Source organism: Streptomyces sp. NBC_00433 (assembly GCA_036015235.1).
Classification (GTDB): domain Bacteria; phylum Actinomycetota; class Actinomycetes; order Streptomycetales; family Streptomycetaceae; genus Actinacidiphila.
In genome coordinates, this window is record CP107926.1 from 1,956,984 (window position 1) to 2,667,500 (window position 710,517).

Annotated in this window: 561 protein-coding genes, 1 tRNA gene, 2 rRNA genes and 41 pseudogenes (1 of these 605 cut by a window edge); 303 read left to right on the plus strand and 302 right to left on the minus strand. The window is 71.1% G+C overall.

The window, feature by feature from the left end:
- The 4 genes in view from OG900_07970 to OG900_07985 are tightly spaced (at most 20 nt apart) and all read left to right on the plus strand, a layout consistent with a single transcriptional unit that may run on beyond the window.
- Positions 1 to 692: the 3' portion of a sugar ABC transporter substrate-binding protein gene (locus OG900_07970; GenBank protein ID WUH90054.1), read on the plus strand. Its footprint begins 673 nt before the window's first position; only the last 692 of its 1,365 coding nucleotides appear in the window; its start codon lies off the left edge, out of view; the stop codon is at positions 690 to 692.
- A 16-nt stretch (positions 693 to 708) separates the two neighbouring features.
- Positions 709 to 1,713, plus strand: coding sequence for a sugar ABC transporter permease (locus OG900_07975; protein ID WUH90055.1), 1,005 nt, complete (start codon positions 709 to 711; stop codon positions 1,711 to 1,713).
- On the plus strand, positions 1,706 to 2,575 hold the full coding sequence (locus tag OG900_07980; GenBank protein WUH90056.1) for a carbohydrate ABC transporter permease: 870 nt from the start codon (positions 1,706 to 1,708) through the stop codon (positions 2,573 to 2,575). The genes OG900_07975 and OG900_07980 overlap by 8 nt, the downstream gene beginning before the upstream one ends.
- A 20-nt stretch (positions 2,576 to 2,595) precedes the next feature.
- Entirely contained in the window at positions 2,596 to 3,951 is a 1,356-nt protein-coding gene (locus tag OG900_07985; GenBank protein ID WUH90057.1) for a GH1 family beta-glucosidase, read from the plus strand.
- A 233-nt stretch (positions 3,952 to 4,184) separates the two neighbouring features.
- Here the strand turns inward: OG900_07985 and allB are convergent, their stop codons facing one another.
- A complete protein-coding gene (gene allB / locus OG900_07990; GenBank protein WUH90058.1) occupies positions 4,185 to 5,531 on the minus strand; it encodes an allantoinase AllB in 1,347 nt (448 codons plus the stop codon).
- A 140-nt stretch (positions 5,532 to 5,671) separates the two neighbouring features.
- On the opposite strand from allB, the gene OG900_07995 reads away from it, so the two are divergent.
- Positions 5,672 to 6,436 (plus strand): IclR family transcriptional regulator, encoded by a 765-nt coding sequence (locus OG900_07995; GenBank protein ID WUH90059.1) that lies wholly within the window; start codon positions 5,672 to 5,674, stop codon positions 6,434 to 6,436.
- A 19-nt stretch (positions 6,437 to 6,455) separates the two neighbouring features.
- On the opposite strand, the gene OG900_08000 is transcribed toward OG900_07995, so the two are convergent.
- Both OG900_08000 and OG900_08005 read right to left on the minus strand, forming a co-directional pair.
- Positions 6,456 to 6,722 (minus strand): DUF5955 family protein, encoded by a 267-nt coding sequence (locus OG900_08000; protein WUH95662.1) that lies wholly within the window; start codon positions 6,720 to 6,722, stop codon positions 6,456 to 6,458.
- Between the two features lie 172 nt (positions 6,723 to 6,894).
- On the minus strand, positions 6,895 to 9,117 hold the full coding sequence (locus OG900_08005; protein WUH90060.1) for a hypothetical protein: 2,223 nt from the start codon (positions 9,115 to 9,117) through the stop codon (positions 6,895 to 6,897).
- A gap of 117 nt (positions 9,118 to 9,234) precedes the next feature.
- On the opposite strand from OG900_08005, the gene OG900_08010 reads away from it, so the two are divergent.
- The 3 genes from OG900_08010 to OG900_08020 all read left to right on the plus strand — a co-directional run bounded on the left by OG900_08010 (position 9,235) and on the right by OG900_08020 (position 12,341).
- Positions 9,235 to 9,855 carry an NTP transferase domain-containing protein gene (locus OG900_08010; GenBank protein ID WUH90061.1) on the plus strand — a complete coding sequence of 207 codons (621 nt, stop codon included), beginning with the start codon at positions 9,235 to 9,237 and terminating at the stop codon, positions 9,853 to 9,855.
- Positions 9,856 to 10,119: 264 nt separating this feature from the next.
- Positions 10,120 to 11,748, plus strand: coding sequence for a malate synthase A (aceB, locus tag OG900_08015; protein ID WUH90062.1), 1,629 nt, complete (start codon positions 10,120 to 10,122; stop codon positions 11,746 to 11,748).
- A gap of 59 nt (positions 11,749 to 11,807) precedes the next feature.
- Positions 11,808 to 12,341, plus strand: a complete 534-nt coding sequence (locus OG900_08020; GenBank protein ID WUH90063.1) for a GNAT family N-acetyltransferase — start codon at positions 11,808 to 11,810, stop codon at positions 12,339 to 12,341.
- 10 nt (positions 12,342 to 12,351) lie between these two features.
- Here the strand turns inward: OG900_08020 and OG900_08025 are convergent, their stop codons facing one another.
- The 10 genes from OG900_08025 to OG900_08070 form a co-directional block, all read right to left on the minus strand.
- The gene (locus tag OG900_08025; GenBank protein WUH90064.1) at positions 12,352 to 12,987 is read right to left on the minus strand and encodes a TMEM175 family protein; all 636 of its coding nucleotides are present in this window, start codon (positions 12,985 to 12,987) and stop codon (positions 12,352 to 12,354) included.
- A gap of 131 nt (positions 12,988 to 13,118) precedes the next feature.
- On the minus strand, positions 13,119 to 13,457 hold the full coding sequence (locus OG900_08030) for a YciI family protein (protein ID WUH90065.1): 339 nt from the start codon (positions 13,455 to 13,457) through the stop codon (positions 13,119 to 13,121).
- A gap of 148 nt (positions 13,458 to 13,605) precedes the next feature.
- Positions 13,606 to 14,139 (minus strand): hypothetical protein, encoded by a 534-nt coding sequence (locus OG900_08035; GenBank protein WUH90066.1) that lies wholly within the window; start codon positions 14,137 to 14,139, stop codon positions 13,606 to 13,608.
- A 219-nt stretch (positions 14,140 to 14,358) separates the two neighbouring features.
- The gene (locus OG900_08040; GenBank protein WUH90067.1) at positions 14,359 to 15,768 is read right to left on the minus strand and encodes an 8-oxoguanine deaminase; all 1,410 of its coding nucleotides are present in this window, start codon (positions 15,766 to 15,768) and stop codon (positions 14,359 to 14,361) included.
- Positions 15,769 to 15,781: 13 nt separating this feature from the next.
- Positions 15,782 to 16,687 carry a urate oxidase gene (pucL, locus tag OG900_08045; protein WUH90068.1) on the minus strand — a complete coding sequence of 302 codons (906 nt, stop codon included), beginning with the start codon at positions 16,685 to 16,687 and terminating at the stop codon, positions 15,782 to 15,784.
- 4 nt (positions 16,688 to 16,691) lie between these two features.
- Positions 16,692 to 17,090: a hydroxyisourate hydrolase gene (gene uraH, locus OG900_08050; GenBank protein ID WUH90069.1), complete on the minus strand. Its 399-nt coding sequence runs from the start codon at positions 17,088 to 17,090 to the stop codon at positions 16,692 to 16,694.
- Positions 17,087 to 17,632 carry a 2-oxo-4-hydroxy-4-carboxy-5-ureidoimidazoline decarboxylase gene (gene uraD / locus OG900_08055; protein WUH90070.1) on the minus strand — a complete coding sequence of 182 codons (546 nt, stop codon included), beginning with the start codon at positions 17,630 to 17,632 and terminating at the stop codon, positions 17,087 to 17,089. The genes uraH and uraD overlap by 4 nt, the downstream gene beginning before the upstream one ends.
- Positions 17,633 to 17,739: 107 nt before the next feature.
- A complete protein-coding gene (locus OG900_08060) occupies positions 17,740 to 18,060 on the minus strand; it encodes a helix-turn-helix domain-containing protein (GenBank protein WUH95663.1) in 321 nt (106 codons plus the stop codon).
- An 80-nt stretch (positions 18,061 to 18,140) separates the two neighbouring features.
- Positions 18,141 to 18,392 carry a hypothetical protein gene (locus tag OG900_08065; GenBank protein WUH90071.1) on the minus strand — a complete coding sequence of 84 codons (252 nt, stop codon included), beginning with the start codon at positions 18,390 to 18,392 and terminating at the stop codon, positions 18,141 to 18,143.
- A gap of 99 nt (positions 18,393 to 18,491) precedes the next feature.
- Positions 18,492 to 19,823 (minus strand): amidohydrolase, encoded by a 1,332-nt coding sequence (locus OG900_08070; protein ID WUH90072.1) that lies wholly within the window; start codon positions 19,821 to 19,823, stop codon positions 18,492 to 18,494.
- Between the two features lie 128 nt (positions 19,824 to 19,951).
- Between OG900_08070 and OG900_08075 the strand changes: the two genes are divergently transcribed.
- On the plus strand, positions 19,952 to 20,137 hold the full coding sequence (locus tag OG900_08075) for a thiazolylpeptide-type bacteriocin (GenBank protein ID WUH90073.1): 186 nt from the start codon (positions 19,952 to 19,954) through the stop codon (positions 20,135 to 20,137).
- A gap of 89 nt (positions 20,138 to 20,226) precedes the next feature.
- Here the strand turns inward: OG900_08075 and OG900_08080 are convergent, their stop codons facing one another.
- The 9 genes and pseudogenes from OG900_08080 to OG900_08120 all read right to left on the minus strand — a co-directional run bounded on the left by OG900_08080 (position 20,227) and on the right by OG900_08120 (position 36,327).
- Positions 20,227 to 22,353, minus strand: coding sequence for a YcaO-like family protein (locus tag OG900_08080; protein ID WUH90074.1), 2,127 nt, complete (start codon positions 22,351 to 22,353; stop codon positions 20,227 to 20,229).
- Positions 22,350 to 23,144 (minus strand): ABC transporter permease, encoded by a 795-nt coding sequence (locus tag OG900_08085; protein WUH90075.1) that lies wholly within the window; start codon positions 23,142 to 23,144, stop codon positions 22,350 to 22,352. The genes OG900_08080 and OG900_08085 overlap by 4 nt, the downstream gene beginning before the upstream one ends.
- Positions 23,141 to 24,121 carry an ABC transporter ATP-binding protein gene (locus OG900_08090; GenBank protein ID WUH95664.1) on the minus strand — a complete coding sequence of 327 codons (981 nt, stop codon included), beginning with the start codon at positions 24,119 to 24,121 and terminating at the stop codon, positions 23,141 to 23,143. Before OG900_08090 ends, OG900_08085 begins: the two co-directional genes overlap by 4 nt.
- A 1,343-nt stretch (positions 24,122 to 25,464) precedes the next feature.
- Positions 25,465 to 26,562, minus strand: coding sequence for a lantibiotic biosynthesis protein (locus OG900_08095; GenBank protein WUH90076.1), 1,098 nt, complete (start codon positions 26,560 to 26,562; stop codon positions 25,465 to 25,467).
- Positions 26,559 to 29,339: a lantibiotic dehydratase family protein gene (locus OG900_08100; GenBank protein ID WUH90077.1), complete on the minus strand. Its 2,781-nt coding sequence runs from the start codon at positions 29,337 to 29,339 to the stop codon at positions 26,559 to 26,561. The genes OG900_08095 and OG900_08100 overlap by 4 nt, the downstream gene beginning before the upstream one ends.
- Before the next feature lie 62 nt (positions 29,340 to 29,401).
- Positions 29,402 to 30,988 carry a nitroreductase family protein gene (locus OG900_08105; GenBank protein WUH90078.1) on the minus strand — a complete coding sequence of 529 codons (1,587 nt, stop codon included), beginning with the start codon at positions 30,986 to 30,988 and terminating at the stop codon, positions 29,402 to 29,404.
- 46 nt (positions 30,989 to 31,034) lie between these two features.
- Positions 31,035 to 33,035 carry a TOMM precursor leader peptide-binding protein gene (locus OG900_08110; protein WUH90079.1) on the minus strand — a complete coding sequence of 667 codons (2,001 nt, stop codon included), beginning with the start codon at positions 33,033 to 33,035 and terminating at the stop codon, positions 31,035 to 31,037.
- On the minus strand, positions 33,035 to 35,305 hold the full coding sequence (locus OG900_08115; GenBank protein WUH95665.1) for a TOMM precursor leader peptide-binding protein: 2,271 nt from the start codon (positions 35,303 to 35,305) through the stop codon (positions 33,035 to 33,037). The genes OG900_08110 and OG900_08115 overlap by 1 nt, the downstream gene beginning before the upstream one ends.
- 308 nt (positions 35,306 to 35,613) lie before the next feature.
- Positions 35,614 to 36,327, minus strand: a pseudogene (locus OG900_08120) (AfsR/SARP family transcriptional regulator).
- Between the two features lie 1,089 nt (positions 36,328 to 37,416).
- On the opposite strand from OG900_08120, the gene OG900_08125 reads away from it, so the two are divergent.
- Entirely contained in the window at positions 37,417 to 38,160 is a 744-nt protein-coding gene (locus OG900_08125; GenBank protein WUH90080.1) for a hypothetical protein, read from the plus strand.
- A gap of 106 nt (positions 38,161 to 38,266) precedes the next feature.
- Here OG900_08125 and OG900_08130 read toward each other — a convergent pair whose 3' ends face one another.
- Together OG900_08130 and OG900_08135 are read right to left on the minus strand one after the other, a co-directional pair.
- Complete coding sequence (locus OG900_08130) at positions 38,267 to 39,943, minus strand: AMP-binding protein (protein WUH90081.1); 1,677 nt, start codon at positions 39,941 to 39,943, stop codon at positions 38,267 to 38,269.
- The gene (locus tag OG900_08135; GenBank protein ID WUH90082.1) at positions 39,940 to 41,616 is read right to left on the minus strand and encodes an AMP-binding protein; all 1,677 of its coding nucleotides are present in this window, start codon (positions 41,614 to 41,616) and stop codon (positions 39,940 to 39,942) included. The genes OG900_08130 and OG900_08135 overlap by 4 nt, the downstream gene beginning before the upstream one ends.
- A 119-nt stretch (positions 41,617 to 41,735) precedes the next feature.
- Here OG900_08135 and OG900_08140 point away from each other — a divergent pair, with 119 nt between their 5' ends.
- From OG900_08140 to OG900_08155, 4 genes and pseudogenes are all read left to right on the plus strand, one after another.
- Positions 41,736 to 42,554, plus strand: coding sequence for a LuxR C-terminal-related transcriptional regulator (locus OG900_08140; GenBank protein WUH95666.1), 819 nt, complete (start codon positions 41,736 to 41,738; stop codon positions 42,552 to 42,554).
- Positions 42,555 to 42,645: 91 nt separating this feature from the next.
- A complete protein-coding gene (locus OG900_08145) occupies positions 42,646 to 43,302 on the plus strand; it encodes a LysE family translocator (GenBank protein ID WUH90083.1) in 657 nt (218 codons plus the stop codon).
- 157 nt (positions 43,303 to 43,459) lie between these two features.
- Positions 43,460 to 44,983, plus strand: coding sequence for an MFS transporter (locus tag OG900_08150; protein ID WUH90084.1), 1,524 nt, complete (start codon positions 43,460 to 43,462; stop codon positions 44,981 to 44,983).
- Positions 44,984 to 45,248: 265 nt separating this feature from the next.
- Positions 45,249 to 45,473: pseudogene (locus OG900_08155) on the plus strand (hypothetical protein).
- Positions 45,474 to 45,543: 70 nt separating this feature from the next.
- On the opposite strand, the gene OG900_08160 reads toward OG900_08155, so the two are convergent.
- Positions 45,544 to 45,936, minus strand: coding sequence for an ATP-binding protein (locus OG900_08160; protein WUH90085.1), 393 nt, complete (start codon positions 45,934 to 45,936; stop codon positions 45,544 to 45,546).
- A 198-nt stretch (positions 45,937 to 46,134) separates the two neighbouring features.
- Between OG900_08160 and OG900_08165 the strand changes: the two genes are divergently transcribed.
- Positions 46,135 to 48,123 carry a sigma-70 family RNA polymerase sigma factor gene (locus OG900_08165; protein ID WUH90086.1) on the plus strand — a complete coding sequence of 663 codons (1,989 nt, stop codon included), beginning with the start codon at positions 46,135 to 46,137 and terminating at the stop codon, positions 48,121 to 48,123.
- A gap of 1 nt (position 48,124) precedes the next feature.
- Here the strand turns inward: OG900_08165 and OG900_08170 are convergent, their stop codons facing one another.
- From OG900_08170 to OG900_08195, 6 genes and pseudogenes are all read right to left on the minus strand, one after another.
- Positions 48,125 to 49,219 carry a winged helix DNA-binding domain-containing protein gene (locus OG900_08170; protein WUH90087.1) on the minus strand — a complete coding sequence of 365 codons (1,095 nt, stop codon included), beginning with the start codon at positions 49,217 to 49,219 and terminating at the stop codon, positions 48,125 to 48,127.
- Between the two features lie 279 nt (positions 49,220 to 49,498).
- On the minus strand, positions 49,499 to 50,659 hold the full coding sequence (locus tag OG900_08175) for an XdhC family protein (protein ID WUH90088.1): 1,161 nt from the start codon (positions 50,657 to 50,659) through the stop codon (positions 49,499 to 49,501).
- Between the two features lie 34 nt (positions 50,660 to 50,693).
- Positions 50,694 to 50,966, minus strand: a pseudogene (locus tag OG900_08180) (NCS2 family permease).
- A gap of 301 nt (positions 50,967 to 51,267) precedes the next feature.
- Positions 51,268 to 53,649 carry a molybdopterin-dependent oxidoreductase gene (locus OG900_08185; GenBank protein ID WUH95667.1) on the minus strand — a complete coding sequence of 794 codons (2,382 nt, stop codon included), beginning with the start codon at positions 53,647 to 53,649 and terminating at the stop codon, positions 51,268 to 51,270.
- 5 nt (positions 53,650 to 53,654) lie between these two features.
- The gene (locus OG900_08190) at positions 53,655 to 54,131 is read right to left on the minus strand and encodes a (2Fe-2S)-binding protein (protein ID WUH90089.1); all 477 of its coding nucleotides are present in this window, start codon (positions 54,129 to 54,131) and stop codon (positions 53,655 to 53,657) included.
- Positions 54,132 to 54,226: 95 nt separating this feature from the next.
- Positions 54,227 to 55,108 carry a xanthine dehydrogenase family protein subunit M gene (locus OG900_08195; protein WUH90090.1) on the minus strand — a complete coding sequence of 294 codons (882 nt, stop codon included), beginning with the start codon at positions 55,106 to 55,108 and terminating at the stop codon, positions 54,227 to 54,229.
- Between the two features lie 269 nt (positions 55,109 to 55,377).
- Here OG900_08195 and OG900_08200 point away from each other — a divergent pair, with 269 nt between their 5' ends.
- Positions 55,378 to 57,045, plus strand: coding sequence for a PucR family transcriptional regulator ligand-binding domain-containing protein (locus tag OG900_08200; protein WUH95668.1), 1,668 nt, complete (start codon positions 55,378 to 55,380; stop codon positions 57,043 to 57,045).
- Between the two features lie 192 nt (positions 57,046 to 57,237).
- Positions 57,238 to 57,987, plus strand: coding sequence for a hypothetical protein (locus tag OG900_08205; protein WUH90091.1), 750 nt, complete (start codon positions 57,238 to 57,240; stop codon positions 57,985 to 57,987).
- Positions 57,988 to 58,604: 617 nt separating this feature from the next.
- Here OG900_08205 and OG900_08210 read toward each other — a convergent pair.
- A complete protein-coding gene (locus tag OG900_08210; protein ID WUH90092.1) occupies positions 58,605 to 59,276 on the minus strand; it encodes a GntR family transcriptional regulator in 672 nt (223 codons plus the stop codon).
- A 162-nt stretch (positions 59,277 to 59,438) separates the two neighbouring features.
- On the opposite strand from OG900_08210, the gene OG900_08215 reads away from it, so the two are divergent.
- Together OG900_08215 and OG900_08220 are read left to right on the plus strand one after the other, a co-directional pair.
- Positions 59,439 to 60,257 carry a (2Fe-2S)-binding protein gene (locus tag OG900_08215; GenBank protein WUH90093.1) on the plus strand — a complete coding sequence of 273 codons (819 nt, stop codon included), beginning with the start codon at positions 59,439 to 59,441 and terminating at the stop codon, positions 60,255 to 60,257.
- Between the two features lie 177 nt (positions 60,258 to 60,434).
- A complete protein-coding gene (locus OG900_08220) occupies positions 60,435 to 61,505 on the plus strand; it encodes a DUF2637 domain-containing protein (protein WUH90094.1) in 1,071 nt (356 codons plus the stop codon).
- A 168-nt stretch (positions 61,506 to 61,673) separates the two neighbouring features.
- Here the strand turns inward: OG900_08220 and OG900_08225 are convergent.
- A pseudogene (locus OG900_08225) lies at positions 61,674 to 62,069 on the minus strand (ATP-binding protein).
- A 338-nt stretch (positions 62,070 to 62,407) separates the two neighbouring features.
- On the opposite strand from OG900_08225, the gene OG900_08230 reads away from it, so the two are divergent.
- On the plus strand, positions 62,408 to 62,980 hold the full coding sequence (locus OG900_08230; protein WUH90095.1) for an RICIN domain-containing protein: 573 nt from the start codon (positions 62,408 to 62,410) through the stop codon (positions 62,978 to 62,980).
- Between the two features lie 37 nt (positions 62,981 to 63,017).
- Here OG900_08230 and OG900_08235 read toward each other — a convergent pair whose 3' ends face one another.
- Positions 63,018 to 64,760 (minus strand): pyruvate dehydrogenase, encoded by a 1,743-nt coding sequence (locus OG900_08235; protein WUH90096.1) that lies wholly within the window; start codon positions 64,758 to 64,760, stop codon positions 63,018 to 63,020.
- Positions 64,761 to 64,801: 41 nt separating this feature from the next.
- Positions 64,802 to 67,543: a protein phosphatase 2C domain-containing protein gene (locus OG900_08240; protein ID WUH90097.1), complete on the minus strand. Its 2,742-nt coding sequence runs from the start codon at positions 67,541 to 67,543 to the stop codon at positions 64,802 to 64,804.
- 132 nt (positions 67,544 to 67,675) lie between these two features.
- Between OG900_08240 and OG900_08245 the strand changes: the two genes are divergently transcribed.
- The 5 genes from OG900_08245 (at position 67,676) to OG900_08265 (ending at position 71,934) form a co-directional block, all read left to right on the plus strand.
- Positions 67,676 to 68,161 (plus strand): DUF456 domain-containing protein, encoded by a 486-nt coding sequence (locus OG900_08245; protein ID WUH90098.1) that lies wholly within the window; start codon positions 67,676 to 67,678, stop codon positions 68,159 to 68,161.
- A gap of 832 nt (positions 68,162 to 68,993) precedes the next feature.
- Positions 68,994 to 69,839, plus strand: a complete 846-nt coding sequence (locus OG900_08250; GenBank protein WUH95669.1) for a GH25 family lysozyme — start codon at positions 68,994 to 68,996, stop codon at positions 69,837 to 69,839.
- A 204-nt stretch (positions 69,840 to 70,043) separates the two neighbouring features.
- Complete coding sequence (locus OG900_08255; GenBank protein WUH90099.1) at positions 70,044 to 70,430, plus strand: PPOX class F420-dependent oxidoreductase; 387 nt, start codon at positions 70,044 to 70,046, stop codon at positions 70,428 to 70,430.
- 154 nt (positions 70,431 to 70,584) lie between these two features.
- A complete protein-coding gene (locus OG900_08260; GenBank protein ID WUH90100.1) occupies positions 70,585 to 71,628 on the plus strand; it encodes a LacI family transcriptional regulator in 1,044 nt (347 codons plus the stop codon).
- Between the two features lie 174 nt (positions 71,629 to 71,802).
- Complete coding sequence (locus tag OG900_08265) at positions 71,803 to 71,934, plus strand: hypothetical protein (protein ID WUH90101.1); 132 nt, start codon at positions 71,803 to 71,805, stop codon at positions 71,932 to 71,934.
- Between the two features lie 43 nt (positions 71,935 to 71,977).
- On the opposite strand, the gene rsgA is transcribed toward OG900_08265, so the two are convergent.
- The 3 genes from rsgA to OG900_08280 all read right to left on the minus strand — a co-directional run bounded on the left by rsgA (position 71,978) and on the right by OG900_08280 (position 74,569).
- Positions 71,978 to 73,087, minus strand: coding sequence for a ribosome small subunit-dependent GTPase A (rsgA, locus tag OG900_08270; GenBank protein WUH90102.1), 1,110 nt, complete (start codon positions 73,085 to 73,087; stop codon positions 71,978 to 71,980).
- A 331-nt stretch (positions 73,088 to 73,418) separates the two neighbouring features.
- Entirely contained in the window at positions 73,419 to 73,901 is a 483-nt protein-coding gene (locus OG900_08275) for a hypothetical protein (protein WUH90103.1), read from the minus strand.
- 152 nt (positions 73,902 to 74,053) lie between these two features.
- Positions 74,054 to 74,569 (minus strand): hypothetical protein, encoded by a 516-nt coding sequence (locus OG900_08280; protein WUH90104.1) that lies wholly within the window; start codon positions 74,567 to 74,569, stop codon positions 74,054 to 74,056.
- A gap of 242 nt (positions 74,570 to 74,811) precedes the next feature.
- On the opposite strand from OG900_08280, the pseudogene OG900_08285 reads away from it, so the two are divergent.
- The 5 genes and pseudogenes from OG900_08285 to OG900_08305 all read left to right on the plus strand — a co-directional run bounded on the left by OG900_08285 (position 74,812) and on the right by OG900_08305 (position 81,387).
- Positions 74,812 to 76,182: pseudogene (locus OG900_08285) on the plus strand (discoidin domain-containing protein).
- Between the two features lie 537 nt (positions 76,183 to 76,719).
- The gene (locus OG900_08290; GenBank protein ID WUH95670.1) at positions 76,720 to 78,363 is read left to right on the plus strand and encodes a glycoside hydrolase family 3 C-terminal domain-containing protein; all 1,644 of its coding nucleotides are present in this window, start codon (positions 76,720 to 76,722) and stop codon (positions 78,361 to 78,363) included.
- Between the two features lie 308 nt (positions 78,364 to 78,671).
- Positions 78,672 to 79,460: a molybdate ABC transporter substrate-binding protein gene (gene modA, locus OG900_08295; GenBank protein ID WUH95671.1), complete on the plus strand. Its 789-nt coding sequence runs from the start codon at positions 78,672 to 78,674 to the stop codon at positions 79,458 to 79,460.
- A gap of 38 nt (positions 79,461 to 79,498) precedes the next feature.
- A complete protein-coding gene (locus OG900_08300; GenBank protein ID WUH95672.1) occupies positions 79,499 to 80,314 on the plus strand; it encodes an ABC transporter permease in 816 nt (271 codons plus the stop codon).
- Entirely contained in the window at positions 80,296 to 81,387 is a 1,092-nt protein-coding gene (locus OG900_08305; GenBank protein WUH95673.1) for an ABC transporter ATP-binding protein, read from the plus strand. Before OG900_08300 ends, OG900_08305 begins: the two co-directional genes overlap by 19 nt.
- A 286-nt stretch (positions 81,388 to 81,673) precedes the next feature.
- On the opposite strand, the gene OG900_08310 is transcribed toward OG900_08305, so the two are convergent.
- Positions 81,674 to 82,921 (minus strand): ThuA domain-containing protein, encoded by a 1,248-nt coding sequence (locus tag OG900_08310; GenBank protein ID WUH90105.1) that lies wholly within the window; start codon positions 82,919 to 82,921, stop codon positions 81,674 to 81,676.
- Between the two features lie 385 nt (positions 82,922 to 83,306).
- Between OG900_08310 and OG900_08315 the strand changes: the two are divergent.
- Together OG900_08315 and OG900_08320 are read left to right on the plus strand one after the other, a co-directional pair.
- Positions 83,307 to 83,570 (plus strand): annotated as a pseudogene (locus OG900_08315) (ricin-type beta-trefoil lectin domain protein).
- A gap of 381 nt (positions 83,571 to 83,951) precedes the next feature.
- A complete protein-coding gene (locus OG900_08320) occupies positions 83,952 to 84,356 on the plus strand; it encodes a VOC family protein (protein WUH90106.1) in 405 nt (134 codons plus the stop codon).
- Here OG900_08320 and OG900_08325 read toward each other — a convergent pair.
- Positions 84,353 to 85,036: a helix-turn-helix transcriptional regulator gene (locus OG900_08325; GenBank protein WUH90107.1), complete on the minus strand. Its 684-nt coding sequence runs from the start codon at positions 85,034 to 85,036 to the stop codon at positions 84,353 to 84,355. The genes OG900_08320 and OG900_08325 overlap by 4 nt on opposite strands.
- A gap of 20 nt (positions 85,037 to 85,056) precedes the next feature.
- Positions 85,057 to 86,232: a YihY/virulence factor BrkB family protein gene (locus tag OG900_08330; GenBank protein WUH95674.1), complete on the minus strand. Its 1,176-nt coding sequence runs from the start codon at positions 86,230 to 86,232 to the stop codon at positions 85,057 to 85,059.
- Positions 86,233 to 86,307: 75 nt separating this feature from the next.
- On the opposite strand from OG900_08330, the gene OG900_08335 reads away from it, so the two are divergent.
- The 17 genes and pseudogenes from OG900_08335 (at position 86,308) to OG900_08415 (ending at position 106,400) form a co-directional block, all read left to right on the plus strand.
- Positions 86,308 to 87,945, plus strand: a complete 1,638-nt coding sequence (locus OG900_08335) for an acyl-CoA dehydrogenase family protein (protein ID WUH90108.1) — start codon at positions 86,308 to 86,310, stop codon at positions 87,943 to 87,945.
- A 250-nt stretch (positions 87,946 to 88,195) separates the two neighbouring features.
- Positions 88,196 to 89,418, plus strand: a pseudogene (locus tag OG900_08340) (GAF domain-containing protein).
- Positions 89,419 to 89,486: 68 nt separating this feature from the next.
- Positions 89,487 to 90,059 (plus strand): GNAT family N-acetyltransferase, encoded by a 573-nt coding sequence (locus OG900_08345; protein ID WUH90109.1) that lies wholly within the window; start codon positions 89,487 to 89,489, stop codon positions 90,057 to 90,059.
- Between the two features lie 331 nt (positions 90,060 to 90,390).
- The gene (locus OG900_08350; GenBank protein WUH90110.1) at positions 90,391 to 92,112 is read left to right on the plus strand and encodes a nitrite/sulfite reductase; all 1,722 of its coding nucleotides are present in this window, start codon (positions 90,391 to 90,393) and stop codon (positions 92,110 to 92,112) included.
- Complete coding sequence (locus tag OG900_08355; GenBank protein WUH90111.1) at positions 92,109 to 92,288, plus strand: hypothetical protein; 180 nt, start codon at positions 92,109 to 92,111, stop codon at positions 92,286 to 92,288. Before OG900_08350 ends, OG900_08355 begins: the two co-directional genes overlap by 4 nt.
- Complete coding sequence (locus OG900_08360) at positions 92,285 to 92,989, plus strand: phosphoadenylyl-sulfate reductase (protein WUH90112.1); 705 nt, start codon at positions 92,285 to 92,287, stop codon at positions 92,987 to 92,989. Before OG900_08355 ends, OG900_08360 begins: the two co-directional genes overlap by 4 nt.
- Positions 92,990 to 93,015: 26 nt before the next feature.
- Positions 93,016 to 93,555, plus strand: coding sequence for an adenylyl-sulfate kinase (gene cysC / locus OG900_08365; GenBank protein ID WUH90113.1), 540 nt, complete (start codon positions 93,016 to 93,018; stop codon positions 93,553 to 93,555).
- Entirely contained in the window at positions 93,552 to 94,487 is a 936-nt protein-coding gene (cysD, locus tag OG900_08370) for a sulfate adenylyltransferase subunit CysD (GenBank protein ID WUH90114.1), read from the plus strand. The genes cysC and cysD overlap by 4 nt, the downstream gene beginning before the upstream one ends.
- A 2-nt stretch (positions 94,488 to 94,489) precedes the next feature.
- Complete coding sequence (locus OG900_08375) at positions 94,490 to 95,839, plus strand: GTP-binding protein (GenBank protein ID WUH90115.1); 1,350 nt, start codon at positions 94,490 to 94,492, stop codon at positions 95,837 to 95,839.
- Positions 95,840 to 96,095: 256 nt separating this feature from the next.
- Positions 96,096 to 97,253, plus strand: coding sequence for an aliphatic sulfonate ABC transporter substrate-binding protein (locus OG900_08380; GenBank protein WUH90116.1), 1,158 nt, complete (start codon positions 96,096 to 96,098; stop codon positions 97,251 to 97,253).
- A gap of 71 nt (positions 97,254 to 97,324) precedes the next feature.
- Positions 97,325 to 98,119, plus strand: a complete 795-nt coding sequence (locus tag OG900_08385) for an ABC transporter ATP-binding protein (GenBank protein ID WUH90117.1) — start codon at positions 97,325 to 97,327, stop codon at positions 98,117 to 98,119.
- Positions 98,106 to 99,053: an ABC transporter permease gene (locus OG900_08390; protein ID WUH90118.1), complete on the plus strand. Its 948-nt coding sequence runs from the start codon at positions 98,106 to 98,108 to the stop codon at positions 99,051 to 99,053. Before OG900_08385 ends, OG900_08390 begins: the two co-directional genes overlap by 14 nt.
- Before the next feature lie 14 nt (positions 99,054 to 99,067).
- Entirely contained in the window at positions 99,068 to 99,823 is a 756-nt protein-coding gene (locus OG900_08395; protein ID WUH95675.1) for a sirohydrochlorin chelatase, read from the plus strand.
- Between the two features lie 256 nt (positions 99,824 to 100,079).
- Positions 100,080 to 102,329: an MMPL family transporter gene (locus OG900_08400; GenBank protein WUH95676.1), complete on the plus strand. Its 2,250-nt coding sequence runs from the start codon at positions 100,080 to 100,082 to the stop codon at positions 102,327 to 102,329.
- 80 nt (positions 102,330 to 102,409) lie between these two features.
- Positions 102,410 to 103,456: a sigma-70 family RNA polymerase sigma factor gene (locus tag OG900_08405; protein ID WUH90119.1), complete on the plus strand. Its 1,047-nt coding sequence runs from the start codon at positions 102,410 to 102,412 to the stop codon at positions 103,454 to 103,456.
- A 415-nt stretch (positions 103,457 to 103,871) separates the two neighbouring features.
- The gene (locus OG900_08410; GenBank protein ID WUH90120.1) at positions 103,872 to 104,735 is read left to right on the plus strand and encodes an aminoglycoside phosphotransferase family protein; all 864 of its coding nucleotides are present in this window, start codon (positions 103,872 to 103,874) and stop codon (positions 104,733 to 104,735) included.
- Positions 104,736 to 104,933: 198 nt separating this feature from the next.
- The gene (locus OG900_08415) at positions 104,934 to 106,400 is read left to right on the plus strand and encodes an MFS transporter (GenBank protein WUH90121.1); all 1,467 of its coding nucleotides are present in this window, start codon (positions 104,934 to 104,936) and stop codon (positions 106,398 to 106,400) included.
- Positions 106,401 to 106,505: 105 nt separating this feature from the next.
- On the opposite strand, the gene OG900_08420 is transcribed toward OG900_08415, so the two are convergent.
- Positions 106,506 to 107,210: an exonuclease domain-containing protein gene (locus tag OG900_08420; GenBank protein ID WUH90122.1), complete on the minus strand. Its 705-nt coding sequence runs from the start codon at positions 107,208 to 107,210 to the stop codon at positions 106,506 to 106,508.
- Between the two features lie 100 nt (positions 107,211 to 107,310).
- Positions 107,311 to 108,549, minus strand: a complete 1,239-nt coding sequence (locus OG900_08425) for an SAV2148 family HEPN domain-containing protein (protein WUH90123.1) — start codon at positions 108,547 to 108,549, stop codon at positions 107,311 to 107,313.
- Between the two features lie 258 nt (positions 108,550 to 108,807).
- Between OG900_08425 and glgX the strand changes: the two genes are divergently transcribed.
- On the plus strand, positions 108,808 to 110,946 hold the full coding sequence (gene glgX, locus OG900_08430) for a glycogen debranching protein GlgX (GenBank protein WUH90124.1): 2,139 nt from the start codon (positions 108,808 to 108,810) through the stop codon (positions 110,944 to 110,946).
- A gap of 419 nt (positions 110,947 to 111,365) precedes the next feature.
- On the opposite strand, the gene OG900_08435 is transcribed toward glgX, so the two are convergent.
- Both OG900_08435 and OG900_08440 read right to left on the minus strand, forming a co-directional pair.
- Positions 111,366 to 112,292, minus strand: a complete 927-nt coding sequence (locus OG900_08435) for a zinc-binding dehydrogenase (protein WUH90125.1) — start codon at positions 112,290 to 112,292, stop codon at positions 111,366 to 111,368.
- 113 nt (positions 112,293 to 112,405) lie between these two features.
- Positions 112,406 to 113,251 carry a helix-turn-helix transcriptional regulator gene (locus tag OG900_08440; GenBank protein WUH90126.1) on the minus strand — a complete coding sequence of 282 codons (846 nt, stop codon included), beginning with the start codon at positions 113,249 to 113,251 and terminating at the stop codon, positions 112,406 to 112,408.
- Positions 113,252 to 113,403: 152 nt separating this feature from the next.
- Between OG900_08440 and OG900_08445 the strand changes: the two genes are divergently transcribed.
- Positions 113,404 to 114,177: an SDR family oxidoreductase gene (locus OG900_08445; protein ID WUH90127.1), complete on the plus strand. Its 774-nt coding sequence runs from the start codon at positions 113,404 to 113,406 to the stop codon at positions 114,175 to 114,177.
- Between the two features lie 18 nt (positions 114,178 to 114,195).
- The gene (locus OG900_08450; protein WUH90128.1) at positions 114,196 to 115,149 is read left to right on the plus strand and encodes a LysR family transcriptional regulator; all 954 of its coding nucleotides are present in this window, start codon (positions 114,196 to 114,198) and stop codon (positions 115,147 to 115,149) included.
- Positions 115,150 to 115,156: 7 nt separating this feature from the next.
- Here the strand turns inward: OG900_08450 and treY are convergent, their stop codons facing one another.
- The 5 genes from treY to OG900_08475 all read right to left on the minus strand — a co-directional run bounded on the left by treY (position 115,157) and on the right by OG900_08475 (position 122,915).
- Positions 115,157 to 117,583 carry a malto-oligosyltrehalose synthase gene (treY, locus tag OG900_08455; GenBank protein WUH90129.1) on the minus strand — a complete coding sequence of 809 codons (2,427 nt, stop codon included), beginning with the start codon at positions 117,581 to 117,583 and terminating at the stop codon, positions 115,157 to 115,159.
- A 410-nt stretch (positions 117,584 to 117,993) separates the two neighbouring features.
- Positions 117,994 to 118,953: an HTTM domain-containing protein gene (locus OG900_08460; protein WUH90130.1), complete on the minus strand. Its 960-nt coding sequence runs from the start codon at positions 118,951 to 118,953 to the stop codon at positions 117,994 to 117,996.
- 118 nt (positions 118,954 to 119,071) lie between these two features.
- On the minus strand, positions 119,072 to 119,755 hold the full coding sequence (locus tag OG900_08465) for a DUF5819 family protein (protein WUH90131.1): 684 nt from the start codon (positions 119,753 to 119,755) through the stop codon (positions 119,072 to 119,074).
- Positions 119,756 to 119,920: 165 nt separating this feature from the next.
- Complete coding sequence (locus OG900_08470) at positions 119,921 to 121,090, minus strand: ice-binding family protein (GenBank protein ID WUH90132.1); 1,170 nt, start codon at positions 121,088 to 121,090, stop codon at positions 119,921 to 119,923.
- Positions 121,091 to 122,060: 970 nt separating this feature from the next.
- The gene (locus OG900_08475; protein ID WUH95677.1) at positions 122,061 to 122,915 is read right to left on the minus strand and encodes a LysR family transcriptional regulator; all 855 of its coding nucleotides are present in this window, start codon (positions 122,913 to 122,915) and stop codon (positions 122,061 to 122,063) included.
- A gap of 104 nt (positions 122,916 to 123,019) precedes the next feature.
- Here OG900_08475 and OG900_08480 point away from each other — a divergent pair, with 104 nt between their 5' ends.
- From OG900_08480 to OG900_08490, 3 genes are all read left to right on the plus strand, one after another.
- On the plus strand, positions 123,020 to 124,447 hold the full coding sequence (locus OG900_08480; GenBank protein WUH90133.1) for an FAD-dependent oxidoreductase: 1,428 nt from the start codon (positions 123,020 to 123,022) through the stop codon (positions 124,445 to 124,447).
- 102 nt (positions 124,448 to 124,549) lie between these two features.
- Positions 124,550 to 126,289, plus strand: coding sequence for a malto-oligosyltrehalose trehalohydrolase (gene treZ / locus OG900_08485; GenBank protein WUH90134.1), 1,740 nt, complete (start codon positions 124,550 to 124,552; stop codon positions 126,287 to 126,289).
- Positions 126,286 to 126,438 carry a hypothetical protein gene (locus tag OG900_08490; GenBank protein ID WUH90135.1) on the plus strand — a complete coding sequence of 51 codons (153 nt, stop codon included), beginning with the start codon at positions 126,286 to 126,288 and terminating at the stop codon, positions 126,436 to 126,438. The genes treZ and OG900_08490 overlap by 4 nt, the downstream gene beginning before the upstream one ends.
- On the opposite strand, the gene OG900_08495 is transcribed toward OG900_08490, so the two are convergent.
- Positions 126,435 to 127,301, minus strand: a complete 867-nt coding sequence (locus OG900_08495; protein WUH90136.1) for a polyphosphate kinase 2 family protein — start codon at positions 127,299 to 127,301, stop codon at positions 126,435 to 126,437. The genes OG900_08490 and OG900_08495 overlap by 4 nt on opposite strands.
- Before the next feature lie 19 nt (positions 127,302 to 127,320).
- Positions 127,321 to 128,376: a cell division protein ZapE gene (gene zapE, locus OG900_08500; protein ID WUH90137.1), complete on the minus strand. Its 1,056-nt coding sequence runs from the start codon at positions 128,374 to 128,376 to the stop codon at positions 127,321 to 127,323.
- A gap of 217 nt (positions 128,377 to 128,593) precedes the next feature.
- Between zapE and OG900_08505 the strand changes: the two genes are divergently transcribed.
- The 5 genes from OG900_08505 (at position 128,594) to OG900_08525 (ending at position 132,699) form a co-directional block, all read left to right on the plus strand.
- Positions 128,594 to 129,352 carry a pyrimidine reductase family protein gene (locus OG900_08505; GenBank protein ID WUH90138.1) on the plus strand — a complete coding sequence of 253 codons (759 nt, stop codon included), beginning with the start codon at positions 128,594 to 128,596 and terminating at the stop codon, positions 129,350 to 129,352.
- Between the two features lie 181 nt (positions 129,353 to 129,533).
- Positions 129,534 to 130,037 carry an indole-3-glycerol phosphate synthase gene (locus tag OG900_08510; protein WUH90139.1) on the plus strand — a complete coding sequence of 168 codons (504 nt, stop codon included), beginning with the start codon at positions 129,534 to 129,536 and terminating at the stop codon, positions 130,035 to 130,037.
- Positions 130,038 to 130,107: 70 nt separating this feature from the next.
- Positions 130,108 to 131,502, plus strand: a complete 1,395-nt coding sequence (gene murC, locus OG900_08515; protein WUH90140.1) for a UDP-N-acetylmuramate--L-alanine ligase — start codon at positions 130,108 to 130,110, stop codon at positions 131,500 to 131,502.
- A 10-nt stretch (positions 131,503 to 131,512) separates the two neighbouring features.
- The gene (gene msrB / locus OG900_08520) at positions 131,513 to 131,917 is read left to right on the plus strand and encodes a peptide-methionine (R)-S-oxide reductase MsrB (GenBank protein ID WUH90141.1); all 405 of its coding nucleotides are present in this window, start codon (positions 131,513 to 131,515) and stop codon (positions 131,915 to 131,917) included.
- Between the two features lie 44 nt (positions 131,918 to 131,961).
- Positions 131,962 to 132,699 (plus strand): peptidyl-tRNA hydrolase, encoded by a 738-nt coding sequence (locus tag OG900_08525; GenBank protein WUH90142.1) that lies wholly within the window; start codon positions 131,962 to 131,964, stop codon positions 132,697 to 132,699.
- Positions 132,700 to 132,724: 25 nt separating this feature from the next.
- On the opposite strand, the gene OG900_08530 is transcribed toward OG900_08525, so the two are convergent.
- Both OG900_08530 and hemG read right to left on the minus strand, forming a co-directional pair.
- Complete coding sequence (locus OG900_08530) at positions 132,725 to 133,435, minus strand: chlorite dismutase family protein (protein WUH95678.1); 711 nt, start codon at positions 133,433 to 133,435, stop codon at positions 132,725 to 132,727.
- A 55-nt stretch (positions 133,436 to 133,490) separates the two neighbouring features.
- Positions 133,491 to 134,978, minus strand: coding sequence for a protoporphyrinogen oxidase (hemG, locus tag OG900_08535; protein ID WUH90143.1), 1,488 nt, complete (start codon positions 134,976 to 134,978; stop codon positions 133,491 to 133,493).
- A 243-nt stretch (positions 134,979 to 135,221) separates the two neighbouring features.
- On the opposite strand from hemG, the gene OG900_08540 reads away from it, so the two are divergent.
- Positions 135,222 to 136,355 carry a DUF4349 domain-containing protein gene (locus OG900_08540; GenBank protein WUH90144.1) on the plus strand — a complete coding sequence of 378 codons (1,134 nt, stop codon included), beginning with the start codon at positions 135,222 to 135,224 and terminating at the stop codon, positions 136,353 to 136,355.
- Positions 136,356 to 136,370: 15 nt separating this feature from the next.
- Here the strand turns inward: OG900_08540 and hemE are convergent, their stop codons facing one another.
- Complete coding sequence (hemE, locus tag OG900_08545; GenBank protein WUH90145.1) at positions 136,371 to 137,429, minus strand: uroporphyrinogen decarboxylase; 1,059 nt, start codon at positions 137,427 to 137,429, stop codon at positions 136,371 to 136,373.
- 86 nt (positions 137,430 to 137,515) lie between these two features.
- On the opposite strand from hemE, the gene OG900_08550 reads away from it, so the two are divergent.
- The 5 genes from OG900_08550 (at position 137,516) to OG900_08570 (ending at position 144,285) form a co-directional block, all read left to right on the plus strand.
- On the plus strand, positions 137,516 to 138,145 hold the full coding sequence (locus tag OG900_08550) for a DUF3000 domain-containing protein (protein WUH90146.1): 630 nt from the start codon (positions 137,516 to 137,518) through the stop codon (positions 138,143 to 138,145).
- A gap of 196 nt (positions 138,146 to 138,341) precedes the next feature.
- Positions 138,342 to 139,010 (plus strand): response regulator transcription factor, encoded by a 669-nt coding sequence (locus OG900_08555; protein WUH90147.1) that lies wholly within the window; start codon positions 138,342 to 138,344, stop codon positions 139,008 to 139,010.
- Between the two features lie 384 nt (positions 139,011 to 139,394).
- Complete coding sequence (locus tag OG900_08560) at positions 139,395 to 140,645, plus strand: ribonuclease D (protein WUH90148.1); 1,251 nt, start codon at positions 139,395 to 139,397, stop codon at positions 140,643 to 140,645.
- A gap of 272 nt (positions 140,646 to 140,917) precedes the next feature.
- The gene (locus OG900_08565) at positions 140,918 to 142,162 is read left to right on the plus strand and encodes an acetyl-CoA C-acyltransferase (GenBank protein ID WUH90149.1); all 1,245 of its coding nucleotides are present in this window, start codon (positions 140,918 to 140,920) and stop codon (positions 142,160 to 142,162) included.
- Positions 142,159 to 144,285: a 3-hydroxyacyl-CoA dehydrogenase NAD-binding domain-containing protein gene (locus OG900_08570; GenBank protein WUH90150.1), complete on the plus strand. Its 2,127-nt coding sequence runs from the start codon at positions 142,159 to 142,161 to the stop codon at positions 144,283 to 144,285. The genes OG900_08565 and OG900_08570 overlap by 4 nt, the downstream gene beginning before the upstream one ends.
- A gap of 60 nt (positions 144,286 to 144,345) precedes the next feature.
- Here OG900_08570 and OG900_08575 read toward each other — a convergent pair whose 3' ends face one another.
- From OG900_08575 to acnA, 12 genes are all read right to left on the minus strand, one after another.
- On the minus strand, positions 144,346 to 145,431 hold the full coding sequence (locus OG900_08575; protein WUH90151.1) for an SPFH domain-containing protein: 1,086 nt from the start codon (positions 145,429 to 145,431) through the stop codon (positions 144,346 to 144,348).
- Positions 145,428 to 146,639, minus strand: a complete 1,212-nt coding sequence (locus OG900_08580) for a peptidoglycan-binding protein (protein WUH90152.1) — start codon at positions 146,637 to 146,639, stop codon at positions 145,428 to 145,430. The genes OG900_08575 and OG900_08580 overlap by 4 nt, the downstream gene beginning before the upstream one ends.
- Before the next feature lie 137 nt (positions 146,640 to 146,776).
- Positions 146,777 to 147,640, minus strand: a complete 864-nt coding sequence (locus OG900_08585; protein WUH90153.1) for a thioredoxin domain-containing protein — start codon at positions 147,638 to 147,640, stop codon at positions 146,777 to 146,779.
- A gap of 114 nt (positions 147,641 to 147,754) precedes the next feature.
- Entirely contained in the window at positions 147,755 to 149,695 is a 1,941-nt protein-coding gene (gene dxs / locus OG900_08590; GenBank protein WUH90154.1) for a 1-deoxy-D-xylulose-5-phosphate synthase, read from the minus strand.
- Between the two features lie 193 nt (positions 149,696 to 149,888).
- Positions 149,889 to 151,154: a sugar ABC transporter permease gene (locus tag OG900_08595; protein ID WUH95679.1), complete on the minus strand. Its 1,266-nt coding sequence runs from the start codon at positions 151,152 to 151,154 to the stop codon at positions 149,889 to 149,891.
- A gap of 14 nt (positions 151,155 to 151,168) precedes the next feature.
- Entirely contained in the window at positions 151,169 to 151,957 is a 789-nt protein-coding gene (locus OG900_08600; GenBank protein ID WUH90155.1) for an ATP-binding cassette domain-containing protein, read from the minus strand.
- Positions 151,958 to 152,197: 240 nt separating this feature from the next.
- Positions 152,198 to 153,292: a substrate-binding domain-containing protein gene (locus OG900_08605; GenBank protein WUH90156.1), complete on the minus strand. Its 1,095-nt coding sequence runs from the start codon at positions 153,290 to 153,292 to the stop codon at positions 152,198 to 152,200.
- A gap of 139 nt (positions 153,293 to 153,431) precedes the next feature.
- Positions 153,432 to 154,634: an ROK family transcriptional regulator gene (locus OG900_08610; protein WUH90157.1), complete on the minus strand. Its 1,203-nt coding sequence runs from the start codon at positions 154,632 to 154,634 to the stop codon at positions 153,432 to 153,434.
- Between the two features lie 293 nt (positions 154,635 to 154,927).
- Positions 154,928 to 155,851, minus strand: coding sequence for a carbohydrate ABC transporter permease (locus OG900_08615; GenBank protein ID WUH90158.1), 924 nt, complete (start codon positions 155,849 to 155,851; stop codon positions 154,928 to 154,930).
- A gap of 10 nt (positions 155,852 to 155,861) precedes the next feature.
- Positions 155,862 to 156,788 (minus strand): sugar ABC transporter permease, encoded by a 927-nt coding sequence (locus OG900_08620; protein WUH90159.1) that lies wholly within the window; start codon positions 156,786 to 156,788, stop codon positions 155,862 to 155,864.
- 42 nt (positions 156,789 to 156,830) lie between these two features.
- Positions 156,831 to 158,252 carry an N-acetylglucosamine/diacetylchitobiose ABC transporter substrate-binding protein gene (ngcE, locus tag OG900_08625; GenBank protein WUH90160.1) on the minus strand — a complete coding sequence of 474 codons (1,422 nt, stop codon included), beginning with the start codon at positions 158,250 to 158,252 and terminating at the stop codon, positions 156,831 to 156,833.
- A gap of 413 nt (positions 158,253 to 158,665) precedes the next feature.
- Positions 158,666 to 161,425 (minus strand): aconitate hydratase AcnA, encoded by a 2,760-nt coding sequence (gene acnA, locus OG900_08630; protein ID WUH90161.1) that lies wholly within the window; start codon positions 161,423 to 161,425, stop codon positions 158,666 to 158,668.
- Positions 161,426 to 161,740: 315 nt separating this feature from the next.
- Here acnA and OG900_08635 point away from each other — a divergent pair, with 315 nt between their 5' ends.
- The 3 genes from OG900_08635 to OG900_08645 all read left to right on the plus strand — a co-directional run bounded on the left by OG900_08635 (position 161,741) and on the right by OG900_08645 (position 165,608).
- Entirely contained in the window at positions 161,741 to 163,270 is a 1,530-nt protein-coding gene (locus OG900_08635) for a UDP-N-acetylglucosamine 1-carboxyvinyltransferase (GenBank protein WUH90162.1), read from the plus strand.
- Positions 163,271 to 163,590: 320 nt separating this feature from the next.
- Complete coding sequence (locus OG900_08640; GenBank protein WUH90163.1) at positions 163,591 to 164,640, plus strand: family 2 encapsulin nanocompartment cargo protein terpene cyclase; 1,050 nt, start codon at positions 163,591 to 163,593, stop codon at positions 164,638 to 164,640.
- Positions 164,641 to 164,735: 95 nt separating this feature from the next.
- Positions 164,736 to 165,608, plus strand: coding sequence for a class I SAM-dependent methyltransferase (locus OG900_08645; protein ID WUH90164.1), 873 nt, complete (start codon positions 164,736 to 164,738; stop codon positions 165,606 to 165,608).
- A gap of 63 nt (positions 165,609 to 165,671) precedes the next feature.
- Here the strand turns inward: OG900_08645 and argF are convergent, their stop codons facing one another.
- The 9 genes from argF to OG900_08690 all read right to left on the minus strand — a co-directional run bounded on the left by argF (position 165,672) and on the right by OG900_08690 (position 176,650).
- Positions 165,672 to 166,685 (minus strand): ornithine carbamoyltransferase, encoded by a 1,014-nt coding sequence (argF, locus tag OG900_08650; protein ID WUH90165.1) that lies wholly within the window; start codon positions 166,683 to 166,685, stop codon positions 165,672 to 165,674.
- 139 nt (positions 166,686 to 166,824) lie between these two features.
- Positions 166,825 to 168,048, minus strand: coding sequence for an arginine deiminase (locus tag OG900_08655; protein ID WUH90166.1), 1,224 nt, complete (start codon positions 168,046 to 168,048; stop codon positions 166,825 to 166,827).
- Positions 168,049 to 168,136: 88 nt separating this feature from the next.
- Positions 168,137 to 170,710 carry a polynucleotide kinase-phosphatase gene (locus OG900_08660; GenBank protein ID WUH90167.1) on the minus strand — a complete coding sequence of 858 codons (2,574 nt, stop codon included), beginning with the start codon at positions 170,708 to 170,710 and terminating at the stop codon, positions 168,137 to 168,139.
- Positions 170,707 to 172,182, minus strand: a complete 1,476-nt coding sequence (locus tag OG900_08665; GenBank protein WUH90168.1) for a 3' terminal RNA ribose 2'-O-methyltransferase Hen1 — start codon at positions 172,180 to 172,182, stop codon at positions 170,707 to 170,709. The genes OG900_08660 and OG900_08665 overlap by 4 nt, the downstream gene beginning before the upstream one ends.
- 221 nt (positions 172,183 to 172,403) lie before the next feature.
- Positions 172,404 to 173,327, minus strand: a complete 924-nt coding sequence (gene mmuM, locus OG900_08670) for a homocysteine S-methyltransferase (GenBank protein ID WUH90169.1) — start codon at positions 173,325 to 173,327, stop codon at positions 172,404 to 172,406.
- Positions 173,328 to 173,336: 9 nt separating this feature from the next.
- Positions 173,337 to 174,257 carry an LLM class F420-dependent oxidoreductase gene (locus tag OG900_08675; protein ID WUH90170.1) on the minus strand — a complete coding sequence of 307 codons (921 nt, stop codon included), beginning with the start codon at positions 174,255 to 174,257 and terminating at the stop codon, positions 173,337 to 173,339.
- A 33-nt stretch (positions 174,258 to 174,290) separates the two neighbouring features.
- Entirely contained in the window at positions 174,291 to 174,791 is a 501-nt protein-coding gene (locus OG900_08680) for a DUF6099 family protein (protein ID WUH90171.1), read from the minus strand.
- Between the two features lie 144 nt (positions 174,792 to 174,935).
- Positions 174,936 to 175,292: a nucleotide pyrophosphohydrolase gene (locus tag OG900_08685; GenBank protein ID WUH90172.1), complete on the minus strand. Its 357-nt coding sequence runs from the start codon at positions 175,290 to 175,292 to the stop codon at positions 174,936 to 174,938.
- On the minus strand, positions 175,289 to 176,650 hold the full coding sequence (locus OG900_08690; GenBank protein WUH90173.1) for an ATP-binding protein: 1,362 nt from the start codon (positions 176,648 to 176,650) through the stop codon (positions 175,289 to 175,291). The genes OG900_08685 and OG900_08690 overlap by 4 nt, the downstream gene beginning before the upstream one ends.
- A gap of 221 nt (positions 176,651 to 176,871) precedes the next feature.
- Between OG900_08690 and OG900_08695 the strand changes: the two genes are divergently transcribed.
- A complete protein-coding gene (locus tag OG900_08695; protein WUH90174.1) occupies positions 176,872 to 177,423 on the plus strand; it encodes a DUF1697 domain-containing protein in 552 nt (183 codons plus the stop codon).
- 45 nt (positions 177,424 to 177,468) lie between these two features.
- On the opposite strand, the gene OG900_08700 is transcribed toward OG900_08695, so the two are convergent.
- Entirely contained in the window at positions 177,469 to 178,848 is a 1,380-nt protein-coding gene (locus OG900_08700; protein WUH90175.1) for a hypothetical protein, read from the minus strand.
- The gene (locus OG900_08705) at positions 178,845 to 183,254 is read right to left on the minus strand and encodes a hypothetical protein (GenBank protein ID WUH90176.1); all 4,410 of its coding nucleotides are present in this window, start codon (positions 183,252 to 183,254) and stop codon (positions 178,845 to 178,847) included. Before OG900_08705 ends, OG900_08700 begins: the two co-directional genes overlap by 4 nt.
- A gap of 157 nt (positions 183,255 to 183,411) precedes the next feature.
- On the opposite strand from OG900_08705, the gene OG900_08710 reads away from it, so the two are divergent.
- On the plus strand, positions 183,412 to 184,434 hold the full coding sequence (locus tag OG900_08710; protein ID WUH90177.1) for a translation initiation factor 2: 1,023 nt from the start codon (positions 183,412 to 183,414) through the stop codon (positions 184,432 to 184,434).
- Positions 184,435 to 184,450: 16 nt separating this feature from the next.
- Here OG900_08710 and OG900_08715 read toward each other — a convergent pair whose 3' ends face one another.
- The 5 genes from OG900_08715 to OG900_08735 all read right to left on the minus strand — a co-directional run bounded on the left by OG900_08715 (position 184,451) and on the right by OG900_08735 (position 187,859).
- The gene (locus OG900_08715; GenBank protein WUH90178.1) at positions 184,451 to 184,888 is read right to left on the minus strand and encodes a DUF4231 domain-containing protein; all 438 of its coding nucleotides are present in this window, start codon (positions 184,886 to 184,888) and stop codon (positions 184,451 to 184,453) included.
- Positions 184,889 to 185,005: 117 nt separating this feature from the next.
- Positions 185,006 to 185,626, minus strand: a complete 621-nt coding sequence (locus tag OG900_08720) for an L-threonylcarbamoyladenylate synthase (protein ID WUH90179.1) — start codon at positions 185,624 to 185,626, stop codon at positions 185,006 to 185,008.
- A gap of 144 nt (positions 185,627 to 185,770) precedes the next feature.
- Positions 185,771 to 186,286 (minus strand): DUF5990 family protein, encoded by a 516-nt coding sequence (locus tag OG900_08725; protein ID WUH90180.1) that lies wholly within the window; start codon positions 186,284 to 186,286, stop codon positions 185,771 to 185,773.
- A 398-nt stretch (positions 186,287 to 186,684) separates the two neighbouring features.
- A complete protein-coding gene (locus OG900_08730) occupies positions 186,685 to 187,140 on the minus strand; it encodes a hypothetical protein (GenBank protein ID WUH90181.1) in 456 nt (151 codons plus the stop codon).
- A 53-nt stretch (positions 187,141 to 187,193) separates the two neighbouring features.
- Positions 187,194 to 187,859, minus strand: coding sequence for a TetR/AcrR family transcriptional regulator (locus OG900_08735; protein WUH90182.1), 666 nt, complete (start codon positions 187,857 to 187,859; stop codon positions 187,194 to 187,196).
- Between the two features lie 286 nt (positions 187,860 to 188,145).
- Here OG900_08735 and OG900_08740 point away from each other — a divergent pair, with 286 nt between their 5' ends.
- The 5 genes and pseudogenes from OG900_08740 to OG900_08760 all read left to right on the plus strand — a co-directional run bounded on the left by OG900_08740 (position 188,146) and on the right by OG900_08760 (position 196,209).
- A complete protein-coding gene (locus tag OG900_08740) occupies positions 188,146 to 188,910 on the plus strand; it encodes an SDR family oxidoreductase (protein ID WUH90183.1) in 765 nt (254 codons plus the stop codon).
- 457 nt (positions 188,911 to 189,367) lie between these two features.
- Positions 189,368 to 189,490, plus strand: a pseudogene (locus tag OG900_08745) (IS3 family transposase).
- Between the two features lie 193 nt (positions 189,491 to 189,683).
- Entirely contained in the window at positions 189,684 to 191,138 is a 1,455-nt protein-coding gene (locus OG900_08750) for an RICIN domain-containing protein (GenBank protein WUH90184.1), read from the plus strand.
- Positions 191,139 to 192,044: 906 nt separating this feature from the next.
- Positions 192,045 to 193,484, plus strand: a complete 1,440-nt coding sequence (locus tag OG900_08755) for a non-reducing end alpha-L-arabinofuranosidase family hydrolase (GenBank protein WUH90185.1) — start codon at positions 192,045 to 192,047, stop codon at positions 193,482 to 193,484.
- Between the two features lie 976 nt (positions 193,485 to 194,460).
- Positions 194,461 to 196,209 (plus strand): cellulose binding domain-containing protein, encoded by a 1,749-nt coding sequence (locus OG900_08760; GenBank protein ID WUH90186.1) that lies wholly within the window; start codon positions 194,461 to 194,463, stop codon positions 196,207 to 196,209.
- A gap of 280 nt (positions 196,210 to 196,489) precedes the next feature.
- Here the strand turns inward: OG900_08760 and OG900_08765 are convergent, their stop codons facing one another.
- A complete protein-coding gene (locus OG900_08765) occupies positions 196,490 to 197,005 on the minus strand; it encodes a sigma-70 family RNA polymerase sigma factor (protein ID WUH95680.1) in 516 nt (171 codons plus the stop codon).
- A 301-nt stretch (positions 197,006 to 197,306) separates the two neighbouring features.
- On the opposite strand from OG900_08765, the gene OG900_08770 reads away from it, so the two are divergent.
- From OG900_08770 to OG900_08790, 5 genes are all read left to right on the plus strand, one after another.
- Complete coding sequence (locus OG900_08770) at positions 197,307 to 198,353, plus strand: cobalamin B12-binding domain-containing protein (protein WUH90187.1); 1,047 nt, start codon at positions 197,307 to 197,309, stop codon at positions 198,351 to 198,353.
- A gap of 207 nt (positions 198,354 to 198,560) precedes the next feature.
- A complete protein-coding gene (locus OG900_08775; protein WUH90188.1) occupies positions 198,561 to 199,856 on the plus strand; it encodes a polyprenyl synthetase family protein in 1,296 nt (431 codons plus the stop codon).
- Positions 199,853 to 201,391, plus strand: coding sequence for a phytoene desaturase (locus tag OG900_08780; GenBank protein WUH90189.1), 1,539 nt, complete (start codon positions 199,853 to 199,855; stop codon positions 201,389 to 201,391). The genes OG900_08775 and OG900_08780 overlap by 4 nt, the downstream gene beginning before the upstream one ends.
- Positions 201,388 to 202,446: a phytoene/squalene synthase family protein gene (locus OG900_08785; protein ID WUH90190.1), complete on the plus strand. Its 1,059-nt coding sequence runs from the start codon at positions 201,388 to 201,390 to the stop codon at positions 202,444 to 202,446. Before OG900_08780 ends, OG900_08785 begins: the two co-directional genes overlap by 4 nt.
- Positions 202,443 to 203,450, plus strand: a complete 1,008-nt coding sequence (locus tag OG900_08790) for a Rieske (2Fe-2S) protein (GenBank protein ID WUH90191.1) — start codon at positions 202,443 to 202,445, stop codon at positions 203,448 to 203,450. Before OG900_08785 ends, OG900_08790 begins: the two co-directional genes overlap by 4 nt.
- A 10-nt stretch (positions 203,451 to 203,460) precedes the next feature.
- On the opposite strand, the gene OG900_08795 is transcribed toward OG900_08790, so the two are convergent.
- From OG900_08795 to OG900_08805, 3 genes are all read right to left on the minus strand, one after another.
- Positions 203,461 to 205,005: an FAD-dependent oxidoreductase gene (locus OG900_08795; protein ID WUH90192.1), complete on the minus strand. Its 1,545-nt coding sequence runs from the start codon at positions 205,003 to 205,005 to the stop codon at positions 203,461 to 203,463.
- 262 nt (positions 205,006 to 205,267) lie between these two features.
- Positions 205,268 to 206,479, minus strand: coding sequence for a lycopene cyclase family protein (locus OG900_08800; GenBank protein ID WUH90193.1), 1,212 nt, complete (start codon positions 206,477 to 206,479; stop codon positions 205,268 to 205,270).
- Positions 206,480 to 206,751: 272 nt separating this feature from the next.
- Positions 206,752 to 208,485, minus strand: coding sequence for a cellulose-binding domain-containing protein (locus tag OG900_08805; GenBank protein ID WUH90194.1), 1,734 nt, complete (start codon positions 208,483 to 208,485; stop codon positions 206,752 to 206,754).
- 817 nt (positions 208,486 to 209,302) lie between these two features.
- Here OG900_08805 and OG900_08810 point away from each other — a divergent pair.
- Complete coding sequence (locus OG900_08810) at positions 209,303 to 210,700, plus strand: RICIN domain-containing protein (protein WUH90195.1); 1,398 nt, start codon at positions 209,303 to 209,305, stop codon at positions 210,698 to 210,700.
- 85 nt (positions 210,701 to 210,785) lie between these two features.
- On the opposite strand, the gene OG900_08815 is transcribed toward OG900_08810, so the two are convergent.
- The 5 genes from OG900_08815 to OG900_08835 are packed head-to-tail and all read right to left on the minus strand — an operon-like array spanning position 210,786 to position 215,697.
- Positions 210,786 to 211,532: a hypothetical protein gene (locus OG900_08815; GenBank protein WUH90196.1), complete on the minus strand. Its 747-nt coding sequence runs from the start codon at positions 211,530 to 211,532 to the stop codon at positions 210,786 to 210,788.
- A gap of 6 nt (positions 211,533 to 211,538) precedes the next feature.
- Positions 211,539 to 212,447: a carbohydrate ABC transporter permease gene (locus tag OG900_08820; GenBank protein ID WUH90197.1), complete on the minus strand. Its 909-nt coding sequence runs from the start codon at positions 212,445 to 212,447 to the stop codon at positions 211,539 to 211,541.
- Positions 212,444 to 213,364 carry a sugar ABC transporter permease gene (locus tag OG900_08825; protein ID WUH90198.1) on the minus strand — a complete coding sequence of 307 codons (921 nt, stop codon included), beginning with the start codon at positions 213,362 to 213,364 and terminating at the stop codon, positions 212,444 to 212,446. Before OG900_08825 ends, OG900_08820 begins: the two co-directional genes overlap by 4 nt.
- Positions 213,361 to 214,626 (minus strand): extracellular solute-binding protein, encoded by a 1,266-nt coding sequence (locus tag OG900_08830; protein ID WUH90199.1) that lies wholly within the window; start codon positions 214,624 to 214,626, stop codon positions 213,361 to 213,363. The genes OG900_08825 and OG900_08830 overlap by 4 nt, the downstream gene beginning before the upstream one ends.
- Positions 214,627 to 214,677: 51 nt before the next feature.
- Positions 214,678 to 215,697 (minus strand): hydroxyacid dehydrogenase, encoded by a 1,020-nt coding sequence (locus OG900_08835; protein ID WUH90200.1) that lies wholly within the window; start codon positions 215,695 to 215,697, stop codon positions 214,678 to 214,680.
- A 171-nt stretch (positions 215,698 to 215,868) separates the two neighbouring features.
- On the opposite strand from OG900_08835, the gene OG900_08840 reads away from it, so the two are divergent.
- Positions 215,869 to 217,020 (plus strand): substrate-binding domain-containing protein, encoded by a 1,152-nt coding sequence (locus OG900_08840; protein ID WUH90201.1) that lies wholly within the window; start codon positions 215,869 to 215,871, stop codon positions 217,018 to 217,020.
- Between the two features lie 156 nt (positions 217,021 to 217,176).
- Positions 217,177 to 219,156: a DUF2264 domain-containing protein gene (locus OG900_08845; protein WUH90202.1), complete on the plus strand. Its 1,980-nt coding sequence runs from the start codon at positions 217,177 to 217,179 to the stop codon at positions 219,154 to 219,156.
- A gap of 78 nt (positions 219,157 to 219,234) precedes the next feature.
- On the opposite strand, the gene OG900_08850 is transcribed toward OG900_08845, so the two are convergent.
- Positions 219,235 to 220,284, minus strand: coding sequence for a HoxN/HupN/NixA family nickel/cobalt transporter (locus OG900_08850; protein WUH95681.1), 1,050 nt, complete (start codon positions 220,282 to 220,284; stop codon positions 219,235 to 219,237).
- A 413-nt stretch (positions 220,285 to 220,697) separates the two neighbouring features.
- Between OG900_08850 and OG900_08855 the strand changes: the two genes are divergently transcribed.
- From OG900_08855 to OG900_08880, 6 genes are all read left to right on the plus strand, one after another.
- Complete coding sequence (locus OG900_08855) at positions 220,698 to 222,143, plus strand: DUF4331 domain-containing protein (protein WUH90203.1); 1,446 nt, start codon at positions 220,698 to 220,700, stop codon at positions 222,141 to 222,143.
- A gap of 103 nt (positions 222,144 to 222,246) precedes the next feature.
- On the plus strand, positions 222,247 to 223,566 hold the full coding sequence (locus OG900_08860; protein ID WUH90204.1) for a hypothetical protein: 1,320 nt from the start codon (positions 222,247 to 222,249) through the stop codon (positions 223,564 to 223,566).
- Positions 223,563 to 225,245 (plus strand): nickel transporter, encoded by a 1,683-nt coding sequence (locus tag OG900_08865; protein WUH90205.1) that lies wholly within the window; start codon positions 223,563 to 223,565, stop codon positions 225,243 to 225,245. Before OG900_08860 ends, OG900_08865 begins: the two co-directional genes overlap by 4 nt.
- Before the next feature lie 41 nt (positions 225,246 to 225,286).
- Positions 225,287 to 225,604 carry a hypothetical protein gene (locus tag OG900_08870; protein WUH90206.1) on the plus strand — a complete coding sequence of 106 codons (318 nt, stop codon included), beginning with the start codon at positions 225,287 to 225,289 and terminating at the stop codon, positions 225,602 to 225,604.
- Between the two features lie 664 nt (positions 225,605 to 226,268).
- A complete protein-coding gene (locus OG900_08875) occupies positions 226,269 to 226,631 on the plus strand; it encodes a DUF6233 domain-containing protein (protein WUH90207.1) in 363 nt (120 codons plus the stop codon).
- Between the two features lie 353 nt (positions 226,632 to 226,984).
- Positions 226,985 to 227,122, plus strand: coding sequence for a hypothetical protein (locus OG900_08880; GenBank protein WUH90208.1), 138 nt, complete (start codon positions 226,985 to 226,987; stop codon positions 227,120 to 227,122).
- 238 nt (positions 227,123 to 227,360) lie between these two features.
- Here OG900_08880 and OG900_08885 read toward each other — a convergent pair whose 3' ends face one another.
- Entirely contained in the window at positions 227,361 to 230,663 is a 3,303-nt protein-coding gene (locus OG900_08885; protein ID WUH90209.1) for a tetratricopeptide repeat protein, read from the minus strand.
- Between the two features lie 5 nt (positions 230,664 to 230,668).
- Positions 230,669 to 231,175, minus strand: a complete 507-nt coding sequence (locus tag OG900_08890; GenBank protein WUH90210.1) for a hypothetical protein — start codon at positions 231,173 to 231,175, stop codon at positions 230,669 to 230,671.
- Between the two features lie 371 nt (positions 231,176 to 231,546).
- Here OG900_08890 and OG900_08895 point away from each other — a divergent pair, with 371 nt between their 5' ends.
- The 3 genes and pseudogenes from OG900_08895 to OG900_08905 all read left to right on the plus strand — a co-directional run bounded on the left by OG900_08895 (position 231,547) and on the right by OG900_08905 (position 236,862).
- Positions 231,547 to 235,038 (plus strand): tetratricopeptide repeat protein, encoded by a 3,492-nt coding sequence (locus OG900_08895; protein WUH90211.1) that lies wholly within the window; start codon positions 231,547 to 231,549, stop codon positions 235,036 to 235,038.
- Between the two features lie 57 nt (positions 235,039 to 235,095).
- Positions 235,096 to 235,332 (plus strand): annotated as a pseudogene (locus OG900_08900) (IS256 family transposase).
- Between the two features lie 235 nt (positions 235,333 to 235,567).
- Positions 235,568 to 236,862: pseudogene (locus tag OG900_08905) on the plus strand (ISAs1 family transposase).
- A gap of 555 nt (positions 236,863 to 237,417) precedes the next feature.
- Here OG900_08905 and OG900_08910 read toward each other — a convergent pair.
- The 3 genes and pseudogenes from OG900_08910 to OG900_08920 form a co-directional block, all read right to left on the minus strand.
- The gene (locus tag OG900_08910) at positions 237,418 to 237,573 is read right to left on the minus strand and encodes a hypothetical protein (protein ID WUH96087.1); all 156 of its coding nucleotides are present in this window, start codon (positions 237,571 to 237,573) and stop codon (positions 237,418 to 237,420) included.
- A gap of 80 nt (positions 237,574 to 237,653) precedes the next feature.
- Positions 237,654 to 237,974 (minus strand): annotated as a pseudogene (locus OG900_08915) (MMPL family transporter).
- A 404-nt stretch (positions 237,975 to 238,378) separates the two neighbouring features.
- Positions 238,379 to 238,546, minus strand: a complete 168-nt coding sequence (locus tag OG900_08920; protein WUH90212.1) for a hypothetical protein — start codon at positions 238,544 to 238,546, stop codon at positions 238,379 to 238,381.
- Positions 238,547 to 238,623: 77 nt separating this feature from the next.
- Here OG900_08920 and OG900_08925 point away from each other — a divergent pair, with 77 nt between their 5' ends.
- Positions 238,624 to 238,779: a hypothetical protein gene (locus OG900_08925; protein ID WUH90213.1), complete on the plus strand. Its 156-nt coding sequence runs from the start codon at positions 238,624 to 238,626 to the stop codon at positions 238,777 to 238,779.
- A gap of 617 nt (positions 238,780 to 239,396) precedes the next feature.
- On the opposite strand, the gene OG900_08930 is transcribed toward OG900_08925, so the two are convergent.
- The 3 genes from OG900_08930 to OG900_08940 all read right to left on the minus strand — a co-directional run bounded on the left by OG900_08930 (position 239,397) and on the right by OG900_08940 (position 243,423).
- Positions 239,397 to 240,434, minus strand: a complete 1,038-nt coding sequence (locus tag OG900_08930) for a site-specific integrase (GenBank protein WUH90214.1) — start codon at positions 240,432 to 240,434, stop codon at positions 239,397 to 239,399.
- Between the two features lie 115 nt (positions 240,435 to 240,549).
- The gene (locus tag OG900_08935) at positions 240,550 to 240,756 is read right to left on the minus strand and encodes a helix-turn-helix domain-containing protein (protein WUH90215.1); all 207 of its coding nucleotides are present in this window, start codon (positions 240,754 to 240,756) and stop codon (positions 240,550 to 240,552) included.
- A 1,239-nt stretch (positions 240,757 to 241,995) separates the two neighbouring features.
- Entirely contained in the window at positions 241,996 to 243,423 is a 1,428-nt protein-coding gene (locus tag OG900_08940; GenBank protein WUH90216.1) for an ISAs1 family transposase, read from the minus strand.
- 234 nt (positions 243,424 to 243,657) lie between these two features.
- On the opposite strand from OG900_08940, the gene OG900_08945 reads away from it, so the two are divergent.
- Positions 243,658 to 244,506, plus strand: coding sequence for an IS5 family transposase (locus OG900_08945; GenBank protein WUH90217.1), 849 nt, complete (start codon positions 243,658 to 243,660; stop codon positions 244,504 to 244,506).
- Positions 244,503 to 244,901: a hypothetical protein gene (locus OG900_08950; protein WUH90218.1), complete on the plus strand. Its 399-nt coding sequence runs from the start codon at positions 244,503 to 244,505 to the stop codon at positions 244,899 to 244,901. Before OG900_08945 ends, OG900_08950 begins: the two co-directional genes overlap by 4 nt.
- A gap of 17 nt (positions 244,902 to 244,918) precedes the next feature.
- On the opposite strand, the gene OG900_08955 is transcribed toward OG900_08950, so the two are convergent.
- Positions 244,919 to 245,545 carry a hypothetical protein gene (locus OG900_08955; GenBank protein ID WUH90219.1) on the minus strand — a complete coding sequence of 209 codons (627 nt, stop codon included), beginning with the start codon at positions 245,543 to 245,545 and terminating at the stop codon, positions 244,919 to 244,921.
- A gap of 199 nt (positions 245,546 to 245,744) precedes the next feature.
- On the opposite strand from OG900_08955, the gene OG900_08960 reads away from it, so the two are divergent.
- Together OG900_08960 and OG900_08965 are read left to right on the plus strand one after the other, a co-directional pair.
- On the plus strand, positions 245,745 to 248,486 hold the full coding sequence (locus tag OG900_08960; GenBank protein WUH90220.1) for an ATP-binding protein: 2,742 nt from the start codon (positions 245,745 to 245,747) through the stop codon (positions 248,484 to 248,486).
- Positions 248,487 to 248,519: 33 nt separating this feature from the next.
- A pseudogene (locus tag OG900_08965) lies at positions 248,520 to 248,921 on the plus strand (integrase).
- Positions 248,922 to 248,952: 31 nt separating this feature from the next.
- On the opposite strand, the gene OG900_08970 reads toward OG900_08965, so the two are convergent.
- The 5 genes and pseudogenes from OG900_08970 to OG900_08990 all read right to left on the minus strand — a co-directional run bounded on the left by OG900_08970 (position 248,953) and on the right by OG900_08990 (position 252,686).
- Positions 248,953 to 249,834 (minus strand): IS3 family transposase, encoded by an 882-nt coding sequence (locus tag OG900_08970; GenBank protein ID WUH90221.1) that lies wholly within the window; start codon positions 249,832 to 249,834, stop codon positions 248,953 to 248,955.
- 36 nt (positions 249,835 to 249,870) lie between these two features.
- A pseudogene (locus tag OG900_08975) lies at positions 249,871 to 250,026 on the minus strand (IS30 family transposase).
- A 38-nt stretch (positions 250,027 to 250,064) separates the two neighbouring features.
- Positions 250,065 to 251,302 (minus strand): IS3 family transposase gene (locus tag OG900_08980; protein ID WUH90222.1). Its coding sequence is split into 2 segments (ribosomal slippage): positions 250,065 to 250,976 and positions 250,979 to 251,302, totalling 1,236 coding nucleotides; the frame shifts between segments, so codons are not numbered across the junction.
- 41 nt (positions 251,303 to 251,343) lie between these two features.
- A complete protein-coding gene (locus tag OG900_08985) occupies positions 251,344 to 252,345 on the minus strand; it encodes an IS30 family transposase (protein ID WUH90223.1) in 1,002 nt (333 codons plus the stop codon).
- 35 nt (positions 252,346 to 252,380) lie between these two features.
- Entirely contained in the window at positions 252,381 to 252,686 is a 306-nt protein-coding gene (locus OG900_08990; GenBank protein WUH90224.1) for a transposase, read from the minus strand.
- Positions 252,687 to 252,755: 69 nt separating this feature from the next.
- On the opposite strand from OG900_08990, the pseudogene OG900_08995 reads away from it, so the two are divergent.
- From OG900_08995 to OG900_09010, 4 genes and pseudogenes are all read left to right on the plus strand, one after another.
- Positions 252,756 to 253,442 (plus strand): annotated as a pseudogene (locus OG900_08995) (integrase core domain-containing protein).
- A gap of 287 nt (positions 253,443 to 253,729) precedes the next feature.
- Positions 253,730 to 254,203: a peptidase inhibitor family I36 protein gene (locus OG900_09000; GenBank protein WUH90225.1), complete on the plus strand. Its 474-nt coding sequence runs from the start codon at positions 253,730 to 253,732 to the stop codon at positions 254,201 to 254,203.
- 166 nt (positions 254,204 to 254,369) lie between these two features.
- Entirely contained in the window at positions 254,370 to 255,272 is a 903-nt protein-coding gene (locus OG900_09005) for a hypothetical protein (protein WUH90226.1), read from the plus strand.
- Between the two features lie 248 nt (positions 255,273 to 255,520).
- Positions 255,521 to 256,303, plus strand: a complete 783-nt coding sequence (locus OG900_09010; protein ID WUH90227.1) for a helix-turn-helix domain-containing protein — start codon at positions 255,521 to 255,523, stop codon at positions 256,301 to 256,303.
- Between the two features lie 32 nt (positions 256,304 to 256,335).
- Here OG900_09010 and OG900_09015 read toward each other — a convergent pair whose 3' ends face one another.
- Positions 256,336 to 260,109, minus strand: a complete 3,774-nt coding sequence (locus OG900_09015; GenBank protein WUH90228.1) for a hypothetical protein — start codon at positions 260,107 to 260,109, stop codon at positions 256,336 to 256,338.
- A 218-nt stretch (positions 260,110 to 260,327) separates the two neighbouring features.
- On the opposite strand from OG900_09015, the gene OG900_09020 reads away from it, so the two are divergent.
- Both OG900_09020 and OG900_09025 read left to right on the plus strand, forming a co-directional pair.
- Positions 260,328 to 261,236 carry a peptidoglycan-binding protein gene (locus tag OG900_09020; protein WUH90229.1) on the plus strand — a complete coding sequence of 303 codons (909 nt, stop codon included), beginning with the start codon at positions 260,328 to 260,330 and terminating at the stop codon, positions 261,234 to 261,236.
- A gap of 123 nt (positions 261,237 to 261,359) precedes the next feature.
- Complete coding sequence (locus OG900_09025) at positions 261,360 to 262,628, plus strand: GH25 family lysozyme (protein ID WUH90230.1); 1,269 nt, start codon at positions 261,360 to 261,362, stop codon at positions 262,626 to 262,628.
- A gap of 455 nt (positions 262,629 to 263,083) precedes the next feature.
- On the opposite strand, the gene OG900_09030 is transcribed toward OG900_09025, so the two are convergent.
- A complete protein-coding gene (locus OG900_09030; protein WUH90231.1) occupies positions 263,084 to 267,163 on the minus strand; it encodes a CHAT domain-containing protein in 4,080 nt (1,359 codons plus the stop codon).
- A gap of 56 nt (positions 267,164 to 267,219) precedes the next feature.
- Between OG900_09030 and OG900_09035 the strand changes: the two genes are divergently transcribed.
- Together OG900_09035 and OG900_09040 are read left to right on the plus strand one after the other, a co-directional pair.
- On the plus strand, positions 267,220 to 267,591 hold the full coding sequence (locus OG900_09035; GenBank protein WUH90232.1) for a hypothetical protein: 372 nt from the start codon (positions 267,220 to 267,222) through the stop codon (positions 267,589 to 267,591).
- Positions 267,588 to 268,481: a hypothetical protein gene (locus tag OG900_09040; protein WUH90233.1), complete on the plus strand. Its 894-nt coding sequence runs from the start codon at positions 267,588 to 267,590 to the stop codon at positions 268,479 to 268,481. Before OG900_09035 ends, OG900_09040 begins: the two co-directional genes overlap by 4 nt.
- Positions 268,482 to 268,548: 67 nt before the next feature.
- On the opposite strand, the gene OG900_09045 is transcribed toward OG900_09040, so the two are convergent.
- The gene (locus tag OG900_09045) at positions 268,549 to 269,082 is read right to left on the minus strand and encodes a hypothetical protein (GenBank protein ID WUH90234.1); all 534 of its coding nucleotides are present in this window, start codon (positions 269,080 to 269,082) and stop codon (positions 268,549 to 268,551) included.
- The gene (locus OG900_09050; protein ID WUH90235.1) at positions 269,079 to 269,615 is read right to left on the minus strand and encodes a hypothetical protein; all 537 of its coding nucleotides are present in this window, start codon (positions 269,613 to 269,615) and stop codon (positions 269,079 to 269,081) included. Before OG900_09050 ends, OG900_09045 begins: the two co-directional genes overlap by 4 nt.
- A 173-nt stretch (positions 269,616 to 269,788) precedes the next feature.
- Between OG900_09050 and OG900_09055 the strand changes: the two genes are divergently transcribed.
- Together OG900_09055 and OG900_09060 are read left to right on the plus strand one after the other, a co-directional pair.
- The gene (locus OG900_09055; protein WUH90236.1) at positions 269,789 to 270,661 is read left to right on the plus strand and encodes a hypothetical protein; all 873 of its coding nucleotides are present in this window, start codon (positions 269,789 to 269,791) and stop codon (positions 270,659 to 270,661) included.
- 113 nt (positions 270,662 to 270,774) lie between these two features.
- A complete protein-coding gene (locus OG900_09060; protein WUH95682.1) occupies positions 270,775 to 274,977 on the plus strand; it encodes a caspase family protein in 4,203 nt (1,400 codons plus the stop codon).
- A 25-nt stretch (positions 274,978 to 275,002) separates the two neighbouring features.
- Here the strand turns inward: OG900_09060 and OG900_09065 are convergent, their stop codons facing one another.
- A complete protein-coding gene (locus tag OG900_09065) occupies positions 275,003 to 276,550 on the minus strand; it encodes a hypothetical protein (protein WUH90237.1) in 1,548 nt (515 codons plus the stop codon).
- Between the two features lie 433 nt (positions 276,551 to 276,983).
- Between OG900_09065 and OG900_09070 the strand changes: the two genes are divergently transcribed.
- Complete coding sequence (locus tag OG900_09070) at positions 276,984 to 277,814, plus strand: IS5 family transposase (GenBank protein ID WUH90238.1); 831 nt, start codon at positions 276,984 to 276,986, stop codon at positions 277,812 to 277,814.
- Positions 277,811 to 278,239 carry a hypothetical protein gene (locus tag OG900_09075; protein WUH90239.1) on the plus strand — a complete coding sequence of 143 codons (429 nt, stop codon included), beginning with the start codon at positions 277,811 to 277,813 and terminating at the stop codon, positions 278,237 to 278,239. The genes OG900_09070 and OG900_09075 overlap by 4 nt, the downstream gene beginning before the upstream one ends.
- Before the next feature lie 30 nt (positions 278,240 to 278,269).
- Here OG900_09075 and OG900_09080 read toward each other — a convergent pair whose 3' ends face one another.
- Positions 278,270 to 278,536, minus strand: coding sequence for a helix-turn-helix domain-containing protein (locus OG900_09080; GenBank protein ID WUH90240.1), 267 nt, complete (start codon positions 278,534 to 278,536; stop codon positions 278,270 to 278,272).
- 400 nt (positions 278,537 to 278,936) lie between these two features.
- Entirely contained in the window at positions 278,937 to 279,434 is a 498-nt protein-coding gene (locus OG900_09085) for a hypothetical protein (protein WUH90241.1), read from the minus strand.
- Positions 279,435 to 280,104: 670 nt separating this feature from the next.
- Between OG900_09085 and OG900_09090 the strand changes: the two genes are divergently transcribed.
- Positions 280,105 to 284,172 (plus strand): hypothetical protein, encoded by a 4,068-nt coding sequence (locus OG900_09090; GenBank protein WUH90242.1) that lies wholly within the window; start codon positions 280,105 to 280,107, stop codon positions 284,170 to 284,172.
- Positions 284,169 to 285,410, plus strand: coding sequence for an exonuclease domain-containing protein (locus OG900_09095; GenBank protein ID WUH90243.1), 1,242 nt, complete (start codon positions 284,169 to 284,171; stop codon positions 285,408 to 285,410). The genes OG900_09090 and OG900_09095 overlap by 4 nt, the downstream gene beginning before the upstream one ends.
- Positions 285,411 to 285,552: 142 nt before the next feature.
- Here OG900_09095 and OG900_09100 read toward each other — a convergent pair.
- A pseudogene (locus OG900_09100) lies at positions 285,553 to 286,272 on the minus strand (IS3 family transposase).
- 114 nt (positions 286,273 to 286,386) lie between these two features.
- Between OG900_09100 and OG900_09105 the strand changes: the two are divergent.
- Positions 286,387 to 286,659 (plus strand): annotated as a pseudogene (locus OG900_09105) (integrase).
- Here OG900_09105 and OG900_09110 read toward each other — a convergent pair.
- Both OG900_09110 and OG900_09115 read right to left on the minus strand, forming a co-directional pair.
- Positions 286,655 to 287,158, minus strand: coding sequence for a hypothetical protein (locus OG900_09110; GenBank protein WUH90244.1), 504 nt, complete (start codon positions 287,156 to 287,158; stop codon positions 286,655 to 286,657). The pseudogene OG900_09105 and the gene OG900_09110 sit on opposite strands and share 5 nt — an antisense overlap.
- Complete coding sequence (locus tag OG900_09115; protein WUH90245.1) at positions 287,155 to 287,985, minus strand: IS5 family transposase; 831 nt, start codon at positions 287,983 to 287,985, stop codon at positions 287,155 to 287,157. The genes OG900_09110 and OG900_09115 overlap by 4 nt, the downstream gene beginning before the upstream one ends.
- Before the next feature lie 41 nt (positions 287,986 to 288,026).
- Here OG900_09115 and OG900_09120 point away from each other — a divergent pair, with 41 nt between their 5' ends.
- Positions 288,027 to 288,911, plus strand: a complete 885-nt coding sequence (locus OG900_09120; GenBank protein ID WUH90246.1) for an integrase core domain-containing protein — start codon at positions 288,027 to 288,029, stop codon at positions 288,909 to 288,911.
- Between the two features lie 37 nt (positions 288,912 to 288,948).
- Here the strand turns inward: OG900_09120 and OG900_09125 are convergent, their stop codons facing one another.
- Together OG900_09125 and OG900_09130 are read right to left on the minus strand one after the other, a co-directional pair.
- Positions 288,949 to 289,542 carry a hypothetical protein gene (locus OG900_09125; GenBank protein ID WUH90247.1) on the minus strand — a complete coding sequence of 198 codons (594 nt, stop codon included), beginning with the start codon at positions 289,540 to 289,542 and terminating at the stop codon, positions 288,949 to 288,951.
- A 176-nt stretch (positions 289,543 to 289,718) separates the two neighbouring features.
- A complete protein-coding gene (locus tag OG900_09130; protein WUH90248.1) occupies positions 289,719 to 290,897 on the minus strand; it encodes an ISAs1 family transposase in 1,179 nt (392 codons plus the stop codon).
- A gap of 139 nt (positions 290,898 to 291,036) precedes the next feature.
- Between OG900_09130 and OG900_09135 the strand changes: the two are divergent.
- A pseudogene (locus tag OG900_09135) lies at positions 291,037 to 291,168 on the plus strand (IS5/IS1182 family transposase).
- Positions 291,169 to 291,618: 450 nt separating this feature from the next.
- Here the strand turns inward: OG900_09135 and OG900_09140 are convergent.
- Positions 291,619 to 292,104 (minus strand): hypothetical protein, encoded by a 486-nt coding sequence (locus OG900_09140; protein WUH90249.1) that lies wholly within the window; start codon positions 292,102 to 292,104, stop codon positions 291,619 to 291,621.
- Between the two features lie 378 nt (positions 292,105 to 292,482).
- Here OG900_09140 and OG900_09145 point away from each other — a divergent pair.
- Positions 292,483 to 293,720 (plus strand): IS3 family transposase gene (locus OG900_09145; protein WUH90250.1). Its coding sequence is split into 2 segments (ribosomal slippage): positions 292,483 to 292,806 and positions 292,809 to 293,720, totalling 1,236 coding nucleotides; the frame shifts between segments, so codons are not numbered across the junction.
- Positions 293,721 to 294,201: 481 nt separating this feature from the next.
- Here the strand turns inward: OG900_09145 and OG900_09150 are convergent.
- Entirely contained in the window at positions 294,202 to 295,161 is a 960-nt protein-coding gene (locus OG900_09150) for an AraC family transcriptional regulator (GenBank protein ID WUH90251.1), read from the minus strand.
- A 1,085-nt stretch (positions 295,162 to 296,246) separates the two neighbouring features.
- Between OG900_09150 and OG900_09155 the strand changes: the two genes are divergently transcribed.
- Complete coding sequence (locus OG900_09155; GenBank protein ID WUH90252.1) at positions 296,247 to 297,233, plus strand: AraC family transcriptional regulator; 987 nt, start codon at positions 296,247 to 296,249, stop codon at positions 297,231 to 297,233.
- A 692-nt stretch (positions 297,234 to 297,925) separates the two neighbouring features.
- On the opposite strand, the gene OG900_09160 is transcribed toward OG900_09155, so the two are convergent.
- A complete protein-coding gene (locus OG900_09160) occupies positions 297,926 to 300,823 on the minus strand; it encodes a tetratricopeptide repeat protein (GenBank protein WUH90253.1) in 2,898 nt (965 codons plus the stop codon).
- 199 nt (positions 300,824 to 301,022) lie between these two features.
- Here OG900_09160 and OG900_09165 point away from each other — a divergent pair, with 199 nt between their 5' ends.
- Positions 301,023 to 301,496: a hypothetical protein gene (locus tag OG900_09165; protein ID WUH90254.1), complete on the plus strand. Its 474-nt coding sequence runs from the start codon at positions 301,023 to 301,025 to the stop codon at positions 301,494 to 301,496.
- 140 nt (positions 301,497 to 301,636) lie between these two features.
- On the opposite strand, the pseudogene OG900_09170 reads toward OG900_09165, so the two are convergent.
- The 3 genes and pseudogenes from OG900_09170 to OG900_09180 form a co-directional block, all read right to left on the minus strand.
- Positions 301,637 to 302,293: pseudogene (locus tag OG900_09170) on the minus strand (IS5 family transposase).
- 54 nt (positions 302,294 to 302,347) lie between these two features.
- Positions 302,348 to 303,057: pseudogene (locus OG900_09175) on the minus strand (IS256 family transposase).
- A 37-nt stretch (positions 303,058 to 303,094) separates the two neighbouring features.
- Positions 303,095 to 304,579 (minus strand): ISL3 family transposase, encoded by a 1,485-nt coding sequence (locus OG900_09180; protein WUH90255.1) that lies wholly within the window; start codon positions 304,577 to 304,579, stop codon positions 303,095 to 303,097.
- A gap of 170 nt (positions 304,580 to 304,749) precedes the next feature.
- Between OG900_09180 and OG900_09185 the strand changes: the two are divergent.
- Positions 304,750 to 305,460, plus strand: a pseudogene (locus OG900_09185) (IS256 family transposase).
- 111 nt (positions 305,461 to 305,571) lie between these two features.
- On the opposite strand, the gene OG900_09190 reads toward OG900_09185, so the two are convergent.
- Genes OG900_09190 through OG900_09200 form a run of 3 tightly spaced genes read right to left on the minus strand, consistent with a single transcriptional unit; the run spans position 305,572 to position 307,858 of the window.
- Complete coding sequence (locus OG900_09190) at positions 305,572 to 306,747, minus strand: glycosyltransferase (GenBank protein ID WUH90256.1); 1,176 nt, start codon at positions 306,745 to 306,747, stop codon at positions 305,572 to 305,574.
- A 47-nt stretch (positions 306,748 to 306,794) separates the two neighbouring features.
- Positions 306,795 to 307,409 (minus strand): transposase, encoded by a 615-nt coding sequence (locus OG900_09195; GenBank protein ID WUH90257.1) that lies wholly within the window; start codon positions 307,407 to 307,409, stop codon positions 306,795 to 306,797.
- Positions 307,364 to 307,858 carry a winged helix-turn-helix domain-containing protein gene (locus tag OG900_09200; protein WUH90258.1) on the minus strand — a complete coding sequence of 165 codons (495 nt, stop codon included), beginning with the start codon at positions 307,856 to 307,858 and terminating at the stop codon, positions 307,364 to 307,366. The genes OG900_09195 and OG900_09200 overlap by 46 nt, the downstream gene beginning before the upstream one ends.
- A gap of 244 nt (positions 307,859 to 308,102) precedes the next feature.
- Here OG900_09200 and OG900_09205 point away from each other — a divergent pair, with 244 nt between their 5' ends.
- A complete protein-coding gene (locus OG900_09205) occupies positions 308,103 to 308,675 on the plus strand; it encodes a hypothetical protein (GenBank protein ID WUH90259.1) in 573 nt (190 codons plus the stop codon).
- A 348-nt stretch (positions 308,676 to 309,023) separates the two neighbouring features.
- On the opposite strand, the gene OG900_09210 is transcribed toward OG900_09205, so the two are convergent.
- Positions 309,024 to 309,833: a hypothetical protein gene (locus tag OG900_09210; GenBank protein ID WUH90260.1), complete on the minus strand. Its 810-nt coding sequence runs from the start codon at positions 309,831 to 309,833 to the stop codon at positions 309,024 to 309,026.
- Positions 309,834 to 309,839: 6 nt separating this feature from the next.
- Positions 309,840 to 310,217 (minus strand): hypothetical protein, encoded by a 378-nt coding sequence (locus OG900_09215; GenBank protein WUH90261.1) that lies wholly within the window; start codon positions 310,215 to 310,217, stop codon positions 309,840 to 309,842.
- Between the two features lie 137 nt (positions 310,218 to 310,354).
- On the opposite strand from OG900_09215, the gene OG900_09220 reads away from it, so the two are divergent.
- Positions 310,355 to 314,932, plus strand: a complete 4,578-nt coding sequence (locus OG900_09220) for a CHAT domain-containing protein (GenBank protein ID WUH90262.1) — start codon at positions 310,355 to 310,357, stop codon at positions 314,930 to 314,932.
- A 268-nt stretch (positions 314,933 to 315,200) separates the two neighbouring features.
- Here OG900_09220 and OG900_09225 read toward each other — a convergent pair whose 3' ends face one another.
- Entirely contained in the window at positions 315,201 to 316,292 is a 1,092-nt protein-coding gene (locus OG900_09225) for an integrase core domain-containing protein (GenBank protein WUH90263.1), read from the minus strand.
- Positions 316,293 to 316,413: 121 nt separating this feature from the next.
- On the opposite strand from OG900_09225, the pseudogene OG900_09230 reads away from it, so the two are divergent.
- Positions 316,414 to 316,785: pseudogene (locus OG900_09230) on the plus strand (integrase core domain-containing protein).
- Between the two features lie 571 nt (positions 316,786 to 317,356).
- Entirely contained in the window at positions 317,357 to 317,860 is a 504-nt protein-coding gene (locus OG900_09235) for a hypothetical protein (protein WUH90264.1), read from the plus strand.
- 358 nt (positions 317,861 to 318,218) lie between these two features.
- Here OG900_09235 and OG900_09240 read toward each other — a convergent pair whose 3' ends face one another.
- A complete protein-coding gene (locus OG900_09240) occupies positions 318,219 to 318,911 on the minus strand; it encodes a hypothetical protein (GenBank protein WUH90265.1) in 693 nt (230 codons plus the stop codon).
- Between the two features lie 209 nt (positions 318,912 to 319,120).
- On the opposite strand from OG900_09240, the pseudogene OG900_09245 reads away from it, so the two are divergent.
- The 5 genes and pseudogenes from OG900_09245 to OG900_09265 all read left to right on the plus strand — a co-directional run bounded on the left by OG900_09245 (position 319,121) and on the right by OG900_09265 (position 323,116).
- A pseudogene (locus OG900_09245) lies at positions 319,121 to 320,217 on the plus strand (transposase).
- A 504-nt stretch (positions 320,218 to 320,721) separates the two neighbouring features.
- Positions 320,722 to 321,330, plus strand: coding sequence for a sigma-70 family RNA polymerase sigma factor (locus OG900_09250; GenBank protein ID WUH90266.1), 609 nt, complete (start codon positions 320,722 to 320,724; stop codon positions 321,328 to 321,330).
- The gene (locus OG900_09255; GenBank protein ID WUH90267.1) at positions 321,327 to 322,049 is read left to right on the plus strand and encodes a hypothetical protein; all 723 of its coding nucleotides are present in this window, start codon (positions 321,327 to 321,329) and stop codon (positions 322,047 to 322,049) included. The genes OG900_09250 and OG900_09255 overlap by 4 nt, the downstream gene beginning before the upstream one ends.
- A 123-nt stretch (positions 322,050 to 322,172) precedes the next feature.
- Positions 322,173 to 322,352, plus strand: a complete 180-nt coding sequence (locus OG900_09260; protein ID WUH90268.1) for a hypothetical protein — start codon at positions 322,173 to 322,175, stop codon at positions 322,350 to 322,352.
- 170 nt (positions 322,353 to 322,522) lie between these two features.
- Positions 322,523 to 323,116: pseudogene (locus OG900_09265) on the plus strand (transposase).
- 36 nt (positions 323,117 to 323,152) lie between these two features.
- Here the strand turns inward: OG900_09265 and OG900_09270 are convergent.
- Entirely contained in the window at positions 323,153 to 324,637 is a 1,485-nt protein-coding gene (locus OG900_09270) for an ISL3 family transposase (protein WUH90269.1), read from the minus strand.
- Between the two features lie 170 nt (positions 324,638 to 324,807).
- Between OG900_09270 and OG900_09275 the strand changes: the two are divergent.
- Positions 324,808 to 325,518 (plus strand): annotated as a pseudogene (locus tag OG900_09275) (IS256 family transposase).
- Between the two features lie 15 nt (positions 325,519 to 325,533).
- On the opposite strand, the pseudogene OG900_09280 reads toward OG900_09275, so the two are convergent.
- From OG900_09280 to OG900_09295, 4 genes and pseudogenes are all read right to left on the minus strand, one after another.
- Positions 325,534 to 325,881, minus strand: a pseudogene (locus tag OG900_09280) (IS701 family transposase).
- Between the two features lie 480 nt (positions 325,882 to 326,361).
- Positions 326,362 to 327,084 carry a hypothetical protein gene (locus tag OG900_09285; GenBank protein WUH96088.1) on the minus strand — a complete coding sequence of 241 codons (723 nt, stop codon included), beginning with the start codon at positions 327,082 to 327,084 and terminating at the stop codon, positions 326,362 to 326,364.
- Positions 327,085 to 327,452: 368 nt separating this feature from the next.
- The gene (locus OG900_09290) at positions 327,453 to 327,923 is read right to left on the minus strand and encodes a hypothetical protein (GenBank protein WUH90270.1); all 471 of its coding nucleotides are present in this window, start codon (positions 327,921 to 327,923) and stop codon (positions 327,453 to 327,455) included.
- 337 nt (positions 327,924 to 328,260) lie between these two features.
- Entirely contained in the window at positions 328,261 to 328,713 is a 453-nt protein-coding gene (locus OG900_09295; protein ID WUH90271.1) for a lamin tail domain-containing protein, read from the minus strand.
- A 349-nt stretch (positions 328,714 to 329,062) separates the two neighbouring features.
- Here OG900_09295 and OG900_09300 point away from each other — a divergent pair, with 349 nt between their 5' ends.
- From OG900_09300 to OG900_09310, 3 genes are all read left to right on the plus strand, one after another.
- Complete coding sequence (locus tag OG900_09300; GenBank protein WUH90272.1) at positions 329,063 to 329,221, plus strand: hypothetical protein; 159 nt, start codon at positions 329,063 to 329,065, stop codon at positions 329,219 to 329,221.
- A 219-nt stretch (positions 329,222 to 329,440) separates the two neighbouring features.
- Entirely contained in the window at positions 329,441 to 330,340 is a 900-nt protein-coding gene (locus tag OG900_09305) for a transposase (GenBank protein ID WUH90273.1), read from the plus strand.
- Positions 330,341 to 330,605: 265 nt separating this feature from the next.
- Entirely contained in the window at positions 330,606 to 331,076 is a 471-nt protein-coding gene (locus OG900_09310) for a hypothetical protein (GenBank protein ID WUH90274.1), read from the plus strand.
- Positions 331,077 to 331,275: 199 nt separating this feature from the next.
- On the opposite strand, the gene OG900_09315 is transcribed toward OG900_09310, so the two are convergent.
- Both OG900_09315 and OG900_09320 read right to left on the minus strand, forming a co-directional pair.
- Positions 331,276 to 331,536 carry a DUF397 domain-containing protein gene (locus tag OG900_09315; protein ID WUH90275.1) on the minus strand — a complete coding sequence of 87 codons (261 nt, stop codon included), beginning with the start codon at positions 331,534 to 331,536 and terminating at the stop codon, positions 331,276 to 331,278.
- Positions 331,533 to 332,411, minus strand: coding sequence for a helix-turn-helix transcriptional regulator (locus OG900_09320; protein WUH90276.1), 879 nt, complete (start codon positions 332,409 to 332,411; stop codon positions 331,533 to 331,535). The genes OG900_09315 and OG900_09320 overlap by 4 nt, the downstream gene beginning before the upstream one ends.
- A 301-nt stretch (positions 332,412 to 332,712) precedes the next feature.
- On the opposite strand from OG900_09320, the gene OG900_09325 reads away from it, so the two are divergent.
- The 5 genes from OG900_09325 to OG900_09345 all read left to right on the plus strand — a co-directional run bounded on the left by OG900_09325 (position 332,713) and on the right by OG900_09345 (position 338,100).
- Entirely contained in the window at positions 332,713 to 333,108 is a 396-nt protein-coding gene (locus tag OG900_09325; protein WUH95683.1) for an ATP-binding protein, read from the plus strand.
- Positions 333,105 to 334,679: a helix-turn-helix domain-containing protein gene (locus OG900_09330; GenBank protein ID WUH90277.1), complete on the plus strand. Its 1,575-nt coding sequence runs from the start codon at positions 333,105 to 333,107 to the stop codon at positions 334,677 to 334,679. The genes OG900_09325 and OG900_09330 overlap by 4 nt, the downstream gene beginning before the upstream one ends.
- A gap of 4 nt (positions 334,680 to 334,683) precedes the next feature.
- On the plus strand, positions 334,684 to 335,406 hold the full coding sequence (locus tag OG900_09335; protein ID WUH90278.1) for an SDR family NAD(P)-dependent oxidoreductase: 723 nt from the start codon (positions 334,684 to 334,686) through the stop codon (positions 335,404 to 335,406).
- A 247-nt stretch (positions 335,407 to 335,653) separates the two neighbouring features.
- Complete coding sequence (locus OG900_09340; protein ID WUH90279.1) at positions 335,654 to 336,772, plus strand: hypothetical protein; 1,119 nt, start codon at positions 335,654 to 335,656, stop codon at positions 336,770 to 336,772.
- A 140-nt stretch (positions 336,773 to 336,912) separates the two neighbouring features.
- Entirely contained in the window at positions 336,913 to 338,100 is a 1,188-nt protein-coding gene (locus OG900_09345; protein WUH90280.1) for a hypothetical protein, read from the plus strand.
- Between the two features lie 188 nt (positions 338,101 to 338,288).
- Here the strand turns inward: OG900_09345 and OG900_09350 are convergent, their stop codons facing one another.
- Both OG900_09350 and OG900_09355 read right to left on the minus strand, forming a co-directional pair.
- Entirely contained in the window at positions 338,289 to 338,732 is a 444-nt protein-coding gene (locus tag OG900_09350; GenBank protein ID WUH90281.1) for a GNAT family N-acetyltransferase, read from the minus strand.
- A 9-nt stretch (positions 338,733 to 338,741) separates the two neighbouring features.
- Positions 338,742 to 339,905 carry a helix-turn-helix domain-containing protein gene (locus OG900_09355; protein ID WUH90282.1) on the minus strand — a complete coding sequence of 388 codons (1,164 nt, stop codon included), beginning with the start codon at positions 339,903 to 339,905 and terminating at the stop codon, positions 338,742 to 338,744.
- A gap of 164 nt (positions 339,906 to 340,069) precedes the next feature.
- Here OG900_09355 and OG900_09360 point away from each other — a divergent pair, with 164 nt between their 5' ends.
- The 25 genes from OG900_09360 to OG900_09480 all read left to right on the plus strand — a co-directional run bounded on the left by OG900_09360 (position 340,070) and on the right by OG900_09480 (position 362,600).
- Entirely contained in the window at positions 340,070 to 341,827 is a 1,758-nt protein-coding gene (locus tag OG900_09360; protein WUH90283.1) for an ATP-binding protein, read from the plus strand.
- A gap of 62 nt (positions 341,828 to 341,889) precedes the next feature.
- Complete coding sequence (locus tag OG900_09365; GenBank protein ID WUH90284.1) at positions 341,890 to 342,342, plus strand: roadblock/LC7 domain-containing protein; 453 nt, start codon at positions 341,890 to 341,892, stop codon at positions 342,340 to 342,342.
- Between the two features lies 1 nt (position 342,343).
- Positions 342,344 to 342,715 (plus strand): DUF742 domain-containing protein, encoded by a 372-nt coding sequence (locus OG900_09370; protein WUH90285.1) that lies wholly within the window; start codon positions 342,344 to 342,346, stop codon positions 342,713 to 342,715.
- The gene (locus tag OG900_09375) at positions 342,712 to 343,347 is read left to right on the plus strand and encodes an ATP/GTP-binding protein (GenBank protein WUH90286.1); all 636 of its coding nucleotides are present in this window, start codon (positions 342,712 to 342,714) and stop codon (positions 343,345 to 343,347) included. The genes OG900_09370 and OG900_09375 overlap by 4 nt, the downstream gene beginning before the upstream one ends.
- A complete protein-coding gene (locus OG900_09380; protein WUH90287.1) occupies positions 343,344 to 343,889 on the plus strand; it encodes a GAF domain-containing protein in 546 nt (181 codons plus the stop codon). Before OG900_09375 ends, OG900_09380 begins: the two co-directional genes overlap by 4 nt.
- Positions 343,890 to 343,967: 78 nt before the next feature.
- Positions 343,968 to 345,188, plus strand: coding sequence for an acyl-CoA dehydrogenase family protein (locus OG900_09385; protein ID WUH90288.1), 1,221 nt, complete (start codon positions 343,968 to 343,970; stop codon positions 345,186 to 345,188).
- 50 nt (positions 345,189 to 345,238) lie between these two features.
- A complete protein-coding gene (locus OG900_09390) occupies positions 345,239 to 345,670 on the plus strand; it encodes a hypothetical protein (GenBank protein ID WUH90289.1) in 432 nt (143 codons plus the stop codon).
- 125 nt (positions 345,671 to 345,795) lie between these two features.
- Positions 345,796 to 346,107, plus strand: coding sequence for a hypothetical protein (locus OG900_09395; GenBank protein WUH90290.1), 312 nt, complete (start codon positions 345,796 to 345,798; stop codon positions 346,105 to 346,107).
- Between the two features lie 197 nt (positions 346,108 to 346,304).
- Positions 346,305 to 347,102, plus strand: a complete 798-nt coding sequence (locus tag OG900_09400) for a hypothetical protein (protein ID WUH90291.1) — start codon at positions 346,305 to 346,307, stop codon at positions 347,100 to 347,102.
- Entirely contained in the window at positions 347,099 to 347,545 is a 447-nt protein-coding gene (locus tag OG900_09405; protein ID WUH90292.1) for a hypothetical protein, read from the plus strand. Before OG900_09400 ends, OG900_09405 begins: the two co-directional genes overlap by 4 nt.
- A 14-nt stretch (positions 347,546 to 347,559) precedes the next feature.
- A complete protein-coding gene (locus OG900_09410; protein ID WUH90293.1) occupies positions 347,560 to 348,258 on the plus strand; it encodes a hypothetical protein in 699 nt (232 codons plus the stop codon).
- A gap of 30 nt (positions 348,259 to 348,288) precedes the next feature.
- Entirely contained in the window at positions 348,289 to 348,867 is a 579-nt protein-coding gene (locus tag OG900_09415) for an endonuclease/exonuclease/phosphatase family protein (protein WUH90294.1), read from the plus strand.
- On the plus strand, positions 348,864 to 349,211 hold the full coding sequence (locus OG900_09420; GenBank protein ID WUH90295.1) for a hypothetical protein: 348 nt from the start codon (positions 348,864 to 348,866) through the stop codon (positions 349,209 to 349,211). The genes OG900_09415 and OG900_09420 overlap by 4 nt, the downstream gene beginning before the upstream one ends.
- Before the next feature lie 124 nt (positions 349,212 to 349,335).
- Positions 349,336 to 349,770 (plus strand): NUDIX domain-containing protein, encoded by a 435-nt coding sequence (locus tag OG900_09425; GenBank protein WUH90296.1) that lies wholly within the window; start codon positions 349,336 to 349,338, stop codon positions 349,768 to 349,770.
- Positions 349,758 to 350,666, plus strand: a complete 909-nt coding sequence (locus tag OG900_09430) for an endonuclease/exonuclease/phosphatase family protein (GenBank protein WUH90297.1) — start codon at positions 349,758 to 349,760, stop codon at positions 350,664 to 350,666. The genes OG900_09425 and OG900_09430 overlap by 13 nt, the downstream gene beginning before the upstream one ends.
- 68 nt (positions 350,667 to 350,734) lie before the next feature.
- On the plus strand, positions 350,735 to 351,253 hold the full coding sequence (locus OG900_09435) for an NUDIX hydrolase (protein WUH90298.1): 519 nt from the start codon (positions 350,735 to 350,737) through the stop codon (positions 351,251 to 351,253).
- Positions 351,254 to 351,296: 43 nt separating this feature from the next.
- Positions 351,297 to 352,265 carry an ATP-grasp domain-containing protein gene (locus OG900_09440; GenBank protein WUH90299.1) on the plus strand — a complete coding sequence of 323 codons (969 nt, stop codon included), beginning with the start codon at positions 351,297 to 351,299 and terminating at the stop codon, positions 352,263 to 352,265.
- 12 nt (positions 352,266 to 352,277) lie between these two features.
- The gene (locus OG900_09445) at positions 352,278 to 352,919 is read left to right on the plus strand and encodes a C39 family peptidase (protein ID WUH90300.1); all 642 of its coding nucleotides are present in this window, start codon (positions 352,278 to 352,280) and stop codon (positions 352,917 to 352,919) included.
- Positions 352,916 to 354,298 (plus strand): UDP-N-acetylmuramoyl-tripeptide--D-alanyl-D-alanine ligase, encoded by a 1,383-nt coding sequence (locus OG900_09450; protein ID WUH90301.1) that lies wholly within the window; start codon positions 352,916 to 352,918, stop codon positions 354,296 to 354,298. Before OG900_09445 ends, OG900_09450 begins: the two co-directional genes overlap by 4 nt.
- A 604-nt stretch (positions 354,299 to 354,902) precedes the next feature.
- On the plus strand, positions 354,903 to 356,426 hold the full coding sequence (locus tag OG900_09455; protein ID WUH90302.1) for a helicase: 1,524 nt from the start codon (positions 354,903 to 354,905) through the stop codon (positions 356,424 to 356,426).
- Positions 356,423 to 358,642, plus strand: a complete 2,220-nt coding sequence (locus tag OG900_09460; GenBank protein ID WUH90303.1) for a type I-E CRISPR-associated protein Cse1/CasA — start codon at positions 356,423 to 356,425, stop codon at positions 358,640 to 358,642. The genes OG900_09455 and OG900_09460 overlap by 4 nt, the downstream gene beginning before the upstream one ends.
- A complete protein-coding gene (locus tag OG900_09465) occupies positions 358,639 to 359,865 on the plus strand; it encodes a type I-E CRISPR-associated protein Cas7/Cse4/CasC (protein ID WUH90304.1) in 1,227 nt (408 codons plus the stop codon). Before OG900_09460 ends, OG900_09465 begins: the two co-directional genes overlap by 4 nt.
- A 3-nt stretch (positions 359,866 to 359,868) precedes the next feature.
- Complete coding sequence (gene cas5e, locus OG900_09470; protein WUH90305.1) at positions 359,869 to 360,618, plus strand: type I-E CRISPR-associated protein Cas5/CasD; 750 nt, start codon at positions 359,869 to 359,871, stop codon at positions 360,616 to 360,618.
- Positions 360,615 to 361,331, plus strand: a complete 717-nt coding sequence (locus tag OG900_09475) for a type I-E CRISPR-associated protein Cas6/Cse3/CasE (protein WUH90306.1) — start codon at positions 360,615 to 360,617, stop codon at positions 361,329 to 361,331. Before cas5e ends, OG900_09475 begins: the two co-directional genes overlap by 4 nt.
- 918 nt (positions 361,332 to 362,249) lie before the next feature.
- Positions 362,250 to 362,600, plus strand: a complete 351-nt coding sequence (locus OG900_09480; protein ID WUH90307.1) for a hypothetical protein — start codon at positions 362,250 to 362,252, stop codon at positions 362,598 to 362,600.
- A gap of 225 nt (positions 362,601 to 362,825) precedes the next feature.
- Here OG900_09480 and OG900_09485 read toward each other — a convergent pair whose 3' ends face one another.
- From OG900_09485 to murC (OG900_09495), 3 genes are all read right to left on the minus strand, one after another.
- On the minus strand, positions 362,826 to 363,815 hold the full coding sequence (locus tag OG900_09485; protein ID WUH90308.1) for a hypothetical protein: 990 nt from the start codon (positions 363,813 to 363,815) through the stop codon (positions 362,826 to 362,828).
- Positions 363,816 to 364,306: 491 nt separating this feature from the next.
- Positions 364,307 to 364,558 (minus strand): hypothetical protein, encoded by a 252-nt coding sequence (locus OG900_09490; protein WUH90309.1) that lies wholly within the window; start codon positions 364,556 to 364,558, stop codon positions 364,307 to 364,309.
- Positions 364,559 to 364,595: 37 nt separating this feature from the next.
- The gene (gene murC, locus OG900_09495; protein ID WUH90310.1) at positions 364,596 to 365,930 is read right to left on the minus strand and encodes a UDP-N-acetylmuramate--L-alanine ligase; all 1,335 of its coding nucleotides are present in this window, start codon (positions 365,928 to 365,930) and stop codon (positions 364,596 to 364,598) included.
- A gap of 354 nt (positions 365,931 to 366,284) precedes the next feature.
- On the opposite strand from murC (OG900_09495), the gene OG900_09500 reads away from it, so the two are divergent.
- Positions 366,285 to 366,884, plus strand: coding sequence for an HAD-IA family hydrolase (locus tag OG900_09500; protein WUH90311.1), 600 nt, complete (start codon positions 366,285 to 366,287; stop codon positions 366,882 to 366,884).
- Here OG900_09500 and OG900_09505 read toward each other — a convergent pair.
- Complete coding sequence (locus OG900_09505) at positions 366,870 to 368,138, minus strand: helix-turn-helix transcriptional regulator (protein WUH90312.1); 1,269 nt, start codon at positions 368,136 to 368,138, stop codon at positions 366,870 to 366,872. The two genes, OG900_09500 and OG900_09505, sit on opposite strands and share 15 nt — an antisense overlap.
- Before the next feature lie 283 nt (positions 368,139 to 368,421).
- Between OG900_09505 and OG900_09510 the strand changes: the two genes are divergently transcribed.
- The 7 genes from OG900_09510 to OG900_09540 are packed head-to-tail and all read left to right on the plus strand — an operon-like array spanning position 368,422 to position 377,236.
- Entirely contained in the window at positions 368,422 to 368,604 is a 183-nt protein-coding gene (locus OG900_09510; GenBank protein ID WUH90313.1) for an FxLD family lanthipeptide, read from the plus strand.
- 11 nt (positions 368,605 to 368,615) lie between these two features.
- Complete coding sequence (locus OG900_09515) at positions 368,616 to 370,712, plus strand: lantibiotic dehydratase family protein (GenBank protein WUH90314.1); 2,097 nt, start codon at positions 368,616 to 368,618, stop codon at positions 370,710 to 370,712.
- Positions 370,709 to 371,788 (plus strand): lanthionine synthetase C family protein, encoded by a 1,080-nt coding sequence (locus OG900_09520; protein ID WUH90315.1) that lies wholly within the window; start codon positions 370,709 to 370,711, stop codon positions 371,786 to 371,788. Before OG900_09515 ends, OG900_09520 begins: the two co-directional genes overlap by 4 nt.
- Positions 371,789 to 371,837: 49 nt before the next feature.
- Positions 371,838 to 373,892, plus strand: a complete 2,055-nt coding sequence (gene fxlM, locus OG900_09525; GenBank protein WUH90316.1) for a methyltransferase, FxLD system — start codon at positions 371,838 to 371,840, stop codon at positions 373,890 to 373,892.
- Positions 373,893 to 373,896: 4 nt separating this feature from the next.
- A complete protein-coding gene (locus tag OG900_09530) occupies positions 373,897 to 375,246 on the plus strand; it encodes a hypothetical protein (GenBank protein WUH90317.1) in 1,350 nt (449 codons plus the stop codon).
- Positions 375,234 to 375,470, plus strand: coding sequence for a hypothetical protein (locus OG900_09535; GenBank protein ID WUH90318.1), 237 nt, complete (start codon positions 375,234 to 375,236; stop codon positions 375,468 to 375,470). The genes OG900_09530 and OG900_09535 overlap by 13 nt, the downstream gene beginning before the upstream one ends.
- A 2-nt stretch (positions 375,471 to 375,472) precedes the next feature.
- Entirely contained in the window at positions 375,473 to 377,236 is a 1,764-nt protein-coding gene (locus tag OG900_09540; GenBank protein WUH90319.1) for an ABC transporter ATP-binding protein/permease, read from the plus strand.
- A gap of 215 nt (positions 377,237 to 377,451) precedes the next feature.
- Here the strand turns inward: OG900_09540 and OG900_09545 are convergent, their stop codons facing one another.
- On the minus strand, positions 377,452 to 380,235 hold the full coding sequence (locus tag OG900_09545; protein ID WUH90320.1) for a WD40 repeat domain-containing protein: 2,784 nt from the start codon (positions 380,233 to 380,235) through the stop codon (positions 377,452 to 377,454).
- Between the two features lie 844 nt (positions 380,236 to 381,079).
- Here OG900_09545 and OG900_09550 point away from each other — a divergent pair.
- Positions 381,080 to 381,502 (plus strand): hypothetical protein, encoded by a 423-nt coding sequence (locus OG900_09550; protein WUH90321.1) that lies wholly within the window; start codon positions 381,080 to 381,082, stop codon positions 381,500 to 381,502.
- Here OG900_09550 and OG900_09555 read toward each other — a convergent pair.
- On the minus strand, positions 381,441 to 382,445 hold the full coding sequence (locus OG900_09555) for a pentapeptide repeat-containing protein (protein WUH90322.1): 1,005 nt from the start codon (positions 382,443 to 382,445) through the stop codon (positions 381,441 to 381,443). The genes OG900_09550 and OG900_09555 overlap by 62 nt on opposite strands.
- A gap of 284 nt (positions 382,446 to 382,729) precedes the next feature.
- Between OG900_09555 and OG900_09560 the strand changes: the two are divergent.
- The 13 genes and pseudogenes from OG900_09560 (at position 382,730) to OG900_09620 (ending at position 395,323) form a co-directional block, all read left to right on the plus strand.
- Positions 382,730 to 383,304: pseudogene (locus tag OG900_09560) on the plus strand (methyltransferase, FxLD system).
- Between the two features lie 326 nt (positions 383,305 to 383,630).
- Complete coding sequence (locus OG900_09565; GenBank protein ID WUH90323.1) at positions 383,631 to 384,284, plus strand: hypothetical protein; 654 nt, start codon at positions 383,631 to 383,633, stop codon at positions 384,282 to 384,284.
- Between the two features lie 114 nt (positions 384,285 to 384,398).
- Positions 384,399 to 385,478: a helix-turn-helix transcriptional regulator gene (locus OG900_09570; GenBank protein WUH90324.1), complete on the plus strand. Its 1,080-nt coding sequence runs from the start codon at positions 384,399 to 384,401 to the stop codon at positions 385,476 to 385,478.
- A gap of 181 nt (positions 385,479 to 385,659) precedes the next feature.
- Complete coding sequence (locus OG900_09575) at positions 385,660 to 386,436, plus strand: hypothetical protein (protein ID WUH90325.1); 777 nt, start codon at positions 385,660 to 385,662, stop codon at positions 386,434 to 386,436.
- A gap of 1,147 nt (positions 386,437 to 387,583) precedes the next feature.
- A complete protein-coding gene (locus OG900_09580) occupies positions 387,584 to 388,681 on the plus strand; it encodes a hypothetical protein (GenBank protein WUH90326.1) in 1,098 nt (365 codons plus the stop codon).
- Positions 388,678 to 389,418, plus strand: a complete 741-nt coding sequence (locus OG900_09585; GenBank protein WUH90327.1) for an ATP-binding protein — start codon at positions 388,678 to 388,680, stop codon at positions 389,416 to 389,418. The genes OG900_09580 and OG900_09585 overlap by 4 nt, the downstream gene beginning before the upstream one ends.
- A 130-nt stretch (positions 389,419 to 389,548) precedes the next feature.
- A complete protein-coding gene (locus tag OG900_09590) occupies positions 389,549 to 390,196 on the plus strand; it encodes a WhiB family transcriptional regulator (GenBank protein ID WUH90328.1) in 648 nt (215 codons plus the stop codon).
- An 11-nt stretch (positions 390,197 to 390,207) separates the two neighbouring features.
- Positions 390,208 to 390,648, plus strand: a pseudogene (locus tag OG900_09595) (DUF2637 domain-containing protein).
- A gap of 1,221 nt (positions 390,649 to 391,869) precedes the next feature.
- Positions 391,870 to 392,061, plus strand: coding sequence for a hypothetical protein (locus OG900_09600; GenBank protein WUH90329.1), 192 nt, complete (start codon positions 391,870 to 391,872; stop codon positions 392,059 to 392,061).
- An 82-nt stretch (positions 392,062 to 392,143) separates the two neighbouring features.
- On the plus strand, positions 392,144 to 392,374 hold the full coding sequence (locus OG900_09605; protein WUH90330.1) for a hypothetical protein: 231 nt from the start codon (positions 392,144 to 392,146) through the stop codon (positions 392,372 to 392,374).
- Between the two features lie 314 nt (positions 392,375 to 392,688).
- Positions 392,689 to 393,012, plus strand: coding sequence for a plasmid mobilization relaxosome protein MobC (gene mobC, locus OG900_09610; protein ID WUH90331.1), 324 nt, complete (start codon positions 392,689 to 392,691; stop codon positions 393,010 to 393,012).
- Positions 393,013 to 393,034: 22 nt separating this feature from the next.
- Positions 393,035 to 394,753, plus strand: coding sequence for a mobilization protein (locus OG900_09615; protein ID WUH90332.1), 1,719 nt, complete (start codon positions 393,035 to 393,037; stop codon positions 394,751 to 394,753).
- Between the two features lie 78 nt (positions 394,754 to 394,831).
- Positions 394,832 to 395,323, plus strand: a complete 492-nt coding sequence (locus tag OG900_09620; protein WUH90333.1) for a hypothetical protein — start codon at positions 394,832 to 394,834, stop codon at positions 395,321 to 395,323.
- 461 nt (positions 395,324 to 395,784) lie between these two features.
- On the opposite strand, the gene OG900_09625 is transcribed toward OG900_09620, so the two are convergent.
- The 16 genes from OG900_09625 to OG900_09700 form a co-directional block, all read right to left on the minus strand.
- Positions 395,785 to 396,330 carry a DUF317 domain-containing protein gene (locus OG900_09625; protein ID WUH95684.1) on the minus strand — a complete coding sequence of 182 codons (546 nt, stop codon included), beginning with the start codon at positions 396,328 to 396,330 and terminating at the stop codon, positions 395,785 to 395,787.
- Between the two features lie 203 nt (positions 396,331 to 396,533).
- Positions 396,534 to 396,809, minus strand: coding sequence for a hypothetical protein (locus tag OG900_09630; protein WUH90334.1), 276 nt, complete (start codon positions 396,807 to 396,809; stop codon positions 396,534 to 396,536).
- A gap of 517 nt (positions 396,810 to 397,326) precedes the next feature.
- Entirely contained in the window at positions 397,327 to 398,319 is a 993-nt protein-coding gene (locus OG900_09635) for a carboxypeptidase-like regulatory domain-containing protein (GenBank protein WUH90335.1), read from the minus strand.
- A gap of 121 nt (positions 398,320 to 398,440) precedes the next feature.
- Complete coding sequence (locus OG900_09640) at positions 398,441 to 398,899, minus strand: hypothetical protein (GenBank protein ID WUH90336.1); 459 nt, start codon at positions 398,897 to 398,899, stop codon at positions 398,441 to 398,443.
- A 67-nt stretch (positions 398,900 to 398,966) separates the two neighbouring features.
- Entirely contained in the window at positions 398,967 to 399,761 is a 795-nt protein-coding gene (locus tag OG900_09645) for a DUF317 domain-containing protein (GenBank protein WUH90337.1), read from the minus strand.
- 22 nt (positions 399,762 to 399,783) lie between these two features.
- Positions 399,784 to 400,764, minus strand: coding sequence for a DUF317 domain-containing protein (locus tag OG900_09650; GenBank protein ID WUH90338.1), 981 nt, complete (start codon positions 400,762 to 400,764; stop codon positions 399,784 to 399,786).
- A complete protein-coding gene (locus OG900_09655; GenBank protein WUH90339.1) occupies positions 400,761 to 401,984 on the minus strand; it encodes an ATP-grasp domain-containing protein in 1,224 nt (407 codons plus the stop codon). Before OG900_09655 ends, OG900_09650 begins: the two co-directional genes overlap by 4 nt.
- 72 nt (positions 401,985 to 402,056) lie before the next feature.
- Positions 402,057 to 403,220 (minus strand): MFS transporter, encoded by a 1,164-nt coding sequence (locus OG900_09660; GenBank protein ID WUH90340.1) that lies wholly within the window; start codon positions 403,218 to 403,220, stop codon positions 402,057 to 402,059.
- Positions 403,221 to 403,288: 68 nt separating this feature from the next.
- Positions 403,289 to 403,837, minus strand: coding sequence for a hypothetical protein (locus OG900_09665; GenBank protein ID WUH90341.1), 549 nt, complete (start codon positions 403,835 to 403,837; stop codon positions 403,289 to 403,291).
- Positions 403,834 to 404,733, minus strand: coding sequence for a winged helix-turn-helix transcriptional regulator (locus tag OG900_09670; GenBank protein ID WUH90342.1), 900 nt, complete (start codon positions 404,731 to 404,733; stop codon positions 403,834 to 403,836). The genes OG900_09665 and OG900_09670 overlap by 4 nt, the downstream gene beginning before the upstream one ends.
- Positions 404,734 to 404,796: 63 nt before the next feature.
- Positions 404,797 to 405,204 (minus strand): hypothetical protein, encoded by a 408-nt coding sequence (locus tag OG900_09675; GenBank protein WUH90343.1) that lies wholly within the window; start codon positions 405,202 to 405,204, stop codon positions 404,797 to 404,799.
- On the minus strand, positions 405,182 to 405,655 hold the full coding sequence (locus tag OG900_09680; GenBank protein WUH90344.1) for a hypothetical protein: 474 nt from the start codon (positions 405,653 to 405,655) through the stop codon (positions 405,182 to 405,184). Before OG900_09680 ends, OG900_09675 begins: the two co-directional genes overlap by 23 nt.
- Positions 405,652 to 406,188 carry a hypothetical protein gene (locus OG900_09685; protein ID WUH90345.1) on the minus strand — a complete coding sequence of 179 codons (537 nt, stop codon included), beginning with the start codon at positions 406,186 to 406,188 and terminating at the stop codon, positions 405,652 to 405,654. The genes OG900_09680 and OG900_09685 overlap by 4 nt, the downstream gene beginning before the upstream one ends.
- A gap of 139 nt (positions 406,189 to 406,327) precedes the next feature.
- The gene (locus tag OG900_09690) at positions 406,328 to 407,149 is read right to left on the minus strand and encodes a hypothetical protein (protein ID WUH90346.1); all 822 of its coding nucleotides are present in this window, start codon (positions 407,147 to 407,149) and stop codon (positions 406,328 to 406,330) included.
- Between the two features lie 15 nt (positions 407,150 to 407,164).
- On the minus strand, positions 407,165 to 407,437 hold the full coding sequence (locus OG900_09695) for a hypothetical protein (GenBank protein WUH90347.1): 273 nt from the start codon (positions 407,435 to 407,437) through the stop codon (positions 407,165 to 407,167).
- A 137-nt stretch (positions 407,438 to 407,574) separates the two neighbouring features.
- On the minus strand, positions 407,575 to 407,988 hold the full coding sequence (locus tag OG900_09700; protein WUH90348.1) for a hypothetical protein: 414 nt from the start codon (positions 407,986 to 407,988) through the stop codon (positions 407,575 to 407,577).
- On the opposite strand from OG900_09700, the gene OG900_09705 reads away from it, so the two are divergent.
- On the plus strand, positions 407,980 to 408,228 hold the full coding sequence (locus OG900_09705; GenBank protein ID WUH90349.1) for a hypothetical protein: 249 nt from the start codon (positions 407,980 to 407,982) through the stop codon (positions 408,226 to 408,228). The two genes, OG900_09700 and OG900_09705, sit on opposite strands and share 9 nt — an antisense overlap.
- Before the next feature lie 23 nt (positions 408,229 to 408,251).
- Here OG900_09705 and OG900_09710 read toward each other — a convergent pair whose 3' ends face one another.
- The 4 genes from OG900_09710 to OG900_09725 form a co-directional block, all read right to left on the minus strand.
- Positions 408,252 to 408,746: a DUF3631 domain-containing protein gene (locus tag OG900_09710; GenBank protein WUH90350.1), complete on the minus strand. Its 495-nt coding sequence runs from the start codon at positions 408,744 to 408,746 to the stop codon at positions 408,252 to 408,254.
- On the minus strand, positions 408,743 to 409,186 hold the full coding sequence (locus OG900_09715) for a hypothetical protein (protein WUH90351.1): 444 nt from the start codon (positions 409,184 to 409,186) through the stop codon (positions 408,743 to 408,745). The genes OG900_09710 and OG900_09715 overlap by 4 nt, the downstream gene beginning before the upstream one ends.
- Entirely contained in the window at positions 409,183 to 409,779 is a 597-nt protein-coding gene (locus tag OG900_09720; GenBank protein WUH90352.1) for a DUF4913 domain-containing protein, read from the minus strand. Before OG900_09720 ends, OG900_09715 begins: the two co-directional genes overlap by 4 nt.
- Before the next feature lie 159 nt (positions 409,780 to 409,938).
- A complete protein-coding gene (locus OG900_09725) occupies positions 409,939 to 410,691 on the minus strand; it encodes a DNA methyltransferase (protein ID WUH90353.1) in 753 nt (250 codons plus the stop codon).
- Positions 410,692 to 411,041: 350 nt separating this feature from the next.
- On the opposite strand from OG900_09725, the gene OG900_09730 reads away from it, so the two are divergent.
- The 18 genes from OG900_09730 (at position 411,042) to OG900_09815 (ending at position 427,783) form a co-directional block, all read left to right on the plus strand.
- Entirely contained in the window at positions 411,042 to 412,202 is a 1,161-nt protein-coding gene (locus OG900_09730; GenBank protein ID WUH90354.1) for an NlpC/P60 family protein, read from the plus strand.
- Between the two features lie 101 nt (positions 412,203 to 412,303).
- Positions 412,304 to 412,588: a hypothetical protein gene (locus OG900_09735; GenBank protein ID WUH90355.1), complete on the plus strand. Its 285-nt coding sequence runs from the start codon at positions 412,304 to 412,306 to the stop codon at positions 412,586 to 412,588.
- Entirely contained in the window at positions 412,585 to 413,283 is a 699-nt protein-coding gene (locus OG900_09740; protein ID WUH90356.1) for a hypothetical protein, read from the plus strand. Before OG900_09735 ends, OG900_09740 begins: the two co-directional genes overlap by 4 nt.
- A gap of 45 nt (positions 413,284 to 413,328) precedes the next feature.
- Positions 413,329 to 414,642 (plus strand): ATP-binding protein, encoded by a 1,314-nt coding sequence (locus OG900_09745; GenBank protein ID WUH90357.1) that lies wholly within the window; start codon positions 413,329 to 413,331, stop codon positions 414,640 to 414,642.
- Between the two features lie 57 nt (positions 414,643 to 414,699).
- Positions 414,700 to 416,163 (plus strand): hypothetical protein, encoded by a 1,464-nt coding sequence (locus OG900_09750; protein ID WUH90358.1) that lies wholly within the window; start codon positions 414,700 to 414,702, stop codon positions 416,161 to 416,163.
- Positions 416,160 to 416,774, plus strand: a complete 615-nt coding sequence (locus OG900_09755; GenBank protein WUH90359.1) for a hypothetical protein — start codon at positions 416,160 to 416,162, stop codon at positions 416,772 to 416,774. Before OG900_09750 ends, OG900_09755 begins: the two co-directional genes overlap by 4 nt.
- 29 nt (positions 416,775 to 416,803) lie before the next feature.
- Complete coding sequence (locus OG900_09760) at positions 416,804 to 417,268, plus strand: DUF6238 family protein (GenBank protein WUH90360.1); 465 nt, start codon at positions 416,804 to 416,806, stop codon at positions 417,266 to 417,268.
- A 219-nt stretch (positions 417,269 to 417,487) separates the two neighbouring features.
- A complete protein-coding gene (locus tag OG900_09765; protein ID WUH95685.1) occupies positions 417,488 to 418,825 on the plus strand; it encodes an ATP-binding protein in 1,338 nt (445 codons plus the stop codon).
- Between the two features lie 352 nt (positions 418,826 to 419,177).
- Entirely contained in the window at positions 419,178 to 419,723 is a 546-nt protein-coding gene (locus tag OG900_09770) for a hypothetical protein (GenBank protein ID WUH90361.1), read from the plus strand.
- Positions 419,720 to 420,232 carry a hypothetical protein gene (locus OG900_09775; protein WUH90362.1) on the plus strand — a complete coding sequence of 171 codons (513 nt, stop codon included), beginning with the start codon at positions 419,720 to 419,722 and terminating at the stop codon, positions 420,230 to 420,232. The genes OG900_09770 and OG900_09775 overlap by 4 nt, the downstream gene beginning before the upstream one ends.
- A 232-nt stretch (positions 420,233 to 420,464) precedes the next feature.
- The gene (locus tag OG900_09780; protein ID WUH90363.1) at positions 420,465 to 420,986 is read left to right on the plus strand and encodes a hypothetical protein; all 522 of its coding nucleotides are present in this window, start codon (positions 420,465 to 420,467) and stop codon (positions 420,984 to 420,986) included.
- A 207-nt stretch (positions 420,987 to 421,193) separates the two neighbouring features.
- Complete coding sequence (locus tag OG900_09785) at positions 421,194 to 422,255, plus strand: hypothetical protein (GenBank protein WUH90364.1); 1,062 nt, start codon at positions 421,194 to 421,196, stop codon at positions 422,253 to 422,255.
- Positions 422,256 to 422,290: 35 nt separating this feature from the next.
- The gene (locus OG900_09790; GenBank protein ID WUH90365.1) at positions 422,291 to 422,839 is read left to right on the plus strand and encodes a hypothetical protein; all 549 of its coding nucleotides are present in this window, start codon (positions 422,291 to 422,293) and stop codon (positions 422,837 to 422,839) included.
- A gap of 102 nt (positions 422,840 to 422,941) precedes the next feature.
- Complete coding sequence (locus OG900_09795; GenBank protein ID WUH90366.1) at positions 422,942 to 423,445, plus strand: hypothetical protein; 504 nt, start codon at positions 422,942 to 422,944, stop codon at positions 423,443 to 423,445.
- Positions 423,442 to 424,233 carry a DUF317 domain-containing protein gene (locus OG900_09800; GenBank protein WUH90367.1) on the plus strand — a complete coding sequence of 264 codons (792 nt, stop codon included), beginning with the start codon at positions 423,442 to 423,444 and terminating at the stop codon, positions 424,231 to 424,233. The genes OG900_09795 and OG900_09800 overlap by 4 nt, the downstream gene beginning before the upstream one ends.
- Positions 424,230 to 425,423, plus strand: coding sequence for a hypothetical protein (locus OG900_09805; GenBank protein ID WUH90368.1), 1,194 nt, complete (start codon positions 424,230 to 424,232; stop codon positions 425,421 to 425,423). The genes OG900_09800 and OG900_09805 overlap by 4 nt, the downstream gene beginning before the upstream one ends.
- 87 nt (positions 425,424 to 425,510) lie before the next feature.
- Positions 425,511 to 426,635: a hypothetical protein gene (locus tag OG900_09810; GenBank protein ID WUH90369.1), complete on the plus strand. Its 1,125-nt coding sequence runs from the start codon at positions 425,511 to 425,513 to the stop codon at positions 426,633 to 426,635.
- A 77-nt stretch (positions 426,636 to 426,712) separates the two neighbouring features.
- Positions 426,713 to 427,783, plus strand: coding sequence for a hypothetical protein (locus OG900_09815; GenBank protein WUH90370.1), 1,071 nt, complete (start codon positions 426,713 to 426,715; stop codon positions 427,781 to 427,783).
- Between the two features lie 410 nt (positions 427,784 to 428,193).
- Here the strand turns inward: OG900_09815 and OG900_09820 are convergent, their stop codons facing one another.
- From OG900_09820 to OG900_09850, 7 genes and pseudogenes are all read right to left on the minus strand, one after another.
- Complete coding sequence (locus tag OG900_09820) at positions 428,194 to 428,364, minus strand: hypothetical protein (GenBank protein WUH90371.1); 171 nt, start codon at positions 428,362 to 428,364, stop codon at positions 428,194 to 428,196.
- 13 nt (positions 428,365 to 428,377) lie between these two features.
- The gene (locus OG900_09825; GenBank protein ID WUH90372.1) at positions 428,378 to 429,337 is read right to left on the minus strand and encodes a hypothetical protein; all 960 of its coding nucleotides are present in this window, start codon (positions 429,335 to 429,337) and stop codon (positions 428,378 to 428,380) included.
- A gap of 231 nt (positions 429,338 to 429,568) precedes the next feature.
- A pseudogene (locus OG900_09830) lies at positions 429,569 to 430,730 on the minus strand (IS3 family transposase).
- Positions 430,658 to 431,866: an NACHT domain-containing protein gene (locus tag OG900_09835; protein WUH90373.1), complete on the minus strand. Its 1,209-nt coding sequence runs from the start codon at positions 431,864 to 431,866 to the stop codon at positions 430,658 to 430,660. Before OG900_09835 ends, OG900_09830 begins: the two are co-directional and overlap by 73 nt.
- A 483-nt stretch (positions 431,867 to 432,349) precedes the next feature.
- Positions 432,350 to 434,821 (minus strand): hypothetical protein, encoded by a 2,472-nt coding sequence (locus OG900_09840; protein WUH90374.1) that lies wholly within the window; start codon positions 434,819 to 434,821, stop codon positions 432,350 to 432,352.
- 54 nt (positions 434,822 to 434,875) lie between these two features.
- Positions 434,876 to 435,220 (minus strand): helix-turn-helix transcriptional regulator, encoded by a 345-nt coding sequence (locus OG900_09845; GenBank protein ID WUH90375.1) that lies wholly within the window; start codon positions 435,218 to 435,220, stop codon positions 434,876 to 434,878.
- 9 nt (positions 435,221 to 435,229) lie between these two features.
- Positions 435,230 to 436,336 (minus strand): tyrosine-type recombinase/integrase, encoded by a 1,107-nt coding sequence (locus OG900_09850; GenBank protein WUH90376.1) that lies wholly within the window; start codon positions 436,334 to 436,336, stop codon positions 435,230 to 435,232.
- 101 nt (positions 436,337 to 436,437) lie between these two features.
- On the opposite strand from OG900_09850, the gene OG900_09855 reads away from it, so the two are divergent.
- The 4 genes from OG900_09855 (at position 436,438) to OG900_09870 (ending at position 439,668) form a co-directional block, all read left to right on the plus strand.
- Positions 436,438 to 436,992 (plus strand): hypothetical protein, encoded by a 555-nt coding sequence (locus OG900_09855; GenBank protein ID WUH90377.1) that lies wholly within the window; start codon positions 436,438 to 436,440, stop codon positions 436,990 to 436,992.
- 31 nt (positions 436,993 to 437,023) lie between these two features.
- Positions 437,024 to 437,443: a hypothetical protein gene (locus OG900_09860; GenBank protein WUH95686.1), complete on the plus strand. Its 420-nt coding sequence runs from the start codon at positions 437,024 to 437,026 to the stop codon at positions 437,441 to 437,443.
- Between the two features lie 8 nt (positions 437,444 to 437,451).
- Entirely contained in the window at positions 437,452 to 438,231 is a 780-nt protein-coding gene (locus OG900_09865) for a hypothetical protein (GenBank protein WUH90378.1), read from the plus strand.
- Positions 438,232 to 438,429: 198 nt separating this feature from the next.
- Positions 438,430 to 439,668 (plus strand): hypothetical protein, encoded by a 1,239-nt coding sequence (locus tag OG900_09870; GenBank protein ID WUH90379.1) that lies wholly within the window; start codon positions 438,430 to 438,432, stop codon positions 439,666 to 439,668.
- Between the two features lie 143 nt (positions 439,669 to 439,811).
- On the opposite strand, the gene OG900_09875 is transcribed toward OG900_09870, so the two are convergent.
- Positions 439,812 to 440,048, minus strand: coding sequence for a hypothetical protein (locus tag OG900_09875; GenBank protein ID WUH90380.1), 237 nt, complete (start codon positions 440,046 to 440,048; stop codon positions 439,812 to 439,814).
- A gap of 101 nt (positions 440,049 to 440,149) precedes the next feature.
- On the opposite strand from OG900_09875, the gene OG900_09880 reads away from it, so the two are divergent.
- From OG900_09880 to OG900_09905, 6 genes are all read left to right on the plus strand, one after another.
- On the plus strand, positions 440,150 to 441,034 hold the full coding sequence (locus tag OG900_09880; protein WUH90381.1) for a DUF317 domain-containing protein: 885 nt from the start codon (positions 440,150 to 440,152) through the stop codon (positions 441,032 to 441,034).
- A gap of 169 nt (positions 441,035 to 441,203) precedes the next feature.
- On the plus strand, positions 441,204 to 441,641 hold the full coding sequence (locus OG900_09885; GenBank protein WUH90382.1) for a hypothetical protein: 438 nt from the start codon (positions 441,204 to 441,206) through the stop codon (positions 441,639 to 441,641).
- Between the two features lie 131 nt (positions 441,642 to 441,772).
- Positions 441,773 to 442,393, plus strand: coding sequence for a hypothetical protein (locus tag OG900_09890; protein WUH90383.1), 621 nt, complete (start codon positions 441,773 to 441,775; stop codon positions 442,391 to 442,393).
- On the plus strand, positions 442,393 to 443,223 hold the full coding sequence (locus OG900_09895) for a DUF317 domain-containing protein (GenBank protein WUH90384.1): 831 nt from the start codon (positions 442,393 to 442,395) through the stop codon (positions 443,221 to 443,223). The genes OG900_09890 and OG900_09895 overlap by 1 nt, the downstream gene beginning before the upstream one ends.
- A gap of 416 nt (positions 443,224 to 443,639) precedes the next feature.
- Complete coding sequence (locus OG900_09900) at positions 443,640 to 443,867, plus strand: hypothetical protein (GenBank protein WUH90385.1); 228 nt, start codon at positions 443,640 to 443,642, stop codon at positions 443,865 to 443,867.
- Positions 443,864 to 444,457, plus strand: coding sequence for a hypothetical protein (locus OG900_09905; protein WUH90386.1), 594 nt, complete (start codon positions 443,864 to 443,866; stop codon positions 444,455 to 444,457). Before OG900_09900 ends, OG900_09905 begins: the two co-directional genes overlap by 4 nt.
- 40 nt (positions 444,458 to 444,497) lie before the next feature.
- Here OG900_09905 and OG900_09910 read toward each other — a convergent pair whose 3' ends face one another.
- Positions 444,498 to 444,788, minus strand: a complete 291-nt coding sequence (locus OG900_09910) for a hypothetical protein (GenBank protein ID WUH90387.1) — start codon at positions 444,786 to 444,788, stop codon at positions 444,498 to 444,500.
- Positions 444,789 to 444,950: 162 nt separating this feature from the next.
- Here OG900_09910 and OG900_09915 point away from each other — a divergent pair, with 162 nt between their 5' ends.
- Both OG900_09915 and OG900_09920 read left to right on the plus strand, forming a co-directional pair.
- On the plus strand, positions 444,951 to 446,750 hold the full coding sequence (locus tag OG900_09915) for a TraM recognition domain-containing protein (GenBank protein ID WUH95687.1): 1,800 nt from the start codon (positions 444,951 to 444,953) through the stop codon (positions 446,748 to 446,750).
- Positions 446,747 to 447,550, plus strand: a complete 804-nt coding sequence (locus tag OG900_09920; protein ID WUH90388.1) for a site-specific DNA-methyltransferase — start codon at positions 446,747 to 446,749, stop codon at positions 447,548 to 447,550. Before OG900_09915 ends, OG900_09920 begins: the two co-directional genes overlap by 4 nt.
- A gap of 161 nt (positions 447,551 to 447,711) precedes the next feature.
- On the opposite strand, the gene OG900_09925 is transcribed toward OG900_09920, so the two are convergent.
- Positions 447,712 to 448,080, minus strand: a complete 369-nt coding sequence (locus OG900_09925; GenBank protein ID WUH90389.1) for a hypothetical protein — start codon at positions 448,078 to 448,080, stop codon at positions 447,712 to 447,714.
- 186 nt (positions 448,081 to 448,266) lie between these two features.
- On the opposite strand from OG900_09925, the gene OG900_09930 reads away from it, so the two are divergent.
- The 3 genes from OG900_09930 (at position 448,267) to OG900_09940 (ending at position 450,222) form a co-directional block, all read left to right on the plus strand.
- Positions 448,267 to 448,545 carry a site-specific DNA-methyltransferase gene (locus tag OG900_09930; protein ID WUH90390.1) on the plus strand — a complete coding sequence of 93 codons (279 nt, stop codon included), beginning with the start codon at positions 448,267 to 448,269 and terminating at the stop codon, positions 448,543 to 448,545.
- Positions 448,526 to 449,278: an HAD hydrolase-like protein gene (locus OG900_09935; protein ID WUH90391.1), complete on the plus strand. Its 753-nt coding sequence runs from the start codon at positions 448,526 to 448,528 to the stop codon at positions 449,276 to 449,278. Before OG900_09930 ends, OG900_09935 begins: the two co-directional genes overlap by 20 nt.
- Before the next feature lie 77 nt (positions 449,279 to 449,355).
- Positions 449,356 to 450,222, plus strand: a complete 867-nt coding sequence (locus OG900_09940) for a hypothetical protein (GenBank protein ID WUH90392.1) — start codon at positions 449,356 to 449,358, stop codon at positions 450,220 to 450,222.
- Positions 450,223 to 450,369: 147 nt separating this feature from the next.
- Here OG900_09940 and OG900_09945 read toward each other — a convergent pair whose 3' ends face one another.
- Positions 450,370 to 450,777, minus strand: a complete 408-nt coding sequence (locus OG900_09945; GenBank protein ID WUH90393.1) for a hypothetical protein — start codon at positions 450,775 to 450,777, stop codon at positions 450,370 to 450,372.
- Positions 450,778 to 451,762: 985 nt separating this feature from the next.
- Between OG900_09945 and OG900_09950 the strand changes: the two genes are divergently transcribed.
- From OG900_09950 to OG900_10010, 13 genes are all read left to right on the plus strand, one after another.
- Positions 451,763 to 452,203 carry a hypothetical protein gene (locus OG900_09950; protein WUH90394.1) on the plus strand — a complete coding sequence of 147 codons (441 nt, stop codon included), beginning with the start codon at positions 451,763 to 451,765 and terminating at the stop codon, positions 452,201 to 452,203.
- Between the two features lie 75 nt (positions 452,204 to 452,278).
- Entirely contained in the window at positions 452,279 to 452,998 is a 720-nt protein-coding gene (locus tag OG900_09955) for a DUF317 domain-containing protein (protein WUH90395.1), read from the plus strand.
- 183 nt (positions 452,999 to 453,181) lie between these two features.
- On the plus strand, positions 453,182 to 454,588 hold the full coding sequence (locus OG900_09960) for a DUF317 domain-containing protein (protein ID WUH90396.1): 1,407 nt from the start codon (positions 453,182 to 453,184) through the stop codon (positions 454,586 to 454,588).
- Between the two features lie 289 nt (positions 454,589 to 454,877).
- Positions 454,878 to 455,462 (plus strand): hypothetical protein, encoded by a 585-nt coding sequence (locus OG900_09965; protein WUH90397.1) that lies wholly within the window; start codon positions 454,878 to 454,880, stop codon positions 455,460 to 455,462.
- A 45-nt stretch (positions 455,463 to 455,507) separates the two neighbouring features.
- Positions 455,508 to 456,428 carry a hypothetical protein gene (locus OG900_09970; protein WUH95688.1) on the plus strand — a complete coding sequence of 307 codons (921 nt, stop codon included), beginning with the start codon at positions 455,508 to 455,510 and terminating at the stop codon, positions 456,426 to 456,428.
- 8 nt (positions 456,429 to 456,436) lie between these two features.
- The gene (locus OG900_09975; protein ID WUH95689.1) at positions 456,437 to 457,717 is read left to right on the plus strand and encodes a DNA cytosine methyltransferase; all 1,281 of its coding nucleotides are present in this window, start codon (positions 456,437 to 456,439) and stop codon (positions 457,715 to 457,717) included.
- Entirely contained in the window at positions 457,717 to 458,805 is a 1,089-nt protein-coding gene (locus tag OG900_09980) for a replicative DNA helicase (protein ID WUH90398.1), read from the plus strand. The genes OG900_09975 and OG900_09980 overlap by 1 nt, the downstream gene beginning before the upstream one ends.
- A gap of 63 nt (positions 458,806 to 458,868) precedes the next feature.
- On the plus strand, positions 458,869 to 459,528 hold the full coding sequence (locus OG900_09985; protein ID WUH96089.1) for a hypothetical protein: 660 nt from the start codon (positions 458,869 to 458,871) through the stop codon (positions 459,526 to 459,528).
- Positions 459,529 to 459,733: 205 nt separating this feature from the next.
- Positions 459,734 to 460,882: an AAA family ATPase gene (locus OG900_09990; protein ID WUH95690.1), complete on the plus strand. Its 1,149-nt coding sequence runs from the start codon at positions 459,734 to 459,736 to the stop codon at positions 460,880 to 460,882.
- Positions 460,879 to 462,666 carry a VWA domain-containing protein gene (locus OG900_09995; protein ID WUH90399.1) on the plus strand — a complete coding sequence of 596 codons (1,788 nt, stop codon included), beginning with the start codon at positions 460,879 to 460,881 and terminating at the stop codon, positions 462,664 to 462,666. Before OG900_09990 ends, OG900_09995 begins: the two co-directional genes overlap by 4 nt.
- 511 nt (positions 462,667 to 463,177) lie before the next feature.
- Entirely contained in the window at positions 463,178 to 464,053 is an 876-nt protein-coding gene (locus tag OG900_10000) for a hypothetical protein (protein WUH90400.1), read from the plus strand.
- Positions 464,054 to 464,409: 356 nt separating this feature from the next.
- Positions 464,410 to 464,613: a cold-shock protein gene (locus tag OG900_10005; GenBank protein WUH90401.1), complete on the plus strand. Its 204-nt coding sequence runs from the start codon at positions 464,410 to 464,412 to the stop codon at positions 464,611 to 464,613.
- Positions 464,614 to 465,096: 483 nt separating this feature from the next.
- Positions 465,097 to 465,438 (plus strand): hypothetical protein, encoded by a 342-nt coding sequence (locus OG900_10010; GenBank protein WUH90402.1) that lies wholly within the window; start codon positions 465,097 to 465,099, stop codon positions 465,436 to 465,438.
- Positions 465,439 to 465,760: 322 nt separating this feature from the next.
- Here the strand turns inward: OG900_10010 and OG900_10015 are convergent, their stop codons facing one another.
- Positions 465,761 to 466,804, minus strand: a complete 1,044-nt coding sequence (locus OG900_10015; protein ID WUH90403.1) for a hypothetical protein — start codon at positions 466,802 to 466,804, stop codon at positions 465,761 to 465,763.
- A gap of 545 nt (positions 466,805 to 467,349) precedes the next feature.
- On the opposite strand from OG900_10015, the gene OG900_10020 reads away from it, so the two are divergent.
- From OG900_10020 to OG900_10040, 5 genes and pseudogenes are all read left to right on the plus strand, one after another.
- On the plus strand, positions 467,350 to 468,465 hold the full coding sequence (locus OG900_10020; GenBank protein WUH90404.1) for a hypothetical protein: 1,116 nt from the start codon (positions 467,350 to 467,352) through the stop codon (positions 468,463 to 468,465).
- Positions 468,465 to 469,112 carry a hypothetical protein gene (locus OG900_10025; protein ID WUH90405.1) on the plus strand — a complete coding sequence of 216 codons (648 nt, stop codon included), beginning with the start codon at positions 468,465 to 468,467 and terminating at the stop codon, positions 469,110 to 469,112. Before OG900_10020 ends, OG900_10025 begins: the two co-directional genes overlap by 1 nt.
- 15 nt (positions 469,113 to 469,127) lie before the next feature.
- Positions 469,128 to 469,721: pseudogene (locus OG900_10030) on the plus strand (transposase).
- Between the two features lie 169 nt (positions 469,722 to 469,890).
- Positions 469,891 to 471,375 carry an ISL3 family transposase gene (locus tag OG900_10035; GenBank protein WUH90406.1) on the plus strand — a complete coding sequence of 495 codons (1,485 nt, stop codon included), beginning with the start codon at positions 469,891 to 469,893 and terminating at the stop codon, positions 471,373 to 471,375.
- Between the two features lie 37 nt (positions 471,376 to 471,412).
- Positions 471,413 to 472,123: pseudogene (locus tag OG900_10040) on the plus strand (IS256 family transposase).
- A gap of 228 nt (positions 472,124 to 472,351) precedes the next feature.
- Here OG900_10040 and OG900_10045 read toward each other — a convergent pair.
- Positions 472,352 to 472,819 (minus strand): GNAT family N-acetyltransferase, encoded by a 468-nt coding sequence (locus OG900_10045; GenBank protein WUH90407.1) that lies wholly within the window; start codon positions 472,817 to 472,819, stop codon positions 472,352 to 472,354.
- 238 nt (positions 472,820 to 473,057) lie between these two features.
- Positions 473,058 to 474,446 carry a hypothetical protein gene (locus tag OG900_10050; protein ID WUH90408.1) on the minus strand — a complete coding sequence of 463 codons (1,389 nt, stop codon included), beginning with the start codon at positions 474,444 to 474,446 and terminating at the stop codon, positions 473,058 to 473,060.
- 636 nt (positions 474,447 to 475,082) lie between these two features.
- Between OG900_10050 and OG900_10055 the strand changes: the two genes are divergently transcribed.
- From OG900_10055 to OG900_10065, 3 genes and pseudogenes are all read left to right on the plus strand, one after another.
- Positions 475,083 to 476,900, plus strand: coding sequence for an SIR2 family protein (locus OG900_10055; protein ID WUH90409.1), 1,818 nt, complete (start codon positions 475,083 to 475,085; stop codon positions 476,898 to 476,900).
- Between the two features lie 68 nt (positions 476,901 to 476,968).
- Positions 476,969 to 477,910 carry a hypothetical protein gene (locus OG900_10060; protein ID WUH90410.1) on the plus strand — a complete coding sequence of 314 codons (942 nt, stop codon included), beginning with the start codon at positions 476,969 to 476,971 and terminating at the stop codon, positions 477,908 to 477,910.
- 113 nt (positions 477,911 to 478,023) lie between these two features.
- Positions 478,024 to 478,786, plus strand: a pseudogene (locus OG900_10065) (transposase family protein).
- A gap of 300 nt (positions 478,787 to 479,086) precedes the next feature.
- On the opposite strand, the gene OG900_10070 reads toward OG900_10065, so the two are convergent.
- A complete protein-coding gene (locus OG900_10070; GenBank protein WUH90411.1) occupies positions 479,087 to 479,233 on the minus strand; it encodes a hypothetical protein in 147 nt (48 codons plus the stop codon).
- Between the two features lie 698 nt (positions 479,234 to 479,931).
- Positions 479,932 to 480,192 (minus strand): hypothetical protein, encoded by a 261-nt coding sequence (locus OG900_10075; protein WUH90412.1) that lies wholly within the window; start codon positions 480,190 to 480,192, stop codon positions 479,932 to 479,934.
- A gap of 116 nt (positions 480,193 to 480,308) precedes the next feature.
- Between OG900_10075 and OG900_10080 the strand changes: the two genes are divergently transcribed.
- Positions 480,309 to 481,397 (plus strand): integrase core domain-containing protein, encoded by a 1,089-nt coding sequence (locus OG900_10080; protein ID WUH90413.1) that lies wholly within the window; start codon positions 480,309 to 480,311, stop codon positions 481,395 to 481,397.
- 124 nt (positions 481,398 to 481,521) lie between these two features.
- Here the strand turns inward: OG900_10080 and OG900_10085 are convergent, their stop codons facing one another.
- Positions 481,522 to 484,833: a CHAT domain-containing protein gene (locus tag OG900_10085; protein WUH90414.1), complete on the minus strand. Its 3,312-nt coding sequence runs from the start codon at positions 484,831 to 484,833 to the stop codon at positions 481,522 to 481,524.
- A 242-nt stretch (positions 484,834 to 485,075) separates the two neighbouring features.
- Here OG900_10085 and OG900_10090 point away from each other — a divergent pair, with 242 nt between their 5' ends.
- From OG900_10090 to OG900_10120, 7 genes are all read left to right on the plus strand, one after another.
- Entirely contained in the window at positions 485,076 to 486,428 is a 1,353-nt protein-coding gene (locus tag OG900_10090; GenBank protein WUH90415.1) for a DUF6430 domain-containing protein, read from the plus strand.
- Positions 486,429 to 486,584: 156 nt separating this feature from the next.
- Positions 486,585 to 486,935, plus strand: a complete 351-nt coding sequence (locus OG900_10095; protein ID WUH90416.1) for a hypothetical protein — start codon at positions 486,585 to 486,587, stop codon at positions 486,933 to 486,935.
- Complete coding sequence (locus tag OG900_10100) at positions 486,928 to 488,481, plus strand: nucleotide-binding protein (protein ID WUH90417.1); 1,554 nt, start codon at positions 486,928 to 486,930, stop codon at positions 488,479 to 488,481. The genes OG900_10095 and OG900_10100 overlap by 8 nt, the downstream gene beginning before the upstream one ends.
- A 431-nt stretch (positions 488,482 to 488,912) precedes the next feature.
- Positions 488,913 to 491,165: a hypothetical protein gene (locus OG900_10105; protein WUH90418.1), complete on the plus strand. Its 2,253-nt coding sequence runs from the start codon at positions 488,913 to 488,915 to the stop codon at positions 491,163 to 491,165.
- Positions 491,165 to 492,325, plus strand: coding sequence for a hypothetical protein (locus OG900_10110; protein WUH90419.1), 1,161 nt, complete (start codon positions 491,165 to 491,167; stop codon positions 492,323 to 492,325). Before OG900_10105 ends, OG900_10110 begins: the two co-directional genes overlap by 1 nt.
- 11 nt (positions 492,326 to 492,336) lie before the next feature.
- A complete protein-coding gene (locus OG900_10115; protein WUH90420.1) occupies positions 492,337 to 493,104 on the plus strand; it encodes a hypothetical protein in 768 nt (255 codons plus the stop codon).
- The gene (locus OG900_10120) at positions 493,101 to 493,589 is read left to right on the plus strand and encodes a hypothetical protein (GenBank protein ID WUH90421.1); all 489 of its coding nucleotides are present in this window, start codon (positions 493,101 to 493,103) and stop codon (positions 493,587 to 493,589) included. The genes OG900_10115 and OG900_10120 overlap by 4 nt, the downstream gene beginning before the upstream one ends.
- A 134-nt stretch (positions 493,590 to 493,723) precedes the next feature.
- On the opposite strand, the gene OG900_10125 is transcribed toward OG900_10120, so the two are convergent.
- The 3 genes from OG900_10125 to OG900_10135 form a co-directional block, all read right to left on the minus strand.
- Positions 493,724 to 495,361, minus strand: coding sequence for an IS1182 family transposase (locus OG900_10125; GenBank protein WUH90422.1), 1,638 nt, complete (start codon positions 495,359 to 495,361; stop codon positions 493,724 to 493,726).
- 129 nt (positions 495,362 to 495,490) lie between these two features.
- Complete coding sequence (locus OG900_10130) at positions 495,491 to 496,303, minus strand: IS3 family transposase (GenBank protein WUH90423.1); 813 nt, start codon at positions 496,301 to 496,303, stop codon at positions 495,491 to 495,493.
- Positions 496,300 to 496,599, minus strand: coding sequence for a transposase (locus OG900_10135; GenBank protein WUH90424.1), 300 nt, complete (start codon positions 496,597 to 496,599; stop codon positions 496,300 to 496,302). The genes OG900_10130 and OG900_10135 overlap by 4 nt, the downstream gene beginning before the upstream one ends.
- A 565-nt stretch (positions 496,600 to 497,164) precedes the next feature.
- Between OG900_10135 and OG900_10140 the strand changes: the two genes are divergently transcribed.
- The 3 genes and pseudogenes from OG900_10140 to OG900_10150 all read left to right on the plus strand — a co-directional run bounded on the left by OG900_10140 (position 497,165) and on the right by OG900_10150 (position 499,764).
- On the plus strand, positions 497,165 to 497,530 hold the full coding sequence (locus OG900_10140) for a DUF805 domain-containing protein (GenBank protein WUH90425.1): 366 nt from the start codon (positions 497,165 to 497,167) through the stop codon (positions 497,528 to 497,530).
- A 142-nt stretch (positions 497,531 to 497,672) separates the two neighbouring features.
- On the plus strand, positions 497,673 to 499,397 hold the full coding sequence (locus OG900_10145) for a VCBS repeat-containing protein (GenBank protein ID WUH90426.1): 1,725 nt from the start codon (positions 497,673 to 497,675) through the stop codon (positions 499,395 to 499,397).
- Between the two features lie 119 nt (positions 499,398 to 499,516).
- Positions 499,517 to 499,764, plus strand: a pseudogene (locus OG900_10150) (IS5/IS1182 family transposase).
- On the opposite strand, the gene OG900_10155 reads toward OG900_10150, so the two are convergent.
- Both OG900_10155 and OG900_10160 read right to left on the minus strand, forming a co-directional pair.
- On the minus strand, positions 499,700 to 500,266 hold the full coding sequence (locus tag OG900_10155) for a DUF5959 family protein (GenBank protein ID WUH90427.1): 567 nt from the start codon (positions 500,264 to 500,266) through the stop codon (positions 499,700 to 499,702). The pseudogene OG900_10150 and the gene OG900_10155 sit on opposite strands and share 65 nt — an antisense overlap.
- An 18-nt stretch (positions 500,267 to 500,284) precedes the next feature.
- Positions 500,285 to 500,599: pseudogene (locus OG900_10160) on the minus strand (tryptophan 2-C-methyltransferase).
- Between the two features lie 1,259 nt (positions 500,600 to 501,858).
- Here OG900_10160 and OG900_10165 point away from each other — a divergent pair.
- Positions 501,859 to 502,725, plus strand: a pseudogene (locus OG900_10165) (IS630 family transposase).
- Here OG900_10165 and OG900_10170 read toward each other — a convergent pair.
- Positions 502,627 to 502,905 carry a hypothetical protein gene (locus OG900_10170; protein WUH90428.1) on the minus strand — a complete coding sequence of 93 codons (279 nt, stop codon included), beginning with the start codon at positions 502,903 to 502,905 and terminating at the stop codon, positions 502,627 to 502,629. The pseudogene OG900_10165 and the gene OG900_10170 overlap by 99 nt on opposite strands.
- A gap of 428 nt (positions 502,906 to 503,333) precedes the next feature.
- Between OG900_10170 and OG900_10175 the strand changes: the two genes are divergently transcribed.
- The 3 genes from OG900_10175 (at position 503,334) to OG900_10185 (ending at position 506,891) form a co-directional block, all read left to right on the plus strand.
- Positions 503,334 to 505,004, plus strand: coding sequence for a VCBS repeat-containing protein (locus OG900_10175; protein ID WUH90429.1), 1,671 nt, complete (start codon positions 503,334 to 503,336; stop codon positions 505,002 to 505,004).
- A gap of 148 nt (positions 505,005 to 505,152) precedes the next feature.
- Positions 505,153 to 506,238 (plus strand): integrase core domain-containing protein, encoded by a 1,086-nt coding sequence (locus tag OG900_10180; GenBank protein ID WUH90430.1) that lies wholly within the window; start codon positions 505,153 to 505,155, stop codon positions 506,236 to 506,238.
- Entirely contained in the window at positions 506,235 to 506,891 is a 657-nt protein-coding gene (locus OG900_10185) for an integrase core domain-containing protein (protein WUH90431.1), read from the plus strand. Before OG900_10180 ends, OG900_10185 begins: the two co-directional genes overlap by 4 nt.
- A 264-nt stretch (positions 506,892 to 507,155) precedes the next feature.
- Here the strand turns inward: OG900_10185 and OG900_10190 are convergent, their stop codons facing one another.
- Positions 507,156 to 507,353 carry a helix-turn-helix transcriptional regulator gene (locus OG900_10190; protein WUH90432.1) on the minus strand — a complete coding sequence of 66 codons (198 nt, stop codon included), beginning with the start codon at positions 507,351 to 507,353 and terminating at the stop codon, positions 507,156 to 507,158.
- Positions 507,350 to 507,928 (minus strand): Uma2 family endonuclease, encoded by a 579-nt coding sequence (locus OG900_10195; GenBank protein WUH90433.1) that lies wholly within the window; start codon positions 507,926 to 507,928, stop codon positions 507,350 to 507,352. Before OG900_10195 ends, OG900_10190 begins: the two co-directional genes overlap by 4 nt.
- Before the next feature lie 675 nt (positions 507,929 to 508,603).
- Between OG900_10195 and OG900_10200 the strand changes: the two are divergent.
- Positions 508,604 to 508,885 (plus strand): annotated as a pseudogene (locus OG900_10200) (hypothetical protein).
- 1,458 nt (positions 508,886 to 510,343) lie between these two features.
- Positions 510,344 to 510,547, plus strand: a complete 204-nt coding sequence (locus OG900_10205) for a hypothetical protein (GenBank protein WUH90434.1) — start codon at positions 510,344 to 510,346, stop codon at positions 510,545 to 510,547.
- A gap of 302 nt (positions 510,548 to 510,849) precedes the next feature.
- On the opposite strand, the gene OG900_10210 is transcribed toward OG900_10205, so the two are convergent.
- The 5 genes from OG900_10210 to OG900_10230 all read right to left on the minus strand — a co-directional run bounded on the left by OG900_10210 (position 510,850) and on the right by OG900_10230 (position 515,451).
- On the minus strand, positions 510,850 to 512,169 hold the full coding sequence (locus OG900_10210; protein WUH90435.1) for a hypothetical protein: 1,320 nt from the start codon (positions 512,167 to 512,169) through the stop codon (positions 510,850 to 510,852).
- 51 nt (positions 512,170 to 512,220) lie between these two features.
- Positions 512,221 to 513,372, minus strand: a complete 1,152-nt coding sequence (locus OG900_10215; GenBank protein ID WUH90436.1) for an XRE family transcriptional regulator — start codon at positions 513,370 to 513,372, stop codon at positions 512,221 to 512,223.
- Between the two features lie 27 nt (positions 513,373 to 513,399).
- Positions 513,400 to 514,047: a hypothetical protein gene (locus OG900_10220; protein WUH90437.1), complete on the minus strand. Its 648-nt coding sequence runs from the start codon at positions 514,045 to 514,047 to the stop codon at positions 513,400 to 513,402.
- Between the two features lie 314 nt (positions 514,048 to 514,361).
- A complete protein-coding gene (locus OG900_10225; GenBank protein WUH90438.1) occupies positions 514,362 to 514,703 on the minus strand; it encodes a DUF4238 domain-containing protein in 342 nt (113 codons plus the stop codon).
- Positions 514,704 to 514,869: 166 nt separating this feature from the next.
- A complete protein-coding gene (locus OG900_10230; GenBank protein WUH90439.1) occupies positions 514,870 to 515,451 on the minus strand; it encodes a DUF4238 domain-containing protein in 582 nt (193 codons plus the stop codon).
- 481 nt (positions 515,452 to 515,932) lie between these two features.
- Between OG900_10230 and OG900_10235 the strand changes: the two genes are divergently transcribed.
- On the plus strand, positions 515,933 to 517,420 hold the full coding sequence (locus OG900_10235) for a hypothetical protein (protein WUH90440.1): 1,488 nt from the start codon (positions 515,933 to 515,935) through the stop codon (positions 517,418 to 517,420).
- Between the two features lie 278 nt (positions 517,421 to 517,698).
- Positions 517,699 to 519,090: an ATP-binding protein gene (locus tag OG900_10240; protein WUH90441.1), complete on the plus strand. Its 1,392-nt coding sequence runs from the start codon at positions 517,699 to 517,701 to the stop codon at positions 519,088 to 519,090.
- A 286-nt stretch (positions 519,091 to 519,376) separates the two neighbouring features.
- Here the strand turns inward: OG900_10240 and OG900_10245 are convergent, their stop codons facing one another.
- On the minus strand, positions 519,377 to 520,579 hold the full coding sequence (locus tag OG900_10245) for a hypothetical protein (protein ID WUH90442.1): 1,203 nt from the start codon (positions 520,577 to 520,579) through the stop codon (positions 519,377 to 519,379).
- A gap of 41 nt (positions 520,580 to 520,620) precedes the next feature.
- On the opposite strand from OG900_10245, the gene OG900_10250 reads away from it, so the two are divergent.
- Positions 520,621 to 524,616: a hypothetical protein gene (locus OG900_10250; GenBank protein WUH90443.1), complete on the plus strand. Its 3,996-nt coding sequence runs from the start codon at positions 520,621 to 520,623 to the stop codon at positions 524,614 to 524,616.
- A gap of 308 nt (positions 524,617 to 524,924) precedes the next feature.
- Here the strand turns inward: OG900_10250 and OG900_10255 are convergent, their stop codons facing one another.
- Positions 524,925 to 526,025 (minus strand): site-specific integrase, encoded by a 1,101-nt coding sequence (locus OG900_10255; protein ID WUH90444.1) that lies wholly within the window; start codon positions 526,023 to 526,025, stop codon positions 524,925 to 524,927.
- A 1,647-nt stretch (positions 526,026 to 527,672) separates the two neighbouring features.
- On the opposite strand from OG900_10255, the gene OG900_10260 reads away from it, so the two are divergent.
- Positions 527,673 to 528,023, plus strand: coding sequence for an HNH endonuclease (locus OG900_10260; protein ID WUH95691.1), 351 nt, complete (start codon positions 527,673 to 527,675; stop codon positions 528,021 to 528,023).
- Positions 528,024 to 528,270: 247 nt separating this feature from the next.
- On the opposite strand, the gene OG900_10265 is transcribed toward OG900_10260, so the two are convergent.
- From OG900_10265 to OG900_10280, 4 genes and pseudogenes are all read right to left on the minus strand, one after another.
- Positions 528,271 to 528,852, minus strand: coding sequence for a hypothetical protein (locus tag OG900_10265; GenBank protein ID WUH96090.1), 582 nt, complete (start codon positions 528,850 to 528,852; stop codon positions 528,271 to 528,273).
- Positions 528,853 to 529,195: 343 nt separating this feature from the next.
- A pseudogene (locus OG900_10270) lies at positions 529,196 to 529,588 on the minus strand (alkaline phosphatase family protein).
- 722 nt (positions 529,589 to 530,310) lie between these two features.
- Positions 530,311 to 531,639: a class I SAM-dependent RNA methyltransferase gene (locus OG900_10275; protein ID WUH90445.1), complete on the minus strand. Its 1,329-nt coding sequence runs from the start codon at positions 531,637 to 531,639 to the stop codon at positions 530,311 to 530,313.
- 100 nt (positions 531,640 to 531,739) lie between these two features.
- A complete protein-coding gene (locus OG900_10280; protein WUH90446.1) occupies positions 531,740 to 533,794 on the minus strand; it encodes an APC family permease in 2,055 nt (684 codons plus the stop codon).
- 202 nt (positions 533,795 to 533,996) lie between these two features.
- Here OG900_10280 and OG900_10285 point away from each other — a divergent pair, with 202 nt between their 5' ends.
- Both OG900_10285 and OG900_10290 read left to right on the plus strand, forming a co-directional pair.
- Positions 533,997 to 534,665 (plus strand): TrkA family potassium uptake protein, encoded by a 669-nt coding sequence (locus tag OG900_10285; GenBank protein ID WUH90447.1) that lies wholly within the window; start codon positions 533,997 to 533,999, stop codon positions 534,663 to 534,665.
- On the plus strand, positions 534,662 to 535,336 hold the full coding sequence (locus tag OG900_10290; GenBank protein ID WUH90448.1) for a TrkA family potassium uptake protein: 675 nt from the start codon (positions 534,662 to 534,664) through the stop codon (positions 535,334 to 535,336). Before OG900_10285 ends, OG900_10290 begins: the two co-directional genes overlap by 4 nt.
- A 27-nt stretch (positions 535,337 to 535,363) precedes the next feature.
- Here OG900_10290 and OG900_10295 read toward each other — a convergent pair whose 3' ends face one another.
- From OG900_10295 to OG900_10335, 9 genes and pseudogenes are all read right to left on the minus strand, one after another.
- Entirely contained in the window at positions 535,364 to 536,113 is a 750-nt protein-coding gene (locus OG900_10295) for a DUF3159 domain-containing protein (protein ID WUH95692.1), read from the minus strand.
- Between the two features lie 12 nt (positions 536,114 to 536,125).
- Positions 536,126 to 536,524 carry an OB-fold nucleic acid binding domain-containing protein gene (locus OG900_10300; GenBank protein WUH90449.1) on the minus strand — a complete coding sequence of 133 codons (399 nt, stop codon included), beginning with the start codon at positions 536,522 to 536,524 and terminating at the stop codon, positions 536,126 to 536,128.
- 24 nt (positions 536,525 to 536,548) lie between these two features.
- Complete coding sequence (locus tag OG900_10305) at positions 536,549 to 537,232, minus strand: response regulator (GenBank protein WUH95693.1); 684 nt, start codon at positions 537,230 to 537,232, stop codon at positions 536,549 to 536,551.
- Between the two features lie 62 nt (positions 537,233 to 537,294).
- Positions 537,295 to 539,835, minus strand: a complete 2,541-nt coding sequence (locus OG900_10310) for a sensor histidine kinase KdpD (protein ID WUH90450.1) — start codon at positions 539,833 to 539,835, stop codon at positions 537,295 to 537,297.
- 205 nt (positions 539,836 to 540,040) lie between these two features.
- On the minus strand, positions 540,041 to 540,763 hold the full coding sequence (locus OG900_10315; protein WUH90451.1) for an ABC transporter ATP-binding protein: 723 nt from the start codon (positions 540,761 to 540,763) through the stop codon (positions 540,041 to 540,043).
- 23 nt (positions 540,764 to 540,786) lie between these two features.
- Positions 540,787 to 541,455, minus strand: a pseudogene (locus OG900_10320) (ATP-binding cassette domain-containing protein).
- A gap of 82 nt (positions 541,456 to 541,537) precedes the next feature.
- Positions 541,538 to 542,317, minus strand: coding sequence for a DUF3710 domain-containing protein (locus OG900_10325; protein ID WUH90452.1), 780 nt, complete (start codon positions 542,315 to 542,317; stop codon positions 541,538 to 541,540).
- Positions 542,318 to 542,319: 2 nt separating this feature from the next.
- The gene (gene dut / locus OG900_10330) at positions 542,320 to 542,844 is read right to left on the minus strand and encodes a dUTP diphosphatase (protein ID WUH90453.1); all 525 of its coding nucleotides are present in this window, start codon (positions 542,842 to 542,844) and stop codon (positions 542,320 to 542,322) included.
- Positions 542,841 to 543,446: a PaaI family thioesterase gene (locus OG900_10335; protein WUH90454.1), complete on the minus strand. Its 606-nt coding sequence runs from the start codon at positions 543,444 to 543,446 to the stop codon at positions 542,841 to 542,843. Before OG900_10335 ends, dut begins: the two co-directional genes overlap by 4 nt.
- Before the next feature lie 79 nt (positions 543,447 to 543,525).
- Here OG900_10335 and OG900_10340 point away from each other — a divergent pair, with 79 nt between their 5' ends.
- Positions 543,526 to 543,981, plus strand: a complete 456-nt coding sequence (locus tag OG900_10340) for a DUF3093 domain-containing protein (GenBank protein ID WUH90455.1) — start codon at positions 543,526 to 543,528, stop codon at positions 543,979 to 543,981.
- Between the two features lie 64 nt (positions 543,982 to 544,045).
- Here OG900_10340 and OG900_10345 read toward each other — a convergent pair whose 3' ends face one another.
- The 4 genes from OG900_10345 to OG900_10360 all read right to left on the minus strand — a co-directional run bounded on the left by OG900_10345 (position 544,046) and on the right by OG900_10360 (position 547,607).
- Positions 544,046 to 544,945: a hypothetical protein gene (locus tag OG900_10345; protein ID WUH95694.1), complete on the minus strand. Its 900-nt coding sequence runs from the start codon at positions 544,943 to 544,945 to the stop codon at positions 544,046 to 544,048.
- Positions 544,942 to 545,241, minus strand: a complete 300-nt coding sequence (locus OG900_10350; protein ID WUH90456.1) for a DUF4193 domain-containing protein — start codon at positions 545,239 to 545,241, stop codon at positions 544,942 to 544,944. Before OG900_10350 ends, OG900_10345 begins: the two co-directional genes overlap by 4 nt.
- Positions 545,242 to 545,689: 448 nt before the next feature.
- The gene (locus OG900_10355; protein ID WUH90457.1) at positions 545,690 to 546,949 is read right to left on the minus strand and encodes a HAMP domain-containing histidine kinase; all 1,260 of its coding nucleotides are present in this window, start codon (positions 546,947 to 546,949) and stop codon (positions 545,690 to 545,692) included.
- Between the two features lie 4 nt (positions 546,950 to 546,953).
- On the minus strand, positions 546,954 to 547,607 hold the full coding sequence (locus OG900_10360) for a response regulator transcription factor (GenBank protein WUH90458.1): 654 nt from the start codon (positions 547,605 to 547,607) through the stop codon (positions 546,954 to 546,956).
- A gap of 233 nt (positions 547,608 to 547,840) precedes the next feature.
- Here OG900_10360 and OG900_10365 point away from each other — a divergent pair, with 233 nt between their 5' ends.
- Positions 547,841 to 548,014, plus strand: coding sequence for a hypothetical protein (locus OG900_10365; GenBank protein ID WUH90459.1), 174 nt, complete (start codon positions 547,841 to 547,843; stop codon positions 548,012 to 548,014).
- A gap of 100 nt (positions 548,015 to 548,114) precedes the next feature.
- On the opposite strand, the gene OG900_10370 is transcribed toward OG900_10365, so the two are convergent.
- Positions 548,115 to 548,939 (minus strand): inositol monophosphatase, encoded by an 825-nt coding sequence (locus tag OG900_10370; protein WUH90460.1) that lies wholly within the window; start codon positions 548,937 to 548,939, stop codon positions 548,115 to 548,117.
- Positions 548,940 to 548,947: 8 nt separating this feature from the next.
- On the minus strand, positions 548,948 to 550,108 hold the full coding sequence (locus OG900_10375) for a ferrochelatase (protein ID WUH90461.1): 1,161 nt from the start codon (positions 550,106 to 550,108) through the stop codon (positions 548,948 to 548,950).
- Between the two features lie 149 nt (positions 550,109 to 550,257).
- On the opposite strand from OG900_10375, the gene OG900_10380 reads away from it, so the two are divergent.
- From OG900_10380 to sepH, 3 genes are all read left to right on the plus strand, one after another.
- Positions 550,258 to 551,532: an MFS transporter gene (locus OG900_10380; protein ID WUH90462.1), complete on the plus strand. Its 1,275-nt coding sequence runs from the start codon at positions 550,258 to 550,260 to the stop codon at positions 551,530 to 551,532.
- On the plus strand, positions 551,459 to 552,811 hold the full coding sequence (locus OG900_10385; protein ID WUH90463.1) for an FAD-binding protein: 1,353 nt from the start codon (positions 551,459 to 551,461) through the stop codon (positions 552,809 to 552,811). Before OG900_10380 ends, OG900_10385 begins: the two co-directional genes overlap by 74 nt.
- Positions 552,812 to 553,163: 352 nt before the next feature.
- Positions 553,164 to 554,267, plus strand: a complete 1,104-nt coding sequence (gene sepH, locus OG900_10390; protein WUH95695.1) for a septation protein SepH — start codon at positions 553,164 to 553,166, stop codon at positions 554,265 to 554,267.
- A gap of 683 nt (positions 554,268 to 554,950) precedes the next feature.
- Here the strand turns inward: sepH and OG900_10395 are convergent.
- Positions 554,951 to 555,775: a sulfurtransferase gene (locus OG900_10395; protein WUH90464.1), complete on the minus strand. Its 825-nt coding sequence runs from the start codon at positions 555,773 to 555,775 to the stop codon at positions 554,951 to 554,953.
- Between the two features lie 135 nt (positions 555,776 to 555,910).
- Between OG900_10395 and OG900_10400 the strand changes: the two genes are divergently transcribed.
- Positions 555,911 to 556,684: a VOC family protein gene (locus OG900_10400; protein ID WUH90465.1), complete on the plus strand. Its 774-nt coding sequence runs from the start codon at positions 555,911 to 555,913 to the stop codon at positions 556,682 to 556,684.
- Between the two features lie 12 nt (positions 556,685 to 556,696).
- On the opposite strand, the gene OG900_10405 is transcribed toward OG900_10400, so the two are convergent.
- Positions 556,697 to 557,917, minus strand: a complete 1,221-nt coding sequence (locus tag OG900_10405) for an ROK family transcriptional regulator (protein WUH90466.1) — start codon at positions 557,915 to 557,917, stop codon at positions 556,697 to 556,699.
- A 216-nt stretch (positions 557,918 to 558,133) separates the two neighbouring features.
- Here OG900_10405 and OG900_10410 point away from each other — a divergent pair, with 216 nt between their 5' ends.
- Together OG900_10410 and OG900_10415 are read left to right on the plus strand one after the other, a co-directional pair.
- Positions 558,134 to 559,294 carry a Gfo/Idh/MocA family oxidoreductase gene (locus tag OG900_10410; GenBank protein WUH95696.1) on the plus strand — a complete coding sequence of 387 codons (1,161 nt, stop codon included), beginning with the start codon at positions 558,134 to 558,136 and terminating at the stop codon, positions 559,292 to 559,294.
- Between the two features lie 69 nt (positions 559,295 to 559,363).
- Complete coding sequence (locus OG900_10415; protein WUH90467.1) at positions 559,364 to 560,371, plus strand: sugar phosphate isomerase/epimerase; 1,008 nt, start codon at positions 559,364 to 559,366, stop codon at positions 560,369 to 560,371.
- A gap of 938 nt (positions 560,372 to 561,309) precedes the next feature.
- On the opposite strand, the gene OG900_10420 is transcribed toward OG900_10415, so the two are convergent.
- Genes OG900_10420 through OG900_10430 form a run of 3 tightly spaced genes read right to left on the minus strand, consistent with a single transcriptional unit; the run spans position 561,310 to position 564,280 of the window.
- A complete protein-coding gene (locus tag OG900_10420) occupies positions 561,310 to 562,389 on the minus strand; it encodes a Gfo/Idh/MocA family oxidoreductase (GenBank protein ID WUH90468.1) in 1,080 nt (359 codons plus the stop codon).
- The gene (locus OG900_10425; GenBank protein WUH90469.1) at positions 562,374 to 563,027 is read right to left on the minus strand and encodes a ThuA domain-containing protein; all 654 of its coding nucleotides are present in this window, start codon (positions 563,025 to 563,027) and stop codon (positions 562,374 to 562,376) included. The genes OG900_10420 and OG900_10425 overlap by 16 nt, the downstream gene beginning before the upstream one ends.
- A complete protein-coding gene (locus OG900_10430; protein WUH90470.1) occupies positions 563,024 to 564,280 on the minus strand; it encodes a mandelate racemase in 1,257 nt (418 codons plus the stop codon). The genes OG900_10425 and OG900_10430 overlap by 4 nt, the downstream gene beginning before the upstream one ends.
- On the opposite strand from OG900_10430, the gene OG900_10435 reads away from it, so the two are divergent.
- Positions 564,244 to 564,381, plus strand: a complete 138-nt coding sequence (locus OG900_10435; protein WUH90471.1) for a hypothetical protein — start codon at positions 564,244 to 564,246, stop codon at positions 564,379 to 564,381. The genes OG900_10430 and OG900_10435 overlap by 37 nt on opposite strands.
- Before the next feature lie 46 nt (positions 564,382 to 564,427).
- Here the strand turns inward: OG900_10435 and OG900_10440 are convergent, their stop codons facing one another.
- From OG900_10440 to OG900_10455, 4 genes are all read right to left on the minus strand, one after another.
- On the minus strand, positions 564,428 to 565,078 hold the full coding sequence (locus tag OG900_10440; protein WUH90472.1) for a thymidine kinase: 651 nt from the start codon (positions 565,076 to 565,078) through the stop codon (positions 564,428 to 564,430).
- A 46-nt stretch (positions 565,079 to 565,124) separates the two neighbouring features.
- Positions 565,125 to 566,318, minus strand: coding sequence for an alkaline phosphatase family protein (locus OG900_10445; GenBank protein ID WUH90473.1), 1,194 nt, complete (start codon positions 566,316 to 566,318; stop codon positions 565,125 to 565,127).
- The gene (locus OG900_10450) at positions 566,318 to 566,902 is read right to left on the minus strand and encodes a DUF5998 family protein (GenBank protein ID WUH90474.1); all 585 of its coding nucleotides are present in this window, start codon (positions 566,900 to 566,902) and stop codon (positions 566,318 to 566,320) included. The genes OG900_10445 and OG900_10450 overlap by 1 nt, the downstream gene beginning before the upstream one ends.
- A gap of 84 nt (positions 566,903 to 566,986) precedes the next feature.
- Positions 566,987 to 569,797 carry a GNAT family N-acetyltransferase gene (locus tag OG900_10455; GenBank protein ID WUH90475.1) on the minus strand — a complete coding sequence of 937 codons (2,811 nt, stop codon included), beginning with the start codon at positions 569,795 to 569,797 and terminating at the stop codon, positions 566,987 to 566,989.
- A gap of 150 nt (positions 569,798 to 569,947) precedes the next feature.
- Here OG900_10455 and OG900_10460 point away from each other — a divergent pair, with 150 nt between their 5' ends.
- Complete coding sequence (locus tag OG900_10460; protein WUH90476.1) at positions 569,948 to 570,238, plus strand: HPr family phosphocarrier protein; 291 nt, start codon at positions 569,948 to 569,950, stop codon at positions 570,236 to 570,238.
- 172 nt (positions 570,239 to 570,410) lie between these two features.
- Here OG900_10460 and OG900_10465 read toward each other — a convergent pair whose 3' ends face one another.
- The 3 genes from OG900_10465 to OG900_10475 form a co-directional block, all read right to left on the minus strand.
- Positions 570,411 to 571,085 carry a GntR family transcriptional regulator gene (locus OG900_10465; GenBank protein WUH90477.1) on the minus strand — a complete coding sequence of 225 codons (675 nt, stop codon included), beginning with the start codon at positions 571,083 to 571,085 and terminating at the stop codon, positions 570,411 to 570,413.
- A gap of 169 nt (positions 571,086 to 571,254) precedes the next feature.
- The gene (locus tag OG900_10470; GenBank protein WUH95697.1) at positions 571,255 to 572,619 is read right to left on the minus strand and encodes an insulinase family protein; all 1,365 of its coding nucleotides are present in this window, start codon (positions 572,617 to 572,619) and stop codon (positions 571,255 to 571,257) included.
- Positions 572,620 to 572,636: 17 nt separating this feature from the next.
- Complete coding sequence (locus OG900_10475; protein WUH90478.1) at positions 572,637 to 573,989, minus strand: insulinase family protein; 1,353 nt, start codon at positions 573,987 to 573,989, stop codon at positions 572,637 to 572,639.
- A gap of 211 nt (positions 573,990 to 574,200) precedes the next feature.
- Between OG900_10475 and OG900_10480 the strand changes: the two genes are divergently transcribed.
- Both OG900_10480 and OG900_10485 read left to right on the plus strand, forming a co-directional pair.
- Positions 574,201 to 576,645 carry a DNA topoisomerase IV subunit A gene (locus tag OG900_10480; GenBank protein WUH90479.1) on the plus strand — a complete coding sequence of 815 codons (2,445 nt, stop codon included), beginning with the start codon at positions 574,201 to 574,203 and terminating at the stop codon, positions 576,643 to 576,645.
- 88 nt (positions 576,646 to 576,733) lie between these two features.
- Positions 576,734 to 577,654: a sucrase ferredoxin gene (locus OG900_10485; protein ID WUH90480.1), complete on the plus strand. Its 921-nt coding sequence runs from the start codon at positions 576,734 to 576,736 to the stop codon at positions 577,652 to 577,654.
- A gap of 1 nt (position 577,655) precedes the next feature.
- Here OG900_10485 and OG900_10490 read toward each other — a convergent pair.
- From OG900_10490 to OG900_10530, 9 genes and pseudogenes are all read right to left on the minus strand, one after another.
- Positions 577,656 to 577,781 (minus strand): annotated as a pseudogene (locus OG900_10490) (ABC transporter substrate-binding protein).
- 66 nt (positions 577,782 to 577,847) lie between these two features.
- The gene (locus OG900_10495; protein ID WUH95698.1) at positions 577,848 to 579,497 is read right to left on the minus strand and encodes a cation acetate symporter; all 1,650 of its coding nucleotides are present in this window, start codon (positions 579,495 to 579,497) and stop codon (positions 577,848 to 577,850) included.
- A gap of 11 nt (positions 579,498 to 579,508) precedes the next feature.
- Positions 579,509 to 579,979 carry a DUF485 domain-containing protein gene (locus tag OG900_10500; protein ID WUH90481.1) on the minus strand — a complete coding sequence of 157 codons (471 nt, stop codon included), beginning with the start codon at positions 579,977 to 579,979 and terminating at the stop codon, positions 579,509 to 579,511.
- Between the two features lie 156 nt (positions 579,980 to 580,135).
- Positions 580,136 to 580,294, minus strand: a pseudogene (locus OG900_10505) (response regulator transcription factor).
- A gap of 288 nt (positions 580,295 to 580,582) precedes the next feature.
- Complete coding sequence (ggt, locus tag OG900_10510; GenBank protein ID WUH95699.1) at positions 580,583 to 582,358, minus strand: gamma-glutamyltransferase; 1,776 nt, start codon at positions 582,356 to 582,358, stop codon at positions 580,583 to 580,585.
- Positions 582,359 to 582,623: 265 nt separating this feature from the next.
- Positions 582,624 to 584,243: a glycosyl hydrolase family 18 protein gene (locus OG900_10515; protein ID WUH90482.1), complete on the minus strand. Its 1,620-nt coding sequence runs from the start codon at positions 584,241 to 584,243 to the stop codon at positions 582,624 to 582,626.
- Positions 584,244 to 584,569: 326 nt separating this feature from the next.
- On the minus strand, positions 584,570 to 587,161 hold the full coding sequence (locus OG900_10520) for a glycosyl hydrolase (protein WUH90483.1): 2,592 nt from the start codon (positions 587,159 to 587,161) through the stop codon (positions 584,570 to 584,572).
- A gap of 150 nt (positions 587,162 to 587,311) precedes the next feature.
- Positions 587,312 to 587,779 (minus strand): hypothetical protein, encoded by a 468-nt coding sequence (locus tag OG900_10525; protein ID WUH95700.1) that lies wholly within the window; start codon positions 587,777 to 587,779, stop codon positions 587,312 to 587,314.
- A gap of 277 nt (positions 587,780 to 588,056) precedes the next feature.
- Positions 588,057 to 590,273 carry an Ig-like domain repeat protein gene (locus OG900_10530; GenBank protein ID WUH90484.1) on the minus strand — a complete coding sequence of 739 codons (2,217 nt, stop codon included), beginning with the start codon at positions 590,271 to 590,273 and terminating at the stop codon, positions 588,057 to 588,059.
- Between the two features lie 294 nt (positions 590,274 to 590,567).
- Here OG900_10530 and OG900_10535 point away from each other — a divergent pair, with 294 nt between their 5' ends.
- The 4 genes from OG900_10535 to OG900_10550 are packed head-to-tail and all read left to right on the plus strand — an operon-like array spanning position 590,568 to position 596,733.
- Positions 590,568 to 591,674, plus strand: a complete 1,107-nt coding sequence (locus OG900_10535; protein WUH90485.1) for a hypothetical protein — start codon at positions 590,568 to 590,570, stop codon at positions 591,672 to 591,674.
- The gene (locus tag OG900_10540; protein WUH90486.1) at positions 591,655 to 592,299 is read left to right on the plus strand and encodes a hypothetical protein; all 645 of its coding nucleotides are present in this window, start codon (positions 591,655 to 591,657) and stop codon (positions 592,297 to 592,299) included. Before OG900_10535 ends, OG900_10540 begins: the two co-directional genes overlap by 20 nt.
- 4 nt (positions 592,300 to 592,303) lie before the next feature.
- Positions 592,304 to 592,957, plus strand: coding sequence for an RES family NAD+ phosphorylase (locus OG900_10545; GenBank protein ID WUH90487.1), 654 nt, complete (start codon positions 592,304 to 592,306; stop codon positions 592,955 to 592,957).
- A gap of 11 nt (positions 592,958 to 592,968) precedes the next feature.
- The gene (locus tag OG900_10550) at positions 592,969 to 596,733 is read left to right on the plus strand and encodes a CHAT domain-containing protein (GenBank protein ID WUH90488.1); all 3,765 of its coding nucleotides are present in this window, start codon (positions 592,969 to 592,971) and stop codon (positions 596,731 to 596,733) included.
- On the opposite strand, the gene OG900_10555 is transcribed toward OG900_10550, so the two are convergent.
- Positions 596,714 to 598,804 (minus strand): caspase family protein, encoded by a 2,091-nt coding sequence (locus OG900_10555; GenBank protein WUH90489.1) that lies wholly within the window; start codon positions 598,802 to 598,804, stop codon positions 596,714 to 596,716. The genes OG900_10550 and OG900_10555 overlap by 20 nt on opposite strands.
- Positions 598,805 to 599,003: 199 nt before the next feature.
- Between OG900_10555 and OG900_10560 the strand changes: the two genes are divergently transcribed.
- The 6 genes from OG900_10560 to OG900_10585 all read left to right on the plus strand — a co-directional run bounded on the left by OG900_10560 (position 599,004) and on the right by OG900_10585 (position 605,605).
- A complete protein-coding gene (locus OG900_10560; protein WUH90490.1) occupies positions 599,004 to 599,483 on the plus strand; it encodes a hypothetical protein in 480 nt (159 codons plus the stop codon).
- 99 nt (positions 599,484 to 599,582) lie between these two features.
- Positions 599,583 to 601,358, plus strand: coding sequence for a hypothetical protein (locus OG900_10565; protein WUH90491.1), 1,776 nt, complete (start codon positions 599,583 to 599,585; stop codon positions 601,356 to 601,358).
- A complete protein-coding gene (locus OG900_10570; GenBank protein ID WUH90492.1) occupies positions 601,355 to 601,552 on the plus strand; it encodes a hypothetical protein in 198 nt (65 codons plus the stop codon). The genes OG900_10565 and OG900_10570 overlap by 4 nt, the downstream gene beginning before the upstream one ends.
- A complete protein-coding gene (locus tag OG900_10575; protein WUH90493.1) occupies positions 601,549 to 602,112 on the plus strand; it encodes a hypothetical protein in 564 nt (187 codons plus the stop codon). Before OG900_10570 ends, OG900_10575 begins: the two co-directional genes overlap by 4 nt.
- 107 nt (positions 602,113 to 602,219) lie before the next feature.
- Positions 602,220 to 603,785 carry an AAA family ATPase gene (locus OG900_10580; GenBank protein ID WUH90494.1) on the plus strand — a complete coding sequence of 522 codons (1,566 nt, stop codon included), beginning with the start codon at positions 602,220 to 602,222 and terminating at the stop codon, positions 603,783 to 603,785.
- 1,304 nt (positions 603,786 to 605,089) lie between these two features.
- Positions 605,090 to 605,605: a helix-turn-helix domain-containing protein gene (locus OG900_10585; GenBank protein ID WUH90495.1), complete on the plus strand. Its 516-nt coding sequence runs from the start codon at positions 605,090 to 605,092 to the stop codon at positions 605,603 to 605,605.
- 163 nt (positions 605,606 to 605,768) lie between these two features.
- On the opposite strand, the gene OG900_10590 is transcribed toward OG900_10585, so the two are convergent.
- From OG900_10590 to OG900_10610, 5 genes and pseudogenes are all read right to left on the minus strand, one after another.
- Positions 605,769 to 607,931: a tetratricopeptide repeat protein gene (locus OG900_10590; GenBank protein WUH90496.1), complete on the minus strand. Its 2,163-nt coding sequence runs from the start codon at positions 607,929 to 607,931 to the stop codon at positions 605,769 to 605,771.
- Between the two features lie 17 nt (positions 607,932 to 607,948).
- Positions 607,949 to 609,214, minus strand: coding sequence for a hypothetical protein (locus tag OG900_10595; protein ID WUH90497.1), 1,266 nt, complete (start codon positions 609,212 to 609,214; stop codon positions 607,949 to 607,951).
- Positions 609,215 to 610,692: 1,478 nt separating this feature from the next.
- Complete coding sequence (locus OG900_10600; GenBank protein ID WUH90498.1) at positions 610,693 to 611,313, minus strand: aldo/keto reductase; 621 nt, start codon at positions 611,311 to 611,313, stop codon at positions 610,693 to 610,695.
- Positions 611,314 to 611,342: 29 nt separating this feature from the next.
- Positions 611,343 to 611,459, minus strand: a pseudogene (locus tag OG900_10605) (aldo/keto reductase).
- 146 nt (positions 611,460 to 611,605) lie between these two features.
- The gene (locus tag OG900_10610; protein WUH90499.1) at positions 611,606 to 612,082 is read right to left on the minus strand and encodes a MarR family transcriptional regulator; all 477 of its coding nucleotides are present in this window, start codon (positions 612,080 to 612,082) and stop codon (positions 611,606 to 611,608) included.
- Positions 612,083 to 612,149: 67 nt separating this feature from the next.
- On the opposite strand from OG900_10610, the gene OG900_10615 reads away from it, so the two are divergent.
- On the plus strand, positions 612,150 to 613,073 hold the full coding sequence (locus tag OG900_10615; GenBank protein ID WUH90500.1) for an alpha/beta hydrolase: 924 nt from the start codon (positions 612,150 to 612,152) through the stop codon (positions 613,071 to 613,073).
- A gap of 161 nt (positions 613,074 to 613,234) precedes the next feature.
- Positions 613,235 to 613,762: pseudogene (locus OG900_10620) on the plus strand (IS5 family transposase).
- 19 nt (positions 613,763 to 613,781) lie between these two features.
- On the opposite strand, the gene OG900_10625 reads toward OG900_10620, so the two are convergent.
- Entirely contained in the window at positions 613,782 to 614,735 is a 954-nt protein-coding gene (locus OG900_10625; protein WUH90501.1) for an IS481 family transposase, read from the minus strand.
- 422 nt (positions 614,736 to 615,157) lie between these two features.
- Between OG900_10625 and OG900_10630 the strand changes: the two genes are divergently transcribed.
- Entirely contained in the window at positions 615,158 to 615,370 is a 213-nt protein-coding gene (locus OG900_10630; protein ID WUH90502.1) for a hypothetical protein, read from the plus strand.
- Between the two features lie 114 nt (positions 615,371 to 615,484).
- Here OG900_10630 and OG900_10635 read toward each other — a convergent pair whose 3' ends face one another.
- From OG900_10635 to OG900_10645, 3 genes are all read right to left on the minus strand, one after another.
- Positions 615,485 to 615,874: a hypothetical protein gene (locus OG900_10635; protein WUH90503.1), complete on the minus strand. Its 390-nt coding sequence runs from the start codon at positions 615,872 to 615,874 to the stop codon at positions 615,485 to 615,487.
- Positions 615,875 to 616,055: 181 nt separating this feature from the next.
- Positions 616,056 to 616,181, minus strand: coding sequence for a hypothetical protein (locus OG900_10640; protein WUH90504.1), 126 nt, complete (start codon positions 616,179 to 616,181; stop codon positions 616,056 to 616,058).
- 704 nt (positions 616,182 to 616,885) lie between these two features.
- Positions 616,886 to 619,006, minus strand: a complete 2,121-nt coding sequence (locus OG900_10645) for a type IIA DNA topoisomerase subunit B (protein WUH90505.1) — start codon at positions 619,004 to 619,006, stop codon at positions 616,886 to 616,888.
- A gap of 425 nt (positions 619,007 to 619,431) precedes the next feature.
- Between OG900_10645 and OG900_10650 the strand changes: the two genes are divergently transcribed.
- Complete coding sequence (locus OG900_10650; GenBank protein WUH90506.1) at positions 619,432 to 619,662, plus strand: hypothetical protein; 231 nt, start codon at positions 619,432 to 619,434, stop codon at positions 619,660 to 619,662.
- Positions 619,663 to 619,758: 96 nt separating this feature from the next.
- On the opposite strand, the gene OG900_10655 is transcribed toward OG900_10650, so the two are convergent.
- From OG900_10655 to OG900_10675, 5 genes are all read right to left on the minus strand, one after another.
- Entirely contained in the window at positions 619,759 to 620,562 is an 804-nt protein-coding gene (locus OG900_10655) for a serine protease (protein WUH90507.1), read from the minus strand.
- A 237-nt stretch (positions 620,563 to 620,799) separates the two neighbouring features.
- Positions 620,800 to 622,371: an RNA polymerase sigma factor gene (locus tag OG900_10660; protein WUH90508.1), complete on the minus strand. Its 1,572-nt coding sequence runs from the start codon at positions 622,369 to 622,371 to the stop codon at positions 620,800 to 620,802.
- A gap of 254 nt (positions 622,372 to 622,625) precedes the next feature.
- Entirely contained in the window at positions 622,626 to 623,528 is a 903-nt protein-coding gene (locus OG900_10665) for a FadR family transcriptional regulator (GenBank protein ID WUH90509.1), read from the minus strand.
- A 105-nt stretch (positions 623,529 to 623,633) separates the two neighbouring features.
- Positions 623,634 to 625,397: an ATP-binding cassette domain-containing protein gene (locus OG900_10670; protein ID WUH90510.1), complete on the minus strand. Its 1,764-nt coding sequence runs from the start codon at positions 625,395 to 625,397 to the stop codon at positions 623,634 to 623,636.
- Between the two features lie 43 nt (positions 625,398 to 625,440).
- A complete protein-coding gene (locus OG900_10675; GenBank protein WUH90511.1) occupies positions 625,441 to 626,175 on the minus strand; it encodes an NUDIX hydrolase in 735 nt (244 codons plus the stop codon).
- 304 nt (positions 626,176 to 626,479) lie between these two features.
- Here OG900_10675 and OG900_10680 point away from each other — a divergent pair, with 304 nt between their 5' ends.
- The gene (locus tag OG900_10680) at positions 626,480 to 627,790 is read left to right on the plus strand and encodes an alpha/beta hydrolase (GenBank protein ID WUH90512.1); all 1,311 of its coding nucleotides are present in this window, start codon (positions 626,480 to 626,482) and stop codon (positions 627,788 to 627,790) included.
- Here OG900_10680 and OG900_10685 read toward each other — a convergent pair.
- Positions 627,702 to 628,961 (minus strand): DUF4192 domain-containing protein, encoded by a 1,260-nt coding sequence (locus OG900_10685; GenBank protein WUH90513.1) that lies wholly within the window; start codon positions 628,959 to 628,961, stop codon positions 627,702 to 627,704. The genes OG900_10680 and OG900_10685 overlap by 89 nt on opposite strands.
- A 588-nt stretch (positions 628,962 to 629,549) precedes the next feature.
- On the opposite strand from OG900_10685, the gene OG900_10690 reads away from it, so the two are divergent.
- Both OG900_10690 and OG900_10695 read left to right on the plus strand, forming a co-directional pair.
- The gene (locus OG900_10690) at positions 629,550 to 633,407 is read left to right on the plus strand and encodes an amino acid adenylation domain-containing protein (GenBank protein WUH95701.1); all 3,858 of its coding nucleotides are present in this window, start codon (positions 629,550 to 629,552) and stop codon (positions 633,405 to 633,407) included.
- Between the two features lie 143 nt (positions 633,408 to 633,550).
- A complete protein-coding gene (locus tag OG900_10695; GenBank protein ID WUH90514.1) occupies positions 633,551 to 634,885 on the plus strand; it encodes a M1 family metallopeptidase in 1,335 nt (444 codons plus the stop codon).
- Positions 634,886 to 634,920: 35 nt separating this feature from the next.
- Here OG900_10695 and OG900_10700 read toward each other — a convergent pair whose 3' ends face one another.
- On the minus strand, positions 634,921 to 637,080 hold the full coding sequence (locus OG900_10700) for a RecQ family ATP-dependent DNA helicase (protein ID WUH90515.1): 2,160 nt from the start codon (positions 637,078 to 637,080) through the stop codon (positions 634,921 to 634,923).
- Positions 637,081 to 637,546: 466 nt separating this feature from the next.
- Between OG900_10700 and OG900_10705 the strand changes: the two genes are divergently transcribed.
- A complete protein-coding gene (locus tag OG900_10705) occupies positions 637,547 to 638,140 on the plus strand; it encodes a hypothetical protein (protein WUH90516.1) in 594 nt (197 codons plus the stop codon).
- Positions 638,141 to 638,176: 36 nt separating this feature from the next.
- On the opposite strand, the gene OG900_10710 is transcribed toward OG900_10705, so the two are convergent.
- The 6 genes from OG900_10710 to OG900_10735 form a co-directional block, all read right to left on the minus strand.
- The gene (locus OG900_10710; protein ID WUH90517.1) at positions 638,177 to 638,845 is read right to left on the minus strand and encodes a hypothetical protein; all 669 of its coding nucleotides are present in this window, start codon (positions 638,843 to 638,845) and stop codon (positions 638,177 to 638,179) included.
- A 54-nt stretch (positions 638,846 to 638,899) separates the two neighbouring features.
- On the minus strand, positions 638,900 to 639,592 hold the full coding sequence (locus OG900_10715; GenBank protein WUH90518.1) for a ribonuclease HII: 693 nt from the start codon (positions 639,590 to 639,592) through the stop codon (positions 638,900 to 638,902).
- Positions 639,593 to 639,640: 48 nt separating this feature from the next.
- Positions 639,641 to 640,546: an ADP-ribosylglycohydrolase family protein gene (locus tag OG900_10720; protein WUH90519.1), complete on the minus strand. Its 906-nt coding sequence runs from the start codon at positions 640,544 to 640,546 to the stop codon at positions 639,641 to 639,643.
- Between the two features lie 56 nt (positions 640,547 to 640,602).
- A complete protein-coding gene (locus tag OG900_10725; GenBank protein WUH90520.1) occupies positions 640,603 to 641,265 on the minus strand; it encodes a histidine phosphatase family protein in 663 nt (220 codons plus the stop codon).
- A 103-nt stretch (positions 641,266 to 641,368) separates the two neighbouring features.
- Complete coding sequence (locus OG900_10730) at positions 641,369 to 642,205, minus strand: SDR family NAD(P)-dependent oxidoreductase (GenBank protein ID WUH90521.1); 837 nt, start codon at positions 642,203 to 642,205, stop codon at positions 641,369 to 641,371.
- Positions 642,202 to 642,933 carry an SDR family oxidoreductase gene (locus OG900_10735; GenBank protein ID WUH90522.1) on the minus strand — a complete coding sequence of 244 codons (732 nt, stop codon included), beginning with the start codon at positions 642,931 to 642,933 and terminating at the stop codon, positions 642,202 to 642,204. Before OG900_10735 ends, OG900_10730 begins: the two co-directional genes overlap by 4 nt.
- A gap of 72 nt (positions 642,934 to 643,005) precedes the next feature.
- Between OG900_10735 and OG900_10740 the strand changes: the two genes are divergently transcribed.
- Positions 643,006 to 643,605, plus strand: a complete 600-nt coding sequence (locus OG900_10740; GenBank protein WUH90523.1) for a TetR/AcrR family transcriptional regulator — start codon at positions 643,006 to 643,008, stop codon at positions 643,603 to 643,605.
- A 14-nt stretch (positions 643,606 to 643,619) separates the two neighbouring features.
- Here OG900_10740 and OG900_10745 read toward each other — a convergent pair whose 3' ends face one another.
- The 3 genes from OG900_10745 to nrdR all read right to left on the minus strand — a co-directional run bounded on the left by OG900_10745 (position 643,620) and on the right by nrdR (position 647,878).
- Positions 643,620 to 644,225 carry a YdbC family protein gene (locus OG900_10745; GenBank protein ID WUH90524.1) on the minus strand — a complete coding sequence of 202 codons (606 nt, stop codon included), beginning with the start codon at positions 644,223 to 644,225 and terminating at the stop codon, positions 643,620 to 643,622.
- Between the two features lie 143 nt (positions 644,226 to 644,368).
- A complete protein-coding gene (locus OG900_10750) occupies positions 644,369 to 647,248 on the minus strand; it encodes a vitamin B12-dependent ribonucleotide reductase (protein WUH90525.1) in 2,880 nt (959 codons plus the stop codon).
- 117 nt (positions 647,249 to 647,365) lie between these two features.
- Complete coding sequence (gene nrdR / locus OG900_10755; GenBank protein WUH90526.1) at positions 647,366 to 647,878, minus strand: transcriptional regulator NrdR; 513 nt, start codon at positions 647,876 to 647,878, stop codon at positions 647,366 to 647,368.
- A 538-nt stretch (positions 647,879 to 648,416) separates the two neighbouring features.
- On the opposite strand from nrdR, the gene lexA reads away from it, so the two are divergent.
- Positions 648,417 to 649,196 carry a transcriptional repressor LexA gene (gene lexA, locus OG900_10760; GenBank protein ID WUH90527.1) on the plus strand — a complete coding sequence of 260 codons (780 nt, stop codon included), beginning with the start codon at positions 648,417 to 648,419 and terminating at the stop codon, positions 649,194 to 649,196.
- 101 nt (positions 649,197 to 649,297) lie between these two features.
- On the opposite strand, the gene OG900_10765 is transcribed toward lexA, so the two are convergent.
- Positions 649,298 to 651,268, minus strand: coding sequence for an ATP-dependent DNA helicase (locus OG900_10765; GenBank protein ID WUH90528.1), 1,971 nt, complete (start codon positions 651,266 to 651,268; stop codon positions 649,298 to 649,300).
- Between the two features lie 121 nt (positions 651,269 to 651,389).
- Between OG900_10765 and OG900_10770 the strand changes: the two genes are divergently transcribed.
- Both OG900_10770 and OG900_10775 read left to right on the plus strand, forming a co-directional pair.
- Positions 651,390 to 652,535: an FHA domain-containing protein gene (locus OG900_10770; GenBank protein ID WUH90529.1), complete on the plus strand. Its 1,146-nt coding sequence runs from the start codon at positions 651,390 to 651,392 to the stop codon at positions 652,533 to 652,535.
- 11 nt (positions 652,536 to 652,546) lie between these two features.
- On the plus strand, positions 652,547 to 653,743 hold the full coding sequence (locus OG900_10775; protein WUH90530.1) for a protein kinase: 1,197 nt from the start codon (positions 652,547 to 652,549) through the stop codon (positions 653,741 to 653,743).
- Here the strand turns inward: OG900_10775 and OG900_10780 are convergent.
- The 5 genes from OG900_10780 to OG900_10800 all read right to left on the minus strand — a co-directional run bounded on the left by OG900_10780 (position 653,727) and on the right by OG900_10800 (position 660,256).
- Entirely contained in the window at positions 653,727 to 654,353 is a 627-nt protein-coding gene (locus OG900_10780) for an FHA domain-containing protein (GenBank protein WUH90531.1), read from the minus strand. The two genes, OG900_10775 and OG900_10780, sit on opposite strands and share 17 nt — an antisense overlap.
- 74 nt (positions 654,354 to 654,427) lie before the next feature.
- Positions 654,428 to 656,191, minus strand: coding sequence for an IucA/IucC family siderophore biosynthesis protein (locus tag OG900_10785; protein ID WUH90532.1), 1,764 nt, complete (start codon positions 656,189 to 656,191; stop codon positions 654,428 to 654,430).
- Between the two features lie 60 nt (positions 656,192 to 656,251).
- Positions 656,252 to 657,004 (minus strand): acetyltransferase, encoded by a 753-nt coding sequence (locus tag OG900_10790; GenBank protein WUH95702.1) that lies wholly within the window; start codon positions 657,002 to 657,004, stop codon positions 656,252 to 656,254.
- Positions 657,001 to 658,854, minus strand: coding sequence for an iron transporter (locus OG900_10795; protein ID WUH90533.1), 1,854 nt, complete (start codon positions 658,852 to 658,854; stop codon positions 657,001 to 657,003). The genes OG900_10790 and OG900_10795 overlap by 4 nt, the downstream gene beginning before the upstream one ends.
- A 55-nt stretch (positions 658,855 to 658,909) precedes the next feature.
- Positions 658,910 to 660,256 carry a diaminobutyrate--2-oxoglutarate transaminase gene (locus OG900_10800; GenBank protein WUH95703.1) on the minus strand — a complete coding sequence of 449 codons (1,347 nt, stop codon included), beginning with the start codon at positions 660,254 to 660,256 and terminating at the stop codon, positions 658,910 to 658,912.
- A 302-nt stretch (positions 660,257 to 660,558) separates the two neighbouring features.
- Between OG900_10800 and OG900_10805 the strand changes: the two genes are divergently transcribed.
- Entirely contained in the window at positions 660,559 to 661,725 is a 1,167-nt protein-coding gene (locus OG900_10805) for a hypothetical protein (protein ID WUH90534.1), read from the plus strand.
- 92 nt (positions 661,726 to 661,817) lie between these two features.
- Here the strand turns inward: OG900_10805 and hflX are convergent, their stop codons facing one another.
- From hflX to miaA, 5 genes are all read right to left on the minus strand, one after another.
- Positions 661,818 to 663,314 carry a GTPase HflX gene (hflX, locus tag OG900_10810; protein WUH90535.1) on the minus strand — a complete coding sequence of 499 codons (1,497 nt, stop codon included), beginning with the start codon at positions 663,312 to 663,314 and terminating at the stop codon, positions 661,818 to 661,820.
- A gap of 260 nt (positions 663,315 to 663,574) precedes the next feature.
- A complete protein-coding gene (locus OG900_10815) occupies positions 663,575 to 665,785 on the minus strand; it encodes an HD domain-containing protein (GenBank protein WUH90536.1) in 2,211 nt (736 codons plus the stop codon).
- A 195-nt stretch (positions 665,786 to 665,980) separates the two neighbouring features.
- Complete coding sequence (gene dapF, locus OG900_10820) at positions 665,981 to 666,889, minus strand: diaminopimelate epimerase (protein ID WUH90537.1); 909 nt, start codon at positions 666,887 to 666,889, stop codon at positions 665,981 to 665,983.
- A 44-nt stretch (positions 666,890 to 666,933) separates the two neighbouring features.
- Positions 666,934 to 667,500 (minus strand): hypothetical protein, encoded by a 567-nt coding sequence (locus OG900_10825; GenBank protein WUH90538.1) that lies wholly within the window; start codon positions 667,498 to 667,500, stop codon positions 666,934 to 666,936.
- A 99-nt stretch (positions 667,501 to 667,599) separates the two neighbouring features.
- Positions 667,600 to 668,523, minus strand: a complete 924-nt coding sequence (miaA, locus tag OG900_10830) for a tRNA (adenosine(37)-N6)-dimethylallyltransferase MiaA (protein WUH90539.1) — start codon at positions 668,521 to 668,523, stop codon at positions 667,600 to 667,602.
- A 212-nt stretch (positions 668,524 to 668,735) separates the two neighbouring features.
- Between miaA and OG900_10835 the strand changes: the two genes are divergently transcribed.
- Positions 668,736 to 668,975, plus strand: coding sequence for an antitoxin (locus tag OG900_10835; protein ID WUH90540.1), 240 nt, complete (start codon positions 668,736 to 668,738; stop codon positions 668,973 to 668,975).
- Positions 668,976 to 669,103: 128 nt separating this feature from the next.
- Here OG900_10835 and OG900_10840 read toward each other — a convergent pair whose 3' ends face one another.
- Complete coding sequence (locus tag OG900_10840; GenBank protein WUH90541.1) at positions 669,104 to 669,832, minus strand: class III extradiol dioxygenase subunit B-like domain-containing protein; 729 nt, start codon at positions 669,830 to 669,832, stop codon at positions 669,104 to 669,106.
- 111 nt (positions 669,833 to 669,943) lie between these two features.
- Positions 669,944 to 671,428, minus strand: a complete 1,485-nt coding sequence (gene miaB, locus OG900_10845; GenBank protein WUH90542.1) for a tRNA (N6-isopentenyl adenosine(37)-C2)-methylthiotransferase MiaB — start codon at positions 671,426 to 671,428, stop codon at positions 669,944 to 669,946.
- Between the two features lie 129 nt (positions 671,429 to 671,557).
- On the opposite strand from miaB, the gene OG900_10850 reads away from it, so the two are divergent.
- A complete protein-coding gene (locus tag OG900_10850) occupies positions 671,558 to 672,574 on the plus strand; it encodes a TAXI family TRAP transporter solute-binding subunit (GenBank protein ID WUH90543.1) in 1,017 nt (338 codons plus the stop codon).
- Between the two features lie 33 nt (positions 672,575 to 672,607).
- Here OG900_10850 and OG900_10855 read toward each other — a convergent pair whose 3' ends face one another.
- Positions 672,608 to 674,038, minus strand: a complete 1,431-nt coding sequence (locus OG900_10855) for a HAMP domain-containing histidine kinase (protein WUH90544.1) — start codon at positions 674,036 to 674,038, stop codon at positions 672,608 to 672,610.
- Positions 674,039 to 674,062: 24 nt separating this feature from the next.
- The gene (locus tag OG900_10860) at positions 674,063 to 674,815 is read right to left on the minus strand and encodes a response regulator transcription factor (GenBank protein WUH90545.1); all 753 of its coding nucleotides are present in this window, start codon (positions 674,813 to 674,815) and stop codon (positions 674,063 to 674,065) included.
- A gap of 291 nt (positions 674,816 to 675,106) precedes the next feature.
- Here OG900_10860 and OG900_10865 point away from each other — a divergent pair, with 291 nt between their 5' ends.
- Positions 675,107 to 676,822 carry an FAD-dependent monooxygenase gene (locus tag OG900_10865; protein WUH90546.1) on the plus strand — a complete coding sequence of 572 codons (1,716 nt, stop codon included), beginning with the start codon at positions 675,107 to 675,109 and terminating at the stop codon, positions 676,820 to 676,822.
- A 46-nt stretch (positions 676,823 to 676,868) separates the two neighbouring features.
- Here the strand turns inward: OG900_10865 and recX are convergent, their stop codons facing one another.
- The 7 genes from recX to OG900_10900 all read right to left on the minus strand — a co-directional run bounded on the left by recX (position 676,869) and on the right by OG900_10900 (position 682,242).
- Positions 676,869 to 677,453 carry a recombination regulator RecX gene (gene recX, locus OG900_10870; protein ID WUH90547.1) on the minus strand — a complete coding sequence of 195 codons (585 nt, stop codon included), beginning with the start codon at positions 677,451 to 677,453 and terminating at the stop codon, positions 676,869 to 676,871.
- Between the two features lie 4 nt (positions 677,454 to 677,457).
- The gene (recA, locus tag OG900_10875; GenBank protein ID WUH90548.1) at positions 677,458 to 678,582 is read right to left on the minus strand and encodes a recombinase RecA; all 1,125 of its coding nucleotides are present in this window, start codon (positions 678,580 to 678,582) and stop codon (positions 677,458 to 677,460) included.
- Between the two features lie 218 nt (positions 678,583 to 678,800).
- The gene (locus tag OG900_10880; GenBank protein ID WUH90549.1) at positions 678,801 to 679,988 is read right to left on the minus strand and encodes an AI-2E family transporter; all 1,188 of its coding nucleotides are present in this window, start codon (positions 679,986 to 679,988) and stop codon (positions 678,801 to 678,803) included.
- 66 nt (positions 679,989 to 680,054) lie between these two features.
- A complete protein-coding gene (locus OG900_10885) occupies positions 680,055 to 680,249 on the minus strand; it encodes a DUF3046 domain-containing protein (GenBank protein WUH90550.1) in 195 nt (64 codons plus the stop codon).
- Between the two features lie 47 nt (positions 680,250 to 680,296).
- Positions 680,297 to 680,623: an AzlD domain-containing protein gene (locus OG900_10890; GenBank protein WUH90551.1), complete on the minus strand. Its 327-nt coding sequence runs from the start codon at positions 680,621 to 680,623 to the stop codon at positions 680,297 to 680,299.
- Complete coding sequence (locus OG900_10895) at positions 680,620 to 681,381, minus strand: AzlC family ABC transporter permease (GenBank protein WUH90552.1); 762 nt, start codon at positions 681,379 to 681,381, stop codon at positions 680,620 to 680,622. Before OG900_10895 ends, OG900_10890 begins: the two co-directional genes overlap by 4 nt.
- A gap of 9 nt (positions 681,382 to 681,390) precedes the next feature.
- Positions 681,391 to 682,242: an AraC family transcriptional regulator gene (locus tag OG900_10900; protein ID WUH90553.1), complete on the minus strand. Its 852-nt coding sequence runs from the start codon at positions 682,240 to 682,242 to the stop codon at positions 681,391 to 681,393.
- Between the two features lie 91 nt (positions 682,243 to 682,333).
- Between OG900_10900 and OG900_10905 the strand changes: the two genes are divergently transcribed.
- Positions 682,334 to 686,986: an ATP-dependent helicase gene (locus OG900_10905; GenBank protein WUH90554.1), complete on the plus strand. Its 4,653-nt coding sequence runs from the start codon at positions 682,334 to 682,336 to the stop codon at positions 686,984 to 686,986.
- 228 nt (positions 686,987 to 687,214) lie between these two features.
- Here the strand turns inward: OG900_10905 and OG900_10910 are convergent, their stop codons facing one another.
- On the minus strand, positions 687,215 to 687,358 hold the full coding sequence (locus tag OG900_10910) for a hypothetical protein (protein WUH90555.1): 144 nt from the start codon (positions 687,356 to 687,358) through the stop codon (positions 687,215 to 687,217).
- Positions 687,359 to 687,527: 169 nt separating this feature from the next.
- Between OG900_10910 and OG900_10915 the strand changes: the two genes are divergently transcribed.
- On the plus strand, positions 687,528 to 688,328 hold the full coding sequence (locus tag OG900_10915) for a DNA glycosylase (GenBank protein WUH90556.1): 801 nt from the start codon (positions 687,528 to 687,530) through the stop codon (positions 688,326 to 688,328).
- Positions 688,329 to 688,343: 15 nt separating this feature from the next.
- Here OG900_10915 and OG900_10920 read toward each other — a convergent pair whose 3' ends face one another.
- The 10 genes from OG900_10920 to OG900_10965 form a co-directional block, all read right to left on the minus strand.
- Positions 688,344 to 688,532, minus strand: coding sequence for a hypothetical protein (locus OG900_10920; GenBank protein WUH90557.1), 189 nt, complete (start codon positions 688,530 to 688,532; stop codon positions 688,344 to 688,346).
- 218 nt (positions 688,533 to 688,750) lie between these two features.
- Complete coding sequence (locus tag OG900_10925) at positions 688,751 to 689,221, minus strand: DNA starvation/stationary phase protection protein (GenBank protein ID WUH90558.1); 471 nt, start codon at positions 689,219 to 689,221, stop codon at positions 688,751 to 688,753.
- A 139-nt stretch (positions 689,222 to 689,360) separates the two neighbouring features.
- Positions 689,361 to 689,753, minus strand: coding sequence for a helix-turn-helix transcriptional regulator (locus OG900_10930; protein ID WUH90559.1), 393 nt, complete (start codon positions 689,751 to 689,753; stop codon positions 689,361 to 689,363).
- Between the two features lie 164 nt (positions 689,754 to 689,917).
- A complete protein-coding gene (locus OG900_10935; protein WUH90560.1) occupies positions 689,918 to 690,403 on the minus strand; it encodes a nicotinamide-nucleotide amidohydrolase family protein in 486 nt (161 codons plus the stop codon).
- Entirely contained in the window at positions 690,400 to 691,242 is an 843-nt protein-coding gene (pgsA, locus tag OG900_10940) for a CDP-diacylglycerol--glycerol-3-phosphate 3-phosphatidyltransferase (protein WUH90561.1), read from the minus strand. Before pgsA ends, OG900_10935 begins: the two co-directional genes overlap by 4 nt.
- Positions 691,239 to 692,849: a 30S ribosomal protein S12 methylthiotransferase RimO gene (gene rimO, locus OG900_10945; GenBank protein ID WUH90562.1), complete on the minus strand. Its 1,611-nt coding sequence runs from the start codon at positions 692,847 to 692,849 to the stop codon at positions 691,239 to 691,241. The genes pgsA and rimO overlap by 4 nt, the downstream gene beginning before the upstream one ends.
- 74 nt (positions 692,850 to 692,923) lie before the next feature.
- Positions 692,924 to 693,727, minus strand: a complete 804-nt coding sequence (locus OG900_10950; protein ID WUH90563.1) for a DUF4115 domain-containing protein — start codon at positions 693,725 to 693,727, stop codon at positions 692,924 to 692,926.
- A 193-nt stretch (positions 693,728 to 693,920) separates the two neighbouring features.
- A complete protein-coding gene (locus OG900_10955; GenBank protein WUH90564.1) occupies positions 693,921 to 696,632 on the minus strand; it encodes a DNA translocase FtsK in 2,712 nt (903 codons plus the stop codon).
- A gap of 158 nt (positions 696,633 to 696,790) precedes the next feature.
- A complete protein-coding gene (locus OG900_10960) occupies positions 696,791 to 697,477 on the minus strand; it encodes a response regulator (GenBank protein WUH90565.1) in 687 nt (228 codons plus the stop codon).
- A 235-nt stretch (positions 697,478 to 697,712) separates the two neighbouring features.
- Positions 697,713 to 703,091, minus strand: a complete 5,379-nt coding sequence (locus OG900_10965) for a HAMP domain-containing protein (protein ID WUH90566.1) — start codon at positions 703,089 to 703,091, stop codon at positions 697,713 to 697,715.
- Between the two features lie 320 nt (positions 703,092 to 703,411).
- Here OG900_10965 and OG900_10970 point away from each other — a divergent pair, with 320 nt between their 5' ends.
- The gene (locus OG900_10970) at positions 703,412 to 706,051 is read left to right on the plus strand and encodes a SpoIIE family protein phosphatase (protein WUH95704.1); all 2,640 of its coding nucleotides are present in this window, start codon (positions 703,412 to 703,414) and stop codon (positions 706,049 to 706,051) included.
- A 66-nt stretch (positions 706,052 to 706,117) separates the two neighbouring features.
- Here OG900_10970 and OG900_10975 read toward each other — a convergent pair.
- The 4 genes from OG900_10975 to OG900_10990 all read right to left on the minus strand — a co-directional run bounded on the left by OG900_10975 (position 706,118) and on the right by OG900_10990 (position 710,494).
- A tRNA-Thr gene (locus OG900_10975) sits at positions 706,118 to 706,190 on the minus strand.
- 94 nt (positions 706,191 to 706,284) lie between these two features.
- Positions 706,285 to 707,013 (minus strand): DegT/DnrJ/EryC1/StrS family aminotransferase, encoded by a 729-nt coding sequence (locus OG900_10980; GenBank protein WUH90567.1) that lies wholly within the window; start codon positions 707,011 to 707,013, stop codon positions 706,285 to 706,287.
- Between the two features lie 135 nt (positions 707,014 to 707,148).
- Positions 707,149 to 707,265: ribosomal RNA gene (rrf, locus tag OG900_10985) — 5S ribosomal RNA — on the minus strand.
- A gap of 103 nt (positions 707,266 to 707,368) precedes the next feature.
- Positions 707,369 to 710,494 (minus strand): 23S ribosomal RNA (locus tag OG900_10990).
- Positions 710,495 to 710,517: the final 23 nt, after the last annotated feature.

A 710,517-nucleotide genomic window follows, 5' to 3' on the forward strand; every position in this document is an offset into this window, starting at 1 on the left:
ACCACATCTTCGTGCTCGCCAAGCAGCGCGGCGCCAGCTGGTTCGACGACAAGGGCGGCCCGACCTTCACCGGCCCGCAGCAGGTCGCGGCCGTCAAGCAGTACGTCGACTTCATCGCCAGCGACAAGATCGCGGCCAAGGGCAACGCCGAGTACGTGCAGAACCAGACCATCACCGACTTCGCCACCGGCAAGGCCGCGATGATGATGTGGCAGTCGGCCGCCCCGGCGATCGCCTCGCACGGCATGAAGCCCGACGACTACGGCGTGGTCCCGGTCCCGACGCAGACCGCGGGCGCCACCGGTGACGCGGCCGTGACCTCGATGGTCGCCGGTATCAACATCGCGATCTTCAAGGACACCAAGCACAAGGACGCCGCCGAGGCGTTCGTGAAGTTCATGACCAGCACCGACGAGCAGAAGGCGCTCAACGGCAAGTACGGCTCGATCCCGCCGGTCACCGAGGCGCAGAGCGACCCGGCCTTCCAGACCCCGGACCTGAAGGTGCTGGCGGGCGTGCTGGCCAAGTCGGCCGCCCCGCTGCCCCAGGTGGCCAACGAGAGCCAGTTCGAGAACCTGGTCGGCCCCGCCGTCAAGAGCCTGTTCGCCGACGCCGCCGCGGGCAAGCCGGTCACCGACGACTCCGTCAAGGCCGCGCTGACCAAGGCGCAGCAGCAGATGCCCGCCTCGTAAGGATCGGCTCTCCTCCATGACTGCCACCGCCCCCCCGAGGCGCGCGCCCGAAGCCGGCCCTGGTAGCGGCAAGTCCGCTGCCGGGCGCCGGCTCCGGCCGCGTGTCATCGAACGCATCCGCCAAGGCGGGCTGCCGTACCTGCTCCTGCTGCCCGCCGTCCTCGCCGAACTGCTGATCCACATCGTGCCGATGTTCTTCGGCATCCTGATCAGCTTCAAGAACCTGACGCTGTTCTACATCCACCACTGGAACACCGCCCCCTGGGCGGGGTTCGACAACTACAAAGCCGCGGTAAAGATCCACCAGCCGATCGGCGAGGCACTGCTGCACTCGTTCTGGGTGACGCTGTCCTACACCCTGCTGTCCGTGGCCTTCTCCTGGCTGCTGGGCTGCGCCGCGGCGATCCTGCTGCAGGACAAGTTCCGCGGCCGCGGCCTGATCCGCACCCTCTTCCTGGTGCCCTACGCGCTGCCCGCGTACGCGGCGCTGATCACCTGGACGTTCATGTTCCAGCAGGACACCGGTCTGGTGAACCACGTCCTGCACGACCAGTTGCACGTGACGTCGAGCAAGTCCTTCTGGCTGATCGGCGACAACAGCTTCTGGGCGATGGTCATCGTGTCGGTCTGGAAGTCCTGGCCGTTCGCCTTCCTGGCGCTGATGGCCGGCCTGCAGAACATCCCGCGCGAGCTGTACGAGGCCGCCGCGATGGACGGCGCCGGCGTCTGGCAGCAGATCAGGAAGATCACCATGCCGTCGCTGCGGCCGGTGAACCAGGTGATCGTCCTGGTGCTCTTCCTGTGGACGTTCAACGACTTCAACACGCCGTTCGTGATGTTCGGGCAGAACCCGCCGCACCAGGCGGACCTGATCTCGATCCACATCTACCAGTCCTCGTTCATCAACTGGAACTTCGGCTCCGGCTCGGCCATGTCGGTCCTGCTGCTGCTCTTCCTGCTCGTGGTGACGGCGATCTACCTGCTGGTCACGTCCAGGGGAAGGAGCGAGAACGATGTCTAGGTTCACCGACCAGCCGTCCCCGATGGCGCAGCCCAAGTCCTTCCTGTGGACCCGGCGGGTCGTCCTGACGCTGCTGCTGGTCTTCGTGCTGGTCCCCGTGTACGTGATGCTCAGCTCGTCCCTGAAGACCCTTCAGGACGTGCAGGGCTCCTTCAAGTGGATACCGCACAGCCTGACGTTCAAGCCGTACGTCGACATCTGGAAGACGATCCCGCTCGCGCACTACTTCGTGAACTCGGTGATCGTCTGCGTCAGCGCCACGGTCTTCTCCGTGGTCCTGGCGATCTTCGCCGCCTACGCCGTGAGCCGCTACCGGTTCATGGGCCGCAAGGTCTTCACCGTGACGGTGCTGTCCACCCAGATGTTCCCCGGCATCCTGTTCCTGCTGCCGCTGTACCTGATCTTCGTCAACATCGGCAACAGCACGGGCGTCACGCTCAACGGCAGCCGGCTCGGCCTGATCATCACCTACCTCACCTTCTCGCTGCCCTTCTCCATCTGGATGCTGGCGGGCTACTTCGACTCGATCCCGCGGGATCTCGACGAGGCCGCGAAGGTGGACGGCTGCGGCCCGCTCGGCGCGCTGTTCCGGGTCGTGGTCCCGGCCGCGGTCCCGGGCATCGTCGCCGTGAGCGTCTACGCGTTCATGACGGCCTGGGGCGAGGTGCTGTTCGCCTCGGTCATGACCAACGAGTCCACCAGGACGCTGGCGGTCGGCCTTCGTGAGTACGCCACCCAGAACGACGTGTACTGGAACCAGGTCATGGCGGCCTCCATCGTCGTGAGCCTGCCCGTGGTCGCCGGATTCCTGCTCCTGCAGCGTTACCTCGTCGCCGGGCTCACCGCCGGCGCCGTCAAGTAACCCCTCCCGAAAGGCAGCTTGTGAACGACCTCAGCGCTCTTCCCGCCGATTTCGTCTGGGGAGCGGCCACCGCCGCGTACCAGATCGAGGGCGCGGTGGACGAGGACGGCCGGGCCCCGTCCATCTGGGACACCTTCTCCCATACCCCCGGCAAGATCGACGGCGACGACACCGGCGACGTCGCCTGTGACCATTACCACCGCACGGCCGAGGACCTGGGCCTGATGAAGGCCCTCGACCTCGACTCGTACCGCTTCTCCATCGCCTGGCCGCGGGTCATGCCGCAGGGCGGCGGGGCGGTCAACCCGGCCGGTCTGGCCTTCTACGACCGGCTGGTCGACTCGCTGCTCGAAGCGGGCATCACGCCCAACGCCACCCTCTACCACTGGGACCTCCCGCAGGCCCAGCAGGACCGGGGCGGCTGGCCCGAGCGTGAGACGGCGGAACGTTTCGGCGACTACGCGGCCGTGGTCGCGGAGGCGCTCGGCGACCGCGTCAAGGACTGGGCGACGCTCAACGAGCCGCTGTGCTCGGCCTGGATCGGCCACCTGGAGGGCACCATGGCCCCCGGGTGGACGGACCTGACCGCCGCGGTACGCGCGTCGTACCACCTGCACGTCGGACACGGCCTGGCCGTGCAGGCGCTGCGGGCCGCGCACTCCGACGTGCGGGTCGGCATCGTGAACAACCTCAGCCCGTGCGAGCCGGCCACCGACCGCGACGCCGACATAGCGGCCGCGCGCCGCGCCGACGGCCACACCAACCGCTGGTGGCTCGACCCGATCCACGGCCGCGGCTACCCGCAGGACATGGTCGACCTCTACGGTGTGGAGCTGCCGGTCAAGGACGGCGACCTGGAGTCGATCGCCGCCCCGCTGGACTGGCTGGGCCTGAACTACTACTTCCGCAACGTCATCACCGACGACCCGACCGGGCCTGCCCCGCACGCCAAGTCGGTCTACCTGCCGGGAGTCCGGCGGACGGCGATGGACTGGGAGGTCAACGCGGACGGTCTTGAGCAGCTGCTCGTCCGGCTGTCCGAGGAATACGGCGTGCGCAAGGTCTTCGTCACGGAGAACGGCTCCGCCTACCGCGACACCGTCGGCGCCGACGGCCAGATCGACGACCCCGAGCGGATCGCGTACCTGGACGAGCACCTGGCGGCCTGCGCCCGCGCGGTCCGCCGCGGGGTGCCGCTGGCCGGCTACTACGCCTGGTCGCTGCTGGACAACTTCGAGTGGGCGTACGGCTACGACAAGCGCTTCGGCCTTGTCCACGTCGACTACACCACCCAGAAGCGCACCATCAAGGGCAGCGGCCGGCGCTACGCCGAGATCATCGCGGCCCACCGCCGCAAGGCGCGGCGCGCGGCCTGACGGTCCCGCCCGCCCGGACTGACCCGGCTTTCGTCCGGGCGCGGTCCGGGCGCCGCTCCGGGCCCGCCTCGGGCGCGGTCCGGGAGTGCTCCGGGCCCGCCTCGGGCGCACGAGGGGTGACGCCACCGGTTCTCCGGTGCGTCACCCCTCGTCCGTGCGCGGGGTGTCGGGCCTACGCGCGGGGTGTTTTCTCTACGTCCGCGGTACGGCCGCCCTACGCGCCCGCTGCGGCTCTACGCGCCCGGTGCGGTCAGCAGCCGGCCGGTCGGCGGTTCTGCCACGGCGCCGTCGGCGGCGATCCGCCGGCCGCGCAGCCAGCTGGCGCGGACCACGCCGTGCAGGGTGCGGCCCGCGTAGGCGGTGATCGGGTTGCGGTGGCGCAGGCGGGCCGGGTCGACGGTGAAGACCGCGTCCGGGTCGAGCACCGCGAAGTCGGCGTCGCGGCCGACGGCGATGGCGCCCTTGGCGGTGAGGCCGGCCAGCGCCGCCGGGCCCGCGGACATCCAGCGGGCCACGTCGGGGAGGGTGTGGCCGCGGCGGCGGGCCTCCGTCCACACCGCGGACAGGCCCAGTTGCAGTGACGAGATGCCGCCCCAGGCGGCGGCGAAGTCCCCGGTGTCCTTCGCCTTGAGGCCGATCGTGGAGGGCGAGTGGTCGGAGACGACGCAGTCGATGACGCCGTCGGCGAGCGCCTGCCACAGCGCGTCCTGGTTGGCGGCCTCCCTGATCGGCGGGCAGCACTTGAACTCCGTGGCCCCGTCCGGGACTTCCTCCGCCGTCAGCGTCAGGAAGTGCGGGCAGGTCTCCACGGTGAGCCGGACGCCGTCCTTCTTCGCCGCCGCGATCAGCGGCAGCGCGGACGCCGACGACAGGTGCAGGATGTGGACACGGGCGTCGAGCCGCTTCGCCAGCGCGATCAGACCCGCGATCGCCCGGTCCTCGGCGGCGGGCGGCCGGGAGGCGAGGAAGTCGGCGTAGCGGGGCCCGGCTTGCTGCGGGGCGCCGTCGATGGTGCCGGGGTCCTCGGCGTGCACGATCAACAGCCCGCCGAAGGAGGTCAGTTCGGTGAGGGCCGCCTCCACCTCCGGCGGGCTCAGCTGCGGGAATTCGTCCACGCCGGAGGGCAGCAGGAAGCACTTGAAGCCGAAGACGCCCGCGTCGTGCAGCGGGCGCAGGTCGGCGGCATTGCCCGGCACCGCGCCGCCCCAGAAGCCGACGTCGGTGTGCACCCGGCCGCGGGCGGCGGCGCGTTTGACCTCCAGGTGGGCGGTGGTCGTGGTCGGCGGGATGCTGTTCAGCGGCATGTCGACGACGGTGGTGACCCCGCCGGCCGCCGCGGCCGCGGTCGCGGTCGCGAAGCCCTCCCACTCCGTGCGGCCGGGGTCGTTGATGTGGACGTGGCTGTCCACCAGCCCCGGCAGCAGGACGTCGTCGCCGAAGTCCACGACCGGGACGCCGTACGGGACCGGCGCGTCGTGCGCGCGGACCGCGGTGATGGTGCCGGCCCTGACCTCGACGACGGCCGGGCGCTCGCCTTCAGGGGTCACGACCCGGGTGGAGCGCAGCACCAGTTCGTCCACGGCGTGACCTCCGGCCGGTCGGCGAATTCAACGTTCTGTTGACGGACATGGTGGATAGCCTTCGCTCGGGCGTCAAGAGCGGTAGGATTCCGCACAGCGAAAGTCACCTTCCGCGAGGATCGGATCAGAGGGGATCGCACGTGTCTGCTGACCGCGCCGGGGGCGTCCAGTCCCTCGAACGGGCCTTCGACCTGCTGGAGCGGATGGCCGACGCGGGCGGCGAGGTGGGCCTGAGCGAACTGTCGGCCAGCAGCGGCCTGCCGCTGCCGACCATCCACCGGCTGATGCGGACCCTGCTGGCCAGCGGATACGTACGCCAGCAGCCCAACCGGCGCTATGCGCTGGGCCCCCGGCTCATCCGGCTCGGCGAGACCGCCTCCCGACTGCTCGGCACCTGGGCCCGGCCCTACCTGGCGGAGCTGGTCGAGGCGACCGGCGAGACCGCGAACATGGCGCTGCTCGACGGCGACGAGGTCGTCTACGTGGCTCAAGTGCCCTCGCGGCACTCGATGCGGATGTTCACCGAGGTCGGACGGCGGGTGCTGCCGCACTCCACCGGCGTCGGCAAGGCGCTGCTCGCCCAGGTGCCGCCGGGCGAGGTGCGGGCGCTGCTGGCCCGCACCGGCATGCCGGCGGCGACCGACCGCACCATCACCGAACCTGACGCCTTCCTCGCCGAGCTGGACCGTATCCGCGAGGCGGGCTACGCCGTGGACGACGGCGAGCAGGAAGCGGGCGTGCGGTGCCTGGCCGTGACGGTGCCCGGGTCCCCGACGGCCGCGGCGATCTCCATCTCGGGACCCGCGGGACGGGTCACGGAGGCGGCCACCGACAAGATCGTGCCCGTCCTGCACGGAGTGGCAAGGGAGTTGGCGCTGGCGCTGAGCAGTGCGGCACCTGCCTAGGGCGGTGCCGCCGCCCCCCTCAGGCCCGGCGGGCGAGATGCTGCTCGACGGCCTCCCTCAGTACGGCCAGCGGGGCCGTCAGCACGCTGACCGAGCCGAGGACCGCCGCGACCAGCAGCAAGGAGTGCCGCAGCTGCTCGGGCGGCGGGTTGTTCCCCGCGAGCCTGGCCAGCTCGGCGAGTTCCGCCTCCGCGACGGCGCGGTCCGGTAAGGCGGTGCGGTGCGCCGCCAGGTCCCGCTCCAGGCGGGCCACCGCGGCGCGTAACGCCGCCCCGCCGCCACTCATCGTTCCTACGACCGTTCCGCCGCGGTCCACGTCGACCACATGCGTTTCCCCCACCACCATGTGCCCCTGCCTCACACGCGCTCAGACCCCGGCGCCTCCTGGGCATGGGGGCCGGGGTCGATCAGTAAACGCGACAGGGCGCTTTCGCGCCACACGGTCGGCGAAATCTGCGTCAAAGTTGCCGCGGGGGCCACACGGTGAGGTCGAGGGTGGCGTGAGCGGCGGGGCCGCCGGGGTCGGTGAGTTGACGGAGCGTCACGACCGCGATGGTGCCGTCAGCCCCGACGACGCACAGCCGCGAGCCCTGGGCCAGCTCCGTCCACGCGACGGACCCGACGAGTTCGGCCTCGCCCCGGCACCCGTCGAGGGTGCCGGGCGCGTCCGCCGCGAGCACGGCGAGCCCGCCGCCGACGGCGTCCGACACGAACGACGCGCCGTCGGCGGCGTACCCGAACGTCCCGCTCCCGGCGTCGGGCGTGGCTTGCGGCGGATCGGCCCCCAACACCAGCCCATTGCCCGCGGCAAGCCCGACCCCGTGATACTCCCTGGCCGCCGCGACGGTCGCCCGCGGCGTCCCCGCCACCGGCCGCGCGTCCACGGCATGCCCCCGCCCAAGCCCGCGCCCAAACGCCACGGCCCCCACCACGACGAGCGCGGCGACCACGAGCGCCAGCCCCTTCCCCCGCCGCCGGGGATCCTTGTACGGCCCTTGGCCGAGCCCCGGCACGGGAGGACCCGGGTTGACCGTCGCCACCCCGCCGGGCGCCGGCGCGCGGCCTGCGGGAGCGATACCGAGCGCCGGCGGCGCGGGCGGGACGACGGGAGGCAGGTGTACGCCCCCGGGCGGGGTCGCGCCAACCGCCGGAGGCGGCTGCATGCCCAGCGCCGGCGGCGCGGGCGGGGCGGCCGGGCTCGGGGTCGCCACCGCGCCCACTACCGAAGGCAGGTGCACGCCACCGGGCGGGGTCGCGCCCTGCGGCAGCGCGCCAGTCGCAGGGGGCACGCCCACTGCCGCAGGCGCGGCGGGGGCTGTCGGCGGCACCGCCACGCCACCCGGCGGGAACGCGCCGAGCGCCGAAGGCGGCGTCGCCCCCACCGCCGGGGGCGACGCCGGGGCTACCGGCGGCACCGCCACACCACCCGGCGAGCCAGGCGCCGAAGACGGCTGCACGCCGACCGTAGGCGCCGCGGGCGGGGCGGCCGGGCTCGGCGACGACATCCCACCCACCGCCGAAGGCAGGTGCACACCACCCGGCGGGGTCGCCCCAGGCGCCAACATGCCGCCCGCAGAGGGCATACCGACCCCCGGCGCCGCGGGCGGGGCGGCCGGGCCCGCAGGCGGCTGCGCACCGGCCGCAGAAGACGACTGCACGCCGACCGTAGGCGCCGCGGGCGGGGCGGCCGGGCTCGGTGTCGGCACCGCGCCCGCAGGGGGCATGCCCACCGCCGCAGGCGGCTGCGTGCCGACCGCCGGCGGGGCGGAGGGCGGGGGCTGGGGCCATGTGCCCGGGGGTGGGAGAGGGGGGAGGGGCGGGGGGAGGGTCAGGAGGGTTTGGAGGGGGGTGGGGAGCCAGGGGGTGGGGGGGCGGTGGTGGGTGGCCTGGGCGCACATGGCTATGACCTGGGAAGGGGACGGGCGCAGGGCCGGGTCCTTGATCAGGCAGCGGGTGACGATCTCGCGCAGCTCGCCGGGGAGTTCGGAGAGGTCGGGCTCCTCGTGGAGGGCGCGCGTACCGAAGGGCGGGGCACCGATGGCCGCATAGGCGGCGAGTTGGCCGAGGGCGAAGACGTCGGTGGCCGGGACGGGCGGTTTGTCCGCGGCTTGCTCCGGCGCGGAGAAGGCGGGGATGCCGGGCGCGTCGGCGGCGGCGCGGGTGACGCCGTAACCCGTGACGCGCGGGCCGTCCGCGGCCAGCAGCACCGTGCCGGGGCCGAGCCCGGCGTGGACGACGCCGGCGTGGTGCACGGCGCGCAGCGCCTCGGCGACCCCGGCCACCACGCGCAGGACGACGGGTACGGGCAGCGGGCGCCCGGTGCCGGTGACGGCGGCGTGCAGGGTGAACGCGGGGACGTAGCCGGCGGCCAGCCAGTAGCGGGAGCCGTCGTGGCCGCTGCCGAGCACCGGCACGGTGAAGGGCCCGTGCACGCGGCGTACGGCCTGCACGTCGTGTTCGAAGGCGGCGGCGAAGCCGGAGCGGGCGGCCAGTTCGGGCCGGACCGCGGTCAGGGCGACGGGGTGCCCGTCGGGGGCGTAGGCGAGGTAGACCGGGCCGAGGGCGCCGACGCCGAGCCGGGCGGCGATCCGGTGCCCGCCGACCACCGCGGGGTCGTCCGGCGCGAGCGGCTGGTACAGCGGCCCGGGGTGGACCTCGCCGCCGGTGTACTGAGCGCCCATCAGTCCCCGTTCCTCGGGCCTACCCGGACCTCCCGGCCCCTGGCCAGACGATACCGGAACACGCCGACCCGTCCGCGGCCTGTTCCGCCGCGGGCGGGCAGACGGTATGCAGGAGGCATGGACACAAAGGGCGAGGTGGCCGGGCTGCTGCTGGCGGCCGGCGGGGGCCGGCGGCTCGGCGGCCGCCCGAAGGCGCTGCTGCCGTACGGCGACCGCCCGCTGGTCGAGCACGCGGCGCGCGCGCTGCGGGACGGCGGCTGCGGCCCGCTGCACGTGGTGCTGGGCGCGGCGGCCGACGAGGTGCGGGCCACCGCGGAGCTGCCCGGCTGCGTCCTGGTCGACAACCCGCACTGGCCCGACGGCATGGGCTCGTCGCTGCGCGCGGGCCTGGCCTCGCTGGCCGCCGCGCGCCCGCGCCCGGCCGCGGTGGTGATCGCGCTGGTCGACCAGCCGGGGGTGGGCGCGGCGGCGGTCGCCCGGGTGGTGGCGGCGGGCCGGGCGGGCGACGACCTGCTGTCGGCGCTGGTGTCGGCCGCGTACGGGGAGCGCCGCGGGCACCCGGTGCTGATCGGCGCCGCCCGCTGGGCGGGTGTCGCGGGCAGCGCGGGCGAGGACCGGGGCGCGCGGACGTATCTGCGCGGGCACGCCGGGCAGACGGTGCTGGTGGACTGCTCGGACGTCGCGGACCCGGCGGATATCGACACCCCCGCCGACCTGCGGCTTCTACGGCCGGCCTGACCGGCGGCCGCACCGCGTGCCACAAAACGTTGAACTTCCGCACTGCGAAAACTATGCTCCACCTTGCAGAAGCGCCCGCAGCTCGCGGCGGCCAGGCACCGCGTGCCACGCGCACCCCGCGCGTGCCGCGCGCTCACGGCGGAGTGTCCGTAGGCTCACGACGACGTGCCCATGAGCACGACGCCGTGCCCGTACCCACGACGGCGTGCCCCCGTACGCACGACGCACCCGGCGGACGCCGGCCCGCTCTGGAGGAATGACCGCATGTCCGCACCGACCCCTTCGTCCGCCGCCGTCGTCACCGGGACGGCCGGGAACCACGTGCCGCGCGAGGAGGAGGTGCTGACCCCCGGGGCGCTGGAATTCCTCGCCGAGCTGCACCGGCGCTTCGCACCCCGCCGCGCGGAACTGCTGGCGTCGCGCGCCGAGCGCCGCGCCGAGATCGCCCGCACCGCGACCCTGGACTTCCGCCCGGAGACCGCGCACATCCGCGCCGACGACAGCTGGCGGGTGGCCGCGGCCCCGGCCGCGCTGAACGACCGCCGGGTGGAGATCACCGGCCCCACCGACCGCAAGATGACGATCAACGCGCTCAATTCCGGCGCGCGGATCTGGCTCGCCGACTTCGAGGACGCCTCCGCCCCCACCTGGGAGAACGTCATCGGCGGCCAGCTGAACCTGATCGACGCCTACGAGCGGCGGATCGACTTCACCTCCCCCGAGGGCAAGAGCTACGCGCTCGGCGCCGCCGACGGGCTGGCCACCGTGGTCATGCGGCCCCGCGGCTGGCACCTGAACGAGCGGCACCTGACCGTGGACGGCGAGCAGCTCCCGGGCGGCCTGGTCGACTTCGGGCTGTACTTCTTCCACAACGCGCAGCGGCTGACCGACCTCGGCAAGGGCCCGTACTTCTACCTGCCCAAGACCGAGTCGTACCTCGAAGCCCGGCTGTGGAACGACGTGTTCGTCTTCGCGCAGGACCGGCTCGGCATCCCGCAGGGCACCGTCCGGGCCACCGTGCTGATCGAGACGATCACCGCCGCGTACGAAATGGACGAGATCCTCTACGAGTTGCGCGACCACGCCTCCGGGCTCAACGCGGGCCGCTGGGACTACCTCTTCTCGATCGTGAAGAACTTCCGTGACGGCGGGGCCCGTTTCGTCCTGCCCGACCGCAACGCGGTCACGATGACCGCGCCCTTCATGCGCGCGTACACCGAACTCCTGGTCCGCACCTGCCACAAGCGCGGCGCCCACGCCATCGGCGGCATGGCGGCCTTCATCCCGTCCCGCAGGGACGCCGAGGTCAACAAGGTCGCCTTCGAGAAGGTCAAGGCGGACAAGGACCGCGAGGCGGCCGACGGTTTCGACGGCTCGTGGGTCGCGCACCCCGACCTGGTGCCCATCGCCCGCGCCTCCTTCGACGCGGTCCTCGGCGACCGCCCCCACCAGAAGGACCGGCTGCGCGAGGACGTCCACGTCACCGCGGCCCAACTGATCGACATCGCCTCCCTCGACGCCGCCCCGACCTACGAGGGCCTGCGCAATGCCGTCCAGGTCGGCATCCGCTACATCGAGGCCTGGCTGCGCGGCATGGGCGCGGTCGCGATCTTCAACCTGATGGAGGACGCGGCCACCGCGGAGATCTCCCGCTCGCAGATCTGGCAGTGGACCAACACCGGTGTCGTCTTCGACAACGGCGAGAAGGCCACCCCCGAACTGGTCCGCCGCGTCGCCGCCGACGAGATCACCGCGATCCGCACCGAGGTCGGCGAGGACGCCTTCGCGGCGGGCAAGTGGCGCGAGGCCTACGACCTGCTGCTGCGCACCGCGCTGGACGCCGAATACGTCGACTTCCTGACGCTGCCGGCGTACGAGCAACTGGCGGACTGAGCTGCGGGGCCCCGGTTCCGGCCGATTGCCCGCGGACGTCGGGCTGTTAGCCTGCGTGCATGTCAGACCTGGGGCCCATCGCCTGGCCACCCGATCCGATCAAGACCGAGAGGCTCGTCCTGCGCGAGCCCGAGGCCCGGGACCGCTCGGTGTTCGTCGAGCTGCTGGCGTCAGCGGAGGTGCACACCTACCTCGGCGGACCCCGCTCGCGCGACGAGCTCGAACGCGAGTTGCCCGGAGTGCCCGAGCGGTGGCCCGGCAGCTTCGTCGTCGATCTCGACGGGACGATGATCGGCCAGATCCTGCTCAGGAGGGCATCGGAACACCATCGCCCGGCTGCCGCGGGAAAGCCCGACCTCGGCTACCTCTTCCTGCCGCAGGCGTGGGGCTTCGGCTACGCCGCCGAGTCCTGCGCGGCGGCACTCGCCTGGCTCGACAGCGCCCTCCCGGGCGAGCCGGTGGTCCTCGCCACCCAGACCGCCAACGCCGCCTCGATGCGCCTCGCGGCAAGGCTGGGCTTCACCGAGGTGGAGCGCTTCCACGCCTGGAACGCCGAACAATGGCTCGGCCTGCGACCCCCGGTGAACCCCTGAGCCCGCGCGCTCAGCTCACCGCCGGGGGCCCGGCGGGCACCGCTTCCGCCTTCGTCGGCACGGGCACCTGGTTGAAGGCGTAGTACACGGCCAGCAGCCCGTGCACCGCCAAGGTCAGCGGCGCCGACACGAAGGCAAGGCCCACCGTGGCGGGATACGCGATCGACCCGAGGGCGAAGCGCGTCCGCGTGGCTCGGGCCGCCTCGACGTCGACCCGGTCGTCGAAGAGATGACCCGTGCGGGTCAGGTGCCACCACATGGCCTGGAAGACCAGCGCGTGGAAGACCATGAACAGCCCGTAGACGGCCAGGGCGACATGCGCCGCATTGCCCTCCCGCAGATACGCGGCCACCACCGACGCCGGCCACGGCAGCGCCGCGACACCCATCAGCAGCACCAGGTTGAGGAACAGCAGTGTGCGGTCCACCCGGGCGATGCACTGGAAGACCGTGTGGTGGTTGACCCACATAACGCCAATGATCAAGAACGTCACGGCATAGGCGGCATATGACGGCCACATCGCGCCGAGCGCGGACCACAGCCGGTCGCCGGCGTCCTCCGGGACCTTGATCTCCAGCACCAGCAGCGTGATCGCGATGGCGAACACCCCGTCGCTGAACGCCTCGACTCTTCCCGACTCATTCATTCCGTTCCCCCGTTGAAAGCTCAAGCGGCGTGCGGCACCGCCGCTCGGACTCGCCGTGGCCCGTGCCCGCGCGACGGTAGCAGCGGCCAGGCGGGAACCCCCACGTCGTAAGCCAGTTGGGTCGTTCTCGGTCAGACGGCCGGGTCGTACATGATCTCCCGGACCTCTTGCGCGCAGCGGCACGCGGCAGCGAACTTGGCGGCCCACTTCAGGGCGTCGTCACGCGACGGCACATCGATGATCGAGAACCCGCCCAGGACCGCCTTGGTCTCCGGGTACGGGCCGTCGCTGACGGTCCCGTCGGTGGCCACGACGCTCGCCTGCTGGCTTTCCAGGCCGCCACCGAAGATCCATACGCCGGCGTCCTGGGCCTGCCGCACCACCTCGTGCGCGGCCTCCCCCACCTCCGCCAGGTCTTCCTCGGGGATGATCATCGTGCCGTCATCGAACGAGATCAGATACCGCGTCATCTTTGGCTCCCTTGTTCGGCCCGACTCAGCCTACGACGAACGACTCCCCCGGAGCCGACACCGCGCCCGCGACCCCATGGGGAGCAATTCGCCGCGTCGAGGCGGGTGTTGACGCCTCCCGTCGCCGGAATCGGGATCCGGCGGTGGGTCAGTACGCCCGCAGGGCGACGGGGTGTCCGGACGAGGTGATCGGGCGCGGGTTCGGCAGGGGCTGCCCCGCGGAGTCTCCCGGGGTGTCGATCGCCCACCAGACGCGGGCGCGGGGCAGGTCGTGCCCGGTGGGCAGTGCGACAGCGGGGACGGTCAGGTGGGTGGCGACCTCGACCCGGGACGCCTCCGGCGGCACCGGCCCGAACCTGATGCCGGTCGTCCCCTCGGGGAGGCCGGGTACGTCGCCGGCGAACCAGAAGCTGTTGTCCGGGTGCTTCTTCGTGGGGGCACTGAACGTGCAGGCGCTGCTTCCCCGTGTGTCCTCGGGTCCTCCTGGTCCGTCGATCGCCAGACACAGGCCTTGGGCGCCTTCCCACGCGTCCAGTTGCCACCGCACTCCGTGAGTGGTCTGCCGCATCAGCGTGACGTGGTCATGGCCGTCGTCGTTGGTGTCGCCGTCCGGATGGGACGAGCAGGCCGACAGCGCCAGCAGAATCCCGGCGGTGGCTGTTGCGAGAGTTGTGCGTCTCATCGTTCCCTCTGTCGCGCCGGCCGATACGGCCCGTTCTCGGGTGGACCGAAGAGAACCACGCTCCTGTCGCTCCGCCGGTTCCGACGCACCGCCCCGGGCCCGTGGGTTCACGGGGCCGGGGCGGTGGGGCCTGGCCCGGCTCCGGCCCCCGGAGGGGCGGGGCAGGGGTGGCCACCGGGCGGGGGCCACCCCTCCCGGACCGGTCGTTGTGGGGTGGCGTCAGGACAGGCCGGCCCGGGTGGCCAGGCGGCGGGCCTCGGTGCGGGTGAGGCGGGCGATCTCGTCCTCGTCGACCCGGGTCAGCCGGCCGTGCTCCACCACCGGTCGGCCGTTGACCAGCGAGAGGGTGACGGGGGCCGCGGCGCCCATCACCAGGGCGGCCACCGGGTCGGCGATCGACGCGTGGGCGAGGCCGTCCAGCTTCCACAGCACCAGGTCGGCGAGCTTGCCCGGCTCCAGGGAGCCGATCTCGGCGGCCCTGCCGAGGACTTGGGCGCCGCCGTAGGTGCCCAGGCGCAGGGCCTGGCGGGCGGTCATCGCCTTCTCGCCGCCGCCGAGGCGGTTGATGAGCAGGGCGTTGCGCAACTCGGTGTGCAGCTCGCCGGACTCGTTGGACGCGGTGCCGTCCACGCCGAGGCCCACCGGGACGCCCGCCGCGAGCATGTCGGGGACCCGGGCGATGCCGGCGGCGAGCCGGGCGTTGGAGGACGGGCAGTGCGCCACGCCGGTGCCGGTGCGGGCGAAGGCCGCGATGTCGGCGTCGTTCATGTGGACGCAGTGCGCCATCCACACGTCGTCGCCGAGCCAGCCGGTGGACTCGAAGTAGTCGGTCGGCCCCATGCCGAACAGCTCGTGGCAGAACTTCTCCTCCTCCACCGTCTCGCTGCCGTGGGTGTGCAGGCGTACGCCCTTGTCGCGGGCCAGCACCGCGGCCTCGCGGAGCAGTTCGGTGGACACCGAGAACGGCGAGCAGGGCGCGGCCGCGATGTGCAGCATCGAGCCGAAGGAGGGGTCGTGGTGGGTGTCGATGGCGGCCTCGGTGGCCTTGAGCGCGCCCTCGGTGGTCTCCACGGCGAAGTCCGGCGGGAGCCCGCCGTCGCTCTTGCCGCGGTCCATCGAGCCGCGGGCGGCGGTGAAGCGCACCCCGGTGTCGGCGGCGGCCCTGATCTCGGCGCCGAGCAGGTCGCCCGCGTCGCGCGGGAAGACGTAGTGGTGGTCCATGGCGGTGGTGACGCCGCCGCGTGCCATCATCGCCAGCGATCCGGCGGCGGCCGCGTGGACGATGTCCTCGTCGATCCGCGCCCACACCGGGTACAGCTCGACCAGCCAGTCGAAGAGGTTGCTGTCCTGGGCGAGGCCCCGGGTGAGCCACTGGTAGAAATGGTGGTGGGTGTTCACCAGGCCGGGGGTGGCCAGGTGCCCGGTGCCGTCGATCCGTCGGGCCACGTCCCTGAGGTCGGCGGGCGCCGGTCCCGCGCCGACGGACTCGATGACATTGCCCGCGACGACGATGTGCCCGGTGTCGTGCTCGGTGCCCGCCGCGTCCACTGTGGCGATGGCGCAGTTCTCGATGACGATGCGCCCGGTCGCGCCGGTCGCAGTCGGCGCGGTCTCGTTCGTGCCGTTCATCACGGTCCCCCTGTCAGTCCGTCACCGGGATGCGGGCGTCGGCGCCGTCGCGCAGCACCGTGCCCTCGATCAGCCCGTAGGGGCGGTCGGCGGCCAGGTAGACCTCGTTGTCGTTCTTGAGGCCGAAGGGCGCCAGGTCGGCGAGGAAGTGGTGCTTGTTCGGCAGCGACAGCCGCACCTCGTCTATGGCGGCGGGCCCGTCACTGTTGTCGATGACCCGGGAGCCCATCGCGAACAGGCTCTGCTGGAGCGAGAGCGAGTACGTCTCGGCGAACGCGCCCAGCAGGTCGCCGCGCACCGCCGCGTACGACTCCTCCCAGCCCGGTGCGTCCTGCCCGGCGGCGCCGGTCCAGCCGAACCGCCAGCGGGCGTTGACCTCGGTGGCCAGGATCCGGTCGCGGGTCTCCTGGAGGGTGGTGTAGGCGTCCTTGGCGAAGCCCCAGAATTCGGAGTCGGTCGAGTTGAGCACCACCAGGCCGGCCAGCCCGGAGACGACCTGCCAGTGCTCGCCGTCGTAGGAGACCTCGGTGGTGCGGGTCTCCTGGCCCTTGCGGACGAAGGAGTGCTCGCCGCGGTCGCCGCCGGTGACCGGGATGCGCTCCCAGGCGTATTCCTCGATCCGTATCCGGGCCCGGTGGATCGGCTGCCGGCCGGTCACGAAGTGCCGTGCCAGTTCGATGCCGAAGGCCTCGGCGGAGTCGATGCCGTGTTCCTTGGCGAAGGCGAAGACGGTGTTCTTGGTGGTGTCGGTGGGCAGCACGTTCGCGTTCGACCCGGACAGGTGGACGTCGTCCATGTCGCCGGACAGCGCGACCGAGACGTTCAGGTCCTTGATGTGGTGGGTGCCGCCGTCGCGGGTGATGCGGACAACGCGGTTCTCCGCCTTGCCGTACTGGTTCTGGCCGAGCATGGTGGGCATGGCGCTAGCTCCCTCGGTATACGGAGTAGCCGAACGGGTTGAGCAGCAGCGGTACGTGGAAATGCTCGCCCGGGGTGACGGCGAAGGCCACCGCGACTTCGGGGAAGAAGGCTCCGCTGTCCCTCGGACCGGCGTGGTCCGCGCGGGCAGCGTCCTGCTGGGCCTCGGCTGGGTGGTGGGCGTGACGTGCGAAGTACGGCGCCACGTCGAAGTGCAGCCGTACGTGGGTGGTGGCTTCCGGAAGCACGGGCAGGTCCTTGCAGCGGCCGTCCGCGTCGGTCGCGGAGCCGCCGTGCGGCGTCCAGGGCGCGGCAGGGCCGGTGCGTACCTCCAGCGCCACGGCGACTCCCGCGGCGGGGCGGCCCGCGCTGGTGTCCAGGATGTGCGTCGACACGGACGTCATGACGGGTCCTCCGCGCTCACCGGGGTCTGCCCGACCGCGGGGGTCCGCTCGGCCGCCGCGAGCCTGCCGAGCCTGATCCGGTTGATCTTTCCCAGTTCGGCGCGGACGATCTCGCGTTCTGTGTCGTCGTCATTGCCGATCCGCGCTTCGAGGGCGGCCTTGATCTGGGCGCCGGTGGCGCCGGTGGCGCAGATGAGGAAGACGTGGCCGTGCCGCTCCTGGTAGGCGAGGCCCAGGTCGAGCAGCTCGGCGCGCTCGGCCTCCTCGACGCCGCCCTGCTCGCGGGCCGAGGTCGGGTCGCCGGGGGTGGGGCGGCCGATCGGCGGGTGCGCGGCCATCGCCTCGCGCAGGTCGGCGGGGGTCAGCGCCGCCATGGCCGCGTCGCTCGCCGCCAGCAGGTCGTCGAGCCGGTCGTACGGCCGGCCCGCGGCCACCGCGGCGCCCCATGCCGCGCTGCCGCACACCTCGTGCAGCAGGCCGGCGGCGAGGGCGGCGGGGGCCGCGTTGAGCCGGGACAGACCCGGCGCTGCGCTGGAAGTCACACTCGCACGCTAGGAGCCGCCGCACGGCAGCGTCAACAGTTTGTTGAAAACTTCTGGTTACGCGCGTCGCCGCCCGCGAGAGGTCACCGACCGCCGAGGAAGGGCCGTCACTGGCCTTCGCGGGCGGCGTTCTCCCTGTTCAGGTAGTTGTAGACGGTGAAGCGGCTGACGCCGAGCGCCGACGCGACGGTCTCCACGCCGTGCCGCACCGAGAAGGCGCCGCGCTCCTCCAGGATCCGCACCACCTGCTGCTTCTCCTTGCGGCCGAGCGCGGGCAGCGGCCCGTGCCTGCGCTGGAGGTCGGCCAGCAGGTGGTCGAGCGAGTCGGCGAGGTGCGGCAGCCGTACGGCGACCACCGGCCGGCCCTCCCAGCTGAGCACGACGTCGTCGCCGCGGGCCTGCGCGGGCGCGACCATCTCGCCGCCCATCGCGTCCACCAGCGGCCTGACGGCGTCGGCGAAGGGGTGCGGCAGCCCGTCCGCGGCGGGCAGCCCGTCCGCGGCGGCGGTCACGGCGTGTCCTCCCCCAGCGCGCTGACCTGGAGCGAGATCCGGGTGGCCCCGGCCGCCAGGGTCCGCCGCAGCAGCTCGGATACGGCCGCGACGACGGCGTCGGCCGAGCCCTCGGCCGTGTTGCCGAACGGCCCCACGTCGACCGCCTCCAGCGTGCCGCCCTCCACGACCTCCCTGGCCACCACCGCGTGGCGGGGCGGCACGTCCAGGTCGAACGGCTCGGTCGTGAATTCCAGCCTCAGTCTCACCAGGTCACCCTTCGGCGGCTGCGGTAGGCGCCCGGGTCCACGTCGGGGTGGATGCCCGGCCTGCTGCCCGCCGCCCGGACGGCGGCGTCCGAGCCGACCTTATGCGACCTCGGCGGGCACCGTCAGGGCGGCCCTCACGGCCGCCGCCATCGCCGCGATGCCGGTCTCCAGCGTGAGCCGCGGATGCGGGGCGAAGAGCGGCGAGTGGTTCGCAGGCAGGGCCGCGAGGCGCCCTGCGGCGTCCGTGCCGGGCCCGCCCGCGGCCGCCCACTGCCGGGGGCCCGTACCGCCGAGCATCCAGTAGCCGGTGCGGACGCCGGGCACGCCGTGCAGGTCGAGGCCCGCGTCGCCGTAGAGGGCGAAGTCCTCGGTGGCCATCGACGGCTGCCAGCGGGCCACCCGGTGCGGCCCGAAGGCGGCCTCGTGCGCGCGGCGTACGGCGCCGGTCGCCGCCGGGTCGGGCACGGTGGGCCGGGACCGCGACAGCACCCGCACGACGGGTTCCGGCGGCGCGGGCTCGGGGGACGCGGCGGCCTCGGCGCGGACGATACGGCGTACGGCCGCGACCGCCCGCTCCAGGCCCGCGTCGGTGAAGGACCGCACCGTCACTTCGAGCGTCGCGGTGTCGGCGATGACATTGCCGCCGCCGGGTGTGCCCGCCCGGACCGAGCCGACCGTGACCACCAGCGGCTCCCCCGGTCCCGTCTCGCGGGACACCACGGTCTGCAGCCGCATCACGACGGCCGCGGCGGTGATCACCGGGTCGGCGGCCAGTTGCGGCGCCGCCGCGTGCCCGCCGCGGCCGTACAGGACCACTTCGAGGGTCGCACTGCCCGCGAGCAGCGGTCCTTCGGCGTGCGCGACCATGCCGGCGGGCAGCGGCACGACATGCTGGGCCAGCGCGAACGACGGCACGGGGAAGCGGCTGTAGAGGCCGTCGGCGAGCATCGCGGCCGCGCCGCTGAGCGTCTCCTCGGCCGGCTGCCCGACGGCCACCAGCGTGCCGCGCCAGGCGTCCGCGGAGCCGGCGAGCGCGGCGGCGGCGCCGGACAGCGCGGCCAGGTGGGCGTCGTGGCCGCAGGCGTGCATGACCGGCACCGGTGTGCCGTCCCGGCCCGGGGCCGTGACGGTGCTTGCGTAGGGCAGGCCGGTGTCCTCGCGGACCGGGAGGGCGTCGAGTTCGGCGCGGATCAGCACGACGGGGCCGGGCCCGTTGCGCAGTACGCCGACCACGCCGTGGCCGCCGACGCCCGCGGTGACGTCGAGACCCGCGGCGCGGAGGGCGGCGGCGAAGCGGGCGGCGGTGCGCTCCTCGGCGCCGGACAGCTCGGGGTCGCGGTGCAGGGCGACGTACAGCTCGGCGGCACCGGCGAGGACGCCGGACGGGACGGGCGGGGCCTCGGGCACGGCGGGTACGGCCTGCGGGGTCATCGGGGGCTCCTGTGCGCGTGCCAGCGGAGTGACAGCGGGCGGACGGGTGATCGGTCAGTGGACGCGCGTAGAAAAGGGTCGGCCGGTCCGTTCAGGGCCGCGTCCCCTGCCGAGAACAAGGAGTCACCATGGCGATCATCAAGCAGGACACGCCGCTCGCGTCGCTGGCCCAGGAGATCCTGGAGCTCGAGTCCGAGACCTTCGAGATCACGGACTACTCGGACGCCAGCGAGGTCATGCTCGGCTCCTCGACCAGCTGCTCCAGCACCAGCACCTGCTCCAGCACGACCAGCACCACCAGCTGCACCGCCTGACGGCCCACCCGCCGTCCGCCGCTCCGCGGCCCGCTGTGTGCGGGCCGCGGAGCGGTTGCTTTGGGGGCCGGGCGCCGGAACCAGGCCCGTCACGGGAAGGGGTGCGGCACCCGGCGCACCTCGGACTCGCGCAGGTCGTCAGGGCGCATCCCGGCCCGCCGCTGCGCGGTGCGCAGCCGCGGCATGGTCAGCGCGCGCTGCCGCGACCACCCGAAGTCGATCGGCAGCAGTCCCGGCGCGATCGTGCACACCGTCCGCAGGCCCATCGCGCGCTGCTCCGGCGCGGTCTGGTCGACCACGATCACGTCGCAGCCCGCGCGGGCCAACTCCGCGGTGCACCACAGGACATCGTCGCGCAGGTCGAGGCCGCGCGGCCGCCGGTCCTCCCACTCGGCGTAGACCTCCGCCGGGGGGCGTACGGTTGTCGGCTCCAGGTAACTGCCCACGTACCGCGTCATCTCGGGCAGCCCGAAGAGCGCCGCGTGGTCGGGGAGCCGCCGCACCAGGCCGAAGTCCTCGGCCATCGCGGCCAGTTCGGCGGGCCGCTCGGTCACCTGCCGCGGCAGGTGCGGCAGATACGTGAGGATCTCCGAGACCGCCGCCTCCACCGCCGTCTCCGGGTCGAAGGCGGCGCCCGCGGCGAAGGCCAGCGTGCCGGGACCGCCGTCCCTGCGGACGGCGAGGCCGGTGACGACGGGTACGGCCAGGTCGACGCGGTTGTCGAAGGCGTGCACGTCGTAGCCGCACAGCGCGGCCCTGTCGGTCATGGCGCGCAGCACCGGGCTGCGGCAGGCGCCGAGGTCGATCTCGGTGAGCCGCGCGTCGCCGTACCAGCCGAGCAGGAAGGCGTCCCGCTCGATCAGCTCCAGCAGGCCGAAGAGCACCGCCTCCTCCAGACAACTGCCGGTCGCGCAGCCGTTGGAGCACTCGAAGACGAAGTGGTCGGCGGAGGTGCCCGCGCTGTAGTAGACGAGCCGGGCGGGCACCAGCACCGGGCGGTCGTCGCGCAGCGACCAGCCGCGCACCCACGGGATCGGCCGCGACGGGTCGAAAGGCGCGATCATCGGGTCGTCGCGGTAGGTCTCGGGTGCGTACAGGCCGCAGTCGCGCGGGTCGAGGGCGGCCTCGCCGAGGTTGTCGTAGGAGTCGGTGACGATGCCGCCCCGGTCCCTGCGGTGGGTGCCCGCGTAGCGTTCGAGGCCTTCGAGGAAGGCCAGGTCGCGGCTGGAGGCGAAGGACTGCGACTGCCCGCTCCAGGTGACGTCGGTCAGTCCCGCGTAGCCGCGCATGAAGACACTGCCCGCGACCGGCGCGGTGGTCGGCGACGTCACGTCGCTCCAGGTCCCCGCGCCGAGCACCCCGCACACCGGGTTCGCCAGGGCGGCGGCCGGCAGGTCGTAGCCCGCGGGCGGCCTCAGCCGGTAGCGGTCGGCGGCGCTCTTCTCCCGCGACACCGGAAATCCCTCGGGCTCCCCGGCGGCTGGTCCCGACGGTCCCTGCGGCCCGTGCGGTGCGTGCGGTGCGTGCGGTGCGTGCGGTGCGTGCGGGCACAGCGGGTCGGCCAGCAGCGGCACGGTGCTGACCTGCCCGGTCTCCAGGTCGAGCCGGGTGACCCGCGGCAGCGTGTCGCCTCCGGCGGGCGTGGGGGTACGCTCCCGGCCGCCCGGGGCCGGGGCACGGGTCACGTGCGGGGAGCCGACGGCCCCGGCAGGCGCAACGACTGCGCTCGGGCCGCCGGCCGGGGCGGGCCGGGACGCTGGGCCCTCGGCTTCCGCCGGGCCCGCCGCCAGGCGGACGAGTGCCCACACCGCGTCGGCGGTGTAGTCGGGGAGCACCGGCCAGGCACCGGCCGCGGTACGGGCCAGACCGGTTTCCAGGGCGTCGCGTTCGGTACGGGTGCGCAGCCGCTGCCAGCGGATGGCCAGGCAGCAGCCGCAGGCGGCGGTGGCGGCGGAGCCGCCCCAGGGGCCGATCAGCACCGCGTCCGCGGTGAGGTGGACGGTGGCCTCGGCCCGGCCGGCGGCGGCCGCCGCGCTCTCGCGGCGCAGCACGTCGGCGGCGCCGATGACGGCGACCCGGGGCGCGGGCACGCCCTCGCGCGCGGCACGGGCGGCCAGCCGGCCTTCGAGGTCGAGGCCCGCGGACTCCAGCGGCAGCGGCACGGCGGCGTCGGTGCCGGGGGCGGACCCGGGGCGTACGGCGGTGTCGGTCGTCATGTCCGGTTGCTCCAGCGGAAGATGCGGGCGGCGATCAGCCCGAAGACGACGGTGAAGGCGGCCAGGCCGCCGCAGTCGAGGGCCAGCGAGCCGAAGGTGGCGCGTCCGGCCAGCACATCGGTCAGGCCGTCGTCGAGGTAGCGCAGCGGCAGCACCCACGAGGCGGTCCGTATCCAGCCCGGCAGCAGGTCGGCCGGGTAGAAGGAGCCGGACAGGAAGGCCATCGGCACCATCACGCAGTTGGCGATCGCCGCGACCGCCTCGGGGGTGTCGGCGAGGCTGCCGACGACCAGGCCCATCGCCAGGAAGGCCGCCACCCCGAAGACCAGCAGCGGCAGCGCCAGCGGCCAACTGCCGTCCAGGTGCAGGCCGAAGAAGGGCAGCAGCGCGACGGCGGTGAAGAGCACCGCCTGCGAGAGGCCCACCACCACGGCCACCACGAAACGCGAACCCAGCACGGTGGGCAGCGGGGTGGGGGTGCGCCAGATCAGCCGCAGGATGTCGTCGCGCCGCCAGTGCATCAGCGCGAAGGCCGGTCCGAACAGCGCGGCATTGCCGACGCCCCACGACAGCACGCCTGGCGCCACGTAGTTGATGTAGGGCAGGCCGCCGTCGACGGACTGGCCGCGGAAGAGCAGCCCGAAGACCACCAGGAAGACCAGCGGGAAGGCGAAGGTGAAGAAGACGGTGGTGCGGTCGCGTACCGACGCCAGGAAGGTGGCCCTGGTGAGGGTGGCGTACGCGCTGGGGACGGCGGCGGTCCCCGCCGCTTTTGCGGTGGTCGTGGTCATCGGCTGCGCTCCGTTCCGACCGCCGGGACCCCGACGGGACCGGCTGTGTCCGCCGCGCCGGGCGGGGGTGCGGCGGTGAGCCGGAGGTAGGCGTCCTCCAGCGTCGCCGTCCTGGTCTGGATCGCGTCCATGTCGACCAGCGCGCCCAGTTCGATCAGCACCTTGTTGGCGTGCCGGGTCTCGATGACGACCTCGCCGCCCTCCAGCAGCACCCGCTCGGCGCCCTCGACGGCGCGGGCCTGCTCGACGGTGATGCGGTCGGCGGGGACCAGCAGCCTGGCGGGCGCGGCCATCGACCTGATCAGCGCGCTCGGGCTGTCGAGCGCCACCACCTTGCCGCCGGCGATGATGGCGACCCGGTCGCACAGCGCCTCGGCCTCGTCCAGGTAGTGGGTGGTGTAGACGATGGTGCGGCCCTCGCCGCGCAGCTCCCGCAGCACCGACCACAGCGATCTGCGGGCCTCCGGGTCGAGGGCGGCGGTCGGCTCGTCGAGGAAGATCAGGTCGGGCCGGTGCACCAGCGCGGTCGCCAGTGCCAGCCGCTGCCGCTGGCCGCCGGACAGGTCGTCGACCCGGCTGCGGGCCTTGCCGGCGAGGCCGACCAGGTCCAGCGCCTCGCGGGCGGCGGCGCGGTCGGCGCCCTGGAGCGCGGCGACGGTCTCCAGGTGCTCCCAGGCGGTGAGCCGGGTGAAGAAGGCCGAGGTCTGGGTCTGTACGCCGATCCTGCGCAGCAGCGCGGTGTTGCGCGGCCAGGGGCTGAGGCCGAAGACGGTGACCGTGCCGGAGTCCGCCTTGCGCATGCCCTCGACGATCTCCACCAGGGTGGTCTTTCCTGCCCCGTTGGGGCCGAGCACACCGAAGAACTCGCCCTGCCCGACGGTCAGCGTCACATTGTCGAGGGCGTGCACCTCGCCGTAGTGCTTGCTGACGCCGTCGAGCACGATGGCGGTCCCCGCCGGACGGGGCTGTGTCGTCATGTCGCCTTTCTCCCGCTGCTGTGGTGAGGTGCCCGGCTGCCGTACGGGCGGGGTGGTCTGGGTCGCCGGCTGCTCGGCAGGCGGCGGCGCCTGGGCCGCCTTGCGCGCGGCGGCGCGGGCGCGCATCGCCGCGGCGCGCAGGCCGAGCACGCGCAGGACCAGCGCGGCCGCGATCAGGGCGGGGGGGAGGTAGAAGGTCCAGGAGTCGTAGCGGTCGGGCAGGGTCGCCCGGCACAGCAGACCTGCCCCGGCGAGCACCGCCAGCGCCAGCAGTGCGCAGCAGACGGCGAATCCGCCGTAGACGAGGCGGAGTCGGGCGGGGTAGCGGCGCAGCCGCGTGCGGGCGTCTCCCCCGGCACCGCGCAGCGAACGGGCCGCCACCGTCAGGAAGGTGCGGCTCTCGGTGGCCAGCCGCAGGGTGCCCAGGGAATACCCGAGGATCTTGTAGCCGTCGAGCGGCGGCAGCGGCACCAGGTTGAGCAGGGCCATGGCGGTGCCGAGCAGCAGCAGGCCGCCGAGCGCGGGCAGCGCCTGGGCGGAGTCCGGGAGCAGCGCCCACACCGGCCAGAAGGGCAGCAGGAAGAGCAGGTTCATCACCGCGCCGGCCGCGGCGACGGCGACCTGCCGGCCGCGCCGGTCGAGGAACTGCACGTCCTCGACCTCGCAGTAGAGATACGTCATCACGCCCCAGACCCGCCGCAGGCCGATCTCGCCGACCCGCAGCCCGTAGGCGCGCGCGACCAGCCCGTGGGCGAGTTCGTGCAGGCCGAGGCTCACCCACAGCACGCAGCCGACGGCGGCGAGGGTGACCGGCTGGTGGTACAGCCGGCCTGTCTGGTCGGCCAGTTCGCCGAGCCTGACGGCGACGGCGACGGGCACCGCGGCGGCCAGCACCAGCAGCGGGACGAGCACACCGGGCCTGCGGGCGAAGGCGGTGGCCTTGTGCAGCCGGTCCATGAGGGCGGGCGCGTCGGCGACCATCCGGGTGGTGCCGCTGAACCACCCCGAGGCGGGCCGGGGTCGGGCCGCCCCGCCCGGTGCGGCGGCGACCGGCCGCCCGCCGTCGAGGAGTTGGCGGGTGGAGAGCAGCCGCAGCATCCGCTGCCATTGCGCGTCGCCGAGCCTGGCCCCGAAGCAGTCGGCGTATTCGGTGCCGATCTCGGCGAGGGAGCGGCTGCCGTCCAGCCGGGCGATGATGAAGTGCTCCTTCGCGCCCACCTCCATCCGGACCCCGGTGACCGGGTCCTTGAGCAGGTGGACCACGGCGGGGCCGCGGGTCAGCGCGGGGCCGACGAGGATGCCGGGCCGCAGCGCGGGCCGCAGGTCGAGCAGGCCGCCGGTGGTCATGGCGCCGCCGTGGGCTTGGGCTCGCGCAGCGCGCGGGCCAGGACGTAGGAGAGGAATGCCTCGTCGCGGACGGTGACCGAGAGCCGGTTGTTGGTCATGTGCATGTACGGCGACAGCAGCATCGGCAGCGCCTGGTCGGGGTCGGTGACCGGCAGGTCGCGCTCGCCGTCCCAGGAGCGGAAGACCAGGTCGCCGCCGCGGGCCAGCGCCACGACCTTCTCGCGCAGGTCCAGGCAGTGCTCGGCCCAGCCGCCGAGGAAGCTGGGCAGCCGCTCCGGTGCGGGTTCGGCGACGGCGGCGCGGATCTGCTGGAAGCGGGCGGGCAGCGCGTCCATCGTGCCGTAGGCGCGGTCGTAGCCGTCCTGGGCGGTGTAGTTGGTGGTGGAGAAGGCGGAATTCCAGAACTGGTGGTAGCGGTCCAGGAATTCCAGCAGCGCCGGCTCGTCCCGCAGCAGGCAGCCGGACATCGTCATCATCAACTGGGCGGCCACGCCGAGCAGGACGGTCCGCAGGTGCAGATTCATCGTGCCGAGCGCGCCGGAGACCAGCTCGCTGGAACGCTGGAAGTGCCATTCGGCCAGCTCGATGCCGGCCGGGCCGCCGTATTTGCCGTATTCGGGCTCGTAGGGCTCGGGGCTGAAGGTGTTGTTGGGCCGCAGCTTCATGTGGCCGTCCTCGTCGACCAGGCCGCCCCGCTCACCGCCGGGGAATTCCAGCTCGAAGAGGGTGTTGTAGAGGTCCGCGAGGAAGCCGCCCTTGACCTCGTAGAGGGCGGGGCGCTCCTTGAGGAAGGCCTCGATCGCGCTGCTCGCGCGGGCGGCCACCTCGGGGGCGGCCGCCGCTGAGGAGGGGCGCAGCCGCAGCCTGATGTGCGGGCCCTCCAGCCAGTAGTTGATGAAGAACCAGCCGCTCAGCAGGCCCTCGCCGGTCAGTTCCGCGACCAGCGGGCGCACGCAGCGCAGCAGGAAGGGGCGGGGGCTGGCGGCGTAGAAGACGTGGAAGGCCTGCCATTCGCCGCGGGCCTGCCCGCTCTCGGACACGGACGGGGCCGGGGTGCCGGCCGGGGTCGTGGCGGTCGCCTCTGGGGTGGTCATACGGCGCTGTCCTGCCTTCCTGGCCGGGCCGCCGCGGCGGGTTCCGCCGCGCGGGGGACGATTTCCACGGCCAGTTCGGCGACGTGGTGGCCGCGCGGGGAGCGCACGTGCAGCTCGTCCTCGCCCGGCAGCATCTCCTCGAAGACCGTCCTGGTCCGGCCGCCGCCGGTCAGCGCGTCGAGGGCGATCAGCGACAGGGGGCTGTCGAAGTCGACGTACTGCGGCTTGGATCCGCCGAAGACGGCGCCGAAACCGCCCGCGTCGTCGTCGCGTTGCTGGTGCAGGGTGGCGAACACCCGGTCCGGCAGCCCGTGGTCGCGGCGCCAGCGCTGCCACCTCAGGTAGAAGGCGGCGTCGTCCATGCCGGGTTCGCGCACCGGCAGGGCCCCGGGCGCGGCCGTCCACGACCTGCGGTGCAGCACCACGCTGCGGTAGCGGACCCGGGGCCTCGCGGTGACCCCGTCGCGGCCGGGCGCCTGGGCGACCCCGCGCCACACGTCGAAGGACGCGCGGGAGGTCGGCGAGAGCAGCAGCAGCGTACGCGGCACCTCGGGCAGCACCATCGGCACCAGGTAGCCGAGGTAGAGGGGGACGACCTCGGCGCCGAGCCGCCGGGAGCGCAGCACCAGCCGGTCGGCGTCCTGGTCGTGCTCGGCGTAGAGGTCGTCCAGGTCGATCCTGGCGTCGACGGGGGCGGTGCTGCTCTCGCCGGGGCAGACGATCTCGTAGTCGGTGAGCCGCCCGTGCAGGTTGAGGTTGGTGGTGGCGGAGCCGGCGGTGATCTCGGCGAAGACCGCGCCGGGCGGCTGCCAGGCGCGGAGCGTCTCGCGCAGCCGCCCGGTCAGGCCGCCGTCGCCGTCTGCTCCCGCTTCGTCGTCGAAGCAGTGGGTGAAGCGGGTGAAGGGGAAGGACAGGCCGCCGTAGGAGTTGTTGAGCACCACCAGCGGGTCGCCGGGACGGCGGGCGAGCTGGAGGAAGTGGCTGTGCGGGGCGAACGACTGCCCAAGCGCCTCCAGTTCGCCGCTGACCGCGGCCACCAGGTCCTCGCCGAGCCGGAGTTCGGCTTCGCCCTCGGGGTGGGCGGCCCACAGCTCGCGCATCCGGCCGGTGAATTCGGCGCGGGCCTTGTCGAGGGCGGCGACCTCCGGCATGCCCAGCCAGTTCTCCTCCGGGGCGTGGCCGCCGTCCGCCGCCCAGGGCGACTTCAGCGAGGTGAACTGCAGATACTGCGTGAAGATGTCCTCGTGGAAGTCGTGCACGAGCCGCAGCAGGTCGTCGCAGCGCCCGCCGCGCCCGTAGCGGGCCAGGAAGAAGCCCTTCAGGGTGAGCCGTTGGGGCAGCGCCACGTCGAAGGCGGGCATCATGCCGGTGAGCGCGTGCAGCGGGGCGGCGGCCAGCTCCGTCCACTCCTCCAGGTCGGCGGCGACCTGCTCCTCGCGTACGTCCTCGTAGAGCAGCGTCTGCGGCAGTGACGGGGCCGCCGCGCCGAGGTCGGTCTGCAGGGCGAGGAGGTCGCGGCGCAGGTCGGCCAGCAGGGCGCGGCGGTCGGCGACGCCGGCGTGCCGGTAGCGGTCGACGCAGGAGGCGGGGCCTTCGAGGCGGTCGGCGACGTCGGCGGCCCAGCCGCGGTCCAGCGTCCGTAGCGCGCCGCGGAAGGCGTGCAGCGGGTCGGCGGTGTGCACGTCGGTCGCCAGGCCGGTCATCTGCAGGATCTCCAGGTCGAGCAGGGTCGCGGCATAGTGCGCGGCCTGCTCTCCCGTCGAGCCGGTCTCGGTGGTCAGCCAGCCGGTCAACTCGGCATAGCGCAGCCGCGGCCGGTCGCGGAAGAGGGCGGTCAGCCGCTCCAGGGTGCCGCTGTTGCGCAGGAAGAACAGCCGGTCGTGGGCGGCGTCGAAGCTGACGGCGGCGCTGTCGTCGCCTGCGGTGACCGAGCGGCGGACATAGCGGATGCGGTCCTCGTCCAGCTCCCAGCCCGCGGGCAGGGTGACGAACAGGTCGTCGCGGCGGGCGGGTTCGGCGGCGATCAGCTCGGCGAGCCTGGCCAGCACCACGACGTTGAGCCGGGGGTGGCTGGTCCAGGTCTCGCCGGTGCGCACCTCGGGTCCCGTGTCGCCGAAGGTGCCCTCGGCGATGGCGGTGAAGGTGCTGAAGGGGCTGGTCTTGCAGGCGGTCCGGTAGAGATACGCCAGCAGCGAGCGCTCCTTCTTCCTGGCCCGCTTGTCCGGGACCGGCGCGCGGTCGGCGATGAAGGCGTCGAGCTGGCCGTCGAGGGTCGGCGAGGCCAGCGCGAGGGCGAGCCGCAGCCGGTCCTCACCGGCGAGGCCGCGCAATTCGGCGCGGCTCGCGGCGATTTCGCGCTCCAGCAGCGGGCCGCCCGCGCCCCGCAGCTCTTCGAGCCGCAGCCGGGCGTCGAGCCAGCCGGCGAGCAGGTCCCCGGTGCCGCCGCCGAGCCCGGCGGCCAACGCGCGTACCGCGTCCGGGTCGCGGGGCAGCCGGTCGTTGAAGACCTGGCGGCGCAGCGCGAGTACGGCCCTGCGGTCCGCGCCGTCCTCGGTGGCCTTGACCAGCACCGTCAGCGGGTCGCTCAACTCGGCGGCGACCGAGGCGAGTCGCTGCTCGGCGGCCAGCACCTCGTCGGCCCAGCGCCGGGCGCCGGGGCTGCGCAGCCGGTGCACGGCCGACACCGGCAGACCCGCCACCCGCAGCATGAAGCGGCGGTGCAGCAGCCAGCTCCGGGGGCTGTCCCCCGTGTCCTGCGCGGCGGCGTTGACGCTCATGCCGCTCCTTTCTGTCCGTTCCTTCGGTGGATCCGTGCCCGCCATGGGGTGTGCCGGGCCCTTCAGGCGATCTCGTAGCGGAAGTCGGCGGGGCGGGGGCGCTCGTGGCCGATCATCATGATCAGCAGCGGCACCTCGCCGGTCTCCTCCAGCGCCAGCTCCTCGGTGAAGGAGATCGCGTCGAAGCCCAGCGCCACCCCGCAGGACAGGCCCGCGGCGGCCGAAGCGGTGTAGACGGCCTGCGAGATGCCGCCGATCACCGCGTTGACCAGGCGGTATCCCCGGTCGCCCACGGCGTCGAGCACGGCTGTGGTCCGGGCCACGGGCACGATCACGGCCGCGGCCTGCTCCAGGTTGTAGTTGGCCAGGAAGTAGTTGCGCTGGAGGAAACCGCCCGGCGCCCCGGCCGCGACCAGCCGCAGCGAGCCGTCGGCGCGGTCGTAGAGGTAGCTGCCGGGCTCGACGTCCGCCACGTGGTTGACGAAGACGTACGCCCGGCTGAGGCGGGCGCCGCCCGGGGTCTCCGTGTCGCTGTCGAGGGTGCCCGCCGCGTCGACGGCGGCCAGCACGGTGGACAGCGCGTCGGCGGGCAGCGGTGTCGTCGCCTGGAAGCGGCCGAAGCTGCTGCGCCTGGCCCGCAGCGCGGCGCCGACCGGGGTGTCCAGATCCCGCGGTTCGGGCAGCGCGGTCCGCTCGCCGCCCGCGGGCACGGGCAGCGCGAGCGCGCCGTCCAGGGCCCCGGCGGGCGGCCGTCGAGCGGCGCCGTCGAGCGTCGCGGCATGCATGCGGCGTACGGTCTCGAAGGTCATCGTCGTCCGCGACCGCTCCTGGTCGGCATACCGCACCTGGGGCGGTACGGCCGCGGGCGGCGCCGTCACCGCGGGCCGCTCCCAGCTGAGCGGGACCACCGCGAAGACGCCCTCCTCGTCCTCGTCCAGGCCCAGCAGCCGGCCCAGCCTGGCCTCGTCGAACCACAGCGCGGGCCCGATGTGCAGCCCGCGCGCCCTGGCCCAGATCCGCCAGGTCTCCAGCAGTGCGCCGGTGTCCATCGTCACGACGTGGTAGCTGAAGCTGTTGTATTTGAAGGCGTTCTGCCAGAAGCGCACGCCGAGGACCAGGAACTGGTCGTAGGCCGCCAGGGCCTCGCCGGCCGCGGCGCGCACCTCGGCCGTCACGTCGCCGGCCAGCAGCCGGCGCAGGTCGTGGTGGGGCGTGGAGTAGTAGTAGACGCCCGGCGTCAGCGGTCCTGAGGGCCCGGCCACCCAGTGCACGCCCACCGGGTAGAGGCCGCCGCCCGATGCGGTGCCGCGCGACCAGTTGGCCTGGGTGTACATCGGCAGGGTGCCCAGGTCGGAGTTGGCCTGCACGGCGAGCCTGCGGCCGACCAGGCCGTAGGACTCCTGGAGCATCCCGGCGAGCAGCGGCAGCGTGAAGGCCCCGGTGCCGCGCGGCCCGAACAGGCCGCGCTGCACGGTCGCTCCGTCCCCGGCCGGGAGGTCGGCGGCCTGCGGCAGCGGGAAGGCCTCGGCGCCGGGGAAGTGCTTGCCCTTGCGCGGACGGTCGGCCCAGTCGGGCACGAAGTCGGCCGGCTCCATGGGATACCTGCCGCGCCGGACGATGGCGGTCGCGTACTCATGGGCGAATCCCACGGGCGTTTCCTCTCTGTGCGTCTGCTTGATGCCGGCGGGGCTCGGCTCAGGGGAAGGGGTGCGGGGCCGGGTTGAGGTCCGCGGCGGTCAGGTCGCGGTCGAACAGGCCCGCTTCACGCAGCGCGGTGCGGGTCCTGGGCAGGTGGCGGGCGCGCTGGCGGCGCCAGCCGAAGTCGATCGGCAGCAGTCCCGGCACGATCACCCCGGCGGTGTGGAAGCCGAGTTCGCGCTGCTCGGGCATGGTCTGGTCGATGACGACGACGTCGAATCCGGCCTTCGCGACCGCGGCGACGCAGGCGGCGACGTCGTCACCGAGGTCGTCGCCGGGCGGCAGGGTGCCGGGGCCGGTCGACGGCAGGTCGGCCAGGGCGACGCGCGGGCGCTCCGCGCGCAGCAGGAAGTCGGCGTGCGCGGCCATGTCGGGCAGGCCGTAGAGCAGCGGGTGGTCGTGCAGCACCAGCACCTGGTCGAAGTCGGCGGCCAGTGACCGCAGCCGGGACTCGTCGCGGGCGGTCCTGCGCCGCAGGTTCACCGCGTCGGTGGCGATCTCGCACAGCCCGGCCGCGAGCGCCGCCTCCGGGTCGAGCCCGGCGCCCGCCCCGAAGCACAGGCGGCCGAGGCCGCCGTCGACCCGCTCGGCCACCGCGGTGACCACCGGGATCGGGAAGGTGATCCGGGTGTCGAAGAAGCGGGCGCGGTAGCCGTACATCGCGAGCCGGTCGATCATCGCGCGGGTCTGCGCGCCGCGGGTGCCGCTGATGTCGATCTCGGGCAGCGGCGCCCTGCCGTACCAGGCGAGGAGGAACGCGTCGCGCTCGACGACCTCCATGAGGCCGAAGTAGACGGCCTCGGCCAGACTCCCGCCGGAGGCACAGCCGTTGGAGCTCTCCTGCACGAAGCGGTGCCGGAGCCCGCCGGGGGCGTGGTAGTAGGCGAGGATCTCCGGTACGAGCACCGGGTGTTCGTCGCGCAGCGACCAGCCCCACACCCAGGGGATCGGGCGGGCCGGGTCGAAAGGGTGGACGCCGGGCTCGGCGCGGTGGAAGTCCTCCGTGTAGAGCCCGCAGGCACGCGGGTCCACCACGGCTTCTTCCGCGGCGAGTTCGTCGTAGGACGCGACGACCGTGGTGCGCTTGCCGCGCGGGCGCATACCGGCGAAGCGCTCAAGCCCTTCGAGCAGGCCGACGCGCTCGCTGGAGCGGTAGCGGGGGGTGTGGCCGCCCCAGAAGCACTCCCGCAGGTAGTCGCCCGAGCGCAGCAGGAACGACCCGACGGTCGAGGACGTGGACGCCGAGATCAGGTCGGGCACCACGGAGGGCCCGAGCATGCCGGCCGCCGGGTTCACGAACGCCTCGAAGGGCACGTCGTAGTCGTCGGCGGGCCGCGCCCTGAAGACGTCGGGGGCGGCCTTGGGCGCCGGCGCGAAGCTGATCCGCGCGTCCTCCGCCGTGTCCGCGGGCCGTACGCCGCAGCGCGGGCACTCGGCGTCCGGCACGAAGGCGAAGCGGGTGACGCGGAGCGTCTCGGCGTCCACGAGGAAGGCGTACGGCAACCGCCCGCCGCCCGCCGCCCGCCCCGCCCGCTCCCGATGCGCCGCGATCAGCGCGGCCACCCCGTCGACCCCGAAGCCCGCCTCCGGCGCCCCGACGGCCCGCGTCTCGACCCCGGTCTCCAACGCCTCCCGCAAGGCCCGCACCCGCACGCCCTGCCACCGCCGCGCCAGACACCGCGCGCACCCCGCCCCGCCATCGGCCGCGTACGGCCCGACGAGGACGAGATGCCCGTACCGGTAAACCCCGACGGCGGCGTCCTCCTCCCCCTCACCACCGACGGCCAACTCGTCCCGCACCCCGAGCGCACCGACGACGACATCGCCCGGGGCCGCGAACGTCCGCAGGCTCAGCGCGAGTTGCCGGGCGAAGCGAGCGCACTCCGCCGCGAGCGGACCGGCGTGGCCGACGCGGACGGCGGGAAGCGGGGGCGCCCCTTCCGCAGGGGGCCCGCCGGGCGCTGCGGGGGTGTCAGGCGAGCTGACCGGGGTGGTCATCAGCGGGCCTCGGGGGTGGTCAGGAGGATGCGGGTGGTGTGGAGGTGGCCGGTGGCGAGGTCGGGGGTGGGGGTGGGGGACGCCAGGGCGTCGCGGCCGGTGGCGCGGAGGGCGGCCGCGACGGTCGGCCAGTCGGTGGCCGCGGGGGTGGTGGGCTCGGCGGTCGCGGTGAGGGTGGACGGGGCCAGGTCGGCGAGGAGGGGGTCGCCGAGGTCGGGGGCGCCGCCGGTCTGGACGGCGCCGAGCAGGTCGCGTACCGCGGCGAGTACGGCGTCGCGCCGGCGCAGGCCCGCGGCAACCGCCCAGCGGGGGCTGCCCGTTGCCGGGTCGGCGGTCCGCGCGAGGACCACCGGGAGGACGCTCTCCCCCAGGTCCAGGATCTCCAGGTCGGTGCCGAGTCCGGCGGCGGAGCGGAGCAGGAAGGTGATCTCGGCGTCGTCGCCGTCCAGCGCTTCCGGTGCGATCCGGCCGACGGTGAGCGTGCCGCCGAGCGCCCTGCGCAGGGCGTCGTGGGCGAGTGCGGTCCGCAGGCCGCGGGCCACCGCGGCGGCCGGGGTCGCACCCGCGCCCGTACCGGCGGAGGTCGGCTCGACGATACGGGCCTGGTTGTCGGGCCCGAAGGGGCGCAGCGCCGCCGCGGGCACGAGCAGGGTCTCCCCGCTGAGCAGCGAGGTCGCGGGGCACCAGCGCGCGATCAGCTCGGCGGGGGTGCCGAGCCCCGACGCGATGCTCAGCCGGGCCGGTTCGACCGTGCGCCACTTGCCGCGCGCGGCCTCCAACTCGGCCCCGGTCAGCGCCTGCTGGACGGGCACCACGCGCTCGACGTAGACCTCGGCCGCGCGGTGCAGCGCCCGCAGCCGCGCCCCGGCGACATGGTGCACGTCGAAGGCGGTGACCTCGCGCCGCACCCGGTGCCCGGTGCCGAGCACCACCGTGCTGACCTTCAACGGCGTCTGCGCCCAGTCCTCGTCGGCGTAGGCGGCGAAGACGCCGGCCCGGGGCTGCACGAGCACCGCCCGGCTGGAAATCTCGGCGAGCGCGGCCTGCGCGGCATCCTCCTCCGCGGCGCCGTCCCCGACCGGGCCGCCCAGCGGCGACACCGCCCCGGCGGACCCGGACGCGCCCGCGGCCTGCTCCTCCGGCGACGCCAGGTCGGCCAGCAGGACGGTCTCCTCCGCTGTCTGCGGCGCCGCCGCGCAGTGCGGGCAGCGCGGGTGCGGCAGCAGGGGCTCCGCCGTGGTGTCGAGGGAGTCGGTGTGCTGGATGAGCAGCTGGTTCTCGGTCTCCGCGGGCAGCACACCGGTGGTGCGGCGGAAGACCTCGTAGCCGAGGAGGTTGCCGATCATCGCCGCGAGGGGCCCGCCGACCGCGGGGGCGGCCGGGTCGCGGGGTCCGGCGGGGGACACCGCGCTCCAGACGTCCGCGGCGGCGCCCGCGTCGCCGTTCGTGCCGAGGCGGAGGGCCGCGCAGGTCCAACAGCCCGCGGCGCCGCGGGACATGAGCGGGCCGATCACCACGGAGTCGCCGAAGGGCCAGGCGGGGAGCAGGAGTCGGCCGGCCGGGATGCCGGCGTCGAGGAGGGCGGCGAGCCTGCGGGGTGCGTCGGCGCCGGTGACCAGCACCATGTCGTAGCCGTCGAGGTCGGGCCATCCGTAGGCGGCCGGGTCGGCGCCCGCGATGGCGTCGAGCAGGGCGACCTCGGCGGCGCAGCCGGCCTCCCGCAGCGCCGCCGCCTCCGCGGTGACCTCGGCGAAGGCGTTGCCCGGGCGGTCGATGGAGTGGGGTACGGCGACGGCGGCGCAGCCGTTGCGTATCAGGCTCAGCGCGGCCCAGCGGGCGACCGCGTCGTCGCCGACGACGGCGACCCGGGTGTGCCGGAAGCGCTGGAAGCGGGCGACCGAGCCGTCGGTGTAGTGGTCGATGTAGTCGACCTGCGCGGCGAAGCGCTCGGCGACGGCGGGGTCGAGCGGCTCGGCGTCGGCGTCGGCGGGGACGGCGTCCCGCGCGAAACCACGCGCGTAGAGCGTACCGACCAGTCGGACCACCATCTCGCGCTGCTTGTCACCGAGCCCTTCGCAGAGCGCGGCGACGGTGTGGTCGCCGGTCAGGTGCGGGACCATGATCGTCGCGAAGCGGTAGGCGGACGGCATGACGACGCTGAATCCGCCGCGCGCGTTGTGGAAGTGCACGCCGGTGGGCGTCTGGGTGTAGAGCACGTCCCGGCGGATCCGCGGCCGGGTGCCGGCGAGTTCGTCGTAGCTGGACACCATGTCTGTCACGCCTCCGTGGGGTGCAGTCCTGCGGCGCCGGGCCGCTGCGGTTCTGTGGTGGGGTGCGGGTGCGGCGGCGGGCCCGGGGGGCCGTTCCCGCGGGCCGCGGCGGCGCGGGTGAAGACCCGCAGCAGTTCGTGGACGCGGTAGAGGCCGCGCGGCCCCTCTTCGAGCAGGCCCGCGCCGACGAGGGCGTCCAGGACGCGCCCGCCGTCCACGGGTTCGCCGACCACCGGGTCGGCGCCCGGATGCGCGGCGGGCGGCGGCGCCGGGGGCCGGCGCGGCGGTACGGGCTCCCGCCGGCTGGGCGACTGGCCGCGCAGAATGGCGAGTTCGAGCCGTTGCAGAGCCGAACCAGGGTCGACACCGAGTGCCTGCGCGAGATACGACTTGAGCCGCCGGTATTCGCCAAGTGCTTCGGCCCGGCGCCCGGCCCGGTCCAGCGCTTCCATCAACTGTTCGGTGAATCGCTCGTGCAACGGATAGGCACGGGCGGTGGACCAGATGTCGGCAAGCGCCTCGCGATGCCTGCCGCACTCCAGTTCGAGGTCGAAGACACGCTCGATGGCGCGCAACCACTCCTCCTGGAGCCTCGGCAGTTCGTCGCGGTGCAGCAGGTCGGAGGGCACATTGGCGAGCAGCGGCGGCTGCCACAGCGCGAGCGCGTCCCGCAGCAGCCGCAGTTCGGCCTCCGGGTCCCCGGTGGCATAGGCGGCGCCGAGCAGTTCGCGGAAGCGGACCAGGTCGAGCGTGGCGGCGTCCGCGGTGAGCCGGTAACCACCGGGCACGGCCTCGATCATATTGCCGGCGATGCCGTACTTGCCGAACAGGCGGCGCAGCCGCAGAACGCAGCTGTGCAGTGCGGACTTGCCCTGAGCGGGGGTTTCCTCACCCCAGATGACGCGTTGCAGGAAATCCACGGAAACCACGGAGTTGGCATTCAGCAGCAATGCGGCGAGCAACGCCGCAGGTCGCGAGGGCTGAAGCACCACCGATTCACTGCCGTCTGCAACCGCCAGCATTCCGAGTACGGTGAACCGCGTATGGTCCGCAGCGCGCGGCTGCGGTCCGGTATTTTCCGTTGGCAATGCAGAACTGTTTTCGAGCGCGTTGGACAAAACCACCAACCCACCATCCCCGTAGCCCCGTGTCGACCACTGCCGCCGCCCCGCAGGAGTGCGCGGGGCGTCGGCTGAAATACCAGTCGGTCTGGCTGGTTGCGGTCACGGAGGACAGTACGGCAGGCCTCTTTACCTTGTCCAGGGAATCCGCCCGCCGCCCGGCAAGCAATGCGGCGCGCACCGCACGCACGCCCGCAAAGCCGAATTCCCGCCCGCAACCGGGACACACCGGACCGTATGCACGGAGCACGGACGCGAGCAATCGGACATATCCCGCAGAAATTACCGGCGTGTAAAGCGGCGTTAACTCTACCCATTACCCGATGGTTTTACGCGAGCCGCCCTCCGGCCGCCCGCGCTTTAGGCCATGCACGATCGGGGTGAATAGGCGGTGACCATTCGGGGGCCGCGCGCGCCGGGCCGCTGAGCTGCGGCGGGACCGGGCGGGGGCGCCGGCGCGGCAGTGAGGGACACTGCGGGCGGCGCCCGGGGGTCAGCCGAAGCCCCCTTGCCGGAGCGGCCGGCGCCCGCCGCTCTGCCGCAGTCCGTCTGCTCGCCGGTCTCGGCCGGTGACCTGCCCGACGCCCGGCCAGCGTCCCCGCACACGACCCTCAGAAGATGCATTTGCGTACGCGGAGCGGAAAGTTGCCAGGACCGGCCCGGGGATCACGGGGCCCCCTGGCGGAGAACCCGACCGCCGCAGGCCACGGCGTCACCGGATGCACAGGGCCGCTGCCGCGAAGGGCATCCCTGGCGCACCCCGAGGACATGGGCATCGCCACCGAAATCGCCGCCGGAGCGGCTCTCGCCGTCGGGGCGGCGCTGCCGGTCGCGGGCCGAGCGGCCCTCGGACGCCGCCCGGCGGTGCGTGACTGCCCGCGCCGAACGCGCCACCGGGCGCCCGCAGGTGACGGACTGTCCGTCTCCGGTCACAGCGGGCGGGAACATCCTGCACTATGGGGTCACGAGACCGAGCAGGAGTGGTGGCCCATGGCAGAGAGCGTGCTGGTGCGCTGTCCGGCATGCCGCCGCGACCACACCTACACCGCGCCGACGTATCCCTGCGCCTGCGGGGCGCCGCTGTGCCTGCCGGTGCTGCGCGGCGGGCTGCCGGTGGAGATCAGGCACCGCTCGTGGGACGACTCCTGGGTACGGCTGCGCTGCCCCGACTGCGGGCGCACCGACCACTGGCCGCAGCCGGAGTTCGGCTGCACGTGCGGTGCGCTGATCCGGCTGCCGGTGGACGACGAGGCGGCGGGCGAGCCGGGGCGGCCGCCCGTACCGCACGCCGGCGCGGCGGCCCCCGCGCCGACCGGGGACGTGCCGCCGCCGCCCTCCGACCGGCCGCCGTTCCGCCCGGTCACCATCCGCACCGGACGGGACGCCCTGACGGCGGCGGCCCAGTACCTGAAGTGGCTCGGCTTCGCCGAAGTACGCCTGGCCGGCGACCGTACGGCCAACGGCATCGACCTGCGCGGCCAGGGCATGGTCGCCCAGGTCGACCCCAGCACGCAGCCGACCTCCGTCCGGGACGTCGAGTGCCTCTGGCTCAACTGTGCCAATGAGGATGTGGCGGGGGCCTTCTTCTCTCTCGCCGGTTACGCGCACGACGCGCGGGCGCGCGCGGACCAGTTGGGGGTGCCGCTCTTCGTGATGGACCTCACGGGGACGCCGCAGCCGGTCAACGACGCGGCCGATGCCCTGATTCGCTCAGGCCCTCCTCCTACGCGCTGAGCACCTCGCCCCCACGCGGGGTGCCCCCACGCGCCCTCGGGCCCGCGCCCACCCGCGCCCGGAGGGTGAGCGTTTATACCGGGCCGGGGGCACGCCCCGACCGCGGTCATGCCTCTGGTGCGAGCTCCGGGGGCGCCGTGTCCTGTTGCGTGAAGTCCGCGGCCGCCGGGGCAGGTTGCGTGAAGTCCGCCCGCAGCTCCACTTTGCGTACCTTGCCGCTGACCGTCATCGGGAAGGCGTCGAGGACCCGCAGGTGGCGGGGGATCTTGAAGTGGGCGAGCCGGCCCTCGCAGTAGTCGGCGATCTCGCCGAGGGTCGGCGGGTCGGCCGGGTCGCGGGGGATGACGCAGGCCAGCACTTCCTCGCCGTAGGTGTCGTCGGGCACCCCGACGACCTGCACGTCGGAGACCTTGGGGTGGCCGTAGAGGAACTCCTCGACCTCCCGCGGGTAGACGTTCTCACCACCCCTGATGATCATGTCCTTGATCCGGCCGACTATCGCCACGTAGCCGTCGTCGCGCATCACCGCGAGGTCGCCGGTGTGCATCCAGCGCCCGGTGTCCACCGCCTCGGCCGTACGGTCCGGCTCGTCCCAGTAGCCCAGCATCACCGAATAGCCGCGCGTGCACAGCTCACCTGCCGTGCCGCGCGGCACCGTGGCCCCCGACGCGGGGTCCACCACCTTGACCTCGATGTGCGGCAGGGCCCGGCCGACGGTGGCGGTGCGGTGGTCCACCGGGTCGTCGCGCCGGGTCTGGGTGGACACCGGGGAGGTCTCGGTCATCCCGTAGCAGATGGACACCTCGGACATGTGCATCTCGGCCATCACCCGCTTCATCACCTCGACCGGGCACGGCGATCCGGCCATGATGCCGGTGCGCAGCGAGCTGAGGTCGTAGTCGGCGAAGTCCGGCAGGGCCAGTTCGGCGATGAACATCGTGGGGACGCCGTAGAGCGAGGTGCAGCGCTCCTGCTCGACCGCGCGCAGGGTCGCGGACGGGTCGAAGGACGGGGCGGGGATGACGATGCAGGCGGCGTGCGAGGTGGCGCCGATGTTGCCCATCACCATGCCGAAGCAGTGGTAGAAGGGCACCGGCAGGCAGATCCGGTCCTGTTCGCTGTAGCCGACCGTACTGCCCACGAAGTAGCCGTTGTTGAGGATGTTGTGGTGCGACAGGGTGGCGCCCTTGGGGAAGCCCGTGGTGCCCGAGGTGTACTGGATGTTGACGGGGTCGTCGCAGCTCAACGTCTCCTGGACGGAGGCCGGGTAGCCGGGGTCGAGGTCCTCGCCCGCGGCCGTCATGGCGTCCCACGACGGGTCGCCGATGTGCACGACCCGGCGCAGGTCGGGGCAGTTGGCGCGGACCTCCTCCGCCATCACGCGGTAGTCGGTGCCGCGGTGCTCGGTGGAGGCGATCAGCAGCATGACCCCGGACTGCCGCAGGGCGTAGGCCAGTTCGTGCAGCCGGTAGGCCGGGTTGACATTGACCATGATCGCGCCGATCCGGGCGGTGGCGTACTGCACCAGCACCCACTCCGGGCAGTTGACCGCCCAGATGCCGACCCGGTCGCCCTTGCTCACACCGCAGGCGGCCAGTCCGCGGGCGACCTCGTCGACCGCGCGGCCGAACTCGGCATAGGTCCAGCGGCGGCCGCTGGGCACGTCGACCAGCGCCTCGCGGTCGGGGTGGGCGCGGACGGCCCGGTCGAGGTTGCGTCCGACGGTGTCGCCGAGCAAGGGCGTACTCCCGGTTCCGTGCGCGTACGAGGGCTCGGACGTCACCGGTAGTCCTCCTCGTGGTATTCGGCGCTGCCGCCCCGCAGGGTCGCCTCCCGCAGCTCGATCCGGCGGATCTTTCCCGACACGGTCTTGGGCAGCGGGGCGAACTCCAGCCGCCTGACGCGCTTGTAGGGCGCGAGCACCGAACGGGAGTGCGCGAAGATCGCCTTGGCGGTCTCGCCGTCCGGCTCCCAGCCCTCGGCGAGCACCACATACGCCTTCGGGACGGCGAGCCGCAGGTCGTCGGGGGCGGGCACCACGGCGGCCTCGGCGACCGCCTCGTGCTCCAGCAGCGCGCTCTCCAGCTCGAACGGGCTGATCTTGTAGTCGCTGGACTTGAAGACGTCGTCCGCGCGGCCCACGTAGGTGATGTAGCCGTCGGCGTCGCGGCTGCCGATGTCGCCGGTGCGGTAGTAGCCGCCGCCCATGGCCTCCTCGGTGCGCTCGGGGTCGCCGGAATACCCGGTCATCAGGCCGACCGGGCGGCTGCTCAGGTCGAGGCAGATCTCGCCCTCGTCGGCCGGCACCCCGGTCACCGGGTCGAGCAGCGTCACCGTGTAGCCGGGGGTGGGGCGGCCCATCGAGCCGGCCTTGACCAGCTGGCCGGGGCTGTTGGCGACCTGGACGGCGGTCTCGGTCTGCCCGAAGCCGTCCCTGATCAGCACACCCCACAGCCGCCGCACGTGCTCGATCACCTCGGGGTTGAGCGGCTCGCCGGCCGCGACCGCCTCGCGCGGCGGGGTGGTGAGCGCGCTCAGGTCGGCCTGGATCAGCATCCGCCACACCGTGGGCGGCGCGCAGAAGCTGCTCACCCCGCAGCGGTCCATCTCGGCCATCAGCCGCGCCGGGTCGAACCGCGTGTAGTTGTGCACGAAGACCGTCGCCTCGGCATTCCACGGCGCGAACAGGCTCGACCAGGCGTGCTTGGCCCAACCGGGCGACGAGATGTTCAGATGCACGTCGCCCGGTCGCAGCCCGATCCAGTACATCGTGGCGAGGTGCCCGATCGGATACGACACATGGGTGTGTTCGACCAGCTTGGGCTGCGCCGTGGTGCCGGACGTGAAGTAGAGCATCAGCGGGTCGGACCCGGCCGTCGGGCCGTCCGGGGTGAAGCCGGGCGGTGTCGCGTACGCCTCCTCGTAGGCCAGCCACGGCACCCCGGCGTCGCCGCCGACCGCGATCCGGGTGTAGCCGCCGGGCACCTCGTCGAACTTGGGGGTGTCAGCGCCCCGCACGATCGCGTGCCGCACCTGCCCGCGCTCGACCCGGTCGCGCAGGTCGGCAGGGCCCAGCAGCGGGGTCGCGGGGATGACCACCGCCCGCAGCTTCATCAGCGCGAGCACCGACTCCCACTGCTCGACCTGGTTGCCCAGCATCAGCAGCACCCGGTCGCCGGCCCGCACCCCCCGGGCCCGCAGCCAGGACGCGACCCGGTCGGAGCGGTCGGACATCTCGCGGAAGGAGATCAGCGACTCGGTGCCGTCCTCCTCGACGATCCACAGCGCCGGGCGGTCGTTGCCCGCGGCGATCACGTCGAACCAGTCCAGCGCCCAGTTGAACCGCTCCGGGTCCGGCCAGCGGAAGCCGTCGCGGGCCGCCGTATAGTCCTCGCGGTGCCGCAGCAGGAAGTCCCGGGCGGCCCGGAATGCCCCGGTCGCGTCCGATGCCGCCATGTGTCCTCCTTGTGGATGTCCCCTCGGTAGCATCGTGCGGTAGTGACGTGGGTCTCACTACCCCCGGACGGGGGTGAGGAGGTGGCGCAGTGGACGGCAGCCGTGGCGAGGCCATGGACATGCGGGCCGCCCTGCTGCGGATGCGCAGGTCAGGGCTGCTCCACGTGGCCTTCGGCGGGCTGGTCTCGGGAGCCGGCGCCCGGCAGTTCCGGATCAGCGAGCTGGCGGGGGCCGACACGGACTCGCTCCGCGGGCTCTCGGTGCGCACCGGGAACGGGCTCGGCGGCAAGACCCTGGCCCTCGGCCGGCCCTACGCCGTGACCGACTACGGCTCCTCGCGCGCCATCAGCCACGAATACGACGCCGCCGTCGCCGGGGAGGGGCTGCGCTCGGTGCTCGCCGTGCCGGTCGTGGTGCACCGGCAGGTGCGGGGCGTGCTCTACGGCGCCCTGCGCCAGCCGTACGCCCTCGGCGACCGGCCGCTGGCCGCCGTGATCGACGCGGCACGCGACCTCGAACAGGCGCTGGCCGTGCGGGACGAGGCGCGGCGGCTGCTGGCGTCCTGCCAGGCGCCGGTCGCGGCCGACCCGCGGGCCTGGGAGGAGGTGCGCGAAGCACACGCCGAACTCCGGGCGTTGGCGGTGCGCATTCCCGACACGCGGCTGCGCGAGGAGCTGCTGGCCGCCTGTGCGCGGCTCGCCTCGGCCGCGGCACCCTCTTCCTCCGCCGCCCGCCCCCCTGTTGTCCAGCTCACCCCGCGCGAGCTGGACGTCCTGACCACCGTCGCCTCCGGGGCGACCAACGCGGCGGCCGCCTCGCGGCTCCGGCTGCGGCCGGAGACCGTCAAGTCCTATCTGCGGTCCGCGATGCGCAAGCTGGGTGCCCACACCCGCCTGGAAGCCGTCTCCACCGCCCGCCGCACCGGCCTGCTCCCCTGACGCCGCACGGGAGTCACCCGAGCCGCGCGGGTGACGGCCCGTCGGGAAAAGGACGCGCGGGGAGCGTGGGGGCGGGAGTAGCGTACCGGGGGTGACGATCGATCGGGTGGGCGGCTTCGCCGCGCTGTCGTTGGTGCTGGTGCTGATTCCCGGCCCGAGTGTGCTGTTCGTGCTGGGCCGCGCCCTGGCGCACGGCCGGCGTACGGCCCTCGGCAGCGTCCTGGGCAATGCCATCGGGGCCTACGCCCTGATCGCGCTGGTCGCGCTGGGCCTCGGCGAGGTCGTGTCGCGCTCGGTCGCCCTCTTCGACGCGCTCAAGCTGGCCGGCGCGGCCTACCTGGTCTTCCTCGGCGTGAAGGCCTTCCGCGCCCGCGGCACGCTGTCCGCGGCGCTGCGGGGCGAGGCCGAGGAGGGCTCGGCCGCGCCCCGCAGGGGCGACCTGCGCACCCTGTGGGAGGGCTTCGTCGTCGGGGTGACGAACCCCAAGACGATGGTCTTCTTCGCCGCCGTCCTCCCCCAGTTCGTGAACCGCGACGCCGGCCGAGTCCATGTGCAGATGCTGCTGCTGGGACTGGTGTTCACCGCCATCGCGCTGCTCTGCGACAGCGTCTGGGCGCTGACCGCGTCAGCGGCCCGCGGCTGGTTCGCCCGCTCGCCGCGGCGGCTGGCAGCGGTGGGCGGTACCGGCGGGCTGGCGATGATCGGGCTGGGCGTGGCGGTCGCGGTGACGGGCCGCGCGGACACGTAGTCCCGGGCCCGGCGGGCGGTGTGAGCAGGCGCACACACCGGGAAGCAGCGAAACGTTTGCGTTTCGATAGTGGCGGACGTACGGTCACGGAGTACGAAACGGTTTCGTTCTTCCTGCGGTACAGCCCTACCCCGTCCCACCTCAGGAGTTCCGCCTGATGTCTTCGCAATCAGCGGCCGACGTCCCCGTCGACCGGCTCACGAAAGCCCCGTCCGACGCCGCTCCCGGCGCTCCGACGGAGAAGGCCAACCACCGCTGGTGGGTCCTGGCCGTCATCGCCGTCGCCCAGCTCATGGTGGTGCTCGACGCCACCGTCGTGACCATCGCCCTGCCCTCCGCGCAGAAGGCACTCGGCTTCTCCGACGGCAACAGGCAGTGGATCGTCACCGCCTACTCCCTCGCGTTCGGCTCCCTGCTGCTGCTCGGCGGCCGGCTGGCCGACCTGGTCGGCCGCAAAATCATCTTCCTGGTCGGCGTCGTCGGATTCGCCGCCGCCTCCGCGCTGGCCGGCGCGGCACAGAACTTCGAGGTGCTGGTCGCGGGCCGCGCCCTCCAGGGCCTGTTCGGCGCCCTGCTCGCCCCCGCGGCGCTGTCGCTGCTCAACACGACCTTCACCGACGCCAAGGAGCGCGCGAAGGCCTTCGGTATCTACGGCGCCATCGCCGGCGCCGGCGGCGGCATCGGCATGCTGCTCGGCGGCGTCCTGACCCAGAACCTGAGCTGGCGCTGGACGCTGTACGTGAACCTGCTGTTCGCCGTGGCCGCCTTCATCGGCGGTATGGCGCTGCTGCGCAAGGGCGCCCCGGCCAACCGGCCGAAGCTGGACCTGCCGGGCACCCTGCTGGTCACCGTCGGCCTGTTCTGCGTGGTCTACGGCTTCTCCAACGCCGAGACGCACCATTGGGGCTCCCCGATGACCTGGGGCTTCCTGCTGATAGGCGTCGCGCTGGTGGCGGGCTTCAGCTGGTGGCAGACGCGCGCCACCCACCCGCTGCTGCCGCTGCGCGTGCTGCTCGACCGCAACCGGGGCGCGTCCTTCACGGTGCTCGCGCTCTCCGGCGCCGGCATGTTCGGCGTCTTCCTCTTCCTGACGTACTACCTCCAGCTCTCGCTGCACTACAACCCGATCAAGACCGGCCTGGCCTTCCTGCCGATGATCGGCGCCCTGATGGTGGCGGCCCAGCTCGTCACCAACACGCTGCTGCCCCGGCTCGGCCCGCGGCCGATCGTGCCGCTGGGCATGGTGATGTCGGCGGCCGGCATGGCCTGGCTGACCGTCCTCGACCTCAACAGCAGCTACGCGGCGAACGTCCTGCCCCCGCTGCTGGTCATGGGCTTCGGCCTCGGCCTGGTCATGCCGGCCGCGATGAGCGTGGCGACCGAGCGCGTCGGCGAAGAGGACGCGGGCGTGGCCTCGGCCGCGGTCAACACGATGCAGCAGGTGGGCGGTTCCATCGGCACCGCGCTGCTGAACACCCTGGCCGCGAGCGCCGCGACCTCGTATCTGGCCCACCACTCGGACAAGCTCGCCAAGGCGCACTCCGCGCTGCACAGCTACGCGACCGCGTACTGGTGGTCCGCCGCGCTCTTCGCGGTCGGCGGTGTGCTGGCGCTGTTCATGTACAGCGGCGGCCGTCCGGCGCCGAGCGACCAGGACGCTCCCCCGGCCGTGCACATGTAGCCGTACGGCTTGCAAGGCCTCCCACAGCACCCGGCGCCGCCTGAGCGGACGGCGCCGGGTCCGGGGGCCGGCCGCCGGGTCATCGTGGGGACGGGACACCCGGCACCACCGGCCCCCCGCATACGCCGCCCCGCCGTTTCGCGCCCCCCGTACGCGAACACGGCGGGGCGGCTTCCTGCCGCCCCGCCGCGCCACCCGCCAGGGGGCGGCCCCTGCGGCGGCTCGCCGCCGTGTGGGCTCGCGCGGGGCGGGTTACGGTGACGTCATGGATGGCTTCCGGCCGCTGTACGTACCGGTGCGGCGGGGCCCCGCGGGCCTCGTCGTCCGCCTGTGGCGCACCCCCGCGGGCGCGCGGACCGCGGTGGCCTTCACCACCGATCAGCGGTTGCGAGCCGCGCTGGGTCCTTGCCAGGACTGGATTCGGCTCTCCGAATCCGCCCTCCGCCGCCTGGCGGAGCCCCTCGGCTCCACCTCCCTCACGATCGACCCCCTCCTCTTCGGCCGCACGCCGACCCGACAGCCCACCTGACCGCCGCGCGATCGCTTGGCCGGTGACACCGTCAGACGTCTGCGGGTGTGGAGCTGTCAAGCTCCGCCCAGGTGACCTTGCCACCTGTCACGGGGAACGCGTCCCAACGGGTGCTGAGCGCTTCCACCAGGAACAGCCCTCGACCACCTTCGGCGTCTTCACCGACCACCTGGAGCGCCGGTTGCTCGGTGCTGCTGTCCCGCACGGCGATACGGAAGGCACTGTCGTCAAGGTGGAGTTCGATGCTCACCGTGGCGAGGCTGGCAGGACTGTCCTTGTGCCGGGCGCTGTGGCGGGTGGCCTTGACGGCGTTGGTGACCAGTTCGCCGGCGATGACCTCGGCTTGCTCGATGAGTTGGCGCAAGTCCCACGCCTGCAAGGTGTCCCGGACGAACGATCGTGCGGCACTCGGGGTGGTGCTCACCGCGCCGAAGGTGGTGTGTGCGACCAGGGGGAGGGTCGTCGCGCGGGTTACCGTTCCGCGGGCACCGCCTTCACCGACACCGTGCCCAACCCGTAGGTCCGGGCACGCTTGGCCACGCCCGGCGGGTTTCCGTTATCCGCCGGGCGTGGCACCGTCTCCTGTCCGTAGGGAGAAGTGACGGACGGAGAGTGGAGCAGCATGCGTGCAGGCGACCGTGTCGGACCCGACCCCGGGCTGGTGACCGCCGCGCGTGCGGGCGATCAGCGGGCGCTCGACCACCTGGTCGCCCAGTGCCTGCCCTTGGTCTACAACATCGTGGGCCGGGCGCTCGACGGCCACGACGACGTGGACGACGTCGTGCAGGAGACGCTGCTGCGGGTGGTGCGGGGCCTGGCCGACCTGCGGGACCCGGCGGCCTTCAGGTCCTGGCTGGTGGCCATCGCGGTACGCCAGGTACGGGACCGCGAGCAGGCCCGCAAGGCCTCCTGGCACCACCAGACCGCGCTGGACGCGGCCGAGCTGATACCCGACCCGGCCTCCGACTTCGCCGCCGTGACCATCCTGCGGCTCGGCCTGACCGACCAGCGCCGCGACATCGCCGAGGCCACCCGCTGGCTGGACGGCGACGACCGCACGCTGCTGGCGCTGTGGTGGCTGGAGGAGACCGGCGACCTCGGCCGCTCGGAGCTGGCCGACGCGCTGGGCCTGACCCGGCAGCACGCGGCGGTCAAGGTGCAGCGCATGAAGGAGCAGCTGGAGACCTCGCGGTCGGTGGTACGCGCGCTGGGCGTCGGCCCCGAGTGCGACGGGCTGCACCACCTGACCGGCGGCTGGGACGGTGTGCCGAGCCCGCTGTGGCGCAAGCGCTTCGCCCGGCACATCCGCAGCTGCGCCGACTGCACCCGCCGCGGCGGCGCGCTGCTGCCGATGGACCGGCTGCTCAGCGGACTGCCGCTGCTGCCGGTGCCGATCGGGCTCGGCGGCCCCTTCGCGGCGCAGGCGCCGGCCGCCCCCGCGGCCTTCGGCCACCCGTCTCCGCCGAGCCAGCCGCCGGCGCCCGCCCATCCCGCGCCCCCCGCCCCTGACCCGCGCACCGCTCCGCACCCGCACCCCCCACGGCGGAGCGGTGCGCGGCACGGATCGCGGGCCAGGCCGCGGCTGCTGCACGGCCCGGCAGGGGTGACCGGCGCCGCGGTCGGCACCGTCGCCGCGGTCGCGGCGGGCGCGCTGCTCGCGGTGCACCTGACGGCCGGCGGCCAGGCCGCCGAGCCGGCCGCCGACGCCTCCGCCGCGCCGCCCGCCGTCACGACCACCGCCGCCGGGGCCACCACCGCGCCGCCGGCCACCACAGCCTCGCCGAGCCCGTCGAAGACCTCCCCCAGGCCGACGGTCTCGGCGAGCAGCAAGCCGCCCGCCGCCCACACGCCGGCCAAGGCCCCGCCGCCCGCGCCGCCCGCCACCTCGACCCGCAAGGGCGTCGGGGTGTGGACCTTCGACGGGGTGGACTCGGCGCTCGGCAAGTCCGGTGCCGCGTGGTATTACACCTGGTCGACGACCCACAGCGGGGTCAGCGGCCCCGGCTTCGTCCCGATGATCTGGGGCAGCGCGAGCGCGGACGCGAACGGGCTCGCGCAGGCGAAGAAGGCCGGACCGTATCTGCTGGGCTTCAACGAGCCGGACATGTCCGCCCAGTCGAACATGACCGTCGACCAGGCGCTGGCCCTGTGGCCGAAGGTGGAGGCGACGGGCAAGGTGCTCGGCAGCCCCGCGGTCGCCTACGGCGGTGACACGGCGGGCGGTTGGCTGGACCGCTTCATGTCGGGCGCGAAGACCAAGGGCTACCGCGTCGACTTCATCGCCCTGCACTGGTACGGCGGCGACTTCACCACGCCGAACGCGGTGGCGCAGCTCAAGTCGTATCTCCAGGCGGTCCACAACCGCTACCACAAGCCGATCTGGCTCACCGAGTTCGCGCTGATCGACTTCTCGCACGGCACCCGCTTCCCCACCGACCAGCAGCAGGCCGCCTTCGTCACGGCGGCCGCGAAGATGCTCGACGGGCTGCCGTATCTCCAGCGGTACGCGTGGTTCGGCCTCGGCGCCGACGACAGCAAGCCCAGCAGCGGCCTCTTCCACAGCGGTGCCGTCGAGACACCGGCGGGGCGGGCCTTCGAGGCGGCCCGCTGACTCACCCCGCGGTGAAGGTCACCCCGTGCGCGGCGCCCGGGTCGGCGGCGGCGAGCAGCCGCAGCCCGTCGCGGGTCAGGGCGTCCCGGTCGGCGGCGCCCAGCGGGGTGAAGTGCGTGACGGCGACGGCCGCCGCGCCCTTCGCCCGGTCGAAGCGCCAGATGCCGGCGACGAATCCGTCGACCAGGATCGTGCCGCGCACCAGGCCGTTGACCGTCATCACCCGGCGGCGGTAGGCCTCGGGCACGATCCGGGTGCGGTCGGCGTGCGAGAGCAGGAGGTTGTCGAAGTCGGCGACGAGGCGGGCCGGCACCGGCACGTCGGGGTCGGCCGGCTCGGCGTCGGGCAGGTCGTGCAGGACCCGGCCGTCCTCGGCCGCGTAGGAGCGCAGGTCCATCCGGGCGAAGACCGGCTTGAGCCCCGTCATGCCGCTCCACTTCTGCATGTCGGCCGGGCTCGCCGGGCCGAAGGCGGCCAGATAGCGGCGGACCAGGTCCGCCGGGTCCGGCGGGGTGAGCGGTCGGCCGAGCCAGTCCTCCAGCAGGCCGTACGTCGTCCCGCCGCTCGCGCCCCACACCCCGCGCGGCGGCAGCTGCGCCAACGGCAGCCAGGAGCGCAGCGCGTTGACCAGCGCCGCCGGGTCGGCGGCGGGGAAGCGCCCGCCGAGTTCGGTACGCAGCTCGGCCGGGGTGCGCGGCTGTTCGCGCAGCAGCGCGCGGCCGTACGCGATCACCTCGGCCCGGTCCGCGCCGGCCGCCCCCCGCGCCCACTGCGACCCGCGGAAGGTCCGCTCCAGCATCGGCCCGAGCCAGTGCCGCAGCAGCAGCGCGTCCCCGGCGGTCACCAGGTGCACGGTGCTGCGCATCAGCGCCAGCCGCACCACCCGCCGCTTGACGAGCAGCTCGCCCAGCTCCCCGAAGTCGAACCCGCCCACCCGCGTCCACAGCCCCGGATAGGGCGAGGAGGGCATCTGCGACTGGAGCCCCAGCAGATGCCCGACCACGCCCTCGGCCCCCGCCCCGTCCCGCTCCAGCAGGAGCTGGCGGTCGAGCAGCGTGCGGTTGAGGGTGCGCAGATCCAGCGCCTGGGTGGCCATGCGCCTACGGTATTGCCCCCTGCGGACAGCCCCCGTCCGCGAGCCCCGGACAAGGCCCACCTTCCGCACAGAGGGCAAGCCACAAGGGGCGCGTGGGGGTACCCCCAGGCGAAGCTCCGGCGGAGAACGGAGCGCCCCGCCGAAGAGGCGGGAAAGAAAGCAACACCACGGCAAGTGGCAACCACCCAGGGGCGCGGGGAACTGCGCGACAGGCCACCCGCCGGGGGAAGGTCCCAGGACGGACGGGGCGGGGCAGCCCGGGGGGATCCCCGGGAGCGGCTACGCCGCCGGGTGGCGGCCCAGCCGGCCGGGAGCCGCGTCGTGGTGGATCGGGATGTGCGCCCCGGTAAGCGGCACGCCCGAACCACCGTGCCGCACGGCGACGATCTCCGCGGCGATGGACAGCGCCGTCTCCTCCGGTGTGCGGGCCCCCAGGTCGAGCCCGATCGGGGAGTGCAGCCGGGCCAGGTCGAGTTCGCGCAGGCCGGCCTCGCGCAGCCGGCCGAGCCGGTCCAGGTGGGTGCGGCGCGAGCCCATGGCGCCGACGTAGGCGAGCGGCATCCGCAGGGCCGTCTCCAGCAGCGGGATGTCGAACTTCGGGTCGTGGGTGAGGACGCAGACGGCCGTGCGGGCGTCGAGCCGCCCGGCGTCCGCCTCGGCGGCCAGGTAGCGGTGCGGCCAGTCCACCACGACCTGGTCGGCGTCGGGGAAGCGGCGCGGGGTGGCGAAGACCGGGCGGGCGTCGCAGATGGTCACCCGGTAGCCGAGGAAGGCGCCGGCCCTCACCAGCGCCGCCGCGAAGTCGATCGCGCCGAAGACCAGCATTCGCGGCGGCGGCACGCTCGTCTCGACCAGCAGCGTCAGCGGCTCGCCGCAGCGGCTGCCGTCGGCGCCGATCCCGACTGTCCCGGTGCGGCCCGAGGCGAGCAGCGCGCGGGCCTCGGCGGCCGCGGTGGCGTCCAGCAGCCGGTCGCCGAGCGTGCCCTCGGCGGGGCCCTCGGGCCGTACCAGCAGCGCCCGGCCGAGCAGGTCGGCCGGGCCCGCGGTGATCCTGGCGACCGCCGCCGCCTCCCCTGAGGCGGCGGCGGACAGGGCGGCGGCGATCTGCGGGGCGGCGGCCGGGTCGATCCGCTGGACGAGGATGTCGATGTCGCCGCCGCAGGTCAGGCCGACCGCGAAGGCGTCCTCGTCGGAGTAGCCGAAGTGCTGGAGCACCGGCCGGGAGACGTCGCCCGCGGCCAGCACCTCCCGGCACAGCTCGTAGACGGCGCCTTCCACGCACCCGCCGGACACGCTGCCGACGGCGGCGCCGTCCGCGTCGACGGCCAGCGCGGCGCCGGGGCGGCGCGGGGCGCTGCCGCCGGTGGCGGCCACGGTGGCGACCGCGAACGGCCGCCCCAGCGCGCACCAGCGGTGCAGCTCGTCGGCGATGTCCAGCATGGTCTTCAGCTCCTCGGTTCTCCCGGTCCGGCGGTCAGCTGACCCCGAGCCAGCCTTCGATGGGGTGCAGTGCGAAGTAGGCGGTGAAAACCGCCGTGAGGATCCGCAGGAAGGCCCCGGGCTCGCGCCACCGGCCCTGGGCGGCCCTGACCGCGGTGTACGACACCACGCCGGCGCCGACGCCCGCGGTGATGGAGCAGGTGAAGGGCATCAGGGCGACGGCCATGGAGACCGGCACGGCGACGGCGCGGTCCGACCAGTCGGCGTGCCGGGCGTCGCCCGTCATCATCGCGCCGATCACCACCAGCAGGATGTAGCACATCGCCATGAAGGTCGTGCCGCCGCCGCGGACTTCGCGGGGGATCGAGGAGCCTCGCTCAGAGATGTGGGAATACCGGTCGAGCCAGGATCTGCCTGCGGGCCCGAGCGGGCCGGAGCCCGCGTCCCGCGCCGCGGTGCGCGGCTCCACCGGTGTCTGGGTCATGGTGCCGACTCCCAAGGTTCACGGGGACACCCGTCCGCCGGGTGCGGTGGGGATGTGGGATATGCGTGGCCTGCACGACCCGGGGGACGGCCCGAGGCGAACGGTTGCCTTGCGCTTGCCGCGCCTACGACCCGGTCAGGTGTTCCGGCCTGACCGGTGTTCTGTCGAGCTCCAGCCCGGTGGCCTGCCGGATGGCCGCCAGGACCGCCGGTGTGGACGACAGGGTGGGTGCCTCGCCGACACCGCGCAGCCCGTAGGGGGCGTGCTCGTCGGCGAGTTCGAGCACGTCGACCGGGATGGTCGGCGTGTCGAGAATCGTGGGGATCAGGTAGTCGGTGAAGGACGGGTTGCGGACCAGCGCGGTCCTGGGGTCGACGACGATCTCCTCCATCACGGCCACCCCGAGTCCCTGGAGGGTGCCGCCCTGGATCTGGCCGACGACCGACAGCGGGTTGAGCGCCTTGCCGACGTCCTGGGCGCAGGCCAGTTCGACCACCTTGACCAGGCCCAGTTCGGTGTCGACCTCGACGACCGCGCGGTGGGCGGCGAAGCTGTACTGCACGTGGCCGTTGCCCTGGCCGGTGCGCAGGTCGAAGGCCTGGGTGGGCCGGTGCCTGAACTCCAGCTCCAGGTCGACGACTTCGTCGTCAAGGACGTCGGCGATGTCGGCCAGCGCCTCACCGCCGTCGGTGACCACCTTGCCGTCTTCGAGCAGCAACTCCGCTGTGGCCCAGGCGGGGTGGTAGGTGCCGAACTTCCGGCGGCCGAGGTCGAGGACCTTCTCGCGTACGGCCTCGCAGGTGTTCTTGACGGCGCCGCCGGTCATGTACGTCTGCCGGGAGGCGGAGGTGGAGCCGGCGGAGCCGACCCGGGTGTCGGCGGGCTGGATGGTGACCTGGGTGACGCCCAGCTCGCTGCGGGCGATCTGCGCGTGCACGGTGACGCCGCCCTGGCCGACCTCGGCCATCGCGGTGTGCACGGTCGCGACGGCCTCGCCGTTGATGACCTGCATCCGCACCCGGGCGGTGGAGTAGTCGTCGAAGCCCTCGGAGAAGCCGACGTTCTTGATGCCGACGGCGTAGCCGACCCCGCGGACGACGCCTTCGCCGTGCGTGGTGTTGGACAGGCCGCCGGGCAGGGCGCGGACGTCGGCGCCCTCAGTGGTCTCCCACTGCCTTTCCGGCGGCAGCGGGCGGGACTTGACCCGGCGCAGGAGTTCGGCGACCGGCGCGGGCGAGTCCACGCGCTGGCCGGTGGGCATGACGGTGCCCTGCTCCATGGCGTTGATCTGGCGGAATTCGACCGGGTCCAAGCCGAGCCGGGCGGCGACCTTGTCCATCTGGGCCTCGTAGGCGAAGCACGCCTGGACCGCGCCGAAGCCGCGCATCGCCCCGCAGGGCGGGTTGTTGGTGTAGAGGGCCAGGGCCTCGATGTCGACGTCTTCCACCACGTAGGGGCCGATGGACAGCGACGCGGCATTGCCGACGACGGCGGGCGAGGCCGAGGCGTAGGCGCCGCCGTCCAGCACGATGCGGCAGCGCACATGGGTCAACCTGCCGTCGCGGGTGGCCCCGTGCTCGTACCAGAGCCTGGCCGGGTGGCGGTGGACGTGGCCGAAGAAGGACTCGAAACGGTTGTAGACGATCTTGACGGGTTTGCCGGTGCGCAGCGCCAGCAGGCAGCCGTGGATCTGCATCGACAGGTCCTCGCGGCCGCCGAAGGCCCCGCCGACGCCGGACAGCGTCATGCGGACCTTGCGCTCCGGCAGCCCGAGCACCGGGGCGATCTGCCGCAGGTCGGAGTGCAGCCACTGGGTGGCAACGTACAGGTCGACGCCGCCGTCCTCCGCGGGCACCGCGAGGCCCGACTCGGGGCCCAGGAAGGCCTGGTCCTGCATGCCGAAGACGTAGTCGCCGGTGACGACCACGTCGGCGCGCGCGGCGGCCCGGTCCGCGTCGCCGCGCAGGATCGGCTGGCGGTGCACGATGTTGGGGTGCGCGACGTGGCCGATGTGGTGGTCCTCGCGGCCCTCGTGCACCAGGACCGCGTCCGGCGCGGTCGCCGAGGCCTCGTCGGTGATGACGGGCAGCGGCTCGTAGACGACGCGGATCTTGGCGGCGGCCCTGCGGGCGGTCTCCGGGTGGTCGGCGGCGACCAGCGCGACCGGCTCGCCGTGGTGGCGGACCTTGCCGTGCGCGAGGACCGGGGTGTCCCGGATCTCCAGGCCGTAGTGCTTGACCTCGGTGGGCAGGTCGTCGTAGGTCAGCACCGCGTGGACTCCGGGGGTGGCCAGCGCCTCGCCGGTGTCGATCGACGCGATCACGGCGTGCGCGACAGTGCTGCGCAGGGTGTAGCCCCACAGCATGTCCTCGTGCCACAGGTCGGAGGAGTAGGCGAATTCGCCGGTGACCTTGAGGGTCCCGTCGGGCCGCAGGGTGGACTCGCCGATGCCGCCCCCGGTCGCGGAGGACTGGGTGAGACTGGTCGGCGTACGGGTGATGCCCATCTTGCTCACACCGCCTGTCCGGTACGGGCGGCCGCCAGGCGGACCGCGTCGAGGATCTTCTCGTAGCCCGTGCAGCGGCACAGGTTGCCGGACAGTGCCTCACGGATGTCGCCGTCGCTGGGCGACGGGTTGTGTTCCAGCAGCTCGTCGGCGGCGACCAGCAGTCCGGGAGTGCAGAAGCCGCACTGGACGGCGCCGGCGTCCACGAACGCCTGCTGGATCGGCGCCAGTTCGCCGTCCTCGCCGGCCAGGCCCTCGACGGTGTCGACCCGCCGGTCCTGCGCCTGCCCCGCGGCGACCAGGCAGGAGCACACCGGCACACCGTCGAGGCGTACCGTGCACGACCCGCACTCGCCCTGCTCGCAGGCGTTCTTGGAGCCGGGCAGCCCCAGCCGCTCCCGCAGCACGTACAGCAGGCTCTCGCCCTCCCATACGTCGTCGGCCTCCTGCGGCCGCCCGTTGACGGTGAAGGTCACACGCATGACTCGCTCCCCTCTTGCTCTGCTGGTCGGTCTTCCTGCTCACACCCTCCGCGGACGGCCTCGTTCCTCGGCCGCCCACTGCCCGTGCTCGTGCGTCAGCCCTCCGTCTGCTGGTCGGTCCGGTACTGCTCCCAGGTCCAGCCCAGCGTCCTGCGCGCCATCACGCCCAGCGCGTGCCTGCGGTAGGCGGCGGTGCCGCGTACGTCGTCGATCGGGTTGGCCGCCGCGGCCGCCAGGACCGCGAACTGCTTCGCCACCGCGGGCGGCAGGGGTCCGCGGTTCTCCCACAGGCCGGCCTCGTCCAGGGCCGCGGCGAGGAATTCCTCCGCGGTCCTCGCCCGGACGGGGGTGGGCGCGGCCGAGCCGATGCCGGTGCGGACCGTGCGGGTGTCGGGGTGCAGCGCGATACCGAAGGCGCACACCGCGATCACCATCGCATTGCGCGTGCCGACCTTGGAGAACTGCTGCGGCCCCGACGCCTTCTTCAGGTGCACGGCCCTGATCAGCTCGTCGGGCGCCAGCGCATTGCGCTTGACGCCGGTGTAGAAGTCGTCGATCGGGATCAGCCGGCTGCCGCGTACCGACTCCGCCTCGACCGCGCCGCCGGCGGCCAGCAGCGCCGGGTGGGCGTCGCCCGCGGGCGAGGCGGTGCCGAGGTTGCCGCCGACGCCGCCGCGGTTGCGGATCTGCGGGGAGGCCACCGTGTGGCTGGCCAGCGCGAGGCCCGGCAGTTCCCGGCGCAGCCCCGCCATGATCCGCGAGTAGGGGACCGAGGCGCCCAGGCGCACGGTGTCCTCGCCGGTCTCCCACTCCTCCAGCTCGCCGATCCGGTTGAGGTCCAGCAGGTGGTCCGGCCTGCGGTGGTCGAAGTTGATCTCCACCATCACGTCGGTGCCGCCCGCGATGGGCACGGCCGAGGGGTGCTCCGCCTTGGCGGCGAGCGCCTCCTGCCAGGTGGCGGGGCGCAGGAATTCCATGGGGTGTCCTTCGCGGGATCCGGGTGGCGGGCGGGTGGTGAGACCAAGGCTGCTCATGTCCTGTACACGCTACGTGCGCCCAGTACACGGCCGTTGGGCCGTCCGGGTGCAGTCACCGAAAACATGAAGCGCTTGGCTGGCCAACCACCAGGTCTTGTAGATTCCTCTGAAAGAGACCGTCGGGAAACCTCACGGTTTCCCACTGGCCACGTACGACGCCGGCCGACCCAACCACACCGGCGATGCCACGACAGGACAAGGCGACCACGATGCGGCTGCGCGCACTCCTCGACACCGAAGCTCTCGGCCTGCGGCTGCTCGGCGGTGAAGCGGAACTCGACCGTACGGTCCGCGGGGTGATGACCACCGACCTGCGCGACCCCAGCCGCTACCTCACCGGCGGCGAACTGGTGCTGACCGGCCTGGCCTGGCGGCGCACCGCCGCCGACAGCGACGACTTCGTCCGCCTGCTGGCCGGCGCCGGCGTCGCCGGGCTCGCGGCGGGCGAGGCCGAACTCGGCCCGATCCCCGACGACCTGGTCGCCGCCTGCGCCCGGCACCGGCTGCCGCTGTTCGCGGTCGACGAGCGGGTCGCCTTCGCCGACATCACCGAATACGTCGTCCGGCAGGTCTCCGGCGAGCGGGCCGGCGACCTGGCCGCGGTCGTCGAGCGCCACCGGCGGCTGATGTCCTCCGGCCCGGCGGGCGGCGGCCCCGACGCCGTGCTCGACCTGCTCGGCAGCGACCTGGACCTGCGGGCGTGGGTGCTGTCCTCGACCGGCCGGGAGATCGGCGGCGCCGGCCACCCGCTGCCCGCCCCCGTCCGCGCCGAACTGGCCGGCGCCCAGCAGGCCGCGGCCCGCACCGGCCGCCCCGCACCGCACCGGGTCGCGGTGCAGGGGCGTACGTACTCGCTCTTCCCGGTACGCGCCGGCGCCGCTGCCCCCGACGTCCGCTCACGGGTGCTGTCCGACTGGTTCCTGGCCGTCGACGCCGACGCCGGCGAGTGGCCGGCCGAGCGGCTCGACCTGCTCCAGGGCGTCACCCAGCTCATCGCCGTGGAGCGCGACCGGCGCGACGCCGCCCGCACAGTCAGGCGCCGCCTGGCCGGCGAGGTCTTCGACCTGGTCAGGGGCGGTGCGGCGCCCTCCGAGATCGGGGCCAGGCTGCGGGCTGCGGCGCCCGTACTGGTGCCGGGCGCCGGCGGCGAGCCCTACTGGCAGATCGTCATCGCGAAGGTCGACTGGGCCGGCGGCGAGGTGCCCGCGGGCCCCGTCGCGCAGGCGCTGCTCGAAGAGGTGCTCGCCGACCAGGCCGCGCACGGGCCCGACGGGGCCGACCGGATCGCGGTCGCGCACGCCGAGGGCGAGGCCATGGCGCTGGTCCCGCTGACCGGCGGCGCCCCGGGACCCACCCCCGGCATGGTCGGCGCCACCCCCGAACCGCTGCACGCCGAGGCACTGCTCGGGCTGCTGCGCGGACCGCTGGCCCGCGGCCTCGGTGACGACGGCCGGCTCACCATCGGCGTCAGCGCCGCCGTCCACTCCCCCGAGGGCCTGCGCGGCGCCCTGGAGGAGGCCAGGCACGCCCGCCGGGTCGCCGCCGCCCGCGCGGGCCGGGTGTGCGTCGCGGGCCACGAGGAGCTGGCCTCGCACGTCCTGCTGCTGCCCTTCGTGCCCGACGACGTCCGCCGCGCCTTCACCGCCCGGCTGCTCGACCCGCTGCGCGCCTACGACCGCAAGCACCGCTCGGAGCTGATCCCGACCCTCGAAGCCTTCCTCGACTGTGACGGATCATGGACCCGCTGCGCCGGCCGGCTGCACCTGCACGTGAACACCCTTCGGTACCGGATCAGCAGGATCGAGCAGCTGACCGGCCGTGACCTGGCCCGACTTGAGGACAAGCTCGACTTCTTCCTGGCACTGCGAATGAGCTAGTGATCCCGTTCACAAGATGTGATCTCCAGCCTCTTGGCGGGAGGCCCCGGCGCATGTTGAACTTCCGCCACCGGCAGGCACGCGGACAACTGCCGGACATCTGCACCCGATACCGGCCCGCGCCGGACCCAGGTCCGCACCTGCACGGCACGCACTTCGCACTGGCTCGACGACGCGCTTGGGGGAGAAGCTGTGGCGGAAACCGCCCTGTCGGAATCTGTGGTCGGAGTACCTGACGTCTGGCGGCTGCGGGCCCGCGGCTGCTGGGCGGAAGCGGCGGCACTGCTCGCGCCGTACTGCGCCGACGACCCGGGGGCCGCGCTGCGGCGGGCAGAGATCCTCATCGAGGGCAGCTTCTACCATCTCGACGGGTGGGCCGAGGCGGAGGACGCGCTGCGCGTCGCCGAGGCGCTGGCCGGCACCGACGAGGAGCGCGGGGCCGCGGCCTCCGAGCGCGGATTCCTCGCCTACGGGGCCACGCTGCACTCCGCGCGCGACCGCGCCGACGAAGCGCGGTCCGCCTTCGGCCGCAGCGCGGCACTGCTGTCCCCGGGCTCACCCGGGCGGCCCCTGCTGGACTTCCGGCGCGGGCTCGTGGCCCAGAACATCGCCGGGAATCCGGCGGCCGCCCGCGCCGCCTACCGGCGTGCGCACGCCGGCGCCGTGGCACACGGCGACACCTTCCTCACGTCCTTCACGTGGCGCCACCTGGCCGGCCTCGCCGCGGCCGACGGGGACCTCGCGGAGGCCCGGCACGGTTTCGCGGAGTCCCTCCGGCTGCGGGTCGCCCTCGGCCACCTCGTCGGCACGGCCCCCGCGATGCTGTCCCTCGCCGAGGTCTCCCCCGACGAGGAGGCTGCCGCCCTCCGCTCCGAGGCCGCCCGCCTCTTCACCCTCCTGGGCGCCATCCCGACGTGGCTGGCCCCGTCCTTCCCCACCTAGCCCCCTCCGGGCCGGGCCCCCCTCAAGCCTCCGCCCCGCCGCGCCTGGCGGTCCTCCCCCTTGCGGTGCGTGGCTGGCTTGTCGCGGTGGCAGCCCCGTTCTGTCGCGTTCACAGTCGCGGCCCACTGTGGCTGGTCGCGCAGTTCCCCGCGCCCCTCAAAAAACGCGTGCCCTCCTGCCCAGAGGGCAAGCCCCCTGCCAGGGGCAAGCGCCTGACGGCGGAGGACGCAGGGCCCAAAGGGGCGCGGGGAACTGCGCGCCCCGCCGACGAGGCGGGAAAGAAGCAACGCCACCGCAAGCGGCACCCACCCAGGGGCGCGAGGAACTGCGCGACCAGCCCACCACCGGGCGGCAGCCAGAGGACGCACCGCAAGCGGCACCCACCCAGGGGCGCGAGGAACTGCGCGACCAGCCCCCACACAGCGGCACCGTGGAATCCGCAACAGCACCCCGCAGGGAGTGGCGGGGAACTGCGCGCCCCGCCGACGAGGCGGGAAAGAAGCAACGCCACCGCAAGCGGCACCCACCCAGGGGCGCGAGGAACTGCGCGACCAGCCCCCACGCAGCGGCACCGTGGAATCCGCGACAGCACCCCGCAGGGAGTGGCGGGCGAACCGTCAGGGGCACGTGGCGAGGTGGGCGCGGAGCAAGGGCTCCGCGGGGGAGGCCGCGGCGAGGGCGGCGAGCAGAGCCGCGTGGTGGGCCGCGTGGGCCCGAAGAGTGGGGCGCCGACCCGGCGCGGCCCCGACGGGAGGCCATTGCGCACGCCGGTGCAAATCGTCCGCGACAGCGACAACGTGGGGGTTCCCCGCCAACCCGAGCAGCGCCCGGTGAAAGGCGCGGTCGGCCTCCGCGTAGGAGGCCCGGTCCCCGGCCGCGGCAGCGTCCACCGTGGCGTCGGCGAGCGGGACGAGCGCGTCCCACCGCGCCGCGGGCATGGCGCGGGCCAGGTCGAGCACGACCGGGATCTCCACCAGCATCCGCACTTCGGCGATCTGGGCGAGGTCGCGTTCGGTGCGGCAGACGACGCGGAAGCCCCGGTTGGGCAGCACCTCGACCGCGCCTTCCCGCGCGAGCAGCGCCATGGCCTCGCGGACGGGCGTCGCGGACACGCCGTACCGCGCGGCGAGCGCGGGCCCGGAGTGGACGGAGCCGGGCGGCAGCTCGCCGGTGAGGAGCGCGCCCCGCAGCTCGTCGAGGACCTGCTGGCGTACCGAGTGGCGCTCCGGCATCCGGCGCGGCGCGGGCAGCGGTGCCCAGCCGGCGTGCGCGGACGCGACGGGATCCATCGGCTGCTGCTCCCTCTCACCCTCGTCAGGGGCCCTCAGCGACCCCGCGGACCGGCACGTCACCCGCCCGGCGTACTGCGGTGAGCTTAGACCCCGCCAGGACCCGTTAAGGTAAGGCTTACCTCTCCCGGTGATCCCCGGCCCCGTCTGGACGGTTTCCGTATGCCCGTGACCAGCCCCGCCTACGCCCGCCTCGCGGCCGTGCTCCCCGACCTGCGGGTGACCGAGGGCGAGCCCCGGTCCGACGCCGGCTGGGTCACCGCGGAGCAACTGGCGGCGGGCGGCGCGGCCCTCGACGCCTTCACCGCCCAGGACGCCGAGGAGATCGTCCAGGAGTACGGCCGCCCGCCCCGGCTCGACGTCGCCGCCACGCTCGCCCTGCACCGCTACGCGTGGCCGGCCTGCCTGCTCTTCACGGTGCCGTGGTTCCTGCACCGCAGGGTCCCGCGGCTGCCGGTGGCGGATGTGTCCCTGCACCGGGAGACCGGCCGGATGACCGTGCGCACCCGCGCCTTCGGCTGCCTGCCGGGCGACCCGGCGGCCACGCTGCCCGGCGCCCGCGTCCTGCCCACGGAGGCGGCGCTGCGCGACGATCTGCGGGCGGCGCTCGCGGAGCATCTGACGCCGGTGCTCGACGCGTTCAGGCCGCGGCTGCGGCGCGGCCCGCGCACCCTGTGGGGTCTGGCGACCGACGAGATCGCCGAAAGCCTGTGGTACGTCGGCCGGTTGATGGGCCGGGAGGAGCGGGCGGTGGCCGATCTGACGGCGCTGCTGCCCGGCAATACCGCGCCTTACGCCGGCGGCGCCGACTTCCGCGGCACCCCGCGCGCGACCGACACGTCGGAGGCGGCCGAAGGCGGTTGCTCACGCGACCGCCTGACATGCTGTCTGTTCTACACCGTGAGCCCGGCGGAGGTCTGCGACACCTGCCCGCGTGGTACCGGGTCGGATCGAATCAGGCGCCGCGCGACAGTCGGTTGATCGATCACGCTACGCTTTCGCTCAAACCAGCAGTTGTGGCACGCGAGTTCGACCAAGTCCCCCCTTGGCGGGACTCTTGTGCCATAACCTCTGCACTCACCCGCGCTCTTCGCAAAGATGTCGGTCGTAAGCCGTCCCGCGGCCCGAGCGCGACGGAAGCGACACTAGGAAACGCACATGAGAGACATATCGCTGGACTGGGTGCTCTCGGGCATCGTCGGCCTGGTCGTGCTCGCGGCCTGTGCCGTCGTGTTCCGGAGCCGCCGTACACACTCCGAGGACAACGCCTCGGGCGACTCGTGGGAGCGCAGCGAGGAGCGCCGCCGCCGCAAGGAGGCGATCTACGGCAGCGCGTCGTACGTGCTGCTGTTCTGTTGCGCAGCGGTGGCCGCGGCGCTGTCCTTCCACGGCCTGGTCGGCTTCGGCCGGGAGAATCTGAGCCTGAGCGGCGGCTGGGAGTACCTGGTGCCCTTCGGCCTGGACGGGGCGGCGATGTTCTGCTCGGTCCTGGCCGTCCGGGAGGCCAGCCACGGTGACGCGGCGCTCGGTTCGCGCATGCTGGTGTGGCTGTTCGCCGGTGCCGCCGCCTGGTTCAACTGGGTGCACGCGCCGCGCGGGGTGGACCACGCGGGCGCTCCGCAGTTCTTCGCCGGGATGTCGCTGTCGGCCGCGGTGCTCTTCGACCGGGCGCTGAAGCAGACCCGCAGGGCGGCGCTGCGCGAACAGGGCCTGGTGCCGCGGCCGTTGCCGCAGATCCGGATGGTGCGCTGGCTGCGGGCGCCGCGGGAGACCTTCGCGGCCTGGTCGCTGATGCTGCTCGAAGGCGTGCGGTCGCTGGACGAGGCCGTCGAGGAGGTCCGCGAGGACAAGCGGCAGCGCGAGCACAACGAGCTGCGGCAGCGCGACCACGAGCGGCTGGAGCGGGCCAAGATCAAGGCGCTGAACCGGCAGCACCGGCCCTGGCCGCGTGGCGGCAGGGGCGGCCGGCAGGTGGAGCTGCCCGCGGCGAGCGCGGCAGGCGGCCAGACCGCGTCGGAGCCCGCCATAGGTGCCGGAGTGGAGCTGGCGTCCGCCGAGCTGCCGGTGCGGAACCGTCCCGCACTGCAGCCGGTGCGCGAGGAGGCGCAGCCCTCGACGGCGACCGCGTCCTCCACCATCGACCTGACGGCCGAGGACGACACCATGACGCTGCCCAGGCTGGACTCGCTGGAGCGCAAACTGGAGGAGATGGAGCGGCAGTTCGGCTGACGGGCCGCTTCCGCAGGAGTCGGGCCGCGTACGGGCACGGGTTGCCCGTACGCGGCTCGCTGCTTTCCCGGCGGGCGAAGGACCCGCCCCGCGGCACGACCCGGCCCCGTACGACCGCGGTCGCGGCCGGGCGCCGGGTGGGCCGGGGCTCTTCAGGCGGCTCTGGAGTCAGGCGGCTCTGGAGCCGAGTTCGAACCAGACCGTCTTGCCCGCGCCCCGCGCCTGGATGCCCCAGGTGTCGGCGAGCGCCTCGACGAGCAGCAGTCCGCGGCCCGAGGTGGCGTCGTCCGATGGGCGCGCCCTGCCCGCCCTGCGCGGCGGCGGCCGCCTGCCGAGGGTGTCGTGCACCTCGACCCGCAGCCGCCGTGCGGGTCCCGGCGAGAGGGTCGCGGTCAGCACCGCGCCCCCGCCGGTGTGCTGGAGGGCGTTGGTGACGATCTCGGTGGCGAGCAGTTCCGCCGTGTCGGCCAGTGCCGGCACTCCCCATTGGCGCAGTTGGTCCCGCAGCAGCCTGCGGGTGTCGGCGACGGCGCGAAGATCAGCGCGCCCTACCGCGTACCGTAAGTGATGCCCCGTGCTGTCCGTGGGCCTCCCCCGATCTGGTCCGGACCGATCCCCCTGGGTAAGGCATGCCCACCGGCGCCCGCTCCCATGCTGCGGGCACGTCCGATCACCGGGGCGCCGTGCGCGCGGAGGCGAGGGGTGAACCGCGGACTACCGTCGGACCGTTGATAGGTCCGATGTATGACGGGTGGAAGCCTTGACACGGCCCTCCCCCGCCGCCACTGTGTGGCCCACTCATCCCCTTGTGTTTCTCGGATGTTGTGCCTGCGCCACAAGTCCTGTTGCCTCGGGAGGAACCACCCGTGAACCGAAAGCCCCACACTTTCGGCGGACGCCGAATGATCCGACCATCCGCCCTGGCCACCACCGCGCTCCTGGCGGCCGGCCTGCTCGTACCAGCGGTCGCCCCCACAGCGACGGCGGCGACCGCGACCACCGCCTGGCAGAGCGGCGGTTTCCACGTCGACACGCCCAACGTGGTCCGCCGCGGCGGTGGCGGCACCAACCCCGGCAACGGCTCGGTGATCTCGCTGCGGGCGCACGCCAACGGCGACTACGTGACCGCGGACAACGCGGGCGCGTCGCCGCTGATCGCCAACCGCACCGCGATCGGCCCCTGGGAGCAGTTCGACGAGATCGACCAGGGCGGCGGCTACATCGCGCTGCGCGCCCACGCCAACAACAAGTACGTCACCGCCGACAATGCCGGTGCCGCACCCCTGCTGGCCAAGGTCGACGCGGTGGGCACCTGGGAGCAGTTCCAGCTGGTCCACAACGGTGACGGCAGCGTCAGCCTCAAGGCGCGCGTCAACAGCAACTACGTGACCGCGGAGAACGCAGGCGCCTCGGCGCTGATCGCCAACCGCACCTCGATCGGCCCCTGGGAGGAATTCGACCTGATCACCAGCTGACCCCCCGTACGCCCGCGTGTCGCGCCCGTGAACGACCCTACGGGCGCGGCACGTTGCGCAGATTGGCGCGGGCCATCTGCACCATCCGCCCGACGCCGCCGTCCAGCACCACCTTGCCGACCGACAGCGCGAAACCGCCGATCTGCTCACCGGTGATCTTCGGCGGCAGCGACAGCGCGTGCGGGTCGGTCACCACGTCGACCAGCGCCGGCCCCTTGTGCCGGAAGGCGTCCCTGAGCGCGGAGCGCAGCTCCTTGGGCTTCTCCACCCGCACCCCGTAGGCACCCGCCGCTCGGGCCACCGCCGCGAAGTCCGGGTTGACGTTGGTGGTGCCGTACGCGGGCAGGCCCTCGACCATCATCTCCAACTCGACCATACCGAGCGAGGAGTTGTTGAACAGCACGACCTTCACCGGCAGGTCGTACTGCACCAGGGTGAGGAAGTCCCCCATCAGCATGGTGAATCCGCCGTCGCCCGACATCGACACCACCTGCCGCCGCCGGTCGAGGAACTGCACGCCGATCGCCTGCGGCAGCGCGTTGGCCATGGAGCCGTGGGTGAAGGAGCCGATCACACGGCGCCTGCCGTTGGGCGTCAGATAGCGGGCCGCCCACACGTTGCACATCCCCGTGTCGACGGTGAAGACCGCGTCGTCCGCGGCCTCCTCGTCCAGCACCGAGGCCACGTACTCGGGGTGGATCGGCAGATGCTTGTCGACCTTGCGGGTGTAGGCCTTGATGACGCCCTCCAGGGCGTCGCTGTGCTTCTTCAGCATCCGGTCCAGGAAGCGTCGTTCGGACTTCTCCTTCACCCTCGGCGTCAGGCAGCGCAGCGTCTCGCCGACGTCGCCCCACACCGCGAGGTCCAACTTCGACCGGCGGCCCAGGTGTTCGGCCCGAACGTCGACCTGGACGATGGTCACGTCGTCGGGCAGGAAGGCGTTGTAAGGGAAGTCGGTGCCCAGCAGGATCAGCAGGTCGCACTCGTGCATCGCCTCGTACGCGGCCCCGTAGCCGAGCAGTCCGCTCATGCCGACGTCGTAGGGGTTGTCGAACTGGATCCACTCCTTGCCCCGCAGGGCGTGCCCCACCGGCGACTTGACGCGTTCCGCGAAGGCCATCACCTCGTCGTGCGCGCCGGCCGTGCCGCTGCCGCAGAACAGGGTGATCCGGCGGGCGCCGTCCACCAGCCGTGCCAGCGTGTCGATCTCCGCGTCGCCGGGCCTCACCGTCGGGCGCCGGGTGACCAGCGCGTGCTCGATGCTGCGCTGCGGCGCCGGGTGCGCCGCGATGTCACCCGGCAGGCTGATCACCGACACCCCGCCGCGGCCCACCGCGTGCTGGATCGCGGTCTGCAGCACCCGCGGCATCTGGTCGGCGTTGGAGATCAGCTCGCTGTAGTAGCTGCACTCGGCGAACAGCCGGTCGGGGTGCGTCTCCTGGAAGTAGCTCGTGCCGATCTCGCTGCTCGGGATGTGCGAGGCCAGCGCGAGCACCGGGGCCATCGAGCGGTGCGCGTCGTACAGCCCGTTGATCAGGTGCAGGTTGCCCGGGCCGCAGGACCCGGCGCAGGCGGCCAGCCGCCCCGTCAGCTGGGCCTCCGCGCCCGCGGCGAAGGCCGCCGTCTCCTCGTGCCTGACATGCACCCATTCGAGGGAGCGGCTGCGGCGGACGGCGTCCACCACCGGGTTGAGGCTGTCGCCCACCACCCCGTAGAGCCGCTGCACACCCGCGCGTACCAGGATGTCGATGAACTGCTCGGCCACGGTCTGCTTCGCCATGTACCCATCTCCGCACGCTCCCCGCGCGGGCGCATCCCGGGTCAGGCGTCCCAGACGGTCACCGCCGTCCGGTCGTCGGCATAGCCCTTGACCCGGGTCTGCGTGTCGGCCAGATACGCCGCCAGGCCCGGCACCCGGCCGCCGCCCCAGCGCTCGGCCAGATGGGCGGCCAGCGCCGGTTCGCCGCGCAGCGGCTCCGCCAGGCCCGCGCTGCACATCACCAGCGCGTCACCCGGCTGGGCGACGGTCGCCCGGAAGCGGAAGGGGGCGGCGGTCCCGTCCGGTGCCAGGTCCAGGTCCTGCCAGCCCCCCGACCTGATACGGAACAGCCCGCCGTCGCCCACCCCGAAGAAGAGCCGCACCGGGCACGCCGGGTCCGCGGGCAGCAGCAGGCAGCGCAGCGACGCCGTGTACGTCCCCTCGTCCAGCCCGAGATCCTCGCCGCGGGCCCGCAACCGCCCGTAGCACCGGTCCGTCAACCGGTGCAGCCCCGACTTCAGCGAGCCGCGCCGCGCCGCCCGCAGATCCTGCGCCAGCCGCTCCCGGCTGCGCCCCACCGCCCCGGCGATCCACCGCACCGAGTCCTGCGCGGCCCGGTGCGCGTCATCCGCCGCCCGCGCGCCGCTGGCCATCGCGACCAGCAGCAGGGCGTCGTCCCCGGTGCCGAAGCGCGCCGTCAGCAACGCGTCCCTGCGCGGCTGCCCCCGATACCGCGCGGAATCCCCGCGCAGGCTCACCGTCCTGACGGTGAGCCCGCCGTACTCCGCCCCGTCGAGCACGGTGTCCGCGACCAGTCCGTCCAGCCCGTCCGGATCCGCCTCCGGCCAGGCGCTCGGCTCCGCCGCATAGGTCGGCGCCCCGCCCCCCACGACCTCGGCGACCGGCTCCCGCCCCTCCTCGGCGGCCACCCACCCCGGCGGCAACTCCGGCGCCCACCGCACGCCCCCTTCCCCGAACGACGTCTCCCCCCACCCCTCGGCGCCACGCGGCGCGGGCACCCCACCCTGCTCCCGCGCGCCGGGGACCGCGTCCGCGGCCGGCGGCACACGGGGGTCATCACCGGGCGCCCGCGCGGCGGGCGGCCACGAAACGGGCCGGTCGCCCAAGCCGCGCCCGGACGCCTCGCGCGACGCGCCGTACGCGCCGTACGGCGCGGGAAGCCCGCCACTCGCCGACGTCTCGTCGCCCGCGGCCGGCGCCCCTTCCGCGTCCCGCCCGGAGGCGCTGGCCGGAGGCCAGGGCGGCCGCGGGGTGCCCGAATCCCGCCCGGACGTGTCGCTCGCGGGCAGGGGCTGGTCGGATGGCGGGGCATCCCGGCCGGCGGCATCGACCGGAGGCCACGGAACCCGCGGAGCACCCGCGTCATCGCCCCCGCCGGCGTACGGCCGCCCGGCGGGCGGGGGCGGCGGAGCGTCGTGGCCGGGCGGAGCGGCTTGCCCGCCGGGCACGCTCGCGGACGGATCAGGATCGTCGGCATACGTGCCGGGGGCGTCGTCCGCCGCGTCGGGTGCCTGGAGGGCGGGCGACGTCCAGGGCTCGGCGGGGCGAAGGGTCACGCCGGGGGCGTCGGAAGCGGGGCGTACGTCGTCCGGCCGGTGGGTGGACCTCGGAACGGGCCAACCCGCCGGGGGCGGGGGCGGGACGGATGCCCAGGGTTCGGCGGGCGCGGGCGGTGAGTCGCCCCAAGGCTGCCGAGTCGGCGGTACGTCGGGCCGGTCGGTCGGCTCGGCCCGCTCGGGGAAGGCGGGCTGCGCCGACCAGGCGTCCCACGGGGGCACCGGTTCCGCGTCCTGGGCCTCGTCCTCCTCGGCCTCCGCTGCCGGGAACATCGGCCGCGCCGACCACGCATCCCACGGCGGCGGCGCCGGGCTCTCGCCCGCGCCACGAATGTCCTGCCCGTCGGACGCGGCTGCCTCCGGCGGGGTCCCTCCGGGTGCCGGCCCCGCGTCCCGCGGCTCCTCGGCCGCCTCCTCCCGCTCCTGCCCGGTCCCGACGGTGTACGGGACCGCGGCCTCCGACGGGCTCGCGTCGGCGTACGACGCCCCCGCCTGGCCGGCATCCGCCTCCGACGGGCCCACCTCGGCGTAGGAGGTCCCAGGCTCCGCCGGATCCGCTCCCGGCCGACCCCCGGCGCCGTACAGCGCCCCAGGCTCCGCCCGGTCCGTTCCCGACGGACTCACGTCCGCGGACGGCACCCCGGCCTCCGCTCCCGGCCGGCTCTCACCGCCATACGGCGGCTCCGGCTCCATCGGCTCCGCCTCCGGCGGGCTCCCGCCGCCATACGGCGCCCCCGCCTCCTCGGCGTCCGCTCCCAGGCGGCTCTCGTCGGCGTACGGCACCCCGGCTTCCGCCGGATCCGGTTGCGGCCGCCTCTCCCCGCCGTACGGCGCCTGCGCCTGTGGGCGCGGGCCCGCCGACCGGTCGGGCTCCGGCGGCCGCTCCGGTGAGGGATCCGCCTCCCGTACGGGGGCCTCCGTCGGCGTATCGCGCTCGACGCGCGGCGGCGGTGGCGATACGGGTTGTACGCGGCCCGGCGGCGGGGGTGTGCGGGTGGGGCGGGGCCAGGAAGGGGGTGGGAGCGGGGCGGTGGGGCGGCGGAGCCGCAACGTGTCGGCGGCCGAGGGCGGCGGCGGGGGCGGGGACATCGCCGACAGGGCCGAGTCGAAGTGCGCGTCGATCGACTCCGGCGCGGCCGGCGCCGCACCGCCGGCCGCCTCCTCGTCGTACAACTGCCGCCACCAGTCGTCTTCTTGACCTCGGCGGGACTCCCCCTGCTGACTCATGCCCTTATTGTCCACCGCCCAGGCCGCCGGGAAACGTGGAAACGCCGCGCCACCCCCACCCGCACCCGTCACACCGGCAACTTCACCCGCCCCGCCGGGCGAACGCCGCCGGAATCCGGCAGGGTGGAATCCATGGGGACCGCACAGGCGAGCCTGATCGGCGCGGTGATGCTGCTGGGCCTCATCGGCGTGGCTGTCCCCGGCGTACCGGGGACGCTGCTGTGCTGGGCCGCCGTGCTGTGGTGGGCGACGTCCGAGCACACCAGCCTCACCTGGGGCGTGCTCGCCGGTGCGACGGGGCTGCTCGCGGTCGCGCAGGTCGTGGTCTGGCGGCTGCCGGCCCGCCGGATCCGCGAGTCAGGCGTCACCTGGCGCACGGTGATCAACGCGACGGGCGTGGCGATCGCGGCCTCCTTCCTCCTCTCGGTGTTCGGCGCCGTCCTCGGCTTCGTCGGCAGCATCTACGTGACCGAGCGGATCCGCCTGGGCGGCGGGCACCGTACCGCCTGGACGGCGACGAGGCGCGTGATGCGCACGGTCGGCGGCTCCGTCCTGGTCGAGTTGCTGGCCTGCCTCCTGGTGGTCGACACCTTCCTGATCGCCACCATCGTCGCCTGAGCGACCCGAGCGACCCGGGCACCCTGAGCCCTCGATCGCCCCGAGCACCCGCGCGCCCCGAGCCCCGGATCGGCCCGAGCACCTGCACGCCTGCGCACCTGCACGTCCCGAGACCCTGAGCGCTCGATCGGTCCGATCGCCCCGAGCCCCCGATCAGCCCGAGCACGTGCACGCCCCGAGGCCCCGATCGGCCCGGGTCCCCGGCGCCCCGACCCGCCCGCGCGCCTTGAAGCCCTGAGCACCGATCAGCCCGAGGCCCTGAGGCCCGGGGCCCTGATCGGCCCGATCGCCTGAGCGCTCCGGAGCCCCGAGGCCCCGTTCGCCCCGGAGCCCCCGCGCGCGGCCGAGCGCGGCCCGCACCCGCCCAAGCCCACGCCCGAGCGGCCAGCGAATTTTCACGCCGCGGAAATTTCCGCCGCCCCGCCCCCGTCACCGCAGCTCCCAGCCTCCCCTACTGGTCTAGGCCACTACGAAAAACCTCAACCCCTTTACGCCGAAGGTAAGTTCATGCGTCACTCATGACGCGTTCACATCAATTACCCCGCGCACACCGCACCGCACCGCACCATCGTGCAAGCAACGGCATCACCGCGCGCCCACGCAGCCCCACGAGCACATCCCGCCCCATCCCGCCCCCCGCCACCCCGCCGAAGCGGTGGCGGTCGCCGACCGCTCGCACGCTACGCGAGTAGACGCGAACAGACGCGAGCAGACCACCCGGTCGGACGAGCCCGGCGAAGCGCGCGGCCCCCACCCCGCACCACCCCGACGTGCCTGGAGGAAAGCCTTGTTCTCCCGAATCCGCACCACCCCTGCCGCCCACCGGAAGCTGATGGCGGCCGGAGTCCTCGGCGCGAGCATGGCGCTCGCCGCGACGATGTCGGCGGGCACGGCCAGTGCCCGTACGCTCCCGTCGGGCAGCGACATCCCGCTCGGCGGCGGTTACATGGGCGTCGGCTACGCCCAGGACAGCAAGGCGGGCTTCACCCCGGACACCCGGCAGCTCGGCCTCGGGACCCCCGCCGCCGTGACGCCGAACGCCACGAACCCGGTGGGGATCGACGTCTCGCACTACCAGGGGACGATCAACTGGACCTCGGTGAAGTCGGCCGGCATCGGCTTCGCGTACATCAAGGCCACCGAGAGCACGACGTACAAGGACCCGACCTTCAACGCCAACTACCTGAACGCCTACAACGCCAAGGTGATCAGGGGCGCTTACCACTTCGCCCGGCCCGACCTGTCCTCCGGCGCGGCGCAGGCCACCTACTTCGCCGGCAACGGCGGCGCCTGGTCGGCGGACAACCTCACGCTGCCCGGCATGCTGGACCTCGAAGGCGGCTGCTATGGCAAGTCGGCCGCGTCGATGCAGTCCTGGGTCCTGGACTTCTACAACACCTACAAGTCCAAGACCGGCCGCGACGTCGTCATCTACACCAGCGCGAGCTGGTGGAACTCGTGCACCGGCGGCTGGAGCGGCATGTCCGCCAGGAGCCCGCTGAACGTGGCGCACTGGACCACCGCGGCCAGCCCCACCATCCCGAGCGGCTTCCCGTTCTGGACCTTCTGGCAGTATTCCGACTCCGGTTCGGTGAGCGGCATCTCGGGTGCCGTCGACCGCGACCGCTTCAGCGCGAGCAGCGCCCGCCTGCTGGCCCTGGCCAACAACACCCCCTGACCGCGGCGGCCGTTGCTCCGGCCGGGTGAACCGGCGGGCGGTCCGAACCGCAGCGCGGCCCGGACCGCCCGGCAGCCCGAACGGGGCGACAGCCCGAAACCGGCCGGGAGACCGCTCTCCCGGCCACTGTCCGACCTGCGGCCTAGGACTCGCCTGGGCCGCAGGTCCGATGAAGGCGCTCCACGGGCGTGTGAGGCTTGCCCCATGACGACGACAACCGCACGGACGGAACTCAACGAGTCCGAGCTGGCCTATCTGCGCGACCAGCGCCTCGCCCGGCTGGCGACGGTGGACGCGAAGGGCCGGCCGCAGGCCAACCCGGTCGGTTTCCTCCTGCGCCCCGACAGCACGATCGACATCGCCGGTTATGCGATGGGCACCACCAAGAAGTGGCGGAACATCGCGGCGAACCGCCATGTCTCGCTGGTCGTGGACGACATCGCCAGCGTCACCCCGTGGAAGGTGCGCGGGGTGGAGATCCGCGGCACCGCCGAGCAGATCGTCGGCCCGCACGACTACGGGGAGCACCTCAGCCCGGAGCTGATCAGGATCACGCCCTACGCCATCTACAGCTGGGGCCTGGACGACTGAAACCGGTCCGCCGCCACCCCGCGGGACGCGCCCCGCGGGGTAAAGCTCACGCTATGAAATAAGAGAGCGCTCTCACGCGACGCCGGGTGACCCGTTACGCTGTCCGTGCCGATCCCGGAACTTTTCGTTATCCGTGCGCGAAGGAGCCCTCCCCGTGTCCGACCCGACGTTCGCGGCCCGCCCCACCCTCGAGGAAGTCGCGGCGCGGGCCGGGGTGTCACGGGCGACGGCCTCGCGGGTGGTCAACGGCAGCGAGGGCGTACGGGCGCCGCTGGTCGAACGGGTGCGCGCGGCCGTCGACGAGCTGGGCTACGTACCCAACCAGGCGGCCCGCACCCTGGTCACCCGACGCAACGGAGCGGTCGCCGTGGTGGTCGCCGAACCCGAGACGCGGTTCTTCGCCGACCCCTTCTTCGCCCAGCAGGTGCGCGGCATCAGCAAGGAACTGACCGCGCACGACAACCAGTTGGTGCTGCTGCTCACCGAGGGCGCCGCCGACTACGAGCGGGTGGGCCGCTATCTGGCGGGCGGGCACGTGGACGGCGCGCTGATCTTCTCGCTGCACGACGACGACTCGCTGCCGGTGATGGCCCGCAAGGCGGGGGTGGCCACCGTGATAGGCGGCCGGCCCGGCTGGTCGGACGCCGAGTCGGGGCCGACCACGCTCTACGTGGACTGCGACAACCGGGGCGGCGCGCGCGACGCCGTACGCCACCTGCTGAACCTCGGCCGCCGGCGCATCGCGCACATCGCGGGTCCGCTGGACCAGACCGCGTCGATCGACCGGCTCGACGGCTTCCGCGACATGCTGCCGCACATCGACCCGGCGATGATCGCCGAGGGCGACTTCACCCCGGAGGGCGGCTCGCAGGCCATGGAGTTGCTGCTGGAGCGCTCTCCCGACCTCGACGCGGTCTTCGCCGCCTCCGACATGATGGCGTCGGGCGCGCTGCGGGTGCTGCGGCAGCGCGGGCTGCGGGTGCCGCAGGATGTGGCGGTGATCGGCTTCGACGACATCGTCTCGGTCGCCGAGTGGACCGACCCGCCACTGACCACGATCCGGCAGGACATCGAGGAGATGGGCCGGATGATGGCGCGGCTGCTGCTGCGCGCCCTGGAGCCGTCCACTCCCGGCACGGTGTCCGCGCTGACCCCCATCGTCACGCCCACCCAACTGGTGGTACGCGCCTCGGCCTGACGGGGACCGCCCCGCCGGCCCCTCGCCGCAGGCCCGTGCGGTCGTTCGGCCGCAGGTCGGCGAAGCCCGCGTGCCACCCTGTGGGTTGGAATCGCCGGGCAGCGGGAAAGTCACGGTCAGGCAGCGAACGTGAGAGTGCGGTGAAGACCGCACCGGGAGACGAGGAGGACTGCCATGGCCTACTCCGTGATCCTCGGGATCGTGATCGTCGTACTTGTGGTCGCCGGGGTCATCGGTTCGTTCTGGAGCGCGGGCAGTCCGATCGCGGTGCGCCGCCGCCACGGACGTGACGGCGGCGCGGGATGACGCCACCCGGACAGCGCGACGAGGGCCGGGTGACGGCGGGGAGTCAGCCCGCGCTGCGGTGACCGCCGCCTCCGCCCCGCTTGCGTTCGTACATCTCGCGGCCCGCGGCCGACCGCTGCTTCCACTCGCGCCGCATTTCGGCGCGCAGCCGCTGGTCGGTGCGTGAGGCGATCCAGGCGTTCTCGCGCAGCAGCTTGCGGTAGCTGTCGAGCCGCCGGTGCTGCAGGGTGCCGTCGTCGAGCGCGGCCAGCACCGCGCAGCCCGGTTCCTTCTGGTGCGAGCAGTCCTGGAAGCGGCAGTCCGCGGCCAGTTGCTCGATCTCGGCGAAGACCTGGCCGACCCCGGACTCGGCGTCCCACAGCCCGACACCGCGCAGCCCCGGGGTGTCGATGAGCACCCCGCCGCCGGGAAGCGCCAGCAGGTCACGGGTGGTCGTGGTGTGCCGGCCCTTGCCGTCGGCGTCCCTGGTGGCCTGCACCAGCTGCACCTGGCGGCCCAGCAGGGCGTTGGTCAGCGTGGACTTGCCGGCTCCCGACTGGCCGAGCAGCACCGCGCTGCCGCCGGTCAGCACGGCGGCCAGGACGTCGAGCCCGGCGCCGGTGGCCGCGCTGACGGCCAGCACCTGCACCCCGGGCGCCGCCGCCTCGGCGTCGGCCAGCAGATACGTGGTGTCGTCCACGGTGTCCGCCTTGGTGAGCGCCACCACCGGTACGGCGCCGCTCTCCCAGGCCAGCGACAGGAAGCGTTCGAGCCGCCCGAGGTCGAGTTCGGCCGCGAGGGACACGCAGATCACCACATGGTCGAGGTTGGCGGCCAGCACCTGGCCCTCGGAGCGCTTGGAGGAGGTGGAGCGGACATAGGCGGTGCGCCGCGGCAGCAGCGTACGGACGAAGCGCGGGTCGCCGTCCCGGTCGACGGCGGCCCAGTCGCCGGTGCACACCACCCGCATCGGGTCGTTCGGCGTCACCAGTGAACTGTCGGCCCTGACAGGGCCGTCGGCGGTGAAGAGGTCGCACATGGCGCGGTCCACCCGCACCACCCGCCCGGCCACCAGGCCCTGTTCCGCGCAGGGCGCGAACTCCGCCTCCCACACGTCGTCCCAGCCGTAGGGCACGAGCGCATGCGAGGAGGCGTCACGAAAAGAGAAAGACAAGGGGGAACCCTTCGAACGGGTGGCCCCGGCACCGCGCGCCCGGCGCGCGGCAAGGAAGAGGAGAGGTCAGCCGGAGACCACGGGAATGCTTGGCACGATCTGCTGAATGCGGGCAGCGCCCAGTGCGAAGACAGCCATCGGTCCACACCTCCCTGGTCCTGCGTCACGGCTGACGCGGCAGCCTTCCGGCTCCCGCAGCGAACACCTGGGACGGTAGCCCCTCCGGTCGGTGATCGCCACCTGTTTTTTTCCGGCCCTCGCCGGCACCCGGGCGGGAACCCGGGTGCCGGCGACCGCAGGCCCGCGCACCGTCACGGTGCGGGGGCTCGCGTCAGTACGGGTTGCTCGCCACCCACCTCTTGCTCACCGTGGTGTGCGCGGGGGTGAAGGTGTCGCCGTAGAGCGTGAAGGCGACGTTCCAGTAGTCCGCGTACGTGTCCTGGCCCGTGACGGTGTTGCAGCCGCTGGGCAGCGACAGGTACTCCAGATCGGTCTCCTGCCAGGTGCTGCCGACATAGCCAGCGTTCACCGCGACCTGGATCTTCGGCGGGGTGTAGCTGGACTGCTGGCACGCGGTCAGCGAGTAGCGGAAGGAATTGCCGCCGTCGTCGAACTGCACCCAGCCGTCGACATGGCCGAGCTGGACCGTGGTGCCGGTCGGATACTGGTAGGTGTCCTGGATGGAGAACGTGTAGGTCGTCCCCCAGGCCGCGTGCGCCGGTGTGGGGGCCACCAGGAGGCCGCCCAGCGCGGCCGCCGCCGCGGTGGCTAAGCCCGCGACGCGCCGTCTTCCCGATGTCTTCGCCTTCTTCATCGCCATACCTCCGAGATCGTGGGGAGATGCCGAGAGGGTGCTGTGATGCCGGTTCACCAGAAGTATGCGACACCGGCCCACGCCTCGGGGCGTGTCGGACATCTTCCCTGTCGGTGGGCGGCGTCGTGGCGGATCGGGACCGGCGCGCGCCGTCAGGTGGCGTCGGGGAAGCGGGCGGCGAGGTAGGCGCGGCGGGCGGTGACGACTTCCCCGACATCGGTCAGCGGCTCGAAGGACAGGTCGCCGATCGGGCCGCGCCCGGAGGCCAGCAGGTGGTGAGCGGCGAGGTCCGCGCGCAGCAGCCACATCCCGGAGGCGTGCCGGCCGAGGGTCGCCGGGCTCGGGGTGCCCGCGATGTCGGCGGTGACCTGCTCGGTCGGCGCCGAGCCGGGCGCGAAGGGGGTGTCGGGGAAGAAGTCGTGCCCGGCCAGGTCCCGCCAGGTGGTGACCCTGATGTGCGGCTCGTCGGTGTCCCAGGGGCCGTAGGCGAGGGTCAGCGACCGCAGGGAGCCGTCGACGGTGTGGTGCTCGGCCAGCGTGCAGGGTGCGAGCCACGGTGTCCGCAGCCGGTAGACGGCTTCCGGCTTCTCCCGGAAGGATCGCTCCAGGTCCTCGTACATCGCTTGCCGCAGGGCGCGTATCCGGTCCTGGGAATCACTGCGGTCCATGCTTCCCAGACTGCCAGCCGGCCCGGGTCCGCCGCGTGCGAACGCGCCTTTCCGCAGTCCGCGCCGCCGAACAGGCCGATTACCGGCGCCCGGAGGGGACATGCCGGACGGGCCCCGGGGCGGGCGTACCTGTGGCCGTCCTGTGCACAGGCATTGACACTGATCAGGCCTTGCATGAGACTCCCCCCGGAGAGCGCTCTCCCGGCTTCGTCAAGAGGTACACACCCCCCATGGAGATGCATATGAGCCTCCTGTCCCTCTTCCTGCGCGCCCTTCGACGCAGAAGACCCTTACTGGCCGCCCTGGTGGCGGCCGTTGTCGTGGCGGCCGGGGCGATCACCGCCACCTCCGGCACCGCCAACGCCGCACCGGCACTGCTGTCGCAGGGGAAGACCGCGACGGCCTCCTCGACCGAGAACGCCGGGACCCCCGCCTCGGCAGCCGTCGACGGCAACACCGGCACCCGCTGGTCCAGCGCCGCCGCCGCCGACCCGCAATGGCTCCAGGTCGACCTCGGCACCGGATCCACCCTCAGCTCCGTCACCCTCAACTGGGAGACGGCCTACGCCACCGCCTTCAAGATCCAGGTCTCCGACAACGCCCAGACCTGGACCGACGCCTACTCCACCACCACCGCGACCGGCGGCGTCCAGACGGTCTCCGTAAACGCTTCCGGCCGCTACGTCCGCATGTACGGCACCGCCCGCGCCACCGGATACGGCTACTCCCTGTGGGAATTCCAGGTCTACGGCACCTCCGGCAGCACCGGAACCGGCGCCTGCGGCACCGACAACGCCGCCCAGGGGAAGACCGCGACGGCCTCCTCGACCGAGAACGCCGGGACCCCCGCCTCGGCGGCCGTCGACGGCAACGCCGGGACCCGCTGGTCCAGCGCGGCGGCCGACCCGCAGTGGCTCCAGGTCGACCTCGGCGCGACGGCCACCGTCTGCCAGGTGCTGCTCGACTGGGAGGCCGCCTACGGCACCTCCTTCAAGATCCAGGTCTCCGACAACGCCCAGACCTGGACCGACATCTACTCCACCACCACCGGACCCGGCGGCAACCAGACGCTCGACGTGAGCGGTTCCGGGCGCTACATCCGGATGTACGGCACCGTCCGCGCCAACGGATACGGCTACTCCCTGTGGGAGTTCCAGGTCCACACCACCGGCGGCGGCACTCCCCCCACCTCGCCGACCGACCCCGGCAACCCTGGCGGCGGTGACTTCTCCGGTTCGGTGATCTCCGCCTACAAGCAGGTCTCCGCCTCCTCCTACGAGGGCGCCAACGCCCCGGCCGCCGCCCTCGACGGCCGGACCGCCACCCGCTGGTCCAGCCTCTACACCGACGACCAGTGGCTCCAGGTCGACCTCGGCGGCACCGGCACCCTCAGCGGCATCGTGCTCAACTGGGAGTCGGCGTACGCCGCCGGCTACCACCTGGACATCTCCAACGACGGCACCACGTGGACGCGGCTCTACACCACGACCACCGGCAAGGGCGGCATCGAGAAGCTGCCCGTCACCGGCAAGGGCCGCTACGTGCGCTTCACCGGGACCGCCCGCTCCTCCGGATACGGCTACTCCCTGTGGGAATTCCAGGTCTACGGCACGGTCGACACCTCCACCGCGACCCCGCCGATGCTCTCGGGACCGACCAAGGCCCCTGCCACGACCGGCCAGTTCCAGCTGGCGGCGCCCGCGGACAAGGCCATGGTCACCACCACCCGCCGCCCGTCCCTGAGTTGGAACGCGGTCGGCGGCACCGCCCACTACGAGGTGTGGCTCAACCTCAGCCGCACCGACTACGACTTCACCGCGTCCGGCAACCTGCTGGACCTCTACACCAAGGTGGCCGAGCCCACCGGCACCAGTTACACGCCGAGTTGGGACATCACCGACCGGTGGACGTACAAGTGGTTCGTGGTCGCGGTGTCCGGCTCGGGCGCGAGGACGACGTCCGACATCCGCACGTTCAGCGTGTATCTGCCCGACATCGAGCAGGTGGCGGACGGCGTCAACGTGGTCAACGGCGCCCGCGACCTCAACAAGGACGGCCAGATCGAGCCGTACGAGGACTGGCGGCAGCCGGTCGACAGCCGGGTCAGCGACCTTCTCAGCCGGATGACGCTGGAGGAGAAGGCCTATCAGATGTTCTACAACGTCCAGACCTACCCGCTGTCCGGCTGGCACTTCGGGCCCGCGCAGCCCGCGGACCTCGACATCGTCCTGAAGTCCACCGCCGCCACCCGGCTGGGCATCCCGCCGGTCTCGGCGGGCGACACCACGGCGGGCTACCAGACGACGTATCCGCTGCAGAGCACCCTGTCGGCGGGCAAGGACTACCCGCTCGACTACAAGCTCGGCGACATGCAGCGCAAGGAGGAGCTGGAGGTCGGCGCGCGCGGCACCCTGTCACCGCTCGCCGAGGTCGGCACCAAGGTCCTCTACCCGCGCATCCAGGAGGGCGGCGGCGAGAACGCCGACGTGGCGGCGGCCCAACTGCGGGCACTGGTCGCCGGTCTGCAGGGCGGCCCGGAGCTGAACCCCGGCTCGGTGCTGGCGACGGTCAAGCACTGGCCCGGTGAGGGCGCGGGCGGCGAGGCCGGCATCGTCTACGACGCCACGACGATCAAGTACCACATGATTCCCTTCCGGGCGGCGATGGAGGCCGGCGCGGTCAACATCATGCCGGGCTACGCGGGCAGTTCGTATCTCGACCCGGGCGGTCCGGGCGCGGGCGACAGCGCGAAGATCCTCACCTACCTGCGGCAGAACCTGGGTTACACCGGTCTGATCACCACGGACTGGCTGCCGTCGGGCGCCTGGGTCAACGCGGCGAACGCCGGCTCCGACGTGATGGGCGGCGCCGACCCGGGCGCTGCCGGCTTCACCATGGCGGGCTTCGAGCAGCAGGTGCCGCTGGCCCGGATCAACGACGCGGTGACGCGGATCCTGAAGCTCAAGTTCGAGCTGGGCATCTTCGACCACCCCTACGGCGACCCGGTGAACGGCCCCTACCGCTTCCACCAGCCGTCGTACACGCAGCTGGCCAACCAGGCGGCGCGCGAGTCCGACACCGTGCTCAAGAACAACGGTGTGCTGCCCCTCAAGCTCAACTCGGGCGACAACATCGTGGTGGCCGGCGACCGGGCGACCGACGGCGCCGCCTGCTGCATCTGGTCCAGCTACTTCCACCCGGACTACGGGTCGCTCGACCAGCTCGACGCCCTCAAGGCGAGAGCCGCGCAGAACGGGGTGAACGTCGCCCAGGGCACGGCCGCCAACCCGAAGGTCGCGGTGGTCTACGTCGGCGAACCGTCGTACACCCACGCCACCGCGTGGCCGGACACCCAGCCGTACCTGCCGGCCGACCAGCTGGCGCTGATCCAGAACTACAGGAACCAGGGGCTCAAGGTGGTGGTGGTCCTGACGCTGCCGCGGCCGATCGTGATCAGCGACTGGAACACCCTGGCCGACGCCATCGTGGTGACCTACCGCGGCGGCGAGGAGGTCGGTCCCGCCACGGCGAGCCTGCTGTTCGGGGACTACACCCCGCGCGGCAAGCTGCCCTGGCAGCTGCCCCGCAGCCTCGACCAGGTGCTCAAGCCGGGCGGCGGCGACAACCAGGCCGACGCGAACGAGGCCTGGGACCTGCCGTACGACCTCGGTGCGACCGCCGCGGAGCGGGCCGACATCAGGGCGAAGATCGACGCGGGGCAGACCGTGCCGACCACGTACGGCAACCCGCTGTACGCGTACGGGGCCGGGCTGACCAGCTGGGCCACCGGCTGACCGGCTGACGGCCGGCCGACCGGCACTCAGGACGCCGTCCGCGCTCCCGGGCTTGTCCCGGCACGGGAGTGCGGACGGTTGCGGGCCCCCGGGCACGGCAACGGCGATCGTCTGATCGCACAAGCCAGGCCCGGGGGCCTGATCGTTTGGTTTATGCAATGTGCCAGCAGGCTTCCTCCTCGCATCTGCGGAATTATGATCGTGGTATCCGCGCGGCTGCGTGCGGGTAGAGAGGGAGACTTCCTGTGACAATCCGCTCCGCGCGACGGCACGCCCTGCCACTGGTCCTGGGCGGCGCCGCGCTGCTGATGGCGCTCACCTCCTGCTCCTCCTCGGACGACACGTCCTCCGACCCCACCGGGTCGGCGACACCCGCCACCTCGGCCTCCGCCTCGCCTTCGACGAGCGCGTCCCCGCAGGTCAGCGGTTCGATCACGGTCTTCGCCGCGGCCTCGCTGAAGGAGACCTTCACCGAACTCGGCAAGCAGTTCGAGGCCGCCTACCCGGGCACCAAGGTCACCTTCAACTTCGCCGGCAGCGACACCCTCGCCGCGAGCATCACCTCGGGCGCACCCGCCGACGTCTTCGCCGCAGCGAGCCCGGCCACCATGAAGACGGTCACCGACGCGGGCGACGGGCAGGGCGCACCGTCCACCTTCGTCCGCAACCAGCTGGAGATCGCGACCCTGCCGGGCAACCCGCGGCACATCGCCACACTCAAGGACCTCACCAAGTCCGGGCTGAAGGTCGCGCTGTGCGCGAAGACCGTGCCGTGCGGCTCCGCGGCGCAGAAGGCGCTGACCGCGGGCAGGATCAGCCTCACACCGGTGTCCTACGAGCAGGACGTGAAGTCCGCGCTGACCAAGGTGGAGCTGAAGGAGGTCGACGCGGCGGTGGTCTACCGGACCGACGTGAAGGCCGCCGGCGGCAAGGTGGACGGCGTCCAGTTCCCCGAGTCGGCCAGTGCCGTCAACGCCTACCCGATCGTGGCGCTCAAGGACGCCCCCAACACGACGGCCGCGCAGGCCTTCATCGCGCTGGTGAAGTCCGCCGAGGGCCAGAAGGTGCTCACCGAGGCGGGCTTCCTCAACCCGTGACGGACCACTCCCCCGCCACCGCGGCCGGCCCCCGCCGCATCCCCGGCGGCCGGCCGCGTGCCGGTGTGCGCGGCGGCGGCCGGGTGCCGGTCGCGCTCGTGCTGCCCGCGCTGGTCGGCCTCGCCTTCCTGCTGCTGCCGCTGGTCGCCCTGCTGATCAGGGCGCCCTGGCGGAGCCTGCCCGACCAGTTGGCCGGCGCCGCGGTCTGGCAGGCACTGCGGCTGTCGCTGCAGACCGCGACCCTGGCGACGGCGGCGTCCCTGGTCTTCGGGGTGCCGCTGGCCTGGCTGCTCGCCCGCACGGCCTTCCCCGGCCGGCGGCTGGTACGCGCCCTGGTCACGCTGCCGCTGGTGCTGCCACCGGTGGTCGGCGGAGTGGCCCTGCTCCTCGCGCTGGGCCGCAACGGGGTGGTCGGCCGCTGGCTCGACTCCGCCTTCGGCGTCACCCTGCCCTTCACCACCGCGGGCGTCGTCGTCGCCGAGACCTTCGTCGCCATGCCCTTCCTCGTCATCACCGTCGAGGGCACACTGCGGGCCGCCGACGCGCGCTACGAGGAGGCCGCCGCCACGCTGGGCGCCTCCCGGCTCACCGCCTTCCGCCGGGTGACGCTGCCGATGATCGCCCCGGGGGTGGCGGCCGGCGCGGTGCTGGCGTGGGCGCGGGCGCTGGGCGAGTTCGGCGCGACCATCACCTTCGCGGGCAGCTTCCCCGGCCGCACCCAGACGATGCCGCTCGCGGTCTACCTCGCCCTCCAGGACGACCCCGCCGCGGCCATCGCGCTGAGCCTGGTGCTGCTCGCGGTGTCCCTTGCGGTGCTCGCCGGCCTGCGCGAACGCTGGACGGGCGCGCTGTGACGGAGCCAGACGGGCTCGACGCCCGTCTCGTCGTCGACCGGGGCGGCTTCGCCCTGGACGTCACCTTGACCGTACGGCCCGGCGAGGTGCTCGCCCTGCTCGGCCCGAACGGCGCGGGCAAGACCACCGCGCTGCGCGCCCTGGCCGGACTGACCCCGCTGACCGGCGGCCATCTGCGGCTGGACGGCGACACCCTGGAAGACCCGGCGACACGCCGCAGGGCCGCGCCCGAGAACCGGCCCGTCGGCGTGGTCTTCCAGGACTACCTGCTCTTCCCGCACCTGACGGCGCTGGAGAACGTCGCCTTCGGGCCGCGCTGCCACGGAATGCCGCGGGCCGCGGCCCGCGCGCTGGCCGCCGGCCTGCTGGACCGGATGGGGCTGGCCGACCACGCGGGCGCCAAGCCGCGGCGGCTGTCCGGCGGCCAGGCCCAGCGCGTCGCGCTGGCCCGCGCGCTGGCCACCGGGCCGCGGATGCTGCTGCTCGACGAGCCGCTCGCGGCGCTCGACGCCCGCGCCAGGCTCGACGTCCGCGCCGAACTGCGGCGGCACCTCGCCGCCTTCGAAGCGGTGGCGGTCCTGGTCACCCACGACCCGCTGGACGCGATGGTCCTGGCGGACCGGCTGGTCGTGATCGAGAACGGCCGCCCCGTCCAGGAGGGCACACCGGCCGAGGTCGCCCGCCGCCCGCGCACGGACTACATCGCCCGGCTCGTCGGCCTCAACCTCTACCGTGGCGAGGCCGCGGCCCGGACCGTCCGGCTGGCCCCGGGCCTCGGCCTCGCCACGGCTGAAGACCTCGACGGGCCCGCCTTCGTGGCCTTCCCCCCGGGCGCGGTGGCCCTCCACGCCGAGCGCGCCGCCGCCGGCGCCGGCGCATGGCCGGCGGAGGTCGCCGGCATGGAGTCCCACGGCGACCGGATCCGCGTCGCCCTCACCGGCTCCGGCCCGGCGGCCGGCCTCCCCCTCGCCGCCGACCTGACGGCTGTCGCCGTCGCCGAACTCGCCCTCGCCCCCGGCGACACCGTGTGGGTCTCGGTCGGGCTGACCGATACCCACGCCTATCCGGCCTGACGGCCGGGGGAGAGTGCCACTTGCGATGGCCCGCAGGCCTTCCGGTGCGTGGGGGCTGGTCGCTCCGTTCTCCCCCGGCGCTTCGCCCGGGGGTACCCCCGCACCCTGGGTAGGTGCCTCGTCCTGTTGCGTTCACAGTTGCGGTCCGCTGTGGCTGGCCGCGCAGTTCCCCGGGCCCCTGTGGCTTGCCCTCTGGGCGGAGGGTGAGCGTTTTTCAGGGGCGCGGGGAGCTGCGCGACCAGCCAGGACGGCGGGTCGGACGCGGGACGGGGGAAGGGGCTACGCCTTAGGCGGTGGGCAGGGTCCAGGACTGGTTGGCCGAGCCGGTGCACGACCAGATCTGGAGCTTCGTGCCGTTGGCCGAGGTATTGCCCGTGGCGTCGAGGCACTTGCCCGACTGCGGGTTGACCAGGGAGCCGTTGGCGCCGGGTTGCCAGACCTGCGACCCGGTCCCGTTGCAGTCGTAGAGCTGAACCTTCGTACCGTTGGCCGTGCCGGCCGCGGCCACGTCAAGGCACTTGCCCAGCGCCTGGAGCGCACCCCCGGACGCCACCGTCCAGCTCTGCGCAGCAGTCCCGTTGCAGTCGTACAGCTGCACCGCCGTGCCATTGGCACTGCTCGCCCCCGCGACATCGGCGCACTTCCCGCCGAAGCCGTGGATCGGCCCCTTCGCACCGCCCGACGGCGGGGTGACGGGGCCTGACTGACCGCCCAGCCAGCGCAGCCCCTGGAGCAGGAGCTGGTTCTGCTGCGCACTCGCGAAGGTCGAGGACAACGTCGTGTTCGTGGCGTAGTCCATCGCGTTGTGGCCGAAGTTGTTGTAGATCATCTTGTAGTTGTGGTTGGTCCACACGATCGGGTAGTACCCGCTGTACCAGGTCTGGCTGGGGTCCGTGCCGATCGGGAAAGTGGACTGGTCCATTGACGCCAGGATGTCGATGTTCGGGTTCTGCCGCAGATCGTGCTGCCAGCTGTACCACTCGCTGACCGACGACGTGATCGTGGACGGCAGGCCCGCGGTCGCGGGGTGGTTCGGGTCCTCGATCTTCAGCGTCTCCGAGGTCGGACCCCAGCTGTTGGACTGGAAGGTGCCGGTGCCGAGGAAGGTCTCGTGGTACCAGGACCAGTCGCTGGGCGTCTGGTCGTTGTAGGCCGAGACGTGGAAGCCCATCCAGCCGCCGCCGTTGTTCATGTACGTCTGGAAGGCGCTGCGCTGGGCCGCGGTCTGCGGGTAGTTGTCGAGGAACAGCACGACCTGGTAATTCGCCAGGTTGGCGGTGTTGAGCTGGTTCCAGTCGTTGGTCGCGGTGTACGAGAAGCCGTTGGCCGCGGCCTGCTGCGGGAACCACGCGTTCGCCTCGTGCACGAAGCTGATGTGCGCGGCGTCGTAGGTGCCGTCGTAGAAGGCGAGCACCTTGAACGGGGCCGCCGCGTGCGCCCGGTGGGCCGGCGCGGCGAGCGCCGCGAGCAGCACGGCGAGCAGGGCGAACAGGCGTATCAGGAGCCGGGGTTGTGCGGTGCGGGTTCTGACCATGAGGGGCCTTCCTTGTGCACGACGGTGGGGGAGACGTGCGCCTGTAGCAGGATTCAAAGGTCTAGACGCTGTTCATGTCAATGACCTATGGTCCATACCATCCACGAGAGCCCCCACACTTCCGCCTCGTGGTCGAGGAGCCCCCCATGACACTCATCGCTCGTCGCAGTAACCGCTTTCCCAGAAGCTCCTACGCCTCGCTGTCGCGCACCCCCAGCGGATGGGCATCGCGATGACCGACACGCAGACCCTGACGGAGTCGCGCCGGCCCGCGGGCTCCAACAACCTCTTCATCGCCTGGGAGACGCTCACCAACGCGGACAACCCGGACGTGGCGCCCGGCGGCTCCACGACACGGCCGACGACGCCGCCCGCCGGCGGCGGGGCCGGGCCGATCCACGGGATCGGCGGGATCGGCGGGAAGTGCGTCGATGTCGCGGGGGCGAGCAGTGCCAATGGCACGGCGGTGCAGCTGTACGACTGCAACGGGACTGCTGCGCAGAGCTGGACGGTGGCGTCCGGGGGTGCGCTCCAGGCGCTGGGCAAGTGCCTTGACGTGGCCGCGGCCGGCACGGCCAACGGTACGAAGGTTCAGCTCTGGACCTGCACGAATTCGGCCAACCAGGCCTGGGTCCTCCCGAGCGCCTAAGGGGGCTGCCCCTTACCCCGGCTCTGCGTCTGACCCGCCGTCTCGGCTGGTCGCGCAGTTCCCCGCGCCCCTTTTGGCCTGCTCCTTCCGCCGCCAGGCGTTGGTCCCTGCCAGGGCGTTGCCCTCTGCGCAGGAGGGTGAGCGTTTTTCAGGGGCGCGGGGAACTGCGCGACCAGCCCCCCACACAGCGCAACCGTGGAGTGCGTAACAGCACCCCGCAGGGAGTGGCGGGGAACTGCGCGACAAGCCCCCACCGGGGGGAGGGCGGGCGCCCGCCCACAAAGACGGCGCCGCCGCGAAGATGGGTGCGCATTCGCGGCGGCGCCCCTACGCGTCCGTTTCGTTCAAGACGGGCGACGGCCACGCGCCTAGCGTGGTGGCATGAACGCACACCCCGTGACACCCCGCATCGCCCTGCTCGGCCTCGTCGTCGCCGACATGGCAACTTCGCTCGCCTTCTACCGCCGGCTCGGGATCGAGGTGCCGGCGGTGGCGGACGGTGAGCCGCACGCCGAGGTCACGCTGCCCGGCGGGCTGCGGCTGGCGTGGGACACCGTGGAGACCGTCCGGTCGTTCGACCCCGGCTGGTCGCCCGCGACCGGCAGCCGGGTCGCGCTGGCCTTCGAGTGCGGGACCCCGGCGGGGGTGGACGCGATGTGGGAGGAGCTGACGGGGGCCGGGTACGAGGGGCACCTCAAGCCGTGGGACGCCTTCTGGGGCCAGCGCTACGCCGTCGTCCACGACCCGGACGGCAATGCCGTCGACCTCTTCGCGGCCTCGGCCTAGCCGAGCAGTTCGCGCAGGGGCACGCCGGCCAGTGAGCGCACCTCGCGGGACAGGTGCGGCTGGTCGGCGTAGCCGGCGTCCGCGGCGACGCGGGACAGGGGGGTGCCCGCCCTGGCCATCTCCAGCGCCCGCTGGAGCCGCAGCACCCGGGCCAGCGTGCGCGGGCCGTAGCCGAAGACGGCTTCGCAGCGGCGGCGCAACTGCCGCTCGCCGAGGCCGCACGCGGCGGCGACGCCGCCGACCCGGCGGCCTTCCTTCAGGGCGGCGGCGACCGCGGCGGGCAGCGGGTCGGCGGGGCCGACCGCGCGGGCCCGGTCGGCGGCCCAGGCGTCGAGGACGGCCGCGGGGCGGGCGTCCGCGCGGGTCGCGAGCCGCCTGGCGTCGGCGGCGGGCCACAGGTCGCCGAGCGGGACGCGCAGGTCGCGGATCTCGTGGGCGGGTGTGCCCAGCAGCGCGGGGCCGACGCCGGGGGCGAAGCGTACGCCCGCGTAGCTGCTGCCCGGCCGGTCCACGGCGACGTGCGCCGCCGTGTCGGGCCCGGCGACGAGCAGTTCGCCGTCGTGCCAGATCAGGTCCATGCAGCCGTCGGGCAGCACCCGGTAGGGGCCGCCGCCGCTGTGGGTCCGCGTCCACAGGACCACCCCGGGTGCCAGGCCGGCCGTCTCCCGATACGCGCTCATCCCTCCATGGTGCCCCGCGGTCATCCGCGGTGGTGCTCGTCCCAGGGCGACTGCTGCGGGGGGAAGGGGGGCACCGGGGGCGGTGCGAGGGGGCGCGGCGGGCGGGGCGGGACCAGCGGGGCCGGCGGCTCGGGCTTGGGGCGGCGGGCGCGCAGGCGGGAGCGGACGTCGCTGTGGGGGAGGACGTCGACCCAGCGTTCGGGGTACTCGGCGGGCGGCGGGTCGTCGTCCTCCTCGGCCGCGGCGGCCTGGCGGGCGCGGCGGGCGGCGGCTCGGGCGACGACCTCCGCGGCGGCGGCGATCTTGCGCTCGTCGTTCTCCTGGCGGGCCGCGGCGGTGCCGAGCGAGGGCCACACCCGGTCGACGGCGGCGTTGACCGCGGCGCCGACCAGGACGGCGAAGGCCGAGACGCCGATCCACAGGAGTACGGCCACGGGCGCGGCCAGCGAGCCGTAGATCGTCGGGCCCTCGACCGCGTGCGTGAGGTAGATCCGCAGGATGAAGCTGCCGAGCACCCACATCAGCAGGGCGACGAGCGCGCCGGGCACGTCCTCGTACCAGGGCGCCCGTACGGGCACGGACACGTGGTAAAGCGTGGTGAGGAAGGCGACCGAGGCCAGCAGGACGAACGGCCAGTAGAGGACGTGGACCGTGCCCGAGGTCCCCGGCACCAGGTCGTTGACGGCGTTCGGGCCGACCACGATGAGCGGGAGCACCGCGGCGCCCAGGATCAGCGCGACCACGAAGAGGCCGAGTGACATCAGCCGGGTGCGGACGATGCCGCGGCGGCCTTCGAGGCCGTACATGATGGTGATGGTGTCGACGAAGACGTTCACCGCACGGGAGCCGGACCACAGGGCGATCAGGAAGCCCAGCGAGATCAGGTCGGGGCGGCGCCCGTGGAAGACGTCGTCCACCAGGGGCTTGACCAGTTGGTTGACGCCGTTGTCGGACAGGACCGTCGCGGAGGCGCTGAGGATGTTGTGGCGTATGTGGTCGATGGTGTCCAGGCCGACGACCGTGTCGACGTAGCCGAGCGCGCCGACCAGGCCGAGCAGCAGCGGCGGCAGGGACAGCAGCACGAAGAAGGCCGCCTCGGCGGCGAGTCCGGTGACCCGGTATTCCATGCAGGAGTCGACCGTGTCCTTGAGCAGGAGCCAGCCGACCTTCCGCTTCGAGACGTTCCGGTAGAGCACCCGGGCCCGCCGCCAGCGGCTCGGACGCCGATGGCTTCTTTCTTCCGCTGCTTGCACCCCCTTACGTTAGCGGGCATGACTGCCCCCACTCACACGGTGACGAACCAGGTCCCGCCCCTGGTCGGCCATGACGTGTACAGCACCGACACCGCCCTGACCGAGGCCGTCGCGCGGCACGCGGACCCGGCCGGGCTGGCGGAGATCGGCGAGGAGCTGTCCCTGCTCGGGACCGCGGCGGGTTCCGCACAGGCGCAGAGGTGGGGCGAGGAGGCGAACACGTACTCCCCCGTGCTGCGCACCCACGACCGCTACGGCAACCGGGTCGACGAGGTCGACTTCCACCCGTCCTGGCACCGGCTGCTCGGCCACGCCGTCACGGCCGGCCTGACCGACGCCTGGTCACGGCCCGACGGGCACCTGCGGCGGGCGGCCGGCTTCCTGGTCTGGTCCCAGGTGGAGGCCGGGCACGGCTGCCCGGTGTCCATGACGCACGCGGCGGTGCCCGCGCTGCGCACCGACCCCGTCCTGGCCGCCGAGTGGGAGCCGCTGCTCGGCTCGCACGTATACGATCCGCGGCTGGTGCCGGCCGGTGAGAAGCCGGGCGCGCTGTTCGGGATGGGCATGACCGAGAAGCAGGGCGGCTCGGACGTCCGTGCGAACACCACCGCCGCGCAGCCGCTCGCCGAGGAGGGTGCGTATCTGCTCACCGGGCACAAGTGGTTCTGCTCCGCGCCGATGTCGGACGGCTTCCTGGTGCTGGCGCAGGCGCCGGCGGGGCTGACCTGCTTCCTGCTGCCGCGGGTGCTGCCGGACGGCACGCGCAACGTCTTCGCGATCCAGCGGCTGAAGGACAAGCTCGGCAACCGCTCCAACGCCTCCTCCGAGGTCGAGTTCGCCGGCACCTGGGCCCGGCGGGTCGGCGAGGAGGGCCGCGGAGTCGCCACGATCATCGAGATGGTGGCCGCGACCCGGCTGGACTGCGCGCTCGGTTCGGCGGCGCTCATGCGGCAGGCCGTCGCGCAGGCGGTGCACCACGCCACCCACCGGGCCGCGTTCGGCGGGCCGCTGATCGGCAAGCCGCTGATGCGCAACGTCCTGGCGGACCTGGCCCTGGAGTCCGAGGCCGCCACCACGACGGCGCTGCGGCTCGCCGCGGCCTGCGACACCGACACCGAGCAGGAGCGGCACTTCCGGCGGCTCGCGGTCGCGGTGACGAAATTCTGGGTCACCAAGCGGTGCCCCGCCGTCGCGGCGGAGGCGCTGGAATGCCTGGGCGGCAACGGCTACGTCGAGGAGTCCGGCATGCCGCGGATCTTCCGGGAGTCGCCGCTCAACTCGGTCTGGGAGGGCTCGGGGAACGTCCAGGCGCTCGACGTACTGCGCGTCCTGGGCCGTGAGCCGCTCGCGGTCAACGCCTTCCTCACCGAGGTGGGCCTGGCGCGGGGCGCCGACCACCGCCTCGACGCGGCCGTCAAGGACCTGCTCTCCGAGCTGGGCGATCTCGACGGTGTCGAGGGACGCGCCCGGCGGATCGTCGAGCGCATGGCGCTCGTACTCCAGGGCTCCCTCCTCGTCAGGTTCGCCCCGGGCGCGGTCGCGGACGCCTTCTGCGCCTCGCGCCTGGGAGGCGACTGGGGTGCGACCTTCGGTACGCTCCCGGCCGGCCTCGACCTCGCCCCGATCCTCACCCGCGCCGCACCGGCCGCGCCGTAACCGCATTCCTCGGCACGCCCCGGAGGGGGTGGTGCCGCGCCGACTCGGCACCACCCCTGCCCGTGACACGGCGTCAGGGTCCGCCCAAAGCGCCCGCCCGCGCAACCGTTGCAACCGGTTGCGGCAAAGCCGAGCGCCTGGGTCCGGGCCCCGGGCACCATGGCAGGAACGGCAGAACGGAGGCGTCGTGCGACACCTTCCGATCAGCTTCGGGCGGCCGGACGGGACGGACCTCAGGACGTCCCCGCACCTGCTCGCGTCGGCGCGGGCGGCGACGCTCGCGGGCGACGTGCCGCCCGAGGCGCCGCGCGCGGTGATCGGCGCGTCGTGGGAGCGCGCGCTGGGACACGGCGTGGACCCGGACGTCGGCCGGCACGACGGCGTGCTCGGCACGGAGGAGATCGAGCACCGCAGGCGCAGCACCGCGCTGGGGGACGTGCTGCCGGTGCTGCGCGAGGGCCTGGTCCCGGTCGCGGACGCGGCCTGGCACATCATGGTGGTGACCGACGCCGAGGGCCGGGTGCTGTGGCGGGACGGCAGCTCCGCCGTACGCAGGAGCGCCGACCGGCTGGGCTTCGCCGAGGGCGCCTCCTGGTCGGAGGAGGCGGTCGGCACCAATGCCATCGGCACCGCGCTGATCACCCGCGCACCGCTCCAGGTGCATTCGGCGGAGCACTTCGTGCGGACGCACCACGGCTGGACCTGCGCCGCCTCGCCGGTGCACGACCCGCGGGACGGCCGGCTGCTGGGCGTGGTGGACGTCAGCGGGCCCGCTGCGGCTGCGACGGTGCACCCGGCGACGCTGTCGCTGGTGTCGGCGGTGGCGCGGGTCGCCGAGGGCGAGCTGCGCTCGCGGCACTGGGCGGCGGTGGAACGGCTGCGGTCGGTGGCGGCGCCGCTGCTGGCCGGGATCGGCGGCCAGGCACTGGTGGTGGACCGCAACGGGTGGACCGCGGCGGCGACCGGGATGGCGCCGGCCGAGCGGGTCGCGCTGCCCGCGTCGGTGGCGGCCGGGCAGATGTGGCTGCCGGCGCTCGGGGTGTGCCGGCTCGAACCGCTGCCGGGCGGGTGGCTGATCCAGGTGGGCGGCCGGGAGCGGCCGCCGGCGGCGAGCCGGGTGGTGGTGGACGTCAGCCGCCCCGACGGGTGGACGGTCACCGTGTCGGGCCCTGCGGGCAGCTGGTCGCAGGCGCTGAGCCCACGGCATGCCGAGCTGCTGTACGTGCTTGCGCTGCACCGGGCGGGCCGTTCGGCCGCGGAGCTGGCCGGCGACCTCTTCGGCGACCCGAGCCGTAGGTGACGGTGCGGGCGGAGCTGTCCCGGCTGCGCAGGAACCTGGCGGGGGTGCTCGCCCACCGGCCCTACCGTTTCGCCGAGGCGGTGGAGGTCGAGCTGCTGCGCCCGGCCCGCGCCCTCGACCTGCTGCCGCATTCGGTGGCGCCCGCTGTGCCGGCCGGCCGCGCGGGCTGCTGACGCCGCCGTCTGCCGACCGGCGGGATCCGGCCACGGCGGCGGATCCGGCTCCGCTTAAGGTGGGCGCCATGAGCACCGCCGTGACCACCTGGTCCCTCGAACTGACCGCGCCGGGCGAGCTGCGGCCCGCGGCCGCCCCCGCGGCCGATTCCGGTGTCCGCATCGTGCGGGCCGAAGTCCCCTCACCGGACTTCGGGCGCTTCCTCTACACGGCGGTGGGCGCGGACTGCTCGTGGCTCGACCGGCTGCCGTGGCCGCTCGACCGGTGGCGCGAGCTGTACGAGCGGCCCGGCACCGAGCTGTGGGTGGCGTACGAGCACGGCAGCCCCGCCGGATATGTGGAGCTCGCCGGGCAGGACGAGTGTGTGGTGGAGATCGGGTACTTCGGGCTGCTGCCGGACTTCCGCGGCCGCGGGATCGGCGGCCACCTGCTGTCGTACGGCACCGCGCGGGCGTGGGACCTGGGCAGTCGCTGGGCGGAGCGGCCGGAGACCCGGCGGGTGTGGGTGCACACCTGCTCGCTGGACGGGCCGTACGCGCTGGAGAACTACCGGCGGCGCGGTTTCCGGGTCTTCGACACGGTGACCGCGGTGCCGAGCGTGCGACCGCGGCGGCCGCTCGGAGCCGGAAGTGACGCATGACACAGTTTCTCACAATGTGAGATTATCTGGTCCACATGATGGATAGCGGTGGACTCGCCCGAGACCTGCATGCCACGCTTTCGTCATGTCACGCACTGGAATCGCCTTGGTAGGTCGGCCGCACGTCGACTTCTGCCGCGTGTCCAGCGCCATCTGTCCGGCGGGCTGACCGCACAGCGCACCGCTCCGCCATCCCCGTCGTCGTGGATGCACGGGAGTTCCCCATGTGTTCCGTCGCCGGCCTGTACCGCCGCTCTGCGTTTCCCCAGGCCACAGGGTACTTCCGCGCCGTCATCGACCGTATTCGAGCCTGCCAGAAGGACGCATCGCCATGGCATCCAGCCCCGACACCCCCCAGCCGCAGGCAGGGGACACGCCCAGGACCGCCGCCCCCCGTCGCAAGACGTCCAGGCACCGCGGTGAAGGCCAGTGGGCCAAGGGCCACTTCACTCCGCTCAACGCCAACGAGCAGACGAAGAAGGACGATGACGGACTCAATGTGCGGACGCGCATCGAGACGATCTACTCCAAGGCGGGCTTCGACTCCATCGACGGCGCCGACCTGCGCGGCCGGATGCGCTGGTGGGGGCTCTACACGCAGCGCCGCCCCGGCATCGACGGCGGCCGGACCGCGATCCTGGAGCCCGAGGAGCTGGACGACCGCTACTTCATGATGCGGGTGCGCATCGACGGCGGCCGGCTGACAGTGGCGCAACTGCGGGTGATCGGCGAGATTTCGCAGGAGTTCGCCCGCGGCACCGCCGACATCACCGACCGGCAGAACGTGCAGTACCACTGGATCCGCATCGAGGACGTGCCGGAGATCTGGCGCCGTCTCGAAGCGGTGGGCCTGTCCACCACCGAGGCGTGCGGCGACACCCCGCGCACCATCCTCGGCTCCCCGGTGGCCGGCATCGCCGCGGACGAGATCATCGACGGCAGCCCGGCGATCGACGAGATCAAGAGCCGCTACATCGGCAACAAGGAATTCTCCAACCTGCCGCGCAAGTTCAAGACCGCGGTCTCCGGATCGCCGCTGCTCGACGTGGTGCACGAGATCAACGACGTGGCCTTCGTGGGCGTCCGGCACCCCGAGCACGGCCCCGGCTTCGACCTGTGGGTCGGCGGCGCGCTGTCCACCAACCCGCGGCTCGGCGAGCGGCTCGGCGCCTGGGTGCCGCTGGCCGAGGTGCCCGAGGTGTGGGCCGGCGTGGTGGGGATCTTCCGCGACTACGGCTACCGGCGGCTGCGCTCCCGCGCGCGGCTGAAGTTCCTGATGGCCGACTGGGGGCCGGAGAAGTTCCGCCAGGTGCTCCAGGACGAGTACCTGGAGCGCGAGCTGGTCGACGGCCCCGCTCCCGAGCTGCCGCAGGCGCAGTGGCGCGACCACATCGGGGTGCACCTGCAGAAGGACGGCCGCTACTACGTCGGCTTCGCCCCGCGGGTCGGCCGGATCGACGGCACCACCCTGACGAAGATCGCCGAACTGGCCGCGGGCCACGGCTCGGACCGGCTGCGTACGACCACCGACCAGAAGATGCTGGTCCTGGACGTCGAGGAGTCCAAGGTCGAATCGCTGGTGTCCGGTCTCGAGTCGCTCGACCTCCAGGTCCGCCCGTCGCCCTTCCGGCGCGGCACGATGGCCTGCACCGGCATCGAGTTCTGCAAGCTGGCGATCGTCGAGACCAAGGCGCGCGGCGCGTCGCTGATCGACGAACTGGAGCGCAGGCTGCCGGACTTCGAGGAGCCGATCGCGATCAACATCAACGGCTGCCCGAATTCCTGCGCCCGCATCCAGACCGCCGACATCGGGCTGAAGGGCCAGCTGGTCACCGGCCCCGACGGGCAGCAGACCGAGGGCTACCAGGTCCACCTGGGCGGCAGCCTCGGCCTCGAACCCGGCTTCGGCCGCAAGGTGCGCGGTCTGAAGGTCACCGCCGCCGAACTGCCCGACTACGTCGAGCGGGTGCTCTCCCGCTTCCAGGCCGAGCGCACCGACGGCGAGCGCTTCGCCCAGTGGGCGGCGCGGGCCTCGGAGGAGGCGCTGTCGTGAGCGAGCGAGCCGCCCCGTTCTACTGCCCCTACTGCGGGGACGAGGATCTGCGTCCGTCCGAGGAAGGCCACGGCGCCTGGGAATGCCGGGCGTGCAGCCGCGCATTCCAGTTGAAGTTCCTCGGGCTGCTGGCCAGGAGGCCGGCCGCCGACACCTCGCAGGGAGGCGCTTCGTGACCACCGCACCGTATACGGCACAGGACTTGCAGCAGCTCGCCGAGCAGGCGGGCCGCGACCTGGAGGAGGCGTCCGCGCTCGACATCCTGCGCTGGGCCGCCGACACCTTCGGGCCGCGCTTCTGCGTGACCTCCTCCATGGAGGACGCCGTGGTGGCGCATCTCGCCTCGCGCGCGCTGCCCGGCGTGGACGTCGTCTTCCTCGACACCGGCTACCACTTCCCGGAGACCATCGGCACCCGGGACGCGGTCGCGGCGGTGATGGACGTCAACGTCATCACCCTCACCCCGCGGCAGACCGTCGCCGAGCAGGACGCGCGGTACGGCGCCAAGCTGCACGACCGCGACCCCGACCTGTGCTGCGCGCTGCGCAAGGTCGCCCCGCTCGAAGAGGGCCTCACCGGCTACGACGCCTGGGCGACGGGCCTGCGCAGGGACGAGTCGCCGACCCGCGCGAACACCCCGGTCGTCGGCTGGGACGCCAAGCGGCAGAAGGTCAAGATCGCCCCGATCGCGCGCTGGTCGCAGGAGGACGTGGAGGCCTACGTCGCCGAGCACGGTGTGCTCACCAACCCGCTGCTGACGGACGGTTACGCGTCCGTGGGCTGCGCGCCCTGCACCCGCCGGGTGCTGGAGGGCGAGGACGCCCGCGCCGGTCGCTGGGCCGGTCTCGGCAAGACCGAGTGCGGTATCCACCAGTGACGGCACCCCAGGAGCAGGAGACCCCGATGACCACCGGCGCCACCGTATGGCTCACCGGGCTGCCGAGCGCGGGCAAGACCACCATCGCGACCGCGCTGGCGGACACCCTGCGGGCGGCCGGCAGCCGGGTCGAGGTGCTGGACGGCGACGAGATCCGCGAGTTCCTGTCCGCGGGCCTGGGCTTCAGCCGGCAGGACCGGGACACCAACGTGCAGCGGATCGGCTTCGTCGCCGAACTGCTGGCCTCCCACGGTGTGCTGGTGCTCGTGCCGGTCATCGCGCCCTACGCCGACAGCCGCGAGGCGGTGCGCAAGCGCCACCAGGCGCAGGGCACCGGATATGTCGAGGTCCACGTGGCCACCCCGGTCGACGTGTGCTCGGTGCGTGACGTGAAGGGCCTGTACGCACGGCAGGCCGCGGGTGAGCTGACCGGCCTGACCGGGGTCGACGACCCGTACGAGGTCCCGGAGAACCCGGACCTGCGGATCGAGACGCAAGGCAGCACGGTGGAACAGTCCGCCGCAGCGGTGCACGCGCTGCTCGCCGAGAAGGGCCTCACCATATGACCGCGACCGTCACGCACCCCGAGCAGCGGGACAGCCCGTACGCGCTGACGCATCTGGACGCGCTGGAGTCGGAGGCGGTGCACATCTTCCGCGAGGTGGCGGGCGAGTTCGAGCGGCCGGTGATCCTCTTCTCCGGCGGCAAGGACTCGATCGTGATGCTGCACCTGGCGCTCAAGGCGTTCGCGCCCGCGCCGGTGCCCTTCTCGCTGCTGCACGTGGACACCGGGCACAACTTCCCCGAGGTCCTCGACCTGCGCGACCGCACGGTCGCCGAGCACTCGCTGCGGCTGCACGTGGCCAAGGTGCAGGACTACATCGACGACGGGCGGCTGCGCGAGCGCCCCGACGGGCTGCGCAATCCGCTGCAGACGGTGCCGCTGACCGAGGGCATCCAGTCGCACCGCTTCGACGCGGTCTTCGGCGGCGGGCGGCGCGACGAGGAGAAGGCCAGGGCCAAGGAGCGGGTCTTCTCGCTGCGCGACGAGTTCTCCCAGTGGGACCCGCGCCGGCAGCGCCCCGAGCTGTGGCAGCTCTACAACGGCCGGCACGCGCCGGGCGAGCACGTCCGGGTCTTCCCGCTGTCCAACTGGACCGAGCTGGACGTGTGGCAGTACATCGCCCGCGAGGAGATCGAGCTCCCCGACATCTACTTCGCGCACGAGCGCGAGGTCTTCAGCCGCAACGGCATGTGGCTGACCGCGGGCGAGTGGGGCGGCCCGAAGCCCGGTGAGCCGGTGCAGACCCGCGTGGTGCGCTACCGCACGGTCGGCGACATGTCCTGCACCGGCGCGGTCGACTCCGCCGCGACCACGCTGGACGCGGTGATCACCGAGATCGCCGCGTCCCGGCTGACCGAACGGGGTGCCACCCGCGCCGACGACAAGATGTCGGAGGCGGCGATGGAAGACCGCAAGCGCGAGGGGTACTTCTAACCATGACCACCACGAGCCCGCTGACCGCCGAACAGCTGTCCGCGACCACCCTGCTGCGGTTCGCCACCGCGGGGTCGGTCGACGACGGGAAGTCCACCCTGGTGGGCCGGCTGCTGCACGACTCCAAGTCGGTGCTCAGCGACCAGCTGGAGGCCGTCGAGCGCGCGTCGCTCGGCCGCGGCCAGGAGGCGCCCGACCTCGCGCTGCTCACCGACGGCCTGCGGGCCGAGCGGGAGCAGGGCATCACCATCGACGTGGCGTACCGCTACTTCGCCACCACCCGCCGCCGCTTCATCCTGGCCGACACGCCCGGCCATGTGCAGTACACGCGGAACATGGTGACCGGGGCCTCGACAGCCGAGCTGGCCGTGGTGCTCGTGGACGCCCGCAACGGGGTGGTCGAGCAGACCCGCAGGCATGCCGCGGTCGCCGCGCTGCTGCGGGTGCCGCACGTGGTGCTCGCGGTCAACAAGATGGACCTGGTGGAATACGCCGAGCCGGTCTTCGCGTCCATCGCCAAGGAGTTCACCGCCTACGCGGCCTCGCTGGGCGTCCCGGAGATCACCGCGATCCCGATCTCGGCGCTGGCCGGGGACAACGTGGTGGAGCCGTCGGCGAACATGGACTGGTACGGCGGCCCGACCGTGCTCGAACACCTGGAGACGGTCCCGGTCAGCCACGACCTGACCGGCTGCCCCGCGCGCTTCCCCGTGCAGTACGTGATCAGGCCGCAGACCGCGGAGCACCACGACTACCGCGGCTACGCGGGCCAGATCGCGTCCGGCCTGCTGCGGGTCGGCGAGCCGGTGACCGTACTGCCCTCGGGGCGTACCACCACCATCGCCGGCATCGACGCGCTGGGCCGCCGCGTGGACACCGCGTGGGCGCCGCAGTCGGTCACCGTGCTGCTCGCCGACGACCTGGACGTCTCGCGCGGCGACCTGATCGCGCCGTCCGGCTCGGTGCCGGCGCTGACGCAGGACGTACGGGCCACGGTGGCCCACCTGCACGAGAGGCCGCTGCGGATCGGCGACCGGGTGCTGCTCAAGCACGCGACCCGTACGGTCAAGGCGATCGTCAAGGCGCTGCCCTACCGGATCGACCTGTCGCACGGCCTCGCGCACGAGAACGAACCGGCGGCCCTGGAGGTCAACGACATCGGCGCGGTGCAGTTGCGCACCGCGGAGCCGCTGCCGATCGACGCCTACGCGATGACGCGGCTGACCGGGTCGTTCCTGCTGATCGACCCCGCGGACGGTACGACGCTGACCGCCGGTATGGCGGGCGAGGCGTTCGCGGAGCCCCCGTCGGCCGCCGGTGGCGCGGCCGACGACGAGGGATGGGACTTCTGATCATGGCTCAGGAAGCCTTCTCGGGATTTGCGAAGGAGGGCGGGCGCGTCGGCAGCGGCTCGCTCGGCTCGGGTACGGGCGGGGTCGCACGATGTGCGGGCTGAACCGTTCTACGGCGGTTCGCGGCGCAGCCGCGGCCGTCGGCGCACGCCCCTGTCGCGCTTCGCGCGCCCCGATGCTCCGCCTTCGAAGACCTGACGAACTTCCGGCCGCGCCCTAGCGCGCGACACGCCGGGCCTTACGAGAGGACACACCCGTGTCTGCGCAAGTCAGCCCTGCCACCCGCACCTTCGCACCGCGCCACAGACTCATCGCCGTGGCCGCCGCGCTCCCGCTGCTCTTCGGCGCACTCGCCGCCTGCGGCTACGGCTCCGACGACAAGTCGGACGACTCCAACTCGACCGCCCCCGCGGCGGCGAGCGGTACCACCGGTACGACCGCCACCAAGCTCTCCGCCGACGAGGTGAAGATCGGCTACTTCCCGAACCTGACCCACGCCACCGCTCTGGTCGGGCTCAAGGAGGGCTTCTTCCAGCAGGAGCTGGGCAGCACGAAGATCAAGGAAGCCACCTTCAACGCCGGTCCCGCCGAGATCGAGGCGCTGAACGCCGGGGCGATCGACATCGGCTGGATCGGCCCCTCCCCCGCGATCAACGGCTACACCAAGTCCGGCGGTTCCAACCTGAAGATCATCTCGGGTTCCGCCTCGGGCGGTGTGAAGCTGGTGGTCAACCCGGCGAAGATCAAGACCCTGGCGGACGTCAAGGGCAAGAAGATCGCCACCCCGCAGCTCGGCAACACGCAGGACGTGGCACTGCTGAACTGGATCAAGTCGCAGGGCTGGAAGGTCGACGCGCAGAGCGGCAAGGGCGACGTGTCGGTGGTGCGCACCGACAACAAGATCACCCCCGACGCGTACAAGAACGGCTCCATCGACGGTGCGTGGGTGCCGGAACCCACCGCCTCGAAGCTGGTCGCCGAGGGCGCCAAGGTGCTGCTGGACGAGGGCACGCTGTGGCCGAACAAGCAGTTCGTGATCACCAACGTGATCGTGTCGCAGAAGTTCCTGTCGGCTCACCCCGACGTGGTCGAGGCCGTGCTGCGCGGCTCGGTGAAGACCAACGCGTGGATCAAGGCGAACTCCGACAAGGCCAAGGCCGACGCCAACGCCGAGTTGAAGGACCTGACGCAGAAGGCGCTGGCCCCGGCGGTCCTGGACCCGGCGTGGGCGTCGATCCAGGTGCTCGACGACCCGCTGGCCGCGACCGCCAAGACCGAGGCCGAACACGCGGTCTCCGCGGGCCTGCTCAAGGCGCCGAAGCTGGACGGCATCTACGACCTGACGCTGCTCAACAAGGTCCTCAAGGCCCAGGGGCAGCCGGCGGTCGACGCGGCGGGTCTCGGCACCCAGTGACAGCGGCGCGGCAGGGCACACGGCAGCAACCGACCAGCTGATCCAACCGAGAACCCCAGGAGGTGACTTCCATGGCCGACACTCTCACCAGTGCCGCCGCGCAGGACGCGGAAAGCGCCGCTCCCGCGGCCAGGCTCGACCATGTGTCGAAGGCGTTCGGCAGGCCCGGCGCCCAGCAGCTGGTGCTGGACGACATCACACTCGATGTGCGCCCCGGCGAGTTCGTCTGCCTCCTGGGGGCCTCGGGATGCGGCAAATCGACGCTGCTGAACCTGGTCGCCGGGCTCGACGAGCCGTCCACCGGGAGCATCGTGACTCCCGGTGGCCGGCCGGCCCTGATGTTCCAGGAGCACGCGCTCTTCCCGTGGCTGACCGCGGGCAAGAACATCGAACTGACGCTGCGGATGCGCGGGATGCCGCGCGAGCAGCGCCGCCCCGAGGCCGAGCGGCTGCTGTCGCTGGTGCGGCTGAGCGGGGCGTACGACAAGCGGGTGCACGAGCTGTCCGGCGGTATGCGGCAGCGCGTCGCGCTGGCCAGGGCGCTCGCCCAGGACAGCCAGCTGCTGCTGATGGACGAGCCGTTCGCGGCGCTGGACGCGATCACCCGGGACGTGCTGCACGACGAACTGACCCGGATCTGGTCGGAGACCGACCTGTCGGTGCTGTTCGTGACGCACAACGTGCGGGAGGCGGTACGGCTCGCGCAGCGGGTCGTGCTGCTCTCGTCGCGGCCCGGACGGATCAACCGCGAGTGGTCCATCGACATACCGCAGCCTCGCCGGATCGAGGACGCGGCCGTGGCCGACCTCTCCGTCGAGATCACCGAAGAACTGCGTGGGGAGATCCGCCGCCATGGCCAGCACTGAGACGTCGGGGGCGCAGGACGCCGCGCCCCTGGAGAAGGCGCCCGCGGACGCCCCCGCGGGCGAGCGGCCCGACCGGCACGACCTGTCGGGCCTTGAGGCGGGCCTCGACGCGCTGGACACCGTCGTCGTCAAGCGCGTCCCGATCGGGCAGGTGCTGGTCAAGAAGGTGCTGCCGCCGATCAGCGCGATCCTGCTGGTCCTCGTGGTGTGGCAGCTTGCGGTCTGGGCCAAGCTCGCCGACCGGACGAAGCTGCCCAGCCCCTCGGCGGTCGGCCAGGAGCTGGCCGACCGGTGGAATGCCGGCGACCTGTTCTCGATCATCTGGACCAGCGTGTCGCACGGCCTGCTGGGCTTCGTCGCCGCCCTGATCATCGGCACCCCGCTGGGCCTGGTGGTGGCCAGGGTGCCGTTCGTACGGGCCGCGATCGGGCCGATCCTGTCCGGTCTGCAGTCGCTGCCCTCGGTGGCGTGGGTGCCGGCCGCGGTGATCTGGCTCGGCCTGAACAATTCCACGATGTACGCCGTCATCCTGCTCGGCGCGGTGCCGTCGATCGCCAACGGCCTGGTGGCCGGCATCGACCAGGTGCCGCCGCTGTATCTGCGGGCCGGCCGCACCATCGGCGCCACCGGGCTGCGCGGGGCGTGGTTCATCCTGCTGCCCGCCGCGCTGCCCGGCTACGTGGCGGGCCTGAAACAGGGCTGGGCCTTCTCCTGGCGCTCGCTGATGGCCGCCGAGCTGATCGCGTCCTCGCCCGACCTGGGTGTGGGGCTCGGCCGCTACCTGGAGAACATGCGGGAGGGCTCCGACATGGCCGGCGTCTTCCTGGGCATCCTGCTGATCCTCTTCGTCGGTATCGCCATCGACCTGCTGATCTTCAGCCCGCTGGAGCGCTGGGTGCTGCGCTCCCGCGGACTGACCGCGCGGAGCCAGTGACCTTGCGCCCCGGCCTGTCCGCGCCCCCGCTGCTCGTCATCGCGCACGGCTCCCGCGACCCGCGGCACGCCGCGACCGTGCGGGCGCTGACGCGGCGGGTGGCGGCGGCCAGGCCGGGGCTGCGGGTCGACACCGCCTTCCTGGACTTCAACGCGCCCTCGGTGCCGCAGGCCGTCAGCCGGCTCGCGGCCGACGGCGTCACGGACGCGGTGGCGCTGCCGCTGCTGCTGACCCGGGCCTTCCACGCCAAGACCGACATCCCCGCGGTGCTGCGCGAGTCCGCCGCGGCGCTGCCCCGGCTGCGGCTGCGCACCGCGGACGTCCTGGGTCCCTCCCCCCTGCTGACGGCCGCGCTGGAGCGCCGGCTGTCCGAGGCCGGGCTGCGGCCCGGTGACCGCCCGTCGACCGGCGTCGTGCTGGCCTCGGCGGGCTCCACCGATCCGGAGGCGGGCGCGGTGATCGCAGAAATCGCGCGGGAGTGGCGGCACACCGGTTGGTGCGCCGTGCGGCCCGCGTTCGCCTCCGCGTCCCTGCCCCGCACCGAGGACGCCGTCAGGGCGCTGCGCGCCGAAGGGGTGCGGCGGATCGCCGTGGCACCGTACGTGATCGCGCCCGGTTTCCTGCCCGACCGGATCGCCCGCGGCGCCCGCGAGGCGGGCGCGGACCTGCTGGCGCCGGTGCTCGGCGCGGCCCCCGAGGTGGCCGGGCTGCTGCTGCGCCGCTACGACGAGGCGCTGCGGCCGGCCGCCCGCCGGCTGCTGTCCGCCTGAGCCGTCCCGCCGGCCCGCACCGGGTGTGGCCTGGGCGTTCACTGCCGTACGTGTAAGGGACACACACCCCGTGATGGTGGGGTTGTCCCCACCCCCGAGGGGGAGATGGCCCGCTGTGAAGTCACCAGCAGGCCGGATGGGTCGGCACGTCTCCCGGCCGTAGCGTCCTTGGTGGAAGGAGCGGCCCGGCGCCGCCACCCGAGACGAGCCTTACAAGGGGGACACCGTGAGTCGCGCACGCGCACACGGCAGCAGGATGGGCATCGCGGCATCGATGGGCAGTTGGAGCGCCCGCCACCGGTGGGCCGCGGTGGGCGGGTGGCTGCTCTTCGTCATCCTCGCGGTCTTCGTCGGCCAGTCGGCCGGGCGGGTCGACGTCGACGAGGACCGGTCGATGCCCGGCGAGGTCAGCCAGGCCGCCACGATCAACGACGACGCGGGGCTCAAGCCCCCGGCGAGCGAGATGGTGCTCGTCCAGGCCAAGGGCGCGGGCAGCGCCACCGACCCGGGCTTCCGTACCGTGGTCGGCGAGGTGATGAGCGCGGTCAGGTCCACCGGCGGGGTCACCGCGGTCACCTCGCCCTACGACACCAAGTCGGTCTCCGCCGACGGGCGTTCCGCGCTGGTGCGGTTCGACATGCTCGGCGACCAGGAGACCGCCGCCGACCGGGTCGACCCGGTGATGGCCGTGGTCGAGCGGGTCCAGGCGAAGCACCCCGACCTGCGGATCGAGGAGTTCGGCGACGCCAGCGCGGAGAAGGTGCTCAACGACGCCTTCGGCAGCGACTTCCAGACCGCGGAGTTCTCCGCGGTGCCGCTGGCGCTCGGCATCCTGCTGATCGCCTTCGGCGCTCTGGTCGCGGCGCTGCTGCCGGTGGCGCTGGCGATGACCGCCTTCGTCGCGGCCGGCGGCGTGGTGGCGGTGGTCAGCCACCTGGTGCCGATGAGCGACACCGCCAACTCGGTGATGCTGCTGGTCGGCCTCGCGGTCGGCGTCGACTACTGCCTGTTCTACCTGCGCAGGGAGCGCGAGGAGCGGGCCGCGGGGCACGACGCGGACACCGCGCTGCGGATCGCCGCCGCCACCTCGGGCCGGGCGATCCTGATCTCCGGCGTCACCGTGATCGTGGCCATGGCGGGCATGCTCTTCACCGGCATCGGCGACTTCAAGGCCATGGGTGTGGCCACGATGATCGTGGTCGCCATCGCGATGTTCGGCTCGGTCACCGTGCTGCCCGCGCTGCTGTCGCTGCTCGGCCACCGGGTCGAGAAGGGCCGCATCCCGTTCCTGAACCGGCGGCGCAGGCGGCAGCAGGCCGCCGGCCGTCCCGCGGCGCCCGGCAACAGCCGCTTCTGGCGGTCCGTGCTCGGCCCGGTGCTGCGCCACCCCAGGGCGGCCACCGTCGTCGCCGGCGGCGCGCTGCTGGCGCTGGCACTGCCCGCCTTCGGCATGAAGACCGCGAATCTGTCGATGCAGCAGGAACTGGGCGACGGCCTGCCGATCATCCAGACCTACGACCACATCAACACCGCCTTCCCCGGCGGCCCCGACCCCGCCCACGTGGTGGTCAAGGCCGGCGACATCGACTCCCCCGCGGTCAAGGAGGCCATCGCCGCCTTCCGCGCCGAGGCGGTCTCCTCCGGCGCCAGCAAGGGCCCGGTGACCGTCACCGTGCACAGCGCGCAGGACATCGCCACGATCGACGTACCGCTGGAGGGCGGCAGCGACCGCGCCAAGGCCGAGGCCGACGTGAAGCTGCTGCGCGACCAGGTGCGCCCCGACACGCTCCTGAAGGTGGCGGGTGTGCAGGCGCCGGTCACCGGTGAGACGGCCGGGTCGATGGACTTCACCCACAAGATCACCAGCAGTGTGCCGCCGGTCTTCGCCTTCGTGACCGTCTTCGCCTTCCTGCTGATGCTGCTGTCCTTCAGGTCGCTGACCATCGCGCTGACCTCGATCGTGCTGAACCTGCTGTCGGTGGGCGCCGCCTACGGCATCCTCACCGCGGTCTTCCAGCACGGCTGGGGCGCGTCGCTGGTGGGCGCGCACGGCACCGGCGCGGTGGTGGCCTGGCTGCCGCTGTTCCTCTTCGTGATCCTCTTCGGGCTGAGCATGGACTACCACGTCTTCGTGGTCTCCCGGATCCGCGAGGCCAGGATGCGCGGGCTCGCCACCAAGGGCGCCATCGAGCACGGCATCACCACCACCGCGGGCGTCGTCACCAGCGCCGCCGTGATCATGGTCGCCGTCTTCGCGATCTTCGGCACCCTGTCGATGCAGAGCATGAAGCAGATGGGGGTCGGCCTGGCCTTCGCGGTGCTCATCGACGCCACCGTGATCCGCGGGGTGCTGCTGCCCGCGGTGATGACCCTGCTCGGCGACCGGAACTGGTACCTGCCGCGCTGGATGCACCGGATGCCCGACCTCACCCACGACGAGTCGGCCCTGCCACAGCCGCCGGCCGCCGCGCCGCACCCGGTGGAGCAGTTGCCCGACCGCGTCTGACCTGGCGCTTCCGCCACGGCGTGCCCCCGTACCGAAACGGTACGGGGGCACTGTCAGTGGTCGCGGTTACGGTGGAGGACATGACCGTACGGGAGAGCAGCGCGAGCGGAACGACGGTGACGGGTGCCGACGAGGTCGAGCGCGGCCTTGAGCAGCACCGGGTGGAGCTGACCGGCTATTGCTATCGGATGCTCGGCTCCGCCTTCGAGGCGGAGGACGCGGTGCAGGAGACGCTGGTGCGGGCCTGGCGGGCCGCCGACCGGTTCGAGGGCCGCTCCTCCCTGCGGTCGTGGCTGTACCGCATCGCGACCAACGTGTGCATGGACAGCCTCAATGCCGGCAAGCGCCGGGCCAGGCCGATGGACCTCTCCCCCGCGTCGCACGCCGACGCGGTGCTGCCCGACCCGACGTCGGACGGGATGTGGGTGGAGCCCGCCCCCGACGGCCGGGTGGTGCCCGAGGGCGGCGACCCGGCCGACGTGGTGGTCTCCCGGGAGACCGTCAGGCTCGCCTTCGTCGCCGCGTTGCAGCATCTGCCGCCGCGTCAGCGGGCGGTGCTGATCCTGCGCGAGGTGCTGGCCTGGAAGGCCAGCGAGACCGCGGAGCTGCTGGAGACGACCGTGGCGTCGGTGAACAGCGCGCTGCAGCGGGCCAGGGCCACCCTGGCGGAGGCCGGCGCGTCGGCCGACACCGCGATGCGCGACACGGCGCTGGACGAGGAGCGGGAGTCGCTGCTCGCCCGCTATGTCGACGCCTTCGAGCGGTACGACCTGGCGTCGCTGACCACCCTGCTGCACGAGGACGCGGTGCTCAACATGCCGCCTTATCCGATGTGGGTGACCGGTCACGACGACATACGGGACTTCATGGCGACCATCGGCGCCGGCTGCGCGGGGTCGCACCTGGTGCCGGTCGGGGCGAGCGGGCTGCCGGGCTTCGCGCAGTACCGCCCGACACCCGAGGGCGGTTTCCTGGCGTTCGCCCTCCAGGTGATCGAGACCTCCGGCGGCCGGATCAGCACGATGACGTCATTCCACGACGCTGCCCGGCTCTTCCCGCTCTTCGGGCTCCCACTCGAACTCCCCGCCGAGCCCGGAGAGTTGCACCAGCATGCGCAGTCCGGGTGACGCACCGCACAACCGCACCCGATGGCCGGTGCGGCGGGCAGCGAGCCGCAGCGTGGCCAGCGCTCCGAGGGTCGCGGTCGTGGCGGGCAGCCCGGCCGCGTCCACGCTGACCACCGCCGTACCACAGCTGTGACCTGCGGCTTTCTCAGGTCCAGGGGCCGGTGCCACCACATGGCCTCCTTCCGCGGGGCCGCCGGGCGGCGGTCTTCGCACATACCGACCTGCCGGGCGGTACGAAGTCATCGCTCACCGGGGTACGTATTCGGAGCGGACTGGCGGCAAACCACGCGGAAAACCGGGGCGCCGCAGTGGGACACTTGCCCTGTCCGTACACATGGTCGATGACACTGGCATATGCGAGCGGGCGGCGGGGCGGACTGCCGCCCGGTCGGGTGGACTTCGGAGAGGTCGGGGCATGGCGGAAGCGGTGTTCACGCGGGAGCGGGCGCAGGCGGTGCTGGAGACCGCCGGCCACCCGTCGGCCGAACTGCTCTCCTTCGGGGAGAACGCGGTCTTCGCGGCCGGCCGGCTGGTGATCAAGGTCGGCCGCGGCGCCGACCTGATGGACCGCGCCCGCCGCGAGGTGCGCACCGCGGACTGGCTCGCCAAGCACGACGTGCCCGCGGTGCGGTCCGCCGAGTCCGAGGTGCGGCTGGTCGACGGCCACCCGATCACCTACTGGCAGCGGCTCCCCGAGTCGCTGCGGCCCGCGGAGCCCGCCGACGTCGCCCCGCTGCTGCGGCTGGTGCACGCCCTGCCCGAGCCGGACTTCGGGCTGCCGCCGCGGGATCTGCTCGGCGGCGTCGAGCGCTGGCTGCGGCTGGCGGGGGACGCGATCGACCCGGCAGACGCCGCCTTCCTGCGGGCGCGCAAGGACCGGCTGGCCGCGGCCGTCACCGACCTGGTGCCGTATCTGCCGCGCGGCCCGATCCACGGCGACGCGCTGCCGCGCAACGTCCACATCGGCCCGGACGGGCCGGTCCTGGTCGACCTGGAGACCTTCTCCTCCGACCTGCGCGAGCACGACCTCGTGGTGCAGACCCTCAACCGCGACCGCTACGGGGTGCCGCCCGCCGCCTACACCGCCTTCACCGACGCCTACGGCTGGGATGTGGCGGAGTGGGAGGGCAGCGAGGTGCTGCGCGGGGCGCGGGAGACGGCGGGCTGCGCCTGGGTCGCCCAGCAGGCGGCGGCCAACCCGGCCGCGCGCGGCGAATTCCGCCGCCGGGTGGCGTCGCTGCGGTCCGGCGACGCGACGGTCCGCTGGTATTCGTTCTGACGGTCCCCCGCCGCCGCCTTCTCCCGACGGCATTCCCGCCGCCCACTCCCGACGGCCTTTCCGCCGCCCACTCCTGACGGCCTTTCCTGCCCGCGCAACTGCGGCGACGCCATCCTTTGATCCAACCCTTGCACCGGTGTCAGACTTAACCGGGTATACCGCTCCCGGGCGGCTCTCATGCAGGGAAGGGAATGTGGCATGTCCAACAACCTCGCGGGGCAGCGCGGGACGCTTCTCCTGCTCACGAGCGTCGAACTCGTCGTCTTCCTCGACTCGTCCGTCGTCAACCTCGCGATGCCGAGCATCGGCAAAGCGCTGGCCATGAGCGTCGCCACGCTGGTCTGGGTCAGCAGTGCCTACCAGGTGACCTTCGGCGGCTTCCAGTTAGGCGCCGGCCGCACCACCGACCGGCTCGGCAGGCGGCTGATGTTCCAGACCGGGCTCACCGTCTTCACCGCCGCGTCCCTGCTGGCCGGCCTGACCCACTCCGGCTGGGCGCTGATCGCCGCGCGGGCCGTCCAGGGCGTCGGCGCCGCCATCCTGATCCCGGCCGAACTCGCCCTGATCACCGCGGTCTTCACCGAGCCCGAGGCCTACCGGCGGGCCTTCGGCGTATGGAGCGCGATGGGCGCGGTCGGCGCGGCGGGCGGCGTCGCGATCGGCGGCCTGATCGTGTCCGCCCTCGGCTGGCAGTGGGTCTTCCTGATCAACGTGCCGATCGGCGTCGTGGGCCTGCTGGTCAGCAACCGGCTGCTGCCGCGCGACGACATCGACCTGAAGGCGGTCCGGCGCCGCGAACTCGACCTGCCCGGCATGGTCACCGGCACCGGCTGCCTGCTGCTGCTGGTCTACGTCGTCACCAAGGGCGCGGAAGGCTCGCTCGACCTGGAGCACTGGCTGCTGGCCGGGCTCGCGGTGCTGCTCGGGCTGAGCTTCGTGCTGATCGAGCGCCGGGTCGAGACACCGCTGCTGCCCTTCCGGCTGTTCCGCACCCGCAACATCACCGGCTCCTCGGCGGTGAGCTTCCTGGTCGGCGCCGCGCACGTGCCGGTCTTCGTCTTCCTGTCGCTGTACTTCCAGGAGGTGCACGGCTACAGCGCCGTCAAGTCCGGCCTGGCGGTGCTGCCGATCGCGGTCACCGGCATCCCGGTGGCGCGGCTGCTGATCCCGCGCGCGCTCAAGGCGGTCGGGCCGCGGATGGTGCTCATCGGGGGCCTTGTCCTGCTGACGGTCGCCCTGCTGCTGCTGTCCAGGATCCCCGCCCACGCCGACTACGCGACGGCCTTCCTGCCTGCCGCGGCCATCTTCGCCGTGGGCCTGCCGGCCTGCTTCGTCGGCTCGACCATGCCGGCGATGAAGGCCGCGCTGCCCAACGAGACCGGCATCGTCTCCGGTGTGGTGAACACGGCCCAGCGGCTGGGCGCCGGCATGGGCGTCGCCGTCCTGGCGGCCGTCGCCAACTCGCGCACCTCCCACCACCACGGCGGTACGCCCGCGGACGCGGTGAACGCGGGCTACCACAGCGCCTTCCTGGGCGCCGCGGGACTCGCGGTGATCGGCCTGGTGGTGGCGGTACTGGTCGTCCAGCAGCCGCCGGAGCCGGCCGCGGCCGGCGACAAGGCACCCGAGCCGCTGGCCACCGCCGCCACGGAGGAGAGCGCCTGACCGGTGCCTGCCGCGTCCGGTCCGGAGGAGAGCGCCTGCCGCGCCCGTCACACCTTCCCGGCACCTCGGCCGGGCGCACCGCGAGGGCGGCCGCCCGGCGCTGTGTCAGGCCGCGGGCTGGAGGGGCCAGGCGGCCGGGATCGGGGCCGCGGCGGCGTCCCGCCGGCGCAGCCACGCGGTGAAGTCCTCGGCCCAGGCGGCATACCAGCCGCCCTGGGCCGTGTGCAGGTCCCACAGGTCGGCCTCGCCCGCCTCGGGGAAGCGCGCCGCCAGCGCCCGGGCGACCCGGACCGCGGCCAGCGCGTCGGCGCCCGCGTCATGGGCGCCGTCGAGCACCACCCCGTAGACGGCGCAGGCCGCCTCCAGGGTGCGCTTGCCCCGGCGGTACTTGTCCAGCGCCCGGTCGATGACCAGCGGGTCGACCACGGGCCCCGGCCGGCCGCCGGGTGCGACCAGCGGCGGCATCGCGTACCGGCGCAGCTCGGCGTCCAGCAGGGTCAGGTCGAAGGGCGCGTTGTAGACGACGACCGGGACCCGGGCCGCCCAGTAGCCGCGCACCGCGTCGGCGACCTCGGCGACCACCTCGGGCGCCGGGCGGCCCTCGGCGGTCGCCTGCGCGGTGCTGACGCCGTGGATGGCGGTGGTCTCGGCCGGTATCGGCACGCCGGGGTCGGCCAGCCAGGCGCGGTGCCGCACCGGCTGGCCGTCCTTCACCTCGGTGACCGCCGCGGTCACGATCCGCGCCTGCCGCGGATCCGTCCCCGTGGTCTCCAGGTCGAAACCGACCAGCAGATCCTCGTGCCATGCCATGGCGAGTCCCCTTCCCACCCCGTCTTCCCCCGTGTGCCCTGCCATCATCGCCTGCACCACTGACAGTCCCGGCGGCGCCCGGCGTGCCGGCGCCGCGGGGTCAGGACACCGGCCGGGCGTCGGTCCAGATGCTCTCGAACTCCTCGCGGTAGACCTCGAAGAGCCCGCTGTCGGCCGGCCGGTCGTCGGAGACGACCCGCCGCGACCCGCCGCGCAGCACCATCACCGGCACCTCCATGCCGCGCGCCCTGCGCAGATACGACTGGACGACCGCGAGGCCCTCGCCGCTGTCGCCGTCGACCAGGTAGGCGGTGAAGCGCGGGGTCTCGTCGAAGACCTGGATCTCGAACGCCCCCGGGTCGCGCAGCCGGGCCCGCACCCGCCGCATGTGCATGATGTTCATCTCCACGGAGCGGCTCATCTCACCGCGCCCCAGGCCCAGTTCGCGCTCGCGGCGGCGGACGGCGCTGCTGGCCGGGTTGAGGAAGAGCAGCCGCACCCGGCAGCCCGCCTCGGCGAGCCGGATCAGCCGCCGCCCCGAGTAGTTCTGCACCAGCAGGTTCAGCCCGATGCCGACCGCGTCCAGCCGCCGGGCCCCGGCGAAGAGGTCCTCGACGGGCAGCTGGCGCTGCAGCCGCACCCGGTCCGCGTAGACGCCGATGACGTCGGAGAAGCGGTCGGCGACCAGCTCCTCGATGGCGTCGACCGGCAGCCGCTGCGCGGCCGTACGGGCGCTTCCCGCGCCCAGCAGCTCGAGCAGCCGCGCGCAGGCCCGCTCCGCCTGGTCCAGGACCGTCCGGGACAGCGCCCGGTTGCGGGAGACCACGTGCCGGGCGACCTCCAGCTCGTCCAGGGCCAGTTCGAGGTCGCGGCGGTCGTCGAAGTACGGCTCGAAGCACGGCCAGTGCTGGACGACCAGCTCCCGCAGCTGCGGCAGCGTCAGGAAGCTCAGCACGTTGTCGTCGGCGGGGTCGAGCAGGAAGCCCTTGCGGCGGCTCACCTCCCGTACGGCGACGGCCCGCTGGACCCACTCGTGCCCGGCCGGGCCCGCGGCGGCGACCACCCACTCCTCGCCGTGCACGGGCTCGTAGATCGGGCGCAGCACCGCGTTGACGACAGCGCGCAGCCGCTGTTCGACCAGGTTCAGCCAGACGTAGGCGCGGCCGGCCCTGCGGGCGCGGGTCCGTACCTCCGCCCAGGCGTCGGCGCCCCAGTCCAGCTCCGCTCCGATCTCCATGGGCTGAGCGAGAGTGACCGCACCTGGCGACCCCTCCACAGTGGTGTCGTGCTGGTCACCCTGCTCGCCGCCTCCCGGGAGCATCAGACCTCCGGACGTCACCACTTCACCGCCTCCCACCCCCGTCCACGATCAAGGAAGGGTACTGCGGTGCGGGGGGTGTCGCAGCAGTATCGACCCTACTTGACTACTACCGGACAACCCCATCACTCGTACGGTCGCTGGCTGTTGTGGCTGTGTCACCCTCAGGTGGGAGCGGATGGGAGGATGGCTGCTCGGCAGCCTCTCGCGACGTAACGCCGGGTGCGAGGACCAGGTGACCGGGCCGCTCGGCCCGGTCAGGAATGGAAGAGTCTCGACATGCAAGTCTGGCCGGGTCAGTCCTACCCCCTCGGCGCCACCTTCGACGGCGCGGGCACCAACTTCGCCGTCTTCTCCGAGGTGGCCTCACGGATCGAACTGTGTCTGCTGCACGACGACGGGTCCGAGACGGCGGTGGAGCTGCGCGAGGCCGACGCCTTCGTACGGCACGCGTACCTGCCGGGGGTGATGCCCGGTCAGCGGTACGGCTTCCGGGTGCACGGCCCCTACGAACCGGCCCGCGGGCACCGCTGCAACTCGGCGAAGCTGCTGCTCGACCCCTACGCCAAGGCGATGAGCGGCCACATCGACTGGGACGAGTCCGTCTACGGCTACCGCTTCGGCCAGCCGGACTCGCGCAACGACCTGGACTCCGCCCCGCACACCATGACCTCGGTCGTGGTCAACCCGTACTTCGACTGGGCCGACGACCGGGCGCCGCGCATCGACTACCACCGCACCGTCATCTACGAAGCCCACGTCAAGGGCCTGACGATGACCCACCCGGGCCTGCCCGAGGAGATCCGCGGCACCTACGCGGCCCTCGCGCACCCGTCCGTGATCAGCCATCTGGTGGAACTGGGCGTCACGACCCTGGAGCTGATGCCGGTCCACCAGTTCGTCCAGGACCACCGCCTGATGGACGCCGGGCTGGCCAACTACTGGGGTTACAACACCATCGGGTTCTTCGCCCCGCACCACGCGTACGCCTCGCTGGGCGACCGCGGGCAGCAGGTGCTGGAGTTCAAGACCGCGGTCAGGGCGCTGCACCGGGCCGGCATCGAGGTGATCCTCGACGTGGTCTACAACCACACCGCCGAGGGCAGCCACCTCGGCCCGACGCTGTCGCTGCGCGGCCTGGACAATGCCTCGTACTACCGGCTCGGCGGCGACAAGCGGTATTACACCGACACCACGGGCACCGGCAACTCGCTGCTGATGCGCAGCCCGCACGTCCTCCAGCTGATCATGGACTCGCTGCGCTACTGGGTCACCGAGATGCACGTCGACGGCTTCCGCTTCGACCTCGCCGCCACCCTGGCCCGGCAGTTCCACGAGGTCGACCGGCTGTCGTCGTTCTTCGACCTGGTCCAGCAGGACCCGGTCGTCTCCCAGGTCAAGCTGATCGCCGAGCCGTGGGACGTCGGCGAGGGCGGCTACCAGGTCGGCAACTTCCCGCCGCTGTGGACCGAGTGGAACGGCAAATTCCGCGACACCGTACGCGACCTGTGGCGCGGCGAGAGCGCCACGCTCGCCGAGTTCGGCTCCCGGCTCACCGGCTCCTCCGACCTCTACCAGGACGACGGGCGCCGCCCGCTGGCCTCCATCAACTTCGTCACCTGCCACGACGGCTTCACCCTGCGCGACCTCGTGTCGTACAACGACAAGCACAACGAGGCCAACGGCGAGAACAACCGCGACGGCGAGGGCTTCAACCGCTCCTGGAACTGCGGCGCCGAAGGCCCCACCGACGACCGGCAGGTCACCGCGCTGCGGCAGCGCCAGATGCGCAACTTCGTCGCCACGCTGATGCTCTCGCAGGGCGTGCCCATGCTCTCCCACGGCGACGAGTTCGGCCGCACGCAGGGCGGCAACAACAACGTCTACTGCCAGGACAACGAACTGTCCTGGATCGCCTGGCCCGGCAAGCCGGGCACCGACGAGGAGGCGACCGAGGCGCACCGGATGCACGAGTTCGTCCGGACGATGGTCTGGCTGCGCCGCGACCACGCGGTCTTCCGCCGCCGCCGCTTCTTCCACGGCCGCCCCGTGGAGGGCACCCACGACGAGCTGTCCGACATCGCGTGGTTCACCGCGCAGGGCGGTGAGATGACCCAGCGCGAATGGCAGGCCGCCCACGCCCGCTCCCTCGTCGTCTTCCTCAACGGCAACGCCATCTCCGAGCCCGGCCCCCGCGGTGAGCCGGTCACCGACGACTCCTTCCTGCTGATGTTCAACGCCGCGCCCCGGGCCCAGGAATTCCTGGTCCCGGTCAACCACGGCAAGGAGTGGCAGCTGATCGTCGACACGGAGCGCCCGGAGGGGGTGCCCCCGGGCGCGGGGGAGCGCGTCGCCGCCGGTGACCGTATCCTCCTGGCGGACCGGAGCATGGTGGTCCTCCAACGCCCAGCGGACTAGCCGTCCAGGCGCCCCCAGGGGGTTGCCCCCTTCCCCCTTCCCCCTTCCCCCTTCCTCCTCCCGGCCGACCGGGCCCTCCCCCGGGCGGTGGGCTTGTCGCGCGGTTCCCCGCCACTCCCTGCGGGGTGCTGTTACGGACTCCACAGTGCCGCTGCGTGGGTGGCTGGTCTCGCAGTTCCTCGCGCCCCTGAGGGGTTGCCACTTGCGGTGGCGTTCGCATCTTTCCCGCCTCTTCGGCGGGGCGCGCAGTTCCCCGCGCCCCTTTGGGCCCTGCGTCCTCCGCCGTCAGGCGCTTGCTCCTGGCAGGGGCCGGGCTCTGCGCCGGAGGGTGAGCGTTTTTCAGGGGCGCGGGGAACTGCGCGGCCAGCCAGCCACGCAGGGGCACCGTGGAGTCCGTGACGGCACCCCGCAGGGGGTGTTCACGGGCCCGCCGTGAGGACCGCGTTGCCGGCGATGCGACGGTCGTGGAGGTCGGTCAGGACGGACGCCGTGGCCGACCAGTCGGCGAGCCGACCGATCTCCGGGTGAAGGCGGGATTCCGCGACGAGGCGGACGAGGGTGGCGAGGTCGAGCGCGTAGGGCTCGGGGAAGTCCTCGTAGTGGAAGTGGCGGACCGCCGCGGAGGAGGGGCCGTCGAAGAAGGCGAAGAAGTCGAGCGCGGCGGGCCGGCGGGACGCCTGGCCGAACCAGATCAGCTCGCCGTGCGGGCGCAGGAGGGCGAGGGCGCGGGCCGTCGTCGGGCCGCCGACGGATTCCATCACCGTGTGGAAGGGCCCGACCGCGTCGGCGAGGTCGTGCACGACGGTGGCGCCGAACTCGGCGAGCCGCCGCCCGCGTTCGGGCGTCGCGCTGACCGCGGTCACGTCCGCGCCCGCGGCGACGGCGAGTTCGGTGGTGTAGTGGCCGACGCCGCCCGACGCGCCGGTGATGAGCAGGGAGCGGCCGGCCAGGCTGCCGGCGGTGCGCAGCAGGCGCAGGGCGGTGAGGCCGGCGAGCGGGAGGGCGGCCGCGGCGACGGTGGGGACGCTGTCGGGCAGGACCGCGAGGCGGTCGGTGTCGACTGCGGCGTATTCGGCCCAGCCGCCGCCCGGCGGGTGGGCGACGACGCGCTGACCGGCGCGCGGCCCGGTGCCGTCGGCGGCGGCCTGGACGACCAGGCCGGCGATGTCCTTGCCCGGCCGGAGCCCGACGCCGGGCAGCGCGCCGGTCAGCCGGAAGACCTCGCCGCGGTTGACCGAGAAGGCCTCGACCTTGACCAGTGCCTGACCGGGTGTCGGCCGCGGCTCGTCCACCTCGCCGTATGCCACCGGCTTCGCGGGGTCCCCTGTGGGCAGCAGTGCCTTCATCGTCAGCTCCTCGCTCCGGTGCGGCTGCGTGCTCCGAGCCGCCGAATCAAGGAAAATCGCAGGTCAGAGGCTGCGTCCAACAGCCTTCCGTCCGTATCGACAACTGCCGGTTGTCACCCCTGGCGGGAGCCGTCCAGGCTGTCGGCGCCCGCGTGCCAGCTCGCCAGGACGGCGAGGCGCTCCGCTGACGGGGAGCCGGGTGGGGCGGTGTAGACGACGACGGTCAGGTCGGTGTCGCCGGGGAGGGCGAGGGTCTCGTAGCCCAGGTGCAGTTCGCCCGCCACGGGGTGGAGGATGCGCTTGGCGCCGTAGGTCTTCTCCCCGACCAGGTGGTCGGCCCACAGGCGGCGGAAGTGCTCGCTCTTCATCGACAGTTCGCCGATCAGCGCGGTGAGGCGGGCGTCGTCGGGGTGGCGGCCGGCGCGGAGGCGGAGGTAGGCGACGGATTCGGCCGCGACCGCGGGCCATTCCGGGTAGAGGTCGACGGACCGGGGGTCGAGGAAGACGCGGCGCGGCATGCTGCGGTGGGCGGCGTCCGAGGCGAAGTCGTGGAGGGCGTCGGACAGCACGTTCCAGGCCAGCACTTCCATGCGGTGGTCGACGACCATGGCGGGGCAGTCGGCCATGCTGTCGAGCAGCAGCCGCAGTCCGGGCCGTACGCGGCCGGCCGGCGCTGCCGCGGTCTTGCGGGCGGGCCGCGCGAGGTCCCGCAGGTGCTCGTGCTCGGTCGGGTCGAGCCGCAGCACCCTGGCGACGGCGTCGAGCACCGCGTCGGAGACGTTCTTGCCGCGGCCCTGTTCGAGCCGGATGTAGTAGTCGACGCTGACCCCGGCGAACTGGGCGACCTCCTCGCGGCGCAGCCCCGGCACCCGGCGCCTGCCGTGCGGGGGCAGGCCGACGTCCTCCGGCTGGATTCTGGCCCGCCTGGTCTGCAGGAAGTCGCCGAGCGTGTTGTCCATGCGTACGAGCGTAGGTGACCCGCGCGACGCGAACCTGGTACTGCCGGACCCAGGTAAAGCACAGCCCTGGGCGGCGCGGGCGACCCGTCGCACAGTGGAGCCGTCAGCACGGCAGCACCCGCCCCGCGGGTCACTTCAGGGAGTCACACATCATGGGCACCACTGCTTTCGGCGACCTCACCGGCCGCACCGCCGTCGTCACGGGCGCCGCCAGCGGTATGGGCGAGGCCACGGCCCGCCTGCTGGCCGGGCAGGGCGCGAGGGTCGCGCTGCTGGCCCGCCGCGCCGAGCGGCTCGACGCGCTCGCCGGGAGGATCGCCGCCGACGGCGGCCTGGCGCTGGCGGTCACCGCCGACGTCACCGACGACGCCTCGGTCAGGGCCGCGGCCGGCCGCGTCAGGGAGGCCTTCGGCTCCGCCGACCTGGTGGTCAACGCCGCCGGTGTCATGCTGCCCAACCCGATCGACGCGGGCCGCGGCGACGAGTGGGCGCGGATGGTGGACACCAACCTCACCGGCGCCCTGCGGATCATCGACGCCTTCCGCGACGACCTGCTGGCGGCAGCGGCCGGCGGCGGGACCGCCGACCTGGTCAACGTCTCGTCGATCGGCGCGCACCTGACCTTCCCCGGCTACGCCGTCTACAGCGCCACCAAGGCCGCGCTGACGCACCTGTCGGCGTCGCTGCGGGCCGAGTTCGGGCCGCGCGGCGTCAGGGTCACCAACATCGAACCCGGGCTGACCGACACCGAGTTGGGCGGCCACATCGACAATGCCGAGTTGTCGGCGCAGCTCGACGGGATGTTCAAGGCCTTCCCCGAATCGCTGACGTCCGACGACATCGCCGACCTGATCGCGTACGTCACCAGCCGTCCCGCGCACGTTAACCTGCGGCAGGTGATCGTCCTGCCGACCGGGCAGGCGTGAGAGGACGGGGGTTCGGCGGTGGATCTCGACCTGGCGCAGGTGCGGGCCTTCGTGGTCACCGCGGAACGGCTGCACTTCGGGCAGGCCGCCGCCGAGCTGTACCTCACCCAGCAGGCGCTGTCCAAGCGGGTCGCCCGGCTGGAGGACGCGCTCGGCCGCAAGCTCTTCGACCGCACCGGGCACGGCGTCGAACTCACCGACGCCGGGCGCAGGTTCCTCGACCCGGCGCGCGAGCTGGTCAGGGCCGGGGAGGCCGCGGTGGCCGCCGCGCGGCACGAGGAGCGGGCGCTGCGGGTCAGCGTGTGGGGGCACATGTTCCTGCCGCTGCGCACCGTCCGCGAGGTCGTCGCCCATGACCCGGACCTGGACATCGAGTTGAGCCTGCGGCCCGGCTTCACCGCGGCGCTGGCCGGGCTGCGCGACGGCGAGATCGACTTCGCGCTGGGCCGCACGCACGAACTGGACGAGCCGTGGCCGGCCGGCCTCACCCGGCGGCTGGTCAGGCTGGAGCCCGTGAAGGCCGTGATGAGCAGCGCCGCCGCGCTGGCGGGCGCGGACGCGCTGACCCCGGTCGAACTGCGGGGCGCGCGGCTGTGGTTCCCCGCGCCGCGCGCCAAGGTGGAATTCCTGCGGGCCTTCACCGAGCGCTTCGATGTGCCGGGCGAGTTCGGCGGCATCAACCTGGGCCTGGACCCCTTCCTCGCCCGTCTCGCCGACAGCCCCGAGCTGTTCTCGCTGCTGTGCGCGGACGTCGAGGTGCCGGGCGGCAGCGGCCTGAGCGAGATCCCGGTCACCGGGCCGGCACCGCTCTACGCCTGGCACGCGATCTGGCGCACCGGCGAGCGGCACGCGGTGCTGCCCCGGCTGCTCGCCGCCTTCGCCGCCGCCGCGGCCGAGCACTCCTGGCTCGACTACGACCCGGCCCGGCACTGGCTCCCCGAGGCCGACCAGGCCGCCCTGCCGGGGGCGTGACGGCGGGTCAGCGGGTGAGCAGCGCCACCGGGGACTCCGCGAACAGCTCGGCCAGCGGCACCCGGCCGCGGTAGGTGCCGCCGCCGAGCCGGTCGCTCCAGTCGCCGGGCGGCAGCGGCAGTACGGTGTCCCGCCAGCCGCCCGCCTGCTCCAGCCTGCGCGACAGCCGGGTCACGGCGGTCAGCGCGCCGCCGCCGCGTACGAAGGCCACGCAGTGCTCGGCGGCGGGCCCGTCGGCCGCCAGCGGGTCGTACGCGCCCGCCGTGCCGTACCACTGCGGGTGGTCCCTGCGCAGCCGCAGCGCCACCGCGGTCAGCCGCAGCTTGGCCTCGTCCGCGCCGCGCGGCTGCTGCCCGGACAGCAGGCCGTCCAGCGTGCCGCCGACGCCGAACCGCTGGGTGCCGCCCGACATCCCGGTCATCGGGCCGCGGTTGTCCGGGTCGACCAGGGTGTGCACCGGGAATTCGGTGCCCTGGTAGACGTCGGGCACACCCGGCATCGTCAGGTGCAGCAGGGCCGCGCCCAGCGAGTTGGCGGTGGCGTACGACTGCAGCCGCCCGACGAACTCGCTCACGTCGTAGACCTGCACCCCGCAGGGGCCGCGGTCCACGAAGTCCTCGACCGCCTTCTCGTACGCCTCGTCCTGCTCGGTCCAGGTGGTGTGCAGCCCCGCCTCCCGCACGGCCTTGAGCACCGCGGGCACCAGCCGGTCCGGATGGCAGAAGCCCAGGCCGACGCCGGTCTGATACGCGGTGTAGCGCACCTGCCGGTCGGGGGCCGGCGGGCAGTCCAGCTGGGCCTCGCGCTCCTCGCGCAGCTCCATCCACTCCCGCCACACCTCGGGCAGCTCCGACAGCACCGCGAGGCGCAGCCGCAGATCGGCGCTGCGCTTGGTGTCGTGGGTGGACAGCACCGTGCCCGTGGCGGGCCACTCGCGCTGGACGCGGGCGCAATACGCGTGGAAGTCCGCGGGCGCGGTCGCCGGCCGCCCCGGGTCGCGGCCGACCTCGCACAGCGACAGCAGCGGGGTGTAGCGGTAGAAGGCGGTGTCCTCGACGGACTTGGCGTGCAGCGCGGAGGCGACCTGTGCGAAGCGCACCGTGAAGTCGTCGGCGTCCGCGCTGCGGCCCGTGGCGGGGCGGGCCAGCGCCAGGTCCCGGACGAAGTCCACGGCGTCACTCAGGGCCGGGGCCGCCGCGCGGGCGTCCCCCGCCGCCTGCTCCAGCATCACCTCGTCCACCGCGTCGGCAGGGCCCCCCGCCGGTACGTACGGGCGGTAGACCGGCACCCGCACCAGCAGCTCGCGGATCGCGTCGTCCAGCACCTCGGAGCCGTGGTCGCGGCCGCCGGCCCTTTCCGCCGCCCGGCGCAGCCGGGCGACCTCGGCCGCCAGGTCGCGGGTGACCACCCGGTAGGCGGCCCTGCGCACGGTCGGCGCCCACCGGCCGCCGCGGTCGTCGTCGGCGCCGGTGTAGTCGCGGTGGAAGGCGTCGAGCGCGGCGGCGCCCTCAGGGTCGGTGAACAGCCCGTCGATCCGGTCCAGCGCGTCATATCCGGTGGTGCCCGCGCACGCCCAGTCCGCGGGCAGCGGCTCGTCGCGCTGCAGGATCTTCTCCACCACCGTCCAGCGCCCGCCGCTCGCCTCCGCCAGCCGCCGCAGATAGCCCGCCGGGTCGGCGAGGCCGTCCGGGTGGTCGACCCGCAGCCCGTCGGCCACCCCGTCGCGCAGCAGCCGCAGCACGGTGGCGTGCGTGGCCTCGAAGACCTCGGGCCGCTCGACCCGGACCGCGATCAGGTCCGAGATGGTGAAGAAGCGGCGGTAGTTCAGGTCGGTGCGCGCGGCACGCCAGTAGGCGAGGCTGTACCACTGCGTCTCCACCAGCTCGGGCAGCGGCAGGTCCTCGGTGCCGGGCCGCAGCGGGAAGCGGTGGTCGTAATACCGCAGCACCTTGCCGCCGGCGGCCTTGTCCTTCTCCACGGAGAGCGCGCCCAGCGCGTCGGGCAGCGGCTCGCCCAGCACCGGCAGCAGCACCTTGCCGCCGAGGGCGGGCCAGTCGATGTCGAACCAGTCCGCGTACGCGGAACCCGGGCCGTCGCGCAGGACGGCCCACAGGGGGCCGTTCAGGTTCTCCGGGGCGGGGAGGGCCATGTGGTTCGGCACGATGTCCAGGATGAGCCCGAGCCCGTGCTCACGGGCCGTGCGGGACAGGTCCCGCAGGCCCTGCTCCCCGCCCAGCTCCGCCCGGACCCTCGTGTGGTCCACCACGTCGTAGCCGTGCCGCGAGCCGGGCACCGCCTCCAGCACGGGCGACAGGTGCAGGTGGCTGGCGCCGAGCCTTGCCACGTACGGTGCCACCGTTGCGGCCTGGGCGAAGGTGAAGCCGGGCTGCACCTGTATCCGGTAGGTGGCGCTCGGCGCCGGCGTATGGCTCATGCCACCTTCTCTACCCGGGTTCCGCCCGTCCTGCCCCTTGAGCCCCGCTCCCGGATCTTCCCCGGGTGGTGGGCTTGTTTCGCAGTTCCCCGAGCCCCTGGGCGATCGCCCCTTGCGGGGGCGTCGCTTTCCTTCCCGCCTCTCCGGCGGGGCGCGCTGTCCCCACGGGGGGACTTCCGTGAAGCACAGGTGACGTGTGGGAGGGGAAGGCGGGTTATGGAGAACATGATTTCGAGACCGCCGGCGCCGACCGCACCCGCCTGACCCGCCGCGTCACCGCGCAGCGCACACCCGCCGGCAAACCTAGACGTTGGCAAGTTCGACAGTCGGGGCGGGGAAATGAGCGTGCGACCGGTCGGTCACCGTGCTGGTGACCTGGCGGTCGCACGTCGCCCTACTCAGCCCGCGGACTACTTCTGTGAGGGGACCGGCAGGTGTATGGCATCCCGCATGTGTCCGCCGGGCGCGAAGCGGAACTGCGTCAGGCGAAGGAAGAAGCGGTCCGGCAGGAACACCGTGTCCGCGATGATCATCGCTCCGGAGAACAGCGGCAGCCCCAGGAAGAGTGCGATGCCCGCGTGCATGACCAGCATCAGCGCCAGGACCGGGTACTTGAGCCTGCCGAACAGGACGAACGGGAAGGCGACCTGCACCAGCACCGTCAGATAGCCGACGACCGCCATCAGTACCGCGTGCCTGTCCGCCATCTGGGACAACATGGGCCAGGGGCGGAAGAGGTGGAGGTTCAGGACGTAGTGGAGAGCGGTGCCGTTGTCCCAGAAGCTGCCCTGGACCTTGTAGAGGCCGGCGGCTCCGTAGAGGAAGCAGACCTGGGCCGCGATGAGGAACATGCCACAGTTGTGCAGCACCGTTGCCAGTGTCTTCCGGACGTAGCGCAGGTCGTCCCGGAGGGTGCCGCCGGGGATCGGGGGGCCGCCCGCTGGTGGCGCCTGGCGGCCGCGGCGGCGCGCGTCCAGCGACCAGCGCGAGCCACACGCGGTGAACGCCAGGTAGATGGCCATCAGGAGGATGAGGTTGTCGCCCCCGTCCGTCATGAAGATGGCCCTGGCGTGGAAGGAGATGACCACGCCGGCGAAGAGGATGGACATCACCCTGGTCCGCCAGCCCAGCAGGAACAGGGCGGACACGGCGAGCGCCGTCACGTAGCAGAACTCGAACCAGGCCCTGCTGTCGGAGAGGGTGAGCACGCTGGTCCAGCCGGTCTGGTCGAACAGTTGCCGGGCAAGCGCCGGGGTCCACGGGGCGCCGGGGCCCCAGATCTCGTTGCGGTAGGGAAATTCGCGGAGCAGGAAGACCAGGTAGAACAGCCCGTATCCGATCCGCAGCACTGCGGCGGCGTACAAGGACACCGGCGTCTCGGTCAGCAGGGCGAAGAGCCTGCCGAGCCGGTCGATGGCCGACGCCAGGAGACCGGTGTCGGGACGGGCAGCGGCTCGCTGTGGTGCGCGTGTGGCGGGCGGCGTCTGATCAGTAGCGATGGGAGCTCACCTTCCACCAGGGCAGATAGCGGGTGTTGGCGGGTGCCGGCGACGGGCCCGTGCCGTCCGGTGCTTTGGACGCGGGGATGGGCACGGCGACGACGCGGAGCTGGAGGGACTCAAAACTCCCCGGACGGTGGGCTGCCACTCGGGCGGCCGCGATATTGCGCAGGTATTCCTGCATCATGACCGCCCGCTGCGAGGTCGGCACGTCGCCCCCGCCGTAGTTCTGGAGATAGGCGCTCCAGGCGCGGCGCAGCATGTTCTGGTTCGTATGGCTCGGGAACGGATCGTGCTCGACCGCGGACTCGTCCACAGCGGTGATGTCGAACCACGGGCTCACGTGAGCAGAACCGTCCGGCCCCGTGTGCCTGGTCCGCACGGAGATATTCCAGTTGACCGATTCCGGATTCGGGGCGAAGAGCCGCCAGTCCTGCTCGAACAGTGGATAGACCCAGGAATCGACCTGCTGACGGTACTGCTGCGAGACAGGGTTCGCGGGAGCCACATGCAGGAATACCAGGAGTACGTGGATCATAACCGTTGTCAGGCAAAGAGTGATTGCCGTCCACAGGCCTGCCTTCAACGGGCCGCGGAGCGTGGACGGTCCGCCGGGCGTATCGAGGTCCCCGGACCCGTCCAGCACAGCGCCGAAGCGCTCTCCTTCCTCCACAACAGTTGCTTCACACTCATCCCGCACGGGCCCCACCCGGTCTCCTCTGCTCTGGCTGATCGCATCTGACGCCTTCTGCTGCCCTCACCGCGGCGTGCGGCGGAATCAGATGGATTCCGCCGCACACCAAGCCCCTCCGACCAACGGGTTCATGCTGATCGCTTGTCAGCCGACCCGAGAGTCGACGTTCTCGTGGATCTTGTCGACCTTGCCGTTGACCTTGTGCGTGTATTTGTTTTCGGTCTTTTCGTCCGACCCGTGCTCGCTGCCGTACCCGCTGCATTGATCACTGCCGTACGCACTGTCACTGCCGTACGCGCTGCCGTAGCCGGCGCCGTACCCGCCGCCGTACCCGCCGCAGTACTCATCCTCGCCGTGCTCGTAGCCGCCTTCCGGCTTATGGCCACAGCCGCAAGGACCACCCGTGGTGCCACCAGTGGTGCCACCGGTCGTACCGGCCGTGGTCGTACCGGTCGTACCGGCCGTCGTCGTACCCGTCGTGCCGGCCGTCGTCGTACCCGTGGTACCGGCCGTCGTCGTACCCGTGGTACCGGCCGTGGTCGTACCGGTCGTGCCGGCCGTGGTCGTACCCGTCGTGCCAGCCGTCGTCGTACCGGTCGTGCCGGCCGTGGTCGTACCCGTCGTGCCAGCCGTCGTCGTACCGGTCGTGCCGGCCGTGGTCGTACCCGTGGTACCGGCCGTGGTCGTACCGGTCGTACCGGCCGTCGTCGTACCCGTGGTACCGGCCGTCGTCGTACCGGTCGTACCGGCCGTCGTCGTACCGGTCGTACCGGCCGTGGTCGTACCCGTGGTGTTCCCGGCACACGTGGGCAGCGTGATCCTGTTGGTGTCCAGGGTGACCGAGCCGTTGCGGGCCAGGGCCCGTCCGTCGATGCTCGTGCCCGTGGTGACAGTGATCGAGGTCAGCGCCAGGATGTTACCCACGAACGTGGAGCTGGTGCCCAGGGTCGCGGAGCTGCCGATCTGCCAGAACACGTTGCACGGGGAGGCACCGTTGACGAGGACCACCTGGCTGGCCGAGGCCGTCGTCAGGCTCGAACCGACCTGGAACACCCACACAGCGGCGGGGTCGCCATGGGCGTCCAGGGTGAGCGTGCCGGTGAGCCCCAGCGTGGACGACGCGGTGTAGACGCCCGGATCCAGGTTCAAGCCGCCCGCGTCCGGGGGAAGCGCCGAGTCGCTTGCCTCGCCTGCCGCGGTGTTGTACGCCGTGACCAGGTCGGACTGAGCCTGGGCCGCCACAGCGTCCGCGACGTGCTGAGCCCCGTTCACCACGCCCGGAGGGAAGCCGGTGATCGATGTTCCGGGGCTCACCCCGATATCCCCTGTGATAACCGACGGCCCGGTATTGGTGATCGAAGCTCCGGCCAGAACCGCGAAACTCTCCGCGGTGCCGAGCGGGACGGGTGTCGCGACGGCACTCGCCTGTGTCGCAGTCAGAGCAAGCACAGACGTGATGGCCAGTGGGGCGATGAGCGCCCCGACCCAGATTGATCTCAGGCGCCGCCTGGGCGCACGTGAAGTATTCGACGTCATCGAGGGGTGCTCCTTCTAGGGGGGGCAGGAAACAGCCGTTCGTGCCGTCGGAACTCTATCCGGCGAATGCTGCTCAGCCGACGATTCATCAGAGTGAACCTATGGCATCCGATGCACCATCAGGGTCAGCGGTCTTCCTCGGAGGCAAGGCAACTGGTCGCCGAGTGCGCGTCGGATGCCGTTGGCATTCTATCCGGCGAGAACCACCGAGACGGCGGTGCGTTCGAGTGAACCCACGACTTCCGATGCGTCATTAGGGTCAATAGTCATTTTGGGAGCGAGTCAACTCGGCGCCGGGTGGCGCATCCGCCTCCACCGGCACTCAGCAGTAGCTTCGCGACTGCCTGCGCGCCGCCGTAAGCCACCCCGCCATGCGAACTCCAGGGCATTCCGGCGCTGGCCGACCGCATACCAGGGCGCGGGGCTGCGTTGTGACGGTCCAATGGGTCAACCGCTTATCCTCATATCTCAGCGATCACGCGCTCCGCACCGGCGCGCTTTCCCGTGTGCCGTCCACCGCGAGCGGAAAATGAGTGACCGTCAGGCACCAGGGGGGTTGGGGCGTTGGAGCAGGCGTTGACGGCGTTGGCAGCACCGCGGCCGTCCTGCGACAGGTCACACCCGCGAACAGCGAGCGGGTTGAACGCGACAGAACGAGGCCCCCGCCCAGGGGCGCGGTGAAACTGCGCGACAAGCCCCCGCCGGGCGGCGGGCAAAGGACGGACCGCAAGGGGCAGGGCCCTGGTCGTCAGGGAAGCGGCGTGGCGGGGAGGAGGAGGGAGACGAGTGCGGCGGCAGGGCCGGCGAGCGTGGTGCGGGACCACGCGAAGAGGGGCCTGCGCCAGGCCGGGACGAGGGGGGTGACGGGCGTGCCCGGGGGGATGGCGTAGGTGGGGACCGCGACGACCCCGGCCCCCGCCGCCGCCATGGCAACCGCCGTGGTCGTGTGCTCGGTGCGCACCGCGGTCCTGGGTGCGAACCCGGCGCGTTCGCAGGCGAGGTCGATGAAGGGCCGGCCCTCGACGACCGGCTCCATCGCGCAGCGGATCCAGTCCCGCCCGGCGAGCGCGGCCAGCGCGACGGGGCCGGCGCCGGCCAGCGGGTCGCCCGGGGGGAGCACGATGACGACCTCCTCGTCGCCGAGCGGGACGCGGGCCGCGGCCCCGCTCCCGCCGTGGCCGACGGCGAGGTCGGCGACGCCGCGCTCCATGCTGTCGTCGAGGTCCTCGTCCCGCCCGTATTCGTGCAGGACCAGCTCCACACCCGGGCGTTCGCGCCGCCAGCGGGCGAAGACCGGGGGCAGCAGGCCGGCCGCCACGGAGTGGACCGCGGCGACGTGCAGCTCGCCGCCGACCGCCCCGGCGGCGGCACGGGCGGCGCGGGCGGCCTGCGCGGCGCTGCGTACGGCGACCTCGGCGTGCGGCAGGAAGGCCCGGCCCATCGGGGTGAGCCGTACGCCCCGCGGCAGGCGTTCCAGCAGCTGGCCGCCGATGTGCCGTTCCAGGGCCTTGATCTGGTGGGAGAGCGCGGGCTGGGTGACGTGCAGCAGCTCGGCGGCCCGGGTGAAGGACCCGGCTTCGACCACGGCCGTGAAGTACTCCATCTGCCGCAGGCTCACCCCGGAGCACCTCCCATAAGCATCCTGCATGACTCTCACACATATTAGGCCTTGGACTCATGGCAGCAGTCGGCCGGAGACTGGCGGTCATGACGAGCACACAGGACACCGCGGATGTCATCGTGATCGGCGGCGGCACGGGCGGTTACAGCACCGCCCTGCGTGCCGCGGCCCTCGGCCTGGACGTGGTGCTGGTGGAGCGGGACCTGGTCGGCGGCACGTGCCTGCACCGCGGCTGCATCCCGAGCAAGGCGATGCTGCACGCTGCGGAGTTGGTCGACGGGATAGCCGAGGCGCGTGAGCGGTGGGGGGTGAAGGCCACCCTGGACGCGGTGGACTGGCCGGCGCTGACCGCGACCCGCGACGACATCGTGGCCCGCAACCACCGGGGCGTGGAGGCCCACTTGGCGCATGCCGGGGTGCGGGTGGTGCGGGCCGCAGCGCGGCTGGCCGGGCCGCGTTCCGTGGTGGCCGGCGGGCAGGCGTACGGGGCGCGGCGCGGCATCGTGCTGGCGACCGGGTCGCGGCCGCGGCTGCTGCCGGGGCTGGTCCCGGACGGGCGGCGGGTGGTCACCAGCGACGACGCGCTCTTCGCGCCGGGCCTGCCGGACTCCGTGCTGGTGCTCGGCGGTGGCGCGATCGGCGTGGAATACGCCTCACTGCACCGCTCGATGGGCGCCCGTGTGGTGCTGGTCGAGGCGGCGGAGCGGCTGTTGCCGCTGGAGGACGCGGAGGTGTCGCGGCAGCTCGGCAGGGGGCTGCGCAAGCGCGGCGTCGACGTGCTGACCGGGACGCGGCTGACCGGCGCGGATCTGTACGGCAGCGGCGACGACGGCGGGGTGCGGGTCACCGTGGCGACCGCCCGCGGTGCGGAGCAGGTCCACGAGGTGGCGCGGCTGCTGGTCGCGGTCGGCAGGGAGCCGGTCACGGACGGGCTCGGCCTGGCCGCGGCGGGGCTCGCGACCGACGCCCGCGGCCATGTGGCGCCCGCCGACTGGGCGCGGCTGGAGACCGCGGTGCCCGGCGTCCATGTGGTCGGCGACCTGCTGCCGCCGCCGTCCCCGGGGCTCGCGCACGCCTCCTTCGCCGAGGGGCTGCTGGTCGCGGAGGTGCTGGCGGGCGGTGCGCCGCGGCCGATCGACTACCCGGCGGTGCCGCGGGTGACGTATTCGAGCCCGCAGACCGCCTCGGTGGGCCTGACCGAGCAGCAGGCACGCGACCGCGGGCTCGACGTGGTGGTGAACGCGATGCCGCTGACCGCGGTCGCCAAGGGCATGGTGCACGGGCAGGGCGGCAGCGTGAAGGTGGTCGCGACGCGCGGCGGCGGCCCGGTGCTCGGTGTCCACATGGTGGGACCGCATGTGTCGGAGATGATCGCGGAGAGCCAGCTCATCGTCGGCTGGGAGGCGGAGCCGGCCGACGTGGCGTGGCACATCCACCCGCATCCGACCCTGTCAGAGGCGGTCGGCGAGGTCTTCCTGACGCTGGCGGGCCGCGGGCTGCACCAGTCGGCGTGAGGGCCCGCCCGGATCGCGGCGAGTGAACTTCGTCTGAGCGGCCCGGTCGGCGGGCATGCATCAGCCCGGGACCGACTGTCGCGGACCGGACGGGAGATGTGCGTGCTGTTCGAAGTGTGGGCGCCCCTTGCCCAGCAGGTGGAGATCCTGATCGAAGAGCGCACCCACCGGCTCGACCCCGACCCGTGCCGCGAGGGCTGGTGGCACGCCGAGCTGCCCGCGCCGGCGGGCACCCGCTACGCGTACGTACTGGACGGCGGCCCGCCGCTGCCCGACCCGCGGTCGCGCCGGCAGCCCGACGGGCCCGACGGGCCGAGCGCGGTCGTGGACCACGACGACTTCGCCTGGTCGGCGCCCTGGCCGGGCCGCGGGCTGCCGGGGGCGGTCCTCTACGAGCTGCACGTGGGCACCTTCACCGCGGCGGGCACCTTCGACGCGGCCGCGGAACGGCTGCCGCACCTGGCCAGGCTCGGCATCACCCACATCCAGCTGATGCCCGTGTGCCCCTTTCCCGGCACCAACGGGTGGGGCTACGAAGGGGTGTCGCTGTGGGCGGTGCACGAACCCTACGGCGGCCCGGAGGCGATGAAGCGCTTTGTCGACGCGGCGCACCGGCACGGCCTGGGCGTGGTCCTCGACGTGGTGCACAACCACCTCGGCCCGTCGGGCAACCATCTGCCGCCGTTCGGCCCGTACTTCACCGACCGCCACCACACGCCCTGGGGCGACGCGGTGAACCTGGACGCGCCGGGCTCCGACGAGGTCCGCTCCTTCCTGGCCGGCAGCGCGCTGGCCTGGCTGCGGGACTACCGCCTCGACGGGCTGCGGCTCGACGCGGTCCACGCGCTGGTCGACACCCGCGCGCTGCACTTCCTCGAAGAGCTGTCCGTCGCCGTCGACGGGCTGTCGGCGGCCCTCGGCCGCCCGCTGTTCCTGATCGCCGAGTCCGACCTCAACGACCCGCGCACCACCGCCCCCCGCGAGGCCGGAGGCCTGGGCCTGCACGCCCAGTGGAACGACGACTTCCACCACGCCCTGCACACCGCGGTCACCGGCGAGGCCCAGGGCTACTACGCCGACTTCGCCGCGGCGGGACCCGCCGCGCTGGCCAAGACCCTCGGGCACGGCTTCTTCCACGACGGCAGCCACTCCTCCTTCCGCGGCCGCCATCACGGCCGCCCGCTGGACCCCAGCACCGTCCCCGGCCACCGGCTGGTCGGCTACGCGCAGACCCACGACCAGATCGGCAACCGGGCCACCGGCGACCGGCTCACCGTGCAGCAGCTCGCCGGCGCCGCGGCCCTCGTGCTGACGGCGCCCTTCACCCCGATGCTGTTCATGGGCGAGGAGTGGGGCGCGACGACCCCCTGGCAGTTCTTCACCGACCACCACGACCCGGAGCTGGGCGCGGCCATCACCCGCGGCCGGCGCCGCGAGTTCGCCGCCCACGGCTGGCCCGAGGACGATGTCCCCGACCCGCAGGACCCGGCCACCCGGGACCGCTCCTGCCTGGACTGGGCCGAGTCCGACAAGCCCGAGCACCGCGAACTGCTCGACTGGTACCGCGCCCTGATCGCCCTGCGCCGCTCCGAGCCCGCCCTGACCGACCCGCAGCTCGACGCCGTCACCGCGACCGCGGGCGGCCGTACGCTACGGGTGGCCCGCGGCCCTTTCCGTATCGTCGTGAACTTCTCCGACGCCCCGGCCCGGGTCCCGCTGAACGCCCCCTGCGACCTGGTGCTGGCCCGCCCCGGCTGCAAGATCCTGCCCGGCCCCTGCGTCCAGCTCCCGGCCCGCGGGGCAGCCGTCCTGCGCACCACAGGCGCTACGGTGGAAGAGTGACCACGACCCCGCCCTCCCCGCCCGCGGAACCGCTCGCCGACTGCGTGCTGTGCGGCGAGCCGACGGAACACCCGGCGAGCACCCGCGGTGCCACCTACTGCCCCGTCTGCGAGTGGCAGGAGGCCCAGCGCACCGCGTGCTCGGGTTAGGTCCTGAGCAGCGCGGCCCGGCTCGCCTCGACGTCGAAATCGGCCTTCGGGTAGTCGGGCCCGACCAGCTCCAGGTGTTCGAGCAGCAGCTTGGCGACCGCCCAGTTGCGGTACCACTTGCGGTCGGCGGGGACCAGATACCAGGGCGCGGTGTCGGTCGAGCAGCGGGTCAGGGCGGCTTCGTAGGCCTGCTGGTAGGCCGGCCACAGCCCGCGCTCGGCGATGTCGCCCTCGTTGAACTTCCAGTGCTTGGCCGGGTTGTCCAGCCGGGCCACCAGCCGCTCGCGCTGCTCCTCGTAGCCGATGTGCAGGAAGACCTTCACCACGGTGACGCCGTCGTCCGCGAGCGACTGCTCGAAGCGGTTGATCACGCCGTAGCGCCGGCTCCAGGTCGCCTGCGGCACCAGGTCCCGCACCCGGGTGATCAGCACGTCCTCGTAGTGCGAGCGGTCGAAGACGCCGATCTCGCCCGGGGCGGGCAGCGCCTTGCGGATCCGCCACAGGAACGGGTGCTGCGACTCCTCCGCGGTCGGCGCCTTGAAGGCCGTCACCCGCACCCCGGTCGGGTTCAGCCCGGCCGCCACATGCTTGACGGTGCCGCCCTTGCCCGAGGTGTCCATGCCCTGGAGCACCAGCAGCAGGCTCCGCGGGTCACCCGCGGTGCTCTGCGCGAACAGCCGCTCCTGCAGGTCGGCCAGCCGCTCGCGCACCTGCACCATCTCGGCCAGCGCCGCCGCCTTGCCGTCGGGACCGCCGGGCGTCGCCCGGGTGTCGTACTCCGCCAGGCTCACGCCGTCCTGCGGCACCCGCAGCTTCGCCCGCAGGCCGCCGTCCGCCTTCTCGCGCTTGTCCTTCTTGCCCATGCGCCGATCGTGCGCCCGTTCAGGCCGCCCCGCCAGCGTCATGCGGCCGCCCGGCGTCCCTGGCCAGCGCGGTCAGCCGGGACACCGCACGGAAATACTTCTTCCGGTATCCGCCGACCAGCAGCTCCGCCCCGAAGAGCCGGTCGAAGGGCACGCCCGAGGCCATCACGGGTATCTCCCGGTCGTAGAACCGGTCGGCGAGCACCACCAGGCGCAGCGCCGTCGCCTGGTCGGTGACCTCGCCCACCCCGCGCAGGAAGACCGCCTCGACCCCGTCGCACAGCGCCCCGTACCTGCTCGGATGCACCGCCGCCAGATGCGCGGCCAGCGCGTCGAAGTCGTCCAGCGCCGATCCCGGCGTCCGGAGCGCCGCCCGCAGCACCTCGTCGTCCGAGTACGGCTCGGGCGCCGCGGGCAGCCCTCGGTGCCGGTAGTCCACCCCGTCGATCCGGACACTGGTGAACCGGGCGGACAGGCCCTGGATCTCCCGCATGAAGTCCGCCGCGGCGAAACGCCCCTCCCCCAGCTTCCCCGGCAGCGTGTTCGACGTCGCCGCCAGCCGTACGCCCGCGTCCGCGAGCTTGCCCAGCAGCGTGCTGACCAGCACCGTGTCACCCGGGTCGTCCAGCTCGAACTCGTCGATGCACAGCAGCGAGTGGTCTTTCAGCGCCTGCACCGCCGGCTGGAAGCCCAGCGCCCCGACCAGGTTCGTCAGCTCCACGAACGTGCCGAACGCCTTGCGCTCCCTGGGCGCCGGCGTCGCATGCCACAACGAGGCCAGCAGATGCGTCTTGCCGACGCCGTAGCCGCCGTCCAGATACACCCCGCCGGCCGGGGGCGCCGGCTCCCGCCTGAACCACCCCCGCCGCGCCTGCGGCGCCTGCCGCTCCGCGAACGCCCTCAGCCGCGCCACAGCGGCGGCCTGGCTCGGCTGCGACGGGTCCGCCACGTACGTCTCGAACCGCACACCGTCGAACCGCGGCGGCGGCACCATCTCCTGGACCAGGCGCCCGACCTCGGGCTGCGGGCTGCGCCCGCTGAGGGCGACCGGTCTGATCAGGGCGGAAGACGACACGGCTCCTTAGCCTAATGCGTCCTCCCCGAGCCTGACGCCCCGGGTTCGCCGTCTCCCGCCCCCTGCGGGGGTACGCCACCATCGGCGACCGCACGCCCGTGCGTGGTTCCCCGCGCCTGCGGGGCGGGGTGTTGCCCGCCCTCCCCCATGCGGAGCCATGGGGGAGGGCGGGCAAGCGAACGGGCGGCCGAAAACAGCCCGTGGAAGACTGCTGGGCATGCGCCGCCTGCACCCCCCCGCCGGGAAGGCGGACCCCGACCTCACCACCCCCCACGGCCTGGCAGCCGCCTACGCGTACCCCGCCCCCACCACAAACCCCTACGTACGCGCGAACATGGTCGCCTCACTCGACGGCTCCGCCCACGCCGACGGCAAGTCCGCCCCCCTCTCCTCCCCCGCCGACATGCGCGTCTTCGGCACGCTCCGCGCCCTCGCGGACGCGATCGTCGTCGGCGCGGAGACCGTGCGCCAGGAGGGCTACCGCCCGGCCAAGGCCCGTAAGGACTTCGCCGAGCAGCGCGCCGCCCAAGGCCAGTCGCCGGCCCCGGTGATCGCGGTGGTGAGCCGCCGGCTCGACCTGGACTTCGACGCGCCGCTGTTCAGGGAGCCGGCAGTGCCGACGGTGGTGCTGACGGGCGGCACGGCGCCCGAGGAGCGGCTCGCCGCGGCACGCGCGGCCGGCGCCCGGGTGGTGCTGGCCGGGGAGGACGGCGTGGACCCGGCCCGCGCGGTCGCGGAACTGGCCGCGCTGGGCCACACCCGCCTGCTGCACGAAGGCGGCCCCCGCCTGCTGGCGCAGTTCGCGGCGGCCGGCGTGCTGGACGAGCTGTGCCTGACGGTGGCGCCGCTGCTGGTGGGCGGTGACGCGCCCCGCGTCATGAACGGCCCCGCGGTGCCCGCGGGGCCGTCCCGCTTCGTGCCGCTGTCCGTCCTTGAGGAGGACGGCTTCCTCTTCACCCGTTATGTCCGCGCCTGAGCGGATGGCGCACGACCGGGGCAAGGATGAGCCGCAAAAAACCGGATTCCGTCGTTCCGCTTGGCGCCGCTCGGGAACACTTACCCCGGTGCCCTGTGAAGATCGGGGCAGGATTGTCTGCACAGCGGCCGAGTGGCCTGCGAGAGAGCCCGCGAGAAGCGCGAGAAAGAAGGACGCGTCCGTGTTCACGACCGTACTCATGATCGAGAAGCCGCTCGCTTCGGCGGACGTGGAGCTGATCACGACCCTGCACGGCGAGGAGCCGGTCTCCTTCGTGGTGCTGATGCAGCCCAGGGGCGACCAGGACCGATTGCTGCGGGCGGTGGACGACGTGGCGCTCGGCTATCTGGAGGAAGCGGCCAGGGAGAACGAGGTGCCGGAGGGCGACGAGGCCCTCCAGCCCGCCGAGCGCGCGCTGGTGCACTCGATCGCGGCGCTGCACGCGGCCGGCGCCCAGGCGGTCGGCGAGATCGTCCAGCGGCACCCGCTGGACGCGCTGCGGACGGTGGTGGAGCGGACCGGCGCCGACGAGGTCATCGTGCTGACGGCGCCGCATTTCGTGGAGGAGTTCTTCCACCGCGACTGGACCTCCCGCGCCCGGCACAAGGTGGGCGTCCCGGTGCTCAAGCTGTTCGCCCAGCAGGACGTCGGCGAGGAGCCGAGCCGGGGACAGGTCCAGGAGTGAGGGCCGGGGGCCGCGGGCAGTGCGAGAATCGGCTGACCCGTCAACGGCTCACCCCTTTGGAGATCCGCGTATGAGCCCGTCCGTTCCGCCCACCATGGACCGACCGCACTTCATCGGTATCGGCGGCGCCGGGATGTCAGGGGTCGCGAAGATCCTCGCGCAGCGCGGGGCGCGGGTGGCGGGCAGTGACTCGCGCGAGTCGGGGACGGTAGCGGCGCTGCGCGCGCTGGGCGTGACCGTGCACACCGGGCACGACGCCGCGCACCTGGCGCAGGATGCCACCGCGGTGGTCGTCTCCAGTGCGATCAGGCCGGAGAATCCGGAGCTGGCGGCGGCCCGCGAGCGCGGGGTGCCCGTGGTGCACCGCAGCGACGCGCTGGCCGCGCTGATGGAGGGCACCCGGCCGATCGCGGTGGCCGGCACGCACGGCAAGACGACGACCACCTCGATGCTGGCGGTCGCGCTGACGGCGCTCGGCATGGACCCGTCGTACGCGATCGGCGGCGACCTGGACGCGCCCGGGTCCAACGCCCACCACGGCGGCGGGGAGGTCTTCGTCGCCGAGGCGGACGAGAGCGACCGCAGCTTCCACACGTACGCCCCCGAGGTGGCGATCGTGCTGAACGTGGAGCTGGACCACCACGCCAACTACGCCTCGCTGGAGGATATCTACGACTCCTTCGAGACCTTCGTCGGCAAGGTGCGGCCGGGCGGCACCCTGGTGGTCTCGGCCGACCAGCCGGGCGCGGTGGAGCTGACCTCGCGGGTGCGGGACATCGGGGGCCTGCGGATCGTCACGGTCGGCGAGTCGGAGGGCGCCGACGTGCGGGTGGTGAAGATCAACCCGCGCGGGCTGACCAGTGAGGTCACCGTGCTGCTCGACGGCCGGATGATGACCTTCACGGTGTCGGTCCCCGGCAGGCACTACGCGCTCAACGCGGTCGCCGCGCTGGCGGCCGGCATCGCGCTCGGGGCGCCGGCCCGGAATCTGGCGTCGGCGCTGGCGAAGTACACCGGGGTGAGGCGGCGGCTGCAGCTCAAGGGCGAGGCGGCCGGCGTGCAGGTGATCGACTCCTACGCGCACCACCCGACCGAGATGGCCGCCGACCTGGAGGCGATCCGCGGCGCGGCGGAGGGCGGCCGGGTGCTGGTGGTCTTCCAGCCGCACCTCTTCAGCCGCACCCGGGAGCTGGGCGCGGAGATGGGGGGCGCCCTCGCGCTGGCCGACGCCTCGGTGGTGATGGACATCTACCCGGCGCGCGAGGACCCGATCCCGGGGGTGACCAGCGCGGTGATCATCGACGCCGCGAGGGCCGCGGGCGCCGACGTGACGGCCGAGTCCGACCGGGACGCGGTGCCCGAGGCGGTGGCAGGAATGGCGAAGCCCGGTGATCTCGTTCTCACTATGGGAGCGGGTGACGTGACCGACCTCGGACCACGGATTCTCGCCCGTCTCGGCAGCTGAGAGGACCTCCATGTCGTATGAAGTGAACAAGACCGACGAGCAGTGGCGCGAGGAGCTGTCACCGCAGGAGTACGCGGTCCTGCGCAAGGCCGGCACCGAGCGTCCCTTCACCGGCGAGTACACCGACGTCAAGACCGAGGGCGTGTACGGGTGCCGGGCGTGCGGCGCCGAGCTGTTCCGTTCCGACACGAAGTTCGAGTCGCACTGCGGCTGGCCGTCCTTCTACGACCCGGCCGACAGTGACGCCGTCGAGCTGATCGAGGACCGCACCATGGGCATGGTGCGGGTGGAGGTGCGCTGCGCGACCTGCGGCTCGCACCTCGGCCATGTCTTCGAGGGCGAGGGCTACGGCACCCCGACCGACCAGCGCTACTGCATCAACTCGATCTCCCTGCGGCTCAGCCCGAAGGAATAGCGGCATGGGTGGGCCCCCGTACCCCGCGGTACGGGGGCCCACCCATGTGCCGGGCCGCGGGGCGGTGGCAGACTTGGCCCGTGACCAGCCCTTTCCAGCACCGTGCCGCAGAGCGGGACGCGGCACCGCAGTTCGTCCTGCCCCTCGTGGTGCGCATCGAGCGGGACGCGCCGCCGCCGCGCACCGACGCGCTGGAGACGGCCGCCCGCGCCGTACTGACCCTGCTGTCCGACGAGCGGGCCACCGCCGAGGACGGCGAGTGGGCGCAGGCGGTGCGTGACTGGCAGGACGCCAGGATCAGGAAGGTCGTACGGCGGGCGCGGGGCGCGGAATGGCGCAAGGCCGCGGCGCTGCCCGGCATCACCGTGACCGGGCGGGCCGCCGAGGTCCGGGTCTTCCCGCCGGTGCCGCTGGACGGCTGGCCGAAGGACCTGGCCAAACTCCAGGTGTCGGGCACCGAGTTGGACGACCCCGAGCCGGTGGCCGCGCCGCCGGAGGGGGTGCCGGTGCTGTGGACCAACCCGGACCTGACGATGTCGGCGGGCAAGGCGATGGCCCAGGCCGGGCACGGGGCCCAGCTCGCCTGGTGGGAGCTGGACGCCGCCGAGCGGGCGGCCTGGACCGCGGCGGGCTTCCCGCTGGCGGTCCGCACCCCCGCGCCGGACGAGTGGGCGCGGCTCACCGCGACGGCCCTCCCGGTCGTGCGGGACGCCGGCTTCACCGAGATCCCCCCGGGCTCCCCGACGGTCGTCGCCGACCACCCCGACCTGCGGCGGGCATAGGGCCGCGCGCCGGTGGGGCGTGCGGTCAGGCCAGACCGGCGACCAGGTCGGCGACCGGGCGGCGGCGGCCGGTGTAGAAGGGGACCTCCTCGCGGACGTGCATGCGGGCCTCGGAGGCGCGCAGGTGCCGCATGAGGTCGACGATGCGGTACAGCTCGTCCGCCTCGAAGGCGAGGATCCACTCGTAGTCGCCGAGCGAGAAGGACGCGACGGTGTTGGCGCGGACGTCGGGGTAGCCGCGGGCCAGCTTGCCGTGGTCGGCGAGCATGCGGCGGCGGTCCTCGTCGGGCAGCAGGTACCAGTCGTACGAGCGCACGAAGGGGTAGACGCTGACGAAGTCGCGGGGCGTCTCGTCGGCGAGGAAGGCCGGCACGTGCGACTTGTTGAACTCGGCCGGGCGGTGCAGCGCCATGTTCGACCACACCGGCTCCAGCGCGCGGCCCAGCCGGGTGCGGCGGAAGAGGTTGTACGCCTCCTGCAGCGCCTCCGCGGTCTCCGCGTGCCACCAGATCATCAGGTCGGCGTCGGCCCGCAGGCCGGAGACGTCGTAGGTGCCGCGGATCGTCACGTCCTTGGCGCCGAGCTGGTCGAACAGCTCCTGGACCTCGTCCGCGTACCCGGTGCGGTCCTCGGGCAGCGGGGCGCGCAGCCGGAAGACCGACCACAGCGTGTAGCGGATGACCTCGTTGAGGTCCTTGGCCTTCTTGCCCGCGTTGGCGGACTTGGCGTGCGCCACGGCGTCCGCGGCGGCGGAGTCGAGGGCGTGGTCGGCAGTCGAGTCGGTCATGCGGCTATTCTCCCGCGCCGTCCTCGGCGCGCTCGACCAGGGTCCCCAGCACCTCGGCGGCCGCGCGGTGCCCGCTGCCGACGCAGGCGGGGATGCCCACGCCGTCGTAGGGGGCGCCGCAGACCGCGAGGCCGGGGAGCTTGGCGACCTGCTCGCGGATACGCGCGACGCGGTCGACGTGGCCGACCGGATACTGCGGCAGGCCGCCCTCCCAGCGGGTGACGCGGGCGGCGACCGGTGCGGCCCGCAGGCCGACCGCCTCCCCCAGGTCCTCGCGGGACAGCCGGACCAGGTCGGTGTCGTCCCAGGCGAGGTCCGCCTCGTCGCCGTGGCGGCCGACCGAGGTGCGCAGCACCACCGTGTCGCCGCCGGCCGCGTCCTGCCAGCCCCACTTGCGGCTGGAGAAGGTCGAGGCCTTGATCGTACGGCCGTCGACCGGCGGGACGAGGAAGCCGCTGGACCACGGCAGCCGGTTCAGGTCGGCGCGGCGGAAGGCCATGGTGACCAGCGCCATGCTCGCGTAGTCGATGCTGCCCAGGTCGGCCGCGGCGGCCGGCGACTCGGCTCCGAGCAGCCGGGCGGCGACGGGCGCGGGGGCGGCGAGGACCACGGCGTCGGCGTCGACGGCGCGGTCGTCGAGGCGGACCTGCCAGCCGTGCGGCCCGGTCCTGCGCAGCTCGCGCACCGGCGCGGAGGTCTCGATGGTGACGCCGGCGGCCCGGCAGGCGTCGGCGACGGCGAGCGGCAGCCGGCCGATGCCGCCGCGGATGCCGTTGAAGACCGGTCCGGTGCCGGCCCCGGCGGCGGCCTTGGCCTGGACCGAGCGGGCGGCCTCGATCAGCGAGCGCCGGCCGCGGGCCGCGGCGTAGAGCTGGGGGACGGCGGCGCGCAGCGAAATCTCGTACGCGTTCCCGGCGTAGACGCCGCCGAGCAGCGGCTCCACCAGCCGGTCGACGACCTCGCGGCCGAGGCGGGCGGCGACGAAGGCGCCGACGGCCACATCGCCGCCGATCCCGGTGCGCGGCAGGACGTGGTCGAGCGGCAGCCGGGCGAGGCCCGCGGCGGAGAGCACCCCGGAGGCGGCGAGCGGGCCCAGGTCGCCGGGCACGCCCATCACATGGCCCTTGGGCATGGGGCGCAGCCTGCCGCGGGTCCACAGGGCGGCGCCGAGCACGGCGGGCGGCTCCAGGTCGTCGCCGAGGCCGACCTCGCGGGCCAGCCCGACCGCTTCCGGGCGGCGGGCCAGAATCGATTCGGCACCGAGGTCGACCGGCACTCCGGCGATCTCGTCCGCGTGCAGCTTGCCGCCGAGCCGGGCGGAGGCCTCCAGGAGCGTCACCCGGACGCCCGCGCCGGCCAGCCGGTGGGCGGCGGCCAGGCCCGAGATGCCGCCGCCGATCACCACCACATGTCGCCCCGCGGGTCCTGCCTGGGGTCCCGCTGCCCGGTCGCGGGCGGCTGCCTGGTCCGTGCCGCTGTGCGTGTGGCTCATACGTCCACTGTCTCAGACTCCGGATCGAGTTCCGACCGTGACGCCTTCGGTACCGCGGAGCGGCAACGTGACGGCGGGGTCGTCCGTCCAACCGACGGCATGACACAACGGCCCTTGTTCTTGGGGGGATTTGAGATGAGACCCAGCACAAGACCCAGCAGAAGACGCAGTGCAGGACCCGGTGCGGGACCTGCCGCGGGACCTGAGGGAGGACCCGCGGCGGAACCCGCTGCCGGGCGGCGCGTGCCCGGGGCCCGCCGCCACCGGCGCGGCGCCGCCGCCTTCGCGGCACTGCTGCTCGCCGGCGCCCTCGGCGTCGCCGGGTGCAGCGCGTCCGACAACGCGTCCGACGGGGACAAGGCGGCCGCCCCGGCGGACGGCGCCCGCAGCGCGCCGCAGGCCGGCTCGACGGGCGGCGACAGCGGCGGTGGCGGCAGCGCGGACAGCGGCGCCGTGGCGGAAGGTACGGCGCCGAGCGCGCCGGCCGCCGGGAAGGGCGGCAAGACGCCGTCGCTCGCCCCGAAATACCTGGTGCGCACCGCGGAGCTGAGTGTGCGCACCCCGCACGTGGAGGACGCGTTGCAGCAGGCCAGGACGCTGGTCGCCGGTGTGGGCGGCTACTCCGGCGACGAGGACACGGCGGTGGACGCGGCGGGCCACGCCACGTCCACGATCCAGCTGCGGGTGCCGCCGGCGGCGTACGACAAGCTGCTCGACGACCTCGCCGGGCTCGGCACCCTGCTGGGGCGCAAGGTGAGCGTGGACGACGTCACCAGCCAGGTGGTGGACGTGCAGAGCCGGGTGAAGTCGCAGCAGGCCAGCGTCGACCGGGTGCGCAAGCTGATGGACCAGGCGTCGGGGCTCACCGACGTGGTGTCGCTGGAGAGCGAACTGAGCACCCGCGAGGCCGCGTTGGAGGCGCTGGAGGCCCAGCAGGCGTCGCTGCGGGCGCAGGCGGACCTGGCCGCGGTGACGCTGCGGCTGAGCGAGCCGCCGGTGAAGGCGGTGGTGCACAAGCCGGTGGTGAAGAAGGTGCACAAGGACGGCTTCTGGAAGACGGTCGGCAAGGCCCTCGGCGGCGGCTGGCACGCCCTCTACGTGAGCGTGCGGCTCGTGCTGGTCGTCCTGGCGGCGGTACTGCCCTTCCTGGCGGTCGGGGCACTGACCTGGGCGGTCGTCCTGCTGGTGCACCGGCGGTGGCCGCGGACCGCGCCGGCCGCGCCGCCGCGGCGGCCCGGATCGCGGCTGCCGCAGCACCCGCCGGTGCCCGAACCGCGGCAGGACCCGCCCGCGCGGGCGTCGCAGGGGGCCGCGGTGCCGCCCGCGCCCGCTGCTCCGTCGGCCGAGCCGCCGGCGGAGCAGGAGCCGCCGGCCTGACCGGCGGCCGGGCGCTCAGGCCGTCTGCGTGGTGCGGTGGACGAATTCCACCAGGCGGCTGAGGGCGTCCGGGTCCATGGTGGGCAGGACGCCGTGGCCGAGGTTGAAGATGTGGCCGGTGCCGGCCGCGGCCGCGGCGTCCAGCACCTCACGGGTCTTCGCCTCGACGGCCGCGGTCGGGGCGAAGAGCACCGCCGGGTCGAGGTTGCCCTGCAGGGCCTTGCCTGGCCCGACCCGGCGCGCGGCCTCGTCCAGCGGCACCCGCCAGTCGACGCCCACCACGTCGGCGCCCGCCTGGCCCATCAGGCCGAGCAGCTCGCCGGTGCCGACGCCGAAGTGGATGCGGGGCACCCCGTATCCGGCGACGGCGTCGAAGACCTTCGCCGAGGACGGCATCACGTAGCGCCGGTAGTCGGCGGGCGACAGCGCGCCGACCCAGGAGTCGAAGAGCTGCACCGCGCTGGCGCCGGCCTCGATCTGCACCTTCAGGAAGGCCGAGGTGATGTCCGCGAGCCGGTCGAGCAGGTCGCGCCACAGCTCGGGGTCGCCGTACATCAGGGCCTTGGTGCGCTCGTGGTTGCGGGACGGGCCGCCCTCCACGAGGTAGCTGGCCAGTGTGAAGGGGGCGCCGGCGAAGCCGATGAGCGGGGTGGCGCCCAGCTCGGCGGTGAGCATGCCGACGGCCTCGGTCACATAGCCGACGTCGGTGGGCTCCAGGTCGCGCAGCCTGGCCAGGTCCTGCCGGGTGCGGATCGGGTCCGCGACGACCGGCCCGACGCCCGGCTTGATGTCCAGGTCGACGCCGATCGCCTTGAGCGGCACCACGATGTCGCTGTAGTAGATCGCCGCGTCCACCCGGTGCCGCCTGACGGGCTGCAGGGTGATCTCGGTCACCAGCTCGGGCCGCGTGCACGATTCGAGCATCGGGATGCCCTCACGCAGCTTGAGGTACTCGGGCAGGGACCGCCCGGCCTGCCGCATGAACCACACGGGGGTGTGCGGCACCGGTTCGTTCCGGCAGGCACGGATGAAAGGGGAAGCAGCGGTCTGCTGGTGCGCACTCACAACCGGCATCCTCCCACGGCGGCGCGGGCACCCAGTTCCGGGGCCTCGGGTGTTGTTGCGCACGCGAGGGGCGCCGGCGCCCTAGTCTTCCGGGCATGGCAGCGGTACATGGGCAACTCGGCGAGGACGACGGGGTCCCCTTTCCCTTTCGGCATGCGGTGGAAGCCCTGCGGGGGGCGCGGGTGCGGTCCGAAGTGCGGATCGAGGAGGTGACGGCGCCGCGCCGGCTGGCCTCGTACGCCTACGCGCTGGAGGCCACGGTGGTGGCCGACGGCGAGGAGCTGGCCGACGGGCGGGTGGTGGTGCTGCACGAACCGGCCGGCCACGACGCCTGGCACGGCACCTTCCGGCTGGTGACGCTGGCCAGGGCCGACCTGGAGCCGGAGATGGCCGGCGACCCGCTGCTGCCCGAGGTGAGCTGGTCCTGGCTGACCGGCGCGCTGGCCGCCCGCGGCGCCGACCACGACGAGCCGAGCGGTACGGTCTCGCGCGCGTCCTCGCACTTCTTCGGCGGCCTCGCCGACCGGCCTGACGAGACCAGGATCGAGCTGCGCGCCTCGTGGTCGCCGCGGGAGCGGCCCGGCGGGCTGATCGACGTGACGGCCCATCTGGCGGCCTGGTGCGATCTGCTGTGCACCTGCGCGGGCCTGCCGCCCGCCGAGGGCACCGACGCGTCGGTACGCGGTACGGCCGGGGTGGTGCCGCTGCCGAAGCGGCGCACCTGACTGACGGGCCGACAGCCCCGGGTGCCGCACGGCGGCGCCCGGGGCACAGCTGTGCCCTGCCTGCTCTGGCGTTCGATCGGCCGTCCGATTTGCCGGAAATAATGCTCAATAAATCGTGATCTTTCCCTAAAGCCCGGAGCAATTGCTGCCGAAGGAAGTGATGACCATTCCAGTCCCCTTTGCCACAGGAGGCCCGGTGTCCGTTCTTCTCGAGCAGCCCACGAGCCTGGTCGCCTACCGTCCCAGCAAGCCGACGGCCATGGTCGTCGTAGCCGACCCCCGCGTCCGCTCCACTGTCACCCGACACCTGTGGGCTCTCGGAGTTCGCGATGTGATCGAGGCCTCGTCGATCGCCGAGGCCCGGCCCCGGGTCGGTAACCCCCGCGACATCTGCGTCGCCGACGTCCATCTCCCCGACGGTTCCGGCCTGACCCTGCTCGCCGAGACCCGCGCGGCCGGCTGGCCCAACGGCCTCGCGCTCTCCGCCGCCGACGACATCGGCGCGGTACGCAACGCCCTCGCGGGCGGCGTCAAGGGCTACGTCGTGACCGGTACGCGCAACAGCCCCGGCTCCATGGCCGGCCGCCCCGGCCTCGCCCCCCTCGGCGCCACCGCTGCGCGCATGCAGCGCCGCCCCCCCGGCGCCAACGGCCATCCTGGCAGCGGTTACCGGGAGCTGTCGGGGCGCGAGGTGGAGGTGCTCCGGCTCGTCGCCGAGGGCCAGTCCAACAAGGCGATCGGCGTCTCCATGGGCCTGTCGGCCCTGACCGTCAAGAGCCACCTGGCCCGTATCGCCCGCAAGCTCGGCACGGGTGACCGCGCCGGCATGGTCGCGGTCGCGCTCCGCACGGGCATCATCCACTGACCCCTCCGGGGGCGGAACGTTCCGCCCCCACCTCCGCCACTCCCTGCGGGGGGCTGTTCCGGACTCCACAGTCGCGCTGCGTGGGGGCTTGTCGCGCAGTTCCCCGCGCCCCTGGGCGCGTGCCTCCTCCTGTTGCGTTCACAGTTGCGGTCCGCTGTGGCCGGCCGCGCAGTTCCCCGCGCCCCTTTGGGCCCGCGTCCTCCTGCGCCCAGGCGGTTGACTCTGGCAGGGGCTGGGCTCCGCGCAGAGGGCACGCGTTTTTCAGGGGCGCGGGGAACTGCGCGACAAGCCGTCCGCCGGGGGAAGGGCCCGGGAAAGGGGGCGGGGGCACCCCGGGAGGGACGAGGGAACCCCCGGAGGGCGTGGCACGGGTAGCCTTGACAGGTGACCGACGCCAGAGAGACCGCAGCCCCGGAAGAAGAGGCGGCGCCGGTTCCGCTGCTGGACCCGCGCGAGGGCATCCCGCCGGTGACCGCGGACCCCGAGGCTCTCAAGGAAGTCGTCGCGGCCTTCGCCGCGGGTTCGGGCCCCGTCGCCGTCGATGCCGAGCGCGCCTCCGGCTACCGCTACGGGCAGCGGGCCTACCTGGTCCAGCTGCGCCGCACCGGAGCAGGGACCGCGCTGATCGACCCCGTCGGGTGTCCCGACCTGTCCTCGCTGGACGCCGCGCTGCACGGCACCGAGTGGGTGCTGCACGCCGCCACCCAGGACCTCCCGTGCCTCGCGGAGCTCGGCATGCGTCCCACCTCGCTGTTCGACACCGAGCTGGCCGGGCGGCTGGCCGGCTTCCCGCGGGTCGGGCTCGGCGCGATGGTCGAGCAGGTGTTGGGCTTCGCCCTGGAGAAGGGCCATTCCGCGGTCGACTGGTCCACGCGCCCGCTGCCCGAGCCGTGGCTGCGGTATGCCGCGCTGGACGTCGAACTGCTGGTCGACCTGCGCGACGCGCTGGAGGAGGAGCTGCGCACCCAGGGAAAGCTGGAGTGGGCGCTCCAGGAGTTCGCGGCGATCGCCGCGGCCCCGCCGCCGGCTCCCCGGGTGGACCCGTGGCGCCGCACGTCGGGCATGCACAAGGTGCGCAGGCGGCGCCAGATCGGCGTGGTGCGCGAGCTGTGGCTGGCCCGCGACCGTGCCGCCCGGGAGCGGGACGTCTCGCCGGGCCGGGTGCTGAGCGACGCGGCGATCGTGGCCGCCGCGCTGGAGAGTCCGCCGAATGTGCACGCGCTGGCCGCGCTGCCCGGTTTCGGGCACCGGATGGGCCGCCGCCAGCTCGACCAGTGGCAGGCGGCGGTGGACAAGGCCCGCGGCCTTCCCGAGCGGGAGCTGCCGCAGCCGACGGCCGCGTACACCGGGCCGCCCCCGCCGCGCGCCTGGGCGGACAAGGACCCGGCTGCCGCCGCCCGCCTGTCGGCGGCGCGCGCCGCGGTCACCGGCCTGGCGGAGGAGCTGAACCTCCCGCAGGAGAACCTGATCACGCCGGACACCGTCCGCCGGGTCTGCTGGTCGCCGCCGGGCGACCGCTCGGCCGAGGCGGTCGCCGCCGCGCTGGCCGAGCTGGGCGCCCGCCCGTGGCAGATCGGGCTGACGTCGCCGCTGCTGGCCGAGTCCCTCACGGCCCGCCCGCCGACGGCGGAGTAGCCCCTTTCCGTGTGACCTACGCCGCTTCCCCGAGTTGAACTGTCCCCAACGGTTACCCGCGAGTAGCATGACCGTGAGTCGCGTTCACCCTTCGTGGTGCGCGCCCTCGTTCACCATCCCCCCGGGTGGGTGAGCGAGCCAAAGGGCGCGCCGGTGTCGAAAGGGAGAACGCGCGGAGGCCCCCGAGGAACGAGGGGGTCGAGCACGATCGACTGTCGGCACCGGGTCAAAAGCGCCCGGAGGCGAGCGAACACAAAAAAAGGGAGTACCTCGTGCCCCGTACTGCGAGGGACGTCGTCTTCGTCGACGGCGTCCGTACCCCGTTCGGCAAAGCGGGCCCGAAGGGCATTTACCACGAGACCCGCGCCGACGACCTGGTGATCAAGTGCATCCGGGAGCTGCTGCGGCGCAATCCTGACCTCGACCCGGCCCGTGTCGACGAGGTCGCCGTCGCCGCGACGACGCAGATCGGCGACCAGGGGCTGACCCTGGGGCGTACCGCGGGCATCCTGGCCGGGCTGCCGACGACCGTGCCCGGGTTCTCGATCGACCGGATGTGCGCCGGTGCGATGACCGCGGTGACGACGACGGCCGGCGGGATCGCGTTCGGCGCCTACGACGTGGTGGTCGCGGGCGGTGTCGAGCACATGGGGCGGCACCCGATGGGCGAGGGCGTGGACCCGAACCCGCGGTTCGTCTCGGAGAAGCTCGTGGACGAGTCCGCGATGTTCATGGGCATGACCGCGGAGAACCTGCACGACCGCTTCCCCCGGCTGACCAGGGCGCGGGCCGACGAGTTCGCGGTCCGCAGCCAGGAGAAGGCCGCGAAGGCGTACGCCAACGGCCGGATCCAGCAGGACCTGGTGCCGATCGCGGTCCGCCGCACCAATGCCGAGGCCGGTGAGACCGGCTGGGGCCTGGCGACCGCTGACGAGCCGATGCGCCCCGGCACCACGCTGGAGCAGCTGGCCGGGCTCAAGACGCCCTTCAGGCCGCACGGCCGGGTCACCGCGGGCAACGCGGCGGGGCTCAACGACGGTGCGACGGCCTCGCTGCTCGCCGCCGAGGACGTCGCCGGGGAACTGGGCCTGCCGGTGCGGATGCGCCTGGTGTCCTACGCCTTCGCGGGTGTCGAGCCGGAGGTGATGGGCATCGGCCCGATCCCGGCGACCGAGAAGGCGCTCGCCAAGGCGGGCCTGGGCATCGAGGACATCGGGCTCTTCGAGGTCAACGAGGCCTTCGCCGTCCAGGTGCTCTCGCTGCTCGACCACTACGGCATCGCCGACGACGACCCGCGGGTCAACCAGTACGGCGGCGCCATCGCCTTCGGCCACCCGCTGGCCTCCTCCGGGGTGCGGCTGATGACGCAGCTGGCCCGGCAGTTCGAGGAGCAGCCGCAGGTGCGCTACGGCATCACCACGATGTGTGTCGGCTTCGGCATGGGCGGCACCGTCGTCTGGGAGAACCCCCACTGGAGCGGAGCGGCCATCCAGCACAGCGACGGGAGCGGCAAGTGAGCACCACCACCGAACTTCTCAAGGGTGCGGCCGAGCTTTTCCCCGGCGAGGTCGTCACAGCCGCCCAGGTGCGGCACATCGACCTGCCCGGCGCGGGCCGCTTCGCGCTGATCACGCTGGACAACGGGCTGGACCACACCAAGCCGACCACCTTCGGCCCGCAGTCGCTCGCCAACCTGAACACGGCGATCGACCAGGTCGAGAAGGAGGCGGCGGACGGCGCGATCACCGGCGTCGGCATCACCGGCAAGCCCTTCATCTTCGCGGTGGGCGCCGACCTCAAGGGCGTGGAGCTGCTGGGGCGGCACGAGGACGCGCTGGCCATCGGCAAGGGCGGCCACGACGTCTTCAGGCGGCTGTCCTCGCTGGCCGTGCCGACCTTCGCCTACTACAACGGCGCGGCCATGGGCGGCGGCGTCGAGGTCGGCCTGCACTGCACCTACCGCACGGTCTCCGCGTCGGTGCCGGCCTTCTCGCTGCCCGAGGTCTTCCTCGGCCTGGTGCCCGGCTGGGGCGGCTGCGCGCTGCTGCCGAACCTGATCGGCGCCGACCGCGCGGTCACCGTGATCATCGAGAACTCGCTGAACCAGAACCGCCAGCTCAAGGGCGCCCAGGTCTTCGAGCTGGGCATCGCCGACGCGCTGTTCGAGGCGGCGGACTTCCTGGAGCAGTCGCTGGCGTGGACCGCGGCGGTGCTCAAGGGCGAGATCGAGGTCGTACGCCCCGAGGTGGACCGCGGCGACGCGTGGGACCAGGCCGTGGAGCGCGGGCGCTTCGTCGCCGACGGCAAGGTGCACGGCGCGGCCCCCGCGGCCTACCGGGCGCTGGACATCATCGCGGCGGCCAAGGACGGCGACCTGGCGCGGGGCTTCGACGCCGAGGACGCGGCGCTGGCCGACCTGATCATGGGCGGCGAGCTGCGCAGCGGCATCTACGCCTTCAACCTGGTGCAGCGGCGCGGCAAGCGCCCGGTCGGCGCCCCCGACAAGGCGCTGGCCAGGCCCGTGTCCAAGGTCGGCGTGGTCGGCGCGGGGCTGATGGCCTCGCAGCTGGCGCTGCTGTTCGTGCGCCGCCTCGAAGTGCCCGTGGTGCTGACCGACATCGACCAGGCGCGTATCGACAAGGGCGTGGCCTACGTCCACGGCGAGATCGACAAGCTGCTCGCCAAGGGCAGGCTCGGCCAGGACGCGGCGAACCGCTACAAGGCGCTGGTGACCGGGCACCTCGACAAGGCCGCGGCCTTCGGTGACGCGGACTTCGTCATCGAGGCGGTCTTCGAGGAGATGGGCGTCAAGCGCCAGGTCTTCGCGGAGCTGGAGGCGGTGGTGCGCCCTGACGCGATCCTGGCCACGAACACCTCCTCGCTGTCGGTGACCGAGATGGCCGCGAAGCTCGACCACCCGGAGCGGGTGGTGGGCTTCCACTTCTTCAACCCGGTCGCGATCCTGCCGCTGCTGGAGATCGTCCGCGGTGAGGGCACCGACGACCCGTCGCTGGCGACCGCCTTCGCGGTGGCCAAGAAGCTGCGCAAGACCGCGGTGCTGGTCAAGGACGCGCCGGCTTTCGTCGTCAACAGGATCCTGACCCGCTTCATGGGCGAGATCCAGAACGTCATCGACGAGGGCACCCCGGTCGCGGTCGCCGAGAAGGCGATCGAGCCGCTGGGCCTGCCGATGTCCCCGCTGGTGCTGCTGGAGCTGGTCGGCCCCGCCATCGGCCTGCACGTCTCGCAGACGCTGCACGGCGCCTTCCCCGACCGCTTCACGGTCTCGGAGAACCTGGCGGCGGTCGTCAAGGCCGGCAAGCGCGGCTTCTACGTCTACGACTCGGGCCGCCCCGAGCTGGACCCGGAGGTCACGGCGCTGCTCAAGCAGGGCGACCGCGTGCTGACCGAGGCGCAGGTGCGGGAGCGGGTGCTCGACGCGGTCGCGCAGGAGATCGGACTGATGCTGGACGAGGGCGTGGTCGCCGAGGCGCAGGACATCGACCTGTGCCTGATCACCGGCGCCGGCTGGCCCTTCCACCTGGGCGGTGTGACCCCCTACCTGGACCGTGAGGGCGTCTCGCAGCGGGTGAACGGCAAGCCGTTCCTGGCTCCGGGTGTCGCGAGCGTCCCGGCCTGACCCGGGCGCGGGTGAGGGGGCGGGGCCGTCAGCGGCCCCGCCCCCCTTCCGCGTCCCGGCTCAGCCCTGCGGCCGGCCCGCGGACGCGGGGGCGGCGAGCAGGGCCACCGTCAGATCGCGGACCAGCGACTTGCGTTCGTAGTCGTCCAGCTCCACCAGGCCGCGCTCGGCGATCCCGCGCAGGGTGTCGGACACCGCGGTCAGCACGCCGTCCAGCACCGCCCTGCGCTGCCTGGCCTCCAGCGACGCGATCCTGGCCCGGCGCATCGCCGCCGCGACCTCGGGGGCGTAGTCCAGCCGGACCGGGGTCACCGAGAAGACCTCGACCCCCGCCTCGCGCACCGCGCCGGCCACCAGGCGCCCCAGCTCGTCGCCGAGCCGGTCGCAGTCCCGCAGCGTGACCGCGTCACCGCGGAAGTCGTCCACCGGGTGCCTGGACACCGCACGGGCGATCGCCGCCTCGACCTCCTCGCGCAGCAGCCGGGTGCAGTCGTCCACCGCGAAGGCGGCCCGCGCCGTCTCCCTGATCCGCCACACCAGCAGCACCGTGACCTGGACCGGGGTGCCGTGGGCGTCGACCGCGTCGATCGGGCGGCTGCGCCAGTGCCGCAGCGACACGTCCATCGGGCGCCGCCGCAGCAGCGGGCTGATCCACAGCAGCCCGGTGCGGCGGACCGTGCCGCGGTAGCCGCCGTGCCGGGTGAGCACCAGGACCCTGCCGGGCCGGCCGCGGGTCAGCCCGCAGGCCGCCAGCGCGGCGACGGCGCCGATCAGCACCAGCCCGCTCCACAGCCCGCTCCCCCGCACCACGTCGTCCGGCGCCCCGGGCAGCAGCCCGCCGGTCGGCGGCAGCGGAAGCAGTCCGGCCCGCCACAGCAGCCACCCCGCGACCCCCACCGCGGCCGCCAGCGCGGTCCCCGCCGTCCAGCCGGGCAGGCACGGCCCGGACCGCTCGGCGAGCGCGTCGGCGGGCGGCTGGACCCGCGGCATCAGCAGGGTCTGCTCGGTGGAGGGCCCCGACTGCTCGGGGAGGTCCGCCTTGGCGTGGTGGTCGACGCGATCGGCGGGCGCGGAGCCGTCGGCCTGCGCGCGCGGCTCAGGGCCTTCCGCGGGCCCGGTGGGCGCGGCGGTGTCGGGTGATGTCACGAGAACAGTCGCCTCCACGTCTCGGGGCCTGGATATCCGTCGGCGGTGCGGCCCGACCAGCCCTGGGCGCGCTGGAAGGCCTCGACCTTGCGGCGGTCGGCCTCGTGCCAGTCTCGGCTGGGGCGGTAGCCCGCGCCGAAGCCCTTGGCGACCAGCCGGTGGCCGAGCGCCAGGACGCTGTCGTTGCTGCGCCCGGGGCGGAAGGAGCCGGCCCCGGGAAAGGGCGGGGCCGTGGACGTGCCGCCGGTCACGCGCAGCGTGGCGCCGGGGATGTCGTGGCCCTTGTGGTGGACCAGGTAGGACCACGTGACGGGGCCGGGCAGGCCGTCGGCCTTGGCACCGGTCCAGCCCTGGGCGCGCTGGAAGGCGGCGGTGGCGGCGCGGTCGGCCGCGCTCCACACCGGCCCGGGGCCGCCCCGGAAGTAGGCGGCGGCGCCCCGGCCGACCAGCAGTCTGCCGAGCCGGGTGACGGCGGCGCCGGAGCGGCCGGTGCCGAGGGCGTCCCGGCCCGTGAAGCCGGCGGCGGGGCGGCCGGCCAGGTACCGGTAGCGGTAGGGGACGTACTTCGCGGAGTTGTCCCAGTAGGCGTAGGGCGTCGTCCTGACCCTGGCGGTCGGGACGGTCTGCTCGTAGGCGGTGTAGCGGGTGTGCGAGCTGTTCGCCCAGCCGGCGAAGATCAGGGCGTGGGAGCCCTTCTGCGGGTCCGCGGTGTTGTGGAAGAGCAGCATGTCGCCGGGCCGGAGGCGGTCGCGGGTGATGCGGACCGCGTAGTCGGCGAGATCGCCGGTCCAGGCGCTGGCGCCGAGTCCCCAGGCCATGGAGACGAAGCCGGAGCAGTCCTGCCGGTAGCCGTCCTTCCAGTGGGCGGTCAGGCTGTACGGCACCCCGGCCGTCACCCATGTCCTGGCGCGTTGCAGGATCTGCGTGCGGGTCAGCCGCAGCGGGACCGCCGCGACGGGCGCGGCCTGGGACACGTGGCCCGTGGTGTGGCCGGTGGCACCGGCGGGGCGGGGTACGGCGGCGACGGCGGCCGCGGTGCCGCCGAGCGCCGTGCCCGCGACGGCGGCCACCACCAGGACTCTGGTGGCGCCGGTGGCGGAGGGCCCGCAGGTGCCGCGGGCCATGGACTCGGCGAGGCGCTGCCGGGCGCAGCCCTCGCAGCCGCACGCGGGCGGTGGTTCGACGTCGTCGAACAGCGGCATCGACATGCGCACCACTCCTCCGTGATCGGGCGTCACATCCTCTTACTACCCGATTTACCCGGAATGTTGACGAAACCGGAGAGATCGGTACGAAAAGGGGTGAATCGCCCGACCGCGGGGAACGGCGGGGAACCGAAGGGGCGTCAGCCGGCCAGCGCGGGGGTGTCCGTCGGAACGGCCTGGAGCGCGATGACCCGCTTGGCCTCCTTGAGGATCTGGGCGCGCAGCTTCGCCGGGGTCAGCGAGGTGTGGGTGTCCTTGACCACGACCCCGTTGACCTCCACGACCGGGACCGTGCCGAAGCCGGAGCCGGCGAAGTCCGCCTGCGACTTGTCCACCCAGCCCTCGTGGTCGAGCTGCTCGATGCACGGGTCGAAGCTGGCGGTCTTGATCTTGCCCGCCTTGGCGGCCAGCTTGCGCATCATCTTCTCGCTCGCCAGGCCGTCGTCCTTGGGGTCGCCCGGCTGGTTCTTCCACACCTCGCCGACGAAGGCGGAGAAGCGGCCCTGGTCCTGCGCGCAGGCCGCGGCGTTGGCCGCCACCAGGGCGCCGGAGCCGCCGTACTGCTTGTCGGAGGCGGTCACCAGGCGGTATTCGAAGGACACCTGACCGGTGGTGAGCAGCTGCTGGAAGGTCGCCTCGTACTCCTCGTGGAAGGCCTTGGAGTCGGGGCTGCGCAGGTCCTCGTAGACCGTGACGACGACCGGGACCGTCGGGTGCACCGGGATGGCGAGCTTGGGGCCCGCCGGGGCGGTGGGGCTGGGCGACGCGCCGTCCGCCGGGGGCGCCGTCGGCGGACGGGCCGCGGCGACCGCGCCGCTGGGCTCGGAGACCTTGGTGTCCTTGTTGCCGCGGACGTGGGCGCCGATCACCGCCGACACACCGAAGACCACGGCCATCGCCGTCACGCCGATCGCGTACGGGCGCAGCCGGTCGACAACGGACTTGCGCTTCTTCTTCGGGGCCGCCGAACCGCCCGGAGTGTCGGGTCCCTTGGACTCCGTCATTGCTACGCCACCTCGATCATCCGCACTGCTCTCGCGCATTTCTACCATCGGTCCCGGGAGCCCCGTCAACGGGGCTCCCGGGCCGCCGCGCAGCCCCCGGGGGGCGCGGCGCGGTCAGTCCTTGGCGAGCTCCGCGGCGCTGCCCGCGGCCGCGTCCGCGGCCTCCTCGCCGAACCGGCCGTCGATGGTGGCGAACACCCCGGTGACCTGGCGGGCGATGTCCGGCGCGGTCAGGCCGATGGCGGCCATGACGTCCTTGCGGGAGCCGTGCGCGAGGAATTGCGGCGGGATGCCGAAGTCGCGCAGCGGCACGTCCACCTCCGCGTCCCTCAGCGCCTGGGCGACGGCCGAGCCGACGCCGCCGACCCTGCCGTTGTCCTCGACGGTGACCACCAGGCGGTGCCGGGCGGCGAGGCCGGGCAGCGCGTCGTCCACCGGCTTGACCCAGCGCGGGTCGACCACGGTGCTGGTGATGCCCTGGGCGTCGAGCAGCGCGGCGATCTCCAGGCACATCGGGGCCAGCGCGCCCACCGAGACCAGCAGCACATCGGGCTGCCCGTCGCCGGCCGCCGCGCGCAGCACGTCCATGCCGCCGACCCGGCCGACCGCGGCGACCGCGGGGCCGACCGCGCCCTTGGAGTAGCGGACCACCGTGGGGGCGTCCTCGACCGCGACGGCCTCCCTCAGCTGCGCCCTGACCTGGTCGGCGTCCCGCGGGGCGGCGATCCGCAGGCCGGGCACGACCTGGAGGATCGACATGTCCCACATGCCGTTGTGCGAGGCGCCGTCGCTGCCGGTCACGCCGGCCCGGTCCAGGACGAAGGTGACACCGCACTTGTGCAGGGCGACGTCCATCAGCACCTGGTCGAAGGCCCGGTTGAGGAAGGTGGCGTACACCGCGAAGACCGGGTGCAGCCCGCCGGTGGCCAGGCCCGCGGCCGAGACGGCGCCGTGCTGCTCGGCGATGCCCACGTCGTAGACCCGGTCGGGGAAGGCGGCGGCGAACTTGGTCAGGCCCACCGGGTGCAGCATCGCGGCGGTGATGGCCACGATGTCGGGGCGCTCCTTGCCCAGCTCCAGCATCTCGTCGCCGAAGACCGAGGTCCAGTCGGCGCCGGCGGCGGCGATGGGCAGCCCGGTGTCGGGGTGGATCGGGCCGATGCCGTGGAAGCGGTCGGTCTCGTCGCGCTCGGCCGGGGTGTAGCCGCGGCCCTTCTCGGTGATGCAGTGCACGATCACCGGCCCGCCGAAGCGGCGGGCGCGCTGGAGGGCGGACTCCACGGCCTCGATGTCGTGGCCGTCGATCGGGCCGACGTACTTCAGGCCCAGGTCCTCGAACATCCCCTGCGGGGTGATGAAGTCCTTCAGGCCCTTCTTGGCGCCGTGCAGGGTCTCGTAGAGCGGGCGGCCGATGAGCGGGGTGCGCTCAAGGACCTCCTTGGTGCGGGCCAGGAACTGCTCGTAGCCGTCGGTGGTGCGCAGGGTCGCCAGGTGGTTCGCGAGGCCGCCGATCGTCGGCGAGTACGACCACTCGTTGTCGTTGACGACGATCACCAGCGGGCGGTCCTTGGCGGCCGCGATGTTGTTCAGCGCCTCCCAGGCCATGCCGCCGGTGAGCGCCCCGTCGCCGATGACGGCGACGACGTGGTCGTCGCGGTCCAGCAGCTCGTTGGCCTTGGCCAGGCCGTCGGCCCAGCCCAGCACGGTGGAGGCGTGGCTGTTCTCGATCACGTCGTGCTCGGACTCGGCGCGCGAGGGGTAGCCCGACAGGCCGCCGGTGCTCTTCAGCCGGGCGAAGTCCTGGCGCCCGGTGAGCAGTTTGTGCACGTAGGCCTGGTGGCCGGTGTCGAAGAGGATGCGGTCCGCGGGTGAGTGGAAGACCCGGTGCAGGGCGATCGTCAGTTCCACCACGCCGAGGTTGGGGCCGAGGTGCCCACCGGTCTTGGAGACCGCTTCGACGAGGAAGGAGCGGATCTCGCCGGCCAACTGCACGAGCTGCTGCTGGTCGAGCCGGTCGAGGTCCCGGGGTCCGTTGATACGGGTCAGCACTGCCACCCGTTCCTCCTTTGCCTGTCGCTCCCGGCCGATCTGGCCTTGGACGAGTCTAATGTTCCGGTTACCGACGCGTCGGCCGCCCCCTGCGATGCCCGGCACGGCGTTCCTGCCCTCTTCCCTCCGGCCCGCGCACGCCAAACCGCCGGCCGGTCCTGGGGGGCCCAGGTCCGACCGGCGGTCAGGGGTGTACGCGTTACGCGCGGCCGGAGCTGCGCTGGGTGCGGCGGGACACCGAGTCGACGACCACGGCGGCGAGCAGAACGGCGCCGGTGATCATGTACTGGATCGACTGGTCCATGTTCAGCAGGTCGAGACCGGTCTGGATGGACTGGATGACCAGCATGCCGAGCAGGGCGGACCAGACGTTGCCGCGACCGCCGAACAGGCTCGTACCGCCGATGACGGCGGCGGCGATGGCGAGCATCAGCAGGTTGCCGGTACCGGCCTGCAGGGTCGCGGTGTAGGTCTGGCCGGCCAGGAACAGGCCGCCGATGGCCGCGAAGCCGCCCGAGATGGCGAAGACGACGATGCGGATCAGAGCGACGTTGATACCGGCGCGGCGGGCGGCCTCGATGCTGCCGCCGACCGCGAAGACCTTGCGGCCGAAGGTGGTGCGACGCAGGACGAAGTCGCAGATCACCAGGGTGGCCAGGAAGATCACCAGCGCGTTGGGCACACCGGCGGACTTGTTGAGCACGTACGCGGCGACGTAGGCCACGACCGCCAGCGCGACGGTGCGGACCAGGATCTCGCCGGTGGGCCGGAAGGGCACGCCCGCGGACCGGCGGCGGCCCTGGTCGATCAGCGAGCCGATCAGCAGGGCGGCGACACCCAGGGTGGCCAGGATGTAGGCGCCGGCGATGCTCTGGTTCATGAAGAACGAGCGCTGGCCCAGGACGTGGAGCAGGCCCTTGTCCTGGATCGTGAGGCTGCCCGTGCCGCGCAGCAGCCACTGCATCAGACCGGTCCAGCCCAGGAAGCCCGCCAGGGTGACGACGAACGCCGGGACGCCGATCTTCGCGAAGAAGAAGCCGTGTATCGCGCCGATGGCGACACCGGTGAGTATGGTCAGCACGACCGCGACCCACGCGTTGATGTTGTGGGTGACGCTCAGGCTGGCGAAGACCGCCGCGGCCAGACCGCTGACCGAGGCGACCGACAGGTCGATCTCGCCGAGCAGCAGCACGAAGACCAGGCCGACAGCGAGCATGCCCGTACCGGCCATGAAGTAGCTGACGTTGACCATGTTCGCGGAGCTGAGGAACAGGCTGTCCTTCACCTGGAAGATGGTCCAGATGATCACCAGCGCGAGGATGACCGGCAGCGAGCCCAGCTCGCCGCCCTTCAACTTGCGCTTGAACTCGGTGAGGTAGCCCTTCAGGCCTTCCTCACGGACCAGCAGCCGGGGGTCCAGCGGCGCCACGGCCGGCGGCGGCACCTCGTCCAGCGGCTGTCGCATCGTGGTCTTGTCGCTCACTGGGTCGCCTCCGCGTTGCGCGCCAGCCGGCGGGTCACGGCGTTGTCCGTGGCTCCGGTGATCGCAGCGATGATCTGTTCGTTGGTCGTGCCCTTGACCGGGAAGGCACCGTTGTTCTTGCCGAGGCGCAGCACGTGGACGGTGTCCGCCACGGCCGTGACGTCGGCCATGTTGTGGCTGATGAGGATGACGCCGAGACGGCGCTCCCGCAGGCGCTCGACCAGGTCGAGGACCTGGGCGGTCTGCTCGACGCCGAGGGCGGCGGTCGGCTCGTCGAGGATGACGACCTTGGGCTCGCCGATGAGTGCGCGGGCGATGGCCACCACCTGGCGCTGGCCGCCGGAGAGGCTGGCGATCGGGATCCTGACGCTGGGTATGCGGATCGACAGCGTGTTCAGAAGTTCGCGGGAGCGCTTTTCCATCGTGACCTCGTCGAGGCTGCCGTAACGCAGCAGCTCCCGGCCGAGGTAGAGATTACCGACAACATCGAGGTTGTCGCACAGCGCGAGGTCCTGGTAGACGGTCGCGATACCGAGACCCTGGGCGTCCTGCGGCCGGTTGATGTGCACCGGCCGGCCTTCCCACTCGATAACGCCTTCGTCGACGGGGTGAACGCCGGCGATGGTCTTGACCAGAGTCGACTTGCCGGCTCCGTTGTCACCGACCAGGGCGACAACTTCTCCGGCGTGGACCTCCAACTCGACATCGGTGAGGGCCTGGACCGCACCGAATCGCTTGGAGACTCCGCGCAACGCCAGCACGGGCGTAGCGGACACGTGAACCATCTCCTTCGCCGCCTGACCGGCGGGGATGCCGCGTGCTGAAGTGAACAGCCGCGGAGGGAGTGCAAAAGCACAGGATTACAAAGTGAACGGGGAAGGGGTAGTACCCCCACCCCGAATCATGCACGCAAGCGTTTCCGTCCGGCACCCCGCCCCTAGCGGGGTGTTTTTTCGGGGTGGGGCGCCGGACAGGCTTGCGGTCGCGGGTCGGGCCGGCGGGCCGGTCCCGGCCGCGGGTTCGGACTAGGAGATGCCGGCGGCGGCGCAGGCCGCGGCGAAGTCCGACGTGCAGATCTGGTCCTTGGTGTACAGGTTGTCCTTCACGACCGTGTCCTTGATGTTGGCCTTGGTCACGGAGAAGGCCGGCAGGAGCTTGGACGGGATCGAGGCGCCGCCGAGCTGCTTGGCCGTGGTGTCGGCCACGCTCTTGAAGTCCTTGCCGTTCAGCAGGTCCACCGCGATCTCGGCGGTGGCGTCGGCCTCGGGCTGGTAGGGCTTGTAGATCGAGCTGGTCTGCGTGCCGGCGAGCAGCCGCTGCACACCCGCGAGTTCCGCGTCCTGGCCCGTCAGCGGCGGGTTGATGCCCGCGCCCTTGAGGGCGGTCGCGACACCGCCGGCCATGCCGTCGTTCGCGGAGTAGACGCCGGCGATGTTGTTCTTGCCGAGCTGGGTGATCGCGGCGGACATCTTCTGCGCGGCGACGGTGTCCTTCCACAGGCCGGACTGCTCGTAAGCGATCTTGACCTTGCCGTCCAGCACCTTGTGGGCGCCGGCCTTGAACATGGCGGCGTTCGGGTCGGCCGGGTCACCGTTGATCATGACAACGTTGGCAGACGGCGTAGCCTTCGGGCCCATGGCGTCGAGCAGGGCCTGGCCCTGGAGCTCGCCGATCTTCTCGTTGTCGTAGGACACGTAGGCGGAGATCGGACCCTCGGCGAGGCGGTCGTACGCGACGACCTTGATGCCCTTGTCGACGGCGGCCTGGACGGAGGACTTGATGCCGGTCGAGTCCTGGGCGTCCAGGATGATGACCTTGACGCCCTTGGCGATCATGCTGCTGACCTGCTGCGCCTGCTTGGCCGGGTCACCGGCCGCGTTGTCGTACTGCACGTTGCAGTCCGGGCACAGCTCGTTGATCTTCTTCTCGATCAGCGGCTTGTCGAACTTCTCGTACCGGGTGGTCGCGTTCTCCGGCAGCAGCAGGCCGATGGACTTGTTCTTGCTGTCGCTGCTGCTGCTGGAGCCCTTGTCGTCACCGGCCTTACCGCAGGCGGCCATGGTGAGCGCGATCGAAACAGCTGCCGTCCCGATGACGATTCGACGCGTCATTGCGTTCATGTGAAGTTGCCTCCCTGACAGGGCCGCAACACCGCGGCCGAGGTGCTGGTGAGTCAACTCCGGCTGACACCCTGTCGTCAAGAAGTAAACACTTAACGAGATGGCAACGGCGCGTTTCGTTAGCAGTGTGAACGCTCAGTTATGCCGAAAAGGCCGGGGTGTCGACTGGTTGATTCCCGTCCAAAAGGGTCGAATCGCCCATCTCGCTCAGAACCAGGGCAAGTGCGCCCAGAACCTCCGCGCGAGCACCGAGCGCGCCGGGCACCACGGAGAGCCGCTGGGCCGCGCTGGGGATCGCGTAGCGGGACACCGACTCCCTTATCGGGCCGAGCACCAGCTCCCCCGCCTCCGCCAGGTCGCCGCCGAGCACGATGCGGCTGGGGTTGAGCAGGTTGCACAAACTGGCCACTCCCATGCCGATGTGCCGCCCGACGTCGCCGGTCACCCGGCGGCAGCCGGGGTCGCCCTCGCGGGCCAGCTGCACCATGCGCGGCACGGTCAGGCCGTCGCCGTGGCTGCCCCGCAGCAGCTCAAGCACGTAGCGGGCAGCGGTGAAGGTCTCCAGGCAGCCGCGGTTGCCGCAGCGGCAGACCGGCCCCGACTCGTCCAGCGTGATGTGACCGATCTCGCCTGCCGTGCCCCCCGGGCCGCGGTAGATCCGGCCGTCTATGACCAGGCCGGCGCCGACTCCGCTGGCCACCTTGATGTAGGCCAGGTCCTTGACCCCGCGGCCGCCGCCCCACACCAGCTCGCCGAGCGCGCCGAGGTTGGCGTCGTTGTCCACCTGGACCGGGACGCCGAGCCGGTCGGACATCTCCTGGCGCGGATTGATGCCGCTCCAGCCCGGCAGGATCGCGGTCGAGCCGAGCGCGCCGGACTCCACGTCGATCGGCCCGGGGACCCCGAGGCCGACGCCGAGCACCTTCTGCTTGCTGATCCCGGTGGACTCCACGAGGCGGGCCACCAGCTGCTCGGCCCGGTCGAAGCCCTGCGAGGCCGACGCGTCCACGTCGATCGGCTCGGACTGCTCGGCCAGCACCTGGTGGGCCAGGTTGCCGACGGCGACCCGCAGGTGGGAGTGGCCGAAATCGACCCCGACCACGATGCCCGCGTCTCCGGACAGCGCCACGCTGCGCGCCCGCCGACCCCCCGAGGAGGTCGGCGTGACCTGCACCGTTCCGTTGTCCCGCAGCTCGCGTACGATGTTGGACACGGTCGCGGCCGACAGACCGGTGCTGCGCGCGATCTCCGCCTGGGTGAGCGATCCGGCCAGCCTTACGGCGCGCACCACGCGTTCCAGATTGGCCCGGTGCAGTGACGACTGCGATCCCGGAGTCTCCACGACATCCACTCCTGCCCGGCAGGCGGCCCGTGTCCGCTTGCCCGCACGGGACGGGGCCGAGCCCGGATGCAGATGCAGCACACCAGCGAGACCCCGTCGTCTACAACATGTGAACTCTAAGTTGAGTGTTTGGGGTGATGTCCCGTCAAGGGGGAGAACCACACCGTTATGCGAATCGGCTCGGGGAACGCCGAGCGGCGGCTCCGCGGGAAGCGGAGCCGCCGGGGGTCGGCCGGCCTGTCACAAGGGGGTCCACGGGGACCCGGGGGCGGCTGCCGGAGCCTGCGGGCGCGCTACTTGAGGGCCCCCGCGGTGAGTCCGGCCTGCACCTGGCGCTGGAAGACGATGTAGACGGCCAGCACCGGGAGCATGGCGATGGACAGGCCCGCGAAGAGTCCGCCCCAGTCGCCCTGGTAACCCTGCTGCACCGCGAGGTCGGCCAGCCCCTGGGTGAGGACCCACTTGTCGGTGTCGCCCTGGTTCAGCACCAGCGGCAGCAGGTACTGGTTCCACTGCCCGAGCACGTTGAAGATCCCGATGCTGATGATGCCGGGCTTGGCCATCGGCACCATGATCTGGAAGAACGTCCTGGTATGGGACGCGCCGTCCACCAGTGCCGCCTCCGCCACCGAGGTCGGCAGGGTGCGGAAGAAGGACGTCATGAAGAAGACGGTGAAGGGCAGCGAGTAGGCGATGTAGACCAGGATCAGCCCCGGCAGGGTGTTGATGATGCCGAGGTTGGTGGTGACGAAGAACAGCGGCACCAGCACCATGACCACCGGGAAGGCCATGCCTCCCACGAAGAGGAAGTAGATCAGCCGGTTGCCGGGGAATTCGAAGCGGGCCAGCACGTAGGCCGCCATCGAGCCGAACAGCATGGTCCCGACGGTCGAGAAGCCGACCACGATGATCGTGTTGATGAAGTACTGGCCCATGTTCGCCTTCGTCCAGGCGTGGGACCAGTTCTCGAAGTGCAGGTGGGTCGGCAGCGACAGCGGGTGGCTGAGGATGTCGCCTGAACTCTTGAAGGAGCTCCAGAGCGCCCACAGCAGCGGCAGGCCCACCATCAGCGCCCACACGGCCAGGAAGACATGGCTGAAGGCGTTCAGCACGCCGCCCTCGCTGCGCCGCCATTTCCAGCGGGCCGCGTCGGAGGCGGGCGAGCCGGACTTGTGGGGCGCGGAGCCGGGGGCCCCGTCGATCGTGTCGGTTGTCATCGGGGCACCCCTAGAACTCGATACGCTCGCGGCGCGACAGCCGCAGCGTCAGTACGGCGAACACCAGCGTCACGAGCAGCATGGCGACACCCATGGCCGCCGCCAGGCCGTACTGGCTGTTGTCACGGAAGGCCGTCTTGAACAGCAGCAGCGGCACGACGTCGGTCTTCTCGTTCGGACCGCCGTTGTTGACCGACATCAGCTGCACGTAGGCGAAGGCGTCCATGGCGATGATGCCCATGTAGACCCAGCCGGTGGCGACGGTGTCGGACAGCAGCGGCAGGGTGACCCGGAAGAAGGTGGTCGTCCGGTTGGCGCCGTCCAGCAGCGAGGCCTCGTAGATCTCCGTCGGGATGGAGGACATGCCCGCCGAGAAGAGCACCACGTAGAAGCCGACGTTCGCCCAGACCATCACCGCCATGATGCAGGCCAGCGCCAGTTTCGGGTCGCCGAGCCAGGACTGGGTCTGCGAGCCGAGCCCGATCCCGTGCAGCACGACGTTGAGGACGCCCTCCTCGGGGTCCGGGTTGTAGATCTGCTGCCACAGGATGGCGATCACCGCGACGGAGAGCACCTGCGGGAAGAAGAAGATGATTTTGTAGGCGCCTGATCCCCTGACGCCGGCGACCGACGCGCTGCCTTTGCGCCGGCCGCCGACATTGAGCATGAAAGCGAAGAACAGACCGAGCGCCAGCGTCACGACCGGCACGATCAGCAGCAGCAGGACGTTGTGCCACAGCGACTGCCAGAAGAGGTGGTTGTGAATGATCTTCCGGTAGTTGTCGAACCCGATGTAGTGCTTGTCGGGGGTGAGTCCGGTCCAGTCCGTCAACGAGATCTGGAAGTCCTGCACGAAGGGTGAGATCACAAGGACCCCGTACAGCGCCAGGGGAATCGCCAGAAATCCGATGATGAACCGGTACTTGCCGTGTCGCATGTCGCCGGTCGCTCTCGTCTCAGCCGTTAGGGGAATGACCTGTCAGAGGTGCTTGAACTTGGGCACGGACGAGTCCTTCTTGGTGGCGTCGGAGGCCTTCTGGGCGCCCTCGATCCACTTGGCGGCGGTGATCTGCCCGGTGAGCAGCTGCGCCGTCAGGTTGCCGATCGTCTCCTGGTTGAGCTTGACGTACCAGTCCTGGATGCGGGCGTTCAGCACGTTCGCACCCGCCGCCTTGAGCGCGACGCTCGCGGAGGCCAGGCCCGGGGTGAGGGTCAGGCCCTCGGCGGAACCGGCGACGCAGGTGAGGGACTTGATGGTGTTGGTGAAGTTGTCCGTCTGCTTCTTGGCGAGCATGATGCGCAGCAGCTCCATGCCGCCGGCCGGGTTCTTGCCGTTGGCGGCCACGATGAAGGGCTCGCCGGCGGCCGCGTAGAGCGTGCCGTAGGGCAGCTTGTCGCTGTCGCCGCCGCCGACCAGCGGGCCGACCGCCAGGTCGAAGTCCTTGGGCATGGTCGGGGCGGCCTCGTTCTCCACCCACGAGCCGTCGGCCACCAGGGCCGCCTTGCCCTTGGTCCAGTCGGTCTGCATCTGGATGTGCGTCTTGCCCTCGGAGCCGGCCAGGAAGTACTTCTTGGCGGCCAGCTCCTCGTAGTAGCCCACGACCTGCTTGACCGCGTCGACCTGGAAGGCGCCGTCCTCCAGGTCGTCGATGGCGTTGAGCACGTCCTTGCCGCCGACCTTGCCGATCTGGGCGAAGAGGTCGAAGTGCACGTAGTACGGGTACTTGCCCGGGTAGGTGAACAGCGCGACACCGGCGGCCTTGGCCTTGGCGCCGAGCGCGATCATCTCGTCGAAGGTCTTGGGGTACGTCCAGCCCTTGGCCTGGAAGAGCTTGTTGGAGTACCAGCTGCCGTAGACGGTGAAGGCGTAGTTGAGCGCGTACATCGCCTGCGAGCCGTACTGGCCCTGCTCGACGGTGCCGGCGATCAGGACGTCGCGGACCTTCTTGGCCGGGTCGTCGATGGTCGGGGCGTCCAGCAGCGGCGTCAGGTCGAGCAGCTTGCCCTCCTTGGCGAGGGCCGCGGTGTCGAGGTTGTCGGCGCCGGAGTTGTCCATGAAGTCCGGCGGCGTGTTGTTCGCGAAGCGCGGCTGCAGCTTCGGGCCGATGGCCTGCGTGCCGGTGTGCTTGACGGTGGTGCCGTAGGTCGTGTTGTACGCGGACTCGGCGGCCTTGATGTAGTCGTCGCCGAAACCGCCCTTGAAGACGAATGCCTCAAGCGGCGCGCCGTTCTTGACACCCAGCGGGTTGCTGGCCGACTTGGTGCCGGTCGCCACCGGCTTGTTCTTGTCCCCACCACTGGACGTGGCACATGCCGACAGCAGCGAAGCCGACGGAATCGCCACCACGCCGATCGCCATTGCCCGCTTGATTGCATCGCGCCGGTTGAACTCGGATCCCATGCTCAAGTCCTCGCCTTCTCCAGGACTCATGCGGTGCAGCGGAATCCGCCGACGCCCGCGAACAGTTGAAGCTTGAGTGATGCCGTGCATCCAGTGAGGCAGGGAACGATATCCGACGACCGGCGGTGCCACCCCGCCGATTGACCCGCCTGACCCCGCGCTCCAGCAGGTTCCCTGGACGCGCACAGGTATAGTCCACTTCTCTCCGACAGGGCAAGATCAAGAGCGCGTTTGGTCGGCAAGCTTTCCCGAGTTGAGACCTGTCCGAAATGCGGGACGGCAAAACCGCAGGTCAGAGCAACCCCTACGAGCCGATGGCGGACGATCGGCGGATTGGCTTCCGCAAATGGGACGGACCGCGCCTCCCCGGCGGGGAGACGCGGTCCGCGCTACTCGTGAGTAAGTCCGCTCGGCTACTGCCGGATGAGCGACCTCAGCACGTACTGCATGATGCCGCCATTGCGGTAATAGTCCGCTTCGCCGGGGGTGTCGATTCGGACCACCGCGTCGAACTCCACACCGGTGTCGGTGGTGACCTTCACCGTGCTCGGAGTCGAGCCGTCGTTGAGCGCGGTGACACCCGTGAAGGAGTACGCCTCCTCGCCCGTGAGGCCCAGCGTGGCCGCCGTGGCGCCCTCCGGGTACTGCAGCGGCAGCACCCCCATGCCGATCAGGTTGGAGCGGTGGATGCGCTCGTAGGACTCCGCGATGACCGCCTTGACGCCGAGCAGCGCGGTGCCCTTGGCGGCCCAGTCGCGCGACGAGCCCGAGCCGTACTCCTTGCCCGCCAGGACGACCAGCGGGGTGCCCTGCTCGATGTAGTTGCGCGAGGCGTCGTAGATGAACGCCACCGGCCCGTCCGGCTGGGTGAAGTCGCGCGTGAAGCCGCCCTCGGTGCCGGGGGCGATCTGGTTGCGCAGCCGGATGTTGGCGAACGTGCCGCGGATCATGACCTCGTGGTTGCCGCGGCGCGAGCCGTAGCTGTTGAAGTCGCGGCGCTCCACGCCGTGCTCGGTCAGGTACTGGCCGGCCGGGGTGTCGGCCTTGATCGCGCCGGCCGGCGAGATGTGGTCGGTGGTGACCGAGTCGCCGAGCTTGGCGAGCACCCGGGCGCCGCTGATGTCGGTGACCGGCTCCGGGTCCGTGCCCATGCCCTCGAAATACGGGGGCTTGCGGACGTAGGTGGACTGCGGGTCCCACTCGAAGGTGTTGCCGGTCGGGATCGACAGCGCCTGCCACTGGGCGTCGCCGGCGAAGACGTCGCTGTAGGAGCTGCGGAACATGTCCTCGCCGATCGCGGACGCGACCACGTCGTTGACCTCGGCCTCGGTCGGCCAGATGTCGTCGAGGTGGACCGGCTTGCCGTCCCGGTCGGTGCCCAGCGCGTCCCGGGTGATGTCCACCTTCATCGAGCCCGCGATGGCGTACGCGACGACCAGCGGCGGCGACGCCAGGTAGTTCATCTTGACGTCCGGGTTGATCCGGCCCTCGAAGTTGCGGTTGCCCGACAGCACCGCGGCGACCGCCAGGTCGGCCGTGTTGACCGCCTGGGAGACCTCCTCCGGCAGCGGCCCGGAATTGCCGATGCAGGTGGTGCAGCCGTAGCCGACGAGGTTGAAGCCGAGCTTGTCCAGGTACGGGGTCAGGCCGGCCTTGTCGAAGTAGTCGGTGACGACCTTCGAGCCGGGGGCCAGCGTGGTCTTGACCCAGGGCTTGCGGGTCAGGCCCTTCTCGACCGCCTTCTTGGCCACCAGCGCGGCGGCCACCATCACGTAGGGGTTCGAGGTGTTCGTGCAGGACGTGATGGCGGCGACCGTCACGGCGCCGTGGTCGATCTCGTAGGTGCTGCCGTCCTCGGCGGTGACCAGGGTCGGCTTGGTCGGCACCCCTCCCCCAGGGCCTGCGGCCTGGGAGGTGCCCCCAGGCCCTGTCGGGGAGTCCGAGGCCGGGAAGGACTCCTTGCCCGCCTCCTCGTCGTCGGTCACGTAGTTGCGCACGTCGACGGCGAACTGCTCGGCGGCCCGCGCCAGCACGATCCGGTCCTGCGGGCGCTTGGGCCCGGCGATGGACGGGACCACCGTGGACAGGTCCAGCTCCAGCTTCTCGGAGTAGTCCGGCTCGGCGGCCGGGTCCAGCCACAGGCCCTGCTCCTTGGCGTACGCCTCGACGAGCGCCACCTGCTGCTCGGAGCGGCCGGTCAGCTTCAGGTAGTTGATGGTCTCTGCATCGATCGGGAAGATCGCGGCGGTCGAGCCGAACTCCGGCGACATGTTGCCGATCGTGGCGCGGTTGGCCAGCGACGTGGCGCCGACGCCCTCGCCGTAGAATTCCACGAACTTGCCGACGACCCCGTGCTTGCGGAGCATCTCGGTGATGGTGAGCACCAGGTCGGTGGCGGTGGTGCCGGTGGGCAGCTCGCCGGTCAGCTTGAAGCCGACCACCCGCGGGATCAGCATGGAGACCGGCTGGCCGAGCATCGCGGCCTCGGCCTCGATGCCGCCGACGCCCCAGCCGAGCACACCGAGGCCGTTGACCATCGTGGTGTGCGAGTCGGTGCCGACCAGGGTGTCGGGGTAGGCCTGGCCGTTCCTGACCATGACCGTGCGGGCCAGGTGCTCGATGTTCACCTGGTGAACGATTCCGGTGCCGGGCGGGACGACCTTGAATTCGTCGAAGGCGGTCTGGCCCCAGCGCAGGAACTGGTAGCGCTCCTTGTTGCGGCCGTACTCCAGCTCGACATTCTGCGCGAACGAGTCGGGGGTGCCGAAGCGGTCGGCGATCACCGAGTGGTCGATGACCAGCTCGGCCGGCGCCAGCGGGTTGATACGGGCCGGGTCGCCGCCCAGCTCCTTCACGGCCTCGCGCATGGTGGCCAGGTCCACCACGCACGGCACGCCGGTGAAGTCCTGCATGATCACCCGGGCCGGCGTGAACTGGATCTCCTGGCTGGGCTGCGCCTGCGAGTCCCAGCCGCCGACCGCGCTGATGTGCCCGGCCGTGATGTTCGCACCGTCCTCGGTGCGGAGCAGGTTCTCCAGCAGCACCTTCAGGCTGTAGGGCAGCCGGGCGGAGCCCTCCACCTTGTCCAGCCGGAAAATCTCGTACGACTCGTCGCCCACCTGCAGTGTGCTGCGGGCGTCGAAGCTGTTCGCCGACACGGCAGTCTCCTTCATGCGTCGTCCTGCGTCCTTGCGCGCGCATCCCCGCGGCGGCGCTGCCAGCGCTGTCGCGGTACGCCTCGGCAGATATCTCGATGTCGAGATAACTCTAGTACATGACGGCGGAAGGTTCATGTGCGGCCGCCGCGTCCTTCCCGCCGGTGTGACGTATGTGGCGGGGGTTGCGCGACGGGCCACAGTCGGTACGGTGAAAGCGGTCCGCTCAGCCGTCCGGGGCGCGCGGTATCGGCCGTCCGGGTCAACCCGGCAGAGGCCACGAATGGCGGTACCCGCGTTGCCTGATCTCATATATGAGATAGGGTCACCGATATGACCGACGACTACCTCGCACGTATCGGCAGGCTCATCAGGGACGCCCGGCAGCATCGCGGCTGGACACAGACCCACCTCGCGGACGCGCTCGGCACCAGCCAGAGCGCGGTGAACCGCATCGAGCGGGGCAATCAGAACATCAGCCTTGAGATGATCGCCAGAATCGGCGAGGCCCTCGACAGCGAGATCGTCTCGCTCGGCTATTCGGGCCCCATGCACCTGCGGGTGGTCGGCGGCCGCCGGCTGTCCGGCGCCATAGACGTCAAGACGAGCAAGAACGCCTGCGTCGCCCTGCTGTGCGCGACGCTGCTGAACGCAGGACGCACCACCCTGCGCCGGGTCGCCAGGATCGAGGAGGTCTACCGCATCCTCGAAGTGCTCGGCAGCATCGGGGTGCGCACCCGGTGGATCAACGACGGCAACGACCTGGAGATCGTCCCGCCCGCCACGCTCGACCTGGCCGCGATGGACACCGAGGCCGCCCGCCGCACCCGCAGCGTGATCATGTTCCTCGGCCCGCTGCTGCACAGGACCGACCGCTTCAGGATTCCGTACGCCGGCGGCTGCGACCTCGGCACCCGAACGGTCCAGCCGCACATGAACGCGCTGCGGCACTTCGGCCTCGACGTCACCGCCACCGACGGCTCCTACCACGCCGAGGTGACCGGCGGTATCGCCCCGCACCGCCCGATCGTGCTGACCGAGCGCGGCGACACCGTGACCGAGAACGCGCTGCTGGCCGCCGCCCGCTACGAGGGCGTCACCGTCATCCGGAATGCCAGCTCCAACTACATGGTCCAGGACCTGTGCTTCTTCCTCGAAGAGCTGGGCGTCAAGGTCGAGGGCATCGGCACCACCACGCTGACCGTGCACGGCGTGGCGCACATCGACAGGGACGTCGACTACGCGCCCTCCGAGGACCCGGTCGAGGCGATGAGCCTGCTGGCCGCGGCCGTGGTCACCGAGTCCGAGCTGACCATCCGCCGGGCGCCGATCGAATTCCTGGAGATCGAGCTCGCGGTCCTGGAGGAGATGGGCCTGGACTTCGAACTGACCCCGGAATACCGCGCGGACAACGGCCGCACCCGGCTGGTGGACCTCACCGTCCGCCCGTCCAAGCTGCGTTCGCCGATCGACAAGATCCACCCGATGCCCTTCCCCGGCCTGAACATCGACAACGTGCCCTTCTTCGCGGCCATCGCCGCGACCGCCCAGGGCTCGACCCTCATCCACGACTGGGTCTACGACAACCGCGCGATCTACCTCACCGAGCTGACCCGGCTCGGCGCGGCCGTCAAACTCCTCGACCCGCACCGGATCATGGTGGAGGGCCCGACCCGCTGGCGCGCCTCGGAGATGATGTGCCCGCCGGCGCTGCGCCCCGCGGTGGTCATCCTGCTGGCCATGATGGCGGCCGAGGGCACCTCGGTGCTGCGCAACGTCTACGTCATCAACCGCGGCTACGAGGACCTGGCGGAGCGGCTGAACACGATCGGCGCGCAGATCGAGATCTTCCGCGACATCTGACCGGCGGAGGGCAGCGGTGGGGCGCGCGGGACATCGCGCCCCCCACCGCTGCCTCATGTGGAGGTTTGGCACCGCCAGTGCGCGAAGCGCCCCCTTTCGCGCCATACCGGGCCCGCGTGCCCGCTGGTTGGCTTGGAGTCGCGGTCGGGGCGCCCTGCCATGGGGGGGCGCCCGGGCCGCGTACCTGTGTCCATCCGCCGGGAGGAAAACGTGTCCACACCGGAAGGCGCCCTCGCGTCGGTGACCGGAGATCCGGTCCCCGGCGCGGCCGGGATCCCGGAGAACGTCCGGATCGGCCGCGCGGCCCAGTGGAGTACGCCGTGAGCGCTCCCGTGAACGCCGGCGCACCGCGCCGGCTGCCCGGCCCGCCGCAACTCGCCCGCCCCCGTCGCGGCGGAGCGATCCCCGGGCTCAGATACCGGCCCGCCGTCCCGGCGGACCCGGAGAAGGTCAAGGAGGTCGACCGCAGGCTGGAGGCCTGGGCGCGGGATCTCGACCTCTTCCCGCCGGCCTGGAGGGGGGACTTCACCGGCTTCCAGTTCGGCAGGGCCGTGGTGCTCCAGCACCCGCGCGCCGCCGACCTGGACCGGGTGACCGTGGCCGGCGAGCTGCTGCTCGCCGAGAACCTGGTCGACAGCTGCTACTGCGAGGAGGACGAGGGCCGCGGCGGATCGCACCGCGGGCTCGGCGGCCCGCTGATCATGGCCCAGTCGGCGATCGACCCCTTCCACGGCACACCGGAGCTGGAGGCCGAGTGGCGGCAGGGCGTGCAGGCCGACGGCCCGCTGCGCTCCTACCACTGGGCGATGAGGGACTACGCCGGCTTCGCCACCCCCAGCCAGACCGACCGCTTCGTGCACGACATGGCCCGCCTGCACCAGGGCTACCTCGCCGAGGCCGCCTGGGCGGAGACGCGGTACGCCCCCAAGGTGTGGGAATACCTGGTCATGCGGCAGTTCAACAACTTCCGCCCGTGCCTGTCGCTCGTCGACGCGATCGACGGCTACGAGCTGCCCGAGCAGGTATACGCCCGCCCCGAGATCCAGCGGATCACGGCGCTGGCCTGCAACGCGACCACCATCGTCAACGACCTCTACTCCTTCGCCAAGGAGATGGCGAGCGACCCCGACCATCTCAACCTGCCGCAGGTGGTGGCCGCCAACGAGGGGCGCGGCCTGAAGGCCGGCTACCTGCGGAGCGTCGAGATCCACAACGAGGTCATGGCGGCCTTCGAGGAGGAGGCGGCGGCCCTGTCGGCGGCCTCGCCCGTCGTGGAGCGCTACGCCCTGGGCCTGTCCGACTGGGTGGCCGGCAACCACGAATGGCACGCGACCAACAGCCACCGCTACTTCCTGCCCAACTACTGGTGACCCCGCGCATTCCCGCGCGCCCCCGCGTCCCCGCGACGCATCCGCGACGACCAGCAGCACAGCACCCGTACCAGCACACGCACGAGGAGCCACCGTTGGCCATCCCCCAGTCCGGCGCCACTGTTTCGCTGCCCGCCCAGTCCACCTACCAGAGCCGCGTCGCGGACTACTGGAACGCCGAGCAGAACCCGGTCAACCTCGAACTCGGCGGGATCGACGACCTGTACCACCACCACTACGGCGTCGGCGACGTCAAATGGTCCGTACTCGACGAGACCGATCCCGCGCGGCGGGCCGAGCGGGTCACCGCGGAGCTGCACCGGCTGGAGCAGGCCCAGGCCGAACTGCTCGCCTCGCACCTCGGGCCGCTCTCCCCCGCCGACCGGGTCTTCGACGCCGGATGCGGCCGCGGCGGCGGCAGCGTGGTGGCGCACCAGCGCTACGACTGCCACGCCGACGGAGTGACGCTCTCCACCAAGCAGGCGGCCTTCGCCAACGGCCAGGCGCGCGCCCGGGGCATCGACGGCAAGGTGCGCTACCACCACCGCAACATGCTGGACACCGGCTTCTCCACGGGCGCGTACGCGGCGTCCTGGAACAACGAGTCGACCATGTACGTCGAGCTGGACCTGCTGTTCGCCGAGCACTCCCGGCTGCTGCGCCGCGGCGGACGCTACGTCGTGGTCACCGGCTGCTACAACGACACCTACGGGCAGGCCTCCCGCGAGGTGTCGCTGATCAACGCCCACTACATCTGCGACATCCACCCGCGGTCCGAATACTTCCGCGCCATGGCCCGGCACCGCCTCGTCCCGGTCCACGTCGAGGACCTCACGCAGGCCACCATCCCGTACTGGGAGCTGCGCAAGACCGCGGAGCACCTGGTCACCGGGATCGAGGACACGTTCCTGACGGCGTACAAGAACGGCAGTTTCCAGTATCTGCTGATCGTGGCCGACCGGGTCTGAGCCGCCCGGTCCCGGCAGCGGTCCGGCCCGGCACCGGGGGCGCCCCGGTGCCGGGCCGGCACCTCACGCCAGTGTCGACACCAGGACGGCCTTGATGGTGTGCATACGGTTCTCGGCCTGGTCGAAGACGACGGAGTGAGCCGACTCGAAGACCTCGTCGGTGACCTCCAGCTCGCTCAGGCCGTACTGGTCGTGGATCAGCCGGCCGACCTCCGTGCCGAGGTCGTGGTAGGCGGGCAGGCAGTGCAGGAACTTCACGCCGGGCTTGCCGGTGGCCCGCAGCACGTCCATCGTGACCGCGTACGGCGCGAGCGCGGCGATCCGCTCGGCCCACACCTCCTTCGGCTCGCCCATCGAGACCCAGACGTCGGTCACCACGAAGTCGCAGCCCAGGACGCCTTCCGCGATGTCCTCGGTGAGCCGGACCTCGGCGCCGGTGGCTTCGGCGAGCTTGCGGGCGCGGGCGACGACGTCCTCGCCCGGCCAGTACGCGCGCGGCGCGACGATCCGCACGTCGAGGCCGAGCAGGGCGCCGGTGATGAGATAGGAATTGCCCATGTTGAACCGGGCGTCGCCGAGGTAGGCGAAGGCCACCCCGCCCGAGCCGAGGCCCGCGGCGCCGCCGCTGGTGTGCTCGGCCATGGTGAGCACGTCGGCGAGCATCTGGGTGGGGTGCCAGTCGTCGGTGAGCCCGTTGTAGACCGGCACCCCGGCGTGCAGCGCCAGCTCCTCGACGGCGGTCTGGCTGGCGCCGCGGTATTCGATGGCGTCGAACATCCGGCCCAGCACCCGGGCGGTGTCCTTGACCGACTCCTTGTGCCCGATCTGCGAACCCGCCGGGTCCAGATACGTGGTGGTGGCGCCCTGGTCGGCCGCGGCGACCTCGAAGGCGCAGCGGGTCCTGGTGGAGGTCTTCTCGAAGATCAGCGCGATGTTGCGGCCCCGCAGCCGCGGCTCCTCCGCACCGGCCCGCTTGGCGGCCTTGAGATCGGCGGCCAGCTCCACCAGGCCGAGGAACTCCTCGGGCGTGAAGTCCAGCTCCTTGACGAAGTGGCGGCCCTTGAGATCGACGGCCATGCGGGGACTCCTCGGTCGGTGGTTCATCGGCAACCGTGGAAGTCTATACGAGGATAGGCATTCTTATACAGCCCCTTCTCCGGCTCCCCCGCCACTGCCGCACGGTCCCTGCTAACGGCATTCCCGGCAGCGGCGCAGCTCACACCGGGTCGCGCTCGATCGGGCAGCTCATACAGCGCGGCCCGCCGCGCCCCCGGCCCAGCTCGCTCCCCGGAATCTCGATCACCTCGATGCCGCGCTTGCGCAGGAAGGTGTTGGTGGTCGCGTTGCGCTCGTAGGCCACCACCACACCGGGCTCCACCGCCAGCACGTTGCAGCCGTCGTCCCACTGCTCCCGCTCGGCCGCGTGCACGTCCTGCGTCGCGGTCAGCACCTTCACCGAGTCCAGGCCGAGCGCCGCCGCGATGGCCCGGTGCATGTGCTCGGGCGCGTGGTCGGTGACCTTCAGCTCGCCGACCTCCGAGCCGGGTTCGATGGTGTACGACGGCAGCATGCCCAGGCCCGCGTACTGCGTGAACGTGTCGCCGTCGACCATCGTCATCACCGTGTCCAGGTGCATGAACGCACGCCGCTTCGGCATGTCGAGCGCCACGATGGTCCGCGCGGAACCCGCCGCGAACATCCCGCGGGCCAGCATCTCCACCGCCTGCGGGGTGGTCCGCTCGCTCATCCCGATCAGCACCGCGCCCGCCCCGATCACCAGCACGTCACCGCCCTCGATCGTCGAGGGGTAGGCGCTCTGGCCCTCCGACCAGATGTGGAAGCCGCCGTCCGCGAACAGCGGGTGGTGCCGGTAGATCGCCTCGAAGTGCACGGTCTCGCGCCGGCGGGCGGGCCAGCGCATCGCGTTGATGCTGACCCCGTCGTAGACCCAGGCCGAGGTGTCCCGGGTGAAGATGTGGTTCGGCAGCGGCGCCAGCAGGAAGTCGTCCAGGTCCATGGCGTGGAAGCGGACCGAGACCGGCTCCGCGAAGCGGTCGAGGAACTCGCGCTTGGTCATCCCGCCGACCAGCGCCTCGGTCAGCTCCGCCGGGGCCAGCCGGTCGAACGCCTCCCGCAGCGGCCCGGTGGCCAGCGGCCCGTACTCCTTCTCGTCGAAGACCCGGTCGAGCACGAGCGCCTTCGCGGCGGGCGACTCCAGCGACTCGGTCAGCAGGTCACCGAACAGGTGCACCTCGACCCCGCGGTCCCGCAGCACGTCGGCGAAGCCGTCGTGCTCCGCGCGGGCCCTGCGCACCCACAGGACGTCGTCGAACAGCAGCGCGTCCTTGTTCGTCGGCGTCAGCCGCTTCAGCTCCAGATCGGGCCGGTGCAGGATGACGCGGCGCAGCCGCCCGGTCTCGGAGTCCACGTGAAATCCCATGAAAGCAGAGCTTCCCACGTGCGATGCCATATATCCCGTGTGCGACCCCCGCCGGGCCCAGGGCGGCTGGGCCCGGCGGGGGCCGGGCCTACAGGCGGGGGTCCACCGGCTCGGACTCGAGGGCCAGGACGGCGAAGACGGCCTCATGGACACGCCACAGGGGTGCGCCCGAGGCACGGCGGTCGAGGGCTTCGAGGCCGAGCGCGTACTCCCGCAGCGCGAGCGAGCGCTTGTGGCCCAGCGCACGCCGGCGGAGGCGGGCGAGGTGGGCCGGGCGGGTGTATTCGGCGCCGTAGATGATGCGCAGATACTCGCGGCCGCGGCACTTGACGCCCGGCTGCACGAGGCCGCCCTTGGGATCGCGGGCCAGCGCTTCGAGCGGCTTGACGACCATGCCCTCGCCGCCGGCCCCGGTCAGGTCGAGCCACCACTGCGTACCGGCCGCGACCGACGCCTCGTCCCCGGTGTCGACGAGCAGCCGCCGGGTGGTGCGCAGCAGCCCGGTCGGGTCGGCGTCGACCAGCCGGTCGATGAGCGCGAGCTGCCGGTCCTGCGACAGCTCGCCCGCGAGGTTGCGGTCGCGGACGGCGAGCAGCTGGAAGGGGGCGAGGTGGACCCCTTCCAGGCCGTCGGTCGTCCAGCAGTAGCGGCGGTAGGCGTCGGTGAAGGCCTGCGCGTCGGCGGCCCGCTCGTGCTGCCTGGCCAGCAGCTCGCCGACGTCCGCCCCGCGGTCCGCCGCGGCGCGGAGCGCGGCGACGGCCGGCGGGAAGGCGGCACCGGCGGCGGCGCCGACCGCCGCGTACTGCTTGCGCAGCAGCCCGGACGCCTTGAGCGACCACGGCAGCAGCTCGGCGTCGAGCAGCAGCCAGTCGGTGTCCAGCTCGTCCCACAGCCCCGCCGCGGTGGCGGCGGTCCGCACCCGGTCGAGCACCGCCTCCGTGACGGCCGGGTCGTCGAAGAACGGCCGGCCGGTGCGGGTGTGCAGCGTCCCGGTGACCCCCGGGGCGGCGCCGAACCGCTCGGCGGCGGCCGCCTCGTCGCGGCAGACCAGAGCGACCGCGCGGGAGCCCATGTGCTTCTCCTCGCACACCACCTGCCGCACCCCGTCGGCCCGGTAGGAGGCGAAGGCCTCCGCGGGGTGTTCGAGGTAGCCGTCCTCCGTGGAGGTGGTGCAGGGCGCCATCGTCGGCGGCAGGTAGCCCAGCAGCCGCGGGTCGACCGCGAAGCGGCTCATCACCTCAAGGGCCGCCGCCGCGTTCTGCTCGCGCACCGCGAGGCGTCCCATCAGGGTCGTCTCGACGACCCTGCGCCCCGCGACGTCGTCCAGGTCGAGCGGGCGCCCCTCGCGGCCGCCGGGCGCGTCGGACAGCAGCGGCTTGACCGGCTCGTACCAGACCTGCTCGGCCGGCACATCCACGATCTCGCGCTCGGGCCAGCGCAGGGCGGTCAGCCGGCCGCCGAAGACGGCGCCGGTGTCGAGGCAGAGGGTGTTGTTGATCCAGGACGTGGCGGGCACGGGCGTGTGGCCGTAGACGACGGCGGCGCTGCCGCGGTAGTCCTCGGCCCACGGGTAGCGGACGGGCAGGCCGAACTCGTCGGTCTCGCCGGTGGTGTCGCCGTAGAGCGCGTGCGAGCGGACCCGTCCTGAGGTGCGGCCGTGGTATTTCTCCGGCAGGCCCGCGTGGCAGACCACCAGCCGGCCGCCGTCCAGGACGTAGTGGCTGATCAGGCCGCCGATGAAGTCGGCGACCCGGCCGCGGAAGTCCGGGTCGCGCTCGTCCTCGCGGGCGAACTGCTCCAGCGTCTCGGCCAGGCCGTGGGTGGGCTGGACGCGGCGGCCCTTGAGGTGCCGGCCCAGCTTGTTCTCGTGGTTGCCGGACACGCACAGGGCGGTGCCCGCCTCGACCATGCCCATGACGCGGCGCAGCACGCCGGGGCTGTCCGGGCCGCGGTCGACCAGGTCGCCGACGAAGACCGCGGTGCGGCCGGCCGGGTGCCGGCCGTCGTCGTAGCCGAGCTCGGCGAGCAGCGTCTCCAGCTCGGACGCGCAGCCGTGGACGTCGCCGATGATGTCGAACGGCCCGGTGAGGTGCCGCAGGTTGTTGTAGGCCCGCTCGCCGACGATACGGGCGGCGTCGATCTCCGCGGTGCCGCGCAGGACGTGGACCTTGCGGAAGCCCTCGCGCTCCAGGCCGCGCAGCGAGCGGCGCAGCTCGCGCTGGTGCCGCGCGATGACATGCCGGGGCATGCCCGCCCGGTCGGAGCGTGCCGCGTTGCGCTCGGCGCACACCTGCTCGGGCACGTCGAGCACGATGGCGATGGGCAGCACGTCGTGGTCCCTGGCCAGCTTCACCAGGTGACTGCGGCTCTCCGGCTGCACGTTGGTGGCGTCCACCACGGTCAGCCGACCCGCCGCGAGCCGCTTGCCCGCGATGTAGTGCAGCACGTCGAAGGCGTCGCCGGTAGCGCTCTGGTCGTTCTCGTCGTCGCTGACCAGGCCGCGGCAGAAGTCCGAGGAGATCACCTCGGTGGGCTTGAAGTGCCGGGCCGCGAAGGTGGACTTGCCCGAGCCGGTGGCGCCGATCAGCACCACCAGGGACATCTCGGTGACGCCGAGGGTGCGGGGCGCGGCGGTGGCGCCGTCACGGTCGTCGCCGGTCATGCCGCGTCCTCCTTCTTCTTCTCGTGGTTGTCGGTGCCGGTGAAGTGTGCGAGCTGGGTGGGCGGGCCCACCTCGGGGTCGTCGGGGCCGACGGGCCGGAATTCCACGGCGTAGCCGTAGCGGTCGGCCACCGCCCCGGCCCAGTCGCGGAATTCCCGCCGGGTCCACTCGAAGCGGTGGTCGGCGTGCCGGCGGTGACCGGCCGGCAGCGTCTCCCAGCGCACGTTGTACTCGACGTTCGGCGTCGTCACGATCACCGTCCGCGGGCGGGCGGCGCCGAAGACGGCGTATTCGAGCGCGGGCAGCCGCGGCGGGTCCAGATGCTCGACGACCTCGCTGAGCACCGCCGCGTCATAGCCCTTGAGCCGCTTGTCGGTGTACGCCAGCGACCCCTGGAGCAGCGTGAGGCGGGAGGACTGCCGCTCGCCCATGCGGTCCAGGCGCAGCCGGCGGGCGGCCATCTCCAGTGCGCGCACCGAGACGTCGACGCCGACGATCTCGGTGAAGCGCGGCTCCTTGAGCAGCGCGGCCACCAACTGGCCCTGGCCGCAGCCCAGGTCCAGCACCCGGGTGGCGCCGGCCGCGCGCAGCCCGGCGAGGATCGCCTCGCGGCGCTGCACCGCCAGCGGCGCCGGGCGCTCCTGCGAGCCGTCCGGCTGCTCGGCCTCGACGGCGTTGTCGATCTCCTCGACCTCCACGCCGTCGGCGTCGGCCAGCCGCACCAGTTCAAGGCGCTCGTCGGCCTCCCGGGTGAGCGACCAGCGGCGGGCCAGATAGCGCCGGGTGATCAGCTGCTGCTCGGGGTGCCCGGCGAGCCAGCCCTCCCCGAACCGCAGCAGCTTGTCCACCTCGTCGGCCGAGACCCAGTAGTGCTTCGCGTCGTCCAGCACCGGCAGCAGCACGTAGAGGTGCCGCAGCGCGTCGGACAGCCGCAGCTCGCCTTCGAGCACCAGCCGTACGTACCGCGAGTCGCCCCACTCGGGGAAGTGGTCGTCCAGCGGCACCGGTTCCGCGGCCACCTGCCAGCCCAGCGGCTCGAACAGCCGGGCCACCAGCGCGGGTCCGCCGCGTGCGGGCAGCGCGGGCACCTCGACCCGCAGCGGCAGCGGCGCGGCGGCCCGCTCGGGCAGCGCGCGGCACTCGCCGCGCAGCGCGCTGGCGAAGACCGTCCGCAGCGCCACCGCGAGCAGCGACGACGCGGCGTACGGCCGGTCGTTCACGTACTGCGCCAGCGCCGCGTCCGGCGCCCCGCCCCTGCCCTTGCCCCGCCCGCGCCGCACGAGCGCCGGCGGATCGACTTCGAGCAGCAGCGCGGCCGTGCAGCGCTCGTCACCCGCCTCGGGGTAGAAGACGTGCGCGTCACCGTAGGAGGTGGCGAAGACCTGGGCCCTGCCCGGGTGCTTGTGCAGCAGATACCCGAGGTCCGTCGCCGGCCCCGCGGCACTGCCCGTGGTGGAGATCGTCAGAAACACCCGACCGAGTATCCCCGCCGCCCCACCCCCTGCCCAGGTGTTTTCCCCGGGGCCGGGGCGTCCGGGGGTGCCGGGCAGGTACCGCCGGCCAACCGCGGCCGGGTCGGGGCGGCCGGGAGGCCACCGGGGCGGCGGCGTGCGGCATCTGCGGGCCAACCACGGCCGGGGCAGGCCCGGTCGGAGCGGCCGGGCCGCCGAGCCGGCGCCGCGGCAATGCGCCGTCAGGGCAGGGCGGTGCGCAGGGCGGTGATCGCGGGAGGGCCGACGCGGCAGCAGCCGCCGATCAGGCGGGCGCCGGACGCGTGCCAGGCGGCGGCGAGGAGCGGGGACAGGTCGGGGGCGCCCTCCCAGTCGCGTGCCGCGGCATTCCACTGCTCGCCACTGTTGGGGTAGGCCACCACCGGCTTGCCGGTGACCGCGGCCGCCAGCTCCACCGCGGGCAGCACATCACGCGGCGCGCAGCAGTTGACGCCCACCGCGACCACCTCGTCGCGGCCCGCGGCCAGCGCGAAGGCCTCGGCCAGCGGCTGCCCGGCCCGGGTCCGGTCGCCGTCGGCAGTGTAGGACAGCCACACCGGCAGACCTGTGGGCGCCGCCGCCCGCAGCATCGCCTCGGCCTCGTCGAGGTCCGGCACCGTCTCCAACGCCAGGACGTCGGGCCCCGCGGCGGCCGCCGCCTCGATCCTCGGCCGGTGGAAACGCTCCAGCTCACCCACCGTCAAGCCGTACCGCCCGCGGTATTCGCTGCCGTCGGCGAGCACCGCTCCGTACGGCCCGACCGACGCCGCCACCCGCACTCCCGGCCGGCCCTCGGCCGCCCGGCGGGCCAGCTCCACGCTGCGCCGCAGCAGCGCCGACGCCTCGGCCCGCGCGATGCCGCGGCGGGCGAAGCCCTCGTAACTGGCCTGGTAGCCCGAGGTGATCAGCACATCCGCGCCCGCCCGCACATACGCCCGGTGGGCCGCCTCGATCTGCCCGGGGTCGTCGGCGAGCAGCCGGGCCGTCCAGAGCGGGTCGGACAGGTCGCAGCCCTGGTCGGCGAGCTGGTTGGACAGCCCGCCGTCCAGCACCAGGGTGCGGCCCGCCGCCAGCAGCGCGCCCAACTCCCCGGCAGGCGCGGGCGGGACCGCTGACGGTGTCGGCATCGCGCGGCCTCAGCCCAGCTGCGGCTTGACCTGGGCGGCGATCAGCTCCAGGTGGTCCAGATCGCTGAGGTCGAGGGTCTGGAGGTAGAAGCGGGTGGCGCCCTGCTCGGCATACCGCCCGATCTTCTCCACGACCTCCGCCGGCGACCCGGCCAGCCCGTTCTCCTTCAGGTCCGCGACCTCGCGGCCGATCGCCGCCGCCCGCCTGGCCACTTCCGCGTCGTCCCGGCCGACGCAGACCACCAGCGCGTTCGAATACACCATGCTGTCGGCCGCGCGCCCGGCCGCCCGCACCGCGTCCTGGACCCGCCCGATCTGCCGGCCGGAGTCCTCGATCGAGGCGAAGGGCACGTTGAACTCGTCGGCATAGCGCGCCGCCAGCTCCGGGGTGCGCTTGGCACCCATGCCGCCGATCAGCACCGGCACCTTGGCCTGCGCGGGCTTGGGCAGCGCCGGGCTGTCCTTGAGCTGGTAGAACTCCCCCTCGAAGTCGAAGGTCTTGCCGACCGGGGTGGCCCACAGCCCGGTGATCACCGCGAGCTGCTCGGCGAGCCGGCCGATCTTCTCCTTCGGGAACGGGATGCCGTAGGCGGTGTGCTCCGCCTCGAACCAGCCGGCACCAAGCCCGAACTCGACCCTTCCACCCGACATCGCGTCGACCTGCGCCACCTGGATCGCCAGCACACCGGGCAGCCGGAAGGTGCCGGCCGACATCAAGGTGCCGAGCCTGATCCTGCTGGTCTCCCGGGCGAGGCCGGCCAGGGTGACCCACGCGTCCGTGGGTCCCGGCAGTCCGTCGCCGCCCATCGTCAGATAGTGGTCCGACCGGAAGAAGGCGTCGAAGCCGAGGTCTTCCGTGGCCTTGGCGACCGCGAGCAGCGTGTCGTAGTCGGCCCCCTGCTGGGGCTCGGTGAAGATTCGCAGATCCATTCCCCCATCCTGCACTCAACCCGCGCCCGCCCGTCAATCGACACATGGCAACCCCCCGGTCCCCGGCTCCCCCGGCATCCGCTCGCCGCGGGCCAGCGCCCGCACCCGGTCCTTGGCCTCGTCCACCGCGTCCAGCGCCTCGATGCACTGCCAATACGCACCCTCGTCCTGCACCGCACAGGTGAGCCCCACCAGGGCATCGGTGATCTCGCCGAGCAGCACCCGCAGTGCCCGCAACGTCCCCGCCGGATCGCGGACCGCCGTCATCCTCGCCGCCCGCGGCGGCCCCGCCCCCGCAGCCGCGAGCACCGGCCCCGCCCGGCCACCGGTCATCGCCGCCCAGGCAGTGCCGGCTGCCCGAGCCGTGCCCGCCCCCTCCGTCTCCGCCGCCGACCGCTGCTGCCCGGCGGCCAGCAGCCGGTCCAGCGCCTCGACCAGCTCGCCCGCCTGCCAGGCCTCCTCGATCACGTCCTCGGGCTGCGGCGCCCCGCGCATCACCCGCTCCGACTCCGCCACCAACCGTGCCGCGTCCATCAGTGCACCCCCTCGACACCAGCGGTGGTGACCCCTTCACCACCTGCCGACATCACTCAGAGTGACACACTCGTCGCACCCGCGAAAAGGTCGGTCGCGACATCTGTGGAAAACCTCGCACCTGTGGATATCCACGACGAATACTCACCCGGTCGAGGGACCCGCCGACCGGCCGGTCCGCGGGAAGCGCTCCTCGTTCCTGTCGATCTTGGCCGCCAGCGCGGCCAGCACATCGATCTCCAGCACCGCGCAGAACTGCAGCAGATACGCCAGCACGTCCGCGACCTCGTCGCGCACCCGGTGGGCGGACTCGGGGTCCGCCATCACCGCCGACGACTGCTCGGGCGTCAGCCACTGGAAGACCTCCAGCAGCTCGGACGCCTCGACGCTCAGCGCGGCGGCCAGATTCTTCGGGGTGTGGAAGGGCTCCCAGTCACGGGCGGCGGCGAATTCGACCAGGCGGCGCTGCAGGGCCGCGAGGTCCGGTGGTTGTCCGGTCACCCGGACTGGTCTACCGCATCGCCGCACCCCTCCTCCTCCCGCCCCGCTCCGCCCGCGTCCCCTCCCCCGCCGGCGCCCGCGCCCTTCCCGCCGGCCGCGACCGCGCCCGTACCGCCGCTCCGCTCACCACCGCGGTCCGCCTCCCCCGCCTCCTGCGCCGGCACCCGCCTGCCCTCGCCGAGCCGGGCGACCGTCACACCGCCCAGGCCCTCCGCGCAGCCGGGGTCCTGGACCGTGCCGAGCAGCCGGATGTGGCCGCGGGCGGCGGCCATCCCGGCGAGCCGCAGCAGTTCGCGCAGCTGCCTGCCGTCGAGGCCCAGGTCGAGCCCGTCGCCCAGCACGGTGAGCACCTGGCCGGCCGGCAGCAGCTCCGTACTGGTGTCGACATCCAGCACGCCCGGACCGGTGAGCAGCACCAACGCCAGTGCCAGGAAGCGCAGTTCGCCGTCGCCGAGCCGGTCGACCGGCACCACGCCCAGCGGGCCGCGGTCCACCGCGGCGATCACCGCGTCCAGCGGCGCCCGGCCGTCGCCCGGCGGGGGAAGCACCGCGGGCAGCACGGTCAGGCCCTCGACCGGCGGACTGCACACCGCCCGCACCGCGTTGACCAGCGCCGCGTGCCGCGTGCCGCACTCGCCTTCGGTCCTGGCCAGAACGGCGGACAGGTTGTCGCAGGCGGCACGCAGCCGCCCGTCGCCCAACAGCACGGGGGCGCGCATCAGTTCGGGCCGCGGTGCCACCGGGAAGATCCCGCGCAGCGCCACCACCAGCTGCTCGGCTGCGGCGAGCACCAGCCGCTGCCCGTCGGTGCGTCCGGAGACCCGCAGCGGCAGCAGGGCGCTGGCCAGGACGTTGTCCGGCAGCGGGGCACGGGTGACCGAGACCTCGCCCGCCGTGTGCCAGGCCGCCTGCACGGTGCGCCGGGCCGGGTCGCGCAGCGCCGTGGTGAGCAGGGTCTCGCCGGCGCCGGTCAGCCGCTCGCCGACGATCCGCAGCGTCGGCTCCGCCTGCACCGCGACGTCCAGCCGCACCGGCCCGACGGGACCTGTCACCGTGCAGCCGATACGGAAGCCGCGCCGCCCCTGCGCGTCCGGCTGGGCACCCTGCGGCACGCAGGCCGCCGCGCCGCCGCGCACCACCGACCCGAAGACCTCGGCGAGTTCGGCGCCGCAGGCCAGCCGGCCGAGTGCGGCGAGCCCTTCGAGGACACTGGACTTGCCGGTGCCGCTGCCGCCGGTGAGCAGGGTGATCGGGCCGAGCGCGAAGGTCGCCCCGCGGTGTGACTTGAAGGCGGACAGCCGCAGTTCGGTGACGACGGGGCGGTCGTGACCGGCGTCCTTGGGCGCGCTGGTGCTCATGGCCGCGAAGGTAGCCACCGTGCGGCCTGCCGAACCGTTCCGGCGTCCTAGCGTTACCCGAACGAGCGACATCGTGCATGATTCGCGGAAATCCGGAAATTACATATCCCTCCCGCAGCGCGGAGTACCGCCGCGTCCGCTCTCACGCGCGCACCCGCCGGGTCCATGTCCGCGCCCGTCGCTCCGGGTCCCTGTCGGTGCCGCCGGTTACGGTGTCGGGTGTGACCACGACCAGCACCGGATATGTCGCGCTGCTGCGCGGAATCAACGTCGGGGGCAAGGCCAGGGTCCCGATGCAGACCCTGCGCGAGCTGCTGGCCGCGATCGGCGGCACCGGGATCCGTACGCACCTGCAGAGCGGGAACGCCGTCTTCACCCACGAGGACACCGACCCGCAGACGCTGGCCGACGCGCTCCAGCAGGCGCTCGCCGACGAGTTGGGCCTGAGCATCACCTGCATGGTCCGCACCGCCGAATACCTGCGGCGGGTCGTGGCGGCCAACCCGTTCGACATGACCGGGGTCGACGGCTCCCGCTTCCTGGTGATCTTCCTCGCCGGGTCCGTCCCCCTCGACCGGCTCGCCGCGCTCGACCGGAAGGCGTACGCGCCGGACGACTTCCGGGCGGGCGAGCGGGAGATCTACGCCCACTTCCCCGACTCCATCCGCAATTCGAAGCTCGCCGCCCGGCTCACCGACCGCGGCCTGGGCATGGCGGCCACCAACCGCAACTGGAACACGGTGACCAAGCTCGCCGAGATGGCCGGTGGTTGACGACGGACAAGCGGCCGCGCACATCGTCCGGCGCCGGGTCCCGCCTCACACGACGAGCAGCACGTCCCGGCACGAATACCGGCGAGCCGTCGCATAGACCTCCAGGGCCCACCGCCCCGGCTCGGCGCGCAGTTCGGCGCGGAAGCCGCCGCCGACGCACGGCCGCATCGCCTCGTCCGCCACGGGCGTACCGTCCTCGCCGAGGCGGCGGACTCTCAGCCTGAGCGCGGGGTCGGCGTTCGTCGCCCACACCTCGAAAGGCTCGCCGGCCCGAGCGAAGTCGGGGAATTCGACGCCGACCGGCTCCCCGACGCTCAGCACCCCGGCCGGTTCGAGGCCGTCGCAGATGCGCCTCAACTGCTTCAGCGCATGGCCGGAGTTGATGAGGTCCGCGTGCCTGGTGTCGAGCCACACGGTCCGGCCGGTGTCGGGCCACTCGGGCGGGGTCTGCGCGATGTGCGCCACCGTGCCGTCGCCGAAGAGCGGCAGGGCGCGGTCTTCCGGGTCGCCGGATTCCGCGAAGTCCTGGTGGAACACCGGCCGTCCGCCGGCGGCGAAGGAGAGCGCCTGGTCCGTCAGGTGCTTGTCGCCCCCGAGTGCGATGAGCGTGCCGCGCCGCCTGCCGTGGACGGCGTCGTTCTCCGCGATGGCGTCCTGCACTTCGCGGAAGAAGGCGAAGGAGTCGTCGACCGTGCGGGTGCCCACCCCCTCCACCGACTGGCCCTTCAGGTGGGACCTGCCCTCCTGGCGGTCGACCACCACCCGGTAGGTGGGCAGGAGTTGGCCGAGCGACGGATAGGTCGAGCACACCTCGCGGATCCCGTCGCGGAAGGGGCTCGGCACCCACTTCACCTGGCCGGTCAGGAAGCGCAGCGCCTTGACGCTGCCCGAGAAGGGTGTGCCCAGCGTGGCGACCGACCTGGTCTGCTCCCACCCGCCGAGGACCTCGGTGTAGTAGCGGACGACCAGGCCGCCCATGGAGCGGCACAGGAAGACCACCTTGGCCTCGGCGGCGCGCGGGAAGCGCTGCCGGTCGGCCGTCTCCCGCCACCGGGTCAGCCGCCTCTCGACGAAGTCCGCCAGCTTCCTGGCCGAATTGCGGTTGCTCAGGCGCCAGTCGTAGCGGAATTCCGCGAATCTCTCCGGCTCGATCCCGAGTTGCTCGCGGAGGTCCGGGTATTCCATGGTCGAGACCAGCCCGGGAAGGAGCCGCGCCCCGTGGATGACGCCGCCCAGCTCCAGGGCGTGCGGCGGCTCCGGGTCCTCGTCGCCGATGTGCTCGGGCAGTTTGAGCGCCTCCCGGGTCCTCCCGGGCCGGAGCAGCCCGCGCATCGCCTCTGGCGTCAGGTCCCACAGGTCGGCACCGTCGCGGGTCAGGGCGGTGCCCATGACGCCGGGGACGAGAACCACCAGGTCGTGCCTCAAAGAACGCTCCTCATGTCATCTCGGGCGGATCCCCCCGCCCGTCGGCCGCCGACGCCCGGACCGGGCACGGGCCCGTCGACCCGCCAGGGCACGAATATCTGGTCGCACCGCAGGTTGTGCTGCGCGACGCCCTGGACCATGAGGGTGATGCCGCGGCTGTCGAAGGCGGTGTCCACGCCGGTCACGTCGTATCCGCGGGATTCCACCGGGTCCAGCTCCTCCCCCCGTCTGACGTCCCACAGCAGGAGGCGGCCGGATTTCCGGTTCCAGCCGACAAGCAGCGGGCGTTGCGCGGGACCGGCGAGGGCGAGGCCGTCGACCGGTCCGCCGGACCGTCGCGGCAGGACGGTCGGTACGGCGTAACCCCCGTCGCACTCGGCGAACTTCACCGTCTCGCCGGTGGTGAAGGCGATCAGCGGAAACGGTGTCCTCCCGCGCATGAGCAGGCCCGTGGCCACCGCCTTCGCCCTGACGGCGCTGACCGCCTGCGGCTTCGTGTCGGACCGGGCCAGGTCCCACACCCGGACCGCGTTGCCGCCCCACACCGACAGCCAGGACGGACCCGAGGGCGGGCCCACCGCTTCCAGCCGCTGCACGGCGCCGGCGGCCCCCATCCAGAAGGTCCGCCCTTCGCGCCAGGCACCGCGCCCCCGCGTCTCGCGCTCCCAGGCGACCACGCTCTGCCCTGACGGCCACAGCAGCCGCAGCCGGTCGGTCCCGTCGGCGTGGAAGGCCAGCGAAAGCACCGGGCGGTCGGCCGGGCCGGGCAGCGCGAAGCTCTCGGTCTCCAGCACCTCCAGGCCCGGCCCGAGCGTCCAGAGCACGACGCGCCTGCGGCCGACGGCCGCGGCCAGCCAGCAGTCCCCGACCCGGGCGGCGGTGAGCGCCTCCACCTGCGCGGGGTGGACGAGCCGGAGCGCTTCGCCGGCCTGCCCGTCCTGGGCGTGCGGGCTCACCAGCACGTCGGCGCCCTGCGAGCGGCTCAGCAGCAGCGTGCCGTCGGGTGCTCCGCCCGTCACCTTCAGCCGTGTCCTGCCGGCCGCCCTCCCGACGACGTGGCGGACGCCCGCCACCTCGCCCCTCCCCGGCGGGTCGTGCGGCTCCCACACGCGGATCCGCGTCTCGTCGGCCACCGCGAGGCGCCCGGTCTCCGCGGGGTCGAAGGCCAGGGACTGGTGGTGGTGATCGCACGGCAGCGGTACGAGTTCCGCGCCCTTGTCGTCCCAGACGCGGACCGCGGCGTCCTCCCCGACGGCCGTGAGCAGTCCTCGCGGGCCCCGTCCGAGGGTCACCGCCCGCCCGGCGCTCGCGGGGGCGGGGCTGAAGAGGGGGCTCGCCGCTCCTCGGAAGAGGTCGTCCGTCCGCCAGGCGTGCAGCGTGTGGCCGTCCAGCGCCGCGATCACCGCGCCGGGCCCGTTGCGGTCCGGCAGGGCCAGCGCCGACACGGCGACGACCTGCTCGATGCCGTCGCCCAGCGACCGGACACGGCGCAGCGGCTCCTTCATCGCCTTCCGGCCGGGCACCTCCCACACCCTGACCCCTCCAGGGCCCCCGGTGACCGCGACGGCCCTCTCTCCCACGGTCAGCAGGCACACGCAGCGGACCGGCACACCGACGGTGTGCGTGCGCAGGTCCGCCCTGGAATACGCCGTGGTGGTGTCCCAGCGCCACAGCCACAGGCGGTCGCCGTCGACGGTGGCGAGGAGCACCTCCCTGCCCCAGCGCACCGAGTCGACGGCGCCGGGCCTACCGCCCCAGTACAGCTCCTCCACCGGGTATCTGCCGTTGCCGTGCCACATCCGCACGCACAGGCCGTCGTGCGTGGCGACCACCCTGCTGTCGCCCCGGCCGGACGCCGTCACTCCCCGCTGCAGCGGCGGGGCGGCCCAGGTGTCCGGTCCGGTCTGCCGTCCCGGGACCTCGTGTCCCTCCGCGGTCCACGACGTGACCTCGCCGGCGCCCGACGCGTGGATGAGTCCGTCGCCGTGGGCCTCCCAGTGCACGGCGAGCGCCCCGCCCGGCGGGGCGGGCCAGCTGCGGTGCAGCGGGAGCCGGACGGCGCTGCTCCACACGTCGTCCCAGAAGACCGACGAAGGCTTCGGCACCGCGGCGAGGAAGTCCTTCGAGAACATGGCCAACGCGGTGGCGCGCAGCATCGCCCACCTCGCGTCCTGCGCCTCGTGCCTGCGGAAGTGGTCGGCGACGCCGAGGTAGAGCGCGCTGCGCGGGGTCGTCGCGAGCCGGGCGGAGACCAGGGGTTCGAGGACGTCGGGCGCGGCGGCGACCAGGAAGTGGCTGTCGCCCACCAGTTCTTCGAGGAGGTCGTCGCCGCCCAGAGCGGCGTGCGCGGTGAGGTGGTGCTTCACGTAGTGTTCCGCGGTCCGCCAGTCCTCGCTCCTGTCCGGCGTCAGCGCCCGGTGGACGGCGCGGTGCCGCTCCCGCAGCCGCAGGTCGCCGCCGAGCAGGTGGGCGCCGAAGCTGGGGTGGTGGAGGCGGTAGACCTCCTCGCCGGACTCGGCGTCCTTCGCGATCGTCACGCCGGTGGCCCTGCGGATCACGTCCCGCAGGTCGTCCTCTCCGTACGCCCTGCTGCCCGGGGCGCGGACCGCGTTGGTCACGGCCAGCCACACCCGGGGCTGGGGCAGTCCGACGCCCTGTGCCAGCGCCAGAGCGGTCATGAAGTCGCGGATACGGGAGGTGTACCGCGGGTCGAGCCGCAGCAGCTCCTCGGCCAGCAGGGAGTCCAGGACGGACGTCCCCCGCCGTAACTCCCCGCGCAGCCGGGTCGCGTCGACCGGCTCCGGGCGGCCGGCCACCTGGCGTGCCCACAGGGTGGCGACGAGGAAGATGCCGTTGCTGCCGGCCGCGATCTCCCGGGCGACGGCGCCGCGTCGGCGTGCGGCCTGCGGCTGCCGGTAGGGGGACTTCTCCTCGGCGAGCAGCCGTTCGACGTGCCGGGCGATGTCCCGCTCGGTCTCGTCCCTGCGGTCCAGCTCCATCATGGCAGTGCAGTGCAGCACGTCGAGCAGCGTCTCCGTACGCGGTTCGCCCGGCAGGGCGCGGCGGGCGTTCGGCCGGGTGGCGACCACCACCCTCACCCCTGGCAGGGCCGCCAGCGGGTTGAGCAGTCCGCGGGCGATGTCGAAGGAGTGTCCCGCGGCGGCCTCGTCCAGCCCGTCGAACATCAGGGTGAGGCTGCCCTTGGCCTCCGTCAGTGCCTCGACCTGCCGCACCAGGCTGTGCGGGGATCCCCGGGTGGTCCCCGGTGTGCGCAGGCCGAGCGGCGCCAGGCTGCGCGCCAGGTCCTCGCAGAGCGCCGACAGTGTCCTGCCGCGGCAGTGCAGCGCGGCGTTGACGGAGCGGAGCGGGGGCAGCAGCCGGGGGCGGCGGTCCTCGGGCAGGGAGGCCACGAAGTGCTCGACGGTCAGGTGCGCGGTGTACGCGAGCAGCGTCGACTTGCCCGCGCCGGACGCCCCCGTCACCAGGAACATCCCGGTCTCCTGGGTGCGCATCCAGTTGACCAGGTCGCCGAGCACCCCGTGCCGGGAGGCGAAGTCCCGCAGGTGCCAGCTCTGGCCGGAGCCGGAGAAGACCGGCAGGTCCTCGGCTGCGAGTTCCGTGCCGATCCACGACCGGTCGTCCTGCGGGCGCAGCGCGGCGCGCGCCCGCGGTGACCAGTACGGGTTGGGCAGGAACCAGGCGTGCAGCGTCTGCGGCTCCTGCCAGAAGGGGACCTGGTCCCCGGCCCGGTTCCTGACCGCGCTCATCAGCTGCTGGAAGGGGACGACGTCGTTCTCCCGCTGGAAGATCCGCGCACTGCCGTCGACGATCTCGCCGGGAGCCGACAGGACCTGCTCCAGGCAGTCGACCCAGTGCCCTTCCAGCGCCTCCTGCCCTGATCCGGCGGTCGCGACGACGGCGAAGCCCACCTCGACGTCGTCGACGCCGGCCCGCAGCCGCGCGTCCTTGACGTGGTGGCTGACCTCCCGCACCGCCTCGCCGGAGAAGCAGGCGTCCAGGACGAGCAGCGTGTCCGCGGGGTCCTCGGCGAGCCAGGAGACCAGCTCCTCGGCCGAGACCGCCCGGCCGGCATCGAACTCCCCGTCCAGGTAGCTGTCCTCGCAGGCCAGGTAGAAGGCGCCCGACACCACTTCGCCGTGCCCGGTCCAGTAGAGGATCTTCCGGTCCGCCTCCTGCTGCCCGAGCCGCAGCACCAGGTCGCGGATCTGCTCGCGCCCAGCGGACAGCGCGCCCCCCGCGGCACTGCTGACACCCAGCGAGGGGGCGCCGAAGCCCAGCCGGGCGGCCTGCTCCACGAAACGGAAGGCGGTCCGGCGCAGTTGGGCGCGGTCCCTGACCCGCCGTGCGTCACCCCGGTATCTGTCGACGACCACGGTGGCGACCACGCCGTCACGCTTCTGGCCCCGGCCCAACCGAACTCCCCCTCCAAAGAGTTCCGCCAGGCATCCGTACCGCGCCGCAGGACGGTATGTGGAAACCTGACGTCTCACACCGCACCCGGTGTGCCGCTTACGCTACTCGGCATGGGGGTTGGGAGAACTCGTGGAGCCGCGCGACCGCATGGTCATCGGGAATCTGGTGACGGACTGCCACATCTTCGAGGGAGACGGCACTCTCCCGATCCAGCAGGAGAACGTGCAGATCATCTACGAGCCGGGGCTCCGCCGGGTGGATCTCCCCGCCGAGGTCCAGCTGTGGCGTGAGGACATCGAGGCGGAGATGCAGCGCCGGCAGGCGGCGGGTGAGAAGTACGCCTGGAACAATCCGCGATTCGCCGTCGAGAGCGTCATCGTCTCGCGGAGCGACGAGACCGAGGCGCCCCTGGTACGGATGAGCCTGTGCGACGCGGACTATTACGACTTCCTCGCGACGTCCGTCAATCTCGACGAGCCGCTGCGCGAAGGGGAGTCCGCGACCCTGCGCTCGCAATACCTGGAGAACACCGACCCGGTGGCAGCGCCGGCCTTCCTGTCGTGCAGCTTCGGCGTCAATGTGGCGGTCGAGACGGGACCCGACCGGAAGATGGTCTTCGCCCGGCGCAGCGTCAGCGTCGAGGGCCACAACAAGGTGCGGTGGAATTCCTCGGTCAACGAGGGGCTCGCCGCCATCCACGACGTCCCCGCGGACGGCTCCCCCATCAGTCTGCACTCCGTGGCCCGCCGCGCGCTGCGGGAGGAACTCGCCGTCCAGGACGAGGACGAGGTCGAGGTCGAACTACTCGCCTTCGCGCTCGACCTGCGCAACCACCAGTGGGCGGCCTTCTACCGGGCCGTGCTCACCGACCTGACGGCCGACCACCTGATCGCCCGTAGGAGCCGCGGCATCGAGGACAAGTGGGAGCACGACCGGTTCGACTTCATACCGGCCGATCCCGACAGCGTCCTGGACTTCATCCTGCGGAAGGACCCGCAGGAGTGGACCCCCTGCGGTCCTGCTCTCTTCTATCTGGCCCTGGTCCGCGCGGCCGTCGCCGCCCGTGGCGGCAACCGGTCGGGGCGGCTGGACGTCGAGGCCGCGGAGCGCCGGGCGGTGGAGCGCCTCGCCGCGGCCGCCGACCGCGGCTAGGGCCCTGGGGCGGGGGTCAGAAGATGTTCCGCTCCCGGTGCTGGCGGCGCAGTTCGAGGAATGCCGCGCGCACCTGGTCGGCCGGCATGCCGCCGTCGGCCTGGATGCGCAGGTCGGCCAGCGCGTCGCGGGACTCCATGAAGCCGCGCCACTTCTGCTGGGGCTTCAGCCAGGTGTCCACCGCGGTCATCACCGCGACGACCAGTGCCAGGGCCGGAACCCAGGTGACGAGCCAGCTCCCGTGGCCCTCGCCCAGGTTCTGGTCGGCGGCCACGACGGCACTGGCGACGATGAGGAGGATACGGCCGAGGTAGTAGGTGACGCCGTAGTTGAAGGTGGCGGTACGCCACCGCCGCATCTCCCGGTCCATCTCCTTGACGAGGGGCTCCGGCAAGTGCCGCGCCCGTGCCCGCTGTTCGCCCTCCGCCGCGTTCGCCACGACTTCCTCGGCCATGCTTCCCCCTCAGAACCGCCCGCCGGCGCGCGGGCATTGCCCATTGTCACCGATGGGGATCCCCACGGGCGGAGAGCCCGGGAACCCTGCACGGCAGGCGCGGGCGGGCGGCCGCCGCTATTCGAAGCGGGCCAGGTCGCCGGCCCCGCGGCGGAGGATCTGTGTCTCGCCCGTGGAGAAGTCGATCACCGTGGTGGGCTCGGTGCCGCAGTCGCCGGAGTCGACCACCACGTCCACCACGTGGTCGAGCTGCTCCTTGATCTCCCAGCCCTGCGTCATCGGCTCGGCTTCGCCCGGGAGCAGCAGGGTGCTGGAGACCAGGGGTTCGCCGAGTTCGGCGAGCAGCGCCTGCGTGACGACGTGGTCGGGGATGCGTACGCCCACGGTCTTCTTCTTGGGGTGCTGCAACTGGCGCGGCACTTCCTTCGTCGCCGGCAGGATGAACGTGTAGCTTCCGGGTGTCGACGCCTTGACGGTCCGGAAGACGGCGTTGTCGACCTGCACGAACTGCCCCAGCTGGGCGAAGTTCTGGCAGACCAGGGTGAAGTGGTGCCGGTCGTCGAGGTTCCGGATCGACCGGATGCGGTCGATGCCGTCGCGGTTGCCCATCCGGCAGCCGAGCGCGTAGCAGGAGTCCGTCGGGTACGCGGCGAGCGCGCCGGACCGGAGGCTGTCGGCCACCGCGCTGATGACGCGCGGTTGGGGATTTTCGGGATGTACGTCGAAGTATCGTGCCATCGGGCAAGCCTAGGGGTGGATCCGGCGAGGGCGGCGGAGATGGCCGCCGAACCCTCGAACGGGGGCAGGGGCGCCGCGCCGCGGGCTGCCCCGCATCGCCGGCCGCGACGACGCCGCCCGCAGCGGTCGTCGCGGTGGCCGGGTTCACGTGCCGGCGGAACGGCCATGCCGGGGATGGCCGGCAGACCCTCCGATACCACCCGGCCGGGACTCCGACCACTCGATCACGGGCGGCTGTACGGCGGCGCACAACGGATCGCCCCGCGGGCCCGTCAGCCCCAGCCTCCCGACGAGCACCCCGCCGGACACGGCGGCCGCCAGCACCTCGGCATCGATGGCGCTGAAGAGCAGCTTCGCCCGCCGGAACATCGTGAACCGGCCCTCCGCGTCGACGGTCCCCCACGACAGGTACAGGAACCGGCCGCCGGGCCGGCCCTGCACATACGGGCCGCGCAGATCCCAACCCCCCTCGACAGGGGTGGCCGTGACCTCCACCTCCCACACCGCCGAGGACGCGTCGCCCGGACTCAGTCCGAGCAGTTCGTCGGGCCGTCCCCGCCGCTGCACACCGACATGGACGTTGCGATGACCCGACGGCACATCCGCCGACGGCCCGCAGTCCCGGCCGGGCAGACCCGACCCCTCGATTCGTACGAGCATTGCCCCATCATCCGCCGATGGGCGCGTTCCCGCCGGGCGCTGACGCCGCGTCTCCGGAGTTCTGCCGCCGTCTCCGGCCGCTGATCATCTGCTGCCCCGCGCGGTCGGCGCCGCCCGCCGTGGCCGGCCCGGTTGCGGCGGTCCGCGCCGCGCTTTGCGACGCGGCCCCGCGCGCCACCGCAGTGAGCCGCCACCGGACACCGCCGGGGATGCGGACGGTGACGGTGGGGGCGCTGCCTCCCGTGGTGTCCGCACGGGCGGACCCGCCGGGGGACGAGGAGCAGGCCGCCAGGTCATGACGCCGTGGGACCACACCGGCGATTCGTATGTCAGCCGCTCCGCGTCACCACGGGCGCGGCCGGTCACCGGTCATCCGCAGGCGGGGCGGAGGCCGCCGGCTAGAGAGTGCCGCAGATCCGGCGGGCCTCTGCAAGGTCCTGCTTCACCTGCGCGTCGAAGTCGAAGACTTGCGCGTGGCGGTCCTGGGAGCGGCGGATGGCCTGCGCGAGCGGCTTGTACTCCGGGTTCCCCGCAGCCGCCGACGTGGAGAGTGCTCCCGCTGCCGCGTAGCGGTTGAGGGCGATGTCACCCTCCGGCCCCTTCGCCGTGAACTTCGATTCGTCGAAACCGTCGAGCGCCCGGCACGCGGCGCGGGCGTCGCCCGCAGGGTTGGACCCGGCAGCGGGGGCGCCGCCGCCGCCGCTGAGTGCCCAGCCGACTCCGACCCCGCCGGCGCCGAGCACAAGTCCGACGATCAGCGGGACAACCACGGTTGCCGTACGGTTGCGAGCCGGCGGGGGCGCTGTCGGAGTGGCTGTCGGGCCCGCGGCGGCAGGGGGCTGCTGTGACTGCATCCGGCCAAAGGTAGTGCAAGTACCTGCCGGTGTTCGGCAGTTCGGCTTCGGGATCATGCTGTGCGGAGCGGAAGCAGGCCCTGAAGGACGAGGCTTGAGAGCTCGTCGGCCATTTTGTTCCGATCCTGCTCGGCCACCGGGGAGGCTGAGGGGTTCAACCGGTCGGCGACCGGGTCCTGCGCCAGCGCGAGCGCGGGGCCGGTGACGGCGAAGTACATGATGTGCGACGGGACACGCGGAATGCGGCCGGCTGCCATGAGGCGGTCGACGACCGGCTCGATCCTGTCCCAGAACGGTTGGATGAACCGCTCATGGAGGTAATCCAGGCGAGCGGAGTCACGCGTCGACTCGTCACTGAGCAACCGGTTCACGCCTGAGGCGTTCGCGGCCAGCCGGTAGAGCTCGACTATGACGCTTCGCAGGCGATCGTCGTCGTTCTGGCACTCCGCCGGTATCCGGTCGAGTACCGGCCGGGCCTCTCCCAGCGCGAAGTCCACCACCGCGCGCCAGTAGTCCCACTTCGATCCGTAGCGCTCGTTGATGAAGTTGTGGCTGACGCCGAGCCGCCTGGCCAGTTCCCTCACGGTGGTCGCGGCGTAGCCGAGCTCCGCGAACGTATCCAGACCCCGCCGAAGGATCTCGCTCTGGTCCATGCGCACAGGCGCGTACTTCCCGCGTGTCGCCGACGTCGTCTCTTCCGCTGGTGCGGGTTCGGCCACTGCGGCATCGCTCCGTTCGGTACGGGTGTCGACCTGCGCTCGGTCGTCTGCCGTGTCCGCCGGCCGGCGAACGTCGCAGGTCGCGAGGCTTGGCGGGCAGCCCAGTCTGTCACGCCGGCCGGGCCCCGAGGGGGTGGGCGCCCTGCACCGTCGAGCGTGCTTGACGAATGTCAAGCGTGGAGTAATGCTTGACGCGTCAAGTACATGGGGGTTCAACGAGCCGGAAGGCGCTGAACAGCTTCATCCGACACGGACAATTCCCCAGGCGACGAATTCAGGAGGATTCATGTCGACACTGGACGGCAAGGTGGCGCTCATCACTGGCACCGGAGGAGGTCAGGGGCGTGTCGCAGCCCTGGCCTTCGCGAGGGAGGGCGCAAAGGTCATCGGATCCGACATCAAGACCGATGGCAACGACGAGACGGTCGAGCTCGTACGCCAGGCGGGCGGTGAGATGACGGGGATCGCGCCGGTCGACCTCACCGATCCGGCGCGGGTGGAGCGATTCGTCGATGACGCGGCGGTCGCTTACGGCGGTCTCGATGTCATCTACAACAACGCGGCCATGCAGTACTTCGGGCCGATGCCGAACTTCTCGGTCGAAGCCTGGCGCGGCACCATCGCCGGTGAACTCGACATCCCCTTCTTCGTGTCCAAGTTCGCGTGGCCCCACCTGGTCAGGCGCGGTGGCGGCGTGATCATCAACGTCGCATCCGTGGCCGGTATGATCGCCGGCGAAGTCCCCCCGATGATCGCGCACAGCGCCGCGAACGCCGGCGTCATCGCCATGACGCGGCAGCTCGCACTGGAGGGCGCACCCCACGGAATCCGCGCGGTGGCGATCAGCCCCGGCCCCGTACTGACCCCGGCCAGTGACCGTGACCTCGGTGACAATCAGGCTCTGCGGGAGGCGGTCACGGCGAAGACCCTCCTGAAGCGTTTCGGCCGGCCCGAGGAAATCGTCGAACTGGCCGCCTTCCTCGCCTCCGACCGCGCGACCTACATCACCGGTGCCAACTACGCCGTCGACGGCGGCGCCAGCGCCTGGTGAGTCCGGCTGGGCGCCACAGCGCGCGCCCGACCGGGCACACAGCGCACATCACGCACATCGGCAAACCCGCAGGTCAGGCGCCCTTCGACGTCGGCACGCGCACCGCCACGCACTCGACGTGGCGGGTCATCGGAAAGAGGTCGCCCGCGTCGCGTCGATCATCGACCAGGCGAGGCGGCCACAGAAGGACCACGGGCCCGGCTTCGAGAGCCGGGTCCTCCTCAGCGACCTCTACGGCGCGAACGCCGGCGAGCCGGCCGACACGCGGTGGCCCTGCGCCCGACGGCGACTGCTCGAACTACGCCACGTTCCCGAAGACAGATGTGGGACACCGCCTCCGGCTCGCGACCAGGAGGCCGGAGGCACCGGATCACCCAGAGCGCTACATCGGTCGACGTACAGGATCGCGGGTGCCCGGGACCTCCAGCCCGACCCCACCGGGCCGACCGCGCACCGGTGCGGCGACATCGCCCACATCGCGACCGGTGAAGGCCGGCTCCACCTCGCCACCGTCATCGACATCGCCTCACGGCGTGTCGTCGGCCGCGCGACCGCCGCCCGCATGTGCACCGGCCTGGTCGCCGGCGGCACCGGGATCTCCGAGGGATTCGGTCCACGCTCTTGACACCGGAACCACCAATGAATTGACTCCCTCGCTGGAACGGTGACGAACCGATTCGACAGTGATGTTAGCGCTAACAGTTGCCTGACCACGTCTTCCGCGTCGTCATCGTCCGATCACGACCTCCCCCACACCAAGAGAAGAGGGAACGATGCTTTTCGGGACCCTGAGAAGGGCGCTCGCAGCCGGGGCGAGCGCGTTGGTCGCCGCCGCCTGCCTGGTCGGCGGCGGCACAACAGCCCAGGCCGCGGCATCACAGCCTTGTGATATCTACGCCACGGGCGGGACGCCGTGCGTGGCGGCGCACAGCACCACCCGGGCGCTGTACGCCTCCTACAACGGCCCCCTCTACCAGGTCAGACGAGCCTCGGACAGCACCACCCGCGACATCGGCGTCCAGAGCGCGGGCGGAGTCGTCAACGCCGCCACCCAGGACTCGTTCTGCGCCAGCACGTCCTGCGTCATCACGATCATCTACGACCAGTCCGGCCGCAAAAACCACCTCGGGCAGGCAACCGGGTACTGGCCCGGTCCTGCCGCAGGCGGGTACGACAACTTCGCCGACGCGAAGGCGGCCCCGATCACCGTCGGCGGCCAGAAGGCGTACGGCGTCTACATCGCCCCCGGCACCGGCTACCGCAACAACCACACCAACGGCATCGCCACCGGCGACCAGCCCGAGGGCATCTACGCCGTCGTCGACGGCACCCACTACAACCAGTGGTGCTGCTTCGACTACGGCAACGCCCAGACCGACGGCCAGGCCGACTCCCCCGCCATCATGGAGACGGTCTACTTCGGCGCCGACAAGCAGTGGGGCTACGGCGCCGGGGCCGGCCCCTGGATCATGGGCGACCTGGAATGGGGTCTCTTCTCCGGGGTCAACGCCGGCTACAACAACCTCGCGCCGATCAACCACCGCTTCGACACGGCCATCGTCAAGGGCGAGCCGAACCACTGGGCGATCCGGGGCGGCGACGCGCAGTCCGGCGGCCTGACCACCTACTTCGACGGGAAGCGCCCCAGCGGCTACAACCCGATGAAGAAGGAGGGCGCCATCGTGCTCGGCACCGGAGGCGACAACAGCACCTCCGGCCAGGGCACCTTCTTCGAAGGCGTCATGACCTCCGGCTACCCGTCGGAGGCCACCGAGGCGGCCGTACAGGCCAACATCACCGCCGCCGGCTACGCACCGGCCGGCGGCGGCACCCCGCAGCAGGGCGTCCAGGTCGTGGGCGGCCAGTCCGGCCGGTGCCTCGACGTGCCGAACTCCAGCACCGCCAACGGCACGCAGGTGCAGATCTGGGACTGCGGAAGCGGCACCAACCAGCGGTTCACCTACACCTCGGGCAAGCAGCTGCAGGTGTACGGCAACAAGTGCCTGGACGCTTCCGGGCAGGGCACCGCCAACGGCACCCAAGTGATCATCTGGGACTGCAACGGCGGGGCCAACCAGCAGTGGAACGTCAACGCCAACGGCACCGTCACAGGTGTGCAGTCCGGGCTGTGCCTCGACGCCAACAGTGCCGGTACCGCCAACGGCACGAAGATCATCCTCTGGTCCTGCAACGGCCAGTCCAACCAGCAGTGGAGCACACGCGACTGACCGAGGCCGGCTGGTTCGCCCATGGGGGGCGAACCAGCCGAAGCGCACCACGAGCGGAGGCCCGAGCAACTCCGCGGGGCGATGCCTCTCAGCGACGGGCCTCCGCCTCACGACGGTTCGGTAAAGCAACGGTCGACGATGGCGCCCGCACCGGTGTGCCGGCCTTCCCGTTCTCTTGCCGCGTATTTCCCGGACACGTCCCACCAGCGACCGTCCCGGGCGGAACCCCCGGAGCCGGGACCCCCAGGTCGGTGTCCAGATGCCGCCTGATGCGAAACGGTTCTCACAAAGGACCTGATCTATGGCTTCCACCTTCGCAGAAAGGGGAGACGAATCGATTCGGGTGGAAAGCCTTGACACGATGTGGAGGCTGGGGCACGTTGTGTATCCGGTACCCCGTGTGCATCTCCCGTCACAGACCGGGAGTCACGGCAGCAGAAGTGAGCGCTAACAGTACGGAAGGCTCGCAGGGCACCCCTCTGCCGTGGGAGTGCCCCTCCCCACCCACGGGAGGCGACGCCTTGGATACCCGCTCGACCAGCACGCCGGTCAGCGCTGTCTTCGCGTCTCAGGGGCGGCCTGGGTGTGGCGACAGCCCGGCGTCAGGGCGCAGGGCTTCCACAGCGTCCGGATCCCGGTCACCTGGGCCGGTCACGAGGGAACGGCACCATCACCGATGCCCGGTCCGGCCTGCGCCTCGACGCCTACGGCGCCGGAACCGCCAACGGCTCAAGCTCGACCTCTGGACCTGCAACGGCGGCACCAACCAGCGGTGGAGCCTGAACTGACCCACGGCCGAAGTGGGCCCCCGCGGGCCGGGGCCCACTTCGACGTGCCGGCCGGCCAGTGCCCACCGCCGAAATCCTCCACCGTTCGAGACTACTGACCGCACATCAGGAGATACCCATGCGAAGAGGAAGTTTGAGCCGCCGGCATCTGTCCGCGGCGCTCACCGCAGTGGCTGCGGTGCTGGTCGCGCTGGCGGCGATGCTCGTCGCCGCCACAGCTCAGGCGGCCACCACCGGCGCCCTGCGGGGTACTGGTTCCGGCCGGTGCCTGGACGTGCCGAACGCCGGCCAGACCGACGGCACGTATCTGCAGATCTACGACTGCTCGGGCGGGACGAACCAGCAGTGGACGCTGACGTCCGGCAACCAGCTGACCGTGTACGGCGGCAAGTGCCTGGACGTTCCGGGCCACGCCACAGCGGCCGGCACCCGGGTGGAGATCTGGACCTGCAACGGCGGCACCAACCAGCAATGGCAGGTGAACTCCGACGGCACGGTGGTCAGCACCGAGTCCGGGCTGTGCCTTGACGTCACGGGCGGCGGTACGGCCAACGGCACGGCGGTGGAGATCTGGACCTGCAACGGCCGCACCAACCAGCAGTGGACCGGCCTGTCCGGGACGACGCCGCCGACATCGACCCCGCCGACGTCGGGTGGGACGTGCTCCCTTCCCTCGACGTACCGGTGGAGCTCGACGGGTGCGCTGGCGCAGCCGGCGAACGGGTGGGTCTCGCTGAAGGACTTCTCCAACGTCGTCTACAACGGCAAGCACCTGGTCTACGCGTCGAACGTGTCGGGGTCAGGGTACGGCTCGATGGCATTCAAGCCCTTCACCAACTGGTCCGACATGGCATCGGCCGGCCAGACCGGGATGAGCCAGGGCACCGTGGCACCCACCCTGTTCTACTTCGCGCCGAAGAACATCTGGGTCCTGGCGTCCCAGTGGGGCGCGTGGCCCTTCTTCTACAAGACGTCGACCGACCCGACCAACCCCAACGGCTGGTCCTCGTCACAGCCGCTGTTCACCGGCAGCATCTCCCCGTCCGCCCCGATCGACCAGACCCTGATCGCGGACAGCCAGAACATGTATCTGTTCTTCGCCGGCGACAACGGCAAGATCTACCGCGCCAGCATGCCCATCGGGAACTTCCCGTCCAGCTTCGGCTCGTCGTACACCACGGTCATGAGCGATTCCCAGGCCAACCTCTTCGAGGCCGTGCAGGTCTACAAGGTGCAGAACCAGAACCAGTACCTCATGATCGTCGAGGCCATGGGCGCCAACGGACGCTACTTCCGCTCCTTCACCGCCTCCAGCCTCAGCGGCTCGTGGACCCCGCAGGCCGCCAGCGAGAGCAACCCCTTCGCCGGCAAGGCCAACAGCGGCGCCACCTGGACCAACGACATCAGCCACGGCGACCTGGTCCGCAACAACCCCGACCAGACCATGACCGTCGACCCCTGCAACCTCCAGTTCCTCTACCAGGGCAAGTCCCCCAGCGCGAACGGACCCTACGACCAACTGCCCTGGCGTCCGGGGCTCCTCACCCTGCAACGCTGATCACCTGTACACCGCATGCCTCCGGCCGGCGCCGCGACAACGTGTCGCGGCGCCGGCCGGAGGCGCGCCGGGTCGGTGCCACGGATCGTGGGCGGCCAGGCTGCCGGCCTGGCTTCAGTGGCGGCCGCGGGCCGCCCACCCGAAGCGGCTGCCGTCGGCCGCTGCGGCGATGGTGCCGCCGGAGGTCACTGCGCCGGGCTCGACCCCCTGTGCAACCAGGCCGCCCCGCCGTCGGTGGAGAACGCCGCACGGCCGGTGCCGCCGGGGTCGTTGAGGCAGCCCCTCGCACGAGGGTCCGCTGGTCGGGTTCCCACGTAGTCGATGCAAGCTCGTGCCGCGATGGCTCAGGGAGGGGTTCGACGGGCACGGTGGAAACAGTGCCGCCTCCCTGCGACCTGCGGCATCAGGGGCATGGGCGCGGCAGACGGGGGCCCCGACCCGGTAGCTTCCGGGATCGGGCAGCGTCGCGCGGGCCCCCGGAACCGTGCAGGACCCTTGAGATGGGCTGTGCGCATGTGTCAGTCTCATGCCAGCGGCCGCCTGGGTGCACAGGGGGCATGTGTGTCACTCATCTCCATGCAAATCCCCCCACCGAGGGTTGTTAGCGCTCACAACGCCGCCCTCTTGCAGGAGTCTCCTCATGATCACAGCAGCGCGTCGCCCTTCCGCCGCCCATGTCCGCGAACCCGGAGTGTGCGTCACCTGACAGCGCAGGCCTACGCCGACCGGGCCGGTGCCCATCACCACCACCTCCGCCCGGTGCCGGTTCGACGAGCCCCGCGGCAGCGGCGCCGTACCTCTCGTCCCGCATGGCCCGCTTCGGGCACGACGCGGGTACGACGCCGGGGTGCGCACCGGTTCCCGACGCGGCGGCACGGCCCGGCGCGTACTCAGATCGACGCCCGGTGAGCGGCCCGGCCCGCAGGGCGCCACAGCGTGAGCACCACAACCCCGCATCCGAAGGAGAGAGATCACCATGCATGACCGCACGTCCATCCCGCCCGCCGGTTTACGCCGCGTCACACCGCTCGCCGCGATCCTCCTGATCCTGGCGATCGCGGCGGCCGTGTTCGGCGGCCAGGCCGCCGCAAGCGGTCCTACCGCGCAGGCGGCAACCCGTCCGGCCGCCGCGGCGGCCTCGTCGCTTCCCTGTGACCTCTATGCCACCGGCGGGACGCCGTGCATCGCGGCGCACTCCACGACCCGTGCCCTGTTCGCGGCCTACAACGGCCCGCTGTACCAGATCCAGCGCGCGTCGGATCACAGCTACCGCGACATCGGGCTGCTGGCCGCGGGCGGTTACGCCGACGGGGCGTCCCAGGTCTCGTTCTGCTCCGGCACGTCGTGCACGATCACCAAGATCTACGACCAGAGCAGCAAGCACAACGACATGCCCATCTCCTGGGGCGGCTACTGGAAGGGACCCGGCGCCAACGGCGCCGACATCGGTGCCAACGCTGCGGCCCTGCCCATCACCGCGGCGGGCCACCAGGTCTTCGGCGTCAAGGTCACACCCGGCACCGGCTACCGGATCGACCACGCCAACGGCGCCCCCACCGGCGCCCAGCCCGAGGGCATCTACATGGTGACCTCGTCGAACTACACCAACCAGTGGTGCTGCTTCGACTACGGCAGCGGTGAGAACACCCACACCGACACCGGCAACGCCACCATGAACTCCATCTACTGGGGCAACGCCTGCTGGTTCGGCGGCTGCACCGGCACCGGCCCCTGGGTCGAGGCCGACCTGGAGAACGGCATGTTCCACACCGGGACCGGATCCAACCACGACGCGAACAACCAGGGCGTCCACTACCCGTTCGTCAGCGCCTGGGAGAAGAACAACGGCACCAGCAACTTCACCCTCAAATACGGCAACGCCGCCTCAGGGGGACTGACCACCACCTATTCCGGCGGGCTGCCCAAGGGCTACTCCCCCATGAAGACCGACAGCTCGATCCTCCTGGGCACCGGCGGCGACAACAGCCCGACCGGACAGGGCGAGTTCTTCGAGGGCGCCATCACCGCCGGCTTCCCCACCGACGCCACCGAGAACGCCGTCCAAGCCGCGATCACCACCGCCGGCTACGGATCGACGACCGGCCCCAACACGATCAGGGTGACCAACCCCGGGGCGCAGAGCGCCACCGTGGGCACCGCGGTCGCCGGTCTCCAGATCCAGGCCACCGACTCGGCCAGTGGCCAGACGCTGACCTACTCGGCCAGTGGCCTGCCCTCGGGGCTTTCCATCAGCTCCTCCGGCCAGATCACCGGAACCCCGACCACCGCGGGGACCTACACCGTGACGGTGACCGCCACCGACTCCACGGGAGCGGCCGGCAGCGCGTCCTTCACCTGGACCGTCACCACCGGCGGCACCACCGGCGGCACCACGGGCGGTAGCACCGGCGGCACCTGCCACATCGCCTACACCAAGACCAGTGAATGGCCGGGTGGCTTCACGGCCGACGTCACCGTCGGCAACACCAGCACCAGCGCGGTCAACGGATGGTCCGTCGGGTTCTCGATGCCGGGCGACCAGACGGTCACCAACGGGTGGAACGCCACCGTGACCCAGTCCGGCCGGAACGTCACCGCCGCCAACCTGAGCTACAACAGCACCATCGCTCCCGGCGGCAGTACCTCCTTCGGGTTCCAGGGCACCTTCGCTTCGAGCGATGCCGTGCCCACCGCGTTCACCCTCAACGGCACCGCGTGCAGTTGATCCGCCGAGAGACACACACGGCGTGCCGGGGCATGTGACCGGTGCACACAGCCGGGTGCGGAGGCCGACAGCGGTCTCAGCACCCGGCTGTCCGGCGTCCACGGTGCGATCCTTCGACCGGCCCGCCGCGCTCGTCCCCGGGACCGATGACGGTCGGGCGTTCGCCCGATCCGCCTCGGCGGACATCCAGGATCAGGGGTTCCGCCGCGCCTGCCCGCGCCTACCGCGAGCAGCGCGCGGCTTGCAGCGTTACTGCAGCGAATTGCGGAGGAGCCCGGACTCAGCCAGTCGCCACCTCCCCCTGGATCAGTAGCCGCAGCCTGCGCAGCCCGCGGCGCGAGTGGCTCTTGACGGTGCCCAGGGGCAGTCCGGTGTAGGCGGAAATCTCCGCCTGGGTGAGATCCGCGTAGAAGGCCAGGCTCAGCACCTGCTGCTGGGCGGCGGGGAGGCGGGCCAGCTCGCGGGCCACGAAGACCCGTTCGAGCGTGGCATCGGGCTGGGCACGGGCGTCCGGCGCGGGAGACAACGCCGAGCCCGCGTTGGCCACCAGGACAGTCCGCCGGGTACGGGCGGTGAGCGCGTCGGCGATCTTCCGGTGCGCTATGCCGACGAGCCATCCGGCCAGTGAGCCCCTGTCCGGCCGGTATCCGCGCCGGCCGCGCCATGCGGCAAGGAAGACCTGCTGGGTGACGTCCTCGGCCTCCCGGGCGTCCCCGAGCGACCGCCAGGCGAGCGCATGGATCAGTCCGCCCCAGCGGCGATAGGCGGCGGCGACGCAGTCCTCGTTGCCCCGCATCAGGCCGTCGGCCAGTTCCGAGTCGGCGAGCGCGAGCTCGGCCGGCTCCCACAACGGCACCGGGGCAGCGGCCACATCGGCATCGGACGCGGACTCGTGCGCGGCTGCCACAACGTTGCGTACGGTCATGCGGGCTGCCCTTCGTCGATCGGTTCCGGCCGCTCGGGGAGTGGACGGTGGATTGCCGACAACCGGTGCCGCAGGACCGCGCGGCGGCCGGAACGGCGCGGTGTTCCCCCAAAGTGCGAATGGCCGACCGCTGGAGGCAACTTGCGTCGTTTCTGCGTCGTATGGTGCTGGGATGGGTGAGGCAGCGGGCGGAACGAGCGGTTCGGGCGGGACCGGGAGGGCGTCGGAGCGGCCGGGGGCCGGGATCACCACGGGCGCGTTGGCCCGGCGGCTCGGTGTGGCCGCCACGACGGTCCGGTCCTGGGACCGCCGTTACGGCATCGGTCCGGCAGTCCGCTTCGACGGCCGGCATCGCCGCTGGGCCCCGAGGGACGTGGCCCTCGTCGAGGAGATGTGCCGGCTCACCGCTGCGGGCGTTCCGCCCGCCGAAGCGGCCCGAGCCGCCAGAGCCGCCGCCGAGGCGCCGCCCGCGCCGACGGCCCACGCGCCCGTGGAGCCCGTGCGGCCCTCCTCCCGGCGGCCAACGGTCGGCGGGCTGCCGCTCGGCGACTTCCGACAGGAGTGCCGCGGACTTGCGCGGGCCGCGCTACGGCTGGACAGCCCGACCGTGGACGCCCTGCTGACCGGACTGGTCGAGCGGCACGGGCTGATCGTCTCCTGGGAGGAGGTGATCACGCCGACCTTGCGCGCCGTCGGCCGCAAGTGGCAGCTCTCCGGTCAGCGGTATGTGGAGGTCGAGCACCTGCTGTCCTGGCACGTGTCGTCGGTGCTGCGGCGGGTCCGTACGGCGCCACTTGCCGCAGGCGCGGCGCCTGTGCTGCTCGCGTGTGTGCCCGGCGACCACCACACCCTTCCGCTGGAGGCTCTCGCGGCCGGGCTCGGCGAACTCGGCCTTCCGCCCCGGATGTTCGGTGGAGCGGTGCCGGTCGACGCCCTGGACGAGGCCGTCCGCCGGATCGGGCCGGCGGCCGTCGTCCTGTGGTCCCAGTCCCGCACCACGGCCGACCGCCCGCTCGCCCGCCATGTCGCGGCCAGCGGTCGGGGCGTCAGGGGCGCCCGTGCCTACCCGGTGGTCTTCGCCGCCGGGCCTGGCTGGGCGGGTCCTCCGATGCCGGGCATGCTCCGCCCTCACGGCCTGCGCGACGCGCTGTCCGCACTGGACCACATCGCCTCGCTGGACCCGGGCCTCGTCGAGCCGACCCGCACAGGTACCGGCTGACGCCGCGAAGGGACCGGCCGGCCGCACAACAGGAGATCCCTGATCAACCGCGGTGACGAAGCGCGCACGTAGACTCACTCAAAGTGATCGGAATCGTCCCGTCGATGCAGTCTTGGCCCATGCACTGCATCCGCAGGTCCGCCCCGGGCGGAATGACGGAGGACGACAGCCGAACGAGGCAGCCGGAACGAGACAGGGAGGAAGTCGATGAGGCGCATCCTGGCGGACGAGCAGCTCTCCACCGGCGGCCGGGCGGTCCCGAGCGCGTCGAGCGGTACTCCACCGTCACAGCGTCCCGCCGAGCCCCTGGACCCCGCGGCGGTGGACGAGGATGTCGCGGCGGCCGTCGGGAGAGTGCTCAGCCAGGAGCTGCGCGAGCGGGTGGCCGCCGCCGCGGCGATCGACGCGGTCTTCGCGCGGGACGTCGCCGAGCGGGTCGCCCGGTTCACCCTGGACGGCGGCAAGCGCACGCGGTCGCAGTTCCTGTGGTGGGGACTGCGAGCGTGCGGCGGCGGGTCACCCGAGGAGACGCACGCGGCGCTGCGGGTCGCCGCCGCCGTGGAACTCCTCCAGACCTGCGCGCTGGTGCACGATGACGTGATGGACGGCTCCGCCGTTCGGCGCGGACGGCCCGCCGTACACCGGGACATGGACGGACAGTACGGGTTCCCGCGTGGCTCCGGTGCCGCGGAGCCGTTCGGCAGAGCCGCCGCGATCCTGGTCGGTGACCTCGCGCTGGCCTGGGCCGACGACACGGTCGCCGACACCGCGCTACCGGCGGGGGCGCGGTGTAGGGCACGGGGCCTGTGGCGATCCATGCGCACCGAGATGGTGGCCGGCCAGTATCTGGACCTGCACGGGCAGGCCACCGGTTCATGGTCGGCCGCGCGCGCGGTCCGCACGGCCTGCCTGAAGAGCGCCCTGTATTCCGTCGAGCGCCCGCTGGGCCTCGGGGCGGCCCTGGCCGGGGCAGACGAGGCGACCACGCAGGCGCTGTGCGCCGCGGGCCGGCAGGCTGGCATCGCCTTCCAGCTGCGCGACGACCTGCACGGGGCCTTCGGCGACCCCGCGTGCACGGGCAAGCCGTCCGGCGAGGACATCAGGGACGGGAAACCCAACTACCTCCTCGCGGTGGCCCGCGGCCGCGCCGAGGCCGCGGGCGACCAGCGCGCCACGGCTTTCCTGGACGCCGCCCTCGGCGACCCGCGACTGTCGGAGAGCGACCTTGCGCGGGTACGGGATCTGCTCGTCGCGACCGGAGCGCGGGCCGCCGTCGAGCACCGGATCGGGGAACTTGCCGACGACAGCGCCCGACATCTGGCGAGCGCGGCCCGCCTCGTCCCCGCCGCCCGCACCCACCTGCTCGGCCTCTTCCGACGCGCCGCGGGCGTCCGCCGGGACGCCCCCTGCTCGCACAGCTGCCGTGGCCATGCGGCAGGCGGCGGACCGACCGTGACGGATCTGCTGGAAGCCACCGCCGGAAGAGGAGGAGAACCCCGATGAGGACTGTTCCCGGGCGTACGGATCACGTCGTGGTGGTCGGAGCCGGCCTGTCGGGGCTTTCCGCCGCGCTGCATCTGCTGGGCGCCGGACGGCGGGTGACGGTCGTCGAGCGCGCCGCCCTGCCGGGCGGCCGAGCAGGCCGGATCGTACGCGGCGGCTACCGGATCGACACCGGGCCGACCGTGCTCACCATGCCGGACCTGGTGGCGGAGGCGTTCGCCGCGGTCGGCGAGACCATGGCCGACCGCCTCGACCTCGTCCCGCTGCACCCTGCCTACCGGGCGCGGTTCGCCGACGGCAGCAGCCTCGACGTACACACAGGCGCCGAGGCGATGGAAGCGGCGATCGAGCGCTTCTCGGGCCCGGCCGACGCGGCGGGTTACCGGCGGCTGCGCGCCTGGCTCACCGACCTCTACGCGGTCCAGATGCGACGCTTCATCGACGCGAACTTCGACTCGCCGCTGCAGCTCGCGCACCCGGACCTGGCCCGGCTGGCGGCCCTCGGCGGTTTCCGCCAGCTCGACTCGCGCATCGGCGATTTCATCTCCGACGAGCGGCTGCGCCGGGTCTTCACCTTCCAAGCGCTCTACGCCGGGGTGCCGCCGGCCCGCGCGCTCGCCGCCTACGCGGTGATCGCGTACATGGACACCGTCGCGGGCGTCTACTTCCCCCGCGGTGGTATGCACGCCCTGCCGCAGGCCATGGCCGACGCGGCTGCCGACGCCGGAGCCGACCTCCGCTACGGCTATGACGTCAACCGGCTGGAGCGGTCCGGAGACCGGGTCACGGCAGTCGTCACCGACCGGGGCCGTATCCCCTGCGACGCGGTGGTGCTCACCGCCGACCTGTCCGCCGCGTACCAGCTGCTCGGCCGCGCCCCGCGCCGCGTGGTCCCGCTGCGGCACTCGCCCTCCGCGGTGATCCTGCACGCGGGCACCGACCGCACCTGGCCGGAACTGGCCCACCACACCCTCTCCTTCGGCTCCGCCTGGACGACCACTTTCCGCGAGCTGACCCGCACCGGAGACCTGATGTCCGACCCTTCCCTGCTGATCACCCGGCCGACCGCCACGGACCCGGGGCTGGCCCCGCCCGGCAAGCACCTGCACTACGTGCTCGCCCCGTGCCCGAACACCGACATCGGGCCGGGCGCCCGCTCGTGGCAGGACCTGGGGCCGCGCTACCGCGACCTGCTGCTCACCGAGCTAAGCCGGCGCGGGCTGGCCGGTCTCGGGGACGCCATCGAGGAGGAGTCGCTGGTGACGCCGGCCGAGTGGACGGCGGACGGCTACGCGGCGGGCACACCGTTCTCGGCGGCGCACACTTTCCCGCAGACCGGGCCGTTCCGCCCGCGCAACCTGGTGCGCGGCACCGAGAACGCGGTACTGGCCGGCTGCGGGACCACGCCGGGCGTCGGAGTGCCGACGGTGCTCATCTCCGGCAAGCTCGCCGCGGCCCGCATCACCGGGCCGCGCCCGGACCGCCGGGCGACCGCGTCCCGCACCGGCCTGTCGTCGAAAGGGGCCCCGGCGTGACCGCCCGCGAACTCGACGCGGCCGGTATCACCGGGCCGGAGCTGCGCGCCGCGTACGCCCACTGCCGCCGGCTCAACTCCCGGCACGGCAAAACGTACTTCCTCGCCACCCGGCTGCTGCCGGTCGAGCGGCGCCCGGCGGTGCACGCTCTGTACGGCTTCGCCCGCTGGGCCGACGACATCGTCGACAGTCTCGACCCTTCACAGAGCACCGAAGCAAGAGGCGCGGCACTCGACAACCTCCAGAAGGAGCTGGCGGCCGGGCTGCGGAAGGGGGACAGCTCGGAGCCGGTGGTGCGCACGCTCGCGCACACGGCCGCCGTCTACGGCATCGACCACCGGTATTTCACCGACTTCATGGCGTCGATGCGCAGCGATCTGGTGGTGACCGACTACCCGACCTACGCTGACCTGCGCGCTTACATGCACGGATCCGCAGCGGTGATCGGGCTGCAGATGCTGCCTGTGCTGGGCACGGTCGTCCCCCGCGAAGAGGCCGCGCCCCACGCGGCAGCGCTCGGTGTCGCCTTCCAGCTCAGCAATTTCCTGCGGGACGTCGGGGAGGATCTGGACCGCGGCCGGGTGTATCTGCCCGCTGACATGCTCTCCGCGCACGGCGTGGACCGCGAGTTGCTGTCATGGAGCCGCGCGACCGGTGCCCGCGATCCCCGGATCACCGAGGCCCTGCGTTCCGTCGCCGAGCTGACCCGGGGTGTCTACCGGGAAGCGGCACCCGGCCTGCCGATGCTGGATCCCGTGGCCCGGCCGTGTATCCGTACCGCCGTCGTGCTGTACGGCGGGATCCTGGACGCGATCGCCGACGACGGTTACGCGGTGCTGCACCGGCGCGCGGTGGTGCCGCGCCGGCGGCGGGCCGCGGTGGCGCTCGACGGTTTGGTCCGGCTGGGTGTGGCGCGGCTGCACGCCCGGGGCGGCGGGGCGCCGGCGGTACGGCCGGGCGCCCCGCAGCCGGCACCGCGTGAACGCGTGCGGTCGGGGCAGCCGGCACCGTTCGACCGGTCGCGGCGGGCGCGAGACAAGGAAGGCATGTCATGACCGCTCACCAGCGACGACGCTTCCCGCTGCGGCTGCGCCGCGACCCGGTGGAGTGGGCGGAGCAGCAGCCGACCTGGCGGGACGCGTCGCCACGGCTGATCGGCGACGCCCTCAGGCGGGCCTCGGCCCGGCCGTCCGGCAACTGGTTCGTCGTCGGCGACGCACGCGCTCTCAAGCACGGCCGCCCCTACGGCCGGACCGTCGGTGGCACCGAGGTGGTGTTGTGGCGGGACGCGGCCGGGACGCTGCGCGGCGGCCCCGGGGGGTGCCCGCACCTGGGCGCGCCGCTCAAGGACGGCTCCGTGCGCTGCGGAATCCTGATCTGCCACTGGCACGGCCTGGCGCTGAAGGGCGCGCCCTTCGCCGGCTGGGAGCCGTATCCGGTGTACGACGACGGGCTGCTGGCCTGGGTGCGACTCGACCGGCTGGGCGGCCAGGAACCGACGGCCGCCCCGGTACTGCCGGTGCGGCCGGTGCCGGCGGACGCGGTGGCGGCGGTCTACACGGGCTTCGGTGTCTGCGAGCCCGAGGACGTGGTCGCCAACCGGCTCGATCCGTGGCACGGCGGGTGGCTGCACCCCTACTCCTTCGTGGACCTCACGGTGGTCGGGACGCCCCGCGGCGGTGGCAATGCGGCGGACGACGGTTTCGCGGTCGACGTCTCCTTCAAGGTCGCCGGACGGGCCGTCGTACCGGTGCGCGCGGTGTTCACCGCACCGGAGCCGCGGACGGTCGTCATGCATATCACCGAGGGCGAGGGGCTGGGGTCGGTGGTGGAGACGCACGCCACCCCGATGGGTCTCGACAGGTCGGGGCGGCCGCGAACGGCGGTGGTGGAGGCGGTGGTCGCCACTTCGGACCGCCGGGGGTTCGGGATCGCGCGGGCTGCCGCCCCGACGTTGCGGCCGCTGATGCGGGCGGCCGCGAGACGGTTGTGGCGCGACGACCTGGCGTACGCGGAGCGGCGGTGGTTGCTGCGCGCCACCGGCGGCTTCCCGGGCTGAGAGCGGCCCGTTACGCCCTTCGGAGGCCGGCCAGGGCCCGCAGCGCCGCCGAGCGCCCCCGCTCCGGGACGGTCCAGAGCGTCTGGCCACGTACCCCCCATCGCTCCAGCAGGACGTTGGCAGCCGCAAAGCCCGTGGTGGCCGCGCGTTCCATGAGGGCGACCGGGAGGCGGGTGCGGACCGAGTCGCCGGCCACGGTCACGGCCGGGTGCGGGGTGGCCACCGTGGGCCGGTCCCGGAATCCGCCCACGGGGAACAGCGGGCAGTCCGCGCGCCATTCGTGCCGCTGGTCGACGATTCCGGCCCGCGCGGTCTCCGGATACACCCGGTGCAACTGCCCGACCAGGCGGTCCTGGGCCGCCGACCGGTCGGCGGCAGCGTAGGCGTACGCGTGCAGTTCGACCACCGAGCCGCCGGTCCTGGCGGCCCAGCGCGCCGCCTCCCCCTCCCAGCGCTCCAGGACACTGACATTGTCGAGCGGCCCGAAACCGCTGGTGCCGAGGAAGCCCTGCCGGTCGGCGGCGACCGGGCGGTCCAGCCAGAGCCGGGAGACCAGGAACGGCGGCGCGTCGCGCAACCGGCCCACGCGCTCCCGCCACGACGCATCGCACAGGTCGGGCGAGGCGGCAGCCAGCCGGCGCAGCCCGCCGCCGTCCAGGGCAAGGACGAGCGCGTCGAAACGCCGTGTCCGGCCGTCCGCTGTGACTGTCGGCCTGCTGTCCGCCGAGGACGCGGCGCCGACCTCCGTCCCGGTGCGCACGTCCACACCGTGGCTCTGCAGATAGCGGCCGAGGGGTTCCCACAAGGCCTGCGGGTAGGGCTCGTCGGGGACGTCGAAGAGCAGGCCCTCGCTGGAGCCGAGGAAGTAGATGTGGAACATCAGGGCCAGTTCGGCCGCAGACAGCTCGCGCGGGTCGGCGAAGAAGCTGCGGGAGAACACCTCGAAGGCCAGGTGCCGGGCGGCTTCGGGAAAGCGGATGCGGGCCAGGAAATCGGCGGCGCTGGTCCCGTCGAGCCGCTCGTAGACCTGCGGCACGCGGACGTCCAGCAGGGGCAGCGCGGCGGCCGGGTCCATCCGGAGCAGATCGCGCCAGCCGAAAGCGGGGCTGAGGGCGGCGAAGCACAGAGCGCTCATCGGCGGGGTACGCGGGATGCGGGCGAAGCTGTCGTACAGGCCGCTGCTGTGCCGCAGCGGATAGTCGGGCAGCGCTGTGAGCATGCCGAGCGCGGGGTCGACGCGACGGAGCAGGCCGCGCAGGTTGTAGTACTGACGGAAGAAGGCGTGGAAGCCGCGGCTCATGGTTGCGGGCGAGCCGTCGGCCAGCACGGTGGACCAGCCTGCCAGGCGTCCTCCGAGACCGTGCTCGCGCTCGTAGAGCGTGACGCGGGCGCCGCGTTCGGCAAGTCCGGTGGCGGCGGCGAGCCCTGCGACACCGCCGCCGAGCACGGCGACCTCGGGCGCGTCGCTGCCGAAGCGGGAGCGGCCGGGCGGCGCCGGGATCACCTGGGCGCGCCGGTCGCGGCCCCGCCGGGGCGCGGTGGGCCGCCCGGTCACCGCGGGTCCCGAGGCTGCTCGCGACGGTCGCGGTGGGCACCGCCGAGCACGCGCGGCCCCGCTCCGGGACGGGGCCGGCGCAGCCCGCGGCCGGGACCTGCCAGAAACGCGTGGCAGCCGGAACGGAACACGGCCGGCCGGTCGTGACCGCCGGAGCCGCGGCCGGATGCCGGCGACACTTCCTCGTCTCGCAGCACGGGCATGGGGCGTTCTTCTTCCTGGTCGGGACGGGGCACGGGACGTTCGGCTTCCTCGCCGCGGATCAGCGGCCTGGCGGGGGCGGGTCGCGTCTGCGCAGGAACGGCAGTTCCGCCACGGTCAGGAGCATGGGTGCGATCGGGGTGCGCAGGCCGATGAGGAAGTCCTCGCGGACCTGGGAGCGGCCGTCCAGGAACCGCAGCAAGCGCTCGGTCGGCACCCGGCGGAACAGCCCGGTGAAGAAGTCCGCGCCGTTCACGCGTCCGGTGTCCAGCGCCCGCAGCATGGCGGCGTCCATCGCCCGGGAGCGGCGCGAGTGCGGTGCGGGCGGTACCGGGGCCCGGAGCGGACGCGCATCCGCCAGGAGGATGTCGGCGACGGCCCGGGTCTGCCGCTGCACGGCGGCGAAGGTGTAGCCGGTCGACGCGCGGGTCGCACCGCCGGCCGCGCCGATGCGGAACACCGAGCGTCCCGCGCGCGAGGGGAACCGCCCGTCGGTCATCGGGATCACGCCCTGCTCGACGGAGACGACCTCGAACGGGCCGAGCTTCAGAACCTCTTCGCTGTAGTGCCGAAGCGCCGCGTCGTACCGCGCGACGTCCAGCACACTCGCGGAGAACTCGGTGTACTCCACCAGAGCCTGCCGGGGGTTCAAGGGCAGCACGTATCCGAAGGACAGCCCTCGCGGCGGCTGCGGGGTGCGGAAGTCCATCAGGTCCGCGACGGCCGGGTCGAAGGCATCGTCCGCGGTCCGCACGAACCAGCCTCGGAAGTGCTGAAGCAGCGTCGTACGCGCCGGCGGCAGCCGCGGGAGCGGTCGGGAGTCGAAGACCCAACGAGCGGTCAGTTCCCAGGGGCGGCCGGCCGCGTCACGGCCGCGGACGCGCGCACCGCAGGGGTGGTCCCGGACGGATTCGACGACGGCCTCGACCCGGCGACACCCGCCGGTCCCCGACAGGCGTTCACCGACGAGCCGCTCGAAGACGTCGGACCGCAGCATCTTGTAGCGGAACGGCGCGGGATCCCCGACGGTCGCCGATCCGTCGGTCCCTCGTACCCGCAGCCGGTCCCAGGCAGCGGCGAGGACCGAATCGTACGGTCCCCCGGGCGGCTCCCAGAAGCACCAGGTACGGGCCGGCGGGCGCAGCGGGCCCGGCGGAGCGTCCACCAGAACGACTCCGAGCCGGTTCGGGTCGGCAGACGGAGCGCACAGCCGATGGGCCAGCGAGAGCCCGGCGGCACCCGCGCCCACGATCACGACATCCGCGTCTCGCACCCAGAACTCCTCCCGACGCCACGGATGCCTGGTCGTCGGGACGCGGCTGTGACGTTGCAGACTCTTCCGCAACGGAGGCCCGGTTGGATGCACATCGCGCGCGGGGCGCCCCACAAAGGGGGATCGGGTGGCTTTTGGACGCGGATCGGATGGAGCTGTCGAACACGTGATCGCGCCCTCGGCGGTGGCCGGGATGTCCGCCATGCTCGGCCTGGAGCGTGGACGCCGCGAGAAGGAGTGCCCGGGCGCGCGGTGCGCCCGGGCACCGATGTTCAGGAGGTGCAGGCCGTGCCGTTGAGGGTGAAGGCCGTGGGCGGGCTGTAGCTGCCGGTGTCAGTGCCCTGGAAGCCGAAGGACTGGCTGCCGCCGGGCGGGATCTGGGCGTTGTACGACAGGTTCGTGGCCGTCACCGAGCCGGAGGAGGGGCTGATGGCGGCGTTCCACGCGCCGGTGATCGCCTGGCCGGAGGGGAGGGTGAAGCCGAGCTTCCAGCCGTCGACGAGGGCGGATCCCGTGTTGGCCACGGTCACGTTGGCGGTGTAGCCGCCGGACCACGTCTGCGGGGTGAGGGTGACCTTGCAGGACGGGGAGCCGGTGCCGCCCGTGGTGGTCCCTCCGGTGGTCGTGCCGCCGGTGGTGCTGCCGCCCGTGGTCGTACCGCCGGTCGTCGTGCCGCCGGTGGTCGTGCCGCCGGTGGTGCTGCCGGCCGCCGGGGTGATGACGAGGTGGTAGGCGTCGGTGGTGTTGGTGGTCACCGGGACGGTGATGGAGCCGTTGCTCACGGTGTAGTTGCTCTCGGACAGGGTGATCGGTCCGGACACCGCGGTGGTGCGGCCGCGCGAGGGTGTGTACTCGACCTTGACGTGTGCGCTCGACCCGAAGGCCGAGAGGGAGTTCAGGCCGTTCACGGTGACGGCGGAGTCGCCGGAGCTGCCGCCGAAGACGACATCGACCTCGTTGCCCGCGCTGTTGCGGGAGGCCGCTCCGTCGATGCCGGTCTGCGCGGGCGCGGTGGTGGTGAGCATCGAGCCGCTCATGTCGGCGTACCACTTGTAGAGCCAGTAGGCGCCGTTGGGGCTGCCGCCCTGGCCGGTCAGGAGGTCGCCGAGCGCTCCGGACTGGTTCCAGAAGGCCAGTTCGGCGTCGTGGACGCCGAGCCGTTCGAACTTGGCGATGTAGCCCACCAGTGCGCCGGGGATGCCGACTTCGGCGGGGGCGGCGTACTCCTCGATGGCGATCGGCCGCGGGCTGATGCCGTACTTGTTCTCCAGCGCGACGACGGTGGCGACGTCGCCGGCGATCTTGGAGGACCGGATCAGCTCGTGCCAGGCGATGATGTCGGGCACGGTGTTGGTCGCGACCGCGTTGCGGAGGAAGTTGTCCATGTCGCTGATGTTGTCCGAGAAGCTCGGGCCCTGGATCGGCGTCGTGGCGTCCTTGGCCCGGATCTCACGGTAGGTCCGGGTCCAGAAGTCCTCGAAGGTACCGTTGGCGGTCTTCCAGGTGTTGTCGGACTCGTTCCACGGCGCGTAGGCGGCCAGGTTGGTGATCCCCGCCGCCTTGGTCCTCGCGATCTGGTCGTCGACCACGCTCAGCCAGTTGCTCCAGCTGAACTGGTACGGCCATCCGGCGTAGTAGTCGGACAGCCTGTTGACGACCTTCGCGCCCGCCCTGGCGGCCTTCGGCGCGACGACCAGGATGTCGCCCGAGCCCTGCTGGTGCCCGCCGGCGGGCATCTGCACGAACGTGTTCGGCTTGATCGCCTGCACCAGGTTGTCCGCCGGTGCGCTGGCGTTGGCGAGCCCGTACAGCGAGCCGGTCGCGACATGGGTGACCGGCCGCAGGACCTGGCTGGCGCTGACCACCAGGGTCGTGGACGGGGAAGCAGCCGCGTGAGCGGACGGGGGCCCGGTCAGCACGACCGAGACCGCGGCCAGTACCGCGGCTCCCAGCCCGGCAATTCCGGTCAGCGACCGGACGGGTCGGTGATGCGCAAATCCACGCATGACGAAATGCCCTCCAGAAATGGGGTGGGGGTAGAGCATGACGACGGCCGACAGCTCGGCCGGTGGGGAGCCGCCCGTCCAACGGCTCCCCACCGCCCTGCGTACGGCAGAACATTGCACAAAAGAGCAATGGTTTTTCCAGCACACAACGTAGGAGCGTTCCGGGTGAGGGTCAAGGGAAGGCGCGAGGCGACTTCCCATGCGCCCCGGGAGTTGACCCGTGTCGGTCGAGCGCCCGTACCCGCGAAAGCCATTTCTCAGCGAGCTTTTCCCAACCTGCCGGCAGAGCCGTGCAGTTGCGGTGACAACCCTCTGCGATCAGCCCCCGTCGGCGGAGGCTGAGCGCCGGCCGCCAGGGGCGGATCCATCCGGCGACGACCTGCGATCCGATCGCCCGACGGCCGGGCGGCCCCATCCCCCGCAGAAGCTGGACATGGCCGTGCAGACCAGGCCCATCGCGGGCCGGGTGGAAGGCCGACCACCCGTCCTCGATCGGGCATCAGGGTCGGTACGGGATGCGAGAGATCGTCAACGCGGTCCTGTACCGAGGCAGGACCGTCTGCCAGCGGGACCACCTCCCGCCGGGCCTGAGGCCGCGTCGAGGTCCGGCAGGGGACCGGCGGCGGTCGTGTGTTCGCTTGCAAGCGTTCGTGAGCGCTTTTGTTCGCCCCGTAGCGAGAAAGTTTGACGATCCGTTACCCATGTCCCAGACCACACCGGTTGAACCACCGAGGGCCGCATAAGGGGTGTGCTGATGAGATCGTCGCAGAGCGCGATGTCCCAGAGGGCTGTTTTCGCGCTGTTGAGGTTGTTTGCCGTGTTCGCGTTGGCGGCGGGGATGTTGACCACGGTCGGGTCCTACGAGGCGCATGCGTCCACCGCTCAGTTCAAGGGCGTGAACTGGGCCGATCAGCGGGACAATTTCGTGAACGGGGTGCTGTATCCGTCGGGGCTGGGCGCGTCGGACACCTATGCGTCGGCGGGGGTGGTGGCCGACCGGGTGGTGGGCCAGTTGTACTCGATCACCGGCGCCAACACGGTGCGTATGCCGATCAACGAGCCGACGGTGTCGAGCTATTGGTCGGCGTACACCGGGGCGATCGACTCGGCGCTGGGCCGGGGGAAGGTGATCCTGGCCTACTGGGCGTACTCGGGCGGCAAGCCGACGAGTATCTCGGCGTTCGACCGGATGTGGGACACGGTCGTCGCGCGGTACGGGAGCAATCCGAACGCGTACTTCGAGGTCATCAACGAGCCGTACGGGTACGGCACCGGGGACCTCGACAACTTCTACAACGACTGGCTGGCCCGGTATTCGGCGGTGCCGCGGGGCAGGGTGGTCCTGGACGGTGCGGGCGACGCCCAGAACGTGTCGGCCGTGGGCAGTGACCGGCGGCTGGACAACACGCTGCTGGCGGTCCACGACTACTCGTTCTTCGCGGGCTACGAGGACGAGACGGACTGGGCGAACCACCTGGCGGGCTACATCGGCGCGTACGCCGACCGCACCATCGCCACCGAGTGGGGCGGCCCGATGGGTCCGGGCAGCAAGAACGGCGTCCAGTACGCGGCAATCGACTACAGCATCCCGAGCGGGTCGTTCTTCGCCGACTACGTCCGGGGTGTCAGCAGCGAGTTGCGCAGCCTCGGCATGGGCAGCGTGTTCTGGCCGGGCCTGCGCGACGGCGACTGGTACAGCCTGACCACCAAGACCGGAACGGGCTCGGGCATCAACCTGTCGCTGGTCAACCCCTCCGGTCTGACCCGGCTCCAGTACGCCTGGGGCGTCGGCAACGGCGGGGGCACCTACGTCAGGATCGCCAACGCGGCGACCGGCCTGTACATCGACGGCGCCGGCCGCACCTCCAACGGTGCGGCGGCCGATCAGTGGAGCGGCAGCACCAGCCGCTTCGAGGAGCAGTGGGTCATCGAGAACAACGGCAGCTACGTGCGGATCAAGAACCGCGCCACCGGGCTCTACCTCGACGGGGCCGGCCGCGCCTCCAACGGCGCGGCGGTGGGCCAGTACGCCGCGAGCGGCAGCAGCAACCAGCAGTGGACGGTCCTGACCGACGCGAACAACGTGCGGATCAAGAACCGGGCCACGGGCCTGTACATCGACGGGATGGGCCGGGCGGGTTCGGGGTCCGAGCTGGGGCAGTACGGCGACACCAACGGCGCCAACCAGCAGTGGCGGATCACCGCCGCGGGCTGACCGGCGGAGCATCCGTCCGCGGCGGGGGTGGCAGGCCGGGTCGCCCTGTCACCCCCGCCGCACGGTGCCGGCTCCCGCACGGTCGTCAACGACCGCGCGGGGCAGCGGTATCGGCGGGTTCCAGCCGTGCGTGTACGGCGCGGACGTTGCGCCACACCACGTAGAGGGCGCATCCGGGGAGCGTGGCCAAGCCCAGCAGGGGAGCGCGGTCGACGAGCGCGGCCGCGCTGAGGAGCAGGACGAGGTCGGCCAGAGCGAGGGGCCAGCGCCGGAGGAGGCCGTAGGGGGCGGTCAGGTAGTCGGCGGGTGTGAGGGGGCGGTCCTCCGGCCCTGCCGCCGCGGTCAGGGCCATGGCGTGCACGCCGGACAGCGCGGAGAGCACGGCGACCACGGCGAGGGCGGGGCACACGGCGAGTCCGACGGCGGTGTGCCGCAGCAGCACCGCGTCCGTCGCGCCGGCTGCCGCCAGCAGCGCGTACGGCGCCCACAGCGCCGTCGCCCTGCGGAAGAGGCGGCGGTAGGCGCGGGGCAGCTCGATCACCCGTGCTGTGTCGGCGGTGTCGTCGGCGGCGCGTTCGAGGAAGCCGAACGCACCGGCGAGTGCCGGGCCGACACACAGCCACAGCAGTGCGAAGGGCACGGGGTGGCGCCACGGTTCGTGCGTGGTCGCGAGGGCGGCGAGCAACGGCAGGCAGGCGACCGCCGTTCCGAGGTTCACCACCAGCATCTGGTGGATGTGGGACCAGATCAACTCCCAGGACCCGTAGGACACGTTGGTGGGCAGGCGGCGGCTCGGGCCTGCGGGAGCGGGTGTGGTTGCGGTTGGGGTCATGCCGGATCAGCCCTTGATTCCGGTGGTGGCGATGCCGCGCACGAAATAGCGCTGGCCGAGCAGGAAGATGACCAGGATCGGAACGACGGAGATGACCGATCCCGCCATGATCATGGCGTACTGCGCGTCGTACTGGCCGATGAAGGAGCGCAGTCCGATCTGCACGGTCCACAGGTCGTTGTCCGTGAGGTAGATGAACGGACCCATGTAGTCGTTCCAGGTGTTGACGAAGGTCAGCAGGGCCAGACTGGCGAGGGCGGGCTTGGACAGCGGCAGGATGATCCGCGCCCAGATCCCGTACTCGCTCAGCCCGTCCAGCCGGGCCGCCTCGCTGATCTCGTCGGGGATGGTCAGGTAGAACTGGCGCATCAGGAAGACCCCGAACGCCCCGAACGCCTGGATGAGGATCAGCGACCAGCGGGTGTTCACCAGGCCGAGCTTGTCCATGATGATGTACTGCGGAACCATGTAGGCCTGCCAGGGTACGGCGATGGTGGCGATGTAGCCCAGGAAGAGGGCGTCCCGGCCGGGGAATCGCATCTTGGCGAAGCCGTACGCGGCGAAGCTGCCGGTGAGCACCTGGAGGAAGGTGATCACCGCACTGAGCAGCAGGGAGTTCCCCAGATAGGTGGCGAGCGGTATCTGCTTCCAGATGTCCGTGAAGTTGCGCCAGCGGTAGCTCTTGGGGACCCACTGGATCGGCACGGTGAAGACGTCCCTGTCGGCCTTCACCGAGGAGATCGCCATCCACACGAAGGGCAGCAGGATCGCCACCGCGAGGAGGACCAGGAACAGGTACAGCAGCGCGCGGCCGGCGGCGTGCGCGGTGCGGCGCCGCGAGACGGTCGCGGCGGCCGGCGGCGCGGGTGCGGGCGTCGTCCGGGGGCGTTCCCTGCCCGGCGCGGTGGTGTTCATCGCTCGCTCCTGCGCTGGATCTGGAACTGGGCGAGGGTGACGGCCAGCACGATCACGAAGAGCGCGAGCGAGACCGCCGACGAGTAGCCGAACCGGCCGTGCGTGATGCCCTCGCGGAAGATCAGCTGGGACAGCACCAGCGTGGACCGCCCAGGACCGCCCTCGGTCATCACCTGCACCAGGTCGAAGACCTTGAAGCTGGAAATGGTGAGCATGACCGTCACGAAGAAGGTGGTGGGCCGCAGACCCGGCATGGTCACATGCCAGAAACGCGCCCACGGTCCCGCGCCGTCCATCCGGGCCGCTTCGTAGAGCTCGGCCGGAACGGTCTGGAGGCCGGCCAGGAAGAGCACCATGTAGTAGCCCATGTCGCGCCACACGCTGGTCAGGATGAGCGCGGGCAGGGACCAGTCGGTCGATGTGGTCCATCCCGGCGGATGGGACCAGCCCAGGTGCCGGAGCAGCTGGTTGACGGGGCCGATGTCCGGGCTGAGCAGCATGTTCCAGACAATCGCCACCGCGACCAGCGAGGTGACGTAGGGGAAGAAGAACGCGGTGCGCAGGATGCCGACCCCGCGCAGCTTCTGGTTGAGCAGGACCGCCAGGCCGAGCGATGCCGCGAGGGTCAGCGGGATGTGTCCGGCCGCGTACCAGCAGGTGTTCTGGAGCGCTGTCCAGAAGTTGTCGTCGTGCCGCATCCGACGGAAGTTGGCCAGGCCGATCCACTTCGGGCTGGAGTACGAGTCCCAGTCGGTGAAGGCCACCACGAACGTCCCCGCCACCGGGACCAGGGTCAGGGCGGCGAAGCCCAGGAGGTTCGGCAGGACGAAGCTCCAGCCGACCAGCGCGTTGCGCCGGCGCCGGCGGCGGGTGGCCGCCGTCGGCGCCGGCGCCGTACGGGTGGTGACGGTCGTCACTGGACTTCGGTCTTCACGCGGTGGTCCATCTCCTTGATGCCCGCGTCGACGGACTTCTCGCCGGTCATCACCAGTTCGTGCTCCTCGGTGAGGATCTGGTCGATGTCGGAGGACTTGTCGCTGACCGGCATCTCCAGCTGCACCTTGGACGGCTGCATGGCCTGGCGGGACGTCGCGTCGGTGGGCATGTCCCGGACCCCGAAGAAGGTGTTCATGACCGAGCTGTCGTGGTACGACGGGACCAGGCCGATCTTCGCGAGGACGGCCGCGCCCTCCGGACCCGAGGCCCATTCGACGAACTGCTTCGCGGCGTCCGCGTTGCGGGCCTTCTTGTTCACCGCGAAGGCGGTGGGGGAGCCGAAGGTGACGGTTTTCCCGTCGGCGGTGGTCTGCGGCAGGGGTGCCATGCCCCAGTCGACCGGGTTCTTGCCCTCGGCTTTCTCGGCGAGCAGGGCCGCGGCCCACCAGGTGCCCATCGGGACCATGGCGGCCTTGCCGGTGGTGAACTGGGAGTCGTAGGTGGTCTTCTGGCTCGACGCGGTGGCGAACGGCAGGGTGGCACCGGCCTTCTGGACATCCAGTGCGATGCCGTACTGGTCCTTCATCCACCCGTAGTCCCCGCCGAGCAGGTCACCGCCGGTCTGCGCGGACGCCACCGCCTGCACGACCGAACGCCAGGTGTGCAGGTACGTGCCGTACGTCTTCGATGCCCCCGATCCCTTGGTGAGCTGCTTGGCCAGGGAGTCGAAACCGCTCCACGTCAGATGCGACACATCCGCGTCACCGACCAGCTTCTTGTTGTAGAACAGCACCCAGAAATCCTGCCGGTACGGGAGCGCGTAGTACTGGCCTGCCAGGTCGTAGTCCGCGAGCCCGGCGTAGGCCGACTTGTCGGGGAGTCCGGCGACCGCGCCGGTCAGCGGCAGCAGTTGGCCGCGGGTGGCGTAGCGGGCGTAGTCCGTGACGTTCTTCATCGTCAGCACGTCGGTCTTGTCGCCGCCGGCGAGCATCGTGGTGACCTTGTCCGGGTAGTCGTCGGCGAGGATGTCGACCGGCTGCACGTCGATCTTGGGGTACTTCGCCTCGAAGCCGTCGATGAGCGCCTTGAACTCCGGTGTGGTCTGGTAGTTCCACAGCGCGATCTTGACGACTGTACGACCGTCGGACGTGGTGCCGGAACCGCCGCCGCCACCGCATGCCGCGGCACCGAAGAGCGTTGCGGCCAGAGCGACGGGCAGGAGTCTCGTGGTGGTCCTTCTCATGGGGTGCGGCTCCTTGTGCCGAGGGGGATGAAGCGGGGGATCAGGGGGAATTCAGGCGCTCAGACCCAGTGCCCAGTGCTCGGCCGTGATCTCGGCGGTGAGCGGCTGGTGCGCCGTCCACCGCGCGAGTTCGTCCAGGGTGTGGTCGGTGAGCCGGCCGATCTCCGTGCCGAGCGAGCCGGCGATGTGCGGTGTGACCATGACCTGGGCCAGCCGCCGCAGCGGGGAGTCGAGCGGAAGCGGCTCGGGATCGGTGACGTCGAGGATGGCGAACAGCCGGCCGGCGGCGCACTCCGCCGCGAGCGCGGCGCTGTCGATGAGGCTGCCTCGCGCGGTGTTGATCACCGTGGCGTGATCGGGCAGCAGGCTCAGCTCCGCGGCCCCGATCAGATGCCGGGTCTCGGCCAGTTCCGGGGCGTGCAGCGTCAGGACGTCCGCCCGGGAAAGCGCTTCTTCCAGGGGCACCAGCGTCGCGCCGGCCGCCGCGACCTGGTCGGGATCGGCGTACGGGTCGGCGACGAGGCAGGTGGTGCCGCCGAGCAGGCCGAGGAGGTCGACGACCTTGCGCCCGATCCGGGAGAAGCCGACGACACCGACCGTCCGGCCGAAGTTCGACAGGTCGCCGTAGCCGGTGACACTGCCCCAGCCCCCGTAGGCACGCTGCTCGTCCGCGGCGAGGAAGGGGGCTTTCTTCCCCGCGAAGATGATGGCGGCCAGGGTGTACTCGGCGACAGGTATGGCGTTGGCGTCGGCCGCGCTCGCGACCTGGATGCCGCGCCGCCACACCGCGTCCCCGAGCAGGCCCCGTACGCTGCCCGCGCAGTGCAGCACCGCACGGAGCTCCGGCGCGGAGGTCAGCCGCGCGGAGGTCAGCGGCGGTGCGCCCCACGAAGTGATCAGCACCTCGACCTCGGCGAGACGGGTTCTCGCCTCGGGGGTGTCGAGGTCGTCGGTCCACAGCGGGTCGTCCAGTGTCACCAGCGCGGCGAGCCGCTCCAGCCGGCTCCGGTCGAAGTGGGCATCGAAACTCTGTCGGCTCATCACGACCAGCGCGTGGGGCTTGGTCTGCATCAGGCGTCGGGTCCTGTTCCTCGGAACGACTGCTACACCGGTGTTTCCAGGCAGTTCCGTTCCAAATACGTTGGGAACAGGGATAGTGGTGTTCAGTAGCCGTTCACTAGCGTTCGAACAGAACCGCAACCAAACGTTCAGATGTGAACACCGGGACCGAGAGGCGCCTTGATGGGCGACGACCGACTCTTCGCACTACAGCGACGTGAGCGCGTGATGGAGGAACTGCGCCGCCATGGCGCGGTGCGGGTCCGTGACCTGGCCAAGGTCCTCGGAGTCAGCGAGCTGACCATCCGGCGCGACATCGGCACGCTCGCCGGCTGCGGTCTGCTCACCAAGGTGCACGGCGGAGCGACCCTGCCGACCGATCTGGAGCGTGCCGGCACGGCTGCTCCGGGTCGTCGGCCGCGCCCGGCCGCAACGGCCTTCACCATCGGCATGGTGGTGCCCTCACTCGACTTCTACTGGCCGCCGATCGTCGGGGGCGCCCGTGCGGCGGCCGCTGCGCTGGGTGTGCAGATCCAGCTGCGCGGGTCGAGCTACGACCAGGCCGAGGACCGCCGCCAGATATCCCGGCTGATCGCCGCCCAGCAGGTGCAGGGCCTGCTGCTCGCCCCCAACCTCGAAGGCGACGGCGTCGACGAGATGATCGACTGGATCGGCAATCTGCCGGTCCCCACCATCCTCGTCGAGCGCCAGACGCCCGACTGGACTCCCACACCCCGCCAACTGGAGTGGGTCCGCAGCGATCACGCCCTGGGCCTGGAGATGGCGGTCCGCCATCTGTACGAGCACGGCCACCGGCGCATGGGCCTGGTGCTCTCCAAAGGCAGCCCCACCTCCGCCCACCTCTCGGTGGGCTGGCAGCGGGTCTGCGCGGAACTGGCGCTGCCCGCCGAGTTCGTGGTGCGCGAGACCGTCGCACTCAGCGTGCCGGGCCACCGCGAGATCATCAGCAGGATCCTGGCGCGGTGCCGGCACCACCGCACCACCGCCCTGATCGTGCACAGCGACCCCGACGCGATCTCCATCGCGCAGTACCTCGCGGAGCAGGGCGTCACCATCCCCGGCGACATGGCGATGGTCAGCTACGACGACGAGGTGGCCCAACTCGCCGAGCCCGCCATGACCGCGGTGCGCCCGTCGAAGGGCCGGGTCGGGCGGGTGGCGGTCGACATGATGGTCTCCCGGCTGATCGAGGGAAAGCGACGTCCCGCTCAACGCGTCCTCATCCTGCCGGAGTTGATCATCCGGAACTCGTCCGTGGCCTCCTCCGGGCAGATATGGACCACGCCCGCGGGCAACACCGCGCCCTACGGCTGACCCGTCCCACCCGAACCGGTCCGGCCGTGCGCGGAAGCCAACGATCACGTTCGAACGTGTTCGCATGTGTTCGCGGCTGTTGACCGGGCGGTCCCGGGCGGGTTTGAGTGAGCGGACACCCGCCCCGCCGGGGCCCTCGCACCCACGGAGTTCGCCATGACGTCCGGTCTCCCTGCCGAGGACCGCGACCGGTCGCCGTTCACCGGCTGGACCCGGGAGCACTGGGCGGCGCTGGCCGACCGCACGGCGGAAGCGGTCGCCCCCTACCGGTCCCCGAAGGGGGCGTCCATCCACCTGCCCGGCCCGGCGAGCCGCAACGGCCGCCGCTCGGACGGCCTTGAGGGCTTCGCCCGCACCTTTCTGCTGGCCGGATTCCGGGTGGCCGGCGAGGGCGGCGCCGATCCGGCCGGGCTGCTGGAGCGCTACGCGGAGGGACTCGCCGCCGGTACGGACCCGCACTCGCCCGAGGCGTGGCCGCGTCCCGACGAGCTCGACCAGGCCAAGGTCGAGGCCGCCTCGATCGCCCTGGTCCTGCAAGCCACCCGCCCCTGGCTGTGGGACCGGCTCGACGACCGGGTACGGCAGCGGACGCTGGACTGGCTCGGCGCGGTCGTCGGACAGCGGTACCCGCCGATCAACTGGGTGTGGTTCAGGATCGTGGTGGAGTCCTTCCTGCGCGAGGCGGGCGGCCCGTGGAGCGCCACCGACATCGAGGAGGACCTCGACGTCCACGCCTCGCTGCGGCGCCCCGGGGGCTGGCTCAGCGACGGACAGGAACGGGCCTACGACCACTACACCGGGTGGGCGCTGCACCTGTACCCGCTGCTGTGGACGCACCTGTTCGACGTGACGGGGACGCTCTGCCCACCCCGGTTGCGCGGCAGGTGGCAGGACGACCTCGGCGCGTATCTCGACGACGCGGTGTGCCTGATCGGGTCCGACGGGTCCCCGCTGCTGCAAGGACGCAGCCTCACCTACCGCTTCGCCGCCGCCGCGCCCCTGTGGGTCGGGGCGCTGACCGGCACCGGAAGCCTCGGTCCCGGTCTGATACGGCGCGCGGCCAGCGGTATGCTGCGCCATTTCCGCCAGCAGGGGGCCTTCGAGCCCGACGGACTGCTCCGCCTCGGCTGGCGCGGGGAGTGGCTGCCGATCCGGCAGGCGTACTCGGGACCCGGCTCCCCCTACTGGGCCGCCAAGGGCATGCTCGGCCTGATGCTCCCCGCCGACCACCCGGTGTGGACGGCCACCGAGGAGCCGCTTCCGGTGGAAGAGGCCGACGTGGCACGGGTGGTTGCCGCTCCCGGCTGGCTGGTCTCCGCGCGGCGGTCGGACGGCGTCGCGGTGGTCGTCAACCACGGCACCGACCACGCCCGCCCCGGCGACTGCCGCGCCGACGCACCGCTGTACGCCCGCCTCGGATACTCCACCGCCACCGTGCCGCCGCTGACCGGGCCGACGACATCGGATCCGCTCGACAACAGCGTCGTCGTCCTTGACGACACCGGCCGGGCCACCCACCGGAGCGGCTTCACCACGCTCTTCGCCGAGCGCCGCGCCGACGGCGTCCTCGTGGGAGGATCGCGGGGCCGGGTGCGATGGGTCGACACCACCGGGGACGCCACACCCGACCACGGCTCCGGCCGCTCCGGCCCGCACATCCCGGGCCCCCTCGTCACCGTCGCCTCCGTACTGCGCGCGGGCACCGAGATCCGGCTCGTCCGGCTCGACGCCCCCGAGGGGCCGTCGGCGGCATGGCGGGCGGTACGGCTGGGCGGCTGGCCGCTACCCACCGAGGCGGGACCCGCGCACACCCCGGGCGAGGAGGGTGCATACGCCGAAGCGAGCGACGGCGGACTGCGCAGCGCCGTACGCGGCCTGCGCGGATTCACCCGCGCCGGCGTATTCGTCGAGGACGGCACGACCCCGCTCGCCCGCCGGACCGCCGTTCCCTGGCTGGCCACCCCGGAGCCGGTGCCGCTCGGCGTCGTCCTGGCCGCATCCGTCCGGCTCGACCGCGGCGCCGGCGACAGTCCGGAACCGGCCGTGTCCGTGCGGGACGGGGGCGACGGAGCCCACCAGGTGACGGTGGAGTGGCCGGACGGCGCGCGCACGGACGTGACCTTGCCCGCGCCGTGACACGGCAGCCGCTGCTGGGAGGAAGGTCAGGCGGGGTGCTCGGCCGGCTGCCGGGGTGAGGACGGGGATTCCCGGACCTCACTCCTGGGCGGCTGGCGCTTCCGGCCTCGGGCCGGGGGGCGAGGCCCAACGCTCCTCGATGCGGCCGTACTTCCACACCAGCAGCGCGCACGCCCATGCCGCGACGAAAAGGCCCACCACCACGAATCCCACCGTGTTGAGGTTCACTCCGCCGACCCAGCCCCAGAAGCCACCGGTGAGGTCGAGCTTGTCGGCGAGCAGCGCGAGCAACTCGACGGTGCCGATGATCAGGGCGACGGCGACGGACAGGCCCGTGACGGTGAGGTTGTAGTAGATCTTCCTGACCGGGCGCGAGAAGGCCCAGCCGTAGGCAACGTTCATGAACGATCCGTCGAGGGTGTCCAGCAGGCTCATCCCGGCCGCAAAAAGCACGGGCAGGCACAGGATGGCGTACCAGGGCAGGCCGGTGGCGGCGCCCGAGCCGGCCAGGACCAGCAGCGCGACCTCGGTGGCGGTGTCGAAGCCGAGGCCGAAGAGCAGGCCGACGGGATACATCTGCCAGGGCTTGTCGATCGACCGCATCACCCGCCCGAGGAGCCGGTTGAGCAGGCCCCGCTTGTCGAGCTGCTCCTCCAGCGCCTGCTCGTCGAGTTGTCCGGCGCGCAGCGTGCGCAGCACCTTCCAGATCCCCGCGAGCACGACGAGGTTCACCGCTGCGATGGCGTAGAGGAAGGTGCCGGAGACGGCGCTGCCGATCAGGCTGGTCATCCGGTGCAGCTGGGAGTTGTCGTCCTTGAGCGGGCCGGCGAGGGACTTGAGGCCGAGTGACAGCAGCAGGGTCAGGCCGAAGACGACGCTGGAGTGGCCGAGGGAGAACCAGAAGCCGACCGACAGCGGGCGCCTGCCCTCGTGCATGAGTTTGCGGGTGGTGTTGTCGATGGCAGCGATGTGGTCGGCGTCGAAGGCGTGGCGCATTCCGAGGGCGTAGGCGGTGACGCCGATCCCGATGCCGAAGGACTGGCCGTTGACGCGGTAGTGGCCGGGTGCCACCAGCGCCACGAGGGTGAACCAGCCGATGAGGTGCAGGGCCAGGATGAAGGCGGCCATTCCCGCGAGCCGGCGCCGTTCCGGCCGGGTGAAAAGCCGGGCGACGCGGCCTCGCTCGCTGCCGGCGGAGGCGGGCAGGGGGGCGGTGGTGGGTGATCCGCTGGTGGCCATACGCCCTCGTCTTCTCTGCGGGGAGCGGGAGCCGCTGCATGGGGCTCGCTCTTGCAATGTATGTGCAGATAGCTGGACATAGCAGGAGCACATGGAGTGTTCGGCGAGGCGCGCGGAGGTGTGCGGCGTACGCCGAGGCCTGTCGTACAAGCGCCGCTTGCGCCACCGGACGGGAATTCTGTCCGCCACCCGGGTGGTGTCGACCGGCCCGACCCATCCGGCGGGGCTCGGGGGACGAAGGGGCAGGAACGTGTGATCCGGCCCGCAGGGCCGGATCCTCCTCCCCCAGAGAGAGCCCCTCGATGACCCTTCGCAGAAAACCGGCCGGTCTCGGCCGGCGGAAGTCGGCCGCGCTGCTGCTCGCGCTGAGCACCGCGGTCGCGGGTGCGGCGCTGGCCGGCCCCGGCGCCGGCGTCGGCCAGGCGTCCAGCCACCGGGAGGCGCCGCTGATCGCCTCGGACCCGCAGGTCGACAACACCGACCTGTACGCGTTCTCAAGCCCCGACAAGTCCGACACGGTGACGCTGGTCGCGAACTGGTACCCGTTCCAGGAGCCGAACGGCGGGCCGAACTTCTACCCGTTCGCCACGGACGCGCACTACGACATCAACATCGACAGCCAGGGCACCGGCAGGCCGGACCTGACCTACCGGTGGACGTTCCGCAACGAGGACCGGCGCGGCGAGAAGACGTTCCTGTACAACAACGGGGTCGTCAACAACCTCACCGATCCCACTCTGCTGTTCCGCCAGCACTACACGCTCCAGGAGATCCGGGCCGGCCACCGCCCCGTGACCCTCGTCGACGACGCCATCGCCGCCCCGTCCAATGTCGGCAGGGCGTCGATGCCGGACTACGGGCGGCTGCGCGACCAGGCGACCCGCAAGCTGCCCGGCGGCGGCCGGACCGTCGCGAGCCAGGCCGCCGACCCGTTCTTCCTCGACCTGCGGATCTTCGACCTGCTCTACGGCGGGAACCTCAGCGAGACCGGGCACAACACCCTCAACGGCTACAACGTCAACACCCTGGCCATCCAGGTGCCCAAGTCCGCACTGGCCTACCGCGGCAACGCCAAGCGCAACCCGGTCATCGGCGTGTGGAGCACCACCGAGCGGCGCACCATGCGGCTCAGTCCGGGCAAGTCCACCCCGACCGGCCCCTACGTGCAGGTCTCCCGGCTGGGCAACCCGCTGGTCAACGAGGCGGTCGTGCCCGCGGGCCTGAAGAACGCCTTCAACGCGCTGCCGCCGTCCGAGGACCACAACCAGCCCAAGCTCGTCGCGAAGGTCCTCGACCCGGAGGTGCCCAAGCTCGTCCAGGCGATCTACGGCATCCCCGCCCCGGCCACCCCGCGCCGGGACCTGCAGGAGATCTTCCTGACGGGCATCGCGAAGGCGACGGGCGGCCCACTGGCCGTCGACCTCAACTCGCAGCTGCTGAACCAGGACATCGACAAGTGGCAGTTCGTGGCCGCCGAGGAGCTGCGGCTGAACATGTCGACCCCGGTGACGGCGAACCCGAACCGGCTCGGTGTGCTCGCCGGCGACTTCCAGGGCTTCCCCAACGGGCGGCGCATGGGTGACGACGTCGTCGACATCGCCCTCCAGGTGCTCGAAGGCGCCACACCCGGCCACCTCATCCAGGCCCTGGCCGCGGGTGACGGCGTCAACGGCCCCGGCCGCCCCTTCACGGGCAGTTTCCCCTACATCGCCCTGCCCTTCACCAACGCGGTGAACCAGGCCGGATGACCCCCGGGGGTGCCCGGTGCGGGCGCGGAGCCACCGGCCCGCACCGGGCACCCGCGCGACCTTCGAACACCGGACCACCTTCGAGCCGAGGACACGACCTCCCATGCACCGCCTTGCACTGATCGCCACCGCCGCCGCGCTGTGTGCCGGCCTGACCGGCTTCGCGGTACTGGAGCACTCCGCGGATCACCCGGGGCCGTCGGCGCCCCTGTCGGCGCCGGGCGGCGACCGCGCGCCGAGCGGCCCGCTGAGCATGGGCGCGGTCATCACCAAGCTCCAGGCGGGGCTGCGGCAGCAGCCGGCCGACGCGTCCGGCTGGGCGCAGCTCGGCTCCGCCTACGTCGAACAGGCCAGGCTCGCGGTCGACCCGACGCTGTACCCCAAGTCCGAGTCCGCGCTGCGCCGTTCGCTGGCGATCCAGCCGCGGGGCAACACCGCCGCGCTGACCGGCATGGCCGGACTCGCCAACGCACGGCACCAGTTCGCCCAGGCCCGGGACTGGGCGGACAAGGCGGTCGCCGTCGACCCGTACGCCTGGGCCCCCTACGGCGCGCTCAACGACGCGCTGACCCAGCTCGGCGACGACGACGCCGCGCAGACCGCCGTCCAGCACATGCTCGACCTGCACCCGTCCACCGAGTCCTTCACCCGCGCCTCCTACACCCTGGAGCTGCACGGGCGCACCACGGAGGCCGCCCAGGCACTGCAACGGGCCCTGGACGACGCCTCCTCCCCCGCCGACGTGGCCTTCTGCCAGCACTACCTGGGCGAACTCGCCTTCAACACCGGCCGTCCGCAACAGGCCCTCGGCCACTACCGGCAGGCGCTGGCGGCCGACGCCACCTACACCGCCTCGCTGGCCGGATCGGCGCGCGCGGAAGCCGCCCTCGGACAGGCCGACCGTGCCGTCACCGACTACCGCACCGCCATCGCACGGGTGCCGCAGCCGCAGTACGTCCTGGAGTTCGGCGAGCTGCTGCAGTCGCTCGGCCGGGACGGCGAGGCCCGCACCGAATACGGCGTGCTCCAGGCCGAGCAGAAGCTCTTCGCCGCCAACGGGGTCGTGGACGACCTCAACCTCGGCCAATACCAGGCCGACCACGGCGACCCGAAACTCGCCGTCACCCTGCTGACCGCCGAATGGGACCGGCGGCACAGCGTCCTGGTCGCCGACGCCCTGGGCTGGGCGCTGCACCGGGCCGGACGGGACGCGGAAGCACTGCCGCTGGCCCGGCAGGCCGACCGGCTCGGCTGGCGCGACGCCCTGCTGCGCTACCACCGCGGCGTCATCGAGCAGTCCCTCGGCGACGACACCGGGGCACGCACCGACCTGGCGGCAGCGCTCGCCGCCAACCCCCACTTCTCCCCGCTCTCCGCACCCGACGCCCGTACGCGCCTGGCCCGTCTCCAAGGACAGCGATGACCCCTCCCGCGGGCACCACGAACCGCCGCCTCCACCGCGCCGCCCTGCTGCTCGCCGCCGTCCCGGCACTGATGTGGGCGGCGTCCGGGCCGGCCTGCGCCCACCCGCTCGGCAACTTCACCGTCAACCGCTACGACGGCCTCACCCTGCACGCCGACCGCGTGGACGACCTCGCTGTCGTCGACACCGCCGAGATCCCCACCCTCCAGGCCGAGCCGACCATGGACACCGACCACAACGGCACCCTCAGCCCGGCCGAAGCCGCCGCCGAGGCCGGGCGGGCCTGCACGGCCCTTGCCGACCGGGCCCAGGCCACGGCGTCGGCAGCACACGGGACACCGCGGACACTCGCCTTCCGCCTGACGGCCGGTTCCTTCCGCCTCGTGCACGGCCAGGCCGGTCTGGACACCGGCCGGCTGGAATGCCGGCTGACCGCCCCCGCCACCCTCGACAGCGGCGACCACGTCCGGTTCACCTCCGGTGTCGACGACTCACGTATCGGCTGGCACGAGATCACCGCACGAGGCGACGGCGTGCGGATCGGCACCTCGGACGTACCCGCGCGGTCCGTTTCGCACGAGCTGCACGCCTATCCCGCGGACCTGCTGTCCAGCCCGCTCGACACGCGGCACGCCGCGCTGGTGCTGGGGGCCGGCAGCGGCGCCGCCACCGCCGCGAGCACACCGGGCGCCGGGTGGGCGGCGGACTGGTACGCGGCACTCGACCGGCACCTGGGCGGGCTGGCGGACCAGCACGAACTCACCCTGCCCGTCGGCCTGCTCGCGGTCGTCATGTCCCTGGTCCTCGGGGCCGGACACGCCGCGCTCCCCGGCCACGGAAAGACCGTCATGGCCGCCTACCTGGCCGGCCGCCAGGGCCGCCCGCGCGACGCGGTCACCGTCGCGGGAACGGTCACGCTCACCCACACCGCCTCGGTGCTCGCCCTCGGAGTCGCGCTCAGCGTCTCCTCCGCCCTCGTCGGGGAGGACGTCCTGGCCTGGCTCGGTACGGCCAGCGGACTCGTCATCACCGCGGCCGGACTGTGGCTGCTGCCCGCCGCGCTACGCACCTTCCGTACCCCGAAACAGGCAGCGGCGCCCCCGCACGCCGGTCACGACCACCACCACGGCCCGGCGCACAGCCATCCGCCGCAGCAGCAGGCCGCCGCCGCGAGCACCGGCCCCGCGCCCGCGGCACACGCGTCGGCGACAGCGGTACTGAACGAAGACGAGGCGACGAGCACCCACGACCACCCCCGCACCCACGAACACGGGGAAGAACACGAGCACGCGGAGCACCCCCACACCCATGGATGGCTCGGGCAGCACAGCCACAGCCACGGCCCCCGTCCACGCGGGAGCAAGGCAGGCCTGGTCGGCATCGGCATCGCCGGCGGCCTGGTCCCCAGCCCCTCCGCCCTCGTGGTGCTGCTCGGCTCCATCGCCCTGGGCCGCACCGCCTTCGGCGTCCTGCTCGTGGTCTGCTACGGCCTCGGCATGGCCGCCACGCTCGCCGCCGCCGGGCTGCTCCTGCTCAAACTCCGCGACCGCATCCCGGCCCTCGAAGGCGGCCGCCGGCACGCACTGGCCGCCTGGGGCACACGGCTCACCCCGCTGGGCACCTCCCTGCTCATCCTGGCCGTCGGAGTCGGCACCGCCCTGCGGGCCGTACCGATGTGACCGCCGCATCACGAGCACACCCCCCGCCCCCGAGGAGCACCATGACGTCCCCGTCCCGCCCGGCCCACACCGCGGCCCTGCTGCTCACCGCAATCGCGCTGACGGCCTGCGGCGCCTCCGGGCCCCGCACCGGCGCACTCGACCGCGGCTCCCCCAACACCCACCCCACATGCCGGGTGCACCAGCACGTCCTACCCGGCACCGACTACACCAGCGGCCCGAACAGCGCCCCCCTGGCCGTGCTCGACATGCTCCGCTACTACACCGCCCAGCACACCCTGCCCTTCTGCGACCACAAACCGCCCACCACCCAGGACACCGCCTGGACCAGTCTCTACAACCGGCTCACGCGGCGCTGATCGGCGCCTGGCAGGGGTCCTGTATCCGTCATGTAACGCGCTGACCGGCGGAAATGCGCGTAAGTCGCACCGCCGACCCCAGGGGCGATTTCGCGAGCGCCTTCATACGCGCACGGCGCACATCACGCACATCGGCAAACCCGCAGGTCAGGCACCCTTTCCCTGGGGCACGAGCACCGCCACGCACTCCACGTGGTGGGTCATCGGAAAGAGGTCACGAAGCCTGCCCGCTGGGGAAAGCGCAGATCAGAGGTCCCCTTTCTTCCATATCGGACGGGCAGGAGACGGTCGGAGCGTCAAACGAGCGTCATGAACGCGGAGGTCGATACTGCGCCTACAGGGTGCGCAGAACGTGGTTCGCCAACAGGCTGGCGCCCGTACGTGGTGGTGGCGACGCGCAGTCTGGGCAGGGTCGGACACCTGGACAACGGCGTCCTGAACAAGGGACAGCCCGTCCGGTGCCGGGGACGAGGTGCGCCACACATGGAATCGAACAGAGAATCGAACTAGATTTGAGAGGTGAGCGACGACCAGGACCAAGACCACGGTGGGGGCAGTCGACTGGCCTTCCGCAGGCCGACGGGCCGCTCGTCGACGTCGCGCTCCCGGACGGGCAGCACCTGTTCGCCGTGGTGAAGTCCCGCCGCAGGGAGCCCGACGTCTGTTGGTCGTACGACCTGCAGACCACCTGCCCATCCAGGGCAGCGAGCAGGGCCGGCTCCTGGTCCTCCCCGCCGCGGTCGACTTCCGTGCCCCGTCCGCCCTCTGCGGCCCGATCGACGGCCAGCCCCACGCCCAGGTGCCCATCCAGCGGCCCGGCATCACCCCGGCCTGGAAGATCGAGGAACCGGTCTACTTCGGTCCCCAGCGAGGCCCGGCGCGCGTCGTGCACCGCGGCGACTGCCGCACGATCCGCGACCTCGCCCGGCCCGCGACCACCGAGCAGGCCCGCGCCGTACTCGATCGCGACGACGCCGCACCGTGCCAAGTCTGCCGACCGGACCGGCCGCTGCGCACCGACGCGTAGCCCCGCCGCGGGTTGCTCCTGAGGCCGCCCCTGGTTGCCACCGGCCGATCCGCTGTGGGATCACCGTTCGCCGGCGAGTCCAGCTAACCAGCTTGCAACTCGTGCGAGTTCGGCCACCAGGGAGATCTCTCTCACCTTTCCCTGCTCCGTCTGAAGGAGCATACGCACGCAGTCGTGGTCGTCCATGGCCGCCTGATCGTCGTGGCGGCAGCCGATCCGGATCCCACGCGCCGGCCGCGCGATTAGTGAAGGCACGATGACCGGCACCAGCCGATGGGGCCACTGGTGCCGTCCTCCCCGCGCAGGCGGGGGTGGTCCGGTATCGTTTCCCCGAGTCGAGGTCGTGCTGCCGGGTGGCCAGGTGGCCGGCCGCCAAAACCGCTGACGCCGCCCGGGTGCGCACCGCTCAGCTCCTGCTGAACCAGCGCCTGGAGCAGCTGCGTGAGCAGACGACGACGAACGCTGCGGCGGCTGGGGCGGTGATCGCGTGACCAGCGACCTGAGCGGGGTCGACCTCGCGCGCCAGGCCCTGGCGGCGGCCCGGGAGGCGGCGACGAAGAACGGCGCCGTGGCGAGGAAGAAGCTGAAGCGGCGTACCAGGCAGGCGGTGCGGCGCGACGGCCGCGAGCCGCTCAGGCTCGGCGCCACGGTCGGCATGAGGATGACAGAGCGCGGCCTGGCCGTCCCGGTCGCCTGCGGCAGCTTCCTCACCGCATGTCCTGTGGCACATCAGGCGCGGCCTGGATCAGCACCCTGCCGCATCTTCCACCGCTCGTTACATGCGATCGCCCAACTCCTGCGTGCTTGGCCTTCGCTGTGGCGGTCGCCGAGGTCGGAGAAGATGTCGGCGGCGGTGGTGTGCGCGGTGACGGCCTCGTCGAACCTGCGCACCTGTCGCAGGGCGAGGCCGAGATTGTTCAACGCCCCGGCTTCGCCGTGGCGGTCGCCCAGCTCGCGGCAGATGGCCAGATCCTGGTTGTGGGCGGTGATGGCCTCGTCGAACCTGCGCACCTCCAGCAGGGCGAGGCCGAGGTTGTTCCACGCCGCAGCTTCGCCGTGGCGATCACCGAGGTCGGAGAAGATGTCGGCGGCGGCGGTGTGGGCAGTGATGGCCTCGTCGAACCTGCGCACCTCCCGCAGGGCGCCGCCGAGGTTGGTCAACGCCGCAGCTTCGCCGTGGCGATCACCGAGGTCGGAGAAGATGTCGGCGGCGGTGGTGTGCGCGGTGATGGCCTCGTCGAACCTGCGCACCTCCCGCAGGGCGCCGCCGAGGTTGTTCAACGCTTGGCCTTCGCTGTGGCGGTCGCCGAGGTCGGAGAGGATGTCGGCGGCGGTGGTGTGGGCAGTGATGGCCTCGTCGAACCTGCGCACCTCCCGCAGGGCGCTGCCGAGGTTGTTCAACGCCGTGCCTTCGCCGTGGCGGTCACCGAGGTCGGAGAAGATGTCGGCGGCGGTGGTGTGGGCAGTGATGGCCTCGTCGAACCTGCGCACCTCCCGCAGGGCACCGCCGAGGTTGGTCAACGCCCCGGCTTCACCGTGGCGGTCACCGAGGTCGCGGTAGGTGTCCGCGGCGGCGGTGAGGGCGGTGATCGCCTCCTCGAACCTGCGCACCTGCAGCAGGGCACCGCCGAGGTTGGTCAACGCCCCGGCTTCACCGTGGCGGTCGCCCAGCTCCCGGTAGGTGTCCGCGGCGGCGGTGAGGGCGGTGACGGCCTCCTCGAACCTGCGCACCTGCAGCAGGGCGATGCCGAGGTTGGTCAACGCCGTGGCTTCGCTGTGGCGGTCGCCCAGCTCTCGGTAGGTGTCCGCGGCGGTGGTGTGGGCGGTGACGGCCTCGTCGAACCTGCGCACCTGCAGCAGGGCGATGCCGAGGTTGGTCAACGCCCCGGCTTCACCGTGGCGGTCGCCCAGCTCCCGGTAGGTGTCCGCGGCGGCGGTGAGGGCGGTGACGGCCTCGTCGAACCTGCGCACCTCCCACAGGGCGAGGCCGAGGTTGCTCAACGCCGTGCCTTCGCGGTGGCGGTCGCCGAGGTCGCGGTGGGTGTCGGCGGCGGTGGTGTGGGCGGTGATGGCCTCGTCGAATCTGCGCACCTGCTGCAGGGCGATGCCGAGGTTGTTCAACGCCGCGGCTTCGTTGTGGCGGTCGCCGAGGTCGGAGAAGGTGTCGGCGGCGGTGGTGTGGGCGGTGATGGCCTCGTCGAACCTGCGCACCTGCTGCAGGGCGAGGCCGAGGTTGTTCAACGCCGCGGCTTCGCTGTGGCGGTCGCCGAGGTCGCGGTAGGTGGCGGCGGCGGCGGTGAGGGCGGTGATGGCCTCGTCGAACCTGCGCACCTGCTGCAGGGCGCCGCCGAGGTTGGTCAACGCCGCGGCTTCGTTGTGGCGGTCGCGGGTCTGGCGGTGGATGGTGAGGGCCTGGGTGGTGAGAGCGATCAGATCGTCGAAGCGGCGCCGGAAGTTCAGGTACTCGGCCAGGGCGTAGGCCATGCCGGACCGGATGCGGTGGCCTTCGGGCGCGGTGGCGGCCGCCGCGGTGAGGTTGGCGAGCTCGCCGTCCAGCCATCCCAGCGCCTGCGCACGACCGCCGAACACAGGCGAACGCGGCGCCCCCGGCTGCGGGTCCAGGTGGGTGCCGGCCGCTTCCGCGCTGTCCAGGTAGTAGCCGAGTAGCCGGGCCAGTGCGGCATCGCGGTCGTCGTCGGCGGCGCAGGCCCGGCCGTGGTGGTCGGCGTGCAGCCGCAGCAGGTCATGCATCCGCCACCTCCCCCACACCCCGCCGGCCTCGACCAGGTGCGCGCGCGCAAGATCCGTCAGCAACTCCTCGACCGCCACCGGATCGGCATCACCGAGGAGGTGGGAGGCGGCCTCGGTGGACAGGTCCGGTCCCGGGTTGAGGGGCAGCAGCCGGAACAGCCGGCCCTGCGCGGGCGTGAGCCGGGCGTAGGACAGGTCGAACGCCGCCCGCACCGCACGGTCGGCGCGGGAGAGGCGCTCCAGCCGGGTCTGCTCATCGGCCAGAGCGTCGGCCATCGCAGCCAGCGGCCGGTGCGGCGTGTCGGCCAGCAGGGCCGCCACGATCCGCAACGCCAGCGGAAGCCCCGCGCACAGCTCCGCGACCCGCTGCGCGGCAGCCGGATCGTCATCGACGCGCTGGTCACGGTCACCGTGCGTCTGCTGCAGGACCCGGCGGACCAGGTCCACCGAGGCGTCCGGGGTGAGGACGTCCAGAGCATGCCGACGTGCATCGATGTCCAGGGAGTCGCGAGAGGTGACCAGGGCGACCGTGGTGCCGTCGGCGGGCAGCAGCGGCAGGACCTGCTCCTCGCCGCCGGCGTTGTCGATCACCAGCAGGATCCGGCGGCCCTGCGCGGCGTACCCGGACAGCGCCGTGCGGAACATCGCCGAGCGGTCCTGCTCGGCCCGGGGCACGTGCTCGCCGGGGATGCCCAGGGAGCGCAGCCATCCGTCCAGCGCCTGCCCCGCGCTGACCCGGCGTTCGGGGTCGGGGTGGTAGCCGTTGAGGTCGGTGAACAAGACGCCGCCGGGGAACCAGCCGGGCCGGGCCACAGCAGCCGCGGCGGTGTAGAGGGCCAGTTCGGTCTTGCCGACCCCGGCCATCCCCGCCACCGCCGTCACCAGCACCGACCCGGACTCACCGCCAGGCGCGAGCAGCCCCAGCAGTTCCCTCACCGCGCCGTCGCGGCCGGTGAACGCCTTCGACGGCGGCCGCAGCCCCCACAGGGCGGGCTCGATCGCCCGCGGCAGCTGCACCGTGAAGTCCCGCCCCTGGAGGACCGGCCCCAGCTGCACACCACCGCTGACCGTGTTCACCACACGGCCTCCGGCCCCGGCGGAATCCTCCAGGGAACCAAGGGCGGGACCGGGGCGCTCCGCGCCGACGCGATCCTCCGGCGCAGCCGCATCCCCGCCCGGCCCAGCCACCGGACCGGTGCCACCGCCGCCGGCACCCGCCCCCGCGCTGCCGCCGGCACCGGCCCCGGTGCCGGCGGAGTAGACCTCCGGCTCGTCCTCCATGCCGGTCACCTCCCCGGTGTCGACGACCCGCCGGCCCCCTGCTCGGGGCCTGGCCCCGGCTCGGGTGCGGCCGGAGGCGCCGGCGAAGAGGGCGGGGGCGGGGTGGTCGTGGTGAAGGTGATACCGCTGAAGTCCCTGCCCTGCAGGACCGGCCCGTACTGCGTGCCGCCGCTGACGGTACTGCTGACCGATCCCCCCTCGACCGCGCGCGCCTGGCGGTGCCACAGCTCGAGCGCCTGCGCGAACTCCTCGTCGGCGGCGGCCCGGCGCACCAGCACCTCGCCCAGCGCCCGCGCCCGGCCCGGATCAGCCGGGGCCTGCGCCAGCGCCGCCAACTCCACCTCACCGGTCCCCGGCACCGCCTCACCGCTCACCTCGCCGGGGCGGACGACGCCCCGCCGCCGGAACGGCCGCCGCACCACCGCGCCCAGCCCCGCCCACGCCTGGCGGCCCACCTCACCGCCCGCGCCGCCGGCCAAGGCCGCCAGCAGCCCCACCGAGATCGGATCCACCGCATTCCCCCCAGACAATGACGTTCAGTCAGCGCAGGGATATACCGTACGGTCCGACGCGATGCGCCCGCAGTCGAACCCCGACCCCCCACCGGCACCCACGCCCCTCCCCTCTGCCACCGGGCCCCCGGGGGCTTCGCCCCGCGAGGGCATCCGCCGGTGTGAGCCCTGCTTCACACCAAGGTTGCTGGTCCACGGCAAGGGGGTGCCGGCGCAGTAGGCGGCAGGTGAGTATCCGGATCGTTGCGCCGGTCAGCTCCTCGCAACCGCGGTGGGTGTACTGGCGGGGGTGGTCCGGGTGATGGCGGGGAGCAGCTGCGGTGGGGCGGCTACTGTGTGCAGTCCGCAGGGTGCGTGGGAGGGGGCTCCAGGTGGCGGGCGAGTTACTGGGTGTGGTGCTGGTCCACGGGTTCGGGTCCGGTCCGGACACGTGGGGGCCGCTGCAGGAGCGGATCGGCGAGGACGCCTCGCTGGAGTTCGTGCGGGTGCTGCCGTTCTCGTATGCGACGGGGATCAAGCGGATCAACCCGCTGCGGGTGTGGCCGAGCATCAACGCGGTGGCGGACAGCCTGAGGGAGTTCCTGCGCACCGAGGCCGGCGCCTTCGAGCGGCTGGTGCTGGTCTCGCACAGCATGGGCGGCCTGGTGGTGCAGCGGCACCTGGCGCGGGTGCTCGCCGACGGGCACGGGCGGGAACTGGCGCGGATCCGGCAGGTGGTGATACTCGCCTGCCCGAACGACGGCTCCGAGTTGCTGCTGTCCCTGCGCCGGGGCGTGTTCGGTCGGCGCGGGCATCCACAGGAAAGCCAGCTGCAGCCGCTGAACGAGCAGGTCACCGAAACACGCCGGGTGGTGCTCCGCGACGTCGTCTACGCCCGGCAGACCACCGACCACACCTGCCCGATCCCGGTCTCCGTCTACGCCGGCGACAGCGACCGGGTGGTGCCGCTGGCCTCGGCCCGCTCGGTGTTCCCCGACGCCGCAGCCCTGCCCGGCGACCACTTCACCCTTCTGAAGGCGACCACAGCGCAGCACCGCACCTTCACCACGCTGCGCCGGCTACTGCACGAGACAGCCGCCCCCCAGCAGTGCCCGACCGGCGGCACGGATAGTACGCAAGCGGCCGCTGACTCACCGGCAAGCAGCTTCGAGCCGCCACCGCCCAGCCCCCCGACGGAGACGCCACAGCCGTCGGCGGCAGTGAGCAACACCATCAGCGGCGGAAACCAGCACGGCCTGGTCATCCAGGGCGGCACCGTGCACGTCACCGTCCAGCCCGAAACCCCGGCCAGGACGGCCGGGACACCCGGCACCGCCCCCGGTACGCCCGAAGAGGGCATGGCGGGACTGCCGGCGCGATCGGCGACGTTCACCGGCCGCGAAGAGGACGTCCGCACCCTGCTCGCCTACCTCGCCCCCCACCGCGACAGCTCCGAACCCGACCACGCCCCGCTGCGCCCGGTCCTGGTCCAGGCCGTGGCCGGAATGGGCGGGGTCGGCAAGACCGAACTGGCCCTGCAAACAGCCGAACGCGCCCTGGCCCAGCCCGGCTGGTTCCCCGGCGGCGTCCTGTTCACCGACCTCAACGGCTACCACCCTGACCCCGAACGCCGCACCAGCGCCGCCGACGCCCTCGACGACCTCCTGCGCGCCCTCGACACACCGCCCGAAAACATCCCGCCCGAGACCACCGCCCGCGCCGCCCAACTCCGGTCCACCCTAGGCGCCCGCGCAGCACACGGCCGGCGCACCCTGCTGGTGATCGACAACGCCGGCAGTGAGGAGCAGGTCCTGCCGCTGCTGCCCGCCGACGGCATCACCGCCGCCCTGGTCACCTCCCGCCACCTTCTCGACATCGGCGCCCGTCGGCACGCTCTGGACGTCCTTGATCCGGACGCCTCGGTGGACCTGGTCCGCCGGGTGCTGCAGGAGGCCCACGGTGACCGCGACCGCCGTGTGGATGACGATCCGGCTGCCGCGCAGCGGGTCGCGGAGCTGTGTGCGGGGCTTCCGCTGGCGTTGCGGATCGTGGCGGCCCTGCTGGCCGACATGGACCGCCGGCCGCTGGCTGCGATGGCCGACGCTCTGGCCGATGAGCAGACCCGGCTGGAGCGCCTCTCCCGCGCCGACCGTGCGGTGCGGGCGGCGTTCGACCTGTCCTACGCCCGGCTCACGCCCGCGCAGGGCCGGCTGTTCCGGCTGCTGCCCCTCAACCCGGGACCGGACCTGTCCACCGAGGCCGCCTCCCACCTCCTCGGTGATGCCGATCCGGTGGCGGTCGAGGAGTTGCTGACGGATCTTGCGCGCGCGCACCTGGTCGAGGCCGGCGGGGTGTGGGGGAGGTGGCGGATGCATGACCTGCTGCGGCTGCACGCCGACCACCACGGCCGGGCCTGCGCCGCCGACGACGACCGCGATGCCGCACTGGCCCGGCTACTCGGCTACTACCTGGACAGCGCGAAGGCGGCCGGCACCCACCTGGACCCGCAGCCGGGGGCGCCGCGTTCGCCGGTGTTCGGCGGTCGCGCACACGCGCTGGGATGGCTGGACGCCGAGCTCGCCAACCTCACCGCGGCGGCCGCCACCGCGCCCGAAGGCCACCCCGTCCGTACCGGCATGGCCTACGCCCTGGCCGAGTATCTGGACTTCCGGCGCCGCTTCGACGACTGGATCACCCTCACCACCCAGGCCCTCACCATCCACCGCCAGACCCGCGACCGGCACAACGAAGCCGGGGCGTTGAACAACCTCGGCATCGCCCTGCAGCAGGTGCGCAGATTCGACGAGGCGATCACCGCCCACACCACCGCCGCCGACACCTTCTCCGACCTGGGCGACCGCCACCGCGAAGGCACGGCGTTGACCAATCTCGGCCTCGCATTGCAGGAGGTGCGCAGGTTCGACGAGGCCATCACCGCCCACAACCAGGACCTGGCCATCTGCCGGGAGCTGGGCAACCTCCACGGCGAAGCCGGGGCGTTGAACAACCTCGGCATCGCCCTGCGACAGGTGCGCAGGTTCGACGAGGCCGTCACCGCCCACACCACCGCCGCCGACACCTACCGGGACCTCGGCGACCGCCACAGCGAAGGCCAGGCGTTGAACAACCTCGGCGGCGCCCTGCAGGAGGTGCGCAGGTTCGACGAGGCCGTCACCGCCCACACCACCGCCGCCGCCACCTACCGCAACCTCGGCGACCGCCACAGCGAAGCCGCGGCGTTGAACAACCTCGGCCTCGCCCTGCAGCAGGTGCGCAGGTTCGACGAGGCCATCACCGCCCACACCACCGCCGCCGACACCTACCGCAACCTCGGCGACCGCCACAACGAAGCCGGGGCGTTGAACAACCTCGGCATCGCCCTGCGACAGGTGCGCAGGTTCGACGAGGCCATCACCGCCCACACCACCGCCGCCGACACCTACCGGGACCTCGGTGACCGCCACCGCGAAGGCACGGCGTTGAACAACCTCGGCCTCGCCCTGCGACAGGTGCGCAGGTTCGACGAGGCCATCACCGCCCACACCACCGCCGCCGACATCTTCTCCGACCTCGGTGATCGCCACGGCGAAGCCGGGGCGTTGAACAACCTCGGCCTCGCCCTGCGACAGGTGCGCAGGTTCGACGAGGCCATCACCGCCCACACCACCGCCGCCGACACCTACCGGGAGCTCGGCGACCGCCACGGCGAAGGCCGGGCGTTGAACAACCTCGGACTCGCCCTGCAGGAGGTGCGCAGGTTCGTCGAGGCCGTCACCGCCCTCACCACCGCCGTCAGCACCTATCGCGACCTGGGCGACGTTCACAACGAGGGCATCGCCACCGCGAACCTGGATGTGGCACGCGACCAGGGCACTGACGCGTGACGGCCCCCGAACGCATCCTGCCGTCCGACACCCGCGCCTGCGCCTGCGCCTCGGCTGATGAGCGACGTGACTGCCTCGGTTGAGGCGGTTGAGGAGGTCCGGCCGGTCGAGTTGGCGGCGGACCTGCTGGATGAGTAGTTGATCGGGCAGTTGGTCGACCGGGCCCGCGCGGGCGGGCTGCAGTTGACCGGTCAGGGTGGGCTGTTGCAGCAGCTGACCCAACGCGTGCTGGAGTCCGCTCTCGAAGGCGAGATCACCGACCACCTCGGCCACGAGAAGCACGACCCGGCGGGCGCGGCAGCCGCAATAGCCGCAACGGTGTCCCCCGATCGCATCGCCCGCGCTGCCCTGGAAACGGCGCGACCGGTTCGGTCTCCTGGACCAGGCGCGGGCGCCGTCACCGTGGTTCCTGGTCGGGTGGGTCGGGGGCCGGTAAAGCCGCCGGGGCCGCAGGGGTACGGCGGTAGGAGGTGAACACGGCACCTGTGGATCATGGAGTTCTCTACGCTTCAAGATCCACGAAGGTGCCGTGTTCGTCCCTCCATCATCCCCTGTCGCTGCTCCCGCGCCTCGTGCACCCTGCCTGGAGGCCCTCGGTGAGGCTGCCGCACAGTTCCAAGTCCGTTGCCTGGACGCCGAGTTCGAGTCGGTCACCGACCCGCGAGGGGCCTGCGGGGTGCGTTACCGGATCTCCTCGCTGCTGGCCCTGGTGGTCTGCACGATGATGCGGCGGGCCACGACTCGATCACCGCGGCGGCGGAGTGGTGCCGGCGTGCGACGCCGCAGGAGCTTGCCGCCTTCGGCCTGCCCTACCACCCGTTGCTGGGCCGCTACCGAGTCCCGAGCGAGAAGACCCTGCGCAGCGTCCTGGGGCGTCTGGATCCCGGCGAGATCAGCGCGGCCGGCTACGACTACCTCCGGCCCCTGCTGTCCGCGCAGCCCCCTCGGCCGGATCCGGTGATGCCCGACGGCGGAATCGAGCGCGAACAGCGCCGGGCCCATCGGATGGCCACCCGCGCCGAACCAGTGAGGTCCAGGCGCCGGGCGATCGCGGTGGACGGCAAGTGCCTGCGCGGCGCACGCCGGCCGGACGGCAGCCGGGTCTTCGTGCTGTCCGCGGTCCGCCACGGCGACGGCGTCACGCTCGCCTCCCACGAGATCGGCGCGAAGACCAACGAGACCCCCGAGTTCGCACCCCTGCTCGACCACATCGACGACACAGATCTCGCGGGCACCGTCGTCACCGCCGACGCCCTCCACACCCAACGCGACCACGCCACCTAACTGCACGAACGCGGCGCCCACTACCTGCTGACCATCAAGAACAACCAGCAGGGCCAGGTCCGCCAACTCCATGCCCTGCCCTGGAAGGACACCCCCGTGATCCACCGCGACGACACGCGAGGGCACGGCCGCCACGAGCAACGGATCGTCCAGGTCGTCACCGTCGCGGGCCTGCTCTTTCCGTACGCGGCCCAGGTCCTGCGGATCCAGCGCCGTCGCCGCCTCTACGGAGCGAAAAAGTGGTCCAGCGAGACCGTCCACGCCATCACGGACCTGACCGCCGAAGAAGCGAACGCGGCCGCGATCGCGTCTTGGGCTCGTGGGCACTGGACGGTGGAAAACACCGTCCACTGGGTCCGAGATGCTGCCTTCGGAGAAGACAAGTCCCAGGTCAGAACCCACAACGCGCCCGCCTTACTCACTGCCGTCCGCGACCTGATCCGCGGCGCACTCAAGCTCGCCGGATACGTCAACACCGCCGCCGGACGCCGAGCCCACACCGAACGCCCCCGGGTCCTCACCCTCTACGACATCACATGATCAAACCGGACGAGTCAGGCAAACGCCGGGGCCCTGCCCTCAGCACCGGCCCTCACAACGTCCGTGTTACGGCCTCTGCCAGACTCATCTCATGAGCCTGCGGCTGCCGAGTAAAGAAATCGCAAACCCTCTCTAAACCTGCAGGTGTTAAAGGTTCTCCCCGCGCAGGCGGGGGTGGTCCGACCATGGTCGACGCCAGGCAGAACGTTGCCGAGTTCTCCCCGCGCAGGCGGGGGTGGTCCGCAGACGTCAGTGATGACGACAGGGGTGGCCGCATCAATCCCCCGCCTCGGCAGACACCTCTTGCGCGAATCCCACAAACGGCAGCGCGCGTGGATGCCGACGGCCTGGGCCACAGCCCTTATACGGATCTCGGGGATTCCCTCAAGGGGTTCTCCGTGCGCCGATACTCGGCCTACACAGCACCGATCCGGCCGGCCCGTGCGGACCCGGTTGCCGCCGACAGTTCGCAGGCGGAAGCCCCGGCGCCGGGTCTCCATCTGGTGCCGGGTCTCCTTGGCCGGTACTGTGCCCGGCGACCGACGAGCGGTCAGGTCAGGGCGCGGAGGCCACCCTTTGCGGAGAGCGGCCGCGGAGCGCCCGCAACCGGGGCAGGGTCCACACGCGCTCGCCGAACAGGGTGATGGACGCGGGCAGCAGGATGCCACGCACGAGCGTGGCGTTGATGACGATCGCAGTGGCCATGCCCACGCCAAGCATCTTGTACTGATGGCGTTGAGCACGACGAACACGCTGAAGACGCCGGCCATGATCACCGCGGCACTCGTCACGACGCCGGCACTGCCGCCGAGGCCGTCCACCACCGCAAGCCTGGTCGACACCCCGGCCGTCCAACGCTCGCGGATACGGCTGAGCACGAAGATGTGATAGTCCACGCTCAGGGCGAACAGCAGCGCGAACATAAACAGCGGGATCCAGTCCACCACTCCGCCGTAAGAGTGGAACCCCAGCAGCGAACTGAGGTTGCCGTCCTGGAAGACCCAGGTCAGAACCCCGTACGCGGCTCCGATGGACAGCAGGTTGAGGACGATCGAGACCAGCGGGATGGTCAGCGAGCGGAAGGCGAAGGCGAGCAGGACGAAGGCGAGCACCAGCACGAACAGGTCGCATACGGCATGGTGTGGCGCACCTGCCGGGTGAAGTCGTAGGCGAACGCGGTCGCGATGGCAGCGGCGATGGTTACGGTACTGGGGGCCGGCACGGCTACCGCGCAGCCCGCTGCGAGCGGGGACTCGAGGGTCGATCCGTGTGCGTCAGCTGGGCGTAGCTATGGGTTCGGCGGGCACCATGGGGTGGGTCGCGAGGCGGCGCACTTCGGCCGTGACCTCGGCGCCGACCTGGTCCGCCGTTCTGTCGCCGTAATCGAGGATGTCGTACTCGTCGTCGAGTTCGGCGAGCCGCTCAGTCAGGGGCAGCTCATGTCCGTAGGGCTGATGAATCCTGAAAGGAACTCCCGAGGCGTGAGCTCGCCAGCGAGCATGTGGCGGGCGAGCGCTCAGGCGGCGGCTTCCTGGCCGGCCTGGCTGGCGACCGGATAAAAGGTGAGGCCGAGTTCGTCGAGTGCTGCGGGAAGCAAGTCGTGGACGTCATAGTCCGCCTCGGCGCGCGTGCAGGCGGCGAGGATCCGAAGGCCAGGCGATGTCGAGTCCGGCGACGAGCGCATCGCAGGCGGCATTGACGACCGCTCGCGCGGATTTCCCCCATGCACCAGAGGGCGGCAAGGTCCGCCCTGAGCCGCTGGTGCCGCTCGCACTGGACGCGCTGCAGGACGTCCAGGACGCCGTCAACCACCGCGACCCCCGCACCACCCAGCGCTACAACCGGCACCGCCGACGGCACGAGACCCACCCGGGCCACACACTCGCCGCACGCCTCGTAGACAGGCTCCCGGAGTAACAAGCCGACTTCCGTGGTGCCCGAGGACACGGTCGTGTCCTCGACATAGCGGCCGAGGACGGCGGCAACTGGCCAACTCGTCTCATACGCCAACGGGCCGGCCCACTCCACCGTCACCTTGACGGACGAGCGGGCCGACTGCATGCCCGGCAGGACGGGCTACTCCGCCTTCGCGTAGGCGGGCTCCAGGACGAGATGGCCCTGAGCGACCTCCTTCAGCTCTTCGAAGTCCTTGACATAAAAATCCGGTACGAGGTGTGAATGATGTTGCTCTTCCGCAGACACCTGAAGATCAGGGGCGTGAACACGCCCCTGCACCCCGAGACGGACTACGCCGCACTGCTGATCCCCGAACCGGCCCGCCGCACCGACGTCCGCATCGGCTACGCCCGGCTCTCGACCAGCGGCCAGAAACTGGGACCGCAGCTCGACGCCCTCACCGAGGCCTGCTGCCGCCGCGTCTGCGCCGACAGAGGTCCGGGCGGGACGACTTGCGCCCCGGACTGCAGGCCCTCTGCTGGACGCTTCCCGAGGACTAACCAACCGGCTGGCATGATCCGGGCATCGTTCGACAGAAACGGCGTTGGCCCTGTCCATAGAGGACAGGGCCAACCCACTCAGGCGGCGATGGTCAACGGGGCTTCCATACGCTCCCACGCGCCGAGGACGGCCTTGTGGGCGTCCGGCTGCAAGTGAGCGTAACGCTGGGTGGTCTGGAAGCTCTCGTGGCCGAGGAGGTGCTGGACCTCGTATAGCGAGACTCCTTTCTGGACCAGCCACGAGGCGCAGGTGTGGCGCATGGAGTGCGGCGGATAGTGCGGGACGAGTTGCTGTTCGCCGTCCTCGTCGAAGTAGTAGGCAGCGTCGAGGGCCGGCCACCAGGTCTGGCGTCGCCAGTTGCCGTCGTCGAGAAGCCGTCCCGTCCGTCCCGTTGTGACGGTGGTGAACACCACAGCATCCCGGTCGAGCCGGTGGATGTGGCGTTCAAGTATCTCCAGGACGTGAGGCGGGAGCGGGACTTCCCGGCGGCTCTTGGAGCTCTTCGGGTACTCCTTGATGCCGCTCTTGGTGTTGACCTCCACCACGAACAGGCGTGAGCGGCGCTGGTCGATGCGGTGCCGGTGAAGGCCGGAGAGTTCACCCCAGCGCAGCCCGGTGTAGAACCCGAGCAGGCACATGGTCCGCCAGGCGGCGGAGAGCTGGTCAAGGATGCCCTGAGCCTGATCGAGCGTGAACCACTGCGGCGGTTTGACCGCGATAGACGGCAGATCGATGCTGCGACACGGGCTGACGGCGATCATGTCGTCGTCCACTGCCGCACGCATGATGGAGGACATCAAGTTGTAGGCCCGTTTGATCGCAGATGCCCCCACGTCCTTCTCCACCAGGACACGTATCCAACTCTGGACATCCATGCGGGTGATACTGCGCATCTCTCGGCCGGCCCAGTAGGGCACGACGTGGTTTTTGATAGTCGAGGCGTCGCCACGCAGCGTGTGGGGTTCGACGACGCGGGCGTTCCACCACCGGTCATGCCACTCCCCGAGCTGGGTCCTGCCAGCCCTCGGATCCCGCACGCCACCTCGAGCGAACTGCGTCTCCATCTCAACAGCCCAGGCGCGCGCCTGAGCCTTGAGGGGGAACGACTCACTCAATCGGGATCCAGTCCGACTGCGTACTGTCGCCTGCCATTTTCCAGATTTCAACCTGCGCAGGTACGTGATACCACTCCTTTATTCAGACGTACATGGGGATCGATTCGAAAATGAGTCAGCGGCAACGCCTTTCAGCCGCAACCGCCCTGCTGGAGATGAACGCCTCCAAGCCATCTGCTGGCACCCGAACACGAGAGCGTCCCGTTCCTGTACGCAGGTCTACGACCGGTAGGTCGCCGGCAGCAATAAAGCGGTACACGGTTCGCCGGTCGACATCCAAAGCGGCGGCGACGGCGGGAATTGACAGCAGACGAGTCGGCAACGATGAGTCCTCGCGGCGAGAAGGGCAACGGGTGATTGACGGTTCTCTCGCGACCACCGACTAGCCGCGCACACGTCGCGGTCCCGCACGGCTCCCCGCAGGAGAGCGGAGCCAATGGAACCTACGTTTGCTTGCTGCTAGCCGCGGACCGTTCCGCATCTCAACGGTTCGTGGGTCGTTCAGGAGCCGGTACGGCGGACGGCTTGGCAGTGGCCCTCGGGACCAGGTTCACTGACCCCACCCACTGCCAACCAACCCGCGCGGACATCACCATGCTCCTCGGAAAACACGTTTTGCCTGACGGCATTTTCTGGGCTATACAGCGCAGCGCACCGGCCCACGGGGAGCACGGACCATCGTGGTCCCGTTCCGCACCTCGACTCCCTCGACAGAGGGCTTACGGGTCGACCGTGCCGCGCGGCCCTCCCACGCCACCCCCTCCGGCGGGGAGATATCCAGACAGGCGATTGGAGAACACCCTTTTCTTGAGCAGCGAAGGAAGGCTATAGCTTGACATACGCTCACGATAATAATCCACTCATTTGCCGAGGAGAGTATCTGCCGTGAGCGAACTGATGCATCGCGAACCATTACGCTTGGCAGTAGTATGAATCGAGGCGAGGAGATGCCAATCAGCGGACGATTCGGACAGGTCCATATTTCAGGCCGCCTTTTGCAAGCCAGGACGTTGTTGCGGTGGACACCGGGCCGGGCAGCGTGGCACGCCAACAAGATCGCGTTTTCGCAGAGCACTGGGGATTGAGACCAATAGGCTCGCAAATAGACGATTCGCGCATTGCTCGTGGGGGGTGTTTCCTGCCCGAACCGCAGCAGGCTCAACGGAGTTGGCGGAGTACACGCCGGGGTGCTGGCGGCGTACAACGAGCGGGACGGCACGGCCCGCTCGCATGCCGTGGAGCTCCAGCAGGTCGGAGTCGGCGGGGCTCCGAGGTTTCGGACGAGCGGGTGGAGCGGATGGACGGGCCCGAACAATGCGCGAGCGGGAGTAAGCCGGTTCGCCCGACCGGTGGCCTCTTCGCCGTACCCGGCGAACGGCTCGACGCCGCGATCAGAAGGACCGGCACGGCCCACGAGGCCGACCAGGCCCCGGCACTGGGCCTGCTGCCACCGGGTGAACGACGCCGAGCTCCGGGTCGGCGCCGCACTTGCACCCTTGCGCGCCGTTCCGCGGCCGGTCCAGGGAGATCGGGTGCGCGGCGGCCCCGCCGACCGGGAGAATCATCTGTTATGGCACAGTCCGTCCCCGCATCCTCTGTCCCGGATTCCCAGTACGTCCGGCGCATTCTGCGCCATTCGCAGAGTTCGCTCGTAGGGCTCATCGCCTCCACGAGCGCGCAGCTCCCGTACCCCCGCGATCTGGGCGAGCACGAAGGTTTCGGCGTATACGGCCCTTGAGCACTCGCCGACGCCGCGCGGGTCTCCCTTGCCCTCGGCAAGGAGATCAACCGCGCCCCGGCACAGCCGCGTGATCCTGGGCAGATCCTGGGCCCCTACCTCGCCCTGGACGACCCCTTCTACAAGGAGTCGCCGGAGGAGAAGCTGACGCGCCTGCTGACGCGCGCAGGGCTGATGCGTTCTCAGCAGATGATCTTGAGGAGGGTGGTGGCGTGACCGGTAGCGGTCGGTTGCGGCGGCGATGTTGGTCCAGCCGGCCTGGCGCATCAGGCCGATGGCGAGTTTGCGCAGTGTGGCCATGGCGCGGGGAGCGTTGCCGGTCTGGACCTTGGAGGCGTCCTCGACGAAGGTCACATCTGTCACGTGGTGCAGGGCTTCCACGGACCAGTGGCCCTGGACGAGTTCGGCCAGGCGGCCGGGGTCCGCCTGGCCGGGGGTGAGGCTGGTGACGGCGTAGACCGTCTTCGTCTGGACCTCGCCAGTCTTGGTGCTGACGCGGCGTCGCTTGATCTCGATGGCCTGGAAGGCGCGCGGGAACAGTAGCCCGGCTTCGACGGTGCACACTTTCAGCCGCCGGACCTCGCGCCGTCCGTGCCCGGCGGTGCGGGTGCGGTCCAGCAGCGGCAGCTGCTGCCAGGGCAGGGCGCGCAGTTGCCGGCGCAGTCCCTTCTGGTTGCCCTTGCCGACCAGGAGGTAGTGCCCGCCAGCGGCGACGATCTTCTTCGCGGTCTTGCGCTGGGTGTGCATCGAGTCGGCGGTGACGACCACACCGCGCAGGTCAAAGCGGGCCAGCAGCGGGGTCATGGCCGGGATTTCGTTGCTCATGGCGGCCACTTGGCATTGGGCGATGACGGTCTGGCTGCCGTGTAGGGCAGCGGCCAGCAGGTGGACTGCCGTCTTGCTGTCGGTGCGCGAACCGCGCACGGCCTTGCCGTCCACGGCCAGCCCGGTCAGGGCTTCGTCGTCCTCGACGGGATCGGCGGCGTGGCGAGCGAGCCAGGCGCCGACCGCGTCGTCCAGAGCGTCTCCGTCGATGCGGGCCGGCAGTCTGCCGAGCGTGGAGGCGTTGGGTGCGGCGCGGTCAAGGCCGAGTCCGGCGCGGACCTGCGAGTCGGCGTCGGCGGCGTATCGGGCGATCTGCGCGAGGGAGTGGGCTCCGTCGAGCACCGCCGTCAGACACAGGGCCAGCAGCGCGCCGATCTGGTAGCGGCGCCCGCGCACCCGGCGCGGATCGGGCACGGCGGCCAGCACGTTTGACAGTGAGGCCAGCTCGCGCGGCTCGACGGATGGGCGTGGGTCGGTGGCGTCCTCGCATTGGCGCGCGACGACGGTGATCAGGCAGAGGGCACGCGGACGCGACTCCAGGACGATCTTCGGTCTCAGTGGGCGGTTCGTGAGCTTTTGGATAGACCTGTGGTCGCCTGATGGTGTGGGTTGTGGGCAGAATCCGCCGGCCCGCGGTGGTTCATCTGGTGATGTGATCGGGTGAGTGAACGCAAGCCGTACCCGAGTGACTTATCGGACGGGCAGTGGTCGTTGATCGAGCCGGTGATCACCGCGTGGAAGGACCGGCACCGCTCGGACAGCGGCTACCAGGGCGCCTACGAGATGCGGGAGATCGTCAACGCGATCCTCTACCAGGGGCGGGCCGACTGTCAGTGGGCGTACATCCCGCACGACCTGCCGCCCAAGAGCGCGACCTACTACTACTTCGCCGCCTGGCGGAACGACGGAACCGACCAGATCATCCATGAACTCCTGCGCTGCCAGGTCCGCGAACGCGCCCAGCGATTAGAGGACCTGACCCTGGTGGTGCTGGACACCCAGAGTCTCCATGCGGCTGCCGGGGTCCCCGCCGCCACGACCGGCCACGATCCGGCCAAGAGGGTGCCCGGCCGCAAGCGCGGCCTGGCCGTGGACGTACTCGGCCTGGTCATCGCGGTCGTCGTCCTCGCCGCGAACACGCACGACAACGCCGCAGGCATCATCCTGCTGGACCAGGTCGCCGAGCACGCTGGCGGAACCGCCCGCAAAGCCCTCGTCGACCAGGGCTTCAAGAACAAGGCCGTCGAGCACGGCGCCGGCCTGGGCATCGACGTCGAGATCGTGGCACGCAACCCGCAGGACAAGGGGTTCGTGCCGCAACCGAAGCGGTGGAGGGTCGAGCAGACCTACGGGATCCTGATACTGCACCGGCGCCTGGTCCGTGACTACGAGCACCGTCCCTCCTCTTCCGCCTCCCGCGTCTACTGGGCGATGACCCACGTCATGAGCCGACGCCTCACCGGCGCGAACACCCCCACCTGGCGCACGGTGCAGGAGGCAGCAGCGTGAACATCCAGCCCCTGCTCGATGCCCTGGACCTCCAGGAAGACGCCGCCCGGACCCTGGCCGACGACCTCCGCGCGCAGATCGACAACCTGCAAACCCAGCTACGGGAGACCGAGAGGCACCTGGAGCACCTCACGATCACCCGCAAGACCGTCACCGGCCTTGCCGACCGGCTCCCGGTCGTCGCGCCGGACCTGCCCGACCACCCGGACTACCCCCGCATCCTCGCCGCCTTCAACCACACGCCCCGGCCACTACGAGCCAAGGACGTCTGCGAAGCCCTCGGCCACGAACTGCTGCCGAAGAACGTCGAAGGCACCCGGGCCAAGCTGAAACGCCTGGTCAAACTCGGGATTCTCACCGAGGTCGACACCGGCAGCTTCACCACGAAGCAGTAGCCGGCCACTGCGATCGCTCAGATGTGCATGTCCGGGGTGCCGCGAACTGCATACGCCGGCAGGCGGGCTTCCTTCAGGTAGGCCGGGGAGAGCGAGAGGTCGAACCGCCGCTCGATGATGCCAAGGGTGCGCCGGTAGGTATCTGTGTAGTGCTCGCCTTCGGCGGCGATGAGTGTTTTCCCGTCGGACTGCAGCACGCGCCCACTGACGAGTTCGGGAAGCAGCAGGTCAGGCTCCCGACCCCAGCGCCACACTTCCTCGCCCAGCCCGAACCCACACAGTTCCACGCCGTCCCGAGCGTAAAAGACTGTGGCTGGCGGGTGCTCTTGTATCGGCACGTAGCGGACGGCTTCGACGCCTTCTCGGGAGATCTCTGGCAGACGGTCCCCACCGGTCGAGTCTCCGTACTCCAGGGCGAACGACCAGCCTCCATGCTCTCCGACCCGTACGACACCATCGCCATCCTCGCCCGGTCGGTACCACTGCCCGAGGTCCCACGCTTCGGCGTCGGTGATGGGCTCGGTCGCTCCGTCCCGGTCGCCTCCCATGCGCACGGCCAGTTCGTGCCCGGATATTCCGTGTGCGAACACCACACTGGACATCCAGTGCTCCAGATCGACCAGCCACTGAATCCCGTCGCGCATACCCTCGCCCCTCACCCACAAGCAATTGATCGTCGGGGCGCACCCTATGCAGCACCACCGACAAGGCGAACCCGTCGAGCAGGGCCAGGCGACCACGCGCCATCGTTCCCCGCGCGCAACATGCCAAGCAAAGCACCCGGCCCAGCCTCACCCGGAAATGGACATCACCTCACGAACCGCCCTCTGAGAGCATTGCGTCATGGGTGTGAGCGGAGCCGTACCGCAAGGTGATGATCATCATGCAACACAGGAATTCATCGGGGAGCCGCCGCTGGACACCGCGCAGCAGTTGCGGATCCGGGCCACCCATCGCGGGTTCACGTATCAGAATCTCTACGCTGTTGGCTGCCTGCTTCGACTGCGGGACGCGGGCGCTGAGAGCTTGCTGGTGGAGCGCGACGAGGACCTGGAGGTGGTGCTCCCGAGCCGCCGCCTGTATCTCCAGGTCAAAACGCGCAAGAGCGGCGTCCTGGTCTGGAGCGATATCCGCGACGCGCTCGATCAGTACCGTGGAGTTCGGGCCGAGCATGATGCAGACCGGCGCGGTGGCAGTCCCTCGCTGATCGTGATCACCAATGCCCAGCCTGGACCTGACCTGCTGGACAGGACAGTCGCCGCGGACTGGCCCGGCGACGTTCATCTGCTGTACCCGGGCAGACCTTCGGCGACTGAGGCTTGGCTGCCGACGCCGGCGCCCGACCTCGAGGCGATGATGCAGTGGTGTACGGCCGAGGCCAGCAATGTCCGATTCGCCTCACTCAAACCGCGGACGCTGGTGGAGAAGCTGGCGGCCCGGGTGCAGTACGCGTCCACGGGCGCGCTCGGTCAGGGCTTCGCAGCAGCGGACCTTGCCCAGTTGTTCGAGCAGTTCGTGCAGGAGCTGCAGGCGTTTCCGGAGACCCCCGATACCTACCGGCCCCAGAAGACCGATCCCGAGCTGGTCGGCGAACAGCCGGTGCGGCTGGTGGTCGGGTACTCAGGCGCAGGGAAGACCACTTGGGCAGCGGATGCGGCTAAGCGGTGCTCGCTGCCCGTGACGTACTGCGATGTGGCAGATGGCGTGTCGGCCGATGCTCTCGCCGAGTCGCTGGCCCGGGAACTCGCGGCCAGGCACCTCAGCGGTCCGGCGGGAACGGAGCTGCCCTACGGGTCGAGCCTGGATGTCCTGCGAGCGGTCCACCGGCGGCTGGAAGAAACGGGGACCATCGTCGCTGTCGTCCTCGACAACGCCCACCGCGTTCCCGTCGGCGGACTCCGCGCGCTCATTGCCGCGCTGCCCACTGCACAGTTGGTCTTGTTGGCGCACCCCTGGCCTGACCAGCCCGTTCTTGAGATTCATCTCGGAATCGCCCCGCAGGTGCTGCCTGGATGGAGTGTCGACACCGTGGTTGAGGTCTTCGTGGCTGAAGGCTGCCGGACCGACTACGCCACGGCGCAGCGCGTCATCACGCTCACCGGCGGTCTGCCCTTGTACGTCGGTCAGGCCGCCGTGCTCGCCCGCAGCCAGTACGGCGCCGACGTGGCCGAGTTCTGCGACGCGTTCGAGGAGGGGACGCACGCAATGCCCACTGCTCAGGAGCGCATCCTCGAGCGGGCCTTCGCAGGTCTCGGCGAGACGGCTACGGCACTGGCCGGCCTCCTCGCCCTGGCCGAGGTCCCACTGAAGCAGGACGAGCTGCAGCTGTTGGCTGCGGACATGGGGATGGCGAGCCGGTCGGTCAACGGCCGTGCTCTTCGAGAGCTTGTTGGCCCCGGGCTGACGCAGTCGTTCGGGGACGGTCACCTGAAGCTTCATGACGCCGCACGAGCTGTCGCCCCGCAGGTGCTTGAAGGTCTCAACGAGGAGACGGCCGACCGGGTGCAGCGGACCTTGTGCCAGATTGTGGAGGGTGACTGGGATCCCGCGCGACGTTCCCGCTGGATGCGACTGCTGGGATCAACGGGACAGATCGGGGTCCTGATCGCCCTCACCGAGGAGGAGGGGTTCTTCGAGCGTGACTACCCCCGTGAGGTGCGCGCCGACCTCGCTGACACGGCGCGTGATCCGGCCTCGGATCCCGCACTGCGGCTCGACGCTCACAACGCGCTGGCCGCATGGGCGTTCAATGAACGAGACATGGAGGGGCTAGCCTCACATGTCCACGCGATGGAGACGATTCGTCGAGCCGGACACCCGGACTTCGGTCCGCGAGAGGCCGTGCTCGTCGCCTCCCGACAGTTCCGTCTCTACGGCCCAGCGGGAGCCCTCACACAACTTCGCCGTGCCTTCGCCGAAGCACACGCCCAGACGCCTTCTCCCTCCCGGTTCGACCGGGGATTGCGCTACGAGTACGCCGGTGCTTTGTGGGAGGCGGGAGAACACCTGGAGGCGGGCAAACTCGCTGCGGGACTCATCGACACCTACATGGACCACCTCGGGCTGACACCTCCCGACATCCTGCTGCCGGTCGAGATGCTCCACGAGCGATGCGTCAGCCACGACACACCAGACGACTTCAAGAGGCTCGCCGACTGCTTCGGCCTCCTGGTCAAAGTCGCGCGCAAACTCGACAGAATGGACTTCGAACCCTGGGCACTATGGGCGTTTAAGCTCTACAACGCCTCCGGCGCCACGCGGTCGGCCATCGACTCGGGGCAGGACCTCGCAGACGTGGAATGCCGGACCAATCCCGCCGGGGCGCTGAGACAGCTCGACTCACTGCTGCGCGCGGCCCAGGAGAACAACCTCCTGGACATGATCGTCGGGATTCGTTCGCAGCGTGCCTTTGTTCTGGCTCTCGCGGGCGACGTACCTAGTGCCCGTGCGGAGATGGATGCCCTCGCCCAGTACGACCTCACCCCCAGCGAGAATGACGACATCCGGCACCAGAGCCGGCTCATCGAAGAGATCGCCAATCCTGTGGGGCTCGTAAAGTCATCGCTGCAGGTGGGGCCCGCGTGAGAGGCGTTCGCTGGCGGCTGGGATGCTACGCGGGTGATCATCTCGACGGTGTATCGGATCACCCGTGCGTTGCTATCCGTGCCGGGCGTCCTGCTGCGCCGCAACACGGCCAAGGACGCCGAACTGCTGGTGCTGCGGCATGAGAACGCGGTGCTGCGACGGCAACTCGCTGGTCCGGTCCGTTACGAGCCCGCGGACCGGTTCTGGCTGGCCGCGCTGTCGTCGCTGATACCGCGGTGCGACTGGGGGCGGGTGTTCCCGGTCACCCCGGGGACGCTGTTGGCCTGGCACCGCAGGCTGATCGCGAAACGGTGGGACTACTCCGACCGACGTCGGCGCACCGGCCGCCCACCGACGGCGGCCGCGCTCAAGAAGCTGGTGCTGCGTCCGGCGCAGGAGAACCCGCGGCGGGGTCACCGGCGGATCCAGGGTGATGAAGTTTCCCCGTGATCTCGGACACTCGTTCTTATGCGGCGATGGTGTGCCGCTGTCGGGTCTCGTGCGGGGTCAGGTAGCCCCAGTTGGGGTGTTTGCGTAGTCGGCGCCGGTTGTAGAAAGTCTCGATGAAGGAGAAGACCTCGGTGCGGGCGGTTGCCCGGTCGGGCCAGGTCCGGATACCGATCTCGGCCTTCAGGACTGCCCAGAAGCTCTCGGCTGCGGCGTTGTCGTAGCACGAGCCGGTGCGTCCGGTGCTCGCTCTCATGCCCAACCTGGCTATCTCGCTGCGGAATTGGGTGGAGGTGTATTCGCTGCCGCGGTCGCTGTGCGCAATGCAACCGGGCTCCAGGCGGCCGCGTCCATGGGCCATGTGCAGGGCGTCGACGACCAGGTCAGCGCGGTGGTGGTCGGCCATCGACCAGCCGACGACCTCGCGGGTGGCCAGGTCCAGCCAGCAGGCCAGGTAGAGCCAGCCCTGCTCGGTAGGCAGGTAGGTGATGTCTCCGACCAGGCGGGTTCCGGGCCGGGCCGCGGTGAAGTCGCGGCCGATGAGGTCCGGTGCGGGCCGGGCCTGTTTGTCCGGGCGGGTCAGCGACCGGCGGTGGCCGCGGGTGATCCCGGCGATGCCGCGTTCGCGCATCAGCCGCTCGACACGCTTGCGGTTCACGCCGTGGCCCAGCCGCCGCAGCTCGGCGTGGACGCGCGGGACGCCGTAGGCGCCCCTGGAGGCCAGGTGGACCACGGTGATCTCGTGCACGAGCGCATCGTCGGCACGCAGGCGCGCACGCCGGGCCTGTTCGCCTCCGGCCCAGGCGTAGAAGGAGGAGCGGGGAACACCGAGTACGCGGCACAGCAAGGAGACCGGGTAGGAGGCCTTCTCCGCCGCGATGAACCGGTAGACCCCGCTCACCGGTCGCTCTCCCGCGCGAAGAAGGCCGTCTTAGATTCAACCGGTCAAGGCAACACTCTCGGCTGGTGTGCGGAATCCGAGGCACTTGCGCGGACGGTTGTTCAGCTTGGTCGCGATGGCGTCAAGGTCGTCCTGGCTGAAGGTCGACAGGTTGGTGCCTTTTGGTAGGTACTGCCGGAGCAGCTTGTTGGTGGGGCCTTCCCCCGTGAAGGTGGGCACGCGGTTATTGATCACGCGGCGAGTGTGAGTTTAGCGGTGTGGTGTCGGTGTTCGTATTCGTTGGGGCTGAGGTGGCCGTTGGCGGAGTGCCGGCGGCGGGTGTTGTAGCGGGTCAGCCAGGCGAAGACGGTTCTGCGGCAGGTGTCGGAGTCGCCGTAGTCGGTGGCGCCCTGGAGGGTCTCGCGTTTGAGGGAGGCGTGGAAGCTTTCGCAGGCCGCGTTGTCGGCGCTGGTGCCGATCGCGCCCATCGAGCGGGTGACCCCGAGTTGGTCGCAGAGGCCGGCGTAGGCCCGGGATCCGTATTGCGCTCCGTGGTCGCAGTGGAACACTGCGCCGTCCAGGCGGCCGCGGGTCGAGGCTGCCATCCGCAGTGCGTCGGTGACCAGGCCGGTGCGCATGTGGTCGGCGATGGACCAGCCGACGACCTTGCGGCTGAAGCAGTCCAGCACGGTCGCGAGATAGAGGAACTCCCCGCCTGCGAGCGGGAGATACGTGATGTCGCCCATGTATTTGCGACCCGGCTCGGTGGCGGTGAAGTCCCGCTGGAACAGGTCTGGGACCGGTGAGGCTGCCGGGTCCGGGACGGTGGTGCGCACGCGTCTGCGCAGGCGGATGCCGGTGATGGAGAACGTTCGCATGACCCGGGCGATCCTCTTTTCGTTGACCCGCCGCCCTTTCTCGCGGAGCTCGGCCGTGATTCGCGGGGAGCCGTAGGCGCCGCCGGACTCGCCGTGGATCTGACGGATCTCCTCGGCCAGGACCCGGTCCTCCCGCTGCCGGGTGGCCCGGGCCTCGGCGCCGGCGAGCCACTTGTAGTAGCTGGACCGGTTCACGTCCAGGACCTGGCAGAGCCGCTTCACCTCGTAGGTGTTGCGATGGTCGTCAACGAACTGGAAGCGGCTCCTCACCAGTTCGTCTCTCCGGCGAAATACTTGGCCGCCTTGCGGAGGATGTCCCGCTCGGTGGCGAGCTTGCGCTCACTTGCCTCCAACTCGGCCACCCGGGCCTCCAGCTGTCGGACCCGCTCGTGCGGATCAGCGGACGGCACGGCCTCCCGGGGCTGGGCGCCCGGCTTCGCAGCCGCGGCGGTGATGCCACGGCGTTCGCGGTCCCGCAGCACCCACTCCCGCAGGGTCGCCCTGTTGATCCCCAGGTCAGCGGCGATGCTCTTGTAGATCGCCCCGGGTGTGGACTCGTACAGGGCCACGGCATCGGCCCTGAACTCGTCCGAGTAGTCCTTCATCGCCATCGGCGGTCTTCTCGCTTCCTCCGGATCAAGCAGATCCAGTATCAGCGTGTCCACCACTCAGGGGGAGGACCCGTGTTCTCGTTGGTGCCGCGTTGCCAGGGGCTCCGTGGGGCTGCGAAGAACACGTCGACGCCGGTGCCGGCGGTGAACCGCTTGTGGGCAGCCAGTTCCATGCCGCGGTCCCAGGTCAGAGTGCCGCGTAGCCGGGGGTCCATGCGTGCGTAGGTCTCGGCGAGCGCGGGAACGACCACGGTGGTGTGACGGCTGGCGAGTTTGACGACCGTAAGAAACCGTGACTTCCGGTCGACCAGCGTCGCGACCTGGCTGTTGTTCGAGCCGATCACCAGATCGCCTTCCAAGTGCCCGAACTCGCTCCGGTCCTCCGCAGTCTCGGGCCGCTCCTCGATCGGCCGGGCATCGGTGATCTGCGAGCGCCACTGTCCCTTCACTGTATGGCGCTTGTTCTTCCGGATCGGGCGACCAGTTCGCAGGCGTTTGCACAGCTCACGCGGGACCACCTTCCATCGGGTCGTGTAGACCGACCGATAAATCGTCTCGTGGCTGATCCGCATCCCAGCGTCGTCACTGTGACGGAGACGCAGGTGCCCGGTGATCTGCTCCGGCGACCACTCCTCCTTCAGCAGGGTCAGAACCGCCTGCCTCAACTCGGGTCTGCGAGCGAGGAGGCACTGCTTCGGGCGCCGGGCGCGGTCAAGTGCTCGTTCCTGCGCAGCGATCGCCCGGTAGACGTCGCGTCCACCGTTCTTGTTCACTTCACGGCTGATCGTCGACACCGCACGCCCCAGGAAGCCGGCGATTGTCCGGTAGGACTCACCGGCGCACAGTCCGCGCGAGATATCCTCCCGCTCGCCCACGGTCAGGCTTCCGGCCCGCGCCTTGCGGGGCGCTGGAGCGATCCCTCCGTGGTGCTTGAGGACGGTGAACACCGAGCCGGGCGGCTTGCCGATCTGCCGTGAGATAACACTGATCGACTCCCCAGCTCTCCACCGCCGCCACAAGTCGGCCTTCATCTCGTCCGACATCCCCGGCCGACCCAGTCTCGCCACGTATACCGTCCTCAACCAGCACTGTTGCTCCGACCGGTTGAATCTAAGGTCGCTTTTTTCAGGACCTCGATCGTCTTCTGCTGTTCGACGTTCTGCCGGCGAAGGCGACGCAACTCCTCGTGCTCGGCACTGGTCAGCTCGCCCGGACTGCCTTCACCCCGGTCGACTTGGTCCTGCTTGACCCAAGCCCGCAAACCCTCCGGGCTAACCCCCAGGTCCCGGGCCACCTCCGTGACCGTCTTGCTGGAGGATCGGGCCAACGCCACGGCGTCCTGCTTGAACTCCTCCGAGTACCGCTTCCCTGCTTTATTGCTCACCTGGCTCTACTTCCTCTGGAACCTCACGTCCCAGTCTCCAGGTGTCCAGATCCACGGGGAAGCTTCAGTGAACTGGCCAGGTTGGGGCATTCGATCGCGCCGTCCACGGTCTGGCAGATCCTGCACGCGGCTGGCGTCGACCCGGCCCCGCGTCGCACCGGCCCGAGCCGGCGGGAATTCCTGACCGTCCAGGCCGAGGGGATCGTCGCGGCGGACTTCCTCCACATCGACACGATCACCGGCAAGCGGCTGTATGCGCTGGCGTTCCTGGAACACGGCACGCGCAAGCTGCACATCACCGGCGTGACCGCGCACCCGACCGCCAAGTGAGCGGTCCAGCAGGCCCGCAACCTCACCGCCGACCTCGGCACCCGTGCCGGGTCGGTCCGAATCGTGCTGCGCGATCACGACAGCAAGTACACCGAACCCTCCGACGCCGTCTTCGAGGCCGAAGGCATCGACGTGCTGCTCAGCACACCCCGAGCGCCGCGGATGAACGCCCATCGCGAGCGCGTCATCGACACGATCCGCCGAGAGGTGCTCGACCACGTTCTGGTCATGAACGAGGCCCACGCCCGACGCGTACTTGCCGAGTACCAGCACCACTACAACGCCCACCGACCGCACCGATCACGAGACCAACGGCCACCCGAAGCCGCGCACCAGCAGCCGGACCGGTCCGTGGGTACGCCGGGCAAGCTCCTACAGACGCGCATCCTCGGCGGAGTCATCAACCAGTACCAGTACGTGGCTTGAGCTGCAGCGATGACTTTTCGAGCCCTACAAGATCTGCACGATCTCGGCGAACGCGCACGCTTCAGTTCGCGCTACGTCAAAGGTGTTTCGTCAGCGGGCAAAGACGGCCGCGGGAACGGTCGGCATTGTTGTGGCAGGGGTCGAGACCTCGGGGGATCCCGGCGCACGTCCTTGCATAGGGCACCCGACAGCCGTCGTGGAGCGCACCCGGTCATCGCCCTCTGGGCTTTTTAGCAGAACTCGGCGCACCTAAACGCCGCGTTCCCACGGAACGGAGTGGAATTCACATGAACATTACTCCCGGGTTCGGGAAGAAACTGCTGAGCCGGTCCGCGGTGCTCACCGCGGGTGCCGCGCTCGCCATGGGGGGCTTCGCGGGCCCGGCCAGTGCGTCGCAGAGCGCGAACATCTCCGCGTGGACCGTCAGCGCCAGTTCGTGCCCGACCTACTTCAAGATATGCCTGTTCTACTCCCCCGGGGGCACCGGGGGACGGTACGGGACCAAGTACCTGCAGGAGGGTGACCTGTCGGGGTTCACCTTCGGCGGTTCGGGAGCTGGGGTCGGCCAGGTCGTGAAGGACAACGCGGCCTCGGCCGACAACAACACCGGTTGCAACGTCGCCATCTGGGACGCCTACTACTCGGGTGATTCGGACTGGCTGAGCCCGCACAAGGGCGGGAACTTCGGTCCGCTCCTGCGCAACCGTGAGCAGTCCTTCGCCGAGGACGACGGAAGCCGCAGCGGTTGCCAGTCGGCTTAGCAAGCGTCGGCGGTCACGCCGCCGCGACGCGGTCCGGGCCAGGGGTGCCGCACACCCCTGGCCCTCCGCGTCCGCACATGAGTCGCGCCCCGAAGAAACACGTCACAGTTCCGATCTACCGAAGGTTCTCATGACTGCTGCATCATTCATCGGAGGCCTCGCAGTTGTGGCCCTGCTGGCGACCGGCGTCCTCACTGCGTGCACGAACGGCACTCCTCCCGGGCCGTTCCCCACCCTGGCCGCTGTCCCCGAGGGTGTCCCGGCGTCATCGCTTCATCTGCCCATCGAGGCTTACATGCTGACGCCACTGCAAAGTGCGCGGATCGGATGGGAGCAGGACCGGGTGCTGAGCACCTGCATGGCTCGGTTCGGGCTCGACTACCCCGACGCGGGACCGCCGCCGGCGGGCAAGGACGCTGGGCAAGAGTTCGCTGTGATGAACCGCCGGTACGGCATCACCACGCCTTCGACCGCGGCGGTGTGGGGCTACCACCTCGCTCATCCCGCGCCCTCGTCGGCGGCACCGCAGGCCTCGGCCCCGTTGACCGACGCCCAGAGCACCGTCTTCGGTGGTACCGACCCGCGCACCGGGGAGGTGGTCACCCGCTTCCGCGGGAAGGCCCTTCCTGCGGGCGGTTGCTCCGCGGAGAGTGAGGACCTGTTCCCCGAGATGGCGAGCCCGCAGGGGCCGGGAACGGCGCCCGGGCAGATAGTCGCCGCGATCAAGTCGGACAGTTTCGCCGCATCCGCCGCCGATCCGCGGGTGACTCGTGTCTTCGCCGCCTGGAACTCCTGTATGCGCGGCCACGGCTACCACCTCCCGAGCAATCCGCTCGAGGCTCCGACCGGCCTGCATACACTCCGCGACGCGGGACCCGACCGCGCCGAAATCGCCCAGGCGATGACAGACGTCGCCTGCAAGCAGCGGACCGGCCTGGTCCAGGTGTGGTTTGCAGTGGAGTCCGCGTACCAGGTCCGGGACATCGCGCGGCACCGCGCCGACCTGGAGAAAGTGAAGCGCGAGCGCGACGCGACGGGCGCGGCCATCCAGGCGCACCTTGGAAGATAGCCGCGCCGGGGCACTACCTCGCCGACCTGTCGCCCGCCTCGTCCGCCCGTTCGCATTGTCCCGAGCCTGTTGTCCGACCTCTTCGCCCCGACCCCTGACATGGAGCCCGACCGTAGAACGGCAGGGCGGAAGTGCCGCTGCGCAGCCACGGGGGTCGGAAAATGGTCAACGGATTACGGAGCCGGTCACGGGAGGACGCCGAAGTCGCTCTCGGCGCGGGGGTACGGGTCGCGATACTGCGGTACCGCGTGTCGGCGGCGTTCGCCGCGCGGGAGGCGATCAGCGGATCGGCCACTTGGCCGCTGACACTGGTGTCGGGAGCGCCCCTGCTGGTGCGGCACGAGCAGGGCTGTACGCGCCTGCACTCCGGGGACCTGGTCCTGTGGAACCCGGCTCGGCTGGTGACTGTCTCGAAGGCCGCCTGCGACCCGACGTGCGCGACGGTCATGCGCCTGCCAGCGCACGCCCTGCCGATCCCCCACGAGGCGCTGGTCCGGCTGGCCTGCCACCCGGTGCCGTCCGCCGCGGGGCCGGCTGCGCTTCTCGCCCGTTTCCTCGAGGGGGTCGCGGACGTCGCACCGACCCTGGAGGCCGCTGCTACCGAGCGGCTCGGATCGGCTGCCATCAACCTGGCCGCCGAGTTCCTTGCGAGTCTTTCGGTTCCTCGTGCGCCGGTTGCGCGAGTTGCGCGCCACGACTCGCTCGTGGAGCGGGTGACCGCGTACATCGCCCTGCACCTGGACAATCCCGCATTGTCCTCTTCGGAGATCGCGCTGGCGCACAACATCTCCGTGCGTACCCTGCAGTACCTGTTTAGGCGAGATAACCGGACCGTCAGCCGCTATATCCTCGAGCAGCGGCTAAGGCGTTCCCAGGCCGACCTGTCCGATCCGGCGATGTCCGAGGTGAGCGCCGGCAGGATCGGATCCCGCTGGGGCTTCAGCTGTGATGCGGTGTTCTCCCGTGCCTTCAGGCAGATGTATGGCCTTCCCCCCGGAGAATGGCGCAGAAAGCACCTCGTTCTCCTCTGAGTCATGGACCGGGCTCCGCCTCGCTGCCTGCCTTAACGGCAGGCCTTCCGGTAGGTCAGGGCCGAGATGTACTGGTCCCAGGCCTTATGGGTGAGGGTGCCGGCCGTCGCGGCGCAGATGCGGCGGACGGCGTCGTCGGTGCCGGTCGCCTGGAGGAGGACGGTGTGGTCGTCACCGGCACTGGCCAGGGTTCGGCCGTCAGGGCTGAGTACCGCCTGGTCGATGGGCCCGGTGTGGCCGCTGATCGGGCCGCCCCGGGTGATGGGTGCAGTCGGGTCGGCGACGTTCCAGAGACGGATGGTGCTGTCGCCTCCGCTGCTGACGAGGGTTCGGCCATCGTGGCTGAACGCTACGGACAGGACGAAGCTGGTGTGTCCGGTCAGCGGCGCGGCCAGGGCGGCGGGACGGCGGGGGTCGCTGACGTTCCACAGGCGCACGGTGTGGTCGTCGTTGGCGGTGGCAAGTGTGCGGCTGTCCGGGCTGAAGGCCAGTGATCCCACGCCGCCTGTCTGGGCGGCCAGGGGCGGGCACCACGGCCGGGGGCGGGTGGGGTCGGTGACGTTCCACAGGCGGGTGGTGTCGTCGGCGCCGGCGCTGGCGAGGGTGTGGCCGTCGGGGCTGAAGGCCAGCGCTCGTACGGTGTCGGTGTGCGCGGTGATCGGGGTGCCGATCTCGTGGAGGCGGGTGGGGTCGGTGACGTCCCACAGCCGAACCTTGTGGTCGTAGCCGGCGCTGGCCAGGATGCGGCCGTTGGGGCTGAAGGCGACCGTGGTGACTGCGGCGTGGCTCGGGTCGGTGGTCCGCTTGCTGAGCTCGCGCGCGTGGGCTGGGTCGGTGAGGTCCCATAGACGTATGGTGCCGTCGCGGCCGGCGCTGGCCAGGAGGTGGCCGTCACGGTTGAAGGCGAGCTTGTTCACGGCGTTGGTGTTGCCGAGCAGCGGGGTGCCGAGGGGGGTGGGGGTGCTGGGGTCGGCGGTGTTCCACAGCCGGATCGCCCCGTCGGTGGCGCCGGCCGCTAGGACGCGGCCGTTGGGGTTGAAGGCGACGGTGTTCTCGTAGCTGGGGGTGGGCAGCATGGTTCGGGGCAGGTCCCACAGGCGGGTGGTGTTGTCGGCGCTGACGCTGGCCAGGGAGTTTCCGTCTGGGGTGAAGGCGAGCCACCAGATGTATCCGGTGTGGCCGGTGAGGGGTGGGCACAGCGCGATCGGGGCCGAGGGGTCGGTGACGTTCCACAGGCGGACCGTCTGATCCGCGCCCGCGGTGGCCACGACCTTCCCGTCAGGGCTGAAGGCCACTGCGTAGATCGTGTTGGTCGCGGCGCCAGAGACCGCGCCCAGGCTAACTGGTTTCGCCGGGTCGGAGACGTTCCACAGCCGCAGGCTGAAGTCGTTCCCGGCGCTCGCCATGACATGGCCGTCCTTGCTGAAGGCGACCGCGTAGACGGTGTCCGTATGGCCGTGCAGCGGCGGACCCCAGTGCTTCGGGTTCGCGGGGTCGGTGACGTTCCACAGCTGGATGGTGTGGTCGTGGCCGGCGCTGGCCAGGGTGCGGCCGTCCGGGCTGAAGGCCGCCGAGGCGATGGCGCCTTTCTGGCTGCGCAGGGGCTTGCCGAGTTCGCTCGCGCGGGCGGGGTCGGTGACGTCCCACAGCCGCACGGTGCCGTCGTCGCCCGCGCTGGCCAGGGTGCGGCCGTCCGGGCTGAAGGACACCGAGAAGACGATGCCCGAGTGTCCGCGCAGTGCGGGCAACGCCGTCGGGTGCTTCGGGTCGGTGAGGTTCCACAGCCGCACGGTGTGGTCGCGGCCCGCTCCGGCGAGGGTGTGGCTGTCGGGGCCGAAGGACAGCCACATGATGCCGCCGGCGTGGGCGCGGATCGGGTTGCCGAGCGGCGCCGGGTGCGTGGTGTCGGTTACGTTCCACAGTCTGACGGTGTCGTCCTTGCCGGCGGTGGCCATCACGTGGCCGTGTGTGCTGAAGGCGACCGCGTAGACGGGTGCGGTGTGCCCGGTCAGCGGGGTGGACAGCGGTGTGCTCTGGGTGCCCAGCAGGTCGGTCGAAAGGAGGCTGGTGGGGTGGATGCGATATCCGGCGACGTCGAGGCGGGCTGCGAGCGATTGATCTGTGCCGCGTAACTGGTCGGCCTGTGCTTGCACTTCGCCCGAGACTGCGCTGTCGCGTTCAGCCCGGGCGGTCGATCGCTGCTGGAGTGCGATTCCGGCAGCGGCCACGGCGAGGACGGTCAGAAGCGAGAGCGCAGCCACTGCTGCCCGGCGCCGTCGAGCGGCCCGGCCTTGATGCCGGGTGGAGGCGGTCAGGAATTCCTTCTCTCGCTGGCTCAACCGTCCGTCGTCCGCGTGCGTTTGGCCCCACTCTTGAGCGACGGAGAGTCGGGAGCCGCGGTAAAGCGCGCTCGTGTCGCGCTGTTCGCGCACCCACGCGGTGGCGGCGTCGGTGAGCTGTTGCTGGATGAGCAGGCCGGCCCGGTCTTCGCTGATCCAGCGGCTCAGTCTTGGCCATGCCTGGAGCAGTGCCTCGTGGGTGATTTCCATGCTGTCGGTGTCGAGGGTGACGAGTCTGGCGCGGGCCAGGGCGTCGATGACGGCTTCCGCGTTGGGATCGATTTTGTCTCTGGCCAGGCGGCGCTTGGAATCCCCGGTGCCGTCGTTGAGGGACACCAGGCGCAGGAAAATGCCTTGCGCGAGGCGTTGCTGCTGCCCGGTGAAGCTGTCGTAGGCGGTTTCGGCGGTGTTGGCCAGGGCGTGGGTGATGCCGCCGGCCGACTCATACCCGCTCAGGGTCAGGGTATTGCCCCGCCTTCGCCGCCAGGTCTCGCGCATCGCGTGGGAGACCAGGGGCAGGACGCCGGCCTGCCCGGTTGCCTCGGCCACTACCCGGGCGAGCAGGGGTCCTTCAACCGTGGATTCGGCTTGGATGGCGGGCTGGGTGATGGCCCGGCGCAGCTCGTCCGTGGTCATCGGGCCGACGAGCAGTTGTGAGTCCTGGAGCGCGCCCACGAGGTCGGGGTGCTGTGAGCAGGCGCCGTAGAAGTCCGCCCGCACGCCGAGGACGACGCGCGTCCGGCTGTTGGCCGCACCGGCAGCCGTGAGCAGCGAGGCGATGAACGCGGCCCGTTCGTCCGCGTCCGCGCAGAGGGAGAATATCTCCTCGAACTGGTCGACCACGAGCAGGAGTTCGGCCTCCGGCGGTTGCTGTGCGAGCAGTTGGAGGATGGTCAGATGCAGGGCGCGGGGGTTGGCCCGCAGCTCGTCATGGAGGGCGACGGCGGAGGACCTGGAGTGCGCGGCGAGCCGCGCCGCGCATTCCTCGAAGGGGTGTGGGCCAGGGGTGAGGACCAGTGCGGTCCACGATGCCTCGCGACCGGACACCCGCGGGATCAGGCCGGCCCGCAGGAGCGAGGACTTCCCGGAGCCCGAGGCGCCGAACACCGCGACGAACCTGTGGCCGCGGACGCGGCCTTCCAGGTCCTCGGTGAGCCGTTCGCGTCCGAAGAACCGGTGGGCGTCTGCGGCTTCGAAGGGGCTGAGCCCCGCGTAGGGGCAGTCATCGTTCCCTTCGGCGGCGTCCGGGAGCTCATCGGCGCCGGCGAGCTCGGCCGACAGGCGGTGCCAGCGCTGCTCCCATTCCGCCGTGTCGCCGCCGCAGGCGCGGACGTAGGCGAGGGTGACCGGCAGGCTCGGCAGCTTACGGCCGGAGGCGGCGTCGGCGAGGGTGGTCGAGGAGTAGTGCGCGGCGCGGGCGAGCTTGCGGTACGGGGGGGTGCCGGCCTTGTCTCTCAGTTTCCTCAAGCCCGCCGCGAATTTGACCAGATGGGTGTCTTCACCGTCTAACGGCCGTTCGCTTCGGGGCACCGTCGCCTCCTACCTGTCCTTGCGGAGTGCTCATTGTGCGGAGCGTGTTGTCCGGCGTCCAGCGGCCGACAGCGGACAACGTCTCGTCCCTTACAAACGAGCCACCACCGCAGACGCGGCGGTGACGGTCACCCGGGGAAGAGGGACGCACGACTATGAGCAGCGATGTGAAGCATTCCGCACTACTGCGGACGAGAAGGGCCGTACTCGGAGCCCTTACGGCGGTACTCGTCTCCGGCGCGGTGCTGGCCGGGCCTACCGCGGCGTCGGCGGATTCGGCCGATATCAGGCTGGGGCAAGCGGACCTGAACGGGCTGGCGTACAACGCCGGGACCATCGACGGCGTCAGCGGACCGCAGACCGAGGCAGCCGCGGAGTCCTTCCAGTCCGACCGGTGCCTGAGCGTCGACGGGATCATCGGCACCCAAACGCTCGGCGAACTGGAAACCGTCGTCAAGGCGGTCCAGAGCAAGACCGGGGCCGACCAGGACGGCGACTACGGCAGCGGCACCACTACCGCCGTCAAGAACTACCAGAGCGCGCACCAGCTCACCGCCGACGGCATCGCCGGCCCGGACACCATGAAGTCGATGGGCATCACGCGACTCGTCACAAGCTGCCACACCGGCAGCGCCCAGCGCGACAAGATCGTCAGCGTGGCCAAGAGCCAGCTCGGCGTCCGCGCCGACTCCGGCAACTGCGTCCCCGGCAAGCCGTACAGCATCTGCGCGGACTGGTGCGCCGCCTTCGCCACCTGGGTGTGGCGGGACGCCGGGGAGAACATCCCGTTCATGACGTACGTGCCGAACGTCTACGACTGGGCCGTCAGCCACAACCGCTGGTACGGCACCAGCCAACTGCACTCGGCACTCCCCGGCGACATGATCATCTTCGGCACCGCCACCAACCGCTACCACATCGGGATCGTCGACCACGTCAGCGGATCAACCGTCTACGTGATCTCGGGCAACACCTCCAACCCGAGCAACTCCAGCCAGATCGGCGTCTACGACAAGAGCTACTCCCTGTCCAGCTCCGTCTTCTACGGGCTGGTCCGGCCGTAGCACGACCGGCACCACTGGCCTCACCGACATCTCCACTCGCCTGCCGGCCGGCGCCGCGAGGCACACGACGTGCCTCGCGGCGCCGGTCAACCCTGTGCCGACCTTCGAAACGGAGAACCACCGATGAACAGAACCCTGGCCACCGCCGTCACACTCGGCCTCACCGTGCTGGGCGCATCGGCCGGTCTACCTCATGCCGAAGCCCGTGCGGCAGCGATCCCGGCACCGGCCCACCCCTGGCACGAGGACGCCGACCACATGGGCTCCGGGCTCACCGCCCGCATGCCGGCCAGGACCGTTCACGAGTCGGTCACCGCCCCTGCGGCCCCCGACGTCACGGGCACGCTGAAGGGCCTGGACGTCAGCGCGTTCCAGGAGAACATCAACTGGCCGTCAGCGGCATCGAAAGGCGCGTCCTTCGCCTACGTCAAGGCGACCGAGGGCACCGACTACACCAGCAGCCAGTTCTCCCAGCAGTACAACGGATCCGCGGCGGCGGGCCTGATCCGCGGCGCCTATCACTTCGCCCTGCCCAACACCGCCGGCGGCAGCGCCCAGGCCGACTACTTCATCGCCCACGGCGGAGGCTGGTCCGACGACGGCAAGACCCTCCCCGGCGCCCTCGACATCGAGTACAACCCCTACGGAGCCACCTGCTACGGCCTCAGCCAAAGCGCGATGGTCTCCTGGATCACCGCCTTCAGCAACGAGTACCACACCAAGACCGGCCGCTACCCGATCGTCTACTCCACCCGGGACTGGTGGTCGACCTGTACCGGCAACTCCGCCACGCCGGGCCAACACGACCCCCTGTGGATCGCCAACTACAGCGGATCGCCCACCCCGCTCCCCGGCGGCTGGAGCACCTACACCATCTGGCAGAACGCCGACAGCGGCACCTTCCCCGGTGACCAGGACATCTTCAACGGCACCACCGCGGACATCAAGACCTTCGCCCACGGCCCCTACACCCCGCCCCCGCCGCCCCCCGGCAGCGGCTGGCCCGTCATCTCACAGGGCGCCACCGGCCACAGCACCACAACCATTCAGTACCTGCTCAACGCCCACGGCTCCACCCTCACAATCGACGGCGACTTCGGCCCGGCGACGCGGAGCGCGGTAATCGCCTTCCAGACCAGCAAGAGCCTCACCGCCGACGGCATCGTCGGCCCCAACACCTGGCAAGCACTCATCATCACCGTGCAGGAGGGCGACAGCGGACCGGCCGTAAAGGCCGTGCAGGACGAACTGACCGCACACAGCCACCCCGTCACCGTGGACGGCGAATTCGGACCGGCAACGCGGAGCGCGGTAATCGCCTTCCAGACCAGCCAGGGCCACACCGCCGACGGCATCGTCGGCCCCAACACCTGGGCGGCGCTCGTCTCCTGACGTCGACACCTGCGTCCGTCAGTGCGAAAGCAGTCGTTGGCGCCCGACCAGCACCACTGCCACCACCACCGGACCCGCGCACCGAAAGCCGGCAGAAGCCGTTCGGCGCGCGGGTTCCGCCGATAACCCGCCCGAGAATCTGCGAACCCGCGCGCTTCCGGAAAGGCGGCGCAGAAGGTGCGCCGCCAGGAGCCGGGCCACCAGTACATCGAAACCATGCTCATCTCGATGGGGGCTTCCGCGCCGCGTGCCGGCACTAACCCGGCCGTCTGGTTGCGCGAGGTCCTGGTGGCGCTCGGCGCCCAGAACATCCGGCACCGCGGCCCGCACCGGTTCTGCGGACGGTTCTCGCGTGTTGCCGCTTGGCCGATGACGGTACCAGGGCGACGAGCTTCGGTAGGCCCTATTGAGCTGGCCTGTCTGGGGGACCAGCCTGTCCCGGAGGCAGGCTCGTTCTACAAGCCGTAGTGAACGTAAGAGGCCCAGAGCTCAGGGTGGTCTGGGTGGCGGTCACGCAGGGTCCGGGTAGCTGAGGTGAGGGCGGTGCAGGTCGTGGTGTGGCCGCCCGCGGCGTGGAAAAGCTGGGTGAACTCGGTGGCAGTGAGGTCGCGGACCGGCCAGAGGGTGGCCACAACGCTGCGGAAACCGACGAGTTGGAAGGCGGCAGCGAGGTGGGTGAGTTCGTCCGGTGCGTCAGGGGTAGGCATGACCGTGGCGCACGCCGAGAGCTGGGCGAACTCGGCATGTGGCAGGTCCAGGCGAGAGAGGTCGTCGATGGTCAGGAGGCCGTCGAAGAGGCCAAGTCCACCTTGGTGTGGGCGGGCGTCGTCGCGGACGTTGTGGCAGGCGAAGTAGGCGCGGGTCGCATGGGGGAGTGCGGCCAGGACGCTTTCGCGTGTCGCCGCTTCGTTGAAGAGGGGGACGGCTTCTGGGTGGTGGTCGAGGAGTGCGCGGCCTTCGGCTTCGGCTCCGGCGAGGTCCGCGCCGTTCGCGGTGCGGCGTACGGCGACGATCAGGTCGCTGCCGTTTCCAGATATGGCGGCCCGAGTGAGGCCCCGGGTCAGCAGCCGGATCGTGGGGGCGTAGGACGACTCGACCAAGTCGATCGCGGACCGGCCGTCCGGGGCGGTGGCGGCGTGGAGCGGAAATGCGCTGAGGAGGCCGGTCGGCACCCACCACATCCTGGTGGCTGGGCCGACTTCTTCGAGGACCGGGCCGACCACTGTTTCCCACAGCCAGGCCAGGATGTCGCTGGTCACCTGAGGGGCCGCGGCGGAAAGCATGTCATAGGCGTGCGTGTGGAGGTCCTGGTGTTTCAGCCCGTCTAGTGGCAGCACGCGGACCCCTTGGGCCGGGTCGATGACGAGGGCGTGGCTGCCGAAGGGGCTGGTGTTGATCAGCACGAGTGGGCCGGGCAGGTTCAAGGTGGTCAGCTCGGCGGCGGCCGGGGGCCGCATGAAGGTCTCGTAGCCAGGGGTGGCGCGGATGTCGGCGAGCAGGTTGGTCCAGGCGGTGCGGCTCTGCCAGGCCTGGGCAGTCCGCACGTACCCGTCTGGGGTGCGGACGCTGTCGGTTTGGTCCGCGGTGATGTTGTGGCGCATGCGGTCGAAGCGTTCGGTCAGGTCGGGGCGGGCTTCGCGGAGGCTGGTGAGGTCGGTCCGCAGGTCGAGTTCCAGGGTCAGCAGCACCGCACGTGCTTCCTCGGCTGCCTCCAGCGCGGTGGCAGGGTCGCCGGCGAGGATGTGTGCGGTGACCGCTTCGCTGCCCATTTCGGTGATCTCGGAAAGCCGGGCAGCCCGGTCGGTCCGGTCGAATTCCTCGATACCAGCGACGCGCATCAGGGCGACGGCTTCGTGGTAGCAGGTGACTGCCAGGTCGTAGCGCTGGTAATGCAGGGCGAGCCGACCAGCGCCGCGTAGCGCAGTGAGGTTGTCCAGTGCGTCGGTGATCGTGGTGAGCGCCAATTGGCAGTGACGCTCTATCTGGCCGTCGGTCAGTTCGGAATGCTGAACGTAGATCCGGCTGAGGATACGGAGCAGCGGCCCGCGGTATGGGCCGATGCGCGGAGAGAGGTCGAGCGCCTCTTCCAGCAGACAGGCAGCCTCGACCAGCTCGGCTTTCTCCCGTGTCAGCACGTAGCGCTGGAGCTGGATGTTGCCGAGGTGCGACAGGTGTTCGCGTCGTGCGGTGGGGTCCTCATGCCGGCTGGTCTCAGCTTCTGCGGCACGCAGGGCGAGTTCCAGGTTGACAGCGAGGCCGGAGCTGCGGAACTCCTCCAGGTATTGCTTGGAGATTTCGTCGGTGGCCCATTTTTTGGCCGTCTCCTCGGCTTTTTCGCTGAGCAGGAACTTTTGCGCGGCGGCGTCCATCATTGCAGCGATTTTGGCGCCTTCGGGACCATCTGCGGTTTCCTTAAGGAGGACTACGCGGTCGATTCTGTAGCGCCCTGGGTCTGGGGTGGCGCTGCGCCGTGCGAAGCGCAGGCGAGAGCTTCGGGCGTGGGCCAGCCGTTCCCGTGCTTGGACGGCCTCCGGCGGGGCGAGGGCCGCCGCTTCGGCGGCTAGCTCGGTGGCGGTCTCCAGGTCGCTGTTGTTCTCGTTGTTGATGCCGCGGATTCGGTAGGCGTCGCTGAGGGAGCCGAGTCGATCGGGCAATTGTGGATCGTCGGAGGGGGTGGCCTCGATCGCCGTGCTGAGGAGCAGGATCGCGGCGTTCACTGCGGCGGGGTTCCGTTCCTGGTTGGCGTGATGGATGAGGGTGTTGGCGTACCCGGCCTGGGCCTCCGGCTCGGCGCGCGGTCCAAGCATCCGGTTCAGAGGATCGGGCAGGTCGTCCGGCAGTGACCGGGGGTCTGGCAGCCAGTGCATGAGCGTCTGCGCCAGTTCATTGGGCCGGCCGGAGTCGACGGTGGCGTTGTGTCGCAGGATGTGGAATTCGCCCAGGACGCGACGGGCCTTGGCCAGGCTGCGTGATGCCGGATCCCGCGTCGACAGCCGATGGGCCAGCCACCACAGGTACGCGGCGTCGGTCATTGCCTCGGGAGACATGACGAAGTCGTAGTCGCCAGTCCGTTCACATGCGCGCACCCGGCGGTGGAGATTGCCCTGGGCCAGGATTTCCAGCATCGGCAGCAGGCCCGGCTCGGGGTCCGGTGCGGTCGGGTCTGGCCAGACCGCGAACACTGCGGTGCGGCTGACGTCGACCGCCGTGTGCAACCGCGCCTTGTCGAGCCGGACTTCGTAGTCGGCTTCGAGGGCGTCGGCCAGGCCTTCGGCCAGCGTGATCCGATCAACCGCCGAGGTGTCGCCTCTATCAGTGCGCCCGTACAGGGCGATGCACTCGTCCAGGTCGGTGGCGTCGCCCAGCGCATCGTAGCGCAGTCGGAGTGCGGTGGCCAGAAAGGACGTGGACCGCGCCAGGGTGTTTTCACGGAACAGGCCGATCGCTTCCTGGAGATCGTCGATCCGCTGGAGCTGCGTGAAGCGGGCGGCAAGTGCGAGACCGAGGTCGTGCTGGAGGCTCATCTGCGCGGCGCCGGTCGCGCTGGCGACGGCGGACCGCAAGGGAATTACGTGGTCCGCGGCCCCGGACTCCGCCGGGTCAGGGCTGTCCGGGTGCAGCACGAGCAACTGTGACAGGCGGGCGACCTGCGCCTGGATCGCTGCACGTGCAGGGCTTTCCGGCGGGAGTCCATCGACTGCGGCGGTGCCGTCGGCTATGGCCTGTCGCAGATCGTCCAGGCGTTGGAGGGCCACGAAGCGATGCCACCGCGCGGCGTGGCGATTCGCGAGTAGTTCGGCCGGGTCGGCGGCGAGAGCCGTGACGATCGTTAAGGCCTCGTTGATGAGCGCCAGGTTGCGGTCGATGTCGGATATCGCTGAGGTCGTCGCGAACCGGTGTGCGTACAGCACGGCGACGTTCTGCAGAAGCTGCGCGCGCAGCAGGTCGGCCTCGGTCGCCAGTTCGAGGGTGCGCTCTGCGTAGGTGACGACGGCGTCCAGGTCCGCAGCGTCGCCGGTCTCGGCGTGACGCTCGTTGAGCGCCATGGCGACCTGCAGGAATACCGGCGCCGCGTTGGCGGGGAGGTCCGGCGGCCAGTGCGACAGCTCGAAGAGGCGGATTCCCGTGTCCCGATGCCGGGTGAGCGTGTAGACCGCGACGCCGCGGAGGATCCCGCTTGCATGCGCTGGGATGTCGTTGATCGCGGCAGGCTTCGTGGCCTTGAAGTGCTTCCGGATTTTCGATGGCGGCGCGGTCCGCTTGCGTTGCCACAGCGCATGGAAGAAGTCGAGTGAGATATGCTGCTCCATCGCTCGCTCGTCCTGGGGCCCGCTGGTGGATCGTGCCCAGTGCAGCCAAGCGAGCTGGTGCAGGGCCTGGTTGAGTTGGCCGTCTCCGGCGTGTGGGAGCTGCACCCACCACAGTTGCGCGGCTTCAATCAGCGCCTCGTCCGCCAGCACACCCTCGGGATCGCCCTGCTGCCACCGCACGATCCGTTGGTTAAGTAGTTCGCTGGGCTGCGCCGTGGTCGCCATGAGCGCTATGGTCGCATCGACTTGACGGGGTTTGCGGCGAGGATGGTGGAATTGACATGCCCGCAGGTACCGCCGACGCCGAACGCGAACGGGCCGCGCTGACTTATCTCTGCGAGCTTCTTCCTGACATTCGTGCAGCAGGCACCGGTCGCCCGGACGAATACCAGAGGCGGCTGACGGCGATCGAGGCCGCCGCCCGGGCCCGCACTCCGGTTGCCGACCTGCTGGATGAGCTCTACCAATTCGACGCTGCCGGCGCCTACCGCCAGATGCCGCACGAGATGCCGTTCGGTCCCGGACACGCCGACGAGGAGATCGCCCGCTGCCCGGACGGCGCCTGCTCACGCACCGAGCGCCCGCGACCGGCCGGTCTGTCACCGCGCTGCCGGGTGACCGGGGAGCGGATGCCGACGCAGGCCACCGGATGACCACCTTCTTCGACGAACTGGCCAAGAAGCTCGCCGAACGCTGGGTGTCGCTGCTCGCCATCCCCGGCCTGCTCTTCCTCACCGCGCTCCTGCTCGGCGCCAGACTGCGGTGGTCGCACGCGCTCGACGTCGGCTATGCACGCGACTCGCTGGACGCCCTTGCCTCCGACCTGAGCCGTTGGCCTGCTGCACGCACGGGGCTCTGTGTGGCGGGCGTGCTGCTCGCCGCTGCTGCGGTTGGGCTTGCGGCTGGCGGTCTGGCTGCCGGGATTCGCCTGGTCTGGCTCGGCCGCTGGCCAGCGCCCCTGGCACGTTGGCGCCGCCGAGCGCGTCGGGACCGCTGGGACGACCTGGTCGAGCGGCGGTTCGCGCTGGAAGGAGATATCGGCAGGACTGAGGAGATGCAAGCCGAAATCGACGACTTGGCGGCGCGGGCGAACCGGCTCGCCGTGGCACGCCCGGCCTGTCCGACCTGGATCGGTGATCGCTTCAAGGCGCTCGAATCGATCGCCTACGAGCGCTACGGCCTCGATCTGACCTTCGTCTGGCCATCGTTCTGGCTGGTCGCCCCGGACCTGGTCCGTTCCGAGACAGAGGCGGCTGGCAGCCAGTTCGCCGACGCGACCGTCCGCGGTTCCTGGGCCACCCTGTACGCCATGCTCGCCCTGCTCTGGCCGCCGTCCGCCGCGGTGGCCGCCGTCGCAGGCGTCGCCGCGTGGCGCCGCGGCCGATCCTCGGCCGCGGCGCAGACCCGCCTCATCGAAGCCGCACTGGACCTCCACGGCCGTGCACTGGCCGCCGCACTCGGGGTGGGCAACGCAAACGCCACCGGGCCCCTCACCCCCGCCGAGGGCGGCGAGATCACACGGATATGCCGCAAAGGGCGCTGACGCGCCCGGTCGCGGTCACCCATCGGACGCCGCCACGTTCGAATGGCCAGAGACAGATGACGCAGCGTCAGGAGTGCGGCGCGCGTCGGTGAGCAAGGTGGGGGACGCTGGAGCGCGCAGCCAGCTGCTCCTCCAAGGCGACGTTGGCGGCCTTCATCCGGTGGTTTTCGACCTCCAGCACTTGGACAGCGCGGGCGAGTTGCTGGGTCAACGTGCGCAGGTCGTCGCGTTCGGCACGAACCCGCGCCAGGTCCTGTTGCTGCTTGGCCGCACGGGCCCGCGCGGCCTCGGACAGCGGTTCGGCGCCGGGATCGCGGTCCTTGACCAGAGCGTAGAAGAGGTCCTTGAGACCGGTGTGCTTGTGGGTGAGCTTGTTGCGCCGAAGGCCGGCTTCGGCGGCGAGGGAGACGATGGTCAACTTGCCATCGGAGTGCAGCGGGGTACCGATGAGCAGCCGTACCATGGCGTCGGTGATGGCGCTCACCTCCGCGGCGTCCTCGGAGCCGGGATCAGGGTGAGCGTGGGTGAGGGCCTTGCCGACGAGGTGGGCCAGGGCCGCCCCGGGGCGCGGGCTGGTCACGGAGTCGTCGGGGGTGCTCATCGAGGTTCCTCCGGGTCGGCTCTGCTGAGCTGCTGGGTGTCGTGGCGGCGGATGATGTCGGTGAGGTGGGTCCGGCGCTGCTGTTCGCGGGCCGCGATGGGGTAGGGGTCGAGGCCGGCTTCGGCGGCGGCGTCGATACGCGCGACCTCGGCCCGAAATATGGCGATCTGGCTGTCGGTGCGGCTGATGTTCGCGCACGCCGGGTGGCAGCGGGAGTGGTCCGGAGTGCTGTGGCCGCCGTCGCCTGACCGGTCGCGATCCGGGGTGCACAGCGCAGTGAACGCGTCGTGGTTGCAGGTCAGGAATGCTTTCGGGTCCTCGTAGACCTGGAGGCGGGGGTTGGCGACGAGCGCGCGCAGTTCGCGTTTGCCAAGGTAGGTCCCGGCGTAGCGGTCGGAGAACTCCGCGGCCGCGGCGCGGTAGCGGCTGGCCGCCGGGCCGGTGACCGTCTCGCCGGCGGCGATCCGCTCGCCGGCCTCGGTGAGCGTCTCGACCAGGGCCAGGCCCTTCTCCTGGTCCAGGACGTCGAGCATGTCGGTTCGGGACCGGCCTAATGGTGGAGTCGGGTATTGGGAGTCTCGGAATGCCTGGTGGTGGGTGGTCGCGGGCGGCCGTGGTTTCGGTGGATTGTCCGTTTCTCCTGTTGGAGTGTCTGCTGGCCTCTACAGTGCTTCCCAACAGCGGGGCGGACCGGGGGTGGGGGCGCGTGGCGCGGGTGGTGGCGGTTCATGGAATCGGTCAGCAACTCCTGGGTGAGGAAACGCTCCTGGCGGGGTGGTGGCCCGCTATGGCCGATGGGTTGCGTCGTGCGGGGGCCGGCGCGGTGGTGTCGCGTTCGGATGTGGTGATGGCGTTCTACGGGGATGTGTTCCGGCCGCCGGGGGAAGTGCTGGCGGTCGGGGATCCGTCCTATACGGCGGCTGATGTCGGGGAGGGGTTCGAGCGGGAACTGCTGGCGTCGTGGTGGCGTGCGGCGGCGGACAGTGATCCGGCGGTGGCGCCGCCGGAGGGGGCGGACACGCTGGTGGCGACGCCGCGGTCGGTGCAGGCCGGCCTGCGGGCGCTGTCGGGGTCGCGGTTCTTCGCCGGTGTCGCGCTGCGTTCGATGGTGAGTGATCTGAAGCAGGTCCGCCGTTATCTCACCGATCCGGTGGTGCGGGAGGTTGCCCGGGGCCGGGTGCTGGCTGCTCTGGGTGAGGACACCCGTGTGGTGGTGGCGCACTCGCTGGGGTCGGTCGTGGCGTACGAGGCGTTGTGTGCGTGGCCGGGGCACGGGGTGCGGGCGCTGGTGACGCTCGGCTCGCCGCTGGGCATCCCCCATCTGATCCTGCACCGGCTGGTCCCCGGGCCGGTGGGGCTGGGTGGTGCGGTGCGGGGGGTGTGGCCGGGGGGTGAGGAGCTGTTATGGACCAACATGGCCGATGGGGGGGACGTGGTGGCTTTGGTGAAGGATCTGCGGCCGTGTTTCGGGGACGGGCTGCGCTCGGTGCGGGTGGACAATGGTGCGCGTGCTCATGAGGCGACCGCGTACCTGACCGACGCGTTGTGCGGGCAGGCGATCGCGCAGGGCCTGGTATGAGGGAGCCGCGGCCTGGCGGGAGCGGTGCGGGTGAGGTGGGGCCGCGCCGGTTTCTGATTGCCGCCGCCGTCTCCCGGTACCCGAAATGTCCCGCGTGGGACCGGCCGGGCTTGGTGGAGGCGCGTGAGCAGGTCATCGGGGTGTTCACTGGTGAGCTGGGCTACCGGCATCACACCGCGCTGGGTCTGGATCCGACCCGGATGCAGCTGACGGACCAGCTGCGGGCGTTCTGCAAGGCGGAGGACCGCCGTGAGGACGACCTGCTGGCCGTCTACTTATCCGGTCACGGCCAGGTCCTCGACGACGGTGAGCATGTGCTGCTGACCGCGGACACCGACCCGGCCGATGTCGCCTACACCGCGCTGCCGACGGCGGACCTGGCCCGCGCGATGCTGCGCGACACCAAGGTGCGGTGTCTGCTGCTGGTACTGGATTCCTGCTATTCCGGGCAGGGCGGCAACGAGCTGGCCGCCGGCGCTTTGCACCGCATCAGCGACCAGTGGACGCAAGTACACACCGGGTCCGGACTGGTCATCGTCTCCTCCTCCCAGCCCCACCAGCAGGCGCAGGCCGGCCTGTTCCCCCGCCTGCTCACCGAGGCCGTGGGCGCATGGGCCACCGCCGGGCACGGCCCAAGCACGCTGCCGGTATCCACAGTGGTGCAGCAGATCAACGACCATCGCGACAAGCCCGCCTGGCAGCACGTCGGCCTGTCCCAGATCGGGCTGACCGGGGAGCCGCCGGCCTTTTTTGCCAACCCACATCACAGCACCCGCCTGACCGATGTCGATCTCGCCCTCCAGCAGGCCGCCGCATTCGACGAGCACGCCCGGCGCCGTGAGACGGAATTCACCCGCCGGCTGCTGGTACGGGCGATGGGCTACCACGGTGTTGACGCCCAGGACTGGTGGTTCTGCGGCCGCCACACCGCACTTGCCGACCTGGCCGCCTGGCTGCGCACCCCTGCCACCGACACCGACGCCGGGTCGGTCTGCCGGGTGGTCACCGCCGGCCCCGGCTCCGGCAAGACCGCCGTGCTTGGCCTGATCGCCGCTCTGACCCATCCCGAACGCCGCCGCACCGTCCCCCTGGACACCCTCGGTCTGGATCCCCGCCTGGTGCCCGAGCAGGGATCAGTCGATGTCGCGCTCTACGCCCAGAACCTGTCCGACACCGAGGTCCTTCACGGCCTGGCCGCCGCCGTGAAGGCACACGCCGACACCGTCGGTGAACTCCTGGACCACCTGGACACAGCCGGCCGTACACGGCCGCTGACCGTGCTGATCGACGCGCTGGATGAGGCCGCCACCCCGCACACCCTGTGCGCGCGCATCCTGCGCCCGCTGATCGAGCACTCCCGCGGCCGGATCCGTCTGCTGCTGGGCACCCGCCCTTACCTGCTGGACCGCCTGGGTATCGACCCCCGTCATGCCGGCCCCACCCACCGCCGGCAGGTCATCGACCTCGACGACGACCGCTACGCCGACCCGCAGGCCCTGACCGCCTACACCATCCGCAACCTGATCGAAGCCCACCCCCACTCCCCCTACCGGCACAACCCACGGGCGCTGCGTCCGGTGGCGCAGGCGGTCGCCGACGCAGCCGGAACCTCGTTCCTGGTCGCAAGGATCACCGCCGGCACTCTGGCCGCCGGTACCGCCCTGCCCGATCCAGGCGATCCGTCCTGGCGGGCGGGTCTTCCCCGCCACGCAGGCCAGGCCATGCACGACGACCTCACCCGCCGCCTGGGCGCGGACGCCGAAAGGGCCGCGGACCTGCTGCGTCCCCTGGCCTTCGCCGAAGGCCAGGGCCTGCCCTGGGAGGACATCTGGGCCCCCCTGGCCTCCGCTGTCTCCGGCCGGACATACAGCAACGAAGACCTGCTGTGGCTACGCCGCGAGGCCGGCTCCTACGTCGTCGAAGCCACCGAAGAAGGCCGCTCCGCCTACCGCCTCTACCACCAGGCCCTGACCGAACACCTCCGCGACACCGTTGACGAGCCCGCCGTACACGCGGCCTTCACCGACGTCCTGACCACCCGCGTCCCCTACCGCGGCGACGCCACCCGCGACTGGTCCCGCGCCCACCCCTACACCCTCAACCACCTCGCCACCCACGCCGCCGCAGCCGGACAACTGGACCAGACCCTCACCCACAGCGAGTACCTCGTCCACGCCGCCCCCCGAAGCCTTGCTCCCCACCTGCCCCACGCGCGCAGCGACACCGCCCGGCTCACCGCGGCCGTCTACCGCACCTCCCTGGGCATCCACACCGCCACCACACCGGCCCTGCGCCGCCAGTACCTCGCCCTGGACGCCGCACGCGCCGGAGCCACCAGCCTGCACCACCAGCTCACCCGCCACATCCCACCCCGGCACTGGACACCGGTATGGGCCACCGGCACCACCTTCACCCCAGCACTCCGCGACACCCTCACCGGCCACACCAGCTGGGTTCAGGCGGTGGCGTGCACGGTCCTGGACGGTACGCCTGTGGCCGTCACCGGCGGCAGCGACCGGACGGTGCGGGTGTGGGACCTGGCCACGGGCCGTGCGCTCGGTGAGCCGCTGACCGGTCACACCAGCACGGTGTACGCGGTGGCGTGCACGGTCCTGGACGGCAAACCCGTCGCCGTCACCGGCAGCGACGACCGCACGGTGCGGGTGTGGGATCTGGCCACGGGCCGGCCGCTGGGTGAGCCGCTGACCGGCCACACCAACTGGGTGCGGGCGGTGGCGTGCACGGTCCTGGACGGCAAACCCGTCGCCGTCACCGGCAGCGCCGACCGCACGGTGCGGGTCTGGGACCTGGCGACCGGCCGCCAGATGGGTGAGCCGCTGACCGGCCACACCAGCTTGGTGCGGGCGGTGGCGTGCACGGTCCTGGACGGCAAACCCGTCGCCGTCACCGGCAGCGCCGACCGCACGGTGCGGGTCTGGGACCTGGCGACCGGCCGCCAGATGGGTGAGCCGCTGACCGGCCACACCAGCTTGGTGCAGGCGGTGGCGTGCACGGTCCTGGACGGCAAACCCGTCGCCGTCACCGGCAGCAACGACCACACGGTGCGGGTGTGGGATCTGGCCACGGGCCGGCCGCTGGGTGAGCCGCTGACCGGCCACACCAGCTTGGTGCAGGCGGTGGCGTGCACGGTCCTGGACGGCAAACCCGTCGCCGTCACCGGCAGCGACGATCGCACGGTGCGGGTGTGGGATCTGGCCACGGGCCGGCCGCTGGGCGAACCGCTGACCGGCCACACCAGCTGGGTGGGGGCGGTGGCGTGCACGGTCCTGGACGGCACCCCCGTCGCCGTCACCGGCAGCAGCGACGACACGGTGCGGGTGTGGGACCTGACCACCGGCCACCCGCTCGGTGAACCGCTGACCGGCCACACCGACCGTGTGTACGCGGTGGCGTGCACGGTCCTGGACGGCACCCCCGTCGCCGTCACCGGCAGCGACGACCACACGGTGCGGGTCTGGGACCTGGCCACCGGCCACCCGCTCGGTGAACCGCTGACCGGCCACACCGGCACGGTGGGGGCGGTGGCGTGCACGGTCCTGGACGGCAAACCCGTCGCCGTCACCGGCAGCACCGACACCACGGTGCGGGTCTGGGACCTGACCACCGGCCACCCGCTCGGTGAACCGCTGACCGGCCACACCGGCACGGTGGGGGCGGTGGCGTGCACGGTCCTGGACGGCAAACCCGTCGCCGTCACCGGCAGCACCGACACCACGGTGCGGGTCTGGGACCTGACCACCGGCCACCCGCTCGGTGAACCGCTGACCGGCCACACCAACTGGGTGCGGGCGGTGGCGTGCACGGTCCTGGACGGCAAACCCGTCGCCGTCACCGGCAGCACCGACACCACGGTGCGGGTCTGGGACCTGACCACCGGCCACCCGCTCGGTGAACCGCTGACCGGCCACACCAGCACGGTGGGGGCGGTGGCGTGCACGGTCCTGGACGGCAAACCCGTCGCCGTCACCGGCAGCACCGACACCACGGTGCGGGTCTGGGACCTGACCACCGGCCACCCGCTCGGTGAACCGCTGACCGGCCACACCAACTGGGCGCGGGCGGTGGCGTGCACGGTCCTGGACGGCAAACCCGTCGCCGTCACCGGCAGCCACGACAACACGGTGCGGGTATGGAACGTGCGTACCGGCGAAGCGGCCGGCCTCGTGGCCGTTCCCAGTCCCACCGCTGTCGCCTTCACTCCGGCGGGAGACCTCGTCGTGGGCACGGGCCACGATGTAGCGGTCTTCCGACGGCGTACAGGGCCCACACCACGTCGACCGGCTGGCAGACGCTGACGTCGAACACCGACGTCATGGAGGTTCAGACGCGCCGGCTGACGTCGGCGGCGTAGGCGGCCCAGTCCCCGGCTGATGCCTGCTGCCACTGGACGGCCACCTTGATGTGGACTCCGAGCATCCGGGCGAGGATCGCGGCGGGGAGTTCGGTGGCGAGAGTGAACAGTGCTGTCGACCGGTCCTGCTTGGGTCTGATTCCGATCTTGTGGAGGCGCTGGCCGATCCGGTCGTCGCCGAGGGGATGCCCGGGGCGTCCTCCGGGGAAAAGCCAGGGGACATCGTGCGGGGTGCCGATCTTGGCCTTGCCGCGGCGGGTTGTGATGAGCTCGCGGACCAGGCCGGCCAGCGGTGCGGGCAGGACGACCGGCGAGGTGCCGAACGTGATCGCGACGGTTTCGCCATCGCCATGGACATCGTCGACGGTGAGCTGGCTGATGGTGGAGATCTTCTGTGCGTACAGGACCAGCAGCAGTCCGGCGACGCGGTCCGGGGTCGGCAGGGTGTCGTCGTTGAGGAGGCGCCGGGCGTCGGCCCAGCGTTTCTCGCTGTCGATGGTGCCCTGCGGGCCGGTCCAGCGGACGGTGCCGTAGGTCAGATCGCGGGCATGCCGGTACTGTACCGACCATCGGACGAAGTGGCCGGTCTCGTCGCGGTAACTGACCGTGGGGTCGGCCATCCAGCGTTCCAAGTCTGCCTGGGTGCAGGTTCCCAGTGTGAGCCCTTCGCCTCCGAGCCAGTCGAGGAAGTTGTCCGCCGCGGTGACGTGACAGCGCACGTTCAGGTCCTGCAGCCGGGTGGTGTGCTCCTCGCCGAGGCGGCGCCGGAGCCGGCGCAGGTGGTGCCAGACCGCGTAGCCGTGCAGGATCCGGCGCTCAGCGAGGTCGGTGCGGGCCTGGACCGTCGCGGTGATCCATTTCTCCAGGGCGACGAGCCGTTCGTCGCGGGGCGGCAGGGCGCCGGTCGCGACCAGGACACTGCGCAGGTGGGCCAGCACCTTGCCTGCGGGTAGTTCGTCGAGAACCGCGTGCGTGACGGCCCGCTCGTCGCGGCCTATGCGCTCCAGGAGGCCGCGGGCCTTCGAGCGGGAGACCCAGGCAAAGGCGACATCCGGGCGCTCGGCGCTCGTCAACGCCTCATGGAAGGGGGCGAGTTCGGGGCGGATCACTCCGGCGGCATCGCTGAGAAGGTCGCGTACTCGCTGGTCGAGGACGCATCGCTGGCAGGGGCAGGTGCTGAGCTGCCAGGTGATGGTGCAGACCGGGCAGCGGCCCCAGAATTCCGGGTCGGGGTTGGTGCACTTCGCGCACAGCGGCTCCTTCCAGGTGCCGCTGCGGGCCTGGGCGACGGTGCCGCAGCCGCTGCAGGCCACCCATCGCTGCTGGCAGCGGTCGCACCAGGGCCGGCCGGTGGCCCGGGACATGTCGCAGAGTGCCGTCCGGCCGCAGATGCCGCACTCCGCGGTGATCCTCGGTCGGCAGTTCTGGCAGCGTGGGCCGTCAGGCAGCCGGTTCGCGACGGGCTTGCTCCGGCCGCAGCCGACGCACTCCTCGAGGTTCTCGGGCTGTCTGATCATGCAGTTCGGGCACAGTGGTCGGCCCTTGGCATCGCGGGTGGCGGGCTCACGTACGGCGCCGCAGCCGAAGCAGGGGACAGCTGCGTGGTGGGCGAAGCAGGCTCGGCAGATCCTTTGGCCCTCCAGCAGTTTGGACAGTGCCTTCACCCCGTGGCAGCGCGGGCAGGCCGGCCGGACGACCTTGGTCGCCCCGGCCGCGACGAGCTCATCGATGAACCGCAGGGCAGCAGGAGTAGGGGCTTCGTAACCGGCCCCGGTCAGCAGCTCGGGCTGGGCGACGACGGCCCAGGCCAGGCGGCGCTGCCCGGCGGGCCGGACAGTGCCTCGTCTGAGAGGGCGGAATGAGAGATTAAGTCCGCTCTGTCGTCGCCTGAACGTGTGGCCTTGCTGCCTCCGGCAGGTCGCGGGGGTGGCGCCGTGCTGAGGTGACTGCGTGAGTGACCGCAAGCCCTACAAGAGCGACTTATCCGACGAACGCTGGGCGCTGATCGAGCCGGTGATCACCTCGTGGAAGGTCCAGCATCCCTCGGTCAGCGGCCACCAAGGCCGCTACGAGATGCGGGAGATCGTCAACGCCCTGCTCTACCAGTCCCGGACCGGCTGCCAGTGGGACTACCTCCCGCACGACCTGCCACCCGCCGGCGCGGTGAAGTACTACTTCTACACGTGGCGCAATGACGGCACCGACCAGGTCATTCACGACCTGCTGCGCTGGCAGGTCCGCGAGAAGAGCGGCCGATTAGCCGACCCCAGCGTGGTGGTGCTCGACACCCAGAGTCTGCACGCGGCGGCCGGTGTGCCGGCCGAAACGACGGGACGCGACGCGGCGAAGAAGGTGCCCGGCCGCAAGCGGGGACTCGCCGTGGATGTGCTTGGCCTGGTGATCGCCGTGGTGGTGCTGGCCGCCTCCGTCCACGACAACGCCTTCGGCACCGCTCTGCTCGACAAGGTCGCAGCAGGCAGTGGCGGCACCGTGACGAAGGCTCTGGTGGACCAGGGGTTCAAGAAGACCGTCGTGGACCACGGTCAGCGGGTGGGCATCGACGTCGAAGTCGTCGAGCGCAACCCGGGCGAGACCGGGTTCGTCCCGCAGCCGATCCGCTGGCGAGTTGAGCAGACGAACGGGATCTTGATGCTGCACCGGCGGCTGGTACGCGACTACGAGCACCGCCCCGCCTCGGCCGAGTCCCGGGTCCTCTGGGCGATAAGCGACGTGATGGCCCGTCGGCTGACCGGCAGCGCGACGTCATGGCGCGGCGCGTGACCAGCGGGGACCTGACCCTGGGGGCGCTGCTGGTACGTCTGGAGGAGCGCGAGCGGGAGATCGCCGCGCAGGCCGATGAGACCCGTGAGCAGGTCACGCGGCTCACCGCCGTGCTGGACGAGCTCAGTCGGGCCGCCGAGGAAGTGCGGATCACTCGCAAGACGTTGCTGGAGCTGCCCGACCCGGCTCCGCCTGCGCCGTCACCGTCCGCCCTGGAGCTGCCGGACGGGGCGGCCTACCAGGAAATCATGGTGGTGTTCGCCCAGGCAGACGGCCCGCTGCGGGCGCGGGGCGTGTGCGAGGCGATGGACTTGGATCCGGCTCCGAACAACATCAACAACGTCCGTTTGAAGCTCAAGCGCCTGACCGGGCGCAACATCCTGGCCGAGCCCGAACCGGGCCTGTTCGCCCTGCCACGACCGTAGCCGTCCGGCAAGCAGCCCTGACCAGCGCGCCTACTCGAGGTCTGAGCTCGAATCGGCCGACGGCTCAAGGCCCGTCTCCTCGGACGGCGTGGCCTTGATGCTCCCCGGAGCCCAGCCGAGGACTTCCTCGAACCTGCGGGCAACGGTCGGAGTGGGCAGGTCCCCACGGTCACGTTCGAAGGTCCGGATGGTCGCGTGACTCAGCCAGGTACGTCGTGCGAGCTCGCGCTCCGAGACACCTTCGGCTTCACGGAACTCGACGAGGGCTCGCGCCAGCCGTGCCGATTCCTCACTCATGACCGCAGTATGCCGCTGATCCCTGGCTGCGACAGCTTTCTGTCTCGATCCCAGGCCGCGAGGGCAGTGGGAGCCCCGCCAACTGCCCTGCCCTGCACTTCAATCCCGCGACAGAGAGAAATCGGGCAAATCTTTACATACCGCCCTCTCAAAGTGAGCTCGTCCGGGCTCTGCAACTCCTGGAGAGATTTGATCCGCACTGTCCAGCTCCTGCTCTTTCGATGGGCAACCAACCAGTATGCGATGCCCTGTCAGTTTCGGCAGCCCATTTCGGAGACCCCGCCCCCGACAGCCGGTCTCGGGCTGGCCGGCAGCAGCACCGGACGGCACGTTCGCCATTGGCCAGGGTGATGGCATCCGGGTCCTCGTGTCCGCGTCCGCAGCGTGGTGATCGGCATGGTCAGGCCGGGGAGCTGATCATGGGCGGGTGGACGTGTTGACGTGGGCTGACCTTGTCGAAGGGCCAACTGCGGCACTGCGGGAGATCCGCGGTCCTGGCACAGCCAGGGGGGTGGGTTCGCTCGGCGGCGTGGTCATGGTCTCCCGGGTCGACCGTCCGCGGGACGTGGCCGGGGTCCTGGTGCTGGCCGCGGCGTCGGCGCCGTGCCTGGCTGCCGGGCAGGTGGCGATGCTGGATGAGGCGGCGGCCGTGGTCGTGGTTGGCGACGATGCGGTCGCGGATCGAGTGGCGGCCGTGCTGGCCGTCCCGGTGGCGGTACCGGCCCTCTCGGCCGGTCCGGTGGCGGACATCGCCGCGGTGTGGGGTCTGCTGCTGGAGCGGGCGGTCATTCCGGCGCAGGACCGCGCGCAGCGCGCCGAGGAACTGCTGATACTGGTCGGCCGGGTCTCCGGCGAGAGCGCTGCGGGCAACGAGGTAGGCGGTCAGTTCCGCCGGCAAGCTTCGGCACCACGGCGCCCCGTGGGGAGTTCACGAGTGGGGATGAGCTGCAGCGATGAGGCGTCTCGAAGATCGTTACCCTCGCGACGAGTGATCGTTCCCCGTGGATTGTCAGAGGCAGCTGGGAGGCCGGTGGTGAACGCACGACTGCGGTGAGGGGCTGGTTGGGGTGGGTTTCGATGGCCAGGTCTGGCGTTTGGAGCGGGCGAGGGAACTGCTTGGCGAGATCGTGATCGAGGAGGCCGACTTCCCTGTGGCTCAGCGGACGGTTCGCTCCCGAGGTGGCATTCGCGGAGGTCAAGCCGTGGCTCGACGAGGTGCTCGCGTTGCTGGACGCAGAGGATTACTGACCTTCAATGGGGGATGTCGTCATGGTGGTGCGAGCGCGAGTCCGGTTCCGGTGAGGTAGCCGTCGAGGACGTCGGGGCGGTCGCCTCGGCCGGGATCACAACACGTTCTTCGACCCAGCGCCGGTTGATCTTTATGCTGATCCGTAAGTCAGCAAACAGTTGACTGAGTCGTACGTTTCGTGTCCAGGCGTGTTAGAACATCTGCCTCGGGGTGGTAGAGCATGATAGGACGCGTGCCTCGCCGGAACGATCGCAAGGACGGAGGTGCCGACACGGCTGCCAAGCGGGCTGCGAGTGCGTATGCCACGGGTGGCGGCGGGGTGGTTCTTGAGCACGCGTACGGTGCGGTTCTGTTGGCGGCCTTGTTGCGGCAGACCCCGGTCAACGGGCTTGGCGCCGAGGTCATGCCGGTCGAGGTGCAGTTCCAGCAGGGCGCGTCCCACCCGGTGGATGACGTGGTGGTGGTCGGGTGGTGCCCCACCGGGGAGCGGCGGATGTTCGTGGGGGTTCGGCGGAATCCCACGATCGGGCCAAGCAGCGCGTCGTTCGTTGGTCTGCTGGCCGACTATGTTCGCATGGTGGTCGATCACCGTGCGGAGTTCGATGCCGACCGCTGGCGGTTGGCCCTGGCCGTCGCGGCGCCGCATACCGCCTCGGCGGATGTGACCACGCTTGCTTGGCACGCGCGGAAGCATCGTTCTCACGTCCAGTTCCGGGCCGCGCTGAACGCTCCACAGGCGACGCGGGCACGGCTTCGGGAGCGGTTGCGTACCTTCGATGCGGCCGTCGACGCGGCTGCCGGGCAGGTTGGCGTCGACGGCGATCGGGAAGAGTTGACCTGGGATCTGCTCCGGGCGCTGCGGCTCATCCATCTTGCCTTGGAAGGCGACGATCCGGCCGATCGGTCCCGCACGGTCGGTGAGCTGACGTCGTTGGTCGGCGGGGTGGCGCAGGCTACTGATCTGTGGCGGCACCTGTTGGAGTTGTCCGCCGGATACGCGCAGGCTGCGGCGACGGTTGACCGGGACCTCCTGCGTCGCGATCTGGGTGCGCGTTTCGATCTCAAACTGGACCAGCCAATATCCGTTGGGAACGTTCGACAGACAACGGCAGCAGTTCGGGCCGCGGTTCGCGTCTCCGAGGCGGATCCGCGCCGGCTCGGGGTGCATGCGTCGATCCAGGTAGAGGGCGTGGAGAGCGACCTGCCGTCTTATGTCCAACGGGATGTGGACGGCGGTAAGCGGGGAGTCCGGGCACTGCTGACGGGGGCGGCTGACCGTGGTGGGTTCGTGTTGCTCGTTGGCGGCTCCTCAGTCGGGAAGACTCGCTGCGCCTACGAGGCCGTCCAGGCGGTGTTGCCGGACTGGTGGCTGATCCACCCATCGAGTCCGGATGACATCGCCGCGCTGGCCGCGAATCCCCCGCAACGGACAGTGCTTTGGCTGGATGAGATGCAGCGTTACTTCGGCGGCGAGCGCGGATTGACCGGCGGGGTGGTACGCCAGTTGCTAACTGCCGCGTCGCCCGTGGTGATCGTCGGCACGCTGTGGCCGGACCGCTATCTCCGTTACACCGAGACGCCCGCCTACGACGGCGCCGACCTGCACGGTCATGAACGTGAGGTCGTGGAGTTGGCCGACGTGTTGGTCGTCCCGGAAACGTTCAGCGCTGCCGAGCAGAGCCGGGCCAAGGCCGTCGCGGCGACGGACCGGCTGCTAGCCACCGCGTTGGACTCCGTTGGCTACGGGTTGACCCAGACGCTGGCCGCGGCTCCGCAGTTGGTCAGCCATTGGGAAATCGCCAAGACCGTGCATCCGTATGCCTGGGCAGTGTTGCTGGCCGCGGCCGACGTCACCATGTTGGGGGCCGAACATCCGCTGCCGGAGACGTTGTTGCGCAGTGCAGCGCCGGGTTACTGCACCGACAGGCAGCGAGCCGAGGCGCCCGCCGACTGGTTCGAGCGCGGTATCGCCTATGCGACACAAAAGTTGCACGGCGCCACCGCAGCTCTCGGCGCGGTGGGCGGGCCGGGCATGGGACAGCTACTCGGTTTCGAGATCGCCGACTACCTGCTGCAGCACGTTGGCCGGGTCCGGGCCGCCGAGCCGATCCCGGCGAGCGCGTGGGAGGCGGTCCTCGATCACCTCACCGATCCCGACGACCTGGTTCAGGTCGCGGAAAGCGCGAGCGCGCGGATGCTGTACCGGTACGCCGTGCCGCTCTACCGGCGCGCCGCCGACGCCGGCGTTCGCGCGGCGGCCGACCAGTGGGCGATCCTCACCGGTGATCCGGCCGGCGTCGCCGACCTGAGAGCCCGAGCCACCAACCACGACACCAGCACCCGTATCGGTGACGACGCAGCGGAGGACGCGGCAAAAAGCCTCGGCCAAGCGCTCATCCGACTCGGCGAGCTGGACGAGTTGCGCGCCCAGTTCCGGCCTACCGCGGACCGATGGGGTCCGAGTCGGCGCACCAATCAGGAACTGGCTCAGGTACTCGCCGACCGCGGGGCTGCCGACGAGCTACGCGCTCTTGCCGATCGTGGCGACCTTGCCGCTGCCGAACAGCTAGCCGACTTTCTCGCCATGCGCGGTGACGCTGGCGAGCTGCGGGAGCGCGCCCAGTTCGAGATCAGCGTCGTCTTGCCTGCCTCGGACACCGACCGGTTCCGGTCGCGCTACGAGAAACGCGAGCAAACGGCCGCCCGCGAGCGACTCGCGGACTACCTGGCCCGCCGAGGCGACGTGTCGGCACTGGCCGCGCGCACCGACGCTGCGGCCACCCGACGCCTGTTCACTTGGCTCCGGCATCGCGGCGACGTGGCCGGGATGCGACGCCTCGCTGACCTGCGGGGCGGTGATATCGAGAAGGATCTGGTCCAGGTGCTCGCTCACCGAGGCGACCATCAGGAGTTGCTGTCGCTGGCAGAGCGTGCTGACGAAATGCTGCTCGACCGGATCTCGATAGTGTTCGTGCACCGTGGCGCCCTCCGCGAGCTCGAGGCCCTCACCAAGTACCACTGGCCGGCCGCCGACCGGCTCGCAGCCGCTCTCGCCGACCAAGGCGAGATGGCCCGGCTCATCCAGCTCGCCACCCACCACGTGTGGGGTGCCGGCCAACTCGTGGACGTGCTGACCTGCCAAGGAGATGTGGCCGCGCTGCGTGACTTCGAGTCGAAGCTGTCCGGCTTCGACGCACAGCTGGTGAACCAGACGTTGAACACGCTGTTCGTCCATCGCGGTGACCTCGACGGGCTGGCTGCCAGGGCACGGCAAGGAGTCTCGGGCAGCGCCCGTCAACTGGCGCACGTGCTCGGCGACCGCGGTGACGCGGACGGTGCCTGGCGGGTCCTGCGCGAGGCGGGCCAGGACCGCCATTGGCGGGTGGCTTCCATTCACGACGAGTTGGTCGTCGATCTGGACGAGCTTCGGTCCCGGGCCGACGAGGGCGATGGAGTTGCTGCCGCTCGGCTGGCCAGTGCGCTGATCCGTCGCGGCGACATCGACCAGTTGTGGGCCCGGGCCAACCTTGGCGACGACTCAGCCGCAAGCAAGCTCGCGGAGGCCTTCGTCAACCGCGACGAGATCGACGAGTTGCGCATACTCGCCGATGCGGGTCACCACTTGGCGGCCGAGAAGCTCGCCGAGGTGCTCGTCTGTCGCGGTCGGATCGACGAGCTGACCATCCGGGCCGACAGGGGCGACGAGCGAGCCACTGAGCGGCTGCTCAACTTCCTCGTCCACCGGGGTGACCTGGAGGCGCTGCGACGCCGCGCGAACGCCGGTGATCTCGGTGCGGTCACCCGGTGGAACGAGATGACTGCCGACCGGGCGGACCTCGACGTGCTGCGGGAGTTGGTGGACTCCTACTCCGACCGGCTGCGGGCCCGGACCAGCAACTACTACATAGCCGCAGGCAAGCTGGTGGACATCCTCGTTGACCGCGGCGAACTCGACGAGTTGCGAGTCCGCGCCGACAACCACAACACTCAGGCGGCCTACCGGCTGGCTGCGCTGCTGGCCGACCGCGGCGAACTCGACGAGTTGCGAGTCCGCGCCAACGCCCGCGACTCCGCTGCCGAAGTGACGCTCGCCGACGTCCTCGCGGATCGTCGCGCGATGACCGAGCTCCGCGCCAGAGTGCGCGAGCGCCCGGAAGACTTCCAAGCTCCCGAACGGCTGGTACGGCTGTTGGTTGCCCAGGGTGAACTCGCCGAGGCCCATCGAATCCTGCTCACACAGACGCAGAGAGGCGATCACCGCGCCGCTCGGAGGCTCCCCGAACTGCTGGTCTGGCTGGGTCGCCACGAGGAGGCCCGACAGGTCGCCTGCTACGGCCTCGACACCGACGGCTCCCCGGCCACCCCCACGGACGAGTTGTCCCGATGACCTGGGAAGACTGCCCGCTGCGCGCCATCAGCGTCGAGACCACCGGCCACGACGAGGAGACGGCTCGGATCGTGGCCATCGCGTTGGTCTCCATTGACGGCACGGTGCCCCCCGACTGTGAATACCTGCTGATCAACCCCGGCGTCCCGATCCCGGCCGAGGCCACCGCCCGGCATGGCATCACCACCGACCAGGTGCGGGCCGAGGGGTCAGCTCCCGCCGAGGCGCTCCAGACCATCCGGAACCGGATCGAGGGTGCCTGGGGCAGCAGTTACCCGTTGGTCGGCTTCGACATCGTCCGCACGCTTACCCTGCTGGACCGGGAAATGCGCCGCCATCTCCGCGCCGGGCTGGCGGTGACCGGCGCAGTGGTCGACCCCCACATCATCGACCTGGCCATGGACCGCCGTGACGGCCCCAGGTCGCTGGCCGAGACCTGCGAGTACTACCGGGTACGGCACGACCGCTCGCACGGTCCCGTCGAAGACGCGCTCGCCGCCGCCCGTCTGGCGTGGAAACTGGCCCGGGGGCACCCGGACGAGGTCAGGCGCAAGCGGCTGCCGGAGTTGCACCGTCAGCAGATCGACTGGGCGCACCAGTATGCGGATCCCAGCTGGCCGCTACGACCCAACTCCACCGTCGACCCCCGATGGGATCCGGCGATGTTCACGGCAGTCCACGACAAGATCCGTGCCGACTGGGAGGCTAGACTTCGAGCTGACGGCCCGCGACCATTCGACACCGAGCTCCACATCGTCAACGACACTCAAGCCGCTCACCCCTACTTCACGTCGATCCGCTGCCTGCCGCACAACGTGGGCCATGACGACTCGTTCCCCATTGCGCTCATGGGCGCACTCGCCCAGGCGATGTCAGCCGACCGCGTCGTCATCGCCTGGGAGGCTGCTTCCCTGCAGTTGGCCACGTGGAGCCCAGGCATGCCACTGCCTGAAGCAGGGCGAACCTACACACTGCAGCTACTCGACGTCGTGGTCGGCACCGCGACCCGCCTGTGCCGACACCCGTACATCCCACCCGCCCGCGACGGCAGCACGTCGTTCTCCTGGAGTGCCACAACGGTCATCGATCATCCGACCGAACCTCTCCACCCGGTCATCACGAACATGATCAGGATGTGGCGCGAACCAAACCGCGCGCCCCAAGCCGAGTTCTCGTGGCGCTACGACTTCCGTCGAATGGGCTACACCATCACCGACGTTGTTCGTCCCCGTGGCTAGCCCCATCCGTCGTGGTTTCGTTCGAGCCTGGCGAGCTCTGATCTCGCCTGGGCTTGGGCCTGCGCGAGTGTGAGCCCGCCGGACGCGCCGCGGATGGCGGCAGCCGGGCCTTCCCCCATGAAGGTGGGCACGCGGTTATTGATCACGCGGCGAGTGTGAGTTTAGCGGTGTGGTGTCGGTGTTCGTATTCGTTGGGGCTGAGGTAGCCGTTGGCGGAGTGCCGGCGGCGGGTGTTGTAGCGGGTCAGCCAGGCGAAGACAGTCCGACGGCAGGTGCCGGCGTCGCCGAAGTCGTGGGCGCCCTGGAGGGTCTCGCGTTTCAGAGAAGCGTGGAAACTTTCGCAGGCCGCGTTGTCGGCGCTGGTGCCGATCGCGCCCATCGACCGGGTGACCCCGAGCTGGTCGCAGAGGTCGGTGTAGGCCCGGGAGCCGTATTGGGCCCCGTGGTCGCAGTGGAACACCGCGCCGTCCAGACTCCCGCGAGTCGCGGCGGCCATCCGCAACGCGTCGGAGACCAGACTGGTGCGCATGTGGTCGGCGATGGACCAGCCCATGACCTTGCGGCTGAAGCAGTCCAGCACCGTCGCGAGATAGAGGAACTCCCCGCCCGCGAGCGGGAGATACGTGATGTCGCCCATGAGTTTGAGCCCCGGCTCGGTGGCGGTGAAGTCCCGCTGGAACAGGTCCGGGACCGGTGAGGCGGCCGGGTCCGGGACGGTGGTGCGCACGCGTCTGCGCAGGCGGATGCCGGTGATGGAGAACGTCCGCATGATCCGGGCGACCCGCTTCTCGTTGACCCGCTGCCCTTTCTCGCGGAGCTCGGCCGCCACTCGCGGGGAGCCGTAAGCGCCGCCGGACTCTGCGGGTGCCGATAAATCATCCGACCAGGTCACGGCCGTGATCGCCGGTCTCCACCTGCGCCTGCTCCTTCCCCTCGATGTTCGCCTGCGCAGGGGATGAAGGCATCATGATCTGTCGTGCTCCTGCGCCTGGCCTACCTCACCGCGACCAACGCCCTGGCGCTCCTGCGCCTGCTGCCGATGAGCGACCACGATAAGGACATCGAGATCCTTGCACTCCGACACCAGCTGCTGGTCCTGCAACGCCAGGTCGACAAACCCTCCTTCACCGACACCGACCGCGCACTCCTCGCCGGCCTGCTCCACCACCTCCCGATGGACAAACTGCGCCACCTCCTCCTCCTGGTAAGCCCCGACACGATCCTGCGCTGGCACCGCGACCTACTCAGAGGGCGGTAAGTGACGTACTGCCCGTTTCGCGCTTGCAGGTGGGGCTGTCGGGCTGGTGGTGGCCTCTTCGGGTGGCTATCGCCGTGGCTGGGTGAACAACCCCTGCTCGGACTCGATCAGGATCCCGCGTTCGACCAGCCGCTTCAGCTTCAACCGGACGTTGTTGACGTTGCTGGGCGCGATCTCCAGAGCCATCGCCTCGCAGACCGCCCGCGCCCGCAGCGGGGCGTCGGCCGCGGCGAACACCCGCCATGATCTGCCGGTAGGCCGGATGGTCCGGCAGCTTCGTGGCCGGTGGCGTCGGCGGGGACGGATCGGGCAGGGCCAGCAGCGTCTTGCGGGTGATGCGGACTTCTTCGGCGAGGCGGTCGAACTCCGCCAGTTGCGCGTTGAGTTCGGCGATGCGTCCCCGCGTGGTCTCGGCCTGCGTGGCGATCTCGCGCTCTTGCTCCTCCAGGCGCGCCAGCACCGCTCCCAAGGTCAGCTCGCTGCCGCTCACGCGCTGCGCCAGGTGGGGGTGGAGGTCGCGGTCAGTATCCGGGCCATCCGGTCGCTTATGGCCCAGTACACCCTCGACTCGGCAGAGGCGGGCCGGTGTTCGTAGTCCCGTACCAGCCTGCGGTGCAGCGTCATGATCCCGTTCACCTGCTCCACCACCCACCTCTTGGGCTGCGGGACGAACCCGCTGCCCTCCGGGTTACGCTCGACGACTTCGACGTCGATGCCCACCTTCCGCCCGTGGTCGATGACAGCGTTCTTGAACCCCTGGTCCACCAGGGCCTTCTGCACCGTGTCGGTGTCGGCGGCGACCTTGTCCAGCAAGGCGATGCCGGCGGCGTTGTCGTGCGCGGACGCGGCCAGCACCACCACCGCGATCACCAGACCGAGAACATCAACTGCCAGGCCGCGCTTGCGGCCCGGGACTTTTTTTGCCGCGTCCCTTCCGGTGGTGTCGGCGGGCACTCCGACGGCCGCGTGCAGGCTCTGGGTGTCGAGCACCACCAGGCTGGGGTCGGCCTTGCGCCCCCGGCTCTCGCGCACCTGCCAGCGCAGCAGGTCGTGGATGGTCTGGTCGGTGCCGTCATCGCGCCACGTGTAGAAGTAGTACTTCACCGCGCCGACCGGGGGCAGGTCGTGGGGGAGGTAGTCCCACTGGCAGCCGGTACGGGACTGGTAGAGTAGGGCGTTGACGATCTCCCGCATCGCGTAGGCGCCCTGGTGGCCGCTGACGGAGGGATGCCGAGCCTTCCAGGAGGCGATGACGGGCTCGATCAGGGCCCACCGCTCGTCGGACAAGTCGCTCTTGTAGGGCTGGCGGTCGCTCACGAAGAACACTCCAGCACGACAGAACTCCCCGATCAGCGCCGATGCCCCTGCGCCACACGTTCCAGCGACAACAAACGCGGCATCACGTCACATACCGCCCTCTCAAACGGCGCCACGCCGCAACCTGCACACCCAAGAGGCGCGGACGGCCACCTACCATCCGCTCCATCCGCGCGCTCGTCCTGCGCCTCGCCCGTGAGAACAGTTCCTGGGGATACCGGCGCATCCACGGCGAACTCGCCGCCCTGGGCATCAAGGTCGCTGCCTCCACCGTCTGGGAGATCCTCAAAGAGCACGGCATCCCACCCGCGCCAGATCGCCAGAACACCACGTGGGCAGACTTCCTGCGCGACCAGGCCAGCGCCCTGCTCGCCTGCGACTTCTTCGAAACCCGCACCCTCACCGGTGCACACCTGTACGTCTTCGCCGTCATCGAGCACTCCACCCGACGCGTTCGGATCCTCGGCGCCACCGCACACCCCACCGCGCAGTGGGTGGTACAGCTCGGACGCAACCTCCTCATGGACCTCGAAGACGCGGGTAGCAAAGCCAGGTTCCTCATCCGCGACCGCGACTCCAAGTTCACGACCGCCTTCGACGTCCTACTCGCCGACGCCGGACTCGAGACCGTCAGGAGCGGTGTACGGATGCCGCGCATGAACTCCATCATGGAGCGCTGGATACAAACCTGCCGGCGCGAACTCCTCGACAGAACCCTGATCTGGAATCAGAGACACCTCCTGCATGCGCTCCGCGAGTTCGAGTCCTTCTACAACCAGCACCGACCGCACCGCACCCTGAAGCAAGCCGCTCCACTCCGCCCACTACCCGAACCGACCAGCCTGCCAGACAACACCAGGCGCCTGGAGGTCCACCGACGCGACCGACTCGGCGGAACACTCCACGAATACCAACATGCTGCGTGACCAGGCCGGATGATTATTCGGCACCCGCACTGCTGGATCAATTGCAGATGTACCAGGAGCCCCAACCGCCGTTGTACGTGCGGCACCAGTAGTTGTTGTCGCTGCCGCGCACCTGCATCGTTGCCAGCGGGAGGGCGATGTTGGCCCCCCATACTCCGTTGAGGATGTCGTGGGCGCCCATGCTGGTCCACGAGGACCAGGTGCCGGTGCTGGTGTTCCACCAGGTGTCCCACACCTTCGCGTCCGTGCCCAGGACGCTGTATTCGACACGTCCGTCGGTCCAGGCGAACCTCTCGACGTTCGAGCCGCACTTGTAGACGCCGGTCGGAGCCCCCACATAGGGAGGCGTGAACTGACAGGCCGAGGCTGCAACGGCCGAGCTGGTCGTGGCTCCACTGGCGGTCACCGCCACGGCGGTGGCAACGGGGAGCGCCGCGGTGGCGACGGGGACGGACTGCTGCTGCAGTCCCGGAACGAACGTGTGTGCACTGTACGTCGGTGAGGCACCGGACGCGGTGACCTCGTGCGTGCCTAAGTTGTGCGGGGTGTCAGCGCCTGCCGGCGCTGCCGACGCCCCGACGGCGAGCGCGGCCGCGGCGGTCAGCCCCATGAGGGCGTGTCGGATCTTCATCGGGTTTCCTCCCCCTCGCGCCCGGCTCCGAAAACCAGGCGCCATCGGCTGGTATGGCCATTGTGATGGACTCGTCGACGCTTATCGGAGGGATTCGTGGCGGAATGGCTTATACCGGGCCACTCATATCCCGGGGTGGCGAGTTTCAAAGGTGGGCGCCCAGGGCTGATGCGTTCTCAGCAGGTGGTCTTGAGGAGTGTGGTGGCATGGTCGGGGCGTGACCGGTAGTGGTCGGTTGCGGCGGCGATGTTGGTCCAGCCGGCTTGGCGCATGAGGGCGATGGCGAGGTTGCGCAGGGTTGCCATGGCGCGGGGTGCGCTGCCGGTGCGGATCTTGGAGGCGTCCTCGGCGAACGTCACGTCTCTCACGTGGTGCAGGGCTTCCACAGACCAGTGGCCCTGGACGAGTTCGGCCAGGCGGGTGGGGTCGGCCTGGCCGGGGGTGAGGCTGGTGACGGCGTAGACGGTCTTCGTCTGGACCTTGCCGGTCTTGGCGTTGACGCGGCGTCGCTTGATCTCGATGGCCTGGACGGCGTGCGGGAACAGCAGCCCGGCTTCGACGGTGCACACCTTCAGCCGCCGGACCTCGCGCCGTCCATGCGCGGCGGTGCGGGTGCGGTTCAGCAGCGGCATCTGCCGCCAGGGCAGGCGCCGCAGTTGCCGGCGCAGCTTCTTCTGGTTGCCCTTGACGACCAGGACGTAGTGCCCGCCGGCGGCGACGATCTTCTTCGCGGTCTTTCGCTGGGTGTGCATGGCGTCGGCGGTGACAACCACACCGTGCAGGTCGAAGCGGGCCAGGAGTGGGGCCATGGCCGGGATCTCGTTGCTCTTGGCCGCCACTTGGCGCTGGGCGATGACGGTCTGACTGCCGTGCAGGGCGGCGGCCAGCAGGTGTATCGCAGTCTTGCTGTCGGTGCGCGAGCCGCGCACCGTCTTGCCGTCCACCGCCAGTCCGACCAGGGCTTTGCCCTCCTCGACGGGATCGGCGGCGTGGCCGGAGAGCCAGGTTCCGACGGCGTCGTCCAGGGCGTCGCCGTCGATACGGGCGAGCAGTCGGCCGAGCGTGGAAGCGTTGGGCGTGGCGCGGGCGAGGCCGAGTCCGGCGCGGACCTGCGGGTCGGCGTCGGCAGCGTAGCGGGCGATCTGCGCGAGGGAGCGGGCTCCGCCGAGCACCGCCGTCAGGCACAGGGCCAGCAGCACGCCGATGCGGTAGCGGCGCCCGCGCACCCGGCGGGGATCGGGCACGGCGGCCAGCACCGCAGACAGCGAGGCCAGCTCGTGCGGTTCGATGGACGGGCAGGGCTCATTGCCGCCCTCGCAGTGGCGCGCGAGGACGTTGATCAAGGAGGATGACACGCGGACGCGACTCCAGGACGATCTTCGGTCTCAGAAGCCTTGATCATCTGGCGTCGCGTCTCTTGCTTCCACTCCAGCAAACCGCCTATAAGGCCCAGAGCCGACGAACCGCCCTATCCCACCAGCTGAGAACGCATCAGCCCTGGTCGAGCAGGCCATGGCAACCCTCAAGAACTGGCGGCTCCTGCGCAAGCTCCGATGCTCCACTACCCGGATCACCGCCCTCGTTCAAGCCGTGCTCACCCTGCATCTGGCCAGCTCAGACCGATGATGGAAAGGGCTCCGTGCCTGCCACGCTCTCCGGGCCGATCACCTGGCAGACGGTCATGAACCGGACGCCCACCAACTACGCCGAATCCCTGGGGTCGGAGGCGAGCTTCGTTGCGTTCGTGACGGGCCAATCCCACCTCCTGCCCACCGTGACCTGCAGACTCAACACTCGCGGGGACTTTGGCACGCCCCTGCCCTTGATCGTGTTCAACGGAAGGCCAGCGCAACATGAAAACGTTCAAGCGAGCCCGTCTTCTGCAACCGCAGCGGACTGCCGAGATGCGCGCTGACCTGTGTGGATGGCAATTTAGGCACCCACAACGCTCCGCCGAGTGGGAAACATCCTGCGTGCATACGGAAATTCCCACTCGGCGGGCCGCAGTTCGGAGTCGGGTATTCTGCCGTGGCCGGGAGCCCGACGGCCAAGTCATAGGCCCCCGGCCTGGGTTACTTACCTCACGCCGAGTTCGATGGCTTCCATCGGGATGCTTTGGCCTACGGTTCCGACTAGGACGTCATTTCCCCAGACCCAGCCGGTCCAGCCGATGTCATGAAGGTGACCGTTAGCTCCGATTGTTCCACCAGTCGGCCGCCAGACTTCCACTGCCTGGATCGCGAGACTCTGGCCGGTGGTACCGATGGTGATGTCGCTGTCGCCAGAGGTGCACTGCGGCGTCTGCCACCCCAGTTTCTGGATGTGCGCCTGCGCACAGACCGTTCCCACGCCGGCCACGCCGATCCGCAGGGCTTCCAGGCGCAGTGACTGTCCCGTGGTTCCCGCAACTTCGCCGTTGCACACCACGCTCTGCCACCCCACCTTCTGGACGTGTGCCTGGTAGCAGATAGCGCCACCTGACAGGGCCTCGGCGCTGTTGGCGAGGCTCGTGGCGGTGTTGTTCACCGGCGCGGCGGAGGCCGAGGCGGCGCCGGTTGCCATGCCGCCCACTGTAAATGCAGCAACAGCTATGGCTGTCGACAGATGTTTGAACATCAAAGTTCCCCCTGATCGTGCTGATTGTTGGTTGAAATCCGACTGCAACTCTGTTCCGTTCCGTCCCCCTTCCCCAGGTCCCAGGAGCAGCCACCCCTGAGCGCCGTCACCACCACCGATGCCGGCAGGTGACTCGGCTGTAGTGAGGATGCGCCCGACAACCACGCCCCGTCATTGACGGAGCGTCTCGGCTTTGCGTCTCAGCACCAATCGGCACCTGGCCGAATGGTCAGTGAGCGCTGTGGCGGTACTGGGTCCTCCCCCTGAGTGGTGGACACGCTGATACTGGATCTGCTTGATCCGGAGGAAGCGAGAAGACCGCCGATGGCGATGAAGGACTACTCGGACGAGTTCAGGGCCGATGCCGTGGCCCTGTACGAGTCCACACCCGGGGCGATCTACAAGAGCATCGCCGCTGACCTGGGGATCAACAGGGCGACCCTGCGGGAGTGGGTGCTGCGGGACCGCGAACGCCGTGGCATCACCGCCGCGGCTGCGAAGCCGGGCGCCCAGCCCCGGGAGGCCGTGCCGTCCGCTGATCCGCACGAGCGGGTCCGACAGCTGGAGGCCCGGGTGGCCGAGTTGGAGGCAAGTGAGCGCAAGCTCGCCACCGAGCGGGACATCCTCCGCAAGGCGGCCAAGTATTTCGCCGGAGAGACGAACTGGTGAGGAGCCGCTTCCAGTTCGTTGACGACCATCGCAACACCTACGAGGTGAAGCGGCTCTGCCAGGTCCTGGACGTGAACCGGTCCAGCTACTACAAGTGGCTCGCCGGCGCCGAGGCCCGGGCCACCCGGCAGCGGGAGGACCGGGTCCTGGCCGAGGAGATCCGTCAGATCCACGGCGAGTCCGGCGGCGCCTACGGCTCCCCGCGAATCACGGCCGAGCTCCGCGAGAAAGGGCGGCGGGTCAACGAAAAGAGGATCGCCCGGGTCATGCGAACGTTCTCCATCACCGGCATCCGCCTGCGCAGACGCGTGCGCACCACCGTCCCGGACCCGGCAGCCTCACCGGTCCCAGACCTGTTCCAGCGGGACTTCACCGCCACCGAGCCGGGTCGCAAATACATGGGCGACATCACGTATCTCCCGCTCGCAGGCGGGGAGTTCCTCTATCTCGCGACCGTGCTGGACTGCTTCAGCCGCAAGGTCGTCGGCTGGTCCATCGCCGACCACATGCGCACCGGCCTGGTCACCGACGCACTGCGGATGGCAGCCTCGACCCGCGGCCGCCTGGACGGCGCAGTGTTCCACTGCGACCACGGAGCGCAATACGGATCCCGGGCCTACGCCGGCCTCTGCGACCAACTCGGGGTCACCCGCTCGATGGGCGCGATCGGCACCAGCGCCGACAACGCGGCCTGCGAAAGCTTCCACGCCTCCCTCAAACGCGAGACCCTCCAGGGCGCCACCGACTACGGCGACTCCGACACCTGCCGCAGAACCGTCTTCGCCTGGCTGACCCGCTACAACACCCGCCGCCGGCACTCCGCCAACGGCCACCTCAGCCCCAACGAATACGAACACCGACACCACACCGCTAAACTCACACTCGCCGCGTGATCAATAACCGCGTGCCCACCTTCACGGGGGAAGGCCCCCTGCCAGGTGCGGCGGCCTCCGCACTGCCGACCAGCGCCGGTGCCATCCCGACGACCACACCCGTCACGACAAGCGCCGCCAGTAACCTTCCGCCGCGTCTGTGCTTTCCCCCAACAACCACGCGTTCTCCCCCTCGCGTCCACGAAAAATACCGCCAAAGCCATCAGTGCCTGCCGCCTCTGCGCCCCATGGCCCCGTTCCGCCCCCCATACGGACACCGCCGGCCTTTGGCAGCGCCGTACGCGTCGGGCTACCCCGTTCATCTGGCGGGTTCCGCCCGCCCCTCCCCCGGCCCCAGGAGCAGCCGCCCCTGAGCGCCGTCACCCCACCGATGCAGGCGGTTGCCTCGGCTGTAGTGAGGATGCGCCCGACGACCACGCCCCGTCATTGACGAAGCGTCTCGGCTTTGCGTCTCAGCGCCATCGGCACCCCGGCCGAAGGGTCAGTGAGCGCTGTGGCGGTAGTCGCGCGGTGTAGTGCCGTAGGCGGCACGGAAGCTGCGGGTGAAGGTCGTGTGGTCCTTGAAGCCGTAGCGGGCCGCGATGGTGTGGATGGTGACGTCCGCCGTGGAAGTGCCGGCCAGTTCGCGGCGGGCGGCCTCCAGGCGCTCTGTGCGGATATAGGCGGCGACCGTCACGCCTTCGGCTTGGAACAGGCGGTGAAGGTGGCTGAGGGATATGAAATGCGCAGCGGCGACACTGCTCGGCGTCAGGTCCGCGTCCCACAGATTGCGCCGGATGAAGGCCTTCACCTCCAGCGCGAGATTGCGCGTGCGGGTCTCCGGAGGAAGAAGCTTCTCAGCATCCAGCGCCCGCGCGAACAGCGCAGTGACCAGGTCGGTGAGCACCTGCCCCAGCCGGAACGCCTCGGCCGGCGCATAACTGCTGGTGTCGCGGGCCGCCTGGGTGAGGAATTGCGCCAACAGGGCACCGACGCCGTCACGGCCGGACAGTGCCTGCCCGACGACCTGTTGCATCCGGCTCCACGGCAGGCCCAGCGACGTCCTAGGCACCTCGACGCCGATCATCTCGTGCTGCCCGGGGAGGCAGTGGATGACGTAGGGCACCGACGTGTGGTTGGTGTGGAAATCGGATGGGCCGAGGGCCGTCTCAGCCCGGTCCCACTGAGCCACGCCCTCCCCGCGCAGCACGAGCGTGAGGTGGCAGCTCTCCGGATCGGACTGCCTCACGAGCCTTGGGGGCCGGTGCCAGGTCACGTGCGGATAGGTGGCGGGCCACAACATGGCCTCACCAAGATTGAACTGGCGCAGCGTCGCACGGAAATCGTCGGCGAATTCGCTGGTCAGATTCACTGGTGCGTGCGTCTGACCCATGAGCTGCTGCCAGACATCGAACCGGTCGGCCACCGGTAAGTCCACAGTGCGGAAAACCTTCACGTCCACCACTAAGATCAACCCCCACAACCCCGTGTGTAACACTCCCCCGGCCCACTCGCGTCGCGCCAGTGGACCCCACTACAAGACCTGTACACGGCGATGACTACTTCACAAGAGGAGGCTTTCGGCCGCCTGCAGAATCTCCTACGGGCAGGCACTGGCGCGAGATGCACTAAATGCAGCCACAACCTAAACCACCTCTCTCAACCGCGGGCACAGCGCACCGACCGCCCCAAGTGAAGCTTCGACGTGACCATGAAATGTACGCATCATTTTTGGGGAGCGACATCCCTTTGAGGTGGATCTGAGGTCTCAGCAGACCGTTTCAGGCCATCTACGTTGACCTGAAACGGAATGGATCCCCCCGGAACATTGAGTGTGGCCAGGTACGTGTTTTCGGACGTGCACCCTGACCAGGGGGCGAGAGCGGATCAACGCCGGTCTCGCACGGGGTGCGATCACTCGCGCCTGTGACGGGCGACGCCTCCGATCAACCGTCCGGCGTATGGCGGTCGTAGCGGGTTGGACCTGATCCGAGGGTTGCTCCCGGCGTCCGGGATGGTTGCCGCCACACGGTCCTCCCATGTCTGGAAAGATTCCGTCATGCTGGCTGCCCCATCACTCGCGGACGGTCTGGCGCTCTCCTGGTGAACAGGCATCCGTACGGGACAACGAGAGTCGCCCGCAAAGCCGGTGCCCCGATCTTGGGATGCCGCCCAGCGATGTCCTGCTCCACCTCGGCGGCACGCACTGCGAGACTCGGATGAACCCCCACTGCTCGGCGATGCTCGTGTCGGTGAGCGCGCGGCGGCTGAACCAGTGCTTCCTCCTCGTGACGTCTCACATCGACCGGGCATTTCACCTCTGGAAAAGCTCAAATCGCTGGACGCAGTACGGCGGCCCGTGGCATAGGGCGTTCTCAATGCGCGTGGATTCCATTTGCGCCATTCTTCCGCACATTTCAACTTACCTGCGAGCAGCGAGACTTCACAGGTGGGATCCTGCGGTGTGTGCGCTGCTCCTGGAGCAGTCGCGGTTCACTCCCATTGATCGCAAGGGATTTCCTACACGGATTGAGGGTGCAACCAGAAATGCTGGACGTGAAAGAGTTCAACAGCGTACATCTGCCCGTTGGTGACAGGTTTGATGCATTTCAGCAACTCCTGCGCCAGGCGCATGCACCGATCTACCTGACGAGCGACTTTGCGGCGGACTTCAAAGGCACGCTGCGGCAGTTCTACCTGGGCGATGTCGAGTTGTGGCAGGCAACATTCCCGCAGTTGACATTTCGTCGCACGCCTGGACTCGTGCGGCAGTCCGACCCGGAGCGTTGCAACCTCGCGCTCATTGTGCAGGGTGGAGGCCATGTCCGACGGGGTCGGACGGAGACGGTCCTCAAGCAGTATGACATTCACACGAATCATACGTCGGCGCCCTTTGATATCACCACTCGCCGTGGACCGGTCGGCATAATTGGCGTCGAGGTGCCCAGAGCGTCCCTGGGCCTTCGATGGGAACGATTGCAGCAGGTCGTCGGGCAGGGTATGTCCGGCCGAGAGGGCGTCGGCGCACTGTTGGCGCAATTCCTCACTCAGGTGGTCGGGGACACCGAACATTACGCGCCGGTCGAGGCACCGCGACTGGGCCAAGTCCTCACCGATCTGGTCACCACGCTGTTCGCACGGGCGCTGGACACTGAAGAGCACCTTCCTCCGGAGACCCGCACACGCAACCTTGCCTTGGAGGTGAAGGCCTTCGTCAGGCGCAACCTGACGAACGCCGACCTCTCCCCGAGCAGTATTGCGGCTGCGCACCAGATCTCCCGCAGCCACCTGCACCGCCTCTTCCAAGCCGAAGGTGTGACGGTGGCCGCATACATTCGCACCCAGCGCCTGGAGGCGGCCCGCCGCGACCTGGCCGACCCCACCAGGGCAGCCGTTCCCCTCCACGCGATCGCCGCTCGCTACGGCTACAAAGACCACACCACCTTCACCCGCAACTTTCGCGCCGCCTTCGGTATCACCCCACGCGAATACCGCCAAGAGGCCGCACCACGGGGCCATGACCCCGAACCCTAGGCGCGGGCTATACGTCTGTTGTCAGCGTATTTGGTGCTTTTGTGGTGGCTGTCTCGTAGGCGATCGGGCTGCGGTGTCCGAGGCGGGGCGCAAATGCTACCCGGGTTGAGATTTTGGAATGGAATCACCACTTCCACATCCGTGGCGCGCAGGCCGCCGACCATCGGCCGGACCTGCGTTGCGAGCCCGCAACTGCCCGCTCCCCGGAAAGGGGGTTCGCCGCGCTCGCGCAGCAGCTCAGGGGTGGCGGTACTCCTGCACGCGTAAGGCTTCTGGCATATTCCTATGGAATTACAGGCCGGTCGGGGGCGACTACTCGCAAGAGGAAAGGGTTGAGCAGACGCGTCGGCGCGCTGTTGGCGCCGACCTCCGCCGCCTTCGTCACGCGGCCGGAGTTCGGCGCCAACGGGCTCCCGACATGCGCCTGTGCCCGCAGCCGACGACTGTCGGGCTCCCCTGCGACGGTCGTGGCTCGCGGCGGGCCGGCTTCCCGGTTTACGGCGCGGTGTCGGTGAGCTCGTGCGGGGCGGTGCTGAGGACGGCCTTCACCCGTGCGATGGTCACTCCGGTGGCCTGTGCGATGTCTCGTGGGGAGGCCTGCCGAAGGTCCGGGCCTACCGCGGTATTCAGGCAGTACTGGGCATCGCCATCCAGGCCCTGTCCAACTGGCTGTCCCCGCTCGGTGAAGCGGATCAGTGGGCAGAGTGAAGCAGTTGGCGTACCTCGTGCTCCTCAGGGGATCCGAGTGCAGCAAAGACGTTCAAGGCTTCCTGCCAGCAGGTTCGGGCGCGCAGCGGTTGGTTCGTGCCCGCAAGCGCCTTTCCGAGTGCGGTGAGGGCATTGGCGATCCGCCATCCACCTCCCAAGTCTCGGAGGATGACGAGCGCCTGCTCGATGTACGAGGCCGCCAGCTGTATCCGTCCGGCCTTCATATGCACCTCACCGAACCGGTAGAGCGCCATGCCTTCCCAGAACTGCTGCCGGGTTTCGCGGAATATCTCCAGCGCCTGGGCCAGGCAGGTCAGTGCCTGGTCCAGGTGGCCTGCGGAGGTCAGTGCGATGCTCAGTGCGTACAAGACGTTGCCGAGCCGGAGACTGGTGCCCAGCTCCCGGTGAATGGCCAGGGCCTGCCGACACGTAGCGACCGCTGTGTCCGGGTCGCCCAGGTTCAGCTGTGCTCGTGACAGATTGCAGAGTGCCGCTGACTCGCCGTGCCGGATGCCGTAGGTGCGGAACGCCTTCAGAGCGGTGGCCATGAACTCGGCGCCGTCCTGGTAGCGACGGTCCTTGTACGCCACCAGGCCTCGCACGTTGGTCGCGTGGCCGACGGCCAGAGGGTCCTTCGCGGCGAGTGCGGCAGTATGGGAGTGCTGGGCTTCTTCGTCGGATTCCGGAAACCGACTCTGCATATAAAGCAGTTCCGCGCACAGCAGCCTGGCGCGGGCTTCTGCCAGAGTGTCGCTGCGCTTCTGCGCAGCGCAGACCAGAGCGCGTACCGCCTGCTCGTAGTGCCCTGCGAAGGCCCCGAGTTCAAGGTGCTCATGGATGACGAAGAGCAGGTCGACCGCTTGGCGTACCGTGTCACGGTCGCTGTTGCCGGCGGCCTGGTGCGCGGCGCTGATCAGTCCCCGGGCCTCCGACAGCAACCATTCCAGGGCTTCTTCGCCAGTGGTGAAGGACAGCCCTGGACGGCTGGTGGGCGCCACGAAGGCCAGGACGCCGTCACCGGGGATTTCTAGTTCGAAGGCGTGGGCGGCCGAGGCCAGATAGAAGTCGAGCAGTCGGGATAGGGCCTGGCAGCGCGCCTCCGGGGTTTCGTCGTCTTCGGCGCGTTCGCGGGCGTACAGGCGCAGCAGGTCGTGGAAACGGTAGCGGGCAGGGGCGGCGGATTCGATGAGGCTGATGTCGACCAGGGATTCGAGGAGTTCTTCGGCGGCGCCGGGGCCCAGGTCCAGAACGGCCGCGGCGGCATCAAGGGAGCTGTCGGGGACGTCGGGCAGCGACAGCAGGCGGAAGGCGCGGGCCTGGGTGGGAGACACGTGGCCATAGCCGAGAGCGAAGGTCGCCTCCACCGCCAGATCGCCAGCGCGTAGCTCGTCCAGACGGCCGCGGTGGTCGGCGAGCTTGTCGGCCAGGACGGAGACGGTCCAGGCGCGGCGTGCGGCCAGGCGGGCGGCGGCGATCCGGATCGCCAGCGGCAGGAAACCGCAGGCGCCGACCACGTCCAGGGCGGCGCGGCGATCGGACCGTACCCGCTGCTCACCGACGATCTTAGTGAAGAGGAGCAGTGCCTCCTCCGGAGACATGACCTCCAGGTCGACCATGCGGGCGCCAGCCAGTCCCGTCATCCGCGCTCGGCTGGTCACGAGCGCCGCGCACCCGGGTGCTCCGGGCAGGAGCTGGCGGATCTGGGCGGCGTCGTAGGCGTTGTCCAGTAAGGCGAGGACGCGGCGGCCGTTCAGGGTGGAGCGGTACAGCGCGGCGCGTTCGGCGAGCGACTCGGGAATGGCCGCACTCGGTATGCCCAGCGCCCGCAGGAACGACGCGAGTACGGCCTCGGGATCGGCTGGCCGAGGGTCGGTGCCCTGCAGATCGACGTACAGCTGCCCGTCGGGGAAGTCCTGCCGCACCGCGTGCGCGACATACACCGCGAGCGTCGTCTTGCCCACGCCGCCGATCCCCACCACCGCTGACAACACAACGGCATTGCCGTCCAGGGAAGCTTCGGCCAGCTGCTCGCCCAGCACCCGCCCCGCCTCTGCCCTGCCGGTGAAATCCGCGACGCTCGCCGGAAGCTGCGCCGGGATCACCGTCCGTAGCGCTGCCGGCCCGGTTGCACTCGGCGCAGCGAGTGCCGGGTCGGCCTTCAGGATGCTCTGGTGGAGGGCGCTGAGCTGTGCGGACGGGGTGATTCCGAGCTCGTCGGCGAGCCGGCGGCGGGTGCCGGCGTACGCGTCCAGAGCCTCGGCCTGCCGCCCGCTGCGGTACAGGGCGAGCATGATCTGGCCGGCCACGCGTTCGTCCCACGGGTACTGCGTTGCGCGAGCCGACAGGCTCGGGAGCAGTTCCGCGTGTCGGCCACAGCGCAACGCGCGGTCGGCGTGGTCGAGTTCAGCCGCCAGTCGTTCGTTGTCCAGGGTGACGCGTAGACCCGTCACCCACGGCGTGTCCAGACCGGACAGCGGCTCGCTCCGCCACAACGCCAAAGCCCGTTCGAACAGTTCGAAGGCCTGCTGATCGTTGCGCACGGCCCGAGCCTGGGTCACCAGGCGGCGGAATTGATGCAGGTCCACCGCCTGATCATCAACGGCAAGCACATAGCCGCCCGAGCGGCGATCCAGGAGGACATCGTCACCGGCAGCGCGCAGCGCTGCGCGAAGCCTGGACAGGTAGTTGTACACCGTCTCCCGCCCGCGTTTAGGACAGTGCTCGCCCCACACCCGGTCGAGCAATTGGTCCGTGGACACGAGGCGGTTGGCCTCCACCAGCAGGACTCCCAGCACCGCGCGCTGTCTCGGATGCCCCAGATCGACCGGCACGCCGCCGACCTGAGCCTCGACACCGCTGAGTAATCGGAACCTGACCGCCATCACAACCCCCACCACAGTCGCTTGCACCCGGTATACCGCTTTGGCCTGCGAACGTTAGGTTCTTCACACGGTTTCCGCACGATCGGCCCCCCACTGTGTTCCGCAGGGTCCGCGCGCGTTCCGCTCGACCACGTGGACCCCCGCACCCCCACGGCAACCCGGCCGGCAGGGGGCGAACAACTCCCAAGGAGACCGCAAAATGACAATCCGTAACCGTTTCGCCGTGGCAGCGACCGCCGCCGCGCTCGCCGGCGGCCTGGCCGTGGCCACGCCCGTGGCCCACGCCGACAACGTCGCCGCCGTTCGACACACCGCCGCCGTCGCTACGGTGGTTCCGTCCACGGCCCACGCGAAGACGCACACCATCTGGCACGCAAAGTTCAAGCCTCGTCACGCCACCTGGACCTCCGGAGCCTTCGGCGTCCGCAGGTACAACGTGACCGTCAAGTACCGGTGCTGGAACGGCGGCGATGGCACCAAGGCCAAGGCGAAGATCGTCGAGTCCGACTACCCCTACCGCACCCTTGGCACCCACTCGTACTCCACCTGCAGTGGCCACACGTGGCACTTCAAGAGCACCAAGGTCAAGCCGAATACGCCCTACAAGATCGTCATCACGCAGAACCACGGCCGTACCCACACTGAAGAGGTGTGGGTCCGACAGTCCTACTGAACGCCAGGAAGCTGGCGTGAAAGAGCTGGCCGGGCGCCGCGGTGCCCCGGCCAGCTCGTCAGATCCACCGGGTTATAACAGCCAACCGCTCAAGCGAGTTCTTAGAGGGCGTTTGATGTGACCGAGTTGCCACTTATATTCTAGTAGGTTCCTCGCCAGGTTGGCGTAGTCTCGTCCGTTATGCGCTTGGCGAGGTTGTCGATCGAAGCGAGGTGGATCATGGCTTCGGAGCTGGCGGCGAGGGTCTCGTAGTCACGGGCAAGACGTCTGTGCGTCATGATCCAGCCGATACTCCGCTCCACCACCCACCGCCTTTTCAGGACGTGAAATCCGCGCGTTCCTGGGTTTTTGTCGATGACTTCGACATCGACCCCGAGTTTCGCGCCGTGTTCGACGACGGCCTTCTTGAATCCGGTGTCGACCCAGCTCTTAGTGATGGTTGGGTACGTGTTTTTCGCCTTGTCGAGGAGGCGTATTCCCAGGGCGTTTTCGGAGAGGCTGGCGGCGGTGACGGTCACGGCGAGGATCAGGCCGATCGTGTCGGTGAGGACGCCTCGCTTCCGGCCCACGATCTTCTTGGCGGCATCCGTTCCTTGGCTGGTCACGGGTACGTTGGTGGAGGTTTTGATGCTCTGGGTGTCGATGATGGAGGATGTCGGCTCGGGCTTCCGGCCTTCCTTCACGCGGGCCAGGGCGGTGAGGTCGTAATTGAGTTGGGCGAAGATCCCCTCGTCGCGCCAGGCGGCGTAGTAGAAGTAGACGGTGCCGTGGCCGGGGAAGTCATGGGGCCTGTACCGTCAGCGGTGTAAACCGGGTCTGTCCAGCGACTGGTGTAACTGGGTTTGTGTGGGTTAGCGGCGGCCGATGGAGAGTCGGCCGTCGAAGGCGATGTCGAAGGCTTGGAGTGCGGGCTTCCATCGCATGGTCCAGCGTTTGCGTCCCTGGCCGGTGGGGTCCAGGCTCATGACGGCCATGTAGACGCACTTCAGGGCGGCTTGCTCGTTGGGGAAGTGCCCGCGGGCGCGGACGGCCTTGTGTATGCGGGCGTTGACCGACTCGATGGCGTTGGTGGTGCAGACGACCCGGCGGATCTCCGCGTCGAACTGGAGGAAGGGCACGAACTCGGCCCAGGCGTTCGACCAGAGCCGCACGATCGCGGGGTATTTGGTGCCCCATTCCTCCTGGAATTCCAGGAACCTCTCCTCGGCCGCGTCCGAGGTCGGGGCGGTGTAGATCGGCTTGAGCGCGCGGGAGATATTGTCCCAGTCCTGGCGGGCCGCGTAGCGGAACGAGGCCCGCATGAGGTGCACGACACAGGTTTGCGTGATCGCCTGCGGCCAGACCGTCCCGATCGCGTCGGGCAGGCCTTTCAGCCCATCGCAGACGACCATGCACACGTCCTCGACACCGCGGTTGCGGATCTCGGTCAGTACCTGGAGCCAGTACTTGGCTCCTCGCCGCCGTCGCCGGCCCACAGGCCGAGGATGTCGCGGGTGCCGTCGACGGTGACTGCGAGGGCGACGTAGATCGGCCGGTTGGCGACCTGCCCGTCACGCACCTTGGTTCTGTCGACGATCTTGTGATGTGGCTGGGTGCGTTCATCGGGTGAGGAGGACACGCTTGCGCAGGAGGTCGAGGCCGGCGCGTCCGAACATCTGCCGTTTGAGCATCTTGAGACGGTTGATGTTCCCTTCGACTGCGCCGGAGCTGTAGGGCAGGGTCAGCCCGTTGCGGACGGCGTCGTGGTCACGGCGGAGGTTGCGGGCGAACGACGCGATCGGGGTGAGGCTGTCGGTTTCGACGGTGTGGATCCACTCGTCGAGGTGGTCGCCTTCGCGGTGGGTCAGCATCATCGCGAACGCCCGGACGTGGCAGGTGAGCCTGTCGAGATCCTTGTTGCGGGACCGGAGGACGGCGAGCCTGTCCGCGTTCGCGCCGTCGAGGTGGTCGGGGTGGGTGGTGATCCACGTGGTGACCTCGCGGACCGACGGGGGCTTGGGGCCTGGGGCCGGCATGTGGCCGCGGTGTGAACGGTAGCGCCGCAGGTGCCGCTGGACCGCCAGTTCGCCGCCGGGGTAGCCGAGTTGCTGGATCTCCCGGAAGAGCTGGGCTGCGTTGCGGATGCCCTCGTTCCAGCGCCGGTGGAGGTGGCCGGTGTAGGGATCGACCAGGTGAGCGCGCTGCAGGGTCTTCGCCGTCAGTTCCTCGACGGTGGCGGCGTTGACGAGCTTGCGGACCGTCGCCTGGTGCAGGCCGAGCTTGCGGCCGATCGCTGCCTTGGACAGCCCCTGAGCCCACAACTCGTGGGCTGCCGCGTGCTGGGCTTCGAGCCTGGCCACGATCTTCAGTTCGGGGTGGGGCTTGATGGTGTCCGGCTCAGCTTCGAGTCCGTCGGGTGCGGGTTGCTGGGCCGGTTCGGCCAGGTGCGGCTGGAGCACGCTGACCGTCTTCTCGACCGCCTGGCACAGGTTCTGCCACAGGTGGAAACGGTCGGCGACCTGCACGGCCTGCGGGGCGCCCTGGCGCGATCCTTCGCCGTAGCCGCTGGAGCGGTCCCGGCAGATCACCCGGACTTCGGGGTGCAGCCGCAGCCAGGCGGCCAGGTCCTCACCCTCCCGGCCGTCGAAGAGGTGAAGCGGGCGATGGGTCGCCATGTCGATCAGCACGGTGCCGTAGTGGCGGCCCTTGCGGAACGCGAAATCGTCGACGCCGAGCACCTCCACGGCTCCGACGTCTGGCTCTGGCAGGGCTTTGACCAGCCTCAACAGGGTGTCCCTGCCGGTCGCAATGCCCGAGACCGCCGTCAGCCGGGCTCCAGCACGGCCGGCGAGGGCGAGCCCGATCCGCGCCAGCAGCCCGAGCAGCAACGGGGTGAAGCGACTGTGCGGCCTGGTCAGGCCCTGGACCTGCTCGGCGAACGTGACCGCCGGACAAGCCGGGTTCCGGCATCGAAATCGGCGAACCTGCAGCTCAACGATCACACCGACGCCGCCCACTGCAACGTCTCGAAGGCTACGGACATAGCGGCCGTGGACCCGACCAGACCACTGCCCGCACCGGCACCAGCCGCCCTCCACAGCCACCCGTGCCCTCAACACCACGGCAGCTGAGCCTCGTTCGACCTCGTCGACGACAAGCGCGGATAGATGCGGGAACAACTGCTGCAAGAGATCACGAGAACACGCGGTGCATGATCGCGAACCACGACGGCCTGACGCTTCGCCGTCCGCATCACAAGATCGTCGACAGAACCAAGGTCCGCGACGGGCAGGTCGCCAACCGGCCGATCTACGTCGCCCTCGCGGTCACCGTCGACGGCACCCGCGACATCCTCGGACTGTGGGCCGGCGACGGCGGCGAGGGCGCCAAATACTGGCTCCAAGTACTGACCGAGATCCGCAACCGCGGTGTCGAGGACGTCTGCATGGTCGTCTGCGACGGACTGAAAGGCCTGCCCGACGCCATCGGGACGGTCTGGCCGCAGACGATCACGCAGACCTGCGTCGTTCACCTCATGCGGGCGTCGTTCCGCTACGCGGCCCGCCAGGACTGGGACAAGATCTCCCGCGCGCTCAAGCCGATCTACACCGCACCCACCGTCGACGCGGCCGAAGAGCGGTTCCTGGAATTCCAGGAGGAATGGGGCACCAAATACCCTGCGATCGTGCGGCTCTGGTCGAACGCCTGGGCCGAGTTCGTGCCCTTCCTTCAGTTCGACGCCGAGATCCGCAGGGTCGTCTGCACCACCAACGCCATCGAGTCGGTCAACGCCCGCATACACAAGGCCGTCCGCGCCCGCGGTCACTTCCCCAACGAGCAAGCCGCCCTGAAGTGCGTCTACATGGCCGTCATGAGCCTGGACCCCACCGGCCAGGGACGCAAACGCTGGACCATGCGATGGAAGCCCGCACTCCAAGCCTTCGACATCGCCTTCGACGGCCGACTCTCCATCGGCCGCCGCTAACCCACACAAACCCAGTTACACCAGTCGCTGGACAGACCCGCTACCAGCCGTGCTGGAGCTGGGGCTGCCGAGGTGGCCGCGAATCACGGCCAGGCAGGTCCGGATCGATGGTCAGGGGTGAAGGCCGAGGTCGGCGGTGAGTGAGACGAGCGTTTCGTGGACCGTGGGTGCGGTCCGCATCTCAGCGGCGATCCGGCTGGCCGCCTTCCGGTACGACGGGTCGGCGAGAACGGTCTCGATGGCTGCTCGCAGGCGCGGAACGTCGGCGGGACCGGGCAGGCCCATGGCATCTGCGGGGCCGCCGGTGGGGAAGACAGCCAGTGCGGCGCCAGCTGCGTCGACGAGCCGCGCGTTGGTGGGCTGGTCGGCGAAGAGCGGCATGACGACCAGCGGGGTGCCGACCGCCAGCGCGCCATAGGTGGTGCCGGAGCCTCCGTGGCAGACCACTACCGAAGCGGCGGCCAGCACGTCCGGGGCCGAGACCCACTCCTCAACGTGGACATTGTCCGGCAGCGGTCCGATGGCGGACACGTCGGTGGCCCGGCCGCCGGAGAGCAGTACTCGCACAGGCAGCCCGGCCAGTGCCTCCACAGCCGCCCGGCATGCTGCAACGCCAGCCGGCATGCCTCCCGACACGGTGCCGAAGGTCACGTAAACGAGAGGGTCCGCGCAGGCGCCCCACCAATCGGGCAGCGCTTTCGATGCGGCGACCGGGTGGACGGTCTCCCGGAAACGGCGGGTCACGGAGTACGGGGACGGGTCCAGCAAGGCCGGGAAACGGGTCAGGTAAGGCGTCGCCTTCAGCCGCTCCACCAGGTGCTGGCCGTAGGGCTCCAACGCGGGTGCCGCGAGATCGAGCGAGTACGCCTCGATGTTCGCCGGCGAGGTCGCGACCTGGGCGTGCCGGATGCCGAGCCGTTCGGCGACCACCGTCGAGGCATATTCGCACGCATCGTGCAGCACCAGGTCGGGCCGCCACCGGCGGCATGCATCCTCAACGGCAGGAATCATTGCCGCAGTGCACAGCCGCCCGAACAGTTCCCGGTTGACCAGCACCGCTGCCTCTTCGCGGGATGCATAAGGCAGGCGGTCGCTGATCGCCGCCGTCTGGGCCTCTTCCGGCTCTGCCCCGGTCTGGAAAGGTATGCCCCTCTCCGTGAGCAGGCTCTCCAGCGGCGGCGGCACTACTGCAAGGACTTCGTCCCCACGAGCCATACAGACGTCGACGAAGGGCACCAGCGGGGTGAAGTGGCCCGTTCCCGCAGGCGAGGTGAAGAGTACGCGCATGGCCCGAGCCTAGGGAACCAGAGCATCGAGCGGGTGGCATTTTCGGCTCAACCGTACGCGCTCAGGCCCGTGCTGACGAAGCAGCCATCGACCAGGTCGGGGCGGTACTGGATCTGCTTGAGCTTGCGTTTCACCGCGCGGGTGACCTGGCTGAGGTCGGCTGCGGCAAGGTTGCCGATGTCGCGCTTGACCAGGGACCAGACGCCCTCCTGCGGGTTCAGGTCCGGGGCGTAGGTCGGTAGCTGGAAGACAGTGAGCCAAGCGGTGTTGGCCTCGAAGAACTCCCGCAGCGGCGCGACCAGGTGCATGCGCAGGTTGTCCCACACCAGGACGATGGGTCCGCCGAGCTGGGTATGGGCACGGACGATCAGGTCGCGGTAGTCCTTCCAGCCGAAGCCCTTCGGTTCGTCCTTGCGGCCCCGGTACTCGCGGATCGCGTAGATCAGCCGGGACCGCTCGCCACGCTTGTAGCAGGTCATCCCCGCCATGGAGACCCGGCCCGAGCCGCGTCCGCGCACGCGGACGACCGGGGTGATGCCCTGGCGGCCCCAGGTCCTGGCGCGCGGCGGTGTCATCGACTGGCCGGCCTCGTCCTCGAAGACCACCCAGGCGTTGTTCACCGCCGCGGTGCTCTTCCCCGCGGCCAGACCTCCCGCTTCCACAGCTCCACCGCGTCGTCGTCGCGTTCGATCCCGCGCCGGGCGGGCTGCTGCCAGGACCAGCCGTGCCGCCGCAGCAGCTGCCACGCGCCCTCCACGGTGTACGAGACGTGGAACAGGCGGCCGATCATCGTCTTCACCCGGGCCAGCGTCCACCGCTGGTCCGTCCAGCCGTGGGCCAGCGGGCCGCGCTCCAACTCCCGTTCCAATCTGGCTATCTGCGTGTCGGCCAGCCGTGGCCGGCCAGGCGATCCCTTCAACGCCACCCCGGCCACGCCCTCCTCGCGCCACTGGCGCCGCCAGCGTTCCACCGACCGCTCCGAGACCCGCAACGCGGCAGCGATCTCCCGGTTCTTCTCGCCAGCCTCGAAGCCAGTCACGGCCTGGAGCCGAATCCGCTCTCGCCCGGCCCTCTCGGCGTCGGTCAAGCCGCCGCCCTGCGGATATCTCACCCAACCGGGACTACCGAAGCCAACCGCACACTGTCCGGCGAACGGCCCGACATCACCCGATTAAGTTCAGTACTGACACGTCCTCGACCCGATCCTCAAAGGATGGCTGGCGAACGGCATCGAGAGCCTGCGCGAGATCACCCAGGAAGACATCAAGCGGGCCATCGCCACCCGCAAGGGAACGCCGGCCCGCTCGATCCACATCGTCCTGCGGAACGTCTTCCGGGCTCTTCGGCAGGAGGGCATGATCTTCCGCGACCCCACCCGGGGCCTCGTCTTCTCAGGGATCAACAAGACTCCGCCTTCCGTGCCCTCGGACCGGCTGGCCTGCGTCCTCAGTCATGCGCAGAACGACTTTCAGCGCTTCGTGATGGTGCTGGTCTGCGTGCACGCGCTCAGCGGCACCGACATGCGCCACCTACTACTCACCGACTTCGACCTGTCCCGTGAGCGCCTCATCGTGCGGCGCCCCGGCAAACGGCACATCATCTACCTGGACGAACTCACCTACCGCTGCGCCTCCGCGTGGCTGCGTGAACGTCACCACCGCTGGCCCGTGACGACCAACCCACATCTGCTGATTAACCGATGGACCGCGGTAGACACCACCCACTCGCCCATCAGCACCGCCTTCGCCGCCATCTTCCGGCCCACCGGACTCACGATGCCGACGCTGCGGCAGGACCGGATCCGCGACGAGGCATTCGAGGTCAACGACCCGCTCCACTTGATGCGGTTGTTCGGCATCTCCTCGCAGACCGCTATGCGTTACGTAACCGCCGCCCACCCCGAGCACACCTCGAAGCTGCCTCGGTGACGCTCGGCACTCAGCCCGGCGTACCGGATACACCGCCGGTGCCTGCGGACATCGGAAGGCCGGGGACCTTCCGTGCTGATCTTCACTCCCCTGGGGCGCGTCATCCGGGATGAACGCACAACAGGCTTACCACCATCGCCCTGCCGGATACGTTGTCCCGACCGACCAACGAGATCGGTCTGGCCCTGTCGGCTGACGGATCTGATACTGGACGCGCGAGGCGAAACAGCCCACCGGAACCCGCCAGCTGACTCCCGATGGCTGCGCCCTCGGCGCTGTGCCGCACAGACAAGCCACGGTTGTATACCATGGCCTGGAACAACACGCGTCGAGGCTCTTCCGGACGGTTCAACCGCCGCCCTTGCGAAGGATGTCATCGATCCTTCGTCCCTCTGCCTCGGTCATGCCTCCGCCGCCCAGGGGGACGCCCAACGCATCTGCAAGAGCGCGGTGATGAACATCGATAACCCCCTCGACGAGGGTCGCGAACTCCTCTAGGCCGGATCGAGCACGGCTCCATGACGTGAGTGCGACACAGGCCGCGGTCACGAGGGCGGGCCACCAAAAGACCCCGGCGATCCCATACAGGCAGCTCCAGCCGGCGAGGGTGACCGCCTCGGCGAAGCCCATCCGCGCCTCCACGACAGGACGGCGTACGTCATCGCCCACCAGCAGCCACAGGCGGGGCCAGGCCGTCGCCGCGTCGAACCAGTACTGTGCGCGGACTCGCGCCTCGATGAGCCGTACCCGGTCACTCATCCAGGTCGGGCGCTGCGGAAGGTATGCCTCCACCGGCGAGATGCCGTTCCGCCGGGCGGCTCGCAGGGTGCGCGCGCGGCGCCTTCCGCCGTGGCCCGGCCTGGTGCGCAGCCACCACCGCTCGACCGCCCTGCCCAGTTCGCCAGCCACAGTACCGGCGAGGCCGGCGGCGAGCAGCGCCAACCCGGCGGCCACCGCCGCGCGCGCCGGGCGGCGGTGAGCCGCGCGCGCCAGGCGATCCACCCAGTCGGCCAGCTCGCCGACGTCGAGGGCGTGGCCGTGGCCGAGATGGCAGCCCGCCGCCGTCAGGGCGACCAGCAGCAGCCCCGGCAGGAGCACCGCCGTGACCCAGCGGCTGCTGACGTGCTTGCCGACCTCAGAGAGGATGCCGGTCACCATGGCACATCACGCCTTCGGCGCCATCGACGCGCCGAAGGCGTGGCACACGGGCGTGTGCCCTTGCGCGTCGCGCCCGGCCGTACGGTCGCACTTGCCGAGCGGACACCCGTAGCGGCCCGCGCTCACCGTGGGTGTCCGCGGGGCGCCCGGAAATCCGGCCAGGTTCAGCAGGCTGCGGCCGGACCAGCTCCGTTCAGTCTCGGCATCCCCGTCCTGCAACCACTTGCGCACCGCACGCTGGGCGGAGCCGCCGTCGCGGACTCTGGCCGCGTCGCGCTCGAGGCGCTCGGCCACACCGGTGGCCCGCGCCTGGTCCCGCAGACCCGGCAGGCGCGCGCACCACAGCGCCAGGGCCTCGGCTTCTGTCAGCTCCTCGGCTGCCACTCAACCGCCCCTCTTTTTAGGTCCGTTGGACGCTCCGCAGGGGAGATTACCCGCCGGTCGACACCGGGCGCGCCGGGGTGGCCTGCCGCACCCAGCCGTGGCTATCGTGACGGTGAGGGCGAAGGGGGCGATGCGGCATGGGCCAGCGGGGGAACAGTCCCGAGCAGAGGATCGAGCACGCCGTCCGAGAGTACGCCCGCACGGGCCGTACCGCCGAGGTCGAAGATCCCCAACGCACCGCGGACACGGAACGGTTGCTGAACGAGGTCGCAGTCGAACCGAGGTGCTCCCCCGCCCGGCGGCGCGCGTTGCATCTCGCCGGATGGCTCTGCCTGGCCCGGCACGGCGGCTTCGCCGGACAGCGAGAACTCCCGGATCTCCCCACCACCGTCACACTGCTCGGCCTGCTGCACGACGTGAATCCGGAACTGGTCGGTGGCCGTCTGTGGGAGCTGGCCGTGGAGTTCGGCGCCGATCCGGACAGCCGGGCGCAGGCCGCCCTGACTTTGCTGGTGCGTGCTTTAGAGGCCAGCACCGATCCGCTCCTCTGTCTCACCGCTCTGGAGCGCGCCCTGGACGAGGTCCCGCCGGGTCATCCAAGGAGGGCGGAATACCACCTGCTCGCCGCCCGTGGGTGGTTGGAGCGGCACGGACTGACCGGAGACAGCACCGATTTGTCGAAAGCCGTGGCGCTGGGCCGTGGGGCACTGCAACTGACCGAACCCGAGGACCCCGAGCGCGTCGACGTCCTGAAGGCCGTGTGCGCGAGCCTGACCAGGCTCATGGACCAGCAGGAGACCGCTGAGATCGTCAGAGTCGCTGTGGAGATGTGCCGCAAGCTCCTGTCCGTCGCCCCGGTCGGTGGAAAGGACCATACCGGTGCCGAACTTTCGCTGAGCGGCGTCCTGCTCCGCCGGTTCGAGCACACGCAGGCGGTGGCCGACCTGGACGAGGCCGTGGACATCCTGCGCCGGGGCACGGAACGGGAACGACGGGCCGGCGGCGCACGTCCTGAGCCGCTGGTCAACCTTGGTCTCGCGCTCCACGAACGCTACCGACTCACGCGCGTCGTCGAGGATCTCGAGGAAGCGATCACGGTCTTCGATGCGGCCGCGCGCTTGGCCGTCCGCCGCGACAAGGCGCACGCGTCGTCCTTGCGCGCGGACGTGCGGGTGCTGGAGGGGCAGCGCGCATCGGTGCCGCGGTCGGCCGCCGTACCGCGCCCGGCCCCGCCGACGGCGCAGAGCCGCCTGGAGGAGGGCACCCGGCTGATCGAGCGGTGGAAGGCAGACGACGATCTGCTCTGCCGCGACCGGGCGATCGAGCTGCTGGGCCCGGTGCTGCGGGAGCTGCCCGAGGACCATCCCGATCTGGCGGTGTGCAGCGGGTATCTGGGCTACGCGCTGCTGAGGCGCTATCGCTACGGAGGACTCGACCCGGCGGACCTTGCCGCCGCCGAGGAGGCGATCCACCGGGCGGTACGGACATGCCGACCGGACAGCCCAAACCTGGCGGGATGCCTCACCCTGCAGGCTGAGGCCGCATACTGCCAATACCAGCGCTCCTTCGCAGCGGAGGACCTGGACGCCGCCATCGCCGCGCTGCGTCGGCTGCTGTCCCTCGCCCCGCCGTCCGAGCGAGACTACTGGCAGGCGCTGCACAACCTCGGCTCGCATCTGGCCGTGCGGTACGACAGCACCGCTGCGCTGTCCGACGCAGACGAGGCAATCGAGCTGCTGCGGCACTCCCTGAGCGTGGCAGGACCCTCCGTGGAGGACCCCGGCCACACCGCTCTGCGACTGGGAGAGGCCCTCCTCCGGCGCGCTCGCGACACCGAGGCGCCGCACGACCTCGACGAGGCCCGCGACAGCCTGTCGACGGCCCTGCGACTGCTGCCCTCAGGAGATCCGCGCCGAAAGCGGGCACAGCAGCAGCTGGACGATGCGGTCCAACGGCGGGAGGAGGAGCGCAGAGCGTTCAAGGAAACCGTCCTGCCCGTGCTGCGCCGTTCGACATTCGACTCGGGCCCCGACGACCGGCCCACGGTGCCGCCCGAGGCAGCGGCGCGGGATCCCCAGGTCGCGGTGCAGTACCAGAATGTCCTCGCAGAGGCGCGGCTGAGCTTCGAGCGGACCGGTGACGCGTCCGCGCTCACGGCCGGCATCGCCACCGGTCGCCGCCTCCTCGCCGCGCTACCAGCCCACCACCCGGAACGCGCACAGGCCGCCACCGTGTTCGGCGCACTGCTCCTGCGCCGCTTCGAGCAGCACGGCGACCGGAAGGACATCGACGACGCGATCGAGCACCTGACATACGGCGCCTACGGACCGCTGCCCAACGTGCAGCAGCTGCGAAACATGCTGAAGCAGCCGGACGCGGACGTGCAGGAGCTACGACGGCACTTCGGCACCCAGCTCGACGCGTTACTGAAGCTGAGCCGTCCTCGGGGCAGCGAGCTGTCCACCCTGGCCGGGGCCCACCTGCGCCGCTTCGAGCACGACGGCGGCGGCGACGACCTGAACAAGGCCGTCCATGCCACCCGCCGGGCGGTCGAGGTGACGCCTCCCCATGATGCCGCCGAACGCCGCACCCACCTCCAGACTCTGGGAATGACGCTGCTCCGGCGCTACGAGCACACCGGCAACCGCGCCGACCTCGACCGGGCGATCGACCTGGGGCGCCAGGCCCTCGTCCTCGCCCGCCGCATGACCTCGGCGACGGACGATCAACTGACCTCGCTGGGAGCCCTGTGCAACCGGCTACGAACCCGCTTCCTGCTCACCCGCGACGCCTCCGACCTCGACGAGGCCGTCGCCCTCGGCACCGAGGCGACAGTCCTGACGCAAGACGGCCGGATCGAGCCGATCAGCAGGCAAAATCTCGCCCTGGCCCTGTGGAGCCGATCGCTGCTGCGTGACAACCCGGCCGACCTCGACGCTGCGATCGGCCACGCCGAGGCCGTGGTCGACGCCCCGAACGCCTCAACCCGGCAGCGCACCCACACGTTGCTGACGCTGGCGAACATGCTCGCCACCCGCAGCGAGCGGGGCGATACGGAGTCTCGCCCAAACGACGCGGACCGTAGTCTCGCCCTGTACCGCGAGGCTGCACAGGCACCCACCTCCCCAGCTGCCGACCGGCTGACCGCGGCGGTCGCCTGGGGCCGTTTCGCCGCCAACCGTGCCGCCGCAGGAGGCTCCTGGCCGGAAGCGGCAGACGGCTACGCCGTAGCCGTGGAACTGCTCCCACTGACAGCGTGGCGGGGCCTGGCACGCACCGACCGGGAACGTCTGCTGGCCCAGCGCTCGCACGTGGCGGGCGAGGCCGCGGCCTGTGCGATCGCCTGCGGCCGGCTGGAGCAGGCGGTCGAACTCCTCGACCACGGACGGTCCGTGCTGTGGGGGCAGGTGCTGGACACCCGGACTGATCTGACAGCGCTGCGGGAAACCCACCCCGCGCTTGCGGACCGGCTAGCCGGCCTCCGGGCCGCTCTGGAGGAGGGCACGTGGACTGCCCCGGGGCAGGACACCGGGGAACAGCTGAGGCAGCTCGCTCACGAGTGGGAGGAACTGCTCGGCGAAGTCCGTCGGCTGCCGAGGTTCGAGCACTTCCTGGTGCCCCTGCCCTTCTCCATGCTGTCCGGAGCGACGGCCGCCGGACCGCTCGTCATCGTCAACGTCAGCCGGTACCGGTGCGACGCGCTCGTCGTGACGCCGGGCAGAGTCACACTGGTCCCGTTGCCCGGCCTGACCACGGACGAGGCAGAGCGCCGTACGGAACGGTATCTGTCCACGCTGGACAGGCTGAACCAGCTCGGAGCGTCCGCCGGCCCGAGCCAGCAGACCTTGATGGCCACGCTGGAATGGCTGTGGGACACGGTCGCCGCCCCAGTCCTCGATTCCCCGGAGATGGCCGCTTGGCGGGGCCGGCGCGTCTGGTGGTGCCCCACCGGACCACTGGCCCTGCTACCGGTGCACGCCGCCGGCTACCACGACCCCGACGACGGCCGCGAGCACGATGCCGTCATGGCGCGGGTGGTGTCGTCCTACATGCCCACCCTGCGCGGCCTGATCCGAGCCAAGCGCCCCTCGGCCGTCGCAGACGCGGACCGGCGGCTGCTGGTCCTGGCTCTGGGCGATCAGCCACCGTACGCACCCCTGTTGCGCCCGCTGCCCGGTGCACGAAAGGAGGCGGAGGCGCTCGGCCGCCGGTTCCCCGGCCGGCAAACGGTCATTCTCGACTCGGACGCCACGTGCCAGATAGTGCTGTCCCTGTTAGCCTCGCACTCCTGCGTCCATTTCGCCTGCCACGCCGGGCAGGACCTCGCCGATCCCGGTACCGGCGCGCTCTACCTCTACGACCGCCCCCTGAAGGTGTCCGACCTGGCCCGCCTCGACCTGCCGTCGGCGGAGCTGGCCGTGCTGTCCGCCTGCCAGACAGCCGTGGGTGGGACGGAACTGCCCGACGAGGCCATCCATCTCGCGGGGGCACTGCTTCTGGGCAACTTCCGGCACGTTGTCTCCACTCTATGGACGGTGGGAGACGACACCGCTCGACAGATCACCGACGAGGTATACGAGATCGTGGCCCACCCGGAGCTCGGCATCGATGCGTCCCGGACGGCATACGCCCTGCACGAGGCGGTCGACCGCACCCGCCGTCGGCAGCCGTACCGCCCAGTCGGCTGGGCGTCGTACGTGCACTTCGGGCCCTAACGCTAGTTTTCCGATCTTCCTCAAACCCCGCCCCCAACTTCGAACCCACGCGCGCAGCCTGCTGCCAGTGCCATTCGGCACGCAGGTTCCAGCCCACACCCGCTCAAGAATGCGCAAACTCGCGCGCTTTCGCCTGCGGAGCAAAAAAGGCTGAGCCGTCCTGGGAAAAGTTCGGCTACCGGGACGTCATACCGGCGGGGCAGCTCTACACCGGCCCGTGGCACCGCTCCCTGCGGCTCTGCGGGTGCCGATTAATCATCCGGGCTGCTCAAGCGGCATGCTGGTACTCGTGGAGGGTTCCGCCGAGTCGGTCTTGTCGGCGGACCTCCAAGTGCCTGATGTGTCCTGGCACGCTGATTGGCTCGGGTAGTGGGCGGAGTGGAGCGGCTTGCTTCAGGGTGCGGTGGGGTCGGTGCTGGTTGTAGAAGGTTTCGAACTCGCGGAGCGCGTGCAGAAGGTGGCTCTGGTTCCAGATCAGCGTTCTGTCGAGGAGTTCGCGCCGGCAGGTCTGTATCCAGCGCTCCATGATGGAGTTCAGACGCGGCATCCGGACGCCGGTGGTGACGACCTTCAGTCCGGCGTCCGTCAGTAGCGCGTCGAAGGCGGTCGTGAACTTGGAGTCGCGGTCGCGGATCAGGAAGCTGGCCTTGCTGCCTGCCTCTTCGAGGTCCATGACGAGGTTGCGCCCGAGCTGTACGACCCAGCGTGCGGTGGGGTGTGTGGTGGCGCCCAGGATCCGGATGCGCCGGGTGGAGTGCTCGATGACGGCGAAGACGTAGAGTCGCGCCCCGGTCAGGGTGCGGGTTTCGAAGAAGTCGCAGGCGAGTAGGGCGCCGGCCTGGCCGCGCAGGAAGTCGGCCCACGTCGTGCTCTCTCGTTCCGGGGCGGGTGGGATGCCGTGCTCCTTGAGGATTTCCCAAACGGTGGAGGCTGCGACCTCGATCCCGAGCGAGGCGAGTTCGCCGTGGATGCGCCAGTACCCCCACGAACTGTCCTCGCGGGCGAGGCGCAGGACCAGGGCGCGGATCGAGCGGATGGTGGGCGGTCGTCCGCGCCGCTTCGGTACGCAGGTCGCAGCATGGCGCCGTTTGAGCAGGTTGCGGTGCCAGCGCAGGAAAGTTTCCGGACGTACAAGCAGCAGGAGCCGGCGGAGCTTGCCCATCGGCAGGTGGTGGAGCAGACCGGCGAGGATAGCGCGATCGCTGTCGGTGAAAGCGGGCTTGCCGACCTGGCGTTGCAGGACCAGCAGCTGGTGCCGCAGAGCAAGGATCTCGATGTCTTTATCGTGGTCGCTCATCGGCAGCAGGCGCAGGAGCGCCAGGGCGTTGGTCGCGGTGAGGTAGGCCAGGCGCAGGAGCACGACAGATCATGATGCCTTCATCCCCTGCGCAGGCGAACATCGAGGGGAAGAAGCAGGCGCAGGAGGAGACCGGCGATCACGGCCGTGACCTGGTCGGATGATTTATCGGCACCCGCACAGCTTCCTGATCCGCGACCGCGACTCCAAGTTCACGGCCGCCTTCGACACGCTGCTGACCGACGCCGGACTGAAGGTCGTCACCACCGGCATCCGGATGCCGCGTCTGAACTCCGTCATGGAGCGCTGGATCCAGACCTGCCGGCGCGAACTCCTCGACAGAACACTGATCTGGAACCAAAGCCATCTCCGCCACGCGCTCAGGGAGTACGAGATCATCTACAACGGGCATCGGCCGCACCGGGCTCTCGGCCAAGCCGCTCCACTACGAGCACTCCCCCACCCAAACAATGAGCCAGCCCAGATCAGACGTCTCGAGGTCCGTCGACGAGATCGACTCGGAGGAACCCTCCACGAGTACCACCATGCGGCCTGACCAGGCCGGATGATTAATCGGCACCCACACAGCCCCGCGGACCGGTCGCTGCGAACGCCGACGCGAACTCGGCGTCCGCGAAGACCTCACCGAGACCGTCACGCACCGCGACCGGCAACGGCACCTGCCGACCGCGGTACTTGGCCCGCACCGCCCGCACCACGTCAGGCGCAGGCTCCGGCCACGGCTGCGACTCCATCGACACCAGCCCCTCCCACCGTGACCGGGAACGATGAGAGGACCGGCCACACAACAAGACTGCCGCAACGATCAAGACCCTGACCAGCACACCAACAAATGGGCAACAGGATCGGACAGGGTCGGCGGTCATCACCCGGCCACAGGAGCCCTCTCACAGGTTGGAGACGGTCATCCAGGGCGTAGCACCTCTCGCGGTGCCCGTTTCACGTCGGTCGGTAGGCACTCTGCGCATACCGCAGTCTGGCGAGAGAATCTGGTTCCGCGCGCGTCGGGCGAAAGCGTGCCGGCGCTTCTCCGGTGCCAGTAACCTGAGCTGCTCGGTCGCTCATGGTGAACACCCGGCTCCGTTACGTACCAACAAGGAGAAGATGTGGCCCGACGTACGCGCGTATTAGCGGGAATCGTTCTGCTCGCCGCCCTCGCGGGCACAGGCCTGGCAACCGCGCCGGCACAGGCGGCCCGCCCCTACTGCACCACCGACCCCGAGGACCACCCGTGCGGTGGCGGGACAGGCGGCGGAGGCGGCACGCCGCCGGTCTACACCCTCCAGGGCGTCATCCAGCACGACCACGACGAAAATGCGGGCGTCGGCCGCCGGGCGGTGTTCCGCGCCTACTCCCGGCTCGCCGACTCCGGGAACAACCGAGTGGACGCCGACTACATCAACGTCCGCTGCTACGCCTACGACCAGCTCGGCGGCTACACCACGGACTACGACTCCGAGAACAACGGCGCTCTCGTCGACGTCACCTTCGCATCGAACTCCATACCCGGCGCCCTGCGCACGATCACGGTCAACTGCACCCACTACGCCGAGAAGAACGGCACCAGCTACAACACCACCAGCACCATGCAATACAGCATCACGTACTGACCCCGCACCGCCGACCCGCCGCAACCACTTCCCCCGGCGCCGGGGCTGCGCCGAGGGAAGTGGTTGCCTTCAGCGGAAGGGTCGGCCCTGTTCGAACCGATCGCCCCGCCGGATGATTCGGCAGCAGGCGGTGCGGCCGGGACGGGATGATCTGCGGCATGACCGAGACAGGCACCACTCCCGCCACCGCCCGGGTGGCATTCGCTACCAAGCAGCCGCTCGCCGGCATGCGGCCGCTGTTCAAGGCCGAGCGGAAGCGGGCGCGGGCGTAGTCGGCGACATCGGAGTGGGGCTGGGACGGGCTGCCCCGTCGGGCGGATCGAGGGCCAGGTGGTGAGCGCCATCGGCCGGGAGGGCTTCAGGCCAAGTGCAGCACGGCCAGGGCGGTCGTCCAGTCGGTGACGATGGCGTGCTGCGCCTGAGCGAGGGTGACCTGGCCCTTGCATACCGCGGTGTGCAATTTCGTCTCAACGGGGTCTTTGGCGTTGTTCACCCCGGTGCCGGGCTTGTGGCCCGGGTCCGGCGGCTCAACGAACAAGTTGCGGGGATCGTTGGGGTCGCCTCCGAGCTGGAGCGAGATGAGGTGGTCGTACTCGGCATCGGACAAGGAACCGGTGTAGCCGTACGAGGCTGCGTTTGCGATCTTCTCCTTGCTGGTCACCGACTCCGGCGGGCGGATGCCGCTGGTGTAGCCGCCCTTGCGGCAGATCGTCGTCCCGATGTTGGCCTGGGTGACGGCCGGGCTGATCGCCCCGGGGGTACAGGCAGGGTCCTCCAACGGCTCGCCCTTCTCATATCGGTAGTGGCAGTTCCCCGGGGCTGGCTGGGGCTGCACTATGTAGTGCTCCTGCGGTCCGGCCCCCACCGGAATCGGCCCGGCCGACAGCGCACCAGCCGCCGTCCCGGCCGCGGGCGTAGCGGTCGACCCGGCCGGCGCCGGGGCGCCACTCCCCGAACCTGCCGGTCCAGGGTTGGCCGAAGATCCGGCGGGATCGCACCCAGCCAGCACGACGATCCCTACGACGGCAGCAGCGGCATACGTGGCGCGCATCGACATCTCCGAACGGGTGCAGCAAGTCGGATGAACAGCCGCGAGACTACCGGCTCCACTCCCCACGGGCTGGGCCGAATAGCCCTGCCCCTGCCGATAACCCCATCCACCCTGGTGGGAGGGTGTGTGCGAGATGCGGCATGTCCGGGTAGGGGCGGCCACTCGAAGGCCCTGGCCTGCACGGTGATGCCAGAAAATGATGATCAACTGTGCTGCTTCGACCGGCCTATCCGACCGTGACGAACGCGTTCGCGATGCTGCGTCTGCTCCCCATGAGCGATCGGGAGCGGGATACGGAGATCCTCGCGCTGCGGCATCAGATCACGGTGCCTGAGCGCCAACTCGGCAATGACACAGTCCGGTTCACACCGAGCGATCGCGCGTTCCCGGCAGCCCTGCTGCACCGGTTGCCACGGGACCTGCTGCGCGGACTGCAGCTGCTGATACGCCCCCACACGGTCCTGCGCCGGCACCGCGACCTGGCCGCACACCGCCACGCCGCCATGTCCCGACCGAAGCGTCCCCGACGACCACGAACTGTACGCTCCATCCGACTCCCGGTGCTACGGCTCGCCCGGGAGAACCCCAACTGGGACTACCGCCGCATCCACGGCGAACTCCTCCTCCTGGACGCGAAAGTCGCCACATCCACAGACTGGGAGATCCTCAAGGACGCCGGATCGACCCAGCACCCGAGCAGGCCTCCAGCACACGGGCAGACTTCCTCCGCTCCCAAGCCGACGCCATCCTGGCCTGCGACATCCTCGAAACCGTCACCCTGTCCGGGGCACGACTCCACGTCTTCGCCGTGATCGAGCACACCAGCCGCAGGATCCGGATCCTCAGCACCACCGCCCACCCCACCGCATCCTGGATGACACAAGCAGCAAAGAACCTCGTCACGGACCTCCAGGACGCCGACTGCCGGGCAAAGTTCCTGATCCGCGACCAGGACGGAAAATTCCCCGCCCTGTCCGACACCATCCTCAACGACACAGGGATCGAGGTCGTCCTCAGCGGCATCCGGATCCCGCGCATGAACGCAATCACGGAACGGCGGGTGCAGACCTGCCGACGCGAACTCCTCGACCGCACCCTCACCTGGAGCCAGCACCACCTACTCCACGCCCTACGGGAATCCGAGGACCACTACAACTCCCACAGACCCCACCAACCCATCGCAAACACCCGCCCCCTCCAACCACCGCCCACTCCAGACCCCAGTCCGAGGCAGACCAACCACCGCGACATCCAACGACACGAACGACCCGGCCGCATCCTCCACAAGTACCAGCATGCCGCCTGACCTGCACGGATGACATTCTCGGCAGGCGCAACGCCAGGCGAGGAGACCGGCGCTCCTGAGCGGGGCGCCTCCTCGGCCTCTTCCGTCCCAGTTGCCACCGTGCGCACCGCTTCCTGACGCGCGCACCTCACTCTGCTTGCCGATTGCGCAGCCTGTGTGCCAATTTGTTCTCTTTGAGTGTTCTGGTTGTTCTGAGTGCATGATCCGCTCTGAGCCGAATCAGCTTGCGTGTGATCTAGGGCACACAGTGACCCAATTCTGACCGATTGTGCAATTGCATCTGACGTAGTACCAGGTCAACGGCACGAACCTCGATGATCGTTCAACTCATCGTGTGCGGTGATCATCTCTGAGTAGTTTTCCTGGGCGTCGTATGCGTGGGCAGTCCCCGGAATCGCTTAGGTGGTGCCAAGGCCACACACCGCCCGGCAACGGCGCCGGGGGTCTGTGGCAACCCTCAAGGGAGTGGACCGTGATGACGCCCATGCACAGCCGGAGGCCGGCATGACCAATGACGCGCCGAAGCAGGCCGCGGCCCCGGACAGCCAGCCCATCGGTGCCCTCCAGCACCTGCCGCTGGAGTTCGAGGCCTTCTACCTGGGACACCAGGCGGCTTTCCACGACTACGCCGAGGTCAGCCTCGGCCACCGCGAGAGTGCCGAGGAGATCGTGCACCGCGGCTTCCTGGAGATCCTCGGCAGCTGGGAGACCCTGCTCGGCGCCGGCAATCTGGAGCAGCAGGCGTGGGCCATCATGCGGCGCCTGGTTGCCGCACAGCTGGAAGCCGATGGCCGCCCCCCGGCCCTGGTGATCAACGGCCCCATATACCGGGCGCTGAGCACGGCCCAGGTCCTCGACGCCGCCCGTGACCGCCTGCAGTTGATGGACAGCAGCCGCGGCCTGTACGCCGCCATCGCGGAGCTGCCGGTCCGCCAGTTCGACGTCATCGTGCTGCGCTACGTGATCGGCTTCGAGAGCACCCGGATCGCCTGGCTGCTCGGGCTGAAAAACGAACGCACCGTCGACTACCACCTGCGCAGGGCCAAGGAACGCCTCCGCGTCCAACTCGGCCTTCCCGCCGAGGCCGCCCCCCGGAAAGGAGCACGCCAGTGACCTCTTCAGCCCTCGACACCCTCCTGGCCGACGTCCGGATCCCGACGTCCTCGCGGACCTTCGACGTCGCGGCCGGCCTGCGGCGCCTGGCCGCGGACGCCGTGACCGGCGCCCCCACCTGCGAGGTCGTCCGCGCCTCCCAGGCCGCACGCCGCCTGAGCATCATGTGCCGGTGGGTCCTCAACACCCCCGACGCCGCCGCCCACGTCGACCGCCTCGTCCAAGACCCCGCCGACGACCGCCGCGCCGCCGACACCTCCATCCAGAACCTGCCCGGGGCTGAACGCCGGGTATTCGAGGACAAGCTCGACATCCAAGGCGCAGCCGTCTTCGCATGCCTGCTCAGCCTGACCGACCAGCCCGAGAGCGCGCAGTTCTGGTGGCAGCTGGCCGCCGGCGCCGGCAACCGCGTCGCCGCGTACTGCCTGCACCTGCACCACCTCGTCCTGGGTGAGACCCGCGAAGCGCAGCACTGGTACCACCAGGTCATCCGGACCATCGAGGACGCCGTCGACATCACGCCGGGCGCCGCCTTCCTCGAAGGACTCGGCACGGTCGCCGGCTACGTCGGCCGCAACGGCTCAGCCGCCAGCACCCCACCCACCAGCGGCCTGGAAGTCGAAGTCGACCGGCTCGCCTCCCGCCACCCCAGCGGCATCGTCAGCCGCCCCGACCGCCAACTCGCCGACCGGCTGCACGACTTCGCCAGCCGACGCTGACAGCACCAGCAGGCACCACACACCCCTGAGCAGGCAGAAACAACAAGGAGCCCTGCCCGACCACGGTTTACCGGCCCCGGTCGAACGGACTCCTCACCAGCGCTCCGCAGAAAGGAACACCACATGCAGGATAGGACGCCCCAACCACCCGCGCACCGGATCGCACGAACCGCCCGCAACCTCCTCGCCTGGGCAGCAGCCCGCCGCCGCACCGCGCTCCTGCAGGTCCTACGCGGCGCCTGCTACAGCACCGGCACCGGCACCATCGGCCTGCTCACCTACTGGATCCAGCACCACATCTGACCGGCCACCGTGCTCGCCGTTGCCGGCCTGCTCGTATGGCGGGAGCGACCGCACTTGCGGTCCTCACCGACCTGCGCGGCGCCCCCTCACCTGCCGGTTTCGCCTGCCTAGTGGCAGCGGCGGGGGGTCTGTACGGTGACCGGTGTATCTCCTGATCAAGGAAGCACCTGATGAGCGACGTGATCGCCTCTGTCGAGGCGCATGAGGATGGACGCCCGGTCGAGCTGCCGGCGGATGTGGTGGACGAGCAGTTGATCGGGCAGCTGGTCGACCGGGCCCGTGCCGGCGGGCTGCAGCTGACCGGCGAGGGCGGGCTGCTGCAGCAGTTGACCAAGCGGGTGCTGGAGTCCGCCCTGGAGGGCGAGATCACCGACCACCTCGGCTACGAGAAGCACGACCCGGCCGGCGCCGGCAGCGGCAACTCCCGCAATGGGATCCGGTCCAAGACTGTGCTGACCGAGGTCGGTCCAGTTGAAATCGAGGTGCCCCGCGACCGGGAAGGCAGCTTCGAGCCGCAGATCGTCAAGAAGCGCCAGCGCAGGCTGACCGGTGTCGATGAGATGGTGCTGTCCTTGTCCGCCCGGGGTCTGACCCACGGAGACATCTCCGCCCACCTGGCCGAGGTCTACGGCGCCAGCGTTTCCAAGTCGACGATCTCGACGATCACCGACAAGGTCATGGACGGCATGGCCGAATGGCAGAACCGACCCCTCGACCCGGTCTACCCGGTCGTCTTCATCGACTGCGTCCACGTGAAGGTCCGGGTTCTGTCGACGATCTTGTGATGTGGCTGGGTGCGTTCATCGGGTGAGGAGGACACGCTTGCGCAGGAGGTCGAGGCCGGCGCGTCCGAACATCTGCCGTTTGAGCATCTTGAGACGGTTGATGTTCCCTTCGACTGCGCCGGAGCTGTAGGGCAGGGTCAGCCCGTTGCGGACGGCGTCGTGGTCACGGCGGAGGTTGCGGGCGAACGACGCGATCGGGGTGAGGCTGTCGGTTTCGACGGTGTGGATCCACTCGTCGAGGTGGTCGCCTTCGCGGTGGGTCAGCATCATCGCGAACGCCCGGACGTGGCAGGTGAGCCTGTCGAGATCCTTGTTGCGGGACCGGAGGACGGCGAGCCTGTCCGCGTTCGCGCCGTCGAGGTGGTCGGGGTGGGTGGTGATCCACGTGGTGACCTCGCGGACCGACGGGGGCTTGGGGCCTGGGGCCGGCATGTGGCCGCGGTGTGAACGGTAGCGCCGCAGGTGCCGCTGGACCGCCAGTTCGCCGCCGGGGTAGCCGAGTTGCTGGATCTCCCGGAAGAGCTGGGCTGCGTTGCGGATGCCCTCGTTCCAGCGCCGGTGGAGGTGGCCGGTGTAGGGATCGACCAGGTGAGCGCGCTGCAGGGTCTTCGCCGTCAGTTCCTCGACGGTGGCGGCGTTGACGAGCTTGCGGACCGTCGCCTGGTGCAGGCCGAGCTTGCGGCCGATCGCTGCCTTGGACAGCCCCTGAGCCCACAACTCGTGGGCTGCCGCGTGCTGGGCTTCGAGCCTGGCCACGATCTTCAGTTCGGGGTGGGGCTTGATGGTGTCCGGCTCAGCTTCGAGTCCGTCGGGTGCGGGTTGCTGGGCCGGTTCGGCCAGGTGCGGCTGGAGCACGCTGACCGTCTTCTCGACCGCCTGGCACAGGTTCTGCCACAGGTGGAAACGGTCGGCGACCTGCACGGCCTGCGGGGCGCCCTGGCGCGATCCTTCGCCGTAGCCGCTGGAGCGGTCCCGGCAGATCACCCGGACTTCGGGGTGCTGCCGCAGCCAGGCGGCCAGGTCCTCACCCTCCCGGCCGTCGAAGAGGTGAAGCGGGCGATGGGTCGCCATGTCGATCAGCACGGTGCCGTAGTGGCGGCCCTTGCGGAACGCGAAATCGTCGACGCCGAGCACCTCCACGGCTCCGACGTCTGGCTCTGGCAGGGCTTTGACCAGCCTCAACAGGGTGTCCCTGCCGGTCGCAATGCCCGAGACCGCCGTCAGCCGGGCTCCAGCACGGCCGGCGAGGGCGAGCCCGATCCGCGCCAGCAGCCCGAGCAGCAACGGGGTGAAGCGACTGTGCGGCCTGGTCAGGCCCTGGACCTGCTCGGCGAACGTGACCGCCGGACAAGCCGGGTTCCGGCATCGAAATCGGCGAACCTGCAGCTCAACGATCACACCGACGCCGCCCACTGCAACGTCTCGAAGGCTACGGACATAGCGGCCGTGGACCCGACCAGACCACTGCCCGCACCGGCACCAGCCGCCCTCCACAGCCACCCGTGCCCTCAACACCACGGCAGCTGAGCCTCGTTCGACCTCGTCGACGACAAGCGCGGATAGATGCGGGAACAACTGCTGCAAGAGATCACGAGAACACGCGGTGCATGATCGCGAACCACGACGGCCTGACGCTTCGCCGTCCGCATCACAAGATCGTCGACAGAACCAAGGTCCGCGACGGGCAGGTCGCCAACCGGCCGATCTACGTCGCCCTCGCAGTCACCGTCGACGGCACCCGCGACATCCTCGGCCTGTGGGCCGGCGACGGCGGCGAGGGAGCCAAATACTGGCTCCAAGTACTGACCGAGATCCGCAACCGCGGTGTCGAGGACGTCTGCATGGTCGTCTGCGACGGACTGAAAGGCCTGCCCGACGCCATCGGGACGGTCTGGCCGCAGACGATCACGCAGACCTGCGTCGTGCACCTCATGCGGGCCTCGTTCCGCTACGCGGCCCGCCAGGACTGGGACAAGATCTCCCGCGCGCTCAAGCCGATCTACACCGCACCCACCGTCGACGCGGCCGAAGAGCGGTTCCTGGAATTCCAGGAGGAATGGGGCACCAAATACCCTGCGATCGTGCGGCTCTGGTCGAACGCCTGGGCCGAGTTCGTGCCCTTCCTCCAGTTCGACGCCGAGATCCGCAGGGTCGTCTGCACCACCAACGCCATCGAGTCGGTCAACGCCCGCATACGCAAGGCCGTCCGCGCCCGCGGTCACTTCCCCAACGAGCAAGCCGCCCTGAAGTGCGTCTACATGGCCGTCATGAGCCTGGACCCCACCGGCCAGGGACGCAAACGCTGGACCATGCGATGGAAGCCCGCACTCCAAGCCTTCGACATCGCCTTCGACGGCCGACTCTCCATCGGCCGCCGCTAACCCACACAAACCCAGTTACACCAGTCGCTGGACAGACCCGCGGCGGGCGGTTGCCTGGTGGTGGCGTCGCCATCTGGACCAGTTCAGTGCGTGGCCGGGGTCCCGGAGGTGCGGGTTCTGGGGAGCGCCAGTTGCCAGGAGCCGCCGGATTTCTGCCACGGTGAGCGGTGCCAGGGCGCCGGAACCGTTTCTGCTGCCCCCCTTGCACCGGCGGGCGGCGGTGGCAGCGAGTAAGGCGTGGGCGAGCATGGCCAGGGTGATGTGCCGGTATCAGCCCCGGTAGCGGCGGACTTCGTACTGGTCCAGGCCGCATTCGTCCTTGGCGGCCTGGAAGGTTTCCTCGATCGCCCACCGGGTTCCGGCCGGCGGTGCGGGCACCCGCCGAGGGGTGCGTCCTCCCCAGGCGCGCCCTCGGCCAGCACGCCACGGGCCCTGCAGGGATCGCCCCCGGGTTGGGGCGGGCGGTAACCTCTTCGCTCCGGCGAAGAGAGAGGCATGCACAGCGTGTTAACGGTCCGTATGCTCACCGCGGCTAACGCCGATACCGACGCTAACCTCGCCATGCAGTTCGAGCGGTCACCCCTGCACTTCGCTCGGCCACCGAAACCGCCGAAGTTCTCTCGGCTACGGAAACCACAGAAACCGCCGACCCGCCGGGTGAACGCCGTCTGGGCTGGCTCCAGGGACGTACTGGGCGCCATGGGACTGCAGTGGGGTGCCGAGGTCACAGCCCGGCACCTGGCTGCAGCCATAGCCGGACGACATGGGCACAGCGCAGCACGCGTCCGCTCGGGCAGCGAGACCGCCGACCTGACCTTCATCGCGCCACCCTCGGTGTCCTGGTTATGGTCCCAAGCCGATCCGAAGCTCCGTGCGGACCTGGAAAACGCCGTCCTCAACGGGGGCAACCTGGGTGTCGAGGAAGGCCGCGGCTCCCGCGTCCCCGCTCGATTCGGGCTCCGGATCGGTCTCGGTGCCGGCGACCAGGATGCCCTTGATGGTCCGGTAAGACGGATCTCCGACCGCGATGGCCCTCGCGCAGGCGGCCTCCAGCCTCGCGTCGCCGTACTTCTTCTTCAGCCCCAGGATCCCTTGGGCGGCGCGGAGCCGGTAGAGCGCGTTGGGCTCGACGTCATCGCGCAAGACCGTGACCTGCGACCTTGTCGTCTCATCGGGCAGCGTGGCATGCACCCAGCGGCGGAATGAGGAGATCGACACGTCCAGCTTGTGCTCGTCCCGCAGGCGCTGGTGGATCGTGGAGACGGTCACCGTTCCCAGCAGGTTCTTGATGTAGTCGCGGTGCTGGTCGATGTCGGGCCAGGTGATCTGCCGCAGCCGCCGGTCGGCGAGTTCGGGATACCAGCTCTTGATCAGGCTGGCCCAGTCGGCCTCCCGCATCGGCGGCCCGCCCGGCGTGATCCCGGACGCCTCCGCCGGCTCCAGGTACTTCCTGATCGTCTTGCGGTCCACCCCCAGCGACGCGGCCAGCTCGCTCTTGGAGCGGCCCGCGTACCAGTGGACGTAAATCTCGGTGATGTCGACCACGACGAACGTTCTCCTTGCCATCCGCGCTGACCATCGGCCTTCCGAACCACAGGCCCAGGGCCGCCCACACGCCTCCGCGATGACCAGGTCCCTCGATCCCGAACTCCGTCGTACCCATGGCCAATTAGGAGAAGTCGGGATGGGGAATTACATGACGCTCAAACCGCCCGAGATGGGGAAAAACGTGAACGCTCACAAGGCCGTCGCCACTATGCACAACCTCGCCTTGGGGGGTGAAACCAGCAGGTCAACCGACACACCGACCTGCCCACACCCACCCTTCTGCAACAACCTTTAGTGCCGTGGCAGGCATCTGCCGGTGACGCACCGCCCGCCTCGGGCTGCGGGGAGCCGGACACCTCGGTGGTTCCGACTCCCACCAGCCGGTCTCAGTTGTGCCAGCCGTCCCAGTAGGCCAGTTCGGTACCGGCGTAGACCTGCCCCCCGCTCTCGGCTCGCAGGTTCTTGCCCCACCAGTCGGTGAAGGCTCCCGAACTCCCGTTGTAGCTGAACTGCTCTCCGGTGGACCCGTTGCAGGTCTGCATCGCCATGCCGTTGACGGTGTTGAGGTTGTTGGTGAGCAGGCAGAGGCCGGTGCCCCGGTTCTTCAGCTCGTCGTAGCCGGTGCTGTCCGCGGGGTTGTTGATGAAGTCCCACTGCTGGTAAATGCTGCCGCTGCAGGTGCCGGCCCAGACGACGCCGGTCGTCCCCGCGGCCAGGCAGGTGCCGGTGGACAGAGCCTTGAACTGCCAGTAGGTAGTGGCGGCTTGCGCTTGCGGGGCGGCGAGGACAGTGGCGGCGACGGCGGCGGCGATCCCGAGCGACGCGGTGGCGGCAGTACGCAGGTTGCGAAGTTTCATGACTGAAAACTTCGGCATCCAGATTAAATCTGGCGGCTGTTGACGGCTGACGGCTGACGGCCCCCGGATGAACGTCTCCTGACGCATAGCGGTAGACCCCATTCCGGTCCGCCGCCCGGGCCGCGTTCCCCGGGGGCCATCCGGCCGGGAGTCGGCCGGGCCGGCCGCGACGCAGCACTCGTTGCCCCGGGGTCGGCCATCGCCAGGTGGTGGGCGTCGAAGGCGGCGACGGTGGCGCCGGGTCCGTCAGGCGGGCGGACCCGGGCTTGGCGCGGAAGCCTCATGAGTGCCTGTCGCAGCGTCGCCCTTCGGCCGCAGGGGCTGCGGGCGGGCGGGGTCAGCACATCTTGTAGCTGGCCTTGGTGCTGTTGTAGGAGCAGGTGCTGGCCTTGGCGCCGGTGGGGGTCTTGAGGGTGGCGGTGTCCTTGTCGTTGTTCCAGATGTAGTTGCCGCTGCTCCAGTACCGGTTGCTGGTGCTGTTGGCGCCCTTGCCGGTGTGGAGGGTGACGGTCTTGCCCGCGCCGAGGGTGTAGGCGGCGAAGGTGTACTTGTGGGCGGAGGCATCGGTGAGAGTCCACCCCCGAAGGGAGACGCTCTTCGCGGTGGTGTTCTTGATCTGCACGTATTCGGCGTTCAGGCTCGCACCCGAACGGGTGTCCGTGCCGGGGCTGTTGTAGTAGACCTTGTAAAGGTGGACCGAGCCGGCCGAGGCCTGCGCCGGGGCGACGGCCATTGCGAGGACGGCAGCGCCGGATGCGGCCAGTACGGCAGCGGTACGCGTGTAGTGCATGAGATTTCCCCTGGTTCGTCGCCGGGCCCGTGCCCGGCAGACCGCCCACTGTAGGGACACATCCGACCAGCAGGGACAGTGTTACCAAATCAGGACGATCAAGGGGCCACCGTGCACCAGCCCCCACGTCCGACCTGGCTCATGGCCGCACCTCAGCCGCGGGCCAGCTCGGCCGGGTTCGGCATGATCCCCCTGCTGCCCTCAGCCACAAGAGCGGCCCTTCGACATCGTCTCCTAACGGGAAGCACGCCGGCCACCGTGCGCATAGAAGGCCTCCGTGCCCGTGACCCCGAGGAGGAGGAGACCGATATCGACCACCTCGAACTGGACTTCCGAACACGTTGCTTGCTTGGACGATCTCGGCTGCCGGATCATCACCGCGAACCGCGTAGTGGACCACTCCACCGTCGCGCGGTTCGTCCAACGTCACCACGAGGCACTGAGCCAGCTGTTCGTGCAGGTGCCGGCCCTGTGCGGCCGTTATGGCTGGTCGATGTGGCGGCGGTAGCTGTGGACGGCTCGCCAACGGACGCGAACGCCTCCCGCGACTCCAACAAGCAGTTGATGCGCCTCCAAACCGTCATCGCCCGTTGCGAGGACGAGATCAACGCACTCATGGACGGCGCCGGTGAGCACGCCTGCCGTGTCGAGACCGGCGACACCACGGACGCCGACGGCGAGCCACGGGGTGACGACTGGCCGGAGCTGTCGCGTCTGTGCAATGTGCTTGCCCGGGATCGTACGGCCCCGGGACACGATCTACCAGCGATCCCTGCCGTCCGCCAACGAGATCAAGATCAAGCCCGAGGCCGCCGAACGCATAGTGGCCCGGGCACGCAAGCGGCTCGCCGCGGAGACGGCAGCCCACAAGGAGAAACTGAGGAAGTACCAGGCACGGACCGAAGCCGACCGGGCGGCGGGGCGCCGAGCAGCCAACGGGCGGCCACCCGTGCCCATGGAGCACAAGACGGTCCTGCTCCGGCAGCGGGTCCGACTCACGAAGGCACTCGCCCCCCTGGAACGGGCCCGCAGCCCCGAGCCGGCGCCCTCCCCGACCGCCGTCGCCAACCTGACCGATCCGGACTCGCGCCTACATCTGGGCAAACACGGCGGCTACCTGCAGGGATACAACGTGCAGATTGTGTGCGCCCGCCTCCAGGTCCTGCTGGCCGTCGACCTGCACGACAACCCGTCGGATCGCACTGCACTGATCCCGATGGTCAGGAAGACGCAGGAGAACCAGCGCGCGGCACGACTGCCGGACGACATCGGGCTCTGGCTCGCGGACAGCGGATACGCCAGCACCACCTCGTTCGAACAGCTGGCCGACCTGCCCCTGCTGGTCTCGGTCACCAGCGAGGCCGACCAAGGGGGCTTCCCCGCGAAGCGCCAGACCGCCCCGGCAGCCCAACAGGCCATGGCCGACCGCCTGGCGACCCCGACCGGCCGAGCTCAGTACCGCCAGCGCAGCACCCTCGTCGAACCTGGCTTCGCCCAGTTCTTCCAGCGGTTCGGCCGGCACCTCAACTACCGAGGCCGTCGAACGGTTGACACCGAGATCAAGCTCCTCGGCACCGTCCACAACCTCAGCAATATCCTCGCCAGCACCGCAAAATCGCGCTCTTGACTTCCGAGCGGGACAAGCCGCGCGACAGCCTCCCGGCTCGCCCGCTGGTGCACCGAAACCCACCCGCCCCGGCCCAGGCCGGCCGCCCGACTCGAAGAATCAGCGGCCCGCCGCCCGCTACGAGGTGGGCAGAGTCCTGGCCGCCGGCGAGGCATACGCCCGGCCGCTCACCACAAGAAGGGCACCAAGCCTCGGAGAGCAGGCTCAGCTTTGGCGGGCACAAACACGGTGGCCGCGTTACAGCCAAGTACCCGATGATCAATCCATGAGAGTCGTTGTTCAGAGGGTGCGCACGTCTTGGACCAAGGCGTCGCGGGGTGGCACTGGAGCCGCGAACCGCAACGCGGCTCCGATCGTGTTCACTCTGCCGACCGGCCTAACGTTGCCACTGCACGATGTCTCCATGCAGGAGTCGGACTCCTTCGTGCCGCATACGAGTGTGCAGGATCTGTCGGATCCCGGGCTGGTTCTCAAGGAGTCGGACGGGCTGCTGCGAGTGCACCGGCCGGAAACGACCATCTTCGGCATACCGCGGCGCAACCGGCGGCCACCAGCGCTCCGGCTTGCTCCCGGGCAATGGTTGCAGTGGCAGATCAACTACCGGTTCGTGGGCACATGGGGTGGGCCGTGGTCCTACCGGCTTGACACGTTCAATGTCGCCTACTGTCCTGCGTCACTCGAGGTCTTCCTGGGCACCCCGACGCACAGCATCGATGAACGAGCACATCTACGCTGAGCCCTCGACAGTGGGACTCGCACACTGACTGCTGGTGCCGTCTGACGGACGGCAGGTTAAGCTTGGGCCCACTTGCTCTCGCCCGCAGCACGGCAGCGCGACCGTGGTCTCATCGCCGTGGTGCGGGCTGTTCCCAGCCCCTCTCTGGGAAGCCGATGGTGACGTCATGCCAACCGCTCCGCCCGGAAGCAGACAGGGCTCAGTCGATCAGATAATCAAGCTCGCCGGCTCGCGCGCCGTCAATGAGGGCCTTCACTTCCGCTTGGGTGTATACCAGCGGCTCCTGCTCTGGGCGTTTCGAGTCGCGCCACACAATGAAATCACCGGCACGGCCGAACTCTGCGCAGTTGTTGTTCCCGCCCGTGAAGGAGGTGCGCCGCCATTCGACGGCGGCGAGGTCAAGCTCCGCTGCGGTCGGCTTGGCCGGCTGCGGGGACTTGCCCGGGGTGGCACTGCTCACGAATGTGACTCCTTGATCACTTTCTCGAATCGATCGAGATCGGCAGCGAACGGGACAGCCCGCTGCCAGAGGTTGTCGAACGCCTTGCAGTAGACGTCCACGTGCTCCTGCTTCGCGAAGTACGTCGACTCCGCCAGCCCTTCTACCCACACCACGCTCGGAGTGGGCTCAGGGAAGTCCATGATCATGAAAGAGCCGTACAGGCCGGCGTGGCAACCCGTTTCCATCGGGAGGAAGCCTACGGAGACCGATGGGTGTTCAACCACCTCGATGAGCCGCCTCAGTTGGCGCTTCATGAGGCCGGGGGGACCGATCGGTCGTCGGAGTGCAGCCTCGTCGATGACCGCGTGGAAGGTCTTGCCGGCGCCAATCAATCGTTCTTGTCGCTGGCGTCGGATGCCGACCAGGGTGGCTACCTGCTGCGAACTGAGGTCGGGCCGCATGTCCCGGATGACCGCGGTTGCGTATTCTTCCGTCTGCACCAGCCCGGGGACCAGGGCCAGTTCGTATGCGCGCAGCGCGGAGGCACCTGCTTCGAATTTGAGGTAGCCCCCGTATTGGGTCGGCGCCAGCAGACTGCTGTGTCGTTTATAGGGATTCTCCTCGGCCGTGTCGGAGCGCAGGAGTTCGAACGCCCTTTCCCGGTCTGCGGCGGTCACCAGGTCGGCATAGCAATCGTTGAGCAGTCTGGTGAGCAGGTCCTCCGAGATGCCGCGCGTCGCCCGTTCGACCCGACTCAGGTGGCCATGGTCTACGCCGACCCTTCCGGCCGCCTCGGCCAAGGTCAGCCCTGCGGCGGCACGCAGCTCTTTGAGCATCTGGCCTAGCTCCCGCCGCGGCACAGAGGCCGGCACCGTGCTCTTCGACTGCGCCATGGCTGCCAGTGTGCCGTCTGCTCCGATCTCGAACAACCTGCGTCAGTCAATTTGACCAGTCACATTGCCAGAACGGCCCTACGGCAGGCATGCTGACGTGGAGTCACAGCAAGTGGCAAAGCCGTGGCCCTGCGTGGCATATGCCAAGGATCGCGCCGGTACCCCGCCTGCCTCCATCCGGGGAGATCGCACGGCGCGCAGCCCCTGGCCCAGGCTGCTGTCCGGTCCGCCCGTCTGGAAGGCGCACTTCATGGCCACAACGATCATGCGAACGGCAGCAGCGCAGACACAGCATCAGAGGATGTGTGTGCTGCCCGGGCTGCCGAAGTCGGCCCCAGTCGCCCGGCACTGGGCAGTGGACCTCATGGAAAGCTGGGGCGTCGCCGACAGCCCTGCCGCGACTTGCGCACTGGGCGTGAGCGAGCTGGTCGCCAACGCTGTGATCCACGGTTCGTGCGGCGTGGTCGTCTGCCGCCTGGCCCAGTGCGGCGACGAGGTGAGAGTGGAGGTTCACGAGTGGCTGGTGCCCACCGACCTGGCCACTTCCCCCAGGCTGGCATTCGCGGGCGACGAGGCTGAACGCGGGCGGGGACTGTCGCTGGTAGACGCGCTCAGCCTCGGCTGGGGCTGGACACCGCCGGAGTCCGGTTCTGGCAAGGGCAGTTGCGTCTGGGCGCTGTTCGGCAGGATCCGATGACCGAAGGCGGCGCGGTCGAAGCGAAGGAGCGTGGGCTGGAGTTGCGCGGTCGCCGGACAGCAGCCGGCATCTCGCTGCGCCAGTTCGCCGCACAGCTCGGGATCGGCGCCCAGCGGCTGTCGGAGTACGAGACCGGACGCCGGAAGATGCCAGTGGAGCTGTGTTCCCGTGCGCGAGCGCTGCTGGACGACCTGGCAGCCGGGCGAGGGCTCCTCGGATTGGAGGCTCAGTCCGTGCCACCCACAGGCGAGCATCCGCTGGCTGCTCTCCGCCGTGCCCAGGGATGGACTCTGCGCGACCTGGCGCGGCTCCTTGCCCGAATCCTCGGCGGCGCCGACGACCGGCAGAAGATCTGGCGCTGGGAGCACTGGGGAGTGGTCCCGGACCGGCCAAGCCAGCTGGCGCTGGCCCAGCTCCTGGGCGTACAAGAATCCGTGGTCCTGGCACGACCGTGGCCGACGTGGTTACCTGGAACTGACGGCGCCGACGTCGATTCACCCTGGAACCTGCGCGGCGTCCTCGCAGCATTGGACGCAACCGGCGAGGCGGCGATGGACCGGCGCGGGTTCCTCACGATCAGTTCGGCCGCTTTGGCCGGTATGGCTGAACGCCTGGGCACAGCAGCACCACGCGTGCCCGGCGTCCTGCCTGAAGGCGCCGAGACCGGCTCGGCTGACGATGTTGTCACGACATTCGAGTCACGGCTCCCCCTGCTCCGGCACCAAGAGAACCTCTATGGCGGAGGCGTCGTGCTGGCCGGCATCAGCGCCGAGTTGGCGACCGCGCGGCAGATGCTGAACTGGCCGCTCGGCTGTTCCGCACGGCTACGGCTGTTGAAGGTCACCGCCGAACTCAGCCGCCTCGGGGGTTGGGCCGCCTTTGACGCCGGCCGTCGCGCCGCCGCCGAGACGTACTTCGTGGCCGCCCTGCGTGCCGCGCGCGAGACCGGGGATGCCTCCGCCGCAGCGAACACGATCAAAACTTTCTCATTGCTCCTGATCGAGTCGGAGCGGCCCGAAGACGCTCAGCGCCTCCTGGCGGCCGGCCGCCAGGCAGCCGCACAAAGTCCGCTTCGTGTGCAGGCGATGGTCGCCACGCGACAGGCCCGTGTCGAGGCCGTCCTGGGAAACGCTACTGCCTGCCAGGCCCGGCTCTGCGAAGCAACCGACCTGATGGAACGCTCGCTGGACCGCGACGACCATCCCCCGCAAGCCTCCTACTTCGGACCGGGTGAGCTCGCCGCGCAGACCGCCGCCTCGCACCAGATCCTGGGCCGCCATGCCAGCACGGTAGGACTGCTGGAGACTGCACTGTCCAGCCAGCCCGACTCAAGGCCGCGAGACCGGGCAACCTACCAGTTGTGGCTGTGCCGATCGGCACTCACCATGGGAGACCTCGACCGCGCCTGCGATCTTCTGTCCGACGAGACATCCGGCATCTCAGCTGCAGCCAGCACCGCCTCTGCCCGCAACCAGGCCCTGATGAAGGGCGTGCGCGAACAACTGGCCCGCCATCGCGACCACCCTGCCGCGCGTGCGGTAGACGAACGGCTGCGCGATCTGGTCGCATAGGGCGGTGGATTCCTCCAGCAACCCGCAACCGCGTATCGCCGTCGTCACCGGAGCCAACCGCGGGTTGGGATACGCCCTGGCTGCAGGTCTCGCCCGCCGCGGTATGACCGTCGTCCTCACCGCTCGCCGCCTCTCCGACGCCGAGGCCGCCGCATCCGCGCTCCGGGAAGACGAACTCGATGTGCATCCCGGAGAACTGGACCTCACCTCCCCCGCCAGCGTCAACCGCGCCTTCGCAGATGTCGAACGAGACTTCGGCAGGCTCGACGTCCTGATCAACAATGCGGGCATCGCCATCGACCGAGGGCAGAAGCCGTCCCAGACCGACATCGAAACCGCCGAAGCCACCCTCAACGTCAACGTGCTCGGCACCTGGCGATGCTGCAAACAAGCCGTCCGGCTGATGCGCATCGGCGGGTACGGGCGCATCACGAACGTCAGCAGCCACATGGGCAGCCTGGCCGGCGTCCAGGACCCGGGCAGCGCTGCGTACCGGATCTCGAAAACCGCCGTGAACGGACTCACCCGCATCTTCGCGGCAGAAACCCGGGACGAAAACGTCCTCGTGAACAGCGCCTCCCCGGGCACCGTCAGGACCCGGATGGGCTACGGCACCCCGCAGTACACCGCCGCCGAGGCGGCCGACGGCATGCTGTGGCTGAGCCAGCTGCCTGACGACGGACCAAGCGGCGGCTTCTTCCACGGTCGTGAACCTCTCGACTGGTGACGATCTGACCAGCGCGGACACGAAGAGCCTACGTAGAGCCCACAGTGTCCGACCTGGCACAGTGCGCATTCACCTGGTGATCTGGGACCCAGCCGCCGGCTGGTCCCACCCGGTTCCGGAGGCAGCCCCAAGGGGCACGGGCGCGCACGCCCGTGAGGCTGAGCCGGATACCGGCACTGGCGGGACACGCCTGTGCGGCGGTACCCGGTTCGGGGCCCCTCTCCGCCACCACCGCAGGCAGGTCACCGTGACGCACGCCCAGGGCCCAGCCCCCAGTGGCTTCGACAAGACCCGCTCGACGTCACCCATTCCGGAAGCGTTTGCCAACCTGCGCGAGCGTCTCGCCGGCGGCGACCTGGCAACGGTCACCGTGCTGGGTCCGACGTCCGACGCCAGCTGGCGAGCCCACCCGATTCCGGCCACCCGGTTCCTGGCCGCCGTCCACACTTCCAGCGCGGTCGTCCTGCCGCCGGCTCACCTGCTGCGGCCAAGCGGTCCCAGGCAGCAGCAGGCGAAGCAGTTCGAAGCCAGCCACTTGGCCGTTGACCTGAGCACTCTACGTGCTGCCACCTGGAGTCCGGGCACCGCCGTAGCCCTCGCGGACGCATGCACCAGCAAGGGCCGGGTGCACCCAGAATCTCCGCGTCACCTCCTGGAACGCCTCATCGCCCGGTTGGAGGCGTACGGGGTCCGCGTCACCGTTGCCGTGGAGACCCAACTCCGGCTCACCGGGGCCGCAAGCCCGGACGACAGCGGCCTCGATGCTGTTCTGGTCCACCTGTGCTCCCTCCTGCGCCACGCCGACCTGCCCGTCGAGAGCATCAGCACTGCCCCCTCCCTCCACGCCCCAGATCGCAATGGCCAGTTGGTCACCGCCACATTCGCTCACCGCGACCCCTTGACCGCCTGCGACAACCACGTCCTCCACCACCTGGCTGCCACCATCCACAGCGAATACCACGGACTCCATACCGAATCCGCCTCAACGGATCGTCTGACGCTGCATCTCACCCTCACCGCCCCGGGCCAGACGACCAATGCCCTGATCGACATGGCGCACGCAGGACTCCAAGGTGAAATCGGGAACATCGCCGCCAATCTGACTGGCAGGGCGCCTTTCCTCACACATATCACGGAGCCGGATGAAAACGCCCGGAGAACCACCGAGCCCGCTGGCAGCACAGTAGTCAAGATCAATTCCAGCGCCGACGTAATCACACTCACCTTCTCCGCCGCTACGGGAGTCCACGAGGCAACCGTCGCAGCCCTCACCGGCATTACGGCCGGAATTCGGCACCGACATTCTTATGCGGCAACTACCGCCGCCCCACTGCCTGCGCAGCCCTTACGCCTGCCCGGGACCTGAAGCCCGATGGGGCTACCAACTGCTCCAGCCGCAAAGCCATAGAGGCCGTCCCCTACTGCGGCTAACTCCCCGACCCGCGGTCAGGGGCCGTCCCACTCTTCTTCGTCCTTCCTCTTCTTCTACGCGACAGGACAGCCTCCATGAGCACAGCAGCACCTTCGGTCGGCGCGCTGCCGACCATGGCGGAGGTGGCCCGCTTCGCCGACGAGCAGATCATCACCGCCGCGCAGGCGCTGTGGCCGGGTGCGGCGCTGGAGTTCGGCGCCGGCGTGCCCAGCGTCACCGGGTACGTGCGCAGGATGCTGGTCGGCGAGCAGGTGGTGTACGCCAAGGTCTCGCTGCTGGGGATGTCGCTGGTCTCGCTGCTGCGCGGTGCGGCGGGCACCCGGGCACACATACAGGCCGCCCAGTACGCATACGCTCGCACCCCTGGGAGTCCGCTGGAACGCGAGGCCGCGCAACTCGCGGTGCTCCACCGGGGCCGCAGGCCCCAGGTCGCGCCCGTTCTCGACTACCGCCGCGGCGTCCTGTTCACCCAGGCCGTCCCCGGCCTCTCACTGGCCGACATGCTGCTGAACTCACCCCAGGCCAGCGGGCCGTTGATGGCGTGCGTGCTGGAACGGCTGGACGGATTGCGCCGCAAGTCCACCAGCCGCCTGGTCATCGGTGCCCCCATCGATCGGGGGGTCCACGCCACGTTCCAGCGCAAGTTCGCCGGCGTCTCGGCGCCGGAGTACCTGGCGTCGCTGCACGCCGACCACCCGGCCGCGACCGCTGTGCTGAAAGCGGTGGTCAGCAGGCTCGGTACCGGCGATTCGGCCGCCGTCGGGCTCGGGCGAGCGCTGACGACAGTGGTGTACGGGGACCTGACTCCCGAGCACGTCCTGTATCCCGGCAGGCCCGGCACGGAGCCGGTCTTCCTGTCCCCCGCCCTGACCCGGGACACCCCACTGGCCGACCCCGCACAGCTCCTATCCCGCTGCGTCCTCGTGCTGCTCGCGGCCCAGCCCGGCCGAACCGTCGCGGAGCAGGCCGCACAAGGTTTCGCCGACTTCGCCCAGCAGCAGGCCGACCGCTTCCCCGGCCTCCGCGACCAGGCACTTCGGAATCTGCTGCGGCTGTGGGCTATGGACACCGCCAACATCATGTCCACCTATCTCACCACCCCCGCCGACCTGCCGCTCCCCGAGCACGCCGGAGTCCTGCGCACGAAAGCCGCTGCGGTGCTGGGCATCATGCACCAGCTGGCCGGGGCGTTCTCGGCCCGGCTGATCCCAGAACCGGTGCTGCGGCACGCGCTGGCTGCCGTGGTGGAGGCCGCCTCGTGATCGCCCCCAAGAAGAATGCTGTGAGTCCTGTGGTCTGGAAGGTCGGCTGCCTCGGCGCGCCCCAGTCACCCTGGGGCGGAAAGATCCATCACGATGCGGGTCACCGTCGCCAAGGGCCCCGGGCGTTCCGGAAGCATGGAGCGTCGGCTCGTGCCTGCGTCTCCTCCCCGGATGCCGGTTGCGTTGGTTCACGCTTCCCAGCGGTAGAAGGCTTTGCCGTTGTGCTGCTGGAAGCCGAGTGCCTGGTAGAGCGCGAGGGCGGGTGGGTTGTCGCGGTCGGCGGTCCACTCGACCCGGGTGCATCGGGCGGTATCGGCCTCGGCGCGTACTGCGGCCATGAGTTGTCGGGCGACTCCTCGGCGCCGGGCGTTTTCGCGGACGAACAGTTCCTTCAAGTACAGCGAAGATTCCGCTCCGGCGGCCGGCCACAGCAGGCTGAAGGAGGCCAGTCCGAGGACGGTGTCGCCTTCGCGGGCGAGCAGCACGGTGGCGGCGGGGCCGCCGCCGAACAGCGCGGTGCGGATCTGGGTCTGGTCGGCGGGGGTGTTGTTGCCGCCGTAGTACGCCTCCACTTCGCCGAGGATCTCCGAGATCGTCTGGGTGTCGGCTTCCGTCGCCCGTTCCACGTGCACTGCTGGCTCCTATTCGGCGGGGGGCAGGGCGAGTGCTTGGCGCAGCGCCTGCCGTCCGGCTCCTTCCGGGACCGTAGCGGCCACCTGACGTGCACGGTAGATGATCAGCGCGGAGCGGTGCCCGGTGGGCAGCGCCGTGACGGTTTGCATAGCCAGCGCGGCGGCGGCGTCCGGTTCGCCGTCGGCTGCGTGGCAGGCGGCGAGGTCGAGGCCGATGAGCGCGCGGTCGGTGTGGTCGGTTGCGGGATACCGCTCCAGGGCGCGGTGGAGTTCGTCGCGGGCCCGGTCGGTGTCGGCGAGGTGGGTCAGCGCGTCCCCGGCGTGGAAGTGCAGGCTCTCCCGGGTGTAGCCAAGGGCGCTGGCGATCTGCAGGTCGGGATCGAGGCGGTCCAGTGCCGTCTGGCCGGCGGTAAGGGCTGCGGCGGCGTGGTCGGGGCGGCCGAGCAGGGCGTGGGCGCGGGCCTCCAGGGGGGCGGCGAGCGCGGGTCCGGCGCAGGGCAGTCCGCCTGCGACGTACTGGGCGCGGCCGGCGAGTTCGAGTGCACCGACGATGTCGCCGTCGTAGTAGAGCTGGTACGCCTCCTGGGCGTAGATCCAGCTCAGTGTGGCGCGGTCGTCGGCCGCGCTGGCGGCGGCGCGTCCGGTCCTCCACCAGTCGCGGGCCCCGGGGTCGCCGGCCTTGAGCAGGGTCAGAGCGATCAGGCCGGCCAGTTGGGCCAGGCAGGTCGTCAGACGGCGCCGGGCGGGCGGGGTATGGCGGTGCTTGAGGACACGCTGCAGGTCGGCGGTGTCGGCCAGCAGCTCATGGAGAAGGTCCGTTTCGGGCCGCCAGCGGGTGGCCTTGCCGTGCCGAGCGACGGTGTACTCCCAGTCCTCCACGCCCGCGTCGGTCATCGGCCCGGCCGCAGCCAAGGACTCCGCGATGCCCCAGTGCAGCCGGTCCGCCTGTTCACCTGCCGCCTGCTGCGGGTCCAGGGCGGCAAGCGCGATGAGCTCGCCGCCGGCGCCGAGCGCCTGGTCGAGGGCTGCGGCCACGGTGCCGCTGGGGGCTCGTCCTCCCGATTCCAGGTAGCTGATCTGGGTCTTGCTGACGGCCGACAGGGCGGACACGTCCCTGATGGACCGGGCTCCACGCAGCCGTCGCAGCGCGGCACCGAAGTCGCTGTCGTTCACCGGCTGCCTCCCCTGTCCCGGGTGTCCCCACGGTTGGGGACGCCCGGGGACGCCATCGGTCTGTGGCCAAGCGGCCACACCCGTGACGCTAGACGCCATAAGCGATCACTCGCAGCGACACCGAACAAGTCGTCGTTTTCCCCTGACACCTTCCGAGGTATGTGATGTCCCCTCGTTCCGTCCGCCACCGCGTCCCGCCCGGCCGAGCGGGTGACGGTGCCCCCGCCGTCGGCGCCGACGTGGCGCTGCTGGTCCGCCATCACGTGGTCGGACCGGTACTGGCGTGGACCGCGGCACCTGCGGTGGCGTGGGCCGGCTGCGCCGCGATCGGGCACCCGATGCACGCTCCGCTGGCGGGGTTTGTCGTGGTGGGCGCGATGATCGGCTCTGTGGCGTCACTGCGCCGCGGGGCCCGTGTGGTGGCCGGCGCCCTGGCACGCACCGAGGCCGGCCGTAACGCCGGGACCGCCCACGATGGCGAAGCCCAGCACCGTGCGGCGGAGTTCTGGGAGCGGACGGCCTCCTCCCTGGACGGGGCCGTCGGTGTCCTGCGGGACTCCCATGCCGCCCTGACCGCTGCCCACCGGGAAGCGGCGTCACTGAACACCGCCAACGACCGGGACTTCCGTCACCTTGCCGGCGCCTGGATCGATCACTACCGGCGGTCGGTCGACGAGATCCTCGACGGCGTCACCGTGCTGCTGGCCGAGGTGCGGCAAGGCCGGGTTCCTGCCAGGCCCGCCTTCCCGGCCCTGCCGGCCCAAGCGCCGGGACGGTTCGACCAGCTCGACCGGAACCTGATGCTGCTGCGGCACCACGTGCTGGACGCCATCGTCCAGGCCGCGGCGGCGAACACCGGCACCGCAGAAGTGGAGTTGAACGTCTTCGCCGGGATAGCCACGCGCCTGCGCTCACGCTCGGACCGTGTTCTGGTCGAACTGGACCGGCTGGAGCGCTCGACTGAGGACCCGGACTCGCTGCAGTCCCTGCTGCGGGTCGACCACAAGGTCGTCCAGATCCGCCGGGACGTGGAAGCCGTCCAGGTCCTGGCCAGCGGCCAGTTGCGGCAAAGCGGCGATCCCTCGGACGTGTTCGGGATCCTGCGGCAGGCGACCGCGGAGATCGAGGACTACGGCCGGGTCCGGATCGGCACGGTGGCGCCCGTCCAGGTCAGCGCCTATGCGCGGTCGGCACTGATCCACATCCTGGCGGCCCTGTTGGAGAACGCCACCCGCTTCAGCCGGGTCGACGTCCACCTGGCCAGTGCGCTCGAAGCCTCCGGTCTGGTGATCACCGTTGTGGACGAGGGCCTGCACATGCCCGCCGAGGACCTGCGGGTCCTCAACGACCTGCTGGCCGATCCGGACCCCGTCATGGTGCGCACCCGGCTGGCCGAGGGGCGGATCGGGCTGCTGGTGACCGCGAAACTGGCACGCCAGTACCGACTGAAGATCACGCTCCAGCCCGCCGCCGGACAGGGCACCCAGGCGGTGGTTGTCGTCCCTCCGAAACTGCTGCTCCACCCGGCGGAAGACGGCGCTGGCCTCGGCTCTGGTGATTCGGCTTCGCCGGGCCGCACCGGCCCGGCCGCGGTGCCGACAGCCGCCCCGGAGCTGGCGTCGGTGCCGCCGCTGCCCGGCCCGGACCAGCGGCCCGGCCTGCCCCGGCGGGACGCGGCGGGCAGGACGGAAGTCCAGCATGATCCGGCCCAGCGCGACGGACTGCACCGCCCCGGTCTGCCACGCCGGCACCGCGCCCCGGCCGGGACCGCGCCGCCCGAGCGGCCTGAACCTGTTGCCGGTAGCGGTCCGGTCGCCACCGCCCATCTGGTCGGCGCCTTCCTCCACGGCGCTCAGCGGTCAGGCGACAGCCCCGCTCCCGCAGACGGCGCTGCGGACGCCCCGCATCCCGCCAGGCCGTGACCCCTTTCCCTCTTCTCCCGTGCGCCGAGCGCGCACCCGCCCCGACACCCTATGGAGTCCCGATGCCCGGCACCGCGCACGCCTCGACCTTCCTTGACCGCCTCGGCGACGTGACCTTCCTGCTGGACCGCTTGAAGGAGGCTGTGCCCGGCGTGCTGGTGGCCGAACTGGCCACCACCGACGGCCTGGCCCTGGGCAAGATCGGCCTCGACGAGGCCAGTGCCGAGCGGCTGGCCGCGGTCGCGGCCGGCATGCACTCCCTCGGACTCGGAATCGGCAAGGCCATCGGGCTCGACCGCCAGACCACGTTGCGGCAGGCGTTCTTCGAGACCGACACCAACCGGATCTTCTCCATGAGCGCCGCCGCGGGAACCCTGCTGACCGTCATCACCAGTCTGGATGCCGACCCCGGGCTTACCGGCCACGAGATGACCGTGCTCGTCAACAGCGTCCGCGCCCACCTGGCGACCCCTGCACGCGACGATTCCCCGCAGGCCGCCGGGGGTGAGCGGTGACATGCCGCTCTCCCAGAGCAGCACGACCGCCTCCGTAGCCGAGCCGTCGCCGCAGGAGCCGCGCACCTACGCGATCACCGGGGGCCGCACCCGGGTGAGATACGAACTCCATCTGGAGACCCAGCTGATGCCCGGCACGGCCAGCGCGCAGCCGGTCTCCGCCGAGGCGCGGCAGGTCGTTGCGGCCTGTGGCCGGCGCAGCGTGTCCGTCGCGGAGATCGCCGCTGCGATCAGGCGGCCGGTGTGGGCGGCGAAGGTCCTCATCGGCGACCTGCTGGACACCGGAGCGCTGATCGCGCCGCCTTCGGCAAGCAATCCCGGAAGCGACCCGGCCGTCCTGCGCCACATCCTGGCCAGGCTGCGGCAGGCATGAACCCATATCAGGAAGGACCCGCGGTGCTCACCGCCGACCGGCCGCCCGTAGCAGCCGTCAAGATCATCGTCGCCGGAGGATTCGGCGTCGGCAAGACCACGTTCGTCTCGGCGGCCTCCGAGATCCGGCCGCTGACCACCGAGGAGGTCCTCACCCTTCCCAGCAGCGCGACCGACGACCTGGCCGGCGTGGAGACCAAGACCACCACCACGGTCGCCGTGGACTTCGGGCGTATCACCATCCCGCACCCCGGCATGAACCTGACCTTGTACCTGTTCGGCACACCTGGCCAGGAACGCTTCCTGTTCGTCTGGGACGGGCTGACTCAGGGAGCCATCGGCGCCGTGATCCTGGCCGACACCCGCCGGCTGACCGACAGCTTCCCCTCCATCGACCACTTCGAGGCGCTCCAGCTCCCCTTCGTGGTGGCCGTCAACCAATTCGAGGGCTCCCGCTACCGCTACACCCCCGGCGAGATCCGCAGTGCCCTCGACCTGCGCCCGCAGGTGCCCGTCGTGCTGTGTGACGCCCGCGACCGGACCTCGGCCACCGCCGCTCTGGCCGCCCTGGTCGACCACGCCCTGACCGGCCTGACCGCTTCTTCCCCCTCCCGTCTCGGAGCGCCCGTATGACCGTCTTCGACCCTTCCTCCGGTCTGCACGTCACCGCCCCGGACCCCGACCAGCACCACCGCTCCGCCGTCCTGCGAGACCTCGGTCTCGACGCCGAGTCCGTTCCCGAGCTGGACGCCATCGCACGGGCCTTGGGCGAGGCGGCCGGTCAGCCCTGGGCCATGGTCAACTTCATCACCGACCAGCAGCGCTTCGCCGGGCTGTTCGTGGCGCCGGGCGCCCCGCCGGTCGCGCGCACCATGTCCCGTGAACACGGCTACTGCCCTGACGTCCTGGATCGCCCCGTCGCGCTGATCCTGCCCGACGTGTGCTCCCACCCTCGCTTCCGCAGCAACCAGGTCGTCGACCGCCTCGGGGTGCGCACCTATTGCGGCGCGCCGCTCATCCACAACGAGTCCGGCGTCACCCTCGGCACGGTCTGCTTCATCGGCCCCGAAGCGCTGCCCCAGGAAACGGGCCAGACCAACCGCGCCCTGATCAACGCCACCCGCGACCAGGTCATGGGCGTCATCCGCGCCCGCGCGGCCGAACTCCCGCACTGACAAAACGTCACGGGCGGTGATGCGGGGCACCGCCAGGCCCATCTTGTCCGCAGGCAGCTCACTTCCAGGAGGATCCCGGTGACAGCACCGACCCCGGCGCGCCGCGCCGAGCCGCACCACCGCCTTCGCCAGCTCGTGCGCGACTTCGCCCAAGCCCACATCGCCCCCCGGGTACCGGACATGGAACAGACCCGGGCTGTGGAACGTGACCTGCCCCGGCTCGTCGCCGAACAGGGCTGGATCGGCGCCACCATCGACACCACGCACGGCGGGATGGGCGCCGGACACCAGGCCAAGACCGTCATCATCGAGGAGATATCCCGCGTCAGTGCGGCCGTCGGCGCCGCGGTCCAGGCATCCCAGCTCGGCGTCGCCAAAATAGACCACTTCGGCACCCCACAGCAGAAGCGGACCTGGCTGCCGCTCATCGCCGACGGATCGTGCCTGCCCACCATCGCGGTGACCGAGCCGGATTCGGGCGGACACGTGCTGGGCATGCAGGCCGCCGCCCACCGTGACGGCGACTCCTGGATCCTGACCGGCCGGAAGGTCTTCGTCGGCAACTCCCACATCGGCGACGTCCACGGCGTGATCGTACGGACCGGCGACGCCGGCAGCCGGAGCCTGACCGCTTTCCTGGTCGAGGCCAACCGCCCCGGTCTCTCGCTGACCCCGCACCGCCCGGCGCTCGGCCTGCACGGGTTCAGCTTCGGCGGAGTCGTCCTGGACAACTGCCGGATACCGGCGCAGAACATGATCGGCGAGGTAGGCGACGGCATGGCCGTCGCGTACTCCTCCAGCATCCTGTATGGACGGCCCAACCTGACCGCCGTCGCGCTCGGCATCCACCAGGCCATCCACGACACCACCGTGGGCTTCGCCCGCGACCGCCGCCGTTACGGAGCCCCGCTGGCCGAGCTGCCGACCATCCGCGCCAAGCTCGGCGAGATACGGTCCCGGCTGCTCACCGCCCGCACCGTCTGCTACGACGCCGTCCGCCTGCTGGACGCCGGGGCGGCGTGCGATGAGCAGTTGATGAACGCCAAACACACCGGCGTCGAGCTGCTCAAGGACTCCGCCCGCACCGCGATGGACATCTGGGCCGGCGCCGGGCTGCTTCCCGAGAACCCCATGGAGCGTCTGTTCCGCGACGCCTGGCACCCCTACCCCGCCGCCGGGACCGGCGACATCCAGCTCCACCGTCTCGGCGAGATCGCCCTCGGCCTCCAGCACCCGCAGTGGTCGCAGCGCTTCCCCGGCACCAGACCCAAGGCCGGCGCCCAGCCCGTGCCGGCCTGACCCGCGGACCCGCCGCCGCATGTCGTGACGCATCTCAGGAGATCACCGCAGTGACCAGCCAGAACACCCACCCCGTGCAGTCGCCCCCGGCCGTCCTCGAACTCGCCCTCACCGACGGCGACATGCGCGCCCTGCACTGGCTGGCCACCGTCCGCGCGGCGGCCGGTGCCGGAGTGCACCACCTCGTCCTCGCCGGCCCCCATCCCGGCCAGCACCCCGCCGCCAGGGCGCTGTGGCAATGCGGCACCTCGGCCGGCATGCACGTCGCCGTCACCGCCAGCCCGCCCGCCACCGCCGCCGACCGCGCACCCCGGATACGGATCACCGCTGACGGCATACCCCGCCTGGTCATCCCCGACGGCATCCCCCTGACCGACCTGCCCACCGACCTCGGCCCCGACCTGGCGGCCTTCGCCAGCCCTCCCGTCCTGCGGGCGCTGGAAGCCGCCACATCCCGGCGGCTGGTTCCAGCCGCCTTCTGAAGACCGCTCCCGCGGCACCGTCGCGGGAGCCGGGTACCGCCGCCCGACCCGCACCGCCGTCGGGACGGGCGGCGGACCACCCGAAACCCACCACCACAGCCCGGCCCGGAACCTGGAGTCTGAGGATGATCAGCCCGACCCTGGCCTGCGTGACCACCACGCACGCAGCCACCGCAGCAGCCGTGCTCTTCACCGCCCCCAGCCTCCCGCCCTCGGCCGAAGCCAGGGCACAGGGGGTGCACGCCGCCGACGTACTGGTGGCAATCCCCGACGGAGGCGACCCCCTCCGTCTGCGCCCGCAGCCCCCGCCCACCCGCCGGACCAACGCGGCGCGCCTGGTCCAGGCCCTGGCCGCACTGCCGCGTCACAGCGTCGTCCTCACCGGCGGCATACCCGGCACCACGTGTCCGATGAACGCACTCGCCGACGCCTACTGACCACCCGTCGCCCGCGCGCGAACCTGCGGGCCGATCCCACGACCGGCTCGCTGCCGGAGATGCGCACCGGTTCCCCCGTACCGGCGCGGGCAGCGAGCCACCGGCCGCCGCCGCCCTCGTCACCGGCGGCGGCCGGCCCCCACTACGAGACGACCGCATTCGATCGAGGACCCATGAACGCCCTGCCAGATACTGACTTGTCAGCACAACTCTTCACCGGATCCGGCACGTTCCCGGCGACCCGCGAGTTCGAGGAAACCCTCTGGGCACCGCTGGGCCGACTGCGCACCGCCGCCCGGACCGCGGGACTGCACCTGCTCCTCGGCAACCCCGACGAGGTGAGCGGCGGCGACCGCCTGGCGCTCGGAGACGCCGACGAAACCACCGTCCTCGAGCTGGCCGCCGTCCTCACCAGCGCCGCCACCGCCACCGCCCCCGCTCCCGAGACGCCCGGTCTCGCCGGCGCCGCGGCGTGGCTGGGGACCTGTGCCCAGGCCGCCGGTGTCGAACTGCGCCTGGGAGGACCGAGGACGGCGCCCGGCGGACGGGAGGTGCTGTCGCTCGGCGATGCCGACCACAGCACCCTCACGCGCCTGGCCCACGTGATCGAGCAGCACTTGGCCGGCCTTCACCAGGCCGAAGACGCCCTACGGCGGGCGCTGGAGAAGATCGGCGTGACCGCTGATCAGGTCGCCGCCCACGCAGGCGCCATAGACCTGGGCGACGTCACGATCCCCGAAGGCGTGGTGCTGCTGCGCCAGCTCGTGCCGACCGGCTGGATCCAGGAGATCGATCCGGACGACCAGAGCGCCGGCGAAGACCTCGCCGCCCGCCTCACCCATGCCGTCCAGAAGATCACCGGCGGCGGGTTCCTCGACGCCGCCTACACGCCCTACTGCCGCTACTGTCACGGCGGACCCGCACTCCTCCTGGGACGGCTGCGTCCCCGGTACGCCCGGAGCCTGACCGCTCACATCGCCGGGGCCGCCGCATGAGCCGGCCCACAGCCGATCGCCTGGCCGACGAGGCCGGCCGGTGTCTGGCCGAACGGAAGGCGGAGGGCGCCTGGCAGGGCTTGCACGACCGGGCGCTCACCTACCTCACCCGCTTGTCCACCCAGCAGCTCGGCGCTCCAGTGATCGCGTGCCTCGACCTGGCCCGCGACGATGGCCCGTTACTCGAACAAGCCGCCCGCGCCCTGGCGATCAGAGCCGCCGGGAACTTGGACGCGGTGGCGCACATGATGCTCGCGTACCCCACACACGGCCCCGACGCCCGGGTGGACCGGCTCGTGGCCGGCCAGCGCCTCCTGCCTGTCTTCCGTCATGTGGAGGTCGGCGATGCCCAGGAGTGGCCCGATCACGACTTCGTGCTGGGCCGCACGTCCCGCAGCCGGCTTGCGGCCCTGCCGTCCGCCCCCGCCGCTTCCGCGGCCTGACCGGGGACATGGACATGCCCGATTCGGTTCCGTACATCACGCTCCGCAAGGGCGAACAGGACATCAGCGACCAGGCGCTGATCCTGCGCTATCGCCCGGGCAGCGCCAGTCTCGGTATTCCCCCGGCCGCCGCCCTCCGCTATCGCGACGAACGGCCCGAAGACCGCGACCACGAGGGCATCCTGTACGCCCGCGTCACCCAGAGCCTGAACGCGGCCGGGTGGCCGGTCGGCCGGCCCATCTGGCCGACGGTGCATCCCGCCCGGCAGCGCGAGTGCATGGGCGAGATGCTCTGCCGCTACTGCAAGGGCGAACCCAGCCACACCGACGCCGGGACGCTGTTCCTGGACGTTGCCGGAGAGCAGGCCCAGGCCAAGCCGCGCTGGCCCGAGGGGTCCTTCACCTACCAGCCGCCACTGTGCTTGCCGCACGCCAAGGAAGCGGTCGATCGGTGTGGATACGGGCATCGCGTCGGTGGCTTCACCGCACTGCGCGTCCGAGAGTCCCGCTGGCATGGCGTGCTCGGCACCCCGTACCAGGACTCCGGCGGCCTCCCCAGGGCCACCCGTACCCGCGCCGACCGGGACGCCGACGTCATCCCGTTCACTCATCCCCACCGGCGGCTGTTCCTCGGCACGCAGTACGCAATCGCCCTGCACGACGTCACGGTCGTCGACCTCGCCGCCGAATTCGCCGCCGCCGGCCTCACCTGACCGCTCCATCCCACTACCGAAAGAATCGCCGTGTCCTTACCGCCTGTCGTAGCCGTCTCCTGGAACGTGGAGAAGGGCGAGAACCTGCACCAGGCAGCCGACTGGGTCCGCGCCCAGAGCCCGGACATCTTCCTCATGCAGGAGCTCCAGCCCGGCCAGGGCGAGATCGTCACCGAACTGACCGCAATGACCGGCTACATCGCCGCGCCCACCGCCCAGAGCAGCAACGACAACGCCATCTTCCTGCGTGAGTGCAGCCCCCTGGTCTTCGACGAGGAGTTCCTCCACCCCTGGGCGCCCTGGCACGCTCCCGCCAACGTCGCCGTCCGCCTCCGCGACGAGGACGAAACCCTCAGCCCACGGCGGATCAGCACCGCCAGCGCCCACCTGTGCTACTGGTCCCCACAGATCAGACTCGCCGAAGCCCAGTGGCTGTCCACCCTGTCCAAAGCAGGCTGGCTCGCCATGGTCTTCGGCGACTGGAATTCCTACCGGACTGGCGAAGGCGGACCGTGGGACGACTACGCCGACAAGGCGTTCGTCGCCAACCGCACCCGCCGCGCCCCGACGGAAGCCGGGTCTCCGATGACGAGCCCGACCGCGCCATGACGGACGCCGGATACGTCGAGCTGGCCCGGCACGCCGCCGACCGCCTCGGCCAGCCCGACGCCACGCGGCCCACCTCCGGCTACCGCAACCACCCGGGACGCCCTACCGGCCTGCCTCCTCACACCATCGACCGCGGCTATCTCTCCGGCGAACTCGTCCCCGCCCTGACGGCCTTCGAAGTCTGCGACACCCCCGGCCTGCGGGCAATCAGCGACCACCTGCCGCAGCGCGCCACCTTCGACACCGCTGTCCTTCGGGAGATCCTCCACCGCCCCGCCCGGGTCTACGAGCCGAACACCCTCGCATCCGGCCCCCTCCCCACCGGCGGGAAACCACATGAGTAGCGCACTGACGCAACCGGACCAACCACACGCGGCAGACCGCATCCGGAGCACGCCCAGCCCTCGGCTCGTCCAACATGAGACCGATGAGCTGAACACGCCGATTTCCGCCACCTCGCTCCCCGCCGTGCGGCCCACCGTGGCCGCAGCCGTGATCCTGCACGGCAGACACGTCCTGCTGATACGCCGCCGGGTCCCCGAAGGCTCCCTGTCCTGGCAGTTCCCCGCCGGAGGCATCAAGCCCGGCGAGACCGCTGCAGACGCCGTGGTCCGCGAGACGCTCGAAGAGGCCGGCGTGCTGGCCGCCGCGATCGTGCCCTTGGGTGAGCGGGTCCACCCGGGCACCCGTCAGCCCATGGCGTACGTCGCGTGCCAGTACCTGGACGGCACCGCGTACGAAGCAGCTCCTGCAGAGGTCGCCGAGGTCGCCTGGGCACGCATCCCGGACCTTGGCCGCTACATCCCGCTCGGCGACATCTTCGGCCCGGCACGGACATACCTCCTGGCCTGCTCCTACCCCGGCCAAACCGACGACAGAGAGGTCTCACCATGCGCACCCTGACCCTGCTGAACTGGAACTTCGAGGACAACGGAGGCGGCGACCAGGCCAAGTGGGCCAAGGGCCACGACCTGCTGGCCAGCCTCAACCCCGACCTGCTCCTCCGGCAGGAACCCTGGGACGCCGCCGACAACGGCCACACGATCCACAACCAGCAGGAGGACGTCCTGGGCCTGCGCGGATGGATCGGCGCCCGCTCGCGCACCGCCGTGTACGCCGACCCCACCCTCTTCGCACCGGTCCGGGACTGGCAGGACAAGGTCGCACCCATGTGGGTGCAGCCGCCCACGCCGGTGCTGCTGCGCTATAGGCCGGCTGGCAGCACCGCCATGCCCTTCGTCGCCGTGTCCTACCACCTGCACTACTGCTCCGTCACCAACCGGGCTTCCGAGGCACAGTCGCTGACCGCGTACGCCGACAGGAAATGGAAGACGCACGACGGCCGGAAGATCACCCCGCCCATCCTGGCCGGCGGCGACAACAACTCCTACCCCCACCAGGACCTTCCCGGCGCCCCCGCCCTGCCGGATCTGTCCTCCATCAAGGACAAGCGGCACATGGTTCACCGCTCCCGCCTGCTCCCGGACGGAACCCGCGTCCCGGACACCGAACCCGACAAGACCCTGCGCGACGCCGAACTCTTCGACCTCGCCCGCTACTGGGCAGAGAAGTCCGGCGACACCAGCGCGGTCGCCCGCACGGTGAACGCCAGCGACACCCACGGCCCGGACGCGAGGATAGACCGCGTCTACGGCAGCACGCACTTCCTGCCCGCAGTGATAGGGGTCGACGTCATCGAGGTGGACCCCGCTCTCTCCGACCACCACGTCGTCCGCGTCAAACTCGACCGCGACGTCCTAGCCGACATCCTCAACGAGCAGCAGGAACTGGACGCCTGACCCGCCGTGTCCCTGACACCCGGCCGCGTTCTCAAATGGCTGCCAGCCGTCCTGGCGGAAGGAAACCGGTGACCGCGACACCGCCGGGAAGCGCGGCGCACACCTGGCCGCCATGCCCACACGGGTCCAAGGCGTTGCTGCGCGACCACCTGGGACGCCTGGCCCTGGTCAAACCCCGCTACAACGACCGCCGGTATTACCTGGTCGGCGGCGGCCTCGAGCCGGGGGAGGACTTCGAGCATGCGCTAACCCGGGAGGTCTGGGAAGAAACCGGCCTGCACCGGGATCCCGGCCGGCTCCTCGTCGTGGTGCAGGTTCCCGCCGATGAAGAACGCGGCAAGCCAGCCGGGATCGACCTGATCTTCGACGTGGAGCCGCTGGCGCCCGGAGAGAGGGAGGCGATCCGCCTGCCCCCGGACGAACTGGGCGATGTCCAGTTCATCGCCTTCGAAGACATCGACCAGTGGACCCTGCCACCGCTGGCGCGCGCCGTCCGCGCCGCCCAGCGCGCCCTCGTCCAGGGCGTGACCTTCGTGCTGCCCCCCTACCCACCCGACCATCCCTTTCCGTCTCCCGTCGCGCGCTGACCTCAGAGCACACCGATCCTGATCTCGAAGGAGCCCCAGTCTCATGTCCGCACTGCCCGCACAGCTGCGTGTCGGAGTCCTCTACGGTGGCGATTCGCCCGAACGACCGGGGTCCATCGCTTCCGCCGAAGCCGCAGCGAAGTCCCTCGCGTGCCAGGCCCAGGATCTGGGCGGGCTGAGCGCCGAACTGGTCGACCTGCGCGGCCTGGACCTGACCGGGCTGCGCAGCCGTATCGACGTGGCGCTGCTGGCCTGCCACGGCCTGGGAGGTGAGGACGGCAAGATCCAGGGCACGCTGGACACACTAGGCATCCCCTATACCGGTTCCGGCGTGCAAGCCTCGGCCATCGGCATGGACAAGATGCGCTTCAAGACCGTCATCACGGCCGAAGGCATCGACACCCCGCGCTGGGTCCCGGCACCCGCCGGGCAGCCCCCGGAGATAACGCGGGCGGCGGTGGTGAGCCGGCTCGGGTTCCCGGTGTTCGTCAAGCCCGCAGCCGGCGGCGGGAGCCTGGGTGCCGGCATCGCCCAGGACGAAACCGCGCTCGACGACCTCCTGACCACGGCCGGCCCGTACGGCTCCTTCATCGTCGAGGAGTACCTCGAAGGCACACCGGCGACGGTGGGCGTCGTGGACATCGACGGGGTGCCCACGCCGCTGCCGGTGCACACTGCGTTCACCGACCGCGCCTTCTACGACTATGAGGCCAAGCACGACATGTCGGCACGCAGGGAGGTCTGCCCCGCCGACCTGCCGCCGCTGGTGACGACGGCACTGCAGCAGACCGCGTTGCGGGTGCACCGCATCGTCGGTGCGCACGGCGTCAGCCGGGTGGACTTCCTCCTGGCGCCTTCCGGGCGCCGGCCGGTGCTGGAGATCAACACGGTGCCCGGCCTGTCCGAGCACGGCAACCTCGCCACCATGGCCGCCGCGGCCGGCCTGAGCTACGACGACCTCATCCGGCGTGTCCTGGCCACCGCGTTCACCAAGCCCGCTTACGTCCCGTAGCAGACTGTGACCATGACGCTGACCACCATCACCCACCCGGTGCCCTACTACAGCCAGTGGGAATCGGCCGCGCTGGTGCCAGATTTCATCTCCGGCACCAGCGCGGCCACCGACCCTCTGTGGCAGAAGTCCGGCGCCGACAGCCCCGAGGAATACGCGTTCTGGGCCCCGCGGATCTGCGGCATGGCCTGCCTGCGCATGACGCTGGACTGGCTCGGCCACGAAGTCCCTCTCTCGGTCCCGCTGGTCCGCGAGGCCCTGGACGCCGGCGCGTACGTTCGCGACGGCGACGAGGTCAAGGGACTGATCTACGCTCCGTTCGCCCGCTGGGCGGCCGACCGCTTCGGCCTGCACGCCCAGTGCCGCCCGGACCTGCCGGCCGGCGACATCCGCACGGAGGTCGCCGCCGGGCGAGTGGTGCTCCTGAGCGTCCACAAGTCCATCCGCGCCCTGGATCCGGCGCCGCCGCAGCGCGGCGGCCATCTGGTCCTGGCCGTCGGCGCCGGCCCCGACGCGGTCGTCATCCACAACCCGTCCGGCCTGCCCGGCCGCTCCCAGCAGTTCCACCACGTTCCCCTGGCCGACCTGGGCCGGTTCTACGCCGGCCGCGGTGTCGTCCTGGGCCCTGCTAACGGAAAGTGCAGCACCCGATGATCGCCTTCTCCCTCGGTCGCCTGGCTTCGGCCGCCGGCGCACGCCTCGACCAGATCACCGACCCTGACACGTTGGTGACCGGGCCGTTCTCCTTCGACTCCCGTGATGTCGCCGCCGGCGGATTGTTCGCATGCCTGCCCGGATCGGCCACCGACGGCCACGACTTCGCCGCCCAGGCGGTGTCCGCGGGCGCGGTCGCGGCGCTGGCGACCCGCCCGGTCGGCGTGCCGGCGCTGATCGTGCTCGACGTGCTTGCGGCGATGGCGGCCATCGCCGCCCAGATCGCAGCCGCCTACACCGGGGTGGTGATCGGGCTGACCGGCTCGGCCGGGAAGACCACCACGAAGGACATCCTGCGGGCCATCCTCAGCCTCGACGGGAAGACGGTGGCCACCGAGAAATCGTTCAACAATGAACTGGGTTTCCCCACAACCGTCAGCCGCGTCCAGCCCGACACCGGGTATCTGGTTCTGGAAATGGGTGCCCGGGGCCCGGGCCACATCGCCGCGCTGTGCAAGGTCGCGCCCCCCAACATCGCCACCGTTTTGGGCATCGGCTCCGCGCACATCGGAGAGTTCGGCAGCCGGGAGGCCATCGCGGCTGCCAAGGCTGAGATCGTCCAGACCCTCCCGCCGCTGGGGATGGCCGTCCTGAACGCCGACGACCCCCTGGTTCTGGCGATGGCCGACCAGACCGAAGCCGGGGTCATCACGTTCGGCACCAGCCCCGGCAGCACGGTGCGCGCGACCGATATTCGCACCGACGGCCAGGGGCGTCCGGGCTTCATCCTGCTGCACGGCGAGGAATCGGGCACAGTACAACTGCGAATCCACGGCCGCCACAACGTGACCAATGCGCTGGCCGCCGCGGCGACCGCACTGGCTGCCGGCGTGCCGTTCACCACCGTCCTGGCTGGGCTGGAAGCAGCGGAGATCGTCTCCGGCGACCGGATGCAGGTCACCACCCGCACCGACGGCGTGACCGTCATCAACGACACCTTCAACGCCTCCCCCGAGGCGATGCTCGCCGCGATCGAAGCCCTGGAGGACATCGCCGGCGCCGACCGCCGACGGGTCGCAGTCATCGGCGAGATGGCCGAACTCGGCGACCGGGCCGACACCTGGCACGCCACGGTGGCCGACCGCCTCACCGCCAGCGGCATCGACCACCTGATCACCGTCGGCGGGAAACACGCCCTCGCGCTCGCCGAGACCGCCCGTCAGGCCGGGATCACCGCGGAGCACGCCGAGACGGGGCAGTCCGTGGCCGAGCGGACCAACAAGGTGCTCCGGCCCGGCGATGTGCTCCTGATCAAAGGCTCCAACGCCCTGGGCCTCGGTGCCGTCGCGCGACAACTGACCGCGATGACAACCGCCTGACCACGCCCGCAGCCCAAATCTGACGCCTGGCCCCGTGCCGGGACGCAGTCCGGCACCGGGTCAGCCCGGTGAACGACCCGCGCCCCGGCCGCCGGTGATGTACGCCCACTTGCGGTGCCCTCACATCCCAACCTCCGCGCCCAGAGGATCACTTGGCCGTCCTGCCGAAGCGGCCCCGGGCGGTGATGTGCAGGTGACCCGCCGACCACCGAACCGACCCCGCGAACCACCCAGAGGAACAGCTGTGCCTGAGACCGCGCCGACCGGCCGACCCCGCCCCGCATCCGGTACATCGCGCCGCGGGTTACCGCCGGCGGCAGCCACCCTTCTGGCAGCGGCCGCCACGAGCGAGCCTGGCCACCCCGGCGACATCAGCGCAGCGCCGGAGCACCCGACCGCTTCGCCGCCCATCCGCCTCTCGCCCGCCGGCCCCGCTGCTGTGCTGGTGAAGGATGGGCAACAGCCGACGTGGTCCGTCCTGGACCCGGGAGCGCCGGCGTATCCGGGAGCAACCCGGCACGCGCAGTGGGGAGTCAAAGTCTTCCGCGGGCGGCGCCTTCCGGCTGCCCTGGAGCCCTACCGCGCGCAAGCACACTCCTGGGAGATGCTGGTCCAGGAGCTGCTCACCGGGCAGCGGGACATCGCGCCGGCCCCGTCCGTCCTTCAACTGCGCGACTACCAGGCGCCGCGCGCGGAGGGCATCGCTGCCGCTCACCAGGCGGGCGCCCCAGGCTTTGCGCTGGTCTCGCCCACCGGCAGCGGGAAGACCATGACGGTGCTGGCCGGGCTCAACGCCAGACGCGCCCAGGTGCACACCATCCTGGTGGTCACCAAACTGGGCGCCGTCCCGGCCTGGCGGCGCGCGATCACCTCATACGGCGCCGGCCAGCGGTGGGTGGTGATCAATCCTGAGCGGCTGTGGCGGCTGTTCCTCCACCGCCAGCACAACCTGGGGTCGCTCCCTGCCGAGCGGGCGAGCGCGCTCGCCGCCGCCTCGGGGCTGCCCCGTGTCCTGTTCGATGCGGTAGTAGTCGACGAGAGCCAGGTTCTGGCTGCCCCCGACTCGGTCCGCTCTCGACTGGTGTACCGGCTGACCCATCCGCAGGACGGTTCACCGCCGCCGTTCTTCGTGCCTGCTTCGGCGACGCCGTTCTCCACCGTGCAGGAGACCAGCTACGCCGCTGACCTGATCGCGTTCGCCGCCCGGGTGCAGCCCCCCGCCGACCGCACCGGTACCGGCTACGCGCAGTGGGTGGAGAGCCTGCGGCCCGGCAGCGGGACGGACGACGACGGTAGCGTGAAGCGGATCAGGGAACTGCTGTACCGGCGGGGAGTGGGGTCGACCGCTACGCAGGAAGAACTGGGGCTGCCAACGCAGCGGCGGGAGATCCACTGGATCGAGCTGTCCACTGGTGAGAAGGAGATGTACGACGGCGCGTGGGCGCAGTTCATCCGCACCCACGGTCTTCGCAAGCTCCGTGAGCTGCGCCCGGGCCGCGCCGACCGCGGAAGCGAAGCGCTCAGGAATGTGCAGAAGGCGTCGATGCTCAAGGTTCCCCACGTCGCGCGGCACGTCGCCGGCCTGGTCCAGTCAGGTCACCAGGTTGTCGTTCCCGCCTGGTTCCTGGACACGGTGGACGCTCTGGCCGCCGATATCGCCCGCGAACTGTGGGCCCGCCATCTGCCCGATCATGTCTCGGTGATCACCGGTGAGCAGCCGGGGCTGCGCGAGGCGCGCCGGATTGCCTTCCAGCTCGGCCAGTCGCTGGTCTGCGTGACCAACGCGGTCGAGGCGCTGAATTTCCAGGCCGGCGAGCGGGACGTGGACGGCGCGGGCACCACCGCCACTACTGCACCGCGAATAACGGTCTTCGCCGACGTGCTGTGCGGCGGCAAGCAAAGCCTGCAGGCGGAAGGCCGAGCCCAACGCGACGGCCAGGTCGCCCCGTCCCACTACCTGGTGGTCCGCGGCACCCAGGAGCAGCTGTGGCTGGCCAGCGCTTTCTGGGCGCTGGCCGGCACCCAGGAGCTGGTCCACTCCTCCGCGGACGCCACATCGCTGGAAGAGCTGGCCTACCTGCTCGATGACGGCGCCGGCCAGGCCGCCAGCACCAAGGCGTCGCTATGAGCCATCCCGCCACCCTTTCATGGAGCCTTGCCGACCGGCCGTGGATCCGGTGCGTCGGTCTCGACGGCCGTGCCCATCTGCTGTCCCTGCTCGACGCGCTGGAACGCTGCGGCCAGATACGGCTGGCGGCACCGGATCCTCTCGTGCGGATAGCCACCGCCCGCCTCCTCCTCGCCGTCGCCTACAGCGCCGGCTGCGCCCCGGCCGGCTTCGACGACTACCTCCGGCAGATCCGCCGCGGTGTGGACCTCGCCCCGGTCACCGGCTGGATCCACGCCAACGCCGACCAGCTGGACCTGTTCCACCCCGAGTACCCGTTCTTCCAGGACGCTGGCATGCGGGACCTTGCCGGCCAGCGCGAGGCCACCGTGCCGGTCCACTTCCTAGACCTGACAGCCGCGCGAACCGGCCAGCTGTTGCACGACCACCGGCACCGCTACAACGGGCAGCCACTGCCGACGAGTAGGGCGGTGGAGCTGCTGCTCGTGCAGCAGTTATGGGCCAAGGGCGGCCGTATTCCGACGAAGTCGACGCTCTACGGCCGGGGCAGCGAGGTGGCGGGCGGCAGCACAGCGGCGGCCAGCCTGCTGTGGCTGCCGGAGACGATCCTGGCGGAGCTGCTGGCGTGGCGGCTGACCCCCCTGGCGTGTCCGGTGGGCACCGCGACCTGGTCCTACCGGCCGCGCCCCGAGGACGATCAGGGCCGCCACGGCACCCCCACCGGGGAGAGTGACGCTCTGACGTGGATGTCCCGCCGTATCCTGCTGCACCCGCAGGCATCCGACGGCGGGCAGGTCGCTGTCACCCAACTGGCCGCGGGCTGGCGGATCCAGCCGGGCGAGACACCCCTGACCCGCAGACCCGGCATGAGCGACGTCGCTGAAGCCATCGGCGGAAAACCACTGTGGGCCTCCGCGGTGACCAGCGACACCGATCTTGCTCCCCTGGCGGAGGCGTGGTGGGCAGCCGGCCCCGGGAGCTGGGCGGCGACCGCGCGGCAGGCTGCCGAAGACCTGGGCCACCAGCCAGACCTGACAGCCGCCGGCATCGCGGCCCCGGCAAACGCCGGGTACACCTGCACCCGACAGGTCTTCGCCCCCGGGCACCTCATGGCAGACCCGGAACTGCGTGACGCGGCCGACACCGTCATGGTCTTCCGCCGCCGCGCTCACGGAGCGGCACCCGATCCGGACACAGCCACCACCGCCGCCGGACTGCTCCGCCGCGAGCTCGGCACCAAGCTGCCGCCCGGCTTCGGCTCTGACTTCCTCCACGATCCGGCATTCCGTGCCGCGCCGCGCCGGCACCGCGAAGCCGCTCTGCTCGCCAGCGCCCGCCCTTTACAGGATCCAGATCCGGTACGCCGCGGCAGGCGGCTGGCCGTCTTGGAAGACGCCGTCCGCACCGCCGACATTGCACCTTCCGCAGCCGTGGCGCCGGTGTCAGCGGTGCCGGCCGCAGTCGGCCAGCAGGAGCTGTTCCAGGTCTCCGAACACGGAACTGTGGTCCTTCCCGTCATGTCGCAGGCGCCGGCGGACGAACTGGGCATCGCCTCCCCCGCGCTGACGGGATACGCCGCGCGGGACCTGTTCGTCACCAAGGAGACCGCCGCACTGGACGCCGCCAAACCGCGGCGTCACCGCCGTTCGGGCCCGGTGCCGGACGGTGAACTGGAGATGCCCGCCCGGGAACGGCGGCTGGCGATGCTGCTGGGCGCCTGGGCCCATACCTCCCGTATGAGCGCAACGCTGCGTGATCTGGCCTTCTGGCTCGCCCTTCCAGATCCGGACATCCCCGCCTGCCGACTGGTCACCGATCCGTTCCCCGCCGAGCAGCACGACGCCGCCGCAACCACGGCGGCGCTGTTCGCCCTGCACCGCCGACACAACCGCAGTGCCCCCGTCCACGGCAGCGTCCCGGTGCCCTGGCTGATGCGCCAGGTCCACGGACCGGCCCACCGGGCCACCACCGCCGCCCTGGTCACGATGGTTCGCTCACCGACCATCGCCGCGATGCGCCCGCTGCTCGCGGCCCAGATCCGCTCCGCCGCCAACGCCGGAGCCGCTCCGTCCTGGGGACAGCTCTTCGGTGATCTGGCGCACTGGGACGGCCCCGCCGTCCGGGAACGCTGGACCCAGCTGTATTTCGGCCGACGCTCCGTACCCCGTCACCTCTCCGCCACCGATTCCCGCGACCAGGAAGCACCCACCCCGTGACCAGCGCAACCGACCTCCACCTCTCCGGCACCGGCTTCACCATCGACCTTTCAGGTGTTCCCGGTCCGTTCGTCACCGTGCATTCGCTCACCACGCTGTCCGGCGTCGCCTTGAACCGCGACCAGCTCGGCCGACCCAAAACCATCACCATCGGCGGTGTCGAACGCATGCGGATCTCCTCCCAGTCACAGGTACGGGCTATCCGCGACGCGATGCGCACCTCTACGCTCCCCGGTGAGGTCCCCGCCGCCAACAGCCGCTACCTGCCCCGGGCAGTCTCCCGGCGCCTGCAGGAAACCGGCACCGACACTGCGGACGCCGACCCCGCGGCGGCCCTGATCGTCGCCGCCGCCGGAATGACCATCGACCCCACCGACCCTCACCGCACCCGCGCCGCCGTCGTCCTGCCGGACACCGCACCCGACGTGCTGGCCGCCCTGGTCACGCTCAACTGGGACGACCTGGAGGAGGCCCGGGTCAAGGCTGAGCACATCATCGCCGGCGCCGTGGCACCGCCGCCCGGCACAAGGCGCCCGCCGAAAGCAGGAAACTCCCTCAACGCCGCCGCCGCGCTCGTCCCGCCCGCCGTTGCCGCCCAGGCCCGCGAAGCCTTCGGCCCCGGACGCTCCGACATACAACTGTTCGGGCGGATGCTCACCGAACTCCCGCCGCCGAACGGGCACATACGCTCCGCCGTGGCGGTCGCCCACGGATTCTCGGTCGACGCCACGCTCACCTTCGCCGACGACTTCGCCACCCGCGACGATTGGAACGATCTCGGGGTCTTCGCCTCCAGCATGCTCGGCCAGCAACTACTCGCCTCCGGCACCTTGTACCGCTGGGCCGCCCTGGACCGGCGCCTCCTGCGTGCCAACCTGGCCGAATCCGACCCCGACCCCGACCGTGTCGAGGCAACCGCGCGAAGCATGGAACAACGGTTCCTCACTGCCGCCACCTACACGCTGCCCTCGGGGGGAAAGAGCCGCACCGGCGCCGCCGCCTGGCCCACCCTGGCCGTCGCCGCGACCTGCCCCCTGCCGCTCACCGCAGCCGCCGCGTTCGAAGACCCCGTGCCCGCCCCGGCGGGCACCGAAGCCGCCACCCGCCTGGCCCGCTACCTGCGCCGAGCCCACCTGATCGCAGGGGTCGCCCGGTGGCTCCCCCCCAACGCCGAACCCGCGCCCGCCGAGCTGCCCGGACAGCTCACCGTAGAAGCCGGCTGACCCATGGCCACCACCGTGCTGATCCGCCTGTCCGGCCCGCTCCAGTCCTACGGCGCCTCCTCACACTGGACCGAACGGGAAACCGGACCCCGGCCCGCCAAGTCCGCCGTGGCCGGCCTGATCGCCAACGCCCTGGGACGAGAGCGGTCGGCGGACATTTCCGAGCTGCGCGCCATGACCTTCGCCGTCCGCGCCGACCGGCCCGGCCACGTCCTCACCGACGACCAGACCGCCGGCGGCGGGGCATTCCCCTTCTACGCCTTCGAAACCAGCGCACCCGGCGGAGACCTCCGCAACTACGGGGTGCCGCGGAAACCTCTACGCCGGCCCGATGGAACCGTCCAGGCCCCCTGGATAGGGGAAACCCGCGCCCCGGTCCAGTTCCGCAAGCACTATCTCGCCGACGCCGCGTTCCTCGCCGGGATGACCACCGACGACCACAGCTTGGCCGAACACATCGTCCGGGCCCTGCGTCACCCGAGCGGACTGCTCTTCCTCGGTCGGCGATGCTGCCCGCTCTCCCACGCCCCCGCCTACGGCACCACACCGCTCGGTGCCGACGCCTGGCCCGACCGGATCCCCCTGCTCCCCGAGGCAACCACCGCCACACCACGGACCTGGACGGAAACCATCCCCCAGCCGGGCGCCACGCCGAGCCCCGAGCAGGTGCCCACCACGTACCTCGAACGCGACCACCCCCTGATGTTCCTTCTGCCCGCCACCGCGACCCCGCCCACGACCGAGGAGCCATGACCACCCCCGCAACCACCACCGCCCAGCCCGCCACCGACGGCCCGGTCGGCCTGCAGGTATGGCGCTCGGCACTCACCTTGCCCGCCGAGCAGCAACACCTGTGCCTGGATGTGCAGGAACTCCACCGCCTGGTCATGCGCGGCTTCCGCGACCCCCGCACGGTCACCGCGACCCGCACCCCGCGCCCCGCCGGCATCCTGTTCGCCGCCCGCCGCAGCACACCGCTAAGGGACCCCGACACCCGCCGCCTCAGCGCCGGCGCTCCCGAAGCGATCCTCGTCCAATCACCCCAACCACCCGACTGGAGCCACCTGCTGAAGACAGGCGCCCTGACCGCGGCCACGGTCAATCCCGTACGGGAGCACTACAACACCGGGGACACCATCGAGGGCCGCACCTTCGCCAACCCCGTCGCCCACGACCGCCGGACCGGCCGGAATCTGAGCAGGCGAACCGCCCAGGAGTGCGGCGACTGGCTCCGCGGAAAACTGCACCAGCAGGGACTCGACCTCAGCCCGCAGCACATCGCAATGAGCGAAGGCCACAGCGTCACCGGCATGCACGGAAGCGATCCCGTCAAGTTCATCTTCCGGGAGATGTTCGTGACTGGGACCGTCACCGACGTCCACAAGTTCCACGCCCTCCTGGCAGGCGGATTCGGCAGAGCGAAAGCCTACGGGTGCGGATTGCTGCTCACGCGTCCGGTAAACTGAACATTGCGCTCACGCGCCCTTCCTGCCCTCTTGGCAGGCTGAACCCCACGAATTTTTTTGGGACTTCCCTTCCCTCCCATCGGAGGGCACTCGCAGATCACCGCGCAAAAGCGGTCAACGCTAAGCCGGTATTGATCCTCGCGCCGGGCGGCCCTGCCGTCGTTGGCCATCGACCGGGCACCGGTGACCGTACGGACTCGCAACACCGCGAGCCGAGAGGTCATCGGGGCCACCGGCGGATGACTCGTCGAGCAGCGTGTGGACCGGCTGTACTTCCACCTCTCCACCCGCCACTGCGACTGGTTGCCCCTGTCCTGAGCCTCGGCACGAGCGTCACGCGTCATATCGCCTGGGATGGAAGGGCGCCTGCCCCGGGGCGTTGTGAGGGAAGGTGTCCTCGGGGCGCGGCGCGGCTCGATAGCCTGCCGCAGTGACTAGTGACGGAGAAGGACGCGTGTGGCCCGGCGGAACGACGGACGATCTTCCGGCCCTGACGGACGTGTACGGGACGGACCGTCACTCACGGTGACGCATCCTCCCTGTCCGCAAGTGAAGCCATTCCCGGACGAGGCAACGTCACCACTCGAGTGGACGCCTATCGTGCGATATCCCACGAGTTCTCCTGAGCACCCGTAGCCGCGCGACGCCGGTCTCGCCTGTGCCTGACCGCGAGAGAGCCCGGCCGCACCGGGGGGGTGATGCGGACGGGCTCATTCTCGGCACCCAGCGGGGAGAACCTGCTGCGCCGTCACGCCCGTTGGGGCGGGGCGTGGAGCACCAGTGTCCCCCGCCCATCGCCCCACAGGTGGGAAACCGCTGGAAAGCCCTCCACGGGACAGTGGTGGGGCGGGCTGTCCAGTACCAGCGCACCGCCGCGGCCAACGCCAGATTGTCACACTGGCGTCGTAGCATCACTGCATGGCTGATCTCCCCACCCACCTGGTTGACCTGCAACGACGCGTCAACGCGGCGCGTATGGACGTCGAGACGCATCGCAAGGAAGTGGACAAGCGGCGCGTCCAAGAGGCCGACGATGCCGACAAGGCACGGAAGGCCGCCGGGGAAGAGGTCCCCGAGGTACCCAGGTGGGCCCGACGCCTGCCCGAGTGGACGGCGGAGGACGACGCCAAGCACATGGACCTGATGGCAGCGGTCATCGAAGCTGCCGCAGCGCTGCGCGCGGGCGTCATCGCCGACCCCGGGGCCAGCCCCGACTACAAGACGGCGCAAGCCCTCCACGGCGCGGCAAGGGTCAGCGCTGAGGAGTAGGAACGGCCATCGGCAGTGGTGCGGCGGTGAGCCGGACCGGTCAGCCCGACGTCTCGTCTAACCCTGCCGCTGGATGTGCTCTCAAGCTCCTCGCTACACCACTCCAGAAACATGTCCAGGTCCGGGCCGACCTCGGGCGAGCCCGCCGACCGTTGAGGAACGCGCCCGCGGCCACAGCCGCTCGGGGACGGACCGCCGTATCCCCTGCACCGGGGCGGAGCGCTCTTACTCAATGGATTTGAGAGGATCATTGCGCCCTGTGGGTCGAAAGCTCGCATTCGTGCCGATGACGGATAGCTCGAAGATCCCGTCGAGTTCAAGGCCGCACATGGGGCAATCGAACATCTCAGGGAGGAGCTCAGTAGACCCGGAATTCATGTCGGGGATGATCCGGGACCGCAGCACTCCGAGCTTATAGCCGCACACCGCACAGCGCCCGTGGCTGGTACTATATTCGTCACTTTTTGACCATACGCGAATTTCTGCCATCTTCGCGCGCTTCTTGAGCTCCGATGCGCTGAGCTTTTCGCGATTGCAGATACGGTAGAGCTTCGCCGCGTATCGCATCTTGGCGGATAGGACTCCGCGCGCTATCTCCTGTTCTTGACGCCATATCGGCTTTATCTCTCGGAGCCAGAAATTGAATGGACCACCCTCTAGCTGTTTCTGAAATTCAGCTGCTCTGAGAGCTTCCTGGCGAGCCTCCTCCAGTGCCTCTTCCTGCATCTTTGCAAGAGCGTGTCGGCCGTCGGCATAGGGCCCCCAAAAGTCGATCCCGCCGTCGCCGATGTCCGCCAAGACTGCATCTGCAACTGCGACGGCGAGAGCGAGAGCTGACGCCGTTTGGCTTCTGTCGTGCCGTCCCAGATGGGCTACCCCATTCCGCGCAGTCAGAAGCAGCTCAACATCTCGCTCGGTTATCGAAATTGGCATGAGTGTGCGGAGTCGCTTATACGCCTCGGCTGCGCCCAGGGTCTTTACATTCTCTTCGGGGGCTGAGGCATGTTGCCCCAAGCCAGCCGCATGGAGCATAGAGGCGAAATCGCGTCCATCAACCAACAGGGACGGATGACGCGCGGCTAGCGCGCCCTTAACTATGTGTTCGAAACCTATGCCAGCGTGAAGGACGGCCATGTCGTTGTCGGCAAGGCGCCAGGCAGCCAGAGATCGCCGCATTTGTATTCGCGCGGACTCGCGCAGGTGCTCCACGTCCATCGCACTCACTCCCTACTCTTAGCCACAGCCCAGGACACCTGAGATTGTGCCTGTGTTGAGATTGTGCCTGTGTCAGCACCACATTGCCTCGCTTTTCCTCCTCCAGCTATGTCTTCGCCGTGGAGCACAGCGTCTTCATGCCGAATTCTTCGAAGCGCGGGTTCACCTCGGCCATGACCGCGTCCAGCCGTCCTGCGTCGCGCAGATCTGGTGGGCACCACGCGCTTGGCGAGGCGTCGCGTGGCGCGGTCGCGTACGTCGCCCCGTCGTGTGCCCTGACGTTCTCGCCTGCCGGATAAGCTCGGCCCCAAGAAAACCACTGCCGCCGACGATCAGAACTGTCATGTGCGTCACCGTAGACCTACAGGTCCCACGGTAAGGGCGGAAAGGTACACACCCGCCTGCAACAGGGCCGGGCTCGGCGAGTAGTGGCCGGCCCGGTGTGCCAGCGCACGTCTTGGTTGTGTCAGCAGAGCGCTAACCCCGGGTGGTCAGGAGTTCGTGGATCTGGCGGGCGTGGGAGACGGTGGGATGGGCTGCGGCTTCGCGTGCGAGGTCGCGGTACCGGACTGGAGCTCGGACAGGCGCGGCCCGACCCGGACAGCGGCGAGACCTACCGCCGCGTCCTCGTCCCGGCCGCCCTGGCCAACGTGCTGCTCGGCTGGGGTCCTGAAGGCGACGCCCAGGCCGCAGCCGTCGCCGCCGTCCCACACCTGCACACCCTCCAGCACGTCCCCGACCACGGGTGGGCACCACAGGACGCGGACACACAGAAGGGGTTCAGCGCACCAGGTCCTCGGCCAGGGCGTTGACGTCGCCAGCACCGATCAGCATCACCACGTCGCCGTCTGCGGCCTCCCGCCGCAACCGCTGCGCGAGGTCCGCCCGGCCGGGCGACATCTGCATCTGAGGGGCTCTGCCGGTGACATCGGCGGCAAGGTGCTCGGCGACGTGCTCCCACTCCTCAGGGTTCTCCCGTGCCGGATAGACCGGCTCGACCCACGCGAGGTCCGCCGTCGACAGGGCGTCGAGGAACTCGTCCTGGAACTGCTGGGTGCGGCTGAACAGGTGCGGCTGGAAGACAGCCAGCACCCGTCCGCCACCCGCGACCTGACGGGCGGCAGCCAGAGCTGCGACCACCTCGACCGGGTGGTGGGCGTAGTCGTCGTAGACCCGCGCACCAGCTGCGGTCTTGCCCCGAAGCTCGAACCGTCGCGCCAGCCCGGGGAAGGCCAGCAGCGCGGCACGAATCTCCGTGGGCGTGCACCCCCGACCAAGGGCGACCTCGACTACCAGCGCGGCGTTGTGCAGCTGATGCACCCCCGGCTGGTTGACCTCGTATTCCTCGCCCCGGAGGCGGAACCGCATCGGCTCGCCGTCGATGAATTCCGGCTCCGCCACCGTCATGTCCGACACGAATGGCCGCAGGTGCTCGGCGGCCTGGGCCGAGACCACCGCCGTCGCCTTAGCGTTCGTGGCGAACTCGCCCAGCACCTTCGCCACGTCCGTGACGTCCCGATAGGCGCCAGCATCTCCGACGTGGTCGAGATCGACGTTCGTGACGACCGCGGTGTGCACGCGGTAGTTCAGCAGGCTCCGGTCGGACTCGTCCGCCTCGATCACCAGGGCGCCGCCGGAGCCGGCCGCCGCGTGGATACCGGGCGGACGCAGCAGCGCGCCGACCACGTAGCTCGGGTCCGTGCCGCAGACGGTGAGCACGTGTGCGAGGAGCGCCGCCGTGGACGACTTGCCGTGCGCGCCACCGATCGCGACCGTCTCGTGCAGCGCCGTGAACTCGGTCAGTAGTTCGGAGCGGTGGAGTTCGCCCAGACCCTTGCGGCGGGCCTCAGCCCGCTCGATGTTCTCCGGCCGAATGGCGCCGGAGAACACCACCTCAGCCGGAGCGTCCGGAACATTTGCGGTGTTGTGGCCGATGGTCAGCCCCTTGACGCCGTTGCGGTCCAGGGAATCGGTGTAGATCGTTTTCTTCGCGTCGCTGCCGGTGACACGCGCTCCCAGCTCGCGGGCCACAAGGGCCAGCCCGGACATGCCGCACCCTCCGATCCCGATGAAGTGAAGGCTACGGTCGGCGAGTGGTTTGCGAGCATCTGGCACGGCTCAGAGTCTACCGACGCAGCCTCGGCCGCTGCGGAAGTGACGGCCACCAGCTTCGACTCGTCGGCGTACATGGAACTGTCCGTTCTACTTACCGAGCTGCTTGGAGCCGCTCCGTCGGCCCACGGCCTCCGCGGGCGACTTGGCGTCGTCGACCAGGAAGCACTCGCGGGCAAGGGCGCCTCGCGGCCCAGGGCCATCGAGTCGCCGGCTACGGCGCGGACCATGACCGCGTCTAGCGGCTCACCGGCGACAATTCGACGCGGAGGGAGCGGCATCCTCGAGACTCCGCAACGGCGGTGCGCCGCATAGACTTTGCGGATGGTTCCTCCACCAGAGCCCAGGTACTCCGGAGTGGTGTTCGATTTCTTCGGGGTGCTGACCGACAACATGGTCGAGGTGATCTCAGGATTCGAAGACCGGGAGAAGCTGGCCCGGGGCACCTTCTTGCGTGCCTGGGCCGATCCGCGAGGGCAGGAGCTGTTCCGGCGGTTGGAACTCGGCCAGATCCCCCAGCCCGACTGGAACCGAGGTTTCGCCGCCCTGATGGGCGTCATACCGGACGACCTGATGGCCCGCTATCTCCATGACGCCTTCCCGGCCTTCCAGTTGCTCAAGGTCGCCCGGCAGGCACGCGCTGCCGGGATCAGGACGGCGGTGTTGTCCAACAGCCTCGGGCGGGAGCCCTACGATCCCTACGCGGGATTCGACTTGCACGGCACGTTCGATGAGGTGGTCCTGTCCGCGGAGCACGGAGTGCGCAAGCCCGACCCGGCCATCTTCCACCTAGTGCTCGGCAAGCTCGGTGTACCGGCCGAGCGGTGCCTGTTCGTTGACGACAGCGAGGACAATCTAGCCGCCGCCTACCGGCTCGGCATCACCCCGCTACTGGCCCTGGACGAGCGCGTCGCGGCCGCCCAACTGCGCGAGATGCTCGGACTACCCGACCTGTAGGAACTCGCGGACAGCCGTGTGCGAGGTGTGCGCGGCCAACTGCGAGCGCAAACCTTTGAGTTCTGAGGTCGAACGGGCTGAGTCCACCGAGCCGAGGCACCGGGCCGCGTGACGTGCGGTGGCGACCGCGGCGTCCAGGTCGTGCATCTCCAGGTGGGCTTCTGCGGCGCGGGCCAGGTAGATCGCGTAGCTTCGCGGATATGCCTCGTCGCCGGGGTAGGACGCCTGCATGCCGGCCTCGAAGCGGCGTACCGCCTCGGCAGGGTCTCCGAGCTGCAGGGCTGCCGATCCAGCGATCATCTCGATCTCCCCGTAGTCCACCCAGTACAAGGTCTTCGGGTCGTCGTCGTGGACGCCTTTGTCCAGTGCGGTTCGGGCGAGGTCGAGTTGGTGGGCGCAGTCCTTCTTCGCGCCGGTCTTCGACAGTGCGCGGGCGCTGCGGGCGGCCAGCATGGCGTGCATGCGTGGTGTCGCCTTTCGTTTCACCTGGTCTTTCGCCGTTTCCAGGAGCGATATCGCCTTGGTCGCCTGGCCGGGGGTGGAGTAGCACTGGATCGCGGCGAACGAGAGTGTGTAGGCGCCGGTGACCGGGTCGTCGGCGTCGGCTGAGGCGCGCAGGGAACCGTCGAAGGCGCGCTGGGCGGCGCCGGGGCGGCCTTGGTCGAAGGCGCTCCAGGCCATCTGCCGGGCTGCTTCGGATGCCATCGAGTGCAGGCGATCCACGGTTGGTCCGCGGTGTCGACCTGTCGTGATGAGCTTGACGATTAGGGACAGTTCGCTGCGGGCGAGTTGGTATATCTCGCCGCTGCCGAGTTCGTCGTCGAGGTGCCGCAGGTAGTCGAGACGGTCCTCTACATGAGCCAGCAGGGGCGGCCCGTCTGAGAGAAAGCCCGGCGTCTTGGTGGTCCGGGTCAGGTCCAGGGCTGCGGACCAGTTGCTCGCGGAGACCGACAGCGCTGCGCCGGCTGACAGGAACCGCCTGCGGTCCACGCTGCTCCCCTTCAACAGGCTGCCCAAGACCACCATGCTCCCAGGCTGGTCCCAGGGGACATCCGCAACGGCCGCCGATCCGCTCTCGCGCAGGGCAGCGGCGAAGGTGCCTCCGGTGTGCAGCACCTTGTCGTAGGCGGCGGCAACGCCGGCGGTCACGGACCTGTTGCCGTTCTCTACGTTGCGCAGGTATGCCTCACCGAAGCCTGCCTCGCTGGCGAATCTCGCCCACGTCACGCCGGATGCCCTGCGTGCCTGCCGCATATCGTCGCGGAGTTGATCGGGCATGGGGGCGCCCTCCCGGCGTGGGATCGGTGCTGGATCGGTCTACGGCATTGTCTCCCGGTTGCTGTCGGTGTGTGCTCGACTCAGCACGGAAAGCAAGGGGGTGCCTTCCCGACCTAGGCGTTAACGAGTCGGCCCCTGGCTTCGGCGAGCAGTCCTGGAGACCTCCCGGGCGGCGATAGTCCGCCTGGTGCCGCTATGCCGCCGCCTGCACGTCCCGTCAGGATTCCTCCGGCAAGGATCAGGAGCCCAGCAGATGAGCATGTCGACCATCGACCAGAACGGCGGAGCGCCGCAGCCCGCCGATACCGGATCGGATCCCGCTGATCCGTTCGGCCTGGACATCACCTTCATCGAGGGCACGCCGGCGACCGAGACGATGCTGTCGTGCACCACCGGTGACACCTGCGGGAGTTCCTGTCCGAGCGCCTGCGTCACTTCGTAACTCCCATCCGGGTGCGGGATGGCCGGTGGTCAGTCCGGTGCGCCGGTTCTTCTGCCGAGAATGGAGTGCTGGTGATGACGCGCTCGCGACACAGCCTGTATTGGGTTGTCGGCCCGGCGATGCTGCGCGCCGCCGTGGCTGTAGCAGGGCCGGCGATGCCACCATGGCCGGGGCCCGAAGCTCCGCTGGAGCGCTGGCGGTCCTGGCTGGCGGCGGTATGGGCCGATGACGCCTTCCGGCAGGCCGTGGCCAGCGCGAGTCCGGATCTGAACCGACAAGTCCAAGCAATCCTCGGCGGGAGGCCGATCAAGCTGCGCCGGGTCCGCCGGGCCGCACTGGCCACGGCCCGGTACGCGATCCGGAGCGTGCACCGCTCCACGCCGTTCGGGCTGTTCGCCGGGGTCGCACCGGTGGAGTTCGGCGACGTGGCGCAGGTGCGCTTCGGGCCTGAGCACCGGGTGGTTGCCCGGCCCGAACCGGTGGCGCTGGATACGGTGATCAGCGCCTTCGAAGGGGACGCCGAGCAGATGGCCGGCGTCGAGGTCTGCGTCAACAGCCTGGCGCGAGCGGCAGGCGGGCGCGTGTTCGTACCGTCCGAGGGCGCCTCGGAGTTCTCACTCGTGCTGACGCCCGCAGTTGCGCTGGTCCTCGAAGCGGCCCGGTCACCTGTCCGGTACGGGGACCTGGTGGACAAGCTCGCCGCCGAGTTCCCGGGCGCGGGCGCACCCCAGCGCACCGGGCTGCTGGCTGAGTTGCTGCGGGTGCGGCTGCTGCGGTCTGCGCTGCGCGCGCCGGCCACCGTGGTTGATCCCCTCGACCGGCTTCCGTCGGCGCTCCGTGATACCTGGAGCGCCATGTGCGCGCCGGATCTGCTGCTGGACGCCGCGGTGCGGCTGCCGCACGCGGTAGTGGTGGAGGCGGAGACCGCCGTGACCGTCCTGACGCGCCTCGCCACGCACCCAAGGGGCACTCCGGCGTGGTGCCGCTACGCCGAGCGGTTCGCCGACCAGGTCGGCGAGGGCGTTCTGGTGCCGTTGGAGGAGGTGACGGACCCCGGGCGTGGGCTGGGCTTTCCCGAGGGGTTCGGCGAGGTGTCCGAGCCGCCGCGACCGATGACCCGACGGGACCGGCTGTTGCTGGAGCTGGCCGGCACCGCAGCCGTCGAAGGCAGCCGGTCGGTGGTCTTGTCGGACGCGATGGTCGAGAAGCTGGAGGTCGCGGCGGGCGGGCCTGTGGTCGCACCGCCCCACCTGGAGCTGTGTGCGCAGGTGCAGGCGGCCTCGGTACGGGCGCTGGATCTGGGGAACTTCCGCCTTCGGGTGTCGACCGTTTCGCGTGCGGTCGGCTCGATGACCGGCAGGTTCTGGCACCTGGTCCCGGAAGCCGGCGCCGCCTTGGGCGCTCTGCCGACGGTCGAGCCCGGGGCGGAGCTCGCCCAACTGTCGTTCCATGCCGGCCGTATCCCGGCCGACCTGCTCACCCGCGCCCCCCAGGTGCTGCCCCGGGTGGTCAGCGTCGGGGAATTCCGGCACCGCCGCGACGGGGTGCTGTTCCCGTCCGATCTGGCAGTCGGCATACAGGACGGGCGCCTGTTTCTGGCCGAGGCCGCCACCGGCAGGCACTTGGAGGTGATCGCGCCGACCGCGATCAACTTCGTGTGGAACAACTACACCCCGCCCCTGGCCCGGTTTCTGGCCGAGATCAGCCGCGCCGCGACCGCGCCGGTGGCCTGGTTCGACTGGGGCGCGGCCTGGACCCTGCCCTTCACCCCCGCCCTGCACTACCGGCGCTCCGTCCTGACCGCCGCCCGGTGGCAGCTGCGAGAAGGCGCGCTGCCCGGCCCCACCGCGAGCCTGGACCAGTGGGCGGAGCGACTGCACGCCTGGAAGGACCGGGCTCGGGTGCCGGACCGCGTGCTGCTGGCCGAGGACGACCAGCAGCTTCCGCTCGATCTGCGCCAGGACATGCATCTGGATCTGCTGCGCGCCCGACTGGACTCCAGCGTGACAGGCGTCGCGGTGCTGCACGACGCACCGCCGGTGGACGCGAGCGGTTGGATCGACGGACGGGCCCATAGCATCGTCCTTCCCCTGGGAGCCCGTTCGTGACCGCGATTGCGGATGCGGTGCTGCCCAGGAGGCAGGACCTGTCGGAGCAGGGCCTGGGTGTAGCGCTGCTGCACCTGGAGCGCGGTGACCTCGACACCGTGCGCAGCAGCCTGGCGCGGGCGGTCGCCGGCGGTGTCAGCGCCGGCGGCAACGCCTCGCTCTTCCATGGCGCCCCGGCATTGGAGTTCGTGCTCAACTGCGCCGCGCGTCCCGACCAGGGGGTGCGGGACGCTGTTGACCGGATAGTGGCCGCCCGGCTGGCGGCGGCCCGCCGGCGGCTGGCGTCCGGGGCGCTGCCGCGCCTGGCGGAGTTCGACCTCATCCGGGGCCTGAGCGGACTGGGGGCCCTGCTCCTGCAGCGCTGCGTTGCCTCGCCGCTGCTCCATGAGGTGCTTGTCTACCTGGTCGGTCTGGCCCGGCCGTTCCGCATCGACGGCCGGGATCTGCCGGGCTGGTGGACGGGAACTGGACCGGCCGAGGAGGAGATGCCTGGTGGCCACGGCAACAACGGGGTGGCGCACGGCATCGCCGGCCCCTTGGCGGTGCTTTCCCTCGCCGCCCGGCAGGGCGCGCAGGTGCCTGGGCAGTTGGACGCCATCGAGGTGATCGCGCGCTGGCTGGACCGGTACGGCGGCCACTACTGGATCAGCCGCGACCACCTGGCCGACCATGGGCCTACCCGGCCGGCGCCCGCCCGTCCGTCCTGGTGCTACGGCCGGCTCGGCGTCGCCCGCGCCCAGCAACTGGCCGCTATCGCCCTCGGCGACCCGGTCGCCCGCGTCACCGCGGAGGACAGCGTCGCGCACGCGCTGACCGACCAGGCCCAGCTGGGCCTGATCACCGATGCCGGCCTGTGCCACGGCTGGGCCGGCCTGCTGACCGTGACCCGCGCCGTCGCCGACGACAGCGCCGACCCTGCCCGGTTCACACCGATGATTATCGACCTCCAGGCGTGCTTGGTGGACGGCCTGGACGGGCTGCCCAAACCCGGATTCATGGAGGGCCGGGCCGGCGCACACCTGGCCCTGGGCAGCACGAACGCCTCCGGCTGGACCCGCGCCCTGCTGATCACCTGACCCCTCGCACAACCACTCCGAGCCCACGATCACCAAGGAGCCCCCGGTCATGGACACCGACGACGAGGACCTTCCCCTCAGCCTTGAGCAGGGCTGGTGGCATGCCACCGTGTCCTTCACCGGCGGTTCCGGCCCGAGTCCGCAGGCCGCCCGGGCCCTGGTCTCCGCACTGGGGAACCAGCGGTTTCACTTCCTGCGCAAGGACGCAGGGCTGCGGCTGCGCACCGAGCACCCCGCGGCCGACCTGCTGGACCGCCTCGTCTCCGACCAGGTGGTGGGCAGTTGGGCCAGGGGCGTTTACGAGCCGGAGACCGAGGCGTTCGGCGGCGAGGACGGCATGGACATCGCCCACGCCCTGTTCTGCGCCGACAGCCCGGGCGCCCTGGCCCAGACCGGCAGTCCGGGCACCCGGGAGCGCTGCGTCCTGCTGCTGTCCGCCATGTTCCGGGCCACCGGTCTGGACGCGTTCGAGACCGGCGATGTCTGGGCGAAGCTCGGCTCCCTGCGCCCACCGGTCGAACCGCTCACCGGGCCCGCCCTCGACCATGCGGTCACGGCCATGCGGCGCCTGATGAACGCCGACGCCGCAAGGCGCCCGGACGCCGAGCCCGGCTGGGCGAGCCGTGTCACGGCGTTCGAGGACGCCGGGCGCTCCTTGCGGAAGCTGCAGGCCGACGGGCAGCTGACGCGCGGGCTGCGCGCCATCCTGGCCCACCACGCCGTCTTCGCCTTCAACCGTGCCAAGGTACCGGCCGACCAGCAGGCCGGGGCCGCCTGGCTGGGACGTCAAGTCGCCTTCGCCCAATGGAAGTCAGCCGACGTGTCCACCCTGTGGGCGCCTCCCGCGGCCCCTACCCTCACTGCAATGGAGACCACCCTGACCGCCGAGACCGATCCCGCCGCACTGCGCGAAGCACTGGTGACCCGACTCGTTGACGGCCGGCACCTGCGCACCCCGGCCGTCAGCGCCGCCTTCCGGGACACCGAACGCCACCTGTTCCTGCCCGGCGTCGACCCGACGGCCGCGTACGCCGAGGACGCCGTGCCCATCAAGCACGACCCGGCGGGCGAGATGATCTCCTGCATCTCGGCGCCCTCCATCGTCGCCACCCAGTTGGAGCAGCTCGCCGCCGGACCCGGGCACACCGTCCTGGAAGCCGGGGCCGCCACCGGCTACAACGCCGCCCTCCTGGGCCGACTCGTAGCCCCGGCCGGCCATGTCTGGACGCTGGACGTCGACCAGGACCTCGTCGACCGCGCCGCGAAGAACCTCGCGCAGGCCGGCGCCGCGAACGTGGAGGCCGTACTCGGTGACGGCGCCGCCGGCCTGCCCGGCCACGCCCCGTTCGACCGCATCCAGTTCACCGTCGGCGCCGGCGACATCCCGGTGAAGATCCTCGATCAGGTCGCCTCTGGCGGACGCCTGGTCATCCCGATGCGGATCCGCGGCAGCATCAGCCGCAGCTTCGCCTTCGAGCGCGATGGCGACACATGGAGGACCGTCTCCTGCGAGATGTGCACGTTCATCCCCTTGCGCAAGGGCGTCTGCGACGACGTCTACACTCGCGTCCCGCACGCCGGCGAGGGCAACGTCCGGCTGGAGACCTTCAGCGAGCAGGAGGTGGACCGCGACGGAATGCGCACCATCCTGGACCAGCCGCAGACCAAGGTCTACTCCGGGGTGAAGCTCCGCCAGGGCGACCCCTTGCAGTGGCTGTACCTGTACCTGGCGTGCGTCCTGCCCAACGGGCTGTCCCGCATGCCCGGGAGCCGTCCCGGCTTCTTCCCGCAGTTCGGGTGGGGCGCCATGGCCGCCCTGGACGGCGACGCGCTGGCCTACCTGACCGTGCGCGAAGGCGAAGACGAGCAGGGCAGGTTCTGGGAGCTCGGCGTCATCGGCCACGGATTGCGCGCCACCGAACTTGCCGGGCACGTCGCCGACGAGATCCGCATGTGGGAGGAGGGCTGGGGCAACACCGCGGCCGAGCCCACCTTCCGGATGGCCGTCGGCGGCGCCCGCGACCAGTTGACGGCTCCCGATCCGCGCCTCGTCATCGACAAGCCCTACAGCCGCCTGGTCGTCGACTGGCCGCGCAGGAGCTGATCCGATGGTCCCCTTGATCGCCGGGCGCATCCCGCTGGTACGCCGGCCCAAAGCACCCGGCTTACCCCTGGAGCAGCGCCTCACCGAACTCGGCGCCCTGACGGCCCTACCCGCCGGCGCGAGCCACCGCGATCAGGTGGCCCGCGCCAGCGCGGTCCTCAACTACGCCGCGCTGATCGCCTCCGACACCGCGATGCCGAACCTGGCGTTCCAGCTGTGCTGGAGGCAGTACGAGGTCTTCGCCGCCGCCGGGTATCTCATCGGGGACATCGCCGTGATGGCGCTCATGCCGGTGGTCAACATCGCCCGGTTGCTGATCCGCGAAGGCGACGGGGAAGCAGCCTACGACGTCCTGACCAGGCTGTACCGCGCCGCCCAACAGCGCAGCAGTGCCGAGATCCGCGGACGCACCGTCGACCTTGCCGCACTGACCGGCACCGAGGCAGATCACCGGAAAGTCTGCGAGGAACTGTGGATGATCATGCTCATCGACGGCGCCAGAGCCCTCGCCCAGGTCGGCCGCTGGACCGAGGCGGCCCACGCCATGACCGCGCACCGCGGGGTCGGCAACCGCCTCCTCGACGGCCGCCAGATCATGATCATGTCGCTGCTGGAACGCGGTCTGGAACAGCAGGCCCGCGCCGTGATCGAGTCCACCGTCCCGGCGGAACCGTGGGAGAACACCATCGCCGACCTCCTGCGGCTGTCCTGCTGGCCTGCTGGCCCGCCCGTGCTGCAGCCAGAACTCGACCGTGCGCTGCGGGGAGCGCTTGCGCTGGTACGGCCGGCCGATCCCGCGACCGCGGCGTTCCAGGCCCGAGTCGCACTGACCGCGATCGACCTCGCCGGTGACCGGAGCGGCCCGTACACCACCGCGCTGCTCGACGCCGTCGTGGACGTCGCGAGCGCCGACGCCTACGCGGCCCGCGATGTCCTCCACCACGACCTCACGTGCTCCCGCATCACCCGCGAGCAACGGCAGGTACTCGATGCCGTGCTCACCGCGTCCGGGCTCGGCGCCGGAAGTCTGACCGAAGCACACACCAAGTCCTTGACCAGAGCCGCTGACTCAGGCGCTGCCGCACTGACCGGACTCCTCCGACGGACCCCGCCGCCGACCGGTCCTTCGGCGAACACGGGTGAACCGATGAACCCACCTCCGCCGCCCGCTACAACCAGCGATCCGGATGCCGGTGACGAAGTGACCGCTGCGCGGATGTCCACCGGCAGCTGGCAGCGGCACCCGGTTCAGCGGCACACGCCCGGAAGGGAGCACATGACCTCCACCCCCTATGGCACCGGTCCCCCCGGGCACCGCGAAGGCCCTCGGAGTGCCACCGGATGGCGCGGGTGACCGGGCCGGTGCCGCCGAGCGCAGCCGACGAGACCGCCGAGGTGCCGCGGGCGCGCACCGGTGAACTCCCGTTACCTCCCGCCTCCGCGCCGGCCTCCCCGGAGGGCGAGCAGTTGGGAGAGGAGCTGAAGGACGCGTACTGGTCGACGTGGGACGGGGCCGCGGCCCGTGCGAGTCTGCGGACGATCTTCGGCCGGCTGCCGCGATCATCCGGCGGGTCCTGATCATGGCCTGGCGTGCCGACGCCCGGGCGACCGCCGCGGTGATCGTGCTGCAGCTCGGGTCCGCCGCGATGGCGGCGTTCGGGCTGCTGGCGTCGATCGGCGTTCTGCAGGCCCTGTTCGCTCAGGGTGCCACGCCGGACCGCATCCGGGCAGCCGTTCCCTCGCTGGTCCTGGTGGCCGGTCTGCTGATGGCGCGCGCGGTCCTCGACACCGGTGTCACCTTCTACCAGGCGCGGCTGACGCCCAAGGTCCGCCGCATCGTGGAGACCGAGTTCCTCCATCTGACCGCGCACGTACGGCTGGAGGCGGTCGATGACGCGGATTGGTCAGACGACTCCTACCGTGCCAACGATCGCGGGCTGTACTACGCACGCGAGTCGATCACCCAGATCCTCGAACTCGCCTCCGCCCTGCTGTCACTGGTTGGCGCCGCCTCGGTGCTCACGTTCCTGCACCCTTTGCTGCTGCCGCTGCTGATCGCCTCGGTGATCCCGCAGGGTCTGGCCTCCGTGCGGTCCGCGCGGCTGCGGTTCCTGTCCCAGGTCCGCTACAGCACCCTCCAGCGCCGCATGCGGTTGTTCACCTGGCTGCTGCTGGACCAGACCTCCGCCCCGGAACTGCGCTCCTCGACCGCCCAGCCGGCGCTGCTAGCCGAGCACGAGCGGATCGCCGTGGCGATCGAGGAGGAGGACACCCGTCTGGGCCGGGCCGAGGCCCGAACCGCCCTGCTGGGCCGCGCGATCGGCGGTATCGCCACCGGGCTGACCTATGCCGCGCTGGCGTGGATGACGATCGCGGGCTGGCTGCCGCTGGCATCGGGCGGCGGCGCGGTGCTGGCGATCCGGGCGGCGCAGTCCACCCTGACCCGGATCGTGCTGGCCACCCACGTCGTCTACGAACACGCCTTGTGGGTCACTGACTTGATGACCTTCCTCGACAAGTGCCGCACCCTGATGCCCCGCAGCACCGGCCGTGTCCTGGCCTCCCAGGTGGGGACCATCACCGTCGACAACGTCACCTTCACCTACCCCGACGCCGCCAAACCGGCCCTGAAGGGGGTGTCGATGCGCCTGCACGCGGGCTCCACCGTGGCGTTCGTCGGGGCCAACGGCTCTGGCAAGTCGACGCTGTCCAAGCTGCTGGCCGGCCTGTACGAACCGGCCTCCGGCGCGATCCGCTGGGACGGCACCGACGTGATGGAGGTCGACGCCGAGAGCGTCCAGGCACAGGTCGCGATGGTGCTCCAGGACCCGGTCGAGTGGCCGCTGTCGGCGCTGGCCAACATCACCATCTCCACGGGCACCATCACCGAGGCCGATCCGCAGCGCGCCCACCAGGCCGCCGTGGACGCCGGCGCGGACGCGGTCATCGCGGACCTGCCGCGGCAGTGGGCCACCCCGCTGTCACGCCGTTTCAAGGACGGCCAGCAGCTGTCGGGCGGCAACTGGGCGAAGTTCGCCGTCGCCCGCGGGCTGTACAAGGACGCCGCGCTGCTCCTGCTGGACGAGCCGACCGCCAGCATGGACCCGCGCGCCGAACACGCCGTCTACACCGCCGTCCTGCGCGGGCGCCGCCGCAAGGACCGCATCACCGTACTGATCTCCCACCGGCTGGCCAGCGTCATCGAGTGCGACCACATCTACGTCTTCCGCGACGGCCACGTCATCGAGGACGGCACCCACACCTCCCTCATGGCCGCCGGCGGCGAATACGCGGCGATGTTCACCCTCCAGGCCGCCGCGTACCAGAGCGAGCCCGCGGTGTAAGTTTCGCGTCTCGGTGGACAACGCAGCCGTGAGGTGGACAGTAGATGGGCAATCTCGTGGTTCCATGGGCACTGACTACGCTAAGTAGATACAGTATTCCGTTTGGCGCTCAAGGGTCAGATCCGATCCAGCGAGAAGCTCTCACTGGCGGCGACGTCGATCCGGTTGATGACACGTCGGTGTGAAGAGACCCTCGTGGGGAACTGCTCGACCGTCTACAGTGCCCGTCCGGATCCCGTATGGCCAGTGCAGGAGTCGAAGGCGAACAGGTACGCCCCCGCCGTCCCTGTGACTGCCACGCCGGTCCCGTCAGGCAGCCAGCAGAGCGATGTCAGCGGCTGATCGACGCGCATCATCGTCGCAGGGTGGCCGGTGGCCACGTTCCAGATCCGCACTGTGTCGTCGGCGGCGGCGGTGGCGAGCCAGGTCCCGTCCCGAGAAACCGCCACCGCCCCCACCGCGCTGGTGTGGCCGAGGACGGCCGTGGTCCGGCCGGTTGCCACGTCCCAGATCCGCACCGTGTCGTCGACAGCGGCGGTGGCGAGCCAGGTCCCGTCCGGAGACACCGCCACCGCGAGCACCCAGTCGGTGTGGCCGGTCAGGATGGCCGTGGTGCGGGCGGTGGCGACATCCCAGATCCGCACCGTGAGGTCGTCGCTGCCGGCGGTGGCGAGCCAGGTCCCGTCCGGGGATACCGCCACCGCAGACACCAAGCCTGTGTGGCCGGTCAAGGTGGCCGTAGTGGCGCCGGCAGCGGCATCCCAGATCCGCACCGCACGCTCGTCATCGGTGGCGAGCCAGGTCCCGTCCGGGGAAACCGCCACCTCAGACACCCAGCCGCGATGGCCGGTCAGAATGGCCCTAGTGGCGCCGGTTGCCACATCCCAGATCCGCACCGTGGAGTCGTTGCTGGCGGTGGCGAGCCAGGTCCCGTCCGGGGATACCGCCACCGCCCGCACCGAGCCGGTGTGGCCGGTGAGGATGGCCGTGGCGACGCCGGCTACGTCCCAGACCCGCACCGTGGAGTCGTAGCCGGCGGTGGCGAGCCAGGTCCCGTCCCGAGAAACCGCCACTCCGAGCACCGAGTCGGTGTGGCCGGTCAGGGTGGCCGTGGTCCGGCCGGTGGTCACCTTCCAGATCCGCGCGGTGCCGTCGGCGCTTGCGGTGGCGAGCCAGGTCCCGTCCCGAGAAACCGCCACTCCGAGCACCGAGTCGGTGTGGCCGGCCAGAGTACGGAGTAGCGCGGGATCGGGCAGGTCGGGCAGTGGCCATCTGTTATGGAGCGCCGGGTGTTCGGGGCGCCAGGAGGCGGCCTGCTCACACCAGGAGGCGTGAGCACTCAGGCGGCTACGGAGGACTGCGGCGCGTGCGTGTGCGGGGGTGGTGGGGGCGAGCAGGTGAGCGGTGCTGGCCAGGGCGCGGGCGGCGCTGCGGGCGGTAGTGGTCGGTATAGCATCCAGGTCGGTCCAGGGCGCGGCGATGCCGCGTTGGTCAAGTCGCCATTGGATCCAGCGCAGGTCGGTGGCGACGGCTTCGGCCTGCACCTGGCGGCCGGCGGCCAGGAGATGGGCGATGAGGTGGTCGGCGAGGTAGCCGTCGGACATCTGCCACCACGCCCGCGCTACTGCGCGGTCGGCACCGGGGTGCGGCGGCGCGACAGGTAAGGCGACTGCCGCGGCGTCGACAAGGACAGAGTTCAACTCCCGTAGCCGGTCATCGCTGAGGCGGGCACGCAGGTAGTCGCCTATAACATCGTGGAGATGGATCCGCCCGCCGTCCTGCGGATCCAGAGACAGCAACGACACCCTGCCCATGGCCCCGCACAGTGCTCTGGACTGTTCAAGGGTCAAGGAGCCGGTGGCCTGCCACAGTGCGGCGACGAGTTCGACGGGGACTGTCTCGTCCTCGGCGTAGATCCCGAGTTCGGTGAAGCGTTCGTAGCCGCCGGCGGGCAGCAGTTGGGCGGCGGCTTCGATGGCCGCCCGAACCGCGGTGCTGCGCTGCTCGGAATCGTCCAGGTCCACAGTGGTGTCCGGGTCGATCGCGGCCGGCCCCCGGGAGCGCAGCCGTTCCAGGACACCAGCCGCAGCCACGGCAGGATCGGCGCCAGCGTCCAACTGTCCGGCGATCGTCCGATGGGCCAGGCGCAGCAGCAGCGGCAACCGGCCGGTCGCGCGCAGCAGCCCCTCGGTGATCTCACCGGGCCATGGAGGCAGTTGCCAGGTCAGCATGAGCTTCGCCTGCGACGGGGACATCTCGTCGACCAGGACACGCTCAGCATCGGCGGGAAGGATCTCCGGGATCCTGGTGGTCACCAGCCGTACACACCGCTGCCCGCCTACGAGGAACGGTGTCAGCTGCTCCGGGAACCAGATATCATCCAGGATGAGCAGGGCGGGCGGTCTCTGGTCCAGCAGTCGCCCCAGATGGGCACCGGCCAGCTCCGGATCACCGAACGTGGCGGCGTCTCCGGTGATGAACCGCGTGGCTTCCACCACCTTCATGGCGATAGCAGCTGGGCTGCGTACGCCCCGGCCCAGCGTGATCAGGTAAACGCGGCCACGGAAGCGGCGCCGCACCCGCCAGTTCGCCGACACCATCTTGGCCAGTGTGGTCTTCCCGAAACCCCCGGCTCCATGCACGCCTGTGGTGCTGGTGATCCCCACTGCCCGCCGCCCGCTGCGGCACACCGCGGACACCACCTGATCTGCCTCGCTCCGGTCGACCACCCACCCCGGCACCTGCGGAGGCGCCGGCGGCGGCGGATCATCCCGGCCAGCACCAGCCCCCTTCTCCGAGATCACGACCACGACGCCCACCACGAGCAGCAGCACGGTGAACCCACCGAACGCCGGCCACGGATACCGCCGCAGCAGGTCAAGCACACCAGGCCACCGGTCCTGGCCAGAGGCGACGTTACCGGCCAGCGACGCACCCGCAGCGGCAACCACCTCGACCGCCAATAGCCCCACTAACAAGGGATTACGACTGCCGGCCATCCAACCCCCCCGCTCCGCACAACACCGTCGCGCGAGGCTACCCCTGCGCACCAGCACCCCAAGACCGAACGCACCAACCCAGGCATATCTGATCAGGCCCCTACATCGAGGCCCCGTGCCGTCAGACCCGCGACCGGCTCCACCAGCCCCAGCCTCCTACTGCGCCGTCCTATCTTCCAGGAGCCTGCGGGAGATGGTTGGTGCCCGCCTCAGCGCCGTCCTTCGGGGCGGGCGTGTTCAGCAGGAACCGCAACTCCCAGCCATACAATGAGTTCGACCCGAGGACCGACCAGACCGCAAGCGGACCACCGATCGCTGCCAGCGCCGAACGCGGGACTCACGGCTCACTCAAACCTGACTACCGATGGTGATTGCTGCGCAGCCCTCGACAGACATCTTTGCTCCCAGCCAGCAGACGAATCCTGTGCTCACGTCAGGCGGATTCAGATGTTCCTGCAGGAACCGATGCTCACGAAACCGCGGAACCTACACGCGGCCCCGGCTGGGCGAGGCCGAGGGGGTAACTGCGTGACGGGCCGCAATGAACCCGGCCCCCGGGTAGCAGCCCGCCCGGGGGATCCCCGTGACCCCTGGCGCGGGAAGTGTTCCCGCGCCAAGGATCCCGGCGCCGCGGCGACGGTCGCGCGACTTGAGGCCGACGGCGTCCTGCACGATCCGGCGCTACGCGCAGCGCTACTGCAGCTACGTCGCGAGGTGCTGATGCCGCGGGCGTACGTGCGCCGCAACAGCCCAGGCATGCAGCCCAGAGTGTGGCAACTCCTCGACAGCCCCCACCCCGATGATCGCGAGGAGTGGCTGCAGGTCCTTCCACCAGGACGAGCGCGTGGCCTACTTCACCCTCTATAAGAACCCCGTACACCTGCCGCCGACCCTGGCCCGTCTCATCCAACAGCAGATCACCACAGGCCATCCGCGCGCCGCCCTGGGGCCGCTTCCCACCGGCGAACACCCCGAACTCCTGTTACCAGGACGTCCCGCCAGCCGCCCTCGCAGCCCAGAGGCGCTGTCGGGACAACTCATGAAGCACGGCCTGCCCACCATCGCCGCCCGCAACACGGCCTTGTTCGGCATGGCCGGCGAACTTCCGCCGATCATCATCAGCGACCTCTTCGGCGTCCACAGGAATACCGCGATCCAGTGGGCAGCGCTCGCCCAGGACAGCTGGGCCGGCTACCTCGCAGCTCTCACCGGGGCAGGTCGTGGGACGACTGCGGGCGCAGCGGTGGCGCGTCGTCCGGGGCCGTGACGACGCCAGCCGCTGCGGCGTCGAATCCTGCTGGCCAGATCGTTGTGGCGTCGCACACCGCGCCTGTCAGGCTGGCCATAGCCAGGTCGGTACCCGTCAGGTCAGCGCCGCGCAGATCGGCCAGTTCGAACCGCGCGCCTATGACCACCGCACCCGTCAGATCGGCGCCGGTCAGGTCCGTCGCGCTCAAGTCCGCCCTATCGAGCCGGGCATGCCACAAGACCGCAGTCCGCAGGTCGGCCTGGTGCAGGTTGGCGTTGATGAGCACGGCGCCGGCCAGCCAGATGCCGGTCAGATCCGCACGTCGTAGATCCGCACCGGTCAGGCCCGCGTCGGAGAGGTCGCAGTAGTGCAGGTCGGCGTCGGCCAGGTCGGCGAAGGCCAGCCGCGCCCGCCGAAGGTCGATCCGGTCCAGGGGCAGTTCCTGATGGCGCGGTGTCGGCGCCCGGCGGCCGAGCACCGCCATCGCCGCCTGCCGGTCGGGGGACCGCACGGACAGCGGTTCTTCCCCGCCGTGGGTACGTGCCAGTTCGCCTTTGTGCGCCTCATCACGGGGGACGGGCCGCTCGTTGAGGGGAACTGCAAGTCCGTTGCGCTTCACGAATGAGCACAGCACCTCCGCGATCGGCCCGCGGTCGTCCGGCGAGTCATAGGCGATGCGTTCGAGGGCGAAGACCGCGCCGATCCGTACTTCCGGGCTGGTGCTGCCCAGTTGCTCCACGGCTGCCGTGAAGCGCTGGGTGATCTGCCCTTGGCGACTGACATCCAGCTGCCGCGAGGTGAAGTACGCACCGATCAGCAAGGCTACGCCCGCTAAGCCCTGCAACAGCGTGGTGCGGATGTCGTTGACCGCCCTTGCCCGGTCTGCGACGGATGTCGAGGGAGCGTCCCAGCTCAGCAAGTAGCGCGGTGCTACCACGGTGACGAAGGCGACCAGCACCACACTGCCGCAGGCTACGGCGAGGCCCGTCGCCCATGACCGGCCGACGCGGCGCGGCCCAGGGGGTATCTCCTCGCGTAGGGGGTGTCCGGGCAGGACCCTCTGCCCTCTGGACGACCTGGCCATCCCCCACCCTTCCTGCCAACGCTCGCCGCAATGGAAGAAGGATGCGTCTCGGCAGCCGTCTTCAAACGCCCGTCCACGACCTCGCCCACAAGGCGGCGGATTCAGACACAGGCAAAGCTCTGAGTGAATAGCGCACGGTCAGAAACACGGCCTCTTCACCAGTAGGCCCGGTGTTCACCCCGGCCGCGAACGCGCTGGCACACCGTCTGGCCCGGCATCATCCCCGGCCTGCCGCCCGTCCACGCTTATCCGCACGCCGTCGACCACCCGGCCGTGCCGGGGGAGCCGGCCGAGGCCGTCCGGCTGCGCCACGAGATGACGGACGCCACGATCGCCGACGGCTGGGCCCCGATCCCCGCCGTCCAGGACACCATGCGGACCGTGCCCGGCCCCGCTTCACACCGGAGCAGGACCTGCTCACCGCCTACGACGACGATCTGGCCGTCATCACCCGTCGCGACGACGCCGGGCGGGCCACCAGCTCAGTCTCGGCGGCCTGGCTCCAGGCCGACATGCTTGAAAGCCTTCACCTGCGACCGGGCATGACGGTGTTCGAGACCGGCTCGGGCGGCTACAACGCTGAGCTGATCGCGCACCTCACCGGCCCCGGTGCGGGCGAGTCGTCACTATCGACATCGACCCCTACATCGTCCGCCGCACCCGCCGCTTCACCGCAGAAGCCGGCAGCGGACGTGTCACCGCACTGTTCGGCGATGGCTCCCTCGGCCACATGCCCCCGGAGGGGCGGTCTGCGCGTGCGCGCGGGTCCGGGCCACACGGAGCCGGCCGTCAACTGCACCGATTACAAAGCCTATTGGCTTCATCGGTAATCCGGTTGCTATAGGCGGCGCGGCCTTGATAGTGGTGGCACTGACTGTCTCGCATCCTCTCGCAGATTTTTCATCGTAAAAGTTTGCCTATAGAAAAACGGGCTTTCGACGCTAAGAATGCATCCCAGGTCAGCAGGAACTTGGGAGGTACACGATGTCAGCCATCTGCAGCCTCGGCAGTCGGAGATCCGGGAGGTCTGCGCGAGGACGCGATCATCAGGTCCGGGGTCGAGTGGCTAATCCCAACTCCCTCTCGCCGCAGGTTACTTCTGATCTTCTTCTGAAGGCGAGCCGGGCGGAATCGCAAGGGGACGCCGAGGCGATTGTGGAGGTTGGGGGCGCCGTCGGTGAGCTCCTCGCCTTCTGCAGGGCAGGTCTTGCCACGCGGCACTCGGATGTCGCGGCAGCCGTCTGGGGGTGCGAGCACCTGCTCGACGGCCTCGGCCGGACGGTCGTCGGGGGCGAGGGCCTGCAGGTGGTGGCCGGGCGCCGTGCGATGGCCGGCGTACTGGCCCACGCCTACGGCTCGCCGGCACGGAGCCGGCTCGCCCTGTACTCCGAGTCCCTCCCCACGGATGGGGGTGCCGGATCGGCTTCCAGGGCCGCGGTAGATGCCGAGTTGGCCGCGCGGGGGGTCCGTATGCGCGCGGTGTACCAATACAGCGAAGTCGGACAGGCAGCGTGGCCGCGGGCTGGGGCAGAGGATGTTCGCCTCGCGGCTCTGGTTCCGGTGAACGCCCTGGTGGTGGACGACCGGACAGCGATCCTGCCGATCGACCCCGACCGCCCCGGCAGTGGCCTCGTGATCGTCAGCGACCCGGGGTGGGTCCGGCTGGTGGGCGTGCTGGCGGAGAGCTGCTGGGCAGGGGCCGCGGCTCAGCCGTGATCGGCCCGCGCAGTCAATGCCCACGCCCCCGTGTGGGCGGCGCCGCACCATCCCCGACCGGCCGCCCGTCCGAGGGACTACCGGTTGATCGCGCCTTTGAGAAGGAGAGTCGCTGTGCCCGCTGAATCGCTCCGGGCGGTACCCACGTCGTCTTTCGGCACGGCGCTGCCGGCCGCCGAGGAGCATCTCGTCCTCGCCGAGGCCCACGACCTGGCCCTGCCGATGTATCTGGCCCTCAAACGCCTCGGCTCGGGCACCCTTTCCGAGGTGTGCGCCGCGATCGGGACGCCCGTGCGGGCAGCCGAATCCGCCTGGCGGCACCTTCAGGCCCTGAGCCTGGTCCGGCCTACGGGAAGGGGTGAGGCTTTCGCCCCAGTAGATCCGGATGGCGCGCTGAAGAAGCTGCTCGACCTCCAGCGGCAACGGCTGCGGGAGCAGAGCGCCGAACTGGCGCAGACCCACCGCCGCGTACAGGACCTCCTCGGGAAGTTCCGTCCCGCCGCGATGCGCCACAGCGTGGACAGCAGCGTCGAGGTGAGCTTCGTCGCCGACCGTGCTGAGCGGACCGAGCGCCTGCGCTCCCTGCACCTGTCCTCACAGACGGAGATGTGGTCGATGCACCCCGGCCCCCTGCCGTCGGCCGCGGTCTTGGACAGGTCGCTGGAGCTCGACGCGGAGCTCGTGGCACGGGGGCTTCGGGTCCGTGCGGTCTACGGGCACACCGTTGCCGCCGGCACCCGGGCGCGCAAGTACCTGAGCGCGCTGGCCTCGCTGGGCGCCGAGGTCCGGCTCGCGCGGCAGGTGCCGTTCGACCTGCTGCTCTTCGACTCCCGAACGGCAGTGATGCCGAGCACGCCGTCCCAGCCCGACCATCCGATGCTGGTACTGAACGGCTCGAAGCTCATGGGCACCTACATCGCCATGTACGACGACGTCTGGTCACGCTCGGCCCCGCTTTTCAGCGACGAAGGCGGCGACGAGGAAGGCGCCGGGACGCTGTCGGACCGCCAGCTGGCCGTACTCAGGCTCCTGACGGCGGGCCTCACCGACGAGCAGATCGGCCGCCGGCTGGGGATCTCCACCAGGACGGTGGGCAGGATCTCGTCCGAGGTGATGGAGCAGATCGGCGCGACGAGCCGCTTCCAGGCCGGCGCCCTGGCTGCCCTCCTGGGGCTGGTCGCCCAGGGGGAATAACACCAACCGGAACCATTCATTCCGAATGGTGGATGGTGCTGGCCGACCTGGGGACCGTCGTGTTTAATCCGAGGTCCTGGCGGCATCCATCGGTGCTGGTCAGAGGCGTTGTTCATCTCCTGGACGGCGGCAATGCACACGCACGGTCGCGCGTCTTGCGCCTGTGGAGCGAGGAGGTCCCGTGCCGGACCTGTCTGCGCTGCGAGCATTCCTGGCCCATGCCCGCAGCAGAGTCGAACCCGCGCAGTTCACCGAGCTGCACGACCTGCTGGCCAAGCGGGATCCGCGTGGGCACCGGCCGCCGGGTTTGACCCAGGCCCACATGGATCTGCTGCTGGGCCGCGCGCCCGGCACCTACCACCGCCTCGAGCGCCGGGCCACGATGCGTCCCGCAGACCTGGAGCTGATCGGGCGAATACTGAACCTGTCGGAGAACGAGTGGCGCGCGGCGTGGAGCTACGCCTACTCGACTCCCCCGCCGCGCCCGCTCAACCCCTCCGCGGGATGGTCCCTTCCCAGGGAGTGGGAGACGGCTCTGGGTGCCATCACCTCGGCGGCGTTCATCCAGGACGGGGAAGGGCGCGTACTCGGGTACAACGACGCCTTCGCCGCCTACTTCAGCCCCGAGCCGGTGCCGCACGACCTGCTGCGCTGGGGCTTGCTGGCCCCCGCCGCGCGCCATGTCCTCGGGGACTGGCACTCGCAGTGGGCTCCGGCCCTGTGCAGGCAGCTGCGGCTCGCCCTGGCACGCAACCCTGCCAGCGACGGTTTGACCGCGCTGATGGCCGATGCCCTCGCCGACGAGGTGGCCGCCCAGGCGCTCAACGCACCCCACCAGCCGGAGACCTACACACCCAGCAGGCCAGCCCTCCCCGCCCCCTGCGGCATCCTGGCCTCGGCCCGGGGTGGATCACCGTGTGCGTGGCCAGCCCCGCCGACCCCCCAGGAACGCGTCTGATCATCGCCACCTTCCACCGGCGCCGCCCGGCAACGCCTACACGGGCCGGCATCTGATCCCTCGGGGTCCAAGGACCGGCGATACGACACGGAGCGGCCGGTACCGCACCCGCTGCACCATTGCCGGATGTGTCTAAATCTGACATGACCGGAAGTAGACACATGACACCCGCCATCACCCCGACCGCAGGTCGCTGCCGCGTTGACGCAGGTCAGACGCCCTGTTTCCGTGCTACCCCGTCAGATTCCGCACCGGGTCGCACTTCAACGGGAAGCGATCCGAGGTAAATGCCGGATATGCGCGTTCTGTGGTGGCGTTGACAGCGCTAAGCGCTGGTTTGATGATCAGTACAGAGCAAGCGATACCGGAACGGCAAGCCGTCCGGCGGGGATAGCGGGGGTGGGGAATTGCACGCGCCGATAACGAGGGATCCCTTACTCGGAGCCTGAAATCTGAGGCCCCGTGCGGGCCGCTGATTCGCCGATCGCCACGACGGCCGCCCCCATGGATGGCGTCGCTCCCTCCGGGGAGTTGCAGATTTTCAGTGTAAGTCGCGTCTTTTTTCTTCCCCGTCCCGCCGTCCCGATCCGGCACCGCCGCCCCTGCCTCGTGCATGAATCCGCAGGCCAGGGAGGCGCCTCCTGGAGGATTGCGCCCGCGGGAAGCAGATCACCTCGATGCATTATGAATGCATCGTGTCGAGGATTCCTTAGCTATGTCTGGACCTTCCCCGGGCGGGACCGTATGTTCTTGGTCCCCGCCGGGTACCGGGCCCGGCGGCCAGCTAAAGGGAGGGATGCCCGACGACCAGCAGGGCAGCCGGAGCGGTGCTCGGCTCCGAGACGGAAACGGTGCCCGAGGGTGACAGCCCTCGGGCACCGACCAGGGTGACCGTGGCGCCTGAGCCGGCGCAAGGTCACCACCGATGTGCGCACCGGCCCTTTGGAGAGGACTGCCCGGGGCGCGTTACCCACGGAGAGTGTTACATGTCCACAGCGATCCACCAAGGGGCGCGGGTACTGCCCGCACCCCCACCACCGGCCGCCGTCCCGGCGCGCCGACGGCTGCGGCGCATCCCGGGCGAGAGCGCCCGACGGCCCCTGGGGCTGGGCGTGCACGGGGCAGAGCGGGGCGGTGAGGCTCTCTAGTGGCCCGCATCCGCACCATCAAGCCCGAAGCCTTCGACTCCGAGGACCTCGCCTCGGTGCCGATCAGCGCCGTCCTGACCTTCTTCGGCCTGCTGACGCTGGCCGACGACGCCGGGCGCTTCCGCGCCCACCCCGCGATCATCCACGGCAGGTTGTGGGCGCTGCGCCCCGACCACACGCCCGTCCACGTCGCGGCCGACCTGGAGCAGCTCGCGCGCGCGGGGCTGATCTGCCTGTACACCGGCTGCGACGGCCGCACGTACCTGCACATCGTCACCTGGGCCAAGCACCAGAAGATCGACCGGGCCACGCCCAGTCGCCTGCCGGCCTGCCCCGGCCACGGCTCCCCTGCCAAGCACGGATGCGGCGGCTGCGGCCAGACCACCTGCACCCGCCCCCACCGCACCCCCACCCCCGCCGCCACGGTCGCCCCGTCCCCGGCTCCCACGGACTCGGCGGACGCCGCTCCGGCGCCCGCCGGGTCCGCGGATGCCACTCCGGCGGATATTCGTCGAGCCCTCGATCACCCGGTTTCCTCCGATGCCGCCCCTGAGCCGGACACCTTGCCGGAGCCGCAGGAGAGCTGTGTCGGCGCCGTAGGCACCGTCCCGGACAGTGGCGGTGAATGCGCAGGTCAGACGGTATTCGTCGAGGTCTCGATGCATCCTCGCGAGGGCTCGTCGTCTGGATCTAGGATCTTGGATCCTGGATCAGTACCTGTGGGGCGCGCCGCGCCCGCCCCGGAGTCGTCCCCGGTGGAGGTCTCGGCCAAGGATCTCCTCGGGGAGTACATCTCCGCGTGCAACCGCCGCCCGCCGCAGAAGACGATCGGGCATCTGGGCAAGGAGATCCGGATCCTGCTCGGCGAGGGCTTCGAACCGGGACCGATCCGGGCGGCGCTGGAGCGGCTGCGGGCCAAGGGCCTCCATCCGAGCCTGCTGCCGAGCCTGGTCAACGACGTCGTGAACGCCGAGCCGAAGACCGTGGGCGCCTCCGGCGGGGGCCCTTGGGCCCGCACAGCAGCCCCCGCCTACGTCCCTTATCAGAACCCCGACGCGCCCGCGCCCAGCAGCTTCGGCATCGGAGGCCAGCGATGACCCGCACCCGCCTGGAAGACCCCCGACCGGTGGCCGGTGACCGCGTCGCGGCATGGATGAGCGCCAAGCTCGCCGAGCGCGGCCTCACCCTGGCCGGCGGCCCGGTCCCCGACGAGCGCCCCGAGCCGTCTCCGGCCGAGCAGGCGGCGCAGAAACGTATCCCCTACGACTACCGGCAGGCAGTCGCCGAACACCGGCAGGTCACAGCCTGGGTAGAGCGGATCGCGGCTGCCGCCACGGCCGGGGACCTCGGCGGCCGGGGACGTCGGGAGATCGCCCACGGGCCCAGCCTGCTGCTGTGGGGGCCGACCGGCACCGGCAAGACGCACCAGGCGTACGGGGCGATCCGTGCCCTGACCGCCGCCGGATGTGGGGTGCGCTGGCACGCCACCACCGCCGCCGACCTCTACGGCCAGATGCGTCCGCGCCCCGGCATCGACGTGGAGTACCAGCTCCGCAAGATCGTCCGGGTGCCGCTGCTGCTGCTGGACGACCTCGGCGCCGCCAAGAGCAGCGAGTGGACCGAGGAGCTGAACTTCCGGCTCCTCAACTGGCGCTGTGAGCAGCGGCTTCCGACGCTGATCACCTCCAACCTGCCGCCGGTGCGCGACCCACGCGCCCACCGGCAGGCCCGGGTGCTGCGCGACATGGTCGGCGACCGCGTCCTGTCCCGGCTGTCGGGGATGTGCGAACCGGTCGAGTTCAGCGGCTCCGACCGCCGCTTCGCCGCCGCCTGACCTCCAACTGCCTGATCCCTTCACCCGCGGCCCGAGTGCCGCGCGCCCTTCACCCCACCCCTCGGCCGGGCCTGCCCTGCGCCCCTGCGCTGCCGCCCGGCCGACCGCCATGCACTACGGAGAGTCCCCCTTGCGCTACATCACCACCCACGACGCCCCCGCCACCGGGCTTCGGGGCATCGGCGACACCACCTGGCAGCACCACGGCGCCTGCAACGGGCTGAAGCCCAAGGTCGCCGACCGAATCTTCTTCCCCACCGCCCGCAACTTCGCCGCCGTCGACCAGGCCAAGGCGACCTGCGCACGCTGCCCGGTCCTGGAGACCTGCCTGAACGCCGCCCTGGACAGCGGCACCAAGGACGGCATCTGGGGCGGCCGAACCGAAGCCGAGCGCAAGCTCCTGCACGCCAAGGCCACCCACCGGCTGGAATACCGCCGCGTCCGGGCAGTCGTCGCCGGCCGCGACATCCCGCTGTCCACCCGGGAACGCGCCGCCGTCGCCCGCGAAGCAGTCCTTCGCGGCTGGAGCGCCCAACGCCTGGCCAGCGTGATGGGTTTCACGGTCAAGCACTCCCGCGACCTGCTCGGGAAAGCCCGCCACGAACTGCACCAGGCCACCGGCGGCGCGATACCGGACACGCTTCCCGCGCCCGAACCGCAGGACGCCTACGAGGACGACGTGAACGACATGACCACCGGTGCCGAGGAGTTCGACGCCCTGGAAGGCCCCACCGACGCCGAACTTGCTGAGCAGGCCGACCTCGGGCAGGCCGCGTGACCAACCCCAACATCCCCTCCTCCGGACCGGATTCGACGCCGGTGGGCTGGTGGGACCGGGCCGCGATCATCGCGCTGGGCGGCGCCGGCTGCGCACTGTCCTACGACGCCCTGCAGCAGATGGCCGTCGCCATCCACGTCCGCCCCCAGCTCAGCTACCTCTTCCCCCTGGTCATCGACGGGTTCATCGCCTACGGCATCCGCGCTCTCCTGGTGATGTCCACCGCCCCGCTGCGCGCCCGCCTCTACACCTGGACCCTGTTCGCTACCGCCACCACCGCCAGCATCTGGGCCAACGCCCTACATGCCGTCCGCCTCAACCAGCAGACCCACGAGAACGGGTTGCGCCTGGGCGACCACGTCGTCGCGGTCCTGTCCACGATCGCTCCGCTCGCCCTGGCCGGAGCAGTCCACCTCTACATCCTCATCACCCGCCACCACCCCGCCCGGCCCAGCAAGCACGCCGAGGCCGGACCGGACCTGCCCACCACGCTGGTCCCGGTCAGGGCCGACCCCGACGGCACCATCCGGACCGGACCACACGCCCCGCTCCGCCACGCAGTCCACGCGGACCACACCCACGACCGCGATCACGACCTGAAGGGCGAGCGGACAGCGGACCAAGGACCGGACCACAGGGGCGGACCGGACCAGGTGTGCGGACCACAGCGCGGACCAGACCCAGCCGACGGACCCTGCGGACCAGCGGACCACGCTGAAGCAGCACCGCCCGAGCGGACCAGCGGACCAAGCCACCCCGCGGACCAAAACACTGCGGACCAGGAACCCACGGACCAGGCAGGCGGGGACCACCGCGGATCGAACGATCAGGGACGGTCCGTACACGGCACCGCGACCGCAGGAGCTGCGCTCGGCTTCGAGCCGGCGGACCGACACCTGGCCCCGGCCGACCCGCCCCGGGACCACGCCGGACCGCCGGGCGCCGGGCAGCAGGCAGCAACGGAACAAGCAGCGGACACCGCACCGGAGGCGGCAGAGGAGTCAGCAGGTCAAACCGCCATTCACGAGGCGATTGCCGACGGGGGCGGCGAAGCCGCACTACCGGAGCCGGTGTCCGCAGAACCGCCTGCGGACAGCGGGGACCGCGCTGAAGTGCGGGCGGACCAGGGCGGGGAGGCGGACCAGGACCGCGGACCAGCGCACCACACCGGGACCGCGAGCGGGGACCGGCCCCCCAAGGGGACCAGCGGACCGCACGGCCCGGCGGACCACGACCAACACGGGGAGCATCCCGGTGGACCGGCGGACCACGATCGTGGACCGGCCGAGGGGACTGGCGGACCGGACCACCGTGCGGTCCGCGGGCCCGCGGACCACCCTGCCGTCGGGGAACGCGGACCAGCCCCCGAGAGGCGGACCGGACCAGCGCCCGAAGGTGTCGGGGTCCAGCCGCACCTGCGGACCGCGGGCCGGACCGGCCCCAAGGCGACCGGTCCCGCCAAGGAAGCCGGCGAGGCGGACGGGCTGGAGGAGCTGCTCTCCATCGCGCGGGAAGCGGCCCTGTCCGAGGGCCGGATGACGCGGAGAGTTCTCCGGCCTCATCTCAACGAGGCCGGTGTCCCGATCAGCAACGAGCGCTTCACCGAGCTCCAGCGGCGCCTGTACGCCGACCCGACACTGGCGCACCTGCCCCGACCCGGCAGGAGGCCGTAATTGAAGACCTGCCACCGCTTCGCATGGATCAAGGCCCAGGCCGAACGCGAGATCGCCTTCCACACCGCGCACACCGAAAGGCACGTCGGTGAGCAGTCGGCCAAGCAGTCCGCCACGATGGCCGCCCTCGCACGGCAGGGCATGGGAAAGGCACTGAGCCGGCACTACGAGAAGTGCCCCGAATGCGCCTGAACCGCCCCTGACATTCCGCCCTCCGCGGTGGTGGCCCTGCCCCGGCCGGGCCACCACCGCCCCACCACCCCGGAGTTGAACCTTGATCCGTCCCCGTCCGCGCGCCCGGGCAGCGACCTGGGCCGAAGCCTGCGTGTGGGCCGATGTCCTGGTCCGCTACGGCCTCCTTGACGCCGCGCTGCCCACCCCGAGCGGGCAGTGGCTGGTCCGGCTGTACCCCAACGGCCCGGTCGAGGTGCTGAGCGGACCGTCCGCAGTGCTCGACCTGGCCGCCCGCCTCCAGCACCAGAACCGAAGGATCCGCACCCGGTGACGAACCCCCAATCGCCCTCGCCGAGCAGCGAGAATCCGCAGGTCAACGAGCCGCACCAAGCGCGAGCAAGATATCTACCAAGACACTCTTCCCCGTCGGGGAAGGTGTCTTGGCAGTCTCCCGCCCCGGGGGTGGCGGGAGCCGGTCTGCGCCGGGGGGCGCCGACCGGTGGGGCGGCGGCCGAGGGCGGACCGCAGCCGGAGGAGAAGACTGCGCCGCCGCGTGCGCGCCGAGCACGCGCGTCGTCCACGCGAACCCGCAAGCGCTACCCCAAGCCGCCTGCGCTCAAGCGCAGTTATGTGTGCAGCGTTCGATTGAACGACGAAGAGCACGAGCACCTCAGTGCCGCCGCCCGTGCGGTCGGCGCGAGCCTGCCGGCCTTCCTCGCCCGTGCCGGCAGCGCTGCCGCTGCCGACGCCCAGAACGCTGCGGCGGCTGTCGCTGGGCAGCGGGAGCTGGTCAGCGAGTTGTTCGCCGCGCGCCGGCACCTCGGGCAGGTCAGCAACAACCTCAACCAGGTCGCTCGCGCCATCAACTCCGGCGACCGGCCCTCCGAGGTCGACGTGGTGCTCGACGCCGTCCACCGTGCCGTTCAGCGCGTCCAGGACGCCACCGACCAGTTCCTCGACCGCAACTGATTCTCCCTGTGGGGCGATTTCTGTGATTCCGCACATCCACAAGCGCGGCAAGAATACGTACGGTCTGCTGTCCTACCTCTACGGTCCCGGGCAGGCCGAGGAGCACACCGACCCGCACCTGGTCGCCTCCTTCGACGGCATGGCCCCCGACCCCGGCCGCAACCAGGCGGCCACGCTGAAGGAACTGCAACTCCTGCTCGACCAGCCCCTCGCGGCGATCGAGTCCGAGCGGCGCCCTGCCAAGCACGTCTGGCACATCTCGGTCCGCAACGCTCCCGAGGACCCGATTTTGTCCGACAGCGACTGGGGCGATATCGCCCGCCGGATCGTGGCCGCCACCGGCATCGACCCCGACGACGGGGCCGGCTGCAGGTGGGCCGCGGTCCGGCACGCGGAGGACCACATCCACATCATCGCCACCCTGGTCCGCGAGGACGGCTACAAACCCGACCTCGACAACGACGCCGCCCGCGCCCAGGCCGAAGCCCGCCTGCTCGAAGTCGCCTACGGGCTGCGGCAGCTCAACCGGGGCGACAAGACCGCCGCTAAACACCCCACCAGCGCCGAGCACCACAAAGCCAAACGCACCGGCCGCGAGCGCACCGCCCGCCAGGAACTGCGTGAAGCCGTCCGCCGCGCGGTCGCCGGCGCTGTCGGCGAGAGCGAGTTCTTCGACCGGCTGAGCCGGGCCGGCCTGCTGATCCACACCAACGCCATGCCCTCGGGTGACCTGGCCGGATACAGCGTCGCCCTGCCCGACGACCTCAACGCCGACGGGGAGCCGGTGTTCTACTCCGGGTCCACCCTCGCCCCGGACCTGTCGCTGCCCCGCATCCGGCTGCGCTTCGACTCCTCCGGCGAACACGACCCGGAGGAAGCGCTGGCGACGTCGGCGTCCGGGCGTTCCGGGCGGCGGCCGGCGCCGGCGCGCCGCCGGACCGCGGAGGCGGCCTGGGCGGCGATCCTGGTCATCGACGAAGGCGGTGACGGGGCGGCTGCAGCGCAGATCGCTGCGGCCGGGGAGGTCCTGGACGCTCTCGCGGCGACCTCGGCCGCCCACACGCGGCGTGAACTGCGCGAAGCGGCAGCGGCGTTCGAGCGGGCCTCGCGCTCGCACGTCCGTGCCGAGCGCCGGCATTCCCGGGCGCTGCGGCGGGCGGCCCGCGACCTGGTGTACTCCGGGCCCGCGCTGGGTCGGGGTGAGGACGGGGCCGGAACCGCGATGGCGATCGACATGATGTTCTTCCTGGTCATGGCGACCGCCCACTGGCACGGCCGCAAGAGCCACGCCCAGCAGGCCGCCGCCGCCCGCCAGGCCGCCGGCCACCTCCGCGCCGCCTACCGCAACGCAGCCGACCCACCCCTCGAAGCCGCCTCACGGCGCGGACGTTCACTACCCGCCCCGGTCCGCGACCGGCAGGCCGCCGCCGTACGGGAAGCGCTTCCGGAGTTGGCCGAGCAGATCCTGGCCGAGCCCGGCTGGCACGCGCTGGCCGCGACCCTCACCGACACCGAGCAGGCAGGAAAGGACCCGGCCCGCCTGCTCGCCCAGGCAGCAGCCCGGCGGGAGCTTGGCAGCGCGGAGTCCATCAGCGACGTCCTCATCTGGCGGCTGCGCCGTACCGCGGGCCTTCCCGCCGACCCCACCGGGCCCCGCCGTCAGGCGACGTCCCGTACGGCCGCACCCAACTCGCCAACGCAGCAACGGCGTTCGGGGAGCTACCCGGGTCGGTCCGTGTGAAGAATTCTTGAGTAGAAACCGGCCGTGACCTGCGAGAGAATTGGTTTTCAAACCGCATGAACAGCACCGGGGAGGGCCATGCTCAACCGCCGCCGCCGCCGGGAAGAAGAAGCCATACGGCGCGACTTCGACCAGATCGCGCGCGCCCACGCCGCCTGGCACCTCAGCCCGTACGAATTCGACGCCCCGCCCCGCGACGTGTCCCCTGATCCCGAACCCGCACAGCCGGCGTCCGAGACCGGTGATGACTTCCTTCCCCCCACTCTCCGGGCTCGTGGCCAGCGCCAGTACGCGGGCCGGATGATGAGATTCGCCGGCTCACTGGAGATCGACGGCACGGTCCGCACCTGCCCGCAATGCGGGGTCGACCGCGACTGGCTGGTGCTGTGCGCGGGACCGAACATATGGCTCCGCTGCCGCAGCGCCCACGAATTCTACGAGCCCGCCCTCAACAGCGCCTGGTTCGACGGAATCAGCGGTCCCATCGACGCAATGTTCGCGACCAAGGACGAAGGGGTGGCAAACGAGGGCTTTGACGGAACCTTCTCCGGCATCACCTTTCCCGAATGATCAGGCAAGCGATCTGCCAAGGCGAACCGGCCTCATCCCTAGGGACTGCCGCGCATGAATCGCTGTGACCGGCGCATGGTCGTTGTATCGCGTCGGGCTGCGACGGGCGGCCTCCTCGCTGGCCTGGCGTACGGTGCCGGCCTGCGGGCCGGTCACCAGCGCCTACATACCGGTAAAGAGGGGACGATCCGCCGGGCCGTCTTGGTACCGGCAGAGGCGGCACTCCGCGCGCTCGCCGCATTCGCCGTGCCGGTGGCCGTCGGGCTCCTGCTAGTCAGCGGCTGCGCGTTGTGTGTGGCGGTCGTGGCCTTCCTTAAGGACCACGACCCCGGCGAGCTGCCGACCGAAGGCTCCGACCGGAAGCAGCCCGGAGCCTGAGCCTGGCGGGTGAACGGACAACGGGGCGTGCCGCCGACCGGATACCGGTTCGCGGCACGCCCCGTTTCGCTGCGGGTCGGTCTCTACAGGGTGGTCACGGTGGTCAGCGGGCGGCTGGCCGGGTCGGGTGGGCAGTGTCGGGTCACGGGGCGGGGGTCGGTGAGGGCGGCGGCGAAGGCGGCGACGAGGTCGTGGGGGGTGGAGTGGCTGAAGGCGGCGCACCACAGGTAGGGGGCGCCGGCTTGGGGTTCGGCCCAGGCTTGCCAGCCGGGCAGGTGCGGGGTGGGGTCTTCGTCCCAGATGCCGTCGGGCAGGGTGCGCAGGGTCAGGCAGGCCACCAGGTGGGGGTCCCACATGGTGCTGTCGGGATAGGCCAGGTCCGGTGACCAGCCGGCGGCCAGCAGCTCGTCGATCACCAGGTCGGGGCTGTGCCACCGACCGGTGGGATCTGGGCTGGCGTCGGCGGCCAGCGTGAGGCCGGTGACGGCTTCGCCGGGCAGGCCGGTGGTGAGGTAGGCGTTCCAGGACACACGCCGCCGGTCGGGGGCGCTTCGGGCCGTTACCCGCCAGGCCACGGGCAGATCGCCCAGCAGCATGGGCTGATCGGGCAGGACCCACTCAGCGCTGATGAGCTGGCCGGGTGCGGCGAGGAGGAGGGTCTGCTGGGCGGTGGTCCAGGTCGACCAGCCGGCGCGGGCGAGGGTGTCGGTGACGTGGTCGGCGAGGGCGCCGTCGTCGCCGGCGAGGTAGCGCGGGGAGACCAGGTAGCGGGCAGGGCCGTTCGGCGGCCGGGATGCGGGCAGGGGCGGCTCCGGGGTGTCGGGGTTCGTGCTCAGTGGTCTTCGGCGACCACGCGCAGCGGGGTGCGCCGGGTGCGGGCGGGCGGCTGGGTGAGTGCCTGCCAGCCCAGCGCCTGGGCGACAGCCACGGGCAGGTGCTCTTGGTGGCCGGTCTCCCCGAGGAAGACCGTCTGCCGGCCGCTCTCGTCCGAGGCGGTGATGTCGCCGATGCCGTGGGAGAAGGGGAAGTCGGGGTTGATGGCCAGCCGCACGCTGCTGGCCGGGTCGAACGCGGACAGCCGCTCGATGAGTTCGCCGACAGTATTCATGCGGATCCTTTCAGCAGGGGGCATTGGGGGCGTGCGGTCCTGTTCAGTGGGGGCACTTCGGCCAGACCCGGCCACAAGAGCCACAGGGCGGCAGATACCGCCGTGCGGCTTCGCCCGGCGTCATCGTTTCACCACTGGGCAGGACGACGCGCATAGCGCCCGCTTCGCGGCTGTAGATGTACTCACCTGGCGCTCCGGCTTCCACCAGGAGCTCGGAAAGGCTTTTCTCGGGGAAACTGATATCCATGGCACGACCCGCACCGCCCACCATGGTCTGGCGGCGCCCAGGTCTGTTCTCCTTCGGGCAGAGGTTGACGGGAATGCGTCAATTTTGACATGCCCGGAGGTGTTGTTCCAGTCCGTGTAGGGTATTCGCTGTCTGCCGTCGGCGAACTCGCGCGCGTCCGGATACAGCGAAAAGCGGCGCCCTAATGGGCGCCGCCTTTATGTGCCGTATTGACTATCTGTGGAACTTTCCGCTACCGGGCCGTTTTCCAGCCGGGAGCGGAGATCGCGGTTATTCCTTTTCCTTTTCGGGCTTGCCGTGGGCGCGCCGGTAGTGGACGCCGGACAGTGCCCCTGCTCCGATGACCATGAGCAGACCGGCCAAGCCGGCGAGCCAGGTGGTGGCGTCGGCTCCGGTGTGGGCGAGTTGGGCATGCGTCGCGTCGGCTGCCGCCGTGCTGGAAGCGGACGGCGCCGCTCCCGCAGCGGATGCCGAGGGGTTCGCGTTGGGCCGGCCGCCCGAGGCCGGTGCAGCAACCGGGTCGGAGGATGCCGGTGTTGCGGGTCGGATCGTCGGCGTGGTGGCCGGTGGTGTGGTGGTGTCGGTGAGTGTGATGGCGATCAGTCCGGCGGGTTCGGCGCGGGCGGTGACGGGCTGGCTGCGGGCCGGGGTGCCGTGCGGGCCGGAGCGCTCGGTGACGGTGTAGGTGGTGCCGGTGCGGGCGGTGACCGGCAGGCTGGCCTGGGCGCTTCCCGAAGGGCCGGTGGTGACGGTGGACACCTTGCCGGTGCTGCTGGTGATGGCGATGACGGCGCCCGGGACCGGCCTGCGGGCACGGTCGGTCAGGTGGACGGTCAGGCCGGCCGGGGTGTACGAATCGGTCACCGTGACCGGCACGGTGACGCCGTCGGGCACGACGACGTCCTGGTCGGGACCGGGCTGGACAGAAGCGGAGCCGGTCGCGGTCTGCCGCATGTGGTAAATGCCCGCGGGCAGATCGGGGAAGGCGAGGGTGCCGTCGGCGTTGGTGGTGCCGGTGGCCGAGGTCGTCCCGGCCAGGTCGGTCAGGGTGAACGCCGCGCCGGACACAGGTGTCCCGTCGGTAGTGGTGACGTTCAGGCTGATGCCACCGGGCACCACGACGCGTGGCGAGGCGCTGTGCGGAGCGGACGGGCTGGGGGTTGGGGGCGCGGCGGAAGCCGGGGTCTGCGCGAGGAGCGCGAGGACGGTGGCGGTCAGGGCGAGGGTGCCGGAGCGCAGCACGAGGTGGCGGGGGCGGTGCACGAAGAAGGGATCTCCCGGAGTCGGATGAGTGGACGAAGGGGCTTGGCGCGAACGGCTGCCGGACTGGTGATCAGTGCGACCGCTCGGAAGGGTGCGTAGGTGGCAGCAGTCGTCGGCTGCTTCACCGGGGCCGGCGGGGCGTCCGGTCGGGCGCTGGTGTGGGCAGTGCGGTGACGCCGCGGACTCGGCTTCGCCGAGCCGGGCTCGGGGTCAGGGGCGGGATGCTGGTGTTGAACCACATCCGCACGTACTGGGCGAGTGCTTCCTGCAGGCCGGTGAAGTCACCCTCGGCCCACGGCGGTCCGTCTGTTGTGCCGTCGCGGACGGTCCCCGGCTTGAGGTTGATGTGTCCCTCGGCGCGCAGGCGTTCGTCGCGGGCGGTGAAGGTGCCGTGGTCGGAGAAGGCCAGGTGGTGGCTGTCGATGGCGCCGTGGTCGGGGTGGATCACGGCCAGGTGCAGGCCGCTGTACACGTTCTGCCGGATGGTCGGTGAGAACCGGATCCGCAGCCGCAGCGGAGCCGCCGCCGCGGGGGCGGCGTAGAAGGTATCGCCGATGACGACAGCGGCGTCCAGCGGCAATTCGGGGGCCTGGGTGAAGAAGTCCGGGGCATGCAGCGTTACGGGAGACCTCCAGAGATCGACGGGTTCATCGGCGCGGCCCCGGGGCGGTACCCGTGCCCGGCGCGGCGGGCAGTCCCGGTACCTGCGGTTGGGCAGCGGGGGGCCGGTCGGACAGGTGGACGGGCAGCCGCCGCATGGGCCGGGTGTCGGTGGGCACCTGGCTTAGGTTGCGGATCAGCGGTGCCTTAGCGACGACGGACGTGGTGAAGGCTGCGAGGAGGTGGACGGGGGTTGCTGCCGTGAACGTCGCGGACCACAGGGACAGCCCGCGCTCGCCGACGAACACCGTCCAGGCGTCGGCTTTCTCATCGGTTTCCGGTGCGTAGCGGTGTCGCACAGTGGCGAGGCCGTCGGGGCTGGTGAACGTCTGCCAGCCGCTGGTGCTGATCTCATGCTTCCAGCCGGTGATGAGGAGCGGCAGGTACGCCTGCACGGGATGGGCGTGGTCCACCAGGAAGGACTCAAGCGGCCGGTCTGCGGAGCCGTAGGAGCGCAGGAGCTGGGCGTGGAAGGCGGCGAGCAGTTCGGTGGGGGTGTCCCAGGCGAAGGTCACTCCCCAGGCGGGGGCGGCGAACGGGTCGCGGCGGGCCTCCACGACCCATGGCCGGCCCTCGTTGTTGCCGCACCGCACCCGCTGGCACGAGCTGGTGGCGATCCTCTGGCCCAAGTGCGGGGCGTGCACCGTCCACCCCTGGTCGGCGGGGAACGGCCACACCGTCGCCAGGTCACAGGTTCCGCGGCCGGCGAGGTAGCGCGGCAGCACCTCGACCACCCGATCGGGGTCGGCTCCGCTCACGGGGCCGGACGGGGTATCGGTCACAGGTCTCCTTCGTCCTCGGGGTTCAGCGGGCCGGGCCGGCAGCAGCAGCAGCCGGTGGCGGTGACGGCAACTGCCGGGTTGCGGTGCTGGTCGACCACCGCGGAACACTGACGGTGCGCGGCGCCGTTGCCTGGTGGCGCTGTCGGCGGGCGACCTCCAGCGGTGTCGGCACTGCCGGGCGCTCCGGCACGGAGGCAGGGGGGTGGATCGGCGTGGCGTAGGGGCGGCAGGAGGCGGTGAGCAGGTCGGCGTCGCGGGAGACAGGACCGGGATCGGTCATGGCGGTGGCGAAGGCGCGCAGGATCCGGGTGGGGGTGGCGCTGTGGAAGGAGGCTTCCCACAGCGGGCGGCGCCCGCCGCCGGGATCAGCGACCACGGCGCGCCAGGCGTCACCCCGGCCCACTCGACGGGGATCGCGATAGGCGACGCAGACCAGCTCGTCGGGCGAGATGGCGTGTGCCAGGAAGCCGGCCGGGGTGACGTGCCAGTTCGCCGCCCGGAAGGTCTCCCACACCGCGGCGACGTCCTCGTCGTCGGCGATACCCCGGTCGAGAAACAGCTCCCGCCCGCGGTCGATCGTGACGGCGGCGTCCAGTTCGGCGGTGATCGCAGCAAGGATCTCCGGCGGAGTGTGATCGCTGAACGCCGCCGACCACACGTCCCGCAGGGGCCAGCCATCGCGGGCGCGGAGCTGCCACAGCGCGGTCGCATCCGGCATCAGCTCGGATACCTCGGGCACGAACGCCACCCGGAGCTGGGAGCCGCGGGTGGTGACGTAGTGGTTGCCCAGCTCGTCTGACATCTCGTGCCAGTACGGGTGGGTCAGCGGCGCGAAGGCGTCAGACGATTCACCGGCGTCCCCGGCCAGGTAGCGGGGGGCGACCAGCACATCGTCGTAAGCGGTGTCGCGGCTCACGCGTTCACGGCGCGGGAAGCCGCTGGAGGTCGGGAAATAGGGCACATGCACAGTCCGCTGGGGAAGCGGTTCGAGGGCGTCGGTCACGCGGCGATCCGCTTCTCGGTGGCCGGGTCGATGTCGACGCTCATGTGGCCGAGGGCGCGTTCAGCGCGCGCGGCGGCCAGGGCGGCCGTCGGTGCGGTGACCACGACCAGTCCGGCCCGGGCGGTGAAACTCGAGCCTTCCGGCGGGAGGACCAGGCGGTCGCCCTCCTGGCACAGCCAGGTGGCGCGGTCCAGCCACGGTGTGCCGGCGGCGAAGCCGCGGGTGAGGTGGCAGGCGGTGACCGTGCCGGAGGTTTCGGGGTAGCGGATGCGGACGGCGGCTGCCTGGTGCCGGGTGGGGGTGAGGTCGGGGGCGCACCCGCAGGCGATGTCGGCAGCGGCGCGGGCGAGCTGGATGCCGGTGGCCAGCTCGACCAGGTGTCCGATCATATCCCCGGCGAGGCGAGCGTTGACCTCGACGACCCGGGGGCCGCGGGTGGTGAGGCGGAGTTCGGTGTGGCACACCCCGAACTCCACGCCCAGGGCGCGCACCGCGGCGACCGCCACCGGGCCGGTCTGGGCCAGCAGCGGGTCACCTGCTGCCACGGCGTGGCCGGTCTCCTCGAAGTACGGCAGGCTCCCGAGGCTCTTGCGGGTCACCGCCACCGGGATGGTGGTGCCGGCGAACGTGACCGTCTCCACGCTGACTTCCGGTCCGTCGAGGTACTCCTCGACCAGCACCTCGGTCGACTCCCTGGACAGGGCCGCACCAGCGCTCGCGAAGGCGAAGGCGCCGGGGAGGTCCTCGCCTCGGTCGACGTGGATCACGCCGACGCTGGCAGCGTAGGCGGCCGGTTTGATGACGACGGGGAAGCCTCCGACGGTATCGGTCGCCATCCCCGCCTCCAGCAGAGTGGCCGCCTTCATCGACGCCGCCGACGGCACACCCGCCCGCGCGAAGGCGGTCCGCGAAACCGCCTTGTTGCGGCAGGCCAGCATCACCTCGGGGGTGTTGGAGGGCAGTCCGAGGTGCTCGGCGAGCCGGGCGGTGGGCACCAACATCCATTCGGTCCAGGTCATCACCCCGGCCAGAACGTGCCGCTCAGCAAGCGCGCGGCCGGCCGCCAGCAGGGACTGCTCGTCGTAGGGGTAGGCGATCTCGAAGTCAGCGACGTACGGGGCGTGCTCGGCAGTGGGCGGTGCGGAGTCGATGACGACCACGTCGTAGGCGGCGGCCACCTGCTGCAGGCCGAACCCCCTGTACGAGAAATCGCCTGGCATGGTGAGCAAAACGGTGGGTCGAGAAGACAAGAACACTCCGAACACGACGGCGAGAGGATGGGTTGGGCAAGGTCAGCCGGACGAGCCAACTGCAGCCCGGTGCGGTGCGAGGGCCTTCCGGGCCTTGATGAACGCCGCCGCCAATGCGGTGGCCTGCAGCACGGCCAGGCCGGTCAGAAGCCGGCCGAGGGCGGCGGGCGGGGTGCAGGCGATCAGGACCCCGGCCAGCGGGAACGGCAGGAGCAGGATCAGGATGGTGACGGCCAGGGTCGGGGCGAATACCTCCTGGGGGACGAGCTGGGAACGCAGGGTCCGCAGCACGACTGTCATCCCGGCTTCGGCGGCCACCAGGACCGCAACCAGCACCGTGTAGGCCGGGAAGCGGTGGGCCTGGGCGACGCCGAGGCAGGCGACGGACGCCACGGCAGCAGACAACGCGCCGACCGGCCACAGCCCCCACCGCTCGATCGCCGGCCGACTGGCCGCCACCACCAGCAACGTCGCCGCAGCGGCCACCGACCACACCGCACCCACCGACGCGCTGGAATGCCTCAAGTTCCGGACCACGATCACCGGAGCGGCGGCCTCCAACGTGCCGGTGGCCAGATTGGATACCGCAAGGCCAGCGACCAGCCACGCAAGTGCAGGCAGCGACTTCAACGTCGCCCAGCCCGACACGCCGGGCGCCGCGCTGCGTTCGGCGGATGCCGTACCAGGCCCTGGTGGTCCGGCCGGAACGGCAGCGGCAGCGGCAGCTGTCGCGGACATCGCAGCGACAGCGCCGAGAAGCCAGCCGGGTCCGCCCCATTGCAGGAGCGCTGCGCCGGCCGCGGGTCCGGCGAGCATGGCGCCCTGGTCGATGCCCAGCAGTACCCCCTGCACCTGGTGCGGGCGGGTGGTTGCCTGGCTGGCGGCGGCGCCCGCGGTCTCGGCCGCGACGTAGCTGAACTGCGACAGGACGCCGTTCACGGCGGCCAGGGCCATTACCGTCGCCGTCGTGGCCGCACCGCCGGCTGCTCCGGCCAGGACCGGGATCGCCATCAGGAGGACCAGCGCACGGGTTGCTGCGGCCCAGCGCATCACCCGTGCGGCGCCGTGGCGGGCGACCAGGGCCCCGGCCCGCCCGAAAGCGGCGAGCCGGGGCACCCATTCCAGCGCGAACGCCGTACCGGTCAGGGCCGGGGAGTCGGTGGTGGCCAGGACCAGCAGGGGCAGGGTGAACGTGGCGGTCGCCATCGCCCCGGCGTCCGCCGCCCGCGGCAGATACACCCCCCGCCACAGGCTTCCCGGGGCCGCCGGAACGCTCAAGCGGACCGCCGGGCCGCCGGCGTCCGGGTGGGCCCGGGGATCGTGGTGCGCAGCCCGGGCCGAGTGTCGGTACGGCGCTGGAGCAGGCCGGCGTGGGCGCGCGCCCAGGAGGCCAGCGCGGTCAGCGGGCCGCGCAGATCCTGCCCCGCGGAGGTCAGGGCCGGTTCGCCGCCGGCCAGCACATACATGAAGCCGTTCTCGGTCAGGCTCCGCTCCGCCTCCGCATCCACTCCTGCGGCACGGTCCGGGCCGGCGGTGGCCAACACGGTCAGAAGATCCCGGTCGCGCAGCAGCACCAGGCTCGCCTCGACCCGGGTGACGAAGTCGCTCTCCTCGGCGGGGAAATGGTGCTTGCGGGCCCAGCGGGCCAGCGCGTCGTGAACATCACCGAGCCCCTCCCCAGCTTCGGTGAGGACGTAGCAGTCACGGCCGGCATCCTTCCCGTGGTCGGTCAGCTCGGAAACCAGGCGGGTGGTCCACTGCCGCCCCAGCAGCTCGGCAGCGGCAACGACCAGATCGGTGGTGGAGGAGGATCGCTTGCTCATCGGCCACGCCCGCCCGTCGCACCGGCACCGGCCAGCGGAGCAGGAGTGCCGTGGGAGAACAGGTCACCCGGCCGCCATTTCGTGCCGGGTCCGGGCGCTGTCGACAGGGCCGGGCCGGGGGCGGGGATCGTCACCCCCGCCAGAGCAACGGGTCGGCGGGGGGCCGCTGGGCGGACCGGTTCTCGCTCCTGCTGCTCCTCCACTGTCCAGATGGGGTGCTTGCGCGCGGAGGTGGCGGGTCGGCCGGCAGCCCAGGCGGAAAGTGCCCGGAAGGCCGGTGCGAGGGAGCGGCCGTGGTCGGTGAGGCGGTAGCCGCGGCTGCCGGTGCGCTCGGCGAACTCGTCGTCGACGAGCTGGCTCAGCGGCGCGTACAGCCGGCCCGCGGTCAGCGATCCCGGCAGGATCGCCGCGAGTTCGGTGCCGGTCGCGGTGCCTGCGGCCCGAAGTCCCCACATGACCGCGGCGGTGTGCCGGGTGGTGATCAGCGCGAGGGTGTCCTCGGCGTTCTGTGCGGCCGGTATCCGCTCCGGCTCGAACATCCCCGGCAGGGTCTTGCTGGGGACCTTCCGCTTCTCCAGCCGGGCATCCCCCCACTCGACCAGGGCGCGCAGGGCCGGGGCGATGGCCTGGCCCCGGTCGGTGAGCCGGTAGGCGACGTTGCGGGCGCTGAGCGCGTCACGCGCCACCAGGCCGTCGGCGGTGAGGGCCTTCAGTCGGGGGCTGAGCTGGCCGTCGGCCAGCAGCGCCAGGCGGGGCTTGATCTCGGTGTAGCGCAGCGGCTGGTCGGACAGGGTCATCAGCGTCCACACGCTCCAGCGCGGGGCGAGCATCTCCAGCGCTTGGGTGACACGGTTCAGGTCGGCGACAGCGGCACGGGACAGACCGGTGGCGGTCAAGAAGAAAGCACTCTCCTGGTGAAAGGGACTGGATATGCAGGGGTGTTGGGCGGGGGGGTTGGGTCAGCGGGTGCGGAGCAAGTCCGTGGCGGGTGCCTGTTGGGCGCTCAGCGCTGCGGGCGCCGTCGGCGGGGTGGGGTCGCGGCGGCGCAGGCCGTCCAGGACTGCGGTTACGGCGGCGAGGTGGGTATTGCGGGCGGTGACCGCAATCGCCAGGCGCTGGGCGGTATCCACCAGATGGCGGGCGGTGAAATCGTCGATCTCCCGCTCCGGGTCGCTCAGCCGGCGAAGCCGGTCGCGGTGGAAGGCGATGCTGCGCTCGGCGAACTCGGTATCGCTGTGCAGCCGCACAACGGCGCCGATCATGGTGCTGCCGGGGTGTTCTTCGGCCTCCTGGCGCAGCTCCGCGAGCGGCTGGCCCCACAGGGCCTCGATGCGGGAGGCGATGTCAGCGGCGGTGACGGCCGACACCCGCCTCCACCGCCGGCTCCGCGGCAGGCCCCGGGCGGACGGTCAGCCCGCCGCCGGGTGCCGAGATCGCGGCGATCTTCGACTGGGTGAACTGCACCGGTCGGCGGCCCGGCGGGGAGTCCGTCGGCGGGGCGCCCAGGAGTTCCCGAAGCGTCTGCCCGTACGTGCGGCCGACCTCCAGCGCCGCCTCCAGCAGTTCGGTCTGGAACCGCAGATGCTGCGCGGACACGCCGTACAGGTCGCCTTCCGGGTCGACGGCCTGTCGGATGCGGTCGCGGGTCTTGCCGGCCTGGTCCTCGACCAGGGCCAGGAACGAGCGCAGCTCCAGCACCCGCTGCACCATGGGATCGACGGTGCCCGCTGCCGCCTGCGCATACAGCACGTCCAACGGCCGGCCGAGCGCTTCGACGATGGCCGTGTCCTGGGTGGTGGGCATCTCGGCGGAGTTCATCGGCGCACACCTCCTGCCGGTGCAGACGCCGGGATGGCCGGTCGGGGCGGCATGCTCGTAGTCAGCGCGGGCGGGCGCCGCACCCCCAGCGCCTCACGCTTCGCAGCCCCGACCTGTTTGCCGGGGGCGTCCGGGTTGAGCAGGAAGCGGACGACCAGGGCACGCCCGTCCCGCACGGTCACCGCGGCATCCACCGTTGCCGCCAGGTCCATCTGGTCCTCGGTCAGCGGCTCGGTGTCGGCGGTGACCAGGACGTCCACCAGGGCGTTCTCGGCGTCCTCCAGGAACAGTTGGGCCTCGGTGACCTGGTCGAACCAGCGCAGCACCTCGCTCGCGCCCGGGGCCCGGTCGGGCTGGGCTGCTGCCAGGGTGCGCAGGTCCCCCAGGCTGTGGCCGAACCGCTCGCGGACCTCGGCCGCCAGCACCTCCAGCACCCCGTCGGCATCCACCGGAGCCGCTGCCGGCGCGGTGGGGACGGGTTCGCGTGGCGGCGGAATGCTTCCCGGAGCAGTGAACTTGGGGAATTGGCGCATGCGGAAATAGCCTCCTGGCAGAGGTAGCGGGAAAGGGGAAACCACGGGCGCCGCCTGTACGGCGGGGAACAGTTCAATGATCCGAAGAAAACGCGTTTTGCCTGACGGTATTTTCCGTGCTATCTACCGGCACGGGACGTCAGCGACGCGGCCCCGAAGCCCCCGGCGGCGGGGTCACCACAGGCCGCGAGGGTGGCTGCCGTCGGGCCGTCAGCGGCGGCGGAGGCAGCGGGACGGGATTGCTGCCCAGCCACTCGTGGGCGTCGTCCTCATGACGGAATGCGCCTCCGCGCAGCGTGTAGGTGCCGGCGTTGATATCCGCTGACTCGATGAACAATCGCACCGGTGCGTCGGCTGATTCCGGGTGCGTATCGCGCAGCAGGGCCCAGGACTCGAACGGATCACCGTCGTAGGTGTAGTGGTCGATCAGCTTGTACCGGCCGGGCGACGTCCGCAGGTGAGTTTCCAGCGCGGTGCTCTCAGGGTCGGCGGGCTGAGTCGCACGTCCAGGCGGCAGCACAATGGCCTCGGGCGGGCACCCCCGGGCCACCAGCCACTGCTGGGCCAGCCCCACCAGCGGCAGACGTACCGTCTCGAAGTCGAACGTCCGGTACATCCCGTTGCGGACGACGTGCACGGCCACAAGGTCGGCGGTTCCGGGGATGTCCCAGGTGGCCGAGGAGTCGAACAGCACCGCGAAGCTGCTGTCGCCCTCGTGGTGGCTGGCCAGCAGGCGGTACTCGGGCTCGTTGAGCAGGAACGTGTACAGGCGGTCCGTGGCCTCGCCGGCGGCCTTGAAGCCCTTGGTCCGCAGCGCGCGCCTGAAGACGAACTTCCGCGAAGGCCCTGGGCGGTCATCCGCGGTCACGCCGGCGGCGGGCGCGTCATCCGCGAGGGGGAAGAGGGCATTCGGATCGGACGGGCGGCCTTCCCCGGGCCGGTTGCTGTCAGGGTCGGGCATGGTCCTCCGAGAGGGTCAGGAACAAGGAGAAAGGGAGCCGGCTGCCGCAGACGACGAGTGCTGCGGCTCGGCGGCGAGTTGCGCGTCCAGCAGCTTCGACAGGTCCCGGTATGTGGCGTCGCGGCGTGCGCTCTGCCGGGCGAGCAGTCCCCGGAGCTGGGCGGTCCGGGTCGGCGGGTGGGGGCGGGAGGTCAGCCGGGCCCGGGTGACCGCAGCGTCTTCTGCCGCTTGCAGGACGGCGGTGTACAGGCCGAAGGCGCGCTTGCGCCGGGCCTGCTCACGTGGCAAGTCCTGGTCCTCATGGCCCGGGGGCCAGAGCATCTCGATGAGCTCGGCGGCCTGCCGCAGGCGCTGCCGGAACGACGACTGCCCGGAAGCGGACAGGTCCTTGTGGTGATGGGTCGTGGGGTGGATCGTTTCTCCAGTCAGCGGCGGGGGGCAGCCTGCAGCGGCATCCCCGTAGGCGGCCGGGCTGCGGGGGCGGGAGCCGGGCCGGTCAGCGTCCGGCGGCCGAGGGCGGTCAGGGCGACCGGCTGGCCGGCGTGCAGTGGATGGGCACGGTCGACCTCGACGAGGCCGGCCTTCTCCAGCCGCTGCAGGGCCGGGATGGGCAGCCTGGTGCCGGAGGCGGTCACCACCGACAGCCGCTGGGTGACCAGGTTCTGGTGGAGTTTGGCTCCGCGCACCAGGCCCAGCAGGTGGGCGAAGTCCGGCGCGGTCACGTCCGGCAGCTCCCGCTCGTCCCGGGAGCGAGCCGCAGTCTCCAGCGGCGCCAGCAAGGCGCCCGCCGCAGTCAGGCTCCAATTGCGCTGGACGACGGCATCGGCGAGGTGGCGCATCGCTCTCTCCAGGCGTTTCAGCAGCACGGCATCGGACGGTGTCTGACCGTCGGTGAGCTGATGCAGGCGCCCGAGGTGATAGGCGACATCGGCCTCTTGGCCGGCCAGGTCCCGGTGTGCTTCCGCCAGAGCGGCCAGATCCGGCGGGAGCAGTCCGTCGGCGTGGTGGCGCTGCAACTGCCGGCCGGTGTAGCCGGTCAGCGCGTGGATACGGTCGTCCAGCGCGGTGGGAGCCGGTGAAGTGGGCCTTCCGGGCTGGTTGTTCAGCGGTAGGATCCCGCTTCGGCCGCGAGCAGGGCGCTGAGCCGGTAGGACTTGCGGCGCCGCCCGTCGGGCAGTGTGGCATCCCGGGTGGTCACCTCGTACGGCGCAAGGAGGTGAGCGAGCCGGGCCTGGGTCAGGTCGGCGAACCGCCACTTGCCGACCGCGAAACCGGGAGCGTGACGGAGCACGGCGACCAGGTCCTCCGAGGCCATCGCCTCGGGATCGCCCAGTTCCTCGAACGCCACCAGGCACGCCTCCACGATGCCCACCGGCGCCGAACCGCGCGGCTGGTGCGGGACGCCGGGCCTGCCGGCTTCCCCATCTCCCGGGTGGTCGCCGGAGTCCGGGTCGAGGAGGGCGTTCAGGAGCTGGGCTGCGAGCGAGAGGGTCCCGCAGCAGCCGGCGGGATCCGGTGCAATGGGGCGTCGCCGGTCGCCGCAGCACCGGGTGGGCGTGAGCAGGTCAGTGGGAACGGGGTGGTCGGAGCAGGTCAACGAGTTGAGCCTTTCGCAGGGGTCGGAGCGGAGGGAAGAGGAACCAGGTGCGGGCCGGGGACCTTCGTGGCCTGGGGTGAACGGGCGCGGGCGGCGTGGGCGAGGGCGCTGAGCGGCTGCCGGTCCAGGCCGAGGCGGGAAGCGACCGCGGTGTAGACGTCGAAGCGGGCCCGGGGTCGGACCGCCACGACGAACACCTCTCGGGCGTGCTGCTGCGCCACCGGGGCGGGGCGCAGGCGGTAGACCAGGCGCCAGCGCGGATCCAGAGCAACGCTGCGGTATCCCGCGAGCGTGCCGACCAGTTCCTCACCCAGGGCTTCGCCGTCCAGAACAGTGGACAGGCATTCCAGCGCGGCGGTGCGGATCTCGGGCGGCGCGAGCCTCAGGTCGTCCACCACGCGCGGGTCGACGGCCAGGCCGAAGCGGGGCTCGCCGCTCACCCGCTCGCGCTCGCAGTCGGCTGCTCGTGGCTGGGGGTGGGCGCGGGGCCGTGGGGGCTGGGCAGGATCCGGTGCGAGGGCCGGTCCAGGCTGGTCATGCAGGCGCTCAGCGGCCCCCCGGGGGCGCGGATCGCGGCCATGGTGTGGGTGAGGAAGTCCCGGTGCCACACCGCCGGGCCGCTGAGCCCGGCCTCGGGATCGGTGTGCTGCTGATACGCCATCCACAACGCGTGCAGCCACCCGACGACGTCCAGGTGCTCGGCCCACTGCCGGCACCACGGCGCTGCCGTGGACACCTCGGCGCCGTAGGTGGGCAGCAGGAAGTCGTGCACCCAGTCGGTCAGCGCGTCCAGTTCGGCCTCGAACGCGACGGCGTCCAGTGTGAGGATGAACCGCGGCTCCGGCGCCACGTCGAGCGGCGGCAGGCCCGGTGTCATGCCCGGGGGAAACCCGGCGTAGGGCATGGCCGAGTCGTCAGGTGCGGCGGAAAGGGAATCCAGCAGCCGGGCCTGCTGCTCGGACTCGGCGATCAGCAGGCGGACGCTGGCCTCCAGGCCCTCCACCCCCCGGCCGGGAAATCGCAGGGGTTCCATCTCCCCCTCATCGCGGGGATCAACGGAATCGGGCACAGGCAACTCCTTGCACCGCCGCAGCGGTCAGATGCGAATGGGAAATGGGCATGCGGAAGCGTCGGCTATCGGCTCGGACTGCCCGGGGGCGGGAGGATTACCCGCCAGCGGGGCACTGGCCGATCAGGCCGCCAGGGTGCAGCCGTCCTGGGTCAGGGTCTGGTTCACGGCCTCGGTGAGCCGGTCGGCGGCGACCTGCGCGTAGTGCGGGGTCTTCTCCACCAAGATCGCGTCGCGGCCCTCCAGGAGGGCGGCGACGCCGGTCGATCCGGAGCCGGCGCAGAAGTCCAGGACGGTGCCACGTTCGGGGGCGATCTTCACCAGTTCCCGCATCACCGAGACGGGCTTCTGCGTGATGTGCTTGCGCGTCTTGCCGCTGGGCTGGGAGGCGCTGTACAGGCCGGGAAGGTAGATCGCGCGGGAGGTGGGCAGGGGGCCGTTGGAGCCCCACACGATGAACTCGGAGTTCTGCGTGAACCGGCCCTTCTGCGGCCTGGCCTGCGGCTTGTGCCACACCAGGATGCCGCGCCACAGCCAACCTGCCGCCTGCAGCGCGTCCGTCGTGATCGGCAACTGGCGCCAGTCGGTGAACAGCAGCGCGGTCCCGCCGACCTTCGTCAGGCGGTGGGCCTCGGTCATGATCTGCGTGAGCCAGAAGCCGTAGGAGCGCTGGTCCATGTTCTCGCCGGTGAAGTCGGCGAGACCGTGCTCGGCATCGGCGGAGGTGTACTTCTGCTTCGCGGTACGGGAGGTGCGCTCCTTGGCGGTACGACCGCCACTGTTGTACGGGGGGTCGGTGATGACCGCGTCCACGCAGTCGTCGGGAAGGCCGGCGAGCACGCTCAGCGCGTCACCCTGATGGAGGGAAAAGGGCAAAAAGGAACTCCGGTGGCAGAAGAAGAGGGAAGGTGCGGGGTGGGGTTCTCGCCTCGAACATCCGCCGCCTGCGGCAGGTACGAAAGACCGGCCATGCAGCGGGGGCGGGTTCGGGAGATTCCAAAACAATAAGCCCCCGGCGTCCGTGGCGATGACTCCTTCACGATATTTCAGATCCAAGACGCGAATTATTTGGTCGACGGCCAATCGCGTCGTACAGTTTTGGAATTCCCGCCGCCCGATCCCGCCCCGTCCGCCCACCCCGTACGAAGGACCCGCACCCTGACCCACCATCTCGTTCGACCAGTCCGCCGCCCGCTGCACACTGACCGGCCCCGGAGCCGCCACGGGTGAAGTGGCTGGCGGCCGTCCTCGGCCTGCTCTGCCTGACCCCGCTCCTGATCGCCGGCCTGTCCGCGGTCTCCGCCGCCGGAGCCGGACCCGCCGCCCTCACCTCCGCCTGCACCACCGGCACCATCGACACCGCCGCCGTCGAAGCGAAGGTCGCCGCCATCCTCGCCGGCACCGCGCCCGGCCCGGACTCGCATGTCGACGGCCTGGACCTGCCCGCCGAGCAGATCCCCAACGCCAAGGCCATCGTCGTCACCGGCATCACCCTGCAGGTCCCGGCCCGCGGGCAGATCATCGCCCTGGCGACCGCGCTCCAGGAATCCCGGTTGCGCAACCTCCCCTCCGGAGACCGCGATTCGATCGGGTTGTTCCAGCAGCGGCCCTCCCAGGGCTGGGGCACCCCCGCACAACTCCTCGACCCCGTCTACGCCAGCACCCGCTTCTACACCGTGCTGCTCGCGGTGCCCGGCTGGCAGCAGCTGACCGTCACCCAGGCCGCCCAGGCCGTGCAGAAGAGCGCCCTGCCCGACGCCTACGCGACGTGGGAACCCCTGGCCACCGCCCTGCAGCAGGCAATCACCGCCACCCTGCCCGCCGCCGAACAACCCCCCACCACCCCTCCGACCAACCCGGACAGCCCGGCCGATACCACCGGCACGCCTGCTCCGGTCACCGGTTGCGGACCGGCGGACGACGGATCGCAGTACGGACCGATCCCACCCGGCACCGTCCCGGCCGGATACACCATCCCCGCCGACGCCCCGCCAGCGGTCAGAACAGCGATCACCTGGGCGATGCACCAGCTCGGCACCCCCTACCAATGGGGCGGAACGTGCCAGAACTCGCACGGCCCGGACCCGATGGGCCGCTGCGACTGCTCCAGCCTGGTGCAGCAGGCATACCGCGCAGCCGGCATCACCCTGCCGCGCACCACCTACACCCAGATCAACACCGGCGTCCCCGTCCCGCTCAACACCCTCCGCCCCGGTGACCTGCTGTTCACCGAAGGCAGCCCCGACCATCCCGAACACGTCGGCATCTACCTCGGCGCCGGACTCGTGATCGCCGCCCCGCACACCGGAGCCGTCGTACGGATCGACCCGATCGCGCAGTGGGACGTCCTGGCCGCGCGCCGCGTCACCGCCCAGCCCGCCGGCTGACGTCTCCGGCGACCCCCCGAACTCCGTCCCTGCCCTGTTTTGCGTTCCCATCAAGGAGCTGGCTCATAGCCTCACCCACCCCCTCGTCCTTTCACGCCCAGGTGCTGGCCTACGACCCCGGCATCAAGCCCGCCGCCGGCGGCCTGCCCGGCCTGGACGTCCTGCAGAAGATCGTCAGCTCGATCAATCTCTACGGAATCATCGCTGTCGTCGGCGCGCTCGCCGCCTCCCTGGCCATGTGGGCCTGGGGCCACTTCTCCGGCGGCCACCAGGCCGAGGCCAACGGCAAGAAGGGCACCATCGCCTCCGTCGGCGCGGCCCTCGGGCTCGGCGCCGCGAACGGCGTGGTGCTGTTCTTCTCGGCCCTGGGGTCGCAGATCAAATGACGTCCCGCCGAAGCCCCTTGCCGCACCCGGCCACGTGGTCGCCGCTCGCCCAGCGCACCGCGATCATCGCCCTGGCCACCGCGCTCCTGCTTGCCCTGGCCGGCACCGCCGCGTGGATCACCAACCGCCCCAGCGGGAACGACGCAGCGACGGCTTCCACACCGGCACCGGCACCAACTCCCACCGCAACGTTCTCCTCCACCGGGCCCGCACCCTCGGCAACACCGAGCACCGGATCGGTCGCCAGGCCCCCGCGCGTCACGGATCCGCTGGTCTACGCGAAGGCCGCAGCCACGCTGCTCTGGTCCTACGACACCCGCACCACCAGCCGTGACCAGCAGCTCGCCGGAATGCGCGCCTGGATGGCCACCGGCACCCCCTACGCGAACTGGCCCGCCATCTCCGGCCAGGAGCCGGATCCGGTGCTGTGGTCGCGGATGGCGGACAACCAGCAGTACGCCACCGCTGCCGTCGCCGAGTCGCACTTCCCCTCGGCGTTCAAGCAGGCCCTCACTGATGATCCGGCGGCGCTGACGAAGGCGTACATCTACGCCGTCACCGTCACCGGCACCCAGGCCATCGCCTGGAAGGGCGGCGGCGCCGGAGCCGAATCCCGCGCCGTCACCCTCGCGATCCAGTGCCGCCCGAGCTCGGACTGCGCACTGGTCGACATCGCCCCCGGCGTCGCACCCTGACCGGCCGCCGCTTCCCCACAGACCCGACAGAGAGGTAGCGCCCACGTGGGCTTCTGCTCCATCCCCGTCGCCGGCAAGCTGTGCGACGCCGCCGGGGCGATCAATTTCGTCACCGACCCCGGCAAGGCCATCACCGACGGCCTAGGCGCCTGGATCGCCAAGTCCGCGGGTGAGCTGGCCGCCGCGTGTGCCGATCTGGCCGCCGAAGGCGTCGACACCACCACCCGCGTCGACCTCAACGCCGGCTGGTTCCGCGAGAACTACCAGATGATCCTGCCGATCGGCCTGGTCATGATGGTCGCGACGTTCTGCGCCCAACTGGTGCGCGCCGCCGTCAAACGCGACACCCGCGCCCTGTCCCAAGCCGTCGTCGGAACCGCCTCCGGGGTGCTGTTCAGCTTCGCCGCGATCTCCGTCACCACCGTGGCGCTCACCGCGACCGACGCCCTGAGTGACGGGCTGTTCGCCGCCGGGCACACCTCCATCCAGGCGGCCGTCCGCCGGATGGTGACTGTCTCCGAGATCGGCGCCATGTCCGGACTGGGCTGGCTGGTGCCCACCTTCGCCGCGTTCGGCGCCGCCATCGGCGCCGTGCTGTTCTGGTGCGTGATGATGGTCCGCAAGGTCGGCATCCTGGTCATGGTCACCCTCGCCCCGCTGGCCGCCAGCGGCGGCGGCTGGGAAGCCGCCCGCCGCTGGCGCCGCGGCTGGATCGAAGCCACCGCAACCCTCGTCTTCTCCAAGTTGCTGATGACGATCATCTTCCTGCTCGGCATCTCCGCCATGGGCCGCACCCAGGCAGCAGACGGCATGGGGGCGCTCGCCGACTGCATGTCCGGCATCGTGATCCTGCTCCTGGTCCTCCTCTGCCCTTACGCGGTCTTCAAGTTCGTCCACTGGGCGTCCGAAGGCGCCGACGCCGAGACGATCCATCGCGCCGGCGGCACCGGGGCCATGATGGCCCGCCAGCACACCGAGCGCGCCGCCCGCAAGGCCGCGGCGGCGATGTCCGGCGGAGCAGCAGGCGGCGGTGCCGCCGCCGGGGCCGGGTCTCCGCAGGGCCCCTCTCAGATCCCCGGACAGGGACCTGACGGCATCGCCCAGATCAACCCCACCGGAGGCAGCGGCGGCCAGGGCCAGGAATCCGGACCGAGCAGCTCGCCTGCCGCAGCCGGCCTGGCCAAGGCGGTGCAACCGCACCCGACCAGCCCGAGCAACGACACCAGCCGGCAGCCCGGCGGAGCACTCGCGCCACCGGATGGGGACTGGGCGCGCGCTCCCGGGGCCGTCTCCGGTAGCGGGCCGTCGGTCGCGGACTCCCACGCGGCACCGCCCCCGCCGTCACCGACCGGAACCTGAACCGGGCCCGGCTGACCCGACCACCCAACCGGCCCCTCACAGAAACGGCGTTCGCCCTTGCTTGACCAGACCGTGCCGCTCACGGTGCGCTTCCCCCACCGCCCGCGCCGCGGCATCCTGCTCGGCCTGTCCCTGCCCCAACTCCTGGCCGCCTCCGCCGCCACCGGTCTGCTGATGATCATCGTCACGACCGCCGGCGTCCTGGGCGCGGTCGCCCTGCTCCCGCTGTGGGCCGCGGTCGCAGCGGTGGTGTTCGTGCGCAGTGGCGGGCGCACCCTGGTCGACTGGGCACCGGTCACCGCCCGTTACCTGTACCGCACATGGTCGGGGCAGCGGCTGTGGCTGGCCCGCCCGGTCTCCCGCCCGCAGGTCAAGGGCCTGCTGCACCTGCCCGGCACCACCGCGTCGCTCCGCGTCGTCTCCCCGGCCGGGGTGGACGCCGCCGCCCTCCACGACCCGCGCAACCAGACCCTGACCGCCGTCGCCCGGGTCAACGCCCGCGCGTTCGCCCTGCTGGATCCGGCCACGCAGAGCGCCAACGTCAGCGCCTGGGGACGGGCGTTGGCCGGTATCGCCCGCACCGGCCACATCAGGACCGTCCAGGTCCTGGAGAGGACAGTGCCCGACTCCGGTGACGCGCTCGCCCGGCACTGGCAGCAGCACGGACGGCCGGAGGCCCCGGTCGCGGGGCAGGTGTACGGCGAACTCGTCGCCTCCGCCGGTCCCGCCGCAGCCCCGCACGAGGCGTATCTCGTTGTGGCGCTGGACCTGCGGGCAGCCCGGCGGCTGGTTTCCCAGGCCGGCGGGGGCCTGCACGGCGGCTTCACCGTCCTGGGTCAGGTCACCGCCAGTGTCAGCGAAGCTGCTCGCAATTCCGGTCTGACGGTGACCGGTTGGCTGTCGGTCCGGGAGATCGCCGCGGTCATCCGCACCGCCTATGACCCCGCAGCGCTCTCCCGTCTCCAGCAGTGGTCGCCGGCCGGGCACGCCGAAGCCGACCCGGCCGCCGCCGGCCCGGTGATCCAGGTCGAAGAGGCTGACCGGCTGATCACCGACACCGCGCAGCACGCCACCTACTGGGTGGAGAACTGGCCGAGGACCGAGACCCATCCCGGGTTTTTGCACCAGTTGCTGTTCACCTCCGGTGCCCGCCGGGCCTTCTCCCTCATCTACGCACCGCAGGGGCTCGAGTCTGCGCTGCGCGATGTCCAGCGCCGCAAGGCGACGATCATCGCGGACGCCGCTGAGCGGCAGCGCAAGGGCCAGGTCGACTCCGAGGCGGACAGCATCGAGTACGCCGACACCAAGCAGCGCGAGCGCGAGCTGATCGCCGGCCACGCCGACGTTGCCCTGACCGGCCTGCTGACCCTGTCCGCCGACACCCGCCAGGCCCTGGACGCCGCGTGTGCCGCCGTGGAAACCGCTGCGGCAGGCAGCCAGATCGACCTGAGACGCCTGGCCTACCAGCAGGCAGAGGCGTTCACCCTCGCCGCTCTTCCCCTCGCCCGGGCCGCCCTGTGACCGCCCGACCGAGCCCGGGCCGCCCCGTTCACCGCGCAGTCTCCGGCGACATCCAACTGCGGGAGCAACTGGCGGGGCTGCTGGACGAGTGCCGCGTTCGGGCGGCGAGGCGAGCGGCACTCCTGGCGCCCCGTCTGGATGCCGACGGCTATGTCGTCGAAGACCAGCGTGCCGCGTACGACGACGCCCGGATCACCACCGCGATCGAGGCGGCCGGCTGGCTCGACAGCCTCACCGCCCGCCTGGCACAGCTCCTCGCTGAACCCGCGCGCTCCGTCTACACCCTGGTCTTCGGTGTCCTCGGCGACGCACCGGACAGCTTCACCCTCTACGGCGCCGACGAAGACGACGCCCTGAACACCCTGCGACAGCTCCCGTCATTCCTGCGCTGGTCCGAACATCAGGCTTCCGCCAGTCCTCCCGGGACCAGCACGGTGCTCGAATTCCACGGCGAATGGCCCCATCCCCATCTGTCCGCGCCGGGCCACCGCTACGACCTGCGGACAGAGCAGACAGCCGCTGCTGCCACCCGTCCCGCTGCCCGCCGTCCTCTCGCGCCCACATCCAGGCCGCCCATGCCTGCTGCCACCACCCCGCCCCAACGACGCTGAACGGCCAAGACCCCATCAAGGAACCGCATTTGACTCCACCGCCCACCACGAACAGCGAGACACACCCGTACCTGCGGGCCGCCGGCGCAGGGATTCGCCGCCACACCACGACCAGCCATCTCGCTGGCGGCGCCGCCGACCGGACCCACCTGGACCTGCTCCACGCGCACCTGATCGCCTGCCACCACCTGGTCGACCAGCTCGACACCGCGACCCGCCCGTCCTCGCCGACCGCCGGGCGCCATCTGGCCACCGCCCGGACCCGGTTGTGGCAGTCGGCCGCCGCCGTCCACGACGCCTTCCACACCGTGCCGCCGGCCGATCGGGCCGACGCTGCTCCGGGCTGTGATCCGCCGGCACGGCTGGTCGGTGGTCCGCCGTTCGTCACCATCTGCCAGCGGCACCAGGCCGCCGTCCACACCGTGCGCCGCACCACCACCTCCGCCGAGATCGACGCCCCGCTCCACGGCCACACCACCGCCTGCACCCGATGAACCCAACCGATCCGACAGCCGGCTCCGGCCCGCGAAGGGAGGCAACACCTGGTGAGCACCGGTAGGCGCCGTCGTAGCAGCGCCAGCGACGTGTTCACCCCGCGAAGCACCAACCGAGCCGCCCGCAAGGCCGCCCGGATCGCCCTGGCCGAGGCCACCGCTCGCGCCCGCGACACCGCCGGCCGCGACCCTGCGGACTCCCTGCTGGCCGAGGCGGAGATGCCCGCGCCGGCCTACCCGGCCGCCGGCCGACCCGGACCAGCATCCGCACGAGGTGGGCGCCTGAGGCTCCCGACGCACCGGATGACCACCGCCGTCGCCTCCGGGGCGTACCCCTTCCTCGCCGAAGGCGGCCTCGGTGCCGACGGGGTCTACATCGGCCGCGACGTCCACGCCGAAGCGTCCTTCACCTTCGATTCGTTCTCCCTGTACGGGAAACTGGAAGGCTTCACCAACCCCAACGTGCTGTTGGCCGGGGTGATCGGGCAGGGCAAGAGCGCCCTGGCGAAATCGCTTGCGCTGCGGTCGGTCGCGCACGGATACCGCGTCTACGTGCCCTGCGACCCCAAGGGCGAGTGGACACCGGTCGCCGCCGCGCTCGGCGGGACCACCATCGCGCTGGGGCCAGGGCTGCCCGGCAAGCTCAACCCCTTGGACGCGGCGCCCCGGCCTGACGGCACCGCCGAAGAGGACTGGGCCGGCGAGGTCCGCAAGCGCCGGTTGCTGCTGCTGGGGTCGCTGGCCCGGACCGTGCTGGGCCGGGACCTGCTGCCGATGGAGCACACCGCCCTCGACGTCGCCCTCGACGCCGTCGTCACCGCGGCTGCCGCGGCGAACCGGACGCCGCTGCTCGGCGACATCGCCGCCCTCCTGAACCACCCGGACCAGCTCGACGCCGCCGCCGGAGCCATGTCCGGCAGGCTCGGTGATGCCGCCCGCGACGTCGCCCACGCCCTGCGCCGCCTGGTCGCCGGTGACTTGGCCGGCATGTTCGACGCCCCTACCACCGCCGCGTTCGACCCGCGCTCGCCGATGCTCACCATCGACCTGTCCCACCTGGGAGGATCCGGTGCCGACACCGCCCTCGTCCTCGCCATGACCTGCGCCAGCGCATGGATGGAATCAGCGCTCGCCGACCCGCACGGTGGGCGGCGCTGGATCGTCTACGACGAAGCGTGGCGCCTGATGGGCCACGGTCCCCTGCTGGAGCGGATGCAGGCCCAGTGGAAACTCAGCCGCGGACTGGGCATCGCCAATCTCATGGTCATCCACCGGCTGTCCGACCTGCTCACCGCCGGCGACGCCGGATCGAGGGGCCGGGCCCTGGCCGAAGGACTGCTGGCCGACTGCTCCACGCGGATCATCTACCGGCAGGAAACCGACCAGCTCACCGCCGCCGCCTCACTCCTCGGCCTGACCGGCGTCGAGACCCAGGCCGTCTCCGCCCTCCAACGGGGCCGCGGCCTGTGGAAAGTAGCGGGGAGATCATTCGTCGTCCAGCACGCGCTGCACCCGAACGAAGCCCAGCTCTTCGACACGGACGCGCGCATGCAATGACACGTCGGCGAGTTCACGAATACCCGCGTCCCGGCCGCCCCGAGTCCGGTCGTACCCGTCCCGTCCACCGCCTTCAGGAGAAGATATCGAGTCCCATCCCGTCACTTCGCTTTTCCCTCACCTCGACGAGGACGAACTGCATGCGCTCGCCGACGACGTCAAAGAACGCGGGCTGCTCCACCCCATCGTCCTCGATCCCCAAGGCCGTGTCCTGGACGGACGCGGCAGACTCAGAGCGTGCGACATCGCCGCCGTCGAGCCGGTCTTCGTCACCTACGACGGCAGCGATCCAAGCGGCTACGTCCTGTCGGCCAATCTCCGGCGCCGCAACCTCACCCGGGGCCAAGCGGCCATGATCTCCGCCAAGGCCCGTTCAGGATCTGAACAGCAGCACCGCTCAGACTCTGAGCAGACCACCCGCTCAGTTTCTGAACAGACCGGACTGTCCCTGGGACGGATAAGCCAGGCAAACGTCGTGCTGCAACATGCGGCGGATCTGGTGGACTCAGTGATCAACGGCTCCATGGGCATGGACGAGGCATACGCCATCGCCCGGGAGAACAAGGCCAAGGCAAGTTCCGCCGAGGTCCAGCTCGCACGCCTTCGCAAAGAAGACCCCGAACTGGCCGACCGTGTGGTCGAAGGCCACCTGACGCTGGCCGGCGCGTGGGCCGAGCGCACCGAGCGCGTCGAGGAGGAAAAACGCCAGCGCCAAACGGCCACCCGCCTGCTCGACGAACTCCTCCCGCCCCTGGCCAACGCCCGCGGCACCAGGACGTTCAGCCGCTACGACCCCGCATACGCCGCCGGCCCGCCGATCACGCGCGCGGTCATCGCGCACGCCATGACCGCGCTGACCGAGATGGACCAGGTCTGGCGGGAGCGTGACCTGCCGTGACGACCACAGCCGACCTGCGCCTGCGGCAGATCGTCGAGCAGACCGCGCTCGCGCTCACCGACGCCGAAGGCAGGTTCCACAAACGCCACCTCACCGACGCGGTACGCGAGCAGCTCGCACACGCCGACCTCGACCCGCACGTCCACGCCGCGGCTCTGGACAAGCTCGCCGAGAGTCTCGTCACGGGATTCGGCGAACACCGCAACCCCCGCCGCAGGCGGACCGGCACCCTCTTCCATCCCCGCGACATCGTGAAACTGGGAAACGGCACCTGGGTGTGGATGGACCGTGCCACCGACTCCGACCTGCTGGCGTGGAGCCGGCTGTCCAGACGCAACCGGTCACGGACCGACGCGGCGGACAACGAGGTCCAGGACTACATCGACCAGCGCATCGACGCCTTCCGCAGCCACCCCGGACTCGAGCTCCTCGGCGACCTCGAACGGATCGTCTTCGGCTACGTCAACGAACCCGGCCAGACCGCCGACCTGGAAGCTGACGAGGAGTAGCCCCGCCCTACCTACGGCCGGGGGCTGTCCCGAGCCCGGGGCGCCGTGACCACCACCGGCCCCGGCCCCGCACTGCAGCCGGCCCTGTCCCTGGGCGGCGACACGCAGCCCCGCCCGGTCCGCTGACCGCGCCGCCTGGCTCAACTCGACCTGCCTCCAGGAGGCTCAGCTGGCCACCCGATCCTGCATCGCCCGTCCCACCGACACCGGGTACCGAGGCATCTACGTCCACATGGACGGCTACCCCAGTACCCGCCTGCCGCTGCTGCTGGCCGCACACCAGTACCGTTTCGCCCGCGACACCGAAGCGCTGAGCCGCTATCTGATCGATATCGACGCGGTCGGGTGGGACGACCTCGGCGACGATCTCCTCGACGGCGCCCCTGCCGACCTGCGCGCCGTGCTGAGCGCCGATCAGCTTGGGCCGGGCAGACTGATGGCGAACGTCTTCACAGCCGACGGCAGGCCGCCGCGGCGCATGGTCGTCGATGAGTCGACGGCCCGCGACAGCGACCTGCAATGGGCCTACGTCCTGCACCCGCTGGGCATCGAGGTCGTCAGCCTCACCGTCGACAGCCGCGGCCCCGTCGTCGGCTGGACCACCGATCCGCTCGTGTCGTTCAGCGACGAGCCACACCTCTGGGGGCGGGATCTGCCCATTCCGCTGGCCGCACCGCAGCCTCCGCCGGCCCTGACCGCCACTCGCACCACCCCGGCCGGACCGCCCCCAGTGCGCCGGTCCTCCCACCGCTGAGCCGCCCCCAGGTCACGGACCCCCAGGACCTCCAACGCTCGTCCTGCCCGTGGCGGTCTGCCCTGCAGCCAGCTCAGCTACCAGCGCCCTGCCGGGTCTGCCCGCGCACCCCCGGTGCCGTCCTCGCGCCGTCGCTGAACACGCCGGCATACCGGCGCCCGGCCGGACTTCGTCCCCCCACGTACCCGCCGTCACCCTGAACCGCTTTTGGAGCAGCCCATTTCCCGCATCACCCGCCTGACCCTCACCGCGACCGCCGCAGCCTTCCTGGCCATCACCGCGGCCGCCTGCACCAGCACCACCAGCAACGCCCCGGCTCCCCACCGGACCACCCGCAGCACGACTCCGCCGCCGCACGCCACCGCAGCGCCCGCCATCTCCCACCAGGCCGCGCTGGCCACAGTCGAGCACTACATGCAGGTCAAGAACCAGGCCGACGCCGCCATCAGCCCCGCGCTCGCGGACACCGTCGAAGACGGCCCCCTGTACGCAATGTCCCAGGGCGGCTACAAGCGGGACAGCGGAATACCGGCCAAGGACCGCACCCCATACCAGCCGTGGCTCTACGACGCGGCCGGCACGCACCTGTACATCCCGAAGTTCCCGCCAGGCGCGAAGCGGTGGTGGGCCGCCGCCGTCGCCGTGACCAGCAAGGACCAACTGCTGGTCGTCTTCGCCGAGCAGAGCGACCAGAGCTGGCAGATGGTTCTCGCCTCCGATCTCGACGGGGCCCCGCTTCCGCCTGTCGAACTGGACGCCGACGGCTACGCAACCGCGGTCGCCGCCGACGGCAGCCAGCCGGCAGTCGACGCCGGACGGATCCGGGCGGCGGTCGTCGACAACTTCGCCGCCGGAGGGGTATACACCGGCACAAAGTACCTCACCCCCACCGCGGCCAGCCAGCGGCAGATCAGCGTCCACACCAAGGACATCCACCACCTCGGCGCGAAGGGCACCACCGCCTTCGCCGCCGCCGACAACCCGTGGACCGACGCCTACGCCCTGAAGACCACCGGCGGCGGGGCACTGGTGCTGTTCGCCCACGCACACACCCAGACCGACACTGTCTACCGAGGCTGGCAGATCATCTCCGGTCCCAGCACGAGGGCCTGGCTGGGCACAACTCCCCGGCAGGCGATCACCGCCACCTTCACCTGCGCGGACGCCGCCCTGATTCCGAGCGCGAACGCCAAAGCACAGCTCCTCAGCTACTCCTGTGAGATCACCGCCGCCGACGGCCCGCCCGCAGGCCGCACGACCAGCGTCTGACCTCCACCTCGACACGCCCCGAGGAGCAGGCGCTGATGCCCAACCCCGACTTCGAGCTCTACGACAACACAGGCCGCTCCACCGACCAGATCCGCGCCTACAACACCGGCACCCCCACTGCGGACGACCTCTCCCGCTGGGACGGCGCAGCCGCCGAACCACTGATCGACGCAGCCGAACTCCCGCCGTCGGGCCGGAGCATCACGGGCTGGACCGGCCTGCTGGGCCGGGCAGGCACCGAAAGTGAGCTTCACGGCATCGCCGGCGCCGTCCTGGAGAACGACGGTGCGCTCTCCCGGCTCCACCAGTTCCTGGAATCACTCGCCAACTGGTACGACGAGCGCGGCGACCGGACGACCAGCCTCCACTACCAGGGCCTGGCCGATCAGCTCGACGCGCTGGCCGACGAACTCGTGCGCTTCGTGGACGACACGGCCCGCCGCGCCTACCACCGCACCCGCATAGCCGCTGCCCGGTCCGGTCCCGCCGTACCGCCGCCGGCCCGCCCGCCCGCACCGCCCGGGGCCCGCATCCCGCCGCTCCCAGAACCGGTATCCGTCCCGCACGCAGGCCCCCGCCGCTGACCCCGACTCTCGCTCCGAACGAAGAGGAGAACCACCTCGGCCACCCCCGACACCCCGCCCACGCCGTCACCCGAGGGACCGCCGGGCCCGCCGGTCGACGGCATGTCCCGCCTCGCCACCGCGCTCGCCGACCGGCTTCCCGGCACCTGGACCAGCTCGGATCTGGACTGGTCCGACCAGGCCGAACGTCGGCGGCTGACGGACTTCCTGTGGGACCACGCCGCCATGGACCACGTGGTCTTCACCTACCACCTGACCCGCGGGGCGCTGCTGACCGCGAACGACTTCACCCAGCTCCTGATCATCGACCGCCCGACCAGGCCCGGCCAGTTCTTCGTCGGCGCCCTGCACCCACTGGGCATCGACATCACCGGACGCGACGACGTACCGCTGACCCCGCACGGGATCGCCGTGCCCTCCCACCCCGCCAAGGCCGCTCACCAGGTCCGCTCCCGGCTGCTGCCGGCGTACTACGCCGCGTTCACCGCCCTGCTGGGCCCGCCCCCCTCACCGCACCACCTCACACCGGCCGCCCTCTTCGCCGGCGTCCCGACGCCCGCACCCGCACCCGCACCCGCACCGACCAGCGCGGGAGCCCGCCGGTGAACAAGGCCGCTCTGAGCATCGCCCCGCGCTACCTGGCCACCAGCTCGGTCGAGGACCACCACGCCCACCTGGCACACCTGGCGAAGACCGCGGCGTGGACGCTGCAGGCCACCGCGCTGACCACAACCGCGACCAGCCCGTGCGGACTGGTGACCGTGCACGCCGACCGCCCCGACAACCCGGATGCCGCGCACCTGTTCCTCAGCGCCCGCACCCACCCCGCCCGGCCAGAGCGGTGGAAGGCCACCCTCGGCGGCGACCTGCCGGTGGAGTTCCTCGCCGCGATGACCACCGTCCTCACAGCCGAGCTGCTGCGCGACCCCGACTACGTGATCTACAACCTGCCGCGCGACGGCCGCCTCGTCGCCCTGCCCGGACCCGGCATCCCCGGCTGGGACTACCACGCCGACCCCAACCTGGTGGAATGGGAGACCCGCCACCGCGGCACCCGCGCCATGGTGCTCCTGCGCGACCGGGACTCCACAGCGCCGCTGCTCGCCGGCGGCGAGGACACCCTCATGATGGCCGCCGCCACCCTCCGTGCCCCCGAGGGCACGGAGGTGATCTGGTGGGCCGGGTTCTCCCACGACATCCCGGCACCGGTCACCGGCGCCTTCCTCACCACCCTCCTGGCCCCCGAACCGGTCACCCGCCCCGTTGACAGCTTCCTTCGGCCCGACCTGCTGCCCCTGCTCACCACGAACCGCACCACCATCACACAGGGCACCCCGATTCCACCGGGCCCAGCCGGCGGGTGGGGACGCAACCGCGGGCCGGGGGGCCGGTGAGCGGCAAGACGCTGCCGGCCGGGACCCGGATCACCCTGGCGTTCAGCACCCGGGTGGGTATCGTCGCCGTCACCAGCGGCACCCGCTACCAAGAGGCGGACACGCTCCTGACGACCGCCGGGTTCACCCGGCGCGAGGACGGCACCAGCACCCTGTCCACTGCGGACGCGGACACAGCACGGCGGGCGCTGACCGCCCTGACCCGGCTGACCGCCGACCAGGACATGACGCTGACCGCCAGCAGCCGGGCCTGGCTGGGCGACACCGCCACCCGCATCGCCGCCCTGCTGCCCGGACAGTGGCACACGAGGATCGAGGTCTACGCCCTGCCGGTCTGGCAGGCCGACCTGGACGGGACACTGTGGGACGCAGGGGCGCTGGCGACCGCACTGCGCTCCGACCGTGTCCCCCACGCGGCCGTTCTGGCCGATGGCCGGGGCACCGAACTCCTCATGGCCGACAGGCCCGGCCACAGCGACGAGCTCCTGATCGGCGCCTTCGTCCATGCCGACCTCCTCCCGCCGCCGCGCGAGGATCCCGGTGGGCCGCACTCGATCACCACCACCACCGACCCCGCCATTGCAGCCCATGCGATCACCGGCCGGCTCCTGCCCGCCTACCGAGCCGCCGTTTACCAGCGGCGCGCCCAGGAGGTCGCCACCCACCTCGCGCACGCACTGAACACCGGGACCGCCCGCCCACCGGTCCGCGGCGAGGGACATGCCGAGGTCAACCCCGGCCCAGAGCCCGACGCGAATGACCGGGACCGCCTCGAACACCGGCACCGCGAGGACACCTGGAGCGACTTCCTGCCCTTCCTCGTCCACGGGCAGGCCCTGTTGGACCACCTGCAGACCGCCCTCCTCACGCGCGAGGAGCACGCCGCCCTGGCCGGGCTGCGCGAGGCGCTGCGACACGGCGAGAACGTCCGTGACTCGTGGACGGCCGCGCTCAGGTACACCCCTGTCCGACCTGACCTGCCGCCCGCCGACGAGACCTACGCCGAGGCGGTCGCCGCCCGCAACGCGCAAGCCGGCCCGGCGCTGGCCGCCTGGCTCGAACACGGCCCGGCCCTGGTCGACCTCGCCCACCGGCACCCACCGACCGGTGAACCGTCGGTGATACCGCGCGCACTTCCACCAGCCCCTCCAGCCGGGCCGCCCGGCAGACGCCGCGGCACCGCCTCCTGACCACACCCACCCACCGATGAAGGGCACCGCATCCCCGCAGATCCGACCCCGGCACCCGAACTGCTGGACCACCTCACCGGCTTCGCGGTGCGCTATCACGTCGAACACCTCGCCTGCACCACCGCCCTTCGGCAACTGCCCTGGGCCTACGGGGAGATCACCGAGCCGGCAGCCGCCCGCAGGGCTGTCGAGCACCGCAACCGCCAGGTGACCGACGCCTTCACCACCCATCTGCTCCCGCACACCACCAGCCTGCTCCACCTCGTCCGGCAAGGGCTCGACGCGATGCCGCCCGCCGGTCACCACGCCGGGTGGCGGCTGCTGCTGGACGACCTGGACCACGCCACCGAACGCATCCACCACCACCTCGACGCCGGCCCTGCGGCCGGCACCGGCTACCAGGTGCGCATGCGCGCGCAGCTCTGGCCGTACCTGACCACCTGGGCCGAGCACTCGCTGATTGTCCGCGACCTGGCCGGCCAGCACCGCGCCGCCGACGTCCCGGTACTGCCCGCGGCCGAACGGGAGCAGTTGACCGCACTGGTACTGGATGCCCGAGACCGGGGGGAGCTGGAGCCGTTCGAGTCCTGGTACGACGCGGCCGGCCGCCGCATCACCCTGGCCTACCTCACCGGGCACGACGACTCCACCGTCCTGGCCCTGGCCGAAGGCCCCGGCGGCGACATCACCGCCCTGGGACGGTACGAAACCGAGTACGAAGCGGGCCGGGCCAGCCCGCCTCCGGTTCCCGCCGGAGTGCTGCGACCCGACGCGCCCTGGCGCAACGAGCAGCCCCAGCCCCAGCCCGAGGGCGACCTCGGTGACCTCATCCAGGACGTCATCACCTCCGCGCACACCGGAGACGTCTCCCGCTCCATCGCCGCAGCCGTGGACAGCGACAACCGCCAGCGCGGACCGCTTCTGCAACTCGCCGGCTTCCTCCGCGCGTGCGCGGAGTTCGCCGACGCCCTCGACACCGCTCAGGGCCACAAGACCGCCGCCCGCCTGACCGTGCTCCCCGCCCAGGCCGACACCCTCACCCGGGAACTCGCAGCGGCCGGTGAAGAACTCGGCGCACAGGTCGCAGTCCTGCCGCCGTACCGCGTTCCGTACCCGCGGCACGTGGCCCTGCCGCCCGGTCCGGCGCTGCAGACCACCGTGCCACCCCAGGCAGCCGGCAACGCGCCCGCGGCCGGCCCGCGCAGGACATGACCACTCCGCCCGGCCCCGCAACCACCAGGCGATTCCTCCAGAAAGGCGGCACGCAACCGGATACCGACCAGATAGCGGTGACCATCTCACGCCCAGGCGGGCGGGTCACCGCCCGCACCAGCGGACCCTTCGACCGGGCGGACCGCGCCCCCGGCCAGGAGCACGGATACGCTCACATCACCACCCCGCTGCGCCGGCGCGGGTTGGTCTGCACGGTCGAATACGGACTGAGCGCCTACATCGTGTGCGCGGAACTGCACGACCGCAGCACGCTGGTCATCTCCCCGCCGCAGGAACCGCCGGCCGAACACCCGCCCGGCCGCCCGCCCAGCTGGCTCGTCACCCGAAGCCACCCCTACGACACGGCAGTTCACAGCGTGGTGTACAACTCCGAACCCGGTGGACCGCACGCGCAGCATCACGGAGATGTCCCGCCGCTCCTTGCCGCCATCGAGACCTTCCTGGACCAGCTCGGCATACCACCCCGCAGCCCGATAGCCACCTTCGCCCGGTTCAACGCCGCGGACGCGATCCTTCACCGCGCCGGCTTCGTCGCCGAGGTCACCGACCGCGGCCGACTCCACCACCTCCCGGCCGCCATGACCGACCCCGCTGAGCAACGCCGCACCGTGACCCGCGCCTACGACGCCCTGCGGGCCGCCGGCATCGCCGTCGCCTGCGATGCCGCTCTGCTCGCCCCCGATGCTCCACCCCAGGCCGATCACCGAGTGCACCTCGGCGACCACCTCGCCGATCTGGCCCGGTCCATCGCTCGCGCGGACCACACCCGCCAGGTGGTCACGTCGCTGAGCGAGCTGACCGCGCCCGGCAACGGCGCCCTGGACCGCATCACCGAGGTCCTCAACGCCACAGCCGGGTGGTGGGAGGGCCTCGCCCACCCGGTCGATCCGCTCCATGCCGACGACCTGCGCCGAGTCGCCCGAGCACTGACCGTCTCCTTCCTGGAGATCCGGATACTGCGCGACGCCTTGGCCGACCGCCACACCGCGCACCCGCTACGAATCCGCCCCGGTGCGGTCAAAGCCGCAGGATCCACTGCCGGCGCCGCGCTCGCCTCGGTACCGAAGACCCCGCCGGCCACCGGTATTCACGCGGCGTCGCCGACCCCGCCCCGGGCGCGATCATGAAAGTCCGCTCTGCCGTTCGTCTGCCGGCCGGGACACTGCTCGGCCGCCTACTCAACGGCGTGGCCGCCGACGATCCTGCCTCTCGTCCAGCACGACGGCGGCACACCAGCGCGTGGCAGGGCACCGTGCGCGCTCTGCTCGTTCGCCCCCGCCGCACCTCGGCCGCCCCGTCGACCGAGACGGCCAGACCCGGGTCGCCGGCGCGTTCCTCACCGCCGGGGCCCTCACCGCGCCCGGCACATCGACCGAGGCTTACGCGTTGCTGATCGCCCCCCGACAGCCCATGAACCCCACACCCACTTCGCAAGGAGAATCGGCTTGACCGTTGTCGGTAAGCACGGCTATCCGAAGTTGCGGAATGCTTGCCGGTCCGGGATCTGCAGGTGGTCGGCTGCGGCGTGCTCAACGGCTCAGTACGACGTGCCAGGAGGCGTCTGGCGGGTGAAACGTGCGTCGACGACCAGCCGGATCGCTAACACCGGCTGGTCGTCGGGGATGGTGCCGAGGTAGCCGTGCCCGGCCACAATGGCACCGGGCCGGAAGATCAAGTGGCGCCGCAGGGCGGTCGCGGTGATCGTCAACGACCTTAAAGTTCTACTGACCGTCCTCACGCCTCTCGAGGTGGTGCTGCAGGTCGAGATGGCGGAACTGGTACAAGCTGCCGACTTGGCGGAAAACGCCGTGGTGGGTGTGGGCGTCCTCCATAAAGGCCATGAGATCGCGCGGCAGGCGGTGGCGCAGCATGAGGTAGTAGCGCGCCAGATGGAACGGTCCGGACGCGGTACGGGTCAGTGCGGCGGCCGGGCCGAAGAGGATGCTGCTCCAGAAGCCGAGAAGGAAACCCATGCCAAGTCCATCTTCGAGATTCTTCAGCAGCGTATGGTCATTCGGGCTGAGCATGGCCTCGACCAGTGCCAGCAGCACACCGAGGAGAGGACCAACAACACAGCTCGCCGCAATCACCGTACTAACGGCCAGCCTCCTGAACACCCGCCGATCACGGCCCAGTGCCGCTGCCGGGCTGGCAATTGCGGTGAGATCCGTAGGGGTCGATGTCCAACCGACGATGGCAACGGTAACCAGTCCAAGGACCGTTGCCACCATGACGCCGATGGCTGCTTCGGTCAGGACGCCAAGGGGGATGCCAATGGTCAGGGCTGCGCTCAGGGCAATGAGGAGTTCTCGGCGGCCGCCGGACCAGCGAGTACCCACTACGGGTGCGGACCGTGCGCGCAGCCCGTTCAGCCAGATGAGCAGTACGCCGATGGCTATCTGGACTGCAGGCACGGCGGTGAGCAACAAAACGGTGTCCGGAACAGAGTCCAGCCACTCCCCGAGAGGCGGCAGCAGCATCAAGATGAACAGCGGCATCCACCCGATGTCCGCAATGAAGTCCAGTGCCTCCGCCACTCCCATGGCACCTGAATCGCGGGCTACGTGGCCGGCGAGCGCCACCAGCAGGGTGAATAGGTACGCAACCATGCCCACGACGGCGCCGCTCAATAGCCGCAGTTGCCGTTGCGGGACGGCGAGCCGCACCTGCCACCACGCCAAGTCAGGGGCTCCTCCGGAGCTGCGGCGCAAATGGCCGGCGAGGAAACCCATCGTCCGTGCGACCTGAGGGGGCGCCCAGGCACAGATGTGCCTGGGATGGGGGCGATAGGCCGCAGTCAGGAAGCAATCGAAGAGATGTACCCGGACGGCTTCGGCACTGCTGAAGCGAACCGGATCACACAACTCGGCAGGCTCGGGGGGGTCTGGTGCAGGGTTGGGTGACAGGTTCGTTCACGCGGCCTGGAGGGCCGGTGTGGTCATGACGGTCTCGTACTCGACGGGTGTGAGCCGGCCGAGGGAGGCTTGCCTGCGGCGCCGGTGGTAGGTCCTTTCGATCCAGGTCACGATGGCGATCCGCAGTTCCTGGCGGGTGGCCCACTGCCGGCGGTCGAGGACGTTCTTCTGCAGCAGGCTGAAGAAGGACTCCATGGCCGCGTTGTCGCCTGCCGCCCCGACCCTCCCTATCGAGCCGACGATCTGGTGGCGGTCCAGCGCCCGGACGAATTTCCGGGAGCGAAATTGCGATCCGCGATCGCTGTGCAGAACGCACCCGGCAACGCTCTCGCGTCGGGCAACGGCATTGGCCAGGGCTGCGACGGCCAGGCGCGACTTCATCCGCGAGTCGATGGAGTAGCCCACGATCCTCTTGCTGAAGACGTCCTTGACTGCGCAGAGATACAGCTTTCCTTCCCCGTGGCGTGTTCGGTGATGTCGGTGAGCCACAGCCGATTCGGCGCACTCGCGGTGAAGTCGCGGCGGACGAGGTCGTCGTGGACCGGCGGTCCGGCCTTCTTGACGCTGCCGCGCTTCTTGCCGAACACGCTCCACCAGCGGTTGTCCCGGCAGATCCGCCACGCGGTCCGGTCCGCCATACCGGCTCCCCCGGCGCGGGCCTCGTCGGCAAGGAAGCGATAGCCGAACTCCGGATCCTCCCGGTGGGCGTCGAACAACGCGTTCGCTCGATACGCCTCCTCGAGCGCGGCATCGGCCACTGGCTTGTCCAGCCAGCGGTAGTAGGGCTGGCGGGAGAGCTTCAGGACCCGGCACGCGACCGTGACGGGAGTACCGCCTGCGGCCAGCTCTTTCACGAGCGGGTAGATCCTTTTCCCGGCAGGTTCGCCTGCGACAGATAGGCCGCGGCCCGGCGAAGGACCTCGTTCTCCTGTTCCAGCAGCTTGATCCGCCGCCGTGCTTCCCGCAGCTCCGCACTCTCCTGGCGGGTAGTTCCGGGCTTTGTCCCCTCGTCGATGTCCGCGTGGCGCATCCACTTGAACAGCGTCATCGCGTGCACGCCGAAGTCGGCGGCCACCTGCTCGACCGTCACGCCCGGGCCGCGGTTCCTCGCGACCCGCACGACGTCCTGACGGAACTCTTCCGGATAAGGCTTGGGCACAGCGACATCCTTCCCACCCGCCCCACAGGGCAAGCCAGTTCAGACGTCACCCGATCGTGCACCAGACCCGGGAGATGTTCAGGACCCTCTCCTGGACGGGGGTTGTAGATTGTCCGGGCCAGAAAGAGCGCTAACGGGGTGGATAGCGCCACTGCGACGGGAGCGCCGGAACCGAGCTGGGAGCACACGCGCTCCCAGCGCCCAGCAGACTCCGTACCGGTGCCGCCCGCGTCACGGCGCAAGTAGGCCGCCGCAGCCACAGCGTCCACCGGCTGCAGTTCAATACCGGCCGCGCCGCTGAGACGTACCGGAACTCCCGACGAGGGACGCAGTGCCGTCCTGTATTCGGCCAGACGGCTGGACAGCACCAGCGGGCGGCCTGGTGGCAGCGCCTGGTTTATCGCGTCCAAAGCAGCCGCACGAGAGCGTGGGGCCAACTCGTCCAGGCCGTCCAAAAGCGGCACGACCAGCCGGTGTTCCAGCAGGGTCTGGGCACGGCCGACCGACTGGCCGGGCCCGGCGAAGGCTGGGTAGTCAACCGCAAGGCGCTCGGCCATCCAGCTCTCCAGATCTTGCGTGTGCGGATCCCACGAAGCCAGTGCAAAAATGACAGGAACCGGGCCACCAGCAGGCCGCTGCTCCAAAAGCTCCAGTGCAAGCCGCAGCAGAAGCATCGTCTTGCCCGAGCCGGGCTGGCCCAGCACGATAAGACGGCGGCCGGGCAGGCGCTGCAAGAACAGCTCACCGATGTCGTCCCCGGTGCTGGCGAGAACAGCCGGAATAGCCGCCCTGTTCAAGCGAAGCAGAGCTGACCAGGACTCGGTTAGGCCGCTGTCAGCGGGACGCCAGGACACCGGCAACGGGTAAGGGTCATTGAGCCGCCGTACCCGCGCCTCGGCATCCCATTGGCTGCGCACCGCCACCGCGAACTCTTCCACGGACGCACTGGAATCGATTGCCGGGAAACTCTCTCCCGCACCCCGGTAAGCCAACCACGACACAGCCAGAGAAGCCAGGCCGAACACGAGACCCAGCGCGCTCACTCCCGCATCGGCCAGCGAAGTCCGGCCCGTCAGCCAGCACCACACGATGGCCAGAACCCCTGCTGTGCCACCACCCAGCATGAGCACCAGCACCCGGTCTCGGGACCGGTATTCCCCTCTCACCACGCGCCCCCCGGCACTTGCCGACCGTCCAATCGGTTGCCCCACCCGAAACAGAGGGAAAGTACATGCTCAACCGGTTGGGCGGAGGTCTCAAACCAGCGCCACTTCCCTCGTCGCCCGACCGTACCGGCGACACCATGGATAGCGCGAGAGCGCACAACCGGCGCACCACAGCCTGGCAGCATCCCTGCGGGGGGCTCCTCCGGGGAACTGGCCGAGTGCGGCTCGAGGTGAGGGAATGCCGGTCCCGGAGTCAGCGGGCCGGGTCCCGGATGCTTGCCCGGTCCGGGACCTGCAGTGCCCGGCTGCGGCGTGCTCAACAGCTCAGTACGGCTGCCAGGGGGCGGGTGTGGGTGGCAAGGTGTTCTGCCAGTGCTGTTACTGCCTGCCAGCCCGCTGCCGCGCGTCGTCGTCTCCCGTCGCTCTCTGTTGCGGAATCGCGGCACAGCCTAGCTAGGGCGAGGGACGGCGGGCCAGGTCGGCGGCGTAGTCGGAACCGAAACCCTGGCTTTCGCGGGTCCAGTTGTCTCCGGTGGACTGGTGGAATCCGAGCAGTCGGCTGATGACGACGGCGGGGAGCTCCGAGGCGATGTCCATCAGCGACGCGTGGCGTGCGAGCTGGGGCGGGACGCCGATCGCCTTCAGGCGCCGGCCGAGGGTGTGCGGGTCGATCGGCTGTCCGGGGTAGATGCTGTGGAACAGCCACTTGGGTTCCACGAGCGGGACAGTGGCCGCGCGACCGTTCCGGCGCTCGACGAGCTGGCGGATCAGGTCGTCCAGGGGCGCGGGAATCTCGGCGGGGACTCGCCCGAGCTTGAGAGCGAGGGTGTCGCCCCGGTCGACGACGTGCTCGGTGGTGAGGCGGCTGATGCGGCCGACGGGCTGGGCAAACAGCAGTAGGAGCAGACCGGCGGCACGGTCGGCGACCTGGAATTGGTCGTTGTGGACGAGGTGACGGACCAGGGCCCAGCGTTGGTCCTTGCCGATGATGCGCGCAGCAAAGTAGTTGCTGATGACCGGCGCGGTCAGCGGCCGACTGTGGCCACGTCTGCCGGCCCAAAGCAGGAATCCGCGGACCGTGGCACGGGTGGTGGGGCCGTCACTGAGCCAGGCGTCCACCTGGTCCTGGGTGCAGGTTCCCAGTGCGGCGCCGCCGTCGTGGAGCCATTCCAGCAGGCAGGCTACGTTACGGATCTCAACCCGGACGGTCTCGGCCTGGCCGTGGGTGACCAGCTGTCCGGCGGGCAGGCGGCGGAGTCTGCGCAGGGGCTGCCAGTTCGTGTAGTTGCGCAGGATCCTGCGCTCCTCGGCGGACGAGACGCGGGCGATAGTCTTGGCCAACCAACGTTCCAGTCGGGCCAGTTGCTCGTCCCGGGCGGGCAAGGTTCCTGCGGCGACCAGTGCGGCCCGCAAATACTCGACAGTTGGTGCGGTGGCAAAGCGGTCGAGGATCCCGTGGGTGACCGGCCCGCGCTCGGTCGCCAGGGCCTGGAGGACGGCACGGCGGGCGGGAACCTTGTGAATCCAGTGCAACACGGTGCGGGGTGGCGGCTTCAGCAGCGCCTGGAAGACTGGTTCCAGTTCCGGACGCATGCGACCGGCCGGCGGGCTCAGCACGTCGCGCAGGTCGGCGGAGCGCGCGCAGGCGGCGCAGTGTCCGTGCCGGTGAAGCCGTTCGACGGACCCGCACCCGGTGCAGGGACGGTGGGCGGAGGGATGCTTGGCCCAGCAGGTCTGGCACAGGGGCTCGCCCTCGGGGGTCCGGCCGCTGGTGCGGAAGATCCCGCCGCAGCCGGCGCAGGGCTTGGGCTTGTTGCCGCAGTTTCCGCACAGCGGCTCGCCGGTGGCGGTGCGGTTGTTGACGCGCCGGTGCTTGCCGCAGCTGGCGCACACAGCTTCCTCGCGCTCCTTGGCGCTGCAGGGCAGGCACTTGGGGGCGTCGGTGGCAGCGAAGTAGCAGGGTCCCCGTTCACCGCAGGTCGCGCAGATGGCGGTGGGTATCTCCCGGCAGGCGGCGCAGACTCCGCCGTCGTCGGTGCGCGACTTCCTGAAGCGCAGCGCGCCGCAGACACTGCACGGCCGGTGGTTGAAGGGGTCGTGCTGGCGGCAGGTGCCGCACAGAGGCTGGCCGTCGAACCTGCGGCCGCCGATCGGTCGCTCGCGCCGGCAGGCCGCGCAGGTCGCGATCTGGGTGTCGCGCCAGCACGGCCCGCAGCAGCGCAGGCCGTCACGCCGCTCTTTGAGGTTGGTGGTGCGCTGGCAGAACGGACACGAGGGGACGATTACGCCGTGGGCGCCGCGGTCGATCAGAGCGTGGGCGAGGGCGGAGATTTTGGGTGGCCCCTCGGCGCCGCGTCCGGTCAGCAGGCCAGGGGTGTCTTCCAGTATCCAAAGCAGCCGGAGCTGGCCAGGGCGGGTGGGTTCGACCGAGCGGACGGCCTGCTGTGCGGCATCGGGCGAGACGCCGAAGGGGCCGTCGGCGATGAGCTTGGCCAGTTCCTGGGCCGGGTCTGTGTCGCCCCATGGCGGATGGGCCCGGCAGCGGGGCCGGCCGGCGCGGTCGCGTCCGGCAAGCGTGGTGCTTCCGCAGATCACGCAGGGGTTGGCGCGCGCATTGCGGTGGTTGCTGCAGGCACCGCAGATGCGTGCGTCGTCGCCGAGGCCGGTGAGCGGACGCTCGCGCCCGCAGTCGCCACAGCAGGGCAGTACCAGCTTCTCGGCGCCGGCCTCGCGCAGCGCCCGGATGAGCCGTTCGATCGCGCGTGGTCCCTCGGGACGACCGGACGTCAGCAGGTCCGCTCTGTTCTGGAGTACTTCGGCGAGTGTCCGCAGTTGGGGTCGCTGGCGGAAGACCTTCTGGAGTACGGCGGCGACATCGATCCGCTCGCATCTGGGGTCGGCTGACCGGACGATCTCGCTGATCACAGCCTCGGGCTCCGTAGCGAAGCGTGGCAGCTCTAGGTGGGGCACGACGGGCTCCTATTCGGGCACGATCCGGGCCCGCTTGGGCCGGAAGTCGCCGAGCCCGTTGTCCTTCCCGGGCTCCGGTCCACCGCCAGCCGCGGCGCTGTGACGGCGTCGCGTACCGGCCGCCGCGACGGGCTCGATGAGCTCGTCCATGCTGCAGCCCAGGATGTCGACCAGGGCCATGAGGGTCTTCAGGCTCAACCGCTCAGGCCGTTCCACCACCAGGCGGTAGGTCTGGCTGGGCGACAGGTCGATGCCGCGTTCGGCCAGCAGGGGGCGCAGGTCGGTGGTTGAGAACATTCCGCGGGTGGCCATCACCTCCCGCAGATGCCAGCGGTAGTCCAGCCTCGGCGTCACATCGTCTCCCTACTGTCCGCCCTGGAGGGCGCTGTCCAAGACCTTGCGCATCATCGTGTTCATGAAGTCCCCGCTCACTCCGGTATAGAGCGCGGTCGTGGAGGCGTAGCGGTGGCCGACCTGCCGCTGGACGAATGCCGGGGCCGCGCCGTCCTCGATCTGGTGGGTCACGTGGCTGTGCCGAAGGCAGTGCGGGACCAGGGCCTTGTCCAGGCCCAGCGCGTCACGGTAGGTCGCGAACCGGTCCTCGATCTCGCGGGCCTGCAGACGCCCGCCGCGTTCGGTCAGCCACAGCGCCGACTGTTCGGGGGCAGCCGCGTAGCGGGGCCGGGCGTTGAGCACGTAGTCCTCGACCGCTTCCACTGCCCAGGGCATGACGCTGAGCGTCGTGCGTCGGCGCGGTGGCGAACCCTTGGTCCGTTTGCCGTAACGCACGTGCAGCGAACCGAAGTTGCCCAGCTCCGGGGCTTTCGGGTTGCGGTAGAAGTCGGTGATGTCCAGCCGGGAGGTCTCGGTGCAGCGTGTGCCCCAGCCGTACATCAGCTTGAACACGGTGGCGTCCCGGTAGGCCGCGAGTGCTCCCTTGCGCCCTAGCCTGATCGACCGGTTGACCTGGGCGTCCGCGTGGTCGAGGAAGAGCTGGATCTCCTCGCGCGTCATCGGTCGCCGCTCGGCGCCGCCTTCGTAGTCGGACAGGTGCGCGGCGGTGTTCCACTCGTGGCAGATCTGCACCGGGTGGACCCCGAAGCGGGTTTCGCACTCGGCCGGCCACTGGTAGTGCGGCGAGGTGATGTAGTCGCAGAACATCCGGATCGCGCTCTGGTAGCTGCGGATCGTCGACTCCGCCCGCTTCAACTCGGCGATCAGGTACGTCATCCACTCGTCGAGATCGGAAGCCGACCACTGCCACGGATAGGCGTTGGTGTACTCGGCGAAGCGCCGCACCACGCTCTGCCGGTCACTGATCGTGTCCGGCTGCAGTCGGCGCCCGCCGCGCTGCTGGCGTCCCCAGCCTTCGGTCATCGCCTCGAAGACCGCGTCCTCGGGATGCAGCAAAGACACGCCCTGGAGCAGCACGAGCTGCGCTGAAGCCTCCCGCAGTTCCGCTCCGAGCACCCTTCCACTCCCTCCACTAGCCGCGCGAATCATGCATCAGATGCACTCGCGTGCGCAACATCCCAGGCCACCGGCCTCAACTTCGAAGAGAGGTACTCGGCATGAAGCCGCAAAACACCAGCCCAACCAAAACCGGATCACGCATCCAACGCAATTCCCCGGGGTCCCGTACGACCTGGATCGTTGATCATCAGTGTGGCCACCGGATCGAACACGACCTGTCCACCCGGAGGGCCGACGAGCGCGCCGGATACGCCCGCTGGCTGGAAGCCCGGGACTGCACCGACTGCTGGCGCACCGCACATCAGGCCGACGCCGCCACCACGCAGGAATGGCTCGCCAGCCGCCGGGAGCAGGAACAAGCAGACGCCGGCGCGTGGGCGGCCCAGTACGACATGCCGCCCCTGAGCGGATCCGACAAGGCCGTAGCCTGGGGCGCGCGCTGCCGCCACCAGCTCGTCACCGCCGCCTATCAGGCCCTGGTCGCCGAAGGCGAACTCGGCGAGCAGCAGTGGGCCGCGGTCGAAGAGGCCGCGCGGCTGGTCGACCGGGCCGGCTGGTGGATCGACCAGAGGGACGCCGAAGCCGGCGATCTGCCCGAGCTGCTGGCAGCCGCCACCGACGCCGACCGCACCACCGAAAACCCCTACCGCTGACCCGCGCCCCACGCACGCCGAAGGAGTACCGCTGACTTCGTTTCCCTCCCCGCCGCGCCCGCCGGCGGACACCACCACCCCCGAACGCAACATCACCCACCAGCACTTCACACCCGGCGACCAGGTCGCGATCATCAAGGGCGCATTCAAGGGCGAGCTGGTCGGCGAGGAGATGACCGTCGTCGCATCCTCCTGGCACACCCCCACCGATGAGGACGGGTGGCGGCTGCGCAATCCGCGCGGGGGCGAGCACTCCTACGTCACCGCCCACCCCCGCTACATGATCCACACCGGCCGGTACTGCCCGGACTGCACCGGCTTCTTCCGCGCGCTGTCCGACGCCCTCCTCCCGCGGATGCCGGACACCGAAAGGTCCGTGGACGGCGGCTGGTACTACCAGACCGCGCTAGACCAGCTCGTCCACACCGCCGACCTCGGCAGCAGCCGGTGACCGTACACATGACCGTCGCAGCCCGGGCGGCGAAGCTCGACGCGCTGCGCGCCGCAGCCAGGCGCAGGATCACCGAGGGCGAGGACTGGGTCGGCCCGCTCAACCGCGGGCTGCGGCTGACCGGCGCGACGTGGCAGGAATCCGCCCAGGTGTGCAGCAACGCCGTCTGGCACGCCCGCCGCACCGGCCGCGACACGCTCAAAGACCTGGAACACCGCCCCGTACCGGGCGCCGACATGTCCGCGCCTCAGCACCGGACCTGGTGGCACCTCTACCTCACCGCGCACCAGTTCGACTTCCGCTGCCAGGCGATCCGCACCGTCTTCCAGGCCCTCGACCCGCCCGGCGCCGAGCACGCCGACCCCTACATCCGCGCCCACGACGTCTTCGCCGTCCTGGGCAGGTCCCAGCCGGCCGGGCTCTGCATGCTCGACGACCTGCTCTCCGAAGACGACGCCGCCCAGTCCCGGGAAGTGCTGCACGTGGTGCTCCAGGGCCTGCGGCTCGGGCACCTGCTGCCCGGCCGCGCGGAAAGGATCCTCCACCTCACCGGGCTCCCGTCCCTTTCTCGGACTGCGGAGCCGGTCGCGCTGATGCGCACCGCCGGCGCACTGCGCCAGCTCGGCCGCCACCGGGAAGCGCTCGGCGTGATCGACGACGCCATCGAAGCGCTACCCGCGGGTGATCCAGCCGTCCACGCCGACCTGGTCCGCGAACGCACCCTGATCACCGCCCTCCTCGACATCGCCCCGCTCACCGCCCCCGGTCGGCGAGGTGGCACCGCGTGATCCTGCGGGTGCACCCTCGGGGCGACGACGCCGATGACGCCGAACAGGCGGCGCTTGCCGCCATCACAGCCTGGCACGTGGGCATTACCGCCCCGACTGAACACCAGCCCGCATAGCACCGGCCGACCCCGGCCACTGATCCGCATTGAAAGGTCCCGCCCCCTGCACGTTCTCGTCCTCGCCACCGGCAACCCCACCATGGAGACCGCTCTCCTGGCAGCCGGGCACACCGTCACCCTCCTCACCCCCGCCCCGGGCCCCGCCCACCCGCCGCCCGGTGTCCACGCCGTTCACACCGTCCGACACTGGGACGACCTGGACGCCCTCACCGCCCTGGAACCGTCCCTGCCAACGGTCGGCGCGGTCGCCACGATCGACGAGCAGTGCATCGTCGCCGCCGCCCACCTGCGCCACCTGCGGGGCCTGCCCGGCCTGAGTGTGAACGCCGCGTACCGGTACACCGACAAGCACCTGATGAAGACCGCCCTCGCCGCGGCCGGGCTGCCGGTCGCCGCCCACCGGCTGGTCCACCACGCCGACGAGATCCCGGCCGCCGCCAAGGTTCTGGGCTGGCCCGTCATCGTCAAGCCCCGCGCCGGCGCCGCCACCTGGAACACCTTCGTCGTCCGCAACGAACACCACCTGGGCGAACTCCTCACGGCGGGCGCGTTCGACTCCCGCGTTCCCGACATCACCGGGCGCTTTCACGCCGGCCACGCCCTGGACTCCCTGCACGAAGCCGCCGACGGCTTCCTCGTCGAGCACTTCCTGGACCTGTCCGACGAATCCTTCGTCGACCTGTACGCCCACCACGGAGAAGTCCTGCTGGCGGCCCTCGGCCGCTACGACCAGCCGCTGCTGCGCACCGTCGGATCCGCCTCCTACGACACCGTCCTGCCCCCCGACCACCCCGAAGCCCCCGCGATCACCGACCTCGCCCGCCGCGCCGCCGCCGCACTCGGCCCCCAGACCGGCGCCGTGCACTGCGAGATCCTGCGCACCACCGACGGCCGGCTCCACGTCGGAGAAGCCGCCGCCCGCCCCGGCGGCGACTGCATCACCGAACTCACCGGCCTGATGTACGGCTTCGACGTCCCCGCAACACTCGCCGCCCTCGCCACCGGCAAGCGGCCCGACCTGCCCACGGAGCCCCGGCACCCGGCCCTGATCGCCGTCATGATCGCCGCACCGCCCGGCACCGTCACCCACACCGCCACCGCGGAAACCATCGAGAAGCGCCCCGGTGTTCTGGCCGCGACCGTCAACCTCCGCCCCGGCGAACAGGTCCCGGCCACCGCCGGGACCGTCACCGGAGCCGGCCGCATCCTCTACCGCCCCAACGACCTCACCCGGCTCGACCGGGAGGTCGCCGACCTGCGCGCCGCCCTCGACATCCACGTCACACCAGCCCCCGCGGCTGCCGCGTCCGAGCACTGAGACCGTCCACAGGTTCATCCACAGGCTGTGATCAACCGTTCAGACATGCCGCCCCAAGTCCGTTGTTCCGAAGGAGAGTTCAAGAAGGTTCGCTGACCGGCCGCCCCGTTCCGTCCACTCCACCGAAAGGAGCGCCTCTGCCGTCAGGCACCTTCACCGTTGATTTCGCCCACGATGCCGCGCGTCAGATCGACCGGCTCGCCGAACACCTCGCGGCGGCCGGTCCCGACGAAACCCGCCAGATCCTCCGCGACACGGCCACCGCAGAGGAGGGTGTCCTGGGCCGGGTCGTGATGCTGCTGGCCACCGCCTTCTACCGGGCCCAGCACCACGGTGACCCCCACGCCGGCGTCTATGGGCAGGCCGCTAACGACCTGCACGACCTCGTCCTTCGCCTGGACGCCGAACTGAACCCGGCACCTGCGCCCCCGGCGGCACAGCCCGCCCCGGCCGGCACACCGGCACCGGCGAGGCAGACACGATGAGCCGGCGGCAACCGCGCTGGGGACCGGCCGTTGTCGGCGAAGTCCCCCAGCAGCACTACCTGGTGCGGCCCCGGCACCTGGCCGGCGGCGGAGACCTCATCCACATCACGGGCTACCTGGCCGGGGCGGGCTGGAAGAACCGCACCGACACGTCCGGCTCGCCGCTCTGCTTCGAAAGCCCCGACACGTCCGTGCGGGTCGGCTACCACTCCCGCACCAGCCCGCCGATGTGGGTCATCTCCGGCAACCCGCCCGGCCGGCCCGCCTGGAACGCCACCCTCGGCGCCGCGGTCCCGGTGGAGATCCTCGCCGGCCTGACCGATGCCCTCGCCGGCCCCCGCCCCGCCCACGCACCCGACGTCCTCGGCCAGGCCACCGCCCGCGGGTGGAAGCCCGGCAAGGGTGAGCACCCCGGCGCCGAGCATCCCGACGGCACCGCGAGCCTGCAGTACCGCCGCGAAGGCGACACCGCGATGTGGTGGGCCACAGCCCAGACACCGGCAACTGACGGCCACAGTATTCCGCTGTGGACGGCCGGTTTCTCCGAGCACACCCCACTGCACGCCGTGGAAGCATTCGCCGCCACCCTCGCCGACCCCCAGCCGGTCCTGCGCCCGCCGGGCCGGATCCCCTTCGCCACCGCCCCGCACACCGCGACCACCGCGTACGCGGTGCTGCCCTCCCAGCTCGCCGCCTGGCGCCAGACCCGTACCGCCGCAGGGCGCGCGGCGGCCTGGGCCCGCTCCGCCCGCACGTTCACCGCCCACCTGCGCCCCCGCCCAGCACGGATCCTTCAGACAGTTCCGCTGCCGCCACGTCCCACCCCACCACCACGCCCGGCCGTCCCGCCGCGCCCTGCTCACCCGCCAAGGAGCCGATGACCCAGCCCCACCACCCCGAAATTCGGGCGTCGGTCCAGCGTCGGCCTCGCGCCCGCATCACCCCGCTGGCCCTGCTGCGCGCCCGCGCCCACCGCCACACCACCCAACCCCCACCCCGGCTCCGGCTCCGGCTCCGGCCGCGGCCGCGGCCTGGACGCGAGGAGGACCGGTGACCCGCAGGCACGATCCAACCACCGTGGCAGGCATCGCCGCCTCCCTTCGGGACCTGGCCACCACCCTGGACAACGCCGACCCGGAGGAGGCCGCCGACCTCCTGACGGACGTCGTCGCCAAAGACGGCGTCCTGGACGAACTCGACCAGGTGCTCAGGGCCACCCGCCACCTGATCACCGCCGCCGTCCCGGCCGACGAATGGGGCGACCACCAGCCCGGATACGCGCTCTACCACCAGCTCGCCGACACCACCGAACACCTCGACGAGCAGAGGCAGGAATTGCGCAACGCCCCGCAGATCCTGCGCGCGCTACCGGACCCTGCCCCTGCGGCAACAGCGGACCGGGCCCGAACCGCACCGTCGGCAACCCCGCTCCCCCCGTCCGCCGTACCCCCCGTTCCGGCTCCGACTTCCCCCAGGACGACCCGCTGACCCCTGACCCCGCCACTGAGCAGCCCGCCTCTGCCGTCACCGGGCACCTGCACGAACTGAACGAACGCATCACCCAGGCCGACCCAGCGGAAGCCGTCGGCCTGCTGGCCGGAGTCCTGGCCGAAGGCGGAGTGCTGGACGCCGTCCGCGCGCTGCTGGGGACCGCCGTCGACGTCGTCGACAAACAGGCTGATGCCACCGGCCGGACGCAGGACCGGTCGGTGTACACGCTGTGGCACATCCTGTGCGCCGCCGCCGACCACCTCGACACCCAGGCCACCGACCTGCACCGCGCACCCCAGCTCCTGCGCGACCTGACCACCCCCGGCACCCCGTCCGAAGGAGGGCCAGGCGCCGCGCCGGAGCAGCGCCAGGCGCAGGACTGGGTGCCGCCGGCAGCGATCCTCCAGGCCCCGGCGGCCCTGGAGGCGATCACGGCCCTCCTGGACAGGGGCACCGTCTCCGCCCCGCTGCTCGTCGCCCCGGTCCTCGACCCCGACGACGGCGTCCTGTCCCACCTGTCGGACCTGCTGGCATCCGCCTCCCGCTACGCCCAACGACACGGCAGTACGCGTGAGTTGTGGCAGGCCCTGGGGAGGGCCAGCCAGCACCTGGGCGACATCAGCGAAACCCTCGCCGACAGTACCGCCGGTCTGGCCACGCTTCCCGGCGTCACCCGCCGCCCCTCACCCGCAGCCCGGAAACCGCCCGCCCCTCCGGCTCCGGGCGATGCGCCCGGGCGGCAGCGCTGATGCGGGAGTATTTCCAGACCGGTGCCAACGGCCCGCAGGACACCGTCCAGTTCGCCACCACGTCCCGCTACCTTGCCGGCGGTGGTGATCCCCGGCGGGTGACCGAGGTGCTGCGCGCCGCGGGCTGGACCAACCACTCCGACCTCGCATATCCGCACGTCCTGCTGGCCAGCCCCGACATGGCCGTCCGCCTCGCCCTGGAACCCGCCCAGCCCGACGCCTCCACCGCGTGGTGGAAGTTCAACGCCCGCGGCTGGTACGCCGCCTTCGGCGGCCACACCCCGGTGGAGATCCTGGCCGGATTCTCCGACGCCCTCCTGCACCCCGCGCCGGACCAGCCGCCCACCCCGGCCGGGATCCGCGCGATCCTGGCCTCGACCGGCTGGGACAAGGAAACCGACGGCCAGGGGGCCGAAACCGCGCTCTCCCCCGACGGTTACGTGCGTATGGGCCCGCGCCCGGGCATGGACGACGAGGCGGGCCGGCCGACCTGGTCCGCCGAGGTCGCTCCCGCCACCGGATTCGCAGACCGGCGCCTGTGGTCGGCGTGGTTCTCCGCCGGCACGCCCACCCACCTCGTCGCGGGATTCGCCGCGCAGCTGATGAGCACCGAGCCGGTCTACCGCGATTCCCGCGGGCTGCCGCACTCCTGGCTGCTCACCCAGGAACGTACCAGCGTCCAGGGCGAGCACCTTGCCGATGACCATCGCCTGCGGCTCGAAGCCGTCCGCGCCGCCGCCCGCAAACAGCGCAGAGCCGCCGCGGCGCTTGCTGCCCACGCACCGCTGCCGCCGGCAACCGCGTCGGCCGCGGCACCCACCCGGCGCTGAGCCCCCCTTCGCTCCGCCCGCTCCACAGAAAGGACCCAACTCCGATCGATCCCGCTTCCCGCCAACTGGTCCTGGACCAGCTCACCGTCTACACCCGCGCCGCCGCCCACATCCTCCAGCAGTGGGACGACTACTGCGACCAGCATGTCGACGACCAGGGCTGGCCCCTGGACGACATCGCGTACGGGCTGCGTCAGCGGCGGCGTGACGCCGACACCTGGCGGGCCTTCCAACACCTCCACCCGCACCTGGAAGAACTCCTCACCGCCGCCGAACGCCAGTTCTCCGCCCTGCCCGCGGCCGAGCGGGAACCCCACTGGCGCGGCACGCTCACCCGTCTCGACGAAGCCCGGATCGGCCTGGAGAACGCCCAGGCCCGGTGGGAGGCCGAGCGCGACGCGCTGCCGGCCAACGCGGTGCCCGGCACCGAGGCGTACGACGAGCCGCTGGCCGAACGCAATGCCGAGACATGGGGATACCTGTGCGACTGGGCCGACGGCGGCCACGTCCTGAACCAGATCGCCCGCGCCACCGCCCGAGCCCGTGACCTCGCCGGTCCGTCGGCCGAGCACGCCCGCACCCGAAACCCTGCCGCGCTGCCACCGCAGCCGCCCGGCCACCCCCAGCACCGAGGCCCGCGATGACCCGCGGTCACACCCACCGAACACCCGAGGAAAACCACACGAGCAACGTCATCGACGGCCTGGCCCTGTACGACACCGCCGGCCGTATCGACCGCCTCAAAGTCACCCTGGAAGTCCTACCGGTTCCCGATGACGGCATGGTGCCGATCACGGTGTTCAAACAGATCGGCGTACTGGCCGGGATCATCGGCGATGTCAGCACCGACATCGGCCGGCACCTGCCCACCGGCCAGTGGCCCCCGTCGCCGACCGCCAAGAAGACCGCCGAGGCGTACAGCCGCGCTCTGGACCCGCTGGGACAGACCGTGACCGAGCTGGGCCGTCTGCAAGACGAACTCCTCGGCCGCCTGCCCCACTTCGCTCCCTCCGGCGCTCCCGAGGACCGCCTCAGCGACGAGGTCATCCACGGCTGCCTCGATGCCGCCATCGAAGCCCTCGGCCACGCGGCAGCGCATCTGCGAGAGGAAGCCGCGCAGTTGGCCCCGCGGGTCCGCCCCCGCGCACCGGCCGACCGCCCCGCCCCCAGCGCGGCCATCGCCCCGGCACACCACCCGGCCGCCCCGGCACCCCCCGCCGCGAAAGCGCGCTGACACCACAGCCCGGCACACACCACCACCACCGCCACCCCATTCACGTTCTGGAGAACTGCCCATCGACCCCGTCCGTATCACCGTCGGCCGGCACCACCTGCTCGGTCTGCTCGCCCTGAGCACCGAGGAAGAGCCCGGCGTCGAGCACGACCTGCTCACCCACGCCGGCTTCACCATTCAACCCGGCGACTTCCTTTACACCCTGCCCGGCACCCCCAACGACCCCGCCGCGATCCGCACCGCCGTGACCACGCTGCGCACCAGTGCCCAGGCGCTCGGCATCCGGATCGGCATCGATCCCGCACTGGCCACCGCCCTCGAACACCATCACGAACCCGGGGCAGAGCCGGGTACCGGGCGCGGGCCTGCCGCTCCGGATGGTCCCGCTCTGACCACGACGGCCCGGCCGGCTCCGGCCGCCGCGCCCCGCCCGCACCCGGTCCGCTGACCCCGGCACCGCCCCGGCAACCACCCCACTCCGGGAGAGACATCCCTGCCCTCCAACCCGCCGCCCTCCACCGGCACGTCTGACCTGACCGACTGGCTGTTCAGGCTCATCATCGGCGCCATCGCGGTGGCGGTACCGGTGGCCAACGCCGCCTGGCTCGGCGGGAACTGCGCCACCGTCGTGACCCACGCTGGCCCCTGGGCGCCCTACCAGCCCGCCGACGCCCTCCTCCACCCCCACCTGCTCTGGCCCGGGGCCGGCCACACCACCCTGCTCGTCGGGCGGTTCATCGCTCCCGGCCTGCTGATCGCGGTCCTTGCCGCGGTCGCCGGGCGCTGGTGGTGGCGCCACCGCAACGGCGGTGGAGGCCGGAACAAGGCGGTCGCCGGGATGGCCAAGCACCGCGACATCCAGCCGCTGCTCGCCGCCACGATCACCACCAAAGCCCGGTCCTTGCGCCCGAGTCTGAAGGACACCAAGAAGCCCGACCCGCACCAGACCGGGATCCTGCTCGGCAACCTCGCCGGCACCCGGCACGAGGTCCGGATGGGGTACGAGGACGTCGCAGTCGCGATCATGGCCCCCCGCTCCGGCAAGACCACCTGCCTGGCGATCCCGGCCATCCTCAACGCCCCCGGCGCGGTCCTGCTCACCAGCAACAAAGCAGCCGGCGACGCCTACACCGCCACCCTCGACGCCCGCGCGGCCGTCGGGCGGACCTGGACCATGGACCCCCAGCAGATCGCCCACGCCCAGCGCACCCTGTGGTGGAACCCCCTCGCCGGCGCCACCACCCTCGAAGGCGCCGGACGCCTGGCCGGCCACTTCCTCGCCGCGTCCGTGGACGCCTCCCAGCAGGGCGACTTCTGGTCCAAAGCCGCCTCCAACGTCCTGTCCCAGCTCTTCCTCGCCGCCGCGAACGACGGTCGGCCGATCACCGACATGATGACCTGGCTGGCGTTCCCCGCCGACCGCACCCCGCTGGACATCCTGCGCGACCACCACTTCGGCCCCGTCGCAGCCCAACTCAAGGGCACCGTGGAAGGACCGCCGGAAACCCGCGACGGCATCTACGAAACGGCACGCCAGTACGCGGCATGCCTGCTCAACGCCGACATCGCCGCGTGGGTCACCCCGCAGGCCGGCATCGCGGAGTTCGATCCCGAGGAGTTCGTCGGCAGCCGCGACACGCTGTATCTGCTGTCGAAGGACGGCGGCGGCGGTGCCTCGGCGCTGATCGCGGCGTGCGCCGACAGCGTGATGCGCACCGCGACCACCGCCGCCGAACGCGCCGGAGGACGACTCGACCCGCCGATGCTGGCGATCCTCGACGAGGCCGCCAACGTCTGCAAGATCAGCGACCTCCCCGACCTCTACTCCCACCTCGGCTCCCGCGGGATCATCCCGATCACAATCCTGCAGTCCTACCGCCAGGGCCAGAAAGTCTGGGGCGACGCCGGCATGGACGCCATGTGGTCGGCGGCCACCATCAAGGTCATCGGCTCCGGAATCGACGACCCCGACTTCGCCGACAAGCTGTCCCGCCTGATCGGCGACCACGACGTCGCAACCACCTCCACCTCCCACAGCGACTCCGGGAAGTCCACGTCCGTCTCCATGCGGCAGGAACGGATCCTCCCCCCTGACGCGATCAGATCCCTGGCCAAGGGCAGCGCGCTGCTGTTCGCCACCGGCCTGCGCGCCGCGATGCTCACCCTCCGCCCCTGGTACACCGAACCCGGCGCCGAGCAACTGACCGCCGCCTCCGCCACGGCGTCGAAGGCCATCACCTCCCGCGCCATCGCCAAGTCCCTGACCAAGGACGACATCGGGAAGGCGGCATGACCAACGCCGCGACTGCCGGGCCCCGCCTGCAGAGCGAGCACGGCGCGCTTCGGCTGCTGCCGGGCCGGCTGCATTACACGACCTCGTGGGGAGCGCAGTACGGCGGCGACAGCCAGAACCTGCTGGACGAAATCCCGGCCGGATCGGTGGACTTGTTCGTGACGTCGCCGCCGTTCCCGCTGCTGCCCCCCAAGGAGTACGGCAACGTCGACCAGGACGCCTACGTCGAGTGGCTTCTGCCGTTCGCTAAGGCAGCCCACCGTGCGCTGAAACAGTGCGGGAGCCTGGTGCTGGATCTCGGCGGCGCCTACCAGCGCGGCCGGCCCGTGCGCTCCCTGCACCAGTTCCGCGTCCTGCTGGCCCAGACCGACCGGCTCGGATTCCACCTCGCGCAGGACTTCTACTGGCACAACCCCTCCCGGCTCCCGTCACCGGCCGAGTGGGTCACCAAGCGCAAGATCCGCGCCAAGGACACGGTCAACACCGTGAGGTGGCTGTCGAAAAGCCCGTTCCCGAAGGCCGACACCACCGGTCTGCGGACCCCGTACTCGGCGTCGATGCGGCGGCTGCTGGCCGACCCGCGCCGGCACTTCGCCCCGGCGCAACGCCCCTCGGGCCACCACGTCAGCGACGCCTTCGACGCCGACCGGGGCGGTGCCCTTCCCACCAGCCTACTCACCGTGCCCAACAGCTCCTCCAACGACGCCTACCTGCGCGAGTGCCGCCGCCTGGGCATCCGTCCGCACCTGTCGGGCCGCACCGTAGATTTGCAGTTGGCATGGCTGAGACCTGGACACTGAAACCTTCCGTGCGGTGGCCGGGTCCCGGAGCACCACGCGGAAGACTTCAATCCGAGGGACCGCTCGCTGCAAAGCCACCACGACTCGGCACCAGGTGACCAGCAAATGGTGCCGAGCCTGAGCTTCGCAGGCCGCAGGCTTCTGACCTGCTTCGGGAGGGCCTAGGAGGCGCGGACAGCCCGGGAGACCTTCGTCATACCGTCCAAGAGCGAGTTCAACTGATTGACCGCCCCATTCGTGCCGTCGCCCGCGTCCTGGGTGGCGAGCTGGTGGACGAGGCTGAGGATGTGGCAGATGCCGGGCACATCCTTGCGGTAAAGGAGCACCTGGCGGGTGCTGTCCGTCGGGAGTTTCGCCGGGAGGTGGCCGATGTTGTTTTTGGCGAGTTGCTGTTCGATGTGCTCGATGATGCGGGCGCCAGCCTTCTGGAATCCATCAAGCCGGACCAGCGTCTCGACGTCCCACAGGTCGAACTCACGCCCCGGGTAGCCGATGATTTCCGGCAGTCTGGCCCACGCTTGGTCGCTCATGCGTACTCCCTGTTTTGTGGTGTCGGAACGCACTGAAGATTCCAGTCGACACGTCTATGCCTTGGGCTCGATCAAGCCCACGCGGGTGTGCCACTTGAAGTCGGGCATCGGTCCCAGCCCACGGAGGGGCTCCACGACCTGACTGAACTCATCGGTGCCGTACTGCAGAACCTACTGAAATTTGTAGTGCGCTACTGGAGTGTTCGGTGCGATCCGACAGCACCCGGCCCGCTTCCCGCCGAAGATCCCTGGTTCTTCATCAGCCTGTGCACCGAGCCCGGCGACCTCGTCGTCGACTTCTTCTCCGGCTCCAACACCACCGGCCAGGCCGCCGAAGCCCTCGGCCGGCGCTGGATCGCCATCGACCTCGACCCCGGCTACGCCACCGCCTCCGCCTCCCGCTTCCCGCACGCCCAAACCACCGTCACCAACGTCACCACCGACCATGGAGGTTCGCCTGACTGACCCGCTCAAGCCCGACCGGGGCACGCACATCGTCTGGGACTGGAACGGCACCCTCAAGGACGACCTCGCCGAGATGGTCCTGGCCATGAACGTCACCCTGGCCGCTTTGAACAGCCCGCCCATCGACCGGGCCGCCTACCAGAACCTGCACTGCGTGCCCATCCGGGACTTCTACGCCCGCATCCTCAAGCGCCCGCTGGCCGATGCCGAGTGGGCGCTGGCCGAGCAGACCTACCTGAAGCACATCCGCACGCGTCCGGTGCAGCTGCGGGCGGGCGCCGCCTTCTTGCTGGGCACGCTCTTCCGCCTGGGCTACCGGCAGTCGCTGCTCTCCCTCAGCCCCCACGACGTGCTCGCCGCGGAAGCCGCCACGGCCGGCGTGACAGGATTCTTCGAGCGGATCGACGGACGGCGCGGCTCCGACACCGGCAAGACCCGGGCGCTGGCCGACCACCTGGCCCGTCTGCCGCGCCCGGTTGCACCGCAGCGGGTGGTCGTCATCGGCGACACCCTGGACGACGCGAGTGCCGCACACGCCGCCGGGGCCCACGCGGTCCTGTTCACCGGAGGACTGCAGCACCCCGATCTCCTGACCGGCTCGGGCCTGCCGGTCGCCGGTACCCTGCCGGCCGCAGTCCGCACCGGACTCACCCTCCTGCCACCGGTCTCTGCCGACCCGCCTGCCCGGCGGCTCCGACTCTCACCCGCGCGTGGGAAGACGCTCCGCCGGTGATCCTTCTCGAACCTCCCGGTCTTCCCCTGCGGTTCACCAACTCCCGCTCACCCGACGACATCAGGACGGCCCCGCCTATGAACCCTCCCGTACCCAGCGACCCCGCACCCGCGCGGGCCGCCCGCCACCGCGGCGCCTGGGAAAGCGCCACCGACGCCCTCGCCGGCGCCGGCACCTGCCCCGACTGCGGGCAGGACCTCGCCCACTGCGCCTTCGACAGCGCCACCGACAACCTGCTGAGACTTCTCGAAGCGGTCGGCCCCGGCTCCCACCACATCGTGTGCAGCCTCCCCTCAGGTGACGGCCCGCTGCTGGCCGCCGTCCACGTCCAGACCGACACCGACGGCACACTCTGCCTCGATGACGACGACGCCCTCGTGCTCTGCACGGTGATGGCCGCCGGCACCGCCACCGGCCGAGCCGGCGGCGTCGTCCTGCGCACCACCCACGACGACGAACGACCCGAGGTGGTCCGCGGCTGGTCCCTGCGCGACGGCACCCTCCACCCGCTCTCGGAGTCGGAGGTCTTCAACGCGTACTGCACCGACCCGATCACCGGCGACCGCGTACCGCCTGAGCCCGGGGTCTCCTACCGCGCCGGGATCCCGCTCCCGCCACCGGCAGCAGCGCCCGCCCCGCCCCGGCTCACCGAGCCGCAGAAGACCGCGCTGCGGGCGATTGCCAGCGGCGGCGTGACCATGTACGAATCCGGCAGGAACGGGCCCCTGCGGATCTCCGCCGGCGCGGGAGTCCGGATCACCATGCCCACCTACGACCGCCTGGTATCCCTCGGCCTCGTCAACCGCGACACCAGCACCGGGTTCTACGGCGGCCAGAAGCTCTACGCCACCGACGCCGGGCGCATGGCCCTGCCCGCCCTGGACGCCACTGCCCCGAGCAGACCGTCCGCGCCGACCCCGTCCCCGGGCGCGCGGCACCGCTGACCCCTCCCCGGAGAAACCCCTGACCGACTTGGCCGATGACGACCGCGTCGCCCTGTCGCCCTGCTTCACCGGGCCGCTGAACAGCCGCTTCAGTGAGGTCTGCTGACCGGTCCACGCCCTTGCTGATGAAAAGCACGCCAGGCACAGTCAGCAGCCGGGGCCGATCGGCGGAGACGAAGTCAGAGCGGAGGCAGCTTTCCACAGCTGGGCCGCCCACGTCTGCTGGTCGAGCCCCAACGTGTACTCGATACAGCAATCGCATTGCGGGATCAGCGCCACAAACGATTGCTCCGCCGCGGTCTCGGCTTCCGTCTCCCACCAGTCATCCGTCGCCAGGTCAGCGGGAGCTATCTCTTCAGCGATGAGCCTGGCCGCCATCCGGCGCAGAGCGTGGCGCCGTGCCAGGCCCCGATCCGGCAACTCGATCCCGGACTCGGCAAGTGCTTGCTCGAACGCGTCGCGAATATCGCGGGCATCCGCGTTGCGAGACCAACCGGCGAGCTCGCACAGTGTCGGGGTGTCCAGTCCGGCTGCGAGCGCCTCGGCAGCGATCATCGGCAGATCCTCCGGGCTTATCTCATACGCCTGATAACGACACGCCACCTCACCCAGAGATGTGAGCCCACTCTGCACAGAGGTTTCCGGTTCCGGTGTCGTTCCTTCTGCTCTCATGGCTCCTACGGTGTCAGCACCGCTTTCGGGGAAGGCACCCCGGGGTGGGCCCACTCGGCACCCACCCCGCATGTTCGCCTGAACCCGGGGCCGAACCCACGAGAATACGACCGCTTGCCCTCGGGTTCCCGCGGAAGCTCACGGGCCTCTGTCCGCACGATCCACCAGTTCGGATGGCCCCGGGCGCACGAGGAAAACACCGGTCAGTTCACCACAGCAGTCCTGACCCGATCGCCACGGTCGACTTCAACCACAAGCAGCGCTCCGGCCGTTGGTGGACCATTGCCCACCACGGCGAGCAGGGCTGACGGGCGGAGTTCAGCTGCCAGGCCCCGGCCGAGACCATCGCCTCCGTCACCGCGTCCCTGCTCCAACTCCGCGTCGACCGCGGGAACATCGAACCGCTCGACCTGACCGTCGGCTCGCTCACCGTCACCGGCAGACAGCGGCTGGCACCAGTACAGCGACGGGCGCGCGATATCCCCGACGGCCGCTGCACCTTGTGGCACGCCCACGGCTCCGCATGGGCCTGGTGGGTGTGGAGACGGGACGTATGCGGAAGGGCAGGTACCCAGCGGGCCGCCTCCGTTCTCCACCCACGTCCCCAGTGCCCTGGTGAACGGCTTCGTCACCCACCTGGCCACCCCGAACCGGTCCAGCGCCGCTACGGCCCTCCCGGTCCCCGCCGTCCCCTCCGCGCCCATCACACCGGTACGCGTGCCGCTGGACAACGCCCAGCTCGGCCGCACCGTCTCCGGGCGCCGCACCCCACCGCCTCCGGTGACCGCCCGCCCCTCCCGCCTCGCCTCGACCCGAAGGACTCCTCCTGACCGATTCCCTTACCCCTTACGGCTCCTGCGAGGAGCCGGTGCCGACCGCTGCTCCCGCCGACAGCACCCGCTGGATCCACGACCCTGCCCTGGCCCACCAGCTGTCCGCGGCCGTGGCATCCCTCCTGGAAAGCGTCCAGCTGATACTGAAGGACGACTACCCGTTCTCGGCCTCGCTGGAAGGCGGCGGCTTCTACACGTGCGAGCAGACCGGCCTCGACCTCGCCTGGGCCCCGCTGATCGAGACCGAGACCGCCCGCCTGGTCGCCGAAGCCGCAACCGACGTCTCGCCGGGGCTGTTCGCCCCAGAACTGCCCGCCCTGATCGGAGCGATCGACGCCCAGCCGGTGCCCGTCCAGCAGGCCCTGATCCGCAAGGCCACAGCCCGTCACCTGGCCAGACCCGCCGTCCCCACGCCCGGGCAGATCACTGCCCAGGTCCACAACACCGCGCCACCCGCCCCTACGCCATCCCCCTGACCGCCGCCCGCGGCCCCCGCCGCTGAGCCCGCCCGCATACCCGGAGGCTCATGTCGCCCGGCAGAAGGCCCGACGGTGAGCGCCTACGCGCCCGATTCGCGGGTCATGGTCTCGCCCCGCTACATGGCGGGCGCCGGGGACCGGCTCGCCGATGTGCTCGGCCCCCTCATCCACCTCTTCGGATGGCGTCACGAACACGCCCCGGCCACCGGCAACCTCACCATCGACAGCCCCGACGGCAGCGTCTTCGTGGACTTCCGTCCTCTGCACCCGCTCGGACACTGGGTGACCGTCGCCCACCACGAGCCTTACTGGGAAGCGGCCTTCAGCCGGCAGACTCCGCTGGAGGCGGTCGCAGCCGTCACGCAGGCCCTGCCGCAACTGCTCGGTGACACCCGGCACAGCGACCACATCCCGATCACGGACGTGCCGCTGGGCCGGCTCGCCGACCTGCACGGCTGGGCTGCCGGGGACAAGGGAGTGCTCACCTCACCCGACCGCTACTGCCGCCTGGAGCACGCACCGGGCCAGGAGATCAGGTGGCAGGTCGAGCACCTCTACTTCGAGAACGCGCCGCTGGCCACCTTCACCCAAGACGCCCCCGAGGCCCTCGTGCGTCAGTTCTTCGCCCATCTGGCCGCGTCCGGCGCGGTGGAGAGGTCCTTCGGCGACCTGCCCCTGAGCACCGGCCACGAACGCAGTGCGCGGGTCACACCGCTACGCCCAGCCGGAGTGGACACCGACCTCGTGCAGGCCCTCGACCGGCTGCTCGGCGCTCCCCGCCGCAGCCGATGACCCTCCGGCAAACCCTGCCCCGCAAAGCGGGAGCCGGTCGTCTGCCCCGTCCCGCCGTGCCCTCGCCCGGGCGGATCACCGCCCAGGCCGACAGCACCGCCACCATCCGCCCGCGGGCAACCCCCCTTGCCATCGCCCGCGGTCCGCGCCGCTGACCCATTTCACAACCGCCGCTGGAGGCTCATGACCTACGCGCCCATCGACGTCCGGCTCGACCCGCACCCCGAGGACAACAGCGCGGTCCTCGCCCGCCTCACCGGGCCGCGGGCGACCGCCGCCCGCCACATCCTGCTCGCCCACACCTTCCAGCCGGCGCCCGGCCAGGGCCCGGACACCCTGGTACTGGTGCGCATCGACTACGAGGAAGCCCACTACGCCGAGGCTGCCACCCGGGCCCTGCGCAAGGCAGGCATCACCGTCGGCGTCGCCTTCGCCCTCCAGCAGGACTTCGACGACGAGTGGATCTGGCTCAACTACCCGATGCCCTGGCTGACACCGGAGGAGATCCGCGAGGTCGGAGCCGAGGCACAGAAGATCCACGACGACATCGCCGCCGCAGACCTGGTCATCCACCGCCATGCCGCGTTCGGCGACGGGCCCCTGCGCGCGGTCCTCGCGGTAGGCACCTACGGCGCCGGCTACAGCGTGCATCTGCAGGGCGAGGACCACGTGCGGCAGGTGGCAGCGACTTTCGACAACCAGGACGAGGCCCTGGCGGACTTCGACCTCCGCTACGGGGGCGCCGTACGCCCCGGCCCCGCACCTGCAACGCCCGCCGAGCAGCGCACCGCCCGCGTCCTCGCCGCCGCTACGACGCCGGACGGCGGGCCCGGGCGGACGGTCCCGTCACCGACGACGGTGCCGGTCTACGAGGGGGATCCCGGCGACCACGAGGAACTCCTGGATTCCTTCCTCGAGCGGGAGGACGAGTGGGCGAAGTACCGGCCGCACGACGAGACCACCATCGCCATCCACGAATCCCTGCTGCTGCGCGTGGAGTTCGTCCACGAGCCCGAGGGGAGCGAACCGCGGTGGACTGTCGCGGCGTACGAGTCGCCGGTCGGCGAGCGCCTGTGGCACGCCACCGCGAGTGCCTCCACACCGGTGGAGATGGTGGCCGTCCTCCTGGACACCCTCGTATCGGGAGCGGCCGAGGCGACCGAGCCCGCGGCCGGCGAGAAGGCCATCGCCCACATGGCCCGGCCGCCGGCCGACTGGACGCAGACCGTGGAGGGTCGCTTCATCCGGTGGACGCCCCCGCGGGGTGACGGCGCGGGCGTCGTCTTCGACGCCTTCGCCGCCCAGGCCCGGACGCCCGCCGACTCCCGGACCTGGTCGGTGTGGGGCGGCCACGATGCCGACCACCCCGTCTGGGCCGTACGCCTGTCCCCGCGCACCCCGGCCGAGATCCTCCACGACCTGGCCTTCGAACTCGCCGAGGGCCTGTGCCGGCGACCCCGCCCCGACCTGCCGCCCCCGCCCGTACGCGCAGCCCACACCGTGCGCCTCGAACCCTCCGCGCTGGCCCTCACCGTCACCCCGCCGGCTCCGGCACACCGATCCGCCGGCCCGCACCGGCCGGCACGCTGAACCGTTCCGCGACCCCAACCCCCTTGCAAGGAGGGGTACTGCCCGAACAGCGCGCACCTGATGTCCGGATCACCCGCTTGGGGAGCGGGAGCGTCGAAGCCGGGGGCGGTGACAGGGTCACGTCCCGGGCCGTGGTGCAGCCGATCATGCTCCTTCGACACCGATCCTGGGCCCGGCAGACTTGTCCCGCCCTGGAGCACCCGGCAGTTGTCGCTGGCCGCGGCGACGTGAGCCCCAACAGGCCTTTCGGCAGCGGCGGCCAAGGCCATGAACTGGGCGATCTGCGTACTTGATCGGCTACACAACGTGGCGGGACAACACCGGTGACAGCCTCGCCCGCGCCCTGCTGGAACGCGCCGGATTCACCGTCCAGTGGCACTTCAACTCCCTTTGCCACCGCCTGACGTGGGGCCAGGGTCCAATCCGCGAGAACGAGCAGGCCACGCACGCGGCGCAGATGCTCACCCTGGCCGGATACCGCGTCGACCTCGACCCGGGCCTCACCACCCACCGCACTGGGCTGCCCGCGGGCCCCGGCGGCGGGTACCGGCTCAGTGACCAACTGCGTGCCCTGACCCAGGCGATGGACGGCGCCGAGACCTACGACGCCGCAGCCGCTCTGGCCGACCAGGTCGCCCACGACGTCCACGGCCTCCTGCCGGCCCTGACCCGGTTCCTCCAGGCAGCCGGTCAGCAGGCGCACGCCGCCGGCACCGGCCCCGGCGCCTGGCCCACGCAGGCGACCACCTGCGGCGCCTCGGCCCGCCAGAACGCCCCGAGCAGAGGACCGCCGCAGCAGGCGACACCGCCGCTCCACCACCGCCCACGCCCACCGGCCGGCCCCGGACCCGCTGACCTTCACGCACGAGAATAGGAATTCCGTACACCCTTGGAAAACCCCACCAACCCTACCTACCGCATCCTTTCCCTCGGCGCCGGAGTACAGTCCACCACCCTCCTCAGTCTTTCCGCCGAAGGCATCCTTCCCCGAATCGACTATGCGGTATTTGCCGACACCGGGTGGGAACCGAAAGCCGTATATTCCCATCTCGACCGCATTCAGCGTGAGATAGCCGAACCGGCAGGCATCCCGATCCTGCGGGTGGCGACCGGCAATATCCGTGATGATGCTCTCGACCCCGAGCACCGTTTCGCCTCGATGCCGCTCTACATCCTCAACAAGGATGGCCGACCTGGGATGACGCGGCGGCAGTGCACCGGCGAATATAAAATAAAACCAATTAAGAAGCAGGTCCGGGAGGTCTTGGGATACCCCTACCCGCAGCGTATCCCGAAGGGCGTTTTCGTCGAGCAGTGGGTCGGGATCTCGACGGACGAATTTCACCGGGCGAAGGACGCCGACGTCGCCTACATGCACAACCGGCACCCTCTCATCGTGGACATGGACTGGTCCCGCGCCGACTGCGTCTCCTACCTGGAATCGCGCGGACTGGCGGACACCCCAAAATCGAGCTGTCTGGGCTGTCCATTCCATGGAAATCAGCAGTGGAGGAATATCAGGGACAATTCTCCGGAGGAGTGGGAGGACGTCGTCGCCTTTGACGCGGCGATCCGGGCCGGAAACGCCCGCGCCAACGCCTCCGGCAACCCGCTGCTCGGTCAGGCGTTCCTGCACCGCTCCCGCGTCCCCCTTGACCAGGCGCCGATCGACCACGTCACCGCCCGCGAATGGGCCCAGCGGCAGGCCGCCCTCGACACCGGGGCGGCCGGTGAACGTCTGAAGGAGCTGGAGGACGGCGTCACCGACGGCTGCTCGCCCTGGGCGTGCCGCGGCGACGAACAACGACCTGAACATGGCGACTTCGGGCTGACGGCGTGAACCGCGGCCTGGTGCTCGACGCGTTCGCCGGACCGGGCGGCTGGTCGTATGCCGCATCCGTGCTGGGTGTGCGGGACATCGGGCTGGAGTGGGATCTGTGGGCGTGCCGGACGAGGGCGGCGGCCGGGCTGCTGACCATCCGCACCGACGTGGCGGTGTACCCGGTGTGGCCGTTCGTCGGGAAGACGTGGGGGCTGATCGCGTCCCCGCCGTGCCAGGCGTGGTCGATGGCCGGCAAGAGGCTGGGGCTGCTCGACCAGCCGCTGGTCCACCAGGCGGTGGCAGACCTCGCCGCCGGCCGTGACACCCGCGCGAAGCTGCTGACCGCGTGCCGGGACGAGCGGTCCCTGCTGGCTGCCGAGCCGATGCGCTACCTGCACGCCCTGCACCAGGGCGGGCAGCCCGAATGGGTGCTGATGGAGGAGGTGCCTGACGTGCTGCCGCTGTGGCGCCAGTACGCCGCAATCCTGCGCACCTGGGGTTTCTCGGCCTGGACCGGCATCCTGAACGCGGCCGACTACGGAGTGCCGCAGACCCGCAGGCGGGCGATCCTGATCGCCTCCCGGGTCCGAACCGCGGTCCCGCCCGAGCCCACTCATGCTCAAACGCCACAGCCGGAGTCGCTGTTCGGCCCGGGCCGTGAGCGATGGGTCAGCATGGCCGAGGCGCTCGGCTGGGGCGCCACCGACCGGCCGGTGCCGACCGTGTGCGCCGGCGGCGGACCCGGCGGCGGACCCGAGCCCTTCCCCTCCGGGTCGAGGAAAACCCTCACCGACGCCCGTATTCGCGGCACCTGGAAAACCCACCCCACCGCGGCCGACCTGGTGCTGCGCTCCCGGCGGGACGGACCCGGCTGTGCCCAGCACGGGCTGCGCGACAACCGGCCCGCCGACGCACCCGCGCCGAGGTTCACCGCCGAGGCCGACCGCTGGGCCTGGTCGTTGCGCAGCAACAACCAGGCCAACGCCACCGTCCGCAGCTCCGATGAGCCGGCCGGCACGCTGTTCTTCGGCCACCGCGCGAACGAATGCGTGTGGGTCGCCGAACCCCGACCAGGCGCCGCACCTCCGGCAGATCAGGATCCGGGCGATGCCCCGGATCCGATCCGGATCACCGCGGCCGAGGCCGGGATCCTGCAGACCTTCCCCGCCGACCACCCCTGGGCCGGCAACAAAGGCCAGGTCTTCGGCCAGATCGGCAACGCCGTCCCGCCCCGGCTCGCCGCCCACCTGCTCGCCCCGCACCTCGGCGCCACCCTGGCCCGCGACGACTTCACCCTGGCCGCCTGATGACACCCCACGACAGCTACGCCCCTGACGACTTCTATGACGACCTGCCACCGCCGGAACCGCTGCACTTCGCCGAACAGGCCCTGCTCGGCGCCCTGCTCCTCGACCCCCGACAGCTCGCCGGCGTGCCGGACCTGCTGCCCGAGCACTTCGCCAACCCCTCCCACAGCGCGCTACTCGCGGCGATGCGCACCCTCACCCCGCCCGACCCGGACGCCCACCGGGCGAGCCCGGTATGGCTGACGGCCGTACTGAAGACCTCGGTGACCGCGGCACCGGGGCTGGCCACCCCTTACCTCCACACCCTCGTCAACGCCTGCCCCCGACCCGAACACGCCCCCGTCTACGCCCAGATGATCCGCGCCGAACACGTCCGCCGGACCCTGCGCGAGCACGCCGTCCGGCTGGAACAGCTCACCCACGACAGCACACTCCCCGAACCGGCCACGATCGTGCTGGAGCAGGCCGACGCCCTCGGGCGATTCCTCGACCGCGTCGAACCCCAGTGGCCTCGCCAACCCGGACCCGTGCCCAGAGCGGCTCCGGCGGCAGCGGACGAAGCCCCGGCCGAGGAGGACCTCGACGCCGAACGCCTCCTCCTCGCCGCCGGTACCGCCCGCCCCCAAGACCTCGCCCGCCTGGACTGGCTGCACCCCGAGGACTTCCGCCTCCCCCTGCACCAGGGCGTGTACCGGTGCCTGACCGCGATGGCCCGGCGCGGTGACCCGATCGACCCGATCACCGTGCTGTGGAACGCCCAGCAGCACACCGCCCTGCACGGCACCGACCCCGCCCACGTCCTGGACTTCCTCCACCAAGCCGTCGGCTCGGCCGAGCACTGGGCCGAACACCTCTACACCCGCGCCCTGCTGACAACCGCCCGCACCTCCGGACGCGAGATCACCGCCCTCACCCACGACCCCGCACACTCCCCCCACCACCTCATACCCGCCGCCCGCCGCGCCCTGGCCCCCCTCACCCGCATAAGAGCCCGCCGCCGCGCACCCCCACCCACCGCGACTGCGCCAGTCGCCGCCCCGCGGCCTCCGGCGCTGACCACCAGCACGCCCCTGCGCGCCACCCGATGACGCAGCAACCCCGGCGGACGGGCCGACGCCGCCCACGACAACGAGACCGTCACCGTCACCGCGATGACCGACGCCGGCCGAGAAACCTACGAACAGTGGAAGGCCGGCTACGGCCCGCCCGTACCGGCCCCGCACCGCCGAGTCCCGCGCCCCGGAGCCCGGCTGGCACCGGCCTCCCAAGCCCACAAGCCCTCCAAGCCGCCAACCGAACATCACGGAGAAATCCTGACCTCGCATCCTTTCGACTCCGTCGCCAACGTCAAGGCCAGCGCTGCGGCACTGCACGAACTCGCCTGCCGCCTGACCACCGTCGGCCCCGATCAGCTCGACCAACTCCTGGCACACCTCCTGCAGGACGGCGGCCTGCTCCACGCCGCCCAGCGGCTTATCGCCCGTGCCCGTACCGCGGTCGACCCCTGCCTCGACGAGACTCACCCCGACCCGGACTCCGACCCCGCGTACACGCTCACGCACGCCCTGGCCAAGATTGACGAGGACCTGACCGACCGCCGCCAAGAAGCGCTCGAACTCCTGCCGGCGACCCACATCCCCGTCGTCCAGGAGCCCTCGCCCGCCCACGAGGCGGCGGCGCCGGCAGAGCGCACAGCCCAGCCGTTCGTGCCGATCCGGCACACCACCACCGGCGAGATCACCACCACCGGCTACAACGCCGCCGCCCGACAGATCCTGCTCCAGTCCGGCTTCGAGGAGACTCCCGGCTGAGCCCGCCCAGCGACGGAAACCAGCACGCCACTGCCGGGCAACACCCCTACAGACACAGACCAGCGACAGGACCTCCCACACCGAGGCCGCCCGCACCTGCACTGCCAACCCCGCCCGCACGCAAACCCGTTGAAGGATCCACTTTTTGACCACACCCGGACCGCCTGCCACAGCTCGCACCAAGGGCGGCGAACTACGGGCCAAGGTGGCCCGACTGCTGGCCGACCGGCCTGCGGACAACCTCACCATCGGGGACATGGCCAGGCAGCTGGGCCACTCCCACGGAGCAGTCCGCAACGCCGCCCTGACCCTGGCGAAACGCGGCGAAGCCGACCAGCACGGCACCGGACAGCCGCACTTCCGCGCGAACCAGAAGACCGCCGCAGCCGCGCAAGCAGCAGTGATCAGCCCACCGGGAACCCACGCTCCCCGCGCCCAAACGGCCACGGCCCACACCAGCGCTCCCGCAGCCAACACGCCCCAGCAGGGCGGCCCGATCCGCCGCGCGGGAGGCCAGCTCTACCACCCCCGCCAGCTGGCCGACCTGCCCGACGTCGAGGCGCTGAATCGCCTACGCGACGCCGACGTGCCGGTGCTGCTCTACGGTCCCCCGGGAACCGGCAAAACGTCCCTGGTGGAGGCCGCGTTCCCCGACCTGCTCACCGTCGCCGGCGACGGCGACACCACCGTCGGCGACCTGATCGGCGAGTACACACAGGCCGACAGCGGAGGCTACACGTTCCAGTACGGTCCACTGGTCACCGCGATGACCGAGGGCCGCGCCCTGCTGATCGACGACGCCACCTTGATCTCGCCGAAGGTGCTGGCCGCGCTCTACCCGGCCATGGACGGGCGCCGCCAGATCCAGGTCAAAGCCCACAAAGGCGAGACCATCAAGGCCGAGCCGGGCTTCTACGTGGTAGCAGGCCACAATCCGGGCGTGCACGGCGCCGTTTTGACCGAGGCGCTCGCGTCCCGGTTCAGCGTGCAGATCCAGGTCGGCACGGACTATGACCTCGCCCTGGCCCTGAAGATCGATGCCCGGGTGGTCCGGATCGCCCGGCATCTCGCGAGCCAAGTCGAGCTCGGCGAGTTGGGCTGGGCCCCGCAGCTGCGGGAGCTGCTCAGTTACCAGAAGACGGAAGCCGTCCTCGGCACCAGGGCCGCGCTCGGCAATCTGGTCGGGATCGCTCCTGTGGAGGACCGCGACGCCGTCGCCGACGCCGTCAGCAAGATCGGCGGCGTCACGCAGGTCGCCCCCCTCACCCTGGGCCGGCAGCTCCCCGCTGCGAGCGCGTCGGCCGCCCGGCAGCCCCCGGGCAGCACCGGGCCCGCGCGCCGGAGCTCGCGATGAGCGCCCATCACCACGTCCAGTCCTCCGCCACCACACCCGACGACGACGACCTCGCGCGCTGGGACGACGACGGCGCCCCGCCCGCACAGCCCCGTTCCTCCCCGGCGGCGTGGCTGCGTGTGGGAGCCGAGCTCGGCGACCGGCTGGTCGACCTGTCCGGCCGCCAGGACCTGCTCGTCACCTGCCGTCCCGGCACCCGCAGCGGCGCACCGGCTGCCTACTTTCCCAGGCTGGCGGAGATCGAGTTCGATGCCAAGCTGTTCGAGCCCCTCCAGCCCCACCAGGTCCACCCGCGGATCGTGGGCGACGAAGAACGGTATCCCGCCGCCTGGGGGGTTCTCGTCCACGAGGCCGCCCACGCGGCTCACTCCGTGTGGGAGGAGCCGGCCGGTGCGGACCCGCGCGTCGTCGAGGCCGCGCTCCTGCTGGAGGAGAGCCGCATCGAGGGCGCCCATCTGATCAGGCGGCCCACCGACCGCACGTACCTGCGCACCAGTGCCCGGACGCTGGTCATGCCCGACATCGCCAGCCCCGCCTTCCAGGGCGTCGAGCAGGCCGCCAGTGTGGCGGCCCTGATGCTGGGGCGCCGGGACGCCGGCATCCTGGATGCCGGCGAGACCAAAGCCGTCGCCGACCTGTGCGAAAGAGTTCTGGGCACCGACCTGTTGGCCACCCTCACCGGCGTCTGGACCGCGGCCCACCGGTGCGCCGACCACGACGCCGCCACCATGCTCGCGCACGCCCAGGACTGGTGCGACGCCCTGGACACCGCAGGCCCTGCCCTGCCCGCCGCGCCGGAAGACCTCACCGATCTGCTGTCCGGCGCCGTGGCGGTCGTCCTGGACAACATGGCCGCCAACGACGCGGCCGACCTTGCGGCACAGGCTGCCGCGGCCAACGCCGTGGCCGCGCAGTCCCGGGACCGCGCCCAGCAGGCCGGCCGGCGACGCAAGGCCGCCGCCACCGCCAAGTCGGTCTTCAATCCACGCGGCACCACCGTCAGCCCCGACGGCACACCGGCGCCCTCCAGCAACCCGATCACCGGCACCCGCAAGCCCACCGCCGCCGAGCAGAGCGCCGCCGCGCGCCTGAGCCGCGCCCTTCGCGCCGCCGCCTACCGCGAACGCACCGAGGAACGGACCACCAGCCCCACCCCGCCCGGCCGCCTCAACATGCGCCAAGCCCTCGCCCGCGACGCCCAGCGCGCCGCCGGCGCGGTGCCCACCGCGGAGCCGTTCACCCAAACTCGCCGCCGCACCTCCCCCACCCCACCGCTGCGCGTGGGGATCGCGGTCGATGTCTCGGGCTCCATGTCGGCCGCCTGCAAACCCGTCGCATCCGCTGCGTGGATCGTGGCCCGCGCAGCAGCCCTGACCGACCCCGACTCCCGCACCGCCACCATCGCCTACGACATGAATCTGACCGCACTGACCCGACCCACCCACCGGGCACCAGACCGCGTGACAACGTTCAATGCCGACGGCGGCAACCACAACCTCGGCGACGCCATCGACGCACTCGACCACGGTCTCGACCTCAGCCGCCCCGGCACCGGCCGCCTCCTCGTGATCGTCACCGACGCCCAGTACACCGGCGGCGAAACCGCTCAAGCCCTCACCCGCATCAAACGCCTCACCGCCGCCGGCTGCGCCGTACTCCAGCTCACCCTCAGCGCGAACTCCCGCCACCTGCCGGGGACCACTCCGCTCCACCTGCCCCGGCCCTCCAGTGCCCCCGCCGCCATCGCCAAGGCCGCCACCGACGCTATCCGCAGAACACGCTGAGACGCCGTCACACGACCACGATGATCAGACGCAGAAGCCCCTATCCGCCAACGCGCCGTCCCCCGAACCAACTCACGTTCGAGTGACGACGCGTTCGTCTGCGGCAGACAACCTGCACCACCCCCTCGACGCGACTTTGTGATCCATGCTCCGTGCGCGACGCCGCGTCGGCGTGCGGCGCAGCTCATCGCAGCCAGGCCGCCTGGCATCCGCCAAACGGCCCCCTGCACTCACTACCAGCACACCCGTCCGCGCCACCCGCTGACCGCGCACCGCCGACAGACGGGCCGGCGCCGCGCACGAAAGGCATCATCTGCACCCGCTCACCGTCACCGGGGCCCGCATCCTCGCCGACCACGACCACGGCACCGTCACCGGACACCCCGCCGCCCTGGCACGGCTCCACGCCGACGGCCTGATCACCGACCGCCAACCCGGCGGCGGCACCCACCAGATGACGGACGCCGGCCGAGCAGCGTACGAACAATGGGAGGCCAACTACGGCCCGCCCGTGCCAGCTCCCGCAACCGGCGTGCTGCCCAAACTCCCCGGACGACAGCACGACGCGATCCTCGCCGCCGCCCACCGCCCCGACCACCTGCTCCCCGGCATCGGCAGCGGCGCACCGGAGTCCTTCAATCAGCGGACGCTCGCCGCCGTGCACGCCGCCGGCTACGCCGACATGCGACCCTCCACGTACGCAGCCCTCGACGGCACTTACGAGCAGACCCGCCGCCCCCTCTATCTGACCCCTGCGGGCCGCGAGTACGCTCGCCAGCGCGGCAACATCCCCTGCTCACGGCGCCGCATCGTGATCATCGCCTGCGGCTCCGCCAAGGCCAAGCCGTCGTGGGACAAGTTCGGCTACCGGGACGTCATCCCGGCCGGCCGGCTCTACACCGGCCCTTACCACCGCTCCCTTCGGCTCGCTGCCGACGCCCTGACCGACCAGACCCTGATCCGGATCCTGTCAGCACGGCACGGCCTGGTCCCCCTGAGCCGACCACTGTTCCCCTACGACACCCGGCTCGGCAACCAGGACGCCATCACCCCTGAGCAGATGGCCCGCCACACCGCCGCGCTCGACCTGGACGACGCCCACGTCATCTTCCTCGGCGGCCGGGACTACGCACGCTTGCTCAAACAGTCCGTACCCCACGCCCTGACACCGCTCACCGGCGGACTCGGCGACCAACGAGCCCAGTGCCACGCCGTCGCCCGCTCGGCCGACCTCGCCAGCGCGTGGTGGACCATCGCAGCCCGGCTGACAGACCACGGGTACGAAGGCTCGCCCACGGTCGAGTCGCTACAGGCCCAGACACCGCCGCTTCCACCAGCCGGCTCCCGCCAACCTGGAGCGAGCCAGGGCCGCGGGGCACGGCGGTAGTCACCCCGCGCCCGACCTGTCGGGCGCACTGATTGACCCGTGGCTGCTTCCAGGAGACCTCGCCGCAACGCGACACGGATCCCGGCGGTGAGCTGCTGCTTCGTACATCGGATCTACGTGCTCCTAGGGCCGTCACGCTGCTGACCAGAATGACTCCAGCGCTTGTCATCGGTGTTCTGTGGTGTGGGTGGGACTGGCGGTGTAGCGTCACGGCTAGCTGTCATGGTTCCGAAGTACCGGTCGCCCGTGAGCGTGTGCACGGGCGATTTTGCTGTTCACAACCTCTGAGGACCAGACGACCACCTCCGGTTCCCGCACGGTGCGGAAACCGACTTCGAACCCCCTTGGAGGGTGACATGGCCAGCGGAACCGTCAAGTGGTTCAACTCGGAAAAGGGCTTCGGCTTCATCGAGCAGGACGGCGGAGGCCCGGACGTCTTCGCCCACTACTCCAACATCGCCAGTTCCGGCTACCGAGAGCTCCAGGAAGGCCAGAAGGTGAACTTCGACGTCACCCAGGGCCAGAAGGGACCCCAGGCGGAGAACATCACCCCCGCCTGACCCTGCACGCTGCACAGCGCCCGCCCCGCGCCACTTGCTGGGCGGGCGCTATGCGTTCGCAAAGCCGCTCGTTCTTTCGGGGGCAGCCCCCTAAACGACCCCACTTCGGCTTTTACCAGCCGCACGCGAAATCATTCGGGAGCGGTAACGTGCATCACCGACTGGAATCCCTCTAGGCTGTAAACGTCCCCCCGGGGGCCGGCGGCAGTGCCGTCTGACAGTGCCCGGTCGTCCACCCCCCCCCCCCCCGGACGGCCGGGCACACCCACTCTGCTGGTGATCACCGGGCATGGCATGCGCCTGATGCGGCGGGAACACCAGTCGTGTACCACCGGCCGCCCGCACCTCCGGCTCGACGTGCAGAGCCCCACGGCCGGCGCGTAGCCGGTCATCTGGCCGTTCCCGAGAACTGCAGGCGGCTTCTCCCCGGCCGAAGCGCCGACGTCCGATGCAGACACCGGCCTCCGGGGCATACTCGAACCCATGGATGCCAGGGAGCGTTACGCAGACCGGCGCCCCTACGATGTGCCCGGTTCGCTCAGCGAGCTGACGGGCCCGGCAAGCGGACACGTCACTCTGCCCACGGCTCTGGACTGGTCCCAGCAGCGCCACTACGACCTCAGCCTCGATAAGGACCGGCGACGGTTGTACGAGACCGTCATCCGGGAAGCCTGCGACCCGGCCGATCTTCGCCGCTTCCTGAACGCCGGCCTCCTCCACGACTTGTGGCCGCACCTGTGGCTTCCCGCCCGGCCGAAGGCTGTGTGGGAGGACCGGTTCCCCGAACTCAAAGCCCCCGCTGGGAGCCGGACGCCGCCCGACTGACTCCCCCTCCGCGGCTAGGGTCACGGTTCCGGCGCCTTAGCCGAACGGCCCTCCCCACCCCGCTCCCGCACCGCCCGGACCGACCCCGCAGTTACTCCGCCGGGAACGGCCGCGCAACAGTCCCGGGGCAAACAGGTGCGGGCATGGACCGGTAACTCCCGGGCCCTACATCAGGCTGGCGTGCTCTCACGCCGTGGCCCAATTGCGGTGCGGCTCGAACCATCCTTGATCCAGGTACCAGGCCAAACCACAGAGGGCGTTCACAACATGGCCGCCAACCAGTGCCCGTACGGGGTCCACCGGTGCTCTTACGGCCAGCCTGTCAGGCCGTCTGAGCTCCGGCGGGGAAGGTCGCCAAATGGGCGGCGAGACCCGTGAGGCTGCTGAAGATCGGCGTGTTGAATTCCTTGTCCAGGTGGGCTCGGTTCACTGCGGCGTCCCATGCTTTCTTGTCCGTAACAACCGCGTCGCAATAAGGAATGGCGATCGACAAGGCAGCTATGTCGCGCAAATCGTTGATCGTCCAGTCCCGCTGCACGTCCCGGAGGTAATGGAACTGCATCATCGTGACCACTTTGCGCGATGGAAGTGCCATGAGGAAGCCAGTAAAATCCGCCTTGCTATGAAACGGCGTCCGATTTTTGGTGAACCCGGCACTGAGGAGCGCTTGGACGTAGTGGTCTTCCATCTCAAAGTAGAACTGGCGGGCGCAGATGGCGTCCATCGGGCGGGTAGCGACGTCGGGGACGGTGCGCAGCGTGTTGATCATGACATTGAAGTCGGCGAGCTGGGCATCCGCTATGCGGCGGGCCGCATACGGGTCATAACTCGGGATCGCGGAGCGGAGGGTCGCCGTCGGGCCCCTCAAGACCCAGTACTCCGTAGTCGCGTTGGCCGACTTCTCGATCTCAGAAACTGACATTCCCACGCGGGCCTCGAACTCCCGGCGGTTTTCCTCCGTGATCCCGTTCAGCACCATTCGCTGGACCTGGCCGAACGCAAATCCCGCGCCAATTCCAAATTTCGGTACCTTCACGGGGAAGGCGGGGCGACCGAATCGACGGTTGAGTTCACGAGCTAATTCCTCGTCGAGGATCTTCGGCTCGGGCGCCATGGTGATGAACCTGGAAAGCAAGGCCATAGCGTCCGCCGCTCGCTCGCGGTGAGCGTCGCGAGGGTTTTCGGTGAGCTCCATATAATGCACTGCAGAGAGGGGGAAGGCGACCTCTCCCCGCTCGACGAGTCCTCGTAGCTGATTCAAGACCGCGACGTGATCGGGCCTCTGAGGGACGCCGGTGAGGGCGTCCCCGAGCGCATACCAGTGGTTGAGGTCCAGATAGACCATGCAGGGAAGGGCTGTTGCCATGCTGTGATGATATGACGCCTCACCGGCACGAGTGTCCTAATTTCTCCTCCAGACGACGCCTTCGGTGACGCGCTCCCTGGCCCAGACCTTGCCGACCTACGACAGGGAACCCACCGCCACCCGCCCATTTTTGGCCACGATGTCCTGCGGGTTCCAGTCGAGACGCCTTCAGGAATCCCGGAACCTGTCGGTTTCCAGGCCGGACGCAGCCGTCTCCATTGCAGTTCGATCCCGCCCAGCAGAGCGCCCGCCTTACCCAGAAAGCCGAGCATCCGGCGCCACTCCGGGCCTTCATGATCGCTGGTGGCGTTCTCCCCCTGCCGGGCCGATGGACTGGTGGTCAACGAGGTGGAGGATTCGAGCGATCCAAGCGCCCGCCGCCTCAGCAGCCTACGAAGTCAGGCCGGCACGCCACCAGGCTACAATCCGCTACGATCCGTCACTGAAAGTGTTGACAGCGTAGGCGATGGAGAGAAGGCACTGTGGGGGCGCCATTGCGAGCCGACCGCCTGCGGCAGATCTCGCCTGATGCGGCGGACGACTACATGACGCTGCAGCTGCTTGCCGCGGGACTGGCTGGCATCCAGAGCCGGCAGAGCGACGCGCAGTGGAACGCCCCCGACGGCCGCTCTTCCGCTACGGGTTTCCCTCCCGCGTGGAACGCGGGGATGAACCGCCTGTGGTGGAGGGCCTTGGAGAGCGGACAGCGTTGCGTGGCCAGCCACATGGACGTACTGCAGTGGTGCCGCCTGCCGCTGGAGGAGTGGCCTATCGCTCTGGATGTCAGGGCCAGCGATGCGGAACTTCGGCTGCTGGAGGACGGCCGGCCGACCGCATTCGCCGACCAGGCGGCTCGGTTAATGCTGTCGAGGGACCCCGAGGCAGAGCTGGTGGAGAACCGCTGTTTCGAACTCCTGCTGACGGTAGCGGACCGCAACTCGCGGGACGAGGCCGCGGTGCAAAGCGCGTACGTGGATCTGAGAGGCTTCTTGATCCAGCACCCTGTGGCGTCTGACCTGCTCTTCCAGGAGCTGCTGCGTCGCTATCGCGCCAAGGACGGGCAGGGGCAGCCGTGGCTGAAGCAGTGGTTCCTACACGCCTACACCCCTCGGCCGGCGGTGGGGAGAGCGTCTCTCAGGGTCTGCGACGAGTGCGCGAACCCGCTGGCGGACGGGCAGAGCAATTGCGGGACCGCGGGCTGCTCGGGTGCCCCGAAGCGACAGGAATTCACGACGATGTCGGAGTATTACGTGCAGCGGCGGGGAGTGCGCCGGTTTCTGCATGACCCGGGCCTGGCGGAACAGAGGGTTCTGGATGCTCTTGAGCCTGCGCTCGGCCGGCGGCTGCACCCGTGGTGGGGCATGGACGCGGTGGATGCCGCGGTCGATTTCGACGGTGTCGGCCCCATGGGCACGGGTGAGTGGTGGGCCGCGGACGTCAAGGACCATGCGAGCGCGACGTTGCTCGGTCGCTCCTTTCGGTGGGACGAGCGTGCCAAGGCCCGAAGGCGGCTGCTGGTGATCGCCCAGCACCGCTTCGAGCGAGCCGGCTATCTCGATGACCTGCTGCGCGAGATGGACGGCCGGGTCAAGGGCGTGGAAGTGATGAGCGAAGAGGCTTTCATCAGCGCCGTCCTGCGGCGTGCCGGAGCCGAGGGCTGATGGCACGGGAGATCGACGCCTGGCAAGCTCGCCTGGCGGAAGAGGCGAAAGCCACGGGCGTAGATGCGCTCATGGATGCGCTGCCGATCTCGGAGTTCTTCCGGGTCGAACTCGGTCTGTTCTTCCTCACCCGCTTCCTGCCCGGACAGCCCGCCAGCGTCCTTCGCAAGGTGCTCGACGGTTACTTGTCGGCCGGAGCGGGACGCGCTACGCAGCTTCGGAACCTGCGGCGCCGGATGGGGCCGACCGCGCGCAGTGGCCAGTGGCGCATCCGCCTCAATGAGTACTGCCAGGTGCCCGAGCACCTGCGCCTGTTCGAGCTCGACAGTCTCACCGCCCGCCGGGTCGTGCCGGGCAGCGTGTTCCGGGCCCGTGGCAGCGCCGTCCTGCCCGAGCGCGAGCAGGTCTATCAGGACGCCCTGGACGATGCGGTGGCCTACCAGAGCAAGGTGATGCGCAGCCCTGCTCCGGCCGGCTCTCAGGTGTGGTTCACGCGCAAGGATCAGTCCGTCGCCACCCTGCGGGTCCCGGACTGGATCGAGGACGGTGGCGAGCCTGCTGCTCTGCACGTCCGCGAGCAGCGCACACGCCGTCCGTTCCCACCGGTGACCGGGGAGGGTCTGTACGGTGACCGGTGTATCTCCTGATCAAGGAAGCACCTGATGAGCGACGTGATCGCCTCTGTCGAGGCGCATGAGGATGGACGCCCGGTCGAGCTGCCGGCGGATGTGGTGGACGAGCAGTTGATCGGGCAGCTGGTCGACCGGGCCCGTTCCGGCGGGCTGCAGTTGACCGGTGAGGGCGGGCTGCTGCAGCAGCTGACCAAGCGGGTGCTGGAGTCCGCCCTGGAGGGCGAGATCACCGACCACCTCGGCTACGAGAAGCACGACCCGGCCGGCGTCGGCAGCGGCAACAGCCGCAATGGTGTGCGGGCCAAGACCGTTCTGACCGAAGTCGGACCGGTCGAGATCGAGGTGCCCCGCGACCGGGAGGGCAGCTTCGAGCCGCAGATCGTCAAGAAGCGTCAGCGGCGGCTGACCGGCGTCGATGAGATGGTGCTGTCCTTGTCTGCCCGGGGCTTGACGCACGGCGATATCTCCGCGCACTTGGCCGAGGTTTACGGCGCCAGCGTTTCCAAGTCGACGATCTCGACGATCACCGACAAAGTCATGGACGGCGTGGCCGAATGGCAGAACCGACCCCTCGACCCGGTCTACCCGGTCGTCTTCATCGACTGCGTCCACGTGAAGGTGCGGGTTCTGTCGACGATCTTGTGATGCGGACGGCGAAGCGTCAGGCCGTCGTGGTTCGCGATCATGCACCGCGTGTTCTCGTGATCTCTTGCAGCAGTTGTTCCCGCATCTATCCGCGCTTGTCGTCGACGAGGTCGAACGAGGCTCAGCTGCCGTGGTGTTGAGGGCACGGGTGGCTGTGGAGGGCGGCTGGTGCCGGTGCGGGCAGTGGTCTGGTCGGGTCCACGGCCGCTATGTCCGTAGCCTTCGAGACGTTGCAGTGGGCGGCGTCGGTGTGATCGTTGAGCTGCAGGTTCGCCGATTTCGATGCCGGAACCCGGCTTGTCCGGCGGTCACGTTCGCCGAGCAGGTCCAGGGCCTGACCAGGCCGCACAGTCGCTTCACCCCGTTGCTGCTCGGGCTGCTGGCGCGGATCGGGCTCGCCCTCGCCGGCCGTGCTGGAGCCCGGCTGACGGCGGTCTCGGGCATTGCGACCGGCAGGGACACCCTGTTGAGGCTGGTCAAAGCCCTGCCAGAGCCAGACGTCGGAGCCGTGGAGGTGCTCGGCGTCGACGATTTCGCGTTCCGCAAGGGCCGCCACTACGGCACCGTGCTGATCGACATGGCGACCCATCGCCCGCTTCACCTCTTCGACGGCCGGGAGGGTGAGGACCTGGCCGCCTGGCTGCGGCAGCACCCCGAAGTCCGGGTGATCTGCCGGGACCGCTCCAGCGGCTACGGCGAAGGATCGCGCCAGGGCGCCCCGCAGGCCGTGCAGGTCGCCGACCGTTTCCACCTGTGGCAGAACCTGTGCCAGGCGGTCGAGAAGACGGTCAGCGTGCTCCAGCCGCACCTGGCCGAACCGGCCCAGCAACCCGCACCCGACGGACTCGAAGCTGAGCCGGACACCATCAAGCCCCACCCCGAACTGAAGATCGTGGCCAGGCTCGAAGCCCAGCACGCGGCAGCCCACGAGTTGTGGGCTCAGGGGCTGTCCAAGGCAGCGATCGGCCGCAAGCTCGGCCTGCACCAGGCGACGGTCCGCAAGCTCGTCAACGCCGCCACCGTCGAGGAACTGACGGCGAAGACCCTGCAGCGCGCTCACCTGGTCGATCCCTACACCGGCCACCTCCACCGGCGCTGGAACGAGGGCATCCGCAACGCAGCCCAGCTCTTCCGGGAGATCCAGCAACTCGGCTACCCCGGCGGCGAACTGGCGGTCCAGCGGCACCTGCGGCGCTACCGTTCACACCGCGGCCACATGCCGGCCCCAGGCCCCAAGCCCCCGTCGGTCCGCGAGGTCACCACGTGGATCACCACCCACCCCGACCACCTCGACGGCGCGAACGCGGACAGGCTCGCCGTCCTCCGGTCCCGCAACAAGGATCTCGACAGGCTCACCTGCCACGTCCGGGCGTTCGCGATGATGCTGACCCACCGCGAAGGCGACCACCTCGACGAGTGGATCCACACCGTCGAAACCGACAGCCTCACCCCGATCGCGTCGTTCGCCCGCAACCTCCGCCGTGACCACGACGCCGTCCGCAACGGGCTGACCCTGCCCTACAGCTCCGGCGCAGTCGAAGGGAACATCAACCGTCTCAAGATGCTCAAACGGCAGATGTTCGGACGCGCCGGCCTCGACCTCCTGCGCAAGCGTGTCCTCCTCACCCGATGAACGCACCCAGCCACATCACAAGATCGTCGACAGAACCAAGGTGCGTGACGGGCAGGTCGCCAACCGGCCGATCTACGTCGCCCTCGCAGTCACCGTCGACGGCACCCGCGACATCCTCGGCCTGTGGGCCGGCGACGGCGGCGAGGGAGCCAAGTACTGGCTCCAGGTACTGACCGAGATCCGCAACCGCGGTGTCGAGGACGTGTGCATGGTCGTCTGCGATGGGCTGAAAGGCCTGCCCGACGCGATCGGGACGGTCTGGCCGCAGGCGATCACGCAAACCTGTGTCGTGCACCTCATGCGGGCCTCGTTCCGCTACGCGGCCCGCCAGGACTGGGACAATATCTCCCGCGCGCTCAAGCCGATCTACACCGCACCCACCGTCGACGCGGCCGAAGAGCGGTTCCTGGAATTCCAGGAGGAATGGGGCACCAAATACCCCGCGATCGTGCGGCTCTGGTCGAACGCCTGGGCCGAGTTCGTGCCCTTCCTCCAGTTCGACGCGGAGATCCGCCGGGTCGTCTGCACCACCAACGCCATCGAGTCGGTCAACGCCCGCATACGCAAGGCCGTCCGCGCCCGCGGGCACTTCCCGAACGAGGCCGCAGCGCTGAAGTGCGTCTACATGGCCGTCATGAGCCTGGACCCCACCGGCCAGGGACGCAAACGCTGGACCATGCGATGGAAGCCCGCACTCCAGGCCTTCGACATCGCCTTCGACGGCCGACTCTCCATCGGCCGCCGCTAATCCACGCAAACCCATTTACACCAGTCGCTGGACAGACCCTCACCCGGCGTGAAGCCAGGGGCCGGAGCGAAGTGCTCGTTCTCCCAGTATTCACCGATCGCCCCTGCCACCAGACCGCTCATCTGTGCCCGGACAGCGTTACGGGCAGTCCGGGAGAGCAGTTCGCGATCGGCGGTGACCATATAGGCAGATTACGGCGCCGGCGGTTGAGCGGGCGGGCATTTTCTACTATGCGAGTGCAGCAGCGTACGCGTGGAGGCGTCGGTCCAGGACGGGCTTGTGGCGTCCGGGCCGACTCTCCAACATGTGCTCGCACGTCCGGGCTCCTGCCGTGAACGCAGCGCCGGTACGTGCCGACATCGCCCGGAAAAACTCTCGGCCGTGCGGAGACTGGCTGCTGGTCGTCCACCGGTAGCCGGGACCGTCCAGGAGTGCCCTGTCGATGAGGAGTGTGCCGAGGCCTTGCCGCTGCACTTCCGGGGAGAGTGAGATCTTCGAGATGACGCCGCGCCTGCACTCGTGGCACACCTTCCACACCAGCCGTGCATCAGATATGGCGTCACGGCCGTAGACGCGGATGTTCCGGAACCCCGCGGGCTGCGCCGCGCGGTACAGGAGGAAGAACCGCTCGGTCCTCGGGCGGCGCAGGAGCATCCACCGCCAACGCCACTCGTCCAGCCCTTCAGGTGTCCTCACCAAGCCTCCTTCACCCGTCCAGCGCCGCAGTCGAGGCGAGCGGGCGCCGCCCGCCTCTGTCCTCCAAATGGTGGTGCCTGCCTACCGCGAGATGGCCTGGCGGGCCGCGCCTGGGCAGTCTCCCAGTCCTCATAGCCTCAGCAGACCGCCCGGACGTCCCGCGTCCCCCGTTTCTTCCCGTGGCCCAAGCCTTCGATCTGCGCAGCAGCAGAGCAGTTGCCGCTTCGTTCTGTCACCATCACCGCTCGGTGTCCGTGCCCGTGCCGGACCGGGGAATGGGCTCACCGATGGCGCCAGCGATCACCGCACAGTAGGTGCTGTCGCTTCCGAGGTCGGCCAGCAGCGCCCGCCAGGCCGGCAGGCGGGCATCGCCGAGGTGAGCAGTAGTGCGGAAGACCTCGATGAGGAAGCCGGGCATCTCCCGCCCCCAGCACTGGCCGTTGTGTGCCCACGCGGTCAGCAGCTCTTCATGCTGGCTCAAGGTCAGGTGCGGGGCGCAGGGCAGCACTGCGGTGCGTGCGACGAGCTCGCCCTCGTCGAAGGTACGGACGTCGGCCATCAATGCGGCCAGGTGCCCGGCGAAGTAGGGGCCGGGCCGGTAGTTCATGACCTGAGCTCGCTGGTCGGGTGGCAGGACGGTGAGGGCTGGTAGGAGGCCCGGAAGAGCGGCACGGGCCAGGTCGTCGGGGGCGAGCGCCAGCACGCGCAGCTCGCCGGAGTCCAGGAAGGTGAACGACCATCCGGCAGGTCCGTACTTGGCTGCCAGGGCACGCACCAGGGCGTCGAGGTGACCGGCCAGCGCCTCGTCGGTGCCAGACCAGAACGCCTCCAGGTCGCCCAGCCGCCCGGCCGCGCGCAGTTGGACCTTCGGCTGCGCGGTCAACAGCCGCGGGCAGATACGACCGATGGCATCGCGTACCAGGTCGCGGTCCTGGGCGGCGAACACATGCAGACACACCGCCATCCGGTCGGCAAGCTCCACCGCCTCTATGCCCTCTACCGGCAGCTCCAGCAGCGCGTGTTTGGCGGCGAAGTCCGCCACCCGGCGCCGGGCGGCCGGCCGCACCCGGTGGTAGAACACCTGGGCGATGTGCACGGGTTCGCCGATGAAGCCGGTGCCGCGGACGTGTTCGCGGAAGGTGTCGACGACCTTGCGGCCCTGGCTGGCGGGATGGACCAGGACCGCGTCCAGTGCGACAGTCAGGTGGGCGCGGGCGTATTCCGGCTGCGGGTCGAACAGCTCCCCCAAAGGGCGCAGCGAGGGGTGGGCGCACAGGTTGCGATCCTCGCGTAGTCGTTCCAGCTGCAGCTTCTGCGTAGCGTCGATCAGCTCCAGCGTCACCGCGGTCTGCAGGAGCGAGCCCTCCACCTGCTGCATGGTGTGCACCGCGTCGGAGTCCAGGTTGCCTTGCGCGGACTCGACCTGCTCGGTGAGCGCGCGGGCGTCGGGTTCGCCCTGCTCGTGGAGCTGGCGGATCTTGCCAATCAGGTCCGCGCACACCGCCGTCCATGTCAGCACGATCGCCGCCCGGGCCGCGCCGACCCCGTACGCGCGGTACGCCTCACGGACCAGGGGCCGCACCTCGGCATCCGGAACCTGCCCGATCCACTCCTGAAGATCCCGCAACCCGCCCACCCATCACCGCAGTCCAAGAAGCGCATTCTCTCCCGGCCGCGCCTGCTCCGGCAGGCAGTTCCGATGATCACCGTCGTCGGCAGTTGCGCCGAGCGCCGGTGCAGCGCCGCCGGGCGCCGGCATCATCGGCGGATACTCATCACGCCCCCGGCCGCCACGGCGTAACGCCGCTGACCTACGACACCGGACAGGTCACCCGCGCTCGCACCACCGGCCTGCATGCCCGCAACTCATCGGAGACCAGGGCACCTGAGACGAACCCGACTGGTCTGCACCCGAATCCGGCCGGGCAGCGGCGGGCGTGGGCCGCGGCCGCCGAGCAGGAATGACCGGGCGCACTCCCCGCGCCCCGCGTCCCAGTCCCCGCTCCGGCGCCGAGGCGCAGGAGCAGCCCATTGACGCCCACGGACATGAAGGCTGGTTCCCGCAGTGCCGCGCAGGCCCAAACGGCGGTCCGCCCTGCCAGGCTGCGCGTCGCGCCAGTGGCCGGGGAAACGACGTTGTCGTACCTGTCCCGGGTCTCCGGCCGGCCTTCCCGCAGGACTTAATGTCATTATGACGATAACAATGCTAGGGTGAACTCCCGGCTCGGCTCAGACCGTCAAACGACAGGTACAGGGGACGCCCATGACCACCACTTCCGCATCAGTGCCCACGGCGAGCCCCGGGACTGGGACGGGCCCGGCATTCGACCCGATGGTCACCATGACCACCGCCGTGCACGCCAGCCCCGGCGTCTACGCGCTGCTGCTCGGCTCCGGCGTCTCCACCGGCGCGGGCATCAAGACCGGCTGGGGCATCGTCACCGACCTCGTGCGCCGCGCCGCCACCGCCCAGGATCCCGGCTCCCCCACCGCCGGCGAGGATGCCGCCTCGGATCCCGAGGCGTGGTGGGCGCAGCACGGCGACGGTGACCTCGGCTACTCGGCTCTGCTGGGCGCGCTCGCCCCTGCCCCGTCTGCCCGGCAGGCCCAGCTCGCCCGGTACTTCGAGGCCGACGACGAGGACCGCGAGCAGGGGCTGAAGGCGCCCGGGGCCGCGCACAAGGCCATCGCACAGCTGGTGGCCCGGGGCAGCGTGCGGGTCATCGTCACCACGAACTTCGACAACCTCACCGAACGGGCACTGACCGATATCGGGATCTCCCCGCAGGTCATCCACCAGCCCGGCGGGTACGGCGGCGCGACCCCGCTCGCTCACAGCCGCGCCACCATCATCAAGCTGCACGGCGACTACCTGGACCTGGACTCGCGCAACACCGTGGATGAGCTGTCCGCCTATCCCGACGCCCAGCAGGAGTTCCTCGACCGGGTGCTGGACGAGTACGGGCTGATCGTGTGCGGCTGGTCCGCCGACTGGGACCACGCGCTGGTGAAGTCCATCGAGGGCACCCGTTCTCGCCGCTACCCGATGTTCTGGTCCCACTACGGCGCCCTGGGCGACGCCGCCCGCCGACTCACCGCCCAGCACCGGGCCACCCTCATCCCCGGCCTGACCGCCGACGAGCTCTTCCCCGGCCTCGTCGCCCGGCTGGACGCCTTGGACTCCGCCGCCGACGCCCCCGTCACCCGCGAGATCGCGGTTGCCCGCCTCAAGCGCGCCCTGCCCGACCCCGTGCGCCGCATCGAAGTCCACGACCTGATCGACCAGGCCACCACCGAGGCGCTGCAGCGCGCTACTGGTGACGCTCATTCTCTGAGCGGGAAGGAGGGCGGGTACGCCGACAGCGCCTATAGATACCGCGCGGACACGGGCACTCTCCTCCACCTGCTGGCCACCGGCGTCTTCCACGACGACGGGACCTACGACGACAAGTGGATCCGGGCTCTTCAGCGTCTCCTGCGCATCCGGGAGAACGTCCCAGGCTCCTACAACGGTCCGCTCGAAGCCCTGCGGCACTACCCGGCGCTGCTGGCCCTGTGGACGGCAGGCATTTCCGCCGTTCTGGCCCGGCGAGAGCACCTGCTCGGCCGGCTGCTCACCGAGCCCGTCTTCCGCTCCCCCTTCACATCGCGGAACCAGGTCCCCGCAGACGCCCTCGACCCTGGCCGTGTCCTTAACGGTGAACTCGTCAGTACCTTCTACCGACCCGACGACGGGACCTGGATCTACCCGGAATCCGAACTGCTGCGCCGTGACACCCGCGAGCCCCTGCGTTCCATCGAGCCCGACGACGCCACCTACCAGAGGGCATGCAGCCGCTTCGAATTGCTCAGCTCCCTCGTCGCGCTCGACCAGCCGAACGGCCGCCCGTGGTACGGCAAGTACGTGTACGGCAGCGAGTGGGGCGATGACGACAGCGGCCCTGGCCCCGGCGTCCGCACCGAGATCAGCCCCACCTGGCCGCTCCTCAGCGCCGGCGCCTTCGGCAAGGATGTCGACCGCGCCGCCGCGGCCTACGCCCGGTTGACCGAATGGCGCAGCAGGTACGCCCGGACCTGGTAGGAGCGCACCCCCGAGACCGGGTGGGCCAAGAGCGCCCGCCCATTCCGGTCGCATGGAATGCTGTTTCGATGATCCCGACGGCTCCGGTGACACCGTCCGAACTGCGCCACGCCATAGCCGGCGCGGTCTCGGAAGTGAAGGCGTACGAACTCGCAGCAGCCTGCGAGCGCCTGGGGCTGGAGGCTCAGCGGGACGGAGAAGACCCCTTTCGGAGCAAGGGAATGTACGTCCGGGCCCGCCTGCAGAACCTGGGCCTGCAGGAGTTGGCTGACCTGGCCCGGCGGGTCGTCGACGAGTACGGCAGCCAGGAGCTGCGCGACGTACTCGGCCGCTTAGGTGTCCGGGGCGTGGATGGGGAACTGAAGAACCTCATCTTCGCCGCAGACGGCCCCAAGCCGAGGATCGTGTTGCCGGATTCGATCAGCAACACGATCCGCATCGTCGAGAACGCGCAGTACTGCCTGGTCTACGACCGGCCGCTGGAAGCACACGGCCTGAGCTGGGCAGACCTGGCCGCATGGTGGGAAGAGCGCGACGCGGACCTGCGCGGCGACCCTGCCCGAGCACGGACGGAACTACGCCACCGGTTGCGGCGCTCCTTGAAGGGAAACGGGGCGGAGGAACTGGTCTTCGACACCTACGTCAACCTCGGCTTCGACCGGCCTGCTCTGATACCCCAGGTCTACCTCCACTACGACCCGTACACCGTCGCAGAGCTGGGCGGCGCCATCGCACTCCCGCGGCAGCGCATGGACTTTCTTCTGCTCATGAACCAGCGTGCCCGCGCGGTCATCGAGATTGACGGTATCCAGCATTACGCCGACAAGAACGGACGAGCGGACACCGCACGCTACGCGGCGATGATGGCCGAGGACCGGAACCTCACGCTCGCGGGCTACGAGGTCTACCGCATCGGCGGCCGTGAACTCGCCGATCGCGCCGAGGCTAAGGCGATACTCATCGACTTCTTCACGCGCCTCCTGCGGCGCCACGGCCATCTCCCGAGCTGACACTGAGCCTTTTCCAGCCTGCCCTGCCAGTGCGACAGTTGGCGTGACAGGCGAGTGAAGCCCCTGGTAGACGGGGTCACGACCAAGATCTCCCGTACCGCCAGAGGCTTCACGTGCTTGTCTACCCGTCCGGCCTGGACCTGTCCAGCTCGCATCTTCGCTTCCTCAGCGCCCGTCTGGGCGAACGTCGCCGTGCGATCGGCAGCCGATGGCGCCGGTTGAGCGCCGGCAGGCACTGCCCGCCCTCGCCCACCTCCGCAACGGGCATCCCTACGCCCAGCTCGCGGCCGGATTCGGCATCGGCACGACGACCGCGTACCGGTATATCACCGAAGCCGTCGATCTCCTGGCCGCCCTGGCACCCACGCTCGAACAAGCCGTCCGCGAGGCATCGGGAAAAGCATTCGTCCTGCTCGGCGGCACCCTCCTGCCCATCGACCGCATCGCCGCGGACCGACCCTTCTACTCAGGCAAGCACAAGAGGCACGGCATGAACGTGCAGGTCCTCACCGATCCGTTCGGCCGCCTGCTGTGGGCGTCGCCAGCCCTGCACGGAGCCGTCCACGACATCCGAGCCGCCCGCGAACACGGCATCATCGACGCCCTCGCCCAGGCCGATATCACGTGCTGGGCCGACAAGGGCTACCGCGGCGCCGGCGGAACAATCCGGATCCCGTACTGGGGACGATGGGTGACCCTTTCCCCAGGTCAGAAAGCAGTGAACCGGTCCCCTCCAAAATTGGCGCGCTCGTCGAACAGGCCATGGCCACCCTCAAGAACTGGCGACTCCTGCGCAAGCTCCGATGCTCCACCACCCGGATCACAGCCCTCGTCCAAGCCGTCCTCGCTCTGCATCTGGCCAGCTCAGAGCGATGATGAAAAGGGCTCACTGACCCCGGATAGGAAAAGGCCATGGGAATGCTGCGGGTTGTCCCGCTGGCCGGTGAGACGACGTGGTCGCACCTGTCCCGGCTGGCCGGCCGCTACGGCTTGGAGTCCGGCGCTGCTGCCCTGGTGGACCTGGTCGGGTTCCCGACCGGGTCCGGCGCTGCTGCCCTGGTGGACCTGGTCGGGTTCCCGACCGCGGGACGAGGACGGTCCACGCGAGGACGCCGAGGTGCCGCTAAACCCGTCCGGGCGACAGCTGCTGGCCCCACTGGGCGGAGTCGACGAGCCTTACGTGGCGCGGGCGCTGCCCGCGTTCGGCAACTGGCCGCAGCCGACCGCTTCCGGCACGCCGGCGTGCCCCGGTATGACCAGCCCGGACACAGCTGCGGGCAGGTGGAAGGTCGCCTCGCCGGGGAGTACGGGCCGGTGGCGCACGAATGCCGGCTACGCACGGCGGGGCGCACCGGCCACGACACTGTGGTGGTGCGGTACTTCGCACCATGGCAGCGGGTCTGCGCCCGCCACCACCGGTGGATGCAGACCGCCGGAGACGGGCACCGGCATCGCAACCTCGACCTGCGCGCGGCGGCCGGAGCCGATCTGGGACAGGTCTTCGCCTTAGCCCACGTGGTGGTCTGCGCGTGGTGAGAATTGGGGCGGGAGTGCGGCGTCTGCCGCCAGATCCTGCAACACGGCCTCGCCTGAAACCGGGTGACACGGCTGGCAGTTCACCGGGCAGCGCGCTGACGAAGCCGCCGCCCAGCGGCACACGCCCTAATGATGAGATCGGCCAATTCTGCGGCAAGGACAAAGGTCCGGCGCGTGCAAGCCTGGTTCGAATCCAAGCAGCTGCCCTGCGCCCGACGGCTGCACTGTCCCTCCCGGCCGCGGTTTCCAGATGCCACAGCGCCGGACTTGACCCGGCCGCCTGTCGCCGAGCAGTCGGCGACAGCTGGGGGATCACCTCCGGGAGCGGCCCTCGCGTCCGTTCCCCGAGGCGATCCGCACAAGGCGGACGACGTCCTTCTTCGGGTAGCGCTCCACAGGCAACGTCAGGTTTCATGGCGAACAGCTTGCTGCGCACGTATCCCGCATCCTGCCAGCGTCCCCTGGCTGTCACCCGTGCGCCGCGGTCAGGTGCCGTACATCTTCGTGCAGGTGAGTTTGCCGTTGAGGGTGACGGAGTCACCCGCTTCGCCGAGTTCGAGACCCGAGACGGTGACTGTCAGGACACCGTCCTGCTCCGCGGCCGACAGGCCCTTCGTACCGACCGCATAGAAGGTGTGATCGTCCGGCGTGATCAGACTGACGATGTTCGTGCCGCCGACGGTCGCAAGAAACGACGGAACGGCGAACCCGGAGGACGACCCCGCATCCGCGTCGGGTGCGGACACCACACGCAGCTCGCCGGCGAGGGTGCGGCTGTCCCGCTCGGAAACACGATTCTTGGCGTGACCTGCAAACTCTTCCTCCCGGGCAGAGTCCGCACAGCATCTGGGACGATGCCTCGATGGTGCTGTCGATCGTTACCGCGTTGGCCAGGAACCTGGTCATGGTGCCCGTTGCCGTGCTGCGCAGCCGCGTGGCCAAGGACGCGGAGGTGTTGGCGCTCCGGCACCAGATTGCGGTGCTGCGCCGTCAGATCGCGCGGGTCCACTACGAGCCAGCCGACCGGATCTGGCTGGCCGCGCTCTCGCGATTGGTCCCCCGCGGGCGATGGCGCGAGGTCTTCGCGGTCACGCCGACCACGCTGCTGCGCTGGCACCGGGAGCTCGTCAAGCGGAAATGGACGTTCGCCCAGCACCGTCGTCGCCCGGGTCGCCCCTCCACTGCGCCGACGGTCAAGCAGCTCATCCTGCGCTTGGCCCGCGAGAACAGTAGCTGGGGGCACCGCCGAATACAGGGCGAACTCGCCCGCCTCGGCTTCCCGATCGCCCCCTCCACGGTCTGGGAGATCCTGCATGCAGCCGGCATCGACCCCGCCCCGCAGCGATCCGGCCCGACCTGGCGCCAATTCCTCACCGCCCAGGCCCACGGCATTATCGCCGCCGACTTCCTGCACCTCGACACCATCACCCTCAAACGCCTGTACGCCCTGGTCTTCATCGAGCACGGCACAAGGCGCGTTCACCTCGCCGGCATCACCGCCCACCCCACCGCCGAGTGGACCACGCAACAGGCAAGGAACCTCACCATGACGCTGGGATGCCGGATGGACTCACTACACTTCCTGCTCCGCGACCGAGACTCGAAGCACACCCGGTCATTCGACACCGTCTTCACGGCAGACGACGTGGAAGTCCTACTCAGCCCACCACGGCCACCGAAATCCAACGCAATCTGCGAACGAGTCATCGGCACCCTACGCCGCGAGATCCTCGACCGGACACTCATCCACAACGAAGCCCACGCCCACGCAGTACTCACCGCCTACCTCAAGCACTACAACCAGCACCGCCCCCACCAATCCCGACTACAACTACCCCCGGACAGCAGCGAACCACCGACCCCCGCCACCGTCACCGACCTCCACGCCCATCGCATCCAGCGACATCCCGTCCTCAACGGCCTCATAAACGAGTACCACCACGCGGCCTGACCAAGCCGCATCGCCGCAGCTCACAGATCTGAACCGTATTTCCGAGCGGCACAGGGTAGAGGCTCGGACCTGTGAAAACACCGTCGGGGCCACAGGATTTGAACCTGCGACTCCTTGCCCCCGGTCAGGGCCCGAAGTGAACGAATCCCGCCCATGCGTAGGGGTCGAACTCCCCGTAGCGCGTGCGCAGTTCCCGGACCGTCTCGTGCAGGGCACGGCCTGCGTCCGAGGCGTCCGGGGGCGTGGAGCGCAAGGCCGCGTAGAAGAGCTCCGTCGCCTGCTCGGCAACCAGGTCGGCGACCGGCCAGACCGAGCCGACCGTGTGGCGGAATCCGGCGACCTGGAGGGCGGCCAGCAGCGTGGCCGCCTGGTCGATCAGCCGACCGCCGGAGCCGGCGGTCTCGCAGGCCGGGACCACGGCCAGCTCGGCGCCGTCGGTGTGGTGGACGGCCAGGTCCCGGACCGTGACAGGGCGATCGGCGAGTTCAAGGCGGGTGTCGAACGGCGACCCGGCCTCCTGGGCGGCGTGTCCGGCGAAGTAGAGCCACCGGTGGTCGGACAGGCCGGCCAGCAGGGCGTCGGCGGTGGCGTCGGCGCCGTCGAGCCGGGTGACCGGTAGGGCCGCGGCGAGGGCGGCCGGCGGGCGTCGCGCGGCGGGCAGGGCGGCCTTGCCTGAGGTGGACGGGGTAACGGCGAGCACACCGCCTGCCGGTGCCGGTAGCGAGGCCGACATGGAGGCTGGGGCCGGTGCTGCCGCGCGGTGTTCCCCTGAACGCCGCAGCAGCCTGAACGTCGGGGTGTACGAACCGGGTATCGCGCCCAGCGGCGAGTCCGGCGGCGGCGCGGCGTGCAGGGGGAGCAGCACCGCGGGGCCGGTCACACACCACCACAGCCGCGTGGTGCCGGCCGGGAGCACGGCGCCGACCGGTTCGCACACGCGGGCGTTCAGCCAAGCCAGGACCTCGTGCAGGGTGTCGGCCGCGCCGTCCGGGTCCGTGTCGCGCGCGGCGAGTCCGCCGTAGAGGTCCAGCACGACGCGCACCGAGTCGTCGTGGAAGTCGGCGCCGAGCGGCACGACCGTCAGGCCGGTGTCGGTGACGACGAGGGCATGGCTGCCGAGGTCCGAGGTGTTGACGACGACGACGGCGCCGTCGCGCGGCGGTCGCAGGTCCGCCAGGCGCGGCGGGGCGAGGAATCCGGCAAAGCCGGGCAACGACCTGATCTCGGCGATCAGTTCCTCGCGGGCGAGGGCCGCGGCCATGCGTTCCTCGGCATCGACGCGCAGGCCGTCGGCGTCCAGGCGCGGGCTGCCTGCCTGCGGCGGCGCGGCGGTCAGCCGTTCGTCGAGCTCGGACAGCCGCGCGGCGAGCCGCGGGTGCGCGGCGGCGAGCGGGTCGTGCCCGCGGGTGTCCAGGGACTGCCGGAGCAGAGTGGCCCGCCCTTGTTCGAGCAGTTCGACCGCCCGCTCGGGCCGCCCGTCCGCGATGGCGCAGGCCGCGGCCTGCCGGGGAATGCCGTCGTACTCGTGCAGCAGCCGCTCACGGTCCTGCGCGGTCAGACCGCGCCACGCCAGCTGGTCGAGCATGCCCGTCGCCACTTCGTAGCCGCGCAGGGCGTCCGCGAGCCGGCCCGCGTGATGATCGGTCGAGGCCCAACGCAGCGCCGCCGTCAGCCGGTCGGGCACCGAAGCGTTCGCCTGGGCGGCACCCTCCTCGGCCACCCGCGCGGCCCGTATCAGGGCGGTGGCGACCGCGTCGTCCGGGTCGGCCAGCATGTCCCGGACCAGATCGGCGTTGACAAGGGAGACCAGGGGCGTATGCCCGCGCCACTCCGCCTTGAGCCGGTCCGAGACCTGGCGCGGTGTCGGACCGGCTTCGCCGTCCGGACCTCGCGCCACGCCCCGGATCACCCGGTCGTACGCCGCCGCCAGGATCGTCGTCTGGGCCAGGTCCACCGCGACCCGGGCCCGCAGGGGATTCGCCGGGTCCGCGCTCCGGAAGAGCCGTTCCAGCGTCGTGACCGCCTCGCCGAACACCTCCGCCGCCCCGATCCGCCGGGCCGCGGCCACCCGCGCGTTGACCAGGACCATGGCGCAGTGCCACTCCACCGCGTCCACCGGGCCGGCTTCCGGCAGGACGGGAACGGGGGTGGACGCCAACGCGGCGGCGATCTTCCGGTAGCTGCCGCGGCCGAGGGCCAGTTGGATCCGCAACGCCGCCAGGGCGCTGCGGGCGAGCGCGGCGCCGTCGCCGGTGGCCTTCCGGCCTGCGGCGGCCAGCCGCTTCTCGGCGCGCGCAGACAACGGCGTACCACCGGTCAGCCGGTACAGATCGCCGGCGACACTGGCGTACAGGTCGAGCACAAGGCTGTACAAATCGCCTTCCCGGGGCGCCGACTTCAGCACCTCGTCCAGGAGCGCGGCGGCCTCTTCGAGGTCCCGCAGGCCGCCCTGGGCACTGTGGCGGGCCTCCAGCGCGGCGGCCAGCACGAACCGGTGGTGCGGGCGCACCGGGTCGTCCGGCGGCAGTGCCGCCAGCCGGCGCCGAGCGTCGGCCACCTGCTCCGACAGCCGGGCCCGGTCGGCCGGGGGTGCGGCGGCCTCGGGGGCCGCCTGCCGAAGCGCCGCCAAGTCGCGGAGGCTCCCGAGAAGGGTGTCCGGCACCGCCTGCCGCCCGGCCTGTGCGACGGCCTGCCCCCCGGCCGGTGACCGGTCGAGCTCCGCCGCGTCGAATTCCACCCCGCCGAGGCCCCGGCCCTGGGCGGCTCGGGCGAGGACGGTGGCGAGGTTGTTGCGCGCGGCTTCGGCGGTCAGGGCGTCCGGGGGATGCGCGATCGCCTCCTCCAGAATCCTGATCCCCTCGCGCATCTCGCCCTCGTCCCCGGTCCGCTCGGCACGTCGACACAGGGCCACGCCGAGGAGGTCCGCACTCGAAGTACCGGACTCCTGGGGGATGTTTGCGAGGATCTCGACGGCCTCGTCAAGGGCGACGCCGTCACCGGTGCGGTCCGCGCGGTGGATCAGGGCGGTGGCCAGGAGTCGGGACGCGTCCGCGCCGGGGGGCGCGGCCCGGATCAGTGCGAGGGCGTCGTCCAGGGCGGCCCTGTCACCGAAGGCGCCGTACGCCTGGACCAGTGCCTGTGCGTACAGCATCGTGGAGCCTTCGGGATTCTTGTGCGGGTGGCCGGCGGCCTCGCGGAACACCGCCACGGACTCGGCGAGCCTGTCCAGGTCCTCGGCCAACTCGTACTCGCCGTACAGACTCGCGGCGAGAAGGAACAGCACGTCCCCGTGGAAGGCCGGGTTGTGCCGCACACGCGGCAGGATCGAGCGCAGCCTGCCGGTCGCCTGCGTCATCCGGCGCAGGCTGCCGGTCCTTGCGGCGCCACTGATCTGCCGGGCGAGGGAGTCGAGAACGAAACGGCGCAGACCCGTCATCAAGCGCTCCATCGCCGACATGCCACCTTCCCCTGCCTGTCCGCGGCGCCCCGGCGGGCCGCCCCGGAGACGTACCGTCCTCGACATCCGGTGATCTCGCCGATCCGGGCCCGCCACGGCGGCTGCTCAACTAATATCCATTATCGCCCACAACGTCCATGAGCATCCGTCAATAACCGCCAAGTTCCCCACCGGAGAGGCGGATTCATGGAGTCACGAATGTCAAGGCGAGGAGTGCGTCGGTGTCTTCGGGAGATCCGGATCTGCCGGTGCTTCGTCTGAACGTGCTCGGCCGGGTCAGGGCGACGGTGGACGGCCGGGAGGTGCCGCTGCCGCCGGCCACAGCCGCGGTGCTGGTCCGCTTGGCGCTGGCAGAGGGCAAGGCCGTCTCAGTCGACGAGCTCTACCGCGACGTGTGGCCGCGCGAGCGGCCCGGCCGGACGCCCCGGGAGCAACGGCCGGACCGGACGAAGGTCCAGAAGCGGATATCGCAGCTGCGCGGCCTGCTGGATCCGAACCATCCGGGCGAGGGCTCACGACTGGTGCTCACCGAGCGCGGCAGCGTGTCGTCCTACCGGCTTGCGGTCCCGCGCGCGAACGTGGACGGCAACCGCTTCGAGGACCTGGTCGAGCAGGCGCGGGGCAGCGCCGCGGCGAACGCGGTCGTCCTGCTGACCGAGGCTCTGGCGCTGTGGCGGGGCAGCCCCATGGCGGACGTGATGGACCGCGGCTTCGTGGCCGCCCACGCCACCCGGCTCACTGCGCTGCGGGACGAGGCGCGCCGCGAGCTGTTCGAGGCGTACCGGACGCTGAACCAGTACGCGAAGGCGCTCGACACCGGTCGGCGGCTGCTGGACGACCATCCACGGGACGCCGCGCTGATCGCCGGCCTCGCCGAGGTCCGGCGGGCGTCGCGCACGCGGGACGCGGCGCTGCTGCGACAGGACTTCCCGTCCTTCGGCGGCGTGGTCCGGCTGGTCGAGGGGGACCTTTTCGAGCAGGCCGACGCACACCTGATCGTCGGCTTCACCGACACCTTCGACACCATCGACGGGCCCGACCGCGGGCTGATAAGCCCGGAGACGGTGCAGAGCCAGTTGCTGCGGCGGCTCTACGACGGAGACCGGACGCGGCTGGAGCGCGACCTGCGCGCCGCGCTGCGTGACGTCGAACGGGTCGGACAGATCGACCGGGCCGACAAGCCCGTCGGCAAGTTGGCACGCTACCCCGTCGGCACGGTCGCCGTGCTTCGGCTCGGCCGCCGGCGCGTCTTCGCGGTCGCCTACAGCCGCTGGGACGAGGCAGGGCAGGTGGTGGGCTCCACCACCGCGGCACTCGGCGCGAGCCTGGACCGGGTCTGGGCGGCCGCGCACCTGCACGGGCAGCGTCAGCCGGTGGCCGTGGGACTGCTCGGGCTCGGGATGGCGCGCATCCGCGACGCGGGGCCGCAGGAGCTACTGGGCCTGATCGCCGAGCGCTACGTGGCGGCGTCCCGGGCCCGGCCGGTGGCTGATGAGCTGCGGATCGTCCTGCGGCCCGGCGTCGCGGGCGGGCTGGACCTGCCGGCACTGGCCGAGGAGCTCAAGCGCCGGTGAGCCGGGCGCACCGATCGGCAGGCCAGCCAGTTCGCTGAATCCTTCCGTCTGCCACCCGGCGGACCCGGATACTGAACACTGGTGTGTTCCGGCGAAGACTGGTGCGTTCCCGGCGGCGGGCGGCCCTCCGCCGGAGGCAGAGGAGACGGACCGGTGGTGGGCGGCGACCTGAACGGACGGATGGGCCGGCTGATCGACGACGCCGGGCAGTGGGCGCTGTCCAAAGCGGCATGGCGCAGGGTGCGAACCCTGCTCACGGAACTGGAGACGGCGCTGGCACGCGGCGACCGCGCCGCGGCGAACACCGCGGTCTCCCGGCTTGAACTGCTCAGCCCCGGGCGCGCCACCCGTCTGGGGGACGAGCCGCGGGTCCCGGCCGACCGGGCGGTGCGCGAGCGGCTCAACCGGGTCAGGGCCGCGTCCGACAGCCTGGGGCCGCTACCGGCACCGGACGACCCGGAGCCGCCGCCCGTACCGGGCACCGCGCAGGGCGGCCGCCGTGAGTGACGCCGGCGCCGAGGTGCCGCGGCCCGCGGTCCCCGCCCGGTCCGAGCCGCCCGCGCAGCCGGAGGCCCCGCGGGACACCGGAGTCCCTGAGCAGCAGACCGTCATCCACCGCTTCTTCCTCGTCAACGGGGGCGAACCGGTCTACGCGCAGTTGCTCCTGCTGTGGCGGCGCCTCGGTGACATCATGGGCCTGCGCCATGCGGTGCCGGGCGTGGACCTGCCGCGCTTCCTGCCCGGGACTCTCCACGAACTGCTGGCCGGTACCCCTGACGACGAGCCGGCCGCGCTCGCCGCCGTGCAGGTCGGCACCGGTCACGAGCAGGCAGTCGTCTACCGCAACCACGACGTACTGTCCCTTTCGCTCCTGCCTGCGCCCGGCTCCTGGGAGCGGGCCGAGGCCGAGTGGTTGACCGTGGCCGGGCCCGAGCCTCTGCCGGCCTTCGGCGAGGTACGGTTGCGGCTCGCCCTGTCCGGCCGCATACCGCCGCCGGGGTACGAGCCGTCGGTGCATCCTGACGGCCTGTCCGTCCTGGAAGCGCACGCGCAGGACAGCGGCCGGCGCGTACGCACCCTGATCGTCCATGCCCGGCCCGAGGACGATCCGCTGCTGAGCCGCTGGGCCTGGAGCCGCGGTGACGCGGGGATGCCGCTGCTGGCCCGGCACCTGATCCAGGCCGCGAAAGTACGCCACCTGGTGCGTGAATGGCGCCGCATCCGGGTCGAGTGGGGAGACGATCCCGAGCGGCTGGCGCTCGAACTGCGGGAGGACCGGCACACTCTGGAGATCGCCGCCGAGAACATGCGTCGCCTGATTCCGGCGGGCGCCCTTGAAGCCGGGCCGCTTGCCGCCGATCTTGAACTGGCCGCCTCGCTGGCCGAGCGCTTCACCGACGAGCTGGTCTATCTGGCCGCGGACACGGACCGGGCCGCGCTGGCGGCCGGCCGCCGCCCGGCCGCCCGGCCGCCGGAGCCCGCGCCGTGGCCGTCGACCGGGCGCGACCCGCGGGCGGTCTTCGTCGCCCACGGCCGCGATCTGTCCGCCCGGAAGGTGGTCGTCGACTACCTGCGCGCCCTTGACCTGCGCCCGCTGGAGTGGGAGTCGATGGTCCAGGACACCGGTCGGGCCATGCCCCTGGTCCGTGACGCGATCCACGTCGGGCTGCGGCGCGCGCAGGCGGTGATCGTGGTGTTCACGCCCGAGGACGAGGTACGGGTCCACCGGGATCTGCGCCTTCCGGCCGAGGGCGACGCGGTCGAGATGCAGGCCCGCCCCAATGTTCTGGTCGAACTCGGGATGGCGATCAGCGAGCATCCGGACTCCACCCTGATCATGGAGTTCGGTCGGCTGCGCCCGCTGACCGACCTGGCAGGGCTCAACGTGATCCGGGTGTCCGAGAGCCCTGACTGGCCGCTCAAGACGGCCCACCGGCTGCGTAACGCCGGCTGCCCGGTGGACCTGAGCGGGCAGGACTGGATGAACCCCGGCCAGATCGCCGAAATCGCCGCGATGCGGCGCCGGGCGGAGGAACCGCCCGCGGGGCGCTGACCCGCGGGCGGTGAGCTGCCCGGGCCCGCTCCCCCAGGCCCGGATCCGGCCTGAACCGGACCCGCGTCGCGTCCGGATCAGGCCGGCCCCGCGAATCAGGCCGGAGGCAGTACCGGAAACCACGCGGGGAACCGGACCGGAAGCAGCAGGGAAGCGTCCGGAAGCCACCGGGAAGAGTTCCTGCCGTTTCGGCGGAACCGGTCGTCCTTGTGCAATGACGTCGCCGACCACCCGTACGACACGGGTGGCGTGGTCCCGACCGGGCCCACGCCCGGCCGGGTCGGGGCAGGCCGTACACGCGGGCCCGCTCAGTACCCGCCCTGCACCCGCGCACTCCGATTCTCCGGGTCCGTGTGCGCGGATCGACAGGGAACGAGGAGTCGCCTTGTGCCGGGTTCGCCGGCACCGGAAAAAGGAGGAGGGCACCTGAGGTGGGACATGTAGCCGACAGTATCGAGGCGGTCCTGTGGCGCCGCCGGACCGCACAGCCGGGCATCGAGGCCGAGATCACCCGCTGGGAGACGACTCGGGACGGGCTGTCCGCACTGGGCAACGCCGTCGCGGCGCTCCCGCGCGAAGAGGCCGAGCGCACCGGACTGGCCGAGCTGAATCTTCCTGAGCTGTCCCGGCTGGCCGAGGACTCGCTGGTCGAGTTGCGCGCGGTCCGGGCCCGGGTGACCCGGCGCACCGTCAACATCGGCGTCAGCGGTCAGTCCCGTAACGGCAAGAGCACCCTGCTGCAGTCGATGACCGACCTCGACGACGACCAGATACCGAGCGGCGGCGGCGGACCGGTCACCGCCGTGCGCAGCCGGGTCTTCCACTCGGCCACCCGCCGCGAGGCGCTGCTGACCTTGCACACCGAGATGAGCTTCTGCGCCGACGTCCTCAGCGCCTACGCCGCCGCGCTGGCGCTGCCCGCGCGGCTTGGGACGCTGGACGACCTGGCCGCTCTCGACAGCGCTGCCGCCCGCAGCGAGCTGGCCCTGCGGCCCGACGCCGCGCTGCTCGAACCGATGCTGGCCCGACTGGAGGAGATGCGCGACGGCCTGGGCTCGTTCCGGCCGCTGCTGACCGGCGAGAGCCGCCGCATCGAACTCGACGCGCTGCGCGCCTGGGTGACCTACCCCGAGCGCAACGAAGCCGGCGCGGACCGCCGCTACCTGGCCGTTCGTGATGCCGAGATCCACTGCCCCTTCCTGGTCACCGAGGTGGCCAGCCTCGGCCTGGTCGACCTGCCGGGGCTCGGTGAGATCGTCCCGGCCGCCGAGGAGCACCACTTGGCCGGCCTGCAGAACGACGTCGACTTCGTGCTGGTGGTGAAGTGGCCGACGGACGGAAACCAGCTGTGGCGCCGGGAGGACGCCCAGGCGCTGGAGCTGATCAGTAAGGCCCGCGGGTCAGCGGCGCAGCGCGACTTCACCGCGATTCTGGTCAACACCGGCCGACCCGACCCGAAGCGGCTCGCCGCCCTCGAAGACGACCTGCTCAAGCGGGTGAATCTGGGCGATCCCGGCAGCAGGGTGCCGGTGCTGCGCGCCGACGTGGCCGACCGGCAGCAGGTGCGCACCGGGGTGCTCGAACACGTCTTGGCGCATCTCGCGGACGCGCTGCCGCGTATGGACGAGGCGGCCCTGCGGCGTGCGGCCGACAGATGCGCCGTGAACGCCGCCTCGATCAGCGCGGCCGTCGACAGCGCCCTGGCGGCGCTGCGGCAGATCATCACACCGACCGGCACCGAAGTGCTACTCGAACGGGCCGTGAAGCTGCACCGTGGCGTGGTCGCACCGCTGCGTGTCTGGATGGCGGATCTGGCAGAGCGGGCGCGGCCGAGCGGCGCCTTCGAGGACAAGGAGTTTCTCGACCAGATCGACGCGTTGCGCGCGGACATCCGCACCTGGGCCACCGACGGCTTCGGCGAGGGCACAGCCGTATGGGAGGCGCGCGCTCTGGCGGAGATGAACATCGACGCGGGCGCCGCGGTCTTCGCCGAGCGGACGCTCAACGCCGTGCGGGTCCAGATCGCCGAGCGGTTCGCCGCGCTGGACCTGATCATCTCCCGGCGCCGGAACGAGTTCTGGCAGGGGCTGGTGGACGCGCTGGCCGTCGAGCTCGGCCCGCTGCTCGACCGGTCCGGCGGCCCGGACCTGACCCTGCGGGTGCTGGCCGAGCAGTTGGGCGAGGCGGACGCACAGTGCCCCACGATGGTGCGGTCCGTGCAGTTCGCCCTCGACATCCACCTGGACTTCCGCACGCGCACGCTTCCGCGGCTGCGCCAGGCCCTTTCAGTCCTACATCCCGAGCCGGCCGGCGGCGACCTCGGCGCGCTGGCGGTCGTCCTGCCGGTGGAGCGCTCCGCGAAGGGCGCGCACGACCTGCGGCGCCGGATCGAGCAGCTGGCCCGCGAGGCGGTACAGGAAGCGGCAGCGGTGCTGGTCACCGAGCCGCTGGTCATCGCGACGGCGCTGGCCGCCTACGGCGAGCAGTTCGAGGACGCGTTCATCCGCTCGGACGAGTCGGAGCGGGAGTTCCGCCGGCTGGCCGAGTCCTTCCGCGACCAGCTCTGGCCGCCGGGCGGCGCCGACAGCGGCCTCGCCACGGTGCGCGTCCAGCGGGTTCGCGGTGCCCTGACAGCAGTTCGGACGAGTGTGACCGGGTCGGAACGGTCCAGGAGAGAGGATTGATGGACAGGAACTTCAAGGTGGCCGTCGTCGGCCCGCACGCGGCAGGGAAGACGACTCTGCTCGCGTCGGTGTTCACCGACACCCAGAAGCGGCTGGCGAGCACCTCGCTGACCGTCAGGATGGACGGCCCGACGAAAGTCCGGGTGGACAAGCACAGCAAGACGCTGGCCGCAGCCATCACCCGCGAGGAGTTCAACCCCAAGGCCCTCGAGGGCACCCAAAGCATCGAGCACTTCCACTTCTCGCTGCGCTCCCTCGGCGACGCCGAACTGGAGGTGCCCTTCGACATCCTGGACTACCCGGGCGGCTGGCTCGACGCGGCGACCCGCCAGCGCGCCGGCGTGACGGACAAGCGGTGGGCCCAGTGCGAGGAGCACATAGCGAACAGCATCATGCTCATGGTCCCGATAGACGCCGCGGTGCTGATGGAGGCGCGGACGCCGACCCAACGGGCTGCGGCCCAGCACTGGCTCGGAATCCACGAGGTGGTCGAGATGGCCGGCGTCTGGGGCCGGTTCCGCAATCTGCCCGACCACCGCGAAGAGCCTGCCCTGGTGATGCTCGTGCCGATCAAGTGCGAGAAGTACCTCGACCCGGCGCGCGGCGCGGGCACCGACGCCTCGGCGCTGCGCGAGCGGGTGCGCGAGGTCTACGCCGACCTGCTTGAGACGCTGGCCGAGGAGTTCGCGCACCGCAGCCTGCGGCTGATCTACGCACCGGTCGAGACCTACGGCTGCGTCCGTCTGGTCGACGGCGAGTGGGATGCCGGGGAAAGAGAGGACTTCCCGAAGTTCACCGGCACGTACCGCTTCACCGGCAATCCGCCGAAGATCGCGGTCCGCGGTACGGAAGTGATCGTCCGCGAACTGTGCGGCAGCGTACTCGAAGGCCAGAAGCTCGTGAAGGCCGCCCAGGAGGCCGCCCAGCGCGGCAGCCAGCAGGCGCTGCTCAAGGCGGTGTCCCAGCCCCGCGGCTTCTGGGGTGCGCTGTCGTACCGGTTCAGCGGGGAGCGCCGGGAGGATCTCCAGAACGCCGGGGCGGCCGGCGCGGCGGCCGACATGGCCCAGCGCAACAGGAATCAGCTCGAGGCGGACCTGGCATGGCTGGCGCATGCACCACAGCGGAGCTCACGCAGCGAGGAATGGAAGGTGGCGAAGTGAGGCTCTATGTGATGACCCGCAGCACCGCCAAGGACTACGCCTTCGTCGGCGCCATCCCGCCCGAGCAGTGGTGGGACCGGTACTCGGATACCGGGCTGCTGTTCACCACCGAACCCGCGGTCGCCCTGCGCGGCACCGCGGGCGGCTGGTCCGCGGTCCTGTTCGGCGTGCCGTCGGCGCGCACCGACCGGGACGACCGCAGGATCCGCTACACCCTGATCGCCGAGTCCGGCGCCGAGGACGCCGCGCTGGCCGCCCGGCTGGTACGCGTGGCGCTCGACCCGGACGCCCGCGAGAAGCTGGGCCGACGGCTGGACAAGATCTATTCCGGGGAGCTGCTGAACTCCTACTTCAGCGACCGGGCGGAAACCGGCGCGCCCGACCTGGCCGAGGCGGTCGGCGCGCTACGGGAAGCGGCGGGGAGGCAGCCGGCCGACATCCCGCCGTACGGCCCGGTCGAGCCGCCGTTGGCCGGGCCCTACGACCTGCCCGCCGCCAGGGACGCCTTCATCGCGCACGCCCATGCGCTGGCCGGTGGGGGGACGGGGCTGTGCCTGGTCGCCGCGGGCGCCGCGTCGCTGAAGGACGTCCGTCCGGCACTGGACCTGGCGGGGCGGCGGACCGCGCTGCTGCTGCCGAACGCGTCGCTGACGAAGGTGGTGGCACTAAAAAAAGACACCCCGCCGCCCCCACGGAGGAAGCCGAACTGGCAGTGGGTGGCGGCGGTCCTCGGCGGGAGCCTGGTCCTGTTGATCCTGTGGTTGATGCGCAAGTTGTGACCGAGCCCGGCGAGCCGGTCAACGTCGCGGTGCGCGACCGGAAGGGCAGGCTGTGGACCGGCACGGCGGAGATCACCGAGGGGGGCGTGATCGTCGGCAAAGTCGACTTCGACGGGGCGGCGTCGACGCTGTCCGGCAGACTGCACGCGGTGTGCGACGCCGCGAGGAACGTGGTGGTGCGCGCCGAGGACCTCGCGATCCACGTCCGCGGACATGTCCTGGAAGTCACGCTCGACGAGACACCGGCGTGGTCGGGTCGCGACACCCTGCCGGCCCTGCTGGGCAAGCTCGGACCGGCGATCGCCGCATCGTCGCGGTGCGTGGACCCGCACCGTGCCGTGGACGTCGGGGGGTCGGGGTTGAGGTGGCTCGCCAAGGTGTTGGAGAAATGGCTCAAGCCCTGGAGCGGATCCGCCGACGAGGAACCGGGGCCGGCCGGATCGCCCGGTCCCGGGGAGGAGCACCGGGGTGAAGTTTCCCCGTGATCTCGGACACTCGTTCTTGTGCGGCGATGGTGTGCCGCTGTCGGGTCTCGTGCGGGGTCAGGTAGCCCCAGTTGGGGTGTTTGCGTAGTCGGCGCCGGTTGTAGAAGGTCTCGATGACCCCGTTGCCCAATTGTCTATGCGGCGAGGTCGAGGGCGGCGAGGTGTGATGTTCGGGTAGGTGCGAGTGGCTGCCCGGTCCACCAGGCATCGAGGCGGATGAGGTTGACGGCGGTGGCTGTAAGGACGTGTGCGAGGGCGGTCTTTCGCAGTCCTGCGTAGCGGGTGCGGCGAGCGCCGGCGGCCATGACCGCCTGGTGGATCGTGCCCTCCACTCCGGAGCGGAGGGCATAGACCGCCTTCCACTCCTCGGTGGTTTGCTCCGCGCGGACGCGTTCGAGGACGGCGTCTTGATCTTGTGGGCGGACGGTGAGCTGTCGGCCGTAACGTGTTGAGTTGGTGCACTGCCCGCGGGACGGGCAGGGCGCGCAGGTCTCGGTGGCGAAGCGGATGCGGATCGCGGGTCGCTGATTGTTGTCGAGTCCCTCGGTCCAGTAACGACTGTGGGCACCGTCGGGGCAGATCGCCCGATGAGCGTCCCAGTCGATAGTGAAGGATGCCTTGTCGTAGCCGGTTGCCTGGACGGTGCGGCGGGTCATGGGCCGGACCGGGCCGATCACGCGGACACCTCTCTGGGTGGGCGCCGTCAACAGGAGCTCCGCGGAGATGTAGCCGGCATCCATCAGGTGTTCGCCCGGCAGCAGGCCCTTGGCGTCGAGGCGGTCATGGATCTCGTCGACGACCACGGGGTCGCCGACCGTGGCGTCCGTTGTCACCACGTGGGTGATCAGATGCGGTCGGCCGGTCTCCCGGGCGTCGCAGGTCTCGCTGAAGTGGACTTTGTAGCCGTCCCAGGCCGAGCCGCGCTTGACGGCGTTGCGGGAGTCGGGGTCGTAGGGCGAGGTGATCCGTGCTCTGCTGGGCGGGAGATCGTCTTTCCCCCGCCAGGACACCTCTTGCACTCCGTCGGTGATCGTGCGCTGGAACTGCTGGAGCCACACCGTCCGCAGGATGCCAACAACCGGGACCTGCCGCAGCCAGGCCGGGGCACTGGCCGCGAAGGACGCATTGAGGAACTGGTAGCCGTCAGCTGCAATACGCCAGGTGAGCTGCGTCCGCTCGCTTTCACCACTCGGCAGCCGGTAGGAGTCCACCCGGGCCCCGTACTGTTGCTGCCAGGCCGGGGGCATCCAGGAGGCGAGCCACTCGGGCGCTGCGACGGCGACCGCCTCCAGCGTGGCCCGCAGCGTCTCGCCGATGAACTCCAGGCGGTTGAGGTCCCTCACCGCGGCAAGCACGTGCGTGGAGTCGGTACGCTGCCGGCCCCGCCCGGACACCAGCCCCAGTTCGTTGAGCCGCTCCAGCAGCAGATCCAGGATCTTCTCCTCCAGACTGTGGGCCAGGAGACGGTCGCGGAACCCCGTCAGCACGGTGAAGTCGAAGCCCGGATCGGCCAGGTCGAGGCCAAGCAGGTACTTCCAGTCGATTCTCGCGCGTACCGCGTGGGCCGCCTGGCGGTCGGTCAGATTCTCCGCGAACTGCAGCACACTGACCAGCGCCAGCTGGCCCGGAGCGACACCGGGGCGGCCACGCACGCCGAACGTGGACTTGAAGACCTCGTCATCGAACAGTGGACCGAGCGCGTCCCGCACCCGCATCGCCAGACACCCCTTGGGAAACGCCGCCCAGGCCACCGCCCGCGTCTCCTCAGGCACCTCCCGACCCGAGTCCGCCCGCATCGACACCCAACCCCTCCGTCCCAAGATCGAGGCGGGCTCGCGACTCAGGCCCCCGACCTCAGGCTCCACCCCTCAACCAACCGCCAAGGCCGAGATCAGAAGCCATCACCCAATTGGGCAACGGGGTCTCTCGATGAAGGAGAAGACCTCGGTGCGGGCGGTGGCCCGGTCGGGCCAGGTCCGGATACCGATCTCGGCCTTCAGGACTGCCCAGAAGCTCTCGGCTGCGGCGTTGTCGTAGCACGAGCCGGTGCGTCCGGTGCTCGCCCTCACGCCCAACCTGGTGACCTCGCTGCGGAATTGGGTTGAGGTGTATTCGCTGCCGCGGTCACTGTGCGCAATGCAACCGGGCTCCAGGCCGCCGCGTCCATGGGCCATGTGCAGGGCGTCGACGACCAGGTCAGCGCGGTGGTGGTCGGCCATCGACCAGCCGACGACCTCGCGGGTGGCCGGGTCCAGCCAGCAGGCCAGGTAGAGCCAGCCCTGCTCGGTCGGCAGGTAGGTGATGTCTCCGACCAGGCGGGTGCCGGGCCGGGCCGCGATGAAGTCACGGCCGATCAGGTCCGGTGCGGGCCGCGCCTGCTTGTCCGGGCGGGTCAGCGACCGGCGGTGGCCGCGGGTAATCCCGGCGATGCCTCGTTCGCGCATCAGCCGCTCGACACGCTTGCGGTTCACGCCGTGGCCCAGCCGCCGCAGCTCGGCACGCACGCGCGGGACGCCGTAGGCGCCCCTGGACGCCAGGTGGACCACGGTGATCTCGTGCACGAGCGCATCGTCGGCACGCAGGCGCGCACGCCGGGCCTGTTCGCCTCCGGCCCAAGCGTAGAAGGAGGAGCGGGGAACACCGAGGACGCGGCACAGCAAGGAGACCGGGTAGGAGGCCTTCTCCGCCGCGATGAACCGGTAGACCTCGCTCACCGGTCGCTCTCCCGCGCGAAGAAGGCCGTCGCTTTTTTCAGGACCTCGATGGTCTTCTGCTGTTCGAGGTTCTGCCGGCGCAGGCGACGCAGTTCCTCGTGCTCGGTACTGGTCAGCTCGCCCGGACTGCCTTCACCCCGGTCGACTTGGTCCTGCTTGACCCAAGCCCGCAAACCCTCCGGGCTAACCCCCAGGTCCCGGGCCACCTCGGTGACCGTCTTGCTGGAGGATCGGGCCAACGCCACGGCGTCCTGCTTGAACTCCTCCGAGTACCGCTTCCCTGCTTTATTGCTCACCTGGCTCTACTTCCTCTGGAACCTCACGTCCCAGTCTCCAGGTGTCCAGATCCACGGGGAAGCTTCACGCACGGGATCATCCCCCAGGGCAGTCGGCGAGCTCCACCTGACGATGCGGGGGAGGCGCGAGGCCACCGAGATACGCAATACCTGGGGCAGGAACCGTCCGCTCGCGCTCCTATCAGCTCAAGTCATCACGAAACGGATGCCTGCTGACTACGCCGAAGCCCTGGGACGCAGACCGGTCCGTGAATCGCAGATTCCTCGCATGGTGGCACCTCGATCGCACCGGCGGCCTCAATTACCAAGCGGCGGGCGAGATTTGCCGCTTGTGTTGCGGGGGGGTAGGCCGGATTTCCGCTCACTGCGGATGTCCGCCTGGCCGCGTGGGCCTGGTGCGGTTCGGTGGCGCCGCCGTTCTTGGGTGATGTGGGTACTGCCGGGTTCACGGCCGCCTGGGGAACCGCGTTGACTTGTGCAGGTCAGGGCGGTTACCGTCTGCTGCCCCGTGTGGATAGCCGGGGGGATCACCGGTTGTGAACCGGTCGTTGAGGGGACTTGTACCGTGCATTGGTATGTCGACGTGCTGAAGAAGTATGCCGTTTTCCGTGGGCGTGCCAGGCGTCGGGAATTCTGGATGTTCAGCCTGTTCAACGTTGTCGCGGTCGTCGTGCTGGGGGGTATAGGGCTGGGGGTCGGCACGCCGCCCGCGCTGATTCCCTACTTCCTTTACCTGGCGGCGATGCTCGTTCCGAGCCTTGCGGTCACTGCCCGGCGGATGCACGACATCGGCCGCTCGGGCTGGTTCACGCTGATCGGCTTCTTCCCGATGCTCGGCGGCATCGCTTTGCTCGTGCTGACCTGCACCGAGGGCGACGGCGTGCCGAACGCCTACGGTCCGAGCCCCAAGCCTGCGCCCGCGCATCTGTGAGTCCGCTCTTCGCGCTGGGGATCCCCACAGACGGTGTCGTACCCGAGGGATAGACTCCGCCCACCTGGGCCGGACGGATCTTCAAAAAGATCCGGTGGGAGAGGTTCAGGGGCTCACTGCTTGAGATCCCATGGGGGGATTAGTGTCTGAATTCAAGCCGGTACGGCCCAAGGGCCGCCGGCGTCTCGTCGCGGCGTGCACGGCCGGCATCCTTTCCCTCGGCGCCTTCGCGCTGAGCACGGGCGCACAGGCCGCGGAGCCCGGCGCGCACCACGTCGCGGAGCGGCCCACGGCGGGCGCCGACCACGTTCCGCACATCTCCGCACCCACCACGTCGGTGAAGAAGTCGAAGCTGGCGGCGAACGCCGCCGCTCAGGCCCCGGCACCCGTCCGATACGACATCGACGGCGACGGCTACGGTGACCAGCTCTACCGGGGTGTGGACTACAACTGGTACAACTCGCTGGCCAAAAAGAACGTGAAGATTGGCCCCTCCGCCGAGCAGTACGTGGATGTGATCACTCCGGGCAACATCGACGGGGGTGCCGGCCCCGACGTCCTGGGCCTGACGGCCAGCGGCAAGCTGGTGATGTTCAGCGGGTCGGACTTCCCGAAGTACTCGTCGTGGGGCAGCTCCGGCTGGACCATCTACAACAAGGTCTTCGCGGTCGACGACGTGACCGGTGACGGCATCCCCGACATCGCCGCGCGGACTTTCGACGGTCATCTGTACCTGTTCCCGGGCAACGGGAACGGTGGGGCACCGTTCTCGACGCGGCTGCTGATCGGTGGCGGCTGGGGTGGGTACAACCAGCTGGCCGGCGCGGGCGACCTCGACGGTGACGGCATCAGCGACCTGGTCGCACGCGACACCGCGGGGAACCTGTACCTCTACAAGGCCACCGGCAACGCCTCCGCGCCCTACAAGGGCAAGGTCCTGATCGGCGGCGGCTGGAACACGTACAACCAGATCATCGGCCTCGGCAACGGCGAGTCCGGCACCGGCTACGTGACGGGCCGGTCCTTCAACGGCGACCTGTACCAGTACGCGGCGACCGGCACCGGAGGCCTCAAGCCCCGCTTCCTGTGGAGTAAAGGCGCCGGGGAAGTCGACGTCATGGCCGGCATGGGCGGCATCCAGAACTGGGGCAAGAAGTGGCTGCTCGGCCTCGACGCGTCCGGCTCGCTGTACGGGTACGTGCCGACCAACACCGGTACGTTCTACTCACGGGATTCCGCGAGCAAGCCGCAGGACTTCGCGGGCATCTCGAACTTCGCGCTGGGCGTCTCACCGACGGACGACGGCAACGCGGAGCTGCTGTACAGCCGTAGCGGCGCGCTCTACAACGCCAGCCGCAAGGGCGTCCGGATCACCACGGGCTGGTCGTACAACCTGATGGCCGCCCCCGGCGACCTCAGCGGCGACGGCAAGAGCGACCTGCTGGCCCGCAACTCCTCGGGACAGCTGTACCTCTTCAAGGGCACCGGCACCGGCACCGGCTACACCAGCCGAACCCTCGTCAGCTCCGGCTGGAACGGATACAACGCCATCATCGGCGCCGGCGACATGAGCGGCGACGGCCGGACCGACATCCTGGCCCGCAGCACCAACGGCACCCTGTACCTGTTCAAGGGCACCGGCAACGCTTCCGCGCCGTTCGCAGGCCGCATCAAGCTCAGCTCGGGCTTCGGCGCGTACAACAAGATCGCCACAGCCGGCGACATCGACGGCAACGGCCTGGCCGACCTGCTCGCGGTGAAGGCCTCCACGGGCACGCTCTACCGCTTCAGCGCCTACGGCACCGGGCAGTTCGCCGCCGCCGTCTCGCTGGGCAACGGCTGGAACACCTACAGCAAGCTGTTCTGAGCCGGTCGGAGCAGTCCCCAGCAGCCGTACGCCGATTGCCGCATACCTGAGGTCACACGCAAGGCGCCCGCACCCACGAGGGTGCGGGCGCCTTCCGGCCTCGCCGCCGATCAGATGCGGTACCGGCCGACCTCGGCTACGACCACGACAACAACCGCCGCCTGGCCCTCATCGCCCGCCGCGGCACCGAGCACGGCTCCGGGCTCGGCACCCAACGCCGGTTCGTGGAACGCGCGTTCGCCCACCTGCACTGGTTCCGCCGCTCCGCTGGGAGATCCGCGACGACATCCACGAGGCCTTCCTCACCCTGGGATGCGCACTGATCTGCTGGCGACGCCTGGCAGCAGATCAGCGTCGCCACTCATAGACACCCGGTGAGGACTGCAGGACCTCGCTCGGCATTCCTCCAGCACCCGCCCGAGCAGCCTCTGCTGCTCATCGATCCAACCCTGTTCAAGGTTCATGGGAAGAAGCACGGAGACGCACGAACTGCCCAGATCCTCTACATGAACAGCAGGACTCCCATGCTCTTCGTTGTGCGGCTGGATCCTGATCTCAGGACTGTGGTCGTCGTCCCTCCAGCAGATGTCCCGTCCTGCAGCGAGGAGATCCAGAGCACGGGCCCAGTCCTCCAGGTCGGACGGGAACAGGCACATGGCCAGTCGACCGCTGACGAAGCCGCTCGTGATCAGGACCTCTGCATCGAGTTGGTCGTGAAGATGCAGCACACCCGGCGACCGACGCCCCAGCACACGCACTCGGAAGCCGTTGTCACCATCCGAGAGACTGATCAGCTCCACCGCGCACCCTCCGTGCTGTCCACCTTCAACCATGGACGGCTCATGCTGCCCAACCAGGGCTTCAGCCACAACCAGATTGTCCCAGCATCACTCCGTAAGGACCCTTGAGGCTGCTCCGCCGTCCTTCACCTGGCGCATGATCTCCTCGCGCTCCCGCCAGTGGGACCAGAAGGCGCCGGTGTAGCCGAGGCCGGCCAGGCTGGTGAGGAAGGGGTTGTCGGCGTAGTTGTCGTTCTCGCTGGCGCCGCCCAGCGTCGGGAGCATCACCCGGTGGTGGTCGACCGGGTCGACCAGGTCCCACAGCAGGTCCACCGAGGGGCTCCAGAGCGCGGTCGGGTCGCCGGGTGCGGCGGCCGGGTCGGAGGAGAAGTAGCAGACGAGCCGGAAGTCGCCGTGCTCGTCGCCGTCTCCCGTGATTGGCCCTTGGGACAGATTTCAGGAACGGTAGATCGTCTGGCCGTTCTCACTTCAGACCGCCGGCGACTGCTCGTGCTGGCTGCGGCCGATACCGACTGAGGTGCCCGTAACTTGCGCGTTCGGGAGCTGGATTGCCCGGCACTGCCTGGCTCAGAGGGTTTCCAGGGGGTCGGCCCGGCCGAGCAACTCCTCGAGCGGGGTACCAGTCCGGGCAGCGATGATGCGGCGGGCGCGGAGCTGGGCGCGGGTCCGGGGGCGGAACTTCGGATCCCGTCCGCAACCACACGGTTCGAAGCCGTCGTAGCGTAGCCCGGCGTTGAGAACTGCCGCGACGACCGACCATGCCTTCCGATTACTGCGGCGGGGTGGCGCGAAGTCGTGGCCGGCGCATAGCAACGGGCCTGAGCAGCGGGGGCACGAGTGTCCGCCATCGCGAGGATGTCGCTTGAAGCTGATTCGGCACGAGACGCAGGCGTAGTGCAGCTTGTAGTGGGCGAAGGCGTATCTGCACACAGGCCGACTGTACCGATGACGCTTCGCCACCTACCAGCGCATTCCACCTCTGGGGTGGTGGAGGAGACGCGAGTGCGCTTGTCGTCCGTTTCGCCGCGACGCGGAAGCCCTGTACAGGGCGGGGACTGCTCCGCTCCAAGCTTGGGTGACGCTGTCACCGGCCATGCGCTGGGAAAGGGACACACGAACGCGGAACGGTCAGAGGGACACGATGCGCGGAGGGCGCGAAGTCCCAGGCCGCGGAGTCGGCGTGTGACACCGAAGTCGGGAAGCCACACCTGCAGACCTCGAAGTGCGCCTCAAGCTCGGGCTCGGGAGGCCGCGGCAGGTAACCACTACGGCGGCCAGGATCGATCTCGCTGTCCAGAAGGTCCGACAGTAGCTGCCCCGGCGCGGTGGCTGCCGGAACCAGCCTGTCGAAGCCACCAGCTGTCGCCATTCGTTGAACTCCTTCGGCTGTCCCATCACCTGAGTCTCCCGCGCGTGGAGTTCCCGTCGGCTGACTGCGGTGGATCCAGGCAGCGGTCCGCATCGGCAGGGGCGACTGGGCGCTTTCGTCATATCCGTGAGGTTCTACGCCGATTGTCGTATGGCTCATCGTCGCGACCCGGGCGCAGGCTTGCCCCCCCCCGCAGGGCACCCACTTGGTCCGCCGGAATCTCCCCCTCACCGGCGAAGCGGCGGTGCCATCGCCGAGGGGCGCTCTCTCTTCGCTGCGCAACCCTCGATGCGTGATCCAGATCGGTCGCGAGGCGTTACGGTGCCTGCTCGCCCGCCGCAGCATCACCTTCCAGCGCACCAAGACCTGGAAGGAGTCACCGGACCCCGAGCGCGACACCACGCTTGACCGGATCAAGCACTTCCTGGACCGCTTCCCGGACCGCGTGTTCGCGTTCGACGAGTCCGGCCCCCTCGGCATCCACCCCACCGCCGACTCAGGTTGGGCTCTGGCCGGTCACCCGGAGCGGCATCCCGCGACCTACCACCGCACTCACGGAGTCCGGTACTTCCACGGCTGCTATTCGATCGGCGACGACACCTTGTGAGGCGTCAACCGCCGCACGAAGGGTGCCGCGAACACCAGGGCCGCCCTCAGGTCGATCCGCGCGGCCCGCCCGGACGGCGCCCCGATCTACGTCATCCTGGACAACCTGTCCGCCCACAAGGGCGAGATCATCCGGCGCTGGGCCAGGAAGAACCGGGTCGAGCTGTGCTTCACGCCGACCTACGCGTCCTGGGCCAACCCGATCGAGGCCCACTTCGGACCGCTTCGGCAGTTCACCGTCGCCAACTCGAACCACCGCAACCACACCGTCCAGACCCAGGCCCTGCACGCCTACCTGCGATGGCGCAACAAGAACGCCCGCCACCCCGACATCCTCGCTGCCCAGTGGAAAGAGCGTGCCCGCGTCCGCAGCGAAAAGGGCCTTCGCTGGGGAGAAAACGCTCAGCGATGCGGCGTGAATGGCCCGCCCCTACAGGCTCGCTCGCCCGACGACCTAGACCTGCTCGCGGACGAAGCCCTCGGTCCAGTGGTCCTCATCGAGGTCATACTCTCCGATCTGGAAACAGTCTGGCTCATCGACGAAGCCCGGTAGATGACGCGCGCGGCGCATCCGCTTTTCCGCCGCGGCCTCAGAGGAGTAGATGCCAAGCAGCTTGACGTCGTCACCGTCCTGCTCGTCGATGAACACGCCCCCATCGTCCAGGTGAATCGTCTCGTCGTTGGGGCCGGCTTCGTTCTGATGGCTGATGTGCCAGAGGGGGTAGACCTTCACGGGCGCAGGCTACCCCCGGCCTAACCGGTGCACGTTCCCGGTCAGAGCACTGGGGGCACTCGCCTGGCCCGGCCTGCCGGCCGCGGTCTTCGACACGGGTCCGGTCGGCGTCCGCGCCGACTGCTCTGGCCGCGCTGGAACCCGGGCCGGGCGGCCGGCAGGGCGGCACAGGGGACAGGTCCGCTGGCGTTGCTGCCGGTCGACCTCCGGGCCGCTGATGAAGCACGGCCGCTCGGTCTATCGGCGCACTGAGTCCTCCGGCGGGGCGATGGAAATTCTCCGGTCTGCTCATATCATTCCGGGTGGGCACTACACGTTCCCGCCCCACTGTTCTGAGGACTGCGCACGTGAAGCACGTTTCTTCTTCTCGCGTTGCGGCTGCGGCCGCTGTGGTACTGGCCGCGGGTACGGCTGTGAGCGTTCCGTCATTGGCTGCGGCGGACACACCGTCCCCCGAGCCAGGCATCTCCGTCAGCGACACGCGCATCGACCTCTACGGGGGCCCGGGGAATCTCGATCTGACGGTGGCCGAGCCGACGGCCGCTGACGCGTACATACGCCTGGAGCTCTCGGGCACCGGTGTCAACCACCTGCGGATCACCGACGATGCGGGCACCGTCCTGCCCATCGCCATCAGTCCCGGTGAGAACCCGACTCTTACCGTCGGTGAAGCGGACAGCGACCACAACGGCACGCCCGGCGCGCCGCTGCAGGCGGGAACGACGCATCTGCACGTCTCGGCCGAGGCCCCGATCTCGAACCCCATCCGCGTGAGCGCGAACGTGCTGAACGGCTCGGACGGCTCGTTGATCGCGCACAGCGGACCCTACGCCAACGGCGAGATCGTCGTCAGCGAGCCGGCGGTGTCGGCGACGTGGCTCGCGCCGGACGGAACCCAGATTCCGGCGGGGTCACAACCCACGATCGCCACGGGAAGCACTCGGGCGGCGACGGCCATGGTGCAGACACAGGACGGCCTCCAGGCAGCGGGCGGGACGCAGACCCGCCTGACGCTGCACGCCGGCACAATCGCCGCCTCGGGCTACACCGTGGAGGAGCTGGCCGCCGGTCTCCACGTCGGCTACTCGCCCAACGCGACCTCCTACGTGTCCAAGGCCTGGACACAGGACCCCGACGGGTCATTGAGCATGCAGTTCCCGCTCAGGCACTGGATCGCGAACGGAGCGGGCACGGAGTTCGTGCAGGTCACAGCAGCCTGGGGCCTGCCCGCGGGCCACCTGCCGGTCCACGTCCAAACCATCGGTGGTGACGGCAGGCCCTACGCCGAGTCCCTCACCGTCCTGGACCTGACCGCCGACTCGATCCCCGCCGACCGGCGCGCCGCCCTCTACGGCCGCGACAGCGCAGGCGTCCTGTGGCAACACCAGGCAACCACCGCAGCCTCCCGACCCGGCACCTTCGACCCGCGAACCCGCGTCGGCAGCGGCTGGGGCGTCTACAACATCATCACCGCGCTGGGCCCGCTCAAGTCCAACGGCACCGGCGACGTCGTCGCCCGCGACAGCGCCGGGGTGCTCTGGTACCACCGCGGCACCGGCAACAACAAGGCCCCCTTCGCCGCCCGCACCCGCATCGGCGGCGGCTGGAACATCTACAACCAGATCCTCGGAGCCGGCGACATCACCGGCGACGGCCACCCCGACCTCGTCGCCCGCGACACCGCCGGCGTGCTGTGGCTCTACCGCGGCACCGGCAACCCCACCGCGCCCCTGGCCAACCGCAACCGCATCGTCGCGGGGTGGAACCTCTACAACCTGCTCATCGTCGCCGGCGACATCACCGGCGACGGCCACCCCGACCTGCTCGCCCGCGACACCGCAGGCGTCCTCTGGTACTACCCCGGCACCGGCAACCCCGCCGCCCCCTACGCCAACCGCGTCCGCATCGGCGGCGGCTGGCAGGGCTACACCAGCATCGTCGGCATCGGCGACATGACCGGCAAGAACCACCAAGACCTCGTCGCCCGCGACTCCACCGGCAAATTCTGGTACTACCGCGGCACCGGCAACCCCAACTCCCCCTACGCCAACCGCACCGTCAGCGGCGGCGGCATGAACACCTACAACACGATCCTCTGACCAATCTGGCACCGCTGTGACGAAGGCGCTGAACAAGCATCACGGCCTCAGCGCCCTCGTCACACAGGTCCCTGTGGGGCTCGTAAAGTCATCGCTGCAGGTGGGGCCCGCGTGAGAGGCGTTCGCTGGCGGCTGGGATGCTACGCGGGTGATCATCTCGACGGTGTATCGGATCACCCGTGCGTTGCTATCCGTGCCGGGCGTCCTGCTGCGCCGCAACACGGCCAAGGACGCCGAACTGCTGGTGCTGCGGCATGAGAACGCGGTGCTGCGACGGCAACTCGCTGGTCCGGTCCGTTACGAGCCCGCGGACCGGTTCTGGCTGGCCGCGCTGTCGTCGCTGATACCGCGGTGCGACTGGGGGCGGGTGTTCCCGGTCACCCCGGGGACGCTGTTGGCCTGGCACCGCAGGCTGATCGCGAAACGGTGGGACTACTCCGACCGACGTCGGCGCACCGGCCGCCCACCGACGGCGGCCGCGCTCAAGAAGCTGGTGCTGCGTCTGGCGCAGGAGAACCCGCGGTGGGGTCACCGGCGGATCCAGGGTGAACTGGCCAGGTTGGGGCATTCGATCGCGCCGTCCACGGTCTGGCAGATCCTGCACGCGGCTGGCGTCGACCCGGCCCCGCGTCGCACCGGCCCGAGCCGGCGGGAATTCCTGACCGTCCAGGCCGAGGGGATCGTCGCGGCGGACTTCTTCCACATCGACACGATCACCGGCAAGCGGCTGTATGCGCTGGCGTTCCTGGAACACGGCACGCGCAAGCTGCACATCACCGGCGTGACCGCGCACCCGACCGCCAAGTGGGCGGTCCAGCAGGCCCGCAACCTCACCGCCGACCTCGGCACCCGTGTTGGGTCGGTCCGATTCGTGCTGCGCGATCGCGACAGCAAGTACACCGAACCCTCCGACGCCGTCTTCGAGGCCGAAGGCATCGACGTGCTGCTCAGCACACCCCGAGCGCCGCGGATGAACGCCCATTGCGAGCGCGTCATCGGCATAATCCGCCGAGAGGTGCTCGACCACGTTCTGGTCATGAACGAGGCCCACGCCCGACGCGTACTTGCCGAGTACCAGCACCACTACAACGCCCACCGACCGCACCGATCACGAGACCAACGGCCACCCGAAGCCGCGCACCAGCAGCCGGACCGGTCCGTGGGTACGCCGGGCAAGCTCCTACGGACGCGCATCCTCGGCGGAGTCATCAACCAGTACCAGTACGTGGCTTGAGCTGCAGCGATGACTTTTCGAGCCCCACAGGCATCGATCCCGCCCCGCGTCGCACCGGACCGACCTGGAAACAGTTCCTCACAGCCCAGGCCGAGCACATTGTCTCCGTCGACTTCCTGCACGTCGACACCATCAACCTCACGCGCATCTACGCCCTGGTCCTGCTCGAACACCGCAACCGCCGTGCCCACCTGCTCGGCGTCACCGCCAACCCCACCGGCCCATGGACAACCCAGGCTGCCCGCAACTTTCTCATGGACACCATGGACACCCCGAACCGGAAGTTCCTGATCCGCGACCGCGGCAGCCAGTTCACCGACGCCTTCGACGCCGTCCTCACCGACGCCGGCCTGCGCGTCCTGAAAAGCCCGCCCCAGACCCCGAAAGCGAACGCACACTGCGAACGGTTCATCGGCACCCTACGCCGCGAACTCCTCGACCAAACGCTCATCCTCAACGAACGGCACCTGCGCCGAACCCTCACCAGCTACCTGGAGCACTACAACGAGCACCGGCCCCACCGCGCCCTGAGCCAGCTCTGCCCATCACAAGCCGAAACCAGACCACCACGCCCCATCGACCTCGCCGAGCACCAAGTCCACCGCACAGCAGTCCTCGGCGGACTCATCAACGAATACCAGATCGCCAGCTGACGATACGACAAACCCGCAGATCAGCGGCCGAATCCTATATTTGAGCCCCACAGCCAACAACCAGACCGGAACCACATCTGGAATCACCGCCACCCCGCTTAATGTCCTGCGCGAGTGCGAACAGTTCTACGACGGGCACCGCCCGACCCCGAGCATCGCCGACGCGAGGCCTCTGCACCGGTTGCCGCCGCCTTTCGTCGACCCAGCGAAGATCGCCCGCCTCACGGTACAGAAACGCGACCGACACGACAGCATGTGCGGTGTTCAGCGGGGAGAGAAGGAAAGGCTGAGGTGCGCGTGCATCGCATCGGCCAGTCGGGTCAGCATCTGGACGGTCGGGCTGACCCGGCCCTGCTCGATGCGGGAGATCAATGCCTGCCCGGTGCCCGCGGCCTGGGCGAGTCGGGACTGCGACCAGCCCAGCTCTTCACGACGGCGGCGGACCAGTTCGCCCGGGGTCACGCGCCTGCGCCGCCGTAACGGGGAAGCTCGGCTGTCTCGATGATCAAGCCCCCCACGGGGATCGTGTCCCCGAAGACGTAAGCGACGTGATTGTCGTAGGCGGGGTTCCCGTGCTTGGTGACCACACTCCAGTGGTGGTGCGCGGTCCCGTTGCGGGGGTCGATGATCAGGTAATGAGGGATGCCCATCGCAGGGTAGTCGCGGATCTTGCCCTCGTAGTCGTTCTCAGGATTCGACGGGGAGACGATCTCCACCGCGATCTCGACCGCCTCGGCCGGGAAAGCGTCGTCGGTGTCCGTCGCGGCAAAGGGCAGCACGACCAGATCCGGGCGCCGCAGGATACCCAGGGCGGCGTTCTCCACATCTCCGCCGGTGTGGGCGATGACGCCGTCGGGGAGCTGCGGCTGGAGCTGGTGGGCCAGCATCCAGGCGGCGCGTTCATGCCGGCCCGCGGGGCTCATCATCATGACGATGGTGTTGCCGCTGATCTCGAACCGGTCGGAGAACGGCGGCGGAGGCGTGAGGTGCGCTGCATACTCGCGCAGTTGCCGGTAGACCTCTTCGCGTGTCGTCACACTCCCACCATACATGTCATATCTGTCATAGCCGAGGGAGCGAGGCAAAACGGCCTGTGACAGTCCGCCGCCGAAGAGCCCGGCGCCGTCCCCCTCTACTGAGCTTGTAGCTGGGACGTCGTTGGGGGCAGGCTGACAGTGTGTGATTGTCGCGGTATGCCGTCTGTATGAGGTATCCGCAAGGTGGTGGGCTGACGCCCGAGCGGCAGGCGTTTCGTGAGCGGATTCGGTTGGAGGCCGCCGAGCGGTTCGCCGCGGGAGCCTCCACTGCAGAAGTCGCCAGGGAGGTACGGGGCAGCGTGCGCTCGGTTCAACTGTGGCCGCGGGCCTGCCAGGAGGCGGGCCGGCCTGGGCTGCGTTCGACAGGGTCGGCGTCGCTGCCCAAGCTGAGCGACGCGCTGTTCGCTGTGCTGGAGAAGGAGCTGGACAAGGGCCCGGTGGCGCACGGATGGCGGGATCAGACCTGGACTTTGGCCCTGCGAGTGCCGATAACTCATCCGCGCAGATCAGCGGCCTACGAACGACCTGCATGGGTGCACAAAGAGGGCAAGAATGGAACGCGTTCAGCAATCCATAACTTGATAGCTGAACACGTTCAACAATGCCATCTGCTCAGCACCCAGGTCACCAGCCCGCAGGCTGCTGACCTGCGCGGACGAATTATCGGCACCCACAGACGCCATCGACGCACTCGACCACGGCCTCGACCTCAGCCGCCCCGGCACCGGCCGCCTCCTGGTGATCGTCACCGACGCCCAGTACACCGACGACGAAACCGCCGGGGCCCTCACCCGCATCAAACGCCTCACCACAGACGGCTGCGCCGTACTCCAGCTCACCCTCACCGCCAGGTCCCTCCACCTGCCGGGAACCACCCTGCTGCACCTGCCCCGGCCCGCCAGTACCCCCGCCGCCATCGCCAAGGCCGCCACCGACGCCATCCGCAGAACACGCTGAAACCCCGTCACACGGCCCACCACACCCGTCCGCGCCACCCGCTGATCGCACCCCGCCAGAAGGGCCAGCGCAGCAGCCGAGAAAGGCATCATCTGTACCCGCTCACCCCCACCGGGGCCCGTATCCTTGCCGACGACGGCAATGGCACCGTCACCGGACACCCCGCCGCCCTGGCCCGGCTCCACGCCGGCGGCCTGATCACCGACCGCCAACCCGGCAGCGGCGCACATCAGATCACGGACGCCGGCCGAGCCGCGTACGACCAGTGGAAGGCCGACTACGGTCCGCCCGCGCTGACGCCCGCACCCGGCGTACTGCCCAGGCTCCCCGCCCGGCAGCACGACGCGGTCCTCGCCGCTGCCCGACGCCCCGACCACCTGGTACCGGGCATCGACGACCACGTACGCGGCTTCTTCAACCAGCGCACATTGGCAGCCGTCCACGCCGCCGGCTATGCCGATATACGGCCCTGCGAGCATGGGGTCGTCCACGGCAGTTATGAGCAGTCCGGCCGGTCCCTCTACCTGACGCCGGCCGGCCGCGAGTACGCTCGTCAGCGCGGCAATATCCCCTGTTCACGGCGCCGGATCGTGATCATCGCCTGCGGGTCGAGAAAGGCCGAGCCGTCATGGGAGAAGTTCGGCTACCGGGACGTCATCCCCGCCGGCCAGCTCTACACCGGCCCCTGGCACCGCTCCCTGCGACTCGCCGCCGACACCCTGACCGACCAGACCCTGATCCGGATCCTGTCCGCCCGCCACGGCCTGGTCACTACGGCCGCCTGTCCGGCCTGCTCGCCGCCCCCGTCACCCTCGCCGGCGCCCTCACTCCCGTCACCGGAACCGCCATCGCAGGCCCCCTCGGCGCCGCTACCCCCAGCTCCTTGCCCTCCTCGCGCTGATCTCCGCCGTCGGCGCGACCCTTGCCTCCAGCACACGGGCTCCCGAGAAACGGTGACCTGGGCGCACGGCGGGCCCCAGCGATCAGCCACGATGTGCGACGCACTCGTGGCACGGCGCCGGTTACGGGCACCGGCTGCATGGTCTGGTCCATCAGCCAATTGCGGGCTGAAGACCTCCTTCATCATGCCCGGGTTCGCATTGCGTCGGAGCACTGTCCGAAGTTGTAGGGGGCACGGCAGCATCGCCATGGCCACAGGGTTGGCTCGTCCGGCGCCTCGACACAGAGCGAACAGCCCCTCTTATGGGTAGAGTTGGGACAACGAAACGTGTTGGCGACCCGGGTTCCGACGCCTCGGGTTTTTGAGCAGATGAACGTCCTGCTGTATGTGCAGAAACGCGGACTTACCAAGAAGCGAGGACCGCCGAGCAGCCTTGGCACGGCACCCCCTTGAGACCTTTCGTCGGGAGGGCCTCAGCAAGACCACACGTAAGAACGTGGTGGTCGGGCTGAGGTCTGTGCACCCAGGGTCCGATCGCCAGAGAGGTAATCGGACCCTTGGACCCGTCCCAGTCGTTCCGGATCAAGCTGCTGCTCGTCCTTGTCTGTGCCCTGGCTTCGGTCATCGTGGGCACGTTCGCGGGCATCCTGTCGTACACCACGCGTCCGTCTCTTGCCCAGGCGGTGCTCTACGGCGGCGGAGCGTTCTCCGTCTCCATGGGCCTGAGTCTCACCACCCTGTCGGCGCTCGGCCTCCTGTGAATCAAACGCCCCCTCGTGGTGTCTTTCCACTGGGGGGCGCTCTTTCAGGCCCACAGGAGCGTCGCCCTAGCGGTCTCGGCCGTCGTCTTAAGAACCCCGCTCCGACTTGCACATGGCCCTTCCCCGGATGGCGGTCCAAGAGGAGGAGGCTGTGCACACGCGGTGGGCGCATTGGAGGCCCGGATCACTGACATGCCGCGATCGGCGTGTACGTCTGCAGGATCGCGCGCCCCCTCAGCAGGCCGCAAGCCCACCCGCGCGTCTCGGCCGACGCGAAGGTCCGTCTGCTCCCATAAGGGCGATCAGAGCCACAGGACACCCTCTTCGAAGTGCGCGATATCCCGTTTGACCGACTTGGGGGACGGGGCGATACCACCGAGGTTGGTGATAAGGAGAGCACGGCAGACGTTGAGCAGCAGCGCCACCTTCTTCTCGTAGGTGTCCTTCGGATCTCGGTCGATGGACACGACGCGCATCGGCATGTTGAGTCGGGGTTCGCTTCCGTGGCGGCTGCCTCCGTGGACGGTCCTGGACCGCTCCTCGTACATGACCAGATATTTGGCGCGCTTGTCGTCCTCGGCGGTGGGTGTGGGGCCATAGAGGTAGCGGGCGACCATCGTGATGGCCTCTTTTCGGGCTTCGTTCGTGTCACGGCCCATTCGGGTGAGGCGTTCCAGGACGGCCATGAGCTGGGCCCCTGCGGCGGAGGGTCTGCCTTCGACGATGTCGGCGACGGCGGAGCCGTACGCCTCCAGCGCGCCGGATGAGGCAGACGATTCGAGCCGCGACCACGCATCGGTTACCCATTGCGGGACGTCTAGGGGCACAGGCTCGGGAATGGGAACACCGGGAAGGGCGTGGTATCTCATTTCCGCGATCCAGTCGGCGACTGGATCGACGACGCGCTCCCCCGGGTTCTGCGGTCGGTCGACGGTGGGCCAGATCCAGTGCGTCCACCAGATTCCGGTCGCCAGCGTGAGAAGGCGGCATAGGCGGTCGAGGTCGCTGGCGGCGATGTCCTGGGCCCCTGGCGTGGAGTGGGCCCAGCAAGTGCCTGTGACCGAAAGCGGCCAGAACCCGACGGGGTAGTAGCTGGAGCGGTCCGAGGGCCGAGGGTATTGCTGGGTGATCCACTGGTCGACGGACTCCACAGTCATCGATGCGACGACGAGGGGGGTGTCGAGGCGGATCGGCCATATCTGGCCCCGCGGAGCGCCGGATCCGTATTCAGGTGCGGGGCCGATGACTGCGGACCATGTCCTCTTCTCGCCGGGATCCGCAGCGAAGGTGCGGTCCGCCTCTTCGACGGCCGCCTTCCACCGCTCCCGTTCGGTGTTGATGGCCGCCGGGTCGCCGGCGAGGGCGTACCGCAACTCCCGGTCCGGGTTGAAGGTCTCGCCACCCGAACGTATCCACAACGTCGCGGTGAAACCCGGGTCGGTCGACGAGAGGCCATATCCCCAGGGAACTGCTTCCATCAGCGTGGCACCGCCACCCGCGCCGGGAACGGCGGCTCGCAGGTGCGCCAGGTAGGCGTCCTTCTCATCAGGCGACTTCGCCTTGGGACCGCACGCTCGCCAGGCTGAGGCGCGCATTTCGGGTGCGGGAAGGTCGTTGCTCACGGGCGTCCTCATATGGATGGCGGGTCGCGGACGCGGCAGACTCAGTTAGCGTTACCGCACCAGGGAAAGGCTCGGCGGAGCGTTGTGGGAGCCGCCACGGCCGCCTCCCTCCTGGGAGGTGACGACCAGTCCGAAGATGAGGTCGTTGAGATCGGCCGGCCTCAGATGAAGGTCACGGGCCACATCGGCCGGGCGGATGCCCTCTCGGCGCAGGGCGGTGAACACCTTGCCGAGCACTTGCGATGTCTCACGGGTCAGAGGGCTGCGCGGTTCGTCCTTCCGGTAGCCAAGCCGGCCAAGGTCCACGCAGTGGGTCCGGTACTGCCATTCCGTGGTCAGGGCGAGTTCGTGCAGCCGGTGGGCCAGCGCCATGGCCGCTACCTTCCACCGGCGTTTGGCCTGCAGGATCCAGTCTGTGGTGGCGCCTTGCGGTGCATGCGCCAGAACGTCCGCTCTCGGCATCAGGAACGCGGCTGCGAAGCGGTGCGCCTCGGCTTCGGCCAACGGTCCGTGCGGCATCTGCTCCTCACCGTGCAGGACGAGGTGTCCCAGCTCGTGGGCGGCGTCAAAGCGACCGCGTTCGGCGGTTTTGCCGAGATTCAGCAGCACGAAGGGGAGTCCGCGGTCCCAGAACGAGAACGCGTCGACCTCCGGGCAGTCGCCCGACAGCGAGAACACTCTCGTACCGTGAGCCTCCAGCAGGTGGGTGAGGTGAGGAATCGGGGCGTATCCCAGTCCCCAACGTGCCCGCACCAGTTCCGCTGCGTCTTCTGCCGGGCAGCTTTCTCCTGCCGACTCACCGGTGGACGGGACCTGTTCGCCGTCGGCGTCGAGCCTGCTGAAGGATGTCAAGGACGGGATTTCGGGGGGAGGCAGGCGGAACCGGTCTGCGATCCAGTCCTGCAGTTCCCGGGCGAGCCGGCCGGAGCTGAGCGCGATGTCCCGCTGGGATGCGGTCATCTTGCTCAGCGCCCGGAAACTCACCGAGTCCGCCGTCAGGTCGGCGACCTCGCCGGCGCTGAAGAACGACTCGGGGAACTCCAGCGCCGCCGCGAGAGCAGTCAGGGAGGGCGGGCTTGGGTTGGCCCTTCCGCTTTCGAAGTCCGACAGGCGTCGTGCCGTAAGGCCTGTGTGCTGGGCGAGGCGGGTGACGGTCAGACCGCGGCGGCGGCGTGCCAGTACGAGACGGGATGCAGTGGTCATCAGTGGGTGCCGTAACGAGAGAAGCGGTCAGCTCAGGCGCTCAACGGGGATGTCGATACCACCGTCGCCCTCACCGTCGTCGAAGGCCGTGAAGCCTTCGAAGTCGATCCAGGGCAGGATGATCCGCTCGTGCCAGGTGTCGATCTTCCCACGGCTTCCGGTGTCGTTGGGGAGCGACAGCTCGGCATGCAGCCGAATGCCGTTCTCGGTCTTGCTGTGCTGGTAGAGCAGGAACCAGGTGGGGATCCCGTCCCCCGTCTCCTGTTCCTGCGGCTCGGCCTGGGCGTCGGAGAACAGCAGGAGCTGGCGGTTGGTCTGCACACGCTGGGCCACCGCGGTCCCCTTGGGATACCTCGTCGACGGCTTCAGAGCCGCGTAGCCCGTCTCCACGCTGCCGCTGGACGCGGTGACCGCGAACTCGCCGGACGGCGCGATGAGCAGCGGGACGTTACTCGGGCTCGCGCTGCTCCAGCCCATGGGGATGTACTGCTCCCGCAGGAACCTGACAGTGCGGCCCCAGAAGATGTTGCCCGGCAGGGACACCGGATCCAGCGGGGTGCAGAAATTGCGCTCCGCCTCGGCCCGCCGAAGAGCCCGCTCGATCCCGTCCGCAGACAGCCCCAGCTCCGCGAGCCGGTTACGTGCCCGGGCACCCTCGGCATGCACGACATTCACGGCGGCCACCCTTCAGCACATCAGTCCAGTTCCGGAAACTCTCCCTCAAACGAGGGGGAAAATCAAGAAGCAGAGCAGGTCAGATGTACACGCTTGACCACCTGCCGTCTCTCACTGCACCTGCCGTAGACGAACTACTGGACATGGTGCTCGGCCGCAAGACTCGTCAGAGCTCGCGCAGGGCACGGCCTTCTTGTTCGGCCGCGTCGACTTTCTTGGTCAGGGCGGCCTCCAATCCGATGTGAACGTCACCCTCGCGTGGGCGGCGTCGGGCCCGCGCTGACCGGGAGACGGGCGCCGACTGGCCTTGCCCACTACCGGGCAGGGCGGGTTGGTCGCTGTTGCGCGGCCTGGGCGGCGAAGCCTTCCAGACCGCTGTTGGGGTGCATGTATACGTAACGCTCGGCCGCGAGAATCTGTCGAACGTTGAAGTCCTTGACGGCGTCCGCGGTCAGGATGCCGGTCAGGTTCTGCGGGCCCAGCGCCAGAAGGCAGCGCGGGCCAACGGGCAGCACCATGGACATCGCGTCGCCGAAGGCCATCCCGTGCTCCCATTGGTCGGCCGCGTCGCGACGGACAGTCAAGCCAGGGTTGTCGCCGATCAGGAACTGGCCCGATGCGGGGGTGAGAATTTCCACCCGCCATGTCGAAGCCATCTTCTGCACCCTGCCTAAGGGCTGTCCCGTAATCCCCGGCGGGCGCGCGACGACAGCTACGGCACCTCGCTGCGTTGTCGGGCTCGCCCGAATACGACCCGGTATGAGGGCGACCCTTCGCCTTGCGATGTACCGCATCTGACGCCGCGCGCTGGTCCACCGCGGATTACGGGACAGCCCTTAGCATGTTCTCGATACTGGTGCGGAACAGCTTCCCGCTCTTCTGGTCTTGGGCTATTTCGGAGCGCTCGATGTACCGGTAGGCGTAGTCGGCCAGGGCGCTCCGTCCTGTGATGTGCAGGCCGGTCTCCCGGAACGCTTCGCGTGCCAGTGGCTCCCGGAAGCTCCTTGCGAGCTTGACGCTCAGGTACGCCCGCGCCTGCTCGTATGCCGCATCGTGCACCTTCCGGTACTGATACGAGCGGACGTAGTGGAGCACGATCAGGTCGCGGAGCACGTCGGCGTGAGCGGAGCCTGCGAACGGAGTCCCTCTGCGGACCGCGTCGAGGGCGGCGGGGACGCGCGCTTCTATACGGCCCCACAGCTGCTCCGCAGATACGGAATCGAAGGCCACGAAGTCCTTGGCCCAGCCGCAGCTCGATGTCGTCTTCAGCTTGTGGTGCCGCTCCGGGTGATCCAGGTCGAAGGGTCGCAGCTGCCGACCGCTGCTGCCGTTCGGCACGGTGAATTCCTTGAGTATCACCTGGGATACGAGGTGCTGCCGTGAGGTCTGCTGAGCTGTTGCCACGCGCATGATTCTGCTCCGACTGCCCAGCGGCTCGCCAAGGGTTTCAACGAACCGCGCTCACTCACCGGACCGCAGCGGGCGGTCGGGCACTCCGTCTGGCCCGCCGCCTGGCACCCGTCGCTTTCCGCCTGGCGAGGCCCGTCCGGACCGCTGGAGTACTCCGTGCCGCAACCTGAGCGGCAGGATCGCGGTAGCCGCCAGCATCCGTCTCCGCCCTCCATGGCCCTGGCCGGACCAGTCCAACCGGCCCGCGCCGTACGCGCGGGCAAGCCCTGCCGCCGGACCAGGCGGCCGCTGGGGTGCTGTCAAGCGTCTGGCGACGTCGCCGAGGTAGCCAAAGAAGACCAGGACGACAAACAGGAGCAGGAGATCGTCATCAGCCCGGAGCGGCGGAAGTGCCTGCCACGGCGAAGGCGACGAGCTTGCTCTGCACCGTAGAAATCGCCGAAGCCCGGCGCACACGTCGTACTACCATGCCTTTGTGACTGACCAGAGTTGGCGCGGAACGTGGTGGCCGGCTGGGGAACACGACACGGCGTGTCCCGGCACGCTGCGCTACGCCGAGGATGGACGCTTGCGGCTGGAACTCATCGGCGGCTTCAACACCGAGGTGCGAACGCCCCGACCCGATGGGAACGGCTACTCAGTAAGCATTGAATCGCGAGAAATCCCGATTATTCATGGGGTTTCCGGAAACGAGCGTTTCACCCTTTTGGGAAACATAGACACTCATACCAGCGGGCTCGGGTTTTTCGATGGTGAAATTGTCGAGCAGGACTGGAGCGCAAACCGTGCGTTGCGTGGCATACATCTCCAGAGCCTGGGCGAGCAGGTTTTCACCCATGGGTATCTACAACTCGAAGGGCTGCTCCAGTGGTCGAACACATCCGCTCTCGACCTCACCCATGTCATGGAACCTGGAAAGGTCGGGGGGGAGCGGAGAGCCAGCACCCACGAGGAGCTGGAACGCACGGCTGTATTTGGGGATATGAAGATCGGCCTACGAGTGCGGAGAAGTGATTTCAGCCTCAAGAATAGACCTGTATCGAACCGGCGCTTCCTGGAGAGTGTCGAATGGGCAACGCTGAAGTTTGAATTGCCAGCGCCAGTGGCCTACGACGCCTTCGACAGGGTCGCGAAGGACTTGCAAGACCTCTTGTCTCTCAGTGCTTACGCCCCGTGCGGCGCACTTTCGCGTTCCCTCATGTACGAGACATCTGAGACGCACCCTGGGTCCCGGCGCGGCGAAAATGAGGTTGAGGTGATGGGACGCCAGATCTACCGCACTACAACTGGCGAAGACAAGAGCGAGAGCTCGCATCGCCTGTTTGTGTTCACTCTGGCCGAAATGGACTTTCCCGATATAGTTCCGAAGTGGCTCGACCTGAAGGACCGCGTCCGCACGGGCTGTGAGATCCTCTTCGGGCTCCGGTATATTGGAATCGGATATGTGGGTACACGCCTACTCGGCGTGGCTTCGGCGGCCGAGAGCGTCCATACTGGATTGTGCTCGGCGAGTACGCCGATGCCTAAAATCGAGTATAGGAAGCTCAAGCGAAAACTACTTGACGCACTTGAGGACGAGCCTGACGAAATCAAAGAATTCGTTAAAAACGGGCTCCGCAACAATCCCACCTACAACGATCGCGTACTCGAACTGGCATCAATCCCAGATGCCGAAGCGGTCGATCGACTTCTTACGGACAGATCTCGCTGGGCCAGCATGCTGAAGAACGCCAGAAACGATCTCGCGCACGCGAATGAACGCTCATCGAGAGACCCTGAAGCTACACCGGCCTTCTGGCTCCTGGAAGTAACCTACGCGCTTCTCTGTCTCGTATTGATGTCTGAATTGGGTATCGGCGCAGAGGCTCAACGATCTGTTCTGGGGCGCCCTCGCGTCAACTGGGCAAGCTTCCAATTCAAGAAGTTCCTGCATGCCAAAAACGAGATGGATTCGCCTGAGTAGAATTCGTGGAGGCCGGGGCTCCACTACTAATGCGCGTCGACCCGACGGATGGGACGGGCGTCTCGCCGCGGCTGACCGTGCAAGGTGACAGAAGCTCTAGCTGGTGTCCGACCCGATCACTACTCACCGACTCGGACCCGCCCCCTCAGTACCCGTCCGGTTTCGCAGCGGGCAGAGCCACCTGACATCAGTCGGCCGAGCTGCCCGGTCAGGGCACGGAAATCCGGCCAGGGCTCGAAAGCTCAGCGGGCGGGACAGCAGCAAGCTACATTGGCGCTGTGCCCGCTCGCTTTCACCGCATCGAGACACTCTTCGGCGGTCCTCTCGACCAGATCCCCTACGCGCAGCTCGCAGCCCTGGTCGGAAACGCCGACGCCTGCGAGGACGAGGACCTCGACTATAAGGCCAGCCACTACGAGGCAGAGAAGAAGGCCGAACTCGCAAAAGACGTGGCCGCGCTGGCAAACACCTCCGGCGGTGTTCTCGTCCTCGGACTCGCCGACGACCGCAAATCGCGCATCCCCAGCGCTGTAGTACCGGTTGAGCTGACCGACACCCGTCTGCGCCAAATTCGCTCCATCGTGGCTTCCAACGTCCGCCCGGCGCCCCGGATCGAGCTGATCGCCAAGGAGAACGCGCCCGGATCCAACGAAGGCATCCTCCTCATCGCCGTACCACGGAGTCTGGATGCACCCCACGCCATCGTCGAGCACAACCAAGACCACCGCCTGGCCTACCCCCGGCGCGACGGCGACACCACCCGTTGGCTTAGCGAGACAGAAGTCGCGACCGCCTACCGCCGACGCTTCCAGCAACTGGCCGAACGCGGCGACCTCATCACGCGCGTCGGCCAAGACGCCGAGGACACCGCAGACCGGCTTTCTGACGATCTATACACCCGAGAGCAGTCGGCGGCACTGCTGACCGTGGCACTCGTACCGGACATCCCTGGTGACATGACGATTGACAGCAGGGCCGTTCTGCGCGTCACCGAACAGGAACTGCGTGCCGTTCCCCTGCTCGGACGGACCACGCAGACATTCACCCGAACCCAAGTCGGGCCCCGCCGCGTCATCCTCCTCGACCAAGAACAGCACGCGAGCTACGTCGCAGAACTCCACGGCGACGGTTCGGGAGCCTGGGCCGTTACTTTGTCCGCATGGGAGCTGGAGACCAACCAGAGCAACCCATGGAGTACCGGCGTCGATACCGACGAGATCGTCACGTTGGTCATGTCCGCCCTGCGGCATCTTGCACACCACGCTGTCACCCGCACAGGAGCCAGTGGGACCGCCGCCGTCCGGGTACGGCTGCTCAGCCGTACCCGCACCCGCTCAGTCATGGCACTGCCCAACGCCCCCTACTGGCAGGCCGTTCACCTCGCCCACCAACAGCAGGTTCCAGCACAGCGGCCCCCTCTCCGTGTGAGTACCACCGCCCAACGGACCGCTTCTGGTCACGGCTACGTCCTTCTGGACGGCCTCGCCGACAGCGGCGCCAGCCTCGTCCAAGCCGCATCCCTGTTGGTCGGAGACCTCTTCCAGCACTACGGCCTCGCAGAAGCGCCCCAAATCACCCGCGACGGCACTCTCAACACATCAGCGTGGGCCGAAGCAGATCGTGCGTACATCACCATCTGGGCGCGCCAAGTCGGCGTCACAGCCAACTGATCACCAAACAGCGTTGTTTTCGTTTCACGCGACGCACCAGTCGCGACCCACCAGTGAGTGCCGCGCCCCGAGCGGACCTGGTGAGGCCAGTCAGCACGTTGGCAATCTGCGCCTCCACCACACGAAACTCCACCGAGACATCCCTCATCGAGCCGCTCCTGGGCACACCCGTGCTGGCGCTGTTCCATGACGGGGAAACGGCCGATGGATGCTTGCCAGTGAGCCTTCGTAACGCCTCTCCGGGCGTAATTGGACAAGCAGGTTGCATCCGGGCGTGCGGGGCAGGCTAGTCTCGCAGCCGCCAGGAGATGCAGTCTTCACACATCCCGGTCTCGTCCTCGTACATCCATACGCCGCAGGTGTCGCACAGGACCAGGTCGGCGATCAGGTCGCAGGTGAAGCAGCGGGCCGTGACGCCGTTGGGATCACCTGCGACTGAGGCCCGGGGGATCAGGGTCTCCCTTGCGCACTCGATGCAGGGGACGACCGGTGGCATGCCACCGTCTGTGACAGACTCATGCGTCGAGGTTTTCAAGACCGCGTTGACATACGCGTCCGCCGCTTCCTGGGAACTCCAGGCTCCATGGCAGAACCGACAGTCGACCTTTGCCTGGTCTGAGTCGACCACCAGCGCGAACTGGCCGCACTCCGGACATTCCATTGTCCAGTCTGCCTGGTCTGCGAGATCGCTCCTCACGCGCTCCATCCGCGGTTCGACCAGTGCTTTCACCCGGTTCAGTCCGGCTCGCACGAGTTCCATCTGCTCGTCGACGTGCTCGGTGTCCTCGGCATCCAGGTGGGGCCGCAGATGGTTGTGGATGAAGTCGAGCAGGAAGTCCAGGACCTTGACCGCGCGCGCCTCCACCGCCGCCACCGGTGCAGCGGCCGGGCCGGCCATGCCGAAGTGCTGCAGCCGGTTGCGGTACTCGGCCAGGGCGTTGATGGCGCGAAAGTCCCGGTTCGAGATGGCGACACCGAGCTCTTCCTTGAGTAGCTTGCGCGTGGCTGCGATACCGATGCTGCGGAAGGCGCCGCGGTGGAAGTGAGCCTCGTCGCATATCTCGCCATCACGGTCGGGTTCGACAACGAGTTGCCAGTCACACCGGGCAAGGGGCCATTTGAGGAGAACCTCGGTGCCTGCCTGCAGGTGCAGCACCGCGTACTTCACGTCGCGGGCGGTGGGTTCGTCGAGGAACTCCAGGACGCTGAGCAGGTAGTCCATACCGTTGTGGACCACCGGAAAGTGAAATCCAGGGTCGCCGACGGCCTGATCCGCTGCCAGAGGGATCCATTGCAGCGGCCGGTGGACGCGAGGAACCTCAAGGTTGGGCAGCGGGACCGCCCGAGTGTCCCCGGTCACATCGAACATGACGTTCACTGAGGTCGCCAGTACATCAGCGCCGCTTGGTGCGACAGTGCCACCTAGGGTGCCCCACACCCTGGCCTTTGTGCCGACCGACGGGCGCTCCGGGACGATGTTCATGTGCATAATCCACCATTTTAGGTTCGACGAGGTGCCATTCTCATGGCATGGCGGGCAAAAACAGGGGCGGTTCACGGCGCACACAGGCCACCGAGCGCCGGCACCTGTGGGCCGAGTCGCGTTCCGGTGCACGGGCGGGACGCGGGTTCCACTACCAGGATGTCGTCGGCGCTTGGCTGTGCGGGCGGGTGATGTCCGGCGACCTCGCGGTGGAGCGCATCGTGCCCGAGGGCTGGGAGGACCTCTCCTGCGAAGGCTCAGACAATTGGCACGTGCAGGTCAAGTCACGTCAGGCCCGGGTCGGCGACTTCCCCCCGGGGGACGTCGCCCGGTACTTGCTGAAGATGGCAGCGCAGCACGACAAGCGGATGAAAGCAGGACTCGCAGGCCGGATGGTGCTGGTACTGGAGAGCTCTGTGGCCGGGGAGAGGCTCTCGGTCTGGGGGCAGGCTCTTGCTGAGCTGCCGCGGACACACCCCTTGCGGGTGGCCGTCCACACCACCGCCAGGGAACGAAAGATCAGCCAGCGCAAGATCAGCGAACTATGCACTCTGGCCAGTGTGTACGTCCTCCCCTGGAGGGAGGCCGCAGAGCAGACCGGGCAGGCAGTCGCCGACAAACACGGCCTGCTTCCCCTGGCGGCCGAGCCCGTGGTCCTGGCCCTGCGGGACGCCATCGCCGGGCACGCCGATACGAACGCGACACCCGACCTGAACAGCCGGGTAGGGCTGGACCGCACCGATATCGAGCGCATCGCGACGCGTGTGGCAGCGCTGGTGGACCGTGCCTCATTGCAGGAGGCGTTGTCGGTGGGGCTGTGCGAGCCCGTCGACTTCGACGAGCCCCTGGTCGTGCCCGGCTTCTTCGAAGGCACGGAAGTCCAGCCGGGCCACATCGCGGCCGGCTTGCCGGCACCTCGGCCCGTGGAGAGCGGGCAGGTGGTCGACGCCCTGGAACGCGCCGAGCCCGTGCTGGTCACCGGCCCCTCGGGGGTGGGGAAGTCCATGGTGATGTGGGCCGCGGCCTACTCTGCCCGGCACATCCTCTGGTACCGGGTCCGGAGGCTGCGCGAGGCGGACGTCGACGCCCTGGTACGGCTCGCCCGGGCCAGTGGCGCCTCCACGCGCTCGCCGGTCGGATTCGCCGTGGACGGCGTCGGGGTGGGCTCGGCGGATGCATGGGACCTGCTGCAGCGTGAACTCGCGCCCCTCCCAGGGGTACACCTGCTGGGCTCCGCCCGCACCGAAGACCTTCCACCGCTGCGGACCCTGCCCAACTGCACCGTGGTCGAGGTCGCCCTGAACGAAGCCGTTGCCCAGGAGATCCACACCAAGCTCCTCGGCACCGGTGCCACCACCGTGCCCCACTGGCGAGCAGCGTTCGAGCAGGCGAACGGCCTCACCCTGGAATACACCCACCTGCTGACCCGCGGGCGCCGCCTGAGCGCAGTCGTCACCGAACAGGTCAAACGCCGCATCGCGGAGGACCGTGAAACCGAACTGCAGATCATCGCCCGTGTCGCCCTGGCCCACCAGTGGGGAGCAGCACTGCCGCTGCGCACAGTGCAAGCGCAGCTCGGAGCCAGCGATGGGGCCTTCCGCATCGCCCTGGCCCGCTTGGGCGACGAGCACCTGATCCACATCCAGGGGCAGGAGCTGACCGGGCTGCACCAACTACGCTCCCGAGCCCTGGCTGATGCGGTCCACGCGTCCCCGCCGCCGAGCCTGGACGAGACCCTGGCGGCTGTCCTGGAAACCCTCGACAGCACACACCTGCGGCCCTTCACCGCAGGGGCACTGGCTGAACGCCCGGACCTGGACGGGAGGATCCTAGCCGGGCTCGTCACCGAAATCGGACGCAGACCGGGCCTGACGACGCCCACCGCCATCCTGCAAGCCCTGCGGCTGGTGGACCTGCAGCGACGTGCCGAGCAGCTCAACGCGGTGCTGCGCAGGCACCACGTGCGGGCCGCGCACCAGCAGACCGCCCTACAGCTCTCGCTCCTGGACAGCTCGCTGCCCGACGTGCGGCCGGAGATCGCCTCGGCCATCGAGGAGATCCGGCCTACCGTCGACAAGCGGTCCCCGCTGCGCGACGGCCTCCTCGCACAAGTCGGCGCCACCGCCCTGGCCCAGAGTCTGAACGAGTGCAGCAACGCCCGCGCTGCGCAGGCGTTGCTGACAGCGCTTGAGGGCAGCAGCCTGGACCTCGCCGCGCACCTCAGGTCCGCTCTCCCGCCGTCCCCCCTGGCTCTGCTGCTGTCCCAGGAGCCTGTAGACGTGGTCGGCGACATCATCGGTGCCGCGAGAGGCGTGTCCCTCGGACTTGCGCAGCAGTTGGTCACCCTGGCCGGTGGCACCGAGTCGATGCTCGCCAGACTCCGCGCGTACTCACGCTGGCTCGTCGAACTAGAAGTGGTGGAACAGGACGGCTTCCACATTGCCCGCGCCCGGCTGCTCCATGTCTCGGACCGTGCCCAACCCCACCTTGAGGAAGCCGTCCGACACTTCGGCCGCGTCCTGCTCCGCTGCCTGCCGGTCTGCGACCGGGTCGACGTCCAAGCGGTTATGCCCGGCGACGTGCCCTTGCAGATCGGAGACTACCTCGGCGGCGTAAGCCAGCTACAACGCCGCTACGACTACCTCCCCTCCGTCGTCACCTGGAACCGATTGCAAGCCCAGGTCGCGATGACCACCCCTGACAGCACCGACGCGACGATGCGTACGCACACCGCCGTCGCCATGGTCTCCGACCTATGCCAGTACCTCGACGACCTGACCCAGACCTGGTGCCTGCACCAGGGCGAGCCGGAAGCCGCAGCCACGCTGGAGACACAACGCGGCGTGCTCTACGAGCGCAGCACAGCACTGACGCTGCCGGTGAACCGCGCACAACTGCTAGCCAAACCCGTAGACGATGCCGTCGAAGCAACCCCGCACGACCACCTCAGCTTCCTCGCCCAAGGGATCACCGCTAACCTCACCGGCCGACTGGTGGACCCCGAACCACACTGGACCTCTCTTGCCGCCTATACCGGCGACACCCTGCGCAACCTCGTCCAGCAGGTCAGGAAGTCCGAACGGTGGGAGCTGGTCGGACTGGAAGTACCACCCGTCGGCCTCAACCGCATCGACCAGATACTGAGCGATCTTCATGCTGTGCTCGCGGAACTAGCCTGGGGCGACCTCCAGTCCGCCACCATCAGCGCTGCCGCCCGATCCAGACCCCACGGCGACGTCCTCGCTGGGCTCGCCACACGTGCCCGCTCAGACGCGGCAAGGAGAGCCTCACAGTTCCGCGCGGGTCTCCTTGCCGCGGCCGAAACAGCCGGCCTGTCCCTGCGCGTACTCATGCGCCCGCTGGCCGACGCCTCGGCGGTCAACTGGCCTGCCGTCGAGACAGCGATCGGCATCCAGATCGGCGACGTGACCGAATGGGGGCAGGCTCTCCCCACCGTGGTAGAGCTACTCGAGCAAGTCCCGGGACCACGGGGAGCACGCCCACCGGTGCTGGTCATCCCGTTAATCGCCGGATGCCCCATCAGGCAGCTTGCACTCAACGTCCAAACAGACCCGTGGCCCGGCGTCGAACTCTACGACACGTGGGCCGACCGCTTCCTCCCAGCTCACGCCACCCCGCTGACCGACAATGCTACGGCCGCCCACCAAGCGCTGCAGGCTCTCTCCGGATTCACAGCCCTTCGCGCCCGACAAGGCACGACGCCCGAAACTTTGGCCGACATCATAGAAGAGACGGAACGCTACCGCCGAGCCCTCGACACCATCACAAACGTGCAGCCCTCCGACATCGTGATCTCCACGATCACCGAATTCCTCACCGCGCTCCACAACCGCGTGGCCGCTGAAGACCCCGGCCATCCAGAGCACAACCCGGAACAACCACCTCTCGCCGCCAACCTCGCCCTCCACGTCACCGGCACGACCACCCCCGACGCTCAGAACCTCGAGGGCCTCACCACCATCAGCCTTCAACGAGACCTAGACCCCGAAACCGCGATCCGCTTGCTCACCGAATCCCAATAATCCAGTGACTCCGGGACACGGATGTCGTCCGGTCGAGGTCAAGGTGCCGAGCGGCTGGAGGGCAGCTACTAGCCACAGATGGTGCGCAGCAGCAGCGTCTACTGACGGGCCTGGACGAGATTTTGCTGTCGCCGTCTGCGAGGGCCTCACCCACGGAAAATCTCCGCGTACCTGGCCAGGATCAGCGCATTGACTTCACCCGATATATCTCCGTGTCGTCACTCCACCGCGACGGCATGACCGCGGCGCCGGCGATCCTTTTCGAGACCTACGTAATTTCCGTTTTTCCCCTCCCTGCCACCATTCGGCTACTGATCCGAGTCCGAGTGTGCGTCGTAGGCGCTGAGTAGGTGTTCGATGCGTTGGTTGTTGATGGACTGGCGGTCGTAGAGGCATTTGGCGTAGCGGGTGAGGAGGACTTCGACACTGTTGCCGGCGCGTTGGGCGACTTCGGCGGGGTCGGCGCCCGCTGCGAGCCAGGTGGACAGGGCTGAGTGGCGCAGGTCGTAGGGGCGTTTGGCGAGTGGGGTGGCGGCGAGTTCGGGTGGCAGGGCGAGGGCTCGGGCGTCATTCCGGGCGCGGTGGATGGTGGTGTAGCCGAGGATGGTGCCGCGTTCGGTGAAGAACAGCCGCCCGTCGGGTGCGGTGCCGAAGGTGTGGACGCTGTCGCGCCAGATGGCGACCAGGTGGGGTGGGAGGGGGACGATGCGGACTTCGCCGGGCGGGCGGCTCCTCAGGCCACGGTCGTCGTGCATCTCGCCGCTGTCGGTCCATTTCTTACTCGCCTGCGGGCGGGTACGGTGCACGACCAGCCGGCCGCAGCCGGTGCGGGGCAGGGTGCAGTCCGCCAGGGTCACCGCGACGGCCTCCTCGGGTCGCAGCCCGGCGTAGTACATGCCGGCAAACAGCCCGACCAGCCGGCGCCCCCGGGCCCGTTTGTAGCGGCCGACGTAGGTCAGGGCGGCCAGGAAGCTCTGGGCCTGCCGGGGGTTGACCACCACCCGCGGGTCGACCGCCTTGGCCTGCTTCGGCACCCGCCACCGGACCCGGCTCAGCGGGTTGCTGCCCAGCTCCCCCTGCTCGATCGCGTAGTACAAGGCGTTCACCAGGATCCTGCGCTTGCGCCGCACCGTCTCCGGCGCCGCCGGCCCCCCATCCTCCTTCAACCGCAGCGCCTCCAGCACACTCCGGGCTACCGCCGGGTCGTACAGGTCGACCAGCGGCCTGGACGCTTTGGCCACCCACGCCAGTATCAGCCGGGCCTGCGCCGGTATCTCCCGCGCCTCCGGACCGGGCACCACGAACGCCCACGACCGCAGTGCCCGGTGCAGCACCTCCTCGCTCGGCCGCCCGGCCATATCCCACAGCATGGCCCGGGTCACCCGGCACAGCGCCTCGTGCCGTTCCACGTCGTCCCGGCCCGACCCACCCAGTGATCGCGGGCATACGCGGTGGCGAAGGCGTACCAGCTCAGCTCAGACGGCCCGCGCAGCCCATACGTGCCCCGACCGGCCGGCAGCAGACTCGCCCGCAGCGCACGCGCCAGCTCCGCGCCGAACTTACCCGCCACCGCCGCCACACCCCCGCCCTGCCCCGCCGGCACCGCATGCCGGACGGACCGCCCCCGACACCGCCCCACCGTGACAGCACCACCCGAACCGACAACCTCGCCCTGCAGCGCCTGGACCATGCCCTGCCCCTCTCCACCGGAGAAGGAAGAACTGCCCACACACCTCTCGATCGGCACCGGTACGCCCCCGCGCCCGGAAGCACACAAAGTGGCCGCGGCGCGTCAGGACCTCCCCGCGCCGAACACATCCACCACACGCCCTGCCTGCGCTCCCAGTGCGCTCCTCGAACACCATCGCGCCCTGCTTCGCACGCATGGACCGCAGCAGCACACGGAATGCTCTCAGGAGTGGCGTCCGTCCTGCGGGGCGCCAGCGCGGAGCCGAAACGGTACAAAGACGGACAGTCGTAGGCTGTGGGCTATCTCTGGGCCGAGAGAGCCGACGGAGCGTCACATAGGGCGCTGACCTGCGACGACTTTTGCAAAGGTCGCGGCCTCCGGAGCCGTTGCTCTTTTTGACACGCTCCGATGTCCTGTGCGTCGATGGCGTCATGGCATCCGCGAGTCCAGGTGGACGCTTGCACATTGCTCCGGTTCTTCGCACTGTCGCCGGTGCCACGCCCACATGCAGGCCTGGCACCGGCCCCTGAGCTTGGGGCACACCGCAGACCCAGCCGCCGGGCCATGATCGCCGTGCTCGCCTGCCGGCGGACGGGACCGTTCAGCCGACGAGCATCGGCATCCCCAAGAGGGCGGCAACACGGAGAGTACCGTCAAGCAAAACGCATTACCTGATAAGGATGGACGGTGAAGCGCAGTTCGGTCAGCGGGCGTACTCCAACGGGGAACGCCCTACCCGGTTGCTGGACTTGTGGGTTTTCCGTCCGTTGTTGTGCCTTCCCTCGCAGCCGACGCCAAGGAAGTGCATGCCGCAAGACCCCGCAATATCCGCGACGAACGCCGAAGCCGCCCCGGCCTACCTACAGGCCTCGCGGTTAGACCAGCACCTCGCTGTGCTGGCCGCGGCCGACACAGGCGATGCTCCGCAGTCTTCGGTAGGCCCTGTACCGCTGGGACACCAGCAAACCGATCCCCCTGCCATCGGAGTCACACCGTGGAACGCATGGCGCGGGCCAACTTCCCTCGCGCCGCTCATCCCTACGGTCTGCGCCGACCGATGAACGCAAGAGACGGCCTCCACCACGCCGTCCAGGCCGTCACCACTATGCACAACCTCGCCCTGGGAGGGTGAAACCAGCAGGTCAACCGACACACCGACCTGCCCACACCCACCCTTCTGCAACAACCTTTAGCCGCCGGCGCGGGCATGGAGCGGCCCCCGGTCGTTAATCCGTTTTCTTCTACTAAGCGAAGAGAACACCGGGGGCCTTGCTGTCCACGCCATATCGGGTCAGCGCTTGCACGGCACCAACCGCGCGGGACGACCCGGAAACCGATCTTCCTATCTACTCACCGGGGGATGATCATGGCGCGCTATATCGACTGCGCGGAGACCGCCTCCCATCGGGGGCGATGCACGACACACCATGACGCGTACGAGGGACAGCCCACCGTCCGCACGCGACGAGCCCGGGGCCGACGACGGGCGAACCGCCGGGATGCCGCCGCAAGGCTTCGCCGGCGTGTGGACGAGCGGGGCTCGGCCTGGTGTGACTGGTGCTTGGGCGACTTCCCCGCGAACGGGGTGGACGTCGACCGCGTACGTCCGCTGTCCCTTGGGGGCGAGGACGTAGACAGCAACGTGCAGGTGCTGTGCCGCGGGTGCCACGCGCTCAAGACCGCAACGGAGTTCGACGGGGCCAGCCCGGCAAGCTGACCTGCCGGTCACGGCTGGAGTCGACGCCGAGACCTACGGCGGTTCTTCTCCTTCCGACGTTCGACACGCTCCCGCTGTCGCGCCATCAGCAGTTCTTTGCGGTCCGCGGACTCTTGTGGCCACACGGAACGCACAACGACGGCGAGAGCCACTAGGGCGACAGCGACCAGGAAGGCCCACCATGGGGCGGAGTCCGGCAGGGTGAACACGACGAATAGCCTTCCGACCTGATTGGTCGGCGGGTTGTCTAGGCAGCTACTGCGACGCCCCCCGGCGTACTGCTGCGACGCCCGCCCCGGTAAGTAGACACGGGGAAGGCCGGGTTCGGACCACGCGGCGTGATCTGAGGTGCTGTTTCGATCGGATCGGGCATCCAGGTCGGCAGGTCGTCTTTAGTACCAGCCCGGTTAAGCAGGCGCGAAAGCAGCAGGAGCAAAGCGCGCGACAGAAAGGCCAGAAGGCAGATAATCAACTCTGCAACCGCATCAAGGAACTCCCGCGCTGCAAGCCTACGTTCCCTGAGGGATTTAGCAGTCCTGAGCCCATCAACGGCATCCCTGAGGCGAGCCCGCGCAGAGGCGGATTCAGACTCAGTACCTGTATCGCTTACGGTGATACAAAGGCTCAGGCTTTCTTGCCAGAAGAGATCCGGCAGATCCGAGAGGCGCGACAAGACAACTTCGCTGCGCCACCGCTTGACGAACTTCGCCGCAAGCGTGGAAGCGTGATTTTCGGCTTCTCGAAATCCCTTTTCGATGGCGTCGTGCAATACGCGCGAGAGTTCTTCCTCCACGAAGCCTGTCGATGACTCTTCGGCTGACGTCTTCATTGTCACCCCCTTCGGTAGTAGCTGGAGAGAAGCCTACCGGCATCCGCTGACACCCCGTCGCCATGGAGGTACCCCGTGCCGCGTAGACACCGCCCCCCTGCTCGGTACCCGGGTGCCCCGAGCTGACCACGTGCGGGCGCTGTCCAGTCCATGAGCGTGAGGCGAACCGAGAGCGGGTCACACCGGGCGGTAGTGCGTACGGGCGACGCTGGCCGAACGTCCGTAAGCGGTACCTGTACGCGCACCCCTGGTGCGTGCTGTGCGGTCGTACCGCGACGGTGGCGGACCACTTCCCGACCAGTCGGCGGCAGCTTGTCGCCGAGGGCGTGAGCGATCCGGACGCGTGGTCGCCGGGCGGCAGCCCGGTGCCGATCGAGGCCAGCGAGGTCGCGGTCGTCGCCGGGAAGCCCGCGGTCAGCGGGCGGCCGGTGCCGCCCAGCGAGGACGGCAGCAGCGAGTTCAGGTACGGCGCCTCCTCGGGGTGCCGCCCGATCAGCTCCCAGCCGAGGCCGTCCACCAGGAAGACGCACACCCGGTCGGCCTGCGCCAGGTCGAGACCGGTGGCGGGCATCCCGGGAATGCCGAAGCCCGCCACGGCCGCGGGGATCACATCGCACAGCGCGGCCCTGCCGTAGCCGGGCGCGGGAGCCGTACGCGGGTCGAGCGGCACCGGGTCTGCTCCAGCAGGAGGCCCCACGATCCTTCGATGTCCTCGGGCAACTCGTTCGAGATCCATATTCCCGCCGAACCAGGAGGCTCGGAGCGCCCGGGAGGCAAACCGTCAGGCAGCGTAAAGGTCACGGCCCGACGGTAGGCCTTGCCTGACAATCACGGGCGGGAGCCAAGATCCACTTTCGCAACAGACCCTGCCCTCGACCCCGAGCGGGAAGAAAAGCAAGAGGAAGCCCGCCTCCTGCACCTCATCCTCGGGTTGACCACACACGCGGCCGACGCGCGGAACATCGACCGCACCGACCGCACCGAACTTGCCCACAAGATCGCCCAACTCCACGCCCCTACCAGGCCGATACAGCCCGCCGCTGACACTCCGCTCCAGAGGCTGTCGCCAGTGCGTGCTGCTGATTTCAACAGCGGCCGTGCTTCGCGCACTGAGCACGGCCGCCTTCGCTGTCAGGAAGCCGGCGGCTACGTCGTCGGCGCGGCAGTACCCGACCACAGCGCCTGCATTGGCTGGTGACGGGTGATCAGTGGGTGCGGGTTGACAGGTCAAAACGCCGGGCGGCAGTTCGAACGTCTCCCCGCCGAATTTTTTGGCGATTTTGCGAGCGACTCAACACGCCATCAACAGGGACCTGACCTGTCCACTCAAGACAGCTGACCACTTGTCAGCTTCCAAGATCAACGAGCGTCAAACGAGCGTCACGAGCGTCGTTTCAGCGTCAAGATATCGCCCGTAACGCGCACAGCGCACATAACGCACATCGGCAAACTCGCAGGTCAGGCGCCCTTCCCATGGGGCACGAGCACCGCCACGCACTCCACGTGGTGGGTCATCGGGAAGAGGTCGAAGGCGCGCAGGCCCGCCACGCGGTAGCCCTCCTCGGCGAAGTAGCCGAGGTCGCGGGCGAGGGCGGCGGGGTCGCAGGCGACGTAGGCGATGCGGCGGGCGCCGAGGGAGGCGAGGTGGCGGACGGTGGGGCGGCGGGCGCCGGTGCGGGGCGGGTCGAGGACGATCAGGTCGACCTCGCTGATGCCGGTGCGGGGAAGGACGTGGTCGACCTTGCCCTGTTCGATACGGACCCGGTCGAGGTCCTGGAGGTTGTGCCGGGCGTCCTGGACGGCACGCTTGGCGGACTCGATGCCGAGGACGGCGCCGCGTTCGCCGACGCGCTCGGCCAGGGCGCCGGCGAAGAGGCCGACACCGCAGTAGAGGTCGAGCGCCATGTCGCCCTTGCGGGGCATCAGGCCCTGCATGACGGCCTCGACCAGCAGGTCGGCGGCCTTCGGGTGGACCTGCCAGAAGCCGCCGTCGCCGACCCGCCAGGTGCGGTCCGCGGCGCGCTCGCGGACGAAGTCGCGGCCGTGGACGCGGTGGACGGCCTGGTCCTTCTCCCCGATCCGCAACACCGAGACGGGGCGGTCCAGTTCCACGATGGGCAGCCGGCCGCCGGGCTGCGGGGTGAGGACGACCTGGCGGTCGCTCGACCCGGTGGCGGCGATCGCCTCGACCTGGGCGATCTGCGGCCACGCGCGGGCCTCGACGCCCAGCTCGCTGACCTCGGGTGCGGCGATCATGCAGTGGTCGATGACCTCGACGTCGTGCGAGCGGTGCCTGCGCAGGCCCGCGCGCCCTTCGCCGTCCACCGCGTACTGCACGCGAGTGCGCCAGGCCGGCACCTCGCCCTTGGCGACCTTGTCGCCGGGGGCGGGCTCCACCGTGCCGTCCCAGCCGGCCTCCTCGGGGGTGAGCCCGGCGAGCCTGGCCAGCTGCTCGGTGATGACCGCGGCCTTGAGGCGCCGCTGGGCGCCGGGGGCGGCGTGCTGCCAGTCGCAGCCGCCGCAGCGGCCGGGGCCGGAGAAGGGGCAGGGCGCCTCGACGCGGTCCTTGGAGGCGGTCAGCACGCGGACGGCGTCGGCCCGCAGGAAGCTCGCGCCGACCTCGCCGTGGGTGACGCGGGCGACGACCCGCTCGCCCGGCAGGGTGTGCCGGACGAAGAGGACCTGGCCCTGCGCGGTGCGCGCGAGGCAGTGGCCGCCGTGCGCCACCGGGCCGATCTCTACCTCGTACTCCTGGCCGACCAGTGACGGGGCGGGCTCGGTCTGCATGCGGTGGTGCTCCTGGGCTCTTCTCGGGGTGCGCGGCAACCCTTTCCCGGGGTGCGCGACAGCCCACTCTACGGGTCCGCGGACCGCCCCGGTCCCGCCGTCACTGCTCGCGCTGGTGCTCGCGCTGCTGCGGGGGGAGCGGGCCGACCGGGCCGCGGCGGATGGAGCCCGGCGCGCTCCAGTCGGCGCGGCGGCGGGCACGGGCCCTGGCGGCCTCGGAGGACTCCAGCTGGTAGGGCACCGAGGTGACCATCACGCCGGGGGTGAAGAGCAGCCGGCCCTTGAGCCGCAGCGCGCTCTGGTTGTGCAGCAGGTGCTCGTACCAGTGGCCGACGACGTATTCGGGGATGTAGACGCTGACCACGTCGCGCGGGCTGTTGCGGCGCAGCCCCTTGACGTAGTCGATGATCGGGCGGGTGATCTCGCGGTAGGGCGAGTCGAGGACCTTGAGCGGCACGTCGATGCCGCGTCGGTGCCAGTCGGCCTGCAGGGCCTTGGTGTCGTCGGGGTCGACGTTGATGCTGAGTGCTTCGAGGGTGTCGGAGCGCATCAGCTTGGCGTAGGACAGCGCCCGCAGGGTGGGCTTGTGCAGCTTGGAGACCAGCACGATGGAGTGCACGCGGGAGGGGCGTACGTAGTCGTCGCCCGGTTCGTCCTCGGCGGCGATCTCGTCGGAGACCCGGGTGTAGTGGCGGCGGATCGCGGTCATGGTGGCGTAGAAGACGACCATGCCGAGCACCGCGACCCAGGCGCCGTGGGTGAACTTGGTGAGCAGCACGATGACCAGGACCAGGCCGGTCAGGAAGGCGCCGAAGGTGTTGATCGCCCGGGAGCGCAGCATGCGGCGGCGCTTGGCCTGGTCGGTCTCGGTGCGCAGGTGGCGGTTCCAGTGCCTGACCATGCCGGTCTGGCTGAGGGTGAAGGAGACGAAGACGCCCACGATGTAGAGCTGGATCAGCCGGGTGGAGTCGGCGCCGTAGATGTAGACCAGGACGATGGCGAGGCCGGCGAGCACCACGATGCCGTTGGAGAAGGCCAGCCGGTCGCCGCGGGTGTGCAGCTGGCGCGGCAGGTAGCGGTCCTGGGCGAGGATCGAGCCGAGCACCGGGAAGCCGTTGTAGGCGGTGTTGGCGGCCAGGAAGAGCACCAGGGCGGTGACGGCGGCCAGGAAGATGAACGGGATCGAGTTGTTGCCGAAGACCGCCTCCGCGACCTGGGCGATGACCGGGTCCTGGGTGAAGCCGGAGCCGACGGGGACGCCGTGGTTGAGCAGGTCGGTCGCGGGGTTCTCGGCCATCCGCACATGGGTGTTTATCGCCAGCGCGATGATGCCGCAGAACATGGTGACGGCCAGCAGGCCCATCGCGGCCAGCGTGGTGGCGGCGTTCTTGGACTTGGGCTTCTTGAAGGCGGGTACGCCGTTGCTGATCGCCTCGACGCCGGTCAGGGCGGCGCAGCCGGAGGAGAAGGCGCGCAGGAGCAGGAAGATCAGCGCGAAGCCGCCGAGGCCGGAGGACTCGGCGTGGATCGTGAAACCGGCGGTAGGCGCGTGCATGTCATGCCCAGTGGCGATCTTGAGGATGCCCCAGGCGATCATGCAGAAGACGCCGAAGACGAAGGCGTAGGTGGGGATCGCGAAGATCGTGCCGGACTCGCGCACCCCGCGCAGATTCATCAGCATCAGGATCACGATCATGCCGACCGCGCCGAGCACCTTGTGGCTGACGAAGAAGGGCACCGCGGAGCCGAGGTTCTCCACGCCGGAGGCGACCGACACCGCCACCGTGAGCACGTAGTCGACCAGCAGCGCGCTGGCGACGGTCAGGCCCGCCCTCGGCCCCAGGTTGGTGGTGGCGACCTCGTAGTCGCCGCCGCCCGAGGGGTAGGCGTGCACGTTCTGCCGGTAGGAGGCGACGACGGTGAACATCAGCACCACGACCGCGCCCGCGATCCACGGGCTGAAGTGGTAGGCCGACACTCCCGCGATCGACAGGACGAGGAGCACCTCGCCCGGCGCGTACGCCACGGATGACAGCGGGTCGGATGCGAAGACGGGAAGCGCGAGCCGCTTGGGGAGCAGCGTCTCGCCCAGCTTGTCGCTGCGCAGCGCCCGGCCGATGAGGATCCGTTTCGGCAGGTCGGTCAGTTTGGACACCCCGCGATGTTAAGGGATCGCCCATACGTGCGGGTGCCCCAGTCCCTTTATGGAGTGTGGCGAACTTGTGGCGCCGCCCGGACGCAACCTTCTGTGCCGCGGCGCGCGTGTGTAGCTTTGGCCGCGGTCTGAGACGCTTGGAACGACCTCTACGACTCAGCACACAGTCTCAGTCGAAACGTTGACAGCCGGAAGGACGGTCGTGCACGTCGTGATTATGGGATGCGGGCGAGTGGGCTCCACTCTCGCGCACTCCCTCGAACAGCAAGGTCATACGGTCGCGGTGATCGATCAGGACCCCAAGGCGTTCCGCCGGCTGGGCTCCGGATTCGGCGGGCGCCGGGTGACCGGAGTCGGGTTCGACCAGGACACGCTGCGTGAGGCCGGTATCGAGGAGGCGGGCGCCTTCGCGGCCGTCAGCAGCGGCGACAACTCCAACATCATCGCGGCCCGGGTGGCCAGGGAGATGTTCGGCATCGAGAATGTGGCGGCCAGAATCTACGACCCGCGTCGAGCCGAGGTCTACCAGCGGCTGGGCATCCCGACCGTGGCCACCGTGCGGTGGACCGCCGACCAGATGCTGCGCAGGCTGCTGCCGGCCGGCGCGGAGCCGCTGTGGCGCGACCCCAGCGGCGGGGTGCAGCTCGCCGAGGTGCACACCTCGCCCGGCTGGATAGGGCACAAGATCAGCACACTGCAGGAGGAGACCGGCGCCAGGGTGGCATTTCTCACCCGGCTCGGCGAGGCGATGCTGCCCACCGCGCAGACCGTGCTGCAGGAGGGCGACCTCGTCCATGTGATCCTGCGCTCCGACGAGGTCGCCGACGTCGAGGCGGCCTTCGCCAAGGGACCCGAGGAGGCCCACTCATGAGGGTGGCCATCGCCGGGGCCGGCGCGGTCGGCCGGTCCATCGCGGCCGAGCTGCTGGAGAACGGGCACGAGGTGCTGCTCGTCGACAAGAACCCCACGTCCATCTCGGTGGAGCGGGTGCCGCAGGCCGAGTGGCTGCTGGCCGACGCGTGCGAGATCACCTCGCTCGACGAGGCAGCGCTGCAGCGCTGCAATGTGGTGATCGCCGCGACCGGCGACGACAAGGTCAACCTGGTGGTGTCGCTGCTCGCCAAGACCGAGTACGGCGTGCCGCGGGTCGTCGCCCGGGTGAACAACCCGAAGAACGAGTGGCTGTTCAACGAGTCGTGGGGGGTGGACGTCGCCGTCTCCACGCCGCGGCTGATGTCGGCCCTGGTCGAGGAGGCGGTGAGCGTCGGCGACCTGGTCCGGCTGCTGCGCTTCAGCCAGGGTGACGCGAACCTCGTCGAGTTGACGCTGCCCGAGGAGGCCGCGCTGGTCGGCACCCGGGTCGGTGACGTGGAGTGGCCGCAGGACACCTCACTGGTCACCATCATCCGCGGCAACCGGGTGCTGACGCCGTCCAAGGACGACGCGCTGGAGGCCGGCGACGAGCTGCTGTTCGTGGCGGCACCGCACCGGGAGGAGCAGCTGGAGGACCTGCTGTCGCTCCAGGGCCCCACCGGCGGCTGACCCGCTGCCGCGCCGGGCAGGCGGGTCCTACTTGACCGCCTGCCCGGTCTCCGCGGCCTCGGCCCGCTCCTTCTCGGCCTTGCGCTCCTCCTCGGCCGCCTCCATCTCCGCGATCACGTCGATCGGGGCCGGCGCCTTCACCAGGAAGATCCAGGTCAGGTAGACCGACAGCAGGAAGGGCGGGATGCCGAGCGCGACCTTGACCCAGCCCAGCTGGGTGGCATTGCCCCACCAGTACAGCGGGAAGAGGATCGCCGACTTCGCCAGCAGGATCAGGCCCCAGGCCCAGCTCGCCTTGGTGTACGCGCGCAGCCGCCCCGGATTGCGGGTGCGCCAGGACAGGTTCTCCTTGAAGACCGGGCCGAGGATCAGTCCCAGCAGCGGGAAGCCGGCCAGCGCCGAGACCACGTAGGCGACGCCCAGGCCCAGCGTGTAGAGCATGCCGGGCAGGTAGAAGTTCTTCGCATTGCCGGACATCATCGCGAACAGCGCGCCGAAGGCGATGCCGAAGACCCCGCTGAAGGCGTGCTTGAGGGTGTCCTTGCGGGCCAGCCGGGCGATGCCCAGCACCACCGACAGGGCCAGCGCGGCGAGCGCGGACGACTTGATGTCGTGGTTGACCGTGTAGACCACCACGAAGATCAGGCCGGGCACGGTGGTCTCCACCATGCCGAGGACGCCGCCGAAGGCGTCCAGCAGCGCGGCCTCCGTGGCCGCCCTGACCTGGGCCTCCTCGCCCTGCGGGCCCTCCGTGTTGCCGTGGTCCTTGTTGTCGATCGACGCCACCAGCTACTCCTGTCCGACCGGACGCAGTTCGTACTTGGGGTTGAACAGCACCGGGCGGCCTCGGTTCATGGAGATCCGGCCGGAGGCGATGATCCGCCGGCCTGGTTCGATACCGGTGATGCTGCGGCGGCCGAGCCAGACCACGTCCAGCGCGGCGGATCCGTCGAACAGCTCCGCCTCCAGTGCGGGCACGCCCGCCCGGGGACGCAGCGTGACCGTACGCAGCGTACCGGTGACCGACACTATCTGGCGGTCGGAGCAGTCCTTGATCCGGGTACAGCCGACGGCCCGGGTCTCTTCCTGCAACTCCTCCGAGTGCAGTTCCTCCTGCGAGGACGAGAGCCGGTCGAGCATGCGGCGGAAGCGGCCCGCTGGCCGCTCAGAACGGATGGCACCACTCATACGACCCAGCGTACCGGCCTGGCCTCACGCCTCGAAGCGGTAACCCATGCCGGGTTCGGTGATGAAGTGCCGCGGCCGGGCCGGGTCGGCCTCCAGCTTCCGCCGCAGCTGGGCCATGTACACCCGCAGGTAGTTGCTCTCCGTGCCGTAGGCGGGGCCCCAGACCTCCTGCAGCAGCTGCTTCTGCGAGACCAGCCGGCCGGGGTTGCGCACCAGCACTTCGAGCAGGTGCCACTCGGTGGGCGTGAGGCGTACGTCGGCGCCGCCGCGGTGGACCTTGCGGGCAGCCAGGTCCACGGTGAAGCTCTCGGTCTCCACCGCCGAGGCGTCGTCCTCGGGCCCGGTCGGCGTGGCGCGGCGCACCGCGGCCCGCAGCCGGGCCAGCAGCTCGTCCATGCCGAAGGGCTTGGTCACGTAGTCGTCGGCGCCCGCGTCCAGCGCCTCGACCTTCTCGTCGGAGGCGTGCCGGGCGGACAGCACGATGATCGGCACCCGGGTCCAGCCGCGCAGCCCGCGGATCACCTCGACGCCGTCCATGTCGGGCAGCCCGAGGTCCAGCACGACCACGTCGGGGTGCCGCGCGGCGGCCACCCGCAGCGCGGAGGCCCCGTCGTGCGCCGCGTCGACCTCGTAGGCGCGCGCCCGCAGGTTGATCACCAGCGCCCTGACGATCTGCGGTTCGTCGTCCACCACCAGCACCCGGTACATCCGCCGCCCTTTCGCGTCCCCGTGCCCGGCGCCGCCCGCCGGCTCCTGCCCCGCCTGCCGGCTCATGTGGTCGCCGTCACGGGAAGACCCGGGCGGGCCGGCCGGCCGCCCGCCGCGGCACGCAGGGTGAGCACCATGGTCAGGCCGCCGCCGGGCGTGTCCTCGGCGACCAGGGTGCCGCCCATGGCCTCGGCGAAGCCGCGGGCGACCGCGAGGCCGAGGCCCACACCGGTGCCGCGCGGCGCGTCGCCGTACCGCTGGAAGGGCTCGAATATCTGCTCCTTGGCGCTCTCGGGCACCCCCGGGCCGCGGTCGGCCACCCGGACCTCCACCCGGTCGCCGAGGGCGCTGGCGGCCACCAGGACCGGTTCGCCGGGCGGGCTGTACTTGACGGCGTTCTCCACCACGTTGGCGACGCTGCGCTCCAGCAGGCCGGGGTCCACCGCGACCATCGGCAGCGTCTCGGGGATGTCCAGGGTGACGCTCCGCTCGGGGACACCGCCCAGCGCCATCGGCACCACCTCGTCGAGGTCCAGCTCGCGGATGAGCGGGTTGACGGTGCCGGTCTGCAGCCGCGACATGTCCAGCAGGTTGCCCACCAGGTGGTCGAGGCGGTCGGCGCCGTCCTCGATGCCGGCCAGCAGCTCCGCCTCGTCCTCCTCGGACCAGGCCACGTCGGCGGACCGCAGCGAGGACACCGACGCCTTGATGCCGGCCAGCGGGGTGCGCAGGTCGTGGGAGACGGCGGCGAGCAGCGCGGTGCGTATCCGGTTGCCCTCGGCCAGCTCCCGCGCCCTGCCCGCCTCGTCGGCGAGCCGCTTGCGGTCCAGGACCACCGCGGCCTGCGCGGCGAAGGCCGACAGCACCCGGCGGTCGGAGGCCGGCAGCACCCGGCCGAGCAGCGCCAGCGAGAGCCGGTCGTTGACGGCCACCTCCACGTCGGCGTCCTCGGGGCGCACGCAGGGCCGGCTGCCGACGGACGCGGCGCACGTCCACGGGCCGTGCTCGCCCTCCCGCTCCAGCAGCACCACCGACTCCATCCCGAAGGTCTCCCTGACCCGTTCGAGCAGCGCGTCCAGCGAGCTCTCGCCGCGCAGCACACTGCCGGCGAGGTGGGAGAGGATCTCCGCCTCGGCGCGCAGCCTGGCCGCCTGCTGGGTGCGCCGGGCGGCCAGGTCCACCACCGAGGCGACGGCGGCGCCGACCAGCACGAAGATCACGATCGCGACGATGTTCTCCGGCTGGGCGATGGTGAAGGAGTGGGTGGGCCGGGTGAAGTAGTAGTTCAGCAGCAGCGAGCCGAGCGCCGCGGACGCCAGCGCGGGCAGCAGCCCGCCGACCAGGGCCGCGGCGACCGTGAGGGTCAGGAAGAGCAGCATGTCGGTGGCCTGGCCGGGGCCCGGGTGCCACTGGGTGAGCACCACCGCGAGCAGCACCGGGCCGAGCACACCGGTCAGCCAGCCCGCCACCACCCGGGAGCGGCCGAGTTTGGCGCCGCGGGCGGCGGGCAGGCCGCGGCCCTTGGCGACGTGCTCGTGGCTGACGATGTGGACGTCGATGTCGCCGGCCTCGCGGGCGACGGTGGTGCCGACGCCCGGCCCGAAGGCGTACTGCCAGGTCTTGCGGCGGCTGCTGCCGAGCACGATCTGGGTGGCGTCGGCGCCGCGGGCGAAGTCCAGCAGCGCGTCGGGCACCTCGTCGCCGATGACATGGTGGAAGGAGCCGCCGAGGTCCTCGACCAGGGTGCGCTGGACGGCCAGCTCCTTGGCCGAACCGGACACCGGTCCCTCGCTGCGCACGATGTGCACGGCCAGGATCTCGCCGCCCGAGCCCTTGGCGGCCATCCTGGCGGCCCGCCGGATCAGGGTGCGGCCCTCGGGGCCGCCGGTCAGGCCGACGACGATCCGCTCGCGGGCCTTCCAGGCGGCGGATATGCGGTGCTCGGCGCGGTATTCGCGCAGGTATTCGTCGACCCGGTCGGCGGTCCACAGCAGCGCCAGCTCGCGCAGCGCGGTCAGGTTGCCCGGCCTGAAGTAGTTGGACAGGGCCGCGTCGACCTTGTCGGGGGCGTAGATGTTGCCGTGCGCCATCCGGCGGCGCAGGGACTGCGGCGACATGTCGACCAGCTCGATCTGGTCGGCCCGCCTGACCACCTCGTCGGGCACGGTCTCGCGCTGCCGCACCCCGGTGATGGCCTCGACGACGTCGCCGAGCGACTCCAGGTGCTGGATGTTGACGTTGGACACCACGTCGATGCCGGCCGCCAGCAGCTCCTCGACGTCCTGCCAGCGCTTGGCATTGCGCGAGCCCGGCACATTGGTGTGGGCCAGCTCGTCCACGAGTGCGACCTCGGGTGCCCGGCGCAGCACCGCGTCGACGTCCATCTCGGTGAAGGCGCTGCCGCGGTAGTCGTGCTCGCGGCGGGCGACCTCCTCCAGGCCGTGCATCATCACTTCGGTACGCGGCCTGCGGTGGTGCTCGACATAGCCGATGACCAGGTCGGTGCCGCGCTCGACGCGCCGGTGGGCCTCGGAGAGCATGGCGTAGGTCTTGCCGACGCCGGGGGCGGCCCCCAGGTATATCCGCAATGTGCCGCGTGCCATGCCTATGACCTTAGAACGACCGAACCGGACATATCGGACCGGGCAGTCCGTCCGGGGACACCTTGACGCCGTCTTGACGGCATATAGGGCCACGGTGCCGGCCATGGACCGCGGAAAGCGCCCGGTCCCGGGCGCTTTCGGTCACGGGCCGTCGCCCGGTGTCACCGTCGCCGGGAACCCGCCGGCCGGGTGCCGCCCCGGCCGCTCAGCTGTCGGAGACGATCCGGCCGTCGCGCAGTTCGAGCACCCGGTCGGCCAGCGCGAGCAGCTGGTGGTCGTGGGTGGCGACCAGCGCCGTCACACCCTCGCTGCGGACCACGGCCCGCAGCAGCTCCATCACGGCCAGGCCGGTGTCGGCGTCGAGCTGCCCGGTGGGCTCGTCGGCGATGATCAGGTCGGGCCGGTTGGCGAGGGCCCTGGCGATGGCGACCCGCTGCTGCTGGCCACCGGACAGCTCGCCGGGGCGCTGGGCGGCGTGGTCGGCGAGGCCGACCAGGGCGAGCAGCAGCTCGACCCGCTCCTCGCGCTCGCGCGGCGGCGTCTTGCGCAGCCGCATCGGCACCCCGACGTTCTCGGCCGCGGTGAGGATGGGGATCAGGCCGAAGGACTGGAAGACGAAGCCGATCCGGTCCCTGCGCAGCGCCAGCAGGTCGTCGTCACCGAGCCCCGCCAGCTCCGTGCCGTCCAGCGATATGCGGCCGCCGTCGGGGCTGTCCAGGCCGCCCACCAGGTTCAGCACGGTGGTCTTGCCCGAGCCCGAGCGGCCCTTGAGCGCCACCAGCTCGCCGCGCGGCACCGCGAACGACACCCCGCGCAGCGCGTGCACGGCCGTGTCGCCGCTCCCGTAGGAGCGGGTCAGGTCCTCGACCACCACCATGCCGCCGGTCTTCGGCGACGTCGCCAGCGCCGTGGCTGACTGCTCGGTCATTCCCGCGCCCCCTTCCCGGTCGCTCATTCCTCGTCCCCCTCCTGCTCTTCGCTTCCCTGTCCGTCCACACCGGGTGCCGGAGCCTGCCCGGTCCCCGCCGCGCCCTGCCCGCGGTCCGGCCACACTCCGAGGTGGTCGGGCTCCGCGGTCAGCCGGACGCGGCGGTGCGGGCCGTCGCGCTCGGTGAATTCCCGCGGCAGCCGCAGCCGGCCGACCCGGTCGAGTACGGCGTATTCCTCCGCGGCGCCCGCATCCGCCCCCGCCACACCCGCGGACGGGCGCAGCACTTCGGTCGCGGTCCGGCCGTCGTGTATTCGTACCGTACGCCTGACCTGCCCGAAGACCGCGGGGTCGTGGGTAACGATCAGGACCGTGACGCCCGATTCCGCGTTGGTGCGGCGCAGGGCGGCGAAGACCTCCGCGCCGCTCGCGGTGTCCAGCTCGCCGGTGGGCTCGTCGGCGAAGAGCACCCGGGGGGTGTTGGCGCCCGCCACCGCGACGGCCACGCGCTGCTGCCGGCCGCCGGACAGCTCGCCGGGGCGGCGGTTGCGGCAGTCGGCGACGCCGAGCATGTCGAGCAGCTCCACGGCCCGACCGGCGCGCTCGGCACGCGGGACGCGGGCGTATCCCATCGGCAGCGTCACGTTCTCCAGCGCCGTCAGGTACGGCAGCAGGTTGCGGCCGGTCTGCTGCCGACGGCGGGTGGAACAGCGCGGCCCGGACCTGGCTGACCAGGTCCGGGCCGGTGTGCGACGGTGGCGCGACCCCCGGGGGTCAGTGCAGCTCGGTGATCTCCGGGCCGCGGCGCATCGGGTCGATGCCGTCACCGAACTTCGACGGCTCCTGCTGCTCGGCCGCGGCGCCGTCCGGCACCATCTGGGCGTCGTTGGGCAGCTTGAGCACGATCGGGTCGCGCGGCGCCATCGGGGAGTCGCCGCGCAGCACCACGGTGTCGCGGAAGACCGACTCCAGCACTCCCGCGGCCGCCGGCTGCACCGCGCCCTGCCCCGAGATCACCCCGCGCAGGAACCAGCGCGGTCCGTCGCAGCCGACGAAGCGCACCAGCTGCACCCCGTTGGTGCCGTCGGGCAGCTGCACCGGCACCTGGGCGCGCAGCTCCCAGCCCAGCGGGCCCTCGACCTCGTCCACGACACCGCCCTGCTGGGTGATGCCGGAAGCGATCTCCTCGCGCACCTCGCCCCAGATCCCCTCGGACTTGGGTGCGGCGAACGCCTGGAGCTGGACGGCGCTGTCCCGCAGCACCACGGTGGCGGCCACGATCGACTCGCCGGCCACCTCCACCCGCAGCTCCATGCCCTCGACTCCGGGCACGAACAGTCCGCCGAGGTCCACCCGGCCGTCACCGGGCTCCCTGACCTCGCTCACGTCCCACGGCCCGTCGGGCCGCGGTGCGGGCGGAAGGTTGTAGCGGTTGGAGTCGGAGTCACCGGAGTCGTCCGACTCCTCGGCGTCTTCGGCCAGCTCGTCTTCGGCCTCGACGGCCTCATCGAGCTCGTCGAGGGCGTCTTCGCGCTCCTTGCGACGACGGAACACGGTCACTGTCCTTCCCGGTCTGCTACGACCGATGCGTATCCGTATCTGGACGTGTCAGCCGACGGCGTCCCCACCGCGGCATGACCCCCCGTGGAGCCGAAGCCCCCCGCGGCCCTGGCAGAGCCGGGCAGCTCCGCCACTTCGTGGAAGCGGACCCGCTCGACCTGCTGGACGACCAGTTGGGCGATCCGGTCGCCCCTGTCGAACCGCACGGTCTCACGCGGGTCCAGATTGACGACGATCACCTTGATCTCTCCACGGTACCCGGCATCCACCGTTCCCGGGGCATTCACCAGGGCCACCCCGCAGCGCGCGGCAAGGCCGGAGCGCGGGTGCACGAAGGCCGCGTAGCCGTCGGGCAGCGCGATGGAGATCCCGGTGGGCAGCACGGCCCGCTCGCCGGGGGCCAACTCGGCGGCCTCGGTGGTGATCAGGTCGGCGCCGGCGTCCCCGGGGTGCCCGTAGGAGGGCACCGGCACGGAGTCGTCGAGGCGGTGCAGCAGCACGTCCACCGGGGGCCGGGTCACGGGTTCACCTCGAAGGCGCGGGCGACCTTGACCTGGTCCGGGTCGTCCATCGCGGCCCTGATCTCCTCCGGCCTGCCGTTGGCCGTGAAGTGGTCGAGCTTGACCTCGATGAAGAGGGCGTCGGCGCGGACCGCCACCGGCCCTTCCGGGCCGCCGATCCGGCCCTCGGCACTGCTGTAGATCTTCCGGCCGGCGACCGCGGTGCAGCGGGCCGACAGGTGCAGGGTGGCGCCGACCGGCACCGGGCGGACGAAGTCCGACTCCAGCCGGCCGGTGACCGCGATGACCCGCAGCAGCCAGCTCAGCGAGCCCAGCGTCTCGTCGAGCGCCGACACCAGCACCCCGCCGTGCGCGAGGCCCGGCGCCCCCTGGTGGGCGGGCTGCACGGTGAACTCGGCGGTGACGCTGACGCCTTCGCCGGCCCTGGCCGCGAGGTGCAGCCCGTGCGGCTGGGACTCGCCGCAACCGAAGCACTGGTCGTAGTGCGCGCCCAGCAGTTCACCCGGCGCGGGGGCGTCGGGGTGCCTTACCGGGGCGGCGGCGTCGGACGGCGGCGTCAGGCCCGGCCGTCCTGCGCCCGGGGGTGTCGTGGCTGCACTCACGCCCGAGACCCTACCCCCCTGCGCTGTGCCTTCCCGCCGTGCCTGCGGCTGTCTTCGCGGCACATGGCAGTCTGGTGCCATGCAGCCTTACGACGAACGCCTCACCGTCCCGCGATCCTGGTGGTTCCTCGCCATCGCCGCGGGTGTGGCGGTGGCGCTGATCCTGCTCCCCTTCGGCCCGCTGCCGCTGCTGGCCGGCCTGGTCGGCGGCGCGGCCCTGTCCATGATGGCGGTCAGCTCCTACGGCTCGGCCCGGATCAGGGTGGTGGCCGGCTCGCTGGTCGCGGGCAAGGCCAGGATCCCGGTGGCGGCGCTCGGCGCGGCCACCGTGCTCGACCCGCAGGAGACGGTGGCCTGGCGGTCGCACAAGGCGGACCCGCGGGCCTTCATGCTGCTGCGCTCGTACGTACCGACCGCGCTCAAGGTCGAGGTGACCGATCCGGCGGACCCGACGCCTTACGTCTACCTGTCGACGCGCTCGCCGCAGCGGCTCGCCGCGGCGCTGGACGCGGTCAGGACCGTGGACGCGGGATAGGCCGCCGGCGCGGGACGGTCGCCGGCCCGGGTCCGGCCTGCGGGCACGGCCTGTCGCCGGCCGGTCACCGCCCGGCCGGGGGGCTGCCGGCGGCGCCTGGGCGGTCGTCGTCCGGGCCTCCGGCGTACGGACCGTGGGTGTCCGGGCCCGCGTCGATCACGGGGAAGGGTCCGGGACCGGCCTCGGCGGCCGGCAGCTCGGGCCAGGGGAACTGCGCGACGCGCAGGTCGCGGCGGACCCGCTCGGCCAGCTTGCGGGTGTCCCGGCGGTTCATCACCGCCCCGACAGCGGCGCCGATCATGAACGGGGTGAGGACCGGCGCATTGCGCAGCGTCCTGCGCAGCAGCCGCTGCCGCATCTCCCGCTTCATGCTGCTGCCCAGCGCGACATTGACGGTGGACAGCTTCAGCACATCGATGCCGCGCTGCTCGGTCCAGGACCACAGATAGGCGGTCGCCCGCTCGCGGGCGCCGCCGGGGACGCGCAGTCCGTAGACCTCGTGCAGTTCGGCGATGAGCTTGTACTCGATGGCCGCGACGCCGAGCGTCTCGGCCACCAGCTCGGCCGGCATCGCCGGCGGGGTGGGCAGCATCGCGGCGGCGCCGATACCGGCGCCGACCGTCATCGTGCCCTTGACCGCGGCCGAGATGAGCCGGTCCGCGATCTCTTCCGGGCCGAGCCCGGGAAACTGCCGGCGCAAGGTGGCGAGGTCCCGCACCGGAATGCGGGGTGCCACCTCGATGAGTCGCTCGGACGCCGTGCCGATCCCGACCCGTGCGGCGCTGCCGCCTCTGCGGGCGCCGCCGAGTGCGACGCCGCCGCCCTTGCGGGCGCCGCCGCTCACACCGCTCACACCGCGCCTGACGCCCCGGCCGAGGCCGCGGGCGGTCATGGCCGCGAGCGAGGCCGCACGGCCCCGCTCAGCGCCCTCACGGCCTTCCGGCGTGCCGCTCACACCGATCAGGCCGCGCAGTCGCGGCAGATCGGGTTGCCGTTCTTCTCCGACGCGAGCTGGCTCCTGTGGTGCACCAGGAAGCAGCTCATGCAGGTGAACTCGTCAGCCTGCCGGGGCAGCACGCGGACCGACAGCTCCTCGTTGGAGAGGTCGGCGCCGGGCAGCTCCAGGGACTCTGCCTGGTCGAACTCGTCGACGTCGACCGCGGAGGTCGACTTCTCGTTCCTCCTGGCCTTCAGTTCTTCGATGCTGTCCTCGTTGACATCATCGTCGGTCTTGCGTGGGGTGTCGTAATCCGTAGCCATTTTCGCTCTCCCCCTGTGGGTGTCTGTGGTGTCTCCAGCGCAGGTAACGCGCGGGAGGCCGGACTTGTGCCCGACCTGAAGCGGAGATTTTGCCTCACATCAAGGCCTGTTACTCAATCGACACCCAGCTACACCCCCGAAGGGGTGATCGCACAGGTGGCCGATCATGGTCTTCCGTGGCCGGGAATGATTCCGCCGCGGCCGCCAGTACGTGTACTTCCCGTGATCATGACCTGCGGAAACATGGATTTTCCGGTCTTTTCCCCAATGTCTTGATCACTGAGTGTAGGCGATGCGGAAATCGTGTGTGCGATCGATCACAACTCGACCGGACGCGGCACAGACCACAAAATTATTCGCAAAGCGAACAACGACCGGGCGGGCCGCGCCCTTCCGGAACCACGGAAGTGACCCGCTTCACACCGGAACCGGGCCGCCGGGGCCGGGCTCACACCGGGATCGCGACCCGCATGACCAGGCCGCCGCCCTCGCGCGGCTCCGCGCTGATCACGCCGCCGTGCGCCCTGGCCACCGAGCGTGCGATGGACAGCCCGAGCCCGACGCCCTTGTCGCTTCCGGTGCGCTCGGTGCGCAGCCGGCGGAAAGGCTCGAAAAGATTGTCGATCTCATATGCCGGGACGACCGGTCCCGTGTTGGCCACCACGATCAGCGCGTGGCCGCCCCGCACCTCGGTGCCCACCTCGACCCAGCCGTCCTCCGGCACGTTGTACCGCACCGCGTTCTGCACCAGGTTCAGCGCGATGCGCTCCAGGAGCACCCCGTTGCCCTGGACGACCGCGGGCTCCAAGGCGGCGCGCAGCCGCACGCCCTTGGCCTGGGCCTCCCCGCGGGTCTGCTCGAGCGCCTGGGAGGCGGCCTCCGCGAGGTCCACCGGCTTGCGGTCGATGATCTCGTTGTCGCTGCGGGCCAGCAGCAGCAGGCCCTCCACCAGCTGCTCGCTGCGCTCGTTGGTGGCCAGCAGGGTCCTGCCCAGCTGCTGGAGGTCGGCGGACGCCTCCGGATCGGACAGCTGGACCTCCAGCAGGGTCCGGTTGATCGCCAGCGGGGTGCGCAGCTCGTGCGAGGCGTTCGCCACGAAGCGGCGCTGGGCGTCGAAGGAGCGCTCCAGCCGGTCCAGCATCTCGTCGAAGGTGTCGGCCAGCTCCTTCAGCTCGTCGTCGGGGCCGTCCAGCTCGATACGGCGCTTGAGGTCGGAGCCGACGACGCCGCGCGCGGTACGGGTGATCCGGCCCAGCGGGGCCAGCACCCGGCCGGCCATCACGTAGCCGAAGGCGAAGGCCACCAGCGCGAGGCCGATCAGGGCCAGCAGCGAGCGCTTGAGCATCGTGTTGAGCGCCAGGTCCCGCTGGTGCTGCATACAGGTGTTCACCGCGGCGATGAACTCCTGCTGGGTGGCCTGGCCGCTGGAGGGCAGCGCCGCGCACCCGTTCGTCTGGATGTTGGCACTGATGATCTTGAAGGGCATCTCGCTGCCCTGCCGGATGGCCTGCGCGGCCAGCAGGTAGATGATCCACAGCAGCAGCACGCCGGCGATCAGGAACATGCCGCCGTAGAGCACGGTCAGGCGTATCCGGATGGTCGGCCGCAGCCACGGCGGCTGGCCGTCGGCCTGCGGCGGGTCCCACGGCGGACGCGGCGGGGCCTGCGGGGCAGGGGGCGGCGGGGAGGAGGGGGACGCTGTCGCCACGTGATCAGATCCGATAGCCCGAGCCGGGCACGGTGACGATCACCGGCGGCTCGCCCAGCTTGCGGCGCAGGGTCATCACCGTGACGCGCACCACGTTGGTGAACGGGTCGGTGTGCTCGTCCCAGGCCTTCTCCAGCAGCTGCTCGGCCGAGACCACCGAGCCCTCGCTGCGCATCAGCACTTCCAGCACGGCGAACTCCTTGGGCGCCAGGTGCACCTCGGCGCCGTCCCTGGACACCTCGCGGCGGTTCGGGTCGAGCCGGATGCCGGAGCGCTCCAGGACCGGCGGCAGGGCCGCGGTCGTACGGCGGCCCAGCGCGCGGACCCGGGCGGTCAGCTCGGTGAAGGCGAAGGGCTTGGGCAGGTAGTCGTCGGCGCCCAGCTCCAGGCCCTCGACGCGGTCGCTGACGTCGCCGGCGGCGGTGAGCATCAGCACCCGGGTGGGCAGCCCCAGCTCGACGATCTGCCGGCACACGTCGTCACCGTGCACGACCGGGAGGTCACGGTCCAGTACGACCACGTCGTAGTCGTTGACCCCGATCCGCTCCAGGGCGGCGCCGCCGTCGTAGACCACGTCGACGGCCATGGCCTCGCGGCGAAGGCCGGTGGCAACCGCATCGGCGAGCAGTTGCTCGTCCTCGACGACCAGTACGCGCAAGGCGCTGTCCTTCCGTGAGCTGTGGGAATGCTCCTCCATCCTGCACCGGGGACGGGTAAATCGGCGGTAAGTGCGCCAGCGGTGGAATTTCCCCCCGGCAGATGAGGTTTCCCCCGCGGACATGGCGGGGAGGACGACTGCACACCAACCCACCACGCCTGCCGCGCGTTGTCGCGCGCGGTATCTGGCTTGACACATTCCCCGTGTCAACGGAGACGACGAGGGGGCGCCACATGGACGCGTTCACCACCGGAATCCTGCAGCGCATACACACCACGGAGTCCGACCTGCGGAAAGCGCGGGAGACGGGCGACGAATTCCTCGCCGAGGTCGAACAGGGCGAGCTGGACGACCTGCGCAGGCTCGCCGCGGAGCACGGCGTGGACGTTCGGCCCAAGGTCGCCTGACCCCCGGCCGCACGCCCCGGCCCCTTGAGGGAGCCGGGGCGTTCGCATCTGCGCGGGTGGCCGGCCGGAGCCGCCCCGTGCGGGCGGCCGGGACGGGCCGTCAGTCGTGCCAGGCGCCCAGCGCGTCCAGCTGCTGCTGGAGCGGCTCGAAGAGGCCGGTGGGCGCGGCGACCGTCAGGTCGCCCGAGGCGCGCTCGCCCGGCCGGCCGCCGGTGAGCGCCCCTGCCTCGCGGGCGAAGAGGTCGCCCGCGGCGAGGTCCCAGGGGTTCAGGCCGCGCTCGTAGTAGGCGTCGAGCCGGCCGCAGCCGACGTCGACCAGGTCGATCGCGGCGGACCCGCCGCGCCGGATGTCGCGGACCTGCGGCAGCAGCGTGCGCACCACCTCCGCCTGCGCGGCCCGGCGCTCCGACAGGTAGCCGAAGCCGGTGCCGACCAGCGCGTGGGACAGCTCGGGCGCGGGCCTGCGGCGCGCGGGGGCGCCGTTGACCAGTGCGCCGCCGCCCAGCACCGCCTGGTAGGTCTCGCCGCGCATCGGCGCCTCCACGACGCCCACGACCACCTCGCCGTCCTTCTCGGCGGCGATGCTGACCGCCCAGGACGGCAGGCCGTAGAGGTAGTTCACGGTGCCGTCCAGCGGGTCGATGACCCAGCGCACCCCGCTGGTGCCCTCCCGGCTCGCGCCCTCCTCGCCGAGGAAGCCGTCGTCGGGGCGGAGCCGGCCGATGCAGGCGGTGATCAGCTTCTCGGCCGCGATGTCCATCTCGGTCACGACGTCGACCTGGCTGCTCTTGGTGGCGGCGACCCCGAGGTCGGCGGGGCGGCCGTCGCGCAGCAGTGCGCCGGCTCTGCGGGCCGCGTCGAGTGCGACCTCCAGCAGCTCGGCGAACTCCGCGGTGCGGTCGGGCGGTGACGCTTGGGTGCTCACGTGACTCCTCAGTCCATTCCTGCGGCGGCGGGCAGCGGCGTCCTGGCGGGACAGCAGCCCACGGGGCACACGTCGTGGCTCGGGCCGAGCGCGCCGAGCGCGCAGCGCGCCGGAGCCGCGCCGCGCTCGGTGGCGGCCCGCTCCAGCACCAGGTCGCGCACGGCCGCGGCGAACCGCGGGTCGGCCCCGACGGTGGCGGCCCTGCTGACCGGCAGGTCCAGCTCGGCGGCCTTGGCGGTCGCCTCGGTGTCCAGGTCGTACTTCACCTCCATGTGGTCGGAGACGAAGCCGATCGGCACCATGACGACGGCGGGCACGCCCTCGGCGGCGGCCGCTTCCAGGTGGTCGCAGATGTCGGGTTCGAGCCAGGGGATCTGCGGGGAGCCGCTGCGGGACTGGTAGACCAGGTCCCAGCCGCGCTCGACGCCGTCCGCCGCCCGCACCGCGCCGGCGACCAGGGCGGCGGTTTCCAGGTGCTGCGCGACGTAGGCGCCGCCGTCGCCGTGGCCCTCCACCGGGCCCGAGGTGTCCGCGGCCGCCGTCGGGATCGAGTGGGTGGTGAAGGCGAGCCGCGCCCCGGCCCGCACCGCGGGCGGCAGGGCGGCCAGCGCGGCCAGCGTCGCCTCGGCCATGGGCTCGACGAAGCCTGGGTGGTTGAAGTAGTGCCGCAGCTTGTCGACCTGCGGCACCGCGCGCCCCTCGGCGGCGAGGTCGGCCAGGGCGGCGGCCAGGTTCTCGCGGTATTGCCGGCAGCCCGAGTAGGAGGCGTAGGCGCTGGTGGCCAGCACCAGGATGCGGCGGTGGCCGGCGTCGGACATCTCCCGCAGGGTGTCGGTCAGGTAGGGCGCCCAGTTGCGGTTCCCCCAGTGGACCGGCAGGTCCAGACCGTGCTCGGCGAAGTCCTTGCGCAGGGCGTCGAGCAGGTCGCGGTTCTGCGCGTTGATCGGGCTGACGCCGCCGAAGAGGAAGTAGTGCCTGCCGACCTCCTTGAGCCGCTCGCGCGGGATGCCGCGGCCGCGGGTCACGTTCTCCAGGAACGGCACCACGTCGTCTGGTCCCTCGGGGCCGCCGAAGGACAGCAGCAGCAGCGCGTCGTAGGGGGCCGGGCCGGTGCCCGGCGCTGCGGTCGCCGGCGGGCGGGCGTCGTTGGGGGGTGACTGCTCTGGCATACCTCCGATCCTGCCACCAGGCGCCCGACGCCCCCGACCGGCCCCGGCCGAGCGGGGCGGCCTTCAACCGGTTGCCGCGCGCCGGATAACCGGTTGCCACGCTTCGTAAGCTGTACGGACCCACCAGAGTCCTTACCGGGAGCGCCATCGTGACCAGCCCCTATCGCGCGATATTCGCGGCGCCCGGCAGCCGGGCCTTCTCCGCGGCGGGGCTGGTCGGGCGGATGCCGCTGTCCATGCTGGGGATCGGCATCGTGACGATGGTCTCGCAGGTCACCGGGCGCTACGGGCTCGCCGGCGCGTTGTCGGCGACCGTCGCGCTGTCCGGCGCGGCCTTCGGGCCGCAGGTCTCCAGGCTGGTGGACAGGTACGGCCAGGCGCGGGTGCTGCGGCCGGCGGCCGCGATCACCGTGCTGTCGGTGCTGGTGCTGCTGGCCCTGGTGCGGGGCCGGGCGCCCTACTGGCTGCTCTTCGTGTGCGCGGTGGGCGCCGGCGTCATGCCGAGCCTGGGCGCGATGGTGCGGGCCCGCTGGTCGGCCATCCACCGGGGGGCGCCGGAACTTCTGCACACGGCGTATTCGTTCGAGTCCGTGGTGGACGAGATCGTCTTCATCGTCGGCCCGATCCTGTCCATCGGGCTGTGCACGGGCTGGTTCTCCGAGGCGGGGCCGCTGCTGGCCGCCCTGTTCCTGGGCACCGGAGTGCTGCTGCTGACCGCGCAGCGCCGGACCGAGCCGCGGCCGCATCCGCGCACCCACCAGGGGGGCGGCTCGCCGCTGCGGTCGCCCGGCATGCCGGTGCTCATCGGGGTCTTCGTCGGGATCGGCATGATCTTCGGCGGGGTCGAGGTGATCACCCTGGCCTTCGCAGACGAGCGCGGCCACAAGCCGCTGGCGAGTCTGGTGCTGGCGACATATGCCCTCGGGTCGTGCCTGGCCGGACTGGCGTTCGGCCTGATGAGACCGCGCGGGACCGCGCAGGGCAGGTTCCTGCTGGGCGTGAGCCTGATGGCGGTGAGTATGATCCCGCCACTACTGGTCGGAAACCTGGCGTTCCTGGCCGTGGCGCTGTTCTTCTCCGGTCTGACGATCGCACCGACAATGGTGACGTCGATGAACCTGGTCGAACGGCTGGTACCGCGGGCACAGCTGACCGAGGGCATGACGTGGACCACCACGGGGCTCGCGATCGGGGTCGCCCTGGGGGCCGCGCTCTCCGGTCGGCTGACCGACGCGCAGGGCGCCTCGACGGCCTTCGCGGTGCCCGCCGCCGCGGCGGTGCTCGCCGCGGCGGTGGCAGGACTCGGGTATCGCCGGCTGCGTCCGGCGTCGGAGCGGGAGGAGCCGCGCGGTGGGTACGACGACGACAGGCACGGCACGATCGAGGCGCACGACGCGATCGACGGACACGGGGACATGGCGTAACTGGGCGGGCAATGTCGCCGCGCGCCCGGTGCGCACCGCGACGCCGGCCTCGGCCGACGAGCTGGCCGAGGTGCTGCGGGCGGCCGCGGCGGACGGCCTGACGGCCAAGGCGGTCGGCTCGGGCCACTCCTTCACCTCGGCCGCCGCCACCGGCGGGGTGCTGATCCGCCCCGAGCGGCTGACCGCGATCCGCTCCATCGACCGGGCCGCGGGCACCGTGACCGCCGAGGCGGGGGTGCAGCTCAAGCAGCTCAACGCGGCGCTGGCCGCGGAGGGCCTGTCGCTGACCAACATGGGCGACATCATGGAGCAGACGGTGGCAGGCGCCACCAGCACCGGCACCCACGGCACCGGACGGGACTCGGGCTCCATCGCGGCGCAGATCACCGCGCTCGAACTGGTCACCGCCGACGGCTCGGTGCTGACCTGCTCGGCCGACGAGCGGCCCGAGGTCTTCGCCGCCGCCAGGATCGGCCTCGGCGCGCTCGGCGTGATCAGCGCGGTCACCTTCGCGGTGGAGCCGGTCTTCCTGCTGACCGCCCGTGAGGAGCCGATGGCCTTCGACCGGGTGATGTCCGAGTTCGACGCGCTCGCCGCGGAGAACGAGCACTTCGAGTTCTACTGGTTCCCGCACACCGACAGCTGCAACACCAAGCGCAACAACCGCAGCCAGGGGCCCGCGGCGCCGCTTCCCGCGGTCCGCGGCTGGATCGACGACGAACTGCTGTCCAACGGGGTCTTCCAGGCCGCCTGCGCGGTGGGCAGGGCCGCTCCCGCGGCCATCCCGGGCATCGCCAGGATCTCCAGCCGCGCGCTGTCGGCCCGTACGTACACCGACATCCCCTACAAGGTCTTCACCAGCCCGCGCCGGGTGCGCTTCGTGGAGATGGAGTACGCGGTGCCGCGGGAGGCGGCGGTCGACGCGATCCGGCAGCTCAAGGCGATGGTCGAGCGGTCGTCCCTGCGGATCAGCTTCCCGGTGGAGGTACGGGTCGCGCCGGCCGACGACATCGCGCTGTCGACGGCGTCCGGCCGGGACAGCGCGTACATCGCCGTGCATATGTTCCGCGGCAGCCGATACCAGGAGTATTTCACCGCGGTCGAGAAGATCATGACGGAGCGCGGCGGCCGGCCGCACTGGGGCAAGATGCACACCAGGGACGCGGACTACTTCAGGACGGCCTACCCGCGCTTCACCGAGTTCACCGACCTGCGCGACCGGTTGGACCCGGGGCGGCTGTTCGCCAACGACTACCTCCGGCGGGTGCTTGGTTCGTAGCCCTTCGCCCCCGTTTGCCCCCGGCGCGTCCCACGAACGAGTGAGCCGGGTCACTCAACTCCCCTGCCGTACACCACATTCCGCGGCGCGGCAGCCACCCCCCGCTGGCCCAAATGGAGTACCGTGACGAATCCGTGCTCCCGGTTGCCCGTCCGGTCGCCCGGACGAACGGGAGGGGAGCCTCGACGGCGCTCGTCCCGGAGTGCGGCGATCGGTCACACTCAGTGGCCAATCGACCACCGTCCCATAACGGCGTGTCACCAGTCAGTGCCGACACGCCGGGTAACTCTGCAAGGTTGTGGCACGCTGCACCCGGGCAGGCCACACTCGTCCAACGGGAGCAGCGACGCAACTGACGTCGGCAGGCACCACCCGGGAGGTAACCGTGCCCGAACTGCGCGTCGTGGCCGTCAGCAACGACGGCACACGACTGGTGCTCAAGGCTGCCGACAGCACGGAATACACGCTCCCGATCGACGAGCGGCTGCGCGCCGCCGTCCGCAACGACCGTGCCAGGCTCGGCCAGATCGAGATCGAGGTCGAGAGCCATCTGCGGCCCCGCGACATCCAGGCGCGGATACGCTCGGGCGCCTCCGCCGAGGAAGTCGCGCAGATGGCCGGCATCCCCGTGGAGCGGGTACGCCGGTTCGAGGGCCCCGTGCTGGCCGAGCGCGCCTTCATGGCCGAGCGGGCCAGGAAGACCCCGGTCAGGCGGCAGGGCGAGAGCACCGGCCCGCAACTGGGCGAGGCCGTGGCCGAACGGCTGCTGCTGCGCGGCGCGGAGAAGGAGACCGTGCTGTGGGACTCCTGGCGGCGCGACGACGGCACCTGGGAGGTGCTGCTGGTCTACCGGGTCGCCGGTGAGCCGCACTCGGCGAGCTGGACCTACGACCCGCCGCGCCGGCTGGTGCAGGCCGTGGACGACGAGGCCAGGTCGCTGATCGGCGAGACCACGCAGGCGCAGTCGCAGGCGCAGGAGCCGAGCTTTCCGTTCGTGCCGAGGATCGCGCGGCTGCCGAGGGATCGCCCGCTGGACCGGGCGCTCGACCGGCAGTTGGACCGCCAGGACCGTGAGCCGCGCGAGGCGCGCGAAGCGCGGGCCGAAGCCGTCGCCGCCGCCGAGCCGGACGAGCGCGACTCGCTGACCAGCCTGCTTGAGGCGGTGCCGAGCTTCCGCGGCGACATGGTGGTGCCCGCGCCGCCGACCGCCCCGCCGGACCCCGTGCCGGCGGAGCCGGCGGCCGAGGTCGAGCAGGAGACGGCGGCTCCGGCCGCCAGCGCGGGTTCGGCTTACGCCGACGTCCTCATGCCCCGGGCCGTCGCGGGCCACCGCGACCGGTTGGTCGGTACGACCGACCGCCAGGCCGAGGCGGACGGCGTACGCCCCGGCCGCCGGGCGACGGTCCCCAGCTGGGACGAGATCGTCTTCGGCAGCCGCCGCAAGAAGCAGGAATAGCCCTCCTGCCCTCACTGATCCCCGGGTCCCCCGGGCGGGGGGCGCCCCTGCCCTGCCGGGCGAGCGTTTTTCAGGGGGCGGACCTGCACCGCCGGGTGAGCGTTTTTCAGGGGCGCGGGGAACCGCGCGGCCAACCCACCACCGGGGCGCGGGTCGCCACCGGCCCGAAGGGGCAGATCGGTCCGCACCGGACCACCGGCCGGTCGGTGGTCGCGCGCGCAGTTCCCCGCGCCCCCGGGGGGTGCCCTCTCCGCAGAGGATGACCGTTTTTCAGGGGCGCGGGGAACCGCGCGGCCAACCCACCACCGGGGCGCGGGTCGCCACCGGCCCGAAGGGGCAATTCCGTCCGCAGCGGACCACCGGCCGGTCGGTGGTCGCGCGCGCAGTTCCCCGCGCCCCCGGGGGGTGCCCTCTCCGCAGAGGATGACCGTTTTTCAGGGGCGCGGGGAACCGCGCGGCCAACCCACCACCGGGACGCGGGTCGCCACCCACCCGAAGGGGCACTTCCGTCCGCACCGGACCACCGGGACGCGGGTCGCCACCGGCCCGAAGGGGCAGATCGGTCCGCACCCGGACCACCGGCCGGTGCGTGGTCGCGCGCGCGGTTCCCCGCGCCCCCGGGGGCTGACCTCTGGGGCGGAGGGCGCCGCCGGGGGCGCGGGTCGGCACCGGTCCGGTGGGGGTTACGGGGTCGGGCCCGTGACCGTGGGGCGGGTCGGGTCGGAGACCCATTCGCTCCAGGAACCCGGGTAGAGCGTGGCGGGGATGCCGGCCTCGGCGAGGGCGAGGATCTGGTGGGCGGCGGAGACGCCGGAACCGCAGTAGACGCCGACCTCCGTGGCGCCGGTGGCGCCCAGGGCGGCGAACCGGGCGGCAAGCTCCGCCGCAGGCAGGAACGTGCCGTCAGGGGCGGCATTGGCCGTGGTGGGGGCGTTGACCGCGCCGGGGATGTGGCCGGCCACCGGGTCGATGGGCTCGACCTCGCCGCGGTAGCGCTCGGCCGCGCGGGCGTCGAGCAGCAGCCCGCGGCGGGCCAGCGCGGCAGCGCCCTCCGCGTCGACCACCGGCATGCCGCCGGGCCGCGGCACGAAGTCGCCCTCGCCCGGCGGCGGTTCCTCCGTGCTCAGCGGCTGTCCTGCGGCCTGCCAGCCGGCCAGGCCGCCGTCGAGCACCCGGACCTTGCGGTGGCCGGCCCAGCGCAGCAGCCACCAGGCGCGGGCCGGACCCCAGCCGTTCCAGTCGTCGTAGACGACGACGTCCGTGTCATCGCCGACGCCGGCCCGGCGCATGGCCGCGCCGAAGTCCCCCGCGTCCGGCAGCGGATGCCGGCCCGCGGCTCCCGGCGGCGCGGCCAGCTCGGCGTCCAGGTCGACGTAACGGGCCCCGGGGATGTGGCCCTTGGCGTATTCACCGTGCCCGTGCGGTCCGCCCATCCGGTAGCGCACGTCGAGCAGGACCGGCGGTACGGGGGCGGCGGCCAGCTCGGCCGCGGAGATGAGAAATTCCATGCACCTATTGTGGAGGCCCGGCAGTTGTACCCGGCGCGGCCCACCGCACACCGCTTCCGTCGGTGCGACCATCGGCTGTGCCAATCCCGCGGAAAGCCGGGCAGGCAGCGGGCTGCCCATGAGGAGAGCGTTCGCATGACCACCGAGGTACCGTCCCGGCGTCCCCCCGGCACACCCTGCTGGGCGAGCCTGATGGCGCACCGGGCCGACCTGGCCCGGGACTTCTACGGGGCGCTGTTCGGCTGGGGATTCACCCCGGGCCCCCAGCAGCTCGGCTCGTACTCGCTCGCCGTGATCGACGGCCTGCCGGTCGCCGGTATCGGCGAGGGGGCGCCGGAGGCGGACCGGCCGGTGTCCTGGACCACGATGCTCACCGTCGACGACGTCGACCATGCCGCGGAGTCGGTCCGGGAGTGCGGGGGCACGGTGGGCATCGGCCCGCTGAACATCGGCGAGGACGGCCGGCTGGCGGTCGCGGTCGACCCGTCCGGTGCCGTCTTCGGGATCTGGCAGAGCGGGACGTTCGGCGGGGCGGACCTCACGGGCGTGCCGGGGAGCGTGGCGCGGAGCGAACTCGTCACGCACGACTCGACATTGGTCGGCAAGTTCTACGAGGCGGTCTTCGGCTTCGGGCTGGAGCAGGAGGCGGCGGCCGACGAGGACCGCGCCGTGCTCACCGTGGACGGCCGCGCGGTGGCCGGCGTCCACGGTGTCGGCCAGGACCTGCCGCGGGACCGCGGCGCGCACTGGATGACGGCCTTCGCCGTGGAGGACGTCCCGGCCGCCGCCCGCCTCGCCACCCGCCTCGGCGGCCGTGTCCTCACCCCGCCGCACCCGGGCCCGTACGGCCCGGCGGCCACGCTGGCCGACCCCGAGGGCGCCGCCTTCGCCGTGCTCGGCCAGCTGTAGCCGGGTGACCGGTCAGGCCACCTCGACCGGTGGCGTGGTCGACAGGAGGTGCGGGGCGCCCGCGAGGACCAGGCCGGCCGCTCCGCGGACCTCGGCGCCGTCGCCGAGGCCGCCGGTGACGATCTCGACGCCCCGCGCGGCGGAGGGCAGGGTGTGCCGACGGACTCCGGCGCGGAGGGGTTCGAGCAGGTCCTCGCCGGCCGAGGCGAGGTCGCCGCCCACCACGATGAGGCGCGGGTTGAGCAGGGTGACCAGGGTGGACAGGGCGCGGCCGACCGCGTCGCCGGCGTCGCGGACGGCTCGCAGGGCGCCGGTGTTGCGCTGCTTGATCAGCGCGGGCAGGTCGCGGGCGGCGACATGGCGGCCCCAGCTCTGCGTCAGCAGCCGCGCGATGGCGACGGGGCTGGCCACCGTCTCCAGGCAGCCGCGGTTGCCGCAGCGGCAGATGAGGCCGTCGGCGATGAGCGGCAGGTGGCCTATCTCCCCGGCGAGCCCGCGCGCGCCCAGCAGCAGCTGCCCGTTGCTGACGATGCCGGCGCCGATGCCGGCCGACAGCCGTACGTAGACCATGTCGCCGATCTGCCGCCCGGCTCCGTACATCAGCTCGGCCAGGGCGCCGGCGTTGGCGTCGTTGGTGACGCGGACCGGGAGCGCGGTGCGCTGCCGCAGCTCATCGGTGAGGTGCAGGCCGACCCAGCCGGGCATGATGCCCTCGGCGCCCAGTTCGCCGCTGCCCTTCTCGACCGGGGAGGCGATGCCCGCGCCGATGCCGAGCACCCGGGCCCTGGCGACGCCGGTCTCCTGGAGGGCGCGGCCGACCAGGACGGCGACCAGGTCGAGGGTCTCCCCGGGCGCGCGGTCCACGTCCTTGGCCACCCAGTGCTCCCACAGCACCGTGCCGAACAGGTCGCACAGGTTCACCCGTACGTGCTGGTGGCCGATGTCCGCGCCGATCGCGTAGCCCGCGGTCGGCACCAGGGACAGCGACTGCGCGGGGCGCCCGGTGCGGCGCGGCTCCGGGTCGTCGGCGTCCGGCTCCTCCTCGGTGACCAGGCCGACCGCGATGAGGTCGGCGACCAGCGAGGAGACGGTGGCCCGGGACAGGCCGGTGACCCGTACCAGCTCGGGACGGCTGCTGCGCGGTGTGGCGTGCAGGGCTTCGAGCACCCGCAGCCTTCCGATCTCGCGCAGGTTGACTGGTGTGTCGATCTCTACCCCCGGGGGTGTGTGCATGTCGGCCCTCGGGTGCTGGATCCGCGGGCCGCACCCTCTTGCGTCAGGACCGGTCAAGAGCCTTGACTTATGACGAAGTTCAGGCAGAAACTCGCGAACTGTTCTATCCAACTCCACGAGTTTCAGTCGATGCCGGATGAATAACGATTCACGGCCCAGTGCCGCCCGAGGAGGACGCACGTGACGGAGACAGCACCGCAGGCCCTGCGGATCGGCATGGTAGGCCATGCCTTCATGGGAGCGGCGCATTCGCACGCGTGGCGCACCGCGGGCCGCTTCTTCGACCTGCCCCTTCGGGTCGAGCTGGCCGCGGTCTGCGGCCGGTCGGCGGAGCGCGTCCGGCAGGCCGCCGAGCAGTACGGCTGGCAGTCCGCGGAGACCGACTGGCGGGATCTGGTGGCCCGCCCGGACATCGACGTGGTGGACATCTGTACGCCCGGTGACAGCCACGCCGAGATCGCGCTGGCGGCGCTGGCCGCCGGCAAGCACGTGCTGTGCGAGAAGCCGCTGGCCAACTCGGTGCGCGAGGCCGAGGAGATGGCCGCGGCGGCGCAGAAGGCCGCGGCCGACGGGGTGCGGTCCATGGTGGCCTTCAACTACCGCAGGGTGCCGGCGCTCGCGCTGGCCAGGCAGCTGGTCGAGCAGGGCAGGCTGGGCAGGATCCACCAGGTGCGGGCGCAGTATCTGCAGGACTGGCTGGTGGACCCGGAATTCCCGCTGGCCTGGCGGCTGCAGAAGGACCGGGCGGGCTCCGGCGCGCTCGGCGACCTGGGCGCGCACAGCATCGACGTGGCGCAGTACCTGACCGGGCAGCGGATCTCCTCGGTGGGCGCGGTGCTGGAGACGTTCGTGACCGAGCGCCCGCTGCCGGCCAGCTCCAGCGGCCTGTCGGGGACGGCGAGCAGCGAGCGCGGCGCGGTGACGGTGGACGACGCGGCGCTCTTCACGGCCCGCTTCGACGGCGGCGCGATCGGCGTGTTCGAGGCTACGCGCTTCGCGACCGGGCACAAGAACGCGATGCGGATCGAGATCAGCGGCTCCGCGGGCTCGCTGGCCTTCGACGCCGAATCGATGAACGAACTGGCTTTCCACGACCGCTCGGAGGACGCCTCGACGGCGGGCTTCCGGCGCATCCTGGTGACCGAGCCGACGCACCCGTATCTGGACGCCTGGTGGCCGCCGGGCCACCTGATCGGCTACGAGCACACCTTCACCCACCAGGTGCGCGACTTCGTGACGGCCGTCGCGGAGGGTACGGACCCGCGGCCGTCGTTCGGCGACGGGCTCCAGGTGCAGAAGGTGCTGGCGGCCGTCGAGTCGAGCGCGGCGGCGCTCGGCGTCCACATCCCGGTGCAGGGCGCCACCGCGAAGTCCTGAGCCGCCGCGCACGCACCGGCCGCACACGCACCGACCCGACCGCCCACCCCCCGCCACAGGAGGACGCACATGGCACGACCCGTCACCCTCTTCACCGGCCAGTTCGCCGACCTGCCCTTCACCGAGGTGTGCCGGCTGGCCTCGCAGTGGGGCTACGACGGCCTGGAGATCGCCTGCTGGGGCGACCACTTCGACGTCGAGGCGGCGCTCAGCGACGACGGCTACCTGCCCCGGCTGCGCGACACCCTGGACAAGCACGGGCTGAAGTGCTGGACCATCTCCTGCCACCTGACCGGGCAGGCGGTCTGCGACCACCCGATCGACGAGCGGCACAAGGGCATCCTGCCGTCCAGGATCTGGGGCGACGGGGAGCCCGAGGGGGTGCGCACCCGGGCCGCCGAGGAGATCAAGAACACCGCGCGGGCCGCCGCCGCCTTCGGCGTCGACACCGTGGTGGGCTTCACGGGCTCCTCGATCTGGCACACCGTGGCGATGTTCCCGCCGGTGCCGCCGGAGATGATCGACCGCGGCTACCAGGACTTCGCCGACCGCTGGAACCCGATCCTCGACGTCTTCGACGAGGTCGGGGTGCGCTTCGCGCACGAGGTGCACCCGAGCGAGATCGCGTACGACTACTGGACGACCGTGCGCACCCTTGAGGCGATCGGCCACCGCCCGGCCTTCGGGCTGAACTTCGACCCGAGCCACTTCGTGTGGCAGGACCTGGACCCGGTCGGTTTCCTCTACGACTTCAAGGACCGCATCTACCACGTCGACTGCAAGGAGTCGGTCAAGCAGCTGAACGGGCGAAACGGGCGGCTCGGCTCGCACCTGCCGTGGGGCGACCCGCGGCGCGGCTGGGACTTCGTCTCGACCGGGCACGGCGACGTCCCGTGGGAGCCGGTCTTCCGGATGCTCAACAGCATCGGCTACGCGGGGCCGATCTCGGTGGAATGGGAGGACGCCGGCATGGACCGGCTGCTGGGGGCGCCCGCCGCGCTCGCGCACGTACGCGAGCTGGCCGCGATCGAGCCGCCCGCCGCGTCCTTCGACTCGGCCTTCAGCTCGTCCTCCTGACCGCCCCGCGACGGCCTGTCGCACCGGAGGAGGCCGCCGGCCGCCCGCCCCGACCTTCCGGGGCGGGCGGCCGGCGGCCGTGGCGCGGTGCGGTCAGCCGCCGATCCGGTGCGGTGGGCGATCTCGCCGCGGGTGATGGTGCCGGACAGCCGCACCGACTCGATGACGACGCACTCGTTGAAGGAGCCCAGGTCGATCTGGTTCACACCGCTCGACGACGTCGGGTGCGGCGCGCCGCCCGCGCCGCCCGTCTCGGGCGCGGTGCCGCGCGGCGCCCGCAGGTGCCCCGCGACGCTCTCCCGCAGCCAGCCGACCGGGCCCTCCGCCTGCTGGAGCGCGGCGATCAGGTCCAGGTAGACCCGGCGGGAGGATTCGGGGTGGCTGGTGCTGTCCAGCGCGACCATCGCCCGCAGGAAGCCGCGCCAGGACGATCTGGCAGGCAGCAGGTGGACGCTGGGGCCGCCGGTGGCGGCGGCCGGGTGCCCGCCGTCGTCGTCCCACAGGGTGATCGCGTGCAGGGCGATGTCGGGGTGGTGCTCGACGGCGCCGGCGAGGAAGCCGTCGAGGCCGTCGGGGGCCGGGTGCCGCGCCACGGGTGTGCCCGCCGAGTGGGCCGCGGCCGGTCCGCCCGCCGGAGGCGCCCCCGCCGGTCCGCCCGCGGGGCACAGGGCTTCCAGGGCGCGGGCGAGTCCGGCCAGTACGTCCTCGCCGAGCACCGTCGCCGCCGGGGCCGCCGCGGGGGCGGCGCGGGGGCGGGTGCCGGCCGGCAGGACCGCGCGGCGGGCGTCGGCACCTGCGACAACGTGTGTGTCAGGCGAATTCCCCGCCGCAACGGGCGTTCTCCGTCCGTTGATTGACATGACATCAGCGGCGCGAAAAGGCGGCGGGAAAGGACCGGCCCTCATGACCGGTCCCTTTCCGCCGCCTCCGCTCCCCCGTCAGCCGGTGAGCGGCACCGGCGCGGGCCGCTCGCAGCTGCTCGCCACCGGCAGCGACCTGCCCTCGTGTGCCGCCTCGATCAGCGTGAGCATCACGTCGAGCACGTGCTCGGCCAGCTCGGCCGACGCCAGGTGCGGGCGGCCCTCGGCCACCGCGGCGGCCAGGTCCGCCAGGCCGGTGCCGCGCCCGGCGCCCCGGTGGCCCGCCGAGACCGGCAGCGGCTGCCAGGAGCCGGCCGTGAACAGCTCGACCGGGCCCTCGAAGCCGTTGGGATCGGGCACGCCGAGCGAGCCCGCGGTGCCGTGCACCTCGATCCGCGGCAGGTGGGCCGCGTGGATGTCGAAGCTCATGATCAGCGTGGACAGGGCGCCGCCCGCGTGCTCCAGAACGCCCGTCACATGCGTGTCGACCTCGACCGCGAAGCGCTGCCCGGCCCGCAGCCCGCTGCCGATCTCCCGCTCGGCCCGCGGCGCCGCGGCGGCTCCGGTGACCTTGACGACCGGGCCGAGCAGGTGCACCAGCGCGGACAGGTAGTAGGGCCCCATGTCCAGCAGCGGGCCGCCGCCGGGCCGGTAGTAGAACTCCGGGTCGGGGTGCCAGGCCTCGTGGCCCGCGGTGGTCATGAAGGCGGTCGCCGCCACCGGGGTGCCGATGAGCCCGTCGTCCACCGCCCTGCGCGCGGTCTGGGTGCCGGTGCCGAGCACCGTGTCGGGGGCGCTGCCGACGCGTACGCCCGCGGTGCGCGCGGCGGCCAGGACGGCGGCGGCCTCCTCGCGGGTGGTGGCGAGCGGCTTCTCGCCGTAGACGTGCTTGCCCGCGCCGATCGCGGCCAGCGCGACCTCGGCGTGGACGGCCGGGATCGTCAGGTTGAGCACCGCGTCCACGTCGTCCCTGGCGACCAGCTCCCCGACGCCGGCGGCCACTTCCGCGCCGGACCTGCCCGCGGCCTCCTTGGCGCGGGCCGGGTCCAGGTCGGTGACCGCGGTCAGCCGCAGCCCGTCCTGCCGGGCGACGGTGTCCAGGTACTGGCCGCTGATCCTGCCCGCGCCCACCATGCCGATCCTCAGCGGCTCGCCCACAGCAGTCCCCTCTCGGTGATCGCCCGGACCTCGGGCACGTCGAAGTCGTCGGCCTTGTGGCCGATCGCGGAGACGAAGACCCGCCCCGCCCCGCAGGTCCTGGTCCACACCTGCGGCATCACCACGTCCCGCGCCCGGTCGCCGCCGGCCGGGAAGACCGAGGTCGCGAGCACCTCGTTCGCCGGGTCGGTGGCCACCCAGTAGTGCTCGGTGTGCACGGCGAAGCCGCCGAGCCCGGCGGTGATCGGGTGCCCGGCGGGCGCCAGGTCGACGGTGTAGTCCACGAAGCCCGGCGGGTGCATCAGGAACAGGCCGCCGGTCAGCCGCTGGTAGTCCAGGTCGCCGCGGAAGGAGTCGATCACACCGCCGTGCCAGCCGGCGAAGCCGGTGCCGGCGCGGACCGCGTCGGCGAGGCCGCGGCTCTGCTCGGCGGTGATGTCGCCCATCGTCCAGCACTGGACGATCAGATCGGTCGCCGCCAGCAGTTCGGCGTCGGCGTAGACGTCGAGCGTCCGGGCGGTCTCGACGGTGAAGCCCTGGTCCTTGAGGAAGGGCAGGAACAGGTCGGTGATCTCCACCGGCGAGTGTCCCTCCCAGCCGCCGCGGACGACGAGGGCCTTCCGAATCGGATCGGTCACGGGCGTTGCACGCTCCCATCGGTATTGCGCAGCAGGGCCCAGCGGTCGTGGGCCAGTGGTTCGGGTACCGGGTGCTTCCGGGCCGCGGCCTCGTCGGAGTCGACGCCGTGGCCCGGGGTCTGGTGCGGGCGCAGCCCGCCGTCCCGCGCGGTGATCGTGCCGGGGAAGACCTCGTGGACCTGCGGCCTGAAGACCGCGGCCTCCTGCACCCCGAAGGCGTGGCTGGAGATGTCCATCGCCGGGGTCGCGGCCTGTGCGACCGGGCTGACGTCGGCCGGGCCGTGCGGCGCCAACCGTACGCCGCGCAGCTCGCACAGCGCCGCGATCTTCCGTGCGGGGGTCAGCCCGCCCAGGGTGGGCACCCTGATCTCGATGTCGGGCCCGGCCAGCAGCGCGGCGAACTGCGCCGGGTCGTGGAAGAGCTCGCCGACCGCCAGCGGTACGGGCGAGGCGTCGTGCAGCCGCTTGAAGTGCCCGGCGTCCTCGGGGGCCAGCAGGTCCTCGACGAAGTAGAGCGCCGCGTCCTGGATCCGCCGCAGGAATTCCCCGGCCTGCCGCGGGTCGAGCCGTTCGTGCACGTCGTGCAGCAGCTCGACGCCGTCGCCGACGATCTCGCGCACCCGGGTGAGCACCTGGGGCACGTGCCGCAGATATCCGGCGCCGTCCCAGGGCGCGCGCCGGGTGCGTACCGCCTCGGGATCGGCTGTGCCGCCGCCGGCGGCGCCGTAGGTGTCGGCGCCCAGGAGCGCGGCCTGGACGCGCACATGCCGGTAGCCGCGTTCGCGGGCGGCCAGCACCTTGTCGGCGATCTCGGCGGCGTCGCGCCCGTCGACATGGGTGTAGGCCTCGGCGAAGGCGCGGACCCGGCCGCCGAACAGCGAGTGCAGCGGCGCCCCGAGGCGCTTGGCCTTGAGGTCCCACAGGGCGGCGTCGACGCCGCCGAGCGCATTGCCGGTGATCGGGCCGCCGCGCCAGTAGGCGCTGTTGAGCAGCAGCCGGTGGATGTCGTCGGGGTCCCGGCCGGCCAGCAGCGGGGCGACGTAGTCGTCGAGGACCGAGCGGACGGCGAGCGTACGCTGGGGGTCGCTCGCGCAGCCGAGGCCGTAGAGTCCTGGGTCGTTGGTCTCGACGCGGACGATGAGGTGGGGACAGCCGTGCGGGGCTGTCAGGAACGTGCGGACGGCCGTGATGCGTCGGCACGGTGACCGCCACCGCCGTGCCCGCGGCCGGCTTCCGGCTGCTCGGCTGGACACTGGACGGCACGGACCTCGGCAGCACCGCCGCCTCGGTCAGCGTCCCGGTGACAGGCGACCGCACGGTCGTCGCCGGCTTCGGCCCGGCCTCGGCGGGCTGACCCGCGCGCGGGCCCCGGGCGACCTCCGCGGTCACCCGGGCCCGCGTCATGACGGCGTCACCGGCAGCACGTCGGGCGACAGCGCCCCGGCGCCCGCGCTCGCGCTGGTCATGCGGCGCCGGTGGTGGCGGCGGCACAGCACCTCGTAGCCCACCTCGGCGGACTTGCCGTCCACGTCCCCGATCACCACCTGCGCGCCCTCCACGACCATCACCCCGCCGACCGTACGGGCGTTGTGGGTGGCCCGCACCCCGCACCAGCACAGCGCCTCGACCTGCAACGCCTCGATGCGGTCGGCGAGTTCGATCAGCCGCTGGGAGCCGGGGAAGAGCCGGGTGCGGAAGTCGGTGGTGATGCCGAAGGCGTAGACGTCCACTCCCAGGTCGTCCACCGCCCTGGCCAGCTGGTCGATCTGGTCCGGCGCCAGGAACTGCGCCTCGTCCACGACCGCGTAGTCCACCCGGCCGCCGCGGCTTATCAGCGCGACCAGATGCCCGTAGAGGTCCATACCGTCGGTGACCTCGACCGCGTCGGTGACCAGGCCGAGCCGCGACGACAGCTTGCCCTCGCCCGCACGGTCGTCCCGGGTGAAGATCACCGCCTGCAGTCCGCGGGAGGTGCGGTTGTGGACGATCTGCAGGGCGAGCGTGCTCTTGCCGCAGTCCATCGTTCCGGAGAAGAAGACCAGCTCGGGCATGGGTGGGACAGCGGCCTTTCGATCGGGGAGGGGGGACGTGCGACCTTCAGGAGCGTACTTCGAGCAGGGGCACGAGCTGCTCCACGGGGGTCATCGAGCCGTGCAGACCGGTCATCCTGGACTCCCCCGGCTCGGTGCGGGTGGCCGTGATCGCGATGTCGTCGCAGGCGGCGGCGACGACGTCGCCGATCCTGGCCAGCACCCGCGGCTCGGGGTCGGGGCCGAACCAGCCGGCCGCCACCGCCTCGGCCCGGGTCGCCACCCACATCCGCTCCCCCAGCACCTCGCTCCACACCGCGTGCACGTCGGCCGCGGCGCCCGGCACCGCGTAGACATGCCGCGCCCGGCCCTCGCCGCCGAGCACCGCGACACCGGCCCGCAGCTCCCAGTCCTCGTCGAAGTCGATCCGCGAGTCCTCGTCGAAGGGGATGTCGATCATGCCGTGGTCGGCGGTCACATAGAGCACCGCCCGCGGCGGCAGCTGCTCGGCCAGCCGCTGCGCCAGCCGGTCCACCATCATCAGCTGCCCGCGCCAGGCGTCGGAGTCCACCCCGTGCCGGTGGCCCATCCCGTCCAGCTCGCTGTAGTACGTGTAGACCAGCGTCCGGTCGGCCGCGCCCAGCCGGTCCGCGGCCAGGTCCATCCGCTCCTCGCCGGTCAGCCGCCCGTGGAAGACCCCGCCGGAGAGCGCCACCTTGGTCAGCGGGGTCTGCTGGAAGGTCGGCGAGGACACCTGGCAGGTCGCGATCCCGGCGGCGTCGGCCAGCTGGAAGACCGTCGGATACGGCTGCCAGGCCGTCGGCGACGTCCAGGGCTGCCAGCGCAGCTGGTTCATCAGCTCGCCGGTCTGCGGGTTGAGCGTGGTGTAGCCGGCCAGGCCGTGCGCGCCGGGGGGCAGCCCGGTGCCGATCGAGGCCAGCGAGGTCGCGGTCGTCGCCGGGAAGCCCGCGGTCAGCGGGCGGCCGGTGCCGCCCAGCGAGGACGGCAGCAGCGAGTTCAGATACGGCGCCTCCTCGGGGTGCCGCCCGATCAGCTCCCAGCCGAGGCCGTCCACCAGGAAGACGCACACCCGGTCGGCCGGCGCCAGGTCGAGAGCGGTGGCGGGCATCCCGGGAATGCCGAAGCCCGCCACGGCCGCGGGGATCACATCGCACAGCGCGGCCTTGCCGTAGCCGGGCGCGGGAGCCGTACGCGGGTCGAGCGGCACCGGGTCGGGGCCGCCGTGGAACGGATGGCCCATCAGTCGACGGCCGCGGTCGCCTCGGAGAGCGCCTGCGCGAAGGCCAACGTCTGCCGTACGGTGTCCGGCCCGTCGCCGGCCTCGCTCACCCGCAGCGACAGGTCGTCGGCGGTGGACGAGCCGGTGTAGCCGTGGTCGGCCTCGCAGTCCGGGTCCCCGCAGGCGGCCGGCTCCAGGTCCAGCCGCGACACCGCGCCCCAGCCGATGGTCAGCACGACCTCGCGCGGCAGCGTGCCCGGGGTGTACGACTCCGGGTTCGCCACCACCCGGCTCACCACGACCGACGAGATCCGGCCGATCTTCACCGACTCCGTCGAGGTCGTCGCATACGGCGTCGGCGAGGTGTCGTCAGCGGCCTGCTCGTCTGTGTGGCTGACGATGAAGCGGCCCTCGGTGAGCACCAGCACGGTCACATGCCGCCGCACCTCGTTCGCGTCGAACGTCGTCTCCTGGTGCACCAGATACGACGCGACCGGCTCCTGCCCGACCGCTGCCTCCACGGCCTCCGACACGAGCGTCGGGTAGTAGCCACTGCGCTCGATCGCCGTCCGCAGTCCCTGCGTCGTCGTCCCGGTCTTCGCCATGCGCCCATCCTAGTCGCGTCCCCTCGCCTTACCGGCCTGCGATGACCGCGGACCTTCCGCCGCCGGGGCCCCGGCCCGGGAGGGTCAGAAGGAGGAGAGGGCGCGCGGCCCGAGGTCGGTGCGGGCGGGGGGCGGGGCCAGCCGCACGGTCGCGCCGAGGACGGTGAGCCCGTGCGGGGCGACCACGACCGGGTCGAGCGAGACCGCGACGACCTCGGGGAGGTCGTCGGCGAGCAGCGAGACCCGCAGGAGCAGCGATTCCAACGCCGCCGTGTCGACCGGCTCCGACCCGCGCCAGCCGAAGAGCAGCGGCGCGGCCCGGATGGAGCGGATCAGCTCCGCGGCGTCCCGGTCGGTGGCCGGGACGAGGCGGTGCGCGATGTCGCCGAGCAGCTCGGACGGCGGCCCGGCCAGGCCGAAGGACAGGACGGCCCCGGCGGCGGGGTCCATGCCGGCGCGTACGACCGTGTCGACGCCGCGCGGCGCCATCGCCTGGACGACCGGCCGCAGCTCGGCGGGCCCGCCGAGCCGGGCGGTCAGCTCGTCGTAGGCCCGCCGCAGGTCGCCCTCGTCGGCGAGGTCGAGCCGGACGCCGCCGAGGTCGGCGCGGTGCCGCAGGTGCGGGGCGGTGGTCTTGAGCGCGACGGGATAGCCCAGGGCCGCGGCCGCGGCGACGGCGGCGTCGGGGTCGGGCGCGGGCAGGGCGCGGCGGACGGTGATGCCGTAGCGCCCGAGCAGCGCCGCCGCGTCCCGGTCGGACAGGGTGAGCCCCTCCGGCGGCGAGCCGTCGGGCAGCAGCCGCCGCACGTCGTCCGCGGCCGCGGCCTCCTGGATGTCGTCGAACTGCGGTACGCGCCCCGGGTCCGCCGCCCCGGCCCGCCAGGCGGCGTATCCGGCGGCCTCGGCGAGCGAGCGTACGGCCCGGTCGGGCGCGCGGTAGGCGGGGATGCGGGCGCCCGCCCCGGCGGGCGCGCCGAGCCGGTCGGCCAGCCCGTCCAGCGCGAGATGGACCACGACGACGGGCTTGCCGCCGACCGCGGCCCGCCGCAGGGCGTCGCTCAGCGCCGGGTCGTCCCCGGCCTCCGGCCCCGCGTCGAGGCCGGGCTCACCGCCGAGCCCGGGGCCGGCGGGCGCCGCGTCCGCCGGCTCCTCGGTGCCGACGCGGGGGATCGCGGTGACCGCGACCGCGTCCGTGGCCGGGTCCGCCAGCGCGTGTGCCAGTGCGGCGGCGAAGTCGGCGGGGCTCGCTGCCGTGGTGAGGTCCTGGGGCGGTGCGGGGCGCAGGCCCGCGGTGAGGGCGGCGTCGTAGGTGAGCAGCCCGAGGGACTCGGAATTGCCGAGGACGGCGAGGCGGTTGCCTGCGGGGAGGGGCTGGAGTGCGAGGAAGAGCCCGGCGTCGAGGAGTTCGGTGACGGTGTCGACGCGGATGACGCCTGCCTGGCGGAAGAGCGCGCTGACGGTGCTGTCGGGGATGCGGGCGGCCACGCTGTGCCCGGCGGGGACCGAGCCGGTGTGCAGCGCGCCCTTGACGACCACGACGGGCTTGGCCGTGGCGGTGCGGCGGGCGAGCCGGGTGAATTTGCGCGGGTTGCCGAAGGACTCCAGGTACATCAGCACCGCGTCGGTGTCCGGGTCGTCCTGCCAGAACTGGAGCAGGTCGTTGCCGGAGACGTCGGCCCTGTTGCCGGCCGACACGAAGGTCGAGGGTCCGGCGCCCCGCCGGTGCAGGCCGGAGAGCAGGGCGATGCCGATCGAGCCGGACTGGGTGAAGAGGCCGAGCCGGCCGCGCAGCGGCATCTCAGGCGACAGCGAGGCGTTGAGCCGGACGCCGGGCGCGGTGTTGAGCACGCCGAAGGCGTTCGGCCCGATGACCCGCATCCCGTGGCTGCGGGCCTGCCGTACCAGCTCGCGCTGGCGCTCCCTGCCCTCGGGGCCGGTCTCCGAGTAGCCGGCCGCGACGACGACCAGGCCGCGTACGCCCGCCTCCCCGCAGTCGGCGACGGCCTGCGGCACCCGCTCCGCGGGCACGGCGACCACCGCGAGGTCGACGCTGTCGCCGGCGTCGGTGATCTCGCGGACCGAGCGGTGCCCGGGAACGCCGTCGAGGTCGGTGCCGCCGGGCGGGAAGGAGTGGTTGACCGCGTAGAGGCGGCCGGTGAAGCCGCCCGCGACGATGTTGCGCAGCAGGCTGCGGCCGACCCCGCCGGGACGGCGGCCGGTGCCGATGACGGCGACCGATTCGGGGCGCAGCAGCCGCTGCACGGAGCGGGCCTCGGCCCGGTGCTCCCTGGAGCGCATGACCTGCACCGACTCGGTGGTGGGCTCCAGGTCGAGGTCGAGGTGGACGACGCCGTCGGCGAAGCTGCGCTGCTGGGTGTAGCCGGCGTCGGTGAAGACCTTGACCATCTTGCGGTTGGCGGGCAGGACCTCGGCGGTGAAGTGCAGGATGCCGCGCTCGCGGGCGACGGCCGCGATGTGTTCGAGCAGCGCGGAGGCGACCCCGCGGCCCTGGTGGGCGTCCTGGACCAGGAAGGCGACCTCGGCGCGGGTGCCGGTCCGGCCGGCGGTCGAGCGGCCTGCCTCGTCGGTGCGGTCGTAGCGGACGGTGGCGATGAACTCGCCGCCGACGGTGGCGGCCAGGCCGACCCGGTCGTCGTAGTCGTGGTGGGTGAAGCGGTGCACGTCCCGGTCGGACAGCCGCGGGTAGGGCGCGAAGAAGCGGTAGTACTTCGACTCGTCGGAGACCTGCTCGTAGAAGTCGACGAGCCGCCCCGCGTCGTCGGGACCGATCGGCCGGATGTGGGCGATGGCGCCGTCCCGCAGCACGACGTCGGCCTCCCAGTGGACGGGGTAGGGCCGGGTCGCGGGGTCGTGCGGGTCCTGCGGGTCGGTCATGGCCCCAGCGTATGCGGCGTGCCCGGCTAGCGGCGGGCAGGCGCAAGGGGCAGTCTTGGCCATGCGCACCGGCGTGCCGGAGCAGCACTCCCGTCGTGCAAAAATGGTCTAGACAACTTGAAGGCCTGACACACATTGAGGGGCAACACCATGGTTGAGCGCCGCGTCAACGTCGGCTGGGCGGAGGGCTTGCACGCCCGCCCCGCGTCCATCTTCGTCCGCGCGGCGACCGCCGCGGGAGTGCCGGTGACCATCGCCAAGCTGGACGGCAGCCCGGTGAACGCCGCCTCCATGCTCGCGGTGCTGAGCCTGGGCGCGCGGGGCGGCGAGGAGGTCGTGCTCGCCTCCGACGCCGAGGACGCCGAGCAGGCGGCGACCGCACTCGACCGGCTGGCGAAGCTGGTCGCGGAGGGCCTCGAAGAGCTTCCCGAGACCGTCTGACGGTTTTCCCGCAGGCCGCACCACCGGCTTTGCGGCAGAGCCGCAACCGCGTGCGCGCACGCTGAATAGAAGCGGGTCCCGCAGTCCTCACGGATTGTCGGGGCCCGCTTTTTGCAATTGCCAGCGGCGATACCCGACCGGCAATTCACCACTCTTGTATACGGTGCGATTGTTAATTGCGGCGGCGCCCCGCGTTTACGCGGTGTTTCAGGGTCCTCACCGCTGCGGCGTGCTCGACATGGACGGCGGCGAGCCTGCGGGCCCGCTCTGCGTCACCGCGGGCGACCGCGTCCACGATCGCGGCGTGCTCCTCCCACGCCTCAGCGGCCCGCGCCGAGCCGCCGTCGGCGTAGACCCAGGAGATCTTGTGCCGCAACTGGATCAGCAGCGCGGCCAGCGTGGGGCTGCCTGACGCCTGCGCCAGCGTCTCGTGGAACCAGCCGCTCAGCGACGGCAGGTCGGACAGCTGCCCCTGCACCGCCCGCTCCTGACCGAGCCGGACCAGCCCGCGCAGCACCTTCAGGTGCGCGTCGGTGCGCCGCTGGGCGGCCCGCGCGGTGCCCAGCGGCTCCAGCAGCCCGCGGATGTCGAGCAGGTCGGCGGCCTCCTGCTCGGTGGGCTCCGCGACCGACGCGCCCGCGTGCTTGCGGGTGCGGACGAAGCCCTCGGACTCCAGGGTGCGCAGCGCCTCGCGCACCGGCACCCGGGACACCCCGTAGCGCTGTGCGAGCAGTTCCTCGGTCAGCCGGCTGCCCGGCGGGAAGTATCCGGCGACGATGTCGTCGCGGATGGCCGTACACACCACCTCGGCAGAGATACGCCTCGCCGTGCCTTCCGTCCCGTTCACGTCCGATTCCGCATCGCAGGACTCCGTTCTTTCCCCGTTATTCTGCAGTGACTCTATTCCAGCACAGAAGGAAAAGGGAATGCGGCCCCTGAATTGACCCGATACGCGCGGAGCCCCGGCGCCTGTACGGGCGCCGGGGCTCCGGGTCGTGCGGTGCTGCCGGTCGGGCTCAGCCGGTGACGCGCACCGGGCCGATCCCCAGCGCGCGGACCGGCTCGGCGATCACCGAGGCGTCGCCGACCAGGACCACCACCAGGCGGTCCAGCGGGAAGGCGCTCACCGCGGCCGCGGTGGCCTCCACGGTCCCGGTGGCCGCGAGCCGGGCGTACAGCCGGGCCTGGAAGTCGTCGGGCAGCTCCTGCTCGACCTGGTCGGTGAGGGTGCCCGCCACCGCGGCGGCCGTCTCGTAGCGCAGCGGCGCCACCCCGACCAGGTTCTGCACCGCGACGTCCCGCTCGTCGTCCGTCAGGCCGCCCTCGGCGAGGGTGCGGACGACCTGCCGCAGGTCGGCCAGGGCCTCGCCGGTGACCTCGGTGGCCACCGAGCCGCTGATCGCCAGCAGCGCGGCGCCCGTACCGTCCGCGGAGCCCAGCAGCACCTGGCCGAAGGCCCGCACCCCGTAGGTGTAGCCCTTCTCCTCGCGCAGCACCCGGTCGAGCCGGGAGGTCAGGGTGCCGCCGAGGCAGTAGGTGCCGATCACCTGCGCCGCCCACACCGGGTCGTGCCGGTCGGCGCCGGTGCGCCCGATGAGCAGCTGGGTCTGCACAGCGCCGGGCCGGTCCACGATGACCACCCGGGCGGTGTCGTCCGCGGTGATCGCCGGGCGGGGGCGCGGCTCGGCCTTGGAGCCGGTCCAGCGGCCCAGCGTGTCGTCCAGCAGCGCCGGCAGGTCGATGCCGGTCAGGTCGCCGACCACGACCGCGGTGGACGTGGCGGGCCTCACATGGGCGGTGTAGAAGGCGCGCACCGCGTCCGCGTCGATCCTGCGGACCGTCTCCTCGGTGCCCTGCCGCGGCCGGGAGCAGCGCAGCGTGGCGGGGAAGAGCTCCTCGGACAGCGCCATCGCGGCCCGCCGCCCCGGGTTGGCCAGCTCGTGCGGGATCTCGTCCAGCCGGTTGGCGACCAGCCGCTTGATCTCGTCGTCGGGGAAGGCCGGCGCCCGCAGCGCGTCGGCCAGCAGCGCCAGCGCCCGGTCGAGGCGGGAGGCGGGCACTTCGAGCGAGACCCGCACCCCGGGGTGGTCGGCGTGCGCGTCCAGGGTGGCGCCGCAGCGCTCCAGCTCGGCCGCGAACTCCTCCGCGGTGTGCCGGTCGGTGCCCTCGGACAGCGCCCTGGCCATGATCGTGCCGACGCCGTCCAGGCCCTCGGGCTCGGCGTCCAGCGGCGCCGCGAGCAGCACCTCGACGGCGACGACCTGCTGCCCCGGGCGGTGGCTCGTCAGCAGCGTCACGCCGTTGCCGAGCGCGCCGCGCTCGGGGGCCGGGAAGGCCCACGGCTTGGGGTCGCCGGCCTGCGGCCGCGGGTGGAACGTCATGACGGCAGCGGTGTCGCTCACAGCTCGCCCTCTTCCTCGTCCTCGTCCTGGTCCTGGTCGTCCTGCTGGCCGCCCCCGGTGGGCTCGTAGACGAGCACCGCCCTGTTGTCGGGGCGCAGCCGGGCCGCGGCGACCTCCCTGACCTCCTCGGCGGTGATCGACAGCACCCGCTGCACCGCGGTCAGCGCCAGCTGCGGGTCGCCGAACAGCACCGCGAAGCGGCACAGTTCGTCCGCCCGCCCGTTGACGGTGGCGAGCCGGTCCAGCCACTCGCGCTCCAGCTGGGCCTGCGCCCGCTCCATCTCCTCGGGGGTGGGGCCCTCGGCCGCGAAGCGGGCCAGCTCCTCGTCCACCGCGGTCTCGATGGCGCTCAGCTCGACCCCGCTGGACGCCTTGACGTCCAGCCAGCCCAGCGACGGCGCCCCGGCCAGCCGCAGCAGCCCGAAGCCCGCGGTCACCGCCGTACGGTCGCGGCGCACCAGCCGGTTGTGCAGCCGGGACGACTCGCCGCCGCCCAGCGCGGTGAGCGCCAGGTCGGCGGCGTCACCCGCGCGCGTGCCGTCCTCGGGCAGCCGGTAGGCCGCCATCAGGGCGCGCGAGGGCACGTCCTCCTCGACGACCTCGCGCAGCTGACCGCCCATCACGTCGGGCAGCGAGCCGTCCCGCGGAGCGGGCTTGCCGTCGTGCGCGGGGATGCTGCCGAAGTATTTCTCCACCCAGGCCAGCGTCTGCCCGGGGTCGATGTCGCCGACGACGGCGAGCACGGCATTCCCCGGCGCGTAATACGTGCGGAAGAAGGCCCTGGCGTCCTCCAGGGAGGCCGCGTCGAGGTCGGCCATCGAGCCGATCGGGGTGTGGTGGTAGGGGTGGCCGTCGGGGTAGGCCAGCGCGGTGAGCCGCTCGAAGGCCGTACCGTAGGGCACGTTGTCGTAGCGCTGGCGGCGCTCGTTCTTCACCACGTCCCGCTGGTTGTCCAGGCTCTCCTGGTCCAGGGCGTCCAGCAGGCTGCCCATCCGGTCGGCCTCCAGCCACAGGGCCAGTTCCACCTGGTGGGCGGGCATCGTCTCGAAGTAGTTGGTGCGCTCGAAGCTGGTGGTGCCGTTGAGCGAGCCGCCCGCGCCCTGGACCAGTTCGAAGTGGCCGTTGCCCTTGACGCTCGCCGAGCCCTGGAACATCAGGTGCTCGAAGAGGTGGGCGAGACCGGTGCGGCCCTTGACCTCGTGCCGCGAACCGACGTCGTACCACAGGCAGACGGCGGCGACCGGGGTGAGATGGTCCTCGGAGAGCACCACCCGCAGGCCGTTCGCCAGGCGGTGCTCGGTGGCTGTCAGGCCGCTGGAGTGTGCCTCCGGCGTGGCCGTGTGACCCATGGGCAAGCTGTCCTTCCGGTCGCGTGCTCGTGACTGCGTAGAGTGCTGCCACTCTAGGCAAGCGAGTCGGCGGGCGGCGAAGTTCCCGGTCGCGGGCGCGCTCGTGCCGGGTCGTGGTCGGCGTTGTCCGTGCCGCGGTCCACAATGGTCCGCGTCAGTTCACCGGTCCAGCCGATCGACCTTCCGGTCCAGACGAAGGAGCGCCGCCGAGATGGCCCGCCGTACGACGAAGACCCCGCCGCCCGACGACGGTTTCGAGGAGCGCATCCTCGACATCGACGTGGTGGACGAGATGCAGGCCTCGTATCTTGAGTACGCCTACTCGGTGATCTACGCACGCGCCCTGCCCGACGCCCGTGACGGCATGAAGCCGGTCCACCGCCGCATCGTCTACCAGATGAACGAGATGGGCCTGCGCCCCGACCGGGCCTTCGTCAAGTGCGCCCGGGTCGTCGGCGAGGTGATGGGCAAGCTGCACCCGCACGGCGACGCGTCGATCTACGACGCCATGGTGCGGATGGCGCAGCCGTTCTCGCAGCGCCTCCCGCTGGTCGACGGGCACGGCAACTTCGGTTCGCTGGACGACATGCCGGCCGCGATGCGCTACACCGAGGCCCGCATGTCGGGCCCCGCGCGGCTGATGGTCGAGTCGATCGACGAGGACACCGTCGACTTCGCGCCCAACTACGACGGCCAGGAGCAGGAGCCCGCCGTCCTGCCGTCGGCCTATCCCAACCTGCTGGTCAACGGGGCGTCCGGGATCGCGGTCGGCATGGCCACCAACATGCCGCCGCACAACCTGGGCGAGGTCATCGCCGCCGCCCGGCACCTGATCCGCTACCCGAACGCGGACCTGGACGCCCTGATGCGGCACATCCCGGGCCCCGACCTGCCGACCGGCGGCCGGATCATCGGCCTGTCCGGCATCAGGGACGCCTACGAGTCCGGCCGCGGCACGTTCAAGATCCGCGCCACCGTCTCCGTGGAGGACGTCACCCCCCGCCGCAAGGGCCTGGTCGTCACCGAACTGCCCTTCACCGTCGGCCCCGAGAAGGTCATCGCCAAGATCAAGGACATGGTCGGCGCGAAGAAGCTCCAGGGCATCGCCGACGTCAAGGACCTGACCGACCGCGAGCACGGCCTGCGGCTGGTCATCGAGATCAAGAACGGCTTCAACCCCGAGGCCGTGCTCGAACAGCTCTACAAGCTGACGCCGATGGAGGACTCCTTCGGCATCAACAACGTGGCGCTGGTGGACGGCCAGCCGCTCACCCTGGGCCTGCGCGAGCTGCTCCAGGTCTACGTCGACCACCGCTTCGAGGTCGTGCGGCGGCGCAGCGAGTTCCGCCGCACCAAGCGCCGCGACCGGCTGCACCTGGTCGACGGCCTGCTGATCGCGCTGGTCGACATCGACGAGGTCATCGCGATCATCCGGGCCAGCGACAACGCGGCGCAGGCCAAGGAGCGCCTGATGGAGCGCTTCGGCCTGTCCGAGACCCAGACGCAGTACATCCTGGACACCCCGCTGCGCCGGCTGACCCGCTTCGACCGCATCGAGCTGGAGTCCGAGCGCGACCGGCTCAACGCCGAGATCGCCGAGCTGACCCGGATCCTCGACTCCGACGCCGAGCTGCGCAAGCTGGTGTCGGCGGAACTGGCGGCGGTGGCCAAGCAGTACGGCACCGAGCGCCGCACGGTGCTGCTGGAGTCGGCGGGCACGCCGGTCTCCGCGGTGCCGCTGGAGGTCGCCGACGACCCGTGCCGGGTGCTGCTGTCCTCGACCGGGCTGCTGGCCCGCACGGCCACCGGCCAGGACCCGGACGACGGCGGGGGGCGGCGGGCCAAGCACGACGTGATCGTCTCCGCGGTGCCCTCCACGGCCCGCGCCGACATCGGCGCGGTCACCAACCTCGGGAGGCTGCTGCGGCTGACGGTGATCGACCTGCCGGTGCTGCCGGACACCGCGGGGGCGCCCTCGCTGGCCGGCGGGGCGCCGCTGTCCGAGTTCCTGTCGCTCCAGGACGGCGAGCGGGTGCTGTGCCTGACCACGCTCGACGAGTCCTCGCCGGGCCTGGCGCTGGGCACCGAGCAGGGCGTGGTCAAGCGCGTCGTGCCCGACTACCCGCCGAACAAGGACGACCTGGAGGTCATCGGCCTCAAGGACGGCGACACGGTGGTCGGCGCGGTGGAGCTGCACACCGGCGAGGAGGACCTGGTCTTCATCACCGACGACGCCCAGCTGCTCCGCTACCCGGCCTCGCAGGTGCGCCCGCAGGGGCGCCCGGCCGCCGGCATGGCGGGCGTCAAGCTCACCGACGGCGCCAAGGTGATCTCCTTCACCGCCGTCGACCCGGCGGTGGACGCGGTGGTCTTCACCGTCGCCCGCGCCGACGACACGCTGGACGGGACCGAGGGCACAGCGAAGCTGACACCCTTCGAGCAGTACCCGCGCAAGGGCCGCGCCACCGGCGGGGTGCGCTGCCAGCGCTTCCTGCGCGGCGAGACCGGCCTGTTGCTGGCCTGGGCAGGTCCCGCCCCGGCCCGCGCGGCGACCGCGACCGGCGCCCCGGCAGAACTGCCCCCGAAGGACCCGCGCCGCGACGGCTCGGGCGTCCCGCTGGCCAAGCCGGTGGCGGTGGTGGCGGGCCCGGTGTGATCCCACCGGCCGCGGGGGCGCAGGCGAGGCGCTCCCCGGCCGCGGGGTCCGTCGGGGGCGGGCCCCGGCGGCGGTTAGGCTCGCCTGTGTGAGTACGTGTACGACGGCTTCGGCGGAGCTGGGCGAGCCGGTGGGCGCCACCGCCGCCACCGCCAGGACCTGGCTGCTGATCGAGCAGCCGGGCCCGTGGGGGCGCAAGGCGCTGACCGGGAGCCGGCTCGACCCCGCGGTGGGGCGGGCGCTGGACCGGGCCGCCGACGGCACCGGTGTGCGGGTCGCCCTGATCCGCAGGTCCGGGCGGCACGCCGACCTGCACACGGCGGCCAGGCACCGGGTCTACCTGGCGCACACCGCGCCGGGCGACGCCTGGATCCGTACGGACACGCTCGCCGACCCGGCGGACCTGGCCGAACTGGACTTCGCGGCGCTGGGCGCGGGCTCGCACCACGGTTTCGGCACGGCCCATGTGGGGGCGCCGCTGGCGCTGGTGTGCACCAACGGCAGGCGGGACCGCTGCTGCGCGGTGCGCGGCCGGCCGCTGGCCGCCGAGCTGGCCGCGGGCGGCCACGCCGACGTCTGGGAGGTCACCCACCTGGGCGGCCACCGCTTCTCCCCCACCATGCTGGTGCTGCCCTACGGCTACACCTACGGCCGGGTGGACGGCCGGCTCGCCAAGGACGTGCTGGAGGCCGCCCGCAGCGGCCGGGTCGTCCTCGAAGGCTGCCGCGGCCGGTCCGCCTGGGACCGCCCCGGCCAGGCCGCCGACCTGGCCGTACGCGCCCTGGCCGGCGTGGACCTGGAGGGCGCGCTGACCGTACGGCGTACGGTCGCCGGGCCGGGCGGCGACACCTGGTCGGTGCTGGTCGCCCACACCGACGGGCGGGCCTGGGAGGTCGCCGTCACGCGGAGCGCCGCGCAGCCGCCGCGCCCGGAGAGCTGCGACAGCCCGCTCGGCACCCCGGCCGTCCTGACGGCGACCGGGGTCACCGCGGTCACCCGACCTTCCTGACGAAGTCCTCGGCCCCGCCGATGTCGCCGGCCGCCTTGGCGGAGACGACCTCGCCCTCGCCGGGGGCCTGCGAGAACCCCACGACGGACTCCAGGTGCTCGGCCTCGGTCTGGAGGTCGAGGGTGTGGCCGCCCCGGGCACCGCTACGCCTGGGCCGGGGCGGACTGACCCGCCATGCCCCGGCCCGCGCGTCCTAGACCGCGCCCGCCCCGGTGAGCGAGCGGACCTCCGTCTCGGCATACCGTCCCGGGTCGGCGGGCTCGGGCGAGAACACCGTGCCGAGCCAACCCGCGAGGAAGCCCAGCGGGATCGAGACCAGGCCCGGATTCTCCAGCGGGAAGACGTGGAAGTCGACCCCGGGGACGAGCGAGTCCGGACGTCCCGACATCACCGGCGACAGCACGACGAGCAGCAGCGCGGGCACCAGCCCGCCGTAGATCGCCCACACCGAGCCCCTGGTGGTGAAACGCCGCCAGAACAGCGAGTACAGCAGCGCCGGCAGATTCGCGGACGCCGCCACCGCGAAGGCCAGGCCGACCAGGAAGGCGATGTTCTGGTCCTGCGCCAGCAGGCTCAGCGCGATGGCCACCGCGCCGATGCCCACCGCCGCGAAGCGCGCCACCCGCACCTCGTCCTGCTCCATCGCGACCTCGGCCGGATCCCGCCGCCCGTGCTTGGCCGCCGGCCGGCGCAGCGCGGTGTAGAGGTCGTGCGCCACCGAGGCCGACGACGCCAGGGTGATACCGGCGACCACCGCCAGGATGGTCGCGAAGGCCACCGCGCCGACCACGGCGAACAGCACCGTCCCCCACGTCGACCCCGATCCGCCGCCGAGTGCCTCGGCGAGCAGCGGCACCGCCGTGTTGCCCGCCGCGTTGGACTCCCGCACGGTGCCCGAGCCGACGACCGCCGCGGCTCCGAAGCCGAGCACGATCGTCATCAGGTAGAAGGCCCCGATCAGCCCGATCGCCCACACCACCGAACGCCGCGCCGACCGGGCGGTCGGCACCGTGTAGAAGCGCGACAGGATGTGCGGCAGCCCCGCGGTGCCCAGCACCAGCGCGAGCCCGAGGCTGATGAAGTCCAGCCGGGACGTCCAGCTCCCGCCGTACTTCAGCCCCGGCGCCAGGAACGCCTTCCCGTGCCCGCTGCCGGTGGCCGCGGAGTGCAGCAGGTCGTCGACATTGCCGTGGAAGCGCACCAGCACCATCACGGTGAGCATCACCGTGCCGCTGATCAGCAGCACGGTCTTCACGATCTGGATCCAGGTGGTGGCCCGCATCCCGCCGAAGGAGACGTAGAAGACCATCAGCGCCCCGACCCCGATCACCGCCCAGGTCCTGGCCGCCGCCCCCTCGCCGCCGATCAGCAGCCCGACCAGGCTGCCCGCGCCGACCATCTGCGCCACCAGGTAGAGCACCGACACCACCACCGACGAGGTGCCCGCCGCGATCCGCACCGGCCGCTGCCGCATCCTCGCCGACAGCACGTCGGCCAGCGTGTAGCGCCCGCAGTTGCGGACCAGCTCCGCGACCAGCATGAGCACCACCAGCCACGCCACCAGGAATCCCACCGAGTAGAGCAGCCCGTCGTAGCCGAACAGCGCGATCAGCCCCGAGATGCCGAGGAAGGACGCCGCCGACATGTAGTCGCCCGCGATCGCGAAGCCGTTCTCCATCGGGGAGAACATCCGCCCGCCCGTGAAGAACTCCTCCGACGAACTGCGCCGCCGCCCCGCCCACGCGGTGATCGCCAGCGTCACCGACACGAACACCGTGAACAGCACCACCGCCAGGCCCTGGTGCTCCCCCGCCGAATCGGCCAGATACCGGCCCGCCGCCATCCGCCCGCCGCTCAACGCACCCGCTCCTGTCCGGTCCTGGTCGCCAGCGTCCACCGCAGATCCAGCGCCGCCCGGTCCCTGCGCAGCCGCGCGTGTCTGACATAGGCCCAGGTCAGCAGGAAGGTCGTGGCAAACTGCGCCAGCCCGGCGACCATCGCCACATTCACCTCCCCCGCGACCTGACGCCCCATCAACCCCGGAGCGGTGGTGGCCAGCACGACATAGAGCAGATACCAGGCCACGAAGGCCGCCGCCGCGGGGAACACGAACCCGCGGTAGCGGTCCCGCACCTCCTGGAACGCCGCACTGTGCTGCACCTCCTCGAAGACCGCCCCCCGATCCTCCGCCGCAGCCGCTGGCACCGCGACCGGTGGCGCGGCGGGCGCCCCCTGGTCGGGCACCCAGAGCCCTGCCCCTCCGGCATCCCGCCACGGGTCGTCCACCCGCAGCGCAAGGGGGTCGCCGCCGTCGTGCTTTTCCACCGAACTCTCCTCGTTCCACGGCTGGATGGGCCGTGTGCCCAATCATGGACAGAGCGGGAAGTTCCTGGTCCAATAAGCCGAAACCTTCACCCCATCAGGTGATGCCGTTCCGGCAGGCATGTCCGACCGCCTGGGCACGGACGCGCACCCCGGTTTTCCGCGCGCCCCGGCCCGCAGCGCGGGGAACGGCGAAACGTCGTCCGCGTAGGTGGCGAGCACCACCACCTGTGTCGCCGGATGGTCCGCCCGGATCCGCCGGGTCGCCTCCACCCCGTCGCAGCGCGGCATCCGCAGATCCATCAGCACCACGTCCGGCCGCTGCCCCCCGACCAGTCGACCATCACGACATTCGGCACGCCTCACGACATCACTCGACGAGATTTCGATCGAGTCCTCCTACCCGGCGGACGCCGAGAGCGCCGCCTTCCTGCGCAGCCTCGCCGACACGGGCACGGGCACGGACGCCGACGCGGGCCTGCACGGCCTGGCTCTCGCCCGCCACCTGGGCGTCGCCCCCGCGGAGGAGGTGCGGTTGACCCGGGCCGTCGGCCGCGAGGTCAACGCCCCCCTCCGCAAGGGCGGCTGACCGCCTGCGGCGGACCGCTACGGCGCCGGGACCACCACCATCGCCGACCCACCGCCGCGGCGTACCGGCTCCGCCGCGGCCAGCCAGCGGCCGTCCGGAAGGCGTTGGACGCCGGTGGCGGCGCCGATCTCCGGGTTCTGGACGAAGTGGTGGCCGATGCTCTCCAGGTCGGGCTTCAGCGCGCTGTTCCACAGGGCGGGTTCGAGCTCGGTGTTCGCCGCGTTGCGCTGGCTGGCGCGGGGCGCGGCGATCGCGTCGAGCAGGGGCAGGCCGCGGTCGACGTGTTCGGTGAGGACCTGGAGCACGGTGGTGATGATGGTCGCGCCGCCGGGCGAGCCGATCGCGAAGTCCGGGCGGCCGTCCTTGAGCACGATGGTCGGGGAGATCGACGAGCGCGGGCGCTTGCCGGGTCCCGGCAGGTTGGGGTCGGGGACCGCGGGGTTGGCGGGGACGAAGGAGAAGTCGGTCAGCTCGTTGTTGAGCAGGAAGCCGCGGCCCGGCACGGTGATCGCGCTGCCGCCGGTCTGCTCGATGGTCAGCGTGTAGGCGACGACGTCGCCCCACTTGTCGGCCACCGTCAGGTGCGTGGTGTTCTCGCCCTCGTAGGTGGTCGGCGCGGCCGTTCCCGTACCGCCGCACGCGGCGGGGTGCGCGGGGTCGGCCGGGGCGAGCGGGCTGGTCAGCACCGCGTCGTCCTTGATCAGGCAGGCCCGCGAGTCGGCGAACCGCTGCGAGGTCAGCCCGGCGGTCGGCACCTGCTCGAAGGCGGGGTCGCCGACCCAGCGGCCGCGGTCGGCGAAGGCGATCCGGCTCGCCTCGATGTAGTGGTGCAGATACTGCAGCTGCGAGGCGCTCTTCAGGTCGGTGCGCTCCAGGATGTTCAGCGCCTCGGCCACGGTGGTGCCGCCGGAAGAGGACGGCGACGGCCCGTAGACGTCCAGGCCGCGGTATCCGATGTGGGTCGGCGCCTGCTTCTTCGCGCGGTAGGACGCCAGGTCCGCGGCGGTCAGGTCGCCGGTGCGCACCACGCGGGTGGCGGCCGGGTCCACCGGGGGCTTGCGTACGGTACGGACGATGTCCGCGCCGATGGCGCCGTGGTAGATCGCGCCGATTCCCTTGGCTCCCAGCTCCTGGTAGGTGCGGGCGAGCTGGGGATTGCGCAAGGTGGAGCCGACAGCGGGCGGCTGTCCGCCCGGCAGGAAGAGCGCGGCGGTGGCCGGGAAGTCCTTGAACCGGTCCTGGTTGGCCGCGGTCTGGGAGTTGAAGGTCGCGTCCACGGTGAAGCCGTCGCGGGCGATCTTCTCGGCGGGCCGCAGCACCTCGCCCAGCGACCGCGAGCCCCAGGAGTCGAGCGCCGTCTGCCAGGTCGCGGCGGTGCCGGGCACTCCGATGCTGCGGCCGCTGGTGACCGCGTCGGCGAAGGCCAGCGGCCGGCCGTTCTCGACGAAGAGCTGGTCGGTGGCGCTGTGCGGCGCGGTCTCGCGGCCGTCGATGGTGAAGACCTTGTGCTGGCGGGCGCTGTAGTAGACGAAGTAGCCGCCCCCGCCGATGCCCGAGGAGTACGGCTCGGTGACGCCGAGCGCCGCTGCGGTGGCCACGGCGGCGTCCACCGCGTTCCCGCCGCGCCGCAGCACGTCGATCCCGGCCGCGGTGGCGTCGGCGTCCACGCTGGTGACGGCCCCGCCGTATCCGACGGCGAGCGGGGCCTTGACGGGCGGCGCCCCGGGATCGTGGTGCGCCGGCGCGGCGGCGGTGAGGGCGCCGACCACCGCCGTGACGGCGAGCGCGGACACCGCCCGCACGGCCCGGCGTCGTGGGCCGTGCCCGGTTGAACGCGCGTCTGAGTACGTGCGACGGTTGCTTCCCATGACGGAGCCTCCACTCAACGACCGTCCCGGCAGCCTAACTTCACCTCAGCCGCCTCGTCAGGAGCACGTCGAACACTTCGGCTGTCTGCCGCGTGGGATCGAGGCGTCCGCACCCCTGCGACGGGACGCCGGGCCGGCCGTGCGGCCCCGGCCCGTCACCTGGCGGGTGGCGGGCCGGGGCCGCGGGGCGTCAGCGGTGCTGGAGGGACTTGGCGTTGTCGCCGAAGGTCCAGCCCTTCGACCCGTCCCAGTTGACCGACCACGTCATGAGCCCCTTCAGCGCACCGCCGAAGGCGTTCCACGACTGGCCGACCAGGCTGGGCGCCATGTAGCCGCCGCCCGCGCCGGGTTGGGCAGGCAGGCCGGGCACCTGCTTGTCGTACGGCACCTTGACCGTGGTGCCCTGGACGACCAGGCCGTTGTTCAGGCAGGTGGTCTGCGTGGTGAAGCCCGCCACCGTGCCGGCCTCGTAGGAGTCGCCGGAGCAGCCGTACATGCTGCCGTTGTAGTACTGCATGTTCAGCCACCACAGGCGGCCGTTGTCCGCGTACTTCTTGACGATCGGCAGGTACGCGCCCCAGATCGACCCGTAGACGACGCTGCCGCCGGTGACGTACGCCGTCTCGGGCGCCATCGTGAGGCCGAAGCCCGCGGGCATCTGCGACAGCACGCCGTCGATGATGCGCTCCAGGTTGGCCTGGGACGTGGACAGGGTGTTGATGGTGCCGCTGCCGACGAGGCCGCTCTCGATGTCGATGTCGATCCCGTCGAAGTCGTACTTCTTGAGGATCGGGACGATGGTCGACACGAAGCGGTCGGCGACGCTGCTGGACGTCAGGTCGACGCTGGCGGTCGCGCCGCCGATGGACATCAGGATCGTGGCCCCGGCCGCCTTGGCCTGGCACATCTCGGCGGGAGTGGCGACCTTGACACCGGTGTCCATGCCGTCCTGCCACTCGACGGTGCCGTCGGGGAGGATCACCGGGAAGGCGGCGTTGATGACGTTGTAGCCGTGCTGGGCGATGCGGCTGTCCGTGATGGGCGTCCAGCCGAGACCGGGGTGGACGCCGTTCGCGGCGCCGTCCCAGTTCTCCCAGTAGCCCTGCAGGACCTTGCCCGACGGCCTGGGCTTCGTCGCGCAGGTCTGCTCGGGCGGGGCGGTGGTCGGCGACGTGGGCGGGGTCGTCGTCGGCGTGGTGGTCGGTGACGTGGGCGGGGTCGTGGTGGGCGTGGTCGGCGGCGTGGTGGTGGTGCCGCCGGGGCCCGCGAGCGACACGTCGTCCGCGTAGTACGTGGGCTGTCCGTACCATCCGTGCAGGTAGACGGTCACCGAGGTGGTGTTCGCGCCGGTGGTGAAGTTGAGGCTGAGCTGGGTGTACGACGACGCGCCCGGCGTCCAGGTGGACGGGTCGCCGGCGGCGCCGGTGCCGGTGGCGCCCAGGTAGACGTAGCTGCCCTGGACGTAGGCGCTCAGCGTGTACGGGGAGTTGGGCTTCACGCTGACGGTCTGGGTGCACTGGGCGTTGTCCTGGCCGGATGGTGTGGCCTTGAGCGCCGAGGTGCCGGAGTGCACCGGGCTGCCGACCGCGGTGGCGCCGGAGCCGCCGGAGCAGGTCCAGCCGGACAGCCCGCTCTCGAAGCCGGAGTTGGCCACCAGGTTGGTGGTGGCGGCCCCGGCCGCGCCGGAACCTACCAGGGCGAGGCCGGCGCCGACGACGGCGGCGGCGCTCACCCCCGCGAGGGTGCGCTGCAGGACGGTCGATCGGTGCTCGGCACGGCTCGTACGACTCACGTGCGATGCACGTTCCACTGCTGCCTCCTGGGGGCAGGGACTTCGGAGTGGCGCGCTCCCGCGTGCGTTGCCGCCTGGGCGGCCGGGATCCGGACGAGGGCGGCCGGCACCGGCCGGACGCCGACTGCGCGACCTCCGGCGGGCATACCGCTGCCTTCGCGCCGCGTGCCATGGGCGTGAGCAGGTGTGGGGGGGCTTGGCGCCCGGCTCTGGGTGGGGTGGAGACATGCGCGCTGTGACCGTCGGGATCGTAGGAGCGGCAGCAAGGCGCGTCAATAGGTCTGGACCAAAGGAGGGCCCGGCGCTCATGTGCTGAGCGCCGGGCCCCCGAAGCCGAGCCGGTGCTACCTGAGGACGACGGAGTAAAGGCCTCGGCCGTGAGTCGCGGCGTAGACGCGCCCGTCGGGGCCGGACTTGAGCTGGAGGACGGCAACGGCTGGAAGGCTGCCGACCCGGCTCCAGCCGGTGCGGTGCGGGGAGCGGTAGACGACGCCCAGATCGGTGGCGAGGGCCAGGCCGCCGCCGGGCAGGGCGAGCAGTGCGTCGGTGGGCACGTCGGGCAGGTTCGCCGAGATGTCCTTCCAGGTGGTGCCGCCGTCCCGGGACTCGAAGACATGGCCCACACCCGCGCCGGGGCCCTCGGTCCAGTGGCGCGAGAAGCCGTTCACCGCGAGGTAGACGTGCTCGGAGTCCGCCGGGTCGATGGCGAAGCCGGACAGGTACCGGTTGGGCACGGTCCCGTCGACCGGCAGGCCGACCTGGTGCCATCCGGTGCCGTCCGCGTTGCCCACCGCGATACCGCGGGTGAAGCCCTCGTTGTTGCAGGGGCCGCACCACGCCGCGTAGACCTTCCCGCCCTGGGCGGCGACGGCGGTAGCGGTGTGGCCCTCGCCGAGGTCGAAGGCGTCCGTCCACTCGTCGCCGCTGCGTATGGCGTAGCCGTGCGTCTGCACCCACACGTGCCGGCCGCCGGCGATCCAGGTGTCGCTCCGCCTGGTGTCGACGCCCAGCGGGGCGGTGAAGCGGGCCTCGGCGGTCTCGTTGTCGGGAGGCGCCACGTCGTAACTGGTGGCCTTCGTCGGGTCGTCCACCCAGGCGCCGTCGTTGACGGCGCAGTTCTGGGTGACGTTGACCGCGAGGTAGACGTACTCCTGGGCGATGTTGCAGCCGTCGGCGGGGTCGGTGAGGGTGTCGCCGCCGTCGCCGCCGAAGTCCGAGCCCATCACCTTGTCGCCGGGGCGCAGGATGGACTGGCCGTTGTCCTGGAGGCCGCCGTTGACGGCGAGGCCGCGGCCGGACGGGTCGCGGCCCACGCCCACCGAGTAGTACTGCAGGGTGTCGATGGTGCCGTCGTTGGTGGACACCCAGTCGGTACCGTGGCCGTCGGCGTCCTTGGCGCCGTTCAGCGGCCGCTTGTAGACGCCGCCGTCGTCGCCGACGTAGAGGTACGTTCTGCCGTGGCTGCTGCCGACCGCGACGGCGTGCTGGTCGGCGTGGACGGTCGGGTTGCAGTCGCCGGTCTGCTTGGCCGGGTCGATGCTCCAGCAGGCGAAGCCGAAGTTCCAGTAGGGCCCGACCGCCGACCAGTCGGCGCCGCCGTCGCCGGTCTCGAAGACCTCTTCGAGGCCCGCGTAGACGTGGTCGGCGTCCTTCGGGTCGACCTGGAGGAATTCGTTGTACCAGGCCTGGACACCCGGCATGAAGCCCGGCTCGTCCAGCGCGGATCCGGCGCCCGCCAGCGTCTCGGTGTCTGCGGTCTTCGTCCAGTTGCCGAACGGGTCGCCGCTCTTGGAGACGTAGATCCCGTCGAGGTTGCTGTCCGGGTCGGTGGTCAGCGCGGTCGGCGACTGGTTGATCACGTAGTAGCGCGAGCCGTCGGCCGAGCGGGCGAAGGTCACGTTGCCGACGCTGCCGGCGTCGGTCGGCAGGGCGCCCAGGGAGGTGACCCGGGTCCAGTGGCCGTGCACCTTGCGGTAGAAGCCGTTGTAGGTGTCACCGCTACGCCAACCCACCGCCAGCAGAACGTCGGACGGGTTCTTCGGGTCGATCGCCACGTCGTTGGCGATGTTCTTGTACGGCGCGTCCGGGTCGTCGGCCTGTGAACCGCCCGGCAGATAGGTCGGGTTGGGGGAGAACTCCAGTTTCCAGGGGCCGCGCAGGTCCGTCGTGGAGTGGCTCCAGACGCCCTTGCTCGTCGACGCCCACACCGTTTTCCCGCCGAAGCGCAGGGTGTGGATCGTCGTCGAGTCCAGTTCGCTGCCGCCGACCCGGTCGCGGGCGGTGAAGGTGCCGCTGTGCGGGTGCGCGAGCACGTAGACGCCGCTGCCGAGGTAGGCGTCGGCATTGGTGGTCGCCTCGCCGGTCCCGAGCCACAGCCGGCCCCCGCCGTCCAGCGCGAGCGCGCCGGTCGCCTGGGTGGGCAGCGCGTCGCTGATCGGCTTCCAGTGCCCGCCGCCGGTCGCCGAGCGCCACACGCCGCCGCCTGCGCTGCCCTCGTAGACGTAGCCGCTGCCGTCGGCCGCGAGGGCCGCGGCCCGACCGGTCACCTGGCCGGCCCCGCCGCTGGAGTTGGAGTCGATGTCGCGGTAGCGCGGGTCGTCCGAGTCGTACGGCAGACCTGTCAGGTGCTGCCACTTCCCGCCGGTGGCGGGCAGTGCCTTCAACTGGTCCCAGGCGGCGGAGAACGCCCCCGGTGCGATGGTGCCCGGCGACGTCCGCGCCTCGGCGAACTGGGCGGCGCCCTCGGCGATCTCGTCGGCCTCGCCGCCGCCGTCGTCGTCCCCGCCGTCCCTGTCCTGAGCCGTGACAGCGGTGAAGGCGTGCGGCCTGGCCCCCGGATGTCCGGGCGCCGCGCCCGCGGGTAGGGCGACGAGCGCGGCCAGTGCGGTGACAGCTGAGATCGTCAGCCAGCGTCTTCTTCGGGTGGATGCGTGCACAGAATCTCCCGGGACGGACCTGAATGGGGATCACTCAACGGCCAATCGATCACGCGAACCGCTGCCGGCGGCGCCACCGCACGGAATCTTGGCCGAGATTTTGGCAAGGACCTGCCACTCGGCGCTCCCGGTGCCAGGGCACACCGGCCTTCACGCGGCGGCGTCGTAGGCGGCCCGCGACCCGACGCGGCCGCGGGTCCGGGGCTTCGGGGCCCGCTCCGCGAACACGGCCAGGCGCAGCACGAGATAGCGGCCGATCCCCACCAGCGCCGTGGCCGACAGGTAGACCGCCTGCTGAAGGACGACCCCGGCACCGGGACGGAGCGCGGCGAGCGCACCGACCGCGGCGGACGTGACCAGCCAGCCGAAGGCGACGGTGGCCGCGCTCTTGAGGTGGCCGGCCGGACCGGGCCGTCCGTGGCCGAACGAGACGCGGGAGTGCAGCTCGGTGGCGACCACGCTGGAGGCGACGGTGGTCAGCGCGTTCGCCGCCATCCACGGCATCCACTGCGAGAGGAGGACCAGGGCCGCCGAGGCCGCCAGGGTGACCCCGCCGCCGAGCCCGGCGAAGCGCCCGAATGTCGCCGCGTGCCGGCGGATCACCCGCGGGCCGTCCATGGGGGTCCCCTCCGCGTCCGCTGTCCCTGAGGGGTCCGTCGTCGTCATGCCGCAGAGCGTGGCGGACCCGCCATTCAGCGCGGTTTCAGGGCGTGCTCAGGGCGCCGGCCGCGGTGAAACCGGCGCCGCGGCCGCTCGCTTCGACGCGATCAGCCGCCCAGGGACTGGAGTCGGGCCCCGGAGGGTCCGGCGGTGACCGCCTGACCGCATCACTCGATGTCGCGGGGCCGACCGCGGGCCCGTCCCCCGAGAGGGGACGGGCCGGGCGGACGCCAGGTCAGAGGGCGGATGTGCTCGGGGAGAAGTTCAGGTCGCCGGAGTAGGCAGCAGTGACGGTGTGGGGGCCCGGGGCCGGCGGCGGCACCTTCAGCGTCGCCTTGCCGGAGGTGGAGAGGGGCGCGGGGAGCTGCGGGACGCCGTCCACCGTGAAGAGGACCGTGCCGGTCGGGTCGCCGGAGCCCGGGGCGATCGCGTCGACCTTCGCGGTGAAGGTGACCGGGCGGGCGGGCTTGGCCGGGTCCGCGGAGCTGGTCAGCTCGGTGGTCGTGGCCGAGGGCCGTACGGTGACGGGCAGGAGGGCGCTGGTGCTGGGGGCGTACGCGGCACTGCCCGAGTAGGCGGCGGTGACGGTGTGCGGTCCCGCCGTGAGGTCCTTGAGCCGCAGTGTCGCCTTGCCGGAGGACTTCAGCTCCACGGGGGGCTGGGCGGCTCCGTCGACGGTGAAGACCACCGTGCCGGCGGGCTTGGAGCTGTGCGCGGGCGGTGCCGCCGACGGGGTGACCACCGCGGTGAAGGTGACCGCCTGCCCGTAGGTGCTGGGCTCCAGCGACGACGTCACGGTCGTCGTCGTGGCCGGCTCCACGGTGACGGTCGCCGCGGGCGAACCGCTCGCCAGGTAGTCGGCGCTGCCCGCGTAGGCCGCGCTCACGCTGTGCGTGCCGGTGCCCAGCGTGGCCAGGCTCAGCGTGGCGCTGCCGGAGGCGAGGGCGACCGGTGGCCGCGCGGCGCCGTCGACGGTGAACACCACGCTGCCGGCCGGCGTGCCCGCCCCGGGGGCGAGCGCGGCGACGGACGCGGTGAAGGTCACCGCTTCGCCGGCCCCCGCCGTGTCGCGGTCGGCGCCGAGGGACGTCGCGGTGGCCGCCGGGCCGACGTGCTGGGTGAACGCGGCCGATGTGGCCGGCGCGTACGCGGAGTCGCCCGAATACGCGGCCGTGACGGTGTGCGCCCCCGCCGCGAGCGTCGACAGGTCGAGCGCGGCGGTGCCGGCGTCCAAGGCGACGGGGCTGCCCGCGGTGCCGTCCACGGTGAAGGTCACCGTCCCGGTCGGGGCGGTCCCGGCCCCGGGGGCCACGGCCGCGACCGTCGCGGTGATGCTGCCGGACTGGCCGGTCACGGACGGGTCCGCCGTGGAGGCCAGGGTCACCGAGGCTGCGGCCGGAAGCGGGACGCCGGACGCGAGGGTGAGCCGGCCCACCGCCTGGTAGGCCTGGTCGGTGAACCAGATGTTGCCGTCGGGGCCCGCGGCCACGCCGAAGGGGGAGGCGTACTGCTTGGGCACCGTGAACGCGGCCACGTCGCCGCCCGGTGTGATCCGCAGCAGCGCCGCGGGGTAGTTGCTGTCGTTGAGATGGTTCACGGTGAGGTAGAGGTTGCCGTCAGGGCCGGCGGCGATGTCCTGCGGGTGGATGTTGTTGCCCGGGAGCAGGACGTACGACACGCCCCCGCCCGGGGTCACCCGGGCCAGTGCGGAGCTGCCGTAGATGCTGAAGTTCAGCGGCACCCAGAGGCTGCCGTCGGAGCCGGCCGCGATACCGCCGCCCAGTCCCCCGTCGCCGTAGGGCAACTGGTACTGCGTCACCTCGCCGGACGGGGTGACCTTGTCCACGATCGTGGAGAGCTCGTAGTCGGTGGCCTCGGTCAGCCAGATGTTGCCGTCCGGACCCGCGGTGATGTCGAACTGGGCGGGCCAGCCGGTGCTGGGGATGGGGAACTGGGTCACCTCCCCGGAGGTCGTCATGCGGCCGAGGAAGCCGCTGCTGCCGTCGGCGAGATTGCCGAAGAACCAGACGTTGCCGTCCGCGCCGGCCGCCAGCCCGGACAGCCCGCCGGCGTAGTCCTGGCTCGGCAGCGGGTGCGAGGTCGCGACGCCGTCCGGCGTCATGCTGACGATCTGCGCCGTCCCCGAACTGCTGGTGTCGAACCACAGGTTGCCGTCCGGGCCCACGATGACGTCCTGCGGGTACCCCGGAGCGTGGAAGTGCCCGACGACGACCCCGGCCGGCGTCATCTCGTTGAGGTAGCCCCCCACCCCGTACCAGAGGTTGCCGCCGGGCCCGGCGACGATCCCCGCGGGAGCGACGCCCTGGGCCGCGAACTCGGTGACGGTCCCCGGTTCGTCGGCCGCCGAGGCGGCGGGCCCGTTCGCCAGGCCCACCAGGAGCGCGGCGGTCAGGACCGCTAACGCGCGGACCCGTCTGATGTTCGACAACATGGCTTCCCCCCACAGGTGATGACCGTCATCGACGGCCAATCCGATGATCCGACAATCCTCCGTGATGGGTAGCTTTACATGGATGAACGGACGTTCGTCGCATAATCTCCGCATTCACAGCCCGCGCGGGCCCGCGGATCCGCGACACCCCTGGTCAAGCCCCCGGCCCACGCCCCGCACAAGCTGACGCAACGGCCGTGCCCCGAGGCCGACGCAGAATCCGCCGCGGCCTGGGCTGGAGGCAGTGGGTCGGAATCGGTTGTCCGGCGCGGCCCAGGGTGTCATTCTGCGGCCATGCCCGAAATCGCCCCGCCCGCGCACGCCAGTGTCCTGCAGGAGGTGCGGGAAGTCCGTCGGGCCGGGATCGTACAGCTGCGTCGGTTGAAACTGCCCGCGCTCGAGGCCGCCGCCACGATGCGACTGGGACAGGTGACTCCGGAGGCGCGAGCGGTCGCGGTGGAGCAACTGTTGCACCTCGCGGTGGGGCACATGGGCAGCGGCACGCTGCAGGACGCCGCCGCGTACAGCCTGGGGCTGGTGGACGGCACCCGGGACTGGGCGGCCGCGGACCGGCGGCGAAAGGCTGCGGGGGTCTACGGGATCAGCGTCGAGCGATTCCGCAAGCACCAGGAACTGATAGTGCTCGAACAGGTGGCGGACCAGGTGCTCCGGATGACGGGCGCATCGCTCGCCGGGCTTCCCGCCGAGGTCGCCACCCTGACGACCGCGCATCGCACCCTCACCGTTTCGGCCGGCGGCCACACCTCGCGGTTGACCCTGCACGTCCATCCCGTGGATCTTTTGCGGGACGTGGACGTGATGGTGACGCCCACCAACACGTACCTGGCACTGCCCGAGCCGTACAAGTCGTCCGTGTCGGCGTCCCTCAGGCGGGCCGGGGCCTCGTCCGACGCCACCGGCGCGCTGCTGGCCGACCACATCGGGGACGAGTTGCACGCATGGACAGCCCGGCATGACGCGCGTGGCCGCGCGGTGACGCCGGGCACCGTCGTGCCGACGGGATCGGGCGCGCTCGCCGAGCAGGGTGTGCGGCGGCTGTACCACGCCGCGCTGGCGGTTCCCCGGCCCGGGACCAACGACTACGACGTGGAGCCCACCGACATCACCCGCTGCGTGACCCGCGCCTTCGGCGTCCTGGCGGCCGAGCATGCCGGGTTCGACCCGCCACTGCGCTCGATCTGCCTGCCGCTGCTGGGTGCTGGCCGGGGCGGTCTGCGGCCGGAGGTGAGCGTCGCCGCGATGTGGGCGGCGATCGAGGCCGAGTTGCTCCGCGGCGCCCCCTGGGACGTGCACCTTCTGGTGCGCAAGCCCGAACGGGCCGAGACGATCGTCTGGTTGCTCACCGGAAGGCGGCCGCGCGATGGCATCGCCGTCACCTGAGCCGTACGACGTGCTGGGGGCGGCAGCCGCCGACTGGGACCGGCTGGACGCCTTGCTGGACGCTGGCACCCGTATCGAACTGCGGGTGGCCGTAGGGGAATTGCGCACAGCCCAGGACCCGGCCGCGCGGCTCGCGGCGGCGAACCGTGCGGCGAGGCTGCTCGGCTCCTGGCTGCCCGGCGGTGGCCGGTACGCCCAAGGTCCCTCCCCGACCGCCGCCACCTTCACCGCGGCCGATCTGGCCGTCCTGGTCCTGGACCGGCATCGGATGGTCGGGCCGGTGCTCGGCGCCGTTCGGGACCGACTGCTCGCCGAACCCGCGCTGACCGAGGCCGACGCACAGCGGTGGGGCGCCGACCCGGCAGACCCGCGGTTGATCCGCCTGCCCGCGTACGAGGACGGCGTTCTGCTGCCCCGATTTCAGTTCGCCGGCCCCGCTGCCGGACCGTGGCAGGCCGTCCTTAAGGTCAACGTCCTGCTCGGCGCCGACCACGATCCCTGGGGGGTCGCCGATTGGTGGCTCTCCCCCAACGCCTGGCTCGATACCTCCCCGGCGCAGCTCCTCGGCACCGGGCGCGACGCCCAACTGGTCGACACCGCCCGCTACGAGACCGAGGACGACTGAGTCCATGGTGAACAGCCGTCCGCCCACCGCCCTGCCCGGCACGCCCAGGCCCGTTGTGCTGGCCGAGGGCACCGAACTCTTCCGGCTGCACAGCGCCCGCAGGACCGCCACCGCCTTCAACCCGTCTCCCGCCGATGTGTTCTACGGCGGCGGCCGATTCGACGCGACCGCGTTCGACGCGTACACGTACCTGTACGCCGGACTGACGGCCGCCGCGGCGGTGTGCGAGTCGCTGCTGCGGTCGGTGCCGTTCGCCGAGAACTCCGGGCCCCGGCTGGTGCCGAAGGCGAGGGTTCTGGGGCGGCGGCTGTCCTTCCTCCGGCTGGCCGCCGACCTGACCGTGCTGCCGCTGGTGTCGGGCCAGGACCTTGCGGCGGTCGCCCAGGACGCCTGGCTGACGCAGGCGGAAGCGGCCGACTACCCGTTCACCCGGCACTGGGGCCACTGGATCCGCGCGCACAGTTCACCGTGGGCTCAGGGATTCGTGTGGCCGTCCAAACGGGAGCCGGCCGACCGGGCCCTGGTCCTGTTCGGCGACCGCTGCCCACCCGGCGTATTGACGGAATCCGGGGCGGTGCCCGTCGAACTGGACCAGTCTCAGGGCGAAAACTGGCTCAATTCTGTCCTTGAGCCCTATCAGGCGCGACTGGCGCCGTAGCGTCACGGACCGTGGAGACAGTCAACGGTCCCGGCACACCGGGTGGGCGCAGGCTGGAGGCCGCGGTGGCCTTCGACCGGTGGGAGGAAGATCCGGACGACGAGCGGCGCTTGGCCGACGGACTACGCCTCGCCCTGGCCCTGCTGCCCGACGTCGGGGGCACGGACGACGAGCCGTTGCTGCACGAAATGCTGGGCGACCTGTATTTCCACCGGTCCCTCGTGACGGGCATCGACCCGGCCGTGTCGGTCGACGACCTGCGGGCCGCCACCGAACACCATCGGAGCGCCGCCGGAACCGCCGGCGCCGGCGCCGACCTCGCTCTGCTGCGGCAGAAGCTGAGCCTTTCCCTCGTGCTGCTCGGCAAGGTCACGAACGACCCGGCGGTGCTGCGGCAGGCGCTGGCGGAGTTCGGCGGGGCGCTCGCGACGGTCGAGCAGGTGCGGGCCGCGATGGGCGCGGAACCCACCGCCCAGGACCCGGGCGAACCGTGGTGGCTGTGGCCCACCACCGTCGAAATGCTCTTCGCGCGTGGCCTGTTGTGGGGCCAGTGGCGGGACATGACACAACTGGACGCCGCCAAAGGGGAGTTGGCCGCCGTACTGGCCAGAGAGGCGGCGTTGGACGACCTCGACCCCAACTACCAGGACCTGCTGGGCAGGTTGCTCTACGCCGTCGGCGCCGAAAACGACGACGACGCCTCCCGCGAACTGGCCCTGGAACTGCTCCGCAGGGCGGTGGCCGGCTGGCGGCCCGACGTGGACGGCGACGTCCCGCCCGCTGCCACGGCCCTGGCGATGCTGCAGTTCTCGCGCTACGGGGCGGACCGCGACCCGGATCGGCTGGCCGACGTCGCCGCCGGTGCCCAGGTCCTCCTCGCGCTGCCCGGGTTGGACCCGGAACTGCGCCCGCAGTTCCGGATGCTGCAACGGGCGGTGCACGTCGAGCGCGTCGAACTGGGCCTGGCGGAGTCCGATCCGGCGATCTTGGCAGGGGCGGACCCGGACTACGCGGCGATACTGCGGAGCACGATGGCCGAGATGCCGGACCTCGACGAGTCGGGGCGGTCCGCCATGGAACGGGAGATGACCGGCCCCCAGCAGCTCGGGGACGCCTTCGACCGGCTCTACGGCCGCTGGCAGTCGATGGATCACGGCAGCGAGGATTACGGGGTGGCGGCCGGCGCTCTGCTCACCCAGGCCATGAACGCCGACCCGCATGGCCGGCATATCGGCCAGGAGCGTGTCGAGGAGCTGCTGAAGGCGGCCGTCGCGGTGCGCACCGAGAACAGTGCGTGGCAGGTGGGCCTGCGCGGCCTCACCAGCATGCTGCTCGCCAGGAGCGGGATCGCCTCCGGCGGACCGGCTGTTCAACGCGCGGTGGAATACGCGGAAAAGGCCGCCCTGCTGGGGGCGAGCGACCAGCAGCTGCGGGCGGTGGCGGGTCTCAGCAGGTCCACGGCCGCGGTGATCCGCGGCCAGCTGCTCGGCAGCAGGGACGACGTGGAATCCGCACTCGCCGAGTGGCAGAACGTGCGCGATTCCGATGTGCTGGATGACCGCCAACGGCACCTCTACGACGCCCAGTTCGCCTCTCTCGCGGTCGGTCGGGCACTGGCCCGCCGCGATCTGGCGGGCGTCGACGCGCAGGTGAGCACGCTGACTCAGGTGTTCCGCGGGATGCCGCCCGACGACTACTCCCGTGCCGAGACGTGGACGCTGCTGTCGAACGCACGTATGGCGCGCGACCGGCTCGCCGATGACCTGGGCGAGCCGCCACTGCCCCCCGAGCCCGGCCGCCCGCGGCCCGCCGAGATCCGCGCGTCGGCGAAGAAGCTGCCGCAGGACCACCGCGCCTGGGTGCTCGGCGACAACGGGACCTCCTGGTGCGCGGACGGCGTCCGCACCAGGAATCTCGCCGTCCTCGTGGAAGGCACGGCTCTGGTGGAGGAGGCGCTGGAGCTGTGCGACGAGGGGGGCGACAGCTGGCTGCGGTACGCCTACTCGCTGGGCATCTCCAACTGCGCCCGCGCGCAGTTCGAACAGAAACTCAGCCGGCTCGACGCGGGCATCGGGTGGCTGGAGCGCGCGCTGTCGTTCACCGGCGGTCCCGAGCACCGGTTGTGGGTCACGGCCGGCATGAGCCTGGGAAACGCCTACCGGCTGCGCTCCCAAGCGCGTGGCAGCACCACGGCGCGCGCCGACCGGGCCCGGGGCCGGGCCGTCGGTCTGGACGCACTGCGCGGCCACGCCTGGGCGACCTTCCTCCAGTCGGGCACGGAACACGCGACGCAGGCAGCCGCGGAAGCCACCGAAGTGGCCCTGGACGTGGCGGGCTGGTGTCTTGAGGACGGGATACCGGAGGAGGCGGTCCGGGCCCTGGACTCCTGCCGCGGCCTGGTGCTGCACGCGGCGACGACGGCGACGACGGTCCCGGAGCGGCTGGTGGCGGCAGGCCGGGCCGATCTGGCCGACGAGTGGCGGGCCGCCGGCGGGGACGGCGCGAACGGCAGTGCGCCGGGCGTTCCGTCCGGGGCGTCCAGCGACCTGCGCCGCCGGGTGCTGGAGACGTTCACCGGTCCGGAAGGTGTCCGGCAGCCGCAGGACATGCTGCTGGAACCGCCCGGACCCGGGGAGATCGGCGCCGCGCTGCGCATGCTCGGCGCGGACGCGCTGGTGTACCTGGTACCCGGCGGCGAGGACCGCAACGGCGCGGCCGTGCTGGTCACGTCCGACGGCCGTACCCATTCCCTGCCACTGGTGCACTTACTGGAGCGGTCGGGCCCGATCCGTGACTACCAACCTCTGCCGCAGGGCCGGGACATGGGCCCGGCCACCCCGGTCGGCGAGCCGGGGCCGCCGCCGCTGGCCAAGCAGCTCGACCGACTGTGCTCGTGGGCGTGGTCGGTCGCGATGAAGCCGCTGTTGGGCTCTCTCGGCGCCCCCGAACGCAAGCCGGTTGTCGTCCTGGTGCCGATGGGCGCGTTCGGCGTGATCCCCTGGCACGCGGCGTGGGAACCCGGCCTGCGCGGCGCCAGGACGTACGCCATCGAACGCGCCTCGATCTCCTACGCCGCTTCGGCGCGGCTCCTGTGTGACGTCGCCGCCCGCCCGGCAGCGCGGCATCGGGGTACGGCGCTGATCGTCGGCAACCCCACCGGCGACCTGCGGTACGCGGGCGAGGAGGCGGCCGCCATCTGGCAGGCCTTCTATCCGGACGGCGAGTTCGTGGGCGCGCAGGCCACGCCGGACCGGGTGCGGAACTGGCTGCGCGGGCCCGACAGCGCCGGTGGGGTGCTGCACCTGGCCTGCCACGGCACAGTCGAGGAGCACCGCAGGCACAGTGCGTACCTCGCGCTCAGCGGCGGCGAACTCGCCGCCGAGGAGATGACGGAGGCGGCCCGGGGGCCGGGCGGGGACGCCACCGCGCTGGAGCTCGTGGTGCTGGCGGCCTGCCGCAGCCATGTATCGGGCCGTGGCCACAACGAGGCGTACAGCCTGGCCACCGCGTTCCTGGTGACAGGTGCGCGGTCGGTGGTCGGTTCGCTGTGGCCGGTACCGGATGCCACCACGTCGGTGCTGATGTTCATGGTCCACCACTACCTGCGCCGGGAGGGCGAACCGCCCGGACGAGCCCTGCGGCGGGCGCAGTTGTGGATGCTCGACCCGATGCGGCGGATCCCGGACGACATGCCGGAGGCGCTGCGCGAGCGGGCGGCGGTTGTGGCCAGGGACGATCTCTCCGGTTGGGCGGGCTTCACCCATCTGGGACAGTAGCGCCGGGGACGACCGTCCGCAGTGGCAGCGTCACCACCCCCCACTGGCCCGGCGGCCGCGGGGCGGTGGGCCCGAGATCGCGGCTGGGACGGGTGGGCGCGGCGAACCTCAGCAGGCCGTCGGCGGCCGGGCCCGTCTCCCGGCCGGTCGGCGCCTCCGGTCTCCAGGCGGGGAGTTCGAACGGCACGGTGTTCAATTCCCCTTCAGCGACGATCAGTTTGAGCCAGTCGCCCACCTCGGCGCCGGGTACCGCCGGACGCCCGGGTGGCAGCGACAGCCGTACCGGCTCGCCGTCCAGCGCGAGCCCGATGCGCCCCGGGCCGATGAAGTCGCCGCGGTAGAGGGCGGTGTGGCTCGCGTAGCTGTCGGTGAGGTCCAGCAGCACGCACCACAGAGTGCGGGACATGGAGCGGTTGTGAATCCGGATCGACACCAGCGGCTCGCGCGGGCCTTCGGGCCCGGTACCGTAGCGGAAGACCCGCTCGCCACCGCCGTCAGGCGGTTCGGCAGTGGAACTGCCCGACGGGATGATCTCGACCCCGACCAGGGAATTGAGGGGCGAGGCCACGTTCGACAGGTCCCGCAGCCGGTGCCATCGGGTGAGGTGGACCAGACAGTCCGCGACCCGCCACGCGTCGTGCTCGCCCTCGAAGGGAAGCGGCGGTACGGCCTGGCTGCCGTCCCTGCGCAGCACGCGGGCCGCTCCCGCCCTGATCGCCACCCGGAAGCCCAGCGAGCCGGCCACGATCGTCCCGGACCGCACCAGTGGGCTCGGCCCGCCGCCGGGGCCCGCCGACGCGAGCGCGGTGCGCAGCCACCTCGCGGCGCGCGGCTCGCCCGGAGCGTCGGTCGTCACCCACGCGGGCGGCACCGCCAGCGCGGACACCGCCACCGGATAGACCTGCCCCGCCCGCGGCACCCACCCGCACGGTACGACGAGTGTCCGGTCCGCGCGGACTGTGTGGGCGCGGACAGTGCGTGAACCGGTGGTACCGGCGCCGGGGTCAGCCTTCTGGCTGCCCGAGCCGGGGCCGCTGTACGGGCCGGTCGAGGTCGGTCCGCCGGCCGACGGCTCCGGTGCCGTCGCGGCGCCTTCCGGATCCTCGCCGCTCCCCCCGGTGCCCGGGTCAGGTGCGTCCGGGCTCGTCACCGTGAATTCCGTGCCCTCCGCGCCGCCCGTGTCGCGCAATCCGTGAGAGGCGCCGTAGTCGACCTCCCAGCCGTCGGGGCCCTGGCGCAGGAGGGCGGCGCCGGGATACCGCACGGCCCCGCCGAGCAGGGGCTGATCGGCGGGCCCGCCCGCGTCCGGCGGGTAGAGGGTGGGGTGCTGGAAGCCGGTGGAGACCTGGACCCGGCAGTGCGCGGCGGCCAGCAGCTCACGGTAGGCGGCAGCCGGGCCGGAGCCGGCCAGCGCGGCGAGCAGGGCACGGCTGAAAACCCCCTGTTGGTGACCGGAGAACGCGTCCTCGTAGGCGAGTTCGTTGAGCCGGCACGCTGCGAGCAGGACGTAGGAGGCGGCTGCCGGCGGTGCCTGCACGTCCCGCGCCGCCGGCCGCAGCCGCCGCCACCACGGCTCGGGCGGCGCCCAGCGCGCCGTGAGCCCGTGATCCCGGGTGGCGCCGCCCGAATAGCAGCAGTCCAGGACCGCGACGGTGTGCACCCCCCGTCCGGCCGACTCCGCCAGAAGCGCGCCGAGATCCTTGTCCAGCAGCGGCCCGTCGTGGCAGACCAGGGCCTGGCTGTACCCGGTGGCCTCGGTCGACTCGCGCTCGGGGCCTGCGGCGAACTCCGTACCGTGGCCGGAGAACCACAGCAGTGCGGTGTCACCGGGTTCGGCCCGCCCGAGATGCCCGGTGATGCCGTCGATCACCGCCCGCACGGTCGCGGAGCCGTTCGTCAGCACCTTCACCCGCACGGGCCCGTCGACCCCCTGCCGCAACCAGTCGTGCGCAGCGGCGATGTCGTTGAGACAGCCGGTCAGCGAAGGCCGGCCGGCGGGGTAGTCGTCGATGCCCACGAGGAGGGCGTGGACGGCCCTGTGCTCCGGTCTGTCGGACGGTGTCGCAGGCATGGACGAAGTCTGGCAGCCCCGGTGCGTCCGGGCATCGGGAAAGCCGGTTGCGCACAGGGCGATTCCCGGGCGGAAGAAGGTCATCGACCGCGAATTCGGCCAATGCGGCTCATGATGGCAACGGGCCCATTAATCTGCTGGCACGCTCCGGCACCGTAACGCGGTGTCAGAGGCATACCCATGAGGTGCGGGGGAACGCATGGGATCGACTGAACGGCCGCGCCGCGTCATTCCGGCCGCCGAGCCGATCGGAAAACTTCGTACAGGAACCGACAATGCCGTCTCCGCCGCACCGCTCACCGGCCGGCAAGGTCTCGCGGCGGACCGGTGGCGCAACCGGCCGGCCGAGCTGCTTGCCGCCGTCACCAGACTGGACGCCCGCCTCGGCCCGGAGGCGCTGCGCGAGACCGCGCGGTGGCTGCGCGAGCACTACACCGCCTCGTACGGATTGGTCCCACTGGGCTTCGTCGCCCAGTGCTTCCTTGGGCCGCCCTACGTCGACCACCGGCTCAGCCTCGACGGCGTGATCATCGACCACTTCGCAGCCGGGGAAGCGATGCCGGAGCCCTTCGGAGCGGCCCGGATGCTGGCTCGCTCGGGCGCGTACGCGTTCGTCGAGGTGTACAGCGACGGACTGATCCTCCCGGTGCTGGACGACGGCGGGATCGTTCGTCCCTGAGCCGGTCCTTGCCGCTGCCCCGCCCCGTCGCCGCGCCGCACGTCGAAGCCCGAACGCACGCCGAGCCACCCGCACGTGACATCGAACGGAGAATCGCCCATGGCTGAAATCGATTACCAGTTAAGCAAGATGGTGCGCGACCTGAGCGTAGAAGTGTCGCGGGTCGGCGGCAGCGTCGAGTCGGTCTCCGGTCAAGTGCGGCAAGTGGACTCGGCGCAGCAGCGCACCGAGAGCGAACTCATGCAACTCATCGCGGAATTCCGCGAGTTCGTCAGCAAAGCCGACATGACCGCCAACCGGCAGTTCGCCGTGACCAGGCTCGGCAACCTGCAGGACGAACTGGATCACAAGTTCCGCCACTACGGCACGGTCCGCCGAACGGCCACCGGCATCCTCCAGGCGTTCGACGTCGGCCTCGTCTCGGAAGACGTCGTCCGGCAGATCACCGAGGAGCTGATGCTGCAGACGCCGGGCTACTGGCTCGCGCCCGCCCTGGTCGCGCTCGCCGCGTGGTCGGATGACAACCAGTCGCTGTACGAGCGGGCTATCGAGGAGGCCTCGCGTCGCTCCCCGGACCGTACCGCGCTGCTGTTCGCACTGATCCTTCGCCGCCAGGGCCGCCATGCCGGCTCCGTCCGGTGGCTGCGGCACTACCTCATGGCGCAGGACCCGACGGGACTCGGACGGGAGTTCCCGGTCATCCTGGAGTGCATATCCCAGGGCGCGTTCGGTCCTGCGGGCCGGACCCTGCTCCGCGAGAGGCTCGACGGCTGGCAGCAGATCCTGGTGACGGATGAGCAGGTCCGGCTGGCCCAGGTGAGCCGCTGGTTCGCCGCGATCGAGGGGCTGCGGGGACCGGTCAGCACGGCGTATCCACGGTTGGCCAAGATCTCACCGCAGTGGCCCCAGCTCGACGGCGCGCTGCGGTCGGCCGGGGTGCATCAGGCTCTGCTGGACAAGTACGAGGACCTGATGGCCTACCAGGCGCAGCCGTCGGACCGGCTCGAGGACACCGTGGACGACATCCTCGACCAGTTGGTCAGCGAGTACGACAACGAGGAATTGCCGCTGCGCCGGGACATCGCCTTCAACAACGCCGTCCTCGCCCACGACGGTGACAAGGAAGCTGCCAAAAAGGTCACGGACGCCGATGCCTCCTCCCTGGCGGAGTCCTCCGACTACCTGACCGTGCAGTCGACCACGGCGCTCGACCCTGATTCCGTCGGCGCTTCCCGAGCCACCCAGCAACTGTCGGTCGCAGCCTGCCGGGAGTGGTTCTCCCAGGCCCACGCGGGTTTCAGCCGTGACTACCGGGCCGCCGTACCCTCCTCGGTCGAGGTGACGTCCAGTCGGCCGGATCTCGTCGGCAACGGCAACAAGACGTTCCGGATGGCGCCGTGGCGGGGCTCCTTCAACACCCCCCAGGACCAGTTGGAGCGTTCTCTCGTCGCGCACTGGGATCACAGCACCAAGGCATACATCGAGTCCCTCGCCTATGACCCGACCAAGCCCCTTGTGGGGCTCGGCTGCACGGTCTTCGCGATTTTCCTGCTGTTCGTGGGGGTGAACGTGGGATTCGCGTTCATCGCTGCGGTCGTCGTCGGCGGAGTGTGGGGGCTGATGATCCACAACCGCGTCGAGACCAGCCGGAATGGACAGAAGGCCGCCGAAGCGGTGATCGACCGGCTCAAGAAGGAGGCGGTCGCGGATCTGCGCGGCGCCGCGGTGGAACTCACCGACTGGCAAAAGCACTATCAGGAGGCCGATGCGGTCTCCGCGCGGGTACGTCAGTTCATCGCCTCACTGGCCACCGCAACCACCGCGGCCGCTCCCTTCGAAGGGCGCGTCGTCACTGAAGGAGGCGCATCCGCGTGACCAACGAACCCCCTCGCCCGGCCGACGGCCCGCCGGGCGCACCGCCACAGACCACGCCATGGGCCTCCGACACCCTCCGGGAGCGGAAGGGGCCGGTCACCGGCCGGCTGCGCCGTACCGTGGCCGACCTGCCGGCATGGGATCCGCTGCCCCCGGGGGAGCCGCTCGTCCGGCGGCCGGGAAGCGCCGAGTGAGCGGGCTGTGGGCGGACCGTGGGCCGTACCACGCCTGGGCCGACTACCTGGAGAACTGGGCGGCGGGGGCGGTCGACCTGACGACGCCGCCCGCCCTGGCGCCCGAGGACCTGCCCCAGGACGGCTGGCAGCGGCTGCTGACCCGGATCGACCAAGCGGTCAGCAGCCGGCTCCAGGCGTGGGCCGACGCCCTGGTGGCGGCGCTGTCCGAGGCGCCGGACGAGTTCTCCGCCGGGAGGGCGCTGGCGCAGTCCCGCGCGGGACTGCGCCAAGTGCTGCTGCTCACACGGGTGCCGAGTCTGCCGGAGGACTTCCGCTCCCAGATGGCGCAGGCTGTCGGTAAGCAAGTACAGCGCGTGCAGTTCGACTTGGAGCGGGAGCTCGACCGGGCCGTGACCGCCGGGCTGGACGCGCGGTGGGTCGAGGCCCGGCGCCGTACTCTGCGGGACAACCCGCTGACGGCAGTGCTGTCCGCCGAGCCCGCTGCCGCGGAGACGCCCGCTCCCGCCTGGTCCTACGATCCGGCGGGCGGCGGCCGACGGCGGGTGGTCCCCCGCTGACGGCGGTACCCCGCGCCCTCCTTGACCTCCTCGGCCTCTCCCGGCGTTCTGCCCTTCCCCGACCTTCTTCCTTTCCCGCTACCGAACGAGCTGACGAGGCCCACCCCATGGCGAACTACGCCGAAAGCCGGCACGACCTGGAGAACTACCTCAGCGCGCGGGTTCCGGTCATCGGGCTGCGCACCATCGAGCAGCAGCGGGCGTTGCGCCTCGTCAAGGAGGTCGTGGCGCAACCGCGGCGCAGCGCCCAACCGTTCTGGATATACACCCGGGCCACCGGCCTACGGGACCTGCGGACGAATGCCAGCGTGCAGGACGACCGCTCACTCACCGGTGCGATGGACTTCGCGGCCGCGCAGTTCACCGCCCGTCCGCAGGCCACGATGGTCCTCGTGGACCCCGACGGTCTGGAGTCCGACACACCCTTCACCCGCCACGTGGCCGAACTCGCCCGGCTGGCCGACTCCAACGCGGGCAGCATCGTGCTCGTCACCGACAACCCGATCTGGAGCGGGCTCCAGCGGCTCGGCATGAGCCTGCGGCTCGACCTGCCGGACTCCGCCGAGATGTACGGGATCGTGAACGACTTCCTCACCGACCACAAGGGCGTTGTGCCGATCTCCTGGACCCAGGACGACGCTCGCCGAGCCTCGGAGTTCCTGCAGGGTGTAACCGAGGGCGAGGCTGTCAACCTGATGGCCACCGTCGTCGCCAAGGGGTCGGTCGAGCAGGACGACGTGCTGGCGCTGGCCCGCTCCAAGGACCGGATCTTCAACGACCTGGCCGGACTTGAGCGGATGCCCCTGAAGTCCGCCGACTACACGGTCGGCGGCCTGTCCAACCTGCGCGATTGGCTCGACCGCAAGCACCGGCTGATGCACGCGGACCTGCGCGGGACGGCTCTGCGCCCCCCGCGCGGCGTGTTGCTGGTGGGGGTGCCGGGCTGCGGGAAGTCCCTGTCCGCGAAGGCCGTCGCCCAGTCCTGGCAACTCCCGTTGTACCGGCTGGACATCGCCAGCATCCACGGCAAGTACCTGGGCGAGTCCGAGGGCCGGATGCGCGAGGCGCTGGACACCGCCGACCGAGTCGCGCCCTGCATCCTGTGGATCGACGAGATCGAGAAGGGCCTGGCCGGCGGCAACGACTCATCGGGAGTGCCGCAGCGGGTACTGGGCCAGTTCCTCTTCTGGCTGCAGGAGTCCAATTCCCGCGCGTTCGTCGTCGCCACCGCCAACGATGTCCGGAGCCTTCCCCCGGAGCTGCTCCGCAAGGGCCGCTTCGACGAGCTGTTCTTCGTCGACCTCCCCGACGAGGACGACCGCAAGGAGATCATCGAGCTGTACTACCGCCGTTACGTCAAGGCCGAACCCGATCCCGACCAGGTGCAGCGCCTGGTGGACATCTCCGAGGGCTTCGCAGGCGCCGATATCGAGTCCGCCCTCCACGACGTCGGTGCTGAAGTCCTCCTGGGAGGCGGCGCCGAGCGGCTCGAACCGTCCTTCGTGCTGGAGACCTTCGCCAACACCACCCCGCTCAGCCGCACCAACCCCGAGCAGATCGAGGACATCCGCACCTGGGGCCGCGACCGCGCCGTTCCCGCCGGCCGCCAGTCCTCCTCGACTCCCGGCACCCCGGGCTCCGCGACCCGCCGCGTCGTCTTCCTCGGCGACTGACCTCCCGCCGGCCGCGGTCGCTCAACCCCTCCCCGCCCCGACATCACGCCGACTAGTGCGCTGAGCAGGCATTCCACTTTCGAGCGGTCGAGCGTCGTGGCGGAGTTGGTGATGAACCATCACCCACTCTTCTGACCTGCGGCGCAGCCGCCGATCCCGCGCTGACCAGGCGTTTTCCCGATGGCCGATGTTGGCGTCCGACGGCCGATTTCGACTGCGCTGCGGACTGTTTGCGGACCGCATCCCGCCAGTACGTGGCGAAGACCGATCTCGAATCATTCTTCGTCAGGGCCCAAGGGGAAGTCGGGAAATTTCTCTTCGGAGCGGAGGGGGCTTCGGCTGCCGCCGGCTCGGTGAGTTCGACCTCGTGGCCGCGTACTTGTGCGATGAGCCGGATAACGACGGTTCCGGCTTGCGTCCTCAACCCGGTCCGCCGCCGGATCCAGGATTATCGCTCTCGTTTGATGCGCCGCAGCCGTTCGGCAGTCATGACATCGGGGAAGTCTCTGCGATCTATTTCGTTGCGCTCTGCGCGGCAGAGATTTCCGGCAAGAAATCCCTTACGTCGGCGCGCGCACATGAATGCTCGAGGACGGGCGGCCGCCTCCGGGGCGCGCGGGCCACCTCAAGGTGAGGCCCAGGGCACGCAGCGTGGCCGAGCAGTGCCACAATTTTCACACTCGCCACATCCGCCCCACCACTACCGGAATGCGGAAATACCAGCACCCGGCGCGATTCAGCCATTTCCCTCACGCACACCCCAGCGTGTCGGTCGGAAGGCCCAGCGAGAGGTGCGCCCCGGTGACGTGCACATGGTGCACGGCGGCAGGGTTTTCCGCTCGGCCGTACCGCTTTCCGCTGTCGGCTGATCGGCGTCTGCGTCTGCGGCGGGCGGCAGCGGGCCGGTTCCGGTCGCCTTGACGAGTGGTGGACTGAACCCCATGCTGGTGATTCGGTCGGCTGGCGGGCTTTCCCATCATGATGTCCGGGAAACGGCCCCGAGTACGCCGCACGGAATGCACGCAGGAATCAGCGGAACGCATGCACCCGATGTCCACATGAGATATCGATGTGAACTCGGCGTACAGTCGATAGGCGTGATCGCTTTACCGCCTCGTGAAAGAGCACCGTGCCCGTAGGCGCGGCCCTGACGCAAGGAACCGTGATCAGATGAGACCGCAGGCTCCCGGCCACGATTGCGGCCGGCTTCGCAACCGCCGTCACATTGCTTCGCAGGGGCCGATGTGACGGGCATGCCGGAGGGCGGAGGACCGGGTCGCCCGCTCCAGGTGCGCCGGACCCCCGTGCTCCCGCCCGGGACGGCACCCGCTGCCCCACCTCACGTCCCGTCCGCGGTCGCGCACCCGGCGGGCGGCGCCGCCCTCTCGGCGCAGCGGCGCCTCGGCCTCACGCTCTACCGCCTCCGGCTGGAACGCGAACTATCGCTACGCGCGCTGGCCCGACTGCTCGGCTACAGCGCCCACAGCGTCTTCGTGGACGTTGAGCGGGGGCAGCGGCTGCCCTCCGAAGCGCTGGTGGGCGCCTACGAGCGTGCCTTCGGCCTGCCGCCCGGCTCGCTGCTGAATCTGCGCCGGCAGGCGCTGGCCGAGCGGGCGGAGCGCCTGACCGACGCGCTGTCCCGCACGTTGGAGCCGGCGCCCGCTGTACCGCTCGCCGTACCGTCTGCCGCGCCCGCCTCCCGCTGGCGCAGCAGGGCCATCCGCGTCGCGTCGGCCCTTGTCCGGCTGCCGACCGCCGCCCGAGGCCCCGGCCGCCTCCCGAGCGCCCCGGACGGGAGCGATTCCCGCCCCCGGCTGTGACCCGCCCGACCGGACGCGGCCGACGCCCTTGCCGGCAGCGGGTGGGCTCAACGGGCGACGGCCGAGCGGTTCGCCGAGACCGGCGCCCGTGTGCGCGGGAGGCGGATCCGGGGGCTGCCGGCGGCACCCGCGTGAGGAGCGGTGTCGGGGCCGGCGCTCCCCCTCACGCGGCGGCGAGCCGCTGCCTGCACTCCTCCAGCGCCTCCTGCACCTCCGGGTCGTCGGGGGTGTCGGCCGCCGCCGCCTCGAGGTCGGCCAGCGCCTCGTCCCAGCGGCCGACGCTGCGCAGCACGAACGCGCGGTTGTAGCGGATGGCGGGGTCGTGGGGCGCCGCCTCGACCGCGCGGCCGAAGTCGTCGAGGGCGGCGTCGGATTCCCCGGCGTCGAAGGCGAGGCCGGCCCGGCCGCACAGCGCGACGACCAGGTCGGGGGCGGCGGAGAGCGCCCGGTCGAAGGCCGTCCGGGCGCTCTCCGCCTCCGCGCGGTCGGCGTGCAGCCGGCCCAGCGCGGCGAGGAGCAGCGGGCTGTCCGGAGCCAACTCCAGCCCCGCGCGGATGTCGTGCTCGGCTGCTTCGGTCTCACCGCGGTCCAGGAGCAGGCCCGCACGGTTGACGTAGGCGTCCACGAACCCGGGATCGAGTTCGAGCACGTAGCCGAAATCGGCGAGCGCACCCTCCTCGTCGCCCTGCCCGTTCCGCAGGTCGCCACGGTTGTAGTACAGCTCGGGGAAGGGCGGACCGAGCCGGGTCACGGTGTCGTAGGCGGCGGCGGCCTCCTCGTGACGGCCCATTCGCTGGAGGAGGTTGCCCAGGTCGAGGTGGTACTCGGGGTAGTACGGGTCCGCGTCGATCACCACGCGGAATTCGGCGAGCGCCTCCTCGTACCGCCCCAGCCCCGTCAGCACGGTGGCGCGGTTGTGGCGCAGCACCGAGCGATGCAGATCGTGCTCGCCCTCGCCGAGTTCGCGGTCGAGCGCGGCCATGCCCTGGGTGACGAGTTCCAGCGCCTCCAACGGGCGCCCCCGGTGGGCCTCGATCAACGCAAGCCCGTTGTGGTGGAAGACGGTGCTGAAGGCCCGGCTGCGAGCGTCGGGCAGGAGGCCGGAGATGGCGATGGCCGTGTTGATCCATGCCGTCGCCCGCTCGTGGTCCCGGCGGCCGGGCGCGCGGTGGCGGGTGTACAGCATGGCGGTGGCGTACGCGACCTGCATGTGGACGCGCGGGTCACGCAGGTGGACGCGGGCCTCGTCGCAGATCGCCTCGGCCTCGTCCGCCCGGCCGAGTGCGGACAGCGTGGTGGGGAGCAGCGTGGAGAACGTCCAGCGTCGGCGCGCGGTGGTCTCCCAGTCGGTCAGCGCCCTACCCCGTCGGCAGAAGTCCAGCACTGCGTCGTAGAAGCCGTGCAGCACGCAGGTGGTCATCGCCTGCTCCATCGCCGCCAGGCCCGCACCGAGCGGATCCGAGCCGTGCTCGCGGTGGAACGGCAGGGCGCCGAGCGCCGTAACGGGGTCTTCGGCCGCCTCCAGTTGGTCGGCGCGTGTGTCGTGCAGGCGCTGCCGCTCGTCCGGTGCCAGGTCACGGTACGCCGCGAGCATCGCCGGGTCGTCGTCCCGGCAGTCGCCGGCCACGTACCGCGCCGCGAGCGCGCGCGGCTCCCCGGGCGATCCGGCCGGCGCCTGGGCGGGGGCGCAGTCCACTCGGCGGCAGTACCGCAGGAGAGCGGTGGGCAGCCGCTCGCCCAGGGGGGTTCCGGGTTCGGCGGGCGCCTCCGCGGCCGGGTCGAGCAGCCCGGTGGTGCCCCCGGCCACCACAGTCAGCACCGCCGGGTCCATCCGGCGCAGCAGGACCGCGATGAACTCCGCGTCGGTGGGGTCGGCGTGGTCGAGGCCGTCGACGACCACGGCGCAGGGACCCTGCCCCGGGGCGGACAGCAGGTCGTGCAGGAACTCCTTGAGACCGTGCGCGATGCGCAGCGTCCGCTGCCGGGCGTAGAACCGGGTCCGCTCGCTCGGCACCGCCAACGAGGTCAGCGTCTCCTGGGTGGCGGGAACGATGCCGCGCAGGTCGTCGGCGGCGGTGAGGATCTCCACCTGGTGCGTGGCGACCAGATCCGGGCGCTCGATCAGCGCCGCCGGCACCAGGGCGCGCATCAGCGCGCCGGCCACCGTGTACGGGCCACCCGACCGCCGGTTCGCGTCGATCACCCGCACCGCGGGATGCGCGGGGCCGGGCAGCAGCAGCGTCCCGAGGCACTCGCGCCGGTCTCGCCGCAGCGCTCCGGCCAGGAAGAGGTGAGCGGGGGCCGGCTGGTGCGTCGGGTCAGACATGGGTTCTCCCGTTGCGGTCAGGCGGAAGCGGGCGCGGCAGCCTCGGTGGTGGAGGCGCTTGCCCGCCGCTCGCGGACGTACATCGTGACGGCGACGGCCGTCTCGCCCAAGCTCAGTACAAGGAACAGCAGGCTGTCGGCGAGACCGACGCCGCCCTGGTGGCCGTTGCCGGCCAGCCGGGTGACCGCGGTGCCGAAGACGTGGACAAGGATGGGCAGCAGCGTGAGGAGCAGCGTGGCCAGGCAGAACGCGTAGCCGACGACCATCAGCCAGGAGTACCAGCGGGCCACGAGGTGGTCCCGGGGATGCCACTGCTCCGGGTCGTAGGGGGCCGGCCGCCGCAGTAGCGCACACCACCGGTTGGCCAGTAGCTGGCGCGCGGTCGTCTGGAGGTCGACGCAGCCCAGCACGGTGACGACCAGGTAGTAAATGTCCGTCTGGAGGAAGAAATACCCCTGCCAGACCAGACGCAACAGCGTGGCATAGGCCAGTGCGAGAAGTACGGCACCGGCCGGCGGGAAGCCGCCGCCCGCACGGTGGGTGCCGGCGGCGAGCAGGGTGAGCACCGCGAAGCAGCCGACGTCGGTGAGCATGCCCGCGAGCATCGGCAGGTAGCGGCTGCGTCGCGGCACCCCCGCGAGCCCGTCGAGGTTGGTCTCGAACACCACGTAGTACAACCGTCTTCCGATGGACAGCCGCGAGGGCACGCCGAGCCGCCGTCCGGCCAGGGCGTGCGCGGACTCGTGCAGCAGGATCAGCGGGAGCTGGCCGACGAACAGCGTCAGCGTGAGCACCGACATGTAATGGGTGAAGAAGACGTTGTGGTAGCGCGGTGCCGCGTCGGGGACGCGCACGACCACCAGGACGCACGCCGCCAGCAGCGCCGTATAGAGCACCGCACCGACGGGCGAGAAGACCGCGCGGCCCAGCTGCCGCCATCGCAGGGGGCGCGCGGGCAACGGCTCGGGGATGCCGTCCGCACGCAGGAAGCCGAGTTCCGTCAGCTCGGCGGCGAAGTCGTCGATGTCGACGGGGTCCCCGTACTCCTGCTCGTACCAGCGGGCCGCCTGCCGCGGCGGCGTGCCTTCGACCAGCCGCCGGAGCAGCGCGGCGCCGTCGGCGGGCAGTACGACGAAGGTGCCCTCGTCCATCCGGCCGACCGTCACTTCGTCCCCTTCGGGCTGGAAGGTCAGCGGGTGGAAGGCAAGCGGTTCGTCGTGGGCCTGTACCGCCGTCTTCCCGGCGGGGGCGGCCTCGGCGGAGGCGGGCGATTGTTCGGGCATGGCTCCCCCGGGGGCTGGTGTTCGGAACGGAGCACGGCGGGACGCGGTGCGGGGGCGGGCCTCGGCGATGGGCGCGGTGCCGGCTGGCCCATCGCCGAGGTTGTCACGGTCAGGCCAGGTCGCAGGGGGGACCGCCGTAGAGCGAAGCGGAGGTCGTCAGGCGCACCGAGCCCGCCTTGCGGATCTTGATCTTCTTCATTCCGTCCACCTCCTTCCGGGATGTGTCGCTTTCATTGGTAGCCCGCGGGCAAGACCCCTGTCGCCGGTTGCGACCACCCCTGGCACAAGCCCAGAACGCCGGCAGAACACGCGGCCGGCGGCGCATCCGTCCGGCCCGGCCTCGGCAAGGGCCGCACGGCGGATCAAGCCCCAGGACACGGCGCGGCAATCGGCAGCCTGGTCTCCGACCGGTCAGCCCGACACACGACCGTCGGCAAGCCGAGCCCCGAGTTGGTCCCCGCCCGCCCGACACCCTGCTGATCAGCCCCGAGCCGAATCGCCGGACAGCCACGACCCGACCTCACCGGCTCACCGGCTCACCGGCTTGTTGGCTGTCGTCAGCCGCGTACGCCCGAGCAGGAGCCCTCGACGGTCCTCCGACACGTGGCCGGTCGCCGCCACAGCCCGAGGATCAATTCGAGTACGGCGGCCGGCTGGGAGAGGCCCGTGTGCTGGACCCGTCCCGGCTCAGCTCGACCGCCTCTCGGACGAAGGCCGACGTCCGCCGCACCGTCCGGGTGTCACCGGGCACGCGCCGGCAGATGACGTGGTATCCCGCCCCGGCCTCGCTCATCCAGCAGCCCTCCGCAGCGTCGGCAAGCGCGTTCAGCCGGCGCTCCGGTACCTGGATCCGGTGCCTGGAGCAGCCCCTCAACCTCACTCATGTTTCGCAAAGCCTGTCGGATCGTCCGCCGTGAGCCTCAGCAACGGCTCCGCCATGACACGCCCTTCCACATCCGGTCTCGGCCAACCCGCACGCCAAGGCCGTCGCCCGGCTGCACGCCCCTTGGCCGGCCTTGCAGGAGCCACGGGCAACGGTTCCGGCCAAGATCGGTGCATCGATGTGGCACCGCGACCACCTTTGACCATCCCTGCTGCAACTGCGCGCCCCCGACGGCACGTCGAGGCGTGCGCCACGAGCGCGGACACCTGCGACGAGGGCGAAGCAGAGGCCCGCGGTGGCCTGAACACGCCGAGAACTGACGCGACGTCAGCTCCCTTGCCGACTGTGTGCGGGACTGCAAAAGGTCCCTGAGCCCGCTCGGCTGCAAAGCCGCAGGTCAGACGTCGATCTTCGAGCGGTCCAGGGTCGTCGCCGAATTGGTGATGAACCATTCGGCCACCTTTCTGACCTGCGGCGAAGCCGCCGATCTGCGCTGACCAGGCGTTTCCCCGATGGCCGGCGTTGGCCCCCGACGGCCTTTTTCGACTGTGCTGCGGACCGTTTGCGGACCGGTCCGCACAGCTCGTAGCTCACGTCATGGTTGTGTCGTCGCGCCCTGACGACTTTGCACGCCCGCCCGCCAACCGGCCGCGGGCATCGGGGCGCGTAGCAGCCCCTCGCCCCGCAGGTCGGTCCACAGACTCGCCGGGACAGGTGTGGCGAACGCGCTGACGTTGCGACGAACCTCCTGTGCGGTGCGCATGCCGACCGCGATGCCCGCAACCACGGAGTGGAGCAGCGGGAATGCCTTGGCGACCTGCGGCACCGTCACGCCGTACGCGTCGCAGACGTCCGCGATCCGGTGGACCCGCTCCACCATCTCCGGGGTCGCGGCGCCGTAGTCGTACCGGGCCGCGACCGGCCGGTCGGTGGCCAGCAGGCCGGAGTCGAAGACGGAGGCGGCCACCATCGACACACCACGTTCGGCACAGACCGGCATCAGGTCATCCAGGGCGCTGTGGTCAAGGAGGGTGCAGCGACCGGAGAGCATCACTACGTCCGGGTCGGTCTCCCGGACCAGGCGTGTGAGCTTGCCGGGGTGGTACGTGCCCGCGCCGATCGCCCCGACCGCACCCTCGGCGCGCAGTTCGGCGAGGGCAGGGTAACCGTGGCGCAGCGCGTCCTCGAAGTGTGCTCCTCGGCGTCGTGCAGACACAGGATGTCGATCCGGTCGAGGCCGAGGCGCGTGCGGGAGTCCTCGACGCTGCGGCGGACGCCGTCACGGGTGAAGTCCCACACCCGGCGGTGAGTGGCGGGTACGGCGAAGGACTCGTCCGTCCGCCCTTGCGAGTCCTGCGGCACCAGCCGTCGTCCGACCTTGGCGGAGAGGGTGAACTCATCCCGGGGCTTAGGGCGCGTATCGAGTCGTGATCAATCCGCGGGATTCACCCTCGCAACAAACGCTGATCGCGGGGCCAACGGGCGGTCGCACTGGATGCGCATGCCGGTCAGCCTGTGGGCAGACCGATCTGGTCGCGTTCGAGTACAGAGCGCAACTCCGAGAAGATCTGTGCGGCGGCCGGTCCTGAGGGACCGCCCAGGACGTCTGCGGTCAGCTCGGCCAGTGTTTTGGTGAAGGTCGCCTCCGCCGCCTCGACGAGTTGCAGGCCTCCGGCGGTCAGGTCCAGCAGTGATGAGCGGCGATCCGATGGATTGGTTCGCCGTATGACCCAGGCCTGCTTCTCCAGGCGGTCGATGCCCTTGCTGGTCGCGCCGATCCCGATGGCGAATTCGGTGGCGAGGTCCGCGACCCGGGACCCGGGGTGGTCGCGCAGGAAGCGCAGGAACTCGAACTGCGAGGTGACGATCCCGTGCCGATCGCGGAGGCGGTCGTTCAGCGCGTTGTAGAGGCGTGTCTCGCAGCGGACGAGATCGGCGAAGAAGCCCGGGAGGTCGATCGGGGCACGGCTTGACTTAGCTGCCATGGCATATAGTCTACCTTAGATGCCTGGGCATATAATTCTTTGGCATGCACTTGCGATGGAGGAAAAAATGAGCAGGCAGCAACGCGCGGAAATCGACGCGATGGTCCGACAGCCTCGGCCGGAGGGCCCTCGGTCGGTGGAGGAGCTCCGCGCCGGGTTCAGGGCGATGATGGGGGGAATGATCGTCCCGGCTGGGATCCGCACCCGGACTGCGACACTCGGTGATCGGCCCGCGCTGCTCGTCGAGCCGACCGACACTCCGAAGGCCGGGACGATCCTCTACTTTCACGGCGGCTCTTACGTGGTCGGTTCACCGGAGACGGCGATGTCACTGACGGGGAACCTCGTGGCCAAAACAGGGTTCAGGGCGTTCTCCCTGGATTACCGGCTTGCTCCTGAGTATCCGTTCCCGGCCGCGATCGAGGACGGACTGAGCGCCTACCGCGCACTTCTCGACAGCGGCGAAGACCCTTCGGCGATCGCGTTCGCCGGGGACTCCGCCGGTGGCGGCCTCACCGTCACCACCTGCCTCGCCGCCCGCGACGCGGACCTGCCCATGCCCGCCGCAATCGTGGCGTTCTCCCCCGGACTCGACATGACCCGGACAGGCGAGAGCATGGACACCAAGGCGGGCATCGACCCGTTCTTCACGCGTGAGGGCCTGGAAAACACCGGGACCATGTACCTTGCGGGACAGGATCCACATCAGCCCATGCTCAGCCCCGCCATCCTCGCCGACCTGACCGGCTTCCCTCCGATGCTTCTGCAGGCGGGCACCAACGAAATACTCCTGGACGACTCCACACGCATGGCCACGCGCGCGAGGGAAGCCGGAGTGGACGTCATCCTGGACATCACCGCTGACGTTCCACATGTCTTCCAGGCGTTCGCCGGCGTCCTGGACGAAGCCGACGAGGCACTGGACCGCGCCGCTCTCCTTCTCAGTCAGCACATCCGCAGCAGGGGCACGGCACGCACGTCGGCAGGCTGAAGCCCGCAGGCGGTCTCATACGGAACCACGGTCCGAACCCCAGGCCCTGGCTCGCCGTTCCTGTTCCTGGCGGCCGGCACCCCACCTCTCTCCGAGGGCCGTTCAAGACCCCGGGGGCGCGTTCTCCGTGGGCAGTGCTCACACGGGGATCCGAGCGCGAAGAGCGGCGACGCGTCCGACGGCGGCAGAAACTCCGCCTGAAGGCCGCTCGGACGCTCCAGGGGCGGGCAGACCAGCAAGGTCCACCTCGTCGCCGACCGGAAATGCCGCCCCCTGGTGTTCGTCCTGACCGCAGGTCAGGCCGCGGACAGCCCGCAGTTCATCCCCGTGCTCAAGAAGGTACGGGTCCGCGGGCCCGCACCCGGCCGGGCGCTGTCGCCGGGGATAAGGCCTACTCGTCCCGCGGTAACCGGGCCCAGCTGCGCAAACGCCACATTAAGGCCGTTATCCCGGAGAAGAAGGACCAGGCCGCCAACCGGAAGAAGAAGGGCTCCCGTGGTGGTCGGCCCGTCAGCCTCGACGCCAACCTGTCCAAGGAGCGCAACGCTGTCGAGCGTCTGATCGACAAGCTCAAGGCCTGGCGAGGCATCGCCACTCGGTACGACAAGACCCCGGACAGCTACCTCGCCGGTCTTCACCTGCGCGCCTCGATCATCTGGATCAAAGACCTCACCCGGACCACCCATTGATCACGACTCGATACGCGCCCTAGCTGTACTGACCTGTGAGGTTGGGGACGCGGGTGGCTGGTGGTTGGCCGCCAAGGGCGGTGTGTCCGCGGTGGTGATTGTAGGTGTGGAGCCATTGCGGGTAGGCGTCGCGTCGTTCTTGTTCGCTGCGGTAGGGCCGTGCGTAGGCCCATTCGTCGAGCACGGTGCGGTTGAGGCGTTCGACTTTGCCGTTGGTCTGCGGCCGGTAGGGCCGGGTTCGTTTGTGTGTGATTCCGGCCGCTGTGAGGCTGTCGCGCCATAGGCGGGAGCGGTAGCAGGAGCCGTTGTCGGTCAGGACGCGTTCGACGGTGATGCCGGCCGAGGAGAAGTAGTCCTGGGCGCGGGTCCAGAAGCCGGTGGCGGTCTCCTTCTTCTCGTCGGCGTGGATCTCGCTGTAGGCGAGGCGGGAGTGGTCGTCGACGGCGGTGTGGATGTAGCTGTAGCCGGCGCCGGAGCGGGTTTTGCGGCCTGCCTGGCGGCCGAGGACCTTGTGGCCGCCGCCGTCGGGGATGTTGCCGAGTTTTTTGATGTCGACGTGGACGAGTTCGCCGGGGCGGTCGCGTTCGTAGCGGCGGATGACGCGGCCGGTAGCGCGGTCCAGGTGCGTCAGGCGGGCCAGGCCGAAGCGGGTCAGGACCCTGTGGACCGTGGAGGGGTTCAGGCCCAGCAGGCCTGCGATGCGGGCCGGTCCCCACCGGCGCAGGACACGGACCTTGATGATCCGCCGCTCGGTGCGGGACGGGGTCCGGTGAGGGCTGTGCTGTGGCCGGGAGGAGCGGTCGCTCATGCCCGCCTCGCCGTACTGCCGGTAGCGGCCCGCCCATCGCTGGGCCGTGGTCGGTGAGACCTGGAAGCGTTCGGCCGCCCGCCGAAGCGGCCAGCCATCGTCCACGACGCAGCGGGCAAGGCGGAGACGGCCGGTCTCGGTCAGAGGTGCATTACGGTGAGGCACGAGGGCCTTTCTGGTCGCCGGTGCAGATGTCGCAATCCACACCAGGCCAGAAGGCCCTCACCCACTGCAAGATCCCACAGCCGAGACCGGCATCACTCCTCCACAACCTCCCGGGTCAGTACACCTAGGCGCCCTCGTCGAGGGTCCCCCCTTGCGAACCCCACTGACCGGCACTGCCGTACGAGCCCTGGCCCGCGTCCCTCAGCGACGGGCCACCCCGAACTGGAGCGGCTCTCCGTTCGTGCACGGCACAAGGTGACGCAGCGGCAGATCCGCGAGGCGCTGATCGCCTGAACCCCGTGTCCTTGGTGGGGACAGGCGCCACCCAACGCGGCGCATGATGCGGCCTTCGCCAGCCTCGGTCGCACCTGCGAGGCAGCTCGCAGACCGCGCACACCCGGGCCCCGGTCACAACCGGCTGGATGCAGCCTCTGCTGCGCGGCCTCCCGGTCACCGCCCAGCAACTTCGCGAGGACGGAATCCTCGAAGAGGCCGCCGTCACCGGCGCTGACCCGCAGCACCGATGCGCGGTGTTCAACATCACTCCGGAGACCGGCCTCCGCTACACCCGCTTCTTCCACCCCGACCTCACGGACAGCGACGACGTATCCGGCTGCAACATGGAGACATCGTGACCGACCACCACGCTCACCTGCTCGCCGCCATCGTCGACCTCGGCGGTGAGCTGGAGCTCCCAGCTACCCGTAACGGGCGCTTCAGGGGCGCGGTCATCCCAGAAGGCTGCGCGGTCAGCGCCGGCCGCCGCCGATGCGGCGGTCGTCGGCCAGTGCGGTCAGCGGGCCGAACTCGCGGGCAAGCTGGTTCCACGTCAGAACCTCGCCACAGCGGGCCGGGAACTCCTTCGGGTTGAACTCGGGCATGGTCCAGGTGCCAGTGCCCCGGTCCCGCAGCCACAGGTCCCCGTCACCGTCGACCACAGTCGGCGGGACCGGTACGGGCTCGGCCTGATCGGTGGGCTCCCAGGTGACCCGGCCCGGGTGGGAAACGCGGCGCAGCTCGGTGGTGGCCAGCCGCGCGGCCAAGTCACGGGCGGACTCTTCGGCGTCCTTGACCGACGCGAGTCGGAATGCGTCGTCAAGTACGGGCAGGGCTGGATTCTTGCTGCGCTTTGAACTCATACGCTGACTACCTCCGGTGGGGGGCGTCACATCCGTTATGGCACCCCGTAGAGGAACACGGTATCCGAGGCGGGAGCCGGGCCGGCTACGACCACTGTCCAGGTGGAGGCGCTGGCACACCGGGCGGTGGGGCTGGGTCGTGAGCTGGTCCTGGACGTGGCGCAACCCGTGGTGGTAGCGCTCAGATATGTCGGTCCGGGTCTGAGAAGGTGAGGCCGCCGGGGGCGAGCGGACGTCGGGCCGGGGCGGGTGCGGGCTCGGTCTCGCCGGGCGGCTGGCGGAAGGTGGCGCCCTGCTCGACCAGCATCAGCTGGCGCCCACCCGCCTGGGCGGGTACGAAGCGGGCTCGGAGAAGGCGGGCAGCGAGAGCGGTCGACGGTCGGTCATGATCCCTGGTCTCCCAGGTCCGGCCCTGCGGTCAGGGCCAGGCGATGATCGCCAACCGACACGCGACGAACGCCCAGGTTCGGGGCGCCGAGTGCTCAGTATTCGCGAATTCAGGCGCTTTGGTTGCAACACGAATTTGATGCACACCATGGACGAACCGGTCGAGGTCCAGGTGCCTGCGTGTGTGCGTGGCGGACGACCAGTGGCCCAGTTTCGAAGAGCCCCCGCAGTTCATGGACGGCGTCGGGCGCATCGAGTAGCGCGCCACACCCCCAGCCATCGGGCGACTTGAGTGATGGGGTCAAGCGCGACTTCGACGCGCAGATATCCGACGAGCGGGTCACCGCAACGACCGCCGCAGGCGAAGCGCAGCGCCGGGCGTCGTCGCCTTCCACGGGTCGACGCCAACCGCACGAAAGTCATGGTGCACGTGGAGCGCGACCAGCAGGGCGTTTCAGACTCTCCGAGCACCTCGGCCACGCCAACGCGGCCACGACGGCCAACACCCGTACCCACCTGTGACCCGACTTCGACGAGCGGACCCCAGGCTCCCTTCGACGAGGCCTACGCGGACCGCCTGGACGGGGGAGGGAACCCTGCGCCCGCCCTCTGCTCCGCCGTGCCTCACACGTCGATCCGCGCCCGGTCCAGGGTGGAGGCCGAGTTGGTGATGAACTCCTTGCGGGGCGCCACCTCGTTGCCCATCAGGAGGTCGAACGCCTGCTCCGCGGCCTCGATGTCGCTGATGTTGATGCGGCGCAGGGTCCGGTGGCGGGGGTCCATCGTGGTTTCGGCCAGCTGGTTGGCGTCCATTTCGCCGAGGCCCTTGTAGCGCTGGATGCCGTCCTTGTAGCGGACGTTGCGGCGCTGGAGGTCGTGGAGGGTCTGGCGCAGTTCGCTGTCGGAGTAGGTGTAGATGTATTTGTCCTGGCCCTTCTTGGGCTGGACGAGTTCGATGCGGTGCAGGGGGGGAACCGCCGAGAAGACGCGGCCCTCTTCGACCATCGGGCGCATGTAGCGCTGGAAGAGGGTCAGCAGGAGGCAGCGGATGTGGGCGCCGTCGACGTCGGCGTCAGCCAGGAAGATCACCTTGCCGTAGCGCGCCTGGTCGATGTCGAAGGTGCGCCCTGAGCCGGCCCCTATCACCTGGATGATCGCGCCGCACTCGGCGTTCTTGAGCATGTCGGAGACCGACGACTTCTGGGTGTTGAGGATCTTGCCGCGGATCGGCAGCAGGGCCTGGAATTCGGAGTTGCGGGCCAGCTTCGCGGTGCCGAGGGCCGAGTCGCCCTCGACGATGAACAGCTCGCTGCGGTCCACGTCGTCGCTGCGGCAGTCGGCGAGCTTGGCGGGCAGCGAGGAGGTCTCCAGCGCGGTCTTCCTGCGCTGGGCCTCCTTGTGCTGGCGGGCCGCGATCCGGGTCCTGGCGGCGGCTACGGCCTTCTCCAGCACCGCGCGGGCCTGGGCCTTGGCGTCCCGCTTGGTGGAGGTCAGGAATTCCTTCAGCTCCTTGGCGACCACGGCCGAGACGATCCGGTTGGCGGCCGAGGTGCCGAGCACCTCCTTGGTCTGGCCCTCGAACTGCGGCTCGGCGAGCCGTACGGTGACGACGGCCGTGAGGCCCTCCATGGCGTCGTCCTTGACGACGTCGTCCTCGGCGACCCGCAGCAGCTTCGCCGCGCGCAGTGCTTCGTTCATCGTCTTGGTGACGGAGCGCTCGAAGCCGGTCACGTGGGTGCCGCCCTTGGGCGTGGCGATGATGTTGACGAACGACCTGGCGGTGGTGTCGTATCCGGTGCCCCAGCGCAGCGCGATGTCGACGCCCAGCTCCCGGGTGACCTCGGTCGGTGTCATGTGGCCGCGGTCGTCGAGGACCGGGACGGTCTCCTTGAAGGTGCCGCTGCCGGTGAGGCGCAGGACGTCGCAGATCGGCTTGTCGGGGGCCAGGAACTCGCAGAACTCGCTGATGCCGCCGTCGAAGTGGAAGGTCTCCTCGACCGGCTTGTCCGACTCGATGCCGCGCTCGTCGCGCACCACGATGGTCAGGCCGGGGACCAGGAAGGCGGTCTGCCGGGCGCGCTGGTGCAAATTCTCCAGCGAGAGCTTGGCGTCCTTGAGGAAGATCTGTCGGTCCGCCCAGTAGCGCACCCGGGTGCCGGTGCGGGTGCGGGGGACCTTCTTGGTCCTGGTGACACCGCTGGCGGGCTCGAAGCGCGCCCCTTCGCCCGCTCCGCTGAATGCGCCGGGCACCCCGCGGCGGAAGCTGATGGCGTGCGTGTGGCCGCTCCTGTCGACCTCGACGTCGAGGCGGGCCGACAGCGCGTTGACCACCGAGGCGCCGACGCCGTGCAGGCCGCCGGAGGCCGCGTACGAGCCGCCGCCGAACTTGCCGCCGGCGTGCAGCTTGGTCATGACGACCTCGACGCCGGACAGGCCGGTCTTGGGCTCGACGTCCACCGGGATGCCCCGGCCGTTGTCCCTGACCTCAATGGAGGCGTCCTCGTGGAGGATCACCTCGATGCGGTCGCAGTGGCCGCCCAGCGCCTCGTCCACGGAGTTGTCGATGATCTCCCAGACGCAGTGCATCAGACCGCGGCTGTCGGTTGAGCCGATGTACATGCCGGGCCGCTTGCGGACCGCTTCGAGTCCTTCGAGAACGAGCAGGTGCCGCGCTGTGTAATTGGAGCCGTCGCGATCTGCGCCCGTCAGCAGCGCGGAGGACGGCACGGATGTTTCGGCGGTCACGCGGACAACTCCTCGATCTGGATGGCCTGAAGGTCTTCAGCCGTATCGGTGAGAGGGTACCGAGGTCGGCGAGGGCGGCCACGCCGCCACCCGGTATCCAGGTGTTCATCCTAGTCGTTTTCGAGCATCCGTTCGATCACTCGCGCGAGTGATACACATGTCACGTTCCCAAAGAGGCATGAACCATTTAGGCTCCGGGCACGTCCTCAGCAACACCCCGGCAAGCCGGCCGGGGCCAAGCGTGGACAAGCGCACCAAAAGCCCTACAAGTGACATCTGACGTAAAAACTCTTATTCGCCGCCAATCGGTCACACCCAGTCACCCCGAGGCCCGTTTTCGAGGAAAAGTCGTCAGCGGGAACGTTTTCGGCCTGGTTGGATGTTGACCCTGGTACGACAGCTCGTCGAGCTAGAGAAGAGGCGACGTGACTACTGTTCTGACCCCCGCGAGTCCGCTGACAGCGGCAGACCGCTGTGACCGTTGCGGCGCTCAGGCCTACCTGCGTGTCGTGCTCACCAGTGGCAGTGAGCTGCTCTTCTGCGCACACCACGGACGCAAGTTCGAGCCGGAACTCAAGAAGATCGCTGCGGAAATACAGGACGAGACCGGACGGCTTACCGACCCCCCGGCGTCGGCGGGAGAAGACGAGCGCTGACACGTCGCACCAGCGACCAGCTCGGACCTGCGGGCGGACGGACCCCATGAGGGGGTGTCCGCCCGCAGGCATCCCGCGGGCCTCACAAGCCCTCCGTCACATGTGCTGGGAAACCAGCTCCGACACCGCGGAAACGCGCGTGTACACCCCGGGATAGGCTGCCTCAGCGCAGCCCGTCCCCCAAGACACCAGGCCGATCAGCCGGCCGCCCGCGACCAGCGGGCCCCCGCTGTCGCCCTGACAGGCGTCCTTACCCCCGCCGGTGACCCCCGCGCACACCATGGATGCGCGCAGATACGTACCGTCGACATTGCCCGGATACGCCTTCTCGCACACCGAGTCCGCCAGGACGTCGACCGTCGCCGTCCGCAGGGACTGCGGATACGTGCCCTCCCCCGTCGTATCGCCCCAGCCGTATACCTGCGCCGGGGTCCCCGCCGTATAGGAGGCGGTGTCGCCGGGTCCGGCCATCGGGATGACGGCGCCGCCCGGTAGCGCCTGCGACAGCGTGATCACCGCTACGTCGCCGGCATTGGTCGTGGCGTCGAAGGCCGGGTTGACCCACACGTCGGACAGCGCCAGCTCCTGCCCCGCTGTCCCGCTGAGGTCCGTACGCCCGACGATGACGCGAAGATCGGGCAGACTCCGCCAGTCCGTGGTGCCGAGTGCCTCCTGACCGAAGCAATGTGCGGCGGTGACGACCGTACGCGGCCCGACCGCGACACCGCCGCAGAACTGCCCCGACCGGCTGGAGCCGAAACGCTCCCGGCTGGCGAGCGCCACCACCCACGGGTCGCTGTCCGTGCTGGTCGGCGCACCGCCGACCACCACTCCGTTCGCGGCGGCCGGAGCCGCGGGCGCCGCCAAGGGAACGGCAAGCGCCGGCAGCAGTGCCGCCACGGCTATCACTGCACGGCGGCCGCCCACGGCACGACGGCGCAAGCGGGCGGGGAATGGGACGTGCATACGGCCTCCTGACCCTGTGAATAACACTGAATACCCAGAGTCATCGATCGGGCAGAGGGCCGCATCCGCAGAGAAGCGCGCTGAAGACGGAGCAGAGCCGAGAAGCAGAGATCCGCCGCCCTGCTGTCGAGCAGGGCGGCGGATGAGTGACGAGCGGTGGAGCGGTGACGATCAGTCCAGGTAGTCGCGCAGCACCTGCGAGCGCGACGGGTGCCGCAGCTTGGACATCGTCTTGGACTCGATCTGCCGGATCCGCTCCCGCGTGACGCCGTAGACCTTGCCGATCTCGTCCAGCGTCTTGGGCTGCCCGTCGGTCAGGCCGAAGCGCATGGAGACCACGCCCGCCTCGCGCTCGGAAAGGGTGTCGAGCACCGAGTGCAGCTGCTCCTGCAGAAGCGTGAAGCTGACCGCGTCCGCGGGCACGACCGCCTCGGAGTCCTCGATGAGGTCACCGAACTCGCTGTCGCCGTCCTCACCGAGCGGGGTGTGCAGCGAGATCGGCTCGCGGCCGTACTTCTGGACCTCGATGACCTTCTCCGGGGTCATGTCCAGTTCCTTGGCCAGCTCCTCCGGGGTGGGCTCGCGGCCCAGGTCCTGGAGCATCTGGCGCTGCACCCTGGCGAGCTTGTTGATGACCTCGACCATGTGCACCGGAATACGGATGGTGCGGGCCTGGTCGGCCATCGCGCGGGTGATCGCCTGGCGGATCCACCATGTGGCGTACGTGGAGAACTTGAAGCCCTTGGTGTAGTCGAACTTCTCGACCGCACGGATCAGGCCCAGGTTGCCTTCCTGGATCAGGTCCAGGAAGAGCATGCCGCGGCCGGTGTAGCGCTTGGCCAGCGAGACGACCAGCCGGAGGTTGGCCTCCAGCAGGTGGTTCTTGGCCCAGCGGCCGTCCTCGGCGATGATCTCCAGCTCGCGCTTGAGCTTGGGGGCGAGCTTGTCGGCCGCCGCCAGCTTGTCCTCGGCGAAGAGGCCGGCCTCGATGCGCTTGGCCAGCTCCACCTCCTGCTCGGCATTGAGCAGCGGGACCTTGCCGATCTGCTTGAGGTAGTCCTTGACCGGGTCGGCGGTGGCGCCGGCGACCGCGACCTGCTGTGCGGGCGCGTCGTCCTCGTCGTCGTCGGAGAGCACGAAGCTCTCGGACTCCGTCTTCTCGGTCTCCTCCTCGCCGGCCTTGCCGGGAGCGGCGTCCTCGATCGACTCCTCCGCCTCGACCGCTTCGTCCTCGCCGGGAGAAGAAGCGGTCTTCTTGGCCGCCACCTTCTTCGCGGGGGCCTTCTTTGCGGCCGTCTTCTTGGCGGCGACCTTCTTGGCAGGCGCCTTCTTGGCTGCTGGGTTTTCCGCCTCCACCGATGGCTCCACCGTGGTCTCGGCCCCGGCCACCGCCTCGGGAGCGGGAGCCTTGGGCGCTACGGTCTTCTTGACAGGGGCCGCCTTGGTGGCGACCGTCTTGGTGGCAGTACGCTTCGCCGGGCTCTTGGCTGCGACGCTCTTACGGGTGCGCTTGGGCGCCTCAGCGGCACTCACCATCAGCGTCACACCCTCCTCGTCGAGGACCTGGTTGAGGCTGCGCAGAACGTTCTTCCACTGGGTTGCCGGAATCTGGTCCGCTTCGAACGCCCGACGCACATCGTCGCCTGCGATCTGCCCCTGGGCCTTACCCTGCTCGATGAGCGCCATCAGAGACTCAGACTCGGCGATCTCGGACGGGAGCGTACGGGATGTGCTGGCCGACACGAACAACCTCTCGGAACGATGGGAACGACTCGGTGGAACCGCAGAGCGACTCAGCGTCAAGCTCGATGCTGAATATTCCTCGTACGGCCGCCACCTCTTAAGTCATCGCACTGCCTCGTCTGGCGTTACGCCCAGCTTACGTGGCCCGAGTCACACCCCAAATTGTGCAGATCAGCGGCAAAGTCGGACATGTGACACGCACGGGGCCGCCGCAGGCCCCTGACTACGGGGTCCGCGACGGCCGGGCGGGGCGGTCAGTGCTCGCGGGGAGCGGGGACGACATGGTCGGCGGGAGCGGCCGCCTGATCCGAGGTTACGGCGAGCAGCTGGCGCATCGCGGCCTCCGCGGTGCCGCCGTCGCCCGCGGCGAGCGCTTCGACGATGCGGTGGTGCAGGCCGACCGAGGTGTCGCCGGGCCGCTCACAGCCGGTGACCGGGCCGCCGGAGACGTGCAGTGCCGACGACACGATGCCGGACAGGTGCTCCAGCATGCGGTTGCCCGCGACCTGGAGCAGCAGGGCGTGGAATTCCACATCGGCGCGCGAGAAGGTGAGCGCGTCACCCTGGGCGGCGGCGTGGGCCATGATCTCGGCCATGTCGGCGAGCCGCTGCTGCACGTCCTCGCGGCCGTGGCCGGCGGCGAGCCGGGCGGCGAGCGGTTCGATGGTCCAGCGCAGCTCGAGCAGTTCGCGGCGCTGCTCGTCGCGCTGCGGCCCGAAGGCCCGCCATTCGATGATGTCGGGGTCGAGCAGATTCCAGTCGCTGACCGGCCGGACCCGGGTGCCGACGTTGGGCCGGGCGCTGACCAGGCCCTTGGCCTCAAGCACCCGCAGGGACTCGCGCACCACGGTGCGGGAGACCTCGAAGCGCTGGCCGATCTCCTCGGGGACCAGCGGGCGGTCGGCGCCCAGGTCGCCGGAGACGATCATCTGTCCGAGCTGCTGGACGAGTTGGCCGTGCAGTCCCCGGCCGCGGCTGCCTCCGGCGCGGCGGCCGACCCGGCTCATGTCCGGGTCCATGCCGTCCCAGGAACCGAGTCCTGGGCGGTCGCCGCCGGAGGCGTCGGCATACGAGTAGCGGTCCAGCTCGCCCGGGCCGGCGATGCCGGAATCAGCGGATCGAGCCGCGGTCATCATGGTGTGCGCAAGGGTACTCACGCATCCTTTGTCGGCGATGCCGATGCGGGCCTTGAGGGCTTTGCTGAAAAGCACACGAAAGGGTGAGCGCTCATCACCTGATAATTGACGTTTTATGGGTACGAATCACCCCTCTTCGCCGTCGACCCCGACAGCTCCCGCGGAGCGGACGGGAGTTGGCCTGCGGCCGCGCCTGCGACCGCGCAAAGCGCCTGCCAGATAGACGATGACCAGGCCGGACAGCGACAATGCAAGCGCCACGAAGAGCGGTTGGGCGGCCGAATGCAGCGCCGCGAGCGCCGCGCGGTCGTCGGCGCGCGAGGCTCCGCTGAGCACCGACCACAACGCGCCGCCCGCGTCGAGGAATTGCCGCCCCGTCCGGCCACCGAGCAGAGCTCGTACGCCCGGTGCCACCAGCAGCGGCACCGACAGGACCGCGGACAGGCCCAGCGCCGTCGTACGGAACGCGCAGGCCGCGAGCACCCCGGTCCAGGCGCATCCGACGGCCAGCGCCGCCCAGCCCGCCGTGGTGGCCGACAGCGCCATCGGGTCCGGGGCGTGGCCGGGCCCGAGGGCCAGCCGCAGCGCGGCGGTGTTCACCAGTGCGGCCAGCGCGGCGAGCACCAGCGCGAGGGCGCCGCTGACCGCGAGCTTGGCGGTGAGCAGCCGTGGCGCCCGGGGCTCGGGGCCGAAGCCGGCGGTCAGCGCGGGGAAGGCGAATTCCTGCCCGTAAGCCAGCGCGCCCAGCGCCCCGGCGCCGACTGCCGCGGCGGGCAGCGGAAACGCCGCGGGCCAGCCTGCCAGCAGCCGGAGCGGGGAGGCGTGTACGGCTCCGGCACGCGCCAGCAGCAGGGCGCCGACCGCGGAGGCGACCAGCGCCGCCGCGACCGTCGGCCAGGGGGTGCGCACCCCGAAGCAGCGGCGCAGTTCGTAGCGCAGCGGGCTGTGGGGCCTCCGCAGCGGCGAGGGCCGGCTCCTGGGGGCGGGACGCGGCTTGGCGTCCTCGTCGTCCCCGTCCCGGTCGGCGTCCTCGGGCCCGGCCGCCGCCGACTCGTCCGCGAGCTGGTGCAGCAGGATGCCGTGCCGGTAGGCGACCTCGCCGACGGCCGCCGATGTGGCGCCGTAGACCGCGATACGGCTGCCGCTGGTCGCGACGACCTCGGCGCCGTCCTCGGCGAGCAGCCCGGCCAGCCGCTCGGCGTACGGCGACCGTACGGCCACGTGCGGGCGCAGCCGGGTGCCGGCGAAGACCGCCGCGGGCTGGTCGGCGACGACCCGGCCGTCCGCGAGCGCGACGACCCGGTCGGCGGTCCTGGCCAGTGCTCCGGGGTCGCGGCCGGTCAGCAGTACGGCGCCGCCGGCGGCCGCGTGGCGGCGTACGAGCGCGTGCACCCAGGCGGCTTCGCGCGGCGGAAGGTCACGCGCCGGGTCGTCGAGGACCAGCGTGTGCGGGTCGGGCAGCAGCGCCACGGCGAAGGCCAGCCTGCGGTCCATGCCGAGCGAGTACGTGCCGAGCCGCCGGTCGGCCACCGCGCCGAGGCCGACGGTCTCCAGCAGGTCGTCGGCGCGCGCGACCCGCAGTCCGTGGGCGGCGCAGAGCATCCGCAGATGTCCGCGCGCGGTCCGGCGGGGGTGCCCGGGGACGTCGCCGAGCACCGCGCCGATCGCGCGGGCCGGCCTGGCCAGTTCGTGCAGCGGGCGGCCGTCGACGAGCGTGGCGCCCCTGCCCGCCTGCAGGCCGAGCAGCAGGCGGACGGCGGTGGACTTGCCCGACCCCGCGGGTCCGAGCAAGCCCGTGACCTCGCCCGGGCGGATGTCGAAGGTGAGGTCGGCGACAGCGGGCGGGGAGCTGCGACGGGGCATGGTGGTCAATCCGATGGCCTGGATCACCCCAGCACCATAACGCCGGAAATGGGGTAAATCGCCCCGCGAACTACACCTCGGGCCGCAGCATCGGGGGATTGAGCAGGGTGGCCCCGCCCGCCCTGAACAACTGTGCGGGGCGGCCGCCCTGACGTGTCGTCGTCCCCCCGGTCGGCACCAGGAAGCCCACCGTGCCGGTCACCTTCCGGTGGAAATTGCGCGGGTCGAGCGCCACGCCCCACACCGCCTCGTAGACCCGGCGCAGCTCCCCCACGGTGAACTCGGGCGGGCAGAAGGCCGTGGCCAGCGACGAATACTCGATCTTGGACCTGGCCCGCTCCACGCCGTCCGACAGGATCCGCGCGTGGTCGAAGGCCAGCGGCGCGGCGTCCACCGGGTGCTCCTGGCCGCCCTCGGCGAGCAGGGTGCCGACCGGCGCCCAGCGCGCGCTGCGCGCGTCCCCGCCGGCCCGCGGCGCGGGCAGATCGGGCGCGAGCACCAGATGGGCGACGCTCACCACCCGCATCCGCGGGTCGCGCTGCGGATCGCCGTAGGTCGCGAGCTGCTCCAGATGGGCACCGCTCTGCGCCCGCAGACCGGTCTCCTCGGCCAACTCGCGCGCCGCGGCCTGCGACAGGTCCTCGTCGGCCCGCACGAAGCCGCCGGGCAGCGCCCATCTCCCCTGATAAGGAGGCTCGCCACGCCGCACCGACAGCGCGCAGAGCGCGTGGTGCCGCACGGTGAGCACGACCAGGTCGACGGTGACGGCGAAGGGCGGAAAGGCCGACGGGTCGTAGGGCGACATGCCGCGATCTTAGTCGTCTGCTTGACGATAATCAGCAGGTTCGACACCTCTCCGCGATCACTTCCCTCCCTCGCCCCCTTCCCTCGTCCCGCCCGCGCGCAGCCGCCCGCCGGGCGCGGGATCCGCGACAAGCCCGCGCCCCCCGTCCGCGTACGGCCGCCAGGGGTTCGGCGGTCGCGCTGCGTGCGGCACTCCCGAGGAACGGCCTGCCGCGCGCCCTGGTCACGGGCCGTCTACGGTTCCTGAACGTAAGACGTCGTCCGCGCCGCCCCGGGATTCCGCGGAGCCGCAGAGAAGAGGCAGCATGCCCGTCCACCGCCAGCCCGGCACCGTCGTCACCGACCACCGCGTCCAGGTGCCGCTCGACCACGAGGAGCCCGACGGCGAGCACATCGAGGTCTTCGCGCGGGAGGTGGTGGCGGCGGGCAAGGCCTCCGACCGGCTGCCGTGGCTGCTGTTCCTCCAGGGCGGCCCCGGCAACCGCAGCCCGCGTCCGCTGGGCAGGGACGGCTGGCTGGAGCGCGCCCTGGACGACTACCGCGTGCTGCTGCTCGACCAGCGCGGCACGGGACTGTCCACCCCGGCGAACCGCCGGACGCTGCCCGTACGCGGCGACGCCGCGGCCCAGGCGGCTTACCTCTCCCATTTCCGAGCCGACGCGATCGTGCGGGACTGCGAGGCCGTCCGGCGCCGGCTGCTCGGCGAGGACGAGCCGTGGAGCGTGCTCGGCCAGAGCTTCGGCGGCTTCTGCGCCGTCAACTACCTGTCCTACGCGCCCGATGCCCTCAGCGAGGTGCTGATCACCGGCGGCCTGCCGGGGCTGCGGACGACTCCCGAGGACGTCTACCGAGCGGCCTACCCGCGGATCGAGCGGAAGAACACGGCGCACTACGCCCGCTACCCCGAGGACGTCGCGGCGGTCAGGGACATCGTCCGCCACCTGCGCGACCAGCCGGCCGAGCTTCCCGGCGGCGGTGTGCTCACCCCGCGCGCCTTCCAGTCCCTCGGCCTGATGCTGGGCTCCGGCACCGGGTCGCACGTCCTGCACTACCTGGTCGAGGACGCCTTCGTCACCGGCCCCGCAGGACGCGTCCTGTCCGACTCCTTCCTCACCCAGGTACAGGGACACCTCTCCTTCGCCGGCGGCCCGCTCTACGCCGTGCTGCACGAGGCGTCCTACGGTCAGAGGTCCGTCTCCGCCCGGGGGACCCAGTGGGCGGCCGAGACCGTCAGGCGCGATTTCCCCGCTTTCGACGCGGACATCGCGCTGGACGGCGAGGGTCCGGTGCTCTTCACCGGCGAGACGATCCACCCGTGGATGTTCGAGACCGACCCGGCGCTTGCACCACTGCGCGAGACGGCCGAACTTCTGGCGCAGCGCGAGGAGTGGCCGGACCTCTACGACCCGGACCGGCTGGCGCACAACAAAGTGCCCGTCGTGGCCGCCGTCTACCACGACGACATGTACGTCGACACGGCGGATTCGCTTCGAACCGCGCGGGCGATCCGGGGCCTGCGGACCTGGGTCACCGACGAATACGAGCACGACGGCCTCCGAGTGAGCGGCGGCCAGGTCCTCGACCGGCTGGTCCGGATGGTCCGCGGCGAACTGTAGCCGCCTCCATGATCCTTCTGCGCCGGGCGCTCCGCAGCGTGCGCCTGACCATGTCGGGGTCCAGTCCCTGCCCGACCGCGTGCTGCAGCAGGCGGGCGAAGGTGCAGTGCGGTTCCAGGTCGAGGGCCGCGCACAGGGCGACGCGCGCCTCCGCCTCGTCGCCCGAGCACCAGGCGACCCAGCCGGTCAGCGCGAGCAGTGCGGCCGCGTGCTCCGCGTAAGGCCCCGCGCAGCGCCTGGCCAGCGCCCGCCACAGCCGGATCGCCGCACCGGCCCTGGCCGGGTCCGACCACTCCACGACCCGGTCGCGCGCCGCGTTGTCCTGAAAGCCGAGGATCATCTCCGCGGCCTCGTCGTGGCCGAGAAGCGCGTCGTCCCGGCTGTCGGACCGCGCCGGGTCGCTGATCAGCGGCGCGGTCCTGAAGGCGTCCAGCGCGCCGCGCGCGAGTTCGACCGTGCGCTCCGTGACCGCGGCGGCGGCGCTCCGGTCGAGCATGCGCGGCACGAGTCGGGCGCAGGCCAGGTCGAGCGCGGTCTCGTGGGTGGGATCGCGCGGCTCGACCGGCCGCAGCCGGGACTCCAGGTCGCGCAGCGACATCGGCATCCGGATGCCGATGTACGCCGCCGCGGCGGCGATCGCGGACCCGCCGGGCTCCGCGAGCGGCACACCCTCTTCCGCGGCGGGCGCGGCGCCGTCGGACTCCGGCCGGCAGTACGACCACCATCGGCCGCCCGAGACGCACAGCGCCTCGATCACCGGAACATCCATTTCACCGCAGGCGATGCGCAGTTGCTGGGCAAGCGGCCGCAGCCGCTCCACCACCTCGGAGGACCGCTCGCCCGCGCGCGGATCCTGGCAGAGGAAGGCGACGACGGACGACGGACGGCTGCCGCGCCGCAGACTCCCGGTCACCAGGCAGTCCGCGAGCTGACGGGCGAGATCCGCCCACTGCGCCTGGTCCTGCGGGTCGTTGGCCAGCCCGACCCGCAGCCTGCCGCCGACGCGGCCCTGCTCGCCGTGCAGGGCCAGGAGGACGACGCTGTCGTCAGGTCGGTATCCCATCAGAAACGGTAGGGCGTCGGCGAGTTCGGCAGGGCCGTGCAGGACGACCTTCGTCTCGCCCGCCGACGATGATGACTCTCCGTGCTGAGTCTGGTTGCTCTGTGTCATGATCCGAGGATCCCGCAGGCGGAACGCTTCCCGCCAGACCCCCTCAAAACCTGTGGATAACTCTGGATCCCGAGTTATCCACAGGTCGGTTAGCGGGGTTGACACTCCGCCGGTCGCCTCGACGGGCCAACACCCCCTCCAGAGCGCCCTGCCGCCGCCCCGCGGTGTGTGTTGCGGCACTTTCCGGCTGCTGGCGCGGCGTCAGTGGGATGGGCGGCGAACCCGCTTCCCGCGCAGGTCAGAGGGAGCGCGCCGACGCCCCGGGGCGGCCGCATGCGGACGGCGGGCCCGCGGCGCTCAGGAGGCGCCGCGAAGGCGGGCCACTTAGTATTGGCCGGCTTGTCTTGCTTTGGTACCGACTGCGGCGCCCCGGGAGGGGCGGTCGTCGCACGGCCCCAGAGCCGGGTGCAGGGCCCCGGACGGGCGACGAGGGACGAGGAGCGCATGAATCTGAAGGTGCAGAGCGACCCGCTGCGGGACGTGGAGCTGCTGATCGGCGGCATCGGTGCCGTCGGCGACGCCGCCCACATCGCCGACACCGCCGCCATCGGCGAGCCCGCCGGCACGGCCGCGGCCGAGCAGCCGGGCATGCCCGGCGCCCGTTTCTCGGGGCGCCCGGCCGCCGGGCCGCGGACGCTGGTGGACGTGCTCGACGCGACCGTCCTCGCCCACCCGCACGAGCCGGCGCTGGACGACGGCAGCGCCGCGCTGACGTACCGGGCGCTGGCCGCCGAGGTCGACGTGCTGCGGCGGAAGCTGGCGGCGGCCGGGATCGGCGCGGGCGACCGGGTGGGCGTCCGGGTGCCCTCGGGCAGCAACGACCTCTACGTGTCCGTCCTGGCCGTGCTCGCGGCGGGTGCCGCGTATGTGCCGGTGGACGCCGAGGACCCCGACGAGCGGGCGGAGTTGGTGTTCGGCGAGGCGGCCGTGGCGGCCGTACTGGGCGCCGGCCGCAGCCTGACCGTGACCGGCCGGCGCGACGGCCGTGGCGCCGCCCGCCGCCCCTCCCCCGACGACGACGCCTGGATCATCTTCACCTCGGGCTCCACCGGCCGCCCCAAGGGCGTGGCCGTCACCCACCGCAATGCGGCGGCCTTCGTGGACGCCGAGGCCGCGCTGTTCCTGCCGGACGAGCCGATCGGTCCCGGCGACCGCGTGATGGCGAGCCTGTCGGTGGCGTTCGACGCGTCGTGCGAGGAGATGTGGCTGGCCTGGCGCAGCGGCGCCTGCCTGGTGCCGGTGCCGCGCTCGCAGGTGCGCGGCGGCAGCGATCTCGGCCCCTGGCTGACCGAGCAGGAGATCACCGTGGTGTCCACGGTGCCGACACTCGCCGCGCTGTGGCCGGCCGAGGCGCTCAACGAGGTGCGGCTGCTGATCTTCGGCGGAGAGGCATGCCCGCCCGAGCTGGTCGAGCGCCTGGTCACCGAGGGGCGCGAGGTCTGGAACACCTACGGCCCGACCGAGGCCACCGTCGTCGCCTGCGCGGCGCTGCTGACCGGCGAGGGGCCGGTGCGCATCGGCCTGCCGCTGGACGGCTGGGAGCTGGCCGTGGTGGACGAGGCGGGCGAGCCCGTGCCCATGGGCGGCAACGGCCACCTCATCATCGGCGGCGTCGGCCTCGCCCGGTATCTGGACGCCGGCAAGGACGCGGAGAAATACGCGCCCCTGGAGTCGCTCGGCTGGCAGCGCGCCTACCGCAGCGGCGACCTCGTCAAGGCGGAGCCCGAAGGACTGGTCTTCCTCGGCCGGGCCGACGAGCAGGTCAAGCTCGGCGGCCGGCGGATCGAGCTGGGCGAGGTGGACGCCGCCCTCCAGGCGCTGCCCGGCGTCGCGGGCGCCGCCGCCGCCGTACGCACGACCCGGCGCGGCAATCAGGTGCTGGTCGGCTACGTGGTGGCCGGTGACGGCTGGGACCGGGCCGCCGCCGTGGCCGAGCTGTCTGCGAAGCTCCCTGCCGCCTTGGTGCCGCTGCTGGCGGCCGTGGACACGCTGCCGACCCGCACGTCCGGCAAGGTGGACCGCGCCGCGCTGCCCTGGCCGCTGCCGGAGTCCGCGGCACCGGTCGCCGGCCAGGAGGCCGCGGAGCCGCTGCACGGCACCGAGGCGTGGGTGGCCGAGCAGTGGACCGAGGTCCTCGGGGTGCCGGTGCTCGGGGCGCGCGACGACTTCTTCACGGTCGGCGGCAGCAGCCTCGCCGCCGCCCAGCTCACCACCCTGCTGCGGACCCGCTTCCCCTCGGTCGCCGTGGTCGACGTCTACCAGGCGCCCACCGTGCGCAAGCTGGCGCGCATGCTCGACCGCTCGGTGCGCGACGACCGGCCGGCCAGGGAGATCGCGCCCGTACCGACCCGCGCCAAGGCCGTACAGCTGCTCGCCCTGCTCCCGCTGTACGCGCTGTCCGGACTGCGCTGGACGACCGGGCTGCTGGCCCTGGGCGACATCCTGGCCCGTACCGGCCACTACCCGTGGGCGCCGACCGCGTCCTGGTGGCTGGTCGGGGCCGCCGCGCTGCTGCTCTTCAGCCCGCCCGGCAGGCTGGCGCTGGCCGCGGCCGGGGCGCGGCTGCTGCTGCTCGGACTGAAGCCGGGCAGCTATCCGCGTGGCGGCGGCGTCCACCTGCGGCTGTGGGCAGCCGAGCGGCTGGCCGAGGCCACCGGGGCGACCTCCCTGTCCGGCGCCTGGCTGATCCGCTACGGCCGTGCGCTCGGCGCCCGTATCGCCGCCGACGTGGACCTGCACTCGCTGCCGCCCGTCACCGGCATGCTCAGGCTCGGCAAGGGCTGCGCGGTGGAGGCCGAGGTCGACCTGTGCGGCTACTGGCTCGACGGCGACCGGCTGGAGGTCGGCCCGGTGAAGGTCGGCTCCGGCGCAGTGGTCGGTACGCGCAGCACATTGCTGCCCGGTGCCAGGATCGGCAAGCGGTCGCAGATCGCGGCCGGGTCCAGCGTCACCGGCCAGGTGCCCACCGGCCAGCGCTGGGCGGGCGCGCCCGCGGTCAAGGTCGGCCGGGCCGAGCGGCGCTGGCCCAAGCAGCGCCCTGCCCGCCGGGCCCGCTGGGAGGCGGCTTACGGCGCCAGCGGTGTGGGCCTCGCGCTGCTGCCGCTGGTGGCAGGGCTGGCCGCCCTGGCCGTCGCGGGCGCCCTGGTGCCCACCGACAGCGGCCTGGCGGACGCGGTACGCGGCGCGCTCGTCGCACTGGTGCCCGCCACCCTGGCCTTCGGCCTGGCCTACGCGGCGCTGCTGCTGGCCGCCGTACGGCTGCTGAGCCTCGGCCTGCGCCCCGGCTGGCACCCGCTGCACAGCCGGGTGGGCTGGCAGTCCTGGACGGTGATCCAGCTGATGGACGCGGCCCGCGACATGCTCTTCCCGCTCTACGCGGGCCTGATCACCCCTGTATGGCTGCGCGCGCTCGGCATGAAGGTCGGCAGCGGGGCCGAGGTCTCCACGGTGCTGGCGATCCCCAGCCTCACCACCGTCGGCAATGGCGCCTTCCTCGCCGACGACGTGCTGGTCGCGCCCTACCAGCTCGGCGGCGGCTGGCTGCGGATCGGCGCCGCCGAGATCGGCGAGCGCGCCTTCCTCGGCAATTCCGGCATGACCGCGCCGGGGCGTGCCGTCCCGGACCGCGGCCTGGTGGGTGTGCTGTCGGCCACGCCGAAGAAGGCCAAGAAGGGCCGTTCCTACCTCGGCATGCCGCCGGTGCGGCTGCCGCGTACCGCGGACGACGGCGTCGAGAGCCTGACGTACGAGCCGCCCGCGCGGCTGGTGTGGGCGCGCGGGCTGGTCGAGGTCTGCCGGCTGGTGCCGGTGCTGGCCTCCGCCGCGCTGGCCGTGCTGGTCCTCGCGGTGCTGGCGCGGACCGGGCCGCTGGCGATGGCGCTGCTGTCCGGTCCTGTGCTGCTCGCCGCCGGCGGAGTGGCTGCCGTGGTGTCGATCGCCGCGAAGTGGCTGCTGGTCGGCCGCTTCCGGGCCGTGGAGCGCCCGCTGTGGAGCGGCTTCGTATGGCGCAACGAGCTGGCCGACACCTTTGTGGAGGTGCTGGCGGTGCCGTGGCTGGTCGGGGCGGTGCCGGGCACGCCGGTGATGAATCTGTGGCTGCGCGGTCTCGGCGCGAGGATCGGCCGGGGCGTGTGGTGCGAGAGCTACTGGCTGCCCGAGGCCGACCTGGTCACCCTGGAGGACGGGGTGAGCGTGAACCGCGGCTGCGTGCTCCAGACCCACCTGTTCCACGACCGGATCATGCGGATGGATACGGTGGTGCTCCGTGCGGGAGCGACCCTCGGTCCGGGCGGCATCGTGCTGCCGGGCAGCGAGATCGGGGCCCGCAGCACACTGGGTCCCGCGTCGCTGGTGATGCGGGCCGAGTCCATCCCGGCGGACAGCCGCTGGCTGGGCAATCCCGCGGAGGCATGGCACGACGGGGAGCCGGGAACGGAAGAGGCGTGACGGAGCGGCCGGACGTGGCCCGTTCCGGTGAAGTTGCAGCTTGGGTTTGACGGTTCGGGTTTGACGGCCCGGACTCGGCGAAGGATGAGGCACGGCTCTCCGCGACGCGGTCCGTCCTGCGAACACGAGGGAGCGAAGGACCGTTGAGCCACAAGCGAGCGCCGGAGGCGGACCGGTATTTCCCCGCGCACGGCGACATCCGCTACCGCGTCCACCGCTACGAGCTGGCCCTGGACTACCGCCCCGCGTCCAACCGGCTGCGCGGGACGGCCCGGCTCAGTGCGGTGGCAGGCGGCGCCGCGCTGCGCGACTTCGTCCTCGACCTGGCCGACTTCCGGCTCCAGCGGGTCGTGGTCGACGGCCGGCCCGCACACTACTCCCACCGCGCGGGGCGGCTGCGGGTCCGCCCCGCGAAGGCGGTGGAGGCGGGCGCGGCCTTCACCGTCGAGGTGCACTACACCGGGAATCCGCAGCCCATTGCCAGCCAGTGGGGCGGACTGGGCTGGGAGGAACTGACCGACGGCGCGCTGGTGGCGAGCCAGCCGGTGGGGGCGCCGTCGTGGTATCCGTGCAACGACCGGCCCGCGGACAAGGCCTCCTACCAGGTCTCGGTCACCGCCCCGTCGGCGTACACCGTGGTCGTCGGGGGCTCCTTGCTGTCCAGGACCACCAGGGCGAGCAGCACCACGTGGGTCTACGAGCAGCCGGCGCCGACCTCCAGCTATCTGGTGACCGTCTCGATCGGCCGTTACGAGGCCGTGCGGCTGGTGGGCGGCGGCTCGGTGTTCGCGCCGCGCCGCCCGGTGCCGCAGACCGGATACGTACCGGCTGGGCGGCGCGAGGAGTTCGCCGTCGACTTCGGGCGGCAGACCCGCATGATGGACTTCTTCGAGGACGTCTTCGGGCCGTATCCGTTCGGCGAGTACACGGTGGTGGTGGCCGACGAGGAACTGGACGTGCCGGTCGAGGCGCAGGGCCTGGCCACCTTCGGTACGAACCATCTGGGCGGACGGCGCCGGTCGGAGCGGCTGGTCGCGCACGAGCTGGCCCACCAGTGGTTCGGCAACAGCCTCTCCATCGGCGACTGGCGGCACATCTGGCTCAACGAGGGTTTCGCCAAATACGCCGAGTGGCTGTGGTCCGAGCACACCGGCGGCCCGCCCGCGGCCGCGCTCGCCGCCAACGCCTACGACGGGCTGGCCCGGCTGCCGCAGGACCTGACGCTCGGCGACCCGGGCCGCCGGCTGATGTTCGACGACCGGCTCTACCAGCGTGGCGGCCTGGCGGTGCACGCGCTGCGCCGCGCCCTGGGCGAGGGCCCGTTCTTCCGCATGCTCAAGGGCTGGACGGCGGTGCACCGGCACGGCGTGGTGACCACGGCCGGCCTCGCGGCGCATGCCGCGCAGTACGCCTCCCGCCCGCTGGACCCGGTCTTCGACGCGTGGGTGCACCGGGCGGCGCTGCCGCCGATCGACTGACACGCCCCAGGGGGCTCCGGCAGGGCAAGGGCGGGCTACCCCGCCAGGGCGAGGACCAGCGGCAGCACCTGGTCGGCGCCGGCCTGGCGCAGGAGGCGCGCGCCGACGGCCAGGGTCCAGCCGGAGTCGCTGTAGTCGTCCACGAGCAGGACAGGGCCGGGGGTGGCGGCCAGGGCGGCGGAGACGTCGTCAGGCACCGTGAACGAAGCGACCAGAGCACGCAGCCGCTGGGCGGAATTGCTGCGGTGCGCGGCATATTCCTCGGCCTGCGGGGTGTAGGCGAGGCTGCCGAGCAGCGGGAGCCTGCCGACCCGGGCGAGCCCTCCCGCCAGGGAGGAGACGAGTTGCGGCCGGGTGCGCGACGGCATGGCGACGACGCCGACCGGGCGTGCCTGCGCGTCGGGAGCGCCGCCGGCCCAGCCGCCCGGCGAGCGCGCCCAGTCGGCCACCACCGTCACCACGGCGGTCAGTACGTCGTCCGGGACCGGGCCGTCCGGCGCCGACTCGGACAGCAGCGGGCGCAGCCGGTTGCCCCAGCCGATGTCCGACAGCCTTCCCAGCGCACGCCCGGTGGCCGCCTGCTGGCCGGCGGGGATGCGGCCTTTGAGGTCGACGCCGACCGCGGCCATGCCGGTGGGCCACATGCGGCGCGGCTCGACCTCGATGCCCGGACGGTCCAACTCGCCGGCCGCGCCGGCAAGGGCGCCGGAAGTGACGGCGGCATCGAGCCAGGGCCCAGCGCAGTTGTCGCAGCGGCCGCAGGGTGCCGCCTTCTCGTCGTCGAGCTGCTGTTGCAGGAATTCCATCCGGCACCCGGTGGTCGCCACGTAGTCCCGCATGGCCTGCTGCTCCGCCGCGCGCTGGCGGGCCACCCACGCGTAGCGCTCCGCGTCGTACGCCCACGGCTGCCCGGTGGCGGTCCAGCCGCCCTTCACGCGCTTGACCGCCCCGTCCACGTCGAGGACCTTCAGCATCGTCTCCAGGCGCGAGCGCCGGAGGTCCACCAGCGGCTCCAGCGCCGGCAGCGACAAGGGACGGCCGGCCTCCTCCAGCACGGCAAGCGTGCGCCGCACCTGCTCCTCGGGCGGGAAGCCCACCGAGGCGAAATACCGCCAGATCGCCTCGTCCTCCCGGCCCGGCAGCAGCAGCACGTCCGCATGGTCCACGCCGCGCCCCGCACGCCCCACCTGCTGGTAGTAGGCGATGGGGGACGAGGGCGACCCCAGGTGCACGACGAACCCCAGGTCGGGCTTGTCGAAACCCATCCCCAGCGCCGAGGTCGCCACCAGCGCCTTCACCCGGTTGGCCAGCAGGTCCTCCTCCGCCTGCAACCGGTCGGCGTTCTCCGTCTTGCCCGTGTAGGAGGCCACCGGATAGCCGCGCTGCCGCAGGAAGGCCGCGACCTCCTCGGCTGCGGCCACCGTCAGCGTGTAGATGATCCCCGAGCCCGGCAGATCCCCCAGCCGCTCCCCCAGCCATGCCAGCCGGTGCGCGGCGTCCGGCAGCTGCAGCACCCCGAGCCGCAGGCTCTTGCGGTCCAGCGGCCCGCGCAGCACCAGGGCGTCCCCGCTGCCCGTCCCCAGCTGCTCGGCCACATCCTCGGTCACCCGGGCGTTCGCCGTCGCCGTGGTGGCCAGCACCGGCACTCCGGCCGGCAGCTCGGCCAGCATGGTGCGCAGCCGGCGGTAGTCGGGCCGGAAGTCGTGGCCCCAGTCGGAAATGCAGTGCGCCTCGTCGACCACCAGCAGGCCGGTGGTGGCCGCGAGCTTCGGCAGCACATGGTCACGGCAATCGACGGAGTTGAGGCGTTCAGGACTTACCAGGAGAACGTCGGTCTCGCCGCGCTCCACCTCCGCGTGGATGGCCTCCCACTCCTCCGGGTTCGCCGAGTTGATGGTCCGCGCCCGGATGCCGGCGCGCGCCGCCGCCTCGACCTGGTTGCGCATCAGCGCCAGCAGCGGGGAGATGATCACCGTGGGACCCGAGCCGCGCCGCCGCAGCAGAGCGGTGGCCACGAAATACACCGCGGACTTGCCCCAGCCGGTGCGCTGCACGACCAGCGCCCGCCGGTGCTCCTCCACCAGGGCCGCCACCGCCTGCCACTGGTCCTCGCGCAGCCGCGCGGAACCACTCGGGTCGCGGACGAGTTCAGCGAGGACGGTATCGGCTTCGGCGCGCAACTCCAGGTTGTCCATGCCCCCATGCAACCCGATGGCAAGGACAATCCACCACTTCACCCCGCCAGGGACCCCGACTTCCCCGATCGGAGGCCACCCGGCGCGTACGGTCACTGCACGCATCGTGCGCACCAGTGCCGGAGTGGATTGAAGCTGTGAAGGCGGAAACGCGGATCCTGCCTCCTGCCGTCGGTTCTCGGACGGTGGCCGACCACGGGCTGTCACCGCCCTCCCGCTGCGCAGGGCCGGCGCTTGCGCGGCGTTCCCGCTGGTCCTGGCGGTAAGGGAGCGCGGGGCCCAGGGGACGCGCCGTGGCCGGGATCTATCAGACGGACGGGACCATTCCGGTCTTGGCCGCCAATTGCCCGTTGCCGCAGGGCAATACGAGGGGAAGAATTGGACACGGATCCCCGAACGGCTCTCCGAGCCCCTGACCGGCGCACGCCCGCGGCCGGTCCACGGGTGCATCCGTGAAGGGAGGACCGTGACCATCGGCTTCGTTCCGGAGACGTCCTCCGCCATCACCTCCCCGGCGTCACGCACGCTGGAGCCGGCCGAGTGGACCGACATCGGCGTCCCACTGCTCGCGAGCCCGCGTGACGTGGTCAAGGACCTGCACGCAAGGCATCTGCCGGCGCCGTCGACCGCGGTGGTCGCGGTCTACGACCCGGACGGACGGATACGGGCGAGCGCCTCCTTCGCCGTCCGCGGCGGGATCGTGGACGGCTGGGAGCGCCGCAATGCGCTGCTGTCCCACCTGCGCCGCGTCATCCCGCACGACCTGCGGCTGCGCCGGCCCGTGCGCACCGCTGTGCTGATGATCTGCCGCGAGGGGTCGCCGGGCTGGACCCCGGAGGACGGGGCCTGGATGTGGGGGCTGCGGGACGCCTGCACGTTGCACGGGCTGCGCTGCGGCTCGTATGTGACGCTCACCGCAGGGGGATGGCACGTCATCGGCGAGAATCGCGCCGGGCGTACGCCGAATTCGGCCTCGTGGTCCCGCACCAGGACCGACCATCCGCCGCCGGTTGCCGCCAACGGCGCACCGCCGACGCTGCGGCACGCCTCCGCGCACTGAGCCGCGCCGGGCGGGAGGTCCCCGCCCGGCGCCGGCTCAGGCGCTGGCGCCCAGCGCGCTGTTGATACGGGCCGGGTCCCCGCACACGATCAGCAGCACGCCGGCCCGGGCCAGCGCCGTAGCCAGGGCCCGCGGCAGCGTGTCGTCGCTGCCGCCGTTGAGCGCCACGACCACGACGGGCCTGCCGATGGCACGCGATGCGGTGATGTCGGCGTAGAAGACGTCGTCGGCCGCGTCGTGCTGCGCCCAGTAGGACGCCTCACCGAAGCTCAGTTCGTGGACGGCCCAAGGGTGCTGGTCGCCGGTGGTGAGCACCAGGATCTCGCCCGGCGAGCGGCCGGTGTCCAGCAGCAGGTCGACGGCCTCCTCGGCCGCGTCGAGCGCGCCCTCGGCCGGGGCGGGGATCAGCTGGATCTGTGCGGCTTCCGTGGTGGCGGACCCGCGCTGAGCGGGCACCGCCGCGGCAGCGGCCCGGGCCGACTGGTTCGCAGCCGTGGGACCGGTGGCGCCGATCTGGCCGGTTCCCGCGTGGGCGGGACCCGAGCCGACGGTGGCGACTGCCCTCGGCGGCGCCGGCCGCGGCGCGGCGGGCCGGGGCGGGCCGGGGACAGGACGGGGGGTCGACGCACTCCGGCCGCTGGTCGGAGCAGTGCGAGGACCCGGGACGCTCTCGTGAATCTGAGGCTCCTCGGGGGTGAGAGGCATGAGTTGATGTCTATCAAATGCGCACCGAATGCGCAGCGGCGGGTGGGTGCTGGATCAGAAATCGAAACCGAGTTGTTCCCCTGAGTCGTCCGGATTGCGCACCTTCTTCAGGTGCTGCCAGCGCGGCATCGAGTCCAGGTACGACCACGACATCCGGTGCAGCGGTGTCGGCCCCAGCTCCTCAAGTGCCGAGCGGTGCACGGGCGAGGGGTAGCCCGCGTTGTCGCCGAAAGCGAACGGGGCGTAGTCCGCGCCGATTTCGGCCATCTCGCCGTCGCGCCGCACCTTGGCGATGACCGAGGCGGCGGCGACCGACACGCACGACATGTCGCCCTTGATCACCGTCCTGACCTGCCACGGCCCGCCGCCGCCGAGGTAGTTGTGCTTGCCGTCGAGTATGACCGCCTCCGGCGGCTCGGGCAGCCCGTCGAGGGCGCGCAGCGCCGCGAGCCGCAGGGCGGCCGTCATGCCCAGCTCGTCGATCTCCTCCGGGGACGCCTGGCCGAGCGCGTAGGAGGTGACCCAGCCGGCCAGCAGGGCTGCCAGCCGGGTGCGGCGCCTGGGGGTGATCAGCTTGGAGTCGGTGAGGCCTTCCGGCGGGCGGCGCAGACCCGTGACGGCGGCGCAGACGGTGACCGGTCCGGCCCAGGCGCCGCGCCCCACCTCGTCGATGCCTGCGACGGTCTTCACGCCGAGCGTGGCACGCATCGAGCGCTCGACGGTGTGGGTGGGTGGTTGGTACGCCATGGCGGGGACCAGCCTACTCGCCGGTCGCCCGCCGCTTCCACGGGCCGATCAGGACACCGCGGCCCAGTCGGGCAGTGCTTCGGTCCGCTCGGTCCATGCGGGCGGCGGTCCGCCGCCCGGCCGTGCCGCGACGATGCCGCCCACGATCGCGCAGGTCGTGTCGACATCGCCGCCCGCCTTCGCGGTGGTCCAGAACGCCTGCTCGTAGTTTCCGAGGTGGCGTGCGGCCGACCAGAGGGCGAAGGGCACGGTGTCATGGGCGCTGGTCCTGCGGCCGCAGCCGAGCACCGCGGCGACGGTGGCGACGTCGGCGTAGTCGAGCATGTCCCGGGCCCGGCGGATACCCGCCTGGACGGCGCTGCGCGGCACGATGTCGAGGACCGCGCCGAGCAGCTCGGAGGGGTCCTGCGGGCCGGCGGGGTCGGCGGCGAGCGCCGCCGCGGCGGCCACCGCCATGGCTCCGGCGACGGCCTCGCGGTGCTGGTGGGTGGTGTACGCCGAAATCTCGGCCTGGTGGCTGGCCTGGACGGGGTCTCCGGCGTACCAGGCGCCGAGCGGGGCCACCCGCATCGCGGCGCCGTTGCCCCAGGAACCCTGCCCGTTGAAGAGCCCGGCCGCCAGTTCCCGCCAGTCGGCGCCCTCCTGGCGGACGAGCCGCATCATGCGGTTGACGGCGGGGCCGTAGCCCCGGTCGAAGTCGTGGTGCTCGGCGAAGGACAGCGCGAGCGCGTCCTGGTCGATGCGGCCGTGGCGGGCGAGGACGGCCAGCACGGAGCAGGCCATCTCGGTGTCGTCGGTCCACTGCCAGGTGCCTGGCGGCAGTTCGCCGCTCTGCAGTGCGCTGTAGTGGGCCGGGACGAAGAACTGCGAGCCGAGGGCGTCGCCCACGGCAAGGCCTCGGAGGCTGGTGAGGGCGCGGGAGAGTCGCGCGGAGTGGGTGGTGTGAGCCGTCATGTCGTCGGAAACTCTGGCATCGTGCCTGTTTCGGGTCAATCTCCTTGTGCCGAAACTCACCCGTAGCTGCCGCCGGGCGGGCCCGGCGTGCGCCAGCGTTCGAACGGCCGGTCCATGACGTAGCGGCCGGACGGGCCGAGCAGCAGGGTGCGCGTCTCGGCGTTGTCCGGGTTGGACAGGGCCTCGAACTCCTCGACGGTCCAGTGGAACCAGCGCATGCAGAACAGCCGCATGGTGAGCCCGTGGGTGACGATCAGGACGTTCGTCGGGAAGTCCTCGTTGTCGAAGGCGCGGTAGAGGGTTTCCAGGAACGATCCGACCCGGTCGTAGACGTCGGCGCCGCTCTCCCCCATGGCGAAGCGGTAGAAGAAGTGGCCGTAGGCGTCACGCGCCTTGCGCTGCCGCTGGATGTCCTCGATGTCCTGCCAGTTGCCCCAGTCCTGCTCCCTGAGCCGAGGCTCCTCCTTGGCCCGGGTCAGGCGGGGGTCCAGGCGTAGCGCGCGATAGGTGTTCCAGGTGCGGCGGTAGGGGGACACGAAGGCCTGCACCCGCTCGTCGCCGAACAGCTGGCGCAGCCGCTCGCCGGCCTCGACGGCCTGGCGCATGCCGGTGGCGGTGAGTTCCAGGGCGTGGTCGGGCACCCGCGCGTAGATGGTGTCGTCCCTGTTGCCCTGGGACTCGCCGTGTCGGATCAGCACGATGCGGCGAGGGCGTCCCATGGTGATCAGCCTATGGTGCGACCGGTTCAGCGGCTCGCCGGGACCGCCGACCAGGTCGCACACAGTGCCGCGTGTCGGGGCCGCCGCACGTCGGGCGCTCTGGTCAGCGCCTGGCCCCGGCAGGCCCCGCTATGAGGTGGTCCGACAATTCCCGCAGCTTTCGCCGGGCCTCCGGGTCGTACGCCTGCCGGTCGGCGCGCGCCTCGTCGAGTCCGTTGAAATAGCGCCCGCTTCCGGGATCCGCGGCATTGATGAGCCGCAGCGTCGCCGTACCGCCCTCCTCGACGGTGCTCCACGGGCTGATGCCGACCTCACGCACCATCGCCGTGTCCATGAATGTGGCCGGGTGCAGCGCGTCCACCGTGACCCCCGTCCCGCGCAATTCCTCCGCGAGGTCGAAGGTGAACATGATCTGGGCGAGTTTGCTCTGGGAATACGCCCGCATCGCGTCGTAACCCGCGGCCAGCATCGGGTCGGCGAAGTCGACGGCATGCTGCCCGGCCGAGGCGACATTGACGATCCGGGACGGCGCGGACCCGATGAGCAGCGGCAGCAGCCGGCGCGTGAGCCGATATCCGGCCAGGTAATTCACCGCGAACCTGCGCTCGATCCCGAATGCGTCGACCTGCCGCCGCCCGCCGGGGGAGGCGCCGCCGATCCCCGCGTTGTTCACCAGCACATCGAGCCGGTCGGTGCGGGCGGCCACCTCGTCGGCCAGCCGGTCGACCTCGGGCAGCTCGGCGAGGTCGGCGAGCAGCACCTCGGCCCGGTCCTCACCGGTGGCCTCCCGCACCTCGCCGCACACCTCCTCCGCGCGCTTCGCGTCCCGACCGTGGATCAGGACCCGGTCGCCCGCCTCGGCAAGGCGCAGGGCCAGCCAGCGGCCCATTCCGTCGGTGGAGCCGGTGATCAGTACGGTCCGCCGACCGGCCCCGGTCACAGGGCCTCGGGCCGCAGGCGCGACCCGCCGTCGACAGAGAGCACCACTCCGGTAGTGAAGGTCGCGCCGATCAGATACCCGATCGCCCCGGCGATGTCCTCCGGGCGCCCCACCCGTCCGGCGGGAGCGGTCGCCGCGAAGCCGTCGAAGGTCTGCTGCCGGGCCTCGGCGTCCATCCAGTCCCACCACGGGGTGTCGATGATCCCCGGCGACACCGCGTTGACCCGTATCGGCGCCAGTTCGACGGCCAGGACCGGGACCATCGCCTCGACGGCCGCGTTGACCGCGGCGAGTCCGGCCGTGCCGGGCCGCGCCGCGCCGGCCGAGCCCGCCGTGACGAAGGTGATCGTGCCACCGGGGCGCAGCGCCTTCAGCGCCGCTTGGGCGGCGATGGCCTGGGCCACCAGCTTGCCTTCCGCCGCGGCCCGCAGGTCGGCGATCGGCAGGTCGCCGAAGGGACCCGCGGCGGTGCTGCCGGTCACGGCCACCACCACATGGTCCACCCGGTCGAGCCCGGCGAAGAAGTCATGGGTGGCCGTCTCGTCCAGCGCGTCCAGCGACACGCCGGACGCGCCCTTCCCGAGCCGCGCGAGAGCGGCGTCCAGCCTGCTCTTGTCCCGGCCGGTGACGATCACCTCGCGGCCGGCCCGCAACTGCTCCTCCGCGGTGGCCAGGCCGATTCCCGATGTGCCGCCGATGACGACGACGCGTTCTGTCGATGCGGGCATTGCGCTCCCCCATTACGAGACATGCTGACTCGTTAAGAATATGCGAGACATCCTGCCTTGTAAAGTGACCTCATGGACGAGACACCCGCGCGTGGCAGACCCCGCAGCGAGACGGCCAGACGCGCCGTGCTCGACGCGGCGCTGGAGCTGTGCCAGAGCGGCGGCTACCAGGGGCTGACGATGAAAGGCATCGCGGAGACCGCGGGAGTCGGCCGGCAGACCGTCTACCGCTGGTGGCCCGCGAAGCAGGACGTGCTGATCGACGCCCTGCGGGACCTCGGGCTGCGCAAGGCGGAGCACCTGGACCCCGAGACCGGCGACACGCTGCGCGACGTTCGCACGCTGCTCGACGCCACCTTCACGCTCACCACCTCCCTGACCGGCGAGGCGCTGGTCGGGCTGATGGCCGAGGCGCAGCACGACCCGGCGCTGTCGCACCGACTGCAGGCGACCGTCATCGGCCCGCGGCGCCAGGCACTGCGGGCGCTGCTGGCCCGCGGCGTGGCGGACGGCGCGCTCTCCGACGAGGCCGCCTCGCTCGACCTCGCCGTCGACTTCGCCTTCGGGACCATGTGGTATCGGCTGATCAGCCAGCACGCCCCGGTGGACACCGGACTGGCCGAGCAGATCACCGCGGCGCTCGCGACGCTGCTACGGCCTGCCACCGCGTGAGGGCGCCGCGGCGCTCACACCGTCCACGCCTGCACGACGTCGACCACGTCACCCGCGACGGACAGCACATCGCCGTCGAGGTCGGCCCGCTCCGACAGCCGGGCGACCGCCCCCTCGCGGTATTTGCCGTGCTCGGTGGCGGAATTCCACGCCGAAAGCACCACGAAGTCGTCTTCCGCACCCTGCGCGAAGACGCCGCGCAGCATGCCGGGTGAGCCTGCCATCGCGGGATTCCAGACGCGTTCCTGCATCTGGACGAAGTGGTCGACGCGCTCGGGGCGCACCTTGCACAGCGCCACCCGCAGCAGGTCGGCGTCGGAGAAGCGCGGCTCGAAGCCGACCTTCACGTCCAGCCTGGTGGTGAATATCCGCGCCGCCAGCATCTCGAACGTGCCGGCCTGCGTCGCCGCCAGGGCGTCGTGCGGCCCCGCCATGAAGGCGTCGTAGGAGGCCTTCCCGTCCCAGAAGGCGAAGAGGTGCGCCACACCGGGCTGGGAGCGGCTCCAGCCGCCGCCCTGTCCGTGGAAACCCGGCTGCTCCCTGAGCGCCGCCCATCTGCGCTGCCCCCGGTCGAACCCGGCCTGCTCGAGGACGCCGCAGCGTATCCACTTCACCAACACCGCGCCATCGTAGTGGCGCGGAGGCCGGAGATCGTCCCCGCCCGCGAGACCGGTCCCCGCCGGGCGCACACAGCGGTGGGGAGCGGGCCCGAAGGCCCGCTCCCCACCGCTGCTATTTGCCGGTCAGCCGGTCGACACCGCGGTCAGCTGCAGCCGCTGGTCGAGCCGCAGCCCTCGCACAGGTAGCAGCTGCCCGCGCGGCGCATCTTGGTGCCGCAGGAGAAGCACAGCGGAGCGTCGGCGTTGAGGCCGAGCTGGATCTCCAGCAGCTCCGTGGAATTGTGCGCCTCCTTGGGCGCCGGGGTGGCCGCGGGAGGCTTGGCCACGGTCAGTGGCGTGCGGGGCTCGACCTGCCGCGGTGCGGACTGGGCCAGGCCCTCCACGTCCACGTCGTCGTCGCCGGCCTCGTAGGAGCCGGTGTCGAGGTGCCGCTGCCGCTCGTCGGCGGAGTGGATGCCGAGCGCCGATCGGGTCTCGAAGGGCAGGAAGTCCAGCGCCAGGCGGCGGAAGATGTAGTCGACGATCGACTGCGCCATCCGCACGTCCGGGTCGTCCGTGAGTCCGGCCGGCTCGAAGCGCATGTTCGTGAACTTCGAGACGTAGGTCTCCAGCGGGACGCCGTACTGCATGCCCACCGAGACGGCGATGGAGAAGGCGTCCATCATGCCGGCGAGGGTGGAGCCCTGCTTGGACATCTTCAGGAAGACCTCGCCCAGACCGTCGTCCGGGTACGAGTTCGCCGTCATGTAGCCCTCGGCGCCACCGACGGTGAAGGACGTGGTGATGCCGGGACGCCCCTTGGGCAGGCGCTTGCGCACCGGGCGGTACTCGACGACCTTCTCGACCTGCGCGGGCGCCTGTGCCGCCTTCTCGGCCTTCGCCCCGTCCTTCTTCTTGGCCGAGAGCGGCTGGCCGACCTTGCAGTTGTCGCGGTAGATCGCCAGCGCCTTCAGGCCGAGCTTCCAGCCCTCGTAGTAGACCTCCTCGACCTCCTCGACGGTGGCCGTCTCCGGCAGGTTCACCGTCTTGGAGATGGCGCCGGACAGGAAGGGCTGGGCGGCGGCCATCATGCGCACGTGGCCCATGGCGGAGATCGCGCGCTCGCCCATGGCGCAGTCGAAGACCTCGTAGTGCTCGTGCTTGAGGCCGGGCGCGTCGATCACGTTGCCGTGCTCGGCGATGTGGGCGACGATCGCCTCGACCTGCTCGGGCTGGTAGCCGAGCCTGCGCAGCGACGTCGGGACCGTGTTGTTCACGATCTGCATCGAGCCGCCGCCGACGAGCTTCTTGAACTTCACCAGGGCCAGGTCGGGTTCGACACCCGTGGTGTCGCAGTCCATCATCAGGCCGATCGTGCCGGTGGGCGCGAGGACCGAGGCCTGCGCATTGCGGAAGCCGTTCTTCTCGCCGAGCCGGATGACGTCCTGCCACGCCTCGGTCGCCGCGGCCCATACCGGGGTGTCCAGGTCGTCGACCCTGCGGGCGGCGCCGTTGGCGTCCGAGTGCTGCCTCATGACGCGCTTGTGGGCGTCGGCATTGCGGGCGTAGCCGTCGTAGGCGCCGACGACCGCGGCCAGTTCCGCGGACCGCCGGTAGGACGTACCGGTCATCAGGGAGGTGATGGCACCGGCGAGACCGCGGCCGCCGTCGGAGTCGTACGCGTGACCGGTCGCCATGAGCAGTGCGCCCAGGTTGGCGTATCCGATGCCCAGCTGGCGGAAGGCGCGGGTGGTCTCGCCGATCTTCTCGGTCGGGAAGTCGGCGAAGGAGATGGAGATGTCCATCGCGGTGATGACCAGCTCGACGACCTTCGCGAAGCGCTCCGCGTCGAAGGACTGGTTGCCCTCGCCGTCGTCGCGCAGGAACTTCAGCAGGTTCAGCGAGGCCAGGTTGCAGCTGGAGTTGTCCAGGTGCATGTACTCACTGCACGGGTTGGACGCCGTGATCCGGCCCGTCTCCGGCGAAGTGTGCCAGTGGTTGATCGTGTCGTCGTACTGGATGCCCGGGTCGGCGCACGCCCAGGCCGCCTCGGCCAGCTTGCGGAACAGCGACCGCGCGTCGACCTCCTCGATGACGTCGCCGGTCATCCTGGCGCGCAGGCCGAACGGCGCCCCCGCCTCGTACGCCTTCATGAACTCGTCGTTGACCCGCACCGAGTTGTTGGCGTTCTGGTACTGGACGGACGTGATGTCGTCGCCGCCCAGGTCCATGTCGAAGCCCGCGTCACGCAGGGCGCGGATCTTCTCCTCCTCCTTGACCTTCGTCTCGATGAAGGCCTCGACGTCCGGGTGGTCGACGTCCAGGACGACCATCTTGGCGGCGCGGCGGGTGGCACCGCCCGACTTGATGGTGCCCGCGGACGCGTCGGCGCCGCGCATGAAGGAGACCGGCCCCGAGGCGTTGCCGCCCGAGGAGAGCAGTTCCTTGGAGGAGCGGATGCGGGACAGGTTCAGGCCTGCGCCAGAGCCGCCCTTGAAGATCATGCCCTCTTCCTTGTACCAGTCGAGGATCGACTCCATGGAGTCGTCGACGGACAGGATGAAGCACGCCGAGACCTGCTGGGGCTGAGCGGTGCCGACGTTGAACCAGACCGGCGAGTTGAAGCTGAAGACCTGGTGCAGCAGCGCGTAGGTCAGCTCGTGCTCGAAGACCTCGGCCTCGTCGGGGGAACCGAAGTAGCCGTGCTTCTCGCCCGCCTTGCGGTAGGTGAGCACCACCCGGTCGATCAGCTGCTTCAGGCTCTTCTCGCGCTGCGGGCTGCCCACCGCGCCGCGGAAGTACTTGCTGGTGACGATGTTGACCGCGTTCACCGACCAGAAGTCGGGGAACTCGACGCCACGCTGCTCGAAGTTGATCGAACCGTCGCGCCAGTTGGTCATGACGACGTCACGGTGCTCCCAGACCACTTCGTCGTACGGATGCACGCCGGGGGTGGTGTGGATGCGCTCCATGCGCAGGCCCTTGCTCGTCTTGGACCCCTTGGTGCGGGAACCGCGTGCCGGGCCGCTCGTCGTCTCTGTCATTCCGCCTCCCTATACGGGCGAAAACGCCCTGATGTGCGCGGTTCTTCCCGCAGCACGGTGTTGTCCACGGCCGGCGCGCGTCGCGCTCCGGCGGAAAATCTGTGTCCTGCGCGCCGCTCAGTCGGCGGCGGATGCGGGCGCGGGGACACCGAGGTCCTCGTCGAGCCCGCCAGGAGTGGTGGGTGGCAACTGCTCGCGCAGCTCCGTGATGGCCCTCTCGAAGTCCTCGAGCGAGTCGAAGGCGCGGTAGACCGAGGCGAACCGCAGGTAGGCGACGAGGTCGAGGTCCTGGAGCGGACCGAGTATGGCCAGTCCCACGTCGTGGGTCGACAGCTCCGCGCTGCCGGTGGCCCTGACCGCCTCCTCGACCCGCTGCCCGAGCTGGGCGAGGGCGTCCTCGGTGACGGGACGGCCCTGGCAAGCCTTGCGCACGCCGGCGATCACCTTGCCGCGGCTGAACGGTTCCGTGACGCCGCTGCGCTTGATCACCATCAGTGACGCGGTCTCCACGGTGGTGAACCGGCGACCGCAGTCGGGACACTGGCGACGCCGGCGGATCGAGGCACCGTCATCGGTGGTGCGGCTGTCGACGACACGGCTGTCCGGGTGACGGCAGAAGGGGCAGTGCATCGTTCCTACTCCCTCCCTCACTCCATGGTGAGCGCGCGACAAGACCGCTTCCGCGGTGTCGTGCGACCCCGTGAAGCAGCCCCAAGCATAGGTGACGGCCACTGCGTTGGACCCGCCGGGGTCCCTGTCGGACCACTACCCGTGGGGGCCGGGCCCTATCCAACCACTAGATGTGGTGGAGTGGATTCAAGCGGCTCATCGCGCGTGTCGCAAGTCGCCGACCGTACGCGACCGCGTCCGCTCCGTGTCCCGGCGCCGGAGGGTCGCCGGTGACACACTGGGGTTCGGCGCCGCCGGAGCGTCACACCGGACGCCGGGTCGGGCGGGGGCGGCCGTTACGCGGCGGACACAGGGGTCGAACTTCCATTCGATCAATACACCCGGTACCTTGATCACGTCAGCGGATTTATGCAAATTCACTCGAACGTGTGTTTGGCGCAACCTTTCGAAACCCACTACCGTTGTACTAACTGCCCGCGGCTGCGAAGCGGGCCTCCCGCAGTTCATGCGGTGGGAGAACATCTCGAAAGGGGCCGCCGTGACCACCGCCGCAGAGAGCGCCACAGCGACATTGACCGCCCATGACCGCTCCCCGGATCGAATCGGCCCGTTGGACGTGATGAACGAAGAGAACAGCCCGAAGCCCGCGCGCTCACTTCCCGGACGGCCCCCGGGTATTCGCGCCGACAGCTCCGGCCTCACCGAACGCCAGCGCAGGGTCATCGAAGTCATCAGGGATTCGGTCCAGCGCCGCGGATACCCCCCGTCCATGCGGGAAATCGGCCAGGCCGTGGGCCTGTCCAGTACGTCGTCGGTCGCTCATCAGCTGATGGCACTGGAGCGCAAGGGCTTCCTGCGCCGTGACCCGCACCGCCCCCGGGCGTACGAGGTGCGTGCCTCAGACGCGGGGCACCCCCAGCCCACCGACACCTCGGGCAAGCCGTCGGCCTCCTACGTACCGCTGGTCGGCCGGATCGCGGCGGGCGGGCCGATCCTCGCCGAGGAGTCGGTCGAGGACGTCTTCCCGCTGCCCCGGCAACTCGTCGGCGACGGCGAGCTGTTCGTGCTCAAGGTCGTCGGTGACTCGATGATCGAGGCCGCCATCTGCGACGGCGACTGGGTCACCGTCCGCCGCCAGCCGGTCGCCGAGAACGGCGACATCGTCGCCGCCATGCTCGACGGCGAGGCCACGGTGAAGCGCTTCAAGCGGGACAACGGGCATGTGTGGCTGCTGCCGCACAATGCCGCCTACCAGCCCATCCCCGGCGACGAGGCCACCATCCTCGGCAAGGTCGTCGCGGTCCTGCGCAGGGTCTGACCCCGCGGATGGTCCGAGCGCCCCGGAAACCGTACGACGGTTCCGGGGCGGACTCGTGTGGCCCGCCGCCGAGGACCGCGCTCAGGCCTCGGCGCGTCGGCTCAGACCTTCGCCGCAGCGTCGATCGCCGCCAGCGAGCGCCGCACCTGGTTGCGATCCGTCGTATACCAGAGGTCGGGCATGGACGAGCGCAGGAAACCGCCGTAGCGGGCGGTCGCGAGCCGCGGGTCGAGAACGGCGACCACACCCCGGTCGCCCGATGCCCTGATCAGCCGGCCCGCACCCTGCGCCATCAGCAGCGCGGCATGGGTCGCGGCGACCGCCATGAAGCCGTTGCCGCCGTGCTCCTCGACCGACTTCTGCCGGGCGCTCATCAGCGGGTCGTCCGGCCGCGGGAACGGGATCCGGTCCATCACCACCAACTGGCAGTTCACCCCGGGCACATCCACCCCCTGCCACAGCGACAGCGTGCCGAACAGGCACGTCCTGGCGTCCTCCGAGAAGGCCCGGATCAGCTCCCCGAGCGTCTCCTCGCCTTGCAGCAGCACCGGGTGGTCCAGCCGGTCGCGCATCGCCTCCGCGGCGGTCTGGGCGCCGCGCATCGAGGAGAACAGCCCGAGCGTACGGCCGCCGGCCGCCTCGACCAGCTCGGCGAGTTCGTCGAGCATGTCCTCACGGCCGGCGTCCCTGCCGGGCGGCGACAGATGCCTGGCGACGTAGAGGATGCCCTGCTTGCGGTAGTCGAAGGGCGATCCGACGTCGATGCCTTTCCAGGACGCCGCATCATCGCCCTGGGTGCCCTCGGCGGACAGTCCCAGCGAGGCCGCCACGCCGTTGAAGTCGCCGCCGAGCTTGAGTGTGGCGGAGGTGAGGACGACCGAGCGCTCGGGGAACAGCTTCTCCCGCAGCAGCCCGGACACATTGAGTGGGGCGACCCGCAGCGACGCCCCGAAGCGGTCGTGGCGCTCGCACCACACCACGTCGTACTCCGAGACCGAGACCAGCCTCTCGCTCACCTCGTGCACGTGCTCGACGGCGGCGCGGGCCTGCTTGCGCACCGCGTCCTCGTCCTGCACCGACTTGTCACGGGTGTCGCCGAGCGCCGTGATCACCTGGCGGCACGCGTCCCGCAGCGCTGCGAGGACGTAGAGCAGGTCCTCGGGGACCTCCTCGAGGCGTCCCGGCAGCGCCAGCTCCATCACCCGCTCGAAGCCCTCCGCGGCGCTCAGCAGGGCGTCCGCGGCCTTCTCGTTGACCAACCGGGCGGCGCGCTTGACCGCACGGTTCACACTGCCCGCGCTCAGCTCGCCGGTCGCCACCCCGGTGACCCGGGAGACCAGCTCGTGCCCCTCGTCGATGATCAGCACTTCGTGGCTGGGCAGGACGGGGGTGCCCTCGATCGCGTCGATGGCGAGCAGCGCGTGGTTGGTGACGACCACATCGGCGAGCTTGGCGCGCTCGCGCGCCGCCTCGGCGAAGCACTCCGCGCCGTAGGCGCACTTGGTGGCGCCCAGGCACTCGCGCGAGCTGACCGACACCTGGCCCCACGCGCGGTCGGACACCCCCGGGGTGAGGCCGTCGCGGTCGCCGGTCTCCGTCTCGTCCGCCCAGTCCCGCATCCGCAGCAGGTCCTGGCCCAGCTTGCTGGTCGGCGCCGCCGCCTCGAAGGGGTCGAAGAGACCCTCTTCGTCGTCCTGCGGCGCCCCTTCGTGCAGGCGATGCAGGCACAGGTAGTTGGACCGGCCCTTGAGCATGGCGAACTGCGGCTCGCGGCGCAGCAGCGGCTGCAGCGCGCTGACCGTGCGGGGCAGGTCGCGCTCGACGAGCTGGCGCTGGAGCGCGAGGGTGGCGGTGGCCACCACCACCCGCTCCCCGTGGGCGAGCGCGGGCACGAGATACCCGAGGGACTTGCCGGTGCCGGTGCCGGCCTGGACGAGCAGGTGGGACTTGTCGTCCACGGCGGCGGCGACGGCCTCGGCCATGGTGACCTGACCGGCCCGCTCCACGCCTCCGACGGCGGTGACGGCGGCGTGCAGGAGGTCGGTGAGCGCGGGTGGGGGCGTGTCAGTCATAGGAAGGCAAGCCTACGGGCAGCCACCGACAACGCCGTCCGGCTGCGCCACTGCCGGTCATCTCCGGGACCGGTCCCGTCATGCGGTGCTAGCTTCTGGTCGTATGCCGTTCGAGCGCCGCATGACTCTGGATTCCTCGGCCGCGGAGTACGTGATCGACGTCGCCAACGTGGTCCGTGAGCCGGCGCTCGGCGGGACGGGGGCGGCGGACCTCGGCAGGCTCGCCGGGCTGCTCGACGCGCTCGCGGAATTCGCCCGCGACCCGGCCGTCCAGGTCTACCCGATCACCGACAGGTCGCTCCTCACCGACGGGCGGCTCACGGCGGAGGAGAGGCTGCTGCTGGACCGCTGGTACGGCGACGGGAAGCTGGAAGTGCTGCCGCGCGCCGACGACCGCATCCTGGAGTTGGCGGACGCGCTCGGCCTGCGGGTGGTCAGCGCCGACAACTTCCTGGACTTCCACCGCGCCTACCCGTGGATCCCCGGCGACCGGGAGCGCTTCCTGCGGCCCGTCCTGGAGCCGGACGGCCGCATCGGGGTCCGTCCCCGGATCATGCCGGTGCCCGAGGAGTGGCAGGTGTCCCGCAAGGAGGAGGAGGGCCTGCTGCTGCGCGCCGGGGTGGTCAGGCGGTGGGAGCGCTCCGCCCGGCACCGGGCGGTGCTGAGCCGTGACTGGCGCTGCCCCGAGCCCGGCTGCCCGCTGTTCGGCGCGACCGGCCGGCCCGGTACGGCGCTGCCGCGCCGCCGCAAGGACCGGGTGCTGTGCCCCACGCACGGTGTGCAGCTCACCGATGCGGGCCCGCTGCGTCCCCGCGCCCAGGTCAAGGTGGTCATGGACGGGACAGTGCGCGGCCGGTTCATGGTGACGGAGGGCGAACCGGTGGCGGTGGGCCGCGCGCCGGCCGGCGGCGGTGTGGCGCTCGGCGCCTGGATCGACGACAGCGCGGTGGAGTCCGTGAGCCGCACCCATGTGGTGCTTGCGTACGACGGCGGCGCGCTGAGCGTGCTGGACGAGCGCAGCGCCAACGGCACCCGGGTGCGGCGCCGGCTGCCCGGCGGCGACACCACGGGGCCGCTGGAGCACGGTGTGACCCGCAGGCTGCGCAAGGGCGAGTCCGTCGTCCTGCACGACCGGGTGGAACTGCTGCCCAGCGGTCGCCAGTTCGTCTTCGAGGACGACCCGGCGGACGGTACGGTCGCACCGCGGGAAGGCAGCGCGGTCGCGGAACCCACGATGATGCAGCTGCCGTTGCACGACGTCGAGTGAACGGGGCTCCGGTGGCAGCAGGCGAAGTCGGTGTCGGTACGGTCCTCAGCGGCCGCTACCGGCTGGAGCAGTTCCTGGGCGGCGGCGGTTTCGGGCAGGTCTACGCGGCGGTCGACCAGGGACTGGGCCGCCGGGTCGCGGTGAAGGTGCTGACGCTGCGCGCCGAGTGGGCGGACGTCGAACGCAGCGAGCGGCAGGGGCGTTTCCGCCGGGAGGCGCTCGCGGCGGCCGCGCTGAGCCACCCCAACGTGGCGACGATCCATGATGCGGGCGAGCACGAAGGGCGCCCCTTCATCGTGATGGAGTTGCTGTCCGGCACCGACTTCCGCAATGTGCTGCTGGACCGTGGCGGACTGCCGGTGGCGGATGTGCTGGCGTACGGCGCGCAGGTCTGCGCCGGTCTGCAGCACGCCCATGAGCGCGGCCTGGTGCACCGCGACATCAAACCCGAGAATCTGATGCTGCTCCCGGACGGCGTCGTCAAAATCTGCGACTTCGGCCTTGTCGCCCCGCAGGATCCGAACGTGACGCGGTATACCGAGCCGCAGGCGCTGCTGGGCTCGCCGCCGTATTTCACGCCCGAGCAGGCGCAGGGCGGCGAGGTGACCGCGCAGTCGGACCTGTATTCGCTGGGCTGCGTCCTCTACGCCATGCTTGCGGAAGGGCCGCCGTTCACCGCGGGGAATTACATCGGCTACGCATATCTCCACGTGCACGAGGAGCCGGAACCGATCGTGAACCGGCGCCCCGAAGTGCCGCCGGAACTGGCGCAGCTGGTGCACCAGTTGCTCGCCAAGGCGCCCCGGGACCGTCCCGCCGGTGCCGCCGAGGTGGGCGCGCGGCTGCGCGCGATGATGCGGCCCGCGGCACTGCGGCGGACCCCGACGGCCCTGGACCGCGGTGCCCGGCATCTGGTGTGGACGCTGATCGAGGAGGGCGAGGCGCTGCTCGCCGCCGGCCGCTTCCACGACGCCGACGACAGGTACTGGCAGGCGCGGCAGCAGATCCTGCGCCAGGGCGCGGACAACGAGCCCGCGTCCTTTGCCGCGCTCTTCGGCCGGGCACGGGCGCTCGAGGGCCTCAACGGCGTCGCGGCGACCCGCCGGCAGTTGGAGGACCTGGCGGGGAGCGCCGCGGAGGCGCTGGGCGCGGACCATCCGCTCGCCCGGTGCACCGCCGCCTACGCGTCGGTCAGAGCAGCACACTGACGTGGACGTCGGCGGCGAGCCGGAAGGTGTCCCCCGGCCGCAGCGGTGTCCTGTCGTTCGCCGTGAGCCGGTAGCCGCGTACGTAGGTGCCGTTGGTCGAGTCCTCGTCGGTGATCCATGCCGAGCCGTCGGCGTCGACTCCGACCCGTGCGTGGATACGTGACAGGTTGTCGCGCTCGGCGAGGAAGGTGACGGCCGGGCAGAGCTGCGGGTCGCGGCCGAGCCGGATCGAGTAGCCGGGGGCCACCTCGACGATGTCGCCGCTGGGGAAGCGCAGTCGCAGGGCGTCCAGGGGGGCGTCCCTGCGGGTCCGTGCGGGCCGGGGCAGGGCGCCGGGGACAACGTTGATGACCCGGGTGTATTCGGCGTCCGGCGCGGCCTTCGGCGGCACGCTCGGGGCCGACCCGGCTCCCGGCGTGGGCGGCCGGGGTGTACCGGGCCTCGGCAGGCGTTCCGTCGGGGCCGTCGAGGACGGCGGCGGGGCGGCCGCGGCGTGCGCCGAGGGCATCAGGGCGAAGGGCACGAAGCAGCCCTGGCAGACCAGCTGGCCGGCGAAGGCGCCCGGCGTGCCGCATTCCGGGCAGGATCCGACGCCCGTTTCCTCGCGCATCCGCCCCCATCCCTCCGCGGTACGACCGGTACGGCGATCGTATCGGCTGGTGCGGCGGCAGGGTGCGACCGAGGTCAGACCGCGTGCAACGGGTTGGGCACGGTGCCGTGAACCGCCGCGTGCGGCCGCTCGGACCGGTCCCGGTAGCCGTCGAGGTGCAGCCGGTTGCGGTTCAGGCACAGGCGGGCGATGTGTGGGGTGAGCAGGTCGAAGCTGGCGAATCGTTCCTTGAGATGGGGGAAACGTTCCTGGTAGCGGATGATCTCGTCGCGCACCAGGCCCCAGAAATCGGCTTCCGCCACGCCCATCTGGTCCTCGCACAGGGGCGCGAGATAGCGCAGGACGCCGACGAAGAGGCCCGAGTGGATGAACTGGGTGAGGAATCCGGGCGCCTCGGTCAGCAGCACCTCCCGGACGTCGTCGGGCATCGTGGCGTGCTCGGGGAGCGCGTCCGCGCTGACGTTGATGTCGTCGACGAAGTCCTTGACCGCGAGCCGCACGGGGAGGTCGTGCTCGTCGAAGACGACGATGGCGTTCTCGCCGTGCGGGGAGAAGACCGTGCCGTAGCGGTAGAGGAAGTGCAGCAGCGGGGGCAGCAGCGCGCCGAAGAGGTGCCGCAGCCAGACGGCCGGGGCGACACCCGAGCGTGCCACCAGCTCCGCGGTGAAGGAGCGGCCGTCCGGGTCGGTGTGCAGCAGCGCGGCCAGGGTGCGCGCGCGCTCACCCGGTTCGAGGTACGTGGACAGCGGCTCGCGCCAGATGCAGCCCAGCAGTTCGCGGTATTGGTACGGAACGGTCGGCAGCCGGTCGTACTGCGGGTGCGCCACGGTCACCGAGGCGACCTCGCCCAGCAGGATCACCCGCGTCTCGTCGCGCAGGAACGGATCGCCGGCGCGCAGCCCGTGCACCCACGCGGTGACGGCGGGCGCGGCGAGGGTGCGCTCGGTGGGCAGGCCGCGCCACACCAGGGTGTTGAGCACCGACAGCGGCAGCTTGACCGTACGGCGGTACGGGCGGCTGGTGTTGAGGAAGGTCCTGATGGACTGCTGGGGCGATCTGAGGTCGTTGTCGGTGCCGAGGGCGATGATGGTCCCGTCGGCGACGGCGGGAGCGAAGAGCGGCAGGACCACGTGCTCCCACTGCCAGGGGTGCACCGGCAGCAGCAGGTAGTCGGCCGGGGCGCGGCGGCGCTCGGCGATGGTGTGGCGGAAGGCGTCGAGTGTGTCCGACGGGATCTCGTCCGCGTAGAGCAGATCGGGGGTGGCCAGCGTGACGACACCGCGGTATCGGGCGAGGCTGTGGTGCACGGCGATCCACGGCAGGCGGTGCTGCCCGCGGGCCTCGGGCGCCCAGCGGGCCGCGTCGGCGTCCGAGAATCCGATACGCCCCTTGTTCGCGACCAGCCAGGGGTGGCCCGTCTGGTGCCCTTCCAGCTCCGCGTAGTCCAGGTCGGCCAGTTCGGCGGCGGACAGCGCGCCGGCGTCCAGGCGCAGGTCGGCGCACAGCGTGGCGAGGAGCTCGCGGATGAGGTGGCCGGTGGTGTCCCCGCTCAGGCCGAGCACAGCCTCGTGCGCCTGGCTGATGAAGTGCAGCGGATCGCCGTCGGGCACGATGCTCGCCTGGTCCACCCGCCAGCTGCCGTAGGCGCCCCTGCGGGCGTGGAAGCGGTAGGTCAGTGTGTCGCTGAGCCGCAGGCGGTAGGCCGTCGGCCCTTCCGCGGGCTCCGCTTCCGGGACGATCACCTCCTCGTAGGCGAATTCGGCGAGCAGCTTCGCCAGCAGGCGCCGGGCCGCGCGCTGCCAGGCGGCAGAGTCGGGGGAAAGAGGGGAGCTGATCACGGTGGACTCCTGCGGGGACCGGGGGTGCAGGCGGGTGGAAGAGGGCCGGGTACGGCTTGCTCAGAGCAGGTGGCGCATGGCGCGGTCGCGGATCATCAGGGCGGCGCGCTTGCCCGGCAGGTCGGCCTCCGCGGACAGCCGGAAGCCCGCGGCGAGAAAAGCCGCCACGGAGGGGGTGTTGCGCAGGTCGGGTTCCGAGACCACCCGGCCGCAGCCGGGCCGTTGGTCCAGGATCAGGTCGGCGACCGCCCTGATGAGGATGCTGCCGAGCCCGCGGCCGCGGTCGGCCGCACCGCCGATGAGCAGGTGGACACCGGTGTCCTGCGGCCTGGCGGGGTAGCACCGGGCGAGCGGATCGAGGTCGGCGCGGTAGACCTCCCAGTAGCTCATGGGGGTGCCGTCGAGCAGGCCGAGGCAGGGGATGCTGCGGCCGTCGCCGCCGAGTTGGGCGTCCAGATGCCGCCCGGTCACCGCCGGGTCCCCGGCCAGCTCCCAGAAGTCCGCGACCACCGGGTCGTTCATCCACCTGCTGACGAGGGCGAGGTCGCGTACGCCGTCGACCGGCACGAGGCGGAAGACCCCGGCAGGCGTGGCCGCGTCGGACCAGCGCTCGATGTCGCCGACCAGGCCGGGAGCGGCGTCGACGGCCGAGCCGCAGGACCGGGGGCCGGAGGCCTGCCCGCTCGGCGGGGTGTCGCGGGCCGCGAAGAGCGCGAGGAATTGCGGTGGCAGCGTCAGATCGAGGGTGTCCTCGGTGCCCGATTCCGCGGGTGTCACGGTGGCTCCTCCTCCCTGCACCCGGCGGCCGGTCAGCCGGCCAGCGGGTTGGACATGGTGACGTAGACCGACTGCGTGTCGACCGGGCCGACGAGTTCGTCCATGCCGCGCAGCCGGGTGAGCAGGTTGGCCTTGCAGCGCAGGTGCGTGCTGTGCAGCAACAGCCCCGGCAGGTTGCTGCCGCCGCTCTGTGCCGCCTGGGCAAGGAAGCGGCGGAAGGCGGCGAGCAGGACCCGCTCGTCGGCGAGTTGCTGCGACCCCAGGGCGCCGATCAGGCCGAGCACATTGTTGATGCCGACGTAATAGGCGAAGCGTTCGTCGGCGATCTCGTCGGCGACGAAGGTCTCACTCGCGACTCCGAGGCCCGGCAGCCGCTGCTCCAGGTCCGCGCGGTGCGAATCGCGGTAGTAGTACCCCTGGTTGTCGCGGTAGCGGCCGCCGCAGGGCCAGCCGTCCGCGTCGAGCAGCACCAGGGTGTTCTGCTGGTGCGCTTCGAGCGCGATGCCCGCCTCGCCGTCCAGCCACAGCAGCGGCAGGACCACGGCGTCGAGATAGCGCAGGAACCACTCGGTGGCGACCGCCGGGCCTGGCCGCCCGGTCCGCTCGGCGAGCCGGTCGATGACCACGGCCAGCCGGGACCGCAGTACGTGCGCCGCGCCGTCGGCCGGCCAGGGCTGCGGCGAGACCAGTCCCGCGACGCAGTGCGCCTGGTCGCCGGGGCCGAACGGATTGTGCCGGAGCACGACGTCGAGGCCGGTGACCGGCTCGCCGTCCGCGGTGTCGACGGCGAGCCACGCGGGGTCGCGCACGATGTCGAAGCCGGGGTGGGCCGCGCGCCACTGCGCCGCCAGTCCACTGCGCAGCAGTCGGTGGACCTCGGTGCCGCGCAGCAGTTCCTTGCGCAGGTTCTCCCGCCGGCTGTTGGTGATCCGGACGCCCAGCGACAGCTTGAGCATCGCCGGCGCGTCGTGCCGATAGACGGTGCGCACCGAGGAGGTGGGGTGCCACGCCTCGCCGTGCGGGCCGAGGTCGTGCAGCATCCCGGTGTCGAAGAGCGCCCGCACGCCCGGCCGGTGCCCGATATCGCGGGCCTGCCACGGGTGCAGCGGCAGCAGCGCGGTGCCGTCGGGCCGGGCCGGGCCGGGGCCGGCGAAGGAGCTGATCAGGTCGACCGCCGCGATCGGGCGTCCCCGCTCGGTCCAGGCCGAGTCGGTGGCGAGCAGTGCCTCGTCCACGGCGAGCCAGTGCAGCGGGAACGATCCGCGCGTCTCGGGGGAATATGCCGCGTTCTCAGCGTCGCTGAGCCCTTCGCGGCTCTTCGGGGAGGGGTGCATCGGGTGGCCGAGGACCAGGGCCTGCTCCGATTCCAGGAAGGGCAGTTCGGCGTCGGCCCGGCCGGGCCGGCCGCGGCGTTCCGTGACGAAGGCGGCCGTACGGCGTACCGAATCGGCGACCCTGGCCACCAGGTCGGCGGCCTGCGCGGGCTCGCCGCCGCCTTCCCTGGCCAGCAGCGCTGACAGCTCGACGGCGGTCAGGACGTGCTCGGTGGCGGTCGGGCGGGCCGGGCCGAAGCGGTGGTGGCCGGTCGGCGACCAGTGGCGTACGGCGGCTCTCGCTTCGATGCCACTGGCCGGCAGGGCGATCAGCAGCACGCCGTCGGCGGGCCGGGGCAGCCCCCTTTCCCGTACCCAGCAGCGCAGCAGGTTGTCGGTGCCCGCGGCATCGGCGACGCGATAGGCGTCGGGATGATGCAGCGGGTCGGCGCCGGCACCTGCCGGGGACTCGGCCATGGGAGCGGCGGCCGGCTGCGGGAGGTGCGGGCGCTGGAGCGGCATACCGGTCAGTTCGGCGACCGGGGCCGGGGCGACTTCTGCGGGGGCGGTCATACGGAGGCTCCACTGGTCATTGCCGCGGGGAAGCGGGCGATGTCGGGTGCGGGCGTCATGCGGCGGCGCCCGGCGCGGTGGCGTGCGCGGCTTCGATGGCTCCGGCCAGGCGTTCGAGTACGGCCTCTGCCTGCTCGTCGGTGATCGTCAGCGGCGGCAGCAGCCGGACGACGCTGCCGTGCCTGCCGCCGAGTTCGATGATCAGGCCGCGGCGCAGGGCCTCGCGCTGAATCTGCTCGGCGAGGCGCGGTGCGGCGGGCTGGGCGCCGTAGTCGTCCGCTTCCGCGTCGGTGTCGACGATCTCCACGCCGATCATCAGACCGCGGCCTCTCACGTCTCCGATGCACGAGTGGTGCGCGGCCAGTCCCCGCAGGCGGCTGAGCATGCGGGAGCCGACCGTCTCGGCGCGTTCGTGCAGGGCATTGCGCCGGACGAAGCGCAGGGTCGCGGTGCCCGCGGCCATGGCCAGTTGGTTGCCGCGGAAAGTCCCGGCGTGCGCGCCGGGCAGCCAGCCGTCCAACTCGTCGCGGTAGACGATGACGGCCAGCGGCAGGCTGCCGCCGATGGCCTTGGACAGCACCATCACGTCGGGCACGATCCCGCTTCGCTCGACGGCCCAGAAGGTGCCGGTCCTACCCACTCCGGTCTGCACCTCGTCGGCGATCAACGGGATGCCGTGGTCCGCGGTGATCGCCCGCATCCGACGCAGCCAGCTGTCGGGGGCGGGGATCACGCCGCCCTCCCCCTGCACCACTTCGAGGAGCATTCCCGCCGGCGGCTGCACCCCGCCCTTGGGGTCGTCCAGCAGGTGCGCGGTCCACCGCGCGGCCAGTTCGGCGCCCCGCTCGCCGCCGATCCCGAAGGGGCAGCGGTAGTCGTACGGATACGGCAGCCGGGTGACCTGGGTGTCAGGACCGTGCAGGGCCGCGCGCACCGCCGTGTCGCCCGTCGCGGCGAGCGCGGCGGCGGTCATGCCGTGGTAGGCGCCGGAGAAGGCCAGCAGCCCGTCGCGCCCGGTGGCGGTCCTGGTGAGTTTGATGGCCGCTTCGACGGCGTCGGTGCCCGCCGGTCCGCAGAACTGGATCCGGCCGTGCTCGGCCAGTTCCGGCGGCAGCGTCTCGAACAGGGCCGTGGTGAAGGCGTCCTTGACCGGCGTCGCGAGGTCCAGCACATGCAGCGGCGCACCGGAGTCGAGTACTCCTCTGACGGCCTCCATGACGACAGGGTGGTTGTGGCCGAGGGCCAGGGTCCCCGCGCCCGACAGGCAGTCCAGGTAGCGGCGGCCGTCCGCGCCCTCGACCGTCATCCCGCGGGCCCTCACCGGGACCACGGGCAGCGAGCGCGCATAGGTGCGGGCGGACGACTCGCGCTGCTCCTGCCTGCGCAGGATCCCCTCCGCCAACTCTTCCGCCGCCGTGGTGACGTCGCGGTCGTCGTATCCGCCGGCCGGCGCCCTGAGATGTCCCGACGCGCTCGAAATGGCCGCCACGTGCTGTCTCCTCCGAGTCGCCTGCAGTCGATTCGTCCCCCGTCTGTACTAACGACGCGGTGACGGACCGATCACGGGCGGCGCACAGAACTTTCCCGACGGAACCGGTGAACGGGAGGTGACCGTCCATCACACCGACGGCGCGGCCATGCGCCGCCCATGCCGGACACACAACTGCGCGGCCGGTGTGCAGACTTCGCAGGGGGCTCACGTTCATGTCATCGAAACGTCGGTCGTTGGTGGCTGGTGCTGCCGTCGTGGCTCTGGTGGCCACGGCAAGCGCGTGCAAGTCGTCGGGGACCGAAGGCGACTCCAAGCCCACACCGGCGCAGACGGCGACGTCGAAGCCGAAGTTCGACCTCACCCTTCCGACGTCGCTGCCGACCAGTGTCGCCGACCTCAAGAAGTGGGAAGACGCGTACAAGCGCGGCGCCTGGAAGAACTGGGACAAGTCCCAATGGCTGCGCAAGGCAGCGGATTTCGTCAACCCGGTGATCGACGGCCTGTGGAACGACGACCGGATGAAGGGTGCCGACCCGGAGGCCAAGAACGTTCCCGTCGACGTTCCCGCCGACCAGGGCCAGACCGACCCCGCACCCGCCCCGGTGGAGGCGAACGCGGTCGCCACGCCGTACCACCGGAGCGCGCCTGACGTCGGGAAGCTGTTCTTCGACAGCCCCAAGGGCTCGATGGTCTGCTCGGCGACCGTGATCCAGGATCCGGCGCACCCGGGCAAGTCCAACCTGGTGTGGACGGCCGGGCACTGCGTACACGCGGGCGCGGAGGGCGGCTGGTACCGCAACATCGCCTTCGTGCCCGCCTACAACGACTCCGGCAGGAGTGCCGCTTCGCTGAAGAACGCCAAGCGCGATGTGCTCGCGCCGTACGGGGTCTTCTGGGCCGACGGGGCGAGCACGTCGCAGCAGTGGATCGACACGGGGGCCGAGTCGGGCGGCAGCGGCTCGCCGTACGACTTCGCCGTCCTGCACGTGGTGCCCGAGAAGGGCGGCAAGTCGCTGGAGGAAACGGTCGGCTCGGCCATGCCGGTGTGGTTCGACGCCCCGTCGACCGCGCAGGTCGGCGCCCTGGACGCGTGGGGATATCCCGCGGCGTCGCCTTACGACGGCCAGCGGATGTTCGACTGCGCGGGGCGGCCCGGGCGGCTGTCGCTCGACGCCCAGCAGCCTACGGAATACCGCATCGGCTGCACCATGACGGCGGGCTCGTCCGGCGGCGGCTGGTTCGCCAAGCGGCCGGACGGATCGACCGCGCTGGTCAGCAACACGTCGATCGGCCCGGTGACGGCGACCTGGCTGGCCGGCCCGCGGCTCGGCGCGGACGCCGAGAAGGTCTATGACGCGATGAGCAGGAAATTCCGCTGACGGCAGGCGCCGAGCACGGATGAGGACATGGGTAGGGCCCCGTCTCCTGGAGACGGGGCCCTACCCATGCAGTGCCTTGCCTGCCCGGTGGGTCAGTGGTGCGCGGCGAGGGTGAACGGGGCCAGTTCCGCCGCCATCTCCTCATGCACCCGGACCTTGAGCAGGGTGCCGTCGCCGGTGTGCTCCTCGGAGAGTACCTCGCCGCCGGCATGCACCCGGGACACCAGCCCACCGTGGGTGTAGGGCACCAGGGCCTCCACTTCCACGTCCGGGCGCGGCAGTTCGCTGTCGATCATCTCCAGCAGCTCATCGATGCCCTTGCCGGTGCGCGCCGACACGGCGATGGCGTGCTTCTCGTTGCGCAGCAGGCGCTGGAGCACCAGCGGATCGGCCGCGTCCGCCTTGTTGATCACCACGATCTCGGGCACGTCGAGCGCGCCGACATCGCGGAACACCTCGCGGACCGCCGCCAACTGCTCCTCGGGCACCGGGTGCGAGCCGTCCACCACGTGCAGGATCAGGTCGGCGTCGCCGACCTCCTCCATCGTGGAGCGGAAGGCCTCCACCAGGTGGTGCGGCAGGTGCCGGACGAACCCGACGGTGTCGGCCAGGGTGTAGAGCCGCCCGCTGGGCGTCTCCGCCCTGCGTACGGTCGGGTCGAGGGTGGCGAACAGCGAGTTCTCCACCAGGACTCCGGCTCCGGTGAGCCGATTGAGCAGCGAGGACTTGCCCGCGTTGGTGTAGCCGGCGATGGCCACCGACGGCACCTTGTGGCGCTTGCGCTCCTGGCGCTTGAGGTCGCGGCTGGTCTTCATCTCCGCGATCTCCCGGCGCATCTTCGCCATCTTCTCGCGGATGCGGCGCCGGTCGGTCTCGATCTTGGTCTCACCGGGACCACGGGTGGCCATACCGCCGCCGGACGAACCGGAGCCGCCGCCACCCATCTGCCGGGACAGCGACTGGCCCCAGCCTCGCAGCCTGGGCAGCATGTACTGCATCTGGGCGAGCGAGACCTGCGCCTTGCCCTCACGGGACTTGGCGTGCTGGGCGAAGATGTCGAGGATCAGCGCGGTGCGGTCGACGACCTTGACCTTCACCACGTCTTCGAGATGGATGAGCTGGCCTGGGCTCAGCTCACCGTCGCAGACGACGGTGTCGGCGCCGCTCTCCAGCACCACGTCCCGCAGCTCCTGCGCCTTGCCCGAGCCGATGTAGGTGGCCGGGTCCGGCTTGTCGCGGCGCTGGATCACACCGTCGAGGACGAGGGCGCCCGCGGTCTCGGCGAGCGCCGCCAGCTCTGCCAGCGAATTCTCGGCGTCGTCCACGGTGCCCGAGGTCCACACGCCGACGAGCACGACGCGCTCCAGGCGCAGCTGCCGGTATTCGACCTCGGTGACGTCCTCCAGTTCGGTGGACAGACCCGCGACGCGGCGGAGCGAGGCCCGCTCGGAGCGGTCGAGCTGATCGCCGTCGCGGTCTTCGTCGATGTGCGCGCTCCAGGCGACGTCCTCTTCCATCAGGGCGTCGGCCCGAAGGCTCTCGGGGAGGCGCTGGCGGTCGTTCGAAGAGGAAGAAGAGGAGGAGGTCATCGGATCCTTAGGTCGTACGGTCGAGGTCCGGCACACGTTCGTGCCGTCACTACGATGGTCGCACGCCGGACCGCCGCGGTCACGCGGGTTTCCCGGCGGGTGCGCACAGCGTGAGGACCACTCTTCCGGGTGATGCCTGCCGGGAACGGGCCACCGCACCCATCCGTTCACTCAGAGTAATCATCGAAGCGGAGCAGCCGACTCGATGGCGGATCTGAGGAGTGAGTGCGGTGGGCGGCAGCGGAACGGCAGTGCGGGGATCAGCCGCGGGTCGCGGTGACCGCGGGCTTGGCGCGGTAGACATCGTAGACGCCGGGCACGGCGCGCATGGCGCGCATCAGCCCGGCGAGGGCCTGGGGATCGGGCAGCTCCACCGTGTAGGTGTGCCGCACGCGGTGCTCCTGCGGCGGTTCCACCGCCGCCGAGACGATGCCGACGCCTTCGGTGGCGATCACCTCGGTGAGGTCGGCGAGCAGCCGCGGGCGGCTCAGCGCCTCGGCGAGCACCGTGGCGCGGTAGCCGCCGGCCGGCGTGCCGTCCCGCCACCCGACAGGTACGGAGGTCCGGCCGGCCGAGGTCATCCTGGCGGTGCTCGGACATTCGACGCGGTGGACGGTCACGGCGCCGCCGCGGATGACGAAGCCCGTCACCGCGTCGGGCGGGACGGGCGTGCAGCAGCGGGCGAGCCGCACCGAGGCCCCGGGCAGATCGGCGACCGCCACCGGCTGGGCGGCCGGCGCGATGCTGGCCGCCCGGGTGGGCCGGGCCGCCGGGGCGGCGGCCGGCTGGTCGTCGTCGGCGGGGGCCGGGTGCTGTGCCAGCCAGCGGGTGATGGCGATCCGGGCCGCGGGGGTGGTGGCGTGTTCCAGCCAGTCGGCGGCCGGGCGCGAGGCGGCCGCGTCGTCCAGCAGCAGTTGCAGGCTGTCACCGTCACGCAGCCGGGTGCCCAGCGGTGCCAGCCGGCCGTTGACCCGTACGCCGATGCACCGGCGGCCGCCCTCGCCGTGCACGGCGTAAGCGGCGTCCACGCAACTGGCGCCCGCGGGCAGCCGGATCGTGCCCGAGGCGTCGCCGCCCTCCGCGGTGAAGACGGTGATCTCGCGGTCCTGCGCGAGGTCGTCGCGCAGCGCGGTCCAGAAGGTGTCGGGGTCGGGTGCGTCCCGCTGCCATTCGAGCAGCCGGGCCAGCCAGCCCGGCTGGGTCGGGTCGACCCTCCCCCAGGCTTCGGCGGCCGCCGATCCCGTGGCGGTTCGTCCGGTGCCGCTCGTGGCGGGCGGCGGCGTGCCCTCGGCGGCGGAATGCAGGTGCTCCACGGCGGCGTGCGGGTCGCCGAGGGCGATCACCCCGGTCTCCGCGACCCGGTGCATCTGCCGGGTGCGGACCAGGACCTCGGCGATCCGGCCCTGGGCGTCGGCGACGGCGGTGTGCAGCGACTGGTAGAGGTTGAATTTGGGAGCGGCGATAAAGTCCTTGAACTCGGCGATCACCGGGGTGAAGCAGGTGTGGAGTTCGCCGAGCACGGCGTAGCAGTCGGCGTCCTCGCCGACCAGCACGAGCAGCCTGCCGAAGTCACCGCCACCCAACTCGGCGCCGCCGCGCTTCAGCAGCAGCCGGTGGACGGAGACCGCGTGCCGCGGCCTGATCGCGACCTCGGCCGCGATGTCCGCGTCGCGCAGCACCTTGCGCAGGTCCTCGGCGATCGTGGCCAGCAAGTCGGGCCGCCGCGCGTTGGCGGCGATCATGGCCTGGGTGCGGGCGTATTCGGCGGGGTGGAGGATCGCGAAGACCCGGTCCTCCAGCTCGGTCTTGAGCGCCTGCACGCCGAGACGCTCGGCGAGCGGGATCAGCACGTCCCGGGTGACCTTGGCGATCCTGGCCTGCTTGTCGGGCCGCATCACCCCGAGGGTGCGGACGTTGTGCAGCCGGTCGGCGAGCTTGATGGACATCACGCGGACGTCGCTGCCGGTGGCGACCAGCATCTTGCGGAAGGTCTCGGGCTCGGCCGCGGCCCCGTGGTCGACCTTCTCCAGCTTGGTGACGCCGTCCACGAGATAGGTCACCTCGGCGCCGAATTCCTCCCGCACCTGATCCAGTGTCACGTCGGTGTCCTCGACGGTGTCGTGCAGCAGAGAGGCCGTCAACGTGGTGGTCTCGGCGCCGAGTTCGGCGAGGATCAAGGTGACGGCCAGCGGATGGGTGATGTACGGCTCACCACTCTTGCGCGTCTGACCGCGGTGCGAGGACTCGGCGAGCACATATGCCCGGCGCAAAGTCTCGACCGCGTCAGGCCCGGCCTGCGGGTGCCGGGCGCGGTGGACCTTGATGAGGTGCTCGATGGCACCCGGCAACCGGTCCCTGGTGCCCGGACCGAGCAGGGCGGCCCGCCCGAGCCGGCGCAGATCGAGACGCCGCAGACCGCGTCGACGGGCATCGGCGACGCGCTCGGCGTCCACCGCGTTGTCTGCGCTCATCGGCACCTCCGGCAGCATGAACCGGCGGCAGAAGCCCTCACACGACCCGCGGGGCCGCGCCGGTGATTGATGCTATCGAGCCCACCACGTGCGGCTGTCACGCTCTCGCCGAGAGTGATCCCCATCACCCGTTCGAGGGACGGTGTACGGGGATTCCTGGCGGAATGAGCCGGGTAGCAAAACGGTGCGGGGGGATCAGCGGACCGATCGGGCGGCAGCGAAAGCGGGTTCGAGGACTCCCTCGGCGACGATGACCGCGGGGCCGGTCATCTCGATCAGGCCGTCGACGGTCTCGGTGATCACCAGCCGGCCGCCGGGGACGTCGACGGTGTAGGTGACGGGGCGGCCGGTGTCCGCGGGATCGAGGCCGTCACGGCGGGCGGCCGCGACCATCACGGCGCAGGCTCCGGTGCCGCAGGACCGGGTCTCGCCCGAGCCGCGCTCGTGGACGCGCATGGCCACGTGGCGGGGTCCGCGGTCCACGACGAATTCGACGTTCGTACCGGCGGGGTAGGCCTCGGCGGGGGTGACAGCGGGGGCCCGGAAGAGGTCTCCGGCCTCGGCGAGGTCGTCCACGAAGACGACGGCGTGCGGGTTGCCCATGTTGACGTGGACCGCGGGCCAGCCGCGGGAGTCGACCGTCACCGTGACGGCGCCGTCGGGGAAGGCGGCCCGGCCCATGCCGACAGTGATCCCGCCGGGGGAGCCGTCGTCGCCGTCCTTGGCGATGTGGACCTCGCGCACCCCCGCACGGGTGGCGAGGGCCAGGTCGCCGGCATCGGCGAGGCCGGCCCGCTGGAGGTAGCGGGCGAAGACACGGACGCCGTTGCCGCACATCTCGGCGATGCTGCCGTCGCTGTTGCGGTAGTCCATGAACCACTCGGCCCGGTCGGCGAGCGCGGCGGCCTCCGGGTGGGCGGCCGAGCGGACGACGCGCAGCAGGCCGTCGCCGCCGACCCCGGCGCGGCGGTCGCACAGCCTGGCCACCTGGTCGGCGGACAGGTCGAGCAGACCGTCCGGGTCGGGGACGATCACGAAGTCGTTCTCGGTCCCGTGGCCCTTGAGGAAGACGGAAGGAGTGGTGCCGGGGTGCGCGTCAGTCACCTCTCGATCGTACGCGGACGGCCGGCTGTGAGCGGCGCGGGGCGTCAGCGCAGCCGGGCGACGCGCCAGACGGCCAGCGCGGCGAGCAGCACGATCAGGGCGGCGTAGCCGGCGGCGAAGCGCCAGTCGATCCGGGCGCCGGAGCCGCGGGCGGGCAGCCCCGGCCAGGTGTAGCCGACCCGGCGGGCCGCCATCAGCGCCCAGCCCGCGGAGCAGCAGCACAGCAGCAGGCCGAGCATGGCGACGACCGGACCGGCGTCGCCGGATTCGAAGGCGAGAGGAAAGGCGAACATGAGGGATCCGCCCACCGCGAGCGCGATGATCGGAGCGAGCTGCCAGATCCGCAGCCGCCGCTGCGGTCGCAGTTCACGGAAGGACTGGCCGCCGTCGAGCGGCAGGACCGGGTCGATCGAACCCAGCGGGTCGAGGGGTTCGAGCGGAATCAGCGGGTCGCCGAGGGCGTCCAGCGATTCCAGGTGCGTCAGCTCTTCGATGTGTTCCGCGCTGTCGGCCGGGACACCGTTGATCTCCTGTGACGCATGGGAGTCGTACGAGTCCGCCGCTGAGTCGCGCCCCTGGGGGGTGTCGCGTGGGCCGAGTGCCATCGCCACGCGCCCTCCCGAGTCTCCGACACCGTAGCTGGTCGCTCGATGATGGCACGGTCGGAGGGCTGGTCCCGGACGCCGGAGCGTCCCGATGCCATCACGTGATCAGGCTGTGACCGCTTCCTCGAGCAACGTCAGCGCATGGTCGGTGAGTTCTCCGTCCTGGGCGGTGAGCCAGTGCACACGGCCGTCGCGTCGGAACCACGAATCCTGGCGCCGTGCGAAACGTTTCGTGGCCCGCACGGTGTCGGCGCGCGCCTCCTCCTCGGTGCACTCCCCGGCGAGCGCGGCGAGCACCTGCTGGTAGCCGAGGGCGCGGGAGGCGGTGCGGCCCTCGCGCAGCCCGACGGCATCCAGGGCGCCGACCTCGGCGACGAGGCCGCCCGCCCACATACGGTCGACCCGCAGCGCGATGCGCTCGTCGAGCAGCGGCCGGGGGATGTCGAGCCCGATCTGCACGGTGTCGTAGACCGACTGCTGCGCCTCGGCCTGGGGCAGGTTGGCCGTGAAGGGCCGGCCGGTGATCTCGACCACTTCCAGGGCGCGGACGATCCGGCGGCCGTTGCTGGGGAGGATCGCCTGGGCCGCGGCCGGGTCGACGGCGGCCAGCCGGGCGTGCAGGGCGCCCGGGCCGCGCATGTCGAGTTCGGCCTCCAGCCTGGCGCGGACGGCGGCGTCGGTGCCCGGGAATTCCAGCGGGTCGATCGCGGCGCGCACGTACAGCCCGGAGCCGCCGACCAGCACCGGGACCCGGTCCGCAGCGTGCAGCCGGTCGATCTCGGCGCGGGCCAGCCGCTGGTAGTCGGCGACGTTGGCGGCCTGCGTCACGTCCCAGATGTCCAGCAGGTGGTGCGGCACGCCCTGCCGTTCGTCGGGTGGGAGTTTGGCGGTGCCGATGTCCATGCCGCGGTAGAGCTGCATGGAGTCGGCGTTGATCACCTCGCCGCCCAGGATCCGGGCCAGGGAGACACCGAGATCCGATTTTCCGGCTGCGGTGGGGCCTACGACGGCGATCACACGGTTCTTCACGTTGTCAGTCTCCCAAACATCCGGTGCCGGCTTCCAAACGTCCGGCGCCGACCTCGATGCACAGGGGGCGGGCTCGGCGGCGCGTATTCACAGTGGCGCGAGTATTGTCTGAAGAGAAGGGCATTTTGCGGTGCTTGTGATACTTTGCGGCTATTTGCTCGCAGCGGCGCAGCTCGCGGCCCTGATCGCGTCATCTTCGAGGAAGGTGCCAGATGAGCTTCATGGACACGGTCAAGGACAAGCTCGGCCTGGCGAAGGACAAGGCCGGTGACATGGCCCGGCAGCACCCCGACAAGGTCGACTCGGGAATCGACAAGGCGGCGCAGACCGCGGACCCCAAGACCGGCGGCAAGCACTCCGACAAGATCGACACCGGCGCCGACAAGGCGAAGGGCGCCGCGGACAAGCTCGGCGGCGAGGGCGGCGGCCAGGACACCGGCGGCAGGACCTGATCGAACCCCGATGAGCGCCGTCCCCGCCGCACAGCGGCGGGCGCTCGGCGAGTGATACCGGACGGCCGCGGAATTCCACCTTCCGCGGCCCGTCCACGCGCAATCGGCGCCCGCGGCTCGACCTGCCGCTATGTCCAGCCGGCCACGAAATACCCGACGCCGTAGGGCGCCTCCTCGTACAGCAGCTGCCCGCCGAGGCCCGCGCCGCGAGCCGCACCGGCCAGCAGTTGCCAGGGGGCCCTGCCCGCGGCGCCGACCGCCTGCGCAAGCTCCGGGTCGAGCCCGGCCAGCGCCTCGGTGTCGGCGGCGGCCAGCGCGGCGGCGACGGACGCGTCGAAACCCTCGGCGCGGTCGTCCAGATAGCCCGGCGCCTTGACCGTACGGGTGACGCTGCCGTCACCCATCACCAGCAGCGCGACCCGCCCGGCCGACGCGGCGACGTCCTGCCCGGCGGCGGCGCACCGGTCGGGCGCCAGCGGCTCCCCCACCGCCAGGCCCTCCACCGGGCTCGCGTGCCAGCCTCGCAGCAGCCAGGCGGCCACGGCCAGCGAAGGCGGCAGCACCCGTACATCATCGGCCGGGGCGTCGTCTCCGTCGCTCTCCCCCGCCTTGCCGAGCCGCACGTCCAGCGCGACACCGAACGGGCGGAAGGACCCGCGGACACCCTCGGCGAAGGCGCCGCGGGCCGACAGTTCGGCCGGCCCCACGGCCACCAGAAGGTCGGGCCGGGACGCTGCCAGCAACCCGACGGCGTCCCCGCAGGCGTCCCGCAGCGCGTCCAGCTCGGGTGCGGCTCCGGCCGCCACCTCGGGCACCAGCAGCGGCGGGCAGGGGCAGACGGCAGCGGCGACCAGCATGATCGCCACCTTACCGCCGGAGCCGGACAGCGCCCCCGCGCCCGCCACGGCCCCACGGGCGCCGCTCCCCACCGCCCGTTCCGGCCCCAGGAGCCTTCGCCGGCCCGGCGCTCAGTCGACCGCGCAGCCCCCGGTCGAGGCCACCGGCGCGGGCACCCCGATCGTCGGCAGCCCGAGCATCACACCGGCCGGCTGCGGCGCGGGAGCCGCGGTGCGCCGCTCCCAGGCGTCGCCGGCCCGCGTACGGCGTACGGACAGCGCGGGGCGCTCGGCGAGCAGATGGTGCGGCGCGGCGTAGGTGATCTCGACGGTCACCATGTCGCCGGGCCTGGCCTGCTGCCCCTCCGGGCGCTCGAAGTGCACCAGGCGGTTGTCGGGGGCGCGTCCCGACAGCCGGCGGGTCGCGTCGTCCTTGCGGCCCTCGCCCTCGGCGACCAGCACCTCAAGGGTGCGGCCGACCTGCGTCTTGTTCTGCTCCCAGGAAATCTCCTCCTGGAGCGCGACCAGCCGCTCGTAGCGCTCCTGGACGACGGCCTTGGGGATCTGGCCGTCCATCTCCGCGGCGGGGGTGCCGGGCCGCTTGCTGTACTGGAAGGTGAAGGCCTGCGCGAAGCGCGCCTCACGCACCACGTGCAGGGTCTGCTCGAAGTCCTCCTCGGTCTCGCCGGGGAAGCCCACGATGATGTCGGTGGTGAGCGCGGCGTCGGGCATCGCGGCCCGCACCTTCTCGATGATTCCGAGGTAACGATCCTGCCGGTACGACCGGCGCATCGCCTTGAGCACCCGGTCCGAGCCAGACTGCAGCGGCATGTGCAGCTGGTGCATCACCGTCGGCGTCTCCGCCATCGCCGCGATCACGTCGTCGGTGAAGTCGCGCGGATGCGGGGAGGTGAAACGGATCCGCTCCAGGCCCTCGACCGCGCCGGTGGCACGCAGCAGCTTGCCGAAGGCCTCCCGGTCGCCGATATCGGAGCCGTAGGCGTTGACGTTCTGGCCGAGCAGGGTGACCTCGATGACGCCCTCGGCGACCAGCGCCTCGACCTCGGCCAGCACATCGCCGGGCCGCCGGTCCTTCTCCTTGCCGCGCAGCGCGGGCACGATGCAGAAGGTGCAGGTGTTGTTGCAGCCCACGGAGATCGCGACCCACGCGGCATAGGCGGACTCGCGGCGGGACGGCAGCGTCGAGGGGAAGGTCTCCAGTGACTCGACGATCTCGACCTGGGCCTCTTCCCCGATCCTGGCCCGCTCCAGCAGCACCGGCAGCTGCCCGATGTTGTGGGTGCCGAACACCACGTCGACCCAGGGCGCCCGCTTCACGATCGTGTCGCGGTCCTTCTGCGCCAGACAGCCGCCCACGGCGATCTGCATGCCGGGGCGGGCGGCCTTCTTCGGCACGAGCTGGCCGAGGTTGCCGTAGAGCCGGTTGTCGGCGTTCTCCCGCACCGCACAGGTGTTGAAGACGACGACGTCCGCGCCGTCGGCGCCCTCCGGCGCCCGCACATAGCCGGCGCCCTCCAGCAGGCCGGACAGCCGCTCGGAGTCGTGGACGTTCATCTGGCACCCGTAGGTGCGGACCTCGTAAGTACGCGCGCTCATAACAATCCACCAGACTACGTGGTTCCCGGGCTGTGTCGCCCCCGCCTTGTGGCGCCCGCCGGCCGCCGGCCCCGGCCCGAGTCGGCCGGCCCTTCCGCGTATCGGCGCAGCCTGGCAGGATCCCGGGGCATGGACCTCCCCCGCCTCGGCAGACTGTGGCCGCACGGCCGCCGTGCCCGGCGCCGGCGGGTGCTGCAGACCGCGCTGGCCGCGGCGTCGGCGCTGGCCCTGCTGCTGTGGTGGCTGGTCCCGGCCGGCGGCCCCGGCTACCCGCGAACCCCGCTGTCCTTCGCCACGGGCGTCGCCAACGGTGTGTACGAGAAGTACGGCATGCTGCTGCAGAGCGACCTGCGGACGGCGCTGCCCGGGGTCGACGTCACCCTGGAGCACACCGAGGGATCCGTCGACAACATCAAGCGGGTCGCCTCGGGGCGGTCCGACTTCACCATCGCGGCCGCCGACGCCGTGGCGAGCTACGAGGGTCCGGGGAAGTCCGGACTGCGGGCGATCGCGCGGCTCTACGACGACTACATGCAGCTGGTCGTACCGCATGACTCGCCGGTGCGCTCGATCCGCGACCTGCGCCATATGACGGTCGGCGTGGGGCAGGCGGACTCCGGCGTCAATCTCATCACCCGGCGCCTGTTCGCCGCGGCGGGCATGAACATGAACAAGGACGTGACAGCCGAGCCGGTCGGCATCGACCAGGCGCCCGCGATGCTGCTCGACGGCCGGCTCGACGCCTTCTTCTGGTCCGGCGGGCTGCCGACCGCCGCGGTCGCCGCCATGGCGACCCCGGTGGCGCGGATCAAGCTGGTGCAGCTCGGGGACCTGGTGGCCCCGCTGCACGCCATGGGCGCCGGCATGGCCTACTACCGGCAGGCGGTGATGCCGGCCGACGCCTACCCGGCGGCGCAGGACGGCAAGGCGGTGCCGACGGTCGCGGTGGCCAATCTGCTCATCACCACGGACCGTGCCGACGCCGGACTGGTGGAGCGGCTCACCCGGGCGGTGATCGACAGCCGGGACGCGATCGGCACCGTCGTGCACGCGGCCCAGCTGGTGGACCTGCGGACCGCGGTCTTCACCGACCCGCTGCCACTGCACGCGGGCGCCGAGCGCTACTACCGCTCGGTCAAGCCGTAGCTGCCCTCTCCGCCGCAGAGGGTCCTTACGCCGCTACGTGGCCACCGCCGGCGCCGCGCGCGGCACGCGGAGGGTGACCTCAAGGCCGGACGGGTCGTGGTGGCCGTACGCGATGGCGCCGCCGCCCTGGCCGAGCAGCGCCTTGGCAATGGACAGGCCGAGCCCGGAGCCCTGCACATTCTGATGCCGGGCGCTGCGCCAGAAGCGGTCGCCGATCCTGGCCAGCTCCTCGTCCGCCAGGCCCGGACCGCCGTCGGCCACCACCACTGTCGCGCTGTCGCCGTCCGCCGCCACCACGACGGTGACGGCGGCGCCGGCGGGGGTGAACTTGATGGCGTTGTCCAACACCGCGTCCAGTGCGCTGGACAGGGCGACGGAGTCCGCCCAGCCGGTCACCGCGGCGCCCTCGGGCGACGTGGTGACGTCCATGACGACGCCCGCCCGGTCCGCGACCGGCCGCCATGCGTCCGCACGCGTACGGGCCATGGCCGCGATGTCCGTGACCGCCAGATGGCTGCCGGAATTCTCGGCGAGCGCCAGGCCCAGCAGATCGTCGAGCACCTGCGCCAGCCGGTGCCCCTCCTCCTTGACCGACTCGGCCTCGGTATGGCCCTCGGGCAGTTCGAGGCCGAGCAGTTCGATCCGCAGCAGCAGGGCGGACAGCGGATTGCGCAGTTGGTGGGAGGCGTCGGCGACGAAGGCGCGCTGCTGGTCCAGCACGGCCTCGACATTGTCGGCCATCTCGTTGAACGACCGGATCAGGCGCCGCAGCTCGGGCGGTCCGCCGGCCGGCCCGACCCGGGACTTCATCCGGCCGGTGGCGATGTCGTGGGTGACCCGGTCGAGGGTGGCGACCGGCAGCAGCACCCAGCCGGTCAGCCTTACCGCGCAGAGCACGGCGATGACCATTGCCGCCAGCTCACCGGCCGCCAGCAGCATCCAGCCGTGCAGGATGCGGGAGCGCAGGGCGCCGGTAGGCGAGTCGGTGACGACGACCGCCACCACGTCGCCGTCCCGCACGATCGGCGACGCGATGGCCAGCCTGCGGTGCTGCCAGGGCCACACCTGCGCCGGGTCGTGGGCGCGGCGGCCCAGCAGCGACGACTCGTAGGCGTCGTAGAGCTCGCCCTCCGGGGGCAGTCGCCAGCTCTTGGGGGCCGCGGCCATGGCGGCGCTGTCGCGGTAGAAGACACCCGCGCTGATGCTGTAGAGCTGCTGGTACCTGGCGAGTTCCACGCGCAGTGTGTGCAGTCTTTCGTCGTCCACGCTGTCCACGACGGACTTCTGCTCGTCGCGCGCGGTGACGAACTGCGCGAGCGCGGCGAAGCGCGTGGTGTCGTCGATGCGGTCGACGACGACGCGCTGCTGCTGCGCGGCGGCCAGGCTCGCGGCCAGCGGGATGCCGAGGGCCAGCAGGACACCCGCCATCAGCACGATCAGCAGCGGGAGCAGGCGGGAGCGCACGGCGCGGGACCGGGGCGGCCGGGGTCAGCCCGCGGCCGGCACGACGAGCCGGTAGCCGACACCGCGGACCGTCTCGATCATGGCCGGGGTGCGCAGCTTGGAGCGCAGCGAGGCGACATGGACCTCAAGGGTGCGGCCAGTCCCCTCCCACGCGGTCCGCCACACCTCGCTGATGATCTGCTCCCGGCGGAAGACCACGCCGGGCCGCCCGGCGAGCAGCGCCAGCAGGTCGAACTCCTTTCGGGTCAGCACGATCGGGGCGCCGTCCACGGTGACCCGCCGGGTGGGCAGCTCGATGGCGATCGGGCCGAGCAGCAGGCGGGTGCGCTGCACGGCCGGCACGGCGCTGTGCGCGGCCGTCGACGCGCCGCCGGGCTGCAGCTCCTGCGGCAGGAGGCCGGCCGGGGCGAGCGGCGGGCGGCGGCTGACGGCGTGGATGCGGGCGAGCAGTTCCCCGGTGTCGTACGGCTTCACGATGTAGTCGTCGGCGCCGAGGTTGAGGCCGTGGATGCGGGACCTGACGTCGGCGCGGGCGGTGACCATGATCACCGGGGTGCCGGTCCTGCGCCTGATGCGGCTGCACACCTCGAAACCGTCCTGGTCGGGCAGGCCCAGGTCGAGGAGCACGCAGTCGAAGGCCGGGCCGCCGTCGGGAAGCAGCGCCTGGATCGCCTCCTCGCCGCTGCGGGCGTGCTTGACGTCGAATCCGTGCTTGCCGAGGAGTGCGGAGACGGCCGCGGCGACCCGGTCGTCGTCCTCCACCAGCAGCAGCCGCATCTGCGGTCTCCTCCTTCTGGCCTGCCAGATCCGGCCACGTGTGTCCGGGCCGGTCGTGCCCGGTCCCTGTGACCGAATCCATGCCGATCGGCCGGGGGTGCGTCAAGGGTGTACCGGCTCACGGTGCCGACCGTTACCGAGCCGGTACGCGTCGCGGGCGCCGTCCGATGCCTCCGGCATGCGCCGGGTGTGCCGTCGGCGCACCGCGCCGACGTGCCACTGTCGCTTGACGTGGGCAGGCGCAGTGGGTTGCATACGCTTTGTGACCGTACTTCTTCCGGGGGCTGCTGCGTGGACCCGGTGATCGTCGCGGGGGCGGGCCCTGTGGGCCTGACCCTCGCCCTCGCGCTGGCCCGCCGCGACGTCCCCGTCATCCTCCTGGACGAGGCGGAGGTGATCGCCGACGCCGAGGGGCTGCGGCGGTCGCGGACCGCGGTGCTGGGGCCGGCGGAAGTCGCGCTGGTCGAGCGGCTGGGCTTCCCCACCGTCCGTGCGGAGGGCGCCACCTGGACCGGCTGGCGGACCGTACGGCGGCGTGCCGAGGTGGCGCGGATCGACTTCACGGCGGACGACGCGCCGGTGCACATCGCGCAGCACCGGCTGGAGAACGGCCTGCGGCAGGCGCTGCTCGGCTGCGGCTCCGTGCGGATCGTGGCGGGCTGCCGGGTGGACGCGCTGGAGCAGGACCCGCGCGGGGTCACGGTGCACACCAGCGGCTCGCACGAGACCTGGTGGCGGGGCAGCTACCTGGTCGGGTGCGACGGCCCGCGGTCGACGGTACGCAAGCTGCTGGGGGTCCGCTTCCCCGGCCGTACGGCGGTGGACCGGCACGCCGTGGCGGTGGTGCGCGCCGAACTGCCCGAGCCGGGCGCGGCCCTGCTGCACCGGGACCCGCCGGGCGCCCCCGCCGGGCAGGAGGTGACGGCGCGGCCGCTCCCCGAGGGGTTGTGGCGGCTGGACTGGCTGCTGCCTGTGCACGCCCGTGCGCTCACCCCTGACGCGCTGGTGGAGCGGCTGCGCGGCACGCTCACCACGTGGTGCGGCAGTGTCGTGCCCTACGAGGTCGTGGGATCAGCCGACTACTCGGTGCACCAGCGGCTGGCCAGGCGCTGGCGGTCCGGCCGGGCCTTCCTGGCGGGGGACGCCGCGCATCTGATGGGCGCGCTCGGGGCGCAGAGCGTCCAGGAGGGGCTGCGGGACGCCGAGAACCTGTCCTGGAAACTGGCCCTCGCCTGGCACGACGGTGCGTCCAAGGTGTTGCTCAACAGCTACGAGGCCGAGCGGCGCGGCGCGGTCGGCGCCCGGCTGCGGGCCACCGACCAGGTGCTTCCGCTGCTCCGGGCCAGCGGCACCTGGCAGACCGTACGGCAGTCGCTGCTGTCCGGATCGGCGCGCGGGCAGGCGGAACTGCTGACCGACAGCCACCTGGGGCGGGGAGCGGCGGCCGCCTCCCGGGTCTACGGGCGCTCGCCGCTCGCGCTGCCCGCGCCGCGGTCGGGCGGGGGCAGGTCCGGCGAGTCGCCGCTGGTGGCGGCGTGCGACACAGCGCCGGGCGGACGGGTCGCCGATGTGCAGGTGACGGCGCTCGACGGAACGGTCGGGCGGTTGTGGGACCGGCTGGGCCAGGGGCTGGTCGTGGTCCTGATCGCGCCCGGCACCGGAGTGTGGGAGAGCAGGCACTGGCTGACGGCCGGGCTGATGCCCCGGCTGGCGTCGGCGGTCGCCGCACTGCCCACTCCCGCGGAGCTGTTGGTGGCCGAGACATACCCGGGAGCGACGGCTCACACCGTGCTTCTGATCCGGCCGGACGGCCATCTGGTCACCGCCATGGTCGGCTGCCGGCCCGCCGAGCTGTACTCCTACGCCGACCTGGCCCGCGGCGGTCCGCCGACAGTGGCCGGCGGTGACGAGGACGACGGCCAGGACGACGGCGGTCAGCACGCCGAGGCCCGCGGAGTGCCGGGAGGTGGCGCGGCAGGCACGCGCGTCAGCGGGCCTACGCGGTAGGTGGTGGCCGGGGGGCCGTTCTCCGCAGGCCGGCCCGGCCGCTCTGCTATTCCCATGGGTCCGGTCCCTCGGCGCCGGGCCACGGCTCGGCGCCGTCGCTCTGCTGCTCCTGTGCGAGGGCGTCGCGCACCACTTTCAGGGCCAGCCCTTCGCTGTAGCCCTTGCGAGCGAGCATCCCGGCCAGCCGCCGGATCCGCCGGTCCCGGTCCAGGCCACGGGTGCCGGGCAGCCTGCGCTGCACGAGGGCCCGTGCGGTCTCCTCCTCCTGCTCGGGATCGAGCAGACCGACGGCCTCGCTCACCAGCTCGGCCTCCACCCCGCGATGGCGCAGCTCCTGGGCCAGGGCCCGGCGGGCCAGGCCGCGGCCGCGGTGCCGTGACTCCACCCAGGCGTTGGCGAACGCCTGGTCGTCGATCAGCCCCACGTCCTGGAAGCGCTCCAGGACGTATTCCGCGACCTCGTCGGGGATCTCCCGCTTGCGCATGGCGTCGGCGAGCTGCCTGCGGGTGCGCGGAGTCCCTGTGAGCAGGCGCAGGCACAGCGCCCGCGCCTGCTCTTCGGGATCGAGCGGCGGCTCTTGCGAGGCCCTCGACTCGGAAGAGCCGCCGCGCTCCTGGGACCTGCGCGCCATGGCGTCAGGCCTTGGCAGCGGTGGCCTTGGCCGCCTTCTTCGGCGCCGGGACCTCGGCCTTGACCGGTGCCACGACACCTGTTGCGGCACCTGCCGCGTCGGCGGCCGGCAGGGCTGCCGGAGCTTCGGTCTTCGGCACGCCGACGCCCAGCTTCTCCTTGATCCGCTTCTCGATCTCGTCCGCCAGGTCCGGGTTGTCCTTGAGGAAATTGCGGACGTTTTCCTTGCCCTGGCCGAGCTGGTCGCCCTCGTACGTGTACCAGGCGCCGGACTTGCGGACGAAGCCGTGCTCGACGCCCATGTCGATCAGACCGCCCTCGCGGCTGATGCCATGGCCGTAGAGGATGTCGAACTCGGCCTGCTTGAAGGGCGGCGCGACCTTGTTCTTGACCACCTTGACGCGGGTGCGGTTGCCGACCGCGTCGGTGCCGTCCTTGAGCGTCTCGATCCGGCGGATGTCGAGCCGGACGGAGGCGTAGAACTTCAGCGCGCGGCCACCGGTGGTGGTCTCCGGTGAGCCGAACATCACACCGATCTTCTCGCGGAGCTGGTTGATGAAGATCGCGGTGGTCTTCGACTGGTTGAGCGCGCTGGTGATCTTGCGGAGCGCCTGGCTCATCAGCCGGGCCTGGAGGCCGACGTGCGAGTCGCCCATCTCACCCTCGATCTCGGCCCGCGGCACGAGGGCTGCCACGGAGTCGATCACGATGAGGTCGATGGCGCCGGAGCGGACCAGCATGTCCACGATTTCGAGCGCCTGCTCGCCGGTGTCCGGCTGGGACAGCAGGAGGTTGTCGGTGTCGACGCCGAGCGCCTTGGCGTAGTCGGGGTCGAGGGCGTGCTCGGCGTCCACGAACGCCACCGTGCCGCCGGCCTTCTGCGCGTTGGCCACCGCGTGCAGGGTGAGCGTGGTCTTGCCCGAGGACTCGGGGCCGTACACCTCCACCACCCGGCCGCGCGGCAGTCCGCCGACGCCGAGGGCTACGTCCAAGGCGGTCGACCCGGTGGGGATGACCTCGATGGGCTCATTCGGCCGGTCGCCGAGGCGCATGACCGCGCCCTTGCCGAACTGCCGTTCAATCTGTGCGAGCGCGGCGTCGAGCGCCTTGTCGCGGTCGTTTCCTGCCATGGGTTCCACCCGGGATGTCTGGTTCGATCGCTTCACGTCCACGACGCTAGCGCCTGCCACTGACAATGCGCCCGGACGTCGCTCCGGCCTGTGGATAACTCGGGCGGTTCCGGCCGGGCAATTCCGGCCCGAATCCATGCCGCCGACCAGAAAAATCCGTCCGGCGCTCCCATAAGAATGGATGTTCGAATTCCGTGTCAAGCGACCCGCCGGGTCCCTCAGGCCCGGGGATCGGTCACTTCGTAGCGCCGCACGTAGGCCGCGAAGAAGCCCTGCAGGGTGGCGGTCGCGGGGATCGCGATGAGGGCGCCGACCGCGCCGAGCAGGGCCGTGCCCGCGATGACCGAGCCGAAGGCGACCGCCGGGTGGATGTCCACGGTGCGCGCGGTGATCCGCGGCTGCAGCAGGTAGTTCTCGAACTGCTGGTAGACCACGACGAAGCACAGCACCCACAGGGCGTCCCACGGATCCACGGTGAGGGCGATCAGGACCGGCAGCGCGCCCGCCAGATAGGTGCCGATGGTCGGGATGAACTGCGAGACCAGCCCGACCCAGACGGCGAGCGCGGGCGCGTAGGGCACCCCGAGCACCTGGAGCAGGACGTAGTGCGCGACGCCGGAGATCAGCGCCATCAGCGCGCGGGAGTAGAGGTAGCCGCCGGTCTTGGCGACCGCGATCTCCCAGGCGCGCAGCACCTCGGCCTGGCGGTCGGGCGGCAGTACGGAGCACAGCGCGCGCCGCAGCCGCGGGCCGTCGGCGGCGAAGTAGTAGGTGAACAGCAGCACGGTGAAGAGCTGGAAGACGGTGCCGATGACGGTGGCCGACAGTCCCCACACCCTGCTCGCGCCGTTCGCGAGATAGGTGCGCACCCAGTTGGAGTGCAGGACGTTGTCCCGGAGCCTGCCGGTGTCGAGGTGGGAGTGGAAGGTCCTGTTGATCCACCCGACGATGTCGTCCACGTACTGCGGCAGATTGCGCACGATGGTGCCGACCTGGTCGACCAGCAGCGAGCCGAGCGCCAGGACGAAGCCCGCCGCCGCGACCAGCACCACCAGGATGACCAGGCCGGTGGCCGCCCCGCGGCGGACTCCGCGGGTGGCCATCCACTCCACCGCGGGCTCGATGGCGACGGCGCAGAAGAACGAGACCACGATGTTGACGAGCAGTCCGAGGAGCCGGTCGAAGGCCCAGTGCGCGAACTGATAGCAGGCGATCAGCGCGAGGGCGAGCACCAGTGCGCGCGGCAGCCAGCGCGGCATGCGGGCGCGTGGCGTGCCGGGCGTGTCGCGCGGACCGGCTCCGCCGGGCGGCGGAGCCGGAGGTGTGGCCGGACCGGGGGTGTCGTCGCTGCCTGCCACGCGCCAAGTCTCACCTCGGGCGGGGGGAAAGTCCTGATATCGACTCATTCGGCGCAGCGATGATGCCTGGCAAGGCACCACTGCCGCCGGACGGACACGGCGTGGCGCGGCGGGTCAGCGGCGGCCCGCGGGGACGTCCATGGCGGCGCACACCGCACGCCAGACGTCCCTGGTCTCCCAGCCGTCGTCCAGCGCCTGGTGGACCGTACGCCCGCCCAGCTCGGCCATGACATGGTCACGTGCGAAGGAGTCGGCGTAGGCGTCACCGAACTGTGCACGCATTCGTTCCCAGAAAATCGTCAACCGCATGGCTGCCAGTATCGCGCGCCCGCCGCACGGATCCCGCCCGCCCTCCGTCACACGCCGGACAGTGCCCGCAGGCCCGCGGTGACGAGCACCGCCGCCGCGATCACCACCAGGAAGGGCGCCCGCAGCAGCACCGCGACCCAGGCGGCGGCGAGCCCGGCCGCGCGTGCGTCGACGGTGAGCCCCGGCTCGTCGGTGCCGAAGGTCTGCAGTGCGGTGAGCGCCGCGAGCAGCGCGATCGGCACCAGGGCCGCGAGCCGCTTGACCAGCGGCCTTTCCAATAGCCCGGCTGGTACGGACAGGCCGAGCAGTTTCACCGCGTAGCAGCCGGCCGCCGTCACCACGATCGCCGTCCAGGTGCCGGCACCGGAGTTCATCGGCGGGCCTCCCGCTCTTCCTGCTCGGCCGCTCCCGTGCCCCTTCGGGTCCACCGGCTGCCCGCCAGCACCAGCGGCGCGGCCAAGGCGGCGACCAGCACCGGCACTCCGGCGGGCAGCAGCGGCAGCCCGGCCAGTGCGAGGAGCACGGCGAGCGCCGCCACGGTGCGTTCGGTGCGGCCCTTGACCATGGGGGCCAGCAGGGCGAGGAAGACGGCGGGACCGGCCGCGTCCAGGCCCCACGCAGCGGGGTCGCCGAGCGCGGAGGCGCCCAGCGTTCCGAGCAGGGTCGTGAGATTCCACAGCACGTAGAGACTGGCGCCGGTCACGGTGAAGCCGAGCCTGGCGCCGGCCCGGTCCCGCTGGGCGAGCGCCACCGCGGAGGTCTCGTCGATGACCCATTGCGCGGCCAGCGGGCGCACTGCCGCCGGCAGCCGCAGCAGCTGGGAGAGCCGCAGCCCGTAGAAGGCGTTGCGCGCGCCGAGGAAGAACGCGCCGGCCGAGGCCGCGAAGGGATTGCCGCCCGCGCCGAGCGCACCGACCAGGGCGAATTGTGAGGCGCCGGTGAATACCAGCAGCGACAACGCGCAGCTCTGCGGCACCGTGAGCCCGGCGCCGGCCGAGGTCACGCCGAAGGCGAAACCGGACAGCCCCACGGCCACCCCGACGCCGAGGGCGTCGCGGACCACGCGTGAGCGGGACGGGGAGGGGGACGGCGGCCGGTCGGCGGCCCTGTCGGGTATCGGCGGTGCGGTCATGCGCCCAGGTTAGGAAGGGGCGGGCAGCCGGTCTTGTACGTTCTTGCGCTCGCGCTGGTAGGCCCCCGGAGGGACGCCGACGATCCGGGTGAAGTGGCGGTTGAGGTGCGACTGGTCGGTGAAACCGACAGCGGTCGCGGCGCTCGCGGGGGCGACCCCGGCGTCCAGCAGCCGGCGGGCCTCCTTGACTCGCTCCCCGGTCAGCCAGGCGTGCGGGGGCAGCCCGTAGACGGACTTGAACGCCCGCAGCAGGGCGAAGGGGCTGGTGCCGAACTCGGTGGCGAGCTGTTCCAGGCTCGGGGGCTCCGCCAGCCGAGCCGTCAGCAGGTCGCGCGCACGGGCGGCGGCGGCCTGCCCGCCCGAGCGGCCGGCGGCCGCGGCCTGCCGCCCGGACCCGTGCCGGGCGAGCAGGCGGGCCAGCACGAGCCTCAGGCACGTGTCGGCCGCGAGTGCGTTGTCGCTCTCGGCCGCCGCGTGGACGTCGGCGATCATCCGGGCCGTGGCGGGGTCGTGCACGACGGTGGCGTCGAAGGCCGGGGTGCCGCGCGAAGCGGAGAGGTCGGCGGCCACCGCCGCCACGACCTGCGGGGCGGGGTAGAGGACCCGGTAGGCCCAGCCCTCCTCGGTGCCCGCGTACGCCGAGTGCGGGGTCCCGGGGTTGATCAGCACGACACCGCCCGCACCGGCCCGCTCGGCCCCGTCCGGCAGGCCGACGCCCTCCACTCCCCCGGTGACCGCGGCGATCACATAGCCGTCATGGGCGTGCCGGGGGAAGACGTGCCGGACGTAGCGGGCCCGCAGCAGGTCCACCCCCGGCAGCGCCGGGTACTCCCAGTGCCTGGCCTGCTCGCGAGGCGTCATGAGGCCATTGTGGCGTGACCGCGCCAGGAGTTATCCACAGGTCGCGATTCCAGCTCAGCGCGCTGTCGGTGCGGCGAGGCAGGATGGTGGCATGTCCAGTCGCAGCAGCCTCGACGCTTTCTCCCCCGCCACCCGCGCGTGGTTCACGGGGGCGTTCAGCGAGCCCACTCCCGCCCAGTCAGGGGCGTGGACGGCCATCGCCGAGGACTCCGACGTGCTGGTCGTCGCGCCCACCGGCTCGGGCAAGACACTCGCCGCCTTCCTGGCCGCGCTCGACCGGCTGGCGGCCACCCCGCCGCCGGCCGAGGCGCGCAAGCGCTGCCGGGTGCTCTATGTCTCACCGCTGAAGGCCCTGGCGGTGGACGTGGAGCGCAATCTGCGCAGCCCGCTCGCGGGCCTGCGCCAGGAGTCGGTGCGCCTCGGGCTGCCCGAGCCCGAGGTGCGGGTCGGGATCCGCTCGGGGGACACCCCGCCCGCGGAGCGTCGCGCCCTGGTCACCAGGCCGCCCGACATCCTGATCACCACCCCGGAATCGCTCTTCCTCATGCTCACCTCCGCCGCCCGGGAGGCCCTGACCGGGGTCGAGACGGTGATCCTGGACGAGGTGCACGCGGTGGCGGGCACCAAGCGGGGCGCCCACCTGGCCCTGTCACTGGAGCGCCTCGACCGGCTGCTCGACCGGCCCGCCCGCCGGATCGGACTGTCGGCCACCGTGCGTCCGGTGGACGAGATCGCCCGCTATCTGTCCCCGCAGCGCAGAGTGACCGTCGTCCAGCCGCCGTCGCAGAAGGAATTCCGGCTGTCGGTGGTGGTGCCGGTGGAGGATCTGGCAGAGCTGGGCGGCTCACCGGTCGCCGACCAGGCCGAGCACAGCGGGCCGGCCGCGGGCCCCGCTGAGCGGCCCTCGATCTGGCCCCATGTGGAGGAGCGGATCGCCGACCTGGTGCAGGCCCACCGCTCCACGATCGTCTTCGCCAATTCGCGCAGACTGGCCGAGCGGCTCTGCAACCGGCTCAACGAGATCGGACACGAGCGGGCGGAGGGCGAGCCGCTGCCCGAGGCCCACTCCCCCGCCGAGGTCATGGCGCAGTCGGGTGCGGCACGCGGGGCTCCGCCTGTGCTGGCCCGCGCCCACCACGGCTCGGTGTCCAAGGAACAGCGGGCGCTCGTCGAGGAGGATCTCAAAGCCGGCCGGCTGCCCGCCGTCGTCGCCACCTCCAGCCTGGAGCTGGGCATCGACATGGGCGCGGTCGACCTGGTCGTCCAGGTGGAGTCGCCGCCCTCCGTCGCGTCGGGCCTGCAGCGGGTGGGGCGCGCGGGCCACCAGGTGGGCGCGGTCTCCACCGGTGTGGTCTTCCCCAAATACCGCGGCGATCTGGTGCAGTCCGCGGTGGTCACCGAGCGGATGCGGGCCGGGGCGATCGAGTCGCTGCGGGTGCCCTCCAACCCGCTCGACGTGCTGGCCCAGCAGATCGTCGCGATGACCGCGCTGGACAGCTGGGACGTCGACGAACTGCTGACGGTGGTGCGGCGCGCGGCGCCCTTCGCGTCCCTGCCGCACTCCGCCTACACGGCGGTGCTCGACATGCTCGCCGGGCGCTATCCCTCCGACGCCTTCGCCGAACTGCGCCCGCGCCTGGTGTGGGACCGGGTGGCCAACACGGTGACCGGGCGGCCGGGGGCGCAGCGACTGGCGGTCACCTCGGGCGGCACCATCCCGGACCGGGGCCTGTTCGGGGTGTTCCTGGCGGGCGCCGACCCGAAGAAGGGCGGTGGGCGGGTCGGCGAGCTGGACGAGGAGATGGTCTACGAGTCCAGGGTCGGCGACGTCTTCACCCTCGGCACCACCTCCTGGCGGATCGAGGACATCACCAAGGACCGAGTGCTGGTCTCGCCGGCACCCGGCGTGCCTGGGCGGCTGCCCTTCTGGAAGGGCGACCAGCTCGGCCGCCCGCTGGAGCTGGGCCGGGCGCTGGGGGCGTGGCTGCGCGAGGTCGGCGCGCTCGCCGAGGGGCCGGCCAGGGAGCGGCTGTCGGCGGCGGGGCTCGACACCTGGGCGGCCGACAATGTGCTGTCCTACCTGACCGAGCAGCGGCAGGCGTGCGGCCACATCCCGGACGACCGGACGATCGTGGTCGAGCGCTTCCGCGACGAGCTGGGCGACTGGCGGGTGATCATCCACTCCCCGTTCGGCGCGCAGGTGCACGCGCCCTGGGCGCTGGCGCTCGGCGCACGGCTCCAGGAGAAGTACGGCCTGGACGCACAGGCGATGCATGCCGACGACGGCATCGTGCTGCGGCTGCCGGACGCCGACCTGATGGGGCTCGATCTGCTGGACGTCGCCCCGCGGCAGGGGGCGGAGTTCGACCCCGAGCGGTCGCCGGTCGGGGCCGCGGACGTCGCCTTCGACAAGGGCGAGGTGGAACAGCTGGTCACCGACCAGGTCGGCGGCTCCGCGCTGTTCGCCTCCCGGTTCCGCGAGTGCGCGGCCCGCGCCCTGCTGCTGCCGCGCCGCAGCCCGGGCAAGCGCACCCCCCTGTGGCAGCAGCGCCAGCGCGCCTCCCAGCTGCTCGAGGTCGCCTCCGAGTACGGATCGTTCCCGATCGTCCTGGAGGCGGTGCGCGAGTGCCTCCAGGACGTCTTCGACGTGCCTGGCCTGGTGGAGCTGATGGGCGACATCGAGGCACGCAGGGTGCGGCTGGTGGAGGTCACCACGACCGAGCCGTCGCCCTTCGCCAGGTCGCTGCTGTTCGGGTATGTCGCGCAGTTCCTCTACGAAGGGGATTCGCCGCTGGCGGAGCGGCGGGCGGCCGCGCTGTCGCTGGACTCGCGGTTGCTCGCGGAGCTGCTCGGGCAGGCCGAGCTGCGCGAACTGCTCGACGCCGATGTGCTGGCGGAGCTGGACCGCGAACTGCAGTGGCTGACCGAGGACCGCAGGGCCAGGAGCGCCGAGGGCGTCGCGGACCTGCTGCGTCTGCTCGGACCGCTCACTGCGGCGGAATTGTCCACCCGGGGTGCGGAGCCGGCCTGGGCGGCGGAGCTGGAGTCCGCCCGGCGGGCGATCCGGGTGCGGATCGCCGGCGCCGAATACTGGGCGGCGGTCGAGGACGCTGGGCGGCTGCGGGACGCGCTGGGCACGGCGCTGCCGGTAGGGGTGCCGGTGGCCTTCACCGAGCCGGTGAAGGATCCGCTGGGGGATCTGCTGGCCCGCTTCGCCCGCACGCACGGACCGTTCACGACCGGCGAGGCCGCGGCGAGGTTCGGGCTCGGGGCGGCGGTGGCGGACGGCGTGCTGCACCGGCTGGGAGCGGCCGGCCGGGTGGTGCAGGGCGAGTTCAGGCCCGGTGGCGCGGGCCAGGAGTGGTGCGACGCTGCAGTGCTCCGACGGCTGCGGCGCAGGTCACTCGCGGCGCTCAGGCAGGAGCTGGAGCCGGTGCCGCCGGCGACACTGGGGGTCTTCCTGCCGCAGTGGCAGCACATCGGCACGCACAGCCTGCGCGGAATGGACGGCCTGGCGCGAGCGGTCGAGCAGTTGCAGGGCGCGTCGGTGCCGGCATCCGCGCTGGAGAAGCTGGTGCTGCCCTCCCGGGTCACGGGATACAACCCGGCGATGCTGGACGAGCTGACCGCCTCCGGCGAGATCCTCTGGGCGGGAGCCGGTGCGCTGCCCGGCAAGGACGGCTGGATCTCGCTCTACCTGGCCGACACCGCGCCGCTGCTGCTGTCGCCGCCCCAGCCGCTGGAGCTGGCCCCGCTCCACCAGGCGGTGCTCACCGCGCTGTCCGGCGGCTACGGGCTGTTCTTCCGGCAGATCGCCGACCATGTGCGGGCGGGCGGCCTGGACGTCACGGAGCCGCAACTCGCCGACGCGGTCTGGGATCTGACCTGGTCTGGCAGGCTCACCAATGACACGCTCGCACCGCTGCGCGCCCTGCTCGGCTCCGGCCGTACCGCCGGGGCGACAGCCCACCGGGCGCCCCGGGCGGTGCCGCGCGGCCGGTACAGCTCGCTCGCCGGCCGGGCCGCGCCGCGCGCCACGGCGTCGCGCAATGGTCCGCCGACGACCGCGGGGCGCTGGTCGCTCGTACCCGTGGCCGAGCAGGACCCGACCCTGCGCGCCCACGCCCTCACCCATTCCCTGCTCGACCGGCACGGGGTGGTGACCCGGGGTGCGGTGGCGGCAGAAGGGGTCGAGGGCGGCTTCTCCGCGGCGTATCGGGTGCTGGCGGCGTTCGAGGAGACCGGGCAGGCCCGGCGCGGCTATGTGATCGAGGGGCTGGGCGCGGCGCAGTTCGCGATGGACGGGGCGGTGGACCGGCTGCGGGCGCTGAATACGGCCCGGGAGCGGGAGGAGGAGCAGACCGGCCGCACCCGGACGGTGGTCCTCGCCGCGGCGGACCCGGCCAACCCCTACGGCGCCGCCCTGCCGTGGCCCGAGCAGCCGGCCGGCGTCACCCACCGCCCGGGCCGCAAGGCGGGCGCCCTGGTCGTGCTCACCGACGGCGAGGTGGCTCTCTACGTGGAGCGGGGCGGCAAGACCCTGCTGGCCTGGCCCACGGACGAGATACGGACGCAGGCCGCGGCCGATGCGCTGGCGCTGGCCGTGCGGGAGGGGGCGCTGGGCAAGCTCACGGTCGAGCGTACGAACGGCGAGTCCGCGTTGACGTCGCCGCTCGGGCGGGCTCTGGAAGCGGCCGGCTTCCACGCGACCCCCCGCGGGTTGCGCTTGCGCGACTCCCACTGATCCCCTGCGGGGTGCCCTTGATCTCCCGGGTGCGCCCGGAATCCGGCTCCCTCTCGGCAGGGGGTGCCACGTACGCCGATGGCGCGTGAGGGTACGCCGGGCGGCCCGGCTTCCCGCGGCAGGGGTGCCGCCCGGCCCGCCCGCGCGTGCCCTCCCATTCCCGGGTGCCCCGGCAAGCGCCGCCGCTGCGTCGGCGGGCGTCCATCAGGGGCGCGGGGAACTGCGCGCTCAGCCGGCCACCGGCCGGTGGTCCGTCTTCGACAGCAACAGCACCTCTGGGTCGGTGACGACCCGCGCCCCGGTGGTGGGCTGGTCGCGCAGTTCCCCGCGCCCCTGATGGGTGGCGGCGGTCCGTCGCCATGCGACGGTCATGGCCACTCAATCGCGCACCGCGCGGGGTGGTGGCGATCGCGGCCACTCAGTGGCGCACCGCGCGGGGTGGTGGGCCGGGCGTCGCACGTCGGGGTCGGGGCCGGGCGGGCGGGCGGGCGGGGAGGGTCCCCCGGGGCGAGGGGATCGTGGAGGGCGGGATGATGGAGGGGTGCCTGAAGGAGACACGGTGTGGCTGACCGCTCGGCGGCTGGATGCGGCCTTGGCGGGGCGGGCGTTGGTGCGGGCTGAGTTGCGGGTGCCGCGGTTGGCCACGGTGGAGCTGGTCGGGCGGCAGGTGGTGGAGGTCGTGGCCCGGGGGAAGCATCTGATGGCGCGGCTGGAGGGCGGCTGGACGCTGCACTCGCATCTGCGGATGGACGGTGCCTGGCACCTGTACGCGCCCGGGGAGCGGTGGCGGGGCGGGGCTGAGCACCAGGTGCGGGCGGTGCTGGGGAACGAGGCGAGGACCGCGGTCGGCTACCGGCTGCCGGTGCTGGAGCTGCTGCCCACCGCGGAGGAGTCCCAGGTGGTCGGGCACCTCGGGCCCGATCTGCTCGGGCCGGGGTGGGACGCGGCGGAGGCGCTGGACCGGCTGGCGGGCGGGCCTGAGCGCCCGGTGGGCGAGGCCCTGCTCGACCAGCGCAATCTCGCCGGGGTCGGCAATGTCTACGTGGCCGAGCTGTGCTTTCTGCGCGGGGTGACCCCGTGGACGCCGTTCGGCCAGGTCACCGCGCCGGAGAAGCTGGTGGCGCTGGCCAAGCGGCTGCTGGAGGCGAACAAGTCCCGGCCCGGCCATGTGACGACCGGCGACACGCGGCGCGGGCGTACGCACTGGGTGTACGACCGGGTGAACCGGCCGTGCCTGCGCTGCGGCACCCCGGTCAGGGTCGGCGAGCACGGCCCGGCGGGGCAGCGGCGGGTGGCGTACTGGTGCCCGCGGTGCCAGCGCGGCCCCGTGCCCGGCGCGTAGCCGGCCCGCGGGGCCTCAGGCGGCCGTGACGCCACGCCGGGCCCGGGTAGTGCGGGGGCGCCGGATGCGTACGGGCACGGCGTGCAGCGGTATCAGGCCGAGACTCCAGCCGCCCGCGGCCAGCGCGCCCTGCCACGGGCCGACCGCCTCGGGGCGTATCGCGAGCCGCAGCAGCGCGCCCCACCACAGCGCCCCGCCGACCACGCCGATGACGCACCTCAGCGCCCGCCGCCGGGACCCCGCAGAAGACGGAGGCGGTGGCGGGAGGGCGGGAGGGCCGGGAGGAGCTGTCGGGACTTCCTGAAGCGCACGCATGGCCGCCTCCTCTGACCCCGAGTTCGCGGCGGGGGCCGCACACGGCGGCCCCCGTAATGCCCGTACGTTCCGTGCCGGAGCAAGCAAACAGGCAAGCAGCGTTCAGGTCAGACGTTCTCGGCCTGGAACATCCAATGGGCCTTTTCCAGGTCGCGGGAGACGCCGATGAGGATGTCCTGCGAGACCGGGTCGGGCTTGTCGGTCAGCTCGATGCGTTCCCGCAACCGGGTGATGACCGCGCCCAGCGCGGCGACCATGATCTCGACGACCTCGGTGTCCTTGACCCAGCCGTCGGTCACCGTGTCGATGCCGCTGGTCTTGGCGACGGTCCCGGCGCGGCCGTCGGCCGAGACGCCGATGGCCGAGGCCCGCTCGGCGACGGTGTCGGCGTGCGTACGTGCGCTGTCGACGACCTCGTCGAGCTGGAGGTGGACGGAGCGGAAGCGCGGTCCCACCACATTCCAGTGGACCTGCTTGGCGAGCAGCGACAGGTCGAGAAGATCGACCAGTGCGCCCTGGAGGGCGTCTCCCACGACCTTGCGGTCCTGGTCGGAAAGAGGGCTGCTGACGACACTCATGCGGTTCTCCCTGCGGATCGACGCGATCGGATCCGATATGGCCGGTTGTGGCCGTGTTCGGACCTTCTCCGCCTACCCTGCCTCGCCGTTTGGAACACGGCAAAGGCAGATCCGTCGCCACAGGGGCGAGCAGCGGGGATCAGGCGGCGACGACGTCCACGGCTTCCGCGGACTTCTTCGGTGCCTTGATGGTGATCCGCTCGTCCGGAGTGGACGTGACGGACGTGACCGATGTGACTGTGCCGAGCAGCGGCCGCATCGGTGCGGCAGTGGCCTCGGACGCCGCGGACTGTGCCAGCTCGGCGAGCGACAGATCGTCGCTGACCTCACGCATCACCTCGGACATCGGTACGTCGAGGGCGTCGCAGATCGCCGAGAGCAGTTCGGAGGACGCCTCCTTCTGCCCCCTCTCGACCTCCGACAGATAGCCGAGCGAGACCCGGGCGGACGAGGAGACCTCGCGCAGGGTGCGGCCCTGGCGCTGGCGCTGCCGACGCAGCACGTCACCCAGCAGGCGACGGAGCAGAATCATCGGTGGCTCCCTCCTCGGATCGCGGTACCGCATCCTTCTCGCCCCACCGTACCGCCTCGGGCACCGGCCGTGCGGGGAGCAAAGACGTGTTCACTCAGGGCTGCAAACATCCCGCCCCCCGGTGTTCTTCCCTGCCTGAGGCCGCCGAACGCGCGCCGGACCGGTTATTCGGAGACCTTCCGAAGTTGTTCGAGGAGCAGATCGACCACCGCGGCGACCGACGCCCGGCGGATCGCGGCACGGTCACCGGCCAGCCGCAGCTCGGCGACCTCGCCGGCCCCGCCCGGACCGGCCACGGCCACGAAGACGGTGCCCACCGGCTGCCCGTCCTGCGGGTCGGGGCCCGCGACGCCGGTGGTGGCGGCCCCCCAGTCCGCGCCGAGCCTGCGGCGTACGCCCTCGGCCATCTCGCGCGCCACCCGCGCGTCCACCGCGCCCCGCTCGGCGAGCAGTGCGCCGTCCACACCGAGCAGCTCGTGCTTGAGCGCGGTGGCGTAGGCCGTCACCGACCCGCGGAAGGTGCGGGACGCGCCGGGCACCCCGGTCAGCTCCGCGGCCAGCAGACCGCCGGTCAGCGACTCCGCGACCGCGAGCGTGCCGCCCCGCAGCTCCAGCAGCCGCAGCACCTCGGCCGCGGCGCCGCCCGTCATACGCCCTGCTCCGGCCCGTCCGCGCCCGGCTCGCCGGCGTCCGCGCCCTCGGCTCCGTCGGCGGTGCCCGCGCCGGAGGAGCCCGCGGGCTGCTGCGCCGCCCGCCGCTCGGCGGCGAGACCGGCCCGCCGCAGCACGACGGCCTGCCGTACGTAGTCGAGCCCGGTCACGACCGTGAGCAGCACCGCGAGGGCCATCAGCCAGGCGCGGGTGCTGGCCAGCGGGCCGGTCAGCACCAGGATGTACATGCCGACGGCGACGCCCTGCGTGAGCGTCTTGAGCTTGCCGCCGCGGCTCGCCGGGATCACGCCGTGTCTGATCACCCAGAACCGCATCAGCGTGATGCCCAGCTCGCGGAAGAGGATCACCGCGGTGACCCACCACGGCAGGTCGCCCAGCGCGGACAGCCCGACCAGGGCCGCCCCCATGATCGCCTTGTCCGCGATCGGGTCGGCGATCTTGCCGAAGTCGGTGACCAGCCCGTAGCGCCTGGCCAGCTCGCCGTCGAAGAGGTCGGTGATCATCGCGACGGCGAAGGCGGCCCAGGCGAAGGAGCGCCACTTCGGGTCGTGCCCGTCGTCGTGCAGCAGCAGCAGAACGAAGCCGGGGACCAGCACCAGCCGGGTCATCGTCAGCAGGTTGGCGATATTCCACAGGCCGGCATTCTCCGCCACCGGGTCGCCCGCGTGATCGGTGCCCCCCACCGGGTTCACCAGGGACGCGGGCGCCACCGTGGCACCCGAGGCGGCAGCCGCCGACCCGGAAGAGGGAGTCCCGGAGGAAGAGGACGAGGAGGAGGACGGCGTGGGGGACGCGGCCGGCGCGGGGGCTCCGCTCATCTGCCCACCACCGCCGGTCCGGCCGTGACAGCGTCGGCGGCCGGCGCGGCGGGGGCGCCGACCACGGCGGCGCCCCCGAGCGGCTCGGCCACCAGGTCGACGCCCTGCGTGCCGGTCACCTTCGCGGTGACGAAGGTCCCGGGGCGCGGCTGCCAGTCCTCGCCGGACGGCACGAGCACGACCTGCCCGTCCGTCTCCGGCGCCTGGTGGTCGGCCCGTCCCGTGATCTCGCCGGTCTCCTCGTCCACGGCTTCGACCAGCACCCGCACGGTGTCCCCGAGGCGCTCCTCGGCGCGCTGCGCGGTCAGCTCCTCGGCGAGCCGGGAGACCCGGGCCAGCCGGGCGGCGATCACGTCGTCGTCCAGCTTGCCGTCGTAGCCGGCCGCCTCGGTGCCGTCCTCGTCGGAGTAGCCGAAGACCCCGATCGCGTCCAGCCTGGCGGCGCTCAGGAAGCGCTCCAGCTCGGCCAGGTCGTCCTCGGTCTCGCCGGGGAAGCCGACGATGAAGTTGGACCTGACCCCCGCCGCGGGTGCCTTCGCGCGGATCGCGCCGAGCAGTTCGAGGAAGCGGTCGGTGTCGCCGAAGCGCCGCATGGCCCGCAGCACGCCGGGGGCGGAGTGCTGGAAGGACAGGTCGAAGTACGGCACCACGCCGGGCGTGGAGGTCAGCGCGTCGATGAGGCCGGGGCGCATCTCGGCGGGCTGGAGGTAGCTGACCCTGACCCGCTCGATGCCGTCCACGGCCGCCAGCTCGGGCAGCAGCGTCTCCAGCAGCCGGATGTCGCCGAGGTCCTTGCCGTAGGAGGTGTTGTTCTCGCTGACCAGCATGACCTCGGTGACGCCCTGGGTGGCCAGCCAGCGGGTCTCGCCGAGGACGTCGGAGGGGCGGCGGGAGATGAAGGAGCCGCGGAAGGAGGGGATCGCGCAGAAGGTGCAGCGCCGGTCGCAGCCGGAGGCCAGCTTCACCGAGGCGACCGGTCCCGAGTCCAGCCGGCGCCGCAACGGTGCGCGCGGCCCTGACGCGGGTGCGACGCCTTCGGGCAGGTCGGCGAGGTCCACGGCCGGCCCGTCGTCCGCCACCGGGGTGCCGTCCGCGGAGGCTGCGCCCGTTCCGGACAGGCGCCCGTTCGGGTGAGCCTCCTGCGAGTGACCCGGCAGCGCCACCGTTGACGCCTGGCGTTCCGCCGGACTGATCGGCAGCAGCTTGCGCCGGTCGCGCGGGGTGTGCGAGGCGTGGACGCCGCCGGCCAGGATCGTCCGCAGCCGGTCGGAGATGTCGGCGTAGTCGTCGAAGCCGAGCACACCGTCGGCCTCGGGCAGCGCGTCGGCCAGCTCCTTGCCGTAGCGCTCGGCCATGCAGCCGACGGCGACGACGGCCTGGGTGCGGCCGCCGTCCTTGAGGTCGTTGGCCTCAAGGAGTGCGTCGACGGAGTCCTTCTTGGCCGCTTCCACGAAGCCGCAGGTGTTGACGACCGCCACATCGGCGTCGGCCGCGTCCTCGACCAGCTGCCAGCCGTCCGCCGCCAGCCGGCCGGCGAGCTCTTCTGAGTCCACTTCGTTACGGGCGCATCCGAGCGTGACAAGGGCGACGGTACGGGGTTCGGGCATGCACTCAGACTACCCGCTGCCCTGTCGCGCCCCTCGCGCCTCCGTTGCCCCGACCGGAACGCCCCGCCGGCCGGTCAGCCCTGGGTCGGGTCCCCCGGGGTGTAGGTCAGGCGGACCACCTGGCCGTCGTCGCCGGCCGGGCCCAGGTCCTTGCCGTTGACGAAGAGCTGGACCGCGCCCGCATTGCCGACGACGAGCTTGATCTTCTTGTCGTCGCTGAAGGTCTGCGAATCGCCCTTCTTGAGCGAGCCCTGGAAGAGCCGCTTGCCGTTGTGGTCGGTGGCCTGGACCCAGCTGACGCCGCCCTCGGCGCTGATCTTGACCGTGACCTTGCCGGGCGGGGCGGCCGCGATGGCGCTGCCCGTCGGGGACGGCGGCAGGGTGCCCTGGGTGGCCTGGGTGGTGGGCTTCGCGCCGGCGCTGCTCGGGGTCGGGGGGGCGGGGTCGGCCTTGGCGCCGTTCCCGTCGCTGTTGCCGGTGAAGGCGGTGTAGCCGACGAAGCCGATGACCGCGACGATCGCCGCGACCATGGCCGCGGTCCAGTTGGGCCGGCGCGGCTCCGAGCGGATCTTCTCGGCCGAGTAGAGCGGCGCGACGGGCGCGGGCGCGATCTCCGTACCGTGCTCGGCCGCGTATTGCGCGACCAGCGGTTCGGGGTCGAGGCCGACGGCGCGGGCGAGCGAACGGATGTGGCCGCGGGCGTAGACGTCGCCGCCGCAGCGGGAGAAGTCGTCCTGCTCGATCGACTGCACGATGGGAACGCGCACCCGGGTACTGGTGCTGACCTCGTCGATGGAGAGCCCGGCGGCGATGCGGGCCTGGGCGAGGGCGTGACCGACCGAAGGCCGGTCTTCGGTGGGCGTGTTGCCGAGGGACACGAGGGCGCCTTTCGAGCGTGCAGCCGCCTGCTGGGGGTTCAGTCTAGGGGGGGTCGGAAATCGGGGGGCAAGCGGACGGCCGGTTTTTGTCCGCCATCAGGATGTCGTCCTCCCTGCCGAAGTTGACGTACGAACAGATCAAACGGTTGCCCGTAAAATCCGACCGCTTTTCGGCCGCCACCGCGTGTCGCGGTCACGCCCCGCCACGGATCTCGGTCAGGACGCCGTCCAGCTCGTCCGCCTTCACCATCACGTCGCGCGCCTTCGAGCCCTCGCTGGGGCCGACGATGCCGCGCGACTCCATCAGGTCCATCAGCCTGCCCGCCTTGGCGAATCCCACACGCAGTTTGCGCTGGAGCATCGATGTCGAGCCGAACTGGGTGGAGACCACCAGCTCCGCGGCCTGGCACAACAGGTCCAGGTCGTCGCCGATCTCCTCGTCGATCTCCTTCTTCGGGCCGCTGCCGACGGTGACGTCGCTGCGGTAGGCCGGGGTGAGCTGGGCCTTGCAGTGGTCCACGACCTTGGCGACCTCGTCCTCGGTGACGTAGGCGCCCTGCATGCGGATCGGCTTGTTCGCGCCCATCGGCAGGAACAGCCCGTCGCCTTTTCCGATCAGCTTCTCGGCGCCCGGCTGGTCGAGGATGACCCGGCTGTCGGCCAGCGAGGAGGTCGCGAAGGCCAGCCGGGACGGCACGTTGGCCTTGATCAGGCCGGTGACCACGTCGACGCTGGGCCGCTGGGTGGCGAGCACCAGGTGGATGCCGGCGGCCCTGGCCAGCTGGGTGATCCGCACGATGGAGTCCTCGACGTCGCGCGGCGCGACCATCATCAGGTCGGCCAGCTCGTCCACGATGACCAGCAGGTACGGATACGGCGTCAGCTCGCGCTCGCTGCCCTCGGGGGTCTTGGCCTTCCCCGAGCGCACGGCGGCGTTGAAGTCGTCGATGTGCCGGAAGCCGTACGCGGCCAGGTCGTCGTAGCGCAGGTCCATCTCGCGCACCACCCACTGGAGGGCCTCCGCGGCCCGCTTGGGATTGGTGATGATCGGGGTGATCAGGTGCGGGATGCCTTCGTACGCGGTCAGCTCGACGCGCTTGGGGTCGACCAGCACCATGCGGACCTCGTCCGGGGTGGCGCGGGCCATCACCGAGGTGATCAGGCAGTTGATGCAGGACGACTTGCCGGAGCCGGTGGCGCCCGCGACCAGGACGTGCGGCATCTTGGCGAGGTTGGCCATCACGTAGCCGCCCTCGACGTCCTTGCCGAGCGCGACCGTCATCGGGTGCTCCTCGCCCGCGGCCTCCGCCGAGCGCAGCACGTCGCCGAGGTTGACCATCTCGCGGTCGCTGTTGGGGATCTCGATGCCGACCGCGGACTTGCCGGGGATGGGGCTGATGATCCGCACGTCGGGGCTGGCGACTGAGTAGGCGATGTTCTTGGCCAGGGCGGTGATCCGCTCGACCTTGACCGCGGCGCCCAGCTCCACCTCGTAGCGGGTGACGGTCGGGCCGCGGGTGAAGCCGGTCACGACCGCGTCGACCTTGAATTCCTTGAAGACCTGGCTCAGCGAGGCGACCACCGCGTCGTTGGCGGCGCTGCGGGTGCGGCCAGGGCCGCCGCGCTCCAGCAGGTCCAGCGAGGGCAGCGCGTAGGTGATGTCGCCGGACAGCTGCAGCTGCTCGGCACGCGGCGGCAGCGGCTCGCCGGGGTCCGCCATGTGCTTGGTGAGGTCGGGGACGCCGGAGCCGGTGTCCTCCTGCGCGCGGGCGGCGGGCACCGGCTTCCTGATGCCGGTGGTCAGGTCGGCGACCAGCGGCGACGGCTGCAGCCCGTGCAGGACCGCGCCGTCCAGCGCCGCCGCCGCCTGCGCGGCCACGTCCACCGCGTCGGGCCCCCCGGCCTGCGCGGCCCCCGGCAGCGGCTCGGGGCGGCGGCGGGGCCTACGGCGCGGCTTGGGCTCGTCGGCGGCCGACAGGCCGGAGGCCCCGAGGTCGCTGTCGACGTCGTACGGCTCGGCCGGGGCCTTGCTGAGCTTCCTGGGCAGCCGGCGGACCGGTGACTCGTCCTCGTCGCCGCGGGCGCCGGGCATGCCGTCCGGCTCGTCGGCGTCGAAGAAGTCCTCAAGCGGTATGGCGTCCGAGTCCGGCAGCGGGGCGTAGAGGCCGAACCTGGCGCCGACGGCGCGCAGCCGCTGCGGTACGGCGGCGACCGGGGTGGCGGTGACCACCAGCAGCCCGAAGGCCGTGACGAGGAGCAGCAGCGGCACGGCCAGGGTGGACCCGACCGTGGCGACCAGCGGGGCGCCGGCGGCCCAGCCGATCAGGCCGCCGGCGTCGCGCAGCGCGGTGGCGCCGTCGCTGCGGGTCGGTGCGCCGCACGCCAGGTGGATCAGCCCGAGCGCGCCGATGACCAGGGCGGACAGGCCGATCACGATCCGGCCGTTCGCCTCGGGCTGCTCGGGGTGCCGCATCACGCGGACGGCGACCGCGCCGAGCAGCAGCGGCACCAGCAGGTCGAGGCGGCCGAAGGCGCCGGTGACCAGCATGTCGACCAGGTCGCCGACCGGGCCGTGCAGATCGGACCAGGTGCCGGCCGTGACCACCAGGGTCAGGCCGAGCAGCAGCAGGCCGAGGCCGTCCTTGCGGTGCGCGGGGTCCAGGCCGCGGGCGCCGCGCCCTATGCCGCGGAAGACCGCGCCGACGGTGTGCGCCAGGCCGAGCCACAGCGCCCGGAACATCCGGTAGACGCCGCTGGTCGGCGAAGGGGCCGGTTTGGGCGCGGGTTTGGGCGCCGCTGCCGCCTTCTTGGCGGGCGGTTTGGCGGCGGCCTTCTTCGCCGCGGGCTTCTTGGCCGCAGGCTTCGCCGGGGCTTTCTTGGCGGTGCCGGACGTACGTGGGGCCATGGTGCCGAGGTTACCGCCCTTGTGATCGGGAACACGCGTGCTTGCGGATACGCCCGTTCGTGTCGGGCCGCCGTCGCCATGGCGTTGACGCGGCGTCAAGCGGCGTTGACCGGCCGACCGCGGACCGGGCCCGTACCCGCCGTGCCCCCGGCGGGCTCTCAGTCCCCGGTGGCCTGCCGCACGATACCCCCGCTGCTGCCCGGCTCCAGCGCGTCCAGCGCCCGGCGCAGCCCGGTCAGCTTGCGCTCCAGGTGGGCCGCGGTCGCCACGGCCGCCGCGTCGGCGGACTCGCCGAGCTGCTTGCTCAGCGCCTCGGCCTGCTCCTCGACGGCCGCGAGCCGGGCGGACAGCTCGGCCAGCAGGCCTGCGGGCTCCTTGGAGCCGTTGGCCTCCGCCCCGGAGGGCAGGCCCTGCTCCAGCTGCAGCCGCAGCAGTCCCGCCTGCTCGCGCAGCTGGCAGTTCTTCATGTAGAGGTCGACGAAGACCGACACCTTGGCCCGCAGCACCCACGGGTCGAACGGCTTGGAGATGTAGTCGACCGCGCCCGCCGCGTAACCCCGGAAGGTGTGGTGCGGGCCGTGGTTGATCGCGGTCAGGAAGATGATCGGGATGTCCCGGGTCCGCTCCCGCCGCTTGATGTGCGCCGCGGTCTCGAACCCGTCCATGCCCGGCATCTGGACATCGAGCAGGATCACCGCGAAATCGTCGGTGAGCAGCGCCTTGAGCGCTTCCTCCCCGGACGATGCCCTGACCAGAGTCTGATCGAGCGCCGAGAGAATCGCCTCCAGCGCCAGCAGATTCTCCGGCCGGTCATCGACCAGGAGGATCTTGGCCTTCTGCACCATGGCCCGCCCTCCTCGCCCCGGCATCAAGCCGGTCGCCGCCCCCGGGGACGACTCTGTCGCGCCGCCCGTCCTTGTGCCGGTCATGGTAGCCGCACCCCGCCGTTCGCCACACCCTGTCACCGCCACGTCACTCACCACACACCGAAAACGCTGGCGGAGACGAGAAGGTTCCCTGATCCTCTCGCCCTCACACCCCGTCAGACGAGCAAGTTGGTAGAACTTCAACTTTTCGTCGTCAGCGGGCGTGCATCCACTCCTCCATCAGCGTCAGCAGGTGGTCGGTGTCCACCGGTTTGGCGACATAGTCCGACGCGCCGGACTCGATGCTCTTCTCCCGGTCGCCCTTCATCGCCTTCGCGGTCAGCGCGATGATCGGCAGCCCCGCGAACTGCGGCATCTTGCGGATAGCCGTCGTCGTGGCATAACCGTCCATCTCCGGCATCATGATGTCCATCAGCACGATCGCGACGTCGTCGTACTGTTCGAGGACCTCGATGCCCTCGCGCCCGTTCTCGGCGTACAGCACGGTCAGGCCGTGCTGCTCCAGGACGCTGGTGAGCGCGAAGACGTTGCGGATGTCGTCGTCGACGATCAGCACCTTCTCGCCGCTGAAACCGCCGGAGAAGCCCGAATAGCCGGCCGGCTGGGCCTCCTCGGGCCACGGCTGGTGCGCGCTTCCGTGCTGCCCGTGCCCGGCGGGCAGCGGAGCCGGCTGGGCGGAGCGGCGGCGGAGCCTGGCCAGGCTGCTGCCGGGGCTGCGCGTACGGGCCGCGGCCGCCGCGTCCTGGTCGCCCGACGGCAGCTGCGGCATCGCCTGCGGGATCTCGCCGAGGCTCAGCGGCAGATACAGCGTGAAGGTCGAGCCGCGGCCGGGCTGGCTGTCGGCGTGGATCTCGCCGCCGAGCAGCCGGGCGATCTCCCGGCTGATCGACAGGCCAAGGCCCGTACCGCCGTACTTCCGGCTGGTGGTGCCGTCGGCCTGCTTGAACGCCTCGAAGATCACCCGCATCTTGCCGGCCGCGATACCGATACCCGTATCGGTCACCGAGAACGCGATCAGCGGCTGGTCGGGGTCGCGCAGGGTGCCGGCCTCCAGCAGCTGCTCGCGGATCGACTGCGGCACCTCGCTGCCGGCCGGCCTGATCACCAGCTCCACCGAGCCGCTGTCGGTGAACTTCACCGCGTTCGACAGCAGATTGCGCAGCACCTGGAGCAGCCGCTGTTCGTCGGTGTGCAGGGTGACCGGCAGCTCCGGCGAGACCCGCACCGAGAAGTCCAGGCCCTTCTCCGCGGTCAGCGGCCGGAAGGTGGCCTCCACATAGTCGACCAGCTGCACCAGCGCGATACGGGTCGGCGAGACGTCCATCTTGCCCGCCTCGACCTTCGACAGGTCCAGGATGTCGTTGATCAGCTGCAGCAGGTCCGATCCGGCGCCGTGGATGGTCTCGGCGAACTCGACCTGCTTGGGCGACAGGTTGCCGTCGGCGTTGTCGGCCAGCAGCTTGGCCAGGATCAGCAGCGAGTTGAGCGGGGTGCGCAGCTCGTGCGACATGTTGGCGAGGAATTCCGACTTGTAGCGCATCGAGACGGCGAGCTGCTCGGCCCGCTCCTCCAGGACCTGCCTGGCCTCCTCGATCTCGGTGTTCTTGACCTCGATGTCGCGGTTCTGCCGGGCCAGCAGCTCGGCCTTCTCCTCCAGTTCGGCGTTCGACAGCTGGAGGGCGCGCTGGCGGTTCTCCAGCTCGGCCGACCGCTCCTGCAGCTGCTCGGTCAGCTCCTGCGACTGCTTGAGCAGGCCCTCGGTCTTGGTGTTGACGCTGATGGTGTTGACGCTGATCGCGATGATGTCGGTGATCTGGTTGAGGAAGTCCTTCTGGATCTGGGTGAACGGCTGGAAGGCGGCCAGTTCGATGACGCCCAGCACCCGGCCCTCGAACAGCACCGGCAGCACGATCACATGCGACGGCGGCGAGTCGCCGAGACCCGAGGTGATCTTCAGGTAACCCGGCGGGACATGCTCGATGAGGATCGACCGCTTCTCCACCGCCGCCTGCCCGATCAGCCCCTCGCCCGGCAGGAAGACCGTCGACATGGTGCGCCGCGAGAAGCCGTAGCTGCCGCGCAGCTGGAGCTCGTACTCCTCGCCGACCTCCATGGTGTCCTCGGCGAGGAAGAAGGCGCCGTGCTGCGCGGAGACCACCGGGGTCAGCTCGCTCATGATCAGCGCGGCCACGTCGCCGAGGTCCCTGCGGCCCTGCATGAGGCCGGAGATACGGGCCAGGTTGCCCTTGAGCCAGTCCTGCTCCTTGTTGGCGAGCGTGGTCTCGCGGAGGCGGACGATCATGGTGTTGATGTAGTCCTGCAGCTCCAGGATCTCGCCGGCCGCGTCCACGTCGATCCGCAGGTTGAGGTCGCCGCGGGTCACCGCGGTGGCCACCTGCGCGATGTTGCGCACCTGGCTGGTCAGGTTGTTGGCCATCAGGTTGACGGACTCGGTCAGGTCCTTCCAGATGCCGGACACGTCGGGCACCCGCGCCTGGCCGCCGAGCCTGCCCTCCGTACCCACCTCGCGCGCCACGCGGGTGACCTCGTCACCGAACGCGGACAGCTGCCCGACCATGGTGTTGATGGTGGTCTTCAGCTCCAGGATCTCGCCCCGGGCGTCCACGTCGATCTTCTTGGACAGGTCGCCGCGGGCGACCGCGGTGGTCACCTGGGCGATCTGCCGCACCTGGCCGGTCAGGTTGGACGCCATGCCGTTGACGGACTCCGTGAGGTCCTTCCACGTGCCGCTGACGCCCGGCACGCGCGCCTGGCCGCCGAGGATGCCCTCGGTGCCCACCTCGCGGGCGACCCGGGTCACCTCGTCACCGAAGGCCGACAGCGTGTCCACCATCGTGTTGATGGTCTCGGCGAGCTGCGCGACCTCGCCGCGCGCGTCCACGTTGATCTTCTTGGTGAGGTCGCCGTTGGCGACGGCGGTGGCCACCGAGGAGATCGACCGCACCTGGCTGGTGAGGTTGCTCGCCATCAGGTTGACGTTGTCGGTGAGGTCCTTCCAGATGCCCGACGCGTCGCGGACCCGCGCCTGCCCGCCGAGCTGGCCCTCCGTACCCACCTCGCGGGCCACCCTGGTCACCTCGTCACCGAAGGCCGACAGCGTGTCCACCATCGTGTTCACCGTGGTGACCAGCGCCAGGATCTCGCCCTTGGCGTCGACCGTGATCTTCCGCGACAGGTCGCCCTGGGCGACCGCGCTGGTGACGTCGGCGATGTTGCGGACCTGGCTGGTCAGGTTGTTCGCCATGAAGTTGACGGACTGGGTCAGGTCCTTCCAGGTGCCGCTGACCCCCTTCACCTCGGCCTGGCCGCCCAGGATGCCCTCGGTGCCCACCTCGCGCGCGACCCTGGTCACCTGCTCCGCGAACGACGACAGCTGGTCGACCATCGTGTTCAGCGTGTTCTTCAGCTCGAGGATCTCGCCGCGAGCATCGACGTCGATCTTCTGCGACAGGTCGCCGCGTGCGACCGCCGTCGCGACCTGCGCGATGTTGCGGACCTGGCCGGTCAGGTTGCCGGCCATGAAATTCACCGAGTCGGTCAGGTCCCGCCACACACCGGCGACACCCGGCACCTGGGCCTGACCGCCCAGCCGTCCCTCGGTGCCCACCTCGCGGGCCACCCGGGTCACCTGCTCGGCGAAGGAGGACAGCTGGTCCACCATCGTGTTGATGGTGTTCTTCAGCTCCAGGATCTCCCCGCGCGCGTCCACGTCGATCTTCTGCGACAGGTCGCCGCGGGCCACCGCGGTGGTCACCTGGGCGATCTGCCGCACCTGCGACGTCAGGTTGCCCGCCATGAAGTTGACGGAGTCGGTGAGGTCCTTCCAGGTGCCGCTGACACCGTCCACCCGCGCCTGGCCGCCGAGCCTGCCCTCCGTGCCCACGTCGGTGGCCATCCGGGTCACCTGGGCGGCGAAGGAGCCGAGCTGGTCGACCATCCGGTTCACGGTGTTCTTCAGCTCCAGCATCTCGCCGGAGACGTCCACCGTGACCTTCTGCGACAGATCGCCGTTGGCGACCGCCGTGGTGACCTGCGCGATGTTGCGGACCTGCCCGGTCAGGTTGCGGAAGGCGGTGTTCACCGAGTCGGTGAGGTCCTTCCACGTCCCCGCGGCGCCCGGCACCTGCGCCTGACCGCCGAGGATGCCCTCGACGCCGACCTCGCGGGCCACCCGCGTCACCTCGGCGCCGAAGGCCGACAGCTGGTCGACCATCGTGTTGACGGTGTTCTTCAACTCCAGCATCTCGCCGGAGACATCGACGGTGACCTTCTGCGACAGATCGCCGCCCGCGACCGCCGTCGTCACCTGGGCGATGTCCCGCACCTGGGCCGTCAGGTTGCGGAAGGCCGTGTTCACCGAGTCGGTGAGGTCCTTCCACGTGCCCGCCGCGCCCGGCACCTGGGCCTGACCGCCGAGTTGGCCCTCGGCCCCGATCTCACCGGCGACCCTGGTCACCTCGTCGGCGAAGGTCCGCAGCGTCTCGGTCATCGCGTTGATCGTCTCGGCGAGCTGCGCGACCTCGCCGCGCGCGCCGATCGTGATCTTCTGCGTCAGGTCGCCGTTCGCGACCGCGGTGGTGACCTGCGCGATGTCCCGCACCTGGGCCGTCAGGTTGCCGGCCATCAGGTTCACCGAGTCGGTGAGGTCCTTCCACACCCCGGCCACGCCGGGCACCTGAGCCTGGCCGCCCAGCTCGCCCTCGGTGCCGACCTCCCGGGCGACGCGGGTCACCTCGGAGGAGAACGAGGAGAGCTGGTCCACCATCGTGTTGACGGTGTTCTTCAGCTCCAGCATCTCGCCCGCGACATGCACGGTGACCTTGCGCGACAGGTCGCCCTTGAGCACCGCGGTCGTCACCAGCGCGATGTCGCGGACCTGCGCGGTCAGCCGGTAGGCCATGGTGTTGACGGAGTCCGTCAGGTCCTTCCAGGACCCCGCCATGCCGCGGACCTTCGCCTGCCCGCCGAGTTTGCCCTCGGTGCCGACCTCGCTGGCCACCCGGGTCACCTCGTCGGTGAAGGCGGACAGCTGGTCGACCAGGCCGTTGACCGTACGGCCGACCTTGAGGAATTCGCCGCGCAGCGGATGGGCGGAGCCGTCCGTGTTCTGCGCGCGCAGGTCCATCCGCTGCTCCAGGTCGCCCTCGGCCACCGCCGACAGCACCCGGCCCACCTCGGAGACCGGCCGCACCAGGTCGTCCACCAGCGCGTTCGACGCCTCGATGGCGGCCGCCCAGGCACCCTCGCAGGCGCCGGTCTCCAGCCGCTCCGTGAGCTTTCCCTCACGTCCGACGACCCGGCGCACCCGTGCCAGCTCCCCCGTGAGGTGCTGGTTGCGGTCGGCGACCTCGTTGAAGACGGCCGCGACCTCAGCCATCACCCCGTCGCCGGTCACCGTCAGGCGCCGGCGGAAATTGCCGTCCCGCATCGCGGCAAGCGCGGTGAGCAGTTTGGTGAGCGCGGCAGAATCGACCTCTACGGTCCCGCCGGCCCGGGAACGCCCGTTCTTCGTACGCGTGACTGTGCCCCGCGCCGATGCGCCAGACTCCACCGTGTCCCTCCTGGAGGGTCGATCGACCTGCATGTACCTGGTTAGGCGCCTCCAGTCTTCCACCTCCACCTACCGGCCAGGCAACATCCGGCGTAACCCGTACACAGCGGAGTCGTTGGCGCTAGACGCGTAACCGGGGCCGTACACCTACCGCATCCGGCACGTCCGGTTCCGGTTTCACAGCCGCAACTGACGGCCGGGTCGCTACGCACTAGCCTTGCCTGATGGCAGTACGACGCACGGTGCATGAGCGGGCGACCGACCGTGGCGCGCCCCGGCAGCCGGTGCGGGACACCACCGAATCCGTCAAGAGGAGATCCGTGATCACGGCTCGGGCATCCGCCAGCTTCGAACCGGTGGGGCGGTCGGTCGCCGTGGCCAGGGCCTTCGTGCGCGACACCCTGCACGGCTGGGGCTTCGCCGACGTCGTGGACGACGCCGTGGTGCTGACCAGCGAACTGGTGACCAACGCCGTGGTGCACGCGGGCACCGCCGCCGACGTGCGCTGCCTGCGCTACGAGACGGCCGTGCGCGTCGAGGTCGCCGACCACTATCCCGAGCGCGAGGTGCCGCTCCAGGGCCGCGGCCGTCCGCACCGCGACCCCGACCACGAAGGCGGCCGCGGCCTGCTGCTGTGCGCCGCGCTCGCCAGCCGCTGGGGCGTGGAATACACGCCGGCGGGCAAGCACGTCTGGTTCCAGCTCGACCTTCCCGAGCGCCCCGCGGGCACCCGCTCCGCCGGACCGCTGCTGGCCGCCGCGGATCTGCCCGTCGCCGACGAGCGGGTCAGGGTCGCCGTCGTCCAGGTCGACAGCCGGGGCGCCATCACCCGCTGGAACGACGACGCGGCCGACCTCTTCGGCCACCCCGCCGGCGACGTCGTCGGCAAGTCGCTCGCCGACCTCACCGCCTGGCCGCAGACCCCCGGCACCGGCATCGGCCTGGCCGAGGCCCTGCGGCTGTCCCGCTGGGAGGGCACCTACGGGCTGCGCAACAGCGACGGCCGCGTCCTGCCCGTCTACGGCTCCCACCTGCGGGTCCGCGACAGCTCCGGCGAGCCGTCCACCGTATGCCTGCTGGTGCGCGTCGAGGAGCGCGCCGTCCTGCAGACCCCGGCGCGCGGCAACGCGCCCTCCGACACCGGCCTGGTCCAGCGCGGCAAGAACGCCGACGCCTTCGAGGTCTTCATCGGCTCGCCCGCCCCCGACGACCTCGACAGCCTCCTCCAGCGCACCGTGGAACGCGCCCGCGACATGCTCGACGGCGACGCCGCCTACCTGCTGCTGGCCACCGACGACGAGACCGAACTCGAAGTACGCGCCTCCACCGGCCTGCCCTCCGCCCGCCAGCGCTTCGCCCGGGTCCCCGTCGAGGCCGGCACCGGGCGGTACGGCAGCGCCCGCATGCCCGCCGTGCACGAGGACCTCACCGCCGTCCCCGGCGCCGTCCCGCTGCTGTCGGGCACCGGGATGCGCTCGGTCGTCACCGTGCCGCTGAAGGTCGAGGGCCGGCTCACCGGCTCGCTCGGCGTCGCCGCCGAGGCACCGGGCCGCTACTCCAACCAGGAAGCCCTGCGGCTGCAGTTCGCCGCCGACCGGATCGCACTGGCCGTGGAGAGCGCCAGGCTCACCGAGCTGGAAAGGCTCCGCCGCGGCTCGCTGTCCTTCCTCGTCGAGGCCTCCGACCTGCTCGCCGGCACCTTGGAGCGTGACCAGACGCTGGCGCTGATGGCCCAGATGACCGTGCCCACGCTGGCCAGTTGGTGCGCGGTCTACACGATCGCCGAGCAGTCGGAGCCCGAACTGGCCTTCGTACTGCACGAGGACGAGGACCGCATCGACGGCATCAAGGCACTGCTGTCCCAGGTCCGCGCACCGGAACCCGACCCGACCCCCGGCGCCCGCGCCTGGACCGCGCCCTCCGACGCGGCACATTCCAGTGCCCTGCGCGCCTCCCTGCGCAGCCTCGGCGTCGGCCCCAGCGGCTCGGGGACGATCGCCGGCCGCGCGCCCAGCACCCCCGGCGTGGCCCTTGCCACCGCCGCCGCTGTCGGCGGTGAGACGGTCGTCCTGCCGCTGGTCGCCCGCAACCGCGTCATCGGGATGCTCACCCTCGGCAAACAGTCCGACGAGCGCTTCCGCCAAGAGATCCTGGAACTGGCCGAGGACCTCTCCCGCCGCGCGGCCCTCGCCCTGGACAACGCCCGCCTCTACAGCGAGCGCACCGCCATCAGCCAGGCCCTCCAGCGAAGCCTGCTCCCGCCGGAGCTGCCGCAGGTCCCCGGCGTCGAGGTCGAGGTCGTCTACCGCGCCGCCGGCGAGGGCAACGAGGTCGGCGGCGACTTCTACGACCTCTTCCCGATCCGCGACGGCTGCTGGGGCTTCGCCATCGGCGACGTCTGCGGTACGGGCCCGGAGGCCGCCGCCGTGACCGGCCTGGCCCGGCACGCCCTGCGCCTGCTGGCCCGCGAGGGCTTCGGCGGCCCCGCGGTCCTGGAACGCCTCAACGCGGCCATCCTGGACGAGGGCGCCCGCAGCCGCTTCCTGACCCTGCTCTACGGCGAGTTGTGGCCCCAGCACGACGGCAGCGCGGTGCTCCGCATGGTCTGCGCCGGCCACCCGCTGCCGCTGCGGCTGCGCCCTGACGGATCGGTCGAGCCCGCGGCCGACCCGCAGCCGCTGCTCGGCGTGATGGACGACCTGGAGCTGGTCGAGCAGTCCGTCACCCTGGACCCGGGCGACGTCCTGCTCTGCGTGACCGACGGGGTCACCGAGCGCCGCGAGGGCAGCAGGATGCTCGGCGACGACGGCCTCGCGGACGTCCTCGCGACCTGTACGGGCCTGACGGCCGGCGCGGTCGCCGCCCGTATCCAGCGTGCCGTAGAACGCTTCGCCTCCGACGCGCCCTCCGACGACATGGCCATCCTCGCCATGCGGGTGCCGACCCTCCCGACGGGCTGACCGCCCGCCCCTTCCCCGCACATGGGAAAGGCCCCCCGCGAGAAGCGGGGGGCCTTTCCTTGTCAGAGCCCCAATACGGAATCGAACCGTAGACCTTCTCCTTACCATGGAGACGCTCTACCGACTGAGCTATTGGGGCGCGTCGACGGGAAGATCGTAGCCCATGAACGGCTGTGCGGGAAACTCGGCCGAGTGCCTGGTCGGGCCGGGTTCGCCGGCCTCGGGCGCTCGGCTCAGATCAGCCCGCCCAGCGCGTTGCAGGTGTCCGCGATGTGCGTCAACTCCCTCTGCGTGATGCCCGGGTGCACCGGCAGCGACAGGGTGTCCGCGGCCACCCGCTCGGTCTGCGGCAGCACGACCCCTGACCGGTGCGCGGGCATCCGGTGCACCGGTACGGGCACGCTCACCGCGGCGCGCACCCCGCGGGCGGCCAGGGCGGCGGCGAAGGCGTCCCTGTCGGGCCGCCCGTTGCCCGGTATCCGCACGGTGTAGCGGTGGTAGAGGTGACGCGCCCCGGGCTCGGTGTACGGCACGGTGACGCCCTTCAACGCCGAGTCCAGGAACCGCGCGTGGGCCCGGCGCCTCGCGACGGCCCCCGCGTCCTCGGTACGCCCGCCTTCCGCGCCCTCCTCCACCACGGCCAACGCCCGGCTCTCGGCAAGCTCGTTGAGCCGCGACATGGGCGCCGGGTGCCCGAACACATGCACCGGCACTATGGCCGCGGTACGCGACGTGATGCCGGCCGCGACCGATTCGGGGTCGAGACAGAACGTCCGCGGGTCAATGTCCGCGAAGACCGGTACGGCGCCGGCGAGCCGTACGGCGTCGGCCGGCGCACCAGGCCCGAACGAGGGCACGATGACCTCGTCACCGACCCCTATGCCGAGGACCGTCAGCGCCTCGCGCAGAGCGGTGGCCGTCGTGTCCGAAGCGATCCTGTGCCGCCGTCCGGCAGTCGTCATCTGCTGCACGTCTCCACACCTCCGCCTGTCGGGGCGCCCAGAGTCTCTGCACGATGTGAACACCGGGTGACGGGCAGCAAAAAAAGCCCCGGCCCCCGAGACAAAACTCGGGGGCCGGGGCTTCTTCTAATATTTGTTCGGCGGTGTCCTACTCTCCCACAGGGTCCCCCCTGCAGTACCATCGGCGCTGAAAGGCTTAGCTTCCGGGTTCGGAATGTAACCGGGCGTTTCCCTAACGCTATGACCACCGAAACACCATGAAACACACACCACACCCCCGACACCTGCCCGTAAAGGACAGTGAGGGTGTGTGGTAGCTGGTTGTTTCAGAACCACACAGTGGACGCGAGCAACTGAGGACAAGCCCTCGGCCTATTAGTACCGGTCAGCTCCACCCCTTACAGGGCTTCCACATCCGGCCTATCAACCCAGTCGTCTACTGGGAGCCTTACCCCATCAAGTGGGTGGGAGCCCTCATCTCGAAGCAGGCTTCCCGCTTAGATGCTTTCAGCGGTTATCCCTCCCGAACGTAGCCAACCAGCCATGCCCTTGGCAGGACAACTGGCACACCAGAGGTTCGTCCGTCCCGGTCCTCTCGTACTAGGGACAGCCCTTCTCAAGACTCCTACGCGCGCAGCGGATAGGGACCGAACTGTCTCACGACGTTCTAAACCCAGCTCGCGTACCGCTTTAATGGGCGAACAGCCCAACCCTTGGGACCGACTCCAGCCCCAGGATGCGACGAGCCGACATCGAGGTGCCAAACCATCCCGTCGATATGGACTCTTGGGGAAGATCAGCCTGTTATCCCCGGGGTACCTTTTATCCGTTGAGCGACGGCGCTTCCACAAGCCACCGCCGGATCACTAGTCCCTACTTTCGTACCTGCTCGACCCGTCAGTCTCACAGTCAAGCTCCCTTGTGCACTTACACTCAACACCTGATTGCCAACCAGGCTGAGGGAACCTTTGGGCGCCTCCGTTACCCTTTAGGAGGCAACCGCCCCAGTTAAACTACCCACCAGACACTGTCCCTGATCCGGATCACGGACCGAGGTTAGACATCCAGCACGACCAGAGTGGTATTTCAACGACGACTCACCACCGGCTGGCGCCGATGTTTCAAAGTCTCCCACCTATCCTACACAAGCCGAACCGAACACCAATATCAAGCTATAGTAAAGGTCCCGGGGTCTTTCCGTCCTGCTGCGCGAAACGAGCATCTTTACTCGTAGTGCAATTTCACCGGGCCTATGGTTGAGACAGTCGAGAAGTCGTTACGCCATTCGTGCAGGTCGGAACTTACCCGACAAGGAATTTCGCTACCTTAGGATGGTTATAGTTACCACCGCCGTTTACTGGCGCTTAAGTTCTCAGCTTCGCCACACCGAAATGTGACTAACCGGTCCCCTTAACGTTCCAGCACCGGGCAGGCGTCAGTCCGTATACATCGCCTTACGGCTTCGCACGGACCTGTGTTTTTAGTAAACAGTCGCTTCTCGCTGGTCTCTGCGGCCACACCCAGCTCAAGGGGCAAGCCCTATCACCAGACATGGCCCCCCTTCTCCCGAAGTTACGGGGGCATTTTGCCGAGTTCCTTAACCATAGTTCACCCGAACGCCTCGGTATTCTCTACCTGACCACCTGAGTCGGTTTAGGGTACGGGCCGCCGTAAAACTCGCTAGAGGCTTTTCTCGACAGCATAGGATCATCCACTTCACCACAATCGGCTCGGCATCAGGTCTCAGACTATGTGCCATCCGGATTTACCTGGATGACGTCCTACACCCTTACCCCGGGACAACCACCGCCCGGGCTGGACTACCTTCCTGCGTCACCCCATCACTTACCTACTACCCCCTAGGGTCAGCGGCTCCACCACTCCCCCTCACTCCGAAGAGATCAGAGGCGGCTTCACGGCCTTAGCATCAAAGGATTCAGCATTGGGCGCTTTACAGCGGGTACCGGAATATCAACCGGTTGTCCATCGACTACGCCTGTCGGCCTCGCCTTAGGTCCCGACTTACCCTGGGCAGATCAGCTTGACCCAGGAACCCTTAGTCAATCGGCGCAAGAGTTTCCCACTCTTGTATCGCTACTCATGCCTGCATTCTCACTCGTGAACCGTCCACCACTGCCTTACGGCGCGGCTTCACCCGGCACACGACGCTCCCCTACCCATCACAGCGGGCGTTGGCCCTTCATGCTGCAATGACACGACTTCGGCGGTACGCTTGAGCCCCGCTACATTGTCGGCGCGGAATCACTTGACCAGTGAGCTATTACGCACTCTTTCAAGGGTGGCTGCTTCTAAGCCAACCTCCTGGTTGTCTCTGCGACTCCACATCCTTTCCCACTTAGCGTACGCTTAGGGGCCTTAGTCGATGCTCTGGGCTGTTTCCCTCTCGACCATGGAGCTTATCCCCCACAGTCTCACTGCCGCGCTCTCACTTACCGGCATTCGGAGTTTGGCTAAGGTCAGTAACCCGGCAGGGCCCATCGCCTATCCAGTGCTCTACCTCCGGCAAGAAACACACGACGCTGCACCTAAATGCATTTCGGGGAGAACCAGCTATCACGGAGTTTGATTGGCCTTTCACCCCTAACCACAGGTCATCCCCCAGGTTTTCAACCCTGGTGGGTTCGGTCCTCCACGACCTCTTACAGCCGCTTCAACCTGCCCATGGCTAGATCACTCCGCTTCGGGTCTTGAGCGTGCTACTAAATAGCCCTATTCGGACTCGCTTTCGCTACGGCTACCCCACACGGGTTAACCTCGCAACACACCGCAAACTCGCAGGCTCATTCTTCAAAAGGCACGCAGTCACGAGATGCCGAGCAAGCTCGACATCCGACGCTCCCACGGCTTGTAGGCACACGGTTTCAGGTACTATTTCACTCCGCTCCCGCGGTACTTTTCACCATTCCCTCACGGTACTATCCGCTATCGGTCACCAGGGAATATTTAGGCTTAACGGGTGGTCCCGCCAGATTCACACAGGATTTCTCGGGCCCTGTGCTACTTGGGTGATCTCCAAGAGAGCCGCTCATGTTTCAGCTACGGGGGTCTTACCCTCTACGCCGGACCTTTCGCATGTCCTTCGCCTACACAAACGGTTTATAACTCTCCGACCGGCCGGCAGACCGATCAAGGAAATTCCCACGACCCCGTATACGCAACCCCTGCCGGGTATCACACGCATACGGTTTAGCCTCATCCGGTTTCGCTCGCCACTACTCCCGGAATCACGGTTGTTTTCTCTTCCTGCGGGTACTGAGATGTTTCACTTCCCCGCGTTCCCTCCACATACCCTATATATTCAGGTACGGGTGACAGCCCATGACGACTGCCGGGTTTCCCCATTCGGACACCCCCGGATCACAGCTCGGTTGACAGCTCCCCGGGGCCTATCGCGGCCTCCCACGTCCTTCATCGGTTCCTGGTGCCAAGGCATCCACCGTGCGCCCTTAAAAACTTGGCCACAGATGCTCGCGTCCACTATGC

Bases quoted from the DNA above. Each gene is read 5' to 3' on its own strand.
- OG900_07975 (WUH90055.1), top strand. From the start codon at position 709: ATGACTGCCACCGCCCCCCCGAGGCGCGCGCCCGAAGCCGGCCCTGGT.
- OG900_07980 (WUH90056.1), top strand. From the start codon at position 1,706: ATGTCTAGGTTCACCGACCAGCCGTCCCCGATGGCGCAGCCCAAGTCC.
- OG900_08000 (WUH95662.1), bottom strand. From the start codon at position 6,722: ATGAGTGGCGGCGGGGCGGCGTTACGCGCCGCGGTGGCCCGCCTGGAG.
- OG900_08005 (WUH90060.1), bottom strand. From the start codon at position 9,117: ATGGGCGCTCAGTACACCGGCGGCGAGGTCCACCCCGGGCCGCTGTAC.
- OG900_08010 (WUH90061.1), top strand. From the start codon at position 9,235: ATGGACACAAAGGGCGAGGTGGCCGGGCTGCTGCTGGCGGCCGGCGGG.
- aceB (WUH90062.1), top strand. From the start codon at position 10,120: ATGTCCGCACCGACCCCTTCGTCCGCCGCCGTCGTCACCGGGACGGCC.
- OG900_08020 (WUH90063.1), top strand. From the start codon at position 11,808: ATGTCAGACCTGGGGCCCATCGCCTGGCCACCCGATCCGATCAAGACC.
- OG900_08025 (WUH90064.1), bottom strand. From the start codon at position 12,987: ATGAATGAGTCGGGAAGAGTCGAGGCGTTCAGCGACGGGGTGTTCGCC.
- OG900_08030 (WUH90065.1), bottom strand. From the start codon at position 13,457: ATGACGCGGTATCTGATCTCGTTCGATGACGGCACGATGATCATCCCC.
- OG900_08035 (WUH90066.1), bottom strand. From the start codon at position 14,139: ATGAGACGCACAACTCTCGCAACAGCCACCGCCGGGATTCTGCTGGCG.
- OG900_08040 (WUH90067.1), bottom strand. From the start codon at position 15,768: ATGAACGGCACGAACGAGACCGCGCCGACTGCGACCGGCGCGACCGGG.
- pucL (WUH90068.1), bottom strand. From the start codon at position 16,687: ATGCCCACCATGCTCGGCCAGAACCAGTACGGCAAGGCGGAGAACCGC.
- uraH (WUH90069.1), bottom strand. From the start codon at position 17,090: ATGACGTCCGTGTCGACGCACATCCTGGACACCAGCGCGGGCCGCCCC.
- OG900_08060 (WUH95663.1), bottom strand. From the start codon at position 18,060: ATGGGCGGCGAGATGGTCGCGCCCGCGCAGGCCCGCGGCGACGACGTC.
- OG900_08070 (WUH90072.1), bottom strand. From the start codon at position 19,823: ATGACCCCGCAGGCCGTACCCGCCGTGCCCGAGGCCCCGCCCGTCCCG.
- OG900_08075 (WUH90073.1), top strand. From the start codon at position 19,952: ATGGCGATCATCAAGCAGGACACGCCGCTCGCGTCGCTGGCCCAGGAG.
- OG900_08080 (WUH90074.1), bottom strand. From the start codon at position 22,353: ATGACGACCGACACCGCCGTACGCCCCGGGTCCGCCCCCGGCACCGAC.
- OG900_08085 (WUH90075.1), bottom strand. From the start codon at position 23,144: ATGACCACGACCACCGCAAAAGCGGCGGGGACCGCCGCCGTCCCCAGC.
- OG900_08090 (WUH95664.1), bottom strand. From the start codon at position 24,121: ATGACGACACAGCCCCGTCCGGCGGGGACCGCCATCGTGCTCGACGGC.
- OG900_08095 (WUH90076.1), bottom strand. From the start codon at position 26,562: ATGACCACCCCAGAGGCGACCGCCACGACCCCGGCCGGCACCCCGGCC.
- OG900_08100 (WUH90077.1), bottom strand. From the start codon at position 29,339: ATGAGCGTCAACGCCGCCGCGCAGGACACGGGGGACAGCCCCCGGAGC.
- OG900_08110 (WUH90079.1), bottom strand. From the start codon at position 33,035: ATGACCACCCCGGTCAGCTCGCCTGACACCCCCGCAGCGCCCGGCGGG.
- OG900_08115 (WUH95665.1), bottom strand. From the start codon at position 35,305: ATGGTGTCCAGCTACGACGAACTCGCCGGCACCCGGCCGCGGATCCGC.
- OG900_08125 (WUH90080.1), top strand. From the start codon at position 37,417: ATGGCAGAGAGCGTGCTGGTGCGCTGTCCGGCATGCCGCCGCGACCAC.
- OG900_08135 (WUH90082.1), bottom strand. From the start codon at position 41,616: ATGGCGGCATCGGACGCGACCGGGGCATTCCGGGCCGCCCGGGACTTC.
- OG900_08140 (WUH95666.1), top strand. From the start codon at position 41,736: ATGCGGGCCGCCCTGCTGCGGATGCGCAGGTCAGGGCTGCTCCACGTG.
- OG900_08150 (WUH90084.1), top strand. From the start codon at position 43,460: ATGTCTTCGCAATCAGCGGCCGACGTCCCCGTCGACCGGCTCACGAAA.
- OG900_08165 (WUH90086.1), top strand. From the start codon at position 46,135: ATGCGTGCAGGCGACCGTGTCGGACCCGACCCCGGGCTGGTGACCGCC.
- OG900_08170 (WUH90087.1), bottom strand. From the start codon at position 49,219: ATGGCCACCCAGGCGCTGGATCTGCGCACCCTCAACCGCACGCTGCTC.
- OG900_08175 (WUH90088.1), bottom strand. From the start codon at position 50,659: ATGCTGGACATCGCCGACGAGCTGCACCGCTGGTGCGCGCTGGGGCGG.
- OG900_08185 (WUH95667.1), bottom strand. From the start codon at position 53,649: ATGGGCATCACCCGTACGCCGACCAGTCTCACCCAGTCCTCCGCGACC.
- OG900_08190 (WUH90089.1), bottom strand. From the start codon at position 54,131: ATGCGTGTGACCTTCACCGTCAACGGGCGGCCGCAGGAGGCCGACGAC.
- OG900_08195 (WUH90090.1), bottom strand. From the start codon at position 55,108: ATGGAATTCCTGCGCCCCGCCACCTGGCAGGAGGCGCTCGCCGCCAAG.
- OG900_08200 (WUH95668.1), top strand. From the start codon at position 55,378: ATGCGGCTGCGCGCACTCCTCGACACCGAAGCTCTCGGCCTGCGGCTG.
- OG900_08210 (WUH90092.1), bottom strand. From the start codon at position 59,276: ATGGATCCCGTCGCGTCCGCGCACGCCGGCTGGGCACCGCTGCCCGCG.
- OG900_08215 (WUH90093.1), top strand. From the start codon at position 59,439: ATGCCCGTGACCAGCCCCGCCTACGCCCGCCTCGCGGCCGTGCTCCCC.
- OG900_08220 (WUH90094.1), top strand. From the start codon at position 60,435: ATGAGAGACATATCGCTGGACTGGGTGCTCTCGGGCATCGTCGGCCTG.
- OG900_08230 (WUH90095.1), top strand. From the start codon at position 62,408: ATGATCCGACCATCCGCCCTGGCCACCACCGCGCTCCTGGCGGCCGGC.
- OG900_08235 (WUH90096.1), bottom strand. From the start codon at position 64,760: ATGGCGAAGCAGACCGTGGCCGAGCAGTTCATCGACATCCTGGTACGC.
- OG900_08240 (WUH90097.1), bottom strand. From the start codon at position 67,543: ATGAGTCAGCAGGGGGAGTCCCGCCGAGGTCAAGAAGACGACTGGTGG.
- OG900_08245 (WUH90098.1), top strand. From the start codon at position 67,676: ATGGGGACCGCACAGGCGAGCCTGATCGGCGCGGTGATGCTGCTGGGC.
- OG900_08250 (WUH95669.1), top strand. From the start codon at position 68,994: ATGGCGGCCGGAGTCCTCGGCGCGAGCATGGCGCTCGCCGCGACGATG.
- OG900_08255 (WUH90099.1), top strand. From the start codon at position 70,044: ATGACGACGACAACCGCACGGACGGAACTCAACGAGTCCGAGCTGGCC.
- OG900_08265 (WUH90101.1), top strand. From the start codon at position 71,803: ATGGCCTACTCCGTGATCCTCGGGATCGTGATCGTCGTACTTGTGGTC.
- OG900_08275 (WUH90103.1), bottom strand. From the start codon at position 73,901: ATGAAGAAGGCGAAGACATCGGGAAGACGGCGCGTCGCGGGCTTAGCC.
- OG900_08280 (WUH90104.1), bottom strand. From the start codon at position 74,569: ATGGACCGCAGTGATTCCCAGGACCGGATACGCGCCCTGCGGCAAGCG.
- OG900_08290 (WUH95670.1), top strand. From the start codon at position 76,720: ATGTTCTACAACGTCCAGACCTACCCGCTGTCCGGCTGGCACTTCGGG.
- modA (WUH95671.1), top strand. From the start codon at position 78,672: ATGGCGCTCACCTCCTGCTCCTCCTCGGACGACACGTCCTCCGACCCC.
- OG900_08310 (WUH90105.1), bottom strand. From the start codon at position 82,921: ATGGTCAGAACCCGCACCGCACAACCCCGGCTCCTGATACGCCTGTTC.
- OG900_08320 (WUH90106.1), top strand. From the start codon at position 83,952: ATGAACGCACACCCCGTGACACCCCGCATCGCCCTGCTCGGCCTCGTC.
- OG900_08325 (WUH90107.1), bottom strand. From the start codon at position 85,036: ATGAGCGCGTATCGGGAGACGGCCGGCCTGGCACCCGGGGTGGTCCTG.
- OG900_08335 (WUH90108.1), top strand. From the start codon at position 86,308: ATGACTGCCCCCACTCACACGGTGACGAACCAGGTCCCGCCCCTGGTC.
- OG900_08345 (WUH90109.1), top strand. From the start codon at position 89,487: ATGAGCACCGCCGTGACCACCTGGTCCCTCGAACTGACCGCGCCGGGC.
- OG900_08350 (WUH90110.1), top strand. From the start codon at position 90,391: ATGGCATCCAGCCCCGACACCCCCCAGCCGCAGGCAGGGGACACGCCC.
- cysC (WUH90113.1), top strand. From the start codon at position 93,016: ATGACCACCGGCGCCACCGTATGGCTCACCGGGCTGCCGAGCGCGGGC.
- cysD (WUH90114.1), top strand. From the start codon at position 93,552: ATGACCGCGACCGTCACGCACCCCGAGCAGCGGGACAGCCCGTACGCG.
- OG900_08375 (WUH90115.1), top strand. From the start codon at position 94,490: ATGACCACCACGAGCCCGCTGACCGCCGAACAGCTGTCCGCGACCACC.
- OG900_08385 (WUH90117.1), top strand. From the start codon at position 97,325: ATGGCCGACACTCTCACCAGTGCCGCCGCGCAGGACGCGGAAAGCGCC.
- OG900_08390 (WUH90118.1), top strand. From the start codon at position 98,106: ATGGCCAGCACTGAGACGTCGGGGGCGCAGGACGCCGCGCCCCTGGAG.
- OG900_08400 (WUH95676.1), top strand. From the start codon at position 100,080: ATGGGCATCGCGGCATCGATGGGCAGTTGGAGCGCCCGCCACCGGTGG.
- OG900_08405 (WUH90119.1), top strand. From the start codon at position 102,410: ATGACCGTACGGGAGAGCAGCGCGAGCGGAACGACGGTGACGGGTGCC.
- OG900_08410 (WUH90120.1), top strand. From the start codon at position 103,872: ATGGCGGAAGCGGTGTTCACGCGGGAGCGGGCGCAGGCGGTGCTGGAG.
- OG900_08415 (WUH90121.1), top strand. From the start codon at position 104,934: ATGTCCAACAACCTCGCGGGGCAGCGCGGGACGCTTCTCCTGCTCACG.
- OG900_08420 (WUH90122.1), bottom strand. From the start codon at position 107,210: ATGGCATGGCACGAGGATCTGCTGGTCGGTTTCGACCTGGAGACCACG.
- glgX (WUH90124.1), top strand. From the start codon at position 108,808: ATGCAAGTCTGGCCGGGTCAGTCCTACCCCCTCGGCGCCACCTTCGAC.
- OG900_08435 (WUH90125.1), bottom strand. From the start codon at position 112,292: ATGAAGGCACTGCTGCCCACAGGGGACCCCGCGAAGCCGGTGGCATAC.
- OG900_08440 (WUH90126.1), bottom strand. From the start codon at position 113,251: ATGGACAACACGCTCGGCGACTTCCTGCAGACCAGGCGGGCCAGAATC.
- OG900_08445 (WUH90127.1), top strand. From the start codon at position 113,404: ATGGGCACCACTGCTTTCGGCGACCTCACCGGCCGCACCGCCGTCGTC.
- treY (WUH90129.1), bottom strand. From the start codon at position 117,583: ATGAGCCATACGCCGGCGCCGAGCGCCACCTACCGGATACAGGTGCAG.
- OG900_08475 (WUH95677.1), bottom strand. From the start codon at position 122,915: ATGGAGTACTTCACGGCCGTGGTCGAAGCCGGGTCCTTCACCCGGGCC.
- OG900_08480 (WUH90133.1), top strand. From the start codon at position 123,020: ATGACGAGCACACAGGACACCGCGGATGTCATCGTGATCGGCGGCGGC.
- OG900_08495 (WUH90136.1), bottom strand. From the start codon at position 127,301: ATGGGCAAGAAGGACAAGCGCGAGAAGGCGGACGGCGGCCTGCGGGCG.
- OG900_08505 (WUH90138.1), top strand. From the start codon at position 128,594: ATGCGCCGCCTGCACCCCCCCGCCGGGAAGGCGGACCCCGACCTCACC.
- murC (WUH90140.1), top strand. From the start codon at position 130,108: ATGAGCCCGTCCGTTCCGCCCACCATGGACCGACCGCACTTCATCGGT.
- msrB (WUH90141.1), top strand. From the start codon at position 131,513: ATGTCGTATGAAGTGAACAAGACCGACGAGCAGTGGCGCGAGGAGCTG.
- OG900_08525 (WUH90142.1), top strand. From the start codon at position 131,962: ATGTGCCGGGCCGCGGGGCGGTGGCAGACTTGGCCCGTGACCAGCCCT.
- hemG (WUH90143.1), bottom strand. From the start codon at position 134,978: ATGAGCCACACGCACAGCGGCACGGACCAGGCAGCCGCCCGCGACCGG.
- hemE (WUH90145.1), bottom strand. From the start codon at position 137,429: ATGCCGGTTGTGAGTGCGCACCAGCAGACCGCTGCTTCCCCTTTCATC.
- OG900_08550 (WUH90146.1), top strand. From the start codon at position 137,516: ATGGCAGCGGTACATGGGCAACTCGGCGAGGACGACGGGGTCCCCTTT.
- OG900_08580 (WUH90152.1), bottom strand. From the start codon at position 146,639: ATGTCGATGCCGCTGTTCGACGACGTCGAACCACCGCCCGCGTGCGGC.
- OG900_08585 (WUH90153.1), bottom strand. From the start codon at position 147,640: ATGACGGAGTCCAAGGGACCCGACACTCCGGGCGGTTCGGCGGCCCCG.
- OG900_08595 (WUH95679.1), bottom strand. From the start codon at position 151,154: ATGCGACAGCCGCTGGACGAGGTGCCGCCGCCGGCCGTGGCGCCGCTG.
- OG900_08600 (WUH90155.1), bottom strand. From the start codon at position 151,957: ATGGTTCACGTGTCCGCTACGCCCGTGCTGGCGTTGCGCGGAGTCTCC.
- OG900_08605 (WUH90156.1), bottom strand. From the start codon at position 153,292: ATGAACGCAATGACGCGTCGAATCGTCATCGGGACGGCAGCTGTTTCG.
- OG900_08615 (WUH90158.1), bottom strand. From the start codon at position 155,851: ATGACAACCGACACGATCGACGGGGCCCCCGGCTCCGCGCCCCACAAG.
- OG900_08620 (WUH90159.1), bottom strand. From the start codon at position 156,788: ATGCGACACGGCAAGTACCGGTTCATCATCGGATTTCTGGCGATTCCC.
- ngcE (WUH90160.1), bottom strand. From the start codon at position 158,252: ATGGGATCCGAGTTCAACCGGCGCGATGCAATCAAGCGGGCAATGGCG.
- acnA (WUH90161.1), bottom strand. From the start codon at position 161,425: ATGAAGGAGACTGCCGTGTCGGCGAACAGCTTCGACGCCCGCAGCACA.
- OG900_08635 (WUH90162.1), top strand. From the start codon at position 161,741: ATGACCGACGACTACCTCGCACGTATCGGCAGGCTCATCAGGGACGCC.
- argF (WUH90165.1), bottom strand. From the start codon at position 166,685: ATGGCCGTCGATCTCAAGGGCCGCCACTTCGTCAAGGAGCTGGACTTC.
- OG900_08655 (WUH90166.1), bottom strand. From the start codon at position 168,048: ATGGGATTTCACGTGGACTCCGAGACCGGGCGGCTGCGCCGCGTCATC.
- OG900_08660 (WUH90167.1), bottom strand. From the start codon at position 170,710: ATGACCGGCGACGACCGTGACGGCGCCACCGCCGCGCCCCGCACCCTC.
- mmuM (WUH90169.1), bottom strand. From the start codon at position 173,327: ATGCCGACACCGTCAGCGGTCCCGCCCGCGCCTGCCGGGGAGTTGGGC.
- OG900_08675 (WUH90170.1), bottom strand. From the start codon at position 174,257: ATGGATCTGCGAATCTTCACCGAGCCCCAGCAGGGGGCCGACTACGAC.
- OG900_08680 (WUH90171.1), bottom strand. From the start codon at position 174,791: ATGGACGCGGCACGGTTGGTGGCGGAGTCGGAGCGGGTGATGCGCGGG.
- OG900_08690 (WUH90173.1), bottom strand. From the start codon at position 176,650: ATGAGCACCAGCGCGCCCAAGGACGCCGGTCACGACCGCCCCGTCGTC.
- OG900_08715 (WUH90178.1), bottom strand. From the start codon at position 184,888: ATGGCCGAGGAAGTCGTGGCGAACGCGGCGGAGGGCGAACAGCGGGCA.
- OG900_08720 (WUH90179.1), bottom strand. From the start codon at position 185,626: ATGGCACGATACTTCGACGTACATCCCGAAAATCCCCAACCGCGCGTC.
- OG900_08725 (WUH90180.1), bottom strand. From the start codon at position 186,286: ATGCTCGTACGAATCGAGGGGTCGGGTCTGCCCGGCCGGGACTGCGGG.
- OG900_08730 (WUH90181.1), bottom strand. From the start codon at position 187,140: ATGCAGTCACAGCAGCCCCCTGCCGCCGCGGGCCCGACAGCCACTCCG.
- OG900_08740 (WUH90183.1), top strand. From the start codon at position 188,146: ATGTCGACACTGGACGGCAAGGTGGCGCTCATCACTGGCACCGGAGGA.
- OG900_08750 (WUH90184.1), top strand. From the start codon at position 189,684: ATGCTTTTCGGGACCCTGAGAAGGGCGCTCGCAGCCGGGGCGAGCGCG.
- OG900_08755 (WUH90185.1), top strand. From the start codon at position 192,045: ATGCGAAGAGGAAGTTTGAGCCGCCGGCATCTGTCCGCGGCGCTCACC.
- OG900_08760 (WUH90186.1), top strand. From the start codon at position 194,461: ATGCATGACCGCACGTCCATCCCGCCCGCCGGTTTACGCCGCGTCACA.
- OG900_08765 (WUH95680.1), bottom strand. From the start codon at position 197,005: ATGCGGGGCAACGAGGACTGCGTCGCCGCCGCCTATCGCCGCTGGGGC.
- OG900_08770 (WUH90187.1), top strand. From the start codon at position 197,307: ATGGGTGAGGCAGCGGGCGGAACGAGCGGTTCGGGCGGGACCGGGAGG.
- OG900_08775 (WUH90188.1), top strand. From the start codon at position 198,561: ATGAGGCGCATCCTGGCGGACGAGCAGCTCTCCACCGGCGGCCGGGCG.
- OG900_08780 (WUH90189.1), top strand. From the start codon at position 199,853: ATGAGGACTGTTCCCGGGCGTACGGATCACGTCGTGGTGGTCGGAGCC.
- OG900_08790 (WUH90191.1), top strand. From the start codon at position 202,443: ATGACCGCTCACCAGCGACGACGCTTCCCGCTGCGGCTGCGCCGCGAC.
- OG900_08805 (WUH90194.1), bottom strand. From the start codon at position 208,485: ATGCGTGGATTTGCGCATCACCGACCCGTCCGGTCGCTGACCGGAATT.
- OG900_08815 (WUH90196.1), bottom strand. From the start codon at position 211,532: ATGACCCCAACCGCAACCACACCCGCTCCCGCAGGCCCGAGCCGCCGC.
- OG900_08820 (WUH90197.1), bottom strand. From the start codon at position 212,447: ATGAACACCACCGCGCCGGGCAGGGAACGCCCCCGGACGACGCCCGCA.
- OG900_08830 (WUH90199.1), bottom strand. From the start codon at position 214,626: ATGAGAAGGACCACCACGAGACTCCTGCCCGTCGCTCTGGCCGCAACG.
- OG900_08835 (WUH90200.1), bottom strand. From the start codon at position 215,697: ATGCAGACCAAGCCCCACGCGCTGGTCGTGATGAGCCGACAGAGTTTC.
- OG900_08840 (WUH90201.1), top strand. From the start codon at position 215,869: ATGGGCGACGACCGACTCTTCGCACTACAGCGACGTGAGCGCGTGATG.
- OG900_08845 (WUH90202.1), top strand. From the start codon at position 217,177: ATGACGTCCGGTCTCCCTGCCGAGGACCGCGACCGGTCGCCGTTCACC.
- OG900_08850 (WUH95681.1), bottom strand. From the start codon at position 220,284: ATGGCCGCCTTCATCCTGGCCCTGCACCTCATCGGCTGGTTCACCCTC.
- OG900_08855 (WUH90203.1), top strand. From the start codon at position 220,698: ATGACCCTTCGCAGAAAACCGGCCGGTCTCGGCCGGCGGAAGTCGGCC.
- OG900_08860 (WUH90204.1), top strand. From the start codon at position 222,247: ATGCACCGCCTTGCACTGATCGCCACCGCCGCCGCGCTGTGTGCCGGC.
- OG900_08865 (WUH90205.1), top strand. From the start codon at position 223,563: ATGACCCCTCCCGCGGGCACCACGAACCGCCGCCTCCACCGCGCCGCC.
- OG900_08870 (WUH90206.1), top strand. From the start codon at position 225,287: ATGACGTCCCCGTCCCGCCCGGCCCACACCGCGGCCCTGCTGCTCACC.
- OG900_08885 (WUH90209.1), bottom strand. From the start codon at position 230,663: ATGGAGGACGAGCCGGAGGTCTACTCCGCCGGCACCGGGGCCGGTGCC.
- OG900_08920 (WUH90212.1), bottom strand. From the start codon at position 238,546: ATGCGCTCGTCGCCGGACTCGACATCGCCTGGCCTTCGGATCCTCGCC.
- OG900_08955 (WUH90219.1), bottom strand. From the start codon at position 245,545: ATGCGCGACGGGATTCAGTGGCTGGTCGATCTGGAGCACTGGATGTCC.
- OG900_08960 (WUH90220.1), top strand. From the start codon at position 245,745: ATGGGTGTGAGCGGAGCCGTACCGCAAGGTGATGATCATCATGCAACA.
- OG900_08985 (WUH90223.1), bottom strand. From the start codon at position 252,345: ATGTCGGACGAGATGAAGGCCGACTTGTGGCGGCGGTGGAGAGCTGGG.
- OG900_09000 (WUH90225.1), top strand. From the start codon at position 253,730: ATGAACATTACTCCCGGGTTCGGGAAGAAACTGCTGAGCCGGTCCGCG.
- OG900_09020 (WUH90229.1), top strand. From the start codon at position 260,328: ATGAGCAGCGATGTGAAGCATTCCGCACTACTGCGGACGAGAAGGGCC.
- OG900_09025 (WUH90230.1), top strand. From the start codon at position 261,360: ATGAACAGAACCCTGGCCACCGCCGTCACACTCGGCCTCACCGTGCTG.
- OG900_09030 (WUH90231.1), bottom strand. From the start codon at position 267,163: ATGGCGACCACGGCGCAGCCCAGCGAACTACTTAACCAACGGATCGTG.
- OG900_09035 (WUH90232.1), top strand. From the start codon at position 267,220: ATGCCCGCAGGTACCGCCGACGCCGAACGCGAACGGGCCGCGCTGACT.
- OG900_09040 (WUH90233.1), top strand. From the start codon at position 267,588: ATGACCACCTTCTTCGACGAACTGGCCAAGAAGCTCGCCGAACGCTGG.
- OG900_09045 (WUH90234.1), bottom strand. From the start codon at position 269,082: ATGAGCACCCCCGACGACTCCGTGACCAGCCCGCGCCCCGGGGCGGCC.
- OG900_09050 (WUH90235.1), bottom strand. From the start codon at position 269,615: ATGCTCGACGTCCTGGACCAGGAGAAGGGCCTGGCCCTGGTCGAGACG.
- OG900_09065 (WUH90237.1), bottom strand. From the start codon at position 276,550: ATGATCAGACAGCCCGAGAACCTCGAGGAGTGCGTCGGCTGCGGCCGG.
- OG900_09080 (WUH90240.1), bottom strand. From the start codon at position 278,536: ATGAGTGAGGAATCGGCACGGCTGGCGCGAGCCCTCGTCGAGTTCCGT.
- OG900_09095 (WUH90243.1), top strand. From the start codon at position 284,169: ATGACCTGGGAAGACTGCCCGCTGCGCGCCATCAGCGTCGAGACCACC.
- OG900_09120 (WUH90246.1), top strand. From the start codon at position 288,027: ATGCCCCTGCGCCACACGTTCCAGCGACAACAAACGCGGCATCACGTC.
- OG900_09125 (WUH90247.1), bottom strand. From the start codon at position 289,542: ATGAAGATCCGACACGCCCTCATGGGGCTGACCGCCGCGGCCGCGCTC.
- OG900_09140 (WUH90249.1), bottom strand. From the start codon at position 292,104: ATGGCAACCGGCGCCGCCTCGGCCTCCGCCGCGCCGGTGAACAACACC.
- OG900_09155 (WUH90252.1), top strand. From the start codon at position 296,247: ATGCTGGACGTGAAAGAGTTCAACAGCGTACATCTGCCCGTTGGTGAC.
- OG900_09160 (WUH90253.1), bottom strand. From the start codon at position 300,823: ATGGCGGTCAGGTTCCGATTACTCAGCGGTGTCGAGGCTCAGGTCGGC.
- OG900_09165 (WUH90254.1), top strand. From the start codon at position 301,023: ATGACAATCCGTAACCGTTTCGCCGTGGCAGCGACCGCCGCCGCGCTC.
- OG900_09190 (WUH90256.1), bottom strand. From the start codon at position 306,747: ATGCGCGTACTCTTCACCTCGCCTGCGGGAACGGGCCACTTCACCCCG.
- OG900_09205 (WUH90259.1), top strand. From the start codon at position 308,103: ATGATCTTCCGCGACCCCACCCGGGGCCTCGTCTTCTCAGGGATCAAC.
- OG900_09210 (WUH90260.1), bottom strand. From the start codon at position 309,833: ATGGTGACCGGCATCCTCTCTGAGGTCGGCAAGCACGTCAGCAGCCGC.
- OG900_09220 (WUH90262.1), top strand. From the start codon at position 310,355: ATGGGCCAGCGGGGGAACAGTCCCGAGCAGAGGATCGAGCACGCCGTC.
- OG900_09240 (WUH90265.1), bottom strand. From the start codon at position 318,911: ATGCGCGCCACGTATGCCGCTGCTGCCGTCGTAGGGATCGTCGTGCTG.
- OG900_09250 (WUH90266.1), top strand. From the start codon at position 320,722: ATGACCAATGACGCGCCGAAGCAGGCCGCGGCCCCGGACAGCCAGCCC.
- OG900_09260 (WUH90268.1), top strand. From the start codon at position 322,173: ATGCAGGATAGGACGCCCCAACCACCCGCGCACCGGATCGCACGAACC.
- OG900_09285 (WUH96088.1), bottom strand. From the start codon at position 327,084: ATGGCAAGGAGAACGTTCGTCGTGGTCGACATCACCGAGATTTACGTC.
- OG900_09290 (WUH90270.1), bottom strand. From the start codon at position 327,923: ATGAAACTTCGCAACCTGCGTACTGCCGCCACCGCGTCGCTCGGGATC.
- OG900_09295 (WUH90271.1), bottom strand. From the start codon at position 328,713: ATGCACTACACGCGTACCGCTGCCGTACTGGCCGCATCCGGCGCTGCC.
- OG900_09310 (WUH90274.1), top strand. From the start codon at position 330,606: ATGAGAGTCGTTGTTCAGAGGGTGCGCACGTCTTGGACCAAGGCGTCG.
- OG900_09320 (WUH90276.1), bottom strand. From the start codon at position 332,411: ATGGCGCAGTCGAAGAGCACGGTGCCGGCCTCTGTGCCGCGGCGGGAG.
- OG900_09325 (WUH95683.1), top strand. From the start codon at position 332,713: ATGTGTGTGCTGCCCGGGCTGCCGAAGTCGGCCCCAGTCGCCCGGCAC.
- OG900_09330 (WUH90277.1), top strand. From the start codon at position 333,105: ATGACCGAAGGCGGCGCGGTCGAAGCGAAGGAGCGTGGGCTGGAGTTG.
- OG900_09345 (WUH90280.1), top strand. From the start codon at position 336,913: ATGAGCACAGCAGCACCTTCGGTCGGCGCGCTGCCGACCATGGCGGAG.
- OG900_09360 (WUH90283.1), top strand. From the start codon at position 340,070: ATGTCCCCTCGTTCCGTCCGCCACCGCGTCCCGCCCGGCCGAGCGGGT.
- OG900_09365 (WUH90284.1), top strand. From the start codon at position 341,890: ATGCCCGGCACCGCGCACGCCTCGACCTTCCTTGACCGCCTCGGCGAC.
- OG900_09370 (WUH90285.1), top strand. From the start codon at position 342,344: ATGCCGCTCTCCCAGAGCAGCACGACCGCCTCCGTAGCCGAGCCGTCG.
- OG900_09375 (WUH90286.1), top strand. From the start codon at position 342,712: ATGAACCCATATCAGGAAGGACCCGCGGTGCTCACCGCCGACCGGCCG.
- OG900_09380 (WUH90287.1), top strand. From the start codon at position 343,344: ATGACCGTCTTCGACCCTTCCTCCGGTCTGCACGTCACCGCCCCGGAC.
- OG900_09395 (WUH90290.1), top strand. From the start codon at position 345,796: ATGATCAGCCCGACCCTGGCCTGCGTGACCACCACGCACGCAGCCACC.
- OG900_09405 (WUH90292.1), top strand. From the start codon at position 347,099: ATGAGCCGGCCCACAGCCGATCGCCTGGCCGACGAGGCCGGCCGGTGT.
- OG900_09410 (WUH90293.1), top strand. From the start codon at position 347,560: ATGCCCGATTCGGTTCCGTACATCACGCTCCGCAAGGGCGAACAGGAC.
- OG900_09420 (WUH90295.1), top strand. From the start codon at position 348,864: ATGACGGACGCCGGATACGTCGAGCTGGCCCGGCACGCCGCCGACCGC.
- OG900_09430 (WUH90297.1), top strand. From the start codon at position 349,758: ATGCGCACCCTGACCCTGCTGAACTGGAACTTCGAGGACAACGGAGGC.
- OG900_09440 (WUH90299.1), top strand. From the start codon at position 351,297: ATGTCCGCACTGCCCGCACAGCTGCGTGTCGGAGTCCTCTACGGTGGC.
- OG900_09445 (WUH90300.1), top strand. From the start codon at position 352,278: ATGACGCTGACCACCATCACCCACCCGGTGCCCTACTACAGCCAGTGG.
- OG900_09450 (WUH90301.1), top strand. From the start codon at position 352,916: ATGATCGCCTTCTCCCTCGGTCGCCTGGCTTCGGCCGCCGGCGCACGC.
- OG900_09455 (WUH90302.1), top strand. From the start codon at position 354,903: ATGCTGGTCCAGGAGCTGCTCACCGGGCAGCGGGACATCGCGCCGGCC.
- OG900_09460 (WUH90303.1), top strand. From the start codon at position 356,423: ATGAGCCATCCCGCCACCCTTTCATGGAGCCTTGCCGACCGGCCGTGG.
- cas5e (WUH90305.1), top strand. From the start codon at position 359,869: ATGGCCACCACCGTGCTGATCCGCCTGTCCGGCCCGCTCCAGTCCTAC.
- OG900_09475 (WUH90306.1), top strand. From the start codon at position 360,615: ATGACCACCCCCGCAACCACCACCGCCCAGCCCGCCACCGACGGCCCG.
- OG900_09480 (WUH90307.1), top strand. From the start codon at position 362,250: ATGGCTGATCTCCCCACCCACCTGGTTGACCTGCAACGACGCGTCAAC.
- OG900_09485 (WUH90308.1), bottom strand. From the start codon at position 363,815: ATGGACGTGGAGCACCTGCGCGAGTCCGCGCGAATACAAATGCGGCGA.
- OG900_09505 (WUH90312.1), bottom strand. From the start codon at position 368,138: ATGCGGCAGGCACGCAGGGCATCCGGCGTGACGTGGGCGAGATTCGCC.
- OG900_09510 (WUH90313.1), top strand. From the start codon at position 368,422: ATGTCGACCATCGACCAGAACGGCGGAGCGCCGCAGCCCGCCGATACC.
- fxlM (WUH90316.1), top strand. From the start codon at position 371,838: ATGGACACCGACGACGAGGACCTTCCCCTCAGCCTTGAGCAGGGCTGG.
- OG900_09530 (WUH90317.1), top strand. From the start codon at position 373,897: ATGGTCCCCTTGATCGCCGGGCGCATCCCGCTGGTACGCCGGCCCAAA.
- OG900_09535 (WUH90318.1), top strand. From the start codon at position 375,234: ATGGCGCGGGTGACCGGGCCGGTGCCGCCGAGCGCAGCCGACGAGACC.
- OG900_09540 (WUH90319.1), top strand. From the start codon at position 375,473: ATGGCCTGGCGTGCCGACGCCCGGGCGACCGCCGCGGTGATCGTGCTG.
- OG900_09545 (WUH90320.1), bottom strand. From the start codon at position 380,235: ATGGCCGGCAGTCGTAATCCCTTGTTAGTGGGGCTATTGGCGGTCGAG.
- OG900_09585 (WUH90327.1), top strand. From the start codon at position 388,678: ATGACCCGCACCCGCCTGGAAGACCCCCGACCGGTGGCCGGTGACCGC.
- OG900_09620 (WUH90333.1), top strand. From the start codon at position 394,832: ATGCTCAACCGCCGCCGCCGCCGGGAAGAAGAAGCCATACGGCGCGAC.
- OG900_09630 (WUH90334.1), bottom strand. From the start codon at position 396,809: ATGAATACTGTCGGCGAACTCATCGAGCGGCTGTCCGCGTTCGACCCG.
- OG900_09655 (WUH90339.1), bottom strand. From the start codon at position 401,984: ATGCCAGGCGATTTCTCGTACAGGGGGTTCGGCCTGCAGCAGGTGGCC.
- OG900_09660 (WUH90340.1), bottom strand. From the start codon at position 403,220: ATGGCGACCGCCACGTTCACCCTGCCCCTGCTGGTCCTGGCCACCACC.
- OG900_09665 (WUH90341.1), bottom strand. From the start codon at position 403,837: ATGAGCAAGCGATCCTCCTCCACCACCGATCTGGTCGTTGCCGCTGCC.
- OG900_09680 (WUH90344.1), bottom strand. From the start codon at position 405,655: ATGAACTCCGCCGAGATGCCCACCACCCAGGACACGGCCATCGTCGAA.
- OG900_09685 (WUH90345.1), bottom strand. From the start codon at position 406,188: ATGCGCCAATTCCCCAAGTTCACTGCTCCGGGAAGCATTCCGCCGCCA.
- OG900_09690 (WUH90346.1), bottom strand. From the start codon at position 407,149: ATGCCCGACCCTGACAGCAACCGGCCCGGGGAAGGCCGCCCGTCCGAT.
- OG900_09700 (WUH90348.1), bottom strand. From the start codon at position 407,988: ATGCGCCACCTCGCCGATGCCGTCGTCCAGCGCAATTGGAGCCTGACT.
- OG900_09720 (WUH90352.1), bottom strand. From the start codon at position 409,779: ATGGAACCCCTGCGATTTCCCGGCCGGGGGGTGGAGGGCCTGGAGGCC.
- OG900_09740 (WUH90356.1), top strand. From the start codon at position 412,585: ATGACGTCCCGCCGAAGCCCCTTGCCGCACCCGGCCACGTGGTCGCCG.
- OG900_09765 (WUH95685.1), top strand. From the start codon at position 417,488: ATGCCCGCGCCGGCCTACCCGGCCGCCGGCCGACCCGGACCAGCATCC.
- OG900_09770 (WUH90361.1), top strand. From the start codon at position 419,178: ATGATCTCCGCCAAGGCCCGTTCAGGATCTGAACAGCAGCACCGCTCA.
- OG900_09780 (WUH90363.1), top strand. From the start codon at position 420,465: ATGGACGGCTACCCCAGTACCCGCCTGCCGCTGCTGCTGGCCGCACAC.
- OG900_09790 (WUH90365.1), top strand. From the start codon at position 422,291: ATGCCCAACCCCGACTTCGAGCTCTACGACAACACAGGCCGCTCCACC.
- OG900_09795 (WUH90366.1), top strand. From the start codon at position 422,942: ATGTCCCGCCTCGCCACCGCGCTCGCCGACCGGCTTCCCGGCACCTGG.
- OG900_09855 (WUH90377.1), top strand. From the start codon at position 436,438: ATGAAGCCGCAAAACACCAGCCCAACCAAAACCGGATCACGCATCCAA.
- OG900_09865 (WUH90378.1), top strand. From the start codon at position 437,452: ATGACCGTCGCAGCCCGGGCGGCGAAGCTCGACGCGCTGCGCGCCGCA.
- OG900_09870 (WUH90379.1), top strand. From the start codon at position 438,430: ATGGAGACCGCTCTCCTGGCAGCCGGGCACACCGTCACCCTCCTCACC.
- OG900_09880 (WUH90381.1), top strand. From the start codon at position 440,150: ATGAGCCGGCGGCAACCGCGCTGGGGACCGGCCGTTGTCGGCGAAGTC.
- OG900_09895 (WUH90384.1), top strand. From the start codon at position 442,393: ATGCGGGAGTATTTCCAGACCGGTGCCAACGGCCCGCAGGACACCGTC.
- OG900_09905 (WUH90386.1), top strand. From the start codon at position 443,864: ATGACCCGCGGTCACACCCACCGAACACCCGAGGAAAACCACACGAGC.
- OG900_09920 (WUH90388.1), top strand. From the start codon at position 446,747: ATGACCAACGCCGCGACTGCCGGGCCCCGCCTGCAGAGCGAGCACGGC.
- OG900_09925 (WUH90389.1), bottom strand. From the start codon at position 448,080: ATGAGCGACCAAGCGTGGGCCAGACTGCCGGAAATCATCGGCTACCCG.
- OG900_09935 (WUH90391.1), top strand. From the start codon at position 448,526: ATGGAGGTTCGCCTGACTGACCCGCTCAAGCCCGACCGGGGCACGCAC.
- OG900_09940 (WUH90392.1), top strand. From the start codon at position 449,356: ATGAACCCTCCCGTACCCAGCGACCCCGCACCCGCGCGGGCCGCCCGC.
- OG900_09945 (WUH90393.1), bottom strand. From the start codon at position 450,777: ATGATCGCTGCCGAGGCGCTCGCAGCCGGACTGGACACCCCGACACTG.
- OG900_09960 (WUH90396.1), top strand. From the start codon at position 453,182: ATGACCTACGCGCCCATCGACGTCCGGCTCGACCCGCACCCCGAGGAC.
- OG900_09980 (WUH90398.1), top strand. From the start codon at position 457,717: ATGACACCCCACGACAGCTACGCCCCTGACGACTTCTATGACGACCTG.
- OG900_09985 (WUH96089.1), top strand. From the start codon at position 458,869: ATGACCGACGCCGGCCGAGAAACCTACGAACAGTGGAAGGCCGGCTAC.
- OG900_09995 (WUH90399.1), top strand. From the start codon at position 460,879: ATGAGCGCCCATCACCACGTCCAGTCCTCCGCCACCACACCCGACGAC.
- OG900_10005 (WUH90401.1), top strand. From the start codon at position 464,410: ATGGCCAGCGGAACCGTCAAGTGGTTCAACTCGGAAAAGGGCTTCGGC.
- OG900_10010 (WUH90402.1), top strand. From the start codon at position 465,097: ATGGATGCCAGGGAGCGTTACGCAGACCGGCGCCCCTACGATGTGCCC.
- OG900_10015 (WUH90403.1), bottom strand. From the start codon at position 466,804: ATGGCAACAGCCCTTCCCTGCATGGTCTATCTGGACCTCAACCACTGG.
- OG900_10020 (WUH90404.1), top strand. From the start codon at position 467,350: ATGACGCTGCAGCTGCTTGCCGCGGGACTGGCTGGCATCCAGAGCCGG.
- OG900_10025 (WUH90405.1), top strand. From the start codon at position 468,465: ATGGCACGGGAGATCGACGCCTGGCAAGCTCGCCTGGCGGAAGAGGCG.
- OG900_10055 (WUH90409.1), top strand. From the start codon at position 475,083: ATGACCACCACTTCCGCATCAGTGCCCACGGCGAGCCCCGGGACTGGG.
- OG900_10060 (WUH90410.1), top strand. From the start codon at position 476,969: ATGATCCCGACGGCTCCGGTGACACCGTCCGAACTGCGCCACGCCATA.
- OG900_10080 (WUH90413.1), top strand. From the start codon at position 480,309: ATGGTGCTGTCGATCGTTACCGCGTTGGCCAGGAACCTGGTCATGGTG.
- OG900_10085 (WUH90414.1), bottom strand. From the start codon at position 484,833: ATGACGGGTCTGCGCCGTTTCGTTCTCGACTCCCTCGCCCGGCAGATC.
- OG900_10110 (WUH90419.1), top strand. From the start codon at position 491,165: ATGGACAGGAACTTCAAGGTGGCCGTCGTCGGCCCGCACGCGGCAGGG.
- OG900_10115 (WUH90420.1), top strand. From the start codon at position 492,337: ATGACCCGCAGCACCGCCAAGGACTACGCCTTCGTCGGCGCCATCCCG.
- OG900_10215 (WUH90436.1), bottom strand. From the start codon at position 513,372: ATGACCACTGCATCCCGTCTCGTACTGGCACGCCGCCGCCGCGGTCTG.
- OG900_10225 (WUH90438.1), bottom strand. From the start codon at position 514,703: ATGGCTTCGACATGGCGGGTGGAAATTCTCACCCCCGCATCGGGCCAG.
- OG900_10245 (WUH90442.1), bottom strand. From the start codon at position 520,579: ATGCACATGAACATCGTCCCGGAGCGCCCGTCGGTCGGCACAAAGGCC.
- OG900_10250 (WUH90443.1), top strand. From the start codon at position 520,621: ATGGCGGGCAAAAACAGGGGCGGTTCACGGCGCACACAGGCCACCGAG.
- OG900_10260 (WUH95691.1), top strand. From the start codon at position 527,673: ATGGCGCGCTATATCGACTGCGCGGAGACCGCCTCCCATCGGGGGCGA.
- OG900_10265 (WUH96090.1), bottom strand. From the start codon at position 528,852: ATGAAGACGTCAGCCGAAGAGTCATCGACAGGCTTCGTGGAGGAAGAA.
- OG900_10275 (WUH90445.1), bottom strand. From the start codon at position 531,639: ATGCAGACCGAGCCCGCCCCGTCACTGGTCGGCCAGGAGTACGAGGTA.
- OG900_10290 (WUH90448.1), top strand. From the start codon at position 534,662: ATGAGGGTGGCCATCGCCGGGGCCGGCGCGGTCGGCCGGTCCATCGCG.
- OG900_10300 (WUH90449.1), bottom strand. From the start codon at position 536,524: ATGAGTGGTGCCATCCGTTCTGAGCGGCCAGCGGGCCGCTTCCGCCGC.
- OG900_10305 (WUH95693.1), bottom strand. From the start codon at position 537,232: ATGTACCGGGTGCTGGTGGTGGACGACGAACCGCAGATCGTCAGGGCG.
- OG900_10310 (WUH90450.1), bottom strand. From the start codon at position 539,835: ATGGCACGCGGCACATTGCGGATATACCTGGGGGCCGCCCCCGGCGTC.
- OG900_10315 (WUH90451.1), bottom strand. From the start codon at position 540,763: ATGACCGAGCAGTCAGCCACGGCGCTGGCGACGTCGCCGAAGACCGGC.
- OG900_10340 (WUH90455.1), top strand. From the start codon at position 543,526: ATGCAGCCTTACGACGAACGCCTCACCGTCCCGCGATCCTGGTGGTTC.
- OG900_10350 (WUH90456.1), bottom strand. From the start codon at position 545,241: ATGGCTACGGATTACGACACCCCACGCAAGACCGACGATGATGTCAAC.
- OG900_10365 (WUH90459.1), top strand. From the start codon at position 547,841: ATGGACGCGTTCACCACCGGAATCCTGCAGCGCATACACACCACGGAG.
- OG900_10375 (WUH90461.1), bottom strand. From the start codon at position 550,108: ATGCCAGAGCAGTCACCCCCCAACGACGCCCGCCCGCCGGCGACCGCA.
- OG900_10395 (WUH90464.1), bottom strand. From the start codon at position 555,775: ATGGAATTTCTCATCTCCGCGGCCGAGCTGGCCGCCGCCCCCGTACCG.
- OG900_10400 (WUH90465.1), top strand. From the start codon at position 555,911: ATGACCACCGAGGTACCGTCCCGGCGTCCCCCCGGCACACCCTGCTGG.
- OG900_10405 (WUH90466.1), bottom strand. From the start codon at position 557,917: ATGCACACACCCCCGGGGGTAGAGATCGACACACCAGTCAACCTGCGC.
- OG900_10410 (WUH95696.1), top strand. From the start codon at position 558,134: ATGGTAGGCCATGCCTTCATGGGAGCGGCGCATTCGCACGCGTGGCGC.
- OG900_10415 (WUH90467.1), top strand. From the start codon at position 559,364: ATGGCACGACCCGTCACCCTCTTCACCGGCCAGTTCGCCGACCTGCCC.
- OG900_10440 (WUH90472.1), bottom strand. From the start codon at position 565,078: ATGCCCGAGCTGGTCTTCTTCTCCGGAACGATGGACTGCGGCAAGAGC.
- OG900_10445 (WUH90473.1), bottom strand. From the start codon at position 566,318: ATGGGCCATCCGTTCCACGGCGGCCCCGACCCGGTGCCGCTCGACCCG.
- OG900_10450 (WUH90474.1), bottom strand. From the start codon at position 566,902: ATGGCGAAGACCGGGACGACGACGCAGGGACTGCGGACGGCGATCGAG.
- OG900_10455 (WUH90475.1), bottom strand. From the start codon at position 569,797: ATGACCGACCCGCAGGACCCGCACGACCCCGCGACCCGGCCCTACCCC.
- OG900_10460 (WUH90476.1), top strand. From the start codon at position 569,948: ATGGTTGAGCGCCGCGTCAACGTCGGCTGGGCGGAGGGCTTGCACGCC.
- OG900_10470 (WUH95697.1), bottom strand. From the start codon at position 572,619: ATGACGTTCCACCCGCGGCCGCAGGCCGGCGACCCCAAGCCGTGGGCC.
- OG900_10475 (WUH90478.1), bottom strand. From the start codon at position 573,989: ATGGGTCACACGGCCACGCCGGAGGCACACTCCAGCGGCCTGACAGCC.
- OG900_10480 (WUH90479.1), top strand. From the start codon at position 574,201: ATGGCCCGCCGTACGACGAAGACCCCGCCGCCCGACGACGGTTTCGAG.
- OG900_10495 (WUH95698.1), bottom strand. From the start codon at position 579,497: ATGGCGGCGGGCCGGTATCTGGCCGATTCGGCGGGGGAGCACCAGGGC.
- OG900_10525 (WUH95700.1), bottom strand. From the start codon at position 587,779: ATGGACGGCCCGCGGGTGATCCGCCGGCACGCGGCGACATTCGGGCGC.
- OG900_10530 (WUH90484.1), bottom strand. From the start codon at position 590,273: ATGTTGTCGAACATCAGACGGGTCCGCGCGTTAGCGGTCCTGACCGCC.
- OG900_10535 (WUH90485.1), top strand. From the start codon at position 590,568: ATGCCCGAAATCGCCCCGCCCGCGCACGCCAGTGTCCTGCAGGAGGTG.
- OG900_10540 (WUH90486.1), top strand. From the start codon at position 591,655: ATGGCATCGCCGTCACCTGAGCCGTACGACGTGCTGGGGGCGGCAGCC.
- OG900_10545 (WUH90487.1), top strand. From the start codon at position 592,304: ATGGTGAACAGCCGTCCGCCCACCGCCCTGCCCGGCACGCCCAGGCCC.
- OG900_10555 (WUH90489.1), bottom strand. From the start codon at position 598,804: ATGCCTGCGACACCGTCCGACAGACCGGAGCACAGGGCCGTCCACGCC.
- OG900_10560 (WUH90490.1), top strand. From the start codon at position 599,004: ATGGGATCGACTGAACGGCCGCGCCGCGTCATTCCGGCCGCCGAGCCG.
- OG900_10565 (WUH90491.1), top strand. From the start codon at position 599,583: ATGGCTGAAATCGATTACCAGTTAAGCAAGATGGTGCGCGACCTGAGC.
- OG900_10580 (WUH90494.1), top strand. From the start codon at position 602,220: ATGGCGAACTACGCCGAAAGCCGGCACGACCTGGAGAACTACCTCAGC.
- OG900_10590 (WUH90496.1), bottom strand. From the start codon at position 607,931: ATGTCTGACCCGACGCACCAGCCGGCCCCCGCTCACCTCTTCCTGGCC.
- OG900_10595 (WUH90497.1), bottom strand. From the start codon at position 609,214: ATGCCCGAACAATCGCCCGCCTCCGCCGAGGCCGCCCCCGCCGGGAAG.
- OG900_10610 (WUH90499.1), bottom strand. From the start codon at position 612,082: ATGGCAGCTAAGTCAAGCCGTGCCCCGATCGACCTCCCGGGCTTCTTC.
- OG900_10615 (WUH90500.1), top strand. From the start codon at position 612,150: ATGAGCAGGCAGCAACGCGCGGAAATCGACGCGATGGTCCGACAGCCT.
- OG900_10630 (WUH90502.1), top strand. From the start codon at position 615,158: ATGCAGCCTCTGCTGCGCGGCCTCCCGGTCACCGCCCAGCAACTTCGC.
- OG900_10635 (WUH90503.1), bottom strand. From the start codon at position 615,874: ATGAGTTCAAAGCGCAGCAAGAATCCAGCCCTGCCCGTACTTGACGAC.
- OG900_10640 (WUH90504.1), bottom strand. From the start codon at position 616,181: ATGCTGGTCGAGCAGGGCGCCACCTTCCGCCAGCCGCCCGGCGAGACC.
- OG900_10675 (WUH90511.1), bottom strand. From the start codon at position 626,175: ATGTCGCCCTACGACCCGTCGGCCTTTCCGCCCTTCGCCGTCACCGTC.
- OG900_10680 (WUH90512.1), top strand. From the start codon at position 626,480: ATGCCCGTCCACCGCCAGCCCGGCACCGTCGTCACCGACCACCGCGTC.
- OG900_10685 (WUH90513.1), bottom strand. From the start codon at position 628,961: ATGACACAGAGCAACCAGACTCAGCACGGAGAGTCATCATCGTCGGCG.
- OG900_10690 (WUH95701.1), top strand. From the start codon at position 629,550: ATGCCCGGCGCCCGTTTCTCGGGGCGCCCGGCCGCCGGGCCGCGGACG.
- OG900_10700 (WUH90515.1), bottom strand. From the start codon at position 637,080: ATGGACAACCTGGAGTTGCGCGCCGAAGCCGATACCGTCCTCGCTGAA.
- OG900_10710 (WUH90517.1), bottom strand. From the start codon at position 638,845: ATGCCTCTCACCCCCGAGGAGCCTCAGATTCACGAGAGCGTCCCGGGT.
- OG900_10715 (WUH90518.1), bottom strand. From the start codon at position 639,592: ATGGCGTACCAACCACCCACCCACACCGTCGAGCGCTCGATGCGTGCC.
- OG900_10720 (WUH90519.1), bottom strand. From the start codon at position 640,546: ATGACGGCTCACACCACCCACTCCGCGCGACTCTCCCGCGCCCTCACC.
- OG900_10725 (WUH90520.1), bottom strand. From the start codon at position 641,265: ATGGGACGCCCTCGCCGCATCGTGCTGATCCGACACGGCGAGTCCCAG.
- OG900_10735 (WUH90522.1), bottom strand. From the start codon at position 642,933: ATGCCCGCATCGACAGAACGCGTCGTCGTCATCGGCGGCACATCGGGA.
- OG900_10740 (WUH90523.1), top strand. From the start codon at position 643,006: ATGGACGAGACACCCGCGCGTGGCAGACCCCGCAGCGAGACGGCCAGA.
- OG900_10750 (WUH90525.1), bottom strand. From the start codon at position 647,248: ATGACAGAGACGACGAGCGGCCCGGCACGCGGTTCCCGCACCAAGGGG.
- nrdR (WUH90526.1), bottom strand. From the start codon at position 647,878: ATGCACTGCCCCTTCTGCCGTCACCCGGACAGCCGTGTCGTCGACAGC.
- OG900_10765 (WUH90528.1), bottom strand. From the start codon at position 651,268: ATGACTGACACGCCCCCACCCGCGCTCACCGACCTCCTGCACGCCGCC.
- OG900_10770 (WUH90529.1), top strand. From the start codon at position 651,390: ATGACTCTGGATTCCTCGGCCGCGGAGTACGTGATCGACGTCGCCAAC.
- OG900_10780 (WUH90531.1), bottom strand. From the start codon at position 654,353: ATGCGCGAGGAAACGGGCGTCGGATCCTGCCCGGAATGCGGCACGCCG.
- OG900_10795 (WUH90533.1), bottom strand. From the start codon at position 658,854: ATGACCGCCCCCGCAGAAGTCGCCCCGGCCCCGGTCGCCGAACTGACC.
- OG900_10805 (WUH90534.1), top strand. From the start codon at position 660,559: ATGTCATCGAAACGTCGGTCGTTGGTGGCTGGTGCTGCCGTCGTGGCT.
- hflX (WUH90535.1), bottom strand. From the start codon at position 663,314: ATGACCTCCTCCTCTTCTTCCTCTTCGAACGACCGCCAGCGCCTCCCC.
- OG900_10815 (WUH90536.1), bottom strand. From the start codon at position 665,785: ATGAGCGCAGACAACGCGGTGGACGCCGAGCGCGTCGCCGATGCCCGT.
- OG900_10835 (WUH90540.1), top strand. From the start codon at position 668,736: ATGAGCTTCATGGACACGGTCAAGGACAAGCTCGGCCTGGCGAAGGAC.
- OG900_10840 (WUH90541.1), bottom strand. From the start codon at position 669,832: ATGCTGGTCGCCGCTGCCGTCTGCCCCTGCCCGCCGCTGCTGGTGCCC.
- miaB (WUH90542.1), bottom strand. From the start codon at position 671,428: ATGAGCGCGCGTACTTACGAGGTCCGCACCTACGGGTGCCAGATGAAC.
- OG900_10850 (WUH90543.1), top strand. From the start codon at position 671,558: ATGGACCTCCCCCGCCTCGGCAGACTGTGGCCGCACGGCCGCCGTGCC.
- OG900_10860 (WUH90545.1), bottom strand. From the start codon at position 674,815: ATGCGGCTGCTGCTGGTGGAGGACGACGACCGGGTCGCCGCGGCCGTC.
- recX (WUH90547.1), bottom strand. From the start codon at position 677,453: ATGGCGCGCAGGTCCCAGGAGCGCGGCGGCTCTTCCGAGTCGAGGGCC.
- recA (WUH90548.1), bottom strand. From the start codon at position 678,582: ATGGCAGGAAACGACCGCGACAAGGCGCTCGACGCCGCGCTCGCACAG.
- OG900_10880 (WUH90549.1), bottom strand. From the start codon at position 679,988: ATGAGTCGATATCAGGACTTTCCCCCCGCCCGAGGTGAGACTTGGCGC.
- OG900_10885 (WUH90550.1), bottom strand. From the start codon at position 680,249: ATGCGGTTGACGATTTTCTGGGAACGAATGCGTGCACAGTTCGGTGAC.
- OG900_10890 (WUH90551.1), bottom strand. From the start codon at position 680,623: ATGAACTCCGGTGCCGGCACCTGGACGGCGATCGTGGTGACGGCGGCC.
- OG900_10895 (WUH90552.1), bottom strand. From the start codon at position 681,381: ATGACCGCACCGCCGATACCCGACAGGGCCGCCGACCGGCCGCCGTCC.
- OG900_10900 (WUH90553.1), bottom strand. From the start codon at position 682,242: ATGACGCCTCGCGAGCAGGCCAGGCACTGGGAGTACCCGGCGCTGCCG.
- OG900_10905 (WUH90554.1), top strand. From the start codon at position 682,334: ATGTCCAGTCGCAGCAGCCTCGACGCTTTCTCCCCCGCCACCCGCGCG.
- OG900_10910 (WUH90555.1), bottom strand. From the start codon at position 687,358: ATGACCGTCGCATGGCGACGGACCGCCGCCACCCATCAGGGGCGCGGG.
- OG900_10925 (WUH90558.1), bottom strand. From the start codon at position 689,221: ATGAGTGTCGTCAGCAGCCCTCTTTCCGACCAGGACCGCAAGGTCGTG.
- OG900_10930 (WUH90559.1), bottom strand. From the start codon at position 689,753: ATGATTCTGCTCCGTCGCCTGCTGGGTGACGTGCTGCGTCGGCAGCGC.
- OG900_10935 (WUH90560.1), bottom strand. From the start codon at position 690,403: ATGACGGGCGGCGCCGCGGCCGAGGTGCTGCGGCTGCTGGAGCTGCGG.
- pgsA (WUH90561.1), bottom strand. From the start codon at position 691,242: ATGAGCGGAGCCCCCGCGCCGGCCGCGTCCCCCACGCCGTCCTCCTCC.
- rimO (WUH90562.1), bottom strand. From the start codon at position 692,849: ATGCCCGAACCCCGTACCGTCGCCCTTGTCACGCTCGGATGCGCCCGT.
- OG900_10955 (WUH90564.1), bottom strand. From the start codon at position 696,632: ATGGCCCCACGTACGTCCGGCACCGCCAAGAAAGCCCCGGCGAAGCCT.
- OG900_10960 (WUH90565.1), bottom strand. From the start codon at position 697,477: ATGGTGCAGAAGGCCAAGATCCTCCTGGTCGATGACCGGCCGGAGAAT.
- OG900_10980 (WUH90567.1), bottom strand. From the start codon at position 707,013: ATGACGACTGCCGGACGGCGGCACAGGATCGCTTCGGACACGACGGCC.